Consider the following 672,940-nt stretch of genomic DNA (forward strand, 5'->3'; position numbering starts at 1 on the left):
CAAGTCCTCAAGGGCCATCATGAGGATGCTGCTTTCCACGAAGGCGAGGCGGTGCCCGTACCCTGTCCAGAAGCGGTGGGCGATAGGCGCGTGGCGGCGCTCAATGGCAGCCACAACGTCTTTCGTAGCGGTACCGGGAGGGAACTTCGCGCGGGCCTCGGACGGTAGCTGAGTGAGACGCCGCTGCGCGAACAGCATGGCGCTCATTAGGACCTTGAAGCCGGCCCGGTCCGACCCATCCCCGCGGATGTCGTAGAGGTCGTCCTCCGGGATCGGTAGGCTCTCCAGGACGTAGCAGAGGGTTGGGTTGAGCGCCCGGAAATCGACGTTGCAGACCCGCTCGCCTTCGGGGTGCTTGGTCGAGCCAATGCGCAGCAAACGGAAGCGGTCGCCCCGCCTCATCGTTTCCCAGAAGCCACCCCAAAGTCGGCCTCCTTCCATGAAGGTACCGTTGTTGAAGGTCCGCCAGACTGTACGGCGGAGGGGGTCTATCGGGTCGCCATCCTGATCCAACGCCAATGGGCCAGCATCACCCGTGAGCCAGAACGGCGCTGCGGAAAGGATCGCGTTAAGTGCCTTCACCTCTCGGCGGAGCTTCCGGGTATGTGCGGTGTCGCGGTAGTCCATCCTATCGCTCGACGCGGCCCCCTTTGCCTTCGGTGCTTTAAGCACCAGTACGTCTGGCTCATCATCACGTGTGAAGTCGCGCCACGTCACGTCACCGGCAGGGAACAGGGCGAGGAAAGCCGCCGTGGGTCGTACGGTCGAAGGTGCTGACGCGCCGTCTCGGTAGCTGTAGCCCCGCAACAAGTTCTCGATGAGGCCGACCTCGGGCCGTCCCATGAGGTCCAGCGTGTCGAGGAATGGTTGACCGTAGCAGGCGTGCGCATACCGGCCGCCAGCACCCATAAGGCTCCGGTCACGCGGTACGGCTAAAGACCGCCCGAGCGGGTCCATGGTGCTCCAAACCAAGTTGCTCGCGATGGTCGATGCAGCGCACAGGAAGCTGTCAAGGGCGGCCCGATCCCGACGACGGCGGCGAGTGCCGAGAACGGCTTCACGGGCCTCTAGGTGTGCCATGAGGCCCCGCACGGCAGATACCATGCGGGGCGACGAAGGGCGGAGGAGGGGATCGAACCGAAGCCAACTGCGGGGCTCTGCCTCTCCATCGGGCATGGCGCTTTTCGAGGCTCCCATCTTACTCACATGTGCGGCCCGAACTTCCGCCGCCTAATCGCTCGCGCGTGAGTCCATTAGGCCATCGCTGCTGTCCGTTCGCGCTGCCACCGCGGCCGCCAGCCGGGAAGCTGGCTCGTATGAGGACCGTGCCGTTCGCGTTTGAGGCGTCGAATGGTCTCCATGTCCCTGCTGGTCACCAACTCGCACGCTGTCTCCAGCTCCTCTCCCATTACCCGGAGGACCCTGCCGGCTGACTTCGGGTAGACGTGCATCACCAAGGGTGCTGTCGTCCCATCGCTCAATGGAAAGTCCCACCTGCGATGCGTGCCGCTGGCGAGGCGGTGCGCCACCTTCGCGACCTGTACGATGCGATACTCCCGAACTCGGTGGCTCTCGTTGTCATCTTCAATCAGGGCGGCGATTGCGAGGTGGGTCGCTAGCAATCGTTCCGGTTCGACTCCTGCCTCCCGAAGCCGCGCGAAGGCGACCCGGGACCGGAAGGCTGCTGAACGGCCCTTGAGGTCCATTGCGGGCTCAGCCATGCCGGCACCATCAAGGAGACCTCGCAGGCACCGCAGGGCGTGGATGGTGAAAGCGTCGGCCGTGTTCTCTCCAATCCAGCGACGGGCGGTCGCGAGGTAAGGCTTGAGGTCGGCCGCGCGGATCGTGGGCGCGAAGGCGCTACCGTGTCGGGCAACCCGTTGCGAATGGTACTTGCACAGTTCGGCGGAGAGTCCGACCCGAGCGGCTCGCATGGTTGGTCGGTGGCAGCTCGGGATAGTGCATCGCGCGAGATGGTCTTCGGTGTCGGACTCCAAGCGGACCTTGAGTTCGGCCCTGCGTTTGCGGCGGGCCGCGTCGGTGATGGACATCAGTAGTCGAAGCGGCCGAGTAAGAGATCATCGTGCATCTCGAAGAGCGCTCGGAGGTTCGCTTCATAGGCGTCCGCATCAGCTCCGGCCTCGCGACATAGCTCGACGCTGTGCCTGACCGCAGTTTCTCGGGCGTTCTTGGCCGCCTTGCCGGCTCCGCGCTTCTCCAAAAACTCCGGGCGATAGTCTCCGAGGTCGCCCACAGGGTGGACTGCCTGCCGGGGCAGTGCGTCCGCGATGATTCGCGAAACCGGCATCGAGTCCTTCGGGTGCTTCGCGAATGTTATCTTCACGTAGTTGCTGCCGGTGCCGTTCGGGTTAGTCACGATCCCATTGCCGTACCGGGTCAGTTCAACGAGGATGGCAGCGCCGATGAAGGGAAACTTTGAGATGAGCGGCTCGGCGCCATCTACGCGGACAGTGAAGACATCATCCGCGATGTCCAGGTCGGAGCCGGCACTCTCTCCTCCGCGAGCCCAATCGGGGAGTCTTGCAAAGGCTTCGGTGCGATCTGCCATAAGACGATCAGGCGTAATCAAGGGTGTTGATGCAAAGCTCGTGCGGTGCATTTCGAAATGCTTTCGCTTTGGGTGAAACGCGGTTAGCTAATGCTCAAGGAGAGCCGCGGATGCTTTTCGCGCACTGATGAGTTGGGTCTGTAAAGACCGTTCGTCAAGACAATTTAGAAGGCTTACTCCAGTTATTGGTGCAGCAATGTCCTTAGGTAAGGACATCGGAAGCTAACTCCGACATGGGTTTACGGCTGGGATACGCCAGGCGAATTCTCCTAAGACACTGCTTAGATGCGTCGTCCTGCCGCACTAAATTAGCGGCTTTGATCAGGGTGACCGAAGCCGTTGGCTCAGTAGAGCCATAGCAGAGCAAGCCTTGGAGCGGCCCCCCGGCACCCTGCGTTCCTGGCCGTCCGACAACGACCAGACGAAGACCTCGACCACCATGCCCTGGGCTACTACGCGCCAGCCAAAGGGATCAGCCGGGAGGCCTATCCGTATGCAGAGGGCACCGAGGCCCACGCGCAGTGAGTCGCTGGGTATGATGCGGCGGTGAAGGAGAGGGAGGCCGGCAAGGCGGGGTGAGCCCGATGGTTGCCGTGGCCCCTTCCGGGATTGCACCCAGCAACCCCCGCGGTAACCTCGGACCATGCCCGAGCTGAGTCGCATCGCCCGCCTTCGCATCACGCTAGACGACACCGAGCCCACCATTTGGCGGATTGTCGAGGTGCCTCTCACCGCGAGCCTCAAGCTCCTTCACGAGGTGATCCAGGCGGCGATGCCCTTCCAGGACTACCACCTGTTCCAATTCCAAGAGGGGCTGGTCCGCTACGCCATCCCGGACCCGGAGTGGCCAGACGGGAACACCCGAAGCGCCAAGACCACGAAGCTCGGGGCGCTCGTTGATCGGGGCACCACCGCCTTCGCCTATACCTACGACTTCGGGGACAACTGGCAGCACACCATCGCGGTCGAGCTGGTCGGCCTGGCTGACCCCGCAGTCGCCTACCCGCGCTTCCTCGACGGGGCGAGGCGGGCACCTCCCGAGGACGTGGGCGGCATGATGGGCTTCGAGGAATTTCTTGAGGCAGTCACCAAGCCTCGGCACCGAGAGCGCAAACGGATGCTCGAATGGTACGGCGGCCCGTTCGATCCCGAGGTGCTGGACCGGGAGACCATCGAGGCCGGCATGACGAAGTTGGCCCGGCGCCGCGCCATCGGGCAAGCAGCGTTCGCGAAGAGCCGAGGTCGGCTGTGAAGTCCCTGAGGGGATGAGGGCGTAGAGGGAAAGCGGGCGGCGAAGCCACTAAGCCGTTTCAAGCTCTTCGATAGCAAGCGTAAGCCGTGCCCGCATGATTATGGTTCCGGCCTGATCTCGAACGCTCGCCAAGAATATTTGACCGTCTGATGTTGTGTCCAGCAGCTCAGAGAATCGCTTCAAAACATGACCCAACTTCTCTCGCGCCGCTCCTGCGTCTGGTAAATCAAAGCCTTTCTTGTCGCGCACGAAATTAGTACCGTCATGAAGGTCGATATAGAACAGCGGCATCTTAAGCGCCTAAGCCTGAGAATGGTAATAAGGCTAAGTACTGCCTGCGGACTCGTTTTGCGATAGCGCCACGCTTGCATGTTGCATGCCGCCTACCCTTCATCCCGTGAGCTGGTCCCGCCCACCTTTCTCAGGATGTCCCGGCGCTGTGCTGTTGAGTAAGGCGGTACCTGATGGCCCGACCGTTGCCTCCGCCTCAGTCTCGCCAAGGCAACCGGGCACCATCCCCTCATGATGAAGACCTCCCGCATTCTCAGCTGGCTGCTCCTGGCGGGAGTTGTCTTCGCGACGCTCGCGCCCATCGGCCTTCGGCCCATCAGCGATGCCCCGGTCTCCGTCGAGCGGTTTGGCTCCTACGCGGTGGTGAGCTTCTTGTTCGCCCTCGGATACCCGAACCGCCGTTGGCAGATCGTGGGAGGGCTGATCGCGCTTGCTGGTGCCATGGAAGCGATGCAGAACCTCGAGCTAACCCGGCATGGTCGCTTCGGGGACTTCGCGGTCAAGGCTATTGGATGTTGGTTCGGGGTGATGGTTGCCGTCGTCCTCGCCTTCATCCCGGCGAGCATGGCGAAGGCCGAGGGACGCCTTTAAGCTCGTCCCACTGCGTCGCATCTTATTCCTTGATGAGAGCAGGCTCACTCAACGCGACGCCCCTAGTCTACCGCTATCGCCTCCGACGAATGATCCCACTCAATGCGTGGGTGTCTGACTCGCGGGCGGGGCAAATGGATGACAACAAGGCCCGCGCTTCCAGCGACCGCGACAAGCTCACAGCACCAGAATACCACGTCGAGCATGGTCGTTGCCCTTCTACAAGCTCCCAAGATATGCGTGGCCGAACATGGTTAACATTTCGTTTCTGTGAGGGGGAGGCGTCAGCATAGCTTGCCCACAGTCTCTGCCGCGAGTGGCTCTGACCGTTAGTCTTCCCAGAGCAGGCCATTCTCCTGAGCCAAGGCCGCTGCCTCGCCGCGCTTAGCGAGCGCCTGGATGGCATGACGCCGGCTCAAGGTACGGAACAGTTCGCCAGCCCCGCACGAGGCCTGCCGGTCCATATAGGCCGCGAGGTTGGCATAGTGGCTGGCCATCAGCTCGTCGGCTGCGGCGGCAACGCGGAGGGCCGAGACCGCTAATCTCGCGGCGGACCATGGCCGTTCTGGTGCATCCATCCCTACGACCATCGTGCTAATGCAGCTTCCGACCCTACAGGGTTGTCGCGGATGCGGTAGATGGCTTGTCGAGTAAGGCCGGTAACAGCGGCGATATCGCTCACGCCCTCACCCATGCTCAGAGCCTCCGTAACGGCATCGAACTGCGCCCGCGTGAAGCTGGGCTTGCGGCCTCGGTAGGCGTCCTCACGGCCCTTGGCGTGGTCGATGCCGGCCCTTTGCGCTTCCTTGGTCGCCTCCGCCTGGGCCTGCGCCGTGGCGGCCATGAAGCCGATGAGCGCATCCCGCACGGCTTGCTGCATCGGGTCCTTAGTGGCCCCGTCGAAGGTGAGGCCGTTGATGACGGTGCGGACGATGACGCCCCGGCGCATCAACTCCCGGATGGTGTCGCACACGTCCGCGTAGTTGCGGCCTAGGCGGTCCACCCAGCGGACCACGAGGGTATCCCCGCGGCGAAGCATGTCGAAGAGCCTGCGGCCCTGAGGGCGATCCTTGAGGCTGGTGGTGAGGCCTGACACCCCCTCGTCCGCGACCACCTCGTCTACCTCGAAGCCGGCCGCCTCGGCCTGGGTCCGCTGGTGGGTGATGGTCTGATCGGTGGTCGAGACCCGGGCGTAGAGGATGGTCTGCATAGGAGCGGCACTTGTCCGAAAGGATGTTGTCCGCAGAATCAGCTGTCCGTTGACCGATGTCAACCCTTACGGACGGCCTACCGGACAACCTCGGTGGCGTACGCTGCGGTATACCCTTTCGGACAAGCCACGGAACGCCGTGGCGTATAACCGGCTAAAAGCCTTTGAACTGAAACTTAGCATTTGATTGCTTGATGCAACCTGCGCTAGAAAGGCCCAACGCGGGGTTGCTGAATGTTGAAAGACCATTTGGTAGTGCACGTTCCACAAGGGCCGGTAACGTTTCGCGGGCGAGGTGATGGCTCGCTTACGGGCTTCAAGCTGACATTGAGGGTCTGCCCACACTGCTCCCAGCGCAATGCTCAACAGACGGAAGCAAAAGGCTACTGCCAGTGGTGCGCCTACGTCCCGTTGCTTTGTGATGCCGAGCCCGCAAAAGCGGCCTGAGGCGGGCAGCCAAAGCTAATCGCAGTCGCGGCCGACACCGGATCACACTCGGGCCTTCGGCTTGGCCTTGCGCTTCCGTGCGGGCTTCTTCCCTGTGGCGGCCTTTGTCATCTCGGCAAGTGCCAACTGCTGTTGCCGTCGAACGATGGACGTAGCCGTTCCCATCCACCAGCCGGCCGCGCGATTAGCGCCAGACAGCCAGAGGCTCAATGCGGGGTTCTTCATGGCCAACCTCGTGCGGGCCGCCGTGGCCTTCCTGACTGGGTAACGCGCGGGAGACTTGGAAGTGGCGGAGGCCCGGGCGCCGGCTGCGCGAGGGTGGCACGAGGCCGGCGGGAGGGGCCATCGCGCTCGCGCCCGAGGGAGGCCGGGCGGAGGGGTACGGGGGAAACTCTGCCGCTGCGTTTCAGGTGTGAGGTGTCGCGCGAGTGACCCCTAGGTTTTAGTCCGGCAGTACCGTTGTAACCTTCTCGCCCCGCTCTTTGGCGGCCCGCAGGAAATCAACGACTCCCGGTGGCAACTCCCGCATCTGACCCGTTGCCCGCCGGGCAAGCTTCGCTACCTCCTCTTGCCGGATCGCAGCGGCCTCCAGGCTAAGACCAAACCGCGAGCTTATGGACTCGACAGTCTCGCTTGCCCCCACGAGATATGCTGGCGCTAAGAAAATCGCGGCGAAGCGCCTAGCCTCAAACTCTTCTTGCTTCACTGCCGATACAAACTTTTCAGCAGCGTTTTTAACGAGGCTTCGATTTCGCACTCCGCTATGCCCAAGTGCGAAGTGGCCGAGTTCATGTGCTGCGGTCATACGAGCGCGTGGGTGCTCTGCAATAACGCCTTGATAGACGCTCTCCCGCAGGGTCATTAGCCCTTGTGCTGCGTCCCATTGGGCTTCGGCATCCGGCAGCTTAAAGTCGGTCAACCGTTCGAACCGGAAGCAAGCACTCAACACCTGGAGCTTCTGCAACACGGCCATCATGTCGATCGGCGTGTCACGCTCGAAGCCCAACCTCATGCGGAGGCGTTTGGCGATTTCCTCGATCTCGTCGTCCGTGCGATACCGCGACATGTGGTGGTCTCCGATTGAGTTATACGCTACATGTTGCATGCGGCCCCCGCAATGGGCTGATTCCAAGAGACGCCGAGGTTCCGTGTGGGCACACCATGACTGTGGGGATGCGCCTTGGCGTCTCCTGTCACGGCTCGGAAAGGATGACGTGGACTACCTGGGTCCGTGGTGCGACTTGCCTGTAAGCTACCCCGGTCCTACACTCCGCGTTCGTACGGCGCCTGCATCTCACTGATTTAATTGCAGATTTTTAGCTTGTCGCGCCACCCTGCCGGGGACGCCACGCATTCCACCTGATGCGACGCGGCCGATCGCGGGACGATCGGCCGGTCCGCAACGGACGCTGCCGACGCGTTGGATCGATCACGGGGACCCTGCACCAGGCCGGGTCACTAACGTGGCGTGACGATCGTACCAGTGAAAACAATCGAGACCGGGAACCAGTTGCATTCGCAACTGTTGCTGCCGGGATCGTCCAACCCTGGGTCGATCCCTTGGTAGGACGTGCCCCACCCGTGACCGCAGGCGTCGACAGATCGGAACTCCGGCAGATCATCGCCGGCCTGACCGAAGGGGTGATCCTCGTCGAGCCTGATCAGCGCATCGTCTGGGCGAACGAGGCCGCGCTCGCCATGCACGGGGCCGAGAGCCTCGCCGAGCTCGGCGCGACGGTGGACGAGTACCGGGCCCGGTTCTCCCTGCGCTACCGCAACAACCGCCCGCCGGACCAGTACCCGATCGAGCGGGTGGTGCGCGGCGAGACCTTCCACGACGTCATCGTCGACGTGCGCCGCACCGACCGGCCGGACGTCGACTTCGTCCATTCGCTCCGCAGCATCGTCGCGACCGACACGTCCGGGACGCCGAGCTGCCTCGCGCTGATCCTCCAGAACGTGACCCCGCAATTCGAGGCGGAGGAGCGGTTCGAGAAGACCTTCAACGCCAACCCGGCCCCGGCGGTGATCACCCGCCTGTCCGACCTGCGTCACGTCAAGGTCAACACCGGCTTCCTCGAGATGACCGGCTACACCCGCGACGCCGTGATCGGGCGCAGCGTCTACGAGGTCGACGTGCTCGCCGGCGCGCGCAGCCGCGACCTCGCGATCGCCCGCCTCAACGCCGGCACCACGGTCCCGCAGATGGAGGCCTGCCTCGGGCTGCCGGACGGCGGCACACGGTTCGTGATCGTCGCCGGCCAGCCGATGGAGCTGGGCGACGAGCCGTGCATGCTGTTCACCTTCGCCGACCTCGAGCTGCGCAAGAAGGCCGAGACGGCGCTGCGCCAGAGCGAGGAGCGCTTCGCCAAGGCGTTCCAGCTCACGCCCGTGCCGACCATGCTGTGCCGGGCCGACGGCTTCGCGGTCACCGGCATCAACGAGGCCTTCACCCGGGTGTTCGGCTACGGCCAGGACAAGGTCGTCGGCCGCACGCCGGAGGAGATCGGTCTCTGGACCAAGGATGCGGCCCGCCAGCGCTTCGAATCCGCGGTGATCCGCACCGGCTCCGTCCTCGGGCTGGAGACCTGCCTGCACGCCCAGGAGGCCGGAGACCTCGATTGCCTCGTCTCCGCCGAGCGCGTCACCATCAACGACGAGGCGTTCGTGCTGGCGGTGCTGCAGGACATCACCGAGCGCAAGCGCTCCGAGCGCGACCTGTTCGTCGCGATCGAGGCGGTGATGGCCGACACCTCCTGGTTCAGCCGCGGCCTGATCGAGAAGCTCGCGAGCCTGCGCCACCCGGGCGAGGCGAGCGCCGAGGATCCGACCCTCAGCCTCACGGTGCGCGAGCGCCAGATGCTCGGTCTGGTCTGCGCAGGGCTGAGCGACGATGCCATCGCCAAGCGGCTGAACCTGTCGCGCAACACCGTCCGCAACCACACCGCCGCGCTCTACCGCAAGCTCGGCCTGCACAAGCGCTCGGAGGTGATCGTGTGGGCGCGCGAGCACGGCCTGCCGGCGACCATCCCAATATGAATAAATCAGAATACCAGTAGTTTTATACCATTGCCTGTTCGATGGGTGTCACCATCTCCAAAGGATAAAGGCCAGACCAACAAGAACAGGGGCAGCAACCCGCCGCATCGAACCGCAAGCGATCTGTGCGGATCGCGCCGTCAGCTCGATCGGGCAGCCGCCGGCGACCTGCGCGCCGCGGCCGAGATCGAAGCGAACACGAGTTTTTCGAAGTCCGACGCGACGTCCGGGTCCACGCGCATGCCGTAGCCCGGGCGACACGTCGCACACGTCTCCCACACCTCGAAGCAACAGGACGAGCATCATGGTCGATACGGATCGCGTCACGGGCGCAGCGAAAGAATTTGCGGGCAAGGCACAGGGCGCCGTCGGCGATCTCGTCGGATCGCGGAACGACTCGGTCGAGGGCCGCTTCCGCGAAGCCCAGGGGTCGGCCGAGAACCTCTACGGCCAGGCCAAGGACGCCGTCCGGCACGTCGCCGGCGAAGCCTCGGACTACGCCGAGGACGCCTACGAGAACAGCGGCCACTACCTCCGCCAGGGCCGTCGCGCCGTCAGCCACCAGGTCGAGGAAAGCCCCTTCGTCGCCCTGATGATCGCCGGAGCCGTCGGCTACGGCCTCGCCCTCCTCATCCATTCCCGCCGCTGACAGCCCTCGTCGTCGCGTCAAGTCTTTCGGAGCATACCGTGGCCACATCGTCCAACATTTCCGCCGCCCCCGTCGCGGCGAGCGCAGCCTCCACCGTCCACCTGCACCAGGCGTCCTGGGGCGCGATCTTCGCCGGCGCCGTCCTGGCGCTGGTGGTGCAGGTCATCCTGAACATGGTCGGCGTCGGCGTCGGCCTGTCCAGCGTCGGCTATCCCGCCGGTGACAACCCCGCCGCCTCGACCCTGTCGATGGGCGCCGGCGTCTGGTTCGTCGTGTCCGGCATCGTTGCGGCCCTCGTCGGCGGCTTCCTCGCCGGTCGCCTCTCGGGCAAGCCCGTCGCCGCCACCGCCGGCTATCACGGCCTCGTCTCCTGGGCGGTGAGCACCCTCGTCGTGCTGTACCTGCTCAGCTCCGCCGTCGGCGGCCTCGTCGGCGGCGCGTTCGGCGCGGTGACCAGCACCCTCGGCGGCGCCGGCTCGCTCGTCGGCGGCACCGTGCAGACGGCCGCCCAGGCCGCGGCGCCCTCGCTGTCCAAGATCTCGAACCCGCTCGACGGGATCGAGAACACGGTGCGCCAGCAGGCGGCCGGCCAGGACCCGCAGGCCCTGCGCGATGCCGCCGCCTCGGCGGTCCGCGCCCTGCTCTCGGGCGACCCGGCCCAGAAGGCCCAGGCCGAGAACCGCGCCGCCGACGCGCTGGCCAAGGCCCAGGGCATCCCGACCGACCAGGCCAAGACGCAGATCCAGGACTACGAGAAGCAGTACGACGCCGCCGTCGCCGACGCCAAGCAGAAGGCCAAGGTCGCGGCCGAGGCCGCCCGCAGCGCGGCCACGCAGGGCGCGTTCTACGGCGCCCTCGCGCTGATCCTCGGCGCGCTCGCCGGCTTCCTCGGCGGCCGCTTCGGCGCCGTCAACCCGGCGCTGGCCTACGGCACCACCCGTCGCGCCTGACCCCTCCGGCCCCGGCACGCCGGGGCCGACCTCCCGCCGGTCGGATCGGCCGGTTCCCATGACATCGCACAAGGAGCGTTTTCGATGAGCAGCACCACCGACAAGATCAAGGGCCTGGCCAACGAGGCCGTCGCCAACGTCAAGCAGGGCGTCGGCAACGTCACCGGCAACGACAAGCTCGTCGCCGAGGGCAAGGCGCAGGAGTTGAAGGGCGAAGCCCAGAAGACCGTCGGCGACGCCAAGGACGGCGCCCAGAACCTGGCCGACAAGGTGAAGAGCAAGTTCTGAGCGAAGCCCGCGTCCCGAGGGACGCGCGCCTTGCCGATCCGACGATGCGGGACGGCGGCCGATGCCGTCCCGCACCTTTCCACCCGAACCGACGGATGCCGACCATGAACCGCGACGAATACCGGGGCGCCAAGCGCCACCTCAAGGGCCGCGCCCAATCCACCCTCGGCGGCATCACCGGCGAGGCCGGGCGCCAGGTCCGCGGCGCGGTCGATCAGGTCGCCGGCGGCGCGCAGTACGCCTACGGCCGCGCCCGCGACCGGGCCGAGGACGTGATCGAGGACGGAACCCACCTCGCCCGCGAAGCCCGCCGCCGCGGAGAGAGCCTCATCGACGACGGCAGCCGCTACGCGCGCGACGCACGCCGCCGCAGCGAGACCTATGGCCGCCAGGCCCTCGGCTATGCCGACGAGAACCGCGCCACCACCCTCCTCGCGCTCGCCGCGGTGGCCTTCGCCGCCGGTTGGCTGCTCCGCCCGGCGCGCTGACCGCCAGAGACAGGACAGATTCCATGATCCGCAAGCTCCTCACCGCCTTCATCGTGCCGAAGCTGATCGCCTATGTCGGCCGCCGCTTCGGCGGGGGCGCCGGGCGCCGTCCGCGCTGACCCCTTCCGGGCTCCGAAGCTTCGGCATCCGGCCGTATCCCGCGACGGGACTGACGGCCGGAGTCGAATCCCGCTATACGCATGCAAGTGCCGGTAATTGCGGGCAGCCGGGCCAGCCGGCCGGGGCGCGAGGCGAACGATGGCGAAGGGCACGCGAGCCCGCACCGACGCGACGACCGGCTGCGCCATCGCCTCGCGGAGCCGGTGCAGCAACGCGGCGCTGCGCAGGGCAACCCGAAACATCGGGCAGCTCTACGACGAGGTGCTGGCGCCCGGCGGCCTGCGAACGACCCAGCACAGCCTCCTCGTCACCGTCCGCGCGATGGGAAGCCCGACCATGGGGCAGCTCGCCGAGGCGATGGTGATGGACCTGTCCGGCCTCGGCCACACCCTGAAGCCGCTGGCCCGGGACGGCTATCTCCGCCTCGTCCCGGACGCGGCCGACCGCCGCGTCCGCCGCGTGGCGCTGACCGACCTCGGCGCGGCCAAGCTGGAGCAGACGATCCCGCTCTGGCAGGACGCCCAGGCGCGCTTCGAGGCGGCTTTCGGGCAGGCGCGCACCGAGGCCCTGCGCGACATCCTCAGCGCGCTGGCGACGCCAGGGTTTCGCGAGGCTTTTGCGGGCGGCAAGGCGCGCGACGACGCGGGCTGATCCTGCGCCCGCTGCCTGCGCACCGGTTCAGAACAGGGCGACGAGGGCGCCCCCCCGATCATCAGGACGCCGCCGAGGATCCGCCACGGCGTCGCCGGATGCACCGCGAAGCCGACCCAGCCGAAGTGATCGAGCAGGACCGAGGCGACGACGCCGGCCGTCACCAGCAGGCCGAGGAAGGCGCCGGCGCCGATCTGGCGCGCGACGAGCAGCTGCGCGATGACGATGCCGCCGCCGAACACGCCGCCGAACCATCCCCACCACGGGACGGTGGCCAGGTCTTCGGACGACGGCCAGGCGAGCCGGCCGGTGACGAGCCCGACGACGAGAACGGTGGTCGCCGTGCAGATCCCGACGACGAGCCCGGCGGTGAGCGGCTGCGAGAAGCCCTTGGCCAGGGCCGCGTTCTGGCCCGGCTGGATCGCGTTGGCGATGCCCGCGATCAGGACGACGCCGTAGAGGTACCACATGCGGAAATCCTAGGCCGAAGGGCAACCGACGGAGGGGCAACGGGGCACGGGCGGCCGAGGCGCGATGACGCCGCACCGCTCTGCCAACCGCCCGGCGAGGTTCCTAGATCCGAGACACCCCGCCCCGCCTGGACATGACCCGCTTGCTCCGAATCGCTCTTCTCGTCTTCGTGATCGTGTTCCTCGCGCCGATCGCGGTGTCGGCGGCCCTGTACTACCTGCGGAACGACATCGCCGACTGGCGCACCGCCGACCGCTCGAGCGCCGGGCTGCTCCGGCCGGCCGCCCAAAACCCCGAGGCCGTGGTGCGGGTGTTCTCGGCCCGCACGGTGAGCTGGCGCGGCATCATCGCGAGCCACAGCTGGATCGTGGTGAAGGGCGCCGGCGACCGCGCCTACAAGCGGTTCGACTACACCGCCTGGGGCATGCCGATCTGGGTCGACCGGTTCGTGCCGGACGGGCGCTGGTTCGGCAGCACGCCGGAGCTGGTCTTCGCCGCCGACGGCGCCGAGGCGGAGCGGATGCTGCCGCGCATCCGCGAGACCATCGCCAACTACCGCTACGCGAAGCTCGGCGACTACCACCTCTGGCCCGGGCCGAACTCGAACACCTTCGTGGCGGCGGTGATGAGCTCCGTCCCGGAGATGCGCGCGAGCCTGCCGGCGACGGCGATCGGCAAGGATTTTCCCTATGACGGCCGCTGGGCCGGCCCGACGCCCTCGGGCACCGGCTTCCGGATCAATCTCGGCGGCTATCTCGGGCTGACGGTCGGCTGGGTCGAGGGCCTCGAGGTCAACATCCTCGGCGCGGTCGCCGGCCTCGACATCCGCCGTCCCGGCCTCAAGCTGCCGGGCCTCGGCCGCCTCGGCGTCTGAAGCCTCGCGCGATTCGACGCGGCGCGCGGAACCGGGTTTCGACCGGGCGCCCGCACGAAAAGCGGGTCACGACCGGATGGCAGGTTCGGTGGGAAGCAGTAGGAGACTGCGAACCCTCGGGAAATTTGGTCGGAGTGGCAGGATTTGAACCTGCGACCCCCACGTCCCGAACGGGGGCGCGGACCGCAGGCACTCCCTCTGTAGAGCCCATTTCCGTAGGGGGCCAGCCCCCTTCTCGTTCACCGCCGTTCGCCCCGAAACGCGCCCGTTCACGACCAATGTTTGGTCGATGTTTGGTCGGGACGCGCTTTGTTCGCATCCCCGGCGTGTCCCGTTCCAGGCCACGCCGGGGGCGGTCATCAAGTGACTTGATGGCATCGCCCGGGCGCCGGCGGCATCATGCCGGGGACCCAGGGAGACCCCGCATGACCACCACCATCGAGTCCTTCGACGACGTCGTCATCCGCGACGTGCTGATCACCGGCACCGTCGAGGTCACCACCGACGCCGACGGTCGCCGCATCGCCGGAGAGATCGAGCGAGGCCTGTGCCTCGACGTCTGGAACGTCGGGTTCCCGACGCCCTGCGACAGCTTCATGCGGAGCGACGCGGAGATCCGTGCGGCGCTGGAGGCCAGGTGGGCGCGCGCCGAGGGCGTCGTCCCATTCCGCCGGAGGGCGGCCGCCTGAGCCGATCAGGCCGCGCCCCGCTTCGCCCGGGCCTTGTCCTCCAGCATCATCGCGATCACGACCGGGCAATCCGGCCCCATCGGAGCGGCGCCGTCACGACCGAGATCCCGGACGCGGATGAGGAGCGAGTCCGTTCGTGGGCCGCCCAGCGAGCCGATCTTTGCCAGCCATCCCAGGGTGCCCTCCCGTTTCAGCCGTGCCTTGAGCACGCCGTGGAGCCACTCGTGCGGCAGTTCCGGGATGACCATGGTGGCGCGGTAGAGCCGGTCGAGGCGGGCCTGCATCTTGTCGCGCTCGGCGGTCGCAGCGGCCAGGGCTGCAACCCCTTTTGCCGGGCGTGCGTCGGCCTCGATGCCGGCGAGGACAGCCTCGATCTCCTCTACGAGTTCGACCTGGGGCTTCAGGGTCGCCTGCAGCCTGAGGATCGCGTTGGCGGTTCGCACGTGGTCCGGTGTCATGCGCATGCCCTCCCGCAGGACGGCACCGTGCCGGATCGCGGTTACGCACCCCTTGCCGTCGGCGTGGTTGTCCACCGTGGGTTGGTCTGGGAGCGAGGTTGCCGCCCTCGCGTTTGTCCCGGATCGGGGACTCGTCGCCACCGCCCTGGACGGGACGGGCCAGGACCTCCCCCGGCGCGCTCCGTTCGGCCTCTCGAATTGGGGGGTCATACGCCAGCCGGGGCTATTCCCCTCAACCCCTGTCGGGGTCCTCCACTCCGTTCCGGCGCTGGCGCGTGCGGGTCGCCCTCGGCCGTCTCCGGGCCCTCCCATCGAGGCCGCATCGGGCGGCCGAGGGAGAGCACCATGGCCCAGAACATCCACCGGATCGTCACCGACAAGATCATCGAGACCATGGAAGCCGGCGAGGCCGGACAGTGGACCTGCCCCTGGCACCGCACCGGCGGAGGCATCCCCCGCAACGCCCTTGTCCGTCGTCAGATGATTTGGGACATTCAGCGGTGTTCAGGAGCGGAGGCTCTGGTTCATCTGGGGTAAGAGGTTAGGCAGCCTGCGCGTGGTGGCGCAAGCGGCGATCCATCAGGGTCTGGCGCTTGATGCGTTCCCGCTCGGCCAGGATCCCTTCGCCGCGTCCGAAGTAGACGTCGGCGGGCGTGAGGTTGCTCAGGCTCTCATGGGCTCGGGCATGGTTGTAGTGTTCGACGAAGTCGGCAACCTGCGTCTCCAACTCGCCGGGCAAGTACGCGTGTTCGAGCAGGATGCGGTTCTTGAGTGTCTGATGCCAACGCTCGATCTTGCCCTGCGTTTGCGGATGGCATGGCGCACCGCGGATGTGGGTCATGCCCCGAATGCCGAGCCAGTCAGCCAGGTCGCTGGCGACGTAGCTTGGACCGTTGTCGGAGAGCAGGCGTGGCCGCGGCATCACCCGCGCCTGATCGAGCCCAGCCGCACCCAGCGCCAGGTCGAGCGTGGCGGTGACGTCGCTGGCCTGCATCGTCGTGCACAGCTTCCAGGCGACGATGTAGCGTGAGAAGTCGTCCAGGACCGTCGACAGGTAGTACCAGCCCCAGCCAACGACCTTCAAGTAGGTGAAGTCCGTCTGCCAAAGCTGGTTGGGCGCGGTGGTTTTATCGCGGAACTCGTCGGCGGCCTTGATGACGATATAGGCCGGGCTGGTGATCAGGTTCTGAGACTTGAGCAACCGGTAGACGGTCGCTTCCGAGACGAAGTAGCGCCGCTCGTCGGTGAAGCGCACCGCCAGCTCACGCGGACTGAGTTCAGGCTGCTCCAGAGCCAAGGCAACGATCTGCTCGCGGATCTCTGCAGGTAGACGGTTCCAGACCCGGCTCGGCTGCGAAGGATGGTCATTCAACGCCTCGGGGCCGCCGCGCTGGTAGGCGTCGTACCAGCGGTAGAACGTCGAGCGCGTGATGCCGAGCTTGTCCAGGGTGGCACGCACCGGCAGGTGGGATTGCTCGACCAGCCGGATGATCTCCAGCTTCTCGGGGGCCGGGTACCTCATGCCTCGTCGCCCCCAGCCCCGCTCATGCTTTTTTTAAGCAAACGGTTCTCCAGGACGAGATCAGCTACGACCTCCTTCAGCGCCCCCGCTTCGCGACGGAGATCCCGCACCTCATCCGTGGTGGCCGCACGAGACGTGTCACCGGACAGGCGCTTCTTGCCAGCCTCCAGGAACTCCTTGGACCAGCCGTAGTACATCGAGGCGGCAATCCCCTCACGTCGGCACAACTCCGCGATGCTGTCCTCGCCACGCAAGCCTTCCAGCACCACACGGATCTTCTCCTCGGACGAGAACTGCCGACGTGTGGCCCGACGGATGTCCTTGATCACCGCTTCTGCCGGCTTCTTGGCCGGTCCGGATGTCTGCTTCATCTTCGCTCCTCAGGGGCTACGATGAACCAGCCAGCCTCCGTTCGTGAAGACCCTCATTCTGTCCCACAGGTGCTGACGTCGGACACCCAGGGCGGGTTCGGAAGGACCGGTCGGCTTGTTCTCGCGGGGTTCGACCGGGTTCAGAAAATCGACGATTCTGTCCCGGAAACGGAGCCCTTTCAGTTCGGCCCGGACTATAGCATGCTCTAAGGCACGGGAGATTGGGGAGGCTCTCCCCCTGTGCGGACCCGCTATCTGATCCCGACGCCTCGAAACCGCTTGTCGTTCGCAACCCCCAGGTCAACAATCCCACATCGAATTCGGAGACCGGCGGGTCGTGGTGCCCCGCAGGTCTCCCAAGCCAGGGAACGTTGCGAACGTGTCCGACGCCGATCTACTCTCCGAAGCCCCGCCCGTGGGCGTCCCGGGCCCGTCCGACGACACGCTCGGACGCCTCCCGATCCATCATCTGCGCTGGTCCTCGTACGCCTCGGTGATCCATCCCGAGGACACCCGCGGCGTCTGCGTCCTCACCTACACGGCCCGGGTCATGATCGAGGGCATCGAGGAGCCCCGCACCCGCTCCGCCGGCGCCAAGGGACACGAGCTCGCCGAGACCGTCCGGCGGCTCCGGCCGAAGTTCATGACCCTCAGCGCCTTCCGCGAGCCCAAGCCGACCAAGGACGGCAAGCCGAGCCGGGACTACCGCGAGAGCCCGTGCAAGGCGTTCTGGAACCTGTCGAGCCTCGGTGCCCTCTGGGTCGACCTCGATTTCTACAACAAGAAGGCCTACCGGCACAGCACGCCGCGCACGATGGTGCCGCTGGTGCTCGCCCGCCTCCAGGACCTCGGCCTGCCCCTGCCGTCCTACATCATGTCGAGCGGCAAGGGGCTGTTGGCCGTATGGCTGCACACCCGGCTCCTGCCCGCGATGCACCCGGTCTGGAAGGCCGTTCAGAAGTGCCTCAACGACGGCTTCGTCGACATGGGTCGCGATATCCAGGCGATGGCCTGCACGGCCAATTTCCGTGTCGCCGGGTCGACCAACGACGGGCACGCGGTCGAGGTGCTCTGGCCCGCCTACGTCGACCAGATCGAGCACTTCTACTTCGACATGCTTCGGACCGAGATCTTGCCGTACTCGCCCGAGCAGGTCCGCGAGTACCGCAAGGTCCAGGCCCGGAAGATGGCCGCCAAGGCGGAGAGCGCCGCCGCCAGGAAGGCCGAGGGACGCCCCGCCCCGAGGGTCAAGTTGAACCGCGAGACGTACTCCAAAGCCGTGGTGAAGGACCTGTACAACCTGTTCGAGGCGAGGTTCCAGGGCCACCCGGTCCAGAAGGGCGAGCGGGACACCTGGCTCTACCACCTCACCGTCGCGGCCGCATGGGTCATGGAGCCGGACGCGCTCAAGGCCGAGGTCAGGCGCCTGGCACCCCTGTGTGGCCTTTCCTGCACCAGGGCCGTCACCCTGATGGGCAGCGTCATCGCCAAGGCCCGGCGCGCCGCCCAAGGCCATAGCGCCACGTACAAGAAGCGGTCCGTCGACCCCCGCTACCGAACCAACCCGCAGATGCTCGTCGACCTGTTCGGCGTCACCGTCGAGGAGGCCCGCGAGCTCGACCTGCGCGTGATCGCGCCCCGTGCCCTGAAGACCGCCCGGGAGGCCGAGCGGTCCCTGACCCGTCGCCGGGATGCCGGCGCGCAGGACCGCACCCTGATCCAGGCCCAGCGCCTCGCCTTCGGCCTCGTCGCACTGGAGCGCAAGGCCGCCGGCGTCCGGGTCGAGGACATCGCGTTCGAGGCCAAGCGCAGCGTGTCCTATGTCGAGAAGGCGATGCGGGAGGCCCGGGCCGTCGCCTCCATCGGGAAGGGACAGGTCAAGCCCAAGGCCGGTCGCCCTCGGAAGGCCCCCGAGCCCGTCTCCGAAAACCCTTTCGGTTCGACCGTGTCTATTGACGCGGGGACTTCGCCCAAGGGCCTCGATGCCGAGCCCCGATCTGTTGTGGCCCGCGGCGACCAGGCGTATGCTGACGGGGTTCGCAACGTGCACCACACGGTACTGGACACGACGCCCGACGCGGTCTCCGACCCGGCGGGCGTCGACGTTTCCGGGGTTGGCGTGGATTACGAGAACGGCCAGCCCCAGAAGGTCCACGGTGTCTGGCGCCACTGGGACGGTTCGCGGTGGACGCCGACGCCGGCGCTACTCATCTGTTTCTGGCGCCTGGAGGTAGGGACGCTGGACGAGATCATCGCCCGCCACCCGTTTGCCCCGCCCCTCCAGGCCGTAGCCTAGATCGCGCCACGCCCGGGCCGGCATCGTCCCGGGCATGAGCATGTCCTTCGACGTCCGGATCGCCGCCGATATCTCCGGGCCCATCACGGCCTGGCGCGACAGGTTCCTCTCGTCCGTCGGCGAGGCCAAGTACAGGCGCGCCGCCGGCTGGACCGTCGACGAGGTGGCCAAGACCGCCGTCGTCGGCATTCGCGCGCAGTTCCACAAGACGCTCGACGTCCGCAATCGCGGCCGTTCAGTCAGGTTAGTCGGGGCGGTGGCGCCGATGGGAATGGTCGACGTCCGCAATTAAGGTCGTCCAATCAAGCCAATCGTGGCAGTCGCCTGTAGGCACAGTTGACGTCCGCAATCGCGGCCGTTCAGCCAGGCTAGTCGGGGCGGTCGCGCCGATGGGAATGGTCGACGTCCGTAATCACGGTCGTCCGATCAAGCCAGTCGTGGCAGTCGACTGGAGACACGCTCGATGGCCGCAATCACGGTCGTCCGATCAAACCAATCGTGCCAGTCGCCTGTAGGCATGGTCGACGTCCGCGTTAACGGTCATCCGATCAGGCCAATCGTGGCTGTCGCCGGTAGGCACGCTCCACGTCCTCGTCGTGGACGGTCCCAAGGCGGCGCTCGACCTGCTCGACGGCGGCGAGCACGTCGACCTGCTGTTCACCGACCTCGTCATGCCCGGCGGCGTCGACGGAACGATGCTGGCGCGTGCGGCTCGTGCGCGGCGGCCACGGATTGGGATCCTACTGACGACAGGCTACGCCGAGGCCTCGCTTGAGGGTGAAGACGGTCCCGAGTTCGAGGTCATCGACAAGCCATACGGGAGGACGGAGCTGGCCCGGCGTGTCAGGGCACTGCTCGACGCGCCGACTGACGGCGGCTGAGCTCTGTCACCTGGTACACGAACGCCTCACGGTAGGACGGAGGCAACGTCACTCCGCTTGGACTATGACGAGAACCATATCACCCGGCCAGATGCCGAAGCCCTTGTGTTCACTCCTTTTGATCGGAGGCTTTTCTTTCGACGGACCATGGGTCTGCGTCAGGGGCCGGAGGCCTCCGCATATTGCGTCGGTTGTCCGCTTTCTTAGCTCGACTTTGGCCATTTGCGGCGCGTGGAGTGGGCGGAGGTGACGAAGCGGGCGTGAGGGATAGGCTGGTGGCGTCCCCGCCAAGAGACACCGCCATGCTGCCCCTGCCCACCCGCTTTGCCGGGATCATCCTGGCGTTCGCGCCGCTGTTCGTCCACCGCTCCTGGCGCCATGCTCAGCTGTTGCTGATCGGCGCGATCCTGACGCCGGGGCGGCGCACGGTGACGAGCGTCCTGCGCATCATCGGCCGCGCGCAGGAGCGGCGGTTCGTGAACGTCCACCGTATCCTCAACCGAGCGGCGTGGTGCCCGCGCTCCGGCAGCCGTATCCTGCTCGGGCTCCTCGTCGATGCGTTCGCGCAACGCGGCCCCGTGGTCCTGGGACTGGACGATACGATCGAGCGCCGCCGCGGCAAGCGGATCGCGGCCAAGGGCATCTACCGTGATCCAGTTCGCTCCTCCGACAGCCATTTCGTCAAGGCGAGCGGGCTGCGCTGGATGAGCCTCATGGTGCTCGCCCCGATCCCCTGGGCGGGGCGCGTCTGGGCGCTGCCGTTCCTAACCGCGTTGGTGCCGTCAGAGCGCGCCTGTCGCGAACGGGGCCGTCGGCACAAGCCTCTGCTCGACGTCGGACGCCAACTCGCTCTCCAGGCTCGCCGCTGGCTGCGCGCACGCGACCTCGTTGTGGTGGGCGACAGCGGCTTCTCGGCCTTGCTGTTCCTCGACGCGATGCGCCGCGCTCGCATCACGGCGATCACCCGCCTGCGGCTGGATGCTGCTCTCTACGAGCCGGCCCCACCTCGGCCGCCCGGCACGATTGGACGCCCGCGGACCAAAGGCGCGCGGCTGCCGACGCTCGCCGCGATCCTCGCGGCCAAGGACACGCGCTGGCACGCGGTCGTGGTGCCCGGCTGGTACGGGGCGGGCGAGCGCACCCTTGAGATCGCCTCCGGGACCGCCGTGTGGCGGCACGGCGGTCTGCCGGTCGTGCCGATCCGATGGGTGCTGGTGCGCGATCCCGAGAGCCGCTTTGCACCGCAGGCCCTGCTCTGCACCGAACCGGTGCGCGAGCCCGCGCAGATCGTGGGGTGGTTCGTGCGGCGCTGGACCGTTGAGGTCACCTTCCAGGAAGCGCGCGCCCATCTCGGTGTCGAGACGCAGCGGCAGTGGTCGGACAAGGCCATCGCCCGCACCACGCCCTGCCTGCTCGCCCTGTTCTCGATCGTCACGCTGCTGGCTGCACGGCTCCCAGTCCGCCAACGGCAACGGATCGCGGCCGCCGCGTGGTACCCCAAACCGCGCCCGACCTTCGCCGATGCTCTGGCCGCCGTGCGCTATGCGATCTGGCGCGAGCGGACTTTGGCAACATCACCGCGCCGACGCGCCCGAACAAAACCCGGCTTCCGTTTGCCAGCGCCCTGGGCCTATGCCCTCTGCCACGCCGCATGAGTGGCCAAAGTCGAGCTTAGGATCTATTCCCAAAACCTGACCGGCGGAATTCCACCCGTCTCGGACATTCAGTCTTAGGTATCGCGGGGTCTGATTCCGGCCGCTACACGATGCCCAGATTGGCGGCGCATAGCCTGCGGTAGCGGTCATCCAGGTCGGCGATGTCGGACGGGTCCGCCACGTCGCGGTCGGCGGCGGCGATGACAAGATCGGCATGCCGGGAGAGCTCCGCCGTCCGGTCCGGCCGCCTCTCGACCTCGACGACGCGCGCGAGCACGTCGAGCAGCCGGCCGAGCCTGTGGACCGAGCCGCCCGCGTTCTGCCGGATCATGGGGAACATGGCATCGCACAGACCGTCGTAATTCGTTACCGGGTGCACGAGCACGGCTCCGGCCCTCGCGCATTACCACACCTGTCGGCAGGTGCCGCGGGGCGATCCGGCACCGGGCATCGCCGAGGTAGTCCACCACGCCGCAGGACCATCAGCGCGTAGGCGAAGGTCCCCAGGAAGATGCCGAGCACCGTCTGGTTGCGACCATCGCGGATGAAGTTGCGCAGGAGCCGGGGACCCATCTGGCCGGAGGCCAGGGTCAGGGCGGCGATGGAGAAGGTCGTGCCGGCGACGCCGATGTTCGAGGAGGCGATGGCGCTGAGCAGCGCGGAAGTACGTCTCCGCCCTGTGGACGCTCATCGATGCGGTGCTGTTCCTCCTAATCGGCCTGGAGGTGCTCGTCCTGCGCTACCAGGTCGCCGGCCTGGCGCTGGCGGCATGTTCCGTCCCCATCGTGCTGGTCGCCCGTCTCGTCGCGGTATCAGCGCCCGTCATGCTGTTCCGCTGGGGCGGCAACCTCTCGCTCGGCAACGTGCCTTTCCTGAACTGGGCGGGTGCGCGCGGAGGCATCTCGGTGGCACTGGCGCTGTCGATACCGGAGAGCGACGCCAAGCCCGCGATCCTGGCGGCGACCTACGCCGTGGTGCTGTTCACGATCATCGTGCAGGGCTCGTCCCTCGGCCTCGTGGCACGGCGGACCCTTCGCGCGACCTAGATAGTCATCGGCCATTCCTTGCGGCCTTATGGAGCAAATGCACCAAGGTGATTAAGGGTGCCACCACATGCGGTGGAAAATATCACTATTTGCGCAACATGTCTGACGCCGTGCCTCAATCTGCTTGGCAAAACCTCAAGTTTTATGGTTCAGCTGATCATAGTACCTCACTTTGTGAGTGCTGGGAGGGCCTGTCAGAAATGCGCGCGACCGAGCGGCGGATCTATCATTTTGATTTGGAGGTGAAGGGGCACGGTCATACAGACCATCTCCATTCATTGATGAAGCTTCTGGAAGATGATTAGCTCCCGAGAACCTCAATTTTGGCATGCATCGCGTGCGGCATCCGAACAATCTAGTGTGGTTGCTCTGGAGCGAAAGCTGATGATCTTGCTGGTAATTTCGGCGCCATGAACCGCGTTGGCGACTACCTGAGCCAGTGTGCCTTGATCAAACGGCTTGCTCAGCCGAGGTAGAACAAGGGTGCGCTTTGACGATACCTCGGCGTAGCCCGAGGCTAAAATAACTGGCAACCCAGGGTGCACGCGTGCGATCTGCTCTGCCAGCTGTGTTCCCGTCATGCCCGGCATAGCGTGGTCGGTAATGACGAGGTCCAGCCCTTGTCTGCGATCAAGAATGTCCAGAGCATCCTGGCCCGACCGGGCTTCAACGGCGTAATGACCCAAATCCTCCAGCATCGCTGCTGTGTTTTCGAGAACCAGGGGATCGTCATCGACGACCAGCACGGCCAAAGACCGCGACGACATACGGGGGGAAGGTGCAGCGTTCACAGTTTCCGCTTGTGCCCCAGCCTCGGCCATTGGAAACCACATTTCCGCAGTCGTTCCCTCGCCGACCTGGCTCCTGAGCGTGAGAAGGCCCTGTGACTGCGCAGTCAAGCCCTGCACCATAGGAAGGCCCAGCCCTGTTCCCTTGCCGACGCCCTTAGTGGTGAAGAATGGCTCCTGCGCACGGGCGAGGGTCGCCGCGTCCATGCCGCTGCCTGTGTCCGCCACCGAGAGGCAGATGAAGCGGCCTTCGGAAAGATCGGCCGCATCTTCCTCGCCCGCTTCGCGACCCACAATTGTGATCGTGCCGCCCTCGGGCATGGCATCGCGTGCGTTCACAGTCAGGTTGAGAAGCGCCAGTTCACACTGGTGCGCATCTACCATGACGCGCGGTAAGCCTAGCGGGAAGCGGGTCTCGATACGTATCTGCGGTCCGATAGAGCTTTGGAGCAGGTCCGTCATACCCTGCACGAGTTGAGGCAAGTCCACCGCCTCGGGCTTCAGCTGCTGCCGTCGCGCGAAGGCGAGCATGCGCTGCGTCAGGGCAGCACCACGCTGCGCGCCCTGAACTGCATTGTCGAGCAGGCGTGTGAGCTTGGGATCGTCCGGTAGGCGTTTCCGCAGCAATTCGAGGCTGCCGAGGACCGCCATGAGGAGATTGTTGAAGTCGTGCGCGACCCCTCCCGTGAGCTGGCCCACCGCCTCCATCTTCTGAGCCTGTGCAAGCGCCTCACGGGCTTGATCCAGCGATTCCTGGGCCTGCTTGCGCTCGGTAATGTCGCGTGTGACCTTCGCGTAGCCAACAAGGAGGCCTTGCTCGTTGCGGATTGCGTCGATCACCACGTTGGCCCAGAAGCGGCTGCCATCCTTGCGCACCCGCCAGCCCTCGTCCTCGAACCGCCCCTCGCGGGCCGCAGTCATGAGCGCCGTGGCCGGAACGCCGCGCTGGAGGTCTGCCGGCGTGTAAAAGCGAGACAGGTGACTGCCCACAATTTCCTCGGCTGTGTAGCCCTTGATGCACTCAGCCCCGGCGTTCCAGTTGGCGATCCGGCCTTCAGTATCGAGCATAAAGATCGCGTAGTCTCTCACGCCCTGGAGCAGCAGTCGGAAGCGCTCCTCACTGGCGCGGAGAGCCGCGGCCTCGTGCTCAGATGCCTCCGACAGGTGCCGGTCGAACATGGCTGCAGTCAGTGCCAAGACGAGGATCAGGAAGGTCGTGCCTATGACCCAAAGCGCGAGGTAGGTTTGGTTCACACCCACGGTACTGTGAGCATGATCGACGGGCGCATGCGCGCTGAACGCGGAACCCTGCATCGCGCCGTAGTGCATGCCTGAAACGGCGAAGCCCATGACCGCGGCGGCAAGGAGGCGCAGCTTGACGCTAGTCTGCTGGAAGGCGAGCCAGAGCGCGGCGATGGCTGCGCCGATGGCGATGAGGATCGAGATGGCGACCCAAAAATGGTTATATCTCAGGTCGGCCGGCATGCGCATGGCCATCATGCCCGTGTAGTGCATTCCCGCGATGCCGAGCCCCATCACGAGGCCGCTGAGGCAGAGGGCACCCGGTCCTGCGCCTGGCCCGTTGACGACGACGAAGCCGAGCCCCGTGAGCGTGATGGGCAGCATCAGCGAGAGCAGGGTCAGGCGTAGATCGTAGCCGACCTCCAGGCCCGGAAGGCTGAAGGCCAACATGGCAACGAAATGCATCGACCAGATGCCGCCTCCCATGGCGACGGCGGCGGCGGCGAGCCACGCCCGCGAAGGCCATCCGGTGGTGGCACGCATGCGTGCGGCGAGGTCGAGCGCCGTGTAGGAAGCGGCGGCAGCGATCAGAATCGAAATTGCGACGAGGGTAGAGTCGTGAGTTCCGAGATGTGCCATCCGGGCGAAGTACCTTGCGACCGCATTCTAGTCGTTAGATCAGTGCGTTTCATCAACTAGGGCGTGCCCTGTATGCCCTGCGTTCGCTGCAGCAAAAGTCGTAGTGCTTCGGCAAAACTTGCCCCGGGAGCCGGGGTTCTCCGCGTGCAACGAAGCCGTATCCTGTGAGACGCGTTGTTTGGGCCGGATCTGATGGCGCCGCTTGCCTTCAACTCAGCGAGTGACATTGTGTCATGCCCACGCGGCTTCGGATCGGCCGCGTTGGCCTTCAGCGTCGGCTATCCGGACACGCGAGGGTCCTTTGAAGACCGTATTCTCGACGGAGCACATCCATCCGCGGGACCGTTGCGCTTTCTAGCACGATGTGGCCCGGAAGGATGTCGTCCTGCTCGGCACGCGAAGCTTGCCCCGAGCACATCATCATCTGCGCCATAGTTTGAGTGTGCTCGTCGTCAAAGTTCACGTTTGCGATTTCGATATCTGCCCAGCACTGACGTTGCGTCGCCAGCTTCAGGGGCCGAGGCGCGGTCAGAGCCTAATCTGCTCGTCGAAGCAGTTGGCGGCCAAGGGCTCGCAGAATTGAACGGCGATACCTCCTTCGAGGTGACGCACGATCGTGGCATAGTGAACTCCGACCTTGATCCGGGTGCCGACAAAAGGCACGGTGGAGGAGCTAAGGGAAATGGCTGCGCCAGTCCGTGACAGGTTCAGGATCTCGCCCCGCAGGACGATGTCCTGAGCAAACTTGATTTCTACCGAACGGTGTATGGGTACGATACGCGGCGCGGCACGCAGTTCCACCGTTTGTGCGCATCGGCGGGCGTGCCATTCGAGGCGGGCCGCGACGGGGCCGCGTCGGAACTCGGGCAGGTACAGATCGAGGGTGAAGCCTTCCGCCGTGATCTTGGTCACGCGGCCCAGCAGTATGCCGATATTGGTGAGGAAGCAGACCGCCGTCTCACCCACTTCGACCTCGGCGTTGGCGATAATGTCGGCCGACTTCAACGAAATTTCGGTCGCACGGCAGGAAACCTCGTGCCCCGATGCGACCAAGACACGTCCGCCCACGACGTAGACTGGCTTAGTGTCATTTGATACAGGAGGCGCCACGAATTTGGGCTCTACTACAGCAGATCCAGCCACAACCCGCCCCCGATATTCGTTACAAATTTTAGTAGCTTTGGATATCGTTCGCAGTGATAGAATTCCTTGATATTGCATGTTAATTTGCCGATTACAACCGAAAATTGCTTGTCATGTGCCCATAAGCGCGACGAAAATCATATTGATTTGTATCGCAACGTAGTCCGGGTTTGTTAGTTGGTAACTCTATTTTAAGCATTGAGCGTGACGTGGCTCATGAGCGATTTCGAATGCTATGAAACAAGCCCTCGTCGCAGTAGTGCTCGTTGGTGACGACGCCGACGATTGAGGGACTGCGTGCTGTTATCGGGAAGTAAAACGACTTACGGAGCGACTCGAGCCCCCTGGCCGCAAGCGGCTCGACAGGCCGTGCGCTCGGCATTCTGGGGTCCAAGACGTTGGCTGATGATCGCAGCCGCCCTCTCCCTGACCGCTGGCCCAGGTTGATTACACGCCTCACACTTGAAGCACACGTTACCCACGTTCGCTTGGTGGGTCCGCTTCGCCGGCTCAGCCGCCCATAAGCGGACAGGCAGCCTCCCACCCAACGCAGACGCAAAACGAGCGGGTAGACGTTAGTTTACAACAGTGTCTCATGCTACCGTGGGGGGGGAGGGGGTGAAGGAAACTGCGTTAAAGCTCCGTGCTCTGCCTTGCGCGTGGGCAGGATGACGACTTGCTCAATCTGTCATTATATTGAGATGATAACGAAGAACTAGTTTGAATACCGCTCGATGCGTGATCGTTTATAATTGTCGAACGTCGCAACAAGTTCATTCGCTCAGCGAGCTGCTGAATCTGGATTTCATGAGCCGCCTGAATTTGGCGTTCAGATTGTCGCCCAGCCAGCTCGCCTACGAACTCAAACACAACGCCGAGTGCGACAAGGCCTGCGCCGATCAAGCGTAAGGCGCTCATCCAGCGCGCAAAATCAGCAGTTCTTCGAAGATCTACAGAATTTGATAGCATATCGATCGCGCTCATTGGTATGACCACACAGGCTGAATGAGAAATGCTATTACTTCAGTAGACGTCGCGGAGGTAGCGCTTTGTCTTGGTGAGTTCGGCGACGTAGGCGTCGGCCTTGTCGCCGGAAAGACCGCCTGCCTCCCGGATAACGATTCGCAGGGTGGCATCTACGTCCCTGGCCATGTGGGCTGCGTCGCCGCAGACGTAGAGGTGCGCCCCTTCTTCCAGCCAGCGCCAGAGTTCGGCACCCTGCTCTCGCATGCGGTCCTGGACGTAGATCCGCTCAGGCTGATCGCGCGAGAAGGCGGTGTCGATCCGTGTCAGCAGTCCGCTGCGCTGCCATGCCTCGAAGGAGTCGCGATAGTAGAAGTCGGTCGCGATGCGCTGCTCGCCGAAGAACAGCCAGTTGCGGCCGCGTGCGCCGCGCGCCTGCCGTTCCTCCAAGAAGGCGTGGAACGGCGCGACGCCGGTCCCAGGGCCGATCATCACTATCGGTACGTCCGGCGCCACAGGTGGCCGGAAATTTGGATTGGCCTGGATGAAGATCGGGATGTCGCCGTCGGCTCGGTCGGCAAGATAGCCCGCCGACACGCCCGTCCGCCCGCGGTTGCCTGCGGTGTAGCGAACGATCGCCACCGTCGTCTGGACCTCGCGCGGATGCAGCTTCGGGCTGGACGAGATCGAGTAAAGGCGTGGCTGCAGCTTGCGCAGGCGTGGAAGAAACGCCTCCGGCTCGATCGCGACCGACGTGCCCGTCAGCAAATCGGCGATCTGCAGGCCAGAGAGCCGTGCCGCGCGCTCGCTGCCGGTCAGAGCCAGCGTTTCGCGAAGCTCATGGTCCCCGAAGACGGACGCCCACCAATCCAAGAATTCGGGCGAAGGCCTAGCGATGTCGTAGTGCCGCGCCAGCGCATCCTCCAGGGTCATCATGCCCTGCTCGACCACGACCTCCGAGTCCAGCTGGAGGTGAAGCGCAGCGACGATTTCAGCGACAACGCCGGGATCGTTGCGCGGCCACACGCCGATCGCATCCCCGGCCTCGTAGGTGGGACCGTCTTCGCCGAGAGCGAAAGTGAACTGCCGAGTTTCTTTCCCGCTGTCAGGGCCGTTGAGGTGGCGGTTCCCGATCAGCCGCGAGCGGTAGGGGTGCTTGCGGTCCCAGGCCGAAACAGATCCAGGCGTCGAGGCGGCAGGCACGGGCTTAATCGTCTTTCCGGCATCGGCTTCCCCGATATCTCTCACCAGGAGAGCTGTCGCTCGGGCGATCCAGGCTGCGGACGTGGCCTCGTCGCCAGGCTCGCATTCGGCCCGTTCGATGATCCGCTCGGCCCCGAGTTCGGCCAGCCGAGCATCCAATTTGCGACCGAAACCGCAGAACTGGTCGTAGCTGCTATCGCCAAGCGCCAAAACGCCGTAGCGCAGGCCGTCAAGCCGGGGAGCGTCGGCCGCTTCCAGAGCTTCCCAGAATAGGCCTGCGTTATCGGGCGAATCCCCGTCACCGAAGGTGCTGGTGACGAACAAGGCGGGTCCCTCAGCAAGATCTTTCGGGCGAACGTCATTCAGGGGGGCCAGACGCGTAGGCCGATTAGCCTTCTCCAAGGCTTCTGCACAACGCTGGGCGAGCGCTTCCGCGTTGCCTGTCTGCGACCCCCAGACGATCGGAATCGCCGCCTGTGCTGGCGTATCGAGCGCTGGTTGGCCCTTCGTCCCGGCTTCAGCTCGTACGCGGGAGAACAGCCCCGCGAGCAAACCGTCGAGTTGCAAGCGGCTGGACCTGTCGAGCGGAGCGGTCTCGGGAAGGACCGGGACGCGGTTCAAAGTCGGTGTATCTGCACCGAGCCCAGCCACATAACCTTGTAAATAGAGGCGCGCATCCGCGTCGAAAGCCTGCGGCAGCGCGGCCTCGATCCCAAGCAAGTTCGAAAGGGTACGAACGGCATCCGATGAATCTGGCCGTTCGCCCGAGCCATCGCCGGCCGCCGAGCCTGTGGCCTCGTCCAGCGGCTGGGCGGCAATACGGGTCAAAGCGACCGCGCTGCTCTTGAACGCCGGTTGCAGAGAGATCGGATCGACGGCATCGTCGGTCACCGCATTCACGGTCAGGTCGACGCCGAAGCGGTCGTTCCAGTGGAAGGGCGCGAAGCAGGAGCCCGGTGACACCCGGTCCGTCACCGAGGCCGGCAACGTCGCGCTGCCGCGCGGGGTCCGGATCTCCACCGCATTCCCTTCGGCGATGCCGAGCGTCGTGGCATCCTCGGGATGGATCTCGATGAAGGGACCGGGATTCAGGCGGTTCAAGGCCGCGATCCGTCCTGTCTTCGTTGCCGTGTGCCACTGATGCTGGACACGACCTGTATCGAGGACGAACGGATAGGTGGTGTCCGGTGTTTCCGCTGGGCTGGCGAAGGGTTGTGCGAAGAAGCGGGCGCGCCCCGTTTCGGTGGGAAAGTTCAGGCCCTCGGGCGTTCGATAGAGAATCGCACTGCTGTCGTTTCCCGTGTCCGGGGCGACCGGCCACTGCAACGCACCCTCGCGCAGGCGGGCATGGCTGGCTCCGCGGATGTCGTATCCCGTCCGCGGATTGGCGAAGCGGGCGAACTCGTCGAAGATTTCCGAGGCCGTCTCGTAGGCGAACGCGTCGCCATAGCCCATGGCACGGGCAACGCTGGCGATGATCGACCAATCCGGCGCTGCCTCCCCCGGGGGCGCGACGGCCCTGCTCGTCAACGTCATCGTGCGCTCGGAGTTGGTCATGACGCCGTCGCCCTCGGCCCAAAGTGCGCCGGGCAGGAGGATGTCGGCGTAGGCGTTGGTCTCCGCATCTCGGAACGCGTCCTGCACCACGACGAACTCCGCCGTTTTGAGCGCCGTGAGTACCTTCTTGCGGTCCGGAGCGGAGGCGACGGGATTGGTGCAGATGATCCAGCATGCACGGACACGCTGCTCGGCCATCGCCTCGAACATTGCGACGGCCCCCACGTCGGACTCGTCGCGAACGCTCCCCGCCGGCAGGTCCCAAGCCCGCTCGACGAAGGCCCGATCGTCCGCATCCGCAGTCGATCGCTGGCCCGGCAGACCGCGCCCCATATAACCAACCTCACGACCGCCCATCGCGTTCGCCTGTCCGGTGAGCGAGAACGGGCCGCTACCGAGCCGGCAGATCCGGCCGGTGGCCAGATGAAGGTTGCACAACGCGTTGGTGTGGGCCGTCCCCCGCGTGCTCTGGTTCAAGCCCATCGACCAGAGCGAGACCCATTCTCCGGCCTCGCCGATCCAGGCCGCCGCCTGCCTGATGTCGGCCTCGATGAGGCCGGTGATCGCTGCAACCTTGGCGGGAGGATAGTCAGCGAGGAACGCCGGCATCGCGCCCCAATCTTCGGTGTGCCGCGCGATGAAGCTGGTATCGATGTGGTCGTTCTCGACGAGAAGGTGCAACAGGCCGTTCAGCAGGGCGAGATCCGTGCCCGGCCGAAGCTGCAAGAAGAGGCTGGCCTTTTCGGCGGTCGTCGTGCGGCGCGGGTCGATCACGATAAGCCGGGCGCCGCCGCGGACACGCTCCATCATCCGCAGAAACAGGATCGGATGGCAGTCGGCCATGTTCGATCCGATGACCAGGAAGAGATCTGCACGCTCGAAGTCTTCGTAGGAACCGGGCGGCGCGTCGGCGCCGAGCGAAAGCCGATAGCCGCTGCTGGCGCTCGCCATGCAGAAGCGAGAGTTCGCCTCCACGTGCCGCGTGCGGATAAAGCCCTTGGCGAGCTTGGTAGCGAGGTACTGCGCCTCGATCGACATCTGCCCTGAGATATGGAAGGCGATCGCATCCGGCCCATGCTCGTCGCGGATCTCGCACAAGCGCCGAGCCGTTTCGGTAACTGCAGCACCGAGGGATGCGCTGGAGAAGCCGTCCGAGCGAGCAGATCGCCGGTATGCGGTGTCCAGCCGTTCGGGTACCGCGACAGCCTCGCCGCAACTCGCCCCTTTCGTGCAGAGGCGCCCGCGATTGGCTGGGTGGGACTTGTCCCCGCTAACCCGTGCAATGCGCCCATCGACGACGTCCATCACGATGCCGCATCCGACGCCGCAATAGGGGCAAACCCCCTTCACTGCTTCAGCCATCAACCGTTCAACCTCGCCGCGTGCCGAACCGTGTGGATACAACCAAGTTGGCAGCGCATGTCGAAGTCACATAAAGCAAAAATCGACGGACGAGCGATGAGGCGGCCGAACGTCGCGTACGTACAAATAAATATTCAGTGATATCCAAAAATTGATTTGGCCTAATATTCTCCTGTTGCCTTCCGCAGGGGAAATTTATGCTTGGAGCGCATTAGAATCATACGTTTGTGCGGCGTATGCAAAATTCAGCTATGAGCCTGCAGCCTTACTGCCCCGCGCTTTGCCAGGCGGTTTCGATGGCGAACCCTCAGCTGAGAGTATGTGCGAGCTTTTTGCATCGGCACTCCATCACATGCACAGTCGTGCCCACAGTCCAGATGCTCGAAGCACGAACCGGGGACGGCCCCTGACGTATCTCGAATTCATAATTTGAAGCCGCGATCAGCATTTGAGCCTTGTTCGAGGTGAGGCGGCTGCCCGTACCGTGCGGCGAAGTATTTTTCGGTACCGGTGGACAGAACATCCGTTTCCGTGAGTACGGTGCCGCAATGCTGGAAGGGAGAAATTCAACCGAGCGAGTCTTGAAGCAGACGGACGGATTTCGACCCAACCCGGCCATTCGAGATACATTCGCCCGTCCCCTGAAGCAGACGGCAGCAGGCCCCACATAAGAGCCATGCTGCGTCCACCCGTCAGCGTCGCTTGGATCGCCCGGCTTCCGAGAACGCGACCGCGACCAACATACCGCCAAGCGCTAGCCCAACCGTAAGGCGGGGGTGCATGTACGCCGTGGTGGTGACCGCGGTCTCGTCCGGATAGCGGGTCGAGGTGCGGCGTGCCAGTAGATGATTGTAGAGCTGTGTGAAGGCCTGATCGATCGCGCGGGTCTCGACAAGCGTACGATCTAAAAGCTTGGCGGCTTTGGCGTGCCCGAGCGCGTGCGCAGCACTACGTAGCGTCCCATACCGGGCGATGTAGAAATGCGCCGCAACTTGACCGTACTCAATGTTGAGGAGATCGCGGTCGACGGCGTTCCTGTGCTTGGCTATTTCTGCTTCGTTGAGATCGCAGATGCCCTGCATGGCTGAATCTTTTTTGGGATCGGGCCTGATACCGATTAGATCAAATACTTCATCCAACCGCTTCTGCTGAACGATGTTCTGCTTGGATCCCGCCTCCAGCATCTGTTTCAGCTTCGGCAGCGTCGCCGTCTTGTTGTTGCGCGTCGCCTGCGCCGCCCCCTGCCGATGCGCTCCGTGGAGAAGGTCTAACCCTTCCTCGAAAAGTCGCCGGTTCCCTGACATCATTCCTCACCTCGTGTTCGCCGTCTTGAGCTCAGAGTCTGTCTGGCAACTCTGGCCGCCCTCGTCGTTCGGTTGATGCGATCGACTACGGTATCCAACGCAGTAAGCGCCCGGGTCGGCCTCAAGATCCGTCTCGGCCTTCTGCAGGCGGCAGGTATCTACGGGCACCGACTGAAACTGGAACGCCGACACGCGGTTTCGGCGGTCGCTCAAGAAACACCCGAAAACCCACCTGTGTGATGGCCAGGACATGCCCGCCACACAATCCACACGGCTTGAAGCGCTTGCTCGCCAGCGATGTCTGTATTTTAAACTGCTCATTTCACATCCGTCAGGCAGCTTTCCGTCGGACCCGGTCGCTCGGGATCGTACAGTTTGCCGGAACGCAGACCTTCCGAATTACCGAGTCGGTCGTGGGCGGAAACGTTCGGTAGCCGATCCCCTTTGGGACACATGGGGAATGCCCGGAGCGCGAGTTCAGACGGTCCGCTGTCGAGCCTGTAAACGGCAAGGCTAATTAAAGCGGTCGTTCGCGGGATGGGCCATGTGAAGCGCAACCAGAGCAGGTCAGCGCGATCAGCGCAGCCTCGAAATGCCGCGCTCTAGGTTAGCTTTGAAGCGCTGCTTCATTTCCGCGGCGATAAAAGAGCGGACTATGGACCGGATCCCGAGAGGATGCGGCAAGCTCGGCCGATATGCTTGACGATCCGGGGATGACCGCAGGCTCTGGGGTGCAAGAAGCCCTTTAAAGGCGCATCCTCACCGGCCGTTTCAAGGATCACGCGCGCCGTCTCGGCAGGCTGATCCCAATGCGGGAAGTGGCTGCAGCGTTCGAACCAGTGCAGCCGGGCCGACGGGAAGGCTACCTGGGCGCGTGCAGCCTGGCGTGGCAGCAGCAGGTGGTCCTGGCGGCCCCAGCCGATGGTGACCCGGCCAGGCGTCTTTGCCGAGCCTTGCTGCAACGGTCCGCGTGCCAGCTCGCGCAGCATCGCATCGAACACCGGTGTGGCCGCCAGGCTCCGCAGCTCCTCTTCAACAAGCTGCGGTGGTAGCACCCACGGACGGGCCGACAGTTGGGCCAGCAACACCGTACGGGTGACGGCGTGGCGCGACAGGCCGGGATGGAAGGGCCGCAGCAGCCGCACCAGGCGTATCGATGCCGCGAGCGTCCAGTGTAACCAGCGCGTTTCCCATCCGCGCCAGAAACCGCCGGGATCGAGCGCCACACAGTGCCGACCGATGCCCTGCCGCGCCAGCTCCAGCACCAGCCGGCCCCCCACCGAACTGCCGACAAGGTCCGCCGGCGTCAGGCCATGGGACTGCACGAAGCCGGCTAGGGCGTCTGCATAAGCCTCCACCGTCTGCCGGCCCGCGAGCGGGGCCGATTTGCCATGTCCCGGCAGGTCGACCAAGATCAGTTCGCGCGAGCCGCGCAATGCGCTCAAGAGCGGATCCCAGGTGCGGAGATTGGCCCCCAGCCCATGGACCATCAGTAGCGGCCGGCCCGTGCCGAGGCGTTCGAAATGTAGGGACATGACGGCATTGTCCTTCAATTTTCGCCCTGCAATACGAACACTGGTCCGTCGCAGATTTCGTCAGGCCGAGAGTGCCAGTCAGGTCCGCGAGCCGCTCATATCGGACGCATCGAGGTCGAGTGACCCGCCGCGGCATTCGGTGAACCTGCACAGGTGATCAGAACATGAACCTATGGCCGGGTTGGCGCTTGCCGAGCCAGCATCGTCGTGCGCGGTCCGTGCGATCACACCGGCTCCAAACGGTCGACGGACGGAGACTTGACGGCACGGAGCCATCCAGCCCCCGGGAACTACTCACCATCGTCTTCAGTTCTTTGCGGTCGGCTCCCTGATCCGGAACCTGAGGGCTTCGATCACGACCGTCTTCGTCAGGATGGCGCCGCCGCGGTCGATGTGCGTGTTGCACACCACCGCATCGTCGGTTCAATCGGAGACGGAGGGGCCCTCGAACTCACAGGCGTGCGCCCGGGCGACATCAATCAGCATGTCGCCCCCCCTTGGCTGTCCGATGTCGGTCATGTCGCGCCTAGGCCGGAACGTGATCAATGCTCGCGGTATCCTCGGACGCCACGCCATTCTTGCTGTGGCGGAAATCGCTCAGCGCCTGGTAGACCCGAAGCCGTGCGCGCATCACGGAACCAAGCGGCCGGTGAGCCGTGAGACTATGGGCAGGACGGAAGGTCATCACCTCGTCAAAGTAGCGCACGCGGTCCGCGCCGTAGGCATCCTGGCGGGGCAGCCGCAGCGTCGCGACCGTACGGTAGGGGCTGATGGAGACCGGCCAGTCGACCGAGGCATCCTCGATGGGTTGACTCTCAGCGTCGGCCCAGATCTGGGCCCTCAACTCGAACACCACCTCGTGGTCGCGGAAGAAGGCGACCGTGGCATGGCGGAAGCCGTCCTCGTCCTGATGCGGATCGAGCCGCCACTCGGATAGGGCACGCTGGCTTTCCGTCGCCGGAACGACCCCGAGCTTGGCCACGTAATCGCCGTAGCGGACCGGCGCCTGGCTGAAGTAGCTGTCGGCGAGGGGGTGGCTGTAGGGATGGCCGAAGAAGTCGGCCAGCGCGCTCTCCGTCCCGAAGGCGTGCAGCGCGCGATTGAGGTTGCGCATCGTCGACGAGACCGCGCTCTTCACCCCTTCCGGCAACCCCGTGGACTTCCCGATGACGGTGCCGTCCCGCAGGAAGCCGGCCGCTGTGCCCGAGGGAAACGTGGTGCCCGTCGCGAGTACGAAGTCCTGGGTGTCGACGGCGTGGCCGGGCAGCTTCTCGCCGGGCACGTCGAACACCTTGATGGACATGCCGCGGTGGGTCGAGACCCGGTCGCCCAGGGTCTCGCCCGGCCCCTGAGCGAAGCGAACCGCCACGGGGTGAGTGCCGGGCGTGGCGAACAGCCCTTGGGCCAGTTCGGGCGGCAGGCCGGCGGCAATCATCAACTCGCCGGTGACGCACGCAGAGCTCTTCGCATGGCTGGCACGCACGGCATGGTGCTCGCGTGCCTCGACGGTCTCCGATTGCTGCGTCATGCCGTTGATGATGCCGTCAATCGTCTTCTGCTCGTCCGGATCGGGCTTCTCGACGTCGGGTGCGTATCGAAGGTAGGTCATGTTCTTCCTCACGGGGATCGGGGAGCCGAGCCAGCTCGTCGTGTCGAAGCCGTGACCGAACACCGTCGTCACGCCCTTGGGCGGGTCGGCCTCGGTCGAGGACATCGCCATCAGCGGCGTGTCGAAGGTCGAGAAGCTGCCCCAGTAAAGGGCCGGGTGGGCGTTGAAGATTTGCAGGCCACTCATCACCAGGACCAGGAGGTAGACCGCGTTCACCCAGTGCGTGATGCGGATGACGACGGGATGCCGGAACATCCATCGGCGACGCTCGACCTAATCAGTCTCTGGCGCTGATCGGGTGAGATAGGTTCGGGCCAAGCGGTCTTCCTTGAAATCGTGGCCTGCAGGGCGGAGATCCCTTCATCGGGACCTCCGGGACTGTCAGGCGCTTGAAATCACATACCGCGGTTCATCATCCGCTTCTTCATCATGCGGCGCTTCATCATTTGCTTCCGCATCATGCGTTTCTTCATCATCATCCGGTCGCTCTGCATCATGCGGACCTGGGTGACGCCGCTCTCGGACTGGAGGCCGTTGACGGACATCGGGGCGGCGCTGGCCGAACCGGTCACGAATGCGATGCCGCCAAGGGCGGTCAGTGCGGTGAGGGCGAGTGTGAACCTCTTCATGCAAGATCTCCTGTAGTGCTGAATGCCATATTCAACCTTCGTCACAACAAAAATCTTCCGGCATTGTTCCGATATATAAAATCTCGTCAATTGATGGTTATTGCCTTTCGGCCAAGCGGTAGAGTGTACCTAAGCAGAGCCTTCGGCACGAACGTTCTTGGGTCGTCTGTAGGCGGTACGACATCCGCTGATTTTAAGTTTCAGATTTTCACACCGGCGGTCAGGATGCCGCGCATTCTCACCCGCCCCGGCCATCGGGGAATGCCATACCGAGTAGCCTGCAAGCGGACCTTCCGACCTTCTGCAAAGGGTCGTGATCGGTCCCCGCCGGGATGTCCGCCTCCATGCACTCGCCGCCCCGAAGCGGAAAGGCAGAAAACCACCCTCGGCGGCCCTTCCAATAGCGACCCAACCCGGCCGCGCGCGCGTTTCAACGCCTGCTTGGAAGCCGACGTTGTTCTGCAGCCCGCTATTCGGGTGGAATTAGCTAAACACCCCAACTGCTCTTCGATAGCTGTAGCAATGTAAATGTCGTTCCTCTACTGATTGAAGATCCTGGCGAGAACCTTCGAAGTGCAGACGGAATTGGGCCGAGGGCAAGAAGCGTGTCTCGCTTCAGACCGTATTGGCACCGGTTAAGCCGAAGGTGGCAGGCAACAACCAGTGCGTCGGCAAGCATCTGGCGGATTGGACGCGGGAGCGGGACTACAGCCCAATCATCGAGTACCGGAACGGCGCGAACGCCGGACGTCGCGCGACCGTGCCGTTCCCGCTGGTCGACGACGCGTGCGCCACCGCGGTGCTCGCGGCGATGGACGGGATCGCAAAGGCGCACGGCGCGATGCACGAGGCTGTAGCGCTCGCCTAGCTCAGGCAGCAGTCGGGCGTCGCCAGCATCATCGTCGGCGTCAAGGGCGTGGATCAGCTCGAAGCCAACTTGGTGAGCCTCGAAGTCACCCTCGGCCCGTCGAAGTTGGACATGCTCGGCGAGGCGGGTGCCCTCGCACCGGAATACCCCGGCTGGATGCTGCCCCAATCCGGCGCGGCGCGGGCGGGACTGCTTCGCACCGGCGAGGTGCCGGTCGCCCACTGAGGCCCGTCTCCGAAGCGGTATCGGACGTCGTGTCCTGGGAATGTCGGCGCCGGCCCGGCCCGTGCCGCGGGTGCGTATCAGATACAGCGACGGGCACCGCGCGGAGACCGGGCGGCCGGTCCCGCCCCCGGCGATCGTCCATGCCGAGCGGCGCGCATTCGTGCCGGCGTGGTGCCGTCTGCGCGACGCGTTCGGCATGGTCAGGATGGACCGTATCGTCGAGGCGCGCACGGACGGCACGCGCTTCCGTCCGCGCCGGGCGTCGCAGCCGCGGATCGACCTTGCCGGACCAAGCCGGAGCGGCGGGCGGCCACGGATCGAGGCCGCCCCTGCACCCCGAGGGCAAGCCTCACCCCGGCCTCCGTTCCAGGGCCCGCCCGATGATGTCCCCGAGCGCGTCCGCCGTCAGTGCGCCCTCGTGTCGGTCGTCGTTCACGAACAGGGTCGGCGTGCTGTGGACGCCCAGGGCCGAGCTCGCCTGCGCGAAGACGCCTTGCACGCCGTCGTAGAGGGACTGGTCGCGAAGGATGGCATCGAACCGGCCGCCGTCGATTCCCGCCTGCCGCATCAGTTCCCGCATGGCATCCAGCGGTTTTTCCACGAACGCCCAGGCGCGCTGCCGCTCGAACAGCAGGTCGGTGCGCGCGTAGTAGTCCCGGTCGCCGTCGGCCCGGGCCAGCATGAAGCCGGCCGTGTCGAGGGGGCTCAGGGGAAACCCGCGCAGGGCGAAGCGTACCTGTCCGGCGTCGACCCAGCGCGCCTTGACGGCCGGCCAGGTCCCGTCGTGGAACGCCGCGCAATGCGGGCAGGTCAGCGCGGCGTACTCGACGAGCGTCACGGGTGCCCGGGGCGAGCCTACCCAGACGTCGCCGAGCGGACCGGCCAGGGCCGGGTCGGCGACATGGACGGCCCCGGATTTCCGGGAGGCCATCGCCGACAGGCCGGCGACGCCGAGGGCAGTCAGGCCGAGGACCGATCCGGCGATCAAGCCGCGACGGCTGAATCGCGGCGGTGCCGTCCTGTCGGCAGGGGGCATGCGAGGTCTCCGGCGGGGTTGCGGGACGAGGGCGAGGCCGCCGAGGCGGGGGCGCCCTTGTGGGGTACGGAGGGCATCACCAGCGACGATGCCAGCCCGCATGCCGGAACCCGCCCCAGCGACGGCCGCCGCCATGCCAACCGAAACGACGATGCCAGGCATAGTGGTAGCTGTAGTGCCAGCGGCGGCCGCCCCATCCACGATAGCCGAAGCCACGGTACACGGGACCGTAGGCGTAGGGACGGTAGCCCAGGTTCGGACGGCACCAGCCGTAGAAACCGCGGTGGAAGCCGAGGCCGCAGCCGTCGCGGGCCTCGGCGGCCGAACCGGCCGTGAGAAGCCCTGCGGCGACAGCAAGGGGTAGGACGATCTTACGGATCATGTTTGCCTCCATGCGCGTCCGGAACGCAGCCGGACGCGGTGGTCGCGAAAGGGGTGTGAAAGCTCAGTTCGGCCAGCAGCGGCGGCCGTAGGGTCCGATGTGGAAGCCGGCCGGGCAGGAGGCGCCACGAACGTAGCCACCGGCCTGACCACCGGTCCTGCAGCCGCCGTAGGGGCCGCGATGGGCGTACGGTCCGCAACCGCCGTAGACTTGAATGATCTCGGCACCGTCCGAACCGTTGGAGACCGCATCCTGGATCAAAGGCGCGGCGGTGGCCGGGACCGCGATGGCGGCCAGGAAGGCGACCGGGGCGAGATACTTCAGCATCGTTGCATCCTCCGCTCTCGTGGGGTCTTGGCGCCGTCTCCCGACGCCGCGACCGATGAGGGCAGGATCGACCCGGGCTTCTTCCCGGATGTGACGGGCGGATGCGCCGGCGTAACGATTTGTAACGACGGCCCGGGTGGTCAGGCGACGGCGGGCAGGGTCAGCACGAGACGGGCGCCGCCGAGCGCGGTCGCCTCGGCCACGACGGTGCCGCCGTGCGCCTCTGCGATCTGCCGGGCGATGGCCAGCCCCAGACCCGTCCCGCCGGTCCCGCGGTTCCGGGAGCGCTCGATCCGGTAGTACGGAGTGAACACGGCGGACCGCTCAGCCTCCGGAATGCCTAGGCCGTCGTCCTCGACCGCGACCTGACAGGTCGGCCCCGCACGTTGCACCGCTGTCCGACGTCAGCACCTGTGGGACAGAATGAGGGTCTTCACGAACGGAGGATGGCTGGTTCATCGTAGCCCCTGAGGAGCGAAGATGAAGCAGACATCCGGACCGGCCAAGAAGCCGGCAGAAGCGGTGATCAAGGACATCCGTCGGGCCACACGTCGGCAGTTCTCGTCCGAGGAGAAGATCCGTGTGGTGCTGGAAGGCTTGCGTGGCGAGGACAGCATCGCGGAGTTGTGCCGACGTGAGGGGATTGCCGCCTCGATGTACTACGGCTGGTCCAAGGAGTTCCTGGAGGCTGGCAAGAAGCGCCTGTCCGGTGACACGTCTCGTGCGGCCACCACGGATGAGGTGCGGGATCTCCGTCGCGAAGCGGGGGCGCTGAAGGAGGTCGTAGCTGATCTCGTCCTGGAGAACCGTTTGCTTAAAAAAAGCATGAGCGGGGCTGGGGGCGACGAGGCATGAGGTACCCGGCCCCCGAGAAGCTGGAGATCATCCGGCTGGTCGAGCAATCCCACCTGCCGGTGCGTGCCACCCTGGACAAGCTCGGCATCACGCGCTCGACGTTCTACCGCTGGTACGACGCCTACCAGCGCGGCGGCCCCGAGGCGTTGAATGACCATCCTTCGCAGCCGAGCCGGGTCTGGAACCGTCTACCTGCAGAGATCCGCGAGCAGATCGTTGCCTTGGCTCTGGAGCAGCCTGAACTCAGTCCGCGTGAGCTGGCGGTGCGCTTCACCGACGAGCGGCGCTACTTCGTCTCGGAAGCGACCGTCTACCGGTTGCTCAAGTCTCAGAACCTGATCACCAGCCCGGCCTATATCGTCATCAAGGCCGCCGACGAGTTCCGCGATAAAACCACCGCGCCCAACCAGCTTTGGCAGACGGACTTCACCTACTTGAAGGTCGTTGGCTGGGGCTGGTACTACCTGTCGACGGTCCTGGACGACTTCTCACGCTACATCGTCGCCTGGAAGCTGTGCACGACGATGCAGGCCAGCGACGTCACCGCCACGCTCGACCTGGCGCTGGGTGCGGCTGGGCTCGATCAGGCGCGGGTGATGCCGCGGCCACGCCTGCTCTCCGACAACGGTCCAAGCTACGTCGCCAGCGACCTGGCTGACTGGCTCGGCATTCGGGGCATGACCCACATCCGCGGTGCGCCATGCCATCCGCAAACGCAGGGCAAGATCGAGCGTTGGCATCAGACACTCAAGAACCGCATCCTGCTCGAACACGCGTACTTGCCCGGCGAGTTGGAGACGCAGGTTGCCGACTTCGTCGAACACTACAACCATGCCCGAGCCCATGAGAGCCTGAGCAACCTCACGCCCGCCGACGTCTACTTCGGACGCGGCGAAGGGATCCTGGCCGAGCGGGAACGCATCAAGCGCCAGACCCTGATGGATCGCCGCTTGCGCCACCACGCGCAGGCTGCCTAACCTCTTACCCCAGATGAACCAGAGCCTCCGCTCCTGAACACCGCTGAATGTCCCAAATCATCTGACGACGGACACGCTTGCGTTCACTGCGCGTTCCGCACGCCTCACGGTCGGTCTATCTCCAGCACCGCCGATACGGGATCGGCACGAGGGACACCGATGAAGCTGGTCGCCGTCGAGGAGCACTTTCTGCCGCACGTTGTGAGGGACGCCTGGGCTATCGCTGCGGCCGACGATCCCACTGCGGCCTTCGACCGGGGCGAGATCGGCGCACGCCTGGAGGACCTTGGCGCGGGACGCATCGCCCTGATGGACGAGGCGGGCGTCGATGTGCAGGTTCTATCGTTGACGACCCCCGGCCTGCATAATCTCGCTGCCGCCGACAGCGCCGCGCTCGCCCGCCACACCAACGACCTGATCGCCGGGGCCGTGGCCAGGCGGCCCGATCGCTTCCAAGGCTTCGCCGCGCTGCCGACGCCCGCGCCCGACGCTGCGCCGCGTGAACTCGAACGCGCGGTCCGCGACCTCGGCCTCAAGGGCGCGATGGTCTGCGGCCGGACGCGGGACAAGCACCTCGACCACCCGGACTTCCAGCCCCTGTTCGCCTGCGCGGCAGAACTGGGGGTGCCGGTTTTCATTCACCCGCAGATCCCGCTGCGGGCGGTGCGGGACGCCAACTACGCGGGCTTCGACCCAGAGACCGACCTCGCCCTCGCCGCCTACGGGCTCGGCTGGCACTACGAGGCCGGGCTTCAGTTCGTGCGCCTCGTTTTGGCGGGCACGTTCGACCGCCACCCAGGCCTCCAAGTCATCCTCGGGCACTGGGGCGAGGTGGTCCTGTTCTATCTGGAGCGCCTGGCCGCGCTCCAGCGCGTGGCCAAGCTCGACCGACCGGTCGCCGACTACGTGCGAGACAACCTCTACGTCACGGCGAGCGGGATGTTCAGCCTCGACTACTTCCGGCGATGCGTCGAGATCGTAGGCTTGGATCGCGTCCTGTTCTCCACGGACTACCCCTACCAGTACCGCCCCGGCCGACAGGCCCGAGGATACCTCGACCGGCTCCCGCTCGACGACGCCGACAGGGCAAAGCTTGCTCACGGTAACTGGGAGCGCCTCACCCACCGAGACTAAGGCGGATCGGCTTTGGTCCAGAGCGAACCGGATGTTCATCGATGTGGCAGGGTTTGAGCGCAATGCCTCGGTCTAGTCCAAATGCACCGAATAGACATGTCATCGGCATCGAAAACACGTCTAGTCCGGCTTAGTAGCAACGTTAAAAAACGTAATATCTTATCATACTTCGGTAAAAAAAGGATGCTGGAATGGAATATGCTCATTGCGTTGAGACGGAGACCTCACTTGAACATAAACCATTGTAAGTTACCCGGGAAAATGACCATCAGACGCTCTGCCCTGGCGGTTGCCGTGGCCTTCGTGCTGGGTCCTGCGGCCGCTCAGTCGGGCATCGAACACTGGTCGGCAATGAGCAGCACCGCTATGGCGGTTACGGGCGACATCACCTTATCGCCGGACAGACTGATCGCCGCAAAAAAGAGCTTTCCTCTTTCCGTGGCGGCGGATGTGACCGCCTTTGGCACCGATACCGGGCCGAAGCCTGCCCGCATCCTCAAGGTGACGTCACCGGCCGATCCTGTGCTGCTGAATGGCAATACGTTCTGCGGAGCTCCCGTCCGTTGGATCGTCGTCTATCGTGGCGATGGTGGTCGTGAATTGAGCCTGGCCGTCTTCAGTGGCGATGCAATGCCGAAAGGAGAAACTGACCGGAGCCTTTGCGGGACCTATCTGTATGCGAAATGAGAGAACAATCGGCGGCACGTTCTCGGACGTTAGACAATTTCAGGTACATCAGCTCTGCGATTTTTGCTTCGTTTCTGTGCCCAGGCGCAACAAGGAAGATAAAACCAGCGACATGGAGATTCATGCGTGAGATTTACGCCCATAATGATGGTTCTATACATTTTGATAGCCTTGATGCCCTCTCATGTCCATGCGAAAATCGATGCTGAACGTGTCAGGCCATCCGATGCAGATAAAGGTGTTGGTGATTTTTACTTCGAAAACATAGTTTTCAATGGTAAAGACGATACACGCAATGCTCCGTTAGTCGTGTTTCTGCCCGGCACCGGTGGCGGACGCGACGGTGGCCCTGAATTGCTGATGGAAACGGTTGCGAAGCAAGGATATCGCGTGATCTTCTTGCCCTATGACGACGTACCGGCTGTCGCACAGGCTTGCCCGCAACGCCCTCCGCAATGCTCCGCGCGCTTTCGTGCAGCACGCGTTTTTGGCGGTGAAGGGCCGGTCTCGAACCCGCCCTCGGAGGGAATCGTCACGCGCTTGGTTGCCTTGCTCCGCTACCTCGACCACGAGCATCCCAACGCTGGCTGGGGTGGCTTTCTCGCACCGGACGGTGGCCCGGCTTGGCCGCGGATCGTCATGTCCGGCCTTTCACAAGGGGCGGGCATGGCCGCCTTCATCGCGAAGCGGTTTCCGGTTCGGCGGGTCGTCCTCTTTTCAAGCCCTTGGGACACCTTCGGCCCTGAGCAGCTTCCAGCGCCCTGGTTGGCTGGCCGCTCCGCGACACCGCCGTGGCGCTGGTGGGCTGAGCGTCACGCTCGGGAGAACACCACCCGCCTGCTTGCCCAGGCTTATCGCGTTCTCGGCATCCCCCCAGGTCACCTCTTCCTTTTCGATGGTGATTTACCGGCATCAGCCTACGGCGAGAATCCCTACCATGGCTCGACGGTCACCTCGGCCGAATACGTTCCGCAATGGCGTGCGATGTTTGGAATAGCTGGGTCAGAGCCATCTTCTACCGAGACGCCGCCCCGACCGTGGCGACCGACGCGCTTGAGGCCGTGAACGCGTCGGGAGGTCCCGATCCCCTCAGGCCGTCGCGGAGGCGCCGGTGGATCATCTCGACCCGGGAGGCCACCGCCGCGAACGTGCTCGCCTGTAGGACGAGCACGAACTCGTCGCCCTCGAGCCACCCGAGCGGTCACCCCGTCGTCGACCGACCCGAAGCCGTCGATGTCCGCCGGCGCGAGCACGGCCAACTGAGAACTTTGACCGCCCAGGGGGGCCTTCCGCTTTCCATCCGATCCGGCCGAAAGTCGAACGGGCGGGCTCCGACCCATGTCGGGCATGCGGAGCGTCGGTGGGGCTTCCAGGCGAGATGGGAAGCAAATGGTGGTTTACGCCGTGGGGGTCGGGAGATTGCTCGACCGCGCGGTTGGACGTAACCTCGTAGATGCCGCGCAAAACGACCGCCCAACCAAGGCTGTCGAATACACGTCACCCCCGCACCTTGCGTGGGTCGGCCAGCGTCTCCGAAGCAGATGCCCGACCATGGGCAGCCGCAGTGATCGGCACCGACGAGTGCTGCGCGCCTGCGGTCTCAGGAGCGCAGCCATGCGACAGTCGATCATGATCCTCGGCGCAGGTCCCGGCGGCCTCGCGCTGGCCCGCATCCTCCATGTCAACGGGATCGTGGCAACGATCTACGAGGGCGAACCGTCGGCCGACGCGAGGACGCAGGGCGGCCTGCTCGACATCCACGAGCACACCGGCGAGGTCGCCCTGAGGGACGCGGGCCTTCACGACGCGTTCCTCCGTCTCGTCCGCCCCGGCGAAGACGCCAAACGTGTGGTCGACCGGAACGGCACCGTGCTGTTCGACCGCCCCGGTACACCCGTGGGGCATCGACCCGAGATCGACCGTGGCGACCTGCGGCGGATGCTGATCGCCTCGCTCCCGGCGGACACGGTCCGATGGGACCACAAGGCGGTGGCGATCGCCGCATGCAGGGACGGGCGGCACGCGGTCAGCTTCGCGAACGGCGCCACGGTCACGACCGATCTGCTCGTGGGCGCGGACGGGGCGTGGTCGAAGGTCCGTTCCCTGCTCTCGGGGACAGCCCCCGCCTACACGGGCACCTCATTCGTCGAGACGAGCATCCGCGAGGGTGCCGTACGCCTCAAGGCCAGCGCGAACGCCATCGGCGGGGGTACGCTCATGGCGGTGGCGCCGGGCATGGGGATCCTCGCACACCGCCATGCGGATGGGCGTATCCACACGTACACGGCTCTGAACAGGCCGGAGCCTTGGTTTCGTGCCATCGACTTCGGCGACTCGGGGGTGGCCATGGCCCGGATTGCAGCCGAGTTCACGGGATGGGCACCACACCTGACCGCGCTCATCACGACCAGCGACACAAACCCGGTCCTTCGTCCGATCCATGCGCTGCCGGTTGGCCATCGGTGGGACCGTGTGCCGGGCCTGACCCTCCTCGGCGACGCGGCGCACCTGATGTCGCCGTTCGCGGGAGAGGGAGCGAACCTAGCACTCCATGATGGTGCCGATCTCGCGAAAGCGATCATCGCCTCGCCTGAAAACATGAACGATGCGCTCAAGGCATACGAGCGCAGCCTTTTCCCCCGAAGCGCCGGGATCGCCGACGCCTCCGGGCGGAACCTTGCCCGGTTCTTCGGCGCGGAGGCACCTCACAGCGTAGCCGCGATGTTTGCGCCCTAGCTATCGCAAGCGTCAGGGATCTCGGGAGGGCACGGAAACGTCGTCCGCTTCCTGCATTTCTCGTCCCGGAGCGGACTGTCGGAAATCCAACCCGAGCGGTCATTCGGCTTGCGACCCGAAACAGCCACTCAGGCCGTATTCAGCGATCCTCAAAAGCGGACGTTCGCCATGCCTTCGAAAACCTGAGTTTGGGGCTGTATGTGGAATTCGAGGGCTAAATATAAGCTGCGTTGAGTGGTAAGAGGCTGAGAACGGCAGCGTCGCGTTAATAAGCGCTGCTGCGCGGCCCTTGCAAATGGTTCAAAATGGGACGTATATTAAAGGGCTACTCATTGATGATATTGACGGCGGCAGCACTCCGCGCCTCCATCCTGTATCCGGCTACATCGTGGGGCAGCTACAACATATTTGGAATCGTGCTTCAGGCAATTGTATTATCATTTATGTACTATATTGTCGCAGCAATACAAATATTTTTTGCTATAGCTCTGGCGGAATGGTTTGCGATAAGGAGCAAGTATTACTACTTAGCCGTTAATTTCGTTGTGTCGATGTTTTTCGCCATGTGGTTTTTCGCATCGTTCAAGGGTGGCATAAGTTTTTCCACCGCTAACTTTAATAATTTTGGTTATATTGAGGGTGGGTTACCCATAGTATCAAGTGGAACGTTCTCTGCGTTGGTCTATTGGTATATCTCAGGTCGTCATGCTGGGCGCTGCGACGAACAAGATAAAGACATCGCGCGATTGATTTCCCGGAAGAGCAATTCATGAGCCTCTCCTTGTGTGGAAATTGGTCCACGAGGCTACGTCTGGTTCGATGCATCTTCCGCTTAAAAGCGGACCAGTTGAAATCCACCTTTCTCGAACGTTTGCCTTACGACCCGATGCGGCCGCCAATTGTCCATTGAAGAGACCTTGAAAGCGGACATCCGCGGTCCCCTAGTTGCGGCGCAACTAGACCAGTGCGTAACCCGCATCCGCACGCTCGATCCTTCCACTTGTGGCGAGGTGCATCCCCGTCACCCGCAAGCCGTCGACTGCCGCACGGTCGAGGATGCGCCGTCGCGTCGTGATCGCTTCCGCTGGATCGGTGTCCCAGATCACCGTCCAATCCGGATGCGGCAGCTGTAGGATTCGCGAGTGGACGATATCGCCCCAGATCAGCAGGCGGTCGGAGCCGTCCGCGATTAAGACGCCCATATGTCCCGGCGTATGGCCGGGCAGCGGCACAGCATGGATACCCGGTGCGAGTTCCGCCTCGCCGGAGACGCGGCGGATCCTGTGAGGATAGGCCGCCAGCACTGCCTGTGCGGTTTCGAACATCGGGCTCAATGGAACCGGAGCCGAGGCTCTGGCAGCCGCATCCGACCAGTAGGCCACCTCACGCTCCTGCAGCACGAGTTCCGCGTTAGCGAACCGCGCGAGGCGGTCCGGCGTCAAGAGACCGCCGGCATGGTCGGCGTGCAGATGGCTCAGCCAGATGGTCTCGATCTGCTCCGGCCGCACGCCCTCCGCCGCCAGTGCCGCGGTTACCCGGTCGAAGCCCGGCCCGAGGACGGTGCCGCAGCCCGCATCGAGCAGCCAGTGCCGTTCCCCGCGTCGGATCAGGAACGCGTTGACCGGCTCTGGCGACGGGCCCTTCGCAGGAAGACCGGCCCCCTCCAGCAAGGCTTGTCCGGCCTGGCTTTCGGCGGCCGGGATCATGCTCGGCTCCAGCGGAAAGAGACCGTCGCGCAACGGCGTCACCGTGAACGCGCCGACCCGGTACGGGCCATTCACGGGCGCGGCTATTGCAGGGAGGTGAAATCCGAGCGGGAGCAGGGCGGACGCAGCCAGGAGGTTACGGCGAGACAGGAGAAGCGACATGGTCGGCTCCGTTGAGAGGGGACAGCACCATCCTCCGGATCGTGGCGGGATCAGACCAGGGAAGTCCTCCCGCTGAAGCCCGGGCATTCTTCCCGTCCGAGTGAGCCATGACTTGCGCACCCCCACGGTCCAGGCGCCAAATCGGAGCCTCGCTTCGAGCCCGGCTGCTTGATCCATGAGCCTGCCCACACATCTCGGTCTGCGCCTTCTGGTTGTGGCCGCGCTCTGCCTAGTTGGGGCGGTCGCATGGGCCGCCTGGGACGCTCACGCGAGCCTCCGCTGGGAGGCTGCAATGTCGGCAGATCGGATCGCCGCGCAGCTCGCGCGTCAGCCGGGCCTCGGAAGCGCCGGACCAGCTGCAATGCCCGCCAGCGCACCGCAGGCCGCGCCGGCCATCGTCACGCTCCTACCGGGCATCTGTGCCGACATTCATCTCGGCGTGGATTGCCCCGCCGCTTCTGCGGTGACTGGGACGGCCTCGATGCCGCCCCTGCGTGGTTCCGCGAAGCCCTCGTCTGGGAAGCCGCTGCCGCGCCGACGATCCGGGCGATCGTGTATCGCGAGCGGACCATCGGCAGTGTCACGGCATGGCCCGATCCGATGGCATCGGCGGCTCGTCTCTGGCGGCGCACGCGCCTTGCAGGCGGACTGGTCCTTGGTTTGGCGGCGGCGACGCTCCTTCTCAACTGGCTCGCCGTGATGCGACTCGTTGCACCGGTCGGGCGGATCGTGCACGGGCTCGAAAACCTCGACACGGCCAGCACCCACCCGCCTCTGCCGAGCTTTGCCGCCATCGAGTTCGACCGGATTGCCCGCGCCTGCAACGCCCTCGCCGACCGGCTTGCCAACATTGAGGCCGAGCGCGCGGGCCTGATGCAGCGGCTCGTTACGGTTCAGGAAGAAGAGCGGCAGGCCCTCGCGCGCGACCTACACGATGCCTTCGGCCAGTGCCTGGCCGCTGCGGGGGCACGTGCCGCAGCGATCGAACTGGCTGCGCCCCCGGAGCGCGACGATCTTCGCGAGGACGCCCAGGGCATCGAAGCCATCATCGCCACCATGCGGGAGAGCCTGCGTGGAGCCCTGGCCCGCCTCGAACTGCCCGATCTCGCCGAAGCTGGATTGGAGGAGGCTCTGCGCGGCCTCGTGGCAGATTGGCGAGGACAACTCAGGTCCGGGCCGGCCCTGCATCTCGATGTCAGGGGTGATCTCTCCGGCATACCCGAGAACGTGGCGGCGAGCCTCTATCGGATCGCGCAGGAACTGCTGACGAACGCCTTGCGACATGGCCGGCCGAGCAGGATCTTCCTACGGCTCGGCCGGTCGGAGGCCGGACCACGAACGGTGACGCTGACGCTCGACGATGACGGTGGGGGCGATGTGTCCCGAACAGCTTCTCACACGGGCCGTGGGCTCGTCGGCATCCGTGCGCGGCTCGCCGCCCTGGGCGGAAGCTTTTCGCTCACCGGCACCGGTTCAGGCATCCATGCCTGTGCATCTGTGCCGACGGCCGGCTGAGATCGCCTCATGGCCACAACCATCTTGCTCGTCGATGACCATCCGGTCGTGCGCGAGGGCTATCGCCGCCTGATCGAGCGACAGCTGGGCTTGGTCGTGGTCGCTGAAGCCGAGAACGCGGCAATGGCCTATTTCCAATACAAGGCTCACGAGCCCGATCTCGTGATCCTCGACCTGTCGCTGCCAGGCCCAAGCGGAATCGAGGCCATCCGTCACATCCGCCAATGGGATGGGTCAGCTCGCATCGTCGTGTTCAGCATGCGCACCGGGGCAATGACCGCGCGCCAAGCCTTCGCCGCCGGGGCGAGCGGGTATGTCAGTAAGGCGAGCCCACCCCGTGAGCTGCTGGCGGCGGTGGCGACCGTGCTCCGCGGCGAGCGGGCGATGAGCGCCGACATCGCGCGCGCGATCGCTCAGGACGAGGTGGTCGGCGGGCGCACGGCGCTTGACGACCTCAGCCCGCGGGAGCTCGAAATCTTGAGCCTGACCGTCGGGGGGATGACCGCCCAAGCCGTCGCTGAGGCGCTGTGTCTGAGCCTCAAAACGGTGCACAACAACCTCTCGGTGATCCGCGCCACTCTTGGGGCACGCACCGACGCCCATCTCGTCTGGATCGCGATTGGGGCTGGGCTTGTATCGCCCTCGGAGAAACTGTCGCTGAAGGAGCCCTAGAACTTCGTCTGCTTTGACGACCTTTCGACCAGAAGCCGATAGGCAGGAAACCACCCCGAGCAGCCTTTCAGCTCGCGACTCATTCAGGGCGTCAGACTGACGTATCGGGTTTCAGGAGCCATGTGGGATACCCTCCCAGGAACATCGACAGGCCGGTCCGCATGCGGAGAAGCCATGCTGTAAGCAGGTGTCATAGTCTGGTAGTTGTCGGAGATGGCCGTACGAAAAACCATCACCGTCTCGGTGACACCTGAGCAACACGCGTTCCTGGGCGAGCGCGTGCATTCCGGGCAATACGGCAGCGTGAGCGAGGTCGTCCGGGCGGCCCTGAGAATGCTCGAACGGAGCGAACCGGACTTCCTGCTGAAGGAACAGGCTCGCCTTGCCATCGGGCATAAGCTCCGCTGACCGCATGTCACACGGACAAGAAGCCGACAACGCTGGGGACGTCGCTGCCCATGCATCTCGCCAAGCTGCGCACGAGCGCCTTGAGATCGCCCAAGCAACAAATCGAGCAAGCCAGGCCCGCCTATCCCTTGCCGTCGACATCGCAAGGCTCGGCATCTTCGAGTGGGACACCGTCACGGGCGCGGTCGAGATGGACGCGCGAAGCCGTCGGGTCGAAGAACGGCACCAGCCATGAGATCCACGTCGAACTCGACGGCAAGATCCGTAAAGCGAAGCCCCTGGCGGCCTGAGACGTTCGGCGAGGATCGAACCGACTTTACTCCCGTATGTATTCATCATGCAAGTTCGGTGATGGCATCATGCGGGATGAGACCGGGATTGATCATTGGCGCAACTTCCAGTCTCTAGGCCCTTCATTCATCACATTCTGTTGATGCATCCAAAATCGTCGCACCCAGGCGGAGCCCCCGCCATTCTTGGCCGTTGCTTGGCAGTTTCCGTCTCCTAAGGATCATCACGGGTGATGCCGAAGCTTCCACAATGGCTCTTCGGACGCAGCATCCTCGCCGTCGGTGCCATCGTAGTTATCCTCGGCGCCGGTGCCCTCGCGATCTACCTCGCCCAGGCGACGACCCTCGTTATCGCCGTGGCCCCGAGGGACGGCACCGAACCGGGCCTGATCAAGGCCTATGCCGACGCCTTGGATGCCGGAGGCGAAAACGTCCGGCTTAAGATACTCTCGTTCGACGACGTCCGGGAGAGCGCGGCCGCCCTCCAGGACGGGCGAGCCGACCTCGCGGTGGTCCGACCCGACGTCGACCTGCCCACCAACGGCCTGACCCTCGCGATCCTTCGCGACCAAGCCATGGTCATCGTCTCGACGGAGACGACGGGAATCGATGATTTTCCAAAACTCGCCGGAAAGAAGCTTGGCATCGCCGCACATAAGGACGCCGACTTCTGGTTGCTGAAGAACATCCTCGGCTACTACGGCTTGACCCTGGATACAGAGGCGGCAGGGACGAAGGTCCCTGCCAAGTCCGTCCTTCTCGTCCCGGTCGAGGCTGCGGACGTCGGCGCGGCGATCCAATCGAGGAAGGTGGACGCGTTCGTCAGCATCATCGCCCCATCGGCGCCAAAGGCGTTGGCGTTGGTCGAGGCGGTCAAGTCCGTCAGCAAGGGCGGCAAGGTCAACTTCGTCGGCGTGCCCGACGATGACGCGATCATCGAGCGCTTCCCGCGCCTCCAGGCCGTCACCATCCCCGGGGGGCTGTTCGGTGGGCAGCCCAAACTACCCGGCGACGACGTCAAGACGGTCGGCGCCTCCTACCGGCTGATGGCCCGGTCGTCCCTAAGCCGGGTCACCGCCGCCGACGTGACGCAACACCTGTTCGAGTTGCGCACCGCCGCCGCGAAGTCGAGCGACGCGGCCGAGTACGTGCTGGCGCCGTCCTACGACACGACGGTCGCGGCCACGAGCGCGCGTATACCGATCCATCCGGGCGCCATCGACTACTATGAGCGCGAGCAGCACAGCTTCATCGACCGCTACGGCGACACCCTGTACCTCCTCGCGGCCCTGGCCGGCGGCCTATTCTCCGCCGTCGCATGGCTCCGTCAAAGGCTGGCGGGTTTGCGTCGTGAACGCATCGACGAGGTCACCGACCGACTGCTGGAGATTATCGACGAGGCCCGGACCCTGCGTGACCCGGAGGCCATCGAGGCCTTGAACATCGAGATCGACCGGCTCGCGACGGACGTGGTCCGCTACGCCCGCGAACGCGAGCCGGAGATGCGCACCATGGCCGCCGTCGGGATTGCCATCGACACGGCGAAGGCAACGGTTGCCGATTGCCGGACCCTCGCGACCGGCGGTGGAAGCCCGGGAACTAAGCCGCCCTTGAAACCGCGGCTCCACCTCGCGGGCGGCGGCTCCGAGACATGAGCCAGTCTTGCAACGGTCATGGGGCTGCTCCGGCCATCGCCGGGATAGTCGGTTTACGCCGAGTCTGAATACGCAGGCCAGTTAAAACGCTTTCGGTCGTGGAACACGGACCCGCGGCTACACTTTTTGCGACGCAGCAATCGGTGGGCTGTTTGCCGGGCGAGCTACGCCATGGCGTTCGATGCATGCGTTCGGATGCTTCGAAACGGTCGCTCCGGTTGTCACGCCGGCCCCCATCCCATGAACAAGGACGAGCTGCCGATGGGCGCGCTGACGCTGACCCCGAACCTCATGACGTGGGGCATCGCTGCCCTCGCGACCCTGGGGGTGATCACCCGACCGTTCTCATGGCCGGAAGCAATCTGGGCCGTGATCGGGGCCTCCGCCCTGGTGGTGTTCGGCCTGATGCCGGCCGGGACCGCCTGGGAGGGCGTGCTCAAGGGTACGGACGTCTACCTGTTCCTGATCGGCATGATGCTGATGTCGGAGGTGGCCCGGAAGGAGGGCCTGTTCGACTGGCTCGCCGGCATTGCGGTCCGGGCCGCCAAGGGCTCGGCGACGCGCCTATTCACCCTGATCTACGTGGTCGGCACCGTCGTCACGGTCTTCCTGTCGAACGGTGCCTGCGCGGTGGTGCTGACCCCGGCGGTCTATGCCGCGACAAAGGCGGCCAAGGTCGAGAACCCGCTGCCCTACCTATTCATCTGCGCCTTCATCGCAAACGCGGCGAGCTTCGTGCTGCCGATCTCGAACCCGGCCAACCTCGTGGTTTTCGCCGAGCACATGCCGCCACTCACGCGGTGGTTGGCGATGTTCGCGCTGCCGTCGGTGCTGGCCATCGTCGCCACCTATGCGACCCTGCGCCTGACACAGAATTCCGTGCTGCGAACCCAGCAGGTCTCCACTGACGTCGAGGCGGTACACCTGTCCCGCACCGGCCTCGTCGCCGGTCTCGGCATCGTCGCGACCGGCGGCGTTCTCATCGGCGCCTCCGCCATGGGCCTCGACCTGGGCCTGCCGACCTTCGTGGCGGGTGGGCTCACCACCGCGGCGGTCCTGCTGATGAGGCGCGGCGGCCTCGTCGAGGTCGCCAAGGACGTGTCCTGGAGCGTGCTGCCGCTCGTGGCCGGCCTATTCGTGCTGGTTGAGGCGCTGGAGAAGACCGGCGTCCTGCGGATGATCGCCGACGCGCTGAAGCAGGCGGCGACAGCCTCGCCCACCGAGACCGCCTGGGGAGCCGGTACCCTCATCGCGGTGCTGTGCAACCTCGTCAACAACCTGCCCGCAGGGCTGATCGCGGGGGCGGCCGTACAGACCGCCCACGTGCCGGACAAGGTCGCCGGCGCCGTGCTGATCGGCGTCGACATCGGCCCGAACCTGTCGGTGACGGGCTCGCTCGCCACCATCCTGTGGCTCACGGCGATCCGCCGCGAGGGCCAGGACGTCGGCTTCTGGCGCTTCCTCAAGCTCGGGCTGCTTGTCATGCCGCCTGCCCTCCTGCTGGCGCTCGCCGGCCTCATCCTCGTGCCTTGAGAGGCTCCCTGCCGTGAACGCCGCCCTGCTCTATCCCTTCATCCTCATCGCCGGTGCCCTGCAGGCGCTCGGCAACTCAATGAACGCGCAGCTGCGCGGCCGGCTCGTGAACCCGTGGCTGGCCGCATCGGTCTCGTTCCTACCCATCGTCTTCGTGTTCGCGACCTTGTTCTTCATCATGCCGACGCCCCTCCCGTCATTGGAGACGCTCGGCAAGATGCCCTGGTACGCGCCCCTCGGCGGTATCGCGGGCGCGGTGGCGGTGTTCGGCGGCCTGGCCTTCATCGACAAGGTCGGGGCCGGCCCCTTCAACGGGCTGACGCTGACGGCCAACATCCTGGCCTCGCTCGCCATGGACTCCTTCGGCTTATTCGGGCTGCCGGGAAGCGGGTTCAAGCTGATGCCGTGGCTCGGCGGCCTGCTGATGGCCATCGGGGTCGTCTTCATCGCCCGCACCACCGCCGACAAGGGCGGAGAGAAGGACGAGGGCCACGGCCTCAACCCGAAGCTGCTCTATCCTTTCATCGTCGTCGCGGGCATCCTGCAGGCCGTCGGCGTGGTCTGGAACTCCCAGTTGCGTGGAGCCCTGGTGAACCCGTGGCTCGCGGCCACCGTCTCGTTCCTGCCCGTCGTCTTCGTGTTCGTGCTGGTCTTCCTGATCCGCCCGACGCCCCTGCCGACGAAGCAGGACGTGTCGGGCGTTCGCTGGTGGATGCCGCTGGCCGGCATAACCGGGGCGGTGGCGGTGTTCGGCGGCCTGCTCTTCGTCGACAAGGTCGGCGCCGGCGCCTTCAACGGCCTGCTCATCACTGCCAACCTTCTGACTTCGGTGGCGCTGGACCATTTCGGATGGGTCGGCATGAAGCAGGTGAAAGCCGGCCCGTCGCGGCTCGGCGGCGCCGCGCTAATGATCGCGGGCATCGTCCTGATCTCGCTGTTCTGAAGGTCGGCATGGCATCGGCAGCCAACCCGGAGGCGGCCGATGCACACGGCGAAGGGCGGACACACGTTGAAGGGTTTCTGGGACACCATGTTGCGTTTCACCATCGTGCGGTCGCGGACCGTCACGTGGATGAGTGCCGGCTTCGCCGCGCTCATCCTGATGACCGTCATCGCGGTCGCCGGTTTCCTGTACCAGCAGCACGGGAGCGACGCGGTCCGCCATACGGTGGAGGTCGACGCCCGGCTCTCCCGCGTCCTGTCCTCGCTCCAGGACGCCGAGACCGGTCAGCGCGGGTTCGTCATCAGCGACGACGAGGCCTTCCTCGCTCCGTACATCGACAGCCGCGCCGCCTTCGATCGCAACCTCGACCGGCTGCGTGACCTCGTCCTCGACAACCCCGAACAACTCGCCCAACTGAGCCGCTTGCGGGCCTTCGCCAAGCAGTTCGAGGTGGAACTCGACACGAGCGTCGCGCTGCGCCGTGCCGGTGATGCGGCCGGCAGTGCACGGCTCGTCACCGAGGGGCAGGGCAAGCGTACGATGGACGCCATCCGGGCCCTTGTCCAGGAGATGGAGCAGCACGAGGCGGGCCTGCTCGACGAGCGGCAGGCCGTGGTGTCGCGCATCGCGCTGGCCGTCTGGGCGGCGGTGGCAGCCGTGGTGACGCTGCTGGCCGTGCTCGCGACCACGGCGGTCCGGGAGGCGGGGCGCCGCGCGAGCCTCGCCCGCTTCCTGCCGGAGGAACTGTCGGACCAGCTCGCCGACGCGGACGACAGCCTGCGGGTCGGGCGCCGGCAGAACGCCGCCGTGGCCTTCGTCGACATGCGCGGCTCGACAACGCTCGCCGAAAACCTCGACCCGCACGAACTCTCCGTCTTCCTGACGTCGTTCCGGCGCCGCGTGATGCGCATCGCCCGGCTGAGGGGCGGCGTGGTCGACAAGTTCCTCGGCGACGGCGCCCTGGTCGTGTTCGGACTGCCCGAGCCGCGCCCGGACGACGCCGCCCGGGCGCTGGCCTTCGCCAAGGACCTCGTCGAGGTCATCGCCCGCTGGAACGTGAAGAGCGACGGCCAGCCCCCGATCCGGATCGGCGTCGGCATCCACTACGGCGACCTGTTCTGCGGCATCATCGGCGAGGATACGCGCCTTGAGTTCACCGTGCTCGGCGACACCGTGAACGTCGCGGCTCGCCTGGAGCAGGCGACCAAGGCGCACGGCGTCCCGATCCTGGTCTCCCAGGCCGCACGGGATGCGGCGGGCAAGGGGGTCGGCCGGTGGCGGGAGGTAAGCCGGACGCCGCTGCGCGGTCGGGCCGAGGCGATGGCCTACTTCACGCCGTTGGAATCCGACGAGTAACCGCGACCCGCGAGCGTGCAGCCACCGCTGATGACCGCCGTCGCCGGTCTCGACTGACCGGACGCCGAGCATTCGCGCCAGCAGCCGAGCGAGGCGCCTGGAACGCCAGACCTCATCACGGAAGGGGCCGCGGGCCCCACGAGGAGAACCGAATTGGAAGTCATCCACCCCGACCCGCCGATGCGCGAGGAGATCGCGCGCGGCTTCTATCCGACGTTCGAAGGCAAGTGGCGCAGGGCCGAGGTCATCGGTCGTTGGGCCATGGTCGCCTTCGTGGCCGCCAACGTCCTCGGGCTGTTCGGCCAGGGGCTGTTCAGCGAGCGCGAGGCCGCCAATGCCGATGCCTCGATCAAGCTTCGCTATGAGCCGGTCGTCCGGTTCGGTGCCCCGACCAAGGTTCAGTTCGACACCCGCGTCCCGCCGGGCGGGGACAAGGTCGCCGTGACCATGGCCAAGGGCCTGGCGGACCATTTCGGGCTGGAGAGCATCATCCCGCGCCCCTCTCGCTGGGAGGCCGGCGCCGACAGCATCCGGATGGAGTTCCCTGTCGTGAAGGGCCAGGAGCGCGTCACCATCCTGTTCGCGGGCTCGCCCGGCTTCCGCGGCGGCGTCGAACTCTGGGCACGGCTGGACGCGGGCGAGACCCTGTCCTGGTCGCAATACTCGGTCCCGTAGCCATGAGCACCGTCTTCAAGGCCGCGGCGGCCTACCTCGTCGTCCTCTTCGTCATTCGCCTCATCGGACGCCGGACTGCGAGCCAGCAGGCCCCCATCGACATGGTGGTGCTGTTCCTGTTCGGCGGCATGAGCGTCAGCGCGGTGCTCGGCGACGACAAGTCGTTCGTGGGCGCGATGAGCGCGGTCTTCACGGTCGGCCTGATGCACGTGGCCGTGTCGTGGCTGAAGTTGCGCTACGTCTGGTTCGAGCGAATCTGCGACGGCACGCCCATCGTGGTCTACCGCGACGGCGACTGGGACGAGACCCAGATGCGGCGCCTGCGAATGCAGCAGGCCGACGTGCGTACCGCTGCGCGCCAACAGGGCCTCGACGACATGGACCAGGTCGCCGTCGCCATCGTCGAGCGCGACGGCAAGGTCTCCGTGATCGAGAAGGCATGAGGTCGGCACGGCCGCCTCTCGGGACCGTTACCCGATGCCGGGAACGGGGCTCGGGCCGAGGCCGTTCCTGATCCCCGTGGCCGCCCTGGTCGCGAAGGAGAACCGCCATGAGCAGCACCACCGACAAGATCAAGGGTCTGGCCAACGAGGCCGTCGGCAACGTGAAGCAGGGCGTCGGCAACGTCACCGACAACGACAAGCTCAAGGCCGAGGGCAAGGCCCAGGAGCTCAAGGGCGAGGCCCAGAAGACGACCGGGGACGTCAAGGACGGCGCCAAGCACGTCGTCGACAAGGTCACCGGCAAGGCCTGATCAGGTCGCACAGGGCGGTCGAGCCGACCTGGCCCAAAATCCCAACGGCGGGCCACACCGTCGCCGGCGATCGCAAGTCCAGGGTAGCCCTGGCTTGCGACCACCGCGAGCCTTGCCGCGTCGGATGGTCGGACCGATATTCGATCCGCAGCCGAAAACGCCAGCGAACAAACTCGCGGGCACATGAACCAGTTGAACGCCTCGCAACCGACGCACGATGTCGATCTTTCGTCATGTGACCGCGAGCCCATCAACATCCTGGGCTCGGTGCAGCCGTTCGGCTTCTTGATCGAGGTCTCGGCCGACTGGATCGTCACCCGCGCCTCGGACAACGTCGCGACCTGACTGGGCCGCTCCGCCGAGGCGATGCTCGGCCTTCCGCTCGATGCCGTCCTCGATGGCGAGGCCATTCACATCCTGCGCGGGCACCTCCAGACCCTTCGCGGCCCGGACGCCGTCGACCGTGTTTTCGGACTGCGGCTCCTGCCGGGCGGCGAGCCGTTCGACGTTGCCCTTCACCTGTCGGGCAACACCATTGTCATGGAGGCCGAACCGTACGCCACCGGCCTTCGTATCGAAGTCCGGGGTCCCCTCGCGAAGCGGTAGTCGAAAAAATCCGATGCTTTGTGCCCCCGCCGAACGTCGGCGACAGGGGAGTTACAGACCTTGACCCTTCATTCAAAAGCGGACGGCCCGCCTACGACCCAACTCAGCCGTTCGAACCACCATCGGCGCTTCCCGGAAGCAGCCATGCGTCGAAGACCAGACACCTCGGCCCTGCACCCTGAGAACGGCGAACGCCTCCAGTTCCTGTTAGACCGGAGTTAGGTCCGATGCCGCGCCTTCCCCTCGTCGTCCAAGGCGACATAGGTGAACACCCCTTCGGTGACCTTCTGTGGATCACCTCAGGTCCTATCCCGGATCCAGACCTCGATCCGAACGCCCAACGATGTCTCACCGTCTTCCTGTAGGGTGCAGTAGCAACTCATCTCATCACCGAACCGAGATCGGCCTGAGAAAACGCATTGCGTCGATGCTGACCGTCGCCACGCGGCCCTTAGTTCGCTGGGCAGCAAAGGTTCCGCCGGCCAGATCCATCTGCGAAACCGTCCAGCCTCCGAAAATGGCGCCAGCAGCGTTCGTGTCGCGCGGCATGGCGATGGTGCGCAGGTGCGGCCCCTCGGACGGGGTTGAGCTCGTGGCTGCCATGGGAGGTGCTCCGTCCTCGTACGATCAGGTCTGCGACCCTGCGAGTGGCGAGGTCTCGTATCGGGCGAGCAGTTCAGCCGGATCCCGATAGGTGGCGATGCAGCCGGCCTGCATGAGTTCTTCGGCCGTCCACCCCCCCGTAAGCAGCCCAATCGTCCGAATGCCAGCCTTGGCAGCGGCTTCGGCATCGTAGGGCGTATCACCGACGACAACGGCATCCTGTGCCGCGACGCCGTCGAGGCGCTTCAGGGCCGCCTGGAAGATGTCCGGGTTCGGCTTGCTCTCCTCCGCGTCATCGGACGACGTCTCGATGCTAATGAGATCGTCGATCTCGGCGATCTTCTTGTAAGTCTTGAGCTCGTCGCCCTTGGCGGAGGAGGCGAGTGCGAGCTGCTTGCCGTCGGCCAGCAGGCGCTCGACGAGCGCCCGGACCTGCGGCAAGCCCTTGATGGTCGGGAGGTAGAGCTCCTTCAGGATCCCCGAGCGGTACTCCTCTAGGGCATCGCCCTTCTCGGCGATCTCCGCCTCCGACAGGAACACCGGCATCAGGAGGTCCCCGCCCTTGCCGATCTGCCTCCTGAGTTCTTCGAACGGGATGTCGTGACCGAAGTCCCTGAAAGCATCCTGCCAGGCACGGGCGTGCTGGGGGACCGAGTCGATGAGGGTGCCATCGACGTCGAAGATCACTGCGGTAGGCATGGATCGCTTTCTTGTCTGTCGTTGGCGGCGGCGACCCATCAGGAGCCGGCCGTGCCTCGTCCCTGGAAATGAACGTGCTCCAGCTCCGTGGTCGTCCTTCAGCCGTGAGGCTTGAACACCACCTTGGTGCAGGCATCCTTCTTGTCCCGGAACATGTCGTACAGCGCCGGGCCGTCCTCCAGGTTTGTGGAGCGATGGCTGATGATGAAGGACGGGTCGATGTCGCCATTCTGGATGCGCTCCATCAGGGGTTTCATGTAGCGGACCATGTGGGTCTGGCCGGTCTTCAGGGTCAGGCCCTTGTTCATCAGGATGCCGAGGGCGACGGGACCGACCGGGCCCGCGAAGACGCCCGGCATCGAGACGTTGCCGCCCGGACGGCAGGCCAGGATTGCCTGGTTCAGGGCGAAGGGCCGTTCTAGGCTGACGGTGTGCTCCATAATGGCGGACGACACCTTCTGCAGCGTGGTGTCTGCCCCATGGGACTCCATGCCGACCGCCTCAATGACCGAGTCCGGACCGAGCCCGTGGGTCATTTCCATCAGGGTGTCCTGGATGTTCTCCGTGGATAGATCGATGGTCTCGGCACCGGCTTCCCGTGCCAGGGCGAGGCGCTCCGGGACGCTGTCGATAGAGATGACGCGCTTGGCGCCCAGCATCAGGCAGCACTTCACCGCGAGCACGCCGACTGGGCCGCAGCCCCAGATCGCCACCGTGTCCTCCGGACCGATGTCGCAATGCTCGGCGGCCTGGTAGGCGGTCGGGAAGATGTCGCTCAGGAACAGCACCTGCTCGTCGGTCAGGCCCTCGGGTACGACGATGGGGCCGACGTCGGCGTAGGGCACCCGCAGGTACTCAGCCTGGCCGCCGGGGATGCCACCGGTGAGGTGCGAGAAGCCGAACAGTCCGGCGAGCGGATAGCCGAAAACCTTGGCCTGCATCGCTCCGTTCGGGTTGGTGCGCTCGCAGCAGCTCCAGTTGCCCCACTTACACTGGCGACACTCGCCGCAGCAGATCGTGAAGGGCACCACGATACGGTCGCCGACCTTCAGCTTGGCGTTGTCCCGACCGACCTCGATGACTTCACCCATGGTCTCGTGGCCGAGGACGTCGCCGCACTCCATCGTGGGCATGAAGCCGCCCATGAGGTGAAGGTCCGAGCCGCAGATTGCGCAGGCGGTCACCTTAATGATGACGTCACGACCGTGCTCGATCTTCGGATCCGGCACGGTCTCGCACGAGATTTTGCCTCGGCTCTGCCAAGTAAGTGCCTTCATTTGATCAATCCTGCTAAAAAATATTGCGCACGAAACCGCGGAAGCCCGTCCACCGCCGAGCGCTAAGCATGATGACAACTAAGCCCCGGGTCGCTTGATCCCCCGCACCCCAATAAGAATTTCTGCGTCTGGGAACGCCCGGTCGCCTTTCAGGACGGCGGCAGACCCATCACCCAAGGGCTGGTGGCAACCGTGTCCCGGCCGGACCATCACTGATCGACCGCATCGACAGGTTGCGATGATGGCGGTGACCGACACGGGTCTGCCCCGCGTTTCGTGTTGCAGCGCAACATTCGTCGCTGGCTCGTGTTGGATAGACGCTACCCTCGCATCGCTGCGTGAGGGACGGCATCCCAGTCATTCGCTCGCCGAGCGGGTCCGGAGGTGCTGCCATCCCCCGGAGAGACACCATGATGCGCTTCGCCGCCGCCGCCGTTCTCGCGACTCTTCCGCTTCCCGCCCTCGCATCATCCTGTGCCGAACAGATCGGCACCATCGAGCGTCGTCTCGACAGCGCTGGGGCGGTTCAGGTCGCGGGCTTGAAATCGGGGCACGAACTTCGAACAGGCTCGGCACGAGGTCTGACCGATATCCGCCGCGGCTCACCGAGCGATCCGGAAATGGTCTCAACCGCCGACCACATCGCCGCCGCGCGGACCCTCATTGTCCGTGCGTCCGCCGAGGACCGAGGCGGCGACAAGCGCGCATGCGAGAATACGATGACCGAGGCGAAAGGCATGATCGGCGCCCTGCCGTAGTTCGCGATCCGCGCCGGACAGAGCCATCCTCGAAAGCATCGCGATGACAGAGCGTTTCGGATCCGCGTCGAGCAATGCGTCGGAGCAGTCCATTGAACGGCCCGCCGCCCTGGCACGCCGATACGGCAACCTGTCCGGAAGCCGCGCTTACGACCTGTTCCTCCCGTCGGGAAAAGGTCATAGGCCTCGTCCGCTCGTCGTGATGCTTCATGGCTGCTCGCAGACGGCGCGCGACTTCGCTATCGGCACACGCATGAGTCGGCTGGCTGAGGAGCAAGGAGTCATCGTGGCCTATCCCGACCAGCCCCGATCGGCCAACATGGTCAAGAGCTGGAACTGGTTCAGGGACGGCGACCAGCACCGCGGGCGAGGCGAGCCGTCTATCCTGGCCGGATTGACCCGACAGATCATTAACGACTTCGACGTGGACCCAACCAGAGTCTACGTCGCTGGTCTGTCCTCAGGTGGGGCCGCGGCCGCGGTGATGGGCCAGGCCTACCCTGACCTCTACGCAGCCATCGGCATCCATTCCGGGTTGGCCTGCGGGTCCGCCAAGTCCATGGCGACGGCCCTCTCGACGATGCGGAGGGGCTCCTTGCAACAACCTATGCCGACGGGGCATCCGGTTCCGACCATCGTGTTCCATGGGGACCGCGACACAACCGTCGCATCGATCAATGGGGATCAGGCCATTGCGCAATCGCGACCGGGGACGGAACTAACTGGCACCACCACCGAGGGGCGTTCCGCAGCCGGGAGGTCGTTCACGCGGACCGTCCTGGCAGAGACCTACGGAGCTTGGTCATCGGAGCAATGGCTCCTGCACGGTGCCGGCCATGCCTGGGCTGGCGGCCACCCATCAGGGTCCCGCACCGATCCCAAGGGTCCCGATGCGAGCCGGGAGATGCTGCGCTTCTTCATGTCCCACGCGATGGTGACCTGACCGGTATTTTGGACCGAGCCAATTGAGAGGCTACTGCATGGTGGCGGCCATGGGTAGCCGGAAGGCCAGACCCGGGTAGCTGACGGGCGCGGGCGGCCGATAGCCCAGCGACGAATGCGGTCGAACGCGGTTGTAGGTGGTTTGCCAGAGACCGATCACGATCTGCGCCTCCTTCAGCGAGTAGAAGATCTCCTGGCGTAGGCACTCGTCGCGCAGCTTGCCGTTAAAGCTCTCGCAGTAGCCATTCTCCCACGGGGATCCTGGCGCGATGTACTGGATCTGTGAGCCAGCTTTGGCGACCCATTTGCGCAACGCCTTGGAGATCATCTCTGGGCCATTGTCGCAGCGAATGTGCTCCGGGATGCCGTGCAGGCACATCGCGTCGGCCAGCGCCTCGATCACGCCGACGCTGTTGATGCGCCGCGCCACCTTCAGCGCGAGGCAGGCACGGCTGTGCTCGTCAATCAGCGTTAGGATGCGCAGAGAGCGCCCATCGTGCGTCTGGGCTTGCACGAAGTCGAAGCTCCAGACGTGATTGCGATGAAGCGGTCGTAGCCGCACGCAGGAGCCGTCGTTCAGCCACAAGCGGCTGCGGGGTCTATGTCGGCTGGGGACCTTCAGCCCCTCGCGACGCCAGATGCGCTGAACCCGGTCTTTGCCTACCTGCCAGCCGGCTGCCTGTAGCAGCGCGGTGACTCGGCGGTAGCCGTAGCGTCCGTACTCGGACGCCAGGGCGATCATGGCCTGGGTCAGTGCATCCTCGTCGGCCAGCACGGTAGGCACGTAGCGTTGCGTGCCGCGGTGCTGACCGACGATCCGGCAGGCGTGACGTTCCGAGAGGCCGTACTTCTCGCGGATGCCGTTCACCGCCTGCCTGCGTCGCTCGGGGGCTACAAGTTTCCCGAGGCGACGTCCGCCAGCACCTGCTTCTCTAGAGAAAGGTCGGCGACGAGCCGGCGCAGACGAGCGTTCTCGCGCTCCAGATCCTTCATCTTCCTGGCTTGATCGACCTGAAGGCCGCCGTACTCCTTGCGCCAGCGGTAGTAACTCTGCTCGGAGATCTCCGCCTCCCTGCATGCAAGGGCCAAACTCTTGCCCTGGGCCGTCTGCACCTCAATCTGACGCAGCTTGAGCACGACCTGCTCCGCGTTCGTCTTCTGGCCTCGCCGCATGTCCAACTCCTTTGGTCCTGGCTGATCCTCTCAATCAGCCCGGTCCAAAGCCAGCCGGTCAGGCCAGACCGCGCCCCCCCTTGTCGGGGATGGCCTCATCGAGGGCGGCCAACGGAGACGGCGTCTCCATCAACACGAACATCCGGCTGTGAACCGGCAGGTCTGGAAGGGCGGTGGCGAGGATCTCGACGAGGCGCTTCATGCAGCCCTGATGCAGGTTCATCGGCATTGGCCGAGCCTCGCACGGGCGTGTCGTGGGCGTAATGGGGAAGATCGCCAAGACCACAGCATCCGACCAATGTTTGGTCGAATGTTTGGTCGGGTTTTGCTCTCTGAGCCGGGAAGACCGGTTTCCCTAGAGAAACGATGGTCGGAGTGGCAGGATTTGAACCTGCGACCCCCACGTCCCGAACGTGGTGCGCTACCAGACTGCGCTACACTCCGAAGGCCGGCGGCTTCGCCAGCGAGCGGGGGTATAGCCGGCACCCGGGCGGGCCGCAAGCGGCATCTCGCGGAGCAGTGCGTTTCGCGGGCGATCAGCACGGGGGGCGGTCCGGCCAATCCGGCGGCAGGGCGCAGCGGGCGATGGCCGCGCCCGGCGCCCGGATCGCCGCGGCGCCGACCGTGCCGGATCCGGGTTCGAGGTGGTGGAGGCTCCAGGCCTGCGGGTCGTCGCCGGCGATCGCGACGAGGCGCGGCGGCGCCGGCGGCAGGGTCAGGGCGAAGCGGTCCAGCGGCAGCGACAGGCCGGCACCCAACGCCTTCACCACCGCCTCCTTGCGCGTCCACAGACCGGTGAAGGCGAGACCGAGCGCCTCCGACGTCAGGGCCGCCAGCGCCTCGGCTTCCCAGGGCGCGAAGTGCGCGCGGGCGATGCGCAGGACGTCCGGGATCGGGCGGACCGCCTCAACATCGACGCCGATCGCGGCCGTGGGCGAGACCCCGACGAGGGCGCGGGTGCCCGAATGCGACAGGTTGAAGCGCAGGCTCCCGGCCAGCGCGCCGGCCAGCTCCGGCTTGCCGGCCGGCCCCGCCGTAAAGGCGAGCGCATCGCCCCCCACGCCGAGGGCCGGGGCGAGGATCAGGCGCAGCGCCGCGTGGCTCGCGCGAAAACGGTCGCGGTCCTCCGCACGCAGGAAGCGATCCGCCCGGGCGGCCTCGTCAGGCGAAAGCCATGCGTCGCAGCGCGCGAGCTGGCCCGCCGACAGGGCGAGATCGATGCTCCACACCCGGATCGCCGTGCTGGGTCCGGGTTCGGTGACGACCCAGGCACCGTTCACAAGACATACGCCGAAGCCGGCGACGCGTACTTCCCTCCCCCCTCTGCGGGGGAGGGTGGCCCGCGAAGCGGGTCGGGAGAGGGAAGCGCCGTATCCGGCACCGTCGCTCCCCTCTCCCGACCCTCGCTGACGCGAGGCCCACCCTCCCCCGCAGAGGGGGGAGGGAGAAACGCGCGTGCGTTGCCGCGCGCTATCGTATGGTCGAGGCCGGACGAGCGGGGCGGATCTGCGTGCAATGAGGAGCCTTCGGGAATGAGCGGCGCGGAGGATCCACCGGCGCGGGCGGCCCCGCAAGCCGGAAGCGCCGTCGCGATCGCAAGCTTCGGCATGCGGCTGCCGACCCTGCAAGATCGCGGCGCCCGCTACGGCGTGTTCTTCGCCACCTATCTCTACCAGGGGCTGGTCGCCGGGTTCTCGCTGACCGCGCTCGCCAACCATCTCGCGGCGCAGGGCGTGTCGAGCGCCGAGGTCGGCGTCCACTTCGCCATCGCCGGCCTGCCCTGGACGGTGCAGCCGATCCTGTGGGGGCCGCTGGTCGACCGGGCGAGCGGGTTCGCGATGGGGCGGCGCCGGGCCTGGAGCGTGCTCGCGATCCTCGGCTGCCACGCGGCGCTCGCCGGGCTGCTGGTGCCGGACGCCCGCGCGCTCGGCGCTCTGGGGGGCGTCTTCCTCGTGCACAGCACCTTCGCCGCCCTGCTCGACACCGCCTGCGACCGGATGGTGATGGACCATGTCCCGCCGGGCGAGCTCGGGCGGATGAGCGCCTGCACGCGGGCCGGCTTCGTCGCCGGCACCAGCCTCGGCGCCGGCCTGTTCGGCTGGCTGCTCGCCGCCTACGGGTTCGGGTTCAGCACCGCCTGCCTGCTCGCGGCCGCCATCCTCGCCGGCCTGCCGATCCTGCTGGTGCGCGAGGCGCCGGGCGACGCCCTGCTCTCGCCGGCGCGGCGGCCGAGCGCGGGGGGCGGGCGGAAGGTCCCGTTCGCGCGGTTCCTGCGCCGGCTGGCCCTGGGCCTGCGCCGGCCGAACGCCCTCCGGCTCGTCGCCCTGTGCTTCTCGGTCGACGGGGCGCTCGCCCTGTTCGAGCTGCCGTTCTCGGTCGATCTCGTCCAGGCGCAGGGCTGGGATGCCGCCGAGCTGTCGCGGCTCCAGGCCGGCCTCGCCTTCGCCGGCGGAACCCTGGGAGCGCTCGGCATCGGACTGTGGTGCGACCGCGCTGGGCCGTTGCCGGCCCTGCGCACCCTGTTCGCGGCGAGTGCCGCCGCGTTCCTCGCCACCGCGTGCCTGATCGCGGGCGGCTTCGCCGGATCGGCCGGCCCGCTGATCCTCGGCTTCACCAACGTCCTGCCCGGCCTGCTGATCGTCGCCCTGGTGCCGGCGCTGATGCAGGCGAGCCGAGGCCGGGCCGGCGCGGCGACGCAGTTCGAGGTGTTCATGGCGGTGATGAACCTCGGCTCCGTCGCGGGCGGGGCGGCCTCGGGCGTGCTGGCGCCGGTGCTGCCGCTGTCAGGGGTCGCCCTCCTTGCCGGGCTGGTCCTCGTCGGCGCGGCGGCGCTGGTCCGGCGCCCGGACCTGATCCTGCCGCGGCAACGGCCCGGCGATGCACGATCGCTGTGAATCGCGACGCTTCGGCTCGGTCTCCAAGTGATCCCGGCCGGGGGGAAATCGGTTAGAAGCCCGATCGCCCCCTGCGGAAGTCTCGAGCCCGATGCCGAAGCCCCAGCCTGCCGCCTCGAAGTCTGCCGCCCCGAAATCGGCCGGCGTCGAATCTGTCCCGCCGGAGGCCGTCACGCTCACCGCCGAGGCGGCGCGGGCGCGCCACGCCGCGCTCTCCGCCGAGATCGCCGAGGCCGACCGGCTCTACCACCAGGAGGACGCGCCCGAGATCTCGGACGCCGCCTACGACGCCCTGCGCCGGGAACTGGAGACGCTGGAAGCGCAGGTCCCCGACCTTGCCGGCACCGGCATCGCCAGCGCGTCGGTGGGCGCGAAGCCCTCCGAGAAGTTCGCCAAGGTGCGCCATGCGGTGCCGATGCTCTCCCTCGGCAACGCCTTCGCCGACGCCGAGGTCGAGGAGTTCGTCGCCCGCGTGCGCCGCTTCCTCAACCGCCCGGAGGAACCGCTCGCCTTCACGGCCGAGCCGAAGATCGACGGTCTTTCGCTGTCGCTGCGCTACGAGGACGGGCGCCTCGTCACCGCCGCCACCCGCGGCGACGGGGAGACCGGCGAGAACGTCACGGCCAATGCCCGCACGGTCGAGGACATCCCCCAGGCGCTCGCCGGCAGCGGCTGGCCGGCGGTCTGCGAGGTGCGCGGCGAGGTCTACCTCTCGCACGCGGATTTCGCCGCGATCAACGCCCGCCAGGAGGCGGCGGGCAAGCCGCTCTTCGCCAACCCGCGCAACGCCGCCGCCGGCTCGCTGCGCCAGCTCGATCCGTCGATCACCGCCGCGCGGCCGCTGAAGTTCTTCGCCTACGCCTGGGGCGAGGTGGTGCCGCCGTTCGAGGGAACGCAATCGGGGGTGATGGACCGGTTCCGCGCGTGGGGCCTGCCGGTGAACCCGCTGACCGTCACCTGCACGGATGCGGCCGGCATGATCGCGCATTACCGGCGGATCGAGGCCGACCGGCCGACGCTGGGCTACGACATCGACGGCGTCGTCTACAAGGTCGACGACCTCGCCCTGCAGAAGCGGCTCGGCTTCGTGTCGCGGAGCCCGCGCTGGGCCCTGGCCCACAAGTTCGCGGCGCAGGAGGCGTTCACGGTGGTCGAGGGCATCGACATCAACGTCGGCCGCACCGGCTCGCTCAACCCGCTCGCGCGCCTGCGCCCGGTGACGGTCGGCGGCGTCGTGGTCTCGAACGCGACGCTGCACAACGAGGGCTACGTCAAGGGCGTCGGCGGCGACGGCGAGCCGATCCGCGACGGCCGCGACATCCGCGTCGGCGACACCGTGGTGGTGCTGCGGGCCGGCGACGTGATCCCGAAGGTGATGGACGTGGTGCTGGAGAAGCGCCCGGCCGACGCGAAGCCCTTCGACTTTCCCGAGACCTGCCCGGCCTGCGGCAGCAAGGCGGTCCGCGAGATCAACCCGCGCACCGGCAAGCCCGACGCGGTGCGACGCTGCACCGGCGGGCTGATCTGCCCGGCCCAAGGGGTCGAGCGGCTGAAGCACTTCGTCTCGCGCAACGGCTTCGACCTCGAAGGCTTCGGGCAGACCTACATCGAGGTGCTGTTCGAGGCCGGGCTCGTGACACAACCGGCCGACCTGTTCACCCTCGAATTCGAGCCGCTGAAGGCGGCGATCGTCGCGCGGCGCGAGGCCCTGTCGGCGGAGCGCCGGGCGGAGGGGGCGCCGGCGCCGAAGAAGCCGACCAAGAAGAAGGGCGAGGAGGAGGACAAGGCGATCCACAACCTGCTCGCGGCGGTCGCCGAGCGCCGCAGCTTGCCGATGAACCGCTTCCTGTTCGCCCTCGGCATTCCGGACATCGGCGAGTCGACCGCCAAGGCCCTGGCCAAGCGGTTCTCGGACTTTTCGGAGCTGAAGACGGCGCTGCGGGCGGCGGCCGACGCGCAGGCCGGGCCGGACTGGATCGAGCTCTCAGCGGTGCCGCGGATCGGGCCGACCACCCGCGACCGGCTGCTCGAGGCCGGCCTGCCGGGCGAAGCGGCACATTCGGCTGACGCGGAACCTCCGGCGGAAGCGGGCGATGCCGAGGAGGGCGAAGCCGCGCCGGCGGACGCCGGCAGGATCCGGTTCAGCACCAGCCAGCGCGCCAGCCTGATCGCCCATTACGGCAGCCTGGACGCCGCCCGGGCGGCGATCGCGCGCGCGGCCGAGCAGCGACCCGGGGACGCCTACCGGGTCTTCGCCGACGACGGCGAGATCGGCCCGGTGGCGACCGACTCGCTGATCGCGTTCTTCTCCGAGCCGCACAACGACGCCGCCGTCTCGGCGCTGCTCGCCGAGGTGACGGTGGCGCCGATGGAGGCGGCCGCGCGCACGGCGGCGTTCTCGGGCAAGACCGTGGTCTTCACCGGAACGCTGGAGAAGATGACCCGCAACGAGGCCAAGGCCACCGCGGAACGTCTCGGGGCGAAGGTCTCGGGCTCGGTCTCGGCGAAGACCGACCTCGTCGTCGCCGGCCCCGGCGCCGGCTCGAAGCTGAAGGATGCCGAGAAGCACGGGGTGCGCGTCGTCTCGGAAGACGAATGGCTCGCGATGGTCGCAGGCGCTTGAAGCGCGAGTCCGCGGGTCATAGACCTGGGTCATGACACCCCCGCGGCCGTCCCGTTCAGGCACATGACCGTCGTCGCCCTCGATTTCGAGACCGCCAACGAGCGGCGCGACAGCGCTTGCGCGATCGGGCTCGCCTGGATCGAGGGGGGCCGCGTGGTCCGGCGCGCGTCCCGGCTGATCCGGCCGCCGGAGCTGCGGTTCTCGCCCGGCAACATCCGCGTCCACGGGATCGTCCCGGCCGACGTGCGCGACAAGCCGAATTTCGGCGAGGCGGTCGCCGAGTTCCTGCCCGACCTCGCCGGCGGGCTGATCCTCGCCCACAACGCGAGCTTCGACATCGGCGTGCTGCGGGCCTCGCTCCAGGCCTGCGGGCTGCCGGCGCCCCCCTTGCGCTACCTCTGCACGGTGCAGGTCGCCCGCCGCGTGTTCCCGGACCCGGAGGGCTGCGGCCTCGGCAAGGTCGCCCGCCGCCTCGGCATCCGGTTCGAGCACCACGACGCCGGCGAGGACGCCTATGCCTGCGCCGAGATCGCGCTCGCGGCCGTCCGGCAGACGGAGGCCGCGGACGTGCCCGACCTGTCGCGGGTGCTGTCGCTGCCGGCGACGCGGATCGACGGGAGCGCCGCGATCCCGCGGGCGGGCGCCGGCGCGATCAGCGGCCGCATCCTGCGGGCGCTCAAGCCGGCCGAGCCGGACGCGCTGCGCTTCGCCATGCGCGGCAGCACCGGCAACCGCTACGAGGTCTCGCTGGAGGACCGCAGGAGCGGCTTGATGCTGCGCTGCACCTGCATGGCCGGCCGCCACGGAGTGCGCTGCCGCCACGTGAAGGCGCTCGTCGTCGGCGACATCACCGACCTGCTGTCGAACAACCACGCCGACGTCGAGGTGCTGCGCCGCCGGCTGGCCGCGGTGGGGTGAGACGGGACGCCGTCTTGAATCCAAACGCCCACGATGCCGTGAGCTCCCTCCCCCTGAAGTGGGGGAGGGAAAGGGCGATCACGCCGCCTTCTTCGCCGCCTCGCCGTAGAACGTGCCGCCGCTCTCGGCCATGGCGCGCAGGTTGTCGGGCACCGCGAAGCGCGGGCCGTGCTTGGCCTCAAGCCCCTCGGCCAGGGCGACGAAGTCCTTCGCGCCCATGAAGTCGATGTAGGACAACGCGCCGCCGGTGAACGGGGCGAAGCCGAAGCCGAGGATCGAGCCGACGTCGGCCTCGCGCGGATCGGTGATGACGCCCTCGCCCACCGTGCGCGCGGCCTCCAGCGCCTGGACCACGAGGAGCCGGTGCTTCAGCTCGGCGATGTCGAGGGTGTCCGGGTCGAGGTGGGTCGGCTGCAGGTCCTTCAGCCCGGGCCACAGGCGCTTCGGCGCGCCCTCCGGGTAGTCGTAGAAGCCCTTCCGGTTCTTGCGCCCGAGCCGCCCCTGGTTCTCGACGAGCTCGACGAGCAGCGCCTTCTGCGCCGGGTCGACCGCGTCCGGGCCGAGCTGCGCCTCCGTCGCCTTGGCGATCTTCAGGCCGAGGTCGAGGGCGACCTCGTCGTTGAGCGAGAGCGGGCCGACCGGCATGCCGGCCATCTTGCCGGCGTTCTCGATCATCGCGGGCGGCACGCCCTCGTTGAGCATCTTATGCCCTTCCAGGATGTAGGCGCCGACGCAGCGGTTGGCGAAGAAGCCGCGGGCGTCGTTCACGACGATCGGCGTCTTCTTCACCGTGCGGACGTAGTCCAGCGCGGTGGCGAGCGCCCGGTCGCCGGTGGCCTCGCCCTTGATGATCTCGACGAGCATCATCTTCTCGACCGGCGAGAAGAAGTGGATGCCGACGAAGGCTTCCGGGCGCGAGGACGCCTTGGCGAGGCCGGAGATCGGCAGCGTCGAGGTGTTGGAGGCGAAGATCGTGTCGGGGCCGATCACCGCCTCGACCTTGGCGATCACCTCGGCCTTCACCTTCGGGTCCTCGAACACCGCCTCGATGACGAGGTCGCAATCGGCGAGATCCCCGTAGTCGGCCGACGCCTGGATGCGGGCGAGCAGCGCGTCGCGGTCGGCGGTCTTGGCGCGACCCTTGTTGATCTGCCCGGTGATCAGCGCGTGGGCGTAGGCCTTGCCCTTCTCGGCCGCCTCGGTCGACTGGTCGACGAGCACCACCTCGAGGCCGGCATTGGCGGTGACGTAGGCGACGCCGGCGCCCATGAAGCCGGCGCCGACCACGCCGACCTTGCGCAGGCTGGTGGCGGGCACGTCCTTCGGGCGGCGCGCGCCCTTGTTCAGCTCGCCCATCGAGATGAACAGCGTGCGGATCATCGCCGCCGCCTCCTTGGTGCGCAGGATCATCGCGAAGTAGCGGCTCTCGACCTTGAGGCCGAGGTCCATCGGCAGCTGCAGGCCCTCGTAGACCGAGGCCAGGATCGCCTTCGCCGCCGGGTAGTTGTCGTGCGTCTCGCGCCGGTAGATCGCGTTGGCCGGGGGCCAGATCATCATGCCGGCCGGCGAATACACCTTGCCCGACGGGGCCTTGAACTTCGGTACGTCCCAGGGCGCCACCGCCGAGCCGCCGGCGAGGATCCAGGCCTTGGCCTTGGCCACGATCTCGTCCTTGCCCGCGACCTCGTGGACGAGGCCCATGCTCCTGGCCATCGCCGGGCGGATCTGCTCGCCCTTGAACAGCATCTGCAGGGCGTCGCCGGTCTGCATCAGCCGCGCCACGCGCTGGGTGCCGCCGCCGCCGGGAAACAGCCCGACCTTGATCTCGGGCAGGCCGACCCGGGTCTTCGGGTCGTCCGAGACCACGCGGTGATGGCAGGACAGCGCCAGCTCGAACGCGCCGCCGAGGCAGAGCCCGCTCACCGCCGCCGCGAAGGGCTTGCCGCAGGTCTCGAGCTTGCGGAACACCAGCGAGAGCCGACGCGACGCCTCGAAGAAGTGGCGCATGGCGGGCTCCTCGCCCTGCTCGCGCTTGAGCTTCTCGTATTCGAGCCCGAGGCCCTGCAGCATCGTAAGGTCGGCGCCGCCCGAGAAGTTGTCCTTGCCCGAGGTGATGACGCAGCCCTTCACGGCCGGATCGGCGACGACCGCGTCGACGATCGCCTCGATCTCGTCGATCACGGCTTGCGTGATGACGTTCATCGAGCGGCCGGGGCAATCCCAGACGGCCAGGGCGACGCCATCGGCATCGGTCTCGAAGCGAAAGTTCTGGAGATTCATTGCTGATCCTCGGATGACCGAACGCATGTAGTCCGGCGCGTTAACAGTGTGGAGATACTTGCTCTTCAGAAGGCTTGAGGGGGTCGAGCAACGGAAACTAGCCCATGATCGTCGATGCCGAGCCTGCCGATGCCAGACCAGCCGACGCCGCGCCGGCCGACGGGAAGGCGACCGCCGGGAAGTGCCGGGCCTGCCGCAACGGCGAGGAACTCGGCTTCGCCTTCACCATGGCGTTCCAGCCGATCCTGGACACGGTCGACGGCCGCGTCTGGGGCTACGAGGCCCTGGTCCGCGGGCCGGAAGGACAGTCGGCGGCCTCGATCCTCGACCGCGTGACCGACGAGACGCGCTACCGCTTCGACCAGGCCGCCCGGGTCAAGGCGATCGAGCTCGCCGGGCGCCTGTTCCCGAAGGACGACCAGACGCGCCTGTCGATCAACTTCATGCCCAACGCCGTGTACGAGCCGGCGGCCTGCATCCGCGCCTCGCTCGAGGCCGCGCGCCGGGTCGGCTTCGAGCACCGCCGGATCATGTTCGAGTTCACCGAGAACGAGCGCTTCCGCGACATCGCCCACGTGAAGCGCATCATCGCCGAGTACCGGCGCCAGGGCTTCCTCACCGCGCTGGACGATTTCGGCGCCGGCTATGCCGGGCTGAGCCTGCTGGCGAACTTCCGCACCGACCTGATCAAGATCGACATGGACCTGCTGCGCGGCATCGACGCCGATGCCGGGCGCGGCGCGATCGTGGCGGGCCTCGTCGCCATCGCGCGCGGCCTCGACGTCTCGGTGCTGGCCGAGGGCGTCGAGACGCAAGCCGAGTTCGACGCTCTGCGCGACCTCGGGATTACGCTGTTCCAGGGCTATCACTTCGCCAAGCCCCGGTTCGAAGGCCTGCCGGAGGTGGCGGGCTTTCCCGGGTCGGAGCGATCCGCGCAGGCCGCTTGAGCTGGGCTGGGGGGCCATGCCCGGATCGCTCCGCCGCCGACGTCAGCGCGCCGGGGCCGGCGCGGGCGCCGGGGCGGGTGCCGGAGTCGGCGCAGGCATCGGAGCCCCGGCCTTCGGCGTGTTGTCGCCGGCCGCCGCGATCGCCAGCATGTTGAGCAGCTTCGTCACCGAAGCCTGCGAGATCGCCGTCACCGACGAGGACGGGTCGGCGTTGATGGCCTGGAACTTGAGGTAGGTCTTGTCCTCGTAGATCTCGTTGAGGTGTTTGAGCTCGGCCAGCGTGAACTTGGTCGCGTATTCCTTCGACAGGCCCTCGACCATGATGCCGCTCTGCTTGTCGAACTCGGCCATCAGCTCCTTGCGGACGGACTCCGACTTGTCGTCCGGCATCGCGGCGACGGTCTTCTCGAGCGCGGCGTCGAAGCCGGTCTTCAGGTTCTTGATCAACGTCTTGCTGACGAGCGTCTTGGCCTCGGCGACCTTGTCGGCCGCCTCGTCCGCGCGGGCGGCGATGGGCAGGGCGAGCGCGGTCGTCAGGCACAGGGTGGCGAGAAGGCGGGTCATCGTTTCTCCCAAAGGTTCGTGTCGTCCCCGCCGTTTCCCGGCACGGGTCGGGGCCGGCTCTAGCAGCGTTCGCGCCGAATAGGGAACGCGCCGGCCGGTTCGAGACCGCGTCAGACCCGCTCGATGATCGTCGCCGTGCCCATGCCGGCGCCGATGCACAGGGTCACCAGGGCGCGCTCCTTGCCGGTGCGCTCCAGCTCGTCGAGCACGGTGCCCAGGATCATCGCGCCGGTGGCGCCGAGCGGATGGCCCATGGCGATGGCGCCGCCGTTGACGTTGACCTTGGCCGGATCGAGGTCGAACGCCTGCTGGAAGCGCAGGACCACGGCGGCGAAGGCCTCGTTGACCTCGAACAGGTCGATGTCGGAGAGCTGCATCCCGGCCCGCGCCAGCACCTTCCTCGTCACATCGACCGGGCCTGTCAGCATCAGCGCCGGATCGGAGCCGATGTTGGCGAAGGCGCGGATTCGTGCACGCGGCTTCAGGCCCGCGGCGACGCCCGCCTCTCGCGAGCCGATCAGCACCGCGGCGGCGCCGTCGACGATGCCCGACGAGTTGCCGGCATGGTGGACGTGGTCGACCGCCTCGACGTCCGGATGCGCGTCGACCGCCACCGCGTCGAAGCCGCCCATCTGGCCCATCTGCACGAACGAGGCCTTCAGCTGCCCGAGCGACTGCATGTCGGTCGCGGGCCGCATGTGCTCGTCGCGGTCGAGCAGGGTGATGCCGTTCACGTCGCGCACCGGCACGACCGAATCCTTGAACAGGCCGTCGGCCCAGGACCTGCCCGAACGGGTCTGGGACTGCACGGCGTAGGCGTCGCAATCGTCGCGCGAGAACCCGTACTTGGTGGCGATCAGGTCGGCGGAGACGCCCTGGGGCATGAAGTAGGACTTGATCGCGATCGCCGGGTCGACCGGCCAGGCGCCGCCCGAGGCGCCGAGGCCGACGCGGCTCATCGACTCGACGCCCCCGCCCACCGTCATGTCGTGCTGGCCGGCCATGACCTGGGCGGCGGCGAAGTTGATCGCGTCGAGGCCCGAGGCGCAGAAGCGGTTGATCTGCACGCCCGGCACGTGGTTGCCGTAGTCGGCGACCAGCGCCGCGGCGCGGGCGATGTCGCCGCCGGCCTCGCCGACCGGGTCGACGCAGCCGAGCACCACGTCGTCGACCTTTCGGGTGTCGAGGCCGTTGCGGTCCTTGAGCGCGCGCAACGCCGTCTCGGCCAGGCGGAGCGCCGTGACCTCGTGCAGCGACCCGTCCGGCTTGCCGCGGCCGCGGGGGGTGCGGACGTGGTCGTAGATGAAGGCCTCGGTCATGGCGTTTCCCTCGGGTCTTTGTCCACTTGGCAACAGCGAGGGCTTGCGCGGTCCGACGCTCCCTCGTGTCCCTCCCCCCTCTGCGGGGGAGGGTGGGCCTCGCGTCAGCGAGGGTCGGGAGAGGGGAGCGCCGTATCCGGAACCGTCGCTCCCCTCTCCCGACCCGCTTCGCGGGCCACCCTCCCCCGCAGAGGGGGGAGGGAAGGGCGTGATTAGAACGCCTCGGCCGGCAAGGCCATGGTCGTGTCCGCGCCGGCCTTGACCCGCCCGAAGCGCATCGCGGTCTCGGGCAGCACCCGCTCCATGTAGAACCGGCCGATGGCGAGCTTGGCCTCCATGCGCTCCGGCCGCTCGGCCTTCTTGGCGTTCGCCGCCTTGGCGATCTTGCCCCACATGTAGCCCATCGCGACGAGGCCGAGGAGATGCATGTAGTCGGTGGCGCCGGCGCCGGCGTTGTCCGGCTTCGAGAACGCGTTCTGCATGAACCACATGGTGGCGCCCTGCAGGTCGTTGAGCCCGGCCTGGAGCGGCCCGGTGAAGGGTTTCAGCGCCTCGTCCTCGCCGTTGTCCTTGATGAAGGCCTGGACCTCGCCGAGGAAGGTCATCATCGCGCGACCGCCGTCTTTGGGCAGCTTGCGCCCGATCAGGTCCATCGCCTGAATGCCGTTGGCGCCCTCGTAGATCATCGCGATGCGGGCATCGCGCACGAACTGCGACATGCCCCATTCCTCGATGTAGCCGTGGCCGCCGAACATCTGCTGCGCCTCGACCGCGTTGGCGAAGCCCCGGTCGGTGAGCACGCCCTTGACCACGGGGGTGAGCAGGCCGAGCAGGTCGTCGGCGGTCTGGCGCTCCTTCGCGTCCTCGGAGCGATGCGAGATGTCGGATTGCAGCGCGGTCCAGAGCATCAGCGCGCGCGCCGAATCGTTGAAGGCGCGGATGCCCATCAGCGTGCGGCGCACGTCGGGGTGGACGATGATCGGGTCGGCGGCCCTGTCCGGCGCCTTCGCGCCGGTGAGCGAGCGGCCCTGCAGCCGGTCCTTCGCGTAGGCCACGGCGTTCTGGTAGGCGACCTCGGACTGGCCGAGGCCCTGCACGCCGACGGCGAGCCGCGCCTCGTTCATCATCACGAACATCGCGTTGAGGCCGCGGTTCTCCTGGCCGACGAGCCAGCCGGTGGCGCTGTCGTAGTTCATCACGCAGGTCGAGTTGCCGTGGATGCCCATCTTGTGCTCGATCGAGCCGCAGGACACGCCGTTGCGCGCGCCGACCGAGCCGTCCGCGTTCACCAGGAACTTCGGCACCACGAAGAGCGAGATCCCCTTGGTGCCGGCCGGCGCGCCCTCGATCCGGGCGATGACGAGATGGACGATGTTCTCCGACAGGTCGTGCTCGCCCGCCGAGATGAAGATCTTGGTGCCGGTCAGCGCGTAGGAGCCGTCGCCGTTCGGCACGGCCTTGGTCTTCAGGAGGCCGAGATCGGTGCCGCAATGGGGCTCGGTGAGGTTCATGGTGCCGGTCCAGGCGCCCTCGACCATCTTCGGCAGGTAGGTGCTCTTCTGCTCGTCCGAGCCGTGAACCAGCAAAGCCGCCATCGCCCCCTGCGTCAGGCCAGGATACATCCCGAGCGCGAGGTTGGCGCCGGAGGCGAATTCCTGGATCGCGGTGTTCAGCGTGTGCGGCAGCCCCTGGCCGCCGTATTCCTCCGGCACCGACAGGCCCATCCAGCCGCCCTGGGCGTAGGCGTCGTAGGCCGCCTTGAAGCCCTTGGGCGTCGTCACCGAGCCGTCGGCCCGGCGGAGGCAGCCTTCGAGGTCGCCGACGCGGTTGAGCGGGGCCAGCACCTCGTCGGCGAGTTTGGCGCCCTCGTTCAGCACCGCCTCGACCATGTCCGGCGTGGCTTCGGAGAAGCCCGCGAGGTTGGCGTGGTTGTGGAAGCCGAGCACGTCGTTGAGGAGGAACAGGGTGTCCTCGACCGGGGCGCGATAGCTCGGCATGTGTCGATCCTCCAAGGGGGCGGAGGCCCTGCCCGGTCCGTCGCGGAGCGGTGGGTCTCTCGATAGTTCATATATAAACTATCCCGCCGTCCGGGGGCAAGAGGGGTGCGGCCGGGTTCCGCGGTTTCGACTGATGCAACCCATGTTCGACCTCTTAACCCGGTGTTTACCAAGAAAGTTAATGGTCCTGGACAACCGATCCGAGGACCGCGTTCCGGACACGTCGCAAGCGTGCGCGAACGTGGCCGGGGCCCGGTGCCGAACGCCGCCGAACGCAGGCCCGATGATGACCCGAACCGCGACGCCGAGCTTCGACAACTTCGATCCCGACGTGCTCGATGCTGCCCGCGACGTGGCCCGCCGCGCCGGCGTCCCACTGGAAACGTGGATCGCCTCCGTCGTGCCGGACAAGGCGAAGACGGGCTCGGTCAAGGCGGCGGCGAAGTCCAGCACGAAGGTGCCGCGCCGCCCCGCCTCGGATCTCGGGACGTCCCGGCCGGCCGCACAGGCCGCGCCGGCTGCCGCCGCCGCGACGATGCCCGACGCCGCCCCGGACGGCGCTCTCGGCGCGACCATCCAGGCCCTGCTCGCGCGCATCGACGGGCTCGACCGCACCCTCGCCGAGGAGCGGCTGTCGGTGGAGGACGCCGCCCAGCGTCGGATCGCCGACATCGAATCCCGCATCGGCGCGGCGATCGGCGCCAGCGCCGCCCCGGTCCAGCAGGTCGCCGAGCGCCTCGGCGACATCGAGCGCCGGATGTCGGCGCTGGGCGAGCAGCTCGCGGCGACCCGGCCCCCGGGCCGGCGCGGCCGCCCGGCGGCCGCCGAGATCCAGGATGCGGTGCAGGACATCCGCCAGCGCCAGCGCGAGCTCGGCGAGAACGCCGGCGCCAGCGTGGTCGCGACCATGCGCGAGGACATCGCCCGCCGCCTCGACGCGACGGTCGAGGACACCGCGCTGCCGGACACCGCGGTGTCCGAGCTGCGCCGCGAGACGAACCGGCTTCGCGAATCGATCGGCCATCTCGCCACGCGGCGCGACCTCGGCGCCCTGGAGCAGGCGGTGATCTCGCTGGCCAGCGGCGTCGAGCGCGCCGGAGCGCCGGCGGACCTCGCCGCCATCGCCGAGCCGATCGAGCTGATCCGCGCGCAGGTCGAGCGGCTGGCCGACGACGTGGCCGAGAACGTCCACACCCGCGTGGCCGGCGAGGTCGAGCGCCTCGCCTCCCGGCTCGATGCCGTCGTCGCCACCGGGCACGGCAGCGCCGTCGATCACGACGCGCTCAAGCACCTGTTCGACGAGATCGAGGAGATCCGCCGCCTGATCGCGGCGCTCGCCGGGCCGGAGCGGATCCAGAGCCTCGCCGCCGGCGTCCAGGCGATCAGCGCGCAGATCGCCCAGCTCCAGAAGGCCGCGACCGCGGGCAGCGACACCGCCCTGCGCCCGCTGCTGGAGGAGATCCGCAGCGGCCTCAACGCCAGCGTTCCCGCCCCGGCGGCGCTGGTCGACCAGATCGACGCGATCGCCTCGAAGCTCGACGCGATGCAGGCGGGCGCACACGGCGCCGACGCGGCCAGCTCTCAGGCGATCCTCGGGCGGATCGACGCGCTGTCGGACAAGGTCGACCGCGTCAGCACCCAGCCGGTGGGCGACCTGATCGGGCGCCTGGAAGGCCTCGGCGAGAGCCTGCGCATGCCGGCGATGCCGGGCGGCGACGTCGCCTCGATCCACGCCATGCTGCGCAACCTCGCGGAGAAGGTCGACCGCGTCGGCGCGCGCTCCGGCGACGACGGCCTCGACGCCCTGGAAAAGCAGGTGGTGTCGATCGCCGACCGGCTCGACGCCCGCAGCGGCGACCCGACGCTCGCAAGCCTGGAGCGGTCCATGGGCGACCTGCTCAAGCAGGTCTCCGCGCTCCGCGACGAGGCGCCGATCGAGGCCGCCGTGGCCCGTGCCACCCGCAGCGCCGTAGCCGATTCGATTGGCGGCCGCGGGAACGCCGAGACGAGCGAGTTCGGGCTGCTGCGCGCCGGCCTCGCGGACATGCAGGCCCGGCAGGCGGCGTCCGACCAGCGCCTCGCCACGACGCTCGAAGGGGTGCAGACCGCCCTCGAGCGCCTGACCGGGCGCCTCGATGCGCCCCCGGCCGCCGCGCCGGCCCGCGCCCCGATCGGCAACCGCGCGGTGCCACTGGAGGAGCGTCTGCTCGCCTCGACCACCGTCGAGGCGCCGCGCCCCCGCACCGCCCGGCGCCCGGAGCTTCCGAGCGCCGCCGCGACGGGCCCCGAGACGGCCCGGGCCGGCGACGAGCTGCTGGAGCCCGGCGCGGCGCGTCCGTCCAAGGACGCCGCCCCCCGGGAGCGCCAGGCCCGCGACCGGGCCGAGCCCGCCGAGGCGGACGGCGCGACCGACATCAAGACCAACTTCATCGCCGCCGCCCGCCGGGCCGCCCAGGCCGCTCAGGCCGAGGTCGCCTCCGAGGCCGACCTCTCGGCCGGCCGCCGCGAGCCGCGCCCCGCCGCCCGCCGGCCGATGCCGGTCGCGGACGCGGCCGGCGACGGACCGGTCGCGCGCCTGCGCGCCGAGATCAACCGCCGGCGCCGGCCGCTGCTGCTCGGCCTCGCGGCGATCGTGCTCGCGCTCGGCGCCCTGCAGGCGATCAGCATGCGCCCGACCGCGAACGGCGACACGGCGCGCGCGCCCCAGCCGCCGACCGTGCTGGCCGACACCAACGCGTCCGCCGCGCCCAAGAGCGACCCGAAGGCCGAGCCTCGCGCGGACAAGGCCGAGCCGGCGATGCCGGCCGAGGCCCGCCCTGCCCCGGCCGACCCGCAGACCACGCAGGCGCTTGCCACCGCCGCCCCCGCGGAGGCGAAGGCGGCGCAGGCCCGGAGCGCGGTGCCGCAGGTGTCGAGCATGGCCTCGCTCGCCGGCGACCTCGCCACCCTGCCCGCCGGCCTGTCGAAGCTCCGCCAGGCGGCGCAGGAGGGCGACGGCACCGCGGTCTGGGAACTGGCCGGGCGCGCCGCGGACGGGCGCGGCCTGCCGCGCGACCTGTCGCTGGCGGCCAAGCTCTACGAGAAGCTCGCCGGCGCCGGCTACGCGCCGGCCCAGTACAAGTACGCCGGTCATTACGAGAAGGGCGCCGGCCTCGTGCGCGACCTCGACAAGGCCAAGATGTGGTACGGCCGCGCCGCCGAGCAGGGCCATGCCCGCTCGATGCACAACCTCGCGGTGATCTACGCCGAGAACCCGAGCGCGACCGGCAAGCCGGACTACGCCTCGGCCGCCTCGTGGTTCAGGCAGGGGGCCGAGTACGGGGTGCGCGACAGCCAGTACAACCTCGCGGTGCTCTACGCCCGCGGCCTCGGCCTGACCCAGGACCTCGCGCAATCCTACGCCTGGTTCGCCGCCGCCGCCGCGCAGGGCGACGAGGATGCCGGCAAGAAGCGCGACGACGTGGCGACCAAGCTGAGCCCGGCCGACCTCGCCGCGGCGCGCAGCATCGCCGCGAACTTCAAGCCGCACCGGCTCGACCGCGCGGTCAACGAACCCCCGGTCGCCAAGGACGCCGCCGGGCCGATGACCCTGCTCGGCGCCCCGGCCCCGATCGCTCCCGCCCTCGGCCAGACCGCCCGCAAGGGGGTCTGAGCGCGAGCGCACGGGTGGCCCGAACCGGCGTTCCGGGCGGCGGAAGCTTGACCATGATGCCGCAGTGCGGGAACCCTCCGCGGCGGCGTTCGTAGGATACGTGATTCGATATGCGACCGCCGATCCGCAGCGGGCAGCCCGGAGGTCGGATGGCGCGCGTCTCCCCCGTACCGACCGGCGCCGTCCTCCTTGGCGTCGCGGGACTGATTCCGTTCGTCGGCTTCGCCGCGCTCGCCGTCAGCGGCAGCGACGGCGGCCTCGGCACGATCGGCCTGTCGCCGCGCACCATCCTCTCGGCCTACGGCGCGGTGATCGCGTCCTTCCTCGGCGGCATCCGCTGGGGCGCGGCGGCGGCGCGCAACGCCGGCAACGCCGACTACCTCATCGCCATCGTCCCGTCGCTCCTGGCCTGGGCCGCGCTCGCGGCCCCCGCCCCGTGGGACCTGCGGACCCTCGGCATCCTGGTGCTCGCCTGGGGCGTGGTCGACCAGGACCTCGCCCGGCGCGGCCTCGTCCCGGTCTGGCTCGGTCGCCTGCGCCTCGTGCTCTCGGGCGTCGCCGGCGCCGCCCTCCTGGTCGCGGCCTGATCGTCGCGCGGGTCGCCGACCGTCGACGACCCATTCCCCCGGCGATCGGCCTGCGCGGGACCCGGCCCGGGCCTCAGAACGGCAGCTTCATGCCGGGCGGCAGGGGCAGGCCCTTGGTGAGCTCGGCCATGCGCTCCTGCGCCGCCTGCTCGGCCTTGCCGCGCGCGTCGTTGACGGCGGCGAGGATCAGGTCCTCGAGGATCTCGCGCTCGTCGGCGACCATCAGGCTCGGGTCGATGGCGACGGCCTTGACGAGGCCCTTGGCGGTCATCGTCACGCGCACGGAGCCGCCGCCGGAGGCCCCCGAGACCTCGACCGTGTCGAGCTCGGCCTGGAGGCCGGCCATCTTCTCCTGCATGGCCTGAGCCTGCTTCATGATGCCCATGATGTCGCGCATGCGGATCGGTCTCTCGTTCGTGGGGTGAAGCGTGATCTGGGAAGCCGGGCGGGCGGATGCCAGCGTCAGGCGTCGTCGGCCTCGCCGTCCTCGGTCGCGGCCTCGTCGAGGCCTGCCGGGGCTTCGAGGCCTGCGGAGGCCGCCTCGGGGGCGTTGTCGCGCACGTCGACGATCTGCGCGCCGGGGAAACGCGCCAGCACCTCGCGCACCAAGGGGTGCGAGGCGGCGTTCTCGCGGCGGCTCTCGATCGCGGCACGGGCCTGCGCGTCGAGCGTCGGCGCGCCCGCCTCCCGCGAGGGCGTGACGATCCAGCGGCGGCCGGTCCACTGCTCGAGCGCCTTGGCGAGGTCGGCATGCAGGGAGGGGCGCCCGCCGTCCGCCTGACGGAACTCGATGCGGCCGTCCTCGAAGCGCACGAGATGCGCCTCGCGCTCCAGCGCCGACTTCAGAAGGATGTCGCGGCGGGCGTCGGCGAGCGCCACCACGTCCTCGAACCGGGACAGGCGCGGGCCGGCCGGCTCGGCGGGCCGGCCCTGCACCACGGGCGCGGGCGCGACCGGTGCCGGGACCAGGACCGGACGCGGCGGCGGAAGCGGCCGGGCCTCCGGCAGGGGCCGCGCTTCGGCAGGCGGCGGTGCGGCGGCCGGCTCGGGCGCCGGAGGCGGTACCGAGACGGGGGCCGGCGGAGGCGGCGCGATCGCGCGGGGCGCCGGGGTGGTGAGGGCTGGTCGAGCCGGTGCGTCGCCCTCCTGCGCACCGGCGGCGAGCGATTCGGTCCTGAGTTGTCGCAACGCCTCGTCCGGCGTCGGCAGGTCGGCGGCGTAGGCGAGCCGCACCAGGGCCATCTCGGCCGCAGCGAGCGGGCGGGCCGCACTCTGCACCTCGGGTATCGCCTTCAGCAGGATCTGCCAGGCCCGCGACAGCGCCCGCACGGGCAGGCGGCCCGCGAAATCGCCGCCGCGCCGCCGCTCGATCTCGCTCAGCGTCGGGTCGGCGGCCGCCGCCTCCGGCGCGAGCTTCAGCCGGGTGACGAGGTGGGTGAAGGCGGCGAGATCCGAGAGCACGACCGACGGGTCGGCACCGGACTCGTACTGGTTGCGCAGCTCGGCGAAGGCGGCGGGCACGTCGCCGCGCATCACCGCCTCGAACAGGTCGAGGATGCGGGCCCGGTCGGCGAGCCCGAGCATGTCGCGCACGCCCGCGGCGGTGACGGCGCCGGCGCCGTGGGCGATGGCCTGGTCGAGCAGCGAGAGCGCGTCGCGCACCGAGCCCTCCGCCGCGCGCACGATCGCGGCCACCGCCTCGTCCTCGGCGCCGACGCCTTCGGCCGCGCAGATCTTCTGGAGATGGGCGGAGAGCACGTCGGCCTCGACCCGGCGCAGGTCGAACCGCTGGCAGCGCGACAGGATGGTGATCGGGACCTTGCGGATCTCGGTCGTCGCGAACACGAACTTCGCGTGCGGCGGCGGTTCCTCCAGCGTCTTCAGGAACGCGTTGAACGCGTTGCCCGAGAGCATGTGGACCTCGTCGATGATGTAGACCTTGTAGCGCGCCGAGACCGGCGAATAGCGCACGCCGTCGATGATCGCGCGCACGTCCTCGATGCCGGTATGCGAGGCGGCGTCCATCTCCAGCACGTCCATGTGCCGCGATTCCATGATCGCCTGGCAATGGACCCCGAGCCCCGGCATCGCGATGGTCGGGCCGGTGTCGGGCGCGCCGACCGGCGCGTAGTTCAGGCCGCGGGCGAGGATGCGGGCGGTGGTCGTCTTGCCGACGCCGCGCACACCGGTCAGCATCCAGGCCTGCGGGATGCGCCCGGCCGCGAACGCGTTGCCGAGCGTGCGCACCATCGCGCCCTGGCCGATCAGGTCGTCGAAATCCTTGGGACGGTATTTGCGCGCCAGCACGCGGTACGGCGTCTGCGCGAGGGCAGGCGCCGGAAACCCGGGCAGGCCCGGCTCGTCGTCAGGCGTGCCGGTGCTCGCGTCCATGCGCTCTTCGGGGGTGCGTCTTCGCTCTTCGCGGTCGTGCCTTGGCCGCCGCTGCGGGCCGATCGACCCGCGGTTCCTGCGGTGGAACGAGGTGGGAGGCTGGACGAAGACCCGCTCGGTCTCGTTAGGGCTGCTTCCTTCCGGACCTGACCCGGTTGGCGAGTGAAACGTCCCTCGCCAACCTCCCGCGGCCTATATGGCGGGAGCTTCCGGCGATGGCAAGCGGGCGGGGCACCGGGTCCCCGGCTGCAACCCCCGGCGTCGACGGCCGGGCCGGACGCGGCGCGATCAGACCTGCGCGCCCGCCGGATCGCCGCTCCGCGTCATCGCGGAGGCCGCGAGCACGAGGGCGAAGCCGAACAGGAACACCTGGTTGATCGACAGCTCCTCGAACATCAGCGAGGGCACCATGAACAGCACCGTGTAGAACGGGAGCGGGCCGAACCGCTGGGGGGCGAGGACGATCCGGACCGTTCCGGCCAGGAAGGCGAGCACGACGAGGACGCCGCTCTGGAGCGCGAGGGTGACGACGGCGTTGTGCGGCGTGCCGACGCCGGCCATCATCAGCAGCTGGTTCTCCTTGGAGACGTTGCCGAGGCCGAACGGATGGGCGGCGGCAAGCTGCAGCCCGGCCGCGGTCGAATCGAGACGCTCGAGGATGTTGCTGTCGGCGTGGCTGTCCGCGACGAACCGCTTCTCGATCGCCGACTGGAGCTGCTCGGGGACGGGGGCATAGCCGGTGGCGCTGAACAGCATGACGAGCCCGCAGATGGCGGCGGCCCCCAGCAGCACGGCGTAGACGCTGACGCTCTTCCGGAGGATCAGCCCGAGTACGATCGCCGGCAGGAAGAGCCCGGCGCGGTTGTTGGTCAGCGGGAAGCTGACGAGCAGCGCGGCGAAATACGCGATGTAGATCGCGCTGCGGCCGGTGCGGTGCCAGAGGTAGGCCGCAGCGGCGCCGGCGAACGCGAAGACGTGCCCGGTCTCGTTGCCGGCGGCCCACAGGCCGCCGAGCTTGTCCTTCATGAACAGGACGAGTTCCGGCTCAAGGCCGTCGGTCGGCACCGCGAGCCCGACGCCGATGAGGTCGATGCCGGCCGAGGCTGCGACCAGGACCAGGAGCGACCCGGCGAAGCCTCCGAGCGTGCCGGCCGCGAAGCTGTCGGCGCCCGCCGGATCGCGGAGCAGGATCACGAGCTGGGTCGCCTGGACGAAGTACAGAAGCAGCACCAGGGTCAGGTACAGGTCGCCCTGCTGGACGTCGGCCTTCGCCAGCAGCGAGGCGACGAGCAGCATGACGACCACCCCGATCGGCAGGGCCCGCGCCAGGAGCGTGGACAGGATGCGCGGGCGGAGCAGGAAGTACGGGATCGTCAGGAAGGGCAGCGCGTCGGACAGGCGCATGAACGGCAGCCCGAAGGTCGAGGTCAGCACGTTGAACTGCAGCGCGAAGCCGACGCCGAGGATCACGAGCCGGTCTAGACGGCTCAGGGACGCGCCTCCGGACACTGCAACCGCACGCTGCGGCTCGGCCGGGACGATTCCTCCCTTGGCGATCCGCATGCACGCCTCCTCGAAGACCGGCACCCTCGGCGACCGGAGAGGGCCGACCTTGCACGGGATACGTTTGGAAAGGCTTGCGACGGCGGACGAAGAAAAGGCCTGATCCCGGCTGGCCGGCGGACGCTGCGGATTGCACGTCGCCGGTCCGTTGCCCCCCGCCCCTTCTACCCCATGTCCCGTCGCAGCATCCCCGAGTGCGTTCGGAAACCGGAGGACGGATGGACAGTTCGAAGGGCCACGGCCGCTACGGCTACAGCGCGCTGCCGGACCGGCCGCTCTACGACTGGCCGGGTGGCCGGCGCCTGGCGGTCTACGTCGCGCTCAACCTCGAGACCTTCGATTTCGGATCGGGGCTCGGCGCCGAGCTTGCCCCCGGCGGGCCGCAGCCCGACGTGCTGAACTACGCCTGGCGCGACTGGGGCAACCGGGTCGGGGCGTGGCGGATCAAGGCGATGCTCGACGCGCTCGCGCTGCCGGCGAGCGTCCTGGTCAACAGCCGCCTCTATGCGGATTGCCCCGGCCTGATCGAGGCCTTCCGCGCCCGCGGCGACGAGATCGTCGGGCACGGCCGCACCAACGCCGAGCGCCAGGGCAGCCTCGACGAGGCGGGCGAGCGCGCGCTGATCGCCGAGGCGACGGCGCTGCTGACCGAGCACGAGGGCCGCCCGCCCGCCGGCTGGCTCGGCCCGTGGATCTCGCAGTCGACGGCGACGCCCGACCTCCTGGCCGAGGCGGGCTATCGCTACCTGCTGGACTGGGCGCACGACGACCAGCCGACGTGGTTCGGGACCCGCGACGGCGGCCGCATCCTCTCGGTGCCCTACCCGCAGGAGCTGAACGACATCCCGGCGATCGTCGCCCGCAAGGAGACCGGGCGGCAATTCGCCGACGCGATCTCCGACGCCTTCGACGAGATGCTGGAGCAGTCGCGCCACGCGCCGCTGGTGATGGGGATCGCGCTCCACCCCTACATCGTCGGCCAGCCGCAGCGCCTGCGCCCCCTGCGCACGGTGCTGGCCCGCATCGCCGCTCACCGCGACACGGTCTGGCTCACCACCGCGGGCGCGATCGCCGAGCACGCGGTGCAGGTGATGGGCTGAGGCGGTCCCGTCGCGACGGGACCAGCACGGAGGACGGCGCCGCCTCACGTGAGGGCCTGAAGGCTCGCCGCGAGTGGTCAACCGAAGGCGGATGGTCCGCTCCGACCCAGTGCCCGGATCATCGCGGCGGGGTCGGGTCCGGAACGGCCAGCAACCCGATCAGCACCAGGGCCGGCACGAGCACGCACCAGAAGGACAGGGCGGCGACCCCGAACGCGCCGGCCAGGGCACCTGCCGCGAAGGCCAGCACCGCGGACAGCGTGCGCCGCAGGCGGGCGCCGGCCTGCGCGCCGAGCTTGGTCCCGCACAGGTGGTCGGTGATGTCGATGACGGCCTGCGTGACGTTCACGGTCATCACCGTCGTCGCGGCGAGGTGGCCGATCACCAGGCGCCCGATGCCGTTCTGGATGCCCATCGCGGCGACCCCGAGCATGCCGATGCCGATCGCCCGCGCGCCGTCCGGCGAGCCGAGCGGCGACAGGGCCGCGCCGAAGATCGCGAAGGCGATCAGGACGGCCGCCTCGAGGGCCAGCAAGGGGCGCAGCGGCGACGTCCCGCGCCGCTCCAACGCCAGGGCGATCAGGCGCGTGAGCGCGACGGCCAGGATGAAGGTCGGCAGGGCGAGCAGCTTGGCGAGGACGCCGGTCGAGGTCGAGACCAGCTCCGCGCCGATCAGGACGAAGTTGCCGGTGACGTGGGCGGTGAACAGGCCGGTCAGGGCGATGAAGGCGGCGGCGTCCACGAAGCCGGCGACGAAGGCGAGCCCGACGCCGATCACGGCGTCCCTGAGCGATGGGGTGAACACGATGCCTTGCTCTCCTGCCCGTCCGAGCCGGTCGCCGCTCGCCATCCGCCGAGCGCCCGGGGCGCGGACCTTCCAGGCGTCCGGGCCGGACCGCAAGCGGGCGCTCGCCGGGCCGAGCCCAGGCCGCGACACCGCCTCGCCGCGGCCGCGCTTGCGATCCGCGCGCCCACGCCCGATGGTCCGCCCGTCGCGGGCCGCGGGGCGGCCCCTGGGGATGCGTTCATGAGCCGCCAAGCGGGCGAGGCCTTCGTCGTCGATCCCGGAACCGAGGACGCGCAACGCCGCGCCGCCGACCCGCGCGCCTCGGCCTGGGTCTCGGCCAATGCCGGGGCCGGCAAGACCAAGGTGCTCACCGACCGGGTGGTGCGCCTGCTGCTCGACGGGGCCGCGCCGTCGCGCATCCTGTGCCTGACCTTCACCAAGGCCGCCGCCGCCAACATGTCGATCCGGATCTTCCGGACGCTGGGGCGTTGGGTGACCCTCGGCGACGCGGCGCTGTCGGCCGAGCTCGCCGCGCTCACGGGGCGCACCGCCTCGCCGACCGACCTCGATGCGGCGCGGCGCCTGTTCGCCCGCGCGGTCGAGACGCCGGGCGGGCTGAAGATCGAGACGCTGCACGCCCTGTGCGAGCGGCTGCTGCACATGTTCCCGTTCGAGGCCAACGTGCCCGCCCGGTTCGCGGTGCTGGACGAGAACCTGTCGCGCGAGATGTTCGCCAACGAGACCGACCAGGTGCTGGCCGCCGCAATCGGCGGCGACGCGCGGCTCGGCCACGCCCTCGACCTCGTGACGCCGGAGGCGACGGGCGATGCGCTGCGCAAGGCGATCCGGCAGGCCATGGCCGCGCGCACGGTGCTGGCCGCGCGGGGCGGGCTGACGCGGCAATTCGCCCGGCTCGGCACCGCCCTCGGCCTCGCCGCGGGCCAGACCGACGCGTCGCTGGTGGAGACGATCCTGAACGGCGGGATCTCCGACAAGTCGGCCTTCGCCGAGCGCCTGCGCACCGGCAAGGCGACCGACGAGAAGCTCGCCGACGGCCTGCTCGCGGCGGAGGCCGCCGACGGCCGGCCGGAGGCGCTCGACCTCTATCGCGCGGTGTTCTTCACCGCCAAGGACGAGCCGAAGGCCGACAAGAGCCTGGGCACCAAGGCGGTCCCCGAGGACGTGCGCGCGGCGCTGATCGACGAGCGCGACCGGCTCGCGCCGCTGTTCGACGCCCTGCGCAGCGCCCGGGCGCTCGCCCGCACCGAGGCGCTGTTCACCCTCGCCGCCGAGATCCACCGCCGGATCGAGGCGCAGAAGGCCAAGCTCGGGGCGCTGGATTTCGACGACCTGATCCACAAGACCCTCGACCTGCTCGCGCGGGTCGACGCCGCCTGGGTGCTGTACAAGCTCGACCGCGGCGTCGACCACGTGCTCGTGGACGAGGCGCAGGACACCAACCCGCAGCAATGGCAGATCCTCGACCGGATCACCGCCGAGTTCGCCACCGGCGCCGGCGCGCGCGAGACCCTGCGCACCCGCTTCGCCGTCGGCGACCCCAAGCAGTCGATCTACAGCTTCCAGGGCGCCGAGCCGCGCGAGTTCGCGACGATGCACGGCAAGTGGAAGGGCGAGGCGCGCTCGGCCAAGCTCCGGTTCGAGGACGTCGACCTGAAGCTGTCGTTCCGCTCGACGCTCGGCGTGTTGCGGGCGGTCGACGCCACCTTCCACCTGCCCGAGCACTACGACGGCCTCGGCTTCGACGATGCGGCGGTCGGCACCGTCCACACCACGGCGCGGGCCGGCGCGCCCGGCACCGTCGAGCTGTGGCCGATCGCCGAGCCGGTGGAGGAGGTCGAGCCCGACGCCTGGGCCGCGCCCGTGGACGCGCCGGAGGCCAACGCGCCGGCGATCGTTACCGCGCGCCGGATCGCCCGCGCGGTGCGGACCTGGGTCACTGCGGGCGACACCAGCGGCCGGGTCTGGCGGCCGGGCGAGGTGCTGGTGCTGGTGCGCAAGCGCGGGCCGGCCTTCGAGGAGGTGATCCGCGCGCTGAAGGGCGCCGGCGTGCCGGTCGCCGGCCAGGACCGGCTCGACGTCGGCGCGCACATCGCGGTGGCCGACCTCGTCTCGATCGGCCGCGCCGGGCTGCTGCCGGCCGACGACCTGACGCTGGCCTGCGCGCTGAAGACGCCGCTGGTCGGGCTCACCGACGAGGATCTCGTCCGCATCGCCGCCGGCCGCGACCGGTCCGAGACGCTGGAGGACGCGCTCGCCCGGCACGCGGACGCGGGCGACCCGGCCGCGATCGTCGGGCGCGAGGCGCTGGCCGGCTGGATCGCGGCCGCCGGCGCGCAGGGGCCGTTCGGGTTCTACGCCGCCCTGCTCGGGCCGGGCGAGGGCCGGGCCCGCCTCGTCGCGCGCCTCGGCGGCGAGGCGGGCGACGCGATCGACGTGTTCCTGCTCGGCGCGGCGCAGGCCGAGGCGGGCGCGGACGCACCCTCGCTCGCCGGCTTCCTGGCGCGCTACTGCGCCGGCGGCCGGGGCGAGGCCGGCCACACGGTCAAGCGCGACATGGAATCCGGCCGCGACGAGGTCCGGGTGATGACCGTGCACGGCGCCAAGGGCCTGGAGGCCCCGGTGGTGGTGATGATCGACGGCTGCGAGGCGCCGGGCGGCAACGACCCGCCGCTGCTGGCGATGCCGGGCGACGTCCCGCCGGTCTGGTCGAGCGCGAAGCCCTACGATTCCGAGGCGATCGGCGCGGCGCGAGAGACCCTGCACGCGCGGGCGCGGGAGGAGCACAACCGCCTGCTCTACGTGGCGATGACGCGGGCCGCCGACCGGCTCGTGGTCGCGCCGTTCCGCGGCCAGACGCCGGTGGGCCCGACCGCGTGGTGCGAGATGATCCGCACCGGGATGGTGCAGGCCTTCGGCGAGGGCGAGGCGGTGGAGACCGCCTACGGGCCGGCCACCCTGTGGCGGGACGGATCCGGGCCGGAGACCGGGACCGCGCCGGCCGAGGCGGCGCCCGAGCCCGGCGCTCTGCCGTCCTGGCTGCGCGAGCCGGTCGCGGCCGAGGCGGCCCCGGCGCCGCCGATCAGCCCGTCCGGCGCGATGCGCGCGGCCGACGGCGAGCGCCAGATCCCGCCGCGGCAGGCCGATGCCGAGGCGCGCCGGCGCGGCAAGCTGATCCACGCCCTGCTGGAGCACCTGCCGCGCCTCGACCCGGCCGGCCGCGAGAGCGCCGCGACCGCCTTCGTAGCCGCCCGCGCGCCGTCCTTCTCGCGCCCGAAGCGCGCGGCGATCGTGCAGGCGGCCCTGAACCTCATCGCGACGCCGGACCTCGCGCCGCTCTTCGCCCGCGAGGCGCGGGCCGAGGTCAGCCTGTCGGGGCGGGTCGTGGTCGCGGGCATCGAGCGGCCGGTCTTCGGCCGCATCGACCGCCTCGCGGTCGCCGACGGCACGGTGCGGCTCGCCGACTTCAAGACCGGCCGGCCGCCCGCCGAGGGCGCGCCGCCGCCGCGGCCCGAGACCGCGCAGATCGCCCTCTACGCCCGCCTGCTCGCGCGGATCTACCCGGACCACGCGATCCGCCCGATGCTGGTCTGGACCTCGGGACCGGTGATCCGGCTCCTGAGCGAGGCGGAGATCGCGGAGGCGCTGGCCGGGCTCGGGCTGGCCGCGGCGTGACGCGGCCGCACGCGGCAGGGTCCTGAGCGGCCGGGTCCTGAGCGCCCGGGTCCGCGCCTGCGGCGGGGTCCCCCTGCGGAAATGGCGGTTGCGTCTGAGGCCGAGAACCAGCATCAGGCGTCTCGTATTTCGGGCCGTTCGGATCGCCGCCGCCAGGTGGAGCGATCCGAAGCGCCGTCGCCTGTCGACGCCGTCCGTTATCGTCCAGGCACAGGGAACCCGACATCATGAAGACGCGCGCAGCCGTGGCGTGGGAGGCGAAGAAGCCGCTCACGATCGAGACCATCGACATCGAGGGGCCGAAGGCCGGCGAGGTCCTCGTCGAGGTGATGGCCACCGGCATCTGCCACACCGACGCCTACACCCTCTCGGGCCTCGACTCGGAGGGCAAGTTCCCGGCGATCCTCGGCCACGAGGGCGCGGGCATCGTCCGCGAAATCGGCGCCGGCGTCACCGACCTGAAGGTCGGCGACCACGTGATCCCGCTCTACACGCCCGAATGCCGCGGCTGTAAGTCCTGCCTGTCGCAGCGCACCAACCTCTGCACCGCGATCCGCGCGACGCAGGGCCAGGGCGTGATGCCCGACGGCACCAGCCGCTTCTCCTGCGTCTCCACCGGCGGCAGCCCGGGCGGGTCCGACACCCTGTTCCACTACATGGGCTGCTCGACCTTCTCGAACTTCACCGTGCTGCCGGCGATCGCGCTGGCGAAGATCCGCGAGGACGCCCCCTTCGACAAGGTCTGCTACATCGGCTGCGGCGTCACCACCGGCATCGGCGCGGTGATCTACACCGCGAAGGTCTGGCCCGGCGCCAACGTCGTGGTGTTCGGCCTCGGCGGCATCGGCCTTAACGTGCTCCAGGCCGCGCGGATGGTGGGGGCCGACAAGATCATCGGCGTCGACATCAATCCCGACAAGCAGGAGATGGCGCGCAAGTTCGGGATGACGCACTTCATCAACCCGAAGGAGGTCGGCAACGATCACGTCGTCGCGGCGATCCTCGACGCCACCGGCGGCGGCGCCGACTTCTCGTTCGACTGCACCGGCAACGTCCACGTGATGCGCCAGGCGCTCGAGTGCTGCCACCGCGGCTGGGGCGAGTCGATCGTCATCGGCGTGGCGGAGGCCGGCAAGGAGATCTCGACCCGCCCGTTCCAGCTCGTCACCGGCCGCGTCTGGAAGGGCTCGGCCTTCGGCGGGGCGCGGGGCCGCACCGACGTGCCGAAGATCGTCGACTGGTACATGGAGGGCAAGATCAACATCGACGACCTGATCACCCACACCATGCCGCTCGACGAGATCAACCACGGCTTCGACCTGATGCACGAGGGCAAGTCGATCCGCTCGGTGGTGCTGTACTAGGACCGACACTCGGACCGACGCGCGCTTCCCTCCCCCCTCTGCGGGGGAGGGAGGAGCCTGTATCGACCCATCGGCCGGTAACGGCCCCAGAGCCCCCAGGAGATCACCCCATGGAAACCGTCTCGAAGGCCCTCTCGCACGGTGGCGTCCAGGGCGTGTACAAGCATGACGCGACGACCACCGGCTGCCCGATGACCTTCGCGGTCTTCGTGCCGCCCCAGGCCAAGGACGGCCCGGTGCCGGTGCTGTGGTACCTCTCGGGGCTGACCTGCACCCACGCCAACGTCATGGACAAGGGCGAGTACCGGCAGGCCGCCGCCCGCCACGGCGTGATCGTCGTCGCGCCCGACACCTCGCCCCGCGGCGAGGGCATTCCCGACGAGGCCGGCAACTGGCAGTTCGGCTCCGGCGCGGGCTTCTACCTCGACGCGACGCAGGCACCCTATTCCGCGAACTACCGGATGTGGAGCTACGTCACCGAGGAGCTTCCGGCGCTGGTCGCGAAGAACTTCCCCGCCGACATGAGCCGCCAGGGCATCTTCGGCCACTCAATGGGCGGGCACGGCGCGCTCACGATCGCGCTGACCTATCCCGACCGCTTCAAGTCCTGCTCGGCCTTCGCGCCGATCGCCCAGCCCTCTACGGCGGGCTGGTCGAAGCCGGCCTTCGAGAAGTATCTCGGCACGGACGCGGCGGCCTGGCGCGCCCACGACGCCACCGCGCTGATCGAGGACGGGCACCGCTTCCCCGAGTTCCTCGTCGACCAGGGCACCGCCGACAGCTTCCTTCAGGACGGGCTGCGGCCGTGGCTGCTGGAAGAGGCCTGCAAGAAGGCCGGCATCGCGCTGACCCTCAACATGCGCGAGGGCTACGACCACTCCTACTCCTTCATCTCCAGCTTCATGGACGACCACATCGCCTGGGCCGCCGCCCGGCTGAAGTGACAAAAAACCCTCCCGCGATCGGGCGATCGCGGGAGGGTTTTTGCTTTCGGCGTCGTCACGACGGCTCACGCCGCGACGGCACGCGTCGAACGATGATCGCGGTCGTCCCATCCATGAGGCCTTCGGCGGACGTCGGGCCTCGACGTGCAGGATGACAGGAATGGACCGCGTCGCGGTGTGCCCGCTGGCGGCCGGCCTGAAATCAGCGGAGGGCCGTGACCTGCACGGGCGCCGCGTCCGCGACCTGCGAAGAGGCCTGATCCGCCAAGTAGATCCGACCGCCGACGAACAGAAGCGCCAGAGCCCAGAACACCAGGGCCGCACGGCGCGTCTCACGGTAGCTGCCGGCTGCGCCCACGGCCTTCGCATCGACGCAGGCGCGCGGCATCTCCATCGGCTCGCCGAAGGGATCGTAGGCGGTCGTGCGCTGGTCGAGCTGAGCGGTCATGATGAGAGATGTCGCGCTTGGCCGCCCCCGGATCAATGGTTGCGTCTCCCGAAGATTCCTTGACAAAGAGAGGCCTCTTCTCCGCTGGATCGTTGGCGTGGAAGTTCGTTCCTCGACGCATCCCCGGATGTGGAATCCGCCGAGCGAGAGGCCGCGTGACCGCAGACTCGAAGCCGATGACCCCGCCCGCGCACGCCGCGCCCACGGTCGCCGCCGGCCCGTTCGCGCTGCTGCCGGGCATCCTCGTCTGCGTCGCGATCACCGGGATCGCGATGGGCGTGCAGGCGGTCGAGGAGCGCGCGCTCGACCATCCGTATATCGAGGCGCTGGTGATCGCGATCCTGCTCGGCATCGCGCTCCGCAGCGCGTGGGTGCCGGGGGCGCGCTTCCGCAGCGGCATCGCCTTCAGCGCCAAGCAGCTGCTCGAGCTCGCCGTGACGCTGCTCGGCGCCTCCCTGAGCCTCGGGGCGATCGTCGCCTCCGGCCCGGCGCTGCTCACCGGCATCGTCGGCACGGTGATCCTGACGATCGCGGCGAGCTACGGCATCTGCCGCCTGCTGGCGCTTCCGGCGCGGATGGCGATCCTCGTCGCCTGCGGCAACGCGATCTGCGGCAACTCGGCGATCGCCGCCGTCGCCCCGGTGATCGGGGCCGACAACAAGGACATCGCCGCCGCGATCGCCTTCACCGCCGTGCTCGGCGTGCTGATGGTGCTCGGCCTACCGCTGTTCGTGCCGTTGGCCCACCTGTCCGACAACCAGTACGGCGTGCTCGCCGGGCTCACCGTCTACGCGGTGCCGCAGGTGCTGGCCGCCACCGTGCCGGTGAGCCTCGTCAGCACCCAGGTCGGCACCCTGGTCAAGCTGGTGCGCGTGCTGATGCTCGGCCCAGTGGTGCTCACCTTCTCGCTGATCGCCCGCCGGCTGCCGGCCGAGGGCGGCGCGGCGGCCCGGCCCGGGCGCCTGAGCCTGACCAAGCTCGTGCCGTGGTTCATCGTCGGCTTCCTGGTGCTGGCGAGCCTGCGCTCCCTCGGCCTGATCCCCGACGCGGCCGCGCTTCCGCTGACGAGGCTCGCCGGCATCCTCACCATCGTCTCGATGGCCGCGCTCGGCCTCGGCGTCGACGTGCGCATCCTCGCGCGCGTCGGCGGACGCGTCACCGCCGCCGTCACCGGCTCGCTCCTCGTGCTCATCGGTATCAGCCTCGTGCTGATCCGGGCCCTCGGCATCGCCTGAGCGGCTGCGACGCCACCGCCGAGTCGGTCTATCGTCCGCGTTCCTCGTCCCGACGCCGTCACGAAGGATCAAACCCCATGCGCCTCGATGCCTCCGAACGCGGCGTCTTCCCGATCGCCCCGACGCCGTTCCACCCGGACGGCCGCATCGACCACGGCTCGATCGACCGGCTGACCGACTTCTACGCCGCGAACGGCGCCACCGGCCTCACCGTGCTCGGGGTGATGGGCGAGGCGCCCAAGCTCGACCAGGGCGAGGCGCTCGACGTCGCCCGACGCTTCATCGTGCGGGCGAAGGGCCTGCCGGTGATCGTCGGCGTCTCGGCGCCGGGCTTCGCCGCGATGGCGTCGCTGGCCCGCAGCGCGATGGATGCGGGCGCGGCCGGGGTGATGATCGCGCCGCCCAGTTCCCTGCGCACGGACGACCAGATCGTCGCCTACTACGCGCAGGCCGCCGAGGCGATCGGCGCCGACGTGCCGTTCGTGATCCAGGACTATCCCCTCACCTTCACCGTGGTGATGACGCCGGGCGTGATCCGCCGGATCGTCAACGACAACCCGGCCTGCGGGATGCTCAAGCACGAGGACTGGCCGGGGCTCGAGAAGATCTCGGCTTTGCGCGGCTTCGAGGCGGAGGGCTCGATGCGGCACATTTCGATCCTGTGCGGCAACGGCGGCCTGTTCCTCGATTTCGAGACCGAGCGCGGCGCCGACGGGGCGATGACCGGCTACGCCTTCCCCGACATGCTCGCCGACGTGGTCCGCCTCTCGGCCGCCGGCGAGCGCGACGCCGCCCACGACCTGTTCGACGCCCATCTGCCGCTGCTGCGCTACGAGCAGCAGCCCGGCATCGGGCTGGCGGTGCGCAAATACGTCATGGCGCGCCGCGGGCTGATCGCCTCCGCCGCCCAGCGCAAGCCCGGCGGCACGCTGGGCCCGAAGGCGGTCGCCGAGGTCGAGTACCTGCTCGGCCGGCTCGCCCGCCACGATCCCCGCGCGGCGCTGGCGCCGGTCTGAAGCCTCGGTTCGCCGACGGATAGATTCGGAGGCTGCTCTCGCGCCTTTCCCTCCCCCCACTGCGGGGGAGGGAGACGCGTGCATCCGCTCCGATCGACCGGAGGCAACCGGATCAGCCCTCGCCATCTCCCCCGAGCGACCATTCGCCGACGCGGGCGAGGTGGTCGTAGTCGCCGTAGGACTTGGCGTACTTCGCGTAGGGCCGCGAGGTGTAGGCGGCCTGCCCGGTCATGAAACGGGCGACGAGCCCCCTCAGGCGGGTGGCGTGCTCCTCGACGATCTCCGCCACGGTGCGCGGATCGCCCTTCGGCGGCTTCACGGCCAGCGGCACGAACGGCTTCCGCCCGCCCGAGGCGTGGACGTAGAGCAGGTCCGGCGTCGCGTTCGTCGCCGGAAACCCATCGAACGCGCCGTGCATCAGCATCGCCGCCTCCAGGGTGAGCTGCGGTGAGAAGCCGGCAAAGATCTCGCGGGCCGAGGGCGGCGCACCGGTCTTGAAGTCGACGATGCAGGCGCCGTCCGCCCCGCGCTCGATCCGGTCGGCGCGCGCCCGGAGCGTGAAGGTCTCAGGCCCGAGCGGGATCGCCCACCGTCCGAAGATCTCGGGCTCGACCCGCGCGAGGGTCGCCCGCCGCGCGATCTCCCAGGGAAGGTAGACGGCGGCCATGCGCTCGTAGCGCGGCCACCACTCGGCGTAGAGCTCGGGGTAGGTGTCGGCGGTGCCGGCGAAGGCCTCGACCGCGATCTGGTTGAGCCGTTCCCAGGCGATTGCGGGATCGGGCAGCGCATCGGGATAGCGCTCGGCGAATCGGCCGAAGATCGCGTGGATCATGGTGCCGCGGTCCCCCGCGCCGGGCCGCTCGGCCACCGCCTCGAGCGGATCGAGCCCGAGCACGTGGCGGGCGAAGACGGCGTAGGGGTCGCGCACCAGCGTCTCGATCTCGGTGACGCTGAGGCTGCGCGGGAACAGGGCCGGGTCGGGCTTGGGCTTCGGCTGGGTCAGGCGCGGCTGCGCGGGCGCCGTGTCGAGCACGCGCGCATAGCCGGCAAAGCGCCGGCCGGCGTCGAGGGTGGCCGCCCAGGCCGCCTCACCGGCGAAGGCGCGGATGCGCTGGAGGAAGCGCGACGGCACGGTCGGCGAGCCCTCGCGCTTGGCCGCGCGGGTGATCACCGCGTCGCGGCAGCCGAGGGCCTGGACGAAGTCGTGCGCCGCCTGGCCGAGCTGGCGCTCGGGCGGGTTGAGGCCGATGCGTTCGCGCATCGGCCGGTTGAGGAAGGGATCCGTGGTGGTCTTGCCGGGCCAGACGCCCTCGTCGAGCCCGGCGAGCACGACGCGGTCGTAGTGCATCAGGCGCGATCCGAGCGGATCGAGGATGCTCAGGCGCGGATGCGGCGCCGGCCCGGCGCAGGGCACGGTGCGGTCGGCGGCGAGCGTGGTGAGAAAGGCGGGGTAGTCGTCGAAGCTCCCCGGCAGCAGCGCCGCGTCGGCCTCGGCGCGGTGGCCGACGAGGTTCCGCACGTCGTCGAACAGCGTGTCGAGGCAGTTCAGCGAGGCATCGGCGATCGGCTCGGCCACCTCCGCCGGCCGCGCCAGCAGCGCCTCGCACACCTCGGCATGGAGGCGCGCCGCCTCGACGAGATCGCAGGCGGCCGCCTCGGCGCCGCAGGGGCCGGCGAACGCGGCGAGCGGTGCGAACGCGGCCTCGAGCTGATCGAGGATCGTCGCCGCCAGGTCCCAATCGCGGTCGCCGAGGCGCTGCTTGGCCCGGGGCTGGTGCCTGTGCGGGGCGGCGCGTTGGACGGCGAGCGCATCCTTGAGCCCCTGGAAGCTGCCGGCCGGCGCCGGGCCGCGCAGCACGCCGATCTCCAGGGCCGCCGCGCCGCGCACGACGTCGCCGCGCGGGAGGCCGAGGCCGACCAGCGGATGGGCCAGGAGCGCGATGATCCGCGCCGGGATCGCGTCGCCCTGCTCTCGGTGGAGGTCGACGGCGAGTTCCGCCGAGAGGCGCGCCATCCGGCCCGCCGCGCTGCGGCTGAGAGCGAGACCGGCGCCGTCCTCGGCGACGATGTCCCAGCGGGCGAGCTCGGCGGCGACCCGCATGGCGAGCGCCCGGTCGGGCGTGATCAGCGCGGCGGTCCGGCCCGGCGCGGCGAGCGCCTCGCGCAGGGCGACGGCGGCCATCAGTGCCTCGTCGCGCTCGTCGGCCGCCTCGGCGACGGCGAGCCCCGCCAGACCCTGCCGGCCGAGGGTCTCGCGCGCCGTCCCGTCGAGGCGCGCCCAGGCATCCGTGGTCTCGGCCGGGCGCAGGGCCTGCGACAGCAGCGCGGCGCGGGCGGTCACCTCGGGATCGTGGCCGCCGAGGTCGACGACCGCGTCCCGCGCGACGCCGAGGCAGCCGGGGCCGAGCAGCCGATGCAGCACGGCCTGCGGGTGGCCGTGGGCGATCTCGCGCTCGAAGCCTGCGCCGGTCTCGATCGCGTCCCAGCCGGCCGCGTCGAGATCCAGGTCGAGGCCGGGGAGCATCACCGCGCCGTGCGGCAGGCCCGCCACCGCGGCGATGAGCTTGGCGGTGGCCGGCACCGAGCCGGTCGAGCCGGCGATCACCACCGGGTCGCGCGGACGCTCGCGGGTGAGGCGGGCGGCCTCCGCCAGCACGAGGTCGCGCGCCCGCGAGACCGGATCGGTGAGGCCGCGCTCGGCCAGGATCCGCGGCCAGTTCTCCGCGGCGATCCGGACGAAATCGAGGGTCAGGCCGAAATAGCGCGAGTACTCGGCCTCGACGGCACCCGCGATCTCGGACCAGGGCAGGCCCTCGACGGTCAGCGCGTCCATCAGCCCTTCGAGGTCGGCGGCGAGCGCCACCGCGTCGGCGGGCGAGGCCGGCACCAGGAACGGCACCTCCTCGTCGATCGGCAGCAGCGAGCGGTCGACCGCCTGCGCCCAGGACTGCACCAGCCGGGCGAGGATCAGCCGGCGCTCAAGCTTCTGCATCTCCGGGTCGAGGCCGACGGCGGCGTTCGCGACCAGCGGCATCGCGGCGAGATCCAGCTCGGCCTCGTCCGCCTCGCCGAGCGGGATCATCCGCGGCAGCAAGGCCGCCTCGCCCAGCCGCGCCGCCAGGCGCTTGGCCAGCTCCTTCGCCACGCCCGGCGTCGGCAGGTAGATCGTGACGGCGGCGAGCGCGAGCGGGTCGCGCCCGAGATCGCCGACGAGGCGCCCGTCGAGCAGCGCATCGACCAGCGTCGGCAGGAACGGCGCGCCGCGGGTGATGGTGAAGACGTGGGCGTGTGGGTCGGTCGGGTCGATCTGGGTCAACCGAGGATCCGTTCGCGCTCGTGCGAGAAGTTGAGCACCTTCCTGCCCGACATCGCGCTGGTGCGGTAGAGGTGGAGGTCGTCGGTGATCAGGGTGACGTCCGGCTCCCGCACGTTCGGGATCGAGACGTCGTTGAGGGGCAGCCTGTCGAAGTCGACGGAACCGACGGCATCCGCGCTCGGCGCATACGTCTCCGACGCCGCCTCCGCGTAGGAACGGAACGCCTCGAGAACCGGAGCCAGGCGGGCCTGGTCGAATTGTCGGATCAGGTACGCGGTCTCGACAAGGACGTTCGGCGTGGCGACGAAGATCGCCGCATCCCCGATCCGGAGCTTCAGCAGCACGAAGTCGTCGATCGTGTGGACGCGCGCGCGCCGATGCGCGGCGATGTATGATCGGGAGACGGTCCCGACGAAGAGCAGCAGAAGCAGGTTCGTGTCGACGAGCAGGCGTCCGGCACTCAAGGTTCGACCCGGCGGTTGGTGACGGAGACGACGCGGCCGTCATCGTCCTTGAGGTGCACCACCTGGTAGGATCGTTTCGGATCGAGATCGCGCCCGAGAGCGGTCACGAGCGGCTCGGACGCGTCCCAGGGCCGCGAAAACCTGACGGTGATGAGCCGCTGGTTCAGCGCGTCGTCGAACCGGATCTCCTCGAGACCGATGTTCGTCGGCTGCTCGGCATCGAAGACCGCGGCGACGTAGTCTTTCGCCTTGGAAACCGCTTCCTTCACGTCCACCGAGACCTCCGCAGCGACCAGGGCCATCCTCGATGCGAGCAATCTAGAGGTTCCGCATCCGTTCCTCAAACGGAATCGCGGCTCACCCCTCCTGCGCGCTCACCCGCACGCGCTCCTCGGCGGCGCGGATCGCGTCGGGCGTGCCGACGTGGAGCCATTGCCCGTCGAGCCGCAGCCCGGACAGGCGGCCCGCCGCGATCGCCCGGTCGAACAGCAGGTTGAGCGAGAACGCGCCGTCCGGCGTGTCGGCGAACAGCTCCGGCTTCACGATGGCGACGCCCGCGTAGATGAAGGGGGCCACCCGGCGCTCGCCGCGCCGCTCCAGCCGGCCGTCGGCGTCCATGACGAAGTCGCCCGAGCCCTCGTAGCCGAGGCTCGTGGTGGTCGGCGCCACCAGGAGCAGGATGTCCATCCGCGCCGCGTCCCAGGCCTCGATGAGCCGGGCGAGGTTCGGGGTCGGGCCCTCCAGCCAGAACGAATCCGAGTTGAACACCACGAAGGGGTCCGCGCCGACCAGGGCGAGCGCCTTCTTCACGCCGCCGCCGGTCTCGAGCAGGGTCTCGCGCTCGTCGGACACGACGATCTTCGGAAGGCCGACGCGCTTGGCCAGGTGCCCCTCGATCAGGTCCGGCAGGTAGTGGACGTTGACCACCGCGGTCTCGATCCCGCCCTCCGCCGCCCGGTCGAGGGCGTGGTCGATCAGCGCCTTGCCCGCGACCTCCACCAGGGGCTTCGGCACCGTGGCGGTGACCGGGCGCATGCGCTTGCCCAGGCCCGCGGCGAGGACGAAGGCGCGGGTGATCGCGGCTTGCGCGGTCGGCGGCGAGGCGGGGGTGTCGCTCATGCGCGGGGCTCGCGAAGGAGAGGTCGGACGGCGGTTCAGGCGGGCTCGGCCGGCGGCTCGGCGCGTCCGAGCAACCCCGGAAGGTGCTGCAGGTGCCAGTCCCGCAGGGACGCCAGCGCCGGGTGGGCGAGGTTGCGGGCGAGGTAGCCCTCGATCCGCGGGATGTGGGCGAGGTAGGCCGGCTTTCCGTCGCGCAGGTTCAGCCGGGCGAAGATGCCGAGGATCTTGGTGGCGCGCTGCGCCGCCAGGATGGCGTAGGCGGTGGCGAAGCCCTGCACGTCGAAGGCCGGATCGCGGGCGCGGCGCTCGCGGGCGTAGAGCCCGAGCAATCTGAGCTCGAACTCGGCGTTGGCGTCGACGCGGGCGTCCTGCAGCAGCGAGGCGACGTCGTAGGCCGGGTGGCCGAGCACCGCGTCCTGGAAGTCGATCACGCCGATGCGCTCCAGCCCGTCGCGCTCGGGGAGCCAGATCAGGTTGGGGGAATGGTAGTCGCGCAGCGTCCAGGTCGGGCGGGCGGGCACGGCGCCCTTCAGCACCTCGGCCCAGAGCGCGCCGAACGCGTCCCGCGCCTCGGGCGGGAGCGTGACGCCGCGCAGCGCCGGGGCATACCAGTCCGGCAGCAGCTCGGTCTCGAACAACAGCGCCTCGGCATCGTAGGCCGGGATCACGTGGTCGATGCCGTCCGCCACCGGCAGCACGCCCGGCAGCTCGACCGCGTGGAGCTTGGCGAGCAGGCGCGTCGCCTCGGCGTAGCGCTCGGGCCGCGGGCCGGCGGCGTCGACCACCGGCTCGGTGCCGAGGTCCTCGAGGATCAGCAGCCCGGTGTCGAGGTCCTCGCCGTAGATGCGCGGCGCCGAGAAGCCGAGCGCCCGCAGGCCCCGGTCGATCGCGACGAAGGCGTGGACGCTCTCGGCGAGCTTGACGATCGCGCTATAGGGCTTTCCGTCGCGCACCGGCGGCCCGTCGGCGCGCGGCGGCGAGATCATCAGCACCGCCGAGCGGCCGTCGGGATGCGTCAGGCGCTCGTAGGCGCGCGACGACGCGTCGCCCTGCATCAGGGTGCGGGTCGCCTCGTCCCAGCCGCTGCGGGCGAGAAGGGCGCGGACCGCGCGCGCCCGGTCGAGGCGGGCGCGCATGCCTTCGGTGCCGGAGATGCGGGCGAAGCGCGAGCCCTCGCCGAACTCGGGCCGCAGCGACAGGTCGATCGACAGGACCGGCCCCTCGCGCGGCGGAAGCCGCTCGGGCCACTCGACCAGCGTGATCGCGGCCTCGGTCATCTCGTCGAAACCGAGCTCGACCAGTTCGTCCGCGCTGCGCAGCCGGTAGAGGTCGGCATGGACGATCGCGCCGAGGCGACCCTCGTAGGGCTGGATCAGCGTGAAGGTCGGGCTCGGGACCTCGAGGCTCGGATCGTCGGCAAGCTCGCGGATCAGCGCGCGCGCCAGCGTGGTCTTGCCGCCGCCGAGGCCGCCCGAGAGCGCGACGAGGTCGCCCGGCATCAGGAACTCGGCCAGGAACAACCCGAGATCCTCGGTCGCGCCCTCCTCCGGCAGGACGATCTCCCAGGCCGGCGGCTGCGCGTCCGCGGGGGGCGTGCCCGGCGAGGGGGCTGCGCCCGAGACGGCACCCTGCCAGTCGTGATCGGGATCGTCCTCGCCCAAAACCGTCAACCTCCGAGCGCCGATGCGCGGCGCGGCCTTGCAACCGTACCGGTCTATCGGAGGATCCTTAACCGAACTTCGCGAAAACGCGCATCCCCGCACGGGGCGGCACCGGTCGCGGCCGGCGCGGCGCGGTCGAAGCCGGTCGTCGCGATGAGATCGGCCGGGCGTGCGGGACAGCTCGGCCCATCCGCGGCCGGTCACGCCGCGGCGATCTGCGGCGCGTCGCCGCCGGCGGCCTTCCAGTTCCGGATCAGAGCGAGGGTGTCGGCCAGCGGCACCGGGCAGCCATAGAGGTATCCCTGGCCGTAGGCGCAGCCCATCTCGGCGAGCGCCGCCGCCTCGGCCGGCGCCTCGATGCCCTCGGCCACCACGGGGATGCCGAGCTCGTCGGCGAGCACGAGGATCGTCTGGATGATCTTGCGGTTGCACGGGGTGGTCAGCATCGCCCGGACGAAGGCGCGGTCCACCTTCAGGGTCGTGATCGGCAGCTTCGACAGGTAGCTCAGCGACGAGTAGCCGGTGCCGAAATCGTCGATGGCGATGCCCATGCCCGCCTCGCGGCACACGCTGAGGGCCTCCGTGGCGCCCGCGGGATCGCGCATCACCGTGCTCTCGGTAATCTCCAGCTTCAGCGTCGCGGGGGCGATGCCGGTGGAGCGCAGCATCTCGGCGACCATCGCCGGGAAGCTCGCGCGGGCGAGGTCGTAACCGGTGACGTTGATCGAGAGGAACAGCGGCCCTTCGGCGGCGCCCGGGTTCTGCAGGGCCGCCATCATGATCTCCGGCATGATCCGGCCGACCTCGGAGACGACCCATTCGGTGATCTCGACGATCAGCCCGCTCGATTCGGCCACGGGGATGAACGTCATCGGCGGCACCAGGCCCTGCTCGGGGTGGCGCCAGCGGATCAGCGCCTCGAAGCCGGCCAGCGTTTCGGTGCCGAGCCGCACGATCGGCTGGAGGAACAGCTCGAACTCGTTGCGGTCGAGCGCCCGGCGCAGGGCGCGCTCCATCATCACCACGGAGATCGCGGCCTGGAAATCCGCCTTGAGCGCCGGCGAGGGCTCGACGGCGACGGGGCGCGCCGTCACGGCCGGGGCATGCGGCTTCAGCAGCGCGATCGCGTCGCGATAGCGGGCCATGACCACGCCGAGGCACAGGCGCAGGATCGGGTCCGCCTGCAGGAGGCGATTCTCGATCTGCGCCTCGGAGATCGGGACGAGGACGCAGTCCTCGATCGCCCGCGCCGAGGTGGGGCGCGGGCCCGAATCGAGGATTGCCATCTCGCCGAAGATCTCGCCGGGGCCGCGCTCGACGAGCGGTTGCTCGATGCCGTCGCGGCGCAGGAAGATCGCGGCCCGTCCGGCGACGATCAGGTAGGCCACGGTTCCGGGCTCGCCTTCCTCGAAGATCGCGCTGCCGGCGGGCAGCGTGATCGTAGCGTTGGGATCGTTCATCGTCCGGTCCATGTCCCACCGAAACTTCAGGTGGCCTGGAGCGAACTTTGCCCGACGGACATTAATCAACCTACAATTCGTTCGATCCCAAGCCGCGCAATACATACCGCCGCGAACGAATGCTGCGGCAGCGAAAAACGATCGATGACGTTGCGGCGTATACAACCACTGGATGGTCAGGCGAATACTATCTTCGATAGAAATCCGCATAGCTGGCCATCACCGGCGGGCTTCGGCGGCGCGATCACGCGACGAAGCGCCAGACGTGGCTCTGCTTGATCTCGGCATCCTCCAGCGCCCGCGTCACCGGCACGGCGTAGCTGGCGATCGCCTCGAGGCGCGCGCGCGGCAGGTAGCTGCGGCCGGGATCGCCGATGAGCACCGTGGTGCCGGCCGCGTGCAGGCGGCCGAGCCAGTCGCCGACCGCGCCGGCGAGGTCGCGCTCGTAGAAGATGTCGGCGGCGAGCACGAGGTCGACGTCGGGCACCGTGCCGATCAGGTCGGCGGAGGAGGTGGCGATGCGCCCGGAGACGCCGTTGGCGGCGGCGTTCAGCGGGATCGCCGCGATCGCGAAGGCATCGAGGTCGCTGGCGAGCACCGAGGCGGCGCCGGACCGCGCCGCCGCGATCGCCACGAGGCCGGAGCCGGAGGCGAAGTCGAGCACGCGCCGGCCGGCGGCGATGTCCGGGTTGTCGAGGAGGTAGCGGGCGAGGGCTTGGCCGCCGGCCCAGGCGAAGGCCCAGAACGGCGGCGGCAGGCCGATCTCGGCGAGCTCGTCCTCGGTCTTCTGCCACAGCTCCGTCGCCTCGTCGGCGACGTGGAGCACGATCTCCGGCGCATGCGCCACCGGCAGCAGGCGGGTGTTCGCGCGGATGAAGGCGGCGGCGTTCTCCGGCGTGATCATGGCCCGAGCAGCTCGCGATAGAGGCCGCACACGGCCTGCGCCACCGCGTGCTCCGAAAACCCGTCCTCGACGATGCGCCTGCGGGCCGCCGCGCCGAGGGCGGCCACGCGATCCGGATCGCCCGCGAGCCGGACCAGGGCGGCGGCCAGAGCCGGCGCGTCGCCGGGGGGGACGACGAGGCCCTCGATGCCGTCGCGCACCAGGGCGCGGCAGCCCGGCACGTCGGTGGTGAGCAGCGCCCGGCCGCAGGCGGCGGCCTCCAGCAGGGTGCGCGGCAGGCCCTCGCCGCCGCGGGAGGGCAGGCAGCCGACATGGGCGCCGGCGAAGGCCGCGGCCGCGTCCCGCGTCGGCCCGAGCCAGGCGACCCCGTCGCGGGACCAGTCGCGCAGCGTCGCCTCGGGGATCGCCCGGCGGTTCGAGGGATCGGGCGCGCCGTGCAGCGCAAGCTCGACCGCAGCGCCCTGCGCGCGGGCGAGCCGCACCGCCTCGACGGCGACGTCGATCCCCTTCGACCACAGCATCCGCGCCACGATCGCGACCCGGAGCGGCGGATGCGGCGGCAGCGGCAGCGGCACGAACGCGTCCGGGTCGACGCCGGCGCCGCCGACGATCGTCACCGCGGTGTCGGCCGGGTCGAGGCCGAGGGCGGCGGCGTCGTCCGGGTTCTCGAACAGGAAGCGGGTGCGCTTCGAGGCCAGCGGCCCGCGGATCAGGTGGCGCAGGGCGGTCCGCGAGAGGCGTCCGGCCGCGTCGGCGCGCGCGCCGATCAGCCCGAGGCCGGTGAGTGCGTAGACGCGCGCCGGGATGCCGGCCATCGCCGCCGACGTGCCGCCGACCAGGATCCCGCGCAGCGCGATGCAGTGGACGATGTCGGGCTTCCAGGCCTTCAGGATCGCGGCGAGCTGCCCCGCGGCGTAGCCGGCGGCCATCGGGTTGAGGCTGGAGCGCTCCGCCTCCAAAGCGATCACCCGGGCGCCCGTCGCCTCGACCACCGCGCGGTGGTCGCGCACCCGCGTCACCACGGCGACCGACAGGCCCATCGCCACCGCCGCCCGCGCCATCGGCAGGAAATGCGAGGCGAAGAACCAATCCTCGGTGACGACGAAGGCGAGGCGCCGCATCGGCGCGGCGGGGGTGGAAGGGGCGGCGTCCATCGCACGAGCCTCTAACACGGGCGCGCATCCATGTACGGCGGATACGCAGGCGCCGGAACACGGCCGCGCGGCGACCGGTTGAGGGCAGGCTTTCGCAAGCGAGGAGCAGCGCTCATGGCATCGGATCTCGTGTCCTCGGACGAGACCGCCGGCACCGTCGTCGACCCGCGCGACGCGGCCGCCGAAGCCGGGCTCGCCTACGTCGACGACACGATGCCGGGCCTGACCCGGAAGAAGACCGCCAAGGGCTTCCGCTTCGTCGACGCCAAGGGCGCGCCCGTCCGCGACAAGGCGCAGGTCCAGCGGATCAAGTCCCTCGCGATCCCGCCGGCCTACACCGACGTGTGGATCTGCCCGCGCAAGAACGGCCACATCCAGGCCACCGGGCGCGATGCCAAGGGGCGCAAGCAGTACCGCTACCATCCCGATTTCCGCGCGGCGCGGGACTCGACGAAGTTCAGCCACATCATGGCCTTCGCCGACGCGCTGCCGGGCATCCGCACGCGGATCGACGCGGACATGCGGCGCAGGGGCCTGTCGCGCGAGAAGGTGCTCGCCACCGTGGTGCACCTTCTCGAGACGACGCTGATCCGCGTCGGCAACGACGACTACGCCAAGGCCAACAAGAGCTACGGCCTGACGACGCTGCGCGACCCGCACGTGACGGTCGAGGGCGCGGCGATGACCTTCCGCTTCAAGGGCAAGAGCGGCAAGACCTGGAACCTGTCGGTGAAGGACCGGCGCGTGGCCAGGATCGTCAAGGCCTGCCAGGACCTGCCGGGCCAGGAGCTGTTCCAGTACATCGACGAGGCCGGCGAGCAGCGCGACGTGACCTCGTCGGACGTCAACGCGTACCTGCGCGAGATCTCGGGGCAGGACATCACGGCGAAGGACTTCCGCACCTGGGCCGGCACGGTGCTGGCGGCGCTGGCGCTTCGCGAGTTCGAGACCTTCGACGGCGAGGCCGGCGCCAAGAAGAACGTCCGCGCGGCGATCGAGAACGTGTCGGCCCGGCTCGGCAACACGCCGACCATCTGCCGCAAGTGCTACATCCACCCGCAGATCATCGACTGCTACCTCGAAGGCGCCCTGCTGCTCCAGGTGAAGGACGCGGTCGAGAGCGAGCTGGTCGAGGATCTCGGCCGCCTGCGCCCGGAGGAGGCGGCGGTGCTGAGCCTGCTGCAGACCCGGCTCGCCGGAGACGCGCCCTCGACCGGCACGGCGAAGGCCGCGCGCCGGACGGCTCGGGCCGGCAAGGCGGCGAAGGCGAACACGCCGCGCAAGCCCGCGGCGAAGGCCGCCAAGGGCGCGGAGGCCGCGCGCGCCTGAACGCGCGCCCGCCCGGGTCGCGGCGCGCTCAATGGCGCGCCGGACCCTCGCCCGTGCTGGCCCGCGCCGATTCGGCCCCGCGACGGCCCTGCTCGGTGTCGAGCACCGGCGCGAGGCCGAGCTGACGGGCGAGCGAGACCAGATCCTTCAACCGTCCGGTCTGGGTCTTGCGGCGCAGGTTCAGGCGGTGGGTCTCCACCGTGCGGACCGACAGCATCAGGCGGCGCGCGACCTCCTTGTTGCTGAAGCCGGCGCTGAGGAAGCGCAGGACTTCGGCCTCGCGCGGCGTCAGCCCGAGGCTGTCGGCCGGCTCCGCGGACGGGGCCGTGCCCGCCTCGACCTCGCTCCGGGCGATCAGCCGCGGGGCGCCCTCGGCCAGGGCCAGCACGGCGTTGCAGAGGTCCCGCGGCGTGGCGGAGCGGGCCACGAAGGCGTCCGCCCCGGCCTCCCGCAGCGCGTCGACGTCGGCCGCGTTCAGCGCCTGGAACGCCACCAGCGTCCGCAGCGCCGGCAAGCGCGCCTTGAGGTCCACGAGGTGGCTGAGCCCGACCTGCAGCCGGGTCTCGTCCAGGAAGATCAGCGCGACGGTGTTGGCCGGGTCGACCTGGTCGAGGTCGGCCTCGCCGATCGTATGGAGCGCCGGCATGTGCTCCAGCGTCGCGCGGAAGGCGGGATTCAGCTCCTGGGGCTCGTCGAACACCAGGACGTCTACGGCCGTACTCATACCGCGCACCCTTCTTTCCCGGCATGGCACAATTCGGCCGGGGTCGGAAGAAGTGTTTCAAGACTCGTTCCAGACGAATCCTGCGGTCTTTCGCAGTCGACTTGTGTCGAAATCAGATACGGCGCCGGGCTTATACTTAACGCGTGTCTCGCACAGGCACAGCGCGATCAACCTTAACGTCCCTCCGTCTCCGCGACGACCGAGCGACGCAGGGCGGCGGGTCCCCGTGCCGGCGAAGCGGACCGGGCTTCAGCCGGCGCGGGCGAGGACGAGGTCGTTCTCGGCCGAGACGACGCGGTCGCGCCCGGAGGTCTTGGCCTCGTAGAGGGCGATGTCGGCACGCTTGGTCAGCGCGGTGACGCTGTCGCCCTCGCACCAGGTGCTGACGCCGAAGCTGCACGTCATGCGCACGGGGCCGCGCGATCCGCGGATGCGGAGGTCCCTCACCTGCAGGCGGAGGCGCCCGGCGACGGCCTCGGCCTCCGCGAGGGAAAGTCCGGGCAGCACCACCGCGAACTCCTCGCCGCCGAGGCGCCCGACGATCCCCTGGGCGCCCAGGAGCTCGGCCACGGCCTTGATCGCGGCATCGCCGACATCGTGGCCGTGCTCGTCGTTGATGCGCTTGAAATGGTCGATGTCGGCGAGCACGGCCGAGAGCGCCCCGTGGTTGCCGGCGCGCTCGGTCGCCGCGCCGACCCGGGCGAAGAAGGCGCGGCGGTTGAGCAGGCCGGTGAGCGGGTCGGTCTCGGCGAGCCGGATCAGCTCGTTCTGCATCGTGGTCAGGCGCTCAGCCGCGCGAAGGCGCGCATGCAGCTCCTCGGCGCTCGGCGGCTTCTCGATGAAGTCGTCGGCGCCGCTGTCCAAGGCCTCGGCGAGGTTCCGCGCGTTGCGCGCCGACGACATCGTGACGACGTAGAGGGGGCGGCGCGCCTCGGCGAGGAGCCGGGCCGACCAGCACAGCTCCAATCCCGTCACCGGCCGGACCTCGAGGCTGGTGATCAGCACCCGGACGCTCGGGGTCTCCTCCAGGAAATCGCGGGCGGCGGCCGAGTCCGTGAAGGCGCTCACGACGTGCCCGCGCGGTTCCAGCAGCCCGGTGATGATCTTGAGGACGACGCGGCTCGAATCGACGATGACGATGTGCATGGCGCGCGATACCGATAGAAACGGGTTCTGATGCAACCAGGCCTTAAAAACCTTAAGATGCAGTCTCGGCTCGCGCACACGTGGATGATCGGCGACGGAATCGTACGAACGCCGGCCGGCGCCGACGCGGCGCGAAGGACGAGCGGGAACCCCGATTGCGGGTGCGGGAGGCGAGCGTGACCGCGACAGGAAGGTCGGAGGGGGCGGAGGCGGCGCCGTACCCGCGCACGCCGGACGGGCGCTACTTCGTCGTCGGGGAGCGGCTCTGGCGCTGCACCGACCCGCGCCTGCCGGAAGAGGCCCGGCAACGCCACGTCGACGCGCTGATGGATGCGCGCCGCGCCGTCGGGGCGGCCAAGCGCGCCGAACGGAAGGGCGATCCCCAGGCTCCGGCGCTGCTGCGGTCGGCGCGCGGCGCCGTGCAGGCCGCCAAGGAAGCCCTCGGCGAGCGCGGGCCGGTCTGGTGGACGGATGGAGCAGAGGACCAGGGCGGGCGCCATCCGCGCAACACGCCCTATGCCGCGTGGTACGCGGCGCTCACCGAGCCCGAACGCCGCTGACGCTCAGCGCCGCGGCACGGAGACCGTGACGACCGAGACGCCGTTCCCGGACTGGACCTGCCCGCCCGAGGTCCAGGCGCCATCGCGTCCGCGCGACAGGATGCGCGGCCCCTGCCCGCGGCGGGAGGCCGGGTGAAGGCCGGGGTTGATCACGGTCAGGCTCGGCGCCGCCACCGGTGCCTCGCGCAGGCCCGAGATCGTCGGGATGCCGTAGGTGCCGTAGCTCCAGGGGGCCGGGACGATGCGGTTCGGCGAGGGCACGCTGCTGAAGGGCGCACCGATATACGCACCGCGCACCGCCTCGTCGGCGAAGCCGTACCCGACCGGACCGCCATAGGCCGAGCCGTAGCCGTAGGGTGCGACGCGCACGGTCTCGGCGTGCGCGGCCCCGACGCCGAGCGACAGGGCGGCGGCGAGCGCGAACCGGGCGGCGATCCGCGAGCGGGACGGATGGTGACGGGTCATGGATCGCAACTCCGGTCGGGACGCTGACATGCGGGGCAAACCCCGGTCTCGCCGATCTCGTTCCGGTCGGCCCGCCCAAGCCACGGGCGAAGACTGCTTAAACCGCGCGGCGAACGCTGTTGCCCACAGAATTACGCGCGGCGCCGAAGTCGATCCCGCTCAACGGCAAGTGGTGATACGGCGAACGATCCAGCCTTCGCCCTCGACCCAGAGACGACGGCGGATCCGGCTGCAGGTGCCGCCGTCGTCCTCGCCCTCGGTGGCCGAGACCGGACGGACGGGGGGCGTCACCTCGGCGACCTTGGTCACGGTCGCGGTGGCGGGGGCCGCCGACGCCGTCGTGGGGGCGGCGAAGCCGAGGAGCGCGACGAGCGCGAGGACGGGAGCAACGGACGTCGTCGACATGGATCTGGGTCTCGCCTGGGCAGCTTGGCCGGCGCGTTGGCACCGGAGCGGAGACGCTTCGTGCGTGTCCGAACGGGTAATCCGCGACCCTTCGTTTCGGTTGCAACGCCTGCGCGGATCTCGCGACGAATGCTCCGATCCGGCACGGATGAAGCGCGGATCCCGAACCGCGCCGTGCGCCCTCAGTCCAGCTGCTGGATCAGCCCGTCGCGGATCGTGACCCGGCGGTCCATGCGGGCGGCGAGCTCCATGTTGTGGGTGGCGATGAGGGCGGCCAGGCCGGAAGCGCGCACCAGCGAGAGCAGGATCGAGAAGACGTGCCCCGCGGTCGAGGGGTCGAGGTTGCCGGTGGGCTCGTCGGCGAGCAGCAGGCGCGGGCCGTTCGCGACGGCGCGCGCGATCGCGACGCGCTGCTGCTCGCCGCCGGACAGCTCCGCCGGCCGGTGGACGAGGCGGTCCTTGAGGCCGAGGAAGCTCAAGAGCTCGGTGGCGCGCGCCTTCGCCTCGCCGCGCCCGAGCCCGCGGATGAGCTGGGGCATCACCACGTTCTCCAGCGCCGAGAACTCCGGCAGCAGGTGATGGAACTGGTAGACGAAGCCCATCTCCTCGCGGCGGAAGCGCGTGCGCTCGGCATCCTTCATCGCAGCGGTCGGCTGGCCGCCGACGTAGACCTCGCCGCCGTCCGGCCGCTCCAGCAAACCGGCGAGGTGCAGCAGGGTCGACTTGCCGGCGCCCGACGGCGCGACCAGCGCGACCAGCTCGCCCGGCCAGATCGCGAGGTCGGCCCCGCGCAGGATGTCGAGCGACCGGTCGCCCTGCGCATAGCGCCGCTCGACGCGGGAAAAGAACAGGGCCGGCACCGGCGGGATGCCGGCGCTCTCGGAGGTGCCGCTCATGGAAGTGCCGCTCAGCCGTAGCGCAGCGCCTGCACCGGATCGAGCCGGGCCGCGCGCCAGGAGGGATAGACCGTCGCGGCGAGCGCGAGCAGGAACGAGGTCAGCACCACGACGGTGATCTCGGTGGGGTTCATCTCGGCCGGGATCTCGGCGAGGAACCGCACCGTCGGGTCCCAGGCGCCGGGAAACAGCATGCGCTGGATCGGCTTGATGTTCAGCGTAATCAGGATGCCGAGCCCGAGGCCCGACAGGGTGCCGACGAGGCCGATCAGCGCGCCGTTGATCAGGAAGACGCGCATCACCGTGCCGGGGGTCGCGCCCATGGTGCGCAGGATGGCGATGTCGCTCGACTTGTCGCGCACCAGCAGGATCAGGCCGGAGACGATGTTCAAGGTCGCCACGACGACGATGAGGCTCAGGATCAGGAACATCACGTTGCGCTCGACCTCGAGCGCCCCGAAGAAGGTTCGGTTGCGCTGGCGCCAATCGGTGAGCAGCACCGGCCGCTCGGCCGCCAGCTCCAGCGGCTCGCGCATGGCGGCGACCGCATCGGGGTTGTCGATGTAGATCTCGATCAGGCTGACGTCGCCCTCGCGGTTGAAGAACGCCTGCGATTCCGCGAGCGGCATGAACACGAAGGTCGAGTCGAACTCGGTCATGCCGATCTCGAAGATCGCCTTGACCGTGTAGCTCTTGGTCCGCGGCGCGGTGCCGAAGGCCGTGGTCGCGCCCTTCGGCGTCGAGAGCGTGATGGTGTCGCCGGCCTGGATCGCCAGGCTGTCGGCGAGCCGGCGGCCGATCAGCACCCCCGAGCCGTCGTCGAAGCCCTCCAGCGTGCCGCCGCGGAGCGACTTGGCGATGCCGCCGATCGCCCCGAGGTCGTCGCCGCGCACGCCGCGGACCAGCACGCCGCTGCCGCCGTAGGGCGACGAGGCGAAGGCCTGGCCCTCGACCAGCGGGATCGCGGCCCGCACGCCCGCCACCTTCGACAGGCGCTCGGACAGGTCGGCGAAATCGGTGAAGGTCCGGTCGATCGGGGTGACGAAGATGTGGCCGTTGATGCCGACGATCTTCGACAGCAGCTCGGTCCGGAAGCCGTTCATCACCGAGAGCACGATGATCAGCGTCGCGACGCCGAGCGCGATGCCGAGCACCGAGAAGAACGCCACCACCGAGACGCCGCCGCCGCGGCGGCGCGCGCGCAGGTAGCGTCCGGCGATGATCCACTCGAAGGCCGCGAACGGCGCGGTCGCCCCGCGCAGCCATGCCGGCTTCCGCATGCTCGCCTCGGTGCCGGCTTCGACCGCCATCGAAGCCTCAGGCACGCCGGATGCGGGTGATCAGGTCCACCGGCGCCAGGGTCTCGCGCTCGCCGCCGGCGCGGCGCTTCAGCTCGACCTTGCCCTCGGCCAGGCTCTTGGGGCCGACCACCACCTGCCAGGGCAGGCCGATCAGGTCCGCGGTGGCGAACTTCGCGCCCGGCCGCTCGTCGCGATCGTCGTAGAGCACGCTGAGGCCGGCGGCCTCGAGCGTCCCCTGGATCTCGGCGCAGGCGGCGTCGGTCGCGGCGTCGCCGGTCTTCAGGTTGATCAGCGCGACGTCGAACGGCGCGACCGCATCCGGCCAGATGATGCCGGCCTCGTCGTGCGACGCCTCGATGATCGCGGCAACCAGGCGGCTCGGGCCGATGCCGTAGGAGCCCATGTGGACCGGGCGCTCGATCCCGTCCGGGCCGGCGACCTTGGCGCCCATCGGCTCGGAATACTTCGTGCCGAAGTAGAAGATGTGCCCGACCTCGATGCCGCGGGCCGACATGCGGTTCTCCTCCGGCACCTCGGCGAAGGCGTCGGCCTCGTGCATCTCGTCGGTGGCGGCGTAGTGCGAGGTCCAGGCGTCGACGAGGCCCTGCAGGCCGGCGACGTCCTCGAAATCCACGGTCGCGGGCGGGATCTCGAAGTCGAGATAGGCGCGGTCGCAGAACACCTCGCTCTCGCCGGTCTGGGCGAGGATGATGAACTCGTGGCTGAGGTCGCCGCCGATCGGCCCGGTATCGGCCCGCATCGGGATCGCCTTGAGGCCGAGGCCCGCGAAGGTGCGCAGGTAGGCCACGAACATCCGGTTGTAGGCGTGGCGGGCGCCGGCCTGGTCGAAGTCGAAGGAGTAGGCGTCCTTCATCAGGAACTCGCGCGAGCGCATCGTGCCGAAGCGCGGGCGCACCTCGTCGCGGAACTTCCAGGAGATCTGGTAGAGGTTCTTCGGCAGGTCCTTGTAGGAGCGCACGCTCGCCCGGAAGATCCCGGTCACGACCTCCTCGGCGGTGGGGCCGTACAGCATCTCGCGGTCGTGCCGGTCCTTGATGCGCAGCATCTCCTTGCCGTAGGCGTCGTAGCGGCCCGATTCCCGCCACGGCTCGGCGGACTGGATCGTCGGCAGCAGCAGCTCGACCGCCCCGGCCCGGTCCTGCTCGGTGCGGATCACGTCGCAGACCTTGTTCAGCACCCGCAGGCCGAGCGGCAGCCACGCGTAGATGCCGGCCGATTCCTGGCGCACGAGGCCGGCGCGCAGCATCAACCGGTGCGAGACGATCTCGGCTTCCTTGGGCGTCTCGCGCAAGGTCGGCAGGAAGTAGCGGGACAGACGCATGAGACTTCTTTGACGGATCCGGCGGTCGGTTCGGGTCTGGCGGCGCGCGCGGACGCCGATCCCGTTGCCGGGGGCACACAACACATTGCAACCGGAAAACACAAGCGGCTTGGGTCTTCGGGGCCGGCCGGAGCCCGTTTCGTCGCTTCGCCACCCGCCGACGGCCCCGGAGACGGTTCCCTGCAATTTCTCGGCGAAAAAACGCAGATTTGTCCCTTCGACCCGGTGACAGGACGAAATGTTGTTCCTATAAGCAGCCCGCGATGGTTGCGTAGCCCCTCAGAGGGAACGCAAAGGTCCGGGTCTCGGGAGGAAAATCGACCGCCACGCAGTCAATGCGTAGGACAACCAAAGGTCGAACCAGATTGACTGCTTGAAAAGCAAGGCCTCGGGCCTTGCTTTTTTGTTTCGTACGCCCGTGAACGCTCAGGCCGGCAGCGGCCCGGTGGCCGGCACGTCTCGAGCGGTGCGCAGGTTGGCCAGCCCGTAGCCCGCCACGCAGAGGTAGCACAGCACCGGCACCCCGAGGGCGGTCCCGAGCCCGGCATGGTCGGCGAGGGTTCCGGTGATCACCGGCACGATCGCTCCGCCGACGATCGCCACGCAAACGATCCCCGACCCCTGCGCCGTGCGATCGCCCAGGCCCTCGATCGCCATCGCGAAGATCGTCGGGAACAGGATCGCGTTGGCGAGGCCGACCGTGAGCAGCGTCCAGGCGGCGACCGACCCGTGGGACAGGGCCGACACCGTGACGAGGAGGCCGGCCGCGACGGCGCAGGCCGCGAGCGCCGCGCCGGCCCGGACATGGCGCAGCGCGAGGCTGCCGACGATGCGCCCGGCCAGCGCACCGCCCCAGTAGACGCTGAGCAGATGGCCGGCGGTGGCCGGATCCGCCCCGAGGACGTGCGGCTCCTCGAGGTAGCTGACCATCAGCGTGCCGATCGAGACTTCCGCCCCGACGTAGAGGAACAAGGCCAGGGCGCCGAGGGCGAGGCGCGGCCGGGCGAGCAGATCGAGGCCGAAGCCCGCGACCGCCGCCGTCGGCGTCTCCCGGACGCTGCCGCGAAGCGACCAGAACAGGATCGCCAGCGCGAAGAGGCCGGCCGCGATGGCGAGGAACGGCCCCTGCAGCACCGCCGCCTCGGCCTGCCGCGCGGCGGCGAGCATGGCGGGCGAGGCGGTCGCCGCATCGGCCGGCGCCGGAGCGTCGCGGCCGAGGATCGCCCAGGCGCCGACCGCCGGGCCGACGGTGGTGCCGAGCGCGTTGAAGGTCTGCGCCAGCGTCAGCCGGCTCGACGCCCGCTCGGGCGCACCGAGCCGCGCGACCAGCGGGTTCGCCGCGACCTGCAGCACCGCGATGCCGGACGCCATCACGAACAGGGCGAGGAGGAACAGCGGGAACACGCCGGCCCGCGCGGCGGGCGCGAACAGCACGCAGCCGGCCGTCATCACCAGGAGCCCGAGCACCAGCCCGCGCATGTAGCCGATGCGGGAGACGAGGAGGCCGGCCGGCAGGGAGACCACTGCGTAGGCGATGAAGAACGCGAACTGCGTCAGCGTCGCCTCGGCGTAGCTCAGCGCGAACAGGCTCTTGAGCTTCGGGGTGACGATGTCGACGAGAACGGTGGCGAGCCCCCAGGTGAAGAACAGCGCCAGGACGATCGGCAGGAGCCGCCGTGCCGCCGCACCGGCGGCGGCCTCGCCCTCCGGCATTGCGCCCGGCGCCAGCATGCGATCCTCCGTCGTCCTGGGATGACGGGCGGTCGAGCGCCGCGCCACGGCGAAGCTTTCACCAGGCGTCGACGGGCTGTCAACGCGACATCCGGGAGCGGAAGGCGCCTAGAGGCCCGTCAGGGGGAACGCGGCGAGCGCGACCAGGAAGGCCGCGCCGGCGGCGAGCGTCGTCCAGATCGCCTTCTCGCGGAGCCGCGGCGCGGCCGGCGCGCCGGGATCCTGGCCCGGCACCACGCGGGCCGGGTCGGTCTCGGCCTGGTTGCGGATCGGCAGGATCGCGAAGAGCAGCGTCCACCACACCACGAAGTACAACGCGCTCGCGCCGAACACCGTGAGACGGAACTGCAGAACCGCCACCGCGACGAAGGCGGCCACCAGAACCAGCACGACGCCGAGCGTCCGCGGCGTCGTGCGCGCCACGGCCTTCAGGATCGCGTTCACCCGGATCAGACCTGCTCCAGCTCGGTCAGCGTCCCGAGGAAGTCCTTCGGGTGCAGGAACAGCACCGGCTTGCCGTGCGCGCCGATGCGGGGCTCGCCGGTGCCGAGCACGCGGGCGCCCTCGGCCTTGAGCCGGTCGCGGGCGGCGATGATGTCGTCGACCTCGTAGCAAACGTGGTGGACGCCGCCGCCCGGGTTGCGCTCGACGAAGCTGGCGATCGGCGAATCCGCGCCGAGCGGCGCCATCAGCTCGATCTTGCTGTTGGGCAATTCGACGAACACGACGGTGACGCCGTGCTCGGGCTGCGGCAGCGGCGCGGTCAGCGTCGCGCCCAGCGTCTCGCGGTAGACCTTGCAGGCGGCGTCGAGATCGCGCACCGCGATGGCGACGTGGTTGAGCCGGCCGATCATTGGTTTCTCCCTAACTGTCTTCCGCGAGAGGACGCTGCGCCCCATTCGAGGTCTCCACCGACCTAACGATCCGGAGCCCCCTGGCAACCCGAACCCGTCGTTTACGGGCTCCGTCGGCGAGCCCGGAACCCAGAGCCGCCGCGGCGTGCCGGTCACGACGCCGCCGGCGGTTCTGGATCCCGGGCTCCGCTTCGCGGCCCCGGGATGACGGGGTTGGAGCAGATACGCGCCGGTCCGAGCCGAGACTCGAGAGCCGGATCGCCGCTGCGAATGCGGGTCGAATGCGCGGAGCGACGTTTTCGCAGGCGCCCTCCCCCCGCAACGGGGGGAGGGTAAAGATCAGACTTCGACCACCTGCACGTGGCAGGCGGGCTTCTTGCCCCAGACCTCGTTGACGGCCGAGCGCACGGCGCGGTCGACCGCCTTCTCGACGGCCTCCGAGTCGCGGCGCTTGCCCTTCGACATGCCCGACAGGGTGCGCGACACCGAATCGACCACGGTGTCGATCAACGGCGCGCCGCCGCGGCCGCGGTTGGGCAGGCCGATGATGTCGACCGCCGGCTCGCCCAACACCTCGCCGCTCTCGTCGATGGCGATCGCCACCGAGACGAGGCCGGCCTGGGCGAGCTTGCGCCGCTCGGGGATCGCGCGGTCCTTCCCGTCGATCAGGACGTTGCCGTCCTTGAACAGGCGGCCCGACTTCACGTGGTCGATGATCTCCGGCTTGCCCGGGCTCAGGCGGATCAGGGTGCCGTTGCGGGCCTTGACCACGTTGTCGACGCCGTGGGCGCGGGCGAAGCGCGCATGCTCGTCGAGGTGAAGCGCCTCGCCGTGGACGGGAATCGCCGTCTGCGGGTGCGTCCAGGCGTACATCTCGGCCATCTCGTCGCGGCGCGGGTGGCCGGAGACGTGGACCAGCTCGGTCCGGTCGGTGATGACCTCGACGCCCTGCTCGATCAGGTCGTTGATGATCGCGCCGACGTCGCGCTCGTTGCCGGGGATGGCGCGCGAGGAGAAGATCACCTGGTCGCCGGCGGCGAGCGCGATGTCCGGATGGTCCTTGCGGGAGACGCGGGCGAGCGCCGCCCGGGGCTCGCCCTGCGAGCCGGTGAGCAGCGCCACGACCTTGTCGCGCGGCAGGTCGCGCCACGAATCGGCGCGGCGGAACTCCTGCAGCCCGTCGAGGAAGCCGCATTCGCGGGCGACGTCGATGACCCGGTCCATGGCGCGGCCGACCGCGACCACCTCGCGCCCGCAGGCCTTGGCGGCTTCGGCCACCGCGCGGATGCGGGCGACGTTCGAGGCGAAGGTCGTCACCGCCACGCGCTGGGGCGCGGCCGCGATCAGCTTGGCCAGGGTCGAGGCGACCTCGGCCTCGCTCGGCGAGAAGCCCTCGCGGACGACGTTGGTCGAATCGCAGACCAGCGCCAGGATGCCCTCGTCGCCCATGGCGCGGAAGGCCTCGGCCGAGGTCACGTCGCCGAGGATCGGCGTCGGGTCGATCTTCCAGTCGCCGGTGTGCAGCACGAGGCCGGCCGAGGTGCGGATCGCCACCGCATTCGATTCTGGGATCGAGTGCGAGACCGGCACGTAGTCGATCTCGAACGGCCCGAGCGTCACGCGCCGGCCCGGCTTGATCTCGCGCAGGTCGACCTTCGGCGCGCCCGGCTCCGACAGGCGCCGGGTCTCGAGCAGGCTCTTGGCGAAGCGGGTCGCGTAGACCGGCACCTTGAGGCGCGGCCACAGCTCGCTGATCGCGCCGATATGGTCCTCGTGCGCGTGGGTGATGAAGATCCCGAGAAGGTCCTTCTTGCGCTCCTCGATGTAGGAGAGGTCCGGGAACATGAGATCGACGCCGGGCATCGCCTCCTCGCTCGCGAACCCCATCCCGCAATCGACCATGATCCACTTGCGGCCCTTCTCCGGCCCGAAGCCGTAGAGCGCCGCGTTCATCCCGATCTCGCCCACGCCGCCGAGCGGCAGGAAGACAAGCTCGTCCTGTCCCGTTGTCATAAATCCAGAATCCATCTCATGCCGCCGTCGCGGCCGTCCCAAAATGCACCTCGCCCGCCGTCACGGTCCGCCGCGTTCCATCGGGGGCGAGGATCACGAGCCGCCCCCCCTCGTCGATGTCTTCGAAATCGCCGACCAGGGTCTCCGTCCCGCTGCGGACCGCGATGCGCGATCCGAGGCCGGAGGCCCGTGCGAGCCAACGCTCGCGAATCTCAGGAAATCCCCGTCCGCGATCCCAGATACGGGCCGCCACGGCAAGCTTATTCGTCAGATCCGCCAACACCATGCCGGCATCAAGTGGGTATCCGAGCCCCGCCAAAGAGGTGGCGGAGGCCGAAAACGCCTCCGGGACGTCTGCGACATTGACGCCGAACCCGATCGCCACCGCCCGCCGGCCGCCCCGCAGCGTCTCCGCCTCGAGCAGGATGCCGGCGAGCTTGGCCCCGCCCGCGAGCACGTCGTTCGGCCATTTGAGGCCGAACGTCCCGGCCGAGTCGGGGCCGCAGGCCGCGTCCAGGGCCTCGACCAGCGCGATGCCGGCGACGAAGCCGAGGCCGGCGACCCGCTCCGGCTCGACACCGGCCACCGGCCAGAGCACGCTCGCGGTCAGGTTCCCCGGGACCGAGGCCCAGACGTTGCCGCGCCGGCCGCGGCCGGCCTCCTGGGCACGCGCCGCGATCCAGAGCGGCCCGGTCGCGCCGGCGCGGGCCTGGTCGAGCGCCTCGGTGTTGGTCGAGCCGAGGCGGTCGTGGACGTGAAGGCGGTGCCCGGCCGCCCGCGCACCCTCGCCGAGACGGAAGTCCAAGGCCTAGAACAGCGACTTGGCTGCCGCGCCCGCCGCCCCGACGAGCGGTGCCGGCAGCAGCCAGAACAGGATCACGACGACGCTCGACAGGGCGAGAACGATGCGCAGGCCCGGCGCCATCGCCTCGTAGGGCGCCTTGGCCTCGTCGAAGTACATGATCTTGACCACGCGGATGTAGTAGTACGCCCCGACCACGCTGGTGACCACGCCGATGACGGCCAGCGCCACGAGGTTGGCCTGGATCGCGGCGGCGAAGACGTAGAATTTGCCGAAGAACCCCGCGAGCGGCGGGATGCCGGCCAGCGAGAACATCATCATCGCGAGGCAGAACGCGATCCACGGATGGGTGCGCGACAGGCCCGACAGGTCCTCGATCGTCTCGAACATCTCGTTCCGGCGGCGGAGCGAGAGGATGATCGCGAAGGCGCCGAGCGTCATCGCGAGGTAGATGATCATGTAGACCACCACGCCGCGGATGCCCTCCTCGGTGCCGGCGGCCAGCCCGATCAGCGCGTAGCCGACGTTGCCGATCGACGAGTAGGCCATCAGGCGCTTGAGGCTGCGCTGGCCGATCGCCGCGAACGAGCCCAGCGTCATCGAGGCGATGGCGATGAACACGATGATCTGCTGCCAGATCGCGGTCACGTCGGGGAAGGCGCCGATGAAGACGCGGACCGTCATCGCCATCGCCGCCATCTTCGGGGCGGAGGCGAAGAACGCCGTCACCGGGGTCGGCGAGCCCTCGTAGACGTCGGGCGTCCACATGTGGAACGGCACCGCCGCCAGCTTGAACGAGACGCCGGCCGCGACGAACACGATGCCGAGCACGATGCCGAAGCCGGCATCCTCGTGCAGCGCCGAGACGATGCCCGGGAACGACACCGTGCCGGTGAAGCCGTAGACCAGCGAGGCGCCGTAGAGCAGCATGCCCGAGGAGAGCGCGCCGAGGACGAAGTACTTGAGGCCGGCCTCGGTGGATTTCAGGTCGTCGCGGTGGAACGCGGCGATGACGTAGGCGGCGAGCGACTGCAGCTCGAGCCCGAGATAGAGCGCGATCAGGTCGTTGGCCGAGACCATGATCAGCATGCCGATCGTGCACAGCACGATCAGGATCGGGAACTCGAACCGGTCGATGCGCTCGCGCTGGAAGTAGTCGCGCGAGAGCAGGATCGTCGCGGCCGAGCCCAGCAGCACCAGGGCCTTCATCACCTTCGAGAAGCCGTCCTGGATGAAGCTGCCGGACAGCGTGGTCACCTTGGTACCGGCCGGCTGCGACATCACCACGAAGAGGGCCACCAAGAGCAGCGCGAGGGCGCCGACGTTGACGGTCTCGACGGAGCGCTCGCCGCGGAAGGCGCCGTAGAGGATCAGCACCATCACGCCGATGCCGAGGATCAGCTCGGGCAGCAGCGGGGTGAGCGAGGGCAGGACGGTCTGCACGGTCTGGACGGTCGGCATCTCTGGCCCTGCCTTCAGCGCGCGAGGGGCAGCGCGGCGGCCGCGGTCTGCGTGTTCGAGAGGGCGGCCTTCATGCTCGTCATCAGCGCCTCGGTGGAGGGGGCGAAGACGTCGAGGATCGGGGCCGGGTGGACGCCGTAGTAGATCGTCAGCGCGACGAGCGGCGCGAGGATCAGCTTCTCGCGGTTGTCGAGGTCCAGGATGCTTTGGAGGTTGGGCTTCTCGAGCTTGCCGTAGATCACGCGGGCGTAGAGCCACAGGGCGTAGCCGGCCGACAGGATGATGCCGAAGACCGAGAAGAACGCCACCGTCGGGTTGGCCTTGAACGCCCCCATCATCGCCAGGAACTCGCCGACGAAGCCGGAGGTGCCGGGCAGGCCGACATTGGCCATGGTGAACACCATCATCGCCACCGCGTAGAGCGGCATCCGCTTCACGAGGCCGCCATAGGCGGCGATCTCGCGGGTGTGCATCCGGTCGTAGACTACGCCGACGCCGAGGAAGAGCGCGCCGGAGACGATGCCGTGGGAGATCATCAGGAACAGCGCGCCCTGGATGCCCTGCTCGTTGAGCGTAAACAGGCCGAGGGTGACGAAGCCCATATGCGCCACGGAGGAGTAGGCGATCAGCTTCTTGATGTCGGTCTGCATCAGCGCGGTGAGCGAGGTGAAGATGATCGCGATCACCGACAGCGCGAAGACGAGCGGCGCGAAGGTGTGGCTCGCATCCGGCAGCATCGGCAGCGAGATCCGGATGAAGCCGTAGCCGCCCATCTTGAGCAGGATGCCGGCCAGGATCACCGAGCCGGCGGTGGGCGCCTCGACGTGCGCGTCGGGGAGCCAGGTGTGGACCGGCCACATCGGCATCTTCACCGCGAAGCTCGCGAAGAAGGCCAGCCACAGCCACCATTGCATGCCCACGGGGAAGCGGGTCTGGAGCAGGGTCGGGATGTCGGTCGTGCCGGCCTGCCAGTACATCGCCATGATGGCAAGCAGCATCAGCACCGAGCCGAGCAGCGTGTAGAGGAAGAACTTGAAGCTGGCGTAGATGCGCCGCTTGCCGCCCCAGATGCCGATGATCAGGAACATCGGGATCAGGCCGGCCTCGAAGAACAGGTAGAACAGCACCAGGTCGAGCGCCTGGAACACGCCGATCATCGTCGTCTCGAGCACGAGGAAGGCGACGAAGTACTCCTTCACCCGCGTCTCGATGGAATGCCACGAGGCGCCGATGCAGAACGGCATCAGGAACGTCGTCAGCAGCACTAGCGGCATCGAGAAGCCGTCGACGCCGAGCTTGAACCGGATCGTCTCGGCGAGCCAGGCATGGCTCTCGACCAGCTGGAAGCTCGCCGAGGTCGCGTCGTAGCGGTTCCAGGCCACCAGCGAGAGCAGGAAGGTGACGACCGTGGTGGCGAGCGCCGCCCAGCGGGCGTTCTTCGCCACCGCCTTCTCGTCGCCCGACAAGGTCAGGATGAAGGCCGCGCCGCAGAGCGGCACGATCAACAGCCCGGAGAGGAGCCCTAAGCCGAACATCTAGCGATCCATCCCGTTCGTGAGGGCGGCTTGCGACGCGAGGCCCATCAGTGCCCCCCCGGCTTCGGCAGGCCGGCCATCAGGTACCAGCTCAGGATGCCCGCGACGCCGATCAGCATCACGAAGGCGTAGTGGTAGACGTAGCCGGTCTGGAAGCGGACGACGCCGCGGGTCACGTCGACGACGCGGGCCGCGATCCCGTCCGGGCCGGCGCCGTCGATGGCGCGGCCGTCGACCTGCTTCCACAGAAACAGGCCGAAATCCTTGGCCGGACGCACGAAGATCCGGTCGTAGAGCTCGTCGACGTACCACTTGTTGAGCAGGAACCGGTACAGCACCGGCTGCTGGGCGGCGAGCTCGGCCGGCAGCTTCGGCCGGCGGATGTACATCACGAAGGCCAGCACGAAGCCGAGCACCAGCATAATGAACGGCGCGTAGGAGACGAGCGCCGGCACGTGGTGGATGTCGTGCATGATGTGGTTGTCGGGCCCGTGCGCCAGCGCGTGGCCCCAGAACGCCTCCATGCCCTCGCCGATGAAACGGTCCTTGAAGATCAGGCCGGCGAAGAGCGCGCCGAAGGCGAGCACGCCGAGCGGGATCGTCATCACCAGGGGCGATTCGTGCGGCATGTGATCGCCGTGATGGCCGTGCCCGTGATGGTCGTCGGCGACGAGGTCGCTCCTGTGCGCCGGCTCGACGTCGTGGCCGCGATCGTCGTGGGCGACGCCCTCGGTGTGGCCGGGCGCGCCGTCGGCCTCGTGGGCCGCGGACGCGTGGGCGACGGCCGGCGCCGCGTGGTCGTCGTGGTGGGCATGCGCCCCCCAGCGGGCCGGCCCCTCGAAGGTGAGGAAGAACAGGCGCCAGGAGTAGAACGAGGTGAAGAACGCCGCGATCACGGTGGCGAGGAAGGCCAGGGTGTGCCCGGGACGCGTCGAGGCATAGGCCGCCTCGATGATCGCGTCCTTGGAATAGTAGCCGGCGGTGAAGGGGAAGCCGATGAGCGCGAGGGTGCCGATCGCCATCATCGCCGTGGTGAACGGGATGTAGCGGCGCAAGGACCCCATGTTCCGCATGTCCTGCTCGTGGTGCATCGCGTGGATGACCGAGCCGGCGCCGAGGAACAGCAGCGCCTTGAAGAAGGCGTGGGTGAACAGGTGGAAGATGCCGGCGGAATAGGCGCCGACGCCGAGCGCGACGAACATGTAGCCGAGCTGCGAGCAGGTCGAGTACGCGATCACCCGCTTGATGTCGTTCTGCACCAGGCCCACGGTGGCGGCGAAGAAGGCGGTGATGCCGCCGATGACCGTGACGAAGACCAGCGCGTCGGGCGCGAGCTCGAACAGCGGCGACAGGCGCGCCACCATGAAGACGCCGGCGGTGACCATGGTCGCGGCATGGATCAGGGCCGAGACCGGGGTCGGGCCTTCCATCGCGTCCGGCAGCCAGGTGTGGAGCAGGAACTGCGCCGACTTGCCCATCGCGCCCATGAACAGCAGCAGGCAGGTCAGGGTGAGCGCGTGCCAGTCCTGGCCGAGGAAGTGGAAATGCGCGTCCTTGAGCTCGTTCACCCGCGGGAAGATGCCGTCGAAGGCGACCGAGCCGAACAGCACGAAGACCAGGAAGATGCCGAGCGAGAAGCCGAAATCGCCGACGCGGTTGACGATGAAGGCCTTCATCGCGGCCGCGTTCGCAGAGGGCTTCTCGTACCAGAACCCGATCAGCAGGTAGGAGGCGAGGCCGACGCCCTCCCAGCCGAAGAACATCTGCACGAGGTTGTCGGCCGTCACCAGCATCAGCATGGCGAAGGTGAAGAGCGACAGGTAGGCGAAGAAGCGCGGCCGGTGCGGATCCTCCTCCATGTAGCCGACGGAGTAGAGGTGCACGAGCGTCGAGACGGTGGTGACGACGACGAGCATCACCCGGGTCAGCGTGTCGATGCGGAAGGCCCAGTCGACGGTGAGGTCGCCGGCCGTGAACCAGGTCGCGACCTGCACCCGCGTGGCGTGGTCGCCCTCGATAAACACGCCCCAGGACAGGAGCGCCGAGAAGGCGAGGCAGGCGGTGGTGACGTACTCGCAGACCCGCGCGCCGAGGAAGCGCCCGAACAGCCCGGCGATCAGGGCGCCGATGAGCGGGAAGAAGACGATCGCGTGATACATCGTGCGGTCCGGCCTCGCGGGGCAGCGGGTTTCTGGCGGAAGGACGTCGCGGGGGTCCCCGCTCAGCCCTTCATCATGCTGATGTCCTCGACCGCGATGGAGCCGCGGTTGCGGAAGAACACCACGAGGATGGCGAGCCCGATCGCGGCCTCGGCCGCGGCGACGGTCAGGACGAACAGGGCGAAAACCTGGCCGGTGATGTCGTTCAGGTAGGTCGAGAACGCGACGAAGTTGATGTTGACCGCGAGCAGGATCAGCTCGATCGACATCAGGATGACGATGACGTTCTTGCGGTTGATGAAGATCCCCAGCACGCCGAGCGTGAACAGGATCGCGGCGACCGTGAGGTAGTGGCTGAGGCCGATCATCGTGCTGTCTCCGCCCAAGTCTTCAGGGTCGCCCAAGCCGTCCGAGCCGCGGCCATCAGACCTCGACGCCCTGGCGCGAGGGCACCTTCCGGGTCTCGACCGCGTCCCCTTGGGTCCGCGCGTTCTGCAGGGCGATGTTCTGCCGCTTCACGCCGGGGCGGTCGCGCAGGGTCAGCACGATGGCGCCGATCATCGCGACGAGCAGGATCAGGCCGGCGATCTGGAAGAAGTAGACGTATTCCGTGTACAGCACCCGGCCGAGGATCACCGTGTTGCTGGTGTGCTCGCCCGCCGCCACGTTGCCGAGCGGCGCCTGCACCAGGCCGGGATCGATCGTCCACGAGCCGACGACCAGCAGAAGCTCGATCAGGAACACCGCGCCGATCATCGCGCCGACCGGGAGATACTGCTGGAACCCCTGCCGGAGCTGGGCGAAATCCACGTCGAGCATCATCACGACGAACAGGAACAGCACCGCGACCGCGCCGACGTAGACCACGACCAGGATCATCGCCAGGAACTCGGCGCCCATCAGCACGAACAGGCCGGCCGCGTTGACGAAGGCCAGGATCAGGAACAGCACCGAGGCGATGGGATTGCGGGACGCGATCACCATGAAGCCCGAGGCGATGGTGAGGCCCGCGAACAGGTAGAAGAAGGCGGCGGCTGCGGTCATGCGCTTGTCGGGATCGGCCGCCGGAGCGGCCCCTTCTGCCTCATGAGAAAACGGTCCGCAAAAACGGTCCGGACCCGGCCGGCCGTCTATAGAACCCGCTCCCGCGCCGCACAACCCGCGGCGCCGGCGACGGGGCGGGGATGTCAGCGGTAGGGGGCGTCCATCGCGAGGTTTCGCGCGATCTCGCGCTCCCAGCGGTCGCCGTTCAGGAGAAGCTTCTCCTTGTCGTAGAGCAGCTCCTCGCGGGTCTCGACCGAGAACTCGAAGTTCGGCCCCTCGACGATGGCGTCGACCGGGCAGGCCTCCTGGCACATGCCGCAGTAGATGCACTTCACCATGTCGATGTCGTAGCGCGTGGTGCGGCGCGTGCCGTCGTTGCGGCGCGGGCCGGCCTCGATGGTGATCGCCTGCGCCGGGCAGATCGCCTCGCACAGCTTGCACGCGATGCAGCGCTCCTCCCCGTTCGGGTAGCGGCGAAGCGCGTGCTCGCCGCGGAAGCGCGGCCCGCGATGGCCCATCTCGAAGGGGTAGTTGATCGTCGCCTTCGGCTTGAAGAAATACTTCATCGCGAGGACGAACCCCGAGACGAACTCCTTCAGCAGAAGGCCCTTGGCGACCTGATCGAGCTTCATGCCGCGATCTCCGATTCCTGGGTGAGGCTCACGCACGACGTCACTCATGCACCTGGAGCGAGGCCGGTCAGCTTGAGCACGAAGGCGACGACGACGACCGAGGCGAGCGAAAGGGGCAGGAAAACCTTCCAGCCCAGCCGCATGAGCTGGTCGTAGCGGTAGCGCGGCACCATGGCCTTCACCATGGCGATCATGAAGAACAGGAAGCTGGCCTTGAGCGCGAACCAGAGCAGCCCCGGCACCCAGGTGAAGGGCGCGAACGGGATCGGCGAGAGCCAGCCGCCGAGGAACAGCACCGTGCCGAGCGCGCACATGGTCATGATCGCCACGTACTCGCCGAGCATGAACAGCAGGTACGGGGTCGAGGAGTACTCGACCATGTAGCCGGCGACGAGCTCCGATTCGGCCTCGGGCAGGTCGAAGGGCGGACGGTTGGTCTCGGCGAGCGCCGAGATGAAGAACACGACGAACATCGGGAACAGCCACAGCCAGTACCAGCCGAGGATGCCGAGCGAGGTGTCCTGCGCGATGACGATCTTCGACAGGTTGAGCGAGCCGGCGCAGAGCAGCACGCAGATGATCACGAAGCCGAGCGAGACCTCGTAGGAGATCATCTGCGCCGCCGAGCGCAGCGCACCGAGGAAGGCGTATTTCGAGTTCGAGGCCCAGCCGCCCATCAGGACGCCGTAGACGCCCAGCGACGAGATCGCGAAGATGTAGGTCATGCCGACGTTGAGGTCGGCCAGCGCCCAGCCCTCCGCGAGCGGGATCACGGCCCAGGCCGCGAGCGCCAGCGTCGCGAAGACCAGGGGCGCCAGCAGGAACAGCGCCTTGTTGGCGCCGGCGGGAATCACCGGCTCCTTCAGCACGAACTTCAAGAGGTCGGCGAAGGACTGGAACAGGCCGAACGGGCCGACCACGTTCGGCCCGCGTCGCAGCTGCACCGCCGCCCAGATCTTGCGGTCGGCAAGCAGCGCGTAGGCGATGAAGACGAGCAGGCAGGCGAGCAGCAGGAAGCTCTTCAGCGCCAGCAGCAGCACGAGGCCCACGGTTTCCCAAGGTGTCATGGCGGCCCCTTACTCGGCGGCTTCGAGGGCGCGCCCGCGGGCGAGGCTCGAACATTCGGCGAGCACGCGCGAGGCGCGCGCGATCGGATTGGTGAGGTAGAAGTCGAGCACCGGCGAGGCGAAGGTCGCCTTCGCGACCTCGCCGCCGAGGCCGGCCAGGCGATCGACCGCCGCGACCGTGTCGCCCGGCTCGACGTTGCCGATGGCGGCCATGTGGGGGTGCTCGGCGTAGAGCGCCCGGCGCAGGGCCACCAGCGAATCGAACGGCAGGCGGTGGCCGAGCACGTCCGAGAGCGCGCGCAGGATGGCCCAGTCCTCGCGGGCGTCGCCCGGCGGGAAGCCGGCGCGGTTGGCCTGCTGAACCCGGCCCTCGAGGTTGACGTAGGTCGCGCTCTTCTCGGTGTAGGCGGCGCCCGGCAGCACCACGTCGGCGCGGGAGGCGCCGCGGTCGCCGTGGGTCCCCTGGTAGATCACGAAGGCGCCGGCCCCGACCGTGCACTCGTCGGCACCGAGGTTGAACACCACGTCGAGGGCGCCGGGCGCGATCATGCCGGCGAAGTCGAGCCCGCCTTCCCCCGGCACGAAGCCGAGATCCAGCGCCCCGACGCGGGCGGCCGCGGTGTGCAGAACGCCGAAGCCGTTCCACGCCGGCGTGACGGCGCCGACGTCCTTGGCGAGCGCGGCGGCGGCGGCGAGCACCGCCGAATCGGCGAGCGCGGCGGCACCGACGATCACCATCGGACGCTCGGCGCCCTTCAGGATCTCGAGGAAGCTGTGCTCGCCCTTGGCCAAAGCCGTCAGCGTGTCGGTGCCGGCGCCGAGATAGGTGTGGGGATAGGTGAGGTCGGTGGCCTCGCCGATCAGGCCGACCGCGAGCGGCCCCATCCGCCAGCGCTTGCGGATGCGGACGTTGAGGAGCGACGCCTCGGTCCGCGGGTTGGCGCCGACGAGCAGGATCGCGTCCGCCGCCTCGATGCCGGGGATCGTCGGGTTGAACACGTAGGCGGCGCGGCCCCAGGCCGGATCGAGCCGCTCGCCGCCCTGGCGGCAATCGCGGTTGGCGACGCCGAGCGCGGTCATCAGGCTCTTGAGCGCGTAGGTTTCCTCGACCCCGGCGAGATCGCCGACCAGCGCGCCGATGCGCTTGGGATCGGTGCCCTTCACCTTGGCCGCGATCGCGGCGAAGGCCTCGCCCCAGGAGGCGGGGCGCAGGCGGCCGTTCTCGCGCAGGTACGGCCGGTCGAGGCGCTGGACGCGCAGGCCGTCGACGGGGTGGCGGGTCTTGTCCGAGATCCACTCCTCGTTGATGTCCTCGTTGACCCGAGGCTCGATCTGCATGACCTCGCGGCCGCGGGCGTCGACGCGGATCGCCGAGCCGACCGCGTCCATCACGTCGACCGATTCGGTCTTCGACAGCTCCCACGGGCGGATGTTGTAGCTCTGCGGCTTGGGCACGAGGGCGCCGACCGGGCAGAGGTCGGCGACGTTGCCCTGCAGCTCCGAGCCCATCGCCTCCTCGAGGTAGCTCGTGATCTCCATGTCCTCGCCGCGGCCGATCGCGCCGAGATCCGGCACGCCGGCGACCTCGGCGAGGAAGCGGACGCAGCGGGTGCAGTGGATGCAGCGGTTCATCGCGGTCCGCACCAGCGGGCCGATGTACTTCTCCTCGACCGCGCGCTTGTTCTCGCCGTAGCGGGTCGAGTCGACGCCGTAGGCCATCGCCTGGTCCTGCAGATCGCAATGGCCGCCCTGGTCGCAGATCGGGCAATCGAGCGGGTGGTTGATGAGGAGGAACTCCATCACCCCCTCGCGCGCCTTCTTCGTCGTTCCGGAGCGCGTGAGGACCTCCGGCGGCTCGCCGTTCGGGCCGGGCCGGCAATCCTTGACCGCGTAGGCGCAGGAGGCCACCGGCTTCGGCGCGCCCTTCAGCTCGACCAGGCACATCCGGCAATTGCCGGCGATCGACAGCCGCTCGTGGAAGCAGAAGCGCGGGATCTCCGCGCCCGCCATCTCGCAGGCCTGCAGCAGGGTGAATTCGGCCGGAACATCGACCTCGATGCCGTCGACGAGGATTTTGGTCATGCGCGCTTCTCAGTGCGTCGTGTCGGCGAGATCGAGCCTGCGCTCGATCCGCTCGACCGGAAGTTCGAGACGGTCGATCCGGCGATGGACGCCCGCCAGATTCTCTTCGATGCGACGGAGGTACACGAGCCTCGGGTTGTCGGGCTGGTCGGTCATCGGCTTCACTCCGCGGCCATCGGCGCCGCATCGGAATGCGGGTTGGCACTGTAGCGGTCGATCCGCTTCTCGATCTCGGGGCGGAAATGGCGGATCAGGCCCTGGATCGGCCAGGCCGCCGCGTCGCCGAGCGCGCAGATCGTGTGACCCTCGATCTGCTTGGTGACGTCGAGCAGCATGTCGATCTCGCGCTTCTGAGCGCGGCCTTCCGCCATGCGCAGCATCACCCGCCACATCCAGCCGGTGCCCTCGCGACAGGGCGTGCACTGCCCGCAAGACTCGTGCTTGTAGAAGTACGCGATGCGGGCGATCGCCTGGACGATGTCGGTCGAGCGGTCGAGCACGATCACCGCCGCCGTGCCGAGGCCGGAGCCGAGGTTGCGCAGGGTGTCGAAGTCCATTTTCGCGTCGATGATCTGCTCGGCCGGCACCAGCGGCACCGAGGAGCCGCCGGGGATCGAGCACAGCAGGTTGTCCCAGCCGCCGCGCATGCCGCCGCAATGCTTGTCGATGAGCTCGCGGAAGGTGATCCCGAGCTCCTCCTCGACGTTGCACGGCTTGTTGACGTGGCCGGAGACGCAGAACAGCTTGGTGCCGGTGTTGTTCTTGCCGCCCAAGCCCGCGAACCACGCGCCGCCGCGGCGCAGGATCGTGCCGGCGACCGCGATCGACTCGACGTTGTTCACCGTCGTCGGGCAGCCGTAGAGGCCCATGTTGGCCGGGAACGGCGGCTTGAGGCGCGGCATCCCCTTCTTGCCCTCGAGGCTTTCCAGCAGCGCCGTCTCCTCGCCGCAGATGTAGGCCCCGGCGCCGTGGTGGACGTAGATGTCGAACGGGTAGCCGTGGACGTTGTCCTGCCCGACGAGCCGGGCGGCGTAGGCCTCGTCGACCGCCCGCTGCAGCGCGTGCTTCTCGGCGACGTACTCGCCGCGGATGTAGATGTAGCAGGCATGCGCCGCCATCGCGAACGAGGCCAGCATGCAGCCCTCGATCAGGAGGTGCGGATCGTGCCGCATGATCTCCCGGTCCTTGCAGGTGCCGGGCTCGGACTCATCGGCGTTGACCACGAGGTAGTGCGGCCGCCCGTCCGACTTCTTGGGCATGAACGACCACTTGAGGCCGGTCGGGAAGCCGGCGCCGCCGCGGCCGCGCAGGCCCGAGGCCTTCATCTCGTCGATGATCCAGTCGCGGCCCATCTCGAGAAGGAATTTGGTGCCGTCCCACGCGCCGCGCTTCTGCGCGGCCTCGAGGCCCGGCGAGTGCAACCCGTACAGGTTGGTGAAGATGCGATCCTGATCGGCCAGCATGGCTTTGGCTTTCCGTGTCTCAGGTGGCCGGGTCGGTCTTGGACGGCGCCGCGTCGGGCTTCGATGGCTCCGCGGCGGGCGCGTCCCCGCTCGCGCCCGAGGCTTCCGGCTGCGGCGGCACCGCGTCGCGCGGCAGGTCGGACTGCGCGCCCGCCTCGGCGCCGGCGGGCTCGCCCTCGAGGACGCGCTTGGCCGGCGAACCCAGGACGTCGGCGTCGGCCTTGTCGCCGGCCTTGGTCGGCGCATCGCCGTCCGCGGCGCGCTGGGCCGGGGCGTCGGCGGCCGGGCGCTCGACGGCGCGGCCGGCATCGGGCTTGGCGATCTTCGGCTCGCTCGCCGCGCGCGCCTCGGTCGAGGCGGCTTCGTCCTTGCCCCGGGCCTCCTCGCCCTCGGCCTTGCTCTTGTCCTCGAAGCGCTGGCGCCAGGCGCCGACGCGCGACCCGTCGAACAGCGTCGCGTCGGTCAGCGTCGCGGCGCCGCCCTGCGGCTCCGACGAGACGCGGCCGGTCTGCGAGCCGACCTTGACCGGACGGCCGGCGGCGAGGTCGTCCATCAGCCGGCCGAGGCTCTCGGGCGTCAGGTCCTCGTAGTAGTCCTGGTTGATCTGCACCATCGGCGCGTTGCAGCAGGCACCGAGGCACTCGACCTCGAGCCAGGAGAAGTTGCCGTCGGCGGACACGTGCCCCGGCGCGCCGAGGCGGGCGTGCAGCATGTCCTTCAGCTCGCGCGCGCCGCAGGAATCGCACGGCACCGTGCCGCAGAGCTGGATCCAGAACCGGCCGACCGGCTCCAACGCGAACATCGTGTAGAAGGTCGCGACCTCGAGCACGCGGATGTGCGGCATGCCGAGCTCGTCGGCCACCGCCTCGATCGCGCGGCGCGGCAGCCAGCCGCCGTTCTGCTCCTGCGCCTTCCACAGCAGCGGGATCACGGCGGAGGCCTGGCGGCCCTCCGGGTACTTCTCGATCTGGCCCCTGGCCCAGTCCGCGTTCTCCGGCGTGAACGCGAAGCTCTCGGGCTGCTCGGCGGCGGGGGCGAGCCTGCGGTTCGACATATCAGTTCTGGCCCTTCCAGCTCACCGGTCCACCTCGCCGAAGACGATGTCGAGCGTGCCGAGCACGCAGGACACGTCGGCGAGCAGGTGCCCGCGGCACATCCAGTCCATCGCCTGGAGGTGGGCGAAGCCCGGAGCGCGAATCTTGCAGCGATACGGCTTGTTGGTGCCGTCGGAGACGAGGTAGACGCCGAACTCGCCCTTGGGCGCCTCGACCGCGGCGTAGACCTCGCCGGCGGGCACGTGGAACCCTTCCGTGTAGAGCTTGAAGTGGTGGATGAGCGCTTCCATCGAGCGCTTCATCTCCCGGCGCGGCGGCGGCGCGAACTTGCCGTCGATCGAGGCGATCGGCCCCTGCCCCGCCGGCTCGCGCAGCTTGACGCAGCATTGCCGCATGATCTTCACGGATTCCCGCATCTCCTCCATGCGGATCACCTGGCGATCGTAGGTGTCGCCGTTCTTCCCCACGGGGATGTCGAACTCCATCTCCTCGTAGCACTCGTAGGGCTGCGACTTGCGCAGGTCCCACGGGATGCCGGAGCCGCGCACCATCGGGCCTGAGAAGCCCCAGGCCATCGCCTCGTCCACCGAGACGATGCCGATGTCGACGTTGCGCTGCTTGAAGATGCGGTTGGACATGACGAGGTCGTCGAGGTCCTGCACCACCTGCAGGAACGGGTCGCAGAACGCCTCGATGTCGTCGATCAGCGCGGGCGGCAGGTCCTGGTGCACGCCGCCGGGACGGAAGTAGTTGGCGTGGAGCCGGGCGCCCGAGGCCCGCTCGTAGAAGATCATCAGCTTCTCGCGCTCCTCGAAGCCCCAGAGCGGGGGCGTCAGCGCGCCGACATCCATCGCCTGCGTCGTGACGTTGAGGAGGTGGGAGAGCAGCCGGCCGATCTCGCAGAACAGGGTGCGGATGAGCTGGGCCCGCCGCGGAACCTCGATGCCCGCGAGCTTCTCGATCGCCAGGCAGAAGGCGTGCTCCTGGTTCATCGGGGAGACGTAGTCGAGCCGGTCGAAATACGGCGTGACCTGAAGGTAGGTCTTGTACTCGATCAGCTTCTCGGTGCCGCGATGGAGCAGGCCGATATGCGGATCGACGCGCTCGACCACCTCGCCGTCGAGCTCCAGCACGAGGCGCAGCACGCCGTGCGCCGCCGGATGCTGCGGCCCGAAATTGATCGCGAAGTTGCGGATGTTATGCTCGGTCATGGTGAGCCCTCCGCCTCAAGCCGTCTTCTTCTCGTCGCCGGGAAGCACGTATTCGGTGCCCTCCCACGGCGACAGGAAGTCGAAGTTCCGGAATTCCTGCGTCAGCTTCACCGGCTCGTAGACCACCCGCGCCTCGTCCTGGTCGTAGCGGACCTCGACGAAGCCGGTGAGCGGGAAGTCCTTGCGCAGGGGGTGTCCCTCGAAGCCGTAATCGGTGAGCAGCCGGCGCAGGTCCGGGTGGCCCGAGAACAGGATGCCGTAGAGGTCGTAGGTCTCGCGCTCGTACCAGTTGGCCGCCGGGAACACCTCGATCACGGAAGGGACCGGCGTGACCTCGTCGGTGCGCACCTTGACCCGGATGCGGCAATTGTGGCGCAGGCTGAGCAGGTGGTAGACCACGTCGAAGCGCTCGGCGCGGCTCGGATAGTCGGCGCCGCAGATGTCGATGAAGTTCCGGAAGGCGCAGGCCGGGTCGTCGCGCAGGAACGTCAGCGCGAAGACGATGTCCGAGGCCTGGACGATCAGCGTCAGCTCGCCGAGCGCGATGGTGCGCTCGACCACCGCCGGGCCGAGCGCCCCGGCGACGTGGTCCGACAGCGCCTGCAGCGCCACGTCGCCGGAGACCGGCTGGGTGTGGGCGAGGATCGAGATGCCGTTGGTCATCGCGTCACCTCAGCGCTCGATCGTGCCGGTGCGGCGGATCTTCTTCTGCAGGAGCAGCACGCCGTAGAGCAGCGCTTCCGCCGTCGGCGGGCAGCCCGGAACGTAGATGTCGACCGGCACGACCCGGTCGCAGCCGCGCACCACCGAATACGAATAGTGGTAGTAGCCGCCGCCGTTGGCGCAGGACCCCATCGAGATCACGTAGCGCGGCTCCGGCATCTGGTCGTAGACCTTGCGCAGCGCCGGGGCCATCTTGTTGGTCAGCGTGCCGGCGACGATCATCACGTCGGACTGGCGGGGCGAACCGCGCGGGGCGAAGCCGAAGCGCTCGCAATCGTAGCGCGGCATCGACATCTGCATCATCTCGACGGCGCAGCAGGCCAGCCCGAACGTCATCCACATCAGCGAGCCGGTGCGGGCCCAGTTGATCAGGTCGTCGGTGGAGGTGATCAGGAACCCGCGGTCGGCGAGCTCGGCGCTGATCGTCAGAAAGGTCGGGTCGTCCGCGCCGATCGGACGTCCGGTGTTCGGGTCGACGAGCCCCTTGGCCTGCGGCGCGATCGCCGGGGCGCGGGACAGTTCGGGAGTGAAGGCCATGGATGCCTCAGGAGCGGACGGGCGGGGCGACGACGCGGGCTAATCCCATTCGAGGGCGCCCTTGCGCCACTCGTAGACGAAGCCGACGGTGAGGACCCCGAGGAAGGCCATCATCGACCACATGCCGAACCAGCCGAGATCCCCGAACGTGATGGCCCAGGGGAACAGGAAGGCGACTTCGAGGTCGAAGATGATGAACAGGATGGCGACGAGGTAGAACCGCACGTCGAACTTCATGCGGGCGTCGTCGAAGGCGTTGAAGCCGCACTCGTAGGCCGAGAGCTTTTCCGGATCCGGGCTCGAATAGGCCACCAGGAACGGGGCCACCAGGAGAGCCGCCGCGATGAACAGCGATACGCCGAGGAACACGATGAGCGGCAGGTAATCCGCCAGGAGACCGGTCATGCGACACCTCTCACGCGCTGGACTGCGCCGCCCTGAATTTCACCGAACGGCGATATGGAATTGCTCCAATGCCAGAGTGCGCGCGGGCCGAGGCTTAGTCGAGCCGACCCGGTGAAACAAGCCGTTTGCGCGTCGCACAATCGCGGCTTGAGACAGACAGGTGGCGCTGTGTCAGGCCTTCGCCAACACGGCAGATCGGCGCAGGCCCGGCAAGGTCCGAGCCGGCCCGGCGGCACCGGGATCGGGCCATGCGGACAATCGCGCTCCGCGTGGCAAGCTCGCGCTTGACACTCCCTGCCCCCCCACATAAACCCCCGCTCGTCGCCGAGGCCCACCGGGCCTTCGAGCGGATGCGCCGTGCGGGCGTAGCTCAGTTGGTTAGAGTGCCGGCCTGTCACGCCGGAGGTCGCGGGTTCGAGTCCCGTCGCCCGCGCCACGTTTCCTCCCTCCCCATCCAGACCGAATCAGCCCTCCGGCTTCGTGCCGTCGAGGGCTTTACGCGTTCGGCTCTAGCCCGGCAGAACGAGGGTCGCGCGCAGGCCGCCGAGGCCGGACCGGTCGAGCGTCAGGCCGCCGCCGTAGAGCTCGGCCAGCTCCAGGGTGATCGACAGGCCGAAGCCGTTGCCCGGCACGCTCTCGTCGAGCCGCTGCCCGCGGTGCAGGACGGACGCCGCCTCGGCCGGATCGAGGCCCGGCCCGTCGTCCTCGACGCGAATCGCCACCGCCCCCTCGGCCGGGGCCGCCGAGACGCGGACCTCGCCGCGGCACCACTGGCAGGCGTTGTCCATCAGGTTCCCGAGCATCTCGTCGAGGTCCTGCGCCTCGCATCCCACGGCTAACCCCTCGGCGAGGTTTGCCTGGATCCGCACGCCCTTGGCCGCATGCAGCCGCCCCAGCGTCGCGGCGAGGTCCCCGACAGGGCTCGCGAGGTCGATCCGGCCGCGGGCCGTGCCTTCCAGCGCCGCGGCGCGCGCCCGGCGCAGGTGGTGGCGGACCTGCCGGTCCATCGAGCCGACAAGGTCGCTCAAGGTGCCGTCGGCGTCGCGGGCCGGGTCGGCGAGCGCCAGGGTCAGGGTGGCGAGCGGCGTCTTCAGGCCGTGGGCGAGGTTCGCGACATGGGTGCGGGCCCGATCGAGGTTGGCCGCGTTCTGGTCCAGCAGCGCGTTGAGCTCGGCGACCAGCGGCCGGATCTCCGTCGGCTGCGCCACCGGTACCCGCTCGCGCCGCCCGGCACGCACCTCGGCGAGGTCCGCGCGCAGGCGCTGCAGCGGCGCGAGGCCGAGGCGCACCTGCGCCAGCACCCCGCCGATCAGGCAGAGGCCGAGCACCGCGAGCGCCAGCGCGAGCGTGGTCAGGGCCTCGCGCAGCGGCCCGCGCAACGCCGCGGCGGGCGCGGAGGCGACGATGACGGTCGGCGCGCCGCCGTCCTCCGCCGGCAGCGTCAGGACGCGCAGGATCAGGCCGCGTCCGTTCGCATCGGTCGCGTCGGCGGGCTGTGGCCGCTCCGACCCGTCGTCGGGACGGGGGCCGGCCGGCACGGGCAGCACGTCGCTGCCGAGCGAGGCGGAGCGCAGGCGCGTCCCGCCGCGCCGCACCTGCCAGGCCCAGCCCGAGCCCGCGCGGTCGAAGGGCGGCGCGTCGAAGTCGCGGGCGAGGCGCGGACCGTCGGGGCCCTGCTCCAGCCCGGAGCGGATCGCCACGATCTGCGCGTCGAGCCGGCCGTCGATCTGCCCCCGCACGAAACGGTGGAGGATGAAGCCGATCGCGATGCCCGCCACGACCAGCGCGACGGTGACGAGGACGAAGGCGGCCGCGAGCAGGCGGCGCGCCAGCGAGCCCGTGCGCGGTGCGCCTACTAGCCGGGATTCGTGCGCCATCACGCGGCGTCCGCGTGCAGGCGCCAGCCGTGGCCGCGCACCGCCTCGATCTGGGCCGGCGCGATCTTGCGGCGCAGGCGGGTGATGATGACCTCGACCGAGTTCGAGTCGACGTCGGCGTCGCCGTCATAGACCCGCTCGATCAGCTGGCCGCGCGGCACCACCGCGTCCTTGCGCAGCATCAGGCAGGACAGCACCCGCCATTCGAGCCCGGTGAGCTTCAGGGGCAGGCCGTCGCGCTCGAAGGCGCCCAGCCCGGGGTCGAAGCTCAGCGGCCCGCAGACGAGCCGGCTCGCGCCGCTGGCCTGGGCGCGGCGCACCAGCGCCCGCAGGCGGATCACCAGCTCCTCGGTGCGGAACGGCTTGACGAGATAGTCGTCGGCGCCGGCCTTGAAGCCCGCGACCTTGTCGCTCCAGCCGTCGCGGGCGGTGAGGATCAGCACCGGGAGCGTGCGCCCCGCGGCGCGCCATGCCTGCAGCACGGAGACGCCGTCGCGCTTGGGCAGGCCGAGATCGAGCACCACCGCGTCGTAATCCTCGGTCTCGCCGAGGTGCTGCGCGTCCTCGCCGTCGCGCGCGTGGTCGAGGGCGAAGCTTTCCGCGCGCAGGGCCTTCGCGATCTCGGCGCCGAGCGCGGCATCGTCCTCGACCAACAGGACTTTCATGGTTCTCGGCACCTTCGGGGAACGGGCGTCGAGGGTTAGGCCGGCCGGTTTAACCGGGGCTGAACCGCGCGGTTCAGGGTGGATTGGCGGGCCTCTCCTAGAACGCCGTCAACCCGAAAGGGCCCACTCGAACAGGACACGTTTCATCATGAGCAACGAACAGGTCATCGACGGCACCGCCACCGAGGTTCGCCAGGCCGCCGCCGAGGGAGCCGCATCGAGACCCGCACGCCGCCTGCCCCGCCGCACCCTCGTCGTCGGGGCGATCGCCGCGCCGCTGGCGCTCGGCGCCGTCGGCCTCTCCCTGGCGCAGAACGGCGCGCCCTCGACCACGCCGATCGCCCCGGTGGCGATCTCGGCGCTGGTGCCGTCGGGCGGCATCGCCGCCAAGGGCGAGGTCGCCGAGATCTTCGGCAACAAGTTCTTGCTGCAGGACGGCACCGGGCGGGCGCTGGTCGAGACCGGGCGCCAGGGCGAAGACGGCAAGCTCGTCGCCAAGGGCGAGACCGTCACCGTGCAGGGGCGCTTCGAGAACGGGTTCCTGCACGCGGCGGTGCTGACCCACGGCGACGGCAACCGCGTGCTGCTCGGCCCGGCCGGCGGCCCGCCCCCCGGCACCCTCGACTGGGCGAAGGACAAGGTCGGGCTCGGGCCCAACCCCGACGTGCCGGCGCTGACCGCCTCGGTGCAGGCGGCCGGCTACTCGGACGTCCGCGTCACCGGCCGCGGCCCGCGCCACCTCGAGGTCGCCGCCAAGGGCCAGGACGGGCGCGAGCGCCAGCTCCATGTCGGCTTCGACGGTCAGATCCGCGAGAAGCGCGTGTTCTGAGGTCGTCGGCCGCGCCGCCGATCCGGCGGCGCGGCACGATCCTCGCCTCGACGGGCCCGGCGCGATGCAACCGATCCCGCCCTGCCGCGTCTTGGCGAGAGACGGACCGCACGCGAGACACCCGCAAGGAGCCTGCCCCAGATGGAACCGATGAAGCCGATGGAACCGATGAAGCCCATGAAGCCGATGAAGGGCATGGAGCCCTGGTGGCCGGAGGACCTCGGCCAGCCTTCGACCAGCGGGGCGCAGAACGGGATGAAGTACGCCTTCTTCCCCGAGAAGCACCGCCTGCTGATCGAGCAGGACGGCAAGACCACGACCTACGACAGCGGCGACCACAAGATCGGCGGCGTCTCGCAGCAGGACGGCGGATCCAAGTCGCTGACCTTCACCAGCCAGAACGGCGACGTCGACCTCGGCTCGCTGAAGAAGGTCGATTGATCGCGGGCGGGCGGGCTTCGGCCCGCCCGCGTGGACAGCCCGGCGCCGGGCCTCTATGCGCTCGGCCCAAATGAACGTGCGCTTCACAGAGAGAACCGCGCCGGGCGCCTTTCCCTGCCCCCCTGCTCCGCAGGGTACCCTTCCCCGCAAAGGGGAGAGGGAGAGGTGCGTTCCGCCGATCCCGAGGACACCCCGTTGCGCACGCTGATCGATCTCGTGCGCGCGATGCGGGCCCGCGACCGGCGCCGGCTCGCGCTGATCGCCCTGGGGCTGGCCGGCGCAGGGCTGCTCGAGGTGGTCGGCGTCGCCTCGGTGATTCCGTTCCTGACGCTGGTCGGCGATCCCGCGGCCGCCACCCGCCTGCCCTACCTCGCGCAGATCCGCGACACGCTCGGGCTGTCGGACGACCGCAGCTTCCTGATCGCGGCCGGGATGGCGGCGCTGCTCGCGATCCTCGTGACCGCGGTGGTCAACGCCGCGCTGACCTACGCGCAGCTCTTGTTCACCCATCTCACCGGCTACGGCTTCGCCCGGCGGCTGCTGTTCCGCTACCTCGCCCGCGAAAAGCTGTTCTTCACCCAGGGCAACAGCGCGGAGCTTGCCAAGAACGTGCTCTCGGAGACCGACCGCCTGGTCGTCGGCGTGCTGACGCCGGCCACCGTCGTCGCCTCCCGCGCGATCTCGGCCCTCGCGGTGATCGGCTTCCTGCTGGTCTACGCGCCGCGCCTGGCGCTGATCCTCGGCGGCGGCTTCGGCGGGCTCTACGTCGGCATCTACCTGGTGATGCGCGCGCGCCTCGCCTCGCTCGGCGCCCGCTCGGTCGCCGACAACGCGCAGCGCTACCGCGTGGTGCAGGAGACCCTGGGCGCGCTCACCGAGCTCAAGCTCTACGGTCGGGCGGACGCCTTCGCCGGCAAATTCGACGCCCCCGCCCGCGCCTATGCCAAGGCCACCGCCGAGAGCCTGCTGACGGGGCAGATGCCGCGCTTCGTCATCGAGGCCCTGGCCTTCGGCGGCGTCATCGTGGTGGTGCTGTTCGCCCTCGCCCAGGGGCTCGACACCGCCGGCATCCTGCCGCTGCTCGGGCTGTTCGCCTTCGCCGGATACCGGATGCTGCCGGCCTTCCAGAACATCTTCAACTCGCTGGCTCTGCTGCGCTTCTACCTGCCGGCGGTGCGGGTGATCGTCGACGACCTCGACGGCGAGGCCGAGAGTTCGCCGCGGACCGACGCACGGCTGCCGTTCCGCGACGCGATCCGCCTGGAGCGGGTCGGCTTCGCCTACGCGCCCGGGCGGGCGGCGCTCGCGGACGTGAGCCTGACGATCCGGGCCAACACCACCGTCGGCCTCGTCGGGCGCACCGGCTCGGGCAAGTCGACCCTGGTCGGCCTGATCCTCGGCATCCTGACGCCGGATGCCGGCCGCATCACCGTCGACGGCACGCCCTTGGATTCACAGGCCCTGCCGGCCTGGCAGAACCGGATCGGCTACGTCCCGCAGGACGTGTTCCTCGTGGACGGGACGGTGGCCGAGAACATCGCGCTGGGCCTCGAGCCGGTCGACCGCGCGGCGGTGGAGCGGGCGGCGCGGCTCGCCGGCGCGCACGACTTCGTCGCCGCCCTGCCCGAGGGCTACGACGCCCGCGTCGGCGAGCGCGGCGCGCGCCTCTCCGGCGGCCAGCGCCAGCGCATCGGCATCGCCCGCGCGCTCTACCACGACCCCGACGTGATCGTGTTCGACGAGGCGACCTCGGCGCTGGACGGCGAGACCGAGGGCGCGGTGATGGCCGCGCTCGACGCGCTCGCCGGCCAGCGCACGCTGATCATGATCGCCCACCGCCTCACCAGCCTGGAAGCCGCCGACACGGTCCACGTGCTCGACGGCGGCCGCCTCGTGGCGTCGGGCCCGCTTCACGCGGTGACGCAGCATGTCGGGGCGGCCGCGTGAGCCGGGCGCCGACGAACCCACCCCGATCCGGAGCCGATGCCCCATGCCCGATCCGATCCACCTGAAGGCCGCCGACGGCACCACCGCGACCCTGACGCTCGCCGGCGCCGAGCCGGTGTCGTGGCGGGTGGGCGGCACCGAATACCTCTGGAGCGGCGATCCCGAGCACTGGAACCGGCACGCGCCCTGGCTCTTCCCGGTGGTCGGCGCCTCCGCCGGCGGGATGGTCCGGGTCGACGGCCGGACCTATCCGATGGCCCAGCACGGCTTCGCCCGCGACCTGCCCTTCGCGGTGGTGGAGCGGACGGACGAGGCCGTCACCCTGCGCCTGACCGAAACGGCCGAGACGCTGGCGCACTATCCCTTCCGCTTCCGCCTCGACATCACCGCGCGGGTGCGCCCCGCCGGGCTCGACTTCGCCATCGCGGTCCACAATCCGGGCGAGACCGCCCTGCCCTATGGGCTCGGCTTCCACCCGGCCTTCCCCTGGCCGTTCGCGGGCGGGACGCGCGCGGCCGGCGGCGGCTACGCGGTCGCGTTCGAGCGGGCCGAGCGCGCCAGCGTCCCCGAGGTCGGCCCCGGCGGCCTGCTGCTGCGCGAGGAGCGCCCGATCCGCCTCGAGGGCAACGTCCTGCCCCTCGATCCGGCGCTCTTCACCGAGGCGCTGGTGTTCCGCGACGCGCTGAGCCGCACGATGCGCTTCACCGGGCCGGGCGGGCGGGCGATCCGGATGGCGGTCGAGGATTTTTCGCACCTCGCCGTGTGGACGAAGCCGACCGCGCCGTTCCTATCGCTGGAAGCCTGGACCGGGCATGCCGACTGGGCCGGATTCTCGGGCGAGCTCGCCGAGCGCGATGCGCAGCGCCTGCTGGCGCCCGGCGCCACCGCCGATCACGGCATCCGCCTCACCCTGGAGGGGTGAGGCCGTGCGGGTCTGGGTGGCGCGGCCGGAGCCCGGCGCCGCACGCACCGGCGAACGCCTGGCGGCGCTCGGCCACCTGCCCCTGGTGGCGCCGGTGCTGGTGGTGCGCCCCACCGGCGCAGCCCTGCCGCCGGGCCCGTTCGACGGGCTGATCCTCACCAGCGCGAACGCCCTCGACGCGCTGCTCGCGACGACCGAGGCGGCCACCCTGCGCGGAATCCCGGTCTTCGCCGTCGGCCCGCGGACGGCGGCGCTCGCCGAAGCGCGGCTCGGCGCGGTGACGGCGGGGACGGGCGACGCCGCCGCGCTCGCAGCGATCGTGCAGGGATCCGTCGCGCCGGGGGCATCCCTGCTCCACGTGGCCGGCGCGGAGCGCAAGGCGGAACCCGCCGCCCGGCTGACGGCCGCCGGCTACCGGATCGCGACGCACGTCGCCTACGCGGCCGAGGCGGTGGCGCACCTGCCGGACCCGGTCTTCGCGGCCTTCGCCGCCGTCCCCGGAGGGCTCGACGCCGCCCTGCACTATTCCCGCCGCAGCGCGCGCGTGGCGCATCGATTGTCGGAAGCGGCCGGACACGGCGGAGCTTTCCGCGCGTTGAGGCATTACTGCCTGTCGGACGACGTGGCCGCAGCCCTGGACCAAGCCGGGGTCGCGGCCCATTTCGTCGCTGGGCGACCGCGCGAGGACGACCTCCTCGCCGGCCTGTCCTGACATCGCCGCGCCGCCGTCAGATCGGGTCTCGCCCGGGCGGAAGCGGCGGTGATAGGTAGGCGCCGCCCGCACCGGCGCGGGTCGTGAGGAACGTTAGGATCGGGGCGCGCGGCACAGCCGCCGCGCCCGGGACGTCGAGACGGGAGAGACAACGGCCGTGAAGCCACCATCCAACGACGCCGACCGTCCAAATTCCGGCTCACAGGCTCCGGGTGCCGCGAAGAACGGTGCCCCGAGCTCGACCGCCCCCCAGACCCAGGGCGGCAAGCCCGGAACGGTGTCGACGCCGCAGGGCCGTCCGCCCGAGACCCTGCCGCCGGGCGTCCACGTCAAGTCGGAGCCGGCCAAATCCGAGACCGGCAAGCCCGATACGGCCAAGAACGATACGGCCAAGCCCGATACCATCAAGCCCGATACGGCCACGCCCGCCGTCCCGTCGTCCTCGGCCCAGGCGCCGAAGCCGGAGGCCGGCCGCGCCGATCCTCCGATCACCGCCGGGCCGACGAAGGCCGAGCCCGACCGCCCGGCCCAGCCCCCCGCCGATCCGGCGAAGCTCGACGCCAAGCCTGCCGGCGGGGCGGGCGCCGCCTCTGCAGCGTTCCCGAGCAAGCCCGCGACAGAGGCGGTCAAGCCCGGGATCGCCGGCGCGCCGGGCGGCCCGTCCGCGGCGAAGGAGCCGGGGAAAGCCGAGCCGGGCAAGCCGGACCCGGCGAAGCCCGAGTTCGGCCGGTCCGGGGCCGGCACCGCCGCCGAGCCGCCGAAATCCGCCGGCGGCGCCACGGCGGGCGGGCCGCGGCCCTCCGGCGCCCTCACCGATGGACCGATCATCGACCTCAAGGCCAAGCGCGTCGAGGACGCCGGGGCGAACAAGGGCGACGTCCGCGGCGACGCCAAGGCCGCCGCGGCGGGAGCCGCGGGGGTCGCGGCCGGCATGGCGGCGTCCGGTCCCAAGCCTGCTTCAGACATCAAGCCTGCTTCCGACGGCAAGGCAGCGTCCGACGCCAAGGCCGGCGCCAAGCCGGCGGGCTCCGGCAGCACCCCGCCGCGGGTCGGCCCGGCCGAGGCGCCCGCCGCCCGCGGGCCGGGCTTCGGCTCGGTGGCGACCGCCGGCCTTCTCGGCGGCGTGATCGGCGCCGGCCTGCTCTTCGCGGTGGAGCGCGCCGGCATCCTCGTCAATGCCGGCGACGACGCCCGCCTCAACGCTCTCGACCAGCGCATCTCCGGCCAGCTCACCGGCCTCGACCAGCGCATGGCATCGTTGAGCCCACGCGACGCGGTCGCCGCCCTCGACAAGCGCGTCGCCGCCAACGAGGCGACGCTGAAGCCGCTGCCCGACGCGGTGAAGGCGGCGGAGGCCGCGGCCAGGCAGGCGCTCGACCGTGCGTCCGGCGCGACGGCCACGTCCGCCGAGGGCCAGGGCACGACCCCGGCGGCGGCCGCCCTGGCCGCTCTTCCGGCCGACATCGCCGCCCGGCTCGACAGCCTGGACCAGCGCGTCTCCGCCCTGCAGGAGGAGCCGGGCCGCGACCAGGCTGGCGATTCCCGCCTCGGGGTGGCCCAGGCCGGCGGCGACCCCAAGCAGATCGCCGCCCTCGACGGGCGCGTGAAGGCGCTCGAGGACAAGGCACCCGACAAGGCGGCGCGCGCGCCGGCCGTCGACCTCGCGCCGAAGCTCGCCACGCTCCAGGGCGAGGTCGAGGCGCGCACCAAGGCGAACGCCGAGGCCGACCAGGCCCTCGGCCAGCGCCTCGACGCCCTGCAGAAGACCCTCGACGAGCGGGTGAAGGCCGCGACCGAGGCGGTGCAGACGGCAACGCAGGCGAGCCGCGAGGCGGCCGAGGCCGGCAGGAGCACGGCCGAATCGGCGACCAAGGCCCTCGACCGGCGCCTGCAGGATCAGGCCGACAAGATCGCCACCCTCGACAAGGCGGTGGCGCTTCGCGCCGAGGCCAGCACCGTCCAGGCCGCGTTGAAGGTCGTCACCGCCGACCGGATCGCCGCCGCGCTGGAGGCCAGCGTCCCGTATGCCGAGCCGCTGGCGACCCTGCGCAAGCTCGAGACCGGCGACGCGAGCCGCGTCGACGCCCTGGCGCCGTTCGCCGACAAGGGCGCGCCGACCGCGGACCAGCTCGCCGCCGCGTTTCGCCCGATCGCCGACAAGGTCGCCGCCGCGCGCAAGGCCGCCGCCGCCAAGGAGGTCGCCGCCAACGGCGACCTCAAGAGCCGCTTCCTCAGCATCGCGGACTCGATCGTGCAGGTCCGCAAGGTCGATGCGCCGCCGGCCGCCGAGGAGGCTGCCGCCAGCGATCCGACGGCGAAGGTGCAGGCGGCCCTCGACCGCGGCGCGCTGATCGAGGCGTCGCAGGCCTACGAGGCGATGCCGCAGGATCTGAAGGCGCAGGCCGGCGATTTCGGCGCGACGCTGAAGGCGCGGGCCCAGGCGGCCCAGGCGGCCCAGGCGCTGCTCTCCGACGCGTTCAAGGGCCTGCCGACGACCGCGCCGACCGCCAAGCCGTGATCGCCCCCCAGAGGTGATCGCAGAGACACGCCATCCTGCGGGGGCGGCCATCGCCCCCGCCCACATCCTCGTCGCGACGCGACGCCGTCCTCGCGGCTGACAGGAGTACCCGACCTCATGTGGCGCGCTCTCGCCTTCCTGGCCCTGCTTGCCGTCGCCGCCTTCGGGGCGGTGTGGATCGCCGACCGACCCGGGTCGGTCACCATCGTGTGGAACGGCTACGAGGTGGCCACGAGCCTCGCCATCGCCCTCATCGGCGTCGGCATCGCGGCGATCGCGCTCGGCCTCGTCTGGGCCGTGGTCCGCGGCATCATCACCCTGCCGGACACCCTGGTGAACGGCTCGCGCGAGCGCCGCCGGGCCAAGGGCTTCACCGCCCTGTCGCGCGGCATGGTCGCGGTCGGGTCGGGCGATCCCCTCGCCGCCCGCCGCCATGCGGGCGACGCCGAGCGCCTGCTCGGCGCGGAACCGCTGACCCTGCTGCTCAAGGCTCAGGCGGCGCAGATCTCCGGCGATCGGCAGGCGGCCGAGAGCGCGTTCCAGCGCATGGTCGACGACCCCGAGACGCGGGTGCTCGGCCTGCGCGGCCTATTTGTCGAAGCGCGCCGACGCGAGGACGACGTCTCCGCCCGCGCCTACGCGGCGGAGGCCGCGCGCCTCGCCCCCAGCGTCACCTGGGCGAACGACGCCGTGCTGGAGGCGCAATGCGCCGACGGCGACTGGGGCGGCGCGCTCGAGATCGTCGAGCGCCGCGGCTCCCTCGGGCTGATCGACAAGGCGGAGGCGCGGCGCCAGCGTGCCGTCCTGCTCACCGCGATGGCGCAGGTGCGCGAGGCCGGCGAGCCGGAGGCGGCGACCGAGCGCGCGCTCCAGGCGGTCAAGCTCGCGCCCGATCTCGTTCCCGCCGCCAGCATCGCCGGGCGCCTGCTCGCCCGCCGCGGCGATCTGAAGAAGGCGGCCAAGATCGTCGAGGCCGCGTGGAAGGCCAATCCGCACCCGGACCTCGCCAAGGTCTACCTCAACCTGCGCACCGGCGATTCCGTGCGGGACCGCCTGGCGCGGGCCGAGACGCTGGCCAAGCTCTCGTCCTGGGCCCCCGAGGCGCGCCTCGCCCTGGCGCAGGCCGCGTTCGACGCCCGCGACTTCGAGAAGGCCCGCGAGGCGATCCGGCCCCTGCTCGACGACGGCCCGAGCGTGCGCACCTGCCTGATGATGGCGCGGATCGAGGAGACCGAGCACGGCGCCGGCTCGGGCCGCGCCCGCGAATGGCTCGCCCGCGCCGCGCATGCCCCGCGCGATCCCGTCTGGATCGCCGACGGCGTCGCCTCGCCGACCTGGGAGCCGATCTCGCCGGTCTCCGGCCGCATCGACGCCTTCGTCTGGCAGGCGCCGCCGAACCTGCTCGCCGGCCAGGAGCCGTTCGAGACGCCGGCGCCGGACACCGACACGGTCGCGCTCGCGGCGCCCCATGCCGCCGCGCCTGCGGCCGCGAGCACGATGGCGCCCGCTCCCGCCGCCGGGCCCAAGCCGACGACCACCATCCCGGCCGGCATCACGCCGGCGAGCGTTGCGCGGGTGCCGGCCGAGGCCGACAAGCCTGCCGTCGCCGAACCCGGGCCGATGCCGGCCGGCGCTGCGAGCCCCGTGGTGCTGCCGCAGCCGCGTCCCGCCGGTCCGCCTGCAACCGGTTCGCCCGCAACGGCACGCGAGGACGCCGAGGCCAAGGCCCGTCGCTTCGGCTGATCGTTCCCGCGCCGCCCGGCCCCGCCGGGCGGCCGGCGGGTGCGACACGGGCATGGCGTCGGGCTTCATCGAACGGCCATATCGCCACGGCAAGATACATCCTGTGGTAGGCTCCGACGCGCGGCACCGTTCTGCGCTCCGGTGCGTTTGACCCACGAAACGACCAACCTTTGGTGGTGAAGACGGCTGCAATCGGCGGTACGCCCGCTTCCCAGGGCAGGTCCGATCGATTATTTGCCGGATAACTTTTCCTCCGAGAGGCCCCACCACTGTTCCAGTTCCGTTCCGGCCCAGCACACCGCATCGTTCCCTCCGCGATCGGGCCGCACGCCTCGGAGCGCTGGAACCGCATCGGAGCGCCCGCATGGCGCCGACGCGCATGACGACGATGCCGCTCGACGACGAGCGCGAGGCGCGGCCGCAGGTCGGCGCGCTGCCGTTCCGGCGCGAGCCCGACGGCAGCTACAGCGTGCTCCTCGTCACCTCCCGCGAGAGCCGGCGCTGGGTGATCCCGAAGGGGTGGCCGATGAAGGGGCGCAAGCCCTTCGAGGCGGCGGCCCGCGAGGCCTACGAGGAGGCCGGCGTGATCGGCCAGATCGGCAAGCGGCCGCTCGGCTTCTACCTCTACCAGAAGCGCCTGAAGAACCGCGACGCGGTGCTGTGCCAGGTGAAGGTGTTTCCGCTCGAGGTGCGCAAGCACCGCAAGACCTGGCCGGAGCAGCACCAGCGCGAGCAGCGCTGGTTCACCCCCGCGGACGCCGCCGAGGCGGTGACCGAGCCGGGCTTGGCCGCGATCATCCGCGCGGCGCTGAAGCGTGACGGCCGCCCCAAAACGTGATCCACCCGGTCGATTGCGCCCTCGGGACCGCCAAGCGCGATTGCCAAGCCGCCGTCGATCCCTTAAAGCCCCTCTCGGTCGGACGGAGACGCCCCCTCGCGGGCCCCGGATCGCCGTTGCTGCGGTAGCTCAGTGGTAGAGCACCTCATTGGTAATGAGGAGGTCGTGGGTTCGATCCCCCCTCGCAGCACCATTTATACCAAGCACTTAGTTCGGATTTGCCGAGCGCTTGCACCCCCCGAATTAATGCAGGGGTGCAGCAGGGGTGCAGTCTGGTCATATGCATCCCCGGTCGCTCGATTGAGCGTCGGCAGCGAATGCTGCAACCAGCCCAAGAAGCAAGTCGCCCATTGGATCGCCACAGCGAGTCACAGGCGGCGTTCAACGCTTCCGGCGGCCGAATGATGTTTCGGACTCGGAAGAGGCTTCAGCGGGCGTTTCTAGAGCTGGGCTGTATGCGGTGCGGGTCTTCGTGCGGAACACCTCGTTGACGAGATCCTGCATGCGTCGGCCGTCGAGGCGCCCGATCATCCGGGCAATCTCGGCTAGCTCGCTGACTGTGCCGCGTGCCAAGACGCTCCTGAGAGCGCCGGGAGCAACCTCGCGTTCGGCTCTGGTATCGGTCTGCTGCTTCTCGCGGAGGGCGTCACGAGCTTCGAGGACGGAGGCTAGTTGCGCACGTATTTCCGGTGTGGATTGGTATTTGGCGCGCCTGGCCTTCGCAGCATCCTCGCGGTTTCGGGCCGCGCCAGGATCGAGCGACGTGGGGGCGTTACTCATGGCGACGGTCTCCGGCCTCTGCCCGTAGGCGTTCGGCGAGTTCGGGGTGGTTGTTCAGAATGACGGCGGCGTGAGTCATGTTGCCGGACGTGGCCCAAGGTGAGCCGTAGACGCGGACGATCTCTTCGGCCTGCTGACGCTTCAGGGCCGCCGATCCTTCGCGGGCGGCTCGGTTCGTCTCGATGGCGCGTTGGGTCGCGTTCGCTCCAGCCGGAAGCTGAGTGGTTGATGTCGAAGGGGTCGACGTCCGGCCCATGCCTTCGGAGTAGAGGGACAACGCGGCGTCGAGGTCGCCAATCCGGCCGTTGCCGAGGGTGAACGCGATCTGGCCAGCGTCATTCACGAATGAGACGGATCTCAGGGTGGCGTTCAGCGTATCGATCTCTTCGGTGCTGAGATCCGCTCCACGCGCTTTGGCGTGGGTGATGATGTTCTGGTTGTAGGTGATGTTCGGCTGGCTCATGGGGTGGCCTCGCGGATCGCGGAGGCAAGTGCTCCGGCCTCGCGGAGGGCCTTGGCCAGCGTGGCGCGGACGAAGGCGGGACGTGAGAGGCGCGCGTCGCGTCGAGCCCGATCCAAAGCCTGCTCGGCCTCAAGATCGAGTTCAACGACGACCCGAGCCCCGCGTGGGGTCGAGGTCATAGGTTTTCTCCGGGAGTAGGCGTGCAATGCGCACGCAGAAAACCGCCTCTGGCAGGATGCCGAGACGTTCAGGCCAGAAGGGTGTCTGGCTGTTCAATGATGGGAGGGAAGCCGCCGGGTGGATGTCTAGCAGCTTGCCTTGCGTGTATCACACCCGGCCCTGTTTGTCAAGTCGGGCTGCAAACCATCAGTTTCTAGCCAGAAGTGAGTCAGAAAAGCCGAAGTCGACGAAGCGACCGTAGGGAGCGATGATCGAGCCGAAGGCGAGGCTACCTTCCTCCAGTCCGCGTCATGTCTGGTCTAGAACGGGCAGTCTGCTCCGACCATGGCCTCGCTGGCCTTGTCGTTCTGCTCACTAACCCGAGCTTTGATCGTCCCCATCCATTCGTTCTCCGGCATGGGCGATTGAGCAGCCTCTCGGATCGCAGCTTCGATGTCCGGCAGGTTGTTGAATTGCCCCGCCCAGCGGTTAGCGGTGCCCGGCGAGATCGTCCCTTGGGAGATGACGATGGGCTTGGTGATGGAACCGGCCTTGCGTCTCGGCACCGGCTGGCTTGGCCGCCCCCCTACACCCCCCTTACCAGCTACAACTGCGATCTGATCTGATGCAGTGTGATCCAGTGTAGTGTGATCTGATGTGGTCTGATCTCTTATGGATGCAGTGACAGAGGCTGTGGCAGGCTCTGTGACAGAAGCTGTGACAATCTCTGCGACAGAGGCCGAAGTGGTCTCGGTGGTCTGCCTGTTCCCGTTGCGAGCCTCGCGGGCTTTCCTTGTCCGCTCAATCTGCTGCCTACGCGACTCCCAAGCCTCCAGGGCCTGCGGTGCCAGAGTGCGCGAGTACCGCCGGCCATCTGAGCAGAGAGTGAAGTCGGACAGGGCCTCAACCTTCACGGCCTCCCATAAGGCCAGGGCAGCTGGTCCACGACCGAACCCGCAGAATGCAGCGAGGCGCCGGTCGTCGTCTGGCAGGGATGCAGCGGGCTTCTCCTGCCATGACTTCATCATCAGCATGATCGCGGCCTTGAACCCGTCCCCGGACAGGAACGACAGTTCTCCCTCTGTGACCGCGTTAATGTCGAGAGGAGTCCACAGATAGCTCGGGAACGAGACATCTGCCGGAATGAGCGGTTCTGGGAGATCTGACGTAGTTGCGGTATGTATCATCTCTATTCTTCTTTCAGTGAAGCCCGTTCTCTGTTGTCAGCCAGACATTGCGGGGGACGGGTTTTTGCATTCACGCCCCTATTTTCTGCTGCTTTAAGCCGTAAAATCGGGCACCCTAAGTTATTGTTTGTGTTGATCTTTCGAATTTATCGGTCGAAAAGGGGGATTTACGCTGTTGTCGCTCGCTTTTTGTGTGACGGAATGCGGGAGGTCGGCAGATCTTCAAGGTAAGTTCAGATCTGCCGTTTGCGTCTTTAGCCACCTCAATCGGACACATCCTGTCGGAGAATTTGAGATAGCTGATGCGGGCCAACCAATTCGGATTCGCACAAAGTGGAGCGAGACATCGAGTGGCATCGCAGCTTGGCACATATGGCTATTGTTACCCCAGAGCCACAATGGCATGTGTATAGAATGATCACGGAAATTCCTACCGCAGCAGATTTCCAGGCAGCAGGCCTGAATCAGATTTACCTGGCATGGCAGATCGCCATACAAACCACACAAGAGTATGATCGAGCACGGGAAAGCGCTCTTGATTTAGAAGAGGAAGAGATTACTGCAGCGGGAAAAGCTTATTGGCTGAAATCGCAACCAATTTTGGCCAATGCTTTCGGCCTGGTGCAACAAGCGATGGAAATGTCCTTAAAAGGACGCATAGCTGCAATCTCTCCATACCTCCTAATCTCAAGAGATCCAAAAGACTGGCCATCAAAAGTCGATACAACGCCGATACCATTCAGCGATTTTAGAACTTTGGACGCTGCAGACTTAGTAAAAGTCCATAACACATTCTCAGATAATCCACTTGACGACCAATTTAAGGCTTTTTGGGACGGAGTGCGACGAGATAGAAATAAGGTAATGCATTCCGTTACTGTACATGAATTTAATCCGTCAATAATAGTTCGGACTATTCTGCAAGCTGTAGAAACTCTATTTTCTGATGTTAAGTGGCCTCTAAGATTGATAAAAATGGAAGAAGATGGAAAATACGCTGCATATGGATTAGGTGAATACTATGAGCATAATATAGTTATGGGACAAATAGAAACTGCATTGAGTTATTTAGAGCCGTCCGAAAAGAAAAGATTTTTTTCATTCGACTCGAAACGACGTGCTTATGTGTGCCCTGGTTGTTGGTATTCTGCCAATCGGGATTACCAAGAAGAATGGCCAGCACTTGCGCAGCTCACATCAAAAAGCTCAAACTGCGGTGAAATCCATTGTATTCTCTGTGACCAGGATTTTGCCGTCGAACGAAGCGACTGTATGAATCCTGATTGCAAGGGAAACGTGCTCCACGAAGGTACATGTCTTACCTGCCATTCAGAGCAGGACTCTCCATACAACTTTCGCTCTGATCTAGAAAAGAAACCAAGCAAAGAAACGGTTGAATATAGTTTTTGGTGGAAAAGATTTGCGCAAACTGTGGCGGACCGTTCACATTTTATCGATGAAGAAAGCGCGGTTGAACATGCTCGACAAGCAATGAGCGCGCCTCATCTTTTATCATGGGAGTGTGTAACCATAAGAATGCAGCCTTTAGGAGCGCTCGAGCTTAGAAGTACAGTCGTTGGAACTTGGTTGAGAGAAGGTTAAGATTTGATCTGGAGGCGAAATCATATGCCTTGAGAAATTCGACTGCGGACCCTCTAGTTTAATAAGAGTATTCATACGTAGGGGGATGCCTTTTCTATATTTTATGTAATACAGAAAAAACCAACGTGCTAAATTAGGGAAATATGTTTATGGGCTTTTAATCAAAAGAGCCGGAATGATCGCTTGAGAGTTTGAGAAAACGCGCCAACTGCTAGGTCTGGCGGGATCAAGTTGTGACGCTTCGCGGGTTTACCGAGCACCATATGATCGAAAGCATCTGGGTTCTCGAACGGTCCTGGTAGTCCGAAGTAAAAGCAAGCCGTAGTGTCAGGCAAAGAGGCGTCGATAGCGTTCTTTCCGTCTGTTGTGTTGAAGCTGTGCCAGAACGGTTCTCCGCTCGATACAATCGATTTGGGAGCGAGACACCAGCCTTGCACGCGCACGAGACCATTGCTGTTCTGCAAGTGCTCCGAAGCTTCGAGGCAGCTGCCCTCTGGCCAGCGAGCGATGCCGTCGGGAAGGGGGGCGCCTTCGTAGGATTGGCCGTGTTCGATGAGGTAATCGATGTATCGGCGCGCGAGAACGTCAGATCGGCGTAAAGCGCGGATCACCGGGTGCTTCTCAGCATCCATAGGGAACTTCCTTTTTGGGTTGTGAAGATTTTCCAGCTTAAATTATGACGGAGTGCATCGAAGCCGGATTTCAAATAATAAAGGTTTCTTTTAGCGCAAAAATTTTATTACATCATTGGCAAGGCCACCCCTATGCTGTCAAATAAAATGATTGCATTCTTGCAAGTGACATGCAAACGCATCTATATTTTTGATGAATTGAGAAAAGATTCGTAACACTGCAAATAACACTTGCAACACGGCGACGAATGCCGTAGCTTGAGGATGCACCCCGATGCTGGATCATGAAGCACTGAGCAAGTTGGATGATGTGGCCGGGCTACTCTTGCGCCTGGCTGAGCAACGCACCGCCGATGGTGACGATGCCAGTGGCACGGTCGTGGCCACTGCCGCCGATCAAGTGCTGGCTGTGCTTGACCTCAACGCCTTGCGCACCCGTGAGGCGAAGGCAGCGTAAGCTTCCCTGGTAGGCGAGACCTCAAGAGGCTTGGCGCTGGCGTCCTCGGGCGTCGGCGCCTGGCTGTCGTTCAACTAGTGATGATCGAAGCGCCTACTGCTGCGAGCGTCGCGTGCCGCGTTCCTGGCAGCGCGATCCTGTCGAACCGCACGGTCGTCCTCTACCTGCCGGAGGCGGTGTAGATCGTCAGCCTGGCGTTCCTGCTCTGGCCATGTCACGCAGGGCGTTGACGGCCCGAGTGTCGTCGTACCCTTGCGCTGCCACGGGGGCGGTAGCCAGGATGAGCAGAGTGTCCGTCTTCAGATGATTTGGGACATTCAGCGGTGTTCAGGAGCGGAGGCTCTGGTTCATCTGGGGTAAGAGGTTAGGCAGCCTGCGCGTGGTGGCGCAAGCGGCGATCCATCAGGGTCTGGCGCTTGATGCGTTCCCGCTCGGCCAGGATCCCTTCGCCGCGTCCGAAGTAGACGTCGGCGGGCGTGAGGTTGCTCAGGCTCTCATGGGCTCGGGCATGGTTGTAGTGTTCGACGAAGTCGGCAACCTGCGTCTCCAACTCGCCGGGCAAGTACGCGTGTTCGAGCAGGATGCGGTTCTTGAGTGTCTGATGCCAACGCTCGATCTTGCCCTGCGTTTGCGGATGGCATGGCGCACCGCGGATGTGGGTCATGCCCCGAATGCCGAGCCAGTCAGCCAGGTCGCTGGCGACGTAGCTTGGACCGTTGTCGGAGAGCAGGCGTGGCCGCGGCATCACCCGCGCCTGATCGAGCCCAGCCGCACCCAGCGCCAGGTCGAGCGTGGCGGTGACGTCGCTGGCCTGCATCGTCGTGCACAGCTTCCAGGCGACGATGTAGCGTGAGAAGTCGTCCAGGACCGTCGACAGGTAGTACCAGCCCCAGCCAACGACCTTCAAGTAGGTGAAGTCCGTCTGCCAAAGCTGGTTGGGCGCGGTGGTTTTATCGCGGAACTCGTCGGCGGCCTTGATGACGATATAGGCCGGGCTGGTGATCAGGTTCTGAGACTTGAGCAACCGGTAGACGGTCGCTTCCGAGACGAAGTAGCGCCGCTCGTCGGTGAAGCGCACCGCCAGCTCACGCGGACTGAGTTCAGGCTGCTCCAGAGCCAAGGCAACGATCTGCTCGCGGATCTCTGCAGGTAGACGGTTCCAGACCCGGCTCGGCTGCGAAGGATGGTCATTCAACGCCTCGGGGCCGCCGCGCTGGTAGGCGTCGTACCAGCGGTAGAACGTCGAGCGCGTGATGCCGAGCTTGTCCAGGGTGGCACGCACCGGCAGGTGGGATTGCTCGACCAGCCGGATGATCTCCAGCTTCTCGGGGGCCGGGTACCTCATGCCTCGTCGCCCCCAGCCCCGCTCATGCTTTTTTTAAGCAAACGGTTCTCCAGGACGAGATCAGCTACGACCTCCTTCAGCGCCCCCGCTTCGCGACGGAGATCCCGCACCTCATCCGTGGTGGCCGCACGAGACGTGTCACCGGACAGGCGCTTCTTGCCAGCCTCCAGGAACTCCTTGGACCAGCCGTAGTACATCGAGGCGGCAATCCCCTCACGTCGGCACAACTCCGCGATGCTGTCCTCGCCACGCAAGCCTTCCAGCACCACACGGATCTTCTCCTCGGACGAGAACTGCCGACGTGTGGCCCGACGGATGTCCTTGATCACCGCTTCTGCCGGCTTCTTGGCCGGTCCGGATGTCTGCTTCATCTTCGCTCCTCAGGGGCTACGATGAACCAGCCATCCTCCGTTCGTGAAGACCCTCATTCTGTCCCACAGGTGCTGACGTCGGACAGCCTTCGACAACGTCACGGTGGATCACATCGCCCATCGGCTCGTCGGGTTCGCGCGTCGCTGCTACCGTCGGACAACATCTCCTGGAGCACCCAGCCAATGCGCCCGCTCGCCCTTGTCCTGCCGATCGTCCTCAGCCTCGCCGTTCCGGCCGTCGCCCAATCGCCAATGCCCTCGGCTGCACAGAGTGCTCAGCGAGACCGGATGAAGAGCTGCAACGCCGACGCCGGCTCCCAGAAGCTCGCCGGCAGCGCGCGCAAGGGCTTCATGTCCGATTGTCTCGCCGGCAAGGCTGCAGCGCCGGCGAAGGAGCTGACACCGCAGCAGGCGAAGATGAAGAGCTGCAACGTCGATGCCTCAGCCAAAAGCCTGAAGGGCGCCGAGCGCAGGAGCTTCATGAGCACCTGCCTGAAGGGCTGAGCGACCGCCGCGCAGTGGTTCGGCGACCTAGACAACCTAACCGGCGGCGAGACAATCTCCGGCGGCACCGGAGAACGCTCGTGTTTCGCCATTTTCTGCCATGCCTTACCATCACCGTGGCCCTCTTCCTGGTGGGGCCGATGGTTCCACAGCCGGCGGAAGCAACGCCGGGCATGGTCTCAGCGAACGGGTGCCATAGCCACCCGCGGCACTGCCACAGTCACGGCGAGCTACGCCGCAACACGCAAGGCCGCTACTATGTCCCAGGTGCGTTCGGTGGCCATCGCTCTCGCGCTCGCCGCGGCCGCCGTAGATAACGCAACCGCGGCCGAGCTGATCGTCGGGCGCGCCAGCGTCACCGACGGCGACACGGTCGTCATTCACGGCACGCGCATTCGTCTCCACGGCATCGACGCCCCGGAGAGCGCGCAAATTTGCCAGGACGCCGCCGGCAAGGATTACCGCTGCGGGCAGGTCGCAGCCCTGGCCCTGTCCGATCTCATTGGAGAGGCACCGATCGCGTGCGAGCCTCGCGACACCGACCGCTATGGCCGCACCGTCGCCGTCTGCCGGAAGGGGGCCGAGGATCTGAACGCATGGATGGTCGCCCAAGGCCACGCCATCGCCTACCGCCGCTACTCCACCGACTACGTCGAGGCCGAGGCGACCGCGAAAGCGGTCAAGCGCGGCATCTGGGCCGGCTCGTTCACGACCCCGTCCGAGTGGCGCAGGGGCGAGCGCGGCATGTCTATGGGATTCGCGGCACCCGGTGGGCCGGACGGGCCGATCCCCGCCCCGTCATCGCGCGTCGAGCCGGCCGTGGGCGGCAGCTGCACGATCAAGGGTAACATCAGCCGGAAGGGCGAGCGGGTCTACCACCTACCGGGCTCCCGCGATTACGACCGGACCCGGATCGACGCAAAGTCCGGCGAGCGTATGTTCTGTACTGAGGACGAGGCTAAAGCCGCAGGGTGGCGCGCATCACGCGGATAGTCGTCAGCAACAGCAGAGATTATCGCTAATAAGACATACGGCCATATCACCTACATGAGATAGAAATAGGCCAGTATTGACGGAGTCAATATTGTGCTAGCGATCGATAGCACCATAAGAGACACGACAGCATTTCCGTGTTCCCTGGGCCTATCTTTCAATATGTATTCGACTGGAACCGATAGAAGCAAAAATGGCAATGCACATATCATAAAAATAATACATATGGCATAGTACGGCATCATCACAGCGATTAACACCGGCACCATAACATCTATACTCTTCGGTTCATTGAGCGCCGCAGAATTGCACGACATGAGGCGTCCCTTCCTCCGATCCAAATGCAACCAGAGATAGAATTACAGCTCCCAATAAAACCGCAAGCGTACGCCGCGCCGGATTTGCGGCGTAGAGTACGCAGGCCTGGGATTGGTGCGCGACCCAGGTCACAAGCCCTTCGCGATCGGCTAGCACCATTTCAGATGACCTAGTGACGCTCTGCAGGCGCTCGCGCGAACACGCGCTTCTCCGACCGTGGCCGCGCTACACTGGCCGACGGAGAGGCGGCATGTCACACGAGTCGGATGGCTAAGCCCGATCTGAACCGTTGCGAAGTGAAGATCGACGGGTCCTGGATTGCGGTCAGCCTGATCGAAGCAGTTGGACAGCACGGTACGGCCGAGAAGCGTTGTCTGGTTTGCCATGGGCGCGTTGCGGTTGCCGGATCGTACGCTGCAGTCGTGAAGCGCACGCTCACGCATCGCCGGGTTCACGATGGATGCCCGCTGATACCGAAGGCCTATTGCGGTACGCCTTCGCCGCACCCGGAAGCCGTGAAGTAGCCTGAGATTGTTGGCCTTCTCGGACCAGTGGCAATGAGCACCACGATCACCAGCACCTGCTGAAGGCCAAGATCATGACCGACGACGAGGTGAACGCCGCGGCCGACGTGTTCATGCGTGACGCGACGGTGAGTCTGTTCCGGTTCGAGAGCGGGTACACGGTGGATCCGGCCGCCGCGGTGAAGGATTACGAGCCGTCGCGGAGGTCGGTCGCCGAGCCCGACGCGTCCGAGACCTTCCGGCGAGGCATGGTGCGAACCGCGATTTTGCTGGCGCGGCCGGCGGCATCGTGAGCGACGACCCCTTTCACGAAGCTGCTGAAGTCCTCCGCGCGATGGGCTGGGACGTCCAGCCGACCGGCGACGACCTTGGCTTGTGGCTGGTGGATGGTGAGCAGGTTGGCGACGCCGATCTGATGGCGCTCGCCCGTCTCGTTGGCCTCGTGACAGCGCCTGAGACGATCCAGTAAAGTCGACCGACACCTCGCCGGCCAAGCCCAGACCGGCGCGGTGTCGGTGGGAGCCGTCGAGCAGGTCTTCGGGTCACTCCGCCGCTTGCTGAAAGCGCAGGCGCTGGTTCTGCCCGATGGTGCGGGAGATCACCGAACGGCGCGCGCTGTAGCTCGCTGAGACCAAGGGATAGTCGACCGGCAGGCCCCACTTGGCACGGTAGGCCTCGGCCGACAGTCCGCGCAGCGTCAGGTGTCGGCGCAGCGCCTTGTAGGGCTTGCCGTCTTCGAAGCTGATGATGGCGTCCGGCGAGATCGACTTGCGAATCTCCGCATTGGTTGGCTTCGTCAGAACCGGCTTCGGCGGAGTGGTCAGCCCCGTAAGCGAGCCGTGAACCATGCGGATCAGGTCCGGCAGCCCCGTAGCGGGCACAGAGTTGTGGGCGACGTAGCTCGTGAGGATCTTGGCGGCGAGATCGATGGGGTCCGTCGTGGTCTGCACGGTTCGTCTCCTGCGAATGCTGTCTTGTCGGTGCGTGTCCAAACGTGCTGTCGCCGAGCACAGGATGTTTTCGGTCGTCGATCACCCTGAACGGTCGCGGCAGGTCGGCCTGCCGTCGCACGATTATGCGCCCGCGATTTCGAAACACAACTTCTGCGCGAGTTTGTTGATGGGTGCGATCTACTTAGAATTGATTAACGGGCTCAACCCGGCTGCAATGGGACGCCGTGAGAGACGAGACGCTGCTATTTTCCCATCGAAGTGGGGTTCAGGCACCTCTTGCGAGCCCCGGCCTCAACCTTCAGGCGTGCAATTATCGGTTGTATAAACCGCCCCGCTTGCAGCCCCACCCGATCGGCTCGGGGGGCCTGCTGCTGCCTACGGCGGAAGTCTGGCGCGGCTGGCGTGAGCGGGGCAAACCTCAATCTGGCTTCTCGCGCTTCGCAATGACCCGGCAGGCCTGGCGCAGCGTAATCTCCTGCGCCGGGTAAAGCTTCGCCGCCGCGTCGAGCACGAGGTGGCCGAGCTCGAAGTTGTAGACCGTCGCCAAGTGCCACTCGATCGAGCCCGACGTCGTCCAGGCCTCGACGTTCAGGCCGCGCTGAATCGGCGTCGGCACGATCTGCTTCCGCGGATGCGGCAGCACGAGCCGGGCCTGGCACACGTTCTCGTATTTGCGGGCGGGCGGCGACCCGGGGCGGCGCTGATGCCGGCACGAGCCCGACAGGTGCCGGAGCGCGTCGAGCTGCTGCATCGAGGGCCCGAACCGCGCCACAAGGCCGTCTGTCGCGTAGACGCCCCGCCGGCGGCACGACAGGCACTCCACCACGACGCGATCGCCTCCGATGTCCCCGAGGGTGTCCACCTACGCGCGTGCTCGTAGACAGCGGGCGCCGCGGCGAGATGGCGGCTGAATCTCCACAGGCGCTTGGAGGGGCGGGGGATGCATCGCGGCTCCTGGTCCGGCAAGAACGGATCGGGAACAAACAGCATGCGTCACGACGGTTCAACCATGGCGACCACAGCCACGCGCGCAGCGGTGAGATGGTGTGGAGGGCGGGGTAGAAAGCCAATGCCGACGCCGCTTTACCGCTTCCACTGCACCGACGGGCACGAGCTCGTGGCCGATCTCCAGGGCAAGCGGCTACCGACCTGGGCGCTGATGCGCGCGCATGCAGAGCGGGTCTCCCTGGATCTGATGCTCAGCGGCGCTCAGCGCGACTGGTCGACGTGGACGGTCGAGATCTACGATGGGTCCGGACGGCATGTGATGTCGAAGCCGTTTACCGACGTGCTGGCCAACCGGAGCACGCGGCAAGGTTGAAGGGAAGCACCATGGCGGTGAAGCCGGCGGTCGTGATGCTCACAGCCGTCGCTCTCAGTCCCACGAAACGGTATTAGATTTTTAGGGCGAAATTCCTTTTTGTGCTTGCTACATTATTCAAGCTATGCATGATCATTGATTTCTGTATTGGTGAAGTACCGACATCAAAACAGAGCGATATGGGAATCGATCGGTACATAGCTGGAGGATCCCATGCCAAGCGCAAGATTAGCTTTTGCCCTAATGATTGGCGCCACTTCTGGTGCGGTGGCATCCGATTTTCCGAAGGAGGGTACCGCATCCTACACCACACATTACGTCAACATATCTGCTACGCCCATGAAGATGAATGATAGAACCTCCTCGATCTACGAGAGCGCCGGCATCACTCGCAATGATAAGGGCGAGGCACCTTTCAACGACATGGGAACGCGCTGTGTCGGCATGCGTGAGGCGAACGGGAACGATGTAGTTAACCGCGGCAGCTGCATCGATACCGACAAGGACGGCGACCAAGTGTTCTCGACATACGAGGCGAACGCAAAGAGCGGACAGCACGTGTTCGTCGGCGGAACGGGAAAGTACCAGGGTATCTCTGGATCAGCTGAGTACACCTTCCAAGCGGTGAAGGTGCCGGAGGGTGCACGATCGATGACAATCGTGCCTCACAAGGCGACTTGGAAGCTGCCCTGAGGATCTACGTTTGCTGAGCGCCTTCGTGGTTAGGTGACGATAGCCTACGGTTCGGCCCCGCCGCGATCTGCTCACGCGGCGGGGGAACTCCGGATCTCACCAGCTAGAGCTGTTGCCGTTCAGGTCGGGTCATAAGCGTCGTATCCTGCGGCTGTGATGTAGTTTCGGCATTCGTTCGGACTGAAGGCGGCGAAGGCGTTTGCGATGGCCTGCCAGAGGTCGGGGACGGTGCGCGCGGCGGCTGTGCGCAGAAGGGCTTTGAGCTTGGCGAAGGCTTGTTCGATCGGGTTGAAGTCGGGCGAGTAGGCGAGTAGGCGGGGAGGTAGAGTAGGCGCGCGCCGACCGCCTCGATGGCCTCGCGCACGCCGGCTACCTTGTGGACGTTTAGGTTGTCGAGGACGACGGTGTCGCCGCGTCTCAGCACCGGGACGAGGATGTCGGTGACGTAGGCTCGGAAGCGCTCGCCGTTGGTGGCGCCATCGAACAGGGTGGTGGCGAGGAGGCCGCTGGTACGAAGGGCGGCGGTGACGGTGGTGGTCTTGTAGTGACCCTGGGGCACGAGGAGCCGGCAGCGCTCGCCACGTGGAGACCGACCGTAGCGCCGGGCCATGTTGGTGGCCGCAGCGGTCTCGTCGATGAACACCACGGCGTCGGGATCGAGGTCGAGTTGCCCTGCAAACCACGCCTCCCGTGCGGCTTTCACGTCCGCTCGTTCCTGCTCAGTGGCGTAGACAGCCCCCTTTTACGGGTGACCCGATGCCGGGCGAAGAACCGCCACAGCCCGCTGACGCTCGTCCGGACGCCCCGCTCGGCCAGGGTGTCGCGTAACTCCCGCAGGAACGCCTGCGGATGCTCTTGGTAGGCCTGAAGGATAAGCTCGGCATGCGCCTCGATGGCGGGTGCGGGCCGCTCACCACAAGCCGGCAGGGGCGCGATCTCGCCCTCCTTCTGGAAACGCTCGTGCCAGCGGATCGCGCTGGACGCACCGACACCAAAGCGCTTGGCTGCCTGTCGGCGCGACGACCCCGCTTCGATCGCCGCGATCACCCGCTCGCGAAGATCCACGGATAAGGCTGACGGCATCCCGATCTCCTCGGAAAGCCCGACATCGAATCAGATCCGAAACCCGCCCGCTACCCCCTTGATTCAATCCAACCGGACGTGGCTCTAGGCCGATACGCAACTTGGCCCGCGTCTAAGATGCTGGTGGTTGGTTAGAGGTACGTCACCGCGGCGGGTACCGCAGTGTGCCGGAACAGGGCGCTAAGGGCCTCAGGCCGTCTCGGCGACCTTCTTACGCCCGCGTGCCTTCGGAGCTGCCTCGGACGCCCCTCCGGTCTTGGGCTTCCGACCACGGGTCTTGGGCACCTCGGAGACTGTCTCGTCGGCTGCGGCAGCCTTGGGAGCCGCTTTACGCCGTTGCTGGCCAAGGCCGAGAGAGCGGGCCAGCTCGGAGCGCCTGGCGGAGTAGTTGGCAGAGGTCGATGGGTAGTCAGCCGGCAGACCGTAGCGCGTCCGGTATTCTTCAAACGTCAGGCCGTTGCCCGTCAGGTGGCGCTTCAAGGTCTGATAGGTCTTGCCGTCGATGAAGCTGACCAAACCCTCAGGGCGGATCGACTTCTTGACCTGGGCCGGCGTCGGCTTCTCGGGCCCGGCAGGCTCGGCAGCCGCCCCACTGCTGAGACCAGACAAGGAGGCATGCACGCCGGCGATGACCTTGGGCAGCTCCGAAACAGGCACATTGTTGTTCGACACATAGGCCGCGACGATGTCGGCAGCGAGTTCCATGAAGTTGTTAGCTTGAGCTTCGACTTGTTCGTCCACGACGATCCCTTTCCTAAAGTGGATCTATCGCTCTACCCCTATCGGCGGCCCGTCAAGACACATACGGTAGAAACACACTGCCGAATGCTGATACAAGTCAGATACGCGAACGACTTTGACCTCGTTGCCGATTTACGGAGCAACCTGTTGCTGATGGTTGCGCTGATGGGGCCTCACGCCGAGCAGGTCGCCTGGTGTGATGCTTGGCAACGCACGGCGCGGAGCTCGGTCTGGAGTGTCGAGGTTTGCGACGCCAACGGTGGATCCACGTTGAGGTTGGCGTTCAGCACTATGCGGGACAGAGACTTCCGATAGCGAGGCCGCGAAGCCCCTGCTACGATTGGATGACCTGTCCACGAGCCCCTAAGGGCGTGACCCGATGCCCTACCCCGTTGCCATCATCTTCACGCTCGCGTTGTTCTTCGTAGGGATGGCGGCGATCGGATGGTGGCAGGATCCGGCGGCACCTGCCCTTAGCGATTGGTTTGTTGCTAAGGCGACCGAAGGCGGTCTCTGGACGGGCCTGCTGCTATTCCTGATCGCGGCCGCTTGCTTCGCTTGGCGCGGGCAGCAATCGACCAAATAAGGGCTTGAGCAATCCCGAAACGCAGTTCCAACGAGGTGCCTTTTGGCCATTCCAAATCGAGAGATTGAGGACTCTCCGCTTGCCGGCAGCGTCACCCGCAACGGCGTCACGGTGCAGGTCCACATCTACCGGTTCGCCGGCACTGATGATGAGTGGACCCTAGAGGTCGTCGACCACGAAGGCGGTCACACGGCCTGGACTGGCGCCTTTGCGACGGATGAGCATGCCTTCGAGGCTTTCGAGCATGCAGTAGCTGAGGACGGCATCGGCTCGTTCGTTGAACAGCCGGTGGAGCACTAATCGAGAACGTGCCGGCGAAGGGCTCACGGGAGTGAACGTTGAACGGCTTGCGATGGGGATCGGTGGCTTCCTGGTGGCCTACGTGTCGATCACGGTGCTGATTTCGAACGGCTTCGACAATGCACTCATGATGGTCTTCGTGTCGGGGCTCGTCGCATCCGTTGCGCTTCTGGCCTTGCAAATCCGAGCCAATCTCAAACGGTGATCCGAGGAAACAACCGGTGTCCGAACATCAGAGTAAAGAGTGGAAGCAGGCCGAAGCACTATTCGCTAAGCGGGAGAGCCAGCCCATCCCCATGCCTCCCTACGAGGCACCGGCAAACGTGGCTGAGACGAACCTAGCTCGGCAGAGGGCGGCACGCTTAGCTAGAGATGCCGAGCAATCGAAGGCGAAGGGCCGTTTGAAATGAGCGACACGCCGGATCCTGACCGCGCCGCCCGGGTGATTGCCGAGAACGTCTACGCAGCGTTCTGCCGGCAGGGCACGATGCCAGCTCACCCCTTGGAGGAGCAGACGATCGTCACCCGGCTGGTCGAGGCGATCCGCCCGCAAATCGGCATCGGCTCCACAGGTGCGATCGTCGAAGCTGCCAACGCCGCGCTGTCGGCCTGGGAACAGCGCGATCCGGATGTCCGCGGTCCTCGCGTCGTAGCGGTCAATCAGACCGACGGTTCTGTGACCCTGGGGTAGCTACTCGACACGCCATCAGGCCCCCCGTGTCACGGCAGTGGAAGGGCTACTGGCAGCGCCACACGGCGAAGGCCGCCTGAGATGGCAATCACTCAGGTTGTCCACACCCTCACCGCCAAGCGGGATGAGATCGAAGGGCACATCGCAGAGCTACGGCGTCAACTCGCCGTGGCAGAGCGCGACCTGCCGAGCATCACAGCAGTGCTGGCGCTCTATGACCTATCACCCACCACATAGACCCGGTTTCCGGCCTACGCCCATCTCAACCGCATGTTCGCCTACGGCGAGATGTTCGGGCTGTGTAAGGCCGCCCTGTCTGAGGCTGGGAAGCCGCTCACAACGCGAGAGATCGCGCTGGCTGTCATCCGGGCGAAGCGGTGGGATGAGCGCGATGTGATGTTGCATCGAGCGGTTGCGTACCGTCTGATCCAATCACTTACACGGGCTAATGCTCAAGGAAGGATCGTAACCCTCGGAAAACGTAAAGGGATACGGATCTGGAATTCGGCTTAGCTATGCTAGTCTTTTGGAGCATCAGAAGAATTTAAGGCAGGAGTATCATTGATCCTAAGACTGTTTAGCCTTTTTACCTCACCCTCGCACTCGAGTGTGACTTTGATAAATCCAAGCTCGTCAACTTGGATATGACTTAATCCCAGTGGAATTGACAGATTAGCAAATACAGGGCCATCGGCATAGGCCTTTTTTATACCTTCTAATTGTGATGCGGATGGCTTTTGAGCTGTATTTATTCCATGGACTAAACTTGGAGTACTTTCGTCGTCCCCAGGCAGATATACATTAATATTTAATGATTTTCCGCAATGCTCTAGAGTATATCTAAATCGTATCAGAAGTTGAATTTGAGTAAGCGTTATGGGAAATTCGCCCTGCGCGATCAAATCGGTGCCATAAACGCCGATCAACATCAGTTTTCCGTTGTCTTCGACTCTGATGTCATCGCAATATATGACATAACCTTCCAACATTAGGCCACCTGCTCTAGGCCAGACTCAAAACTAGATGTGCGGTCTTTTGCTGAATTTACATTGGTTTTTTTGCTGCGGGTAGCTGCATCAAACACAACTCTAGTCGCCAAGTCTCTATATTCAGATGTCTTTGCTGAGGTTTTAACCTCACGAGCACCCCTGTCTATAAGATCAAAAACAGGTTCTTTGTTGAGAGCCCATGATAAATCTGCAATAGTTTTAACTGTCAGATTTGCTTCACCGCTCAGTTGGCGATAAATAACAGACTTATTAACTCCAAGTTTGTCGGCAATGCTCTGCAATGTCTCGCCGCGAATATGCTTAGCCTGAACATACGCAGCCTGCAGCTTAGCTCTTACTAGAGCCATATAGTTTGCCTGAGTCTCTTCTCTTGGATCAATATCAAGATAGAACATAGTGAACACCATTTTCTTTGACGTATGGAACACCAAGATGATATCTAAAAGTCTCTACTTCATTTTTATAACCTTCGGAGAGACTATAAAGCTTGATCCTCCACTTATAATCTATTACAACGGCAACAAATTCGTCGACATCAGAGAAAAATCCAAATATTCTCATCTCGATAGTTTTCAATTCCCATATTTTTTTGTCGCCCGGCCGCATTGGATGAAACTCTTGATCAAAGACCAGCGGATCTCCCGACGTATATGCTTTTAATAGATTATATAATTGCAGCTTTGGCGTTTCGTCATATCCTTCCGGAGAACTTGGACTGTTACGACTCACGCCGACTATCCAATCCAGAGCAGCATCCGTTGCATAAAATCTCCGAGTTTTTCCTTTCTTGGTTCCTTTGCTGCCACCAACCGGATGAAGCACTCCAGCCCGCGTCAAATCGCTGATCGTTGCCATATAAGTCAACAAGGTTGCCAGGGGGAGTGCAGAAAGGCACCATTGGCTCCAATCTAGAATGTTTTTTTCAGATGGTGAAGAAAAGTCACAGAGTGCAAACGAAGCGTCCTCAACCGAAAGGGTTGAGGACGCTGCATAATGTTCGCGCCGCGGAACTCGTCGTCGGTCAGGAAGCGCACGGCCCAGGCGGCCTGTTACCCGGCGGGTAACGCGTGCAGCCTCTGCCTTTGCACCCAGGTGCAGCCACTAAGCCCCCTCCAGAACCGGTAGCAGATACCGATTTCATGCAATCAAGGGTTGTGCTATGCCCTTGTGGCTCCTCCCCCTAGAGCTTCGAACCTGACTTCGGCGCGCCCTTACCCGGCGCGCCTTTTTCGTTGGCGGCATCGCGTCGTGCCCAGGGGATGAATTATCGTGTCATTGCCCTAATTGGCATGAACTATGGTTCAGGAGGTCGGGCATGCCAGGAAACGAATTTCTCATCATCGGCTTGGCGATCGCGACCTTGGCTATCGTCATTGTCGTGGCTTCGGTGATGCGAGGCAGAGTGGCAAAATCTAAGGGCGACCCAGAACGCTCGGCCTTCACAGAGACGCACGGCGAAGCCCCTCGTCAGAACCGGCCCGGGACCGAGCATTAGCCCATGATCGTTGGTGCATTTGCTCCATAAGGCCAACTTCACGTCGCCGCCTCTGGCTGGGCGAGCGCGTTGCCGAGGTCGTATAAGCCATCGTTCTTCATGGCGTCGCCCTTGCGCTGCTCCCAAGCCAGCGTGTTGATTGGGTCTAAGCGTCCTCGAACGTGCTCAGGATCGGCGCACCGCCGAGCCACGCCGTCGCCGCTTCCAGGGTCGGGAATCGGTGCTCGACGCAATCGAAGGGCCGGGGGCGTGTCGCAGCTGGGAGATCCTCCAGTAGCTCCGCGCACCACCCGGTAGGCGCACCTCCTGCTGTGGTCTCGCGAACCACACCGCCGACAATTACGCCGTCGAGGGCCAGGTCGTAGCTGCCGGCGGCGAGCTGATGGAGCGTGTACCTCATCGCTGGCCCATAGCTCCCGGAGTTTGAAGGCTTTGCCTTAGCAGCGCGTTCGCGAACACCGGCTCGACGCCGCGCTGCACGATGTCGGCAATGCGGTCGGCGCTGTCCGGCGCGGTGAAGAGGTCCGCAAGGCGGCCGGTATGTCGGCCAAGAGCCGCCTGCCGCGCCTTGCCGCCGACGTTGGCGAACAGGGATCGGCCCTGCGTCCGCAAAGCCGTGACGGCCTCACCCAAGGTGCTCTGCTCCGACAAGGCTTCCTGCATGGCGCGGTCGGCCGAGGTGTTCGACCCCGCCGGCAGCCGTCGGCCCGTAGCGCGCAGCGTGTCGAGCAGCGTGTTGACCGACTGCGGCGCGGCCGGGCTGTTCGGCAGAGCGCCGAGCACCGCATCGATGTTCGCCTGCTTCTGCGGGGTGCCGGCCATGTCCTTCGCGAACTTGGCACCGCCGCTGTGATTTCCGCCGCCGACGAGATCCGTCGCGCTGGCGTCGTACTGGTTGCCCATGCGCTGCCGGACCAGCTGCGCGATGGCCTCCGGATCGATCGCGCCGATGCGGCGCGTGGCGTCGGCCAACTCGACGTTCTGCCCGCGCTCCGTCGTTGCCGGCAGGATCGTCTGCTGCGCGGCCTGCGACCCGCTGTGGACGCCCGCGCCGGAGTTGCCAACCTTGGCGAGCTGCCCGACCGGACCCTGCTCGAGCGGATCCAGATTCTGCGTGCGGGCTTGCGCCTGCGCGGTGAGCGCGTCGTCGTAGGCCTGCGTGCCGCCGCGCGCCGGATCGCGGAGAATGTCGCGCGCGTCGGCGGCGCCGGACGAGTAGCGCTCCGCCGCGAGCGGGTTGAAACCCTCGCCGCTGGCCGACAGCGCCTGGCCGCGCGCGCCCATGTCCTTGGTCACGAGATCGATCACGCGGCCGCTGTTGTCGGGATGCTGCGCGAGCTCGGGCCCGAGCACCGGGTCGGCGCGCAGGCGCTGAAGCGAGGCGTCGAACGCCGGCGTCCGCATCGCGTCGAAGTCCTGCGGCTGCATCACGTGCGCCTCGGCCGCCGCGTAGTCCGGCCGGGTCTGCGCGTTGATGCCCTGACGCACATCGTTGATCGCCGTGTCGGCGGCCGTCGCCACGCGCGAGCCGAGCGTCGACGGCGCCGCGCTCTGCGGTGCGATGGTGTCGAAGGCGTTATCCGCGGCCGTGCGCATCTGCATCGGCCGGTCGGCGTAGAACTGCGCCATGGTCGGGCCGCCGCCGGTCGAGCCCTCGACGACGCGCTGGAGCTTGCCGAGGCCGGTCGCGCCGTCGGTGATGTGCTGGATACCCTCCGGGCCGGACAGCGGCACACCGATGCCGGCGCCCTGGTCCAGCACCGGCTGGCCGGCGCGAAGCTGCTCCGGCGTCGTCCCGTGCGTCGCCGCGACGACGGCCCGGTCGCCGGCGTTCATGCGCGCGGCGCCGAGGTTGCCCGCGAGCCCGCCGGCGAAGCGCGCCGCGTCTTCGTGCCCCGCCGGCGCCACGCGCGCCGCGGTCTCGGCCGTCACACCCGGCACGACGGCACCCATGATCCGCGCCATGAGGCTGCCCGGCACGAGCATCGCGGCCGGCGCGTTCTCGGCGATCGACCCGGCATACTGCCCGGCCGTCGTCTCGGGCTTCCGGTACAGCGGGCCCATCACGCGGCCGACCATGTCGTTCAGGTCCGCGCCGCTCGGCAGCGCCGGCACCGCGCGCACGACGGAGGCCGCGCCCGGGTAGCCGCGGCTCTCGAGCGCGTTGCCCGCGGCGCCGCGCTCGAGCTGCTGGAGCGTGCCGGGCCCGCCGAGGAATCCGGTGACGGCGTTGACCAGGCCGTGAACGATCCCGCCGCCGGCCGCGTCGATCTGCGGCTTGGCGGCCGGAGTGCCGTAGTGGGTCTGAAGCGCCTTCGACATGACGTCGTCCGACGTCCCATGCGGGAACTCGACAATCGCCCCGTCGGGGCCTTCGACCTCGATCATCCCACCGGCCGCCGCTGCGGGTTGCTGATGGAAGCGCGCGAAAGGGTTCTCGGCCGAGCCGCCTGCCGGCGCGGGCTCGTCGAACTGGTCGAAATAGTTGGGCACCTTCGCGGGCGGTTGAGCCATCGCCTGGAACCCGCTGGGAACCATGGACAAGGCCGCCGGCGCGACCTTGGCCAGCGGCGAGACCGGCAGCGGGTCGAAGATGTCGAATGGGTTGGGCTCGGGCCGCGACGTGTTGCTCATCCGAAAATATCCCCTCGCGGCACCAAGCGGAGGGTGGCGATTGCCGCCTCTCGGCGCTTGTAGGCTCCGCGCTCGTGGGCCTTCTTCAACCGTCGAGCGGCGAAGGCCTCGAACTCCCTGTGGAACAGGGCCAGCGTAGCAGCCCCCTCTCTGTCGGCGGTGGCCTGCGATGGCTCGGGCCACCGCTTCACCGCGGCGACGACCGCGTCGATGCCCGCCACGAAGCGCGCCGGCGGGTATTCCTGAAGGGTGTCGACGGACCTGACCTTGATCAGGGAGAGCGCGCTCAAAACGCTGCTCGGGACGTCGTCGATGTGGTCCCGCAGGATGTCCTGGTCGATGTTCGAGATCATCCGCAGCGCGGTCCGGAAGGAACACTCGAAATCCTGGCCCTCGGCGGCGAGGTTCAAGAGCCCCTCGATGACGCCGGCCTGGGCGCGAAGGGTATGCGCTGGCGCATCAGCAGGTGACGCTTGCTTGTCACCGCCCCAGAGAAGGCAAACCGACTCGGCCATTGCGGGTGTCGATCTTCAAATCCGATGAGGCGATAGTACAGCCCTGAACCTATCGGGTAAACCCAATTGATAGATCTGGCCTATTATTATTTACCCGACGGCGTGGGCACCTTAAAGTACTGATCTGATTTCAGATTGCCCCCCATTTGTATGTCAGATTACTTTTTGCGGATCGAAATTTCCTATGGGACTAACCGGCGCGTTTCACCGAAGCGACCGGACTACCCCCATGGGTGGGTGCCGGCCCTCCCCAACCCCGGGGGCCCGGTAATTCGCCGCTTGGCGCGGTCGCGCGCTGGGCGCACACTGTCCGCATCACCCCCGACGATCTCAGCCCATGCACCTCCCGCTCGACATGCGCGCGACGTTGCTCGTCTCCTCCCTCGATGTCATCGCTGAAGAGATCGATGCCGTCCGCCGTGGCCGCCCGGTCAGCCCCGCCCTGGAAGGTGTGCTGGCTCAGGCACAGCGCAGCGCCCGTGTCCTGGCCGAGGAACTCCAGCCGGCGCAGGCCGTGGCCTTAGGCAAGGCGCGTCGTCCCGCGATAGCGCCAGCTGCCTCGATGCCGGCGCGCGATCTCAGCGGCAACGTGGTGCAGCTGCGGCCGCGCCTGTCGTAACCAACCGGACGACCCGCGATCCGGCGCTCCCAATGTTCGTATGCGCCAGAAGCATGCCCAAGCGTGTCCGTTAGAGTATACCGCAGCGTACGGCGCCGGGGCTGTCCGGAAGTCCGTCCGTAAGGGTTGACATCGGTCAACGGACAACCGATCATGCGGACAGCTCCCATTCGGACAGGCACCGCTCCCATGCAGACCATCCTCTACGCCCGGGTCTCGACCGCGGATCAGACCATCGCCCACCAGCGCACCCAGGCCGAGGCCGCCGGCTTCAAGGTAGACGAGGTGATCGCGGACGAGGGGGTGTCAGGCCTCACTACCAGCCTCAGGGATCGCCCTCAGGGCCGCAGGCTCTTCGACATGCTCCGCCGCGGGGATACCCTCGTGGTCCGCTGGGTGGACCGCCTGGGCCGCAACTATGCGGACGTGTGCGACACCATCCGAGAGCTGATGCGCCGGGGCGTCATCGTTCGCACCGTCATCAACGGCCTCACCTTCGACGGGGCCACCAAGGACCCGATGCAACAAGCCGTGCGGGATGCGCTCATCGGCTTCATGGCCGCCACGGCGCAGGCCCAGGCGGAAGCGACCAAGGAAGCGCAAAGGGCCGGCATCGACCACGCCAAGGGCCGTGAGGACGCCTACCGAGGCCGCAAGCCCAGCTTCACGCGGGCGCAGTTCGATGCCGTCAGCGGGGCTCTAGGCCAGGGCCAGGGGGTGAGCGATATCGCCACTGTGACTGGCCTCTCTCGCCAGACCATCTACCGCATCCGTGACAACCCGGTAGAAGCGGAAGCAGCTTTGGCACGATGGGCCTAGGGATGGACGCGCCGGATAGACCGTGGGCATTGGCGCAAGTGGCGGTCTCTGCTCTCCGCGTGGCAGCCGCAGCCGATGAGCTGATGGCCAGCCACTATGCCAACCTCGCGGCCTATATGGACCGCCAAGCCCCGTGCGCGGCTGGCGAGCTGTTCCGTACCCTGAGCCGGCATCATGCCATCCAGGCGCTCGCAAAACGCGGCGAGGCGGCGGCCTTGGCTCAGGAGAATGGCCTGCTCTGGGAGGAGTAGGGCCTTGCGTTTAAGCCCGCCCCTCAGCCTTCGCCATGCTCGCCGGGATGAAGGCGAGGACTACCGCAACCATCACTCCGAACCAGCACCCGGCAGCCTTGACCGCGAAGTCCCCGAAGCGGCCATGCCGGGTTAGCTCAAGGTTCTGCATCGCTTCCATGGCACCAGCAAGCACGATGAGCGCTCCCACGATCTGCCAGCGGCGGCGCGGGTACCCGAAGGCGAACAGGAAGCTGACCACCGCGTAGGCGCCGAACCGCTCAAGAGAGACCGGGGCATCGGTGACGGGTCGGAGGCCGATGGGCGCGAGGGTCGCGAAGACTACTCCCGCCAGGAGCAGCCAGCCGAGAATGCGGGAGGTCTTCATCATGAAGGGGAGGGTGCCCGGTTGCCTTGGCGAGACTGAGGCGGAGGCAACGGTCGGGCCATCGGGCACCGCCTTACTCAAGAACGCAGCGCTGGGACATCCTCAGAAAGGTGGGCGGGACCGGCTTGCGGGATGAAGGATAGGCGGCATGCAACATGCAGGTGTGGCATCATCGCAAAACAAGCCCGTAGGCAGTACACATCCTTATTACCATCCTCTGGATTAGGCGCATAATATGCCGCTGTTCTATATCGACCTTCATGATGGCACTAATTTCGTGCGCGATAAGAAAGGCTTTGATTTACCGGACGCAGGAGCAGCGCGAGAGAAGTTGGGACATGTTTTAAAGCGGTTCTCTGAGCTGCTGGACACCACCTCAGACGGTCAAATATTTTTGGCGAGCGTTCGAGACCCGGCTGGAACCATAATCATGCGGGCACGGCTTACGCTTGCTATCGAAGAGCTTGAAACGGCTTAGTGGCTTCACCGCCCGCCTTCCCTCTTCGCCCTCATCCGCTGAGGGACTTCACGGCCGACCTCGGCTCTTCGCGAACGCTGCCTGCCCGATGGCTCGCCGCCGGGCCAGCTTCGTCATGCCGGCCTCGATGGTCTCCCGGTCCAGCACCTCGGGATCGAACGGGCCGCCGTACCAATCGAGCATCCGTTTGCGCTCGCGGTGCCGAGGCTTGGTGACAGCCTCCAGGAACTCCTCGAAGCCCATCGTCCCGCCCACGTCCTCGGGTGGTGCCCGCCTCGCACCGTCGAGAAAGCGCGGGTAGGCGACATCGGGGGCCTCAGTGCCGGTGCAGCCCTCACGGACGCTGCCAGGGCCAAGGGGGTGGCATCGCGGCAGGCCAAGGCAGCCGGCCGCACGGCAGACATCGCGCCCATCATCGCGGAGATCCGGGCCGCCGGCGCAGGGTCGCTGCGCGAGATCGCGGCACAGTTGAACGAGCGCCTTCCCGACCACCCGGGGCGGCACATGGAGCACTGTCCAGGTCCAGCGCGTCATGGCTCGCGCGGAAGCCTGAAACGCGAAAGGCGCACCGTGTGAGGGCGCGCCTTCGGTCTTTCGTCGCCTCTCGTCGCCGTCAGTCGTAGTGCCGGGCCGCGCCCATGCGCCCCGCTATGGCGGCCAGGGCATAGATGTAGGCCGACGGCCCTAAGACCTCCGTATGCGCCCACCCGGAGCCTGCGCCGTCCTCGTCATAGTCGAAGTGTGGGTCGGACTTCAGCGCCAGCATCTCGGGCGACAGGATCTCGCGGATGAAGGCGAACGCCGCGAGCTTGGGGAAGACCACGTTCATGGTCAGCGTGTCTCGGCTCGGGTCGGTGCTATCGAGGTGCTCTTCCCATTCGATGACGAAGATCGGACCCCCAACCTTCTGCGCATCGCGGATGTAGGGCTGGTTGAAATTGGCTTCCCGATTGGTGGTGATCCGCATGGTCTCGCATCCATTTCTCGCCTGGGCTGGTGCCCTGGTGGATTTTGGATAGGTCGAGAACGCCTTTACGGCAATATGCCCGGCCCTGCTGTTTTGTCCGTTATCTCCGTTTTACTTTCGGAAAAACGGACAAATACATCTCAAGAAACTGTAACTGCTTCGGTATACGGCGTCCGTTTTGTCCGGTACTATCGCAAAATATTTTTCACCCTAGGTTTCGCTACCCGAAGATCCCGGCGTTCGAGCCTCCCTCCCCTGCTGGGGAGGGTGCAACGCCTGCTTCGGTCTGGTGCTCGATGGTGTGCTCAGCCTCGGCCACGAGGGCATCGTAGGCGGCAAGCTTCAGCTTCTCGCGCTCGTACCGCTGCCGGAGCTCGGCCGCGGTCATCTCGTGGAGCTCCTTCTCGGGCTCCGCGTCGCCCATGGTCGACCGGTAGTGCTTCAGCACCTTGTCCGCGGCGTCGACACGGACGCGAGCCGGGTACTTCTCCCCGTTCTCCGGCTTCAGCACCTCCTCGAAGGTCGCGACGGCCAGCGGCACGAGCATGGTCTCGACGCGAGCGGCGACCTGCTGCCGGACCGTCTGCATGATCGGCTCGCGTCGCTGGAGTTTCGAGGCCGCCACGGCCGGGTGCGCATATCCCGCCACCTTCGCCGCGTGCACCGCGTTTCCGGTGTGCGCCATCTCCTTCGCGAAGATCCGCTCCTGGCGCGTCCAGTCACCGTCCTTGGCTGGCATAACCGATACCTCTCTAAGTGGCCGATCCGACAGAATGTTAATCCAATTCACATTTTCCCGCAAAGTGGCTGCTACAACCTGTCATGCTGAGCGGGGCGGGGTGAGTCGTGCGTGACTGTTCTGGAGGTACGTCGGCCGGGTTCTTAGTCCCCCAATGCGAAGCAAACACCGTCTCATCACCGGCCGAAGTCACTCCTAATACGAAGATGGGAGCAGGTGGCCACAGGGCCAGCGTAGCGGCCTGCTCCCTCTATAGTAGGGTTCTGCACCGCTGCACCGCCGCGCCCGCACCGCAAACAATATCAATAACTTAGCCGGTCCGCACCGCAGGAGTATACGCCCGCACCGCATCTCTTAATCAGCTGAAGATGTCCTCCGGCGGTAGTTCGTATGTCACAACGCGATACCCTGTCCGCGAATTGCGCTTATCGAACACCGACAGTTCAATCCGACCGGTGTCCACCCAGTCTTTCAGCGCGGTTTCGGCACCCTCGCGCGTGAACCCGAAATCGCTGACTATACGTTTGACCGCATGACGTTCGCCGCCACGGAAGGTTTCCCGCCACGCATCCTTGGCGACCCAGGCGGCGTCCATGGCACCGAGGACACGCGCCGTCTCATCGGGAGCCGTCACGGTCACCCGTGGGGTAGAGGTGACGCGGCCGCTTGGGACCAAGCTCGAACCGCCCGTCACCTGGACCGTCTCGAAGCGGTAGCTGTGCGTCCAGCCGTCGGGTCCGTCCTTCTGCTTCTCGCAAAGGACGTCCCCAACGTTGGAATCTTTGCCCTTCGTCAGCTTGAAGACGAAGTCGCCGTTGCCCTTCAGTACGCCCGACCCGCGCATCATGCCTTTCTGGTTGGCGTGGTGGACGCCGAGCACGACGCATTCGAATACGTCCCGGATCGCCTCGCACCGGCTCACGAAAGCGGACATCTCCTTCTGGAGGTTCTCGTCAGCTCCGGGGATCGCGCGGGACACCGTGTCCACCACGACGAAGCAAGTACGGCCGACACCAAGGCGGATGGAGCGGGCGAGCTTCTCAACCTCTGCCGCGTTCATCATGTCGACGTTCTCGGTGATGAGTCTGAAGCGCCCACCTTCGATCTCGGACTCCGGGATGCCGTGATGCTTGGCCCATGCCAGCACACGGGTCCGGAAGCCGTGCGCACCCTCGCCGGCGAGGTAGACGACACAGGCCGTTGGGTCCGCATCGATGGCGCTGCCGTGCCAGTCGACCTTGCCGAAGGCGAGGTGCAGGGCCCAGTCGAGCGCGATGAAGCTCTTGCGAGAGCCGGGCTCGCCATACAGGAAGCCGACGCTCTGCTCTGGGAGGTACCCCGCGACGACGAACCGGAGAGGTGGTCGACTGACGATCTCGCCGAGCGAGAGCATCTTGAACACGTTTGGGCCGGTAGGCGCCGGCACCAATTGCCCGGAAATCCCGGGTGGTTCGTCCGGCTGTGCCGCGGCGGCGGCGGCGTCGAACAACGCTTCTTTGTGCCCCTGCCACCCGCCGTGCTTCTCGGCGAGGTCATAAATGAGCTGCTTACCGAGCTTGAACGGCGGCTTCAGGCTTCGATAGATACGGCCGGGGTTCTCTGAGACCTCATCGGGCGCCAAGTCGGTGCGGTCGCTGAACTCGACGAAAAGCTCTTCGCCGAGATCCTGGTCGTCCGGCAGCGCGGCGCGCAGCGCCGTCGCGATGTCGCGCCACTTCTCGTAGCCGAAGAGCTCGTGGCGGTTCGGAATCGCAGCCATGGCCGCTTTGATCAGTTCCGGATCGCCGCGAAGCGCCTGCTGATCGACTCCACCCCGATCCTCTGGCGTGCTGATGCTGCCTTGTGCCGACGGCAGATTGCGCTTCATCGCCGCGAAGAACGTCTCCAACTGCTCGGTCGTTACAAAGGGAAGCTCGTCACGGCGCGGGATGCCCTCAGGCCAAGTGTACGGCTTGCCGGTCTGCGGGTGGATCGTGTCGACATTGGCGTAGTTGTGGCTTCCCGCGAGAAGCTCGATCAGCGCCGGCTTCTTGCTCACGCCGTCGGCGAACCGCACGGACATGTACGGCACGTCCTCTGGCGCTCGATACATCAGCAGCTGCTTGGGCCAGCGCCCGATCCGCACTGGCGCGGTGCCGAGCGCCCGCACCGCCGCGTCGGCGATCTTCACGCTCCACGCTTCGGACAGTACGTCGATATCGAGCGTGACTATGCCCTTGCCCATGCGAAGCCCAACCCCGGCCGACATGGCGCCCCACGTCGTGAGATCGGGTTCCGTGGCCTCGAATGTCTGTACACCCCGGCCGATCCACCGCTCGCCGTCGAACAGGCCGGGACGCTTGCCGGCATTGTGGATGCCGGCGCTCGGCGGCACGACCGGCAGAAGGCGCGTGTAGCCGAGATCATACCAGCGCCGGAATGCCTCTTCCGTGCCGCCGTGCGGCTTCGAGCCGTTGCTCATAGCCCCCTCCCGGTCCGGATAGCGGGCATGTTGCAGAGCAGCCGCGAGCGGCCTAAGTTTCGGTCAGACATACGACACCTTCCCGGCCGGCACCTTCGCGAGAGGTGACCGGCCGTTTTCGTGAGAGCGGTGCTCGTCACGATGGATCCAAGGGAAACCGGTCGCCGGGAGTACCGGGCCGGGGTGCATCTGGAAGACCGGCTCTCAGGCCGCCCCCATCCACTCCCGAACATCACGGACCCGATACCGCGGCCGGCCCTCCACGACGGTGATCCGCGGACCGCGTCCGTTCTTCGCCCATACCTTCAGGGTGATCAGGGCGAAGCTGCTGATCTCGGAGAGTTGGCGCCGCGTGATGAGGGTCTCGCCCGGCAGCTTCCCGAGATCAGGGACAGGACGAACGGCAGCAGCGTTCGAGGCAACGCCTGCGGACATAGGGATTCTCCCGAGCGAGCGGCGCCTTGGCGCGCGTCGCAGATGCGAGTGGATCGGCTGGAGCTGCTTCAGATCGGCCGGTTCATCGGATTCGCAGGGGAGCGCAGCTCGCCCTTAACTAAACGGCCAGACACGGATGGTCAAGTATATTCGTGGGTCATAGCGTATTTACTGGTCGTATGGCCCGATCAACAACTTGTTCTGACATACAAAGCCTGAACCGTTATGACATACAAACGACGCCAGATCCTCAATACTTACATCGCACTGAAGCGACCGAGGTGGCGACGTCCGACGAGCGAACTCGTTGAGTTCTGAAGCAGACCCTGCATCGCGATGCGTCAGAGTATCCAGTGGCAAAACCTCAATCGGGTTTAGCCACCCCGCAGACGACGCGAACGCCCTTCAGGTCCTTAGGAATGACCATCTGCTTCTTGGTGCGGTGGTAGGCGCGTTTCAGACTTTCAACCGTTATGCGGCGGCCAGGGAGCTGAGCAAGCGCCGCCTCGAACACCTCGTCGCCTTTCAGCCCTTGAGCTCGTATGCGTTCGATGACGAAGTACTCGCTAATCCGATCGACCGCCTTCGATGGCCGGCCATTCCGATGCGGGAGGTCGGAGAGGATGCCAAGGAGCCCGCGAACGGTCCGGGCAAGGGGCGTCTCGGACCGCACGGCTTCGAGCACTGCATCCGGATCTTCGCCACGCTCGACCGCCGCATGGCGAAGGAACGCCAGACCCATCTCGTGCTCCGCTTCCTGCTCCGCATTCCCGCACAGACGCCGCGGCCAATGCGGGTCTTCGAGCGCGGCGCGCACCTCGGCCTCGTTCAGGGGCTTCATGCGGCAGCGCTCAGTTCATGCGAGCCTGCGTCCAGGGCGGTGACGTGATCCGCCCAGGCCGCGAAGGCGAAGCGCAGCTTCGGGATCGCATCGTCCCGGTTGTAGATCGCCTCGAGATCCTCGCGGGCGTGGCCGATCGAGATCTCCGCGGTGTCGGCGTCGATGCCGAGCTTGGAAAGGCCGGTCCGGAAGGTGCGCCGGAGATCGTGCAGGCCGAAATCGACGCCGGACGCTTTGCGCATGCCGTCGACGAGCTTCGTCCAACCGTTCATCGCCCTCCCCGTCTTCACCGACGGGAAGACCAATTCGGACCGGGCGTCGCGTTCGCATAGGTCGAGGATCGCACGCAGCTGCGGAGCAATCGGCGCCTTGTGCCCCCTCCCCTGCTTCGTGAAGATGGCAGGGAGATCGAGCACGCCAGTGACCTCATCGACCATTTGCCAGGTGACGCCAGCGCCTTCTCCCCGCCGGCACCCGGTCAGGATCAAGAAGCGGATCAACCTGCCGATCGTGGTGCGGGGGTCGGCGGCACGCCAGATCCGGAGGAGCTCGGCATCGGACAGCGCCCGCCCCTTCATCACCTTCGAGACCTTGTCGGCGCGCGTTGCACGTTCCTTCCGGTGACCGGCCAGAGGATTGACGGCGAGAACCTTGGCGTCCGACACGCACCACGTAAGGAATGCCCGACAGAGGGTGCGGAACATATCCGCGGCGCCGGCCAAGCCCTTGGCCCTGATGCCCTCGATGATCTTCGCGTACTCGGCACCCGTGATCGTCGTGACGTCGCGAGACAGAAGGGCGGCGAGCCTGCCACGCAATGCGCTCATCACCGACTTGCGGTTCACGTACTGCCGGCGCTCCAGGTTCGCGTCGTAGCGGTCGAGCAGCTCGCCCAACCGAGCGCGTTCCTTGGCCCGGTGCTGCGCGCGATCTCCGAGCGGGTCGGCTCCGCGCGCGATCTGCCCGAGGGCGATCAGAGCGAGCTTCCGGGCGTCAGCGACCTTGGCGACGGCGCTGAGCGTCGCCAGCTTCATCTTCTTCGTGTTGGCGCTTCGGCCCGTGCCGGCAGGCCGGTAGCACAAGATCCACGTTTTTCCGCCGGGGCGGATGCGCAGCCCGAAGCCGACGATGTCGGCGTCCCAGACAACTGCATCCTTGACCCCTACCGGCAGAACTACCCGAGCGGCGAGCGCGTCAGTGAGCTTCACTTTCATCGGCCGGCGCTCCTTGGACAGCACATGGGCAGCACCGAACAGCAAAACTCCGGCATCGCCACGTAAACCAAGGTATCCCGAAAAGCTCACCTATAACAGGGGCCTAGCACCGCCGGCATATACCTCTGTAGACCCTCATGATCCGGGTGCGACACTTTTGGTAATGAGGAGGTCGTGGGTTCGATCCCCCCTCGCAGCACCATCAATCCACGCCTCCGATGAGCACTGAGATTGACCGGTAGGGCGTTGTCCCCCGGCCGCGCTTTTTCGCATGGGCAGAACGCGGGCGAGCCAAGCTCCCCCTGCCCGATCGACATCCCCGAACACCACCTTGTCGGGACCGTCTCGTTCACGGTCGGCTTGGGTGCCGGCTTGGGCCGCGGCGGAGGCGACGGATCGCTCTCGGCAGCGTGGTCATGGACCGGTGCGCCCCCGCTCACGGATCGGGCGCGGATCGGCCCATGCCGGTCGTGCCATCGCCCATGCTGCCGGCCGGAAAATCGGCGCGGATGCGCGGGCGGTCAGGGGCGGGGCGCACGTGTTGCGCCCCGCGAAAGCAAGACCCTTACTTGTTGGTCCGGCCCTGGTGGTTCGGATCGATCCCGCCGTCGAGCTTCGTCTCATTGGCCGTGTCGCCCTCCACCGTCGAGTCCGCCTCGATGTCCTCGATGTCGTGACCCGTCAGGCCTCGGGACTGGCCGATCCCCGGATTGCCCTTCAGGTCGGCATCGGTCGGCGTATCGGTCTTCGGGTGCTTGTTCGACATGGGTGCTCCAATCTGTCGGCCGGCGCGAAGCCTGCGCCGCAGCCTCGGGACGTGGGGAGCAAACCCCGGGTCGAAACGGCCGTTCCGATCGCCCGGCGCGGAGCGACCCTCGGCCGCGCCGCACTGTGCGCGGGTGTCGGCTCGCGTACGCCGACCGTGCTCCCGAGAAAGCCGCCGATCGATCGCCAGCGGGCGGGAGCAGGGATCGCCGTCGGCCTCATCGCGGGGCGAAGGAAAGCCGGCACGGCCGAGACGTGCCGTCCGGCCCGCCCACGGCCGCCTGATGATCCGGCGCCCGCGATGGCCGTGGCCGCGCTCCGTCAGAGCTGCCCGCGGACGTAGCCGCGCGAGACCAGCCGGTCCCGCCGCAGCGACCGGCGCTCGGCCTCGGCCAGGTCTGCGAGCGCGTCCTCGACCACCTGCACCAGCGCGATCCAGGCATCGCCGCGGGCGGCCCTCCGGTAGGCCAGCGCGATCGTCTCGGCCTCGGTGAGCCGGATCTCCACAGGCGGTTGGTGGGGCTGGGGGTGCATCGCGGCTCCGAGTTGTCCAAGAACATACAAGGAACAAATAGCAAGCGGGCCGACGGTTCAACCATGGCGAGCACGGTGGGCCACGGAACGGTGAGATGCTGTGGAGGGCGGGGTAGAAGGCCAATGCCGACACCGCTTTACCGTTTCCACTGCACGAACGGCTTCGACCTCGTGGCCGATCTCCAGGGCAGGCGGCTGCCGACCTGGGCGCTCATGCGCCTCCACGCCGAGCGGGTCGCGATCGACCTGATGCTCGGCAGCGCGCGGCGCGATTGGTCGGCCTGGACGGTCGAGATCTACGATGCGGCGGGCCGGCACGTGATCTCGAAGCCGTTCGTGGACATTCTGGAGAGCCGATCGGAACGGAAGAAATAGTTTCTGTTTTTCGCTGCCGAATGGCCTCGAACCAGCGACAGCGCAGAAGATTGACTTGTCATGGAGGCAGCCATGACAGCAACGCGCCTGATCCTATCCACCCTTGTGCTGTGTATCCTTCCCGCGGCGACGGCGACCGCTCAGACCGGCGACATCCGGACCGGTGCGATCCCGCCCGTCAACGAGAAGGCGGTGACCACGACCGCCGTCGGGCAGACCAAAAAGCCGAGCCGTGATGCGGGCTCGGTATCGGACCGATCGAGATCACCCGGCGACGTCGGGGACGGCATGATCCGGAACATCTGTATCGGGTGCGAGCCGGATCGCAGCACGCTCGACACGGTGACGACGAACGTTCCCCCCAGGACCGGGGGCGAAACCTGGAATACGAAGCTCGAGCGGCTTCGCAAGTTGCCCGAACCCAGCAAGCAGGGCGACCTTGATACCTTCTCTCTCGCTTCGGCCCATCGCGAGCGAGCGGAATCGGTGCAGGAGAAGACCAACGGCCTGTGGCAATCGTGGCTGGTCTCCGTGTGCGAGGGCTGCGGAGACCAGAAGCCGGCCAAGGCCTGGAACCTGCAGGATCGGCCCTCCTTCCGGCTTGGATCGGTCACGCCGGATCGTCCGGAGGGCGACGCGTCGTCCGAGAAGACGCGCCCGGCCGAGCCGAGGCAGGTCGCCGTCCACCATCACGGCGCCTTCGAGGCGGACCTCTCCCCCGAGAACGTCGGCTCGATCAGGCGCATGCCGCAACGCTGATCCGATCGGCTCCTTCTCTCGTCCGCAGCCACTTGGTCCCAGTGCGGACCATCCGCTCGCCCGTCCTGGCGACGGTCGCAGCCTGCACGCGCTCGTCCCCCCTGGGCCGGCGGCCGATGTCCAGAGCGGACGACGCGGCTCGGCGTTTCGTCGCACGCTTCGGCGGCGCTCGAACCGTGATCGATGCGGGCGGTTGCCGCGTGACCACGAGAGAGGATGTGATGATGTCGAACCCAGCCAAGGGTCGGTCCGGCGACGGTCAGCAGCACGAGACGACGAGCGCGCAGGCCGAGCGGGCGGCCGAGGTGCAGCGGGCCGGAAGCGCCGAGGCGGGGGCCGGCCACCCCGAGGTTCTCGAAGGCGGCAAGGCGGAGGCGCCGACGGAGGGCAAGGGGCAGCCGAAATCCGCGGCCTCGAACGCGCCGGCCGGTGCGACGAGCGACGCCGCCACCAGCTCGGCGACGGTCGGGAAGGCCGAGAAGGAGGCTGCAGCCGCGGCCGGCGCCGGCAAGGCGCAGCACGGGCGCGGGCACCGCAAGGCGGAGTAGCACGCTCTCGCCGGGCGATCCGGCCCCGTCCCGATCCGCCCACGGGACGGGGCGTCGAACGGCGTCAGGCCGGCTCGGCGACCGTCTTGGCGTTGCCTTTGCGGCCACGCGTCTTCGGAGCCGACGCTGACGCTCCTTCGGCCTGGGACGCCTCTACGGCCTTGGGCGACTCGGCGGCTTTGGGCTTGCGTCCGCGCGCCTTCGGAGCCTCGGCGGTCGCCTCGACCGCTGCGGCGGCCGCGGGCTGCTTCCGCCGCTGCTGACCGAGACCGAGCGAGCGCGCCAACGCCGAGCGCGTGGCGGAGTAGTTCGCCGAGGTCGACGGGTAGTCCGCCGGCAGGCCGTAGCGGGTCCTGTACTCCTCGAACGACAGGCCGTTCCCGTTCAGATGGCGCTTCAGCGTCTTGTAGGGCTTGCCGTCGAGGAAGGAGACCAGCGCGTCCGGCGTGACCGACTTGCGGATCTGAGCCGCCGTCGGCTTCTCCGGGCCCGCGGGCTCGGCCGGCTTGCCGTTGCGAAGTTCGGACAGCATCGCGTGCACGTTGGCGATCAGCGTCGGCAGCTCGGCCACCTGGACATGATTGCCAGAGACATAGGCCGCGACGATGTCGGCCGTGAGACCGACGGGGGTATTGGGCTGATATTCGAGCTGATCTTCCAAGGCGGCACTCCTTTTCCGGAAAAGCTATGGCTCTGCGGGCTCGCCTATCTCGTCAAGTGCCGTTCGAACGAAACGCGTGGGTATCGGATGTAATATTGCAGAAACCGAGCGATCCCGACGTGCGACGATCCTATCTCTGGAACCAGGACTGCCGATCCCTGTTCTGACGTCACGGCGCAGCGCCGTGTAAGGCTCTACAGAATGAACAAGCTCATCCTCGGCGCAACGGTGGCGCTCGGCCTCCTGCTCGGCGCCAACACCGCCGGCATGGCGTCACCGGGCGATGGCCTCGATCGCAACGCGGCGGCGACCGGCAACGGTCGCATGGGCGGAATGCACGCCGGCGCGCGCACCGGCGGGATGATGCGCCCCCGCATGGGCGGGATGCGGATGATGCGGCGCCATCACCGGCGTCACCACCGCTGAGCGACCGGCCCTCTCGATCGGCGCACGACGCAGGAACCCCGGGACGCTCGCGCGATCCGGGGTTCCTGCGTCGGCGAGCGCCGGTCGCCCTAGGGACGCTCCGCCTTCGGCCAGGTGTCGATCACGGCCTCGCCCGATCGTAGCTCGACCCGGTGGGCATGCGCATCGTCCCGCGTCTCGCACAGGTCGACCGCCGATGCGAAGCGCAGGCGGGCAGCCACCTCGGTGGCGGCATCCTCCTCGACGACGACGTGCCCGTCCCGGTAGGTGAGCACCACGAAGGGCGGGTACTTCAGATCGCTGACTTCCATGGGCTCGCTCCGACCGCGTGTCATGGCGCAACGTTCGTCGGCGGTTCCCGCTCCGCCCGCATGGGACCCGCTTCGACGACGGTGTACAGCGGACGGCGAGAAACCACTCCGGGAACGCCACCCATGCCGCTCGCCCAGGGATTGCCGGCCGCGCTCGCCATTCTCGCCGCCATGACGCTTCCCGGGCTTGCGCAGGAGACCGCCGCGAAGGCCACGCTGGCGCCGACCGGCACGCTCCGGGTCGGCCTCGTCGAGGCGCCTTCCGCCGGCCTCGTCTTCGTCGCCCGCTCGCCGGACGGGACGCCCGAGGGTGTCACCGCGGATCTCGGCGCAGACCTTGCGCGACAAGCGGGCCTGCCGCTGGCCGTGACCCTCTTCCCGAACTCGGGCGCTGCGGCAGCGGCCCTCCAGGCCGAGGCGATCGACGTGAGCTTCATGCCCGTCGATGCGGCGCGTCGGCAGGTGCTCGATTTCGGGCCGGGCTACTACGACCTCGAGAGCACCTACCTGGTGACCGGCGCGTCGGGCATCGTCGACGTCGCGCAGGTCAACCGGCCGGATCTCAAAGTGGTGCCGATCGACGGGACCACGACGATCCGCGCCTCGGCCCGCACGCTGACGCGGACCCGGCCGGTGGCCGTCTCTTCCGTGGCCGAGGCGATCGAGCGGATGCGAACCGGAGCGGCCGACGCCTTCGCCCTGTCGCGAGACACGCTGCAGCCGATCGTGGCGCAGGTCCCCGGCTCGCGGATCGTCACCGGCGGCTTCCAGCGGACGCAGGTCGCCGTCGCGGTGCCGAAGGGCCGGCCGGCGGCGCTCGCCTCGGTGACGGTGTGGCTTGCGGAGGCGAAGCGGTCGGGCCTCGTGCGCCGGATCTTCGACGCTCACGGCTTCGATGGGGATGCGGTGGCACCGTAGGAACGGAGCGAGGCGATGAGGCGATGGTACGCAAGCGTCGGGCTCGCGCTGGCCTGCACGGCCGGTGGAATCGGTTTCGGGGGCTCGGCGATGGCGCAGGAGACGGTGGTGCACGAGATCAGGCGGACCGAGCTCGGCCGCGCGCCGGTCTCCGGCGACGACACGCGCGAGATCATCATGCAGCTGGTGTAGTTTCCGCCGGGTGCGACCTCGCCCCGCCACGTCCACCACGGCGAGGAGTCGTTCTACGTGATCGAGGGCGGCACGGTGCACGTGTCCGGCAAGGAACCGAAGCAACGGCCGGCCGGCGAGCGCGGGATCAACCCGCGCGGCGTGCCGCACGCGGGCTACACGGTGGTCGGCGACAGGACGATCAAGGTCCTGTCGGTCTACGTGGTCGACAAGGGCAAGCCCTTGCAGGAGCCGTCCCCCTGACCGCGGGCCTGCCGAAGCTGCACCCAACGAAGCGGGCGACGCGCGAAACAGCGTCTTCCGAGCACCCCGACGCGAAAGGCTTTTCTGGAATGAGCGAAACGCCCGATCCCGACCGCGCGGCCCGCGCCATCGCGGAGAACGTCTACGCGGCGTACTGCCGCCAGGCGACCATGCCGGCTCACCCTTTGGAGGAGCAGACGATCGTCACCCGGCTGGTCGAGGCGATCCGCCCGCAGATCGGCGGCTCCCCGGGCGCGATCGTCGAGGCCGTCAACGCCGCCCTGTCGGCCTGGGAACAGCGAGATCCGGACATTCGCGGCCCGCGCGTCGCAACGATCGACCGGAGCGACGGCGCGATCACCCTGGGGTGAGCGCGGCCTCGGGGTGCGGTCCGGCTCGGCGCACGCTTGCCGCCGGAAGGCCGAGCGACGAGAGCCGGATCCCGCCTCGCGGAGCTCCATGCCCACCGCCGGGCGAGAGCCGCCCGGGCGACGCGGCTCGGGGCGCCGGCGGGGCGGGCCTCAACCCTTCTTCTTGTAGGCCTCGATCGCGTTGCGGCACCCGGGCGAGAGCTTCGACATGTTCCTGTTGAAGCAAGCGCGCGTCTCGGGGCCGTCCTCGAGCGGCAGGCCGGTGCAGAAGGTCGCGAAGTCGCCGGCGCAGAGCAGCTGCATCGCGGCCTTGTCTTCCTGCGACACCGGAGCGGCGATCGCTGCGGTCGCCGCAAACGTCGCGAGCGCAAAGCCGACTCCAAAACGTACCAACATCGTCTTCTCCTGAGGCACCCGCTCGACCCGGGTCCGGTGCCAGAACGTTGCGGGATGCGTCCGGGTTGCGCCGCCCGGCCCACGTCGTCGCGCGGCGTGTCCCGACGGGCACGGTCGGAACGGTGCTCGATCGCCCACCGGCCCGGTGGGCCGGCGAAGCGTCGCGTCAGACGATGCCGCTGGCCTCGTACGGCCAGGGAAGGCCGAGATGCGCCGCGACCTTCTCGGCGTCGTGGCCGACGGCCTCCACAGCCGCCCCGAGCGTCTCCACCGGCACCTGGAGCTTGCGCGCCCAGTAGGCGGCCGCGTCCGGCGTCGAGAGGTTGACGGTCTGAGGCTCGTGCGTGTCGTCGATCGGCATGGGGTGCTCCTGCCTCCCCCAATGCGGCAGTGCACCGGCGGTTCATTCACGCGGCCCGCCCCGGCGATTCGTTGCGCACGCTGCGCCCGAGCGCGGGCGGATGGAGGAACGGCCGGTGGGCGGGGCGGTTAGCAGGGACAACGGTAAGGAGTACCATCATGGATGTCTGGCAGCTCATCGGACGCGACCACGCGAACATCGAGCAACTCATCCACGATGCGCCGAAGGCATCGCAGGGGCCGGGTGCCGTGCGGAGCCGCGAGCGCCTTCTCGGCGAGCTCATCGATCGCCTCGAAGCACATGCCGAGGCGGTCTCCGTCAGCCTCTACGCCCCCCTCGGCCGGCGCGCGCAGACGCGGACGCTGGTTGATGCGCTGGACGAGCAGCACCGGGCGTTCATGAGCCAGCTCGCGGACCTGGCGCGACAGCGTCGGACGGGCTCCGAGGGGTGGCTGGATGCCTTCGAGGACGCGACCTTCCTCGTCGACCAGTACCTTCACCGCCACAAGCACGAGTTGATCCCGGCAGCGCGGGCGTTGCTGTCCGAGGGCGAGGTCCGCGATGCGGGCCAGACGTTCGTTCAAGCCAAGCGCTGGATGCTGCAGGGCCGCGACCGTCCGGCACCGGCACCGCGGAGCGAGTTCGACCTCCGGGTCATCGTCTGCACCCTGGCGGTCGGCCTCGGCTACCTTCTGTGGCAGGCGGGCTTCCTTGGTCGAGCCGGCGGCCGCCGCGGCGCGACCGGCGGCGCGAGCCGGGGCGTGAACCCAGCGACGGCCTCGATCCCGGCGGGACGCAACGGGGTGGACGGCCCCGCGCAGCGCCGGGAGCGGCTGCTCGACGAAGGGCTCGAGGAGACCTTCCCCGCCAGCGACCCAATCTCGGCGCAGCGTTTCACCTAGCGGGCCGGGCGGGCGACCGCCGGCGGCACGGTTGTCGCTCCGGACGCGGAATGCGGCGACGGAGAGCCGGAAGCAGGCTCGGGGAGGCGGCGATGTCGGACCTGGACACGAAGCGGGAGGAGATCGCGGCCCTCGTCGCCCGCGATCTCGGGTTCGACGGGCTCGCCGGGCTGAGCCCATCCGATCGGGCTGCCGTCGACCGGAGGACGGCGGAGCTCGTCGACCGCTGCGATACGACCTCGCCGGTGCCGGCCGACGCCCCTGCCGCCGACCGGGAGATGCGTCGCCTGCTCGCGGAGTACCGCGGGCTGCTGCATCTCCCGACCGACGCGGCCAACGTCCGCCTGGCGGAGGTCGGCGAGGTCTTCGCCCCGGAAGACGACGCCTGACGCCGTCCTTTCGACCGGAGCAGCGCACGTTCTAGCCGCCCTTCGCGACCAGAAAGAACGCGACGCCGACGATGAGGAGGCTTCGCGCGACCCGGCCGCACGTTATCGCGCCGACGCCGTCGTCGAGGGAACGCAGGTGGGCGATCTGGGCGAACATCGCCGCCCAGTAGGCCGACCACAGGCCGAGGATCGAGGCCATCGCAGGCGACATGGCCGGGCTGCCGGACCTAGCCCGGCGGCCGCCGCTCGTGGCGCCAGGACGCCACCGCGGCACGCCGCGCCTCGTAGGCACGCCGGACGGGCGAGCCGTCGGCGCCGCGCCCTTCCGGGCCGTAGCCGAAACGGAGGACGCCCTCGGGACCGTAGAGGCGGCTCACCTCGGTTCGCCAGACCCGATCGGTCTGGGCGAGAGTCGCCTCGGTCTCCGCGAGTCGTGTCGCATGCATCGTGGCTGTCCTGAAGGGCGGGGTCGTGGGGTCAACGCGAGCCGGCGCCATCCGCTCCGGATCGCACGCGACAAACCGGTTTCTCGACGGGCCGCCCGCGGGGGCTATCTTGAGGCGATGCCCCTGTCCCGCCCCGCCCGTCCCGGTGCCCGCGCAAGCGACGGGCCAAGCCCCGCTTCGCCGTGCCCGGCGACGTCCTTCCGGGGCGCCCGGGCAGGCGCGCGATGAGTGCGCGCCGCGCGCTGATCGTCGGCGCCTCCCGCGGGCTCGGCCTCGGTCTCGTCGCCCGGTTCCTCGAGCGCGGCTGGGCGGTGACGGCCACCGTGCGCCGGCCGTCGGCCGCCCTGTCCGAGCTCGCGAGCGCCGGCACGCTGCGGATCGAGACGGGCGTGGACATCGACGACGATGCGGCGGTGACCGCCCTACGCACGCGGCTGGCGGAGGCTCCGGCCTTCGATCTCGTCTTCGTGGTCGCGGGCGTCGCGACGCAGGCCGGCACGCCGGCCGCGGCGATGCCGCGCGCGGTCGCGACGGCGGTGTTCGAGACGAACGCCCTCAGCCCGATCCGTTTCGCGGAGGCCTTCCACAAGCGCGTCGCACCGGGCGGTCTCGTCGTCCTGATGACGTCGAAGCTCGGCTCGGTGTCGCTGAACCGCGGCGGCGGCTGGAGCAGCTACCGGGCGAGCAAGGCGGCGCTCAACACCCTGGCCCGCTCCTTCGCCGGGCAGCACGCCAAGGCCGATTGGGGCGTCGTGCTGATGCATCCGGGCTGGGTCCGCACGGATCTCGGCGGCCGGCGGGCGACGCTCGACGTCGAGACCAGCGCGCGGGGCATGGTGGCCGTCCTGGAAGGTCGCCTCGGGGGATCCGGCTGCGTCTTCCTCGACCATGCCGGGGAGGTCGTGCCCTGGTAGCCCCTCGAACTCAACGCCGCCGGATCGAGGTCCGTCTTCGGCGGCGCGGCGCGATCGCAACGCCGGACAGGCCATCCCTCCGGCTTCGAACGATTCCCGCCGGAGCCGTGCGCCGGTCGGAGGCGATCGTTCGGACCGATGCCCTGCGTCGAGACGCTTCGGGCCCGAAAAGCAAACCGCCGCCCGAACTAAGGCGATCCGTAAAGGCGCGTCACGCGGGACGATCGTCCAGCCTGTCGCCGCGGACCGCCGCGTCGTACCCGGCCAGCCATTGGTCGTGGGCCGCCATGCCCTCGGCATAGGGGCAGTCTTCGCGGCGGAGGTTCTTGCCCGGCGCGTAGAAGCCGAGCGCGTAGTGGTCCAGGTTGTCGTCCGGCGGCTCCGACATCGATGGCTCTCCCGTATGCGTAGGGCGGCGGTGCCGCGGCTTAAGTCATCACCTCGGCGAGGATGCACGGCACCTCCGCCGGAAGCTCGCGGGCGAGGAAGCCGATTCCGCCGTAGCGGCGCGCCAGCCGGCGGCCCGCCTCGCCGTGGGCGTAGACGCTCCAAAGGGCCGCGGCTTCGGGCTCGGTTCCGCGCGCGAGCAGGCCGACGATGAGGCCCGCCAGCGTGTCGCCCGATCCCGAGATCGCCAGCCCGACATGCCCCATCTCGTAGCACCAGGCGCGGCCGTTGGGGGAGACGACCTGCGTCCGGCCGCCCTTCATCACCGTGATCGTCCCGAAGCGCTCGGTGGCCCGGCGGGCCGCCGCCAGCGGGTCGGCTTCGACGGCCTCGCGGTCGATGTCCAGCAGCTTGGCCATCTCGCCCGCGTGCGGGGTGATGATCGCCGGCTTGGGCAGGCGGCGCGTCAGGTCCGGATCGGCGCGCAACGCGGCGAGCGCCCCGGCATCCAGGACGATGGCTGCCGTGTCCGCCCCGCGGACGAGCGCGGCGACCACGGCTTCCGTGTCCGCGTCCTCGCTCATCCCCGGCCCGCACAGGATCGCGTCGCTCGCGCCGGCCCGCTGCGCGAGATCGTCGGCGCAGGCACGCCCGATGCCGCCGGCCTCGGTCTGTGCCAGGCCGATCACCAGGGCTTCCGGCACGGCGATCCCGATCGGGATCGCGAGGTCGCGGCAGACGCCGATCTGCAGCTTTCCCGCCCCGACGCGCATCGCCGCGTTGGCGCCGAGCAGGACGGCGCCCGGCAGCGCCGTGCAGCCCGCTACGATCAGTACGCAGCCGCGCCCATCCTTGCTGTCGCCGTCCGGATCGGGAGGGGCCATGCCGCGGAGCACGTACTCGGTCAGCGGTGTGACGGCGCTCATGGCTTCCCTCCGGTCCTTGCCCCAAGGGTCTGACGGTCGCTCAGCTCTTGGTGTCGGGTTCGGAGGTAACGGTGGCGCCCTGTGCCTCAAGGGGTGCGACGAAGTTGTAGCGGATCAGGTCGAGGGCACCACCGGGTGTGGCGCGCGCAGAGGGGACGTACTCAGTGACCCCGCAATTGGCGATGTCGCCCTCGGCGTCGATCGCCAGGATCTCCCCCTCGGTCATGTTCTCCAGGAGGTAGCGCAGGCACAGGACGACCACCTGGTGGGCGACGAGGAGGATGCGCTGGCCTTCGTAGTGCAGGGCCATCGTGTCGAGCGCGCCGCGCAGGCGCAGGATGACGTCGCACCAGCTCTCGCCGCCGGGCGGCCGGTGGTAGAACTTGCCGAGGTCGCTGCGCAGCGCCGCCTGCTCCGGGTGCAGCTGCTCGATTCCGGCGCGCGTAAGCCGGTCGAGGATCCCGAACTCCTTCTCGCGCAGGCGCTCGTCGACGAGGAGCGGCGGGGTGTCCGCGGCCAGCGCACCGGCGGCGCGGATCCCCTCGGCGGTCTCGACCGCGCGGCGGTAGGGCGAGGCCAGGACGAGGTTCGGACGCTGGTCCTCGGGCAGGCTCGCGAACCAGCGGCCGAGCGCCTCGGCCTGCCGGTGGCCGAGCGGGCTCAGCGGCACGTCCACGTCGCGTTCGGGAATGTCGATCCGCGCCGCGCCCGAGGCCTGCGCCGCATCGCGGGCGACGTTGCCGGCGCTCTCGCCGTGGCGCACGATCCAGAGGTGAAGCGGCTGTCTGTGCGGCACGGGGATCTCCAGCGCGTCCACCGGTCCGGTCGGCGCAGGTCTCGTCATACGGCGTCGTCGCGCGCGAGACACGGCGACGACGCGGGATCGCATCGCCCCGCCCTTGGGCGCGATGCCGGCAGGGCGGGCGAGCGCACGAAGAAGCCCGCCGCGGCGAACCGGGCGGGCTGAACGACGTGCCGTCGTCGCGAAGCCTACTTCGCGGTCGGGGCGCTGCCGCTGTTGACGGTGCCGCCCGCGCTCGGGCCCGCACCGTTGCCGGCGGCACCGGGCGCGACGGGCGCCGTGGTGGCGCTCGGCGCGGTGGTGCCTGCGTTCGGGACGGTGCCGGTGGTGGTGGACGACCGGCCCGCGGCCGACCCCTCACTGATCGTGCCGCCGGCCGACGGCCCGGCGCCCGGGCTGCCGGGGCCGCCGTCGGAGGCTCCGCCCTGGGCGAAGGCGGCAGTGCCCATGGTCAGGACGAACGCGGACGCGAGCGTGATCGACTTGAAAGACAATGTGTTTCCTCCGGTGGATTACCAAACTCTGCTGAAGAACCAGCTTGCGCCGTCTCCGTTCCACACGAGAAAGCCGGCCTGGATTTCCCCGGCCGGGCCCCTCGATCGTCGGGCTTCGATCGGCGCGTCTTCAAAGGCGCCTTCAGCGCGTCCTGGCACCGAGCTTCGTGCTGATCGTCCGTCCGCCGCCACGGCGCATCATGTGGCGCCGCATGGTGTGGTGGCGCATCATCGAGCGGCGCGTCATCCGCACCTGCACGGTCGGGGCCTCGGGCTGGACGAGGCTCGGCGCGGGCGCCGGCGTCGCGGCGGAGACGGCGCCGGCCGACATCAGGACGGCGCCGAAGGCCGCGGCCGCGATCGCAGAGGCTGTGAGACGGGTCTTGGTCATCGGTGCCGGATCCTTGCTGCCGCACCGGGTCGGTGCCACGGCGTGAAACCACGGCCACGATCCGATCGTTCCTCGCCTTCCGGTTGAGAAGGTGCCAGCCGGCCCGCCTCAGCCGATCAGGAAGTGCACCAGGATCAGCGCCAGCGCCGCGCCGCCGATCGCGAGGCCCATCAGGACGACGCTGCTGAGCTGGTCGACGCCGTCCACGTCCTGGCCGATGCGATGCTCGACGCTGTTGGCGCCGTGGCCCGGCCTGTCGGGAAAGGTGGGTTGTGCCATGTCGATCTTCCTCGCGATCCGAAGGGGTGATGCGGGGGCAACGCGACATCGGACCGGTCGGTCCTCGACGTTCGGCAGGCGATGCAACATGCCGCGGGTCGCGAAGTCCCGGGCGCAGCGCGCTCCGAGCCGATGTGAACCAAAGCCTTCGCACGCCGTTGCAAGTGCCAGCGACGGGAGTGGATCGATGAAGACGCTTTGCACGGTGATGGTGGTGGGCCTGACGATCGCCGGATCGGTCGCGCCGGCCTTGTCCCAGCCCTACGGCGGCCGGGACTACGGCTACGGCGAGCGCGAATCCGGGTATGGCGGCCGCGACGACCGCTACCGCGATCGCGACCGGGGCTACGACGACCGCGGCCGCGGCGGCGGCCGCGGCGGTTTCGGGTTCGACGAGGCCGAGTACCTTCGCTGCAACCCCGACGTTCGCCGCGCGGTGAGCCGCGGGCAGGTGGATTCGGGCGCGGCGCATTACCGGGTGTTCGGCCGGCGCGAAGGCCGGCGGTTGAGCTGCTGAGCCTCCGACGACGCGGTCGGCCGGCACGACGGCCTAGCGGAGGCGATCTCGCCAAGCCCGGCCGGAGAGTCGCGTAGGGTCGACGGCGGCCGCCGGTTCGCCGACGGCGCGGTCGGCCCGATGCAGATATGCACCTGGAGCGTAGCAACGCCGTGTGGTTGCGCTTGCCGGCGCACTTGCCAGCATCCCCGCCATGGCCGCATGCAGCACGCGTTGCCGCCGCGAGCCCCAGCCCACGATGTCCCCTCCGCCCGCACCGTCGAGCACGCCGACCCATCACGGCCTGCCTCCGGCCCAGCGCGGGCGGGCGATGGTGGCGGTGCTCACCGGCGTCGCGCTGGCGACGCTCGACACCGCCATCGCCAACACCGCGCTGCCGACCATCGCCGCCGATCTCGGGGTCGATCCCGGCGCCTCGGTGTGGATCGTCAACGCGTACCAGCTCGCGGTGGTGGCGACGCTGCTGCCGATCGCGGCGCTGGGCGAGATCGTCGGCCAGCAGCGGATCTACGTCGGCGGGCTGATCCTGTTCACCGGCGCCTCGCTCGTCTGCGCGCTGGCCTGGTCGCTGCCGACGCTCGTTGCGGCCCGCGTGCTCCAGGGCGTCGGCGCGAGCGCCCTGATGGCGGTCAACATCGCCCTCATCCGCTTCATCTATCCGGCCCACCAGCTCGGGCGCGGCGTCGGCCTCAACGCCTTCGTGGTCGGCGTCGGCTTCGCGGTCGGCCCGACCGTCGCCTCGCTGATTCTCGTCGCGGCGCCGTGGCCGTGGCTCTTCGCCGTCAACGTGCCGATCGGGCTCGCCGCCCTGGTGCTGGCCTGGACCGCGCTGCCGGAGACCGGCCGCTCCGGCCACCGCTTCGATGGGGTCGGCTCGCTGCTCAACGCGTCCGCCTTCGCCCTGCTCGTGCTCGGCCTCGGCGAGGCCGCGCACGAGGGGCCGCTCTGGCGCATCCTGGCGGAGGCCGCCGGCTCGGTCGCCTGCTTCCTGCTGCTGCTGCGGCGGCAGGCAGGGCATCCTGCGCCGATGCTGGCCGCCGACCTCCTCCGGCGCCCGCTGTTCGCCCTCTCCGCCACGACCTCGGTGTGCTCGTTCGCGGCGCAGGGGCTCGCCTTCGTCTCGCTGCCCTTCCTGTTCCAGCACACGCTCGGGCGCACGCAGGTCGAGACCGGCTTCCTGATGACGCCGTGGCCCGTCGTGGTCGCGCTGATGGCTCCCCTGGCCGGGCGCCTCTCGGACCGCTACCCGCCGGGCCTGCTCGGCGGGATCGGGCTCGCCGGACTCGCCGTCGGCATGGGGCTGCTCGCCGCCCTGCCGGCGAGCCCGACCGTCCTCGACATCGGCTGGCGCATGGCGATCTGCGGCGCGGGCTTCGGCTTCTTCCAGGCGCCGAACCTGCGCGCCATCATGACGAGCGCGCCGCCGGCGCGATCGGGCGGGGCAAGCGGCATCGTCGCCACCTCCCGTCTCCTCGGCCAGACCATGGGCGCCGCGCTCGTCGCCGCCTGCTTCGCGATCGCGGATGCGCATGGGCCGGCGCTCGCCCTGGGGCTCGGCGGCGCCTTCGCCGCCGTCGCGAGCGTCGTCAGCTTCCTCCGGCTCGCCGTCGCCCCCGAGGACACGGCGAGACCGGCGTGAGGCTGCGGGGCCGGACCTCGGCGCCGCGTTAACGCTTCATCAACCACGCGCCGGCCACGGTGTCCCGAGGAGAGACACCGCCATGAAGCGACGCCCCAGCCGCGACTTCGATGCCCTGAGCCAGGCGCAGATCGCCGCCGGCCGGACCGACACCCGGCGCGTAGATGCCGGCCGCCTGATGCCCGCCTCGGCGCCGAAGCGGATGGCGGACCTCCTCGACGCGATCCAGCACGTGACCGAGGCGGCGACGGGGGAGCGCAGCTTCCTCCACGTCCGGCCGCGCCCGTGACGCCGGCGCGCTCGTCCGGCGACGGTCTTGCGATGATCACGCTGGGCTTCGTGGTGATGCTCGCGGCCGCCCTCGGCCCGGCGGCGATCCTCGTCGCCGCCCCGGCGCGCCGTCGGTTCCTGCGCTGAGCGCGGGGCCTACGAAGCCGGCCCACGTCACGCTGCGGGGCGCGCCGCCTGATACACGGCGAGGAAGATGCGGACGGCCTCGTCCACGTGCCGTTCCATGTCGGCGCGGCTGCCGTCGTCCTTGTGGGGGATGAACAGGCACACCGGAACCACCTTCCCGATGATCAACCCGATGAACATGGTCGCGGCGAGCAACGGGTCGTCGCCGATGAACGCGCCGTCGCGCCGGGCCGCCTCGAGGTAGTCGGTCAGGTGCCGCTGCGTGCGGCCCGGCGCCATCGCGTAGAACGCCTCGCCGAGGGCCGGGTTGCGCTGGACCTCGGCGACGATGATGCGGGCGAGCGCCGTCATCTCGGGCATGATCATCGCGCCGTAGAGGTTCGTGCCGAAGGCCCGGAGCACCGCCGGGAGCGGGCCCTTGCTCCCGAGATCGGTCTCGATCCGCTGCCTGAGATCGCGCGTCCGGTTGCTCACGACCTCGATGAACAGGTCGTCCTTCGAGCCGAAATGGCGATAGAGCGTCTCGGTCGAGGCCCCGGCCTCGTTCGCCACCATCTTCATCGTGGTGTCCGAGAACCCGTGCTGAAGGAACACGCGCTCCGCCACAGCGGCGATCTCCTCGCGACGGCGCGATCCGCGCGGCACACGAATCCGAGAGCCATCAGCCGAACCGTTCGTTTCGCTTGACATCACCATCCAGATTGAGGGTAGAAACGAAACGTTCGGTTCGGATAACTCGCCGCACCGTACGGACGATCGCCCACGCCGTCTCGCTGAACGTGCGGTGGGACGAAAGGTTTGCATTCATTCCATGCGTGACGTCGATGCAAGCACCTCGTCCGGCCTGTCCAGGCCGTCGCGGAGTCGACGCGACCTGCTCGACGTCGGCTCGCCGCCCCGGCAGGGCGGGCCAGCCCGCGATGCCGACGACCGCCGTCGCCCCGCCCGCGATGCGTTGCGCGTCGTCCGGGATCGGCCCCGCGACGGCAGGGACGAGGAGCCGTACGCGGACGAGCGGGATCACGGAGATCCCCGTCGCAGCCGCGACGCGCGCGACCACCGCTCCGAGGGCTGGCAGGCCCGCGAGCGGCAAGGCGACGACGATCGGCACGGCGACGACGATCGGCAAGACCACGATGGGCGAGACGACCATCGGCAGGACGACGATGATCGGAAGGGCGGCGACGCGAAGGACCGGGACGACCGCGGCGGCAAGAAATCGGACGGAGACGACAAGGGAGCGGACGAGCGCGCGCGCAGGAAGCGGCGGCCTTGGGTCATCGGGATCGCCGTGGTGGTCCTGCTGCTGCTCGCCGGGGGCGGCGTGACCTACTGGCTCGCGACCCGCGGGACGATCAGCACCGACGACGCCTACACCGACGGCAACATCGTCACGATCGCGCCGCAGGTGGCCGGGCAGGTGATCGCGCTCGAGGTGACGGACAACCAGTTCGTGCACAAGGGCGACACGCTGTTCCGCATCGACCAGCGCCAGTTCGTCTACAGCCGCGAGCAGGCCCAGGGCCAGTTCGCCGCGAGCAACGCCCAGATCGCCAGCCAGCGGCTCGGCGTCGAGATCGCCAAGAAGAACTTCCCCGCTTCCCTCCAGCTCGCGCAGGCGAACCTCGACTCGGCCAAGGCCAACCTCGCCCTGCAGCAGGCCAACTACGACCGGCAGAGGAGCCTGCCCAAGCTGGCCACGACGCAGCAGGAGGTCGAGACCAACGCGTCCAACTACCAGCAGGCCAAGGCGCAGGTCGAGCAGGCCCAGGCCCGCCTCGTCCAGGCGATGCCGGTCCAGCAGAACATCGGCCAGTCCGAGCAGCAGGTCGACCAGATCAAGGGCCAGGCCGAGCAGGCCAGGGCGCAGGTCGCGCAGGCCAACCTGAACATCGAATGGAGCGTGGTGCGGGCGCCGCAGGACGGCTGGGTGACGAAGCGCAACGTCAACGCCGGCGACTACCTCACCGCCGGCCAGCAGGTCATGTCGCTGGTCACCACCGACGTCTGGGTGACGGCCAACTACAAGGAGACCGAACTCGACGGCATGCGGACCGGGCAGCGGGTGCGGATCGCGATCGACGCCTATCCCGACCTCGACCTGCAGGGGCACGTCGAGTCGATCCAGCGCGGGTCGGGCTCGAAATTCTCCGCCTTCCCGGCCGAGAACGCCACCGGCAACTTCATCAAGATCGTCCAGCGCGTGCCGGTGAAGATCGTGATCGATTCCGGCCTGAGGAAGGAGGAGCCGCTGCCGCTCGGCATCAGCGTGGTGCCGACGGTGATGCTGAAGTGAGCGGGGCCTCGGACGGCTGGAAACCTGCCCACAACCCCTGGCTCATCGCCATCGCGGTGACGCTGGCGGCGTTCATGGAAGTGCTCGACACCACCATTGTCAACGTGGCCCTGCCCTACATCGCGGGCTCGCTCGCCGCCTCGAACGACGAGGCGACCTACACGCTCACCGCCTACCTCGTCGCCAACGGCATCGTGCTGACCATCGCCGGCTGGCTCTCCGACACGATCGGCCGGAAGCGCTACTTCCTGATCTGCATCGGCATGTTCACGGTGGCCTCGTTCCTGTGCGGGCTGTCGCAGAGCCTCGGGCAGATCATCCTGTTCCGCCTGATGCAGGGCTTCTTCGGCGGCGGCCTGCAGCCGAGCCAGCAGGCGATCATCCTGGACACCTTCCCGCCGGCCAAGCGCGGGGCGGCCTTCGGGGTCACGGCGGTGGCGACGGTGGTCGCGCCCGTCCTCGGGCCGACGCTCGGCGGCTACCTCGTCGAGCACGCGACCTGGCGCTGGATCTTCTTCATCAACGTGCCGGTCGGCATCGTCACGCTGTTCGTCAACGCCTACCTGGTCCAGGACCCGCCGGCCGCGGCCGAGAAGCGCGCGCGCGGGCTCGACTACGTCGGCCTGGCCCTGATCGTCGTCGGCATCGGCTGCATGCAGATCATGATCGACCGCGGCGAGGTCAACGCCTGGTTCAGCTCGTCCTTCATCCGGATCATGGCCGTCGTCGCCTTCCTCGGGATCTTCGGCGCCATCTGCTGGCTGCTGACGGCCAAGGCGCCTGTGGTCGACCTGATGGTGTTCCGGGACCGGAACTTCGCCGTCGGCTGCCTGCTCATTGGCGCGGTCGGCGCCCTGCTCTACGCGGGCTCGGTCCTGATCCCGCAATTCGCGCAGCAGGTGCTGGGCTACACCGCGCTCGATTCAGGCTTCATCCTGTCGCCGGGCGGCGTGGCGGTGATCGTGCTGATCCCGCTCGTCGGCCTGATGATGAAGGTCGTGCAGACCCGCTACCTGATCATGTTCGGGTTCGCCTTCATGGGCGCGGCGATGTTCTATTCGAGCCGGATCGCGCCCGACATCGACTTCCGGACCCTGGTCTGGATGCGCACGCTCCAGACGGCGGCGCTCGCCTTCCTGTTTGTGCCGATCTCCACCGTCGCCTACCTGACGCTGCCCCAGAAGTACCGCAGCGACGCGTCGGCGCTGTTCTCGATGTTCCGCAACGTGTTCGGCTCGGTCGGGATCTCGCTCTCGACCGCCGCGGTCACGGAGCGGACGCAGGCCGACCAGGCCCACCTCTCGACGTTCATGACGCCGCTGCGACAGGGCTACGCCACGCTGATCCAGGAGACCGAGCAGACGCTGCGCTCGCTCGGGCGTGCCGCCTCGGTGGTGCACCAGCAGGCCGTCGCCCAGACCTACCAGACCTACACGAAGCAGGCTCAGATCCTGGCCTACAGCAACGTGTACCAATACGTGGCGCTGCTGGCGTTCCTCGTCGTGCCGCTCTGCTTCCTGATATCGGCCCGGACCGCCAAGGCCGAGGGCGGAGGACACTGACATGACATCCCGCCGAATGTTCGAAGGCCGGTCCCGCGCGAAGGCCTCGGCTGCGCTGTCGGGCCGGGCCTCCCTCCTCGCGCTCGCCGCGATGCTCGGCCTGGCCGGCTGCACGGTCGGCCCCGACTTCTCCGTTCCGCCGACGCCGCTCGCCGATGCGAGCGACTACCTCGACACCGGCGTCCCGGCCCGGGCGGCACGGCGCCTGACGGCGCGCACTAGCCAGGCCGAGCCGGACATCGCCTGGTGGCAGGCCTTCCGCGATCCGATCCTGACCCGGCTCGAGGAGCGCGTGGCCGCGCAGAACCTCGACGTGAAGACCGCGACCGCGCGCCTGTTCGAGAGCCGGGCCCAGCTCACCACCGCGAACGCCGCGACGCTGCCGACGATCGGCGGCACCGGCAACGCCTACCGCATGCAGTACAGCCAGAACGGGACGATCGGCCTCCTGTCCGGCTCCCTCGGCGGCCTGACCGGCGGCGGGGCGGCGGGCGTCAACCCGACCGCACCGCTGACCAACGGGTTCGAGAGCTACACCCTCGGGCTCGACGCATCGTGGGAGCTCGATCTCTGGGGCCGGGTCCGCCGCTCGGTCGAGGCCGCGGAGGCCCAGGCCGACGCGTCCGCGGATCAGCGCCGCGACATCCTGGTCTCGAGCCAGTCCGACCTCGCCCGCAACTACGTGCAGCTGCGCGGCACCCAGGAGCAGATGCGGATCAACCTCGCCAACATCCGCGTCAACGAGCAGATCCTCGACGTGGTGCGGGTGCGCCAGCAGAAGGGCCTCGTCACCGGCCTCGACATCGCCAGCGCGGCGCAGCAGGTCGAGGCGATCAAGGCGCAGCTGCCCGGGCTGCAACAGCAGGAGATCCAGCAGATCAACGCGATCTCGCTCCTGCTCGGCGAGGCGCCGCTCGCCCTGTCGCAGGAGCTGGTCACCGCCCGGGCGATCCCGCCGGTGCCGCCGCGGGTGCCGGTCGGCATCCCGTCGACCCTCGTCCTGCGCCGTCCCGACATCCGCGCCGCGGAAGCCAACCTGCAAGCCGCCGTGGCCGAGATCGGGGTCGCCGAGGCGCAGTTCTTCCCGACCGTGACCTTGAGCGCCAGCCCGACCGGCAACGCGGTCGATCCCGGAAAGATCTTCCGGGTCTCGTCGCTGCAGTACATGAACGTCGGCCCGTCGATCTCGATTCCGCTCTTCGACGGCGGCCGGCTCAAGGCGAACCTCGTGCTCCAGCGCGCCCGGCAGCAGGAGGCGGCGATCGCCTACCAGAAGGCCGTGCTCCAGGGCTGGCACGACATCGTCAACGCGCTCGCCGCGTTGCGCGCCGACGAGGGCCGGCGGGCGCGCCTGTCCAGGCAGGTCGGCGATGCGCGCCAGGCGCTGTCGCTGTCGCGGTCGCGCTACGAGCAGGGCGTCGACACCTTCACCACGGTCCTGCAGGCGTCGCAGACCGTGCTCCAGGCGGAGGTCAACCTGGCTCAGGCCACCGCCGCGATCTCGACCGACTTCGTCTCCCTGTCGCGGGCGCTCGGCGGCGGGTGGGAGACGACGTTCCCGAGCGGCCGGACGCCGCCCCTGTCCCTGGCGAAGGTCGGCGTCCCGCTCGCCGACCTCGTCCACGACGCGCCCGCCGCACATTGAGCGGGCGCGCGCGACCGGGCGCGCGGCGTCGGCGTCAGAACGCGTTCGCGACCGGCCTGAAGGCGCGGACGAGGTCGGTGTCGAGCCGTCCGCCCATCCCGACCAGGATGTCGTAGGCCTTCGCGTTCGGCATCGGCGCGCGATAGGGGCGGCGCTCGATCAGCGCGCCGAAGATGTCGCAGATCGTGACGAGGCGGACGAGATCCGGGATCGCGCGGCCGGCGAGCCCGTCGGGATAGCCCGAGCCGTCGAGCATCTCGTGATGCGAGCGCACGACCGCGAGCAGGGTGTCGTCGAACCCGCGCCCCACCAGCATGGCGTATCCCAGCGCGGCGTGGGTGCGCATCACGGCCATCTCCCCGTCGTCGAGCCTGCCCGGCTTGTTCAGGATGGCGGGGTCGATCTCCATCTTGCCGACGTCGTGCAGCAGGGCCGCCTTGACGAGGTGATGGCAATCGGCCGCTTTCAGGCCGAGGATGCCGCCGAAGGCCGCCGACAGCCCGGCCACGAGCATGCAGTGCCGGTGGGTGGCGTCGTCGAAGCGCCGGACGGCGCGCACCCAGGAGCGGATGTCGACCTCCTGCACCGCGCTCGCCACGAGCTTCGTTCCGGCCTCGATCTCGGCCGGCGTGACCGAGCGGCCGGGCACGAAGGTCTTGCGCAGGAACTGCTCGGCCATCTCGCCGTAGCGTTGCATCGCCGCCGGCATCGGCGCCGCCCGCTCCAGCAGGCCCGTCAGGGTATCGACCAGGGCACCCGCGCCGGCGGCGGCGCTCAGCAGGCTGGAGGCGCCCAGGAGGTCGGCGTACGCGCGCGTGCGGCCGCCGTCGTCGTGCAGCAGGCAGACGTAGGGCACGTGCTGGCCGCGAACCCGCTCGAGCACCTGGCGCAGGCGCTGAAGCGCCTCGGAGGTCAGCGCCTTCACGTCGCTGACGATCAGTCGCGGCGGCCCCGGATACGGCTTGTCGTCGTAGAGGTCGTAGATGGTCGAGCCCTCGAAGTTTCGCAGGTCGCGTGCCAGCCGTGCCGTGCGGGCCGGGTCGTCGCTGATCAGAAGAAGCTCGGCCATGACGGCGGTCCATGTTGGATTTTCGTTGTCGCGCTCAGCTTGGACAGATTACAGATAGACCTCCCCCATCATCTCGAGGTCTGGCGCCGGGAACGGCAGATCCATGCTCGAGATCATCCCAGCGCCCGCGACGCTTCGCGGACCTGCCGCGTCGCGTGATCCACCCGCTCGCTGGCCTGGGCGATCATGTCCATGCCCGACGCGATCACCGACACGCCGCGCGAGGCGGTCTGCATGCTGCCCGAGATCTCCTGCGTCACCGCGGACTGCTCCTCGACCGCCGCCGCGATCGCGTTCGACACGTCGTTGAGCGTCTGGATCGTGGTCTGGATCGAGGCGATCGCGTCGACGGCATCGCGGGTGGCGTTCTGCGTCGCGACGATCTGGCCCCGGATCTGATCCGTAGCCTTGCCGGTCTGCTCGGCCAGCGCCTTCACTTCGGCCGCCACCACGGCGAAGCCCTTGCCCGCCGCCCCGGCGCGCGCTGCCTCGATCGTGGCGTTCAGCGCGAGCAGGTTGGTCTGGGCGGCGATGCCCTGGATCAGGGCGACGACGTCGCCGATCTGGGCGGCCTGGCTGCTCAGGCCGGCGACGATGTTGCCCGTGCGCTCGGTCTGATGGACGGCCTGGCCGGCGATCTGAGCGGCGTGGCTGACCTGCTGGCTGATCTCGCCGACCGAGGCCGAGAGCTCCTCCGCGCCCGAAGCCACGCTCTGGATGTCGCCGGAAACGCGCGCCACCGTGGTGGCCGCCTCCGAGGTCTGCCGCATGACGTCCTCGGTCGCCGCGCCGATCGCATCGAGATCCGTGCCGATCGCCCGCTGCGCTTCGACGCGGCGCTGCCGCTCGCGCACCTGCTCGGTGATGTCGGTCGCGAACTTGACGACCTTGACCGTGCGCCCCTCCGCATCGGTGACGGGGTTGTAGGTCGCCTGGATCCAGACCTCGCGTCCGCCCTTGCCGATCCGAAGGTACTCGGCGGACTGGTATTCCCCGCGGGCGAGCGCCTTCCAGAACTCCTGGTAGGCGGCCGTGGCGCGATCCGCCTCGGTGACGAACATGCTGTGGTGCTGGCCCTTCACCTCGTCGAGCCGGTAGCCGACGGCATCGAGGAAGTTCGCGTTGGCGGTGAGGATCGTGCCGTCGGGCTCGAAGGCGATCACGGCCTGCGACCGGTGCAGGGCGGCGATCTGGCCCTCGAGCTCCAGCGCTTCCTGCTTGTGGGCGGTGACGTCGGTCGCGAACTTCACGATCCTGACGGTCTTGCCGGCGCGGTCGAGCACGGGGTTGTAGGAGGCCTGGACCCAGACCTCGCGGCCTCCCTTGGCGATGCGCCTGAAGGCGGCCTGTTGCGACTTGCCCTGCGCCAGATCCGCCCAGAACTGCCGATACGCCTCGCTGGTCGCATATGACGGCGGGACGAACAGGCTGTGATGCCGCCCCTGGATCTCGTCGAGGCCGTATCCCATCACCGCGAGGAAGTTGGCGTTGGCGGTAAGGATCTTGCCGCCGGGGTCGAACTCGATCACGGCCTGCGATTTGTCCAGCAGATCCGCCGCGATCGATGCGCGATGATTTCGAAATGTCAACATGCCGCCCCCCGTCCAATCATCGGCTTCCCAGCGTGCTCGTCCTTCGAGGCGAGAATTCGTACAGGCAGGCGATGAATTCCAGGCACAACCTAGACTATAAATAGTTAAGACCGGCTTATACTCCTGTCAGAATTGGCATCGACATGACGATCCGCCGACGAGATCACGTTTGTGATACTACGCATCGCAAAATTGATACTTTCCGCGACTTTCCATACCTCTGGTTGAACATTGGGTGATCCTGGGTTCCACCGCGGCATCACCGCCTCGCCCGCGATGGGATGTCGGTGGTCAGGGGCGACCGGATGCCTCGCGACGGGTCTGGGTCGGTGCACACCCGTACATGCGGCGATAGCGCTGCCCGAAATCGCTCATGTGGACGAAGCCCCACCGTCTTGCGATGTCTCCGACGGAGAGATTCATGTTCGAAGTCGCGACGAGATCTTCGTGGACGCGCATCAGGCGCTGCTGGATGATGTATCGGAACGGCGTCTGGTCGACCGACCGGCGGAAGTTGTCCTGCAACCCGCGGACGCTCAGCCCGGCGGCCGCGGCGATGTCGCTCAACGCCAGGGGCGTGGCGAGATACGTCTGAATGTAGTCCTTCGCGAGGCTCAGGCGCGACGGCCGGGCCTGCCGCCGGACGTCGGCGATCGCCTCCGCCCGCCTCGGCCAGGCCGAAAGCAGTTGATACCCCAGGATCTCCTGCATCAGCGCCAGGGTGTGATCGCCCGAAGGCTCGACCTCGAGGCATCGGCGATAGATCTGCCGCATCGCGCAGTACAAGGCTCTGATGCCGGGCGCCCCCATGTCGGCGCCCCGGGCGAAGGGCGGGAAACCGGTCGCTTCGCCGCCGGTCAGAGCCGCGTTGATGGTCGTCAACGCCTGTTTCGAGATCGAGCAGCCGAACAGGTGGAACCCGTCCGACGATTGCGCATCGCTCAGATCCTGATGATCGGCGAGGATCGCGGTCGTCGGCGCCCCCATGGCACGACCGTCCTGGAAGACGTAGTTCGTATGCCCGCCCAACGTGAAGTTGATCGTCACGATGTCGTAAGCGGATTTCGGCCTTCTGCTGTAGGGGCCGACGGACCTCACGTCCCAGAAACTGAGCAGATCGCTCTGGCTGCCGACGAGCTCGATCTTGATCTCGGACGACCGCCCGATCTCGAACTGCACCGGGACCATGTCCCGATCGTTGAAATCCCGGACGTTCGTCGCGGAGCCGATCGACTCGGCTATGCGTCCCCTGGGTCGCCAGATCCCCGCCCTCGAATTCGCCTTGCCCTTCATCGTGCCCTGTTCTTGCCCTGGCCTATCTCCCGACCGCACCGACGATCATTCCGCGAAGGACGTGAGGATCGGGATCTCCGAGCCGCGATCTCTTCGGCTGCATGCAACGCCCGTCGAAAGACCTGCGGCGGCCCCCGTCGCGAGGCGCTTCGAGGACACGGATCGAGCCGATCCAAGATCCCCGACGTTTCGATCCGCGACCCTCGGCGTATCCGCGCGAGGGGATGCCGAACGTTACTGAATCGTGCCACATCTTATGAAACAATCGTAAGTTGGTTGTAGCTTCCGACTTTTCTACCGCTGCAACGATCGACTTTTATCTATGCAAAAGGAGCTATCTGTTTTGCCCGAATCCCGCGACGATGGCAGGCATCACTTTTCCGCGGTCTTCGGACCCGACGAATATCGCCGACGATCGTCCGAATAGTTTCGTGATGCGGCACTCAGAATAGCAGTATATTATGAGACAGAATTTCGATTTATAAAATATAGATAATACAGAAAAGTGTTTCAAGGCGATTGTCTTTGCTGAGATCGTCCGTGACGCGCACTTCCGCAGGTCGGGGGACGTCATCGGCGAGACGCGATGTTCCGTCGGCGCGCTGCTGCTGAATGGGGGCGCTCGTTCGCCGCGCGATGGACCCGGCCGGGGCTTGAGGGCCGGCGGCGCCGCGCGCTGCGGCGATCGTGCCGGCTGTGCCGGGTCGCGATACGCCGGCGGGAAGCCGCTTCGTCGGCGGCGTCGGCCGTGATCGGGACCGCACGCAACGTGGCCGTCGGCATCCTCGCCGACGCCGATCCGGAGGCGCCGCGGCCGGTCCGGAACCGGTCAGGCGCCGGAGGTCGCCGCGCCGCCGTCCCGCATCGCCTCGGCGACGCTCTCGAAGGCGGCCACCACCGCCTGCGCATTCGCCTGGCGGATGGCGTCGAGGTCGGGGCCGCCGGCGCCGGGGATCTCGATGTCCGACATCTCGGCGCTGAGGCTGCGCCCGAGCGCGCGCACCCGGTCCGGCGGCAGGCCGCTCTGCTCGAACACCAGCACCGCGACCGTCTGGACGAGCACCCGCAGGGCGGAGGCTTCCGCGAGCCGCTCGACTGCTTCCTGATTGATCGCCATCGCCACCCCGCCGCCCGGCTCCGCCCCCGGAGGCCGGCTCATCGTCGTCGCCCCGCCATGCCCGAGGCCGCGTCCGGATGGCAACCGCTAATGCGCGTCGTCGGTATCCAGCGTCAGTCCGGTTGCATGCGGCGGGCTCCCATCGGCGAGGCTCAGGCGGCCTTCGGAAGCCAGTCGCAGAAGGCGCGCACGGCCGGGTCCTCGGCGCGGGCCTCCGGGACGTAGGCGTGGTAGCTGCGCGCCGGCAGCGCCGGGCCGTCGAAGGGCAGCGTCAGCCGGCCGGCCGCCACGTCGTCGGCGATCAACCGCTCCGGCCCCATCGCCACGCCCAGCCCGTCGAGGGCGGCTTGCAGCGTGAGGTAGAAGTGCTCCAGCGTCACCGAGCGCGCCGGGCCGAGGTTCGGCACGCCGGCGGCCTGCAGCCAGTGCAGCCACACCTCGGGCAGCGTCGCCGCGTGCAGCAGCGTGTGGCGCTCCAGGTCCGCCGGCGTGCGGAGCGGCAGGCGCTGCAGCAGCGCCGGGCTGCAGACGGGGATGCGCCGCTCGGTCAGGAAACGCTGCCGGACATAACCGGGGCACGTGTCCGGCCCGCCGCGGATCGCGACGTCGAACGGCTCGACGATGTGGGCGAGCGGCACGTTCGAGGTGGTCAGCCGGACCTCGATCGCCGGGTTGCCGCGCTGGAAGGCCGAGAGGCGCGGGATCAGCCAGCGCAGCGTGAAGGTCGCGAGCGCGTTCACGTGCAGCACGCGCGCCTGCCCCCGCTCCATCTGCCGCGCGGTCGCGAGCGCGACGCGGTCGAGGGCGGCCCCGATCTCGGCGAGGTAGCCCCGCCCGGCTTCCGTCAGGACGACGCGACGGTTGTGGCGCTCGAACAGCGGCGTCCCGAGCCAGGCCTCGAGCGCCTGGACGTGCCGGCTCACGGCACCGTGCGTCACGCCGAGTTCCGCCGCGGCCAGCGTGAAGCTCTGGTGCCGGCCGGCGGCCTCGAAGGCCTTGAGCGCGTTGAGCGGCGGCAGTCGGCGATGCATGCGCGTCAGCTTTCCTCACACGCGCGTCAACATAAGGCGTTTGTCAGCCGGCGGCGAGGACGGCATCCTCGCCGGCCATGAACACGGCCAGCAACACGGACAGCCGCTCCGCGCGCCCACCGAACCTCGCCGCCCCATCCGAGCCGGCCCAGGTCGCGGAGGCGGGGCGCTCGCTCGCGGTGGTCGGCCTGAACCACGCGCTCCACGACGGCTACACCGACCTGATCTACGTGCTGCTACCGGTGTGGCAGGCGGAGTTCGGCCTCGGCTACGTCGCGCTGGCCGTGCTGCGCTCGCTCTACGTCGGCGCGCTGGCCGGGCTGCAGATGCCGGCCACCGCCGTCGCCCGCCGGCTCGGCCTGCGCACCGTGCTGGTGCTCGGGACGCTGCTCGGCGCGGCCGGCTACGCTCTCGCCGGCGCGTCGGGCGGCCTCGTCACCCTGTGCCTCGCCCTCGCCCTCTCGGGGGCCGGCAGCAGCACGCAGCACCCGCTCGCCTCGGCGGTCATCGCCCGGGCGTATGGAAAGGCCGCGCGCGGGCCGCTCGGCACCTACAACTTCACCGGCGACCTCGGGAAGGCGGCGCTGCCGCCCCTCGTCGGCTTCCTCCTCCTCCGCGCCGAATGGCGCGCCGTGCTGTGGATCGTCGCCGGCCTCGGTGCCGCGGTCGCGATCGCCGTCGCCGTCCTGCTGCCGCGTGAGCCGGCGTCGCGCGAAGCCGAGCCGGGCGAGCCGCGGGCGACCCCGGCCGGCGGGGCGCGGGAGGGCCGGGCCGGGTTCGGGCTGCTGGTGGCGATCGGCATGCTCGACAACGCGGCGCGGCCGGCCTTCCTCATCTACCTGCCGTTCCTGCTCCAGGCGAAGGGGGCAGCGCTCGCGACCGTCGGGATCGCGTTCGCCCTCGTCGCGGTCGGCGGCGCGCTGGGCAAGGCGGCGTTCGGCCGTCTCGGCGCCCGCTTCGGCGTGACGCCGAGCGTGATCGCCACCGAGGCCGGGACGGCGGCGGCGATCCTCGCCGTCGTCGCCCTGCCGCTCGCGCCAGCCATCGCCGTGCTGCCGCTGCTCGGCCTGCTGCTGAACGGCACCTCCTCCGTCCTCTACGGCACGGTGCCGGAGCTCGCGCCGGGCGGGCACGTCGAGCGTGCCTTCGCCGTGTTCTACACCTGCACCCTCGGCTTCAGCGCGCTGGCGACGCCCCTACTCTACGGGCCGCTCGGCGATGCGGTCGGGCCCGGCTGGGCGGCGATGGCGGCCGCGGCGACGGCGTTCGCCGTGATCCCGCTGGTGCTCGCGCTGTCGCCCCGGCTCGCGCCGGCGCGGCGGTCGTGACGCCCATGCCCGGCGACCGCGCATGACCCCGCTCGTCCTCGCCTGCGTCGTCGGCGCCGCGATCCTCCATGCCGGCTGGAACGCGGTGCTGCGCGGTGGCAGCGACCGGCTGTGGTCGATGACCCTGATGATGATCGCCGTCGCCGCCGTCTCGGCGGTCGCGGTCGCGCTCCTGCCGTGGCCGGACGCGGCGAGCTGGCCCTACGTGATCGCCTCCGCGCTGATCCACACCGCCTACAACCTCTCCCTGGTGCGGACCTATCGCTCGGGCGACCTCGGGCAGACCTACCCGATCTCGCGCGGCTCATCGCCCGTCCTCGTCGCCCTCGGCGCCGCGGTGTTCGCGCACGAGACGCCCGGCGCGGTCGCCGTCCTCGGCATCGTCCTGGTCTCGGGCGGCATCCTATCCCTCGCCTTCCAGGGGCGGATGCGGGCGGACTTCGTCCCGGCCGCGCTCACCACCGGATCGCTGATCGGGGCCTACACCGTCGTCGACGGCATCGGGGTGCGGCTGTCGGGGAACAGCCTGTCCTACGCGGCGAGCATGTTCCTGCTGTGGAGCCTGACCATGCCGCCGCTCTACTGGGCGATGCGCGGGACGCCGCCGGCCTATACCGGCGCGCAGACCGCGATGGCGCTCGCCGGCGGCCTGGTCTCGCTGCTCGCCTACGGCATCGTGATCTGGGCGATGCAGTCCGACGCGATGGGGGCGGTCTCGGCCCTGCGCGAGACCAGCGTGGTCTACGCCGCCCTCATCGGACGGCTCTTTCTCGGCGAGGAACTGAGCCCGCGCCGGATCGCGTCCTGCCTCGCCGTCGCCCTCGGCGCGGCGTGCCTGGCGTGGTGATCCGGCCGGGGCGGACCACCGAGGCCGCGGCGCGGCCGCGCACGTGATCGGAAGTGGACGACGGAGGCGACATGGCGAACGACACGACGACCCTGACGGGCCGGTGCCATTGCGGCGCGGTCCGGTTCTCGGCGACGCTCGGCGACGGCTTCCGGTCGATCCGCCGCTGCACCTGCTCCTATTGCCGGATGCGCGGCGCCGTCGTCGCGATGGCGGCGATGGGCGGGGTCGAGATCCTGGAGGGCGAGGCGGCGCTGACGCGCTACCGCTTCCACACCGGCACGGCGCAGCACTTCTTCTGCGCGCGCTGCGGGGTCTACACCCATCACCAGCGCCGGTCCGACCGGACCCTGTACGCGGTCAACGTCGCCTGCCTCGACGGGGTCAGCCCGTTCGATTTCGCGGAGGTTCCGGTGATGGACGGGATCAACCACACCAGCGACACCGGCCAGCCGACCCGGCGCGCGGGCACGCTGCGCTTCGTCCCGGCCGATTGACGCCGGCGGGCCGGCGCAGGCGCGTCTCAGCGCAGGCCGCGGATCGCCATCTCCTCGGGCGCCTGTTCGGCGGCGTCCTGGCGGGCGAGCACCTCGGCGAGGTCGACCGGTCGGTAATCCTGCGCGTCGACGCCAACGTCGCAGGATCGGCTGGTGTCGGGCAGGCAGGCGTGGGTGTGGCCGTAGAGGTGCCGGGTCTCGCGCCAGAAGCCCGGCCACGAGCGATGCGGGTAGTGCGACAGGAACAGGCGCTGCGGGCGGCCGGCGGCATCCATCACGCTGATGCGGGCGCTGTCGACCGGCGGCTCGGCCCAGGGCAGGTCGAGCACGCGGTTGGTGTCGTGGTTGCCGCGCACCAGCCGCTTCACGCCGTTCAGCCGCCGGAAGATCGCGGCGCAATGCGCGCGGCTCGCCTCGGCGGCGAAGTCGCCGAGGTGCCAGACCTCGTCGTCGGCGCCGACGCGCGCGTTCCAGCGTGCGACCAGCGCCTCGTCGTGGTCCTCGACCGACCCGAAGGCGCTGCGCCGGCGCCGGACGAGGTCGGCATCGCCGAAATGCGTGTCGGCCGTGAAGTAGGTCGCCATGGATCCTGGGTCGCTCGAGCCCGGCTGGACGGTCGCCGAGACCCGAAGTGGCGCCCCGCGCGGCCGCCGCCACCCGACGCGGCATTGGACCGCTCTCCGGGCGGCCGGGCGCCGCCGCGCGTCAGGGGGCGTGACGCGGCGGCGGCTCCCGCTCGAGCCCGAGCAGGCCGGCGAGCTGGCCCCGCGCCCGGCTGACCCGGCTCTTCACCGTGCCGACCTGGCATTGCAGCCGGACCGCCGCCTCCTCGTAGGTCAGGCCCTCGGCCCCGACGAGAAGCAGCGCCTCCCGCTGCGTCGCCGGCAGCGTCTCCATCACCGCGTAGAGCCGCTTCAGGGTGACGACGTCCTCCTGATCGGGCACGGCGGTGAGCTTGCCGGCCTGGACCCCGTCCGCATCCTCGACCTCGCGCTTGCGCTTGCGGATCTCGGTGTAGAACTGGTTGCGCATGATCGTGAACAGCCACGCGACCAGGTTCGAGCCCGGCTGGAACCGGTGCTGGTTCATCCACGCCTTCATCAGCGTTTCCTGGACCAGGTCGTCGGTCCGGCTCATGTCGCCGACGAGCGAGAACGCGAAGGTGCGCAAAGCCGGAAGCACCGCCATCAGGTCGTCGCGGAACGCCGTGGTCGGCGTCTCGCCGCGGCTCGCCAGCACCGCCTCGAAGCGGCGCACCAGCACGAGGAGCGGTTCCGGCAGGGCATCGCAGGTCGGCAGGGCAAAGTAGGCGCGCAGCTCGCCGCCGAGATGGTTGCGGACCGCGGCCGCGACGTCGACCTCGTTCAGCTCGGTCTCGAAGGTTTCGTCCCGACCGTTGGAGATGGCGTGCGTCATGCCGATGGAGCGTCCCAAGGTTCTTACGGTCAAGCTCTTTTGAGCCAGTCTAAGGTAATTGCATATTAAATTCTGAGCCGGTGATGAACGGGGCGCGATCGCGAGCGACTTCAGAAATCGTTGCCTCGGCAAGCAACGCCCCATCCTTCGGAATCACCGTGCCGCGCATCACGGGCTCAGGCAATCGCGCCCGGATGCTGAGCTTCGCGGATCACGGGACCGTGCGACCCGAATGCGCTGCCTGAAGGTCGGAACCGATACCATCGCGTCCGATTTCCTCACGGGCAACCTTCTCGCACGGGGAAGGTTGAGGTATCTATTCGTCATGCCTCGCTTGGTTTCCTATCGCATTCACGACCGGGACGACGGCCTGTTCGACGCCGTCGCCAGGCTCGCACCCGACAAGACGTATCGGCGCGAGGGCTTCGCCTCGCTGGCCGAGGTCGAGGACTGGATCGACGGGCTGCGGATCCTGATGGCCGCGATCGGCGCACCGCTCGTGCGGGCGCAGCACGCCACCGGTCTCGACGAGGCCGCCGCCCTTCGTCCGGACGGCGACGCACCCGAGGCGGATTCGCGCTCGGCCCGCGCCCGCCTGCTTCGCTTCCGCGATGCGGTGTCCGGCGCCGACGACGCGACGGACTGACAGGGCCGCCCCGCGCGGCAGGGCCTCGAACGGAGGCCGAGCATGTTCGCGACGGCCTCGTCTCCCGCCGCCGCGCGCAGGCTGCGGCCTTGCCTTCGACGCCCGGCGAACCAGACTTCCCCGCGCGAGGGCGACCGCTCCGGTCCGCACGAGGAAACCGCCGATGGCCCGACCCCGAACCGGCGCGCGCGTGCTCGTCGACCAGCTCCTGGCGCAGGGCGTCGGGCGCCTGACCTGCGTCCCCGGCGAGAGCTACCTCGCAGTGCTCGACGCGCTCTACGACACGGACGTCGACGTGCTGGTCTGCCGGCAGGAGGGCGGGGCCGCGATGATGGCCGAGGCGGCGGGCAAGCTCACCGGCCGGCCGGGCATCTGCTTCGTCACCCGCGGCCCCGGCGCCACCAACGCCGCATCCGGCCTGCACGTGGCGCAGCAGGACTCGACGCCGATGATCCTGTTCGTCGGCCAGGTCGCCCGCGCGATGCGGGACCGCGACGCGTTCCAGGAGATCGACTACCGCGCGATGTTCGGCACCGTGGCCAAGTGGGTGGTCGAGATCGACGACGCCGCGCGCATCCCCGAGCTCGTGGCCCGCGCCTTCCGGACGGCGATGCAGGGGCGCCCCGGCCCGGTGGTGGTGGCGCTGCCGGAGGACATGCTCGACGACGCGGTCGCGGTCGCCGATGCGGGGCCCGTCGAGCCGGCGGAGCCCGCACCCCGCCCGGAGGACGTGGCCGACCTGCGCCGGAGGCTCGACGGCGCGCAAAGCCCGATCGTCCTCGTCGGCGGCTCGCGCTGGAACGAGGCCGCGCGCGACGACCTCGTCGCCGTCGCCGAGGCCGAGGACCTCTCGGTGGCGACCTCGTTCCGGCGCGCCCACCTCTTTCCGGCCGACCATCCGCACTACGCCGGCGAGCTCGGCATCGGCCCGAACCCGGCCCTCGTCGCCCGCATCCGCGCGGCCGACCTGCTGGTGATGATCGGCGGCCGGCTCTCGGAGATGACGGCGCAGTCCTATCGCCTGCTCGGCATCCCCGATCCCGGCCTGCCGCTGGTCCACGCCCACCCGGACGCGAACGAGCTCGGCCGGGTCTACCAGCCGGCCCTGGCGATCCAGGCCGCGCCCGGCCCGCTGCTCGCGGCGCTCCGGGCATCGCCGCCGGCCGTCGCGGCGCGGCGTGGACGCGCGGTCGCGGCGCATGCGAGCTACCGCGACTGGTCGGAGCGACCGGCGGCGACGCCCGGCGCCTTCCAGTACGGCGAGGCGGTGACCTTCCTGCGCGGGCGGCTGCCGGCCGACGCGATCCTCTGCAACGGGGCGGGCAACTTCGCCACCTGGATCCACCGCTACTACCGGTTCCGGGATTTCCGAACCCAGCTCGCGCCGACCTCGGGCTCGATGGGCTACGGCGTGCCCGCCGCGATCATGGCCAAGCGCACGCACCCCGAGCGCATCGTGGTCGCGCTCGCGGGCGACGGCGACCTGCTGATGACCGGCCAGGAATTCGCGACCGCCGTGCAATACGCGATCCCGGTCGTCGTCGTGGTGCTCGACAACGGCATGTACGGCACCATCCGCATGCATCAGGAGCGCGAATATCCCGGCCGCGTCTCCGGCACGCGGCTGCGCAACCCGGATTTCGCGGCGCTGGCCCGCGCCTATGGCGGCCACGGCGAGCGCGTGGAGCGGACGGAGGACTTCGCGCCGGCCTTCGAGCGGGCGCTCGCCTCCGGGCTGCCGGCGATGCTGCACTGCCTCGTCGACCCGCAGGCGCTGACGCCGACCCAGACGCTCGACGCGATCCGCGCCGGCGCGGTCGCGCAAGGCAAGGGCAAAGGCACGGGTCCCGACACGGGCAGCGAGGGCCCGGACGACGTTTGACGCGCCGTCCGCCGGGGGCCGCATCGTCAGAAGATCGAGATCAGCAGGATGCCGGCCACCATCAGCGCGGCGCCGCCGAGCCGCGCCGGGCCGGCCTTGACCTGCTTCATGCCGACCCAGCCGAAATGATCGAGCGCCACCGAGGTCAGCAGGTTGGCGGTGATCAAGAGGCCGTTGAAGGCGCCGGCGCCGACCGTGTCGACGAACAGCAGGCCGCCGAACACCGCCACCGCGCCGGTGATGCCGGCGAGCGGCATCCACCAGCGCACGCCCTTCACGTCCTCGCGGGTCGGGAGCGGCGTCGGCCGCACCAGGAACACCAGCGCGAACACGAAGACGACGGGCAGGAACGAGACGGTCGCCGCGAGCCAGGGGTTCACCAGGGCGCCGCGCAGCTGGGAGTTCCACACCACGCCCACCGCCTGCAGGATGCCCGCGACGACGATGAACGGGTAGAGCAGCTTCGGGTTGAGGCCGTGGCCCTCGTCCTTCTCCCCGCCCGTGTCGGCGGTGGTGCGGGCGATGAAGAAGACGCCGACGGCCATCAGCAGGCCGCCGAGCCACGGCATCGGCTTGAAGCCGCCGCCCTGCAGCCCGAACAGGCCGAACGCATCCATCGCCAGCGAGGCCAGGATGTTGGCCGTGAGCGTCAGGCCGTTGAATGGCCCGGCCCCGACCTTGTCGATGAAGGCGAGACCGCCGAACACCGCGACCGCGCCCGCGACGCCGCCGAGCGGGGCGTACCAGGGCATCTTGCCCAGCGTCTCCAGGGTCGGGAGCGGCACCGGCATGATGAAGAACAGCGTCGCGAACACGAACACGATCGGGGCGAACGACACCGTTGCCGCCAGCCAGGGGTTCACCAGCCGCCCCCGCAGCTGGGCGTTCATGGAGTTGCCGAGCGCCTGGAGGGCGCCGGCGACGAGGATGAAGGGATAGAGCAGGGCGGCGTTCACGGGGGGATCTCCGATCCGAAGGGCTGAGGGCTTGGCCGAGGCGTCAGACGAGGAGCAGGCCGGCGAGCGCCAGCGCCAGCGCCGGCGGCATCACCAGCAGGCCGAGCTTGAGGAAGCGCCAGAAGCCGACATCCTCGCCCTCGCGCCGGATCGCGGTGAGCCAGAGGATCGTGGCGAGCGAGCCGGTGACCGAGAGGTTCGGCCCGAGGTCGACGCCGATCAGGATCGCGGCGGCGATGGTCTTCGAGACGGCCGCGGCATGGACCGCGGCGCCGGCGAGGAGGCCCGCCGGCAGGTTGTTGACGAGATTGGAGCCGACGGCGACGACGACGCCCGAGCCCCAGGCGGTGCCGGCCGGGTCGGCCTGGGCGTAGGCCTTGAGCTGGTCGGCGATCATCTTGAGCACGCCGGACTTCTCCAGCGCCTCGACCAGGACGAACAGGCCGGCGACCAGCGGCAGCACGCTCCACGACACATCCTTCACCACCGCGACGAGGCCGCTGCGCTTGATCGCGAGGACGACGAGGGTGGTGGCCAGCCCCGCGATGAAGGTCGGCAGGCCGAGCTCGATCCCGGCCGCCGACGACCCGATCAGCGCAGCCGCGGTGGCGACGATGCCGGCGCCCGCGACCTTGCCGCCGAGCCCGAGCGACGCGGCCTCGACGTCGGTCGCGATCGCCTGGCGCTTCAGCGTGCCGTTCTGCGTGACGCGCAGGACGAGGTAGGTGGCGACGATGGCCAGCACCGAGGGCAGGCCGAAGGTCGCGAGCCATTCCCCCAGCGGCGGCATGTGGTCGGCGAACACGACGAGGTTGGCCGGGTTCGAGATCGGCAGCACGAAGCTCGCCGCGTTGGCGATGAAGGCGCAGATGAACAGGTAGGGCAGCGGGTTCTCGACCTTCGCCGCCTTGGTCGCGGCGTAGACGGCCGGCGTCAGCACCACGGCGCAGGCGTCGTTCGAGAGGAACACCGTCACCACCGTGCCGACGACGTAGACCAGCAGGAACAGCCGCGTGGCCGAGCCCTTGGCCATCCGCACCGCGATCGTCGCGAGCCAGTCGAACAGGCCCTCCTTCCGCGCGATCTCGGCGAGCAGCATCATGCCGATGAGGAACAGGTAGACGTCGGTCCCCTTGGCGACGCCGTCGAGCGCGTCGTGCCACGGCAGCAGCCCGAGGACGACGAGGAGGACGGCCCCGAGCGCCGCCCAGATCGCCTCCGGCCATCCGAACGGCCGCAGGATCACGCCGAGCGTCGCGGCGCCCGCGATCCCCCAGGTCGCGAGGTTGGGTGTCATGGCCAGTCCAGCGATCACGTCTTGCATCCCCCGGCGCCCCGCGGGGCGCGTGTCGTCCTGAAATCCTGGGTCAGGCGCTCACCACTTGCGCCCGGCCCGGTTGGGGCCGAGCTGGTCGCCGCGCACGCCCTTCTGGAGCCAGCGGCCGACATTCGGCACGTCGCTGCCGGGCTTGCCCGGGATCGCGGGCACGAAGCCGGGCTCGTCGAAGGCGACGACCGGCTCGACCACGTCGGTGTCGACGAAGTCGGGCCCGTGGCCGGACCAGTCCGCGTGCACCGCCTCGACCTGGATGCTGCGCGCGTCCCGCGGCCAGGCCAGCCACGCCGCGTAGGTGCGCCCGCCCTCGTGCGCCATGCGGACCCATGGCCCTGTCCCGACGCGGGCATGCACGTAGCGCGGCGGCGCGTCGGAGAGCACCACGGCGCGGACCGCGATCCGCCCGCGCGCGTCGGCGACCATGCCGGAGGTCTCGGGCGTCGCCGGCCGCGCGGCGACGCGCCGGTCGGCCGGGCTGGTGATCAGCACGAACGGCCACGGGCGGTCGAGCGCCTTGAAGCGCCAGCTCGTGACCGGGCCGTCGATCGCCGCGACCGCGTAGCCGACCGAGCCGTCCTCGTTCTGCCCGACCGAACGCGCCGCGGCGTAGAGGGTGCGCCCGTCATGGGCGAGCTCGTTGTAGTGGGTGTGGCCCATCTCCACGAGGCGCACGCCCGTGGCCCGGAACAGGCCGGCGACGTCGAGGCGGTCGTCGGGCTCGCGCAGGTCGTCGGGGTAGGCGTGCATGAACACCGCGACGGGAACGCCGTCCTCGGCCGCCTGGGTCAGCGCCGCGCTCAGCCACTGCGTCTGGTCGGGCCCCAGGCGGAAATCGAGGCCGATGCCCTTCCGGCCGTAGCCCGGGCTGACGATGTCGACGAACAGGCAGCGGACGCCCTGAAAATTCTCGCACGCGCAGTAATGCGGGATCTCGGCCGGCGGCCAGGTCTCCTCGGGCGACCCCACCGGCGGCTGGTCCAGCGTCCACACCGTCGGAGCCGGCAGGCCCCGCGACGCGACCAGGCCGGCGTGGAACGCCTGGAAGTCGGCCATCGCCCCCTGCTGCCGGTCGTGGTCGCCGGGAATCAGGCGCACCGGCAGGTGCGGATGCCGGGCGAGGGCGTCGGCGAGGATCGCGTACTCGCAGGCCCAGCCGTTCTCGGCGAGGTCGCCGGGCAGGTAGACGAAGTCGAGCAGGTGCTGCGGCGCGATCATTGCGATCTGGTCGAGGATCGCGCGGAAGTCGGCGGCGTTGCGCGTGTCGGGCTTCGTCAGGTGCAGGTCGCCGACGTGCAGGAACACCAGTGGTTCGGCGGTCGGCGTCCCGCGCTCGGCGGCGGTCGGCATGGAGGCGTCGGACATTGCGGGTGGGTCCGTCCGATCAAGCGGTCGCGGGCATCGCGGCCGGCAGGCCGCCGTCCGGGCGGCCTCCGATCGCGGTCGCGTCGCGGGTCTCGGGCATCAGCGCGAGGTAGAGGACGAAGCCGAGCCCGGCGGTCGCCGCGAGCGCCAGGAACGCGGCCGAGTAGCCCGCCGAGACGATGATCAGCCCGGCGAAGGTGGCGCTGAACGCGGCACCGAGCCCCTGCGCCGTCGCCACCGCCCCCTGCGCGGCGTTGAAGCGGCCGCCGCCGCGGGTGAGGTCGGCCACCACCACCGGGAACAGCGCGCCGTAGACGCCGGCACCGACGCCGTCGAGCAGCTGGACGCCGACGAGCCAGAACGGGTTGTCCGACAGCGTGTAGAGCACGCCGCGCAGGGCCAGAACGCCGAAGGCCGCGAGGAAGATCGGCTTGCGCCCGATCGCGTCGGCCTTGGCACCGACGAACATCGCCACCGGCACCATCACGCATTGCGCGGCGACGATGCAGACCGCGATCAGCGAGGTCGCGTGGTCCTTGCCCGACAGGTGCGTCAGCAGCTGCCCGACCGAGGTCAGCATCGCCGCGTTCGAAAGGTGGAACAGCGCGCACAGGCCGGCGAACAGTACCAGCGGCTTGTTCTTCAGCAGGGTGGCGAAGCCCGACGGCGCGTTCTCCTCGACGACGTCCTGTTCCTTGGTCATGCCGCAGGCGAGGTCGTCGTCGATGGCTCGCGCCGGCACCAAGAGCATCGCGCCGATGGAGCAGACGGCGAGCGCCCCCATCAGCCAGAACACCACGACGGGCCCGAAGAAGTAGGCGAGCCCGCCGGCGAGCGCGGCGGAGACGGCGTTGCCGGCGTGGTTGAAGCCCTCGTTGCGGCCGATCCGCCGCGAGAACATTTTGGGGCCGACGATCCCGAGGGTGATGGCGGCGAGCGCCGGCGGGAAGATCGCCCCGGCGACGCCGGCGACCGATTGCGTCGCGGCGACGAGGTAGAAGTTGCCGATGAACGGCAGCGCGAGGCAGCTCGCCGTCACCGCCAGGGCGGCGGCGATCACCACGGCGCGCTTGGCGTTGGTGCCGTCGATCAGCATCCCGGCCGGCGTCTGCGCGATCAGCCCGGCGATGCCCGCGATCGTCATGATCAGGCCCGTCGTTGCCTCGTTCCAGCCCTGGTCGGGCCCGCGCACGGCGATCAGGTAGATCGCGAGATAGGGCCCGAGGCCGTCGCGCACGTCGGCGAGGAAGAAGTTGAGGGCGTCGAGCCCGCGCAGGGTCTTCGCCGACGGCATCGAACCGGCCGTGCCGTCCCTCGCCCCCGCCTGTGTCGTGCTCACGTCGTCGCCCTCGCTGGTCGGGTGGCCGGGCGGATCGCCTCCGCTCGGCCGGGTGCTCAAGTCGTTGATCGCGCCTGTGTTCCGCCGCCCGGCTGCGATCAGGCCGCCTCGGCCGTCGCCGGCTTCGGCTTGCGGACGGTGCCGTCGTGGTCGACGTGCAGCCGGACGGCCTGCCCGTCCTTCTCGGCCGGCACGTCGAAGTGCTTCGGCCGCCGCTCCGGCTCGCCGGTCACGCGGTAGCCGGCGGCCTCCGCGGCGGCGATCGCCGCGGCCGGATCCGCATCCGAACCCGCAGCCTTCGCCGGCCACGTCACCGCGTGCACCGTGCCGTCGGCGGCGGTGAGGCGCGCGACCTTGATCTCCGACGGCTTGCGCTCGCCCTCCACCGTCACGGCATCGCCGACGCGGAGCGCGATGCCCTCGGCCCCCTTCGGCCCGAGGTCGGCGAGGTGTCGCCCGTCGGCGCCTTCGATGGCGAAGCGGTGCCCGAAGATGGCCCAGACGGTTCCGGTGGCGTTCGTCGTCGTCATGATCGTCTCTCTGAGGGGTGGTGGGTCGGTCAGCGCGGCGGCGCGGCGTCCGGCGGCGGCGGAGGGGCGTCCGGCGGCGGGGGCCGCCCCGGATCGATCTCGGTCATCGCGCCGGTGGCGGCGGCGATGGCGTGCGCCTCGATCACGGTGCCCAGCGCCCAGCGGGCGAGAACCCCGCGGACGGTCAGGACGCGCCCGGCCCGGAGCTCGGCGTTCCAGCGTTCGGCCTCGCGCGGCGGCATCCGCACCTGCGTGCCGTCCGCGAGCAGCACCCCGTTGATCTCGCCGCGCTTGCCGTGCAGCGGCATGGCCACGCGCCCGGTCACCGTCGTCTCGCTGCGGTCGCGCCCGGGCGGCCCGAGGTCGATCACCGTCGCCCCGGTCGCGTCGTTGCGGATCATCGTCCCGTCGACCAGCGGCAGCGCGCGGGCCTTCAGTCCGTGGATGGTGACGGCATCCCCGGGGCGCACCGTGAAGGCCAGCTGCACGCTGAGATGGGGCGGCGCCTTCACCTCGGTGCCGTCGGTGAGGATCAGGCCGTCGATGTCGCCGCGTGGCGTCAGCGTGTACTGCCGCACCGTTCCGCGTGTCTCGGGCAGGCCGGCGGGATCGAACGCCGTCTGCGCCGCGGCGCTCGCTGCCGAGAGGGCGAGCGCCGCGATGGCCGGGAGGAGAGCCGTCTTCCGATGCCGCACGACGCCTCCCTGTCCCGATCGGATCACGGGAAGGCCATGGCACCGTCCGTGCCATCGACAAAACGCTTACGGATCAGATGGTTGCCTCGGCAACGGTCAAGCTTGATCGTCCGGATTCGCGACAGCGACCGTCGTGAGATCGGACAGGCGCGCGCCGTCGGCCGGCACGCCGAGGCCGTAGCGCTCGATCTTGGCGTAGAGCAGCTGGCGCTGGATGCCGAGGCGCCGGGCGGCCGCGGTGCGGTTGCCGCCGGACGCCTCCAGGGCCGCTGCGATCATCGCCGCCTCGAGCCGCGCCACGGCGCCGGGCAGGTCGCCGGCGAGCCAGTCGACCGGCTCGGCCCTGCGGGCGGCGGCGGGCAGGTCGAGGTCGGGCGCGTCGATCGCGTCGCCCCGCACCAGCACGCCGGCGCGCTCGATCACGTTGCGCAGCTCGCGGACGTTGCCCGGCCAGGCATGCCCGAGCAGCCGCGCGGCGGCCGCCGCCGTCAGCCGCTTACCCCCGAGCCCGGCGCCGGCCAGGAAATGCTCGGCCAGCGGCAGGATGTCGGCGAGGCGCTCGCGCAGGGGCGGCAGCGCGATCGGGACGACGTTGAGGCGGTAGTACAGGTCCTCGCGGAACGTGCCGGCGGCGACCATCCCCGGCAGGTCGCGGTGCGTCGCGGCGACCACCCGCACCGCGACGGCGACCGGGCGCCCGCCGACCGGCGCCACGACCTTGTCCTGGATCACCCGCAGGATCTTGGCCTGCATCTCGGGCGGCATGTCGCCGATCTCGTCGAGGAACAGGGTTCCCCCGTTCGCCTCGCGGAACGCGCCGGTTCGGTCCGTCACCGCGCCGCTGAACGCCCCGCGGACATGGCCGAACAGCTCGCTCTCGAGGAGGTCGCGGGGGATCGCGGCGCAGTTGACCGGGACGAAGGCGCCGGAGCGGCGCTTCGCGTAGGTGTGGAGCGCGCGCGCCACCAGCTCCTTGCCGGTGCCGGTCTCGCCCTGGATCAGGATCGTCGCATCGCTGTCGGCGGCGAGCCCGATGGTCTTCTGCACCCGCCGCATCCCGGCGCTCGACCCGACGAGGCCGTCGCCGGCGCCCGGCTCGCCGGCCGCGGCCGAGGGGATCGCCGGCCGGTCGAGCATCGCGGACAGCACCGCCGCGAGGTCGGCGCGGCCGACGGGCTTCGTCAGGTGGTCGTGCGCGCCCAGCCGCATCGCCTCGATGGTGTTGCCGGCATTGGCGTAGGCCGTCAGCACGGTCACCGGCGGCGGGCTGTCCTGCGCGCGGATGCGGGCGAGCACCGCCATGCCGTCGAGATCGCCCGGCATGCGCAGATCGAGCAGGATCGCGGCGACCCCCGGCTCGGCCGCCAGCCGCGACAGGGCCTCGCGGCCCGAGGCCGCCACCAGGGGCCGGTGGCCGAGATCGGCGATGGTCTCGGCGAGGCTCTCGGCCAGGGCCGCGTCGTCGTCGACGATGAGGATCAGAGCCATATCGCCATCAGAGCCAGGGCAGGTCGATCTCGAAGGTGGCGCCCACGGTCGATTCGACGAGCCGCACCTCGCCGTCATGCGCGCGGGCGATCTCGCGCACGATCGCGAGGCCGAGGCCGGTGCCGTCGGGACGCCCGGTCGCGAAGGGCTCGAACGGCTCGGCCCGGATCGCGTCGGGGACGCCCGGCCCGGTATCGGAGACGGTGAGCAGCAGGCGCGCGCCGCGAGCGTCGCCGATGCGCGCGGCGGCGAGCCGGACGAGGCCGCCCTCGGGCACGTGCTGGAGCGCATTGAGCACGAGGTTGTCCAGCGCTCGGGCGATCTGGCCGGCATCGATCGAGACCCGGGCGCCGGCCGGCAGCCCGTCGGTCTCGACCGCGAGCCGCACGCTCTGCTCGCGGGCCAGATCCTCGTGCAGGCGGGCGCTGGCCTCGAGCAGGGCGGCGACGTCGGCGGGCGCGCGCACGGGCGGCCGCGCCTGCGTCAGGCCGAGGAGGTCCGAGAGCAGCCCGTCGATGCGGGCGACCTGCTCCAGCACGGTCTCGATCGCGCCGCGGGCGCGGGCCGGATCGCCGCTCGCCAGGGCGTTCTCGGCCTTGAGGCGCATCGCCGAGAGCGGGTTGCGGATCTCGTGGGCGACGCTCGCCGAGAGCCGCCCGACCGCGGCGAGCTTCTCGGCCGCCACCGCCCGTCCCTGCGCCTCGCGCAGGCGCGCGCTCGCCGCGTTCAGCGCGTCGACGAGGCGGTCGAGCTCCGGCTCGCCGGTCGGCGCGAGGTCGGGCAGGTCGCCGCGCTCGGAGCGCGGCGCGGCGAGCTGCGCCTTGAGCCGGGCGATGTGGCCGGAGAAGCCGTAGAGGAAGCGCCCGAGGAACAGCGCCGAGCCGAGCACGGTCGCCGCGAGGAAGGCGAAGCCGGCAAGCAGCTGGCGGTAGGCCGGGCCGTGATCGGTCTGGATCCGCGCCATGGTCCAGGCGGTCGCGCCGACGATCGGGCCGCGCAGGGGGCAGGCCTGGAGCAGCAGGGCCTGCGTCCGGCTCGGGCGGCGGAGCGCCACGGGCCGCTCGGTGCGCAGCGCGTCGGCATTGATCTGCGCGATGCTGTCGCGCTCGGCCGCCGGCAGGTCGGTCTTCGGCCCGGTGCCCTCGTAGGTCGGGAAGGCGTAGGCGACCGAGCCTTCGGACGCGGTCCAGATCCCGCCCTCGACGCCGGGCGAGCGGGCGAGCGCCACGCTCACCGCATCGGCGAGGTCGGCGCGCAGGGCGGCGTCGACCGCGCGCGTGGACGGCATCGCGCCGGCGACGAAGGCGGTGCGGTCGACGATCTCGCGGCAGGCGCGGGCGACCGCGACCTCGGCCTGGCCGACCTGCACGTCGGCCGACTGGCTGTAGAACGCGAACAGCAGGTAGGCGGTGGCCGCGGCGGAGGCGAGCAGCAGCAGCCAGAGCGCGAGCAGCCGCGCCCGCAGCGAGCGCGGCATCACCGGCCGCGCCATCGCCGCGCTCGGTCGAAACCTGGGTCGAAGCGGATCTCGCGCACCGGGCGTCTCGGCCCCTTCATCGGCAAGGCGCCACCGCCTCGGATGCTGCCGGTGGTCGCATGTTCCGGCCAGGCGACCAAGCGGGCTGGGCGGATGTCGGGTCGGGCGGGCTCGACGATCCTGCGGAGGCCCCCCTCGCTTGACCGCCCCGGCGGTTTTCGACAGGGTCCGCGGCGCTGCAATCCGCGGTTCCGGCGAGGGCCGCCGCACTGGACGATCCGCAAAAGCTCCCGATGGCGTCAGGCGACGAGACGGCTCCCGAGGCGGCTCCTGGGCCCTTCACGATCTGCCGCGAGGACGAGCCGGTGCCGGCAGCGCTTCGCGGCGCCGTCGCCGGGATCGGCAATTTCGACGGGGTCCATCGCGGGCATCGCGCGCTGGTCGCGGCGGTGCGCGCCGCCGCCGACGAGACCGGGGTCCCGGCGGCGATCCTCACCTTCGAGCCGCATCCCCGAGCCTACTTCGCCCCCGACAAGCCGATGTTCCGCCTCACCGGCGTCGCCGCCCGCGAGATCGTCTTCCGGCGGCTCGGGCTCGACGGGGTGATCGTGCGCCGGTTCGACGCGGGCCTCGCCGGCACCGGCGCGCGCGACTTCGTCGATCGGCTGCTGCGCGACGACCTCGGCCTGTCGGGCGTCGTCGTCGGGCACGACTTCCATTTCGGGCGCGGGCGCGAGGGCACGCCGGAGATGCTGGCGGCCCTGTGCGCCGAGGTCGGCCTGTCGTGCCGCATCGTCGCGCCGGTGGCGCTCGGCACCGAGGCCGACCCGGTCTCGTCGAGCGCGATCCGGCGGGCGCTCGCCGAGGGCGAGGTGGCCCGCGCCAACGCGCTGCTCGGCTACCGCTGGTTCGTGATCGCCGCCGTGCGGCACGGCGACAAGCGCGGGCGCACGCTGGGCTATCCGACCGCCAACCTCGCGCTCTCGGACTGCGCCCTCGCCCACGGCATCTACGCGGTGCGCGTGCGCCTGCCCGACGGCACGATGCGGGACGGGGTGGCGAGCTACGGCCGCCGCCCGACCTTCGACGACGGCGCGCCGCTGCTCGAGGTCAACCTGTTCGGGTTCGCGGGCGACCTCTACGGGCAGGAGATCGCGGTCGAGCTCGTTGGCTTCATCCGCGGCGAGGAGCGCTTCTCGAGCGCCGAGGCGCTGATCGCCCGCATGGACGTCGATTCGGCCGAGGCGCGGGCGATGCTCGCCGCCGACCGGACGCCGTCGATGCTGGACTGACCGGCGTCAGGGCGCCGAAGCGAGCGCGAGCGCGGCGTGGCGCAGGTCCTTCGCGTCGTGGCCGCCGCTGACGGCGTAGGCCGAGTCGCCGGTGGTCCAGGCCAGCGTCGCGCCGTCGCCGGCATCGGCCACCTCGGTGGCGAGCCCGGCCGCGTGCACGAGCCCGGTCGCGCGGCGCCGGGTTGCGAACAGGGAAACCTCGCCGAGCTCGCCGGCCGCGAACGCCACCTCGATCCCGGTGCCGCTGCGGGCGGGAAACACCTGCACGTCGCGCACCGTCCAGCCCTCGGGGACCGCGGGCAGCGCGATGCCGGTCGCCGCCGAGAGCCGCGCCCGGTCGTAGGCCGGCACGCCCTGCGCGCCGATGCGGACGCGGAGCTGCGCCACCTGCCGGGCCTGCTGCGCGTCGGCGACGAGCGCCGGGTCGACCGGCGAGGCGAAGGTGTCGGGCACCCCGAACTGGCCGACCTCGCTGTGCGCGAGCCAGCCCGCACCGACGAGCACGGCGATCGCCGCCGCCCGCTTGAAGCGCGACGCGACGCGGTTCCAGCGCAGCGACCGGTCGAGGCGGCGGGCGGCGATGCGCAGGCGGTCCGGCCCGGGGCCGGGCGACGGCGCGAAGGATTCGCGCAGAGCGTCGCGGTCGTGCATCTCGGCCATCACGCGGGCCGCCACGTCGGGGTTGCCCGCCAGGTACGCCTCCACGTCGAGGCGGCGCATCACGTCGAGCTGCCCGTCGACGAAGGCGATGAGGTCGGTGTCTGCAATCGGGTCGGTCATCGCGGGTTCGTCCTGTCGCCTCGTTCGCCGTCGTCTCGCTCCGCGCCGTCAGAAGTCGCCGACGGCGCGGCGGGCAAAGGGCGCATCGCCCGGCCCCTCGGTGCGGCCGTCCCGGGTCACGAGGCGCAGGCCCGGCCGCTCGGGCGCGCGCGGTCGAGGCTCGTCGGCGCCCTTCCGCGCGGCGTTCTCCCGCGCGGCGCCCTCGCCCTCCTCGAAGGCGCGCAACGCCGCCCGGCCGCGGCCGAGGCGCGACATCAGCGTGCCGATCGGGATGCCGAGCACCGCCGCGGCGTCGGCATAGGCCATGCCTTCGAGGGTGACGAGATGGAGGGCGGCGCGCTGCTCCTCGGGGAGCGTCAGGAAGGCGCGGCGGATCTGGGCGAGGCGCACCTGCCCCTCCTGGGCCGGCAGCGCCACCTCCTCGTGCATCTGCACCAGCACGTCGGCATGGCGCGTCTCGACGCGCTTGCGGCGTTGGTCGTCGATGAAGACGTTGTGCAGCACCGTCATCATCCAGGTGCGCAGGTTGGTGTTGGGCCGGAGGCTGCCTTCCGCCTCCAGCGCCCGCACGAGCGTGTCGTGCACGAGGTCGTCCGCCCGCAGGGTGTCGCGGGTGAGCGAGCGCGCATAGCGCCGCAACGGCACCAGGAGGTCGACGATATCGGGGCGCTTGGTCTTGTCGGCGATCATGGAACGCTAACGGAGCGGCGCGCGGATTTAATCCGTCCGCGCGCCGGCGTGCCCGAAGGGTCGGGTGCGCCGGCGCACCCGACCCGGCGCGCTCGGCTTACTGGTACGCCTGCTGCAGGTCGAGCGAGCAGTCGCGGCCGATCTTCTCGTAGTTCTCGGCGAGCCAGGCCTGCGCCGCGTGGCGGCCCTTGTCGCGCAGGCGCTGGAACACGCGCCAGCGCGCGTCGAGCTTGGAGCCGGCATTGTAGGCGTCGAGCGCGTCGGTGCCGTCGATGCGGTGGACCAGCACCCGCTGGTACTGGCCCTGGCCGAGCACGCCCTCCTCGATCAGCCCGTCGACGAAGTCGATCGCGCGCAGCTCGCGCATCAGGTTGGCGTTGAAGGTGATCTCGTTCAGCCGGTCCTGGATCTCCCGCTCGGTCCGCGGGGTCTCGCGGCGCTCGACCGGGTTGATCTGCACCAGGAGGATGTCGCGGGTCACGGCGCCGCGATGCAGGGGATAGAGCGGCGGGTTGCCGAGGTAGCCGCCGTCCCAGTAGGGCACGCCGTCGATCTCGACGGCCTGGAACACGGTCGGCAGGCAGGCCGAGGCCATCAGGTGGTCGACGGTGAGGCGCTCGCGCTCGAACACCGCGAGCTTGCCGGTCCAGACGTTGGTGGCCGAGACGAAGACGCCGGCCGTGCTCGCCTCGCGCAGGCGCTCGAAATCGACCTGGGCGGCGAGCGCCTTGCGCAGCGGGTTGATGTTGAGCGGGTTCGAGACGTAGGGGCTCGGCGTCAGCACCTTCGACCAGAACTCGATCACCGGGTTGCCCTTCAGCGCGCCGAACATCCCGTGGAACAGGCTGCGCTGGCCCGGCGAGAAGTCGCCGTCGAGGCTGACCTCGCGCCAGAACCGCTCGAGCCCGGCGCGGGCGCCCTCGGGGCCGTCCTTCAGCCAGCCGTCGATCATCACCACGGCGTTCATCGCGCCGGCGCTCGCCCCGGTGACCGCCTCGAAGCCGAGGCGCCCGTCCTCGATCAGCGCGTCGAGGACGCCCCAGGTGAAGGCGCCGTGCGCGCCGCCGCCCTGCAGCGCCAGGGCGACGTTCTTCTCCGCCCGCGGCCCCGCGAGCACGTGATGCGAGGGGTGGGCGGAGGGGCGGTCGGCGATGCCGTCGGAGACAGGCCCGGGCACGGCGGTGACCGGGTTGCCGGGCTCGGGACGATCGGTGCAGGGCTGCGAAGTCGGCGTCATCATCGCCTCAACATAAATTGCTGCACTGCGGTATCAAAGGCCGCATCGCAGCATTTTTCTACGGACACGGCGCCGGCGCAAGCGCGCCCGGTGCGTCGCGGTTCCGCGAATCGGCGCGGTGGACGGCGGCGCCCCGGCAAGCGCGACGCGACCGGAGCGCGCGCGAGGTCCGGGGCCGGCAAGCACGATCCCGTTGGCGGACAACGCTTATCCGAGGCGGGGTCGGCACGATCGCGCCGGGCCGTGGCCTGCGCGAACTCGACATCGCGGGGCGGATGCGACATGACACGCGCGGTGCAGACATGCATCGCCGCAGGATTGACGCGGTCCCGCGTCAATCGCAGCTAAACGATCGACCGTGCAAGCTGATGGCGTGCTGCGCGCAGCCGCCGGCCGATCGCGACGTCGCGAAACACAAGGCCTTGAACGAAGGTCCACGATGGAAGCCATGCAAGCCGCCAGCCTCGACCAGAACCCGCTCGCCGCGCAGGCCGCGGGCCTGACCGGACCGGAGATCGCCGGGCCGGCCCCGCGGCACCGCACCGTCGGGGTCCGCGTCGGCCAGGGCGAGGGCGCGGTGACCGTCGGCGGCGGCGCACCGGTCGTCGTCCAGTCGATGACCAACACCGACACCGCCGACATCGACGCCACGGTGGCGCAGGTCGCGCAGCTGGCGCGGGCCGGCTCGGAGCTGGTGCGCATCACCGTCGACCGCGACGAGGCCGCCGCCGCCGTCCCGAAGGTGCGCGAGCGCCTGGACCGCATCGGCTGCCACGTGCCGCTGGTCGGCGACTTCCACTACATCGGCCACAAGCTGCTCTCCGATCACCCGGCCTGCGCCGAGGCGCTGGCGAAGTACCGGATCAACCCGGGCAACGTCGGCTTCAAGGAGAAGAAGGACGTCCAGTTCTCGACGATCATCGAGCAGGCGATCCGCTACGGCAAGACGGTGCGCATCGGCGCGAACTGGGGCTCGCTCGACGAGGCGCTGCTCACCCACCTGATGGACGAGAACGCCCGGCTGCCCCGGCCGATCGACGCCCGCGCGGTGATGCGCGAGGCGATGGTGCAGTCGGCGCTGTCCTCGGCCGAGCGCGCCGTGGAGCTCGGCCTGCCGAAGGACCGCATCATCCTCTCCGCCAAGGTCTCGGCGGTGCAGGACCTGATCGCGGTCTACCGCGAGGTCGCGCGCCGCTCGGACTACGCGATCCACCTTGGGCTGACCGAGGCCGGCATGGGCTCGAAGGGCCTGGTCGCGGCGTCTGCCGCCATCGGCGTGCTGCTGCAGGAAGGCATCGGCGACACGATCCGCTACTCGCTGACGCCGGAGCCCGGCGGCGACCGCACCGTCGAGGTGAAGGCCAGCCAGGAACTGCTGCAGACCATGGGCTTCCGCACCTTCGTGCCGATGGTGGCGGCCTGCCCCGGCTGCGGCCGCACCACCTCGACCACGTTCCAGGAGCTCGCCCGCGACATCCAGAACTGGATCGTCACCTCGATGCCGGAGTGGAAGAAGACCTATCCGGGCGTCGAAGGCCTGAACGTCGCGGTGATGGGCTGCATCGTCAACGGCCCCGGCGAATCGAAGCATGCCGACATCGGCATCTCGCTCCCCGGCACCGGCGAGACCCCGACCGCGCCGGTCTTCATCGACGGCAAGAAGGCGATGACCTTGCGCGGCGCGACGCTGGCCAAGGACTTCGAGACGGTGGTGATCGACTACATCGAGCGCCGCTTCGGCCAGGGCGCCCGCAACGCCGCGGAGTAGCACCGCCGCGCCTCCCCCTCCCCCGCACCCAAGTCGGGCACACCCCGGCTTGGGCACATGAAGGTGCAGGTTTGGGGCGGGCCCGAGATCGGTCGGGCGGAGGGACGCCCCGTTCCCCGAAACCTCCCTGTTCCCGCCCGCACGGGGGCGTGATAGCAGGGCGCCGAGATTCCGTGAGCGGCAGGCCCAGCGGCCGCCGTGGCCCGGCATTCGCGTTCCCGGTCGCATCCTCCGGTGGGACCCTCGATGCGCCACACCGCGAAACGCCGTGCAGGCTTGATGAGCCTCGATCGCACCCGATGACCCAACCCGTGACACCGGGCGGCACCGCCGCTCAGCCCGACGCCGCGGGCGTCCAGCCCGCCGCGGACGGCCCGGCCCTGGCCGCGCCCGGCACCGTCGTGCACCCCGCCGGCGCCGTCGACCCGGCGGAGGGCCGGGCGCACGCCGCGCCGGGCCTCTGGACGCTGGCCGTCGGCTCGGTCGGCGTGGTCTACGGCGACATCGGCACCAGCCCGCTCTACGCCTTCCGCGAGGCGCTGGTGCCGGCCCGCTACGACAACATCCTGCTGGCGGAGGAGGTGCTCGGCACCGCCTCGCTGATCCTGTGGGCGCTGTTCCTGATCGTGACGGTGAAGTACGTCGCGATCCTGCTGCGCATGGACAACAACGGCGAGGGCGGCATCCTCTCGCTGATGGCGCTGGCGCGGAAGGCGCTCGGCGGATCGCGGATCGTGTTCGCGCTGGGCCTGCTCGGCGCGGCGCTGTTCTACGGCGATGCGGTGATCACCCCGGCGATCTCGGTGCTGTCGGCGGTGGAGGGGCTGAAGCTCGTCACCCCGGCCTTCGAGGGCTCGGTGCTGCCGATCACCGTGGCGATCATCCTCGCGCTGTTCCTGGTGCAGAGCCGCGGCACCAGCAAGGTCGCGGCCTTCTTCGGGCCGGTGATGGTGCTGTGGTTCCTGGCGCTGGCGCTCGCCGCCGTGCCGCACATCGTCGGAAACCTCACGGTCTTCAAGGCGCTGAACCCGTGGTACGCCGTGCATTACCTGCTCGGCCACGGCACCGGCGCCCTCGTCGCCCTCGGCGCGGTCTTCCTCGCCGTCACCGGCGCGGAGGCGCTGTTCGCCGACCTCGGCCATTTCGGCCGGCGGCCGATCCAGATCGCGTGGCTCGGCCTCGTCTTCCCGTCGCTGGCCCTGAACTATCTCGGCCAGGCGGCCCTGGTGCTGGAAAAGCCCGAGACCACCGATCCGTTCTTCCAGCTGTTTCCCGAATGGGCGCTGCTGCCGATGGTGATCCTGGCGACGCTCGCCACCGTCACCGCGAGCCAGGCGGTCATCACCGGGGCGTTCTCCCTGTCCCGGCAGGCGATCCAGCTCGGCCTGCTGCCGCGGCTCGAGATCCGCCACACCTCCGAATCGCATTCGGGGCAGATCTTCCTGCCGCAGATCAACGGCCTGCTGATGATCGGCGTCGTGGTGCTGGCGGTGGTGTTCCGCTCGTCCTCGGCCCTGGCCTCGGCCTACGGCATCGCGGTCACCGGCACGATGCTGCTCACCGCGAGCATGACCTTCCTCGTGGTCTGGCGGCTGTGGCACTGGTCGCCCGTGGCGGCGGCCGCCCTGATGCTGCCGTTCATCGTGATCGAGTTCCTGTTCCTGCTCTCGAACCTGCTCAAGGTGTTCGAGGGCGGCTACGTGCCGCTGCTGCTCGCCGCCGGCCTGATCGTGCTGATGTGGACCTGGGTGCGGGGCGTCACGATCCTGTTCAACAAGACCCGCAAGACCGACGTGCCGATCCTCGAGCTCGTCGGCATGCTGGAGAAGAGCCCGCCGCACCACGTGCGCGGCACCGCGGTGTTCCTGACGAGCGATCCCGAGATCGCGCCGGCGGCCCTCCTGCACAACCTCAAGCACAACAAGGTGCTGCACGAGAAGAACGTTATCCTCACGGTCGAGACCGTCGACACCCCCCGCGCCAACGGGCCGGACCGGGTGCGGCTGGAGCCGATCGGGCCGGGCTTCTACAAGGTCGTGATGAAGTTCGGCTACATGGAGACGCCGAACATCCCAAAAACCCTCGTGCTGCTGCGCAAGGAGGGCTTCAAGTTCGACATCATGGCGACGTCGTTCTTCCTGTCGCGCCGCTCGATCCGCCCGGCCGCCCATTCCGGGATGCCGCTGTGGCAGGACCGGATCTTCATCACGCTCGCCAAGAACGCCAACGACGCGACGGACTTCTTCCAGATCCCCACGGGCCGGGTCGTGGAGGTGGGGACGCAGGTCACGGTCTGAGGCGCCCCACTTCCAGGCCAGCCGGGATGGCGGCGCGCATCGTCGCTCGATGTCACAGGCGTTCGACGGGCACGCCCACGGCCGCACCCGCCTCTGCGGGGCGCGTGTCGAGGGTCGCGAGCGTCAGGCCGGCATCGGCGGCGATCGCCCGATGAAGCGCATCTCCAGCGCGAAAGCCGGGATGGGTCTGGTCCGCGAAGCGTGCCGCCGTCCGAAACGTCCTTTCGTCGATCGGCAGTATCACGAGCGACGTAGCCGTCAGGCGCGTGAACGCCGACGGGGCCACCGAACGATGCTGCGAATCGATCGTGCCCGTGCGGAACTTGATCGAGGGCGGTGCCGAGAACTCGGTGGCGACCCAGGCACTGATGGCGAGGTCCCCGCCTGCCCAGGCGGTGGGCCAAGCCCGCATCCGGGCGGTTTCCCGCTCCTCGGTCTACGCCGCGACCGAGACCGACGTATCGAGATACGGCATCAGTACCGTTCGTCGTCCCACATCGCGCGCACAAACGTCGCGGCACCCTCCGGCTGCAGCGGCATCGCGGCGGTGACGGCCCGGAGGGTCGCGATATCGATCGGCCGCTTCGGTCCCGGCATGGCACTGTGCCGTGCCACCTCGCGCCCGCGACGCGTGACGACAGCGGCTTCGCCGGCGACCACTCGGTCGATGGGCGCGCTGAGTCGCGCCTTTGCCTCTGCCAAGCCCCCGTTTCCATCGCCCTCGATGCCCATCGAGCTGGTCATCGTAGGTGGCGGATCGGGATTCGGCTATCCGCCCGTTCCCTCCTATGTGTGCGTGCGCCAACGCACACGGCATGCCCCAGGCGCCGGGCTCGGGCCGCGTGCGGTCGTTTGCCCGCGTTGCACCGCGCAGCAGGCATGCCGTAGATTGAATTCATTCTGAGAACGACATGCGGACCCGGGGGGCGTCGCGGCACGGGAGGCCTTCGCGTCGTCCGGGCCGTCGCGCCGTCCCGGTGCGATCCGCATTCACACAGGACGTTTGCGAATGATCAAACTGACGGTGAACGGAGCGCCACGCAGCTTCGACGGCGACCCCGACATGCCGCTGCTGTGGTACCTGCGCGACGAGCTCGGCCTGGTCGGCACCAAGTTCGGCTGCGGCCAGTCGCTGTGCGGCGCCTGCACGATCCACCTCGGCGGCACCGCGACCCGCTCCTGCACCACCCCGATCTCGGCCGCGGCCGACCAGGAGGTGACGACCATCGAGGGGCTTTCCCCCGACGGCAACCATCCGGTGCAGGTGGCCTGGCGCGACCTCAACGTGGCGCAGTGCGGCTACTGCCAGTGCGGCCAGATCATGCAGGCGGCCTCGCTCCTGAAGGATACGCCGAAGCCGACCGACGCGCAGATCGACGAGCAGATGAGCGGCAACATCTGCCGCTGCGGCACCTACCCGCGCATCCGCGCCGCGATCCACCAGGCCGCCGGTCAGGCGCCCGCCAGCAAGGGAGAGCGCCTGTGATCCATGACGCAAAGATGATGGCCGACCTCGCCGCCGAGGCGCCGACCCGGCCGACCCTGATCGCCAATGTCAGCCGCCGCGCCATCCTCGGCGGGCTCGGCGCCTTCGTGCTCGCGGTGAACCTGCGCGACACCGCCAAGGCCGAGACCAAGGCCCAGGAGCCGGCGAAGTTCGGCGCCGACGGCATGCCGCACGGCTGGCGCGACGACCCGAAGATCTTCGTGGCGATCGCCGCCGACGGCCGCGTGACCGTGACCAACCACCGCTCCGACATGGGCCAGGGCGTGCGCACCTCGGTCGCCTTCGTCGTCGCCGACGAGCTCGAGGCCGACTGGTCGAAGGTCGGTGTGGTGCAGGCCTGGGGCGACGAGGAGCGCTTCGGCAACCAGGACACCGACGGCTCGCGCAGCTTGCGCCACTTCTTCCAGCACTTCCGCCACGCGGGCGCGGCGGCCAAGCTGATGCTGATCCAGGCGGCGGCCAAGCAGTGGAACGTGCCGGCCTCCGAGGTGACGGCCGAGAACCACGTGCTGACGCATGCCAAGTCGGAGCGCACGCTCGGCTACGGCGACGTCGCGGCGATCGCGGCGGAGCTGCCCGTGCCGGCCCGCGAGAGCGTGGTGCTGAAGGACCCCAAGGCCTTCCGCTACATCGGCAAGGGCCAGATCGGCATCATCGACAACCGCGACATCACCACGGGCAAGGCGGTCTACGGCCTCGACACGAAGCGCGAGGGCATGCTGTACGCGCTGGTCGCGCGCCCGGCGGTCTACGGCGGCAAGGTCGTGAGCTTCGACGATACCGAGACCCGGAAGGTCCCCGGCGTCGTGAAGGTGTTCAAGATCGACGGCGGCGAGATCCCCTCGGAGTTCATGCCGCTCGGCGGCGTCGCGGTGGTGGCCAAGAACACCTGGGCGGCGATGAAGGGTCGCGAGGCGCTGAAGATCGTCTGGGACGACGGCCCGAACGCCGGCTACGACACCGACGCGTTCCGCACCGAGCTCGAGAAGGCGGCGCGCGCGCCCGGCAAGGTCGTGCGCAACCAGGGCGACGTCGACGGGGCGATGGCCAAGGCCAAGACCAAGCTGACGGCCGACTACTTCGTGCCCCACCTCGTCCAGGCTCCGATGGAGCCGCCGGCCGCGGTGGCGCAGGTGAAGGACGGCGCGTGCGAGGCCTGGGCCTGCACGCAAGGGCCGCAGGCGGCGCATGACCGGCTGGTCAAGGCGCTGGGGCTTCCCGCCGACAAGGTCCGGGTGAACGTGACGCTGCTCGGCGGCGGCTTTGGCCGCAAGTCGAAGCCCGACTACGTGGTCGAGGCCGCGCTCTGCTCGCGCGAGGTCGGCGGCGCGCCGGTGAAGCTCACCTGGACCCGTGAGGACGACATTCACCACGGCTACTATCACACCATCTCGGCCGAGCACCTCGAAGCGGGCCTGGACGACAAGGGCATGCCGGTGGCCTGGCTCCACCGCTCGGCGGCGCCGACGATCGGCTCGATCTTCGCGCCCGATCCGAAGCACGAGCTGCCGTTCGAGCTCGGCATGGGCCTGGTCAACACGCCGTTCGCGGTGCCGAACATCCGGCTGGAGAACCCGGAGGCGGCCGCCCACGTGCGGATCGGCTGGTTCCGCTCGGTCTCGAACATCCCGCACGCCTTCGCGATCCAATCGTTCGTCGCCGAGCTGGCGCACGCGGCGGGGCGCGACGCGAAGGACTACCTGCTCGACCTGATCGGCCCGGCGCGCAAGATCGATCCCACCTCGATTGGCGATGTCTGGAACCACGGCGAGGATCCCAAGCTGTACCCGATCGACACCGGGCGCCTGCGCCGGGTGATCGAGACGGCGGCCGGTGGCGCCGGCTGGGGCCGCAAGCTCGAGAAGGGCCGGGGCCTCGGGATCGCGGGGCATTACAGCTTCGTCACCCACACCGCGGTCGCGGCGGAGGTCGAAGTCGACCCGAAGGGCGGCGTGAAGGTCGTCGCGGTCGACATCGCGATCGATTGCGGGCCGCAGGTGAACCCGGAGCGCATCCGCTCGCAGATGGAAGGCGCCGTGGTGATGGGGATGGGCCTCGCGCTCACCTCCGAGATCACCTTCAAGAACGGCCGGGCGCAGCAGAACAACTTCGACGGCTACGAGATCATCCGGATCGACGCCGCGCCGAAGGTGATCCGCGTGCACCTCGTCAACTCGGGCACCTGGGACGGGCCGCTCGGCGGCGTCGGCGAGCCCGGCGTTCCGCCGGTGGCGCCGGCGATCGCCAACGCGGTGTTCGCGGCCACTGGCCGCCGCGTGCGGCAGCTGCCGATCCGCGACCAGCTCAGCGCCTGAGCCAAGGAAGCCGCGCCGCCCGCCGGCGCGGCGACGGACCGGACGACCGAGGGGCCCCTCTTCCACCGGAAGAGCGGGCCCCTCGGCGTTTTGCGAAAAGCTCCGTGTCCGAGGCTTCTGTTTTCCCGCGACGTCGCGTTTCGGCGGAGCCTTGCCGGTGGATGCCGCGTTTCCGTCACGGAGCCACCGGGATCGTCCTGTCGGTCCCTCTCGGCTCCCAACCACCGGAGATCTCATTCGATGACGCGTCCTGCGTACCTCGCCACCCTGCTCGCCGTGTCCGCGCTCGCGGCGCCCGGCCTGATTGGGCCGGCTTCGGCCTCGCCCTGCTCGGACCGGATCGCCGGGCTGGAGAAGCGGGTGAAGGCGGAGTCGACCGAGGCGATCTCGGCCTCGACCAGCGGCCAGGGCGCCGCGGCCAAGCGCGGCGGCGAAGGCGTGACCGGCACGGAAGGCAACGCGCCCGGCCAGTCGCCGCAGGCTCCGCCGGAGAAGTCGGCCGAGGCCGGAAAGGGCGGCGACGCCGCCCAGCAGGCTAAGGTGGCGCTCGACGAGGCCCGCACCGCCGACGGCAAGGGCGACGCCAAGGCCTGCGAGGCGGCGTTGACCCGCGCCGAGGCGCAACTCAAGGCGGCGCCGTAAGCACGAGCCTCCGCCGGATGCGCGAGCCTCCGCCGTCGTCCGTCGGATGCGGGGGCCGGTGGAGGCTCGGTTGGGTTCGCGCGCCGGATCGGAAAGACCCATGTGGGGCGGAGCCGGTCGGGCGCGGACGCGCGGCGGGCTAAAAAAACCGTTTGCGGCGACGACGCCGGCGGCGGCGAAACGGTTTGCGAAACGGTCGGTCGCGGCGAAACGATCGTGGGTCGGGGGCGGAGACCGTGTCCTCGCCCCGCGGAGGCTTCGTCAGGCCATCGCGTCGAAGGCTAAGCGGGCGGAGGCGGCGCCGAGGGCGTGCGCGTTGCCGTTGAGCCCGGCGCAGAGGTCGTCGATCTCGGCGACGTCGAGGGCCTCGCCGGTCTCGGCGGCGATGGCGTCGATGAGGTGATCCTGGCGGGGGTCGAACGGATGACCCTGCATCCGGTAGAACTGGTAATAGCGCAGGGCCGCCAGGACGGTGTCGCGCTCGCGGGCCGTGACCGTGAAGTTCTGCATGGGCTTTTGGCTCCCGTGTGGCTTCATCGAACGCCGGTACGTGCCGCGGCAACCGCACCAAGCTTGTCCATTGTACGCACAGCGCCGTGAGCGTCCATGTCTTGACACGGCGATCCTGCGTGATTCGGTCGAGAAAGTCCGGTTGCGCGCAAGCGGATATTGAGTTTCCGAACGCAATTCCCGTGGTTTTTCAAACCTGTGCGGTCGCAGCCTGCGTTATTCTGCAGGTGTTCCTGCGCCATTGCATCGGATCACGATGTGAGCGCGGCGAGGAAGGCCGGCACCGTCTCGCTGGCCGGGCCGTAGCGGGCCTCGTCGAACGCGTCCGCGTTGTCGGAGGGCCCGGCGTTGAGCTCGCAGGTCGGGATGTTCCGCGCCTGCGCCAGCCGCACGTAGCCGGCCGCCGGGTAGACCGCCCCCGAGGTGCCGATCGCGACGAACAGGTCCGCCGCCGACAGCGCCGCCTGGATCGCGTCGAGGTGGTGGGGCATCTCGCCGAACCACACCACGTCGGGCCGCGACGTGCCGACCGTCGAGCACAGCGGGCAGGCATCGGCGACGTCGAGGTCGCCGGGACAGGGAAAGGTGCCGGCGCAGGCGGTGCAGCGGCCCTTCAGCAGCTCGCCATGCATGTGGACGACGGCACGCGAGCCCGCCCGCTCGTGCAGGTCGTCGACGTTCTGGGTGCACAGGAACAGCCGCCCGCCGCGCTCCGCCAGCGCCGCCTCGGCCTGCGCGAGCGCGACGTGGGCCGGGTTCGGCGCGGCCGCGACCGCCCCGCGCCGGCGCAGGTTGTAGAAGTCCAGGACGGTGCCGGGGTCGGCCGCGAAGGCCTCGGGCGTCGCGAGCCGCATCGGATCGAACCGCGCCCACATCCCGCCGCGGTCGCGGAACGTGCCGAGCCCGCTCTCGGCCGAGACGCCGGCTCCGGTGAGGACGAAGACGGTCTTCGGAAAGGGCGCACGCAGGGGCATGGGCGCGAGCCTACACCCGCCCGGCGCCGACCGCCCATCGGAATTCGGCGCCGGGCAGGTCGAAGCTGCGGGCCGGCGCGGCGAGGCTCGGCGGAGGGGCCGGCGCGCCGTCCCGCCGGGCGATGCGGCCCGAGCCGATCAGCCGAGCTATACCGCGCCGATGCGCATCCTCGGCCGCCTTCTCCTCGGCTCCCTCGCCCTGCTCCTCGCGATCCCGAGCGGCGGCGCGATCCTGCTCATGGCGCTCGTGCTCGATCCGGTGGCAAGCGTCTGGCTGACGAAAGGCGCGCTCGCCGGGCTCGATGCCGGCCTGTCGGATCTCGCCGCCGGCCTGCCGCCGGAGAGCTTCGCGTGGGTCCTCGCGGGGCTGGCGAAGGCGTCCTTCGTGCTGCTCGCGGTGCCGCCGGCCCTGGTGGCGCTGGTCGGCGAGACCCTGCGCTGGCGCGGCCTGCTCTGGTACGGCGCCGGGTGCGGCCTGATCACCGCCGCCCTGCCCTGGCTCGCGCGCGGGGCCGTGCACCCCGGCGGCACGGCGCTCGCGGCCGAGGCGCGGGTCACCGCGATCCTGTTCCTCGCCGGCGCCGGTGCCGGGCTCGTGTACTGGCTGATCGCCGGGCGAAGCGCCGGGCGGCCCCCGACGCGGGCGTGACGTTTCCGCGACACGGGCGCGCTTCGGGGCGGCCCGGCGGGATGCTTCGGATGCGTCGAACCGTCGAACCCCGGTCGGCCCGCCCAGGATCCCCCTGGCGGCGACGAGGGACGAACGATGATCGCACGCCGCCCGTGGACGACCCGGACCGCCCTCGCCCTGCTCGCGGCCCTCCTGCCCGGCGGCCCCGCCTGGGCCGGCTCGGCGGCGCAGCCGGGCCAGACCGTCGGCCTGCCGGTGGGGGGGCAACTGCCGGTCGGGTTCTATTTCGTGAACCTGTCGAGCTTCGGCGTCCGCGACACGCGGCCCCTGGACTCGGAATCGAACGTCAACCTGCCGACCTTCGCCTGGGCGACGCCGTGGACGATCGCCGACGCGCGGCTGCAGTTCTTCGTCACGCAGCCGGTGGTCGCCTCGAGCGGGCGCGGCGCGCCCTACCGGAGCGGCGTCGGGCAGCCGCTGCTCGCGGCGCAGCTCGCATGGGACCTCGGAAACGACATCGGGTTCAGCTACCTGTTCGGCGGCTACCTGCCGATCGAGACCCGCTTCCTGACGCAGTCGGCCTCGATCACCCAGCGCTTCGCGGTCAGCTACACCGGCAACGGCTGGAACCTGACCGCCAACCTGCTGCACGGGATCTTCATCGACGACCGCTCGCCCACGGGCACGCTCTACCCGGACTACCTCAACCTCGACCTCACCGCGACGAGGAAGCTCGGCCAGTGGCAGGTCGGCGCCGTGGCCTTCGGCTCGACCGACCTGCCGACCGGGGTCGGCAGCGACCGACCCCAGGGGCAGATCGCGGTGGGCGGCCTCGTCGGCTACAATTTCGGCCCGGTGAACCTGCAGGCCTACCTCACGCGCGACGTGGTCGAGCGCAACTACGGCGGCCGGGAGACCCGCGGCTGGCTGCGCGCGATCGTGCCGCTCTACCAGGACAAGGGCGAGGTGGAGCCGAGCCGCACGCTGGTGACGCGGCGCCAGGGCGAATGACCGGCGCCTGCCGGACGGTCGCGGCCGTGCTATCGGGAAGCGAATGAGATCGATCCGCGCCGCCCTCGCCGTTCTCCTCATGCTGGGCGGCCCCGCCCTCCCGCAGGGCTCGGGGCCGCCGATCCCCTCCGACGACGCACGGATGCTGCCGGTGCAGGCCGCGCACGGCATGGTCGCGAGCCAGGAGGCGCGGGCGACGCGGATCGGCGTCGACATCCTCAAGCGCGGCGGCAACGCGGTCGACGCCGCGGTCGCCGTCGGCTTCGCGCTGGCGGTGACCCTGCCGCAGGCGGGCAACCTCGGCGGCGGCGGCTTCATGCTGGTGCACCTGGCGGACCGGCACGAGACCGTGGCGATCGACTACCGCGAGACCGCGCCGCAGGCCGCCACCGCCGACATGTTCCTGGCGCCCGGCGGCGAGCCGGACCGCGCCGCCTCGCGGCGCAGCGGCAAGGCCGTCGGCGTGCCGGGCACGGTGCGGGGCCTGGCGGAGGCGCACCGCCTCTACGGATCGGGAAAGCTGTCCCTCGCCGAGCTGATCGCGCCGGCCGAGGCCCTGGCCCGCGCCGGGATCCCGGTCACCGGCGGCCTCGCCGATTCCCTGCCGCGGTCGGCCGGCCTCCTCGGGCGCTGGCCCTCGACCCGCCGGATCTTCTTCCGCGGCGACGTCCCCCTGCCCCGCGGCGACAGCCTCGTGCAGGCGGACCTCGCCGACACGCTGCGCGCCGTCGCCGAGGGCGGCCCGGACGCGTTCTATGCCGGCCCGATCGCCGGGCGGATCGCGGCGGCGGTGCGCGCGGCCGGCGGCCCGATGACGGAGGCCGATCTCGCCGCCTACCGGCCGGTGGTCCGCCAGCCCGTGCGCGGGACCTATCGCGGCTACGAGGTGGTCTCGATGCCGCCGCCCTCGTCCGGCGGCGTCCACCTGATCGAGATCCTGAACATCCTCGAGGGCTTCGACCTCGCCGCGATGGGTGCGGGCAGCGCCGCCGCGATCCACACCCTGGCCGAGGCGATGAAGCCGGCCTACGCCGACCGGGCGACCTGGCTCGGCGACCCGGACCGGGTCCGCGTGCCGGTGCAGGGCCTCACCGCCAAATCCTACGCGGCGCGGCTGCGGCGGGCGATCGACCCGGAGCGGGCACGGCTCGCCGACAGCATCGCGGCCGGCGACCCGTTGCCGCCCGAGCCCGACCAGACCACGCATTTCTCGGTGGTCGATGCCGCGGGCAACGCGGTGGCCAACACCTACACCCTGAACTTCTCCTACGGGATCGGGCTGGTGGCCGAGGGCACCGGCGTGCTGCTCAACAACGAGATGGACGACTTCTCCGCCAAGGCCGGCACCCCGAACGCCTACGGGCTCGTCGGCGGCGACGCCAACGCGGTGGCGCCGGGCGCCCGGCCGCTCTCCTCGATGACGCCGACCTTCCTGTTCCGGGACGGGCAGCTCTACCTCGTCACCGGCAGCCCCGGCGGCAGCCGCATCATCACCACCGTGCTCGACGTGATCGTCAACCTGATCGACTTCCGCATGAACCTCGCCGAGGCCGTCGACGCGCCGCGCATCCACCACCAGTGGAAGCCCGACGTGCTGCGGGTCGAGCAGGGCCTGTCGCCCGACACCCTCGCCCTCCTGCGGGCGCGGGGGCACGACGTCAGGGTCGGGTCGAGCTCGGGCTCGGCCAACTCGATCCTGCGCAGCGACGGCCTGCTCTCGGGCGCCGCCGATCCGCGCCAGCGCGACACGCTCGCCGAAGGGTATTGAGGTGGGGCCGAGCGGCCGTCCGGCGGCGTCGGGACATGAAAAACCCCGCCGAAGCGGGGCTGCTGGGTCCGTCGCGCCACGGCGTCCTATGCCGTGTTCGACGAGCGGTAGGCCGGATCGCCATGGCTTTCCGCGCCGCGATAGGCGCGGAGCCGCGTCTTCTGGTCCTCGGAAAGCCCGTCGAAGAAGCTCGTCATGGGACGCGGTTGCGGTTGCGCCGACGCGTCAGACGCGGGAACAGCCTTGGAGGCCAGCGGCACCCGACGGAACGGCCCGAGAAGGCGTGCTAAGGTGTTCATCAGGGTATCTCCAGCCGGTAATATGCGTCCTGGCCCCTCGGGGTTGCAAGCTCGAACCCGAAAATGTCGCGATACAGGTCTTCCAGCCGCGGCACGACCGGCTGCACCCGGATCTCACGCTTGCCGTTGAGCTGTGCGTAGTTCTGCGTCGCCTCCAACGCCACGAGGGCCCGATATCCGGTCAGGGGACAATCCTGCCGCGGACTGCCTTCCAGGAACCTGACCGTGGCCGCCTCGCCGGACAGCGTGGTCAGGGCAAGGCCGCAGAGTCGGTCGCCGACCCACATCACGAGGTCGAGGCGATCGACTTCGTTGTGGTAGCGGTCGTGGACGAGATCCCAGTCCCAACATTCCGCGGACCGCCGGTCCAACCCCAACCATTGCCTCTTCCAGGCCTCGGACGCCCTGCGAGACCAGATTCCGAGGCTCAGATCGATCCCGAGGGCCGACGAGATCTTCCGGGCCGCCCGCAGACGGGCTTCGTCACCCCGCGGGAGATACCGCGCCCTGGCCATCGCAGACACTGGAAGGACGCCCTCCTGAAACGGCGACGGTCGTTGGCCGCCCCGGTGACGGCCGAGATGCAAGGCCGAGACTCGATGAAGCCAAGATCGAGGTGAAGCCAAGATCGAGCGATGACAAGATCGATCGATGGACAAGCCGCAAGCCTTCGATCGTCACCCGAGGTCGATGCTCGGGCCGTCTCCCGCGAAGCGGCGCGGGATGCGCTGGCCCGGACCCGGGGTGCACGGTTCGCTTCCCGTCACAGCTTTCGCCCCGGTACCGGGCGCCATCTGTTGGCCCCCGCCGCGCCCACGCGCTAAAGGAAACCGTCACAGAAGGTCCCGATGCTCGCCGTCCGCTCCCTCGCGTTCAATCTCTGCTTCTACGCCGCCACGACGCTGATCGCGTTCGGCGGGTTGCCGACGCTGGTCTCGGGGCGGGCGGTGATGCGGCTGGCGCGGTTCTGGGGGCGGGTGACGCTGTGGCTGCTGCGCGTGGTCGCCGGCACCCGCGTGGAGTTCCGCGGGCTGGAGAACATCCCGTCCGGCGCGATGCTGGTCGGGGCCAAGCACCAGTCGGCGCTCGAGACCCTGGCCCTGTGCACGGTGTTTCCCGAATTCGCCTACGTGCTGAAGCGCGAGCTGCTGTTCATCCCGCTGATCGGCTGGTTCCTGTCGCGCAGCGGCATGGTGGCGATCGACCGGTCGAAGGGCGCGCGCGCCATGAGCCTGATGAACGCGGCCGCCGCCGACGCGATCGCGCAGGGGCGCCAGCTCATCGTCTTCCCCGAGGGCACCCGGACGGCGCCCGGCGCGGCCCCGACCTACAAGCAGGGCCTGTCCCACCTCTACGCCGCGCTCTCCGTGCCGTGCCTGCCGGTGGCGCTGAACACCGGGCTGTACTGGCCGCGCCGCAGCTTCGTCCGCCGCCCGGGCACCACGGTGATCGAGTTCCTGCCGCCGATCCCACCCGGGCTGGCACGCGCCGCCTTCCTCGACCTCGTCGAGGACCGCATCGAGACCGCCTCGAAGGCCCTGCTCGCGGCCGGCCTCGCCGACCTCGGGCAGGCCGCCCGCACGGTCCCGGAGCCGCGCCGCGAAACCTCGCGTCCGGCCTGACCCGCGCGCCCGATTCGTGCGCGCGGAGAACCGTCGGGACGTTGCGAATCGGCCTGCGAATTCCCATTTCCGTTGAACGAGACGAATCGCTTGACGGGCGCGCGATGCCCGATCTAGGTTGGAACAAATGGCGAACAAGAGAGCCTTGTCCTGGTCGGCCGCCCTGCGCGACCTGAAGGACGAGCGGACACGGAGACAGGACGTGCGGGAAGAGCGCTTGAGGACCACCGCCGGCCTTCGCGGCACCCCCGCCCTGGCGCTCAGCGCCTGGCGCGGACGTTCCGGCCGGCGCTACGTCGTCGGCGTCCACGACCTCAGCGCGCCCGAGCTCGACGAGATGGGCGAGGCGGTGGTGATCGCGGTCCGCCGCGATCCCGCCGGCATCGCCGAGCTGGTCGCGGTGTCGGCCTCCGGCGAGAGCCCCCGCGAGCGCCTGCACCGGACCTGGCTCGCCCGCGCCCGGAAGGGCGGCGCGACCGAGATGCACGTGCATCGGCTCGCCGAGGACGAGGCCGAGCGCAAGGCCATCGTCGACGATCTCTCGATGGAGAGCGCGGATCCGGCGCACGCCTGATATCCCTCCGCTCGATCAGGGCGGTCGGCATATCCGGCAGGCCCGCGCGCGATCGAAGGCCGAATCCGCCGGTCCGGCGAGGTGATGCGGATTTGGATCACGCCGCCCACGCCCCAGTTTCGCCCCGAGCCTCCCCTCATGCCTTGTGCGGCATGGACGATCGCGGACGAACCCGCGACGGGGCGAGAGCGCGGAGCGAACGATGCAGGATCCGGTACGGCAAGATCCTTCGGGGCAAGCCCCGGCCGAGCCCGCCGCGATCCCGCCGAAGGCGCCGCGTTCCCGGCGCGGCCTGTTCCTCCCCTACATCCTGCTGCTGACGCTGGTGCTGCTGTGGTCGGCGGGCTGGGTCTACCTCCGCGGCCGCGCCGCCACCGAGATGGACGGCTGGGTCGCCCGCGAGGCCGCGGCCGGCCGGACCTGGACCTGCGCCGACCGGTCGATCACCGGCTATCCGTTCCGGATCGAGCTGCGCTGCGCCTCGGTCAGCCTCGCGCGTGCCGACGGCCGCTTCCGGCTGGGTCCGCTGACCGCGGTGACGCAGGTCTACCAACCCCGGCACGTGCTGATGCTCGCCGAGGGCCCGTTTCACGTGGAACAGGGCGACCTCGTCGGCGACGCGACCTGGACGATGCTGGAAGGCAGCTTCCACGGCGCGTCGGACGGGTTCGTGCGCGCCTCGCTCGTGGTCGACGGGCCTTCGGTGACGGTCGCCGGCGCGGCGCCCGATCCGATCACCGTCTCCGCCCGCCACCTCGAGCTGCATGCGCGGCCGACGCCGGGACGATTCGATTCGGACGGCGCGGTCGACCTCAGCCTGCGCCTGTCGCAGGCCCTGGCGCCGATGGCGGATGCGCTGATCGGCAACGCCGATCCCGCCGACCTCACCCTCGACGCCACGGTCAACCGGGCGGCGATGCTCGGCACCGGCACGGTGGCGCGCGAGCTCGAACGCTGGCGCCAGGCCGACGGCAGCCTCGACGTCGCCGGGCTGTCGCTGGCCAAGGGTGCGCGCCGCCTGCAGGCCAAGGGCAATCTCGGGATCGACCAGGATCATCGCGTCGAGGGCCAGCTGGACCTGCGGGCCGCCGGGGTCGAGGCGCTGGTCGCGTCGGTCGTCGGGCAGCGCTTCGGCGCCGATCGCGGCGCGCTCATCGGCAACCTCGTCGGCGGCCTGCTCGGGCTTAGGCGCCAGCCCGAGGGCGAGCCGGGGGGCGACGTGCCGCTCAAGCCGCTGCCGCCGCTGCGCCTCGCCGACGGCCGGATGATGTTCGGGCCGATCGCGATCCCGAACGTGCGGCTGCAGCCGCTGTACTGATCCGGCCGTGCCGGTCCCCGGGCGTCGAGGGTGGAGCAGACTGCGCCGCCCGGGCGCCGGCGGCCATACGCAAAACAGCGTATATGCTGCAACGCAACCGAGCCCCTAGCCTGCGCTCCACGATCCGCGGCCGTTCCATGAGCCGCCGGACGCGAGATGCGAGGCGTGAGGCACGATGGCTGACGGGGATCACGATCTGGATCGGGGCATGGACCGCGGCTTGCGCTCGCCCCTGCGGCGCAAGCTGCTGATGGGGCTGGCGGCCGCGCCCGCCCTTTCGCTCCTGCCGCGCACCGCGTTCGCGGCGGGGCCTGCCACCTCGGCGGTCAGCACCACCGGCCTCGCCGTCACCGACACCGAGGTGACCTGCGGCATCCTCCACTCGATCACCGGCACCATGGCGATCTCGGAGACCGGCGCCCAGCAGGCCGAGAAGCTCGCCATCGCGCAGATCAACGAGGCCGGCGGCATCCTCGGCCGCAAGATCAAGATCATCCAGGAGGACGGCGCCTCCGACTGGCCGACCTTCGCCGAGAAGGCCAAGAAGCTCCTCGTCAACGACAAGTGCGCGGCGGTGATGGGCTGCTGGACCTCGGCCTCGCGCAAGGCGGTGCTGCCGGTCTTCGAGCAGTACAACGGCCTCCTGTACTACCCGACCTTCTACGAGGGCCTGGAGCAGTCCAAGAACGTGTTCTACACCGGCCAGGAGGCGACGCAGCAGATCCTCGCCGGCCTCGACTGGGTGCACAAGGAGAAGGGCGGCGACACGTTCTTCTTCGTCGGCTCGGACTACATCTGGCCGCGCACCTCGAACAAGATCGCCCGCAAGCACGTCGAGAACGTGCTCAAGGGCAAGGTCGTCGGCGAGGAATACTTCCCGCTCGGTCACACGCAGTTCAACTCGGTGATCAACAAGATCAAGCTCACGAAGCCGAAGGTGATCTTCACCGACGTGGTCGGCGGCTCGAACGTGGCGTTCTACAAGCAGCTCAAGGCGTCCGGCATCGACCTCTCGAAGCAGGTGCTTCTGACGATCTCGGTCACCGAGGACGAGATCGACGGCATCGGCGGCGACAACATCGCCGGCGCGTACTCGTGCATGAAGTACTTCCAGTCGATCGAGAACGACAACAACAAGAAGTTCGTCGCCGACTTCAAGAAGATGTGGGGCGAGAAGACCGTCATCGGCGACGTCACCCAGGCCGCCTATCTCGGGCCCTACCTGTGGAAGATGGCCTGCGAGAAGGCCGGCTCGTTCGACGTCGACAAGGTCGTCGCCGCTTCGCCCGATCTCGAGTTCAAGGGCGCCCCCGAGGGCTACGTCCGGATCGACCCGAACCACCACCTGTGGTCGAAGACCCGGGTCGGCAAGGCCAAGACCGACGGCCAGTTCGAGATCGTCTACACAAGCCCCGAGCTGATCAAGCCCGACCCGTTCCCGAAGGGCTACCAGTAGGCCGCATGCGCGCGCCGCCGATGCGGCGCGCGATTTGCAGACGGCCTTTCGACGATCCCCCATCCCCCGGCCTCATCCTGAGGCGCCCGCGACGGTGGGCCTCGAAGGAGGGCTCCAGGGATCGCCGAGCGCTTCGGAGGGCTCCCTCGAGGCCTCCGCTTCGCTCCGGCACCTCAGGATGAGGTGGGCGGGTGGGAGACGGCGATCGCGCAAAGCGGCGGGCCACGGCCCTCCGGCATTCCCGACGGCTCGGAGCGCACGGATGTTCGGTGACTATTCCCTCGGCGATCTCGGCGCGATCTTCGCGATGCAGGGCTTCGCCGGCCTGATCCTGTTCTCGGTCTACGTGCTGATGGCGCTCGGGCTGGCGATCATCTTCGGGCAGATGGGCGTGATCAACATGGCGCACGGGGAGTTCATGATCCTCGGCGCGTACATGACCTACCTGTGCTCGACCTTCTTCCAGACCTACCTGCCGGCGCTGTTCCCGGCATACTTCTTCCTGGCGATGATCCTCGCCTTCTGCGCCTCCGGGGCGCTGGGGATGCTGGTGGAGTGGGCGCTGATCCGCCACCTCTACAAGCGCCCGCTCGACACGCTGCTCGCCACCTGGGGCCTGTCGCTGATCCTGCAGCAGGCCTACCGCTCGATCTTCGGCGCGCGCGAGGTCGGCGTCGAGCTGCCGAGCTGGCTGATCGGCTCGGTGCAGGTCACCGATTCGATCGAGATCCCGATCAACGGCCTGTTCGTGATGGCGGTCACCACGCTGATCACGGTCGGCGTCGCGCTGCTGATCTACCGCTCGCGCTTCGGCCAGCAGGTCCGCGCGGTGATGGCCAACCGCCCGATGGCGGGCGCCGTCGGCATCGATACCGAGAAGGTCGACCGCTACACGTTCGGCCTCGGTTGCGGCATCGCGGGCGTGGCCGGCTCGGCCTTCACGATGATCGGCTCGACCGGGCCGACCTCGGGCCAGCTCTACATCGTCGACACCTTCCTGATCGTGGTCTTCGGCGGGGCGGCCTCCCTGCTCGGCACCATCGCCTCGGCGTTCTCGATCTCCCAGACCCAGTCGACGCTGGAATTCTTCCTCTCCGGCTCGATGGCCAAGGTGCTCACCCTGCTCGCCGTGGTCGGCATCCTGATGCTGCGGCCGCAGGGCCTGTTCACCCTCAAGGTCCGGCGCTGAGGATTTCGACGATGAAGAACCCCGTCCAGACCCTGACCAAGTCCGTCACCGTGAACGACAACCCGTTCATGAAGCCGATCGAGTGGCTGAGCCTGGCGGTGCTGGCTTTGGTGCTGCTCGTCGTGCTGCCGAGCCTGCTCGACGCCTTCCGGCTCAACCTGGTTGGCAAGTACCTCACCTACGCCTTCGTCGCCCTCGGCCTCGTCATCTGCTGGGGCTATGCCGGCATCCTGTCGCTCGGCCAGGGCTGCTTCTTCGGCCTCGGCGGCTACTGCATGGCGATGTACCTGAAGCTCGAGGCGTCCAGCGTCGAGAACACGAAGATCCAGTCGACGCCGGGCATCCCCGACTTCATGGACTGGAACCAGATCACGGCGCTGCCGTGGTTCTGGAAGCCGTTCCAGAGCCTGCCGCTGACCTTGATCCTCGTCGTCGCGGTACCGGTGCTGTTCGCCTTCGTGATCTCGGCGGCGATGTTCAAGCGCCGGGTCGGCGGCACCTACTTCGCCATCATCACCCAGGCGATCGCCGCGATCCTGACGATCCTGATCGTCGGGCAGCAGGGCTACACCGGCGGCATCAACGGCATCACCGACCTGCGCACGCTGCACGGCTGGGACATCCGCACCGACGGCGCCCACACCATCCTCTACTTCGTCAACGGCGGCCTGCTGATCGGCTGCATCCTGATCGCGCAGTTCGTGAAGAAGTCGAAGCTCGGGCGCATCCTGGTCGCGATGCGGGACAAGGAGGACCGGGTGCGGTTCTCCGGCTACTCGGTCGCCGGGTTCAAGGTCTTCGCCTTCTGCCTCGCCGCCGCCTTCGCGGCGATCGGCGGCGCGATGTTCACCCTCCAGGTCGGGTTCATGTCGCCGTCCTTCGTCGGTATCGTGCCCTCGATCGAGATGGTGATCTACGCCGCCGTCGGCGGGCGGATGTCGCTGTTCGGCGCGGTCTGGGGCACGCTGCTCGTCAACTGGGCCAAGACCAGCTTCTCGGAATCCTTCCCCGACCTGTGGCTGTTCGGCCTCGGCGCGCTGTTCATCGCCGTGGTGCTGGCCTTCCCGAACGGTCTCGCCGGCATCTGGCGCGAGCACGTCGAGCCGCGCCTGACGCGCCGGGTGAAGGGTCTGCGCGCCCCGCCCCCCGCGATCGTCCCCCACGGCGCACCGGCCGAGTGAGAACAGCATGAACGCCGCGATCCTCCCGGGCTCCGTCATCGGCGCCAACCCGAACGCCCCCGAATACCTGCTGGCGGTCGACGCGCTCACCGTCTCCTTCGACGGGTTCAAGGCGGTCAACGACGTCTCGTTCTACGTCGACCCCAACGAGATCCGGGTGATCATCGGCCCGAACGGCGCCGGCAAGACCACGGTGCTCGACCTGATCTGCGGGCGCACGCGCGCCAGCGCCGGGTCGATCAAGTACAAGGGCCAGGAGCTGACCAAGCTCACCGAGAGCGCGATCGTCCAGGCCGGCGTCGGGCGCAAGTTCCAGACCCCGTCGATCTACGACGACCTGACCGTGTTCGAGAACCTGGAGATCTCGTTCCCGCGCGGGCGCTCGGTGTTCGGGGCGCTGACCTTCAAGCGCGACGCGCAGGTCCGCGAGCGCATCCACGAGATCGCCGAGACGATCTTCCTGAAGGACCAGCTGCTGGAGCGGGCCGAGTTCCTCAGCCACGGCCAGAAGCAGTGGCTCGAGATCGGCATGCTGCTGATCCAGGACCCGGAGCTGCTGATGCTCGACGAGCCGGTGGCCGGGATGAGCGTCGGCGAGCGCATCAAGACCGCCGAGCTGCTGAACCAGATCATCGTCGGCCGCTCGGTGCTGGTGATCGAGCACGACATGAAGTTCGTCGAGGACATCGCCCACCGGGTCACCGTGCTGCACCAGGGCAAGGTCCTGTCGGAGGGCTCGATGGAGCGGGTCAAGAACGATCCGAAGGTCATCGAAGTGTATCTGGGACACTGAGCATCATGCTGCAGACCGCGCATCCCCCCCTGGCCAAGGCCCCTCCGCTCACCACGCTCCCCTCGGCGGCGCCGATCTTAAGCGTCGAGGACCTGCACGCCGCCTACGGCCAGAGCGAGGTGCTGCACGGGCTGAACTTCCAGGTCGCGCCCGGCGAGATCGTCGCGGTGATGGGCCGCAACGGCATGGGCAAGACCACGCTGATGAAGACCCTGATGGGGATCGTGCCGGTGAAGGCCGGCTCGATCCGCGTCGACGGCACCGAGATCGGCGCCCTCAAGAGCCACGCCCGGGTCGCCAAGGGTCTCGCCTACGTGCCGCAGGGCCGGATGATCTTCTCGACCATGACGGTGCAGGAGAACATCGAGACCGGGCTCACCGTCACCGGCGCCCGCAAGGTGCCGCAGGACCTCTACGAAATGTTCCCGGTGCTGCTCGAGATGAAGGGACGGCGCGGCGGCAATCTGTCGGGCGGCCAGCAGCAGCAGCTCGCCATCGCCCGCGCGCTCGCGAGCAAGCCGAAGGTGCTGCTCCTCGACGAGCCGACCGAGGGCATCCAGCCGTCGATCATCCGCGAGATGGGCCGGACCCTGAAGAAGATCCGCGACGCGCGCGGCCTGTCGATCGTCGTCTCCGAGCAGGTCCTGAGCTTCGCCCTCGACGTCGCCGACCGGGTGCTCGTCATGGAGAACGGCGAGATCGTCCACGAATCGCTGCGCGCCGACATCGACGAGGCCCAGGTCGCCCGCTTCCTCTCGGTCTGAACGAGGACATCATGGCCGATTACGAGATCTTCGAGCTCGGCGACCACGTTCTCCAATGCGGCAAGACGCTGCGCAACGCCAAGCTCGCGTTCAAGACCTTCGGCACGCTGAACGCGGCGCGCGACAACGCCATCGTCTACCCGACCTGGTATTCCGGCCAGCACACCGAGAACGAGTGGCTGATCGGGCCGGGCAAGGCGCTCGACCCCGAGAAGTACTTCATCATCATCCCGAACATGTTCGGCAACGGGCTCTCGTCCTCGCCGAGCAACACGCCGGCCCCCTGGAACGGGCCGCGCTTCCCGAACGTCACCGCCTACGACAACGTCTGCGCGCAGCACCGGCTCGTCACCGAGCATTTCGGCATCGATAAGCTGGTGCTGGTGACCGGGTGGTCGATGGGAGCGCTCCAGACCTACCATTGGGGCGCGCTCTATCCCGACATGGTCCCGCGCATCCTGCCGTTTCAGGGCTCGGCCAAGTGCTCGCGGCACAACTTCGTCTTCCTCGAAGGCGCCAAGGCCGCGCTCCAGGCCGACGCCGCCTTCGCCGAGGGCTGGTACGCGAGCCCGCCGAACAAGGGGCTGCGCGCCTTCGGCCGGGTCTATGCCGGCTGGGGCCTGTCGCAGACCTTCTACCGGATCGAGGCCGACAAGACCCACATGGGCTACGCCTCCCTCGAGGACTTCCTCGTCGGGTTCTGGGAGGGGCTGTTCTACACGCGCGACGCCAACGACCTGCTCGCGATGCTGTGGACCTGGCAGAACGGCGACATCGGCGCCAACGACACCTTCCACGGGGACACCAAGGCGGCGCTTCGCGCGATCACCGCCAAGGCGATCCTGATGCCGGCCTCGACCGACCTGTACTTCCCGCCCGAGGACAACCGCATCGAGGCGGAGTCGATGCCGAACGCGGAGCTGCGCGTCATCGACACCTGGTGGGGCCACTTCGCCGGCGGCCCCGGCACCAGCCCCGACGACATCAAGACCCTCGACGACGCGCTCAAAGAGCTGCTCGCGAGCTGAACGGTTTCGGCCGGTGCGCCGGCCGGGCGGGGATGCGCCAAGCCCCGGATTTTCGAACAACAGGGAGCACAGTCGAGACATGCCCGAGACGCTGATCAAGGTCGACCTGACGCAATCGGCCTACGACAACGACATGGTGCACAACCGCTGGCACCCGGACATCCCGATGGTCGCGACGGTGAAGCCCGGCGACGACTTCATCGTCGAGACCTACGACTGGACCGGCGGCTTCATCAAGAACAACGATTCCGCCGACGACGTGCGCGACATCGACCTGTCGATCGTCCACTTCCTCTCCGGCCCGATCGGCGTCGAGGGCGCCGAGCCCGGCGACCTGCTCGTGGTCGACCTCCTCGACATCGGCGCCAAGCCCGAGAGCCAGTGGGGCTTCAACGGCTTCTTCTCGAAGAACAACGGCGGCGGCTTCCTCGACGAGCACTTCCCCCAGGCGCAGAAGTCGATCTGGGACTTCGAGGGCATGTTCACCAAGTCGCGCCACATCCCCGGCGTGCGCTTCCCCGGCCTGATCCACCCGGGGCTGATCGGCTGCCTGCCCGACCCGAAGATGCTGGAGACCTGGAACACCCGCGAGAAGGCGCTGTTCGACACCGACCCGAACCGCGTGCCGGCGCTGGCCACCCTGCCCTTCGCGCCGACCGCCCACATGGGCCGGCTCAAGGGCGAGGCGAAGGACAAGGCGGCGGCCGCCGGCGCCCGCACGGTGCCGGGGCGCGAGCACGGCGGCAATTGCGACATCAAGGACCTGTCGCGCGGCTCGAAGATCTACTTCCCGGTCTACGTGCCCGGCGCCGGCCTCTCGATGGGCGACCTGCACTTCAGCCAGGGCGACGGCGAGATCACCTTCTGCGGCGCGATCGAGATGGCGGGCTGGGTCCACCTCAAGGTCAGCCTGATCAAGGACGGCATGGCCAAGTACGGGATCAAGAACCCGATCTTCAAGCCGTCGCCGATCACCCCGAAGTTCGACGACCACCTGATCTTCGAGGGCGTCTCGGTCGACGAGCACGGCAAGCAGCACTACCTCGACGTGACGGTGGCCTACCGCCAGGCCTGCCTCAACGCGATCGAGTACCTCAAGAAGTTCGGCTACTCGGGCGCGCAGGCCTACTCGATCCTCGGCACCGCGCCGGTCCAGGGCCACATCTCCGGCGTCGTCGACATCCCGAACGCCTGCGCGACCTTGTGGATTCCGACCAAGATCTTCGAGTTCGACATCAATCCCACTGCTGCCGGGCCGACGAAGTTCCTCGACGGCTCGATCCAGATGCCGCTCTCGCCGGATCTGTAGTCTTCGGGTCTGCCGCGCCTTCCGGGCGGCAGACCGCGTGCACCCTGCCTGAAAGCGCTCGAATGCCCGTCTACGATTACGCTTGCGAGGCCTGCGGGCCGTTCACGGTGCTGCGCCCGATGGCGCAGTTCAAGGACCCGCACGACTGTCCCGATTGCGGGGCGGCGTGCGGGCGCGCCTTCCTCACCGCGCCGAACCTCGCCTCCATGGATGCGGGCCGGCGCAAGGCCTTCGCCACCAATGAGCGCAGCGCGCACGCGCCCCGCAAGTCGTCCGCACACGGGGCCGGCTGCGGCTGCTGCAGCGGGACCAAGGCGAAGTCCAACCCCACGGCCGCCAAGAGCTTTCCGAACGCGCGGCCGTGGATGATCAGCCACTAGGCTGCAGCTCACCCTCCCCCTCTCGCGGGGGAGGCAAGAACCCAAGCCAGGAGGAACCCACGCCATGATGCACGGAGACATCTCGTCCAGCGCCGACAGCGTCGGCGTCGCGGTGGTGAACTACAAGATGCCCCGCCTGCACACCAAGGCCGAGGTCTTGGAGAACGCAAGCAAGATCGGCGACATGATCGTCGGGATGAAGGCCGGCCTGCCGGGCCTCGACCTGGTGATCTTCCCCGAATACTCGACCCACGGGATCATGTACGACGCGGGCGAGATGTACGAGACCGCCTCCACCGTGCCGGGGGCGGAGACCGAGATCTTCGCCGCCGCCTGCCGGAAGGCCAAGGTCTGGGGCGTGTTCTCGCTCACCGGCGAGCGCCACGAGGAGCACCCGAACAAGGCGCCCTACAACACGCTCATCCTGATGAACGACCAGGGCGAGATCGTGCAGAAGTACCGCAAGATCATGCCCTGGACGCCGATCGAGGGCTGGTACCCGGGCGACCGCACCTACGTCTCGGAGGGGCCGAAGGGCCTGATGATCAGCCTGATCATCTGCGACGACGGCAACTATCCCGAGATCTGGCGCGACTGCGCGATGCGCGGGGCCGAGCTCATCATCCGCTGCCAGGGCTACATGTACCCGGCCAAGGAGCAGCAGATCCTGATGTCGAAGGCGATGGCCTTCGCCAACAACACCTACGTGGCGGTGGCCAACGCGGCCAGCTTCGACGGGGTCTACAGCTACTTCGGCCACTCCGCGATCGTCGGCTTCGACGGGCGCACCCTCGGCGAGTGCGGCGAGGAGGAGATGGGCATCCAGTACGCGGCGCTGTCGAAGTTCCTGATCCGCGACTTCCGTGCGCACGGGCAGTCGGAGAACCACCTCTTCAAGCTGCTGCACCGCGGCTACACCGGGATGATCAACTCGAAGGAGAACCGGCACGGGCTGTCGGAATGCCCCTACGACTTCTACCGCCGCTGGATCGAGGACCCCGACGCCACCCGCGACGCGGTGCGCGCCATCACCCGGCAGGGCGTCGGCACCGAGGAATGCCCGATCGACGGCATCCCCTTCGTCGGCAAGGGCGAGGGTCCGCCGGACCCGCGCTGAGACGCGGCCCACCGCGCGGTTCCGCCGGCCCGGGAGGCCGGGCGGGGCCGCGCGGGTGACAGGACGTCGTCCCTATCGGAACGGCCCATCGCCCGACACGTTGACCGGCGCTTGCCTAGCGCACATCAGGTCGGAACAGGGGCGGATCGGGAAGATCATGAACGGTGAGTCGAAGCCGGCCGGTGCGGGCGGTCAGGACAGCGAGCCGGGAGCGCCCATGGTCAGCGCGGAGTTCCGGCGCTTCGCCGACGACGTTCCGCTGATGATGTGGCGCTCGGACCATCTCGGCCACGCGATCCATCACAACGAGTGCTGGCTCCAGTTCACCGGGCGGCCGCTGGAGGAGGAACTCGGCGCCGGCTGGCGCACGGGGCTCCACCCGGACGACTTCGAGCGCCACGCGCGCATCGTCTCGGCCGCGTTCACGGCGCGGGAGCCGTTCACCGTGGAGTTCCGCCTGCGGCGCCACGACGGGGCCTATCGCTGGCTGCTCGACACCGCCCGGCCGCTGACCGAGGACGGCGAGTTCCGCGGCTATCTCGGCTCGTGCTTCGACATCACCGACCGCAAGCATGCCGAGGTGCATATCGAGGAGTCGCTGCAGGAGAAGGAGACCCTGCTCGCCGAGGTCTACCACCGGGTCCGCAACAACCTCCAGGTGATGGTCAGCCTGATCGGGCTCTACGGCCGCGCGGCGCCCGAGCCCTGCCGCGGCAGCTTCGAGGCGCTGGGCCAGCGGGTGCGGGCGATCGCGCTGGTGCAGCAGCACCTGCACGAGGCGCCGCACATCGCCTCGATCGACCTGCGCGACTACCTGCACCGGCTCGCCTCCGGCCTCGGCCAGCTGCGCCGGGCCGGCCGCATCGGCGTCCATCTCGGCGGCGCCGGCACCAGCCTAGTCGAGCCGCGCACCGCCAACGCCCTCGGCATGATCGTCGCCGAGATCGTCGCCGAATGCCTCGACGCCACCGCCGAGAGCGTCGCCTGCACGATCGCCATCGACATCGACGCGGCCCCCGGTGCGCCGGTGCGTCTCTCGATCGTCTCCGGCGCCGGCGACCAGGCGGAGTCGGGTCGGCCGAACATCCCGAAGCTGGGGCCGCGGCTGATCGCGGCCTACGCCGCCCAGGCCGAGATCGCGGTCACCGGCGTCGCGACCACCGAGGATCCGCTGCGGCTGCAGCTGCCGGAGGCGCGGGTCGAGGACCCGGCCTGAGCGGGCGTCGCGATTCGCATCGGCCGGGGCGGCGACCTATATCCGGGATATCCCGCGCCCCCCGACACGAAACCGGCCGAGCATGCTGCCTCCGATCGAGACCATCGTCGAGAACTTCGAATTCATCGACGACTGGGAAGAACGCTACCGCTACCTGATCGAGCTCGGCCGCACCCTGCCGCCGGCCGACCCGGCCCTGCATGCCGAGTCGAACAAGGTGCTCGGCTGCGCCAGCCAGGTCTGGATCGACCTGAACGTCGACGCCTCGGGCGACGTGCCGCGCCTGCACCTGCGCGGCGACAGCGACGCCCACATCGTGCGCGGCCTCGTCGCGCTGATGGTGGCGCTGTTCAACGGCAAGACCCCGCGCGAGGCGGCCGACACCGACGCCTTCGCGCTCTACACCAAGCTCGGCCTCGGCGAGCACCTGACGCCGCAGCGCTCGAACGGGGTCCGCGCCATGGCGGACCGCATCCATCGCGACGCGGTCCGCCTCGCCGCCTGAGCGCGCGGGGCTTACGCCCGGTCCCGCCACAGCCGCATCCGGGCGTGGTCGGGCCCGACCGCCTCGCGCTGCAGGCCGTAATGCTCGGCGAGGCGCCCGAGGGCGATCTTCGCCACCACCTTGGCGGAGCGCGCCGGCCAGCGGCGCTCCTCCTCGATCCGCTCGAGCCCCTTCACGTGGCCGCACAGGTCGATCAGCAAGCCCGACAGGTCGTGGCCGACCGCGGCCATCGCCCGCTCCACCCGGGCACGGGCCGCCATCATCGCATCCGAGGCGCCGGCGGCGGCGCGCGGGCCGGAACCGTCGACGCGGATCGCGCTCCAGTCGATGCCCATTCGTGGCATCATCAGGCCCGTGGTGATGTCGCGGCGCAGACGCTCGCCGGCCTCGAACGAGGCCCGGTCGAGGAGGGGCGCCCCGTCCTGGCCGCGCCGCCGCACCATCCAGGCGATCGGGCTCTCGGCGGCGTCGCGCAGGCGTCGCTCCGCCCCCTCGCCCTCCACCACGAGGTCGAGATGCTGGCCGCGGAACGCTTCGCCGGCCGGGGCGTCGCCGCGCCTGAGGCGGGCACGGCCGGCCGGCGCCAGCAGGATGCGGCCGCGCGGACCTGGCTCGCGGTGGGCGAGGTCCGCGGCCAGCAGGCGCTCGCCCGACGCCGCAGGAAAGCGCCCGCCGCCGAGCGAGACGCCGCCGCCGCACCGCACGATCAGCATCGCATCCTCGACCGGGTCCGGGAAGGCGTAGGCGCCCTCGGGCGCGAGCGCCGCGAGCAGCCGCTCGCCGGCGCGCCCGAGCGCGGCCTCCGCGCGCGGCACGGCCACGGGGCGGGCGGTCCGGGCCTGAGGAGTTTTGTTCATGTTTTGTTCCCAACGCGAACGATCTTCGTCACGGCGAAGGAAACAGGAGAGTCTTGAAAATCGTCCTAGATCAAGACTTGACGGCCCGCGCGCTGTGGAGCGTCACGCAGCTCACGCCGTGGGTTGGGTCGGCGGATGCTTCAGCACCTCGGCGATCTCGTCCTCGGACTTGCCGCGAACGTCGTAGCCCATCGCGGCGAGCCGCTCGACCAGCCCGCCGCTGTCGGCCGCGGACCGGGCGGCCCACTCCGCCAGGACGTCGTTCGCCTTGTCGAGGTCGTCGGTGGGGATCTTGGGATCGCTCATCGGAACAGACCGCTCACGGGACAGGACTGAGGCAGTGCAAGGTTCGTTCCTCTGGCAGCGCGCGCGAAGCCGGGTGCGCCCCGGCTTCGCCTCCGCCCGCCTCAGGCGGCTTCGTCGTAGTTGCCGTTGCGGGTCTGGCCGAGGCCGATCGCCTTGGCGAGGTCGGAGCGGGCCTTGGCGTAGTTCGGTGCGACCATCGGGTAATCCGGCGGCAGGCCCCACTTGGCGCGGTACTGCTCGGGGCTCATGTCGTACTTGGCGCGCAGGTGGCGCTTGAGCGACTTGAAGGTCCGGCCGTCCTCCAGGCAGATGATGTGGTCCGCGGTGACGGACTTCTTCACCGGCACGGCCGGCGTCAGCGGACCGGCGGGGGCGGCCGCCTCGACCTGCCCGCCCGCGACCTGCACCAGCGAAGCGTGGACGCGGCCGATCAGCTGCGCCAGCTCGCCCGGGGGGACCGGATTGTTGCTGACGTAAGCCGACACGATGTCGGCGGCGAGTTCCACGTAATCGACCGTGGTGTCTGTGTCGTTCATGTTCGGCGATGTCCCCTGGACGCTGAGGCAGTCGACGCGTCCCGAGCGGCGCGGACCCTCGGCCCCGACGTCTCGTGGTGCGATGCGGGCATTCCCGCAACAATGGTCGTCCTGCCCGCAAGTGCTGAGTGAAATGCGGCGACCCCTTTCGCCACGACATCTCAATAGGATATTTGCAGATCGGCCGCAAGTTGCTCGACGGCAGCTTGGATACGCAACGTCAACTATCCGGAAGAATATTTCAGCTTGCCGACATCGCTCAAACAGATGCCTACTCAAGGGCGAAGTGCTGGCGACGAGTTTCGCTACCTCTGATTGCGCCTCCCTCGGCGGACGCCACGCCGCCGCCCGCCACCGAGAGCCTCGCGGCGAAAGCTGTCAAGCCAAGTCCTCGCCAAGTCCTCGTCCGCATCAAGCCCTCGTCCGCACCAAGCCCTCGTCCTCGCCAAGCCCTCGTCCTGGTCAAACCCTGGCGCGGCCGCGCTCGGCCCGGGCACCCCGTCCGCGCGATGCCCCGCCCGGCCAACACCATCCGATCGCGAGCGTTTCGACGCCGGGTCTTGTCCGGGAACGGGCCGCACGGCACATGCGCAGGCTCGAAGATTCTCCACGGGAAATTTCAGATGGCGTTCGAAACGGCTCACGTCCCGCCCGCATCCGACGCACCGAAGGCGCCGCGCCGGCCGCACAGCTACGTCGTCCATGGCCGCACCATCACCGATGACTACGCCTGGTTGAAGGCCGAGAACTGGCAGGATGTCCTCAAGGACCCGGCAGCCCTGCCCGCGGACATCGCGGACTACTTGAAGTCCGAGAACGACTACGCGCAGGTTGCGCTCGCCGACGCGGCGCCGCTGCGCAGGACCCTGGTCGCCGAGATGCGCGGCCGCATCCGCGAGGACGACAGCGGCGTGCCGACCCCGGATGGGCCGTTCGCCTATTACAACCGCCACCGCGACGGCGGCCAGCACCCGCTGATCTGTCGCCGGCCGACCGGTTCCGTCGACGACGCGGGGGCCGAAGAGATCCTGATCGACGGCGACGAGGAGGGCGCGGGCCAGGCGTTCTTCGAGATCGCCGGGGCCGCCCATTCCGACGACCACGCCCGCCTGGCCTGGGGCGCAGACACCAAGGGCTCGGAGCTCCACACCATCCGCGTACGCGACCTCGCCACCGGGACCGACGCGCCGGACCGGGTCGAGGCGACCTCCGGCGAGGCGGTGTGGTCGGCCGACGGCATGGGCTTCTGGTACGTGGCGGTCGACACCAACCACCGGCCGGCACGGGTGATGTACCACCGCCTCGGCGCGGACCAGGCCGACGACCTCGCGGTCTACACCGAGCGCGATTCCGGGTTCTTCGTCCATATCGGGGCGACGCAGTCGGGCGCCTACCTCACCATCACCGCGAGCGACCACGAGACCTCGGAGGTCCACCTCCTCGACCGCGCCGCGCCGGACGGGCGCCTGCGCGCGGTGCAGCCGCGCGAGCCGCTGCTGATCTACTCGGTCGAGCATCGCGGGACGGATCTCTACATCCTCACCAACGCCGACGGCGCCGAGGACTTCAAGATCGTCACCGCCCCGGTGGCCGACCCGGGCCGGGCGCACTGGACCGACCTCGTGCCGCACCGCGCCGGCACCATGATCCGCCACCTGCACGTGCTCGCGGCGCATCTGGTCCGCCTCGAGGTGGAGAACGCCCGCCCGCGGATCATCGTGCGCGACCTCGCGACCCGCGAGGAGCATGCGGTGGCGTTCGCCGAGGAGGCTTACTCGCTCGGCCTCCAGCCCGGCTACGCGTTCGAGACGGCGACGATCCGGTTCGCCTACTCGTCCATGACGACGCCGACGGAGACCTGGGACTACGATTGCGCCACCCGCGCCCGGCTCCTGCGCAAGCGCCAGACCATCCCGAGCGGGCACGCGCCGGAGGATTACGTCACCCGGCGCCTGTTCGCGACTGCCGCCGACGGCGAGCAGGTCCCGATCTCGCTGCTGCACCGGCGCGACCTCGTCCTCGACGGGTCGGCGCCGCTGCTGCTATACGGCTACGGCGCCTACGGCACGCTGATGCCGGCGGCGTTCCGCACCAACCTGCTGAGCCTGGTCGACCGCGGCTTCGTCTACGCCATCGCCCACATCCGCGGCGGCACCGAGAAGGGCTGGCGCTGGTACCTCGACGGCAAGCGCGAGAAGAAGCCCAACACCTTCTCAGACTTCGTCGCCTGCGCCCGGGCGCTGATCGCCGCGAACTACACGTCGGAGAAGCGGATCGTCGCGCATGGCGGCAGCGCCGGCGGCATGCTGATGGGGGCGGTGGCCAACCTCGCCCCCGAGCTGTTCGCCGGCATCGTCGCCGACGTGCCCTTCGTCGACGTGCTCAACACCATGCTCGACGCCGAGCTGCCGCTGACTCCTCCGGAATGGCCGGAATGGGGAAACCCCGCCGAGAGCGAGGCGGCGTTCCGGACGATCCTGTCGTACTCGCCCTACGACAACGTCGCGGCCAAGGCCTATCCGGCGATCCTGGCGCTCGGCGGCCTCACCGATCCGCGCGTGACCTACTGGGAGCCCGCGAAATGGGTGGCGCGCCTGCGCGCGACCATGACCGGCGGCGGCCCGGTCCTGCTGCGCACCAACATGGAAGCCGGCCACGGCGGCGCCGCCGGCCGCTTCGACCGGCTCGAGGAGGTGGCGCTGATCTACGGCTTCGCGCTGGCGGCGGTGGGGAAGGCTTGAGGGGGCGCGGGGTGGCGCCGCCGAGATAGGAACACGCCCTCCCCCCCACTGCGGGGGAGGGAGGACGCGCATCACGGCTGGGCGGGCGGCGGGCGGATGTCGAGCGGGCGCTCGGCCGGCGGCGGTTCGGCGGTCTCGGCGCGGGCGCGGCGGGCAGCCTCCTCGGCGGCCTGCGCCTTGAGCCGGGCCTGGCGGGCGGCCTCCTCGACCGCGGCCCTGTCGGCGGCCGCCTTTTCCGCAGCGACCTTCTCGGCGGCGGCCTTGAGGGCGGCGGCGCGGGCCTTGTCCATCTCGATCCGGGCGCGGCGGCGCTGGCGCTCGATCTGGTCGGCCTCGATCAGCTCGATGGTCTCGAGCTCGCGCTGCAGCACCAGGGCGGCGAGCCCGGTGGTGAGCGGGCCGACGTCGAGGCTGCGCTCGGGCGCGGCGAGCGGGCCGGCGAAGCCGAGCTGGATCGCGGGCGGCCCGCCGCTCCAGCCCTTCGGCGCCGCACCGCCGCCGAGCGTGCCGCGGGCGTCGAGCCGGCTCGTTCGAAGATCGTAGCCGAGCGTCCCGTTCCAGCGCGCCGCGCCGAAATCGAGGTCGAGCGGCCCGGCGCGCACGACCCCTCCGATGATGGTGGCCGGCGCCGAGGCCGGCTGCGTCGTGCCGGTGGCGGCCTTCGACAGCTCCTCGGCGACGAGGGCCTGGAGCCGGCCGTCGCGCAAGGGGTCCTCGATCTGCAGGGCGCGGACGAGGGCGCGCCCGACGGCGGCGGGATCCGTCTCGGGCAGGTTGAGGGCGGCGAGCGTGAGGCTGCCGGTGCCCGAGAGGTTGGCCGCCAGCGCGCCGGGCGTCTCGCCGGAGGTGCCGAAGCGCAGCGCCGCCGACAGGCGCCCGCCGAGCGGGCCGCCCCCCGCGAGCACCGGGATCGACAGCTCGGCGACGGTGCCCTCGCCCGCGATCGAGGCGAGGCCGCCGCGCCGCGACAGGGTCGCCGAGCCGGCGATCCGGCCCTCGGCGAGCCTGGCCGAGAGGTCGCGCAGCGTCAGGGTCCCCTCCTCGAACCCCAACGCCATGGCGGCGCCCGAGGCGGTGAGCCCGCGCCCGAGCTCGAGCTGGTCGACCCTGAGGTCGAGGGAGACCGGCGGTCCCGGCGGTGGCACCGGGCCGAACCGGCCGGCGGCGCCCGCCGGCATCGCCAGGGCGGCCGCGAGCTGCGGCAGGGACAGGCGGGCGAGGCGCGCCGTTCCCGACAGCGCCCCGTCCGGCGCGCGGACGAGGGTCGCATCGAGGGCCGCCCCCGCGATCCGGCCGGCGAGCGCGGCACGCGCGTCGTCTCCTTGCCGGGTCAGCGCGACGGAAAGGTCGGCCGGCCACGGCCCCGGCGCGAGGGCGGCGGCGCCCGCCAGCGTCAGGAACGGCGCGAGGTCGGCGGTCTCGATCCGCAGCGCGCCGGATCGGGGCGGGCCGCCCTCGGTGGGAAGCCGCAGCGGCGTCGCGGTCGACAGCGTGGCGCCGGCGATCGTGCCGGTCGCCTGGAGCGTCAGGCCGCCGTCGGCCGCGCGGGCCGCCACCAGGCTCAGGTCGGCCGGCTGCTGCAGGCCGGCGATGTCGGTGCGGCCGAGCCAGGTGCCGGCCCGCGGCGTCGCGAGGCGGATCCTCGCCCCCTCGACCGCGCCGGCGCGGCTGACCAGCGACAGGTCGAGGCTGCCGCCCGCGGCTTGGCCCGTGGCGGCGAGCCGCAGCGCGTCGGCGTCGCCCGCGTCGCGCTCCAGCGTGACGGCGAGGTCGAGCGCGCCGGCGCGCAGGAAGGCCGGGATCAGGCGCGTCTCCGCGATCCAGACCCGGTCGACCAGGGCGACCAGCGGCGCCGCCACCGGGGCCGAGAGCCGGCCGGCGACGCGCCCCGTGCCGTCGGCGCCGATCCGCCCGGACAGCTTGGCGTTGGCGCCGGCCAGGTCCGTCACGTCGAGGCTGTCGACGACGAGGGCGGCGCCGTCCGACTGGATGCTGGCCGAGAGCGTGCCGTTCCCGGTGCCGGTCGCGCCGTAGCGCAGGTCGCGCGCCTCGATGGTCAGGCCGAGGTCGTGGCCGTGCAGCCCCGCGAGCGCGTTGCCGAGCGGCGGCAGGCCGGCGACGTCGAGGCCGCGGGCGCGGATCTGCGCGTCGAACCGGCCGCGGGTCCGGCCCTCGGCCGGGGTGTAGCGGGCATTTCCGGTAACCTGCGCCTCGCCCAGCGCGAGCCGGAGGTTGCGCAGGGAGAACGCGGTGCCGGCCGCCGAGACCTCGGCCGAGACCTCGACCGGCCGCCCGTCGAGCAGCGCCGTCGGCGGCCCGTCGAGGCCGAGCCGGCGCAGGTAGCGCCCGAGCCCGTCGGAGGCCGCGGCCGCGAGCGCGACCGGGCCGGTGAAGCGCGGGCTCGGATCGGTGTCGATCTCGCCGCTGGCCGTGATGGTCGCCGCACCCGGCGCCACGGCCGAGAAGCGTCGCAGCAGCAGGCCGCCGGTGCGGTCGAGGGTGCCCGTGGCCTTGAGGTTGGACCATTCCTCGAAGCCGAGCACGGCCGCCTCGACCGAGAGGTCGAGGTCGAGCATCACCGGCAGGCCGCCACCCGATTTCGCGCCCACCTTGGGCAGCCCGCGCGCCACGAAGGCCTGCCCGCCCGGCGAGAGCAGGAAGGCGTCGAGGTCGAGGCGGCGCGCCTCCAGGGTCAGCCCCGCGCGCCAGCGGCGCAGGTCGATCTGGCCGCTGCCGGAAAGCCGCAAGGCTTGCCCGCCCGGATCGATCTCGGCGTTGACGCCCTCGAACCGGACGAGGGCGCCGCGGGCCTTGAACTTGCCGCCCAGCGCGAACGGCAGGTAGGCGCCGGCGGCCTGGGCCGGCGGGCCGACGACGAGGCGGGCGCTGCCCTCGGCCTCGGCGACGAGCGGGCGCGGCTCGGTGCTGCGGGCGCCGCCGCGCGGATCCGCCGGCACGAAGGCGACGCGGGCGTCGGCCTCGAAGCGCGGATGGGCGTCGCCGCCGCCCGAGAGCTTCAGGGCGACGGCGCCGTCCGCCGCCGGCTCGCCGCTGACCAGGGTGAACGGCAGGCCGCCGCTGGTGCCCGCGACCCGCCAGGGGCCGACGAGGGCCGGCGCCTGGATCTGCACGGCTTCCGCGTAGAACTGGTCGGTGCGCCCGGTCGCGGGCACCACCGTGGTCAGCAGCAGCTGCTGGACGTGGAGGTCTTCGATTGCGAGGTCGCGGCCGCGCAGGGCCTCGCCGAGGCCGGCCGGCACCACGAGGGCGTCGCCCTCGGTCACCGGCAGCTTGACCTCGGCGCGGCCGATCCGGGTCTCGGTGAAGCGGAACGCGCCCGCCAGCAGCGGGCTCAGGCCGAGCTCGGCCTTGACGAAGCGCAGATCGAGGGCGGGCCGTCCCGGCTCGTCGCCGAGATGAAGGCGGTCGAGGCGCAGGCGCGGCGAGGGCAGCAGCCGCACGTCGATGCGGCCCTCGCTGCGCACCGGCAGGCCGAGGGACCGGCTCACGGTCGCGTCGACGAAGGCGCGATGGGCCGGCCAGTCGATGAAGGGCGGCACCGCGAGCGCCGCGACGAGGATCAGGATGACGGCGCCCGCGAGCGCGGTCAGGAGGTCACGCACCGTGATCGTTCCGCATGCACCCCGCGCCACCCGGCGGGTTTACGGCGGGCATAGCACGGCGCGAGACCGCAGGCGCCAGGGCGCCCGCGGCCTCGGTTCAACGCCCGCGGGCTCCGCTCAGCGCCGGGGGGCGACGATCACGCCCGGGGTGGGTTGGGGTGCCTGCATCTGCTGGCTGCGCTGGATCTCCATGCGCGTGGTGTTGTTCTGCGAGGTGAGGTTCTGCTGCAGCGCCCGGGACTCGCCCTGGCGGGCGAAGGACTCGTTGGCGGCGTCGGGGTTGCCCTGCCGGACCTGCGCGAGGGCGGGCGTGGCGGCGAGGGCGGCGATGATGGCGATCGGCACGATGCGCATCGGGCGCTCCTGTGTGGGGGATGTCTGTCGATGATGTGAGCAAGCGGCCGGCCTGCTTCAAGTTCCCTCCCGGCGGCCGCGCGGGGCGGCGACATTGCGTCCGGGCCTCGGGCTCCGGGCCTCGGCGATCGCGCCTCAGCGTCGAGGCCTCGGCGTCCGGGTCTCGACGCCGTTCGCGTTTTGGTCCAGGGATTGCCCATGCCGAACTCTTCGCATGCGACGCCGCCTTCCGACGCGGAGCGTGGCTCCAGCTCCATCGCCGCCCGCGCCATGGGGGCCTTGCGCCCGAGCGCGTCCTCCTATCTCGACGGCCTGAACGACGAGCAGCGCCGCGCCGTCGAGGCGACGGAGGGCCCCGTCCTGGTGCTGGCCGGCGCCGGCACCGGCAAGACGCGGGTGCTGACGACCCGCATCGCCCACCTGATCACGACCGGCCGGGCGCGGCCGTTCGACATCCTGTCGGTGACCTTCACCAACAAGGCCGCGCGGGAGATGAAGCACCGCATCGGCACGCTGATCGGGCCGGCCGGCGAGGGCATGCCCTGGCTCGGCACCTTCCACGCCATCGGCACCAAGATCCTGCGCCGCCACGCCGAGCTGGTGGGCTTGAAATCCGACTTCACGATCCTCGGCACCGACGACCAGCTGCGCCTGATGAAGCAGGTGCTGAAGGACCAGAACATCGACGAGAAGCGCTGGCCGGCACGCGCGCTCGGCCACGTCATCGACGGCTGGAAGAACCGCGGCCTCGGCCCGGACCAGATCCCGGCCGGCGAGGCGCAGGCCTTCGCCTTCGGCAAGGGCGGCGACCTCTACACCGCCTACCAGGCCCGGCTCGTCACGCTCAACGCGGTCGATTTCGGCGACCTGCTGCTGCTCTGCCTCAAGCTGTGGCGCGAGAATCCGGACGTGCTGGCCAACTACCAGGACCGGTTCCGCTACATCCTCGTCGACGAGTACCAGGACACCAACGTCGCCCAGTACCTCTGGCTCAGGCTGCTCGGGCAGGTGCGCAAGAACATCGCCTGCGTCGGCGACGACGACCAGTCGATCTACGGCTGGCGCGGGGCCGAGGTCGACAACATCTTGCGCTTCGAGCACGATTTTCCCGGTGCCGTGGTGGTCCGCCTCGAGCGCAACTACCGCTCGACGGGCCACATCCTGGCCGCCGCCTCGGGCCTGATCGCCAAGAACCAGGGCCGGCTCGGCAAGACCCTGCGCACGGAGGACGAGCTCGGCGAGCCCGTCACCGTGTCGGGCGCGTGGGATTCGGAAGAAGAGGCGCGGCTCCTGGCGGAATCGATCGAGGCGCTCCAGGCCAAGCAGCACCCGCTCTCCGAGATCGCGGTGCTGGTGCGGATCTCGGCGCAGATGCGCGAGATCGAGGACCGCTTCGTCCAGCTCGGCCTGCCCTACCGGGTGATCGGCGGCCCGCGCTTCTACGAGCGCGCCGAGATCCGCGACGCGCTGGCCTACCTGCGCGCGACCAACAACCCGTCCGACGACCTCGCCTTCGAGCGGATCGTCAACACCCCCAAGCGCGGCCTGGGCGACGCGACGCTGCAGCAGCTCCACCTCTACGCCCGCGCCGAGCAGGTCCCGCTGCTCCACGCCGCGCGAAAGCTCTGCGAGACCGACGAGCTCAAGCCCCGCGTGCGCTCGACGCTGCGCGCGCTCACCGAGAGCTTCTCGCGGTGGGCGCGGCTCGTCGAGAGCAACCCGCATTCCGAGGTGGCGCAGACCATCCTCGAGGAATCCGGCTACACCGAGATGTGGCAGAAGGAGAAGTCGGCCGACGCCGCCGGGCGGCTGGAGAACCTCAAGGAGTTCGTCCGCTCGATGGAGGAGTTCCCCGACATGGGCGCCTTCCTCGAGCACGTCTCGCTGGTGATGGAGGCCTCTGAGGCCGAGGGCGCCGAGCGCGTCTCGCTGATGACCCTGCACGCGGCCAAGGGGCTGGAATTCGACACGGTGTTCCTGCCCGGCTGGGAGGATGGCCTCTTCCCGAACCAGCGCGCCCTCGACGAGAGCGGCCGCGCGGGCCTCGAGGAGGAGCGTCGCCTCGCCCATGTCGGGCTGACGCGGGCCCGCAAGCGCGCGAAGCTGTCCTTTGCCGTCAACCGCCGCATCCACGGCCTGTGGTCCTCGACCATCCCGTCGCGCTTCATCGACGAGCTGCCGGAATCGGCGGTCGACGTGATCGAGGCGCCGGCCCACTTCTCCGCCGGCGCCTCGCGCTTCGACCGCAATCCGCAGCCCTTCGGCTCGAGCTACGGCACGCCGGGCTGGCAGCGGGCGCAGGCCAATACCGGGCAGCAGAACAACTTCGGCAAGGGCGCGGCGCACACCACCGCCCGCGGCTTCGGCGCCTCGCCCGGCGGCGGGCGCGGCGGCCCGCGCCAGATCGAGGGCGAGCTGATCGCCAAATCCACCGGCACGCCCTCGGCCTTCGAGGCCGGGATGCGGGTTCTGCACACCAAGTTCGGCCCCGGCGACGTGGCCGCCGTCGACGGCAACAAGCTCACCGTTGACTTCGACAAGGCCGGTCGCAAGATGGTGCTCGACAGCTTCCTGCAGCCGGCCTGAGGCCGCTCGCGGACGAGCGTGACGTCGGGCGCAGGACACGACCTTGGGCGGACCGGACACGGCCCCATCCCCCGACCGTCCCGGCGCACCATCCGCCGTCGTCCGAGCCATTTCAGCAACACCTGCCGGGCCCCGTCATGCGGCCGTCGCATCGCCCGACTCTATGGTGCGCGCGTTGCATGCTCCGGCAACGACCAGGCGGGCCGCGCAGCGGCTCGTCTTGTCCACAAGCTTCGTGTCGAGGGCCGGAACCGGCTCGACGCAGCGTCATTGCTTCCGAGAGGAGAGATAAGCCCACGATACGAAGGTTAGAGCGAAGAGCGGTTTCTGGTTAGCAAGTCCTTTTGGTTGGCAAATCCCACGCGGAGTGTTGATCGATGAAAAGACGGCGCGCACGACTCGAGCTGGTGGAAGACCGCACGGTCCGGCTGCACAGGACCCGCTTCGACGAGGAACGAAACCTAGGCCCGATCCAGCCGCTGACCGACCGGCAGGCCGAATACCTCGACGCGCTCGCCCTGAACCCGCAGGTCATCGTGCTCGGCCCGGCCGGCACCGGCAAGACCTACATCGCCGGCACACGCGCCGCCGACCTGCTGCGCCAGCGCCGGATCGCCAAGGTGATCATCACCCGCCCGAACGTTCCCGGCGGCCGTTCGCTCGGCTTCTTTCCCGGCACGCTGGAGGAGAAGATCGCGCCCTGGGTCGCTCCCCTCACCGAGGCGATGAAGGAACGGATGGGCGCCGCCGCCTTCGAGATCGCCTTGAAGGCCGGCGACATCGAGATCGTGCCGTTCGAGGTGATGCGCGGGCGCACCTTCAAGGACTGCCTCGTGATCCTCGACGAGGCGCAGAACACGACCACCGCCGAGATCAAGATGTTCCTCACCCGCATCGGCGACGCCTGCCAGGTGATCATCAACGGCGACGTCTCGCAGACCGACCTGCGCGAGACCTCGGGGCTGCGCACCGTCATCCACCTGATCAAGAGCCGGATGATGCCGATCCCCGTGGTCGAGTTCACCCGCGACGACATCGTCCGCTCCGGAATTTGCGCGGAGTGGGTGAAGGCTTTCGAGGAAACGAATCTGTAAGTTGCGAGTTACCAGCGGCGGGTCGAAGCGGAGACCCGCCGCGCTTCACCGGCGCGACGTCCTTCTCTCATCTCCCGGACCCGGGAGATGACATGGGTGCCGCGGCCCGACGACAAGAAACAGGATTATCTCCGTGAGGAAACTGACCTTCGCCGTTGCCGTTCTGGCCTCGCTCGGCGCCGCCGCCATCACCGCCCCCGCCTCCGCCGCCCCGGGCGCCCCGATGGGCGTGACCGCCCCCGACGCGATCGAGCATGTCCAGATGCACCGCATGGAGCGTCGCATGATGCATCGCCGGATGGAGCGTCGCATGATGCGCCGGCACATGGAGCACCGCATGATGCGCCGCCACATGATGCGCCGCATGTGATCTGACCGACCCTGATCGGTCGGCGACGGGGTCCTTCGGGGCCCCGTTTTCTTTTGTGGCAGCCCGCGCCGCCGCGCGCCGGCGGATTGCCCCGGACTCCGCGGATTCCTATGTCGAGGCGCAGGCCGGGTTGCGGCTGCGAGCTTTCGGAGACCACATGCCCCCCTCCAACCGCCTGTTCGACGACTTCGCCCGCCTGATGACGGATGCCGCGGGCGCCGCGCAGGGGGTGCGCCGCGAGGCCGAGACCGTGATCCGCGCCCAGGCCGAGCGGCTGATCCGCGACATGGACATCGCCTCCCGCGAGGAGCTCGACGTGCTGCGCGACATGGTCGCCACCCTGCGCGCGCAGAACGAGGCGCTGACCGCGCGGGTCGCGGCGCTCGAGGCCGATGCGGCGCCGGCCGCGGCCGCTGCGTCCACCGCCGGAGCGAGCGAGGCGATCTGATCCGACGCGCGGGCGACCGGCGCGAATCGGTCTCGGCGGGGCGGCGGGCTTGTACACAGGAAGCGCGCGCGAACGATCCATTTCCTGTTCACCGGCCGGGCGAAGCGCTTTGTGTCGCGAGTCCGCGCCGGTTTATAGTCGGTGACGTACTGATTCGCCTTAGCCCGCCGAAGACCGGGAGCCGCCAAGTCGTCATCGCGCGATATTCCGTCCCATCGGGACAAGTGATTTCGCGTCGTGACATGGTTCCGAACTTTGGTTATTTATCGTTCACCATGCCGCGGCGCCGGAATACGGCGGCGTCATCTCGGATCGTCATGCCACAGCTTCACGTCGACATCGAAGGCTACGATCGGATCGAGCACCCGCTCGATGTCGTGGAGCGTCTTGCCGCGCTCCGCGACTGGATCTTCGATCGCGCCGAGACGGACGAGATGTCCGTCGTGGTGGCCGGGCGCTGGACCGAATACCAGGTCGCGTTCACCTGGATCGAGGACGTCGAGGCCCTGCACGTCGCCTGCGCCTTCGACCTCAAGGTGCCGGATCGCCGCCGCACCGAGGTGCAGCGCCTGATCGCGCTGATCAACGAGCAGCTCTGGATCGGGCATTTCGACCTGTGGTCGAGCGACGACGTGGTGATGTTCCGCCATTCGCTCCTGCTCGCCGGCGGCTCGGTGCCGACGCATCCGCAATGCGCGATGCTGCTGAAGTCGGCGGTGGAGGCATGCGAGCGCTACTACCAGGCCTTCCAGTTCGTGCTCTGGGCCGGCAAGTCCGCCCGCGAGGCGCTGGACGCGGTCCTGTTCGAGACCGAGGGCGAGGCCTGAGGCCCGCCATGGCCGCTCCTCCCGCGGCGGGCGCCCTGCCCGCCTCCCTCACCCTCGTCGGGGCGGGCAAGATGGGCGGGGCGATGCTCGAAGGCTGGCTCGCGGCCGGCCTCGACCCGAAGCGCACGACGATCGTCGAGGCCGATCCGTCCGATGCGCTGCGCGCGCTCTGCACCGCCCGCGGCCTCGCCCTCAACCCGGCCACGGTCGCGCCCGCCGCCGTCCTCGTCCTCGCGATCAAGCCGCAAGGGTTCGCCGACGCCGCGCCCGGCCTCGACCGGATGATCGGCCCGGGCACCGTCGTCATGTCGATCCTGGCCGGCAAGACCGTGGCCGACATCGAAGGCCGCCTGCCGAGCGCCCGGGCGATCGTGCGCGCAATGCCGAACCTGCCCGCCAGCATCGGCCGCGGGGCCACCGGCGCCGTCGCGAACGCGGCGGTGACCGCGGGCCAGCGTGCCGCCGTCGCGGCTCTGCTCGGCGCCAACGGGCTCGTCGAATGGGTCGGCTCGGAAGCCGAGATCGATGCGGTCACCGCCCTGTCGGGCTCGGGGCCGGCCTACGTCTTCCTGATGGTCGAGGCGATGACGGAGGCCGGGATCGCCGCCGGGCTCGATCCGCAGGTCGCCGCGCGGCTTGCCCGGGCCACGATCTCCGGCGCCGGCGCCCTCCTCGACGCGAGCGACCTGCCCGCATCGGAATTGCGCCGCAACGTCACCTCGCCGGGCGGCACCACCGCCGCCGCCCTCGACGTGCTGATGCGCGACGACGCGCTTGGCCCCCTGATGCGGGAGGCCGTCGCGGCGGCCAAACGGCGGGCGGGCGAGCTGGCGGGCTGAGGCTCGACGCCATAGGGCATGCGGGGCTCCTCCATCCCACTCCCTCATCCTGAGGCGCCCGCGCCAGCGGGCCTCGACGGAGCCCTCCGGGAATCGCGCGCAAGCTGGAAGCCTCCTTCGAGGCCTCCGCTTCGCTACGGCACCTCAGGATGAGGATGGTGGACGGGATCGGCTGAAGGCTCGATCCTTCGGCCTCACCGGTCCAAGCTCGCAGGAACCAGCGCCACCCGATCGAGCCCCTTGGCCAGCACCGATCCGCCGGGCGGGGCGTCGTGGAGTTCGCGCCAGTTCACCCCGGCGCCGTCCGGCAGGACGACTTCGCCGTCGAGGCGCATCGGGGCGCCCGCCTCGATCGCGGCGAGGCTGTCGAGGAGGCGGTGCGTCACGGTGGCCGGCCAGAGCAGGTCGAGGTCCGAGGTCGTTGAGAGGTAGGCGAGGCCGGTCAGGCTTTGCCACAGCAGGCCGCCGAACACCTGCGGGACGACGCCGTATTCGGCGGCCAGCGCCAGCACCGCGTCGACGGCGAGGTGCCAGGCCGGCGGCGCGGATGGGCGCGCGGCGGCGAGGGTCACCGGAGGGGACGGCGTCGCGTCGGCCCACGGCACCGCGAGGCCGATGCGGCGCTTGCCGGCGGCCGGCGGCAGGGGCAGCCCGGCGGGCAGATGGTCGCCCTCGTCCGGATGACGGCGCCGCACGATCACCGGCCAGCCGTTGGCGGCCCAGGCCGCGACATGCGGCACGCCGTCGAGGTCGGAGCGCCCGGCGAGCAGCCGGTCCCAGGCCTCGGGCGCCACCACGAACAGGTCGTGGCGGCGAAGCGTCGTCACGCGCGCGCCGCGTCGACCACCCGCGCGGCGATGTCGTGGGCGACGGGACGACCGCCGCGATCCTTGCCGAGGGCGTCGCGGGCGTCGTGCGAGGGCGGCTCGCCGATCAGGGCCGCGATCTGCGGCCCGAGGGGCTTGGCGGGATCGAGCACCGCCTGCACCGCGCCGGCCTGGACCATGTTGTCGAGGCCGGGCGCGAAGACGGGGGTGGATTTCGCCATCGCCTCGAGCTTCTCCAGCGGCAGCTTGGTGACGCGGGCGACGGAGGGCAGGTCCATCACGCTCGGGTTGGCCCCGGGCAGCGCCACCAGAACCCGGGTGGCGAGGGCGGTGGCGATGAAGGCGCCGGCGGCCGAGTGGCCGTAGATCAGGCCGATCGTCGGGTGGCCCTGCGCATCCGCCAGCAGCAGCGCCTTGGCGAGGTGGGCCAGGCACTCGTTCAGCCCCAGAAGCTCGTCGCGCCGGCTCATGCGCTGGCTGTCGGAATCGACGAGCACGAGGATCGGCGTGGCGCCGCCGGCCCGCACCGTCGCCAGCACGGCGGCCGAAAGGGCCAGCGCGCCCTCGATCCCGAGCGGCGTGTCGCCGTCGACGCCGACCACCGCGAGGTCGCGGCCGTCCAGCGGCCCGCGGCCGGTGATCAGACCGTCGGCGACGGCGACCGCGTGGCCGTCGGGGAAGAGCGAGGCCAGGATCTCAGCGAGCGTCATGTGTCGTCCCCTCGAGCCCGGCGACGAGGCCGTCGAAGTCGGCCGCCGACAGGGCCGGCACGCCGGCCGGGTCGTTGACGCCGAGGCGCGCCCAGATCTCGGTGGCGTCGCGGCAATCGCCGAAGCGCGCGATGCGGTCTTCGAGCCGCGCCTGCTCCGCTTCGAGCGTCGCGAGGTCGAAGGCCGGCGCCCGGCCGATCAGGTCGAGGGCGGCGGCGCGAAACGCCTCCACGGTGTCGTCGCAGAACCGGTCGGCGCCGCCGGCGAGGCGCCGGTGCTTGCCGCCCATGGTGCGCCAGACCAGGGCGCGGTCCTTCGAGTCGAATTCCTCGGCGCCCTGGTTGGTCTCGATCACCTCCGGGCCGGAGACCGAGATGCGCCCGCCCTCCGAGACCGCGAGGCGCGAGCAGGTTCCGGCGATTAGGCCGCCGCCGCCGAAGCAGCCGGCGCGGCCGCCGACGAGCCCGACCACCGGGATGCCGGCGCGGCGCAGATCGGCGATGGCGCGCATGGTCTCGGCGATGGCGGTCTCGCCCGCATTGGCCTCCTGCAGGCGGACGCCGCCGGTGTCGAACAGGATCAGCACGGCCTCCGGCGTCTCGGTGACCGCGGCGCGTAAAAGCCCGACGAGCTTGGCGCCGTGCACCTCGCCGAAGGCGCCGCCCATGAAGCGGCCCTCCTGGGCGGCGAGGTAGACCGTGCGGCCGTCGAGCCTGCCCCGGCCGACGACGATGCCGTCGTCGAAGGCGCGGGGCAGGTCGAACAGCGGCAGGTGGGGGCTCATCGCCCGCTGCTCCGGGCCGACGAACTCTTCGAAACTCTCCGCGTCGACGAGCGCGGCGACGCGCTGCCGGGCGCTGGCCTCGTACCAGCTCAAGCTCATCGGCCGGTCTCCATCAGGCGCGCGCCCTGGAGCAGGCGCAGCGACACGGTGTCGGGCCGGGCGCCCCCGTCGTTGATCGCGATGCGCAGGCCGCCGGGCTGGGCCCGCGCCACGAAGTCGGCCGCCACCGCCTCCCAGACGTCGCCGTAGCCGACCACCGGCGTCGCGATCTCGATGGTGCATTGGTCCGGCGGCAGCACGCGCTCCAGCAGCACCTCGAGGTTGCCGGATGCGACGACGCCGGTGATCGCCTGCGGCTTGGTGCCGGCGAGCGGTCCTTTCGTGGTGTGGCGGAAGGTCATCGTTTCCATGTGACATCGTCCTCCTGCGCCCAATGCCATCCGGCGGGATCGCGGGTCCCCTCTCCCGAACGCGAGAGGGGGTCGCGTACCGCGTTCCGCGCCTGCTCCGTCAGCCCGATCATCTCACCAGTTCCGGAACCGGGCCGGCGGCTCGTACAGGCCGCCCGACCAGTGCACGAGGTCCTTGATCGACTTCGCCGCGAGCAGGCTGCGGTCGGCGTCGAGCGGCTCGATCCCGAGATCCTCCGGGCGGCGGACGATGCCCCGGGCGCGCAGGTGCTCGACCTTGGCCTTGTCGCGGCCGCGCCCGACCTCGGTGTAGCCGGCCACGCCGCGGATCGCCTGCTCGCGCTCGTCCGCGTTGCGGCAGAGCAGGAGGTTGGCAATGCCCTCCTCGGTGACGATGTGGGTGACGTCGTCGGCGTAGACCATCACCGGCGCGAGCTCGAGGCCGATCGTCCGGGCGAGCTCGAGGGCGTCGAGGTGCTCGACGAAGGCGGGCACGAGCCCGTCGCCGAAGGTCTCGACGAGCTGCACCACGAGCTTGCGCCCGCGCATCAGCGCCGGGTCGCCGGTCTGCTGCGCCTCGCGCCCGGCCTTCATCCAGGTGTCGGACGGGTGGCGGCGGCCGTGCGGGTCCGAGCCCATGTTCGGCGCGCCGCCGAAGCCCGCGACGCGGTTCGTCGTCACGGTCGAGGAGTGGCCCATGAGGTCGATCTGCAGGGTCGAGCCGATGAACAGGTCGCAGGCGTAGAGCCCCGCCGTCTGGCAGAAGGCGCGGTTCGAGCGCAGCGAGCCGTCGGCGCCGGTGAAGAAGATGTCCGGCCGCGCGGCGATGTAGCGGTCCATGCCGACTTCCGAGCCGAAGCAGTGCACCTGCTCGACCCAGCCCGCCTCGATCGCCGGGATCAGCGTCGGGTGCGGGTTCAGCGCCCAGTTGGTGGCGATCCGGCCCTTCAGCCCGAGCCGCTCGCCATAGGTCGGCAGCAGCAGCTCGATCGCCGCGGTGCCGAAGCCGATGCCGTGGTTGAGCCGGCGGATGCCGTACTCGGCGTAGATTCCCTTGATGGCCATCATCGCCATCAGGATCTGCGTCTCGGTGACGGCGGCCGGGTCGCGGGTGAACAGCGGCTCGACGTAGAACGGCGTGTCGGCCTCGACCACGAAGTCGATCCGGTCGCCGGGGATGTCGACCCGCGGCACCGTCTCGACGATCTGGTTCACCTGCGCGATCACCACGCCGTTCTTGAACGCGGTGGCCTCGACCACCGTCGGCGTGTCCTCGGTGTTGGGGCCGGTATAGAGGTTGCCGGCCCGGTCGGCCGAGACGCCGGCGATCAGCGCGACGTTCGGCGTGAGGTCGATGAAGTAGCGCGCGAACAGCTCGAGGTAGGTGTGCACCGCCCCGAGCTCGATCTGCCCGCCGTAGAGCATCTTGGCGATGCGGGCGCCCTGCGGGCCGGAATACGAGTAGTCGAGGCGCTTGGCGATGCCGGTCTCGAACACGTCGAGATGCTCCGGCAGCACGATGCCGGACTGGACCATGTGCAGGCCGTGCACCTTGTCCGGGTCGCAGGCGCTCAGCCCGCGCGCCAGGCAGTCGGCCTGCTTCTGGTTGTCGCCTTCGAGGCAGACCCGGTCGCCCGGGCGCAGGACGGCTTCGAGCAGGTCGACCACGTCGGCGGCCGCGACGACCTTGCCGTCGGCGTGGGCGCGGCCGGCCGCGATCCGCGCATCCCGCGCCGTCCTCTGCCTGCGCCAGTCCGTCATCCCGATCCCCAAACCGTCGATCCGCCCGCACGCTGTCGGCATGCGATCGCGGATCAGACACAGCAATTTGTATGCGAGTGATCCGTTCGATCACATGATCGTATACCAGCTTGCCGATCTGTCAATATTTTGCATACTCAGTGGCAACGAAGACGAATCACGAAATCGGGACGGATACGCCGGATGCCCCGTGCCATTGCGCCTCCTCGACCATCGCCCGGCCCGATCGGGAGTGCCCCGCACTGGAGGCTGCGGCCATGATCATCGCCGGCGTCGCGCTGCTCGCCGCCTGCACGCTGATCGGCGTGTATCTCGGCGATCTCCTCGGGATCGCACTCGGCGTGAAGGCCAATGTCGGCGGGGTCGGCATCGCCATGATCCTGCTGATCGCCGCCCGCGTCTGGCTGATGCGCCACGGCCGCTTGAGCAAGAACGTCAAGTTCGGCGTCGAGTTCTGGGGCGGCATGTACATTCCCATCGTCGTCGCGATGGCCGCCCAGCAGAACGTCGTCGCCGCGGTGAGCGGTGGCCCGATCGTGATCATCGCCGCCTTCGGCTCCCTGGCGATCTGCTTCGCCGCGGTGGCGCTGCTCAGCCGCATCGGCGGCCGCGACCCGGGCGGTCCGGAGGTCGAGCACGGCGGCGCCGTCATCGGCGGCGAACCCGAGGCAGCGCGGGCCGACGCCGCGGCGATCCCGGCGGGGCGGACGCGATGAGCGGCCTGTGGCACGGCCTTGAGCACGTCTTCGTCGAGCAGAGCCTGGTTGCGGCCTTCGCCGTCGTCGGGGCGCTGATCCTGGTCTCGAACGTCGCCGCGCGGCGGCTCACCAACGGGCGGGTGCACGGCTCGGCCATCGCCATCGTGCTCGGCCTGGTGCTCGCCTATTTCGGCGGCGTGCTCACCGGCGGCAAGAAGGGCCTGGCCGACATCCCGGCGCTGGCCGGGATCGGGCTGATGGGCGGGGCCATGCTGCGCGATTTCGCCATCGTCGCCACCGCCTTCGAGGTCGACGTGATCGAGGCGCGCCGGGCCGGCCTCGTCGGCGTGCTGGCGCTGGCGCTCGGCACGCTGCTGCCCTTCCTCGTCGGCACGCTGACCGCGGTCGCCTTCGGCTACCACGACGCGGTCTCGATCACGACGATCGGCGCGGGCGCGATCACCTACATCGTCGGCCCGGTCACCGGCGCGGCGCTCGGCGCCGACTCGACGGTGATGGCGCTCTCGATCGCCACCGGCGTGACCAAGGCGGTGGGCGTGATGGTCGGCACGCCCCTCGTCGCCAAGCTGATCGGCCTCGACAACCCGCGCTCGGCCATGGCCTATGGCGGGCTGATGGGCACGGTCAGCGGGGTGGCCGGCGGCCTGGCCGCCACCGATCCCAAGCTCGTGCCCTACGGCGCGCTGACCGCGACCTTCCACACCGGCATCGGCTGCCTCGTCGGCCCGTCGGTGCTGTTCCTGACGGTGCGGGCGATCGTCGGCTGAGACCGGCTTCGCGGGGCGGGAGAGCCATGGACGCGGGCCACGAGACCGAGGAGCGGGCGCTGATCTCCGATCGCATCCGCGACGCGCTCACGGATGCGATCGCGGCGGGCGAGCTCGCCGCCGGCACGACCCTGGACGAGCAGACGCTGGCCGACCGCTTCGGCGCCTCGCGCACCCCCGTGCGGGAGGCCCTGCGCCAGCTCGCCTTCGGCGGCCTCGTGGAGCAGCGCCCGCGCCGCGGCATGGTCGTCGCTCGGATGACGCCCGAGCGGATCATGGACATGTTCGAGGCCACCGCCGAGATCGAGGCTTTGTGCGTGCGGCTCGCCACCCACCGCATGCGCCCGCTCGAGCTTAGCGCCCTGATGGAGCTGCACCGGCGCTCGGGCGCGGCGGTCGAGGGCGGCGACTTCGACGCCTACGACGGCCTGAACCGCCAGTTCCACGAGGGGCTCTACGCGGCCACCCACAACGGGTTCCTGGCCGAGCAGGCGCTGGCGATCCGCACCCGGCTCTCGGCCTTCCGCCGCACGCAGCTGCGCCAGGGCGACCGCATCCGCCGCTCCCACGCCGAGCACGGCGCGATCCTGGCCGCGATCGCCGAGGGCGACGGCGAGGCGGCGGCACGGCGCATGCGGGCGCACATGCTCAACGCGGCCGGGGCGCTCGGGCGCTACATCGCCGAGCATCACGCCGACTGATCCTCCCGGAGCGCAAAGGCGCGCCCGCCCGGCTCAGCCGGGCGGCGGCCCGTCGATCATCCGGCGGAGGTGGTCCAGAAGCTCCCGACGCTGCCCGGGCTGATCGAGGGTGGCCCACAGGCGCAGCAGGGTGAGGCTCTCGGCGATCCGATCCCCTTCGTCGAGCGTGGCGAAGAACGCCGTCGTCGGAATGCCGAGCGCCGCCGCCAGCTCGTCGAGCACCGAGTTGCGCGGGCGCGCCGTCCCCTCGTCCGTCGCCACGTCGTCCCCCCTCGGTGCCCCGTTCCGCCCCCATGAGCGAGCCGTCCGCCGTCGCCCGAGCCGCCGCAGCTTCGGTGGAAACCGGCCGAAGCGGCAAGGGGCGGCAGCAGCCGCCTCGCCCGGCCCGGCTCAGCCCTCCTTGAAGCCGTATTCCGGCACGCCGTCCTCGCTGCCGTAATACTTGTACGGCAGGAACTTGCCGGACATGCCGAGCTTCACGCGGTCGCCCTTGTTGTTGGCCTCGCGCTCCATGGTCATGTTGAAGTCGATCGCCGACATGATGCCGTCGCCGAACTCCTCCTGGATCAGTTCCTTGAAGGTGGTGCCGTAGACCATCACCAGCTCGTAGAAGCGGTAGATCAGCGGATCGGTCGGCGGCATCGACGGGATCGAGCCGCGATAGGGCGCCTCGTTGAGCATCCGCTCCTCGGATTCGGTGAGCCCGAACAGCGCGGCGGCCTTGGCGGCCTGCGCCTTCGGCAGCTTCATCTGGCCCATGCAGGCGGCGGTGATCAGGATCGGCGAGAGGCCGCCGATCTCGTCCTGGATGTACTTCCATGTCCAGCCCTTGTCGCGCTTGATGTCTAGGAGCTTCTCGGTGAGGTCTTCGCGCTTCATGGTCGGCACTCCGGCAGGTTGTGAGATCGGTCGCGCCCCGCCGCGTGGTCTGCCGGCGGGGCGCGCTCGAGCGAGGCTTGCGCAAGCGATGTGCCAGCTGGGTCGTTGCGAAGAACCGCCGCGGGAACAGCGACTTGGCCTAATGATCATCAGCTACGAGATCTCGTGCCCGACGAGATCTCGTGGTATGACCACGAAGTCTCGTAGCGAGACGGGTGCGTCGGGTCCGACATGATCGAGGATTTCGGGCCGGTCTTCGAGCAGCACCGGGAGGCGATGCTGGTGCTGGAGCCCGAGGCCGACCGGATCGTCGACGCCAACCCGGCCGCGGCGCGCCTGCTCGGCTACGACCGCGCGGCGCTCCGCAGGATCACGGCGAGCGCGCTGCATCCGGGCCAGCGGCCCGCGCTGGTGGTGTTCACGCAGGGCGCCTTCGCCAAGGGGCAATGGTGGTCGCGGACGCTGGAGCCGCGCCACGCGGACGGCCGCGGGCTGCGCCTCGAATACGCCGCGAGCCCGCTCGCGGGCGACCCGCCGCGGCTTCTCCTGACGCTCTCCGATCTCGAGGCGCGCCGTCGGCGGGCGGTCGACGGGCAGGCCGACGACCACATGCGCGCCGGCATCGCCGAGTGGCAGCGGATGGAGCGCATCTTCCGCGACATCGAGCGCGGGAACCAGCTGATCCTGCGGGCCGCTGGCGAGGGCATCTACGGCGTCAACGCCGATGGGGCGACCACCTTCGTCAACCCGGCCGCCGAGCGCATGCTCGGCTGGCGGGCCGCCGACCTCGTCGGCAAGGACATGCACGCCACCGTGCACCACACCCGCTCCGACGGCGCGCATTACCCGCACCGCGACTGCCCGATCTACGCGGCCTTCCGCGACGGCGCGGTGCGCCAGGTCGACGACGAGGTGTTCTGGCGGCGCGACGGCACCGCGTTCCCGGTCGCGTACACCTCGACGCCGATCCGGGATCGCGGGCGTCTGCTCGGCGCCGTCATCGTGTTCCGCGACATCAGCCAACGGCGCGAGGCCGAGGAACGGCTGCGCAGCGCGCTCGCCGAGGTCGATTCCCTGCGCGAGCGGCTGGAGCTGGAGAACGCCTACCTGAAGGAGGAAATCCGGCTGGAGCGCCACCACCAGGGCATCATCGGCCGTTCCCCCGCCATCGCGGCGACGTTGCGCCAGATCGACCTCGTGGCCGGCACCGACGCCACCGTGCTGATCACCGGCGAGTCCGGCACCGGCAAGGAGCTGATCGCCCGCGCGATCCACGAGGCCAGCCGACGGCGCGACCGGCCGATGATCCGCGTGAACTGCGCCGCGGTGCCGCGCGAGCTGTTCGAGAGCGAGTTCTTCGGCCATGCCCGCGGCGCGTTCACCGGTGCGCTGCGCGATCGCGTCGGGCGCTTTGAGCTCGCCGACGGCGGCACGCTGTTCCTCGACGAGGTCGGCGAGATCCCGCTCGATCTCCAGGGCAAGCTGCTGCGGGTGCTGCAGGAGCGCTCGTTCGAGCGCGTCGGCGAGGAGCGTACGCGCGCCGTCGACATCCGCCTCGTCGCCGCCACCAACCGCGACCTGCGGGAGGAGGTGCGCCGCGGCCGGTTCCGCGAGGACCTGTACTTCCGCCTCAACGTCTTCCCGCTGGCCGCGAGCCCGCTCCGCGAGCGCCCCGAGGACATCGCGCCGATCGCCCAGCACGTCCTGACGGGGGCCGCACGCCGCCTGAACATCCCCGAGCCGCGGCTGACCGAGGGCGACGTGCGCCGGCTTGCCTGCTACGCCTGGCCCGGCAACGTGCGCGAGCTGGAGAACGTGATCGAGCGCGCCGCCATCCTCGCCGTCCGCGGCCGCCTGCGCTTCGACCTGCCCGAATCCGAACGGTTCGAAGCCGAACGGCCCGATCCCGCGGGCCCCGTCAACGCGACGCCGCCGGCGCTTCCCGCCGACCGGCCGCCGACGGAGGCCGACCGCCGCGCCCGCGACCGCGCCGAGATCGCCGCCGCCCTTTCGCTCACCGGCGGCAAGGTGTTCGGCCCCGGCGGCGCCGCCGAGCTCATGGGGCTGCGCCCGACGACGTTGGCCTCGCGCATCAAGGCGATGGGGATCGAGAAGACCCGTTAACCGCCGGGCAACCGCGCGGGCGTCCAGTGACCGGCTCGCGCGCTCGACGCGGGCGCGCTCCGCGAGGAAGACCCGATGCCGACTTCCGCTGCCGCGTCGGGCTCCGTCCTTCCCGCGATGCCGGGCGATGCCGCCCTCCTTGCCGCCGCCCGCGCCTGGGGCCTCAGCCTCGCGGCCGAGCGGCGGATGTCCGCCAACACGGTGGAGGCCTACGAGCGCGACCTGCGCCAGTTCCTCGCCCATCTCGACGCCCGCACCGGCACGCCGACGATCCCCGCGATCGTCGCGCTGAAGCCGCGCGACGTCCGCGCCTTCATGGCCGCGCGGCGGGCCGACGAGGTCGGCGGCCGCTCGCTGATGCGGGCCCTGGCCGGCCTGCGCTCCTTCGCCAAGCACCTCGAGCGCGAGGGCCACGGCACCGTGGCGGCGCTCGGCGCCGTGCGCTCGCCCAAGGTGGAGCGGCGCCTGCCGCGTCCGCTGCCCGTGGCGGCCGCCCGCGCCCTCACCGACGTGTCGCTGCGCGCCGACGAGGACCGCGACCCCTGGATCCTGCTGCGCGATGCGGCGGTGCTCGCGCTGCTGTACGGCGCGGGCCTGCGCATCTCGGAGGCGCTGGGGCTGGCGCGGCGCGATGCCCCGGTGCCCGGCATCGACGCGGTGACGGTGCTGGGCAAGGGCGCGAAGCAGCGGATGGTCCCGGTGCTGCCGGTGGTGGCCGAGGCGGTCGCCGCCTACCTCGCCGCCTGCCCGCACCCGCTGCCGCCGGAGGGCCCGCTCTTCGTCGGCGCCCGCGGCGGCCCGCTCTCGCCGCGGATCATCCAGTACGTCGTCGCCCGCGCCCGCGGCGCCCTCGGGCTGCCCGACAGCGCCACGCCGCACGCCCTGCGGCACTCCTTCGCGACGCATCTCCTGGCGCGGCAGGGCGAGCTGCGCGCGATCCAGGAGCTGCTCGGCCACGCCTCGCTCTCGACGACGCAGCTCTACACCAAGGTCGACGCGGCCCGCCTGATGAGCGCCTTCGACGCCACCCATCCGCGCGCCGGCCGTGCCGTGCCGACGGGGGCGTGACACGCGACGTGCATTGAGATGACACGTTGACACACTAGACAGAGCAAATAGCCGGTTCGGCCAGCCATTAAGCTTGCCGAGAGATTTGAGCGCTATTTCTCTTGTCATAGGATCGGACTGGACAGGAACCATGGCGGGCGAACACGCCGATATCGGAAGCGCGGTCCGGCCCCCGCAAGCCGGCACCGTCCTCATCGCCGATCGCGACGCGGGACGCCGGGCCGAACTCGCCACGGTGGTATCGCACTTCGATCCCAGGGCCGTGATCGTGCAAACGGCCTCGGGCGAGGCGCTGATCGATCTCGCCCTCGCGCACAAGCCGGCCCTGGCCTTCGTCGGCCTCCAGCTCGAAGGCGTGAGCGGCCCGGAGGCGGTGGCGGTGGCGCGCAAGCGCGGCGCCACTCTGCCCTGCCTCGTGCTGATCGCCGCCCGCGTCTTCGCCCAGTGGCAGGAACTCGCGGTCTCGCTCGGCGCCTACGAGGTGCTGAAGGTGCCCCTCGACACCGCCCACATCGAGAGCCTGCTGCACGCCGACACCCGGCGCCGGCAGCCGACGCGCATCCTGCTCGCCTCCTCGTCGGACGCGGCGCGCGCGGCGATCGGGCGGGTGCTGGCGCGCAGCGGCTTCGCCCTCGAGATCGACGAGACGGATTGCGGCCGGCACGCTCTGAAGCTCCTAAAGACCGACGCCTACCCGCTCGCCTTCGTCGACGTGAAGCTCAACGGGACCGACGGCCTCGAGCTCGCCTGCCAGGTTCAGACCCTGAACCTGACGACGCGCCTCACGATGCTGACCAGCGGCGATCCCGAGCCGATCGCCCAGGCCGCCCGCTACTTCGGCGCCACCTTCGTCCTGAAGATGCCGTTCCACGCCCGCGACATCGACCTCACGCTCCACCACGCGCTCGGTCTGCGGCGGCCGTACCTGCTGAACGCGATCACCGCGCCGCCGGCCCCGACCGCCCTCCTGCGCATCGCCGCCCTCGCCCCGGCCCGCCGCTCGGCCTGAGCGACGGGCGCGGCCGCGTCCTCAGACGTGGATCGCGCGCTTCCCGACCGCGAGCGCGGCTTCCTTCACCGCTTCCGTCAAGGTCGGGTGGGCGTGGCAGGTGCGGGCGATGTCCTCGGCCGACGCCCCGAACTCCATCGCCACCGCCACCTCGGCGATGAGGTTGCCGGCATCGGCGCCGACGATGTGGACGCCGAGCACCCGGTCGCTCGCGGCGTCGGCCAGCACCTTCACGAAGCCCTCGGTGGTGCCGTTGGCCTTGGCCCGCCCGTTGGCGGTGAAGGGGAACTTGCCCGCGTTGTAGGCGATGCCGTCCTTCTTCAGCTCCTCCTCGGTCTTCCCGACCGAGGCGACCTCCGGATAGGTGTAGACCACGTTCGGGATCACCGCGTAGTTCACGTGGCCGGACTGGCCGGCCAGGATCTCGGCCACCGCAACGCCCTCGTCCTCGGCCTTGTGCGCGAGCATCGGCCCGGCGATCACGTCGCCGATCGCGTAGATGCCGGTGACGTTGGTGGCGTAGTGGCTGTCGGTCTGGATCCGGCCCTTGTTGTCGAGCCCGACGCCGACGCCCTCGAGGCCGAGCCCCTCGGTGTAGGGCACCCGCCCGATCGCCACGAGCACCACGTCGGCCTGAAGCGTCTCGGATTCGCCGCCCGCCGCCGGCTCGACGGTGACGGTCGCGCCGCCCGCGCCGGTCGCCACGCCGGTGACCTTGGTCGAGAGCTTGAAGGCGATGCCCTGCTTGGACATGATCCGCTGGAACTGCTTGCCGACCTCGCCGTCCATCCCCGGCAGCACCCGGTCGAGATACTCGACCACGGTGACCTCGGCCCCGAGCCGGCGCCAGACCGAGCCGAGCTCGAGGCCGATCACGCCCGCGCCGATCACCAGGAGCTTCTTCGGCACCGCCGCGAGCTCGAGCGCGCCAGTGGAGGAGACCACGGTCTTCTCGTCGATCTCGACGCCGGGCAGGCGCGTCACGTCCGAGCCGGTGGCGATGACGATGTTCTTGGTCTCCAGCATCTGGTTTCCGCCGTCCTCCGACGTGACCTCGACGCGGCCGGCGCCGGCGATCCTGCCGGTGCCGCGGATGGTGTCGACCTTGTTCTTCTTCAGCAGGAACTCGACGCCCTTGGTGTTGCCGTCGACGCCGCTCTGCTTGAACCCCTGCATCTTGGCGAGATCGAGCTTCGGCGTGCCGACCTCGATGCCGAGATCGGGAAAGTGCTTGGTCGCCTCCTCGAACGCCTCGGAGGCGTGCAGCAGCGCCTTCGACGGGATGCAGCCGACGTTCAGGCAGGTGCCGCCATGGGTCGCGCGCTTCTCGACGACGGCGGTGCGCAGGCCCAGCTGCGCGGCGCGGATGGCGCAGACATAGCCGCCGGGGCCGGTGCCGATGACGACGAGATCGTAGGTGCTCATGGTTCTGTTCGTTCCTGCATGCGCGTGCGGCGACCGCCGTGGCGGGTCGCCGCCGGATTCATTCGTTGCCGGGGATCACCGACCGCCCGAGACGTCGAGGATGGCGCCGGTGGTGTAGGCCGCCTCGTCGGAGAGCAGCCAGAGCACCGGGGCGGCGACTTCGTCGGCGGTGCCGGCGCGCCTCATCGGCACGCCCGGCCCCATCGCCGCCACCTTGTCGGGCGTGCCGCCGCTGGCATGGATCTCGGTGTCGATGATGCCGGGCGCCACGGCGTTCACCCGGATGCCGGCATCGGCCACCTCGCGGGCGAGGCCGATCGTGAAGCTGTCGATCGCTCCCTTCGAGGCGGCGTAGTCGACGAACTGCCCGGCCCCGCCGAGGCGCGCCGCGATCGACGAGACGTTGACGACGGCCCCGCCCCGGCCGCCCTGCTTCGTCGACATCCGCCGCACCGCCTCGCGGGCGCAGAGGAAGCTGCCAACGACGTTGGTCGCCATCATCCGGTGGAGCCGGGCGGCGCTCATCTCGGACACGGGCGCGGAGAGATCGACCACCCCGGCATTGTTGACCAGCGCCGTGACGGTGCCGAGACGGTCGGCCGCCGCGAACAGGGCGATCACGTCGGCCTCCTCCGCCACGTCGCAGCGCACCGCGACGGCCTGGCCACCCTCGGCTTCGATCGCCGCGACCACCGTCGCAGCCGCGGCCGCGTCGGAGACGTAGCTCAGGCAGACGCGATAGCCGCGCCGCGCCGCGAGCAGGGATACCGCACGGCCGATGCCGCGGCCGCCGCCGGTGACGACCGCGACGGCATCGGGGGTGAGCATCGCGCCGGCCTTACAGATCCAGGACGAGCCGCGCCGGATCCTCCAGCGCCTCCTTCACCCGCACCAGGAAGGTCACGGCCTCCTTCCCGTCGACGATGCGGTGATCGTAGGAGAGGGCGAGATACATCATCGGCCGCGCCTCGATCTTGCCGTTGCGGACCACCGGGCGCTCCTCGATGCGGTGCATCCCGAGGATGCCCGATTGCGGCGCGTTGAGGATCGGGGTCGACATCAGCGAGCCGTAGATGCCGCCGTTGGTGATGGTGAAGGTGCCGCCCTGCATCTCGTCGATCGAGAGCTTGCCGTCCCGGGCCTTGCGGCCGAAGCCCGAGATCGTCTTCTCGATGCCGGCGATTGAGAGGTCGTCGGCGTTGCGCACCACCGGCACGACGAGACCCTTGTCGGTCCCGACGGCGATGCCGATGTGATAGTAGTTCTTGTAGACGAGATCCTGCCCGTCGATCTCGGCGTTGACCGCCGGCACGTCCTTGAGCGCCCCGATCACCGCCTTGGTGAAGAAGCCCATGAAGCCGAGCTTCGTGCCGTGCTTCTTCTCGAAGATGTCCTTGTACTGCGCGCGCAGCGCCATCACCGCGCCCATGTCCACGTCGTTGAACGTGGTGAGCATCGCGGCGGTGTCCTGCGCGTCCTTGAGGCGGCGAGCGATGGTCTGGCGCAGCTTGGTCATCCGCACCCGCTCCTCGCGGGCGGCGTCGTCCGGCTTCGAGGCCGGGCGCGGCGGCGTCGGGCGCGCCTCCTTGGCCGGGGCGGGAGCCGCCTGCGCGGGCCCCTTCGCGATCGCGCCGAGCATGTCGCCCTTGGTCACGCGGCCGTCCTTGCCGCTGCCGTTGACGCTCGACGGGTCGATGCCCGATTCCCGCGACAGCTTGCCGACCGCCGGGCCGTTGTCGTCGGAGGGGCGGGCGGCCGGGGGCGCCGCGTCGCCGTGGTTGCCGTAGCCGGCGGCCGATTCCTTGGCCGGGGCCTCCTCGACCGCCTTGGCGTCGGGGGCGGACGCCTTCGGCGCCTCGCTGCGGCTCTCGGACTTGGCCTCGGCCTCCTTCTTCGGCGCGGCCTCCTTGGGCGCGGGCTTGGCGCCGCCGCCGCTCGCCTCGACGATCGAGCCGAGCAGCGCGCCCGGCTCCACCGTCTCGCCGTCCTTGACCAGGATCTCGCCGAGCTCGCCGGCGGCGGGGGCGTTGACCTCGAGGGTCACCTTGTCGGTCTCGAGCTCGACCAGGGGCTCGTCGGCCGCGACCGTGTCGCCCGGCTTCTTGAACCAGCGGCCGATGGTGGCCTCGCTGACGGATTCGCCGAGCGTCGGGACGAGGATGTCGGTTGCCATTGTGTCAGCTCATGCCGGATCGGTTGGGCCGTACCGGACGGCCGGGCAGGGTGAGCGGCGGCCCCGGAGAGCCGCCGCCATAGGTGAGGACATTCAGACCGCGAGGGCCTCGTTGAGGAAGGCCTGCAGCTGGGCCTGGTGCTTCGACATCTGCCCCACGGCGGTCGAGGCCGAGGCCGGGCGGCCGACGTAGCGGGCGCGCTTCACCGCGGAGCCGGCCTGGCCGAGCACCCATTCGAGGTAGGGCTCGACGAAGGCCCAGGCGCCCATGTTCTTGGGCTCCTCCTGGCACCACACCACCTCGGCATTGCGGAAGCGGCCCATCTCGTTGGCCAGCGCCTTGAGCGGGAACGGGTAGAGCTGCTCGACGCGCAGCAGGTAGACGTCGTTGACGCCGCGCTTCTCGCGCTCCTCGAACAGGTCGTAGTAGACCTTGCCCGAGCACAGCACGACGCGGCGGACCTTGTCGTCGCGGACGAGCTTGACCCCGCTCTCGTCGTGCTCGGCGTCGTCCCACAGGATGCGGTGGAAGCTCGAACCCTCGGCGATCATCTCGATCGTCGACACCGCCCGCTTGTGGCGCAGCAGCGACTTCGGCGTCATCAGGATCAGCGGCTTGCGGAAGTCGCGCTTCAGCTGCCGGCGCAGGATGTGGAAGTAGTTCGCCGGTGTCGAGCAGTTGGCGACCTGCATGTTGTCCTCGGCGCAGCTCTGGAGGTAGCGCTCCAGGCGGGCGGAGGAGTGCTCCGGCCCCTGCCCCTCGTAGCCGTGGGGCAGCAGCATCACGAGGCCGGACATGCGCAGCCACTTGCGCTCGCCGGACGCGATGAACTGGTCGATCACCACCTGCGCGCCGTTGGCGAAGTCGCCGAACTGCGCCTCCCACAGCACGAGCGCGTTCGGCTCGGCCGCCGAGTAGCCGTACTCGAAGCCGAGCACCGCCTCCTCGGACAGCATCGAGTTGATCACCTCCAGCGGCGCCTGGCCCTCGCGGATGGCGTTGAGGGGCGTGAAGCGCTGCTCGTTCTCCTGGTCGATCACCACGGCGTGGCGCTGCGAGAAGGTGCCGCGCTCGACGTCCTGGCCCGAGAGCCGGACGCGGTTGCCGTCGAGCATGGTCGCGCCGAAGGCCAGGGCCTCGGCGGTCGCCCAGTCGATGCCGACGCCGGTCTCCACCGCCTTGGCGCGGTTGTCCATGAAGCGCTGGATCGTGCGGTGCAGGTGGAAGCCGGGGGGCGCCTGAGTGATCTTCTGCGCGATCTCGCGCAGGGTCTCGACCGGCACGCCGGTGCGGCCGCGGCGCGGGTCGTCCACGTCCTCGTGCACGGCCTTGAAGCCGGACCAGCGCCCGTCGAGCCAGTCGGCCTTGTTGGCCTTGTAGGTGCCGGCGACCTCGAGCTCGGCGTCGAGCATCGCCCGGAACTCGGCCTTTCGGGCGTCGTAGGCCTCCTGGCTCAGGGTGCCGTTCTCGATCAGCTTGCGTGCGTAGCTCTCCAGCACCGAGGTGTGCTTGCGGATGCGCTGGTACATCTTCGGCTGGGTGAAGGCCGGCTCGTCGCCCTCGTTGTGGCCGAAGCGGCGGTAGCACAGCATGTCGATCACGACCGGCTTGCCGAACTTCTGGCGGTACTCGACCGCGACCTTGGTGGCGAAGGTCACCGCCTCCGGGTCGTCGCCGTTGCAATGGAAGATCGGCGCCTCGACCATCTTCGCCACGTCGGACGGGTACGGCGAGGAGCGCGAGAAGCGCGGATCGGTGGTGAAGCCGATCTGGTTGTTGATGATGAAGTGGATCGAACCGCCGGTGCGGTGGCCCTTCAGGCCCGAAAGCCCGAGGCACTCGGCGACCACGCCCTGGCCGGCGAAGGCCGCGTCGCCGTGGATCAGGAGCGGCATCACGCTGGCGCGCACGACGTTCGGCTTGGCGCGCTGGTCCTGCTTGGCGCGGACCTTTCCGAGCACCACGGGATCGACGATCTCGAGGTGCGACGGGTTGGCGGTGAGCGACAGGTGGACGTTGTTGCCGTCGAAGGCGCGGTCGGACGAGGCACCGAGATGGTACTTCACGTCGCCCGAGCCCTCGACCTCGGCCGGCGAGGCCGAGCCCCCCTTGAACTCGTTGAACACCGCACGGAACGGCTTTGCCATCACGTTGGTGAGCACGTTGAGGCGCCCACGGTGGGCCATGCCGAGCACGATCTCGCGCACGCCGAGCGCGCCGCCGCGCTTGATGATCTGCTCGAGCGCCGGGATCATCGCCTCCGAGCCGTCGAGGCCGAAGCGCTTGGTGCCGGTGTACTTGAGGTCGAGGAACTTCTCGAAGCCCTCGGCCTCGATCAGCTTGTTGAGGATCGCGCGGCGCCCTTCGGGGGTGAACGAGATCTCCTTGTCCTTGCCCTCGATGCGCTCCTGCAGCCACGCCTTCTCCTCGGGATCGGAGATGTGCATGAACTCGACGCCGAGGGTCTGGCAGTAGGTCCGCTCCAGGATCGCGACGATCTCGCGGATCGTGGCGAATTCCAGCCCGAGCACGTTGTCGAGGAAGATCGGCCGGTCCCAGTCGGATTCGAGGAAGCCGTAATGCTGCGGATGCAGTTCCTCGTGGTCGCCGCGGGGGGCCAGCCCGAGCGGGTCGAGCTTGGCGTGCAGGTGGCCGCGCATGCGGTACGAGCGGATCAGCATGATCGCGCGAACCGAATCCTTGGTCGCCTGCTCGACCGAGACGCCGGTCTTGCCGGTGACGGCGAGGCCGTCGGCGGGCTTGCCGGGCCTCTGTTCGCCCTTCTCCGCGCCCTTGGCGAGGATCCTCTCGCCGACCGCCTTCTCCAGGGTCGCCCAGTTGCCGTCGAGCGCCGAGACGATCTCGCCGTTGGCCGGCACCGGCCAGTTCGGCTTGGTCCACGAGGCGCCGGCCGCGTTCTTCTCGACCAGGGTCTCGTCCTCGCCGAGCCCCTTGAAGAAGCTCTGCCACTCGGGGTCGACCGAAGCCGGGTTGCGGGCGTAGGCAGCCTGCAATTCCTCGATGTAGGCGGCGTTGCCGCCGTAGAGGAACGAGGTTTCCAGCAGCGCTTCGTTCACGTCCTGGCGTGCCATCGGCGGGTCATCCTGTCCTTCGGGCCCTCCGCCGGTGCGGATGAGCCGCGTCATCGCGCGGGAGGCGCCTCCGCGAGCGGAAGGCGCGGGCCGCGCTGCGATTCCTGTGGGCGCACGAAGCGGGCGCTCCGTCGCCCATCATATGGGCGTCACCGGCTTGCGTGCGCTGCAACACAGCCGCGCGCGGGTCATACGCGCGCGGCTGTCACTCGGTTTCAGCCCTTCAGGACCTCGACCAGCGTCGAGCCGAGGCGCGCCGGCGACGGCGAGACGCGGATGCCCGCGGCCTCCATCGCCGCGATCTTGTCCTCGGCGCCGCCCTTGCCGCCGGAGATGATCGCGCCAGCATGGCCCATGCGGCGGCCCGGAGGCGCGGTGCGGCCGGCGATGAAGCCGACCATCGGCTTCTTGCGGCCGCGCTTGGCCTCGTCGGCCAGGAACTGCGCCGCCTCCTCCTCGGCCGAGCCGCCGATCTCGCCGATCATCACGATCGACGTCGTCTTCTCGTCGGCGAGGAACATCTCGAGCATGTCGATGAACTCGGTGCCCTTCACCGGGTCGCCGCCGATGCCGACCGCGGTGGTCTGGCCGAGGCCGGCGGTCGAGGTCTGGAACACCGCCTCGTAGGTCAGCGTGCCGGAGCGCGAGACGATGCCGACCGAGCCCGGCTTGAAGATGTTGGCCGGCATGATGCCGATCTTCGATTCGCCGGCGGTGACGACACCGGGGCAGTTCGGCCCGATGAGGCGCGACTCCGAGCCGATCAGCGCACGCTTGACCCGCACCATGTCGAGCACCGGGATGCCTTCCGTGATGCAGACGATCAGCGGCATCTCGGCCGCGATCGCCTCGCAGATCGCGTCGGCCGCGCCCGGCGGCGGCACGTAGACCACGGACGCGGTCGCGCCGGTGGCCTCGCGGGCCTCGCCGACCGTGTCGAAGACCGGCAGGTTGAGGTGCTTGGAGCCGCCTTTGCCGGGCGAGGTGCCGCCGACCATCTTGGTGCCGTAGGCCAGCGCCTGCTCGGAATGGAAGGTCCCGTTCTTGCCGGTGAAGCCCTGGCAGATGACCTTGGTGTTCGCGTCGATGAGGATGGACATAACGCTTCAGCCCTTCTTCACGGCGGCGACGATCTTCTGCGCGGCGTCGTCGAGATCGTCGGCCGGGATCACGTTGAGCCCCGAGCCGCTGATGATCGCCTTGCCTTCCTCGACGTTGGTGCCCTCGAGGCGCACGACGAGCGGCACCTCCAGGCCCACCGTCTTCACCGCCGCGATCACGCCGCGGGCGATGACATCGCACTTCATGATCCCGCCGAAGATGTTGACGAGGATGCCCTTCACCTGCGGGTCGGCGGTGATGATCTTGAAGGCCGCGGTGACCTTCTCCTCGGTCGCGCCGCCGCCGACGTCGAGGAAGTTCGCCGGCTCCTCGCCGTAGAGCTTGATGATGTCGAGCGTCGCCATGGCGAGGCCGGCGCCGTTGACCATGCAGCCGATCGTGCCGTCGAGCGCGATGTAGGCGAGGTCGTACTTCGAGGCCTCGATCTCCTTGGCGTCCTCCTCGGTCTCGTCGCGGAGCGCGACGATGTCGGGGTGGCGGTAGAGCGCGTTCGAGTCGAACGAGATCTTGGCGTCGAGGCACTTGAGATGGCCGTCGCCGGTCAGCACCAGCGGGTTGATCTCGAGCATGCTCATGTCCTTGGCCGTGAAGGCCGCGTAGAGCTTGGCGGTGAGCTCGCCCGCTTCCTTCGCCTGCGGGCCGGCGAGCCCCAGCGCCTTGGCGACGGCGCGGCCGTGATGAGGCATGATGCCGGTGGCCGGGTCGACCGAGAAGGTGACGATCTTCTCGGGGGTGTCGTGGGCCACCGTCTCGATGTCCATGCCGCCCTCGGTCGAGACGACGAAGGCGACCTGCCCGGTCTCGCGGTCGACCAGCATCGACAGGTAGAACTCGGCGGCGATCTGCGCGCCTTCCTCGATGTAGAGCCGGTTGACCTGCTTGCCGGCCTCGCCGGTCTGGATCGTGACCAGCGTCTGGCCGAGCATCTCGCCGGCGAACTGCTTTACCTCGTCGATCGACTTGGTGACGCGCACGCCGCCCTTGGCGCCGGCCGGCGCGCCCTTGAAGGTGCCCTTGCCGCGCCCGCCCGCGTGGATCTGCGACTTCACCACCCAGACCGGGCCGCCGAGCTCGCGCGCGGCGGCTTCCGCCTCCTCGGGCCTGAAGATCGCGATGCCCTTGGAGACGGGCAGGCCGAACTCCTTCAGCACCGCCTTGGCTTGGTATTCATGGATGTTCATGTGCGCTCCGCAGGCGAATAGGGAGTGGCGAATGGCGAATAGCGAGCCGGGGCAGCAGAGAGCACGTGGCTCTGTCTTCGCTAGCCCTATTCGCTATTCGCCCAATGTTTTTAGGCGAGCGCCGGGTTCACGCCCTTGCAGGCCTCGATCAGCGTGTTCACCGCGCCGACCGACTTCTCGAACATCGCCTTCTCGGCCGCGTCGAAGGTCACCTCGAGCACGCGCTCGACGCCGTTCTCGCCGATCACGACGGGCACGCCGACATACATGCCGGAGATGCCGTACTGGCCGTCGAGGTAGGCGGCGCAGGGCAGGACCCGCTTCTTGTCCTTGAGGTAGCTCTCGGCCATCGCGATGGCCGAGGCCGCTGGCGCGTAGAAGGCCGAGCCGGTCTTGAGCAGGTTGACGATCTCGCCGCCGCCCTTGCGGGTCCGCTCGACCATGGCGTCGAGCTTCTCCTGGGTGGTCCAGCCGAGCTTGACCAGGTCGGTCAGCGGCACGCCGGCGACCGTCGAGTAGCGGGTGAGCGGCACCATGTCGTCGCCGTGGCCGCCGAGCACGAAGGCGGTGACGTCCTCGACCGAGACCTTGAACTCCTCGGCCAGGAAATGGCGGAAGCGGGCCGAGTCGAGCACGCCGGCCATGCCGACGACCTTGTTGGTCGGCAGGCCAGAGAACTTCTGCAGCGCCCAGACCATGGCGTCGAGCGGGTTGGTGATGCAGATCACGAACGCGTCCGGCGCGTTCTCCTTGATGCCGGTGCCGACGGCCTCCATGACCTTCAGGTTGATCCCGATCAGGTCGTCGCGGCTCATGCCGGGCTTGCGCGGCACGCCGGCGGTGACGATCACCACGTCGGCGCCCTTGATCGCCGAATAGTCGCTCGCACCCGAATACTTCGCGTCGAAGCCGTCGACCGGGGCCGATTCGGCGATGTCGAGCGCCTTGCCCTGCGGTACGCCGTCGACGATGTCGAACAGCACGACGTCGCCGAGTTCCTTCAGACCGGCGAGGTGCGCCAGCGTTCCGCCGATCTGGCCGGCGCCGATGAGCGCGATCTTGCTGCGTGCCATGTCCGAGACGTCTCCAGCTTAGCGTGAAAGGGTGAGGCGAGCGCGTCGACGACTCGGGGGTCGAAAGTCCGTCCGAGGCGCCGCCCGACGCGACCGGTTTTCCTGCGCGGCTGTGTGGCCGAAAAGCACCGCCCCATCAACCCGACGCAGATCGCCCAAGCAGGGTTCGGGCCAGGGCGGATGTGCGGCGCGCAAAACAAAGCCCTCGAAAAGCTAAGCTTTTCGAGGGCTTTAGGAGGAGATTGCCAATTCGGGATCGGCGCTATGACAACTTTTTGAACCTGTCATTCCGCTCAGAGGATACCCGCGCGCAGCACCCGCTGGATCGCGTGAATCACCGCGCCGAAGCGGGCGTCGACCAGATCGCGCGGCACCTCGGCGTCGTGCTGGATCGCCAGGGGATGGGTGAAGCGGTAGCTCGCATCGAAGATGTAGGCGATGGCGCGCTCGCGGTCGCGCGCCGAGAAGGTGCCGGTGGCCATCCCCTCCTCGATCACCCGCTCGACCAGGCTGCGCAGGCGGACCCGGTGGCGGCGGGCGATCGGCCTAGCGGCGACCGTGGCGTCGAGATGGACCGCGAACAGGTTCGGCTCGTCCTGGAGCGCGTCGCGCTGCAGGGCGGCGAGCGCGGTCAGCAGCCGCTCGATCTTGTCGTCGGCCGGGTCGGGCGCGTCGGCGATGCCGGCCAGGCGGGTCTCGATGTCCCGCAGCCAGCGGCCGGCGACGGCGTCGAGCAGGGCGTCCTTCGAGGGGAAGTAGCGGTAGACGTTGGCGTGCGTCATGCCGGCTTCGGCGGCGACGGCGACGACGGTGACCCGCTTGGGGCCGAGCCGGGCCAGGTGCTCGGTGGCGATCCCGAGCAGCCGCACGTCGGCGGAGATCGGCGCCACCCGGGATCGGGCGGCCGCGGGGGCGCGGGCCGGACGGTCCGCATCGGACGGGGACCGTCCCGTCGCCGTCGCTTTGGCGGCGGGCTCTTCGGAACGCGGCTCGGGATCCGGTTGAAGGAAGGGAAGCGGGAGGCGTGAGGACGAGAGGTGGTAAGGCGAGACGGACCCCCATCTGACCGAAAGAAGCGGGAACACGCTTCCGTTGACGTCGAGCCTCCCTCCGGGAGCCTATCGATCAGACGGTTTAGCGCCTGTCGAATGTCCTATGTTCACTTCTCTTTGAGAAGGCAACAAAATTTCCTTGAAAACCTGTGCGTCAGAAGCGGTTCTTCCATTCTCGCAGTGCAACAAAAACCGTTGCCGGGTCAGCAGCTTCGTTGAGTCCCACCGCCGTCTTCAGTGCCGGCAGGCCGCTTCGCAGGAACGGGTTGGTCGCCCGTTCCGCCGCCATCGTAGAGGGAACCAGGAAGCGGCCGGAGGATTTTAGCTCTTCCGCTTCGCGCAGGCGGCCGTGCAGATCCGCGTTGCCGGGCTCTGCTGCGACCGCGAAGCGGGCGTTCGACAGCACGTAATCGTGCCCGCTGTACACTTGTGTCGCATCCGGCAGCGGCAGGAACCGCTCGAGCGACCGCCACAGGGTCTCGGGCGGGCTTTCCATCACCCGGCCGCAGCCGAGGGTGAACAGGGTGTCGCCGGAGAACACGATTCCCGGCTCGGCGAACCAGTAGGTGACGTGGTCGGCACAATGCCCCGGCGTCTCCCACACCTCGGCCGAGAGGTCGCCGACCCGGACGGTGTCGCCCTCCGACACGGTGCGGTCCACGTCGGGGATCGCCGGGCCGGCCTTGGCCGGGGCGGTGACGCGGGCGCCGGTCGCGCGTTTGACCTCTGGGATGCCCGCGATGTGGTCGCCGTGGCGATGGGTGACCAGGATGTCGGTGAGCAGCCAGCCGGTCTGCGTCAGCATCGCCAGGACCGGCGCCGCCTCCGGCACGTCGATCGCCGCGCAGGTGCCGGTGGCGGGGTCGCGGATGAGCACGCCGATGTTGTCGCTGCGGCACAGGAAGGTGCGGATCTCGGGGGCCGTGGCCATGAACGCGTCTCCGGGCTCGCGGCCGGTCCGGCCGTATCGGGCGGGAACGGATGCGGAAACCGGGGGGTTCCCCGGCGCGTCGCCCTGCAAGTCGCCGCCTGCGCCTTGTCGCGGCGGGTGCCCGGCCCCATTGAATCGCCATCGGGCCGGGACGCCGGCCTTCCCCGACGCCGCTCCAGCTCCGACCCATGCGCCTCGACGTCACCGACCTGCGGGCCTTCTACGCCACGCCGCTGGGCGTCACGACGCACCGGATCGTCGCCCGCACCCTGCACGGCTTCCTCGGCTCGGTCTCCGGCCTGCGCGTGCTCGGGCTCGGCTACGCGGTGCCTTATCTGAGCCCGGTTCACTGCATCGCCGAGCGGACGCTGGCCTTCATGCCGGCGACGCAAGGGGTGGTGAACTGGCCCGGCGCCGGCCGCTCGTGCTCGGCGCTCGCCGACCCGACGATGATGCCGCTGCCGGATGCGGCGATCGACCGGGTGATCCTGGTGCATGCGCTCGAGGCGGTGGAGAGCCCGACGGAACTGCTCCGGGAGGTCTGGCGCACGCTGACGCCGGGGGGGCGGATGATCCTCGTCGTGCCGAACCGGCGCGGGGTCTGGGCGCGGCGCGACGCGACGCCGTTCGGGCACGGCCAGCCCTACAGCCGCTCGCAGCTGAGCCGGCTGATGCGCGACACGCTGTTCTCGCCGGAGGACTGGGCCGAGACGCTCTACATGCCGCCGCTGCGCTCGCGGGTGATGCTGCAGACCGCCGCCGCCTGGGAGCGGGTCGGGACGGGCCTCTCGCTCCCCTTCGCCGGCCTCCACGTGGTGCACGCCACCAAGCAGCTCTACCGGCCGATCACCGTGCAGCAGGTCCACCGCGCCCGCCGCCTCGCGCCCGCGCGGGTGCTCGTGCCGGCGCCCGCGCCGGGTTAAGCCCGACGCTTCGCACGCCGACGCCGGCGGCCCGGCCCAACCCCGTCTCGACGGAGATCGCGAAGACACCATGAGCGTCGAAGCGGCCATCCAGCAGTTCCTGCTCGCGCTCTCGAGCCTGTTCTCGATCGTCAACCCGCTCGGCGGGGCGCTGATCTTCGCGCAGGTGACGGCGGGGCACAGCCACGACGACCGGGTCTGGCTCGCTGGCCGGATCGGCGGATACGCGCTGCTGATCATGCTGGCGGCGCTGTGGGCCGGCGCGCCGATCCTCAACTTCTTCGGCGTGTCGCTCGGCGCGCTCCGCATCGCGGGCGGGCTCGTCGTCGGCGCCTCCGCCTGGGGGCTGCTGAACCGGCCCGAGGCCCGCGAGGCGCGCAAGCAGGCCGAGGTCTCCTCGACGACGGGACAAGGAGCGACCCAAGCGGCAGCGCAAGCCGGAAGCCAAGCGGCGGCGCCGACCGCGCCCCGAGCGGCGGCGGCCGCCGCTCCCGCCCAGCCGCCGGCGGATGGGCAGAGATCGGTCGATCCCCTGTCCGAGATCGCGTTCTTCCCGCTGACCCTGCCCTTCACCACCGGCCCGGGCACCATCGCGGTGGCGATCACCCTCGGCTCGAACCGTCCGGCCGTGATGGCCGACCGGCTCGGCTTCTACGTCGGCGTGTCGCTGGCCGCGCTCGGCGTCGCCGCGACGGTGGCGCTGATCTACGCCTCGGCCGACCGGGTGGTGAGCCTGCTCGGGCCGATCGGGGCGCGGGTGCTCGGCCGGCTGTTCGCGTTCCTGCTGCTCTGCGTCGGCACCCAGATCACCATCAACGGGGTGATCGACGTGTTCGGGCCGCTGCTCGCCGCGCGCTGAGACGCCCGCGTCACCGCGCGGCCTCGGCCCGCGCCAAACCCTCGATCCGGTCGAGCCAGCGCTCCAGGCGGGCCCGGTTGCCGCCGGCATCGAGCAACCCAAATTGCGGGCGGGCGTACAGGGCCAGGGTCGATCGGCCCTCGCCGGCGCCGAGAATCGCGACGGCGACCGTGTCGGGCAGCCGCAGCCATTCCGAGCGGACGACGTAGCGGTCCTCCTCGGCCCAGCGGGCCTGGAAGGCCAGCTCGGTGCGCGGCTCCTCGGCCGCCACCGCGGCGACGATGGCGCGCAGGCGCTCGCCCGGCACCGGCAGCACCGGCGGCACGCGATCCGAGACCGCGCGGCACTGGCCGGGCGGGCAGGCGAGCGCGTCGCCCGCGCTTCGCGAGACGGTCGGCAGGTCCACCGCGCCGCGGTCGGGCGCGCCGAACAGCAGCCACACGTCCTCGATGCCCCCGGGCTCCGGCCCACGCGCCACCAGCACGGCGCCGGCGAGCGCGAGCCCGCCCAGAGCCAGCGCCATGCCCGCCTTCCCCCACCGCACGCCGATCCTCCGCGCCTTCGACCCGTCCGAACACCGGACATGCGAAAGCGGCCCCCTCTCGGAGGCCGCCCGCCCGTCGTCCGCGTCGATCAGATCAGATCACGGGCGCCGAGAACAGCGCGCCGTACATCGCCGCATGGCCGACGTAGTAGAGCGTGAGGAAGCCGGTGAGCGCCACCGCGTAGTAGGCCGGGGCCAGCGCCACGTCGCGGCGGCGGACGGCGCTGCGGGCGTCGTCGGCGGCGATGCCGATCAGCACCACGATGATCCCGGAATGGCCGATCGCATCGACCTTGCCGAACTCGAACACGGCGGAGACGAAGATCGCGGCCAGGATGATCGCGGCGGTGCGGCGCACCAGGGGCGTCCAGATCAGGGCGAAGGCCAGGGTGAACTCGACGACGCCGGCGGCCTTCATGAACAGCTCGGGCGAGGCGCCGAAGGTCATCTCGGGCTTGGCGGCCAGGAGCGGCGCGGTCCATTCCGGGTAGGCCCACTTCTCGACCGAGGCCCACATCAGGGTGACGGCGGCGGCGGCGCGGACCACGTCGATGGGGCGGATGCCGTAGAGGGTGCGGTCCAGGCCGGTGAGGATCAGGTAGGCGGCGACGCCGAGGAAGACCGGGTAGTCGGCCAGATGGAACGCGCCGTAGCTCCAGGTCGCGTAGCCGAACAGCACGACGATGCCGGCGCCGGCCAGCGGCAGGGTGCGGTGCCAGATCAGGCAGGCCGCAAGCGCGAGCTGGAACCACGGGATCCAGGCCGCGTCGGTCTTGAGCTCGGGGGTGAGGATGATGCCGCCGAGCGTCCAGAGCGAGACGAAGAAGAAGCCCAGCGTCGCCCGCACCAGCAATTCGGTGTCGGTGCGCAGCCGCGCGGTGACCCGGTCCAGGGCGTTGAGCAGCGCGGTGCCGAGCGGGGTGCCCTCGGCGAGGCACCCGAACATCAGGCACAGGACCGACAGGCCGACGAGCCACTCGAAGTCGAGGCAGAGCACCTGCTCGAGGCCGCGGGGCTGGCCGGCGACGTCGTAGGCGCAGAACCACTTCACATGGGCGCTGGCCTCGCTGCTGGCGAGCAGGGTCGCGGGAAGGGCTAGGGCGCCGGCAAGAAACGGAGAAGAGCAACGCCACTCAAAGGTCCGCATCGAAGCCTCGTCACAACGGGTCAGAACAGTGCTTACCGATGCATTTAGAACTAAGCCGCCGGATTTTGCCAAGGGTTTGTTAACGTCCGTGTCGAAAAGGTTAACGCTGTGGGTGCCGGGTAGAATCGGCTGAAAGCGAATCCCGTCTAGGGCGCCGTGCCGGGCAACGCGCCATTCAGCATGGACGCGGATTCCCAGCTCTTCGGACCGCCGCGCAAGAGTTCGCTCAGTGTTGGCCGGCGATCCTGGCGCGGCCGGAACCCGACATCGCCGGCCGGACCAAGCGTGGGGGGATTGCGGATGATCGGCTTGGCAAGTCTCGCGAGCCTCGGTGCCGGGATCGGGCTGGCCGGCTTCGCGCCGCGTGCGGGCCTGCGCGCCGCCACCTTCGAATCCTGCGGCGGCGTGCTTCTGGTGACCGGCCTCGCCCTGCTCGGCGCTGGGCTGCCGCTGTTCCGCTAGGGCATTCCCCAGCGAGGTGGATCGAGGGGCGCGCGACGATGCTGCCGGCGACGCCGCCGCGGACGCATCGGGGGCCGCGCCCGCCGTCCGGCCCGGTTACGGCTTCGGCGCGTCGCCGGTCAGGTCCGCGAGGGCGCGGTCGTTCCCGGCCGGCGCGGTGAGCGTCTGCAGGAAGGCCAGCAGGTCGGCCTTCTCCGCGCTCGTGAGGTTCAGCGGGCGGATCTCCGGCGAGCGGCTCGGGCGTGCGATGCCGCCGCGGTCGTAGAGATCGATCACCGCCTCCAGCGTCGCGATCGATCCGTCATGCATGTAGGCGCCGCGGCCGGCGACCTCGCGCAGGCCGGGGGTCTTGAAGGCGTAGCGCAGGGCCTCCGAGCTCGGCACGAAGCGCCCGCGTCCGAGATCCGCGCCGGTCGCCGTGCCGATGTCGTGGAACGAGCCGTCGGTGAAGGCCCAGCCGCCATGGCAGGCGGCGCAGTTCGCGCGGCCGTTGAACAGGTCGAAGCCGCGCTTGGCGGCGACCGGGATCGCCGTCTCGTCGCCCGCGATCCAGCGGTCGAACGGGCTCACGCCGGACACGATCAGGCGCTGGAAGGTGGCGAGCGCCGCCTCGATCCGGTCCTTGGTGACGCCGGGATCGGCGAAGGCCTCGGCGAAGGCGGCGGCATAGGCGGCATCCGCCGACAGGCGCGCCACCGCGTCGTCGGCGGGCAGGCCCATGTTGCCGGGCGCGCTGATCGGGACGAAGGCGACGCTCTCGAGGTCGCGGAACTTGCCGTCCCAGCCGAGGCGGCCCTCCTGCCAGGCGATGTTGAGCAGGCTCGGCGTCCGCAGGTCCATGTCGGAATCGTTGCGGGCCGGCGCGCGCTTGCGCCCGTCCGCCCAGGCGAGGTCGGGCAGGTGGCAGGTCACGCAGGCCCGGTCGCGGTCGGCCGACAGGATCGGATCGAAGAACAGCTTTCGGCCGAGTTCCGCCTTGGCCTGGGCGTAGGGATTGATCTCCGGGAACGGGATCGCGGAAGGCGGGGCATAGGCCTCGCGCCCGGCGGCCCGCTGCGCCGCCGGTCCGCTCGCGGCCGGACCGCAAACCGCACCGAGCATCACAATTGCGGCGATACCGCCGCCGAGCTTCCATCGCATCGCAGAGCTCCCAAGGGGAGGGTCTACGATGCGATGTCTTGCAGATCCGTAAAGCCTTCGTTTCGATTATGGTCCTGCCCGAGAATTATATTCCCGAAACCTCAACGATAACTTGAACCTCAGCGAACATGCCGCGACGTCATGCACCCTCCCCGATCCGGGGCGGCGATCAGCGGGCGTCGAGGGCGGCGCGGGTGCGGGCGTCGGTGCCGACGTCGCCGGCGTCGTCCATGCCGAGGCTCTCGATCAGCCGCCCGCGCGCGCGGCTGACCCGGCTCTTGATCGTGCCGACGGCGACCCCGCAGATCTCGGCCGCCTCCTCGTAGGTGAAGCTCTGCGCGCCGACGAGAACCAGCGCCTCGCGCTGGGCCAGCGGCAGCAGGTTCAGCGCGCTCTGGAACGCGCGCATCTCCACGCGGACCTCCTGCTCGGGCAGGCTGGTCAGCCGCCCGGCATGGCCGCCGTCGGCATCCTCGATCTCGCGCTTGCGCTTGCGCTGCTCGGAATAGAACAGGTTGCGCAGGATCGTGAACAGCCACGCCGTGAGGTTGGTGCCGCGGCGGAAGCTCTCGGCCTTGGTCCAGGCCCGCATCAGCGTGTCCTGCACGAGGTCGTCGGTGCGGTCGAAATCGTAGGTCAGCGAGAAGGCGAAGGCGCGCAGCGCCGGGATCGCGCCGAGCAGGAGGTCGCGCATCTCGGCGTCGGCGCCGGCGGGCGTTCCGACGGGGGCACAGGCCTGGATCATCGCGCGGATTCCTTTTCCGACCGGGCGGCGAATTCCGCGACGAGCGCCTCGAACCGCTCGGGGATCGGCTGGGCGAGCAGGCCCGCATAGAGCACCCGCAGGCTGCGCCCGATCCGGCGCCGCGTCTCCGGATCGAGCCGCCGGTCGCCGCCGCGCGGCCGCCGCTCGGGCGTCGGCACGGCATCGCCGGCCACGCGCCCGATCGCGTCGTCGGCACCGCGTTCGTCGGAGATGTCGTGCATCGTCGGCCGTCCTGGCAAAGCGGGGCGACGCCTCGCGACCCGACCGCCTGCGAACGACCGGGCGCGGCCCTCAGGCCTCCGGTGCGTCGCGGACGCCAGGTCCGTCGCCGTGGCTACGGGTGCTAGGGCCGGGCGGTTTAATCAAGTCTGAAAAAGACATTCACCTAGAATTCATCACCATAGGCCGCGACATCATCTTATGGTCAAGCTGGCGACTTTGTCAATTTGTATGTTTTTCGCAACCTTGATACATCTGGTTACATTCCAATGTTCGAAACCTGACGGTCTGGACTTCGGGCGGCGGCAGCCGGCGGCGCGCCGCGGCGTCCCGGCCGAGGGCGCGGATGCATCGTCGAAGCTCAGCGCGGCCCCTCTCCCGCTGGGGAGAGGGGGACCGCGTCCTCTTCGGCTCGCGAGAACGATGGGCGCCGTCCGTCAGAGCGCGATCGGAACGCTGACGGAGCCGTAGGCGGTGACGACGAGGCCGCAGACGAAGGCGCCGATCATCGCGTCGTCGAACAGCGTCATGGTCTCGATCCCGGTCCGCTTCCCGCTCAGCAACGGCTGCCGCCGCTGGTCTGGCCGTACTGCATCACCGGCCGGGTCTGCCGGTTGGCGTCGCCCTCGCTCGCCGAGCTCGGCACGCACCCGCCGGTGCGCGGCGTGCCGTCGACGCCGATCCCGACCGAACCCGTGGCCAGGTCGTCAGAGGGGGACGGCGGCGCGAAGCGGTCGACGGGGGCCTCGTAGCTGAACGCGCGCGCGGACGAGACGGGGGCGGAAACGTCGATGACGAGAGCGGCCGCGACGGCAACGAAACGCAACGTCATGAGGATAGAAGACGCCGTCCAGCAATACAGGCCGCCGGTTCGGCACGGTCTGATCTTGCGTCAAGCTTATATGGATCGCCCCTGACCCTCACGACGTGATGGGCTCCACGCGGCACGGCGGATGAAACGCTGGGCCGGATCGGGACGATCGCGTCACGACGATCCGGCGGGTGGCTTCGGGAGGGCGGATCCGGGCTTCGCGGGCTTGCCGGATCCGGCCTCCCTTCGATCGCGCGAGAACCGTGTCAGGGCTTGAAGTAGGGCCGTGCGACGACCGGCGACGCATCGCCGGGCCGGACGCGCGCGGCGTGCACGACGCGGCGGGCGCTCCGGGCGGGCCGCACCGCGCGCGGTGCCGCGAACCGCTCGTCGCGCATCTCGCCGAGGTAGTCCGAGCCGCCCGCCCCGAAGACGCCGCCCTGCACCACGCCGGCCGAGGGCGGGCGGCCCATGAAGAATTCCTCGGCCCCGCCGGCGAGCGCCGGCGCTGCGGCGAGGAGAAGGGCGACGGCGGAGAGGAAGGAGCGCATGCACGCAGTTTAGGGCCGCGCGCCTCCACGCCGCGTTAACGATGTCGCGAGAGCGGACGGACCGGCATCGCGCGGGGCGGCGGCGATCACGCGGCGGGGCTCAGGTCGCAGATGCGGACCTGCGCGCGCTCGGCCCCGCGCCAGCGGTCGCAGGCGAGTGTGCCGGCGACGTGGAACTCCGAGCCGATGCCCGCCAGGATCGCCTGCCCGAGCGGCGATTGCGCGCTGCGGAAGCTGATCGCGCCGACCGCCTGCCCGTCGCGGCTGCGCAGGCGCGCACGGACATGGCCGTGGCCGACGAGGCCGGCATCGACGATGCGGTGGCGCGGCAGGGCGAAGACCGGCTCCGGCGCCCCCTGCCCGAACGGGCCGGCGCGCTGGATCAGGCGGACGGTCTCGGCCGTGGCGCCGCCGGCGCTGACCGTGCCGTCGACGAGCAGCGCCTCGACCGCGCGCGCCTGCGCCACCGCGTCCGCCAGGTCCGCGGCGAGGAAGGCGGCAAAGCGCGTCAGGTCGGGGCCGGCGAGAGTCACGCCCGCGGCCATGGCGTGGCCGCCGCCCTTCGTCGCGAGACCCGCCGCGACGGCGGCGCGGACGGCGTGGCCGAGGTCGGCGCCGGCGATCGAGCGCCCCGAGCCGGTGGCCGTCCCGTCCGGCCGCAGGGCGAAGGCGAAGGCCGGCCGGCCGAAGCGCTCCTTGAGCCGCGCCGCGATCAGCCCGACGATGCCCGGATGCCATTCGGCGCTGCCCGCGACCAGCACCGGGCGATCGGGGTCGCGGCCGAGGGCGTGGTCCATCTCGGCCTCGGCCTCCGCCACGGCCTGCGCCTCGATCGCCTGGCGCTCGCGATTCAGGCGGTCGAGCTCGACCGCGATGCGGGCGGCCTCGGCGGGGTCGTCGGTGGTGAGCAGGCGCGCGCCCAGACCCGCGTCGCCGATGCGCCCGCCGGCGTTGATGCGGGGGCCGAGGAGATAGCCGAGGTGCCACGCCTCCGGCGGCCCGTCGAGGGCGGCGGCATCGAGGAGCGCCGCGAGGCCGTGGCGGCCGCGGGCACGCATCACGGTCAGCCCCTGGACCACGAAGGCGCGGTTGAGGCCGGTCAGCGGCACCACGTCGGCGACGGTGGCCAGCGCCACCAGGTCGAGGGCGTCGGTCAGCGACGGCTCGGGGCGCGCGGCGAAGGCCCCCTCCGCCCGCAGCGTCCGGGCCAGGGCCACCAGCGTCAGGAACACGACGCCCGCGGCGCAGAGATGGCCGAGGCCCGACAGGTCGTCGAGGCGGTTCGGGTTCACCAGCGCGCGCACCGGCGGCAGCAGCTCGGGGGCGCCGTGGTGGTCGAGGACGAGCACGTCGAGGCCGATCCGCGCCGCCTCCGCCAGGGGCCCGTGCCCGCTGGTGCCGCAATCGACGCAGACCAATAGGGTCGCCCCCTCCCCCGCCAGCGCGGCGACCGCGGCGGTGTTCGGGCCGTAGCCCTCGGTGATCCGGTCGGGGATGTGGATGCGGGTCGGCACGCCGAGCGCGCGCAGGTATCCGGCCAGCAGGGCCGCGCTCGCGGCGCCGTCGACGTCGTAATCGCCGAACACCGCGACGCTCTCGCCCTGCCGCACCGCCCGCGCGAGGCGATCGGCGGCGGCTTCCATGTCGACGAGGCAAGCGGGGTCGGGCATCAGGTCGCGCAGGCGTGGGCGCAGGTAGGCCTCCGACCCGTCCGGCCGGACGCCGCGCCCGGCAAGCACGCGGGCCAGCAGCTCCGGCAGGCCATGGGCCTGGACCATGGTCGCGGCGTAGGCCTGCGCGGCCGGGTCGGCGCAGCGCTCCCGCCACGGCCGCCCGAGGATGGACCGGGTGACGCCGAGGAAGGCGCGGGACTCTGGAAGCAGGGCTGACACGGGGCGCACCATAGACCGCAACGGCGGCCAAATCCCGGTCCGCGTGCGGGCGTCGGCGCTACTCGTCGGCCTCCATCCCGGCCAAGGGCACGGCCAGCTCGCACAGCACGCCGTCGGGCGGGTAGGTCAGGCGGACCTCGCCGCCGATCGCCCCGGCGAGGCCGCGCTCGATCAGGCGGCTGCCGAACCCCATCCGGGTCGGGTGCGCGACCCGCGGCCCACCGCTCTCGGCCCAGCGCAGCCGGACCATCGGCTCGTGGCCCTCCGGGTCGATCGACCAGTCCACCACCACGAAGCCCGCGGGCGTCGAGAGGGCGCCGTACTTGGCGGCGTTCGTCGCCAGCTCGTGGATCATCAGCGACAGCGACAGGGCGGCCTTGGAGCCGACCTGAACGTGCGGCCCGAACAGCCGCAGGCGGCCCGCCTGGGCATCGTCGTGGATCGTCAGCGCGCCGTGGACGACCTTCTCCAGGCTGGCGCTCTCGCGGGTGCCGTCGAGCAGGATGTCGTGGGCCTTGCCGAGCGCGATCAGCCGGTTGGCGAGGGCGTCGCGGGCGACTTCGAGGTCGGTGGCGTTGCGCATGGTCTGCATCGCGATGGCCTGCACCATCGCCAGCGTGTTCTTCATGCGGTGGCTGAGCTCGCGGTTGAGCACCGCCTGCTGCTCCTCGGCCCGCAGGCGGCCGATGCCGACCTGGACCCGGTCCGCGACGTTGCGGGCGAAGGCGATCTCCTCCGGCAGCCAGTCGCGCGGCGCGGCGGCGTGGACGAAGAACAGCCCCACCGTGCGCCCGCGCTCCCGCACCGGCACGTCGAGCATCGCGCCGATGGCGAGCGCCGCGAACGGAGCCGCGAACGCGGCGGTGCGCGGATCGTCCGCGACCGCGCGGACGACGAGGGCGTCGCCGCGCTCGATCGAGGCGCCCAGCCGGCCGAAATCGGCGAAGCGGTGGGTCCCGGCGAGGCTGCCGGCGCCGGACGCGGTCCAGTCCTCGAGGACGGTGACCTGCGCCCCGCTGGCGTCGATCTCGCCGTAGCCGGCCCGGCTCGCGTTGAGCGTCCGCCCGACGATCTCCGCCGCCTTGGCGGTCATCGCCGCCACCGAGGCCACGTCGCGCAGGTGGTCGCCGAGCTCGATCAGGGCCGCCCGGCGGATCGAGGCGGCGCGGGTCAGGCGCTCCTCCGCCCGCAGGCGGACCAGCTGGCGCCGCTCGCGCATCAGGATCATGATCTGCCGCGCGAGCCGCCGCAGCGCGTCCGCCTGCTCCTCGGTGAGGCCGTCGGGCCGGAGCACGTTGTCGATCACGCAGAGGCTGCCCAGCGCCCTGCCGCTCGTCGTGCGCAGCGGCGCCCCGGCATAGAAGCGGATCCGCGGATCGCCGGTCACCAGCGGGTTGTCGCGGGTGCGCGAGTCCAGCGTCAGGTCGGGGATGACGAGGAGATCGGGCTCGCCGAGCGCGTACTTGCAGACCGACGCGTTCAGGTCGGTCTCGCAGCGCGGGAAGCCGACGCGGGCCTTGAACCACTGCCGGTCGGCGGCGACGAGGCTGACCAGGGCCACGGGGGCGAGGCAGATCGTGCGGGCGATCTGCACCGCGTCGTCGAAGGCTTCCTCGGGTGCCGTGTCGAGGACGGCGAACGCTTCCAACTCGGCCAGTCGATCGGGATCGGAAGTCTCGGGCGACATGCCAGCCCCGGGTTGGAGATCCATCGCGCCGGATCGGCGGTCGGCGTTGCGCGTTGTAGGGCCCCGCTCGACGTCTGTCATGCCTGGAGCATCGTCCGTGATCCAGGGATCACGGACGATGCTCCATCGCGCTGAGAGTGCGCGTTTTCTTCACGCGAGCCGGGATCCGCCTCGCTTGAGGACGCTCCGGCGCCATTCCCGCGGGCCGCCGCCGAGGACGCGAGGGCTGCGCGACGAAAAAAGGGCGGGCATCGCTGCCCGCCCTTCGACCCCGACCCCGGGGAGCCCGGATCAGAGGTTCTTGAGGATCTGGTCGACGACCTTCTTGGCGTCGCCGAACAGCATCATCGTGTTGTCGCGGAAGAACACCTCGTTCTCGACGCCGGCGTAGCCCGAGCCCATGCCGCGCTTGATGAACAGCACGGTCTTGGCCCGCTCCACGTCGAGGATCGGCATGCCGTAGATCGGCGAGGTCTTGTCGGTCTTGGCGGCCGGGTTGGTGACGTCGTTGGCGCCGATCACGAAGGCCACGTCGGCCTGCGGGAACTCGCCGTTGATGTCCTCCAGCTCGAACACCTCGTCGTAGGGGACGTTGGCTTCGGCGAGCAGCACGTTCATGTGGCCGGGCATGCGGCCGGCGACGGGATGGATGGCGTACTTCACGTCGACGCCCTCCTTCTTGAGCAGGTCGGCCATCTCGCGGAGCGAGTGCTGGGCCTGCGCCACCGCCATGCCGTAACCCGGCACGATGATGACCCGCTCGGCGTTCTTCATGATGTAGGCCGCGTCGTCCGACGAGCCCTGCTTGACCGGCCGGGTCTCGACCTCGCCGCCGCCGGCCGCAGCCGCGTCGCCGCCGAAGCCGCCGAGGATCACCGAGATGAACGAGCGGTTCATCGCGTGGCACATGATGTAGGACAGGATCGCGCCCGAGGAGCCGACCAGCGCGCCGGTGATGATCAGCGCGAGGTTGCCGAGCGTGAAGCCGATGCCGGCCGCGGCCCAGCCCGAGTACGAGTTCAGCATCGAGACGACGACGGGCATGTCGGCGCCGCCGATCGGGATGATGAGCAGGCCGCCGAGCGCGAACGACAGCAGCACGATCAGCCAGAACACGACCTTGCTCTCGCCGCCGATGAACACCGCGATCAGCACGACCAGCGCCACCGCGAGGCCGATGTTGATGAGGTGGCGGCTCGGCAGCATGATCGGCTTGCCGGACATGCGTCCGTCGAGCTTGGCGAAGGCGATGACCGAGCCGGTGAAGGTGATCGCGCCGATCGCCGCGCCGAGCGCCATCTCGAACAGCGACTCCTTGTGGATGTGGCCGTTCTCGAGGATGCCCACCGCCTGCGGCGCGTAGAGGGTCGCCGCCGCGCCCGCGACGGCGGCGAGGCCAACGAGCGAGTGGAAGGCCGCCACGAGCTGCGGCATCGCCGTCATCGGCACGCGCTTGGCGATGACCGCACCCGCGCCGCCGCCGATGGCGAGCCCGAGGAAGACGAGGAGCCAGGCGGCCGCGCCGGCCGGCGGATGGCCGACCAGGGTGGTGAGCACGGCGAGGGCCATGCCGATCATGCCGTAGAGGTTGCCCTGCCGCGACGTCGTCGGGTGCGAGAGCCCCCGCAGCGCCATGATGAACAGGACGCCCGAGACGATGTAGAGAAGGGCGGAGACGTTCTGGGACATGTCTCAGGCCTTCTTCTTGTACATGGCGAGCATGCGCTGGGTCACCAGGAAGCCGCCGAAGATGTTCACGCTCGCCAGCACGATGCCGATGAACCCGAAAGCGCGGGCCCAGCCGGTGCCCTTCTCGATCAGGGGCACGCCGGCGGCCAGGATCGCGCCGACGATGATCACCGACGAGATCGCGTTGGTGACCGACATCAGCGGCGTGTGCAGCGCCGGGGTCACCGACCACACCACGTAGTAGCCGACGAAGATCGCGAGCACGAAGATCGCGAGCTGGAACACGGTGGCGTCGACCGCGCCGTGGGTCACGGCGCTGAGACCGTGGCCGACGCCGTCGGCGATGGCCTGGGCCTGGTCGGCGGCGTTGCGCGCGGCGGCGGCGGCCGAGCGCGCGGTGTCGGCGAGGACGCGGGTCTGGTCGACCGCCTGATCGGGGGGGATGTTGGCCATCGTTATGCTCCTCGCGACCGGCCTACGCCGCGCCCGTTGCCTGTGTGCTGGGTGACTGCGACACCCCGGTCTTCGACAGCCCGACCGAGGCCTGCTCGGATTGCGGCGCGTCCTGCGGGCGGTCGGCGACCGCCGCGTCGGCCTTCGGCTGGAAGGACGGGTGCACGACGGCGCCGTCGTGGGTCAGGTTCGTGGCCTTGACGAGCTCGTCGTCCCACTTGATCGCCAGAGCCTTCGACTCCTTGTCGACCAGGGTCTCGACGAAGGCGTAGAGGTTGCGCGCGTAGAGCGCCGAGGCGCTCGCCGCGAGGCGGCCGGCCACGTTGAGGTGGCCGACGATCTTCACGCCGCGATCGTTCACCACGACCTCGCCGGGCTTGGCGCCCTCGACGTTGCCGCCGCGCTCGACCGCGAGGTCGACCAGCACCGAGCCAGGCTTCATCGAGGCGACCATCGCCGCCGAGACGAGCTTCGGCGCCGGGCGCCCGGGGATCAGCGCCGTGGTGATGACGATGTCCTGCTTGGCGATGTGGGTCGCGACCAGCTCGGCCTGCTTCTTCTGGTACTCGGCCGACATCTCCTTGGCGTAGCCGCCCTTGGTCTCGGCCTGCTTGAACTCGTCGTCCTCGACGGCGACGAACTTCGCACCGAGCGACTCGACCTGCTCCTTGGTGGCGGGGCGCACGTCGGTGGCGGTGACGACCGCGCCCATGCGGCGCGCCGTGGCGATCGCCTGGAGCCCGGCGACGCCGACGCCCATCACGAACACGCGGGCGGCGGGCACGGTGCCGGCCGCCGTCATCATCATCGGCATGGCGCGGCCGTACTCGGAGGCACCGTCGACCACCGAACGGTAGCCAGCGAGGTTGGCCTGGCTCGAGAGCACGTCCATCACCTGCGCACGGGTGATGCGCGGCATCAGCTCCATGGCGAAGCCGTCGACGCCGGCCTCGGCCATCGCCTGCAGCTCGGCCTCGCGGCCGTAGGGGTCCATGATCGCGACGACCACGGCGCCCCGCTTCAGGAGCTTCAGCTCGTCGGCGGCGGGGCGGCGGACCTTGAGGATCAGGTCGGCGTCGCGGGCGGCCTCCTCGGCCGAGGCCGCGACCGAGGCGCCGACGGCCTCGTACTCGGAATCCGGCATGCCGGCCTTCAGCCCGGCGCCCGACTGCACGGTCACGTCCGCGCCGAGCGCCAGGAACTTCTTGACCGTCTCGGGCACCGCCGCGACCCGCGGTTCCGCGGAATCGGTCTCCGACAGGACAGCGATGCGCATTCAGGATTTCCCCTCGATGGACCGCTCCCGAATGCGCGAAATGGAACGGCTTTTCGAGGCGGGTTGAACGGACGGACTGACGGAAGCGTTACGATTGTAATGGCAGGCCCGGGCGCGGGGCGCGGACCGTCCCGGCCTCATGGAGAGGACGAGCATTCAGGCGAAGGCGAGGTAGAGCGCCATCAGGATGGCCACGACGCAAGGCGCGCGCCAGCCGATGTTCGGCGCGAAGGCGCCGAGCGCGCCGGCCGCACTCGACAGGACGACGCCGAGGATCGCCGTGAGCCACGCCTCGCGGATGCCGCCGACCGCCAGCGCGAGCACCCAGCAGATCACCACCCCGGTGGCGATCTCGACGAAGCGGACGAATCCCCGATAGGTCTGCTCGTGCGTCTTCGCGTCCATCGCGGGGCTGTAGGCCACCCCGGAAACGCCCTTCGTATCGGCCATCGTGCGCTCGTCCTCGACGCTACCACTCTCGATGGGTGCGGGTTTAGCCCAAGCTTATTGCTGCCGCAATCGGCCGCAACCGGCATCGCACGGCTTCGCTTGGGCCTCAATTCACTTGCGCACAAAACACCCGCCGAACACGCGATCGTGAGCCGGCGAAGGCCGCCTCCGCGGCCCGCCGCCCCGGTCAGGCCGGCAGGGCCAGCCCCACCGCGCCGAGCGCCTCGGCCTGCCGCGCCGCGAGGGCGTCGAGGCTGAAGCGCTCGATCTCGGCCTCAAACAGGCGGTGGTAGTTCAGCTCGGACTTGAGGTGCAGGAACACCGCGCCCAGGCCGACGGCGGCCCGGTCCATGAACACGAATTCCTGCGGCACCGTCACCGGGCCCCGCGCCTTGAGGGCCTGGTGCACCTCGAAGGCCTGGCGCCGGCCGTACTCGCCCGGCTTCACCCCGTCGGCGACGGTGCGCGTGCGGTCCTCCAGCAGCGGCCCGTAGATGAACCGCGCCCAGATGTTGAGGATCTCGATCTTCTCCTTGTCGAGGTCCTTGAAGCCCCAGACCTCGTAGGCGTGGACGATCCGGGCCATGTCGTCGGTGAGGAGGCCGCGGTAGAGGTCGACCACACCGCCGACGAAGCGCGGATGGAAGATCCGCACGCAGCCGTAATCGAGCAGGTTGATGCCCTGCGGCTCCCGGTCCCCCGCGCCGCCCTCCGAGAACACGGTGTAGTTGCCGAGATGCGGGTCGCCATGGATCACCGCGGCGCGGCTGAACGGGTGCCACCACGCCTTGAACATCGCCTGCGCGATGCGGTTGCGGATCTCGACCGGCGACTCGGTGAAGCTCAGGATGCGCTCGCCGTCGAGCCAGCCGAGCGTGAGCAGGCGCTTGGTCGAGAGGTCCTCGTGGATCGCCGGCACGCGCACCTGCGCGATGTCCTTGAGCACGGCGCCGTAGAGCGCGCCGTGCTTGGCCTCGCGGGCGTAGTCGAGCTCCTCCCGCACCCGGGCGCCGATCTCCTTGGCGATCTCGCGGGTGTCGAGCCAGGAATTCATCCGCCGGTGCAGGGCGAAGGCGACCTCGAGCTGCTTCAGGTCGGCTTCCACGGCCGACTGCATGTCCGGGTACTGCAGCTTGCAGGCGAGCGCCGTGCCGTCGAGCGCGGTGGCGCGATGGACCTGGCCGAGCGAGGCGGCGGCGGCGGGCTTCAGGTCGAAGCGCTCGAACCGCGCCTGCCAGCCGACCCCGAGCTCGGCCTGCATCCGGCGCTTGACGAAGGCCGCGCCCATCGGCGGCGCATCCGATTGCAGCTTCTGCAGCTCGGCCGCGTATTCGGGCGGCAGCAGGTCGGGCACGGTGGCGAGCAGCTGCGCCACCTTCATGATCGGGCCCTTGAGGCCGCCGAGCGCCTGGGCGAGCGCCGCCGCGTTGGTGGTGCCCTCCTTGCCGAACAGGCGTGCGCCCGCCATCCGCGCGGCGACGCCGCCGACATTGGCGCCGACGCGGGCGTAGCGGCTGGCGCGGGCGGAAAAGCGGTTGGCTTCCGGATCGGTCTCTGACATCGGCTGGGTCTGCACCTCTCCCCGACCGCGGAGCGCGATCCGACCGTGTCGGACCGGGCGCTCCGGATCTTGCTTCGACGTGCTTGCCCTCGACGAACCGGACGCCGGACCCTCGGGACGCGCACGACGGACCGGCGCGTCCGGACGCGTCCGCGGATCGCGGCATCCGGGAACGATCGTTCCGTGAGGCCGCAGATAAGCTCTTCGTCGCTTCCCGCCAGGGCGCTGGGTCCCTGGGTCGCGGCACCCTCCGCCGGCTGTCGCCGCGCCGGCCCGCCGGGCCGGCAGGGCGCTCCTCCACGGCGCGAATGTTGCCGCCCGGCCACAATCCCGAGCGATCGGAATTTCCATTCGTTTCCAGCTTGAGTCACGGAAACGTGAGGCTCATACGTTACTGAGTTCAAGAACGATGCGCATCGACAAGACATCGTGAATGCCCGAAGGAATGCGTCGATCGCATTCTTCGGAAAGAACACGCACCTTCGCGTGCCGCCATCGGCCGTAGTTCTTCACTCGAATACGGTGACATTCATGCCCTTGACCTTTCGTCCGCGCGCGCTCGGCGTCGCAGGCCTGACCTATGCCCTGTGCGCGACGGTTTCCCCGGCGGCTCTGGCGCAGTCGGCCGGCTACCAGGATCCCGGTCGCGTCGGCGACCCGGCAAGCTGGCGCACCCCGGAATACCTCGCCGATTACGGCAAGGCCTCGATGAACGCCGACCAAGCCTATGCCCGCGGCATCACCGGCAGGGGCGTCCTGGTCGGCTCGGTGGATTCGGGGTTCCTCGGGACGCATCCGGAATTCGCCGGTCGCGCTCGGGCGATCACCAACACCGGCAGCTATTCCTCGAGCAGCTTCCGCTACGACAGCGGCACGACGCGCTCGGACTTCTTCACCGCCGGCCAGCCCTATTCGGTGCCCGGCACCTGGGTGCGCGGCGTCAACGACGACCACGGCACCCACGTCGACGGCACCATCGTCGCCAACCGCGACGGCACCGGCACCCACGGCGTCGCCTTCGGCGCCCAGCTGATCGCGACCAACACCAACGGCACCGACTCGTCGATCTACGGCCCGAACGCGGACTACGCCTACTTCAAAGGCGCCTACGGCAACCTCGTCGCGCAGGGCGCACGGCTGATCAACAGCAGCTGGGGCAGCCCGCCGCCGCGCGACAACTACAACACGCTGGCCGGCCTCACGGCCGCCTACGCCCCCTTCACGCGCCAGCTGAGCTGGCTCAACGCCATCGCGGATGCGGGCCGCGCCGGCGTGATCCAGGTCGTCGCCGCCGGCAACGCCGGGGTCAACAACCCGACCATCCGCGCGGCGCTGCCCTACTTCCAACCGGACCTCGAGAAGGACTGGATCGCCGCGTCGGGCCTGAATGCCGCCGACCAGACCCAGTTCAACCGCTGCGGCGTCGCCAAGTACTGGTGCATCGCCGCGCCCGGCCGCAGCATCACCTCGACGGTGGTCAACCTCACGACCGGCGAGGCCGGCTACGGGGTGAAGAGCGGCACCTCGATGTCGGCCCCGCACGTCTCCGGCGCCCTGGCGCTGGTGATGGAGCGCTACGCCTACATGACCAACGAGCAGGCGCGCGACGTGCTGCTGACCACCGCCACCCATCTCGGGACCGGCCCCGCCGACGTGCCGAACGAGGTCTTCGGCTGGGGCAAGATCGACCTCGGCCGCGCGATGAACGGCCCGGGCCAGTTCCTCGGCCGCTTCGACGCCAACCTCGGCGCCGGCGTCGCCGACACCTGGTCGAACAACATCTCCGACGCGGCCCTGCGCCAGCGCTTCGTCGAGGACAGCGCCGAGCACGCGGCCTGGGAGCAGACGAAGGCGGCGCGCGGCTGGACGAATGGGCTGCCCGCGACGGCGACGCCCGACGAGCAGGCCGAGTACGGATGGCGGGTCGCCCGCGACCAGGCCTTTTTCGCGCGCACCTACCAGGGCGGCCTGACGAAGTCCGGCGGCGGCGTGCTCGAGCTGACCGGGGCCAGCACCTATACCGGCACCACCGAGGTGAACGGCGGCCTCCTCGCGGTCAACGGCTCCATCACCTCGACGGCCAACGTCAACGCGGGCGGCACCCTCGGCGGCGGCGGCAGCGTCGGCGCCCTCAACGTCCGCGGCGGCGGAACGGTCGCGCCGGGCAACAGCATTGGGACGCTGACGGTCGCCGGCAACGCGACCTTCGCGGCCGGCTCGCTCTACGCCGTCGAGGTCGCGCCGGGCGGGCGCAGCGACCGGATCGCGGCGGCCGGCACGGCGCAGATCGCCGGCGGCACCGTCTCGGTGTCGCTGGAGAACGCCGCCGCGCCGCTCAGCGCGGCCGAAGCCCGGAGCCTGCTCGGGCAGCGCTACACCATCCTGACCGCGGCCGGCGGCGTCGCCGGGCGCTTCGACCTCGCGACCCCGAGCTACACCTTCATCGGGACCGACCTCGCCTACGGCGCCAACGCCGTCGACCTCTCGGTGTCGCGCAACGCGACGACCTTCGCCTCGGTCGGCACGACGCGCAACCAGTCCGCGGTCGGTGCCGGCATCGAAGGCCTCGGTGCCGGCAACCGCCTCTACGAGACCATCCTCGTGACCACCAACCCGGAGGCGGCGCGCAGCGCCTTCGGGTCGCTGGCCGGCGACATCCACGCGAGCACGGTCTCGGCCGAGTTCGAGACCGCGTTCTTCGTCCGCGAGGCGATCCTCGACCGGATGCGCTGGGGCTCCACCCCCGGGGCGCCCGAGAGCCTGAACTACGGCACCCTGCTCGCCAGCTACACGGCGGACCTGCCGGGGCGCCGCGTCGCGCCGTCGCCGGTGCCGATGCAGGTGATCGATCCGCGGGTCGCCGGGTTCTGGGGCCAGGGCTTCGGCGCCTTCGGGCAGGCGCGGACCGACGGCAACGCCGCCGGGCTCAACCGCCAGACCTCGGGCTTCGTGCTCGGCGGCGACGTGCGCCTCGAGAACGGCATCCGGGTCGGCGTGGCCGGCGGCTACACCACGACCAGCCTCGACACGGCCGGCCGCCTGCAATCGGCGACGATCGAGAGCGGCTTCGGCGGCGTCTACGGCGGGTACGAGCTCGGCCCGGTCGCGCTGCGGCTGGGCGCGGTCTACGCCGACAATTCGGCGCGCACGCGCCGCACCGCTCTGTTCGCCGGGCTGACCGACACGCCGAGCGCCCGCACCGGGGGCTCGACGATCCAGGGTTTCGGCGAGATCGGCTACCGGATCTTCCTCGGCGAGGGCCGCTCGGCGCTGGTCTCGAAGGATCCCGTCGCGCCGGCGGTCCAGGCGCTCAGCTACATCGAGCCGTTCGTCGGGGGCGCCTACGTCTCGATCGGGCGCGACCGCTTCGTGGAGACCGGGGGCCTCGCGGCGCTCACGAGCTTCGCCCGCGATTACGACCTCGGGGCGGCCACCGCCGGCGTCCGGGCGCAGACGAGCCTCGACCTCGGGTTCGGGACGCCGGTCTCGGCCCATGGCCTGATCGGCTACCGCCGCGCCTTCGGCGACGTCGTGCCCAAGGCGCTGCTCGCCTTCGGTACCGGACCGAGCTTCCTGACCGCCGGCATCCCGATCGACCGCGACGCCCTCGTCGCCGAGGCCGGGCTCGACCTGCGGGTCTCGGCCAACGCCACGATCGGCATCGCCTATACCGGGCAGGTCGGGTCCCGCGCCGAGGACCATGCGGCGAAGGGTAACTTCACCTATCGCTTCTGATACGCCGCCCGGGCCCGGCCGACGATCCGCGGCCGGGCCCCGCCGCGACACAAGGGACGCCTCGGCCGGCGGCGCGTGCGGAGTCGGGTCACGGCGCTCGCGCAGGCGGCCGACGGAGCCGAGCGTTGCCCTCGGGTGTTGAGACGTTGCCGCGACGCCGAGGGAGGGTCGTCGGCCATGGATCCGCCGATGACCTACGCACGCGTCGCCTTCGCCCTGATCCTCTGCGCCGGCCCCTGTCTCGCCGCGCCGTCCCCGGCCGAGGAGGAGGCCGAGATGGTCCAGGGGATGGTGCGCATCGTCGGGGCGCAGGCCGGCATCACGCTGTACTGCCGGAAGACCTACACGATCGACGACACGGTGTCGGACGGGCTGCTCCGGACGGTTCGTCCCACCCTCGACAAGGCGATCGGCCACCGGCAGGCGCAGGCCGCGATCGACGAGGAAGGGCAGCGCCTCGCTCGGGAGATCGCGGAGGTCGGCGCAGAGCGCTGGTGCGCCGACCAGCGCGACATCCTCAACACCGACGGGGTCCGCGTCTTTTTGGACTGAGCGCCCGCCGTGGATCGGCCTCATTAACCGATCACCGGCATCCTACGATCCATCGTAAGGGTTCCAGCGTGCCGAAGATCCCCACCGTCGCCGTAGCCGGATTGTGGTCCGCGATCACCGTGGCGGCGCTCGGCGTCGTTGCGATGGATCAGGCGCAATCGATGCGCCGCGCCGAGGCCATCACCGCGCCGGCCGCCATCGCGGCCGATCCCGCGACCACGGCCGCGATCATCCTCACCGACGCGACCGGCAACCGATACCGGAAGCGGGTCGACTGAGAGCCGCTAGCTCGGCTGCTCCTCGGTCTGCGCGATCGCGGCCGCGTCGTCCATCGGCGGCGTCGGGCCGAGGTCGGGCATCGGATCGCCGGTCGGCTCCTGGGGGCCCGGCGACGGGTCTCCGATCGGCGCCGGATCGTCGCCCGGTCGCGGGGTGTCGGCGTCGCTCATCGTCTCGCTCCCAGGATGTATCCGCGGGCAAAGCGGCGAGCAGCGCGCGCGTTCCCTGCTCCCTCGCCAAGCTCTGCTCACTCGCCAAGTTCCATTCCGTCGTCGAGTGCTCCGCCGACGGAGGCGCCCCGGGGCAACCGTCGGGATCGCCGACCGCCACCGGAACCACGAGGCCGGTCGGCCACCCGGCTATCGACGGGAGGGATCGACGCTCGGCTGTCGCCGGTGGACCTTGCGAGAGCCATCGGGTCGGACCGCGTAGGCATTCCCGCTGCGGATCGCCTCATCCACGTTGCGCGGGCCGGCGATGCCCTCGGTGCCCCCGGGGGCCGTCGCCGGGAGCTGGCCGCCCGGTGGCGTCGGGGCCGCGCCCGAGAGCGCGAGGGCGGCGCCGCTCCAGGCGAGCGCCGCAGCCGTCACGCCGAGCGCCCACGCCTTGCTGTTCCGTTTCGGCATCGCGCCCTCCGTTCCTCGTCGCGGCGACGGACCAATCGCGGCACGCAGGGCACTGTTCCGGCCAGCCGCCGCGACCGACGGTCCGGCAACGAGCGATGTGCGGGCTTCGACGAACGGGGAGTCGACGATGAGTCGCGCGTCGCGGCCGGCGGGCGGGGCGGATCGCGACGGGGACCGCGCCGCATCCCGCGCCTTGACGAAGCGCCGTCAAACGTAGTCAAAGACGCCCCTGACGCGCCAGAACCCTTAGGTCTGTCAAGGGTTTCGGAATGCCCGCCGGTGTAGCACAGCGGTAGTGCAGCGGTTTTGTAAACCGAAGGTCGGGAGTTCGATCCTCTCCACCGGCACCATACATTACAATGACTTACGGTCATTTTGTATTCCTTTTCGAGGCGCCGCTTCAGCCCGGGGTAACAGCCAGGGTAACAAGCGGCGCATTTCGAGATGCTAGGGACACCCGCGGCATCTAAGCGCCGGGCCGAACGAATGACTTGTCCCCGGCTTACCCAAGCGTCGGTCTGAGGATCGACCGTCCATGCCCCCATGCTCAGCTTCCCCCCCCCCCCGTTTCTGGGCGGGCTTGGACGACAGGTTCAGATCGCAACACGCGATCGGCCTCGGACGAGGTGCGCGATGACCCCAAGAACGGTGGCGATCCTCTGCGGTGCCGGCTGTGCCTTGATCGGTCCTGCGGTAGCCCGCGCCTTCACCAGCGACCCAACGGACCAGCTCATCCTGTCGCTGATCATCGCCGGCTCGGTGGTGGTGACGGTCCTAGTGTGCGGGCTTCGGTCCTGGGAGGATTGATCGACCCGCTCGGCAATGTGACCAAACGGTAATTTGATCGAAACAACTCACCGGTAATCGTCACCTGTCAGGCTTCGGTCAGGCCGTCCGCGCCCATTCTTGAAATGGGCCCCTTCCCGCTTCACGCTGGGCGCGGACGTCATTACTCACTCGGCGCTGATCGGAGCATGCTGCCGAGGCCTGCGCGTCGGGCTAGGCCTTCGGCGACGCGGCGTCGGGCATCAGCACGCGCAATCGCTGCATCTGCCTCGTCGCTCAGCCTCTCGGCTCGGGCGAGGTCGGCGACGGCCCAGCGGATTTGGAAGATAGCGAGAGCGTTGAGGATCAGGCGCATCGTGCCGCCTCCGCTTCCGCCATAGCCCACGCGGGAATGACGCCGCTCCCGGTATGCAACGCTCGATCGCGCTCCAACATGCCGGGTTCGTCACCGAAGCCCGTCCAGCCCGGCGGCATCGCCGTGCCGGTGACGGCAAGCGTGGCCCGGATCAAGCCGATCGCTGCAACCTCCATCGAGTCGGATGGGTCTTCGCCTTCCCACATGAGTGCTGAGGCGATGGCGGTCAGACCGAGGTCGGGCAGCGTGCGAGGGATAGGAAGCCTGCGGATTTCCTCGCAGATGCTCCAAACACGGCCCATGACGAGACAGCAGGCTTCTTCCTCAACACCGAAGCCTTCGCACGATCCGTAGATGGGGCGCATGGCCCTATCCTCTGCGTAGGCGTCAAACAGACGCTTCCGGTAATCGGTTCTTTCCTCGCCAGGTGTGGCGACTGCCACGCTCCCCGCGAATGGGACGGCGGCGAGGCCGCAGAGCAATCGGCGACGGGCGAGCGGGGTACTCATGCCTTGCCTCCCGATCTTTGCAGGGCCTCACTCCATCCCGCTTCGAGACGCTTTGCCAATTCGAGCACTGGCGAACTGATAACGTGCAAGGCGCCCGGGTCTATCATCGAACCGCTAGAGCTAAGCGAGTCGATGAGGTGAGCCCAGCGGCGCACGTCATAGATGTCATCCTCCATTTCCAACAGGGTTTGAGAGGTACGCTCGGCGACGGTGCTCATGCGCGCCCCCTCCGATTGCGCGAATAGTTCACGCCGTCGAAGCCGGCGACGCGATGAACGCCCTCGTCTTCCCCGGCGCCGGCGTCCTCCTCGGCATCGTGCGGCTCGTCCTGCACGTCGCCGCCGTGCTCGTTCTCACGCTCTTGGTCGTGACCGTCTTCAAGGTCTGCGTCGCCCGTCAGCATGTCGAGCAAGGCAAGATCCGACTCGATGCGGTCCGCGACGCTCCGGCGAAGCGTCTTGAGGCGCCTATGGTCAGACTCGGAGAAGTGGCGATCCAGGCCTCGGCGGATCGCCTCGATGGCATCGTGCGCAGCCTGATCGGGATCGGCTGTTCGCATAGCGCGGAGGGCCAGCGTGACTGGGCCAGGCTGCCTGCCGGCCCCACGGGGTAATAAGGCCGACTGAGCGCCAGCCTGGGGTAATAAGGGCGTGCGTGTGCTATGGGCGTGGCTAGCCATGAACAGCATCCTAAGTGCGGTTGGTGGTCAGGGCCGTTCCGGTGTGTCCAGCACCGTTGCGGCCCGTCCTATTTCATGGCACCATCAAATCATGTCGTCAATAGCTGGCACCAACAAAAAGCGAGGCCGCGGTAGGCCGGTGGTGAACAGCACCGCCATCAATTTGCGCGCTCCACCTGCCTTGCTCTCGCCCCTTGATGCCTGGATCGCAGATCAGCCCGAGCCGAAGCCCTCACGTCCGGAGGCGATCCGGCACGCACTCACGGACTGGCTCACTGGGCAGGGCTATGTTCGGCACCGCGAGGATCCTGAGGGCGCGAACTGTCCGTCGTCAGATGATTTGGGACATTCAGCGGTGTTCAGGAGCGGAGGCTCTGGTTCATCTGGGGTAAGAGGTTAGGCAGCCTGCGCGTGGTGGCGCAAGCGGCGATCCATCAGGGTCTGGCGCTTGATGCGTTCCCGCTCGGCCAGGATCCCTTCGCCGCGTCCGAAGTAGACGTCGGCGGGCGTGAGGTTGCTCAGGCTCTCATGGGCTCGGGCATGGTTGTAGTGTTCGACGAAGTCGGCAACCTGCGTCTCCAACTCGCCGGGCAAGTACGCGTGTTCGAGCAGGATGCGGTTCTTGAGTGTCTGATGCCAACGCTCGATCTTGCCCTGCGTTTGCGGATGGCATGGCGCACCGCGGATGTGGGTCATGCCCCGAATGCCGAGCCAGTCAGCCAGGTCGCTGGCGACGTAGCTTGGACCGTTGTCGGAGAGCAGGCGTGGCCGCGGCATCACCCGCGCCTGATCGAGCCCAGCCGCACCCAGCGCCAGGTCGAGCGTGGCGGTGACGTCGCTGGCCTGCATCGTCGTGCACAGCTTCCAGGCGACGATGTAGCGTGAGAAGTCGTCCAGGACCGTCGACAGGTAGTACCAGCCCCAGCCAACGACCTTCAAGTAGGTGAAGTCCGTCTGCCAAAGCTGGTTGGGCGCGGTGGTTTTATCGCGGAACTCGTCGGCGGCCTTGATGACGATATAGGCCGGGCTGGTGATCAGGTTCTGAGACTTGAGCAACCGGTAGACGGTCGCTTCCGAGACGAAGTAGCGCCGCTCGTCGGTGAAGCGCACCGCCAGCTCACGCGGACTGAGTTCAGGCTGCTCCAGAGCCAAGGCAACGATCTGCTCGCGGATCTCTGCAGGTAGACGGTTCCAGACCCGGCTCGGCTGCGAAGGATGGTCATTCAACGCCTCGGGGCCGCCGCGCTGGTAGGCGTCGTACCAGCGGTAGAACGTCGAGCGCGTGATGCCGAGCTTGTCCAGGGTGGCACGCACCGGCAGGTGGGATTGCTCGACCAGCCGGATGATCTCCAGCTTCTCGGGGGCCGGGTACCTCATGCCTCGTCGCCCCCAGCCCCGCTCATGCTTTTTTTAAGCAAACGGTTCTCCAGGACGAGATCAGCTACGACCTCCTTCAGCGCCCCCGCTTCGCGACGGAGATCCCGCACCTCATCCGTGGTGGCCGCACGAGACGTGTCACCGGACAGGCGCTTCTTGCCAGCCTCCAGGAACTCCTTGGACCAGCCGTAGTACATCGAGGCGGCAATCCCCTCACGTCGGCACAACTCCGCGATGCTGTCCTCGCCACGCAAGCCTTCCAGCACCACACGGATCTTCTCCTCGGACGAGAACTGCCGACGTGTGGCCCGACGGATGTCCTTGATCACCGCTTCTGCCGGCTTCTTGGCCGGTCCGGATGTCTGCTTCATCTTCGCTCCTCAGGGGCTACGATGAACCAGCCATCCTCCGTTCGTGAAGACCCTCATTCTGTCCCACAGGTGCTGACGTCGGACAGTCCCGGACCTGGCGTGCTGCACGCGTCCTTTCAGTCTCAAGGCTCGGAGCGCGACGCAGCTGCGCCAATGCACCGGAGGCAACATGTCGAACAAGCATCCCAAGACCGACGTGCAAACCGATGCCGACCTGAAGGGCAATCCGGGGATCGGCCAGTCCCGAGGCCTGACGGGTCACGACATCGAAGACATCGAGGCGGACGCGACGGTGGAGGGCGACACGGCCAACGAGACGAAGCTCGACGGCGGGATCGATCCGAACCACCAGGGCCGCACAAACAAGTAGCCACTGGCATTCTGCTCCACCTTGCAAAGTGGAGTGGCGGCAGGTGGAGGAAGTGGAGGCAACCGGCCCTCCACCACCACCCTATATAGGGGTGGAGGGGTGGTGGTGGCGGTAGCTGGCAAGGTGGAGGTGGAGGCGACCGGTGGGTGGCAGTCTGCAGCAGGCGGTACGGTTCGCGTCACCGCCATGGTCTACATACGCAAGCGCATGGCGGGGCGAGTGCTAGTCGTCCTCGCACTTCCGTTGATCGCAGACCTCTTCCTCGATCTCTTCGTAGAAGTGAGCCTTCACGTCGTCGCGGGTGACGCCTTTGGCGGCCATCTCAGCTAGCGCCGCATCAATGACGGGCGCCGCTGCCTTCGCGCGGTCTTCCGCTAGCTTCGCTTCGGCTCGTCGGCGCTCAGCAACCGCTTCTCGCCGCTGCGTGCGCTCAGCCTGCGCGGCCTCAGTCTCGGCCACCTCGGACGGGGATGGTGCCGGCTCATGCTGAGCGAAGTACACGAGGCCCAAGGCGAGGCCAGCGATTATCAAAAGGTAGCGCATCACTCAGATACGGGCGTTCGCCCTGCGCTTGCAATTGCCTGCGCCTGTCAGGTGAGCTTGCTACCTAATACCGCGCGTGCGGGATTGTGCAGCATCTACCACGCCGCTCACCCCCGTGGCCTACATGCTCAAACGCACGGCGAGTCGATGGTTTGTTCGTGCTAACGGCCAAGCTACGTGCTACCGCCATATGGCTCCTGACCTGGGGAGCGTCGAAACTATGCGAACCTCGGCGCGCCCTTACCGGCGCGCCTTTTCTTTTGTGGGAACGGGCTGGAACTTACTCAAAGCCATGATGTTTTGCTCCTTACCTAAATCGGTCGAGACGGTTCGGTCGAGAACATTGCTAGTTTAGCAGCGGGAACCTGGCTTATGCCGAAGAGGGTCTACAAAGACACCGCCGTTCAATTAGCTCTTGAACGATCCTATGCCTGCATTGATCGGGCTCGAAGTTCGGCGAGCGCTTCATATAGCGCAATGTCCAGGTCTAGAGAGGCAACCAATTCCTCTCGTACGATACTCAGTAACATAGCGGCACGTTCTGCAGACGATTGCGACTATCCATCGGAAGCTGATTTTTTATCATCGATGGACGACGTGGCCGTTAATATAATGGTTGATGATTTTATTGCAGCATACTTAGAAGCTTGTGATACCGGAGACGAGGCCAGGGCCGAGGTTATACAAAAAGCTTTAATAGTTGTAGGGCGCTTCCTAGCCACTAAGCTCGGCCCTAAAGCGGCTGGGGTGCTGATGAACTGATCAGGCATAGGCGCGTTTGAGCTATATGGACGATATGCCGAAACAGCCTCGCACTGCCAACGCCGCACGCGAGAGCTTGGAGCGTATCGCACGCGCGCTGGATCGGCCTGTGGCATCTCTGTTCGACGACAACGACTCAACAACCCGCGAGACTGAAACGCTCGCTCTCGTGAAAGCCTTTGAGCGCATTCCTAACAGTCAAGCTCGCGCCCGGTGTCTCGCGTGACCTGACCGGTATTTTGGACCGAGCCAATTGAGAGGCTACTGCATGGTGGCGGCCATGGGTAGCCGGAAGGCCAGACCCGGGTAGCTGACGGGCGCGGGCGGCCGATAGCCCAGCGACGAATGCGGTCGAACGCGGCTGTAGGTGGTTTGCCAGAGACCGATCACGATCTGCGCCTCCTTCAGCGAGTAGAAGATCTCCTGGCGTAGGCACTCGTCGCGCAGCTTGCCGTTAAAGCTCTCGCAGTAGCCATTCTCCCACGGGGATCCTGGCGCGATGTACTGGATCTGTGAGCCAGCTTTGGCGACCCATTTGCGCAACGCCTTGGAGATCATCTCTGGGCCATTGTCGCAGCGAATGTGCTCCGGGATGCCGTGCAGGCACATCGCGTCGGCCAGCGCCTCGATCACGCCGACGCTGTTGATGCGCCGCGCCACCTTCAGCGCGAGGCAGGCACGGCTGTGCTCGTCAATCAGCGTTAGGATGCGCAGAGAGCGCCCATCGTGCGTCTGGGCTTGCACGAAGTCGAAGCTCCAGACGTGATTGCGATGAAGCGGTCGTAGCCGCACGCAGGAGCCGTCGTTCAGCCACAAGCGGCTGCGGGGTCTATGTCGGCTGGGGACCTTCAGCCCCTCGCGACGCCAGATGCGCTGAACCCGGTCTTTGCCTACCTGCCAGCCGGCTGCCTGTAGCAGCGCGGTGACTCGGCGGTAGCCGTAGCGTCCGTACTCGGACGCCAGGGCGATCATGGCCTGGGTCAGTGCATCCTCGTCGGCCAGCACGGTAGGCACGTAGCGTTGCGTGCCGCGGTGCTGACCGACGATCCGGCAGGCGTGACGTTCCGAGAGGCCGTACTTCTCGCGGATGCCGTTCACCGCCTGCCTGCGTCGCTCGGGGGCTACAAGTTTCCCGAGGCGACGTCCGCCAGCACCTGCTTCTCTAGAGAAAGGTCGGCGACGAGCCGGCGCAGACGAGCGTTCTCGCGCTCCAGATCCTTCATCTTCCTGGCTTGATCGACCTGAAGGCCGCCGTACTCCTTGCGCCAGCGGTAGTAACTCTGCTCGGAGATCTCCGCCTCCCTGCATGCAAGGGCCAAACTCTTGCCCTGGGCCGTCTGCACCTCAATCTGACGCAGCTTGAGCACGACCTGCTCCGCGTTCGTCTTCTGGCCTCGCCGCATGTCCAACTCCTTTGGTCCTGGCTGATCCTCTCAATCAGCCCGGTCCAAAGCCAGCCGGTCAGGCCACGGTGACGGAACCACCGCAACCGTCAACGGTGGCGGCACTGTCGGCCTTATCAACAACCAGCAGACCTTGACGCTCGGAGATAGCGGCTCCACGGTCAACACCGCGCCCGGGGTCGTGAACGAGGTCATCAGCGGATCGGGTGAAGGCATCAACCTCACCGCCAACTCGGCCGCGAACATCGACGGCTCTGGTAATACGATCAATCTCAACACCGGCGACAGCATTGCCGTCCGTGGCGGGGGAAACACCATCAACGGGTGCGCCGACGAACGCATCTACGTCGGAAATACAGACGGTAATCCCGATACACTCAATGTCAGCGATGACCGCGAGAATTCGGATGCGATCGATCACCAGACCACCGGGATCTTCTTCGGCCCCCAAACGCAGGCGTCTCTCAACGGAAGGGGCGACGGATACTCATCGGCGCCGGGGGACCAGATCACGTCTCCGGATGACTTCATGAGCGATTACGAAGGAAACGCGCCTTTCGACAACGGATACTATAGCGGCGATGATCCAAGCAGTGCTGGTCAAGGAGACGATCCAGGCGGCTCGGACGGCTCCACCAGCCCCGGAAGCGCGGACGGCTCGGACGGGTCGGACGGCTCCATCAACCCCGGAAGCGCGGACGGCTCGGACGGGTCCACCAGCCCCGGCAACTCGGACGGCTCGGACGGCTCCATCAACCCCGGAAGCGCGGACGGCTCGGATGGGTCGGACGGCTCCATCAGCCCCGGAAGCACGGACGGCTCGGACGGGTCAATCGGTGCGGACGGCGGGGACGACGGAGGTTTCTTTGGTGGCTTCGGCGACCCGCTGATCCTCGACCTCGCCCACGGCGGCGTTCAGACCGTGAACGCCGACCATTCGCCCGCGCGCTTCGACATGGGGAACGACGGCCGCCGGGTTCAGACAGGATGGGGAACGCCAGGCGAAGGCTATCTCGTCGACCTTCCGAGCGGCGCCCAGACCCCGACCGATGCTGCCGATCTCGTGCCGACCTTCGAAGCCCTACGAGCCGCGGATACGAACCATGACAGCGTGCTCGATGCGCATGATGCGGGCTGGAGCAACCTGAAGGTCTGGGTCGATGCGTCCGGGACCGCGGTATCGGACCCCGGTTCGCTCCACTCCCTGGGCGATCTGGGCATCGTGTCTATCGATCTGAACGCCACGCCGGATGGTCGCCTCGATCACGGAAACACGATCTTGGCCGACGGGAGGTTCACGTGGGCCGACGGCTCTCGCGGCGACATCGCGGACGTCGCCTTGCGGTTCCGGACGAACCCGTCGCCGGTCTCGAACGGCGCGGGCGCCATCGATCCCGAAACCCAGACGCAGGCGTCGCAGCTCGTCGCGGCGATGTCGACCTTCGGCGTCAGCCCGGCTGCCGAAAGCACGGTGCAGACCGCCCCGCCATCGGGTCAAATCGCCCTGACGGTCGATCCGACCGCCGCGCAAGCGCGCAGGCTGGCGGCCTAGGCTGTCCGGAATGGCGTCTCCCAGCGGCCGCGTCCTCTAGCGTCTGCTGGGCCGTGACGATCACCTCGGCGGTGCGGGCGGCGAGCGCCTTGCCGGCTTCCGAGGAGCCGGCCTGCACCACGACCGGATGCCCCTGCGGCGCACGCGGCACGTTGAGGGGGCCGCGCACCGAAACATGCGCCCCTTCGTGCGCGAGGAGGTGCAACTTTTCGGGATCGAAGAAGCGCCCGGATTCGCGGTCGCGCACGAAGGCGTCGTCCGCGTAGGAATCCCACAGGCCGCGCACGACATCGACAAACTCCTCCGCCCTGGCGGATCGGTCGGCATGGGCGAGGTGGCTCGCGCGGCTGAAATTCCAGGCCTCGCGCGGATCGGCGGAGGTGACGAGGTTCCAGCCCGCGGCCGCCGCTCAGATGGTCGAGGAAGGCGAACTTGCGCGCGACGTGGAAGGGCTCGTTGTAGGTCGTGGACGCGGTCGCCACGAGGCCGATGCGCTCCGTGACCGCCGAGAGGTGAGACAGCAGGGTCAAGGGCTCGAACTGGCCGACATAGCGGATCGCCGTCCGGCTCAGGGCGTCGAGGTCGTCGCCGCGGACGCTGACCCCGTCGGCGAGGAAGATCAGGTCGAACTTCGCCGCCTCGGCCGTGCGGGCGATCTGCCGGTCATGGGCGGCGTTGATCCCGGCATCGGCCTGCGACGACGGATGCCGCCTGCGGCGACATGGTGTCCGCCGGGATACAGGAACGCGCCCAGGCGCATGCGGTCGCGGCGTCCCATGTCCGTCGCCGCCTCACGCCGATCCGACGCGATATTGGCGCGGCGGCGCCGCGCCGGAGATCGCGAAGGCGCCGACGGAGCGGTCCCGGTAGATCCGCGGATTGTGCGAGGCGATGGTGCGGGCGTTGCGCCAGTAGCGATCGAGCCCGGTTCCGACCTTGACCGCGGAGGCGCCGAGCGCGTCGAACAGGCTGGTCGTCGCGGTCAGGATCAGGTCGGTGACCACGCCGACCGCCTGGTTGACCTCGACATCGGCGAGCGTCGCCTGTCGCTCCGCATCCGGCGATCCGGCACGGTGCGCGTCGTAAACCCTCTGCAGCGCCTCGGCGGCCTTGAGCACGATCGCGCCCGCCGCGTAGGCGTTGGCCCGAACGCGGCCCACGACCGCCTGGATCTGCGGATCGTCGGCCGTCCGCCCGGCATTGCCGTGGCTGTAGACGCGGGTCCGCTCGGCCACCAGCCGCGCCACGTCGTCGGCCGCAGCCCGGCCGACGCCGGCCAGCGTCGCCAGGTGCACGAGCTGGAAGAACGCCATGGCATAGGGGAAGCGGGCGGGATCGGGCTTGATCAGGCCCGGATCGAGCACCACGCTCTCGAAGGTCGCGGTGCCGCTGGCGGTGAGCGCCTGCCCGAATCCGTCCCAATCGTCGACGATGGTCACGCCGGGCGCGCGCACGGGCACCGCCGCGGTGACCGGGCCGCCCGCTTCGTCCTCGGCCGAGAGGTGGATGTAGTCCGCGAACAGCGAGCCGGTCGTGTAGAATTTCCGGCCATCCACCACATGGGCGCCGTCACGCCGGCGCACCACCGTGTCGAAGGCGCCAACCTTGGCCGGCCCCGTTTCCGAGACGCCGCTGCCGATGGTCTCGCCGGCTCCGATCCGCCCGATCCAGGCCGCGCGCCATTCCGGCGACGACGAGCAGAGCGCATCCTCGGTGAAGCCGAAATGGGCCCGGAGCGCATTGGTGACATTGGAATCCGCGACCGACAGCTCGACCAGCAGGGCGAACAGCTCGGGCAGGCTCGCGCCGTGGCCGCCCTCGGCCGGCGCGAGGCGCAGGGTGGTGAAGTTGGCTTCCCGCAACCAGCCGATCTCGGCATGAGGCAGGCGACGGCTGCGGTCCCGCTCGACCGCCGTGGCGCGGATCTCGGCGAGGACCGGGCGGAACCGGTCCGCGAGCTCTTCGTAGCGCCCGCTCGGCCCCGCACCCCAGCCTGCATCCGTCTGTGACATGAACACGATTTCCCGATTCCGGCCGACTGCGCGACAGAGCGACCGATAAATCGATGAATTGCCCTCCGATCTCAAGCCGAGCATCGTGCAAGCACATGTTTTTGGAATGTCTGCCCTGGCTTTGAGTAGAGCAAGGTAGTTTTGTTTCGATCTGTGCCGACAGGAAAGAAGACGTTTTCCCGGTCCAGATCCGGATCATCAAGCTCGGACCGATCGCTCGGCAGGATCTCAGTATTATCTGCATACCGCCGCTCACGAACAGACAGGAGACCTATTCTCTCCGACAAGCCGATCGAAGAAGGCGCTTCCACGCATCCGAGGAAAATCGAAACCGTGGTTTCTTGATCCGACGCCCTCGCTCGACTTCAATACGCGAGCCGGCGAGCGGCGGGCGGGCCCGAGACGGCGTGGCCGCCACCGTATCGGCCTCTCTCCCGCCTTCCAGCCGATGTGCGAGCCTTCGATGACCGACGAGACCCCGTGGCGGATCGCGCCCTCCCGCCGTTCGCTCCTCCGCACCGGGCTCGGCGGAGCCGCTGCCCTGGCGCTCGGTGCGCCGGCCGTACGCGCGGCGCCGCGCGAGGTGAAGATCAGCATGCAGCGCTCGTCGGTGCTGTTCACGGTGCTGAAGGTGAAGGGCACGCTCGCCGAGCGGCTCGCTCCGCTGGGCTTCACGCCGTCCTGGCACCTGTTCACCAGCGTGATCGAGCCGATGAATGCCGGCGCCGTGGATATTCATGCGGACGTCGCCGACGCCGTGCCGATCTTCACCCAGTCGGCCAAGGCGCCGCTCACCTTCTACGCCCGCGAGCGGGGCGCGCCCGCGGCCGAGGCGATCATCGTGCCGGCCGACTCCGCGATCCGCACGATCGCCGACCTGAAGGGCAAGACGGTGGGCGTCTCCCGCGGCTCGGGGAGCCATTACGTGCTGGCCGCCGCGCTCAGGCGCGCCGGCCTGACGTTCGCCGACATCAAGCCCGCCTACCTCCAGGCGCCGGACGGAGCCGTCGCCTTCGATCAGGGCAGCCTCGACGCGTGGTCGATCTGGGACCCGTTTCTGGCCTTCGCGGAGGCCAAGCGCCCGGTGCGGGTCATCGCCGACGGCGGCGGGCTGACGAGCTACCACCGCTATTATCTGGCGAACGACAGCTTCGTCGCGGCACAGCCCGAGGTGGTGGCGACCGTCTACCGCTCCCTGGTGGAGGCCGGTGCCTGGATGAAGGCGAACCCGGAGGCGGCCGTGGCGCTGCTCGCCCCGATCTGGGGCGACCTGCCGCCGGCGGTCGTCGCCGCAGCCAACAGCCGCCGGACCTACGCCGTCGAGCCGGTGGAGCGCGCCCAGCTCGGCGAGCAGCAGGCCATCGCCGACGTGTTCTACGAGGCCAAGCTCATCCCCCGCCGGATCGACGCCACCGACGTGCCGATCTTCCAGCCCCCCGTCGGCCGGGGCTGACGCCGTGACCCATGCTCCCCGTTTCGGCATCTGGGCCGCCGTCCACGGCTCCCGCGCCTCCCACCACGATCCCGACGAGCCGGACGATGCCGGCTGGGAGCGCAACCGCGCCCTGGTGCTCGAGGCGGAGGCGCTCGGCTTCGACGCGGTGCTGGTCGCCCAGCACACGATGAACCCCTACGATTCCGGGCGCGACCAGCTCGAGGCCTGGACCGGGGCGGCGGCGCTCGCGGCGCTGACCCGGCGCATCGAGATCATCGCGGCGATCAAGCCGGGACTGTACCACCCGGTGGTGCTCGCCAAGATGGCGCTGCAGATCGAGCATATCAGCGGCGGGCGCTTCGCCCTGAACCTGGTGAATGCGTGGAACAAGGCGGAGTTCGAGCGGGCCGGCCTGCCCTTCCCGGCCCATGACGACCGCTACGCCTACGGCCGCGAATGGATCGGCCTCGTGGACCGGCTGATGCGCGGGGAGACCGTGACCTTCGCGGGTGCGCACTTCCAGGTCGAGGAGTATCGGCTCCGCCCGGCCGGCACCTTCCGGCCGCGGCCGACCATCTATCTCGGCGGCGAATCCGAGCCGGCCCGGGCGCTGGCGGCCGACCACGCCGACGTGTGGTTCATCAACGGCCAACCGCTGCGGGACGTCGCGGCCTTGATCGCCGACCTGCGCCGGCGTCCCGCCGCCAACGGCCCCTTGCGCTACGGGCTTTCGGCCTTCGTGATCGCCAGGGACACCGATGCCGAGGCGCAAGCCGAGCATGCCCGCCTCCTCGCCCTCGCAGAGCGCGACGCGCCGTTGCGGGCCGACACCCGCGCCCGGACCGATCAGGCGAGCGTGATGTTCGCCAAGACCGATGCCGCCGCCTCGCGGCACGTCGGAACCAATGGCGGCACCGCCGCCGGGCTGGTGGGCAACTACGACACGGTGGCCGAGCGCATCCGCGCCTTCCACGCCGCCGGCATCGACCTGTTCATGCTGCAGTTCCAGCCGTTCGAGGCGGAGATGCGCCGCTTCGCCGAGCAGATCCTGCCGCGCGTGCGCTGAACCGGAGACCATCGATGAGCGGCCGCCAGCTGCACCTCAACGTCAACCTGCTGCATTCGGGCGTCTACCCGTCCGCCTGGCGCCTGCCGGACAGCCGGCCGGACGCCTTCGTCGACATCGACCACTTCGTGCGCGTCGCTCGGATCGCGGAGCGCGGCAAGCTCGACGCGATCTTCCTGGCCGACACGCCCGCGATCAACGACCGGATCGACCACCGACCGTTCAACGCCCTCGAGCCGACCGTGGTGCTCGCGGCCGTGGCGGCGGCGACGCGCCATGTCGGCCTCGTGGCCACCGCCTCGACGACCTACAACGAGCCTTACAACCTCGCCCGCCGCTTCGCGAGCCTCGACCTCGTGAGCCGCGGCCGGGCCGGGTGGAACGTGGTGACGACGGCCGACGCCGCCGCCGGCCGCAACTTCGGCTTCGCGGGCGCCTCGGCGCACGGCGCGCGCTATGCCCGGGCGCGGGAGTTCACCGACCTCGTCCACGCCCTGTGGGACAGCTGGGAGGACGACGCGTTCGTCGGCGACAGGGCGAGCGGCCGCTTCGTCGACACCGCCAAGGTCCACGCCGTGAATCATCGCGGCACGCACTATTCGGTCGCCGGGCCGCTCACGGTGCCGCGCAGCCCGCAGGGACGCCCGGTGACCTTCCAGGCCGGCGGTTCGGAGGATGGGCGCGAGCTCGCCGCCGCCACCGCCGACGCGGTGTTCTCCCTGGCCCAGACGATCGAGGACGGCGCCGCCTACGCCCGCGACCTGCGCGCGCGGGCGGCGCGCTACGGACGGGGGCCCGACGCGCTGGTCGTCCTGCCGGGCCTCGCCACCGTGATCGGCTCCACCGAAGCCGAGGCGCGGCGGCGCCAGGACGCGCTCTGGGACCTCGTGCCGGTGGAGTACAGCCTCGCGCGCCTCGCGGGCACGCTGCGGATCGATCCTGGCCGCCTCGACCTCGACAAGCCGCTGCCCGATCCGCTGCCGCTGCCGCCGGATGCCAACCACACGATGTTCCTCGGCACCGTCGCGCTCGCGCGCCGAGACGCGCTGACGGTACGCCAGCTCCTGCGGGCCCTGGGCGGCGGCGTCGGCCACCGCATCGTCGCGGGCACGCCGGAGGCGATCGCCGACGACATCGAGGCCTGGTTCCGGGCCGGCGCGGCGGACGGCTTCAACCTGATGCCGGACGTGCTTCCGGACGGCCTGGAGACCTTCGTGGACGCGGTCGTGCCGATCCTCCAGCGGCGCGGCCTGTTCCGGCGCGACTACGCCGGGACCACCCTGCGGGATCATCTCGGCCTCGCGCGCCCTGCCAGCCGCTTCGCCGCGACGGGGGCCGCCGCTTCGGCGTGAGCCCCGTCGCGGCAAGGGGCCGGGAGAACATCGCTATCCTCCCGCCGCGAAACACGGCGACGATCCCCTTCGAACGGGCCGAAATTCGGCAATCGCTGCTCTTGATGCGAGACCTTCGTTTCGAGATACCAAGACCAGTCTTCATCATCGAAATTCCATCGAAAAGCGTGCGCCGTGCCTGCATCGACCCGTCGCGTCTTCCTGTCCGGCGCCCTGGCCCTTTGCGTCGGGCCGGCCCGCGCCGCGTCGGCGCCCCTGCGGGTCGTGGCCTCCTCGCTGCCGCATGCGGAGATCCTCGAATTCGTCGGCGACACGCTCGCCCCCGACCTGCCGCTGAAGGTGATCGAGATCTCGGGCGATCTGCGCCCGAACGCCCTGCTGCGTGACGGCGACGCCGACGCCAACTTCTTCCAGCACGTCCCCTTCCTCCGCTCGGAGGAGGCCGCCATGGGGATGCGCTTCGCCGTCGTGGCGGCGGTGCATGTCGAGCCGCTGGGATTGTACAGCCGCCGGGCCAAGGCGCTCGCGGACCTGCCGGCCGGCGGGGTCGTCTCCCTGTCGAACAACGTCTCGAACACCCACCGCGGGCTGTCGCTGCTTCAGGCCAACGGCCTGATCCGGCTGCGGGCGAAGGAGGCGGACGTGAACGCGACGGTGGACGACATCGTCGAGAACCCGAAGAGCTTCCGGTTCGTCGAGATCGCGCCCCCGCAACTGCCGCGCTCCCTCGACGACGTGGCGCTCGCGGTCATCAACGGCAACTACGCGCTGGAAGCGGGGCTGGAGCCTGCGCGGGATGCGCTGGCGCTCGAACGGGCCGAGGGCAACCCCTACGCGAACGTCCTCGTCACGACGGAGGGCCTGGCGAAGGATCCCCGCGTGTTGCGCCTCGGAACCCTGCTGACCTCGGCCGAGGTCGCGGATTTCATCCGCAAACGCTACCGCGGCTCGGTCGTCCCCGTCCGCCCGTCCTGACCGGCACGGCCCGGGCGAGGCCGCTCCGGCCCACCGATCGACCCTCTGCCCCCTTACCCCCGCCCGCTGCCCCGGCTTCGCCGAGCCGAGCGACCGGAGTCCCCGACCGATGCGCTTCCTGAAGACTTTCGCCGTCGTTCTCTTGTCCATTGGCGCGATGGCGGCCCAGGCCGAGACCCTGAAGATCGGCACCGTGCCGGGCGCCTACAGCGACGCCGTCACCGCGGCCGCCAAGGAGGCCAAGGCGCAGGGCATCGACGTGAAGGTGATCGAGTTCAGCGACTGGACGACGCCCAACGTCGCCCTCGACGGGGGCGACATCGATCTGAACTTCTTCCAGCATCGTCCCTTCATGGAGAACGCCGCGAAGCAGAAGGGCTACCGGTTCGACATCGTCGGGCTCGGCATCCTGCAGAACATCGGCCTGTTCTCGCTCAAGCATAAGAGCCTCGACCAGGTCCCGGTGGGGGGCAAGGTCGCCATCGCCAACGATCCGGTGAACCAGGGCCGAGGCCTGCTGCTGCTGCAGAAGGCCGGCCTCATCAAGCTCAAGGACGATGTCGGCTTCCTCGGCACCGTCGACGACATCGTCGAGAACCCGAGGACGCTGAAATTCACCGAGGTCGAGGGGCCGCAACTGGTGCGGATCACCGGCGATGTCGATCTCGCGCAGGGGTATCCGCATTTCATCGTCGCCGCCGGTGCCTTCGATCCGACGAGCGGGCTGATCTATTCCGGGATCGAGGACAAGCTCTTCGCGGTGAGCTTCGTCACGAAGGCCGCTCGCAAGGACGATCCGACGATCCGGAAATTCGTCCAGATCTTTCAGAACTCCGAGGCCGTGAAGCAGCAGATCGACAAATCCTTTGCCGGCAGCGACAAGCTGTACCTGCTCGCGTGGCAGAACTGACGATGGCGAGCTTGGCTTTGGACAGTCTCGGATCGATCGATCCGGCCGCGCCGAAGGCGACGGGCGCAAACGCGGTCCCGGTGGCCCGGACGGAAACGGGCCCGCGCGGCGTCGGCACGGTGCGGTTCGAGAACGTCGCGAAGACCTATCGCTCCGCGGGCGGCGAGGTCCGCGCCCTCGACGACGTCAGCCTCGACGTCTCGTCCGGCGCGATCTTCGGCATCATCGGCCGCTCGGGTGCCGGCAAGTCGACCCTGCTCCGGACCGTCAACCGGCTGGAGGAGCCCACATCGGGCCGCGTGCTGGTCGACGGCGAGCCCATCGAGGCCCTGCGCACGGACGGTCTCGTGGCCCTGCGCCGCCGCATCGGCATGATCTTCCAGCACTTCAACCTCCTGTCGGCCAAGACCGTCCGGCAGAACGTGGCCCTACCGCTCAAGGTGGCCGGCATCGGCAGGGCGGAGGTCGACCGGCGGGTCGCGGAGGCGCTGCGCCTCGTCGGCCTGGAGGGCAAGGCCGAGACCTATCCGTCGCGCCTCTCGGGCGGGCAGAAGCAGCGCGTCGGCATCGCCCGCGCCCTGGTCAGCGACCCCGAGATCCTGCTCTGCGACGAGGCGACCTCGGCGCTGGACCCGGAGACCACCCTGTCGATCCTCGGCCTGCTGCGGGACATCAACCGGCGGCTCGGCCTGACCATTATCCTCATTACCCACGAGATGAGCGTGATCCGCGAGATCTGCACCGACGTCGTCGTGCTGGAAGCCGGGCGGATCGCCGAATCCGGCCCGGTCTGGCGCGTGTTCGGCGCGCCCGAGCACCCGGCGACCCGGGCGCTGCTGGCGCCCCTCACCCGCGACGTGCCGGACGACCTGGCGCAGCGGCTCCTGTCGCATCCCGCGCCGGGCGCGCAGGCCGTGCTGCGGATCACCTATGCCGGGCGGTCCGCGCCCGACCTGTCGGCCCTCGTCGCGGCGACGGGGGGATCGGTGCGGCTTCTGCAGGCGGGCGTCGAGCGCATCCAGGGGCATGCCGTCGGCCGCCTGCTGATCGCCGCCGAGGGGATGCAGGCGGAGGCCCGGCTGAGGGCCATCGGGGAAACCGTCGAGGGGATCGGCTATGTCGCCGCAGATGATTGACCGCCTCTGGCAGGCGGCGTTCGACACGATGTTCATGGTGGGGGTCTCGGCGGGGATCGCGGTGGTCGCCGGCATCCCGCTCGCGCTGTTCCTCGTCACCTCCGGGCCGGGCGGCATCTTCCCGGCGCCGCGGGCGAACCGCTTGGTCGGCCTCGTCGTGAACGGCTTCCGCGCCGTGCCCTTCATCGTGCTGCTGGTCGCGCTGATCCCGTTCACCCGGCTCGTCGTCGGAACCACGATCGGCGTCTGGGCCGCCATCGTGCCGCTGGCGGTGAGCGCGACGCCGTTCTTCGCGCGGATCGCCGAGGTCTCGCTGCGGGAGGTCGATCCCGGGCTGGTCGAGGCGGCCCAGTCCATCGGCTGCCGCCGTCGCCACATCCTGCTCCACGTGCTGCTGCCCGAAGCCCTGCCGGGGATCGTCGGCGGCTTCACCATCACCGTCGTGTCGATGATCGGCGCCTCGGCCGTGGCCGGTGCGGTCGGCGCGGGCGGGCTCGGCGACGTGGCGATCCGCTACGGCTACCAGCGCTTCGACACGACCGTGATGTCGGTGGTGATCGCGATCCTGATCGTTCTCGTCTGCCTCGTGCAATTCACGGGCGACAGCGTCGTGCGGAGGCTCCGGGCGCGATGAGCGACGGCCGAAAGCAGATCCGGCTCAACGCGTTCAACATGAACTGCGTCGGCCACATCAACCACGGCCTGTGGACCCACCCGCGCGACCGCTCGGCCGCGTACAACACCCTGCGCTACTGGACGGACCAGGCGAAGCTTCTGGAGCGCGGCCTGTTCGACGGGCTGTTCATCGCCGACATCCTCGGCGTCTACGACATCTACGGCGGCGGCATCGACGTGACGGCGCGGGAAGCCGTGCAGCTGCCGGTGAACGACCCGACGCTGATCGTTCCGGCCATGGCCGCGGTGACGGAGCATCTCGGCTTCGGCATCACGCTCAACGTCTTCGCGGAGGCGCCCTACACCTTCGCCCGGCGCCTCTCGACGCTGGACCATCTCACCGGCGGGCGGGTCGGCTGGAACATCGTCACCGGCTACCTCGAGAGCGCCCATCGCGGCCGGGGCGAGGCGCTTCCGGCGCACGACAGGCGCTACGATTACGCCGACGAGTATCTCGAGGTGCTCTACAAGCTTTGGGAAGGAAGCTGGGACGACGCGGCGGTGCGCTGGGACCGCGAGGCGCGGGTGTTCAGCGATCCGGCGCTGATCCGGCCGGTCTCCCATCGCGGCGAGTTTCTGGCGGTCGACGGCTACCACCTGTGCGAACCCTCGCCCCAGCGGACGCCCGTGCTCTACCAGGCGGGCGCCTCCGGCCGCGGCCGGGCCTTCGCCGGACGGCACGCCGAGTGCGTGTTCATCTCGGCGCGCGACAAGACGTCGGCCCGCGATTCGGTCCGCGCGATCCGCGCCGAGGCCGCCGCTGCCGGGCGCGACCCGCAGGACGTGAAGGTGTTCATCGGCATCGCCGCCATCCCCGGCCGCACCCGTGCCGAGGCGGAGGACAAGCGCGCCGAGTACATGCGCTACGCCAGCTCCGAAGCCGGGCTCGCCCACTTCTCCGCCTCCACCGGCATCGATTTCGCCCGCTACGGCCTCGACGAGCCGATCCCCTACGCCCCGGGCAACGCGATCCAGTCGGCCACCGCCGCGGCGGCCAAGCGCGGGCTGACCAAGCGCGACCTGCTCTCGGAAATGGGCCTCGGCGGCCGCTACGCGGTGCTGACCGGCGACGCCGCGTCCATCGCCGACGAGCTGCAATCCTGGGTCGAGGAGGGCGAGGTGGACGGGTTCAACCTCAGCCGTCTCGTCGTGCCGGAAAGCTTCTCGGATTTCATCGACCTCGTGATCCCCGAGCTCCAGGACCGCGGCCTGTACAAGACCACCTACGCGCCGGGCTCGCTCAGAAACAAGCTGTTCGGCCAGGGCGACCGCCTGCCCGCCCGCCACGCCGCACAAGCCTATCGCGGCGCCGCCGCGCTCGGAGGCTGACCGCAGGCGTCCTGCCGCCATCCCGAAGAGCCCGGCTGCGACAACAGCGAGGCTCGGATGGCCGGCCCCCTTCCGGCCGGATCGAGGCGAGTCCCCCGCGATGGATCTCACGGGTCGCCGGCGCCCTCGCCCGCGACGCCGGCCGGCCTGCCGCCGGACGACATGACGTATCGCCCACGATCACGGTGGCGGTCCTGCGGAACGAGCGATGCGGCGAAGCGAAACGGGGACCGGCAAGCCGCGATCAGGCCGCCGCCTCATCCTCGCCCCAGCGACGCAGCGCCCGGACATGCGGCCGCAGCAGCGTGATGCCGAGAAGCGAGATGCCCGCGAGCGTCGTGCCGAACAGCGCGATCGGCAGCCACGCCCCACCCGAGGCTTCCGCCAGCACCGTGCCGACGATCGGCGTCAGGCCCCCCGCCACCGCGCCGCTGAACTGGTAGCCGATCGAGATGGCGGTGTAGCGCACCCGGGTCGGGAAGGCGCCGGCGACATAGCCGGCCACCACCGCGTAGAAGCTCGCGATACCGAGCTGGATCAGGCACAGGCCCAGCGTGATCGCGGCGAACGAGCGCGTCTCCAGCAGCAGGAACAGCGGGTAGGGCGTGACGATGCACCAAAGGAGCGAGAGCTGGAGGAAGCGGCTCTCGTCGCCGAGCCGCTCGGCCACGCGCGCGGCCACCGGCTGGACGACGAACTGCACCCCGGCGGTGATCAGCAGGGCGTCGAGGATCACCGCGCGCTCGATATGCAGGTACTGCACGGCGTAGGTGATCAGGAACACCTGGTAGAGATACACCGAGGCGATGGCGAAGGTGTTGGCGGCGATCGCCATCAGCAGCGGGCCGCGCTGCGTGCGCAGCACCTCCGGGATCGGCGCCGCCCGGGCGAGCGCCTCCCGATCGGCCGCCTGCGCGGCCTGGAACGCCGGCGATTCCGCGACGCCGAGCCGGATGACGAACCCCACCGCCAGGAGCACGACGCTGGCGAGGAACGGCAGGCGCCAGCCCCAGGCGAGGAACGCCTCCTTGTCCATCAGCCCGGCCAGGCGGAACGCCAGCAGCGAGAGGATCTGCCCGGCCGGGCTGCCGAGCTGGGCGAAGGAGGCGAAGTACGTGCTGCGACCGCGGGGGGCGTGCTCGGCGGCGAGCAGCACGGCGCCGCCCCACTCGCCGCCGACCGCGATGCCCTGGAAGAGGCGCAGCAGCACCAGGGCAACCGGAGCCCAGATGCCGGCCGAGGCGTAGGTCGGCAGCAGCCCGATCGCGCTGGTGGCCAGCCCCATCATGACGAGCGTGGCGATGAGTGCGCGCTTGCGCCCGAAGCGGTCGCCGAGGTGGCCGAAGATGAGGCCGCCGGCCGGCCGCGCCAGGAAGCCGACCGCGAAGGCGCCGAACGCGGACAGCGTGCCGAGGAACGGGGTCTCGCCCGCGAAGAACAGCGGGCCGAACACCAGCGCAGCGGCGACGCCGTAGATGAAGAAGTCGTACCACTCGATGGTCGTGCCGATGAAGGCGGCGACCGCGGCGCGGCGCGACTGATCGGCGACGCCCGCGGAGGGAGTGGGTGACGCCTGCATGTCCGCTCCGCGACCAGGGGCCGAGCGCGCATCACCCGGCTGGTCATCAGGTCACGACCGCCGCCGCCGCGCAAGCCGGGGTCGCCGCTCAGCATCAGGCCATCGACCGCATCGGCGACCCGACGATGATCGATGTCGCGTCGCACGAAGCCGGTGAGCACGGTGCGCCACCTTGGCATCGAGACGGCCGCCTATGCCGGCGTTCCGGCGGCGAACCGCGCATTCCGTTGGCTGCAGGGCGGGCGTCGTCCGATCGAGCACCGGGCTGCCCTCACGGGCATCCTGTTCGGGCCGCGCACGGGGCTGCCGTGGGAAATTTCGCTGCGGCGGGCGATCCGGACCGGGCATCCCGCGGGCGGCGGCTAGGACTTGTCCGGCTCGGTCGAGGGGGCGGCGAGGGCGCCCACGCCGTTGCCCATCTCCAATCCCCGGTGGGGCGGCACGCCGCTCGGCAGCACGGGCGCGGTCGCGGGCTCGTCCCGCACCTGCCCCAGGCCGGCTTCGACCTCCTGGATGAGGTCGGCGAACTTGTACGGCTTGCTGAGCAGGCGCGTCCCCGGCGGCAGCGCGCTGCGAAGATCCGCGCCCGCGCCCGAGGTGACGATGATGCCGACGCCGGGCCAGCGGTGGTGGACGAGATGGACGAGGGCGACGCCGTCGCCGACGATGCTGCGCCCCGTGATCAGCATGCGGACGGTGTCCGGTCCCTGGAGCACCGCCAGCGCCTCGGCGGCGGTGCCGACCTCGATGGCCCGGTAGCCGAGATCGGTCAGCATGTCGGCGGTGACCATGCGGACGAGCTGGTCCGCCTCCGCGATGAGGATGGCGAGAGGCCTGCCGTCACCGATCATCGAATACGCTCCTGATGTCCGTCTCAAGGTCGTCAAGACGAGGAGCTGCGGAGCACTCCGGCATGGCGATGGCCGCTCCGAAGAGTTCGAAGCCGCGAACTCTGATACCGCACCCGACGAAAACCTCCTAATCCGGGTGCGATCGGAATCCTCGGCGCGCCAAGTCCGATCGCGCATGGCGGAAGGCAATATCCGGCCGGCCGAACCCTGCTCGAATGCGGGCGGTCGGGACGGGGATGGAGCGTCGGCGGGCGCGGCGGTTCTGACGTCAGGCAACGACCGGTCCGTACGCCGCGGTCGCGGTTCCGGAGGGGAGACGGCGTGCCTGCGAGCCCGCTCCGCCTTCTGCCGAAGGGTCAGCGCGGCCACCTTCGCTTGGCGGCGGAGCGAACGGGCCTGCTCCAGCCGATGCCGGAACGCTTCCGGCCCCCGCCTCGAACGCTCGCCCCGAACTTCGTCTCGCCCGCCGCGTCCCCTGCCGGGAAAAATCTTTTCGGCTCTACTAGACGACCGGTCTAATCCGAGCTATCTCCCGGTCATGGCACGCGTCACCGCACAGACCGACACCCGCCAGGGCATCCTCGACACCGCCTACGGCCTCGTGGGCGCCAAGGGGTTCTCCGGGGTCGGGCTCAACGAGATCCTCGCTTCGGCCGGCGTGCCGAAGGGATCGTTCTACCACTACTTCGGCTCGAAGGAGGCGTTCGGCGAGGCGCTTCTGGAGGACTACTTCGACACCTACCTCGCCGAGCTCGACGCGATGCTGGCCGAGCCGAGCCTGAGCCAGGCCGACCGCCTGATGACCTACTGGCGGAAGTGGCAGGCGACGCAAGGGGGCATCGACGACCGGCGCAGGTGCCTGGCGGTGAAGCTCGCGGCGGAGGTCTCGGACCTTTCCGAGGCCATGCGCCTCGCCCTGAAGGCAGGCACCGTCGGGATCATCGAACGCCTGTCGCGAGCGATCGCGGCCGGCGTGGCGGAGGGCTCGCTCACGATCGCGAGCGAGCCGCACACGACCGCCGAGGACCTGTATCACGTCTGGCTCGGCGCCAGCCTGATGGCGAAGATCGTGCGGACCGACGCCCCGTTCGAGGCCGCCCTGGGCACGACGCGGCGAATCCTCGGCCTCGCATCGCACTGATCATCCCCTCGGCGCCGGCAACGGCACGCATGGCTGCGCAAAACCAAGACGACCGGTCTACTCAGATCCTCATCATTCCCCTGGGCCGGCGGGGGGAACGCGAACCGGAAGGAGAAAACCGATGCCTCACCACACCAAGACGCTGGCCGCCGCCCTCCTCGCAGCCGCCGCCCTGACGGCCCTCCCGGGCGCCACCACGGACGCGACGGCGCAGGAGCGGATCACCCTGGAGACCATCGGCGCCGTCCGCATGGCCCGGTTCGAGGAGGTCCGCGGCACGAATGCGGAACTCCGCCCCGCGCAGGCGGCCCCGGCCCGCGACCCGGCCGCGGAACGCGCCGCCAAGGTGCGGTAGCGCCGGCCCGCCCCATGCCGCCCCCCGCGCGGGGAGTCCCCCTCGAGGACGTCCTCGCACCCCACCTTCACTCGCCCAACCTCCCCTCGCCCAACCTCCCCTCACCCAAGCCAACGATCCGGAGAACGACATGAAGATCCTGATGGTCCTGACCTCGCACGACCAGCTCGGCGACACCGGCCGCAAGACCGGCTTCTGGCTGGAGGAGCTTGCCGCCCCCTACTACGTGTTCAAGGATGCGGGCGCGGAGGTGGTGCTGGTGTCGCCCAAGGGCGGCCGGCCGCCGCTCGATCCGAAGAGCGCCGAGCCGAGCTTCCAGACCGACACGACGCGCCGCTTCGAAGCGGACGCAACGGCGATGGCGGTGCTGGCCGAGACCGGCCGGCTCGTCGGCGTCGGCCACGACGGCTTCGACGCCGTGTTCTATCCCGGCGGGCACGGCCCCCTCTGGGACCTCGCCGAGGACCCGGCCTCGATCCGGCTGATCGAGACCACGCTGGCGGCCGGCAAGCCCGTGGCCCTGGTCTGCCATGCCCCCGGCGTGCTGCGCCATGCCAAGGCCGGCGACGGGACGCCCCTGGTCGCGGGCCGCAACGTCACCGGCTTCGCGAACACCGAGGAGGAGGCGGTCGGCCTCACCCGGGTGGTTCCGTTCCTGGTCGAGGACGAGCTCGCCCGCAACGGCGGCCTCTACGCCAAGGGTGCCGACTGGGCCCCCTTCGTCGTCACCGACGGCCTGCTCGTCACCGGCCAGAACCCCGCCTCCTCGGGTCCTGCCGCCGAAACGCTCGTCGCACGCCTCGCGAACCGCTGACGGGTCGGGCGTCCCCCGCGGCGCCCGCCCCCGACCATCGCACGGCCGGCGCACCGCACGGCCCTCCCCATGACCCGGCCGAGGCACCATGCCCGCATCGGCGATCGCGAAGGCTCTCAGATCATGACCACCGACATCGTCTTCTCGGACGCGACCGGCCTCGCCGCGCTGATCCGCACCCGCCAGGTCTCGCCGGTCGAGGTCGTGCAGGCCCATCTCGACCGCATCGCGGCGGTCGACCCCAAGGTCAACGCCATCGTCACCCTCGCGGAGGGCGCGCTCGCCGCCGCGCGGGAAGCCGAGGCGGCGGTCATGGCCGACAAGGAGCTCGGGCCGCTGCACGGCGTGCCCTTCACCGTGAAGGATTCGATCGACACGGCAGGCGTCCTCACCCAGCGCGGCTCGCCGATCTTCGCGGGCCGCCGGCCGGACGCCGATGCCACCAGCGTCGCCCGCATGAAGAGCGCCGGCGGCATCCTGCTCGCCAAGACCAACCTGCCGGAGTTCTCCTACTGGATCGAGAGCGACAACCTGCTCTCGGGCCGCTCGAACAACCCGTGGGACCTCGACCGCACGCCCGGCGGATCGAGCGGCGGCGAGTCGGCGGCGATCGCGGCGGGCCTGTCGCCCTTGGGCCTCGGCACCGACCTCGCCATCTCGGTGCGCGGCCCGGCCGCGCAGACCGGCATCGTCGCGCTGAAGCCGACGCACGGGCGCGTGCCGATGACCGGCATCTGGCCGCGGGCGCCGCGCCGGTTCTGGCACGTCGGCCCGATGGCGCGCTCGATCCGCGACCTCGCGCTCGCCTTCGCGCAGCTGGCCGGTCCCGACGGCCTCGACGGCTTCGCCTCGCACGGCGGCCCGTTCGACGCCGGAGCCGGCATCGCACCGGGCCGCAAGCTCCGCGTCGGCTGGATGGTCGGGCCGGGCTTCGGGCCGATCGACACGGAGGTCGCGGCCACCGTCCGGGCGGCGGCGGACGCGCTCGCGGGCGAGGGACACCCGGTGCAGGAAGTCCGCATCCCGGCCCTGGAACGCGACTTCGCCCTCGACGTGTTCAACAAGCTCCACGTCATGGAGATGAAGCCGGCCTTCCGGGAGGCGACCGCCGGGCACGAGGATCGGATGTACAGGATGGCGCGGACGATGCTGTCGCTGACCGACACCTCGATGGCGGACTACGTCGCGGCCGAGCAGGCGGCCGAGCGGCTGCGGGACGGCTACGCCGCCTATTTCCGGGATTACGACGTGCTCCTCACGCCCGTGCTGCCCGTGCCGGCGCACAAGCACGGCATCCGGGACCTCGTCGTCGACGGCGAGACCGTCGACCTGACCTACCTGCAGGGCGCGACCGTGCCCCTGAACGTCACCGGCCTGCCGGGGGTGTCGATGCGGTTCGGCACCAGCCGCGAGGGCCTGCCGATCGGCGTGCAGCTGGTCGGCAGCTGGCAGGCGGAGGCGACGATCCTGCACGCCGCCGCGCTGCTGGAGGGCGTGAGCCCGGTCCGCGGCCTGCACCCGAGCCTCTGACGGGAGCGGACAGGCCCGGGTCGCACACCGCGCTCCCAGGCCGCCGGCACGAAAGCCTGCGTCCGGCCGACCTTCGCACCGTTCTCGCGATGGACGGTCGAGGGGGCGCCACCGGAGCGCCGCTGGCGGATGGCCTCTCGAAGGGCCGCCAGGCTTCGGGCCGGCGGATCGATCGCACACCGGGCGCGCGGATCGTCGTGTCCCGCATCCCGAGGCGTCGTCAGGCCGAGTCCGGCATCCGGTCGAGGAGCTTGTCGAGGGTGATGGGGTAGTCGCGCACCCGCACGCCGGTCGCGTTGTAGACCGCGTTGGCGATCGCCGGGGCGACGCCGACATGGCCGAGCTCCCCGACGCCCTTCGCCTTGACCGGGGACATGGTCGGGTCGACCTCGTCGAGGAAGACCGCCTCGAGATGGGGCACGTCGGCGTGCACCGGCACCTCGTAGCCGGCGAGATCGTGGTTCACGAAGAAGCCGCGCTTCCTGTCGACGACCATCTCCTCCATCAGGGCGGCGCCGATCCCCATGGTCATGCCGCCGATGATCTGGCTGCGCGCGGCCTTGGGGTTGATGATGCGCCCGGCCGCGCACACCGCCAGCATCCGGCGGACGCGGATCTCGCCGGTGTCGGCGTCGACGCCGACCTCGGCGAAGTGCGCGCCGAAGGTCTGCTGCGCGAAGCGCTTGGCGAGATCGCCGAACACGATGGTGTCCTCGGCGACGAGGTCGCCGGCCTCCGCCGCCCGTTCGAGCGGCACGGCGCGGTTGCCGGAGCGGACCTCGCCGTCGGCGAAGGCGACGTCGGCCGAGTTGAACCCGAGCCGCTGGGCCACCGCCTCGCGAAGCTTGACGCAGGCCGCGTAGACGCCCGCGGTGACGGAAGGGGCCCCCTGCTGGCCGCCGGAGCCGGGCGTCTCCGGGAAATCGGAATCGCCGAGGCGGGCGACGACGCGATCCGGCGTGACGCCCATCATCTCGGCGGCGGTCTGCGCGACGATGGTGTAGCTGCCGGTGCCGATGTCGGTCATGTCGACCTCGACCGTGACGACGCCGCGTGCGTCGAGGCGCACGCGGGCGGCGGACCGGGCGATCTTCGCCGCGCGGATCGCCCCGGCCATGCCGAACCCGACGCGCCAGCGCCCGTCGCGCAAGCCGGCCGGCTGCGCCTGGCGGCGCTCCCATCCGAAGCGCTCGGCACCGAGGCGCAGGCACGCGACGAAGGGCCGGGTCGAGAACGGGATCTCCGGGTGCTCGGGGTCGACCTGGGTGTCGTTGAGCGCCCGGAACGCGACCGGGTCCATCCCGAGCTTCTCGGCCATCTCGTCCATGGCGATCTCGAGGGCCATCAGGCCCGGCGCCTCGCCGGGCGCCCGCATCGCGTTGCCCTCGGCGAGGTCGAGCACCGCCAGGCGCTGGCGGGTCATCCGGTCGGCGCCGGCGTAGAAGGCGCGCGTCGCCGCCGTCGACGGCTCGGTCCGGCCGCCGGCGAGGTTGCCGTTGAGGTTGTCGTGGCCGATCGCGGTGATCCGCCCGTCCCGGGTCGCGCCGATCCAGATGCGCTGGATCGTGGCGGGGCGGTGGATGGTGGTGTTGAACATCATCGCACGCTGCAGCGCGAGCTTGACCGGCCGGCCGGCCACCCGCGCCGCCACCGCCGCGAGCGCGAGGTCGGACTGGACGGTGCCCTTCCCCCCGAACCCGCCGCCGACATACGGCGAGACGAGGCGGATCCTGTCCCGGGGGATGCCGAGCGTCCTGGCGAGGTCGCGCACGCCCCAGTTCATCTGCTGGATCGAAGTGTGGCAGGTGAGCCGGTCGCCGTCCCAGGCGGCGATGGTGGCATGCGGCTCCATCATCGCGTGGGCCTGGTCGGGGGTGGTGTAGCGCGCGTCGAGCTGGACCGGCGCCCGCGCGAACGCGGCCTCGAAGTCGCCGACGCGGGTCTCGGGCTTGCCGCCGAACGGGCCCTGCTCGGCCACGGGCGCGGTCGCCTCCTGCGCGGCGAGGTCGAAGGCGCCCGGCTCCTCGACATACGTGACCCGGACCAGGGCCGCGGCGGCCCGCGCCTGCTCGAAGGTCTCGGCGACGACGACCGCGACGGCCTGGTGGTAGTGGTCGACGACGAGCGCGGCGAGGAAGCGGTGGACGTAGAACTCGCCCTGGCCGAGCGGCCCGGCATTCTCGTGGGTGACGACGGCGACGACGCCCGAGGCGGCCTTCGCGCGCGCCACGTCGAGGGTCGCGATCCGGCCCTTGGCGATGCCGGCGCCGACGATGAAGCCGTAGGCGAGGTTCGCGTGCGGATCGTGCCATTCGTAGGCGTAGGGCGCGGTCCCCGTGACCTTGAGCGGTCCTTCGACCCGGTCGGTCGGCTTTCCGACGACCTTGAGCTGGTCGATCGGGTTTTGGCCGGCGGGCTGATCGAACTTCATGGCTTTAGGCCCTCGCTTGGTTGAGCGCCGCGGACAGGGTCCGCTCGGCGAGCGTCAGCTTGTAGGCGTTCGCGTGCGTCGGCGCGGCGCCGGCGAAGACCTGCTCGGTCACCGCCTTGGCCCCCCGCGGCAGGTCGGCCTCGGCCGCCTCCACCCGCCAGGGTTTCGGCGCCACCCCGCCGAAGGCGACGCGGCCGGACCCGTCCCTGCCCAGGATCGCCGCCACCGAGACCAGCGCGTAGGCGTACGACGCCCGGTCGCGGACCTTGCGGTAGAGGTGCGTGCCCGCCACCGGCTTCGGCAGCGTCACCGCCGTGATCAGCGCGCCGGCCGCGAGCGTGGTGTCGCGCTCGGGCGCGTCGCCCGGCAGGCGGTGGAACTCCTCGATCGGGATCGTCCGGGAACCGCCCTTTGCGTCGATGGTCTCGACGGTGGCGTCGAGCACGCGCATCGCCACCGCCATGTCGCCGGGATGGGTGGCGATGCAGGCGTCGCTTCCGCCGATCACCGCCAGCTGCCGGCTGACCCCGTCGAGCGCCGAGCAGCCGGAGCCCGGCCGGCGCTTGTTGCAGGCCTGCGCGGTGTCGTAGAAGTACGGGCAGCGGGTGCGCTGCAGCAGGTTGCCGGCGGTGGTCGCCTTGTTGCGCAGCTGCCCCGAGGCGCCGGCCAGCAGCGCGCGCGACAGCACGCCGTAATCCTTCCGGACACGGGCGTCGGCGGCGAGGTCGGTGTTGCGCACCAGCGCGCCGATGCGCAGGCCGCCCTCCGGCGTGGCCTCGATCCGGTCGAGCCCGAGCCCGTTGACGTCGACGAGGTGGGTCGGGGTCTCGATCTGCAGCTTCATCAGGTCGAGCAGGTTGGTGCCGCCGGCGATGAACTTGGCGTTGGGCGTGCGCGCCACGGCGGCGGCGGCCTCGGCCGGCGTGCTCGGGCGCTCGTAGGTGAACGACTTCATGCGGGCCTCCGGCCGGTCTCGAGGCCGGCGACCTCGCTCATCGCCTCGACGATGTTGGAATAGGCGCCGCAGCGGCACAGGTTGCCGCTCATGCGCTCGCGGATCTCGGCCTCGGTGACCCGGGTCGGCGCGGTGAGGTCGGCGGTGACGTGGCTGGGGATGCCGGCCCGGATCTCGTCGAGCACGGCCACGCCCGAGCAGATCTGGCCGGGCGTGCAGTAGCCGCACTGGTAGCCGTCGTGGCGGACGAAGGCGGCCTGCATCGGGTGCAGGTCGTCGGGCTGGCCCAGCCCCTCGATGGTGGTGATCTCGGCGCCCTGGTGCATCACGGCGAGTGTCAGGCAGGCGTTGATGCGCCGCCCGTCGACGATCATCGTGCAGGCGCCGCACTGGCCGTGGTCGCAGCCCTTCTTCGAGCCGGTCAGGTGCAGATGCTCGCGCGCCGCATCGAGCAGGCTGGTGCGGGTGTCGAGCTCGAGCTCGCGCCGCTGGCCGTTGATCGTGAACCACACCCGCGCCAGGACAGGGCGGTCGCCGGGCCCGGGATCGGCTCTCGCGGCCGGCGGCATCGACGCCATGGCCGCGCAGGCGGTGGTTCCTGCCATCAGGTCTCTCCGGTTCAATCCAGGCTCGCGCACGGGCTGCATGATGTCTCCGCACCGTCGGTGGGGGTCGCCCGACCGGGACGGCGACGGCTCGGTCGGGCCGCCGTCCCGGGCCATGCAGGAGATCTAGGGGCTGCCGAGCGCCGCGATTAGGCACTAGGTTCCACTTGAGGCCATGCCCTGGGGTTATGAATGCTGCGGGAGAACCTGAACGACCTCGTCGCCTTCGCGGCGGTGGCGCGGGAGGGCAGCTTCACCCGGGCCGCCGCCCGGTCCGGCGTGACGCAGCCGGTGCTGAGCCGCGCCGTCCGGGCGCTGGAGGAGCGCCTCGGCGTCCGCCTCCTGGCGCGAACCACCCGCGCCGTCGTGCCGACCGAGGCCGGCGAACGCCTGCTGCGGATCGTGGGGCCGCAACTGGACGGCATCGCGGCCGACCTGTCCGCACTCACCGCGCTGCGCGACAAGCCGGCCGGGACCATCCGGATCACGTCCGGCGAGCACGCGGCCGCCTCCATCCTGTGGCCGGCTCTGGAACGGCTCCTGCCGGCCTACCCGGATATCACCGTCGACGTGATCACCGAGAACGCCCTGACCGACATCGTCTCCGAGCGCTTCGACGCGGGAATCCGCATGGGGGATCAGGTCGAGAAGGACATGGTCGCGGTCCGGATCGGGCCCGCCCTGCGCATGGCCGTGGTCGCGACGCCCGCCTATTTCGCGGCGCGCCCTCGACCGCGTACCCCCCAGGACCTGACCGCCCACGCCTGCATCAACCTGCATCTTGCCAGCTACGGCGGCCGCTACGCCTGGGAGTTCGAGAAGGGCGGGCGCGAGCTGAGGGTCCGGGTGGACGGCCCCCTCGCGTTCAGCAGCGTGTTCCTGGCCAGGACGGCGGCCCTGGCCGGGCTCGGCGTCGCCTGCATGCCCGACGACCTCGTCCGGGCGGACATCGCCGCGGGCCGGCTCGTGCGGGTGCTCGCCGACTGGTGCGCGCCCTTCGCCGGCTACCACCTGTACTATCCGAGCCGCCGCCAGGCCTCGCCGGCCTTCGCCGTGCTGGTGGACGCCCTGCGATATCCCGGCGTCGGAAAGCCGGCGCCGTCCGCGTGAGCCGGCCGGCAGCCTGCGCGCGGTTCGCGCGGCGGCGGCGTTCGGCCGGGTCGACGTCCTGGGGTCGAACGCGGGCATCCGGAAGGATGCGGCGGTCGCGGACCTGTCGCCGGATGACTAAAACGCGGTGATCGACGTGAATCTCATCGGGCAAGTCCCCTGCAGGCGCGGGGCCTTGCGCCGTTTCCGTGCGCAGCCGCGCGGCGGACGGCCGGCCCGAAGCGGGGCGCCATCGTCGCGATCCGGATTGTGTGACGGGGACGACGCTGTTCGTCGGCGGCGGCCTGTCGCTCGACCCCGGGTTCCGCGTCGACGGCCGAGCCGCCGCACGTCGCTTCCGGCGGCGCGATGCCGCCCCTGGCCTTCGGGGGCCCCCGGGATCCGAGACGCCGTCGCAAAGGATCACGCCCGGCACCGAAGCGTCTCGCGTCGCCCGGGTTCGGCGCGCACCGAGATCCCGGCGTCGGCCCGATCACGGCCGGTGCCCGGCCGCCTCCGAGGCCGCGTAGCGGGTCCGGGCCGCGGCGACGGCCGCGTGGTTGCGTTCCGCCCAGGCGACGAGCGCCGCCAGCGGCTCCAGCATCGAATGCCCGAGCGCGTCGAGGCGATACTCCACGCTGGGCGGCTTGGTCGGGAAGACGTGCCGGGTGACGAAGCCGTCGCGTTCCAGCTCGCGCAGCGTCTGGGTCAGCATGCGCTTCGAGATGTCGGGCACGGCCCGGCCGAGGGCGCTGAACCGCCGCGGGCCGCCGGCCAGCACGAGCAGCACCAGCGTCGTCCACTTGTCGCCGAGGCGATCCAGCACGTCGCGCACCGGGCAGAGCGAAGGATCGACGGCCGTGGCCTGCCACTCCGCGAACCGCCGCACCAGTTCCGCCTGCTGGCTCATCGCCCGGTTCCCGCGAGGTTACCCTGTCCCAAAATACTGCCTCCTTATGCGCCGTTGTGGTCTCGAATAGGAAGCATGTATCGCAACCGAACCTTCGTGGACTGCGCCCATGACCTCCGCACATCCCCGCATCGGCATCACCGGCGCATCCGGGCGCCTCGGGCGCCTCGTCGTCGAGGCCCTGCTGCGCAGCGTGCCGGCCTCCCGGATCGTGGCCGGCCTGCGCAACCCCGACGACGACGGCGCCAAGGCGCTCCGGGCCCTCGACGTCGAGGTGCGGCAGGTCGACTACGAGAGGACCGACACCCTGGACCGAGCCTTCGCGGGCATCGAGCGCCTGCTGCTCATCTCCTCCAACGAGTTCGGCAAGCGCGTGGACCAGCATCGGAACGTCATCGAGGCGGCCAAGCGGGCGGGCGTCCGCCGCATCGCCTACACCAGCGTCCTGCACGCCGACACGTCCCCGCCCAAGCTCACCGACGAGCATCGGCGGACGGAGCTCGTCCTCGCGGCATCCGGCGTGCCCTTCGTCATCTTGCGCAACGGCTGGTACACGGAGAACTACGCCGCCTCGATCCCGATGGCGCTCGAGCACGGCACCCTCTTCGGCAGCGCGGGCCAGGGGCGGATCTCGTCCGCGGCGCGGGCCGACTACGCCGACGCGGCCGCGGCCGTGCTGACGGCCGCCGAGGTGGAGAACGGCCGCATCTACGAACTGGCGGGCGACGACGCCTACACGCTGGAGCAGTTCGCAGCCGAGGTCGCGAAGGTGTCGGGCCGGCCGGTGGTCTACAGGAACCTGCCCGAGACCGAGTACGAGGGCGTCCTGCTGAAGGCCGGCCTGCCGAAGGACCTGGCGGCCTTCGTCGCCGCCTCCGACTCCGTCGTGGCGGAGGGTGCGCTGTTCGAGGACGGCCGCGACTTGAGCAGGCTGATCGGCCGACCCACGAAACCGATGCGCGAGACCGTGGCCGCCGGCGAGCACTGAGCCCCGAGCGCGAGCCCGGCCCGCGCACGTCGCAGGGTTCGGCATCCGCCGCGCCTCGCGCTTGCCCCGACGCCGGGCCACGAACAGGAACCCTCCGGCATGCCGACCTTCGTCGAGATGGGTCGGTCGGTGACCGTGGCCGAGCAGCTCGCAGAGGAGAGCAGCGCGACGATCGGGGCCGAGCCGGGCGGCGTCGCGCCGGCACGCTGGATCGCCACCGTTGGGCTCGTCGGCGGGACCTGCGCCCCACGCTGGCCGCGCGCCGGCCCGGCGTTAGATGCCGGAATGCGCACGCGGCGATGCGCCGGACTTCATGAATGGCGCGGGAGAACCTGAACGACCTGCTCGCCTTCGTCGCGGTCGCGCGCGCGCGGAGCTTCACCCGGGCGGCGGCGCAGCTCGGCCTGTCGCAGCCCGCGCTCAGCCAGACCATCCGCGGGCTCGAGGCGCGTTTGGGCCTGAGGCTGCTGACGCGCACCACGCGCAGCGTCGCGCCGACCGAGGCGGGCGAGCGGCTGATCCGGTCCGTCGGGCCCCGGCTCGCGGAGATCGAGGCCGGCTTGGTCGCGGTGACGGACCTGCGCGAGACGCCGGCCGGCACCGTGCTGATCAACGCCGACGAGCACGCGGTCGCGGCGGTGCTGTGGCCGGCGCTGCGGAGGGTGCTGCCCGGGTACCCGGACATCCAGGTGGAGCTGGTCACCGACTTCGCCCTGACCGACATCGTCGCCGGGCGCTTCGACGCCGGGGTGCGGCTCGGCGAGGTGGTGGCCAAGGACATGGTCTCCGTCCCGATCGGGCCGGACATGCGCATGGCGGCGGTCGCCGCGCCGGCCTACCTCGCGCGCCGGCCTGCGCCGCGGACGCCGCAGGACCTGACCGGCCACGCCTGCATCAACCTGCGCCTGCCGACCCATGGCGGCCTGTACGCCTGGGAGTTCGCGGCCAACGGGCGCGAGGTCCGGGTTCGCGTGGACGGGCAGGTCGTGTTCAACACGGTGAGCATGATCCTGCGCGCCGCCCTGGACGGGTTCGGCATCGCCTACCTGCCGCAGGACCAGGTGCAGCCCCATCTCGACAGCGCGGCGCTGACCTGGGTGCTGAAGGATTGGAGCCCGCCCTTCCCGGGCTACCACCTGTACTATCCGAGCCGCCGGCAGCCCGCGGCGGCGCTCGCGGTGCTGATCGAGGCCCTGCGCTACCGAGGCTGACCGATGCGGGATCCGCGCCGGGGGGGCGCGCACGCCGTGACCACGCGTGGGTGAGCGCCCGATCCGCCCCGCCGGCTCGCGTCAGGCGCCGGCGGGATCGGGATAGCCGGTCAGGTCCGGCTCCTTGGCGCGGCCGGTGGACAGCTTCGAGGCCAGGCGGCGGAGGCCCGGCCGGCTGGCGATGCGCAGCACGCGGTGGAGCAGGCTGATGCCGAGCCGGCTGTTCGGGTTCATCAGCTTCGGCGCGATCTTGGGCACGCCCTGCCCGTCCTCGACCATCGGGCGCATGGCGCGCTCGTAGGCGGCGAAGGCCGCGGCGACGTCGTCGCCGCGGGCGAGCTCGGCGGCGAGGACGTAGGCGCCGGTGACGGCCAGCGTCGTGCCGATGCCGGCGAGCGGCGTGGCGCACCAGGCCGCGTCGCCGGTCACCGCCACGCGGCCGCTGGACCAGCGCCGCATCCGCACCTGGCGCAGGACGTCGAAGTAGAAGTCCGCGGTGGCCTCCATCCCGGAAAGGACGCGCGCCGCCTGCCAGCCCGCATCGGAGAAGCGCTGCCGCAGGTAGGCCTTCTGCCGGTCCGCGCCCCAATCCTGCTCGCCGCCCGGCGGCTGCCGCAGCGTGAGCATCGCGCGGGTGGTGCCGTGCTGGTCGGGGCGCAGGGAGATGCCGCGGCCGCCGGGCGCGTTGAACCACCGCCACATCCGGTCGTCGTCCGCGGTCCGCGGGATGGTGAAGTAGGCGATGGCGAGATCCATCCAGCGCGGGTCGGCCTCGCCGGGGAACACGAGCTCGCGCGTCGTCGAGCCGACGCCCTCGGCGACGAGGACGGCGTCGTAGCGCTCGCTCGCCCCGGAGGCGAAGGTCACCGTCGCGGCCTCCGCTCCGTCGTCGATCCGGGTCACGCGATCCCCGAAGCGGTAGGTCGCGCGCTCCCGGGCCGGCTCGTAGAGGAGCCGCGCGAGGTCGCCGCGCAGGATCTCCATCTCGGCGGTGGGGCCGTCGCCGAGGCTGGCATCCATCGTGAAGGCCGCGACCGCCCGGCCCCGCCCGTCGACCCAGGCGGTGCCCTGCTCGCCGGTGCCCCGGTCGAGCGCCGCCTGCTCCAGGCCCATGCGGCGCAGGACCTCGCGCCCGACCCCGCGGACGTCGACGTTCTGGCCGCCGTCGCGGAAGCCCGGCGCCCGCTCGACGACGGTGACGTCGAAGCCGTGGCGGCCGAGCCACCAGGCCGCGGTGTTCCCGGCGACGCTCGCGCCGGTGATGAGGATGCGACGGGGCATGCGGGACGGGTCTCCGGGTGATCCGGCCCGCGCGGAGCCGGTCGCGGCCACGCCGCGCGGCAGGATCTGCGCGAGCGCCGTGATCGAGGGGGGCCCCGCGCGTCAGGCCCCCGGCGAGGCCGCCCGGGTGACCGCCCGGCGCAGGGTGCGGGACAGGTCCTCGACCGAGTACGGCTTCTTCAGGAGCGGGAAGCCGTGGGTGCCCTGCTCGGCGAGCACGTGGCTGTAGCCGGAGGCGAGGACGACCGGCAGGCCGGTGTGGCGGTGGCGGATCTCCCGCGCCATGTCGATGCCGTTCATCCCGGGCATCACCACGTCGGAGAACACCACGTCGAAGCGCGGCGACGCGGACAGGACGGCGAGGGCCTCCTCGGCGCTCATCGCCCACACGGTCTCGTAGCCGAGCTCGCGCAGGGCCTGGGTGGCGAAGGAGCCGACCTCCTGGTTGTCCTCGACCACGAGGACGCGGGTGCCGTGCCCGTCGGCGAGGGGCTCGGGCTCGCCGTCCTCCTCGATCGCCACGGACCGCCCGACCTCGCGGGGCAGGTAAAGCGTGAAGGTGGTGCCCCGGCCGAGCGTGCTCTCGACCAGCACCTCGCCGCCCGACTGCTTGGCGAAGCCGAACACCTGCGACAGGCCGAGCCCGGTGCCCTGGCCGACGCCCTTGGTGGTGTAGAACGGCTCGAAGATCCGATCGAGATCGGCCGCCGCGATGCCGGTCCCGGTGTCGCGGACCGAGACGGCGACGAAGTCGCCGGGGATGCGGGGATGGGCCCGCACCGCCGGGATCGCCGAGGCGCGGCGCACGCCGATGTCGAGGCGGCCCTCGCCGTCCATGGCGTCGCGCGCGTTGATGGCCATGTTCACCAGGGCCGTGTCGAACTGGCTCGGGTCGGCGTCGATCAGGTAGGGCACCTCGTTCCCGCGACCGTCCCGGTTCGCGGCCACGTCTGTGACGACCCGGATGCGGGCGCCGGTGAGCGTGCCGACCATGTCGGCGACCGAGGCGACGCTGCGGCCGACGTCGAACACCTCCGGGGTCAGGGATTGGCGCCGGGCGAAGGCGAGGAGCTGGCCGGTGAGCTTGGCGGCGCGGGTGACGGTGTCGGAGATCGCGCCGATGTAGCGCTGCCGGCGCTCCTCCGGCAGGTCGGGGCGCTTGAGCAGGTCGGTCGAGGACCGGATCACCGTCAGCAGGTTGTTGAAGTCGTGCGCGACGCCGCCGGTGAGCTGGCCGACCGCTTCCAGCTTCTGCGACTGCCGGAGCTGCTCCTCCAGGGCGCGGCGCTCGGTGACGTCGCGGCCGGCGGCGTAGAAGTGGTCCTCCTGCGGGATGGCGTTCCACGACACCCAGCGGAAGTCGCCGTCCGCCGTGAGCATGCGCACGTCGAGGCTGTCGAGAACTTGGCCTTCCCGCAGCAGCTCGAACGCCGCGGTCGCGGCCGCCCTGTCCTCGGGGTGGACGTAGTCGCTGAAGGACGTGCGCACGAGATCGAAGGCCGACCAGCCCAGCATCTCGTGCCAGGCCGGGTTGACCGAGCGGTAGAGGCCGTCGAAGCCGCAGACAACGAGGAGGTCGCGGCTCGCCCGCCACACCAGGTCGCGCTCCGTGGTCCGGTCGCGGGCGGTGTCGCGCAGCACGCTCTCGGCCTTCTGCCGGTCGGTGACGTCGTTGAACAGCAGGGCGACCCGGTGCTGCACCGGATCGCCGATGCGCAGGGCCTGGACCTCGAACCAGCGCCCGAGCGCGACGACGCCGCTCTCGAAGCGGACGGCCCGGCCCGTCATCGCGACCTGGCCGTAGGTGTCGAGCCAGCTGCGCTCGAGGTCGGGCACCACCTCGCTCACCCACTTGCCGACCACGTCGTCGAGGCCGGTGTGGCGCGAGAAGGCCGGATTCGCCTCGACGAAGCGGTAGTCGACCGCGCGGCTGTCGGCGTCGAACCGGAGCTCGATGACGCAGAAGCCGGCGTCGAGGGCATTGAACAGGGTGCGGTAGCGCGCCTCGCTCTCGGCGAGCATGCCCTCCTCGGTCCGGAACCGGGTGACGTCGAGCTGGCTCGCGAAGAAGTAGCGCAGGTGGCCCTCGGCGGTGAAGACCGGGCTGACGTAGAGCTCGTTGCGGAAGGTGGACCCGTCGCGGCGGTAGTTCAGGATCTCGACGACCACGTCGCGGCGCGCGGCGATGGCGTCGCGCACCTTGGCGATGTCCGCCGGATCGGTGTCCGGCCCCTGCAGGAAGCGGCAGTTGCGGCCGATCAGCTCGTCGGCCGAGTAGCCGCACAGGGCCTGGAACGCCCGGTTGGCGAACACGATCGGGTTGTCCGGCAGGTTCGGGTCGGTGACGATCTGCGGCATGCGGGTCTTCTCCGCCGCCGTGAACAGCAGGTCGACATCCGCCCCGGACGTGCGCTGGCCGGAATCCGGGAGCCTGACATGCGACGCGTTCCGCTCGCGCAGGCGCGCGACCTCGGCCTCGAGCCTCCGATTCTCGCTGCGCAGCCGCTCGATCTCGTCGTCCATGCCGTCCGTTTCCATGGGGCATGGTCGCCACCATCATGCCCGTCCGAGAACGGCTTTCGGCGACGGAAGCTCCCATGCGGGTGCCCGCGGCGCCGACGGGCCTTCATGCTCCACGCGGTCGCCTCCGGTCAACGCGGATGGCGGAGCAAGATCCCGGCCGGGACCCCGGCACCGGGCCGGAACTCGCGCTCCCGCGCTCCCGCGCTCCCGCGCTCCCGCGCGAGGCCGGAGCCTTCACCGGTACGCTGGTTCAACGACACTGTGACATGTCGAACCACCACCGATGTTGGAACGCGGTGCGGCCGAGGTCGTTTTAAGAGCCATACTCACCCAGACAGGAGATCTTGGATGCGCAAGCTCGCACTCGCTTCCACCGCACTGCTCGGGCTCGGCATGCTGGCATCGGCCCCCGCCGAGGCCCGCGGCTGGGGTTACGGCGGCGGCTACGGCCACGGCGGCTTCGGTCACGGCGGCTACGGCTATCGCGGCGTCGGCTTCCGCGGCGGATACGGACGCGGCTACGGCTATCGCCGCGGCATCGGCCCGGGCGCCGCGATCGGCCTCGGCATCGCCGGCCTCGCCGCCGGCGCAATCGTGGCGAATTCCTACGGCGGCTACGGTGGCTACGGCGGTTACGGCTACGGCCGCCCGGTGGGCTACTACGGCGGCTACGGCTACGCGCCGGCCTACGGATACGCCCCCGCCTACGGCTACGGCTACCCGGCCTACGGCTACGGCTACTGAGGCGCCGGTCGCGGGCGCCGTTGCGCCCGCGACGCGACGTGTCCTCGACGAAGGGCGCCCGACTCACCGTCGGGCGCCCTTTTCCGTTGGACGCCCCTCGCCTCCAGGACACGCGGTCCGTCCTCGGAACCTTTTCGCTTAGGCCGAGCCCTCGATCAGGCCGCGGATGCGGGTGGCGAGCGCCTCCAGGGCGAAGGGCTTCACCAGCACCTCCATGCCGGGCGCGAGGTGGCCGTGGTTGAGCGCGGCGTTCTCCGCGTAGCCGGTGATGAACAGCACCTTGAGGCCGGGCCGCGCGGTCTTCGCCGCATCGGCCATCTGCCGCCCGTTCATCCCGCCGGGCAGCCCGACATCGGTCACCAGCAGGTCGATGCGCACGTCCGACTGCAGCACCTTGAGGCCGGAGGCGCCGTCCGCCGCCTCGATCGCCGCGTAGCCCAGATCCTCCAGCACCTCGGTCACGAGCATCCGCACCGTCGGCTCGTCGTCGACCACCAGCACCGTCTCGCCGAGCTTGGCCCGCGCGGCGTCCGACAGGTCGGGCACCGCCTCGACCGCCTCGGCCTCGCCGAGGTGGCGGGGCAGGTAGATGCAGACCATCGTGCCCTTGCCGGGCTCGGAGTAGATCCGCACCTGCCCGCCCGACTGCTTGGCGAAGCCGTAGATCATGCTCAGGCCGAGCCCCGTGCCCTCGCCCATCGGCTTGGTCGTGAAGAACGGGTCGAACGCCTTCGCCGCCACGTCCGGCGCCATGCCGGTGCCGTTGTCGGAGACGCAGAGCGCGACGTACTGCCCCGGCTCGAGGTCGCGCTCGCGGGCGGCGCGCCGGTCGAGCCAGCGGTTGCTGGTCTCGACCACGATGCGGCCGCCCTCCGGCATCGCGTCGCGGGCGTTGATGCAGAGGTTGAGCAGGGCGTTCTCGAGCTGGCTCGGGTCGACCAGGGTCGGCCAGAGCCCGGCGGCCCCGACCGCCTCGACCGACACGCCCGGCCCGACGGTGCGGCGCACCAGGTCCTCCATGCCCTCGACCAGACGGTTCACGTCCGTCGGCTTGGGGGCCAGGGTCTGTCGGCGGGAGAAGGCGAGCAGGCGGTGGGTCAGGGCGGCGGCGCGGCGTGCCGCACCTTGCGCGGCGCCGATGTAGCGGTCGAGCTCGCCCATCCGGCCCTGCAGCATGCGGGTCTGCATCAGCTCCAGGGAGCCGACGATGCCCGCGAGCATGTTGTTGAAGTCGTGCGCGAGGCCACCGGTGAGCTGCCCGACCGCTTCCATCTTCTGCGACTGGCGCAGCGCCTCCTCGGTCCGCGCCAGCGCCTCGGCCTGGGCCTTGGCGGCGCTGACGTCGCGCACGGTGGCGTAGATCAGGCCGCCGTTCGGGACCGCGTTCCAGGAGAGCCAGCGCCAGCCGCCGTCGCGATGGCGGTAGCGGTTCTCGAACGACAGCTGGGCGTCGCCCCGCGCCAGGCCGGCCGCGGCCGCCTCGGTGACGGCCCGATCGTCGGGGTGGACCAGGTCCAGGAACGGGCCGGCCTTCATCTCGGCCTCGGTCCAGCCGAGCGTCGCGGCCCAGGCCGGGTTGAGGCTGACGAAGCGGCCTTCGAAGTTCGCGACGCAGAGCAGGTCGGACGACGCCTTCCAGATCATGTCGCGCTCCGCGGTGCGGGCGGCGACCTGCCGCTCGAGCTCCTCGGCCTGGCGCCGCCGCTCGTCGATGTCGGTGTGGGTGCCGACCCACTGGGTCAGAGCGCCGGCGGCGTCCCGCACCGGCTGCGCCCGCGCCAGGAACCAGCGGTAGCCGCCGCCGCCGCGGATGCGGAACTCGACCTCGTAGGGCTCGCCCGTGGCGACCGAGCGGTCCCAACCGGCGCGCGCCGCCGGCAGGTCGTCGGGATGGATCAGGTCGGACCAGGTCGCGGCCGCGTTCAGCGCCCCCGGCGCCGCGCCGGTATAAGCGTAGGCCCGGCCGTTGAACCAATGCAGCGTGCCGTCCGGGCGGGCGCCCCAGACCTGGTTCGGCACGGCCTCGGCGAAGGCCCGGAACTGCGCCTCGCTGGCCTGGAGGTCCGCCTCCGCGCGCCGGCGGCCGGTGACGTCCCGGAACAGCACCGAGACCTGGCGCCGGCTCGCCGGCTCGATCCGGGCGGCCGAGACCTCGATGTGGCGGCCCGCGCGCGGGAACGCGCGCTCGAACCGGATCGACTCCCCCGTGCGCAGGACGCCGCTGTAGAGCGCGAGCCAGCCCTCGGCCTCGTCCGGCGCGAGGTCGCGCAGGGTCCGCCCGACGATGCCGGCGATCCCGGTCTGGCGCTCGTAGCCCTGGTTGGCGACGATGTGGACGTAGTCGCTCGCCGGACCGTGCGGCCCGTCGATGAACTCGATGATGCAGAAGCCGTCGTCGACCGCCTCGAACAGCGCCGTGTAGCGCTCCTCGGTCTCGCGGCGGCCGGTGGCGTCGACCATCGTCCCGAGCGCCCGGAAGGCCCGGCCCCGGCCGTCGAACAGGCCGCGCCCCTTGGCCGACACCCATCGCACCGTGCCGTCGGCCTTGGAGACGACGCGGAACTCGGCCTCGAACGGCGCGCGCCGCTCCGGATCGAGGGCGGCGGCGAGCGCCGCCAGCACCGTCTCCCGGTCGTCCGGGTGGAGGCCGTCGCGAAGCGTCGCGCGATCGCACGCGGCGTCCGGGGCGAGGCCGAACAGCTCGCGGGTGCGCTCGGACAGGGTCAGCGCGTCGGCGGCCACGTCGAGGTCGAAGGTGCCGATCTCGGCCGCCTCGGTCGCCAGCCGCAGCGCCATCTCGCTGAACTGCAGGCGCTCGGCGTCGGTGGCGCGGGCCGCCGACAGGGCGGCGTTCTCGCCGCGCAGAGCCGCGAGCTGCAGCACGTCGGCGGTGACGTCGTACTGGCTGGCGAAGAAGTACGCGACCTCGCCGGCGGCGTCCTTCACCGGGGCCAGCAGAAGCTGGTTCCAGAAGGTCGTGCCGTCCTTGCGGTAGTTGAGGAGCGCGACCTCGATCGGCTGCCGGGCGGCGATCGCCGCGCGCACCCGGGCGACGTCGTCCCGGTCGGTGTCGGGCCCCTGGAGGAAGCGGCAGTTCCGCCCGACGATCTCCTCGGAGGCATAGCCGGTCAGGCGGCTGAAGGCCGCGTTGACGAAGAGGATCGGGTTGTCGGGCTGGCGCGGGTCCGTGACGATCATCGGCATGCGCGTGGCCCGCACCGCCGCCGCGAACGGATCGGTGACGTCCGCCCCGCCGGCGATCTCGGAGAGGATGCGGTGGGTCTCGCGGCGGACGCGGCTCGCCTCGGTCTCGGCCGGCATGGGCTGATGCGGTGCTGTGGTCACGCCGGGCCGTCTAGCAGGAGCGCCATGGGGTCAGAACCGCGATTCGGGTCGGGCTGGTGCGCGCGCGTCTCGGATCGGCAACCGGGAACGGCATCGATCCGCCCCGAAGGCGGGCCCGGCCGGTCATCGGGTCGGCACGACCATCCGGAACCGCAGCCCGGCCGCGTCGATGGTACGGTCGAACCGCCCCGCCAGGCTGCGCTCGATGGTCTGCTTGAGCAGGCGGGACCCGAACCCGGTCCCGTCGGCCTTGGGCGTCCCGGACGGCGCGCCGCCCTCGGTCCAGTCCAGCGTCAGCGCGCGGTCGGCGACGCGACCGACCAGCCTGAGCGTGCCGCCGCCGGCCAGCGCCCCGTACTTGGCGGAGTTGGTGGCGAGCTCGTGGACGATCATCGCGTAGTCGTTGACCTTGTCGGGCGGCGCCACCGCCGCGTCCGGGATGTCCACGGCGATGTTGGCGCCGTTCAGGTACGGCGCCAGGATGCGCTCGGCGAGGTCCCGCAGCCGCACGTCGCCCCGGTCGGCCCGGTTCGACCGCGTCGCCAGGGCGGTCGCCTCGTGCAGCACCCCGAAGCGCTGCGACAGGTCCTCGGCGAAGTGCGGCGTCGACGTGGCCTCGCGGGCGACGATGGCGGTGAGCGCGCGGGCGACCGTGAACATGTTCGAGACGCGGTGCGCCAGCTCGGCGGTCAGCAGCCGCTCGGCATCCTCCGCCCGCTTGCGGTCGGTGATGTCGAGGAAGATGGCCTGGACCCACTCCCCGACCCGGCCGGCCTCGCCGCCGACGCCGCGCGCCGAGATCCAGCGGGCGTCGGCGCCGTCGCCGATGCGGAAGTCGAAGCTGTAGGCCTGCGGATCGGTGGCGCTCGCCGCCCAGTCCCGCATCATGCCCGGGCGGTCCTCGGCGTTCACTTTCGCGAACAGCGCGTCGATGCCCACCACCGGCTCGGTCGTGTCCCAGAACGCGCGGCAGAGGCCGTCGAGCTGGGCGAGCCGCCGCTCCGGCGACCAGGCCCACAGGCCGACGCCGCCCCGGTGGATCGCGGCGGTGAAGCTGGCGAGCGTCCACCCGTCACCGGTGGGATCCGTGTCCTGAGCCATCCGTCCTTCCGAAACCGAACCCCGACCCGCGCGGACGGCGCGGTGCCGCCCCCACGCGAGGGAACTCACCGGGGGCGCCTTTGCTCCGAATCCGGGCGCGCCGGCCCGGGCGGGGACCGTCGCGTGGCATCAAGAAGACGCGAGCGCCGCCCGGAGGGCGGCGCTCAGCCTTCGGCCTGCTCCACGAAGCGGCGGATGAGCCAGCGCCCAGCCGGGCCGGGCGGGCGGTCGGTGCGGTGGATCGCGGTGAGCGGGAGCAGGCGGCGCGTCGCCTCCGGCAGCTTCAGCGCCACGAGGCGCCCCGCCTCGAGGTCGGCGCGCGCCAGGTGCGCGGGCATGCTGCCCCAGCCGATCCCGGCCAGCAGCAGCGTGTGCTTGGAGCTCATGTCGGAGAGCCGCCAGGTCCGCGGCGCGATCACCCCGAATTCCTGGCCTTCCGACAGGGGAGAGCGGTCGGAGATCACCAGCTGCACGTGCTCGCGCGCCAGGCCCGACACCGACCCGTCGGCGGCGGCCAGGGGATGGGAGGGCGCGGCGACCGCCACCATCTCGACCTCGCCGACGGACACCAGCTCGAGCGGGTCGGTCTCCCGCTGCCAGAGCTCGACCCCGATGCCGATCGCCGCCCGGCCGTCGATCACGTGCTGCTGCACCGCGCCGAGCGCCTCGACGTTCAGGCGCAGGGCCACCGAGGGAAACCGCGCCTGGAACGCCTTGAGCGCATCGACGAGCCGCGGCCCCGGCATCAGCAGGGTGACGACGAGGCTGACCTCCGCCTCGAGCCCGCTCAGCAATCCGCCGACCTTGGCGCGCAGGGCGTCGACGCCGTGGGCGACGATGCGCGCCTCCGCCAGCACCGCGCGCCCGGCCTCGGTCAATTGCGGCCGTCGCGTCGCGTCGCGGTCGAACAGCGGCAGGCCGAGCTGCTGCTCGAGATTGGCCACCGCGTAGCTGATCACCGAGGTGGCCCGGTTGAGGCGACGGCCCGCCGCGGCGAAGCTCCCGGCCTCGACCACCGCGAGGAAGACCCCGAGCTGGTCCAGCGTCGGTGTTCCGGGGCCGCGCATGCCGGGATCCTCGAACGATCGGGGCGCGTCCGGCCCCGGCGATCCGGCAAGCAAGGTCGGCGCCGCCGGGTCAGCGGCGGGCGGGCTTGTGCGCCGGGATGCGGCCGACCGAGCCGGTGACCATCGCATCGTAGGCGCTCGGCGCGGCCTGGCCGACGCCGCGCTCGACGGGGCGGCCGGAGACCGTGCCGGGCGCGGTCTCGGTGGGGATGCCGGCCGGCGCGGTGTAGCTCTGCGCGACCGCGGCGGCGGGCAGGGCGGCCGCCAGGGAGAGGGCGAGAACCGAAACCTTGAGGATGCTGGACATGGGGGGCTCCATCGATCTGAGGCGAGGCGACCCGGTGGCCGCCGTCCGATGAAGCGAAGATGGGCCCGTCTTGCTGATCCGAAAACCCGAATAGTTTCGAACAAGACGTTCGACTTTCTTGGCAAGCCTGCTTTCTTCTCCAGCCCGCCGGCTTCACCTGCGCTCGGGTGCGAGGGGGCGGCAGCCGGCGAGGAACAGGGCCACCGCGGCGCGGCGGCGCTTCTCCTGCGCTTCCGGGTCGACCGCGATGCCGTAGAGCGCCTGCTTCGCGCTGCGGCCGAGGACGAGGTTGAGGAACAGGTCGGCGGCGATCTCCGCGTCGTCGACCGCGATCTGCCCCCGCGCGGCCATCACCGTGAGGAGGCGGCCGACCGCGCGCACGCCGCGCATCCAGCCTTCCTCGTAGGCGAGCCGCGCCAGATCGGGGAACTGCATCGCCTGCGCGGCGATGCAGCGGGTGAGCGCGGCGGCGCCCGGCGCATGGGCTCGGGCGAGGAGGTTGCGGCTGAGCTCGTCCAGCACGGTCGCGGCGTCCCGCGGGTTGGCCTCGAGGGCCTGCGTCTCGGCCGCGGCCGAGAGCGGGGCCAGCCATTCGCGGATGCGCTCGTCGAGCACCGCCTCGAACAGCGCGCGCTTGTCGCGATAGCGCGAATACAGCGTCGGCTTGCTGACGCCGGCCGCCTCCGCGACCGCGTCGATCGAGGTCGCGTCGAAGCCGCGCTCCATGAACAGGCGGGTGGCGACCTCGACGATGCGCGCCTCGCGCCGCGCGGCTTCCGCGCGGGTCGGCCGTCCGCCGCCGCGCCGGGGCTGCGCCTCCGCATCGTCGGCCGCGACCTGCGTCATGAACTTCCTCCTTGTCAGCCCGAACCGCCGACCGTATTACAACGATACCGTATCGTTTTATTGTTGGCCAGCCGCGATGCAACCACGATCCACCGACGATCTTGCGCCCGTCCCCGTCGTTCCTGCGCCCGCGCGCAAGCGCCGTCCCGCACGGCTGATCCTTCCGCTGCTCGTCCTGGCCGCGCTCGGCGGGGGCGGCAGCTACGGCTGGCACTGGTGGACCGTCGGCCGGTTCCTGGAGACGACCGAGGACGCCTACCTGCAGGCCGACAAGGTGACGGTCGCCCCCCGCATCGCCGGCCACGTCGCCGCGGTGCTGGTCGGCGACAACCAGGCGGTGCAGGTCGGCGACGCGATCGCGCGGCTCGACGACCGCGAGTATCGGATCGCGTTGAAGCAGGCCCAGGCCGAGGTCGAAAAGAACCGCGCCCAGCTGCTCGGGACCGCCGCCGCCATCCTCCAGCAGCAGGCGCAGGTGCAGTCCGCGAAGGCCGAGGTCGAGAACACCGATGCGGCCCTCGATTTCGCCACCAAGGAATACGCCCGCTACCAGAACCTGCTGCAGACCGGCTCGGGCACCGCCCAGCGCCAGCAGCAGGCCGATGCCGACCTGAGGCAGAGGCGGGCGGCGCACGACAAGTCCGTCGCCTCGCTGGACGCCGCCCGCAAGCAGGTGGAGAGCCTGACGGCGCTGGAGGCGAGCGCCCGCGCGAGCCTGGACGGGGCGCGGGCCAAGGTCGAGCAGGCGCAGCTCAACCTCAGCTACACGACCATCGCCGCGCCCGCCGCCGGCACGGTCGGCGACCGGGCCCTGCGCGTCGGGCAGTTCGTCTCGGCCGGCACCGGGCTGCTCACGATCGTGCCGACCGGCCGCGACATCTACCTCGTGGCGAACTTCAAGGAGACGCAGACCGGGGAGATGGTCGAGGGACAGCACGTCACCTTCACCGTCGATGCGCTGGGCGACCGCGCGTTCGAGGGCCGGATCGAGAGCTTCTCGCCCGGCACCGGTGCGCAGTTCGCCCTGCTGCCGCCCGAGAACGCCACCGGCAACTTCACCAAGGTCGTCCAGCGCGTGCCGGTGCGGGTCGCGATCGACGCGTCCGACCCGCGGCTCGCGCGCCTGCGCGCCGGCCTGTCGGTCGAGGCCACGGTGCACCTGGCGGACCCGGTCGCACCGGCCGCACGCCGCGCCCGGCCCGGCGCCGCCCTCGTCAGCGAGGCCCTGCCGCGATGAGCGCCGCCGCGGCGATGCGCGGGCCCGAGGCCAAGGCCAGCGCGCGCGACTGGCTCGCGGTGTTCGGCGCGATCCTCGGCGCGTTCACCGCCATCCTCGACATCCAGATCACCAACGCCTCGCTCTCCGACATCCAGGGCGCGCTCGGCGCCTCCACCGAGGAGGGCAGCTGGATCTCGACCGCCTACCTGATGGCCGAGATCATCGTGATCCCCCTCACCGGCTGGCTCTCCTCGGTGATCGGCCTGCGCCGGTACCTGTCGGTGAACACGATGCTGTTCACCGCCTTCTCGCTCGCCTGCGCGCTCTCGACCTCGCTCTCGCAGATGATCCTGTTCCGGGCCGGCCAGGGCTTCACCGGCGGCGTGCTGATCCCGACCGCGATCGTCATCGTGCGCACGCGCCTGTCGAGGAGCCAGCAGCCGATCGGCATCGCGATGTTCGGGCTGACCGCCACCTTCGCGCCGGCGATCGGCCCGACGGTGGGCGGCTGGCTCACCGACAACCTGTCCTGGCACTACATCTTCTACCTGAACCTGCTCTTCGGCCCGCTCGCCGCCGCGATCCAGCTCGGCGCCTTCGACAGCGTGCCGGCGCGCTGGGCCGAACTCCTGAAGGGCGACTGGATCGGCATCGGCCTGATGGCGACCGGCCTGCCGGCGCTGACCTACGTGCTGGAGGAGGGCCAGCGGAAGGACTGGTTCGGCTCGCCCGTCATCGTCCAGGCGAGCTGGCTCGCGGTGGCCGGCATCGCCGGCTTCATCGTCCGCGAGCTCATGGCCGAGCGCCCCTTCATCAACCTGCGGGTGCTCGCCAACCGCTCGGTCGGCGGATCGTGCGTGCTGATGACGGTGCTCGGCGCGGTCTCGTTCGGCTCGATCTACATCATCCCGCTCTACTGCGCGCAGATCCAGGGCTACGACGCCCAGCAGATCGGCTACGTCGTGATGTGGTCCGGGCTGCCGCAGCTGCTGCTGTTCCCGATGATGCCGCTGATCATGCGCACCTTCGACGCTCGGCTGCTGGTGGTGACCGGCACGCTGTTCTTCATCGCGAGCTGCTGGATCAACGTCGGGCTGACCCACGACGTCGGCGCGGACCAGCTGATCCTGCCGCAGCTCCTGCGCGCCGTCGGCCAGCCGCTGTTCACCATCCCGCTGTCGCAGCTCTCGACGGCGGGCCTCGCCCCGCGCGACACGGCGGACGCCTCGGCGCTGTCGAACATGATGCGCAACCTCGGCGGCTCGATCGGCATCGCGATGCTCTCGACGATGATCGACCGGCGCGAGCACATGCACTTCTCGGTGCTGGCCGAGGCGATCACCGTGAACGCCACGCGCACCCAGGAGCGCCTTGCGGCCATGGCCGCCGGCCTGCACGGGCACGTCGCCGACGCCGCGGCCGCGAAGGGCGCCGCCCTCGGCATGCTGGCGGCCCAGGTCCGGCGCGAGGCCGAGGTGATGGCCTATGCCGACGGGTTCTGGCTCGTCGGCGTCAGCCTCGTGCTGAGCCTCGGCGTCGTCGCGATCCTGAGGAAGCCGCAGCGCGCCTCGGGGCCGGTCGAGGCCCACTGAGCCCGCGCCTGCGACGATCGTCCGTCTCAGTGGTGCCCGGCCATGTGACGGCCGATCGTCGCCACCTCGGCGGTGGCGGCCTGCGTCTCGTAGACGAGGCGGCCCTCCGACATCACCACGATGCGGTCGGACAGCTCCAGGATCTCGTCGAGGTCCTCGCTGATCAGCAGCACCGCGGCGCCGGCGTTGCGCGCGGCCACGATCCGGTTGCGGATCTCGGAGACCGCCGAGAAGTCGAGGCCGAAGCACGGGTTGACGACGATCAGGAGGTCAACCGGGTCGGTCAGCTCGCGGGCGAGCACCGCCCGCTGCACGTTGCCGCCGGACAGGGTCGCGATCGGCGCCTCGGACGAGGCGGTCTTCACCTTGAACCGCTCGATCAGGTCGCGCCCGCGCCGGGCCATCGCCCCCCGGTCGAGCCAGAAGGTCGGCTTGCCCGTCGGGTCGTCGCCGCGCCGGTCGAAGGCGCGAAAGCCCAGGTTCTCGACCACCGACATCCGCGGCGCGCAGGCGTTGCGCAGCGGCTCCTCCGGGATGAACCGCACCTTTCGCGCGCGGCTCTCGGCCCGTGTGCCGGCATAGGGCGCGCCGGCCACCACCACCCGGCCGCCGGTGGCGCGGACCTGGCCGCCGAGGACGTCGGCGAGCTCCTTCTGCCCGTTGCCCGAGACGCCGGCGATGCCGACGATCTCGCGGGCGCGAACGCTGAGCGCGTCGACGGCGATGTGGCGCAGGCCCGAGGCGTCGGTGGCGGTCACGCCCGCGATGCGCAGGATCTCGCGGGCTTCGTCGGGCTTGCCGAGGCGGGCGGCCGGCACGCGCACCTTGCGCTCGCCCATCATCATCGCCGCCATGTCGTCGCGGGACAGCGCGCCGACCGCGCCGCCGCCCACGAGCCGACCGCGCCGGAGCACGCTCAGGCTTCGGGCGAAGGTCTCGACCTCGCGGAACTTGTGGCTGATCATCAGCACGGTGAGGTCGCCGCGGTCGGCCATCGCGCGGAGCAGCCCCAGCACCTCCTCGGCCTCGCCCGGCGTCAGCACCGAGGTCGGCTCGTCGAGGATCAGGAACCGCGCCTCGAGGTAGAGCTGCTTGACGATCTCGAGCTTCTGCTTCTCGCCCGCCGCCAGCTCCGCCACCGGCCGGTCGAGGTTCAGCCGGAACGGCATGCCGGCCATGAAGGCGGACAGCCGCGCGCGCTCCCGGCCCCAGGCGATCACCGAGGGCGCGTCGGCGCGGCTGATGACGAGGTTCTCCGCCCCCGTGAGCGAGGGCACCAGCGTGAAGTGCTGGTAGACCATGCCGAGGCCGCGCGCCTGCGCGCCCTTCGGGTTGGTGATCTCGGCCTCGCGGCCGTCGACCAGCACCGTGCCGGCGCTCGGGGCGTAGAACCCCATCACGCACTTCACTAGGGTGGACTTGCCGGCGCCGTTCTCGCCGAGCAGCGCGTGGAAGCCGCCGGCCGCGATCTTCATCGACACGTCGTCGAGGGCGGCGAAGGCGCCGAAGCGCTTCGTCATGCCGACGGTCTCGACGCCGATGGCGCGGGGGGTGCCCGGGGCCGGGGCCGAGGGAGGAGACGCGAGCGGTGACGACGTCATGGGCGGCCTCTCACGGCGTTTCGGCGATGATCGCGACGGGGCCGCCGCCATCCGGCCCCTGATGCTCGGCGCCGCCGGAGACGTAGAGCTCGGCATGGCCGACGAGGCCGGCGAGCACCCCGCCGACGAAGCCGCGGGCGTGCCGCGTCGCGGCGTGGTCGGAATCGGTGAGCATGGTGGTGCGAAGCCCGCGCAGGCGCCCGTCGGACGGGGCCTCGGCCTTGGCGAGCAGCGCGACCATCCGCGCGCGCTGCGCCGGCGCCAGCTGTCCGGCGGTGCCGAGGCCGAGGCGGGCGAGGGCGGCCCGCACGGGCTCGACGTCCAGGGCGTCGGCCATGGTGGCGTGGTCGATCCGCAGCGGGCCGGACCAGCCGGCGCCGCGCCCGAGCACCACGATCTCGTGGCCCATCAGCTCGATCCCGGCCGAGGCCGAGGCGCGCGACGAGGCGAGCGAAAAGTCCCGGCCGATCGCGGCCTCCTCCAGCGCGCCGACCTCGCCGAGCGCCGCGGCGATGCCGAGGGAGGCGGCCGCGCGGGAGAGGCCCATGGATTTCAGCGTGTCGGCGGTGGCGCAGTCCACGTCGCGGCCGCGCGCCTCGGCGATCCGCTCCGAGGTGAGGAGCGGGCACTTCACCTGGACGAAGTGCACCTCGTCCGGATCGACGATCCCGGCCGCGCGCATCGCCGCGCGCACGCCGTCGGCCACCGACGCGACCTGGGCCAGGCGCCCGACCTGCTCGGGCCGGAGGTCGGCGGTGTGGGCGCGGCCGATGGCGAGCGCGCCGGGCACGGCGGCCTCGTCGGCCTCGCGCACCTCGAACACGGTGACGTGCGGGGACAGGCCGCCCTCGGTCCCGCCCGACATGACGAGGCAGACCCCCTCGGCGGCCTCCGGGCCGGCGTGCCGACCCAGCAGGTCGCGTAGGGCGCGGGCGGCGAGCCCCCGGGTCCAGTCGTTGACCAGGCCGTTGCCCTCGGTCTTACCGAAGATCGCGACGATCGCGCCCGGCACGATCCGGCCCTCCGCGATCGCGCGTTCCAGGCCGGAGACGTCGTCCGGGGCGGCGGTGGCGATGCGGTGGACGACGGCGCGGCGGGTGCTCATGCGGCGGCGAGCGCCGCGATGACGGCGTCGGTGTCGGAGACCGCGCCGAACACGCCGCCCTGCATCGTCACCATGCGAAGCGCCGCCGCGTGGTTCTCCGGATCGGTGGCGCCGCAGGCGTCGCCCAGCACCACGCATTCGAAGCCGCGATCGTTGGCCTCCCGCATGGTGGTGGAGACGCAGACGTCGGTGGTGATGCCGGTGAGCACGAGGTTGCGGATGCCGCGGGTGCGCAGGATCAGCTCGAGGTCGGTGGCGCAGAACGAGCCCTTGCCGGGCTTGTCGATCACCACCTCGCCGGGGAGCGGCGCGAGCTCCGGGATGATCTCCCAGCCGGGCTCGCCGCGGACCAGGATCTTGCCGCAGGGCCCGGGGTCGCCGATGCCGGCGCCGATCCGGCGCGAGCGCCAGCGCTTGTTCTCCGGCAGGTCGGAGAGGTCGGGCCGGTGGCCCTCGCGGGTGTGGATGATCGTGTAGCCGGCCCCGCGCATCGCGGCGAGCAGGCGGGCGATCGGCGCGATCGGCGCGCGGGTCAACGACAGGTCGTAACCCATCGCGTCGACGTAGCCGCCGTCGCCGCAGAAATCGATCTGCATGTCGATGATGACGAGCGCCGTGTTCCCCGGCCGCAGGTCGCCGTCGTAGGGCCACGGGTAGGGCTCGGCGGCGACGGTGGTGCCGGCCTCGGCTGAGGCCCTCACTCCGCCGCCTCGCGCGCGGCTGGCGCCTGGCCGGCGCCGTAGGAGCGGGTCGGCGCGACGAAGCCGCAGGACGTGCCGTCCACGACCTTCACCTGATCCTCCCACGGCAGCCTGTACCGGCCGGCGGCGAGGTCGTGCATGTAGGTGTAGGGGCAGTCCTGCGCGCCGCCCTTCACCGCCGTGTAGCCGCGGTGGCCGAGCTGGTAGATGTTGTTCTCGACGCCCCAGTGGATGCGCGCCTCGCGCACGAGGTCGGGCCGGACCTCGGCGGTGATGATCTCGTCGACGCGGCCGGTGGTGCCGTGGGCGAGGATCGCCCCGTCGAAGTTGCAGACCATGCCCTCGCCCATCGAGTCGAAGGTGCCGTCCGAGCCGCACAGGCAGACGTTGGCGGTGACCATCAGGTTGCAGAAGGCGTTCGACTGGTTGGTGAAGCGCCAGGATTCGCGGATCGGCGCGGTGTAGCCGGCCGTGCGGATCATGATCTCGGCGCCCTTGTAGGCGCATTCGCGCGCCATCTCCGGGAACATCCCGTCGTGGCAGATGATCAGGGCGAGCTTGGCGCCCTTCGGCCCGTCGATCACCGGGATGCCGAGGTCGCCGGGCTCCCACGGCTCCACCGGCACCCAGGGGTGCATCTTGCGATAGTACAGCTTCACGTCGCCGGCATCGTCGATGATCAGGCCGGTGTTGTAGGGCGCGCCGTGCGGGTTGAGCTCCATGATGGAGAAGCAGCCCCAGATCCGGTTGTCGACGCAGGCCTTGCGGAAGGCGGCGACCTCCGGCCCGTCCATCCGGCACATCAGCTCCGGCCGGGTGTCCATCGACAGGCCGTGGAGCGCGTATTCGGGAAACACCACGAGATCCATGCTCGCCATGTTGGCCCGCGCCTTGGCGACCATCGCGACGATCCGATCGGCCTGCGCGCCCAGGTCGGCCGGCGTCTCGACCTTCGGCAGCTTCAGCTGCACAAGGCCGACGACGACGCCGTTCGGGGATTTGTTCAGCCCACCGAGACCGTTCATGCGAAACCTTATTTCGAGAGGGAGAGCTCGCCCGGCGCGCCGGCCAGCGCCCGGTCGGGCGACGAGGTGGCGATCAGCAGGGCCAGGGTGAGGACGTAGGGTGCGGCGTAGTACAGGTAGTAGCCCTGCGTGACGCCGACCGATTGCAGCGCCGGCCCGAGCGCCCCGGCGCCGCCGAACAGCAGGGCGGCGGCGAAGCACGCGAGCGGGTTCCAGCGGGCGAAGATCACCAGCGCCACCGCCATCAGCCCCTGGCCCGAGGAGATCCCCTCGTTCCACGAGCCCGGATAGTACAGCGACAGGTAGGCGCCGCCGATCCCGGCGAGCACGCCGCCGGCGGCGGTCGCGAAGAGCCTCACGCGGTCGACGTCGTAGCCCATGGCACGCGCCGCGTCGGCGCTGTCGCCGACGACGCGCACGATCAGCCCGGCCTTGGTGTTGCGGAACGCCCACCACAGGAACACCGCGAGCGCGGCGCCGACGAGGAACAGCACGTTGACGCGCAGCGCCGCCTGGATCTGCGGCACGTCCGACCAGAACCCGAACGGGATCGCCGGAAGCGGCGGCGCCGAGGGCTGGATGAAGGCCTTGCCGAAGAAGAAGGCCAGCCCGGTGCCGAACAGCATCAGGGCGATGCCGACCGCCACGTCGTTGACCCGCGGCAGGCGGCAGACGAACCCGTGCAGCAGCCCGAAGGCGCCGCCGGCGAGCCCCGCCACCGCGACGCCGGCCCAGGGCGAGCCGGTGAGCACCGCGGTGGCGTAGGCCGACATCGCACCGAACACGAGGGTGCCCTCGAGGCCGAGGTTGATCCGCCCCGAGCGCTCGGTGATGGTCTCGCCGAGGCTGACGAACAGGAACGGCGTCGAGACGCGGATCGCGCCGCCGACCACCGCGATCAGGACGCTCCAGAGCCCGAGATCGCCGCTCATCGCCCGCTCTCCGCCGCGCTCATGGGGGCGCTCATGCGGGCGCTCCCGCCGGCAGCGCGGCGGCGGCGCGCTTGGTGGCCCACAGGTGCGGGCTGAACAGGTGCAGGCGCCCGTAGAGCGTTTCGCTGGCGAGCACCACGAGGAACAGCAGCCCCTCCAGCACCAGCACGGTGGCGTCGGGCAGCTGCATCCGGCGCTGGATCAGCCCGCTCGACGCCTCGATCCCGCCGAGCAGGAACGCGACCGGCATGATCGCGATCGGGTTCTGGCGGGCGAGGAAGGCGACGAGGATGCCGGTGTAGCCGTAGCCGGCGGCCAGCGTGCCGTTGGCGGTGCCCTGAACCGCGACCACCTCGAAGAACCCGGCGAGCGCCGCGAAGGCGCCGCCGAGGGCGGTGAAGCCGACGATCAGCCGCCCGACCGGCAAGCCCTGGATCTGCGCCGCGCGCACGTTGCCGCCGGCGATCCGCGCGGCGAAGCCCAGCGTCGTGCGGTCCATCAGCACGTAGGCGACGAGGCAGGACAGGACGCCGACGCCGAGGCCCCAATGCACCCCGATCCCCGGCATCGGCGCGAGCATGAAGGCGTCGCCGACGGGCAGCGTCGAGGGCTTGTTGAGGCTCGCCGGATCGCGCAGCCAGCCCTCGATCAGGTGGTTGGAGAGCGCGATGGCGATGTAGGACAGCAGCAGGCTCGAGATCGTGGCGTTGACGCCGCGATAGGCCTGCAGAAACCCGACGGCGCCGATCCAGACCGCGCCGACCAGCGCCGCGGCGAGCGCCATCAAGGGGATCGCGAGACCGGGCGGAAGGGCGGCCAGCGGCTGGGCCGCGGCGGCGGCGCTGAGGCCGCCCAGCACGATCGCCCCCTCCCCGCCGATCACCACGAGGCCGAGGCGGGCGGGCAACGCGACGCAGAGCGCGGCGAACAGCAGGGGCGCGGCGCGCTGCAGGCTGTTGCCGAGCGCGAAGGACGAGCCGAAGCCGCCGCGGTAGACGATGTCGACGAACTGGAGCGGCGACTTGCCCAAAGCCGCCAGGAACAGCCCGAACAGGACGAAGCCCGCGAGCGCCGCGCCGACCGGGATCAGGAACGCCTCCGAGCGCCGCGCCAGCCAGGCCCGGGCCTGAAGGCCGCGCGCCGGCGGATCCGCCGTCTCGACCGGTGCCACAGCGGCGTCCGCGACCATCCCGCACCTCCGAACCGGTTCCACCATCCTGCGACGCGTGCGGCAGGAAGCGTGCCAGCCCCGTAACCGGGCCGGTGCAAGCCTTCGCCGTCCCTTCCCTCCCCCTCTGCGGGGGAGGGAGAGCGTCGAACCGTGCCTCAGACCGAGCCCTTCACGCCCGCGACCAGGTAGTTCGTGCTTTCCAGCTCGGCCGCCTTCTCGGGGTAGCCCTTTCCGGCGGCGAGGATCTCCTTGCCCGCATTGTCCTTGAGCGGTCCCTTGATGATCTGGTAGCCGCCCTTCATCATCTCGGCCTTGACCGCGTCCGCGTTCTTGCGCGCCGCGTCGCTGACGCCCGGGCCGTAGGGGCTCATCTTAACGTAGCCGTCGGCGAGGCCGCCGCGGACGAAGTTCTCCGGCACCTTGCCGGCCTGCATCGCCTCGACGAAGCCCTTGTAGATCGGCAGCCAGTTCCACTCCGCCCCGGTGAGGTACTTCTGCGGCGCCAGCGGCGACTGGTCGACGTGGTAGCCGCAGACGAAGGCGCCCCGGCGGGCGGCGGTCTCCACCGTCACCTTCGGGCTGTCGACGTGGCAGGTGACGACGTCGGCGCCGCCGTCGATCAGCGCGTTGGTCGCCTCGGCCTCCTTGACCGCGAGCGACCACTCGCCGGTGAAGATCACCTGGCAGGTGATCGACGGGTCGACGCTCTGCGCGCCGAGCAGGAAGGCGTTAATGTTGTTGAGGACCTGCGGGATCGGCTTGGCGGCGACGAAGCCGAGCTTCTTCGACTTGGTGGCGTGCCCGGCGGCGATGCCGTTGAGGTACTGCCCCTGCGCGATGTAGCCGAAGTAGGAGCCGGCGTTCTTCGGGTCCTTGTCGGTCCACAGGCCGCCGCAGTGCCGGAACTGGATCTTGGGGTTCTTCTTGGCCTCGGCGACCATGTAGGGGCTGTAGTAGCCGAACGAGGTCGGGAGCAGCAGCGTCGCCCCGTCGAGGTTGATCATGCTCTCCATGGTCTTCTCGACCGCGTTGGTCTCGGGGACGCGCTCCTCCTCCGTGACCTCCAGGCCGGGCATGCCCTTCAAAGCCTTGGCGGCGAGGGCGTGGGCCTGGTTGTAGCCGTAATCGTCCTTCGGCCCGACATAGATGAAGCCGGCGGTGAGCGTGCCGGCGGCGCGCGCCCGCGAGAGGGGCGTCAGCGCGAGCGCGGCGGCGCCCCCGAGGAGGTGCCTGCGCGAAAGCGAATGATCTGCCAAGGCCGTCTGCTCCGTCCCGAATGCGGGGCGAAGTCTAGGCTTGGCCGCAACACCGGCGAAGCCGAGATTTTCGGCATCGTCGGCGTCGTCGCGGCTCAGCGCGACGCCTGATCGACTTGGATCAGGCGCCTAAAATCGGTCCTGCCACTGCGAATCTTTTCGGCAAAGCTCGTGGCGGCGTTCGGACCGACCTCAGCGGCTGCGATAGGCCCGCGCGTCGCGCCCGTCGCGCAGCGAACCGGTGACGAGGCCGTCGTCGACCCCGTAGACGCTCCGCGCGTCGCCACGCGGGGTGCGGCCCGCGGCGTCGAGGGCGTTCGGGATGGCGGCGCGGCCTTCGAGGCCGCCGGGCGCGAGCGCGGGCGGGATGCCGGCGGGCGCGTTGTAGCTCTGGGCGAAGGCGGTGGTGGACAGGGCGAGCCCGAGGGAGGCGGCGAGGATCAGGCGTGCGGTCATGGGAGGCATCCGAGGTTCGATCGGTCGGCGACCCCGTGGTCGCCGACGCTCTCGGATCTAGATTTTCACCAGACCTGCCTTTGGAAAGGGCCGTGAATGCTGAAGTTTTAGCCTGATTTCCAGGGAATACCCGCCGCGGGCGGATCGAACGGGCCGGCTCGGCCGAACTCTAAGATTAAAAGACGCATTTAATCAAATACTTAACAGAGCAATCGGTCGCCGCTGCCCTGTTATTCGGCATCTGGCACGCTTCTTTCGCGGAGCGTGCGGTTCGGCACCCGGCTCGTCGCTGCGGGTGCCGGGCTAGCCCCGGCCGATGGTCGCCACGATCTGCCCGTGCGGCTCGTCGGTCGGCAGGAACACGGTGTTGGCGTTCGCAAGCCCGAACGGCGCCAGGTTGATCGGGATGTAGTGCTTGTTCGGCATGGCGAACCCGATCTCGCCGACCTCGGGAATCGCGGCCAGCACCGTCTCGCCCATCCGGTACATGCTGTCCTGCACGCCAAGGCTGTAGGTGGTGCCGAACACGGTGAGCAGGTGGGTGAGGATGTCGGCGTTGGCGGCGGCGTAATCGGCCGGCGGCCGCGTCCAAGTCCAGGTCGCGTCCATGGCGGTGGCGGCGATGCGGTCGGTGGTGTCGGGCAGGGTGCGGTAGCCGTCGTCGACGAAGTCGGACCAGCCCGATTGCGTGGTCTTCATGAAGGTGAAGTTGCGCAGGCCCGATTGCAGCACGCGCGCGCCCCGGCTCGCGACGAGCCGGACGAAGCCGGTGCCGTTGGCGTCCAGCGTGAAGGTGTGGCCGTGCGGCTCGCCCGCGACGGCGTAGCGGAGCCAGCGCGTCTCCAGCCCCTCGATCGTGACCTCCTCGATCTGGGGATAGGTGTCGAGGAACACCGCCGCGACCGCCTCGACGAAGGCTTCCTTGTCGAGGGACAGGTTCTTGGCCGCGGTGACGTTGACGATGTTCTTGACGCTGTCGGTGGCGACGCAGGCGCGGTTGTCGCCCGCGGTCCAGGCGGCGTCGAAGGCGCCCTTCATCAGCACGGTGAGGGTGAGCTCGCGCGGGGTGTGGTGGTCGCCCTCGCGGGTCAACCGCATGACCCGGACGCGGCCCTTGCCGTAGGTCGAGGCGATGAGCGGCATGGAGGTCTCCGGTTCGGCTGGAGGTTCGTCGGAGCGTCTTCGCCGGATCGCGCGGACGGGCGCGATCCGGCGACGGGCGTCAGTGCTCGGAGGCCGCGGCTTGGCGCAGGGCCGCGTCGCGGGCGTCGGCCGTGCTGCCGAGGCCGTTGAAGAACAGGTTGAGGACCACCGCGGCGATCGCGCAGAGCAGGATGCCGGATTCGAGCAGCGGATGCAGCGCGTGCGGCATCTGCTTGAAGAAGTTCGGCGCGACGAGCGGGATCATCCCGAAGCCGACCGAGACCGCGACGATGAACAGGTTGTTGCGGTTGCGGGCGAAGTCGACCGCGCCGAGGATGCGCGCTCCGGTGGCGCCGACCATGCCGAACATCACGAGGCCGGCGCCGCCGAGCACGCATTGCGGCACCGCCTCGACCAGGGCGGCGAGCTTCGGGATCAACCCGAGCCCGAGCATGATCACGCCGCCGACCACGGCGACGTAGCGGGAGCGCACGCCGGTGACGCCGACGAGGCCGATGTTCTGCGAGAACGAGGTGTAGGGAAACGTGTTGAACACGCCGCCGATGATCGTGCCGAGCCCGTCGCCGCGCAGGCCCTTGGTCAGGCGCCTCTCGTCGACCGGGTCGGCGCAGATCTCGGCGAGCGCCAGGAACATGCCGGTCGACTCGATCATCACCACGATCATCACGATGCACAGCGTCACCACCGAGACCGGGTCGAAGGTCGGCAGCCCGAAGGCGAAGGGGCGCACCACGTCGAACCACCCGGCGGCGGCCACGTGCGAGAGGTCGACCAGCCCGAAGACGCCGGCCACCAGCGTGCCGACGACGATCCCGATCAGCACCGAGGCGGAGGCGACGAAGCCGGTGCCGTAGCGGGTGATCGCCAGGATCACGCAGAGCACGAAGGCGGCGATCCCGAGGAAGACCGGCGCGCCGTAGCTCGGGTTGCCGACCCCGCCGGCCGCCCAGTTCACGCCGACGCGCATCAGCGAGATGCCGATGACGAGGATGATCGTGCCGGTGACCACCGGCGGGAACAGCGGCAGCAGCCGCCCGACGAGCGGCGCCACCAGGAACGCGAACAGCCCGGCGGCGATCACCGCGCCGTAGATGCCGGTGAGCCCGATCTCCGGGCTCGCGCCCATGGCGATCATCGGCGTGACGGCGGCGAAGGTCACGCCCATCATCACCGGCATGCGGATGCCGATGCCGGGCAGGCCCCAGCTCTGCACCAGGGTGGCGAGGCCGCCGGCGAACAGGTCGGCGCTCACCAGCATCGCCACCTGCTCCGGCGCCAGCTTCAGGGCGCGCCCGACGATCAGCGGCACCGCGACGGCGCCGGCATACATCACCAGCACGTGCTGGAGGCCGAGGAGCCCGAGCGCGAGGGCGCCGACCCGGGCGACCGGCGCGGTGGCGGGCCCGAGCGGCACCGGACCGCTCTCGGGCAGGACATCCGGGTGGGCCGTGTTCGACATCGGCGAACGCTCCAGCAGGCCGCCGGATCGGTCCGGCTGCCGAGGACAGATCCTCGCGCAAGGCATGTGCCAGCGCAGGCCCCGCAGGGGCGGGCGATCGCGCGGCCGACGCGCCCGACGGACGCGCCGCTTGGCCCGTTGCCTGCTACCCTCGGCCGCGAGACCCGACGCGCGAGGCCCGATGACGATTCCCCTGGCCGACCTGAACGCGATGGCGGAGGCCGACTTCGTCGCCGCCCTCGGCGCGGTGTTCGAGCACGCGCCCTGGGTGGCGCAGCGGGCGGCCGCCGCGCGCCCTTTCGCCACCGTCGACGCGCTGTACGGCGCGATGCGCGCCGCGGTGGAGACGGCGCCCGACACGGCGCGCCTCGCGCTGCTGGCGGGCCATCCCGAGCTGGCGGGCCGCGCGGCGCGCGACGGCGCCATCGCCCCCGATTCGATCGCCGAGCAGGCGGCGGCCGGGCTCGACCGGATGTCGGACGCAGAATACGCGCGCTTCGAAGCGCTCAACGCGGCCTACCGCGCGAAATTCGGCCTGCCCTTCATCCTGTGCGTCAAGCGGCACGGGCGCGCCGCGCTGCTCTCCGCCTTCGCGACGCGTCTCGACTCCGACGCCGCGACCGAGCGGCGGACCGCCGAGGCCGAGGTCCTCCGCATCGCCGCGATCCGCCTGAACGCGCTGGTCTCCGGCGAGGGGCCGCTCAGGACGACGGGGCGGATCTCGACGCACGTGCTCGATACGGTGAGCGGGCGCCCGGCGGCCGGCGTCGCGGTGAGCCTCCACGAGATCGTCTCGGAGACCGAGACGGCCCTGGTGGCGCGGGCCGTGACCAATGCCGACGGGCGCACCGACGCGCCGCTCGTCGGCGGCCGGCCGGTGCCGATCGCGGTCTACGAGCTGCGCTTCGCCCTCGGCGACCATTACCGCCGGCTCGGGCTTTCGCTCGCCGAGCCGCCCTTCCTCGACGTCGTGCCGCTGCGCTTCGGCGTCGCGGAGCCGGAGGGGCACTACCACGTGCCGCTGGTGGCGACGCCGTGGAGCTTCCAGACCTATCGCGGAAGTTGAGCCGCACCGCGGAAAATCGTCTTCCTGGGGCGCACCGCGGCGGGGTTCGCGCGTTGTCGGCGCAGATCCCACGAGGAGCCGCCATGCTGCGTTCCGCCCAAGTCCTGATCTTCTCGCTCTGCCTCGGCTGTGGCTTGGCCGGCGCGGCCTCGGCCCAGTCCGTCGGCGCCCCCGCCGGGCGCGTCGCCGCGACCGCCCCGGGCGGCACGGTCGGCAAGGCCGGGGCGCGCAACCGGATGGAGGCGATTCGCAGCGGCGACGCCTACGGCCGGCGCCGGATGCGCCACCACCGCCGCCACCGGCGCTGAGCCGCCCGCGCCCCTCACGCGATCACGGAGAACCCATCGATGCGCCTCGCCACCCTCACGGCCCTGACCCTCGCCGCCGGCCTCGGCCTCGGCGGCTCCGCCTTCGCCCAGTCGACGGGCGCCCCTGCGGGGCTCGACCCCGCGACGGCGCCCGGCGGCACCGAAGGCCGCGCCGGCCCGCAGAACGAGATGAACGCCGTCCGCGACGGCGACGCGGTGGCGGTTCCGCCGCCGGCGGGCGGCGTCACGACGGAGGCGCCGCCGCGCCGGGACGACGTGCCGCCGCGGCCCCGCTACTGAACCGGACGCGCGGGCGGCCCCCCGCTCGCGCGCCGGAGACGGCGGCCCGCTACTGCGGCAGCTTGTCGTCGATGCCCTTCACGTACCAGTTCATGCCGAGGATCATCGGGTCGGGCGCGTCATCGCCCGCCTTCACTGCGACCGTGCCGTCCTGCTTCGTCACCGGGCCGGCGAAGGGGTGGACCTTGCCCGACGCGATACCGGCCTTGGTCTCCTCGGCCATCGCCTTCACGTTGTCCGGCATGTTGGTGAAGGGCGCGAGCACGACCATGCCGTCCTTGATGCCGCCCCAGGTGTCGTGGCTCTTCCACGAGCCGTCGAGCACCGCCTTGGCCTCGCCGATCACGTAGCCGTCCCAGTCGTCGGTGATCGAGGTCAGCTGCGCCTTCGGGGCGAAGCGGAACTGGTCCGAGGACTGGCCGAAGGCGAGCTTGCCGGCCTTCTCGGCCTCCTGCAGCGGGGCCGCGGAATCGGTGTGCTGGGTCAGGATGTCGGCGCCCTGCGCGAGCAGGGCCTTGGCGGCCTCCGCCTCCTTGCCCGGGTCGAACCAGGTGTTCACCCAGACGATCTTGAGCTTGACGTTGGGGTTCACCGACTGCGCGCCCAGCATGAAGGCGTTGATGCCGCTCACCACCTCGGGGATCGGGAACGAGGCGATGTAGCCGACCGTGCCGGACTTCGAGAGCGTGCCGGCGATCTTCCCGCAGACGTAGCGGCCCTCGTAGAAGCGGGCCGAGTAGGTCGAGACGTTGGCGCTGCGCTTGTATCCCGTGGCGTGCTCGAACTTCACGGTGGGGAATTTCTTGGCGACCTTCAGGGTCGGCTCCATGAAGCCGAACGAGGTGGTGAAGATCAGCTTGGCGCCCGAGCGCGCCAGCTTCTCGATCGAGCGCTCGCTGTCGGCCTCGGGCACGCTCTCGAGAAACGTGGTCTCGACCTTGCCGGGCATCGCCGCCTCGAGCGCCTTGCGGCTGAGGTCGTGCTGGTAGGAATAGCCGTAATCGGCCACCGGGCCGACATAGACGAAGCCGACCTTGAGCTTGTCGTCGGCCCGCGCGGCGGGTGCGAGCAGAAGAGCCGCCAGGATGGCGCCGGTGATCGTCCGCATGGTCGTCGATGTCCCCAAGGTCGATACCCCCAACATGGCCCCCGCCTTCTAGCGGTGGGGCGTGAATTCGCGGCCCAGGGCGGCGGGCGCCAGCGAGCCGCCCTGGCGCCGCCCGAGGGACAGCAAGACCAGGGCCAGGATCGTCGCAACGTAGGGCAGCGCCGACAGCGCCTGCCCCGGCAGGCCGAGGCCCGCGGCCTGGGCGTGGAGCTGGAGCACCGTCGCGCCGCCGAACAGCAGCGCCCCGGCGGCCACCCGCAGCGGGCGCCACGAGGCGAACACCACCAGCGCCAGGGCGATCCAGCCGCGCCCGGCGGTCATCCCCGGCGACCAGAACGGGGTGTAGGCGAGCGACAGGTAGGCGCCGGCGAGCCCGGCGCAGGCGCCGCCGAACAGGACCGCGAGGACGCGGACCTTGCGCACCGGCAGGCCGAGCGCGTGCGTCGCGGTGTGGTCGTCGCCGATGGCGCGCAGCACCAGCCCGGCGCGGCTCCGGACGAGGAACCACCACACCCCGAGCACCAGGGCGACCGCGACGTAGACGAAGGCGTCCTGCCCGAAAAGCAGGTCGCCGACGACCGGCAGGTCGCTCAGCCCCGCCAGGTGGAGGTGGGGCGCCGGATCGCGCTTCATCCCGACGTAGCCGGTGCCGACGAGGCCCGAGAGCCCGAGGCCGAGGATCGTCAGGGCGAGGCCCGAGGCGACCTGGTTGGCGGCGAGCCCGACCGTGAGGATCGCGAACAGACCCGACAGCGCGAGCCCGGCGCCGGCGCCGCCGAGCGCGCCGGCGAGCGTCGAGCCCGTCTCGGTGGCGACCGCGAAGCCGGCGGCGGCGCCGAGCACCATCATCCCCTCGGTGCCGAGGTTGAGCACCCCGGAGCGCTCCGCCACCAGCTCGCCGATCGCGGCCAGGATCAGGGGCGTAGCCGCGGTCAGCACGGTGACGAGCACCATCTGGACGATGTCGAGGGTCATGGCCGCCTTCTCACCATGCCCGGCGCCTCACGCGGTCCGCCGGGGGCCGCCCGGCACGAGCCGGACGCGGTAGCGGGCGAGCACGTCCGCCCCGAGCACGAAGGCGAGCAGCAGCCCCTGGAACGCGCGGGTGAGGTCGAGCGGCAGCTTCAGGTCGATCTGGGCCGACTCGCCGCCGATCGTGGTCAGCGCGATCACCCCGGCGGCGACCAGGATTCCCGGGGGGGACAGCCGCCCGAGGAAGGCGACGATGATCGCGGTGAAGCCGTAGCCCGGCGAGATCGTCGGCTGCAGCTGGCCGATCTTGCCGGCCACCTCGCAGATGCCGGCGAGCCCGGCCGCCGCCCCCGAGATCGCGAAGACGGCGAGCGTCAGGCGCGCGTCGCTGAAGCCCGCGAACCGCGCCGCGCGCGGCGCGGCGCCGACGACGCGGACCTCGAAGCCGAACAGCGTCCGGGCGAGGACGAGCGTCGCGACGATCACGGCGGCGAGCGCGATGAGCACGCCGGCATGCAGCGTGTCGCCCTCCATCAGGTAGGGCAGCCGCGCCGCCGGATCGAACGGCACGCTCTGCGGAAAGTTGAAGCCCGCCGGATCGCGCAACGGCCCGCGGGCCATGTAGTCGAGCAGCAGCTCCGCGACGTAGACCAGCATCAGGCTGGTCAGGATCTCCGAGACGCCGAGGCGGACCTTCAGGAGCGCCGGGATCATCGCGTAGGCGAGGCCCGCCAGCGTGCCGGCGGCCAGCATCGTCGGCAGGATCCAGGCCGTGAAGCCCTCCGCACCTTGCGTCGCGACGCCGATCCAGCCGCCGGCCAGGCCGCCGACCACGAACTGGCCCTCGGCGCCGATGTTCCACAGGCTCGCCCGGAAGCAGAAGGCCAGCCCCGTGGCGACCAGCGCCAGCGGCGCCGCCTTCAGCGCCACCTCCTGCAGCGACCACACCTCGCTCAGCGGGGTGACGAAGTAGGTCGTGAACGCGGCCCCCGGCGCGACGCCGAGCAAAGCCACCGCGATCCCGCCGACGAGCACGGCGCCGGCGAAGGCGATGACCGGCGACAGCGCCGAGAGCACGGCCGAGCGCCGGGCGCGCGGGCTCAGATCGAGGCGCATGGGAGGCTCTGAACAGTCGGAAAGAATCGCGGGCGGCTCCTCCCTCCCCCCTCTGCGGGGGAGGGCGGGCCTCGCGTCAGCGAGGGTCGGGAGAGGGGAGCGACGGTGCCGGACGCGGCGCTCCCCTCTCCCCCCCTGCTGCGCAGGGTACCCTCCCCCGCTTCAGGGGGAGGGAAGAACGCCGCAGCTTCACGCATGCGATCCGCCCATCAGCAAGCCCACCGCCTCGCGGGTCGTCTCGCCCGCCGGGACCGGCTCGGAGAGGGTGCCGGCATGCAGCACCGCGATCCGGCTCGCGATCTCGAACAGCTCGTCGAGGTCCTGGCTGATCACCAGCAGCGCGGCGCCGCGGGCGGCGAGATCGATCAGCGCCTGGCGGATGCGGGCGGCGGCTGAGGCGTCGACGCCCCAGGTCGGCTGGTTGACCACCAGCACGCCGGGCTCCGCCTGGATCTCGCGCCCGACGACGAACTTCTGCAGGTTGCCCCCCGACAGGGTGCCGGCGGCGGGGTCCGGGCCGGCCTTGCGCACGTCGAAGGCCGCGATCACGGCGGCCGCGAGCGCGCGCGCCGCCCCGCACCGGAGCAGGCCGAAGCGCGCGAGCGGCGCGGTGGCGTGGCGCGAGAGCACCGTGTTCTCGGACAGGCTCATGCCCGGGGCGGCCGCGTGGCCGTTGCGCTCCTCGGGCACGAAGGCCGCGCCGCGCCGGCGCCGCGCGTTGATGTCGAGCCGCCCGACGGCCGCGCCGTCGACGACGACCGCCTCGGCCCGCGCCGCGGCGGTCTCGCCCGAGAGCGCGGAGAAGAACTCCGCCTGCCCGTTGCCGGCGACGCCGGCCACGCCGAGGATCTCGCCGCCCCGGACGGTGAGGCGGATGTCGGCGAGCGCGGTGCCGTGCAGGCCGGGCGCCGGCAGGGACAGGCGATCGAGGACGAGGCGCGGCGGGCCGAGCGCGGCGCCGGCGCGGCCGGTCACCGCGCCGACCTGCGCCCCGACCATCAGGGCCGCGAGCGAGCGGGCGCTCTCCCCCTGCGGATCGCAGGCGCCGACGACGCGCCCGTGGCGCAGGATGGTGGCGCGGGTGCACAGGCGCCGCACCTCGTCGAGCCGGTGCGAGATGTAGAGCAGCGCCCGGCCCTCGTCGCGCAGCCGCTCCAGCACCGAGAACAGCTGCTCCGCCTCGCCCGGCGTCAGCACCGAGGTCGGCTCGTCGAGGATGACGAGGCGCGGGTCCTGCAGCAGGCAGCGCACGATCTCGATGCGCTGGCGCTCCCCGGCCGAGAGCGACCAGACCGGCCGGGCGGGATCGAGGTGCAGGCCGTAGGCCGCCCCGAGCGCGGCGATCCGCTCGGCAAGCGCCCTGCCCGAGAGGGTCTTCGGCATGACGAGGGCGATGTTCTCGGCCACCGTCAGGTTCTCGCAGAGCGAGAAGTGCTGAAACACCATCCCGATGCCGATGGCGCGCGCCGCCTCGGGGTCGGGCAGCTGCACGATGTCGCCCTTGTGGGTGACGACGCCCTCCGTCGGCTCCAGCAGCCCGTAGAGGATCTTCATCAGGGTCGACTTGCCGGCGCCGTTCTCGCCGAGCAGCGCGTGGATCTCGCCGGCGCGGATCTCGAGGTCGACGCCGTCGTTGGCCTTGAAGTCGCCGAAGCGCTTGACGATGCCGTAGGCCCCGTAGAGCGGCGCGGTGCCGGCGGCGGGCGACGGCACGGCCGCCATCAGGCGCCGCCGAGGAGGCTGAGGGCGAGCCGGCCGTGGTCCTCGCGCAGCTTCCGCGTGTCCATGCCGACAGGGTTTCCGTCGACCACCCGCCACCGGCCCGCGACCATCACCCGGTCGGCGCGGTGCGCGCCGCACAGCACGAGCGCGGCCAGCGGATCGTGCGCGCCGGAGAAGCGCAGCGCGTCGAGGGTGAACAGCGCGAGGTCGGCCTCGCGGCCCGGCTCGATCCGGCCGATGTCGTCGCGCCCGAGGCAGCGGGCCGAGCCCTCGGTGGCCCAGCGCAGGGCGTCGAGATGCGTCACCGCTTCGGCACCGTAGGTCAGGCGGTTGATCATCAGGGCGTGGCGCACGCCCTCCATCAGGTTGGAGCTGTCGTTCGAGGCCGAGCCGTCGACGCCGAGGCCAACCGGCGCGCCCGCCGCCTCCAGCTCGCAGGTGCGGCACTGCCCCGAGGCCAGCGTCATGTTCGAGGTCGGGCAGTGGCAGACGCCGACGCCGGCCTTGCCGAGCCGGCGCACCTCGTCGTCGTTGAAGTGGATGCCGTGCGCGAGCCAGGCCCGCGGGCTCATCCAGCCGATCTCCTCGAGGTAGTCGACCGGCCGCTGGCCGAACATCTCCAGGCAGTAGGCGTCCTCGTCCAGCGTCTCGCCGAGATGGGTGTGGAGCTGGCAGTCGTGGCGGTCGGCGAGCGCCGCGCTCTCGCGCATCAGCCGCTTGGTGACGTTGAAGGGCGAGCACGGCGCCAGCCCGATCCGCACCATCGCGCCGGGCTTCGCGTCGTGGAACAGGTTCAGCACCCGCTCGCTGTCGGCGAGGATGGTGTCGTCGTCCTGCGTCAGGCATTCGGGCGGCAGGCCGCCGTCCTTCTCCGACAGGCTCATCGAGCCGCGGGTGACGAAGGCGCGGATGCCGAGGCTGCGCGCCTCGTCGACCTGCACGTCGACGGAATCCTCGAGCCCCTTCGGGTAGAGGTAGTGGTGGTCCCCCGCCGTGGTGCAGCCGGAGAGCAGCAGCTCGGTGTAGGCGAGCCGCGTCGCGAGCCGGAACGCGTCGGGGGTGATCTTGTCCCAGACCGTGTAGAGCGCCTTCAGCCACGGGAACAGCGGCTTGTTGATCGCCAGCGGGTGGGCCCGCGTCAGCGTCTGGAAGAAGTGGTGGTGGGTGTTGATCAGCCCGGGGATGACGACGTGGCGCGACGCGTCGAAGGTCTCGTCCACCGGCGCGGCGGGCTGCGCGCCGGCCGCCACGCGCTCGACGATGCGGCTGCCCTCGACCACGATGCCGCCGCCGGCGCCCTCGGCGAGGATCGCCAGCGGATCGCGAATCCACAGGCGCCGGAGCGTTTCGTCCCCTCGGGGCCTGGCGTCGGATCCCGTCATGCCGTCTCCCATCCCGTCACGGTCGTGCGATCGGCGATCCAACCGGCGATCAGAAGATGTGGAACGCGACGCCGGCGAGGAAGCTCTTCTCTTCCGTGCCCTTGAACGTCGCCGTCTCGACGTTGCCGAACTTGTTCAGCCAGTACTGGAAGCCGATGAAGGCGTCGACCTTGTTGGGCTGGTCGTAGATCAGCTTGCCCACGTCGAGCACCAGGTTGGTGCGCGACAGGAATTCGAGGCCGCGCTTCGGGTTGAAGGCGAAGTCGGCCACGTTCTGCACGCCGCGGCCCTTGGGCAGCACGATGTTGTTGAAGCCGGTCAGGCTCAGCGGCAGGTTGGTGAAGGCGAGGGGGAAATTGTAGACCACCTCGAATTCCGGCACCACGTCGAAGCTCTGGTCGCGATCGGGCTGCAGGTTGAAGCCGTTGCGGTTCCATTCCTTGTAGGCGTGGACCGACAGGTTCAGGAATCCGGCCGGCACGTCGAAGGAGAAGTTGAGGCCGCCGACCACGTCGCGCTTCTTCGAGCCGAACGCGTCGTTCTGCGAGTTCGCGTCGAAGCCGAAGGCGAGGGAGATGTCCTTGACGATGCCCGGCAGCGTGAACGCCTTGGAGTTGGTCAGCGCGTTGAGGCTCAGGGTGCCGCGATAGAGGCCGTAGGCTTCGGTGTTGCCGTAATCGGCGAAGAACGGCGCGCCGACGCTGCCGGGCGGGTTCGTGGTGCCGGCCGGGAATTGCGAGCCCGACTTGAGGATGTCGAGCGAGAAGAAGTTCGTGCCGTAGGCCCAGGCGTCGGCATGCGAGATGTTGTAGATCTGCTTGGGCGCCTCGCGGCTGACGAACGAGCCGTCGGCCTTCTGGATCTGGACGCCCGGCGACACGGTCGGGAACTGGTAGCGATAGCTGAACTGCGTGTCGGCGAAGAGGAAGAACGGCGCCTCCTTGGCCGGCGCCTCGACGGGCGCCTTGTCCTTCTTCGCATCGAGATCGGCCGCCGCGCCGTATCCCACCAGACCGAGCGACATGGCCGCTGCAACGAGTCCCCGAGCGATCATGTCTGCCCTCTCCGTGCCGAAAATCCGGTGAGCAGGCAGCAACCGATATGCCAGCGCGTGCCACCTGGGCGAGAGGCGGCGGCCGAGTCATAATTCGGCAACAGGTTTGCCGGCCGAGCGCAGGCGCCCGCTCCGACGGGTGCGGCGGCGGCGACCCTGAAACGCGCGACGCGGCGGCCGGGCTCCCACCTCCGGCGGCGCGTCGTCCGCCGACGAACGCGCCACCGCCCATGACGTCGGCAGCATGCGCACAACATTCGAGCAATGTCGGGCAGTATTTGCGGATGCATTCCGCGCCATCGCCCGACATCGTCGCGTCGCGCGCCGCCGAGCCGGCCGCAGGACGGGAGATTCGCGCCGATGGTGACCGTGGATGCCGAGCCGGGCCCGCTGGCGATCGACCTGGCGACGACGGCGCTGGTGATCATCGACATGCAGCGCGATTTCCTGGAGCCCAGCGGCTTCGGCGAGAGCCTCGGCAACGACGTCTCGCTGCTCGCCGCCGCCGTGCCGCCGGCGCAGGCGCTGCTGGCGGCGGCGCGGCGGGCCGGCCTCCTCGTGGTCCACACCCGCGAAGGGCATCGCCCCGACCTGTCGGACGCGCCCGCCGCCAAGATCGCCCGCGGCACGCCGTCCGCCCGCATCGGCGCGCCCGGGCCGATGGGGCGCATCCTGATCCGCGGCGAGCCCGGCCACGACATCGTCGCCGACCTCGCGCCCGCTCCCGGCGAGCCGGTGGTCGACAAGCCGGGCAAGGGCGCGTTCTACGCCACCGACCTGGCCGAGATCCTGGCCGCGCGCAGCGTCGCCACGCTGCTCGTCTGCGGCGTCACCACCGAGGTCTGCGTCCACACCACCGTGCGCGAGGCCAATGACCGCGGCTACCGCTGCCTCGTGGTGTCGGATGCCTGCGGCTCGTACATCCCGGCCTTCCACGCGGCCGGCCTCGCGATGATCGTGGCGCAGGGCGGCATCTTCGGATGGGTGTCGGATTCGCATCGCGTCGTCGCCGCGATCGCCGCCGGCCGCACCGCGTGATCGACCACGCCCCGAGCCGCCAAGCTTGGCCCGGTTATTGCCCGGCGAGCGCGACAGATGAAGCAGGAGTTCGTTGGATGCGTACGGTCTTGGCAAGCACCCTGTGTCTCGCGTTGCTGACGACGTCGGGCCTCGCGCAATCCTACACCGCGCCCGCGCCGACCGACGTCCCGTCGAGCGGCACGAAGAGCCTCAACAAGGCCGACCGCAAGATCGCCTGCACCCAGGAAGCCGACCGCCGCAACATGCGCGGCCTGAGCCGGCAGCAATATCGCGCCGCCTGCCGCAACCGCCCGATCCCGCGGGGCTGAGCGGCCGCGCCTTGCCGAGCGGGCGATCGGGTTCTATCCGCGCCGGGCCGTGACCGATCCACGCCCGAAGCGAGTGCCCAGGTGGACGCCCCGACACGCTACGCGCTCTACGTCACGCCGGAGCCCGGATCGGCGCTCGCCGCCTTCGGCGAGGCGGTCCTCGGCGATGCGCACCTGCCCGGATGGGACGCGGCCGCGCGCGCGGCGCTCGCCGTCGTCACCGCGGCGCCGCGGGTCTACGGCTTCCACGCGACGCTGAAGGCGCCGATGCGCCTCGCCGCGGGCCGGACCGAGGGCGACCTCCTCGCGGCCTGCGCGGCGCTGGCGCAGCCCCGCGCGCCCCTGGCGGTCGGGCCCCTCGCGGTGACCCTGCTCGGGGACTTCGTCGCCCTGGTGCCCACCGCGCCGCCGCCCGGGCTTGGCCTGCTCGCGGCCGAGTGCGTCGCCGCCCTCGACCCGTTCCGGGCCGGCCTCACCCCGGCGGAGCGGGCGCGCCGCCAGCCGGAGCGCCTCGACGCGCGCCGCCGCGCGCTCCTCGACCGCTGGGGCTATCCCCACGTCTTCGAGGCCTTCCGCTTCCACATGACCCTGACCGGCCGCCTCGCCGGCGACGCCCGCGAAACCTGGCGCGCCCGCCTCGCGGCGGCCTGCCCGCCGACGGCGCTGACGATCGACGCGATCACGCTGCTGCGCCAGGACGGCGCGGCGCCGTTCCGCATCCTGCGCCGGATCCCGTTCGCTGCGTAGCCGCACGGCGCGCCCGTTCACGATGAAACCACGGGTCGCGGCGCGGCTGTCATCCTATCGTCGCGCGCGACGGATCTACCGGCGCATCCCTCGCGGCGGACGGCACGCATGCTCATCGTCGATAGCCTCACGCGGCGCTACGGACCGCGCCTCGCGGTCGACCGGATCTCGCTGCGGATCGAGCCGGGCAGCTTCGTCGGGGTGATCGGGCGCTCGGGCGCCGGCAAGTCGACCTTCCTGCGCATGCTCAACCGCCTCGCCGAGCCCTCGGCCGGGTGGATCCTGTTCGACGGGCTCGACGTCACCGCGCTCCGGGGGCGCGACCTGCGCCGCTGGCGCGCCCGCTGCGCCATGGTGTTCCAGCAGTTCAACCTGGTCGGCCGCCTCGACGTGCTGACCAACGTGCTGATGGGGCGCCTCGCCCACGCCCCGAGCCACCGCGCGCTCCTGAAGCTGTGGTCGGCCGAGGACCGGGCGCGGGCGCTCGCGGCGCTCGAGGCGTTCGACATGGCGGGCTTTTCCGCCCACCGCGCCGACCAGCTCTCGGGCGGGCAGCAGCAGCGGGTCGCGATCGCCCGCGCGCTGGTGCAGGAGCCCGACATCATCCTCGCCGACGAGCCGGTGGCCTCGCTGGACCCGCGCAACACCAAGCTGGTGATGGATGCGCTCGCCGACGCCAACCGGCGCCTCGGCATCACCGTGCTGTGCAACCTGCACTCGCTCGACCTCGCCCGCGCCTATTGCGACCGGCTCGTCGGCCTCGCCGACGGCCGCGTGGTGTTCGACGGCGGCGCCTTCGACCTCACCGAGGACGTCGCCAAGCAGCTCTACGGCCTGGAGGCCGGCGAGGTGATGGACCGGGCGCCGAACGCGGTCGAGCCCGCCGCCCTCGTCGCCTGACCCCGGACGACCCCGTGCCACGCCCCTTCCCGGAGATGATGATGCTCGACCGTCGCACCCTCGTCGGCGCCCTCGCGGGCGGCCTGGCCGCGCTCGCCCTGCAGCCCGCCCTGGCTCAGGATTGGAAGGCGACGGTGCCCGAGATCACCCTCGGCGCGATTCCCGTCGAGAACGCCACCGGCACCACCGACCGCTACGCGCCGCTCGCCGCCTACCTCACCAAGGCGCTCGGGGTGCCGGTGAAGCTGCGGGTCGCCAACGACTACGCCGCGGTGATCGAGGGCCAGCGCGCCGGCAACATCCAGATCGCCTTCTACGGCCCGGCCTCGTTCGCCCGCGCGGTGATGACGGGGGTGAAGGTCGACCCGATCGTCAACCAGAAGCACGATAACGGCGCCTCGGGCTACTACTCGGTGCTCTACGTGCGCGCCGACAGCCCGTACCGGACGATCGCGGACCTGAAGGGCAGGAACCTCGCCCTGGTCGACCCGAACTCGACCTCCGGCAACCAGGCCCCGCGATTCTTCCTCAACAAGAGCGGCCACGACGTCGACGCGCTGTTCGGCAAGACCGTCTACGCCGGCAGCCACGAGAACGCGGTGCTGGCGCTGACCCAGGGCACGGCCGACGCCGCCGCCAACCTGTGGAACTCCGAGACCGATTCCGTCGTCACCCGCATGGCCGCCAAGGGCATGCTGAAGAAGCCCGACGGCACGCCGCTGAGCCCGTCCGACTTCCGCATCGTCTTCAAGTCCGCGTTCCTGCCCGAGGGCCCGTTCGCGATGCTGTCGAGCCTGCCCGCCGACCTGAAGCGCAAGATCGTCGAGGCCTTCGTCGCTTTGCCGACCGCCGACAAGGCCGCCTTCGACCGCCTCTCCGACGGCAAGGACCTCGGCCTCACCCCGGTGACGCTGGAGGATTACCAGCCGATCATCGAGATGCTGAAGTTCAACGACGCGCAGCGCCGCAAGTCCTGATCCCGGGACCGGACGGGTCGCCGCCGTGAGCGGGCGGATCGCGCCGCTGCCGCCCGAGCGGGCGGCGGCCCTGGCCGAGGCCTACGGGCGCGCGGTCGCGTCGACCCGGCGGCGGAGCCTGGCGTTCCTCGCGGTCGTCGCCGGGCTGCTGGTCCTGTCGGGCCTGATGGCCGAGGTGCGGCCGCTGGTGCTCGCCGACAACATCGGCAACCTCACCGCCTATCTTGGCCGCATCCTGCCGCACCTGACGCTCGCCGACCTGCGCGGCGACCTCGCCGAATGGTACTGGGGCCTGCCGAAATGGGCGGCGCTCCTCGGCGAGACCCTGCTGATGGCCTATCTCGGCACGCTGCTCGGCGGCGTCGGCGCCTTCCTGCTGTGCTTCGGCGCGGCCGCGAACCTCGCCCGCACCCGCGCCGGCCGCTTCCTGACGCGCCGCGCCCTCGAGGTCCTGCGCACGGTGCCCGAGATCGTGTTCGCCCTGCTCTTCGTCATCGCCTTCGGCCTCGGCCCGATGGTGGGCGTGCTGGCGCTCGCCCTCCACACCACGGGGGCGCTCGGCAAGCTGTTCTCCGAGGTGGTCGAGAACATCGACATGAGGCCGGTCGAGGGGCTGACCGCATCGGGCGCCTCGCGGATCCAGGCGATCCGCTTCGCGGTGCTGCCGCAGGTGCTGTCGAGCTTCGCCTCCTACGGGCTGCTCCGCTTCGAGATCAACGTGCGCGGCGCCGGGGTGATGGGCTTCGTCGGCGCCGGCGGCATCGGCCAGGAGCTGCTGGTGGCGATCCGCAACTTCTACGACGCGGACGTGAGCGCGATCCTCCTGATGATCGTCGCGACGGTGATGGCGATCGACCTCGGCACCGAGCGGCTGCGCCACCACCTCATCGGGGCGGAGGGCGCGCGATGAGCCGGCCGCCGCGTCCCGTGGACGTCGCCGCCCTGCGCCGGCGCCACCCCGACGCGTTCCGGACCGCGTGGGGCGCGCGGCTCGCGACGCTCGCGACCCTGGCCGCCCTCCTCGGGCTCGCGGCGTTCGCGATGGTGCGCCTCGACTTCTCGGCCACCCGCATCGTGAGCGGCCTCGGGCGGCTCGCCGAGTTCTCGCTGATGATGCTGCCGCCCTCGGCCGGCGGCCGCTTCCCCGATTTCCTGCACGCGCTCGGCGAGACCCTGGCCATCGCCTTCCTCGGGACGCTGGCCGCGGCGCTGGTCGCCTTCCCGCTGGCGCTGCTCGCGGCCCGGAACGTGGTGCCGAACCCGTTCGCGCATTTCGCGGTGCGCCGCGGCCTCGACGTGGTCCGCTCGGTCGACGTGCTGATCTGGGCGCTGGTCTGGATCAACGTCGTTGGGCTCGGCCCCTTCGCCGGTGCGCTGGCCATCGCCTGCTCCGACGTCGGGGCGCTCGGCAAGCTGTTCTCGGAGGCGGTCGAGACCGTTGATCGCCGCGACGGCGAGGGCGTCGCGGCCTCCGGCGGCGGCGCGCTCCACCGCATCCGCTTCGGCCTCGTGCCCGCCGTCCTGCCGGTGCTCGGCAGCCAGGTGCTGTACTTCTTCGAATCGAACACCCGATCGGCGACGATCATCGGCATCGTCGGCGCGGGCGGCATCGGCCAGTACCTGAGCGAGCTGATCCGGGTGCTCGAGCTGCAGCAGGTCGCCTGCCTCGTGCTGATGATCCTCGTCGCCGTGGCGGCGATCGACGCCGTGTCCGGCCGGCTGCGCCGGGCGCTGATCGGCGGGCCGGCGCGGTAGGCCGGGTGCCGCTTCCCTACAGAAAGCGGCCGGGGTCGAACGGCGCCAGCGGGATCTCGGGCGCCTCGCCGCCGACGAGCTGGGCGACGAGGCGCCCGGTGCGCGCCGACCCGACGAGGCCGACATGGCCGTGGCCGAAGGCGTAGACCACGTCCCCGGTGCGGCGGGCGCGGCCGATGCAGGGCCGCCCGTCCGGCATGCTCGGGCGATGGCCGAGCCACATCCGGATCCGCTCGGCCGGCACGGTCGCGGGCAGGTCCGGGAACATGCCGGTCAGGTGATCGCGCAGGATCTCGGCGCGCTTCCAGTTCGGCGCCGCGTCGAGCCCGGCGAACTCGACCTGGCCCGCCGCGCGCAGGCCGCCGTCCATGGCGTTGACCACCATCTTGGCGTCCGAGGCCATCACCGGGGTGCGCGGCCCCGCCTCGGCGCCGGCGATCATCACGTGGTAGCCGCGCTCGCTCTCCAGCGGCAGCCGGTCGCCGAGGCTCGCGGTCAGCGCGCCCGAGCGGGCGCCGGCGGCGACCACCGCCCGGTCGCACGGGATCGCGCCGGCCTCGGTCTCCACCGCGACGAGCCGACCCGCGTCGAGGCGGAACCCGGTGGCGCGGGTGCGGGCGTAGGTCGCGCCGCGGGCGCGGGCGAGGTCGGCGAGCCCGGCGACGTAGCCGCCCGGGTCGCGGCAATGGCCCGCTTCCTCGACCATCACCCCGAAGGTGTAGCGGCGATGCAGGGTCGGCTCGCGCTGGCGCAGCTCGTCGGCCGAGAGCTCGAGCCATCGCACGCCGACCGCGCGGCGGATCGCCCAGGCCGCGGCGTCGGCCGCGAAGGCCGCCCGGTCGGGATAGACGTGCAGCAGGCCGCGCCGCTCGATCAGGTGGCCGAGGCCGGCCTCCTCGGCGAGGCCGGCATGGAGGCGGGGCGCATCCGCCAGCAGGGTGCGCATCGCCCGTGCCGTCTCGGTGATCTGCCGCCCGGTGCGCGCCGCCCAGATGTAGCGCACCAGCCAGGGCAGCACCCGGGGCAGGTAGCGCCAGCGGATGGCCAGCGGCCCGAGCGGGTCGGCGAGGTAGGACGGCACGCGCTTCCAGATGCCGGGCTCCGCCGGCGGGATCACCGAGTGCGACGAGAGCCAGCCGGCATTGCCGTAGCTCGACGCCTGCTCCCCGCCGGGCACGCCCGGATCGACCACCGTGACGCGATGGCCGGCGCGCAGGCATTCGAGCGCGCTCACGGTCCCGACCGCCCCCGAACCGATGATCACGACGTGGCGGGCCGATGGCTCGGTCATGGGTTGCGTATCCTGCCGGGGGGCGCGTGCGCCTCGCATCCGGGGTCAGTAGTCAACCCGGGCACCTGCGAGCAACGCCGCCCTCGGCGGCCCTGCCCATGCCGGGGAGCATAGGGCGTCGCCTTGCGCCGCGACGCGCTTGCTTCGAAGGCTGCCGACGAGGGAAGGGAAATTCCTTACCTCAAGCCGCCGAGGCCGCGATGGGTCCCCTCGTACGAGAGCGCAGCAAGATCACCGCGAAGGGCCAGACGACCGTCCCGAAGGCCGTGCGCCAGGCCCTGGGCGTCAGCTACGGCGGCGAGATCGCCTACGTCGTCGACGAGGGCGGCGTGCGCCTCACCCGCGTCGAGGTCGAGGAGGCGGACCCCGTGATCGAGGGATTCCTGGCCTTCCTCGCCCAGGACATGGCGCGCCGGCCGCAGGCCATCACGCCCTTCCCCGCCGATCTGATGGAGCGCATGTCGGCCCTCGCCGAGGGGATCGACGCCGATCCCGGCGCGGACATCGACGGTCCCGTGGCGCTCTGATCGATGACGGTCGTCGGCGCGTGGACGATCTTCGCCCATCCGCTGCTGCTCGACCAGCTCGAGACGCTGACCGCCGCCGTGGAGAAGGCCAAGGCCGACGACCCGGACGGGTACCGCAGGACCGCCAACGCGAAGCTGCTCGCGGTCTTGCGGAGATTGATGTTCGAGACCGTCCCGCAGGACCCGTCCCGGGCCGAGTACCGCCAGGGCGCCCCCCTCGGCGCGTCCCGAAAGCATTGGTTCCGGGCCAAGTACGGCAACGGCCGCTTCCGCCTGTTCTTCCGCTACGACAGCCGGACCAGGATCCTGATCTATGCGTGGGTGAACGACGCGGAGACGCTGCGCACCCACGGCGCGAAGACCGACGCCTATGCCGTGTTCGAGCGGATGCTCGACATGGGCCATCCCCCCCGACGATTGGGCGACGTTGCTCGCGGCGGCGTCCGCAGGGCCGCCGAAAGCGCGCCTGAAGACCGCAGCAGCGAAATAGCCGACCGACGGTCCGCAAGGGCGCCCCTGCCGGGCGCTTCGCGCGCAGGAGCGGCACTCAGGCCTGGTCCAGTCCCTCGTCGCGACGCCGTCTGGCATCGCCGCTAATCCACCACCAGCTCGACCCGGTCGGCGACGAACACGGAGGCCGCGGCCAGGATGCGTTCGCCGGCGGCGTCGACGTTGACGCTGGCGACCGTGAGCAGGGTCCGCCCCGGCGCCACGTCGAGGCGGCTGGCCTCCTCCGCGGTGGCGGCGCGTGCCCCGATCCGCGTCGAGAGGCGGGTGTAGTCGGCGATGCCGAACCCGGCGAAGGCGCGGGTGATCGAGCCGGAGGCGGCGTAGGCCTCGGCGAAGCCGGCCAAGCGCGGCAGCGGCAGGGCGATCCGCGCCGCCGAGATCGGGGCGTCGTCGGCCCGGTGCAGGGTCAGCATCTCGATCACCGGATCGCCGGCCGCGAGCCCCAGGGCCTCCGCCGTCTCGAGGCTCGCCGGCACCGTCGCCGCCGCGACGAGGTCGCCCCAGGCCTGGCGGCCGGCCCGGGTGACGATCTCGGAGAACCGGGTGCGCGGCCCGATCGGATAGGGGATCGGCCCCGGCTCGACGAAGGTGCCGCGCCCCTGCGTCGCCCGCACCAGGCCGCGCTCGGCCAGCGTCCCAAGGGCGCGGCGCACGGTGTGGCGGTTCACCCCGAACCGGGCCGCCAGAGCCGCCTCGGTGGGAAGCTGGCTGCCGGCCGGAAATTCGCCGCCCGCGATCGCGCCGCCGATCGCGTCGGCGATCTGGCGCCACGCGGCCAGGCCCGCGCCGCGCTCGACGGGGCCGGCGCGGGCGGATGTCACCGGGGTGTCGCTCGCCTCGTCCATGACGGATCGCATCGTCCCTTGCGTCCACGACTGGATTTGTCTATATCTATAGACAAATCGGAGGCCTTCGAACGCGAATGCCGTGCGCCAGCCAAACAGCACCCGACCCGGCAACGCCAGAGGTCGAAGCCCGTCGCGCCGCGATGGCGCGTGCCGGGGCGGCCTCGCTCGCCGAGCTCGAGGCCGTTCTCGCCGAGACCGGGCTGTCCTGCGAGGCCGAGGATCTGCGCGCGCCCGAGACCGGCCTCGTCATGGCGCGCGGCCGCATCGGCGGCGACGGGCGCGCCTTCAACGTCGGCGAGGCGACGGTGACCCGGGCGGCGGTGCGCCTGGCCGGCGGCGAGACCGGCTTCGCCTACCATCTCGGCCGCGACCGTCCGCGCGCCCGGCTCGCCGCCATCCTCGACGCGCATTGGCAGCACCCGGCGCGGCGCGGGGCGGTCGAGGCCGCCCTGGCGGGGATCGCCGAACGCCGCGCCTCGGAAGCGGCCGCCGCGGCGCGAAAGATCGCGGCGACGCGGGTGAACTTCTTCACCCTGGCGCGGGGCGAGGATTGATGGCGCTCGCCCGCGGCTTCGCCGACCCGGTCCACGACGCGCAAGGGGCGTTCCGCACGCTGATGGACGCGCTCGCCCGGCCGGGCCGCATCGGGCGGCTCGCGAGCGACCTTTCTCCGCCCGCCCCGCTCACGCCGGAACTCGCGGCCGTCGCGCTGGCGCTGACCGATGCCGACACGCCGGTCTGGCTCGACGCGCCGCTCGCCGCGAACCCGGCGGTGGCCGCGTTCCTGCGCTTCCACACCGGCGCACCGATCGTAGCCGAGCCCGCCGACGCGGCCTTCGCGCTGATCGCGGATCCTGCCGCCTGCCCGCCCTTCGCGGCGTTCGCGCAGGGCTCGCCCGACTATCCCGACACCTCCGCCACCCTGGTGCTGGCCCTCGACCGCCTGTCCGAGGATGGCGCCGCCTTCGAAGGCCCCGGCATCCGCGGCCACATCCGGCTCGCCGCCGCGCCGCTGCCGGCGGACTGGCCGGCGCGCCTTGCGGCGAACCACGCCGCCTTCCCGCGCGGGCTCGACCTCCTTCTCACCGCGCCGGGCGTCGTCGCCGGGCTGCCGCGCTCGTCGCGGCCCGTCCCTTCGCCCGCCCCTTCGCCCGTCCCTTCGGAGGCGTAGACCGATGTACGTGGCGGTGAAGGGCGGCGAGGCCGCGATCGACAACGCCCACTGGCTGCTCGCCGAGACGCGCCGGGGCGACCCGTCGGTGCCCGACCTCACCGTGGCGCAGATCCGCGAGCAGATGCGGCTGCTGGTCGACCGGGTGATGACCGAGGGCTCGCTCCACGATCCGGATCTGGCCGCGCTCGCCCTCAAGCAGGCCCGCGGCGACGTCGTCGAGGCGGTGTTCCTGGTCCGCGCCTACCGCACCACCCTGCCGCGCTTCGGTGCCACCCTGCCGGTGGAGACCGCGGCGATGGCGGTGTCGCGCCGGGTCTCGGCGACTTTCAAGGACCTGCCCGGCGGGCAGGTGCTCGGCCCGACCTTCGACTACACCCATCGCCTGATCGACTTTTCGCTCGCCGAGGGCATGGCGCCCGAGCCCGGCGCGGAGGCCGAGCCCGGCCCGGACGCGGCCGCCTGCCCGCGCGTGACCGACTTCCTCGGCGAGGCCGGCCTGATCGAGCCGTCGCCCCGGGACGAGGGCGCCCCCGTCGGCGACCTGACCCGCGAGCCGGTCGACTACCCGGCCGACCGTGCGGTCCGGCTGCAGACGCTGGCGCGGGGCGACGAGGGCTTCGTGCTGGCGCTGGCCTACTCGACGCAGCGCGGCTACGGCCGCACCCATCCCTTCGTCGGCGAGGTCCGCTTCGGCACCGTGGCGCTGGAGCTCGTCCCCGAGGAGCTCGGCTTCCCGGTGCAGCTCGGCGCCGTGGCGATGACCGAGTGCCAGATGCTCGCCCAGTTCCACGGCGGCGGCGACGTCCCGCCCCGGTTCACCCGCGGCTACGGGCTCGTCTTCGGCCAGGGCGAGCGCAAGGCGATGGCGATGGCCCTGGTCGACCGATCGCTGCGCGCGGCCGAGCTCGGCGAGGCGCTGGTCGCCCCGGCGCAGGACCAGGAATTCGTGCTCGCCCATTGCGACAGCCTGCAGGCGACGGGCTTCGTCGAGCACCTCAAGCTGCCACACTACGTCGACTTCCAGGCCGAGCTGGAGCTGCTGCGCCGCCTGCGCGCCGAGCACGCCGCCGCGCGGACGGGAGAGTCCGGGCCGGACGAAGCGCTTCGGGAGGCCGCCGAATGAGCACGCCCGCCGCGCGGCCGGAGACCGGCTACAACTTCGCCTACCTCGACGAGGGCACCAAGCGGATGATCCGCCGGGCGATCCTCAAGGCGATCGCGATCCCCGGCTACCAGGTGCCCTTCGCCGCCCGCGAGATGCCGATGCCCTACGGCTGGGGCACCGGCGGGGTCCAGGTCACCGCCGCGATCCTGGGGGCGTCCGACGTGCTCAAGGTGATCGACCAGGGCGCCGACGACACCACGAACGCGGTCTCGATCCGGCGCTTCTTCTCGGCCACCGCCGGCATCGCCACCACCACGCGGACGGTGGAGGCCACGGTGATCCAGACCCGCCACCGCATCCCGGAGGCGCCGCTGAGGGAGGGCCAGATCCTGGTCTACCAGGTGCCGATCCCGGAGCCCCTGCGCTTCCTCGAGCCGCGCGAGACCGAGACACGCCAGCTCCACGCGCTCGCCGAGTACGGGCCGATGCACGTCAAGCTCTACGAGGACATCGCCCGCCACGGCCACATCGCCACCACCTACGCCTACCCCGTCGAGGTCGCGGGCCGCTACGTCATGGACCCGTCGCCGACGCCGAAGTTCGACAACCCGAAGATGGACGACTGCCCCGCCCTGCAGCTCTTCGGCGCCGGCCGCGAGAAGCGCATCTACGCGGTGCCGCCCTACACGCGGGTGCGCAGCCTCGACTTCGAGGACCATCCCTTCCAAATCCAACGCTTCGACCGCCCCTGCGCCCTGTGCGGGGCGGACGACGCCTACCTCGACGAGGTCGTCCTCGACGATGCCGGCGAGCGGATGTTCGTCTGCTCCGACACCGATCATTGCGAGGACCGGCGCCGGTGCGGGTTCGGGCCGGCGGCTCCCCCTCCCCCCTCTGCGGGGGAGGGGGAGCCGCGGAGCGGGTCGGGAGAGGGGAGCGCGGTATCCGGCACTGTCGCTCCCCTCTCCCGACCCTCGCTCACGCGAGGCCCACCCTCCCCCGCACCCAAGTCGGGCCTGCCCGACTTGGGCACACGGTGTGCGGATCTCGGGCAAGTCCGAGATCCGCCGGGGGGAGGGAAGAACGGAGCGGAGGAACGATCATGACCGCCCCCCTGCTCACGGTCTCCGGCCTGACCAAGCGCTACGGCGCGCGCACCGCCTGCGACGGCGTCGGCTTCACTTTGGAGGCGGGCGAGGTGCTGGCGGTGGTCGGCGAATCCGGCTCCGGCAAGTCGACCCTGCTCGGCCTGGTCGCCGGCGAGGTCGCGGCGGATGCGGGCTCGGTCGCCTACCGGATGCGCGACGGCGCCAGCCGCGACCTCGCGACCTTGAGCGCGGCCGAGCGCCGGGCGCTGATGCGCACCGACTGGGGCTTCGTGCGCCAGGACGCGTCGCAGCGCCTGCGCATGGCGGTCTCGGCCGGCGGCAACGTCGGCGAGCGGCTGATGGGGGTCGGCGAGCGCCATTACGGCCGCATCCGCGCCACCGCCCTCGACTGGCTCGGCCGCGTCGAGATCGCCGCAGACCGGATCGACGACCCGCCGACGCGGTTCTCCGGCGGCATGCGCCAGCGCCTGCAGATCGCCCGCAACCTCGTGACGAGCCCCCGCCTCGTGCTGATGGACGAGCCGACCTCGGGCCTCGACGTCTCGGTGCAGGCGCGCCTGCTCGACATGGTCCGCGGGCTCGTGGCCGAGCTCGGGCTCGCGGTGATCATCGTCACCCACGACCTCGCCGTCGCCCGCCTGCTCTCGCACCGGGTGCTGGTGATGCGCCACGGCCGGGTGATCGAGACCGGGCTGACCGATCAGGTCCTCGACGACCCGCAGGCCGCCTACACCCAGCTCCTCGTCTCCTCGGTGCTCGCCGCATGACCCCGCCGCTGATCGCCTTCGAGGACGTGGGCAAGCGCTTCACCCTGCATCTGCGCGGCGGCACGGTGCTGCCGGTGATCGCGGGCGCGAGCCTCGCCGTCGCGGCGGGCGAGTGCGTGGTGCTCGGCGGCGCGTCCGGCACCGGGAAATCCTCGCTCCTGAAGATGGCCTACGGCAATTACCGCTGCGAGCACGGCGCGATCCGGATCTGGGACGGAGCCCGCACGGTCGACGTCGCCACGGCCGAGCCGCGCGCGATCCTGGCCCTGCGCCGGCACGTCGTCGCCTACGTCTCGCAGTTCCTGCGCGTGATCCCCCGCGTCGGCGCCCGCGCGATCGTCGAGGCGGCGGGCATCGAGGGCGGCCTCGCCGCCGATGTGGCGCGCGCGCGCGCTGCGGCGCTGCTCGCGCGCCTCGACCTGCCCGAGCGCCTATGGGACCTGCCGCCGGCCACCTTCTCGGGCGGCGAGCAGCAGCGGGTGAACATCGCCCGCGGGTTGATCGCCGACCGGCCCCTCGTGCTGATGGACGAGCCGACCGCCTCGCTCGATGCCCGCAACCGCGACGTCGTGATCGCGCTGATCCGCGAGAAGCGGGCGGCGGGCGCGGGCATCCTCGGCATCTTCCACGACGCCGACGTACGCGAGGCGGTGGCGACGCGGATCGTGGACGTGGCGGATTTCCGCGCGCCGATCGCGGCATGAGCGGGCGGGGCATGAACGGGCGCGGCATGAGCGGAGACGGCGGAGCGATGGCGGACCGGGTCGAGATCCTCGAGAACGCGCGCCTCGTCCTGGCCGACCGCGTCGTCGACGGCTGGCTCGCGATCGTGGACGGCCGCATCGCCGAGCACGGCGCGGGCCGGGCGCCGGAGCGCGGCCGGGACCTCCGCGGCGACCACCTCGTCCCCGGCCTGGTCGAGCTGCACACCGACCACCTGGAAAGCCACTACGCGCCGCGCCCCGGCGTGCGCTGGCATCCGCTGGGCGCCGTGCTCGCCTACGATGCGCAGATCGCCGCCTCGGGGATCACCACCGTGTTCGATTCGCTGCGCGCCGGCACCGACCCGGACGGCAGCGGCCTCGGCTCCGAGCTCGACGCGCTGGCGCAGGCCATCGCCGACGCGCGCGCCGCCGACCTGTTCCGGGCCGAGCACCGGACGCACCTGCGCTGCGAGATCCCGTCGGCCGACGTGATCGACACCGTCCGCGCCTTCGTCCGGCGTCATCCCGTCGGCCTGATCTCGCTGATGGATCACACGCCGGGGCAGCGGCAGTTCCGCGACATGGCGAAGTATTATCAATATGCCGGCCGCGGCGGCCGGCCGATCGAGGCGATCCGGGCCGGCACCGAGCGCAAGATCCGCGACGGCGCCGCGCTCAACGCCCGCAACCGCCCGATCCTCGTGGCGCTGGCCCGGGAGCAGGGCATCCCGCTGGCGAGCCACGACGACACGACGCTGGCCGACGTCGCCCAGTCGCGGGCCGAAGCGGTCGCGCTCGCCGAGTTCCCGACCACCCGCGAGGCGGCCGAGGCTTCGCACGCGGCCGGCATCACCGTGATGATGGGCGCGCCCAACCTGATCCGCGGCGGCTCGCATTCCGGCAACGTGGCGGCGCACGCTCTCGCCGAGGCCGGCCTGCTCAGCATCCTGTCCTCCGACTACGTGCCGGCGAGCCTGCTGATGGCGGCGTTCCAGCTGCCCGAGCGCGTGCCCGGCATCGACCTGGCCGCCGCCATCGCCACCGTCACCGCCAACCCGGCCCGCGCCACCGGCCTCGACGACCGCGGCCGGATCGCGCCCGGCCTGCGCGCCGACCTCGTCCGCGTGCGGACGGCGCAAGGGGTGCCCGTCGTCCGCGAGGTCTGGCGCGCCGGCGCGCGGGTGGTGTGATGGCGGGCGGCTTCGTCCTCGTGGTCGGCCCGAGCGGGGCCGGCAAGGACACGGTGATCGCCGCCGCGCGGGCGCAGCTGGCCGGCGACCCGCGCTTCGTCTTCCCGCGCCGCCTGGTGACCCGGCCGCCCTCGGCGCACGAGGACAACGCCGAGATCGCCGAGGCGGAGTTTTCCCGCGCCGCCGCGGCCGGCGCGTTTCCCCTGCATTGGCGCGCGCACGGCCTCGGCTACGCGATCCCGGCCGAGGCGCTGACCGAGGCCGAGCAGGGGCGGGTCGTGGTGTGCAACGTCTCGCGCCGGGTGATCGAGGCGGCGCGCCGGACGCTCCCCGGCGTCCACGTCGTGGCGATCACGGCCGCCCCCGAGATCCTGGCCGCACGGCTTGCCGCCCGCGGCCGCGCCGAGGACGGCGACCTTGCCGCGCGCCTGGCCCGCGCGGTCCCGGCGGAGGCCGACGACACCGTCGCCAACGACGGCGACCGCCGCGTCGCGGCGGCCGGCTTCGTCGCGATCCTGCGCGACCGCGCCGGACGCCGCTGACCGTCTCGACGCGGCGGCCGGCGACGCGCCGTGGCCGCCGGCGAGAGCCTGGACAGGTCTTTCGATGGGCAGGCAACCAAGCGGCGGTCGATCGGTTATTCGGGCCACCATCTGCATTGGGAAAGAAGTCGACGCCATGCCGAACCGTCTCACCCTCACCGCCGGCCTGATCGCCGCCGGCCTGCTCGCCGCTCCGCTCGGCCTGACGCATGCGGCCAAGGCCGAGTCCGACCAGAAGGAGTTCCAGCTCGCCAAGACCACCAAGGTCGGTCTCGCCCAGGCGCTGACCACGGCCGAGGCCCAGGGCGAGAAGGGCCGCGCCATCGACGCGGATTTCGAGAAGGCGGACGGCAAGAACCCGACGCATTACAGCATCAAGGTCGTCTATCCGGACGGCAAGCTCGTCGAGTACGGCATCAATGCCGACAGCGGCGCGCTCTACAAGACCGAGAACCAGCCGATCGAGCGGTACTTCACCCGCCTCAAGCCGGCCGATTTCCAGAACGCCACCACGTCGTTGAAGGACGCGCTGACGATCGCCGAGCAGAAGGCGGGCGGCGGCAAGGCCTACGAGGCCGAGGTCGAGCGCGACGGCAAGTCGGTACAGTACGAGATCAAGGTGGCGCTGGCCGACCGCGAGCAGACCGTGAAGGTCGGCCCGAACGGCAAGGTCGTCGGCGACTGATCGCCCCGGTGCGCGGCGCGGCGCCGATCGGTGCCGCGCCGATCCGCGGATCGTGATACGGGGTCTGCCGGAGGCCGGATCGATGGCGGACCCCGAGCTCAGATCTGAACGGCCGCGAGCCATGCTGCGATGAACCCGACCGCCGTCGCCGTCATGCTCGGCATCGCCACGGGCGCGATCTCCCTGCTCGTGTTCGCGATCGTCGACGGCCACCCGCTGCTCCTGGCCAGCATGGTCGCCGTGTTCATCGCGATGTTCGTGCGCTGGGGCTGACGCGCCCCCTCGTCCCGGCAGCCGTCGGCTTCGAAGACCCCGTCGATCCACCGATCTGTGGGTGCGGCGTCGGCCGCGACAGGGCGGAGCTTCACAAGGCTGTCACGCTGCTATTAGACTAAGCCCCGATGGAGAGGGCCTTTTCGTCACTTCGCGAAGGGCTGGGATCGACCGGATTGGCACCCGGACCCCGCCGCGAGCCGGATGTATCCGCCCCAGCCGGTCGCCGACCGCGCCCGGCGCGCCACGCGTGTCCCATGCCTCCGGCCGAGACGGTGCCGCCGCCGGGCCGCCGGATCCCGCGCCCGGACGCACGAGAGCCCCATCCCCCCGTCGACCCTGTCCTCGGGACAGCGCGCAATGTCGATCTCGCGCGTTGTCCCGTATGGCTTTCGTTCGAAGAGTCGCGCCGATGATGGATCTCCAGACCCTCGTCCTCAACGCGGATTACCGGCCGCTCTCCTACAACCCGCTCTCGTTGTGGAGCTGGAAGGACGCCTTCACCGCCCTGTTCCTCGACCGCGTGACGCTGGTGGCGAGCTACGACGTCGAGGCGCGCAGCCCGAGCCGGGCGCTCCGGGTGCCGAGCGTGGTGGCGCTGAAGAACTACGTCACGCTGGCCCGCAGCCCGGCCTTCACCCGCTACAACATCTACCTGCGCGACAGCTTCTCGTGCCAGTATTGCGGCCTGCGCCTGCCCTCGGGCGGCCTGACCTTCGACCACGTCAACCCGCGCTCCCGCGGCGGGCTCTCCACCTGGGAGAACGTCGTCGCCGCCTGCAGCCCGTGCAACCTGCGCAAGGCGAACCGCACCCCGCACGAGGCCGAGATGCCGCTGCTGACCGAGCCGCGCCGCCCGACCCGCTACGAGCTGCACCACCGCCAGCCCGAGTTCGACCACCGCGACTACCACCACACCTGGCTCGACTACCTGTACTGGGACAGCGAGCTGGAGAGCTGATCGGGAAAGGAGCGCGCATCCGGTCTCATCGGCACCGGCCGACGGGACCGCGTGGAGCGTGCGTCCTGAGACGCGTTCGGGCCGGTTCCCTGGCCGTGATCGGGCTCCGAGACGGGAGCGCCGAGGCCGATCCGGGCGCCGCGCGGCCATGTCGACTTCACGATGTCGTCGGTGTAGGGCCCCTGCTCCTGCGTGAAAGCTGTATCGGCACGGCCGAGAACGGCCAGGACGGCAACCCAGCAAAGCCGATGCACCCGCATCATCCGAGTTTCCTCCGAGGTCGAGGGCGAACCCTGGGCTGACCGGGTTCAGCCGAGCGGATCGGCAGCGGTTCCGTCGCCCCCCGGAGGCCGGGTCCGGTCGCGCACCGAGCGAACCGCGGCGCGGTGGCGCGCGTTCGAGCATCGACCGGACCGATCCGGGACGACCTCGAGGATGGAACCGGCATGGCAGAACCGACCCGCATCGTGATCGTCGGCGGCGGCATCGCCGGGATCACGGTGGCGACCGGCCTCGGTCGCCGCCTCGGCCGGAGCGGGGCGGCGCAGGTCACCCTGGTCGACCGGGCCCTGTCCCATGTCTGGAAGCCGATGCTGCACACCTTCGCCGCCGGCACCGCGCTGCCGGACCGGCAGAAGCTGAGCTTGCTCGCGCAGGCCAAGGCCAACCATTTCCGCTTCCGGCTCGGCTCGCTGCAGGCCGTCGACCGTGCCGCGCGGCAGCTGACCCTCGCCCCCTTCGACGCGGAGGGCGCCGGGGCGGCCCTCGCGCCGACGCAGCTCGGCTACGACGTGCTGATCCTCGCCCTCGGCAGCCGCGCGAACGATTTCGGGACGCCGGGCGTGGCCGAGCATTGCGCCACGATCGACGACCTCTCCGACGCGGAGGCGCTGCACCGGCGCCTGCGCGGGCAGGTGCTGGCGGCGCTGCGCTCGGAGGCCAGCCTGCGGATCGCCATCGTCGGCGGCGGCGCCACCGGCGTCGAGTTCGCGGCCGAGCTGAAGCACGCCGTCGACGTGATCGCCGGCTACGGCACCGGCGCCTTGCGCGAAAAGCTCCGCCTCACCCTGATCGAGAGCGGCCCGCGCCTGCTCGCCGCCTTCCCCGATCGCGTCTCCCGGGCCGCGGCGGCCACCCTGGCCGATCTCGCGGTCGACGTGCGCACCGGCGCCCTGGTGACCGGCGCCGACGCCGCGGGCTTCACGCTGAAGGACGGCGGACGGATCGAGGCCGACATCAAGGTCTGGGCCGCCGGGGTGCGCGCGCCCGCCGTGCTCGCCCGGATCGAGGGGCTCGACCGGTCGCGCACCGGCCAGCTCGTGGTCGGCGACACCCTCCAGGCCACGCGCGACCCGGCGATCTTCGCGCTCGGCGACTGCGCCGCCTGCCCGCAGCCCGGCGCGGAGCATCCGGTGCCGGCGACCGCGCAGGCGGCCCACCAGCAGGCCCGGCACCTCGTGCGCCATTTCGAGGCGTGGCGGCGCGGCGGCGCGATGGCGCCGTTCCGCTATCGCGACAAGGGCGCGCTCGTGTCCCTGGCCGACTACAACGGCTGGGGCACGCTCGGGTGCTACACCTTCGGCGGCGGCCGCCTGCGCGGCCTGTTCGCGCGGCTCGCCCACGACCTGCTCTACCGCCGGCACCAGGTCGGCCTGCTCGGCCCGTTCCGCGGCGCCCTCGCCTGGCTCGCCGATGACCTCGCCCATGCCGTCGGGCCGCCGGTGCGGCTGGATTGAGACGCCCGGTTTCGGGATCGGCCGGGCGGGCACGTCCCCGTGCGACGTCGAGCCTGCCGTCGGCCGGCCGCATTCCGGCGTCGGACCGGCTTATGCCGGCCGCTCTCCATCGTGCGGAGACGGCGCGATCAGGCCGGCCGGCACGGCGGGTGAACCGGGGCCGGATCGGGTGCCGCGGGGGGGGGGCGTGTCGCGGGTCAGCGGTCCAGGGGCTGGCCGTCGCGGGGCGTGATGCCCTGCGAGCGCAGCTGTTGGTTCTGGTCGTTGATCTGGATCGGGTCCACGCGACGCTGCGGCGCGCCCGGCAGCGTGATCGACGGACCGGCGACCGATTGCGCGGCAGCGGAGGGCGGGCACAGCAGCTGGCAGATCGGCACGTTGTCGGCGGTCGAGGAGCATCGCGCGACGGCGGTTCCCTGGACACAGGCGCAGCTGCACAGGGCGAGCGCCGGGACGGGCGCGATCATGATGGCAAGCGCGAGGATGACGGTTCGCATGTCGCTGGTCCTGGGTGGCGCCTCCGGAGCCTAGAGCATCATTTCGCCCGAGGCGCCATCATCCCCCATCCGCGAGGCCGACGGGGATCCGAGCCCGAGGATCGCACGGACCGAAGCGGCGCCGGCATCTCGTGGAGCGATCCGCGACGCCGGTCGCCGAGGTGACCTGACCGGTATTTTGGACCGAGCCAATTGAGAGGCTACTGCATGGTGGCGGCCATGGGTAGCCGGAAGGCCAGACCCGGGTAGCTGACGGGCGCGGGCGGCCGATAGCCCAGCGACGAATGCGGTCGAACGCGGTTGTAGGTGGTTTGCCAGAGACCGATCACGATCTGCGCCTCCTTCAGCGAGTAGAAGATCTCCTGGCGTAGGCACTCGTCGCGCAGCTTGCCGTTAAAGCTCTCGCAGTAGCCATTCTCCCACGGGGATCCTGGCGCGATGTACTGGATCTGTGAGCCAGCTTTGGCGACCCATTTGCGCAACGCCTTGGAGATCATCTCTGGGCCATTGTCGCAGCGAATGTGCTCCGGGATGCCGTGCAGGCACATCGCGTCGGCCAGCGCCTCGATCACGCCGACGCTGTTGATGCGCCGCGCCACCTTCAGCGCGAGGCAGGCACGGCTGTGCTCGTCAATCAGCGTTAGGATGCGCAGAGAGCGCCCATCGTGCGTCTGGGCTTGCACGAAGTCGAAGCTCCAGACGTGATTGCGATGAAGCGGTCGTAGCCGCACGCAGGAGCCGTCGTTCAGCCACAAGCGGCTGCGGGGTCTATGTCGGCTGGGGACCTTCAGCCCCTCGCGACGCCAGATGCGCTGAACCCGGTCTTTGCCTACCTGCCAGCCGGCTGCCTGTAGCAGCGCGGTGACTCGGCGGTAGCCGTAGCGTCCGTACTCGGACGCCAGGGCGATCATGGCCTGGGTCAGTGCATCCTCGTCGGCCAGCACGGTAGGCACGTAGCGTTGCGTGCCGCGGTGCTGACCGACGATCCGGCAGGCGTGACGTTCCGAGAGGCCGTACTTCTCGCGGATGCCGTTCACCGCCTGCCTGCGTCGCTCGGGGGCTACAAGTTTCCCGAGGCGACGTCCGCCAGCACCTGCTTCTCTAGAGAAAGGTCGGCGACGAGCCGGCGCAGACGAGCGTTCTCGCGCTCCAGATCCTTCATCTTCCTGGCTTGATCGACCTGAAGGCCGCCGTACTCCTTGCGCCAGCGGTAGTAACTCTGCTCGGAGATCTCCGCCTCCCTGCATGCAAGGGCCAAACTCTTGCCCTGGGCCGTCTGCACCTCAATCTGACGCAGCTTGAGCACGACCTGCTCCGCGTTCGTCTTCTGGCCTCGCCGCATGTCCAACTCCTTTGGTCCTGGCTGATCCTCTCAATCAGCCCGGTCCAAAGCCAGCCGGTCAGGCCACGAGATGCTGACGGGTAGCTTGCTGTGGCTGATCGGGGTGCCAATCCCGGTCATTCTCCTGGCGTAGTTCTTCTTTTTCCGTGGCCGGTAGCTGGCAGGATCATAAACGAGGCGGCACCAACGAGGCAGGCTCCCCTTTGAGGGGAAGCCTGTTCGATCCTCAGACTAGCTGGGCCTCTAGGTTCGCTCAGGAGGCGCCCTGAGCCGCGAGATCGTGCTGTGACTGACGTTGTAGCTCCGGCCGATCTCGGCGCAGCTCTCGCCGGCCTCGCGCCGTGCCAGGGCCTCTCGCTGCTGGTGGGGCGTGAGCTTGTGCTTCGGCCCCGACCGCACGCCGCGTTCCCGTGCCCGCTTCAGCCCCTCCCCTGTCCGCGCTCGGATCAGCTCACGTTCGAATTCCGCCAGGCCGCCGAGGATCGTGACCATGAGCCGACCGTGCGCCGTGGTCGTATCGGCCCAGGCATCCGCTAGGGAGCGGAAGCCTGCGCCGCGCCTCGTTCCTGACCTGGGTCGGCTTTGCGGGCGAGCCTCAACAGCAGGATTTAGGCACCTTGCTCCTTCGGGCGGTTCATAACGCGTATCCGCAGCGGGCGACCCGCGACAGCGCCGCCGAGTCCATCCGTGATCGGTAGCGGGAAGCAGCGCGCGACGGATGCCAGAACCTCGGAGAGAAAGGCCTTCTGAGCCTGCTCGTCGCCGACGAGCTTCGAGTGCGTGATCCTCGGCTTACCCTGTAAGCTTCCGTCACGCTTGATGCTGAAGAGAAGCGTGACTTCCGATCCGACCGACGCAGCGGGGCCGCCGACTGACTGGGTGCACGAGCCGAGAAGTTGCCACATTCCGTTGAGGGTGGACGTTGGTTCAGCCCTGGCGTTGGTGGCGGCGAGGAGCAAGGATAGCGCGAGGATCACAGAGCGCATAACGTCACTCCATTGGGTTTGCGGATCAAAGAAAAAGCGACGGCATGCGGAGCCTCGTTCGGGCGGTACATGGCCGCTGTAGCCGTCGTCACGCAATCGGGCATTTGCGTGACGTCGAGCTACGGGATATTGCCGCAGCAATATCGAAACGCTACTTATGGCCATACTCGACGCTTTAAGTTTATAGCACGGCATAGAACAATGACTCACGTTGGAAGATGTGGCATTTGTGAAGAAGACAAAGAACTTCTTCTGTCTCACATCATTCCAAGGTTTATGATCAAGTGGATTAGGCAGAAGCGTCGAATTCGCTTTCGAATGTCATTATGGGCGGAAAACTTGTCGGTCCATGAGCGACAAAAAAGGCGACTTAAAAATATAAGCCAAGATGGACCAAAGCATCATCTTCTCTGTAAGGATTGCGAGAGTCGCCTTGGGCAGCTTGAAAATAAATTTTCTAGATTAGCTTTGAACAATCTCCCACCAGCTATAGAACATAATTTGATTTATGACGCCTGGCTTTATAAGTTTTGCTGTAGCATAGCCTTGCGAGCATTTCTTTTTACTGCAGTCGATGGTGCCGACCTTAGTAGATGGAATGATGCGCTGAAAACGTGGCGTACCCATCTAATGGAAAAAGCGGCAGATTGCCATTCTTATGAAACTCACTTGATTCCGTTAAATTTAGGTGAGTTTCGTGGAAGGATACCAGATAATCTTCCCTCTGACTGGCAAGCAATGTTGTACCGAGATTTTAGTATTACTTTGGGTGACGCTGGAGAAGTACCAATCTGCGTCGTTAGAGTTAAGCACTTGATATTTGTAGGATATGGGAGGGCCGTACCATTCCCGGGGGAATGGACAGTTCATCAAATTCATCCAGAAAAAGGTGAAGTTGCCGCCGGAGATGTTCATATACCTGAACAAATCTTTCATCTTGTTAGATCGGGATGGCGATTCAATGCGTAACATGTATCAAAGAAACATCTGTATCTTTCAGTGATATAAATTCATCCACGGCCGACGGCCAAACAGTCGGATAACGACCGTTTTCTCGAACTGAAATCCTGTCAGTGTGATCCAACGCGCCTCTCCAACACCGATTAGCGCGCTAAGTATCTGATTTAAAACACAGTGGTTAAGTTCTTTCGGGAGGCGCGTCGCACCCGGACCTGATGGGCTGAAGCGTCGTCCTCTAGAGGCGCCGGGATAGAGGTTGGATGCAGTCTCAACGAACCGTCATCGCCGTGCGATAGGTCGCCTCCCTCGGCTCACTCTGCAAGGCAGGATCCACGATGACCAGCGAGCACATGGGGTTGGACCTGGAGGTAAGCCGCCGCAGGCTCTTGGCGGCTGCCGGCCTCACGCCCGGGCTCCTCGTGTCGTCTGCGCTCGGCGCTACGCCCGATAGCCGAGCCTCGCCGCTGCCAGACACATCGACCGGACGGACGGGAACTCCTACTGTTTCGGGGCTGCACCTGCAGTTCGGTGCCGACGCCGCGAGCGAGGTTACCGTGTCTTGGCACACCCTGCAGCCTGTCGTCAGGCCACGCGTGTTGCTCGGCCGCTTTGACGGCCGACTGGAGCAGACCGCAGACGCCGCCCCAAGCGAGTACGTTGACAGCAAGTCGAGACGAACCGTTCACGCCTACCACGCGAAGCTTGGAGGTCTGGAGCCTAACACCACCTACATGTATGCCGCCATGCACGAGGGCGCTGATCCCGACTTCGGATCGTTCCGGACCGCGCCGCGAGGGCGCGCAGCGTTTACGTTCACCAGCTTCGGTGATCAAGGGACGCCGACACTGGGGCGTCAGGTTGATGTGCCGGCAGGATTGTCGCTTCGCACGCCGCTGTTCATCAACGACAACCTCGGCTCGCCGGCGGCAGGCGACGTGGTGCTCGGCGTCGAGCGGCTGCGACCGCTGTTTCACCTGTTCAACGGCGACCTATGCTACGCCAACCTCGCGCATGATCGCATCCGAACGTGGTGGGATTTTTGGGAGAACAATACCCGCAGCGCCCGCAACCGACCCTGGATGCCCTCGCCTGGAAACCATGAGAACGAGCTTGGCAACGGGCCGATCGGCTACAAAGCCTATCAGACCTTCTTCGCCGTGCCGTCGGCGACGGGCCAAACCGATGTGACGCGTGGGCTTTGGTACGCCTTCACGGCCGGGTCCGTTCGCGTGATCAGTATCGCCAACGACGACGTTACCTACCAGGACGGCGGCGACTCCTACGTCAGGGGTTACTCAGCGGGCGCTCAGAAGGCGTGGCTGGAGAGCGAGCTAGCCGCGACGCGAGCCAATCGCGACATCGACTGGATCGTCGTGTGCATGCACCAAGTTGCAGTTTCCACGGCCGACAAGTCCAACGGTGCGGACCTCGGTATTCGGGAGGAATGGGTTCCGCTGTTCGACACGTACAACGTTGATCTCGTGGTATGCGGGCACGAGCATCACTACGAACGGTCGCACCCGATCAGGGGACAAGAAGCCAACCGGACCCTGACACCCAAGGCGCAAGCGACCGCCCTTGATGTGATCGATACGACGAAGGGTACAGTCCACATGGTGATCGGCGGCGGAGGAACGTCGGCGCCCACGAACAGACGGTTCTTCGACCCACCGCAGTGTCGCGTGATCGTCTCAGTTGGTACGCCGGACCCGACAACAGGCAGGCGGCCATCCGTTTACGTCATAGAGGACGCACACTGGTCCGCAGTGCGCAACGCCGCCCACGCCTACGGCTTCGCGGCATTCACGGTTAATCCCGGAGCCGGCCCTGGCACCGAGACCACGATAAAGGTCACCTATTACGACGTCGTCGGCCCTGGCGGCGAGCTGGCACCCTTCGAAGCGTTCACGCTGCGACGCCCCCGGCAAGACTGAGATTTCACCTAGGCAGCGAGAGTGAGCGTCCGGCCAAGCATGCGCCCTCAAGCACTCATATAACGAGACAGCTGTCCTATCATGCCATACGTCCGAAATCCGACCGGTTTTCCGACGCGTACGACTACATGCAGCAAGGTCCGAGAGGGGTGGATAGCGGAAGTCAGCCACTCGCCTCGAAGCAGACATTCCGCATCCGACCCAACCCAGTCGCCTGGGTTGCCGTGGGCGCGTCCCATAAGCGGTCATTCGTAGGCCGTCCGGCAACTTCGGCTCGGGGTGGTGAGCGGACCTCGGGCCGTCATCCGAAAGCAGATGGGGTGGATGGCTCCCGCTCCGACTGACGGCATCTCGGTGCCAAGATGTGGTTGCTGTCAAAGCAGCAGCCACGCAGATGCAGGAGCCATCCCCATGGAGATCACCACCGTCGGCATCGATCTGGCCAAGAGCATTTTCCAGGTTCACGCCGTTGATGCAGCTGGGCACGTCGTCGTTCGCAAGGCGCTACGCCGGGCGCAGGTCGTGCCGTTCTTCGCCAAGCTGCCTCGATGCCTGGTCGGCATGGAGGCGTGCGGAACGTCCCATCACTGGGCCCGGGAACTCATGAGCCTCGGCCACGACGTGCGGCTGATGCCGCCCGCTTACGTGAAGCCGTATGTGAAGCGCGGTAAAACCGATGCGAACGATGCCGCTGCCATCTGCGAGGCGGTGACGCGCCCGAGCATGCGCTTCGTGCCGGTGAAGTCGACCGAGCAGCAGGCAGCGCTGGCGCTGCACAGGACGCGCGACCTGCTGGTCAAGCAACGTACGCAGTTGGTGAACATGATCCGCGGCCTGCTCGCCGAGTTCGGGATCGAGATGGCGCGGGGCCTGCGGCACGCGCTCGAACTGGCAGCCCGGCTCTCGGCCGGAGACGCAGCCGAGGTGCCACCACTGGCGCAACGCGTGGTGACCGGGCTGGCCGATCAGATCGGCGCCGTACAGATCCATCTCACCCGGATGGAGAAGGAGTTGTTGGCCTGGCATCGGGACAGCGACCTGTCACAGCGCCTGGCGACGATCCCCGGTGTCGGCATCGTCTCGGCAACGGCGCTGGCCGCCTCAGTGAGCGAGCCCGAGCGCTTCCGCTCCGGTCGGCAGTTCGCAGCTTCGTTGGGGCTGACACCGCTGCAGAACTGCAGTGGCGGCAAAGAGCGCATGGGCCGGATCTCGCGCATGGGCGACCGCTATCTGCGCCGCCTGCTCGTGGTCGGCATGACCTCTTTGGTCCGGCGCGCGAAGGCTGCGCCGACGTCGGTCGACCCACGGCTGCCGGCGCTGCTCCAGCGCAAGCCAGTGCGCGTGGTAACCGTTGCGGCGGCCAACCGCACCGCACGGGTCGCCTGGGCGATCATGACCCGCGGCGGCACCTACCGCGCACCAGCGGCCACGGCCGCCTGACAGCACGGCAAGGAGACTTTTCCAGGTTGCGAGGACGATGAGAGTTGATGGCGAACCGGTCAGCCCGGGAGCCGGGACACCCCGCTGAATGTCCAGGGCATCATAGCCCGCAAAGCAGAGTGGGACCCAGCTCGCGGATACCATCAGGGCCAGCAGTCACAAGAACGACTGCATCAACAGGCCGGACACAAGACTGCACCCGACCAACGCGTCAGAAGCTCAATTCGCCGCTTGCAATGCGGGAGCCATCCACACAGGACGTTCCGCGTTCGAGCCAACTTCGCCGAACTCGTACGTAGCCGTCGCAGCCGTCGCAGCCGAAACTCGACAAGTCTGCAATCTGCGATTGATTTGCGCGAAAGTCCACCAACGCTCCGCGGCAACTCGCCGGACCATGGTGTGGTGACAGCCCAATGGCCCAACGATGCTGACAATTGAGCCGGACTGCCCACTTCAAAAAAGCAGATAGAAGTATGGATACGACGCACGATCAAATGATCAGTTTTCCGTCGAATATACTAGATATAATGAAGTGAAATACAGGCAAATTAAGCTTTGATAAAATATTGTGCCCGAGGATCTTTAAGCCCGAAGCCTTCAGGCATGCCATCGATGATCAAGGTCGCCCCTGCATGCATCGTACCCGATGCATTTGCTGTCTCGGAGAAGTCTGCCTCCGACCCACCGCTCGACGCAGTCTGCCGGACGGCCGCCGCGCTCTTCGGCATGCGCTACGCCTTCGTGTCGCGCCTCGACGAAACCCATCAGCGCTTCCTCGGACGGGAAGGCTTGGACGTATCCGAGACGCCGCGGGATGTCGCGTTCTGCGCGTACACGGTGCTGGGTGAGGCCTACGAGCCATTGGTCGTGCTAGACACCCATTGCGATGAACGCTTCGCCGCCAACCCCCTCGTCACGGGTGCGCCGTTCCTGCGCTTCTACGCGGGGATACGGATCGCGCTGGCCGGCGGCGTTCACGCGGCCACCGTCTGCATCGCCGATACGCTGCCCCGTCCAAGCTTCGGCAAGGCCGAAAAGGAGCGCCTCACGGATCTGGCCCTGTTCGTCGAGGCGACGTTGCGCGGCCGCGCCGCCGAGATCGAAGCCGGTCGCGCGCGGTACCAGGTCGAAGCCTCGGACACCCTGCTGCGGACGACCCTGGAGAGCATGGACCAGGGCCTGCTCATGACCGACGCCGACGATCGCGTCCGGGTCTCCAACAGGCGCGTCGCGTCCCTGACGGGGGTACCCGACAGTTTGCTTCAGGACGGAGCGCCGTTCGCGGCCGTTCGCGCCTATCAGGCGGCGCTGGGGGAATTTGCCAATCTACCCGAAGATCTCAGAGGCTGGCTGGAACACGGGACGTCAAAAACGAATCATTTCGACTACGAACGTATGCGCCCGGACGGGACCGTACTTCAGATATGCACGCGGCCTTTGCCCAGGGGCGGAGTCGTGCGGACGTTCACTGACGTGACCGAACGCCGTGCTGCGGAATGCGCTCTGCGAGCCAGTGAGAACCGCTACCGGATCCTGGCTGAGAATGCCAACGACGTCATCGTGCTGGGCGATCTCTCGATGCGGCGCCACTATGTCTCGCCTGCCGTTCGAAGCGTCCTCGGCTACGAGCCGGAAGAACTCATAGAGACAACCCCGGCCGAGTTCTGCCATCCCGATGATGCGCAATCCCTTGCGGATTTCTGGACGCAGGTGAAGGCCCAGCAGGAAGGCCGTTTCATTACCTGTCTGCGTCATCGCCACAAGGCGGGGCATTACGTGTGGATCGAGGCCTCCATCCGCGTGGTCCGCGATGAGCAGGACCCGGATAGGGCGATTTACGTGGCGGCCCTGCGCGACGTCACCGCGCGTCATGAGGCCGAGGCTCAGGTCCGGCACATGGCCCTCCACGATGCCCTCACGGGCCTGCCCAACCGCACGCTGTTTCGCGATCGTCTCGAACAGGCCATTGCCTATGCGCGCCGGGCCCGGACCTTCTTTGCGGTGCTTGCGTGTGACCTAGACCGCTTCAAGGCCGTCAACGACAGCCTCGGCCATCCCGCCGGTGACGCCCTCCTGCGCGTCGTCGCCGAGCGGATGCGGGCGGTCCTGCGCCCCTACGATACCCTCGCGCGGTTCGGCGGCGACGAGTTCGCCATCGTGCTAACCTATCTCGACGCGGCCGGCGACGCCGGCGACCTCGCCGACCGGCTGATCGCGGCGGTGAGCGAACCAGTCGACCTCGATGGGCAGATCGTCGAGGTCGGGGTCAGCATCGGGGTGACCGTGGCGACCGAGCGGGACCGCGATCCGGATGAACTGTTCAAGCGCGCCGACATCGCCCTCTACGAAGCCAAGGCGGCGGGGCGCAACACCCATCGGGAGTTCGAGCCGAATGCGGGCGCGCGCATCGCCACGCGCGGGCAACTCGCCCTCGACATGAAGGAGGCGCTCCGGGCTCAGGAGTTCCGTCTCGCCTACCAGCCCGTGGTCAATGCCGAGACGGGCGCCGTGGTCAGCTTCGAGGCGCTGATGCGCTGGTACCATCCGGCGCAGGGCGAGGTCGCGCCGAGCGCCTTCATCCCCGTTGCCGAGGAGACGGGTCTGATCGTGCCCCTCGGAGCCTGGGCGCTGCACGAGGCCTGCCGCGAGGCGGCCTCCTGGCCCGCACACATCCGCGTGGCGGTGAACGTCTCCGTCGTCCAGTTGCGGCGCGCGGGGTTCGAGCCCACCGTCCTGGCGGCGCTCGCGGGCTCGGGTCTGCCGGCGGCCCGCCTCAAGCTGGAGGTGACCGAAAGCGTGCTGATGCAGGACGTGGACGTCGTCATGGCCAGCCTGCACCGCCTGCGCGCCCTCGGCGTGCTGATCGCCCTCGACGATTTCGGCACCGGCTATTCCTCGCTGAGCTACCTGCGCCGCTTTCCCTTCGACAAGATCAAGATCGACCGGGCGTTCATCCGCGACATCGCCGATCCCGACGCGGCGGCGATCGTTCGGGCCGTCGTCGGCATCGGCGAGCGGTTGGGCATGGGCATCGTGGCGGAGGGGGTAGAGACGGCCGAGCAGCTCGACCTCGTCCGCCAGGAGGGCTGCACCCAGGTCCAGGGCTTCCTGTTCAGCCCCCCGCTGCCGCCGGACGCGGCACGGCGCTACATCGAACGGGTTGCCCAGCACCAGACGCCGCCATCCGGGCTCGCGCCCGCACCGGTCAAACAAGCGGACCAGCAGAAACCAACCCGACCCGGTCGTTGGGCTCGATCTTGACAGCCCAGAAGCGGACCTTCCGAGAGTCGGCTCGGGGTGGCAATCGGACGTTGGCCAGATGCCAGAAAGCTGACATTCGACTTTCGGCTTAGGCCGGCGCCGCGATCCGCTCACCCATGAGTGAGAGACGGCCGGGCTCTGCAAAGGTGTGCCGTTGCCCACTACTTTCGTCTAGGCAACGTCATGGGTACCACGCCAGCGCGGGAGGGCCACCGAGATCCTCGGCTGCAGAGCGCAAACCTTTCGGTCATCCCTGCTCCAGGAGGTTCGTGAAGTTGGCGACGATCCCGGGCGTCCGGCTACCCTTCCGGGACGAGGCCATCAACTGGACGTGGTAGCGGGCGCCGTCCGCGCCCTCGATCGTCCGCTCGGAGGGCCGGCGCGTCGCCAGCACCGTCGGGATCTCGTCCGACAGCCACGTCAGGGCGATCGGCGCCGAGAAGTTGCGCAGGGACCGGCCGACGTCGCTCGGCTGCAAGCCGAAGATCTGCGCCGCGGCACGGGTGAACATGCGGATGTGGAGATCCGGCGTCAGGAGCACGCTGGCGACGTTCATGCCCTCGAACAGCGTGGCCTGGTCGTCGCTCAGCTGATCGATCGCCTCGATCTTCGACGTCAGCTCGACGTTCATCGTCTGAAGCTCTTCGTTCAGAGACTGCGTCTCCTCCTTCGCGGCCTCGAGCTCCTCGTTGGCGGCCTGCATCTCCTCGTTGACGGAGTACAGCTCCTCGTTCGAGGATTTGAGCTCCTCGAGGGAGGTCTCGTACTCCTCGATCACGGATTGGAGCCGCTCGCGCGTGCTGCTCAGCTCGCGCTCCAGGCCGTGGATCGCCGCGTCCCGATCGTCGGCTTCCAGAGCCTGCCGCCGCTCCTTCTCGACGGGGGCGGCGGCCTCGTCGAACACCACCAGGAACAGCGGCTCCGTCTCGCTCGGCGTGTGGAGCGGCTTGACGACCAGGGTGATCGTCTGCAGGCGCCCGTCCGGAAGCTCGACGCCGATGCTGTCGCGCACGACCCGGGTGTTGCCCTCGATCGCCTCGCGCAGGGCCGTCCGGAGATCCAGCCGCAGGCCCTTGCGCGCCATCGCGGCCAGCTCCCGGGTCGGCTGGCCGGGCACGACCTCCAGATGATCGCCGATCCGCGACGAGTAATGCACGGCCTCGCCCGTCCGCGTCACGACCGCGTGGGGGGGCGTGAACTCGGACAGCATCAGCGTCTCGACCGTGTGCCGCAGGGCCGCGTGCGTCTTCACGTTGCGCCGGTGCGGATGGCCGGTCCCCACGAAGACCGCCGTGTCCGGCCCGGACATCGGCGGCAGCCGGGCCGGCGGGATCGCGTCCCGCGCCTGGAAGATGCGGTGCCGCTTGTCGATCGTCTCGAACAGGTCCTCGAAGCGCGTCACGTTCTCGGCCATGCCGATGAACAGGTAGCCGCGCGGGCGCAGGGCGTAGTGTAGCACCGGCATCAGCTGCTGCTGGGCCTCGACGCCGAGATAGATCAGCAGGTTTCGGCAGGAGACGAGATCGAGGCGCGAGAACGGCGGGTCGCGCAGCACGCTGTGCGGGGCAAAGGTGCACAGGTCACGCACCGCCTTGGCGACCACCGCGCTGTCACCCTCGACGACGAAGTGCTGCGCGATCCGCTCGGGCGAGACAGCGGATAGGTAGGCCGTCGGGTAGCGGCCAGTCCGGGCGACCGTGAGCGAGCGCTCGTCGATGTCGGTGGCGAAGATCTGCACGCGCGGCGGATCCGCCAGGGTGAGCATGTGCTCACGCAGGAGGATGGCCAGGGAGTAGACCTCCTCACCGGTCGAGCAGGCCGGCACCCAGATCCGCACGACGTCGTTCGCCGCGCGCTCGTCGAACAGCTTCGGGATGACGTGGGTGGCGAGCGCCTCGAAGGCGGCGGCGTCGCGGAAGAAGTTCGTCACGCCGATCAGCAAATCCCGAAACAGCATTCCAACCTCGGCCGGATTGGAACGCAGCAGCTTGCGGTAGCCGTCCGGCCCGGCCGCACCGACGACGCTGATGCGCCGCTGCAGGCGACGCACGAAGGTGTTGGGCTTGTAGCCCGAGAAGTCGTGCCCGACCTGCGAGCGGAGGATAGCGAAGATCTCGTTGAGCAGCTCAGCGTCAGGCTTCCGCGCGGCCGGGTCGGCCTGGGCATCCCGCGCGGCAGCGACGTGCGCGGCGATCACGTCGCCCATCCGTTCGGCCGGCTCGCCGAAATCGACGAAGCCGGTGCGCAGCGAGCTGAGCGGCATGTCGGGGGTTTCGGGGCCGTCGCCATCCGCCGTCTGGGCCAGGGTCAGACCACCGTGCTCCTTGATCACCTTGACGCCGATAGCGCCGTCGCCGTCGCTGCCGGACAGGATCACGCCGACCGCACGATCGCCCTGGTCGAGGGCCAAGGCCGTCAGGAAGATGTCGACCGGCTTGGTCTCGCGGATCTTCGGCTCGAGCGGCGTCAACGTCAGCCGACCATCCACGATGCCCATGACGAAACCGCCCGGCATGACGTAGACGCAGCCCGGTCGGACCGACACGCCGTCGGTGGCGGTCTCGACCTCCAGCGGCGTGAACCGGGCCAGCACGTCTGGGAGCAGGCTCTTATGCTCGCGGTTGAGATGTGTGACGACGACGAAGGCTGCCTCAAGCGTCTCCGGCACCCCACGGAAGAAGCCCCGCATCGCCTCGATGCCGCCCGCGGACGCACCGATGCCGACGATCGGGAAGTGGTCCTGGTCCATCACGATGTTCTGAGCCTTCGGATTGATGCCGCGCCGTTCCTCGGGTCTCAGCAACATGTGTTCTCGCCCGATGTCGAGGACGACCGTGCGGATCAGCTATCGTTCGTAGCCTCCTGCACGACGTAGGCGAGGCAGCGGGCCCGGGCCTCGGGGCTCTTCAGCCGCACGAACAGACGCAGCAGCGCCACCACTTCGGGGAGGTGATCCAGACCCGCCACGGCGGTTTCGGTGTTTGGTGTCTCAGGTGGGTCGGCCGTCAGGAAGGTCGCGACTGGAACACCCAGCGACCGGGCGATGCGGACCAGCGCACCGGGGGCGTCGTCCTGCGGATCGTCACCGTTCATCATGGTTTTCCGCCGATCCCCGCGCCGCGTCGATCAATGCACAGCGATCCCGGCCGCCCGTGGTCCCATCACGCCGGCGATGCGACGCCCGACATGATGAAGTACGTGACCGAGGAGTAGGCGGGTCTGGGTATCGGGGTCGTCTTCCGCAGCCTCGTAGGCCTCGATGAGGGACGTCACCAATTGGTTCGACGGGCCTAGGTCGTCGTCCTTGCAACCTGCAGGCGGCCCTGCGGCGGACTGCTCGTGGGAGCGCCGAACGAAATCGTGCGAGGCCTGGAGCGTCTGCCGCGTCTCTTCGGCCGCCGCGCGCAACTCACGGGCAACCTCCAGGCACAGATCTATTTGTAGGCGGTCCATCAAGAGCGCTCCGGTTTCCGCTGCATGCCCGCACGTAGTTTATTTCTGCGCGACTACCGGGAACGTGCACTCAATTTCTAGGTGTGGCAATCCAAAGGTTGAATTCAATGGCGATTGGGAGGATCTAAGATCACCACTCGCCGCAGCTCGGCTTTTTGAGCTTTTTGCAGAAACCGAGCAGACGCAGGTATCCGCGCTAAGTTCCTAGGTCTTCACTCAGTAAGCTACCAGGAAGCGGACCTTTCGGCCTTCCGCAAAGGGTCGTGAGCGGGCGGGACGGTAATGTCCGTTTCTGCCAAATCCCGCTCGTAAGCGGACCGGCGAAAAACCACCCCGAGCGGTCATAGGCCCCTGCTTCGTAGACGCCCCGAAGCAGGCCTTCCCGCAGCGCGCACCGGGGCGCGTACGACCGCGGAACGCACCGTCGCTCCGTAAGCTGCTCGTAGAAGACCGCGGGCTCGGGTGTGCGACAAGTTATTTCAAAGCGTATCTTTCCCAACCGTTTCAAGGATCACGCGCGCCGTTTCGACAGGCTGATCCCAATGCGGGAAGTGGCCGCAGCGCTCGAACCATTGCAGACGTGCCGACGGAAAAGCTACCAGGGCGCGTGCAGCTTGGCGCGGCAGCAGCAGGTGGTCTTGGCGGCCCCAGCCTATGGTGACAAGGCCGGGGGGCTTTGCCGAGCCCTGCTGCAATGGCCCACTTGCCAACTCAACCAGCATCGCATCGAACACCGGTGTGGCCGCCAGGCTCCGCAGCTCCTCTACGACGAGCTGCGGTGGCAGCAGCCACGGACGGGCCGACAATTGTGCCAGCAGCAGCGTACGGGTGACGGCGTGGCGCGATAGGCCGGGATGGAAGGGCCGTAGCAACCGAACCAGGCGTATCGATGCCGCGAGGGTCCAGTGTAACCAACGCGTTTCCCACCCGCGCCAGAAACCGCCGGGATCAAGCGCCACGCAGTGCCGACCGATGCCCCGCCGCGCCAGCTCCAGCACCAGCCGGCCCCCCACCGAACTGCCGACGAGGTCCGCCGTCGTCAGGCCTTGCGACTGCACGAAGCCGTCGAGGGCGTCCGCATAGGCCTCCACCGTCTGCCGGCCCGCGAGCGGGGCCGATCTGCCGTGTCCCGGCAGGTCGACCAAGATCAGTTCGCGCGAGCCGCGCAATGCGGACAAGAGCGGATCCCAGGTGCGGAGATTGGCCCCCAACCCATGGACCATCAGGAGCGGCCGGCCCGTGCCGAGGCGTTCAAAATGTAGGGACATGACGGCATTGTCCTTCAATGTTCGCGCTGCAGTCCGAACATTGGTCCGTCGCAGGTTTCGTCAGGCCGGATGTGCCGGTCAGGTTCGCGTGCCGCTCATTTCGGACGCTTCGAGGCAGAGTCGCCGGTCTGATAGCCAGCTGCGCGGCGCTGACTGTACTTTGCAGCTTTGCAAGGGCCGGATGTCGCCACGAAGGCCCCCCGGAGTTCGCCAGGAGAGATGCGCTTCCAACGCTCGCGGAGAGGTAGACGTCACGTCAGCCCCAACTCAGATACCGGCGTACCAGGCGTAGCCCTGGTCCTCCCAGTATCCTCCCTTGCCATCGCCCAGATGGGCGAAGCTCTCGACCACCTCGATGCGCATCACGTACTTGGCCTGCTTGTAGCCGAGGTTGCGTTCCACCCGCAGACGCAGCGGGGCGCCGTTCGAGACCGGAAGCGCCTTGTCGTTCATGTCGTAGGCGAGGATCGTCTGCGGATGGAACGCGTCCACGAGGTCGATGCTCTCGTAGTACCTGACCGGTGATCCACCACTGGCCGCAGTGTCATCAGACGCCTGCTGGCCGCCTGAGTCCTTCCTGCTCTCCCCACCGCCCGATTGCTTGGTCATGGCTGGGTTGGCATTGCCGGCAGAGATTGTTTCGTCGGAGCCGCCATCCTCCGCGGTGTCCGCTCCGCCGTTGTCCTCTCCTTGGTCCATCGTGTCCGCGCAGTGGAACACCACGTAGCGCCCCTCGGGCTTGAGCTTGGCCCGGTTCAGGAGGTCGGCGAGCGGCACGCCGGTCCACTTGCCGATGGCGCTCCAGCCCTCGACGCAATCATGCCGGGTGATCTGGGTCCGGGCGGGAAGCTTGCGGAGCTCGGCCAGGGACAGCCTGAAGGGCGTCTCCACGAGGCCGTCCACCTGCAGGTGGTACTTGGCGAACCTGCCCTTCGCGAGCGCCTTGTAGTCCCTGTCCGGCGGATCCTCGGTGCCGTTCGGCTTGAACCACGGCGAGATGTCGGCCTCGGCGTATTCCGGGGCCAGCGTCCGGTCGGTCAGCAGCAGGCGCTGGACGAAGAGGTTGGCGTCCTCGCCGGTCTTGAGGGTGCGCCGGAACCACTCCGCATTGCCAAGGCGGTCGCACCCGCCGAGCACGGCCGCCGCGGCCGCGGCGGAAGCCCCCGTCAGGAGGGCCCTTCGGCTCGGAAGGCGGCTCATGCTCGGGTCTCCCCGGTGACGGGTGCCGGTTCGACCTTGCGCTCGATCACGAACCAGCCGGTGACCATGCCGCGCATGTTGTTCCAGAAGCCCGACAGCAGGACCAGGGCGACGTGAACGACCACGAACAGGACCAGCAGGGCCGCAACGACGAAGTGGACCGTGCGGGCCGACTGGCGCCCGTCGAACAGCGTCAGCAGGAACGGGAAGGCCGCGTCCATCGCCGGCGACATCGCGAGGCCGGCGAGGACCTGAACCGGCAGGAGCACGAACAGGACCACGAGGTAGGTGAGCTTCTGGATGACGTTGTAGCGCTTGGCCTCGTCGCCCTGCGGGAAACGCAGCGTCAGGTGCTCCCGGATCGACGTCCCGAAGTGACGGATCTGGTCGCGTGACGGGATCACGCGGAACCGGAGCTGCCCGCTGACCAGCCCGTAGAGCAGGTAGGCAAGGCCGTTCAGGACGAAGGCCCAGGCGAAGAAGAAGTGCCAGGAGCGACCGCCGGTGAGGTCCTGGTCGCTCGGAAGCGTTGCCCAGCTAGGGAAGCCGCGGTCGGCCGCCTCGCCGTCGCCACCGGTGGATGAGCCGAGATACCCGGTGGTATCGAAGGAATGCCCGAGGACCGTCGTGACGCCTTTGGGCGGATCGTCCTCTGTGGAGGACATCCCCATCAGCGGCGTATCGAAGGTCGAAACCTTGCCCCAGTACAGGGCCGGGTGGGCGTTGAAGATCTGAAGGCCGCTCATCAGCAGCACCAGGAGGCAGATCGCGTTGACCCAGTGGGTGACGCGGATCACGACCGGGTGTCGGAACATCCATCGGCGGCGCTCGACCTCGCCCGTGTCGGGCGCGGAGCGCGTCAGGTAGGTGCGAGGCAAACGGTCTCCCTCGGCATGTCGGTCGTCCAGGGCGGAGGCCCCCGTGACGGGGCCTCCGGATGCGTCGGCGGTCACATGCCGCGGTTCATCATCATCCGCTTCTTCATCATGCGGCGCTTCATCATTTGCTTCCGCATCATGCGCTTCTTCATCATCATCCGGTCACCATGCATCATGCGGACCTGGGTGACGCCGCTCTCGGACTGAAGGCCGTTGACGGACATCGGTGCGGCGGTGGCGGAACCGGCCGCGAGGGCGATGCCGCCCAGGGCGGTCAGCGCGGTCAGGGCTAGCGTGAGCTTCTTCATGGGATATCTCCTGCGGAGGTGAATTTCTTGTTCCACCTTCAGGACAACAATATCATTCTCCTATTGTTCCGCATCAGAAGAGATCATCTTTTCGGTTTTATTATAATTTGACAATATTCATCGCATGCTGAAACCAAGGCTTCGAGCACGGGAACGACGGGAACGAACTCTCGTCGAGCACTGCTACGGGATCGGTCGGCGATAAGTTTCGGGCTCATCGCGCCGCCCGGATCGGACCTTTCGAGGTCATGCAAGCGGTGGTAGATTTCCGTGGATCCGACGGAGATCAGAAGCAGGATCTCCGTCGGGCCGGCGCACGTCGAACCGGCATCGTCGCATCAGGATCACCCGTCGCGTGGCACCGTCCACCCTGGCCTTTTGCGCTTCGTACCAGGATCAGTGCACCCGATTGCGCACTACGGCAGGGTGATTGCCTCACGCGGCTCCGTGATGGTGCTGCCGTTCCTCTCGGCGCGGAAGCGCTTGCCCATCTCGTAGGCTTGCTTGCGCGAGCGCATGATGCCGCCGAGGGGCCGGTGCGCGGCGAGCCCGTGCCAGGGGCTGAACGACAGGCCGTCGTCGACCGCGCTCGACCGGGCCTCGCTCCAGGCCGTCTGCGGCTTCACCCGGATCCGCGCCACGGTCTGGTACAGACTCTCGCTCTCGGGCCAGACCGTGGCGGCGTTCTCGACCGGCATATCTTCGAGGCCGGTGCAGAGCTGCGCCCTGACCTCCCAGAGCCCGCCATTCGCACGGAAGAACTCGACGACCGCCTCCCGTATGGCGTTCGGGCCTCCGTCCACCTGCAAGGCCTTGTCGGTCAAGGCCGTCAGTTCGGGCGCGACCGGCGCTACGCACAACTTGGCGACGTAATCGCCGAAGCGCACGGGAACCTGACTGTAGAAGGTCTCGCCGAGGATGTGGGTCTCGGGCTGGCCGCCCATCGTCGCGACGGTGGCGTTGGGCGCACCAGTGGTCGAGACGATAAGATCCTGCACGCCACGCATCGCACCCGATACGACCTTCTTGAAGCCCTGCACCTTGTCGGTCGTAGCCGCAAGCAGCTTCAGGGTGGCGAGGAAGGCTTTCGGTGTCGGCGCGCCGAAGGCGGGTCCGTTGACTAGCACGAGGTCCTGGGTGACTGTCCGTCGTCAGATGATTTGGGACATTCAGCGGTGTTCAGGAGCGGAGGCTCTGGTTCATCTGGGGTAAGAGGTTAGGCAGCCTGCGCGTGGTGGCGCAAGCGGCGATCCATCAGGGTCTGGCGCTTGATGCGTTCCCGCTCGGCCAGGATCCCTTCGCCGCGTCCGAAGTAGACGTCGGCGGGCGTGAGGTTGCTCAGGCTCTCATGGGCTCGGGCATGGTTGTAGTGTTCGACGAAGTCGGCAACCTGCGTCTCCAACTCGCCGGGCAAGTACGCGTGTTCGAGCAGGATGCGGTTCTTGAGTGTCTGATGCCAACGCTCGATCTTGCCCTGCGTTTGCGGATGGCATGGCGCACCGCGGATGTGGGTCATGCCCCGAATGCCGAGCCAGTCAGCCAGGTCGCTGGCGACGTAGCTTGGACCGTTGTCGGAGAGCAGGCGTGGCCGCGGCATCACCCGCGCCTGATCGAGCCCAGCCGCACCCAGCGCCAGGTCGAGCGTGGCGGTGACGTCGCTGGCCTGCATCGTCGTGCACAGCTTCCAGGCGACGATGTAGCGTGAGAAGTCGTCCAGGACCGTCGACAGGTAGTACCAGCCCCAGCCAACGACCTTCAAGTAGGTGAAGTCCGTCTGCCAAAGCTGGTTGGGCGCGGTGGTTTTATCGCGGAACTCGTCGGCGGCCTTGATGACGATATAGGCCGGGCTGGTGATCAGGTTCTGAGACTTGAGCAACCGGTAGACGGTCGCTTCCGAGACGAAGTAGCGCCGCTCGTCGGTGAAGCGCACCGCCAGCTCACGCGGACTGAGTTCAGGCTGCTCCAGAGCCAAGGCAACGATCTGCTCGCGGATCTCTGCAGGTAGACGGTTCCAGACCCGGCTCGGCTGCGAAGGATGGTCATTCAACGCCTCGGGGCCGCCGCGCTGGTAGGCGTCGTACCAGCGGTAGAACGTCGAGCGCGTGATGCCGAGCTTGTCCAGGGTGGCACGCACCGGCAGGTGGGATTGCTCGACCAGCCGGATGATCTCCAGCTTCTCGGGGGCCGGGTACCTCATGCCTCGTCGCCCCCAGCCCCGCTCATGCTTTTTTTAAGCAAACGGTTCTCCAGGACGAGATCAGCTACGACCTCCTTCAGCGCCCCCGCTTCGCGACGGAGATCCCGCACCTCATCCGTGGTGGCCGCACGAGACGTGTCACCGGACAGGCGCTTCTTGCCAGCCTCCAGGAACTCCTTGGACCAGCCGTAGTACATCGAGGCGGCAATCCCCTCACGTCGGCACAACTCCGCGATGCTGTCCTCGCCACGCAAGCCTTCCAGCACCACACGGATCTTCTCCTCGGACGAGAACTGCCGACGTGTGGCCCGACGGATGTCCTTGATCACCGCTTCTGCCGGCTTCTTGGCCGGTCCGGATGTCTGCTTCATCTTCGCTCCTCAGGGGCTACGATGAACCAGCCATCCTCCGTTCGTGAAGACCCTCATTCTGTCCCACAGGTGCTGACGTCGGACAATCGCGCACCCGGAATTCGATGCCACCGATCTGATGACCCGTTTCGTCGCCTGGGCCGAGCAGGGCGAATACTCCTGCACCGGCGCCTGCTTCGACATCGGCATCGTGACCCGGAACTCGCTGGGCCACTTCCGGCGGACCGGCAACCCGTTCGCGGGCTCGTCGGCTCCCGACCGCGCCGGCAACGGCTCGCTGATGCGGGTCGCACCGGTGGCGCTGCGAGCGCTCCACGACGATGTCCTCGCCGCGCGGATTGCCCGGCACCAGAGCTGCACCACCCATGCTTCCACCGAGGCCGTCGAGGCCTGCGACCTGTTCGTGCGGATCCTGCGCGAGGCAATCCTGGGTGCGGGCAAGGAGGCGCTCCGATCCCGCCCCTGGGAGGGAGCATCGAAGATCCAGGCCATCGCTGCAGGCGCCTGGCGTGGGAAACCCCGGGGGGAAATCCGCTCAACCGGTTACGTCGTCGACACCCTGGAGGCGGCGCTGTGGTGCACGGAGCAGGCCGAGGGTTTCGAGGAGGCGCTGGTGCTTGCCGTCAACCTGGCGGGCGACGCCGATACCGTCGGTGCCGTCACGGGCCAGGTCGCCGGCGCGGTGTTCGGGGCTTCGACCATTCCGCAGCGCTGGCTCGCCCCCCTGGCGTGGCGCAACCAGCTGGAGAGCCTCGCCTCGCAGCTCATCAGACTGGCCAGCCCCTCTACGTGAGCGTCGCTACTTCGCTATTGTCTGAACGTCCGGGTTCTCCAGGGAAGCGTTACAGGAGCACGAGCCAGCAGGCGACGTCAACCTCCCCTCGAAAGATCACATCTGGGTGTCTTTGTAGTTGACCGTCACAAGCCTCAGTTTTTTATGGCAAATTCCCCCCGGTACTTGGAAAACGCCAGTGCAAACGCGACCAATAAAAGGCCGAATTTCTCATCAGACTTCTGCTGTACTGCTCAACATTCTTGCCGATACTTGATCCAAGCCTGCCGCAGGATCTGCGCCGCATCGCCCGATTGGTCGTCCTGCGTGTTGGTGAATGCACCAAACCCTCTCGCCCGGTCTCAGATACATCCGTGTCATCCGGGGTCAGAAAGTTACCCACATCCGTATGTTGACGGATCCGTTATCATAGTGTTTTGTAGATCTACGGATCGCTCAGCGGAGAAGATTAGGATGACTTTTGAGACGACCAGCCAGTACGTCGAGGCCCTGGCCCAAGATCCCACGCTGGCCATCCTACCGCTCCAGATGGTGGCAGATCACCGGGGTAGGACCCGCGCCGCCGTGGACCGGATGGTCCGCATCGGCCAGCTCGAGGAGATCCGGATCGACGGCAACCGGTACGTCCGGGCCTCGAGCCTCTTCGGCCGCCAGCAGGTTCGCGAACAACAGATCGAAACCGTCCGCGCCTTCCTCGAGAAGCACGTCCGCGAGCAGACCCACGGCGCCCGCGAGCCGCTGACCTACGAGCCGGTCATGGCCTTGGTCGGCCTGTCGCCGTCGATCCCGGCGGACCGGACCATCATCGGGGGGATCCTCGGCGCGATCCTGGAGCGGACCTGGGCGGAGCATCGCATTCTGCTGACGGTCATCGTCCATCGGAAGACGCAAGGCCGGACCCGCCCCGGTCCTGGCTTCTTTGCCATCGCGGAGACGCTCAGCGGCCTTGAGCCCTGGGCGAGCAACGACGAGCTCGTCGAGCGCGAAACAGCGAAGGTCTGGGCCTTCTACGCGGCCAACCCGCTCGCCTGATTACCCTGACGGCATTCCAGCCCATCAACCCGGAGGACGCGCCGTGAAGATCGACCTGACCAAGTGCTCGGTGGCCCAGCTCGAGACGCTGATGGACAACGCCCGGAGATCGGACAAGCTGGACGCGCCGGACGCCTACAGGGCCGCGGCCGTCGAGCTCTTCCGGCGCCGCGGCAGCGACTACACCGATCCCGTCGTCGCCGGGTGCTGGGGGGCCATCGCCCTGCTCGAGCGCTGTCGCTACGAGAAGACCGGCAAGCGCCTCAGGTCGACCTACAGCGTGCGCTCCATGCACCGGAACGGCGAGATCGCTTTTATGACCGACTGCGCCCGCGGCAAGACCCAGGGCACCGGGTTCGCGCTGCTCGTCGAGGCCGGCCTCGGCACCTGCACCGTCGAGTACATCGTCGCGACCAACCCAAACCGCTTCCCCCAGGATGCTGTCCTTGCTGCCCGAGCCCGCCTTGCCGAACACGGCGTGGCGCTCCCCGGTTGAGGCTGCCCGGATGCTCAACACTCCCGCGGCCGATCCCCTCGCCACTCTATCGGCCGGTCCGATCTTGTGGTTTGCGGACTGGCCCACCAACGCAGTTGCAGTCCCCCGTTCCGGATCGGCCGTCTACACGGTGTGGGATCGGGCTGACGCCTTCCTCTACGTCGGCATGTCGGGCCGCTCGTCCACGGCGACGGGCTCAGGTCCATTCGGACGACTGAACAGCCACGCGGGCGGGCGCCGCAGTGGCGATCAGTTCAACGTCTACATCTCGGACCGCTTCGTGCTGCCGCGCGTCCACAACCGCATCCCGGAGATCGCCGCCGGCGTGCTGTCCCTCGACAAGCTGACCCGGGACTACATCCGCGCCGAGCTGGGCTTCCGGGTCACGGCACTCCCGAGCCCGGCGGACGCCTTCACGCTCGAGCGACAGCTACAACGAGGCGAATGGGCTGCGGGCCGTCCGATCCTCAACCCGTTGCTGGAAGATCCACCGACGAGCTGACGACCGCGGATGCGCCTAAGGTGGAATTCAGCGGCATGCAAAGGGCAGGCGGAAGACCGGGTTGGTCGCTCGGGTTCGGGCTCGGCTCGTATGACAACCCCAGGTGAAGGTCGGTGAGCAGCTCCGCGCGGAACGCCTCGCCCCGCAAATGGCGGTGCACGACGTCGCTGGTCAGTGCGAATTCGTCCGTCAGGATGACTAGGAAGTTGCGTTCGTAGGGACCACCCTTCCAAGCCTTGTCCTTGCGGCGGACGCGATCCTGCAGCGCGTCGACGAGCTGCTCCCCCGTCCACATCAGGAACTGCTCCCTGCCTTTCAGGGAGGCTTTCAAGGTCTTCTGGTCGATCAACTCGGTGACCTCGACTCCGCACCACCGGGCATCGATCCAGCCTTCACAATCAGGCGGATCTTCGCCGCCGACGCGGGATCGGAGATCACGGACTTGGTGACCGGCCGCCTCCAGAATCAGGCCAGCGTTGACCCGTTCGGCCACGGCCCGATCGGCACAGCCAGTCCAGAAGCCTTGCCACGGGCGACACGTCTCCAATGCCTCGACGAAGGCGGCCTCGATCTCGTCCTCGTCACCAAGCGCTCCTCCCCGACCTTGTCTGGCGACCTTGGTCCAGATGAACTGCCAAGTGGGCACCATCAAAAGGGGCTGCGAAAATACGGGCTCCGAGCTAAGTAGCCGATTTGTCTGAGTTTTCTCTCGAAAATATGGGATTGCAGATGTCGAGGAGTGCTCCTGAAATGCGAGCACATCCTCAGGTGCCTTCCTAGGCCAAGGAGAAGCCCGCACACGGCGTTCGCGCAAAAACGGCGACCTGTGACCACTCACACGCTGACGGGCCTCCACGGGCACCAGTTTCGCTCTGGAGGGCTGTCCGGTCGAACCAACTCCTACTCCGCAAAAACCCTTGTAGCAGTTGCCGCTGATCTCGACGGACCTGGAGTAGTTGTTCGTGTCGTTGCCGGACCATCTCTGACTTCCACCCCCCACACGCAGAGGGACGATCCACTCGGGGCTGACGATCGATAGGATTTGACGAAGGGTCGCTGGCTCCTGCACCCCATATGCACCCCAGAACGGCAATCGGGGGTGCAGAGACTCGCTAAACCATTGATTTCATGGTGGGCGGTGAGGGACTCGAACCCCCGACCCTCTCCGTGTAAAGGAATGGCCCTTACTGGCCGTAGAGCGCCGCTCCCTTCGCGGATCGCCATTCCAGGCCATAAAGGGACATTCTGAGCCCTCGTTCCTGGGGAGTTTCTGGGGAGATGTTCCCCGGGTGTTCACCGCCGCCTCGCGGAGACGGCCTCGACCACGCCCCGCATGTGCTCCGGCGCATGGTGGCCATAGACGTCGCGCACAATCCGCTCGGTGGTGCCGAGGGCGAGCGCGACCATCCCGAACGACACGCCCTCGCGCACGGCCCACGTGGCAAACGTGTGCCGCAGGATGTGGGGTGTCACCTCCTCGCCGAGCCCGGCGGCGAGGCGCGCCGTATTCCAAGCGCGGCGTAGGCGCTCGAGCGGCGCCCCCTCGAACTCGATGACATGCGAGACGCTCTGCCCCTTCCAGCGCCGCATGTGCGCCTGCAGCCGGTTCGAGAGCGGGACGGGCGTGCGCCGCTTCGAGCTCTCCCCCTCCCCTTGCCCGCGCCGGTAGAGGATGCCGCCCCGCAGGTCGACGTAGCCGCCTTCGGTGGTCGGGAGCCACTTCAGCCGCAGGATCGCCTCGTGCCGGGTGCCGGTGTAGAGGCCGGTCAGGATGAAGCGGGCGACGTGCCGGCTCTTGTCGAACTCGGCCCGCAGCTTCCCGTCTGGGCCGATCACACGCGGGCGGCGCCAGATCGGTGTTCCTGGCGGGTCGTTCGCCACGTTGCGGAAGCCGAGGGCCGCCAGGATCAGGCGTGCCGCCTCTGATCGCGACAGCCAGCGCTCGCGGCTCGGCTTCTTGTCCGGCATGGCGATGACGACGGGGTAGAGCAGGCGGTGCTCGGCATGGGCGTAGCCGATCGCGGCCGAGAGTACGCCGAGCTCGCGGAGCGCCGTCTGCGAGCCGACGCGCGGCACCTCGTCGATGGTCGCAAACCGGTAGCCGGGCCCGACTTTGTAGCGCGCCTGGGGCTGGGCCGTGCGCCAAGTCGCATATGCCCGGCACACGTTCGGGGTCAGGTCGGCCACCATCTTGCCGGCGAAGAACTGGCCGAGGTGCGGGTTGGCCGACTTCACGACGTCCGGCCGCGCCGTGTGGGGCGCGTGCTCGTCCGTGTAGACCTTCAGGACGTCGAGGACCGAGACGCGAGCGGGATCACCCTTGCCGAAGTCGGGTTTGTATTTTCGCGCGAGGTGCTCTTGGAGCTTTTGCTCAGCCTGCGCGTGCTCTCCATAAGCGCAGCCAGTGCCGACGTCTGGCTGTCCGCTGTCGCGGATGAGCCACCGGTCGTCCTTGCGCGAGTAGTAGAGGCGCGCTCCCTTGGCGGGACGAGGCATTTCCGAGCCATCCGCTTGATGTCGCCGAGCGTGGTGTGAATCCGCCCGAACAGTTCGTAGGTGACCAACCGATCACGCTCGGCCTCGCGCCGCAAGGATTTCGCGGACACGGACGAGACGATGCCGTGCGCCATGGCGACCTCCGCCGCGATGCTCAGGGGCATCATGGTCTCGTCGGTGACCTCGGATCGATCGGGGATGCGGAGGCTTCGAGGCATCAGCGTGGCCCCACCTGCGGTCTCGGCTCCACGGCTCGCATCTCCACAGGGCCGCGGATCACTATCCCCGCGCGCCCGCCGAACGTGACCCGATCTCCCATTCGGATCTGATCCCGGTCGAACGGCCCGACCATACGCATGTTCGCGATGATGGCCCCGTCGCCAAAGCACAGCGCTGCGGAACAGGGCTGCCCCATCCACCCGTTCGCAACGATGGGGGTGTCGCCCAGCAAGGCCAGAGCGATGGCGTTCACCGAACGCTGCTGGATCAGCAGCGGCCAGAGATCGTCGCGGTAGGCTTCAATGACGTTGGCGGTCAGGACGGCGGAGCAGGCAAGGCCGGCCGCAGTGCCGAGAATGAAGGATCGGACGCTCATGCTGCCCTCCCCGTGCTTGTCGCTTCGGTCGGCCGCACGCCTTGCTCGGCCAGCGCCTCGAGGTCCGGAATCATCTCGGCCACGATCTCGGATCGCGCGTAGGTCCAGCCTGGGAGGCAGGTGTGGAAGTAGTGGCCGCGGCGCCCGTTCACGCGGGCGAAACCGGGCAGGTTCGCCCACGTCTCCCACCACTCGCCCCGGCGCGGGCGGACGAGGTCTACATGCGCAACGGCGCGCGCGCCCATCGTGGACGGGTCGGCGATCGCCGCGCGGAGGGCGACGGCCGCCTCGCGGGCGCGCTGGCGCTCCTCGGCCGTCGGCGGCGGGAGCGGCTTCGGGGCCCGGCTCACGTCTGCACCTCCGGCATCCCGTTGTGCTCGACGCCGTCGAGGAGGCGGCCGGCGGCCTTCTTGCCGACGCGTGAGACGACGGTCGGGTGCTGACCGGCGTGGAGGCCTTCCCGATCGCGCTGCAGGCAGAAGTCGCGCGTGTGCGGCCCGCTCACACCGTCGCGGTAGATGATCCGGTGCTCGGTGCGCTCGAACGCGGGCCCGAAGGCGCTGCCGTCCTGCCACTCGCCGTTCTGCTTGTGGTGGTACGGCACGCCGGCCTTGGCGCACTGGTCGCGGATCGATCGGAACCAGTCCGGGTGCGACGGCCGCGCCTTGTGCGCGCCCTGGTCGGTCTCGCCGCCGGTGATCACCCAATCGATGCGCTCGATGGCGCAGTCCTTCAGCGCGTTACGGATGACCCGGTGGCCGCTGACGATCCCGTAGTCGATCCAGGTGAAGTCGATCGGCCCAAGCAGCGGTTCGGCCGAGACGAAGGTGAAGGCCGGATAGAGGTCGCGCGCGGCGTCGAGCAGGTGCCGCACGTTCCGGTTCGCGACCTCCTGGTTCTCGCACGTCGCGCCGAGTGCTGCGTTGTCCGGCAGCCCGCCGACGGCCTCTGCCATCGCCACCGCGTTCTGCGGCCGCTTCGACAACAGCAGGTGCACGAGGTTCGGCGTCTCGCGCATCACCGCGAACCACTCACGCCGGATGCCTGGATCAGCCGCGTTGTCCCACGGGTCGCAGAGCGACGGGAACACGCTGATGATCTTGCCGGCGGCCTTCGCCTCCCGGTCCCATTTCGCGAGGTTGCGCCAGTAGGACTCGCTGGTACGCGCGCGCTCGCCGTGCGGCCCCCACTCGACGCGGCCGAGGCGGGTGTCCATCAGGTGCGCGGCGTAGCAGCCGTCGCACGCCGGGCTGATCTTCGTGCAGCCGATCCAAGGCGACCAGGTCCGGTCGCACCAGGAGATGCCGGTGGTCTCAGCCACGGGCGACTCCCGTCGCGAGGGCGGCAAGGTAGGCCGGCGTGTCTTCGAACCGCATGTTGCGGCAGGTGATGAAGCTCTCGCTGGGCGCGACCTCGCGCATGATCGAAGCGGTTCCTGCGTCCCGCCAGGCCGGGCCCATGCGGACCGTCCCATCCGGCCGCCGGTAGAAGTTGCGGTATTCCCCGAGGTCGGGCGGCCCGGGGCGCGTATCGACGGCCAATGCGCCCGGGTCCGCTCGATAGATGAAGGGCGCCGGGATCGGATCGCCGGGCTTCAGCGGTTCGCCGTCCGGGCCGGAGTAGCTCTCCGGCTCGGGTCCGCAGCAGCCCTCATGGATGAGGCCTTCGTTCACGTCCTCGTAGACGGGGTCGCCGTCCTTGAACGCGTGTCCGCAGGCGAAGCAGTGCTCGCGCGTGATGGTGCTGGTCTCGGCCATGGGGCTACTCCGCTGCGAAGAGGTCGGGCATCGCGGCTTCCGCCGGGATGGGGCGCTGGGCGCGCGGTTTGGCGCTCCGCTTCTCGTTGGCCTTGCCGCGCATCAGGCCGGCAAGATCGGGTCTGGCCTTGAGCGCTCGCTGGAAGGCGTCGAACCCACCGAAGCCGCCGTCCTCGAGGATCCGGCAGAACTGATCGAGCACGGGCTGGCCGTCCGGGGTCAGCATCGTGGTGATGCCGATCACGTTCTCCATCACCATCGTCTTCGGATTCAGCCCGACGATGAACCGAGCGAAGTCGAAAACGAGGGAGGACCGCGGGTCCATCACGTCCCGCTTGCCGGCGGTGCTGTAGCCCTGGCAGGGCGGGCCGCCGGCGACGCAGTCGAGCTCGCCGCGCTTCATGCCGATATCCGACAGGATGCGCTCCGCCGTGAGCTTCCGGACGTCTCCGAAGAAGATGTGCGAGACGCCCGGGGTGCTGGTCGGCTCGTTCTTGATCCAGCCGGAGCCAGCCAGTCCGGAGCCTTGCCGGACGGTGTCGGCGAGGCTGCGTCCACCCTTCGTCTTCGACCGCTCCATGGATCGGTTGAGCCGATCCTTGTCCGCGGGCTCGACGTAGTGGATCTCCACCTGGCCCCATCGGCACAGGTTCAACATGAACGTCGTGACCGCGTACGGATCGTTCTCGACGGCGGCCACAACCTCGAAGCCCGCCTGGATGAAGCCGAGCGTTATGCCTCCGCAGCCGGCGAAGAAATCCATGGCCTTCGGGCGACGGCTCGAACGGATCTGCGCCTCGGCCGCTGCGGACGGCAGGAACAGGCCGGATGGTGAGCGGATGAAGTCGCGAGACGGCGCGGTGGCCAATCCCTCGGCGATCGGTGCGTGAGCATTCATGCCGCCGCCCTCGCCTTCTTCGCCGAGCGCGAACCCGGGCGGGTCTGCGCCCACGCACGGATCTCGGGGTACGTGACGCGGTTGAGCGCGCGGTAGGCCTCGCGGCACTGCTCCAGCGTGAACATGCCGGTGTGGCAGGTGTCGCGCGTCAGCCCCATGCGCTCGGCCAGGAAGCCGTAGACCCGGCTGCGGGCGACCTTGCGGATGAACTTGCGATCCTCGTCGCCCTTCGGCCGGTAATCGACGGTCCGGTCCGCCGTCTTCCACAGCGGGTCGATGCGGTTCCGATGCAGGAGCATGCGGGCCTCGCGCAGGCCTGCGTCGGCCGGCGTCCCCAGCGGGTTCTCGGTGCCGGGGTGGCAGCCGACATAGGTGTCCTCGCAGATCGCGCAGGCCCAGATCGGCTTGTCGGCGAGGTCTGGGCGGTGCGGGTAGATCTCGCGGCCGTCCGTGAGGCGGGCCGGGGTATCGCAGGCGGGGCAGATCGGGGCGTTAGACATGGGCGAAGCTTGCACCGCTCGTCACCGCCCGCTCGCCATCCGGGATGGTAAGGTTCACCGCGGCGACCAAGTCTGCGTCCCGGCGCTCGACGAGCTCGGCGAGCTTGGTCAGGTTGCCACCGCAGATGTCCTTGTAGGCGACCCAGATCTGAGGCCCGCGGATGTTCATGTCGTCGAGGCTCAACAGGAACATGAAGTCCTGCGGCGAAGGCAGGTGCTTGGCTGCCGCCATGATGACGGTGAGCGCACCCGGGTTGCCCTCGCTGAGGGTGTAGAGCCCGTCCGGGTCGCCAAGCCTAAAGCGCTTGCGCTGGGTGCTGATACGATCGGCCATGGCTATGCCGCCTCGCTGTTCGGGATGTCGCCGGGGAACGTCTCCTCGTCGCGCGCGTCGGCGTCGTCGAGCAGCCGGTCGAGGTCGCCGCGGATCTCGCCCAGCGCTTCGACCTGGCGAGGCGTCAGGCGATCGGTCCAGGCGGCATAGGCCTCGCGACCGAGGCGGGCCTTGTCGCGGGCGACGTCGAACAGCGACGGCTTCGGGGCGCCTGTCGGTGTGGTCGGTTCCTTCCCCGGCGCCGGGCCGCGATCGCCGCGCAGGGGGTCGATCCGATGCGGCTTGCGGCTGCCCTTCTTGTCGGTGAGCGCCATCGTGATGGTGGCGTCGATGTCCGACATATGGCTGATCCGGATGCCGCCGACATCGACGCCGCCGAACCGAACCTTGTCGTCCCGGTAGAGCGTCATGCGGCGGCCGGCGTAGGCGTTGCCGTCGTTGCCCCAGACCCGGACGAGGACACGCCGCATCGACAGGCCCGGCTTGTAGGGCTTGCCGTTGTCGCCCTCGAAGAACACCGCGATCGGCTGCTCGGGGCTGTTGGTCTGCGAGACCTTCGTGACCGTGATCGTGCGCGGGCCGCCGATCAGGTCGTCGGCGTTCATCTGGTCGCTCTTCGGAGCGATGGTGCGTGAAAGGTCGGTCAAAGCACGATCTCCCGGTTGATGCGCGGGGTCGGGACGGCCTTCGACTTGGCGATGGCGTGGAGGTAGCGGTCGTGGGCCTCGGCCAGCCGCCGCTCGAAGTCGCCGGCGGCCTCCTCGATCGCGGCCTGGATCTTCTCGTCGGGGTAGGCGCGGATCACCGCCATCGGCAGGCCGCCGGAGTACGAGACGAGGTCGCACCAGTCGCGCTCGGCCACGAGGAGGCCGGTCTGGATCTGGATCAGGTAGTCGGCCGGGATCGACCCCTCGGCGACGTGCACGACGAAGGTCTCGATCTGGTACTTCTGGCGCCGCGACTTGCACTCGACGAGGCCGTCGGTGCCGACGATCGCGTCCGGCGAGTAGCCGAGCGTGAAGCCCCATTTGTCGTTGGTGATGAAGCCGACGGCCTCGGTCTCGGCGTAGTGCTTGGCGTAGATGGCCAGCGCCTCGAACTCGTCCTCCTGCCCGCGCAGCATGTCGTCGCCGACATAGTGGGGCTCGACGTGCTTCGTGATGCGCTGGGCCAAGAGCTCGTAGAGGTGCGCGCGCTCCTTCTCGTTCTTCGCCGCCTTGAAGGTCGGCGTGATGATCAGCTTCATCTCGCTCGCGGTGAGCATGCCGCACCGAGCCGCCAGCCACTCATCGGTGCCCTGGAAGAGGTCGGTGTGGATGCGGACCGAGGACGGCGCCCGGCCCGCGTTGGCGATCATTTCCATGGTGGTCACTCCGCGGCTGCGACGAGCATGGTGCCGCGCACCGCGCCGTCTTCGATGACGATGGCGGCCGACCGGCCGGACTGAACGACCTCGATCCAGACCTGGTAGTCCGAGGCCTGGGCCATCTCGGCGAGGATCCGCATGGCCTCCTCGTCGAGGAGCGATCCGTCCTGGACGCGGATCACGCGGAGCTTCGGGTTCGCGGCCATGGCGATCGCGACGGAGGTCCGCAGCTGCTCGGCGCTCGACGCCTGGTCGAACGGCACGCCGTCCAGCAGGATCTCGTCGTCGCCGAAACCGATGCCCGGCACCGGCAGGTCGGCCTTCGCGATCGCCTCGCGCTTGGCCGCGGTGCGCTCGTCCATCGCCTTCGTCAGGGCGGCGGACGTGGCCTCGGCTTCCGCGGCTTTGGTCTCGATGGCGGCACGCTGCTCGCGGCGCGCGACCAGGGCATTGACGCGGCCGGCGTCGGCGATGCGCGCCCGAAGGGCGGCCGTGTCGATGGGCTCGGGGAGCGCGGTGGCCGCCGTAAGCCTCTCCCGGATCTCGCGGGCCGAAGCGTCCTCCTGCTCGGCGCGGGCGTCGAGCTCGTCGGCTTCGCGCCGCAGGCTGATCGCCTTGGTGCGGTACTCGACGGCGGTCTGCACGAAGGCGGAGATCGCCTGCTCGGCCTGGGCTCGCCGACCCTTGCGGCGTTCCAAGTCGGTGTTGTGCTCGCCGGCCTGCTCCATCTCCGCGACGAGCGCCGCGTCGTCGACACGTTCGGCCGGCGCGTCGGCCGGGATCTCGATGCCGGCGGCCTGCGAGCGAAGCGTCCGCGCATCCCGGTTCACCTCGGTGCGCTTGTCGAAATCGACCTTGTTCGCCTTCTCGATGGCCGCGAAGTCGACGCCGGGGACGAAGCGTTTCAGCGCCTCCATCTGCGCCTTGCCGTCCATCCGGGTGAAGGCGAGCGGATCGAACGACAGGGCGCCGAGGAGCGCGTCGAGCATCTTCTGCGGGGACGGGTAGCGGGCGCCCTCCTCGCTCTCGACGACGAGCGTGGTGGTGAAGGTCTCGTCCTCGCGCTTCGTGAAGGTGCGCACGACCTTGATCTCGCCGAGGTCGAGCCGGATGCGGGCCTTGTTCTCGCCCTTGCGGATCGGCACCGCCTGGATGTGCGTGGTGCCCGAGAGCGCCCACCAGATCGCGTCGAGGACGGAGCTCTTGCCCTGCCCGTTCCGCCCGGTGATCTCGACGATGTTGCCGTCGGGCTCGATCGACACGGCGCGCAGCCGCTTCACGTTCTCGGCCTGCAGTTGAACGATCTTCATGGGGGCTACTCCGCAGCGTCGGGAAGGCGGCCGCGGTTCATCCGCTCGGCCTGCTGGCGGCTCTCGGCGCGGACGGCCGCGACGTGATGGGGGTCGAGGGGCGCGGCGATCGCGGGCGCCGGGACGCCGCAGCCGGCGTTGATGGCGGCGGCCACGAGGTCCACGAGCGCTTGATCGGAGGCTGCCGAGCCGCTGGGCGTCAGCACCGCGAACACCTTCCCGTCGGCGTCGACGAGGGCGCGCAGGATGCCCTCGCCGGATCGCACCGGGGTGCGGACGCCAAGGGTGGTAAGCCGCTGGCGGCGAGCGGCAGCTGCGAGGCTGGCGTTGGTGTAGGCGCTCACGACCGCGCCCCCCTCGTCTGCCGCGCCTTCGCGGCCCGGACATGCGCCAGAACCGGCACGTCGGCTGGCAGCGTTTCGGGCCGGTCGTAGGCGGCGAAGCGATCGGCGGCGTGCTTGGCGGTGGCGAGCAGGTTGATGCTGGTCTCGCCGTCGCCGATCGCGACCGCCGTCATGGCGGACTGGATGCCGGCGGCCAGGACCGTGAAGCCGGCGCGTAGGCGGCGGTTCTCCGCGACGCAGGCGCCGACGAGCTGCGCCTCAAGGCGGGCGCCGGCGGTCTCGTTCCAGCGCGCGAGCTCGGCACGCAACTCGCCGTAGGTCGTGCGGCCCGCCTTCCGAAGCGCCATGTCGACGACGTCCTCGACGGTGTTCGCCTCTGGGTCGGCCGGCTGGGCCGCGTCGATCCCGAGGAAGCGGACGAGGTCGGACCAAGTCGCGAAGGCGTAGACGTAGTGCCGGAAGGGCTCCGGAAGGGTCTCGATCTGGGCGCGGACCGAGAGCGCCCATTCCTGGTCGCTCTTGTCGAGGTACAGACCGGCCATCTCGACGCCGTCGAGGGTGACGCAGAAGTGGTCCGGCAGGACCGTGGGGACCAGCGCGTAGGCCGGCCGCGTGAGGGCGTGAAACTCGCTCATGCCGCCACCTGCTGGCGCTGCAGCCGGGACAGGACGTCCTCGAGGAGCGCCGAGACGGATCGGGCGGTGCGCGCCAGGTCCTCGATGTGCTGCGGGTCACTCTCGGCGAGCGTCGCGATGCTGGCCGCGGCGGCGAGCTCGCTCGCGGCCCGGTAGGCGGAGAGCAGGTCGCGCTTGCACGCCGATTCCGCGCCGATGAACTGCCCGTAGGCGATGGAGCGCGCGACGTGGTCGTCTGCGGTTGGGGAGCGCTGGGTCACGCGAGGGGGTCCTTGTGGTCAGACGTGGATGAAGCGCCGCCCGGTCGGGGCGGATTCCCGGAGGCCCGGGCTGCGATCGCGGATGGGGGTGACGTCGGAGCCGGCGAGCGCGTCGCGGCGGGCCTGGACCCACTGGCCGGCGTGCTCGGCCATCGCGGCTTCGGCGGCGGCGAACGCCGGGCTCGGCCCGTGCTCGGCCATCGCGACGGCGCGGTCGGCCTCGGCGAGGCGGTAGGCGGCCTCCCGGGCGCGGCAGCCGGCGCGGAAGCGCTCGGTCGAGAGGCGGAGGTCGTCGGGCAGCGCCGACGCGCTGATCGTGGCGTCGGCCGGGGTGCGGAGTTTGGGGGCGGCCATGTCAGCGGCCCTCCATCATGCGGTCGTCGCGGTCCGCCTCGGCGCGGCGCTCGGCTGCGTCGGACTTGTCGCTGTCGTTCTGCTCGGCAGCGTGGGTGACGAGGCTGTCGAGCAGACCTGCCGCGGCCTCGATCCAACCTGAGAGCCATTCGGGTACGGAAAGGTGCTCGCCGTCGCGCAAGATGCGGACTGCCGTAACCTCGGCGGTGTCACCGGCCGGCGGCTCGTCCCAAGAGCCCTTGGAGCCGGGATGAAACTCGTAATCGACCGCGAGAACGAGCTGCTGCTCGCCACCGTCCCAAAGGGAGAGGTCGAGGCCGGTGATGAAGGTGCGAGTGCGGGCCATCACTGCCCCCAGCCGTAGCGGGCCTGCCCGGCGCAGAACGCCAGGCCGCCGAGGGTGAGGGCCGCGCAGATCGCGAAGCCGATGATCTGGAGGTCAGAGAGGGCGGCCATGTCAGGCGGCCTCAGCGAGGGCGGCGTTGGCCTCGATGCGCAGCGCGTCGAGGACGCGAGCCTTGTCGGCCTCGGGCAGGTTCAGGAAGTTCGCCCAGAGGTGCTCGCTGACCTCCCCGGTGGAGAGGAAGCCGCAGAACGACATGATGTCCTGGTCGGCGTAGCGCGGGCAGTTCTGGACCATCGCCAGGACGCGGAGGAGCACCTGACGGGTCGGGGTGAACGCGGCCTCAAGCGCGGCGATGGCGGCGTCAGGGGTGACGGTGCCGTGCTCGCTGGCGTGGCGCTCGGCGGCCGCGTGGTTGTCGGCGACGATCTCGGAAGGGGTCGGAACTTTGGGCACCGGAGGGCTCCATCGGCTCGGTGAGCGGCGATGGACATGTTGTGCCCTATGTGGGCACGACGTGCAAGCCCATAATGGGCACAATTATGCGATGCTGGTTTTCCACCGTTGTCCACAGCCTAAGCCCGACTTGGGCACGGACCGTTGATTTGTTCCTTTTTTGTTCTCAACCTAGGGAGGTCCAAGCGGGAGGATCTTGATGGCTCAGACCACGTGGCACGCCGTACAGCCCTACGTCCGAACCAGGCTGGGGAGGGACGACATGGCTCCGATCCAGCCCTGTCAGAGCGCCGAGGGCGCTCGCCGCTTGGCGGAGAGGCTTGTGGAGAGCGGTTCGGCGATCGGCGCCGTTGCGCTGACGCGCGTCGTGGATCTTGAGGAAGGTGAGTACGCCGATCCGGAGGTGCTAGCCTCCTTCGGACGCGTGCCCTGCGAGGACGTCGACCTGCCGTTCTAGAACGTCGTCAGCGCGGCTTGATCCATGCGACCTTCGCCGACCATTCGACCTCCTCGTCACGAAGGGGCTCGAATCGGCCAGTGGAGATGAGGTCGAAGGTGCCGGGGTCTTTGCCGCGGAACACCCGCTTCACGTACACCCGATCGTCGGGCAGCCAGACGACGCAGATTTCACCCAGCCACTCGTTCGGGATGCCGGCGACGCGGGCGTCGTAATAGATCAGCCACCCGTCCTCGGCGACGCCGGGCATCGAATCGCCCCGGACGCGGACGGCGACGGTCTCAGGAGGTGCACCGGGCGGTCGATCCGTCCCCTCGGATGCCCCCTGGCCCTCTCCACTGTACGTGACGACACCGCCAGCCCCGACGTCTCCCACGACCGGCACTTCGTCCTTCGCGGTGGTCACCAGCTGGCCAGCATCCACGCCGAGCGCGGCTGCCGCACGACTTATCCACACGTCAGAAAGACGGCGCGCCCCGCCCTCCAGCTTCGCCAGCTGGTTGCGGGTCGTGCCCATGCGCTCGGCCATTTCGTCCTGCGACCAGCCGCGCTTTTTCCTCAGGGCGCTCAGATTGTTCTGCATACGCCGCATTGTGCCCAGGGGCGCCAGCCGATTGCAGAGCACAAGATGGGCACGTTCTTCGATTGACGATGTGCCCATCATGGGCATATATCGAGCCCATGCAGCTCGATCCCTACCTCCGCGAGAAGAAGCTCACTGATGAGAGCTTCGCTGCCCTGCTTGGGCCCGACGTTTCGACGTGGGCCGTGCGGAAGTGGAGGTATGGCCAACGGGTCCCTCGTCTCGCGATGCAGCAGCGGATTTCCGCCGCCACCGAAGGCGCGGTCACCGCGAACGATTTCGTGGCCGCGGCGATCGCTGCCGACCGCCGCCGCGAGGATGCCGCCCACACCGGAGCAGCCGCATGACCCGCCCCCGCACGCTCACCGCGCGCGGCGTTGCGACGGAAGCCGGCCTCCCCTGGGCGACGGCGCAGATCCGCGCCGGCATCCTGCACATCGATTCCCACGGTCTGCCGCGGCCGGTCACGACCGCTGAGGGCCGGCACTTCGCCGCCCGCCTGCTCGCCCTCTGCGACGAGGTCGATGCGCGCAGCCGGACCGGCGCCGTCATCTCGCGGGACGGCCTGTGATGCCGGTCCGCGCCTCCTCGTCCCTCATGCGCGGCCTGATCGTGGCGTTCCTGATCGCGCCGTTCGTGTGGCTCGCGATCGCGCTGATCGTCGTCGCTGGCGGGTCGCTGGCGCTGTGGGTCGCCGACCTGCCGCTGATGCCGTGGAGCCCGCGGTCGTGAGCGCGCCCCTCCCCCATTCCGAGATCCGCACCACCAACGGCCTGGCCGGCCGGGTGCGGCGGGACGCCTGCGCTGCCGACCCCATCGTCACAGCAGGCGTCCCAACCCTTTCACCGCGTATCCCGGCCTCCGACCAGCGTCAGGAGGGTCAGCCGGCCCATCCGGTGGCGGCCCCCTCCGACCTGGGGCTCGCGATGCAGCCGTTCGACCTGACGCAGTGCGCCTACGCCCTTGAAACCCTGCTGCCAGGCCTGGGCGAGGAAGACGTTCGACGGCAGCGGCTCGCGAACCTGCTGTCGCTGGCCGAACCCGGTTCGGATGCCGCCCTCGGTGCGGCCGTCGAAGCCTGTCGTCTGCATGTCGTCCTCAAGAACGTGGCCGCGCTTGCTGACTTCCTGGCGCGCGCGGCGATCTACCAGGACGAGTTGCTGACCGTGCTCCAACATTTGGAGCGTGGCGACTCGGTTCGCATCGTGGTCACCGCGAATTCGTGCGGGACCGTTACTGAATTCGTGGGCGGGGGTGACGTCGTTGCCTTCGCTCCCGTCGAGCGGGTGGCCTGACATGGCACCCTGGCTCGCTGTCCTCTTCGCTGCGCTCTCGGCGCTGGGCCTCGCGCAAGCCGGCCTGTCCGGTTCGCTGCGCGCGCTCGTCTTCGGCCTCGCAGACGCCCTGCTCGCCCTCGGCTTCTTCGCCGGCGGGGTGCTGCCATGGTGACCCTTTCCCATCGCGCCGGGCTCACCGGCCGATCGCGCGCCCGTTCGTTCCGACCTGTCGTCGGGTGCGCGTCCCCTTTGGACCTTCCCGCCGTGCATCCGGATCAGGCGCGCCAACGCCTGCCGGCCCCGTCGGGTCGTGTTCTCGTCTCGCGTGATCGCCTGAGCTTCCCGGCCGTCGATCTCGCTCGTGTCGCCGCCGCGTTTCTCTTTCCTCTGCTGCACGTCGCGGCTCCCGTTGCTGTGAGTCTCACAGACCACGGGAGATTTCGCGAATGCGCGAAAAGATCAGGGCAGCCGAGCCCATGATGACGGCCGACCAAGCGCGCGAGGAAGTCCGCTCGCCCCTCGACATCCTCGTGCAGCACCACGTCGCGCGCGGCACGCCGCGGATGAGCGCCTACGGCCGCGTCGGCACGCTGATCGGACGCTCGCCCGCCTGGGTCCAGCGGGTGCTCGGGCGCCGCCCGGACGCGGTGATCGGGCTGCACGACGCCCTCAACATCAAGGCCGCCTACGCGCGGCTCTGCATCAGCATCGAGGCCTCCGCAGACGCGACGGCGGCCCGCAACAACGCGCTCCGGGAGGAGATCCATGCAGCTCTTCAAGCTGATCCGGCGGCTCGTCCACGAACGCCGGGAGGAGCGCCGGCTGCGGGCGCAGCTGCGCGCCGTCCAGGACGGTCGCCCGCATCCGCACTGGTCCGCTCGCCTGCTGCGTCGGGTGTGCCGGCAGCGGCGGATCCGAGCCTGAACGACCTGCCGCTGTGGCGGGCGCTGAACGAGGGAGAGTGACGATGGTGGATGGTGGCGATCAGGCGCGCGCGTTCAATTCCGGATCCTATGGAGCCAAGACGGCACCGCAGAGTGGCCAGTACGTCGAGGGCCGGAAGACCCTGGGCAGTTCGGGTGAGGTGAAAGGCGCGACCGGGGCCGGCCCGACGCTAGCGGGCGTCGTCGAACTCGCGGCCATCGCGCGCAAGTTCGGGATGGAGCGCTGCATCACCATCGAGGATCTCGCGAGCCGAGCGATATCGATCGCTACCCGGATCGCTGGTTCCTATCCGTGTGGCGCGCCCCCCGGCGATTCGCGCGTGGATGGTGAGCGGGTCGAACCGCACTCGGCCCTGGATGCGCTCGTGCGCGAGGTCGTTGCTGTGCGCGAGCCGCTGTCCCGCATGGATCAACCGCTGAACGATCTCTCCGCCGCCCTCGACGTGCTCGAGCGCTCGATCGGCTGACGTCGCCCTCACCGGGCGGCGCGCGGCGTCGCTCGGCTCACCCTCCAGGAGCACGAGCATGGACACGTTCAAGCCGACCCATGTCAGCCACAAGATGGTGGAGGCCTACCCGCTCGTCCGCCTCAAGCTCGACCAGGCCGACGAGCGCGCGCTGATCGCGGTGGTCGAGAAGGATGGCGCCGAGGCGTCGATCAAGGTGCCCGGCGACATCACCGCGCGCGGCGCGCCTCAGCCGGGCAGCATGCTCGTCCGCTACATGCCGACGGAGGCAGAGCCGGACGGCTACCTCGCATTCTCGCCGCGCAGCGCCTTCGACGAGGGCTACCGGGCGATCCCCCCGCACGAGCACCACAAGTCGTACGAGGGCGGTGGCCGCGGTCTGACCTTCGGGCAGGCGATCGAGCAGCTGAAGGCTGGCGATCGCGTTGCGCGCGATGGGTGGAACGGCAAGGGCATGTTCCTGCTGCTCGTACCCGGCTCCACCGGCCTCACCGTCGATGAGGGGCGCCCGCTGGCGAGAGCCGGCATCCCGGTCGGCACGACCTTCAACTACCTGCCGCACATCGACATGTGGACGGCGCAGGGCGACTTCGTGCCGTGGCTCGCCAGCCAGACCGACATGCTGGCCGAGGACTGGTGCGTCGTCAGCGGCAAGGCGGCCTGACCAATGGCCGCCTTCCTCCCGAACGTCGAACTGACCTTCCACGTCGAGGCGCACCCGATCGTCTCCGTCGGCTCGCGGGCGGTGATGATCGAGTTGCCGAACGGCGACACGCGTCCGGTGCCGATCCCGACCTCGTTCGGCGACCGCCCACCGGCCGTCGGCGACATGCTGATCCGGTTCGACGGCGGCTTCCTGATCCACCGCCCGGCGGACCTCGTCTTCCGGGACGCGATGCCGCTCGACGCGAACCTCGTCGAGGCCGCCCGCCCGCTGGCGCGCACGCCCGTCGTCGAGGAGCCGCTGGTGCCCCGGCGCGACGCCGGCCTGCCGCACGGCCGCCCGCACCCCTGACCTTCCCCCGTCACCCTGAGGAGAGCCCCGTGTCGAATCCCCTGTCCAAGCTCGTCGAGTTCTTCCGCATCCAGATGAGCGGCGCGCCCGTCGAGCACGTCGAGGCGGCCGTCGCCGGCATCGAGAAGCACGTCGAGGCGGAGATCTCGGACGCCGAAGCCCGGATCAAGGCCGACGTGCTGGCCGAGGTCGATCGCGTTCTCGCCGAAGTCGGCTTGGAGCGCACCGCGGCCCCGACGCCCGCGGCGCCGGCCGCTGCCGACCCTGCCCCGCCGGCGCCCGCCACCGAGGCGCCCGCCGCGGCCTGACCTTCCCCAGAACGAAAACCGCCCGGCCTGCTGGGGAGCATGGCGCCGGGCGGATCACCGAGATTGTCTTGGAGGAACCAATGAGTAGGCGCCGAAAGTCGGAAGATCAAGCTACCTCGAATCACGACACAGTTGCAGAACTTCGTTCGTATGCAGAACGGATTGTCCGCATCGAAGGAGAACGCAAAGAACTGGCTGGCGATATCAAGGAGATTAAGAACGAGGCGGCCGCGCGCGGCTTCGATAAGAAGGCGCTCGCTATCGTTGTCGCCACCATGCGTGAGACGGCCGAGGAGCGTGCCGCCCGCATTGAGACCGCTGCGTTGGCCGATGTCTATCTTGCCAGCCTGGGCATGCTTGGCGGCACTCCACTAGGGGACGCCGCTCGTCGTCTGTTCGACCCGATCGCTGACCCGGACGGCTATGCCGCCGCGACCGACGATGATCCGGACCGCGACGACGATGATGCCGGTGCGGCGCCCGTCGAGACCGCGGAGCCGCCGGCCGGCGCCATGAGCGAGGAGACCATCGCCACGGCGCGTGATCAGGGCTCTGCTGCAGCAGCAGCCGGTGAGCGTGTATTTGCAAATCCATTTGTCGCCGGCGATCCGCGCCGCGCCGCCTGGGATGAAGGCTGGTGCGTCCAGAAGGGCTCCGATGGCATGGAGATCCCTGACGCGTTCCGCAGGAAGAAAAAGCCCGCCGCCGACGAGGCCGGTGAAGGGGCGTCGTCATGACCACAGTGCGCGAGATGGCCCCCGGTCGAGCTCTGCGTGGCCGTGCAGCCGCCGAGGAAGCAAGCGCAGCGCAGCGCCTTCGGACCGAACTCGGGCCGATGGTCGACGTGCGCGAATCCAAGGAGGCAGAGGAGCCAATCCTTGGGCCGCGGGTACGTGCCGCCATTCTCGGATGGCTCGCGGAGATACATGCCGCCGCTGATCTTGCCGCGGTTGGGGTGAAGCCGCGGAGCACCGCCTTGCTCTACGGGCCGCCCGGCTGCGGAAAGACGACGCTGGCCCACCATCTCGCGGCGCGTCTCGGCGTGCCGCTGGTCATCGTTCAGGCCGAGCAGTTGGTGGAGGCAAAGCTCGGAGGTACGGGCCGGGCGATCGCTGATCTGTTCGACGGGCTCGCAAAGGTCGGCGCGCCCTGCGTCGTCCTCATGGATGAGATCGACGCGATTGGCTCGGAGCGTAGCAACGACGATCAGGCCTGCTCGCGCGAGATGAATGCGGCGCTGACGACGCTGCTACAGAAGATCGAGGCGTTCGGCGGCCGGCTGATCGCAGCCACCAACCGGCACGACAAGCTCGACAAGGCGCTGTGGCGACGGTTCGGCCTCCAGATTGATGTCGCACTGCCGGGCGACGAGGAGCGCTGGTCGATCCTCAAGCGCTACGGTTTGCCGTTCGATTTCGACGATGACACGATCGATGCGCTTGCGGAGATTACCCGTGGCGCGGCCCCCTCGTTGCTGCGGCAGACCATGGAAGGGATCAAGCGGACGCTGGTCCTCGGCGAGCGGCTTCGGCTGCCGGTGAACGATCCTGGGGCGGTGCTACGCATCGTCATCGAGCACGCCCGGCCGCACCCGGATTACGAGCCTCCGCCCCTATGGGCTGACCCATCCCTTGCACGGATGTTCGCGCCTGAGGCGTGGCCGCCGACCCGTGGCACTACGCCATGACGTGGCCGTTCGGCGATCTCCAGCCCTTCGGCTTCGATCTCCTCATGGCCGATCCGCCGTGGGCGTTCGCGCTCCGCTCCGAGAAGGGCGAGGGCAAAAGCGCCCAGGCGCAATACGCCTGCATGCCGCTTGACGCGATCAAGGCCCTCCCGGTCGGGCAGCTCGCCCGCGGCGACGCCTTCCTCTGGCTTTGGGCCACGAACCCGATGCTGCCCCAGGCGCTCGAGGTGATGGCCGCGTGGGGCTTCACGTTCTCGACGGCTGGCACGTGGGTGAAGACCACGAGCAGCGGCAAGCTCGCCTTCGGAACCGGCTACGTCCTGCGCTCCGCCTCCGAGCCATTCCTGATCGGCAAGTTCGGCCGGCCGCGCGCCGGGCGCTCGGTCCGCAGCGTGATCATGGCGCCTGTCCGCGAGCACAGCCGCAAGCCCGACGAGGCCTACGCCGCGGCTGAGGCGCTGGCGCCGGACGCGCTGTGCCGCGCCGACCTGTTCTCGCGCGAGACGCGGCCCGGGTGGAAGGCCTGGGGCAACGAGGTAGGCCGCTTCGACGAGGTGGCGGCATGACGTTCGCCGATCACCCATGCTTCGCCGCCGGCACGCCCGGCGTGTTCACGCGCGGCGAGGCGTGCGCCAGCCTCTCGGCCTCCATCGCCAAGACGCCTGAGGCACGCGAAGCCTTTCTCGCGCTCGGCGACCCCCACGACCCGGCCCGCCGCGCCCGCGCGCTGGCGGTGCTCGACGCCTTACCCCCGAAGCTCCAGGCCAAGATCGCAACCATGGAGGCGCGGCCGTGATGGATCTCCAGACCCTCGACCGCTCGCTGTCCGGTGCCATCGCGGCGTGCGGCCACGATCCTGTCGCTGCCGACGACCTGCTCGCGAAGCTGGTGGCGTCGGCCGGCCTGCTCATCGCCTACCGCACGGCCGGCGATGCGCCGCTGGCGCGGGTCCTGTGCGAGCGGGCAGCCGTCGGTGTGGTCCGTGAGACCTGGGCGCAGACCGGGATGCTGGCGAACCTGCGGGGGATGCTCTGATGGCGATGTCCCCCGCGATGATCGACGCCATGGTCTCGGCCGGCCTCACCGCCGAGCAGATGGCTACGCTCCTGAAGGCGCAGCTAGCTGCCGAGGCGAGCGCTGTCGACGAGAAGGCTAGGCACCGCCGCGAGGCGACGGCCGAACGGGTCCGCCGGCACCGTGAAACGCATCGTAACGCCAGTAACGCGCGTAACGCGTTACCCTCTTCCGCCCCCCCTGGTGGTCCCCCTCTTCCCCCTGCACCCCCTACACCCCCCCTTAACCCCCCCGCCATCCCCGGTTCCGACCCTACCGGGTCGGCGGCGGGCGCCGCTGGCGAGCAACGGGACGGGTCCGAGGAATGCGACGGGGCCGGCGACGCTGAGGGACCGAACGCGGTTCGACGCATCCTGCTCGGTCGAGGCGTCGACCTGGTCTGCGCGAACACGGGACGGTCGAAGCACTCGGCACGCGCCCTGATCGGGCACTGGCTCGGGATCGCCCGGGACGAGGCGACGGTCGTGCTGGCCACGATCGAGGAGGCCGACGGGCGTGAGCTGATCGACTTCTCGTCCTGGGTCGGGGCGCAACTTCGGCAGCGGCGCGACCGCGGACCGGATGACGATCCCCCATCGGGCCGCCGGTCGCCACCGCCCCGCGACCGTCCATCCGGCTTCGCCGGCCGCCTGATCCGCCTCCACGAGCAATCCCTGACCGGGGCTTACGATGTCGAACCGCCTTCCGTCGACGCGAACGAACCTTCCGCAGAGCCTACCCGAGGCGAGGATCGAGGCCTTGCATGGTCGGCTGGAGGCTCATCCCGCCCATCCGACGCGCTACTGCGTGCCGCGGGCGAAGGCGGCCACGACAGCCGAGCGTCACGCGCTCTCCGCATGCGCCGAGCGGCTGGAGGCTGAATTGGCCCCGTGGCGCCGCACCCCGCCCGGGGCTGATCGTCCGACCGCCGACCATCTCGCGGTCGACGCGATCGTGACCCGGATCCTGACCGGATTCGAGCAGGGGCGCGGGCGCAGCGACGACGAGACCGACGTGCTGGTCGGTGAGTACCTCGACGGGCTGAAGGGCTTCCCCCTGGCGGCGATCCACGCGGCGGCCGAGCGGTATCGGAACGACACGACGCTCGAGCCCAGGAATCGTCGGTTTCGTCCCTCGCCCGGCGAGTTCGCCGCCGAGGTCCGCAAGGGTCTGATCGCGCTGCGCACGAGGCTGCTGCACGTCCGCCGGGTTCTCGACGCCGAGGTCTATGACCCGCCGACGGAGGCCGATGCCGCGAAGGTGCGCGAGGCGACCGCCGCCTACCTGTCGGGCCGCGGTTTCCCAACGGATGGGGGCCGGCCCGCTCCAGCGCCGGAAGAGGTCACCGCCGCGCGCGAAGCCAGCCTTCGCGAGATGGGTGCGGCCGCCGCCCGGTCCTTCGACGCCGGCACGCTCGCTCGCCTGAATGCGCGGCTCGACGCGCGGCGGCCCTGATCCCTTACCGCGCGCCGCGGTCCGGCGCCTGACCCCGAGGAGACCACGATGCCCGAAGCCCACGACCTCACGACCCACACCGCCCGGATCGCGGCGGCTTACGTCTCCGGCAACCGCCTGCCGGCCGCCGACCTGCCCGCGGCGCTGCGGACTATCCATGGCGCACTCGCCGGCCTGGGCCAGCCCGCAGCGGCGCCCGCGCGCGCCAAGCCGACCGAGGCGCAGATCCGCGCCTCCATCCGCCCGGACGCGCTCGTGAGCTTCGAGGACGGCAAGCCCTACAAGACGCTGCGGCGGCACCTGACGATCCGGGGCCTGTCACCGGCGGACTATCGCCGGAAGCACGGCCTGCCGATCGACTATCCGATGACGTCGGCGGAGTACGGCGCCCGGCGCTCGGAGATCTCCCGGCGGATCGGGCTGGGACGCCGCGCGCCGGTCCTGCAGGCTGCCGAATAGTCCCGAGGCTTGATCGAACCGCCGGGAGAGGCCGGCATGCGTGACGCATTCACCGACGCCGGGGCCGCGGGCCCTGGCCTACCCGCCGCGCTACAGCCACCGACAGGTCGTCGCTTGGGTCGCATCCGGTCTCACCGACAAGCCGCCGATGCCGGGGTTCGGCGAGGCGCCGGCGGACCTACGGATGCGGCGGCTCGTCGAGAAGCACGTCCCGGAGCGGGAGCACCGCGAGCAGCTGAAGGCCTGGTGCCGGTCGCACATGGATGAGGGCGCATTCCGGGAGGCCTGCCGGCTGCGGGGTTGGAACCGCACCTCGGCCCAGCGGCACGTTGATCTCGCCCTCGCGCAGATCTTCCTCGTCATGTGCCTCGCCGACGGCGAACCGTAGGGTGCGTCAAAAACTGAATACAATCGCTCTTGACCACTGTGCCATTTTGGTCCGACCCCGGAAATACGGGCCCGGCAACGACGCCGGACCATAGGGGAACGCACCGTGACCGCGTCGGCCAGCCAGTCGTCCAGCACCACCCGCAGCATCCGGATCGCCACCACCACGGCCGAGCGCCGCCGCGCGAAGCAAGGCCGCCTCGGTCCGCTCACCGCCCGAGACGTGCATGTCGAGGTCGGCGAGGCGTCGATCGCCGATCCCTACGCGCCGGGCAGCTATCGCATCGGGCAGGTGAACCGTCGGGTCGATGTCCTGTCCCTCGAACACACCGCCGGTCGCATCTCGGACTCGCAGTTCCTGGTCGGCCGGATGATCCAGGCGGTGTTCGAGCGCGGGTCCGGCGCTAAGCTCGGATCGGGCGGATGGAACCCGGGCGGGTCGCGCGATCAGACCATCGCCCACGAGCTGCAGATCATCTTCGCGATCGAGGACGCCGAGAAGGTCAAGAAATTCGTCGGCCGGCTCGAGCGCGCGATCGGCGCCGTCGGTACCCGCTTCCTCCGCGCCGTCCTCTCCGAGGGTCAGACCTTCTCGTCCTACGCCAAGGCCCGCGGCAAGAGCAGCGAGCGCGATGCCGGGCAGGTCGCGGCGCACTTCCGCTACCTCCTCGAAGGGCTGGTCGAGCAGCAGCACACCGCGACCGGCGCGGGGCGGTCGGTGCCGGACGATCAGTACGCGGCCCGGGCTCGGGAGATCGCGCGGCTCAGCGCCGATGCCTGAGCCTGAGGTCCTTCCCGGGCAGGTCTGGCGCCTCTGGGGCGAGACCTGGATCATCGACGCCGTCCGCTGGGACGGCTGGGAGCTCACCGCCTACTGCTCGAAGCGGCGAGGGCCGAACGCTCGTGGGATGCCGGATACGCTGCAGATGCCGGCGAGTTCGATCGCGCGGAGTGGCACGCTTAAGATGCGGGCTTCCGAGACAGCCTGAGATCGCTGTGCCAGCATGTGCTCCTCAAAAGGAGGCCGGCATGAACTGGGTATCATTCACGCAGCGGAAGCCAGGTGGCGGGGAAAGGTGGGTCGAGCTGAACATGGCTCTGGCCTGGAAAATCTGTCCCGATAGAGAGGGTACCGGGTCCATTATCCACTTCATCACGCCTTCTAGCGGCGGGAGTGCGCACGAGATGGTTCTGGAGCCTTCGAACAAGGTGGTGGAGATGACGAAGGCTGCCGCCGGCAAGGCTCCTTGACCCCGCGGGCCAACCCTGCCAAATCACCACCGTCGGAAGACATGCGCCCGGGGCTCACAAGCCGCCGGGCGTTTGCATTTCCGCCTTGGTCGCCTCGGCGACATTCCCCCCTAGGCTGCCGTCCCTGCCTCCCCGGCATGTGCAGGACGAACACGGCGGCCGACCTCAGCATGCCGTGTGAGCGCTGCGCCGGGAAGGCGCTCACGACCCGTCCTCGGCTTCGAGCGTTCGAGGGGACGGTTGGCACCCGAAATGCTCCTCCCGGCGCGCCGCTACAGGATTGCCGCCGCCGGGACCGTTTCGCCCGCAAGGGCATCCCCGCGAACCTGCTCAACAGCTTAGGCGTTCTCCTCGGAGACGTGAGCGCAGTTCCGTGCCATGATCGGTTCCACGATGACGGATCGCGAGACAGCCGAGCGGGTCGATGACCTGTTCCGCATAGCGGATCGGCTCCGGGTCCCGGGCCACCGCAACAGCGTCGAGACGTTTCTGGGCGAGCTCGGCGAACTCCGCATCGGTCTTTCCCGCCTTCATCGCGACCTGACCGGCGCCGACCCGGCCCGCACCTTCACCGCGAAGCGCCCGTCCGTCGCCGCGTTTCCGGCCGGCGCGATCGCCGGCACCCGCGCCGTCGTCCAGCATCGGAGCCGGCCCCGCGCCCGGCTCGCCGCTCGGGCCTGATCCGCGTCGGTCCCTGCGCTCTGCGCAGACGCACGATAATTGCCCTTCTTGTGCACCCAAACGGGGTTTTCCAGCATGTCCGGAGGCGCAGTTATCGTGCGTCCGGCGACGGATGCGGCGACCCTTCCTGATGCGCTCGACGAGGCCGCGGCCGGGTTCGCGGCAGCCTCGAAGTCGGCCGCGACCCGCCGGGCCTACGCCGCCGACTGGCGCGACTTCCTCGGCTGGTGCGCCGAGCATGGTGAAACCACCATACCCGCCTCGGGCCGCACGGTCGGGCGCTACCTGACCCATCTCGCCGGCCTCGGACGTTCGGTCTCGACGATCGACCGCCGGGCCGCCGCCATCGCCGCGGTGCACCGCGCCGCCGGCCATACCGCGCCGACGGCGCTCGAAGAGGTCCGGTCGATCCTGACCGGCATCCGCAACACGCTCGGGCGCCGCCCGGACAAGAAACAGGCCCTCACCGCCGACCTGGTGGCGAAGGTCGTGAAGCGGATCCGCGGGACGGACCTCGCGAGCCACCGCGACCGCGCGCTGATCCTGCTGTGCTTCGGCGCGGCGCTCCGCCGGTCCGAGCTCGTCGCGCTCGACGTCGCCGACCTCGAGCGCCACCGCCGCGGTCTCCTCGTCCGGATCGGCAAGAGCAAGACCGACCAGCAGGGCATGGGCCGCTCGGTCGCGATCCTCGACGGCAAGCTGAAGATCCCCGCGGCGGTCGCAGCTTGGCTCGAGGTCTCGGGCATCGCCGACGGCCCGGTGTTCCGCGGCGCCGACCGCGGCCGGCTCTCTGCCGATCGCCTCACCGCCGGGCAGTTCGCCCGCATCCTGAAATCGCGCTGTGCGGCGGCCGGGCTCGACCCGGAGGCCTTCAGCGGCCACTCGCCCCGCCGCGGCTTCGCGACGTCGGCCGGCGACGACGGGGCCGACCTCCGGCTGACGGCCAAGCACATGCGCCACGCGAAGCTCGAGACGACGCTGGGCTACATGGAAGACGGCGAGCTGTTCCGCGAGAACGCCGGCCGGAGCTTCCTGTGAGCCCCGCGACCACCGCCCGCGCCCTCGCCGGGCTGAACGTCCAGCGCGGCCGCCCGACCGCCGCGCAGTGGGTCGATGTCCTGGCGCTGCTCGCCAACGCGACCCGCACGCCCCGGCACACGCTCCACGTCGAGTTCACGCCGGGCGGCTCGGCCCGGATCACCGAGAAGCCGTTCCGATGAAGCGCTACGTCACCCTGCTGCGCGAGCTGCTCGCGCCGGCGCCGGCCGCGCCCGTCGACGACGACGCGCCGATCGTCCACCGCGGCGAGCACGAGCTGTGCGCCGGCTTCGACCACCTCGGCGAGGACCGCGACCCGCCCCGCAAGCTTTCGGCCGACGAGGTCGAGCGCATGTGCGGCCGCCCGCTGCGGGTGCTCGGCTGATGTCGCGCTCCGCCTACTACACCGACTTCGTCGCGATGCCGGTCCTGGCGCTGGTGCTGATCGCCTTCGGCGGCGCGACCTTCTCCGGGATCGCGTTCGGCCTCGCTGCCTGGTCGCTCGCCGAATACGTGATCCACCGGCACCTGTTCCACGCGCTGCCGCTGTTCCGCGACGCGCACGACCTCCACCACGCCAAGCCGCACGCGCGGACCGGCGTCACCTCCTGGCACTCGCTCGGGATCTTCGGCGTCCTCGCGCTGGTGCTCTCCGCCGGCGTCCTGGCCGGGATCGCGCTGGGCTACCTCGCCTACATCACGGCGCACCACGCCGTGCATCACTGGACGATCGGGCCGCGCCATCCGCTCTACGGGCTGAAGATGCGCCACACGATGCACCACCGCGGCATCGAGGCGAACTTCGGCGTCACCACCACGCTCTGGGACCACGTGTTCCGGACCTACCGCGAGCGCCGCTGATGCCCCGCCTCTGCGCCCTCCTGCTGCTCGCCGGCATGGCGGCCGCAGCGACGTCCGCTCGCCCGCGCCCGGCGCGCTACGTCCATCCGCTCTCGCCGACGAGGCACTGATGCGCAACGTGGTTGGCCTCCGTCACGCCGCCTGCGTCGCGCTGATCCTGGTCGCCGGCTGGGGCTGGGTCTGGGCGTTCACGCCGGCGCACGCCGACACGATCGCCTACCGCATCGAGGTCCGTGCCTGCCGCGGCGCCGACTGCCGGCTCCTGCCAGTCTCCGCGCGGCGCTGGGCCGGTCGTTACGCCTGCCAGGGCCACGCCGAGACCATCGAGCGCTACGCCGACGCCCTGCCGCCGGTGCGCGGGCTGCCGAAGGGCGCCTGGACGATCCGGGCGCGCTGCGCGGCGGTCGACGGGATGGCGGGCGCGTGATGCAACGCCCGCGCCCGCCGGCAGACCTGCTGGGCGAAGACGGCGCCCTGACCCTCACGCCGGTTCGCCCGGACCACGATCTGCTGACTTGGATCCGCGCGACCTTCATCGACGAGGACGCGCCGCTGCTGAACGAGGATCACACGCACCTGCGCAGCGCCCGGCTCGGCGCCATCTGGTGCGCGGTGCCGAACGCCAAGCAGGGCAACAGCGTCGTCGGCATGTGCGAGACGACGGCGTTCATGGGGAATCGCTGGGCGAAGGCGCGGTTCGAGCAGCAGATCATGGGGTGGTTCGGCGTCATGCCGCACTTCCTGTTGACCTTCGATGCCGAGTTCGCGGACCGGTGCGACGACGCCACCTTCTGCAGCCTCATCGAACACGAGTTGTATCACGCGGGCCAGGCCAAGGACGCGTACGGCGCGCCACGCTTCTCGAAGACGACCGGCTTGCCGGTGTTCGAGATCCGCGGCCACGACGTTGAGGAGTTCGTTGGGGTGGTTGCGCGCTACGGCGTCGGCGCGGCCGCTGGCCAGACCGCGGCTCTGGTCGCCGCAGCCAACCGGGCCCCGATCGTCTGCGAGGCGGACATCGCCGGCGCCTGCGGGACCTGCGGTCGTCCCTTGAAGGGGCCTTGAAGGTCCGATGGCAGCCAATCCCCTTCCCGACGCGGTGAAAACCTTCGTCGTCCAACAGCTTGCCTGCTTCGAGACCCCCTCCGCGGTGGTGAAGACCGTCAAGGAAGAATTCGGCCTCGATGTCACGCCGCAACGGGTCGAGGCCTACGATCCAGGCAAGCGCGCCGGCGCCGATCTGTCCGAGGAATACCGTACGCTGTTCCAGGCCACGCGAGAGGCGTTCCTGGCGGACACGGCCGCGATCGGCGTCTCGCACAAGGTTGTCCGGCTCCGCACGCTCGCCCGGCTGATCGACACGGCTGAGAAGCGCGGCAACGCGGTGTTGGTGGCCTCGCTCCTGGAGCAGGTCGCCAAGGAGTGCGGAGACGCTTTCACGAACAAGCGCCAGGTCGAGGCGACCGGCAAGGGCGGCTCTCCGCTGATCGACGGCGGGATCACGGTCGCGTTCGTGCGGGCGCCGCCGGCCCATGCAGGTTGAGTTCCCGGAGAAGCTCGACTTCCTGTTCGAGCCGGCACGCTACAAGATCGCCTACGGTGGCCGCGGCGGCGCCAAGTCCTGGGGCTTCGGTCGCGCCCTGGTGATCATGGGCGCGCAGCGGAAGCTCCGGGTGCTCTGCGCTCGCGAATTCCAGAATTCGATCGCGGAATCGGCGCACGCGCTGCTCGCCCAGCAGATCGATCTCCTCGGCCTCTCGCGCTTCTACGATACGCAGGAGAAGCGGATCCTCGGCGTCAACGGCACCGAGTTCATCTTCAAGGGGCTCCGGCACAACGTCGCCTCGGTGAAATCGACCGAGGGTGTCGACGTGTGCTGGGTCGAAGAGGCCCGGACCGTCTCGAAGACGTCCTGGGACGTGCTGATCCCGACCATCCGCAAGGAAAGCTCGGAGATCTGGATCAGCTTCAACACCGAGCTCGAAGGCGACGAGACCTACCAGCGCTTCGTGAAGAAGCCGCCGACCGGCGCCCGCGTCGTCAAGATCGGCTGGGAGGACAACCCGTGGTTCCCGGACGTGCTCCGGCAGGAGGCGCTCGACCTCAAGGCGCGCGATCCGATCGCCTACGAGACGGTCTGGGGCGGCAACTGCAAGCAGGTCCTCGACGGCGCGATCTACGCGAACGAGATCCTCGCGGCCTCCCGTGAGAACCGGTTCACGAAGGTCGCCTACGACCCGTCGAAGCCGGTCCACACCTTCTGGGACCTGGGCCGGGCCGACAAGACGAGCATCTGGTTCGCCCAGATCGTCGGGTTCGAGTTCCGGCTGATCGATTTCTACGAGAACCGCGGCTTCGCGCTCCAGCACTACCTCGACGTGCTGAAGGCGCGCTCCGAGGGCAAGGACGGCGTCCCGGGCTACGTCTACGGCGAGCACTGGCTGCCGCACGATGCGCGGAACGAGTTGCTCGCCTCCGAGCGCACGATCGAGCAACAGATGTGGGCGGCCGGGCACCGCGTCCGGATCACCCCGAAGCTTTCGGTCGCCGCCGGCATCGACGCCGCCCGCAAGATCTTCGCCCGGTGCTGGTTCGACGAGGAGCGGTGCGCCGACGGGCTCCAGGCTCTGCGGAATTACCGCTACGAGGTCGACGAGAAGACGCAGGCCTTCTCGAAGAGCCCGCTGCACGATTGGGCCAGCCACGGCTCCGACGCCTTCCGCTACTTCGCCGTCGGCATCGCCGAGCCGCGCGAGGACGATGTCCCGCCCGACGGCCCCAACGACCGCTACGCGCGCCGCCGGCGCAGCGAGGCACAACCCTCAGGATCGGCATGGGCGCAATGAGCGACATCGACGACGATGCCGGCGCCGACGCGCGCTCGCCCGAGGAGCAGGCCGACCTCGACAACGAGGCGCTGTTCCGCCGGCTGAAGGCGTGGTTCCGCACCGACCGTGATGCGTCCTCGGCCTGGCGCGCCGAAGCACGGATCGACTTCGACATGGTCGCCGGCCACCAGTGGGCCCCCGAGGACGAGGCCGCCTTGCGCGAGCAGGGCCGCCCCCCGATCACGTTCAACCGCTGCCTCCCAATCATCAAGGCGGTGGCAGGCTCCGAGGTGAACAGCCGCCTCGACATCCAGTACCTGCCCCGCGAGGTCGGCGACGCAGCGCTGAACGAGCTGCTGACCGAGGGCTCGCGCTACCTCGCCGACGAGGCCGAGGCGGAAGACGAGGAATCGGACGCGTTCGTCGACACGGCGATTTGCGGCATGGGCTGGGTCGAGATGCGCCTCGACTACGAGACCAACCCTGACGGTGACTACGTCGAGGACCGGGTGAACCCGCTCGAGATGATCTGGGACGCCTCCGCGACGAAGCGGAACCTCGTCGACGCCCGCCGCCTCTTCCGCGCCAAGAGCATGGACATGGCCGAGGCGCGCGGCCTGTTCCCCGATGCGGATCCCGAGGACCTCGACGCGGCCTGGGCCGAGGATCGCGACGGCGAGCAGCACCACCAGATCCGGCCGGGGCAGAAGCGCAGCGACCGCCCGGGCGACGTCTCGGACGGCACGTCGCGCGTCACCATCGTCGAGGCGGTGTGGTGGGAGCGCAAGCGCGTCGCCCTCGTGACCGACCCGACCACCGGGCAGACGCAGGAGATGGATGCGGCCAAGGCCGGCATCCTCGAACAGCGCGCGGCCGCGCTCGGGATGCAGGTCGACGTTCGCCGCATCACGAAGCGGGTCTACCGCCGCGCCTTCCTCGGCAACACGATCCTGAAGGAGACGGCCTCGCCCGCCGGCGATCGCTTCGCCTACGCCTGCATCACAGGCGACCGCGACCAGAACCGGAACTCGTGGTTCGGCATCGTGCGGCCCATGCGTGACCCGCAGCGCTTCGCGAACAAGTGGCTCTCGCAGACCCTCGACATGCTTAACCGCCAGGCCAAGGGCGGCGTGATGATGGAGAAGGGTGCGGTGCCGGATCAGGCGCAGTTCGAGGCGAGCTACGCCAAGCCCGGCGCCGTGACCTGGATCGCCGACGGCACGCTGTCCGGCGGCCGGATGAAGGAGAAGCCGCTGCCGGTCCTGCCGGCCGGGCACTACCAGCTGATGGAGTTCGCCATCGGCTCGATCCGCGACGCCTCCGGCGTGAACCTCGAACTCCTCGGTCAGAAGCAGAACGACCAGGCCGGCGTGCTGGAGTACCAGCGCAAGCAGGCCGCGATGACGATCCTCGCCTCCCTGTTCGACAGCCTGCGCCGCGCGCGCAAGCACATCGGCCGGGTGCGCCTCTACATGATCCAGACCTTCCTCTCGGACGGGCGCCTGGTGCGCATCGCCGGCGAGGGCGTGATGCGGATCGTGCCGATGCTGCGCGACCACACCGCCGGTGACTACGACGTGGTGATCGACGACGCGCCGTCCTCGCCGAACCAGCAGCAGGTCGTCTGGCAGACGTTCACCAGCGTCCTGCCGATCATCAAGGATATGATCACGCCGCAGGTCCTGCTCGAGGTCCTGCCCTACTCGCCGTTCCCCGACTCGTTCGTCGCCAAGATGCGCGAGCTGCTCGCCCAGCCGGCGCAACCGTCGCCGGAACAGCAGCAGCACCAGCAGATCGCCGTCCAGACCGCGCTCGCCAAGATCCAAGACATGACGGCCGGCGCGAACCTGAAGAACGCTAAGGCCGGCCGCGAGGTGGGCCTGACGCACCACGACACCCTCGACGGCTTCGCCAAGGTCGCGGCGATGGCCGCGCCGCCCCAGGCGCCCGCACAGGCCGGCTTCGCCGCCTGACCCCTTACGCCCGCCGGCGGCGCACGCCGGCATCCGTCTCCATCACGTCACGAGGATCCACATGAACGACCACGCCGAAGGCATGGGCGAAGACGCCTTCTCGACCGAAGATCAGGCCGCCTGGGACGCGATGCGCGAGGGCGGTGACGCCGCTCCGGAGCCCGTGGGCGCCGTCGAGCCGGCCGCCGCTGCGCCAATCGCCGCCGCGGCCGCCGAGCCCGCTGCCGCGGCTCCCGGCGAGGTCATCGACCCCGAGAACGAAGAGGGCGCTCCCGAGGAGAACAAGGGCAAGTTCGTCCGCCACGGCGCCTTCCATCAGGAGCGCGAGCGCCGGAAGGCCGTCGAGCGCCAGTTCGCCGAGCTCCAGGAGCGCCACGCCCGCGTCGACGAGCGGGTGCGCATCCTGTCGGAGGCAATGAACCGCCCGGCCCCGGCCGCCGCCGCCCAGCCCGCCGCCACTGTCGAGCCCGAGAAGGTGCCCGATCCCGCCGAGGACATCTTCGGGTACGTGAAGCACCTGGAGAAGCAGCTGGAGGCCGTGCGCACCGGCCAGACCCAGATGACCGAGGCGCAGAAGCAAGCCGAGACCCAGCGCCAGGCCGAGGCCGAGCGCAACACCGTCATCGGCCACTACCAGACCGACATCCGCACCGCGGTCGCTGCCGACCCGACCTTCGCCGACGCCTACGAGCACCTGTTCTCGGGCCGCGTGGCCGAGCTGCAGTTCGCCGCCGGCCTGACGCAGCAGCAGGCCGTCGAGACCGCCCGCGAGGAGGAATTCCAGCTGGTGCAGGCGGCGATCGCCCGCCGCGAATCCCCAGCCGCGCTGATCCTGAAGATGGCCAAGGGCCGCGGGTTCACCCCGAAGGCGCCCGAGCCGACCCCGGCCCCGGCCGCCCCCGCCGAGACCCCGGCCGAGCGCGCCGCGCGCATTAGCAAGGGCCAGGAGGCGTCGTTGTCGCTCTCGGCCGCCGGTGGCTCGCCGGCCGGGGAGATCACGCTGGAGATGCTGGCCAGCATGAGCGAGGCGGACTTCGCCAAGCTCGAGAAATCCAACCCGGGCCGCGTCCGCGCCCTGATGGGGGGCTGATGGGCTGCCGATCCGACACAGTAGACGCCCCGAATCTTGGCTCATGACGTGTCCACAGGGGCGTCGGTAATGCCGATCACAAGCGCCCCGGCTTATGATAGCTCTGGTCTATCGATCTTGGAGTTTATCATGCGCACCATCAATGTGCTGCCGCTGCTTGCGTTGCTGATGCTGCCAGTGCCGGCCGAGGCTCAGGCGAGTCCGGCGTACCGCTCGTCGAGCCCGATCACGCCGGGCACCCCGGTCCCCTTCGGCGATGGCGTTGCGTTCGCCTGCTCGGCTCCCGGGACCGTCCGCCTCGTGATGCAAGACGGGACGTTCCTCGATTTCTATGCGCAGGTCGGGACGGCGATCGTGGATTCGCTCGCCGCGAAGGACGTGAACGCCGGCGCGACCACGGCGACCTGCTCCGTCTCCGTCCTGCGCCGGTACTGACGCCATGGCTATTCGCCCGACCAACATCTTCGGCGGTGGCTCTGGCCCGTCGGGCGCGGCGCGTACCAACGCCGGCCTGACCTACACCGCCACCGGCCTCAAGGTTGGCTCCACGGCCATTCTCTACGGCAACGGCACGCAGCTCTCGTCTGTGACCGTGGATGGCACGGGCAAGGCGACGTGGACGCTGGGGACGGCGCCCGTGGCCGGGACGAACATCACCTATGACGGTGTGGTGGTTGGGTCTGGTGGTACGATACCGGCAGGCCAATTCGTGGCCACAAGTCTCGGCGTCTATCTTGATAACGCCAGGGGTTCGGGCCAGCTTTTCCAAGACTTCATCGGCACCCCGGTTGCCTACGGTGACCAGCATATCGGACGCGCCAGCCTGTCCGACATGACGGGCTCGTTTCCGTTCGGTGCTGGCTTGATCCAGTGGGTTGGGCCTCAGTATGTGGCGGTCCCTCTGGTACCAACCGGTGGAACGCTCGCCGCCGCTGCTAATGGCGACTACAACGCGACCTTCACCGCAATCGCGCAGGGTATTATTGCCAACCGGCCCGGTCTTACGGCTCTGACAGCTCGCATCGGTTGGGAGTTCAACAACAACTTCCAGCCGTGGGGCACGCAGCCCGGCGGCGTGGTTGGCACGGCGTATACCGTCGATCAGCTCAACGCGTTTTACGCCACGGCTTTCCAGAAAGCCGCTACAGCCTTGCGCGCAGTTTTCGCTGCGGCCGGCATAACCTTCCGCGCTGCATGGGTGCAGAACCTCGGCGAGTTCGACGCGGCGCCTGCATACCCTGGCGATGCCTACGTCGATGTCATCGGCTGCGACGCCTACCAGACGCAGTACCTCAAGCTCCAGAGCACCGACCCGAACAACGCCCTGTCGGTCTGGAACGATATGCTCAACCGGCCCTTCGGGCTTCAGGTGAGCCGAGACTTTGCCCGCGCGCACGGGAAGCCATTCTACATCCCCGAGTTCGGCGTTCAGCGCGATGATTTCGCCCCGATCGTTCGAGCAGCTTACGATTGGTGTACGGCTCAGCAAGTCGAGAGCATCGGCTGGTGGGACTCCAACTCCGATTACCCGAGCAAGGTGTCTGACGGCTCGCTGCCGAACATCGGCGCAACGCTGCGGAACTGCTTCAACCCGGCTCAGTACCCGACCTCGGCGCCTGTTGCGGTCTCCCAGGTTCCAAACCTCCTGCTCCCTCCGGTCATCACCGGATCGAACACTTCGGGCGGTATCGCCGTGTGCTCGTCGGGTGTCTGGGGCAAGATCCCGACCGGCTACACCTATGCGTGGCAGCGGAACGGCGTCACGATCTCGGCCGGCACGACTGCGTTGAACGGCAAGTCGAACAGCTACAACCTCGTAGACGCGGACATCGGGCAGGTCATCACCTGCTCGGTCACGGCCACGAACGGAGTCGGCGCGAGCCTCGCGTCGGTTGCTTCGCGCATCCCTGTCGTCTTTGCGCCGATCACCAACTTCCCGGATCAGACCGACTATCTCACGAACATCGTGGCGGGTAGCGGCGACCTGACGAACGCCGCTTGGAACAAGGCTGCTACGACCGTTGCTTCGGGCGCTCGCGACCTCTTCAACGGCACCACCGCACAGTACGTCTACGAGACGACGGCTAACGCTCAGCACGGCGTTAGCCAGACGTTCACCGCGACGCAGCTCCCGGCGGGCAACAAGCGCTACCTGCTTCAGACCAAGGTCAAGATGCTTGGTCGGCGCTACCTGCACGTCCAGTACAGCGACACCTCTTACGCTAACGGCTTCCAGGCGTTCATTGATCTCCAGACCAGCACCATCACCTACCAGTCCGGCGGCACCGGCGACGGCGGATCTCTGAACCGCATCACGGCGGTTCCGATGGCGAACGGCTACACCCGGATCGAGGCCGATTTCGTCAAGCCGAACGCTGCTGGCGCGATCTTCCAGATCCTGCCCGTGCCGACTGACCAGAACTACGGCGGCTTCGCGGGCGACACGACGCAGGGCGTGATCGTCCTCGGCGTCTCGCTGGTTGACCCGAGTGTGGCTCTGCCGACGCAGACTGCCGTCCCGGCCGTGACGACCAATCCAGTGACGTTCGGCGACACGACGCTGGCCGGGGCCGTCATCTTCGCCCACTACGGCACCTGGACCAACCAGCCGACCAGCTTCTCCTACGTGTGGAAGTCGGCTGGCACCGTCATCGCCGGCCAGACGGCCAACACGCTCACCATGACCTCGGCGCTTGTAGCATCGGGCTCGATCACCTGCGAGGTGACGGCCGTCAACAACTTCGGGTCCTCTGCCGCGGTCGCCGCCACCAATCTCGGCGACGTGACGGACTACTATCCGACCTTCCTCACGACGCAGAACTTCCCGACTGCGGACGTGCCGAAGACCCCCGCCGTCACGCCGGCCTATGGCACGCTCGCCACAGCCAATACCAACTTCATCGATATAGACTTCACGCCCGGTTCGGGATCGAACAAGATCAATACGCGCGAAGCTCTGGACTCGATCGCCTTCTACAACACGATCACCGGCAACCAGACGAACGCAACGGGACCGGACAACGACGATCCGACTGCCGGCGCTTGCTATGCCAAGATGCGGCGCTATCCGAAGGGCAGTCCGGCCGACCTTCACAAGTTCACGACCGATGGCCTGAAGCTCGGTGTCTATGGCGCCAACCGTGACGCGCAGCCCTATGCCAAGGGCCAGCTCTCTGCCGGCGGTATCCGCCTGGAGCCCAATTTATTCCCGGGCTGCACCATCGAAATCGTCTTCAAAGGGCCGACGCATAAGGTGGCATGGGCGCCGTTCTGGCTCTATCGCGGCGTTCAGCGGTCCCCGAAGCGGTTTGGCTCGAATGACCCATACTACAAGGTCACGAACCAGTACGTCACGAATGCCAACCTGACGGATTTCGCTAACAACGACTATAAAGAGATCGATATCCTCGATAACTTTGGAGACAAGCAATACGCGGCAGGTCGGACGATGTCTGCTGGCGTCATCACGAAGTCAGGTGCCATTGATGCCCGCAACGTCTACCCGTCTCGTCGTGAGTTCGTTGCTGCAAGTGACGGTTTCACGAACGAGACATCGACTTACGCGGTCATTGACGACAGTTCGGTTCCGGCTCGCAACATGGCGGCTGGGTTCCACACCCTGACACTTAGCTGGCCCAACGACGGCTCCAATTTGATCTATTACGCTCTCGACGGCGTGATCTTCGAAATGGATTATTGGGAGTTCTGGTCCTATAATTATACCGACCCAGTCGATGGGACGGTGCAGCCCGCGGGTATGCACCTGATCATCGGCGGCCAGGCTATCCCAACCTTCCACGCGGATGTCGTCGCCAACAGCGTCGGCCCCATGAACGTGGGCAGCGCCGACGCCCTCGCCGTCACCGTCAAGAGCATCCGGGCCTGGCGCTCGCCGCTTGTCCTGACGCGGACGGCCGGTACGCAACCGGGCGGCATGCTTGTGCCTGCCACCAACAAGCTCGGGACCGTCACGCCCTACGCCAAGGCCTACACCCTCACGGGTCCGGTCTCCGGCAACGGCATCGTGGGCGAGCCTGCCAACTTCGTGGTCAAGGCGTCGGGTCGCATCACCTCAGACGCCACGATCACTCCGGCCTCGACTGTCGCCGGCACGTTCAGCCCGACCACTGTGACACTGACGGCGGGCGACAATCCGCAGGCGGCATTCACCTTTACCCCCTCGACCACGGGTTCGGTGACGATCAGCACGACCAACAACACGCCGAAGCAGTTCCCCACCGATCCGGCCGGGGTCGCGATAACGGTCGCTGCCAGCACGCCTTACACCTTCACCAACACGGAGGCATCGAACTACGTCGCGGCGATGACGGTTCAGCCGAACAACACGCGCAAGGGGCTTATCGACAACCTCTACACCGCCCTCAAGGCAACTGTAGACGGCGCGACGCTTCTGTCTCTCAGCGACGAACTTCTGCTCAACGCTGCGCATACCGCTCAGGCGGCCACACTTAACGTGATCAGCCGGTCGTATGGTGACGCGACCATCGTCAACAACATGACCTTCACGGCCGACCGTGGTTTCACCGGGGCATCGTCGCCAACCGGCACGAGCGCGCTTGGCATCGACACGAACGTGGCGGGCAATCGGAGCGGCAACAAGTACACCCAGAACAGCGCGACCATCGGTGCGTGGCTCCTCAACGGTGGCAATGCGGGCGTGAACACGCTCGGCAACGGCACGTCTTCGATGACGATCCAGAACACCGCGACGAGCACGAAGGGTGTCATCAACGATGCCACGACGATCACGGCCACAACGACGAATAATATTGGCCTGACGTTGCTGACACGCTCGTCTTCTGCGGCGCGTCAGATCTACCGCAACGGCGCTTCGATCGGGTCTGATACGGTCGCCTCGACCCGGACGCCCGATGCAACGACGCTGAAATTCGGAAACTCCAATTCCGGGTTCCCGTCCAGCGCGCAATTTGCAGTGATGTACCAGGGCGGCTCGCTAACGGCGAACCAGCATACGGCGCTCTACAACGCTCTGCTTTCCTACTTGCAGGGCGTCGGCGCCGTCTGATCGCTAATGGCTTGCCATCGCCACCCTCACCATCTCAGCGCAGATCATCGTCTTCGCCGAGATGGTGATGGTGGCGCCTGAACTGCCCTGGCACGACTGAGGGCAACACGCACCTCGCCCGCCGGGCTTGACCCCGCGGGCGAACCCCGTCATCAGACCAGCGTCGCGAGACGTGCGGGCAGACTGCCTCGCTCGCGACCTCCATTTTCGACCGACCGGTACTTGATCGCACCCTGCATCTCGCGGGGCGCTTTCGCGTGTCCGGTCCCCTTCGCCTGATCGCCCGTCACGCGATCCGCACAGCCGCGTCAGAGCCTTCGTCCGCGCCACGCACGGCGCCCGTCCGACCACCGTCCCCAACGGTCATCCGGGGCCCGGCCTTCGTCCGCTCGCGGCGTTACGCGCAGCACGAACCCCTTCCCGCATTCCCTGATCTCCGAAGGACCCCCTCCGATGGGTACCACCACCTATGGCCTGAACGACGCGCTCGCCGCCAAGCTCTGGTCGATGAAGCTCTCCACCGAGGCCACCAAGGCGCTCGACATCGGCCCGCTGTTCGGCGAGTCGGCCAAGTCCGTGATCCAGGTCAAGACCGAGACCCAGAAGGGCACCGGCGACAAGGTCACCTTCGGCCTGCGCATGCAGCTGAGCGGCAACGGCTTCACCTCGTCCGACCGCGCCGAGGGCAACGGCGAGCAGCTGACCACGAACTCCGACGCGATCACCATCGACGAGCTCGGCAACGTCGTCGGCATCCGCTCGAAGAACACCATCGATTCCCAGCGCGTGCCCTTCAACCTGCGCGACGAGGCCAAGGACGGCCTGGTCGACTGGTTCCAGCTCCGCACCTCGGTGACCTTCTTCAACCACGTCTGCGGCTACACCCCCGCGAACTTCGTCCAGGTCGACGGCTCGGGCGGCGCCAAGTTCACCGGCAACAACGTGGTCACCGCCGCGACCCGCGTCATCCGTCCGAACGCCCGCGCCAACGACGGCGCGCTGGTGGCCGGCGACATCCTCACCCTCGACCAGATCGACGCCGCGGTGGAGATCGCCAAGACCGGCGGCAACGCCGGCGGCGTGAAGATGCGCCCGATCACCATCGACGGCATGGACGAGTGCTGGGTCATGTACCTGCATCCGACGCAGGTGACCCAGCTGCGCCGCAACACCGCCGCGGGCCAGTGGTTCGACATCCAGAAGGCCGCGCTCCAGGGTGGCGAGATCACCAAGAACGCGATCTTCAACGGCTCGGTCGGCATGTACAACAAGGTCATCCTGCGCGAGTCGCAGCAGGTGACCTACGGCGTCGCCGCCGACGGCAAGACCATCATCCCGACCGTGCGCCGCGCGGTCCTGATGGGCGCGCAGGCCGCGACCGCCGCCTTCGGCAAGTCGGGCGGCCCGACGAAGTACCGCTGGAACGAAGAGCTGTACGACCACAAGCGCGAGCTCGAGGTCTCGGCCTGGGCGATCTGGGGCCTGAAGAAGACGACCTTCAACGGCGCCGACTTCGCCGCGATCGTCATCCCGACCTACGCCGTCAACGCCGGCTGATCCGCGCCGACCCGTGATCCCTGACGCGCGGGCCGGCTCCGGCCGCCTGCGCGTCGTCCGCCGTTTCCAGACCTGAGAGGGGCCCGAACATGGCCACCAACGTCACCCCGACCAAGCCGCCCGTCCGCTCGACCTTCCACGGGCAGGTCGGCGAAATCCGCTCGCGCGTCACCTTTTCCGACATCGGCCTCGTGGCCGGCCTGCCGATGAAGAACGCCTTCCCGATGGGCGCGATCATCACCCGCACCACGATCATCGTCAGCCAGGCCTTCAACGCCGGCACGACCAACCCGCTCGTCGTCGGCTCGACGCCGGGCGGCAACGACCTCGTCGCAGCGGCCGACGCCAACGCTGGCACCGTCGGCGTGAAGCGCCCCGACACCGCGACCGCCCTCGGCCAGCTGCCGGCCGACACCGTGCCGTACGTGTCCTACGCCCCGACCGGCTCGGTGCCGACGGCCGGCGTCGCCGACATCGTCTTCGAGTACGTCGCGCCGCGCCCGGTCGCCTGATGAGCATCATGGCGTGGGCGCTCTGCGCCGCCCGCGTCGCCGACCTCGAGCCGACGGCGGAGCGAAGCGCCCCGCCGTCGCCCCCTCCCGATCCGGAGACGCGCCCCGATGACGGCATCGACGCTCGGCGACCTGGTCGCGGAGATCATGGACGATCTCGACAGGCCCGACCTCGAGCCGCAGATCCGGCGCGGAATCGCGGCCGCCGTCCGGCACTTCCAGCCTGAGCGGTTCGCGTTCAACGAACGGATCCTGACCTTCCAGACAATCCCGGGCGCCGACGTGTACGGGCAGGGCGACACGCCGGCGATCCCTGGCCTCTACGCGATCGGCTCGGTGGTGCTGGTCGACGGCGATCAGGTGTCTGACCTCTCCCGCGTCGCTGAGACTTGGATCGAGTGTGCCGACCAGCCGGCGAGCCAAGCCCAGCCCTGCTGCTACTCCTACTTCGACAGCTCGCTCCGGCTCTGGCCGGTGCCGTGCGACGCATGGACGATCCGGCTGTCAGCACACGTGAAGCTCGACATCCCGACCGACGATGCATCGCCGAGCCCGTGGTTCGACGAGGCCCGCGACATGATCTCGGCCCGGGCGAAGTGGCACCTCGCGCTGCACGTCCTGAAGGATGCCAGCCTCGCCGCCGCGATGCAGGTCGCGTTCACCGACGCGTTCGGCACGCTGCGCGCGCGGGCCAACGGGATCGCCTCGACCGGGCAGATCCAGGCCTGGAACCTCTGACATGGCGGTGGTGAAGCTCGCACCGTTCGCGCCTGACATCGCCTCGGTCGACGCCTCGGTGTCGAGCGTCGCCACCAACGTCCTGCCGCGCGCCGACGGCTATGGGCCGTGCCTATCACCGGCTCCGATCTCCCTCCCCCTGCCGGCAGACTGCCGCGGCGCCATCGAGGTGAACTCGCCCGGCTTCGGCTTCCCCGTCTACTTTGCCGGCACCGGCACCAAGCTCTACAAGTTCAACCTCGGCACCTCGGGCTGGGACGACGTGTCGAAGCCCGGCGCGACCTACTCCGTACCGCCGGGCGACTACTGGTCGTTCGCGGTCTACGGCACCCGCCTCGTCGCCGTTGCGCTCGGCGCCCGGCCGCAGGCGATCGACATCGACATCGGCAAGGCGTTCGCGGATCTCGGCGGCACGCCCCCCCGCGCGCGCCATTGCGGCGTCGTCGGCGAGTTCCTGGTGCTGGCCGGCCTCGCCTCCGATCCGAACGCCGTCCAGTGGTCGGACCTCGGCAACATCGATTCCTGGCCGCTCGGGCTCGCCAACGGCCACGAAGGCGACATCCAGCTGTTCCCCGACGGCGGGGCGGTCACGGGGTTCGCCGGCGGCGAGTTCGGCATCGTGTTCCAGGAGCGCACGATCCGCCGCATGGTGTTCGTGCCGAACTCGACCGAGGTGTTCGACTTCTCGATCCTCGAGGAGAACCGCGGCTCGGTCGCGCCCTGGTCGCTCACCAAGGTCGGGCCGCGGGTGTTCTTCCTCGACCGCGACGGGTTCTACGTCTTCACCGGCGGCGCCTCGTCGACGATCGGCGCCGAGCGCGTGAACCGGTTCTTCTTCGATCGGGTCGATCCGAACGCCGTCGCGAGCACCGTGGTGATCCGCGACGCGACCGGGCCGCGCGTGCTGTTCGCCTATCGCTCCAAGACGGCCTCCGCCTCCGATCCCACGCTGCTCGACCAGGTCCTGCTCTACGACTGGCTGCTCGACCGCTGGACCTACATCGATCTCGCGGTACGGTTCGGCCTCGTCGCCGCGACGCCGGCGACCTCGATCGACAACATCCCGGGCTCGCTCGACGACGCCGGCCAGAAGCCGCTCGACGACCCCTCCTATGCCGGTGGCGCGCCCGCGCTCGGCCTGGTGACGCTCGACAACCGCCTTGCGCTGCTCAACGGGCCGGCGCTCGAGGCTCACGTCGAGACGCCGGACGCGATGCTCTCTCGGCCCAACCGCGCCTTCGTCCGGGGCCTACGGCTCGACAGCGATGCCGACGACTGGCGCGCGCAGGTCGGGACCCGCGAGACCACCCGCCAAGCCGATGTCGTCCGCTACCGCCCGGAGACGGCACCGAACTTCGAGCGGTTCGCGCCCTGCCGCGCCTCGGGCCGGTACCACCGCGCGCGCATCCGCATCCCGGCCGGGACCGCTTGGTCCTACGCCTCCGGCGTCGAGCCGGACGTGACCGTCGAGGGTTCGCGATGATCGTCCCGGGTAAGTCCGAACGCGATCTGGCGAAGTTCGCGCAGGCGCTGGGCGACCTCGCGCAGGGCGGCTCGAACGCGCTCGGCTCGTCCGTCGTGACCCTGGCCCCGGGCGCCGTCGAGACGGTGGTCACCGATTCCCGCTGCACCGAGGGCGCGCTGGTGGCGCCGATCCCGACGTCGGCCGCCGCCGCGGCGGCCACGATCTGGCTGAAGGCGACCGCGCGCGGCTCGTTCACCTGGGGGCACGACGCCTCGGCCGCAGCCGACCGCACCTTCCGATACGAAATCCGGCGGCCCTGATGCACCTGCAGCCGATCGCCCGCACCGACCTCGCGCGAGCCTGGGCGGTGGCGGAGCCGTGGCTGGCGCAGGCCTGCGCGCGGCCCGGCTGCGACCTCACCGTCTCGGACCTGCACGCAGCGCTAGAGCGCGACGAGGCCGCCCTGATCCTGATCGTCGACGGCGAGCGGCCGGTCGCCGCTGGCGTGACGCAGGTCCGCGACCTCGCCGACGGCGGTCGGTCCTGCTGCGTCCTCGCGGTCGGCGGCTCCGGGGCGCGCGCTTGGCGCGAAACCCTTCGACAGATCGAGGCGGGCGCGGCCCGCAACGGCTGCGCGCGCGTCGAGTTCGTCGGCCGCGTCGGCTGGGCCGCGCTTCTGCCGGACTACGTCGTCGACGCCTACTACGTGAAGCACTTGGAGCAGGCGCGATGAGCGGCGGGACGAAGACCCAGACCACCACGCAGAACACGCAGTCCGATCCGTGGGCGCCGGCACAGCCTGCGCTCCAGCAGATCCTCAGCGGCGCCACCACGGCGCTGAACTCCGGCGTAGGCTCGCAGGTCTACACCGGGCAGCGCGTCGCCGGGCTCGGCTCCGACACGGTCGACGGCCTCGACGCCATGAAGACGGGCGCGGCGGCCGGTACCAGCACCGCGGCGGCCGGCAACAGCTATCTCGGGAGCCTGCTCGGATCGGGTGGTTCGACGGCCGCGACGCAGGCGGCCACGGCCGGGATTGCCGGCGTCAACACCAACGTCGACACGTCCGGCGTCTCGTCGGCCGCAGCGCGCCTCGCCGACCCGAACAGCATCGCCCGGACCACGGGCGCCGCGCTGGCCGGCGGCAACTACGCGACCGACGCCTCGCCGCTCTCCGGGCTCGCCAGCAACCTCGCCACCGGCGGGACGCAGACCGAGCGCTCGCTTCAGGACGTCGCCGACGGGAAGTACCTGTCGGGCGGCAACCCGTACCTGCAGGCGATGATCGACAAGGCGACCACCAGCGCCGCCTCGACCGTCGGACAGAAGTTCGCGGCCTCGGGGCGGTATGGCTCCGGCCGGTTTGCCGGCGCCACGGCGGAGGCGGCCCAGAACGCCGACCTCGGCCTGCGCTACCAGGATTACTCGACCGAGCGCGACCGGCAGGCCGCCGCCGCCGGCGCGATCGACAGCGCCGAGAACGCGCGCGCCAGCACCGCGACGGGTGTCTACCAGGGCCTCGCCGGCATCAACCAGGGCAACGCGGGGCTCGCTGCGACCGGCGCCGGCCTCTCGCTCTCCGCCGATCAGGCCGGGCTCACCGGCGCCTCGACGCTCGCCTCGCTTCAGGGCTCGAACGCCGACCGCACGCTCGGCCAGCAGGGCGCGCTCCTCTCGGCCGCGCAGGGCGACCGCGCCGCGGGCCTCGCCGCGATCGGCGCCGAGGGCGCGAACCAGGCTGCTCTCACCGCGCCCGGGCAGACGATGGCGCAGGTCGGCGCGATCCAGGACGCGGCCCGGCAGGATCAGCTCACGTCGGACCAGACCGTGTTCGACGAGCAGCAGGCCGCGCCGTGGAAACAGCTTGGGCTCGCCTCGAGCGTCGTCGATCCGATCGCGGGCATGGGCGGCACGACGAGCGGAACCACGGTCCAGAAGATCCCGCAGGCGAGCTTCTTCCAGCAGCTGATGGGCGGGCTGATCGGCGCCGGTGGTGCTGCCGCCAACTCGGCCTCCGCGCTCGGCAAGGCCGGCCTGATTTGAGGGCGGTCCCGTGGCATCCTCTCCCGCCCCCTTCGGCTTCCTGCCGCCCGGCGCGCTTTCGGGCCTGCGCCGGTCGGTGATCGATCCCGAGACCGGCAACCCCGTCGTCACGTCGGTGCCGACCGGAGAGGTGGTCCAGCGATCGGCGGTCCTGCCGATCGGGCGGGACGACGACGGGCGGCTGACGCCGGCGGTGCCGGGGCTGATCGCCGACGCCCCGCAGAGCATCGCGTCAGCTCTCACGCTGCCCCGCGATGCCTGGCGCGGCGACGTCCAGACCCAGCCCACGAGGATGAGCGCGGACGAGGGGCGGCGGGTCGCCGACCTCGCCGGCACCGCCATGACGGGTTCGCTGCCGTTCGGGGTGCCGAAGGGCGCGCTGCGGATGTTCGGCGGTTGGAACGCCGAGACGGCCGACCATGCCGCCCTGTCGAAAGCACACAGCCTCGCGGGGGCCGGCGCTGATCGGCAGACCATCTGGGATCAGACCGGATGGTTTCAGGGGGCGGACAAGCACTGGCGGTTCGAAATTCCCGACGACCTTTCGACAGTCGGCACGCCAAAGAATGCGCCGCCCGGCTATGGTCAGTTGCACCACGACGACCTCGCGGATGCATATCCCGGACTGTGGAACCGGACCCAGCAGAGCATCCGCGAGGCCCCGGTCGCGAGCGGGGGCTACGAGGCGCAAGACGGCGTGATCCACGCGCAGGGGCCGACGGTCAGGGATCAGCACGGCATCGCCCTGCATGAGCTGCAGCACGCGATCCAAGGGCAAGAGGGCTTCGCACGAGGCGCCAACCCGAAAAGCTTCACCGCGACGGATTGGGAGGCGGCCGGCGCTCCTGCGAGTGCCGGGCAGACCTTCGCCGACGCGCACCGCAATTGGGCGTGGGATCAGTACCACCGCACGGCCGGAGAGGTCGAAGCCCGCAACGTGCAGACCCGCATGAACATGACGCCCGAGCAGCGCAGTGCCCGGCCGCCGTGGCTTACCCAAGACGTCGCCGACGCGGACCAGATCGTGCGGATGGGTGGCGATGGTCCCCAGATGTCCCTAGGTGCCCGTAGCAAAGACGACCCGTTCGCGGCGCTTGAGGCAGGGCTGGCCGCCGGCATGAAGGATGCCGAGCCGATCGCCCGGCCGATCGCCCGCGTCGACCCGACGGCGAAGTCGTGGGACCTGTTCCACGGCACCGCGGCGCCGGAGGATTTCGCGCGCTTCGACCCGCACCTCGCGGCATCCTCGCGTCCGCACACGCCCGAGGGCGAGACCGGCGCCGTGTTCCTGTCGCCGGCCGCAGGGGAGGCCAACCATTACGCCTCGGCGCGCTCGTCGTCCGGCCCGGATACAGCCGGTCCCCGCGTGATCCGCACGACCGTCGATCCGGGCAAGACCGACGTCTTCGACCTCCCGGCCCTGTTCGAGAACGACCCGACCTTCGTCGCACGGGCGCGAGACGCGTTCATCCAGGACGCGAAGAGCAACGGCGCTGACCCCGACGTGGTCGCACGCGCCGGCTCGGTTTTCGACGAGCGCCATGCCCGGATGCTCGACGAGTTCCAGGGCGCCCGCGATCTGAACGCGCAGCTCGCCGAACTCGGCTACCCGGCGACCGAGGTCCCGCAGGTGCAATGGGGCTACGGCGCGACCTCGGCGGCGATCCAGCGCGCTCGCGAACAGGGTCTCGACACCGCGGTCCTGCGCGGCCTGAGCGAGAGCAACGGCGGCGACCAGGTCGTCGCCTTGACGCCGGGCCGGGTCCGCTCGTTCTACGCGCCCGACCAGCTCCTCTACTCCGGCGGCCCGTCGGGGGCCGGCGTCGGCGCCGCCGCGCTCGCCGCCCGCTCCGACGCGCAGGCCGCCCCCTCCCAAGGAACCCCGCCTATGTCCGCTGGCCCCGCCCCGTTCGGCTTCAGCCTGTCGCCCGAGGACATCGCGCGGCTGATGCGCCAGCAGGGTGCCGACCCGCGCGCCGACATGCCGGCCGAGGATGCGGCCCCGGTCTCGTTTCTGACGCAGCACGGCCCCGACGGGTTCGTGATCCCGCCGGCCGTCCGCGTGACGGCGCCGGCCGGTGATCCGTCCGCGCTGCGCCCGGGCGAGCAGGCGGCCGCCGCTGCCAGCGCGCCGGCCCCGTCGCTGGAGAATGCGCCGGCTCGGCTGGCGCCCGCCCCGCAAAGCCTCACCGGCCTGCCGCCGTCGTTCAGCTTCCCCGATCCTGTCGCGCCGCGCTCCGCACCTGCGCCGGCCTCGCGCGTCGCCGCCCGCGCGCCCGCTCCCGAAGCGGACGACGCGCCGGTGCCGATGATGGTGCCGCTGCCGCCGCAGCGCCCACTCGGCCTCGGCGTGCCGTCGCAGGCGGACATGCCCGCCGTCGGCGCCGTCCCCGCGCAGGGTCAGGCATCCACCGGCGCGCCGGCGGTACCTGAGAAGGAAGGTCCCGGTATCGGCACGATCCTCGGCCGCCTCGGCGACGCCGGGGTCGGCGATCAGATGATGGCCTTCGGGTCTGGCCTGATGAGCAAGCACGGCTTCGGCGCCGGAGCGGCGGCCGGCTTCGACAATATGCAGAAGGCCGGGAAGGACCGGGCCGTCACGGATCTCGCGAAAGCCGACCTCGCCCTGAAGCAGCGCAAGATCGCGCAGGAGACGGCCGCGCTCGGCGGCAACGCGGCGATCATCAAGCGCGCCTTCCCGAACCTGTCCGACGCCGAGGCGATCGCGGCCGGCTCGAACGGCGGCCAGGTCACCGAGGCGCTCAAGATCCTGCGCGACCCCAACCACGGGCGCGAGAACGATCCTGCCATCGTAAAGGCTCGCGCGCAGGCGCAGGCCGAGGGTACGGCGGCGGGATCGAAGGACGATGTGCAGATCGTGACGCGCCCCGACGGCTCGATCGCTGCGGTGAACAAAAGCCAGATCGGCGAGCCGAACGCCGCTGCGGTCACCACCGTCGCCCCGGCGACCGGCGGCACGCGGATCTGGGGCGCACCGGGCCCGGATGGGCAGGTCGTCCAGGCGCCGCCGAACACGCCTGCCGGCACGCCGGGCTACTACGACGAGAAGGGCGCGCCGCACGTTTCCCTGACGCAGGGCACGAACCAGTTGCCGCAGAAGGCGAACGCCGAGCTCGACGGCGCCGCAGTGAAGGCGATCACCGAGAGCCGGGCGAAGGCCGAGGGCGCCGTCGGCACCATCGCGGCGATCAACCGGCAGAAGGAAGCGCTCGACAACGGGATCGTCTCGGGCGCGGGCGCGGACTGGCGCACCAAGGCCCGGGCGATCACGGCGCAGATCCTCGGCATCCCGGACAGCTACGTGACGCAGTCGCAGCTCTTCGATCAGGCCGCGACCCAGAAGAGCGCCGAGCTCGCCAAGGCGATCTCGCAGTCCGGCCACACCACCAACATGGACCTGCAGCTCGGCAAGACGATCTCGTCGGGCGACCGCTCCAGCGTCGAGGCGGCGCTGCGGGCCGGCATCGAGGCGCAGGAGATCCTCGCGAAGAAGACGATCGAGCACCACAACGCCAGCGTCGACCGGTTCGCGACGCCGGAAACGGCCCAGCGTGCGGGCTTCTTCAAGGTCGAGCAGCCCGAGATCTACCAGTACAAGCCGGCGGCCCCTGACCGGTCCGCCGTCGAGACCGAACTGCGTCGCCGGGGGATGATGCGTTGAGCGACCTGTCGAAACTCTCCGACGAAGAGCTGATGCGGCTCTACCACGCGACGCCGGAGCCGAAGCAGGCGCCCGGCGCGGCGCCGACGGCCGATCTGTCCAAGATGTCGGACGCCGACCTGATGAAGCTGCACGCCAGCTTCACGGACGCGCCCTCCTCCGGCGTGGCCGGCGACGGCGCGGCTGCTGTCGGGCGCGGGATCATCGACGGCGTTCCGGTGGTCGGCCCGTACCTGACGGCGGGCGTGAACAAGGCCGTCGCCGGCGTGCGCGCGCTCCAGCACGACACGAAGTACAGCGACGAGCTGCGCAACGTCGAGAATTTCGGACGCGCCACGGCGGCGGAGCACCCGATCGCCGACATGGCGGGCCAGCTGGCGGGCGGTGTCGTCGGCACGCTGCCGCTAGTCGCCGCGGCGCCTGCCGCGTTCGGGGCGGGCGCCGGCGGGCTGGCAGCTCGCACGGGCGCCTCGCTTCTTAGCGGGGGCGTACTGGGCGGTGCCGATGCGGCCGTCCGGAACGATGGCGACCTGGCTGCGACCAAGGATGGCGCCCTGATTGGCGCGGGCCTTGGCGCGGCCGGTCCCATCGCTGGGCGCCTCGTCGGCAAGGCTGTCACCGCGATGCGGGGCGGTGATCCCGGGATGCACCTCCTGAGGGAGGCGACGCATGGGATATCCGAATCAGAACTCGCCTCGGCGCAGGCGATCCGCGATACCTCGCACGCTCTTCCCGGCGGCGGCGTCGAAATCCCTCTCGACGAGGCCCTGAACCGCGCCACCGACGGCCGCGCCGGGCGCGTTTCGCAGCTCGCCCGCGTCGCGGCGAACTCCGGTGGCGAGGGCGGCCGGATCGCGTCCGAGGTCTATGCCGGCCGGCCCGCGTCGATCGACAACGTGTCCCGCGCCCTGTTCGACCAGATCGCGCCGGAGAACGTCGCGCCGTCGGCCGTCGGGCTCGACGTCCAGTCCGCGGCGCGCGCCGGCGTTCGGCAGACCCCCGAGGGCGTGGCCTTGGACCAGGCCCGCGCCGCGGTCGGGCCACGCGTCACGCCGGACCAGGCCGGCCGCACGATCCAGCCGGAGATGCGCAACGTCGCCGACGCGCGCGAGGCCGTCCGGTCGCTGCAGGCCGACCGCGACTATGCCGCCGCGCGCGCCGCGCCGGAGAATGCCGGCATCGAGCGCACCATCACGGTCGAGCGCCCCGGCGAGCCGATCGTGACCCAGCCGGCCTACAGCCGGCCGCAGTTCGAAGCGGATGCCCCGCGCCCGGCCGACCCGGCGCCGCTTCGTGGGGCGCCGACCGAAGCCGATGCGCAGGGCGAAAGCCTCGCTCGCTTCATCGCGCGCAACGGCGGCCTCGACCTCACGAGCGACCTCAAGAGCCAGGACTTCCACCGCTTCAACATCCCCGGCGCTGGCACGGTGGCGCGCGAGGGCGGCAAGCCGCTCGACGCGTTCTGGCGCGTGAAGCTGATGGAGGCCGGGTATCTGCGCCCCGACGCCGACGGCGGCATGGCGCGCGACATCCGCGGCGAGCTGATGCGCAAGCTCACGAACGAGCGCCGCGGCGTGCCGTCGTATCCGATCGGGCAAGAGCGGGCGCCGCTCGGCGAGCGGCTCAAGGCTGGGCAGATCGCCGACGACTTCAGCCACGCGCGCGATCTCGCCGAGAGCCGCCTGAACGAGGACCTGACGCGCGTCGGTGTCGATCCGGCGAGCGTGCATCCCGACATCCGCGACCGCGTGCTCGGCACGCTGATGCGCGACGGCGGTGCCGATCCGGTGGAGGCCTACGAGGCGGTCATCGGCAAGATGAAGGGGCCGCTCGAGCCCTACGTGAAGACGCCCACGATCACCGAGGAGATCCCGGATGTCCGGTTCGGGCAGGTTAACCCGATGCCGGCGCTCGATGCGGTCGCCGGGCAGGCCCGCACTGCCAAGGGCGACGTGCGGGGGGCGCTCGGCAACGTCCGACGCGACCTGATCGGCGCGGACGGTCAGCCCGACATGAGCGTCGAGGGCCTGCTGCACGCCCGCGAGCGCAACGACTTCGCGATCCGGCAGGCGCAGGAGGTCGGCGACAATACCAAGGTCCGCGACCTCACGATCCCCCGGCAGGCCCTCGACCGGCAGCTGAAGGCCGTTCCAGAAGTCGCGACCGCCGACGCGAACTTCGCTGCCAACAGCCGTCCCCTGGAACCCTTCACCGGCAACACGCCGCTCGGGCGCGTGGTCCAGCGCGATCCGACCACCGGCCGGATGGCCACGCCGACCGAGCAGGTACCGACCCACCTGCGGGGTGCCTCGGCTGCACGCGAGTTCCTGGCGAATGCAACCCCAGCCGCGCGCCAGGCCTACGAGGGCCACGTCGCAACCCGCATCCTGGACGCGGCGACCGACCGGCGCGGCACCATCAATCCGGACGCCCTGAACCAGGCGCTGCGCGAGCACGTCGACGTGCTGACGGAGATGCCGGACGTCTACCACCGCCTCGATGACGTGGTGCGCGCCCGCGACGGGCTCGCCCGCGTCGAGAAGAGCCCGCTCGGTCAGCTCGCCCAGACCGACGACGTCCGCCGCGCCGTCAACGTGCTATTCCCGCAGGTGCCACAGGGCGCGAACCACCATGAGATCGCCGCTGCGATGACGGCGGTGGCGCGCAACAACCCGGCGGCCGCCCGCGACCTGACGCGGATCTACCTCGAGACGCTGTTCAACGAATCGACCCAGCAGGTGAAGGGCATCGCGGCGCAGTACGGTGGCGCGGGCTTCGCCTCGGCGGTGCGGGGCAACCCACAGCAGCGCCATAACCTAGAAGCGGTCCTGCGCGTCCTGCCCGACGGCGAGATGCGCGCGGCTGCGGTCGACCGACTGCTGACGACCCTCGAGGCGACCGGCTACCGGCCGCAGAAGGGCTCGGACACCGCGTTCAATCAGGCGATTCAGAAGCAGCTCGCCAGCGGCAACACCCCCGTCGGGCAGGCGATCACCAGTGCTGCGTCCGGTGCGGCGGCGGGCGCTTCCGTCGGCGGCTTCAGCGGGGCGCTCGGCGGCGGCGTGGTCGGCCTGAAGCACGGCATCAGCGATGCGATGACCCACGCCCGGATGATGGGGAACGGCGAAGCGGTGGCGCGCCTGATCTACGATCCGAAGGCGCTGCCGGACCTGCGCGCGCTCTCGAAGTCGCCGCCCGGCTCGAAGAACGCCGAGCTGTTCACGGCGCGGCTGCTACGGCTTGCGAACGATGGCCAGCGGCCGGTGGTGAACCAGTCAGCGGCGGCGCGGTAGAAGGGGGCGCATCCGGCCGACTTCGTCGCGGGGCCAGTAGCCGACTACGGCCGCAATGACGAATATCGCCACGATGAAGGCAATCGAGCCGCCCTCACCGACGGATTCGGTCAGCCAACGATTGAACCCCGGCACGACAAGCTTCAGCACCCAGCCGACTGCCAGCATGATGGCGGTGAACAGGGCGAAGGCAACGACGCGGTGCATCACAGCACCTTAGTGCAGATGGCTCGGAGATTACCATTCGCATCACCTCCGTTCGGGATGGTGCACGTCTGCATGCTGCCAGTCAGCCGGTCGATGAGATAGAAGCTGTCCCATCCCATCGAGTTCTTCGAGAAGTTGACCGCTTCCCAGCGGTTGGACAGCGCGCCCACTGTGGCCGCGATGATGACCGCGGCGGTGAACAGGACGAGCGTGACGGGGACGGAGAGCCAGCGGGGCATGCTGGACATCCTACACGCCGATCTTCGATTGGGGTAGGATCACGGGATGACGAAGCAGGACTTCATTGATCGGGCTACCCCGGAGATCGAGGCGTGGTTCCGCTCGCGCTACGCGGGGTGGATCGACAACACGCGCTTCAGCTTCGATCCGGCCGACGCTTGCGATCTGGCTTCGGAGCTGTGGGACTCGGCTTGGTCGGGTACTCCCGGAAGCCTTTCGCCCACTTGCTCAGATCGTATTCTGCGTGAGGGACGGATGACATCATTGCCCCGATCTCCTGCATCCGACTGATGCGTTTCGCGACATACTCTAGATCAAGCGGCGTCATCGAAGAGCGATCACCTCGCCCGTCCGCTTTGTGCTGGATCAGTACATAGCGTCGCGCTCCCGGCTCCTGATCAATGATCCGGCCGTGAAGTAGCTCATTGCGGTCGCCAAGTAGCGACCGAGCTTCGTTGACGTAGCCCCGTATTTGTTCGCGCCAATGCGGGTCGATTGCGACCTCGGGCAGGTTCAGTAGCCCCTCGAGAATGGTGAGGTTTCGGCTCACGCTGTTGGATGCGAAGATGACCGAGCCCATTGCCATCGTCATCGGCAGCAGCCTGACGAGCGTGCTTTCGATTGCATCCTCGAGGAAGCTCGCCGCCTGGCTGGCGCGTCCGAGCAGAGATGCCAGATCAGGATCAAGGTCGGCGGCGGTGTAGAACTTCAGCATGCCACCAGCCTACCACGTCGGTCGCTTGCCAGCGTACCGTCCAACACCCTTGACCCCGCGGGCAATCCGCCCGAATAAGCCACCGTCAGGCGCCCTGCGCGCCGGCAGACAAGGCCGCTCCGAGATGGGCGGCCTTTCGCGTTTCCGGAGTACCGCATGGCCGCAGATCCTCGCGCCGCGGCGCTCATCGCGTCGGCCCAGCGCATCGGCGCCAACCCGCTCGATTACGCGACGGTCATGTCCTACGAGACCGGCGGCAAGCTCGACCCGAGCATTCGGGGCGGCGCCGGCAACCGGCATATCGGCTTGATCCAGTTCGGCCCGTCCGAGCAGAAGGCCTATGGCGCGAGCCAGGACCAGAGCTTCGAGGAGCAGCTGCCAGCGGTCGAAGCGTACCTAACTGACCGCGGCTTCAAGCCCGGGATGGGCCGCCTCGACCTCTATTCGACCATCAACGCCGGCCGCCCCGGCCTCTACAACGCGAGCGACGCCGGCAACGGTGGCGCGCCCGGGACCGTCGCCGACAAGGTCAACGGGCAGATGGCCGGGCACGAAGCGAAGGCCGCGGCCTTCCTCGGCGGCGATTTTACGCCGTCGATGCCCGCCTCTGCTGGGACGTCCGCCGCCACGGGCGCCTTCGGCCTCGCCGGCCCAGTCGCCACCGGCACCGCCGACTCCGTCACCCCGGCCGCGGGCGCCACGATGCAGGCGCCCGCGAAGGACGACAGCGTCGACGTCGCCGGCCTGCTGAAGGCGCTGAACGGCGGCGGGCAGGCAGCGGCCTCGCCGGTCGCGCAATCGGCCGCCGCACCGTCTGCGCCGCCGATGCTCCAGCCGCGCCGACCGGCGGCTCAAGCGTTCGACGCGTCGCGGTTCTTCGCCATGCTCCCCGGCGCCCGCGCGCGCTGATCCACCCCTATCGCCGCTCGACCCGATCCGGACGCGCCCGCGTCATCGGAGCCGGACCCGTGCGCGCTGCCAGGAGCCGCCATGACGGGTCTGAAGGATTTCTCGACCGACGCGGCATCGAACGATGTCGCGGCGCCGCCGATCCTCTGGATCGAGGGCCAGCCGGCCAAGACGGTCAACAACAGCGCTCGCGCGGTGATGGCGGCGCTCGCCTGCTGGCGGGACGACAACTCCGGTATCCTGTCCGCGACGGGCGGCGCCTCGAATACCTACGCCGTTGCGACGAACCAGGTGTTCGAGGCGGCCGATTACGCAAACGCCTTCGAGGTCGCCTTTACGCCCGATGCGGTGAATTCCGGCCCTTCCACCTTCAATCCCGATGGCGCCGGGGCAAAGCCGCTGCGCCGTCACGGCGGGGCCGAACTCGGGCCTGGTGATATCCAGGTCGGCAGCGTCTATCGGCTGCGCTGGCATCCCGGCACGGGCGCCTTCACGGTCGTATCCCCGATGATCCGATCGGCCGGCGCGATCGAAGCCTTCGCGGCGGTTGGCGCCGTGCCCCCGGGCTGGCTCGTCTGTGACGGATCTGCCGTCTCTCGCACGTCCTACGCCGCGCTCCTGGCCGCGATCGGCTTAACCTGGGGCGCTGGCGACGGCGCCACGACGTTCAACGTTCCGAACCTTCGCGGTCGAGCCCTGTTCGGTGCCGATCCCAGCGGTGGCGTTCTCAGCGGCGTGGGCGGCGTCGGCGCGGCGGTCGGGTCGTATGGCGGTGTCGAGGCCGTCACGTTGTCCGCCGCGCAGCTCGCGAGCCACACGCACACCGGGTCGGTGGCGGCTGCCGGTGGCCACGATCACGGCGGGGCGACCGCATCCGCAGGGACGCACAGCCACGGTGGCAACACCGGGGCGGCCGGCACCCATACGCATTCGGCCTCAACCGATGCGCAGGGGAGCCACGCCCATAGCGGGACCACGGATAGCGCCGGTGATCATGCCCACCAGGAGGGCTACGTCATCAGCGTGGCCGGATCGGGCTCCACGAACCGGGTTGTCACAGACCTGTCGCCCACCGGGACACGCAATGGCACCGGCGTGAGCGATCCGGCTGGAGCGCATACCCACACCTATACGACCAATATCGGCGGTCTGCATGCTCACGCGATCACCGTGAATGGCGTGGGCGATCACGCGCACATCATCGGCCCTGACGGCAACCACGTGCACGGCATCAATGCGGTCGCCGACCACACGCATGGTCTTGCCATCGATGCCGCCGGTTCCGGTGCCGCACACACGAACATGCCGCCGGCCGCCGTGATCGTTTGGGCGATCAAGGCCTGACGCCCTCAATCCTCGGAGACCTTCCACATGGGCGTTCTGTCCTGGGCCCTCGACCGGCTCGCTAATGCTTTCGTCGACCCGACGATACCAGCTGTCGACGGGGCCTCAGCGCGTTCCTACCCCGACCTGATCCGCGGCCTCATGTCGGGTACGCGTGCCTACGCTGACGATCAGGGCGGCGCGATCACCACCAAGGGAGTCGGCAACGCTTACGTCGCCGTCACGGCTTCGGGCGTAACGGCGCTTCGACCGGGTCTGAGCCTACTCTTCAAGGTCCATGCGACGAACACCGACCTCGCGACACTGAATGTCGATGGGACTGGCCCGAAGCCGTGGGCCGACCGAGACGGGAATGCCCTGATCGTTGGCGGCATCGCCGCCGGGCATTTCCTGCGCGCGACCTACGACGCCGACCGGGACATCTGGCTTAGCGACATCCTGGCCGGCCTCAGCCTGTCCGCCTTCGACGTGGCCTTTCGTTCCTGGGTCCTCACGCTTCCGAACGCGCCGGACGGCCTTGGACCGGGGCGCCCTTGGAAAACTGGCGATGCGGCCGGCGGCTACACCCTTCAGATCACGGGGACGAACACCTGATGCGCTTCTTCGCTCGCTACCTCGCGCTCGCTGCGGCTATCCTGGCCGCGGCGCCAGCCGTTGCCTTCGATGCGACGAAGTACGTCTCGCCGACGTACAACACACCGCGCGTCGATAAGCTCATCATCCAATCCCCGGGTTCGACCGGACCGCTCGACGGGATGAGCGTGCTCGGCCGACCGATAGAGACGCGCGCACGGGATCAGCTCAACTTTCTCGACTACGGCGCCAAGACGGACGGATCTTTCAACGACACGGCCCTGGCATCTTGGTTGGCCGCCATCAGCACTACCGGCAAGTGCGGGTACGTCCCGGGCGGGCGCTACGTGTTCGCTTCCCAAATCGATTTTCGCATTCCAGCAGGCGCGATCCGGTACTGTATCCGGGGTGACGACGCGCTGTTCGTCACGACCACGACCGCTTCGCCAGCTGTACAGTTTCGCAGTCCCAGCGCGGGCGGGACGGCCCTAGCCTTCTATCCGATCATCACCGGCATGCGGTTCGAGGCCAACGTGAACGGCGTCGCCGTGGCGATCGGTAACGCGGACTTCAGCGATCAGATCAACGCGGCGACCATCGACATCGTCGCCAACAACAGCAGCACCGGCACCAACGCCGTCGTACTGCAGCTGAACTCGATCTACTGGAGCTCGATCAAGGCCGCCGCGAATGGATCGTCCCCGACGAATGGCCTCGCCTCCATCCAGATCCGGCAGACGCAGTTCTCAAACCTCAGCTTGGCTCCGGGGCACTCCGCTGTCGGCCTTCACCTTACTGGCGGGTATTCCTACGCGAACACCTTCGTACAGACAGATGTCGAAGAAACCACCAAATCAGTTCTCATCGATAGCGCTTTTGTGACGCGCAATACGTTCTTGGGCGGAACCTTCGTCTATCGCGGCAACGGAATCACGGCAACCGCCGGTAGTGCGAACCTGATGATTATGCCGAACATCGCACCGCAGTCCGGTGCACCTGGGCCGTCGATCGTGAGCCAGACCGGGCTTCAGATCCTCGACAACGGCAGTTCTTATGTCCTGGGAGCGCTCGGCTACACGCCAATCAGTCAGGCTGCAGCTGTCGCGGCCAACAAGTTCGACGTGCAGAACGGCAGCAACGTCCTTCGGTTCGAAATGAATTCGGCCGGCACCGCCTATCTCACCAACTTCGTGAACGGCCAGCCCTTGGCCTATAGCGTACAGTCCGGCGGCGCGCACTCGTTCAACGTTGCGGGGGCGGAGCGCTTCAAGGTGGATGGTGGGGGTATCTACGCGAGCGGCCTGCCCACTTCAGCGATCGGTCTGCCGTCCGGTGCGCTTTGGAGGGATAGCGCGAATGGGAATGCCTTGAAGGTCGTCCCTTGATGCCCCGCATCTTCACGGCCCTCGCGCTCATCTGCGCGCTGGCCTCTCCCGCTATGGCCGCGCGTCACCGGCCGGTCTGCGCGGCCGTCGATGTCGAGGGCATCCCGACCCGCATCTGCCCGCCAGCCCGCGGCTGATCGTTAGGCTGGCGGGATGCTGCCATGAACCGTCGCCGGTGTGCCCGCGAGCGCTCGGCGAACGACATTCATCTCGACCCCGTACCTCGCACCGTTCTCGCCGTGCACGCGCGGCCAGTGGTTCTGCCGAGCCAGGGCCTCGACCTGCTCGGGCTGGCACTCGCAGGCCAGCGCGATCTCTTCGGCCGTAAGCCATGGTTTCGTCTGCGTCGCGTCGCTCGACATCGTGCTCGTCCCTCCTTCGTAATCCGAGCTGCTGCCTAGCATAGCCGGGCGCCGCTGACCCTTACTCACCGTGGAGATTACCATGGCCTCGTCCACCGACGCGGGGGCGTTCGCGCGCCTGGACCGCGCGCTGTTCTTCGCCGCGATCCGCCCGCTGTTCGGGTCGATGACGCAGTCGCAGGTGGATGGCATCGGCCGCCTTCTCGACGCCTTCCTGCTGCACGCGCTGCTGCTGGACCGGCGTCACCTCGCCTACATCCTCGCGACCTCGTTCCATGAGACCGGCCGTCGGATGATGCCAGTGCGCGAGGGGTTCGCGACGTCGGACGCGGCCGCGCGCCGGGCGGTGGCCGCCCTGTTCGCGGCGGGCAAGATCAGCCGGAACTACGCTCTGCCGAACGCCCGCGGCCTCTCGTTCTACGGGCGCGGCGACGTGCAGCTGACGTTCGAGGCGAACTACGTGGCGATGGGCAAGCTGCTCGGCCTCGACCTCGCCGGCAACCCGGACCTCGCGCTCGACCCTGACGTGTCGGCCTGGATCCTGATCGAGGGCGTCACCCGGGGCGTGTCGATCAAGGGCGACTTCACCGGCCGGGCGCTCGAAGACTTCATCGCGGGCGACCGCTGCGACTACGTCGGGGCCCGCCGGACCGTGAACGGGACGGACAAGGCGGCGGCGATCGCCGGGTACGCGGAGCGGTTCGAGGCGGCGCTAGTCGCCGGCGGAATGCCGCTCACTGCCGCGCGGATGCCTGGCGCGCTCGGGGCCGGGCCGCCGCCCCTCGCTGCGCCGCCCCGGGCGGCCAGCCCCGCTCCGAAGGCTCCTGCCCTGCCCCAGCCCGCCCTCACCGGCGGGCTTCTTCGTTCCGGGGCCCAAGCCACCGGCGGCGCGACGCGCGGACTGCTCAACGTGCTCTTCGCCGGCATCCACAACGCCCTGGCCCGGAAGGTCTGACCACATGAACATGCTTCAGCGCATCAACGCGCGACTGGTCGGCGTGCGGATCTACCTGCTCGCCGTCCTGTTCTCGCTGCCGGACATCCTGAACGCGCTCGTTGGCTTCGACTGGACACTGGTCCTGCCGGCGGGCTGCGAGGGCTACGGGGCTCGGATCGGCGCCGGCCTCACCCTCGCGCGCCTCGTCCTGCCGCCGGTCCTGAAGAGCATCCGCGATGCCGCCCGCCCAATGGGTCCGCGCCCGGGTGATGGTCCGGACGGAGGCCCCCGCTGATGGATTGGCTGCTCAACCCCATCGGCAAGATTGCCGCGTTCTTCGGCTCGGGCATCATCAAGGTGCTCGGCGACAGCGTGCTCGGGCCGATCCTGAAGACGATGCAGAACGGGCAGAACGCCCAGAAGGACGTGGCGGTCTCGGTCATTCAGGCCGAGATGGCCGCGAACCAGGCCCGCGCCGCCATCGCGCCGGCGTTCAAGGCGCTGATCTACGGCATCGGCATCCCGCCAGCGATCCACTTCGGCGCGACGTGCCTGTCGCACACCTTCGACCTCGGCTGGCCGATCACCCCGCTGCCGACGGAGTACGTGCCGATCGAGGCGACGATCCTCACCGCGTTCTTCATCTCCTCGCCGTTGACGACCCTCGCCCGCGCGGGCGCGGCGCGCCTGCTCAAGGCCTGAGACCGCCTTACCCTCCCCCGCAGGAGGGGGAGGGATCACCGCGCGACCGGAACACCGGCGCGCCTCCTCTGGGGCTGCACGATGTCCGACACCGCCGAACCGAAGCGGGCACGTCGCTCGCGCCGCCACGATCCCGCCGCCCTGCGCCGCTCGGCGCTAGAGCACATCGGCTCCGAGCTCGGCGCCGCGATTCAACCGCCCATCCCACCGGGGCTCGGCGAAGGCCTGCTCGAACGGGCGGCGCACGAGGGCTCCATGCAGGACCGCCACATCGCAGCCCTGCTCGGGCAGCTTCTCGCCCGAAGCGAGGCCAACGGCGACCAGATCGACGAAACGCGAGCGCAGGTGACCCGCATGGACGAGAAGCTTGAAGCGATCAGCCGCCGCCTGGATGGCGTCGCCTACCAGAAGGACATCGCGTCGTTCATGTCGCGCGAGGAGATCGAACGGAAGATCGAGAAGTCCGTCGGCGAGGTGAAGGTGGAGGTCGCCGGCCTGCGGAAGATCGGTTGGGGCCTCACCTCGGCGGTACTCCTCGGCGCCGTTGGCCTGCTGGTGAAGGTCATCATGGCGGCGGCCCACATCGCGACCTGACCCGCCGCTTCACACCCAGCTTCACACCCTCGGCGCCCGGGCTTCGGCTCGGGCGCCTTCTCTGCGTTGGAGGGGAGTGTTCCGAGTGATGGCGCGGGCGAAGCGGCGACCTACCTCTTAATAGCGACTGAGACGCCCTGGCCCCACGAAAGAGACCCGCGCCGTGGTTTTCTATGTGGCCGTCGGACCACGGGCAGGACTTGTCCGCCCAGACTTCGCCATTATCTCTGGTCAGGAACTTATCACGGTGATAAGTGCTTTTGCAGCCGAGGGGCCGAGCGATGGCATCCGACCAACCGTGGAAACCCCCTGAGGCGACGATCGAGATACGGAAGCTCGCCCGAGATGAGCGTCTTCCCCTTACCTATACGAGGCATATCCGTGAGCGGATGGCTGAACGCGATCTCACGACCGGTGACGTCCTATACGTACTGAAGCACGGCTTCGTGTACGAGGCGCCCGAGGAATCGACGCGGTTAAGGTACTATAAGTACCGCATCGAGAGCCGATCCCCCAACTCTGGCAGTCGCGCCGTTCGCGTCGTGGCTATCCCCGATATCAACAACTGCGAGATGAAGCTGGTGACGGTGATGTACGTCGACGAATCCTAAAGCCTATGGGAGCGAGATGCTCCCTTTGGGAGTTTCAGGCTCCCGCAGAATGCTGAAATATCGAGGGCAATTATGAACGCGTATCGCTACACGGAGAGCGGTCTCACCAACGTCATGATCGAGGGCGCCACCCTCGTGCACGACGATGCCGGTGAGGAATGCGTCACGATCCCCAACATCAATGGCCTGCACAAGGCTATCGCACATGGCATCGTGACGAAGAAGTCGGCGATCACGGGGCTGGAGCTCCGATTCCTGCGCACGGAGATGGGCCTCACTCAGGCAGAACTCGCTGGCATCGTCCACCGCGAGCCCTTAACCGTGAGCCGCTGGGAGCGGAGCGAGATCGAGCTCGACAACAATGCTGAGGCCATCATCCGGCTGGAGGCTATCGAGGCTCTCGATCTCCCTAGGGATGCCGGTGTGCGCGAACTGTCTGGATGGTGCGTGCCTAGCGCTGAAACGGCGCCTATCCGAATCGACGGTTCGGATCCGTCGAACTATAAGATCGCTGCGTAGCACAGTCCGGACGTAACCAACGCCCGCCCGGCACCAGCCGCGGCGGGCTTTTTCGTACCCGTCCCCTACCGCCCGAACGCCCAGACCGGCACGCCCACAGGCCGCCCCGGCCGGTCCCGCCGGAAGGTCTGATTCCCATACCGGATCCAGGTGTCGCCGATCGCCTCGACCCGGCGCGCGTTGATCATCAGGCCGCCGCAGTAGTCGACGCGGACGACGCCGACGGTCGGGTGCAGGCCGAACAGGTCCGTAGCCGTCCAGCCATGGGCGACGACCTCCTCGCCGAACCGATCGAGGAAGTCGATCGCCGCCTCGCGCATCTCCTGCCAACGCAGCGCCGAGAGCCCGGGACACGGCGGCACCGTGGGCTTCATGGCATCGAGAGCATCGCGCCACGTCTGGACGTCAGAGGCCGTGGGTCGAATCGGTGCAGGTGATGCCATAGGTCTCGCCGGATGTAGGCCGGCGGGGATAGGGGCCTGGGCGTGGTGGCGCAACGTGGCTGACAGCCGCCGGCCTATCCCGGGCCAAGCACTTTCAGCAGCTCGTGTCCGCTGTCACTGAGGAACCAGGCCTGCTCGTCCCGCCGGCGTCCGGGGTACTGCGCCGGCCGGACGTCGATGTATCCGAGCACAACAAGGCTCTGCATTGATTTTGGGTGGGCGGAGAGTCGGAGGCCGAGCGGGTGCATCGCCGCGGCCCTAAGGGCTTCCAGGGCCCGGCCGCGCACAGGTGGTTCAGCCATGGTGCAATGCGATTTTGCGCGTTGTTGGGGAATTTCTAGGGAAGAATCGCCCGGAAATCTCGGTAATCCGGCCTAAGTCATTGTAAGTATTGGTGGGCGGTGAGGGACTCGAACCCCCGACCCTCTCCGTGTAAAGGAGACGCTCTACCAACTGAGCTAACCGCCCGCGCCCGCGTGGTACGGCATGCCGCGGCACCGAGGCAAGGCCGAGGCGCGCGCGGCGCCCCCCCTACGCGCCGGCCAGGAGCTGCGCCAGGGCCGGGGACAGGCCGGCGCTGTCGATCGCCGGGCGGTCGGGCGGCGTGGGGCCGGGTCGGGCCGCGGCGGCGAGGACCGCGCGGGTGCCGGCCTCCACCGAGCACAGGACCCGTACCGGAACCGCGGGCTGGATGCGCTCGGCGAGGCCCGCCAGGCCGGCGCCGCTGAGGATCACCGTATCGGCCCCGTCCTCGTCGGCGCAGGCGCGGCAGGCGGCGATCAGGTCGGCCAGGGCCGCGTCCGGGTCGCGGTGGATCTCGCCGCCGGTGGCGGTCGTCGTGCGGAGACCGGCGAGCCGGTCCGACAGGTCGAGGAGCGCGACGAACTCGCTCAGCATCGGCCGCCACGCCGTCCCCCCGGTGACGATGGCGAAGCGCCCGGCTGCGGCCGCCTCGCGGCAGGCGGCCTCGGCCATGCCGACGACCGGGACGGGGGCGATCTCGCGCAGCGCCAGCAGGCCGGGATCGCCGAAGCAGGCGAGGTAGACCGCATCGCATCCGGCCCCGTGCTCGGCGAAGGCGTCGAGCGCGGCGTGGCCGGCGATCGCCGCGGCGCTCCGGCTGGCGATGTAGCGGGCCCCGAAGCGGCCGGTCGCCGGCACGATCGTGGCGGCGGCCCCCGCGATCCGGCGGACATGCGCGGCGACGCGCTCGGTCACGGCCTCGGTGGTGTTGGGATTGATCACCAGGATGCGCATGGGCGGCCTTTCGCGGGGGACCATGCAAGCGAAAGGCCCCGGAGCGGTGCTCCGGGGCCTCGTCGTTCATGCTCGGGCGGTCAGTGGGCGACGAAGGCGGCGCCGTCCTCGGCCGTCTTCTTGACCGGGATCACTTCCTCCCAAGCGATCGCCTCGGGCTGGCGCACCAGGGCGTGCTTGAGGACCTGATCCATCATCGCGACGGGGATGATCTCCATCCCGTTCTTCACGCTGTCGGGCACCTCGGCGATGTCCTTGGCGTTCTCCTCGGGGATCAGCACCGTCTTGATGCCGCCGCGGAGCGCAGCGAGCAGCTTCTCCTTCAAGCCGCCGATCGGCAGCACCCGCCCGCGGAGCGTGACCTCGCCGGTCATGGCGATGTCGCGGCGCACCGGGATGCCGGTGAAGGTCGAGACGATGGCGGTCGCCATGGCAATGCCGGCCGAGGGCCCGTCCTTCGGGGTCGCCCCCTCCGGCACGTGGACGTGGATGTCCCGACGCTCGAACAGCGGCGGCTCGATGCCGAAGTCGAGCGCCCGCGAGCGGACGTAGCTCGCCGCCGCCGAGATCGACTCCTTCATCACGTCCTTCAGGTTGCCCGTGACCGTCATCTTGCCCTTGCCCGGCATCATGACGCCCTCGATCGTCAGCAGCTCGCCGCCGACCTCGGTCCAGGCCAGCCCGGTGACCACGCCGACCTGGTCGTCGGCATCGATCTCGCCGTAGCGGAACTTCGGCGGGCCGAGGAAGACCTGCAGGCGCTCGACGTCAATCTCGACGCTCTTCACCTTGGTGATGAGGATCTCCTTCACCGCCTTGCGGATCAGGTTCGACAGCTCGCGCTCGAGGTTGCGCACGCCCGCCTCCCGCGTGTAGCGGCGGACGAGCATCAGCAGGGCCTCATCGTCGATCGACCATTCCTTGCTGTCCAGGCCGTGCTTCTTCAGCGCGTTCTGGATCAGGTGCTTGCGCGCGATCTCGACCTTCTCCTCCTCGGTGTACCCGGCGATGCGGATCACCTCCATGCGGTCCATCAGGGGCCCAGGGATGTTGAGGGTGTTGGCGGTCGTCACGAACATCACGTTCGACAGGTCGTAGTCGACCTCGAGGTAATGGTCGTTGAAGGTCGCGTTCTGCTCGGGGTCGAGAACCTCCAGCAGGGCGGCAGAGGGGTCACCGCGGAAATCCATGCCCATCTTGTCGATCTCGTCGAGCAGGATGAGCGGGTTCGAGGTCTTGGCCTTGCGCATCGACTGGACGATTTTGCCGGGCATCGAGCCGATGTAGGTCCGGCGGTGGCCGCGAATCTCGGCCTCGTCACGCACGCCGCCGAGCGACATCCGCACGAACTCGCGACCCGTCGCCTTGGCGATCGACTTGCCGAGCGAGGTCTTGCCGACGCCGGGGGGCCCGACGAGGCAGAGGATCGGCCCGGTGAGCTTGTTGGCCCGCTGCTGCACGGCGAGGTACTCGACGATCCGCTCCTTGACCTTCTCCAGGCCGAAATGGTCGCCGTCGAGCAGGACTTGGGCGCCGAGGAGATCCTTCTTGATCTTCGAGCGCTTGTTCCAGGGGATGCCGAGCATCCAGTCGAGGTAGTTGCGCACCACCGTCGCCTCGGCCGACATCGGCGACATCTGGCGCAGCTTCTTCAGCTCGGCCGACGCCTTCTCGCGGGCTTCCTTGGTGAACTTGGTCTTCTCGATCTTGTCCTCGAGCTCGGCCAGCTCGTCGCGGCCGTCCTCGTCGCCGAGCTCCTTCTGGATCGCCTTCATCTGCTCGTTGAGGTAGTACTCGCGCTGGGTCTTCTCCATCTGCCGCTTGACGCGGGTACGGATGCGCTTCTCCACCTGCAGCACGGAGATCTCGCTCTCCATCAGCGACAGCACGCGCTCCAGGCGCGCGGCCACCGTCGGCGTCTCCAGGATCGCCTGCTTGTCGGCGATCTTGACGAGGAGGTGCGAGCCGATCGTGTCGGCGAGCTTCGAGGGCTCCTCGATCTGCGTGACCGCGGAGACGACCTCGGGCGAGATCTTCTTGTTGAGCTTGACGTAGTTCTCGAACTCCGAGAGCACCGAGCGCGCGAGCGCCTCAGCCTCCACCTTGTCGCCGAGCTCGTCGACCAGGGCCTCGGCCTCGGCCTCGTAGTACTCGTCCGAGCGGGTGAAGCCGGTGATCTTGGCACGGCCGCCGCCCTCGACCAGCACCTTCACGGTGCCGTCGGGCAGCTTCAGGAGCTGCAGCACGGAGGCGAGCGTCCCGATCGTGTAGATCGCGTCGGTGGCCGGGTCGTCGTCGCCGGCGTTGATCTGGGTGGCGAGCAGGATGTGGCGGTCGGTCTTGACCGCCTCCTCGAGCGCGCGGATGGACTTCTCGCGACCCACGAACAAGGGCACGATCATGTGCGGGAAGACGACGATGTCGCGCAACGGCAGGACGGCGTAGGAGCCGGTCGAGCCCGGAACGACCGGCTGGCGGGATTTCGATTGGGTCATCGTTGACTTCCTCATGAGGGACGCCGGGCGGTCGCTCCTCCGATTCGGAGCAAGCTTCCTGCCAGGGGCCGACCGGGCCGCGAGGGTCGGGATAGGTCTGCTGGAGACTTTGCGGCTGGTGGCACGGTACCGCCCCTCAAGGGAGGCAGCGGCCACTGCGCTGAGCCTCAGGTGGTTTTCCAGGAGCCCCGTTTCAAGGTGCCCACCTGTCGCGGGCCGATCCGTGATCGGCCCGCTCCGTCAAGGACTTAGCGCATGTGCGCCGGCGCACGTCAGGCGCTGACGCTGGCCGGCGCTTCCTTGTTGCGGTCGCCGTGGATGAAGAGCGGGCGCGACTTGCCCTCGACCACCTCGGGGCCGATCACGACCTGCTCCACCGAGTCGAGGCCCGGCAGGTCGTACATCGTGTCGAGGAGGATCGTCTCCAGGATGGAGCGCAGGCCGCGGGCGCCGGTCTTGCGCTCGATCGCCTTGCGGGCGACGAGCGACAGCGCCTCGTCCTGGAACGTCAGGTCGACGTTCTCCATCTCGAACAGCCGCTGGTACTGCTTCACCAGCGCGTTCTTCGGCTCCTGGAGGATCTTCTTGAGGGCGTCCTCGTCGAGGTCCTCGAGCGTCGCCAGCACGGGAAGGCGGCCGACGAACTCGGGGATGAGGCCGAACTTCAGCAGGTCCTCAGGCTCGACCGAGCGGAACACCTCGCCGGTGCGCCGGTCGTCGGGGGCCTGCACGGTCGCGCCGAAGCCGATCGAGGTGCCCTTGCCGCGCGCCGAGATGATCCGCTCGAGCCCGGCGAAGGCGCCGCCGCAGATGAACAGGATGTTGGTCGTGTCGACCTGCAGGAACTCCTGCTGCGGGTGCTTGCGGCCGCCCTGCGGAGGCACGGAGGCGACGGTGCCTTCCATGATCTTCAGGAGCGCCTGCTGCACGCCCTCACCCGAGACGTCGCGGGTGATCGAGGGGTTGTCGGACTTGCGCGAGATCTTGTCGATCTCGTCGATGTAGACGATGCCGCGCTGCGCCCGCTCGACGTTGTAGTCCGAGGCCTGGAGCAGCTTGAGGATGATGTTCTCGACGTCCTCGCCAACGTAGCCCGCCTCGGTCAGCGTGGTCGCGTCCGCCATGGTGAACGGCACGTCGAGGATGCGAGCCAGCGTCTGCGCGAGCAGCGTCTTGCCCGAGCCCGTAGGCCCGATCAGCATGATGTTGGACTTGGCCAGCTCGACGTCGTTGTGCTTGGTCGCGTGGGCGAGGCGCTTGTAGTGGTTGTGCACCGCGACCGAGAGGACCTTCTTCGCGAAGTCCTGGCCGATGACGTAGTCGTCGAGGACGCGCCGGATCTCCTTCGGCGTCGGCACGCCGTCGCGGCTCTTCACCAGGGAGGATTTCGACTCCTCGCGGATGATGTCCATGCACAGCTCGACGCACTCGTCGCAGATGAACACCGTCGGGCCCGCGATCAGCTTGCGGACCTCGTGCTGGCTCTTGCCGCAAAACGAGCAGTACAGCGTGCTCTTGGAGTCGGTGCCGCCAGTCTTGCTCATATCGGTCTCCGATTCGTGCGTGCGCTGCCAGCCGGGGGCACACGCGCATCGTTTACAAGTAAGGGAATCCGCTTAAAGAAAAAGTCACCTGCGCGTCTTTGCCTGGGGTCCCTCGCGAACCGGTCGCTGCGAACCCCGATGCAAACACGCGGCCGCGGCGGGATCAAGGCCGCGATCGCCACACCCCTCCCCCGGCGACGCCGCGGCCGCCGGGCGAGGGCATGCGGTCTCCTCAGGCGGCGGCCGGCTCGGGCCGCTTCTGGATGACCTCGTCGATCAGGCCGAACTCCTTGGCCGCATCGGCGGTCATGAAGTTGTCGCGCTCCAGCGCCTGGACGATCGAGTCGTAGTCGCGCCCGGTGTGCTTCACGTAGATCTCGTTGAGGCGCTTCTTCAGCGCCTCGATCTCGCGGGCGTGGATCAGGATGTCGGTGGCCTGGCCCTGGAACCCGCCGGACGGCTGGTGGACCATGATGCGGGCGTTGGGCAGGGCGAAGCGGTGGCCCGGCTCGCCGGCGGTGAGGAGCAGCGAGCCCATCGAGGCGGCCTGGCCGACGCAGAGCGTCGTCACCGGGCAGCGGATGAACTGCATCGTGTCGTAGATCGACAGGCCCGAGGTCACCACGCCGCCGGGCGAGTTGATGTAGAAGGAGATCTCCTTCTTCGGGTTCTCGGCCTCGAGGAACAGCAGCTGCGCGACGATCAGCGACGCGCCGTAATCCTCGACCGGTCCGGTGAGGAAGATGATCCGCTCGCGCAGCAGCCGCGAGTAGATGTCGAACGCCCGCTCGCCGCGGCTCGACTGCTCGACCACCATGGGCACGAGCGCGCTGTTATAATAGTCGACCGGATCTCTCATCATGGCCTTTTGGGCTCCAAGGGGCCCGGCCCTCCGCGAATCACGGAGAGGCCGGGCGCGTCAGCGAACGACGGCATTCCTTAACGCCGCCTAACCATATGCCCGCCGCCTCGAGACGAGCGCGGGCTCAGTCGGCCTTCGATTCAGCCGGCGCCGCCTCGGCGGACGTCGAGTCGGCCGACTTGGCGTCGGCCTTCCCGTCGCCGGCGTCGTCGGCTTCCTCGTCGGCGAAGAGCGTCTCCTTCGAGACGGGCTCCTCCACCAGCTTGACCTGGCCGAGGACGTGGTCGACGACCTTCTCCTCGAACAGCGGCGCCCGAAGCTCGGCGAGCGCCTGCGCATTCTTCCGGTAGAAATCCCAGACCTGCTGCTCCTGGCCCGGGAACTGCCGGACCCGGGCGATGAGGGCCTGGTTCACCTCTTCGTCGGAGACCTTGATATCGGCGCTCTCGCCGACCTGCGCAAGCACCAAGCCGAGGCGCACGCGACGCTCGGCGATCTTGCGGTACTCGGCGGTGGCCTTCTCCTCGGTGGTGTCCTCGTCCTCGAAGGTCTTGCCGCGGGCCTTCAAGTCCTGCTCGACCTGGGCCCAGACGCTGGCGAATTCCTGCGCGACGAGCGAGGGCGGCAGGTCGAAGGCGTAGCGGCCGTCGAGCGCGTCGAGGAGCTCTTTCTTGAGCTTGCGGCGCGAGGCCGCCTCGAAGTCGGTGCCGATCGCCTTGGCCACCGCCTCCTTGAGCGCGTCGAGGGAGTCGAGGCCCATGCCCTTGGCGAAGTCGTCGTCGATCTTGGCCTCGCCCGGGGCCTGGATCTTGGTGACGGTCACGTCGAACTCGGCGTCCTTGCCGGCGAGCTGCTCGGCGCCGTAGGCCTCCGGGAAGGTCGCCTTGACGAGGCGCTGCTCGCCGACCTTGGCGCCGACCAGCGCCTCCTCGAAGCCGGGGATGAAGGAGTTCGAGCCGAGCTCGAGATCGATGCCCTCGCCCTTGCCGCCCTCGAACTCGGTGCCGTCGATGCGGCCGACGAAGTCGATGGTGAGGCGGTCGCCGGTCTCGGCGGCCGCGCCGGCGTCGCGCTCGGTGAACGGGCGGCTCTGGCCGGCCATGCGCTCCAGCGCCTCGTTCACTTCGGTGTCCGAGGGGGTGGCGACCAGCTTCGTCAGGCTGACGTCGGAGAGGTCGGCGAGCTCGAAGCTCGGCAGCACCTCGAGGGCGACCTTGAACGAGATGTCGGCCTTGGCGTCGAGCGCCTTCTCGACCACCGACTGGTCGGAGGGGAACTCGATCTGCGGCTCGAGGGCGAGCTTGAGGCCGTTGTCGGCGACGATCTTCTGGTTCGCCTCGTTGACGGCGTTCTGCACCACGTCGGCCATCACCGAGCGGCCGTAGACCTTGCGCAGGTGCGCCACCGGCACCTTGCCCGGCCGGAAGCCCTTGAGCTGGACCTTGTCCTTCATGCCCGACAGCTCGGTGTTCAGGCGATCCTCGAGCTCGCTCGCGGCGAGGGACACCTGAAACGTGCGCTTCAGCCCCTCGGAGTGTGTCTCGGTCACCTGCATCGTCGTCGCTCTCAAAGTCCGTGTGATCGTATGCGCGAGCATCCGGGTGCGGCCCTTGCTGAGGCCTGGCGGAGTCGCGGGTTCGGTACGGGGAAGCGGGACCGCGCGAGGCGAACGGCATCCGCTGGGCGGAGCCGGCCGCCCGCGTCCGCACAGGGATCGGCCGTTTCCGTTTCCGACGGCGGAGCTGGTGCGGGCGGAGGGGCTCGAACCCCCACGTCTTGCGACACTGGAACCTAAATCCAGCGCGTCTACCAGTTCCGCCACGCCCGCGAGCGCCGATGCCCGGCGCGTGTCCGGCCGCCGGAGGGCGGGTCTATAGCATGCGAGGCACAGGCCGCAGCAAAAAACTTGCGGGTCCGAAACGGTGGCGCCGCGCGGGGGCGGCGGCTACAAGCGGCGGCCCCGGAATCCGCCCCGGATTCCGCGCGCGCGCCCCGCCGCTCCGAGGTTCCATGCCGACAGCCCGATCCGCGCCGCCGACCGAATCTCGACACGGCGCGTCGCGTCGGGCGCTCTTCCTGGGAAGCGCCGCGTTCCTCCTGCTCCCGCGGGCCGGCCGGGCCCAGGGCAAGCCCGCGGCGCCTGCGCCGGGGGCGCCGACCGCGCCGCTGCCGGAGCCGCGCGCCGCGAAGGCGGCGCCGTCCAAGACGCGCTTCCGGCCCGAGCCCGCCCCCGAGACCGCCGTATGGTCGTTCGACGGGACCTCGGCGCCTCCGACGTTCCGGGTGAAGCTCGGCGAGGCCGTGCGCGTGCGGGTCGAGAACAGGACCGACAAGCCGCTCTCGCTGCACTGGCACGGGGTGCGCAACAAGAACGCCATGGACGGCGTCGGCGGCGTGACGCAGGCGCCGATCGCGCCCGGCGCCGACTTCACCTACGATTTCGTGCCGCCCGACGCCGGCACCTTCCTGGTCCGTCCGCTCGTGGTCGGCGGATCGAGCGAGCCGTCCGGCCGGGGCCTCGCCGGCTTCCTGATCGTGGAGGAGAAGGCGCCGCCCGCGGTCGAGGCCGACGTGTCGCTGCTGATGCAGGACTGGCGCCTGCAGGACGACGGCGCGCTGCTGCCCTTCGGCCAGACCGCGTTCGCGGCGAGCAACGGGCGGCTCGGCAACCTCGTGACCATCAACGGCGCCAACGTGCCGGCCACCTTCGAGGCGCGGCCGGGCAGCCGGATCCGGGTGCGGCTCGGCAACGCCTGCAACGCCCGGGCGACCCGCATCCGCTTCGAGGGCCTGAAGGTCTACGTCGCGGCCGTCGACGGCCAGCCGACCGACACGTTCGAGCCGCTGCGCGCGACGCTGCCGTTCCCGCCCGGCACCCGCTACGACCTGCTGATCGACCTGCCGGCGGAGGCCGACGCGAAGGGGGCGATCACCGCGCTGGTCGGCCAGGGCCTGCAGCTCGCCACCGTCGTCACCAAGGGCTCGGCCGTCACCGAGAAGCGGCCGCCGATCGGCCCGATCGGCGAGAACCCGCTGCTGCCGCGCGAGGTCAAGCTGCAGAACGCGCTGCGCCGCGACGTGGTGATCACCGGCGGCGCCAGCCTCTCGAAGGACAAGCCCGAGGCGGAGCCGGCCTATTCCGGGGACGCCAACCGGATCTGGTCGGTCAACGGCACCAGCGCGACCACGGGCCTCGCGCCGATCTTCACGGTGAAGCGCGGCCAGGTGGTGGTGCTGGCCTTGCGCAACGAGACCGCGTTCCCGCAGGCGCTGCACCTGCACGGCCACGTCTTCCGCCTGCTCCACCCCCTCGACGACGGCTGGGAGCCCTACTGGCTCGACACCTTCCAGCTCCTCGAAGGCCGCACCGCTCGCATCGCCTTCCAGGCCGACAATCCCGGCCGCTGGCTGATCAGCGCGACGGTGCTGGAGCGGTTCGACACCGGGCTGTGGACCTGCTTCGAGGTGACGTGACGCAGCCCGCTTCTTCCCTCCCCCCTTTGCGGGGCGAGGGAAAAGACCGTCGTCACCCTCCAAGCTCTTCCAGAACCCCCGCCAGCACCGCCGGCATCAACTCCGGAATATCCTCAGCGATCAGCCCCGGGCCGTGGCGCAGGCCGGCATCGCCGTGGAGCCAGGCCGCGGCGCAGGCCGCCTCGAACGGCGGCATGCCCTGGGCCAGGAGCCCCGCGACCAGGCCGGCGAGCACGTCGCCCGAGCCGGCGGTGCCGAGCGACGGCGTGGCGTGGTCGTTGATCGCGGCGCGGCCGTCGGGGGCGGCCACCACCGTGTCGGGGCCCTTGAGCACCACCACGGCGCCGACCCGTGCGGCGGCGCGGCGGGCCTGCTCGAGCTTGCCGACCTCCGCGACGGCGTCGGTGCCCGCGAACAGTTTCGCGAACTCGCCCGCATGCGGGGTCAGCACCGCCTTCGCGTCGCCGTCGGCGAGGTGGGCGGCGAGCAGGGCCGCCTGCTTGGCAAAGCTCGTCAGCGCATCGGCGTCGAGCACGAGGCCGCGCCCGGCGGCGGCCGCCACCGCGACGAGGTCGCGCGTCGCCTCGCCGACGCCGAGGCCGGGGCCCGCCAGGATCGCGTTGATGCGCTCGTCGGTGAGCAGGTCGTCGAGGTCGTCGGCGGAGTCGCACGGCCGCAGCATGATCGCGGTGAGGTGGGCGGCGTTCTCCGCCAGCGCCCGCTCCGGCGAGGCCACCGTGACGAGCCCGGCCCCGATCCGCAGCGCGCCACGGGCGGCCAGCCGCGCCGCGCCGGTGCGGGTGGCCGGCCCCGACAGCACGAGGGCGTGGCCGCGGGTGTACTTGTGGCTCGCATCGGCGAGCCGCGGCAGGCGCGCGCCCCAGACCTCCGGTCCGTTGCGGAACACCGGCGCGCCGACCGCGAGCCCGGCCGCGAACGCCGCCGGGCCGGTGCCGATCCCGGCGACGTGCAGCCGGCCGCAAAGGCCGCGGCCGGGCTGCAGCCGGTGGCCGGGCTTCTCCGCGACGAACGTGACGGTCTCGACCGCCCGGAGCGCGAAGCCGCGGACGGCGCCGGTATCGCCGTCGACCCCGCTCGGCACGTCGACCGCCAGCACCGGGCGCCCGGACGCCGCGACCCGCTCGAGCGCATGGCGGGCCGGCCCTTCGAGGTCGCGCGACAGGCCGGCGCCGAACAGCGCGTCGACGACGAGGTCGGCGCGCGACGGATCGGCCTCCGCCAAGCCCAGCACCGTCCCGCTCCACGCCGCCGCGGCCTCGGCCGCATCGCCCGAGAGGGCGTCGCGGGGGCCGAGCAGGGCGAGATCGACGCCATGCCCGGCCTCGGCGAGCAGGCGGGCCGCGACGAACCCGTCGCCGCCGTTGTTGCCGGGGCCGCACAGGACGAGCACCCGGCCGCCGGGGGCCAGGTGCGCCCGCGCCCGCTCCGCCACCGCGGCGCCGGCCGCCCGCATCAGGGCGATGCCCGGCGTGCCCCCGGCGATCGCCGTCGCATCGACGGTCCTCATCGCGTCGACCGTCATCAGGCGTGAGCCGTCCATCACGTCACTTCCGTCTCGTTCGAAGCTGCGCTGCCCGTGCACGGTCCAGCCGATGCCCAAACAATCGGCCCCCACAGCAAAATTGCCTAAACGATTTGCATTTCATGCAACCAGAATGGGCAGTTTCCCCGGGGGCGGGTTGAAAACGGCGTGGCGGCCGGACCGGCGGAGTGATAGAAATTCGGCATCATAGAGCGCAGGTTGGGCCGTCCGGCATGAAGAAGATCGAAGCGATCATCAAGCCCTTCAAGCTCGACGAGGTGAAGGAGGCGCTCCAGGAGGTCGGCCTCCAGGGCATCACCGTGATCGAGGCCAAGGGCTTCGGCCGCCAGAAGGGCCACACCGAGCTGTATCGCGGCGCGGAGTACGTCGTCGACTTCCTGCCCAAGGTGAAGCTCGAGATCGTGCTCTCGGACGCGCTGGTCGAGGGCGCCGTCGAGGCGATCCGCAAGTCGGCCCAGACCGGCCGCATCGGCGACGGCAAGATCTTCGTCTCGACCATCGAGGAGGCGATCCGCATCCGCACCGGCGAGACCGGGCCGGACGCGATCTGAGCCCCGCGCCGGGAGGCGGCGCGTGAGCCTCGCTCCGCACCTGCGCAGCGTGGTCGAGGAGATCGCCTACGAGATGCGGCAGCGCTCCGACCGGGGCACGGTCGCGCGCTACATCCCCGAGCTCGCCCGCGTCGACCCGCAGGCCTTCGGCCTCGTCGTGATCGATGCCGACGGCACCATCGCCGCGGCCGGCGACAGCGAGACCCCGTTCTCGATCCAGAGCGTGTCGAAGGTCTTCACCCTGACGCTCGCGCTCGGCATGGTCGGCGACGCCCTGTGGAAGCGCGTCGGGCGCGAGCCCTCGGGCAGCCCGTTCAACTCGATCGTGCAGCTGGAGCGCGAGCAGGGCGTTCCGCGCAACCCCTTCATCAATGCCGGCGCGATCGCGGTGACCGACGTGATCCTGTCCGGCCACCAGCCGCGCGAGGCGCTGGGCGAGATCCTGCGCTTCATGCAGGCGCTCGCCAACGACCCGACCATCGCCATCGACGAGGCGGTGGCGGCGTCCGAGAAGCGCACCGGCTTCCGCAACGTGGCGCTGGCCAACTACATGAAGTCCTTCGGCGTGGTCGAGAACCCGGTCGACTACACGCTCGGCGTCTACTTCCACCATTGCGCGATCAGCATGTCGTGCCGGCAGCTCGCCACGGCGGGGCGCTTCCTGGCCCATTCCGGCCGGAACCCCGCCACCGGCCTGTCGGTGATCCCGCCCGAGCGCGCGCGCCGCATCAACGCGGTGATGCTGACCTGCGGCCACTACGACGGCTCGGGCGAGTTCGCCTACCGGGTCGGCCTGCCGGGCAAGAGCGGCGTCGGCGGCGGCATCCTGGCGATCGCCCCGGGCCGGGCCTCGATCGCGGTCTGGTCGCCCGGCCTCGACGAATCTGGCAACTCGCATCTCGGCCGGATCGCGCTGGAAAGCCTGACCAAGCGCATGGGCTGGTCGATCTTCGGCGCGTGAGCTCTCCGCGAAGCGCCGAAGGGCCTCCTCTCCCCTCGGGGAGAGGGGGGTCCGCGTTCCGACCGGCACGCGCCCGCGGAACGAAAGACGGCGCGGATCCGAAGACCCGCGCCGCCGCGTAAGGCCGAAATCCCGGACCTCAGTGGGTCGGAACCGACTCGACCGTCTTCAGGATCTGCGAGGCGATCTGGTAGGGGTCCCCCTGGCTGTTGGGACGGCGGTCTTCCAGGTAGCCCTTGTAGTCGTTGTTGACGAAGGAGTGCGGCACGCGGATCGAGGCGCCGCGGTCGGCCACGCCGTAGGAGAACTGGTTGATCGCCGCGGTCTCGTGCTTGCCGGTCAGCCGCATGTGGTTGTCGGGGCCGTAGACGGCGATGTGGTCGTCGAGGTTCTCCTTGAACGCCGCCATCAACTTCTCGAAGTATTCCTTGCCGCCGGTCTCGCGGAGGTAGGTGGTCGAGAAGTTGGCGTGCATGCCCGAGCCGTTCCAGTCGGTGTCGCCGAGCGGCTTGCAGTGGTACTCGACGTCGATGCCGTACTTCTCGCACAGGCGCTGCAGCAGGTAGCGCGCGACCCACATCTCGTCGGCGGCCTTCTTGGAGCCCTTGCCGAAGATCTGGAACTCCCACTGGCCCTTGGCCACCTCGGCGTTGATGCCCTCGTGGTTGATGCCGGCGTCGAGGCAGAGGTCGAGGTGCTCCTCGACGATCTGGCGCGCGATCGGGCCGACGTTCGAGTAGCCGGCGCCGCAATAGTACGGGCCCTGCGGCGCGGGGTAGCCGGTCGACGGGAAGCCGAGCGGGCGGCCGTCCTTGTAGAAGAAGTATTCCTGCTCGAAGCCGAACCAGGCGCCCGGGTCGTCGTGGATGGTGGCGCGCTTGTTCGACGGGTGCGGGGTCTTGCCGTCCGGCATCATCACTTCGCACATCACCAGCACGCCGTTCTTGCGCGTGGAATCGGGGAAGTGGCGCACGGGCTTGAGCATGCAGTCGGACGAGCCGCCTTCGGCCTGCAGGGTCGATGAGCCGTCGAAGCCCCAGAGCGGGAGCTGCTCCAGGGTCGGGAAGCCGTCGAAGTCCTTGATCTGGGTCTTGCCGCGAAGATTCGGGACCGGCGTGTACCCGTCGAGCCACAAATACTCGAGTTTGTATTTCGTCATTCCGAGTCTCTCGTCCGTTAACGATGAAAAGCCAGCGGGAACGGCAGCCGCTCCGGGGCTTCCGACGACCGAGACCCCGCTAGCAGGGACCGTGCCAGCGAAACGCCGTCCCGCCGGCGGTTCCCGTCCCCGCGCGGCCGAGGCAGTCAACTCCGCGTGAGCGTCGGGCTCGGAGGGGGCCGGTTCGCGCGGCTCGGGCGCGGGCGATGCGGCGGCACCGCCCGTCGTCCGAGGCCGCGCGCGCCGGCGCGCGACGACGATTTCCCGGCCCCTTCGGTTGGCACGACGGCGTCGCGGGCTGTATGGAGCCCACGTCCGGCGCACGGCACGGTGCGGCGGCCCACGAATGTCAGGAGGACGTCCACGATGACGACAGCGGCCGAGGTGCTCAAGACCATCCGGGACAACGACGTCAAGTATGTCGACTTCCGGTTCACGGACCCGCGCGGCAAGTGGCAGCACGTCACCTTCGACGTCACCCTGGTGGACGACGAGATCTTCGAGGAAGGCACGATGTTCGACGGCTCGTCGATCGCCGGCTGGAAGGCGATCAACGAATCCGACATGCTGCTGATGCCGGACCCGGCGACCGCCACGATGGACCCGTTCTTCTCGGCGGCCACCATGGTCATCGTCTGCGACGTGCTCGAGCCCTCGACCGGCGCGCCCTACCCGCGCGACCCGCGCGGCACCGCCAAGCTCGCCGAGGCCTATCTCAAGTCCACCGGCATCGGCGACACGATCTACGTCGGCCCGGAGGCCGAGTTCTTCGTCTTCGACGACGTGAAGTTCGGCGCCGACCCGTACCACACCGGCTTCCAGCTCGATTCGACCGAGCTGCCCACCAACGGCTTCACCGACTACGAGGGCGGCAACCTCGGCCACCGCGTCGCCACCAAGGGCGGCTACTTCCCGGTGCCGCCGCAGGATTCGGCCCAGGACATGCGCGGCGAGATGCTGGCCGCGATGCAGGGCATGGGCGTGAAGGTGGAGAAGCACCACCACGAGGTCGCCAGCGCCCAGCACGAGCTCGGCATGAAGTTCGACACGCTGACGCTGCTCGCCGACCACATGCAGATCTACAAGTACTGCATCCACAACGTGGCGCAGAGCTTCGGCAAGACCGCGACCTTCATGCCGAAGCCGGTCTTCGGCGACAACGGCTCGGGCATGCACGTGCACCAGTCGATCTGGAAGGACGGCAAGCCGATCTTCGCCGGCGACAAGTACGCCGGCCTCTCCCAGGAATGCCTGTGGTACATCGGCGGCATCATCAAGCACGCCAAGGCGCTGAACGCCTTCACCAACCCGTCGACCAACTCCTACAAGCGCCTGGTGCCGGGCTACGAGGCCCCCGTGCTGCTCGCCTACTCGGCGCGCAACCGCTCGGCCTCCTGCCGCATCCCGTGGACGAAGAGCCCGAAGGCCAAGCGCGTCGAGGTCCGCTTCCCCGATCCGATGGCCAACCCCTACCTCGCCTTCTCGGCGCTGCTGATGGCCGGGCTCGACGGCATCCTCAACAAGATCGATCCAGGCGCGGCCATGGACAAGGACCTCTACGACCTGCCCCCGCGCGAGCTGAAGAAGATCCCCACCGTCTGCGGCTCGTTGCGCGAGGCGCTGCAGAACCTCGACCGCGACCGCGCCTTCCTCAAGGCCGGCGACGTCTTCACCGACGACCAGATCGATTCGTTCATCGCCCTGAAAATGGAGGAGGTCATGCGCTACGAGATGACCCCGCACCCGGTCGAGTTCACGATGTACTACTCGCTCTGAGGCCGGGGCGGGCGCGACGCCCGCTCCCATCGCCCACGACGAAGCGCCGGAGCCTCCTCGAGGCTCCGGCGCTTCGCGTTTGAGAACCGCGATGAAAGCCTCGCTTTTCTGACTATCTTCCTATGTAGGAATATAGGAAGTTCCGAGGGGTGCAGTCCATGGCGTCAGGCGCGACGGGCCTTTTGCGGGCGAGATGGCTGATCGCCGCGTACCGCGTGGAGGTCGCCTTCCTGCGGTTGCGCCTGTCGCTGCGTGCGTATCACGCCGACCAACCCCGCGTGCCGGCCGGGAACCCGAGCGGGGGCCAATGGACGGATGGCGATACGGGCGACGGGCATGATTCCGCCGACGATGCGCGGATCGTCCACGTCTCGGACGATGCCGACCGCCGGTACAGGGTCTTGCTCTCCGAGGAAGAGGCGCGCGGCGGGCATACGCTTCGCGAGCATGTCGGCAAGACGGATGCGGAGATGATGGGTCGCGTCCTGGCCAGCAGAAGGACGTTCCCGGTCATCAGTTACGGCCTGAAGCGCGATGGCTCGTTCGAGTCGGTGGAGACTGCGAACGACTTTGTCAATCGAACACTGGAGCAGAATGCTGCGGAGGTCGATGACGTCGCAACCGGTAGAAGAGACGATGCCTTCATAACATCCCGTTTCGGATAGAGAACCGGGCGGGAAGCCTACACGGCGGGGCAGCTCGAGCCGTATCTGCGCACGACCTACGGTGTCGGAATGTTCATCGTTCACGATCCGGGCAGTCCCCGCGGGTACCGCATCCATACCGCCTATCCGCGCAACGACTGAGATCGACATGCGGGCCGCCCCGGAATTCCTGACCTTTGCCCGCTGGTACATCCAGGACATCGATCGCATCGCGCCGACGCTCGAGGAGATGTACGATTTCGGTCTCAGACGTTTTCGTGGCGAGGAACGCGTCCGCCTGCGGCAGTTCATCGACCGGGCCGTCCGCGAGGCGTCCGACGCGACGTTGGAACGGCTGTGGAATGAGACGGACGCCGACATCTACTTCCCCACCGTGCAGGATCTCCGCGCCTTCCTGGCCGGCGCCCGCGACCGGCTCTGACCAGAGAATCCGAGGGATCGGGTTCGGACGCCGCAGAGGGAAGAGGGAAGACGCCATGGCGAAGCCGCGCCTCGAACCCACGTCGGAATTCCATCGGCTCGGCCTGGGTTTCTACCAGGACCTCGACACGACCGGGAAGACGGAAGACGAGGTCTGTGACATCGTGCTCGATCCGTTCACCGGCCAGGAGCGGATCCGCCTGCAGGACTTCCTCGACGGGATCACACGCGACGACGCCTCGGATGCCGAGCTGCTGCAATTAAGGTAGCTTGTATATCAAATATAATCGCAGTGCTGGTTTTTACTTGATCCATGACCTGAATTCGGCGCGTGGCTCTTGCGTCCGAGCCGCATATCCACGGAGTGACGGGGATCGACATGCAGCTGCCACCGGAATTCGAAAAATTATCACTTCAATTTTATTCGGGCATATTGGACGACGTTGAAACAGAAGCGAAATTAATCGATTCGGTCTTGTCTCCATTCTCGAATCCGCAACAACGCGCGCGCCTGCGTTCGTATCTCGACGAGATAACGCGGGATCATGTAGACGATAGGGATCTGCAAGAAATCTGGTGGTCGTCGTCCGCAGACACCGTGTTTCGTGATAGCGCTGGGCTGCGTGAGCTGCTGAAAAGATTACGAGATCGGCTCTGATATCTGGCCCGAATTCATCCTTGCGATGCGCGATCCCTCCTATGAAATCTCCATATCCCGCATGATCCTCCCTCGATTGCAGATTTCATGTTCCTACTGGAAGAAGGTCTGAGTTGCCGTATCTCGATGATAGCATCAATACACTTCGCAAATCACACGGACGACAGCGTTATTTATATGCGCGACAGACGTGGTGTCGGCGTCGAGTCGAGACATGACCCGACTTCCCCGCGCGGATTTCTTATCCGGGCCGCATTTCCCCCTGCAGAAGGCAGCCGAAATGAAGCTGTCTGCGGAATTTTGTGATTTCAGCCTGCAATTCTATCAAGATCTTCTCGACGACGTGTCGAGCGAAGAGGAAATGATCCGTACCGTCTTATCGCCGTTGAAGGATGCGGAAAACCGCAAGACTGAGGGAATATCTCAGCTCGATCACCGCAGACGAATTTTCAGATGAAGACTTGCGGAAACTGTGGTGGTCCTCGTCCGCCGATATCGTGTTTCACGACGGCGCCGAGCTGAGAGGTTTTCTGAAACGGGTGCGGGACAGATTGTAACGCCCGCCTCGGAAGCCGGCAGGGCAGCTCGGAACCGGCGAAGGCTGTCGATGACGGGGATGCGGTAGAAGTCACGGCAGGTCGCCGAGGCCTGAAGCGTGCCATGGAAGCATGGTGATCGTCCGACGGTGAAGAACGGATCCTTCCCCGGACCCGTCCGGGTTTCGAAAGGCCCGAGATCTTTCGCGGGTGCGGGCCAGGGCCCTGCATGATCCTCGGGGCTCGGCCCCGAGCCCCCGCCAAAGGGATGATCCCTTTGGAATCCCCCGGTTTGTGGTTCTATGATCAGGGGTGGGATCGATCGTCGTCACGGTCAATCACGCCCCCTCGGAATGCGTTGCCGGTCGCTTTGGGACCCTGATCGTTCGAATCGGCGGATCGATCCATGCTCACCCTCGACCACCTTGTCATCGTCGCACCGGATCTCGCCGCGGGCGTGGCTCATGTCCGCGACGGCCTCGGCGTCGACATGCCCGAGGGCGGGCGCCACCGCGAGATGGCGACCCGCAACCATCTGCTGCGCCTCGGCCCGGCGACCTTCCTCGAGGTGATCGCGGTGGACGCGACGGCCGCGCCGCCCGGCCGCCCGCGCTGGTTCGGCCTCGACGACGGCGTCCGCGTGCGGGCCGACTGGGAGGCCGGCCGGCGCCTGCGCGGCTGGGTCGCCCGCACCGGCGACCTCGACGGCCTGCTCGGGCGCCATCCCGGCCTGTTCGGCGATGCGCTGGCCGTCAGCCGCGGCGCCCTGCGCTGGCGCTTCGCCGTGCGCCGCGACGGCGCCTGGCCCGAGGACGGCGCCCTGCCCTGCCCGATGACGTGGGGCGAAGGCCCGCACCCGGCCGGCGCGATGCCCGATCTCGGCTGCCGGCTGGCCGGCCTCACCCTCACGCACCCCGATCCCGACCGGATCGCCGCCCTGTACCGGACGCTTCGGCTCGCGGACGCGCCGGCGGTCCGGGCCGGGGCGTTCGGCTACCGCGCCGAGATCGCGACGCCCCACGGCCTGCGCGTGCTATCCTGACGGGCAGCGCGATCGGCGCGTCGTTCCGGCCCCCTGCAGGAGATTGTCCCATGGCCCTCGTCTGCCCGGTGATCCTCGGCTCCGTCCGCTCGGACCGGCAGGGTCTTCGCGTCGCGCGATTCCTGATCGCCGAGCTGGTGCGGCGCGGCTGGGAGGCGCCGCTGGTCGACCCCGCCGAGCTGCAGCTGCCGCTGCTCGACCGGATGTACAAGGAGCACCCGAAGGACGAGGCGCCGCCGAAGCTCGAGGCGCTGGCGGCGCTCTACCGCCGGGCCGACGCCTTCGCCGTGGTCTCGGCCGAGTACAACCATTCGGTGCCGCCGGCCCTGTCGAACACCCTCGACCACTTCCTGGAGGAGTATTACTGGCGGCCCTCGGCGATCTGCTGCTACTCGGCCGGGCAGTACGGCGGCGTGCGCGCGGCGATGCAGCTTCGGGCGATGCTGGCCGAGCTCGGCATGCCGAGCATCCCCTCGCTGCTGCCGGTGCCGCGGGTCGGCAAGGCGCTGGACGAGGCGGGCACGGCCGCCGAGCCGTGGCTGACCAAGGCCGCCGGCAAGTTCCTCGACGAGCTGGCCTGGTACGCCGAGGCGCTGAAGGCCCAGCGGCAGAAGGGCACGCCGTACTGAGCGCCGAGTGGCACCGCGATTGCCACGCGCCGGGGACCGCGGGTCGCAGGACGGGCGTGGCATCAACGAGAGCTGGGCATGAACGAGAGCGTGGAACGGGTCCGGGACGCCCTGGCTGAGCTGATCAAGGCGGCGCTGATCTCCGACGACCGGACGAGCCTTGCCTGCCGCGACGCGGCGCGGGAGAAGCTCGCGGCGCTGGCGGCCGACCCGCCGGAGGCGGCATCGCTGCGCATCGACGGCGCCTGGACCCTGGCGATCAAGGCGGCCGAGGCGCCGGAGCTCCAGCCGGCCGAGGGCCAGGTGAACCTGACCCTGCCTCGGGCCGCGCCGTTCGCCCTCGAGGACCTGATCGCGCCGGGCTTCGACGTGGACGCCGCCGTCGAGACGATCCGCAAGTCGGCCTCCACCGGCTAGAGCATCGTCCGTGATCCAGGGATCGCGGACGATGCTCTGTCCTGTCGTGAGGCCGTATTGTCTTCACGCGGGCCGGGATCCGCCCCGCTTGAAAATGCTCACCGAGCGGAGACCGGCGACCGACGCCTGTCGAGGGCCGGCGGCGCCGATGTTGCTCCGGATCGGGCGCAGCACCATGTTGGGGAACAGACGCGCGGTCCTCGATCGCGATCCCCGAACAGAACCGTCGCCGCGCGCGGCGCGAGCGAGCTGAACAGCCTTTGGCCAAACGCATCAACACCCAGGCGGGGGAGCCGTCCCTCCCCTCGCGCGAGCAGATCGTCGCCTTCATCGCGCAGGCGACCGACACGGTCGGCAAGCGCGAGATCGCGCAGGCCTTCGGCATCAAGGGCGCCGACAAGATCGGCTTGAAGCGCATCCTCAAGGAGATCGAGGAGGACGGCGACATCGCCCGCGGGCGCGGCGGCCTGTCGAAGGCCGGGCGCCTGCCGCCGGTGGTGCTGGCCGACATCCGCTCGCGCGACCGCAACGGCGACTTCCTGGCGTTTCCCGCCGAGTGGGATGCCGGCAAGGGCGATGGGACGGGCGACGGGACGGGCAAGCCGCCGACCATCGTGCTCCACGCGCCGCGCGGCGGCCGCAAGCCGCGGGGCCTGACCGCCGGCATCGGCGACCGCGCCCTGCTCAGGGTCGAGCCCGACGGCGCCGACGGGCGCTACACCGGCCGCGTCGTCAAGGTGATCGGCAAGAACAAGGCCGAGATCATCGGCGTGTTCCGCGAGGGCGCCCAAGGTGGCCGCATCGTGCCGGTGGAGAAGCGCTCGCAGGGCCGCGAGATCCTGATCCCGCCCGGCGAGGAGGGCGAGGCCCGCGAGGGCGACCTCGTCAGCGTCACGCTGGAGCGCGAGACCCGCTTCGGGCTGCCGCGCGGCCGGGTGCGCGAGCGCCTCGGCTCGCTCGGCTCCGAGAAGGCGGTGAGCCTGATCGCGCTGCACCTCCATCACATCCCGCACGTGTTCACGGAGGCGACGCTGGCCGAGGCCGACGCGGCCAAGCCCGCCACTATGAAGGGCCGCGAGGATTGGCGCGACCGCCCGCTGCTGACCATCGATCCGCCCGACGCCAAGGACCACGACGACGCGGTGATGGCGCAAGCCGACGACGACGCCGGCAACCCCGGCGGCTTCGTCGTCACCGTGGCGATCGCCGACGTCGCGGCCTACGTCCGCCCCGGCTCGGCCCTCGACCGCGAGGCGCTGGAGCGCGGCAACTCGGTCTACTTCCCCGACCGGGTCGTGCCGATGCTGCCCGAGCGCATCTCCAACGACCTGTGCTCGCTCCGCGAGGGCGAGGACCGCCCGGCGCTGGCGGTGCGGATGGTGGTCGCCGCCGACGGGACGAAGCGCAAGCACACGTTCCACCGGGTGATGATGCGCTCGCGCGCCAAGCTCTCCTACGCCCAGGCGCAGGCCGCCATCGACGGGCACGGTGACGACGCCGCGAATGCGCTGCTCGACACGGCGCTCCGCCCGCTCTGGGCCGCCTACGCGGCGCTCCGCGAGGCGCGCGACCGGCGCGGCCCGCTGGCGCTCGACCTGCCGGAGCGCAAGGTGCTGCTGACCCCGGACGGCGCGGTCGACCGGGTGATCGTGCCGGAGCGCCTCGACGCGCACCGGCTGATCGAGGAGTTCATGATCCAGGCCAACGTCGCGGCGGCCGAGACGCTCGAGGGCGCGCGCCAGGCGCTGATCTACCGGGTGCACGACGAGCCGGCGATCGAGAAGATGCGCGCGCTCGGCGAGGTGCTCGCCTCGGTCGGCGTCAAGCTGCCGAAGGAGGGCGCGCTCCGGCCGGCCCTGTTCAACCGCATCCTCGCGGCGGTGGCCGAGACCGAGCACGCGCTGTTCATCAACGAGGTGGTGCTGCGCAGCCAGGCCCAGGCCGTCTACGGCTCGGAGAATCTCGGGCATTTCGGGCTGAACCTGCGCCGCTACGCCCACTTCACCTCGCCGATCCGGCGCTACGCCGACCTCATCGTCCACCGGGCGTTGATCGCTGCCGGGCGCATGGGCACGGACGGGCTCTCGCCGGACGTGACGGCCGCCGACCTCGCGCAGGTCGGCGAGCAGATCTCGGCGGCCGAGCGCCGGGCCATGGCGGCCGAGCGCGAGACCATCGACCGGCTGATCGCCCACCACCTCGCCGACCGGGTCGGCGCGACCTTCCACGGCCAGATCGCCGGCGTGACGCGGGCCGGGCTGTTCATCAAGCTGGCCGATACCGGCGCGGACGGCTTCGTGCCGATCTCGACGCTGGGCGCCGACTACTTCCGCCACGAGGAGGGCCGCCACGCGCTGGTCGGCGAGCGCACCGGCGAGACCTTCCGGCTGGGCGACAAGGTCGAGGTGAAGCTCGTCGAGGCCGCCCCCGTCGCCGGCGCGCTGCGCTTCGAGCTTTTGTCGGAAGGGCGCACCCGGGCGGGAACCAAGGCCTCCGGCACCCAGGCGCCCGGCGGCCGCGCCTTCAAGGCCGCCCCGAGCGGCCGCCCCGCCGGCATCCGCAACGCGGGCACGCGTCACCGCGGCTCGCGCCGGTGAGGCGGCAGGGTGTATGGTGACGGCATGATGCGCGAGCCCCCCACCCGTACCGGCCTGGTCCGCTCGATGGCGCGGGGCTTCGTCGGCCGCTGCCCGCATTGCGGGGAGGGCCGGATCTTCGGGCGCTACCTCAAGGTCCGGCCCGAATGCGACGCGTGCGGGCTCGAGCTACACCATCACCGCGCCGACGACCTGCCGCCCTACCTGGTGATCTTCGTGGTCGCCCACGTGATCGGCTACCTGATCCTCGAATCGGAGCTGAACTACGACGTGCCGCTCTGGGTCTCGCTCAGCGTCTGGCCGGTGGTGACGCTGGCGCTGGCGCTCGGGCTGCTCCAGCCGGTGAAGGGCGCGGTGGTCGGGCTGCAATACGCGCTTGGCATGCACGGCTTCGCCACGCTACCGGGAGCTAAGCCCGACGCGGGGCCGGAGGACGCGCACCTTGACCGACCCGGCCTCGACGGCGCGTCCCCCCTCCGGCCCTAAGCCGAAACCGTCCGCGGCCTTGCGCCCGCGCGACGCCGCGACGCTGATCGTGCTCGACCGCCGCACCCGCGCGCCGAAGGTGCTGATGGGGCGGCGCAACGCCGGCCTCGCCTTCATGCCGAGCAAGTTCGTGTTTCCCGGCGGGCGGATCGAGGCGAGCGACAGGCGCATGCCGGTGGCCGGCGCGCTGCCCGACTACGCCGAGGCCGCGCTGACCCGGCAGGTGGCGCGCCCGCCCCACCATCTCGGCCGCGCGCTGGCGCTCGCCGCCATCCGCGAGACCTTCGAGGAGACCGGCCTGCTCGTCGGCACCCGCGAATACGGGCCGCCGGAGGAGGTGCCGGCCGGCTGGGAGGCCTTCGCCGCCCACGGCGTGCTACCGGACCTCGAGGCGCTGCACTTCGTCGCCCGCGCGATCACGCCGCCGAAGCGCGTGCGCCGCTTCGACACCCGCTTCTTCACGGTCGACCGCCGCGCCATCGCCGCCGAGGAGCCGGGCCGGGTCTCGGAGGCGTCGGAACTCACCGAGCTCGCCTGGTTCACCTTCGCCGCCGCGCGCAAGCTCGACCTGCCGACCATCACCGGCATGATCCTCGACGAGCTGGAAGCCCAGGTCGCGGTCGACTTCGCGCCCTACCGCCCGATCCCGTTCCACGCCGAGCGCCGCGGCCGGCGCGAGCGCACGGTGCTGTAGGGCTCGGGCCGCGGGGCGCCCGAGCGGGTCCCCACCTTGACGGCCCCGGCCCGATCGGGCATTCACCCGCCGGTATTCGGCCGGCCACGCCCGGCCCTTTTGCGTTTCGCGCTTGCGGAATGCCGCGAAGCCCCAGGAGCGCCCGCCATGGCCAAGGCCGTCACCGTCAAGATCAAGCTCGTCTCCACCGCCGACACGGGCTACTTCTACGTCACCAAGAAGAACTCCCGCACGCAGACCGAGAAGCTGACGCAGCGCAAGTACGACCCGGTCGTGCGCAAGCATGTCGACTTCAAGGAATCGAAGATCAAGTAAGCCCTTTCGGGCCAACCATCTGTAAGCGCTAAGAAAACCGCCCCTTTCTTCGGGCGGTTTTTCATTCGGGGTCACAGCAGGGTCACGTCGGATCGGCGCTGAACTCTCGCGCGTGCGGCGGCGTTTTAGAGTTCGAGGCCAGCATGGACCGCCGCGCCCTCCTTAACAGCTTGGTCGAGAAAGTGGCCGAATCGCCGGCCCCCTCGCGCGAGCTCTTCGCCGAGGTGTGGTTCGCCACCACCGGCAAGCAGCATCCCGACATCAAAGGCCGGTTCGCCGTCCTTATGGACGCCAAGGCCTGGACCGAAGCCAGATTAAGAGCGCCTAACAGAACGGGCACGGATCGGGCGGGCGGGCGTTGATCTTGTTGGCTTGTCCGCTTCTGCCCGATGATCTCTGGACCAAGATTGCGCCGCTTCTACCGCCGCCCCGCCCACGTCCAGAAGGTGGTCGACGGCCGATCGAGAACCGAGCTGCATTGACCGGCATTCTGTTCGTGCTGCGCTCAGGCGTTCCGTGGGAGATGCTGCCCGCGGAGATGTGCTGCGGCTGCGGGATGAGTTGCTAGCGCCGCATCGGGATTGGGAGGCGGCCGGCGTATGGGCGCGCCTGCATCAGGTGCTCTTGGAGCGCCTGCACGGGGCGGGCGAGATCGACTGGAGCCGAGCGAGCTTGGACAGCGCCTCTGTCCCAGCCAAAAAAAGGGCTCTGCCACCGGCCCGAACCCGACGGACCGGGGCAAGGCGGGCACGAAGCGCCACCTCTTCACTGATGCGCGCGGTACGCCGCTCGGCTTCCGCCTGAGTGGGGCCAACCGGCACGACAGCATGATGATGGCACCGACCCTTGATGCCATTCCACCCATGCGCAACGGTCGGCGGGGCCGACCGCGACACCGCCCGGACAAACTGTACGCTGACAAAGCCTACGACACTGAACCGCGCAGACACGAGTGCCGAGCGCGTGGGATTGTACCGCGCATCGCACGCCGCGGCATCGAGAGCAGCGAGAGGCTGGGCCGGCACCGGTGGGTGGTGGAGCGCACGCACGCTTGGTTCAATCGCTTCCGTCGGCTGCCCGTGCGCTACGAGCGACGTGCGGACATCTACGAAGCCTTCACCAGCCTCGCTGCCAGCCTCATCACACTCAACCAAATCAGACGGTTCTGTTGGGCGGTCTTAGCTCGACTTTGGCCATTTGCGGCGCGTGGAGTGGGCGGAGGTGACGAAGCGGGCGTGAGGGATAGGCTGGTGGCGTCCCCGCCAAGAGACACCGCCATGCTGCCCCTGCCCACCCGCTTTGCCGGGATCATCCTGGCGTTCGCGCCGCTGTTCGTCCACCGCTCCTGGCGCCATGCTCAGCTGTTGCTGATCGGCGCGATCCTGACGCCGGGGCGGCGCACGGTGACGAGCGTCCTGCGCATCATCGGCCGCGCGCAGGAGCGGCGGTTCGTGAACGTCCACCGTATCCTCAACCGAGCGGCGTGGTGCCCGCGCTCCGGCAGCCGTATCCTGCTCGGGCTCCTCGTCGATGCGTTCGCGCAACGCGGCCCCGTGGTCCTGGGACTGGACGATACGATCGAGCGCCGCCGCGGCAAGCGGATCGCGGCCAAGGGCATCTACCGTGATCCAGTTCGCTCCTCCGACAGCCATTTCGTCAAGGCGAGCGGGCTGCGCTGGATGAGCCTCATGGTGCTCGCCCCGATCCCCTGGGCGGGGCGCGTCTGGGCGCTGCCGTTCCTAACCGCGTTGGTGCCGTCAGAGCGCGCCTGTCGCGAACGGGGCCGTCGGCACAAGCCTCTGCTCGACGTCGGACGCCAACTCGCTCTCCAGGCTCGCCGCTGGCTGCGCGCACGCGACCTCGTTGTGGTGGGCGACAGCGGCTTCTCGGCCTTGCTGTTCCTCGACGCGATGCGCCGCGCTCGCATCACGGCGATCACCCGCCTGCGGCTGGATGCTGCTCTCTACGAGCCGGCCCCACCTCGGCCGCCCGGCACGATTGGACGCCCGCGGACCAAAGGCGCGCGGCTGCCGACGCTCGCCGCGATCCTCGCGGCCAAGGACACGCGCTGGCACGCGGTCGTGGTGCCCGGCTGGTACGGGGCGGGCGAGCGCACCCTTGAGATCGCCTCCGGGACCGCCGTGTGGCGGCACGGCGGTCTGCCGGTCGTGCCGATCCGATGGGTGCTGGTGCGCGATCCCGAGAGCCGCTTTGCACCGCAGGCCCTGCTCTGCACCGAACCGGTGCGCGAGCCCGCGCAGATCGTGGGGTGGTTCGTGCGGCGCTGGACCGTTGAGGTCACCTTCCAGGAAGCGCGCGCCCATCTCGGTGTCGAGACGCAGCGGCAGTGGTCGGACAAGGCCATCGCCCGCACCACGCCCTGCCTGCTCGCCCTGTTCTCGATCGTCACGCTGCTGGCTGCACGGCTCCCAGTCCGCCAACGGCAACGGATCGCGGCCGCCGCGTGGTACCCCAAACCGCGCCCGACCTTCGCCGATGCTCTGGCCGCCGTGCGCTATGCGATCTGGCGCGAGCGGACTTTGGCAACATCACCGCGCCGACGCGCCCGAACAAAACCCGGCTTCCGTTTGCCAGCGCCCTGGGCCTATGCCCTCTGCCACGCCGCATGAGTGGCCAAAGTCGAGCTTAGTACAAGGGGCATGACCCACATCAGCGGTGTGCCGTGCCATCCGCAAACGCTGGGTAAGATCGAGCGCTGGCACCAGACACTCAAGAACCACATCTTCCTTGAACACGCCTACTTGCTTGGCGAACTCGAAGCACAGGTGGCGGCCTTCGTCGAGCATTACGATCAATGCCAAGCTCACGAGAGTCTTGGCAACCTCACGTCCACCGACGTCTACTTCGGACGCGGCGAAGGAATCCTGGCCGAGCGAGAACGCATCAAGCGTCAGCCTCTCATGGATCGCCACTTGCGCCATCACGCGCAGGCTGCCTAACCTCTCATCCCAGATAGACCAAAGCCTCCGCTCCTGAACTCCGCACACTGTTCCAAATCATCTGACGACGGACAGCAGCCGTGACGTTGCATCCTTCAGGATCGCAGGCCCGCTCCGCATCGTCCTGCGACCGACGACGCACCGACTGCGAACCCGAGCCTCGCTACAGGAACGGCCAGGCGCCTGCGGATCAGCGTACCGGTTCTCCGGTCGATGCCGCGCGGTAGGCTTTCTGAAACCTTCCCGCGTTCCAGGTCGTAGCCAGGGCTTCCGCCCGTCTCGGTCGGTACAACGAGGAAGCGCCTTTCCATGACCCAATCTGATTTTCGTTTGAACGCTAAGACTCTGGATGCCGATCCCGCTCCGCAACCGATCAACCTCGAGGCGGGACGCCGCGCCTTCCTGCAGACCCTGGGCCTCGGGGTGGTCGGCGCAACGCTTCTCGGTTTCGACGCCGGCCACAGCCCAGCCGCGGCGCAGTCAATCACCGATGCCGACATCTTCAACTTCGCCCTGAATCTCGAGTACCTCGAGGCTGAGTTCTACCTTCGGGCCTCCGTCGGCCAGGGCTTGGCCGACGCGGAGGTCCAGGGAACCGGCACCCTCGGTCCGGTCGCCGGCGGCCGCGCCGTGCCATTCCAGTCCCAGATCATCGCCAACTACGCCAACGAGATCGCGCGCAACGAGCGGCAACACGTCAACACCCTGCGCGCCGCCCTCGGCAGCAACGCCGTCGCGCGGCCCGCGATCGACCTCGGCTTCGCCTTCACCATCGCCGCCCGCGCCGCCGGCCTGGCTGGCCCCAACGACACCTTCGACGCCTTCGCCAACGAAACCAATTTCCTCTTGGCCGCCTTCATCTTCGAGGATGTCGGCGTCACCGCCTATCACGGCGCCGCGCCGCTCATCAAAGACCCGGCCAATCTCGCCGGCGCCGCCGGCATCCTCGCCGTAGAAGCCTACCACGCCGGCATCATCCGTACGGTGCTCTACAGCCGAGGCCTCTACACCCAAGCCCAGGCCATCTCCGACGCCCGGGACTCGCTGGACGGGGCCAGCGACCTCGACCAGGGCATCGGCAACGCCACCACCTCGAACCTCACCCCGGTGGATTCCAGCGGCATCGCCTTCCAGCGCACCCCCCAGCAGGTCCTCAGCATCGTCTACCTCAACGCTGGAGCCCAGCCTAACGGCTTCTTCCCCAAAGGCCTCAACGGGAACGTAAAGTAACACCGTCCCCGGGTGCGGTCGTCCCACGACTGCTGACCGACGACGCCCGACGCGGTACGCCGCGTCGGGAACCGATCAGCCTCTTCCTCCGTCGCGCCCGGGGGCATCGGCAATGTGGATACCCTCGAAAACGTCATCTTAAGAGGCGTCTGCGCCCATACGCCGATGACGCGTATGCTGACGATTCAAACCTGCGGTACCCTTGTCGTCCTCGGCGCCTTCGCCCTGGCCGAGGTCGCAGCTTACGCTCTCGACGCCTCCCCCAACTGGGACCTAGCATGGTATCTCAACGTGGTGGTGTTCCGTTCCTTCGAGCGCGCTCGCGTCGAATCCTCACCTTTGAATGGCGCCTTTGGCCCCTCGACGCTCCCCATCGTTCTGGCGCTGATGGCAGTTGCCGTCGCCTTCCGGCAGATGCGGCTCCGCTTGGCCGTGGCGCTCATGGCCAATCTCAGCTTCGGCGCGGCGCTACTCTTGGCCCATGCGGGGCTGTCGAGCGAAACCGGGCCGGCGACGGCTTCGCTGTCCGCGATCAGCCTGCGACCCAGGGCCGAAACATGGACGGTGGGCCTGATCATCATCACCTCGTTCGTCGCGTTCGCAACGAGTCATGCCGGCTTCGTCCTGGCGATCTGGCGCGACACCACAGGAGGGCGTTCGGAAGCCTGCCCGCTCGCCGACGGGGCGTGATCCTCCCACGCGTCTTGGTTGCCGCAGGCTTGTTCCTAGCCCGTGAGGGTCACAGCCACGCCCGGGAGGTGACCGCCCTCGTCGGCCAGAACGGCTGGGATCTCGAGCGCTTCGGCACCGAAGCGACGATCCTGCGGGCGCGGCGTGTCACCACGTCCGTTGCAAGCACGGGCGGCCTGCTGCTGTCATGCGCCGGAGCTGACCGGCGCCTGCGCCTGACGTTGCCGGACGCCATCGCCGCCACGTCCAGCGGCTCGGGGGCCGGCCGGCTACTCATGCGGGCAGGCGGCGCGGCATCGACCGCACGCGTGACCGTTCAGGGCGGCGTTCTGACACTGACGGATCAGCGGATGATCGACATGGTGCTTCTCGAACTGCGCGCCTCCGCAGCAGCTTCGCATACGCTCAGCTTGCTTCTCGACCTGGGATCCAGTCCGATCATGCTGGGCCGGTCGATGGCGTTCCATCTCTCCTTCGCGTCAACGACCGGCGACGGGCCGGCCTTTCGCGACGCAGCGGAAGCCTGCGGGCGAGACACTCGAGAGTCCACCCCTGCGACGCCGCGGTAACGAGAACTACGCTTTAGTTCGGTAGCTTCCGGGCTTTAGGTCGTACCTGTTGCTGACACGCGGGAGTGTGTTGCAGCGGCCCGACCGAGTAGGCGACCGTTCGGGGGTCGCACCGCACATTAGGTGTGAGGACGCAGTGAAGATCGTCAGTCTGTCTACAATGATATGCACGGTCCTCGTAGTCGGAGGATGCCAGACGCCGCTCTCCGGGGAGGCGGTCGTTTCCAGCGATCCTCCCGCCTTCGACACGGGCATCCTCACCTCGAACGAGACCAATCGCCTCGGCCGAGCCGACCTCGCCGCGGGAAACTACGGGATGGCCGAGCGGCATTTCCGCGAGGCCGTGGAGAAGGATAAGAACGATGCACCGTCCTGGATCGGGCTCGCCGCAGCTTACGACAACCTTTCGCGCTTCGAACTCGCCGATCACGCCTACGCCCAGGCTGTTGGGCTCCTTGGCGAAACCCTCGAAGTGGTCAACAACTTGGGATATTCCTATCTGTTGCGGGGCGACAAGCGTCGGGCGTTGCAGCATTTCGAACGTGCCCTGAGGCTCGACCCGGCCAACGCCGTCGTTCGCAACAACATCAAGATCTTGCGCGCTGGCGAGCGGCCGAACCGAGCTGTCCCGCTCTAGGAACGTGGAACAACTGCAAGGCTCAATCGCGCGTATGCGCTGGGGCGGTGGGAATATGTAGACTTGAACAAGCGATATACGTTGCCGCTCAAGAACTAGTAGGCGATTTGCCTAACGCAGTATCAAGGCCCGCTCCTGGAGACTTGGCTGGTTATAGATTTTTATAGATCCAAACTTAATTCTTCAATGTAACATAGGTTATGGATATGACCGCCGGTGCCACATAGCCTAGGAGTTTTTTTGCCCGGGCTAGACAACTCCACGACAGATGTTATTGGTTTAAGCAAAAATCGCACTTGATCGTTGGACAGAATGTCCTAGCTTGGCACAGTATATCTGCGGTCATTAGGCGACTAAGGCTACAGATACCTTCGTGCAGCTGGAGCGACACACCGTGACTGATGATCTGACGCGTGGAGCCAGCAAGGCTCTGACCTCGCAAGACAACGCCGTCGATTTTGCGGCCGGACGCCGTGCTTTCATACAGACCGTTGGGCTCGCCGCCGCGGGCGTCGCCGTTCTCGGCGGACTGGATGTTCAGCCGGCAGCAGCGCAGTCCGCCCAGACCGACATCGACATCTTCAATTTCGCGCTCAATCTCGAGTATCTCGAAGCCGAGTTCTATCAGCGTGCCGCCTACGGTCAGGGTCTGTCAGCCGCGGATGTCGACGGCGTTGGTAACCCGGGGCCCGTGTCGGGCGGTCGACAGGTACCGTTCGCAGACCCGAACATCCGCAAGATCGCCGTCGAACTCGCCAACGACGAACTCGCGCACGTCCGCACCTTGCGCCGGGCGCTTGGGTCCAACCGCGTCGCACGCCCAGCGATCGATCTCAACTTGGCGTTCACTTTCGCCGCGCGCTCCGCTGGGCTCGTCGGACCGAACGACGTCTTCGACGCCTATGCGAACGATACAAACTTCCTGCTCGCGTCCTATATCTTCGAGGATGTCGGTACGTCCGCCTATCTTGGCGCGGGGCCGCTGATCAACGATCCGGCGAACCTGTCCGGCGCGGCGCGGATCCTGGCGGTCGAAGGCTATCACGCCGGGGCCATCCGCACTGAGCTCTACGTTAATGGCTTCTATGCGCAGGCGCAGGCGATTTCGAACGCCCGCAATTCCTTGAACCCGGGAACCAACCTCGACCAAGGCATCGGCGATGCCAACACCGCCAACATCGTCCTGACGAACCCCGCGACCGGCGTCACCCCGGGGCGGACCACCACCCAGGTACTAAATATCGTTTATCTGAACGCCAATACCCGACCGACCGGCTTCTTCCCGAATGGCCTCAACGGAACCATCCGCTAAGTCGAACGCAATCCTTCCATTCAGGACGAGGTATTTCCGATCATGACTCAAAGCATGCCCCGCTTCGCCAACGATGTTTTCCGGCCGGCCGACGGTCCGGAGGTCAGTGTCGCCCAGGGCCGCCGTGGCTTCATACAGGCCCTAGGCCTCGCCGGGCTCGGAGCCGCCATCCTTGGTGGAAGCGCTACGACCGCCTCCGCGCAGGCTGCGCCGAGCGACTTAGACATCGCCAACTTTGCTCTCAATTTCGAGTATCTCGGCGCCGAATTCTACCTGCGGGCCTCCGTCGGGCGCGGCTTGACCGACGCTGAAGTCAGTGGGTCCGGCACGCTCGGTCCTGTCTCGGGCGGTCGGCAAATCACCTTCGCAACGCAATACATCGCTAACTTTGCCAACGAACTCGCCCGTGACGAGCGGGCTCATGTTAATAGCCTCCGTGCGACGATTACCAACGTCCTTGGCGGTACGCCGATCGCGCGTCCTGCGATCGACTTAGCTTTCGCCTTCACCTTGGCGGCCCGCTCGGCCGGGCTGATCGGGCCGAACGACACCTTCGATCCCTACGCCAACGAGAACAACTTCCTGCAAGCGGCCTTCATCTTCGAGGACGTCTGCGTCACGGCTCTCGCCGGTGCCGCGCCGCTGATCCGCAACAAGACCTTCCTCGCCAACGCCTCCGGCTTCCTCGCAACGGAATCGTACCAAGCCGGGGCCATTCGCACCTTCCTGTACTCGCGCAACCTTCTGCAGCAGGCCAGCCTGATTTCTGGCGCCCGCGACGCGGTCGACGGCCCCCAGGCGGACGATCAGGGCATCGGCGACAACGCAACGATCAACATCACACCGACAGATGTCGACGGCCTCGTCTTCGCCCGTACGCCGCAACAGGTGCTTCGGGTGGCCTACCTCAACGCCAACGGCACGCCGACCGGCTTCTTCCCCAATGGAACGAACGGCACGATCCGGTAGCTTTCAACCGACCGGCGCAGACGAGAAGGGGGCAGCACCGTCGCAGGTGCTGCCCCCTTCTCGTCGTGCAGCGTCGCTCGCGCTACCCCGGTCCCGCTCGTCGTCCGTCCGCACTTGCGGCTTCAGCGTACGCGGGTGGTCGCAGCGTTCCGCGACTTTGTGGATCCTCCCAATTTGCATCCGGCCACGGCGTTCGCCGACGGCCCCCCCGTAAGCCATGCCTGACCTCGGTCCTGTGCTGCTCAGTCCGCGGATGTCAGTCCGTTTCGACAAGCTGCACCACGTGGCGCAGCTTGCCGTCGTCCTGGGCGGGCGTGAGCAGCCCAACGAACTCGACCAGTGTCGCGCCGAGATCCGACGGTTCGGTAACGAAGACTTTGGCCACTCTTTGCGAAAGGTTTGCGGCGGTGGCCGCGTTAGGAAAAGCCGTGCAATCCGCGATCGACAGGTAGAGGATGCGTCGCCGCGCCTGCGTTGGCGGCAGCGTTCCGGCATAACAAATTGGCGCCGCGCGCTCGCGTAGGGGACTGCTCGCCGGCCCCCCACTCGGGATCGTCGCAGTTGCGGACCCGTAGCTGCGGGTATCGACGGGCTCGCCCTCGCTACTTCGGTCGAGGCCGAGTTCTTGCAGATACAGATCCCAGCGTGTCGGCGACTCTCGCAGCCGCGCCTGAAGGTTCGGCGACTTGTTGTCGTGGTTCCAGAACACGTACTCGTCGAGCGCAGAGCGCGCCCCGAGGCTGCCGACCGGTCCGGCCGTGCGCCAATCTCCCGCCCCTTGGTCCCAGGGAGCGGACAGCCTCAGGCCCTGGAAGGCGCTGTCGCGCGGCAAGGCGAACGGCGGCGCTGTGCTGTAGCCATTGATCGGCGAGGCGCAGGTCTCGTAGCGCCGCCCCTGCACCACGATCGGTGCCGGAGGATAAACGGCGAGATCGGGGGCCACCGGTCCGGCGCGTCCGAAGTAACGGTCGAAGCGGATGTTGAGCGCGTCGTCGTATTCAGCGGGCGCGACGTTGGTGCGCAGGACGACGCCGTCGCCGTAGCAGAACTGGGGCCTGTCGCCCGCTAGGTCTTGCAAGCTCTGACGCGTCCCGACGCGGTCGGGGCGGTCGAGGAGCGCGATCGATCCAGCGACGCGGTTGCCATCCATGCGTAGGAGGTACTGCCGTCCGGGGCGTACGGTCGCCGCGAAGGCGTCCGGGTCAGGCTGACACAGGACGGCGGGGGTTACATCGCAGGCGTAGTACTGCGATTCAGCGATGGCGCGGCGTCGCACGCGTGCTGAACGGCCCCCCAGTAGGGCGAGCAGGCTAGCATCGAGCGAGACCTCCGACGTCGTCGCCTCCACATAGACCGCGGAGGTGCCAGCGGTCTCGGCGAGGGGGCTCGTCGCGCCGGCCTTGAGGTCCGAGAGGTTGGCGGCGAATCGCAGGCTGAGGCGCCGCCCGCCACCTAGGTTGGCCAGCGTGACGCGGTTGTCGAGCGCGAGCGCTGCGCCGCGCGCCGCCGCTATGGCGCCAGCGGAGCGATCGAGGCGGTTTGCGGCGGCGAGCGCCGCGGCATCGGCTATCGCGGCGGCCTGCGTGTCGAGTATCAGGAGCCGCGCTCCGTCCACGGCCAGTCCAACGAGGCCGAGCAGGGCTGGGATGCAGATGGCGAAGAAGACGAGTACGAAACCGGCTTCGTCCTGCCGGACGGTCGCCGCGTGCCGCAGCATCTGCCGAGATCGAGGCGGATCGGCGATCACCGGGATGTAAGGTCCTCGCCGGGGAGCGTCGCGGAAGCGCGCAACGGGATGCGGCGTCCGATCAGGTCGCCGAGGATGAGGGACTCATACTCAAGGCCAATGAGACGAATGGTGACGTCCACCGGTACGGGCGGCGGCCGGCCGACATAGCCGAGAGCGTTAGTCGCGTAGCTCACCTGCACGTTCTCCGAGCGGATGCCCGGCAATACGGCTCGCATCGCGGCCAGGATCGGCGCGAGCCGCCCGCCCGACGGGGTGAAGCCGCAGGCATTCCCGTGGCACGTACAGCCAGTAGAAAGATCGCACGTCACGGCGAAGGTCGGGCAGGGGCTCGGATCCCGCCCCGCCGGCAGACAGCGCAGGCCCGGCGGGAGGTCCCGCCAGTAGGCAGCACTCTCCGTGCGAACCAGGCCGGGACCGGTGGCGACGGGATCGGACACGATCGCGCGACGGACGCCGAGCTGGACCGCCTTGGCTGCCAGATTCAGGTTCCAGGCATAAAAGCTCACCTCCATGAGACCGAACACAAGTAGCAGGATGAGAGGCAGGACGAGCGCAGCCTCGATCAATGCAGCCCCCTCCTCGCCGATCAGGACCTGCGGCGCGTCATTCCGCAACGCGAGCCTCCTGATGGATGGCCGTCAGCCTCATCGTCGGGCTTAGACCGACCCAGCCGAGCATGTCGACGGACAATACGACTTCCGCCATCATCATCACGGTGCCTGAGGGCGGATCCGGGAGGGGATAGACCCGCACCTGGGACAGCGCGAGGCGCGTGTTCTCGACGATTTGATCGGTCGCGAGCGCCACCGCGTGGGCCGCGCCGGCCGAGCAGACAGAACGGCAGGTCGGGTCCGGTACGCGTGCGAGGTAGCGCGTCCCTCCGCGAACCGCCTCCGTGATGGCGGACTGGACGAGGAGCGCCCGACCGAGTTCGAACCCGCCGGCGAGCAGCGCCAGCAGCAAAGGCAGCACCAGAGCGAATTCGAGGATCGCCGCGCCCTCCTCGCACCGGTTGAGCGCCCTCTGACTTGTCGTGCTCGTGGCGGGCATGGCGGCCGTCAACCAGCCAGAACGTGCATTATGCGCATCACCGCCGGAGCCAGAACGGCAATCAGCACGACGGGGAAGATGAAGAGGCCGAGCGGAAGCGTCAGCTTCGGTGGGAGCGCCGCGGCCTTCTCCTCAGCGCGCGCCATGCGCTTGTCGCGCATCTCATCGGAGAAGACGGTAAGGGCCTGAGTCAGGTCGGTACCGAGTTCGATCGTCTGTTGAAGCAGGGCCGCAAACGAGCGCGCCTCGCGAAGGCACAGGCGTTCGGCGAGCGTTCGCAACGCTTCGCCCGTGCTTTTGCCGGCGCGCATCTCCCCGGCCATGAGGTCGAGATTGGTGCGGAACTCTGTGTCACCACGGCCGAGCTCCCGCGCCGCTCGTTGCAGCGCCGCTTCCAGGCTCAAGCCTGCATTGATGCACACCACGAGCATGTCGAGGAAATCGGGGAACGTCTGGCGGTAGCGCACCTCCAGGATCCGTTGGCGGCGGCTCAGGTAGGCGCTCGGCAGATAGTAGGCGACGGCGAGAAGCGTTAACGTCAACGCCGCCTGTTCCATGAGGCCGAAGACCGGCAATAGGACGGCGCCGGCTGCAAAGCCGGCGAGCGGCAGGAACGAGAGCAGGGCGATGCGGGACAGAGCAAAGGTCGTCACCGCGGACGGCTCAAAGTATCCAGCGCGGATCAGCTCGGCTCTGAGGACCCGTTGCGCCGCCGGATCAAAGCCAAGGCGGGCCGGGTCGATCCATGGCCCACGCGTCTCCTCGCCGTCGGGGAAGTCGACCGTGGCGAGGACGCCGTAGCGGCGGCGCACGCGGTCGCGCTGCCCGACCAGCCGAATCCCCGTGGCGGCGAGAAGCGCTCCGGATGCGAACACCAGGATCGTGATGAGGAGCAGGGTCACTGGGCTACGGCCCACGCAGACGCGATCACGGCGCTCAAACCTTTAGGTTCACCAGCCGGAGAATCACGGCGTTGCCGATCAGCAGGAGAACGAGGCTGATTGCCAGAACCGTGCTCGAGGACGGGCTCTTCCAGAACTCGGCATAGTACGCCGGGCTGAGGATGTTGATTAGGGCGAACAACCCTACGGGCAGGATGCTCAGGGCGTAGCCGCTGAACCGACCTTCCGCCGACAGGGCCCGGACTTTGCGCGACAGGCGGAAGCGGTCGCGCAGCATGCGCGAGAGGCGAGCCAGGATCTCTCCCAGGTTGCCGCCCGTTTGATGCCCGATTGAGACCGCGGCGACGACGAAGCGCAACTCCGGATAGCCGACGCGCTGGTAGAGGTTCTCGAGGGCTTCAGTAAAGCTGCGCCCGTAATTGACTTCATCGACCACGAGCGCGAATTCGCTCTTGGCCGGCTCAGGCATCTCGCGGGCGACCAACGCCATCGAGACGGGCAGAGGATGGCCGGCGCGCAACGAGCGCGTGATGACGTCGAGGACTTCCGGCAACTGCTCGCCGAAGCTGGCGATGCGCCGCGCGCGCTTCACGCGCAGCCAGGCGAGCACAAGGCTGCTGGCGGCGATCAGCGCCGCGAGCAGCCGCAAGGGGGCGCTAGGCAACGGCAGGGCGACGAACAGCACGACTGCCAGTCCGGCGACGAGGCTGCCGAGACCCGCCGGCGTCATCGCCGTCCCGGATTGCAGGAAAAGGCGCGCTAACGCCCGAGCCGGTGCTGACGTGCCGAGCCGCGAGGCGCGGCGACGGAGAGCCGCGGGCTCGTCGGGCATAGTGTCGCCTGCGAGCGCATCGAGGCGCCTGCGGGTCGCGCTCCGTCCCTGGAGGAGAGTCGAGGCAGCAATCTGGCCCTGTTGGACGGCAAACGCCACTCCGGCGAAGACCGCGAGGTAGATCAGCAAGGATCCGACCGACATGGCGTTACAGCGCTGCTCGGGGATCGAAAAACGCCCCTGGCATCTCGACGCCCTGCGCGCGGAGCTCGGTCAGGAACTTCGGTCGCACGCCGGTGGCCCGGAACTGTCCGACGACGGCCCCGCGATCGTCCACACCTTCGCGCGCGAACGTATAGATTTCCTGCATCTGGATGACATCGCCCTCCATGCCGGTGATTTCGGCAACGCTGGTGACGCGACGCTTGCCGTCGGTCATGCGCTGCAGCTGGAGGATGAGGGTGATGCCCGACGCGATCTGGCTGCGCACCGACGACACCGACATGTTAGCAGCGGCCATGCCGATCATCTGTTCGATGCGCGACATCGCATCGCGAGGCGTGTTGGCGTGCACCGTAGTCATCGAGCCCTCGTGGCCCGTGTTCATCGCTTGGAGCATGTCGAACGCTTCCTCGCCGCGGCACTCGCCGAGGATGATGCGGTCGGGTCTCATGCGCAAGGCGTTCTTCAAAAGCTCGCGCTGACGGATCTCGCCCCGCCCCTCGACAGATGGCGGCCTAGTCTCCAGGCGGGCCACATGGGGCTGCTGCAATTGCAGCTCCGCCGCATCCTCGATGGTGATGAGCCGCTCGGTCGATGGGATGTAGGAGGACAGGGCGTTGAGCATGGTGGTCTTGCCCGAGCCCGTTCCGCCGGAGACGACGAGGGAAACGCGGCCCTTCACCGCCGCCTTCAGCAGCTCGGCGATCGCCGGACGCAGCGCACCGAGCTCGACCAGCCGCTCCATCAAGATCGGCTTCTTGGAGAACTTTCGGATCGAGACCAGCGGTCCGTCCACCGCTACAGGACGGATCGCGACGTTGACGCGCGAGCCGTCGGGCAAGCGCGCATCGACCATCGGCGATGATTCGTCGACGCGGCGGCCAACGGCGGCGACCATCTTGTTGACGATACGCAGGAGGTGCGCCTCGTCCTTGAAGCGGACGGGACTGAGTTGAAGTTGGCCGCCCCGCTCGACGTAAACCGACATGTGCGCGTTGATGAGGATGTCAGTGACGCTCGGATCCTTCAAAAGGGGTTCAATCGGTCCCAGGCCGATCATCTCGTCAACGATGTCGGCGGCGAAGGCCTCCAACTCGCGCTGATTGAGCGTAAGCCGCTCCTGGGTCGCATAGTCCGCAACGTAGCGGACCACCTGCCGGGCGAGATCGCTCGTGGACAGCTTGTCGATCAGTGCAAGGTTGAACTCGTCGATGATGCGCCCGTGGAGCCGGACCTTAGCATCGATCAGCGCCGTCCCGGGCGTCGACGTCAGCGGCGGAGCGTCAGGCAGGATAGCACGGGGCGCGATCGCGGCCGGAGCCGGTTCCGGTGTCGTCTCGTTGGTAGCCGGTCGGCCGGGTGCCTCGCGCCAGCGGTCGGAGAAACCCGGTTTCATGCGGCGCCCCCCTGCCGGCCGAGCGCCTTGCGGGGATCGGTTTCCCGAGCGTCGGCCTCGCCGCCCTTCGCGGCGGCGGCCGAGCCAGCGACGACTCCCTCGATCCAGGTCGCGAGGCGACGAATGTCGCGACCGACGCGGCTGTCGGGGGCCGACTCGAGCAGCGGGCGCCCGGAATCGGAGGCGTCTTCGAGGGCAGAGCCGTCACGGCGCACGAAGAAGAGGCGATGCCCGTCAAGTACCCGCTCGATTTCGGGACGGCGCTTAAACCGTCCGAAGAGGTCAGTGCAGACCTGGTTGACTGCCACGGCGCGCTTGCCCTCGGGAACACCCAACCCGGCGACATGCGCCAGCCGAAGGGATAGGCGGCGGAGGGCCGGCACGGTGGTGGTCCCAGTTACGACGACGGCGTCCGAGCCCTGGATCAACGTGTCGGTCCACGCGAGCCAGGTCTCGGGCAAGTCGAGAAGGATCGCGTCGTAGCGAGCGCTGATCGCGTCGATGAACGTGAAAATGAGGCCCGGTCCGACCTCTTCGGCGGCCGAGGCGCGCATCGGGCTCGCGAAGATGTCGAGGCGGTTCGCGTAGCGGCTGGTGAAGACTTCGATGAGTTGCTCGTCCAGGCGCTCAGGGCGTCCTATGATCTCGGCGATGTCGAAGCGGGGCTCAACATCGAGGCAGTCGGCCAGCGTGCCTCCCTGAAGGTTAAGGTCGAGGACGGCGACGCGTGCGCCTCCCCGACGAGAGTTGGCGAGCCGGTTGGACAAGTGAACCGCCACCTCGATCACCAAGGTCGTGTTGCCGACCCCGCCCTTGCTCGGCAGGAAGCTGACGACCCGTGCGCCTCCGTCGCTGTGAGCGGGCGCGGAAAAGCTGAGCGCCACCTCCGCAAGCTCCGCCTCGCAGCTTCCCCACTGGATCCATTCGCCTGAGCCGGAGCGCACCAAGGCCTTGTAGGCCTCCGGCACGACGGTGTCGGCGACGATGACCACGAAGGCTTGCCCGGCTGCCTGCACGGCGAAGTCTGCGGCATCGAACGCGAGGGAGGAATCGGCCAACAGGACGAGCGCCCGCGGCGTCGCCAGGAACTGCTTGTCGATCCTAAGCGCATCCATCGCGGCGAGCGTCGACACGGTGAAGCCGAGATCGGCGGCAACCGAGCCGAGCCGCGCGGCGCCTTGCGAATCCGCACCAACGATGAAGCATCGCACTGGAAGACCTGTACCTGTTGTCCGTTCTCACGATAGGCGCCGCGGCCTGTCGCCAGCGCTGGGTCGGCGATCAGCCCGATCGCCGGCCGCTGATCACCGCTCCGCGGCAACCGTGTAGGATTCAGTCTTCGAACCATTCCGGATGACATTGATCACCGATCCGGACGGCGGCGCTTTGGCGGCAGCAGGAGGCCCCATTGACGCCATGGCCGAGGGACGATTGAGCTCCCGCATCCGCGCTTCCATCTCCGACAGACGTTGCGCCGCCTTCCGGTCGGCTTCGGCGCGCGCTTCGTCGTCGGCCTTTCGCATCGACTCGAGGCGCTTCTCCAGCTCGGCGATGCGGTCGCGCTCGATCGTTTCGCCCGAACCGAGGTCGCTCGCCGTGACGCGGATGCTCGGCCTGTCGTCGGCCTCGTTGGCTTGGCGCAGGACCAGGGACAACCGCCCGATGCCCTGCGCGAGCACCACCTTCTGAGCGTGCTGGGGCGTCAACTCCAGGGTGACGGCTCGCGCCACCGTCGGCTTATCCTGGCCTTCTGTGGCGATCTGGTCGACTGCGAGTACCTTGGCGTTCTGAAGAAGCACGTCGGCGAAGGCTGCCGAGTCCAGGCCCCCGTTCTCGCCGCGGGTCAGGATCACGTCGACGCGGTCGCCGGGCAGGACGAAGCCCGCGACGCCCCGCACCTCGTCGACGCGGACTGTGACGGCGCGCATGCCTTCATCGAGTTGGGTGGACAGCGTTGCGCGCTGGTTAGGTGCCGTGACACGGGGCGCGAGGATCGGCTCGTTGCGCTGAATGCTCGCGAGGGCGAGGCGCCGCCCGTCGCGCACTAAGTCACCGACATGCGCGAAGGATCCGTCCAGCGGATCGGTCGCATGCCATGCCACCTCGCGAAGGTTCTCCGGAGTCAGAACGGCGCCTGCAGCGATTGGTCCGCGGGCGACGACGATAGTGCGGCCGACCACTGCAGGACGCCCCTGGATAAGTCCATGCGCCAGGAAGGCGGCTAGCAGCCCGAAAACCAGAGCGATCAGCAGCGTGATCCTGGGTGAGAGTCTCACGGCTGCTCACATGGGGCGGATGGGTTCGAGATCTTGCAACTAATCTTGGCGAACTGGGAGTTGATGCTGGTCCCCGTGGCGGAGACGCCGACGATGGCCACCAGCGCGATCAGCGCCACGAGGAGAGCGTACTCCACCATGGCTGCACCGCCCTCATCCCGCAGGAAATCTTTCACGAAGGAACGCATACCCAATTCATCCTACCCTTGCTCGGCTGCGACGCCCGCCGTTCGCCTCATCCTACGAGAATAAGGCCCGAGTGGATTCACGATTGCTTAACCCTTCGGGCGAGTCAATTACATGCCCGTACGTGGCCCGAAGGTCCGAACAAGGAGGCCGCTCTCCCTCGTGAGGAACTATAACAAGGCACGCTGCAGTCCCATCACAACGAGCCATGCGGCAGAGATGCAAGGGCCGAAGGGGATGCGCGTTCGCCCGTTCGTCGTCCGTGACGGCACGAGTCCGAAGCGTGCTCCCGCGGTGTAGAGCAGCACGGCGCAAAGCAGCAGGATGGCGAAAGCGAGGGCGCTTTCCGGTCCGAGCCAGAGAAGCGCGACGCCGAGCAGCTTGGCATCGCCGCCGCCGATCATCCGAGCCGCGAACGCACCGATCAGCAGGGCGAAACCGCAGGCGGCGAAGGTGACGTGGACAAGGAGCAGCCCCACATGGCCCTGCAGGAGAGAGGCGCCGAGAAAGCCGCCCGCGAGAAGCGCGACGGCGCGGTTCGGGATGCGGAACCGCCGCAGGTCCTCGGTCGCTGCCCAAACTAGGACGGCGGCAACGGCCAGGTCGATCAGCACCGGGCCGAAGCCTCTATCGCACCCCATGGATCAGCGGATCACGCGGTCGTGCGAGCTCGCCGTCGGCGGGTCGGCGCGCATAGGATAGGGCGCCCGCCCTTCCGGCGCAGGTGCCGCCTCGAGCCCGCCCCCGGTCCCTTGATCTGTCAAACATCCTCGCATCGCAGGCGCCCTACCGGAAACCGGACCCTCCGATTGGCGGTGCGTTGGACGACCCTACGGGCACCGGAGGCGGAAGCGCGCTCGCGCCCACGCCCACGCCCGCGCCCGGTCCCGAGCCCGGGTTGCGGTAGCGTTCGATCGCGTGCTGAGCGCGCTCGCCATTCGCGTCCCGATCATATTGCTGGGCGTGAGCCGGCCAAGGGTTGATGACGTGCTTGGCAATGTTGGCTTGGACGGCCTCGCCCGAGCCGAGTGTAAGCGTGTCGCGGCGGGCCAGATAAGCGTCTTGGCATCCTGCCGTCAGCACGCAGACGAGGGCGGCGGTGAGACATCGCGCCGGATGGGGCCGGGGCATCGTCGCCATCAACGCACCAAGATTTGCGACCCGGCCTCGGGGGCCGGGACAATGTGCCCGTGCGGTCCGATAGCGCCACCACGCGACGTCACGAAGGTACGCGTGTCCCGGGCAATTTCCATCTTACCGTTGACGAACAAGTCGACGTCGTTGGCCGGCAGCGTCGTGTCGAGCGGCGAGGCGAGCACCTGGCCTGGTTTGGCCGGGTTCACGAGCGCCGGCGTCACAATGACGACCAGCTCCGTCTCGCTGTCCTGGAAGGACGGGCTGCGGAACAGCGCCCCCAGCACCGGCACCGAGCCGAGCCACGGCAACTGCTCGATGGTGCGTGTCGATTGGGTCTGGAGTAATCCGGCGATCGCGAAGCTCTGCCCGTCGCGCAACTCGACGCTGGTGCGCGCCCGGCGCTTGGTCAGGCCCGGCACGGAGACGCCGCCGCCGACGCCGACAGCGAGCGTCGGGTCGATCTGGCTAACCTCCGGCTCGAGTTGGAGGTTGATCTGGCCGTTGCGCAACACCGTTGGGGTGAAGGCGAGCCTCACGCCGAACTCCTTGTAGGAGACCGTGATCTGCGGCGAGCCGTTGAATGTCTGATTGGCGATCGGTATCGGGATCTCGCCGCCGGCGAGGAACTCGGCCCGTTCTCCGGACTGCGCGATGAGGTTCGGCTCGGCCAATCGCCGCAGAAGGCCTTTGGTCTCTAGGGCGCTGATGAACACGTCGAGCTGGCGCGACGAGCCGCCGAACGACTGTACTAAGGTTCCGAACGGCACGCCGCCGGTGGTCGCGGCGCTGACCGCCGTACCGACAAGCCCTGACAGGAGCCCAGTGCCCGGGTTCTGAGTGCTTGTCGCCTGGTTCAGGCCACCGAAATTGCCGACCGCGGCCAGCGTCCGCGGGCCGCCGAACTCGAAGCGCGCGCCGATCTCTCGCCCTGCCGTACGGTTCACCTCCACGAAGCGGACCTTGAGCATCACCTGCTGCGGGGATTTGACCCTAGTTAGGTTGATGGTGCCCGGGGGGGCAACCTGCATCGCGCGGTCGACGGCGGGCCCATCGGATGCGACGCCGCCCAGGATCAGACGATCACCCTGGCTGCCCACGGTCAGGCTACCCTGGCCGGTGCTCTGCCGGACCTGCGAGGTGATCGCTTCGACGTCGGGACGCACCTCGATGTCGAGGAGGCCAACGAGCCGTTTCTCGGCATCGATCAGCGATACGTTGGTCGTGCCGGTCTTCTTTCCCAACAGGTAGATCGTCCGATCGCTGATCGGCACGACGTCGGCAATCTCCGACGACCCGACTAGAACGTCTGCGAATATGCTGTCGACCTTAATGGTCTGGGATTTGTTGACGGTCAGCTTGAGCCGGCTCAGGACGGTGTTGCCGCCGGAGCGCGGAAGCGTTCGAACCTGAGCCACGGCCGGTGCGGCGACCATCAGCGCGACCGCCGCAAGGCAGGCCAGGGCGCCAATCGCCCGTCGGTGATGTCCGAGAAGGTCTACGGTCCGTTCGGCCACAGCTGCTACCTCGAGAACGCATCGCATGCTTTAACCGGACGTTAACGAGTGTCCGGGCGCAAACCTAGCCGCTGACGGAGCCCCGCACGCGATTGCTCGTCCGGTGAGGCTAGGGCGACACGCTTTGCCTTTTGATGGCTTTTCAACGACCTTTGTTGCCGTCTCTCCAAACTTGTGATTAGTCGCCCCGTCCAACGTAGGCGCAGGGTATAAATGCACGGCCGGAATTAAGTCCGCCTACCAGACGCCACACATGGAAATCCCGTTCTCATGCGCTTCTTTCGTAAAAGATCCGCCAAGACCCTGGAGCATATACCAAGTAGCGAGACCGAAGCAGCGGTCTTCGATGCCGTGCAAGCTTCCGGCTTCTTCGACCCTGAGTTCTACCTGCTGCGCTACCCGGAAATTCGCTCCTTCCGAAAGGGGCCGCTCGTTCATTTTTGCCAGTACGGCATCTATGAGCATCGCGATCCGGGTCCGAATTTCGATACACGTGCATATCTAGACGTCTTCCCCGAGGCGGGAAAGCTCACGGTCCCGACATTCCTACACGTCCTCGGCAGCGAGCACATCGAGGAGCCAGGTCTCTGGCTTGCGAGAGACATTGGATCACTGCGCTTCCTCTTGGAACGCAGCGGCTTGTTCGATGCCAAATGGTACAAAGCCCGGAACCCCGACCTCGTGCGCGTCGGCCTGGATCCGATCTCGCATCTGCTGGACCACGGGATGCGCGAGTGGCGCGATCCCGGCCCGGGCTTCGAAACTGCCTTCTATGCGGAGAGCCATCCGTCGTTCCTGGCGTTGGGCCTCTCCCCCTTGGAGCATTTCTTGCGGATCGGCCGCGCGGCCGGCTACACCGCCACCGGCCTGCCGAAATACGAGCGATGGGTCCAACGCTTCCAGGCTTTGAGTGTGGCGGATGAGGCGCGCATCGCCGCGGACGCAGCGGTTCGGCCCCTGCCGGCTATCGCGTGGTACGTTTCGCCAAACGACGCCGACACCGACGCGGTGCAGGCGGCCCTCGCCGCTCAGGTCGGCGCCGAGCCGCGCCTCGTGGGCGGTGAGCCAGGCACGACGCTCGCCGGCCTCGCCGACGGCACCGTGTTGATCCTCATCGGGAGCGGCGCGCGTTTGCGCCCACAGGCCTCGTATGTCCTTGCCCGCGCCCTCGAAAGCTTCGGGATGCTGGCGGCCTACAGCGATCATGACAGGATCGACGATGCGGGCGTCCACAGCCATCCGGTCTTCAAACCGGCGATGGCCCCAGACTTCATGGCACGGCTCCCCTATGCTGGGCCGGTCGTCGCCCTAACGCTCACGGCAGAGACCCGTGCTCGTGCGACCCAGGCATTTACGACGGCCGATCCCTCGGCGGCTTGGGCCCGCCTCCTGCTCAGCCTGCCCGCGACGCGCGTGATGCGGGTGCCGATGCCGCTCTACAGCCTACTCGATCGGGCCGTTTCGGAAGACGGGGAGGAGGGCGTCTACGAGCCCGTCGCCACGCGTGGCCTGCCGGCATCGGCGCTCCATCCGAACTCGTCGACGGAGAAGACCTGGCCTCCGGTGAGGATTGTCATTCCGACCCGCGACCGGCTCGAGTTCCTGGAAGCCTGCCTCGATAGCCTCTTCGAGCATACGACCTATCCCCGCGACCGGATGCGGGTCGTGGTGGTCGACAACGATTCCAAGGACGCCGCAGCGCTCGCCTACCTCAACGCTTTCGCAGCCCGTCCTTGCTGTACCGTCTTATCATCGCCGGGGCCGTTCAATTTCGCCAAGATCTGTAATGATGGCGCAGCTGGGTCTGAAAGCGAGATTTTGGTCTTTCTGAATAACGATACCACGATTCTGCAACCCGACTGGCTGGACAAGCTCGCCCACCAAGCTGCTCGGCATGAAATCGGCGCGGTCGGAGCGCAGCTGCTCTACCCGGATCGGACGGTGCAACACGGTGGCGTCATCTTAGGAATCCAAGGCGTTGGCGGTCACCGCCTGGTCGGCGTCAAGGCGGACCGGGCGGCCCAGCGCGACGTCACGCGCGAGATGGTCGCCGTGACGGGTGCATGCCTCGCGATCCGCGCGGCGGTGTTCGAGGAGCTCGGCGGCTTCGATGAACGACTGGGCGTGGCGTTCAACGACACGGCGCTTTGCGTGCGCGCCCACGAGGTCGGGTATCGAAACCTCTACATCGCCGAGCCGCTCCTGATCCACCATGAGTCGAAATCGCGCGGGTTCGACGACTCCCGCGACAAGCTGGCGCGCCAGCGTCGCGAGGCAACCTACGTGCGCGAACGCTACGGGGCGCTGTTCCGCGACGACCCTTCCTACAGCCCGAACCTGTCGCTCCAGAACGTCGGTCACCTTGCGGTCCCACCGCGGGTCGTACGGCCGTGGCGGCGGTCGAAGCCGGGCGCGCGCAGGGCGCTCATCCTGTCGTCCGTTCATGGGATCGGCCACGGCGTCGCCGAGGTGGTGGCGCAGCAGGCCGCGTTCCTGGTCGGGCTCAACTGGGAGGTCATCGTCGGCGGCCCGACCACGCGTCGGGACCGTCCCTATCCGGGATGCCGCCGGGTCGCGATCTGGACCTCTATGGACGCGGCCGCGCTCGCCGTGGAGGACGGCGTCGATTGTATCATCGCCCATACGCCACCCTTCTTCTCAGTAACGCGCTTCCTAGGACGGCGACCGCTGGTCTACCTGTATGACCACGGCGAGCCGCCGCCCGAACTGTTCGTCACCGATCGGATCCAACGCGAGGACGTCGATTGGGAGAAACGCTTCGTCGCTCCCCTGGCACGCCGAACCTTCGTGATTTCCCGGGCGATCCGCGACCAACAGTTTCGCCGTGACGCCGTCGTGCTACGCAACGGCAACTCACACCTGTCGTCATGGACGCCGGACTGGGCGCGGCGGCGGGCAGATCTGCGCGCGAAATTCGGCTTCGCCGGCCGCTTCGTCGTGCTCAACGTCTGCCGTTTCGGTGCGGAGGAGCGGCGCTACAAAGGGATCGATGCCTACATCAAACTCTTGGACGACCTGCCGTTCATCGTCCCCGACCTGGCCGAGATGGGGGTGTTCGCGCAAGCGGGGAGGGGCGACCATCGTGACATTGCCCACGTGAAAGCAGGCGGATTGACGCCCTTCGCTAACGTGACCGATGTCGAGTTGGCCGAGCTCTACGCGGCGAGCGATCTCTACCTCAGCCTATCGCAGTGGGAAGGCTACAATCTCGGTATCGGGCAGGCGTTGGCGATGGGACTTCCGGTGGTAGCCTCCGACATACCCGCTCATCGTGAGTTCGGGATCGATACGGCTTCCACTACCCCACGCCTCTGTGCCCTGATCGCCGAGCACTACGCGGCCTGGGACGAGGCGGCGACCGCGCGACAGGCCAGGATCGAGCCCTGGGAAGTGCCGCTGGCGCGAATGGCGGAAGTGATGGAGGCCGACTGCGCCGAGGAGGATGTCGGGCCGTGGTATTGATCGGGTCGACGAAGCTGTCGCATCCAGCGATGCGTTCCGCGCGGCGATCGCAGCGCTGATGCCGTCACGGCTTGGAGCTCTTTTCGGCCGCGTCCTCGGGAGGAGCCACTCGCTGTCTTCCGAGCCAAGCCTCGTCGCGAGCTTGCCCGCACAGGCGGAACCGGCGCCGCTTTCGACCGTGCGCATCGAGCGGCGCGATCTTTGCCTCGCCGACCTTAATGCGGAGGGCATACGAGCGCTGATCGGCGAGCTGAATGCCGTCGCGGATCAGGTCGGATGCGTCGTGTTCCGCCCGCCGGGGACCCATGCGTGCGTCACTATCATCTTCGCGGGCAACCTCGAGCGGTTCTTCATGTTAGCGGCGGCCCGTGCGCTGCGTGGTCCAGTCGTCTACGTTCAGGACACCGTAAGCTGGTGGTACCAGGGGTCGGAACGTCTTCCCGAGCTCGACACCTTCTGCCGGGCCGTCCTTGTCCCCGAGGTCGGCGAAGCCCGGGCTCTGCTGTTCGGGCAATCGTCGGGGGCCTACGCGGCGCTCGCAGCGAGCATCCACCTGCCGTCGGCCACGGTCATCGCCTGCGCACCACAGACGTTCTCGGATGCCGCTACGAAGGCGCGAATCCGCTTCGTTGGTATCCGGGCGCTCTCGACGCCCGAGGGGCTGATCGACCTGCGCGAGCGGCTCACCCGACATCCCGATCCGAAATCAATGCGCGCCCTCGTCATAGCCGCGGGCGAAGTTGACAATCCGGCGGCCGCTCACTGGTGGGGCGATTACCTTCACATGGTGCGGATGGCCGATATTCGGGATCTGTCGATCTTCGTCGTGAATGCGAACACGCACGTGATCGCCCACGGCCGCGTCAACCGCTTCGCCGAGCTGCTCTCGAATCTCGCGGCCCTGGCGTTCGAGGCGCCCTCAATCCGCGAGTCCGCCCTCGACGCATTCCTTGAAGCTGAGTTCGGCAGACCGCTCGGATAAGCGCCGTTGGACCGGAGCGCGCACCGAACGTCTCGGATCGCCTTATGACCTGACGGGCACTGCCACTCAATGCGATGCTTGGTTTTCCGGGGTGGAAACACAGCAGCCTCTGCCTTGTCCGCCGGCGGCACCGTCGCGGCGCCGCGACGGTCCAGACGACAGCTGTGCGCTGGGATATCCCAGCGGATCCCCTAAAGCTTAAGGTAAGGCCGATGCCGAGAAGTCTAATCTTGCTGGTATTCTGGACCGAGCCAGTTAAGAGAACACTGCATGGCAGCGCCATAGGTAGTCGGAAGGCCAGATCTGGGACGGTGACAGGCGTGGGCGGGAGGTCCCAAGGGAAGAGTGCGGCCGAACATAGTTGTAGGGGTTCTGCTAGGTTCCATTACGATCTGCGCCCTGGGCAGAGAAAGAATCTTTCAGCGTAGGCACTTGTCATTCAGCTTACCGTCAAAGCTCGCGGTAGTCGTTCTCCCAGGGGGGGGGCTGGGAAATATAATTGATTTCAGAACCGGCTTTGGCAACCCATTTACCCAGCACCTTCGAGATCATTTCGCTGCGCGGTATTTCAGTTCCGGCCCGTTGTCGTAGCGGATGTGCTCTGGGATGCCGTGGAGGCACATCGCGTCGGCTAGGGCCTCAATCACGCCCAGGCTGTCGATCCGCCGTGCGACCTTTAGCGCGAGACAAGCCTGGCTGCGTGTTCATCAATCAGCGTCAGGATGCGCAGGCTCCGGCCGTCGTGCGTTTGCGCCTGTACGAAGTCGAAGCCCCAGATGTGGTGGCGGTAGAGCAGTCGCAGCCGCACGTATGAGCCGTCGTTCAACCATAGGCGGATGCGGGGCCGCTATCGGCTGGGGACCTTCAGCCCCTCTCGACGCCAGATGCGCTGAAATCGGTCCTTGCCCACTTGCCAACCGGCTGCCTGCAGTAGTGCCGTGACGCGACGGTAACTGTCGCGCCCGTACTCGGACACCAGGGCGATGATGGCGCGGGTCAACTTATCCTCGTCGGCCGGCACGGTGGGCACTTAGCGCTGCGTACCCCGATGCTGGCCGACGATTCGGCAGGCGTGACGCTTCCAGAGGCCGTACTTCTTCCGGATGCCGTTGACCGCCTGCCGGCGTCGCTCGGGGGCTAGATGGAGTATTTTGGGTGCATCGCGCTGTGGAAGCAGCATGATAGTGCTCCGAACCAACCTCGGAGCCCTGCCATGGACCAGCAGCACCACGTCGGCCTCGATGTTTCCGTGAAGGGGACCGCGATCTGCATCGTCGATTCCCACGGCAGGGCGTTCACCGCGCCACCGTCGAGAGCCATCCCGAGGTTATTAGCCGGCATCTCGTCGACCTCGGGCACAGCTACGGGCGTGTCGGCCTGGAGGCGGGGCCGCTCTCGCCTTGGCTCTACGCCAGCCTGGTCGTGGCCGGGCTCCCGGCGATCTGCGTCGAGACCCGCCATATGATGCCGCCCTCTCGGCGCGCATCAACAAGATCGACCGCAACGACGCCATGGGCATCGGCCAGGTGATGCTGCTCGGCCTGTTCAAGCCAGTCCACGTCGAGACCTCGGCCAGCCAGCAACGCCACCTGTCCCTGACCTCGCGCAAGCTCCTGCAGCGCAAGGCCTAAGACATCGAGAGAGACCTGCGCGGCCAGTTGCGTAACTTCGGCCTCAAGGTCGGCGTCGTGGGGGCCGCCGGGTTCGAGCAGCGCGTGCGCGACCTCGTGCTCGATCTGCCGTTCGTCGCGGCCGTGGTCCTGCTGCTGCTGGAGGCACGCTCGGCGCTGCGGACCTAGTTCGCAAAGCTGTACAAGATGCTGTTTGACCAAGGTCCGTACCGATCCGATCTGCGGGCGGCTGATGACCGCGCCTGGCATCGGGCCGATCGTGGCGTTGACCGACCGCACCTGCGTCGACGATCCGGCTCGGCTCGGACGCTCGCGATCCGTCGGGGCGCATCGCGGTGTGACATCGCGGCTCTACCAATCCGGTGAGACGATGCGGATCGGACGGATCTTGAAATGCGGGGACACGATGATGCGTGCCGCGCCGTTTGAGGCCACGCTCGTGCTGCTGACCAGCCGGCGCGGCCGGTGGTCCTCGCTCAAGGCCTGGAGGCTGGCCGTCGCTAAGCGCTGGGGCATGCAGAAGGCGCTCGCGGCCGTCGCCTGCAAGCCGGCGATCGTGCTTCACCGCATGTGGCGCGACAAGACGGACTTCCGCTGGTCGGTCGCGACCGTTATGGCGACCTGAGGCCCGCACACCAGCATAACGCAACATCGAGTTCCTCCGGCGTGGGGGAGGTTCCTGTCGGGCGACGGGAGCGGATGAGACCGAGGAAACTCGAGCGACGGTTCGGTCGAGCGCGCGGCTCGAGAATAGTTCCGACCACTCCCTCGGATCCCATCATGATGGCGGCCCACGCCGATCTTGGAAAGAAGCAAGAACTTCACAGGACTGTTCACGCGCCGAACTGGAATGCGCACGAAAGGGCGCTGAACGATGAACCCCGTATAAAGCACGATCTTCCCGAGGTGACGTCCGCCATAACTTGTTTCTCCAAGAACATGTCGGCCACTAGCCATTGCAATTGAGGGTCATTGCACTTCAGCGCTTTCATCTTCTTAGCTAGTTCGGCCTTCAGACCGCCATTCTCCTAACGTAAGCGGCGCTAAACCTGCTGAAAAACATCGGCTTTCTTACGTGCGACGACGTTACTCTTCCCCTGGACCGTCTGCACCACGAGCTGGCGCAACATCAGCACGACCTACTCCACACTTGACCTCTGTCCTCGCTTCGTCCCCAACTCCTCTGATCCAAGCTAATCCTCTCAATCAGCACGGTCCAAAGCCAGCCTGTCAGGTCAGCGGCAGAGCGCGACTTCCTGCCGGTCAGCGACGTGGTGAGGGCACATGTCGATCTGATCGGGCGAGGCCTGGACATCGCGGGTGGGTCGGTGTTCAACGTCGCCTCGGGGCGGCCGCGCAGCATCGCCAGCGTGGTGGACGACCTGCGCCGGCACGCGCGGGTGCCGTTCGAGGTCCGGGTCGCACCGGACCGGATGCGCCCGTCGGAGATCCCGGTGGCGGCCGGCGATGCGACGCGCCTAACGGAGGCCACAGGCTGGACGCCTAAGGCCGACTGGGACGCGGCGCTCGCCGACGTGCTCGAACAGGCCAGGGCGACCCTGGGCCGAACGAAACAATGGGCTGGCTGAAAGACGTGGATAAAGTCTTGCAATCCCCCACAGTGTCGTTGGCTATCCTGCCCGTGATCCTGTGCGGCGGCTCGGGCACGCGGCTGTGGCCGGTATCGCGCGAGAGCATGCCCAAGCAGTTCGCGCGGCTGGTGGACGCGTCGGAATCGACGTTCCAGGCTACCGCCCGCCGGGTGAGCGACCTTGCAACCTTCGCCCGGCCGGCGGTGATCGCGGCGGCCGAGTCGCGCTTCATCGTGGCCGAGCAGCTGGCGCAGGCGGGGATTACCGGCGACATCATCCTGGAGCCGGAGGGGCGCGACTCGGCCGCCGCCGTGGCGGTGGCGGCCTTGCACGCGGCCAAGGCCGACCCGGAGGCGGTGGTGCTGATCATGGCCGCCGACCACGTGATCGGCGACGTGCCGGCCTTCGCCGCCGCCGTGCGCACGGCGGCGGTCGGCGCGCGGGCCGGCTACACCATGACGCTCGGCATCGAGCCGACGCGCCCGGCGACCGATTACGGCTACATCCGCCGCGGGGGGGCGCTGCCGGAGGCCGAGGGCGCCTTCGCGGTAGAGCGCTTCGTCGAGAAGCCGGATGCGGAGGGCGCCGCCGCGCTGATCGCGGAGGGCGCCCTGTGGAACTCGGGCTACTTCCTGTTCCGGGCCGACCTGATGCTGGCCGAGCTCGAGGCGCACGCGCCCGCGGTGCTCTCCGCCGCCCGGGCGGCGCTGGAGCGGGCCGGCGTCGACCTCGACTTCGTCCGCCTGGACGCGGCGGCGTTCGGGCAGGCGCCCAAGATCTCGATCGACTACGCGGTGATGGAGCGCACGACGCGCGCCGGCGTGCTGCCGGTGTCATTCCCGTGGTCGGACGTCGGCACCTGGGACGCGGTCTGGCAGGTGCTGCCGCAGGACGCCGCCGGCAACGCGGTGCGCGGCCGGGTCGAGCTCCTGGGCACGCGCAACAGCCTGGTGCACAGCGAGGGCGAGGGGCTGACCACGGTGGTCGGCCTCGACGACGTGGTGGTGGTGGCCACCCCCGACGCGGTGCTGGTCGCCTCGAAGGCGCAGTCGGGCCGGGTCAAGGAGCTGGTCGGGGTGCTGCGGGCCCGGGCCCATCCGGAGGCCGACGCGCATCGGCGGATGTACCGGCCCTGGGGCTGGTACCAGCGCGTCGACATCGGCGAGCGCTTCCAGGTCAAGCGCATCATGGTGACGCCGGGCGGGCGCCTGTCGCTGCAGAAGCACCATCACCGCGCCGAGCACTGGGTGGTGGTGAAGGGCACGGCGGAGGTGACGCTGGGCGAGCGCCTGGTCCTCGTGCACGAGAACGAGGCGGTGTACCTGCCGATCGGCTCGCTGCACCGCCTGACCAATCCCGGCAGGATCCCGCTCGAGCTGATCGAGGTCCAGGTCGGCTCCTATACCGGCGAGGACGACATCATCCGCGTCGAGGACGTCTACGGGCGCTAAAGAAACAAAGTTTGCACGAGGATGGTAGAATAACGAAAATTTAAGATAAAGCTAAAACTCTGAATGGTTCAATGAGCAAATTTTTTTACATGGAATACAGTTGAGTAGAATTAAACATTTTACCCTAAATCATATTGTAAGTTCTATCTTAGTGAAATGATTTGATATCATAAAGTAGTTTGAAAGTTATGCCTAGTCGCAACTATAGATAAATAATTGTCGTATAGTTGATCCCGAATACAAAATAGTTGGCCCACAGATGATTATTAAAAAGATCAGCGCCTTCAAGGAACAACGCAAAGCGCGTAAGCGCATGATGCGCAACAAAGATATTATCTCCGGCTCAGACCTATTTGACGAAGTGTGGTATCTTAAACAATACCCTGAGGTAAAAAATTATAGATCTCCACCGCTTGAACATTATATTGAACTCGGAGCTGCCGAGGGCCGCGCTGCAGGGCCACGCTTCGACACTTTAGCTTACATCACTGCCAACCCAGATGTAGCTGAGGCAGGTCACAACCCACTCGTCCATTATATTCGTCACGGCGAAAAAGAAGGGCGAAAATTTGCTTTAAAATCAATCATGAACCTCAGCTCCGCTAAATCTAAGTTAAGGCAATCTACAACCTTTAGTATTATTTTAGGACCAGGTATAAACGAAAGTGTTGATAATACTCTTAGCAGCTTACACCGGCAAACAGGCTTCTTCTTCGAAGTAATCTATGATAGTAGGTTAGAGCTAGGGGCGCCTCAAAAAAGTAGAAAAAATACTTCAAGCGGATTTAGCAGGTATGTGCCTGTTTCAGGGTCTGACAATTCCAGTTTCTTATATCGCGCTGCGTCTGTCGCCACGTATGATTTTACAATATATCTGAACTCTGGCGATACGCTAGATCCATCTGCACTCCAAAAGCTATCGAGATCAATAAATACAACAAATTGTGACCTCGTTTATAGTGATGAGTCGCAATCAACCTTATCAATAGACGGTACGAAGAGCATATTAAAACCTTCATGGTCACCTGAGCTCTTGTTAGCTTATGATTATTTCGGTCATCTGACGGCTATACGTACATGCTTATTGAAAAATATTATTAGTCATTCAAATGATATGTCCCAGTCACTTTCGATAGCCGCGGCCCAGTGGGACCTTCATCTTCGAGTTACGGAGCAGACAAATAAAGTTGAGCGGGTTGCAAATATTCTATGTCATCGAATTCAGATCGATGATAAGGATTTGCGATTACCTGCTTCGTCCGATATAGATTATGATGAAGTTCTGAAAGCCGCGTGGAAACGGCGAGGTCATACTGCTACTGTCTCACGGTCCTCCGACGGAACATTTCGTTCAAGTTGGACGCTTTCAGCTCATCCACTTGTCTCAATTGTTATTCCTAACAGGAATCGCGCTCATTTACTACGTACCTGTACGAATGGTATTTTTAATAGAACAGCATATAAAAACGTAGAAATAATAGTAGTTGATAACAAATCTGACGATTTTCATACAATCGAACTTTATCGCGAATTATCCGAAAATGGGGTACGTATTATCTATTTTAATGAGCCTTTTAATTATTCCCGCGCTTGTAATAAAGGAGCCGTAGCTGCTCGCGGTGAATTTCTTCTTTTTCTCAACAACGATGTAGAGATTGTTCAAGCAGATTGGCTCGAGCAATTGGTACGGGCGGCATGTGAGCCCGGTGTTGGCGTTGTAGGTGCCAAGTTACTCTACCCCAGTGGCGAAATTCAGCATGCCGGTGTCGCCATCGGTCTCTTCTCGCTCGCCGCGCACGTCTTTCATCGAACGCCTCACAATCTTTGGGGCCCGTTTGGCTCACCTGACACGCAGCGCAACTTGTCTGCTGTCACCGGAGCTTGCCAGCTCGTTCGACGAACGCTTTTCGACCTCGTTTCCGGGTACGACGAAGAATTTATTATTGCTTACAGCGATGTTTTATTTTGTCTCGATGTTGCACGGATGGGGTTCCGTACGGTCTACTTGCCCTCGGCCATCCTCGTGCACCACGAAGGCGCGTCACGTGGGACTGAAAGCCCGCAGAGGGACCAGATCTTATTTGCGAAGCGTCTCAGAAGTCTTGGTTTTGCCGCAGATCCCTATTTCCACCCTGCACTTGATCCTGAAAGCTTCGAGCCCAAGGTTTTGCGTACAAACACCGCCGTCAGTCGGACACGCCTGCAGGCTGATATTGAAACTATTGCAGGTCCTCCGGCCCAGCCCCTCAATCCCTATGATTTCGGCGCGATCGCAACCGCTGTTGGAATGTCATGGGATGCTATCATGTGGCCGTTCGATCCAGTCCTCATGGAACCCAGCCTCGAAAATGGTACGCGAATTATTCTTGAATTCCTTTGGCGGCGTTCCGATTTGCGCAAGCAATTCCCGCGTCCGATCCGCGACGGATCTCAGGGTGGCTTCGCTCTGTGGATTAAAACCGATGGACTGCGCCTGCTTGGTCTGAGCACAACTTATGTGCGTTGCATCGATGCCGCCTTTGCTTCCGACATCGGAGGAAAGTCGCGTCAGATCCTTGCTCAGGATCACGCCTTCTGCAATGACAACCCGCTGTATCTTCTCCCTGAAGGAAGAAATGCAAGTTGCGCTCGATTGTTTGACGCATACGTAGATGGATTAATTACACGGGAGGATATCTGGTGGTTCCTCTTCTCTTTGGAGGAGTCACCGCACGCGGCCCTCTGCGAGACGTGGGCTAGTACGCCCTCTTGGCAAGCGGCAATCCCTGATGGCGGTACGGTCTTCGGCATTATCCCTTTGGCCCAATGGGTGTGGGATCTGCACGGCGTCCGCGATCAGAGGATCTTCGTTCAAGAGTACCCTAGCACGATGAGCGATGCTGCTCAGGTTCGCGTCGCCTATGCCGCTCGTCCCGAATGGCAGAAGTGCTTTCCGATGGCGATGACCGATGAGTCGAGTGCACGAGCGCTCCTTGATCATCTCGCCACGCATGCATCTGGCCTGTCTTTCTTGCCCCGCGGTTGGGTTGAGGCACGACGGAAGGGCACGCTTGCCAAAGACATCGTCGCACATGGCATCAATATCTTAGGTCATTTCGCCTACCCGTCCGGCCTGCGGATCTCAACAGAGAGTCTTGTAGAGGGTCTGCGCGAGAATGGTATCGCAGCTAGCCTACGAAACGTGCCGGTCTCGACAGCGACAGATGATCCGACCGGTCACCACTTTCAAGGACTTGAGTTCTACGACACAACCTTGATTCACGTTCAGCCTGAACCGTTGTTTGACGAGGTTTACAAGCTAGCCGGTCTTTTACCACGGCATGAAAAAACGTATCGCATAGGATACTGGTATTGGGAATTCGGTGAAGTCCCCGAGTCGTGGAACCGCGCCTCTCTGCAATGCGACGAGATATGGACAGCGACCAAGTTCATTGCTGATGGCTTACGTCGTCACTACCGTCAGCCAATTTATGTATTAACACCGGGCATTGAGATGCCTGTATTCGATAGGATGCCGAGGAACCGGTTTCAGATTCCTGATGACGAATTCGTTTTCGTCTTCGTATTTCATATGACGAGCATTATGGACCGTAAAAATCCACTTGGCCTGATTGAAGCTTTTAAACAAGCCTTTAATTCGACGGACAAAGCTCGCCTCGTCATCAAAACCTCATTCGGAGCTGGATACCCAAAATCTATGGACGCACTAAAGACAGCAGCCGAGGAAAGTAAAATTGACATCATAGACGCGGTTTTCACCCGCGATGAAACGTTGAGCCTAATCGATTGCGGCGATGCCTATGTATCTCTCCATCGAAGCGAAGGGCTCGGATTAACTATGGCTGAGGCGATGCTTCTTGGGAAACCCGTCATTGCGACGCGGTATTCGGGTAACTGTGAATTTATGGATGATAACAACAGCTTACTTGTTGATTATGAGGAAGTTCAGCTCGATCGGGATATCGATCCCTACAAAGCAGGGTTGCGATGGGCAGAACCGTCGATCGAGCATGCGGCGGTTCTTATGCGTAAACTATACGAGCAGCCAGAGATCGCCCGCGCCGTAGGCGCTCGGGCGAAGGATGACCTTGAGCGACGCTTGAGCTATTCCACTACTGGTCGGGCCGTTGCTGAAAGACTAGGCGAGATCAATGCAATGAAGTGTTCCACATAGGTGGATCTGTGTGTGCAACAGTCCGGTGTGCATGGAGCATGCTAGGGCAGTCTTGGATTATATTGCCTTCTGTTCTGGTGAGGTGAAGAAGCTTATTCACTCGTAATGCTTGATGGTTTCGACAAGGCCGCAAGAGCGTCTAACAGAACCGTTGATACTGGTTGAGGGTGAAAGGGCGCAAGCTAGGGTAGTGAAGGCGAGGTGCATGTCGGCGCGCTGCTCGTAGCGGATGTCGAGCCGGCGGAAGCGGGCGAGTTCAGAGCCCGTCCGATAACATCCGGCAGGGGTTGAGTGGCCGGGATGGCGGTGATTCCAGAAGGGTGCCGAAGCCTGATCTGGAATTGCCATGTGGACCCCGACCACTCGCCGGCAGCATAAGCCGTTCGCGCCTGCGCTACGAAACCGACCTGAGCGATGCGGAATGGGCGGTCATCGCGCCGCTGATGCCAGAGCCGGCTTCGTGCGGTCGTCTGCTCGTCTGCTCGTCTGGACGACGCGAAAGTTCCTGAACGCGATCATCTCAGTGCTGCGGGACGGCATCGCGTGGCGGATGATCCCGAAGGACCTGCCTCCGCGCAGCACGACGTTTGGCTACTTTGCGCGCTGGCGCGACGACGGCCTGTTCGGCCGGATCAACCATCACCTCGTCATGGCGCACCGCGAGCGGGTCGATCGAAGAGCCTCGCCTACCGCCACAGTGCTTGATAGCCAGAGCGTGAAGACCACCGAGAGCGGAGGGCCGCGCGGCTACAACGCTGGAAAGAAGATCAAGGGCCGTACAAGGGCCGTAAGCGTTAGCCCTGTCGACACGGACGGACGCGCTCCAGTCCTCGACCCATAGCCCGCCGACGTGCAGGATAGCGATGATACCGGACCGGTGCTGCGCCTGTCGCGGCGGACCTTCCCGTTCATCGCCAAGGCCTTCGCCGATGCAGGCTATGCCGGCGACAGGCCCACGACCGCAACGATCATCACCGTCGACATCGTGCGCAAACCCAAGGATCAGGTCGGCTTTGCCGTGCGCCCGCGCAGATGGGTGGTCGAACGCTTCTTCGGCTGGATCAGCCGCAACCGCCGCCTTTGGAAAGACCCGGAGGCAACCCTCGCCTCGGCCCAGGCCTTCCTCTACGCCGCCGTCATGATCCTTGTCCGAAGGCTCGGCCGAGCGTCATGACTTATCGGACGGACTCTGAGCTCGACTTTGGCCATTTGCGGCGCGTGGAGTGGGCGGAGGTGACGAAGCGGGCGTGAGGGATAGGCTGGTGGCGTCCCCGCCAAGAGACACCGCCATGCTGCCCCTGCCCACCCGCTTTGCCGGGATCATCCTGGCGTTCGCGCCGCTGTTCGTCCACCGCTCCTGGCGCCATGCTCAGCTGTTGCTGATCGGCGCGATCCTGACGCCGGGGCGGCGCACGGTGACGAGCGTCCTGCGCATCATCGGCCGCGCGCAGGAGCGGCGGTTCGTGAACGTCCACCGTATCCTCAACCGAGCGGCGTGGTGCCCGCGCTCCGGCAGCCGTATCCTGCTCGGGCTCCTCGTCGATGCGTTCGCGCAACGCGGCCCCGTGGTCCTGGGACTGGACGATACGATCGAGCGCCGCCGCGGCAAGCGGATCGCGGCCAAGGGCATCTACCGTGATCCAGTTCGCTCCTCCGACAGCCATTTCGTCAAGGCGAGCGGGCTGCGCTGGATGAGCCTCATGGTGCTCGCCCCGATCCCCTGGGCGGGGCGCGTCTGGGCGCTGCCGTTCCTAACCGCGTTGGTGCCGTCAGAGCGCGCCTGTCGCGAACGGGGCCGTCGGCACAAGCCTCTGCTCGACGTCGGACGCCAACTCGCTCTCCAGGCTCGCCGCTGGCTGCGCGCACGCGACCTCGTTGTGGTGGGCGACAGCGGCTTCTCGGCCTTGCTGTTCCTCGACGCGATGCGCCGCGCTCGCATCACGGCGATCACCCGCCTGCGGCTGGATGCTGCTCTCTACGAGCCGGCCCCACCTCGGCCGCCCGGCACGATTGGACGCCCGCGGACCAAAGGCGCGCGGCTGCCGACGCTCGCCGCGATCCTCGCGGCCAAGGACACGCGCTGGCACGCGGTCGTGGTGCCCGGCTGGTACGGGGCGGGCGAGCGCACCCTTGAGATCGCCTCCGGGACCGCCGTGTGGCGGCACGGCGGTCTGCCGGTCGTGCCGATCCGATGGGTGCTGGTGCGCGATCCCGAGAGCCGCTTTGCACCGCAGGCCCTGCTCTGCACCGAACCGGTGCGCGAGCCCGCGCAGATCGTGGGGTGGTTCGTGCGGCGCTGGACCGTTGAGGTCACCTTCCAGGAAGCGCGCGCCCATCTCGGTGTCGAGACGCAGCGGCAGTGGTCGGACAAGGCCATCGCCCGCACCACGCCCTGCCTGCTCGCCCTGTTCTCGATCGTCACGCTGCTGGCTGCACGGCTCCCAGTCCGCCAACGGCAACGGATCGCGGCCGCCGCGTGGTACCCCAAACCGCGCCCGACCTTCGCCGATGCTCTGGCCGCCGTGCGCTATGCGATCTGGCGCGAGCGGACTTTGGCAACATCACCGCGCCGACGCGCCCGAACAAAACCCGGCTTCCGTTTGCCAGCGCCCTGGGCCTATGCCCTCTGCCACGCCGCATGAGTGGCCAAAGTCGAGCTGAGACAGGCTGAGCTAATCCATCCTCTTTCTTTCCCAATGTCTTTCTCAAACTCGCGCCCGTTACCCTGCCACTGGCTGGCGCCCCACCAGACGCGATCGGGCCGGCGGGTGACCTCAGCCCCTCAAGCGACGGCCTCCAGCAATTGCCCCGGGCAGCGGGCCCCGGGCTCCAGCGATCAGGCCAGCGGACCGCGCCTTTATCTTGTCGAGGATCACGTCGAGGGAACTGTCTGGCCGCTGCTGCACCTGTGCCGTGACCGGCTCGCCGTTGTTGATGACGTTGCCCTTAGCAAATGCGGCGTTGGCGTTCGCTGGTGTGCGAGTGGACACCACTCGACAGGTCGTCGGCGACGCGTAGAGTCCTTTGCATGCGTCACCCCCTGCTTACCGCCATCGTCATGTTGCAGGGCGGGGGCGCATTCGCTGCCGAGCCGATCGTCGGGCGTACCAGCGTCACCGATGGCGACACGGTGGTGATCCATGGCACCCGTATCCGTCTCTTTGGGATCGACGCGCTGGAGAGCGCTCAGGTGTGCGAGGACGCCGCCGGCAAGGAGTATCGCTGCGGACAGGTCGCTGCCCTCGCGCTGTCCGATCGGATCGGCGAGGCACCAATCTCATGTGAGCCCCGGGACACCGACCGCTACGGTCGCACTGTAGCCATCTGTAGGAAGGGCCCTGAGGACCTGAACGCCTGGATGGTGGCGCAGGGCCATGCCGTCGCGTTCCGGCGCTACTCGAGCGAGTATGTGGGACAGGAAGCGCAGGCACGTGCGGCCAAGCGCGGGATCTGGGCTGGCACGTTCGAAGACCCAGCGGGCTGGCGTAGGACACGTCGAGGTGGAGCAGCAGCGCGAGCGGCCGACGAGCCGACGCCGGCCGGATCGAATGCCTCGATGACCTGCACGATCAAGGGGAACATCTCGGCCAGGGGCAACCGGATCTACCACCTGCCAGGGACGAGCGCCTACACGCGCACCGTGATCGACGAGCAAGCCGGCGAGCGCATGTTCTGCTCCGAGGACGAGGCGAAAGCAGCCGGGTGGGGGGCACCGCGCGGATGAGATGGATCCAGAGGAGGCAGCGTTCAGACGCCAACCATGAACCAGAGTTCGACGCCCACCCAATTTGATCAAGGTGCGCCCATCGAGACGCTCGCCGGCGACGTAGCTCGAGCGTGAAACAATCCACTACTTCGCGCCTAACTCGACCGCATAAAGAATGGCAACGACATCTCTAAATTCGACATCAGATGCAACTGCTCCTGCAGAACTAAGAACGACAGCCACTACGCCAAGCGGGCCAAGCCCGCTCTCGTTGTCGATAATCGTTGCGACACTGGTACCTCCAGGGCCGGGCTTTCCATCTGCACATGACTTGACGTCCTATCGACCGGTACGATCACCGAACTGTTCCATCCCGTAATTCGTGGTCAAAGTCTGACGTGATCACCCTCACGCGCCCGAGCTTGATTGTATGAATTGTCAGCCACTTTGCAGGGCTAATTTCGACCGTGATCGACATACGAATGGGTTGCCACCGAACCTGCTTCTCGGGCCGATCGGATGCACGGTTTGGCGCTTGGACAGCCTGGTCATCGTTCACATCGATGATCGGCATCAGGCGGACCTCAAACCGACGGCTGCCCTCCACACCAGACCGTCCTCCCATACTCATGTCCGCGTCCGACAAGGGTTCGGCGAGGAGGCTCCGTATCAGCCAATCAGGCGCTACACGGTCTGCAGCCTGGGCCGTGGCGCCGCGGGATTGCACGAGGCTTCGCTGCACGACCACGGTGGCGCCCGCGACGATCGCGAAGGCCACGAGGGCCTCGATCAGGGTGAAGCCGTCGCGGCCCGCCCCCCGCATCCTCATTCTCGGCTGACCGTGTTGCCGTCCCCCCGCTGCCCGTCCGGCCCGAGGGAGATGATCATGTAGGGAGCTGCCTTGCCGGGCACCCGGTACTCGTAGGGTCGCCCCCAGGGATCAACAGGGACGGATGCCTGCTTCAGGTATGGGCCGCTCCAGTTCTCGGCCGAGGTCGGCCGCTGGACTAACGCCTGCAACCCTTCGCTCATGTTCGGGTAGCGGCCGTTGTCGAGGAAAAACAGGTCGAGAGCCGACGAAAAGGATTCGATCTGTAGCTTGGCGGTGCGCTCGCGCGAACTCGACAAGTATCCGAGCACCCGTGGACCAGCAAGCCCCATCACTAGCCCAAGTATTACTAGGACAACGAGTAATTCAACTAATGTAAAACCTCCATGGCGGTCGCGATCTCGACTCCGATACTGGTGGCGTGCTGCCGTCTGGTGTATTTTGGCTCCCAACCAATCCATCCTCACCCCCTCGCATCAGGCCAGCATGTCATTGATGCTCATCAGCGCGGTCATTACCGAGATAATTAGCCACGCGATGAGAATGCTGACGAATATCATGACGGCCGGCCCCACGACAGAGATCAGTCTGCCAAGAGCCGCATCCAGCTTAGTCTCGTAAAACAATGCCACCTGCTCGGCGCTGGCGGCCAATTCACCGGCCTCCTCGCCAACGCGCAGCATCTGCACGACGTGGCGCGGGAAGAGCTGGCGGTTGCCGAGGGTGTCGGAGAGGCGCCGGCCCTGGCGCACGCCCGCAACGATTCCGTCGATCTCCGCGCCCGCCCGGGGCATGCGGACGACGCCGCGCATCAGCCGCAGGGCGCTGGAGATGTCGACGCCGTTGCGCACCAGGACGGCGAGCGTCCGACAGAACGTCACCGTGAATTCGCTTTGGAGCACGCCATGCGCGCCGGGTAAGCGCGCGAGCAGAGCAATCCAGAGGCCGTGCTCCCGCCCGAGCCGCGCGATCACGACACCTGTGACCAAAAGAAGGGCTAGCGCGATCACCAGTGAGTCAAGGTTTCGATTTAGGAAAGCCGACATGTTAAATACGATAAGGGCGGTCGGATCGATTCGGTCACGAAATCCTTGCAGGGCGACCTCAAATTTCGGGATCAGGTAGATCAGTACGAAGACGAGAACACCGAGCGCCGCCACCACGAGGAAGACGGGATAGGAGATCGCCGAAATGAAGCGCTTGCGCAGGCGCTCGCCCCTCTGTCGCTCTGTGACCAGAGCCGTGAGGGATACCGCGAGCGAGCCAGAGGCCTCGGCCGCCTCGACCATCTTCACGTAGATCGGCGAGAACATGCGCGGATGCCGGGCCAGCGCCTGGGAAAAGCTTTGCCCCTGGCCGAGGCTCGCATGCAGATCGCGCAGCACCTGCGCCAACCAGCGGTCGCTCGCGAGCTGAGCGAGGATCAGCAGCGCCTCGTCGAGAGCAACTCCGCCGCGCAGGAGCATGGCGAGATCGAGTGTCATCGCCGTGATGCCGACCGGCGAGGGCTCGGGCTTGAGGAGGTCGCGCCAAGTCCGCTGCCCGGTGGAGCGCGTCGGGGCCGCCTGCGCCGAGATCGGCGTGCAGCCGAGGCGTTCGAGATGCGCAACAACGTCGGCTGGGGTCTCCGCCTCCATGCTGCCCGAGAGGATCTTACCCACCGGATCGATGGCCCGGTACTCGAAGCTGAGCAGCGCGCCCATGTCAGCCGATCCCTGTGAGAGCTGGGGCCTGAAGCTGCGGCAGGCCAGCGCTCAGTAGCCAGACGAGGCAGAGGCAGGGCGCCAGGAGCGCCCCGTAGGCGAGCTTCTTCGGCTCGGGCGAGGCCTGACCCCGCCCGCGCAGCCACAGAGCAACAGCGAGACCACCGAGGCTCGCGGCAAGCACGGTCCAGGCGAAGCCATCGGTGCCAACGAGGATGCCCCCGGCAAGGGCGAGCTTCACATCGCCGAAGCCGAGGCCGTCGTAGCCGCGCCAGCGATAGAAACCTTCGCGCAATAGGAAGAACGCGGCTCCGCACAGCAATCCGTCGAGGGCGGCGAGCCCAAGGGCGGTCAGCGGCGGAACACCCAAGAAAGCCGCCTCAGATAGTCGCGCAGCGAGACTCAGCACGCCGAGGGCGATCAAAGCCACATCAGAAATCGTGTACGTCGCGAGATCCTGCCACGCGATCTGCGCCGCGACGAGGGCCAGGCCCGTGAGGATCAGCAAAGCACAGGTCGGCCCGTGTCCGAGCCACGCGGCGCCAGTGACGCTTATGACGGCAAGCGGTGGGAGGAAGGGCGCGAGGAACGACCGGCTCATCGCTCGCGCTGCCCTGGGGTCGGTCGGAGCCGCGTTCCGGGCGGCGTGGTCGCCGCGAACAGCCTGTAGGTCTGGACCTGATCGCCCAGGCGGATCGTCAGATGCTCTGGCCCGATTTCACTGACGGACCATCCATCGATAGGGTCGCCTGCGCGCAGTACGAGGGTCGGACCGCTTCCACGCCGCACGAGGCCCGCCGCGTTTTCTGGATCCTGGACGATTCCGATAAGGCGCAAGGCGGGAGCGGAAGGCGGCAAGGCCGCGACCGGGACCACGACTTGCGCCACCGGAGCCGTGACAGGCTTATGGGGTCGGCGCGAAGACGAGAAGAGCGGTCGCTCGCGTACCGCCTTCAACGCGGGGAGCATGTCTGCCAACGGATTCAGTTCGGAGGCAACCTTTTCGGCGGGACGCTCGGAGAGCCGCGGTCGCGGCAGTACCGAGCTCTGCGTGGACGGCTGCGTGAAACCGCCCTGTCGGGGCGCTGAGCCGGGCCCCATCACCGTTCCAATGCCGCCGCCAGGCATCGTCGGCATGACCGGCGGGCCAACCGGATCGGCTGTGGCGGGGGCGTCGGGCAGAATCTGGCGAGCGACGCCCCAGGGGGTCACGGGCTCGGCCCAGGCAATACCATCAACGACCGCGAGCGCTGGGATTGCCGCCGCCAGGATTAAGCGAAGAACGCGTGCGCACCGGCTGGCGAGCCCTGCTCTCATCACGGCTGCCCCCTCTTGCGGTAGCTCCGAACCGTAAGGGTGATACGCAGGCGTGGATCATCGGGGAGAACGGAAGACTCCCGCCGCTGCTCCAGCCGGGCGTCGAGGCCGGCGACGCGTAGGAGCGGCAGGCCGCCCTCCACGGCCGCGAGAAGGTCCACGAGACGGTCCTGCACCGTTTCGAACGTGGCACGGACGGTCGCGCTGAGGGGATCCTCCGCCGGTGCATCTTCATCTGCCCGCACCTCAATGAGGCGGCTCCCGGAGCGCTCGATCAAATCGACCACCCGCGTCTGCAATTCGGCCCGTGCCAGAGTCGCAACCGTGGCGCCGAGATAGATCCGGCTCATGTCGAGGGCTGGCGGCCGGTCGGCGGTCAAGGACCGGACCCGCCGCTCGATGTCGGCCACGCGTTCGGCCTGCTCCGCCTGCGCTGTTCGAGCCTCAGCCCAGCGCAGGATGTTGGCAACCGTTAGCGCCGCGAGGAGGCAGGGTAGCGCGACGAAAACCACGAGGGCGGTCGGCCTGACCCAGCGGGCGGGAGCGGTGATGGCGATCATCGCGGTCCCCGGAACGGACGCGCGGGATCGACGCCAGGCCCGCGTCCGTCCCCCTGTAGCGCGCCGGGTCTTTCCGCCGTGATCTCGAACAGGTCGCGCCCCGAGGCGTCGCGCACGACCGGGGCGGCGAACTTCACGCCGGTCAGGCCTGCCTGTCCTTCGAGCTGCTTGATCAGAGCCGGCGCGTCGCTTGACCGTCCGGCGAGGCGTATCTTCCCAGAGTTTAGGTTGATCTCCTGGAGCACCGTGTTGTCGGGAATAGCCGCGCTCAGACCGTCAATAAGGACGAGAGCGCTCGCATCGCGATGCGCTTCGATGAGTGCCCGCTCGTGCGAGGTCCCGCCCCCGCGATGAGCCTGAAGACGGCTCCGCAGGGCGGCGAGAAGCGTCGTAGTCTCAGCCTGCTCGGCTTCGGCCTCTTGCGCGACCCACGCGCTGGCGAGGCATGCCGCCGTTAGCGCGGCAGCCGTGGAAACGGCGATCCGGCCGACCCGGCGCCGAAGAAACCGGTCGGCGGTGCCGGGACGTCCCGCATACAAGTCGATGCGCGGGGGGGCGTCGATTAGATCCTCAGCGCTTCCGAGGGCCGTCGGGACGTAGCCTTTGGCAGTAAGACGTTTAAGAACCGGCGCCAGACGATCCGCCGACGTGGCGAGGAGGTCGACCACGAGCGTGCCATCCGTCCGCTCCTCCGGGGACACGGCGAAGCCATGCAGCACCTTGTCCATGCGCCAAGGCGTAAGGCGCTCGAGACGGTGGGCGATGATGGATGGAAGGTAGGCGCGCCCGGCCGACGGCAGGGTGAGGCTGCGGCGCAGCATCTGGTCGGCCGGTAGGCGCAGGTCGATGATCGCGAATCGGCCCGGCGTGGCCTCGGCCACATCATCGAGGGGGCCGACACGGACGAGGGTACCGCGTCCGGCCTGCTCGTGCAGGACGAACGTCCCGTCCTCCGGCACGATCACCACCCGCCGCTGTGGGACGATGCGGGAGAGAAGCGGCGCGATTTGCGCCAGGAAAGCATCGAGCAACTGCTCGGACACCCACCCAGCGGCCGCCCATGCCGGCGCGAGACGGGCCGCCATCGCTTGCCGGACGAGCACGAGGGTCATCGCGCCCTTCATGCTAGGCTCAGGCCGCGACACGCATCACCTCTTCAAGGGATATTAGGCCCTCGGCCGCCTTTCCGATTCCATCCTCAAGCATCGTCGTCATGCCGCCGGCACGAGCCGCTTCGAGGATCCGCATCGGATCGGGTTCACGGCGGACCAGGTCGCGCACGGCGCCATCAACGGGCAGCGCCTCGAAAAGTCCAACGCGCCCCCGGTAGCCGGTTCCCCCGCACGACGGGCAACCAACCGGAGCATGCAGGTGCAACCGCTCAGGCGGCGCGATCCCTCGTCGCGCGCAGATCTCGCGGAGGAGTCCGGCGCCGCGCTCGTCCGATATTCGGCAACGGGCGCAGAGGCGCCGGACGAGGCGTTGCCCGAGGACGCCGCGCAGAGCGGAGGCGATCAGGAACGGCTCGATCCCCATGTCTGCGAGACGGACCACCGCGTCGCAGGCACTGTTGGTATGAAGGGTCGTCAGAACGAGGTGGCCAGTGAGCGCTGCCTGGATGCCGATGCTTGCTGTCTCACGGTCGCGCATCTCGCCGACCATAATCACGTCCGGATCGTGCCGCAGGAAGGAGCGCAGGGCGCTGGCGAAGGTCAACCCGATCGCCGGCTTTACCTGCGTCTGGTGGATGCCGGGGATCTGGTACTCGACCGGATCCTCGACGGTGACGATCTTGCGGGCCGGATCGTTCAACAGTGAGATCGCGGTTGCAAGCGTCGTCGTCTTGCCGCTGCCAGTAGGTCCCGTGACGATGATGACGCCGTGCGGCTCGGCCAGCATTGCCTCGAGGGCGGCGCGGTCGCGGCCGGCGATGCCGATCCGCCCGAAATTAAGGATCTGCGCATCCTGCACGAGGATGCGCAAGACGGCCGTCTCTCCATATAGCGTTGGCATCACCGCCACGCGCAGATCCGCCTCGACGGAGCCGACCCGGATTGTTGTGCGCCCATCCTGCGGTAGGCGGCGCTCGGCGATGTCGAGACCGGCGAGGATTTTCACGCGGGAAATCACCGCCGGCGCCATGCCTCGTGGCATGTTCTGCTGCAGTCGCAGCAGTCCGTCGATCCGGAAGCGGATGCGCAGCTCTTCCCGTGCTGTCTCGATGTGGATGTCGGTGGCCCCCGCATCGAGGGCGCGGGTGAAGAGGTCGTCGATCGCCCTCACGACGGGCGCACCGCGCGCTAGATCCTGCAGGGTCTCGATGTCGTCGAAGAGACCGACGTCAGTTGCGCCGTCAAGGTCGACCTCCCCATGCAGCGGGTGGTCTGCGGTGTCGTCGCGGGTGAGCAGATCCGCTATTTCCTCAAAGGAGAGCACAGCCAAGGCGGCTCGCTCATCGAGGGCGAGCCTCACCGCTTCGATGGGCTCGGCTTGCGTAGGATCTGCAGTCAGGACGAGGGCGCCCTCCGCCGTGCGCACGGGATAAAGGAAGGTCTCCTGCAGAAAGCGCCGGGACAATCCCTTGGTCAGGGCCGGCAGGTCCACGACCGCGTCCCGGCTGGCGCGGGGCACACAGTGAAAAGCGGCCACCGCATCAGCAAGCTCCTCGGCGCCGATATCACCCTGTCGCCAGATCGCTTGGGCGGTTACGGCGCCGACGGCGGCAACCGGCAGGCCTCGCATCCGGAGGAAGTCCGTGAGGGAGAGGTCGGCGGCTGATTCGAGGCGAATTTCCTCACCCACTCGCTAATCTCCGACCTGGCTCCGAAAGCGTTGGAATTAACGATTTTTAACTCAACAATACCTAAGCCGCAGCACCGCTTGTCTCCCCAAGATTAGAAATCTGCTCCTCGTGGCCGGAATGCAACAAGTTGCGCTGCAATATCAATTTGCTTGAACAGATCGAGCCGCCGGAGACGTCCCAGTCAAGGAATAGAAGCGGACAGAACAAATTTCACGGCTTGCAGCTCAGCTGCCGAAAGAAAGAGCTTCCATCTGCCGGCCAAATTTATCGTGTTCAAAATCCGCAGGAGGGATCGTCACCATGAAGCGCTCGGCGATCTCGGTGAGGATGAAATCAGGGCGAAGCTCTGAGGCGTGGGACCAGTCGACCGTCGTTGCCCAGAAAAAGTACACCTCGTGAAATGTCTCGGCGAACATCGCTGTTAGCGTACCGACATGGGGCAGGAAGGCATGGTGGGCGAATGAATCCCCGCACAGGATGATCCGGCGTGGATCGATACCGGGTGCCTCGTTGCGGAACACGGCCTGCGTTCCAACACCGCCCCCGGTGGCGCCGCGCTCAGTGAGGATACGGTGCAGGTAGGCGTTGACGTGGACACGCTCGGCCGTGCGCGGATACGTCCAGGCCAGCAGAACCTCGCTCCGGTGCGTCGGAAATTTGGTCCCGAGGTCCCCAGATAGCGAAGCGAGCGCGGGATCGGCCGGAACAAGGCGGACCTGCGGTCGAACTCCCATGCGCGCGCAGATGCTCAGGTAGGCGCGATGGCAGCCAAGCAGGGACCAATGCGAGTCCGTCTTGAGGTAGAGGCTCTCGCGGTCCGGATCACTGCGATACGACGTGCTTAGGTCGATCAACGATCCCCACGCGAGGGAATTGCGGAGCCAGCGGCGCAGTGCCAGCGACGGCGCGCGGTCGGGATCGACCGGCACGTCGGAGTGGTCGGCGAGGATCGACAGCTTCTCGGGGACCGCCACGTGAAAGTACCGCGCGCCGACACCGCGCGCGCGCCGGACGCGATCCTCCAGCAGGCGGCGCCATGCCTGGAAATGCTGCGGCGGGAAGGCGTCCTCCCGGTACTGGTCCAACACGTTGTTCGATCCGCCAACGAGGAAGAGCCAGCCGTCGCGACCTATATGCACGATGTCTTGCACAATGTTCCATTTCAGCCGCCCGCCCCGCGAACCCGCCGCCGAGCCACCGGCACGGCGACAGATACGGGTCTTGGTGTTCGACCAGGGTGGACCGGACATAGCGACTCTTGGATCGTCGCGAAGCGTCACAAGGCCGCGGCTGAAATATGTCCGCTGGCCTTTCCACCGAATCAGCTGTTGGTCGATTGGCCCTGAGTGCCGGCCGAGTTCGGGCAGTTCGGATGGCCGCCCGTCGACGGCGTCGCGCCATTTACGAGGGTGATCGTGTCCGTCTCCGGGCCGCGAAGATTGAGGACCTGCCGGATGCGCCATGCGACCGAATGATCGGCGCAGGCAGTGTCCCCGGACACGCCGATCGCACCGACGGCGAAGTTGCCGGAATAGAGCGCAAGGCCGCCACCGAAGGTGATCGTACCGCCGATCCGGTAACCGAGCATCGGGTCCTGTGCGGTGCCGAACTGGAAGTAGTCACCGTTGTAAGCTTTCTCGGCCTGCAGGACGTTGCCGCCCTCGAGGCCGAAAAGCGGGTTGCCGCCGCTCGGCGACGGCTGCGCGAAGCCGTAGAGCTGCGCGGTTGAGAGCGGGCCGCGACCTGCCGTAACGCTCAGGCTAAATGCGTTGGCGGTGTAGGCCTTTGCGGCAGCGATCTGCCGGCTGCCGAGCCACTGCGAATCGATCGCTGCACCTGAATACGCGACGGCGCAAACATTGCCGGAACGATTGACGGCAACCGCCCAGAAATCGTTGTTAAATCCCGTGGAATCGGCAGCCGCCGCCTGCGTCACCGCCGTTTTCAGTGCATCGTAGCTGATGGGGCAAGCGACCTGTGCTTGTGCCGACGAGATTACTCCCAAGCATCCGGCCGCAAGGCATGCCGCGAGCAGCCCCTTCTTCGCATATCTTTGCATGATTTGGTCCTCTCAGATGATTCGGAGCCGCGCCCAATTCGCAGCTCCAAGTAAATGCTCGATTATTTTCTCAGATATTTCAAGGGCAATATTCAGCATATAGAGAGAAATTCATCTACTTGTGGTCAGATCGCACGGATTTCAGCTTAAAAATAGGAGTTTCCCGCGAAACAGCCTTCCGACTGCCGCGATGGATGTACGTATCTGCTCCTCAACGCAGAGCGAACGGGTCGCTGAACTTAAAACACGGGTTCGTACGCGGTTGTGTAATAGAGTGCCTGCTCCTGAGAGGCCTTGACTGTGGTCAGCCGAATGCGCTTGCGCGACTGTGCGTTCGTGGTTGCATCCAGAAGGATTCGGAAGCAGCGACTGGCCTTGACGGCAAGGTAGGCTTGCTGGTCGCGAAGCAGGTTCGCCAGATCCTCAGCCAGCCGGTCGGTTGGAGCTTCACGCAGCCGCAGCACGCGGTCGATGGTCTGCGGCATCAAGCCGGGAAGGGCGTACAAGACTGTAACGGGTGCGGTCGCGGGGGCGATCTTTCCTTGAGGGTTCAGTACAGTCACAAATTCGGACAGTGCGACTGCATCGGACGCGGACAAGCCGGGTAACCAACGCAAATCGCCGATCGAGCGGAAGCCGGGCTCCCGCCGTTCGCGGTTCGCGCCAGTTGGCGGAAAACGCTTGCGCCATGCCACTACCTTCGCGGCAAAAACCTCCGGCTCGATGTCAGCTAGACCAGCCGCCCGGTAAAGTCCTGCGAGTAGCAAGGGCGCCGACCCGTTAAGGTCGATCTTCCCGGCCTCGTCCTCGACGGTGACTTGCACGACGCCGTCGTCTAGGCGGATCTCCCGGCCGTTCACGCGGAAGGCCGGGCGCTTGAGCTCGTAGAGTTCATAAGCGATGAGGGCCGCTCCGGCCTGGATCAACCCTTCGAGCCGCACCTGCTCGGACGCGGTTAGAACCGAGTCGACTTCGCCCCTAACCGCAAGGCTGAGGGTGCCAAGCAGCCCTGTCAGCAGGGCTAGTACCGCCAGCACCGCGACAACGATGAAGCCATCCCTCCCGCCCCTCATGGCTTTTGCCTCTGAAGCGCGTTGACGATGGCTGCTGTGCTGACCCCCTCGTCGCCCTCCCGGTCGGCGGGGCGGCTGCAGAAGCCCTCCGTGGGAGCGGCGCAGCCCGATTCGGCCTCTATGCGCAGGGCGACGCGCAACGATTGAGTGATGAGGCCGGTCTTCGGATCTTCGAGCGAAAGGCGTACGGCGACTGGCATTGCGTCGGGCAGATCCCATGCGTCCAAGGCGATCTCAGGCGTCTTAACCGTCGCGGCGACGATATAGGCGAAGCGCAGGCGGGAGGGGCCACGGTGCAGAAGTTGGGAAGATTCCGGACTGAGGTCGGCGATTTCCCGCGCGATGGGGGGAAGCGCTGCTTCGGTGCGGAAGACTTCGCCGCCGTCCGGTGTGACGGCGCTCTGAAGCTGTACGATCCGAGAAGGGGCCGCAGCGGACCCGATCGGCGAATCAGCCGCGAACAGGAGGCTGTCCGCGCTGCCGACGAAGACGAAAGGCCGGGCCTCCGGCCGCCCCGCCCAGCGCAGACGTTGAGCGAGCTCGATTTCTCTAGCGAGTGCGGCTAGGCCCCGGCGGTCGGCCTCAGAAGCCTCTACGCGGCCGATGATAAGCCGGGCATGGCGGGATACAACGTTCGTTAGCGAATAGAGACCGACTAAGACTGCTCCGCTGATAGCCAGCGCCACCAGCGTCTCGGCGAGGATGAACCCGGCTTGGCGGTTGGCCTCGGGCAGAATTCGGTCAAGGCGCATGGCGCGCCTCACTACTATGCACCACGATGGCGGCGCTGATCGGATCAATCCGCAGGACCAAGTGTTGCTCCTGCGCATTCAGCAACGCAATCTCGCCCCCCTGCGCATGGCCGTCGGGATCGAACCGAATGCCTGCCGCGAGCGCGTCGGAGATCACCATCCGGTAGTGCGGGGGAAGCACAACTACGTTGTCGCCCGAGCCCGAACGAACGGCTCCTGCATCGCGGTCGATACCGCTTACGATGGGCCGGCCGCCACGCAACGCCGCGTTTCGGTCCGCTCGCAGCAGGACCGCGATGCGCGATGTTGTGGACCACAATTCGCTCGCTCCGCCAGTTGCAGAGACCCGAGGCAATGCGAGACCGGCCAGCAGGCTGACGAGCATCAGGACGAGCATCAGCTCGATAAGGACATAACCCTGCTTCGAGTTCGAGGCGGAAGTCCCTCTCGCAGTCTTCATCCTGATCGCATGGTTGGCACGGGACCAGAGCATCGTGTCAATCTTTGTAGACAGGAGCCTGGGGACGTGCCCCACGGCGGACGCTGGCATCAAGGAGCTTGTCGCGGTAATTCTCCGTGACAGCCCGGGCATCGCCGGCATTGCGCACGACCACCGGGCGTATGAAGATCACGAGTTCTGAGCGCTCGGCGCCGTTATCTGTCGAGCTGAACAGTGCGCCGACATTCGGGATGCGGTTCAAGAAGGGGATGCCGTCGCGCTCGCGCTGGCGTTTCTCGCTGATCAGGCCGGCCAGCAGCACGGTCTGTCCATTTGCAACGGAGATCGTGCTGGCAACGCGACGCTTCGAGATCGTTGGCGTCAGCGTATCGGCAGCCGAGACGACGGCGGAAATCTCCTGCTCGATCTGAAGTGTGACTGCGTTGTCCTGCCCGATGCGGGGGATGACGTTGAGAATGATGCCCGTGTCGCGGAACTCAACTTGGTTGATCAGTGGAGCGTTCGAGACTTCGACGCTCTGCGCTTGGCGGGTGGTGATCGGCACCGCATCGCCGACCTGTAACGTCGCCGGCTGGTTCTCGACGACCACGAGCGAGGGGGAGGATAGGATCTTCACGTCGGTGAAGCCATCGAGCGCGGACAATACGATGTCCGGACCGGCATAGCTTCCGCCAAGGAAATTGAAACCACCCGTCGCAGGCTTGATGATGTTCGGTGCAGCGGAGGCCGCCGCGCTAACGAGACCGAACGATCCCTTGTTTTTCCCGAGGCCGATCCGGCTGCTATCGAGGTAATATTGCACGCCGTATTTGAGCTGATCCGTCAGCTTCACTTCGGCGATGGTAACATTAATTGCTACTTGCGGCGGCATACCGTCGAGCTGGCGCAGCGCGGCGTGGATCTTCCGATAGCTCTCGCCATCCGTGTAGACGACCACCGCGTTATTCGACGGATCGACGCTGACCGCCACGCGGCGCGCCTGGCTCCGCTGCGTCAGGTCTAGGAGCCCGCCCGATTGGCCGGGCCCCGCCGCATAGGTCTGGCCCCCGCTCGCTGTGCCGCTGGCGAACGTGTTCCCCTCGTTAAAATTGGCGGCGAAGCGCGCCTTAAGCAGATCTGTACCGCGCGAGTCGGCCCCAGACGTGCCCGTTGCTCCCCCGTTCGGTATGCTAGATCCCGCCCCGCCTAGCCCGGAATTGAAACTACCGCCGGAGTTACCCAAGCCGGAGCCGCCCGCCCCGGATCCGGCCAAGCCCGACCCCGTCAGACCGGGCGAGGACGACCGTGACGGATCGGGGCTCGTCCCGCCCATGCCGCCCTGGCCTGAGCCAAATAGGTTGTTCACCACCCTCGCGAGGTCGCGAGCATCCCGGTAGCGTGCCTTGTAGATAAATACATTGTCCTCAGCCGTCTCGTTCGCGCTGTCGAGCTTCCGGATGTAGGTTTCAGCCCGGCGGATTAGGTTCGGATTCTTCGATGTGACCATGATCGTGCGCAGCCGCACGATCGGCTTGAATTGGATTAGCCCGGCCCCGGTACCGTTCTCACCCGTATCAAAGAGTTGGGTCAGTTCCGCCACGATGGCGTCCGGCCGGGCGCGGCGCAACTCGAATAGACTTACCGACTGTCCGCGCATCCAATCCGCGTCGAACGATAGGATTGCATTCACGGCCTCCTGCCGCCGTTGAGCTGGGCCCTTGACGATCATCGTGTTGCGCGCGACGTCGAAGCGCAATCCGTCCGCATCGGCGACGAAGCCCGAGACGAGGCGCGACATCACCGAAGCCGAAACATAGCGTAGCGGAACGATCGTGACGCCGTAGCCGGGTTCACCTGCACGGCCGAAAGTGACTTTTCCAGGACTTAAAGCATTGGGGGCTACCCGGTAGCCCGATCCAGCCCGTATCAAGGCAAGACCCTGCCCCGCTAGAGTGGTTTCTAGCGCAGTGAGCAATTCCTCCCGACTCAGCGGCCGGGGCGAGGAAATCGTGACTTGTCCGTTCACCTCTCCGGCGAGGGTATAGTTAAGACCGAGCGTCGTACTCAGGATGGCGTGAACGACATCTCTAATTTCGGCTCGTTCGAAATTGAGCCTGTAGCCGCCAACCGGTGCAGGAAGACCGACCTCCTTCGGTTCGGCATCATCCGGCGACACCGCTGCCGTAGTCTCCACCTCCTCGGGGCCGAAATGGAAGATACTTCCGGGCTGCCGATCGCTTGGAGCAACCCCTTTCAAGGACGAGGGAGAAACAGTCTTTGCTCTTGGGGCGCGAGTAGATATTTCCTTAGAAACCTCGTTTCCTAAATTAGCGCGCGAAAGATCTTCCGCAAATGCGGGAGAACTAAATATATTCGCGAAGAGATAAATAATCAGAGCGCATACTGGCATAAGAGACCTGAACGCTTCACGAAAGAATTAGAAATTTTTAACCAGCCTCGAGCCTGTTGGGAATATGAAAAACTATGCAATTTTCATTTTTCCTCAATGTTGATTTTTTTACCACATACCCAGTAATGAAAAATTCTTTCTTGAAGAATTATGATTTTTCAAAATATCGAAATCGATCTGACGAAATCAGTTGTGAAATCGCAGTTATAATTGCCCCCCCCGAAAGGTTTTTAGGGTAGGCAGAACCAGGCCGTTACATTGCGTGCTGCTTCATGAATTTTGGCGACCATCTGCAGTTTGGTGACCCCGGCCTTATTCTGTTTTACTGCCCAAATGAGTATTGAGCGGTGATGGCTCCGTTCATGCTCATGGGTCCGCTCGGAACTACCCAAAGGACGCTCGGCAGATCAACTCCGGCATCATGTAGGTCCTAACGTTGGGCTACCGCTTGCGTGATGCTGGGCAGCCTCCGCCCACGCACAAAGGCCTATAACCGCTTCAACCCTTAGTTGCCGCATGGGTTTGGCAGAGCTTGTCTGCCAAGATGTCAGTCGCTGGCCCTGCCCTAGGCGAGCTGATGTGCGGCTCAGCCCACGGGCGAGATCGGAACGCTCGATCCCAGATCGTGAAGCCGGCAGTGGCCAAGCCGGCGATCCCGCCTACCAGCTTGATCGTTTTGACCAACGCGCTGTCTGCCATCCGATCCTGCTCCCCCGGTAGGATACCGAACGGAAAACGGGGTGCCCTTTCGGTACACCCCGCTCCGCTACAGGGGGCGAGCGGATGGTCGGGGCGGGTGCGCTCCAGCGCCTGGATCTGGCTCTTCTCGTCGATGGACAGCACCACCGCGTGGGCGGGCGGGTCCATGTAAAGGCCAACGACATCCTCGACCTTGGCGGCGAAGGCGGGATCGCGCGACCGTTTGAATGTGCGTAGCCGATGCGGGTGGAGGCGGTGAGCATCCCAGATCCGCTGCACGGCGCGCAACGAGATCCCAACGGCGCGGGCCACGGCACGGCCGGTCCAGTGCGTGACCTCGCCCGGCGGTTCCGAGCAGGTCAGCGCCAGCACCTCGGCCACCGTCTCGGTCGAATGGGGCGGGGTGCCAGGCGGACGCGTCTTGTCGCGCAGCAGACCTTCGACGCCCGCCTCGGCGTAACGCCGTTGCCAGCGCCACACGGCCGGGCGGCTGACGCCCGCCCGCCGAGCAACGTCCTGGACGCTCAAGCGCTCGGCCGAGAGCAGGACCATGCGGGCGCGCTGGATGTGCTTGAGCGGACGGGAGCGGTCACCGACAAGCGTAGCCAGCCGGGCCGAGTCGCTCGGATCGAGAAGCACACAGACCGTCTGAGCCATTGCCCAGACTCGCATGCCTCACCGTGTGCGTGAATCCTCCGTCCGCGTCACTGCACTAGCGGGCACCGTGCTCGGCCGCTGCATGCAGCGCCACCGTAACGGTGAGTTCAACCGGTTCCTCAACGCCGTCGAGGCCGCCGTCCCGCCCGGCAAGGCGATCCACGCAATCCTCGACAACGTCGCCACCCACAAGCATCCGAAGGTGCGCGCCTGGCTCGCCCGCCACCCGCGCTGGACCTTCCACTTCACCCCGACCTCGGCCTCGTGGCTCAACGCCGTCGAGGGCTTCTTCTAGGCGCTGACCCGTCGTCGGTTGCGACGCGGCTCCTTCACCGGCGTCGTCGATCTGCAGGCCGCCATCAGACCCTACATCGCCGAGCACAACCAGCGCGCCAGACCTTTAGTCTGGACCAAACCCGCCACCGATATCCTCGCCGCCGTCAGCCGAGCCCCTGAACCATCCGTCTGAGTCAGTGCACTAGGTTCAGGCTCCGCTGGCGCTGCCATGATCCAATTTTAGGCCACCGCGATCGGCAGCTTGCCGACCTGCGTCGTGTAGCGCGGCGTGCGCATCTCGAACTTCGTGCTCCAGGTCCGCTTCCCGACGAGGCCGGCGCGAGCGGGGACGACGCCGCCGCAGCTGAACCGGGCGTTGCAGGCGTCGATCGCCACCATCAGCGACCCGGAGCGCGCGCTGTTGAGTTGCCCGATCAGGCCACGTTGGCGGGTGGCCGTAAGAGTTCAGCGCATCTACGATCGCCCGATGGCAGATCCAACGACCGGCGACCTCATCAAGGCCAAAACGATCGCTTCCGATGAGGTCAACGCCGCGGTCGATGTGTTCCTGACGGGTGGCGCGGTGCGCCTGTTCGGATTCGGAAGCGGCCACACGCTGGATCTTGCCGCCGCGGTGAAGGCCAGCCGCCATGCCAGTGCCACCTTGTCCGAACCCACGGCGAAGAATGGCGCCCGGCGATTGGCCGTACGGACCGCGATCCTGCTGGCACGGCCGACGGCGCCGTGAGCGACGACCCCTTCCACGAGGCCGTCGAAGCCCTGCACGCGATCGGTCGGACGGTCGAGCCTACGGGCGACGACCTGGGGTTGTGGCTGGTCGATGGCCACGAGTGCACCGACGGCGAGCTGATCGCGCTGGCGCATCTCTACGGGCTGGTCGAGGGGCCGAAGCGTGAGCAGTGAGCCACGACCCCTTCCGTGCAAAAAGCATAAGGAACCGCCTCCCGCTCTAACTGATCGGATCAGGCTTCCTGATGATTGTCGCCATGGAGGCCAATCGGAATTTTAGTGCTTTCGCAATACAACCCAACCAGCTAGAACTTCAAATCACATCAAGGCAGCGTATAAACTGCTGGAGTAAGAGATTATGGCCGACTTTCATTTTATAGAAGATTATGAGAAACACGTTGCTAATTTAGTGAAAATATATCCTATTGACGAAGCAATGAGTTTGGCCGTTGGGGGCTCTTATGATCATATTGGAGCAATAGAATGCAGCATTCTGCGATATGCAGGCCTCAAAAATGGGCAAAAAATTATTGATTTTGGCTGCGGCTCTGGAAGACTTGCAGTTCATGTTTCGCGTGAATTTGATATATCATATCTTGGGCTCGATGTCGTACAACAATTGCTCAATTACGCCAAAACCAAAACACCGAAGCATTATGAGTATCTACTGAATAGAAATCTCTCTATTCCCTCAAGCAACGAATCCGTAGACTGGTTCACGGCATTTAGCGTTTTTACGCATCTTCTCCATTCAGAGAGTTTTATCTACCTGCATGACATGTATAGATGCCTAATTCCTGGCGGAAAGGTTGTTGCATCCTTCTTGGAATTTGAACATATGCCGCATTGGCATGTGTTTGAGGCAACTGTAAATCAACAGCGTAATAGCACGACTCCACATTTGAACCAATTCATCGAAAGAAACCAATTTAGAGTATGGGCAAGCAACATCGGATTTTCAGAGGTCGAGTTTATTGATGGCAACGCTGCCCCTTGGAGCTCTGGCCATGCGCTCGGTCAATCAATAGTGATATTTACGAAATAACTCTACCTATCAATAATTCTTAATCGGTCACACACAGCCGAAGTGTGGTGCCAAAGCCGTTCTCGGGCATGCTGGCTGTCCGGCAAGCGCTGCACGGCTGATCGCCACGTTGCGCCTCCCCACCCGCGCCCCTTTCCCCGCCGGCTCACATCCAGCGAGACCCATGGCATCACCCGCACCGATTCGACCCATGCCTTCCGACGTCCAGGCCTAGCGCAATGCCCTCGAGGCTATGAAGCCCACGGTGCCGCCCTGTCCCAGCTTCTCGGCGCAGCGATGGCAGGAGATGCGCGACGCGGCGATCGACTTCCTCGACCGGTTCGGGGAGGACGTCATCGCTCATGGCTGGACGGCCACCGACCTGTTCGGCGTGCACCCGACCGTCGGCGTGGTCCGTGTCGACTACTGCGGCGCCCTGATGATCAACGCGCGCCGCGTCGAGGCGATAGCGACAATTGGATCCGCTACGGGAACCAGACATTCCGGCGGGACCGACCTGGGCGCCCCGTTGGCGTGCCGGTGTGGCAGGCCATGCGATAGGCAGCAGGCCCGTCCCCCGATCTGATCACGGAGGACGAGTTCTTCGCATGTGTCACCAGCGAACCGGTCCTGAGCCCGGCTCGCGAGCAAGGTGCCCGCGATCTGTTACTCGAGCGTCAACAGGTTGCTCGGCCGGCGGGCACGGCTAAGAGCGCCTAACAGAACGGCACCCTGAGCGTTGATGTGCGTTGGTGTTTCATGGCCCGCGCACTTCTTCCCGACGATCTCTGGGACGAGATCGCCCCGCTGCTTCCGCCTCCCCGACCCCGTCCGAAAGGCGGTCGACGGCCTATCAAGAACCGGGCGGCCCTGACAGGCATCCTGTTCGTGCTGCGCTCTGGATTGCCCTGGGAGATGCTGCCGGCCGAGATGGGCTGTGGCTCGGGCATGACGTGCTGGCGCCGCCTGCGGGACTGGCAGGCGGCGGGCGTCTGGACCCGCCTGCATCAGGTGCTGCTGGGGCGACTTTACGAAGCCGGCCAGCTCGACTGGAGCCGGGCCAGCCTGGACAGCGCGTCTGTCCCGGCGAAAAAAGGGGCTCTGCCACAGGCCCGAACCCGACGGATCGCGGCAAACCGGGCACCAAGCGCCACCTCGTCGTCGATGCCCGCGGCACGCCCTTCGGCCTGACCTTCACGGGGGCCAACCGCCACGACAGCGTGATGATGGCCCCGACCCTCGATGCGATCCCGCCCGTGGGCAGCGGCCGGCGCGGTCGCCCACGCCGCCGTCCCCACAAGCTTCATGCCGACAAGGCCTACGACGCCCGTGCCCGTCGCCAGGAGTGCCGCGCCCGTGGGATCGTCCCTCGCATCGCTCGGCGCGGGATCGACAGCAGCGAGAAGCTTGGGCGTCACCGTTGGGTAGTCGAGCGCACCCATGCCTGGTTCAACCGTTTCCGACGCCTGCCCGTACGCTACGAGCGCCGCGCCGACATCTACGAGGCCTTCACCAACCTCGCCGCCAGTCTCATCACCCTCAACCAAATCAGGCGGTTCTGTTAGGCGCTCTAAGTCAACGCTAGGTGTATGGTCCCGGGATGAGGTGTGACGGGTCGATCCTGAAGCGATTGGGCTCTTTCGTCCAGGCGTTCAGGATGAACTCGGTGGGTGTCAGGCCCCGCAGGGTCTTGAGCCGACGAGCGTGATTGTAGGCATCGACGAACAGGTGCAGATGCGTTCGAAGCTGGTCGTGGCTGTCGTAGTGGTAGCGCTTGACCGTCGCATCCTTGATGGTGCGGTTCATCCGCTCGACCTGCCCGTTGGTCCAAGGATGGTTCACCTTGGTCAGCCGATGCTCGATGTTGTGCTCGTCGCAGACGCGGTCGAAGATGTGCTTACTATCGTAGATGTCCTGTCGACGTGATGTGAACTGAACGCCGTTATCTGTGAGCACGGTGTGGATGCGGTAAGGCACCGCCTCAATGAAGTCGCGCAGAAACTGGGCGGCCTCCATCTTGCCGGCGCTCTCCACGAGCCGCACGAAGGCAAATTTGCTGGTTCGATCGATGGCTACGAACAGCCTGAGCTTACCTTCGGCCGTGCTCACCTCGGCGATGTCGATGTGGACGTAGCCAATGGCCTAGGTCGCAAAGCGCTGCTTCTTGGGTTTGTCGCCTTCGATCTCGGGTAGTCGGCTGATGCAGTGCCGTTCCAGGCAGCGATGCAGCGAGGATCGCGTCAGGTGCGGGATCGTCGGCTGCAAGCCATAGAGGCAGTCGTCAAGCGGCAGCAGGGTATGCCGGCGGAAGGCGACAATGATCGCTTCCTCCTCGACGGTGAGCACGGTGGAGCGCGGTTCCTTGGGGCCCATCCGGGCATCCGCTGTGCTCGTCCGTTTGCGCCACTTCTGCACCGTCGTCGGGCTGACGCCGTAGCGCTTGGCCAGCGCTCTTACGCTCTCTTCACGTAGCTGGATCGCGCGACGGACTGCCTCCGTCGTGGTGGCGCTTCCATGAAGAACCTGGCCCATAGCGCATCCCTCGCAGCATGGTGGTCAACCGTACCACCACACCGCGGGATCAAACACCTAAGGCGTGCTGGTTGCAAACAAGATCATAGACAACCTCCAGCTCCGGAGGCGCCATGCAAGCCGTATGGTCAACGCCGCGCGGTTGCGACAGGGCCTCGCAAACGCGCGCGGAGGTCGCAGGAAAGGCCGGATCGGGTCTGGTTTCAGGCTTTAGGCCCCAAAAAAGTGCGCCGGAACTGTGACTTCATGTGCGTGAACCACTTCGCTGATAGCTTTTTCGCACGAAGTGGTTTCTGCGCGATGCCCACTGCATAATGCGGAATACTAGCTGTCGCTCGATCTAGTAAAAGGCAAAGCTTAAGTATGTCACTGCCTTCTGGAATGTTCGTTAAAATGTCTCCGAGGCCGACGTGATAAACTGTGCCGCCAACGTGCTTGATAAGCGCGTTTGGAAAATAGTTATTCAATGCTGGAATGATTGCTTCCGCATCGACTGACTCACTTGGGTCGTATTCCATTTCTTCCAAAGTCGGGCGACGAAAGTGACGTGGCCAAGGATGTTCGGGATCGCGGGGATTGTGGAAACACTCGTCGTTCAGGCTGTTCCTGACCGCATTTATCAGCTCGACAGCTTCCTCAGTCCATTGGAAACGATTTGCTCCAACGAATTCTGTCATCAAGAACCAGGCGCCAGGACGCAGAATTTCCAAGCTCCAACGCACCGCATCGTCGGCGCTCGGCATGTGGTGAAGTGCATTGTCCCAGTAGACAAGATCGTACTCTTGGTTTTTAATATTATCGAATGCGTTGCCGTGAGCAAAAGAGACTTTATCTGATAGTCCCCACTCCTGAGCAATTTGCTTTCCCTGCTCAAGGGAGACAGAAGAAAGGTCGCATAAATGAAAATGTGAAACGACACCCGCTTGGATCAGCCGCATCTCCTTCGCGCCCGTCCCGCATCCGACGGAGATGGCCTTGGCGAGCGGCAAATGCGCCCCTGCCACTTGCTTGAACAGGTCGACTAATCCCGTGTTTTCGCCATCCAGGTATTTGCCACAGATACGAAAATTTTGGTCGCGGACGATTTGAAACGACTCATTCCACCGCGCGCGTGGGGGCATTTGTGAACGCCAAGCAGGCAATGCGTCCCAATGCCCCTCAGCAACTTTAACTCGATTATCAGCATCCATCGCGTTGCACTCTGAGGCACCCCTTCAAAAAAGGGGTCTCGTATAAATGAGGGTTTTTCGCAAGCCGTGCATCAGGCTGCAGCAGAGGCCAGATCTGCTTCGTTTCCAGGTTTTGTCAAATTCCGGAAGTTCGGAACAGAACTCAAGTCGCGAGTTCTCCTTGCACTCCGCGAAGAGAAGCGCGTAACCAGCGGGAGCGACACGGCCAACCTCCGACAACATCGATCAGGAGACGCTTGCCTTACAAACCCCAATCAGAGCGGGCTCTCAGTGATCGTCCACTCCCTCGATCCGTCAGCCGAAATGACTCCAACCTGCTCAATGAGACCCGTCTTCATCAGCCGGCGGATTTCCTAGTCCTCTTGCCATAGCGGCGTGGTCCGCGCTCCAACAGCTTAAGCCGCTGGTGCAGGCTCGGTCGCAGCTTACCCTCATGCCGTCGGCCACGCACGCCCTTCTCCGCTCTTGGAACTCGGTGCCCTTTTCTGAAATGCACCACCAGTCAGTCGGTCACCCTAACAGCGCAAGCAGCTCGTCGTCGGTTGGAAGCTGGCTCGGCCTATGCTGCAGTGTGTCGATCCACTCATCGATCTCGTGCCGGTCCCACCGCCTTACCGAACTGACTCGGTAAGCCGTTGAAGGAAGGCACTTCGGAAACCGTTTAGGCGGTCCAGTCGTATCCATAGCGTCCAGGCGGCTTCGACCGCTCAAGCGCGAAAGCTGCTGCATGTCTTGTACCCTCGTTTCCATCCTTGTCGTTGGCGGGGCAGTGGCTCTTCTCGTGCCCGCTGAAGCAGCCGAGAGTAAGGTTCAGGTACCCGACAAGTTCGATGGGTCGTGGAGCATCACAGCTGTCACCAAGGACGGGCCGTGCCCAGCGAGCACGAGTTATCTGGTGCAGATCAAGGATAGCGACGCTTCGGTCCCAGGCGACGAGATCAAGGTCGATGGCGGCGTCTCACAGCCCGGGACCGTGCAGGCCACGATCATCAAGGGAGCCAACAGGGTGCCAATCGCTGGAACGCTCGACGCCAAGGGCAGCGGTAGTGGGACGTGGCACACCAGCGGCGGCATCGTCAGCTGCAGCGGAAGCTGGAGCGCCAAACGTGCTGGGTAGCAGCTTGCCATTGAGTTGGAACAAGGGTGAACCCCGCGAGGAGGCAGGCCCGCCCGCCCCGATCTGATCACGGGGTGGCGGGTGCATCGTTCATCTCACCAGCGAACCGATCCTGAGCCCGGCCTGCCGGTAAGGTGCCATCGATTGGTTACTGGCAGGTCAACGGTATCCCGCTCGCGAATGATGACGGCGTGCTGCCCGGCTCTGTAGCCTCTGGTGATCATGCAATTGGAAGGGAGCTAGATGGTCTGGTGTAGCGGGGCCGCTAAGCGATGCAGCACCCAACCTGCTCCGCAAGGGATCTGACCCTCTCTAGATTGTTGCGGCACCGAGTGGCACCTGCGGTCGATCCAATTGCGTTCAAGGCCGCGCCTCGCTCCCGATACCAGCGGGCGAGCGACAACAGGCGTGCTACGCGATCTCCGGCAGGTAAGCTCATCATCTCGACAGCGGTAGGAATGCGGTAGTTTCTCATGCTGCCACTACGTCAGGTCGGTGCTTCAGGATGCAGCGGGTGATCTCAACCCAATGCAGTGAGGAGCGGCTCGTCTGCCCTGCGTGGATTTCAAGGACCGCCACGTCGTTGAACGCATCTGGGTTCGCCTTACAAAATAGGGGCTGGTGGGTCGAGACTGTGATGCGGCATGCCGGACACAGAGAGCGGTTGATCACGCCGCTTTTCATATGTCCTCCTATCTCGAAAACTCGGTTGGATCCGGTTAGATGGAATGAGAATTGATATTGAGTACAAGCGCCAGCGATGGGGGATTACATATTTGTTTTTAATTATATCCATAGCCACGCCGTCGGTGTCTGCCGAAAAGACAGCGGGCGTTCTATCACTGCGTAGGTTTGAGCTACTCGACAATCTATCAGGATCTCAAAGGTCATCTGAGCTAGATTTTTATCTTATGGCCGTCACCGACAGCCTTTCACTTTCAAACCGATATCTTGAGAACGATCGGAAGCCGAGGATTTTCTGTTCTGACCAACCAGTTTCAATCGATCAGCTTCGAGGCATCGTACGGGAGCGGATTAAATCTCTGGCAAAGCTGGGACAGGACGCCGAACAAGCCAAGGAGCGGACTGGCGTGGTGATCGCTGTCATTCAAAAGCTGCGCGAAACGTATCCCTGCAAGTAGCCCCGTGCTGCAAAGATCAAGCTTGGTGTCCATGCGTTAAGCGCATGAAAATGTTAATTTATGCCGACCTCTATCTCTCGGGCACATGCGGCACCCATTCTTGCATGGACGCAATCTCACGAAAGCGTGATGTCGTTGTCTAAAAACATATCTCGGACGTTGCTGGGATATTTCTGAGGCTGGAGATGGTCTAGGTCCTGGCTGCCCTAGCTCGGATTGTTCTCCGCGCCAGGGTGAGTGCCGCGTTCCCGACACCCATAAAAAGACCGCCGGTTGCAGCCCATAATCCGAAGCAAAGTCGCCTTTAAGCACGTGCTTATAAGGCGGGGCATCAGCGCTTCTACGCGTCGCTGCGTGCCGCTTGTACGGATGGTCCGCCGGCTGTTCTCCCTGAGGAGCAAGCTATGACTCAACAACATTTTCGTCTGAACAACGACGCCGAAAACGCCGAGGCAGCGCCGCGCAAACTCGATCTCGTAGCCGGACGCCGCGCCTTCATCCAGACTTTGGGGCTCGGCATTGCCGGCACCGCGTTGTTCGGCGCGGATGCCAGTCGCCCTGCCGCCGCCCAGTCCATCACCGATGCTGACATTTTCAATTTCGCGCTGAACCTTGAGTACCTCGAAGCCGAGTTCTACCTGCGTGCTTCGGTTGGCCAGGGCCTCGCTGACGCGGAAGTCAGCGGCACTGGAACCCTCGGCCCGGTCTCTGGCGGCCGCGCGGTTCCGTTTCAGTCACAAGTCATAGCCAACTACGCTAACGAGATTGCTCGTGACGAGCGCTTGCACGTCAACACGCTGCGTGCAGCACTCGGCAGCAACGCCGTCGCTCGCCCGGCAATCGATCTCGGTTTCGCCTTCACCATTGCCGCGCGTGCCGCTGGCCTTGCGGGTCCGAACGACACCTTCGACGCCTTCGCCAACGAGACCAACTTCCTGCTCGCAGCCTTTATCTTCGAGGATGTCGGGGTGACCGCCTATCACGGTGCTGCCCCGCTCATTAAGGACCCCGCAAACCTCTCTGGCGCCGCGGGCATCCTGGCTGTCGAGGCTTACCACGCCGGCATCATCCGTACGGTGCTCTACAGCCGCGGGCTATTCAGTCAGGCTCAGGCTATCTCCACCGCGCGCGACTCGCTCGACGGGCCTGGCAAGGCGGACGAGGGGATCGGTGATGCGACGACCTCGAAGCTCGTGCCGCTCGACTCGGCGGGCGTTGCTTATCAGCGTACACCGAAGCAGGTGCTCAGCATCGTCTACCTGAACGCTGGCGCTCAGCCGAACGGCTTCTTCCCGAAGGGCCTGAACGGCAACCTGCGTTAGAACGTCAAACGGTCGGAAGGAGCCATCCCGCTCCTTCCGACACCTATCTCGGCGTAAAGGCTCATCGCCCCGCCACCATCCCAAAGAGTGCTACGCCGGCCGCCGAGACGACGTTGCCCCTGCCGCCCCATGGGAGGGGCGCGAACGGGATCACCGGGTACTCAGCCACCGAGACCGGCAGCGAGCGAGATCGACCGGTTGCTGACCGGCGCTTCGTGCCCCTATTCGAGCGCCATGATCCAGTCCAACCTCGTTCTCCGCCTCGTCGCTCTGAACCCGCATTTCTACGAGAAGGACTGCGAAGCGGTGGTCGATGCCATTCTTGACCGCATCGCAGACGCGCTGGTAGCGGGCGATCGGGTGGAGATCCGTGGGTTCGGATCGCTCACGGTGAAGGAGCAGCTTGCCCGGCAGGGGCGCAATCCGAGGAACGGAGTGCCGGTCGCGGTGCCGGCCAAGACCGTGCTCGCCCTTCAAGGCCGGCAAGGAGATGCGGGACCGTCTGAACTTGGAGGCGAGGGCGACGACGCCGTGAGCGACGATCCATTCCACGAAGCCGTCGAAGCCCTTCGCGCGATCGGCCTGTACGTCGGGCCAACTGGCGACGACCTCAGCCTGTGGCTCGTGAATGGCGAGGAGATGACCGACACGGGCCTGATGAAGCTTGCCGCGCTGCTGGGCCTCGTATCCGGCTCGGCGACGATCCAATGACAGGCATTCCGAGGCACCGGCGCAACCCACACCGCTGGTACAACGCCGACGACATTGAGCAGCCGCCGGCCACGAATGCGAACAGCAAGGCGATCCATGTGCCAACGCGACGATGATCAGCGTCAGCTATCAGACCTGGGCTGCCGGTTCGGTCCCCATTACTTTCTCCAGCTCGACGCGCCCTTTCGAGAAGCCATCCAGCCAGGCAAACCGAAGGCCAAACTTCGTGTAGTCGTAAGGACATTCGCCCGCGAAGCGCTTCTCGGCTTTCCCGGCCTCCGAGCCGAGCCGCATCGCTTCGGCCTCCTCGTTCTTCGTGCTGCCGTCCACCAAACTGGTGATCTGACCAAGGCCATAGGCGGATGACGGCCAGCCGTTCTCGCCGAGGATCTTGGAATAGCCGACGTTCGGGTTGCTCCCGGACTCGTGGCCACCGATGCCGGCGATAATCCCAGCCGGGACGCGACCCGACTGGTTGGCCGCCGAGATGATCTGCTGCTGTAGGGTTTGGCTCATCCTGGAGAAGGCGCCGCCAACCGCGTTGAGGTCGATGGTCGACTGCTGCTCCAGGGTCTTGAGCCGCGTGGTGCGTTCGAGCACCAGGGTCTGAAGCGCCGCAAGCTGCTGGTCCCGCGGTCCGCTCGCCTGCGCCTGGCGCCCTCGCTCTGCGATGTCGTTCTCGATCTGCGCGGCGCTCAGACCCTGTGGCGTGAAGCCGACAGTGCGCTGCCCGAACTGCGCCTGCCGGAGGCTGGCGGCGTACTGCTCCCCGCCGGTTCAGCCCCTCGAACCCTCAGTTCAACCGAGGGTCTTCTTGATGAAGCTGAAGGCGCCGGACACCGCAGATCCAGCCGTATGTGCAGCATCTTCGGCTGATGCGATGACCTTCGCGGCAATGCCGGTTTCGGACGGCGCGATCAGCGCTGGCTCTGGGCTGAACCGCTTGGCGGCGAGTTGGATCACGCGACGATCGTTCTCCATCAGGGCAGCAATGCCGACGTCCGTCATGGCGAGCAGGGTGGCACCGTCCTGGAACACTACCTCGATCAGGGCCCGCTGTTTCGGACCACTATCAAGGGCGCCCAGCCCCGCACCGAGGGCAGAGGCGGCCACGGTGACCGGCATGGTGAGATCCATCTGCTGCGCCAGCGCCAAACCGCCTCGAAGGCCGGTCAGCACCTGCCCGAGTGTCGACTGCTTCTCACCGACGCCGCCATGAACCGTCACGGTCGCGATGGTCTCAGCACCACGATCACCACCAACCGGCAGGGTGAATAAACCGGTGTCATATTCGCCGGAGCCACGACCGCACTCTCCCGCCACGATCATTAGCTCTGCCATTAATTCCTCTCACCGGCCCGATCCGGCATTGCGGGTCAGGGCTCTGCTGGGATCGCCACCGAAGGGCAAGATCCGAATTTTCTGCAATTTCGGCTAGAAATTAAATTCGACGCCAATTTATTTCCGGCAACCGCCAGCGAAAAACCTCCGCCAATGAAACCTGATGCGGTGAGAGCCCCCTTCGGTTCCAGAGTTTTGCCCCCCCTGCTCGGGTCAGCGAAGGGCTGAATGGTCCCGCGGAATTCGAGAAACCAATCAATTCGATCGGATGGCGCAATCACTCGGCTCGCCCTCGCGGGAGGGGGGGCATCGAAAGTCTGAAGGTCTAGGGCCTCCAACCCCACCAGGTGCCGAGCGCGCAAAACTTTTTCCGTGTCCCAGAATTTCAGGCTCACCTATTTAGAGCTACGTCCGGTTGGATTGAATCAAGGGGGTAGCGGGCGGGTTTCGGATCTGATTCGATGTCGGGCTTTCCGAGGAGATCGGGATGCCGTCAGCCTTATCCGTGGATCTTCGCGAGCGGGTGATCGCGGCGATCGAAGCGGGGTCGTCGCGCCGACAGGCAGCCAAGCGCTTTGGTGTCGGTGCGTCCAGCGCGATCCGCTGGCACGAGCGTTTCCAGGAGGAGGGCGAGATCGCGCCCCTGCCGGCTTGTGGTGAGCGGCCCGCACCCGCCATCGAGGCGCATGCCGAGCTTATCCTTCAGGCCTACCAAGAGCATCCGCAGGCGTTCCTGCGGGAGTTACGCGACACCCTGGCCGAGCGGGGCGTCCGGACGAGCGTCAGCGGGCTGTGGCGGTTCTTCGCCCGGCATCGGGTCACCCGTAAAAGGGGGCTGTCTACGCCACTGAGCAGGAACGAGCGGACGTGAAAGCCGCACGGGAGGCGTGGTTTGCAGGGCAACTCGACCTCGATCCCGACGCCGTGGTGTTCATCGACGAGACCGCTGCGGCCACCAACATGGCCCGGCGCTACGGTCGGTCTCCACGTGGCGAGCGCTGCCGGCTCCTCGTGCCCCAGGGTCACTACAAGACCACCACCGTCACCGCCGCCCTTCGTACCAGCGGCCTCCTCGCCACCACCCTGTTCGATGGCGCCACCAACGGCGAGCGCTTCCGAGCCTACGTCACCGACATCCTCGTCCCGGTGCTGAGACGCGGCGACACCGTCGTCCTCGACAACCTAAACGTCCACAAGGTAGCCGGCGTGCGCGAGGCCATCGAGGCGGTCGGCGCGCGCCTACTCTACCTCCCCGCCTACTCGCCTACTCGCCCGACTTCAACCCGATCGAACAAGCCTTCGCCAAGCTCAAAGCCCTTCTGCGCACAGCCGCCGCGCGCACCGTCCCCGACCTCTGGCAGGCCATCGCAAACGCCTTCGCCGCCTTCAGTCCGAACGAATGCCGAAACTACATCACAGCCGCAGGATACGACGCTTATGACCCAACCTGAACGGCAACAGCTCTAGGCAAATCTCGAGTTCCGAATTGGTCGTTGTCGATGATGACGGTTGCGCCCCTGGTGCGCGCCCTGATCGAGGCGATGACGTGCAGGAGGTATTAGACCGCCTGAGCAACCCGCCGGACAGCGCCGACCGTCGTCGGTGAGATCCCGAGACGCCGAGCTATTTCGCGATCGCCATGTCCCTGATCCAGGAGAGCACGAATTGCGGCGTGCCGTTCGGCTCGGGTTGGACGGTGTGCCTGTCCAGAATGGACGGGGCCGGTCTGGCTCGGATCTGAATTATCCGATGGGGTTTCGTTCCGCTCGCGAAGCCACTGTCCCATGCGCTCAATATCAGCGCGCAGGGTTGCTACCGCGGTGCGGTGGTCGTCTCTGCTCTGCTCAGCCTCGCCGTCTGCCCAATGGCCCAGCCACGCTCCGCGGGCGCGCATGTCGTGGAGGGAGCGCGCCGGCAGGGTGTTGAGGATCTCTGCCACGAGCTGCTGGCGCGCCTCGGTGAAAAGGTGCGGCTCGTAATAGCCGTCGACGGTGTAACGCTCACGGGTGAGGCGATCGGTGGCCTCGTATTCAGCCCATGTCGCAGCGACGGTCTCGGGCATTGGCCATGCCTGGCAGACCGCATCCCGCACAGTGGCCGGCATTTGATGACGAGACCCGCGGCTGCCCCAGCCGTTGAGGTGGTAATCCATTTCCCACGTCTCATCGGGGCCGAGGAGCGGCTCGCACGCGGCGCGCAAGGCCTCCTCCATTGGTGTATCCGCGAACACCGCACCTTCCGACCCGTGCCGCTCAAGGATCGCCGCAACCTCGATCCGCCGGCGCGCCTCCCGCTCCATCCGCTCAGCTACAAACTCGGGCCGGCTCATGAATTCGGCGAAGGAGTCGGCCATAGCCTGAGCGGGCGCTTTCGGCGCGTCCAAATTGGACACGGCATGCTCAACGGTGAGCCCGGCTTTACGGGCGAGGGCCTTCATCCGTGCAGCGGCCGCCGCCTTCTCGCCCGGGTTCGAGGTGCTGTCGTGCAGAGCAAGGACCTTAGCGAAGGTCTGCATTCCGGCCGTCATTCCAAGCTCCCCGTCGGGTGCCGCGCGCACGTGGTCGCCACATCCTCGGCAGCTTCTCTTTTTCTTTTTGCAGACACGGTCCGACGGCCTCGCGCTGGCGGATGGTCACCACCAACGGCGGCGACCATCGAGATTCGAATTATCAGTGGGTCGAAATCAGGTAGGGGGCGACGGTCTGGAAGGCGTAGGCGTAAGCGGCTGGATAGGGTGCGTTCAGATCAGAGCCCTCGCCGTAGAGACGTGCCCAGAACTCAGCGACGCTCATTGAAGGCTCAACATCCGGGCCCATTCCATATCCGGTCCGCCGCATTCGGCGAGCGAGTTCGAGTGGGCCACGATGTGCAGCCTCGGCAAGGGCCAGCAATTCGGCCCGATCGCTGATTTTCTCAAAGGCGCGGACCGCCTCGAATTGTGCGACTGCCCATTCCTGCTCGGGTGAGCCGTCCGACATACAAGGGTGCATCTGCTTTTGGTTCGTCATTACTAACGCCCTCCAATGGCAGGGCGGCGCTTGGTGCGGCGCTCGACGACGACAGGGGGCCGAGGCGCCGGCTCCTTCACTTCAGGCGGTGGCGGAGGCTCGGGATCAGCGACCGGGGCGGTTGTCACCACCTCGGCGGGCGGAGGCAGCACCGAAGCAACCTCTCGGAACACAGCGAACTCCTTGCGGTAGCGGTCAGCCATCCGCTGCGCCTGGGCCTCGGCGTCAGCTTGGTCGGCATGCTCGTATGGCCTATCGGCAATTCGGATCAGGGTGCCGTTCGTCGAGTTGCGGCAAACGATGATGTAGCCACCGCGCGCCGTCTGTGGCGGACGGGACGAAACATCGAGGGGGACAGGCATTCGGCGGTTGGATGTCGTTATAGGAGTCTCTTGAATTGCGAATTGCGGAATGCCGGTTCAGCGAAGGGCGAGGCGGCGGCCGATCTCGTCGAGACGATCTAGGCAAGCGACGTCGGCGGCGATTTGGGCCAGGATGCTACCGCGCAGCACATGAAAGGCGCTGCGCTCCAAGTCGGCGGCGCGCATGGCGCTGATCGCGGCCGTGACGGGCCCGACCTGCGGGCGAGCGTGCGAGTCGGCCGGAGCCGTGATATTGATGTTCATGATCGGATTTCCTGCTGAGGGGATTGGATCGAGGCTCGGGAGCCCTGGCGGGCGTTTCCCGAGCCGCTCTATTTCGGGATCAGGCGCAGGCTCGATCTGAGCGAGCGTCGTCGACGTGCTCCATCAGATGCTCGACGAGCGTCGTTGCAGTGTCGCTGGCGCTTCGAAAGCCGATATCGCGCAGCAGCACCGATTGCGTCTCCGAGGTCTGAGAAGCCATTTCGTCGTGCCAGGCCTCGGAATACCCCCGCATAAGGTCGTCCGGCACGTCGATCACGCTGGCCGCAATACGCTTCAGCAATTCGGCGGCTGGCGTATTTCGGGGCTCGTTCGGGAATTGCTCGGCCTTCTCCAAGCGCCACCGTGCGGTTTCCAGGATGGCCTCAGACAACGCATCGCGAGCGTCATCGATTTCCGACGATTCATTTCTCGGATGACGACGATTCGAATTGATCGGCTGTGGCTTGGTGCTGAACTCCTCCATGGTGCCTCTCACAGCGTTGTTGAGGCTCTCGGCACGCTGGGCCTGTTCCTGTTCGATTTGAGACATGACTTCTCCTTCGGGCGACAGCCCGGCTGCACACCGCCACAGGTCGCGGCGGATCTCAAATTCATCGGAAAGTTAGACAAGCCGCCGATCGATTGATCGACCAACAAGCGTCACGATACGCGTTTTGTGATGACTGTAAATAGTCAATCTACCACGATGAATATTTGAATTTCTACCATTTGCCGAGCTAGAAATTCGGGTAACTCGAGAATTCCGGAATTCAGATCGCCGCTACGGTGGAAGGCGCTACACGTCAGCATCTCGGCGAAGCGGCGGGCGCTGGGGGCGAGCTAACCCGAGCCACCACGGCCAAGATATTAATAGTAGTTCCAGAAGTGACACTGGGCCCAGCAGTTACAGAAGTGACACTGGAACACGGACACAAACGTCACTGGCACAAAGTCAGAAACGTCACTGGCTTCTGAATTTTTTCCCGTTTGGCGCGGCTCTTTTTCGGACGGAGTCTTCACCTCCGTCTGTTGCTCGCTTGGTTACGCTATCCCGAGCCTCGGCCGCGACCGCTTCTGCTGCGGCGAGGGTCTCGAATCGCCTCCACTGGATCGTGGCGGGACCATTCTCGCTCGTAGGCAACCACGCCAAGCGAAAAAGGCTCGGTGCCCCAGCCCAGTCGCCATAACCGCGCGTACCTTTGCGTGTCATTTCAACGAAGCCGAGGGCGAGGGCTTCCGCTATCGCCCGCCGGATGCTGCCCCTCCGGATGCCGGTTCGCTGAAAATCATCGTAGGTCACCGGGAGCGAACCGTTCTGGCCACCTCCGTGTGCCATGTGCTCGACACAGACCCGATCGACGACTAGGCGCGCATTCTGAGACATCGCGCGCCAGGCCGGGCTCTCGACCATTTCGCGCGTGAACCAGACGAAGGCTTGACCGCTCGGGACGCTGTTCAGCTTCCTAAACTTCGAGTCCAGGAATTTGCCGGTCGATCGTCCTGTTGCATCGACCCGGCGGGCGGTGAGGTGCGCACTCATGCTGCACCGCCGGGAGCTAGCAGCAGGGTCCAACATGCGGCTCGGATATTACCCTCGATCGCCTGAAGCTCACCGCGGGCGACGTCCGGGAGAACGCCCCGTCGCTGAAGCGTCTCAGCCTGGATCCCGAGTTGCCGCGCGAGGTGTGCCTCGGCTTTCGCGGCTGTTCTGGCTTGCGCCATGTGGGCGGCGTGTCGGCGGATGAACTGCCGATCCCGTGACCGCGGGAAGGGGAGGATGACGGCGCTCATGCCTCGCCCCCGGAGCCTCCGACGCGACGGAGGCCCGCCTGCCATGCCTGGATATCCGTCTCGTACCAGCCAACAGCGTGGGTCGTGAGGTTGACCGGCTTCGGGAAAGAGCCAGCCTTCACCTGCCGCCAGACCGTCGTGCGGCTCAGGCCAGTTCGATCGCGGACATCCCGGAAGCGGAGGATTCGGTTGGGTTCGGTCATTGTGCGTCGCTCTCTGTTTCGGGCGACAGCAACAATGTGCGGGATTTTTCAGCGCGTCACAGGACAATACGTGGGAGGAAAAAATCCAGCCTTGGATTTCTGCCTCCTACTCAATGTCCAGCGGATCGGCTTTCGCTCGCCTCCAAATTCGCTCAACGTGAGCCACGCCGGCTTCGAACGTCGCATGCATCAGCACGCAATCGGCGACGATCTGCGCGCAGACTTCTCGAAGACTCCGGCCCTTAGCAATTTCCTCATCAATGAATTCAACGAAAACAAGGGCCGGGTCGTAAGACCCTTCCTTGGTCCATTTCCGGATCCATCCGTCATTTTCGTCCGTGAGTCGGTTCTCTTGCAAAGCCTCAAGCGCAGCTGAGAAGCGATTGTCACCCGTCACGCGAACGAGCAAAGCCAGTTCTTTCACCAAATCGCGTGCGGTCACATGATGGGCCTCGCGGGTTTTCGCGATAACCTTCTGAGTATCGGCCTGGAAGACCTCCCAGTTCGCCTTGTGCTGGGCGTAGGACATTTCAAGCACCGACCTTGAGCACGGTTACGTTGTCGGGGTTTGGCACCCCGCTGACGATCTGCTGGATCTCGGCATCCAGAGCTTCGAGAGCTCGCTTTTTCTGCGGCATGTAAGTGTTTTGATCGTAGGTCGAACCAGTCACCGTGCTCTTGGTGGTCGAAGCGTGGTTCAGCACGTAGGCGACCGTCATGCGATCGATTTCCAGGCGGCCAAGCACCGTCGCTGCAGTGCGCCGGAGATCGTGCGGCGTCGCCCCTTCGTCGAAGATGCCTTCCCGTAGGCGCTCGAAGGCCTTCGCCATGTTTTGGGGGGATAGAGGCTTGCCGCGGGGACTGAGGATCAGAGCGCCAGACGGCGTCTCCGACCGCAGTCGGCGCGCGATCGCGAGCGCCTCGCCTACAAGCGGGATCGCGTGCGGGCGTTTGTTCTTCGTGCGGGCCGCCGGCAGCGTCCAGGTGGCCTTCACTGGGTCAACCTCCTCGGCGAGGATCCCCGCACATTCCCCAGGCCTCTGACCGGTCAGGAGGATCAAGCGGAAGGCGTCGCGATAGGATGGCGCCGCTGCGGCGCTCGCCGTCCAGAAGGCTGCAATCTCGGCGTCCGACAGCACCCGTTCCTTCGGCACCTCGGTGTGTCGCTGCTTGAGGCCGATGACCGGGTTGGACGGCACCAGCCCTTCCGACACGGCCCAACTGTAGACCGACGAGAGAGTTTGCAGATTGCGGTTCGAGACGACGGGCGCGCGCAGGGCAATTTTGTCGATGAGATTCGCCACCTCGCCGCGGGTGAGCTCGTGCGCCAGCCGTCGGCCAAGGACGGGCACCACATCCCGGCTCAGAAGGCTCTCGTAATCGCGCCAGCTCCGCAGCTTCACCTTGGCGTGCCGCTCGATGAAGCGCGCAATCAGACCGGCGACGGTCAGTGCCTCGCTGCGCTCCTTGGCAGCCGCCACGGGGTCGCCGCCGTCCTGGACAAGCCGACGGAGCGCCAACGCCTTCTCCCGAGCCTGTGACAGGCTCCAGGCGGGGTAATCGCCGATCGTGAACCGGCGCTGCTGTGCGCTGCCCCGGGGCCGGTAGACGAAGCTCCAGGCTTTGGTGCCAGCCGAGACGCGGAGGCATAGGCCGCGGGCCTTCGCATCATAGACCATCAGCCGGCCGCTTGGCTCGGGCTTGAGCGAACGCACCTCGACGTCGGTGAGGATCCGGGCAGGCAAATTCGAACTCGCTCTTCCGAACCCGGGTCACGTCCGGGTCACAAAATCACGCTACTAGACGGACAATTCTGAAACAAGCTGACACGAGTTAACTTAGCCTTGTCAGTCGGTTGATTGTTTCAGGATAATTCAGAACAACCGACTGGATTTGATCGAAGATCAAGTAAGCGTTTCGGTCCGGCAGCCCGGATCGGACGACGAGGCCGCCCCCGACCGGGGCGGCCTTTTTCGTGCACGCCGGTGCGGCGCTCCTACAGGTCCGGCGCGTCGAGCGTCTTCGCCAATGTCCGGGCGATGGCGACCAGCGCCGTGATCATCGGGGTGGAGGGCTCGCGCCGCGGCGCCACCAGGCCGATCGTGTGCTCCAGCTCCGGCGCGACGATCGGGATCGCGCGCACGCCGACCATCGGCCCGAGGGCGTCGGCGAGGATCGCCGGCATCACGCTCGCCCACTTGAGCGTGCGGACATGGGTCATCAGCACGATCATCGAGTTCGATTCGAGCGAGGCCGAGGGCTCACCGCCCGCGTCGCGGATCTGCTGGTCGATGATGCGCCGGTTCTGCATGTTCGGCGTGAGCAGGCACAGCGGCAGGCGGCCGATCTCGGCCCAGGTCACCGAGGCGCGCGCGTCGAAGGCGCCGCCTTCCGCGGTCAGCAGCCGGTAGCGCTCGCGGTAGAGCGGCACCGAGATCACCCGGCCGAGCGGCTCGTTGTCGAGGTAGGTCAGGCCGGCATCGGCCTCCAGGTTCTCGATCAACGAGAAGATGTCGGCCGAGGTGGTCGATTCCACCGTCAGCCGCACGTCGGGGTGCTTCTCGCGGTAGGGCGTGGTTAGGTTGGCCACCATCGGCAGCGCGGTCGGGATCGCGGCGATGCGCAGGTGCCCGGTGAGGCCGCGGCGCAGGCCCGCCACGTCCTCGTGCATGGCGCGGCTGTCGGCGACGATGCGCCGGCCCCATTCGAGCACGCGCTCGCCCTCCGGGGTGAAGCCCTGGAAGCGCGAGCCGCGCCGCACCAGCTGCACCCCGAAGCGGTTCTCGAGCTGCTTCACCCCCGCCGACAGGGTCTGCTGGGTGACGCCGCAGGTCTCGGCGGCGCGCCCGAAATGCTGCTCCCGCGAGAGCGCGAGCAGGAAGTCGAGCTTGTCGATCATGGCACCCTCCCCGGCGGCGTGCCGGGAAGGCTATACCCATTCGGCCGGCCGCGCCCGCTCAGCGGAACAGGATCAGCGCCTTGGCGAGCGTCGTCCACACGCCCCAGGCGATCGGGATGCCGACGACGGCCCAGGCGGCGAGCGCCGCCAGGCCGAAGCCGCCGCGGCCGATGCCGAAGGAGCCCGAGGGGATCGTCCCCGCCGCGCCCCGGCTGTTCAGCGCCGCCACGTCGGCGTCCGACATGAACCACTTGGCCTTGAGCGGGCGCACCAGCAGGTTGGCGACGAAGCCGAGCGCCAGCATGCCGGCGAGGATGTACATGGTGCCGTCGTAGAGACGCGAGCCGGCGACGCCGGCATCGACCTGCGCCTGGCGGATGTAGTTGACCACCACCGGCCCGACGATGCCGGCCGTCGACCACGCGGTGAGCAGCCGCCCGTGGATCGCGCCGACGAACTGCGTGCCGAAGATGTCGGCGAGATAGGCCGGCACCGTGGCGAAGCCGCCGCCGTACATCGACAGGATGACGCAGAATGCGAGCACGAACAGCGCCTGCGAGCCGGCGGCGGCGAAGGACGGCGCGCCGGCATAGAGCGCGATGCCGAGCGCGAAGAAGATCGCGTAGGTGGTCTTGCGCCCGAGCTTGTCCGACATCGAGGCCCAGAAGAAGCGGCCGCCGATGTTGAACAGCGACAGCAGCCCGACGAAGCCCGCCGCGATCGCGGCGACCTGCGCCTTCTGGCCGGCCTCGAGGGCGGAAAAGCCGACATCCGGCGCGCCGACGAGGCGGCCGCCGAAGATCTCCTGCAGCATCGGCGAGGCGATGCCGATGACGCCGATCCCGGCCGAGACGTTGAGGCACAGCACCGCCCAGATCAGCCAGAACTGCGCGGTCTTGTGCGCGTCGTCGAGGTGGACCTGGCCGTTGGTGATCATCCCCGCCTTGGCCGGCGCCGGGCTCCAGCCCTCGGGCTTCCAGCCGGCCGGCGGCACGCGGTAGCCGAGCGCGCCGGCCATCATGAACACGAAGTAACCGGCGGCCATCACCAGGAAGGTCTGCCACACGCCGACCGAGGTCGGCGACTTGAACGCGTCCATCAGCATCGCCGCCAGCGGCGAGCCGATCAGCGCGCCGCCGCCGAACCCCATGATCGCCATGCCGGTGGCCATGCCGCGCCGGTCCGGGAACCACTTGATCAGGGTCGAGACCGGCGAGATGTAGCCGAGCCCGAGGCCGATGCCGCCGATCACGCCCGAGCCGAGCCACATCATCCAGAGCTGATGGGTGACGATGCCCAGCGCCGAGATCGCCATGCCGCCGCACCAGCACAAAGCCGCGGCGATGCCGGCCTTGCGCGGCCCCGCCCGCTCGAGCCAGCCGCCGAACACCGCGGCCGAGGCCCCGAGGAAGACGAAGAACAGGGTGTACATCCAGCCGAGATCGGCCACCCGCCAGTCGCAGGTGGTGGTCACCAGCGCGGTCGCCAGCGACATGTCCGGGCAGGCCTTCGACGCGGTGATGCCGAGGGCGCGCGAGAGCGGCAGCCAGAACACCGAGAAGCCGTAGGCCATGCCGATGCAGAGGTGGATCGCCAGGGCCGCCGGCGGCACGAGCCAGCGGTTGAACCCGGGTTTCGCGACGATGTATTCGCGCGACAACCAGGATGTCGGCCGCTCGCGCAGCAAGGTGACGTCGGCGGTCCGTGCGGTCATCGGTGAGGTTCCCCCGAAGCGGCCCTGTTGGGCGGGCCGTCAATCGAGGTGAATTCTAAGGATTGAATTCAAGCGCGACTATGCGCGGATGTCGACGAGTCGGACGTTTCATCCGTCCGATCATGACAAAACCGCGTCGGCGTCAACCGGCGTCGCTCGCACCTTCGCCGAGCTTCTGCGGATCGCGGGTGGCGGACCGCACCGGGCTCTCGGCCTCGGTCCGGCCCTCGCGCATCGCGCGGACCACGAGCGGGTCGACCCGCTCGCCCATCGCCGGCAGGCAGGCCTCGAGGCTCGCGAGCATCTTCGGGGTCCAGAACGCGACCACGTGCTTGTGGATGCCGGTCACCGCCTCGTCGTCCGGGTAGGACCGGAAGAAGGACGCGATCTGGTTGGCCATCCGTACCAGCTTCTCGTCGCTCGTCAGCGCGCTCATCGAAAACCTTTGCTTGCCTGCGTTGCCGAACGATGCGCGAGCAGCGCGTGTCCCTCCCCCCGCAGAGGGGGGAGGGAAAGGCCTGCCGCTACTCCGCCGCGTCGAGCTGCTGCGCGATGCGGGTGAGCGAGAAGTCCTCCTCGTAGAACTTCGCCTGCCAGTCCGACGGGCGGTTGGTGCGCCGGACCTGCACCGCCGTGACCTTGTACTCGGGGCAGTTGGTCGCCCAGTCCGAGAAGTCCGTCGTGATGACGTTCGCGCCGGTCTTGGCGTGATGGAAGGTGGTGTAGACCACGCCCGGCTGCATCCGCTCGGTGATGCGCGCCTTGAGCGCGATGTCGCCCGACCGGCTCTCCAGCGAGACCAGGTCGCCGTCGACCACGCCGCGGACCTCGGCGTCGAACGGGTGGATCTCCAGCACGTCCTCCTCGTGCCAGCGCGAGTTCTCGGTGCGCCGGGTCTGCGCGCCGACATTGTACTGCGACAGGATCCGGCCGGTGGTGAGGATGAGCGGGAACTTCGCCCCCGTGCGCTCCTCGGTGGCCACGAACTCGGTGATCATGAACCGGCCGAGGCCGCGCACGAACCGGTCGACGTGCATCATCGGCGTGCCCATCGGCGCCTTGTCGTTGCAGGGCCACTGCACCGAGCCGAGCTCGTCGAGCTTGGCGAAGGAGACGCCGGCGAAGCTCGGCGTCAGCGCCGCGATCTCGTCCATGATCTCCGACGGATGGCTGTAGTCCATCTCGTAGCCCAGCGCCTTGGAGAGCAGGATCGTGCCCTCCCAGTCGCCGTAGCCGCCCATCGGCGGCATCACCTTGCGCACGCGCGAGATCCGGCGCTCGGCGTTGGTGAAGGTGCCGTCCTTCTCCAGGAACGAGGCGCCCGGCAGGAAGACGTGGGCGTACTTGGCGGTCTCGTTCAGGAACAGGTCCTGGATGACGATGCACTCCATCGCCATCAGGCCGGACGTGACGTGGTGGGTGTCCGGGTCCGACTGGGCGATGTCCTCGCCCTGGATGTACATGCCCTTGAAGGCGCCATCGACGGCCTCGTCGAGCATGTTGGTGATGCGCAGGCCCGGCGCGTTGTCGAGCTTGGCCCCCCAGAGCGCCTCGAAGCTCTCGCGGGTGGCGTCGTCCGAGACGTGGCGGTAGCCCGGCAGCTCGTGCGGGAACGAGCCCATGTCGCAGGAGCCCTGGACGTTGTTCTGGCCGCGCAGCGGGTTCACGCCGGCGCCGAGCTTGCCGATGTTGCCGGTGGCCATGGCGATGTTGGCCATGCCCATCACCATGGTCGAGCCCTGGCTGTGCTCGGTGACGCCGAGGCCGTAGTAGATGCCGGCGTTGCCGCCGGTGGCGTAGAGCCGGGCGGCGGCGCGGAGCTCAACGGGGTCGATGCCGGTGTATTGCGCCTGCGCCTCCGGCGAGTGGCGCTCGTCGGCGATGAAGCGGGCCCAGGACTCGAACTCGGCGAGGTCGCAGCGCTCGCGCACGTAGGCCTCGTCGATCAGCCCCTCGGTGACGATCACGTGCGCCATCGAGTTGATGAAGGCGACGTTGGAGCCGGGCTTCAGCGGCAGGTGGTGCGTCGCCTTGATGTGGGGCGACTTCACCAGGTCGATCTTGCGCGGGTCGGCGACGATGAGCTTGGCGCCCTGGCGCAGGCGCCGCTTCATCCGCGAGCCGAAGACCGGGTGGCCGTCGGTCGGGTTGGCGCCGATCACCAGGATCACGTCGGACTGCTCGACCGACTTGAAGTCCTGCGTGCCGGCCGAGGTGCCGAGCGTCGACATCAGGCCGTAGCCGGTCGGCGAGTGGCAGACGCGGGCGCAGGTGTCGACGTTGTTGTTGCCGAAGGCGGCGCGCACCAGCTTCTGGACGAGGTAGGCCTCTTCGTTGGTGCAGCGCGACGAGGTGATGCCGCCGACCGAGTCCCGGCCGTAGGTCGCCTGGATGCGCTTGAACTCGGAGGCCGCGCGGCCGATCGCCTCCTCCCACGACACCTCGCGCCACGGATCCGTGATCTTCTCGCGGATCATCGGCTTGGTGATGCGGTCCTTGTGGGTGGCGTAGCCGTAGGCGAAGCGGCCCTTGACGCAGCTGTGGCCCTCGTTGGCCTTGCCGCCCTTGTAGGGCACCATGCGGATGATCTTGGTGCCCTGCATCTCCGCCTTGAACGAGCAGCCGACGCCGCAATAGGCGCAGGTCGTGACCTCCGAATGCTCGGGCTGGCCGTGCTCGTGGATCGACTTCTCCTGGAGCGTCGCGGTCGGGCAGGCCTGCACGCAGGCGCCGCAGGATACGCACTCGGATTCCATGAAGTTGGTGTTGCCGGCCGCCACGCGGCTGTCGAAGCCGCGGCCCTCGATGGTGAGCGCGAAGGTGCCCTGCACCTCCTCGCAGGCGCGGACGCAGCGGTTGCAGACGATGCACTTCGACGGATCGTAGGTGAAGTACGGGTTCGACTCGTCCTTCGGCAGGTACTTCTCGGCGGTGGGCACGACGTGGTTGTCGCCGTCGTAGCCGTAGCGCACGTCGCGCAGGCCCACGATCCCGGCCATGTCCTGCAGCTCGCAGTCGCCGTTGGCGGCGCAGGTCAGGCAGGTCAGCGGGTGGTCGGAGATGTAGAGCTCCATCACGCCCTTGCGGAGCTTGGCGAGCTTGTCGGTCTGCGTCCGCACCACCATGCCGTTTTCGGCCGGCGTGGTGCAGGAGGCCGGCGTGCCGCGCCGCCCCTCGATCTCCACGAGGCAGAGGCGGCAGGAGCCGAACGGCTCCAGCGAGTCCGTCGCGCACAGCTTCGGGATCTGCGTGCCCGCCGTCATCGCGGCGGCCATCACCGACGTTCCGGCCGGGACGGTGACGTCCATGCCGTCGATGCTCAGCGTCACCGTCTGATCGCTGACGCGGATCGGGGTGCCGTAGTCGATCTCTTTGATGAGGGCCATGGACGCCTCCCTATTCCGCCGCGACGGGCAGGTCGCCCGCGCGCGAAAAGTCTTCGGGGAAATGGGTGATCGCGCTCATCACGGGCATCGGCGTGAGCCCGCCCATGGCGCAGAGCGAACCGTCGGTCATGACCTCGCAGAGGTCGGCGATGACGGTGAGGTTCTTCTCCGGGCTGATCCCGGCGATGACCTTGTCCATCGTCTCGACGCCGCGGGTCGCGCCGATGCGGCACGGGGTGCACTTGCCGCAGGATTCGGTGGCGCAGAACTCGAAGGCGAAGCGGGCCTGCTTCGCCATGTCGACGGTGTCGTCGAACACGACGATGCCGCCGTGGCCGACGAGACCCTTGTTGGCCGCCATCGCCTCGTAATCGAGGGGCGTGTCGAGCAGGTGATCGGGGAAATAGGCCCCGAGCGGGCCGCCGACCTGCACCGCGCGGACCGGGCGGCCGGAGAAGGTGCCGCCGCCGTAGCCCTCGATCACCTCGCGCAGCGTGATGCCGAAGGCGGTCTCGATCAGGCCGCCGTGCTTCACGTTGCCGGCGAGCTGGATCGGCAGGGTGCCGAGCGAGCGGCCCATGCCGTAATCGGCGTAGGCCTTGGCGCCGTGCTCCAGGATCCAGGGCGTCGCCGTGAAGGTCATCACGTTGTTGACGAGCGTCGGCTGGCCGAGGAAGCCCTTCAGCGCCGGGATCGGCGGCTTGGCGCGGACGATGCCGCGCTTGCCCTCGAGGCTCTCCAGCAACGAGGTCTCCTCGCCGCAGATGTAGGCGCCGGCGCCGAGCCGGACCTCGAGGTGGAAGCTCTTGCCCGAGCCCATCACGTCGTCGCCGAGGACGCCCGCCGCGATGCCGTTGGCGATGGCCTCCTTCAGCGTCGCGAAGGCCTGCGGGTACTCGGAGCGCAGGTAGATGTAGCCCCGCGTCGCGCCGACGGCGACGGCGGCGATGGTCATGCCCTCGATGAGGTTGAAGGGGTCGCCCTCCATCATCATCCGGTCGGCGAAGGTGCCGGAATCGCCCTCGTCGGCGTTGCAGACCACGTATTTCTGATGCGACTGCGCCAGCATCACCGTGTTCCACTTGATGCCGGCGGGAAAGCCGGCGCCGCCGCGGCCGCGCAGGCCGGATTCGCGGACCTCGCCGACGGTGCCCTCGGGGCCGAGCCGCAACGCGGCCTCGAGGCCGCGATAGCCGCCATGGGCCTTGTAGTCGTCGACCGAGACCGGATCGATCACGCCGCAGCGGTGGAAGGTGAGTCGCTGCTGGCGGGCCAGGAACGGGATCGCCTCCGGGTCGCCGAGGCGGAGCGGGTGGTCGCCGCCCTCCGCCAGGCCGGCATCGAGGAGCGCGTCGACGTCGGCGGGCGTCACCGGGCCGTAGGCGACGCGGCCCTCGGGGGTCGCGACCTCGACCATCGGCTCGAGCCAAAACAGGCCGCGCGAGCCGGTGCGGACGATCGACACGTCGAGGCCGCGGCGCTCGGCGCCGGAGAACAGCGCGCGGGCGACGCGGTTGGCGCCGAGGCCGAGGGCCACGGCGTCGCGGGGGACGTAGAGGGTGATGCTCATGGGGGTGCTCATGCGCGCGCCTCGCTCAGGGCCGCGTCGAGGCTGTCGGCGGTGAGGCGTGCGATCGGCTCGCCGTCCACCAGCGCCGCCGGGGCGTTGGAGCACAGGCCGAGGCAGTAGACCGGCTCGACCGTCGCGTTCCCGTCGGCGGTGGTGCCGTGCCAGCCGGTGCCGAGGCGCGACAGGATCTCGGCGTGCAGCCGGTCCGAGCCCATGGCCTGGCAGGCCTCGGCGCGGCACAGCTTCACCGCGTGCCGGCCGGTCGGGTGGGCGCGGAAGTCGTGGTAGAAGGTGATGCAGCCGTGGACCTCGGCCCGCGACAGGTTGAGCGCATCGGCGACCAGCGGCACCGCGCCGGCATCGACGTAGCCGAAGGTCTCCTGCAGCGCGTGCAGGATCGGAAGGGTGGCGCCTTCCAGGTGACGGTGCTCGGCGATGATCCCGGAAGCGCGCTGCGCATCCCAGGGCTCGAAACGCGGCATGATTTCCTGCCCAGATTGTTCCCGTTCTAAGTGGCGACTGGAACAGAAATGCCGATTGCATTCAATCGTGCAGATCGGTCGCTCGACAAAGGTCTTCTGTCGAAATCGGGGGTCCAGCCCTCTGCTTCCCTACGGACGAACCCGCGAGCGCGGCATTTTCAACGCGTCCGATTTGTCATGCTGCACCGCAACAGAACGAAGCCTCGGAGCGTACGTCATGCTGCCGTGCAATAAACTACCGGTTCGCATCCCGGCCTCAACCCTCGGATGGTTCGGCCCGCGTTCGTCTGCAACCATCGACGGGCACACCGAAACTTTCTTTTCGCCGGCATGAAACCCTGGACCAAAGCACGACTTGACAAGCCCTAAGGGCAGTCTTGGAGCTGTCCGTCAGGCTTACGACGGCGCTGGCAACGGGATGAATAGGGCGCCGAAGGTGACGAATTCCATGGTCAAGAGCGATCTCCACCCGCCGCATTCCGGGCCCGGGTCCGATCCGGTGCTCTACGGGGTGGCCGCCGGGCTCGCCGAGCTGTTCCCGCCGGTGACGGCGCACCCGCGCCCGGTCCACGATCGCGACCGGGCCGAGACCGACGAGCCCGACCAGGACTGAGGCGACGCGCCCCGAGCGCGAAACCCGACGCGTCTCCCGTCGGAGCGCGTCCCGCGGCGATCGTGATCAGAGCGCGTCCCGCGCCGTGTCCTGCCAGCGCACCAGCGGGGTCGTGAGCGCTACCAGCAAAGCGTCGGCGAGCTTGCCCGCCACCGCGAAGGCGATGATCGCGGCGAGGATCTGCTCGGGCTTGGAGAATTGCTGGCCGTCGATCAGCAGGTAGCCGAGACCTTCGGACGCCCCCATCAGCTCGGCCGCGACCACGAACAGGAAGCCGAGCCCGAGGCCGGTGCGCAAGGCCGTGACGGTGGCCGGCAGCACCGCGGGCAGCAGAATGCGCCGCACCTGCGCCGCCCGCGACAGCCGGAAGATCCGCCCGACCTCGACGAGCTTGCGGTCGACCGAGGCGATGGCGCCCGCGACCCCGACATAGACGGGGAAGAACACCCCGACCGCGATCAGCATCACCTTCGGCGTCTCGAGGATGCCGAACCACAGGATGAACAGCGGCACCCAGGCGAGCGACGGCACCGCGCGCAACGCCTGCAGGCTCGGGTCGACGAGCCGGCGCAGGGTCGGCAGGGTCGCGGTCAGCGCGCCCGCGACGATCCCCGCCGCCGCGCCGAGCGCAAAGCCGAGGCCGACGCGCACCAGCGTCGCGGAGACGTGCATCCACAGGTCGCCCGAGCGGGCGAGCTCCCACAGCGTCGCCGCGATCCGGCTCGGCGGCGGCAGCAGCCGGCCCTGCGCCAGGCCGGCACGGACCGCCGCCTCCCAGCCCAGAGCCAGCGCCAGCGGAAGCAGGAGGCCGAGGCCGGCCCGGCCCAAGCGCGGGGAGACCGCGCGTCCGGCCCGTGGGGCGGCGCTTGGCGCGAGGTTGGAAGCGGCGTTCGCCGCCGGAGCGGCCGCGGGTCCGGTCATCGGGCGTCGAGCTCGGAAAGGTGTGGCATCGGACCGTCGGGAGCTGGAGGGTCGGCGGCCCTATAGCACCGCCGCGGGCTCAGCGCCGCGCCTCGGTCGCCATCCGCACCGCGAGGCCAGCGAGCACAGTGCCCATCAGCCAGCGCTGCGCCACCATCCAGGCCGGGCGCCCGCCGAGGAAGGCGGCCACCGACCCGGCGGTGACGGCGAGCAGCGCGTTCACGCCGATGCTGATCCCGGTCTGCACCGACCCCAGCACCAGCGATTGCACCAGCACGCTGCCGTGCCCCGGCGTGATGAACTGCGGCAGCAGCGACAGGTACATCACCGCGATCTTCGGGTTGAGGAGGTTCGTCAGGAACCCCATCGCGAACAGCCGCCGCGGCCCGTCGGGCGGCAGCATCCGCGGCTGGAACGGCGAGCGCCCGCCCGGCCGCACCGCCTGCCAGGCCAGCCACATCAGGTACAGCGCGCCGGAAAGGCGCAGGGCGTCGTAGGCGAAGGGCACGGCGAGCAGCAGCGCGGTGATGCCGAAGGCCGCCGCCAGCATGTAGACGAGATACCCCGCCGCGACCCCGCCGAGCGAGACCAGCCCGGCGCCCGCCCCCTGCGAGAGCGAGCGCGAGACCAGGTAGACCATGTTCGGCCCCGGCGTCAGCACCATGCCGAGGGAGACAAGCGCAAAGGCGAGGAGGTTCGTGATCTCGGGCATGCCTCCGGTCGCTCCTGCTGTGTGCATCGACCGGACCGTGGGCATATCGCGGCGCGGGCCCCCTTTCCCAGGGGGAGAGGGACAGGGTGAGGGGTGTGACCTTTCCGTCTGAGGCACGCCCCTCATCCCACCCTTCTCCCCCTGGGAGAAGGAGCCGCGCTGCGGATCGCGCGGACGATACGGCTCTGCGACGACCGATGCGAGCGGGGCTCGATACGCCCTCGCCTACCGCGCCGGGTTGAAGCGCGTGTCGATCAGCCCGTCGACGGCGGCGGCGACGTCGGTGCCGGCGGGGATGATGCCGGCCTGCTGCAGGGCGAGGCCGGCCGCCTGGATCGAGGCCGCCTGGGCCTTGCCGACCGCCGGCTCGGAGAGGTCGGTGCGGGCGACCTGCCGGGCGATCACCGGCTCGGGCAGCTTCGTCGCGGCGACCAGGGCCGCCTTCAGCGCGTCCGGGTTCTCGATCGCGAACAGCCGCGCCCGCTCATAGGCGGCGATCACGGTGCGGACGAGCTCGGGGTTCTCCTGGGCGAACGCCTCGCGCACGTCGAGCAGGCCCCAGGTGTTGGCGCTCGCGTCGCGGAAGAACAGCACGTCGTCGTTCTCGATCTCGGCCGCGGCCATCATCGGGTCGAGGCCGGCCCAGGCGTCGACGTCGCCGCGGTCGAGCGCCGTGCGGCCGTCGGCGTGCTGGAGCAGGACGAGCTTGGCGTCGCGCTCGGTCAGGCCGGCGCCCTGGAGGGCGCGGATCAGGAAGATGTGCGGGTCGGTGCCGCGGGTCACGGCGATGCGCTTGCCCTTGAGGTCGGCGACCCGCGCGATGCCGCTGCCCTTGCGGGTGACGAGCGCGGTCCATTCCGGCCGCGAGAAGGCGTAGACCGCCTTGATCGGGTTGCCGTTGATGCGCGCCACGAGGGCGGCGGCGCCGGCCGAGGAGCCGAAGTCGATCGCGCCGGCATTGAGGAATTCGAGCGCCTTGTTGGAGCCGAGCGACTGGACCCAGCGCACGGTGATGCCCCTCGGCTTCAGCGCCTCCTCCAAAAACCCCTTGTCCTTCAGGACCAGCCCGACCGGATTGTAGGTCGCCCAGTCCAGGCGGACCTCCTTGACCTCGGCGGCGCCGGCGGGCGCAGACAAGGCGGTGGGCAGGGCGACCGGGAGAGCGAGCACGAGGGCGGCACCGAGAAGCGCGCGGCGGGCAAGGCGCATGAGGACAGTCCTTTTCGGATCGGGCGTTTGATCCGAGCTAGGCCGGTGCGTTCTTTATGTCAAACGACAATTCCGCAATATAGGACGCACAGCCGTGGACGATCGGCATCAACCGAGTTGCAGGAACGCCGCGATCTTCGCCTTCACGTCATCGATCACGGCCGCCGGCGCGACGTCGACGAAGCGCGCGTAGCGCTCGGCCCAGGCGAGCGGCTTGCCCTGGTCCGCAAGGACGAAGCCGTGGATCTTCAGCCCGGACGGCAGGGCCACCTCGTAAGGGTAGCCACGTCCGCGGCTGGTGACCGGACACGCGAAGCAGCGCCCGACGAGGCCGTTGTAGGACCGCGGCGTGAGGACGAGCCCGGGCCGGGTGAAGCCCTGCTCGGTCCCAAGATGCGGACTGAACTCGAGGAAGATCAGGTCGCCGAGATCAGGGCAATAGGGCGGCTCACCAGATCTCGTCACCGACCGTCCGCCCCTCGAACTGGTCGTCGTGCAGGTTCTCTTTGGTGATGCCGGCAAGCAGGCCGTCGAAGGTGTAGCGCGGCGGCTCTGCGCGCGGCGCGATGACGATCCGCCCCTCCTCGACACTCAGTTCGGCCGTGCTGCCTTCAGCAGCGCCGACGTCTCGCAGGATCTGCGCCGGAATGCGGAGGGCGAGACTGTTGCCCCATCGGGAGAACTGAACGATCACGCGCACCTCCCTGGCATGGCTGTGACCAAGCTTCGAACGGCACCGTGCCGCGCTCGCATCAACGTATCGCCTTCGTATATACGATCCCCGGGACGGCGCGTCAAAGCTCGCCCACCGGCACCCCGCCCGCTCCGGCGGATCCGGATCGAGCGTGGCTTCGGCGTGGCTCTTGCTCGCGGCCCCTCGCCCGAGGCCCTTCGTTGACGAGCCCCGGCTCGAGGACCCTGGCTCGACGCCGCGCGCCGGTCCGGAAGCCCGGCCCCGCTGGCAGCACCGGCAGTTCATGCTAACGGGTACCCATGTTCGATGCCGTCGCTGCCCTGGACAAGGTTCTGGATGCCCTGGATCGCGAGGCTCGTGAGCCGACGAAGCTCCGCGCCGTCCTGGTGCCGGAGCTGAAGCGGGTCATCGAGGCCGGCCACGCGGCGGCCGAGGCGCAGCTTCTGAAGGACCGGGACGGCATGCGCTGCGCCCGCGCCCTGTCGAACCTGACCGACGCGGTGGTGCGCGCGATCCACGACGCGGTGGTCTGGCGGCTCTATCCGAACGACAACCCCTCCACCGGCGAGCAGCTCGCGGTGGTGGCGACCGGCGGCTACGGCCGGGGCACGATGGCGCCGGGCTCCGACATCGATCTCCTGTTCCTGCTGCCCTACAAGCAGACCGCGTGGTCGGAGAGCGTCGTCGAGGCGATGCTCTACGTGCTGTGGGACCTCAAGCTGAAGGTCGGCCACGCCACCCGCTCGGTCGAGGAATGCCTGCGCGAGGCCCGCGCCGACATGACGATCCGCACGGCGCTCCTGGAGGCGCGCTTCCTGTTCGGCACGCGGGTGCTGTTCGAGGAGCTGGTGACGCGCTTCGACGCCGAGCTGGTGATGGGCACCGCGCACGAGTTCGTCGAGGCCAAGCTGCGCGAGCGCGACGGCCGCATCACCAAGGCCGGCTCCTCGCGCTACCTGGTCGAGCCCAACGTCAAGGACGGCAAGGGCGGCCTGCGCGACCTCAACACCCTGTTCTGGATCGCCAAGTACACCTACCGGGTTCGCGACCAGGTCGAGCTCGTCGCCGCCGGCCTGTTCACGGCCGAGGAGTACCGCCTGTTCGAGCGCTGCGACGAGTTCCTGTGGCGGGTGCGCTGCCACCTGCACTTCGTCACGCGGCGCGCGGAGGAGCGGCTGTCCTTCGGGCTGCAGCCGAAGATCGCCGAGCGCCTCGGCTTCGGGCCGCGCGGCGGGCTGTCGGGCGTCGAGCGCTTCATGAAGGCGTACTTCCTGATCGCCAAGGACGTCGGCGACCTCACCGCCATCGTCTGCGCCGAGCTGGAGGCGCGCCACGCCAAGCGCACGCCGGTGCTCGACCGCTGGATCGGCAAGTTCCGCGACCGGTTCCGCGCCACCGCGATCGAGGCGGAGGATTTCTGGCTCGACCACGGCCGGGTCAACGTCCGCGCCGAGGACGCGTTCGAGCGCGATCCGGTCAACCTCCTGCGCCTGTTCTGGCTCGCCGACCGGCACAACCTCGCGATCCATCCCGACGCCAAGCGCCTGGCGAACCGCTCCCTGCGCCTGATCGGCCACGCCCTGCGCGCCGACGAGGAGGCCAACCGCCTCTTCCTCGAGATCCTGACCTCGAAGAACTCGCCGGAATCGGTGCTGCGGCAGATGAACGAGGCCGGCGTGCTCGGCCGCTTCATCCCGGATTTCGGCCGCATCGTCGCGATGATGCAGTTCAACATGTACCACCACTTCACGGTGGACGAGCACCTGCTGCGCTCGCTCGGCGTGCTCGCGGCGATCGATTCCGGGCGCACCGAGGAGCAGTTCCCGCTGGTCTCGCGCCTGGTCAACGCGATCCACAACCGGCGCGCGCTCTACGTGGCGATCCTGCTCCACGACATCGCCAAGGGCCGGCCCGAGGACCACTCGATCGCCGGCGCGGCGATCGCGCAGAAGCTGTGCCCGCGCTTCGGCCTGACCCAGGCCGAGACCGAGACGGTGGCCTGGCTCGTCGAGCACCATCTCCTGATGTCGATGACCGCCCAGAGCCGCGACCTTTCGGACCCGAAGACCATCGAGAAGTTCGCCGCCGTGGTGCAGACGCTGGAGCGCCTGCGCCTGCTGACGATCCTCACCGTCGCCGACATCACCGCCGTCGGCCCCGGCGTCTGGACCGCGTGGAAGGGCACGCTGATCCGCACCCTCTACGACGAGACCGAGGTGGTGCTGTCGGGCGGCCATTCCGAGATCGCCCGCACCGACCGCGTCCGGCTGATCCAGATGGGCCTGCGCGAGCAGCTGCCCGACTGGTCGTCGGAGGTGTTCGACGCCTACGCCGCGCGCCACAACCAGGCCTACTGGCTGAAGGTCGACGGCGTGCGCCAGTTCAAGAACGCCGGCTTCATCCGCCAGGCGATCGAGGCCGGCCGCACCAGCGCCACCGACGTCGAGACCGATCCGGTCCGCGGCGTCACCGAGCTGACGGTGTACTCGCCCGACCATCCGCGGCTGCTGGCCATCGTCACCGGGGCCTGCGCGGCGGCCGGCGGCAACATCGTCGACGCCCAGGCCTTCACCACCAGCGACGGCTTCGCCCTCGATTCGATCTTCATCTCCCGCGCCTTCGAGCGCGACGAGGACGAGATGCGCCGCGGCCGGCGCATCACCGCCTCGATCGAGCGCTCGCTCAAGGGCGAGATCAAGATCGCCGAGCTCGTGGCCGACAAGCACCCGCCCTCCGCCGGCCGGGCCAAGACCTTCCTGGTCCCGCCGGACGTGGCGATCGACAACGCGCTGTCCAGCCGCGAGACGGTGGTCGAGGTCACCGGTCTCGACCGGCCGGGCCTGCTCTACGAGCTGACCACGGCGCTGAACCGCCTCAACCTCAACATCACCTCGGCGCATGTCGCGACCTTCGGCGAGCGGGCGGTGGACGTGTTCTACGTCACCGACCTGACCGGCACCCGCGTCACCCAGCCCGACCGCCAGGCGGCGATCCGCAGCGCGGTGATGGAGGTCTTCGCCGGCGACGTGGCGGTGATGAAGGCCGAAGGGCTCGAGGCGCTCGTCGCCGCGCCGCCGCCGCGGGAGGCGTGATGTGCTTCGCCGGGTTGATTTCGCGGCCCGCGCGCCTGATATCAACGCCGACCCCGAAATCACCCGGCGAGCCCTTTTCGCGATGACGAGCAACGACATGCAGCATGACGACCCGCGCCAGAGCACGGTCGAGGCCGGGGCCGGCGTGGCGCACGAGGCGCCGCACGACGCCCCCGCGTCCCAGGACGGGTCGGCCGCCGACGCGAAGCTCGCGGCGATGACCGCCGAGCGCGACGAGCTGAAGGACCGCACGCTGCGCACGCTGGCCGAGATGGAGAACCTGCGCCGCCGGACCGAGCGCGAGGTCGCCGACGGCCGGACCTACGCGGTCACCAACTTCGCCCGCGACGTGCTCAACGTCGCCGACAACATCCGCCGCGCGCTCGACAGCGTCCCGGCCGAGGCGCGGGCCTCGGCCGAGGGCGCCTTGAAGGGCCTGATCGACGGCATCGAGCTGACCGAGCGGGATCTCGCCAAGACCCTGGAGCGCCATGGCGTGAAGGTGGTCGAGCCCAAGGGCCAGCGCTTCGACCCGAACCGCCACCAGGCGATGTTCGAGGTGCCCGACCCGGAGGTGCCGGCCGGCACCGTCGTGCAGGTGGTCCAGTCGGGCTACGTCATCGGCGACCGGACCCTGCGCCCGGCCCTGGTCGGCGTCGCCAAGGGCGGCCCGAAGGCCGGCGCGCCGGCGGACGCCGCGCAGGCGTAAGGCGGCCGAGGCAGGCCGGGCCTCGTCCGGCCTGCGGTCCCGCCTCGGGGGCGCCGCCGCGACGCCTTCCTGCCCGGCCCGTCGGTTCGCGGCTGCGCGGGGTCTCGGCGCCGGATCGATCCCGCCACGCACCGCGCCGCCTCTCTCGAACGGGAAAGGCGCCCTTTCCCCCGCCGGGCGGGAGGGACGGGCGATCGGGCGTCGCAGGACAGTCCGACAGCGGCCCGCCCGGGTCGGGCGCCGCCAGCGCACGCCATCCGGGAACGGCCGCGCCATCGCCGTGCGCGAACGCACGGCGCGTCCGCCGAATCCTCGCCCGCACGGCTTCCGGATGCAGGCGACAGTTGAACATTCGGAAACGCTTGGGCCATAACTTCGCCATCGGCCGGGCGCATCCCGGACGAGTCGGCGCGGCGCGCGAAGCGTCGGGGCCGGGCTCGCGGGCGCATCGCCCCAGCGTCGCGCATCGGAATCGTCATGCAGGTCGTCGACGCGGTCGAGATGAACGGGTACGCCCAGGCGAGCGGTCGGACCGACCTGCGCCGCACCCGCGCGCATGCGCGCGCCCATCGCCACAGCGCCCAGGTGCGCACGCTGCGCCGGGTGCTGCCCCTGGTCGCGGGCGGCGCGGTGATCGCGCTCGGAGCCTGGCTGTTCAACCCGTTCGCGGCCGTCATCCCCGGCGTCAGCGTCGGGCCGGTGACGCTGTCGGGCACCAAGGTGCGGATGGAGAACCCGAAGCTCTCCGGCTTCCGCAAGGGCGACCGCGGCTACGAGGTCACCGCCACCGCCGCGCTGCAGGACATGCGCAAGCCGAGCCTGATCGAACTCGAGGCGATGCGCGGCCACGTCGCCACCGACGACAAGGGCGGCCTCGCCTGGATCGAGGCGGCGACCGGGCTGTTCGACACCACCCGCGAGGCGCTCGATCTCAAGCAGGACATCCGGATCTGGACCGACAAGGGCGAGGAGGCGCGGCTGCAATCGGCCGCCGTCGACTTCAAGGCCGGCAGCGTGAAATCGGCCGAGACCGTCACCGTGTCGGTGCCGAGCGGCCAGGTGGTCGCCGACGGGCTCGACGTGGTCGAGAACGGCCGCGTGATCTCGTTCATCGGCAACGTCCACACCGTGTTCCACCAGGACAAGGCCAAGGACGCGAAGGCCGACGACAAGGCCGAGCCGGCCAAGGTGCCCCTGCGCGTCCTCACCTCCTCGGCCGAGCCGACGGACGGCCGACCATGACCGGCCTGTCCGGTCTGCCGGCGCGGCTCGCCGCCGCCTTCGCGGCCGCGTCGCTTCTCTCCGTTGCGCTGCCGGTCGCGCCCGCCCGGGCCGAGAAGCCGGCCGTCGCGGCGGCGCCGAAGAAGGATCCGACCTCGCCGTTCGGATCGATGGGCGGCGGCAAGGAGCCGATCAAGATCGACGCCGACCGGCTCGACGTGTTCGACCGCGAGAGCAAGGCGATCTTCGCCGGCAACGTCGTGGCCGTGCAGGGCGAGAGCACCATCCGCTGCTCGACGATGACGGTCCACTACAAGCGCGGCAAGGACAAGGACGCCAAGGACAAGGCGAGCCCAGCCGCGGAGGCCGAGGACAAGCCCAAGGATGCGGCCGGCATGGGCGAGAACGGCATCCAGAAGGTGGAATGCGCCGGCCCGGTCACGGTGGTGCAGAAGGACCAGGTCGCCACCGGCGACAGCGCGGTGTTCGACCAGGCGGCCAAGCGCATCGTGCTCACCGGCAACGTCGTGCTGAGCCAGTGCCAGAACGTCACCCGCGGCCAACGCCTCGTCTACGACATGAACACCGGCCGCGCGAACATGGACCCGGTGCCGGGCGGGCGCGTCTCCGCCCTGTTCGTGCCGGGCGAGAAGGCCGAGAAGGACAAGCCCGCCAAGGGCTGCGCGCAGCCCGCCGGCATCGCCAGGACCGCGCCGAAGCCGGCCGACGCAGCCAAGGGTGACGCAGCCAAGACGGATGCCGCCAAGGGCGACGGCAAGTCCGACGGCAAGACGCGGGCCCAGGCCAATTGAGCGGTTCGATCGGCGTCCCCGGCGGTCAGGCCCTCTCCCCGCACCGGTCCGAGACCGCGAGCCCGCGCCCGTCCTGGCTCGGGCGGGTGCTCGGCCGCGCCCGGCCCGAGGCGGTGCCGTCCGAGGTCGAGGGCGGCCCCGGCATCCTCAGCGTCCGCGGCCTGCGCAAGAGCTACGGCGCGCGCACCGTCGTGCACGAGGCCGGGCTCACGGTGCGGACCGGCGAGGCGGTCGGCCTGCTCGGGCCGAACGGCGCCGGCAAGACCACGATCTTCTACATGATCACCGGGCTGGTGGCGGCCGACCGCGGCCACATCACGCTGGACGGCCTGGCGATCACCCACCTGCCGATGTACCAGCGCGCGCGCCTCGGCATCGGCTACCTGCCGCAGGAAGCCTCGATCTTCCGCGGCCTGACGGTGGAGGACAACATCCGCGCCGTGCTCGAGGTCGCCGAGCCCGACCGCAAGGCGCGGGCGAGGAAGCTCGATTCGCTGCTCGAGGAATTCGACATCGCGCGCCTGCGCAAGTCCCCGTCGATCGCGCTCTCGGGCGGCGAGCGGCGGCGCTGCGAGATCGCCCGGGCGCTGGCCTCGTCGCCGACCTTCATGCTGCTCGACGAGCCCTTCGCCGGCATCGACCCGATCGCGGTCGGCGACATCCAGGACCTCGTCAAGCACCTGAAGCAGCGCGGCATCGGCGTGCTGATCACCGACCACAACGTCCGCGAGACGCTCGGCCTGATCGACCGCGCCTACATCGCCCATTCCGGCCGCATCCTCACCGAGGGCACCCCGGAGGAAATCGTCGCCAACGCCGACGCGCGCCGGCTCTACCTCGGCGAGGATTTCCGGCTGTAGCGGCGGCGGCTCCGGTCGGGCCCGGTGTCGTGACCGGAAGGACGGCTCGGGGTGGGAAGCCTCATCCGGTCGGCTCCGTGAACGACGCGATGGCCGCGTCGACCAGAGGATTGCTGCGGGCGTCCGACCAGACCAGGGCCGCCGCGACGATCTCAACGTTCTCGGCCAGCGGTCGGATCACGACCTGGGGCGGGGCGAGCCCTTCGAAGCGCAGGGGCACCAGCGCGACACCCTGCCCGCAGGCCACGAAGGCGATCTGCGAGGTCACGGCGCGGACCTCGTGCACGATGCGCGGCGCGAACCCCGCCGCGTGGCAGGCTGCCGTCACTCGGTCGAAGTAGACCGGGCTGGAGCGGCGAGCGAACATCGCGAAATCCGCATCGGCCAGCAGCGCCAGCGGGACCGCCGCCATGCCGGTCAGCCGGTGATCGCGCGGCAGGGCGACGGCGAGACGATCGGTGGCGACCGGCCGCGAGCGGATGTTCGGGCCGAGTTCCCCTTCCAGGCGCGCGAAGGCGAGATCGATCTCGCCCGTCTCGATCAGCGGCACCGCCTCGACGCTGTCGATCTCGCGCACGGCGATCGTCAGCCCCGGCCGGGCCGCACGCAGGCGCGCCACCATCGGCGGCAAGTCCTCCAGAAGCGCCGAGTTGATCGCGCCGACGGTCAGCGTGCCGGTCCGGCCTGCGACCGCCTCGCGCACGGCCCGCTCCAAGCGCTCGACCTGGCCGGCGAAGACCTGCACCGCCGGCAGGATCGCGGCGCCCGCGGGCGTGAGCCGCACGCCGCGGCGGTCGCGGTCGAACAACCGCGCGCCCAGCATCCGCTCCAAGGTCTGGATGCCCTCGCTCAGCGGGGGCTGCGACATGCCGAGCCGCTGGGCGGCACGCCCGAAATGCCGTGCCTCGGCCACCGCCAGGAACAGCCAGAGGTGCCGGATCAACCGGACGTCCACGGTCACTTCGATAGCCCAGCCGTATCACAGGGATCTTGAGATGGTATTTTACCGATCGAAGGGCGGATGGGAAATCCGGGGCTGCGCCGCCACGAAGCGTGCGGCAGGAGCCCGACGATGCCCGACCATCCCACCCTCGTCGCCTACGGCGCGGTGATCCTCGGCTTGGCGATCACGCCGGGGCCGAACATGATCTACCTGATCTCGCGCTCGATCGCGCAGGGGCGCCGGGCCGGCTTGGTCTCGCTGGTGGGCAGCGCGCTAGGGTTTCTGCTCTACATGACCTGCGCCGCCTTCGGGATCACGGCACTGCTTGCGACGGTGCCCTACGCCCACGATGCCCTGCGGCTCGCCGGGGCGGCCTACCTGCTGCTCCTCGCCTGGTCCGCAGTGCGCCCCGGGGGCGTCTCGCCATTCCGAGCCGCGGACCTGCCGCAGGCCGGCCCTTGCCGGGTGCTCGCGATGGGGCTGGCCACGACCTTGCTGAACCCCAAGGCGGCGCTGCTCTACCTCGCGCTGCTGCCGCAATTCGTGATCCCCGGCCACGGCAGCGTGCTGGCTCAGACCCTGGTGCTCGGCCTGATGCACATCGCCCTCAACCTCGCCTTCGGCGTCGTCATCGCCACCACGGCCGGGGCGCTGGCGGCCGGCCTCGCCCGGCGCCCGTCCTGGATGCGGGCGCAGCGCTGGCTGATGGGCGGCATGCTCGGTGCGTTCGCGGCCAAGCTGCTCGCTGAGGCCTGAGGCGAGCCCGACGACCCGCCCGGCGATCGACGGGCCGCCGGGCCGTCCCGATCACCACCACGGCGCCGGGCCGAATGACGCAAGCGGGCGGCGCTCGACACCGGCTCGCGGAGCGGCCGCCCTCACGCCGTCGGCTCGTAGACCGAGACCAGCCCGGCCGGCGCCGTGGCGCGCCAGGCGGCGAGCAGGGCGTCCCGCAGAATCTCCTCCTCGCAGGCGTCGAGGTCGAGGTTGGTCCAGCCGCGGCGGCCCCAGGCGCCGTCGATGGCCGAGAACAGGTCCGGCTCGGCCACCAGCAGGCGCTCCTGGTCCTCCGGCGACAGCCGCAGCACCAGCCGGTCCTCCTCGGTCCATAGCGTCGCGAAGACCCGGCCGCCCACGCGAAAATCCGGGTTGCCCTTGTGCGCGCCGGGGATCGCTTCCGGCAGCATCAGCGCGAGGGCGCGCACGTCCTCCGGCAGCACCGATCAGGGCCCGGCGGGCGCCCGCGACAGGCTGGTCGGCCAGGTGCTGCCGGGATGCTCGCGGACGTCGCCGGGGTTCGATCCGGTCGCGGCATCGCTGGCCCACTCGCCCGGCTCGGCCACCGCCTCGATCCGGTCCTCGGGGTAGTGCGCCTCGAGGAACAGCAGCGCCTCGGCCTCCGAGGCCGCGCGCACCGTGACCAGGGGGCGCGGGCCGGACGGGGTCCGGACGTCGGCGATGAACAGGCGCGTCATGTCGATCTCGCTCGGTGGAGGCTGTGCAGGCAACGCCCGGAACGGCGATTGTGTCCGCAGGACCGCATCGGGGACGTGCAGGATTGCGCACCTCAAACAATCCATAACGCTAAGTTTTAACGTTAAGCCAGCTTTAAGACCTTGCCGCCATGGTCCGGGAGGTCACCAGAGCCGGCACCGAAAGCTTCCGGCACATTTAAGCGTGAAGGAATTCTTATGGCCCGCTCCAAGCTCGTCGCTTTGGTGCGCACCCTGACGCTCGCGGCGAGCGTCGGCGCGCCCTCACTGGCCGCAGCCGCCGACCTGCTGCCGCCCCCGCCCCCGCCGCCCTATGCCCCGCCGATCGAGGTCGGCGGCGGCTGGTACCTGCGCGGCGACGTCGGGGCCAGCGTCTACGACCGGGCGAAGTACAGCACGTCCTACGACTATGCCGGCTACCCGGAGGCGAACCGCTCCTACGGCAACGAGGTCGGCGGCGGCGGCTTCGCCGGGGTCGGCGTCGGCTACCAGTTCACCCCGTTCCTGCGCGGCGACGTGACCGGCGAGTACCGCTACTCCACCGGCCTGCGCGGCAGCGAGTACTACAGGGGCCCCGACTACGACAACGGCCTCGGCTCGTACGGCATCAACAAGTCGAGCGGCCACTTCGATTCGGCCGTCGTCCTCGCCAACGCCTACTTCGACCTCGGCACCTGGTACGGCATCACGCCGTTCATCGGCGCCGGCGCCGGCTACGCCTTCAACCACGTCTCCGGCTACGGCACGAACGGCCAGTTCACCAGCCCGACCTACGCCTACGATTACGGCAACCCGCAATACGGCGGCTGCCCCTGCGCCCCGCCGACCTACAACTACACCCCGACCTACACGGTCGACGCGAACGGCAACGCGACGCCGGTGTACAACAGCCAGGCGACGACCAAGTCGTACAAGGACAAGACCACCGGCAGCTTCGCCTGGGCGCTCCATGCCGGTCTCGCCTACAACGTCACCGACGCGTTCAAGGTCGAGCTCGCCTACCGCTACCTGAACCTCGGCCACGCCTCGACCGGCGCCAGCTTCTCCACCTGCTGCGGCGAGGCCGGAGCCGGCGTGAAGATCAAGGACATCGAGGCCCACGACGTGAAGATCGGCGTGCGCTACCTGCTCGGCGGCCTCGTCGCCGCGCCGCTGCCGCCGCTGGTGCCCGACTATCAGCCGGCCCCGGGCCCGCTCGTCCGCAAGTACTGAGACACGTACCGAACCTGCACGGCCTCGACATCGAAGACGGCGCGGATCCGATCCGCGCCGTCTTCTTTCGTTTCAGGGCCAAGACGCGCGCCACGGACCGCGAAATACGGTTAAGCCGTTCACAAGATTTGGGGTTTAGGGTCCTCGTCAAGTCGTCCTACGGGATGCAACCGTTGATCTTGCGTGAGGACTTTCCCCATGGCTGCGCTCGAACGCCGCTTCGCCGCCGCGGCGCTGCTTCTCCTCGGGATCGGTCGCGCCGAGGCCGCCGACCTGCTGCCCCCGCCCCCGCCGATGGCGCCGCCGGTCGCGGTCGGCGGCGGCTGGTACCTGCGGGCCGACTTCACCGAATCGGCCTACGCGCGCCCGCACGACGACACCCGGGCGGACGCGAACGACCCGGGCATGCCGCCGCTCGTCGGCCTGCGCCTGAGCGATGCGGCCGGCTACGGCGGCGGCGTCGGCTACCGGATCACCCCGTGGCTGCGCGTCGACGCGACCGTCGACCAGCGCGAGCCGGCCCGCTACGGCGCCGCCTCCTCGCGCTCGAACTTCGCCACCGGCTACAATGTCGAGGCGGCGCAGGTCTCCGCGCTCACCGCCCTCGTCAACGTCTACGCCGACCTCGGCACCTGGTGGGGACTGACGCCCTATGTCGGCGCCGGCATCGGCCTCTCGGACATGGGCGTGGCGCGGGGCTACACCCAGACCACCTGCACGGTCGACGCCTGCGACGGCAACCCCGGCACCGGCCTGCGCACCGCCGTGGCGCGCCCGAACCGCTCGGTCGCCTCGCTCGCCTGGGCGCTGACCGGCGGCGTCTCCTACGCGATCGGCGGCGGCTTCAGCCTGGACGCGGCCTATCGCTACGTCGATTTCGGCAACGCCAAGAGCGGGCTCGACGCCTACAACGCCGGCACGCGGCTGAAGGACATCGCCGCCAACGAGTTCCGCCTCGGCCTGCGCTACGACCTCGGCGGCTTCGGCAGCGGCCCGAGCCTCGCCGGTCTCGGCGGCAGCGCCTACGGCAACTGATCCGCGACCGGGCGATCGCCGACGGACGCGAAGCGGCCGCGGGCCTCGCGCGGCCCCTTGCCCTGCGGAGAGATGGCTGGATCGGGGGCGTGACCGCCCCCGGGCGGTATCGGATTTCCCACCTCGCGACCGTCATATGCCGGCGCTCGTCCGCGGCACGGCGGGCGAGCCGACGCCCGAAGCGACGGGCGTCGGCGGTCGGGGTGGCGTCGCGATCCGCGGATCGAAGCCTCGGCCCGGTCGCCGGGCGCGGGCGTGCGGTAAAATCCCGTCTTCGTTCCGGTTTTCGCGTCGCATCCCCGCATTGACACGGCATGCCGGCCGATATCGAAACCAGCCATTAAGGTTACTCTCCTATCAAGAGAGAACAGGTTTCGTAGTGCGGTCGTGTTGCCGCCCCGAGGACGACCGCGATGCGTAAGACTTCCCGCGCACTTCTTGCCGCCCTGAGCCTGGCCGGCCCGACCACAGCCCGCGCCGCCGACCTCGACTACGATTTCCTCCGCGGCCCCGACTACGACCCGCCGGTCGCGGTCACGGCGATCGACTGGAGCGGCGTGTATGTCGGCGGGCACGGCGGGTACAGCACGACAAGCTTCAACTTCGGAAGTGCTGGACAATCCGACATCGCGCACATCTTGCGGACATCCACGATCCAGAACGAGTTCGATGTTTCGCGGTGGAACACGCTTCGCCCTGGGCGTGCGCACGACGTCTCGTTCGGCGGATTTGCCGGCTACAACATCCAAATCGACGATGCCGTTTTCGGTATAGAGGTCGACTACACGAACGCCAATCAGAAGGCGCGATCGGAGGACAGCCTCACCCGCAACGTGACGACGAAGGATAACTACTTCTACGATGCCTTCGTTCACACGGCGGCGCGCGCTACTTTGGAAGATTACGGAACAATCCGGGCTCGTGCCGGGTATGCCTACGGTCAGTTCTTGCCCTTCGTGACAGGCGGACTTGCGTATGGTCGAGCTCTCGTTGGCGATACCGTCAACGTCGCGACCGCACAATACACCGACTCGACGCGGAACACCCTCGTTGCAACGCTGGCGCAAAGTGGCGGTAGCTTGAAGGAGAAGTTCGCTCTCGGCGGCGCGCTTGGCGCGGGAGTCGATGTCTCGATCACACAGAACGTGTTTCTACGCGCCGAATACCAGTATGTATGGTTCAGCGCCTTCGGCGACAACAAGATGAACGTCAACACGGTCCGCGGCGCCCTCGGCGTGAAGTTCTGAGCGCTTAGCTCGCCGACCGAGTCAGCGCATCGCGCGGCGATCCTCGCTTCCCTACGCGTCGGAAACCCATCATGCCCGTTCGGATCTCGCTCCCCCTCGTCACCCTCGCGGGCCTGCTGGCGACGCTGTCGCTCGCCGGCCCCGCCGCGGCCGAGGGGCCGGGCTACGCCGAGGCGGCCCCGCGCGCCGCGCCGCGGCGCCTCGCGCATCGCCCCCTCCCCCCGGCCGGCCTCGACCGCCGGTACGGCGCCTATGCCGGGCCGCGCGTCTACGGCCCGGTCGTGCGCGCCTACCTGCCGCGCAACGACAACGTTCCGATGTACAACGAGCCGCCGCCGCGCTGAGGCGGCTTTCGCAGCGCGCCCGACCCGAACGGGGACGTGCCGCCCTTCCCCCCCTCTGCGGGGGAGGGAAAAGCATGTTGCGCCGGCCTCTTCCGCCCGCCGCTCGATCCGCTAGACATCGGGCTCCGCGCCGCGCGCGCGGGGCTTGGCGGGAGCGGGCGATGCGGATCCAGGGTCTCTCGGCGATCGTGACGGGCGGGGCCTCCGGGCTCGGGGCGGCGACGGCGCAGGCCCTGGCCGAGGCCGGCGCGCGGGTGGCGCTGCTCGACCTCGACGGGGCAGCGGCGCAAGCCCGGGCCGCCGTGCTCGGCGGGATCGGCATCGCCTGCGACGTGGCGGACGCGGCGAGCGCCGAGGCCGCCGTGGCGCGGGCGGCCGAGGCGCACGGTCCCGCCCGCATCCTCGTCAACTGCGCCGGGATCGCGCCGGCCGCCCGCATCGTCGGGCGCGACGGCCCGGCCTCGCTCGACGGCTTCGCCCGGGTGATCCAGGTCAACCTCGTCGGCTCGTTCAACCTGATGCGGCTGGTGGCGGCGGGCGCCGCCGGGCTCGATCCCCTCGACGGGGGCGAGCGCGGGGTGATCGTCTCCACCGCCTCGATCGCCGCCTACGAGGGACAGGTCGGCCAGGCCGCCTACGCCGCCTCGAAGGCCGGCATCGTCGGGCTGACGCTGCCGGCGGCCCGCGAGCTCGCGCCGCTCGGCATCCGCGTCTGCGCGATCGCGCCGGGCATCTTCGGCACGCCGATGCTGCTCGGCCTGCCTCAGGACGTCCAGGACAGCTTGGGGGCCGCGGTGCCCTTCCCCGCCCGCCTCGGCCGGCCGGAGGAATACGCCGACCTCGTGCTGGCGATCGTCCGCAACCCGATGCTCAACGGCGAGACCATCCGCCTCGACGGCGCGTTGCGCATGCAGGCGCGCTGATCCGCGCACGAATCCTGCGTCGCAACGAAGGGAAGTCCGATGGGATCGTCCCTTCGGCGGGGGTCGGGCGAAGCCCGACGAACCGACCGGGCTTCGCCCTCGGCCCCGGACAAGGGATCACCCCTTATCGAAACCCGGACGTCACGCGCCGACCCTCAGTGAGCTGACCCGACATGTCGCAAACCTTCGACTGGACCTCCGCCTATCCCTCGATCCGCATGCCGATGTTCGGCCGCAACGTGGTCGCGACCTCGCACGCGCTGGCGGCGCAGGCCGGGATGCGGATGCTGTGGAAGGGCGGCAACGCGGTCGACGCGGCGATCGCCACCGCCGCGGCGAAGACGCTGACCGAGCCGTGCAGCAACGGGCTCGGCTCGGACGCCTTCTGCATCCTCTGGGACGGCCAGGAACTGCACGGCCTGAACGCCTCGGGCGGGGCGCCGGCCGCCTGGACGCCGGACTACTTCGCCCGGAAATACGGCCCGGCCACGCGGCCGCCGATGCGCGGCTGGGATTCGGTGACGGTGCCGGGCGCCGTCGGCGCCTGGGTCGCCCTGTCCGAGCGCTTCGGCAAGCTGCCCTTCGCCGACCTGCTGGAGCCGGCCATCGAGATCGCCGAGCGCGGCTACCTCGCGCCGATCGTGGTGCAGCAGAAATGGGCCGCCGCGGCAGCGGTCCCCGACCTCGTGCGCCAGCCGGGCTTTTCCGAGTTCTTCCTGCCCCGCGGCCGCGCGCCGGATGTCGGCGAGCTGGTGACGCTCAGGGCCGCCGCGCGGACGCTGCGCGCCATCGGCGAGACGAAGGGCAAAGCCTTCTACGAGGGCGAGATCGCCGAGGCCATGGCGCGGCACGCGGGCGCGAACGGCGGCGCGATGACGCTCGCGGACCTGTCCGCCTACCGCCCGGAATGGGTGACGCCGACGCGCAAGGACTACCGCGGCTACACGCTGCACGAGATCCCGCCGAACGGGCAGGGCATCGCCGCGCAGATCGCGCTCGGCATCCTCGAGAGCTTCGACCTCGCCGGGATGGCGGTGGACGGGGCGGAGGCGCAGCACCTGCAGATCGAGGCGATGAAGCTCGCCTTCGCCGACACCTACGCCCACGTCGCCGACGGGCCCGCGATGCGGGTGAGCCCCGAGGCGATGCTCGACGACGCCTACCTCGCGTCCCGCGCCAAGCTGATCGACCCGCGCCGCGCGCAGGATTTCGGCGCCGGCAACCCGGTCCGCGGCGGCACGATCTACCTCACCGCCGCCGACGAATCCGGGATGATGGTGAGCTTCATCCAGTCGAACTTCATGGGCTTCGGCTCCGGCGTGGTGGTGCCGGAGTGGGGCCTGTCGCTGCAGAACCGCGGCTACGGCTTCGTCCTCGACGAAGCGAGCCCGAATTGCGTGGCGCCGGGCAAGCGCCCGTTCCACACCATCATCCCCGGCTTCCTCACACAGGGCGGCGCCCCGGTGATGAGTTTCGGCGTGATGGGCGGCAACATGCAGCCGCAGGGCCACGTGCAGACGCTGGTGCGGATGATCGACCACGCCCAGAACCCGCAAGCCGCCTGCGACGCCCCGCGCTGGCGCTTCAACCAGGGCCTCGAGATCAACGCCGAATCCGCGATGCCGGCGGACACGCTCGACGGCCTCGTCGCCCGCGGCCACCGGGTCGCGGTGATCCGGGACAGCTACCAGGATTTCGGCGCCGGCCAGTTCATCTGGCGGATGGGCGACCCCGGCGTCGAAGGCTACGCCGCCGCCAGCGACCCGCGCCGCGACGGGCAGGCGGTGGTCTGGTGACGCCGAAGCGCCCCGACGCGGCATCCCGGGTCGCCGCTGGCGATCGCCCGCCGAGCGGTTAGGCTGGCGCGGCGAAACATCCGTCCGCCGAGGCTCCCGGCCATGAACCCGTTCCTGTTCCAGACCACTCCGAACCTGCTGTTCGAGGCCGGGGCGGCGGGCAAGATCCCCGAGCTGGTCGCCAAGTTCGGCGCGCGAACCATCCTGCTGGTGACCGACCGGGGCGTGCGCGCCGCCGGGCTGACGCGGGCGGCCGAGGCGGCGCTGGCGCAGGCCGGCTGCCGCATCGACGTGTTCGCGGACGTGGTCGCCGACCCGCCGAGCCACGTGGTCGAGACCGCGGCGGCCTTCGCGCGGGCGTCGGGCGCGGAGCTGGTGCTCGCGATCGGCGGCGGCTCGGCGCTCGATACCGCCAAGCTCGTGGCCTACCTCGCCCGCTCGGACGACGCCCTGGACGCGATCTACGGCGCCGGCCTCGCCACGGGCGAGCGCCTGCCGCTGATCCTGGTGCCGACCACCGCCGGCACCGGATCGGAGGTGACGCCGATCGCCATCGTCACCACGCCCACGCAAGAGAAGAAGGGCGTCGTCGCCCCGCGCCTGCTGCCCGACTGGGCGGTGCTCGACCCGGAGCTGACGCGGGGCCTGCCCGCCGCCGTCACCGCGGCCACCGGCATCGACGCGATGGTGCACGCGATCGAGGCCTATACCAGCCGCCACCGCAAGAACCCGATCTCCGACGGCCTCGCCCGGCAGGCCCTGGGGCTGCTCGCCTGCCATATCCGGATCGCCTGCACCGACGGCGGCGATGTCGAGGCGCGCTCCGGGATGCTGCTCGGGTCGATGCTCGCTGGCATGGCCTTCGCCAACGCGCCGGTGGCGGCGGTGCACGCGCTCGCCTACCCGATCGGCGCGCTGTTCCACGTGCCGCACGGGCTCTCGAACGCGCTGGTGCTGATGGGCGTGCTGCGCTTCAACCTGCCGGAGGCGCGGGCGCTCTACGCCGAGCTCGCGCCGATCCTCGACCCGGACGCCCGCGACCGGCCGGCGGCGGAGGCGGCCGACCGCTTCGTCGCGGCGCTCGCCGCGATCTGCCGCGATTGCGGCGTCCCGGCCTCGCTCGCGGCGGTCGGCATCGCGGAGACGGACCTCGACCGCCTCGCCGACGACGCGATGAAGCAGACGCGGCTCCTGGTGAACAACCCGCGGACGGTGACCCGCGCCGACGCGCGCGCGATCTACGCCGCGGCGCTGGCGGGCACCGCCTGAGGGCGTCTTCGAGGAAGCGATCCCGGCTGTCGCCGACGGCCTTGGCCGCGATCCAGCCACCGCCCTCATCCTGAGGCGCGGCCGCTTCCGTCGCTCTCGCGCTTCGGCCGGTCCTTTTCGGGTCGATGTCCGTATAGGGGGGGCACACAGGAGCGACGCCACCCACCATGCCAGCCATCGAGACGGTCCCGAACCGCGTCGTCGCCGCCGTCCGGCGGTCCTTCCGGCAGTTCCTGGCACTGCCGCTCGCGACGATCGTCGGCTTCGTCGGGCTCAATGCGCTGGTCTACCTCGCCGACCGCTCGTGGTCCGGCGGCGCGGCGCCCACGGGCTTCCGCTGGCTCGGCGCGCTGCTCGGAGACCGCGCCGCGCTCGGCGGCCTGCTCACCACCGTGGCGTCGAGCATCATCACCGTGACGTCGATCACCTTCTCGCTGCTGCTCATCGCCGTGCAGCAGGGCGCGGCCTCGCTCACCGCGCAGGTCACCGACCAGTTCATGGCCCGGCGCACCAACCAGTTCTACTTCGGCTACTTCGTCGGCCTGTCGGTCTTCGTGCTGATGACCCTGGTGACCAACACCGAGTTCCACCGGCCGGTCTTCGGCACGAGCCTGGCGCTGGTAATGACGACCTTCGCCCTCTGCCTCGTCATCGTGATGCTCTACAACACCATCGATCAGATGCGGCCTGAGCGCATCGTCCAGTTCATCCACGAGCAGATCCTCGAGGCCCGCGCCGACGACGAGCGCCTGCTCGCGCGCACCCGCCGGACGCCCCGGCCGGGCTGGGACGTCCGCGCGGTGGTGCGCGCGACCGAGCGCGGCTACGTCGTCGGCCTCGACGCAGACCGGATCCAGGCGGCGATCGCGCGCGCCGCGCCGGACGCCGTCGAGGTTCGGATGCGGGTTCCGGTCGGCACCTTCCGGGCGCTCGGCGACCCGCTCTTCGACATCCGCGCCCGGCCGGGCTTCGTGCTGGAAGCGGAAGCGCGGGAGGCGGTCGAGGCCGCGTGCGGGCGGGCGCTCACCTTCGACGACGGGCGCGACCTCGGGCACGATGCCGGCTACGGCCTGCACCAGCTCGCGACCATCGCCTGGACCTCGGTCTCGACCGCGAAGTCGAACCCCAGCCCCGGCCGCGTCGTCCTCCTGGCTTTGCGCGACATCGTCGCCCGCTGGAGCCCCGGCGAGGTCGACCCGCCGGAGGCACTGGGCGCGCACGTGATCCTGGCCGACCACGCCCCGACCGCGGCCACCGATGCGCTGGAGGCGGTGATCGTCGTCGCCTCGGAATCGATCCAGTGCCAGACCCTCGCCGAGGCGATGGACAGCCTGGCGATCCTGCTCGGCCACGTCGCCGCGCCGACGGCCGACCGCCTCGCCGGCATCGCCCAGCGCTCGCTCTCCGCCCTCGGCGAGCACGTGCTGACCCGCGAGCTCGAAGCCGCCCTCGACGGCCTCGCCGCGGCGTTGGCCACGCGCGGCTTCGACGACGGCGCGGCGGCGGTCGCGGCGGCGACGCGGGCGCTGGCCGAAAGCCACGGCACGCTCAACTCGCGATCGACCCGCGTGCCGGGAACCACCGGCTGACCCGCCGCGGACAGCGGCTCCGTTCTCGGGAACTTCCGGCCACTCGTCCCGCCCGCGCCCTCATCCTGAGGTGCTTGCGCGAAGCGGACGCCTGGAAGGAGGCTCCCGGGGATCGCGCGACCACTGGAAGGCTCCTTCGCGGCGGCCGCCGCGGGGCCGCACCTCAGGACGAGGGGGTGGTTTGGGGCGAGGCGCGTTCGCCAGAACGCCGCGCCGCTACTTCGGCGTTGGCGCACCCGCCGGCTTGGCGGCCGCGGGCTTCGGCGCGGCTCCGGGCTTCCCCGCCCATTCCGGGTCCGAGCGCGGGCCGCCGGGGGTGTCGGTCGCGGCGGTGAGCTGGCCGGGCACCACGTCGCCCACCCGCGTCCAGGTCTGGGTCTGGCACAGCACGGAGATCAGGCAGCCCTTCACCGACAGCTCGGCGGGGGTCTCGCTCCAGATCGTCACGTCGTAGGACTTGCCGTTGTCGCCGTTGTAGATCTTGCCGACGAACCGGCCCTCCTCGTTGCGCTTCAGGCCGAGGATCATCTGGTGGCCGAGGAGCGGCCGGGCCTGCCGCTTCGGGTCGGGGTTGTAGCGGTCGATCTTCGGCTTGCCGTCCTCGCCCAGCGGCTTCGAGCCCCAGACGACGTAGCCGCACAGGTTCGCGCCGCCCGGCCCGCAATGCTCGGTCCGCACCCGGGCGCGCCCGTCCTCGGTGAACCAGGTGCCGGTGGGGTCGGCCGCGGCCGCCGGACTGGCCCCGAGGGCGGAGGCTGCGGCGAGGCCGAGGAGGGCGAAGGTCGAGACGCGGGCGGACATGACGGTCATTCGGTTTCCTCAGGGGGAAGGGGAGGGATGGGTCGCGGGCGCGGTGCCGCCCTCGTCGCGGGCGCCGACGAAGCGGCCGAGCACCCGTCCGAGGACGCGGCTCAAGCCCTCCATCAGCAGGAACACCGCCGGCACGAAGACCAGCGAGAGCAGGGTCGAGACGATCAGCCCGGCGATCACCGCGACCGCCATCGGCGCGCGGAACTCGCCGCCGACGCCGAGCGCCATCGCGGAGGGCACCATGCCGGCGGCCATGGCGATCGTCGTCATCACGATCGGGCGGGCACGCTTGCGGCCGGCCTCGACGATCGCGGTGACGGGATCGACGCCGCGTCCCATCTCCTCGACGGCGAAATCCACCAGCATGATCGCGTTCTTGGTCACCAGCCCCATCAGCATCAGGATGCCGATCACCACCGGCATCGAGATCGGCATGCTCATCACGAGCAGGCCGAGGATCGCGCCGCCGATCGAGAGCGGCAGCGAGAACAGGATCGTCAGCGGCTGCAGGAACGAGCCGAACAGCAGCACGAGCACGGCGTACACCATCATGATGCCGGCGCCCATCGCCAGAAGGAAGCCGGAGAAGACCTCGCCCATGATCTCGGCGTCGCCGGTCTGGCGGATGGTGACGCCCGGCGGCAGGCTCTTGGCGGTCGGCGTCTCCAGCGCCTGGGCGATCAGCGAGCCGAGCGCGTCCGAGCCCTCCATGTTGGCCTCCACGGCCACGCGCACGACGCGGTCGTAGCGGTCGATCGCGCCCGGGCCCTGGTCGAGCTCGATGTCGGCCACCGCCGCCAGCGGCACCGCGGTGCCGTTGTTGGCCGGCACCTTCAGGTTCTCCAGCCGCGAGACCGTGCCGCGGGCGCTGTCGGGCAGCTGCACCCGGATCGGGATCTGGCGGTCGGCGGCGTTGAACTTGGCGAGGTTCAGGCCGATGTCGCCGATCGTTCCGACCCGCACCGTCTCGGCGATGGCGTCGGTCGAGACGCCGAGATCGGCCGCGACGCCGGGCTTCGGGCGGATGCGGACCTCGGTGCGGTTCAGGGGCGCCGTCGACATCACCGCGACGAGATGGGGGATCGCGGCCATGTCGCGCTGGAGCCTAGCGGCGACCTCGGCCACAACGCCGGCATCGGGGCCGCCGACCACGAGGGCGAGGTCGCGCTGGCCCGAGTCGCGCAGGGACCACGAGCGGATGTCGGGCTCCTGCGCGATCAGCCCGGCGATCTCGGTCTCGACGGCGGCCTGCGACTGGGCGCGGGCGTTCTTCGGCGTCAGGTTGACGGTGAGCGTGGCCAGCCGCGTCTCCCGCTTGCCGCCGACCTGCCGGCCGCCGTCGACGAAGACCGAGACCACCTCGGGCAGGGCGCGGATGCGCGCGACCACCCGGTCGGACACGGCGATGGTGTCGGCGAGCCGCGCGCCCGGCGCCAGCTCGAGCATGAACAGGGTGCGGGCGTTGTCCTGCTTCGGCACGAAGCCGGAGGGCAGCAGGCCGGTGGAGGCGAGCGAGCCGGCAAACAGGGCCAGCCCGACGAGGAGGGTGACCACCCGGTGGCGCACCGACCAGCCGACGAGGCGGCCATAGGCGCGCATCACCGGCCCCTCGCGCTCCGCGTGGTGGGCGTGGTCGCGCAGGAAGTAGGCCGCGAGCATCGGCGTGATCAGCCGCGCGACCAGCAGCGACATGAACACCGAGACCGCGATGGTGAGCCCGAACTGGATGAAGTAGCGCCCGGCGATCCCCGGCATGAACGACACCGGCGCGAACACCGCGATCAGGGTCGCGGTGATGGCGATGACGGCGAGCCCGATCTCGTCGGCGCCCTCGATCGCCGCCCGGTAGGCGGACTTGCCCATCCGCATGTGGCGGACGATGTTCTCGATCTCGACGATGGCGTCGTCGACCAGGATGCCGGTCACCAGGGTGATCGCCAGCAGGCTGATGCCGTTCAGGGTGAAGCCGAGCGCGTCCATCGCCCAGAAGGTCGGGAACACGGAGAGCGGCAGGGCCAAGGCCGCGATCAGCGTCGCGCGCCAGTCGCGCAGGAACAGGAACACCACCAGCACGGCGAGCGCCGCCCCCTCGATCAGGGTGTGCATCGCAGAATCGTAGGAGCCGATCGTGGCCGAGACCGAGGAGTCGATCCTTTCGAATTTGACGTCGGGGTAGCTGGTTACGAACTCCGAGATCTTCCTTTCGACGCCGGCGGCGACCTCGGCGTCGCTCGCGCCCGAGCCGCGCGAGACCGCGAAGGCGACCACCGGCCGGCCGTCGAAGCGGGCGAAGGTGCGTGGCTCCTCGATCGCGTCCCGCACGGTGGCCAGATCCGCGAGGCGCACCTTGCGGCCGCCGGGCAGGACGATGGAGGTGGCCTTGAGGTCGGCGAGCGTCCGCGAGGCGGCCAGCGTCCGGATCGACTGCTCGCGCCCGCCGACCTCGCCGCGTCCGCCGGCCATGTCGGCCGAGGTCAGGCGCACCTGCCGGTTGACGTCGGCCGCGGTGATGCCGAGCGCCAGCAGCCGGTCGGGCTGCAGCTCGATGCGCATCTCGCGCGCCACGCCCCCGACCCGCTCGACGCCGCCGACGCCCTTCACCCCCTGGAGGATGCGCGCGAACCTGTCCTCGACGAGCCAGGACAGGTCGGCGGGCGTCATCGCCGGCGCGGTGACGCCGTAGATTAGGATCGGCAGGCCGGCGATCTCGACCCGGCTGATCACCGGCTCGTCGATGGTGCGCGGCAGGTTGATGCGGATCTTCGAGACCGCGTCCTTGACGTCGTTGACGGCCCGGTCGGTGTTCACCTCGAGCCGGAACTCGACGGTGGTGACGGACGAGCCCTCGGTGATCGCCGAGGTGATGTGCTTGACCCCGCGCACGCCGGCGATCGAGTCCTCGACCCATTTCGTGACCTGGGTCTGGAGCTCGGAGGGCGCCGCGCCCGACTGCGTGATCGCCACCGAGACGATCGGCACGTCGACGTTCGGCATCCGCGTCACCGCGAGCCCGCGGAAGCTGACGAGGCCGAGCACGATCAGCACGAGGAACAGGACCAGCGGCCCGATCGGGTTGCGGATCGCGTAGGCCGAGACGTTCAGGCGCATCGGGCGGCCCGTTCCTTCTGCATCACTTGGCGGGGCGGCGTCGGCTCAGGGGACGCCGGCGTCGGCGCTCGCCTCGGGCGACGGCGCCTCGGCCACGGCCGGGGCGACGGCCGCCAGCGGAACGGGGCGGACCTTGTCGCCGTCCCGCAGGAAGCTGCCGGCGCGGGCGACGACGCGCTCGCCCTCGGAGAGCCCGCTGCGGATCTCGATGTCGTCGTCGTCGGACAGGCCGGTGCGGACCTGGCGGGCCTCGACCGTGTCGCCGGCGACCACGAGGACGCTGCTGCGCGCCGGGCCGCCGTAGAGCACCGCGGCCTGGGGAACGGCGACGCCGCGGGTGCGGGCGATCTCGACCGCGCCGCGGGCGAAGGTGCCGATGCGCAGCCGCGGGTCGGCCTCGAGCCGGACGCGGACCTTGCCGAGCCGGCTCGCCCGGTCGACCTCCGGGTAGACCGCGCGGACGCTGCCCTGGACGCGCGCGCCCGCGCCGATCTCGATCCAGGCCGGGCGGCCCTCCCGCAGCAGCGGCAGCTTGGTCTCGACGACCTCGCCTTCGAGCTCGATCTCGCCCCGGGCGATCAGGCGGAACAGCGGCTCGGCCGCGGACGAGGCGGTGATGCCGACGCGCGCGGTGCGGCGGTTGACGATGCCGGCTTCCGGCGCGCGGATCTCGGTGCGGGCGAGCCGCAGCTCCAGCTCGTCGCGCACCGCCTTCGCCTGGGCCAGCTCGGCCTTCGCGATGACCAGGCCGTTGCGGGCGAAGGCGAGCTTGCCCTCGGCTTGGCGCAGGGTGGAGGTGCGCCCTTCCAGGATCGCCGCCGTGCCGTTCCCGGTCTGCATCAGCTGCTTGGCGCGGTCGAACGCGAGGCGCGCCTCGACGGCGGCGGCTTCCGCCTGCTCGATGGTGCTCTCGGCCTGCGGGACGGCGGCGGTGGCCTTGTCCACCAGGGCGGATTGCTGGGCGAGCTGGCGGTCGATCAAGTCGTGCGACAGGCGGGCGAGCACCTGGCCGCGGGCGACGCGCGCGCCCTCCTCGACCAGGACCTCGGTGACGCGGTAGCCGTCGATCTCGGGCGTCACCAGGATCTCGTCGCGCGGCACCAGCGTGCCGGTGACGACCACGCTCTCGACGATCTCGCGGCGCGCCGCCTCTACCACGCTAACCGCGGGCGCGGGGCTCGCCGTGGCGGGCGCCGGGGCGGTCTCGGCCCGTGAAGGCAGGGACAGGGGGAGCGCGAGGGCCAGGGCGGCGAGGCCGAGGCGATGGGCGCGAACGGTCATCGGCCGGTCTCCGCGGGCGTCGAGGCGAGGGGAAGGCGCCCGTCGAGGCCCGCATCGAGCAGGGCGAGGAGCTGGGCGACGGCGGCGGCCGGGTCGTAGCCGGGCAGCAGCGCCCGGTCGACGATGATCCCCTTCATCAGGGGGCCGAGCAGGGCGTAGAGCGCGGCCGGGTCGCAGGCGGGGGACCGCGCCAGGGCGGCGAAGGTCTCGACGAACCAGCCCCGCGCCTCGGCCTCGGCCCGCGCGGTCATCGCGGCGATCGCCGGGTTGCGCGTCGCCTCCGACCAGATGTCGACCCGCAGGATCGCGGTCTCGCGGGTGATCGAGACGAAGTAGCGGGTGATGATGCCGAGCAGCGCCGCGCGGCGGTCGCCGTCGCGCTCCAGCTCGGCCACGAGCAGGGCGCCGCGGGCGCGCTCGCACTCGGCGAGCCCGAGGACGAGGTCCTCCTTCGAGGCGAAGTAGCGGTAGACGTTGCCGGCGCTCATCGCCGCCTCGCGGGCGAGGTCCTGCATCGTGGTGCGGTGGAAGCCGTTGCGCACGAAGCAGGCCTCGGCCGCCGCCAGGATGTGCTCGCGCCGGGCCGACGGATCGATCCGCGCCGCGACGGCGCTGCCGGCGCTCATTGCGCGAGGCTCGCCGCCGAGACGTGGGGCACGATGCGGCTCGCGTCCTTCGCGGGCGGGATTCCCTGGCAGGCGGCGGGACGAACCGCGAGCCCGGCACAGGACCGCGCCTGCCATCCGTCGGGACCGGCCCCAGTCCAGCCGATCAGCGCGACCCAGGCGAACCCGAGGATCCCGACGAGCGCGAGGTTCGCCGGCGTGGCCACGGCGCGAAGCTCCGCGAGGCGGAGGGCGGTGCCGGAATCGGAAACGGAAAGGCCCATGGCGGATTCCTGTGTGCCGCCCCCATGTAATGAACGTTCATTCTCATGTCAATGAACGTTCATTCTCAGATCGGCTCAGGAAGCGCGTCGTCGCCGCAGCCCGTCTTCCCTCCCCCCCCACGGGGGAGGGAAGACGGGATCGCTCATGCCGAAACGCTCACGCCGCGGCGCGGGTCACCGCGTCGACGACCGCGTCGACGACGTCGTTGACGAGGCCGCGGTCGTCGCCCTCGGCCATCACGCGGATGACCGGCTCGGTGCCGGACGGGCGGATGACGAGGCGGCCGGCGTTGCCCAGGCGCTCGCGGGCGTGCTCGATCGCGGTGACGACGCTGTCGGCGCGCAGCGGCTCGCCGGAGCGATAGCGCACGTTCTTCAGGATCTGCGGCAGCGGGTCGAAGCAGTGGCAGACCTCGCTCACCGGCCGCGCGCTGCGCTGGACCACGCTCAGGACCTGCAGCGCGGCCACCAGCCCGTCGCCGGTGGTGGCGTAGTCCGACATGATGATGTGGCCGGACTGCTCGCCGCCGAGGTTGTAGCCGTGCTCGCGCATGTGCTCGAGCACGTAGCGGTCGCCCACCGCGGTGCGGGCGAGCGAGAGGCCGATCCCGCCGAGGTAGCGCTCCAGCCCGAGGTTGGACATGATCGTGGCCACGATCCCCGGCTGGGTCAGGAGGTCGTCCTCCTTCCACGAGCGGGCGACGACGGCCATGAGCTGGTCGCCGTCGACGACCTGCCCCTTCTCGTCGACGATCAGCACCCGGTCGGCGTCGCCGTCGAGCGCGATGCCGATGTCGGCGCGCAGCTCGCGGACCTTGCCGACCAGGGCGGCGGGCGCGGTCGAGCCGACGTCGCGGTTGATGTTGAAGCCGTCCGGCTCGACGCCGATGGCGATGACCTCGGCGCCGAGCTCCCACAGGGTCTCGGGGGCGACGCGGTAGGCGGCGCCGTTGGCGCAGTCGACCACGATGCGCAGGCCGTCCAGCGTCACGTTGCGCGGCAGCGAGCGCTTGGCGAACTCGATGTAGCGGGCATGCACGCTCTCGATGCGCTTGGCCCGGCCGAGCGACATGGAGCCGGCGAGCCGGGTGTGCAGCTCGCCGTCGATCAGCGCCTCGATCTCGCGCTCGATCGCGTCGTTCAGCTTGAACCCGTCCGGCCCGAACAGCTTGATGCCGTTGTCCTCGAACGGGTTGTGCGAGGCGGAGATCATCACGCCGATGTCGGCGCGCATCGAGCGGGTGAGCATCGCCACCGCCGGCGTCGGCATCGGCCCGAGCTGCAGCACGTCCATGCCGACCGAGGTGAAGCCGGCGATGAGCGCGGTCTCGATCATGTAGCCCGACAGGCGGGTGTCCTTGCCGATGACGACGCGGTGGCGATGGTCGCCGCGCTGGAACACCAAGCCCGCCGCCTGGCCGACCTTCAGCGCCAGCTCCGGCGTGATCACCCCGTTGGCCCGGCCGCGAATGCCGTCGGTGCCGAAATACTTTCTCACGAAACTCTCCGTCCCATCGGGCACGCGACGTTGCGGGCAACCTATCATCGATCGCGCCGCACGCACGGATCGCGTCCCGTTACGGTGAATCGACGCCGCCTCTTCCCCCCCCGCAGAGGGGTGAGGGAAAACCCGCGCTGCGTCTCCCATGCCTGTCCGTCTCGGATGCTGGACATACGAAAAAGGGCGCCGTCGTGGCGCCCTTCCCGTTCGTCGGTGGTGAGGCTCTCAGCCCTGCGGCTGCGGCTCGAGGCCGCCGTCGCTCTCCTTCGGGCGGCCGCGGCCGGCCGACGGGACCGAGGAACCGCGGGCCGGCGTCGGGGGCACGTCGCCACCGTCGCGGACCGGGGGACGGCCCTTGAGCAGGTTCTTGATCTCGTCGCCGGACAGCGTCTCGTACTCGAGCAGCCCCTGCGCGAGCGCCTCGAGGTCGTCCTTCCTGTCGGCGAGGATGCGGCGTGCCTCCTCCAGCCCGGTCTCGACGAGGCGGCGCACCTCGGCGTCGATCTTCTGGGCGGTCGACTCGGACACCGTCTGCTGGCGGCCCATCGACATGCCGAGGAAGACCTCGTCGTTGTTGTCGCCGTAGGCGACGGTGCCGAGCTCAGGCGAGAAGCCCCAGCGCGTGACCATCATCTTGGCGAGCCGCGTCGCCTGCTCGATGTCGGACTGGGCACCCGACGTCACCTTGTCCGGGCCGAAGGTCATCTCCTCGGCGATGCGGCCGCCCATCATGATCGCCAGCCGCGAGGTCATCTGCTCGAACGACATCGACAGCTTGTCGCGCTCGGGCAGCTGCATGACCATGCCCAAAGCCCGGCCGCGCGGGATGATCGTCGCCTTGTGGACGGGATCGGTGGCCGGCACGTTGAAGGCGACGATGGCGTGGCCGCCCTCGTGGTAGGCGGTGAGCCGCTTCTCGTCCTCGGTCATGACGAGGGTGCGACGCTCGGCGCCCATCATCACCTTGTCCTTGGCGTCCTCGAACTCGTGCATCGTGACGATGCGCTTGCCGCGGCGCGCGGCCAGCAGCGCCGACTCGTTGACGAGGTTCATCAGGTCGGCGCCCGAGAAGCCGGGGGTGCCGCGGGCGATGACCTTGAGGTCGACGTCCGGCGCCAGCGGCACCTTGCGGACGTGGACGCGCAGGATGCGCTCGCGGCCAGTCACGTCCGGGTTCGGCACCATGATCTGGCGGTCGAACCGGCCGGGACGCAGCAGCGCGGGGTCGAGCACGTCGGGGCGGTTGGTCGCCGCGATGATGATCACGCCCTCGTTGGCCTCGAAGCCGTCCATCTCGACGAGCAGCTGGTTGAGGGTCTGCTCGCGCTCGTCGTTGCCGCCGCCGAGGCCGGCGCCGCGATGGCGGCCGACCGCGTCGATCTCGTCGATGAAGATGATGCAGGGGGCGTTCTTCTTGGCCTGCTCGAACATGTCGCGCACGCGGCTGGCGCCGACGCCGACGAACATCTCGACGAAGTCCGAGCCGGAGATGGTGAAGAACGGCACGTTGGCCTCGCCCGCCACCGCGCGGGCGATCAGGGTCTTGCCGGTGCCGGGGGGGCCGACCAGGAGCACGCCGCGCGGGATGCGCCCGCCGAGCCGCTGGAACTTCTGGGGGTCGCGCAGGAACTCGACGATCTCCTGCAGATCCTCCTTCGCCTCTTCCACGCCGGCGACGTCGTCGAAGCTGACGCGCCCGTGCGCTTCATTGAGGAGCTTGGCCTTCGACTTCCCAAAACCCATGGCGCGGCCGGCGCCCGACTGCATCTGCCGGGACAGGAACACCCAGGCGCCGATGAAGACGAGGATCGGCAGCCAGCTCACCAGCAGCTGGATGAACCAGGGCGTGTTGTCCGACGGCGGGCGCGCGGTGATCTGCACGCCCTTGCCCGAAAGCTTCGAGACGAGGCCCGGATCGTTCGGCGCGTAGGAGGTGAAGCTGCCGCCGCCGACGTAGGAGCCGGACACGTCCTGGCCCGAGATCACGACGGACTGGATCTTGCCGGCATCGGCGTCGTTGAGAAGCTGGCTGTAGGCGATCTCGCTCCCGCCGCCGCGGTGACCCGGATTCTGGAACAGGGTCACCAGGGCCAGGACGAGGAGGAAGATGACGACCCACAGAGCAAAATTGCGAAAATTCGGGTTCATCGATCAATCCCTGGGGCGTGTGGGCCGGCTGCCCGCCGCTGCGGGTTCGTCCGCGCACGCCAAGCCAATGTAGGCAGAGCCCTCCCCCTTGCCAAGTAAGTCGGGCGCCCCTGCGGCAAGGCCGTCCCCTCGCCTGGGCGGAGCGGGCCGGATCGTCACGCGGCGGGCCGGGTCGGCGGCGATGGCGAGCCCGCGCAGGGTGCGCCGCACCGCGCGCCCCGATCTCAGCGCCGGCAGCAGGTCGACGAGGACCAGCCGCTCCAGCCGCTCCAGCCGCCGCGGCAGCGTGCCGCCGGCCCGGTCGAGGGCGAGGTCGAGGACGCGCAGCGCGACCGCGTCGGGGAGCGCGGCGAGGATTTGGCCGTCGAGACGGAGCGGGACGATCGCCGCAGCACCCCCTCCCCCCACTGCGGGGGGAGGGAGAGGCGCGGCTCCCTCCCCCCCTGGGAGAGGGGGCCCGTGCGCGTTCGTTGACACGAGATCTGAATGCACGCTCGCGAAGGCCGCCGCCGCCGCCTCTCCCAAGGCCGCCTCGTCGCGGGCCGCGCGCTCGGCCAGGCGGACGAGGCGATCGACGCTGAGGCCTTCGCGTTCCAGCAATCGGCGCAGGCGCACCCGGCCGTAGCGCTCGTCGGCGTTCGAGGGGTCGCGCGCGAAGCCGACGCCCTGCGCCTCGCACCAGGCCACGAGGTCAACCTTGGCGATGTCGAGGAAGGGCCGCGCCAGCGCCAGCCCCGGCTCGAGCGGGCGCTCCCGCCGCATCCCGGCGAGGCCCGCCGGGCCGCTGCCGGCGATCAGGCGCATCAGCACCGTTTCGGCCTGGTCGTCGCGGGTGTGGCCGGTGAGCACGAGGCGTGCGCCGACCGTGCGCGCATGCGCGGCGAGCAGGCGGTAGCGGGCGGCCCGCGCCTCCGCCTGGATCGCGGCTCTGGGACGGACGCCCTCCCAGGGCAGGGTCGCGTGGGGCAGGCCGAGCGCCGCGGCGGCGCGGGCGACGGCGCGGGCCTCGTCGGCGGATTCGGGGCGCAGGCCGTGGTCCACCGTCGCGACGAAGAGCGCGCCGGCCCGGCACGCGGCGGCGGCGTGCATCAGGGCGGTGGAATCGGCCCCCCCGGAGACGGCGAGCACCACGGGCGCGTCCCCGGCGAGCCAAGGTGCGAGGGCGTTGGCGAGGGCGCGACGGATCCGGTCACCGGGATCGTCGCGCGGGTCGCTCACGCGGTGCAGCGCGCGCGCTTCTGCTCGCGCGCCACGCTCTGGCGCACGTTCGAGCCGGCGGCGGGGAACTTGCGGTCGAGCTCGGCCAGGGTCGCGCAGGCCTGCTCGCGCGCGCCCAGCGCGTTGAGCGAGACGCCGAGCTTCAGCATCGCCTCCGGCGCCTGGGGCGAGCGGGCGTAGTCGGTCGAGACCTTCAGGAACTGCTCGGCCGCCTCGCGGTTGCGGTTGCGCTGCAGGTAGCTCTCGCCGAGCCAGTAGGTCGCGGCCGGGACGTGGCCGTCGCGCGGGTGCGACTGGATGAACTGGCGGAAGGCCATCTCGGCCTGTTCGTAGCGCTTCTCGCGGATGTGGCCGACGGCGGCCTCGTAGTCGCTCGTCGCGTCCCCGCTGCCGGTGGCGGCGACGCTGGCCGGGGCGCGGGCCGGGCTCGGGAGCGCGCCGGTGGTGCCGACCCGGGCGGGCGGCGACAGGTCGACGGGCTCGTCGTAGCCGGGGGCGCCGCGCGCCTCCGCGTCCTCGCCGTCGTCGATCGCCGGCTCCGGCAGGCGCCGGGTCTGGGCCATCGGCGCGGCGCCTGCCGGCGCAGGCGCCGCGGCCGGGGCGGAGGGCTGGGTCGCGCCGAGCTGCATCGGCGCACCGGGGCGGCCGGGGCTCTGCTCGGGGTCGAAGGCGTCGCCGCGCTTCTGCGGGCGGGCGGCGCCCGGATTGCCGCCGTTGACGGCGCCGGCCGGCTCGCGGCTCGGCGCGGGCGCGGCCTTGCCGCCGCCCTTCTCGTTGAGGCGGAACTCGACGTCCTCCTGGAACTTCCGAAGCTGCTCCTTGAGCTGCCGGTTCTCGTATTGCAGCGTCTCGATCTGCCCGGCCATCATCCGGGACTGGTTCTCGATCCGGTTGAGGCGCACGACGAATTCGGAGGCGTCCTGCGCCGCGGCCGGGGCGGCGAGGCTGAGGACGGCGCAGGAGGCGAGAAGCAGGCGGCGGAGCATGGTGGCACCGGTCGTGACAGGGAGCGCGCAAGGTCGGCGCGAGGCCGGTAGCAGATGCGCTCCAGCACGGCAAAGTTAAGGCGATGCCGGCTCGGGGCCCCTCGAGCCGCACGGCGAGGGCGGGCCTAGGGGGCCGGCCGCATGCGGCGTCGCCCCGGAAGTTGCCGCCACGACCGGCCTGGTGTGAGATGCCCGCCGCGAAGTCCCGAACGGCCGGATGCGAAGCCCCCATGCCGCAGGAACGGATCATCGTAGAAGCGACGGCGTCCGCGCCGGTCGGCGTCGTCCGGGACGACTACACGATGCCGAATCGGATCACGCAGTGGAATTTTGCGTCCGACGACTGGCATTGTCCGACGGCGACCGTCGACCTTCGGGAAGGCGGCACGTTCACGGCGCGCATGGCGGCGAAGGACGGCAGCATGGGCTTCGATGTCGTGGGCACCGACACCAGGAGCGTCCCGAACGAACGGATCGAACACGCCTTCGGCGACCGTCATGCGGTGGTCGAGTTCACCGCGTTGGGCGACCGGACCGGCGTCACGGTCGCGTTCGATCCCGAGACCGATGTCCCCATCGCGCAGCAGCGCAGCGGCTGGGCCGCCATCCTCGGCAACCTCTGCCGACACGTGGCGAGAGGGTGAGCCGCGCCGGACGCGTCGGCCGGACGCGTCGCGGCGGGTGTTGTCCCCCGCTCGCCCCTGCCCCGATACGCCCGCCCGAGGAGGCCGCGGGATGGTGGAGGCAGGATGGCGGGGTCGTCGGGCGACGAAGGTCGCGCCTGCGGTCAGCTTCCGGCGCCGCGGTCGAGCACCGTCACGGCGCGGCGGTTCTGCGACCAGCACGAGATGTCGTTGCAGACCGCGACCGGGCGTTCCTTACCGTAGGAGACGGTGCGCATCCGCCCGGCGGCGATGCCGCGCGAGGCGAGGTAGTCGTTCACCGCCTGGGCGCGGCGGGCACCCAGCGAGAAGTTGTACTCGCGGGTGCCGCGCTCGTCGGCATGGCCCTCGATGAGGAAGCTGTAGCGCGGGTAGCGCTGCAGCCAGGCCGCCTGCTTGTCGAGGGTGCCGGTCGCGGTGGGCGTCAGGTCGGTCGAGTCGGATTCGAAGAACACCCGGTCGCCGACGTTGACGACGAAGTCCTGCGCGCTGCCGGGGGTGGAGGCGCCGCCGCCGAAGGCGGAGGCGTCGGCGAGGTCCTTGTCGCTGCTGCAGGCTGAGACGGCGAGGCCAGCGCAGAGGGCGAAGCTCAGGGAGGCGGCGCGGAAGGTGGCGGCGCGGAAGCGCGCGGATCGGGGCATGTCTGTCACTCCACGAGCGGACGGTGTGCGCCGGCCCGGTCCCGGGTCGCGGCAGGTCGGCGCGTTGATGTCCGCGCGATCAAACGAGATTGGGCTTTAGGCCTGTCGGGTTAAGCGAAGGTTCCATCAAGCTTGACGCCGGGTTTCCAACGGAGCCGGCCCGCCGCCGATGTGTCGTGGCGCACGCAGGACTCGTGGCGCGAGGACCGACGTCGCGGGCCCCGTCAGGCACCCGCATTGCGGCGGCCGCGCGGCCCGGCCTCGCGCAAGCGTCGATTCGACCGGCGCGTTGCGGCGGCGCAACAACGGCGCGTCGCGGGCGAGCCCGCGCGGGCATGCGGGGCCGGGGGCGGCGCGCGTTAGGGAAGCGTTAACGCTCGCGGCCTCCACTGAGGCGAAACCTGCCGACCGGATCCACCCCGATGCATCCCGCCCAGAGCGTGCTCATTGTCGAGGACAGCTACCTGCTCCTCGAGATCGTCGCGTCGCTGTGCGAGACGCAGGGCATCCGCGTCATCGAGGCGTCGAGCGGAGAGGCCGCGCTGACGATCCTGCGCGAGCGCGGCCGCACGATCGACTGGCTGTTCACCGACATCCGCCTGCCCGGCCTGATCGACGGCTGGAGCGTGGCCGAGGCCTTCCGCGCGATGCATCCCGACCGGCCGGTGGTCTACACCTCGACCGCCCCCGGCCTGCCGCCGCGCGCCGTCCGCGGCGGCCTCTACCTGCGCAAGCCGTTCCAGATCCGCGACATCGAGCAGGTGGTGCGGATGATGGCGCAGGGCGTCACCGACGAGCCGCTCCGCGCCGCGATGTGATCGTCGCCCGGTCGCGCCGGGGCGTCACGCGACCCGCCCCGGCTCACGCGGCCTCGGCGCGGAACATCGCGACGATCTCCGGCGCGCCGATCCAGGCCTCGACCCGCGCGCAGGCGAGGTCGCTCGGCTCCGCGGCGTCGTACAGGGCGAAGCTCGCCGCCAGGAAGCCGGGCAGGTCGTACAGGACCGGGAAGGCGTCGCCGCGGGGCTTGGTCTTGAACAGGTACGAGCCGGTGAGCCCGTAGATCTCGGCGATCGGCGGATAGACCGGCCAGACCACGTCGCGGGCGAGCTCGTCGCCGAGGTAGTCCTCGATCTCCACCGGCTCCGGCGCGAAGCCGCTCTCGACCAGCAGGCGCCGGGCGATGTCGGCGACGACGAAGACCTTCGGGTGGTTGATCACGTGCATGAAGGCGCCGCGCCGGCTCCAGCGGCTCATCTCGCGCTCGAGCCCGAAGGCGACCGTGGCCCCGCCGCCGATCAGCTCGCGGACCGCCGGCTCCCACTGGTCGAGATAGCCGAGCCGCCGGAACACGTCCTCGCGGAACAGCCGCCCGGCCTGGGTCGCGGTGAGGCCGAGGCGGTGGGCGCACAGGGCGATCGCCGAATGGTACTGCCCGAGCGGCGAGCGCGCGAGCTTCAGCGCCGCGAGGTCCTCGACCCGGCCGGCATAGACCATGTCCGGATGGAAGGCCGAGAACACGATCGTCGGAAACAGCTTGGTGCGCGGGTCGCGCCGGCGCAGGACCGCGATGTCGCCGCCGGGGAGCAGCCCGGCCGGGAACAGCTGCGAGAACACGTGGTCGGAGGCGGCGAGCGTCGACACCAGCCCGTCGATGTCGCCGTGGTCGCGCCCGAGCGTCCCCATCGGCAGGAAGCGCACCGGGCTGTTGGGCGCCAGCAGCCGCATCGCCTGGGCCACGCCGCGCGCCTGGCAGTTGCCGAGCACCGCGATGCGCGGGCCGCGCCGGCCCGCATCGGCAGCGGGCTTGGCGCGCCACGGTGTCGCCCAGGATGGCGGCGACAACGAGAACGCGCCGCGGGCGCGCCTAGGCAGATCGGACAGGGCCACGTTACGCGCCGGGTGCATCGGGTGGGGCGAAGAAGCTCGGGGCGCGTCGCCGAGGCGGTTGCGCCGGAGGTCGGAGGAAGGGTCTACAAGATGACGTCCAACCCCTATAGCGGTCTACCGGCCGAGCGTTTCTGGCGCAAGGTCGTGACCAACGTCGCCCCCTTCGCCGTCGATCCGCGGCCGCGCGCGCCCTTCGCGATCGGCCAGGCCGACAAGGTCGCCACCGGCGGATCGTGCTTCGCCCAGCGCGTCGCCGAGGCGCTTCGGGCGGAAGGTTTCAACTACTACGTGACGGAAGCCGCCCCGGAGGGCACCGCGCCGGCGGAGGCCGACGCGCGCCAGTTCGGCACCTTCTCGGCCCGGTACGGCAACCTCTATTACACGCGCCAGTTCGTGCAGCTGTTCGATCGGGCCTACGGCCGGTTCGAGCCCGAGCTGAAGGCGTGGCTGCGCGAGGACGGCCGCTACGTCGACCCGTTCCGCCCCACCGTCGAGCCCGCCGGCTTCGCGGACGAGGCCGCGGTGGTCGCCGCGCGCGACGCGCATCTGGCCGAGGTGCGCCGCCTGTTCGAGACCCTCGACGTGTTCGTGCTGACGCTGGGCCTGACCGAGGGCTGGCGCTGGCGCGCCGACGGCGCCGCCCTGCCGCTCGCGCCCGGCGTCGCCGGCGGCAGCTACGATCCGGCGCTCTACGAATGCGTCAACGCCGGCGCGGCCGAGGTGCTCGCCGACCTGCAGGGCTTCCTCGAGCGGCTCTGGAGCGTGAACCCGACCGCCCGCATCATCCTCACGGTCTCGCCGGTGCCGATGATCGCCACCTACATGGACCGGCACGTGATGGAGTCGAACAGCTACTCGAAGTCGGTGCTGCGGGTGGCGGCCGGCGAGGCCTGCGCCTCCGGCGACCCGCGGGCGGTGTACTTCCCGGCCTACGACATCGTCACCAGCAACGTGAATGCCGGCCGCTACTACAACGACGACCTGCGCACCATCAACGACGCCGGCGTGCGCCACGTGATGCGCTCGTTCCTCGCCACCTTCGCCGCCGACCGCACCGCGCCGGCCCCGGTGCAGGCCGCCCACGACTTCGCCGCCGAATACGAGGGCACGGCGGGCGTGATCTGCGACGAGGAGCAGATCGAGCGCAGCGTGGCGTGAGGGGACGACGCGACCCGTCCCTTCCCTCCCCCGCAGAGGGGGGAGGGGAGCGCGCGTCGCGGATAGCCCCTACTGCAGGTGCTTCGTGTAGACCTCGCCCGCCGCCGCCTTGATCGCCGCGCCGCAGTCGCGCCCGATCCGCTCGGCGTCGGCGACCGGGCCCGAGCGCGAGGCGGCCCAGTGGCGGCTGCCGTCGGGGAGGAAGAGCAGGCCGTCGAGGCTGAGCGTGTCGCCCTCGATCCGCGCCAGCGCCGCGATCGGCGTGCGGCAGGAGCCGTCGAGCTCGGCCAGGAGCGCGCGCTCGGCGCCGATCGCCGTGGTGGTGCGGGCGCAGGCGAGCGGCGCCAGCAGCGCGTGGATCTCGGCATCGCCCGCGCGGGCCTCGATGCCGAGCGCCCCCTGCGCGACCGCCGGCAGCATCTCCTCGACCGAGAGCACCGAGCGGGCCATGCCCTCCAGCCCGAGGCGCTCGAGGCCGGCGAGCGCCAGCAGCGTCGCGTCGCACTCGCCGGCCTCGAGCTTGCGCATCCGGGTGTTGGCGTTGCCGCGGAGCGGCACGATGCGCAGGTCGGGGCGCCGCATCAGCACCTGCGCCGCGCGCCGGAGCGACGAGGTGCCGACCCGCGCGCCCGCGGGCAATTCCGAGAGCCCGGCGGCCCGCGGCGACAGGAAGGCGTCGCGCGGGTCGTCGCGGGCGAGGATGCAGGCGATGACCAGCCCCTCGGGCAGCCAGGTCTCGACGTCCTTCATCGAGTGGACCGCCACGTCGACCTCGTCGGAAAACAGCGCCTGCTCCAGCTCTTTGGTGAACAGCCCCTTGCCGCCGATCTCGGAGAGCGGCCGGTCCAGGATCTTGTCGGCCACCGTGGTGACGACGACGAGCTCGGTCTCCAGGCCCGGGTTGGCCGCCACGATCCGGTCGCGGACCATGCCGGTCTGGGCCAGCGCCATCGGGCTGCCGCGGGTGCCGATGCGGAGGGGACGCTGGATCATGTGCTTCTTGTCTCGCCCGAGCTTTGCGCGAGCATCGTCGGCGGCGGCGGGCGACGCAAGCGCTCGATCCGCTCCGACCCCGTCATTCCGGGGCTGCGAAGCAGAGCCCGGAATCCAGAGCCGCCGACAATGCCCATGACTTTCGCGTCGGCGTGTCCGGACTCCGGGCTCGCCTGCGGCGCCCCGGAATGACGGTGGAGGGGGCCGTCGGCGTCGCGCGCGTCCTCAGAACGCCTTCAGCACCCGTTCCGTGTGCTCCACGGCCGGCGGGCTCGCGAAGCAGGGGGAGACCAGGGCGCGGTAATCCTGCCACGGCTGCGAGCCGGTGAAGTCCCGGGTGTGGGCCTCGAGCGTGTCCCACTCGATCAGCAGGCGGTAGCGCTGCGGATGCTCGACCGAGCGCCGCACGTCGAAGCTGCGGCAGCCGGCGGCGACCCGGAAGATCTCCGCGGCCTCGGCGATGCCGGCCTCGAACGCCGCCTCCATCCCGGGCTTGATCTCGACCTGTGCGATTTCGAGGATCATCGGTGTCGTGTCCTTTGCGGCGGGAGGCCTACTGGAGCGGGCGGCCGAGCTTGCGCGCCAGGATCCGCTGCGGGCTCTTGTCCGGGTCGGCCTGGGCGGAGACCGGCAGGTAGGCGGTCTGCTCCAGCATGTAGCGGCCGCCCATGGCGCCGTGCATCACGAGGTCGGAGAAGGTGACCCAGGTCTGGCCCGGCAGGAACTCCACGTCGGCCTGGGGCGCGCCGGCCTGGTAGTCGGCGTCCTGCTTGAGCGCGTCGTGCAGGTGCAGCATCAGGTGGTCGTATTCCGAGCGCCGCGCCTTGGTGATGCGCAGGGCGGCGAGCAGCCGCGCCGAGAGGGCCGAGTAGCCCGGGAGCTTCGGCAGGAACTTGTCGGCCATCGAGCCGAAATCCTCGCCCACCCGCCACAGGCGCGGCTGGCCGCTCGGGTTGATGTTGCGGAACACCCGCAGGATGCGCTTCTCGCCGATCGGGTTGGAGGGGAAGGCGTCGACGTGCAGCCGGGTGTCGTCGCGGCGCCAGCTCATCTTGCGCCGGTCGACGTCGAAGGGCCGGTACGACGTGCCGGCGAGGCTGATCCCGCTCGCGTATTCCGGCAGGTGGCGCGCGATCAGGTCCTTGGAGAACGCCCGGTAGCGCACCAGCAGCTGGCGCAGCGCCTCCTGCTCCTCCGGCGTGCCGGCGGCGCCCCGGAGGGTCGCGGCCTCGCCCCGGATGTTGACGTTCTTGGCCTTGCCGTCGGCGAAGGGGCGCTCGGTGAAGCGCCGCTCGAAGTCGCTGAACGGGAAGTCGAGATCGGGGAACATCAGCACCGCGCCGCCTTCCAGGGCCGCGGCGAGCGAGCCGTTCGAGGCGGGCCCCGAGGCGGGAACGGTGAGGATCGGGCTGATCATGCGGGTCGCGTGTCCTGTCGCGGGGCCGGCGTCGCGGGTCCGCGGGTTTAGCCGAGGCTCGGGGCGAGGGCCAGCGCGGCGGTTTTACCGGTGGATGACGGCGCCGGCATCCTGTCATCCCGGGATGCCGCAGTCGCGACGCCTTGCGCAACCGATGCGAAGGCGGCACGTTCTCCCCCTGTTCCGGGCGGTCTCGCCCGCACAAGGATCATTCGCCGATGGCGACGTTGAAGGAATTCGAGGAGTCGCTGCGCGAGCACGGCATGAACATGGCGCTTGCCCTGCTGGAGCGCCTGCGCGAGCGCGACCGCGCGATCCGCACCGTGAAGCCCGCCCGGCGCCTGACCGGCCAGAAGATGACGCCGGAGCTGGCCCACGCCATCCTCGACCTGCACGCCTCCACCGGCATGACGCAGCAGGAGATCGCCTTCAAGGTCGGCGTGAACCAGGGCCGGGTCAACGAGGTGATCAAGCGCGGCAAGTGGCTCGACGGCGATCCGCACGCCCCCGAGGCCGTGGCCCGCGACAAGGCCCTGGCCCGCCTGCGCGGCGAGCCGACGGCGCGCAAGGCCCCCGCGGCGAAGCGCGCCGCAGGAAAGAGCACCCCGGCCAAGGCGAAGACCGTCCCGGCGCCCCGGCGCAACCAGGGGCAATTGGCCTTCGGCGATCTCTGAGGCGCCGGGCGCAGGCATCGGCTTCGTCCGAGCGCCTGCAACCGGCTTGGGGACGATGACTTAATCCGTCAGGTCCGGGCTGAGGTCCTTCGGCCGCACGAACCGCTCCAGGCGGCCGTCGCCGTCGATCGCGTTCCAGCTTTCCGCATCGAATTCGATCACCGCCAGCGCCGCCGTGGGGAAGCCCTGCGCGAGGCGGCTTCGCGCCGCGCGCGGGCCGGCGTTGACCAGCCGGTCGGCCAGCGCCTCCATGCCGGGATTGTGGCCGACCAGGATCAGCGTCTCGGCGGAATCGGGGGCGGCGCGGACCGCCTCGAGCAGCGATGCCGGCGGCGCCTCGTAGATCGTCTCGACGATCTGCGCGGGAACCGCGCCGAGCGAGGCGGCCACCGCCTCCCAGGTTTCCCGCGTGCGCTTTGCGGGCGAGACCAGGGCGAGGTCGGGCTGCAGGCCCTCGCTCGCGAGGTAGGCGCCCATCCGCGGCGCCGCCTCGCGCCCCCGGGCGTCGAGGGGCCGGTCGATGTCGGGGACGCCCGCCGGCCGGTCCGACTTGGCGTGGCGCAGGAGCAGCAGGCGGCGCATCAGGCGAACCCGACGATCGGATGCGGGGTGTAGAGCGACTCCAGCGCCGCGATCTCGTCGTCCATGAGCACGAGGTCGAGGGCCGCGACTGCATCGGTCAGGTGGCCGGGCTTCGCGGCGCCGATGATCGGCGCGGCGACCTCGGGCTTGGCCGCGACCCAGGCCAGGGCCACCTGCGCGCGCGGCACGCCGCGGGCCTCGGCGATCTCGGCGACCTTGGCGATGATCGCCCGGTCGGCGTCGGCCGCCGCGTCGTAGAGGCCCTTGCCGACGGCGTCGCTGTCCTGGCGCGCGCTGGTGGCGTCGGCGTCGCGGGTCAGCCGCCCGCGGGCGAGCGGGCTCCACGGCAGCACGGCGATCCCCTGGTCGCGGCAGAGCGGCAGCATCTCGCGCTCCTCCTCGCGATGCAGCAGGTTGACGTGGTTCTGCATGGTCGCGAACCGGGTCCAGCCGTGGAGATCGGCGGTGTAGAGCGCCTTCGAGAACTGCCACGCATACATCGACGAGGCGCCGAGATACCGCGCCTTGCCGGCCTTCACCACGTCGTGCAGCGCCTCCAGCGTCACCTCGATCGGGGTCTCGTAGTCCCAGCGGTGGATCTGGAACAGGTCGACGTGGTCCATGCCGAGCCGCTTCAGGCTGGCGTCGATCGCCGCGAAGATTGCCTTTCGCGACAGCCCGCCGGCATTCGGCTGGTCCGTCAGCGGGTAGAAGCACTTGGTCGCGACGACGAGGCTGTCGCGGTCGCCGTAATCGCGCAGCGCCCGGCCGACGATCTCCTCGCTGGTGCCGTCGGAATAGTAGTTGGCCGTGTCGAAGAAGTTGATCCCGAGGTCGAGCGCCTGGTGGATCAGCGGGCGGCTCTCGTCCTCCGGCAGCGTCCAGGGATGGGGGCCGCGCTCGGGGATGCCGTAGGTCATGCAGCCGAGGCAGAGGGCGGACACGTCGAGGCCGGTGCGGCCGAGTTTCTTCATCTTCATGCGGCGGCTCTTGGTTCTCTCGATCTGACGGCCGCGTTTTGGCCAAGGTGGCAGGCGGCGTTCCGCTGCCCCCAATTCATCGCCTCATCTGAGGTGCCCGCGCGAGCGGGCCTCGAAGGAGCCCTCCCGAGGTCGCGCGGTCCCTGGAACCCTCCTTCGAGGCCTCCGCTTCGCTGCGGCACCTCAGGATGATGGGGTGGAGGGGAGGAGCGGAAGGCTCAGCCCCCCCGCCCCTCGCGCCGCATCATGAAGGCCAGCTTCTCGAACAGGCTCACGTCCTGCTCGTTCTTGAGCAGCGCGCCGTGCAGCGGCGGGATCAGCTTGCGGGCGTTGGTCTCGCGCAGGGTCTCGGGGTCGACGTCCTCCGAGACCAGGAGCTTGAGCCAGTCGAGCAGCTCGGAGGTCGAGGGCTTCTTCTTCAGGCCCGGCACCTCGCGGGTCTCGATGAACACCCGCAGCGCCTCCTCGACGAGGCGGTGCTTGATGCCGGGATAGTGCACCTCGACGATTCGCCCCAGCGTCTGCGCGTCCGGGAACTTGATGTAGTGGAAGAAGCACCGGCGCAGGAACGCGTCCGGCAGCTCCTTCTCGTTGTTCGAGGTGATGATCACCACAGGGCGGCGGGCCGCCTTCACCGTCTCGCCGGTCTCGTAGACGAAGAACTCCATGCGATCGAGCTCGGTCAGCAGGTCGTTCGGGAACTCGATGTCGGCCTTGTCGATCTCGTCGATCAGCAGCACCGGGCGCGCGTCGGCCGTGAAGGCCTCCCACAGCTTGCCGCGGCGGATGTAGTGGGAAATCTCCGAGACGCGGGGATCGCCGAGCTGCGAGTCGCGCAGCCGCGAGACGGCGTCGTACTCGTACAGGCCCTGCTGCGCCTTGGTGGTCGACTTGACGTTCCAGGTGAGCAGGTCGGCGCCGAGCCCCTTGGCGATCTCCTCGGCCAGCACCGTCTTGCCGGTGCCGGGCTCGCCCTTCACCAGCAGCGGCCGCTCCAGCACGATGGCGGCGTTGACGGCCGCCGTGAGGTCGGGCGTCGCGACGTAGGACTCGGTTCCGGTGAAGCGCATCGGGCTGTCTCGTCCTGGCGGGCCGGCACGGCCGACCCGTCCGACATAGGGTGCAAAGCCGGTCGCGGGCAACGCCCCAGGGACGCGGCCCGCTCATCCCCAGTCCCGTGGGTCGGGACCCATGAGGTCCGGCGGGCCGCCGCCCCGCCGTCGCGGGGAGCCGGACCGCGACGCGATCGACCGCGTCGCGGTCCGGTCTTCGCCCGGCCTAGCGGTCGGCCTTGGCGCCGGCGGTGGTCAGCTCGATGTAGCGCAGGGTCGTCGGGCGCACGAGCTCGCGCACCTTGGCGGCCATGCCCTCCTCCTCCTTCAGCGATTGCTGGAAGGCCGCGGCATGGCCCTGCTGGCCCGCCGCCTCGCCGATCGCCAGCAGCGAGGTGTAGGCGGCGATCTCGAAGTTCTCGAAGGCGTGGTTGGCGTAGGCGTTCTTCAGGATCTCGTCCTGGGCCGGGGCGTGCCCGAGCGCCATCATGTTGCCGACGAAGCCGAGAAAGCCCTCCTTGAGCGCCGAGGGGCTCTCGGAGAGGCCGTGCAGCGCCTCCTCCAGGCGGGTGCGCTGGCCGTGGGTCTCGTCGATGTGGCGGCGGAGCGCCGCCTCCATCTCGGGATAGTTCTGCAGCCGTTCGACCTGACGCTCCATGATCTGGAGCGCCTGCATCTCCAGGGCATGCGTGTTCTTCAGCGCCGTGACGTAGATGTCGCGCGTGTCGAGGGCCATGTTCGGATCTCCTGATCGGCGGCCGGAGCCCGGCCGCGCCTATGGGAGAGACCCGGCGCCCGCCGGCCAAGTTTCCCGGGAGTCGCGCACGCGCTCAATGTGACGCAGCGCGGCGGATCTCCCGCGTGCGTCTCGCGCGTGGACGGCGCACCCAAGCCTCCCCCGCACCCAAGCCGGGCTCGCCCGCCTCGGGCACATGGGGTGCGGATCTCGGGCGGGCCCGAGATCCGTCGGGGGGAGGGAAAAGCCGGTGCTCCTCAGGCGAGCAGGGTGTCGGACGGCTCGCTGTCGGAGGGGCGGTCGTCCTCGGAGCTTTCCGGGGCGGTCTCGATCACCGGCTCGACCGCGGCGGCGACCGGCTCCGAGCGGATCGTCACGGTGTCGCCCTCGATGGAGAAGCGCACGTTCATGGCGGCGGCGCGGGCGACGAGGCCGGCATAGTAGGGCAGGATGCCGTGGGCATCGACGACGCCGTTCTCGGGCGTGCCGGCGATCAGCGCCTCGACATGGGGCGGGATGCGGGCATGCGAGCCCTTGGCGACCAGCACCAGGGTCGGCGCCTCGCCGTCGCCGGTCACCGTCACGTCGAGCAGGCCGCCGCGCGGGATCGCGCCGGTGGCGATCATCACGAGGTTGAGGAGCAGCTTGACCTTGTTCTTCGGGTAGAGCGCCACCGGCGCGCTCCAGCTGAGCTGGGTCTTCTCGTCGGAGAACATGCCGCGCGAGACCTTCTCCGCGTCGGCGAGGTCGATCGAGGCGCCGGCCGAGCCCGCCGCGCCGAAGGCGATCCGGGCGAATTGCAGGCGGGCGGAGGCGTGGCGCGCGCTCTTGCGGATCAGGTCGAGGGCGAACTCGCGCATCGACTCGTCCTGGTCGTCCTCCAGCACCTCGAGCCCGTTCACGATCGCGCCCACGGGGCTGATCACGTCGTGGCAGACGCGGGAGCACAGCAGCGCGGAGAGGTCGAGGGCGTCGAGGGTCACGGCATTCATGGCACGCTCCGGGCGTTTTCTTCGGACTTGGTCTTCGGACTTGGTCGTCCGGCTTGGCGACGCGGAACTCGGCCGCGGGCTTGGCGACGCGGAACTCGGCCGCGGGGCGGCCCTGCCCGAACGGATAGACGCCACATCCGCCTTTGCAAAGGGTTACGGGGGAGGCGCGACGCGGCAAGCCGATCGCCGGCCGGCCCTCGGACCGGAGCGGCAGGCGCCCGGCTCGGTCCGCCGCCCCGCGCGCCCCCTCAGGTCCGGCAGAACAGCACCCGCCCGTCCGCCCGCATCTGAAGCAGGGCGTCGAACTCGCGCACGTTGCGGGTCAGCACGGCGACCCCGTGCTTCATCGCCTGCACGAACAGCACGCAGTCGTGGAGGGCCTTCATCCGCTCGTCGCGGCCGTAGCCCTGAACCCGCGCGAGGATGCCCGCATACACGGCGGCCTGGGCGAGGATGTCGGCATCCGGCACGAACAGGCGATGCGCCGGCATGGCATCGATCGCCGCTTCGATCGCCGCGACGGCGCCCTCGGTCCGGGCGTCGCCCGGATCCAGCGCGCCGACCGTATGCATCAGCTCCTGGACGGCGACGGTGCTGTGGTTCACCAGCCGGATCGCGAGCAGATCCGCGACGATCGCGGGCGCCCTGCCTTGCATCTGGTCGATGTAGACGCAGGTATCGAGGAGAAGGCCGTTCCCGGCCGATGCCTCCGTCCCGAGAAACGGAAGACAGTCGTCGGATCGGCGTCCCAGGGTCCTGACCGGAGCCTGCCTCCGAACCCGCTCGGCGGACCGGAAGTCGAACGCCACGCGCTAGAATCCGAGGTCCAGCCCGGGATCGACCGTGCCTCTCAACGCTCGAAACACGTCGGCGAAATCGTCTTCGATCGCCAGGTTGGCCAGGGCGAACTCCACCAGCTCGGTGTCCGACCGGATGCCGGTGCGGGCTTTCGCGCGCTCGATCAGTTCCGGCGACACGCGCCCGTGAATCCGCCCGCCTTTCTTTGCGATCAGGCCGCTCTCCTGCGCCCGCGCCAGCACGGCCTGAACCTTCGCCTTGGACGAGGCCGCCGCCACGATCGCCATAGGATCGGGCGACACGCGGTGCAATCGGACGCTCGATCCGCTCGGTCCTCCGCGTGGAGGCTCGTCGCGAAGGCGGTCTGCGCCCGTCCCATGCGCCCGGCTCGGCGAGCACGCCCGCAGACCCGGCAAACCTCTGGAGGCGTGCGACGCGCACGACCGGCACCGGGATGCCGGCGCGCCTATTCCAGCCGCACCACGACGCTGTCGCTCGCGCCGGTCGCGTCGAGGACCGAGATGCGGGCGAAGCCGGCGCCGTCCGGGACCCATTCGGACTGGCGGCGGGGGGAATCGGCCACCGGGCGGCCGCCGACCATCCAGGTCAGCGGCGGCACGCCGCCCAGCGCCTTCAGGGCGAGGCGCGCCTGCTGCGCCGCCTCGCCCGGGTGATCCTGAAGCCCGAGATCGATCCGGGCGCCGTCGGGCGGGTAGGCGATCTTCAGGGGCGCGGTGTCGGCGGCGGCCAGGGTCTTGGGGGCGTCGCGGCGGATGTGGCGGAGCGGCGGCGGCAGGCCGGCCGACGTGGTGACCAGCGCGTCGCGCGGCTGCGCCACCGGCTCCGGCTCGCCGCCGAAGCGCGCGAACGCGTCGAACAGGATCGGCGCGGCGACCGCGCGCCCGACGAGGCCCGGCACCGCGGCGCCGTCCGGCCGCCCGACCCAGACCGCGATCGTCACCCGCCGGTCGAACCCGGCCGCCCACGCGTCGCGATAGCCGAACGAGGTGCCGGTCTTGTAGGCGATGCGGCCGGGCAGCGCGTTCTCGGGGGGCGGTGCGCCGCGCAGGATGTCGGCGACGTACCAGGCCGCCACCGGCTCGGCGACGCGGCGCGCGGAGTCGGGCGGCGCCGGCCGGTCGGCGCGGCGGATCAGGTCGGGCATCGCGCCGCCGCGGGCGAGGCCGGCATAGAGCCGGGCGAGGTCGGTCAGCGTGATCCCGAGGCCGCCCAGCGCCACGGGTAGGCCCGGCGCGGCGTCGCGCGGCAGCAGGATCGCGGCGCCGGCGGCCCTGAGGCGGGCGATGAAGCGGGCCGGGCCGACCGCCGCCATCAACGCGACGGCGGGCACGTTGAGCGAGAGCTGCAGGGCGCGGCGGGCGGTGACGGTGCCTTGATACGTGAGGTCGAAGTTCTCGGGCGCGTAGGCGGCGGCGTACCGGGCCGGGCGGTCGTCGAGCAGCGTCTCGGGATGGGCGAGCCCGCTCTCGAAGGCCTGTGCGTAGATGAAGGGCTTGAGCGCCGAGCCCGGCGAGCGCACCGCCAGCGTCATGTCGATGGCGCCGCGGCGCGCGGCGTCGCGGTAGCCGGCGCTGCCGACCTGGGCGAGCACCGCGCCGGTGCGGTTGTCGATCGCCAGGATCGCCGCCGACAGGCCGGGCCCCGCGGCCTGCGCGCGCTCCGTCGCCAGCTGCTCGAGGCTCGCCTGGAGCCGGCCGTCGAGGGTCAGGCGCAGCACGCTCGCCGACGGGTCGGCGGCGACCGCCGCCTCCGCCGCGTGCGCCGCCGCCATCGGGAACGGGCGTCGCAGGTCCGGCACCGGCTCGGCCTTGGCGGCGGCGGCCTCGCTGCGCGTGATCGCGCCGCGGGCGGCGGCGATGTCGAGCACCCGGTCCCGCGCCCGGCGGGCGTTGGCGGGAAAGCGGTCCGGCCGGCGGGTCTCGGGCGCCTGCGGCAGGGCGACGAGGAGGGCGGATTCGGCGAACGAGAGCCGGGCCGGCTCGCGGCCGAAATAGGCGAGCGCCGCCGCCCGCGCGCCCTCGACCGGGCCGCCATAGGGCGCGAGCGCGAGGTAGAGGTCGAGCACGCCGGCCTTGCCGAAGCGCCGCTCGAGCGCGACCGCGCGGACCATCTGCCGGAGCTTTGCGGCGAGCGAGCGTTCGGCGCGCGGCTCGACCAGGCGGGCGACCTGCATCGACAGGGTCGAGCCGCCGGAGACGATCCGTCCGTGCGCCAGCCATTGCCACGCGGCGCGCAGCGTCGCCGCCGGGTCGATGCCGGGATGGTTGGCGAAGCGCCGGTCCTCGTAGGCCGTGAGCATCGCGAGATAGCGCGGGTCGACGGACGCCGCCGTCACCGGCAGCCGCCAGCGCCCGTCCGGCGTCGCGAACGGGCGCAGCAGGGTCCCGCGGGCGTCGACCACGATGGTGGAGCGCAGGTCCGCCTGCGCCAGGTCGAGGGGCGGCAGCGCGGCGGCGAAGCGCCAGAGGGCGAGGGGGGGGATGGCGACGAGGATCGCGACGAGGGCGACAAACACGCGCCACCACCCTCCCCCCTCGGCGGGGGAGGGTGACCCCTGCGTGAGCAGGGGTCGGGAGAGGGGAGCGCCGTCTCCGGAGGACGCGGTCCCCTCTCCCCCCCTGCTCCGCAGGGTCCCCTCCCCCGCAGAGGGGGGAGGGACGCGCGGGCGGCCGCCCATCCCTACTTCGCCGCCCCGATCTCGACCGAGCCGAACGCGGTGCGGCCGAAGCGTTCGGGGCGGTACATGTCCTCGATGGTCGCGCCGGGGTGGACGTAGGTGCCGGGCGAGATCGCGCGGACGGTGTAGGCGGCGGTGAAGAAGGCCGACTGCTCGGGCGAGCGGTCGTAGGCGGCCACGAAGCGGTCGTCGCGGAACTCGGTGTGGACCGGCTGCACGTCGGACTTCGCGAAGGCGAGGCCGGTGAGCGCGTCGGCGTCGAGGAGCTTCGGGTTGTCGATCTCGAGGCCCGCGGGCAGGCGGTCGACCAGCAGCAGGCGGCCGGCGCTGGCCTTGGCCTCCGTCACCTTCAGCACCACCACGAGGCGGTCGTTCTGGCGGATGCCGCGGGCGGGGTCGACGATGCTGCCGTCGAGGCGGTGATAGCTCCGCTCGATGGCGTAGCCGCGCGCGTCGGCCGGCTCGGGCGACACGGGATTGCCCGAGACGCCGACCACCACCTGCACCGGCGCCCGGCCGGTGTTGGCGATCGCCACCGGCCGCTCCAGCGCCGCCGCCCGGTAGCTCCGCGCCAGCGGGCCGGCCTGGGGCGCGCCGTCGACGGTGAAGGACAGCGCGTCGGCTTCCTGCGTCAGGCCCTGGGCCGCCAGCACCATCCAGGTGTTCTCCTGCGTGCTGGTGACCCGCCCGGAGGCGCGCTCCTCGACAAGCACCGCGGAGACCGGGGTCAGCGCGGCCTGCGAGAAACCGGTCTCGGCGGCGAGCGCCAGCAGGCCGGCGCCGTCGCGCAGGCGCGAGCCGTAATCGGCGCGGTAGCTCTGCCTGTCGCGCTCGGACCGGAGCGCCGTCAGCGCGGACTCCATCGCCTTGGCGGCGCGGCCGCGGTCGCCGAGGAGCGCCAGGGCCGCCGCGATCTGCGCCCGCCCGAGGGGGGTGACGAAGTCGGCGAGCTTGGTGTCGGCGAGGTAGCGCAGGTCCCCCATCACCGGGCGGCCGTTCCGGGCCAGCACGTAGGCCGCGTAGGCGAGGTCGGTGCCGCCGTCGCGCACCTCCGTGGTGTTGGCGACCGCGTTGCGCAGGCGGTCGAGGGCTTGGCCGAACGCCACCTGCGGCACGGCGAAGCCGCGCTCGCGGGCCCGCGTCAGGAAGTCGGTGACGTCGGCCGACAGCCAGAGGTCGTTCGACCCCTGCGCCGACCACAGCCCGAAATCGCCGCTCGCATCCTGGCGCGACAGCACCCGCTCGATCGCCTCGCGGATGCGGGCGTCGACGGTGTCGTCGAGGGCCAGCCTGTCCTTGGCCGCGAGCGCGTTGACGTAGAGCAGCGGCATCGCCCGGCTCACCACCTGCTCGGAGCAGCCGTAGGGGTAGCGGTCCAGCGCCAGCAGCAGCGCCGGCACGTCGATGCCCGGCAGCGCGCCGGCCGCCACCGAGACGGTGCCGGTGCCGGGCAGGATGTCGGCGAGCAGGTCCCCGGAGAGCTGCAGGCTCGCGCCGGGCGCCAGCGTGCGCACCTCGCGCCGCACCAGCGCGCCGGTGCCGGGCGAGACGGGAAGCGTGAAGCGCTGGCCGACGCCCGCGGCGAGGCCCGGGCCGGAGAGCGTCAGGTCGAGGCTCGCGGTGCCGGGCCCGGCCGCGGTGATCGGCACCACGAGCTGCCCCTTGGCGCCCGCCTCCAGCCGCATCGTCGTGCGCACCGCCTGCGCCCCGACCAGCACCGGCCCCGACAGGTCGAGGTCGAGGGTGTAGTCGCCGCCCTGCCCCTCGACGTTGTCGAGCGCCAGGAAGACGCGGGAGCGGTCGCCGGCATTGAGGAAGCGCGGCAGCGTGCCGGTGACGACCACGGGATCGCGCACGATCACGTCGGCCGAGGCCTGGCCGACGCGGCTGCCGCTCCAGGCGGTGACCATCACCCGCGCGGTGCCGTTGAAGGCCGGCACCGGGAAGGTGACGCTGGCGCTGCCGTCGGGCGCGACAGTCACCACGCCGGAATAGAGCGCGAGCGGCGCCTGGGTCGGCGGCGCGTCGGCCAGCTCCCCGCCGGCGCCGTCGCCGCCGGAGCGGATCGCGCCCAGCGTCCCCTGCATCCCGTCGATCAGGTACCCGTAGAGGTCGCGGATCTCGGGTCCGAGCGCCTTCTGGCCGAGGAAGTAGGCGACCGGGTTCGGCGCCTCGTAGCGGGTGAGGTTGAGGATGCCGACGTCGACCATCGCCACGGTGACGCGGGCCGCCTCGCCGGCCTTGAGCCCCGCGAGCCGGATCGGCAGGGTCAGGTCCTGGCGCGGGCGCGTCTTCTCCGGGGCCTCGACCGAGACCGTCAGCGCCCGCTCGGCCCGGTCGACCGAGAACCACGCCAGCCCCAGCGCCCGGCCCGGCAGGCGCTTGGCGGCCTGGTCGAGCGGCCGGTAGGCGGTGGCGACGAGGTAGGCGCCCGCGCCCCATTCGGCCTTGACCGGGATCGACACCGTGGCGCCGCCCTCCGGCACGTCCACGTCGAGCACCGCCTGCAGCCGGTCGCCGACCACCGTGACGGTGGCGCGGCCCTTGAAGCGCGGGTTCAGCCGCGCCTGCAGGGTGTCGCCGGCCGTGTAGGCCGCCTTGTCGAGGGTGAGGTCGAGGAGGTCGGGCACCTCGGCCGTCTCCGAGCCGCCCCAGCCGACGCTGAAGCTGACGGAGGCCGCAGCCCCCGGCCGGCCCGGCGCGCTGACCTCGAGGCGGTACTTCCCGAAGCCGAGCGCCTGGGCCACCTTGGCCGGCGCGTCGGCCTTCAGGTCGAGGGTGCCGTCGGCGACCCGGCGCACGGACTTCACCGGCTCGAACGACCAGCGGCCGTCGGCGCGGTACCATTGGTAGGTCTGCTCCAGCCGCGACAGCGTCCAGGTCGCGCCGGCCTGCGCCAGGCGCGTGCCGTCGGGCGCGGCCATCACCACGTCGAAGCCGGCGGTGCCGCCGACGGGCAGGTCGTCGCCAAAGCCCTTGCGGATCGCCAGCACCGGGCCCTCGGGCAGGATCGGCAGGGTGAGGCTGCGCGACAGCGCCCGCCCGCCGGGCTCGCCGACCGCGAGCGTGATCTTGGCCTCGACCGGGCGCGGCGCGGCCAGCGCCTGCACCGGCACCGCGACCACGGCCTCGCCCTGGGCGTCGGTGGCGGCGCGCGCCTCGATCTCCTGGGTCGAGGCCTCGATCGCCTCGTCGTCGAGCCCGACCGAGAAGCCGTCCAGGCCCTTGATGCCGCTCGCGGCCGCCGCCTGCACGGTGACGCTGCCCGAGACGTCGAGGCCCGAGCCCGGCGCGCCGTAGAGGTAGCGCGCCGCCACCGCGACCCGGGCGGCCTCGCCCCGGCGCAGGCTCGGCTGCTCGGGCTTCAGCGTCACCTCGAGCCGCTCGGGGACGTAGTCCTCGAGCAGGAACGAGGCCTCGCCGACGGCGGGCGCCTTCGGATCGGTGAAGGCCTGGATCCGCCAGGTGCCGTGCATCGCGCCCGAGAGCAGCGGCAGCGGCAGGGCGCGCCCGCCGAGGCCCTGGTCGGCCACCGAGACGCGGCGGTACTCGACGCCGTCGGGGCGCTTGACCACCAGGGTCAGCGGCAGGCTCGGCACCGCCTTGCCCTGCCCGTCGCGGAGGAGCGCGGTGATCTGCACGGTCTCGCCGGAGCGGTAGACCCCGCGCTCGGGGAAGACGTAGGCCTCGATCGAGCCGGCGTCGGCCCGACCCTTCACGCCGCGGTCGGTGAGGTCGAAGGCGGCGAGGTCGAGGTCGAGGAAGCCGTAATCGTCGCCGACCTGCGCCACCACCAGGCTCGGGGCGACGCCGCCCTCGCCGCGGGCGAGCCCCGGATCGAAGGCGGCGTGGCCGCTCGCGTCGGTCCGGCGCGCGGCCAGCACCTCGTTGTTGCGGGCGATCAGGCGGATCTCGGCGTTCGCGACCACCGTCGCGCTGGCGAGCGAGCGCGCGAAGACGTGGACGCCGTCGCGGCCCTTGAAGGCGGTAAGCCCGAGATCGGAGACCACGAACCACTGCGTCGCCTTGGCCTCGTAGCCGCCGTCCTCGCCCTCCGCGGTCGCGGCGGTGCCCGAGGCCTGCGCCAGCATCACGTAGAGGCCGGGCTCGAGCCGGCCCACCGCCTGGAGCACCGGGAAGGCGGTGACCGATTCCTGGTTGACCTCGGCCTTGGCCGTGTCGAGCGTGCCCTTCCAGACCTGGACGCCCTTCTGCTCGGCGATGGTCCGGGCGGTGGCGCCGTTGAGCTGGCCGAGGAACTCCTCCGACCGCAGCGACGGCAGCAGGCCGCGGTCGCCGATGCGCAGCACCTCGACGTCGACCTTCGGCGCGTTGACCGAGACCAGCGGCACCCCCGCCTGCCCGGTGCGGGGCAGGACGTAGTTGCGGCCGGTGAAGCGCACCTGGGGGGCGCGGTCGCGGACGTAGACCTCGTAGTCGGCCGACTTCAGCAGGCTCTCGCCCACCGCGGAGGGCAGGCCCTGGCGCACGACGAAGGCGTAGGAGCCGCCGTGCTTCAGCCCGTCGACGCAGACCTGGGAGCCTTCGGCCGTGACCGCGGCGTTGGTCGCGCCCGACACCGCGACGAAGGGGGCGAAGTCGGCCTTGGCCGCCAGCGGCTCGGAGAAGGTGAAGCACACCCGCGGGGCGGCGGCGTCGGCGTCGACCTTGTAGTCGAGGATGCGGAAGCCGTGCTCGGCGCGCATCGTCTCGTAGGCCTCGCGCACGGGCGCCACGTCGTTCAGGGCCAGGCTCGCCCCGTAGGCTTCGAGCGCCGGGCGCCACTCCGCCCGGCCGCCCTGGATCTCGGCGAGCAGCGCCAGGGCCTCGGCCGCCTCGGGCGCGCTCCGCGCGCGCTGGTAGGCCTGGTAGGCGGCGGCCGGGGCCCGGCCGCGCAGGCGCGCGCGGCCCTCGTAATCCTTGTTCTCGTCGTCGCCGGCGACCGCGTCGGCCGCCCGCGCGTAGCCGAGCCAGGCCTGGACGTCGGACGGGTCGGCCGCCACCGCGGCGGCGAAGGGCGGCAGCGCCTCGGCGGCCTTCTCGTCGGCGAGCAGCGCCTCGGCGGCGCGGCGGGATTGCCCGGGCCCCTTGAGCGCGCCGGCGGCCTCGCCCTTCAGCGACGTTTCGAGCCGCACGGCCGCGCTCGCCAGCCCCTCGCGCACGAAGGTCCTTGCGATCGCCGGTGCGGGCCGGGCCGCGGGCGCCGGCCTGGGGACGGCACGCGCGGCGGGCGCCGGCGCCTGCGCGAAGGACGGCGTCGTCGACGGCGCCGCGATCAGGAGCCCGGCCAGCAGGCCGATCCGACGCCCGAACCCCGATCCCAGCATGATCGTCCTCGCCCTGTCGCGCCGGTCGGCCCCTCGGGGCCGACCGGCGATTCGCGTGGCGCAAATGCCGGGCGGACCGTAGCACCCGCCCCGCCGGCCGCAATCAGCGCGGGGCCGCCGTCGGCCCCGTCCCGCCGAAAATCGGGTCCGCGGCGGCGGCGTCGACGATGACCGCCGCATCCTCCGGCAGCAGGAAGCCCTGGGCCTCGGCCTCCCGGGCGGCCTCGCGCACCCGGTTCACGTAGTCGGCCTGGCTCCGGTAGCGCTCGGCCAGCGACGGCGGGCCGCCCTCGGTCGCCCGTCGCGGGAAGGGCCGGTAGGCGCCGACGAGCGAGCAGGTGAAGGTGGACAGCGGCGCGTTCTGCAGGCCGTGGACGCCGAGCGGCGCCGCGATGTCGGGCAGGCGCACGCCGCCGACGGGATTGCCGTCGGCGTCGCGCCGCGGCACCTGGACGACCGCCCCCTGCAGGGTCCTGGGCGCCTGCAGCACGCTCGCGTCGCCGGTGGCCGGCACCAGCGGCATCAGCCGGGTCTCGGGCGGGGCGAGGTTTTGCGCGACCCAGCCGTCGAGGCGCTGGAGCGTGGCCCGGGCCACGGGAGCCCAGTCGAGGCGGCCCGGCGGCAGGCTGCAGGCCTCGGCCCGGACCACGGTGACGTGCGAGGCGCCGGCGACGTCGTACATCCGGACGTTGGCCGGCAGCGCGAGGTCTTCGGTGCCGGTGGCGCCGGTGCGGCCGAGCGAGGCGCGCAGCGACGCGTAATCCGTGGTCGAATTCAGGAGCATCGCCTTCGGCGCCACCTCGCCCCGCGCCTCGGCCGCGGCGACGATCGCGCCGATGGTCAGCGGCCCGTCGTGGACGCCGGGAAACTCCGGATCGGCGAAATTCGGCGCGCCGTCGGCGCTCGATCCCGGCCCGGTGCCCGATCGCAGGATCGGCAGCAGCCCCGCGCCCGAGACGAAGACGTGCATCCCGTCGAAGACGCGCCGGCCGTCGGCGCGGTTGAAGCCGTGCAGCAGGAAGGTCTTCAGGAAGCGCCCGTCCTGCGACTTGCCGGTGGCGAGCGTCCGGCTCACGCTGCCGGCGAGCGGGTTCGGCGTGCCCGCGGCATCGGCCGCCGCGTGGGCGAGGAAGTCGGCCGTATCGCGCACGATGGCGAAGCCGACCCCCTCGACGAAGCGCCGCTGTCCCTCGCCGTCGGTGAAGGACGGCAGGTCGGCGCCCTGGCCGAGCTCCCAGTACACCTCGGCGACCCGGTAGCCGCGATCCTCCAGGAAGCCGGTGCCGGCATCGAGGTTGCCCGACGCCATCGGCAGCGCCCGCGGGCTGTTGTAGAGCGCGTGGGCGTAGGCCTTGCCGCGATTGGGCACGTCGACCAGCAGCGCGCCGTTGCCGGCGGCCGCATCGACCGGCAGGAACAGGATCACCCGCGCCGCGTACTCGACCCTGCCGGCGGCGTTGCGCGTCGCCCTGTCGAGATCGGGAATGCCGGCCTCGCCGGGCGCCAGATCGCCGACGACGCGCCCCTCCCAGCGCGCATAGGCCCCCGCCGCGAACGTGCCGTAGGGCTGCTTGGACGCGATCTCCAGGCGGACGACCCTGGCCTCGGCCGCGCCCGCGCCGAGGGCGAGGAGGAGGGCTGCGGCGTGGAGGATGCGTGGCATGGGAACCCCTCGTTTCGGCAGAGCCTGACGCCGTCGCGGCGTGCCGGCCCGGGGGACGATCCGGGGGCGGATGGAACCGCGCTCGGCGCTCGATCCCGACACGGAACGCCCGATGCGCGCGGCCGTCACTTCCGCAGCGGCACGCCCTTCGTGGTGAAACGCGGCGCGCCCGGATGGCGCCCGGGTCGCGGCTGGCCGCCCGCCTTGCCCAGGCCCGTTCCCGGCGGCTGCGAGAGCGGGACGAGCTGGTCCGGCCGCGGCCCGATGAGATCCGCGCGGCCCATCGCCCGCAACGCCTCGCGCAGCAGGGGCCAGTTCTCGGGGTCGTGGTAGCGCAGGAACGCCTTGTGCAGCCGGCGCTGGCGCATCCCCTTGATCGCGTCGACCGGCTCGCTGCCGCCGCGCCGCACGCCCTGCAACGGATTGATCTCGGTGTGGTACATCGTCGTGGCGGTCGCCATCGGCGAGGGCAGGAACGTCTGCACCTGATCGGCGCGGTAGTCGTTCTTCTTGAGCCAGACGGCGAGGTTCATCATGTCCTGGTCGGTCGTGCCCGGATGGGCCGCGATGAAGTACGGGATCAGGTAGTATTTCTTGCCGGCCTTCTCGGCGGCGGCGTCGAACATCTCCTTGAAGCGGTCGTAGGTGCCGATCCCCGGCTTCATCATCAGGTCGAGGGGGCCGCGCTCGGTGTGCTCGGGGGCGATCTTCAGCCGGCCGCCGACGTGATGGGTCACGAGCTCCTCGACGTATTCGGGGCTCCGGACCGCGAGGTCGTAGCGCACGCCGGAGGCCACCATCACCTTCTTGACGCCCTTGACCTCGCGGACCTTGCGATAGAGCCGGATCAGGTCGTCGTGCGAGGTGTTCAGGTTCGGGCAGATGTCCGGGAAGACGCAGGACGGCAGCCGGCACGCCGCCTCGATCTTCGGGTCCTTGCAGGCCATCCGGTACATGTTCGCCGTCGGCCCGCCGACATCCGAGATCACGCCGGTGAAGCCCGGGGTCTTGTCGCGGATCCGCTCGATCTCGCGCAGGATCGAGCCTTCCGAGCGGTTCTGGATGACGCGGCCCTCGTGCTCGGTGATCGAGCAGAAGGTGCAGCCGCCGAAGCAGCCGCGCATGATCGTCACGGAGAACTTGATCATGTCCCAGGCGGGGATCTTCGCGTCGCCGTAGGCGGGATGGGGGGCGCGGGCGTAGGGCAGGTCGTAGACCGCATCCATCTCCTCGCTGGAGAGCGGGATCGGCGGCGGGTTCAGCCACAGGTCGCGGTCGCCGTGGCGCTGGACGAGGGGGCGGGCGTTGCCGGGGTTAGCCTCCCGGTGCAGCACCCGCGAGGCGCGGGCATAGGCCTCCTTGTCGTCCTTGACCTCGTCGTAGGCGGGGAGCCGGATCACGGTCTCGCCGGGGCGGCGGCTGGCGGCCTCGTCGGCCGAATCGAGGTCGTCGGCGGGCAGCTCGGCGTAGTGCGCGGGCACGCGGCGGAACAGGGCGACGCCCCGGACGGAGTCGAGCTCGTGCGGCGCCGCGCCGGCCGCGAGGCGGTTCGCCACCTCGACCACGGCGCGCTCGGCATTGCCGTAGAGCAGCAGGTCGGCCTTCGCATCCGCGAGGATCGAGCGGCGCACCTTGTCGGACCAGTAATCGTAATGGGCGATGCGGCGGAGCGAGGCCTCGATGCCGCCGAGGATGATCGGCACGTCCTTGTACGCCTCGCGGCAGCGCTGCGTGTAGACGATGGTCGAGCGGTCCGGGCGCCGGCCGCCCTCCCCGCCCGCGGTGTAGGCGTCGTCGTGGCGCAGGCGACGGTCCGCCGTGTAGCGGTTCACCATCGAGTCGAGATTGCCGCCGGTGACGCCGAAGAACAGCGCCGGCCGGCCCAGGGCCTTGAACGGCTCCGCCGATTGCCAGTCGGGCTGCGCGATGATGCCGACCCGGAATCCCTGCGCCTCGAGCAGCCGGCCGATGATGGCCATGCCGAAGCTGGGATGGTCGACATAGGCGTCGCCCGTCACCAGGACGATGTCGCAGGATTCCCACCCGAGCGCGTCCATCTCGGCGCGGCTCATGGGCAGGAACGGCGCCGCCGCCTTGGAAGACGGCCGCTTGCAGGCGAGGGGAGCCGGGGATCGGCTCGCGGAAGCTTGGAGGAGGTCCATGGGGCCCGTGCATAGACCGCCGGGGCCGCGACCTCAACGAACGGCGCGGCGGGTCATCACGGACCAGCCCGGCCCCTACCCCTCCTCGCCCGGCATCGCCGTCGGCCAGTCGACGATCCGGTCCGGGAGCTCGTCGTCGGAGAACTCCTCCTCGTTGCCGGCCATCCGGCCGCGGATCGAGATGCCGGCGTCGTGGACGCTGTTGCGCGAGCCCGAGATCAGCGGGTGCCAGTCGAACAGCGGCTCGCCGTCGCGGACCAGGCGGTAGGCGCAGGTGGGCGGCAGCCACGGGATCGTGCGCACCGCCTCCGGCGTGAGGCGGACGCAGTCCGGCACGCGGACCTGGCGCTTGGCGTAGTCGCGGCAGCGGCAATGGTGGCCGTCGAGCAGCGTGCAGCCGACGTCGGTGTGGTGGACCTCGCCGGTGTCGTCGTCCTCGAGCTTGAGCAGGCAGCAGCGGCCGCAGCCGTCGCACAGGCTCTCCCACTCGGCCGGCGTCATCGCATCGAGGGATTTCTCCCGCCAGAACGGCAGGGCGGCACCCGCGGGGGCGGGCTTGGGGTTCCCCATCGGGAACACCTCTCGTGTCTCAAGGGCTGAAGCGCTCTCCTGTGCCGCATGGGCGCCGGCCGCGCAACCTCGCCCCGGGGCCGCCCCAATCCCGCATCAAGGTTGACGCGACCTTTCTCGGGCGCCCGCCGGACCCATCGCCGCGAGGGCCGCGTTCCATCTCGCGAAAGGCCCCGCGGCTTGGTAGAGAGGGGCACGGCCCCGTCGTCCGCGGGTCCGTCGAGGCGTCTCTAGGAGCCGGAACCCCGTCGTGCGCCTGCCGAACGTCTCTCGTCTCCTCACCCGCATCAGGCACGCGTCGCTGGCCTTCGACGCGTGGGTCAATGCGGGCCTCTACGACAGCGGCGTCTCCGGCGGCGCGGCCTACGGCCGCTTCCAGGAGCGGATGAAGGTCTTCGCCTTCCGCGGCTGGAAGCGGGTCGCCCTCGACCTGACGAGCGAAGCCACGACGCTCGGCACCGGGGCTGCGATCCTGATGCTGGCGATGGCGCAGCCCGCCTTCAACCTCACCAGCGACAACTGGCTGAAGCAGCAGGACCTCGCGGTCACCTTCCTCGACCGCTACGGCACCGAGGTCGGGCGGCGCGGGATCAAGCACGACGACTCGCTCAAGCTCGACGAATTCCCCGACATCATGATCAAGGCCCTGGTCTCGACCGAGGACCGGCGCTTCTACGAGCACTGGGGCATCGACCCGATCGGCACGATGCGGGCGCTGGTCAACAACTCGCGCGGCGGCGGCAACACCCAGGGCGGCTCGTCGATCACGCAGCAGCTCGCCAAGAACCTGTTCCTCACCAACGAGCGCTCGCTGGAGCGCAAGATCAACGAGGCCTTTCTGGCCCTGTGGCTCGAGAGCCACCTGACCAAGAACGAGATCCTGAAGCTCTACCTCGACCGCGCCTACATGGGCGGCGGCACCTTCGGCGCGGTGGCGGCGGCGGACTACTATTTCGGCAAGCCGCTGAAGGACATCAGCCTGGCCGAGGCCGCGATGCTGGCCGGCCTGTTCAAGGCGCCGAGCAAGTACGCGCCGAGCGTCAACCTTCCGGCGGCCCGCGCGCGCGCCGTCGACGTGCTGCACAACATGGTCGAGGCCGGCTTCGTCACCGAGGGGCAGATCCAGACGGCGCTGCGCAACCCGGCGACGCCGGTGACGCGCACCCGCGACATCACCGCCGACTACTACCTCGACTGGGCCTTCGGCGAGATCAAGGCCATGGCCGACGCGGGCAAGTTCAAGAGCGACCGGGTGCTGACGGTGAAGACGCCGCTCGACCTCGGCATCCAGAAGCGCGCCGACCAGGTGGTGGCCGACATCCTGCGCAAGTCCGGCGAGGCCTACGACGTCGACGAGGCGGCGATGGTGATCCTCGATCCCGACGGCGCCCTGCGCGCGATGGTCGGCGGCGCCGATTACGGCGAGAGCCAGTTCAACCGCGCCACCGACGCGCTGCGCCAGCCCGGCTCGTCGTTCAAGCCCTACGTCTACGCGGCGGCGCTGAGCTCGGGCCTGTTCCGGCCGGACACGGTGGTCGTCGACAGCCCCGTCTGCCTCGGCAACTGGTGCCCGCAGAATTACGGCCGCTCCTATTCCGGGCGCCAGCCGATGTGGCTCGCGGTGGCCAAATCGATCAACACGATCCCGATCAAGGTCTCGATCGCCATCGGCAAGGGCCTCGGGATCAAGGGCGACTTCCCGGCGGCGAAGGCGGGCCGCGCCAAGATCATCGACACGGCCCACCGCATGGGCATCACCACCCCGCTGGTCGATTCCGTCTCGCTGCCGATCGGCTCGGCCGAGGTCACGGTGATCGACCAGGCCGCGGCCTACGCGGTGTTCGCCAACGGCGGGCGCAAGGCGAAGCCCTACGCGGCCTCCGAGGTGAAGAACTCCAGCGGCGAGGTGATCTACCGGCACGACGACGAGAAGCCCGAGCAGGTGCTCTCGACCCAGGTCGTGGCCGACATGAACTACATGCTGAACAAGGTGGTCGAGGAGGGCACCGGCCGCCGCGCGCAGCTCGAGGGCATGAAGGTCGCGGGCAAGTCCGGCACCACGAACGCCTACCGCGACGCGTGGTTCGTCGGCTACACCGGCAACTACGTCGCCGCGGTCTGGTTCGGCAACGACGACCACACCTCGACCAACAAGATGACCGGCGGCTCGCTCCCCGCCTCCGTCTGGCACGACGTGCTCGAGGTCGCCCACCAGGGCATCGAGCTCAAGCCCCTGCCGGGGCTCAAGGCCCCGAACGCCGCCGCCGCCCAGGCCGCCGCCGCCGCCCCGACCGATCCGGCCGCGACCAGCTACGGCAAGCTCTCGCGCCGGAGCTTCGAGGTGATCGGCGGCCTCAACGGCCTGTTCCGCACCGTCGAGCGGGCCCGGCCCGATGCGGGCGAGGCCAAGCCCGCCGCCGGCGAGCCGCGCCCGGGCGCGAGCCTGGCGCCGGCCGCCACGACCCGCGACGTCGCCGAAGGCACCCGCTCCGTCGGCGGCCGCTTCGAGACCCGGTGACGGCCATGGCGTCGGGCATCGATCCGGCCGCGACGGCGGTCGCGCCGCAGGCCGCGGACGCGCGGCGCGAGCCGAGCCCGCGGCAAGGCACCGACAGGGGCACGGACAGGGGCACCGGCACGGCCGCCGGCCGTCTGCGGAAGCTCGCCTCCGGCGCCTCGCCGGCCGCGCTCGCCCTCTACGCGCTCGCGCTCGGCGCCGGCCTCGGGCTTGCCAGCGCCGACTGGGCGACGCGGGGCGGCTACCCGTTCGGCGGCGTCACGGTGGGGGCCTGGACCGCGTGGCCGCGGGCCGGCTCGACCGCGGCCGACCCCTATACCCGCGCCGTCAACGCCCGCCGGGGCGAGGTGCCGCTCGCCGTCGGCGAGGGTCTGCTGCTCACCGCCGCGGTCGACGATGCCGGGCGGGCGCTCGATGCGACCTGCACCTACCGCATCGCCGGCGTCACCCCGCCGGCCCGCGCCTGGACGCTGACGGTGGCCGGCCGCGGCGCGCCCGAGCCGGGCCGCCAGCCGGTGCGCGAGGGCTTCACCGCCACCGAGATCCTGCGCGAGGCCGACGGGCGCTTCGCGATCCTCCTCGGCCCCGAGGTCGAGCCCGGCAACTGGCTACCGAGCCCGCGCGCCAGCGGGCCGATTCGACTGGCGCTGCGCCTCTACGACACCCCCGTGGCCGCCAGCGCCGGGACGCTCGACCGCGACGCCGTGCCGGCCATCACCCGGACGGGATGCGCCTCGTGAACCTGCGCGTCATCTACGCCACCGCCTGCGGGCTGGCGCTCGCCGGCATCGTCCACGTGGCGACGGTGCTCGCGATTCCCGCCCTGTCGGAGACCGACGCCCTCACCCGCGCCCGCTCCAGCGAGAGCCTGGAGCACCCGCAGCGGGTCTACACGCTGGCGACCCACGGCGAGGCGGCGCCGGCCGAGGCGTGGCTGCCGATCCCCGACCCGTCGGTCGCGGTCGGCGTCTGCGCCTACGACCTGGACGACGGCCCGATGCGGGTCTCGGCCCGCACCGGCGCGATGATGCTGTCGCTGGCGGTGCACGGGCGGAAGGGCGCCTTCTACGCGGTGACCGACCAGGCGGCGGTGCGCGGCGCCCTCGACCTCGTGGTGCTGACCCGGGCGCAGTACGACGCGGCGCTCGCCAGCGACGACGAGAACGAGCCGAGCCGCGACGTGCGCATCGTCGCCCCGAGCGACCAGGGATTCGTCGTGGTCCGCGTCATCGCCGCCCTGCCGAGCCAGCGGCAGGCCGCCAACGACGCGGTGCAGGCGGTCTCCTGCACCACCGACAGCCCGGACGAGCCGGATCCCGACCCGGCGCCGGCCAGCGCGTCGCCGGCGAGCCCGCCGCCCGCAAGTCCCTCGCCGACAAGCCCGCCGCCGGCCGGCCGCGCCAAGCCGAACGGCTGACGTGGAGCCGAACGGCCGACGTCACGCCGTCGGCGCCGGCCGCTTCCGCGCGAAGTAGGCCCGGCGCTCGGCCTCCGACCGGTTCACGGCGGCGCGGACCTGCAGCAGGTCCTTGCGCGTGACGAGCCCGACCAGCGCGCCGGTCTCCGCATCGGTCACCGGCAGGCGGCCCTGGCCGGTCGTCAGCATCAGGTCGACGGCGTGCGCCGCGACGTCGCCCGGATGGACGACGGCCAGCGACCCATCCGAGACCCGCTCGCTCAGCCGCTCGCCCGCGCGGTTCCCCTCCGCCCGCCACAGCAGCGCGTCGCCGCGGGTGACGAGGCCAACGGGGCGGTGCGCGCCGTCCACCACCGGGTAGGCGTCGTGGCGCCCCGCCTCCACCGCCGCGACCGCCTCGGCGAGCGTCAGGCCGGCGTCGAGCGTCTCGACCGCGGGCACCATCACCGCGGCGACGCGGGTGAGCTCGTAGGGGTCGATGCCGTATTCGCGGGTGATGTGCTGGCCGCGCCGCGCGATCTTCTCCGTCAGGATGGAGCGCTTGAGCAGCAGCACCGTCACCCCGTAGGCGGCCGCCGACGCCGCCAGCAGCGCCGGCAGCGCGTGGACGTCGCCAGTCAGCTCGACGGCGAACAGCGTGCCGGTGAGCGGCGCCCGCATCGTGCCGCCGAGCATCGCCGCCATGCCGAGCAGGGCCCAGAACCCGGGCTCGCCCGGCAGCACCGACCCGACGAGCCAGCCCATCGCCCCGCCGAGGATCAGCAGCGGCGCGAGCACGCCGCCCGAGGTGCCGGACGAGAGCGCGACGAGCCAGATCGCCGCCTTGACCAGCAGGATCAGCAGGACGGCCCGGACCAGCATGTGCCCGCCAAGCAGGTCGGCGATGACGTCGTAGCCGACGCCGAGGGCGCGCGGCTCGACCAGCCCGCCGAGGCCGACGGCGAGGCCGCCGAGCGCCGGCCACCACATCCAGTGGATCGGCAGGTGCTCGAACGCGTCCTCGATCGCGTAGAGCAGCGTCGTCAGCGCGCCCGAGAGCAGCCCCGCGACGACGCCGACGGCGACGCAGGCGGCGAGCCCCCACCACGGCAGCACCGGGTCGGCGGCGAAGGGGAAGAGCGGGCCGGACCCGAACAGCGCCGGCCGCAGCATCGTGGCGGTGACGGCGGCGGCCACCACCGGGATGAAGCTGCGCGGGCGCCACTCGAACAGCAGCAGCTCCACCGCGAGCAGCACCGCGGCGACCGGCGTGCCGAAGATCGCGGTCATGCCGGCGGCGGCGCCGGCGACGAGGAGCGTCTTCCGCTCGGCGGCGCTCAAGTGGAAGAACTGCGCGAACAGCGAGCCGATGGCGCCGCCGGTCATGATGATCGGCCCCTCGGCGCCGAACGGGCCGCCGGTGCCGATCGAGATCGCGGACGAGACCGGCTTCAGCACGGCGACCTTCGGCGACATGCGGCTGCCGCCGATCAGGATCGCCTCGATCGCCTCGGGAATGCCGTGGCCGCGGATCTTCTCGGAGCCGAACCGCGCCATCAGGCCGATGACCAGGCCGCCGAGCGGCGGCACGCAGACCATCCAGAGCGACGGCGTCGCCCGCGCCAGCGAGGTCGCCGCCGCGTCGACCCGGCCGAACCAGACGAGGTTCGTCACGACGGCGATCAGCGCGAGCAGGGCCCACGCCGCGACCGTGCTTCCGAGGCCGATGATCACGGCCATGGCGCAGAGGCGGACGAGGCGTCGGTCGGTCCGGAAATCGCCGAGAGCCCGACGCCCGGCGGGCGCGGCTGGCTGGGTGGCCTGCATGCGGTCGAACCTCCTGTAGGATGCGGTGACGCCCGATATATATCGTAATACGATATATTAAACCCCTGACCGGAGATGCCCGATGGATTCGGATGCGGGGCCCGTCCTCTCGCGGGAGGCCTATGCCGCGATCGCGCGCTTCCGGCTGGAGCTGCGGCGCTTCCTCGCCTTCAGCGAGGCGGCAGCCGGCAAGGTCGGCCTGCCGGCGCAGCAGCATCAGGCGCTGCTGGCGATCGCCGGGCATGACGGGCCGCCCACCGTCGGGTTCGTGGCCGAGCAGCTGCTGATCGCGCCGCAGACCGCGGCGGAGCTGGTCGCGCGCATGGTCGACAAGGGCTTCCTGACCAAGGCCGCGGAGGCCCGGGACCGGCGCCGCATGGCGCTGACGCTGACGCCGAAGGCGATGGCGGTGCTGCAGCAGCTGACGACGGCCCACCTCGCCGAGCTGCAGACGCTGGAGCCGGCGCTGGCCACCGCCCTGGCCACGGCCCTCGACCGCGTGCACGGCCGGCCCGACGCCGGGTGCCCTTGAGGAGCGCCGGGCTTGCGGAACCGGGGCGCTCCGGTCTGAATGCCGGGCGGAACGGCCGCGGGCCGGCGGCGCGGGAGGACGACCTCGATGATCGAGCTGATCCCGCGGGCGCACCTGTTCGGCAACCCGCTGCGGACCGCCTACCGGATCAGCCGCGACGGGACGCGGCTGGCCTGGCTCGCGCCGGTCGAGGGCGTGCTCAACCTCTGGGTCGGGCCGGCCGGCGACCCGGCTTCCGGCGCGCCGGTGACCGCCACCGCGGCATCCGCGACTACGAATGGGCCTATGACGGGCGCCACCTGCTCTACCTGCAGGACACGGACGGCGACGAGAACCACCGACCCGCTGGCCTACGCGGTCGACCGCGCGCGCTCGCCGGTCCACGTCGCCGACCGGATCCGGGTGCCGCTGCTGATCGCGCAGGGCGCGAACGATCCGCGGGTGCGGCAGGCGGAATCCGACCAGATGGTCGCGGCGCTCGTCGCCAAGCGCATCCCGGTCACCTACCTGCTGTTCCCCGACGAGGGCCACGGCTTCGCCCGGCCGGAGAACAGCCTCGCCTTCCACGCCCGGGCCGAAGCCTTCCTCGGCCGCCACCTCGGCGGCCGCGTCGAGCCGATCCACCGGCACGAGGCCGAGGGACGCGCGATGCGGATCCTGCGCGACGATCCGCCGGCCTGAGAACGGTCGCCTGCGCCGCGATGCGATCCCCTCACGAAAGCGTGTGGCGATCCGCGGCCGAATTGTATGGATTTTGTATTCAAACCAGCAACCTTCCGACCGGTACGTTCGTACCGATGGCATGGTCAACGACAACGTGCATTCCCTGCAAGCGATCGCCGACGCCCTCGGGCTGCCCGTGGAAGCCTTCGCGGCCGGAGCGCAAGGGGACCGAGCGCAAGGGGCCGGAGAGCGAGAGGCCGGGGCACAGTCGGCCGGCGAGCTCGGCGAGCTGGCGTCCCTGCTGCAGCTCTGGCTCTCGATCCGCGATCCCCAGGCCCGGCGCCGCGTCCTCAACGCGATGCGCGGCGAAGCGGAACGCCCGGGCAGCGGCGGCTGAGCCGGCGCGGGCGGCCGCCGCGCGGACCTTCAGGCGGGCGGGAGGGCGTCGAGCGCGCGGGACAGGTCGGCCAGGAGGTCGTCCTCCGCCTCGAGCCCGATCGACAGCCGCAGCAGCCCGCCGGTGATGCCGGCGATCGCGCGCGCGTCGGGATCCATCGCCGCATGGGTCATGGTCTCGGCGTGCGAGATCAGGCTCTCGACCCCGCCGAGGGACTCGGCCAGCGTGAACACCCGCAGCACCGCCACGAACCGCCGCACCGCCTCGCGCCCGCCCGCGAGCTCGAAGCTCAGCATGGCGCCGAAGCCGCTCTGCTGCGCCTTGGCGAGGGCGTGGCCCGGATGGGTCTCAAGGCCGGGATAGTACACCGCGGCGACGGCCGGGTGGCCGGCCAGGAACGCGGCGAGACGCCCGGCGGTCTTCTGCTGCTGCTCGATCCGCACGAACAGGGTGCGCACGCCCCGCAGCGTGAGGTAGGCGTCGAACGACGAGCCGGTGACGCCGATGGTGTTGGCCCAGGCGGCGAGCTCGTCGCCGACCTTGGCGTCGGCCGCGACCACCGCGCCCCCGACCACGTCGGAATGCCCGTTGAGGAACTTGGTCGTCGCGTGCACGACGAGGTCGGCCCCGAGCGCCAGGGGCCGCTGCAGGGCCGGCGACAGGAAGGTGTTGTCGACCACCGAGAGCGCGCCGGCCTCGCGGGCGAGCCCGGTGACGCGGCGGACGTCGACGACGCGCATCAGCGGGTTGCTCGGCGTCTCGATCAGCACGACCTTGGGCCTTCTCGCGAAGGCCGCGGCCAAAGCCGCCGGGTCGTTCTGGTCGACGAAGGCAACCGTGTAGTGCCCGCGCGCGCTGCGCAGGCTGAGCAGGCGGTGCGTGCCGCCGTAGCAATCGTGCGGGGCGATCAGGAGGTCGCCCGGCCGCAGGCTCGACAGCGCCAGGTCGAGGGCCGCCATGCCGCTCGACACCACGACCGCGCGGGCGCCGCCCTCGAGCTTGGCGATGGTGTCGGCGAGCTGGTCGCGCGTCGGGTTGCCCAGACGCGAGTAGTCGTACGGCCCCGGCTTCTCGAAGGCCGGGAACTTGTATGTCGTCGAGAGATGGATCGGGGCGATGACGGCGCCGTACGCGGTGTCCTCGGCCACGCCGTTGGTGGCCGCGATCGTGCGCGCTGCTTTCGGTTCGGTCATCGCTTCCCCTCCTCCCGGGAATCGGTCCGCGGTGCGATCCGACGGCCCCGCCGAGGCGTTCTTTATAGAGGACGAAACGATCTTACAACGGAACGTGGCGTCGCGTGCCGCCTTTCAGTCCTTCACGACCAGCGGGCGCACCGGCGGCAACGCCGCGGCCCCATCCTCACCGGGCACGAGGCCGCAGCGGAAGGCGGCCTCGCGCGGGAGCAGCGGGTCGAGCAGCGCGCGGCGGGCGGCGAGCACGCCGATGCTGCGCTCCGCCCCCACGGCCTCCGGGCCGGGCAGCGCGACGACGAGGTGCTCGACCGCGTAGCGGTAGCGCGCGGTGCGCTCGGCCAGTTCGAGCCGGACCCAGGCGATCAGGCATCGGTTCTCGGCCACCCGCATGGCGGCGTTGCGCACGTCGACATCGTCGAGCGCCCTGGCGAAGGGAAGGCTGCGCAGCCGCAGGGCGTCGGCGTCGATCACCCGCGCGGCGATCGCGACGAAGGGCGGGATCAGCCGGGCGTCGGCGGTCGCGTCCTCGGACAGCCGGCGGTAGCGCGAGACCGGCGAGCGGGCGGGCTCTGCGACGAGGGCGTCGTGATAGGCGGCGACGTCCCCCGGGCGCCACGAGGGCGGCAGCACGCGGGCGCGGGTGAGGTTGGCGAGCACGTCGACGAACGCGGCCTCGGGGGCCGCCGGCATCAGGAAGCGCCAGGCGCGCGCGCGCAGCGTCTGCTCCTCGTCGGTCAGCGGGAAGGCGGAGGCCGGCTCCTCGCGCTCGCGGGCGGCCAGCGTCCCGGTGGTCTCGACCAGGCTGTTCCAGGCGCCGGCCTTCGGGCGGCCGAAATCGCCCTCCTGGGCGCAGGCGGCCAGCAGCGCGGTGAGGAGCGCGGCGGTGAGCGCGCAGGTCGCGACCGGGCTCGCGCGGCGCCGGGCGCCGGCGATCGGAATCGGCACGCGCCGGGCCTGACTCGGCCGGGGCTGACTCGGCCGGCCCTGACTTGGCATGGTCCGCCTCGTTCGGGTGTCGATGGGGTGGGACGCGGGGATCGTCGGGCCGGCGGGTCGCCCGCCGGGGGCCGGATCAGGAGGCGAGGCGCTCGTAGCGCACGCCGAGGAACAGCAGGATCTCGCCGCGGCGCTCGCCGGCCTCGGGACGCCGGGGGGGCCGGGGCGCGGCGGGGAACGGCACCACGCGGCCGGCCGGCACGCGCGGCGCGACGTCGTCGACGGCCGGCGGGTCGGATCGGAGGGCGGCGGGTCGGGAGACGGTCATGGGGGGCACCTGTCGGCTGATCCGGGCATCGCGCCCGGGCCCCGGGGCGGGGCGTCGGCAAGGGCGACGGCGTGTCGATGGCCGGCAGATCAGCACGCCATGGTTAACGCATCGTTTCCCGGAGGCGCGCTCGCAAGAACGGCGCGCGGGGCCTCATCGCGCGGCGCGTGCCGGCCCCGGCACGCCGTTGGCCTGCCCCTTGCAGGATCGGATCCGCCCATGGCGGGCGTTTCCTCCCAACGACTGGGCCCTGCTCGCGACCCGGGCGGGGCCCTTCTTCTGCGCCGGGCCGATCCGTGCCGGCGGACGCCGTCGCCCGGGGGATCGCGGCCGATGCTGCGTTGCGGTGGCGGAGCGGCCGAAGCGGAACCGTCGCACGGTCAGGGCGCTTGCCTAGCGACCGTCGGGCCCGATATGCCGTGCCATTCGCGGATGCGCCCCTCGCGGACCCGCCGCCCGGGATTCCATGACCGACAAGCAAGGACCACGCTGGATGCGACTGGACACGTTTCGACACGCCCGTGGCGCAAGGCTGCCCCGGATGCTCCGCCCGGTGGCGCTGGCGGCCCTCCCGCTCGCCCTGCTGGCGCTCGCCGGCAGCCCGGCGCAGGCCCAGCGCGAGGACCAGGGGCTGCAGCTCGGCTGCGCCAACGACTATTTCCGCCTCTGCGCGGGCGTCGACCCGAACAGCCCGGCGGCCGAGGCCTGCATGACGCGCAACCGCAAGCGCCTCTCGCCCGAGTGCCGCAACGCCATCGGCGACTACGACAAGCGCACCGGCGGCAAGTCGATGCCGGAGGATTGATCGGTCCGGGCGCGTCCGCGACGCGCCCGAAGCGACGATGGGGACGACGAGCGGCCGGCTCGGTCCGGGGGGATGCGGCGATTCCCCAGGGAGCCGGCCGCGTCATGAGTGGAGCCCGACGACATGGCTTTGACCGTTGCGGTCCAGATGGACCCGATCCAGGCGATCCGCATCGCCGGCGACACCACCTTCGCCCTGCTGCTCGAGGCGCAGGCGCGCGGCCACCGGCTGATCTACTACACCCCCGACCGGCTCTCGATGCAGGGCCGCCGCGTCACCGCGCGGGTGCAGGCGCTGACCGTGCAGGACGTGGAGGGCGCGCACGCGACGCTCGGCGAGATCGAGCGGATCGACCTGTCGGAGGCCGACGTGGTGCTGATGCGCCAGGACCCGCCCTTCGACATGGCCTACATCACCGCGACCCACATGCTGGAGAAGATCCACCCGCAGACGCTGGTGGTGAACAACCCGGCCGAAGTCCGCAACGCGCCGGAAAAGCTCTTCGTCCTCGACTTCCCCGACCTGATGCCGCCGACGCTGATCTCCCGCGACAAGGCGGAGATCGAGGACTTTCGCCGCGAGCACGGCACCGTGGCGATGAAGCCGCTGCACGGCCACGGCGGCGCGGCGGTGTTCCGCGTCTCCGAGACCGACCCGAACTTCGGCTCGATGTTCGACCTGTTCTCGGTCACCTTCCGCGAGGCGTGGGTGGTGCAGCGCTTCCTCGAGAAGATCACCGAGGGCGACAAGCGCATCATCCTGGTCGACGGCGAGCCGATGGGCGCGATCAACCGCGTGCCGGCCCTGAACGATATCCGCTCCAACATGGTCCGCGGCGGCGCCGCCCGGCCCTCCGACCTGACCGAGCGGGAGCGCGAGATCTGCGCCACGATCGGCCCGGAGCTGCGCCGCCGCGGCCTGATCCTCGTCGGCATCGACGTGATCGACGGGCACCTGACCGAGATCAACGTCACCTCCCCGACCGGCATCCGCGCGATCAAGCGCCTGGGCGGCCCGGACCTCGCCGTGAGCGTGTGGGACGCGATCGAGGCGCGCGTGGGCGCGCAGGTCTGAAGCCTTTTCGAGCGAGGTGGATGCCGGCTCGCGTGAAGACAGTGCGACATCACAACAAGGGAGAGCATTGTCCGTGACCTGGTGATCACGGACAATGTTCTAGGGCGCGTCCCTCGCCTTTGCGGTCAGGCGGTGCGCTTGATCGCGCGCCGCTCGGCCGAGGGCGCCTGCGTCCCGTCGTGGACGGCGCGATTCCGATCAGGGCGAGGGTCGCGTTGGGTGTGCGTCGCCAGCCCGGCTGCGAGCGCCGCGTTCATTCGCGTCTGCCAGCCCGGCCCGCCCGCCTTGTAGGCGTCCAGCACCTCCGCCGGCACGCGCAGGGAGACCGGGACGCTGCGCCGCTCGACCTTCGGCCGGCCGGCCCTCTTGGTGAAGGCCTCGGCCATCGCGGGCGGCATCCCTTCGACGCCGGGCCTGGCGCGCGCCAGCTCCGCATCGGTCAGGGGCGGCGTGTCGGACACGGCATCCCAATCCGCCTGGGTATAGGCGTCGTTCGGGACGTAGCTCGGGGCAGGATCACGCTTGCTCATAGGACGCTCGCTCCTTCCGGCCGGCACGCCGCACGCTGATCACGTCGATCACCTCGGAGCCGAGCGGCGAAACGATCGCCACGACGACCGTTTCGCCGTGCCACGTCCCGATCAGCTTGAAGCGGGCGCGTCCGGTGCGGCTCGGCTTGGCGGCGATGTTCAGGAAGCGGTCGAAACTGAAGGCCTCCTCGAACGCAGCGAGATCGAAGCCGTGCTTGACGATGTTCGCCTGTCGCTTCGGCTCGTCGAAGGCGAACCTCATGGTTCCGGTCTACACCGAAACCCGACGTCCGCAAGCCTATTTCGGTATATACAGCCCGACGGTGGCGGCACGTGATCCCATCCGTTCTGGCCGATCTCACGTCTCCGATTTCGGCGTCGCGTTCAACTCGGCCCAATCGAACTCCTCCTCCAGCACGAAGTAGGCGTCGTCGCCGATCGCGCCCTCGCGGCGCAGGCGCATGACCGTGTCGCGGGCGGCGCCGATGGCGCGGCGGCGCAGGCCGTCGGTGGGCAGCGATTCCGGGGCGCGGCCCTCGTCGTGGTCCTCGGCCGCCGCGAGCGCGCCGCGAAGCTCCTCGCGCAGGGCCTCGGTGCCGGCGTCGTCCTCGGCCCCCTCGAGGCTGTCGAGCGCCGCGCGGTAGGCTTCGGCCCGGGCGCGGCCCACCTCGCGGCCGACCGGGTCGTCGTCCTCGAGGCCGAGCCGGGCGAGCAGCGGGTTCAGGGTCAGGCCCTGGACCACGAGGGTGCCGAGCACCGTGCCGAAGGCGGCGAACACGATGAGGTCGCGCTGGGGGAAGCCCTGCGGCAGGGCGAGCGCCGTGGCGATGGTGAGGATGCCGCGCATCCCCGCCCACGACACCGCGATCGCGCCGCGGAAGGCGTGGCGGCCGGGCTCGGCGAAGGCGAGGCCGGGCAGGGCGGAGGCCGGCAGCACCCAGGCGATCCGCACCAGCACCACCGTGGCGAAGACCGCGCCGGCGAGCGCGAGCGCGCCGAGCTGGTCGGCGCCGGCGAGGCGCTGCAGGATCGGGCCGATCTGGATGCCGATCAGCACGAAGGCCAGCACGTTGAGCACGAACACCGCGGTGTTCCAGACCGCGTAGGAGATGATGCGGGTGCGCGGCGCGGTGATGCCGGGGGTGCCGCGCGCCACGGTGATCGCGAAGGCGACCAGCGTCAGCACCCCCGACATCTCCAGGCGCTCGGCCGCGATCCAGATGCCGAAGGCGGCCACGAACTGCAGCACGATGGTGCTGGCCGCATCTTGCACCCGCCGCATCCCGGCGACGAAGGCGAACCCCGCGAGCGGCCCGACGACCAGGCTCGCGACCACGCCGACGAGGAAGGTCGGGCCGACCTCGGAGGCGTGGAAGGCGCCGCTCGCGGCGGCCGCGACGCCGAGCCGGTAGATCAGCAGCGAGCCGGCATCGTTGAGCAGGCTCTCGCCGCGCAGGATGGTGGTGAGGCGGTGCGGCAGCGAGACGTGGCGCAGCACCGAGAGCGCGGCCACCGCGTCGGGCGGCGCGACGATCGCGCCGAGCACGATGCAGGCGGCGAGCGGCATGCCCGGCACCAGCAGCTTGGCGACGACGGCGACGGCGATCGTCGTCACCGCCACCGCGCCGAAGGCGAGGCCAGCGATCGGGCGCCAGTTCACCCGCAGGTCGCGCAGCGAGGTGGCGTAGCCGGCATCCATCAGCACGGGGGCGAGGAACAGCGCCAGCGCCAGCTCGGGGTCGAGCTCGAGGTTCGGCACGCCCGGCACGAAGGCCAGCCCGACGCCGCCGAGCGCCAGGAAGGCCGGATACGGCGCCCCGATCCGCCGCGCGAAAGCAGCCAGAAGCACCGCGCCGAACAGGACGCCGACGACCCAATCGAAGATGATCATGGATCGGAGATAGGGCGCTGCGGGCGGCGCGGCGCACGCCCCGGCGGAGCAAGCTCGGGATTTGCCGAACCCAGGACTTGCCCAGCTCAGGACTTGCCCAGTTCAGGACTTGCCCAGCTCAGGATTTGCCGAGCCGGTCGCGGATCCAGGCCTGTGCCGCGTCGAGGTCGACGAAGACGGGGGCCCGCGGGTCGTCGAGCGGCCCGAAGCCGGCCTCCAGGAACCAGCGGCCCGCCCCGTCCTCGTGCTGGTCGGACAGGCGCACCAGCACGGCGACGAGGAAGCCGTCGGAGAAGACGAGCCGGCTCTCGTGGTCGTCGCTTCCCGTGGCGACCTGCACGGGCTGCAGGAACAGGCTCATGCGGCGGCCCGCTCGCCGAGATGGAGGTAGTTGGGCTTGAATTCGGCCAGCGCCCTCAGCCGGGGCAGGTCGAGGATCCGCACCCGCTTGCCGCGGAACTCGATGAGCCCGGACCGGCGCAGCTCCTGCAGCGTGCGGTTGAGGTGCACGTTCGACAGGCCGGTGGTGTCGGCGAGATCCAGCTGCGTGAGCGGCAGGTCGTAGCTGTCGTCCTCGGCCAGCCCCACCACCTGCAGCCGGATGCGAAGCTCGCAGAACAGGTGCGCGAGCCGCTCCAGGGCCGAGCGGCAGCCGACGTTCACCAGCCATTCGCGCAGCGTCGCCTCGTCCACCAGCGTGGTCATCCGGAGCGCACGGGCGATCCGGGGATGGCTCTCCATCACCTCGACCACCGTCCTCGGCGGGATCAGCACCACGCGGCAGGCCGACAGCGTGGTGATCGAGTGGTCCATCGCGTCCAGCAACGCCACGTCGAGGTCGCAGAGGTCGCCCGGGACCAGGTAGGCGGTGATCTGGCGGGTGCCGGTGGCGCGCACCTTGTGGCGGCAGGCGATGCCCTCCAGGATCAGGAACACGCCCTGCGGCGCGTCGCCCTCGCGGGCGAGGTCGGTCTGCGACGGGACGATCCGCGACGGGGCGCTGATCCGCTCCAGCAGCGCCTCGTCGGCCTCCGACAGGGCCGCGAAGCCCTCGAGCTTGCGCACGAGCGGGTTGCGGCCCCTCGCCGCCCGAAGCCGCCGGACCGGTGCGGTCGGCGCATCGCCGGCGGGCGCGCGGCCGACGGGCTCGACGTGGGTCGGGGGCGCATGGACCGCCCCCTCATGCGCCGGCGCCGATCCGGCGGCGGCCAAAGCCGGCTCGTCGAGGGCGGGCTGGTCGATGGCCGGCTCGTCGAGGGTCAGCGCGTCGAGCAGGGCCACCACGTCCCAGGGCAGCGCCGGCTTGCGCAGCCAGGGCTCGTCCCGGACGTCGCGGGCGGCGGGGTCGTCGCGCTCGAGGCCGGAATGGACGAGGAAGGGCAGCCGGCACTGGCGCAGCCGCGCGATCAGGGCGTCGGAGGGTCCTTCCTTGAGCACCAGGTCGACGACCGCCACGCTCGGCGCCTCCCGCTCCAGTGACAGCAGCGCCTCGGCCGCCGTCGCGAACGGCCCGATCACCCGGTAGCCCGCCCCCTCCAGGGCGTCGCTCAAATCCATGGCGACGATCGCGTCGGCTTCGGCGACCAGCACCGCCGGTTGCTGGGCCACGTCTTTCATTCGGATCTCCGGACGCGAAGGCGGCCGCCCCTTCGAGCAGCGCAGAGAGCAAGGTTTCGAATTCTAGACATACGCGAATGCCGCCCGGAAGAGGCACGGGAGCTTCAGTATGATAGCCAACACTTGGGTCTGTCTGCAATCATACAAACATCGAGGCGCGAAACTTTTCGATTGACCTCGCCGCGGGCGAGCGCTCATCTGGCCCATCGCCTGCCGGGGAGACGAGGCGCGGGCGCCTGGGAGACAGCGTGTGCTCTTGCCCGATCGGGACCGAGCGATGCCGGCACCGCAGCGATCCAGCGTCCGCAACCGCTTGCTGAGGGCGCTCTCGCCCGCCGACTTCGCGTTGCTCCAGCCGGCCCTGCAGCCGGTCGCGACCGAGCTGCGACAGACCCTGATCGCGCCCGACGAGCCGATCCGGACGCTGTACTTCCCCGAGGACAGCCTTGCCTCGATCGTCAGCGGGGCCGCCGGCAGGGTCGAGATCGGCGTGATCGGGCGGGAGGGCCTGGTCGGGGCCGCGCCGGTGCTGCTCGCCGTCGACCGGTCGCCGTTCCACCACTTCGTCCAGAGCCCGGGCGGGATGCTGTCCATCGCCACCGCGGACCTGCTGGCCGCGGTCGACGAGAGCCCGACCCTGCGCGGGCTGCTGCTGCGCTTCGTCCAGATCCTGATGCTGCAGACGGCGCAGACCGCCTTCGTCAACGCGGCCTACAACATCGACGTGCGCCTCGCCCGCTGGCTGCTGATGTGCCACGATCGGCTGGAGGGCGACGACCTCGTGCTCACCCACGAGTTCCTGTCCCTGATGCTGGGCGCGCAGCGCAGCAGCACGACCCTGGCGGTCCAGGCCCTGGAGGGGCACGGCCTGATCCGCGCGCGGCGCGGCCGCATCACGATCCTGAGCCGCGAAGGGCTGGAGGCGGTCGTGGACGACGGCTACGGCCTGCCCGAGCGCGAGTACGCCCGGTTGATCGGGAGCCTGTGATGCCGCGGTACTTCTTCCATGTCCGGCACCGCGAAGGCCCGGCGGGGCTGGCGATCGACGAGGAGGGCGACGAGCTCGCCGACGTGGAGGCCGCCCGCGCGCGGGCGCTCGCCGTCGCCCGCCGGATGATCGCGCAGGACCGCCTGACGCTGATCCGCGACTGGATGGTGTGCAGCTTCGAGATCGCCGACGAGGCCGGCGAGCGCGTGCTCACGGTGCCGTTCGGCGACACCGTCCCGGACGAGGACGGCCCGGGCTGACCCGCAGGCCTCGCGGCCGCGGGCCGGCGCGCCGCCCGGGCTCAATACTGCACGGTCGCCCGCACCCCGAGCACGGTGGCGTTCTTCAGCCGGCGCCCGTCCGCGTCGGCGACGCCGCCGCTCGGGCGGATGATGTACTGCACGTCCGGCTGCACGGTGAAGCCCGGCACCACCAGCGCCTGGTAGGTCGCCTCCAGCGCGGTCTCGGCCCGCCGCCGCGGGATCGCGGTGCCGGTGAACAGGATGGTGTCGGTGTCGGCCCGGCGCGCGTCGTCGGCGTAGCGGGCATAGGCGATGCCGGCGCCGATCGTGTCGTCGTCGCGCCCCGGGATCAGGCCCTTGTAGGCCAGGCCGGCATCGACGTAGGCCGAGATCAGGCTGGAGCGCGTCGGCGAGAGCGAGGCGCGCACGAACACCGACAGGCCCTCGTCGTCCTTCTCGGGCTCGATCAGCAGGCTCTGGTCGATCATCGCGTAGAGGCCGGCATTGCCCCGGCGCTGGCGCGGCACGCCGGACGAGGCCGGGTCGGCGAGGGACAGGCCGAGCGTGTCGCGGCGCAGGTCGTCGAAGCGGCCGAAATGCTGCCAGCCGCCGAACGTCACCGTGCCCGGCAGCGCCGTCGAGCCCTTCTCGGTGTTGTAGGAATAGGCCGCCTCGGCCACGATCAGGGCCGGGTCGTTCGTGCGGAAGTTCGTGCCGGTGCGGTTGAGGCGCTGCTCCTCCGCGTCGTCGCCGGGGCGGTTGGCGCCGGCCGGATCGCCGTCGTAGATCCCGGCCTGGAACGACAGGCCGCCGCCGGGCTCGAACTTTGCGCGGATGGCCGGCGCCGCCACGGGATAGGCCGGGCCGCCGGAAGGCAGGTTGGCGCTGGTGATCGCCGGCCAGCCGAAGCTCGAGTTCACGAACAGCGTCGCGGTCTGGCTGACGAAGAACTCGGTGTCGGCGGCCTGCTGGCCGATGCGCAGGCCGAGCTTGCCGTCGAGGAACTGCTGGTCGAACCACAGCACGTAGAGCCGGGTCGCGGGCAGCGCCCCGATCACGCTGACGTCGAGCAGGTTGCCGACGTAGTAGCGCGACAGGCCGGTGCCGTGGATGAAGTAGGCGTTGGCGTGCACGCTCGCGCCCTGCCAGCCGGCGAGCTTGTCGAGGTCGAGGTAGAGCCGCAGGTTCAGCCGGTCCTCGACCACCGCCCCCTGCCGCATCCCGCCGGTCGGGTTGCCGAGCACGTCGGTGATGTAGGTGAGGCTGTACTGGATGCCCCGCTCCTTCAGGACCGGGCGCAGGCCGAACGGATCGCCGAGCGGCCCGAGATAGGGCTCGACCGAGCGGGCATAGCCGCCCGAGGTCTGGCTCGTGGTCTCGGGCTGCGCCACCGAGGTCCGCACGTCGCCGCCGGCGCCTTCGCGGATCACCGGAATGACCGGGGGCGCCGGCGATGCCTGCTGCGCTTGCGCAAGCGTCGGGAGGCCGAGCATCGCGGCGGCGAGGCAAGGGAGCAGGCGGCTGCGCGGAAGGGGGGCTGGACGCGACACGACTGAACCCTGAAGCCTTCGTGGCCCGATCCTAGCCCCACCGAACGGGGCTGTCCCGTGCAGGTTAAGCACACCAGCCGGGTTCCGGGCCGAAGGGATGCTTCGGAGGGCCGGTGAAGCGCGGATCTCCTCGCTCTCACAGATCTGGGGCTTGCCCGAGATCTGCACGTCGTGTGCCCAAACCTGCTCGTCGTGTGGCCAAGTCGGAGAGACCCGACTTGGATGCGGGAGAGGGACACGGTGAGGGGGACAGGTCTTTCCGGACAGGTCGCACCCCGACCTCTCCCAGACGGGAGCGGGGGCCGCGTCGGCGCTTCGCGCGATCCCTTCGTCGAGACCCGCGGCTTTGCGCCCGCGGCACGGTTTTCGTACAGCCGGCCGATCCGTCGCCAGCCGTGAGCGAGACCATGCCCGAGACACCCGTCTTCTCCCACGGCGCCGTCGCCGCCCCGCACCACCGCGCCGCGCAGGCCGGGCAGACCGTGCTGGCGCAGGGCGGCAACGCGATCGAGGCGATGACCGCGATGGCCGCGACGATCGCCGTGGTCTACCCGCACATGAACGGCATCGGCGGCGACGGGTTCTGGCTGGTGCGCGAGAAGGGCGGCCGGGTGCGCGGCATCGAGGCCTGCGGGCCGGCCGGCGCGCTCGCCACCCGGGCGCGCTACCGTGAGCGCGAGCTCGACGCCATCCCGTCCCGCGGCTCCGACGCCTGCGTCACGGTCGCGGGCGCCGTCGGCGGCTGGCGGCTGGCGCTGGAGCTGTCGCGGGCGCTCGGCGGCAGGCTGCCGCTGGAGACGCTGCTCGCCGACGCGATCCGCCACGCCCGCGAGGGCTGCCCGGTCTCGCCCTCGGAGGGGCGCTACGTGCCGAAGGAGCTCGACACCCTCCACGACGCCCCGAACTTTTCCGCGACGTTCCTCAAGGCGGGCAAGCCGTGGCCGGTGGGCGACGTGCGGAGGTTGCCGGCGCTGGCCGCGACCCTGGAGCAGCTCGCCCATGCCGGGCTCGACGACTTCTACCGCGGCGACGTCGGCCGCGAGATCGCCGCCGACCTCGAGCGCCTCGGCGCGCCGGTGACGCGGGCCGACCTGAAGGCCTACCAGCCGCGCGAGCGCGCGCCGCTCTCGATCCGCCGCCGCGACGCGACGCTCTACAACTTCCCGCCGCCGACGCAGGGCCTGGCGGCGCTGCTGATCCTCGGCATCGTCGACCGCCTCGACATCCGCCAGGCGGAGACCACGGCGCATTACCACGGGCTGATCGAGGCGACGAAGCGCGCCTTCGCGATCCGCGACCGGGTGGTGACCGACCACGACCGCCTGACCTCGGACCCGGCGACCTACCTCACGCCCGAAAGCCTCGCCCGCGAGGCGGCGCAGGTGGACATGGCGCGCGCCGCCGCGATCCCGCTGCGGAACCCTGGCGAGGGCGACACCGTGTGGATGGGCGCGATCGATGCCGACGGCCTGGCCGTGTCCTACATCCAGTCGATCTACTGGGAATACGGCTCGGGCTGCGTGCTGCCGAAGACCGGCATCCACTGGCAGAACCGCGGCACGTCGTTCTCGCTCGACGCCGACGCCGTGAACCCGCTGGAGCCGGGACGGCGCCCGTTCCACACCCTGATCCCGGCGCTCGCCTGCTTCGACGACGGCCGGGTGATGGCCTACGGCTCGATGGGCGGCGACGGCCAGCCGCAGTTCCAGGCGCAGATCTTCACCCGCTACGCCGATTACGGCCGCAGCCCCGCCGACGCGGTCGACGCCCCGCGCCTGCTCTACGGCCGCACCTGGGGCGCGGAATCGCTGACGGTGAAGGTCGAGGACCGCTTCGACCCGGCCTGCATCCGCGCCCTCGAGCGCATGGGCCACCGGATCGAGGAGCTCGGCGGCGCCTACATCGACTCGCTCGGCCACGCCGGCATGCTGGTGCGCCACGCCAGGAACGGGCGGATCGAGGCGACGCACGACCCGCGCTCGGACGGCGGCGCGCTGGGGTTGTGAGGGAACGGGCGGCCGGAGGCGCGCCGCGACGCTTCCGCGGCGGACCCGGGCGCGATCGGATGGGTCGGCCCACGGGCCGCGATCGGCCGCTCCCTCGGGGGCGGCCGGATGGCGAGGATCCGGCCGCGCCGGCCGCCGTGCCCGTCCGGCGAGATCAGGCGGCCGCCGCGGCGAGGACGCAGCGGAGCTGCTCGTCCAGGTCGCGCGCGACGCCGTCGACCTCGGGGTTGCCGAACTGGCCGAAGGTGGTGGCCGGGCGGTCGTACTCGAACGCGACGCGGCCCTCGGCATCCTCGCGCAGGAGCACCCGGACCGGCGCGTACAGGGCGGCCGAAAGGACGTGCCGGGTCATCCGCGCGGCCGTCAGCGGGTTGCCGATGTCGTACTGGACGGCCTTGCGCACGAGCCCGGCGGTGCGGAGCAGCCCGCCATGGTCGCGGGCGCCGAAGATCGAGAGCGGCGCCTGGCGCTCGAGGAGGTCGCGCGCCGCGTCCACCTGCCCGTCCAGCAGCAGCTCGGCATAGGCGTGGTCGAGGCGCGGCACCGACGCCTCCAGGGCGGACCGCACCGCCTCGAAGGACTTGGGGGAGCGCAGCGTCACGTGCTCGATCGTGACCTGGGTCGCGGATATCGGGTCGTTCATGGAATCGATGCCTCGGGTCTCTCGCCTCGGGTTCTCAGGCTCGATCGCGCGCGCCGGACGCGTGGCCCGCCTCCGCTGCGGCCGACCGACCGCCGTATGCCTGAAGGAGGGCGCGGAGCGGCGTCCGCAAGACGGATAAGATATCTACGCCATCGATACTTGGGATCGATCGCATCTGTTTGATCGATAGAGTGGCCGTTCGCATCTTCGCCTCATCGAACGACGGGCAGCCCCGTCGCAGTTGAGGATCGACGGATGACCCACCGCACCATCACCCTCGCCGCCGCCGTGGCCCTGACCATCGGGACCCTCGCCGCGGCCCCCGCCTCCGAGGCGACCGCCACCGGAAACGCCGTCGCCGTGCCCGCCGTGCTCGGTGCGGGCTATCACGTGCCGGGCGTGGCGCTCGGCGCCGCCGACGTCCGCGCGCAGGGCGGCCTTCTCGTGCCGAACCTGACGCGGTGGCGGCCCGCATCCGTTGCCGAGGCGTCGGCCGAGCGCTTCCAGGCGCCGGCCGCCTTCACCGTCGCCTACCGGACCCGCGGCATCGCCACGAATGCCGCCCAGGTCCTCAAGCAGGGCGGGTTCGCGACCGCCGGCGCCGTGCGCTGGCTGCCCGATGTCCCCGCCTCGGCCGAGCTCGGCGCAAGCACCGTGACGCTCGGGGCCCTGTGAGCGGGGACCGGTCCGCGGAGCGAGCCTCAACCCTGCGAAGCCCTGGCCGATCGCGCGCATCGGCCAGGACTGCAGATCCACCCGATGCGCCGCCGCGCCGCGCGCCTTTCGCTCGACCGGGTCGACGGGTTTGCGGCCGGTCCGCCCGCGGCCGTAGATGGTCCGGCGCGGACATCGCCGATGTCCTGCCGAGGAGGCTTCGATGGCGACCGAGCAGACCACGATCCGGACACGCGACGGCGCCTGCCCGACGCATGTCGTGACGCCTGCCGGTGGCGGGCCGTGGCCGGCGGTGATCCTCTACATGGACGCCGGCGGCATCCGCCCGGCGATGCTCGACATGGCGCGGCGGCTCGCCGATGCCGGCTACGTCGTCCTCGTCCCGGATCTGTTCTACCGCTACGGCCCCTACGGGCCGTTCGTGCCGCGCGACGTCCTGGCGGCCGGCTTCCGCGCCATCCTCGGCCCGCTGATGGCGACGACCGACCCGATCAAGGCCGCGGAGGATACCGGTGCCGTCCTGGCCTATCTCGACACGCGCGACGACGTCGCGGGACGCAGGGTCGGTGCGGTCGGCTTCTGCATGGGGGGCGGCATGGCGCTTGCCGCGGCGGGAACCTACCCCCACCGATTCGCCGCCGCGGCGAGCTTCCACGGCGGCAACCTCGCCACCGATGCGCCGACGAGCCCCCACCGGCTCGCGCCCGCGCTGACGGCGGAGATCCACATCGCCGCGGCCGAGAACGACGACAGCTATCCGCCCGCGATGGCCGCGCGCCTGGAGCACGCCCTGGCGCAGGCCGGCGTGCGCTACACGGCGCGGACCTATCCCGCCGCGCATGGCTGGATGATGCCGGATTTCCCCGTCCACGATCCCGACGCCGCCGAGCAGGGCTGGCACGCGATGCGCGCCCTCTTCGGCCGCACGCTGCACGGCGGCGGATAACGGCGCGCCGCGGATCGTATTGGGCCCTTCCGGGAAGACCGGCCGCCCTCCCCCGCCCGAGGCGCGGTCCGGCGCCTGCGCCGGGGATCGATGCCCCGCTCTCGGACGCGGGTCGCGAGCAGGGTCCCCCCGTGTTCGGATCCCTTGGGCGCGCGAGGTCCGCCTATTGCCGCCCTATTCGTGCGGGCGTCCCGGACGAACCCCGATCGATCGGCCGTCCTCGATCCTATTCGAGCCGTCGCGGGCCCGCGCATCGAGGCGATGTGCATCACATCGGGGGCTCAGGCCCGGGCGGTGCTGATGAGGCTCCGGCCGCCGCCCCCGGAAAGTGCAGCCTTTGTGCAACGGCCGCCCAATCTTGGCACTAAGGTGCCTGAAACCGCTATTTTTTTGGGCGACGCTGTAGAATAATTCTCCAGGTTGAGACGGAAGAGGTCGGACCGCAAGACGGCGCTTGGGCCATCGCCGAACAGAACTCGCACCGGACAAGCGAGCTTCGGCACGATGGTCTCGAGGCGACGTGCCCGACATTCGAGATCCCTGGGGTAGGAACGAGAACATGATGAAGACCTGGCTTGCCGCAGGTGCGGTCGCCCTCACCGTCGGCATGAGCACCACCGTTCTGGCCGGTCCGGTCACGCAGCCCGGCGAGCAGGTCGGTCTCGCCTACGGCCCGCTGCCGCAAGGCGTCTACGCGATCAACACCTTCAGCACCGGCCGCGGCGACGCGCGCAACAGCCCGGACGTCGGCGTCAACGTGCCGATCCTGGTCTGGTCGACCGGCTACAAGGTGCTCGGCGCGACCATCATGCCTGTGATCGCGGTCCCGTCGGTGTTCGTGGGCACGAACAACCCGGCCGGCGTCGCCAACCAGGACCAGAGCTACTTCTACAACCCCTTCATCGGCAACATCTTCGCCTGGGATCTCGGCAACAAGATCAGCGCCGCCTACCTCGTCGGCGCCTATGTCGGCGTCGGCGACCGCGGCTCGCTCTGCAACGGCGCTCCCGGCGCCGCCTGCATCGCCGGCGGTGCCACCCCGGTGCTGCCGCAGGTCGCCGGCACCTCGATCCGCAACACCGGCGGCATCTCCTACACCGGCGAAGGCTGGAACCTGACCGCCGCGCTCACCCACATCCTGCAGGTGGACGACGCGCCGCGCTTCGGCGGCCAGGTCGGCGCCGCCCTCGGCCCGATCCCGAATTCCGACGGCCTCTACATCGACCTGACCGCGACCAAGACCTTCGGCAAGTTCGAGATCGGCGCCGTGGCCTACGGCTACACCGACCTGCCGGTGAACCGGAACCGGGCGATCTACGCGAACTACCAGAAGCAGGGCACGTTCGCGGCCGGCGGCCTGATCGGCTACGACTTCGGCATCTTCAAGACGCAGCTCATGGTGACCCGCACCGTCGCCGACCGCGGCGTCGGCCCGTTCGCCGACGAGACCCGCGGCTGGGTCCGCTTCATCGCGCCGCTCTACACCACCGCCGCCGCCGCGGTCGCCGCGCCGACCCCGCTCGTCCGCAAGTACTGATCGCCAACGACCGATCGACCGACGATGCCGGCTCCCCGTGAGCCGGCATCGTCATGTCGGGTGGCCGCGATCGTCGCGAACCGCGTCCATCGGCCGATGCGGAGCGATCGCCGCCGACCGGTCGCCCGCGAGGCACGACGAAAAGCCCCGCGCGGCTCGAGCCGGCGGGGCTGAGTGTGAGAATCGAAGCAAAGGGGAAACGGAAGCTTCGCCTTCTCAGGATCGACAGCATATCAATCGCCGACCCGACAGCAAGGTCTGATTTCATAAGTCACGGATCCTGGAACGGAATTACAGTTTTGACGATCCGTTCTGTGAGAAATACGAATCGGATATTGACCTCGCAATCCCTCGAAGGATCGGCAGCAGCCCGGCAGCATGCTCCGCTCGGCATCGGCATGGTGCCGGCATGCGCGGCACCGATCCGGCGCTCCCCGGGCCCAGCGCGCGCATCGGCGCCCCCGACCTCTGAAACGGACGGCCCCCGCACGGCCTGAAGCGGCGGCGGTCGACCGGCCCGCCGGCCGGCGCCAGGCTGGTGGCCATGCACGGTCCACAGCGCCTCGGATCGCAGGGCCGGTGACGGATCGATCGGGTGCCGCTCCGGGGGCCGGCGCGACCCGGTCCGCGAGCGTGCGGGTCGAGCGTCCGCTGCCGCGGCTGATCGCGCGGCGCCGAACCTGGCTCGCTGCCGCCGTCGGCGCGGGCCCGCGGCTCCGCGACGACCGGAGCCGGCCGCGCCCCTGACCGCCGACGGCTGAAAGCCGATCCCCGCATCCGGCGCCGTTCAAGCCTTCACCATCCGGCCTTGACCTTCCGACCGTTGGAAGCCCCATCTCGGCTCCATGCTGAACGCAGACGCCGACACGCTCACCCCGACCGCGACCGCGCCGCACGCGCCGGCCGACACCCGCACCGTCGCCCTGCCCGTCTCGGGCATGACCTGCGCGTCCTGCGCCGGCCGCATCGAGACGGCGTTGCGGGCGGTGCCGGGCGTCGCGAGCGCCTCCGTGAACCTCGCCACCGAGCGGGCCAGCGTCACCGTCGCGGCCGGGGTGCCGACCGCCGCCCTCGCGCAGGCGGTGACGGATGCCGGCTACGACGTCGCGGCCGAGACCGTCGATCTCGCGGTCACGGGCATGACCTGCGCGTCCTGCGCCGGGCGGGTGGAGGCGGCGTTGCGGGTCGTGCCCGGCGTCTCCGCGGCCGCGGTCAACCTCGCCACCGAGCGGGCGCGGGTGACGGTCGCGGCCGGCACCGTCACCGCCGACGCGCTCGTCGCGGCGATCGAGGCGGCCGGCTACGAGGCGGCCCCGGCGGCACCCGCGGGCGGGGCCGAGGCCGCGGACGTCCAGCGGGACGCCGCCGCGCGCCGCGACGGGCTCCACCTCCTCGTCGCAGGCCTGCTCGCGGCGCCGCTGGTCGCGCCGATGCTGCTGATGCCGTTCGGGATCGCGTGGATGCCGCCCGGCTGGCTGCAGCTGGCGCTCGCCACCCCGATCCAGCTTTGGCTCGGCGCCCGATTCTACCGGGCCGGCTGGCGCGCGCTGCGGGCCGGCGCCGGCAACATGGACCTGCTCGTCGCGCTCGGCACCTCGGCGGCCTACGGCCTCAGCCTGGTCGAGCTGGTCCGGGCCGAGGCGCACGGCCACGCGGCGCCGCACCTGTATTTCGAGACCTCGGCGGTGGTGATCACCCTGGTGCTGCTCGGCAAGCGCCTGGAAAGCCGCGCCAAGCGGCGCACCGCGTCGGCGATCCGCGCGCTGACGGCGTTGCGCCCCGAGCGTGCGCGCCTGCGCCGGCCGGACGGCAGCGAGGCCGAGATCGACGTCGCGGCGCTCCGGGTCGGCGACATGGTCGTGGTCCGCCCCGGCGAGCGGCTGCCCGCCGACGGCACCGTCCGCGCCGGCGCGAGCCAGGTCGACGAGGCGCTGATCACCGGCGAGAGCGTGCCGGTCGCCAAGGCGGTCGGCGACCGGGTCGTCGGCGGCGCGATCAACGGCGACGGCCTGCTCGTGGTCGAGGCCGTCGCGGTCGGCGCGGAGGCGACCCTGGCGCGGATCATCCGCCTGGTCGAGGACGCGCAGGCGGCCAAGGCCCCGATCCAGCGCCTGGTCGACCGGGTGAGCGCGGTGTTCGTGCCGGTGGTGCTCGGGCTGGCGCTTCTCACCTTCCTCGGCTGGTGGCTCGTGGCCGGCGCCGGCGTCGAGGCCGCGCTGATCGACGCGGTGGCGGTCCTCGTGATCGCCTGCCCCTGCGCGCTCGGCCTGGCGACGCCCACGGCGATCATGGCCGGCACCGGCGTCGCGGCGCGCCACGGCATCCTGATCAAGGACGCGGAGGCGCTGGAGGTGGCCCATGCCCTCGACACGGTCGCCTTCGACAAGACCGGCACGCTGACGGAGGGACGCCCGACGGTGACCGAGCTCGAGCCCGCGCCGGGCATCGCGCGGGCCGACCTCCTGCGCCGCGCCGCGGCGCTGCAGGCCGGCAGCGAGCATCCCCTCGCCCGCGCCGTCGCGGCGCTGGCCGCCGCCGAGGGCGTGTCGCCGCCGGCCGCGTCCGACCTGCGGGCGTTGCCCGGCCGCGGCGTCGCCGCCGTGGTGGAGGGCCGCACGCTGCGCCTCGGCAGCCGCCGGCTGATGGTCGAGGACGGCGTCGACCTCACGGCGCTCGCCGCGCGGGCCGAGGCGTTGGCGCGGGACGGCCGCACGGTCTCGTGGCTCGCCGAGGCGGGTCGCGACCCGGACCAGGCGCCGCGGCTCCTCGGCCTGATCGCGTTCGGCGATGCGATGAAGCCCTCGGCGGCCGCGGCCGTGGCCGCGCTCCGCCGGCGCGGCCTGCGCATCGTGATGCTGACCGGCGACAATCGCGGCAGCGCCGCCCGGGCGGCCGAGGCGCTCGGCCTCGACGCGGTCACGGCCGAGCTTCTGCCGGAGGACAAGGCGGCGGCGATCCTGCGCCTGAAGGCCGGCGGGCGCCGGGTCGCCATGGTCGGCGACGGCGTCAACGACGCGCCGGCGCTCGCGGCCGCCGATGTCGGCATCGCCCTGAGCAGCGGGACCGACGTCGCGATGCACGCCGCCGGCATCACGCTGATGCGCGGCGATCCCGTGCTGGTCGCCGACGCCGTCGACATCGCCCGGCGGACCTACGCCAAGATCCGGCAGAACCTGTTCTGGGCGCTGGCCTACAACGTCGTCGGCATTCCGCTCGCGGCCGCCGGCCTGCTCAGCCCGATGGTCGCCGGCGCCGCGATGGCGTTCTCCAGCGTCAGCGTCGTCGGCAACGCGCTGTTGCTGCGCCGCTGGCGCCCGGCCGCGGAGGCGCGGCGATGATGACCATCGGCGAGGCCGCACGGGCCTCCGGCGTCTCGGCCAAGATGATCCGCTACTACGAGAGCACCGGCCTGATCGACCGGGCGGCGCGATCGGAAGCCGGCTACCGGCACTACACCGAAGCGGAGATCCACACGTTGCGC

At 69.2% G+C, this 672,940-nt stretch carries 658 protein-coding genes, 6 tRNA genes, 1 other RNA gene and 23 pseudogenes (2 of these 688 running past the window's edge); 334 read left to right on the top strand and 354 right to left on the bottom strand.

Features of this window, described 5'->3' with window-relative positions:
• From ACFZ8E_RS22695 to ACFZ8E_RS22705, 3 genes are all read right to left on the bottom strand, one after another.
• A protein-coding gene (locus tag ACFZ8E_RS22695; RefSeq protein WP_405043842.1) for a hypothetical protein crosses the window boundary here: on the bottom strand, positions 1–909 show its 5' portion. It extends 159 nt beyond the left edge of the window; 909 of the gene's 1,068 nt are visible here — the first part of the coding sequence; its start codon is at positions 907–909; its stop codon lies off the left edge, out of view.
• Between the two features lie 344 nt (positions 910–1,253).
• Positions 1,254–2,051: a hypothetical protein gene (locus tag ACFZ8E_RS22700; RefSeq protein ID WP_405043843.1), complete on the bottom strand. Its 798-nt coding sequence runs from the start codon at positions 2,049–2,051 to the stop codon at positions 1,254–1,256.
• Positions 2,051–2,569 carry a hypothetical protein gene (locus ACFZ8E_RS22705; RefSeq protein WP_405043844.1) on the bottom strand — a complete coding sequence of 173 codons (519 nt, stop codon included), beginning with the start codon at positions 2,567–2,569 and terminating at the stop codon, positions 2,051–2,053. Before ACFZ8E_RS22705 ends, ACFZ8E_RS22700 begins: the two co-directional genes overlap by 1 nt.
• A 643-nt stretch (positions 2,570–3,212) precedes the next feature.
• Here ACFZ8E_RS22705 and ACFZ8E_RS22710 point away from each other — a divergent pair.
• Entirely contained in the window at positions 3,213–3,821 is a 609-nt protein-coding gene (locus ACFZ8E_RS22710) for a plasmid pRiA4b ORF-3 family protein (RefSeq protein ID WP_405043845.1), read from the top strand.
• A 48-nt stretch (positions 3,822–3,869) separates the two neighbouring features.
• Here the strand turns inward: ACFZ8E_RS22710 and ACFZ8E_RS22715 are convergent, their stop codons facing one another.
• Positions 3,870–4,112, bottom strand: a complete 243-nt coding sequence (locus tag ACFZ8E_RS22715; protein WP_405043846.1) for a DUF6894 family protein — start codon at positions 4,110–4,112, stop codon at positions 3,870–3,872.
• 231 nt (positions 4,113–4,343) lie between these two features.
• Here ACFZ8E_RS22715 and ACFZ8E_RS22720 point away from each other — a divergent pair, with 231 nt between their 5' ends.
• The gene (locus tag ACFZ8E_RS22720) at positions 4,344–4,703 is read left to right on the top strand and encodes a hypothetical protein (protein ID WP_405043847.1); all 360 of its coding nucleotides are present in this window, start codon (positions 4,344–4,346) and stop codon (positions 4,701–4,703) included.
• A 329-nt stretch (positions 4,704–5,032) separates the two neighbouring features.
• Here the strand turns inward: ACFZ8E_RS22720 and ACFZ8E_RS22725 are convergent, their stop codons facing one another.
• From ACFZ8E_RS22725 to ACFZ8E_RS22740, 4 genes are all read right to left on the bottom strand, one after another.
• On the bottom strand, positions 5,033–5,200 hold the full coding sequence (locus ACFZ8E_RS22725; protein ID WP_405043848.1) for a hypothetical protein: 168 nt from the start codon (positions 5,198–5,200) through the stop codon (positions 5,033–5,035).
• Positions 5,201–5,283: 83 nt separating this feature from the next.
• On the bottom strand, positions 5,284–5,913 hold the full coding sequence (locus ACFZ8E_RS22730; protein ID WP_405043849.1) for a recombinase family protein: 630 nt from the start codon (positions 5,911–5,913) through the stop codon (positions 5,284–5,286).
• A 489-nt stretch (positions 5,914–6,402) separates the two neighbouring features.
• Positions 6,403–6,585 carry a hypothetical protein gene (locus tag ACFZ8E_RS22735; protein ID WP_405043850.1) on the bottom strand — a complete coding sequence of 61 codons (183 nt, stop codon included), beginning with the start codon at positions 6,583–6,585 and terminating at the stop codon, positions 6,403–6,405.
• A 217-nt stretch (positions 6,586–6,802) separates the two neighbouring features.
• Positions 6,803–7,426, bottom strand: a complete 624-nt coding sequence (locus ACFZ8E_RS22740) for an ImmA/IrrE family metallo-endopeptidase (protein ID WP_405043851.1) — start codon at positions 7,424–7,426, stop codon at positions 6,803–6,805.
• Positions 7,427–7,941: 515 nt separating this feature from the next.
• Between ACFZ8E_RS22740 and ACFZ8E_RS22745 the strand changes: the two genes are divergently transcribed.
• From ACFZ8E_RS22745 to ACFZ8E_RS22770, 6 genes are all read left to right on the top strand, one after another.
• Positions 7,942–9,399, top strand: a complete 1,458-nt coding sequence (locus tag ACFZ8E_RS22745) for a helix-turn-helix transcriptional regulator (RefSeq protein ID WP_405043852.1) — start codon at positions 7,942–7,944, stop codon at positions 9,397–9,399.
• 304 nt (positions 9,400–9,703) lie between these two features.
• On the top strand, positions 9,704–10,048 hold the full coding sequence (locus ACFZ8E_RS22750) for a CsbD family protein (RefSeq protein WP_243931725.1): 345 nt from the start codon (positions 9,704–9,706) through the stop codon (positions 10,046–10,048).
• A 38-nt stretch (positions 10,049–10,086) separates the two neighbouring features.
• On the top strand, positions 10,087–10,998 hold the full coding sequence (locus ACFZ8E_RS22755) for a PhnA-like protein (RefSeq protein ID WP_147859722.1): 912 nt from the start codon (positions 10,087–10,089) through the stop codon (positions 10,996–10,998).
• A gap of 84 nt (positions 10,999–11,082) precedes the next feature.
• Positions 11,083–11,286: a CsbD family protein gene (locus tag ACFZ8E_RS22760; RefSeq protein WP_405043853.1), complete on the top strand. Its 204-nt coding sequence runs from the start codon at positions 11,083–11,085 to the stop codon at positions 11,284–11,286.
• A 104-nt stretch (positions 11,287–11,390) separates the two neighbouring features.
• Positions 11,391–11,774: a CsbD family protein gene (locus tag ACFZ8E_RS22765; protein ID WP_243947259.1), complete on the top strand. Its 384-nt coding sequence runs from the start codon at positions 11,391–11,393 to the stop codon at positions 11,772–11,774.
• A gap of 258 nt (positions 11,775–12,032) precedes the next feature.
• Entirely contained in the window at positions 12,033–12,545 is a 513-nt protein-coding gene (locus ACFZ8E_RS22770) for a MarR family winged helix-turn-helix transcriptional regulator (protein WP_243947257.1), read from the top strand.
• Between the two features lie 27 nt (positions 12,546–12,572).
• Here ACFZ8E_RS22770 and ACFZ8E_RS22775 read toward each other — a convergent pair.
• Positions 12,573–13,015: pseudogene (locus tag ACFZ8E_RS22775) on the bottom strand (DMT family transporter).
• A 134-nt stretch (positions 13,016–13,149) separates the two neighbouring features.
• On the opposite strand from ACFZ8E_RS22775, the gene ACFZ8E_RS22780 reads away from it, so the two are divergent.
• Both ACFZ8E_RS22780 and ACFZ8E_RS22785 read left to right on the top strand, forming a co-directional pair.
• Positions 13,150–13,890 (top strand): DUF3750 domain-containing protein, encoded by a 741-nt coding sequence (locus ACFZ8E_RS22780; protein ID WP_243931731.1) that lies wholly within the window; start codon positions 13,150–13,152, stop codon positions 13,888–13,890.
• A gap of 425 nt (positions 13,891–14,315) precedes the next feature.
• Positions 14,316–14,579 carry a hypothetical protein gene (locus ACFZ8E_RS22785; RefSeq protein ID WP_405043854.1) on the top strand — a complete coding sequence of 88 codons (264 nt, stop codon included), beginning with the start codon at positions 14,316–14,318 and terminating at the stop codon, positions 14,577–14,579.
• Positions 14,580–14,584: 5 nt separating this feature from the next.
• Here the strand turns inward: ACFZ8E_RS22785 and ACFZ8E_RS22790 are convergent, their stop codons facing one another.
• The gene (locus tag ACFZ8E_RS22790) at positions 14,585–15,112 is read right to left on the bottom strand and encodes a hypothetical protein (RefSeq protein WP_405043855.1); all 528 of its coding nucleotides are present in this window, start codon (positions 15,110–15,112) and stop codon (positions 14,585–14,587) included.
• 270 nt (positions 15,113–15,382) lie between these two features.
• On the opposite strand from ACFZ8E_RS22790, the gene ACFZ8E_RS22795 reads away from it, so the two are divergent.
• On the top strand, positions 15,383–15,574 hold the full coding sequence (locus tag ACFZ8E_RS22795) for an ArdC-like ssDNA-binding domain-containing protein (RefSeq protein ID WP_405043856.1): 192 nt from the start codon (positions 15,383–15,385) through the stop codon (positions 15,572–15,574).
• Between the two features lie 4 nt (positions 15,575–15,578).
• Here ACFZ8E_RS22795 and ACFZ8E_RS22800 read toward each other — a convergent pair.
• Positions 15,579–16,930 (bottom strand): IS3-like element ISMex16 family transposase gene (locus tag ACFZ8E_RS22800; protein ID WP_405041759.1). Its coding sequence is split into 2 segments (ribosomal slippage): positions 15,579–16,594 and positions 16,594–16,930, totalling 1,353 coding nucleotides; the frame shifts between segments, so codons are not numbered across the junction.
• 379 nt (positions 16,931–17,309) lie between these two features.
• Between ACFZ8E_RS22800 and ACFZ8E_RS22805 the strand changes: the two genes are divergently transcribed.
• From ACFZ8E_RS22805 to ACFZ8E_RS22820, 4 genes are all read left to right on the top strand, one after another.
• The gene (locus tag ACFZ8E_RS22805; RefSeq protein WP_405043857.1) at positions 17,310–19,226 is read left to right on the top strand and encodes a hypothetical protein; all 1,917 of its coding nucleotides are present in this window, start codon (positions 17,310–17,312) and stop codon (positions 19,224–19,226) included.
• A 40-nt stretch (positions 19,227–19,266) separates the two neighbouring features.
• Entirely contained in the window at positions 19,267–19,518 is a 252-nt protein-coding gene (locus ACFZ8E_RS22810; protein WP_405043858.1) for a hypothetical protein, read from the top strand.
• A gap of 304 nt (positions 19,519–19,822) precedes the next feature.
• A complete protein-coding gene (locus tag ACFZ8E_RS22815; RefSeq protein WP_405043859.1) occupies positions 19,823–20,107 on the top strand; it encodes a hypothetical protein in 285 nt (94 codons plus the stop codon).
• A gap of 302 nt (positions 20,108–20,409) precedes the next feature.
• Positions 20,410–21,762 (top strand): transposase, encoded by a 1,353-nt coding sequence (locus tag ACFZ8E_RS22820; protein ID WP_405041836.1) that lies wholly within the window; start codon positions 20,410–20,412, stop codon positions 21,760–21,762.
• 103 nt (positions 21,763–21,865) lie between these two features.
• Here ACFZ8E_RS22820 and ACFZ8E_RS22825 read toward each other — a convergent pair.
• Positions 21,866–22,440 (bottom strand): annotated as a pseudogene (locus tag ACFZ8E_RS22825) (DUF2254 family protein); the annotation flags it as partial.
• Between ACFZ8E_RS22825 and ACFZ8E_RS22830 the strand changes: the two are divergent.
• Positions 22,428–22,808: pseudogene (locus ACFZ8E_RS22830) on the top strand (sodium:proton antiporter); the annotation flags it as partial. The pseudogenes ACFZ8E_RS22825 and ACFZ8E_RS22830 overlap by 13 nt on opposite strands.
• Before the next feature lie 317 nt (positions 22,809–23,125).
• Here ACFZ8E_RS22830 and ACFZ8E_RS22835 read toward each other — a convergent pair.
• The 8 genes and pseudogenes from ACFZ8E_RS22835 to ACFZ8E_RS22870 form a co-directional block, all read right to left on the bottom strand.
• A complete protein-coding gene (locus ACFZ8E_RS22835) occupies positions 23,126–25,477 on the bottom strand; it encodes an MHYT domain-containing protein (protein ID WP_405043860.1) in 2,352 nt (783 codons plus the stop codon).
• Between the two features lie 528 nt (positions 25,478–26,005).
• The gene (locus ACFZ8E_RS22840) at positions 26,006–26,482 is read right to left on the bottom strand and encodes a PilZ domain-containing protein (protein WP_405043861.1); all 477 of its coding nucleotides are present in this window, start codon (positions 26,480–26,482) and stop codon (positions 26,006–26,008) included.
• A 1,161-nt stretch (positions 26,483–27,643) separates the two neighbouring features.
• Positions 27,644–31,705 (bottom strand): molybdopterin-dependent oxidoreductase, encoded by a 4,062-nt coding sequence (locus ACFZ8E_RS22845; RefSeq protein WP_405043862.1) that lies wholly within the window; start codon positions 31,703–31,705, stop codon positions 27,644–27,646.
• A gap of 692 nt (positions 31,706–32,397) precedes the next feature.
• On the bottom strand, positions 32,398–33,012 hold the full coding sequence (locus tag ACFZ8E_RS22850) for a DUF892 family protein (protein ID WP_405043863.1): 615 nt from the start codon (positions 33,010–33,012) through the stop codon (positions 32,398–32,400).
• A gap of 650 nt (positions 33,013–33,662) precedes the next feature.
• On the bottom strand, positions 33,663–34,544 hold the full coding sequence (locus ACFZ8E_RS22855) for an alpha/beta fold hydrolase (protein ID WP_405043864.1): 882 nt from the start codon (positions 34,542–34,544) through the stop codon (positions 33,663–33,665).
• A gap of 526 nt (positions 34,545–35,070) precedes the next feature.
• Entirely contained in the window at positions 35,071–36,153 is a 1,083-nt protein-coding gene (locus ACFZ8E_RS22860) for a catalase family protein (RefSeq protein ID WP_405044436.1), read from the bottom strand.
• A 24-nt stretch (positions 36,154–36,177) separates the two neighbouring features.
• Positions 36,178–36,408: pseudogene (locus tag ACFZ8E_RS22865) on the bottom strand (hypothetical protein); the annotation flags it as partial.
• Between the two features lie 140 nt (positions 36,409–36,548).
• The gene (locus ACFZ8E_RS22870) at positions 36,549–36,827 is read right to left on the bottom strand and encodes a hypothetical protein (protein ID WP_405043866.1); all 279 of its coding nucleotides are present in this window, start codon (positions 36,825–36,827) and stop codon (positions 36,549–36,551) included.
• A 601-nt stretch (positions 36,828–37,428) separates the two neighbouring features.
• On the opposite strand from ACFZ8E_RS22870, the gene ACFZ8E_RS22875 reads away from it, so the two are divergent.
• From ACFZ8E_RS22875 to ACFZ8E_RS22885, 3 genes and pseudogenes are all read left to right on the top strand, one after another.
• The gene (locus tag ACFZ8E_RS22875) at positions 37,429–37,650 is read left to right on the top strand and encodes a hypothetical protein (RefSeq protein WP_405043867.1); all 222 of its coding nucleotides are present in this window, start codon (positions 37,429–37,431) and stop codon (positions 37,648–37,650) included.
• 48 nt (positions 37,651–37,698) lie between these two features.
• Positions 37,699–37,875 (top strand): hypothetical protein, encoded by a 177-nt coding sequence (locus ACFZ8E_RS22880; RefSeq protein ID WP_405043868.1) that lies wholly within the window; start codon positions 37,699–37,701, stop codon positions 37,873–37,875.
• Positions 37,876–37,915: 40 nt separating this feature from the next.
• A pseudogene (locus ACFZ8E_RS22885) lies at positions 37,916–38,125 on the top strand (WYL domain-containing protein); the annotation flags it as partial.
• Between the two features lie 99 nt (positions 38,126–38,224).
• On the opposite strand, the gene ACFZ8E_RS22890 reads toward ACFZ8E_RS22885, so the two are convergent.
• From ACFZ8E_RS22890 to ACFZ8E_RS22905, 4 genes are all read right to left on the bottom strand, one after another.
• Complete coding sequence (locus tag ACFZ8E_RS22890) at positions 38,225–38,911, bottom strand: DsbA family protein (protein WP_405043869.1); 687 nt, start codon at positions 38,909–38,911, stop codon at positions 38,225–38,227.
• Positions 38,912–38,987: 76 nt separating this feature from the next.
• Positions 38,988–39,293 (bottom strand): GCG_CRPN prefix-to-repeats domain-containing protein, encoded by a 306-nt coding sequence (locus ACFZ8E_RS22895; protein WP_405043870.1) that lies wholly within the window; start codon positions 39,291–39,293, stop codon positions 38,988–38,990.
• A 63-nt stretch (positions 39,294–39,356) separates the two neighbouring features.
• Complete coding sequence (locus ACFZ8E_RS22900; RefSeq protein WP_405043871.1) at positions 39,357–39,620, bottom strand: GCG_CRPN prefix-to-repeats domain-containing protein; 264 nt, start codon at positions 39,618–39,620, stop codon at positions 39,357–39,359.
• Positions 39,621–39,760: 140 nt separating this feature from the next.
• Positions 39,761–40,012 (bottom strand): ATP-binding protein, encoded by a 252-nt coding sequence (locus tag ACFZ8E_RS22905; RefSeq protein WP_405043872.1) that lies wholly within the window; start codon positions 40,010–40,012, stop codon positions 39,761–39,763.
• Between the two features lie 88 nt (positions 40,013–40,100).
• Here ACFZ8E_RS22905 and ACFZ8E_RS22910 point away from each other — a divergent pair.
• From ACFZ8E_RS22910 to ACFZ8E_RS22935, 6 genes are all read left to right on the top strand, one after another.
• A protein-coding gene (locus ACFZ8E_RS22910; protein ID WP_405041759.1) for an IS3-like element ISMex16 family transposase occupies positions 40,101–41,452 on the top strand; the annotation gives its coding sequence in 2 pieces (ribosomal slippage) (positions 40,101–40,437 and positions 40,437–41,452; 1,353 coding nt in all).
• 159 nt (positions 41,453–41,611) lie between these two features.
• Positions 41,612–42,586, top strand: coding sequence for an amidohydrolase family protein (locus tag ACFZ8E_RS22915; RefSeq protein WP_405043873.1), 975 nt, complete (start codon positions 41,612–41,614; stop codon positions 42,584–42,586).
• A 261-nt stretch (positions 42,587–42,847) separates the two neighbouring features.
• The gene (locus tag ACFZ8E_RS22920) at positions 42,848–43,273 is read left to right on the top strand and encodes a hypothetical protein (protein WP_405043875.1); all 426 of its coding nucleotides are present in this window, start codon (positions 42,848–42,850) and stop codon (positions 43,271–43,273) included.
• A 126-nt stretch (positions 43,274–43,399) separates the two neighbouring features.
• Positions 43,400–44,338 (top strand): BPSS1187 family protein, encoded by a 939-nt coding sequence (locus tag ACFZ8E_RS22925; RefSeq protein ID WP_405043876.1) that lies wholly within the window; start codon positions 43,400–43,402, stop codon positions 44,336–44,338.
• A gap of 549 nt (positions 44,339–44,887) precedes the next feature.
• Complete coding sequence (locus tag ACFZ8E_RS22930) at positions 44,888–46,009, top strand: FAD-dependent oxidoreductase (protein ID WP_405043877.1); 1,122 nt, start codon at positions 44,888–44,890, stop codon at positions 46,007–46,009.
• 335 nt (positions 46,010–46,344) lie between these two features.
• Positions 46,345–46,782: a hypothetical protein gene (locus tag ACFZ8E_RS22935; protein WP_405043878.1), complete on the top strand. Its 438-nt coding sequence runs from the start codon at positions 46,345–46,347 to the stop codon at positions 46,780–46,782.
• 183 nt (positions 46,783–46,965) lie between these two features.
• On the opposite strand, the gene ACFZ8E_RS22940 is transcribed toward ACFZ8E_RS22935, so the two are convergent.
• Positions 46,966–47,877, bottom strand: coding sequence for an MBL fold metallo-hydrolase (locus ACFZ8E_RS22940; RefSeq protein WP_405043879.1), 912 nt, complete (start codon positions 47,875–47,877; stop codon positions 46,966–46,968).
• Between the two features lie 175 nt (positions 47,878–48,052).
• Here ACFZ8E_RS22940 and ACFZ8E_RS22945 point away from each other — a divergent pair.
• The 12 genes and pseudogenes from ACFZ8E_RS22945 (at position 48,053) to ACFZ8E_RS23000 (ending at position 58,284) form a co-directional block, all read left to right on the top strand.
• Positions 48,053–49,392: pseudogene (locus ACFZ8E_RS22945) on the top strand (sensor histidine kinase).
• 9 nt (positions 49,393–49,401) lie between these two features.
• Positions 49,402–50,064 carry a response regulator gene (locus ACFZ8E_RS22950; protein WP_405043880.1) on the top strand — a complete coding sequence of 221 codons (663 nt, stop codon included), beginning with the start codon at positions 49,402–49,404 and terminating at the stop codon, positions 50,062–50,064.
• Positions 50,065–50,277: 213 nt separating this feature from the next.
• Complete coding sequence (locus ACFZ8E_RS22955; RefSeq protein ID WP_405043881.1) at positions 50,278–50,472, top strand: type II toxin-antitoxin system ParD family antitoxin; 195 nt, start codon at positions 50,278–50,280, stop codon at positions 50,470–50,472.
• Positions 50,473–50,522: 50 nt separating this feature from the next.
• Positions 50,523–50,762, top strand: coding sequence for a hypothetical protein (locus tag ACFZ8E_RS22960; protein ID WP_405043882.1), 240 nt, complete (start codon positions 50,523–50,525; stop codon positions 50,760–50,762).
• 233 nt (positions 50,763–50,995) lie between these two features.
• Entirely contained in the window at positions 50,996–52,417 is a 1,422-nt protein-coding gene (locus ACFZ8E_RS22965) for a TAXI family TRAP transporter solute-binding subunit (protein WP_405043884.1), read from the top strand.
• A 261-nt stretch (positions 52,418–52,678) separates the two neighbouring features.
• A complete protein-coding gene (locus ACFZ8E_RS22970; RefSeq protein ID WP_405044437.1) occupies positions 52,679–53,950 on the top strand; it encodes an arsenic transporter in 1,272 nt (423 codons plus the stop codon).
• A 13-nt stretch (positions 53,951–53,963) separates the two neighbouring features.
• Complete coding sequence (locus tag ACFZ8E_RS22975) at positions 53,964–54,893, top strand: DMT family transporter (RefSeq protein ID WP_405043885.1); 930 nt, start codon at positions 53,964–53,966, stop codon at positions 54,891–54,893.
• Positions 54,894–54,932: 39 nt separating this feature from the next.
• Positions 54,933–56,249 carry a CHASE3 domain-containing protein gene (locus ACFZ8E_RS22980; protein ID WP_405043886.1) on the top strand — a complete coding sequence of 439 codons (1,317 nt, stop codon included), beginning with the start codon at positions 54,933–54,935 and terminating at the stop codon, positions 56,247–56,249.
• Between the two features lie 153 nt (positions 56,250–56,402).
• Positions 56,403–56,924 carry a hypothetical protein gene (locus ACFZ8E_RS22985; RefSeq protein WP_405043887.1) on the top strand — a complete coding sequence of 174 codons (522 nt, stop codon included), beginning with the start codon at positions 56,403–56,405 and terminating at the stop codon, positions 56,922–56,924.
• A gap of 2 nt (positions 56,925–56,926) precedes the next feature.
• Complete coding sequence (locus tag ACFZ8E_RS22990; protein ID WP_405043888.1) at positions 56,927–57,367, top strand: DUF421 domain-containing protein; 441 nt, start codon at positions 56,927–56,929, stop codon at positions 57,365–57,367.
• 107 nt (positions 57,368–57,474) lie between these two features.
• Positions 57,475–57,678: a CsbD family protein gene (locus ACFZ8E_RS22995; RefSeq protein ID WP_405043889.1), complete on the top strand. Its 204-nt coding sequence runs from the start codon at positions 57,475–57,477 to the stop codon at positions 57,676–57,678.
• Between the two features lie 183 nt (positions 57,679–57,861).
• Positions 57,862–58,284 (top strand): annotated as a pseudogene (locus ACFZ8E_RS23000) (hypothetical protein).
• A 387-nt stretch (positions 58,285–58,671) separates the two neighbouring features.
• Here ACFZ8E_RS23000 and ACFZ8E_RS23005 read toward each other — a convergent pair.
• The 3 genes from ACFZ8E_RS23005 to ACFZ8E_RS23015 all read right to left on the bottom strand — a co-directional run bounded on the left by ACFZ8E_RS23005 (position 58,672) and on the right by ACFZ8E_RS23015 (position 60,863).
• Positions 58,672–58,887, bottom strand: a complete 216-nt coding sequence (locus tag ACFZ8E_RS23005; RefSeq protein WP_405043891.1) for an acyl-CoA thioesterase — start codon at positions 58,885–58,887, stop codon at positions 58,672–58,674.
• Between the two features lie 24 nt (positions 58,888–58,911).
• Positions 58,912–59,586 (bottom strand): HAD family hydrolase, encoded by a 675-nt coding sequence (locus tag ACFZ8E_RS23010; RefSeq protein ID WP_405044438.1) that lies wholly within the window; start codon positions 59,584–59,586, stop codon positions 58,912–58,914.
• 98 nt (positions 59,587–59,684) lie between these two features.
• Entirely contained in the window at positions 59,685–60,863 is a 1,179-nt protein-coding gene (locus ACFZ8E_RS23015; RefSeq protein WP_405043892.1) for a zinc-dependent alcohol dehydrogenase, read from the bottom strand.
• Between the two features lie 410 nt (positions 60,864–61,273).
• On the opposite strand from ACFZ8E_RS23015, the gene ACFZ8E_RS23020 reads away from it, so the two are divergent.
• Positions 61,274–61,621, top strand: a complete 348-nt coding sequence (locus tag ACFZ8E_RS23020) for a hypothetical protein (protein ID WP_243983463.1) — start codon at positions 61,274–61,276, stop codon at positions 61,619–61,621.
• A 43-nt stretch (positions 61,622–61,664) separates the two neighbouring features.
• Positions 61,665–62,564 carry an alpha/beta hydrolase family esterase gene (locus tag ACFZ8E_RS23025; protein WP_405043893.1) on the top strand — a complete coding sequence of 300 codons (900 nt, stop codon included), beginning with the start codon at positions 61,665–61,667 and terminating at the stop codon, positions 62,562–62,564.
• Between the two features lie 30 nt (positions 62,565–62,594).
• Here the strand turns inward: ACFZ8E_RS23025 and ACFZ8E_RS23030 are convergent.
• From ACFZ8E_RS23030 to ACFZ8E_RS23045, 4 genes are all read right to left on the bottom strand, one after another.
• Positions 62,595–63,736 (bottom strand): IS3 family transposase gene (locus tag ACFZ8E_RS23030; RefSeq protein ID WP_405042273.1). Its coding sequence is split into 2 segments (ribosomal slippage): positions 62,595–63,469 and positions 63,469–63,736, totalling 1,143 coding nucleotides; the frame shifts between segments, so codons are not numbered across the junction.
• A gap of 58 nt (positions 63,737–63,794) precedes the next feature.
• A complete protein-coding gene (locus ACFZ8E_RS23035) occupies positions 63,795–63,965 on the bottom strand; it encodes a hypothetical protein (protein ID WP_405043894.1) in 171 nt (56 codons plus the stop codon).
• 138 nt (positions 63,966–64,103) lie between these two features.
• Positions 64,104–64,180, bottom strand: a tRNA-Pro gene (locus ACFZ8E_RS23040).
• Between the two features lie 92 nt (positions 64,181–64,272).
• A complete protein-coding gene (locus tag ACFZ8E_RS23045; RefSeq protein WP_405043895.1) occupies positions 64,273–64,965 on the bottom strand; it encodes a 4'-phosphopantetheinyl transferase family protein in 693 nt (230 codons plus the stop codon).
• 303 nt (positions 64,966–65,268) lie between these two features.
• On the opposite strand from ACFZ8E_RS23045, the gene ACFZ8E_RS23050 reads away from it, so the two are divergent.
• The 3 genes from ACFZ8E_RS23050 (at position 65,269) to ACFZ8E_RS23060 (ending at position 70,171) form a co-directional block, all read left to right on the top strand.
• Positions 65,269–66,630 carry an MFS transporter gene (locus tag ACFZ8E_RS23050; RefSeq protein ID WP_405043897.1) on the top strand — a complete coding sequence of 454 codons (1,362 nt, stop codon included), beginning with the start codon at positions 65,269–65,271 and terminating at the stop codon, positions 66,628–66,630.
• Positions 66,631–66,721: 91 nt separating this feature from the next.
• Positions 66,722–69,253, top strand: coding sequence for an NAD-dependent DNA ligase LigA (gene ligA / locus ACFZ8E_RS23055; RefSeq protein WP_243988851.1), 2,532 nt, complete (start codon positions 66,722–66,724; stop codon positions 69,251–69,253).
• A 63-nt stretch (positions 69,254–69,316) separates the two neighbouring features.
• Positions 69,317–70,171, top strand: a complete 855-nt coding sequence (locus ACFZ8E_RS23060) for a 3'-5' exonuclease (protein WP_405043898.1) — start codon at positions 69,317–69,319, stop codon at positions 70,169–70,171.
• A gap of 78 nt (positions 70,172–70,249) precedes the next feature.
• Here the strand turns inward: ACFZ8E_RS23060 and ACFZ8E_RS23065 are convergent, their stop codons facing one another.
• On the bottom strand, positions 70,250–72,451 hold the full coding sequence (locus ACFZ8E_RS23065; protein ID WP_405043899.1) for a 3-hydroxyacyl-CoA dehydrogenase NAD-binding domain-containing protein: 2,202 nt from the start codon (positions 72,449–72,451) through the stop codon (positions 70,250–70,252).
• 227 nt (positions 72,452–72,678) lie between these two features.
• Between ACFZ8E_RS23065 and ACFZ8E_RS23070 the strand changes: the two genes are divergently transcribed.
• Entirely contained in the window at positions 72,679–73,398 is a 720-nt protein-coding gene (locus tag ACFZ8E_RS23070) for an EAL domain-containing protein (protein WP_405044439.1), read from the top strand.
• A 42-nt stretch (positions 73,399–73,440) separates the two neighbouring features.
• On the opposite strand, the gene ACFZ8E_RS23075 is transcribed toward ACFZ8E_RS23070, so the two are convergent.
• From ACFZ8E_RS23075 to ACFZ8E_RS23085, 3 genes are all read right to left on the bottom strand, one after another.
• Positions 73,441–73,962: a hypothetical protein gene (locus ACFZ8E_RS23075; protein ID WP_405043900.1), complete on the bottom strand. Its 522-nt coding sequence runs from the start codon at positions 73,960–73,962 to the stop codon at positions 73,441–73,443.
• A 110-nt stretch (positions 73,963–74,072) separates the two neighbouring features.
• A complete protein-coding gene (locus ACFZ8E_RS23080; protein ID WP_147728814.1) occupies positions 74,073–75,281 on the bottom strand; it encodes an acetyl-CoA C-acetyltransferase in 1,209 nt (402 codons plus the stop codon).
• Between the two features lie 212 nt (positions 75,282–75,493).
• A complete protein-coding gene (locus ACFZ8E_RS23085) occupies positions 75,494–77,278 on the bottom strand; it encodes an acyl-CoA dehydrogenase C-terminal domain-containing protein (protein WP_243950733.1) in 1,785 nt (594 codons plus the stop codon).
• Positions 77,279–77,561: 283 nt separating this feature from the next.
• On the opposite strand from ACFZ8E_RS23085, the gene ACFZ8E_RS23090 reads away from it, so the two are divergent.
• Both ACFZ8E_RS23090 and ACFZ8E_RS23095 read left to right on the top strand, forming a co-directional pair.
• Positions 77,562–80,930, top strand: coding sequence for a hypothetical protein (locus tag ACFZ8E_RS23090; RefSeq protein WP_405043901.1), 3,369 nt, complete (start codon positions 77,562–77,564; stop codon positions 80,928–80,930).
• Positions 80,931–81,079: 149 nt separating this feature from the next.
• Entirely contained in the window at positions 81,080–81,517 is a 438-nt protein-coding gene (locus ACFZ8E_RS23095; protein WP_147729576.1) for a DUF3429 domain-containing protein, read from the top strand.
• Positions 81,518–81,590: 73 nt separating this feature from the next.
• Here ACFZ8E_RS23095 and ACFZ8E_RS23100 read toward each other — a convergent pair whose 3' ends face one another.
• From ACFZ8E_RS23100 to ACFZ8E_RS23115, 4 genes are all read right to left on the bottom strand, one after another.
• Positions 81,591–81,914: a YbaB/EbfC family nucleoid-associated protein gene (locus tag ACFZ8E_RS23100; RefSeq protein WP_147729577.1), complete on the bottom strand. Its 324-nt coding sequence runs from the start codon at positions 81,912–81,914 to the stop codon at positions 81,591–81,593.
• A gap of 65 nt (positions 81,915–81,979) precedes the next feature.
• Positions 81,980–83,908, bottom strand: coding sequence for a DNA polymerase III subunit gamma/tau (locus ACFZ8E_RS23105; protein ID WP_243950737.1), 1,929 nt, complete (start codon positions 83,906–83,908; stop codon positions 81,980–81,982).
• A gap of 89 nt (positions 83,909–83,997) precedes the next feature.
• An RNA gene (gene ffs / locus ACFZ8E_RS23110) (signal recognition particle sRNA small type) lies at positions 83,998–84,096 on the bottom strand.
• A gap of 100 nt (positions 84,097–84,196) precedes the next feature.
• Complete coding sequence (locus tag ACFZ8E_RS23115) at positions 84,197–85,471, bottom strand: O-antigen ligase family protein (RefSeq protein WP_405043902.1); 1,275 nt, start codon at positions 85,469–85,471, stop codon at positions 84,197–84,199.
• Between the two features lie 218 nt (positions 85,472–85,689).
• Between ACFZ8E_RS23115 and ACFZ8E_RS23120 the strand changes: the two genes are divergently transcribed.
• Positions 85,690–86,571, top strand: a complete 882-nt coding sequence (locus ACFZ8E_RS23120) for a polysaccharide deacetylase family protein (RefSeq protein WP_405043903.1) — start codon at positions 85,690–85,692, stop codon at positions 86,569–86,571.
• Between the two features lie 118 nt (positions 86,572–86,689).
• Here ACFZ8E_RS23120 and ACFZ8E_RS23125 read toward each other — a convergent pair whose 3' ends face one another.
• The gene (locus ACFZ8E_RS23125) at positions 86,690–87,376 is read right to left on the bottom strand and encodes a YoaK family protein (protein WP_243932591.1); all 687 of its coding nucleotides are present in this window, start codon (positions 87,374–87,376) and stop codon (positions 86,690–86,692) included.
• A gap of 222 nt (positions 87,377–87,598) precedes the next feature.
• Between ACFZ8E_RS23125 and addA the strand changes: the two genes are divergently transcribed.
• The 3 genes from addA (at position 87,599) to fghA (ending at position 93,359) form a co-directional block, all read left to right on the top strand.
• Complete coding sequence (gene addA / locus ACFZ8E_RS23130) at positions 87,599–91,051, top strand: double-strand break repair helicase AddA (RefSeq protein ID WP_405043904.1); 3,453 nt, start codon at positions 87,599–87,601, stop codon at positions 91,049–91,051.
• 227 nt (positions 91,052–91,278) lie between these two features.
• Positions 91,279–92,415 carry an S-(hydroxymethyl)glutathione dehydrogenase/class III alcohol dehydrogenase gene (locus ACFZ8E_RS23135; RefSeq protein WP_147727892.1) on the top strand — a complete coding sequence of 379 codons (1,137 nt, stop codon included), beginning with the start codon at positions 91,279–91,281 and terminating at the stop codon, positions 92,413–92,415.
• Positions 92,416–92,525: 110 nt separating this feature from the next.
• Positions 92,526–93,359 (top strand): S-formylglutathione hydrolase, encoded by an 834-nt coding sequence (fghA, locus tag ACFZ8E_RS23140; RefSeq protein WP_405043905.1) that lies wholly within the window; start codon positions 92,526–92,528, stop codon positions 93,357–93,359.
• A 202-nt stretch (positions 93,360–93,561) separates the two neighbouring features.
• Here the strand turns inward: fghA and ACFZ8E_RS23145 are convergent, their stop codons facing one another.
• A complete protein-coding gene (locus ACFZ8E_RS23145; protein WP_405043906.1) occupies positions 93,562–93,807 on the bottom strand; it encodes a hypothetical protein in 246 nt (81 codons plus the stop codon).
• Between the two features lie 176 nt (positions 93,808–93,983).
• On the opposite strand from ACFZ8E_RS23145, the gene ACFZ8E_RS23150 reads away from it, so the two are divergent.
• Together ACFZ8E_RS23150 and ACFZ8E_RS23155 are read left to right on the top strand one after the other, a co-directional pair.
• Positions 93,984–95,042 (top strand): YeiH family protein, encoded by a 1,059-nt coding sequence (locus tag ACFZ8E_RS23150; RefSeq protein ID WP_405044440.1) that lies wholly within the window; start codon positions 93,984–93,986, stop codon positions 95,040–95,042.
• A gap of 77 nt (positions 95,043–95,119) precedes the next feature.
• On the top strand, positions 95,120–96,058 hold the full coding sequence (locus tag ACFZ8E_RS23155; protein WP_405043907.1) for a dihydrodipicolinate synthase family protein: 939 nt from the start codon (positions 95,120–95,122) through the stop codon (positions 96,056–96,058).
• A 112-nt stretch (positions 96,059–96,170) separates the two neighbouring features.
• Here the strand turns inward: ACFZ8E_RS23155 and addB are convergent, their stop codons facing one another.
• The 8 genes from addB to ACFZ8E_RS23195 all read right to left on the bottom strand — a co-directional run bounded on the left by addB (position 96,171) and on the right by ACFZ8E_RS23195 (position 106,136).
• Complete coding sequence (gene addB, locus ACFZ8E_RS23160; protein WP_405043908.1) at positions 96,171–99,374, bottom strand: double-strand break repair protein AddB; 3,204 nt, start codon at positions 99,372–99,374, stop codon at positions 96,171–96,173.
• The gene (locus tag ACFZ8E_RS23165; RefSeq protein ID WP_405043909.1) at positions 99,371–99,838 is read right to left on the bottom strand and encodes a hypothetical protein; all 468 of its coding nucleotides are present in this window, start codon (positions 99,836–99,838) and stop codon (positions 99,371–99,373) included. The genes addB and ACFZ8E_RS23165 overlap by 4 nt, the downstream gene beginning before the upstream one ends.
• Positions 99,835–100,155, bottom strand: a complete 321-nt coding sequence (locus tag ACFZ8E_RS23170) for a hypothetical protein (RefSeq protein WP_243932598.1) — start codon at positions 100,153–100,155, stop codon at positions 99,835–99,837. The genes ACFZ8E_RS23165 and ACFZ8E_RS23170 overlap by 4 nt, the downstream gene beginning before the upstream one ends.
• Positions 100,156–100,195: 40 nt before the next feature.
• The gene (locus ACFZ8E_RS23175; RefSeq protein WP_147729627.1) at positions 100,196–100,957 is read right to left on the bottom strand and encodes a nucleotidyltransferase family protein; all 762 of its coding nucleotides are present in this window, start codon (positions 100,955–100,957) and stop codon (positions 100,196–100,198) included.
• A 35-nt stretch (positions 100,958–100,992) separates the two neighbouring features.
• Positions 100,993–102,618, bottom strand: a complete 1,626-nt coding sequence (tsaE, locus tag ACFZ8E_RS23180; protein WP_405043910.1) for a tRNA (adenosine(37)-N6)-threonylcarbamoyltransferase complex ATPase subunit type 1 TsaE — start codon at positions 102,616–102,618, stop codon at positions 100,993–100,995.
• Between the two features lie 200 nt (positions 102,619–102,818).
• Positions 102,819–104,078 (bottom strand): EAL domain-containing protein, encoded by a 1,260-nt coding sequence (locus ACFZ8E_RS23185; RefSeq protein WP_405043911.1) that lies wholly within the window; start codon positions 104,076–104,078, stop codon positions 102,819–102,821.
• Positions 104,079–104,322: 244 nt separating this feature from the next.
• On the bottom strand, positions 104,323–104,982 hold the full coding sequence (locus ACFZ8E_RS23190) for a class I SAM-dependent methyltransferase (protein ID WP_405043912.1): 660 nt from the start codon (positions 104,980–104,982) through the stop codon (positions 104,323–104,325).
• Complete coding sequence (locus tag ACFZ8E_RS23195) at positions 104,979–106,136, bottom strand: glycosyltransferase (protein ID WP_405043913.1); 1,158 nt, start codon at positions 106,134–106,136, stop codon at positions 104,979–104,981. The genes ACFZ8E_RS23190 and ACFZ8E_RS23195 overlap by 4 nt, the downstream gene beginning before the upstream one ends.
• 114 nt (positions 106,137–106,250) lie before the next feature.
• Between ACFZ8E_RS23195 and ACFZ8E_RS23200 the strand changes: the two genes are divergently transcribed.
• A complete protein-coding gene (locus tag ACFZ8E_RS23200) occupies positions 106,251–107,465 on the top strand; it encodes a DNA topoisomerase IB (RefSeq protein WP_243934111.1) in 1,215 nt (404 codons plus the stop codon).
• A 28-nt stretch (positions 107,466–107,493) separates the two neighbouring features.
• On the opposite strand, the gene ACFZ8E_RS23205 is transcribed toward ACFZ8E_RS23200, so the two are convergent.
• Together ACFZ8E_RS23205 and ACFZ8E_RS23210 are read right to left on the bottom strand one after the other, a co-directional pair.
• On the bottom strand, positions 107,494–108,189 hold the full coding sequence (locus ACFZ8E_RS23205) for a response regulator transcription factor (protein ID WP_147727879.1): 696 nt from the start codon (positions 108,187–108,189) through the stop codon (positions 107,494–107,496).
• A 249-nt stretch (positions 108,190–108,438) separates the two neighbouring features.
• The gene (locus tag ACFZ8E_RS23210; RefSeq protein ID WP_147727878.1) at positions 108,439–109,335 is read right to left on the bottom strand and encodes a diguanylate cyclase; all 897 of its coding nucleotides are present in this window, start codon (positions 109,333–109,335) and stop codon (positions 108,439–108,441) included.
• A 176-nt stretch (positions 109,336–109,511) separates the two neighbouring features.
• On the opposite strand from ACFZ8E_RS23210, the gene ACFZ8E_RS23215 reads away from it, so the two are divergent.
• Entirely contained in the window at positions 109,512–109,895 is a 384-nt protein-coding gene (locus ACFZ8E_RS23215; RefSeq protein WP_243950761.1) for a hypothetical protein, read from the top strand.
• Positions 109,896–109,898: 3 nt separating this feature from the next.
• Here ACFZ8E_RS23215 and ACFZ8E_RS23220 read toward each other — a convergent pair whose 3' ends face one another.
• The 25 genes from ACFZ8E_RS23220 to ACFZ8E_RS23340 form a co-directional block, all read right to left on the bottom strand.
• Positions 109,899–110,360 (bottom strand): hypothetical protein, encoded by a 462-nt coding sequence (locus tag ACFZ8E_RS23220; protein WP_147843825.1) that lies wholly within the window; start codon positions 110,358–110,360, stop codon positions 109,899–109,901.
• A gap of 159 nt (positions 110,361–110,519) precedes the next feature.
• A complete protein-coding gene (locus ACFZ8E_RS23225; RefSeq protein ID WP_147727875.1) occupies positions 110,520–110,765 on the bottom strand; it encodes a hypothetical protein in 246 nt (81 codons plus the stop codon).
• Positions 110,766–110,947: 182 nt separating this feature from the next.
• Complete coding sequence (locus ACFZ8E_RS23230) at positions 110,948–111,661, bottom strand: ABC transporter ATP-binding protein (RefSeq protein ID WP_147727874.1); 714 nt, start codon at positions 111,659–111,661, stop codon at positions 110,948–110,950.
• Positions 111,662–111,672: 11 nt separating this feature from the next.
• A complete protein-coding gene (locus ACFZ8E_RS23235) occupies positions 111,673–112,971 on the bottom strand; it encodes a lipoprotein-releasing ABC transporter permease subunit (protein WP_243950763.1) in 1,299 nt (432 codons plus the stop codon).
• 7 nt (positions 112,972–112,978) lie between these two features.
• A complete protein-coding gene (gene proS, locus ACFZ8E_RS23240; RefSeq protein ID WP_147843822.1) occupies positions 112,979–114,304 on the bottom strand; it encodes a proline--tRNA ligase in 1,326 nt (441 codons plus the stop codon).
• 426 nt (positions 114,305–114,730) lie between these two features.
• A complete protein-coding gene (locus tag ACFZ8E_RS23245) occupies positions 114,731–116,035 on the bottom strand; it encodes a sugar MFS transporter (RefSeq protein ID WP_405043915.1) in 1,305 nt (434 codons plus the stop codon).
• Between the two features lie 108 nt (positions 116,036–116,143).
• Positions 116,144–116,488 (bottom strand): DUF1467 family protein, encoded by a 345-nt coding sequence (locus tag ACFZ8E_RS23250; RefSeq protein ID WP_405044441.1) that lies wholly within the window; start codon positions 116,486–116,488, stop codon positions 116,144–116,146.
• Positions 116,485–116,889 carry a methylmalonyl-CoA epimerase gene (gene mce, locus ACFZ8E_RS23255; protein ID WP_147726100.1) on the bottom strand — a complete coding sequence of 135 codons (405 nt, stop codon included), beginning with the start codon at positions 116,887–116,889 and terminating at the stop codon, positions 116,485–116,487. Before mce ends, ACFZ8E_RS23250 begins: the two co-directional genes overlap by 4 nt.
• Before the next feature lie 339 nt (positions 116,890–117,228).
• Entirely contained in the window at positions 117,229–118,902 is a 1,674-nt protein-coding gene (locus tag ACFZ8E_RS23260) for a ribonuclease J (RefSeq protein WP_405043916.1), read from the bottom strand.
• Positions 118,903–118,918: 16 nt separating this feature from the next.
• Entirely contained in the window at positions 118,919–119,707 is a 789-nt protein-coding gene (locus tag ACFZ8E_RS23265) for a biotin--[acetyl-CoA-carboxylase] ligase (protein ID WP_405043917.1), read from the bottom strand.
• 3 nt (positions 119,708–119,710) lie between these two features.
• Positions 119,711–121,165: an NADH-quinone oxidoreductase subunit NuoN gene (gene nuoN / locus ACFZ8E_RS23270; RefSeq protein ID WP_243950771.1), complete on the bottom strand. Its 1,455-nt coding sequence runs from the start codon at positions 121,163–121,165 to the stop codon at positions 119,711–119,713.
• A 14-nt stretch (positions 121,166–121,179) separates the two neighbouring features.
• Complete coding sequence (locus ACFZ8E_RS23275; RefSeq protein ID WP_405043918.1) at positions 121,180–122,700, bottom strand: NADH-quinone oxidoreductase subunit M; 1,521 nt, start codon at positions 122,698–122,700, stop codon at positions 121,180–121,182.
• A 47-nt stretch (positions 122,701–122,747) separates the two neighbouring features.
• A complete protein-coding gene (nuoL, locus tag ACFZ8E_RS23280; protein WP_405043919.1) occupies positions 122,748–124,859 on the bottom strand; it encodes an NADH-quinone oxidoreductase subunit L in 2,112 nt (703 codons plus the stop codon).
• Between the two features lie 62 nt (positions 124,860–124,921).
• Positions 124,922–125,227, bottom strand: a complete 306-nt coding sequence (nuoK, locus tag ACFZ8E_RS23285; RefSeq protein ID WP_147726106.1) for an NADH-quinone oxidoreductase subunit NuoK — start codon at positions 125,225–125,227, stop codon at positions 124,922–124,924.
• Positions 125,228–125,282: 55 nt separating this feature from the next.
• Entirely contained in the window at positions 125,283–125,903 is a 621-nt protein-coding gene (locus ACFZ8E_RS23290; protein ID WP_147726107.1) for an NADH-quinone oxidoreductase subunit J, read from the bottom strand.
• A gap of 143 nt (positions 125,904–126,046) precedes the next feature.
• Positions 126,047–126,535: an NADH-quinone oxidoreductase subunit NuoI gene (gene nuoI, locus ACFZ8E_RS23295; RefSeq protein WP_147726108.1), complete on the bottom strand. Its 489-nt coding sequence runs from the start codon at positions 126,533–126,535 to the stop codon at positions 126,047–126,049.
• Positions 126,536–126,579: 44 nt separating this feature from the next.
• Positions 126,580–127,602, bottom strand: a complete 1,023-nt coding sequence (nuoH, locus tag ACFZ8E_RS23300; RefSeq protein ID WP_405043920.1) for an NADH-quinone oxidoreductase subunit NuoH — start codon at positions 127,600–127,602, stop codon at positions 126,580–126,582.
• A 9-nt stretch (positions 127,603–127,611) separates the two neighbouring features.
• On the bottom strand, positions 127,612–129,684 hold the full coding sequence (gene nuoG / locus ACFZ8E_RS23305; RefSeq protein WP_405043921.1) for an NADH-quinone oxidoreductase subunit NuoG: 2,073 nt from the start codon (positions 129,682–129,684) through the stop codon (positions 127,612–127,614).
• Between the two features lie 9 nt (positions 129,685–129,693).
• The gene (locus ACFZ8E_RS23310) at positions 129,694–129,840 is read right to left on the bottom strand and encodes a hypothetical protein (RefSeq protein WP_187275489.1); all 147 of its coding nucleotides are present in this window, start codon (positions 129,838–129,840) and stop codon (positions 129,694–129,696) included.
• Between the two features lie 5 nt (positions 129,841–129,845).
• A complete protein-coding gene (gene nuoF, locus ACFZ8E_RS23315; protein WP_405043922.1) occupies positions 129,846–131,147 on the bottom strand; it encodes an NADH-quinone oxidoreductase subunit NuoF in 1,302 nt (433 codons plus the stop codon).
• Between the two features lie 19 nt (positions 131,148–131,166).
• Positions 131,167–132,201 (bottom strand): NADH-quinone oxidoreductase subunit NuoE, encoded by a 1,035-nt coding sequence (gene nuoE / locus ACFZ8E_RS23320; RefSeq protein ID WP_405043923.1) that lies wholly within the window; start codon positions 132,199–132,201, stop codon positions 131,167–131,169.
• A gap of 21 nt (positions 132,202–132,222) precedes the next feature.
• Entirely contained in the window at positions 132,223–133,413 is a 1,191-nt protein-coding gene (locus tag ACFZ8E_RS23325) for an NADH-quinone oxidoreductase subunit D (RefSeq protein WP_147728467.1), read from the bottom strand.
• Positions 133,414–133,428: 15 nt separating this feature from the next.
• Positions 133,429–134,076: an NADH-quinone oxidoreductase subunit C gene (locus ACFZ8E_RS23330; RefSeq protein WP_243988877.1), complete on the bottom strand. Its 648-nt coding sequence runs from the start codon at positions 134,074–134,076 to the stop codon at positions 133,429–133,431.
• A 9-nt stretch (positions 134,077–134,085) separates the two neighbouring features.
• Positions 134,086–134,673 (bottom strand): NADH-quinone oxidoreductase subunit B family protein, encoded by a 588-nt coding sequence (locus ACFZ8E_RS23335; RefSeq protein ID WP_147728470.1) that lies wholly within the window; start codon positions 134,671–134,673, stop codon positions 134,086–134,088.
• A 39-nt stretch (positions 134,674–134,712) separates the two neighbouring features.
• Complete coding sequence (locus ACFZ8E_RS23340; RefSeq protein WP_147728471.1) at positions 134,713–135,078, bottom strand: NADH-quinone oxidoreductase subunit A; 366 nt, start codon at positions 135,076–135,078, stop codon at positions 134,713–134,715.
• A gap of 359 nt (positions 135,079–135,437) precedes the next feature.
• On the opposite strand from ACFZ8E_RS23340, the gene ACFZ8E_RS23345 reads away from it, so the two are divergent.
• Positions 135,438–135,514: transfer RNA gene (locus ACFZ8E_RS23345), tRNA-Asp, on the top strand.
• A gap of 73 nt (positions 135,515–135,587) precedes the next feature.
• On the opposite strand, the gene ACFZ8E_RS23350 is transcribed toward ACFZ8E_RS23345, so the two are convergent.
• Positions 135,588–136,955 (bottom strand): sensor histidine kinase, encoded by a 1,368-nt coding sequence (locus ACFZ8E_RS23350; protein WP_405043924.1) that lies wholly within the window; start codon positions 136,953–136,955, stop codon positions 135,588–135,590.
• Complete coding sequence (locus ACFZ8E_RS23355) at positions 136,955–137,620, bottom strand: response regulator transcription factor (RefSeq protein ID WP_405043925.1); 666 nt, start codon at positions 137,618–137,620, stop codon at positions 136,955–136,957. The genes ACFZ8E_RS23350 and ACFZ8E_RS23355 overlap by 1 nt, the downstream gene beginning before the upstream one ends.
• Positions 137,621–137,768: 148 nt before the next feature.
• Here ACFZ8E_RS23355 and ACFZ8E_RS23360 point away from each other — a divergent pair, with 148 nt between their 5' ends.
• From ACFZ8E_RS23360 to ACFZ8E_RS23400, 9 genes are all read left to right on the top strand, one after another.
• Positions 137,769–138,449: a DNA-binding protein gene (locus tag ACFZ8E_RS23360; protein ID WP_405043926.1), complete on the top strand. Its 681-nt coding sequence runs from the start codon at positions 137,769–137,771 to the stop codon at positions 138,447–138,449.
• Positions 138,450–138,590: 141 nt separating this feature from the next.
• The gene (locus ACFZ8E_RS23365; RefSeq protein WP_405043927.1) at positions 138,591–138,890 is read left to right on the top strand and encodes a hypothetical protein; all 300 of its coding nucleotides are present in this window, start codon (positions 138,591–138,593) and stop codon (positions 138,888–138,890) included.
• Positions 138,891–139,085: 195 nt separating this feature from the next.
• Complete coding sequence (locus ACFZ8E_RS23370; protein WP_405044442.1) at positions 139,086–140,837, top strand: ABC transporter ATP-binding protein; 1,752 nt, start codon at positions 139,086–139,088, stop codon at positions 140,835–140,837.
• 43 nt (positions 140,838–140,880) lie between these two features.
• Entirely contained in the window at positions 140,881–141,759 is an 879-nt protein-coding gene (locus ACFZ8E_RS23375) for an aldose 1-epimerase family protein (protein WP_243950784.1), read from the top strand.
• Between the two features lie 4 nt (positions 141,760–141,763).
• On the top strand, positions 141,764–142,471 hold the full coding sequence (locus ACFZ8E_RS23380; protein WP_147844693.1) for a uroporphyrinogen-III synthase: 708 nt from the start codon (positions 141,764–141,766) through the stop codon (positions 142,469–142,471).
• A gap of 157 nt (positions 142,472–142,628) precedes the next feature.
• Complete coding sequence (locus tag ACFZ8E_RS23385) at positions 142,629–144,989, top strand: translation initiation factor 2 (RefSeq protein WP_405043928.1); 2,361 nt, start codon at positions 142,629–142,631, stop codon at positions 144,987–144,989.
• A 117-nt stretch (positions 144,990–145,106) separates the two neighbouring features.
• Positions 145,107–146,732, top strand: a complete 1,626-nt coding sequence (locus ACFZ8E_RS23390; protein WP_405043929.1) for a heme biosynthesis HemY N-terminal domain-containing protein — start codon at positions 145,107–145,109, stop codon at positions 146,730–146,732.
• 379 nt (positions 146,733–147,111) lie between these two features.
• Entirely contained in the window at positions 147,112–147,570 is a 459-nt protein-coding gene (locus tag ACFZ8E_RS23395) for an NUDIX hydrolase (protein WP_147729062.1), read from the top strand.
• A 118-nt stretch (positions 147,571–147,688) separates the two neighbouring features.
• A tRNA-Thr gene (locus tag ACFZ8E_RS23400) sits at positions 147,689–147,763 on the top strand.
• A 188-nt stretch (positions 147,764–147,951) separates the two neighbouring features.
• Here ACFZ8E_RS23400 and ACFZ8E_RS23405 read toward each other — a convergent pair.
• From ACFZ8E_RS23405 to ACFZ8E_RS23415, 3 genes are all read right to left on the bottom strand, one after another.
• Positions 147,952–148,350 carry a hypothetical protein gene (locus ACFZ8E_RS23405; RefSeq protein WP_405043930.1) on the bottom strand — a complete coding sequence of 133 codons (399 nt, stop codon included), beginning with the start codon at positions 148,348–148,350 and terminating at the stop codon, positions 147,952–147,954.
• The gene (locus tag ACFZ8E_RS23410) at positions 148,343–148,813 is read right to left on the bottom strand and encodes a hypothetical protein (RefSeq protein ID WP_405043931.1); all 471 of its coding nucleotides are present in this window, start codon (positions 148,811–148,813) and stop codon (positions 148,343–148,345) included. Before ACFZ8E_RS23410 ends, ACFZ8E_RS23405 begins: the two co-directional genes overlap by 8 nt.
• Positions 148,814–149,292: 479 nt before the next feature.
• On the bottom strand, positions 149,293–150,159 hold the full coding sequence (locus ACFZ8E_RS23415; RefSeq protein ID WP_405043932.1) for a hypothetical protein: 867 nt from the start codon (positions 150,157–150,159) through the stop codon (positions 149,293–149,295).
• 333 nt (positions 150,160–150,492) lie between these two features.
• Between ACFZ8E_RS23415 and ACFZ8E_RS23420 the strand changes: the two genes are divergently transcribed.
• Positions 150,493–151,761: a hypothetical protein gene (locus ACFZ8E_RS23420; protein ID WP_405043933.1), complete on the top strand. Its 1,269-nt coding sequence runs from the start codon at positions 150,493–150,495 to the stop codon at positions 151,759–151,761.
• A gap of 161 nt (positions 151,762–151,922) precedes the next feature.
• Here the strand turns inward: ACFZ8E_RS23420 and ACFZ8E_RS23425 are convergent, their stop codons facing one another.
• Positions 151,923–152,393: a hypothetical protein gene (locus ACFZ8E_RS23425; RefSeq protein WP_405043934.1), complete on the bottom strand. Its 471-nt coding sequence runs from the start codon at positions 152,391–152,393 to the stop codon at positions 151,923–151,925.
• Positions 152,394–152,667: 274 nt separating this feature from the next.
• Between ACFZ8E_RS23425 and ACFZ8E_RS23430 the strand changes: the two genes are divergently transcribed.
• Positions 152,668–152,850 carry a hypothetical protein gene (locus tag ACFZ8E_RS23430; protein WP_405043935.1) on the top strand — a complete coding sequence of 61 codons (183 nt, stop codon included), beginning with the start codon at positions 152,668–152,670 and terminating at the stop codon, positions 152,848–152,850.
• A gap of 364 nt (positions 152,851–153,214) precedes the next feature.
• Here the strand turns inward: ACFZ8E_RS23430 and ACFZ8E_RS23435 are convergent.
• Positions 153,215–154,566 (bottom strand): IS3-like element ISMex16 family transposase gene (locus tag ACFZ8E_RS23435; protein ID WP_405041759.1). Its coding sequence is split into 2 segments (ribosomal slippage): positions 153,215–154,230 and positions 154,230–154,566, totalling 1,353 coding nucleotides; the frame shifts between segments, so codons are not numbered across the junction.
• 183 nt (positions 154,567–154,749) lie between these two features.
• Here ACFZ8E_RS23435 and ACFZ8E_RS23440 point away from each other — a divergent pair.
• From ACFZ8E_RS23440 to ACFZ8E_RS23460, 5 genes are all read left to right on the top strand, one after another.
• Positions 154,750–155,070, top strand: a complete 321-nt coding sequence (locus tag ACFZ8E_RS23440) for a PsiF family protein (RefSeq protein ID WP_405043936.1) — start codon at positions 154,750–154,752, stop codon at positions 155,068–155,070.
• Positions 155,071–155,328: 258 nt separating this feature from the next.
• The gene (locus tag ACFZ8E_RS23445; RefSeq protein WP_405043937.1) at positions 155,329–156,063 is read left to right on the top strand and encodes a thermonuclease family protein; all 735 of its coding nucleotides are present in this window, start codon (positions 155,329–155,331) and stop codon (positions 156,061–156,063) included.
• 584 nt (positions 156,064–156,647) lie between these two features.
• Positions 156,648–156,905, top strand: coding sequence for a hypothetical protein (locus tag ACFZ8E_RS23450; protein ID WP_405043939.1), 258 nt, complete (start codon positions 156,648–156,650; stop codon positions 156,903–156,905).
• Between the two features lie 74 nt (positions 156,906–156,979).
• Positions 156,980–157,198 (top strand): hypothetical protein, encoded by a 219-nt coding sequence (locus tag ACFZ8E_RS23455; protein WP_405043940.1) that lies wholly within the window; start codon positions 156,980–156,982, stop codon positions 157,196–157,198.
• Positions 157,195–157,374: a hypothetical protein gene (locus ACFZ8E_RS23460; RefSeq protein ID WP_243935147.1), complete on the top strand. Its 180-nt coding sequence runs from the start codon at positions 157,195–157,197 to the stop codon at positions 157,372–157,374. Before ACFZ8E_RS23455 ends, ACFZ8E_RS23460 begins: the two co-directional genes overlap by 4 nt.
• Positions 157,375–157,447: 73 nt before the next feature.
• On the opposite strand, the gene ACFZ8E_RS23465 is transcribed toward ACFZ8E_RS23460, so the two are convergent.
• Positions 157,448–157,855 (bottom strand): MucR family transcriptional regulator, encoded by a 408-nt coding sequence (locus ACFZ8E_RS23465; protein ID WP_405043941.1) that lies wholly within the window; start codon positions 157,853–157,855, stop codon positions 157,448–157,450.
• A gap of 421 nt (positions 157,856–158,276) precedes the next feature.
• On the bottom strand, positions 158,277–158,609 hold the full coding sequence (locus tag ACFZ8E_RS23470) for a hypothetical protein (protein ID WP_405043942.1): 333 nt from the start codon (positions 158,607–158,609) through the stop codon (positions 158,277–158,279).
• A 318-nt stretch (positions 158,610–158,927) separates the two neighbouring features.
• Between ACFZ8E_RS23470 and ACFZ8E_RS23475 the strand changes: the two genes are divergently transcribed.
• Both ACFZ8E_RS23475 and ACFZ8E_RS23480 read left to right on the top strand, forming a co-directional pair.
• Complete coding sequence (locus tag ACFZ8E_RS23475; protein WP_405043943.1) at positions 158,928–159,179, top strand: DUF6894 family protein; 252 nt, start codon at positions 158,928–158,930, stop codon at positions 159,177–159,179.
• Between the two features lie 213 nt (positions 159,180–159,392).
• A complete protein-coding gene (locus ACFZ8E_RS23480; RefSeq protein ID WP_405043944.1) occupies positions 159,393–159,872 on the top strand; it encodes a hypothetical protein in 480 nt (159 codons plus the stop codon).
• Positions 159,873–159,991: 119 nt separating this feature from the next.
• Here ACFZ8E_RS23480 and ACFZ8E_RS23485 read toward each other — a convergent pair.
• Positions 159,992–160,955: pseudogene (locus ACFZ8E_RS23485) on the bottom strand (IS630 family transposase).
• A 189-nt stretch (positions 160,956–161,144) separates the two neighbouring features.
• Positions 161,145–161,696, bottom strand: a complete 552-nt coding sequence (locus tag ACFZ8E_RS23490; protein ID WP_405043945.1) for a MucR family transcriptional regulator — start codon at positions 161,694–161,696, stop codon at positions 161,145–161,147.
• Between the two features lie 379 nt (positions 161,697–162,075).
• Here ACFZ8E_RS23490 and ACFZ8E_RS23495 point away from each other — a divergent pair, with 379 nt between their 5' ends.
• The 4 genes from ACFZ8E_RS23495 (at position 162,076) to ACFZ8E_RS23510 (ending at position 163,273) form a co-directional block, all read left to right on the top strand.
• Complete coding sequence (locus tag ACFZ8E_RS23495; RefSeq protein ID WP_405043946.1) at positions 162,076–162,282, top strand: hypothetical protein; 207 nt, start codon at positions 162,076–162,078, stop codon at positions 162,280–162,282.
• Positions 162,283–162,324: 42 nt separating this feature from the next.
• A complete protein-coding gene (locus tag ACFZ8E_RS23500; RefSeq protein ID WP_405043947.1) occupies positions 162,325–162,582 on the top strand; it encodes a hypothetical protein in 258 nt (85 codons plus the stop codon).
• Positions 162,583–162,613: 31 nt separating this feature from the next.
• Positions 162,614–162,787: a hypothetical protein gene (locus ACFZ8E_RS23505; RefSeq protein WP_405043949.1), complete on the top strand. Its 174-nt coding sequence runs from the start codon at positions 162,614–162,616 to the stop codon at positions 162,785–162,787.
• Positions 162,788–162,988: 201 nt separating this feature from the next.
• Positions 162,989–163,273, top strand: a complete 285-nt coding sequence (locus ACFZ8E_RS23510; RefSeq protein WP_405043950.1) for a hypothetical protein — start codon at positions 162,989–162,991, stop codon at positions 163,271–163,273.
• 518 nt (positions 163,274–163,791) lie between these two features.
• On the opposite strand, the gene ACFZ8E_RS23515 is transcribed toward ACFZ8E_RS23510, so the two are convergent.
• From ACFZ8E_RS23515 to ACFZ8E_RS23540, 6 genes are all read right to left on the bottom strand, one after another.
• Entirely contained in the window at positions 163,792–164,262 is a 471-nt protein-coding gene (locus ACFZ8E_RS23515) for a DUF6941 family protein (protein WP_405043951.1), read from the bottom strand.
• Positions 164,262–164,678, bottom strand: a complete 417-nt coding sequence (locus ACFZ8E_RS23520; RefSeq protein WP_405043952.1) for a hypothetical protein — start codon at positions 164,676–164,678, stop codon at positions 164,262–164,264. The genes ACFZ8E_RS23515 and ACFZ8E_RS23520 overlap by 1 nt, the downstream gene beginning before the upstream one ends.
• Positions 164,665–165,138 (bottom strand): hypothetical protein, encoded by a 474-nt coding sequence (locus ACFZ8E_RS23525; protein ID WP_405043953.1) that lies wholly within the window; start codon positions 165,136–165,138, stop codon positions 164,665–164,667. The genes ACFZ8E_RS23520 and ACFZ8E_RS23525 overlap by 14 nt, the downstream gene beginning before the upstream one ends.
• A gap of 785 nt (positions 165,139–165,923) precedes the next feature.
• Positions 165,924–166,178, bottom strand: coding sequence for a hypothetical protein (locus tag ACFZ8E_RS23530; RefSeq protein ID WP_405043954.1), 255 nt, complete (start codon positions 166,176–166,178; stop codon positions 165,924–165,926).
• Positions 166,175–168,412: a hypothetical protein gene (locus ACFZ8E_RS23535; RefSeq protein ID WP_405043955.1), complete on the bottom strand. Its 2,238-nt coding sequence runs from the start codon at positions 168,410–168,412 to the stop codon at positions 166,175–166,177. The genes ACFZ8E_RS23530 and ACFZ8E_RS23535 overlap by 4 nt, the downstream gene beginning before the upstream one ends.
• Complete coding sequence (locus ACFZ8E_RS23540) at positions 168,409–168,822, bottom strand: hypothetical protein (RefSeq protein WP_405043956.1); 414 nt, start codon at positions 168,820–168,822, stop codon at positions 168,409–168,411. The genes ACFZ8E_RS23535 and ACFZ8E_RS23540 overlap by 4 nt, the downstream gene beginning before the upstream one ends.
• 442 nt (positions 168,823–169,264) lie before the next feature.
• On the opposite strand from ACFZ8E_RS23540, the gene ACFZ8E_RS23545 reads away from it, so the two are divergent.
• From ACFZ8E_RS23545 to ACFZ8E_RS23555, 3 genes are all read left to right on the top strand, one after another.
• Complete coding sequence (locus tag ACFZ8E_RS23545) at positions 169,265–169,546, top strand: hypothetical protein (RefSeq protein ID WP_405043958.1); 282 nt, start codon at positions 169,265–169,267, stop codon at positions 169,544–169,546.
• 189 nt (positions 169,547–169,735) lie between these two features.
• Positions 169,736–170,365 carry a recombinase family protein gene (locus ACFZ8E_RS23550; protein ID WP_405043959.1) on the top strand — a complete coding sequence of 210 codons (630 nt, stop codon included), beginning with the start codon at positions 169,736–169,738 and terminating at the stop codon, positions 170,363–170,365.
• Between the two features lie 83 nt (positions 170,366–170,448).
• On the top strand, positions 170,449–170,616 hold the full coding sequence (locus ACFZ8E_RS23555) for a hypothetical protein (protein ID WP_405043960.1): 168 nt from the start codon (positions 170,449–170,451) through the stop codon (positions 170,614–170,616).
• Between the two features lie 10 nt (positions 170,617–170,626).
• On the opposite strand, the gene ACFZ8E_RS23560 is transcribed toward ACFZ8E_RS23555, so the two are convergent.
• Entirely contained in the window at positions 170,627–170,986 is a 360-nt protein-coding gene (locus tag ACFZ8E_RS23560) for a hypothetical protein (RefSeq protein ID WP_405043961.1), read from the bottom strand.
• Positions 170,987–171,218: 232 nt separating this feature from the next.
• Between ACFZ8E_RS23560 and ACFZ8E_RS23565 the strand changes: the two genes are divergently transcribed.
• Positions 171,219–171,461, top strand: a complete 243-nt coding sequence (locus tag ACFZ8E_RS23565; protein ID WP_405043962.1) for a DUF6894 family protein — start codon at positions 171,219–171,221, stop codon at positions 171,459–171,461.
• Positions 171,462–171,509: 48 nt separating this feature from the next.
• On the opposite strand, the gene ACFZ8E_RS23570 is transcribed toward ACFZ8E_RS23565, so the two are convergent.
• From ACFZ8E_RS23570 to ACFZ8E_RS23610, 9 genes are all read right to left on the bottom strand, one after another.
• Positions 171,510–171,995, bottom strand: a complete 486-nt coding sequence (locus tag ACFZ8E_RS23570) for an IS1096 element passenger TnpR family protein (protein WP_405043963.1) — start codon at positions 171,993–171,995, stop codon at positions 171,510–171,512.
• A gap of 79 nt (positions 171,996–172,074) precedes the next feature.
• Positions 172,075–172,428 (bottom strand): hypothetical protein, encoded by a 354-nt coding sequence (locus tag ACFZ8E_RS23575; RefSeq protein ID WP_405043964.1) that lies wholly within the window; start codon positions 172,426–172,428, stop codon positions 172,075–172,077.
• Between the two features lie 220 nt (positions 172,429–172,648).
• Complete coding sequence (locus ACFZ8E_RS23580) at positions 172,649–173,167, bottom strand: hypothetical protein (protein WP_405043965.1); 519 nt, start codon at positions 173,165–173,167, stop codon at positions 172,649–172,651.
• Between the two features lie 358 nt (positions 173,168–173,525).
• Entirely contained in the window at positions 173,526–175,628 is a 2,103-nt protein-coding gene (locus ACFZ8E_RS23585) for an AAA family ATPase (protein ID WP_405043966.1), read from the bottom strand.
• A 204-nt stretch (positions 175,629–175,832) separates the two neighbouring features.
• On the bottom strand, positions 175,833–176,063 hold the full coding sequence (locus ACFZ8E_RS23590) for a hypothetical protein (protein WP_405043967.1): 231 nt from the start codon (positions 176,061–176,063) through the stop codon (positions 175,833–175,835).
• Positions 176,064–176,427: 364 nt separating this feature from the next.
• Positions 176,428–176,904 carry a hypothetical protein gene (locus ACFZ8E_RS23595; protein WP_405043968.1) on the bottom strand — a complete coding sequence of 159 codons (477 nt, stop codon included), beginning with the start codon at positions 176,902–176,904 and terminating at the stop codon, positions 176,428–176,430.
• Positions 176,901–178,118: a tyrosine-type recombinase/integrase gene (locus ACFZ8E_RS23600; RefSeq protein ID WP_405043969.1), complete on the bottom strand. Its 1,218-nt coding sequence runs from the start codon at positions 178,116–178,118 to the stop codon at positions 176,901–176,903. The genes ACFZ8E_RS23595 and ACFZ8E_RS23600 overlap by 4 nt, the downstream gene beginning before the upstream one ends.
• A 565-nt stretch (positions 178,119–178,683) precedes the next feature.
• Positions 178,684–178,884 carry a hypothetical protein gene (locus ACFZ8E_RS23605; protein WP_147729057.1) on the bottom strand — a complete coding sequence of 67 codons (201 nt, stop codon included), beginning with the start codon at positions 178,882–178,884 and terminating at the stop codon, positions 178,684–178,686.
• A gap of 320 nt (positions 178,885–179,204) precedes the next feature.
• Entirely contained in the window at positions 179,205–179,417 is a 213-nt protein-coding gene (locus ACFZ8E_RS23610) for a hypothetical protein (protein ID WP_147729058.1), read from the bottom strand.
• Between the two features lie 123 nt (positions 179,418–179,540).
• On the opposite strand from ACFZ8E_RS23610, the gene ACFZ8E_RS23615 reads away from it, so the two are divergent.
• The 3 genes from ACFZ8E_RS23615 to ACFZ8E_RS23625 all read left to right on the top strand — a co-directional run bounded on the left by ACFZ8E_RS23615 (position 179,541) and on the right by ACFZ8E_RS23625 (position 181,099).
• Positions 179,541–179,792 carry a DUF6894 family protein gene (locus ACFZ8E_RS23615; protein WP_147729059.1) on the top strand — a complete coding sequence of 84 codons (252 nt, stop codon included), beginning with the start codon at positions 179,541–179,543 and terminating at the stop codon, positions 179,790–179,792.
• 60 nt (positions 179,793–179,852) lie between these two features.
• Positions 179,853–180,551 (top strand): hypothetical protein, encoded by a 699-nt coding sequence (locus tag ACFZ8E_RS23620; protein ID WP_405043970.1) that lies wholly within the window; start codon positions 179,853–179,855, stop codon positions 180,549–180,551.
• Positions 180,552–180,772: 221 nt separating this feature from the next.
• Positions 180,773–181,099 (top strand): hypothetical protein, encoded by a 327-nt coding sequence (locus ACFZ8E_RS23625; RefSeq protein WP_243932627.1) that lies wholly within the window; start codon positions 180,773–180,775, stop codon positions 181,097–181,099.
• Positions 181,100–181,163: 64 nt separating this feature from the next.
• Here the strand turns inward: ACFZ8E_RS23625 and ACFZ8E_RS23630 are convergent, their stop codons facing one another.
• A complete protein-coding gene (locus tag ACFZ8E_RS23630; RefSeq protein ID WP_147841886.1) occupies positions 181,164–181,760 on the bottom strand; it encodes a MucR family transcriptional regulator in 597 nt (198 codons plus the stop codon).
• A gap of 201 nt (positions 181,761–181,961) precedes the next feature.
• Between ACFZ8E_RS23630 and ACFZ8E_RS23635 the strand changes: the two genes are divergently transcribed.
• Complete coding sequence (locus ACFZ8E_RS23635) at positions 181,962–182,186, top strand: hypothetical protein (protein ID WP_147728717.1); 225 nt, start codon at positions 181,962–181,964, stop codon at positions 182,184–182,186.
• Between the two features lie 89 nt (positions 182,187–182,275).
• On the opposite strand, the gene ACFZ8E_RS23640 is transcribed toward ACFZ8E_RS23635, so the two are convergent.
• Positions 182,276–182,497, bottom strand: a complete 222-nt coding sequence (locus ACFZ8E_RS23640; protein ID WP_405043971.1) for a hypothetical protein — start codon at positions 182,495–182,497, stop codon at positions 182,276–182,278.
• A 123-nt stretch (positions 182,498–182,620) separates the two neighbouring features.
• On the opposite strand from ACFZ8E_RS23640, the gene ACFZ8E_RS23645 reads away from it, so the two are divergent.
• The 4 genes and pseudogenes from ACFZ8E_RS23645 (at position 182,621) to ACFZ8E_RS23660 (ending at position 184,221) form a co-directional block, all read left to right on the top strand.
• Positions 182,621–183,415 carry a transporter substrate-binding domain-containing protein gene (locus ACFZ8E_RS23645; RefSeq protein WP_405043972.1) on the top strand — a complete coding sequence of 265 codons (795 nt, stop codon included), beginning with the start codon at positions 182,621–182,623 and terminating at the stop codon, positions 183,413–183,415.
• A gap of 15 nt (positions 183,416–183,430) precedes the next feature.
• Positions 183,431–183,607: a hypothetical protein gene (locus ACFZ8E_RS23650; protein ID WP_405043973.1), complete on the top strand. Its 177-nt coding sequence runs from the start codon at positions 183,431–183,433 to the stop codon at positions 183,605–183,607.
• A 12-nt stretch (positions 183,608–183,619) separates the two neighbouring features.
• A pseudogene (locus ACFZ8E_RS23655) lies at positions 183,620–183,850 on the top strand (cupin domain-containing protein); the annotation flags it as partial.
• Positions 183,851–183,939: 89 nt separating this feature from the next.
• Complete coding sequence (locus ACFZ8E_RS23660; protein ID WP_243950804.1) at positions 183,940–184,221, top strand: hypothetical protein; 282 nt, start codon at positions 183,940–183,942, stop codon at positions 184,219–184,221.
• Positions 184,222–184,371: 150 nt separating this feature from the next.
• Here ACFZ8E_RS23660 and ACFZ8E_RS23665 read toward each other — a convergent pair whose 3' ends face one another.
• Both ACFZ8E_RS23665 and ACFZ8E_RS23670 read right to left on the bottom strand, forming a co-directional pair.
• A complete protein-coding gene (locus ACFZ8E_RS23665) occupies positions 184,372–184,635 on the bottom strand; it encodes a hypothetical protein (RefSeq protein ID WP_243934143.1) in 264 nt (87 codons plus the stop codon).
• A 148-nt stretch (positions 184,636–184,783) separates the two neighbouring features.
• Positions 184,784–184,978, bottom strand: a complete 195-nt coding sequence (locus tag ACFZ8E_RS23670) for a DUF3606 domain-containing protein (protein WP_147728722.1) — start codon at positions 184,976–184,978, stop codon at positions 184,784–184,786.
• Positions 184,979–185,136: 158 nt separating this feature from the next.
• Here ACFZ8E_RS23670 and ACFZ8E_RS23675 point away from each other — a divergent pair, with 158 nt between their 5' ends.
• Entirely contained in the window at positions 185,137–185,880 is a 744-nt protein-coding gene (locus tag ACFZ8E_RS23675; protein WP_147858966.1) for a hemerythrin domain-containing protein, read from the top strand.
• A gap of 92 nt (positions 185,881–185,972) precedes the next feature.
• Positions 185,973–186,269, top strand: a complete 297-nt coding sequence (locus tag ACFZ8E_RS23680; protein WP_243950806.1) for a hypothetical protein — start codon at positions 185,973–185,975, stop codon at positions 186,267–186,269.
• A 31-nt stretch (positions 186,270–186,300) separates the two neighbouring features.
• On the opposite strand, the gene ACFZ8E_RS23685 is transcribed toward ACFZ8E_RS23680, so the two are convergent.
• Together ACFZ8E_RS23685 and ACFZ8E_RS23690 are read right to left on the bottom strand one after the other, a co-directional pair.
• Positions 186,301–186,480, bottom strand: a complete 180-nt coding sequence (locus ACFZ8E_RS23685; protein WP_243950808.1) for a hypothetical protein — start codon at positions 186,478–186,480, stop codon at positions 186,301–186,303.
• 16 nt (positions 186,481–186,496) lie between these two features.
• Positions 186,497–186,715, bottom strand: a complete 219-nt coding sequence (locus ACFZ8E_RS23690; RefSeq protein WP_147729005.1) for a hypothetical protein — start codon at positions 186,713–186,715, stop codon at positions 186,497–186,499.
• A gap of 224 nt (positions 186,716–186,939) precedes the next feature.
• Between ACFZ8E_RS23690 and ACFZ8E_RS23695 the strand changes: the two genes are divergently transcribed.
• Positions 186,940–187,629 (top strand): SDR family NAD(P)-dependent oxidoreductase, encoded by a 690-nt coding sequence (locus tag ACFZ8E_RS23695; RefSeq protein ID WP_147729006.1) that lies wholly within the window; start codon positions 186,940–186,942, stop codon positions 187,627–187,629.
• A 211-nt stretch (positions 187,630–187,840) separates the two neighbouring features.
• Here ACFZ8E_RS23695 and ACFZ8E_RS23700 read toward each other — a convergent pair whose 3' ends face one another.
• From ACFZ8E_RS23700 to ACFZ8E_RS23725, 6 genes are all read right to left on the bottom strand, one after another.
• The gene (locus ACFZ8E_RS23700) at positions 187,841–188,017 is read right to left on the bottom strand and encodes a ribosome modulation factor (protein WP_147729007.1); all 177 of its coding nucleotides are present in this window, start codon (positions 188,015–188,017) and stop codon (positions 187,841–187,843) included.
• 40 nt (positions 188,018–188,057) lie between these two features.
• Complete coding sequence (locus tag ACFZ8E_RS23705; RefSeq protein WP_243950809.1) at positions 188,058–188,942, bottom strand: NAD(P)H-hydrate dehydratase; 885 nt, start codon at positions 188,940–188,942, stop codon at positions 188,058–188,060.
• A 40-nt stretch (positions 188,943–188,982) separates the two neighbouring features.
• Entirely contained in the window at positions 188,983–189,738 is a 756-nt protein-coding gene (locus ACFZ8E_RS23710; protein ID WP_243988892.1) for a histidine phosphatase family protein, read from the bottom strand.
• A 194-nt stretch (positions 189,739–189,932) separates the two neighbouring features.
• On the bottom strand, positions 189,933–190,238 hold the full coding sequence (locus ACFZ8E_RS23715; RefSeq protein ID WP_243932636.1) for a hypothetical protein: 306 nt from the start codon (positions 190,236–190,238) through the stop codon (positions 189,933–189,935).
• 142 nt (positions 190,239–190,380) lie between these two features.
• Positions 190,381–190,629, bottom strand: a complete 249-nt coding sequence (locus ACFZ8E_RS23720; protein WP_243950813.1) for a hypothetical protein — start codon at positions 190,627–190,629, stop codon at positions 190,381–190,383.
• 108 nt (positions 190,630–190,737) lie between these two features.
• A complete protein-coding gene (locus ACFZ8E_RS23725) occupies positions 190,738–190,908 on the bottom strand; it encodes a hypothetical protein (protein WP_187274771.1) in 171 nt (56 codons plus the stop codon).
• Positions 190,909–191,095: 187 nt separating this feature from the next.
• Between ACFZ8E_RS23725 and ACFZ8E_RS23730 the strand changes: the two genes are divergently transcribed.
• From ACFZ8E_RS23730 to ACFZ8E_RS23740, 3 genes are all read left to right on the top strand, one after another.
• The gene (locus tag ACFZ8E_RS23730; RefSeq protein ID WP_243950815.1) at positions 191,096–191,425 is read left to right on the top strand and encodes a hypothetical protein; all 330 of its coding nucleotides are present in this window, start codon (positions 191,096–191,098) and stop codon (positions 191,423–191,425) included.
• A 238-nt stretch (positions 191,426–191,663) separates the two neighbouring features.
• Positions 191,664–193,064 carry an MFS transporter gene (locus tag ACFZ8E_RS23735; RefSeq protein ID WP_243950817.1) on the top strand — a complete coding sequence of 467 codons (1,401 nt, stop codon included), beginning with the start codon at positions 191,664–191,666 and terminating at the stop codon, positions 193,062–193,064.
• A gap of 82 nt (positions 193,065–193,146) precedes the next feature.
• The gene (locus ACFZ8E_RS23740; RefSeq protein WP_147727098.1) at positions 193,147–193,353 is read left to right on the top strand and encodes a hypothetical protein; all 207 of its coding nucleotides are present in this window, start codon (positions 193,147–193,149) and stop codon (positions 193,351–193,353) included.
• Positions 193,354–193,508: 155 nt separating this feature from the next.
• Here the strand turns inward: ACFZ8E_RS23740 and ACFZ8E_RS23745 are convergent, their stop codons facing one another.
• Positions 193,509–194,087, bottom strand: a complete 579-nt coding sequence (locus ACFZ8E_RS23745) for a TetR/AcrR family transcriptional regulator (protein WP_187275424.1) — start codon at positions 194,085–194,087, stop codon at positions 193,509–193,511.
• 55 nt (positions 194,088–194,142) lie between these two features.
• On the bottom strand, positions 194,143–194,634 hold the full coding sequence (locus ACFZ8E_RS23750; RefSeq protein ID WP_187274773.1) for a hypothetical protein: 492 nt from the start codon (positions 194,632–194,634) through the stop codon (positions 194,143–194,145).
• 138 nt (positions 194,635–194,772) lie between these two features.
• Here ACFZ8E_RS23750 and ACFZ8E_RS23755 point away from each other — a divergent pair, with 138 nt between their 5' ends.
• Genes ACFZ8E_RS23755 through ACFZ8E_RS23765 form a run of 3 tightly spaced genes read left to right on the top strand, consistent with a single transcriptional unit; the run spans position 194,773 to position 198,984 of the window.
• Positions 194,773–195,777, top strand: a complete 1,005-nt coding sequence (locus ACFZ8E_RS23755; RefSeq protein ID WP_405043975.1) for an HlyD family secretion protein — start codon at positions 194,773–194,775, stop codon at positions 195,775–195,777.
• Positions 195,774–197,339 (top strand): DHA2 family efflux MFS transporter permease subunit, encoded by a 1,566-nt coding sequence (locus ACFZ8E_RS23760; protein ID WP_147841903.1) that lies wholly within the window; start codon positions 195,774–195,776, stop codon positions 197,337–197,339. Before ACFZ8E_RS23755 ends, ACFZ8E_RS23760 begins: the two co-directional genes overlap by 4 nt.
• A gap of 1 nt (position 197,340) precedes the next feature.
• Positions 197,341–198,984 (top strand): efflux transporter outer membrane subunit, encoded by a 1,644-nt coding sequence (locus tag ACFZ8E_RS23765; protein WP_405043976.1) that lies wholly within the window; start codon positions 197,341–197,343, stop codon positions 198,982–198,984.
• A 34-nt stretch (positions 198,985–199,018) separates the two neighbouring features.
• On the opposite strand, the gene ACFZ8E_RS23770 is transcribed toward ACFZ8E_RS23765, so the two are convergent.
• The 5 genes from ACFZ8E_RS23770 to gcvA all read right to left on the bottom strand — a co-directional run bounded on the left by ACFZ8E_RS23770 (position 199,019) and on the right by gcvA (position 205,086).
• On the bottom strand, positions 199,019–200,053 hold the full coding sequence (locus ACFZ8E_RS23770) for an HD-GYP domain-containing protein (RefSeq protein ID WP_405043977.1): 1,035 nt from the start codon (positions 200,051–200,053) through the stop codon (positions 199,019–199,021).
• 113 nt (positions 200,054–200,166) lie between these two features.
• Positions 200,167–201,645: a PAS domain-containing methyl-accepting chemotaxis protein gene (locus tag ACFZ8E_RS23775; protein WP_147727094.1), complete on the bottom strand. Its 1,479-nt coding sequence runs from the start codon at positions 201,643–201,645 to the stop codon at positions 200,167–200,169.
• Between the two features lie 291 nt (positions 201,646–201,936).
• Positions 201,937–202,938: a helix-turn-helix domain-containing protein gene (locus ACFZ8E_RS23780; protein ID WP_405043978.1), complete on the bottom strand. Its 1,002-nt coding sequence runs from the start codon at positions 202,936–202,938 to the stop codon at positions 201,937–201,939.
• Between the two features lie 829 nt (positions 202,939–203,767).
• Positions 203,768–204,097: a hypothetical protein gene (locus ACFZ8E_RS23785; RefSeq protein WP_147729600.1), complete on the bottom strand. Its 330-nt coding sequence runs from the start codon at positions 204,095–204,097 to the stop codon at positions 203,768–203,770.
• 110 nt (positions 204,098–204,207) lie between these two features.
• A complete protein-coding gene (gene gcvA / locus ACFZ8E_RS23790; RefSeq protein ID WP_405043979.1) occupies positions 204,208–205,086 on the bottom strand; it encodes a transcriptional regulator GcvA in 879 nt (292 codons plus the stop codon).
• A 77-nt stretch (positions 205,087–205,163) separates the two neighbouring features.
• Here gcvA and ACFZ8E_RS23795 point away from each other — a divergent pair, with 77 nt between their 5' ends.
• From ACFZ8E_RS23795 to ACFZ8E_RS23805, 3 genes are all read left to right on the top strand, one after another.
• Positions 205,164–206,414, top strand: coding sequence for an MFS transporter (locus ACFZ8E_RS23795; protein ID WP_405043980.1), 1,251 nt, complete (start codon positions 205,164–205,166; stop codon positions 206,412–206,414).
• Between the two features lie 22 nt (positions 206,415–206,436).
• Complete coding sequence (locus ACFZ8E_RS23800) at positions 206,437–207,261, top strand: EamA family transporter (RefSeq protein WP_147844577.1); 825 nt, start codon at positions 206,437–206,439, stop codon at positions 207,259–207,261.
• Positions 207,262–207,332: 71 nt separating this feature from the next.
• The gene (locus ACFZ8E_RS23805; protein ID WP_147729667.1) at positions 207,333–207,758 is read left to right on the top strand and encodes a GFA family protein; all 426 of its coding nucleotides are present in this window, start codon (positions 207,333–207,335) and stop codon (positions 207,756–207,758) included.
• A gap of 26 nt (positions 207,759–207,784) precedes the next feature.
• On the opposite strand, the gene ACFZ8E_RS23810 is transcribed toward ACFZ8E_RS23805, so the two are convergent.
• Entirely contained in the window at positions 207,785–208,342 is a 558-nt protein-coding gene (locus tag ACFZ8E_RS23810; RefSeq protein ID WP_147844576.1) for a metallophosphoesterase, read from the bottom strand.
• 121 nt (positions 208,343–208,463) lie between these two features.
• The gene (locus ACFZ8E_RS23815; RefSeq protein WP_147844590.1) at positions 208,464–209,174 is read right to left on the bottom strand and encodes a sigma-70 family RNA polymerase sigma factor; all 711 of its coding nucleotides are present in this window, start codon (positions 209,172–209,174) and stop codon (positions 208,464–208,466) included.
• A 325-nt stretch (positions 209,175–209,499) separates the two neighbouring features.
• On the opposite strand from ACFZ8E_RS23815, the gene ACFZ8E_RS23820 reads away from it, so the two are divergent.
• The gene (locus tag ACFZ8E_RS23820; RefSeq protein WP_405043981.1) at positions 209,500–209,820 is read left to right on the top strand and encodes a hypothetical protein; all 321 of its coding nucleotides are present in this window, start codon (positions 209,500–209,502) and stop codon (positions 209,818–209,820) included.
• 163 nt (positions 209,821–209,983) lie between these two features.
• Positions 209,984–211,702, top strand: a complete 1,719-nt coding sequence (locus ACFZ8E_RS23825; RefSeq protein WP_405043983.1) for a thiamine pyrophosphate-binding protein — start codon at positions 209,984–209,986, stop codon at positions 211,700–211,702.
• 26 nt (positions 211,703–211,728) lie between these two features.
• On the opposite strand, the gene ACFZ8E_RS23830 is transcribed toward ACFZ8E_RS23825, so the two are convergent.
• The 8 genes from ACFZ8E_RS23830 to ACFZ8E_RS23865 form a co-directional block, all read right to left on the bottom strand.
• The gene (locus ACFZ8E_RS23830) at positions 211,729–212,658 is read right to left on the bottom strand and encodes a DMT family transporter (RefSeq protein ID WP_147728234.1); all 930 of its coding nucleotides are present in this window, start codon (positions 212,656–212,658) and stop codon (positions 211,729–211,731) included.
• Positions 212,659–212,701: 43 nt separating this feature from the next.
• Positions 212,702–213,955 (bottom strand): arsenic transporter, encoded by a 1,254-nt coding sequence (locus ACFZ8E_RS23835; protein WP_244033081.1) that lies wholly within the window; start codon positions 213,953–213,955, stop codon positions 212,702–212,704.
• A 78-nt stretch (positions 213,956–214,033) separates the two neighbouring features.
• Complete coding sequence (locus tag ACFZ8E_RS23840) at positions 214,034–215,356, bottom strand: metallophosphoesterase family protein (protein ID WP_405043984.1); 1,323 nt, start codon at positions 215,354–215,356, stop codon at positions 214,034–214,036.
• A 19-nt stretch (positions 215,357–215,375) separates the two neighbouring features.
• Positions 215,376–216,650: an MFS transporter gene (locus ACFZ8E_RS23845; protein ID WP_405044443.1), complete on the bottom strand. Its 1,275-nt coding sequence runs from the start codon at positions 216,648–216,650 to the stop codon at positions 215,376–215,378.
• 143 nt (positions 216,651–216,793) lie between these two features.
• Positions 216,794–217,225 carry a hypothetical protein gene (locus ACFZ8E_RS23850; RefSeq protein ID WP_243933565.1) on the bottom strand — a complete coding sequence of 144 codons (432 nt, stop codon included), beginning with the start codon at positions 217,223–217,225 and terminating at the stop codon, positions 216,794–216,796.
• 29 nt (positions 217,226–217,254) lie between these two features.
• Positions 217,255–217,920: an OB-fold nucleic acid binding domain-containing protein gene (locus ACFZ8E_RS23855; protein ID WP_405043985.1), complete on the bottom strand. Its 666-nt coding sequence runs from the start codon at positions 217,918–217,920 to the stop codon at positions 217,255–217,257.
• Between the two features lie 96 nt (positions 217,921–218,016).
• Positions 218,017–219,408, bottom strand: coding sequence for a sigma-54-dependent transcriptional regulator (locus ACFZ8E_RS23860; protein WP_405043986.1), 1,392 nt, complete (start codon positions 219,406–219,408; stop codon positions 218,017–218,019).
• Positions 219,409–219,415: 7 nt separating this feature from the next.
• The gene (locus tag ACFZ8E_RS23865) at positions 219,416–220,900 is read right to left on the bottom strand and encodes a PAS domain-containing sensor histidine kinase (protein ID WP_246694937.1); all 1,485 of its coding nucleotides are present in this window, start codon (positions 220,898–220,900) and stop codon (positions 219,416–219,418) included.
• Positions 220,901–221,178: 278 nt separating this feature from the next.
• On the opposite strand from ACFZ8E_RS23865, the gene ACFZ8E_RS23870 reads away from it, so the two are divergent.
• A complete protein-coding gene (locus tag ACFZ8E_RS23870) occupies positions 221,179–222,177 on the top strand; it encodes a bifunctional riboflavin kinase/FAD synthetase (protein WP_405043987.1) in 999 nt (332 codons plus the stop codon).
• A 6-nt stretch (positions 222,178–222,183) separates the two neighbouring features.
• Here ACFZ8E_RS23870 and ACFZ8E_RS23875 read toward each other — a convergent pair whose 3' ends face one another.
• From ACFZ8E_RS23875 to ACFZ8E_RS23885, 3 genes are all read right to left on the bottom strand, one after another.
• Positions 222,184–222,957: an anti-sigma factor gene (locus ACFZ8E_RS23875; protein ID WP_147843668.1), complete on the bottom strand. Its 774-nt coding sequence runs from the start codon at positions 222,955–222,957 to the stop codon at positions 222,184–222,186.
• 48 nt (positions 222,958–223,005) lie between these two features.
• A complete protein-coding gene (locus tag ACFZ8E_RS23880; RefSeq protein WP_147843667.1) occupies positions 223,006–223,647 on the bottom strand; it encodes a sigma-70 family RNA polymerase sigma factor in 642 nt (213 codons plus the stop codon).
• Positions 223,648–223,744: 97 nt separating this feature from the next.
• Complete coding sequence (locus ACFZ8E_RS23885) at positions 223,745–224,887, bottom strand: patatin-like phospholipase family protein (protein ID WP_147729027.1); 1,143 nt, start codon at positions 224,885–224,887, stop codon at positions 223,745–223,747.
• A 445-nt stretch (positions 224,888–225,332) separates the two neighbouring features.
• On the opposite strand from ACFZ8E_RS23885, the gene ispG reads away from it, so the two are divergent.
• Positions 225,333–226,652 (top strand): flavodoxin-dependent (E)-4-hydroxy-3-methylbut-2-enyl-diphosphate synthase, encoded by a 1,320-nt coding sequence (gene ispG, locus ACFZ8E_RS23890; protein ID WP_147729028.1) that lies wholly within the window; start codon positions 225,333–225,335, stop codon positions 226,650–226,652.
• Between the two features lie 299 nt (positions 226,653–226,951).
• On the top strand, positions 226,952–228,949 hold the full coding sequence (locus tag ACFZ8E_RS23895; protein WP_243932687.1) for a potassium transporter Kup: 1,998 nt from the start codon (positions 226,952–226,954) through the stop codon (positions 228,947–228,949).
• A 52-nt stretch (positions 228,950–229,001) separates the two neighbouring features.
• On the opposite strand, the gene ACFZ8E_RS23900 is transcribed toward ACFZ8E_RS23895, so the two are convergent.
• Together ACFZ8E_RS23900 and ACFZ8E_RS23905 are read right to left on the bottom strand one after the other, a co-directional pair.
• Entirely contained in the window at positions 229,002–229,361 is a 360-nt protein-coding gene (locus tag ACFZ8E_RS23900) for a type II toxin-antitoxin system VapC family toxin (RefSeq protein ID WP_405043988.1), read from the bottom strand.
• Between the two features lie 62 nt (positions 229,362–229,423).
• On the bottom strand, positions 229,424–229,693 hold the full coding sequence (locus tag ACFZ8E_RS23905; protein WP_405043989.1) for a type II toxin-antitoxin system Phd/YefM family antitoxin: 270 nt from the start codon (positions 229,691–229,693) through the stop codon (positions 229,424–229,426).
• Positions 229,694–229,958: 265 nt separating this feature from the next.
• Between ACFZ8E_RS23905 and ACFZ8E_RS23910 the strand changes: the two genes are divergently transcribed.
• The 3 genes from ACFZ8E_RS23910 to ACFZ8E_RS23920 all read left to right on the top strand — a co-directional run bounded on the left by ACFZ8E_RS23910 (position 229,959) and on the right by ACFZ8E_RS23920 (position 233,413).
• Complete coding sequence (locus ACFZ8E_RS23910) at positions 229,959–230,435, top strand: (2Fe-2S)-binding protein (RefSeq protein WP_147728433.1); 477 nt, start codon at positions 229,959–229,961, stop codon at positions 230,433–230,435.
• Positions 230,432–232,771 (top strand): molybdopterin cofactor-binding domain-containing protein, encoded by a 2,340-nt coding sequence (locus tag ACFZ8E_RS23915; protein ID WP_405043990.1) that lies wholly within the window; start codon positions 230,432–230,434, stop codon positions 232,769–232,771. The genes ACFZ8E_RS23910 and ACFZ8E_RS23915 overlap by 4 nt, the downstream gene beginning before the upstream one ends.
• 240 nt (positions 232,772–233,011) lie before the next feature.
• Entirely contained in the window at positions 233,012–233,413 is a 402-nt protein-coding gene (locus ACFZ8E_RS23920) for a hypothetical protein (protein ID WP_147859714.1), read from the top strand.
• A gap of 261 nt (positions 233,414–233,674) precedes the next feature.
• Here the strand turns inward: ACFZ8E_RS23920 and ACFZ8E_RS23925 are convergent, their stop codons facing one another.
• Together ACFZ8E_RS23925 and ACFZ8E_RS23930 are read right to left on the bottom strand one after the other, a co-directional pair.
• Positions 233,675–233,923, bottom strand: a complete 249-nt coding sequence (locus tag ACFZ8E_RS23925; RefSeq protein ID WP_147843828.1) for a hypothetical protein — start codon at positions 233,921–233,923, stop codon at positions 233,675–233,677.
• Positions 233,924–234,174: 251 nt separating this feature from the next.
• On the bottom strand, positions 234,175–234,897 hold the full coding sequence (locus ACFZ8E_RS23930; RefSeq protein ID WP_405043991.1) for an SIR2 family NAD-dependent protein deacylase: 723 nt from the start codon (positions 234,895–234,897) through the stop codon (positions 234,175–234,177).
• Between the two features lie 160 nt (positions 234,898–235,057).
• On the opposite strand from ACFZ8E_RS23930, the gene ACFZ8E_RS23935 reads away from it, so the two are divergent.
• The 3 genes from ACFZ8E_RS23935 (at position 235,058) to ggt (ending at position 238,307) form a co-directional block, all read left to right on the top strand.
• Positions 235,058–235,546: a hypothetical protein gene (locus ACFZ8E_RS23935; RefSeq protein WP_243932696.1), complete on the top strand. Its 489-nt coding sequence runs from the start codon at positions 235,058–235,060 to the stop codon at positions 235,544–235,546.
• A gap of 117 nt (positions 235,547–235,663) precedes the next feature.
• A complete protein-coding gene (locus tag ACFZ8E_RS23940; RefSeq protein ID WP_405043993.1) occupies positions 235,664–236,539 on the top strand; it encodes a transporter in 876 nt (291 codons plus the stop codon).
• A 43-nt stretch (positions 236,540–236,582) separates the two neighbouring features.
• The gene (gene ggt, locus ACFZ8E_RS23945; RefSeq protein WP_405043994.1) at positions 236,583–238,307 is read left to right on the top strand and encodes a gamma-glutamyltransferase; all 1,725 of its coding nucleotides are present in this window, start codon (positions 236,583–236,585) and stop codon (positions 238,305–238,307) included.
• A gap of 298 nt (positions 238,308–238,605) precedes the next feature.
• Here the strand turns inward: ggt and ACFZ8E_RS23950 are convergent, their stop codons facing one another.
• Positions 238,606–238,983, bottom strand: coding sequence for a hypothetical protein (locus ACFZ8E_RS23950; protein ID WP_405043995.1), 378 nt, complete (start codon positions 238,981–238,983; stop codon positions 238,606–238,608).
• Between the two features lie 471 nt (positions 238,984–239,454).
• On the opposite strand from ACFZ8E_RS23950, the gene ACFZ8E_RS23955 reads away from it, so the two are divergent.
• From ACFZ8E_RS23955 to ACFZ8E_RS24020, 14 genes are all read left to right on the top strand, one after another.
• Positions 239,455–240,228, top strand: coding sequence for a lysophospholipid acyltransferase family protein (locus tag ACFZ8E_RS23955; protein ID WP_405043996.1), 774 nt, complete (start codon positions 239,455–239,457; stop codon positions 240,226–240,228).
• Between the two features lie 127 nt (positions 240,229–240,355).
• Positions 240,356–240,802 (top strand): hypothetical protein, encoded by a 447-nt coding sequence (locus ACFZ8E_RS23960; RefSeq protein ID WP_147729237.1) that lies wholly within the window; start codon positions 240,356–240,358, stop codon positions 240,800–240,802.
• A 202-nt stretch (positions 240,803–241,004) separates the two neighbouring features.
• Entirely contained in the window at positions 241,005–242,120 is a 1,116-nt protein-coding gene (locus ACFZ8E_RS23965; RefSeq protein ID WP_405043997.1) for a DUF2125 domain-containing protein, read from the top strand.
• Positions 242,121–242,328: 208 nt separating this feature from the next.
• Positions 242,329–243,576, top strand: a complete 1,248-nt coding sequence (urtA, locus tag ACFZ8E_RS23970) for an urea ABC transporter substrate-binding protein (RefSeq protein WP_147842652.1) — start codon at positions 242,329–242,331, stop codon at positions 243,574–243,576.
• Between the two features lie 262 nt (positions 243,577–243,838).
• Positions 243,839–244,765, top strand: coding sequence for an urea ABC transporter permease subunit UrtB (gene urtB / locus ACFZ8E_RS23975; RefSeq protein ID WP_147842653.1), 927 nt, complete (start codon positions 243,839–243,841; stop codon positions 244,763–244,765).
• 11 nt (positions 244,766–244,776) lie between these two features.
• Positions 244,777–245,946, top strand: coding sequence for an urea ABC transporter permease subunit UrtC (gene urtC, locus ACFZ8E_RS23980; RefSeq protein WP_147726956.1), 1,170 nt, complete (start codon positions 244,777–244,779; stop codon positions 245,944–245,946).
• Between the two features lie 7 nt (positions 245,947–245,953).
• Complete coding sequence (gene urtD / locus ACFZ8E_RS23985) at positions 245,954–246,739, top strand: urea ABC transporter ATP-binding protein UrtD (protein ID WP_147726955.1); 786 nt, start codon at positions 245,954–245,956, stop codon at positions 246,737–246,739.
• Positions 246,740–246,813: 74 nt separating this feature from the next.
• On the top strand, positions 246,814–247,503 hold the full coding sequence (gene urtE, locus ACFZ8E_RS23990; protein WP_147842657.1) for an urea ABC transporter ATP-binding subunit UrtE: 690 nt from the start codon (positions 246,814–246,816) through the stop codon (positions 247,501–247,503).
• Between the two features lie 11 nt (positions 247,504–247,514).
• Positions 247,515–248,531, top strand: coding sequence for an alpha/beta fold hydrolase (locus tag ACFZ8E_RS23995; RefSeq protein ID WP_405043998.1), 1,017 nt, complete (start codon positions 247,515–247,517; stop codon positions 248,529–248,531).
• Between the two features lie 79 nt (positions 248,532–248,610).
• Positions 248,611–249,840, top strand: coding sequence for a formamidase (gene fmdA / locus ACFZ8E_RS24000; RefSeq protein WP_147726952.1), 1,230 nt, complete (start codon positions 248,611–248,613; stop codon positions 249,838–249,840).
• 62 nt (positions 249,841–249,902) lie between these two features.
• Entirely contained in the window at positions 249,903–250,220 is a 318-nt protein-coding gene (locus tag ACFZ8E_RS24005) for a zinc ribbon domain-containing protein (protein WP_244033068.1), read from the top strand.
• 64 nt (positions 250,221–250,284) lie between these two features.
• Positions 250,285–251,337, top strand: coding sequence for an aliphatic amidase (locus tag ACFZ8E_RS24010; protein ID WP_405043999.1), 1,053 nt, complete (start codon positions 250,285–250,287; stop codon positions 251,335–251,337).
• Between the two features lie 217 nt (positions 251,338–251,554).
• Entirely contained in the window at positions 251,555–252,553 is a 999-nt protein-coding gene (locus tag ACFZ8E_RS24015) for a sensor histidine kinase (RefSeq protein WP_405044444.1), read from the top strand.
• An 82-nt stretch (positions 252,554–252,635) separates the two neighbouring features.
• Entirely contained in the window at positions 252,636–253,058 is a 423-nt protein-coding gene (locus tag ACFZ8E_RS24020; RefSeq protein WP_147726948.1) for a SufE family protein, read from the top strand.
• Positions 253,059–253,069: 11 nt separating this feature from the next.
• On the opposite strand, the gene ACFZ8E_RS24025 is transcribed toward ACFZ8E_RS24020, so the two are convergent.
• The 3 genes from ACFZ8E_RS24025 to ACFZ8E_RS24035 all read right to left on the bottom strand — a co-directional run bounded on the left by ACFZ8E_RS24025 (position 253,070) and on the right by ACFZ8E_RS24035 (position 254,757).
• Positions 253,070–253,915, bottom strand: coding sequence for a DUF6456 domain-containing protein (locus tag ACFZ8E_RS24025; RefSeq protein ID WP_405044000.1), 846 nt, complete (start codon positions 253,913–253,915; stop codon positions 253,070–253,072).
• A 111-nt stretch (positions 253,916–254,026) separates the two neighbouring features.
• Complete coding sequence (locus ACFZ8E_RS24030) at positions 254,027–254,221, bottom strand: hypothetical protein (protein WP_405044001.1); 195 nt, start codon at positions 254,219–254,221, stop codon at positions 254,027–254,029.
• Between the two features lie 101 nt (positions 254,222–254,322).
• Complete coding sequence (locus tag ACFZ8E_RS24035; RefSeq protein WP_147729091.1) at positions 254,323–254,757, bottom strand: MucR family transcriptional regulator; 435 nt, start codon at positions 254,755–254,757, stop codon at positions 254,323–254,325.
• Positions 254,758–255,380: 623 nt separating this feature from the next.
• Here ACFZ8E_RS24035 and ACFZ8E_RS24040 point away from each other — a divergent pair.
• Positions 255,381–257,498, top strand: coding sequence for a S9 family peptidase (locus ACFZ8E_RS24040; protein ID WP_405044002.1), 2,118 nt, complete (start codon positions 255,381–255,383; stop codon positions 257,496–257,498).
• A gap of 71 nt (positions 257,499–257,569) precedes the next feature.
• Here the strand turns inward: ACFZ8E_RS24040 and ACFZ8E_RS24045 are convergent, their stop codons facing one another.
• Both ACFZ8E_RS24045 and ACFZ8E_RS24050 read right to left on the bottom strand, forming a co-directional pair.
• Entirely contained in the window at positions 257,570–261,121 is a 3,552-nt protein-coding gene (locus ACFZ8E_RS24045; RefSeq protein ID WP_405044003.1) for an AsmA family protein, read from the bottom strand.
• 117 nt (positions 261,122–261,238) lie between these two features.
• Positions 261,239–261,475, bottom strand: coding sequence for a hypothetical protein (locus ACFZ8E_RS24050; protein ID WP_147843467.1), 237 nt, complete (start codon positions 261,473–261,475; stop codon positions 261,239–261,241).
• A gap of 198 nt (positions 261,476–261,673) precedes the next feature.
• On the opposite strand from ACFZ8E_RS24050, the gene ACFZ8E_RS24055 reads away from it, so the two are divergent.
• From ACFZ8E_RS24055 to proC, 6 genes are all read left to right on the top strand, one after another.
• On the top strand, positions 261,674–264,061 hold the full coding sequence (locus ACFZ8E_RS24055; protein WP_147843468.1) for an ATP-dependent helicase: 2,388 nt from the start codon (positions 261,674–261,676) through the stop codon (positions 264,059–264,061).
• A gap of 377 nt (positions 264,062–264,438) precedes the next feature.
• Entirely contained in the window at positions 264,439–265,155 is a 717-nt protein-coding gene (locus ACFZ8E_RS24060; protein WP_147726528.1) for a PhoH family protein, read from the top strand.
• Positions 265,156–265,288: 133 nt separating this feature from the next.
• Positions 265,289–265,525 carry a hypothetical protein gene (locus tag ACFZ8E_RS24065; protein ID WP_147726526.1) on the top strand — a complete coding sequence of 79 codons (237 nt, stop codon included), beginning with the start codon at positions 265,289–265,291 and terminating at the stop codon, positions 265,523–265,525.
• A 157-nt stretch (positions 265,526–265,682) separates the two neighbouring features.
• Positions 265,683–265,973: an accessory factor UbiK family protein gene (locus ACFZ8E_RS24070; protein ID WP_147726524.1), complete on the top strand. Its 291-nt coding sequence runs from the start codon at positions 265,683–265,685 to the stop codon at positions 265,971–265,973.
• Positions 265,974–266,290: 317 nt separating this feature from the next.
• On the top strand, positions 266,291–266,800 hold the full coding sequence (locus tag ACFZ8E_RS24075) for a YbjN domain-containing protein (protein WP_147726522.1): 510 nt from the start codon (positions 266,291–266,293) through the stop codon (positions 266,798–266,800).
• 8 nt (positions 266,801–266,808) lie between these two features.
• A complete protein-coding gene (gene proC, locus ACFZ8E_RS24080) occupies positions 266,809–267,639 on the top strand; it encodes a pyrroline-5-carboxylate reductase (RefSeq protein ID WP_405044004.1) in 831 nt (276 codons plus the stop codon).
• A 194-nt stretch (positions 267,640–267,833) separates the two neighbouring features.
• Here the strand turns inward: proC and mdcG are convergent, their stop codons facing one another.
• From mdcG to mdcA, 5 genes are all read right to left on the bottom strand, one after another.
• Complete coding sequence (gene mdcG, locus ACFZ8E_RS24085; RefSeq protein WP_405044005.1) at positions 267,834–268,466, bottom strand: malonate decarboxylase holo-[acyl-carrier-protein] synthase; 633 nt, start codon at positions 268,464–268,466, stop codon at positions 267,834–267,836.
• On the bottom strand, positions 268,463–269,176 hold the full coding sequence (gene mdcE / locus ACFZ8E_RS24090) for a biotin-independent malonate decarboxylase subunit gamma (protein ID WP_243950879.1): 714 nt from the start codon (positions 269,174–269,176) through the stop codon (positions 268,463–268,465). Before mdcE ends, mdcG begins: the two co-directional genes overlap by 4 nt.
• Positions 269,163–270,059: a biotin-independent malonate decarboxylase subunit beta gene (locus tag ACFZ8E_RS24095; RefSeq protein ID WP_405044006.1), complete on the bottom strand. Its 897-nt coding sequence runs from the start codon at positions 270,057–270,059 to the stop codon at positions 269,163–269,165. The genes mdcE and ACFZ8E_RS24095 overlap by 14 nt, the downstream gene beginning before the upstream one ends.
• Positions 270,056–270,370 carry a malonate decarboxylase acyl carrier protein gene (mdcC, locus tag ACFZ8E_RS24100; protein ID WP_147726513.1) on the bottom strand — a complete coding sequence of 105 codons (315 nt, stop codon included), beginning with the start codon at positions 270,368–270,370 and terminating at the stop codon, positions 270,056–270,058. The genes ACFZ8E_RS24095 and mdcC overlap by 4 nt, the downstream gene beginning before the upstream one ends.
• A gap of 114 nt (positions 270,371–270,484) precedes the next feature.
• A complete protein-coding gene (gene mdcA / locus ACFZ8E_RS24105) occupies positions 270,485–272,131 on the bottom strand; it encodes a malonate decarboxylase subunit alpha (RefSeq protein WP_243933594.1) in 1,647 nt (548 codons plus the stop codon).
• Between the two features lie 257 nt (positions 272,132–272,388).
• On the opposite strand from mdcA, the gene madL reads away from it, so the two are divergent.
• From madL to ACFZ8E_RS24120, 3 genes are read left to right on the top strand one after another with little or no spacing between them, the layout of a single operon-like run.
• A complete protein-coding gene (gene madL, locus ACFZ8E_RS24110) occupies positions 272,389–272,847 on the top strand; it encodes a malonate transporter subunit MadL (RefSeq protein ID WP_243932730.1) in 459 nt (152 codons plus the stop codon).
• 5 nt (positions 272,848–272,852) lie between these two features.
• Complete coding sequence (gene madM, locus ACFZ8E_RS24115) at positions 272,853–273,617, top strand: malonate transporter subunit MadM (RefSeq protein WP_147726535.1); 765 nt, start codon at positions 272,853–272,855, stop codon at positions 273,615–273,617.
• A gap of 26 nt (positions 273,618–273,643) precedes the next feature.
• Entirely contained in the window at positions 273,644–274,318 is a 675-nt protein-coding gene (locus tag ACFZ8E_RS24120) for a GntR family transcriptional regulator (protein ID WP_405044007.1), read from the top strand.
• Positions 274,319–274,351: 33 nt separating this feature from the next.
• On the opposite strand, the gene ACFZ8E_RS24125 is transcribed toward ACFZ8E_RS24120, so the two are convergent.
• Together ACFZ8E_RS24125 and cynS are read right to left on the bottom strand one after the other, a co-directional pair.
• On the bottom strand, positions 274,352–274,579 hold the full coding sequence (locus ACFZ8E_RS24125) for a hypothetical protein (protein ID WP_147844030.1): 228 nt from the start codon (positions 274,577–274,579) through the stop codon (positions 274,352–274,354).
• Between the two features lie 129 nt (positions 274,580–274,708).
• Entirely contained in the window at positions 274,709–275,197 is a 489-nt protein-coding gene (gene cynS, locus ACFZ8E_RS24130; RefSeq protein WP_147844587.1) for a cyanase, read from the bottom strand.
• A gap of 231 nt (positions 275,198–275,428) precedes the next feature.
• On the opposite strand from cynS, the gene ACFZ8E_RS24135 reads away from it, so the two are divergent.
• The 3 genes from ACFZ8E_RS24135 (at position 275,429) to ACFZ8E_RS24145 (ending at position 279,398) form a co-directional block, all read left to right on the top strand.
• Complete coding sequence (locus ACFZ8E_RS24135; protein ID WP_405044008.1) at positions 275,429–277,321, top strand: sigma 54-interacting transcriptional regulator; 1,893 nt, start codon at positions 275,429–275,431, stop codon at positions 277,319–277,321.
• A 117-nt stretch (positions 277,322–277,438) separates the two neighbouring features.
• On the top strand, positions 277,439–278,389 hold the full coding sequence (locus tag ACFZ8E_RS24140) for a tyrosine recombinase XerC (RefSeq protein ID WP_243989217.1): 951 nt from the start codon (positions 277,439–277,441) through the stop codon (positions 278,387–278,389).
• A gap of 130 nt (positions 278,390–278,519) precedes the next feature.
• A complete protein-coding gene (locus tag ACFZ8E_RS24145; protein WP_243933599.1) occupies positions 278,520–279,398 on the top strand; it encodes a response regulator in 879 nt (292 codons plus the stop codon).
• A 21-nt stretch (positions 279,399–279,419) separates the two neighbouring features.
• Here ACFZ8E_RS24145 and lpdA read toward each other — a convergent pair whose 3' ends face one another.
• The 9 genes from lpdA to gloB form a co-directional block, all read right to left on the bottom strand.
• Positions 279,420–280,823 (bottom strand): dihydrolipoyl dehydrogenase, encoded by a 1,404-nt coding sequence (gene lpdA, locus ACFZ8E_RS24150; protein ID WP_147728742.1) that lies wholly within the window; start codon positions 280,821–280,823, stop codon positions 279,420–279,422.
• Positions 280,824–280,898: 75 nt separating this feature from the next.
• Positions 280,899–281,651, bottom strand: a complete 753-nt coding sequence (locus ACFZ8E_RS24155) for an SDR family oxidoreductase (protein ID WP_243950886.1) — start codon at positions 281,649–281,651, stop codon at positions 280,899–280,901.
• Positions 281,652–281,661: 10 nt separating this feature from the next.
• Entirely contained in the window at positions 281,662–282,996 is a 1,335-nt protein-coding gene (odhB, locus tag ACFZ8E_RS24160; protein ID WP_147842858.1) for a 2-oxoglutarate dehydrogenase complex dihydrolipoyllysine-residue succinyltransferase, read from the bottom strand.
• Between the two features lie 93 nt (positions 282,997–283,089).
• A complete protein-coding gene (locus tag ACFZ8E_RS24165; RefSeq protein ID WP_147727158.1) occupies positions 283,090–286,089 on the bottom strand; it encodes a 2-oxoglutarate dehydrogenase E1 component in 3,000 nt (999 codons plus the stop codon).
• Between the two features lie 215 nt (positions 286,090–286,304).
• Entirely contained in the window at positions 286,305–287,189 is an 885-nt protein-coding gene (gene sucD / locus ACFZ8E_RS24170; RefSeq protein ID WP_405044009.1) for a succinate--CoA ligase subunit alpha, read from the bottom strand.
• Positions 287,190–287,195: 6 nt separating this feature from the next.
• Positions 287,196–288,392, bottom strand: coding sequence for an ADP-forming succinate--CoA ligase subunit beta (gene sucC, locus ACFZ8E_RS24175; RefSeq protein ID WP_405044010.1), 1,197 nt, complete (start codon positions 288,390–288,392; stop codon positions 287,196–287,198).
• A gap of 110 nt (positions 288,393–288,502) precedes the next feature.
• Positions 288,503–289,465, bottom strand: a complete 963-nt coding sequence (mdh, locus tag ACFZ8E_RS24180; RefSeq protein WP_147727161.1) for a malate dehydrogenase — start codon at positions 289,463–289,465, stop codon at positions 288,503–288,505.
• Between the two features lie 293 nt (positions 289,466–289,758).
• Complete coding sequence (locus ACFZ8E_RS24185; protein WP_243932769.1) at positions 289,759–290,355, bottom strand: TetR family transcriptional regulator; 597 nt, start codon at positions 290,353–290,355, stop codon at positions 289,759–289,761.
• A 316-nt stretch (positions 290,356–290,671) separates the two neighbouring features.
• A complete protein-coding gene (gloB, locus tag ACFZ8E_RS24190; protein ID WP_405044011.1) occupies positions 290,672–291,448 on the bottom strand; it encodes a hydroxyacylglutathione hydrolase in 777 nt (258 codons plus the stop codon).
• 188 nt (positions 291,449–291,636) lie between these two features.
• Here gloB and ACFZ8E_RS24195 point away from each other — a divergent pair, with 188 nt between their 5' ends.
• Together ACFZ8E_RS24195 and ACFZ8E_RS24200 are read left to right on the top strand one after the other, a co-directional pair.
• Positions 291,637–292,371, top strand: a complete 735-nt coding sequence (locus ACFZ8E_RS24195; protein WP_147727163.1) for a class I SAM-dependent methyltransferase — start codon at positions 291,637–291,639, stop codon at positions 292,369–292,371.
• A gap of 70 nt (positions 292,372–292,441) precedes the next feature.
• Positions 292,442–293,230, top strand: a complete 789-nt coding sequence (locus ACFZ8E_RS24200; RefSeq protein ID WP_243934646.1) for a MarC family protein — start codon at positions 292,442–292,444, stop codon at positions 293,228–293,230.
• Between the two features lie 10 nt (positions 293,231–293,240).
• Here the strand turns inward: ACFZ8E_RS24200 and ACFZ8E_RS24205 are convergent, their stop codons facing one another.
• Together ACFZ8E_RS24205 and ACFZ8E_RS24210 are read right to left on the bottom strand one after the other, a co-directional pair.
• Complete coding sequence (locus ACFZ8E_RS24205) at positions 293,241–293,753, bottom strand: hypothetical protein (RefSeq protein ID WP_243932781.1); 513 nt, start codon at positions 293,751–293,753, stop codon at positions 293,241–293,243.
• Between the two features lie 115 nt (positions 293,754–293,868).
• Entirely contained in the window at positions 293,869–294,921 is a 1,053-nt protein-coding gene (locus ACFZ8E_RS24210) for a hypothetical protein (RefSeq protein ID WP_243950892.1), read from the bottom strand.
• Positions 294,922–295,230: 309 nt separating this feature from the next.
• On the opposite strand from ACFZ8E_RS24210, the gene ACFZ8E_RS24215 reads away from it, so the two are divergent.
• A complete protein-coding gene (locus ACFZ8E_RS24215) occupies positions 295,231–295,383 on the top strand; it encodes a hypothetical protein (protein ID WP_187274756.1) in 153 nt (50 codons plus the stop codon).
• A 96-nt stretch (positions 295,384–295,479) separates the two neighbouring features.
• On the opposite strand, the gene ACFZ8E_RS24220 is transcribed toward ACFZ8E_RS24215, so the two are convergent.
• From ACFZ8E_RS24220 to ACFZ8E_RS24275, 12 genes are all read right to left on the bottom strand, one after another.
• The gene (locus tag ACFZ8E_RS24220) at positions 295,480–296,523 is read right to left on the bottom strand and encodes a cytochrome-c peroxidase (RefSeq protein ID WP_405044012.1); all 1,044 of its coding nucleotides are present in this window, start codon (positions 296,521–296,523) and stop codon (positions 295,480–295,482) included.
• 169 nt (positions 296,524–296,692) lie between these two features.
• A complete protein-coding gene (locus tag ACFZ8E_RS24225; protein ID WP_147844126.1) occupies positions 296,693–297,268 on the bottom strand; it encodes a sigma-70 family RNA polymerase sigma factor in 576 nt (191 codons plus the stop codon).
• Positions 297,265–297,510: a NepR family anti-sigma factor gene (locus ACFZ8E_RS24230; protein ID WP_243932787.1), complete on the bottom strand. Its 246-nt coding sequence runs from the start codon at positions 297,508–297,510 to the stop codon at positions 297,265–297,267. Before ACFZ8E_RS24230 ends, ACFZ8E_RS24225 begins: the two co-directional genes overlap by 4 nt.
• 554 nt (positions 297,511–298,064) lie before the next feature.
• Positions 298,065–298,340 carry a hypothetical protein gene (locus tag ACFZ8E_RS24235; RefSeq protein WP_243950896.1) on the bottom strand — a complete coding sequence of 92 codons (276 nt, stop codon included), beginning with the start codon at positions 298,338–298,340 and terminating at the stop codon, positions 298,065–298,067.
• A gap of 245 nt (positions 298,341–298,585) precedes the next feature.
• On the bottom strand, positions 298,586–298,870 hold the full coding sequence (locus ACFZ8E_RS24240) for a hypothetical protein (protein ID WP_243950898.1): 285 nt from the start codon (positions 298,868–298,870) through the stop codon (positions 298,586–298,588).
• An 86-nt stretch (positions 298,871–298,956) separates the two neighbouring features.
• Positions 298,957–300,774: a single-stranded-DNA-specific exonuclease RecJ gene (gene recJ / locus ACFZ8E_RS24245; RefSeq protein WP_147858907.1), complete on the bottom strand. Its 1,818-nt coding sequence runs from the start codon at positions 300,772–300,774 to the stop codon at positions 298,957–298,959.
• Between the two features lie 46 nt (positions 300,775–300,820).
• Entirely contained in the window at positions 300,821–302,473 is a 1,653-nt protein-coding gene (locus ACFZ8E_RS24250; RefSeq protein ID WP_405044013.1) for a sensor histidine kinase, read from the bottom strand.
• A 267-nt stretch (positions 302,474–302,740) separates the two neighbouring features.
• On the bottom strand, positions 302,741–304,138 hold the full coding sequence (locus tag ACFZ8E_RS24255) for an NAD(P)(+) transhydrogenase (Re/Si-specific) subunit beta (protein WP_147726549.1): 1,398 nt from the start codon (positions 304,136–304,138) through the stop codon (positions 302,741–302,743).
• A 3-nt stretch (positions 304,139–304,141) separates the two neighbouring features.
• Positions 304,142–304,591 carry an NAD(P) transhydrogenase subunit alpha gene (locus tag ACFZ8E_RS24260; protein ID WP_147726547.1) on the bottom strand — a complete coding sequence of 150 codons (450 nt, stop codon included), beginning with the start codon at positions 304,589–304,591 and terminating at the stop codon, positions 304,142–304,144.
• Positions 304,592–304,613: 22 nt separating this feature from the next.
• The gene (locus ACFZ8E_RS24265) at positions 304,614–305,867 is read right to left on the bottom strand and encodes a Re/Si-specific NAD(P)(+) transhydrogenase subunit alpha (protein WP_243938380.1); all 1,254 of its coding nucleotides are present in this window, start codon (positions 305,865–305,867) and stop codon (positions 304,614–304,616) included.
• A 156-nt stretch (positions 305,868–306,023) separates the two neighbouring features.
• The gene (locus ACFZ8E_RS24270) at positions 306,024–306,317 is read right to left on the bottom strand and encodes an aa3-type cytochrome c oxidase subunit IV (RefSeq protein WP_147726543.1); all 294 of its coding nucleotides are present in this window, start codon (positions 306,315–306,317) and stop codon (positions 306,024–306,026) included.
• A gap of 187 nt (positions 306,318–306,504) precedes the next feature.
• Complete coding sequence (locus ACFZ8E_RS24275) at positions 306,505–307,878, bottom strand: AarF/ABC1/UbiB kinase family protein (protein WP_147726542.1); 1,374 nt, start codon at positions 307,876–307,878, stop codon at positions 306,505–306,507.
• Between the two features lie 531 nt (positions 307,879–308,409).
• Between ACFZ8E_RS24275 and ACFZ8E_RS24280 the strand changes: the two genes are divergently transcribed.
• From ACFZ8E_RS24280 to ACFZ8E_RS24290, 3 genes are all read left to right on the top strand, one after another.
• Positions 308,410–311,613 carry an autotransporter domain-containing protein gene (locus ACFZ8E_RS24280; protein WP_405044015.1) on the top strand — a complete coding sequence of 1,068 codons (3,204 nt, stop codon included), beginning with the start codon at positions 308,410–308,412 and terminating at the stop codon, positions 311,611–311,613.
• A 189-nt stretch (positions 311,614–311,802) separates the two neighbouring features.
• A complete protein-coding gene (locus ACFZ8E_RS24285) occupies positions 311,803–312,165 on the top strand; it encodes a hypothetical protein (protein ID WP_147726540.1) in 363 nt (120 codons plus the stop codon).
• 68 nt (positions 312,166–312,233) lie between these two features.
• A complete protein-coding gene (locus ACFZ8E_RS24290; protein WP_243932808.1) occupies positions 312,234–312,443 on the top strand; it encodes a hypothetical protein in 210 nt (69 codons plus the stop codon).
• A 6-nt stretch (positions 312,444–312,449) separates the two neighbouring features.
• On the opposite strand, the gene ACFZ8E_RS24295 is transcribed toward ACFZ8E_RS24290, so the two are convergent.
• Both ACFZ8E_RS24295 and ACFZ8E_RS24300 read right to left on the bottom strand, forming a co-directional pair.
• Positions 312,450–312,614: a hypothetical protein gene (locus ACFZ8E_RS24295; RefSeq protein ID WP_187274755.1), complete on the bottom strand. Its 165-nt coding sequence runs from the start codon at positions 312,612–312,614 to the stop codon at positions 312,450–312,452.
• Between the two features lie 189 nt (positions 312,615–312,803).
• Complete coding sequence (locus tag ACFZ8E_RS24300; protein WP_147858906.1) at positions 312,804–313,070, bottom strand: hypothetical protein; 267 nt, start codon at positions 313,068–313,070, stop codon at positions 312,804–312,806.
• Between the two features lie 275 nt (positions 313,071–313,345).
• Here ACFZ8E_RS24300 and ACFZ8E_RS24305 point away from each other — a divergent pair.
• Positions 313,346–313,420 (top strand) — tRNA-Thr (locus tag ACFZ8E_RS24305).
• Between the two features lie 283 nt (positions 313,421–313,703).
• Complete coding sequence (locus tag ACFZ8E_RS24310; protein WP_405044017.1) at positions 313,704–313,877, top strand: hypothetical protein; 174 nt, start codon at positions 313,704–313,706, stop codon at positions 313,875–313,877.
• A gap of 324 nt (positions 313,878–314,201) precedes the next feature.
• Here the strand turns inward: ACFZ8E_RS24310 and ACFZ8E_RS24315 are convergent, their stop codons facing one another.
• Both ACFZ8E_RS24315 and ACFZ8E_RS24320 read right to left on the bottom strand, forming a co-directional pair.
• Complete coding sequence (locus ACFZ8E_RS24315) at positions 314,202–314,576, bottom strand: hypothetical protein (RefSeq protein ID WP_405044019.1); 375 nt, start codon at positions 314,574–314,576, stop codon at positions 314,202–314,204.
• Between the two features lie 140 nt (positions 314,577–314,716).
• The gene (locus ACFZ8E_RS24320; protein ID WP_405044020.1) at positions 314,717–314,938 is read right to left on the bottom strand and encodes a hypothetical protein; all 222 of its coding nucleotides are present in this window, start codon (positions 314,936–314,938) and stop codon (positions 314,717–314,719) included.
• Between the two features lie 53 nt (positions 314,939–314,991).
• Between ACFZ8E_RS24320 and ACFZ8E_RS24325 the strand changes: the two genes are divergently transcribed.
• Entirely contained in the window at positions 314,992–315,333 is a 342-nt protein-coding gene (locus tag ACFZ8E_RS24325; protein ID WP_405044021.1) for a hypothetical protein, read from the top strand.
• A 462-nt stretch (positions 315,334–315,795) separates the two neighbouring features.
• Here the strand turns inward: ACFZ8E_RS24325 and ACFZ8E_RS24330 are convergent.
• Positions 315,796–317,147, bottom strand: a protein-coding gene (locus tag ACFZ8E_RS24330) for an IS3-like element ISMex16 family transposase (protein ID WP_405041759.1) whose coding sequence is annotated in 2 segments (ribosomal slippage) — positions 315,796–316,811 and positions 316,811–317,147 — 1,353 coding nt in all. Because the reading frame shifts where the segments join, the coding sequence is not laid out codon by codon here.
• Between the two features lie 169 nt (positions 317,148–317,316).
• Between ACFZ8E_RS24330 and ACFZ8E_RS24335 the strand changes: the two genes are divergently transcribed.
• Positions 317,317–317,517, top strand: a complete 201-nt coding sequence (locus tag ACFZ8E_RS24335; protein ID WP_405044022.1) for a hypothetical protein — start codon at positions 317,317–317,319, stop codon at positions 317,515–317,517.
• Positions 317,518–317,739: 222 nt separating this feature from the next.
• Here ACFZ8E_RS24335 and ACFZ8E_RS24340 read toward each other — a convergent pair whose 3' ends face one another.
• Positions 317,740–318,060 (bottom strand): hypothetical protein, encoded by a 321-nt coding sequence (locus tag ACFZ8E_RS24340; protein WP_405044023.1) that lies wholly within the window; start codon positions 318,058–318,060, stop codon positions 317,740–317,742.
• Positions 318,061–318,648: 588 nt separating this feature from the next.
• Here ACFZ8E_RS24340 and ACFZ8E_RS24345 point away from each other — a divergent pair.
• Positions 318,649–318,822, top strand: coding sequence for a hypothetical protein (locus ACFZ8E_RS24345; RefSeq protein ID WP_405044024.1), 174 nt, complete (start codon positions 318,649–318,651; stop codon positions 318,820–318,822).
• Between the two features lie 261 nt (positions 318,823–319,083).
• Here ACFZ8E_RS24345 and ACFZ8E_RS24350 read toward each other — a convergent pair.
• Positions 319,084–320,225, bottom strand: a protein-coding gene (locus tag ACFZ8E_RS24350) for an IS3 family transposase (protein ID WP_405043607.1) whose coding sequence is annotated in 2 segments (ribosomal slippage) — positions 319,084–319,958 and positions 319,958–320,225 — 1,143 coding nt in all. Because the reading frame shifts where the segments join, the coding sequence is not laid out codon by codon here.
• A gap of 181 nt (positions 320,226–320,406) precedes the next feature.
• On the opposite strand from ACFZ8E_RS24350, the gene ACFZ8E_RS24355 reads away from it, so the two are divergent.
• Positions 320,407–321,777: a hypothetical protein gene (locus tag ACFZ8E_RS24355; protein WP_405044025.1), complete on the top strand. Its 1,371-nt coding sequence runs from the start codon at positions 320,407–320,409 to the stop codon at positions 321,775–321,777.
• Positions 321,778–321,799: 22 nt separating this feature from the next.
• On the opposite strand, the pseudogene ACFZ8E_RS24360 reads toward ACFZ8E_RS24355, so the two are convergent.
• Positions 321,800–322,555: pseudogene (locus tag ACFZ8E_RS24360) on the bottom strand (NtaA/DmoA family FMN-dependent monooxygenase); the annotation flags it as partial.
• Between the two features lie 13 nt (positions 322,556–322,568).
• Entirely contained in the window at positions 322,569–323,789 is a 1,221-nt protein-coding gene (locus ACFZ8E_RS24365; RefSeq protein WP_405044026.1) for a monooxygenase, read from the bottom strand.
• 463 nt (positions 323,790–324,252) lie between these two features.
• On the opposite strand from ACFZ8E_RS24365, the gene ACFZ8E_RS24370 reads away from it, so the two are divergent.
• The 8 genes from ACFZ8E_RS24370 to ACFZ8E_RS24405 all read left to right on the top strand — a co-directional run bounded on the left by ACFZ8E_RS24370 (position 324,253) and on the right by ACFZ8E_RS24405 (position 332,667).
• Positions 324,253–325,242, top strand: coding sequence for an ABC transporter substrate-binding protein (locus tag ACFZ8E_RS24370; RefSeq protein WP_243934437.1), 990 nt, complete (start codon positions 324,253–324,255; stop codon positions 325,240–325,242).
• Positions 325,243–325,246: 4 nt separating this feature from the next.
• Complete coding sequence (locus tag ACFZ8E_RS24375) at positions 325,247–326,290, top strand: LLM class flavin-dependent oxidoreductase (RefSeq protein ID WP_405044027.1); 1,044 nt, start codon at positions 325,247–325,249, stop codon at positions 326,288–326,290.
• Between the two features lie 14 nt (positions 326,291–326,304).
• A complete protein-coding gene (locus tag ACFZ8E_RS24380) occupies positions 326,305–327,642 on the top strand; it encodes an LLM class flavin-dependent oxidoreductase (protein ID WP_243934439.1) in 1,338 nt (445 codons plus the stop codon).
• A gap of 174 nt (positions 327,643–327,816) precedes the next feature.
• On the top strand, positions 327,817–328,617 hold the full coding sequence (locus tag ACFZ8E_RS24385; RefSeq protein WP_243950180.1) for a MetQ/NlpA family ABC transporter substrate-binding protein: 801 nt from the start codon (positions 327,817–327,819) through the stop codon (positions 328,615–328,617).
• 109 nt (positions 328,618–328,726) lie between these two features.
• Positions 328,727–329,527: a MetQ/NlpA family ABC transporter substrate-binding protein gene (locus ACFZ8E_RS24390; RefSeq protein WP_405044028.1), complete on the top strand. Its 801-nt coding sequence runs from the start codon at positions 328,727–328,729 to the stop codon at positions 329,525–329,527.
• 2 nt (positions 329,528–329,529) lie between these two features.
• Positions 329,530–330,663, top strand: a complete 1,134-nt coding sequence (locus ACFZ8E_RS24395) for a methionine ABC transporter ATP-binding protein (protein ID WP_405044445.1) — start codon at positions 329,530–329,532, stop codon at positions 330,661–330,663.
• The gene (locus ACFZ8E_RS24400) at positions 330,644–331,297 is read left to right on the top strand and encodes a methionine ABC transporter permease (RefSeq protein ID WP_243935124.1); all 654 of its coding nucleotides are present in this window, start codon (positions 330,644–330,646) and stop codon (positions 331,295–331,297) included. Before ACFZ8E_RS24395 ends, ACFZ8E_RS24400 begins: the two co-directional genes overlap by 20 nt.
• Positions 331,294–332,667, top strand: coding sequence for an LLM class flavin-dependent oxidoreductase (locus ACFZ8E_RS24405; protein WP_405044031.1), 1,374 nt, complete (start codon positions 331,294–331,296; stop codon positions 332,665–332,667). The genes ACFZ8E_RS24400 and ACFZ8E_RS24405 overlap by 4 nt, the downstream gene beginning before the upstream one ends.
• Positions 332,668–332,911: 244 nt before the next feature.
• Here the strand turns inward: ACFZ8E_RS24405 and ACFZ8E_RS24410 are convergent, their stop codons facing one another.
• Positions 332,912–334,246, bottom strand: a complete 1,335-nt coding sequence (locus ACFZ8E_RS24410) for an MFS transporter (RefSeq protein ID WP_243950172.1) — start codon at positions 334,244–334,246, stop codon at positions 332,912–332,914.
• A gap of 234 nt (positions 334,247–334,480) precedes the next feature.
• Here ACFZ8E_RS24410 and ACFZ8E_RS24415 point away from each other — a divergent pair.
• A pseudogene (locus ACFZ8E_RS24415) lies at positions 334,481–334,564 on the top strand (IS5/IS1182 family transposase); the annotation flags it as partial.
• A gap of 44 nt (positions 334,565–334,608) precedes the next feature.
• Here ACFZ8E_RS24415 and ACFZ8E_RS24420 read toward each other — a convergent pair.
• Complete coding sequence (locus ACFZ8E_RS24420) at positions 334,609–335,097, bottom strand: response regulator (protein WP_187274927.1); 489 nt, start codon at positions 335,095–335,097, stop codon at positions 334,609–334,611.
• A 538-nt stretch (positions 335,098–335,635) separates the two neighbouring features.
• Between ACFZ8E_RS24420 and ACFZ8E_RS24425 the strand changes: the two genes are divergently transcribed.
• From ACFZ8E_RS24425 to ACFZ8E_RS24440, 4 genes are all read left to right on the top strand, one after another.
• Positions 335,636–336,238, top strand: coding sequence for a TetR/AcrR family transcriptional regulator (locus ACFZ8E_RS24425; RefSeq protein ID WP_405044032.1), 603 nt, complete (start codon positions 335,636–335,638; stop codon positions 336,236–336,238).
• A gap of 121 nt (positions 336,239–336,359) precedes the next feature.
• On the top strand, positions 336,360–336,593 hold the full coding sequence (locus ACFZ8E_RS24430) for a hypothetical protein (protein WP_405044033.1): 234 nt from the start codon (positions 336,360–336,362) through the stop codon (positions 336,591–336,593).
• A gap of 130 nt (positions 336,594–336,723) precedes the next feature.
• Positions 336,724–337,407, top strand: coding sequence for a type 1 glutamine amidotransferase domain-containing protein (locus tag ACFZ8E_RS24435; RefSeq protein ID WP_147725704.1), 684 nt, complete (start codon positions 336,724–336,726; stop codon positions 337,405–337,407).
• Between the two features lie 123 nt (positions 337,408–337,530).
• Positions 337,531–338,937: an amidase gene (locus tag ACFZ8E_RS24440; RefSeq protein ID WP_405044034.1), complete on the top strand. Its 1,407-nt coding sequence runs from the start codon at positions 337,531–337,533 to the stop codon at positions 338,935–338,937.
• 220 nt (positions 338,938–339,157) lie between these two features.
• Here ACFZ8E_RS24440 and paoC read toward each other — a convergent pair whose 3' ends face one another.
• From paoC to paoA, 3 genes are read right to left on the bottom strand one after another with little or no spacing between them, the layout of a single operon-like run.
• Positions 339,158–341,368 carry an aldehyde oxidoreductase molybdenum-binding subunit PaoC gene (gene paoC, locus ACFZ8E_RS24445; protein ID WP_405044035.1) on the bottom strand — a complete coding sequence of 737 codons (2,211 nt, stop codon included), beginning with the start codon at positions 341,366–341,368 and terminating at the stop codon, positions 339,158–339,160.
• Positions 341,369–341,372: 4 nt separating this feature from the next.
• Positions 341,373–342,323, bottom strand: a complete 951-nt coding sequence (locus ACFZ8E_RS24450) for an FAD binding domain-containing protein (protein ID WP_405042154.1) — start codon at positions 342,321–342,323, stop codon at positions 341,373–341,375.
• Complete coding sequence (paoA, locus tag ACFZ8E_RS24455; RefSeq protein ID WP_405044036.1) at positions 342,320–342,928, bottom strand: aldehyde dehydrogenase iron-sulfur subunit PaoA; 609 nt, start codon at positions 342,926–342,928, stop codon at positions 342,320–342,322. The genes ACFZ8E_RS24450 and paoA overlap by 4 nt, the downstream gene beginning before the upstream one ends.
• Before the next feature lie 192 nt (positions 342,929–343,120).
• Between paoA and ACFZ8E_RS24460 the strand changes: the two genes are divergently transcribed.
• On the top strand, positions 343,121–344,038 hold the full coding sequence (locus ACFZ8E_RS24460; RefSeq protein ID WP_147859856.1) for a LysR family transcriptional regulator: 918 nt from the start codon (positions 343,121–343,123) through the stop codon (positions 344,036–344,038).
• Between the two features lie 472 nt (positions 344,039–344,510).
• Here the strand turns inward: ACFZ8E_RS24460 and ACFZ8E_RS24465 are convergent, their stop codons facing one another.
• Positions 344,511–344,927, bottom strand: a complete 417-nt coding sequence (locus ACFZ8E_RS24465; RefSeq protein WP_147843237.1) for a helix-turn-helix domain-containing protein — start codon at positions 344,925–344,927, stop codon at positions 344,511–344,513.
• Positions 344,928–345,036: 109 nt separating this feature from the next.
• Between ACFZ8E_RS24465 and ACFZ8E_RS24470 the strand changes: the two genes are divergently transcribed.
• The 3 genes from ACFZ8E_RS24470 to ACFZ8E_RS24480 all read left to right on the top strand — a co-directional run bounded on the left by ACFZ8E_RS24470 (position 345,037) and on the right by ACFZ8E_RS24480 (position 347,126).
• Positions 345,037–345,915 carry an SDR family oxidoreductase gene (locus tag ACFZ8E_RS24470; protein WP_405044037.1) on the top strand — a complete coding sequence of 293 codons (879 nt, stop codon included), beginning with the start codon at positions 345,037–345,039 and terminating at the stop codon, positions 345,913–345,915.
• Positions 345,916–346,014: 99 nt separating this feature from the next.
• Positions 346,015–346,251, top strand: a complete 237-nt coding sequence (locus tag ACFZ8E_RS24475) for a hypothetical protein (protein WP_243950581.1) — start codon at positions 346,015–346,017, stop codon at positions 346,249–346,251.
• Entirely contained in the window at positions 346,233–347,126 is an 894-nt protein-coding gene (locus ACFZ8E_RS24480) for a LysR family transcriptional regulator (protein ID WP_243950583.1), read from the top strand. The genes ACFZ8E_RS24475 and ACFZ8E_RS24480 overlap by 19 nt, the downstream gene beginning before the upstream one ends.
• Positions 347,127–347,207: 81 nt before the next feature.
• Here ACFZ8E_RS24480 and ACFZ8E_RS24485 read toward each other — a convergent pair whose 3' ends face one another.
• Entirely contained in the window at positions 347,208–348,407 is a 1,200-nt protein-coding gene (locus tag ACFZ8E_RS24485; RefSeq protein WP_147726790.1) for an FAD-dependent monooxygenase, read from the bottom strand.
• Between the two features lie 102 nt (positions 348,408–348,509).
• Entirely contained in the window at positions 348,510–350,930 is a 2,421-nt protein-coding gene (locus ACFZ8E_RS24490) for a PAS domain S-box protein (protein ID WP_147843079.1), read from the bottom strand.
• Positions 350,931–351,278: 348 nt separating this feature from the next.
• Here ACFZ8E_RS24490 and ACFZ8E_RS24495 point away from each other — a divergent pair, with 348 nt between their 5' ends.
• The gene (locus tag ACFZ8E_RS24495) at positions 351,279–351,674 is read left to right on the top strand and encodes a hypothetical protein (protein WP_147726794.1); all 396 of its coding nucleotides are present in this window, start codon (positions 351,279–351,281) and stop codon (positions 351,672–351,674) included.
• Between the two features lie 138 nt (positions 351,675–351,812).
• On the opposite strand, the gene ACFZ8E_RS24500 is transcribed toward ACFZ8E_RS24495, so the two are convergent.
• From ACFZ8E_RS24500 to ACFZ8E_RS24520, 5 genes are all read right to left on the bottom strand, one after another.
• Positions 351,813–354,995: a PAS domain S-box protein gene (locus ACFZ8E_RS24500; RefSeq protein WP_405044446.1), complete on the bottom strand. Its 3,183-nt coding sequence runs from the start codon at positions 354,993–354,995 to the stop codon at positions 351,813–351,815.
• Between the two features lie 147 nt (positions 354,996–355,142).
• Positions 355,143–356,120 carry an HWE histidine kinase domain-containing protein gene (locus ACFZ8E_RS24505; protein ID WP_243950587.1) on the bottom strand — a complete coding sequence of 326 codons (978 nt, stop codon included), beginning with the start codon at positions 356,118–356,120 and terminating at the stop codon, positions 355,143–355,145.
• 164 nt (positions 356,121–356,284) lie between these two features.
• Entirely contained in the window at positions 356,285–357,187 is a 903-nt protein-coding gene (locus ACFZ8E_RS24510; RefSeq protein WP_243938552.1) for a LysR family transcriptional regulator, read from the bottom strand.
• A 70-nt stretch (positions 357,188–357,257) separates the two neighbouring features.
• Positions 357,258–357,494 carry a hypothetical protein gene (locus tag ACFZ8E_RS24515; protein ID WP_405044038.1) on the bottom strand — a complete coding sequence of 79 codons (237 nt, stop codon included), beginning with the start codon at positions 357,492–357,494 and terminating at the stop codon, positions 357,258–357,260.
• Positions 357,495–357,647: 153 nt separating this feature from the next.
• Positions 357,648–358,340, bottom strand: a complete 693-nt coding sequence (locus tag ACFZ8E_RS24520; protein WP_147859852.1) for a TetR/AcrR family transcriptional regulator — start codon at positions 358,338–358,340, stop codon at positions 357,648–357,650.
• Positions 358,341–358,416: 76 nt separating this feature from the next.
• Between ACFZ8E_RS24520 and ACFZ8E_RS24525 the strand changes: the two genes are divergently transcribed.
• A complete protein-coding gene (locus ACFZ8E_RS24525) occupies positions 358,417–359,577 on the top strand; it encodes an HlyD family secretion protein (RefSeq protein WP_405044040.1) in 1,161 nt (386 codons plus the stop codon).
• Positions 359,574–361,151: a DHA2 family efflux MFS transporter permease subunit gene (locus ACFZ8E_RS24530; protein WP_405044041.1), complete on the top strand. Its 1,578-nt coding sequence runs from the start codon at positions 359,574–359,576 to the stop codon at positions 361,149–361,151. The genes ACFZ8E_RS24525 and ACFZ8E_RS24530 overlap by 4 nt, the downstream gene beginning before the upstream one ends.
• Before the next feature lie 26 nt (positions 361,152–361,177).
• Here the strand turns inward: ACFZ8E_RS24530 and ACFZ8E_RS24535 are convergent, their stop codons facing one another.
• The 10 genes from ACFZ8E_RS24535 to ACFZ8E_RS24580 form a co-directional block, all read right to left on the bottom strand.
• A complete protein-coding gene (locus ACFZ8E_RS24535) occupies positions 361,178–362,752 on the bottom strand; it encodes an ABC transporter ATP-binding protein (RefSeq protein WP_405044043.1) in 1,575 nt (524 codons plus the stop codon).
• 10 nt (positions 362,753–362,762) lie between these two features.
• Positions 362,763–363,857 (bottom strand): ring-opening amidohydrolase, encoded by a 1,095-nt coding sequence (locus ACFZ8E_RS24540; RefSeq protein WP_405044044.1) that lies wholly within the window; start codon positions 363,855–363,857, stop codon positions 362,763–362,765.
• A complete protein-coding gene (locus ACFZ8E_RS24545; protein ID WP_405044045.1) occupies positions 363,854–364,558 on the bottom strand; it encodes a cysteine hydrolase family protein in 705 nt (234 codons plus the stop codon). The genes ACFZ8E_RS24540 and ACFZ8E_RS24545 overlap by 4 nt, the downstream gene beginning before the upstream one ends.
• Entirely contained in the window at positions 364,555–365,583 is a 1,029-nt protein-coding gene (locus ACFZ8E_RS24550) for a formamidase (RefSeq protein WP_147728578.1), read from the bottom strand. The genes ACFZ8E_RS24545 and ACFZ8E_RS24550 overlap by 4 nt, the downstream gene beginning before the upstream one ends.
• An 8-nt stretch (positions 365,584–365,591) precedes the next feature.
• Positions 365,592–366,515 carry an ABC transporter permease gene (locus ACFZ8E_RS24555; protein ID WP_147728579.1) on the bottom strand — a complete coding sequence of 308 codons (924 nt, stop codon included), beginning with the start codon at positions 366,513–366,515 and terminating at the stop codon, positions 365,592–365,594.
• 31 nt (positions 366,516–366,546) lie between these two features.
• Positions 366,547–367,704 carry an ABC transporter permease gene (locus ACFZ8E_RS24560; RefSeq protein ID WP_243938103.1) on the bottom strand — a complete coding sequence of 386 codons (1,158 nt, stop codon included), beginning with the start codon at positions 367,702–367,704 and terminating at the stop codon, positions 366,547–366,549.
• A gap of 137 nt (positions 367,705–367,841) precedes the next feature.
• Positions 367,842–368,942, bottom strand: a complete 1,101-nt coding sequence (locus ACFZ8E_RS24565) for a BMP family ABC transporter substrate-binding protein (RefSeq protein WP_147843347.1) — start codon at positions 368,940–368,942, stop codon at positions 367,842–367,844.
• Between the two features lie 192 nt (positions 368,943–369,134).
• On the bottom strand, positions 369,135–369,398 hold the full coding sequence (locus ACFZ8E_RS24570) for a hypothetical protein (protein WP_147728710.1): 264 nt from the start codon (positions 369,396–369,398) through the stop codon (positions 369,135–369,137).
• A 303-nt stretch (positions 369,399–369,701) separates the two neighbouring features.
• Positions 369,702–370,541, bottom strand: coding sequence for a factor-independent urate hydroxylase (gene pucL, locus ACFZ8E_RS24575; protein WP_147728711.1), 840 nt, complete (start codon positions 370,539–370,541; stop codon positions 369,702–369,704).
• 79 nt (positions 370,542–370,620) lie between these two features.
• On the bottom strand, positions 370,621–372,021 hold the full coding sequence (locus ACFZ8E_RS24580) for a nucleobase:cation symporter-2 family protein (RefSeq protein WP_405044047.1): 1,401 nt from the start codon (positions 372,019–372,021) through the stop codon (positions 370,621–370,623).
• A 181-nt stretch (positions 372,022–372,202) separates the two neighbouring features.
• Here ACFZ8E_RS24580 and uraD point away from each other — a divergent pair, with 181 nt between their 5' ends.
• The 3 genes from uraD (at position 372,203) to ACFZ8E_RS24595 (ending at position 373,695) form a co-directional block, all read left to right on the top strand.
• Positions 372,203–373,087, top strand: coding sequence for a 2-oxo-4-hydroxy-4-carboxy-5-ureidoimidazoline decarboxylase (gene uraD, locus ACFZ8E_RS24585; protein ID WP_405044049.1), 885 nt, complete (start codon positions 372,203–372,205; stop codon positions 373,085–373,087).
• An 83-nt stretch (positions 373,088–373,170) separates the two neighbouring features.
• Entirely contained in the window at positions 373,171–373,395 is a 225-nt protein-coding gene (locus ACFZ8E_RS24590) for a hypothetical protein (RefSeq protein ID WP_147859447.1), read from the top strand.
• Positions 373,396–373,434: 39 nt separating this feature from the next.
• On the top strand, positions 373,435–373,695 hold the full coding sequence (locus ACFZ8E_RS24595; protein ID WP_147859448.1) for a hypothetical protein: 261 nt from the start codon (positions 373,435–373,437) through the stop codon (positions 373,693–373,695).
• Positions 373,696–373,744: 49 nt separating this feature from the next.
• Here ACFZ8E_RS24595 and ACFZ8E_RS24600 read toward each other — a convergent pair whose 3' ends face one another.
• The 6 genes from ACFZ8E_RS24600 to ACFZ8E_RS24625 form a co-directional block, all read right to left on the bottom strand.
• Positions 373,745–374,803 carry a BMP family ABC transporter substrate-binding protein gene (locus tag ACFZ8E_RS24600; RefSeq protein WP_243938111.1) on the bottom strand — a complete coding sequence of 353 codons (1,059 nt, stop codon included), beginning with the start codon at positions 374,801–374,803 and terminating at the stop codon, positions 373,745–373,747.
• Positions 374,804–374,851: 48 nt separating this feature from the next.
• Complete coding sequence (locus ACFZ8E_RS24605) at positions 374,852–375,778, bottom strand: ABC transporter permease (RefSeq protein WP_405044050.1); 927 nt, start codon at positions 375,776–375,778, stop codon at positions 374,852–374,854.
• Positions 375,779–375,805: 27 nt separating this feature from the next.
• Positions 375,806–376,891 (bottom strand): ABC transporter permease, encoded by a 1,086-nt coding sequence (locus tag ACFZ8E_RS24610; RefSeq protein WP_147843784.1) that lies wholly within the window; start codon positions 376,889–376,891, stop codon positions 375,806–375,808.
• 189 nt (positions 376,892–377,080) lie between these two features.
• Entirely contained in the window at positions 377,081–378,613 is a 1,533-nt protein-coding gene (locus ACFZ8E_RS24615) for an ABC transporter ATP-binding protein (protein WP_405044051.1), read from the bottom strand.
• Positions 378,613–379,995, bottom strand: coding sequence for an 8-oxoguanine deaminase (locus ACFZ8E_RS24620; RefSeq protein ID WP_405044053.1), 1,383 nt, complete (start codon positions 379,993–379,995; stop codon positions 378,613–378,615). The genes ACFZ8E_RS24615 and ACFZ8E_RS24620 overlap by 1 nt, the downstream gene beginning before the upstream one ends.
• 49 nt (positions 379,996–380,044) lie before the next feature.
• Entirely contained in the window at positions 380,045–381,049 is a 1,005-nt protein-coding gene (locus ACFZ8E_RS24625; RefSeq protein ID WP_147729244.1) for a hypothetical protein, read from the bottom strand.
• Positions 381,050–381,409: 360 nt separating this feature from the next.
• Between ACFZ8E_RS24625 and ACFZ8E_RS24630 the strand changes: the two genes are divergently transcribed.
• From ACFZ8E_RS24630 to phnE (ACFZ8E_RS24660), 7 genes are all read left to right on the top strand, one after another.
• Entirely contained in the window at positions 381,410–382,087 is a 678-nt protein-coding gene (locus ACFZ8E_RS24630; RefSeq protein ID WP_405044055.1) for a cysteine hydrolase family protein, read from the top strand.
• Positions 382,088–382,164: 77 nt separating this feature from the next.
• Positions 382,165–382,398, top strand: a complete 234-nt coding sequence (locus ACFZ8E_RS24635) for a hypothetical protein (RefSeq protein ID WP_147844746.1) — start codon at positions 382,165–382,167, stop codon at positions 382,396–382,398.
• Between the two features lie 81 nt (positions 382,399–382,479).
• Entirely contained in the window at positions 382,480–383,145 is a 666-nt protein-coding gene (locus tag ACFZ8E_RS24640; protein WP_405044056.1) for a DUF1045 domain-containing protein, read from the top strand.
• A gap of 108 nt (positions 383,146–383,253) precedes the next feature.
• The gene (gene phnC / locus ACFZ8E_RS24645; RefSeq protein WP_405044058.1) at positions 383,254–384,045 is read left to right on the top strand and encodes a phosphonate ABC transporter ATP-binding protein; all 792 of its coding nucleotides are present in this window, start codon (positions 383,254–383,256) and stop codon (positions 384,043–384,045) included.
• 41 nt (positions 384,046–384,086) lie between these two features.
• Positions 384,087–385,022: a phosphonate ABC transporter substrate-binding protein gene (gene phnD / locus ACFZ8E_RS24650; RefSeq protein WP_147729660.1), complete on the top strand. Its 936-nt coding sequence runs from the start codon at positions 384,087–384,089 to the stop codon at positions 385,020–385,022.
• Between the two features lie 25 nt (positions 385,023–385,047).
• Positions 385,048–385,932: a phosphonate ABC transporter, permease protein PhnE gene (gene phnE, locus ACFZ8E_RS24655; protein ID WP_147859454.1), complete on the top strand. Its 885-nt coding sequence runs from the start codon at positions 385,048–385,050 to the stop codon at positions 385,930–385,932.
• Positions 385,929–386,777, top strand: coding sequence for a phosphonate ABC transporter, permease protein PhnE (phnE, locus tag ACFZ8E_RS24660; protein ID WP_147843794.1), 849 nt, complete (start codon positions 385,929–385,931; stop codon positions 386,775–386,777). Before phnE (ACFZ8E_RS24655) ends, phnE (ACFZ8E_RS24660) begins: the two co-directional genes overlap by 4 nt.
• Positions 386,778–386,793: 16 nt before the next feature.
• On the opposite strand, the gene ACFZ8E_RS24665 is transcribed toward phnE (ACFZ8E_RS24660), so the two are convergent.
• Positions 386,794–388,068, bottom strand: coding sequence for an FAD-binding oxidoreductase (locus ACFZ8E_RS24665; protein WP_243938128.1), 1,275 nt, complete (start codon positions 388,066–388,068; stop codon positions 386,794–386,796).
• A gap of 200 nt (positions 388,069–388,268) precedes the next feature.
• Here ACFZ8E_RS24665 and ACFZ8E_RS24670 point away from each other — a divergent pair, with 200 nt between their 5' ends.
• Together ACFZ8E_RS24670 and ACFZ8E_RS24675 are read left to right on the top strand one after the other, a co-directional pair.
• Positions 388,269–388,595 carry a type II toxin-antitoxin system PrlF family antitoxin gene (locus ACFZ8E_RS24670; protein ID WP_147843792.1) on the top strand — a complete coding sequence of 109 codons (327 nt, stop codon included), beginning with the start codon at positions 388,269–388,271 and terminating at the stop codon, positions 388,593–388,595.
• A 3-nt stretch (positions 388,596–388,598) separates the two neighbouring features.
• Positions 388,599–389,085 (top strand): annotated as a pseudogene (locus tag ACFZ8E_RS24675) (type II toxin-antitoxin system YhaV family toxin).
• Between the two features lie 103 nt (positions 389,086–389,188).
• On the opposite strand, the gene phnF reads toward ACFZ8E_RS24675, so the two are convergent.
• Complete coding sequence (gene phnF / locus ACFZ8E_RS24680) at positions 389,189–389,950, bottom strand: phosphonate metabolism transcriptional regulator PhnF (protein ID WP_405044061.1); 762 nt, start codon at positions 389,948–389,950, stop codon at positions 389,189–389,191.
• Between the two features lie 77 nt (positions 389,951–390,027).
• Here phnF and phnG point away from each other — a divergent pair, with 77 nt between their 5' ends.
• From phnG to ACFZ8E_RS24740, 12 genes are all read left to right on the top strand, one after another.
• A complete protein-coding gene (phnG, locus tag ACFZ8E_RS24685; RefSeq protein WP_405044062.1) occupies positions 390,028–390,507 on the top strand; it encodes a phosphonate C-P lyase system protein PhnG in 480 nt (159 codons plus the stop codon).
• The gene (phnH, locus tag ACFZ8E_RS24690) at positions 390,507–391,124 is read left to right on the top strand and encodes a phosphonate C-P lyase system protein PhnH (protein WP_405044064.1); all 618 of its coding nucleotides are present in this window, start codon (positions 390,507–390,509) and stop codon (positions 391,122–391,124) included. The genes phnG and phnH overlap by 1 nt, the downstream gene beginning before the upstream one ends.
• A 4-nt stretch (positions 391,125–391,128) precedes the next feature.
• A complete protein-coding gene (locus ACFZ8E_RS24695; protein WP_405044066.1) occupies positions 391,129–392,250 on the top strand; it encodes a carbon-phosphorus lyase complex subunit PhnI in 1,122 nt (373 codons plus the stop codon).
• Positions 392,247–393,338: an alpha-D-ribose 1-methylphosphonate 5-phosphate C-P-lyase PhnJ gene (locus ACFZ8E_RS24700; protein WP_405044068.1), complete on the top strand. Its 1,092-nt coding sequence runs from the start codon at positions 392,247–392,249 to the stop codon at positions 393,336–393,338. The genes ACFZ8E_RS24695 and ACFZ8E_RS24700 overlap by 4 nt, the downstream gene beginning before the upstream one ends.
• On the top strand, positions 393,335–394,108 hold the full coding sequence (phnK, locus tag ACFZ8E_RS24705; protein ID WP_405044069.1) for a phosphonate C-P lyase system protein PhnK: 774 nt from the start codon (positions 393,335–393,337) through the stop codon (positions 394,106–394,108). Before ACFZ8E_RS24700 ends, phnK begins: the two co-directional genes overlap by 4 nt.
• Complete coding sequence (phnL, locus tag ACFZ8E_RS24710) at positions 394,105–394,812, top strand: phosphonate C-P lyase system protein PhnL (protein WP_243988952.1); 708 nt, start codon at positions 394,105–394,107, stop codon at positions 394,810–394,812. Before phnK ends, phnL begins: the two co-directional genes overlap by 4 nt.
• A gap of 47 nt (positions 394,813–394,859) precedes the next feature.
• Complete coding sequence (locus ACFZ8E_RS24715; protein WP_147729705.1) at positions 394,860–396,002, top strand: alpha-D-ribose 1-methylphosphonate 5-triphosphate diphosphatase; 1,143 nt, start codon at positions 394,860–394,862, stop codon at positions 396,000–396,002.
• Positions 396,002–396,544, top strand: coding sequence for a phosphonate metabolism protein/1,5-bisphosphokinase (PRPP-forming) PhnN (gene phnN / locus ACFZ8E_RS24720; protein ID WP_243950627.1), 543 nt, complete (start codon positions 396,002–396,004; stop codon positions 396,542–396,544). The genes ACFZ8E_RS24715 and phnN overlap by 1 nt, the downstream gene beginning before the upstream one ends.
• 136 nt (positions 396,545–396,680) lie before the next feature.
• On the top strand, positions 396,681–397,229 hold the full coding sequence (locus tag ACFZ8E_RS24725) for a PepSY domain-containing protein (protein ID WP_243950629.1): 549 nt from the start codon (positions 396,681–396,683) through the stop codon (positions 397,227–397,229).
• 129 nt (positions 397,230–397,358) lie between these two features.
• Positions 397,359–397,502 carry a hypothetical protein gene (locus tag ACFZ8E_RS24730; protein WP_187274846.1) on the top strand — a complete coding sequence of 48 codons (144 nt, stop codon included), beginning with the start codon at positions 397,359–397,361 and terminating at the stop codon, positions 397,500–397,502.
• Between the two features lie 412 nt (positions 397,503–397,914).
• Positions 397,915–398,463 carry an HNH endonuclease gene (locus ACFZ8E_RS24735; protein WP_147729215.1) on the top strand — a complete coding sequence of 183 codons (549 nt, stop codon included), beginning with the start codon at positions 397,915–397,917 and terminating at the stop codon, positions 398,461–398,463.
• A 446-nt stretch (positions 398,464–398,909) separates the two neighbouring features.
• Positions 398,910–400,199, top strand: a complete 1,290-nt coding sequence (locus tag ACFZ8E_RS24740) for an NAD(P)/FAD-dependent oxidoreductase (protein ID WP_243950631.1) — start codon at positions 398,910–398,912, stop codon at positions 400,197–400,199.
• Between the two features lie 197 nt (positions 400,200–400,396).
• On the opposite strand, the gene ACFZ8E_RS24745 is transcribed toward ACFZ8E_RS24740, so the two are convergent.
• From ACFZ8E_RS24745 to ACFZ8E_RS24760, 4 genes are all read right to left on the bottom strand, one after another.
• On the bottom strand, positions 400,397–400,696 hold the full coding sequence (locus ACFZ8E_RS24745) for a hypothetical protein (RefSeq protein ID WP_243950633.1): 300 nt from the start codon (positions 400,694–400,696) through the stop codon (positions 400,397–400,399).
• Between the two features lie 200 nt (positions 400,697–400,896).
• Positions 400,897–402,038, bottom strand: a protein-coding gene (locus ACFZ8E_RS24750) for an IS3 family transposase (RefSeq protein WP_405042273.1) whose coding sequence is annotated in 2 segments (ribosomal slippage) — positions 400,897–401,771 and positions 401,771–402,038 — 1,143 coding nt in all. Because the reading frame shifts where the segments join, the coding sequence is not laid out codon by codon here.
• A 243-nt stretch (positions 402,039–402,281) separates the two neighbouring features.
• Complete coding sequence (locus ACFZ8E_RS24755; protein WP_405044447.1) at positions 402,282–402,758, bottom strand: recombinase family protein; 477 nt, start codon at positions 402,756–402,758, stop codon at positions 402,282–402,284.
• Entirely contained in the window at positions 402,647–403,024 is a 378-nt protein-coding gene (locus tag ACFZ8E_RS24760; RefSeq protein ID WP_405044071.1) for a hypothetical protein, read from the bottom strand. The genes ACFZ8E_RS24755 and ACFZ8E_RS24760 overlap by 112 nt, the downstream gene beginning before the upstream one ends.
• A 69-nt stretch (positions 403,025–403,093) precedes the next feature.
• Between ACFZ8E_RS24760 and ACFZ8E_RS24765 the strand changes: the two genes are divergently transcribed.
• The 4 genes from ACFZ8E_RS24765 to ACFZ8E_RS24780 all read left to right on the top strand — a co-directional run bounded on the left by ACFZ8E_RS24765 (position 403,094) and on the right by ACFZ8E_RS24780 (position 410,619).
• Positions 403,094–403,993, top strand: coding sequence for a hypothetical protein (locus ACFZ8E_RS24765; RefSeq protein WP_405044072.1), 900 nt, complete (start codon positions 403,094–403,096; stop codon positions 403,991–403,993).
• Between the two features lie 326 nt (positions 403,994–404,319).
• Positions 404,320–405,918 carry a purple acid phosphatase family protein gene (locus tag ACFZ8E_RS24770; protein ID WP_405044074.1) on the top strand — a complete coding sequence of 533 codons (1,599 nt, stop codon included), beginning with the start codon at positions 404,320–404,322 and terminating at the stop codon, positions 405,916–405,918.
• Positions 405,919–406,329: 411 nt separating this feature from the next.
• Positions 406,330–407,358 (top strand): IS110 family transposase, encoded by a 1,029-nt coding sequence (locus ACFZ8E_RS24775; protein WP_405041947.1) that lies wholly within the window; start codon positions 406,330–406,332, stop codon positions 407,356–407,358.
• Between the two features lie 612 nt (positions 407,359–407,970).
• Entirely contained in the window at positions 407,971–410,619 is a 2,649-nt protein-coding gene (locus ACFZ8E_RS24780; RefSeq protein ID WP_405044076.1) for an EAL domain-containing protein, read from the top strand.
• Between the two features lie 247 nt (positions 410,620–410,866).
• Here ACFZ8E_RS24780 and ACFZ8E_RS24785 read toward each other — a convergent pair whose 3' ends face one another.
• The 9 genes from ACFZ8E_RS24785 to ACFZ8E_RS24825 all read right to left on the bottom strand — a co-directional run bounded on the left by ACFZ8E_RS24785 (position 410,867) and on the right by ACFZ8E_RS24825 (position 420,294).
• Positions 410,867–413,425, bottom strand: coding sequence for a CheR family methyltransferase (locus ACFZ8E_RS24785; protein WP_405044077.1), 2,559 nt, complete (start codon positions 413,423–413,425; stop codon positions 410,867–410,869).
• Positions 413,426–413,460: 35 nt separating this feature from the next.
• Entirely contained in the window at positions 413,461–413,712 is a 252-nt protein-coding gene (locus tag ACFZ8E_RS24790) for a hypothetical protein (protein ID WP_405044078.1), read from the bottom strand.
• Positions 413,713–413,745: 33 nt separating this feature from the next.
• Positions 413,746–414,072, bottom strand: a complete 327-nt coding sequence (locus tag ACFZ8E_RS24795; protein ID WP_405044080.1) for a hypothetical protein — start codon at positions 414,070–414,072, stop codon at positions 413,746–413,748.
• A 479-nt stretch (positions 414,073–414,551) separates the two neighbouring features.
• A complete protein-coding gene (locus ACFZ8E_RS24800) occupies positions 414,552–415,340 on the bottom strand; it encodes an alpha/beta fold hydrolase (RefSeq protein ID WP_405044081.1) in 789 nt (262 codons plus the stop codon).
• 267 nt (positions 415,341–415,607) lie between these two features.
• A complete protein-coding gene (locus ACFZ8E_RS24805; RefSeq protein WP_405044082.1) occupies positions 415,608–416,540 on the bottom strand; it encodes a molybdopterin-dependent oxidoreductase in 933 nt (310 codons plus the stop codon).
• Positions 416,537–417,355, bottom strand: coding sequence for a cytochrome b/b6 domain-containing protein (locus tag ACFZ8E_RS24810; protein WP_405044448.1), 819 nt, complete (start codon positions 417,353–417,355; stop codon positions 416,537–416,539). The genes ACFZ8E_RS24805 and ACFZ8E_RS24810 overlap by 4 nt, the downstream gene beginning before the upstream one ends.
• Positions 417,356–417,489: 134 nt before the next feature.
• Positions 417,490–417,726 carry a hypothetical protein gene (locus tag ACFZ8E_RS24815; RefSeq protein WP_092044225.1) on the bottom strand — a complete coding sequence of 79 codons (237 nt, stop codon included), beginning with the start codon at positions 417,724–417,726 and terminating at the stop codon, positions 417,490–417,492.
• 416 nt (positions 417,727–418,142) lie between these two features.
• A complete protein-coding gene (locus ACFZ8E_RS24820) occupies positions 418,143–418,853 on the bottom strand; it encodes a hypothetical protein (RefSeq protein ID WP_405044084.1) in 711 nt (236 codons plus the stop codon).
• Positions 418,854–418,942: 89 nt separating this feature from the next.
• Positions 418,943–420,294, bottom strand: a protein-coding gene (locus ACFZ8E_RS24825) for an IS3-like element ISMex16 family transposase (protein WP_405041759.1) whose coding sequence is annotated in 2 segments (ribosomal slippage) — positions 418,943–419,958 and positions 419,958–420,294 — 1,353 coding nt in all. Because the reading frame shifts where the segments join, the coding sequence is not laid out codon by codon here.
• A gap of 85 nt (positions 420,295–420,379) precedes the next feature.
• On the opposite strand from ACFZ8E_RS24825, the gene ACFZ8E_RS24830 reads away from it, so the two are divergent.
• From ACFZ8E_RS24830 to ACFZ8E_RS24845, 4 genes are all read left to right on the top strand, one after another.
• On the top strand, positions 420,380–421,087 hold the full coding sequence (locus ACFZ8E_RS24830; RefSeq protein WP_405044449.1) for an ADP-ribosylglycohydrolase family protein: 708 nt from the start codon (positions 420,380–420,382) through the stop codon (positions 421,085–421,087).
• Between the two features lie 573 nt (positions 421,088–421,660).
• Positions 421,661–422,119, top strand: coding sequence for a hypothetical protein (locus tag ACFZ8E_RS24835; protein WP_405044085.1), 459 nt, complete (start codon positions 421,661–421,663; stop codon positions 422,117–422,119).
• 43 nt (positions 422,120–422,162) lie between these two features.
• Positions 422,163–422,615 (top strand): hypothetical protein, encoded by a 453-nt coding sequence (locus tag ACFZ8E_RS24840; protein ID WP_405044087.1) that lies wholly within the window; start codon positions 422,163–422,165, stop codon positions 422,613–422,615.
• Positions 422,566–423,117, top strand: coding sequence for a hypothetical protein (locus ACFZ8E_RS24845; RefSeq protein ID WP_405044088.1), 552 nt, complete (start codon positions 422,566–422,568; stop codon positions 423,115–423,117). The genes ACFZ8E_RS24840 and ACFZ8E_RS24845 overlap by 50 nt, the downstream gene beginning before the upstream one ends.
• Here the strand turns inward: ACFZ8E_RS24845 and ACFZ8E_RS24850 are convergent.
• From ACFZ8E_RS24850 to ACFZ8E_RS24935, 18 genes are all read right to left on the bottom strand, one after another.
• The gene (locus tag ACFZ8E_RS24850) at positions 423,083–423,766 is read right to left on the bottom strand and encodes a hypothetical protein (protein WP_405044089.1); all 684 of its coding nucleotides are present in this window, start codon (positions 423,764–423,766) and stop codon (positions 423,083–423,085) included. The two genes, ACFZ8E_RS24845 and ACFZ8E_RS24850, sit on opposite strands and share 35 nt — an antisense overlap.
• 644 nt (positions 423,767–424,410) lie before the next feature.
• Positions 424,411–425,613, bottom strand: a complete 1,203-nt coding sequence (locus tag ACFZ8E_RS24855) for a tyrosine-type recombinase/integrase (protein WP_405044090.1) — start codon at positions 425,611–425,613, stop codon at positions 424,411–424,413.
• A gap of 217 nt (positions 425,614–425,830) precedes the next feature.
• Positions 425,831–426,208 carry a hypothetical protein gene (locus ACFZ8E_RS24860; RefSeq protein ID WP_405044091.1) on the bottom strand — a complete coding sequence of 126 codons (378 nt, stop codon included), beginning with the start codon at positions 426,206–426,208 and terminating at the stop codon, positions 425,831–425,833.
• A complete protein-coding gene (locus tag ACFZ8E_RS24865) occupies positions 426,205–426,558 on the bottom strand; it encodes a hypothetical protein (protein WP_405044092.1) in 354 nt (117 codons plus the stop codon). The genes ACFZ8E_RS24860 and ACFZ8E_RS24865 overlap by 4 nt, the downstream gene beginning before the upstream one ends.
• Positions 426,555–427,529, bottom strand: coding sequence for a DUF5131 family protein (locus tag ACFZ8E_RS24870; RefSeq protein WP_405044094.1), 975 nt, complete (start codon positions 427,527–427,529; stop codon positions 426,555–426,557). Before ACFZ8E_RS24870 ends, ACFZ8E_RS24865 begins: the two co-directional genes overlap by 4 nt.
• The gene (locus ACFZ8E_RS24875) at positions 427,522–427,965 is read right to left on the bottom strand and encodes a hypothetical protein (protein ID WP_405044095.1); all 444 of its coding nucleotides are present in this window, start codon (positions 427,963–427,965) and stop codon (positions 427,522–427,524) included. The genes ACFZ8E_RS24870 and ACFZ8E_RS24875 overlap by 8 nt, the downstream gene beginning before the upstream one ends.
• Before the next feature lie 4 nt (positions 427,966–427,969).
• Complete coding sequence (locus tag ACFZ8E_RS24880) at positions 427,970–428,863, bottom strand: DNA cytosine methyltransferase (protein WP_405044096.1); 894 nt, start codon at positions 428,861–428,863, stop codon at positions 427,970–427,972.
• Positions 428,860–429,363, bottom strand: a complete 504-nt coding sequence (locus ACFZ8E_RS24885; RefSeq protein WP_405044097.1) for a zinc-finger-containing protein — start codon at positions 429,361–429,363, stop codon at positions 428,860–428,862. Before ACFZ8E_RS24885 ends, ACFZ8E_RS24880 begins: the two co-directional genes overlap by 4 nt.
• Entirely contained in the window at positions 429,356–429,697 is a 342-nt protein-coding gene (locus ACFZ8E_RS24890) for a hypothetical protein (RefSeq protein ID WP_405044098.1), read from the bottom strand. Before ACFZ8E_RS24890 ends, ACFZ8E_RS24885 begins: the two co-directional genes overlap by 8 nt.
• Before the next feature lie 2 nt (positions 429,698–429,699).
• Positions 429,700–430,344, bottom strand: a complete 645-nt coding sequence (locus tag ACFZ8E_RS24895) for a hypothetical protein (RefSeq protein ID WP_405044099.1) — start codon at positions 430,342–430,344, stop codon at positions 429,700–429,702.
• The gene (locus tag ACFZ8E_RS24900) at positions 430,341–431,060 is read right to left on the bottom strand and encodes a YqaJ viral recombinase family protein (protein ID WP_405044101.1); all 720 of its coding nucleotides are present in this window, start codon (positions 431,058–431,060) and stop codon (positions 430,341–430,343) included. Before ACFZ8E_RS24900 ends, ACFZ8E_RS24895 begins: the two co-directional genes overlap by 4 nt.
• Positions 431,061–431,065: 5 nt before the next feature.
• Complete coding sequence (locus ACFZ8E_RS24905) at positions 431,066–432,373, bottom strand: AAA family ATPase (RefSeq protein WP_405044102.1); 1,308 nt, start codon at positions 432,371–432,373, stop codon at positions 431,066–431,068.
• Positions 432,374–432,378: 5 nt separating this feature from the next.
• The gene (locus ACFZ8E_RS24910) at positions 432,379–432,717 is read right to left on the bottom strand and encodes a hypothetical protein (protein WP_405044104.1); all 339 of its coding nucleotides are present in this window, start codon (positions 432,715–432,717) and stop codon (positions 432,379–432,381) included.
• Positions 432,714–433,352, bottom strand: a complete 639-nt coding sequence (locus ACFZ8E_RS24915; RefSeq protein WP_405044106.1) for a hypothetical protein — start codon at positions 433,350–433,352, stop codon at positions 432,714–432,716. The genes ACFZ8E_RS24910 and ACFZ8E_RS24915 overlap by 4 nt, the downstream gene beginning before the upstream one ends.
• The gene (locus ACFZ8E_RS24920; RefSeq protein WP_405044107.1) at positions 433,349–433,612 is read right to left on the bottom strand and encodes a hypothetical protein; all 264 of its coding nucleotides are present in this window, start codon (positions 433,610–433,612) and stop codon (positions 433,349–433,351) included. Before ACFZ8E_RS24920 ends, ACFZ8E_RS24915 begins: the two co-directional genes overlap by 4 nt.
• Before the next feature lie 18 nt (positions 433,613–433,630).
• A complete protein-coding gene (locus ACFZ8E_RS24925; protein WP_405044108.1) occupies positions 433,631–433,966 on the bottom strand; it encodes a hypothetical protein in 336 nt (111 codons plus the stop codon).
• 1 nt (position 433,967) lies between these two features.
• Positions 433,968–434,312: a hypothetical protein gene (locus ACFZ8E_RS24930; RefSeq protein WP_405044110.1), complete on the bottom strand. Its 345-nt coding sequence runs from the start codon at positions 434,310–434,312 to the stop codon at positions 433,968–433,970.
• A gap of 111 nt (positions 434,313–434,423) precedes the next feature.
• Positions 434,424–434,765, bottom strand: a complete 342-nt coding sequence (locus tag ACFZ8E_RS24935; protein ID WP_405044112.1) for a hypothetical protein — start codon at positions 434,763–434,765, stop codon at positions 434,424–434,426.
• A gap of 199 nt (positions 434,766–434,964) precedes the next feature.
• On the opposite strand from ACFZ8E_RS24935, the gene ACFZ8E_RS24940 reads away from it, so the two are divergent.
• Positions 434,965–435,222 (top strand): hypothetical protein, encoded by a 258-nt coding sequence (locus ACFZ8E_RS24940; RefSeq protein ID WP_405044113.1) that lies wholly within the window; start codon positions 434,965–434,967, stop codon positions 435,220–435,222.
• A gap of 7 nt (positions 435,223–435,229) precedes the next feature.
• On the opposite strand, the gene ACFZ8E_RS24945 is transcribed toward ACFZ8E_RS24940, so the two are convergent.
• The gene (locus tag ACFZ8E_RS24945) at positions 435,230–435,886 is read right to left on the bottom strand and encodes an XRE family transcriptional regulator (protein WP_405044115.1); all 657 of its coding nucleotides are present in this window, start codon (positions 435,884–435,886) and stop codon (positions 435,230–435,232) included.
• A gap of 17 nt (positions 435,887–435,903) precedes the next feature.
• On the opposite strand from ACFZ8E_RS24945, the gene ACFZ8E_RS24950 reads away from it, so the two are divergent.
• The 19 genes from ACFZ8E_RS24950 to ACFZ8E_RS25040 all read left to right on the top strand — a co-directional run bounded on the left by ACFZ8E_RS24950 (position 435,904) and on the right by ACFZ8E_RS25040 (position 445,638).
• Positions 435,904–436,152 carry an XRE family transcriptional regulator gene (locus ACFZ8E_RS24950; protein WP_405044116.1) on the top strand — a complete coding sequence of 83 codons (249 nt, stop codon included), beginning with the start codon at positions 435,904–435,906 and terminating at the stop codon, positions 436,150–436,152.
• Positions 436,149–436,376, top strand: coding sequence for a hypothetical protein (locus ACFZ8E_RS24955; RefSeq protein WP_405044118.1), 228 nt, complete (start codon positions 436,149–436,151; stop codon positions 436,374–436,376). Before ACFZ8E_RS24950 ends, ACFZ8E_RS24955 begins: the two co-directional genes overlap by 4 nt.
• Positions 436,376–436,537, top strand: coding sequence for a hypothetical protein (locus ACFZ8E_RS24960; RefSeq protein WP_405044119.1), 162 nt, complete (start codon positions 436,376–436,378; stop codon positions 436,535–436,537). Before ACFZ8E_RS24955 ends, ACFZ8E_RS24960 begins: the two co-directional genes overlap by 1 nt.
• Entirely contained in the window at positions 436,534–437,100 is a 567-nt protein-coding gene (locus ACFZ8E_RS24965) for a hypothetical protein (RefSeq protein WP_405044121.1), read from the top strand. The genes ACFZ8E_RS24960 and ACFZ8E_RS24965 overlap by 4 nt, the downstream gene beginning before the upstream one ends.
• Position 437,101: 1 nt before the next feature.
• Positions 437,102–437,254 (top strand): hypothetical protein, encoded by a 153-nt coding sequence (locus ACFZ8E_RS24970; RefSeq protein ID WP_405044122.1) that lies wholly within the window; start codon positions 437,102–437,104, stop codon positions 437,252–437,254.
• Between the two features lie 307 nt (positions 437,255–437,561).
• On the top strand, positions 437,562–438,047 hold the full coding sequence (locus ACFZ8E_RS24975; protein WP_405044124.1) for a hypothetical protein: 486 nt from the start codon (positions 437,562–437,564) through the stop codon (positions 438,045–438,047).
• Entirely contained in the window at positions 438,044–438,493 is a 450-nt protein-coding gene (locus tag ACFZ8E_RS24980) for a hypothetical protein (RefSeq protein WP_405044125.1), read from the top strand. Before ACFZ8E_RS24975 ends, ACFZ8E_RS24980 begins: the two co-directional genes overlap by 4 nt.
• A gap of 58 nt (positions 438,494–438,551) precedes the next feature.
• Positions 438,552–439,157, top strand: coding sequence for a DUF2829 domain-containing protein (locus ACFZ8E_RS24985; protein ID WP_405044127.1), 606 nt, complete (start codon positions 438,552–438,554; stop codon positions 439,155–439,157).
• Positions 439,158–439,160: 3 nt separating this feature from the next.
• Entirely contained in the window at positions 439,161–439,508 is a 348-nt protein-coding gene (locus ACFZ8E_RS24990; protein ID WP_405044128.1) for a hypothetical protein, read from the top strand.
• A 29-nt stretch (positions 439,509–439,537) separates the two neighbouring features.
• The gene (locus ACFZ8E_RS24995) at positions 439,538–439,816 is read left to right on the top strand and encodes a hypothetical protein (RefSeq protein ID WP_405044130.1); all 279 of its coding nucleotides are present in this window, start codon (positions 439,538–439,540) and stop codon (positions 439,814–439,816) included.
• Between the two features lie 80 nt (positions 439,817–439,896).
• On the top strand, positions 439,897–440,553 hold the full coding sequence (locus tag ACFZ8E_RS25000) for a DUF2312 domain-containing protein (RefSeq protein ID WP_405044131.1): 657 nt from the start codon (positions 439,897–439,899) through the stop codon (positions 440,551–440,553).
• Positions 440,550–441,503 carry an AAA family ATPase gene (locus ACFZ8E_RS25005; RefSeq protein WP_405044133.1) on the top strand — a complete coding sequence of 318 codons (954 nt, stop codon included), beginning with the start codon at positions 440,550–440,552 and terminating at the stop codon, positions 441,501–441,503. The genes ACFZ8E_RS25000 and ACFZ8E_RS25005 overlap by 4 nt, the downstream gene beginning before the upstream one ends.
• Complete coding sequence (locus ACFZ8E_RS25010; protein ID WP_405044450.1) at positions 441,500–442,069, top strand: MT-A70 family methyltransferase; 570 nt, start codon at positions 441,500–441,502, stop codon at positions 442,067–442,069. The genes ACFZ8E_RS25005 and ACFZ8E_RS25010 overlap by 4 nt, the downstream gene beginning before the upstream one ends.
• Positions 442,066–442,299, top strand: coding sequence for a hypothetical protein (locus ACFZ8E_RS25015; protein WP_405044135.1), 234 nt, complete (start codon positions 442,066–442,068; stop codon positions 442,297–442,299). Before ACFZ8E_RS25010 ends, ACFZ8E_RS25015 begins: the two co-directional genes overlap by 4 nt.
• A complete protein-coding gene (locus ACFZ8E_RS25020) occupies positions 442,299–442,538 on the top strand; it encodes a hypothetical protein (protein ID WP_405044136.1) in 240 nt (79 codons plus the stop codon). The genes ACFZ8E_RS25015 and ACFZ8E_RS25020 overlap by 1 nt, the downstream gene beginning before the upstream one ends.
• A gap of 777 nt (positions 442,539–443,315) precedes the next feature.
• Positions 443,316–444,011, top strand: coding sequence for a hypothetical protein (locus ACFZ8E_RS25025; protein ID WP_405044137.1), 696 nt, complete (start codon positions 443,316–443,318; stop codon positions 444,009–444,011).
• Between the two features lie 48 nt (positions 444,012–444,059).
• Positions 444,060–444,470 carry a MucR family transcriptional regulator gene (locus ACFZ8E_RS25030; protein WP_405044138.1) on the top strand — a complete coding sequence of 137 codons (411 nt, stop codon included), beginning with the start codon at positions 444,060–444,062 and terminating at the stop codon, positions 444,468–444,470.
• Between the two features lie 40 nt (positions 444,471–444,510).
• On the top strand, positions 444,511–444,858 hold the full coding sequence (locus ACFZ8E_RS25035) for a hypothetical protein (RefSeq protein WP_405044140.1): 348 nt from the start codon (positions 444,511–444,513) through the stop codon (positions 444,856–444,858).
• Positions 444,859–444,963: 105 nt separating this feature from the next.
• Positions 444,964–445,638, top strand: a complete 675-nt coding sequence (locus ACFZ8E_RS25040; RefSeq protein WP_405044141.1) for a hypothetical protein — start codon at positions 444,964–444,966, stop codon at positions 445,636–445,638.
• Between the two features lie 800 nt (positions 445,639–446,438).
• Here the strand turns inward: ACFZ8E_RS25040 and ACFZ8E_RS25045 are convergent.
• On the bottom strand, positions 446,439–446,750 hold the full coding sequence (locus ACFZ8E_RS25045; RefSeq protein ID WP_405044143.1) for a hypothetical protein: 312 nt from the start codon (positions 446,748–446,750) through the stop codon (positions 446,439–446,441).
• A gap of 135 nt (positions 446,751–446,885) precedes the next feature.
• Here ACFZ8E_RS25045 and ACFZ8E_RS25050 point away from each other — a divergent pair, with 135 nt between their 5' ends.
• From ACFZ8E_RS25050 to ACFZ8E_RS25150, 21 genes are all read left to right on the top strand, one after another.
• On the top strand, positions 446,886–447,827 hold the full coding sequence (locus ACFZ8E_RS25050; protein WP_405044144.1) for a site-specific integrase: 942 nt from the start codon (positions 446,886–446,888) through the stop codon (positions 447,825–447,827).
• Positions 447,824–448,009, top strand: a complete 186-nt coding sequence (locus tag ACFZ8E_RS25055) for a hypothetical protein (RefSeq protein WP_405044145.1) — start codon at positions 447,824–447,826, stop codon at positions 448,007–448,009. Before ACFZ8E_RS25050 ends, ACFZ8E_RS25055 begins: the two co-directional genes overlap by 4 nt.
• Positions 448,006–448,212 (top strand): hypothetical protein, encoded by a 207-nt coding sequence (locus ACFZ8E_RS25060; RefSeq protein ID WP_405044146.1) that lies wholly within the window; start codon positions 448,006–448,008, stop codon positions 448,210–448,212. The genes ACFZ8E_RS25055 and ACFZ8E_RS25060 overlap by 4 nt, the downstream gene beginning before the upstream one ends.
• Positions 448,212–448,688 (top strand): sterol desaturase family protein, encoded by a 477-nt coding sequence (locus ACFZ8E_RS25065; protein ID WP_405044147.1) that lies wholly within the window; start codon positions 448,212–448,214, stop codon positions 448,686–448,688. The genes ACFZ8E_RS25060 and ACFZ8E_RS25065 overlap by 1 nt, the downstream gene beginning before the upstream one ends.
• 109 nt (positions 448,689–448,797) lie before the next feature.
• The gene (locus ACFZ8E_RS25070; protein WP_405044149.1) at positions 448,798–449,115 is read left to right on the top strand and encodes a hypothetical protein; all 318 of its coding nucleotides are present in this window, start codon (positions 448,798–448,800) and stop codon (positions 449,113–449,115) included.
• Positions 449,115–449,753 (top strand): putative metallopeptidase, encoded by a 639-nt coding sequence (locus ACFZ8E_RS25075; protein ID WP_405044451.1) that lies wholly within the window; start codon positions 449,115–449,117, stop codon positions 449,751–449,753. Before ACFZ8E_RS25070 ends, ACFZ8E_RS25075 begins: the two co-directional genes overlap by 1 nt.
• Positions 449,754–449,760: 7 nt before the next feature.
• Entirely contained in the window at positions 449,761–450,231 is a 471-nt protein-coding gene (locus tag ACFZ8E_RS25080) for a DUF2280 domain-containing protein (RefSeq protein WP_405044150.1), read from the top strand.
• A complete protein-coding gene (locus tag ACFZ8E_RS25085) occupies positions 450,221–451,534 on the top strand; it encodes a PBSX family phage terminase large subunit (protein ID WP_405044152.1) in 1,314 nt (437 codons plus the stop codon). Before ACFZ8E_RS25080 ends, ACFZ8E_RS25085 begins: the two co-directional genes overlap by 11 nt.
• Complete coding sequence (locus ACFZ8E_RS25090; RefSeq protein WP_405044153.1) at positions 451,531–453,489, top strand: portal protein; 1,959 nt, start codon at positions 451,531–451,533, stop codon at positions 453,487–453,489. The genes ACFZ8E_RS25085 and ACFZ8E_RS25090 overlap by 4 nt, the downstream gene beginning before the upstream one ends.
• A 61-nt stretch (positions 453,490–453,550) precedes the next feature.
• Entirely contained in the window at positions 453,551–454,579 is a 1,029-nt protein-coding gene (locus tag ACFZ8E_RS25095; RefSeq protein ID WP_405044155.1) for a hypothetical protein, read from the top strand.
• Positions 454,580–454,708: 129 nt separating this feature from the next.
• The gene (locus tag ACFZ8E_RS25100; protein ID WP_405044157.1) at positions 454,709–455,014 is read left to right on the top strand and encodes a hypothetical protein; all 306 of its coding nucleotides are present in this window, start codon (positions 454,709–454,711) and stop codon (positions 455,012–455,014) included.
• 4 nt (positions 455,015–455,018) lie between these two features.
• Complete coding sequence (locus ACFZ8E_RS25105) at positions 455,019–459,626, top strand: hypothetical protein (protein WP_405044158.1); 4,608 nt, start codon at positions 455,019–455,021, stop codon at positions 459,624–459,626.
• Between the two features lie 453 nt (positions 459,627–460,079).
• Positions 460,080–461,183, top strand: coding sequence for a N4-gp56 family major capsid protein (locus ACFZ8E_RS25110; protein WP_405044159.1), 1,104 nt, complete (start codon positions 460,080–460,082; stop codon positions 461,181–461,183).
• 89 nt (positions 461,184–461,272) lie between these two features.
• Positions 461,273–461,695 carry a hypothetical protein gene (locus ACFZ8E_RS25115; RefSeq protein ID WP_405044160.1) on the top strand — a complete coding sequence of 141 codons (423 nt, stop codon included), beginning with the start codon at positions 461,273–461,275 and terminating at the stop codon, positions 461,693–461,695.
• A gap of 108 nt (positions 461,696–461,803) precedes the next feature.
• The gene (locus ACFZ8E_RS25120) at positions 461,804–462,433 is read left to right on the top strand and encodes a hypothetical protein (RefSeq protein WP_405044161.1); all 630 of its coding nucleotides are present in this window, start codon (positions 461,804–461,806) and stop codon (positions 462,431–462,433) included.
• A 1-nt stretch (position 462,434) separates the two neighbouring features.
• A complete protein-coding gene (locus ACFZ8E_RS25125; protein WP_405044162.1) occupies positions 462,435–463,916 on the top strand; it encodes a hypothetical protein in 1,482 nt (493 codons plus the stop codon).
• The gene (locus ACFZ8E_RS25130) at positions 463,913–464,218 is read left to right on the top strand and encodes a hypothetical protein (protein ID WP_405044163.1); all 306 of its coding nucleotides are present in this window, start codon (positions 463,913–463,915) and stop codon (positions 464,216–464,218) included. The genes ACFZ8E_RS25125 and ACFZ8E_RS25130 overlap by 4 nt, the downstream gene beginning before the upstream one ends.
• On the top strand, positions 464,218–464,631 hold the full coding sequence (locus ACFZ8E_RS25135; protein WP_405044164.1) for a hypothetical protein: 414 nt from the start codon (positions 464,218–464,220) through the stop codon (positions 464,629–464,631). The genes ACFZ8E_RS25130 and ACFZ8E_RS25135 overlap by 1 nt, the downstream gene beginning before the upstream one ends.
• Positions 464,628–465,941: a hypothetical protein gene (locus ACFZ8E_RS25140; protein ID WP_405044165.1), complete on the top strand. Its 1,314-nt coding sequence runs from the start codon at positions 464,628–464,630 to the stop codon at positions 465,939–465,941. The genes ACFZ8E_RS25135 and ACFZ8E_RS25140 overlap by 4 nt, the downstream gene beginning before the upstream one ends.
• A gap of 10 nt (positions 465,942–465,951) precedes the next feature.
• A complete protein-coding gene (locus ACFZ8E_RS25145; RefSeq protein ID WP_405044166.1) occupies positions 465,952–469,623 on the top strand; it encodes an LPD23 domain-containing protein in 3,672 nt (1,223 codons plus the stop codon).
• Entirely contained in the window at positions 469,620–472,916 is a 3,297-nt protein-coding gene (locus ACFZ8E_RS25150; protein ID WP_405044167.1) for a hypothetical protein, read from the top strand. Before ACFZ8E_RS25145 ends, ACFZ8E_RS25150 begins: the two co-directional genes overlap by 4 nt.
• On the opposite strand, the gene ACFZ8E_RS25155 is transcribed toward ACFZ8E_RS25150, so the two are convergent.
• From ACFZ8E_RS25155 to ACFZ8E_RS25165, 3 genes are all read right to left on the bottom strand, one after another.
• Entirely contained in the window at positions 472,899–473,123 is a 225-nt protein-coding gene (locus tag ACFZ8E_RS25155; protein ID WP_405044168.1) for a hypothetical protein, read from the bottom strand. The genes ACFZ8E_RS25150 and ACFZ8E_RS25155 overlap by 18 nt on opposite strands.
• Positions 473,123–473,362 carry a hypothetical protein gene (locus tag ACFZ8E_RS25160; RefSeq protein ID WP_405044169.1) on the bottom strand — a complete coding sequence of 80 codons (240 nt, stop codon included), beginning with the start codon at positions 473,360–473,362 and terminating at the stop codon, positions 473,123–473,125. Before ACFZ8E_RS25160 ends, ACFZ8E_RS25155 begins: the two co-directional genes overlap by 1 nt.
• A 137-nt stretch (positions 473,363–473,499) precedes the next feature.
• Complete coding sequence (locus tag ACFZ8E_RS25165; protein WP_405044170.1) at positions 473,500–474,078, bottom strand: hypothetical protein; 579 nt, start codon at positions 474,076–474,078, stop codon at positions 473,500–473,502.
• Between the two features lie 156 nt (positions 474,079–474,234).
• Here ACFZ8E_RS25165 and ACFZ8E_RS25170 point away from each other — a divergent pair, with 156 nt between their 5' ends.
• From ACFZ8E_RS25170 to ACFZ8E_RS25185, 4 genes are all read left to right on the top strand, one after another.
• Positions 474,235–474,987, top strand: a complete 753-nt coding sequence (locus tag ACFZ8E_RS25170) for a hypothetical protein (RefSeq protein ID WP_405044171.1) — start codon at positions 474,235–474,237, stop codon at positions 474,985–474,987.
• 81 nt (positions 474,988–475,068) lie between these two features.
• On the top strand, positions 475,069–476,331 hold the full coding sequence (locus tag ACFZ8E_RS25175; RefSeq protein ID WP_405044172.1) for a tail fiber protein: 1,263 nt from the start codon (positions 475,069–475,071) through the stop codon (positions 476,329–476,331).
• 27 nt (positions 476,332–476,358) lie between these two features.
• Positions 476,359–476,925 (top strand): hypothetical protein, encoded by a 567-nt coding sequence (locus tag ACFZ8E_RS25180; protein ID WP_405044173.1) that lies wholly within the window; start codon positions 476,359–476,361, stop codon positions 476,923–476,925.
• A complete protein-coding gene (locus ACFZ8E_RS25185; protein ID WP_405044174.1) occupies positions 476,925–478,289 on the top strand; it encodes a hypothetical protein in 1,365 nt (454 codons plus the stop codon). The genes ACFZ8E_RS25180 and ACFZ8E_RS25185 overlap by 1 nt, the downstream gene beginning before the upstream one ends.
• A gap of 140 nt (positions 478,290–478,429) precedes the next feature.
• On the opposite strand, the gene ACFZ8E_RS25190 is transcribed toward ACFZ8E_RS25185, so the two are convergent.
• Positions 478,430–478,651, bottom strand: a complete 222-nt coding sequence (locus tag ACFZ8E_RS25190) for a hypothetical protein (protein WP_405044175.1) — start codon at positions 478,649–478,651, stop codon at positions 478,430–478,432.
• Between the two features lie 82 nt (positions 478,652–478,733).
• Here ACFZ8E_RS25190 and ACFZ8E_RS25195 point away from each other — a divergent pair, with 82 nt between their 5' ends.
• The 6 genes from ACFZ8E_RS25195 (at position 478,734) to ACFZ8E_RS25220 (ending at position 482,014) form a co-directional block, all read left to right on the top strand.
• Complete coding sequence (locus ACFZ8E_RS25195; RefSeq protein WP_405044176.1) at positions 478,734–479,606, top strand: glycoside hydrolase family 19 protein; 873 nt, start codon at positions 478,734–478,736, stop codon at positions 479,604–479,606.
• Between the two features lie 4 nt (positions 479,607–479,610).
• Positions 479,611–479,883 carry a hypothetical protein gene (locus tag ACFZ8E_RS25200; RefSeq protein ID WP_405044177.1) on the top strand — a complete coding sequence of 91 codons (273 nt, stop codon included), beginning with the start codon at positions 479,611–479,613 and terminating at the stop codon, positions 479,881–479,883.
• Complete coding sequence (locus ACFZ8E_RS25205; RefSeq protein WP_243949690.1) at positions 479,883–480,290, top strand: hypothetical protein; 408 nt, start codon at positions 479,883–479,885, stop codon at positions 480,288–480,290. The genes ACFZ8E_RS25200 and ACFZ8E_RS25205 overlap by 1 nt, the downstream gene beginning before the upstream one ends.
• An 81-nt stretch (positions 480,291–480,371) precedes the next feature.
• A complete protein-coding gene (locus ACFZ8E_RS25210) occupies positions 480,372–480,884 on the top strand; it encodes a hypothetical protein (protein WP_405044178.1) in 513 nt (170 codons plus the stop codon).
• A gap of 281 nt (positions 480,885–481,165) precedes the next feature.
• The gene (locus ACFZ8E_RS25215; protein WP_405044179.1) at positions 481,166–481,495 is read left to right on the top strand and encodes a DUF4258 domain-containing protein; all 330 of its coding nucleotides are present in this window, start codon (positions 481,166–481,168) and stop codon (positions 481,493–481,495) included.
• A gap of 72 nt (positions 481,496–481,567) precedes the next feature.
• On the top strand, positions 481,568–482,014 hold the full coding sequence (locus tag ACFZ8E_RS25220) for a transcriptional regulator (protein ID WP_405044180.1): 447 nt from the start codon (positions 481,568–481,570) through the stop codon (positions 482,012–482,014).
• A gap of 65 nt (positions 482,015–482,079) precedes the next feature.
• On the opposite strand, the gene ACFZ8E_RS25225 is transcribed toward ACFZ8E_RS25220, so the two are convergent.
• From ACFZ8E_RS25225 to ACFZ8E_RS25260, 8 genes are all read right to left on the bottom strand, one after another.
• Positions 482,080–482,388: a hypothetical protein gene (locus ACFZ8E_RS25225; RefSeq protein ID WP_405044181.1), complete on the bottom strand. Its 309-nt coding sequence runs from the start codon at positions 482,386–482,388 to the stop codon at positions 482,080–482,082.
• Between the two features lie 461 nt (positions 482,389–482,849).
• A tRNA-Val gene (locus ACFZ8E_RS25230) sits at positions 482,850–482,925 on the bottom strand.
• 63 nt (positions 482,926–482,988) lie between these two features.
• The gene (locus ACFZ8E_RS25235; protein ID WP_243950676.1) at positions 482,989–483,714 is read right to left on the bottom strand and encodes an aspartate/glutamate racemase family protein; all 726 of its coding nucleotides are present in this window, start codon (positions 483,712–483,714) and stop codon (positions 482,989–482,991) included.
• Positions 483,715–483,794: 80 nt separating this feature from the next.
• Positions 483,795–486,209 (bottom strand): endopeptidase La, encoded by a 2,415-nt coding sequence (gene lon / locus ACFZ8E_RS25240; RefSeq protein WP_147727616.1) that lies wholly within the window; start codon positions 486,207–486,209, stop codon positions 483,795–483,797.
• Between the two features lie 272 nt (positions 486,210–486,481).
• Positions 486,482–487,753 (bottom strand): ATP-dependent Clp protease ATP-binding subunit ClpX, encoded by a 1,272-nt coding sequence (gene clpX, locus ACFZ8E_RS25245; protein ID WP_147727615.1) that lies wholly within the window; start codon positions 487,751–487,753, stop codon positions 486,482–486,484.
• Between the two features lie 232 nt (positions 487,754–487,985).
• The gene (locus ACFZ8E_RS25250) at positions 487,986–488,612 is read right to left on the bottom strand and encodes an ATP-dependent Clp protease proteolytic subunit (RefSeq protein WP_147843596.1); all 627 of its coding nucleotides are present in this window, start codon (positions 488,610–488,612) and stop codon (positions 487,986–487,988) included.
• A gap of 127 nt (positions 488,613–488,739) precedes the next feature.
• Positions 488,740–490,170, bottom strand: coding sequence for a trigger factor (tig, locus tag ACFZ8E_RS25255; RefSeq protein WP_405044182.1), 1,431 nt, complete (start codon positions 490,168–490,170; stop codon positions 488,740–488,742).
• A 188-nt stretch (positions 490,171–490,358) separates the two neighbouring features.
• Positions 490,359–490,443: transfer RNA gene (locus tag ACFZ8E_RS25260), tRNA-Leu, on the bottom strand.
• A 182-nt stretch (positions 490,444–490,625) separates the two neighbouring features.
• Between ACFZ8E_RS25260 and ACFZ8E_RS25265 the strand changes: the two genes are divergently transcribed.
• Positions 490,626–492,089, top strand: a complete 1,464-nt coding sequence (locus ACFZ8E_RS25265; protein WP_243950678.1) for a multicopper oxidase family protein — start codon at positions 490,626–490,628, stop codon at positions 492,087–492,089.
• A 52-nt stretch (positions 492,090–492,141) separates the two neighbouring features.
• Here the strand turns inward: ACFZ8E_RS25265 and ACFZ8E_RS25270 are convergent, their stop codons facing one another.
• Entirely contained in the window at positions 492,142–493,650 is a 1,509-nt protein-coding gene (locus ACFZ8E_RS25270) for an NAD(P)H-hydrate dehydratase (protein WP_405044183.1), read from the bottom strand.
• A gap of 215 nt (positions 493,651–493,865) precedes the next feature.
• On the opposite strand from ACFZ8E_RS25270, the gene ACFZ8E_RS25275 reads away from it, so the two are divergent.
• Entirely contained in the window at positions 493,866–494,204 is a 339-nt protein-coding gene (locus tag ACFZ8E_RS25275; protein WP_147727910.1) for a P-II family nitrogen regulator, read from the top strand.
• Positions 494,205–494,226: 22 nt separating this feature from the next.
• The gene (locus ACFZ8E_RS25280) at positions 494,227–495,165 is read left to right on the top strand and encodes a glutaminase (RefSeq protein WP_147727911.1); all 939 of its coding nucleotides are present in this window, start codon (positions 494,227–494,229) and stop codon (positions 495,163–495,165) included.
• Between the two features lie 139 nt (positions 495,166–495,304).
• On the opposite strand, the gene ACFZ8E_RS25285 is transcribed toward ACFZ8E_RS25280, so the two are convergent.
• On the bottom strand, positions 495,305–496,324 hold the full coding sequence (locus tag ACFZ8E_RS25285; protein ID WP_147727912.1) for a glutamine synthetase beta-grasp domain-containing protein: 1,020 nt from the start codon (positions 496,322–496,324) through the stop codon (positions 495,305–495,307).
• Between the two features lie 366 nt (positions 496,325–496,690).
• Between ACFZ8E_RS25285 and glnA the strand changes: the two genes are divergently transcribed.
• The 23 genes and pseudogenes from glnA (at position 496,691) to ACFZ8E_RS25400 (ending at position 514,926) form a co-directional block, all read left to right on the top strand.
• Positions 496,691–498,100, top strand: coding sequence for a type I glutamate--ammonia ligase (glnA, locus tag ACFZ8E_RS25290; RefSeq protein WP_405044184.1), 1,410 nt, complete (start codon positions 496,691–496,693; stop codon positions 498,098–498,100).
• Positions 498,101–498,258: 158 nt separating this feature from the next.
• Positions 498,259–498,765: an RNase A-like domain-containing protein gene (locus tag ACFZ8E_RS25295; protein ID WP_405044185.1), complete on the top strand. Its 507-nt coding sequence runs from the start codon at positions 498,259–498,261 to the stop codon at positions 498,763–498,765.
• Positions 498,766–498,913: 148 nt separating this feature from the next.
• Complete coding sequence (locus ACFZ8E_RS25300) at positions 498,914–499,186, top strand: hypothetical protein (protein ID WP_405044186.1); 273 nt, start codon at positions 498,914–498,916, stop codon at positions 499,184–499,186.
• A 55-nt stretch (positions 499,187–499,241) separates the two neighbouring features.
• On the top strand, positions 499,242–499,454 hold the full coding sequence (locus tag ACFZ8E_RS25305; RefSeq protein ID WP_147843853.1) for a hypothetical protein: 213 nt from the start codon (positions 499,242–499,244) through the stop codon (positions 499,452–499,454).
• 110 nt (positions 499,455–499,564) lie between these two features.
• Positions 499,565–499,843: a hypothetical protein gene (locus ACFZ8E_RS25310; RefSeq protein WP_279596013.1), complete on the top strand. Its 279-nt coding sequence runs from the start codon at positions 499,565–499,567 to the stop codon at positions 499,841–499,843.
• Between the two features lie 214 nt (positions 499,844–500,057).
• A complete protein-coding gene (locus tag ACFZ8E_RS25315) occupies positions 500,058–500,300 on the top strand; it encodes a hypothetical protein (protein WP_405044187.1) in 243 nt (80 codons plus the stop codon).
• Between the two features lie 485 nt (positions 500,301–500,785).
• Positions 500,786–501,421 carry a VOC family protein gene (locus ACFZ8E_RS25320; RefSeq protein ID WP_405044188.1) on the top strand — a complete coding sequence of 212 codons (636 nt, stop codon included), beginning with the start codon at positions 500,786–500,788 and terminating at the stop codon, positions 501,419–501,421.
• Positions 501,422–501,471: 50 nt separating this feature from the next.
• Entirely contained in the window at positions 501,472–502,050 is a 579-nt protein-coding gene (locus ACFZ8E_RS25325; RefSeq protein ID WP_147842851.1) for an NADPH-dependent FMN reductase, read from the top strand.
• Between the two features lie 78 nt (positions 502,051–502,128).
• Complete coding sequence (locus tag ACFZ8E_RS25330) at positions 502,129–502,467, top strand: hypothetical protein (protein WP_147728935.1); 339 nt, start codon at positions 502,129–502,131, stop codon at positions 502,465–502,467.
• Between the two features lie 260 nt (positions 502,468–502,727).
• Positions 502,728–505,064 (top strand): ribonuclease R, encoded by a 2,337-nt coding sequence (rnr, locus tag ACFZ8E_RS25335; protein WP_243950691.1) that lies wholly within the window; start codon positions 502,728–502,730, stop codon positions 505,062–505,064.
• A 24-nt stretch (positions 505,065–505,088) separates the two neighbouring features.
• Positions 505,089–505,550, top strand: a complete 462-nt coding sequence (locus tag ACFZ8E_RS25340) for a DUF983 domain-containing protein (RefSeq protein ID WP_243950693.1) — start codon at positions 505,089–505,091, stop codon at positions 505,548–505,550.
• Positions 505,507–506,244, top strand: a complete 738-nt coding sequence (locus ACFZ8E_RS25345) for an NUDIX hydrolase (RefSeq protein WP_405044189.1) — start codon at positions 505,507–505,509, stop codon at positions 506,242–506,244. The genes ACFZ8E_RS25340 and ACFZ8E_RS25345 overlap by 44 nt, the downstream gene beginning before the upstream one ends.
• A gap of 147 nt (positions 506,245–506,391) precedes the next feature.
• On the top strand, positions 506,392–506,559 hold the full coding sequence (gene rpmG, locus ACFZ8E_RS25350) for a 50S ribosomal protein L33 (RefSeq protein WP_147726819.1): 168 nt from the start codon (positions 506,392–506,394) through the stop codon (positions 506,557–506,559).
• Positions 506,560–506,702: 143 nt separating this feature from the next.
• Complete coding sequence (locus ACFZ8E_RS25355; protein ID WP_405044190.1) at positions 506,703–506,921, top strand: hypothetical protein; 219 nt, start codon at positions 506,703–506,705, stop codon at positions 506,919–506,921.
• Positions 506,922–506,926: 5 nt separating this feature from the next.
• A pseudogene (locus ACFZ8E_RS25360) lies at positions 506,927–507,728 on the top strand (IS5 family transposase); the annotation flags it as partial.
• A 108-nt stretch (positions 507,729–507,836) separates the two neighbouring features.
• Positions 507,837–509,189 carry a transposase gene (locus tag ACFZ8E_RS25365; protein WP_405041836.1) on the top strand — a complete coding sequence of 451 codons (1,353 nt, stop codon included), beginning with the start codon at positions 507,837–507,839 and terminating at the stop codon, positions 509,187–509,189.
• Between the two features lie 15 nt (positions 509,190–509,204).
• Positions 509,205–509,519: pseudogene (locus ACFZ8E_RS25370) on the top strand (integrase core domain-containing protein); the annotation flags it as partial.
• 309 nt (positions 509,520–509,828) lie between these two features.
• Positions 509,829–510,749, top strand: coding sequence for a ferritin-like domain-containing protein (locus ACFZ8E_RS25375; protein ID WP_405044191.1), 921 nt, complete (start codon positions 509,829–509,831; stop codon positions 510,747–510,749).
• 174 nt (positions 510,750–510,923) lie between these two features.
• Positions 510,924–511,439, top strand: a complete 516-nt coding sequence (locus tag ACFZ8E_RS25380; RefSeq protein WP_405044192.1) for a hypothetical protein — start codon at positions 510,924–510,926, stop codon at positions 511,437–511,439.
• A 68-nt stretch (positions 511,440–511,507) separates the two neighbouring features.
• Positions 511,508–512,008: a hypothetical protein gene (locus ACFZ8E_RS25385; RefSeq protein ID WP_405044193.1), complete on the top strand. Its 501-nt coding sequence runs from the start codon at positions 511,508–511,510 to the stop codon at positions 512,006–512,008.
• A gap of 136 nt (positions 512,009–512,144) precedes the next feature.
• Positions 512,145–512,645 carry a tetratricopeptide repeat protein gene (locus ACFZ8E_RS25390; RefSeq protein WP_405044194.1) on the top strand — a complete coding sequence of 167 codons (501 nt, stop codon included), beginning with the start codon at positions 512,145–512,147 and terminating at the stop codon, positions 512,643–512,645.
• Between the two features lie 394 nt (positions 512,646–513,039).
• Positions 513,040–513,957 carry a ferritin-like domain-containing protein gene (locus ACFZ8E_RS25395; RefSeq protein WP_405044195.1) on the top strand — a complete coding sequence of 306 codons (918 nt, stop codon included), beginning with the start codon at positions 513,040–513,042 and terminating at the stop codon, positions 513,955–513,957.
• A 54-nt stretch (positions 513,958–514,011) separates the two neighbouring features.
• Positions 514,012–514,926 (top strand): ferritin-like domain-containing protein, encoded by a 915-nt coding sequence (locus ACFZ8E_RS25400; RefSeq protein WP_405044196.1) that lies wholly within the window; start codon positions 514,012–514,014, stop codon positions 514,924–514,926.
• 256 nt (positions 514,927–515,182) lie between these two features.
• On the opposite strand, the gene ACFZ8E_RS25405 is transcribed toward ACFZ8E_RS25400, so the two are convergent.
• The 11 genes from ACFZ8E_RS25405 to ACFZ8E_RS25455 form a co-directional block, all read right to left on the bottom strand.
• Positions 515,183–516,673 (bottom strand): TadE/TadG family type IV pilus assembly protein, encoded by a 1,491-nt coding sequence (locus tag ACFZ8E_RS25405; protein ID WP_405044197.1) that lies wholly within the window; start codon positions 516,671–516,673, stop codon positions 515,183–515,185.
• Positions 516,670–517,290 carry a TadE/TadG family type IV pilus assembly protein gene (locus ACFZ8E_RS25410; RefSeq protein ID WP_243951533.1) on the bottom strand — a complete coding sequence of 207 codons (621 nt, stop codon included), beginning with the start codon at positions 517,288–517,290 and terminating at the stop codon, positions 516,670–516,672. The genes ACFZ8E_RS25405 and ACFZ8E_RS25410 overlap by 4 nt, the downstream gene beginning before the upstream one ends.
• Positions 517,280–517,726 carry a TadE/TadG family type IV pilus assembly protein gene (locus tag ACFZ8E_RS25415; protein WP_405044198.1) on the bottom strand — a complete coding sequence of 149 codons (447 nt, stop codon included), beginning with the start codon at positions 517,724–517,726 and terminating at the stop codon, positions 517,280–517,282. The genes ACFZ8E_RS25410 and ACFZ8E_RS25415 overlap by 11 nt, the downstream gene beginning before the upstream one ends.
• 8 nt (positions 517,727–517,734) lie before the next feature.
• Positions 517,735–518,628, bottom strand: a complete 894-nt coding sequence (locus ACFZ8E_RS25420) for a type II secretion system F family protein (protein WP_405044199.1) — start codon at positions 518,626–518,628, stop codon at positions 517,735–517,737.
• Positions 518,629–518,662: 34 nt separating this feature from the next.
• Entirely contained in the window at positions 518,663–519,589 is a 927-nt protein-coding gene (locus ACFZ8E_RS25425; RefSeq protein ID WP_405044200.1) for a type II secretion system F family protein, read from the bottom strand.
• Positions 519,590–519,608: 19 nt separating this feature from the next.
• A complete protein-coding gene (locus tag ACFZ8E_RS25430; RefSeq protein ID WP_405044201.1) occupies positions 519,609–521,018 on the bottom strand; it encodes a CpaF family protein in 1,410 nt (469 codons plus the stop codon).
• Positions 521,015–522,229, bottom strand: coding sequence for a CpaE family protein (locus ACFZ8E_RS25435; protein ID WP_405044202.1), 1,215 nt, complete (start codon positions 522,227–522,229; stop codon positions 521,015–521,017). The genes ACFZ8E_RS25430 and ACFZ8E_RS25435 overlap by 4 nt, the downstream gene beginning before the upstream one ends.
• Positions 522,230–522,322: 93 nt before the next feature.
• Entirely contained in the window at positions 522,323–523,294 is a 972-nt protein-coding gene (gene cpaB, locus ACFZ8E_RS25440; protein ID WP_405044203.1) for a Flp pilus assembly protein CpaB, read from the bottom strand.
• The gene (locus ACFZ8E_RS25445; RefSeq protein WP_405044204.1) at positions 523,291–523,482 is read right to left on the bottom strand and encodes a Flp family type IVb pilin; all 192 of its coding nucleotides are present in this window, start codon (positions 523,480–523,482) and stop codon (positions 523,291–523,293) included. Before ACFZ8E_RS25445 ends, cpaB begins: the two co-directional genes overlap by 4 nt.
• A gap of 168 nt (positions 523,483–523,650) precedes the next feature.
• The gene (locus ACFZ8E_RS25450; RefSeq protein ID WP_405044205.1) at positions 523,651–524,094 is read right to left on the bottom strand and encodes a prepilin peptidase; all 444 of its coding nucleotides are present in this window, start codon (positions 524,092–524,094) and stop codon (positions 523,651–523,653) included.
• 525 nt (positions 524,095–524,619) lie between these two features.
• Positions 524,620–526,131, bottom strand: coding sequence for a type II and III secretion system protein family protein (locus tag ACFZ8E_RS25455; protein ID WP_405044206.1), 1,512 nt, complete (start codon positions 526,129–526,131; stop codon positions 524,620–524,622).
• 270 nt (positions 526,132–526,401) lie between these two features.
• Here ACFZ8E_RS25455 and ACFZ8E_RS25460 point away from each other — a divergent pair, with 270 nt between their 5' ends.
• Both ACFZ8E_RS25460 and ACFZ8E_RS25465 read left to right on the top strand, forming a co-directional pair.
• On the top strand, positions 526,402–529,614 hold the full coding sequence (locus ACFZ8E_RS25460) for a glycosyltransferase (protein ID WP_405044207.1): 3,213 nt from the start codon (positions 526,402–526,404) through the stop codon (positions 529,612–529,614).
• Positions 529,595–530,596 (top strand): hypothetical protein, encoded by a 1,002-nt coding sequence (locus tag ACFZ8E_RS25465; RefSeq protein ID WP_405044208.1) that lies wholly within the window; start codon positions 529,595–529,597, stop codon positions 530,594–530,596. The genes ACFZ8E_RS25460 and ACFZ8E_RS25465 overlap by 20 nt, the downstream gene beginning before the upstream one ends.
• Positions 530,597–530,873: 277 nt before the next feature.
• On the opposite strand, the pseudogene ACFZ8E_RS25470 reads toward ACFZ8E_RS25465, so the two are convergent.
• Positions 530,874–531,737, bottom strand: a pseudogene (locus tag ACFZ8E_RS25470) (integrase core domain-containing protein); the annotation flags it as partial.
• 72 nt (positions 531,738–531,809) lie between these two features.
• Here ACFZ8E_RS25470 and ACFZ8E_RS25475 point away from each other — a divergent pair.
• From ACFZ8E_RS25475 to ACFZ8E_RS25505, 7 genes and pseudogenes are all read left to right on the top strand, one after another.
• Positions 531,810–532,852 (top strand): annotated as a pseudogene (locus tag ACFZ8E_RS25475) (IS110 family transposase).
• A gap of 580 nt (positions 532,853–533,432) precedes the next feature.
• Positions 533,433–533,816, top strand: a complete 384-nt coding sequence (locus ACFZ8E_RS25480) for an NAD-dependent epimerase/dehydratase family protein (protein WP_405044452.1) — start codon at positions 533,433–533,435, stop codon at positions 533,814–533,816.
• Positions 533,817–533,833: 17 nt separating this feature from the next.
• Positions 533,834–535,270: a mannose-1-phosphate guanylyltransferase/mannose-6-phosphate isomerase gene (locus tag ACFZ8E_RS25485; protein ID WP_405044209.1), complete on the top strand. Its 1,437-nt coding sequence runs from the start codon at positions 533,834–533,836 to the stop codon at positions 535,268–535,270.
• A 259-nt stretch (positions 535,271–535,529) separates the two neighbouring features.
• Entirely contained in the window at positions 535,530–539,444 is a 3,915-nt protein-coding gene (locus ACFZ8E_RS25490) for a glycosyltransferase (protein WP_405044210.1), read from the top strand.
• A gap of 346 nt (positions 539,445–539,790) precedes the next feature.
• Positions 539,791–540,618, top strand: a pseudogene (locus ACFZ8E_RS25495) (IS5 family transposase).
• A gap of 115 nt (positions 540,619–540,733) precedes the next feature.
• Complete coding sequence (locus ACFZ8E_RS25500) at positions 540,734–542,086, top strand: transposase (protein WP_405041836.1); 1,353 nt, start codon at positions 540,734–540,736, stop codon at positions 542,084–542,086.
• A gap of 386 nt (positions 542,087–542,472) precedes the next feature.
• The gene (locus tag ACFZ8E_RS25505) at positions 542,473–543,168 is read left to right on the top strand and encodes a thermonuclease family protein (protein ID WP_405044211.1); all 696 of its coding nucleotides are present in this window, start codon (positions 542,473–542,475) and stop codon (positions 543,166–543,168) included.
• A gap of 337 nt (positions 543,169–543,505) precedes the next feature.
• Here the strand turns inward: ACFZ8E_RS25505 and ACFZ8E_RS25510 are convergent, their stop codons facing one another.
• From ACFZ8E_RS25510 to ACFZ8E_RS25575, 14 genes and pseudogenes are all read right to left on the bottom strand, one after another.
• Positions 543,506–543,973 (bottom strand): prepilin-type N-terminal cleavage/methylation domain-containing protein, encoded by a 468-nt coding sequence (locus ACFZ8E_RS25510; protein WP_405044212.1) that lies wholly within the window; start codon positions 543,971–543,973, stop codon positions 543,506–543,508.
• Positions 543,974–543,975: 2 nt separating this feature from the next.
• Positions 543,976–544,440, bottom strand: a complete 465-nt coding sequence (gspG, locus tag ACFZ8E_RS25515) for a type II secretion system major pseudopilin GspG (protein ID WP_405044213.1) — start codon at positions 544,438–544,440, stop codon at positions 543,976–543,978.
• Positions 544,441–544,455: 15 nt separating this feature from the next.
• Positions 544,456–545,682: a type II secretion system F family protein gene (locus ACFZ8E_RS25520; RefSeq protein WP_405044214.1), complete on the bottom strand. Its 1,227-nt coding sequence runs from the start codon at positions 545,680–545,682 to the stop codon at positions 544,456–544,458.
• 1 nt (position 545,683) lies between these two features.
• A complete protein-coding gene (locus ACFZ8E_RS25525; protein WP_405044215.1) occupies positions 545,684–546,190 on the bottom strand; it encodes a prepilin peptidase in 507 nt (168 codons plus the stop codon).
• Positions 546,191–546,998: 808 nt separating this feature from the next.
• Positions 546,999–547,559 (bottom strand): type II secretion system protein GspM, encoded by a 561-nt coding sequence (gspM, locus tag ACFZ8E_RS25530; protein ID WP_405044216.1) that lies wholly within the window; start codon positions 547,557–547,559, stop codon positions 546,999–547,001.
• Entirely contained in the window at positions 547,556–548,671 is a 1,116-nt protein-coding gene (locus tag ACFZ8E_RS25535; RefSeq protein ID WP_405044217.1) for a PilN domain-containing protein, read from the bottom strand. The genes gspM and ACFZ8E_RS25535 overlap by 4 nt, the downstream gene beginning before the upstream one ends.
• A gap of 19 nt (positions 548,672–548,690) precedes the next feature.
• Positions 548,691–550,361 (bottom strand): GspE/PulE family protein, encoded by a 1,671-nt coding sequence (locus tag ACFZ8E_RS25540; RefSeq protein ID WP_405044218.1) that lies wholly within the window; start codon positions 550,359–550,361, stop codon positions 548,691–548,693.
• A 225-nt stretch (positions 550,362–550,586) separates the two neighbouring features.
• Positions 550,587–551,612 (bottom strand): hypothetical protein, encoded by a 1,026-nt coding sequence (locus tag ACFZ8E_RS25545; protein WP_405044219.1) that lies wholly within the window; start codon positions 551,610–551,612, stop codon positions 550,587–550,589.
• A gap of 71 nt (positions 551,613–551,683) precedes the next feature.
• On the bottom strand, positions 551,684–552,421 hold the full coding sequence (locus tag ACFZ8E_RS25550) for a heme-binding protein (RefSeq protein ID WP_405044220.1): 738 nt from the start codon (positions 552,419–552,421) through the stop codon (positions 551,684–551,686).
• Positions 552,422–552,660: 239 nt separating this feature from the next.
• Complete coding sequence (locus ACFZ8E_RS25555; protein WP_405044221.1) at positions 552,661–553,494, bottom strand: type II secretion system protein GspK; 834 nt, start codon at positions 553,492–553,494, stop codon at positions 552,661–552,663.
• Complete coding sequence (locus ACFZ8E_RS25560; RefSeq protein ID WP_405044222.1) at positions 553,491–554,246, bottom strand: type II secretion system protein J; 756 nt, start codon at positions 554,244–554,246, stop codon at positions 553,491–553,493. Before ACFZ8E_RS25560 ends, ACFZ8E_RS25555 begins: the two co-directional genes overlap by 4 nt.
• Positions 554,236–554,739 carry a prepilin-type N-terminal cleavage/methylation domain-containing protein gene (locus ACFZ8E_RS25565; protein WP_405044223.1) on the bottom strand — a complete coding sequence of 168 codons (504 nt, stop codon included), beginning with the start codon at positions 554,737–554,739 and terminating at the stop codon, positions 554,236–554,238. Before ACFZ8E_RS25565 ends, ACFZ8E_RS25560 begins: the two co-directional genes overlap by 11 nt.
• A gap of 4 nt (positions 554,740–554,743) precedes the next feature.
• Positions 554,744–556,861 carry a type II secretion system secretin GspD gene (gspD, locus tag ACFZ8E_RS25570; RefSeq protein WP_405044224.1) on the bottom strand — a complete coding sequence of 706 codons (2,118 nt, stop codon included), beginning with the start codon at positions 556,859–556,861 and terminating at the stop codon, positions 554,744–554,746.
• 1,005 nt (positions 556,862–557,866) lie between these two features.
• Positions 557,867–558,451 (bottom strand): annotated as a pseudogene (locus ACFZ8E_RS25575) (IS630 family transposase); the annotation flags it as partial.
• 46 nt (positions 558,452–558,497) lie between these two features.
• Here ACFZ8E_RS25575 and ACFZ8E_RS25580 point away from each other — a divergent pair.
• Positions 558,498–558,920: pseudogene (locus ACFZ8E_RS25580) on the top strand (IS630 family transposase); the annotation flags it as partial.
• 47 nt (positions 558,921–558,967) lie between these two features.
• Here the strand turns inward: ACFZ8E_RS25580 and ACFZ8E_RS25585 are convergent.
• Positions 558,968–559,171: pseudogene (locus ACFZ8E_RS25585) on the bottom strand (DUF4113 domain-containing protein); the annotation flags it as partial.
• 43 nt (positions 559,172–559,214) lie between these two features.
• Here ACFZ8E_RS25585 and ACFZ8E_RS25590 point away from each other — a divergent pair.
• From ACFZ8E_RS25590 to ACFZ8E_RS25610, 5 genes are all read left to right on the top strand, one after another.
• Positions 559,215–559,475 (top strand): hypothetical protein, encoded by a 261-nt coding sequence (locus ACFZ8E_RS25590; RefSeq protein ID WP_405044225.1) that lies wholly within the window; start codon positions 559,215–559,217, stop codon positions 559,473–559,475.
• Complete coding sequence (locus ACFZ8E_RS25595) at positions 559,472–559,651, top strand: hypothetical protein (RefSeq protein WP_405044226.1); 180 nt, start codon at positions 559,472–559,474, stop codon at positions 559,649–559,651. Before ACFZ8E_RS25590 ends, ACFZ8E_RS25595 begins: the two co-directional genes overlap by 4 nt.
• Positions 559,652–559,835: 184 nt before the next feature.
• Positions 559,836–560,522 carry a class I SAM-dependent methyltransferase gene (locus ACFZ8E_RS25600; protein WP_405044227.1) on the top strand — a complete coding sequence of 229 codons (687 nt, stop codon included), beginning with the start codon at positions 559,836–559,838 and terminating at the stop codon, positions 560,520–560,522.
• A gap of 232 nt (positions 560,523–560,754) precedes the next feature.
• Positions 560,755–561,087, top strand: coding sequence for a hypothetical protein (locus ACFZ8E_RS25605; RefSeq protein ID WP_405044228.1), 333 nt, complete (start codon positions 560,755–560,757; stop codon positions 561,085–561,087).
• 173 nt (positions 561,088–561,260) lie between these two features.
• Positions 561,261–562,066, top strand: a protein-coding gene (locus ACFZ8E_RS25610) for an IS5 family transposase (RefSeq protein WP_405041835.1) whose coding sequence is annotated in 2 segments (ribosomal slippage) — positions 561,261–561,591 and positions 561,591–562,066 — 807 coding nt in all. Because the reading frame shifts where the segments join, the coding sequence is not laid out codon by codon here.
• A gap of 16 nt (positions 562,067–562,082) precedes the next feature.
• On the opposite strand, the pseudogene ACFZ8E_RS25615 reads toward ACFZ8E_RS25610, so the two are convergent.
• Both ACFZ8E_RS25615 and ACFZ8E_RS25620 read right to left on the bottom strand, forming a co-directional pair.
• Positions 562,083–563,033, bottom strand: a pseudogene (locus tag ACFZ8E_RS25615) (IS481 family transposase).
• A gap of 203 nt (positions 563,034–563,236) precedes the next feature.
• Entirely contained in the window at positions 563,237–564,223 is a 987-nt protein-coding gene (locus tag ACFZ8E_RS25620) for a class I SAM-dependent methyltransferase (RefSeq protein ID WP_405044229.1), read from the bottom strand.
• 727 nt (positions 564,224–564,950) lie between these two features.
• Here ACFZ8E_RS25620 and ACFZ8E_RS25625 point away from each other — a divergent pair.
• From ACFZ8E_RS25625 to ACFZ8E_RS25640, 4 genes and pseudogenes are all read left to right on the top strand, one after another.
• Positions 564,951–565,340: a heme utilization protein gene (locus tag ACFZ8E_RS25625; protein ID WP_405044230.1), complete on the top strand. Its 390-nt coding sequence runs from the start codon at positions 564,951–564,953 to the stop codon at positions 565,338–565,340.
• Between the two features lie 728 nt (positions 565,341–566,068).
• Positions 566,069–566,482 carry a hypothetical protein gene (locus tag ACFZ8E_RS25630; RefSeq protein ID WP_405044231.1) on the top strand — a complete coding sequence of 138 codons (414 nt, stop codon included), beginning with the start codon at positions 566,069–566,071 and terminating at the stop codon, positions 566,480–566,482.
• A gap of 404 nt (positions 566,483–566,886) precedes the next feature.
• A complete protein-coding gene (locus ACFZ8E_RS25635; RefSeq protein ID WP_243945369.1) occupies positions 566,887–567,804 on the top strand; it encodes a ferritin-like domain-containing protein in 918 nt (305 codons plus the stop codon).
• Between the two features lie 234 nt (positions 567,805–568,038).
• Positions 568,039–568,347, top strand: a pseudogene (locus ACFZ8E_RS25640) (HU family DNA-binding protein); the annotation flags it as partial.
• Between the two features lie 297 nt (positions 568,348–568,644).
• Here ACFZ8E_RS25640 and ACFZ8E_RS25645 read toward each other — a convergent pair.
• Together ACFZ8E_RS25645 and ACFZ8E_RS25650 are read right to left on the bottom strand one after the other, a co-directional pair.
• A complete protein-coding gene (locus ACFZ8E_RS25645; RefSeq protein ID WP_405044232.1) occupies positions 568,645–569,115 on the bottom strand; it encodes a hypothetical protein in 471 nt (156 codons plus the stop codon).
• Positions 569,116–569,313: 198 nt separating this feature from the next.
• Positions 569,314–569,856: a hypothetical protein gene (locus tag ACFZ8E_RS25650; RefSeq protein WP_405044233.1), complete on the bottom strand. Its 543-nt coding sequence runs from the start codon at positions 569,854–569,856 to the stop codon at positions 569,314–569,316.
• A 487-nt stretch (positions 569,857–570,343) separates the two neighbouring features.
• Between ACFZ8E_RS25650 and ACFZ8E_RS25655 the strand changes: the two are divergent.
• A pseudogene (locus tag ACFZ8E_RS25655) lies at positions 570,344–571,307 on the top strand (IS630 family transposase).
• Between the two features lie 107 nt (positions 571,308–571,414).
• On the opposite strand, the gene ACFZ8E_RS25660 reads toward ACFZ8E_RS25655, so the two are convergent.
• The 15 genes from ACFZ8E_RS25660 to ACFZ8E_RS25730 form a co-directional block, all read right to left on the bottom strand.
• Positions 571,415–572,413, bottom strand: coding sequence for a helix-turn-helix domain-containing protein (locus ACFZ8E_RS25660; RefSeq protein WP_405044234.1), 999 nt, complete (start codon positions 572,411–572,413; stop codon positions 571,415–571,417).
• 112 nt (positions 572,414–572,525) lie between these two features.
• A complete protein-coding gene (locus tag ACFZ8E_RS25665) occupies positions 572,526–572,864 on the bottom strand; it encodes a hypothetical protein (RefSeq protein ID WP_405044235.1) in 339 nt (112 codons plus the stop codon).
• A gap of 419 nt (positions 572,865–573,283) precedes the next feature.
• Positions 573,284–573,490, bottom strand: a complete 207-nt coding sequence (locus ACFZ8E_RS25670; protein WP_405044236.1) for a hypothetical protein — start codon at positions 573,488–573,490, stop codon at positions 573,284–573,286.
• A 79-nt stretch (positions 573,491–573,569) separates the two neighbouring features.
• Positions 573,570–574,040: a hypothetical protein gene (locus ACFZ8E_RS25675; RefSeq protein WP_405044237.1), complete on the bottom strand. Its 471-nt coding sequence runs from the start codon at positions 574,038–574,040 to the stop codon at positions 573,570–573,572.
• Positions 574,041–574,451: 411 nt separating this feature from the next.
• The gene (locus ACFZ8E_RS25680) at positions 574,452–575,030 is read right to left on the bottom strand and encodes a hypothetical protein (protein WP_405044238.1); all 579 of its coding nucleotides are present in this window, start codon (positions 575,028–575,030) and stop codon (positions 574,452–574,454) included.
• Complete coding sequence (locus ACFZ8E_RS25685; protein WP_405044239.1) at positions 575,027–575,326, bottom strand: DUF6074 family protein; 300 nt, start codon at positions 575,324–575,326, stop codon at positions 575,027–575,029. The genes ACFZ8E_RS25680 and ACFZ8E_RS25685 overlap by 4 nt, the downstream gene beginning before the upstream one ends.
• The gene (locus ACFZ8E_RS25690) at positions 575,278–575,484 is read right to left on the bottom strand and encodes a helix-turn-helix transcriptional regulator (RefSeq protein ID WP_405044240.1); all 207 of its coding nucleotides are present in this window, start codon (positions 575,482–575,484) and stop codon (positions 575,278–575,280) included. Before ACFZ8E_RS25690 ends, ACFZ8E_RS25685 begins: the two co-directional genes overlap by 49 nt.
• 106 nt (positions 575,485–575,590) lie before the next feature.
• Positions 575,591–576,013, bottom strand: coding sequence for a hypothetical protein (locus ACFZ8E_RS25695; RefSeq protein ID WP_405044241.1), 423 nt, complete (start codon positions 576,011–576,013; stop codon positions 575,591–575,593).
• 1 nt (position 576,014) lies between these two features.
• Positions 576,015–577,229 carry a tyrosine-type recombinase/integrase gene (locus ACFZ8E_RS25700; protein WP_405044242.1) on the bottom strand — a complete coding sequence of 405 codons (1,215 nt, stop codon included), beginning with the start codon at positions 577,227–577,229 and terminating at the stop codon, positions 576,015–576,017.
• Positions 577,230–577,480: 251 nt separating this feature from the next.
• Positions 577,481–578,383 carry a LysR family transcriptional regulator gene (locus ACFZ8E_RS25705; protein ID WP_147726817.1) on the bottom strand — a complete coding sequence of 301 codons (903 nt, stop codon included), beginning with the start codon at positions 578,381–578,383 and terminating at the stop codon, positions 577,481–577,483.
• Positions 578,384–578,441: 58 nt separating this feature from the next.
• Entirely contained in the window at positions 578,442–580,097 is a 1,656-nt protein-coding gene (locus ACFZ8E_RS25710; RefSeq protein WP_147726816.1) for an OFA family MFS transporter, read from the bottom strand.
• Between the two features lie 142 nt (positions 580,098–580,239).
• Complete coding sequence (locus ACFZ8E_RS25715) at positions 580,240–580,533, bottom strand: formate dehydrogenase subunit delta (protein ID WP_147726813.1); 294 nt, start codon at positions 580,531–580,533, stop codon at positions 580,240–580,242.
• 88 nt (positions 580,534–580,621) lie between these two features.
• Positions 580,622–583,483: a formate dehydrogenase subunit alpha gene (gene fdhF, locus ACFZ8E_RS25720; RefSeq protein ID WP_147726811.1), complete on the bottom strand. Its 2,862-nt coding sequence runs from the start codon at positions 583,481–583,483 to the stop codon at positions 580,622–580,624.
• Positions 583,484–583,493: 10 nt separating this feature from the next.
• The gene (locus ACFZ8E_RS25725) at positions 583,494–585,053 is read right to left on the bottom strand and encodes an NADH-quinone oxidoreductase subunit NuoF (protein WP_243933720.1); all 1,560 of its coding nucleotides are present in this window, start codon (positions 585,051–585,053) and stop codon (positions 583,494–583,496) included.
• 8 nt (positions 585,054–585,061) lie between these two features.
• Complete coding sequence (locus ACFZ8E_RS25730) at positions 585,062–585,535, bottom strand: formate dehydrogenase subunit gamma (protein WP_405044243.1); 474 nt, start codon at positions 585,533–585,535, stop codon at positions 585,062–585,064.
• A gap of 448 nt (positions 585,536–585,983) precedes the next feature.
• Here ACFZ8E_RS25730 and ACFZ8E_RS25735 point away from each other — a divergent pair, with 448 nt between their 5' ends.
• Positions 585,984–586,148 carry a hypothetical protein gene (locus tag ACFZ8E_RS25735; protein ID WP_243933661.1) on the top strand — a complete coding sequence of 55 codons (165 nt, stop codon included), beginning with the start codon at positions 585,984–585,986 and terminating at the stop codon, positions 586,146–586,148.
• Positions 586,149–586,214: 66 nt separating this feature from the next.
• Here the strand turns inward: ACFZ8E_RS25735 and ACFZ8E_RS25740 are convergent, their stop codons facing one another.
• The 5 genes from ACFZ8E_RS25740 to ACFZ8E_RS25760 all read right to left on the bottom strand — a co-directional run bounded on the left by ACFZ8E_RS25740 (position 586,215) and on the right by ACFZ8E_RS25760 (position 589,684).
• A complete protein-coding gene (locus tag ACFZ8E_RS25740; RefSeq protein WP_243933663.1) occupies positions 586,215–587,069 on the bottom strand; it encodes an ABC transporter permease in 855 nt (284 codons plus the stop codon).
• 79 nt (positions 587,070–587,148) lie between these two features.
• On the bottom strand, positions 587,149–587,781 hold the full coding sequence (locus tag ACFZ8E_RS25745; RefSeq protein WP_243933665.1) for a LysE family translocator: 633 nt from the start codon (positions 587,779–587,781) through the stop codon (positions 587,149–587,151).
• A gap of 225 nt (positions 587,782–588,006) precedes the next feature.
• The gene (locus tag ACFZ8E_RS25750; RefSeq protein ID WP_243933667.1) at positions 588,007–588,990 is read right to left on the bottom strand and encodes an aliphatic sulfonate ABC transporter substrate-binding protein; all 984 of its coding nucleotides are present in this window, start codon (positions 588,988–588,990) and stop codon (positions 588,007–588,009) included.
• A gap of 108 nt (positions 588,991–589,098) precedes the next feature.
• A complete protein-coding gene (locus ACFZ8E_RS25755; protein WP_147728174.1) occupies positions 589,099–589,455 on the bottom strand; it encodes a type II toxin-antitoxin system PemK/MazF family toxin in 357 nt (118 codons plus the stop codon).
• Positions 589,439–589,684 carry an AbrB/MazE/SpoVT family DNA-binding domain-containing protein gene (locus ACFZ8E_RS25760; RefSeq protein ID WP_210246691.1) on the bottom strand — a complete coding sequence of 82 codons (246 nt, stop codon included), beginning with the start codon at positions 589,682–589,684 and terminating at the stop codon, positions 589,439–589,441. Before ACFZ8E_RS25760 ends, ACFZ8E_RS25755 begins: the two co-directional genes overlap by 17 nt.
• A 299-nt stretch (positions 589,685–589,983) precedes the next feature.
• On the opposite strand from ACFZ8E_RS25760, the gene ACFZ8E_RS25765 reads away from it, so the two are divergent.
• From ACFZ8E_RS25765 to lptB, 5 genes are all read left to right on the top strand, one after another.
• On the top strand, positions 589,984–592,776 hold the full coding sequence (locus tag ACFZ8E_RS25765) for a [protein-PII] uridylyltransferase (RefSeq protein WP_147843209.1): 2,793 nt from the start codon (positions 589,984–589,986) through the stop codon (positions 592,774–592,776).
• A gap of 82 nt (positions 592,777–592,858) precedes the next feature.
• Positions 592,859–593,485 carry a nucleotide exchange factor GrpE gene (gene grpE / locus ACFZ8E_RS25770; RefSeq protein ID WP_243938182.1) on the top strand — a complete coding sequence of 209 codons (627 nt, stop codon included), beginning with the start codon at positions 592,859–592,861 and terminating at the stop codon, positions 593,483–593,485.
• A 477-nt stretch (positions 593,486–593,962) separates the two neighbouring features.
• The gene (gene lptC / locus ACFZ8E_RS25775; RefSeq protein WP_405044244.1) at positions 593,963–594,727 is read left to right on the top strand and encodes an LPS export ABC transporter periplasmic protein LptC; all 765 of its coding nucleotides are present in this window, start codon (positions 593,963–593,965) and stop codon (positions 594,725–594,727) included.
• Positions 594,724–595,518: an LptA/OstA family protein gene (locus ACFZ8E_RS25780; RefSeq protein ID WP_147843208.1), complete on the top strand. Its 795-nt coding sequence runs from the start codon at positions 594,724–594,726 to the stop codon at positions 595,516–595,518. The genes lptC and ACFZ8E_RS25780 overlap by 4 nt, the downstream gene beginning before the upstream one ends.
• An 86-nt stretch (positions 595,519–595,604) precedes the next feature.
• Entirely contained in the window at positions 595,605–596,378 is a 774-nt protein-coding gene (gene lptB, locus ACFZ8E_RS25785; protein WP_243933721.1) for an LPS export ABC transporter ATP-binding protein, read from the top strand.
• A gap of 61 nt (positions 596,379–596,439) precedes the next feature.
• On the opposite strand, the gene ACFZ8E_RS25790 is transcribed toward lptB, so the two are convergent.
• Positions 596,440–597,333, bottom strand: coding sequence for a LysR substrate-binding domain-containing protein (locus tag ACFZ8E_RS25790; RefSeq protein WP_405044245.1), 894 nt, complete (start codon positions 597,331–597,333; stop codon positions 596,440–596,442).
• 117 nt (positions 597,334–597,450) lie between these two features.
• Between ACFZ8E_RS25790 and ACFZ8E_RS25795 the strand changes: the two genes are divergently transcribed.
• Positions 597,451–598,077, top strand: coding sequence for a LysE family translocator (locus ACFZ8E_RS25795; RefSeq protein ID WP_405044246.1), 627 nt, complete (start codon positions 597,451–597,453; stop codon positions 598,075–598,077).
• A 122-nt stretch (positions 598,078–598,199) separates the two neighbouring features.
• Here the strand turns inward: ACFZ8E_RS25795 and ACFZ8E_RS25800 are convergent, their stop codons facing one another.
• Both ACFZ8E_RS25800 and ACFZ8E_RS25805 read right to left on the bottom strand, forming a co-directional pair.
• Entirely contained in the window at positions 598,200–598,508 is a 309-nt protein-coding gene (locus ACFZ8E_RS25800) for an MmcQ/YjbR family DNA-binding protein (RefSeq protein WP_405044453.1), read from the bottom strand.
• 36 nt (positions 598,509–598,544) lie between these two features.
• Positions 598,545–598,796: a hypothetical protein gene (locus tag ACFZ8E_RS25805; protein WP_147729946.1), complete on the bottom strand. Its 252-nt coding sequence runs from the start codon at positions 598,794–598,796 to the stop codon at positions 598,545–598,547.
• 216 nt (positions 598,797–599,012) lie between these two features.
• Here ACFZ8E_RS25805 and ACFZ8E_RS25810 point away from each other — a divergent pair, with 216 nt between their 5' ends.
• The 8 genes from ACFZ8E_RS25810 to ACFZ8E_RS25845 all read left to right on the top strand — a co-directional run bounded on the left by ACFZ8E_RS25810 (position 599,013) and on the right by ACFZ8E_RS25845 (position 608,229).
• Positions 599,013–600,026 (top strand): outer membrane protein, encoded by a 1,014-nt coding sequence (locus ACFZ8E_RS25810; RefSeq protein WP_147858285.1) that lies wholly within the window; start codon positions 599,013–599,015, stop codon positions 600,024–600,026.
• Between the two features lie 198 nt (positions 600,027–600,224).
• On the top strand, positions 600,225–601,061 hold the full coding sequence (locus ACFZ8E_RS25815; RefSeq protein WP_243938189.1) for an outer membrane protein: 837 nt from the start codon (positions 600,225–600,227) through the stop codon (positions 601,059–601,061).
• Between the two features lie 413 nt (positions 601,062–601,474).
• Positions 601,475–602,308 carry an outer membrane protein gene (locus ACFZ8E_RS25820; RefSeq protein ID WP_405044247.1) on the top strand — a complete coding sequence of 278 codons (834 nt, stop codon included), beginning with the start codon at positions 601,475–601,477 and terminating at the stop codon, positions 602,306–602,308.
• A gap of 71 nt (positions 602,309–602,379) precedes the next feature.
• Complete coding sequence (locus ACFZ8E_RS25825; RefSeq protein ID WP_243988933.1) at positions 602,380–602,652, top strand: hypothetical protein; 273 nt, start codon at positions 602,380–602,382, stop codon at positions 602,650–602,652.
• Between the two features lie 161 nt (positions 602,653–602,813).
• Positions 602,814–603,575, top strand: coding sequence for an SDR family NAD(P)-dependent oxidoreductase (locus ACFZ8E_RS25830; protein WP_405044248.1), 762 nt, complete (start codon positions 602,814–602,816; stop codon positions 603,573–603,575).
• Positions 603,576–603,748: 173 nt separating this feature from the next.
• Entirely contained in the window at positions 603,749–605,371 is a 1,623-nt protein-coding gene (locus ACFZ8E_RS25835) for a gamma-glutamyltransferase family protein (RefSeq protein WP_405044249.1), read from the top strand.
• A gap of 102 nt (positions 605,372–605,473) precedes the next feature.
• Entirely contained in the window at positions 605,474–606,640 is a 1,167-nt protein-coding gene (locus tag ACFZ8E_RS25840; RefSeq protein WP_405044250.1) for an iron-containing alcohol dehydrogenase, read from the top strand.
• 167 nt (positions 606,641–606,807) lie between these two features.
• A complete protein-coding gene (locus ACFZ8E_RS25845) occupies positions 606,808–608,229 on the top strand; it encodes a DUF2254 family protein (protein WP_243933682.1) in 1,422 nt (473 codons plus the stop codon).
• Positions 608,230–608,445: 216 nt separating this feature from the next.
• Here ACFZ8E_RS25845 and ACFZ8E_RS25850 read toward each other — a convergent pair whose 3' ends face one another.
• The 9 genes from ACFZ8E_RS25850 to ybgF form a co-directional block, all read right to left on the bottom strand.
• Entirely contained in the window at positions 608,446–609,039 is a 594-nt protein-coding gene (locus ACFZ8E_RS25850; RefSeq protein ID WP_147860022.1) for a DUF2147 domain-containing protein, read from the bottom strand.
• Positions 609,040–609,048: 9 nt separating this feature from the next.
• Positions 609,049–612,147 (bottom strand): efflux RND transporter permease subunit, encoded by a 3,099-nt coding sequence (locus tag ACFZ8E_RS25855; protein WP_405044251.1) that lies wholly within the window; start codon positions 612,145–612,147, stop codon positions 609,049–609,051.
• 45 nt (positions 612,148–612,192) lie between these two features.
• On the bottom strand, positions 612,193–613,428 hold the full coding sequence (locus tag ACFZ8E_RS25860; RefSeq protein WP_405044252.1) for an efflux RND transporter periplasmic adaptor subunit: 1,236 nt from the start codon (positions 613,426–613,428) through the stop codon (positions 612,193–612,195).
• Positions 613,425–614,054, bottom strand: coding sequence for a TetR/AcrR family transcriptional regulator (locus ACFZ8E_RS25865; protein WP_405044253.1), 630 nt, complete (start codon positions 614,052–614,054; stop codon positions 613,425–613,427). The genes ACFZ8E_RS25860 and ACFZ8E_RS25865 overlap by 4 nt, the downstream gene beginning before the upstream one ends.
• On the bottom strand, positions 614,051–614,317 hold the full coding sequence (locus tag ACFZ8E_RS25870; RefSeq protein ID WP_405044254.1) for a hypothetical protein: 267 nt from the start codon (positions 614,315–614,317) through the stop codon (positions 614,051–614,053). Before ACFZ8E_RS25870 ends, ACFZ8E_RS25865 begins: the two co-directional genes overlap by 4 nt.
• Positions 614,318–614,474: 157 nt before the next feature.
• Positions 614,475–615,815 carry a phosphoglucosamine mutase gene (gene glmM, locus ACFZ8E_RS25875; protein ID WP_147728677.1) on the bottom strand — a complete coding sequence of 447 codons (1,341 nt, stop codon included), beginning with the start codon at positions 615,813–615,815 and terminating at the stop codon, positions 614,475–614,477.
• A gap of 228 nt (positions 615,816–616,043) precedes the next feature.
• The gene (ftsH, locus tag ACFZ8E_RS25880) at positions 616,044–617,966 is read right to left on the bottom strand and encodes an ATP-dependent zinc metalloprotease FtsH (protein WP_147728678.1); all 1,923 of its coding nucleotides are present in this window, start codon (positions 617,964–617,966) and stop codon (positions 616,044–616,046) included.
• Between the two features lie 3 nt (positions 617,967–617,969).
• Positions 617,970–619,184 carry a tRNA lysidine(34) synthetase TilS gene (gene tilS / locus ACFZ8E_RS25885; protein ID WP_405044255.1) on the bottom strand — a complete coding sequence of 405 codons (1,215 nt, stop codon included), beginning with the start codon at positions 619,182–619,184 and terminating at the stop codon, positions 617,970–617,972.
• Positions 619,181–620,170, bottom strand: a complete 990-nt coding sequence (gene ybgF / locus ACFZ8E_RS25890; RefSeq protein WP_243933687.1) for a tol-pal system protein YbgF — start codon at positions 620,168–620,170, stop codon at positions 619,181–619,183. The genes tilS and ybgF overlap by 4 nt, the downstream gene beginning before the upstream one ends.
• 230 nt (positions 620,171–620,400) lie before the next feature.
• Here ybgF and ACFZ8E_RS25895 point away from each other — a divergent pair, with 230 nt between their 5' ends.
• Positions 620,401–620,814 carry an SRPBCC domain-containing protein gene (locus ACFZ8E_RS25895; protein WP_405044256.1) on the top strand — a complete coding sequence of 138 codons (414 nt, stop codon included), beginning with the start codon at positions 620,401–620,403 and terminating at the stop codon, positions 620,812–620,814.
• Positions 620,815–620,957: 143 nt separating this feature from the next.
• On the opposite strand, the gene pal is transcribed toward ACFZ8E_RS25895, so the two are convergent.
• On the bottom strand, positions 620,958–621,473 hold the full coding sequence (gene pal, locus ACFZ8E_RS25900) for a peptidoglycan-associated lipoprotein Pal (RefSeq protein ID WP_147729567.1): 516 nt from the start codon (positions 621,471–621,473) through the stop codon (positions 620,958–620,960).
• A gap of 422 nt (positions 621,474–621,895) precedes the next feature.
• Here pal and ACFZ8E_RS25905 point away from each other — a divergent pair, with 422 nt between their 5' ends.
• Entirely contained in the window at positions 621,896–622,291 is a 396-nt protein-coding gene (locus ACFZ8E_RS25905; protein WP_147729566.1) for a response regulator, read from the top strand.
• A gap of 43 nt (positions 622,292–622,334) precedes the next feature.
• Here ACFZ8E_RS25905 and ACFZ8E_RS25910 read toward each other — a convergent pair whose 3' ends face one another.
• Positions 622,335–623,318: a WcbI family polysaccharide biosynthesis putative acetyltransferase gene (locus tag ACFZ8E_RS25910; protein WP_246695001.1), complete on the bottom strand. Its 984-nt coding sequence runs from the start codon at positions 623,316–623,318 to the stop codon at positions 622,335–622,337.
• A 135-nt stretch (positions 623,319–623,453) separates the two neighbouring features.
• Between ACFZ8E_RS25910 and ACFZ8E_RS25915 the strand changes: the two genes are divergently transcribed.
• Entirely contained in the window at positions 623,454–624,521 is a 1,068-nt protein-coding gene (locus ACFZ8E_RS25915) for a GSCFA domain-containing protein (protein ID WP_147860066.1), read from the top strand.
• Between the two features lie 69 nt (positions 624,522–624,590).
• Here ACFZ8E_RS25915 and hemC read toward each other — a convergent pair whose 3' ends face one another.
• From hemC to ACFZ8E_RS25930, 3 genes are all read right to left on the bottom strand, one after another.
• Positions 624,591–625,514, bottom strand: coding sequence for a hydroxymethylbilane synthase (gene hemC, locus ACFZ8E_RS25920; protein ID WP_147729055.1), 924 nt, complete (start codon positions 625,512–625,514; stop codon positions 624,591–624,593).
• A 225-nt stretch (positions 625,515–625,739) separates the two neighbouring features.
• A complete protein-coding gene (locus ACFZ8E_RS25925) occupies positions 625,740–626,039 on the bottom strand; it encodes an antibiotic biosynthesis monooxygenase (protein WP_147729054.1) in 300 nt (99 codons plus the stop codon).
• A gap of 28 nt (positions 626,040–626,067) precedes the next feature.
• The gene (locus ACFZ8E_RS25930) at positions 626,068–626,931 is read right to left on the bottom strand and encodes a Kdo hydroxylase family protein (protein WP_147729053.1); all 864 of its coding nucleotides are present in this window, start codon (positions 626,929–626,931) and stop codon (positions 626,068–626,070) included.
• 218 nt (positions 626,932–627,149) lie between these two features.
• On the opposite strand from ACFZ8E_RS25930, the gene ACFZ8E_RS25935 reads away from it, so the two are divergent.
• Positions 627,150–627,605 carry an RNA polymerase subunit sigma-70 gene (locus ACFZ8E_RS25935; protein ID WP_243933690.1) on the top strand — a complete coding sequence of 152 codons (456 nt, stop codon included), beginning with the start codon at positions 627,150–627,152 and terminating at the stop codon, positions 627,603–627,605.
• A 60-nt stretch (positions 627,606–627,665) separates the two neighbouring features.
• Here the strand turns inward: ACFZ8E_RS25935 and ACFZ8E_RS25940 are convergent, their stop codons facing one another.
• The 12 genes from ACFZ8E_RS25940 to ACFZ8E_RS25995 form a co-directional block, all read right to left on the bottom strand.
• Positions 627,666–628,187 carry a SixA phosphatase family protein gene (locus ACFZ8E_RS25940; protein WP_405044257.1) on the bottom strand — a complete coding sequence of 174 codons (522 nt, stop codon included), beginning with the start codon at positions 628,185–628,187 and terminating at the stop codon, positions 627,666–627,668.
• A complete protein-coding gene (locus ACFZ8E_RS25945; protein ID WP_405044258.1) occupies positions 628,187–629,167 on the bottom strand; it encodes an aldo/keto reductase in 981 nt (326 codons plus the stop codon). The genes ACFZ8E_RS25940 and ACFZ8E_RS25945 overlap by 1 nt, the downstream gene beginning before the upstream one ends.
• 218 nt (positions 629,168–629,385) lie before the next feature.
• Positions 629,386–630,237 (bottom strand): MoxR family ATPase, encoded by an 852-nt coding sequence (locus tag ACFZ8E_RS25950; RefSeq protein ID WP_243945543.1) that lies wholly within the window; start codon positions 630,235–630,237, stop codon positions 629,386–629,388.
• A 208-nt stretch (positions 630,238–630,445) separates the two neighbouring features.
• Positions 630,446–630,955, bottom strand: coding sequence for a ferritin-like domain-containing protein (locus ACFZ8E_RS25955; protein ID WP_147860068.1), 510 nt, complete (start codon positions 630,953–630,955; stop codon positions 630,446–630,448).
• A gap of 257 nt (positions 630,956–631,212) precedes the next feature.
• On the bottom strand, positions 631,213–631,947 hold the full coding sequence (gene chpT / locus ACFZ8E_RS25960) for a histidine phosphotransferase ChpT (RefSeq protein ID WP_147728838.1): 735 nt from the start codon (positions 631,945–631,947) through the stop codon (positions 631,213–631,215).
• A 248-nt stretch (positions 631,948–632,195) separates the two neighbouring features.
• Positions 632,196–632,603 (bottom strand): DNA-binding protein, encoded by a 408-nt coding sequence (locus ACFZ8E_RS25965; RefSeq protein WP_313899066.1) that lies wholly within the window; start codon positions 632,601–632,603, stop codon positions 632,196–632,198.
• 156 nt (positions 632,604–632,759) lie between these two features.
• Positions 632,760–633,032, bottom strand: coding sequence for a hypothetical protein (locus tag ACFZ8E_RS25970; protein ID WP_243945539.1), 273 nt, complete (start codon positions 633,030–633,032; stop codon positions 632,760–632,762).
• Positions 633,033–633,211: 179 nt separating this feature from the next.
• Positions 633,212–635,443: a penicillin-binding protein 1C gene (gene pbpC / locus ACFZ8E_RS25975; RefSeq protein ID WP_405044259.1), complete on the bottom strand. Its 2,232-nt coding sequence runs from the start codon at positions 635,441–635,443 to the stop codon at positions 633,212–633,214.
• A 2-nt stretch (positions 635,444–635,445) separates the two neighbouring features.
• Positions 635,446–640,770, bottom strand: coding sequence for an alpha-2-macroglobulin family protein (locus ACFZ8E_RS25980; RefSeq protein ID WP_405044260.1), 5,325 nt, complete (start codon positions 640,768–640,770; stop codon positions 635,446–635,448).
• A gap of 103 nt (positions 640,771–640,873) precedes the next feature.
• Positions 640,874–642,433 carry an alpha/beta hydrolase domain-containing protein gene (locus ACFZ8E_RS25985; RefSeq protein ID WP_243945534.1) on the bottom strand — a complete coding sequence of 520 codons (1,560 nt, stop codon included), beginning with the start codon at positions 642,431–642,433 and terminating at the stop codon, positions 640,874–640,876.
• A gap of 125 nt (positions 642,434–642,558) precedes the next feature.
• Complete coding sequence (locus ACFZ8E_RS25990) at positions 642,559–644,505, bottom strand: YgiQ family radical SAM protein (RefSeq protein WP_405044261.1); 1,947 nt, start codon at positions 644,503–644,505, stop codon at positions 642,559–642,561.
• Positions 644,506–644,670: 165 nt separating this feature from the next.
• Positions 644,671–645,165 (bottom strand): YcgN family cysteine cluster protein, encoded by a 495-nt coding sequence (locus ACFZ8E_RS25995; protein WP_147728252.1) that lies wholly within the window; start codon positions 645,163–645,165, stop codon positions 644,671–644,673.
• 250 nt (positions 645,166–645,415) lie between these two features.
• Here ACFZ8E_RS25995 and ACFZ8E_RS26000 point away from each other — a divergent pair, with 250 nt between their 5' ends.
• The 3 genes from ACFZ8E_RS26000 to ACFZ8E_RS26010 are packed head-to-tail and all read left to right on the top strand — an operon-like array spanning position 645,416 to position 649,100.
• Positions 645,416–647,683 (top strand): transglycosylase domain-containing protein, encoded by a 2,268-nt coding sequence (locus tag ACFZ8E_RS26000; RefSeq protein WP_405044262.1) that lies wholly within the window; start codon positions 645,416–645,418, stop codon positions 647,681–647,683.
• 5 nt (positions 647,684–647,688) lie between these two features.
• Positions 647,689–648,423 (top strand): DUF1214 domain-containing protein, encoded by a 735-nt coding sequence (locus ACFZ8E_RS26005; RefSeq protein WP_147859939.1) that lies wholly within the window; start codon positions 647,689–647,691, stop codon positions 648,421–648,423.
• Positions 648,411–649,100 (top strand): hypothetical protein, encoded by a 690-nt coding sequence (locus ACFZ8E_RS26010; protein WP_243938232.1) that lies wholly within the window; start codon positions 648,411–648,413, stop codon positions 649,098–649,100. The genes ACFZ8E_RS26005 and ACFZ8E_RS26010 overlap by 13 nt, the downstream gene beginning before the upstream one ends.
• 21 nt (positions 649,101–649,121) lie before the next feature.
• On the opposite strand, the gene ACFZ8E_RS26015 is transcribed toward ACFZ8E_RS26010, so the two are convergent.
• The gene (locus ACFZ8E_RS26015) at positions 649,122–650,906 is read right to left on the bottom strand and encodes a chloride channel protein (protein WP_405044263.1); all 1,785 of its coding nucleotides are present in this window, start codon (positions 650,904–650,906) and stop codon (positions 649,122–649,124) included.
• Positions 650,907–650,988: 82 nt separating this feature from the next.
• On the opposite strand from ACFZ8E_RS26015, the gene ACFZ8E_RS26020 reads away from it, so the two are divergent.
• The 3 genes from ACFZ8E_RS26020 (at position 650,989) to ACFZ8E_RS26030 (ending at position 652,498) form a co-directional block, all read left to right on the top strand.
• Entirely contained in the window at positions 650,989–651,438 is a 450-nt protein-coding gene (locus ACFZ8E_RS26020) for a MarR family winged helix-turn-helix transcriptional regulator (RefSeq protein WP_147729017.1), read from the top strand.
• Between the two features lie 87 nt (positions 651,439–651,525).
• Positions 651,526–652,119, top strand: coding sequence for an alpha/beta hydrolase family protein (locus ACFZ8E_RS26025; protein ID WP_405044264.1), 594 nt, complete (start codon positions 651,526–651,528; stop codon positions 652,117–652,119).
• Between the two features lie 121 nt (positions 652,120–652,240).
• Positions 652,241–652,498 carry a hypothetical protein gene (locus ACFZ8E_RS26030; RefSeq protein ID WP_243945523.1) on the top strand — a complete coding sequence of 86 codons (258 nt, stop codon included), beginning with the start codon at positions 652,241–652,243 and terminating at the stop codon, positions 652,496–652,498.
• Between the two features lie 29 nt (positions 652,499–652,527).
• On the opposite strand, the gene metB is transcribed toward ACFZ8E_RS26030, so the two are convergent.
• The 3 genes from metB to ACFZ8E_RS26045 all read right to left on the bottom strand — a co-directional run bounded on the left by metB (position 652,528) and on the right by ACFZ8E_RS26045 (position 654,955).
• Positions 652,528–653,691: a cystathionine gamma-synthase gene (gene metB / locus ACFZ8E_RS26035; protein ID WP_405044265.1), complete on the bottom strand. Its 1,164-nt coding sequence runs from the start codon at positions 653,689–653,691 to the stop codon at positions 652,528–652,530.
• 114 nt (positions 653,692–653,805) lie between these two features.
• The gene (locus ACFZ8E_RS26040; protein WP_405044454.1) at positions 653,806–654,630 is read right to left on the bottom strand and encodes a hypothetical protein; all 825 of its coding nucleotides are present in this window, start codon (positions 654,628–654,630) and stop codon (positions 653,806–653,808) included.
• Positions 654,631–654,763: 133 nt separating this feature from the next.
• On the bottom strand, positions 654,764–654,955 hold the full coding sequence (locus ACFZ8E_RS26045; RefSeq protein WP_243933708.1) for a hypothetical protein: 192 nt from the start codon (positions 654,953–654,955) through the stop codon (positions 654,764–654,766).
• A gap of 541 nt (positions 654,956–655,496) precedes the next feature.
• Between ACFZ8E_RS26045 and ACFZ8E_RS26050 the strand changes: the two genes are divergently transcribed.
• Positions 655,497–655,760, top strand: coding sequence for a hypothetical protein (locus ACFZ8E_RS26050; protein ID WP_147729324.1), 264 nt, complete (start codon positions 655,497–655,499; stop codon positions 655,758–655,760).
• A gap of 123 nt (positions 655,761–655,883) precedes the next feature.
• Complete coding sequence (gene gshB / locus ACFZ8E_RS26055) at positions 655,884–656,834, top strand: glutathione synthase (protein WP_243938243.1); 951 nt, start codon at positions 655,884–655,886, stop codon at positions 656,832–656,834.
• Positions 656,835–656,959: 125 nt separating this feature from the next.
• Here the strand turns inward: gshB and ACFZ8E_RS26060 are convergent, their stop codons facing one another.
• From ACFZ8E_RS26060 to ACFZ8E_RS26080, 5 genes are all read right to left on the bottom strand, one after another.
• Entirely contained in the window at positions 656,960–657,364 is a 405-nt protein-coding gene (locus ACFZ8E_RS26060) for a BrnA antitoxin family protein (RefSeq protein WP_147842843.1), read from the bottom strand.
• A complete protein-coding gene (locus ACFZ8E_RS26065; protein WP_147842842.1) occupies positions 657,351–657,626 on the bottom strand; it encodes a BrnT family toxin in 276 nt (91 codons plus the stop codon). Before ACFZ8E_RS26065 ends, ACFZ8E_RS26060 begins: the two co-directional genes overlap by 14 nt.
• Positions 657,627–657,722: 96 nt before the next feature.
• Positions 657,723–659,255, bottom strand: a complete 1,533-nt coding sequence (locus ACFZ8E_RS26070; RefSeq protein ID WP_147860059.1) for a sodium:proton antiporter — start codon at positions 659,253–659,255, stop codon at positions 657,723–657,725.
• Positions 659,256–659,373: 118 nt separating this feature from the next.
• The gene (locus ACFZ8E_RS26075) at positions 659,374–659,616 is read right to left on the bottom strand and encodes a hypothetical protein (protein WP_147728911.1); all 243 of its coding nucleotides are present in this window, start codon (positions 659,614–659,616) and stop codon (positions 659,374–659,376) included.
• Entirely contained in the window at positions 659,613–660,872 is a 1,260-nt protein-coding gene (locus tag ACFZ8E_RS26080) for a helix-turn-helix domain-containing protein (protein WP_147860060.1), read from the bottom strand. The genes ACFZ8E_RS26075 and ACFZ8E_RS26080 overlap by 4 nt, the downstream gene beginning before the upstream one ends.
• Positions 660,873–661,149: 277 nt before the next feature.
• Here ACFZ8E_RS26080 and ACFZ8E_RS26085 point away from each other — a divergent pair, with 277 nt between their 5' ends.
• Together ACFZ8E_RS26085 and ACFZ8E_RS26090 are read left to right on the top strand one after the other, a co-directional pair.
• Positions 661,150–661,860 (top strand): Crp/Fnr family transcriptional regulator, encoded by a 711-nt coding sequence (locus tag ACFZ8E_RS26085; protein ID WP_243933713.1) that lies wholly within the window; start codon positions 661,150–661,152, stop codon positions 661,858–661,860.
• Positions 661,860–662,120 carry a DUF6894 family protein gene (locus ACFZ8E_RS26090; protein ID WP_147728908.1) on the top strand — a complete coding sequence of 87 codons (261 nt, stop codon included), beginning with the start codon at positions 661,860–661,862 and terminating at the stop codon, positions 662,118–662,120. The genes ACFZ8E_RS26085 and ACFZ8E_RS26090 overlap by 1 nt, the downstream gene beginning before the upstream one ends.
• 41 nt (positions 662,121–662,161) lie before the next feature.
• On the opposite strand, the gene ACFZ8E_RS26095 is transcribed toward ACFZ8E_RS26090, so the two are convergent.
• Entirely contained in the window at positions 662,162–663,595 is a 1,434-nt protein-coding gene (locus ACFZ8E_RS26095) for a carbohydrate porin (RefSeq protein WP_243938260.1), read from the bottom strand.
• A gap of 464 nt (positions 663,596–664,059) precedes the next feature.
• On the opposite strand from ACFZ8E_RS26095, the gene ACFZ8E_RS26100 reads away from it, so the two are divergent.
• Positions 664,060–665,658 carry a gamma-glutamyltransferase family protein gene (locus tag ACFZ8E_RS26100; RefSeq protein WP_405044266.1) on the top strand — a complete coding sequence of 533 codons (1,599 nt, stop codon included), beginning with the start codon at positions 664,060–664,062 and terminating at the stop codon, positions 665,656–665,658.
• A gap of 154 nt (positions 665,659–665,812) precedes the next feature.
• Here ACFZ8E_RS26100 and ACFZ8E_RS26105 read toward each other — a convergent pair whose 3' ends face one another.
• The gene (locus tag ACFZ8E_RS26105; RefSeq protein ID WP_243933716.1) at positions 665,813–666,301 is read right to left on the bottom strand and encodes a DUF302 domain-containing protein; all 489 of its coding nucleotides are present in this window, start codon (positions 666,299–666,301) and stop codon (positions 665,813–665,815) included.
• A 255-nt stretch (positions 666,302–666,556) separates the two neighbouring features.
• On the opposite strand from ACFZ8E_RS26105, the gene ACFZ8E_RS26110 reads away from it, so the two are divergent.
• The 5 genes from ACFZ8E_RS26110 to cueR form a co-directional block, all read left to right on the top strand.
• Positions 666,557–666,976 carry a hypothetical protein gene (locus ACFZ8E_RS26110; RefSeq protein WP_243945558.1) on the top strand — a complete coding sequence of 140 codons (420 nt, stop codon included), beginning with the start codon at positions 666,557–666,559 and terminating at the stop codon, positions 666,974–666,976.
• A gap of 202 nt (positions 666,977–667,178) precedes the next feature.
• Positions 667,179–667,922 (top strand): dienelactone hydrolase family protein, encoded by a 744-nt coding sequence (locus ACFZ8E_RS26115; RefSeq protein ID WP_243945515.1) that lies wholly within the window; start codon positions 667,179–667,181, stop codon positions 667,920–667,922.
• Positions 667,923–668,481: 559 nt separating this feature from the next.
• Positions 668,482–669,459 carry a transporter gene (locus ACFZ8E_RS26120; protein ID WP_147728801.1) on the top strand — a complete coding sequence of 326 codons (978 nt, stop codon included), beginning with the start codon at positions 668,482–668,484 and terminating at the stop codon, positions 669,457–669,459.
• A gap of 845 nt (positions 669,460–670,304) precedes the next feature.
• Positions 670,305–672,797, top strand: a complete 2,493-nt coding sequence (locus ACFZ8E_RS26125) for a heavy metal translocating P-type ATPase (protein ID WP_405044267.1) — start codon at positions 670,305–670,307, stop codon at positions 672,795–672,797.
• Positions 672,797–672,940: the 5' portion of a Cu(I)-responsive transcriptional regulator gene (gene cueR / locus ACFZ8E_RS26130; RefSeq protein ID WP_147844750.1), read on the top strand. 324 nt of this gene lie beyond the right edge of the window; only the first 144 of its 468 coding nucleotides appear in the window; the start codon lies at positions 672,797–672,799; its stop codon lies beyond the right edge, outside the window. Before ACFZ8E_RS26125 ends, cueR begins: the two co-directional genes overlap by 1 nt.

It is taken from the genome of Methylobacterium sp. HMF5984, from assembly GCF_045033435.1.
Classification (GTDB): domain Bacteria; phylum Pseudomonadota; class Alphaproteobacteria; order Rhizobiales; family Beijerinckiaceae; genus Methylobacterium.

Excerpts from the sequence above, each read along its gene's own strand:
- ACFZ8E_RS22855 (WP_405043864.1), bottom strand. The coding sequence starts at position 34,544 with ATGTCCCTACATTTCGAACGCCTCGGCACGGGCCGGCCGCTACTGATG.
- ACFZ8E_RS22860 (WP_405044436.1), bottom strand. The coding sequence starts at position 36,153 with ATGACCTACCTTCGATACGCACCCGACGTCGAGAAGCCCGATCCGGAC.
- ACFZ8E_RS26080 (WP_147860060.1), bottom strand. The coding sequence starts at position 660,872 with ATGAAAGACGTGGCCCAGCAACCGGCGGTGCTGGTCGCCGAAGCCGAC.
- ACFZ8E_RS25860 (WP_405044252.1), bottom strand. The coding sequence starts at position 613,428 with ATGACCGTTCGCGCCCATCGCCTCGGCCTCGCCGCCCTGGCCCTCGCG.
- ACFZ8E_RS24490 (WP_147843079.1), bottom strand. The coding sequence starts at position 350,930 with ATGGACGACGAGATCGAGCGGCTGCGCAGCGAGAATCGGAGGCTCGAG.
- ACFZ8E_RS25955 (WP_147860068.1), bottom strand. The coding sequence starts at position 630,955 with ATGGCCCTCGACACGCGCGACATCTACGTCACGGCGCTGAAGAACACG.
- ACFZ8E_RS24630 (WP_405044055.1), top strand. The coding sequence starts at position 381,410 with ATGGTGACCGTGGATGCCGAGCCGGGCCCGCTGGCGATCGACCTGGCG.
- ACFZ8E_RS25095 (WP_405044155.1), top strand. The coding sequence starts at position 453,551 with ATGAACGACCACGCCGAAGGCATGGGCGAAGACGCCTTCTCGACCGAA.
- ACFZ8E_RS26085 (WP_243933713.1), top strand. The coding sequence starts at position 661,150 with ATGCCGGCACCGCAGCGATCCAGCGTCCGCAACCGCTTGCTGAGGGCG.
- ACFZ8E_RS23225 (WP_147727875.1), bottom strand. The coding sequence starts at position 110,765 with ATGTCGACGACGTCCGTTGCTCCCGTCCTCGCGCTCGTCGCGCTCCTC.
- ACFZ8E_RS23205 (WP_147727879.1), bottom strand. The coding sequence starts at position 108,189 with ATGAGTACGGCCGTAGACGTCCTGGTGTTCGACGAGCCCCAGGAGCTG.
- ACFZ8E_RS23545 (WP_405043958.1), top strand. The coding sequence starts at position 169,265 with ATGCACCTCCCGCTCGACATGCGCGCGACGTTGCTCGTCTCCTCCCTC.
- ACFZ8E_RS25715 (WP_147726813.1), bottom strand. The coding sequence starts at position 580,533 with ATGAGCGCGCTGACGAGCGACGAGAAGCTGGTACGGATGGCCAACCAG.
- pal (WP_147729567.1), bottom strand. The coding sequence starts at position 621,473 with ATGCCCCGATCCGCGCGCTTCCGCGCCGCCACCTTCCGCGCCGCCTCC.
- mdh (WP_147727161.1), bottom strand. The coding sequence starts at position 289,465 with ATGGCACGCAGCAAGATCGCGCTCATCGGCGCCGGCCAGATCGGCGGA.
- ACFZ8E_RS25135 (WP_405044164.1), top strand. The coding sequence starts at position 464,218 with ATGCACCTGCAGCCGATCGCCCGCACCGACCTCGCGCGAGCCTGGGCG.
- ACFZ8E_RS23260 (WP_405043916.1), bottom strand. The coding sequence starts at position 118,902 with ATGACAACGGGACAGGACGAGCTTGTCTTCCTGCCGCTCGGCGGCGTG.
- ACFZ8E_RS24200 (WP_243934646.1), top strand. The coding sequence starts at position 292,442 with ATGAGCGTCGAAGCGGCCATCCAGCAGTTCCTGCTCGCGCTCTCGAGC.
- tig (WP_405044182.1), bottom strand. The coding sequence starts at position 490,170 with ATGCAGGTGACCGAGACACACTCCGAGGGGCTGAAGCGCACGTTTCAG.
- ACFZ8E_RS23580 (WP_405043965.1), bottom strand. The coding sequence starts at position 173,167 with ATGCCAGCCAAGGACGGTGACTGGACGCGCCAGGAGCGGATCTTCGCG.
- ACFZ8E_RS23525 (WP_405043953.1), bottom strand. The coding sequence starts at position 165,138 with ATGGCAACGATCAGCGATTTGACGCGGGCTGGAGTGCTTCATCCGGTT.
- ACFZ8E_RS25825 (WP_243988933.1), top strand. The coding sequence starts at position 602,380 with ATGCCCGTTCGGATCTCGCTCCCCCTCGTCACCCTCGCGGGCCTGCTG.
- ACFZ8E_RS23625 (WP_243932627.1), top strand. The coding sequence starts at position 180,773 with ATGATGTCGAACCCAGCCAAGGGTCGGTCCGGCGACGGTCAGCAGCAC.
- ACFZ8E_RS23750 (WP_187274773.1), bottom strand. The coding sequence starts at position 194,634 with ATGGTCGTCTCGCCCATCGTGGTCTTGCCGATCGTCGTCGCCGTGCCG.
- ACFZ8E_RS24140 (WP_243989217.1), top strand. The coding sequence starts at position 277,439 with ATGCCGGGCGATGCCGCCCTCCTTGCCGCCGCCCGCGCCTGGGGCCTC.
- ACFZ8E_RS23070 (WP_405044439.1), top strand. The coding sequence starts at position 72,679 with ATGGCGTTCCAGCCGATCCTGGACACGGTCGACGGCCGCGTCTGGGGC.
- ACFZ8E_RS24300 (WP_147858906.1), bottom strand. The coding sequence starts at position 313,070 with ATGCCGAAACGGAACAGCAAGGCGTGGGCGCTCGGCGTGACGGCTGCG.
- ACFZ8E_RS23405 (WP_405043930.1), bottom strand. The coding sequence starts at position 148,350 with ATGAGTAACGCCCCCACGTCGCTCGATCCTGGCGCGGCCCGAAACCGC.
- ACFZ8E_RS25855 (WP_405044251.1), bottom strand. The coding sequence starts at position 612,147 with ATGCGCCTGAACGTCTCGGCCTACGCGATCCGCAACCCGATCGGGCCG.
- ACFZ8E_RS23875 (WP_147843668.1), bottom strand. The coding sequence starts at position 222,957 with ATGACCGACCCGATTGCAGACACCGACCTCATCGCCTTCGTCGACGGG.
- ACFZ8E_RS23730 (WP_243950815.1), top strand. The coding sequence starts at position 191,096 with ATGAAGACGCTTTGCACGGTGATGGTGGTGGGCCTGACGATCGCCGGA.
- ACFZ8E_RS24625 (WP_147729244.1), bottom strand. The coding sequence starts at position 381,049 with ATGATCGCTCGGGGACTCGTTGCAGCGGCCATGTCGCTCGGTCTGGTG.
- ACFZ8E_RS25505 (WP_405044211.1), top strand. The coding sequence starts at position 542,473 with ATGCGTCACCCCCTGCTTACCGCCATCGTCATGTTGCAGGGCGGGGGC.
- ACFZ8E_RS23075 (WP_405043900.1), bottom strand. The coding sequence starts at position 73,962 with ATGACCCGCCTTCTCGCCACCCTGTGCCTGACGACCGCGCTCGCCCTG.
- ACFZ8E_RS25225 (WP_405044181.1), bottom strand. The coding sequence starts at position 482,388 with ATGAAGCCCACGGTGCCGCCGTGTCCCGGGCTCTCGGCGCTGCGTTGG.
- ACFZ8E_RS25075 (WP_405044451.1), top strand. The coding sequence starts at position 449,115 with ATGCAACGCCCGCGCCCGCCGGCAGACCTGCTGGGCGAAGACGGCGCC.
- ACFZ8E_RS24790 (WP_405044078.1), bottom strand. The coding sequence starts at position 413,712 with ATGAACGGTGACGATCCGCAGGACGACGCCCCCGGTGCGCTGGTCCGC.
- ACFZ8E_RS24440 (WP_405044034.1), top strand. The coding sequence starts at position 337,531 with ATGACCACCGACATCGTCTTCTCGGACGCGACCGGCCTCGCCGCGCTG.
- ACFZ8E_RS24005 (WP_244033068.1), top strand. The coding sequence starts at position 249,903 with ATGCCCGTCTACGATTACGCTTGCGAGGCCTGCGGGCCGTTCACGGTG.
- ACFZ8E_RS25940 (WP_405044257.1), bottom strand. The coding sequence starts at position 628,187 with ATGCGCCGCCTGCTGCTCCTGCGCCACGCCAAGTCGGACCGGCCGGCG.
- ACFZ8E_RS25100 (WP_405044157.1), top strand. The coding sequence starts at position 454,709 with ATGCGCACCATCAATGTGCTGCCGCTGCTTGCGTTGCTGATGCTGCCA.
- ACFZ8E_RS25635 (WP_243945369.1), top strand. The coding sequence starts at position 566,887 with ATGACTCAACAACATTTTCGTCTGAACAACGACGCCGAAAACGCCGAG.
- ACFZ8E_RS23795 (WP_405043980.1), top strand. The coding sequence starts at position 205,164 with ATGAACACGGCCAGCAACACGGACAGCCGCTCCGCGCGCCCACCGAAC.
- ACFZ8E_RS25685 (WP_405044239.1), bottom strand. The coding sequence starts at position 575,326 with ATGGCAGGCGGGCCTCCGTCGCGTCGGAGGCTCCGGGGGCGAGGCATG.
- ACFZ8E_RS24590 (WP_147859447.1), top strand. The coding sequence starts at position 373,171 with ATGCTGCGTTCCGCCCAAGTCCTGATCTTCTCGCTCTGCCTCGGCTGT.
- gspM (WP_405044216.1), bottom strand. The coding sequence starts at position 547,559 with ATGATCGCCATCACCGCTCCCGCCCGCTGGGTCAGGCCGACCGCCCTC.
- ACFZ8E_RS25590 (WP_405044225.1), top strand. The coding sequence starts at position 559,215 with ATGGCAGATCCAACGACCGGCGACCTCATCAAGGCCAAAACGATCGCT.
- pucL (WP_147728711.1), bottom strand. The coding sequence starts at position 370,541 with ATGCCGCTCATCGCCTCGACCTACGGCAAGGGCCGCGTCCGGGTCATG.
- ACFZ8E_RS26020 (WP_147729017.1), top strand. The coding sequence starts at position 650,989 with ATGGATTCGGATGCGGGGCCCGTCCTCTCGCGGGAGGCCTATGCCGCG.
- ACFZ8E_RS23695 (WP_147729006.1), top strand. The coding sequence starts at position 186,940 with ATGAGTGCGCGCCGCGCGCTGATCGTCGGCGCCTCCCGCGGGCTCGGC.
- ACFZ8E_RS23105 (WP_243950737.1), bottom strand. The coding sequence starts at position 83,908 with ATGGACGCGAGCACCGGCACGCCTGACGACGAGCCGGGCCTGCCCGGG.
- ACFZ8E_RS25605 (WP_405044228.1), top strand. The coding sequence starts at position 560,755 with ATGAAGCCCACGGTGCCGCCCTGTCCCAGCTTCTCGGCGCAGCGATGG.
- ACFZ8E_RS22955 (WP_405043881.1), top strand. The coding sequence starts at position 50,278 with ATGGCCGTACGAAAAACCATCACCGTCTCGGTGACACCTGAGCAACAC.
- ACFZ8E_RS24740 (WP_243950631.1), top strand. The coding sequence starts at position 398,910 with ATGGCAGAACCGACCCGCATCGTGATCGTCGGCGGCGGCATCGCCGGG.
- ACFZ8E_RS23895 (WP_243932687.1), top strand. The coding sequence starts at position 226,952 with ATGACCCAACCCGTGACACCGGGCGGCACCGCCGCTCAGCCCGACGCC.
- ACFZ8E_RS23010 (WP_405044438.1), bottom strand. The coding sequence starts at position 59,586 with ATGCCTACCGCAGTGATCTTCGACGTCGATGGCACCCTCATCGACTCG.
- ACFZ8E_RS25295 (WP_405044185.1), top strand. The coding sequence starts at position 498,259 with ATGGCGTCAGGCGCGACGGGCCTTTTGCGGGCGAGATGGCTGATCGCC.
- fdhF (WP_147726811.1), bottom strand. The coding sequence starts at position 583,483 with ATGGCCCTCATCAAAGAGATCGACTACGGCACCCCGATCCGCGTCAGC.
- ACFZ8E_RS24635 (WP_147844746.1), top strand. The coding sequence starts at position 382,165 with ATGCGTACGGTCTTGGCAAGCACCCTGTGTCTCGCGTTGCTGACGACG.
- ACFZ8E_RS24880 (WP_405044096.1), bottom strand. The coding sequence starts at position 428,863 with ATGAATGCTCACGCACCGATCGCCGAGGGATTGGCCACCGCGCCGTCT.
- ACFZ8E_RS23350 (WP_405043924.1), bottom strand. The coding sequence starts at position 136,955 with ATGGCGCACGAATCCCGGCTAGTAGGCGCACCGCGCACGGGCTCGCTG.
- ACFZ8E_RS23235 (WP_243950763.1), bottom strand. The coding sequence starts at position 112,971 with ATGGCGGTCGAAGCCGGCACCGAGGCGAGCATGCGGAAGCCGGCATGG.
- ACFZ8E_RS23780 (WP_405043978.1), bottom strand. The coding sequence starts at position 202,938 with ATGAAGGGCAAGGCGAATTCGAGGGCGGGGATCTGGCGACCCAGGGGA.
- ACFZ8E_RS23185 (WP_405043911.1), bottom strand. The coding sequence starts at position 104,078 with ATGAACGATCCCAACGCTACGATCACGCTGCCCGCCGGCAGCGCGATC.
- ACFZ8E_RS24335 (WP_405044022.1), top strand. The coding sequence starts at position 317,317 with ATGTCGAACAAGCATCCCAAGACCGACGTGCAAACCGATGCCGACCTG.
- ACFZ8E_RS23845 (WP_405044443.1), bottom strand. The coding sequence starts at position 216,650 with ATGCCGTCGGCGAAGACCCTGCGCGGGCTCGACGCCCTCAACTTCTTC.
- ACFZ8E_RS23220 (WP_147843825.1), bottom strand. The coding sequence starts at position 110,360 with ATGACCCGTCACCATCCGTCCCGCTCGCGGATCGCCGCCCGGTTCGCG.
- ACFZ8E_RS23515 (WP_405043951.1), bottom strand. The coding sequence starts at position 164,262 with ATGTTGGAAGGTTATGTCATATATTGCGATGACATCAGAGTCGAAGAC.
- ACFZ8E_RS24095 (WP_405044006.1), bottom strand. The coding sequence starts at position 270,059 with ATGAGCTTGAGCTGGTACGAGGCCAGCGCCCGGCAGCGCGTCGCCGCG.
- ACFZ8E_RS25060 (WP_405044146.1), top strand. The coding sequence starts at position 448,006 with ATGAAGCGCTACGTCACCCTGCTGCGCGAGCTGCTCGCGCCGGCGCCG.
- ACFZ8E_RS24070 (WP_147726524.1), top strand. The coding sequence starts at position 265,683 with ATGCCCCCCTCCAACCGCCTGTTCGACGACTTCGCCCGCCTGATGACG.
- ACFZ8E_RS25325 (WP_147842851.1), top strand. The coding sequence starts at position 501,472 with ATGGCCCTCGTCTGCCCGGTGATCCTCGGCTCCGTCCGCTCGGACCGG.
- ACFZ8E_RS23035 (WP_405043894.1), bottom strand. The coding sequence starts at position 63,965 with ATGCCGATGAACCTGCATCAGGGCTGCATGAAGCGCCTCGTCGAGATC.
- gcvA (WP_405043979.1), bottom strand. The coding sequence starts at position 205,086 with ATGCATCGCCGACTGCCGCCGCTCAACGCGCTCAAGGCCTTCGAGGCC.
- ACFZ8E_RS25945 (WP_405044258.1), bottom strand. The coding sequence starts at position 629,167 with ATGAAGATGAAGAAACTCGGCCGCACCGGCCTCGACGTGTCCGCCCTC.
- ACFZ8E_RS25110 (WP_405044159.1), top strand. The coding sequence starts at position 460,080 with ATGGGTACCACCACCTATGGCCTGAACGACGCGCTCGCCGCCAAGCTC.
- ACFZ8E_RS25565 (WP_405044223.1), bottom strand. The coding sequence starts at position 554,739 with ATGCTCTGGTCCCGTGCCAACCATGCGATCAGGATGAAGACTGCGAGA.
- ACFZ8E_RS23155 (WP_405043907.1), top strand. The coding sequence starts at position 95,120 with ATGCGCCTCGATGCCTCCGAACGCGGCGTCTTCCCGATCGCCCCGACG.
- ACFZ8E_RS24900 (WP_405044101.1), bottom strand. The coding sequence starts at position 431,060 with ATGGAAATGATCGCCAACGCGGGCCGGGCGCCGTCCTCGGTCCGCATC.
- ACFZ8E_RS22705 (WP_405043844.1), bottom strand. The coding sequence starts at position 2,569 with ATGGCAGATCGCACCGAAGCCTTTGCAAGACTCCCCGATTGGGCTCGC.
- ACFZ8E_RS25835 (WP_405044249.1), top strand. The coding sequence starts at position 603,749 with ATGTCGCAAACCTTCGACTGGACCTCCGCCTATCCCTCGATCCGCATG.
- ACFZ8E_RS22780 (WP_243931731.1), top strand. The coding sequence starts at position 13,150 with ATGACCCGCTTGCTCCGAATCGCTCTTCTCGTCTTCGTGATCGTGTTC.
- ACFZ8E_RS25535 (WP_405044217.1), bottom strand. The coding sequence starts at position 548,671 with ATGACCCTCGTGCTCGTCCGGCAAGCGATGGCGGCCCGTCTCGCGCCG.
- ACFZ8E_RS25680 (WP_405044238.1), bottom strand. The coding sequence starts at position 575,030 with ATGAGTGCGCACCTCACCGCCCGCCGGGTCGATGCAACAGGACGATCG.
- ACFZ8E_RS25750 (WP_243933667.1), bottom strand. The coding sequence starts at position 588,990 with ATGCGCCTTGCCCGCCGCGCGCTTCTCGGTGCCGCCCTCGTGCTCGCT.
- ACFZ8E_RS24035 (WP_147729091.1), bottom strand. The coding sequence starts at position 254,757 with ATGAACGACACAGACACCACGGTCGATTACGTGGAACTCGCCGCCGAC.
- ACFZ8E_RS23340 (WP_147728471.1), bottom strand. The coding sequence starts at position 135,078 with ATGACCGGTCTCCTGGCGGATTACCTGCCGCTCATCGTGTTCCTCGGC.
- urtC (WP_147726956.1), top strand. The coding sequence starts at position 244,777 with ATGAAGAACCCCGTCCAGACCCTGACCAAGTCCGTCACCGTGAACGAC.
- phnG (WP_405044062.1), top strand. The coding sequence starts at position 390,028 with ATGCCGTGCGCCAGCCAAACAGCACCCGACCCGGCAACGCCAGAGGTC.
- ACFZ8E_RS26075 (WP_147728911.1), bottom strand. The coding sequence starts at position 659,616 with ATGAGCCTGTTCCTGCAGCCCGTGCAGGTCGCCACGGGAAGCGACGAC.
- ACFZ8E_RS22900 (WP_405043871.1), bottom strand. The coding sequence starts at position 39,620 with ATGCTGAAGTATCTCGCCCCGGTCGCCTTCCTGGCCGCCATCGCGGTC.
- mdcC (WP_147726513.1), bottom strand. The coding sequence starts at position 270,370 with ATGGAAACGATGACCTTCCGCCACACCACGAAAGGACCGCTCGCCGGC.
- ACFZ8E_RS24615 (WP_405044051.1), bottom strand. The coding sequence starts at position 378,613 with ATGGCGGCCGTGCCGTCGCCCGCCGCCGGCACCGCGCCGCTCTACGGG.
- ACFZ8E_RS24945 (WP_405044115.1), bottom strand. The coding sequence starts at position 435,886 with ATGATGGGCACATCGTCAATCGAAGAACGTGCCCATCTTGTGCTCTGC.
- ACFZ8E_RS25510 (WP_405044212.1), bottom strand. The coding sequence starts at position 543,973 with ATGCGGGGGGCGGGCCGCGACGGCTTCACCCTGATCGAGGCCCTCGTG.
- ACFZ8E_RS25315 (WP_405044187.1), top strand. The coding sequence starts at position 500,058 with ATGACCCGACTTCCCCGCGCGGATTTCTTATCCGGGCCGCATTTCCCC.
- ACFZ8E_RS24120 (WP_405044007.1), top strand. The coding sequence starts at position 273,644 with ATGGACGCGGGCCACGAGACCGAGGAGCGGGCGCTGATCTCCGATCGC.
- ACFZ8E_RS23925 (WP_147843828.1), bottom strand. The coding sequence starts at position 233,923 with ATGCAGAACTTCACGGTCACGGCCCGCGAGCGCGACACCGTCCTGGCG.
- ACFZ8E_RS23095 (WP_147729576.1), top strand. The coding sequence starts at position 81,080 with ATGGCGCGCGTCTCCCCCGTACCGACCGGCGCCGTCCTCCTTGGCGTC.
- ACFZ8E_RS23810 (WP_147844576.1), bottom strand. The coding sequence starts at position 208,342 with ATGGCGACCTACTTCACGGCCGACACGCATTTCGGCGATGCCGACCTC.
- ACFZ8E_RS22765 (WP_243947259.1), top strand. The coding sequence starts at position 11,391 with ATGAACCGCGACGAATACCGGGGCGCCAAGCGCCACCTCAAGGGCCGC.
- ACFZ8E_RS24310 (WP_405044017.1), top strand. The coding sequence starts at position 313,704 with ATGACCCCAAGAACGGTGGCGATCCTCTGCGGTGCCGGCTGTGCCTTG.
- ACFZ8E_RS23920 (WP_147859714.1), top strand. The coding sequence starts at position 233,012 with ATGACGCGTCCTGCGTACCTCGCCACCCTGCTCGCCGTGTCCGCGCTC.
- ACFZ8E_RS24805 (WP_405044082.1), bottom strand. The coding sequence starts at position 416,540 with ATGAGCCGCCTTCCGAGCCGAAGGGCCCTCCTGACGGGGGCTTCCGCC.
- ACFZ8E_RS24485 (WP_147726790.1), bottom strand. The coding sequence starts at position 348,407 with ATGCCCCGTCGCATCCTCATCACCGGCGCGAGCGTCGCCGGGAACACC.
- ACFZ8E_RS23325 (WP_147728467.1), bottom strand. The coding sequence starts at position 133,413 with ATGACCGAGCATAACATCCGCAACTTCGCGATCAATTTCGGGCCGCAG.
- ACFZ8E_RS24285 (WP_147726540.1), top strand. The coding sequence starts at position 311,803 with ATGACCTACGCACGCGTCGCCTTCGCCCTGATCCTCTGCGCCGGCCCC.
- ACFZ8E_RS26010 (WP_243938232.1), top strand. The coding sequence starts at position 648,411 with ATGCGCCTCGTGAACCTGCGCGTCATCTACGCCACCGCCTGCGGGCTG.
- ACFZ8E_RS24010 (WP_405043999.1), top strand. The coding sequence starts at position 250,285 with ATGATGCACGGAGACATCTCGTCCAGCGCCGACAGCGTCGGCGTCGCG.
- ACFZ8E_RS24165 (WP_147727158.1), bottom strand. The coding sequence starts at position 286,089 with ATGGCACGCCAGGACGTGAACGAAGCGCTGCTGGAAACCTCGTTCCTC.
- ACFZ8E_RS25600 (WP_405044227.1), top strand. The coding sequence starts at position 559,836 with ATGGCCGACTTTCATTTTATAGAAGATTATGAGAAACACGTTGCTAAT.
- ACFZ8E_RS23450 (WP_405043939.1), top strand. The coding sequence starts at position 156,648 with ATGGCTAAGCCCGATCTGAACCGTTGCGAAGTGAAGATCGACGGGTCC.
- ACFZ8E_RS23275 (WP_405043918.1), bottom strand. The coding sequence starts at position 122,700 with ATGTTCGGCTTAGGGCTCCTCTCCGGGCTGTTGATCGTGCCGCTCTGC.
- ACFZ8E_RS22835 (WP_405043860.1), bottom strand. The coding sequence starts at position 25,477 with ATGGCACATCTCGGAACTCACGACTCTACCCTCGTCGCAATTTCGATT.
- ACFZ8E_RS24795 (WP_405044080.1), bottom strand. The coding sequence starts at position 414,072 with ATGGACCGCCTACAAATAGATCTGTGCCTGGAGGTTGCCCGTGAGTTG.
- ACFZ8E_RS26125 (WP_405044267.1), top strand. The coding sequence starts at position 670,305 with ATGCTGAACGCAGACGCCGACACGCTCACCCCGACCGCGACCGCGCCG.
- nuoE (WP_405043923.1), bottom strand. The coding sequence starts at position 132,201 with ATGTCGAACCGCAGGCTCGCCCCCGCCGCCGAGCAGCCCGAGAGCTTC.
- ACFZ8E_RS23555 (WP_405043960.1), top strand. The coding sequence starts at position 170,449 with ATGGCCAGCCACTATGCCAACCTCGCGGCCTATATGGACCGCCAAGCC.
- odhB (WP_147842858.1), bottom strand. The coding sequence starts at position 282,996 with ATGGCAACCGACATCCTCGTCCCGACGCTCGGCGAATCCGTCAGCGAG.
- ACFZ8E_RS22810 (WP_405043858.1), top strand. The coding sequence starts at position 19,267 with ATGTCCTTCGACGTCCGGATCGCCGCCGATATCTCCGGGCCCATCACG.
- ACFZ8E_RS22710 (WP_405043845.1), top strand. The coding sequence starts at position 3,213 with ATGCCCGAGCTGAGTCGCATCGCCCGCCTTCGCATCACGCTAGACGAC.
- ACFZ8E_RS24775 (WP_405041947.1), top strand. The coding sequence starts at position 406,330 with ATGGAGATCACCACCGTCGGCATCGATCTGGCCAAGAGCATTTTCCAG.
- ACFZ8E_RS23025 (WP_405043893.1), top strand. The coding sequence starts at position 61,665 with ATGACAGAGCGTTTCGGATCCGCGTCGAGCAATGCGTCGGAGCAGTCC.
- ACFZ8E_RS22895 (WP_405043870.1), bottom strand. The coding sequence starts at position 39,293 with ATGATCCGTAAGATCGTCCTACCCCTTGCTGTCGCCGCAGGGCTTCTC.
- ACFZ8E_RS24060 (WP_147726528.1), top strand. The coding sequence starts at position 264,439 with ATGAAAAGACGGCGCGCACGACTCGAGCTGGTGGAAGACCGCACGGTC.
- ACFZ8E_RS24610 (WP_147843784.1), bottom strand. The coding sequence starts at position 376,891 with ATGCGCCTCGATCTGAGCCCGCGCGCCCGGCGCTCGGCCGTGCTCTCG.
- ACFZ8E_RS25365 (WP_405041836.1), top strand. The coding sequence starts at position 507,837 with ATGCTGCCCCTGCCCACCCGCTTTGCCGGGATCATCCTGGCGTTCGCG.
- ACFZ8E_RS25745 (WP_243933665.1), bottom strand. The coding sequence starts at position 587,781 with ATGCCCGAGATCACGAACCTCCTCGCCTTTGCGCTTGTCTCCCTCGGC.
- ACFZ8E_RS25995 (WP_147728252.1), bottom strand. The coding sequence starts at position 645,165 with ATGGGGAACCCCAAGCCCGCCCCCGCGGGTGCCGCCCTGCCGTTCTGG.
- ACFZ8E_RS24400 (WP_243935124.1), top strand. The coding sequence starts at position 330,644 with ATGTCGCCGCAGATGATTGACCGCCTCTGGCAGGCGGCGTTCGACACG.
- ACFZ8E_RS25870 (WP_405044254.1), bottom strand. The coding sequence starts at position 614,317 with ATGGGCCTTTCCGTTTCCGATTCCGGCACCGCCCTCCGCCTCGCGGAG.
- ACFZ8E_RS26015 (WP_405044263.1), bottom strand. The coding sequence starts at position 650,906 with ATGCAGGCCACCCAGCCAGCCGCGCCCGCCGGGCGTCGGGCTCTCGGC.
- ACFZ8E_RS25045 (WP_405044143.1), bottom strand. The coding sequence starts at position 446,750 with ATGCTGGACGACGGCGCGGGTGCCGGCGATCGCGCCGGCCGGAAACGC.
- ACFZ8E_RS25320 (WP_405044188.1), top strand. The coding sequence starts at position 500,786 with ATGCTCACCCTCGACCACCTTGTCATCGTCGCACCGGATCTCGCCGCG.
- ybgF (WP_243933687.1), bottom strand. The coding sequence starts at position 620,170 with ATGCTCCGCCGCCTGCTTCTCGCCTCCTGCGCCGTCCTCAGCCTCGCC.
- ACFZ8E_RS25120 (WP_405044161.1), top strand. The coding sequence starts at position 461,804 with ATGACGGCATCGACGCTCGGCGACCTGGTCGCGGAGATCATGGACGAT.
- ACFZ8E_RS24780 (WP_405044076.1), top strand. The coding sequence starts at position 407,971 with ATGATCAAGGTCGCCCCTGCATGCATCGTACCCGATGCATTTGCTGTC.
- nuoL (WP_405043919.1), bottom strand. The coding sequence starts at position 124,859 with ATGTATCACGCGATCGTCTTCTTCCCGCTCATCGGCGCCCTGATCGCC.
- ACFZ8E_RS26005 (WP_147859939.1), top strand. The coding sequence starts at position 647,689 with ATGGCGTCGGGCATCGATCCGGCCGCGACGGCGGTCGCGCCGCAGGCC.
- ACFZ8E_RS23360 (WP_405043926.1), top strand. The coding sequence starts at position 137,769 with ATGAGCAACGAACAGGTCATCGACGGCACCGCCACCGAGGTTCGCCAG.
- ACFZ8E_RS23535 (WP_405043955.1), bottom strand. The coding sequence starts at position 168,412 with ATGAGCAACACGTCGCGGCCCGAGCCCAACCCATTCGACATCTTCGAC.
- ACFZ8E_RS24280 (WP_405044015.1), top strand. The coding sequence starts at position 308,410 with ATGCCCTTGACCTTTCGTCCGCGCGCGCTCGGCGTCGCAGGCCTGACC.
- ACFZ8E_RS26050 (WP_147729324.1), top strand. The coding sequence starts at position 655,497 with ATGCTCCGCCCGGTGGCGCTGGCGGCCCTCCCGCTCGCCCTGCTGGCG.
- ACFZ8E_RS24250 (WP_405044013.1), bottom strand. The coding sequence starts at position 302,473 with ATGGATCTCCAACCCGGGGCTGGCATGTCGCCCGAGACTTCCGATCCC.
- ACFZ8E_RS23550 (WP_405043959.1), top strand. The coding sequence starts at position 169,736 with ATGCAGACCATCCTCTACGCCCGGGTCTCGACCGCGGATCAGACCATC.
- ACFZ8E_RS25080 (WP_405044150.1), top strand. The coding sequence starts at position 449,761 with ATGGCAGCCAATCCCCTTCCCGACGCGGTGAAAACCTTCGTCGTCCAA.
- ACFZ8E_RS22795 (WP_405043856.1), top strand. The coding sequence starts at position 15,383 with ATGGCCCAGAACATCCACCGGATCGTCACCGACAAGATCATCGAGACC.
- ACFZ8E_RS22785 (WP_405043854.1), top strand. The coding sequence starts at position 14,316 with ATGACCACCACCATCGAGTCCTTCGACGACGTCGTCATCCGCGACGTG.
- ACFZ8E_RS24570 (WP_147728710.1), bottom strand. The coding sequence starts at position 369,398 with ATGACCGCACGCCTGATCCTCGCCGCCTCCCTCGGGCTCGCCCTGTCC.
- ACFZ8E_RS25930 (WP_147729053.1), bottom strand. The coding sequence starts at position 626,931 with ATGATCAGCCCGATCCTCACCGTTCCCGCCTCGGGGCCCGCCTCGAAC.
- ACFZ8E_RS23425 (WP_405043934.1), bottom strand. The coding sequence starts at position 152,393 with ATGGATGCTGAGAAGCACCCGGTGATCCGCGCTTTACGCCGATCTGAC.
- ACFZ8E_RS25730 (WP_405044243.1), bottom strand. The coding sequence starts at position 585,535 with ATGCCGCGTTTCGAGCCCTGGGATGCGCAGCGCGCTTCCGGGATCATC.
- ACFZ8E_RS22965 (WP_405043884.1), top strand. The coding sequence starts at position 50,996 with ATGCCGAAGCTTCCACAATGGCTCTTCGGACGCAGCATCCTCGCCGTC.
- ACFZ8E_RS23940 (WP_405043993.1), top strand. The coding sequence starts at position 235,664 with ATGATCGCACGCCGCCCGTGGACGACCCGGACCGCCCTCGCCCTGCTC.
- ACFZ8E_RS22820 (WP_405041836.1), top strand. The coding sequence starts at position 20,410 with ATGCTGCCCCTGCCCACCCGCTTTGCCGGGATCATCCTGGCGTTCGCG.
- lptC (WP_405044244.1), top strand. The coding sequence starts at position 593,963 with ATGCAGGTCGTCGACGCGGTCGAGATGAACGGGTACGCCCAGGCGAGC.
- ACFZ8E_RS23815 (WP_147844590.1), bottom strand. The coding sequence starts at position 209,174 with ATGACGCACGCCATCTCCAACGGTCGGGACGAAACCTTCGAGACCGAG.
- ACFZ8E_RS22750 (WP_243931725.1), top strand. The coding sequence starts at position 9,704 with ATGGTCGATACGGATCGCGTCACGGGCGCAGCGAAAGAATTTGCGGGC.
- ACFZ8E_RS24815 (WP_092044225.1), bottom strand. The coding sequence starts at position 417,726 with ATGAAGAAGCTCACGCTAGCCCTGACCGCGCTGACCGCCCTGGGCGGC.
- ACFZ8E_RS24475 (WP_243950581.1), top strand. The coding sequence starts at position 346,015 with ATGCCGACCTTCGTCGAGATGGGTCGGTCGGTGACCGTGGCCGAGCAG.
- ACFZ8E_RS22960 (WP_405043882.1), top strand. The coding sequence starts at position 50,523 with ATGCATCTCGCCAAGCTGCGCACGAGCGCCTTGAGATCGCCCAAGCAA.
- ACFZ8E_RS23245 (WP_405043915.1), bottom strand. The coding sequence starts at position 116,035 with ATGCTGGCGCCGGGCGCAATGCCGGAGGGCGAGGCCGCCGCCGGTGCG.
- ACFZ8E_RS23080 (WP_147728814.1), bottom strand. The coding sequence starts at position 75,281 with ATGACCGAGGCCTTCATCTACGACCACGTCCGCACCCCCCGCGGCCGC.
- ACFZ8E_RS25105 (WP_405044158.1), top strand. The coding sequence starts at position 455,019 with ATGGCTATTCGCCCGACCAACATCTTCGGCGGTGGCTCTGGCCCGTCG.
- ACFZ8E_RS23775 (WP_147727094.1), bottom strand. The coding sequence starts at position 201,645 with ATGTTGACATTTCGAAATCATCGCGCATCGATCGCGGCGGATCTGCTG.
- ACFZ8E_RS24665 (WP_243938128.1), bottom strand. The coding sequence starts at position 388,068 with ATGACCGAGCCATCGGCCCGCCACGTCGTGATCATCGGTTCGGGGGCG.
- ACFZ8E_RS24500 (WP_405044446.1), bottom strand. The coding sequence starts at position 354,995 with ATGCCGGCCGAGACCGAGGCGAGCCGCGTCCGCCGCGAGACCCACCGC.
- ACFZ8E_RS24605 (WP_405044050.1), bottom strand. The coding sequence starts at position 375,778 with ATGACCCTCGACATCGTCCAGATGGTGCTCGTCACCGTGCTGACCGCG.
- ACFZ8E_RS23455 (WP_405043940.1), top strand. The coding sequence starts at position 156,980 with ATGACCGACGACGAGGTGAACGCCGCGGCCGACGTGTTCATGCGTGAC.
- ACFZ8E_RS25810 (WP_147858285.1), top strand. The coding sequence starts at position 599,013 with ATGGCCCGCTCCAAGCTCGTCGCTTTGGTGCGCACCCTGACGCTCGCG.
- ACFZ8E_RS25380 (WP_405044192.1), top strand. The coding sequence starts at position 510,924 with ATGCTGACGATTCAAACCTGCGGTACCCTTGTCGTCCTCGGCGCCTTC.
- ACFZ8E_RS24875 (WP_405044095.1), bottom strand. The coding sequence starts at position 427,965 with ATGGCCGAGACCAGCACCATCACGCGCGAGCACTGCTTCGCCTGCGGA.
- ACFZ8E_RS24810 (WP_405044448.1), bottom strand. The coding sequence starts at position 417,355 with ATGTTCCGACACCCGGTCGTGATCCGCGTCACCCACTGGGTCAACGCG.
- ACFZ8E_RS23960 (WP_147729237.1), top strand. The coding sequence starts at position 240,356 with ATGGCGAACAAGAGAGCCTTGTCCTGGTCGGCCGCCCTGCGCGACCTG.
- ACFZ8E_RS24340 (WP_405044023.1), bottom strand. The coding sequence starts at position 318,060 with ATGCGCTACCTTTTGATAATCGCTGGCCTCGCCTTGGGCCTCGTGTAC.
- urtD (WP_147726955.1), top strand. The coding sequence starts at position 245,954 with ATGAACGCCGCGATCCTCCCGGGCTCCGTCATCGGCGCCAACCCGAAC.
- ACFZ8E_RS25695 (WP_405044241.1), bottom strand. The coding sequence starts at position 576,013 with ATGTCCTACGCCCAGCACAAGGCGAACTGGGAGGTCTTCCAGGCCGAT.
- ACFZ8E_RS25795 (WP_405044246.1), top strand. The coding sequence starts at position 597,451 with ATGCCCGACCATCCCACCCTCGTCGCCTACGGCGCGGTGATCCTCGGC.
- lpdA (WP_147728742.1), bottom strand. The coding sequence starts at position 280,823 with ATGAGCACCTACGATCTCGTCGTCATCGGCACCGGCCCCGGCGGCTAT.
- ACFZ8E_RS24405 (WP_405044031.1), top strand. The coding sequence starts at position 331,294 with ATGAGCGACGGCCGAAAGCAGATCCGGCTCAACGCGTTCAACATGAAC.
- ACFZ8E_RS24885 (WP_405044097.1), bottom strand. The coding sequence starts at position 429,363 with ATGTCTAACGCCCCGATCTGCCCCGCCTGCGATACCCCGGCCCGCCTC.
- ACFZ8E_RS24320 (WP_405044020.1), bottom strand. The coding sequence starts at position 314,938 with ATGAGCACCGTCGCCGAGCGTACCTCTCAAACCCTGTTGGAAATGGAG.
- ACFZ8E_RS25850 (WP_147860022.1), bottom strand. The coding sequence starts at position 609,039 with ATGACCGTCATGTCCGCCCGCGTCTCGACCTTCGCCCTCCTCGGCCTC.
- ACFZ8E_RS23930 (WP_405043991.1), bottom strand. The coding sequence starts at position 234,897 with ATGCCCCTGCGTGCGCCCTTTCCGAAGACCGTCTTCGTCCTCACCGGA.
- ACFZ8E_RS24985 (WP_405044127.1), top strand. The coding sequence starts at position 438,552 with ATGGACACGTTCAAGCCGACCCATGTCAGCCACAAGATGGTGGAGGCC.
- ACFZ8E_RS25355 (WP_405044190.1), top strand. The coding sequence starts at position 506,703 with ATGGACCGCCGCGCCCTCCTTAACAGCTTGGTCGAGAAAGTGGCCGAA.
- ACFZ8E_RS24765 (WP_405044072.1), top strand. The coding sequence starts at position 403,094 with ATGGCCGCTGTAGCCGTCGTCACGCAATCGGGCATTTGCGTGACGTCG.
- ACFZ8E_RS23590 (WP_405043967.1), bottom strand. The coding sequence starts at position 176,063 with ATGTCCGCAGGCGTTGCCTCGAACGCTGCTGCCGTTCGTCCTGTCCCT.
- addA (WP_405043904.1), top strand. The coding sequence starts at position 87,599 with ATGAGCCGCCAAGCGGGCGAGGCCTTCGTCGTCGATCCCGGAACCGAG.
- ACFZ8E_RS24770 (WP_405044074.1), top strand. The coding sequence starts at position 404,320 with ATGACCAGCGAGCACATGGGGTTGGACCTGGAGGTAAGCCGCCGCAGG.
- nuoN (WP_243950771.1), bottom strand. The coding sequence starts at position 121,165 with ATGCCGACCGTCCAGACCGTGCAGACCGTCCTGCCCTCGCTCACCCCG.
- ACFZ8E_RS24855 (WP_405044090.1), bottom strand. The coding sequence starts at position 425,613 with ATGCCTCGTCCCGCCAAGGGAGCGCGCCTCTACTACTCGCGCAAGGAC.
- ACFZ8E_RS24380 (WP_243934439.1), top strand. The coding sequence starts at position 326,305 with ATGAGCGGCCGCCAGCTGCACCTCAACGTCAACCTGCTGCATTCGGGC.
- ACFZ8E_RS24325 (WP_405044021.1), top strand. The coding sequence starts at position 314,992 with ATGAACGCCCTCGTCTTCCCCGGCGCCGGCGTCCTCCTCGGCATCGTG.
- ACFZ8E_RS25965 (WP_313899066.1), bottom strand. The coding sequence starts at position 632,603 with ATGCAAGGCAGGGCGCCCGCGATCGTCGCGGATCTGCTCGCGATCCGG.
- ACFZ8E_RS24785 (WP_405044077.1), bottom strand. The coding sequence starts at position 413,425 with ATGTTGCTGAGACCCGAGGAACGGCGCGGCATCAATCCGAAGGCTCAG.
- ACFZ8E_RS23905 (WP_405043989.1), bottom strand. The coding sequence starts at position 229,693 with ATGACCAGCTCGATGGGCATCGAGGGCGATGGAAACGGGGGCTTGGCA.
- ACFZ8E_RS23705 (WP_243950809.1), bottom strand. The coding sequence starts at position 188,942 with ATGAGCGCCGTCACACCGCTGACCGAGTACGTGCTCCGCGGCATGGCC.
- ACFZ8E_RS25195 (WP_405044176.1), top strand. The coding sequence starts at position 478,734 with ATGGCCTCGTCCACCGACGCGGGGGCGTTCGCGCGCCTGGACCGCGCG.
- ACFZ8E_RS25375 (WP_405044191.1), top strand. The coding sequence starts at position 509,829 with ATGACCCAATCTGATTTTCGTTTGAACGCTAAGACTCTGGATGCCGAT.
- ACFZ8E_RS23430 (WP_405043935.1), top strand. The coding sequence starts at position 152,668 with ATGCTGGATCATGAAGCACTGAGCAAGTTGGATGATGTGGCCGGGCTA.
- ACFZ8E_RS23805 (WP_147729667.1), top strand. The coding sequence starts at position 207,333 with ATGGCGAACGACACGACGACCCTGACGGGCCGGTGCCATTGCGGCGCG.
- ACFZ8E_RS25905 (WP_147729566.1), top strand. The coding sequence starts at position 621,896 with ATGCATCCCGCCCAGAGCGTGCTCATTGTCGAGGACAGCTACCTGCTC.
- ACFZ8E_RS23310 (WP_187275489.1), bottom strand. The coding sequence starts at position 129,840 with ATGACCGACCAGCCCGACAACCCGAGGCTCGTGTACCTCCGTCGCATC.
- ACFZ8E_RS25415 (WP_405044198.1), bottom strand. The coding sequence starts at position 517,726 with ATGCCCGCCACGAGCACGACAAGTCAGAGGGCGCTCAACCGGTGCGAG.
- phnF (WP_405044061.1), bottom strand. The coding sequence starts at position 389,950 with ATGGACGAGGCGAGCGACACCCCGGTGACATCCGCCCGCGCCGGCCCC.
- ACFZ8E_RS25675 (WP_405044237.1), bottom strand. The coding sequence starts at position 574,040 with ATGTCTCAAATCGAACAGGAACAGGCCCAGCGTGCCGAGAGCCTCAAC.
- ACFZ8E_RS25465 (WP_405044208.1), top strand. The coding sequence starts at position 529,595 with ATGTCGGGCCGTGGTATTGATCGGGTCGACGAAGCTGTCGCATCCAGC.
- nuoI (WP_147726108.1), bottom strand. The coding sequence starts at position 126,535 with ATGAAGCTCGATCAGGTCGCCAAGGGCCTTCTGCTGAAGGAGTTCGTC.
- ACFZ8E_RS25650 (WP_405044233.1), bottom strand. The coding sequence starts at position 569,856 with ATGGCAGAGCTAATGATCGTGGCGGGAGAGTGCGGTCGTGGCTCCGGC.
- ACFZ8E_RS23725 (WP_187274771.1), bottom strand. The coding sequence starts at position 190,908 with ATGGCACAACCCACCTTTCCCGACAGGCCGGGCCACGGCGCCAACAGC.
- ACFZ8E_RS26110 (WP_243945558.1), top strand. The coding sequence starts at position 666,557 with ATGACCCACCGCACCATCACCCTCGCCGCCGCCGTGGCCCTGACCATC.
- ACFZ8E_RS26060 (WP_147842843.1), bottom strand. The coding sequence starts at position 657,364 with ATGAGCAAGCGTGATCCTGCCCCGAGCTACGTCCCGAACGACGCCTAT.
- ACFZ8E_RS24420 (WP_187274927.1), bottom strand. The coding sequence starts at position 335,097 with ATGATCGGTGACGGCAGGCCTCTCGCCATCCTCATCGCGGAGGCGGAC.
- ACFZ8E_RS25235 (WP_243950676.1), bottom strand. The coding sequence starts at position 483,714 with ATGCGCATCCTGGTGATCAATCCCAACACCACCGAGGCCGTGACCGAG.
- ACFZ8E_RS23410 (WP_405043931.1), bottom strand. The coding sequence starts at position 148,813 with ATGAGCCAGCCGAACATCACCTACAACCAGAACATCATCACCCACGCC.
- proC (WP_405044004.1), top strand. The coding sequence starts at position 266,809 with ATGGCCGCTCCTCCCGCGGCGGGCGCCCTGCCCGCCTCCCTCACCCTC.
- ACFZ8E_RS24530 (WP_405044041.1), top strand. The coding sequence starts at position 359,574 with ATGAGCGCCGCCGCGGCGATGCGCGGGCCCGAGGCCAAGGCCAGCGCG.
- ACFZ8E_RS24975 (WP_405044124.1), top strand. The coding sequence starts at position 437,562 with ATGACGGCCGACCAAGCGCGCGAGGAAGTCCGCTCGCCCCTCGACATC.
- ACFZ8E_RS23995 (WP_405043998.1), top strand. The coding sequence starts at position 247,515 with ATGGCCGATTACGAGATCTTCGAGCTCGGCGACCACGTTCTCCAATGC.
- ACFZ8E_RS24135 (WP_405044008.1), top strand. The coding sequence starts at position 275,429 with ATGATCGAGGATTTCGGGCCGGTCTTCGAGCAGCACCGGGAGGCGATG.
- ACFZ8E_RS25115 (WP_405044160.1), top strand. The coding sequence starts at position 461,273 with ATGGCCACCAACGTCACCCCGACCAAGCCGCCCGTCCGCTCGACCTTC.
- ACFZ8E_RS23335 (WP_147728470.1), bottom strand. The coding sequence starts at position 134,673 with ATGGCCTTCACTCCCGAACTGTCCCGCGCCCCGGCGATCGCGCCGCAG.
- paoA (WP_405044036.1), bottom strand. The coding sequence starts at position 342,928 with ATGGCAGGAACCACCGCCTGCGCGGCCATGGCGTCGATGCCGCCGGCC.
- ACFZ8E_RS23870 (WP_405043987.1), top strand. The coding sequence starts at position 221,179 with ATGGCGTCAGGCGACGAGACGGCTCCCGAGGCGGCTCCTGGGCCCTTC.
- ACFZ8E_RS24195 (WP_147727163.1), top strand. The coding sequence starts at position 291,637 with ATGCGCCTCGACGTCACCGACCTGCGGGCCTTCTACGCCACGCCGCTG.
- ACFZ8E_RS25125 (WP_405044162.1), top strand. The coding sequence starts at position 462,435 with ATGGCGGTGGTGAAGCTCGCACCGTTCGCGCCTGACATCGCCTCGGTC.
- ACFZ8E_RS23645 (WP_405043972.1), top strand. The coding sequence starts at position 182,621 with ATGCCGCTCGCCCAGGGATTGCCGGCCGCGCTCGCCATTCTCGCCGCC.
- ACFZ8E_RS26025 (WP_405044264.1), top strand. The coding sequence starts at position 651,526 with ATGATCGAGCTGATCCCGCGGGCGCACCTGTTCGGCAACCCGCTGCGG.
- ACFZ8E_RS25500 (WP_405041836.1), top strand. The coding sequence starts at position 540,734 with ATGCTGCCCCTGCCCACCCGCTTTGCCGGGATCATCCTGGCGTTCGCG.
- ACFZ8E_RS25015 (WP_405044135.1), top strand. The coding sequence starts at position 442,066 with ATGACGTTCGCCGATCACCCATGCTTCGCCGCCGGCACGCCCGGCGTG.
- ACFZ8E_RS23330 (WP_243988877.1), bottom strand. The coding sequence starts at position 134,076 with ATGACCAACGGCATCTCGATCCTCGCCCACACCCAGCCGGTCTCCGGC.
- ACFZ8E_RS24050 (WP_147843467.1), bottom strand. The coding sequence starts at position 261,475 with ATGCGCATCGTGCCGATCGCCATCATCGCCGCCCTCGCCGCCACGCCC.
- gshB (WP_243938243.1), top strand. The coding sequence starts at position 655,884 with ATGGCTTTGACCGTTGCGGTCCAGATGGACCCGATCCAGGCGATCCGC.
- ACFZ8E_RS24700 (WP_405044068.1), top strand. The coding sequence starts at position 392,247 with ATGAGCACGCCCGCCGCGCGGCCGGAGACCGGCTACAACTTCGCCTAC.
- ACFZ8E_RS24515 (WP_405044038.1), bottom strand. The coding sequence starts at position 357,494 with ATGTCCAGCATCCTCAAGGTTTCGGTTCTCGCCCTCTCCCTGGCGGCC.
- ACFZ8E_RS25430 (WP_405044201.1), bottom strand. The coding sequence starts at position 521,018 with ATGAAACCGGGTTTCTCCGACCGCTGGCGCGAGGCACCCGGCCGACCG.
- uraD (WP_405044049.1), top strand. The coding sequence starts at position 372,203 with ATGACGATTCCCCTGGCCGACCTGAACGCGATGGCGGAGGCCGACTTC.
- cynS (WP_147844587.1), bottom strand. The coding sequence starts at position 275,197 with ATGAAGCGCGAAGACCTCACCGAGAAGCTCCTAGACATCAAGCGCGAC.
- paoC (WP_405044035.1), bottom strand. The coding sequence starts at position 341,368 with ATGAAGTTCGATCAGCCCGCCGGCCAAAACCCGATCGACCAGCTCAAG.
- ACFZ8E_RS24460 (WP_147859856.1), top strand. The coding sequence starts at position 343,121 with ATGCTGCGGGAGAACCTGAACGACCTCGTCGCCTTCGCGGCGGTGGCG.
- ACFZ8E_RS24760 (WP_405044071.1), bottom strand. The coding sequence starts at position 403,024 with ATGCGCTCTGTGATCCTCGCGCTATCCTTGCTCCTCGCCGCCACCAAC.
- ACFZ8E_RS23150 (WP_405044440.1), top strand. The coding sequence starts at position 93,984 with ATGACCCCGCCCGCGCACGCCGCGCCCACGGTCGCCGCCGGCCCGTTC.
- ACFZ8E_RS23085 (WP_243950733.1), bottom strand. The coding sequence starts at position 77,278 with ATGCCGAGCTATCGCGCCCCGGTCGAGGACACCCTGTTCCTCCTCAAC.
- ACFZ8E_RS23835 (WP_244033081.1), bottom strand. The coding sequence starts at position 213,955 with ATGACACCCAACCTCGCGACCTGGGGGATCGCGGGCGCCGCGACGCTC.
- ftsH (WP_147728678.1), bottom strand. The coding sequence starts at position 617,966 with ATGAACCCGAATTTTCGCAATTTTGCTCTGTGGGTCGTCATCTTCCTC.
- ACFZ8E_RS24255 (WP_147726549.1), bottom strand. The coding sequence starts at position 304,138 with ATGTCCCAGAACGTCTCCGCCCTTCTCTACATCGTCTCGGGCGTCCTG.
- ACFZ8E_RS22995 (WP_405043889.1), top strand. The coding sequence starts at position 57,475 with ATGAGCAGCACCACCGACAAGATCAAGGGTCTGGCCAACGAGGCCGTC.
- ACFZ8E_RS25065 (WP_405044147.1), top strand. The coding sequence starts at position 448,212 with ATGTCGCGCTCCGCCTACTACACCGACTTCGTCGCGATGCCGGTCCTG.
- ACFZ8E_RS25020 (WP_405044136.1), top strand. The coding sequence starts at position 442,299 with ATGGATCTCCAGACCCTCGACCGCTCGCTGTCCGGTGCCATCGCGGCG.
- ACFZ8E_RS22720 (WP_405043847.1), top strand. The coding sequence starts at position 4,344 with ATGATGAAGACCTCCCGCATTCTCAGCTGGCTGCTCCTGGCGGGAGTT.
- ACFZ8E_RS25690 (WP_405044240.1), bottom strand. The coding sequence starts at position 575,484 with ATGACCGAACCCAACCGAATCCTCCGCTTCCGGGATGTCCGCGATCGA.
- ACFZ8E_RS23060 (WP_405043898.1), top strand. The coding sequence starts at position 69,317 with ATGACCGTCGTCGCCCTCGATTTCGAGACCGCCAACGAGCGGCGCGAC.
- ggt (WP_405043994.1), top strand. The coding sequence starts at position 236,583 with ATGAGATCGATCCGCGCCGCCCTCGCCGTTCTCCTCATGCTGGGCGGC.
- ACFZ8E_RS24495 (WP_147726794.1), top strand. The coding sequence starts at position 351,279 with ATGCGCAAGCTCGCACTCGCTTCCACCGCACTGCTCGGGCTCGGCATG.
- ACFZ8E_RS24465 (WP_147843237.1), bottom strand. The coding sequence starts at position 344,927 with ATGAGCCAGCAGGCGGAACTGGTGCGGCGGTTCGCGGAGTGGCAGGCC.
- ACFZ8E_RS23475 (WP_405043943.1), top strand. The coding sequence starts at position 158,928 with ATGCCGACGCCGCTTTACCGCTTCCACTGCACCGACGGGCACGAGCTC.
- ACFZ8E_RS23050 (WP_405043897.1), top strand. The coding sequence starts at position 65,269 with ATGAGCGGCGCGGAGGATCCACCGGCGCGGGCGGCCCCGCAAGCCGGA.
- ACFZ8E_RS25265 (WP_243950678.1), top strand. The coding sequence starts at position 490,626 with ATGCCGACAGCCCGATCCGCGCCGCCGACCGAATCTCGACACGGCGCG.
- ACFZ8E_RS24230 (WP_243932787.1), bottom strand. The coding sequence starts at position 297,510 with ATGCACGACATCTCCGACGAACGCGGTGCCGACGACGCGATCGGGCGC.
- ACFZ8E_RS22740 (WP_405043851.1), bottom strand. The coding sequence starts at position 7,426 with ATGTCGCGGTATCGCACGGACGACGAGATCGAGGAAATCGCCAAACGC.
- ACFZ8E_RS23640 (WP_405043971.1), bottom strand. The coding sequence starts at position 182,497 with ATGGAAGTCAGCGATCTGAAGTACCCGCCCTTCGTGGTGCTCACCTAC.
- ACFZ8E_RS25400 (WP_405044196.1), top strand. The coding sequence starts at position 514,012 with ATGCCCCGCTTCGCCAACGATGTTTTCCGGCCGGCCGACGGTCCGGAG.
- ACFZ8E_RS25925 (WP_147729054.1), bottom strand. The coding sequence starts at position 626,039 with ATGATCCTCGAAATCGCACAGGTCGAGATCAAGCCCGGGATGGAGGCG.
- ACFZ8E_RS23135 (WP_147727892.1), top strand. The coding sequence starts at position 91,279 with ATGAAGACGCGCGCAGCCGTGGCGTGGGAGGCGAAGAAGCCGCTCACG.
- ACFZ8E_RS24715 (WP_147729705.1), top strand. The coding sequence starts at position 394,860 with ATGGCGGACCGGGTCGAGATCCTCGAGAACGCGCGCCTCGTCCTGGCC.
- ACFZ8E_RS24950 (WP_405044116.1), top strand. The coding sequence starts at position 435,904 with ATGCAGCTCGATCCCTACCTCCGCGAGAAGAAGCTCACTGATGAGAGC.
- ACFZ8E_RS25800 (WP_405044453.1), bottom strand. The coding sequence starts at position 598,508 with ATGCTGCCGGAAGCGATCCCCGGCGCGCACAAGGGCAACCCGGATTTT.
- phnD (WP_147729660.1), top strand. The coding sequence starts at position 384,087 with ATGCTCGACCGTCGCACCCTCGTCGGCGCCCTCGCGGGCGGCCTGGCC.
- ACFZ8E_RS24960 (WP_405044119.1), top strand. The coding sequence starts at position 436,376 with ATGCCGGTCCGCGCCTCCTCGTCCCTCATGCGCGGCCTGATCGTGGCG.
- ispG (WP_147729028.1), top strand. The coding sequence starts at position 225,333 with ATGCAAGCCGCCAGCCTCGACCAGAACCCGCTCGCCGCGCAGGCCGCG.
- ACFZ8E_RS25200 (WP_405044177.1), top strand. The coding sequence starts at position 479,611 with ATGAACATGCTTCAGCGCATCAACGCGCGACTGGTCGGCGTGCGGATC.
- ACFZ8E_RS25895 (WP_405044256.1), top strand. The coding sequence starts at position 620,401 with ATGCCGCAGGAACGGATCATCGTAGAAGCGACGGCGTCCGCGCCGGTC.
- ACFZ8E_RS25140 (WP_405044165.1), top strand. The coding sequence starts at position 464,628 with ATGAGCGGCGGGACGAAGACCCAGACCACCACGCAGAACACGCAGTCC.
- ACFZ8E_RS23690 (WP_147729005.1), bottom strand. The coding sequence starts at position 186,715 with ATGCATGCGACACGACTCGCGGAGACCGAGGCGACTCTCGCCCAGACC.
- ACFZ8E_RS24505 (WP_243950587.1), bottom strand. The coding sequence starts at position 356,120 with ATGGCTCAGGACACGGATCCCACCGGTGACGGGTGGACGCTCGCCAGC.
- ACFZ8E_RS23530 (WP_405043954.1), bottom strand. The coding sequence starts at position 166,178 with ATGAGGTACACGCTCCATCAGCTCGCCGCCGGCAGCTACGACCTGGCC.
- ACFZ8E_RS24990 (WP_405044128.1), top strand. The coding sequence starts at position 439,161 with ATGGCCGCCTTCCTCCCGAACGTCGAACTGACCTTCCACGTCGAGGCG.
- ACFZ8E_RS25840 (WP_405044250.1), top strand. The coding sequence starts at position 605,474 with ATGAACCCGTTCCTGTTCCAGACCACTCCGAACCTGCTGTTCGAGGCC.
- phnK (WP_405044069.1), top strand. The coding sequence starts at position 393,335 with ATGACCGCCCCCCTGCTCACGGTCTCCGGCCTGACCAAGCGCTACGGC.
- ACFZ8E_RS23765 (WP_405043976.1), top strand. The coding sequence starts at position 197,341 with ATGACATCCCGCCGAATGTTCGAAGGCCGGTCCCGCGCGAAGGCCTCG.
- ACFZ8E_RS23090 (WP_405043901.1), top strand. The coding sequence starts at position 77,562 with ATGATGACCCGAACCGCGACGCCGAGCTTCGACAACTTCGATCCCGAC.
- ACFZ8E_RS26030 (WP_243945523.1), top strand. The coding sequence starts at position 652,241 with ATGGTCAACGACAACGTGCATTCCCTGCAAGCGATCGCCGACGCCCTC.
- ACFZ8E_RS24345 (WP_405044024.1), top strand. The coding sequence starts at position 318,649 with ATGGACGACGTGGCCGTTAATATAATGGTTGATGATTTTATTGCAGCA.
- ACFZ8E_RS23820 (WP_405043981.1), top strand. The coding sequence starts at position 209,500 with ATGCCTCGCTTGGTTTCCTATCGCATTCACGACCGGGACGACGGCCTG.
- ACFZ8E_RS23650 (WP_405043973.1), top strand. The coding sequence starts at position 183,431 with ATGAGGCGATGGTACGCAAGCGTCGGGCTCGCGCTGGCCTGCACGGCC.
- ACFZ8E_RS23900 (WP_405043988.1), bottom strand. The coding sequence starts at position 229,361 with ATGCGGGCTTGGCCCACCGCCTGGGCAGGCGGGGACCTCGCCATCAGT.
- ACFZ8E_RS24205 (WP_243932781.1), bottom strand. The coding sequence starts at position 293,753 with ATGGCGCTGGCTCTGGGCGGGCTCGCGCTCGCCGGCGCCGTGCTGGTG.
- ACFZ8E_RS22920 (WP_405043875.1), top strand. The coding sequence starts at position 42,848 with ATGACCATCAGACGCTCTGCCCTGGCGGTTGCCGTGGCCTTCGTGCTG.
- ACFZ8E_RS24365 (WP_405044026.1), bottom strand. The coding sequence starts at position 323,789 with ATGTCACAGACGGATGCAGGCTGGGGTGCGGGGCCGAGCGGGCGCTAC.
- ACFZ8E_RS23365 (WP_405043927.1), top strand. The coding sequence starts at position 138,591 with ATGGAACCGATGAAGCCGATGGAACCGATGAAGCCCATGAAGCCGATG.
- phnE (WP_147843794.1), top strand. The coding sequence starts at position 385,929 with ATGAGCCGGCCGCCGCGTCCCGTGGACGTCGCCGCCCTGCGCCGGCGC.
- ACFZ8E_RS23680 (WP_243950806.1), top strand. The coding sequence starts at position 185,973 with ATGTCGGACCTGGACACGAAGCGGGAGGAGATCGCGGCCCTCGTCGCC.
- ACFZ8E_RS25625 (WP_405044230.1), top strand. The coding sequence starts at position 564,951 with ATGTCTTGTACCCTCGTTTCCATCCTTGTCGTTGGCGGGGCAGTGGCT.
- ACFZ8E_RS25740 (WP_243933663.1), bottom strand. The coding sequence starts at position 587,069 with ATGACCGGACCCGCGGCCGCTCCGGCGGCGAACGCCGCTTCCAACCTC.
- ACFZ8E_RS25330 (WP_147728935.1), top strand. The coding sequence starts at position 502,129 with ATGAACGAGAGCGTGGAACGGGTCCGGGACGCCCTGGCTGAGCTGATC.
- ACFZ8E_RS23850 (WP_243933565.1), bottom strand. The coding sequence starts at position 217,225 with ATGACGACGACGAACGCCACCGGAACCGTCTGGGCCATCTTCGGGCAC.
- ACFZ8E_RS25300 (WP_405044186.1), top strand. The coding sequence starts at position 498,914 with ATGCGGGCCGCCCCGGAATTCCTGACCTTTGCCCGCTGGTACATCCAG.
- ACFZ8E_RS25670 (WP_405044236.1), bottom strand. The coding sequence starts at position 573,490 with ATGAACATCAATATCACGGCTCCGGCCGACTCGCACGCTCGCCCGCAG.
- ACFZ8E_RS25210 (WP_405044178.1), top strand. The coding sequence starts at position 480,372 with ATGTCCGACACCGCCGAACCGAAGCGGGCACGTCGCTCGCGCCGCCAC.
- nuoG (WP_405043921.1), bottom strand. The coding sequence starts at position 129,684 with ATGACCAAAATCCTCGTCGACGGCATCGAGGTCGATGTTCCGGCCGAA.
- ACFZ8E_RS24560 (WP_243938103.1), bottom strand. The coding sequence starts at position 367,704 with ATGGTCGCGGACGCCGCTGTGGCACCGGTCGAGACGGCGGATCCGCCG.
- ACFZ8E_RS23605 (WP_147729057.1), bottom strand. The coding sequence starts at position 178,884 with ATGTCGAACAAGCACCCGAAGACCGATACGCCGACCGATGCCGACCTG.
- chpT (WP_147728838.1), bottom strand. The coding sequence starts at position 631,947 with ATGAATGCCGTGACCCTCGACGCCCTCGACCTCTCCGCGCTGCTGTGC.
- nuoF (WP_405043922.1), bottom strand. The coding sequence starts at position 131,147 with ATGCTGGCCGATCAGGATCGCATCTTCACCAACCTGTACGGGTTGCAC.
- ACFZ8E_RS22700 (WP_405043843.1), bottom strand. The coding sequence starts at position 2,051 with ATGTCCATCACCGACGCGGCCCGCCGCAAACGCAGGGCCGAACTCAAG.
- ACFZ8E_RS24040 (WP_405044002.1), top strand. The coding sequence starts at position 255,381 with ATGGCGTTCGAAACGGCTCACGTCCCGCCCGCATCCGACGCACCGAAG.
- phnC (WP_405044058.1), top strand. The coding sequence starts at position 383,254 with ATGCTCATCGTCGATAGCCTCACGCGGCGCTACGGACCGCGCCTCGCG.
- ACFZ8E_RS24735 (WP_147729215.1), top strand. The coding sequence starts at position 397,915 with ATGATGGATCTCCAGACCCTCGTCCTCAACGCGGATTACCGGCCGCTC.
- ACFZ8E_RS23965 (WP_405043997.1), top strand. The coding sequence starts at position 241,005 with ATGCAGGATCCGGTACGGCAAGATCCTTCGGGGCAAGCCCCGGCCGAG.
- ACFZ8E_RS23935 (WP_243932696.1), top strand. The coding sequence starts at position 235,058 with ATGCGCATCCTCGGCCGCCTTCTCCTCGGCTCCCTCGCCCTGCTCCTC.
- ACFZ8E_RS22940 (WP_405043879.1), bottom strand. The coding sequence starts at position 47,877 with ATGTCGCTTCTCCTGTCTCGCCGTAACCTCCTGGCTGCGTCCGCCCTG.
- ACFZ8E_RS23955 (WP_405043996.1), top strand. The coding sequence starts at position 239,455 with ATGCTCGCCGTCCGCTCCCTCGCGTTCAATCTCTGCTTCTACGCCGCC.
- ACFZ8E_RS23570 (WP_405043963.1), bottom strand. The coding sequence starts at position 171,995 with ATGACGCGCTGGACCTGGACAGTGCTCCATGTGCCGCCCCGGGTGGTC.
- ACFZ8E_RS24370 (WP_243934437.1), top strand. The coding sequence starts at position 324,253 with ATGACCGACGAGACCCCGTGGCGGATCGCGCCCTCCCGCCGTTCGCTC.
- ACFZ8E_RS24315 (WP_405044019.1), bottom strand. The coding sequence starts at position 314,576 with ATGCGCCCCATCTACGGATCGTGCGAAGGCTTCGGTGTTGAGGAAGAA.
- ACFZ8E_RS25805 (WP_147729946.1), bottom strand. The coding sequence starts at position 598,796 with ATGACGCGCCTGTTCATCGCCGACGTCCGGACCCCGTCCGGCCCGCGC.
- fmdA (WP_147726952.1), top strand. The coding sequence starts at position 248,611 with ATGCCCGAGACGCTGATCAAGGTCGACCTGACGCAATCGGCCTACGAC.
- ACFZ8E_RS25215 (WP_405044179.1), top strand. The coding sequence starts at position 481,166 with ATGGCATCCGACCAACCGTGGAAACCCCCTGAGGCGACGATCGAGATA.
- ACFZ8E_RS24210 (WP_243950892.1), bottom strand. The coding sequence starts at position 294,921 with ATGCGGACCTTTGAGTGGCGTTGCTCTTCTCCGTTTCTTGCCGGCGCC.
- nuoK (WP_147726106.1), bottom strand. The coding sequence starts at position 125,227 with ATGATCGGCCTCAGCCACTACCTCACGGTCGCCGCGATCCTGTTCACG.
- ACFZ8E_RS23290 (WP_147726107.1), bottom strand. The coding sequence starts at position 125,903 with ATGACCGCAGCCGCCGCCTTCTTCTACCTGTTCGCGGGCCTCACCATC.
- ACFZ8E_RS26100 (WP_405044266.1), top strand. The coding sequence starts at position 664,060 with ATGCCCGAGACACCCGTCTTCTCCCACGGCGCCGTCGCCGCCCCGCAC.
- ACFZ8E_RS22890 (WP_405043869.1), bottom strand. The coding sequence starts at position 38,911 with ATGCCCCCTGCCGACAGGACGGCACCGCCGCGATTCAGCCGTCGCGGC.
- ACFZ8E_RS22770 (WP_243947257.1), top strand. The coding sequence starts at position 12,033 with ATGGCGAAGGGCACGCGAGCCCGCACCGACGCGACGACCGGCTGCGCC.
- ACFZ8E_RS24555 (WP_147728579.1), bottom strand. The coding sequence starts at position 366,515 with ATGAGCGGCGATCTCGGGCTCTGGAGCGTCCTGATCGCGGTGGTCGGC.
- ACFZ8E_RS24835 (WP_405044085.1), top strand. The coding sequence starts at position 421,661 with ATGGTCCGCATCGGCCAGCTCGAGGAGATCCGGATCGACGGCAACCGG.
- ACFZ8E_RS24510 (WP_243938552.1), bottom strand. The coding sequence starts at position 357,187 with ATGCGCGGCCCCGGAACACCGACGCTGGACCAGCTCGGGGTCTTCCTC.
- ACFZ8E_RS25010 (WP_405044450.1), top strand. The coding sequence starts at position 441,500 with ATGACGTGGCCGTTCGGCGATCTCCAGCCCTTCGGCTTCGATCTCCTC.
- ACFZ8E_RS23700 (WP_147729007.1), bottom strand. The coding sequence starts at position 188,017 with ATGTCGGAGCCGCCGGACGACAACCTGGACCACTACGCGCTCGGCTTC.
- ACFZ8E_RS23565 (WP_405043962.1), top strand. The coding sequence starts at position 171,219 with ATGCCGCTGTTCTATATCGACCTTCATGATGGCACTAATTTCGTGCGC.
- ACFZ8E_RS26090 (WP_147728908.1), top strand. The coding sequence starts at position 661,860 with ATGCCGCGGTACTTCTTCCATGTCCGGCACCGCGAAGGCCCGGCGGGG.
- ACFZ8E_RS25820 (WP_405044247.1), top strand. The coding sequence starts at position 601,475 with ATGCGTAAGACTTCCCGCGCACTTCTTGCCGCCCTGAGCCTGGCCGGC.
- ACFZ8E_RS25460 (WP_405044207.1), top strand. The coding sequence starts at position 526,402 with ATGCGCTTCTTTCGTAAAAGATCCGCCAAGACCCTGGAGCATATACCA.
- ACFZ8E_RS23195 (WP_405043913.1), bottom strand. The coding sequence starts at position 106,136 with ATGGACGCCGCCCCTTCCACCCCCGCCGCGCCGATGCGGCGCCTCGCC.
- ACFZ8E_RS23575 (WP_405043964.1), bottom strand. The coding sequence starts at position 172,428 with ATGCGGATCACCACCAATCGGGAAGCCAATTTCAACCAGCCCTACATC.
- ACFZ8E_RS26120 (WP_147728801.1), top strand. The coding sequence starts at position 668,482 with ATGATGAAGACCTGGCTTGCCGCAGGTGCGGTCGCCCTCACCGTCGGC.
- ACFZ8E_RS25725 (WP_243933720.1), bottom strand. The coding sequence starts at position 585,053 with ATGAGCATCACCCTCTACGTCCCCCGCGACGCCGTGGCCCTCGGCCTC.
- ACFZ8E_RS24915 (WP_405044106.1), bottom strand. The coding sequence starts at position 433,352 with ATGAGCGAGTTTCACGCCCTCACGCGGCCGGCCTACGCGCTGGTCCCC.
- ACFZ8E_RS23675 (WP_147858966.1), top strand. The coding sequence starts at position 185,137 with ATGGATGTCTGGCAGCTCATCGGACGCGACCACGCGAACATCGAGCAA.
- ACFZ8E_RS24470 (WP_405044037.1), top strand. The coding sequence starts at position 345,037 with ATGACCTCCGCACATCCCCGCATCGGCATCACCGGCGCATCCGGGCGC.
- ACFZ8E_RS22725 (WP_405043848.1), bottom strand. The coding sequence starts at position 5,200 with ATGGCCAGCCACTATGCCAACCTCGCGGCCTATATGGACCGGCAGGCC.
- lon (WP_147727616.1), bottom strand. The coding sequence starts at position 486,209 with ATGACCCAATCGAAATCCCGCCAGCCGGTCGTTCCGGGCTCGACCGGC.
- ACFZ8E_RS23020 (WP_243983463.1), top strand. The coding sequence starts at position 61,274 with ATGATGCGCTTCGCCGCCGCCGCCGTTCTCGCGACTCTTCCGCTTCCC.
- ACFZ8E_RS25205 (WP_243949690.1), top strand. The coding sequence starts at position 479,883 with ATGGATTGGCTGCTCAACCCCATCGGCAAGATTGCCGCGTTCTTCGGC.
- ACFZ8E_RS25845 (WP_243933682.1), top strand. The coding sequence starts at position 606,808 with ATGCCAGCCATCGAGACGGTCCCGAACCGCGTCGTCGCCGCCGTCCGG.
- ACFZ8E_RS24275 (WP_147726542.1), bottom strand. The coding sequence starts at position 307,878 with ATGTCAGAGACCGATCCGGAAGCCAACCGCTTTTCCGCCCGCGCCAGC.
- ACFZ8E_RS24730 (WP_187274846.1), top strand. The coding sequence starts at position 397,359 with ATGAACCCGACCGCCGTCGCCGTCATGCTCGGCATCGCCACGGGCGCG.
- ACFZ8E_RS25155 (WP_405044168.1), bottom strand. The coding sequence starts at position 473,123 with ATGCACCGCGTCGTTGCCTTCGCCCTGTTCACCGCCATCATGCTGGCA.
- ACFZ8E_RS23560 (WP_405043961.1), bottom strand. The coding sequence starts at position 170,986 with ATGATGAAGACCTCCCGCATTCTCGGCTGGCTGCTCCTGGCGGGAGTA.
- ACFZ8E_RS24450 (WP_405042154.1), bottom strand. The coding sequence starts at position 342,323 with ATGAAGTCGTTCACCTACGAGCGCCCGAGCACGCCGGCCGAGGCCGCC.
- gloB (WP_405044011.1), bottom strand. The coding sequence starts at position 291,448 with ATGGCCACGGCCCCCGAGATCCGCACCTTCCTGTGCCGCAGCGACAAC.
- ACFZ8E_RS23495 (WP_405043946.1), top strand. The coding sequence starts at position 162,076 with ATGCCCTACCCCGTTGCCATCATCTTCACGCTCGCGTTGTTCTTCGTA.
- ACFZ8E_RS24030 (WP_405044001.1), bottom strand. The coding sequence starts at position 254,221 with ATGAGCGATCCCAAGATCCCCACCGACGACCTCGACAAGGCGAACGAC.
- ACFZ8E_RS25445 (WP_405044204.1), bottom strand. The coding sequence starts at position 523,482 with ATGCGTTCCTTCGTGAAAGATTTCCTGCGGGATGAGGGCGGTGCAGCC.
- ACFZ8E_RS24220 (WP_405044012.1), bottom strand. The coding sequence starts at position 296,523 with ATGCGATGGAAGCTCGGCGGCGGTATCGCCGCAATTGTGATGCTCGGT.
- metB (WP_405044265.1), bottom strand. The coding sequence starts at position 653,691 with ATGACCGAACCGAAAGCAGCGCGCACGATCGCGGCCACCAACGGCGTG.
- ACFZ8E_RS24270 (WP_147726543.1), bottom strand. The coding sequence starts at position 306,317 with ATGGCCGATACGAAGGGCGTTTCCGGGGTGGCCTACAGCCCCGCGATG.
- ACFZ8E_RS23230 (WP_147727874.1), bottom strand. The coding sequence starts at position 111,661 with ATGAGCGGCACCTCCGAGAGCGCCGGCATCCCGCCGGTGCCGGCCCTG.
- ACFZ8E_RS26065 (WP_147842842.1), bottom strand. The coding sequence starts at position 657,626 with ATGAGGTTCGCCTTCGACGAGCCGAAGCGACAGGCGAACATCGTCAAG.
- ACFZ8E_RS25490 (WP_405044210.1), top strand. The coding sequence starts at position 535,530 with ATGATTATTAAAAAGATCAGCGCCTTCAAGGAACAACGCAAAGCGCGT.
- ACFZ8E_RS23770 (WP_405043977.1), bottom strand. The coding sequence starts at position 200,053 with ATGGCCGAGCTTCTTCTGATCAGCGACGACCCGGCCCGCACGGCACGG.
- ACFZ8E_RS23005 (WP_405043891.1), bottom strand. The coding sequence starts at position 58,887 with ATGGCAGCCACGAGCTCAACCCCGTCCGAGGGGCCGCACCTGCGCACC.
- ACFZ8E_RS25970 (WP_243945539.1), bottom strand. The coding sequence starts at position 633,032 with ATGGCGATCGTGGCGGCGGCCTCGTCCAAGGCGAAGGTTCAGGCCGTG.
- ACFZ8E_RS22990 (WP_405043888.1), top strand. The coding sequence starts at position 56,927 with ATGAGCACCGTCTTCAAGGCCGCGGCGGCCTACCTCGTCGTCCTCTTC.
- ACFZ8E_RS23635 (WP_147728717.1), top strand. The coding sequence starts at position 181,962 with ATGAACAAGCTCATCCTCGGCGCAACGGTGGCGCTCGGCCTCCTGCTC.
- ACFZ8E_RS23740 (WP_147727098.1), top strand. The coding sequence starts at position 193,147 with ATGAAGCGACGCCCCAGCCGCGACTTCGATGCCCTGAGCCAGGCGCAG.
- ACFZ8E_RS22930 (WP_405043877.1), top strand. The coding sequence starts at position 44,888 with ATGCGACAGTCGATCATGATCCTCGGCGCAGGTCCCGGCGGCCTCGCG.
- ACFZ8E_RS23660 (WP_243950804.1), top strand. The coding sequence starts at position 183,940 with ATGAGCGAAACGCCCGATCCCGACCGCGCGGCCCGCGCCATCGCGGAG.
- ACFZ8E_RS24480 (WP_243950583.1), top strand. The coding sequence starts at position 346,233 with ATGGCGCGGGAGAACCTGAACGACCTGCTCGCCTTCGTCGCGGTCGCG.
- ACFZ8E_RS23615 (WP_147729059.1), top strand. The coding sequence starts at position 179,541 with ATGCCGACACCGCTTTACCGTTTCCACTGCACGAACGGCTTCGACCTC.
- ACFZ8E_RS25950 (WP_243945543.1), bottom strand. The coding sequence starts at position 630,237 with ATGCGCTTCACCGGAACCGAGTCCTACGTCGCGACGCCCGACCTCACG.
- ACFZ8E_RS24670 (WP_147843792.1), top strand. The coding sequence starts at position 388,269 with ATGGGTCCCCTCGTACGAGAGCGCAGCAAGATCACCGCGAAGGGCCAG.
- ACFZ8E_RS25005 (WP_405044133.1), top strand. The coding sequence starts at position 440,550 with ATGACCACAGTGCGCGAGATGGCCCCCGGTCGAGCTCTGCGTGGCCGT.
- ACFZ8E_RS22980 (WP_405043886.1), top strand. The coding sequence starts at position 54,933 with ATGCACACGGCGAAGGGCGGACACACGTTGAAGGGTTTCTGGGACACC.
- ACFZ8E_RS24930 (WP_405044110.1), bottom strand. The coding sequence starts at position 434,312 with ATGGCCCGCACTCGCACCTTCATCACCGGCCTCGACCTCTCCCTTTGG.
- ACFZ8E_RS25190 (WP_405044175.1), bottom strand. The coding sequence starts at position 478,651 with ATGTCGAGCGACGCGACGCAGACGAAACCATGGCTTACGGCCGAAGAG.
- ACFZ8E_RS25305 (WP_147843853.1), top strand. The coding sequence starts at position 499,242 with ATGGCGAAGCCGCGCCTCGAACCCACGTCGGAATTCCATCGGCTCGGC.
- ACFZ8E_RS23595 (WP_405043968.1), bottom strand. The coding sequence starts at position 176,904 with ATGAAGCCCCTGAACGAGGCCGAGGTGCGCGCCGCGCTCGAAGACCCG.
- ACFZ8E_RS23520 (WP_405043952.1), bottom strand. The coding sequence starts at position 164,678 with ATGTTCTATCTTGATATTGATCCAAGAGAAGAGACTCAGGCAAACTAT.
- ACFZ8E_RS24260 (WP_147726547.1), bottom strand. The coding sequence starts at position 304,591 with ATGGCCAACATCCCCCCCGATCAGGCGGTCGACCAGACCCGCGTCCTC.
- ACFZ8E_RS25830 (WP_405044248.1), top strand. The coding sequence starts at position 602,814 with ATGCGGATCCAGGGTCTCTCGGCGATCGTGACGGGCGGGGCCTCCGGG.
- ACFZ8E_RS25705 (WP_147726817.1), bottom strand. The coding sequence starts at position 578,383 with ATGATCGACAAGCTCGACTTCCTGCTCGCGCTCTCGCGGGAGCAGCAT.
- ACFZ8E_RS23840 (WP_405043984.1), bottom strand. The coding sequence starts at position 215,356 with ATGTCCGACGCCTCCATGCCGACCGCCGCCGAGCGCGGGACGCCGACC.
- ACFZ8E_RS23600 (WP_405043969.1), bottom strand. The coding sequence starts at position 178,118 with ATGAAAGTGAAGCTCACTGACGCGCTCGCCGCTCGGGTAGTTCTGCCG.
- ACFZ8E_RS25070 (WP_405044149.1), top strand. The coding sequence starts at position 448,798 with ATGCGCAACGTGGTTGGCCTCCGTCACGCCGCCTGCGTCGCGCTGATC.
- ACFZ8E_RS24430 (WP_405044033.1), top strand. The coding sequence starts at position 336,360 with ATGCCTCACCACACCAAGACGCTGGCCGCCGCCCTCCTCGCAGCCGCC.
- gspG (WP_405044213.1), bottom strand. The coding sequence starts at position 544,440 with ATGGATTGGTTGGGAGCCAAAATACACCAGACGGCAGCACGCCACCAG.
- ACFZ8E_RS25550 (WP_405044220.1), bottom strand. The coding sequence starts at position 552,421 with ATGCAAAGATATGCGAAGAAGGGGCTGCTCGCGGCATGCCTTGCGGCC.
- ligA (WP_243988851.1), top strand. The coding sequence starts at position 66,722 with ATGCCGAAGCCCCAGCCTGCCGCCTCGAAGTCTGCCGCCCCGAAATCG.
- ACFZ8E_RS24580 (WP_405044047.1), bottom strand. The coding sequence starts at position 372,021 with ATGTCGAACACGGCCCACCCGGATGTCCTGCCCGAGAGCGGTCCGGTG.
- ACFZ8E_RS26105 (WP_243933716.1), bottom strand. The coding sequence starts at position 666,301 with ATGAACGACCCGATATCCGCGACCCAGGTCACGATCGAGCACGTGACG.
- ACFZ8E_RS25090 (WP_405044153.1), top strand. The coding sequence starts at position 451,531 with ATGAGCGACATCGACGACGATGCCGGCGCCGACGCGCGCTCGCCCGAG.
- ACFZ8E_RS24540 (WP_405044044.1), bottom strand. The coding sequence starts at position 363,857 with ATGAGCACCCGCCGCGCCGTCGTCCACCGCATCGCCACCGCCGCCCCG.
- ACFZ8E_RS25990 (WP_405044261.1), bottom strand. The coding sequence starts at position 644,505 with ATGAGCCGCGCCGAGATGGACGCGCTCGGGTGGGAATCCTGCGACATC.
- ACFZ8E_RS24850 (WP_405044089.1), bottom strand. The coding sequence starts at position 423,766 with ATGGTGCCCACTTGGCAGTTCATCTGGACCAAGGTCGCCAGACAAGGT.
- urtB (WP_147842653.1), top strand. The coding sequence starts at position 243,839 with ATGTTCGGTGACTATTCCCTCGGCGATCTCGGCGCGATCTTCGCGATG.
- ACFZ8E_RS25180 (WP_405044173.1), top strand. The coding sequence starts at position 476,359 with ATGGGCGTTCTGTCCTGGGCCCTCGACCGGCTCGCTAATGCTTTCGTC.
- ACFZ8E_RS25285 (WP_147727912.1), bottom strand. The coding sequence starts at position 496,324 with ATGACGAAATACAAACTCGAGTATTTGTGGCTCGACGGGTACACGCCG.
- ACFZ8E_RS22970 (WP_405044437.1), top strand. The coding sequence starts at position 52,679 with ATGGGCGCGCTGACGCTGACCCCGAACCTCATGACGTGGGGCATCGCT.
- ACFZ8E_RS23175 (WP_147729627.1), bottom strand. The coding sequence starts at position 100,957 with ATGAGCGACACCCCCGCCTCGCCGCCGACCGCGCAAGCCGCGATCACC.
- ACFZ8E_RS25980 (WP_405044260.1), bottom strand. The coding sequence starts at position 640,770 with ATGCTGGGATCGGGGTTCGGGCGTCGGATCGGCCTGCTGGCCGGGCTC.
- phnH (WP_405044064.1), top strand. The coding sequence starts at position 390,507 with ATGGCGCTCGCCCGCGGCTTCGCCGACCCGGTCCACGACGCGCAAGGG.
- ACFZ8E_RS24410 (WP_243950172.1), bottom strand. The coding sequence starts at position 334,246 with ATGCAGGCGTCACCCACTCCCTCCGCGGGCGTCGCCGATCAGTCGCGC.
- sucC (WP_405044010.1), bottom strand. The coding sequence starts at position 288,392 with ATGAACATCCATGAATACCAAGCCAAGGCGGTGCTGAAGGAGTTCGGC.
- ACFZ8E_RS24225 (WP_147844126.1), bottom strand. The coding sequence starts at position 297,268 with ATGATCCAGGCCTGTGCCCCCGTCGGAACGCCCGCCGGCGCCGACGCC.
- ACFZ8E_RS24970 (WP_405044122.1), top strand. The coding sequence starts at position 437,102 with ATGGCACCCTGGCTCGCTGTCCTCTTCGCTGCGCTCTCGGCGCTGGGC.
- ACFZ8E_RS24925 (WP_405044108.1), bottom strand. The coding sequence starts at position 433,966 with ATGGCCGCCCCCAAACTCCGCACCCCGGCCGACGCCACGATCAGCGCG.
- nuoH (WP_405043920.1), bottom strand. The coding sequence starts at position 127,602 with ATGACACCTTGGGAAACCGTGGGCCTCGTGCTGCTGCTGGCGCTGAAG.
- ACFZ8E_RS25560 (WP_405044222.1), bottom strand. The coding sequence starts at position 554,246 with ATGCGCCTTGACCGAATTCTGCCCGAGGCCAACCGCCAAGCCGGGTTC.
- ACFZ8E_RS24955 (WP_405044118.1), top strand. The coding sequence starts at position 436,149 with ATGACCCGCCCCCGCACGCTCACCGCGCGCGGCGTTGCGACGGAAGCC.
- mdcA (WP_243933594.1), bottom strand. The coding sequence starts at position 272,131 with ATGACGGACTGGCGCAGGCAGAGGACGGCGCGGGATGCGCGGATCGCG.
- ACFZ8E_RS23865 (WP_246694937.1), bottom strand. The coding sequence starts at position 220,900 with ATGGCGCGGCCGGTGATGCCGCGCTCGCTGCGGGCGCGGCTGCTCGCG.
- ACFZ8E_RS24435 (WP_147725704.1), top strand. The coding sequence starts at position 336,724 with ATGAAGATCCTGATGGTCCTGACCTCGCACGACCAGCTCGGCGACACC.
- ACFZ8E_RS24620 (WP_405044053.1), bottom strand. The coding sequence starts at position 379,995 with ATGACGGGATCCGACGCCAGGCCCCGAGGGGACGAAACGCTCCGGCGC.
- ACFZ8E_RS24425 (WP_405044032.1), top strand. The coding sequence starts at position 335,636 with ATGGCACGCGTCACCGCACAGACCGACACCCGCCAGGGCATCCTCGAC.
- ACFZ8E_RS24905 (WP_405044102.1), bottom strand. The coding sequence starts at position 432,373 with ATGAAGATCGTTCAACTGCAGGCCGAGAACGTGAAGCGGCTGCGCGCC.
- ACFZ8E_RS24550 (WP_147728578.1), bottom strand. The coding sequence starts at position 365,583 with ATGAACGGTCTCGGTGGGCTGAACAAATCCCCGAACGGCGTCGTCGTC.
- ACFZ8E_RS22845 (WP_405043862.1), bottom strand. The coding sequence starts at position 31,705 with ATGGCTGAAGCAGTGAAGGGGGTTTGCCCCTATTGCGGCGTCGGATGC.
- ACFZ8E_RS23355 (WP_405043925.1), bottom strand. The coding sequence starts at position 137,620 with ATGAAAGTCCTGTTGGTCGAGGACGATGCCGCGCTCGGCGCCGAGATC.
- ACFZ8E_RS25735 (WP_243933661.1), top strand. The coding sequence starts at position 585,984 with ATGGTCAAGAGCGATCTCCACCCGCCGCATTCCGGGCCCGGGTCCGAT.
- ACFZ8E_RS24015 (WP_405044444.1), top strand. The coding sequence starts at position 251,555 with ATGGTCAGCGCGGAGTTCCGGCGCTTCGCCGACGACGTTCCGCTGATG.
- ACFZ8E_RS25165 (WP_405044170.1), bottom strand. The coding sequence starts at position 474,078 with ATGCTGAAGTTCTACACCGCCGCCGACCTTGATCCTGATCTGGCATCT.
- ACFZ8E_RS24940 (WP_405044113.1), top strand. The coding sequence starts at position 434,965 with ATGGCTCAGACCACGTGGCACGCCGTACAGCCCTACGTCCGAACCAGG.
- ACFZ8E_RS25630 (WP_405044231.1), top strand. The coding sequence starts at position 566,069 with ATGAGAATTGATATTGAGTACAAGCGCCAGCGATGGGGGATTACATAT.
- ACFZ8E_RS23210 (WP_147727878.1), bottom strand. The coding sequence starts at position 109,335 with ATGCACATCGTCATCGTCGATTCGAGCCGCGTCGTCCTCAAGATCATC.
- ACFZ8E_RS23670 (WP_147728722.1), bottom strand. The coding sequence starts at position 184,978 with ATGCCGATCGACGACACGCACGAGCCTCAGACCGTCAACCTCTCGACG.
- mdcE (WP_243950879.1), bottom strand. The coding sequence starts at position 269,176 with ATGACGCTCGCTGAGATCCTGGCCTCGCTCTTCCCCGACGGCCACGCG.
- ACFZ8E_RS25815 (WP_243938189.1), top strand. The coding sequence starts at position 600,225 with ATGGCTGCGCTCGAACGCCGCTTCGCCGCCGCGGCGCTGCTTCTCCTC.
- ACFZ8E_RS22935 (WP_405043878.1), top strand. The coding sequence starts at position 46,345 with ATGATATTGACGGCGGCAGCACTCCGCGCCTCCATCCTGTATCCGGCT.
- ACFZ8E_RS26070 (WP_147860059.1), bottom strand. The coding sequence starts at position 659,255 with ATGATCATCTTCGATTGGGTCGTCGGCGTCCTGTTCGGCGCGGTGCTT.
- ACFZ8E_RS23610 (WP_147729058.1), bottom strand. The coding sequence starts at position 179,417 with ATGCACCCCCAGCCCCACCAACCGCCTGTGGAGATCCGGCTCACCGAG.
- ACFZ8E_RS25340 (WP_243950693.1), top strand. The coding sequence starts at position 505,089 with ATGATGCGCGAGCCCCCCACCCGTACCGGCCTGGTCCGCTCGATGGCG.
- ACFZ8E_RS25865 (WP_405044253.1), bottom strand. The coding sequence starts at position 614,054 with ATGAGCGCCGGCAGCGCCGTCGCGGCGCGGATCGATCCGTCGGCCCGG.
- ACFZ8E_RS24860 (WP_405044091.1), bottom strand. The coding sequence starts at position 426,208 with ATGAGCGTCCGATCCTTCATTCTCGGCACTGCGGCCGGCCTTGCCTGC.
- ACFZ8E_RS22850 (WP_405043863.1), bottom strand. The coding sequence starts at position 33,012 with ATGATGTCAGGGAACCGGCGACTTTTCGAGGAAGGGTTAGACCTTCTC.
- clpX (WP_147727615.1), bottom strand. The coding sequence starts at position 487,753 with ATGAGCAAGACTGGCGGCACCGACTCCAAGAGCACGCTGTACTGCTCG.
- ACFZ8E_RS23480 (WP_405043944.1), top strand. The coding sequence starts at position 159,393 with ATGCCAAGCGCAAGATTAGCTTTTGCCCTAATGATTGGCGCCACTTCT.
- ACFZ8E_RS24525 (WP_405044040.1), top strand. The coding sequence starts at position 358,417 with ATGCAACCACGATCCACCGACGATCTTGCGCCCGTCCCCGTCGTTCCT.
- ACFZ8E_RS23440 (WP_405043936.1), top strand. The coding sequence starts at position 154,750 with ATGCGCCCGCTCGCCCTTGTCCTGCCGATCGTCCTCAGCCTCGCCGTT.
- ACFZ8E_RS25935 (WP_243933690.1), top strand. The coding sequence starts at position 627,150 with ATGGCGACGTTGAAGGAATTCGAGGAGTCGCTGCGCGAGCACGGCATG.
- grpE (WP_243938182.1), top strand. The coding sequence starts at position 592,859 with ATGACGAGCAACGACATGCAGCATGACGACCCGCGCCAGAGCACGGTC.
- ACFZ8E_RS24075 (WP_147726522.1), top strand. The coding sequence starts at position 266,291 with ATGCCACAGCTTCACGTCGACATCGAAGGCTACGATCGGATCGAGCAC.
- ACFZ8E_RS26095 (WP_243938260.1), bottom strand. The coding sequence starts at position 663,595 with ATGCTCGGCCTCCCGACGCTTGCGCAAGCGCAGCAGGCATCGCCGGCG.
- ACFZ8E_RS24155 (WP_243950886.1), bottom strand. The coding sequence starts at position 281,651 with ATGCTCACCCCCGATGCCGTCGCGGTCGTCACCGGCGGCGGCCGCGGC.
- ACFZ8E_RS23585 (WP_405043966.1), bottom strand. The coding sequence starts at position 175,628 with ATGAGCAACGGCTCGAAGCCGCACGGCGGCACGGAAGAGGCATTCCGG.
- ACFZ8E_RS23720 (WP_243950813.1), bottom strand. The coding sequence starts at position 190,629 with ATGACCAAGACCCGTCTCACAGCCTCTGCGATCGCGGCCGCGGCCTTC.
- ACFZ8E_RS25085 (WP_405044152.1), top strand. The coding sequence starts at position 450,221 with ATGCAGGTTGAGTTCCCGGAGAAGCTCGACTTCCTGTTCGAGCCGGCA.
- glnA (WP_405044184.1), top strand. The coding sequence starts at position 496,691 with ATGACGACAGCGGCCGAGGTGCTCAAGACCATCCGGGACAACGACGTC.
- ACFZ8E_RS23800 (WP_147844577.1), top strand. The coding sequence starts at position 206,437 with ATGACCCCGCTCGTCCTCGCCTGCGTCGTCGGCGCCGCGATCCTCCAT.
- ACFZ8E_RS24020 (WP_147726948.1), top strand. The coding sequence starts at position 252,636 with ATGCTGCCTCCGATCGAGACCATCGTCGAGAACTTCGAATTCATCGAC.
- ACFZ8E_RS25275 (WP_147727910.1), top strand. The coding sequence starts at position 493,866 with ATGAAGAAGATCGAAGCGATCATCAAGCCCTTCAAGCTCGACGAGGTG.
- rpmG (WP_147726819.1), top strand. The coding sequence starts at position 506,392 with ATGGCCAAGGCCGTCACCGTCAAGATCAAGCTCGTCTCCACCGCCGAC.
- ACFZ8E_RS22915 (WP_405043873.1), top strand. The coding sequence starts at position 41,612 with ATGAAGCTGGTCGCCGTCGAGGAGCACTTTCTGCCGCACGTTGTGAGG.
- ACFZ8E_RS23885 (WP_147729027.1), bottom strand. The coding sequence starts at position 224,887 with ATGATGACGCCGACTTCGCAGCCCTGCACCGATCGTCCCGAGCCCGGC.
- mce (WP_147726100.1), bottom strand. The coding sequence starts at position 116,889 with ATGATCGGCCGGCTCAACCACGTCGCCATCGCGGTGCGCGATCTCGAC.
- ACFZ8E_RS24535 (WP_405044043.1), bottom strand. The coding sequence starts at position 362,752 with ATGACGTCGTCACCGCTCGCGTCTCCTCCCTCGGCCCCGGCCCCGGGC.
- ACFZ8E_RS23510 (WP_405043950.1), top strand. The coding sequence starts at position 162,989 with ATGAGCGACACGCCGGATCCTGACCGCGCCGCCCGGGTGATTGCCGAG.
- ACFZ8E_RS25520 (WP_405044214.1), bottom strand. The coding sequence starts at position 545,682 with ATGGGCGCGCTGCTCAGCTTCGAGTACCGGGCCATCGATCCGGTGGGT.
- hemC (WP_147729055.1), bottom strand. The coding sequence starts at position 625,514 with ATGATCCAGCGTCCCCTCCGCATCGGCACCCGCGGCAGCCCGATGGCG.
- ACFZ8E_RS25780 (WP_147843208.1), top strand. The coding sequence starts at position 594,724 with ATGACCGGCCTGTCCGGTCTGCCGGCGCGGCTCGCCGCCGCCTTCGCG.
- recJ (WP_147858907.1), bottom strand. The coding sequence starts at position 300,774 with ATGGTGCGCCCCGTGTCAGCCCTGCTTCCAGAGTCCCGCGCCTTCCTC.
- ACFZ8E_RS25555 (WP_405044221.1), bottom strand. The coding sequence starts at position 553,494 with ATGAGGGGCGGGAGGGATGGCTTCATCGTTGTCGCGGTGCTGGCGGTA.
- ACFZ8E_RS25665 (WP_405044235.1), bottom strand. The coding sequence starts at position 572,864 with ATGACGAACCAAAAGCAGATGCACCCTTGTATGTCGGACGGCTCACCC.
- ACFZ8E_RS24520 (WP_147859852.1), bottom strand. The coding sequence starts at position 358,340 with ATGACGCAGGTCGCGGCCGACGATGCGGAGGCGCAGCCCCGGCGCGGC.
- ACFZ8E_RS24695 (WP_405044066.1), top strand. The coding sequence starts at position 391,129 with ATGTACGTGGCGGTGAAGGGCGGCGAGGCCGCGATCGACAACGCCCAC.
- ACFZ8E_RS23145 (WP_405043906.1), bottom strand. The coding sequence starts at position 93,807 with ATGACCGCTCAGCTCGACCAGCGCACGACCGCCTACGATCCCTTCGGC.
- ACFZ8E_RS24240 (WP_243950898.1), bottom strand. The coding sequence starts at position 298,870 with ATGCGCTCCTTCCTCTCCGCCGTCGCCCTTCTCCTCGCCGCAGCGCCG.
- ACFZ8E_RS23100 (WP_147729577.1), bottom strand. The coding sequence starts at position 81,914 with ATGCGCGACATCATGGGCATCATGAAGCAGGCTCAGGCCATGCAGGAG.
- ACFZ8E_RS25160 (WP_405044169.1), bottom strand. The coding sequence starts at position 473,362 with ATGCCCCGCTGGCTCTCCGTCCCCGTCACGCTCGTCCTGTTCACCGCC.
- ACFZ8E_RS22950 (WP_405043880.1), top strand. The coding sequence starts at position 49,402 with ATGGCCACAACCATCTTGCTCGTCGATGACCATCCGGTCGTGCGCGAG.
- ACFZ8E_RS25545 (WP_405044219.1), bottom strand. The coding sequence starts at position 551,612 with ATGTCCGGTCCACCCTGGTCGAACACCAAGACCCGTATCTGTCGCCGT.
- ACFZ8E_RS22715 (WP_405043846.1), bottom strand. The coding sequence starts at position 4,112 with ATGCCGCTGTTCTATATCGACCTTCATGACGGTACTAATTTCGTGCGC.
- ACFZ8E_RS25985 (WP_243945534.1), bottom strand. The coding sequence starts at position 642,433 with ATGCCACGCATCCTCCACGCCGCAGCCCTCCTCCTCGCCCTCGGCGCG.
- ACFZ8E_RS25915 (WP_147860066.1), top strand. The coding sequence starts at position 623,454 with ATGACGTCCAACCCCTATAGCGGTCTACCGGCCGAGCGTTTCTGGCGC.
- ACFZ8E_RS26045 (WP_243933708.1), bottom strand. The coding sequence starts at position 654,955 with ATGACCGTCTCCCGACCCGCCGCCCTCCGATCCGACCCGCCGGCCGTC.
- ACFZ8E_RS24595 (WP_147859448.1), top strand. The coding sequence starts at position 373,435 with ATGCGCCTCGCCACCCTCACGGCCCTGACCCTCGCCGCCGGCCTCGGC.
- ACFZ8E_RS23880 (WP_147843667.1), bottom strand. The coding sequence starts at position 223,647 with ATGATCGCCGACAAGACCAAGCGCCCCGATATCGTCGACCTCCTGGTG.
- phnN (WP_243950627.1), top strand. The coding sequence starts at position 396,002 with ATGGCGGGCGGCTTCGTCCTCGTGGTCGGCCCGAGCGGGGCCGGCAAG.
- fghA (WP_405043905.1), top strand. The coding sequence starts at position 92,526 with ATGGAAACCGTCTCGAAGGCCCTCTCGCACGGTGGCGTCCAGGGCGTG.
- ACFZ8E_RS24265 (WP_243938380.1), bottom strand. The coding sequence starts at position 305,867 with ATGCGCATCGCTGTCCTGTCGGAGACCGATTCCGCGGAACCGCGGGTC.
- ACFZ8E_RS24235 (WP_243950896.1), bottom strand. The coding sequence starts at position 298,340 with ATGACGTTGCGTTTCGTTGCCGTCGCGGCCGCTCTCGTCATCGACGTT.
- ACFZ8E_RS25270 (WP_405044183.1), bottom strand. The coding sequence starts at position 493,650 with ATGGACGGCTCACGCCTGATGACGGTCGACGCGATGAGGACCGTCGAT.
- ACFZ8E_RS25030 (WP_405044138.1), top strand. The coding sequence starts at position 444,060 with ATGCCCGAAGCCCACGACCTCACGACCCACACCGCCCGGATCGCGGCG.
- ACFZ8E_RS24145 (WP_243933599.1), top strand. The coding sequence starts at position 278,520 with ATGGCGGGCGAACACGCCGATATCGGAAGCGCGGTCCGGCCCCCGCAA.
- ACFZ8E_RS24025 (WP_405044000.1), bottom strand. The coding sequence starts at position 253,915 with ATGAACAAAACTCCTCAGGCCCGGACCGCCCGCCCCGTGGCCGTGCCG.
- ACFZ8E_RS23115 (WP_405043902.1), bottom strand. The coding sequence starts at position 85,471 with ATGCGGATCGCCAAGGGAGGAATCGTCCCGGCCGAGCCGCAGCGTGCG.
- ACFZ8E_RS23015 (WP_405043892.1), bottom strand. The coding sequence starts at position 60,863 with ATGAAGGCACTTACTTGGCAGAGCCGAGGCAAAATCTCGTGCGAGACC.
- ACFZ8E_RS25185 (WP_405044174.1), top strand. The coding sequence starts at position 476,925 with ATGCGCTTCTTCGCTCGCTACCTCGCGCTCGCTGCGGCTATCCTGGCC.
- ACFZ8E_RS23190 (WP_405043912.1), bottom strand. The coding sequence starts at position 104,982 with ATGATCACGCCGGAGAACGCCGCCGCCTTCATCCGCGCGAACACCCGC.
- ACFZ8E_RS25130 (WP_405044163.1), top strand. The coding sequence starts at position 463,913 with ATGATCGTCCCGGGTAAGTCCGAACGCGATCTGGCGAAGTTCGCGCAG.
- ACFZ8E_RS25220 (WP_405044180.1), top strand. The coding sequence starts at position 481,568 with ATGAACGCGTATCGCTACACGGAGAGCGGTCTCACCAACGTCATGATC.
- ACFZ8E_RS24055 (WP_147843468.1), top strand. The coding sequence starts at position 261,674 with ATGCCGAACTCTTCGCATGCGACGCCGCCTTCCGACGCGGAGCGTGGC.
- ACFZ8E_RS24725 (WP_243950629.1), top strand. The coding sequence starts at position 396,681 with ATGCCGAACCGTCTCACCCTCACCGCCGGCCTGATCGCCGCCGGCCTG.
- ACFZ8E_RS23200 (WP_243934111.1), top strand. The coding sequence starts at position 106,251 with ATGGCATCGGATCTCGTGTCCTCGGACGAGACCGCCGGCACCGTCGTC.
- ACFZ8E_RS23685 (WP_243950808.1), bottom strand. The coding sequence starts at position 186,480 with ATGTCGCCTGCGATGGCCTCGATCCTCGGCCTGTGGTCGGCCTACTGG.
- ACFZ8E_RS25175 (WP_405044172.1), top strand. The coding sequence starts at position 475,069 with ATGACGGGTCTGAAGGATTTCTCGACCGACGCGGCATCGAACGATGTC.
- ACFZ8E_RS23375 (WP_243950784.1), top strand. The coding sequence starts at position 140,881 with ATGCCCGATCCGATCCACCTGAAGGCCGCCGACGGCACCACCGCGACC.
- ACFZ8E_RS26115 (WP_243945515.1), top strand. The coding sequence starts at position 667,179 with ATGGCGACCGAGCAGACCACGATCCGGACACGCGACGGCGCCTGCCCG.
- ACFZ8E_RS24295 (WP_187274755.1), bottom strand. The coding sequence starts at position 312,614 with ATGAGCGACGCCGACACCCCGCGACCGGGCGACGATCCGGCGCCGATC.
- ACFZ8E_RS23860 (WP_405043986.1), bottom strand. The coding sequence starts at position 219,408 with ATGGCTCTGATCCTCATCGTCGACGACGACGCGGCCCTGGCCGAGAGC.
- ACFZ8E_RS23395 (WP_147729062.1), top strand. The coding sequence starts at position 147,112 with ATGACGACGATGCCGCTCGACGACGAGCGCGAGGCGCGGCCGCAGGTC.
- phnL (WP_243988952.1), top strand. The coding sequence starts at position 394,105 with ATGACCCCGCCGCTGATCGCCTTCGAGGACGTGGGCAAGCGCTTCACC.
- ACFZ8E_RS24390 (WP_405044028.1), top strand. The coding sequence starts at position 328,727 with ATGCGCTTCCTGAAGACTTTCGCCGTCGTTCTCTTGTCCATTGGCGCG.
- ACFZ8E_RS23390 (WP_405043929.1), top strand. The coding sequence starts at position 145,107 with ATGTGGCGCGCTCTCGCCTTCCTGGCCCTGCTTGCCGTCGCCGCCTTC.
- ACFZ8E_RS23620 (WP_405043970.1), top strand. The coding sequence starts at position 179,853 with ATGGAGGCAGCCATGACAGCAACGCGCCTGATCCTATCCACCCTTGTG.
- ACFZ8E_RS25765 (WP_147843209.1), top strand. The coding sequence starts at position 589,984 with ATGTTCGATGCCGTCGCTGCCCTGGACAAGGTTCTGGATGCCCTGGAT.
- ACFZ8E_RS23065 (WP_405043899.1), bottom strand. The coding sequence starts at position 72,451 with ATGAATCTCCAGAACTTTCGCTTCGAGACCGATGCCGATGGCGTCGCC.
- ACFZ8E_RS23785 (WP_147729600.1), bottom strand. The coding sequence starts at position 204,097 with ATGAGCCGGCCTCCGGGGGCGGAGCCGGGCGGCGGGGTGGCGATGGCG.
- proS (WP_147843822.1), bottom strand. The coding sequence starts at position 114,304 with ATGCGTCTGTCCCGCTACTTCCTGCCGACCTTGCGCGAGACGCCCAAG.
- ACFZ8E_RS24890 (WP_405044098.1), bottom strand. The coding sequence starts at position 429,697 with ATGGCCGATCGTATCAGCACCCAGCGCAAGCGCTTTAGGCTTGGCGAC.
- ACFZ8E_RS25170 (WP_405044171.1), top strand. The coding sequence starts at position 474,235 with ATGGCCGCAGATCCTCGCGCCGCGGCGCTCATCGCGTCGGCCCAGCGC.
- ACFZ8E_RS25000 (WP_405044131.1), top strand. The coding sequence starts at position 439,897 with ATGAGTAGGCGCCGAAAGTCGGAAGATCAAGCTACCTCGAATCACGAC.
- ACFZ8E_RS22760 (WP_405043853.1), top strand. The coding sequence starts at position 11,083 with ATGAGCAGCACCACCGACAAGATCAAGGGCCTGGCCAACGAGGCCGTC.
- ACFZ8E_RS24600 (WP_243938111.1), bottom strand. The coding sequence starts at position 374,803 with ATGCGGACGATCACCGGCGCCATCCTGGCGGCTCTTCTGCTCGCACCC.
- urtA (WP_147842652.1), top strand. The coding sequence starts at position 242,329 with ATGGACCGCGGCTTGCGCTCGCCCCTGCGGCGCAAGCTGCTGATGGGG.
- pbpC (WP_405044259.1), bottom strand. The coding sequence starts at position 635,443 with ATGGGCGGCCGCCCGCGCGTCCCTCCCCCCTCTGCGGGGGAGGGGACC.
- ACFZ8E_RS25250 (WP_147843596.1), bottom strand. The coding sequence starts at position 488,612 with ATGAGAGATCCGGTCGACTATTATAACAGCGCGCTCGTGCCCATGGTG.
- ACFZ8E_RS23910 (WP_147728433.1), top strand. The coding sequence starts at position 229,959 with ATGATCAAACTGACGGTGAACGGAGCGCCACGCAGCTTCGACGGCGAC.
- ACFZ8E_RS25310 (WP_279596013.1), top strand. The coding sequence starts at position 499,565 with ATGCAGCTGCCACCGGAATTCGAAAAATTATCACTTCAATTTTATTCG.
- ACFZ8E_RS23120 (WP_405043903.1), top strand. The coding sequence starts at position 85,690 with ATGGACAGTTCGAAGGGCCACGGCCGCTACGGCTACAGCGCGCTGCCG.
- ACFZ8E_RS23415 (WP_405043932.1), bottom strand. The coding sequence starts at position 150,159 with ATGATACATACCGCAACTACGTCAGATCTCCCAGAACCGCTCATTCCG.
- ACFZ8E_RS24745 (WP_243950633.1), bottom strand. The coding sequence starts at position 400,696 with ATGCGAACCGTCATCCTCGCGCTTGCCATCATGATCGCGCCCGTCCCG.
- ACFZ8E_RS22735 (WP_405043850.1), bottom strand. The coding sequence starts at position 6,585 with ATGAAGAACCCCGCATTGAGCCTCTGGCTGTCTGGCGCTAATCGCGCG.
- ACFZ8E_RS25710 (WP_147726816.1), bottom strand. The coding sequence starts at position 580,097 with ATGACCGCACGGACCGCCGACGTCACCTTGCTGCGCGAGCGGCCGACA.
- madL (WP_243932730.1), top strand. The coding sequence starts at position 272,389 with ATGATCATCGCCGGCGTCGCGCTGCTCGCCGCCTGCACGCTGATCGGC.
- ACFZ8E_RS23825 (WP_405043983.1), top strand. The coding sequence starts at position 209,984 with ATGGCCCGACCCCGAACCGGCGCGCGCGTGCTCGTCGACCAGCTCCTG.
- sucD (WP_405044009.1), bottom strand. The coding sequence starts at position 287,189 with ATGTCCATCCTCATCGACGCGAACACCAAGGTCATCTGCCAGGGCTTC.
- ACFZ8E_RS22730 (WP_405043849.1), bottom strand. The coding sequence starts at position 5,913 with ATGCAGACCATCCTCTACGCCCGGGTCTCGACCACCGATCAGACCATC.
- ACFZ8E_RS23445 (WP_405043937.1), top strand. The coding sequence starts at position 155,329 with ATGTCCCAGGTGCGTTCGGTGGCCATCGCTCTCGCGCTCGCCGCGGCC.
- ACFZ8E_RS23470 (WP_405043942.1), bottom strand. The coding sequence starts at position 158,609 with ATGCAGCAGCTCGACGCGCTCCGGCACCTGTCGGGCTCGTGCCGGCAT.
- ACFZ8E_RS25620 (WP_405044229.1), bottom strand. The coding sequence starts at position 564,223 with ATGGATGCTGATAATCGAGTTAAAGTTGCTGAGGGGCATTGGGACGCA.
- ACFZ8E_RS23735 (WP_243950817.1), top strand. The coding sequence starts at position 191,664 with ATGTCCCCTCCGCCCGCACCGTCGAGCACGCCGACCCATCACGGCCTG.
- ACFZ8E_RS24800 (WP_405044081.1), bottom strand. The coding sequence starts at position 415,340 with ATGTCCCTACATTTTGAACGCCTCGGCACGGGCCGGCCGCTCCTGATG.
- ACFZ8E_RS24395 (WP_405044445.1), top strand. The coding sequence starts at position 329,530 with ATGGCGAGCTTGGCTTTGGACAGTCTCGGATCGATCGATCCGGCCGCG.